At 70.3% G+C, this 922746-nt stretch carries 814 protein-coding genes, 3 tRNA genes, 19 pseudogenes and 5 riboswitches (2 of these 841 running past the window's edge); of the genes and pseudogenes, 474 read left to right on the top strand and 362 right to left on the bottom strand.

Annotation, left to right across the window (positions count from 1 at the left end):
- Together OG252_RS21110 and OG252_RS21105 are read left to right on the top strand one after the other, a co-directional pair.
- Window positions 1-530 carry the end of an ATP-binding protein gene (locus OG252_RS21110; RefSeq protein WP_266434846.1) on the top strand. Its footprint begins 763 nt before the window's first position, so the window shows 530 of its 1293 coding nt (coding positions 764-1293); the start codon falls outside the window, past its left edge; the stop codon is at window positions 528-530.
- A complete protein-coding gene (locus OG252_RS21105; protein WP_266434845.1) occupies window positions 527-1243 on the top strand; it encodes a LuxR C-terminal-related transcriptional regulator in 717 nt (238 codons plus the stop codon). The genes OG252_RS21110 and OG252_RS21105 overlap by 4 nt, the downstream gene beginning before the upstream one ends.
- A gap of 12 nt (window positions 1244-1255) precedes the next feature.
- Here the strand turns inward: OG252_RS21105 and OG252_RS21100 are convergent, their stop codons facing one another.
- The 4 genes from OG252_RS21100 to OG252_RS21085 all read right to left on the bottom strand — a co-directional run bounded on the left by OG252_RS21100 (window position 1256) and on the right by OG252_RS21085 (window position 6657).
- Window positions 1256-1903: a response regulator gene (locus OG252_RS21100; protein ID WP_266434843.1), complete on the bottom strand. Its 648-nt coding sequence runs from the start codon at window positions 1901-1903 to the stop codon at window positions 1256-1258.
- A gap of 2 nt (window positions 1904-1905) precedes the next feature.
- Complete coding sequence (locus OG252_RS21095) at window positions 1906-3105, bottom strand: sensor histidine kinase (protein WP_329337914.1); 1200 nt, start codon at window positions 3103-3105, stop codon at window positions 1906-1908.
- 50 nt (window positions 3106-3155) lie between these two features.
- Complete coding sequence (locus tag OG252_RS21090; RefSeq protein ID WP_329337912.1) at window positions 3156-5360, bottom strand: MMPL family transporter; 2205 nt, start codon at window positions 5358-5360, stop codon at window positions 3156-3158.
- A gap of 232 nt (window positions 5361-5592) precedes the next feature.
- Window positions 5593-6657: a C40 family peptidase gene (locus tag OG252_RS21085; RefSeq protein ID WP_329337910.1), complete on the bottom strand. Its 1065-nt coding sequence runs from the start codon at window positions 6655-6657 to the stop codon at window positions 5593-5595.
- A gap of 531 nt (window positions 6658-7188) precedes the next feature.
- Between OG252_RS21085 and OG252_RS21080 the strand changes: the two genes are divergently transcribed.
- On the top strand, window positions 7189-7542 hold the full coding sequence (locus tag OG252_RS21080) for a hypothetical protein (protein WP_266434835.1): 354 nt from the start codon (window positions 7189-7191) through the stop codon (window positions 7540-7542).
- 136 nt (window positions 7543-7678) lie between these two features.
- Window positions 7679-8296 (top strand): hypothetical protein, encoded by a 618-nt coding sequence (locus OG252_RS21075; RefSeq protein WP_329337907.1) that lies wholly within the window; start codon window positions 7679-7681, stop codon window positions 8294-8296.
- A 34-nt stretch (window positions 8297-8330) separates the two neighbouring features.
- Here the strand turns inward: OG252_RS21075 and OG252_RS21070 are convergent, their stop codons facing one another.
- Complete coding sequence (locus tag OG252_RS21070) at window positions 8331-9509, bottom strand: C40 family peptidase (protein WP_266434831.1); 1179 nt, start codon at window positions 9507-9509, stop codon at window positions 8331-8333.
- Window positions 9510-9517: 8 nt separating this feature from the next.
- A riboswitch (cyclic di-AMP (ydaO/yuaA leader) is annotated at window positions 9518-9687 on the bottom strand.
- 264 nt (window positions 9688-9951) lie between these two features.
- Between OG252_RS21070 and OG252_RS21065 the strand changes: the two genes are divergently transcribed.
- Together OG252_RS21065 and pcrA are read left to right on the top strand one after the other, a co-directional pair.
- Window positions 9952-11043 carry a ScyD/ScyE family protein gene (locus OG252_RS21065; protein ID WP_266434828.1) on the top strand — a complete coding sequence of 364 codons (1092 nt, stop codon included), beginning with the start codon at window positions 9952-9954 and terminating at the stop codon, window positions 11041-11043.
- A 116-nt stretch (window positions 11044-11159) separates the two neighbouring features.
- Window positions 11160-13643 (top strand): DNA helicase PcrA, encoded by a 2484-nt coding sequence (pcrA, locus tag OG252_RS21060; protein WP_266434826.1) that lies wholly within the window; start codon window positions 11160-11162, stop codon window positions 13641-13643.
- 60 nt (window positions 13644-13703) lie between these two features.
- Here the strand turns inward: pcrA and OG252_RS21055 are convergent, their stop codons facing one another.
- Together OG252_RS21055 and OG252_RS21050 are read right to left on the bottom strand one after the other, a co-directional pair.
- Window positions 13704-15386 carry a M23 family metallopeptidase gene (locus tag OG252_RS21055; RefSeq protein WP_329337903.1) on the bottom strand — a complete coding sequence of 561 codons (1683 nt, stop codon included), beginning with the start codon at window positions 15384-15386 and terminating at the stop codon, window positions 13704-13706.
- A 129-nt stretch (window positions 15387-15515) separates the two neighbouring features.
- A complete protein-coding gene (locus OG252_RS21050; protein ID WP_266434822.1) occupies window positions 15516-16400 on the bottom strand; it encodes a lipase family alpha/beta hydrolase in 885 nt (294 codons plus the stop codon).
- 479 nt (window positions 16401-16879) lie between these two features.
- Here OG252_RS21050 and OG252_RS21045 point away from each other — a divergent pair, with 479 nt between their 5' ends.
- Window positions 16880-17296: a cobalamin B12-binding domain-containing protein gene (locus OG252_RS21045; protein WP_266434820.1), complete on the top strand. Its 417-nt coding sequence runs from the start codon at window positions 16880-16882 to the stop codon at window positions 17294-17296.
- A 131-nt stretch (window positions 17297-17427) separates the two neighbouring features.
- Here the strand turns inward: OG252_RS21045 and OG252_RS21040 are convergent, their stop codons facing one another.
- Together OG252_RS21040 and OG252_RS21035 are read right to left on the bottom strand one after the other, a co-directional pair.
- The gene (locus tag OG252_RS21040; RefSeq protein WP_266434818.1) at window positions 17428-19050 is read right to left on the bottom strand and encodes a DUF5691 domain-containing protein; all 1623 of its coding nucleotides are present in this window, start codon (window positions 19048-19050) and stop codon (window positions 17428-17430) included.
- Between the two features lie 247 nt (window positions 19051-19297).
- Entirely contained in the window at window positions 19298-20653 is a 1356-nt protein-coding gene (locus OG252_RS21035; RefSeq protein WP_266434816.1) for an SWIM zinc finger family protein, read from the bottom strand.
- 145 nt (window positions 20654-20798) lie between these two features.
- On the opposite strand from OG252_RS21035, the gene OG252_RS21030 reads away from it, so the two are divergent.
- The 8 genes from OG252_RS21030 to sucD all read left to right on the top strand — a co-directional run bounded on the left by OG252_RS21030 (window position 20799) and on the right by sucD (window position 31756).
- On the top strand, window positions 20799-21929 hold the full coding sequence (locus tag OG252_RS21030; RefSeq protein ID WP_329337898.1) for an ATP-binding protein: 1131 nt from the start codon (window positions 20799-20801) through the stop codon (window positions 21927-21929).
- Between the two features lie 66 nt (window positions 21930-21995).
- A complete protein-coding gene (locus tag OG252_RS21025) occupies window positions 21996-24575 on the top strand; it encodes a DUF5682 family protein (protein WP_266434812.1) in 2580 nt (859 codons plus the stop codon).
- Window positions 24575-24769, top strand: a complete 195-nt coding sequence (locus tag OG252_RS21020) for a hypothetical protein (protein ID WP_266434810.1) — start codon at window positions 24575-24577, stop codon at window positions 24767-24769. Before OG252_RS21025 ends, OG252_RS21020 begins: the two co-directional genes overlap by 1 nt.
- Window positions 24770-24815: 46 nt before the next feature.
- Window positions 24816-25988, top strand: coding sequence for a VWA domain-containing protein (locus tag OG252_RS21015; RefSeq protein ID WP_266434808.1), 1173 nt, complete (start codon window positions 24816-24818; stop codon window positions 25986-25988).
- A 201-nt stretch (window positions 25989-26189) separates the two neighbouring features.
- Entirely contained in the window at window positions 26190-27080 is an 891-nt protein-coding gene (locus OG252_RS21010; protein ID WP_329337894.1) for a hypothetical protein, read from the top strand.
- Window positions 27081-27249: 169 nt separating this feature from the next.
- Window positions 27250-29211 (top strand): hypothetical protein, encoded by a 1962-nt coding sequence (locus OG252_RS21005; RefSeq protein ID WP_329337892.1) that lies wholly within the window; start codon window positions 27250-27252, stop codon window positions 29209-29211.
- A 460-nt stretch (window positions 29212-29671) separates the two neighbouring features.
- On the top strand, window positions 29672-30850 hold the full coding sequence (sucC, locus tag OG252_RS21000) for an ADP-forming succinate--CoA ligase subunit beta (protein ID WP_266434803.1): 1179 nt from the start codon (window positions 29672-29674) through the stop codon (window positions 30848-30850).
- A 21-nt stretch (window positions 30851-30871) separates the two neighbouring features.
- Window positions 30872-31756 (top strand): succinate--CoA ligase subunit alpha, encoded by an 885-nt coding sequence (gene sucD / locus OG252_RS20995; protein WP_266434801.1) that lies wholly within the window; start codon window positions 30872-30874, stop codon window positions 31754-31756.
- A 153-nt stretch (window positions 31757-31909) separates the two neighbouring features.
- Here the strand turns inward: sucD and OG252_RS20990 are convergent, their stop codons facing one another.
- Window positions 31910-33064 (bottom strand): helix-turn-helix domain-containing protein, encoded by a 1155-nt coding sequence (locus tag OG252_RS20990; protein ID WP_266434799.1) that lies wholly within the window; start codon window positions 33062-33064, stop codon window positions 31910-31912.
- A 96-nt stretch (window positions 33065-33160) separates the two neighbouring features.
- On the opposite strand from OG252_RS20990, the gene OG252_RS20985 reads away from it, so the two are divergent.
- Window positions 33161-34822 (top strand): cell division protein PerM, encoded by a 1662-nt coding sequence (locus OG252_RS20985; RefSeq protein ID WP_266434797.1) that lies wholly within the window; start codon window positions 33161-33163, stop codon window positions 34820-34822.
- Between the two features lie 16 nt (window positions 34823-34838).
- Here the strand turns inward: OG252_RS20985 and OG252_RS20980 are convergent, their stop codons facing one another.
- Entirely contained in the window at window positions 34839-35693 is an 855-nt protein-coding gene (locus OG252_RS20980) for a hypothetical protein (protein ID WP_329337890.1), read from the bottom strand.
- Between the two features lie 268 nt (window positions 35694-35961).
- On the opposite strand from OG252_RS20980, the gene purN reads away from it, so the two are divergent.
- Window positions 35962-36600 carry a phosphoribosylglycinamide formyltransferase gene (gene purN, locus OG252_RS20975; RefSeq protein WP_266434792.1) on the top strand — a complete coding sequence of 213 codons (639 nt, stop codon included), beginning with the start codon at window positions 35962-35964 and terminating at the stop codon, window positions 36598-36600.
- Window positions 36597-38162 (top strand): bifunctional phosphoribosylaminoimidazolecarboxamide formyltransferase/IMP cyclohydrolase, encoded by a 1566-nt coding sequence (gene purH / locus OG252_RS20970; RefSeq protein ID WP_329337889.1) that lies wholly within the window; start codon window positions 36597-36599, stop codon window positions 38160-38162. The genes purN and purH overlap by 4 nt, the downstream gene beginning before the upstream one ends.
- A gap of 61 nt (window positions 38163-38223) precedes the next feature.
- Here the strand turns inward: purH and OG252_RS20965 are convergent, their stop codons facing one another.
- The 5 genes from OG252_RS20965 to OG252_RS20945 form a co-directional block, all read right to left on the bottom strand.
- The gene (locus OG252_RS20965) at window positions 38224-40035 is read right to left on the bottom strand and encodes a serine/threonine-protein kinase (RefSeq protein WP_266434788.1); all 1812 of its coding nucleotides are present in this window, start codon (window positions 40033-40035) and stop codon (window positions 38224-38226) included.
- 181 nt (window positions 40036-40216) lie between these two features.
- Entirely contained in the window at window positions 40217-40447 is a 231-nt protein-coding gene (locus OG252_RS20960; RefSeq protein ID WP_329337886.1) for a hypothetical protein, read from the bottom strand.
- A gap of 223 nt (window positions 40448-40670) precedes the next feature.
- Window positions 40671-42236, bottom strand: a complete 1566-nt coding sequence (locus OG252_RS20955; protein ID WP_329337884.1) for a serine/threonine protein kinase — start codon at window positions 42234-42236, stop codon at window positions 40671-40673.
- Window positions 42233-42979 carry an FHA domain-containing protein gene (locus OG252_RS20950; RefSeq protein WP_329337882.1) on the bottom strand — a complete coding sequence of 249 codons (747 nt, stop codon included), beginning with the start codon at window positions 42977-42979 and terminating at the stop codon, window positions 42233-42235. Before OG252_RS20950 ends, OG252_RS20955 begins: the two co-directional genes overlap by 4 nt.
- A 151-nt stretch (window positions 42980-43130) precedes the next feature.
- Window positions 43131-43751, bottom strand: a complete 621-nt coding sequence (locus tag OG252_RS20945) for an RDD family protein (RefSeq protein WP_266434779.1) — start codon at window positions 43749-43751, stop codon at window positions 43131-43133.
- A gap of 267 nt (window positions 43752-44018) precedes the next feature.
- Between OG252_RS20945 and OG252_RS20940 the strand changes: the two genes are divergently transcribed.
- The 6 genes from OG252_RS20940 to OG252_RS20915 all read left to right on the top strand — a co-directional run bounded on the left by OG252_RS20940 (window position 44019) and on the right by OG252_RS20915 (window position 49860).
- Window positions 44019-44873, top strand: a complete 855-nt coding sequence (locus OG252_RS20940) for a bifunctional methylenetetrahydrofolate dehydrogenase/methenyltetrahydrofolate cyclohydrolase (protein WP_266434777.1) — start codon at window positions 44019-44021, stop codon at window positions 44871-44873.
- 25 nt (window positions 44874-44898) lie between these two features.
- Window positions 44899-45375, top strand: a complete 477-nt coding sequence (locus OG252_RS20935) for a DUF3017 domain-containing protein (protein ID WP_329345174.1) — start codon at window positions 44899-44901, stop codon at window positions 45373-45375.
- A gap of 256 nt (window positions 45376-45631) precedes the next feature.
- Window positions 45632-46102, top strand: a complete 471-nt coding sequence (locus OG252_RS20930; protein WP_329337879.1) for a helix-turn-helix domain-containing protein — start codon at window positions 45632-45634, stop codon at window positions 46100-46102.
- Between the two features lie 324 nt (window positions 46103-46426).
- Window positions 46427-47680: a helix-turn-helix domain-containing protein gene (locus OG252_RS20925; RefSeq protein WP_329337877.1), complete on the top strand. Its 1254-nt coding sequence runs from the start codon at window positions 46427-46429 to the stop codon at window positions 47678-47680.
- A 289-nt stretch (window positions 47681-47969) separates the two neighbouring features.
- Entirely contained in the window at window positions 47970-48959 is a 990-nt protein-coding gene (locus tag OG252_RS20920; protein ID WP_266434771.1) for a malate dehydrogenase, read from the top strand.
- Between the two features lie 142 nt (window positions 48960-49101).
- Window positions 49102-49860: a hypothetical protein gene (locus OG252_RS20915; protein ID WP_329337875.1), complete on the top strand. Its 759-nt coding sequence runs from the start codon at window positions 49102-49104 to the stop codon at window positions 49858-49860.
- A 3-nt stretch (window positions 49861-49863) separates the two neighbouring features.
- Here OG252_RS20915 and OG252_RS20910 read toward each other — a convergent pair whose 3' ends face one another.
- Window positions 49864-50757 (bottom strand): GNAT family N-acetyltransferase, encoded by an 894-nt coding sequence (locus OG252_RS20910; protein ID WP_406494840.1) that lies wholly within the window; start codon window positions 50755-50757, stop codon window positions 49864-49866.
- 182 nt (window positions 50758-50939) lie between these two features.
- Between OG252_RS20910 and OG252_RS20905 the strand changes: the two genes are divergently transcribed.
- From OG252_RS20905 to OG252_RS20885, 5 genes are read left to right on the top strand one after another with little or no spacing between them, the layout of a single operon-like run.
- The gene (locus tag OG252_RS20905; protein WP_266434765.1) at window positions 50940-52460 is read left to right on the top strand and encodes an aldehyde dehydrogenase family protein; all 1521 of its coding nucleotides are present in this window, start codon (window positions 50940-50942) and stop codon (window positions 52458-52460) included.
- Between the two features lie 60 nt (window positions 52461-52520).
- Window positions 52521-54044, top strand: coding sequence for a GMC family oxidoreductase (locus OG252_RS20900; protein ID WP_329337871.1), 1524 nt, complete (start codon window positions 52521-52523; stop codon window positions 54042-54044).
- Window positions 54044-55120: a quaternary amine ABC transporter ATP-binding protein gene (locus OG252_RS20895; protein ID WP_329337869.1), complete on the top strand. Its 1077-nt coding sequence runs from the start codon at window positions 54044-54046 to the stop codon at window positions 55118-55120. Before OG252_RS20900 ends, OG252_RS20895 begins: the two co-directional genes overlap by 1 nt.
- On the top strand, window positions 55120-57057 hold the full coding sequence (locus OG252_RS20890) for an ABC transporter permease (protein WP_329337867.1): 1938 nt from the start codon (window positions 55120-55122) through the stop codon (window positions 57055-57057). The genes OG252_RS20895 and OG252_RS20890 overlap by 1 nt, the downstream gene beginning before the upstream one ends.
- Before the next feature lies 1 nt (window position 57058).
- Complete coding sequence (locus OG252_RS20885) at window positions 57059-58012, top strand: ABC transporter substrate-binding protein (RefSeq protein WP_266434757.1); 954 nt, start codon at window positions 57059-57061, stop codon at window positions 58010-58012.
- 3 nt (window positions 58013-58015) lie between these two features.
- Here OG252_RS20885 and OG252_RS20880 read toward each other — a convergent pair whose 3' ends face one another.
- The 3 genes from OG252_RS20880 to OG252_RS20870 are packed head-to-tail and all read right to left on the bottom strand — an operon-like array spanning window position 58016 to window position 59690.
- Window positions 58016-58732: an isocitrate lyase/PEP mutase family protein gene (locus tag OG252_RS20880; protein WP_329337865.1), complete on the bottom strand. Its 717-nt coding sequence runs from the start codon at window positions 58730-58732 to the stop codon at window positions 58016-58018.
- Window positions 58729-59175 carry a carboxymuconolactone decarboxylase family protein gene (locus tag OG252_RS20875; protein WP_329337863.1) on the bottom strand — a complete coding sequence of 149 codons (447 nt, stop codon included), beginning with the start codon at window positions 59173-59175 and terminating at the stop codon, window positions 58729-58731. The genes OG252_RS20880 and OG252_RS20875 overlap by 4 nt, the downstream gene beginning before the upstream one ends.
- Window positions 59172-59690 carry a carboxymuconolactone decarboxylase family protein gene (locus tag OG252_RS20870; RefSeq protein WP_266434752.1) on the bottom strand — a complete coding sequence of 173 codons (519 nt, stop codon included), beginning with the start codon at window positions 59688-59690 and terminating at the stop codon, window positions 59172-59174. Before OG252_RS20870 ends, OG252_RS20875 begins: the two co-directional genes overlap by 4 nt.
- 47 nt (window positions 59691-59737) lie before the next feature.
- Here OG252_RS20870 and pdxR point away from each other — a divergent pair, with 47 nt between their 5' ends.
- Together pdxR and OG252_RS20860 are read left to right on the top strand one after the other, a co-directional pair.
- Window positions 59738-61228, top strand: a complete 1491-nt coding sequence (gene pdxR, locus OG252_RS20865) for a MocR-like pyridoxine biosynthesis transcription factor PdxR (RefSeq protein ID WP_329337861.1) — start codon at window positions 59738-59740, stop codon at window positions 61226-61228.
- 215 nt (window positions 61229-61443) lie between these two features.
- Window positions 61444-64203 carry an AAA family ATPase gene (locus OG252_RS20860; RefSeq protein WP_329337859.1) on the top strand — a complete coding sequence of 920 codons (2760 nt, stop codon included), beginning with the start codon at window positions 61444-61446 and terminating at the stop codon, window positions 64201-64203.
- Here OG252_RS20860 and OG252_RS20855 read toward each other — a convergent pair.
- On the bottom strand, window positions 64175-64591 hold the full coding sequence (locus OG252_RS20855; protein ID WP_266434746.1) for a hypothetical protein: 417 nt from the start codon (window positions 64589-64591) through the stop codon (window positions 64175-64177). The two genes, OG252_RS20860 and OG252_RS20855, sit on opposite strands and share 29 nt — an antisense overlap.
- Before the next feature lie 64 nt (window positions 64592-64655).
- The gene (locus OG252_RS20850) at window positions 64656-65558 is read right to left on the bottom strand and encodes a hypothetical protein (protein WP_266448160.1); all 903 of its coding nucleotides are present in this window, start codon (window positions 65556-65558) and stop codon (window positions 64656-64658) included.
- Window positions 65559-65694: 136 nt separating this feature from the next.
- Between OG252_RS20850 and OG252_RS20845 the strand changes: the two genes are divergently transcribed.
- Together OG252_RS20845 and OG252_RS20840 are read left to right on the top strand one after the other, a co-directional pair.
- Window positions 65695-66075 carry a hypothetical protein gene (locus OG252_RS20845; protein ID WP_329337857.1) on the top strand — a complete coding sequence of 127 codons (381 nt, stop codon included), beginning with the start codon at window positions 65695-65697 and terminating at the stop codon, window positions 66073-66075.
- Window positions 66076-66117: 42 nt separating this feature from the next.
- Complete coding sequence (locus OG252_RS20840; RefSeq protein WP_329337855.1) at window positions 66118-67308, top strand: glutathionylspermidine synthase family protein; 1191 nt, start codon at window positions 66118-66120, stop codon at window positions 67306-67308.
- A gap of 26 nt (window positions 67309-67334) precedes the next feature.
- On the opposite strand, the gene rocD is transcribed toward OG252_RS20840, so the two are convergent.
- The gene (gene rocD, locus OG252_RS20835) at window positions 67335-68531 is read right to left on the bottom strand and encodes an ornithine--oxo-acid transaminase (RefSeq protein WP_329345173.1); all 1197 of its coding nucleotides are present in this window, start codon (window positions 68529-68531) and stop codon (window positions 67335-67337) included.
- A gap of 101 nt (window positions 68532-68632) precedes the next feature.
- Window positions 68633-68731, top strand: a riboswitch (ZMP/ZTP riboswitch).
- Window positions 68732-68762: 31 nt separating this feature from the next.
- On the opposite strand from rocD, the gene OG252_RS20830 reads away from it, so the two are divergent.
- Window positions 68763-70211 (top strand): glycine hydroxymethyltransferase, encoded by a 1449-nt coding sequence (locus OG252_RS20830; protein ID WP_307676880.1) that lies wholly within the window; start codon window positions 68763-68765, stop codon window positions 70209-70211.
- 13 nt (window positions 70212-70224) lie between these two features.
- Here OG252_RS20830 and OG252_RS20825 read toward each other — a convergent pair whose 3' ends face one another.
- The 4 genes from OG252_RS20825 to OG252_RS20810 form a co-directional block, all read right to left on the bottom strand.
- Window positions 70225-70902 carry a hypothetical protein gene (locus OG252_RS20825; protein WP_329337851.1) on the bottom strand — a complete coding sequence of 226 codons (678 nt, stop codon included), beginning with the start codon at window positions 70900-70902 and terminating at the stop codon, window positions 70225-70227.
- Between the two features lie 326 nt (window positions 70903-71228).
- Window positions 71229-72008: a hypothetical protein gene (locus OG252_RS20820; RefSeq protein WP_329337849.1), complete on the bottom strand. Its 780-nt coding sequence runs from the start codon at window positions 72006-72008 to the stop codon at window positions 71229-71231.
- A 105-nt stretch (window positions 72009-72113) separates the two neighbouring features.
- Window positions 72114-73073: a hypothetical protein gene (locus OG252_RS20815; RefSeq protein ID WP_329337847.1), complete on the bottom strand. Its 960-nt coding sequence runs from the start codon at window positions 73071-73073 to the stop codon at window positions 72114-72116.
- A complete protein-coding gene (locus OG252_RS20810; RefSeq protein ID WP_307680186.1) occupies window positions 73060-73620 on the bottom strand; it encodes an RNA polymerase sigma factor in 561 nt (186 codons plus the stop codon). The genes OG252_RS20815 and OG252_RS20810 overlap by 14 nt, the downstream gene beginning before the upstream one ends.
- A gap of 199 nt (window positions 73621-73819) precedes the next feature.
- On the opposite strand from OG252_RS20810, the gene trpS reads away from it, so the two are divergent.
- Both trpS and OG252_RS20800 read left to right on the top strand, forming a co-directional pair.
- Window positions 73820-74830: a tryptophan--tRNA ligase gene (gene trpS, locus OG252_RS20805; RefSeq protein ID WP_266448152.1), complete on the top strand. Its 1011-nt coding sequence runs from the start codon at window positions 73820-73822 to the stop codon at window positions 74828-74830.
- Between the two features lie 154 nt (window positions 74831-74984).
- Entirely contained in the window at window positions 74985-75563 is a 579-nt protein-coding gene (locus OG252_RS20800) for a 2'-5' RNA ligase family protein (RefSeq protein WP_266434733.1), read from the top strand.
- 47 nt (window positions 75564-75610) lie between these two features.
- Here OG252_RS20800 and OG252_RS20795 read toward each other — a convergent pair whose 3' ends face one another.
- Both OG252_RS20795 and OG252_RS20790 read right to left on the bottom strand, forming a co-directional pair.
- Window positions 75611-76366: a decaprenylphospho-beta-D-erythro-pentofuranosid-2-ulose 2-reductase gene (locus tag OG252_RS20795; protein WP_329337844.1), complete on the bottom strand. Its 756-nt coding sequence runs from the start codon at window positions 76364-76366 to the stop codon at window positions 75611-75613.
- Between the two features lie 38 nt (window positions 76367-76404).
- Complete coding sequence (locus tag OG252_RS20790; RefSeq protein ID WP_329337842.1) at window positions 76405-77760, bottom strand: FAD-binding oxidoreductase; 1356 nt, start codon at window positions 77758-77760, stop codon at window positions 76405-76407.
- Window positions 77761-77893: 133 nt separating this feature from the next.
- Here OG252_RS20790 and OG252_RS20785 point away from each other — a divergent pair, with 133 nt between their 5' ends.
- From OG252_RS20785 to OG252_RS20770, 4 genes are read left to right on the top strand one after another with little or no spacing between them, the layout of a single operon-like run.
- The gene (locus OG252_RS20785) at window positions 77894-78403 is read left to right on the top strand and encodes a phosphatase PAP2 family protein (RefSeq protein ID WP_329337840.1); all 510 of its coding nucleotides are present in this window, start codon (window positions 77894-77896) and stop codon (window positions 78401-78403) included.
- A complete protein-coding gene (locus OG252_RS20780) occupies window positions 78396-79373 on the top strand; it encodes a decaprenyl-phosphate phosphoribosyltransferase (RefSeq protein WP_329337838.1) in 978 nt (325 codons plus the stop codon). The genes OG252_RS20785 and OG252_RS20780 overlap by 8 nt, the downstream gene beginning before the upstream one ends.
- A gap of 32 nt (window positions 79374-79405) precedes the next feature.
- Window positions 79406-79843 carry a GtrA family protein gene (locus OG252_RS20775; RefSeq protein WP_443068499.1) on the top strand — a complete coding sequence of 146 codons (438 nt, stop codon included), beginning with the start codon at window positions 79406-79408 and terminating at the stop codon, window positions 79841-79843.
- Window positions 79831-80739 (top strand): YihY/virulence factor BrkB family protein, encoded by a 909-nt coding sequence (locus tag OG252_RS20770; RefSeq protein ID WP_266434723.1) that lies wholly within the window; start codon window positions 79831-79833, stop codon window positions 80737-80739. Before OG252_RS20775 ends, OG252_RS20770 begins: the two co-directional genes overlap by 13 nt.
- Here the strand turns inward: OG252_RS20770 and OG252_RS20765 are convergent.
- Window positions 80687-82030, bottom strand: a complete 1344-nt coding sequence (locus OG252_RS20765) for a D-alanyl-D-alanine carboxypeptidase family protein (RefSeq protein ID WP_329337834.1) — start codon at window positions 82028-82030, stop codon at window positions 80687-80689. The genes OG252_RS20770 and OG252_RS20765 overlap by 53 nt on opposite strands.
- A gap of 91 nt (window positions 82031-82121) precedes the next feature.
- Here OG252_RS20765 and OG252_RS20760 point away from each other — a divergent pair, with 91 nt between their 5' ends.
- The 5 genes from OG252_RS20760 to OG252_RS20740 all read left to right on the top strand — a co-directional run bounded on the left by OG252_RS20760 (window position 82122) and on the right by OG252_RS20740 (window position 86326).
- Entirely contained in the window at window positions 82122-82361 is a 240-nt protein-coding gene (locus tag OG252_RS20760; RefSeq protein WP_030043237.1) for an SCO4848 family membrane protein, read from the top strand.
- A gap of 49 nt (window positions 82362-82410) precedes the next feature.
- Window positions 82411-83685: a metallophosphoesterase gene (locus tag OG252_RS20755; protein ID WP_266434716.1), complete on the top strand. Its 1275-nt coding sequence runs from the start codon at window positions 82411-82413 to the stop codon at window positions 83683-83685.
- 38 nt (window positions 83686-83723) lie between these two features.
- Window positions 83724-84053 (top strand): hypothetical protein, encoded by a 330-nt coding sequence (locus OG252_RS20750; RefSeq protein ID WP_266434714.1) that lies wholly within the window; start codon window positions 83724-83726, stop codon window positions 84051-84053.
- A gap of 170 nt (window positions 84054-84223) precedes the next feature.
- On the top strand, window positions 84224-85777 hold the full coding sequence (locus OG252_RS20745) for an ABC transporter substrate-binding protein (RefSeq protein ID WP_329337831.1): 1554 nt from the start codon (window positions 84224-84226) through the stop codon (window positions 85775-85777).
- 147 nt (window positions 85778-85924) lie between these two features.
- Window positions 85925-86326, top strand: a complete 402-nt coding sequence (locus tag OG252_RS20740; protein WP_266434710.1) for an ATP-binding protein — start codon at window positions 85925-85927, stop codon at window positions 86324-86326.
- A gap of 51 nt (window positions 86327-86377) precedes the next feature.
- Here the strand turns inward: OG252_RS20740 and OG252_RS20735 are convergent, their stop codons facing one another.
- Entirely contained in the window at window positions 86378-87853 is a 1476-nt protein-coding gene (locus OG252_RS20735; protein WP_266434708.1) for a sensor histidine kinase, read from the bottom strand.
- The gene (locus OG252_RS20730; RefSeq protein ID WP_266434706.1) at window positions 87850-88539 is read right to left on the bottom strand and encodes a response regulator transcription factor; all 690 of its coding nucleotides are present in this window, start codon (window positions 88537-88539) and stop codon (window positions 87850-87852) included. The genes OG252_RS20735 and OG252_RS20730 overlap by 4 nt, the downstream gene beginning before the upstream one ends.
- Before the next feature lie 165 nt (window positions 88540-88704).
- On the opposite strand from OG252_RS20730, the gene OG252_RS20725 reads away from it, so the two are divergent.
- The gene (locus OG252_RS20725; RefSeq protein ID WP_329345172.1) at window positions 88705-91113 is read left to right on the top strand and encodes an MMPL family transporter; all 2409 of its coding nucleotides are present in this window, start codon (window positions 88705-88707) and stop codon (window positions 91111-91113) included.
- Here OG252_RS20725 and OG252_RS20720 read toward each other — a convergent pair.
- The 5 genes from OG252_RS20720 to OG252_RS20700 all read right to left on the bottom strand — a co-directional run bounded on the left by OG252_RS20720 (window position 91106) and on the right by OG252_RS20700 (window position 93995).
- Window positions 91106-91714 (bottom strand): Uma2 family endonuclease, encoded by a 609-nt coding sequence (locus OG252_RS20720; RefSeq protein ID WP_266434704.1) that lies wholly within the window; start codon window positions 91712-91714, stop codon window positions 91106-91108. The two genes, OG252_RS20725 and OG252_RS20720, sit on opposite strands and share 8 nt — an antisense overlap.
- Window positions 91715-91805: 91 nt before the next feature.
- Entirely contained in the window at window positions 91806-92552 is a 747-nt protein-coding gene (locus OG252_RS20715) for a TetR/AcrR family transcriptional regulator (protein WP_266434701.1), read from the bottom strand.
- Window positions 92553-92562: 10 nt separating this feature from the next.
- The gene (locus OG252_RS20710; protein WP_266434699.1) at window positions 92563-93087 is read right to left on the bottom strand and encodes a thiol-disulfide oxidoreductase DCC family protein; all 525 of its coding nucleotides are present in this window, start codon (window positions 93085-93087) and stop codon (window positions 92563-92565) included.
- Window positions 93084-93479 (bottom strand): hypothetical protein, encoded by a 396-nt coding sequence (locus OG252_RS20705; protein ID WP_266434697.1) that lies wholly within the window; start codon window positions 93477-93479, stop codon window positions 93084-93086. Before OG252_RS20705 ends, OG252_RS20710 begins: the two co-directional genes overlap by 4 nt.
- Window positions 93480-93584: 105 nt before the next feature.
- Window positions 93585-93995, bottom strand: a complete 411-nt coding sequence (locus OG252_RS20700) for a VOC family protein (RefSeq protein WP_329337826.1) — start codon at window positions 93993-93995, stop codon at window positions 93585-93587.
- 150 nt (window positions 93996-94145) lie between these two features.
- Between OG252_RS20700 and OG252_RS20695 the strand changes: the two genes are divergently transcribed.
- The 4 genes from OG252_RS20695 to OG252_RS20680 all read left to right on the top strand — a co-directional run bounded on the left by OG252_RS20695 (window position 94146) and on the right by OG252_RS20680 (window position 98474).
- The gene (locus OG252_RS20695; RefSeq protein ID WP_266434695.1) at window positions 94146-94586 is read left to right on the top strand and encodes a hypothetical protein; all 441 of its coding nucleotides are present in this window, start codon (window positions 94146-94148) and stop codon (window positions 94584-94586) included.
- Window positions 94587-94641: 55 nt separating this feature from the next.
- Window positions 94642-95034 (top strand): hypothetical protein, encoded by a 393-nt coding sequence (locus OG252_RS20690; protein ID WP_266434693.1) that lies wholly within the window; start codon window positions 94642-94644, stop codon window positions 95032-95034.
- Window positions 95034-97490, top strand: coding sequence for a DUF4132 domain-containing protein (locus OG252_RS20685; RefSeq protein ID WP_329337823.1), 2457 nt, complete (start codon window positions 95034-95036; stop codon window positions 97488-97490). The genes OG252_RS20690 and OG252_RS20685 overlap by 1 nt, the downstream gene beginning before the upstream one ends.
- Window positions 97491-97556: 66 nt before the next feature.
- Window positions 97557-98474, top strand: a complete 918-nt coding sequence (locus tag OG252_RS20680; protein ID WP_329337821.1) for a hypothetical protein — start codon at window positions 97557-97559, stop codon at window positions 98472-98474.
- On the opposite strand, the gene OG252_RS20675 is transcribed toward OG252_RS20680, so the two are convergent.
- From OG252_RS20675 to OG252_RS20645, 7 genes are all read right to left on the bottom strand, one after another.
- Window positions 98471-98728 (bottom strand): hypothetical protein, encoded by a 258-nt coding sequence (locus OG252_RS20675; RefSeq protein ID WP_329337820.1) that lies wholly within the window; start codon window positions 98726-98728, stop codon window positions 98471-98473. The genes OG252_RS20680 and OG252_RS20675 overlap by 4 nt on opposite strands.
- Window positions 98729-98763: 35 nt before the next feature.
- Complete coding sequence (locus OG252_RS20670) at window positions 98764-99339, bottom strand: hypothetical protein (protein ID WP_266434685.1); 576 nt, start codon at window positions 99337-99339, stop codon at window positions 98764-98766.
- 145 nt (window positions 99340-99484) lie between these two features.
- Window positions 99485-100264, bottom strand: a complete 780-nt coding sequence (locus tag OG252_RS20665) for a succinate dehydrogenase iron-sulfur subunit (protein WP_266434683.1) — start codon at window positions 100262-100264, stop codon at window positions 99485-99487.
- Window positions 100264-102018, bottom strand: a complete 1755-nt coding sequence (gene sdhA / locus OG252_RS20660; protein ID WP_329337817.1) for a succinate dehydrogenase flavoprotein subunit — start codon at window positions 102016-102018, stop codon at window positions 100264-100266. The genes OG252_RS20665 and sdhA overlap by 1 nt, the downstream gene beginning before the upstream one ends.
- 24 nt (window positions 102019-102042) lie before the next feature.
- Window positions 102043-102525 carry a succinate dehydrogenase hydrophobic membrane anchor subunit gene (locus tag OG252_RS20655; protein ID WP_266434679.1) on the bottom strand — a complete coding sequence of 161 codons (483 nt, stop codon included), beginning with the start codon at window positions 102523-102525 and terminating at the stop codon, window positions 102043-102045.
- Window positions 102526-102532: 7 nt separating this feature from the next.
- Window positions 102533-102913, bottom strand: a complete 381-nt coding sequence (sdhC, locus tag OG252_RS20650) for a succinate dehydrogenase, cytochrome b556 subunit (RefSeq protein WP_266434677.1) — start codon at window positions 102911-102913, stop codon at window positions 102533-102535.
- A 191-nt stretch (window positions 102914-103104) separates the two neighbouring features.
- Window positions 103105-103683, bottom strand: coding sequence for a 2-oxo-4-hydroxy-4-carboxy-5-ureidoimidazoline decarboxylase (locus OG252_RS20645; protein ID WP_266434675.1), 579 nt, complete (start codon window positions 103681-103683; stop codon window positions 103105-103107).
- Between the two features lie 198 nt (window positions 103684-103881).
- On the opposite strand from OG252_RS20645, the gene OG252_RS20640 reads away from it, so the two are divergent.
- The 3 genes from OG252_RS20640 to OG252_RS20630 all read left to right on the top strand — a co-directional run bounded on the left by OG252_RS20640 (window position 103882) and on the right by OG252_RS20630 (window position 106780).
- Window positions 103882-105522, top strand: coding sequence for a beta-N-acetylhexosaminidase (locus OG252_RS20640; RefSeq protein ID WP_329337813.1), 1641 nt, complete (start codon window positions 103882-103884; stop codon window positions 105520-105522).
- Window positions 105523-105621: 99 nt separating this feature from the next.
- Window positions 105622-106137 (top strand): hypothetical protein, encoded by a 516-nt coding sequence (locus OG252_RS20635; RefSeq protein ID WP_329337812.1) that lies wholly within the window; start codon window positions 105622-105624, stop codon window positions 106135-106137.
- A 76-nt stretch (window positions 106138-106213) separates the two neighbouring features.
- Window positions 106214-106780 carry a hypothetical protein gene (locus OG252_RS20630; RefSeq protein ID WP_329337810.1) on the top strand — a complete coding sequence of 189 codons (567 nt, stop codon included), beginning with the start codon at window positions 106214-106216 and terminating at the stop codon, window positions 106778-106780.
- Between the two features lie 6 nt (window positions 106781-106786).
- Here the strand turns inward: OG252_RS20630 and OG252_RS20625 are convergent, their stop codons facing one another.
- Complete coding sequence (locus tag OG252_RS20625) at window positions 106787-107281, bottom strand: DUF1877 family protein (RefSeq protein WP_266434666.1); 495 nt, start codon at window positions 107279-107281, stop codon at window positions 106787-106789.
- Window positions 107282-107456: 175 nt separating this feature from the next.
- Between OG252_RS20625 and OG252_RS20620 the strand changes: the two genes are divergently transcribed.
- Window positions 107457-107843, top strand: a complete 387-nt coding sequence (locus OG252_RS20620) for a hypothetical protein (RefSeq protein WP_266434664.1) — start codon at window positions 107457-107459, stop codon at window positions 107841-107843.
- A gap of 51 nt (window positions 107844-107894) precedes the next feature.
- On the opposite strand, the gene OG252_RS20615 is transcribed toward OG252_RS20620, so the two are convergent.
- On the bottom strand, window positions 107895-110462 hold the full coding sequence (locus OG252_RS20615; protein ID WP_443068498.1) for an FG-GAP-like repeat-containing protein: 2568 nt from the start codon (window positions 110460-110462) through the stop codon (window positions 107895-107897).
- A gap of 312 nt (window positions 110463-110774) precedes the next feature.
- Between OG252_RS20615 and OG252_RS20610 the strand changes: the two genes are divergently transcribed.
- From OG252_RS20610 to OG252_RS52355, 4 genes and pseudogenes are all read left to right on the top strand, one after another.
- Window positions 110775-111218, top strand: coding sequence for a hypothetical protein (locus OG252_RS20610; protein ID WP_266434660.1), 444 nt, complete (start codon window positions 110775-110777; stop codon window positions 111216-111218).
- A 160-nt stretch (window positions 111219-111378) separates the two neighbouring features.
- Entirely contained in the window at window positions 111379-112008 is a 630-nt protein-coding gene (locus OG252_RS20605) for an RNA polymerase sigma factor (RefSeq protein WP_329337805.1), read from the top strand.
- Window positions 112005-112898 (top strand): hypothetical protein, encoded by an 894-nt coding sequence (locus tag OG252_RS20600; protein ID WP_329337802.1) that lies wholly within the window; start codon window positions 112005-112007, stop codon window positions 112896-112898. Before OG252_RS20605 ends, OG252_RS20600 begins: the two co-directional genes overlap by 4 nt.
- A gap of 229 nt (window positions 112899-113127) precedes the next feature.
- A pseudogene (locus OG252_RS52355) lies at window positions 113128-113286 on the top strand (IS110 family transposase); the annotation flags it as partial.
- A 326-nt stretch (window positions 113287-113612) separates the two neighbouring features.
- Here OG252_RS52355 and OG252_RS20590 read toward each other — a convergent pair.
- Window positions 113613-115451 carry a glycoside hydrolase family 15 protein gene (locus OG252_RS20590; RefSeq protein WP_329337800.1) on the bottom strand — a complete coding sequence of 613 codons (1839 nt, stop codon included), beginning with the start codon at window positions 115449-115451 and terminating at the stop codon, window positions 113613-113615.
- 234 nt (window positions 115452-115685) lie between these two features.
- Window positions 115686-119309, bottom strand: a complete 3624-nt coding sequence (locus OG252_RS20585) for an ATP-binding protein (protein WP_329337798.1) — start codon at window positions 119307-119309, stop codon at window positions 115686-115688.
- Between the two features lie 1592 nt (window positions 119310-120901).
- On the opposite strand from OG252_RS20585, the gene OG252_RS20580 reads away from it, so the two are divergent.
- From OG252_RS20580 to OG252_RS20540, 9 genes are all read left to right on the top strand, one after another.
- On the top strand, window positions 120902-121870 hold the full coding sequence (locus OG252_RS20580; RefSeq protein WP_266434650.1) for a hypothetical protein: 969 nt from the start codon (window positions 120902-120904) through the stop codon (window positions 121868-121870).
- A complete protein-coding gene (locus tag OG252_RS20575; RefSeq protein ID WP_354006255.1) occupies window positions 121825-123675 on the top strand; it encodes a GMC family oxidoreductase in 1851 nt (616 codons plus the stop codon). The genes OG252_RS20580 and OG252_RS20575 overlap by 46 nt, the downstream gene beginning before the upstream one ends.
- Window positions 123672-124781 carry a ferritin-like domain-containing protein gene (locus OG252_RS20570; protein ID WP_266434648.1) on the top strand — a complete coding sequence of 370 codons (1110 nt, stop codon included), beginning with the start codon at window positions 123672-123674 and terminating at the stop codon, window positions 124779-124781. The genes OG252_RS20575 and OG252_RS20570 overlap by 4 nt, the downstream gene beginning before the upstream one ends.
- Window positions 124778-125302: a hypothetical protein gene (locus tag OG252_RS20565; RefSeq protein WP_266434647.1), complete on the top strand. Its 525-nt coding sequence runs from the start codon at window positions 124778-124780 to the stop codon at window positions 125300-125302. The genes OG252_RS20570 and OG252_RS20565 overlap by 4 nt, the downstream gene beginning before the upstream one ends.
- The gene (gene iolE / locus OG252_RS20560) at window positions 125299-126213 is read left to right on the top strand and encodes a myo-inosose-2 dehydratase (protein ID WP_266434645.1); all 915 of its coding nucleotides are present in this window, start codon (window positions 125299-125301) and stop codon (window positions 126211-126213) included. Before OG252_RS20565 ends, iolE begins: the two co-directional genes overlap by 4 nt.
- Window positions 126214-126257: 44 nt before the next feature.
- Window positions 126258-127211, top strand: coding sequence for a sugar phosphate isomerase/epimerase family protein (locus OG252_RS20555; RefSeq protein WP_266434644.1), 954 nt, complete (start codon window positions 126258-126260; stop codon window positions 127209-127211).
- 47 nt (window positions 127212-127258) lie between these two features.
- Window positions 127259-128056 (top strand): MBL fold metallo-hydrolase, encoded by a 798-nt coding sequence (locus tag OG252_RS20550; protein ID WP_266434642.1) that lies wholly within the window; start codon window positions 127259-127261, stop codon window positions 128054-128056.
- A 19-nt stretch (window positions 128057-128075) separates the two neighbouring features.
- Window positions 128076-129737, top strand: a complete 1662-nt coding sequence (locus OG252_RS20545; RefSeq protein WP_266434640.1) for an alpha-keto acid decarboxylase family protein — start codon at window positions 128076-128078, stop codon at window positions 129735-129737.
- Window positions 129738-130570: 833 nt separating this feature from the next.
- Complete coding sequence (locus tag OG252_RS20540; protein WP_266434637.1) at window positions 130571-131473, top strand: hypothetical protein; 903 nt, start codon at window positions 130571-130573, stop codon at window positions 131471-131473.
- Between the two features lie 26 nt (window positions 131474-131499).
- Here the strand turns inward: OG252_RS20540 and OG252_RS20535 are convergent, their stop codons facing one another.
- Complete coding sequence (locus OG252_RS20535; RefSeq protein WP_266434635.1) at window positions 131500-132021, bottom strand: hypothetical protein; 522 nt, start codon at window positions 132019-132021, stop codon at window positions 131500-131502.
- Window positions 132022-132489: 468 nt separating this feature from the next.
- On the opposite strand from OG252_RS20535, the gene OG252_RS20530 reads away from it, so the two are divergent.
- The 4 genes from OG252_RS20530 (at window position 132490) to OG252_RS20515 (ending at window position 135632) form a co-directional block, all read left to right on the top strand.
- A complete protein-coding gene (locus OG252_RS20530; protein ID WP_329337793.1) occupies window positions 132490-133113 on the top strand; it encodes a hypothetical protein in 624 nt (207 codons plus the stop codon).
- A complete protein-coding gene (locus tag OG252_RS20525; protein ID WP_329337791.1) occupies window positions 133113-133589 on the top strand; it encodes a hypothetical protein in 477 nt (158 codons plus the stop codon). The genes OG252_RS20530 and OG252_RS20525 overlap by 1 nt, the downstream gene beginning before the upstream one ends.
- Before the next feature lie 280 nt (window positions 133590-133869).
- Window positions 133870-134532 carry an RNA polymerase sigma factor gene (locus OG252_RS20520; RefSeq protein ID WP_329337789.1) on the top strand — a complete coding sequence of 221 codons (663 nt, stop codon included), beginning with the start codon at window positions 133870-133872 and terminating at the stop codon, window positions 134530-134532.
- A complete protein-coding gene (locus tag OG252_RS20515) occupies window positions 134532-135632 on the top strand; it encodes a hypothetical protein (RefSeq protein WP_329337787.1) in 1101 nt (366 codons plus the stop codon). Before OG252_RS20520 ends, OG252_RS20515 begins: the two co-directional genes overlap by 1 nt.
- Window positions 135633-135866: 234 nt before the next feature.
- On the opposite strand, the gene OG252_RS20510 is transcribed toward OG252_RS20515, so the two are convergent.
- Window positions 135867-136685 carry a L,D-transpeptidase family protein gene (locus OG252_RS20510; protein ID WP_266448143.1) on the bottom strand — a complete coding sequence of 273 codons (819 nt, stop codon included), beginning with the start codon at window positions 136683-136685 and terminating at the stop codon, window positions 135867-135869.
- Window positions 136686-136925: 240 nt separating this feature from the next.
- On the opposite strand from OG252_RS20510, the gene OG252_RS20505 reads away from it, so the two are divergent.
- From OG252_RS20505 to leuE, 3 genes are all read left to right on the top strand, one after another.
- Entirely contained in the window at window positions 136926-138506 is a 1581-nt protein-coding gene (locus tag OG252_RS20505; protein WP_329337785.1) for an acyl-CoA mutase large subunit family protein, read from the top strand.
- A gap of 93 nt (window positions 138507-138599) precedes the next feature.
- On the top strand, window positions 138600-139175 hold the full coding sequence (locus OG252_RS20500) for a Uma2 family endonuclease (protein WP_266434623.1): 576 nt from the start codon (window positions 138600-138602) through the stop codon (window positions 139173-139175).
- 44 nt (window positions 139176-139219) lie between these two features.
- The gene (gene leuE / locus OG252_RS20495) at window positions 139220-139870 is read left to right on the top strand and encodes a leucine efflux protein LeuE (RefSeq protein WP_266434621.1); all 651 of its coding nucleotides are present in this window, start codon (window positions 139220-139222) and stop codon (window positions 139868-139870) included.
- Between the two features lie 92 nt (window positions 139871-139962).
- Here leuE and OG252_RS20490 read toward each other — a convergent pair whose 3' ends face one another.
- Window positions 139963-141366, bottom strand: coding sequence for an FAD-dependent oxidoreductase (locus OG252_RS20490; RefSeq protein WP_329345171.1), 1404 nt, complete (start codon window positions 141364-141366; stop codon window positions 139963-139965).
- A gap of 76 nt (window positions 141367-141442) precedes the next feature.
- Between OG252_RS20490 and OG252_RS20485 the strand changes: the two genes are divergently transcribed.
- Window positions 141443-142093 (top strand): TetR/AcrR family transcriptional regulator, encoded by a 651-nt coding sequence (locus OG252_RS20485; protein WP_266434619.1) that lies wholly within the window; start codon window positions 141443-141445, stop codon window positions 142091-142093.
- A gap of 64 nt (window positions 142094-142157) precedes the next feature.
- Here OG252_RS20485 and OG252_RS20480 read toward each other — a convergent pair whose 3' ends face one another.
- The gene (locus OG252_RS20480) at window positions 142158-143057 is read right to left on the bottom strand and encodes a class I SAM-dependent methyltransferase (RefSeq protein ID WP_329337782.1); all 900 of its coding nucleotides are present in this window, start codon (window positions 143055-143057) and stop codon (window positions 142158-142160) included.
- 63 nt (window positions 143058-143120) lie between these two features.
- Complete coding sequence (locus tag OG252_RS20475) at window positions 143121-144236, bottom strand: acyltransferase family protein (protein WP_266448138.1); 1116 nt, start codon at window positions 144234-144236, stop codon at window positions 143121-143123.
- A gap of 228 nt (window positions 144237-144464) precedes the next feature.
- Between OG252_RS20475 and OG252_RS20470 the strand changes: the two genes are divergently transcribed.
- From OG252_RS20470 to OG252_RS20460, 3 genes are read left to right on the top strand one after another with little or no spacing between them, the layout of a single operon-like run.
- Complete coding sequence (locus OG252_RS20470; protein ID WP_266434614.1) at window positions 144465-145934, top strand: glycosyltransferase family 29 protein; 1470 nt, start codon at window positions 144465-144467, stop codon at window positions 145932-145934.
- Window positions 145931-148264 carry a glycosyltransferase gene (locus OG252_RS20465; protein ID WP_329337779.1) on the top strand — a complete coding sequence of 778 codons (2334 nt, stop codon included), beginning with the start codon at window positions 145931-145933 and terminating at the stop codon, window positions 148262-148264. The genes OG252_RS20470 and OG252_RS20465 overlap by 4 nt, the downstream gene beginning before the upstream one ends.
- A gap of 3 nt (window positions 148265-148267) precedes the next feature.
- Window positions 148268-149968, top strand: coding sequence for a hypothetical protein (locus OG252_RS20460; protein ID WP_329337777.1), 1701 nt, complete (start codon window positions 148268-148270; stop codon window positions 149966-149968).
- A 9-nt stretch (window positions 149969-149977) separates the two neighbouring features.
- On the opposite strand, the gene OG252_RS20455 is transcribed toward OG252_RS20460, so the two are convergent.
- The 6 genes from OG252_RS20455 to OG252_RS20430 form a co-directional block, all read right to left on the bottom strand.
- A complete protein-coding gene (locus tag OG252_RS20455; protein ID WP_266434608.1) occupies window positions 149978-151246 on the bottom strand; it encodes an NAD(P)/FAD-dependent oxidoreductase in 1269 nt (422 codons plus the stop codon).
- Complete coding sequence (locus OG252_RS20450; protein ID WP_329337775.1) at window positions 151243-151662, bottom strand: GtrA family protein; 420 nt, start codon at window positions 151660-151662, stop codon at window positions 151243-151245. The genes OG252_RS20455 and OG252_RS20450 overlap by 4 nt, the downstream gene beginning before the upstream one ends.
- On the bottom strand, window positions 151655-152680 hold the full coding sequence (locus tag OG252_RS20445; RefSeq protein WP_266434604.1) for a glycosyltransferase family 2 protein: 1026 nt from the start codon (window positions 152678-152680) through the stop codon (window positions 151655-151657). Before OG252_RS20445 ends, OG252_RS20450 begins: the two co-directional genes overlap by 8 nt.
- 149 nt (window positions 152681-152829) lie before the next feature.
- Window positions 152830-153672, bottom strand: a complete 843-nt coding sequence (locus OG252_RS20440; protein WP_266434602.1) for an FkbM family methyltransferase — start codon at window positions 153670-153672, stop codon at window positions 152830-152832.
- A gap of 146 nt (window positions 153673-153818) precedes the next feature.
- Window positions 153819-155153, bottom strand: a complete 1335-nt coding sequence (locus tag OG252_RS20435; protein ID WP_329337772.1) for an alpha-2,8-polysialyltransferase family protein — start codon at window positions 155151-155153, stop codon at window positions 153819-153821.
- A complete protein-coding gene (locus OG252_RS20430) occupies window positions 155153-156139 on the bottom strand; it encodes a glycosyltransferase family 2 protein (protein WP_329337770.1) in 987 nt (328 codons plus the stop codon). The genes OG252_RS20435 and OG252_RS20430 overlap by 1 nt, the downstream gene beginning before the upstream one ends.
- A gap of 198 nt (window positions 156140-156337) precedes the next feature.
- Here OG252_RS20430 and OG252_RS20425 point away from each other — a divergent pair, with 198 nt between their 5' ends.
- The 4 genes from OG252_RS20425 to OG252_RS20410 are packed head-to-tail and all read left to right on the top strand — an operon-like array spanning window position 156338 to window position 161027.
- Window positions 156338-157681, top strand: coding sequence for a DUF6716 putative glycosyltransferase (locus tag OG252_RS20425; protein ID WP_329337768.1), 1344 nt, complete (start codon window positions 156338-156340; stop codon window positions 157679-157681).
- Window positions 157682-157716: 35 nt separating this feature from the next.
- On the top strand, window positions 157717-158961 hold the full coding sequence (locus tag OG252_RS20420) for an N-acylneuraminate cytidylyltransferase (RefSeq protein ID WP_266434594.1): 1245 nt from the start codon (window positions 157717-157719) through the stop codon (window positions 158959-158961).
- A 13-nt stretch (window positions 158962-158974) separates the two neighbouring features.
- Window positions 158975-159913: an N-acetylneuraminate synthase family protein gene (locus OG252_RS20415; RefSeq protein WP_329337766.1), complete on the top strand. Its 939-nt coding sequence runs from the start codon at window positions 158975-158977 to the stop codon at window positions 159911-159913.
- Window positions 159914-159962: 49 nt separating this feature from the next.
- On the top strand, window positions 159963-161027 hold the full coding sequence (locus OG252_RS20410) for a hypothetical protein (protein WP_329337764.1): 1065 nt from the start codon (window positions 159963-159965) through the stop codon (window positions 161025-161027).
- Window positions 161028-161033: 6 nt separating this feature from the next.
- Here the strand turns inward: OG252_RS20410 and OG252_RS20405 are convergent, their stop codons facing one another.
- A complete protein-coding gene (locus OG252_RS20405; protein ID WP_329337762.1) occupies window positions 161034-161696 on the bottom strand; it encodes a class I SAM-dependent DNA methyltransferase in 663 nt (220 codons plus the stop codon).
- Window positions 161697-161786: 90 nt separating this feature from the next.
- Window positions 161787-162062: a hypothetical protein gene (locus tag OG252_RS20400; RefSeq protein ID WP_266434586.1), complete on the bottom strand. Its 276-nt coding sequence runs from the start codon at window positions 162060-162062 to the stop codon at window positions 161787-161789.
- Between the two features lie 333 nt (window positions 162063-162395).
- On the opposite strand from OG252_RS20400, the gene OG252_RS20395 reads away from it, so the two are divergent.
- The 8 genes from OG252_RS20395 (at window position 162396) to OG252_RS20360 (ending at window position 172397) form a co-directional block, all read left to right on the top strand.
- Entirely contained in the window at window positions 162396-163616 is a 1221-nt protein-coding gene (locus tag OG252_RS20395) for a M20 family metallopeptidase (RefSeq protein WP_266434584.1), read from the top strand.
- Window positions 163617-163919: 303 nt separating this feature from the next.
- Window positions 163920-164972: a BMP family lipoprotein gene (locus OG252_RS20390; protein WP_266434582.1), complete on the top strand. Its 1053-nt coding sequence runs from the start codon at window positions 163920-163922 to the stop codon at window positions 164970-164972.
- A gap of 379 nt (window positions 164973-165351) precedes the next feature.
- The gene (locus OG252_RS20385; RefSeq protein ID WP_329337757.1) at window positions 165352-166398 is read left to right on the top strand and encodes a BMP family lipoprotein; all 1047 of its coding nucleotides are present in this window, start codon (window positions 165352-165354) and stop codon (window positions 166396-166398) included.
- Window positions 166399-166608: 210 nt separating this feature from the next.
- Window positions 166609-168234 (top strand): ABC transporter ATP-binding protein, encoded by a 1626-nt coding sequence (locus OG252_RS20380; protein ID WP_329337755.1) that lies wholly within the window; start codon window positions 166609-166611, stop codon window positions 168232-168234.
- Window positions 168234-169358, top strand: coding sequence for an ABC transporter permease (locus tag OG252_RS20375; RefSeq protein WP_266434578.1), 1125 nt, complete (start codon window positions 168234-168236; stop codon window positions 169356-169358). Before OG252_RS20380 ends, OG252_RS20375 begins: the two co-directional genes overlap by 1 nt.
- The gene (locus OG252_RS20370; RefSeq protein ID WP_329337753.1) at window positions 169355-170620 is read left to right on the top strand and encodes an ABC transporter permease; all 1266 of its coding nucleotides are present in this window, start codon (window positions 169355-169357) and stop codon (window positions 170618-170620) included. Before OG252_RS20375 ends, OG252_RS20370 begins: the two co-directional genes overlap by 4 nt.
- Window positions 170617-171018, top strand: coding sequence for a cytidine deaminase (locus OG252_RS20365; RefSeq protein WP_266434574.1), 402 nt, complete (start codon window positions 170617-170619; stop codon window positions 171016-171018). Before OG252_RS20370 ends, OG252_RS20365 begins: the two co-directional genes overlap by 4 nt.
- Window positions 171019-171113: 95 nt before the next feature.
- Complete coding sequence (locus tag OG252_RS20360) at window positions 171114-172397, top strand: thymidine phosphorylase (RefSeq protein ID WP_329345170.1); 1284 nt, start codon at window positions 171114-171116, stop codon at window positions 172395-172397.
- A 64-nt stretch (window positions 172398-172461) separates the two neighbouring features.
- Here OG252_RS20360 and OG252_RS20355 read toward each other — a convergent pair whose 3' ends face one another.
- A complete protein-coding gene (locus OG252_RS20355; protein ID WP_266434572.1) occupies window positions 172462-173385 on the bottom strand; it encodes an AEC family transporter in 924 nt (307 codons plus the stop codon).
- A gap of 143 nt (window positions 173386-173528) precedes the next feature.
- On the opposite strand from OG252_RS20355, the gene OG252_RS20350 reads away from it, so the two are divergent.
- Window positions 173529-173915 (top strand): STAS domain-containing protein, encoded by a 387-nt coding sequence (locus tag OG252_RS20350; RefSeq protein WP_443068419.1) that lies wholly within the window; start codon window positions 173529-173531, stop codon window positions 173913-173915.
- Here the strand turns inward: OG252_RS20350 and OG252_RS20345 are convergent.
- Together OG252_RS20345 and OG252_RS20340 are read right to left on the bottom strand one after the other, a co-directional pair.
- Complete coding sequence (locus OG252_RS20345) at window positions 173799-174809, bottom strand: sigma-70 family RNA polymerase sigma factor (protein ID WP_266434568.1); 1011 nt, start codon at window positions 174807-174809, stop codon at window positions 173799-173801. The genes OG252_RS20350 and OG252_RS20345 overlap by 117 nt on opposite strands.
- Before the next feature lie 279 nt (window positions 174810-175088).
- Window positions 175089-176354 (bottom strand): MFS transporter, encoded by a 1266-nt coding sequence (locus OG252_RS20340; RefSeq protein ID WP_329337747.1) that lies wholly within the window; start codon window positions 176352-176354, stop codon window positions 175089-175091.
- A gap of 63 nt (window positions 176355-176417) precedes the next feature.
- Here OG252_RS20340 and OG252_RS20335 point away from each other — a divergent pair, with 63 nt between their 5' ends.
- Window positions 176418-177371, top strand: a complete 954-nt coding sequence (locus tag OG252_RS20335; protein WP_266434564.1) for a LysR family transcriptional regulator — start codon at window positions 176418-176420, stop codon at window positions 177369-177371.
- Between the two features lie 94 nt (window positions 177372-177465).
- Here the strand turns inward: OG252_RS20335 and OG252_RS20330 are convergent, their stop codons facing one another.
- Complete coding sequence (locus tag OG252_RS20330) at window positions 177466-178227, bottom strand: alpha/beta hydrolase (RefSeq protein ID WP_266434562.1); 762 nt, start codon at window positions 178225-178227, stop codon at window positions 177466-177468.
- A 113-nt stretch (window positions 178228-178340) separates the two neighbouring features.
- Here OG252_RS20330 and OG252_RS20325 point away from each other — a divergent pair, with 113 nt between their 5' ends.
- Entirely contained in the window at window positions 178341-179513 is a 1173-nt protein-coding gene (locus OG252_RS20325; RefSeq protein ID WP_329337743.1) for an adenosine deaminase, read from the top strand.
- Window positions 179514-179652: 139 nt separating this feature from the next.
- Complete coding sequence (locus tag OG252_RS20320) at window positions 179653-180012, top strand: ATP-binding protein (RefSeq protein ID WP_329337741.1); 360 nt, start codon at window positions 179653-179655, stop codon at window positions 180010-180012.
- A gap of 73 nt (window positions 180013-180085) precedes the next feature.
- Here the strand turns inward: OG252_RS20320 and OG252_RS20315 are convergent, their stop codons facing one another.
- From OG252_RS20315 to afsQ1, 5 genes are all read right to left on the bottom strand, one after another.
- Window positions 180086-180289: a PspC domain-containing protein gene (locus OG252_RS20315; RefSeq protein WP_266434556.1), complete on the bottom strand. Its 204-nt coding sequence runs from the start codon at window positions 180287-180289 to the stop codon at window positions 180086-180088.
- A 93-nt stretch (window positions 180290-180382) separates the two neighbouring features.
- Entirely contained in the window at window positions 180383-180934 is a 552-nt protein-coding gene (locus tag OG252_RS20310; RefSeq protein ID WP_329337739.1) for a VanZ family protein, read from the bottom strand.
- 92 nt (window positions 180935-181026) lie between these two features.
- Complete coding sequence (locus OG252_RS20305; RefSeq protein WP_266434552.1) at window positions 181027-181629, bottom strand: hypothetical protein; 603 nt, start codon at window positions 181627-181629, stop codon at window positions 181027-181029.
- Window positions 181629-183185: a sensor histidine kinase gene (locus OG252_RS20300; protein ID WP_266434550.1), complete on the bottom strand. Its 1557-nt coding sequence runs from the start codon at window positions 183183-183185 to the stop codon at window positions 181629-181631. Before OG252_RS20300 ends, OG252_RS20305 begins: the two co-directional genes overlap by 1 nt.
- Window positions 183182-183859 carry a two-component system response regulator AfsQ1 gene (gene afsQ1, locus OG252_RS20295; protein ID WP_161300939.1) on the bottom strand — a complete coding sequence of 226 codons (678 nt, stop codon included), beginning with the start codon at window positions 183857-183859 and terminating at the stop codon, window positions 183182-183184. The genes OG252_RS20300 and afsQ1 overlap by 4 nt, the downstream gene beginning before the upstream one ends.
- A gap of 263 nt (window positions 183860-184122) precedes the next feature.
- Here afsQ1 and OG252_RS20290 point away from each other — a divergent pair, with 263 nt between their 5' ends.
- Window positions 184123-184866, top strand: coding sequence for a SigE family RNA polymerase sigma factor (locus tag OG252_RS20290; RefSeq protein ID WP_266434546.1), 744 nt, complete (start codon window positions 184123-184125; stop codon window positions 184864-184866).
- A 244-nt stretch (window positions 184867-185110) separates the two neighbouring features.
- Here the strand turns inward: OG252_RS20290 and OG252_RS20285 are convergent, their stop codons facing one another.
- On the bottom strand, window positions 185111-185821 hold the full coding sequence (locus OG252_RS20285; protein WP_443068418.1) for a uridine kinase family protein: 711 nt from the start codon (window positions 185819-185821) through the stop codon (window positions 185111-185113).
- A 70-nt stretch (window positions 185822-185891) separates the two neighbouring features.
- On the opposite strand from OG252_RS20285, the gene OG252_RS20280 reads away from it, so the two are divergent.
- Window positions 185892-186296, top strand: coding sequence for a hypothetical protein (locus OG252_RS20280; protein WP_266434542.1), 405 nt, complete (start codon window positions 185892-185894; stop codon window positions 186294-186296).
- Window positions 186297-186375: 79 nt separating this feature from the next.
- Here the strand turns inward: OG252_RS20280 and OG252_RS20275 are convergent, their stop codons facing one another.
- The 3 genes from OG252_RS20275 to deoC are packed head-to-tail and all read right to left on the bottom strand — an operon-like array spanning window position 186376 to window position 189672.
- Window positions 186376-187281, bottom strand: coding sequence for an aldehyde dehydrogenase family protein (locus OG252_RS20275; RefSeq protein WP_266434540.1), 906 nt, complete (start codon window positions 187279-187281; stop codon window positions 186376-186378).
- Window positions 187274-188710 (bottom strand): aldehyde dehydrogenase family protein, encoded by a 1437-nt coding sequence (locus OG252_RS20270; protein WP_329337728.1) that lies wholly within the window; start codon window positions 188708-188710, stop codon window positions 187274-187276. Before OG252_RS20270 ends, OG252_RS20275 begins: the two co-directional genes overlap by 8 nt.
- A 5-nt stretch (window positions 188711-188715) precedes the next feature.
- Window positions 188716-189672, bottom strand: a complete 957-nt coding sequence (deoC, locus tag OG252_RS20265) for a deoxyribose-phosphate aldolase (protein WP_443068417.1) — start codon at window positions 189670-189672, stop codon at window positions 188716-188718.
- A gap of 118 nt (window positions 189673-189790) precedes the next feature.
- On the opposite strand from deoC, the gene OG252_RS20260 reads away from it, so the two are divergent.
- Window positions 189791-190489, top strand: coding sequence for a PH domain-containing protein (locus OG252_RS20260; protein ID WP_329337723.1), 699 nt, complete (start codon window positions 189791-189793; stop codon window positions 190487-190489).
- Window positions 190490-191579: 1090 nt separating this feature from the next.
- On the opposite strand, the gene OG252_RS20255 is transcribed toward OG252_RS20260, so the two are convergent.
- The 3 genes from OG252_RS20255 to OG252_RS20245 all read right to left on the bottom strand — a co-directional run bounded on the left by OG252_RS20255 (window position 191580) and on the right by OG252_RS20245 (window position 194904).
- Entirely contained in the window at window positions 191580-193211 is a 1632-nt protein-coding gene (locus OG252_RS20255; protein ID WP_329337721.1) for a phospho-sugar mutase, read from the bottom strand.
- 302 nt (window positions 193212-193513) lie between these two features.
- Window positions 193514-194338, bottom strand: coding sequence for a purine-nucleoside phosphorylase (locus OG252_RS20250; RefSeq protein ID WP_266434530.1), 825 nt, complete (start codon window positions 194336-194338; stop codon window positions 193514-193516).
- Between the two features lie 128 nt (window positions 194339-194466).
- Window positions 194467-194904 carry a gamma-glutamylcyclotransferase gene (locus tag OG252_RS20245; RefSeq protein ID WP_329337718.1) on the bottom strand — a complete coding sequence of 146 codons (438 nt, stop codon included), beginning with the start codon at window positions 194902-194904 and terminating at the stop codon, window positions 194467-194469.
- A 106-nt stretch (window positions 194905-195010) separates the two neighbouring features.
- On the opposite strand from OG252_RS20245, the gene OG252_RS20240 reads away from it, so the two are divergent.
- From OG252_RS20240 to OG252_RS20225, 4 genes are all read left to right on the top strand, one after another.
- Window positions 195011-196459, top strand: a complete 1449-nt coding sequence (locus OG252_RS20240; RefSeq protein ID WP_329337716.1) for an NAD(P)H-quinone dehydrogenase — start codon at window positions 195011-195013, stop codon at window positions 196457-196459.
- A gap of 166 nt (window positions 196460-196625) precedes the next feature.
- Window positions 196626-197591, top strand: a complete 966-nt coding sequence (locus OG252_RS20235) for a DeoR/GlpR family DNA-binding transcription regulator (RefSeq protein ID WP_266434524.1) — start codon at window positions 196626-196628, stop codon at window positions 197589-197591.
- Between the two features lie 153 nt (window positions 197592-197744).
- Window positions 197745-198737 (top strand): helix-turn-helix transcriptional regulator, encoded by a 993-nt coding sequence (locus OG252_RS20230; RefSeq protein ID WP_329337714.1) that lies wholly within the window; start codon window positions 197745-197747, stop codon window positions 198735-198737.
- Between the two features lie 144 nt (window positions 198738-198881).
- Window positions 198882-199583, top strand: coding sequence for a hypothetical protein (locus OG252_RS20225; protein ID WP_329337712.1), 702 nt, complete (start codon window positions 198882-198884; stop codon window positions 199581-199583).
- Between the two features lie 110 nt (window positions 199584-199693).
- On the opposite strand, the gene OG252_RS20220 is transcribed toward OG252_RS20225, so the two are convergent.
- Window positions 199694-201466, bottom strand: a complete 1773-nt coding sequence (locus tag OG252_RS20220; protein ID WP_329337710.1) for an acetyl/propionyl/methylcrotonyl-CoA carboxylase subunit alpha — start codon at window positions 201464-201466, stop codon at window positions 199694-199696.
- A gap of 396 nt (window positions 201467-201862) precedes the next feature.
- Here OG252_RS20220 and OG252_RS20215 point away from each other — a divergent pair, with 396 nt between their 5' ends.
- Window positions 201863-202354 carry a hypothetical protein gene (locus OG252_RS20215; RefSeq protein ID WP_329337708.1) on the top strand — a complete coding sequence of 164 codons (492 nt, stop codon included), beginning with the start codon at window positions 201863-201865 and terminating at the stop codon, window positions 202352-202354.
- 22 nt (window positions 202355-202376) lie between these two features.
- Here OG252_RS20215 and OG252_RS20210 read toward each other — a convergent pair whose 3' ends face one another.
- Window positions 202377-202988: a Maf family protein gene (locus OG252_RS20210; RefSeq protein WP_266434516.1), complete on the bottom strand. Its 612-nt coding sequence runs from the start codon at window positions 202986-202988 to the stop codon at window positions 202377-202379.
- A 33-nt stretch (window positions 202989-203021) separates the two neighbouring features.
- Complete coding sequence (gene mmpB, locus OG252_RS20205; protein WP_266434514.1) at window positions 203022-203150, bottom strand: morphogenic membrane protein MmpB; 129 nt, start codon at window positions 203148-203150, stop codon at window positions 203022-203024.
- A 132-nt stretch (window positions 203151-203282) separates the two neighbouring features.
- Between mmpB and OG252_RS20200 the strand changes: the two genes are divergently transcribed.
- Window positions 203283-204407: an SGNH/GDSL hydrolase family protein gene (locus OG252_RS20200; RefSeq protein WP_329337705.1), complete on the top strand. Its 1125-nt coding sequence runs from the start codon at window positions 203283-203285 to the stop codon at window positions 204405-204407.
- Between the two features lie 80 nt (window positions 204408-204487).
- Here OG252_RS20200 and OG252_RS20195 read toward each other — a convergent pair whose 3' ends face one another.
- Both OG252_RS20195 and OG252_RS20190 read right to left on the bottom strand, forming a co-directional pair.
- Window positions 204488-204697: an acyl-CoA carboxylase epsilon subunit gene (locus OG252_RS20195; protein WP_266434510.1), complete on the bottom strand. Its 210-nt coding sequence runs from the start codon at window positions 204695-204697 to the stop codon at window positions 204488-204490.
- A 17-nt stretch (window positions 204698-204714) separates the two neighbouring features.
- Window positions 204715-206334: an acyl-CoA carboxylase subunit beta gene (locus OG252_RS20190; protein WP_266434509.1), complete on the bottom strand. Its 1620-nt coding sequence runs from the start codon at window positions 206332-206334 to the stop codon at window positions 204715-204717.
- A 110-nt stretch (window positions 206335-206444) separates the two neighbouring features.
- Here OG252_RS20190 and OG252_RS20185 point away from each other — a divergent pair, with 110 nt between their 5' ends.
- Both OG252_RS20185 and OG252_RS20180 read left to right on the top strand, forming a co-directional pair.
- The gene (locus tag OG252_RS20185) at window positions 206445-207305 is read left to right on the top strand and encodes a biotin--[acetyl-CoA-carboxylase] ligase (RefSeq protein WP_329337702.1); all 861 of its coding nucleotides are present in this window, start codon (window positions 206445-206447) and stop codon (window positions 207303-207305) included.
- A 122-nt stretch (window positions 207306-207427) separates the two neighbouring features.
- Window positions 207428-208558 (top strand): adenylate/guanylate cyclase domain-containing protein, encoded by a 1131-nt coding sequence (locus tag OG252_RS20180; protein ID WP_266434505.1) that lies wholly within the window; start codon window positions 207428-207430, stop codon window positions 208556-208558.
- A gap of 15 nt (window positions 208559-208573) precedes the next feature.
- Here OG252_RS20180 and OG252_RS20175 read toward each other — a convergent pair whose 3' ends face one another.
- A complete protein-coding gene (locus OG252_RS20175; RefSeq protein WP_329337699.1) occupies window positions 208574-209212 on the bottom strand; it encodes a hypothetical protein in 639 nt (212 codons plus the stop codon).
- Between the two features lie 211 nt (window positions 209213-209423).
- Here OG252_RS20175 and OG252_RS20170 point away from each other — a divergent pair, with 211 nt between their 5' ends.
- The 3 genes from OG252_RS20170 (at window position 209424) to hutH (ending at window position 213238) form a co-directional block, all read left to right on the top strand.
- Entirely contained in the window at window positions 209424-210251 is an 828-nt protein-coding gene (locus OG252_RS20170; protein WP_329337697.1) for an enoyl-CoA hydratase/isomerase family protein, read from the top strand.
- A 217-nt stretch (window positions 210252-210468) separates the two neighbouring features.
- Entirely contained in the window at window positions 210469-211617 is a 1149-nt protein-coding gene (locus OG252_RS20165; protein WP_266434499.1) for a GGDEF domain-containing protein, read from the top strand.
- Window positions 211618-211699: 82 nt separating this feature from the next.
- Window positions 211700-213238: a histidine ammonia-lyase gene (hutH, locus tag OG252_RS20160; protein ID WP_266448131.1), complete on the top strand. Its 1539-nt coding sequence runs from the start codon at window positions 211700-211702 to the stop codon at window positions 213236-213238.
- A gap of 48 nt (window positions 213239-213286) precedes the next feature.
- Here the strand turns inward: hutH and OG252_RS20155 are convergent, their stop codons facing one another.
- Both OG252_RS20155 and OG252_RS20150 read right to left on the bottom strand, forming a co-directional pair.
- Entirely contained in the window at window positions 213287-214063 is a 777-nt protein-coding gene (locus OG252_RS20155) for a hypothetical protein (protein ID WP_329337694.1), read from the bottom strand.
- Between the two features lie 42 nt (window positions 214064-214105).
- Complete coding sequence (locus OG252_RS20150) at window positions 214106-214423, bottom strand: LAETG motif-containing sortase-dependent surface protein (protein ID WP_266434495.1); 318 nt, start codon at window positions 214421-214423, stop codon at window positions 214106-214108.
- A gap of 109 nt (window positions 214424-214532) precedes the next feature.
- Here OG252_RS20150 and OG252_RS20145 point away from each other — a divergent pair, with 109 nt between their 5' ends.
- The 5 genes from OG252_RS20145 to OG252_RS20125 all read left to right on the top strand — a co-directional run bounded on the left by OG252_RS20145 (window position 214533) and on the right by OG252_RS20125 (window position 222369).
- Entirely contained in the window at window positions 214533-214940 is a 408-nt protein-coding gene (locus OG252_RS20145) for a hypothetical protein (RefSeq protein ID WP_329337692.1), read from the top strand.
- A 205-nt stretch (window positions 214941-215145) separates the two neighbouring features.
- Window positions 215146-216414, top strand: a complete 1269-nt coding sequence (locus OG252_RS20140) for a L,D-transpeptidase (RefSeq protein ID WP_406494983.1) — start codon at window positions 215146-215148, stop codon at window positions 216412-216414.
- Window positions 216415-216549: 135 nt separating this feature from the next.
- A complete protein-coding gene (locus OG252_RS20135) occupies window positions 216550-217989 on the top strand; it encodes an ABC transporter permease (RefSeq protein WP_266434489.1) in 1440 nt (479 codons plus the stop codon).
- Window positions 217990-218146: 157 nt separating this feature from the next.
- On the top strand, window positions 218147-218830 hold the full coding sequence (locus OG252_RS20130) for an ABC transporter ATP-binding protein (protein WP_266434487.1): 684 nt from the start codon (window positions 218147-218149) through the stop codon (window positions 218828-218830).
- A gap of 299 nt (window positions 218831-219129) precedes the next feature.
- Entirely contained in the window at window positions 219130-222369 is a 3240-nt protein-coding gene (locus OG252_RS20125; protein WP_443068497.1) for a S8 family peptidase, read from the top strand.
- Here OG252_RS20125 and OG252_RS20120 read toward each other — a convergent pair.
- Together OG252_RS20120 and OG252_RS20115 are read right to left on the bottom strand one after the other, a co-directional pair.
- The gene (locus OG252_RS20120; protein ID WP_266434484.1) at window positions 222357-222776 is read right to left on the bottom strand and encodes an ATP-binding protein; all 420 of its coding nucleotides are present in this window, start codon (window positions 222774-222776) and stop codon (window positions 222357-222359) included. The genes OG252_RS20125 and OG252_RS20120 overlap by 13 nt on opposite strands.
- Window positions 222773-222982: a hypothetical protein gene (locus tag OG252_RS20115; RefSeq protein ID WP_329337688.1), complete on the bottom strand. Its 210-nt coding sequence runs from the start codon at window positions 222980-222982 to the stop codon at window positions 222773-222775. Before OG252_RS20115 ends, OG252_RS20120 begins: the two co-directional genes overlap by 4 nt.
- Window positions 222983-223125: 143 nt before the next feature.
- Between OG252_RS20115 and OG252_RS20110 the strand changes: the two are divergent.
- Window positions 223126-223958 (top strand): annotated as a pseudogene (locus OG252_RS20110) (helix-turn-helix domain-containing protein).
- Window positions 223930-224220, top strand: coding sequence for a DUF397 domain-containing protein (locus OG252_RS20105; protein ID WP_266434478.1), 291 nt, complete (start codon window positions 223930-223932; stop codon window positions 224218-224220). The pseudogene OG252_RS20110 and the gene OG252_RS20105 overlap by 29 nt, the downstream one beginning before the upstream one ends.
- A 42-nt stretch (window positions 224221-224262) precedes the next feature.
- On the opposite strand, the gene OG252_RS20100 is transcribed toward OG252_RS20105, so the two are convergent.
- From OG252_RS20100 to OG252_RS20075, 6 genes are all read right to left on the bottom strand, one after another.
- Window positions 224263-224619, bottom strand: coding sequence for a DUF6247 family protein (locus tag OG252_RS20100; protein ID WP_266434476.1), 357 nt, complete (start codon window positions 224617-224619; stop codon window positions 224263-224265).
- Window positions 224620-224686: 67 nt separating this feature from the next.
- Complete coding sequence (locus tag OG252_RS20095; protein WP_329337684.1) at window positions 224687-225646, bottom strand: ABC transporter permease; 960 nt, start codon at window positions 225644-225646, stop codon at window positions 224687-224689.
- Window positions 225643-226776, bottom strand: coding sequence for an ABC transporter permease (locus OG252_RS20090; RefSeq protein WP_329337682.1), 1134 nt, complete (start codon window positions 226774-226776; stop codon window positions 225643-225645). The genes OG252_RS20095 and OG252_RS20090 overlap by 4 nt, the downstream gene beginning before the upstream one ends.
- Window positions 226773-228371, bottom strand: a complete 1599-nt coding sequence (locus OG252_RS20085; RefSeq protein ID WP_329337680.1) for an ABC transporter ATP-binding protein — start codon at window positions 228369-228371, stop codon at window positions 226773-226775. The genes OG252_RS20090 and OG252_RS20085 overlap by 4 nt, the downstream gene beginning before the upstream one ends.
- 40 nt (window positions 228372-228411) lie before the next feature.
- The gene (locus OG252_RS20080) at window positions 228412-229590 is read right to left on the bottom strand and encodes a BMP family ABC transporter substrate-binding protein (protein WP_329337678.1); all 1179 of its coding nucleotides are present in this window, start codon (window positions 229588-229590) and stop codon (window positions 228412-228414) included.
- A gap of 14 nt (window positions 229591-229604) precedes the next feature.
- Window positions 229605-231146 carry an amidase gene (locus OG252_RS20075; RefSeq protein WP_329337676.1) on the bottom strand — a complete coding sequence of 514 codons (1542 nt, stop codon included), beginning with the start codon at window positions 231144-231146 and terminating at the stop codon, window positions 229605-229607.
- A 265-nt stretch (window positions 231147-231411) separates the two neighbouring features.
- Between OG252_RS20075 and OG252_RS20070 the strand changes: the two genes are divergently transcribed.
- From OG252_RS20070 to OG252_RS20050, 5 genes are all read left to right on the top strand, one after another.
- Entirely contained in the window at window positions 231412-232338 is a 927-nt protein-coding gene (locus OG252_RS20070; protein WP_329337674.1) for a LysR family transcriptional regulator, read from the top strand.
- 92 nt (window positions 232339-232430) lie between these two features.
- On the top strand, window positions 232431-233201 hold the full coding sequence (locus tag OG252_RS20065; RefSeq protein WP_266434462.1) for a group II truncated hemoglobin: 771 nt from the start codon (window positions 232431-232433) through the stop codon (window positions 233199-233201).
- 27 nt (window positions 233202-233228) lie between these two features.
- Window positions 233229-233702, top strand: a complete 474-nt coding sequence (locus tag OG252_RS20060) for a hypothetical protein (RefSeq protein WP_329337672.1) — start codon at window positions 233229-233231, stop codon at window positions 233700-233702.
- 29 nt (window positions 233703-233731) lie between these two features.
- The gene (locus tag OG252_RS20055) at window positions 233732-234133 is read left to right on the top strand and encodes a hypothetical protein (RefSeq protein WP_329337670.1); all 402 of its coding nucleotides are present in this window, start codon (window positions 233732-233734) and stop codon (window positions 234131-234133) included.
- Between the two features lie 68 nt (window positions 234134-234201).
- Window positions 234202-234714: a hypothetical protein gene (locus OG252_RS20050; protein ID WP_329337668.1), complete on the top strand. Its 513-nt coding sequence runs from the start codon at window positions 234202-234204 to the stop codon at window positions 234712-234714.
- A 114-nt stretch (window positions 234715-234828) separates the two neighbouring features.
- On the opposite strand, the gene OG252_RS20045 is transcribed toward OG252_RS20050, so the two are convergent.
- Window positions 234829-235761, bottom strand: coding sequence for a helix-turn-helix transcriptional regulator (locus tag OG252_RS20045; protein WP_329337666.1), 933 nt, complete (start codon window positions 235759-235761; stop codon window positions 234829-234831).
- 171 nt (window positions 235762-235932) lie between these two features.
- Between OG252_RS20045 and OG252_RS20040 the strand changes: the two genes are divergently transcribed.
- Window positions 235933-236976: an NAD(P)-dependent alcohol dehydrogenase gene (locus OG252_RS20040; protein WP_266434454.1), complete on the top strand. Its 1044-nt coding sequence runs from the start codon at window positions 235933-235935 to the stop codon at window positions 236974-236976.
- Window positions 236977-237016: 40 nt separating this feature from the next.
- On the opposite strand, the gene OG252_RS20035 is transcribed toward OG252_RS20040, so the two are convergent.
- From OG252_RS20035 to OG252_RS20025, 3 genes are all read right to left on the bottom strand, one after another.
- Window positions 237017-238108, bottom strand: a complete 1092-nt coding sequence (locus OG252_RS20035; protein ID WP_329337664.1) for a FecCD family ABC transporter permease — start codon at window positions 238106-238108, stop codon at window positions 237017-237019.
- Between the two features lie 107 nt (window positions 238109-238215).
- Entirely contained in the window at window positions 238216-239205 is a 990-nt protein-coding gene (locus OG252_RS20030; RefSeq protein WP_329337662.1) for a FecCD family ABC transporter permease, read from the bottom strand.
- Window positions 239202-240260 (bottom strand): iron-siderophore ABC transporter substrate-binding protein, encoded by a 1059-nt coding sequence (locus OG252_RS20025; RefSeq protein WP_329337660.1) that lies wholly within the window; start codon window positions 240258-240260, stop codon window positions 239202-239204. The genes OG252_RS20030 and OG252_RS20025 overlap by 4 nt, the downstream gene beginning before the upstream one ends.
- Window positions 240261-240524: 264 nt before the next feature.
- Here OG252_RS20025 and OG252_RS20020 point away from each other — a divergent pair, with 264 nt between their 5' ends.
- Entirely contained in the window at window positions 240525-240908 is a 384-nt protein-coding gene (locus OG252_RS20020) for a VOC family protein (protein WP_266434447.1), read from the top strand.
- Between the two features lie 70 nt (window positions 240909-240978).
- On the opposite strand, the gene OG252_RS20015 is transcribed toward OG252_RS20020, so the two are convergent.
- The 3 genes from OG252_RS20015 to OG252_RS20005 form a co-directional block, all read right to left on the bottom strand.
- The gene (locus OG252_RS20015) at window positions 240979-241887 is read right to left on the bottom strand and encodes a trypsin-like serine protease (RefSeq protein ID WP_266434445.1); all 909 of its coding nucleotides are present in this window, start codon (window positions 241885-241887) and stop codon (window positions 240979-240981) included.
- 146 nt (window positions 241888-242033) lie between these two features.
- Window positions 242034-243140 (bottom strand): serine hydrolase domain-containing protein, encoded by a 1107-nt coding sequence (locus tag OG252_RS20010; protein WP_329337657.1) that lies wholly within the window; start codon window positions 243138-243140, stop codon window positions 242034-242036.
- Window positions 243141-243182: 42 nt separating this feature from the next.
- Window positions 243183-243866, bottom strand: coding sequence for a DUF4389 domain-containing protein (locus OG252_RS20005; RefSeq protein ID WP_329337655.1), 684 nt, complete (start codon window positions 243864-243866; stop codon window positions 243183-243185).
- Between the two features lie 327 nt (window positions 243867-244193).
- On the opposite strand from OG252_RS20005, the gene msrA (OG252_RS20000) reads away from it, so the two are divergent.
- Complete coding sequence (msrA, locus tag OG252_RS20000; RefSeq protein WP_329337653.1) at window positions 244194-244706, top strand: peptide-methionine (S)-S-oxide reductase MsrA; 513 nt, start codon at window positions 244194-244196, stop codon at window positions 244704-244706.
- 96 nt (window positions 244707-244802) lie between these two features.
- Here msrA (OG252_RS20000) and OG252_RS19995 read toward each other — a convergent pair whose 3' ends face one another.
- The 3 genes and pseudogenes from OG252_RS19995 to OG252_RS19985 all read right to left on the bottom strand — a co-directional run bounded on the left by OG252_RS19995 (window position 244803) and on the right by OG252_RS19985 (window position 247243).
- Entirely contained in the window at window positions 244803-245807 is a 1005-nt protein-coding gene (locus OG252_RS19995) for a MerR family transcriptional regulator (RefSeq protein WP_329337651.1), read from the bottom strand.
- Window positions 245808-245810: 3 nt separating this feature from the next.
- Window positions 245811-246482 (bottom strand): HEAT repeat domain-containing protein, encoded by a 672-nt coding sequence (locus OG252_RS19990; RefSeq protein WP_329337649.1) that lies wholly within the window; start codon window positions 246480-246482, stop codon window positions 245811-245813.
- A gap of 249 nt (window positions 246483-246731) precedes the next feature.
- Window positions 246732-247243: pseudogene (locus tag OG252_RS19985) on the bottom strand (DUF4291 domain-containing protein).
- A 113-nt stretch (window positions 247244-247356) separates the two neighbouring features.
- Between OG252_RS19985 and OG252_RS19980 the strand changes: the two are divergent.
- Both OG252_RS19980 and OG252_RS19975 read left to right on the top strand, forming a co-directional pair.
- On the top strand, window positions 247357-247980 hold the full coding sequence (locus OG252_RS19980) for a dihydrofolate reductase family protein (protein WP_329337647.1): 624 nt from the start codon (window positions 247357-247359) through the stop codon (window positions 247978-247980).
- Between the two features lie 321 nt (window positions 247981-248301).
- A complete protein-coding gene (locus OG252_RS19975) occupies window positions 248302-249216 on the top strand; it encodes a hypothetical protein (protein WP_329337645.1) in 915 nt (304 codons plus the stop codon).
- On the opposite strand, the gene OG252_RS19970 is transcribed toward OG252_RS19975, so the two are convergent.
- The 4 genes from OG252_RS19970 to OG252_RS19955 all read right to left on the bottom strand — a co-directional run bounded on the left by OG252_RS19970 (window position 249207) and on the right by OG252_RS19955 (window position 253908).
- Window positions 249207-250931, bottom strand: a complete 1725-nt coding sequence (locus OG252_RS19970) for an HEXXH motif domain-containing protein (RefSeq protein ID WP_329337643.1) — start codon at window positions 250929-250931, stop codon at window positions 249207-249209. The two genes, OG252_RS19975 and OG252_RS19970, sit on opposite strands and share 10 nt — an antisense overlap.
- Before the next feature lie 199 nt (window positions 250932-251130).
- Window positions 251131-251373, bottom strand: a complete 243-nt coding sequence (locus tag OG252_RS19965; RefSeq protein WP_329337641.1) for a hypothetical protein — start codon at window positions 251371-251373, stop codon at window positions 251131-251133.
- 603 nt (window positions 251374-251976) lie between these two features.
- The gene (msrA, locus tag OG252_RS19960) at window positions 251977-252690 is read right to left on the bottom strand and encodes a peptide-methionine (S)-S-oxide reductase MsrA (protein ID WP_329337639.1); all 714 of its coding nucleotides are present in this window, start codon (window positions 252688-252690) and stop codon (window positions 251977-251979) included.
- A gap of 99 nt (window positions 252691-252789) precedes the next feature.
- Window positions 252790-253908, bottom strand: coding sequence for a hypothetical protein (locus tag OG252_RS19955; RefSeq protein WP_329337637.1), 1119 nt, complete (start codon window positions 253906-253908; stop codon window positions 252790-252792).
- A 198-nt stretch (window positions 253909-254106) separates the two neighbouring features.
- Between OG252_RS19955 and OG252_RS19950 the strand changes: the two genes are divergently transcribed.
- Window positions 254107-255261 carry a cystathionine gamma-synthase gene (locus tag OG252_RS19950; protein WP_266434421.1) on the top strand — a complete coding sequence of 385 codons (1155 nt, stop codon included), beginning with the start codon at window positions 254107-254109 and terminating at the stop codon, window positions 255259-255261.
- A gap of 30 nt (window positions 255262-255291) precedes the next feature.
- On the opposite strand, the gene OG252_RS19945 is transcribed toward OG252_RS19950, so the two are convergent.
- The 3 genes from OG252_RS19945 to OG252_RS19935 all read right to left on the bottom strand — a co-directional run bounded on the left by OG252_RS19945 (window position 255292) and on the right by OG252_RS19935 (window position 256749).
- The gene (locus OG252_RS19945; RefSeq protein ID WP_266434419.1) at window positions 255292-255540 is read right to left on the bottom strand and encodes a hypothetical protein; all 249 of its coding nucleotides are present in this window, start codon (window positions 255538-255540) and stop codon (window positions 255292-255294) included.
- 25 nt (window positions 255541-255565) lie between these two features.
- Window positions 255566-256069: a sigma factor-like helix-turn-helix DNA-binding protein gene (locus OG252_RS19940; protein WP_329337634.1), complete on the bottom strand. Its 504-nt coding sequence runs from the start codon at window positions 256067-256069 to the stop codon at window positions 255566-255568.
- A 179-nt stretch (window positions 256070-256248) separates the two neighbouring features.
- Window positions 256249-256749: a MarR family winged helix-turn-helix transcriptional regulator gene (locus OG252_RS19935; protein ID WP_266448123.1), complete on the bottom strand. Its 501-nt coding sequence runs from the start codon at window positions 256747-256749 to the stop codon at window positions 256249-256251.
- Window positions 256750-256912: 163 nt separating this feature from the next.
- Between OG252_RS19935 and ilvA the strand changes: the two genes are divergently transcribed.
- The 3 genes from ilvA (at window position 256913) to OG252_RS19920 (ending at window position 260171) form a co-directional block, all read left to right on the top strand.
- A complete protein-coding gene (gene ilvA, locus OG252_RS19930) occupies window positions 256913-258142 on the top strand; it encodes a threonine ammonia-lyase (protein WP_266434415.1) in 1230 nt (409 codons plus the stop codon).
- 137 nt (window positions 258143-258279) lie between these two features.
- Window positions 258280-259329, top strand: a complete 1050-nt coding sequence (locus OG252_RS19925) for an ATP-binding cassette domain-containing protein (protein ID WP_329337631.1) — start codon at window positions 258280-258282, stop codon at window positions 259327-259329.
- Entirely contained in the window at window positions 259326-260171 is an 846-nt protein-coding gene (locus tag OG252_RS19920; RefSeq protein ID WP_266434411.1) for an ABC transporter permease, read from the top strand. The genes OG252_RS19925 and OG252_RS19920 overlap by 4 nt, the downstream gene beginning before the upstream one ends.
- Before the next feature lie 114 nt (window positions 260172-260285).
- Here OG252_RS19920 and greA read toward each other — a convergent pair whose 3' ends face one another.
- Window positions 260286-260786 carry a transcription elongation factor GreA gene (greA, locus tag OG252_RS19915; RefSeq protein ID WP_266434409.1) on the bottom strand — a complete coding sequence of 167 codons (501 nt, stop codon included), beginning with the start codon at window positions 260784-260786 and terminating at the stop codon, window positions 260286-260288.
- 168 nt (window positions 260787-260954) lie between these two features.
- Complete coding sequence (locus tag OG252_RS19910) at window positions 260955-261353, bottom strand: DUF4307 domain-containing protein (RefSeq protein ID WP_266434407.1); 399 nt, start codon at window positions 261351-261353, stop codon at window positions 260955-260957.
- Between the two features lie 104 nt (window positions 261354-261457).
- Between OG252_RS19910 and mca the strand changes: the two genes are divergently transcribed.
- Complete coding sequence (mca, locus tag OG252_RS19905; protein WP_329337628.1) at window positions 261458-262339, top strand: mycothiol conjugate amidase Mca; 882 nt, start codon at window positions 261458-261460, stop codon at window positions 262337-262339.
- The gene (locus tag OG252_RS19900; protein ID WP_329337626.1) at window positions 262332-262610 is read left to right on the top strand and encodes a hypothetical protein; all 279 of its coding nucleotides are present in this window, start codon (window positions 262332-262334) and stop codon (window positions 262608-262610) included. The genes mca and OG252_RS19900 overlap by 8 nt, the downstream gene beginning before the upstream one ends.
- 202 nt (window positions 262611-262812) lie before the next feature.
- Here the strand turns inward: OG252_RS19900 and OG252_RS19895 are convergent, their stop codons facing one another.
- Window positions 262813-266013, bottom strand: coding sequence for a tetratricopeptide repeat protein (locus OG252_RS19895; RefSeq protein ID WP_329337624.1), 3201 nt, complete (start codon window positions 266011-266013; stop codon window positions 262813-262815).
- 177 nt (window positions 266014-266190) lie between these two features.
- On the opposite strand from OG252_RS19895, the gene OG252_RS19890 reads away from it, so the two are divergent.
- The 5 genes from OG252_RS19890 (at window position 266191) to OG252_RS19870 (ending at window position 274939) form a co-directional block, all read left to right on the top strand.
- Window positions 266191-268221, top strand: coding sequence for a thioredoxin domain-containing protein (locus OG252_RS19890; RefSeq protein ID WP_266434399.1), 2031 nt, complete (start codon window positions 266191-266193; stop codon window positions 268219-268221).
- 199 nt (window positions 268222-268420) lie between these two features.
- Complete coding sequence (locus OG252_RS19885; RefSeq protein ID WP_266434397.1) at window positions 268421-269689, top strand: glycosyltransferase; 1269 nt, start codon at window positions 268421-268423, stop codon at window positions 269687-269689.
- Entirely contained in the window at window positions 269686-271344 is a 1659-nt protein-coding gene (locus tag OG252_RS19880; RefSeq protein ID WP_329337620.1) for an ArnT family glycosyltransferase, read from the top strand. Before OG252_RS19885 ends, OG252_RS19880 begins: the two co-directional genes overlap by 4 nt.
- Window positions 271341-272534 (top strand): glycosyltransferase, encoded by a 1194-nt coding sequence (locus OG252_RS19875; protein WP_266434393.1) that lies wholly within the window; start codon window positions 271341-271343, stop codon window positions 272532-272534. The genes OG252_RS19880 and OG252_RS19875 overlap by 4 nt, the downstream gene beginning before the upstream one ends.
- On the top strand, window positions 272531-274939 hold the full coding sequence (locus OG252_RS19870; protein ID WP_329337618.1) for a galactose oxidase-like domain-containing protein: 2409 nt from the start codon (window positions 272531-272533) through the stop codon (window positions 274937-274939). The genes OG252_RS19875 and OG252_RS19870 overlap by 4 nt, the downstream gene beginning before the upstream one ends.
- 6 nt (window positions 274940-274945) lie before the next feature.
- Here OG252_RS19870 and OG252_RS19865 read toward each other — a convergent pair whose 3' ends face one another.
- From OG252_RS19865 to trhA, 4 genes and pseudogenes are all read right to left on the bottom strand, one after another.
- Window positions 274946-275680, bottom strand: coding sequence for a Mut7-C RNAse domain-containing protein (locus tag OG252_RS19865; RefSeq protein WP_266434389.1), 735 nt, complete (start codon window positions 275678-275680; stop codon window positions 274946-274948).
- 33 nt (window positions 275681-275713) lie between these two features.
- The gene (locus tag OG252_RS19860; protein WP_266434387.1) at window positions 275714-276343 is read right to left on the bottom strand and encodes a TetR/AcrR family transcriptional regulator; all 630 of its coding nucleotides are present in this window, start codon (window positions 276341-276343) and stop codon (window positions 275714-275716) included.
- Window positions 276344-276348: 5 nt separating this feature from the next.
- Window positions 276349-278007: pseudogene (locus tag OG252_RS19855) on the bottom strand (MFS transporter).
- 116 nt (window positions 278008-278123) lie between these two features.
- Window positions 278124-278837 carry a PAQR family membrane homeostasis protein TrhA gene (gene trhA, locus OG252_RS19850; protein WP_266434385.1) on the bottom strand — a complete coding sequence of 238 codons (714 nt, stop codon included), beginning with the start codon at window positions 278835-278837 and terminating at the stop codon, window positions 278124-278126.
- A gap of 340 nt (window positions 278838-279177) precedes the next feature.
- On the opposite strand from trhA, the gene OG252_RS19845 reads away from it, so the two are divergent.
- Complete coding sequence (locus OG252_RS19845) at window positions 279178-281019, top strand: phosphoenolpyruvate carboxykinase (GTP) (RefSeq protein WP_266434383.1); 1842 nt, start codon at window positions 279178-279180, stop codon at window positions 281017-281019.
- Between the two features lie 202 nt (window positions 281020-281221).
- On the opposite strand, the gene OG252_RS19840 is transcribed toward OG252_RS19845, so the two are convergent.
- The 6 genes from OG252_RS19840 to OG252_RS19815 form a co-directional block, all read right to left on the bottom strand.
- A complete protein-coding gene (locus OG252_RS19840) occupies window positions 281222-281824 on the bottom strand; it encodes a hypothetical protein (protein ID WP_266434381.1) in 603 nt (200 codons plus the stop codon).
- Window positions 281811-283343 (bottom strand): substrate-binding and vWA domain-containing protein, encoded by a 1533-nt coding sequence (locus OG252_RS19835; protein ID WP_329337613.1) that lies wholly within the window; start codon window positions 283341-283343, stop codon window positions 281811-281813. Before OG252_RS19835 ends, OG252_RS19840 begins: the two co-directional genes overlap by 14 nt.
- On the bottom strand, window positions 283340-284509 hold the full coding sequence (locus OG252_RS19830) for a toxic anion resistance protein (RefSeq protein ID WP_266434378.1): 1170 nt from the start codon (window positions 284507-284509) through the stop codon (window positions 283340-283342). Before OG252_RS19830 ends, OG252_RS19835 begins: the two co-directional genes overlap by 4 nt.
- A 12-nt stretch (window positions 284510-284521) precedes the next feature.
- Window positions 284522-285595 (bottom strand): substrate-binding domain-containing protein, encoded by a 1074-nt coding sequence (locus OG252_RS19825; RefSeq protein WP_329337611.1) that lies wholly within the window; start codon window positions 285593-285595, stop codon window positions 284522-284524.
- Between the two features lie 431 nt (window positions 285596-286026).
- The gene (locus OG252_RS19820) at window positions 286027-286449 is read right to left on the bottom strand and encodes an SCO4983 family protein (RefSeq protein WP_266434374.1); all 423 of its coding nucleotides are present in this window, start codon (window positions 286447-286449) and stop codon (window positions 286027-286029) included.
- A gap of 76 nt (window positions 286450-286525) precedes the next feature.
- Complete coding sequence (locus tag OG252_RS19815) at window positions 286526-287737, bottom strand: pyridoxal phosphate-dependent aminotransferase (protein WP_329337608.1); 1212 nt, start codon at window positions 287735-287737, stop codon at window positions 286526-286528.
- Between the two features lie 126 nt (window positions 287738-287863).
- On the opposite strand from OG252_RS19815, the gene OG252_RS19810 reads away from it, so the two are divergent.
- Together OG252_RS19810 and OG252_RS19805 are read left to right on the top strand one after the other, a co-directional pair.
- Window positions 287864-288583, top strand: a complete 720-nt coding sequence (locus OG252_RS19810; protein ID WP_329337606.1) for a hypothetical protein — start codon at window positions 287864-287866, stop codon at window positions 288581-288583.
- A gap of 150 nt (window positions 288584-288733) precedes the next feature.
- Window positions 288734-289618: a trypsin-like serine peptidase gene (locus tag OG252_RS19805; RefSeq protein WP_329337604.1), complete on the top strand. Its 885-nt coding sequence runs from the start codon at window positions 288734-288736 to the stop codon at window positions 289616-289618.
- Window positions 289619-289629: 11 nt separating this feature from the next.
- Here OG252_RS19805 and OG252_RS19800 read toward each other — a convergent pair whose 3' ends face one another.
- The gene (locus OG252_RS19800; RefSeq protein WP_329337602.1) at window positions 289630-291237 is read right to left on the bottom strand and encodes an N-acyl-D-amino-acid deacylase family protein; all 1608 of its coding nucleotides are present in this window, start codon (window positions 291235-291237) and stop codon (window positions 289630-289632) included.
- 10 nt (window positions 291238-291247) lie between these two features.
- Window positions 291248-292513, bottom strand: a complete 1266-nt coding sequence (locus tag OG252_RS19795; RefSeq protein WP_329337600.1) for an amino acid deaminase — start codon at window positions 292511-292513, stop codon at window positions 291248-291250.
- 136 nt (window positions 292514-292649) lie between these two features.
- On the opposite strand from OG252_RS19795, the gene OG252_RS19790 reads away from it, so the two are divergent.
- Together OG252_RS19790 and OG252_RS19785 are read left to right on the top strand one after the other, a co-directional pair.
- Window positions 292650-293765, top strand: a complete 1116-nt coding sequence (locus OG252_RS19790) for a sugar kinase (protein WP_329337598.1) — start codon at window positions 292650-292652, stop codon at window positions 293763-293765.
- Window positions 293762-294517 (top strand): IclR family transcriptional regulator, encoded by a 756-nt coding sequence (locus OG252_RS19785; protein WP_329337596.1) that lies wholly within the window; start codon window positions 293762-293764, stop codon window positions 294515-294517. Before OG252_RS19790 ends, OG252_RS19785 begins: the two co-directional genes overlap by 4 nt.
- Here OG252_RS19785 and OG252_RS19780 read toward each other — a convergent pair.
- Window positions 294507-296177 (bottom strand): transposase, encoded by a 1671-nt coding sequence (locus OG252_RS19780; protein WP_329345168.1) that lies wholly within the window; start codon window positions 296175-296177, stop codon window positions 294507-294509. The two genes, OG252_RS19785 and OG252_RS19780, sit on opposite strands and share 11 nt — an antisense overlap.
- 221 nt (window positions 296178-296398) lie before the next feature.
- On the opposite strand from OG252_RS19780, the gene OG252_RS19775 reads away from it, so the two are divergent.
- From OG252_RS19775 to OG252_RS19760, 4 genes are all read left to right on the top strand, one after another.
- Window positions 296399-296809 carry a RidA family protein gene (locus tag OG252_RS19775; protein WP_217241283.1) on the top strand — a complete coding sequence of 137 codons (411 nt, stop codon included), beginning with the start codon at window positions 296399-296401 and terminating at the stop codon, window positions 296807-296809.
- A 117-nt stretch (window positions 296810-296926) separates the two neighbouring features.
- Window positions 296927-298405, top strand: coding sequence for a GntP family permease (locus tag OG252_RS19770; RefSeq protein WP_266434357.1), 1479 nt, complete (start codon window positions 296927-296929; stop codon window positions 298403-298405).
- A gap of 229 nt (window positions 298406-298634) precedes the next feature.
- A complete protein-coding gene (locus OG252_RS19765) occupies window positions 298635-299120 on the top strand; it encodes a hypothetical protein (RefSeq protein WP_329337593.1) in 486 nt (161 codons plus the stop codon).
- Between the two features lie 78 nt (window positions 299121-299198).
- A complete protein-coding gene (locus tag OG252_RS19760) occupies window positions 299199-299732 on the top strand; it encodes a hypothetical protein (protein WP_329337591.1) in 534 nt (177 codons plus the stop codon).
- A 63-nt stretch (window positions 299733-299795) separates the two neighbouring features.
- Here the strand turns inward: OG252_RS19760 and OG252_RS19755 are convergent, their stop codons facing one another.
- Window positions 299796-301145 carry a M14 family metallopeptidase gene (locus OG252_RS19755; protein WP_266434352.1) on the bottom strand — a complete coding sequence of 450 codons (1350 nt, stop codon included), beginning with the start codon at window positions 301143-301145 and terminating at the stop codon, window positions 299796-299798.
- A gap of 296 nt (window positions 301146-301441) precedes the next feature.
- On the opposite strand from OG252_RS19755, the gene OG252_RS19750 reads away from it, so the two are divergent.
- From OG252_RS19750 to OG252_RS19735, 4 genes are all read left to right on the top strand, one after another.
- Window positions 301442-303772: an ATP-binding protein gene (locus OG252_RS19750; RefSeq protein WP_329337588.1), complete on the top strand. Its 2331-nt coding sequence runs from the start codon at window positions 301442-301444 to the stop codon at window positions 303770-303772.
- Between the two features lie 218 nt (window positions 303773-303990).
- Window positions 303991-304905, top strand: a complete 915-nt coding sequence (locus tag OG252_RS19745) for an MEDS domain-containing protein (protein WP_329337586.1) — start codon at window positions 303991-303993, stop codon at window positions 304903-304905.
- Window positions 304906-305012: 107 nt separating this feature from the next.
- On the top strand, window positions 305013-305495 hold the full coding sequence (locus tag OG252_RS19740; protein ID WP_266434346.1) for an ATP-binding protein: 483 nt from the start codon (window positions 305013-305015) through the stop codon (window positions 305493-305495).
- Between the two features lie 169 nt (window positions 305496-305664).
- On the top strand, window positions 305665-306978 hold the full coding sequence (locus OG252_RS19735) for an Nramp family divalent metal transporter (RefSeq protein WP_266434344.1): 1314 nt from the start codon (window positions 305665-305667) through the stop codon (window positions 306976-306978).
- 12 nt (window positions 306979-306990) lie between these two features.
- Here the strand turns inward: OG252_RS19735 and OG252_RS19730 are convergent, their stop codons facing one another.
- A complete protein-coding gene (locus OG252_RS19730; protein WP_266434342.1) occupies window positions 306991-308268 on the bottom strand; it encodes a hypothetical protein in 1278 nt (425 codons plus the stop codon).
- 65 nt (window positions 308269-308333) lie between these two features.
- Entirely contained in the window at window positions 308334-308843 is a 510-nt protein-coding gene (locus OG252_RS19725) for a SigE family RNA polymerase sigma factor (protein ID WP_266434340.1), read from the bottom strand.
- A gap of 146 nt (window positions 308844-308989) precedes the next feature.
- Here OG252_RS19725 and OG252_RS19720 point away from each other — a divergent pair, with 146 nt between their 5' ends.
- Window positions 308990-309406, top strand: coding sequence for a hypothetical protein (locus OG252_RS19720; RefSeq protein WP_329337583.1), 417 nt, complete (start codon window positions 308990-308992; stop codon window positions 309404-309406).
- A gap of 62 nt (window positions 309407-309468) precedes the next feature.
- On the opposite strand, the gene OG252_RS19715 is transcribed toward OG252_RS19720, so the two are convergent.
- The 4 genes from OG252_RS19715 to OG252_RS19700 form a co-directional block, all read right to left on the bottom strand.
- Entirely contained in the window at window positions 309469-310725 is a 1257-nt protein-coding gene (locus OG252_RS19715) for a DUF1266 domain-containing protein (protein ID WP_329337581.1), read from the bottom strand.
- Window positions 310726-310749: 24 nt separating this feature from the next.
- Window positions 310750-311499, bottom strand: coding sequence for an LppU/SCO3897 family protein (locus OG252_RS19710; protein WP_329337579.1), 750 nt, complete (start codon window positions 311497-311499; stop codon window positions 310750-310752).
- A gap of 99 nt (window positions 311500-311598) precedes the next feature.
- The gene (locus OG252_RS19705) at window positions 311599-312213 is read right to left on the bottom strand and encodes a hypothetical protein (RefSeq protein ID WP_329337577.1); all 615 of its coding nucleotides are present in this window, start codon (window positions 312211-312213) and stop codon (window positions 311599-311601) included.
- A 102-nt stretch (window positions 312214-312315) separates the two neighbouring features.
- Complete coding sequence (locus tag OG252_RS19700; RefSeq protein WP_329337575.1) at window positions 312316-314016, bottom strand: chitinase; 1701 nt, start codon at window positions 314014-314016, stop codon at window positions 312316-312318.
- 325 nt (window positions 314017-314341) lie between these two features.
- On the opposite strand from OG252_RS19700, the gene OG252_RS19695 reads away from it, so the two are divergent.
- The 15 genes from OG252_RS19695 to OG252_RS19625 all read left to right on the top strand — a co-directional run bounded on the left by OG252_RS19695 (window position 314342) and on the right by OG252_RS19625 (window position 326715).
- Window positions 314342-315259 (top strand): hypothetical protein, encoded by a 918-nt coding sequence (locus OG252_RS19695; protein WP_329337574.1) that lies wholly within the window; start codon window positions 314342-314344, stop codon window positions 315257-315259.
- Window positions 315260-315326: 67 nt separating this feature from the next.
- Window positions 315327-316034, top strand: a complete 708-nt coding sequence (cpaB, locus tag OG252_RS19690; RefSeq protein WP_266434324.1) for a Flp pilus assembly protein CpaB — start codon at window positions 315327-315329, stop codon at window positions 316032-316034.
- A gap of 9 nt (window positions 316035-316043) precedes the next feature.
- Window positions 316044-317303: an AAA family ATPase gene (locus tag OG252_RS19685; protein ID WP_266434322.1), complete on the top strand. Its 1260-nt coding sequence runs from the start codon at window positions 316044-316046 to the stop codon at window positions 317301-317303.
- Window positions 317304-317305: 2 nt separating this feature from the next.
- Window positions 317306-317686, top strand: a complete 381-nt coding sequence (locus OG252_RS19680) for a TadE/TadG family type IV pilus assembly protein (protein WP_266434320.1) — start codon at window positions 317306-317308, stop codon at window positions 317684-317686.
- A 1-nt stretch (window position 317687) separates the two neighbouring features.
- A complete protein-coding gene (locus OG252_RS19675) occupies window positions 317688-318062 on the top strand; it encodes a TadE/TadG family type IV pilus assembly protein (RefSeq protein WP_266434318.1) in 375 nt (124 codons plus the stop codon).
- A 10-nt stretch (window positions 318063-318072) separates the two neighbouring features.
- A complete protein-coding gene (locus tag OG252_RS19670; RefSeq protein WP_329337571.1) occupies window positions 318073-319410 on the top strand; it encodes a CpaF family protein in 1338 nt (445 codons plus the stop codon).
- An 11-nt stretch (window positions 319411-319421) separates the two neighbouring features.
- The gene (locus tag OG252_RS19665; protein WP_266434314.1) at window positions 319422-320366 is read left to right on the top strand and encodes a type II secretion system F family protein; all 945 of its coding nucleotides are present in this window, start codon (window positions 319422-319424) and stop codon (window positions 320364-320366) included.
- Window positions 320367-320384: 18 nt separating this feature from the next.
- Window positions 320385-321272: a DUF5936 domain-containing protein gene (locus OG252_RS19660; protein WP_266448118.1), complete on the top strand. Its 888-nt coding sequence runs from the start codon at window positions 320385-320387 to the stop codon at window positions 321270-321272.
- 172 nt (window positions 321273-321444) lie between these two features.
- A complete protein-coding gene (locus tag OG252_RS19655) occupies window positions 321445-322677 on the top strand; it encodes a sensor histidine kinase (RefSeq protein ID WP_329345167.1) in 1233 nt (410 codons plus the stop codon).
- A 14-nt stretch (window positions 322678-322691) separates the two neighbouring features.
- Window positions 322692-323462, top strand: a complete 771-nt coding sequence (locus OG252_RS19650; protein ID WP_329337569.1) for a response regulator transcription factor — start codon at window positions 322692-322694, stop codon at window positions 323460-323462.
- A gap of 106 nt (window positions 323463-323568) precedes the next feature.
- The gene (locus tag OG252_RS19645; protein WP_329337567.1) at window positions 323569-323766 is read left to right on the top strand and encodes a Flp family type IVb pilin; all 198 of its coding nucleotides are present in this window, start codon (window positions 323569-323571) and stop codon (window positions 323764-323766) included.
- Window positions 323766-324365, top strand: a complete 600-nt coding sequence (locus OG252_RS19640; RefSeq protein WP_443068496.1) for a pilus assembly protein TadG-related protein — start codon at window positions 323766-323768, stop codon at window positions 324363-324365. The genes OG252_RS19645 and OG252_RS19640 overlap by 1 nt, the downstream gene beginning before the upstream one ends.
- Before the next feature lie 34 nt (window positions 324366-324399).
- Window positions 324400-324981, top strand: coding sequence for a hypothetical protein (locus OG252_RS19635; RefSeq protein WP_329337565.1), 582 nt, complete (start codon window positions 324400-324402; stop codon window positions 324979-324981).
- Between the two features lie 7 nt (window positions 324982-324988).
- Complete coding sequence (locus tag OG252_RS19630; protein ID WP_266434307.1) at window positions 324989-325621, top strand: OmpA family protein; 633 nt, start codon at window positions 324989-324991, stop codon at window positions 325619-325621.
- A gap of 95 nt (window positions 325622-325716) precedes the next feature.
- Window positions 325717-326715: an alpha/beta hydrolase gene (locus tag OG252_RS19625; protein WP_329337563.1), complete on the top strand. Its 999-nt coding sequence runs from the start codon at window positions 325717-325719 to the stop codon at window positions 326713-326715.
- A 55-nt stretch (window positions 326716-326770) separates the two neighbouring features.
- On the opposite strand, the gene OG252_RS19620 is transcribed toward OG252_RS19625, so the two are convergent.
- Window positions 326771-327142, bottom strand: a complete 372-nt coding sequence (locus OG252_RS19620) for a DUF192 domain-containing protein (protein WP_329337561.1) — start codon at window positions 327140-327142, stop codon at window positions 326771-326773.
- Between the two features lie 112 nt (window positions 327143-327254).
- On the opposite strand from OG252_RS19620, the gene OG252_RS19615 reads away from it, so the two are divergent.
- A complete protein-coding gene (locus tag OG252_RS19615; RefSeq protein ID WP_329337559.1) occupies window positions 327255-327836 on the top strand; it encodes a dihydrofolate reductase family protein in 582 nt (193 codons plus the stop codon).
- Window positions 327837-327860: 24 nt separating this feature from the next.
- Here OG252_RS19615 and OG252_RS19610 read toward each other — a convergent pair whose 3' ends face one another.
- Window positions 327861-328346: a DinB family protein gene (locus OG252_RS19610; protein ID WP_266434299.1), complete on the bottom strand. Its 486-nt coding sequence runs from the start codon at window positions 328344-328346 to the stop codon at window positions 327861-327863.
- A 131-nt stretch (window positions 328347-328477) separates the two neighbouring features.
- Here OG252_RS19610 and OG252_RS19605 point away from each other — a divergent pair, with 131 nt between their 5' ends.
- Window positions 328478-329302: a methyltransferase domain-containing protein gene (locus OG252_RS19605; RefSeq protein ID WP_266448112.1), complete on the top strand. Its 825-nt coding sequence runs from the start codon at window positions 328478-328480 to the stop codon at window positions 329300-329302.
- 26 nt (window positions 329303-329328) lie between these two features.
- Here OG252_RS19605 and OG252_RS19600 read toward each other — a convergent pair whose 3' ends face one another.
- Window positions 329329-330480 carry a winged helix DNA-binding domain-containing protein gene (locus OG252_RS19600; RefSeq protein ID WP_329337557.1) on the bottom strand — a complete coding sequence of 384 codons (1152 nt, stop codon included), beginning with the start codon at window positions 330478-330480 and terminating at the stop codon, window positions 329329-329331.
- 693 nt (window positions 330481-331173) lie between these two features.
- On the opposite strand from OG252_RS19600, the gene OG252_RS19595 reads away from it, so the two are divergent.
- From OG252_RS19595 to OG252_RS19575, 5 genes are all read left to right on the top strand, one after another.
- On the top strand, window positions 331174-331947 hold the full coding sequence (locus OG252_RS19595; protein WP_266434295.1) for an isoprenyl transferase: 774 nt from the start codon (window positions 331174-331176) through the stop codon (window positions 331945-331947).
- A 348-nt stretch (window positions 331948-332295) separates the two neighbouring features.
- Window positions 332296-333621, top strand: a complete 1326-nt coding sequence (locus OG252_RS19590) for a PhoH family protein (protein WP_266434293.1) — start codon at window positions 332296-332298, stop codon at window positions 333619-333621.
- Between the two features lie 398 nt (window positions 333622-334019).
- Complete coding sequence (locus tag OG252_RS19585; protein ID WP_329337554.1) at window positions 334020-334721, top strand: transglycosylase SLT domain-containing protein; 702 nt, start codon at window positions 334020-334022, stop codon at window positions 334719-334721.
- 123 nt (window positions 334722-334844) lie between these two features.
- Window positions 334845-336155, top strand: coding sequence for an AI-2E family transporter (locus OG252_RS19580; protein ID WP_329337552.1), 1311 nt, complete (start codon window positions 334845-334847; stop codon window positions 336153-336155).
- Between the two features lie 303 nt (window positions 336156-336458).
- Window positions 336459-336839, top strand: a complete 381-nt coding sequence (locus OG252_RS19575) for a roadblock/LC7 domain-containing protein (protein WP_329345165.1) — start codon at window positions 336459-336461, stop codon at window positions 336837-336839.
- 25 nt (window positions 336840-336864) lie between these two features.
- Here the strand turns inward: OG252_RS19575 and OG252_RS19570 are convergent, their stop codons facing one another.
- From OG252_RS19570 to OG252_RS19550, 5 genes are all read right to left on the bottom strand, one after another.
- Window positions 336865-339204 carry an ABC transporter permease gene (locus OG252_RS19570; protein WP_329337550.1) on the bottom strand — a complete coding sequence of 780 codons (2340 nt, stop codon included), beginning with the start codon at window positions 339202-339204 and terminating at the stop codon, window positions 336865-336867.
- On the bottom strand, window positions 339201-339890 hold the full coding sequence (locus tag OG252_RS19565; RefSeq protein ID WP_266434284.1) for an ABC transporter ATP-binding protein: 690 nt from the start codon (window positions 339888-339890) through the stop codon (window positions 339201-339203). Before OG252_RS19565 ends, OG252_RS19570 begins: the two co-directional genes overlap by 4 nt.
- Window positions 339887-340411: a PadR family transcriptional regulator gene (locus tag OG252_RS19560; RefSeq protein WP_266434283.1), complete on the bottom strand. Its 525-nt coding sequence runs from the start codon at window positions 340409-340411 to the stop codon at window positions 339887-339889. Before OG252_RS19560 ends, OG252_RS19565 begins: the two co-directional genes overlap by 4 nt.
- Before the next feature lie 93 nt (window positions 340412-340504).
- The gene (locus OG252_RS19555; RefSeq protein WP_266434282.1) at window positions 340505-340759 is read right to left on the bottom strand and encodes a hypothetical protein; all 255 of its coding nucleotides are present in this window, start codon (window positions 340757-340759) and stop codon (window positions 340505-340507) included.
- A complete protein-coding gene (locus OG252_RS19550; protein WP_329337546.1) occupies window positions 340756-341703 on the bottom strand; it encodes an SPFH domain-containing protein in 948 nt (315 codons plus the stop codon). Before OG252_RS19550 ends, OG252_RS19555 begins: the two co-directional genes overlap by 4 nt.
- A 232-nt stretch (window positions 341704-341935) precedes the next feature.
- Here OG252_RS19550 and OG252_RS19545 point away from each other — a divergent pair, with 232 nt between their 5' ends.
- The gene (locus OG252_RS19545; protein ID WP_329337544.1) at window positions 341936-344242 is read left to right on the top strand and encodes a transglycosylase domain-containing protein; all 2307 of its coding nucleotides are present in this window, start codon (window positions 341936-341938) and stop codon (window positions 344240-344242) included.
- Between the two features lie 174 nt (window positions 344243-344416).
- Here OG252_RS19545 and OG252_RS19540 read toward each other — a convergent pair whose 3' ends face one another.
- The 4 genes from OG252_RS19540 to OG252_RS19525 form a co-directional block, all read right to left on the bottom strand.
- Window positions 344417-346522, bottom strand: a complete 2106-nt coding sequence (locus tag OG252_RS19540; protein ID WP_266434272.1) for a SpoIIE family protein phosphatase — start codon at window positions 346520-346522, stop codon at window positions 344417-344419.
- 293 nt (window positions 346523-346815) lie between these two features.
- Window positions 346816-347511, bottom strand: a complete 696-nt coding sequence (gene fomD, locus OG252_RS19535; protein ID WP_266434270.1) for a cytidylyl-2-hydroxypropylphosphonate hydrolase — start codon at window positions 347509-347511, stop codon at window positions 346816-346818.
- An 83-nt stretch (window positions 347512-347594) separates the two neighbouring features.
- Window positions 347595-348980, bottom strand: a complete 1386-nt coding sequence (locus tag OG252_RS19530; protein WP_266434268.1) for a class II fumarate hydratase — start codon at window positions 348978-348980, stop codon at window positions 347595-347597.
- A 607-nt stretch (window positions 348981-349587) separates the two neighbouring features.
- Window positions 349588-351252: a fumarate hydratase gene (locus OG252_RS19525; RefSeq protein WP_266434266.1), complete on the bottom strand. Its 1665-nt coding sequence runs from the start codon at window positions 351250-351252 to the stop codon at window positions 349588-349590.
- 185 nt (window positions 351253-351437) lie between these two features.
- Here OG252_RS19525 and OG252_RS19520 point away from each other — a divergent pair, with 185 nt between their 5' ends.
- Together OG252_RS19520 and OG252_RS19515 are read left to right on the top strand one after the other, a co-directional pair.
- Window positions 351438-352130, top strand: coding sequence for a DUF1707 SHOCT-like domain-containing protein (locus OG252_RS19520; protein WP_266434264.1), 693 nt, complete (start codon window positions 351438-351440; stop codon window positions 352128-352130).
- A gap of 183 nt (window positions 352131-352313) precedes the next feature.
- Entirely contained in the window at window positions 352314-352691 is a 378-nt protein-coding gene (locus OG252_RS19515; RefSeq protein ID WP_266434262.1) for a WhiB family transcriptional regulator, read from the top strand.
- Window positions 352692-352804: 113 nt separating this feature from the next.
- Here the strand turns inward: OG252_RS19515 and glpX are convergent, their stop codons facing one another.
- On the bottom strand, window positions 352805-353839 hold the full coding sequence (glpX, locus tag OG252_RS19510) for a class II fructose-bisphosphatase (RefSeq protein WP_266434260.1): 1035 nt from the start codon (window positions 353837-353839) through the stop codon (window positions 352805-352807).
- Window positions 353840-353965: 126 nt separating this feature from the next.
- Here glpX and OG252_RS19505 point away from each other — a divergent pair, with 126 nt between their 5' ends.
- Window positions 353966-354487, top strand: coding sequence for a DUF4245 domain-containing protein (locus OG252_RS19505; RefSeq protein ID WP_266434258.1), 522 nt, complete (start codon window positions 353966-353968; stop codon window positions 354485-354487).
- 124 nt (window positions 354488-354611) lie between these two features.
- On the opposite strand, the gene OG252_RS19500 is transcribed toward OG252_RS19505, so the two are convergent.
- From OG252_RS19500 to xseA, 3 genes are all read right to left on the bottom strand, one after another.
- Window positions 354612-355202 (bottom strand): malonic semialdehyde reductase, encoded by a 591-nt coding sequence (locus OG252_RS19500; RefSeq protein ID WP_266434256.1) that lies wholly within the window; start codon window positions 355200-355202, stop codon window positions 354612-354614.
- A gap of 151 nt (window positions 355203-355353) precedes the next feature.
- Entirely contained in the window at window positions 355354-355596 is a 243-nt protein-coding gene (locus OG252_RS19495; RefSeq protein ID WP_329337538.1) for an exodeoxyribonuclease VII small subunit, read from the bottom strand.
- 9 nt (window positions 355597-355605) lie between these two features.
- Window positions 355606-356814, bottom strand: coding sequence for an exodeoxyribonuclease VII large subunit (xseA, locus tag OG252_RS19490; protein WP_329337536.1), 1209 nt, complete (start codon window positions 356812-356814; stop codon window positions 355606-355608).
- Window positions 356815-357106: 292 nt separating this feature from the next.
- On the opposite strand from xseA, the gene OG252_RS19485 reads away from it, so the two are divergent.
- Window positions 357107-358123, top strand: coding sequence for a 4-hydroxy-3-methylbut-2-enyl diphosphate reductase (locus tag OG252_RS19485; protein ID WP_266434249.1), 1017 nt, complete (start codon window positions 357107-357109; stop codon window positions 358121-358123).
- A gap of 81 nt (window positions 358124-358204) precedes the next feature.
- Window positions 358205-358951 (top strand): polyphosphate--glucose phosphotransferase, encoded by a 747-nt coding sequence (gene ppgK / locus OG252_RS19480; protein WP_329337534.1) that lies wholly within the window; start codon window positions 358205-358207, stop codon window positions 358949-358951.
- 39 nt (window positions 358952-358990) lie between these two features.
- On the opposite strand, the gene OG252_RS19475 is transcribed toward ppgK, so the two are convergent.
- Window positions 358991-359596, bottom strand: coding sequence for a DUF6542 domain-containing protein (locus tag OG252_RS19475; RefSeq protein WP_329337532.1), 606 nt, complete (start codon window positions 359594-359596; stop codon window positions 358991-358993).
- A 396-nt stretch (window positions 359597-359992) separates the two neighbouring features.
- Between OG252_RS19475 and ychF the strand changes: the two genes are divergently transcribed.
- Window positions 359993-361081 (top strand): redox-regulated ATPase YchF, encoded by a 1089-nt coding sequence (gene ychF / locus OG252_RS19470; RefSeq protein ID WP_266434243.1) that lies wholly within the window; start codon window positions 359993-359995, stop codon window positions 361079-361081.
- Window positions 361082-361369: 288 nt separating this feature from the next.
- Here the strand turns inward: ychF and OG252_RS19465 are convergent.
- The 5 genes and pseudogenes from OG252_RS19465 to OG252_RS19445 form a co-directional block, all read right to left on the bottom strand.
- Window positions 361370-361623 (bottom strand): annotated as a pseudogene (locus tag OG252_RS19465) (metallophosphoesterase); the annotation flags it as partial.
- 379 nt (window positions 361624-362002) lie between these two features.
- Window positions 362003-362483, bottom strand: a pseudogene (locus tag OG252_RS19460) (TetR/AcrR family transcriptional regulator).
- A gap of 118 nt (window positions 362484-362601) precedes the next feature.
- Window positions 362602-363192, bottom strand: a complete 591-nt coding sequence (locus tag OG252_RS19455; RefSeq protein WP_329345164.1) for a TetR/AcrR family transcriptional regulator — start codon at window positions 363190-363192, stop codon at window positions 362602-362604.
- A gap of 52 nt (window positions 363193-363244) precedes the next feature.
- Window positions 363245-364333, bottom strand: coding sequence for an SMP-30/gluconolactonase/LRE family protein (locus OG252_RS19450; protein WP_329337528.1), 1089 nt, complete (start codon window positions 364331-364333; stop codon window positions 363245-363247).
- A 124-nt stretch (window positions 364334-364457) separates the two neighbouring features.
- Window positions 364458-365273 carry an oxidoreductase gene (locus tag OG252_RS19445; RefSeq protein ID WP_329337526.1) on the bottom strand — a complete coding sequence of 272 codons (816 nt, stop codon included), beginning with the start codon at window positions 365271-365273 and terminating at the stop codon, window positions 364458-364460.
- A gap of 555 nt (window positions 365274-365828) precedes the next feature.
- Here OG252_RS19445 and OG252_RS52350 point away from each other — a divergent pair.
- The gene (locus OG252_RS52350; protein ID WP_443068416.1) at window positions 365829-366158 is read left to right on the top strand and encodes a response regulator transcription factor; all 330 of its coding nucleotides are present in this window, start codon (window positions 365829-365831) and stop codon (window positions 366156-366158) included.
- A 485-nt stretch (window positions 366159-366643) separates the two neighbouring features.
- Here the strand turns inward: OG252_RS52350 and OG252_RS19435 are convergent, their stop codons facing one another.
- The 7 genes and pseudogenes from OG252_RS19435 to OG252_RS19405 form a co-directional block, all read right to left on the bottom strand.
- The gene (locus tag OG252_RS19435; protein ID WP_329337524.1) at window positions 366644-367561 is read right to left on the bottom strand and encodes an alpha/beta hydrolase; all 918 of its coding nucleotides are present in this window, start codon (window positions 367559-367561) and stop codon (window positions 366644-366646) included.
- 158 nt (window positions 367562-367719) lie between these two features.
- Entirely contained in the window at window positions 367720-368535 is an 816-nt protein-coding gene (locus OG252_RS19430) for an oxidoreductase (RefSeq protein WP_329337522.1), read from the bottom strand.
- A gap of 320 nt (window positions 368536-368855) precedes the next feature.
- Window positions 368856-369264: pseudogene (locus OG252_RS19425) on the bottom strand (ADP-ribosylglycohydrolase family protein); the annotation flags it as partial.
- 224 nt (window positions 369265-369488) lie between these two features.
- Entirely contained in the window at window positions 369489-371021 is a 1533-nt protein-coding gene (locus OG252_RS19420; protein ID WP_329337520.1) for an MFS transporter, read from the bottom strand.
- Window positions 371022-371255: 234 nt separating this feature from the next.
- Window positions 371256-371490: pseudogene (locus OG252_RS19415) on the bottom strand (SbtR family transcriptional regulator); the annotation flags it as partial.
- Window positions 371491-371512: 22 nt separating this feature from the next.
- Window positions 371513-372328 (bottom strand): oxidoreductase, encoded by an 816-nt coding sequence (locus OG252_RS19410; protein ID WP_329337518.1) that lies wholly within the window; start codon window positions 372326-372328, stop codon window positions 371513-371515.
- 1679 nt (window positions 372329-374007) lie between these two features.
- Window positions 374008-374967 (bottom strand): GlxA family transcriptional regulator, encoded by a 960-nt coding sequence (locus OG252_RS19405; protein WP_329337516.1) that lies wholly within the window; start codon window positions 374965-374967, stop codon window positions 374008-374010.
- Window positions 374968-375221: 254 nt separating this feature from the next.
- Here OG252_RS19405 and OG252_RS19400 point away from each other — a divergent pair, with 254 nt between their 5' ends.
- On the top strand, window positions 375222-375464 hold the full coding sequence (locus OG252_RS19400; protein ID WP_329337514.1) for a hypothetical protein: 243 nt from the start codon (window positions 375222-375224) through the stop codon (window positions 375462-375464).
- 137 nt (window positions 375465-375601) lie between these two features.
- On the opposite strand, the gene OG252_RS19395 is transcribed toward OG252_RS19400, so the two are convergent.
- The 4 genes from OG252_RS19395 to OG252_RS19380 all read right to left on the bottom strand — a co-directional run bounded on the left by OG252_RS19395 (window position 375602) and on the right by OG252_RS19380 (window position 380470).
- Window positions 375602-376558 (bottom strand): NADP-dependent oxidoreductase, encoded by a 957-nt coding sequence (locus OG252_RS19395; RefSeq protein WP_329345163.1) that lies wholly within the window; start codon window positions 376556-376558, stop codon window positions 375602-375604.
- Between the two features lie 398 nt (window positions 376559-376956).
- Window positions 376957-378705, bottom strand: coding sequence for a helix-turn-helix domain-containing protein (locus tag OG252_RS19390; protein WP_329337512.1), 1749 nt, complete (start codon window positions 378703-378705; stop codon window positions 376957-376959).
- A gap of 99 nt (window positions 378706-378804) precedes the next feature.
- The gene (locus OG252_RS19385; protein WP_329337510.1) at window positions 378805-379269 is read right to left on the bottom strand and encodes a hypothetical protein; all 465 of its coding nucleotides are present in this window, start codon (window positions 379267-379269) and stop codon (window positions 378805-378807) included.
- 19 nt (window positions 379270-379288) lie between these two features.
- Window positions 379289-380470, bottom strand: a complete 1182-nt coding sequence (locus tag OG252_RS19380) for an FAD binding domain-containing protein (protein ID WP_329337508.1) — start codon at window positions 380468-380470, stop codon at window positions 379289-379291.
- Window positions 380471-381006: 536 nt separating this feature from the next.
- On the opposite strand from OG252_RS19380, the gene OG252_RS19375 reads away from it, so the two are divergent.
- The 5 genes from OG252_RS19375 to OG252_RS19355 all read left to right on the top strand — a co-directional run bounded on the left by OG252_RS19375 (window position 381007) and on the right by OG252_RS19355 (window position 388049).
- Entirely contained in the window at window positions 381007-382794 is a 1788-nt protein-coding gene (locus OG252_RS19375) for a CocE/NonD family hydrolase (protein WP_329337506.1), read from the top strand.
- Complete coding sequence (locus OG252_RS19370) at window positions 382794-383825, top strand: NADPH:quinone reductase (protein ID WP_443068415.1); 1032 nt, start codon at window positions 382794-382796, stop codon at window positions 383823-383825. Before OG252_RS19375 ends, OG252_RS19370 begins: the two co-directional genes overlap by 1 nt.
- A 90-nt stretch (window positions 383826-383915) precedes the next feature.
- Entirely contained in the window at window positions 383916-384872 is a 957-nt protein-coding gene (locus OG252_RS19365; protein ID WP_329337502.1) for an alpha/beta hydrolase, read from the top strand.
- 397 nt (window positions 384873-385269) lie between these two features.
- Window positions 385270-386835 carry a long-chain-fatty-acid--CoA ligase gene (locus OG252_RS19360; protein WP_443068495.1) on the top strand — a complete coding sequence of 522 codons (1566 nt, stop codon included), beginning with the start codon at window positions 385270-385272 and terminating at the stop codon, window positions 386833-386835.
- Between the two features lie 851 nt (window positions 386836-387686).
- A complete protein-coding gene (locus OG252_RS19355; RefSeq protein ID WP_329337498.1) occupies window positions 387687-388049 on the top strand; it encodes an ester cyclase in 363 nt (120 codons plus the stop codon).
- A gap of 255 nt (window positions 388050-388304) precedes the next feature.
- On the opposite strand, the gene OG252_RS19350 is transcribed toward OG252_RS19355, so the two are convergent.
- Window positions 388305-388520, bottom strand: a complete 216-nt coding sequence (locus tag OG252_RS19350; RefSeq protein ID WP_329337496.1) for a hypothetical protein — start codon at window positions 388518-388520, stop codon at window positions 388305-388307.
- A pseudogene (locus OG252_RS19345) lies at window positions 388517-389053 on the bottom strand (transposase); the annotation flags it as partial. The pseudogene OG252_RS19345 and the gene OG252_RS19350, both read right to left, overlap by 4 nt.
- Window positions 389054-389133: 80 nt before the next feature.
- Between OG252_RS19345 and OG252_RS19340 the strand changes: the two are divergent.
- A pseudogene (locus OG252_RS19340) lies at window positions 389134-389310 on the top strand (helix-turn-helix domain-containing protein); the annotation flags it as partial.
- A gap of 3 nt (window positions 389311-389313) precedes the next feature.
- Here OG252_RS19340 and OG252_RS19335 read toward each other — a convergent pair.
- A pseudogene (locus OG252_RS19335) lies at window positions 389314-390109 on the bottom strand (IS256 family transposase); the annotation flags it as partial.
- Between the two features lie 151 nt (window positions 390110-390260).
- The gene (locus OG252_RS19330) at window positions 390261-391631 is read right to left on the bottom strand and encodes an IS4 family transposase (RefSeq protein WP_329337492.1); all 1371 of its coding nucleotides are present in this window, start codon (window positions 391629-391631) and stop codon (window positions 390261-390263) included.
- Between the two features lie 195 nt (window positions 391632-391826).
- On the opposite strand from OG252_RS19330, the pseudogene OG252_RS19325 reads away from it, so the two are divergent.
- Both OG252_RS19325 and OG252_RS19320 read left to right on the top strand, forming a co-directional pair.
- Window positions 391827-392106: pseudogene (locus OG252_RS19325) on the top strand (helix-turn-helix domain-containing protein); the annotation flags it as partial.
- A 544-nt stretch (window positions 392107-392650) separates the two neighbouring features.
- A complete protein-coding gene (locus tag OG252_RS19320) occupies window positions 392651-393079 on the top strand; it encodes an ester cyclase (RefSeq protein WP_329337488.1) in 429 nt (142 codons plus the stop codon).
- Between the two features lie 602 nt (window positions 393080-393681).
- Here the strand turns inward: OG252_RS19320 and OG252_RS19315 are convergent.
- Window positions 393682-394197: a MarR family winged helix-turn-helix transcriptional regulator gene (locus OG252_RS19315; RefSeq protein ID WP_329337486.1), complete on the bottom strand. Its 516-nt coding sequence runs from the start codon at window positions 394195-394197 to the stop codon at window positions 393682-393684.
- Between the two features lie 141 nt (window positions 394198-394338).
- On the opposite strand from OG252_RS19315, the gene OG252_RS19310 reads away from it, so the two are divergent.
- Both OG252_RS19310 and OG252_RS19305 read left to right on the top strand, forming a co-directional pair.
- On the top strand, window positions 394339-394689 hold the full coding sequence (locus OG252_RS19310) for a DoxX family protein (protein ID WP_329337484.1): 351 nt from the start codon (window positions 394339-394341) through the stop codon (window positions 394687-394689).
- Between the two features lie 443 nt (window positions 394690-395132).
- Complete coding sequence (locus OG252_RS19305; protein ID WP_329337482.1) at window positions 395133-395717, top strand: hypothetical protein; 585 nt, start codon at window positions 395133-395135, stop codon at window positions 395715-395717.
- A gap of 429 nt (window positions 395718-396146) precedes the next feature.
- On the opposite strand, the gene OG252_RS19300 is transcribed toward OG252_RS19305, so the two are convergent.
- The 7 genes and pseudogenes from OG252_RS19300 to OG252_RS19270 all read right to left on the bottom strand — a co-directional run bounded on the left by OG252_RS19300 (window position 396147) and on the right by OG252_RS19270 (window position 402724).
- Window positions 396147-397067 (bottom strand): alpha/beta hydrolase, encoded by a 921-nt coding sequence (locus OG252_RS19300; protein ID WP_329337480.1) that lies wholly within the window; start codon window positions 397065-397067, stop codon window positions 396147-396149.
- A gap of 151 nt (window positions 397068-397218) precedes the next feature.
- Window positions 397219-397809 (bottom strand): annotated as a pseudogene (locus OG252_RS19295) (TetR/AcrR family transcriptional regulator).
- 65 nt (window positions 397810-397874) lie between these two features.
- Window positions 397875-398975: an SMP-30/gluconolactonase/LRE family protein gene (locus OG252_RS19290; protein ID WP_329337478.1), complete on the bottom strand. Its 1101-nt coding sequence runs from the start codon at window positions 398973-398975 to the stop codon at window positions 397875-397877.
- A gap of 70 nt (window positions 398976-399045) precedes the next feature.
- The gene (locus OG252_RS19285) at window positions 399046-399228 is read right to left on the bottom strand and encodes a hypothetical protein (protein WP_443068414.1); all 183 of its coding nucleotides are present in this window, start codon (window positions 399226-399228) and stop codon (window positions 399046-399048) included.
- Between the two features lie 71 nt (window positions 399229-399299).
- Window positions 399300-400112, bottom strand: coding sequence for an oxidoreductase (locus tag OG252_RS19280; RefSeq protein ID WP_329337476.1), 813 nt, complete (start codon window positions 400110-400112; stop codon window positions 399300-399302).
- A 68-nt stretch (window positions 400113-400180) separates the two neighbouring features.
- Window positions 400181-400996 carry an oxidoreductase gene (locus OG252_RS19275; protein WP_329337474.1) on the bottom strand — a complete coding sequence of 272 codons (816 nt, stop codon included), beginning with the start codon at window positions 400994-400996 and terminating at the stop codon, window positions 400181-400183.
- An 876-nt stretch (window positions 400997-401872) separates the two neighbouring features.
- A complete protein-coding gene (locus OG252_RS19270; RefSeq protein ID WP_329337473.1) occupies window positions 401873-402724 on the bottom strand; it encodes an enoyl-CoA hydratase/isomerase family protein in 852 nt (283 codons plus the stop codon).
- 430 nt (window positions 402725-403154) lie between these two features.
- On the opposite strand from OG252_RS19270, the gene OG252_RS19265 reads away from it, so the two are divergent.
- Window positions 403155-405926, top strand: coding sequence for a helix-turn-helix transcriptional regulator (locus OG252_RS19265; RefSeq protein ID WP_329337471.1), 2772 nt, complete (start codon window positions 403155-403157; stop codon window positions 405924-405926).
- A gap of 200 nt (window positions 405927-406126) precedes the next feature.
- Here OG252_RS19265 and OG252_RS19260 read toward each other — a convergent pair.
- Window positions 406127-406546, bottom strand: a pseudogene (locus OG252_RS19260) (Helicase associated domain protein); the annotation flags it as partial.
- Between the two features lie 30 nt (window positions 406547-406576).
- On the opposite strand from OG252_RS19260, the gene OG252_RS19255 reads away from it, so the two are divergent.
- Window positions 406577-407314 (top strand): IclR family transcriptional regulator, encoded by a 738-nt coding sequence (locus OG252_RS19255; RefSeq protein WP_329337469.1) that lies wholly within the window; start codon window positions 406577-406579, stop codon window positions 407312-407314.
- A 27-nt stretch (window positions 407315-407341) separates the two neighbouring features.
- Here OG252_RS19255 and OG252_RS19250 read toward each other — a convergent pair.
- The 3 genes and pseudogenes from OG252_RS19250 to OG252_RS19240 all read right to left on the bottom strand — a co-directional run.
- Window positions 407342-407449 (bottom strand): annotated as a pseudogene (locus OG252_RS19250) (DNA-binding protein); the annotation flags it as partial.
- Window positions 407450-407783: 334 nt separating this feature from the next.
- Window positions 407784-408068: an integrase core domain-containing protein gene (locus OG252_RS19245; RefSeq protein WP_329345162.1), complete on the bottom strand. Its 285-nt coding sequence runs from the start codon at window positions 408066-408068 to the stop codon at window positions 407784-407786.
- Between the two features lie 470 nt (window positions 408069-408538).
- Window positions 408539-409564, bottom strand: coding sequence for a patatin-like phospholipase family protein (locus tag OG252_RS19240; RefSeq protein ID WP_329345161.1), 1026 nt, complete (start codon window positions 409562-409564; stop codon window positions 408539-408541).
- A gap of 402 nt (window positions 409565-409966) precedes the next feature.
- On the opposite strand from OG252_RS19240, the gene OG252_RS19235 reads away from it, so the two are divergent.
- From OG252_RS19235 to OG252_RS19225, 3 genes are all read left to right on the top strand, one after another.
- A complete protein-coding gene (locus tag OG252_RS19235; RefSeq protein ID WP_329337468.1) occupies window positions 409967-412873 on the top strand; it encodes a helix-turn-helix transcriptional regulator in 2907 nt (968 codons plus the stop codon).
- A 111-nt stretch (window positions 412874-412984) separates the two neighbouring features.
- Window positions 412985-414529: a Dyp-type peroxidase gene (locus OG252_RS19230; RefSeq protein WP_329337466.1), complete on the top strand. Its 1545-nt coding sequence runs from the start codon at window positions 412985-412987 to the stop codon at window positions 414527-414529.
- A 47-nt stretch (window positions 414530-414576) separates the two neighbouring features.
- The gene (locus OG252_RS19225) at window positions 414577-417009 is read left to right on the top strand and encodes a galactose oxidase-like domain-containing protein (RefSeq protein WP_329337463.1); all 2433 of its coding nucleotides are present in this window, start codon (window positions 414577-414579) and stop codon (window positions 417007-417009) included.
- A 761-nt stretch (window positions 417010-417770) separates the two neighbouring features.
- Here the strand turns inward: OG252_RS19225 and OG252_RS19220 are convergent.
- Together OG252_RS19220 and OG252_RS19215 are read right to left on the bottom strand one after the other, a co-directional pair.
- Window positions 417771-418739 (bottom strand): squalene/phytoene synthase family protein, encoded by a 969-nt coding sequence (locus OG252_RS19220; protein WP_329337461.1) that lies wholly within the window; start codon window positions 418737-418739, stop codon window positions 417771-417773.
- A gap of 5 nt (window positions 418740-418744) precedes the next feature.
- Entirely contained in the window at window positions 418745-419728 is a 984-nt protein-coding gene (locus OG252_RS19215; protein ID WP_329337459.1) for a hypothetical protein, read from the bottom strand.
- Between the two features lie 270 nt (window positions 419729-419998).
- Between OG252_RS19215 and OG252_RS19210 the strand changes: the two genes are divergently transcribed.
- Window positions 419999-421588 (top strand): S8 family peptidase, encoded by a 1590-nt coding sequence (locus OG252_RS19210; RefSeq protein ID WP_329337457.1) that lies wholly within the window; start codon window positions 419999-420001, stop codon window positions 421586-421588.
- 7 nt (window positions 421589-421595) lie between these two features.
- Here OG252_RS19210 and OG252_RS19205 read toward each other — a convergent pair whose 3' ends face one another.
- Window positions 421596-422792 carry a serpin family protein gene (locus tag OG252_RS19205; RefSeq protein WP_266434235.1) on the bottom strand — a complete coding sequence of 399 codons (1197 nt, stop codon included), beginning with the start codon at window positions 422790-422792 and terminating at the stop codon, window positions 421596-421598.
- A 113-nt stretch (window positions 422793-422905) separates the two neighbouring features.
- On the opposite strand from OG252_RS19205, the gene OG252_RS19200 reads away from it, so the two are divergent.
- The 6 genes from OG252_RS19200 to OG252_RS19175 all read left to right on the top strand — a co-directional run bounded on the left by OG252_RS19200 (window position 422906) and on the right by OG252_RS19175 (window position 429812).
- Entirely contained in the window at window positions 422906-424150 is a 1245-nt protein-coding gene (locus tag OG252_RS19200; RefSeq protein WP_329337455.1) for a DUF4190 domain-containing protein, read from the top strand.
- A 147-nt stretch (window positions 424151-424297) separates the two neighbouring features.
- Window positions 424298-425050 (top strand): GntR family transcriptional regulator, encoded by a 753-nt coding sequence (locus OG252_RS19195; protein ID WP_329337453.1) that lies wholly within the window; start codon window positions 424298-424300, stop codon window positions 425048-425050.
- Between the two features lie 384 nt (window positions 425051-425434).
- Window positions 425435-425626 carry an SPOR domain-containing protein gene (locus OG252_RS19190; protein ID WP_053749454.1) on the top strand — a complete coding sequence of 64 codons (192 nt, stop codon included), beginning with the start codon at window positions 425435-425437 and terminating at the stop codon, window positions 425624-425626.
- A 54-nt stretch (window positions 425627-425680) separates the two neighbouring features.
- On the top strand, window positions 425681-426091 hold the full coding sequence (locus OG252_RS19185; RefSeq protein WP_266434226.1) for a (deoxy)nucleoside triphosphate pyrophosphohydrolase: 411 nt from the start codon (window positions 425681-425683) through the stop codon (window positions 426089-426091).
- Window positions 426092-426527: 436 nt separating this feature from the next.
- On the top strand, window positions 426528-426935 hold the full coding sequence (locus OG252_RS19180) for an ATP-binding protein (protein WP_266448108.1): 408 nt from the start codon (window positions 426528-426530) through the stop codon (window positions 426933-426935).
- A 252-nt stretch (window positions 426936-427187) separates the two neighbouring features.
- The gene (locus OG252_RS19175; RefSeq protein ID WP_266434223.1) at window positions 427188-429812 is read left to right on the top strand and encodes a SpoIIE family protein phosphatase; all 2625 of its coding nucleotides are present in this window, start codon (window positions 427188-427190) and stop codon (window positions 429810-429812) included.
- A 21-nt stretch (window positions 429813-429833) separates the two neighbouring features.
- Here OG252_RS19175 and OG252_RS19170 read toward each other — a convergent pair whose 3' ends face one another.
- The gene (locus tag OG252_RS19170; protein WP_443068494.1) at window positions 429834-431594 is read right to left on the bottom strand and encodes a hypothetical protein; all 1761 of its coding nucleotides are present in this window, start codon (window positions 431592-431594) and stop codon (window positions 429834-429836) included.
- A 224-nt stretch (window positions 431595-431818) separates the two neighbouring features.
- Between OG252_RS19170 and OG252_RS19165 the strand changes: the two genes are divergently transcribed.
- The 4 genes from OG252_RS19165 to OG252_RS19150 all read left to right on the top strand — a co-directional run bounded on the left by OG252_RS19165 (window position 431819) and on the right by OG252_RS19150 (window position 435419).
- A complete protein-coding gene (locus OG252_RS19165; RefSeq protein WP_329337448.1) occupies window positions 431819-432910 on the top strand; it encodes a hypothetical protein in 1092 nt (363 codons plus the stop codon).
- Window positions 432911-432969: 59 nt separating this feature from the next.
- A complete protein-coding gene (locus OG252_RS19160) occupies window positions 432970-433974 on the top strand; it encodes a phosphotransferase family protein (protein WP_329337446.1) in 1005 nt (334 codons plus the stop codon).
- A gap of 91 nt (window positions 433975-434065) precedes the next feature.
- Complete coding sequence (locus tag OG252_RS19155; RefSeq protein WP_329337444.1) at window positions 434066-435031, top strand: class I SAM-dependent methyltransferase; 966 nt, start codon at window positions 434066-434068, stop codon at window positions 435029-435031.
- Window positions 435032-435104: 73 nt separating this feature from the next.
- On the top strand, window positions 435105-435419 hold the full coding sequence (locus tag OG252_RS19150; RefSeq protein ID WP_329337442.1) for a hypothetical protein: 315 nt from the start codon (window positions 435105-435107) through the stop codon (window positions 435417-435419).
- Here the strand turns inward: OG252_RS19150 and OG252_RS19145 are convergent.
- From OG252_RS19145 to OG252_RS19130, 4 genes are read right to left on the bottom strand one after another with little or no spacing between them, the layout of a single operon-like run.
- Window positions 435400-436170 carry a succinate dehydrogenase/fumarate reductase iron-sulfur subunit gene (locus OG252_RS19145; RefSeq protein WP_266434206.1) on the bottom strand — a complete coding sequence of 257 codons (771 nt, stop codon included), beginning with the start codon at window positions 436168-436170 and terminating at the stop codon, window positions 435400-435402. The two genes, OG252_RS19150 and OG252_RS19145, sit on opposite strands and share 20 nt — an antisense overlap.
- Window positions 436167-438101: a fumarate reductase/succinate dehydrogenase flavoprotein subunit gene (locus OG252_RS19140; protein WP_266434205.1), complete on the bottom strand. Its 1935-nt coding sequence runs from the start codon at window positions 438099-438101 to the stop codon at window positions 436167-436169. Before OG252_RS19140 ends, OG252_RS19145 begins: the two co-directional genes overlap by 4 nt.
- Before the next feature lie 19 nt (window positions 438102-438120).
- Complete coding sequence (locus OG252_RS19135; protein ID WP_266434203.1) at window positions 438121-438960, bottom strand: hypothetical protein; 840 nt, start codon at window positions 438958-438960, stop codon at window positions 438121-438123.
- Between the two features lie 18 nt (window positions 438961-438978).
- Window positions 438979-439269, bottom strand: a complete 291-nt coding sequence (locus tag OG252_RS19130) for a hypothetical protein (protein ID WP_266434201.1) — start codon at window positions 439267-439269, stop codon at window positions 438979-438981.
- A 285-nt stretch (window positions 439270-439554) separates the two neighbouring features.
- Between OG252_RS19130 and OG252_RS19125 the strand changes: the two genes are divergently transcribed.
- From OG252_RS19125 to OG252_RS19095, 7 genes are all read left to right on the top strand, one after another.
- Window positions 439555-441699, top strand: a complete 2145-nt coding sequence (locus tag OG252_RS19125) for an ABC transporter family substrate-binding protein (protein ID WP_329337439.1) — start codon at window positions 439555-439557, stop codon at window positions 441697-441699.
- A 139-nt stretch (window positions 441700-441838) separates the two neighbouring features.
- Entirely contained in the window at window positions 441839-443746 is a 1908-nt protein-coding gene (typA, locus tag OG252_RS19120) for a translational GTPase TypA (protein WP_266434197.1), read from the top strand.
- 665 nt (window positions 443747-444411) lie between these two features.
- A complete protein-coding gene (locus OG252_RS19115) occupies window positions 444412-445446 on the top strand; it encodes an ABC transporter permease (protein ID WP_266434196.1) in 1035 nt (344 codons plus the stop codon).
- Between the two features lie 99 nt (window positions 445447-445545).
- The gene (locus tag OG252_RS19110; protein WP_266434194.1) at window positions 445546-447354 is read left to right on the top strand and encodes an ABC transporter substrate-binding protein; all 1809 of its coding nucleotides are present in this window, start codon (window positions 445546-445548) and stop codon (window positions 447352-447354) included.
- 87 nt (window positions 447355-447441) lie between these two features.
- On the top strand, window positions 447442-448422 hold the full coding sequence (locus tag OG252_RS19105) for an ABC transporter permease (protein ID WP_266434191.1): 981 nt from the start codon (window positions 447442-447444) through the stop codon (window positions 448420-448422).
- A gap of 10 nt (window positions 448423-448432) precedes the next feature.
- Window positions 448433-449494: an ABC transporter ATP-binding protein gene (locus OG252_RS19100; protein ID WP_266434189.1), complete on the top strand. Its 1062-nt coding sequence runs from the start codon at window positions 448433-448435 to the stop codon at window positions 449492-449494.
- 80 nt (window positions 449495-449574) lie between these two features.
- Window positions 449575-450687, top strand: a complete 1113-nt coding sequence (locus OG252_RS19095; RefSeq protein WP_266434187.1) for an ABC transporter ATP-binding protein — start codon at window positions 449575-449577, stop codon at window positions 450685-450687.
- A 511-nt stretch (window positions 450688-451198) separates the two neighbouring features.
- Here OG252_RS19095 and OG252_RS19090 read toward each other — a convergent pair.
- Entirely contained in the window at window positions 451199-451954 is a 756-nt protein-coding gene (locus tag OG252_RS19090) for a class I SAM-dependent methyltransferase (RefSeq protein WP_266434185.1), read from the bottom strand.
- 87 nt (window positions 451955-452041) lie between these two features.
- On the opposite strand from OG252_RS19090, the gene OG252_RS19085 reads away from it, so the two are divergent.
- Window positions 452042-452431, top strand: a complete 390-nt coding sequence (locus tag OG252_RS19085) for a VOC family protein (RefSeq protein WP_329337433.1) — start codon at window positions 452042-452044, stop codon at window positions 452429-452431.
- A gap of 53 nt (window positions 452432-452484) precedes the next feature.
- Entirely contained in the window at window positions 452485-452988 is a 504-nt protein-coding gene (locus OG252_RS19080; protein ID WP_329337431.1) for a DinB family protein, read from the top strand.
- A gap of 105 nt (window positions 452989-453093) precedes the next feature.
- On the opposite strand, the gene OG252_RS19075 is transcribed toward OG252_RS19080, so the two are convergent.
- The 7 genes from OG252_RS19075 to OG252_RS19045 all read right to left on the bottom strand — a co-directional run bounded on the left by OG252_RS19075 (window position 453094) and on the right by OG252_RS19045 (window position 460574).
- A complete protein-coding gene (locus OG252_RS19075) occupies window positions 453094-453867 on the bottom strand; it encodes a DUF2637 domain-containing protein (RefSeq protein WP_266434179.1) in 774 nt (257 codons plus the stop codon).
- Window positions 453868-453882: 15 nt separating this feature from the next.
- The gene (locus OG252_RS19070) at window positions 453883-454167 is read right to left on the bottom strand and encodes a hypothetical protein (protein ID WP_266434178.1); all 285 of its coding nucleotides are present in this window, start codon (window positions 454165-454167) and stop codon (window positions 453883-453885) included.
- A 276-nt stretch (window positions 454168-454443) separates the two neighbouring features.
- Window positions 454444-455490, bottom strand: coding sequence for an ABC transporter ATP-binding protein (locus tag OG252_RS19065; protein ID WP_266434176.1), 1047 nt, complete (start codon window positions 455488-455490; stop codon window positions 454444-454446).
- Window positions 455491-455516: 26 nt separating this feature from the next.
- On the bottom strand, window positions 455517-456554 hold the full coding sequence (locus OG252_RS19060; RefSeq protein WP_329337429.1) for an ABC transporter ATP-binding protein: 1038 nt from the start codon (window positions 456552-456554) through the stop codon (window positions 455517-455519).
- A 71-nt stretch (window positions 456555-456625) separates the two neighbouring features.
- On the bottom strand, window positions 456626-457606 hold the full coding sequence (locus OG252_RS19055; protein WP_266434171.1) for an ABC transporter permease: 981 nt from the start codon (window positions 457604-457606) through the stop codon (window positions 456626-456628).
- A gap of 98 nt (window positions 457607-457704) precedes the next feature.
- Complete coding sequence (locus OG252_RS19050; RefSeq protein ID WP_266434170.1) at window positions 457705-459462, bottom strand: ABC transporter substrate-binding protein; 1758 nt, start codon at window positions 459460-459462, stop codon at window positions 457705-457707.
- 86 nt (window positions 459463-459548) lie between these two features.
- Window positions 459549-460574, bottom strand: coding sequence for an ABC transporter permease (locus OG252_RS19045; protein ID WP_266434169.1), 1026 nt, complete (start codon window positions 460572-460574; stop codon window positions 459549-459551).
- Window positions 460575-461057: 483 nt separating this feature from the next.
- Here OG252_RS19045 and OG252_RS19040 point away from each other — a divergent pair, with 483 nt between their 5' ends.
- The 5 genes from OG252_RS19040 to OG252_RS19020 are packed head-to-tail and all read left to right on the top strand — an operon-like array spanning window position 461058 to window position 466645.
- On the top strand, window positions 461058-462683 hold the full coding sequence (locus OG252_RS19040) for a peptide ABC transporter substrate-binding protein (RefSeq protein ID WP_329337425.1): 1626 nt from the start codon (window positions 461058-461060) through the stop codon (window positions 462681-462683).
- Window positions 462684-462689: 6 nt separating this feature from the next.
- Complete coding sequence (locus OG252_RS19035) at window positions 462690-463613, top strand: ABC transporter permease (RefSeq protein ID WP_266434167.1); 924 nt, start codon at window positions 462690-462692, stop codon at window positions 463611-463613.
- A complete protein-coding gene (locus tag OG252_RS19030; RefSeq protein ID WP_329337423.1) occupies window positions 463606-464619 on the top strand; it encodes an ABC transporter permease in 1014 nt (337 codons plus the stop codon). Before OG252_RS19035 ends, OG252_RS19030 begins: the two co-directional genes overlap by 8 nt.
- Window positions 464620-464628: 9 nt before the next feature.
- On the top strand, window positions 464629-465603 hold the full coding sequence (locus tag OG252_RS19025) for an ABC transporter ATP-binding protein (protein ID WP_266434165.1): 975 nt from the start codon (window positions 464629-464631) through the stop codon (window positions 465601-465603).
- Window positions 465596-466645: an ABC transporter ATP-binding protein gene (locus OG252_RS19020; RefSeq protein ID WP_266434164.1), complete on the top strand. Its 1050-nt coding sequence runs from the start codon at window positions 465596-465598 to the stop codon at window positions 466643-466645. The genes OG252_RS19025 and OG252_RS19020 overlap by 8 nt, the downstream gene beginning before the upstream one ends.
- 159 nt (window positions 466646-466804) lie before the next feature.
- Here OG252_RS19020 and OG252_RS19015 read toward each other — a convergent pair whose 3' ends face one another.
- Window positions 466805-468925, bottom strand: coding sequence for a S9 family peptidase (locus OG252_RS19015; RefSeq protein WP_266434163.1), 2121 nt, complete (start codon window positions 468923-468925; stop codon window positions 466805-466807).
- A 190-nt stretch (window positions 468926-469115) separates the two neighbouring features.
- Here OG252_RS19015 and OG252_RS19010 point away from each other — a divergent pair, with 190 nt between their 5' ends.
- The 8 genes from OG252_RS19010 to OG252_RS18975 all read left to right on the top strand — a co-directional run bounded on the left by OG252_RS19010 (window position 469116) and on the right by OG252_RS18975 (window position 477081).
- Complete coding sequence (locus tag OG252_RS19010) at window positions 469116-469310, top strand: hypothetical protein (RefSeq protein WP_053749487.1); 195 nt, start codon at window positions 469116-469118, stop codon at window positions 469308-469310.
- A gap of 38 nt (window positions 469311-469348) precedes the next feature.
- Window positions 469349-470230 (top strand): N-acetyl-1-D-myo-inositol-2-amino-2-deoxy-alpha-D-glucopyranoside deacetylase, encoded by an 882-nt coding sequence (gene mshB, locus OG252_RS19005; RefSeq protein WP_329337419.1) that lies wholly within the window; start codon window positions 469349-469351, stop codon window positions 470228-470230.
- On the top strand, window positions 470227-470640 hold the full coding sequence (locus OG252_RS19000) for a DUF6113 family protein (RefSeq protein ID WP_266434161.1): 414 nt from the start codon (window positions 470227-470229) through the stop codon (window positions 470638-470640). The genes mshB and OG252_RS19000 overlap by 4 nt, the downstream gene beginning before the upstream one ends.
- 158 nt (window positions 470641-470798) lie before the next feature.
- Entirely contained in the window at window positions 470799-473483 is a 2685-nt protein-coding gene (locus tag OG252_RS18995; RefSeq protein WP_329337416.1) for a hypothetical protein, read from the top strand.
- A gap of 160 nt (window positions 473484-473643) precedes the next feature.
- Complete coding sequence (locus OG252_RS18990; protein WP_329337414.1) at window positions 473644-474567, top strand: ABC transporter ATP-binding protein; 924 nt, start codon at window positions 473644-473646, stop codon at window positions 474565-474567.
- Window positions 474564-475304 carry an ABC transporter permease gene (locus OG252_RS18985; protein ID WP_329337412.1) on the top strand — a complete coding sequence of 247 codons (741 nt, stop codon included), beginning with the start codon at window positions 474564-474566 and terminating at the stop codon, window positions 475302-475304. Before OG252_RS18990 ends, OG252_RS18985 begins: the two co-directional genes overlap by 4 nt.
- Window positions 475301-476467, top strand: coding sequence for a sensor histidine kinase (locus OG252_RS18980; RefSeq protein WP_329337410.1), 1167 nt, complete (start codon window positions 475301-475303; stop codon window positions 476465-476467). The genes OG252_RS18985 and OG252_RS18980 overlap by 4 nt, the downstream gene beginning before the upstream one ends.
- Window positions 476464-477081 (top strand): response regulator transcription factor, encoded by a 618-nt coding sequence (locus OG252_RS18975; protein WP_266434151.1) that lies wholly within the window; start codon window positions 476464-476466, stop codon window positions 477079-477081. Before OG252_RS18980 ends, OG252_RS18975 begins: the two co-directional genes overlap by 4 nt.
- A gap of 106 nt (window positions 477082-477187) precedes the next feature.
- On the opposite strand, the gene OG252_RS18970 is transcribed toward OG252_RS18975, so the two are convergent.
- Window positions 477188-478039, bottom strand: coding sequence for a transglutaminase-like domain-containing protein (locus OG252_RS18970; RefSeq protein WP_266434149.1), 852 nt, complete (start codon window positions 478037-478039; stop codon window positions 477188-477190).
- A 29-nt stretch (window positions 478040-478068) separates the two neighbouring features.
- Window positions 478069-479121 carry a GNAT family N-acetyltransferase gene (locus OG252_RS18965; RefSeq protein WP_329337405.1) on the bottom strand — a complete coding sequence of 351 codons (1053 nt, stop codon included), beginning with the start codon at window positions 479119-479121 and terminating at the stop codon, window positions 478069-478071.
- Window positions 479122-479262: 141 nt separating this feature from the next.
- Here OG252_RS18965 and fdxA point away from each other — a divergent pair, with 141 nt between their 5' ends.
- Together fdxA and OG252_RS18955 are read left to right on the top strand one after the other, a co-directional pair.
- A complete protein-coding gene (fdxA, locus tag OG252_RS18960) occupies window positions 479263-479583 on the top strand; it encodes a ferredoxin (protein ID WP_003985062.1) in 321 nt (106 codons plus the stop codon).
- 107 nt (window positions 479584-479690) lie between these two features.
- On the top strand, window positions 479691-480785 hold the full coding sequence (locus OG252_RS18955) for a bifunctional succinyldiaminopimelate transaminase/glutamate-prephenate aminotransferase (RefSeq protein WP_329337403.1): 1095 nt from the start codon (window positions 479691-479693) through the stop codon (window positions 480783-480785).
- Between the two features lie 84 nt (window positions 480786-480869).
- On the opposite strand, the gene OG252_RS18950 is transcribed toward OG252_RS18955, so the two are convergent.
- Together OG252_RS18950 and OG252_RS18945 are read right to left on the bottom strand one after the other, a co-directional pair.
- Window positions 480870-481319 (bottom strand): ATP-binding protein, encoded by a 450-nt coding sequence (locus tag OG252_RS18950; RefSeq protein ID WP_329337401.1) that lies wholly within the window; start codon window positions 481317-481319, stop codon window positions 480870-480872.
- Between the two features lie 338 nt (window positions 481320-481657).
- On the bottom strand, window positions 481658-482632 hold the full coding sequence (locus tag OG252_RS18945; RefSeq protein WP_266434141.1) for a heavy metal transporter: 975 nt from the start codon (window positions 482630-482632) through the stop codon (window positions 481658-481660).
- Window positions 482633-482717: 85 nt separating this feature from the next.
- Here OG252_RS18945 and dapE point away from each other — a divergent pair, with 85 nt between their 5' ends.
- Both dapE and OG252_RS18935 read left to right on the top strand, forming a co-directional pair.
- Entirely contained in the window at window positions 482718-483797 is a 1080-nt protein-coding gene (gene dapE / locus OG252_RS18940; RefSeq protein WP_266434139.1) for a succinyl-diaminopimelate desuccinylase, read from the top strand.
- Between the two features lie 120 nt (window positions 483798-483917).
- Window positions 483918-484676 (top strand): TIGR00730 family Rossman fold protein, encoded by a 759-nt coding sequence (locus tag OG252_RS18935; protein ID WP_266434137.1) that lies wholly within the window; start codon window positions 483918-483920, stop codon window positions 484674-484676.
- A gap of 109 nt (window positions 484677-484785) precedes the next feature.
- Here OG252_RS18935 and folP read toward each other — a convergent pair whose 3' ends face one another.
- The gene (gene folP, locus OG252_RS18930; protein ID WP_266434135.1) at window positions 484786-485646 is read right to left on the bottom strand and encodes a dihydropteroate synthase; all 861 of its coding nucleotides are present in this window, start codon (window positions 485644-485646) and stop codon (window positions 484786-484788) included.
- A 153-nt stretch (window positions 485647-485799) separates the two neighbouring features.
- Here folP and OG252_RS18925 point away from each other — a divergent pair, with 153 nt between their 5' ends.
- Window positions 485800-486150, top strand: a complete 351-nt coding sequence (locus tag OG252_RS18925; RefSeq protein WP_266448106.1) for a DivIVA domain-containing protein — start codon at window positions 485800-485802, stop codon at window positions 486148-486150.
- Window positions 486147-486731 carry a DNA-3-methyladenine glycosylase I gene (locus OG252_RS18920; RefSeq protein ID WP_323185971.1) on the top strand — a complete coding sequence of 195 codons (585 nt, stop codon included), beginning with the start codon at window positions 486147-486149 and terminating at the stop codon, window positions 486729-486731. The genes OG252_RS18925 and OG252_RS18920 overlap by 4 nt, the downstream gene beginning before the upstream one ends.
- 36 nt (window positions 486732-486767) lie before the next feature.
- On the opposite strand, the gene OG252_RS18915 is transcribed toward OG252_RS18920, so the two are convergent.
- The gene (locus OG252_RS18915) at window positions 486768-487571 is read right to left on the bottom strand and encodes an enoyl-CoA hydratase/isomerase family protein (RefSeq protein ID WP_266434133.1); all 804 of its coding nucleotides are present in this window, start codon (window positions 487569-487571) and stop codon (window positions 486768-486770) included.
- 375 nt (window positions 487572-487946) lie between these two features.
- Here OG252_RS18915 and OG252_RS18910 point away from each other — a divergent pair, with 375 nt between their 5' ends.
- Window positions 487947-488114 (top strand): DUF3117 domain-containing protein, encoded by a 168-nt coding sequence (locus tag OG252_RS18910; protein WP_003966491.1) that lies wholly within the window; start codon window positions 487947-487949, stop codon window positions 488112-488114.
- 116 nt (window positions 488115-488230) lie between these two features.
- Here the strand turns inward: OG252_RS18910 and OG252_RS18905 are convergent, their stop codons facing one another.
- Complete coding sequence (locus OG252_RS18905; protein WP_329345160.1) at window positions 488231-488929, bottom strand: O-methyltransferase; 699 nt, start codon at window positions 488927-488929, stop codon at window positions 488231-488233.
- 163 nt (window positions 488930-489092) lie between these two features.
- Here OG252_RS18905 and sigE point away from each other — a divergent pair, with 163 nt between their 5' ends.
- The 5 genes from sigE to OG252_RS18880 all read left to right on the top strand — a co-directional run bounded on the left by sigE (window position 489093) and on the right by OG252_RS18880 (window position 494525).
- Window positions 489093-489866 carry an RNA polymerase sigma factor SigE gene (gene sigE, locus OG252_RS18900; protein ID WP_266434131.1) on the top strand — a complete coding sequence of 258 codons (774 nt, stop codon included), beginning with the start codon at window positions 489093-489095 and terminating at the stop codon, window positions 489864-489866.
- On the top strand, window positions 489863-490843 hold the full coding sequence (locus OG252_RS18895; RefSeq protein WP_329337398.1) for an anti-sigma factor family protein: 981 nt from the start codon (window positions 489863-489865) through the stop codon (window positions 490841-490843). The genes sigE and OG252_RS18895 overlap by 4 nt, the downstream gene beginning before the upstream one ends.
- A gap of 108 nt (window positions 490844-490951) precedes the next feature.
- A complete protein-coding gene (locus tag OG252_RS18890; RefSeq protein ID WP_329337396.1) occupies window positions 490952-492982 on the top strand; it encodes a S1C family serine protease in 2031 nt (676 codons plus the stop codon).
- Between the two features lie 221 nt (window positions 492983-493203).
- Complete coding sequence (locus OG252_RS18885) at window positions 493204-493644, top strand: sec-independent translocase (RefSeq protein ID WP_266434125.1); 441 nt, start codon at window positions 493204-493206, stop codon at window positions 493642-493644.
- Window positions 493645-493868: 224 nt separating this feature from the next.
- Complete coding sequence (locus tag OG252_RS18880; RefSeq protein ID WP_266434123.1) at window positions 493869-494525, top strand: hypothetical protein; 657 nt, start codon at window positions 493869-493871, stop codon at window positions 494523-494525.
- A gap of 60 nt (window positions 494526-494585) precedes the next feature.
- Here the strand turns inward: OG252_RS18880 and OG252_RS18875 are convergent, their stop codons facing one another.
- From OG252_RS18875 to OG252_RS18865, 3 genes are read right to left on the bottom strand one after another with little or no spacing between them, the layout of a single operon-like run.
- Window positions 494586-495719: an Mrp/NBP35 family ATP-binding protein gene (locus OG252_RS18875; RefSeq protein WP_266434121.1), complete on the bottom strand. Its 1134-nt coding sequence runs from the start codon at window positions 495717-495719 to the stop codon at window positions 494586-494588.
- Window positions 495720-495762: 43 nt separating this feature from the next.
- Window positions 495763-496359 (bottom strand): DUF1003 domain-containing protein, encoded by a 597-nt coding sequence (locus tag OG252_RS18870; RefSeq protein WP_266434119.1) that lies wholly within the window; start codon window positions 496357-496359, stop codon window positions 495763-495765.
- On the bottom strand, window positions 496349-497635 hold the full coding sequence (locus OG252_RS18865) for a magnesium transporter MgtE N-terminal domain-containing protein (RefSeq protein WP_266434117.1): 1287 nt from the start codon (window positions 497633-497635) through the stop codon (window positions 496349-496351). Before OG252_RS18865 ends, OG252_RS18870 begins: the two co-directional genes overlap by 11 nt.
- 223 nt (window positions 497636-497858) lie before the next feature.
- Between OG252_RS18865 and OG252_RS18860 the strand changes: the two genes are divergently transcribed.
- On the top strand, window positions 497859-498614 hold the full coding sequence (locus OG252_RS18860; RefSeq protein ID WP_266434115.1) for a hypothetical protein: 756 nt from the start codon (window positions 497859-497861) through the stop codon (window positions 498612-498614).
- A 58-nt stretch (window positions 498615-498672) separates the two neighbouring features.
- Here OG252_RS18860 and OG252_RS18855 read toward each other — a convergent pair whose 3' ends face one another.
- Both OG252_RS18855 and OG252_RS18850 read right to left on the bottom strand, forming a co-directional pair.
- Window positions 498673-499185 (bottom strand): hypothetical protein, encoded by a 513-nt coding sequence (locus tag OG252_RS18855; RefSeq protein WP_266434113.1) that lies wholly within the window; start codon window positions 499183-499185, stop codon window positions 498673-498675.
- Window positions 499186-499208: 23 nt separating this feature from the next.
- The gene (locus OG252_RS18850) at window positions 499209-500330 is read right to left on the bottom strand and encodes a magnesium and cobalt transport protein CorA (protein ID WP_266434111.1); all 1122 of its coding nucleotides are present in this window, start codon (window positions 500328-500330) and stop codon (window positions 499209-499211) included.
- Window positions 500331-500805: 475 nt separating this feature from the next.
- Here OG252_RS18850 and OG252_RS18845 point away from each other — a divergent pair, with 475 nt between their 5' ends.
- Window positions 500806-501390 carry a suppressor of fused domain protein gene (locus tag OG252_RS18845; protein WP_329337392.1) on the top strand — a complete coding sequence of 195 codons (585 nt, stop codon included), beginning with the start codon at window positions 500806-500808 and terminating at the stop codon, window positions 501388-501390.
- A gap of 41 nt (window positions 501391-501431) precedes the next feature.
- Here OG252_RS18845 and OG252_RS18840 read toward each other — a convergent pair whose 3' ends face one another.
- The gene (locus OG252_RS18840) at window positions 501432-502667 is read right to left on the bottom strand and encodes an MFS transporter (RefSeq protein WP_329337390.1); all 1236 of its coding nucleotides are present in this window, start codon (window positions 502665-502667) and stop codon (window positions 501432-501434) included.
- A 161-nt stretch (window positions 502668-502828) separates the two neighbouring features.
- Here OG252_RS18840 and OG252_RS18835 point away from each other — a divergent pair, with 161 nt between their 5' ends.
- The 3 genes from OG252_RS18835 to OG252_RS18825 all read left to right on the top strand — a co-directional run bounded on the left by OG252_RS18835 (window position 502829) and on the right by OG252_RS18825 (window position 505124).
- Complete coding sequence (locus OG252_RS18835) at window positions 502829-503470, top strand: DUF6758 family protein (protein ID WP_266434105.1); 642 nt, start codon at window positions 502829-502831, stop codon at window positions 503468-503470.
- Window positions 503471-503600: 130 nt separating this feature from the next.
- Window positions 503601-504458 carry a PHP domain-containing protein gene (locus OG252_RS18830; protein WP_266434103.1) on the top strand — a complete coding sequence of 286 codons (858 nt, stop codon included), beginning with the start codon at window positions 503601-503603 and terminating at the stop codon, window positions 504456-504458.
- A gap of 60 nt (window positions 504459-504518) precedes the next feature.
- Window positions 504519-505124 carry a MarC family protein gene (locus tag OG252_RS18825; RefSeq protein WP_266434101.1) on the top strand — a complete coding sequence of 202 codons (606 nt, stop codon included), beginning with the start codon at window positions 504519-504521 and terminating at the stop codon, window positions 505122-505124.
- Window positions 505125-505211: 87 nt separating this feature from the next.
- Here OG252_RS18825 and OG252_RS18820 read toward each other — a convergent pair whose 3' ends face one another.
- The gene (locus OG252_RS18820) at window positions 505212-505364 is read right to left on the bottom strand and encodes a hypothetical protein (protein ID WP_217241068.1); all 153 of its coding nucleotides are present in this window, start codon (window positions 505362-505364) and stop codon (window positions 505212-505214) included.
- 230 nt (window positions 505365-505594) lie between these two features.
- Here OG252_RS18820 and OG252_RS18815 point away from each other — a divergent pair, with 230 nt between their 5' ends.
- On the top strand, window positions 505595-506488 hold the full coding sequence (locus OG252_RS18815; protein ID WP_266434097.1) for an NYN domain-containing protein: 894 nt from the start codon (window positions 505595-505597) through the stop codon (window positions 506486-506488).
- A 52-nt stretch (window positions 506489-506540) separates the two neighbouring features.
- Here the strand turns inward: OG252_RS18815 and OG252_RS18810 are convergent, their stop codons facing one another.
- Both OG252_RS18810 and OG252_RS18805 read right to left on the bottom strand, forming a co-directional pair.
- On the bottom strand, window positions 506541-507422 hold the full coding sequence (locus OG252_RS18810; protein WP_266434095.1) for an alpha/beta fold hydrolase: 882 nt from the start codon (window positions 507420-507422) through the stop codon (window positions 506541-506543).
- A 103-nt stretch (window positions 507423-507525) separates the two neighbouring features.
- A complete protein-coding gene (locus OG252_RS18805) occupies window positions 507526-510018 on the bottom strand; it encodes a DEAD/DEAH box helicase (RefSeq protein ID WP_329337384.1) in 2493 nt (830 codons plus the stop codon).
- Between the two features lie 473 nt (window positions 510019-510491).
- Here OG252_RS18805 and OG252_RS18800 point away from each other — a divergent pair, with 473 nt between their 5' ends.
- Complete coding sequence (locus OG252_RS18800) at window positions 510492-511238, top strand: ferritin-like fold-containing protein (protein ID WP_266434090.1); 747 nt, start codon at window positions 510492-510494, stop codon at window positions 511236-511238.
- A gap of 44 nt (window positions 511239-511282) precedes the next feature.
- Here OG252_RS18800 and OG252_RS18795 read toward each other — a convergent pair whose 3' ends face one another.
- From OG252_RS18795 to OG252_RS18780, 4 genes are all read right to left on the bottom strand, one after another.
- Window positions 511283-511552, bottom strand: a complete 270-nt coding sequence (locus OG252_RS18795) for a hypothetical protein (protein WP_329345159.1) — start codon at window positions 511550-511552, stop codon at window positions 511283-511285.
- A gap of 180 nt (window positions 511553-511732) precedes the next feature.
- Window positions 511733-511960: a DUF3107 domain-containing protein gene (locus OG252_RS18790; RefSeq protein WP_019754243.1), complete on the bottom strand. Its 228-nt coding sequence runs from the start codon at window positions 511958-511960 to the stop codon at window positions 511733-511735.
- 142 nt (window positions 511961-512102) lie between these two features.
- On the bottom strand, window positions 512103-512744 hold the full coding sequence (locus tag OG252_RS18785; RefSeq protein ID WP_266434087.1) for a TetR/AcrR family transcriptional regulator: 642 nt from the start codon (window positions 512742-512744) through the stop codon (window positions 512103-512105).
- A 154-nt stretch (window positions 512745-512898) separates the two neighbouring features.
- Entirely contained in the window at window positions 512899-513123 is a 225-nt protein-coding gene (locus OG252_RS18780) for a hypothetical protein (protein ID WP_266434085.1), read from the bottom strand.
- Between the two features lie 164 nt (window positions 513124-513287).
- On the opposite strand from OG252_RS18780, the gene OG252_RS18775 reads away from it, so the two are divergent.
- The 7 genes from OG252_RS18775 (at window position 513288) to moeZ (ending at window position 522354) form a co-directional block, all read left to right on the top strand.
- A complete protein-coding gene (locus OG252_RS18775) occupies window positions 513288-514352 on the top strand; it encodes an alpha/beta fold hydrolase (RefSeq protein ID WP_266434083.1) in 1065 nt (354 codons plus the stop codon).
- A gap of 8 nt (window positions 514353-514360) precedes the next feature.
- Window positions 514361-515878, top strand: a complete 1518-nt coding sequence (locus OG252_RS18770; protein WP_329337380.1) for a DUF3152 domain-containing protein — start codon at window positions 514361-514363, stop codon at window positions 515876-515878.
- Window positions 515879-516100: 222 nt separating this feature from the next.
- A complete protein-coding gene (locus OG252_RS18765) occupies window positions 516101-517804 on the top strand; it encodes a DUF3492 domain-containing protein (protein WP_329337378.1) in 1704 nt (567 codons plus the stop codon).
- Window positions 517801-519090 (top strand): hypothetical protein, encoded by a 1290-nt coding sequence (locus OG252_RS18760; protein WP_329337376.1) that lies wholly within the window; start codon window positions 517801-517803, stop codon window positions 519088-519090. The genes OG252_RS18765 and OG252_RS18760 overlap by 4 nt, the downstream gene beginning before the upstream one ends.
- A gap of 325 nt (window positions 519091-519415) precedes the next feature.
- A complete protein-coding gene (locus OG252_RS18755) occupies window positions 519416-520375 on the top strand; it encodes an NAD-dependent epimerase/dehydratase family protein (RefSeq protein ID WP_266434075.1) in 960 nt (319 codons plus the stop codon).
- The gene (locus OG252_RS18750; protein WP_329337373.1) at window positions 520363-521112 is read left to right on the top strand and encodes a spherulation-specific family 4 protein; all 750 of its coding nucleotides are present in this window, start codon (window positions 520363-520365) and stop codon (window positions 521110-521112) included. The genes OG252_RS18755 and OG252_RS18750 overlap by 13 nt, the downstream gene beginning before the upstream one ends.
- A 63-nt stretch (window positions 521113-521175) precedes the next feature.
- The gene (moeZ, locus tag OG252_RS18745) at window positions 521176-522354 is read left to right on the top strand and encodes an adenylyltransferase/sulfurtransferase MoeZ (RefSeq protein WP_266434071.1); all 1179 of its coding nucleotides are present in this window, start codon (window positions 521176-521178) and stop codon (window positions 522352-522354) included.
- A gap of 86 nt (window positions 522355-522440) precedes the next feature.
- Here the strand turns inward: moeZ and OG252_RS18740 are convergent, their stop codons facing one another.
- The 3 genes from OG252_RS18740 to OG252_RS18730 form a co-directional block, all read right to left on the bottom strand.
- The gene (locus tag OG252_RS18740; RefSeq protein WP_329337370.1) at window positions 522441-523991 is read right to left on the bottom strand and encodes an alpha/beta hydrolase; all 1551 of its coding nucleotides are present in this window, start codon (window positions 523989-523991) and stop codon (window positions 522441-522443) included.
- A gap of 139 nt (window positions 523992-524130) precedes the next feature.
- A complete protein-coding gene (locus tag OG252_RS18735) occupies window positions 524131-525675 on the bottom strand; it encodes an alpha/beta hydrolase (RefSeq protein ID WP_266434067.1) in 1545 nt (514 codons plus the stop codon).
- Between the two features lie 89 nt (window positions 525676-525764).
- Window positions 525765-528551 carry a lysylphosphatidylglycerol synthase domain-containing protein gene (locus OG252_RS18730; protein WP_266434065.1) on the bottom strand — a complete coding sequence of 929 codons (2787 nt, stop codon included), beginning with the start codon at window positions 528549-528551 and terminating at the stop codon, window positions 525765-525767.
- A 186-nt stretch (window positions 528552-528737) separates the two neighbouring features.
- Here OG252_RS18730 and OG252_RS18725 point away from each other — a divergent pair, with 186 nt between their 5' ends.
- The 5 genes from OG252_RS18725 to nudC all read left to right on the top strand — a co-directional run bounded on the left by OG252_RS18725 (window position 528738) and on the right by nudC (window position 539055).
- Window positions 528738-529124 (top strand): MGMT family protein, encoded by a 387-nt coding sequence (locus tag OG252_RS18725; RefSeq protein ID WP_329337367.1) that lies wholly within the window; start codon window positions 528738-528740, stop codon window positions 529122-529124.
- Window positions 529125-529441: 317 nt separating this feature from the next.
- On the top strand, window positions 529442-532885 hold the full coding sequence (locus OG252_RS18720; RefSeq protein ID WP_329337365.1) for an ATP-dependent helicase: 3444 nt from the start codon (window positions 529442-529444) through the stop codon (window positions 532883-532885).
- 105 nt (window positions 532886-532990) lie between these two features.
- Window positions 532991-536533, top strand: coding sequence for an ATP-dependent DNA helicase (locus OG252_RS18715; protein ID WP_329337363.1), 3543 nt, complete (start codon window positions 532991-532993; stop codon window positions 536531-536533).
- Between the two features lie 10 nt (window positions 536534-536543).
- Complete coding sequence (locus OG252_RS18710; protein ID WP_329337362.1) at window positions 536544-537956, top strand: dipeptidase; 1413 nt, start codon at window positions 536544-536546, stop codon at window positions 537954-537956.
- A gap of 154 nt (window positions 537957-538110) precedes the next feature.
- Window positions 538111-539055 (top strand): NAD(+) diphosphatase, encoded by a 945-nt coding sequence (gene nudC / locus OG252_RS18705; protein WP_329337361.1) that lies wholly within the window; start codon window positions 538111-538113, stop codon window positions 539053-539055.
- A gap of 67 nt (window positions 539056-539122) precedes the next feature.
- On the opposite strand, the gene OG252_RS18700 is transcribed toward nudC, so the two are convergent.
- On the bottom strand, window positions 539123-539365 hold the full coding sequence (locus tag OG252_RS18700; protein ID WP_266434053.1) for a mycoredoxin: 243 nt from the start codon (window positions 539363-539365) through the stop codon (window positions 539123-539125).
- A 185-nt stretch (window positions 539366-539550) separates the two neighbouring features.
- On the opposite strand from OG252_RS18700, the gene OG252_RS18695 reads away from it, so the two are divergent.
- The 5 genes from OG252_RS18695 to OG252_RS18675 all read left to right on the top strand — a co-directional run bounded on the left by OG252_RS18695 (window position 539551) and on the right by OG252_RS18675 (window position 543448).
- Complete coding sequence (locus tag OG252_RS18695; RefSeq protein ID WP_329337360.1) at window positions 539551-541749, top strand: ATP-dependent DNA helicase UvrD2; 2199 nt, start codon at window positions 539551-539553, stop codon at window positions 541747-541749.
- 166 nt (window positions 541750-541915) lie between these two features.
- The gene (locus OG252_RS18690; RefSeq protein WP_329337358.1) at window positions 541916-542236 is read left to right on the top strand and encodes a hypothetical protein; all 321 of its coding nucleotides are present in this window, start codon (window positions 541916-541918) and stop codon (window positions 542234-542236) included.
- Window positions 542237-542411: 175 nt separating this feature from the next.
- Window positions 542412-542780 carry a WhiB family transcriptional regulator gene (locus tag OG252_RS18685; RefSeq protein WP_252546277.1) on the top strand — a complete coding sequence of 123 codons (369 nt, stop codon included), beginning with the start codon at window positions 542412-542414 and terminating at the stop codon, window positions 542778-542780.
- The gene (locus OG252_RS18680; protein ID WP_266434045.1) at window positions 542777-543100 is read left to right on the top strand and encodes a hypothetical protein; all 324 of its coding nucleotides are present in this window, start codon (window positions 542777-542779) and stop codon (window positions 543098-543100) included. The genes OG252_RS18685 and OG252_RS18680 overlap by 4 nt, the downstream gene beginning before the upstream one ends.
- Before the next feature lie 138 nt (window positions 543101-543238).
- Complete coding sequence (locus OG252_RS18675) at window positions 543239-543448, top strand: hypothetical protein (protein WP_266434043.1); 210 nt, start codon at window positions 543239-543241, stop codon at window positions 543446-543448.
- Window positions 543449-543463: 15 nt separating this feature from the next.
- Here OG252_RS18675 and OG252_RS18670 read toward each other — a convergent pair whose 3' ends face one another.
- A complete protein-coding gene (locus OG252_RS18670) occupies window positions 543464-544840 on the bottom strand; it encodes an ABC1 kinase family protein (protein WP_266434041.1) in 1377 nt (458 codons plus the stop codon).
- Complete coding sequence (locus tag OG252_RS18665) at window positions 544833-546047, bottom strand: TOMM precursor leader peptide-binding protein (RefSeq protein WP_329345158.1); 1215 nt, start codon at window positions 546045-546047, stop codon at window positions 544833-544835. Before OG252_RS18665 ends, OG252_RS18670 begins: the two co-directional genes overlap by 8 nt.
- A gap of 276 nt (window positions 546048-546323) precedes the next feature.
- Between OG252_RS18665 and OG252_RS18660 the strand changes: the two genes are divergently transcribed.
- The 4 genes from OG252_RS18660 (at window position 546324) to OG252_RS18645 (ending at window position 550079) form a co-directional block, all read left to right on the top strand.
- Entirely contained in the window at window positions 546324-546920 is a 597-nt protein-coding gene (locus tag OG252_RS18660) for a M48 metallopeptidase family protein (RefSeq protein WP_266434039.1), read from the top strand.
- Window positions 546921-547058: 138 nt separating this feature from the next.
- Window positions 547059-548639, top strand: coding sequence for a TerD family protein (locus tag OG252_RS18655; RefSeq protein WP_329337352.1), 1581 nt, complete (start codon window positions 547059-547061; stop codon window positions 548637-548639).
- Window positions 548640-548644: 5 nt separating this feature from the next.
- Window positions 548645-549322, top strand: coding sequence for an AIM24 family protein (locus OG252_RS18650; RefSeq protein ID WP_266434035.1), 678 nt, complete (start codon window positions 548645-548647; stop codon window positions 549320-549322).
- 19 nt (window positions 549323-549341) lie between these two features.
- The gene (locus OG252_RS18645) at window positions 549342-550079 is read left to right on the top strand and encodes an AIM24 family protein (protein ID WP_329337350.1); all 738 of its coding nucleotides are present in this window, start codon (window positions 549342-549344) and stop codon (window positions 550077-550079) included.
- A gap of 94 nt (window positions 550080-550173) precedes the next feature.
- Here the strand turns inward: OG252_RS18645 and OG252_RS18640 are convergent, their stop codons facing one another.
- The gene (locus tag OG252_RS18640) at window positions 550174-550695 is read right to left on the bottom strand and encodes an NUDIX hydrolase (RefSeq protein ID WP_266434031.1); all 522 of its coding nucleotides are present in this window, start codon (window positions 550693-550695) and stop codon (window positions 550174-550176) included.
- Window positions 550692-552143, bottom strand: a complete 1452-nt coding sequence (locus tag OG252_RS18635) for a zinc-dependent metalloprotease (RefSeq protein ID WP_329337348.1) — start codon at window positions 552141-552143, stop codon at window positions 550692-550694. The genes OG252_RS18640 and OG252_RS18635 overlap by 4 nt, the downstream gene beginning before the upstream one ends.
- Before the next feature lie 191 nt (window positions 552144-552334).
- Between OG252_RS18635 and OG252_RS18630 the strand changes: the two genes are divergently transcribed.
- The 4 genes from OG252_RS18630 to OG252_RS18615 all read left to right on the top strand — a co-directional run bounded on the left by OG252_RS18630 (window position 552335) and on the right by OG252_RS18615 (window position 555482).
- On the top strand, window positions 552335-553447 hold the full coding sequence (locus tag OG252_RS18630; RefSeq protein ID WP_266434027.1) for an SDR family oxidoreductase: 1113 nt from the start codon (window positions 552335-552337) through the stop codon (window positions 553445-553447).
- Window positions 553448-553579: 132 nt separating this feature from the next.
- On the top strand, window positions 553580-554041 hold the full coding sequence (locus tag OG252_RS18625) for a molybdenum cofactor biosynthesis protein MoaE (RefSeq protein WP_266434025.1): 462 nt from the start codon (window positions 553580-553582) through the stop codon (window positions 554039-554041).
- 128 nt (window positions 554042-554169) lie between these two features.
- Window positions 554170-554334, top strand: a complete 165-nt coding sequence (locus OG252_RS18620) for a hypothetical protein (RefSeq protein WP_266434023.1) — start codon at window positions 554170-554172, stop codon at window positions 554332-554334.
- Between the two features lie 53 nt (window positions 554335-554387).
- A complete protein-coding gene (locus OG252_RS18615) occupies window positions 554388-555482 on the top strand; it encodes a YlbL family protein (protein ID WP_329337345.1) in 1095 nt (364 codons plus the stop codon).
- Window positions 555483-555491: 9 nt separating this feature from the next.
- Here OG252_RS18615 and OG252_RS18610 read toward each other — a convergent pair whose 3' ends face one another.
- Window positions 555492-556034, bottom strand: coding sequence for a PPA1309 family protein (locus OG252_RS18610; RefSeq protein ID WP_266434019.1), 543 nt, complete (start codon window positions 556032-556034; stop codon window positions 555492-555494).
- A 163-nt stretch (window positions 556035-556197) separates the two neighbouring features.
- Here OG252_RS18610 and OG252_RS18605 point away from each other — a divergent pair, with 163 nt between their 5' ends.
- The 4 genes from OG252_RS18605 (at window position 556198) to OG252_RS18590 (ending at window position 562637) form a co-directional block, all read left to right on the top strand.
- The gene (locus OG252_RS18605) at window positions 556198-559152 is read left to right on the top strand and encodes a UPF0182 family membrane protein (RefSeq protein ID WP_266448093.1); all 2955 of its coding nucleotides are present in this window, start codon (window positions 556198-556200) and stop codon (window positions 559150-559152) included.
- A 109-nt stretch (window positions 559153-559261) separates the two neighbouring features.
- Window positions 559262-559335, top strand: a tRNA-Met gene (locus OG252_RS18600).
- Between the two features lie 230 nt (window positions 559336-559565).
- Window positions 559566-561428 (top strand): tetratricopeptide repeat protein, encoded by a 1863-nt coding sequence (locus tag OG252_RS18595; RefSeq protein WP_329337343.1) that lies wholly within the window; start codon window positions 559566-559568, stop codon window positions 561426-561428.
- Window positions 561429-562563: 1135 nt separating this feature from the next.
- A tRNA-Met gene (locus OG252_RS18590) sits at window positions 562564-562637 on the top strand.
- A 71-nt stretch (window positions 562638-562708) separates the two neighbouring features.
- Here OG252_RS18590 and OG252_RS18585 read toward each other — a convergent pair.
- The 4 genes from OG252_RS18585 to OG252_RS18570 form a co-directional block, all read right to left on the bottom strand.
- The gene (locus OG252_RS18585) at window positions 562709-563851 is read right to left on the bottom strand and encodes an ABC transporter substrate-binding protein (RefSeq protein ID WP_329337341.1); all 1143 of its coding nucleotides are present in this window, start codon (window positions 563849-563851) and stop codon (window positions 562709-562711) included.
- The gene (locus tag OG252_RS18580) at window positions 563848-564708 is read right to left on the bottom strand and encodes an ABC transporter permease (RefSeq protein ID WP_266434014.1); all 861 of its coding nucleotides are present in this window, start codon (window positions 564706-564708) and stop codon (window positions 563848-563850) included. The genes OG252_RS18585 and OG252_RS18580 overlap by 4 nt, the downstream gene beginning before the upstream one ends.
- Window positions 564705-565472, bottom strand: coding sequence for an ABC transporter ATP-binding protein (locus OG252_RS18575; RefSeq protein ID WP_266434012.1), 768 nt, complete (start codon window positions 565470-565472; stop codon window positions 564705-564707). Before OG252_RS18575 ends, OG252_RS18580 begins: the two co-directional genes overlap by 4 nt.
- A 176-nt stretch (window positions 565473-565648) precedes the next feature.
- On the bottom strand, window positions 565649-566065 hold the full coding sequence (locus tag OG252_RS18570) for a Fur family transcriptional regulator (RefSeq protein WP_266434010.1): 417 nt from the start codon (window positions 566063-566065) through the stop codon (window positions 565649-565651).
- Window positions 566066-566192: 127 nt separating this feature from the next.
- On the opposite strand from OG252_RS18570, the gene OG252_RS18565 reads away from it, so the two are divergent.
- Window positions 566193-567662 (top strand): catalase, encoded by a 1470-nt coding sequence (locus OG252_RS18565; RefSeq protein ID WP_329337337.1) that lies wholly within the window; start codon window positions 566193-566195, stop codon window positions 567660-567662.
- 81 nt (window positions 567663-567743) lie between these two features.
- Here the strand turns inward: OG252_RS18565 and OG252_RS18560 are convergent, their stop codons facing one another.
- Both OG252_RS18560 and hisN read right to left on the bottom strand, forming a co-directional pair.
- Window positions 567744-568136 carry a CBS domain-containing protein gene (locus tag OG252_RS18560; protein WP_266434008.1) on the bottom strand — a complete coding sequence of 131 codons (393 nt, stop codon included), beginning with the start codon at window positions 568134-568136 and terminating at the stop codon, window positions 567744-567746.
- 149 nt (window positions 568137-568285) lie between these two features.
- Window positions 568286-569086: a histidinol-phosphatase gene (hisN, locus tag OG252_RS18555; protein WP_266434006.1), complete on the bottom strand. Its 801-nt coding sequence runs from the start codon at window positions 569084-569086 to the stop codon at window positions 568286-568288.
- Between the two features lie 176 nt (window positions 569087-569262).
- Between hisN and OG252_RS18550 the strand changes: the two genes are divergently transcribed.
- Entirely contained in the window at window positions 569263-569874 is a 612-nt protein-coding gene (locus OG252_RS18550; RefSeq protein ID WP_266434004.1) for a TetR/AcrR family transcriptional regulator, read from the top strand.
- Between the two features lie 58 nt (window positions 569875-569932).
- Here the strand turns inward: OG252_RS18550 and OG252_RS18545 are convergent, their stop codons facing one another.
- The 4 genes from OG252_RS18545 to OG252_RS18530 form a co-directional block, all read right to left on the bottom strand.
- Window positions 569933-570256 (bottom strand): DMT family transporter, encoded by a 324-nt coding sequence (locus OG252_RS18545; protein WP_266434002.1) that lies wholly within the window; start codon window positions 570254-570256, stop codon window positions 569933-569935.
- Between the two features lie 171 nt (window positions 570257-570427).
- A complete protein-coding gene (gene rsgA, locus OG252_RS18540; RefSeq protein ID WP_266434000.1) occupies window positions 570428-571438 on the bottom strand; it encodes a ribosome small subunit-dependent GTPase A in 1011 nt (336 codons plus the stop codon).
- A 9-nt stretch (window positions 571439-571447) separates the two neighbouring features.
- Window positions 571448-572764: a 3-phosphoshikimate 1-carboxyvinyltransferase gene (aroA, locus tag OG252_RS18535; RefSeq protein ID WP_266433997.1), complete on the bottom strand. Its 1317-nt coding sequence runs from the start codon at window positions 572762-572764 to the stop codon at window positions 571448-571450.
- Window positions 572765-572875: 111 nt separating this feature from the next.
- Window positions 572876-573598, bottom strand: coding sequence for a M50 family metallopeptidase (locus OG252_RS18530; protein WP_266433995.1), 723 nt, complete (start codon window positions 573596-573598; stop codon window positions 572876-572878).
- A gap of 50 nt (window positions 573599-573648) precedes the next feature.
- Between OG252_RS18530 and OG252_RS18525 the strand changes: the two genes are divergently transcribed.
- The 10 genes from OG252_RS18525 (at window position 573649) to OG252_RS18480 (ending at window position 583655) form a co-directional block, all read left to right on the top strand.
- Complete coding sequence (locus OG252_RS18525) at window positions 573649-574464, top strand: SOS response-associated peptidase (RefSeq protein ID WP_266433993.1); 816 nt, start codon at window positions 573649-573651, stop codon at window positions 574462-574464.
- A gap of 1 nt (window position 574465) precedes the next feature.
- On the top strand, window positions 574466-575131 hold the full coding sequence (locus OG252_RS18520) for an alpha/beta hydrolase family protein (RefSeq protein WP_329337333.1): 666 nt from the start codon (window positions 574466-574468) through the stop codon (window positions 575129-575131).
- Window positions 575132-575389: 258 nt separating this feature from the next.
- Entirely contained in the window at window positions 575390-576076 is a 687-nt protein-coding gene (sigR, locus tag OG252_RS18515; RefSeq protein WP_053750196.1) for an RNA polymerase sigma factor SigR, read from the top strand.
- On the top strand, window positions 576073-576384 hold the full coding sequence (rsrA, locus tag OG252_RS18510; protein ID WP_266433986.1) for a mycothiol system anti-sigma-R factor: 312 nt from the start codon (window positions 576073-576075) through the stop codon (window positions 576382-576384). The genes sigR and rsrA overlap by 4 nt, the downstream gene beginning before the upstream one ends.
- Window positions 576385-576514: 130 nt before the next feature.
- Window positions 576515-577855 carry an HD-GYP domain-containing protein gene (locus OG252_RS18505; RefSeq protein WP_329337330.1) on the top strand — a complete coding sequence of 447 codons (1341 nt, stop codon included), beginning with the start codon at window positions 576515-576517 and terminating at the stop codon, window positions 577853-577855.
- On the top strand, window positions 577852-579099 hold the full coding sequence (locus OG252_RS18500) for an HD-GYP domain-containing protein (RefSeq protein WP_329337328.1): 1248 nt from the start codon (window positions 577852-577854) through the stop codon (window positions 579097-579099). Before OG252_RS18505 ends, OG252_RS18500 begins: the two co-directional genes overlap by 4 nt.
- A gap of 104 nt (window positions 579100-579203) precedes the next feature.
- On the top strand, window positions 579204-580184 hold the full coding sequence (locus OG252_RS18495) for a tetratricopeptide repeat protein (RefSeq protein ID WP_266433980.1): 981 nt from the start codon (window positions 579204-579206) through the stop codon (window positions 580182-580184).
- 75 nt (window positions 580185-580259) lie between these two features.
- Window positions 580260-580910: a peptide deformylase gene (def, locus tag OG252_RS18490; protein WP_266433977.1), complete on the top strand. Its 651-nt coding sequence runs from the start codon at window positions 580260-580262 to the stop codon at window positions 580908-580910.
- A 292-nt stretch (window positions 580911-581202) separates the two neighbouring features.
- The gene (cyc1, locus tag OG252_RS18485) at window positions 581203-582288 is read left to right on the top strand and encodes an epi-isozizaene synthase (RefSeq protein WP_329337324.1); all 1086 of its coding nucleotides are present in this window, start codon (window positions 581203-581205) and stop codon (window positions 582286-582288) included.
- Window positions 582285-583655, top strand: a complete 1371-nt coding sequence (locus tag OG252_RS18480) for a bifunctional albaflavenone monooxygenase/terpene synthase (RefSeq protein ID WP_329337322.1) — start codon at window positions 582285-582287, stop codon at window positions 583653-583655. Before cyc1 ends, OG252_RS18480 begins: the two co-directional genes overlap by 4 nt.
- 4 nt (window positions 583656-583659) lie before the next feature.
- On the opposite strand, the gene OG252_RS18475 is transcribed toward OG252_RS18480, so the two are convergent.
- Window positions 583660-584625: a helix-turn-helix domain-containing protein gene (locus OG252_RS18475; protein ID WP_266433970.1), complete on the bottom strand. Its 966-nt coding sequence runs from the start codon at window positions 584623-584625 to the stop codon at window positions 583660-583662.
- A 92-nt stretch (window positions 584626-584717) separates the two neighbouring features.
- Between OG252_RS18475 and OG252_RS18470 the strand changes: the two genes are divergently transcribed.
- Window positions 584718-584960 (top strand): hypothetical protein, encoded by a 243-nt coding sequence (locus OG252_RS18470; protein WP_266433969.1) that lies wholly within the window; start codon window positions 584718-584720, stop codon window positions 584958-584960.
- Here the strand turns inward: OG252_RS18470 and OG252_RS18465 are convergent.
- The 8 genes from OG252_RS18465 to OG252_RS18430 form a co-directional block, all read right to left on the bottom strand.
- On the bottom strand, window positions 584873-585886 hold the full coding sequence (locus OG252_RS18465) for a ribonucleotide-diphosphate reductase subunit beta (protein ID WP_266433968.1): 1014 nt from the start codon (window positions 585884-585886) through the stop codon (window positions 584873-584875). The two genes, OG252_RS18470 and OG252_RS18465, sit on opposite strands and share 88 nt — an antisense overlap.
- Window positions 585886-588252, bottom strand: a complete 2367-nt coding sequence (locus tag OG252_RS18460) for a ribonucleoside-diphosphate reductase subunit alpha (RefSeq protein ID WP_329337318.1) — start codon at window positions 588250-588252, stop codon at window positions 585886-585888. The genes OG252_RS18465 and OG252_RS18460 overlap by 1 nt, the downstream gene beginning before the upstream one ends.
- Window positions 588253-588376: 124 nt before the next feature.
- Window positions 588377-588505, bottom strand: a riboswitch (cobalamin riboswitch).
- A gap of 52 nt (window positions 588506-588557) precedes the next feature.
- Complete coding sequence (locus OG252_RS18455) at window positions 588558-589064, bottom strand: GNAT family N-acetyltransferase (protein WP_329337316.1); 507 nt, start codon at window positions 589062-589064, stop codon at window positions 588558-588560.
- A 72-nt stretch (window positions 589065-589136) separates the two neighbouring features.
- Window positions 589137-590765 (bottom strand): monocarboxylate uptake permease MctP, encoded by a 1629-nt coding sequence (mctP, locus tag OG252_RS18450; RefSeq protein WP_329337315.1) that lies wholly within the window; start codon window positions 590763-590765, stop codon window positions 589137-589139.
- Window positions 590762-591022, bottom strand: coding sequence for a DUF3311 domain-containing protein (locus OG252_RS18445; RefSeq protein ID WP_307677227.1), 261 nt, complete (start codon window positions 591020-591022; stop codon window positions 590762-590764). Before OG252_RS18445 ends, mctP begins: the two co-directional genes overlap by 4 nt.
- 141 nt (window positions 591023-591163) lie before the next feature.
- Window positions 591164-591364 (bottom strand): YbdD/YjiX family protein, encoded by a 201-nt coding sequence (locus OG252_RS18440; RefSeq protein ID WP_266433959.1) that lies wholly within the window; start codon window positions 591362-591364, stop codon window positions 591164-591166.
- The gene (locus tag OG252_RS18435) at window positions 591336-593474 is read right to left on the bottom strand and encodes a carbon starvation CstA family protein (RefSeq protein WP_266433957.1); all 2139 of its coding nucleotides are present in this window, start codon (window positions 593472-593474) and stop codon (window positions 591336-591338) included. The genes OG252_RS18440 and OG252_RS18435 overlap by 29 nt, the downstream gene beginning before the upstream one ends.
- A gap of 108 nt (window positions 593475-593582) precedes the next feature.
- Window positions 593583-594347: a GntR family transcriptional regulator gene (locus OG252_RS18430; RefSeq protein WP_266433955.1), complete on the bottom strand. Its 765-nt coding sequence runs from the start codon at window positions 594345-594347 to the stop codon at window positions 593583-593585.
- Between the two features lie 377 nt (window positions 594348-594724).
- Here OG252_RS18430 and OG252_RS18425 point away from each other — a divergent pair, with 377 nt between their 5' ends.
- The 4 genes from OG252_RS18425 to OG252_RS18410 all read left to right on the top strand — a co-directional run bounded on the left by OG252_RS18425 (window position 594725) and on the right by OG252_RS18410 (window position 599491).
- Window positions 594725-596011, top strand: coding sequence for an extracellular solute-binding protein (locus OG252_RS18425; protein WP_266433953.1), 1287 nt, complete (start codon window positions 594725-594727; stop codon window positions 596009-596011).
- 113 nt (window positions 596012-596124) lie between these two features.
- Window positions 596125-597111: a carbohydrate ABC transporter permease gene (locus OG252_RS18420; protein WP_266433951.1), complete on the top strand. Its 987-nt coding sequence runs from the start codon at window positions 596125-596127 to the stop codon at window positions 597109-597111.
- Window positions 597108-597986: a carbohydrate ABC transporter permease gene (locus OG252_RS18415; RefSeq protein WP_329337308.1), complete on the top strand. Its 879-nt coding sequence runs from the start codon at window positions 597108-597110 to the stop codon at window positions 597984-597986. Before OG252_RS18420 ends, OG252_RS18415 begins: the two co-directional genes overlap by 4 nt.
- Window positions 597987-597994: 8 nt before the next feature.
- Complete coding sequence (locus OG252_RS18410) at window positions 597995-599491, top strand: glycoside hydrolase family 3 protein (protein ID WP_266433947.1); 1497 nt, start codon at window positions 597995-597997, stop codon at window positions 599489-599491.
- Window positions 599492-600579: 1088 nt separating this feature from the next.
- Here the strand turns inward: OG252_RS18410 and nagB are convergent.
- Both nagB and OG252_RS18400 read right to left on the bottom strand, forming a co-directional pair.
- On the bottom strand, window positions 600580-601365 hold the full coding sequence (gene nagB / locus OG252_RS18405) for a glucosamine-6-phosphate deaminase (RefSeq protein WP_266433945.1): 786 nt from the start codon (window positions 601363-601365) through the stop codon (window positions 600580-600582).
- A 98-nt stretch (window positions 601366-601463) separates the two neighbouring features.
- On the bottom strand, window positions 601464-602216 hold the full coding sequence (locus OG252_RS18400; RefSeq protein ID WP_329337304.1) for an SDR family oxidoreductase: 753 nt from the start codon (window positions 602214-602216) through the stop codon (window positions 601464-601466).
- A 97-nt stretch (window positions 602217-602313) separates the two neighbouring features.
- Between OG252_RS18400 and OG252_RS18395 the strand changes: the two genes are divergently transcribed.
- The gene (locus tag OG252_RS18395; RefSeq protein WP_266433942.1) at window positions 602314-602946 is read left to right on the top strand and encodes a TetR/AcrR family transcriptional regulator; all 633 of its coding nucleotides are present in this window, start codon (window positions 602314-602316) and stop codon (window positions 602944-602946) included.
- A 376-nt stretch (window positions 602947-603322) separates the two neighbouring features.
- On the top strand, window positions 603323-604798 hold the full coding sequence (locus OG252_RS18390) for a sensor histidine kinase (RefSeq protein WP_329337301.1): 1476 nt from the start codon (window positions 603323-603325) through the stop codon (window positions 604796-604798).
- 189 nt (window positions 604799-604987) lie between these two features.
- On the opposite strand, the gene OG252_RS18385 is transcribed toward OG252_RS18390, so the two are convergent.
- A complete protein-coding gene (locus OG252_RS18385; protein ID WP_006142322.1) occupies window positions 604988-605245 on the bottom strand; it encodes a WhiB family transcriptional regulator in 258 nt (85 codons plus the stop codon).
- A 319-nt stretch (window positions 605246-605564) separates the two neighbouring features.
- A complete protein-coding gene (locus tag OG252_RS18380) occupies window positions 605565-606533 on the bottom strand; it encodes a diacylglycerol/lipid kinase family protein (RefSeq protein ID WP_266433938.1) in 969 nt (322 codons plus the stop codon).
- A gap of 116 nt (window positions 606534-606649) precedes the next feature.
- On the opposite strand from OG252_RS18380, the gene OG252_RS18375 reads away from it, so the two are divergent.
- On the top strand, window positions 606650-607102 hold the full coding sequence (locus tag OG252_RS18375) for a hypothetical protein (RefSeq protein ID WP_329337298.1): 453 nt from the start codon (window positions 606650-606652) through the stop codon (window positions 607100-607102).
- A 68-nt stretch (window positions 607103-607170) separates the two neighbouring features.
- On the opposite strand, the gene OG252_RS18370 is transcribed toward OG252_RS18375, so the two are convergent.
- From OG252_RS18370 to OG252_RS18360, 3 genes are all read right to left on the bottom strand, one after another.
- Window positions 607171-608277 (bottom strand): RNA polymerase sigma factor SigF, encoded by a 1107-nt coding sequence (locus OG252_RS18370; protein ID WP_266433935.1) that lies wholly within the window; start codon window positions 608275-608277, stop codon window positions 607171-607173.
- Complete coding sequence (locus OG252_RS18365; RefSeq protein WP_019058277.1) at window positions 608274-608687, bottom strand: anti-sigma regulatory factor; 414 nt, start codon at window positions 608685-608687, stop codon at window positions 608274-608276. Before OG252_RS18365 ends, OG252_RS18370 begins: the two co-directional genes overlap by 4 nt.
- Before the next feature lie 250 nt (window positions 608688-608937).
- Window positions 608938-609198, bottom strand: a complete 261-nt coding sequence (locus tag OG252_RS18360) for a UBP-type zinc finger domain-containing protein (RefSeq protein WP_266433934.1) — start codon at window positions 609196-609198, stop codon at window positions 608938-608940.
- Between the two features lie 86 nt (window positions 609199-609284).
- Here OG252_RS18360 and OG252_RS18355 point away from each other — a divergent pair, with 86 nt between their 5' ends.
- The gene (locus OG252_RS18355) at window positions 609285-610880 is read left to right on the top strand and encodes a Na+/H+ antiporter (protein WP_266433933.1); all 1596 of its coding nucleotides are present in this window, start codon (window positions 609285-609287) and stop codon (window positions 610878-610880) included.
- 52 nt (window positions 610881-610932) lie between these two features.
- Here the strand turns inward: OG252_RS18355 and OG252_RS18350 are convergent, their stop codons facing one another.
- Window positions 610933-611874 carry a 1-aminocyclopropane-1-carboxylate deaminase/D-cysteine desulfhydrase gene (locus OG252_RS18350; RefSeq protein ID WP_443068413.1) on the bottom strand — a complete coding sequence of 314 codons (942 nt, stop codon included), beginning with the start codon at window positions 611872-611874 and terminating at the stop codon, window positions 610933-610935.
- Window positions 611875-611897: 23 nt separating this feature from the next.
- Window positions 611898-612488 carry an N-acetylmuramoyl-L-alanine amidase gene (locus OG252_RS18345; RefSeq protein ID WP_266433931.1) on the bottom strand — a complete coding sequence of 197 codons (591 nt, stop codon included), beginning with the start codon at window positions 612486-612488 and terminating at the stop codon, window positions 611898-611900.
- A 313-nt stretch (window positions 612489-612801) separates the two neighbouring features.
- Between OG252_RS18345 and OG252_RS18340 the strand changes: the two genes are divergently transcribed.
- The 3 genes from OG252_RS18340 (at window position 612802) to OG252_RS18330 (ending at window position 616234) form a co-directional block, all read left to right on the top strand.
- Window positions 612802-614208, top strand: a complete 1407-nt coding sequence (locus OG252_RS18340) for a family 2B encapsulin nanocompartment shell protein (RefSeq protein ID WP_329337291.1) — start codon at window positions 612802-612804, stop codon at window positions 614206-614208.
- 115 nt (window positions 614209-614323) lie between these two features.
- Complete coding sequence (locus OG252_RS18335) at window positions 614324-615448, top strand: family 2 encapsulin nanocompartment cargo protein polyprenyl transferase (RefSeq protein ID WP_443068412.1); 1125 nt, start codon at window positions 614324-614326, stop codon at window positions 615446-615448.
- Window positions 615449-615616: 168 nt separating this feature from the next.
- A complete protein-coding gene (locus tag OG252_RS18330) occupies window positions 615617-616234 on the top strand; it encodes a GNAT family N-acetyltransferase (RefSeq protein WP_266433927.1) in 618 nt (205 codons plus the stop codon).
- Between the two features lie 434 nt (window positions 616235-616668).
- On the opposite strand, the gene OG252_RS18325 is transcribed toward OG252_RS18330, so the two are convergent.
- On the bottom strand, window positions 616669-617259 hold the full coding sequence (locus tag OG252_RS18325; RefSeq protein ID WP_266433925.1) for a TetR/AcrR family transcriptional regulator: 591 nt from the start codon (window positions 617257-617259) through the stop codon (window positions 616669-616671).
- A 111-nt stretch (window positions 617260-617370) separates the two neighbouring features.
- On the opposite strand from OG252_RS18325, the gene OG252_RS18320 reads away from it, so the two are divergent.
- The 5 genes from OG252_RS18320 (at window position 617371) to OG252_RS18300 (ending at window position 620353) form a co-directional block, all read left to right on the top strand.
- Entirely contained in the window at window positions 617371-617955 is a 585-nt protein-coding gene (locus OG252_RS18320; RefSeq protein ID WP_329337288.1) for a dihydrofolate reductase family protein, read from the top strand.
- Window positions 617956-617981: 26 nt separating this feature from the next.
- Window positions 617982-618227, top strand: coding sequence for a hypothetical protein (locus tag OG252_RS18315; protein ID WP_266433921.1), 246 nt, complete (start codon window positions 617982-617984; stop codon window positions 618225-618227).
- A 142-nt stretch (window positions 618228-618369) separates the two neighbouring features.
- Window positions 618370-618786, top strand: a complete 417-nt coding sequence (locus OG252_RS18310; RefSeq protein ID WP_266433918.1) for a YciI family protein — start codon at window positions 618370-618372, stop codon at window positions 618784-618786.
- A gap of 7 nt (window positions 618787-618793) precedes the next feature.
- Complete coding sequence (locus OG252_RS18305; protein ID WP_266433916.1) at window positions 618794-620020, top strand: RNA polymerase sigma factor; 1227 nt, start codon at window positions 618794-618796, stop codon at window positions 620018-620020.
- A 9-nt stretch (window positions 620021-620029) separates the two neighbouring features.
- Window positions 620030-620353, top strand: coding sequence for a DUF952 domain-containing protein (locus OG252_RS18300; RefSeq protein ID WP_266433914.1), 324 nt, complete (start codon window positions 620030-620032; stop codon window positions 620351-620353).
- Between the two features lie 16 nt (window positions 620354-620369).
- Here OG252_RS18300 and OG252_RS18295 read toward each other — a convergent pair whose 3' ends face one another.
- Window positions 620370-621104: a VOC family protein gene (locus tag OG252_RS18295; protein ID WP_266433912.1), complete on the bottom strand. Its 735-nt coding sequence runs from the start codon at window positions 621102-621104 to the stop codon at window positions 620370-620372.
- A gap of 125 nt (window positions 621105-621229) precedes the next feature.
- Here OG252_RS18295 and OG252_RS18290 point away from each other — a divergent pair, with 125 nt between their 5' ends.
- From OG252_RS18290 to OG252_RS18275, 4 genes are all read left to right on the top strand, one after another.
- Entirely contained in the window at window positions 621230-622384 is a 1155-nt protein-coding gene (locus tag OG252_RS18290; RefSeq protein WP_266433910.1) for an inorganic phosphate transporter, read from the top strand.
- 18 nt (window positions 622385-622402) lie between these two features.
- Window positions 622403-622648 (top strand): hypothetical protein, encoded by a 246-nt coding sequence (locus OG252_RS18285; RefSeq protein WP_266433908.1) that lies wholly within the window; start codon window positions 622403-622405, stop codon window positions 622646-622648.
- A gap of 180 nt (window positions 622649-622828) precedes the next feature.
- The gene (locus OG252_RS18280; RefSeq protein WP_266433906.1) at window positions 622829-624625 is read left to right on the top strand and encodes a histidinol-phosphate aminotransferase family protein; all 1797 of its coding nucleotides are present in this window, start codon (window positions 622829-622831) and stop codon (window positions 624623-624625) included.
- A complete protein-coding gene (locus tag OG252_RS18275; RefSeq protein WP_266433904.1) occupies window positions 624622-625425 on the top strand; it encodes a phosphatidate cytidylyltransferase in 804 nt (267 codons plus the stop codon). Before OG252_RS18280 ends, OG252_RS18275 begins: the two co-directional genes overlap by 4 nt.
- Before the next feature lie 442 nt (window positions 625426-625867).
- Here the strand turns inward: OG252_RS18275 and sodN are convergent, their stop codons facing one another.
- Window positions 625868-626263: a superoxide dismutase, Ni gene (gene sodN, locus OG252_RS18270; protein WP_020123534.1), complete on the bottom strand. Its 396-nt coding sequence runs from the start codon at window positions 626261-626263 to the stop codon at window positions 625868-625870.
- Between the two features lie 144 nt (window positions 626264-626407).
- Between sodN and sodX the strand changes: the two genes are divergently transcribed.
- Window positions 626408-626842 carry a nickel-type superoxide dismutase maturation protease gene (sodX, locus tag OG252_RS18265; protein WP_266448091.1) on the top strand — a complete coding sequence of 145 codons (435 nt, stop codon included), beginning with the start codon at window positions 626408-626410 and terminating at the stop codon, window positions 626840-626842.
- Here sodX and OG252_RS18260 read toward each other — a convergent pair.
- Entirely contained in the window at window positions 626746-627375 is a 630-nt protein-coding gene (locus OG252_RS18260) for a CGNR zinc finger domain-containing protein (RefSeq protein ID WP_266433902.1), read from the bottom strand. The genes sodX and OG252_RS18260 overlap by 97 nt on opposite strands.
- Window positions 627376-627488: 113 nt before the next feature.
- Here OG252_RS18260 and OG252_RS18255 point away from each other — a divergent pair, with 113 nt between their 5' ends.
- Window positions 627489-628265 carry a class I SAM-dependent methyltransferase gene (locus OG252_RS18255; protein ID WP_266433900.1) on the top strand — a complete coding sequence of 259 codons (777 nt, stop codon included), beginning with the start codon at window positions 627489-627491 and terminating at the stop codon, window positions 628263-628265.
- A gap of 67 nt (window positions 628266-628332) precedes the next feature.
- Here the strand turns inward: OG252_RS18255 and OG252_RS18250 are convergent, their stop codons facing one another.
- The 3 genes from OG252_RS18250 to OG252_RS18240 are packed head-to-tail and all read right to left on the bottom strand — an operon-like array spanning window position 628333 to window position 631035.
- Window positions 628333-629094, bottom strand: a complete 762-nt coding sequence (locus OG252_RS18250) for an amino acid ABC transporter ATP-binding protein (protein WP_323185962.1) — start codon at window positions 629092-629094, stop codon at window positions 628333-628335.
- Window positions 629091-630038: an amino acid ABC transporter permease gene (locus OG252_RS18245; RefSeq protein ID WP_266433898.1), complete on the bottom strand. Its 948-nt coding sequence runs from the start codon at window positions 630036-630038 to the stop codon at window positions 629091-629093. Before OG252_RS18245 ends, OG252_RS18250 begins: the two co-directional genes overlap by 4 nt.
- 34 nt (window positions 630039-630072) lie before the next feature.
- On the bottom strand, window positions 630073-631035 hold the full coding sequence (locus OG252_RS18240; RefSeq protein ID WP_266433896.1) for an ABC transporter substrate-binding protein: 963 nt from the start codon (window positions 631033-631035) through the stop codon (window positions 630073-630075).
- A 719-nt stretch (window positions 631036-631754) separates the two neighbouring features.
- Between OG252_RS18240 and OG252_RS18235 the strand changes: the two genes are divergently transcribed.
- The 4 genes from OG252_RS18235 to OG252_RS18220 all read left to right on the top strand — a co-directional run bounded on the left by OG252_RS18235 (window position 631755) and on the right by OG252_RS18220 (window position 635391).
- Window positions 631755-632978 (top strand): NAD(P)-dependent malic enzyme, encoded by a 1224-nt coding sequence (locus OG252_RS18235; RefSeq protein WP_266433895.1) that lies wholly within the window; start codon window positions 631755-631757, stop codon window positions 632976-632978.
- 575 nt (window positions 632979-633553) lie between these two features.
- On the top strand, window positions 633554-634519 hold the full coding sequence (locus tag OG252_RS18230; protein ID WP_329337278.1) for a zinc-binding dehydrogenase: 966 nt from the start codon (window positions 633554-633556) through the stop codon (window positions 634517-634519).
- 99 nt (window positions 634520-634618) lie between these two features.
- Window positions 634619-634828: a helix-turn-helix domain-containing protein gene (locus OG252_RS18225; protein ID WP_067439455.1), complete on the top strand. Its 210-nt coding sequence runs from the start codon at window positions 634619-634621 to the stop codon at window positions 634826-634828.
- Window positions 634828-635391 (top strand): Clp protease N-terminal domain-containing protein, encoded by a 564-nt coding sequence (locus OG252_RS18220; protein ID WP_266433889.1) that lies wholly within the window; start codon window positions 634828-634830, stop codon window positions 635389-635391. Before OG252_RS18225 ends, OG252_RS18220 begins: the two co-directional genes overlap by 1 nt.
- Window positions 635392-635462: 71 nt before the next feature.
- On the opposite strand, the gene OG252_RS18215 is transcribed toward OG252_RS18220, so the two are convergent.
- A complete protein-coding gene (locus OG252_RS18215; RefSeq protein WP_266433887.1) occupies window positions 635463-636551 on the bottom strand; it encodes a helix-turn-helix transcriptional regulator in 1089 nt (362 codons plus the stop codon).
- A 1-nt stretch (window position 636552) separates the two neighbouring features.
- Window positions 636553-637524: a DUF4097 family beta strand repeat-containing protein gene (locus tag OG252_RS18210; RefSeq protein WP_266433885.1), complete on the bottom strand. Its 972-nt coding sequence runs from the start codon at window positions 637522-637524 to the stop codon at window positions 636553-636555.
- 158 nt (window positions 637525-637682) lie between these two features.
- On the opposite strand from OG252_RS18210, the gene OG252_RS18205 reads away from it, so the two are divergent.
- A complete protein-coding gene (locus OG252_RS18205) occupies window positions 637683-638534 on the top strand; it encodes a hypothetical protein (RefSeq protein ID WP_329337274.1) in 852 nt (283 codons plus the stop codon).
- Between the two features lie 65 nt (window positions 638535-638599).
- Here the strand turns inward: OG252_RS18205 and OG252_RS18200 are convergent, their stop codons facing one another.
- From OG252_RS18200 to OG252_RS18180, 5 genes are all read right to left on the bottom strand, one after another.
- Window positions 638600-638779: a DUF6104 family protein gene (locus tag OG252_RS18200; protein WP_003992906.1), complete on the bottom strand. Its 180-nt coding sequence runs from the start codon at window positions 638777-638779 to the stop codon at window positions 638600-638602.
- Between the two features lie 85 nt (window positions 638780-638864).
- Window positions 638865-642683 (bottom strand): multifunctional oxoglutarate decarboxylase/oxoglutarate dehydrogenase thiamine pyrophosphate-binding subunit/dihydrolipoyllysine-residue succinyltransferase subunit, encoded by a 3819-nt coding sequence (locus OG252_RS18195; RefSeq protein WP_266433878.1) that lies wholly within the window; start codon window positions 642681-642683, stop codon window positions 638865-638867.
- 282 nt (window positions 642684-642965) lie between these two features.
- Window positions 642966-644072 (bottom strand): HAMP domain-containing sensor histidine kinase, encoded by a 1107-nt coding sequence (locus tag OG252_RS18190; protein ID WP_329337271.1) that lies wholly within the window; start codon window positions 644070-644072, stop codon window positions 642966-642968.
- On the bottom strand, window positions 644069-644806 hold the full coding sequence (locus tag OG252_RS18185) for a response regulator transcription factor (RefSeq protein WP_217239405.1): 738 nt from the start codon (window positions 644804-644806) through the stop codon (window positions 644069-644071). The genes OG252_RS18190 and OG252_RS18185 overlap by 4 nt, the downstream gene beginning before the upstream one ends.
- Window positions 644807-644930: 124 nt before the next feature.
- Complete coding sequence (locus tag OG252_RS18180) at window positions 644931-645608, bottom strand: spermidine synthase (protein WP_266433875.1); 678 nt, start codon at window positions 645606-645608, stop codon at window positions 644931-644933.
- 214 nt (window positions 645609-645822) lie between these two features.
- Here OG252_RS18180 and OG252_RS18175 point away from each other — a divergent pair, with 214 nt between their 5' ends.
- Window positions 645823-646680, top strand: coding sequence for a rhomboid-like protein (locus tag OG252_RS18175; protein ID WP_443068411.1), 858 nt, complete (start codon window positions 645823-645825; stop codon window positions 646678-646680).
- A 90-nt stretch (window positions 646681-646770) separates the two neighbouring features.
- On the opposite strand, the gene OG252_RS18170 is transcribed toward OG252_RS18175, so the two are convergent.
- Window positions 646771-647523, bottom strand: a complete 753-nt coding sequence (locus OG252_RS18170) for a GNAT family N-acetyltransferase (RefSeq protein ID WP_329345155.1) — start codon at window positions 647521-647523, stop codon at window positions 646771-646773.
- Window positions 647524-647945: 422 nt separating this feature from the next.
- Here OG252_RS18170 and lon point away from each other — a divergent pair, with 422 nt between their 5' ends.
- Window positions 647946-650360, top strand: a complete 2415-nt coding sequence (gene lon, locus OG252_RS18165; RefSeq protein WP_266433874.1) for an endopeptidase La — start codon at window positions 647946-647948, stop codon at window positions 650358-650360.
- Between the two features lie 75 nt (window positions 650361-650435).
- Here lon and OG252_RS18160 read toward each other — a convergent pair whose 3' ends face one another.
- Complete coding sequence (locus OG252_RS18160; protein WP_266433873.1) at window positions 650436-651254, bottom strand: lysozyme; 819 nt, start codon at window positions 651252-651254, stop codon at window positions 650436-650438.
- Window positions 651255-651549: 295 nt separating this feature from the next.
- Here OG252_RS18160 and OG252_RS18155 point away from each other — a divergent pair, with 295 nt between their 5' ends.
- A complete protein-coding gene (locus OG252_RS18155; RefSeq protein ID WP_406495462.1) occupies window positions 651550-652062 on the top strand; it encodes a MarR family winged helix-turn-helix transcriptional regulator in 513 nt (170 codons plus the stop codon).
- 47 nt (window positions 652063-652109) lie between these two features.
- Here the strand turns inward: OG252_RS18155 and OG252_RS18150 are convergent, their stop codons facing one another.
- Window positions 652110-652898, bottom strand: a complete 789-nt coding sequence (locus OG252_RS18150; protein WP_266433871.1) for a protein phosphatase 2C domain-containing protein — start codon at window positions 652896-652898, stop codon at window positions 652110-652112.
- Between the two features lie 378 nt (window positions 652899-653276).
- Between OG252_RS18150 and OG252_RS18145 the strand changes: the two genes are divergently transcribed.
- From OG252_RS18145 to OG252_RS18125, 5 genes are all read left to right on the top strand, one after another.
- On the top strand, window positions 653277-656030 hold the full coding sequence (locus OG252_RS18145; protein WP_329337263.1) for a sensor histidine kinase: 2754 nt from the start codon (window positions 653277-653279) through the stop codon (window positions 656028-656030).
- Entirely contained in the window at window positions 656027-656536 is a 510-nt protein-coding gene (locus OG252_RS18140; RefSeq protein ID WP_266433867.1) for a roadblock/LC7 domain-containing protein, read from the top strand. The genes OG252_RS18145 and OG252_RS18140 overlap by 4 nt, the downstream gene beginning before the upstream one ends.
- Window positions 656533-656952 (top strand): DUF742 domain-containing protein, encoded by a 420-nt coding sequence (locus OG252_RS18135; RefSeq protein ID WP_266433865.1) that lies wholly within the window; start codon window positions 656533-656535, stop codon window positions 656950-656952. Before OG252_RS18140 ends, OG252_RS18135 begins: the two co-directional genes overlap by 4 nt.
- A complete protein-coding gene (locus OG252_RS18130) occupies window positions 656933-657568 on the top strand; it encodes a GTP-binding protein (RefSeq protein WP_266433863.1) in 636 nt (211 codons plus the stop codon). The genes OG252_RS18135 and OG252_RS18130 overlap by 20 nt, the downstream gene beginning before the upstream one ends.
- Before the next feature lie 67 nt (window positions 657569-657635).
- Window positions 657636-658898 (top strand): styrene monooxygenase/indole monooxygenase family protein, encoded by a 1263-nt coding sequence (locus tag OG252_RS18125; RefSeq protein WP_266433861.1) that lies wholly within the window; start codon window positions 657636-657638, stop codon window positions 658896-658898.
- Here OG252_RS18125 and OG252_RS18120 read toward each other — a convergent pair.
- The 5 genes from OG252_RS18120 to OG252_RS18100 all read right to left on the bottom strand — a co-directional run bounded on the left by OG252_RS18120 (window position 658876) and on the right by OG252_RS18100 (window position 662778).
- The gene (locus tag OG252_RS18120) at window positions 658876-659943 is read right to left on the bottom strand and encodes a C40 family peptidase (protein WP_329337260.1); all 1068 of its coding nucleotides are present in this window, start codon (window positions 659941-659943) and stop codon (window positions 658876-658878) included. The two genes, OG252_RS18125 and OG252_RS18120, sit on opposite strands and share 23 nt — an antisense overlap.
- Window positions 659944-660046: 103 nt before the next feature.
- Window positions 660047-660382: a hypothetical protein gene (locus OG252_RS18115; RefSeq protein ID WP_411151135.1), complete on the bottom strand. Its 336-nt coding sequence runs from the start codon at window positions 660380-660382 to the stop codon at window positions 660047-660049.
- A 10-nt stretch (window positions 660383-660392) separates the two neighbouring features.
- Window positions 660393-661046 carry a TetR/AcrR family transcriptional regulator gene (locus OG252_RS18110; RefSeq protein WP_266433855.1) on the bottom strand — a complete coding sequence of 218 codons (654 nt, stop codon included), beginning with the start codon at window positions 661044-661046 and terminating at the stop codon, window positions 660393-660395.
- A gap of 99 nt (window positions 661047-661145) precedes the next feature.
- Window positions 661146-662084, bottom strand: a complete 939-nt coding sequence (locus OG252_RS18105) for an AurF N-oxygenase family protein (RefSeq protein ID WP_266433853.1) — start codon at window positions 662082-662084, stop codon at window positions 661146-661148.
- A gap of 139 nt (window positions 662085-662223) precedes the next feature.
- Window positions 662224-662778, bottom strand: coding sequence for a DUF3291 domain-containing protein (locus tag OG252_RS18100; RefSeq protein WP_329337255.1), 555 nt, complete (start codon window positions 662776-662778; stop codon window positions 662224-662226).
- Between the two features lie 168 nt (window positions 662779-662946).
- Here OG252_RS18100 and OG252_RS18095 point away from each other — a divergent pair, with 168 nt between their 5' ends.
- On the top strand, window positions 662947-664923 hold the full coding sequence (locus OG252_RS18095; RefSeq protein ID WP_329337253.1) for a sensor histidine kinase: 1977 nt from the start codon (window positions 662947-662949) through the stop codon (window positions 664921-664923).
- A gap of 12 nt (window positions 664924-664935) precedes the next feature.
- Here OG252_RS18095 and OG252_RS18090 read toward each other — a convergent pair whose 3' ends face one another.
- From OG252_RS18090 to OG252_RS18065, 6 genes are all read right to left on the bottom strand, one after another.
- Window positions 664936-666411 carry a peptidoglycan D,D-transpeptidase FtsI family protein gene (locus tag OG252_RS18090; RefSeq protein WP_329337252.1) on the bottom strand — a complete coding sequence of 492 codons (1476 nt, stop codon included), beginning with the start codon at window positions 666409-666411 and terminating at the stop codon, window positions 664936-664938.
- Window positions 666408-667769 carry an FtsW/RodA/SpoVE family cell cycle protein gene (locus OG252_RS18085; RefSeq protein WP_266433846.1) on the bottom strand — a complete coding sequence of 454 codons (1362 nt, stop codon included), beginning with the start codon at window positions 667767-667769 and terminating at the stop codon, window positions 666408-666410. The genes OG252_RS18090 and OG252_RS18085 overlap by 4 nt, the downstream gene beginning before the upstream one ends.
- Window positions 667770-667812: 43 nt before the next feature.
- A complete protein-coding gene (locus OG252_RS18080; protein ID WP_266433844.1) occupies window positions 667813-668247 on the bottom strand; it encodes an SH3 domain-containing protein in 435 nt (144 codons plus the stop codon).
- Between the two features lie 126 nt (window positions 668248-668373).
- A complete protein-coding gene (locus OG252_RS18075) occupies window positions 668374-669609 on the bottom strand; it encodes a HAMP domain-containing sensor histidine kinase (protein WP_329337249.1) in 1236 nt (411 codons plus the stop codon).
- Window positions 669606-670337 carry a hypothetical protein gene (locus tag OG252_RS18070; protein WP_329337247.1) on the bottom strand — a complete coding sequence of 244 codons (732 nt, stop codon included), beginning with the start codon at window positions 670335-670337 and terminating at the stop codon, window positions 669606-669608. The genes OG252_RS18075 and OG252_RS18070 overlap by 4 nt, the downstream gene beginning before the upstream one ends.
- Window positions 670338-670413: 76 nt before the next feature.
- Window positions 670414-670920: a protein-tyrosine phosphatase family protein gene (locus OG252_RS18065; protein ID WP_266433838.1), complete on the bottom strand. Its 507-nt coding sequence runs from the start codon at window positions 670918-670920 to the stop codon at window positions 670414-670416.
- 136 nt (window positions 670921-671056) lie between these two features.
- Here OG252_RS18065 and OG252_RS18060 point away from each other — a divergent pair, with 136 nt between their 5' ends.
- Complete coding sequence (locus OG252_RS18060; protein ID WP_266433836.1) at window positions 671057-671860, top strand: nuclease-related domain-containing protein; 804 nt, start codon at window positions 671057-671059, stop codon at window positions 671858-671860.
- 503 nt (window positions 671861-672363) lie between these two features.
- On the opposite strand, the gene ligD is transcribed toward OG252_RS18060, so the two are convergent.
- Window positions 672364-673245, bottom strand: a complete 882-nt coding sequence (ligD, locus tag OG252_RS18055) for a non-homologous end-joining DNA ligase (RefSeq protein WP_266433834.1) — start codon at window positions 673243-673245, stop codon at window positions 672364-672366.
- Window positions 673246-673317: 72 nt separating this feature from the next.
- Between ligD and ku the strand changes: the two genes are divergently transcribed.
- Window positions 673318-674343 carry a non-homologous end joining protein Ku gene (ku, locus tag OG252_RS18050; protein WP_443068410.1) on the top strand — a complete coding sequence of 342 codons (1026 nt, stop codon included), beginning with the start codon at window positions 673318-673320 and terminating at the stop codon, window positions 674341-674343.
- A gap of 94 nt (window positions 674344-674437) precedes the next feature.
- On the opposite strand, the pseudogene OG252_RS18045 reads toward ku, so the two are convergent.
- Window positions 674438-675697: pseudogene (locus OG252_RS18045) on the bottom strand (beta-ketoacyl-[acyl-carrier-protein] synthase family protein); the annotation flags it as partial.
- Between the two features lie 358 nt (window positions 675698-676055).
- Here OG252_RS18045 and OG252_RS18040 point away from each other — a divergent pair.
- Window positions 676056-678437: a lamin tail domain-containing protein gene (locus tag OG252_RS18040; RefSeq protein ID WP_266448080.1), complete on the top strand. Its 2382-nt coding sequence runs from the start codon at window positions 676056-676058 to the stop codon at window positions 678435-678437.
- A 69-nt stretch (window positions 678438-678506) separates the two neighbouring features.
- Here the strand turns inward: OG252_RS18040 and OG252_RS18035 are convergent, their stop codons facing one another.
- Together OG252_RS18035 and OG252_RS18030 are read right to left on the bottom strand one after the other, a co-directional pair.
- Window positions 678507-679916 carry an acyltransferase family protein gene (locus OG252_RS18035; RefSeq protein ID WP_266433830.1) on the bottom strand — a complete coding sequence of 470 codons (1410 nt, stop codon included), beginning with the start codon at window positions 679914-679916 and terminating at the stop codon, window positions 678507-678509.
- A 92-nt stretch (window positions 679917-680008) separates the two neighbouring features.
- Window positions 680009-680509, bottom strand: coding sequence for a peptidylprolyl isomerase (locus OG252_RS18030; RefSeq protein ID WP_266433828.1), 501 nt, complete (start codon window positions 680507-680509; stop codon window positions 680009-680011).
- 137 nt (window positions 680510-680646) lie between these two features.
- Between OG252_RS18030 and OG252_RS18025 the strand changes: the two genes are divergently transcribed.
- The gene (locus OG252_RS18025) at window positions 680647-680865 is read left to right on the top strand and encodes a hypothetical protein (protein ID WP_266433826.1); all 219 of its coding nucleotides are present in this window, start codon (window positions 680647-680649) and stop codon (window positions 680863-680865) included.
- A gap of 30 nt (window positions 680866-680895) precedes the next feature.
- On the opposite strand, the gene OG252_RS18020 is transcribed toward OG252_RS18025, so the two are convergent.
- Window positions 680896-681459, bottom strand: coding sequence for an Rv1733c family protein (locus OG252_RS18020; protein ID WP_443068493.1), 564 nt, complete (start codon window positions 681457-681459; stop codon window positions 680896-680898).
- 202 nt (window positions 681460-681661) lie between these two features.
- Here OG252_RS18020 and OG252_RS18015 point away from each other — a divergent pair, with 202 nt between their 5' ends.
- Entirely contained in the window at window positions 681662-682093 is a 432-nt protein-coding gene (locus OG252_RS18015; RefSeq protein WP_266433822.1) for an NfeD family protein, read from the top strand.
- Window positions 682094-682097: 4 nt separating this feature from the next.
- On the top strand, window positions 682098-683150 hold the full coding sequence (locus OG252_RS18010; RefSeq protein ID WP_329337239.1) for an SPFH domain-containing protein: 1053 nt from the start codon (window positions 682098-682100) through the stop codon (window positions 683148-683150).
- A 70-nt stretch (window positions 683151-683220) separates the two neighbouring features.
- On the opposite strand, the gene OG252_RS18005 is transcribed toward OG252_RS18010, so the two are convergent.
- Both OG252_RS18005 and OG252_RS18000 read right to left on the bottom strand, forming a co-directional pair.
- Complete coding sequence (locus OG252_RS18005) at window positions 683221-683634, bottom strand: type II toxin-antitoxin system VapC family toxin (protein WP_329337237.1); 414 nt, start codon at window positions 683632-683634, stop codon at window positions 683221-683223.
- On the bottom strand, window positions 683631-683894 hold the full coding sequence (locus tag OG252_RS18000; RefSeq protein WP_329337235.1) for a CopG family transcriptional regulator: 264 nt from the start codon (window positions 683892-683894) through the stop codon (window positions 683631-683633). Before OG252_RS18000 ends, OG252_RS18005 begins: the two co-directional genes overlap by 4 nt.
- A 3563-nt stretch (window positions 683895-687457) precedes the next feature.
- On the opposite strand from OG252_RS18000, the gene OG252_RS17995 reads away from it, so the two are divergent.
- Together OG252_RS17995 and OG252_RS17990 are read left to right on the top strand one after the other, a co-directional pair.
- Window positions 687458-687904, top strand: a complete 447-nt coding sequence (locus tag OG252_RS17995; RefSeq protein WP_329337233.1) for a GntR family transcriptional regulator — start codon at window positions 687458-687460, stop codon at window positions 687902-687904.
- A gap of 11 nt (window positions 687905-687915) precedes the next feature.
- Complete coding sequence (locus OG252_RS17990) at window positions 687916-688485, top strand: HD domain-containing protein (protein ID WP_329337230.1); 570 nt, start codon at window positions 687916-687918, stop codon at window positions 688483-688485.
- Here the strand turns inward: OG252_RS17990 and OG252_RS17985 are convergent.
- Together OG252_RS17985 and OG252_RS17980 are read right to left on the bottom strand one after the other, a co-directional pair.
- The gene (locus tag OG252_RS17985; RefSeq protein WP_329337228.1) at window positions 688473-688946 is read right to left on the bottom strand and encodes an NUDIX domain-containing protein; all 474 of its coding nucleotides are present in this window, start codon (window positions 688944-688946) and stop codon (window positions 688473-688475) included. The genes OG252_RS17990 and OG252_RS17985 overlap by 13 nt on opposite strands.
- On the bottom strand, window positions 688946-689713 hold the full coding sequence (locus OG252_RS17980; protein ID WP_329345154.1) for a helix-turn-helix domain-containing protein: 768 nt from the start codon (window positions 689711-689713) through the stop codon (window positions 688946-688948). Before OG252_RS17980 ends, OG252_RS17985 begins: the two co-directional genes overlap by 1 nt.
- Window positions 689714-690030: 317 nt before the next feature.
- Here OG252_RS17980 and OG252_RS17975 point away from each other — a divergent pair, with 317 nt between their 5' ends.
- The 16 genes from OG252_RS17975 (at window position 690031) to OG252_RS17900 (ending at window position 701299) form a co-directional block, all read left to right on the top strand.
- A complete protein-coding gene (locus OG252_RS17975) occupies window positions 690031-690345 on the top strand; it encodes a hypothetical protein (protein ID WP_443068409.1) in 315 nt (104 codons plus the stop codon).
- Entirely contained in the window at window positions 690342-690791 is a 450-nt protein-coding gene (locus OG252_RS17970) for a Pycsar system effector family protein (protein WP_329337226.1), read from the top strand. Before OG252_RS17975 ends, OG252_RS17970 begins: the two co-directional genes overlap by 4 nt.
- The gene (locus OG252_RS17965) at window positions 690788-691762 is read left to right on the top strand and encodes a DUF2637 domain-containing protein (protein ID WP_329337223.1); all 975 of its coding nucleotides are present in this window, start codon (window positions 690788-690790) and stop codon (window positions 691760-691762) included. The genes OG252_RS17970 and OG252_RS17965 overlap by 4 nt, the downstream gene beginning before the upstream one ends.
- On the top strand, window positions 691759-692409 hold the full coding sequence (locus OG252_RS17960) for a GGDEF domain-containing protein (RefSeq protein WP_329337221.1): 651 nt from the start codon (window positions 691759-691761) through the stop codon (window positions 692407-692409). The genes OG252_RS17965 and OG252_RS17960 overlap by 4 nt, the downstream gene beginning before the upstream one ends.
- Window positions 692409-692792, top strand: coding sequence for an RRQRL motif-containing zinc-binding protein (locus tag OG252_RS17955; protein ID WP_329337219.1), 384 nt, complete (start codon window positions 692409-692411; stop codon window positions 692790-692792). Before OG252_RS17960 ends, OG252_RS17955 begins: the two co-directional genes overlap by 1 nt.
- 81 nt (window positions 692793-692873) lie before the next feature.
- Complete coding sequence (locus tag OG252_RS17950; RefSeq protein ID WP_329337217.1) at window positions 692874-695114, top strand: FtsK/SpoIIIE domain-containing protein; 2241 nt, start codon at window positions 692874-692876, stop codon at window positions 695112-695114.
- A gap of 140 nt (window positions 695115-695254) precedes the next feature.
- Window positions 695255-695506: a hypothetical protein gene (locus OG252_RS17945; protein WP_329337215.1), complete on the top strand. Its 252-nt coding sequence runs from the start codon at window positions 695255-695257 to the stop codon at window positions 695504-695506.
- A gap of 35 nt (window positions 695507-695541) precedes the next feature.
- Entirely contained in the window at window positions 695542-695730 is a 189-nt protein-coding gene (locus OG252_RS17940; protein ID WP_329337213.1) for a hypothetical protein, read from the top strand.
- A 10-nt stretch (window positions 695731-695740) separates the two neighbouring features.
- Window positions 695741-696343 carry a hypothetical protein gene (locus OG252_RS17935; protein WP_329337211.1) on the top strand — a complete coding sequence of 201 codons (603 nt, stop codon included), beginning with the start codon at window positions 695741-695743 and terminating at the stop codon, window positions 696341-696343.
- A gap of 12 nt (window positions 696344-696355) precedes the next feature.
- A complete protein-coding gene (locus OG252_RS17930; RefSeq protein ID WP_329337209.1) occupies window positions 696356-696670 on the top strand; it encodes a hypothetical protein in 315 nt (104 codons plus the stop codon).
- Window positions 696667-696999, top strand: coding sequence for a MazG-like family protein (locus tag OG252_RS17925; RefSeq protein ID WP_329337207.1), 333 nt, complete (start codon window positions 696667-696669; stop codon window positions 696997-696999). The genes OG252_RS17930 and OG252_RS17925 overlap by 4 nt, the downstream gene beginning before the upstream one ends.
- A gap of 23 nt (window positions 697000-697022) precedes the next feature.
- Window positions 697023-697487, top strand: coding sequence for a hypothetical protein (locus OG252_RS17920; protein ID WP_329337205.1), 465 nt, complete (start codon window positions 697023-697025; stop codon window positions 697485-697487).
- Between the two features lie 89 nt (window positions 697488-697576).
- Window positions 697577-698506: a bifunctional DNA primase/polymerase gene (locus OG252_RS17915; protein ID WP_329337203.1), complete on the top strand. Its 930-nt coding sequence runs from the start codon at window positions 697577-697579 to the stop codon at window positions 698504-698506.
- On the top strand, window positions 698503-699660 hold the full coding sequence (locus tag OG252_RS17910; RefSeq protein WP_329337201.1) for an AAA family ATPase: 1158 nt from the start codon (window positions 698503-698505) through the stop codon (window positions 699658-699660). The genes OG252_RS17915 and OG252_RS17910 overlap by 4 nt, the downstream gene beginning before the upstream one ends.
- Complete coding sequence (locus tag OG252_RS17905; protein ID WP_329337199.1) at window positions 699657-699851, top strand: helix-turn-helix transcriptional regulator; 195 nt, start codon at window positions 699657-699659, stop codon at window positions 699849-699851. The genes OG252_RS17910 and OG252_RS17905 overlap by 4 nt, the downstream gene beginning before the upstream one ends.
- A complete protein-coding gene (locus OG252_RS17900; protein ID WP_329337197.1) occupies window positions 699848-701299 on the top strand; it encodes a tyrosine-type recombinase/integrase in 1452 nt (483 codons plus the stop codon). The genes OG252_RS17905 and OG252_RS17900 overlap by 4 nt, the downstream gene beginning before the upstream one ends.
- Before the next feature lie 326 nt (window positions 701300-701625).
- Here the strand turns inward: OG252_RS17900 and OG252_RS17890 are convergent, their stop codons facing one another.
- Both OG252_RS17890 and OG252_RS17885 read right to left on the bottom strand, forming a co-directional pair.
- Window positions 701626-701949 carry a hypothetical protein gene (locus OG252_RS17890; RefSeq protein WP_329337195.1) on the bottom strand — a complete coding sequence of 108 codons (324 nt, stop codon included), beginning with the start codon at window positions 701947-701949 and terminating at the stop codon, window positions 701626-701628.
- Window positions 701950-703032: 1083 nt separating this feature from the next.
- Window positions 703033-703104: transfer RNA gene (locus tag OG252_RS17885), tRNA-Arg, on the bottom strand.
- 148 nt (window positions 703105-703252) lie between these two features.
- Between OG252_RS17885 and OG252_RS17880 the strand changes: the two genes are divergently transcribed.
- From OG252_RS17880 to OG252_RS17755, 26 genes are all read left to right on the top strand, one after another.
- Window positions 703253-703768 (top strand): response regulator, encoded by a 516-nt coding sequence (locus OG252_RS17880; protein WP_266433816.1) that lies wholly within the window; start codon window positions 703253-703255, stop codon window positions 703766-703768.
- 101 nt (window positions 703769-703869) lie between these two features.
- Entirely contained in the window at window positions 703870-704910 is a 1041-nt protein-coding gene (gene nrtL / locus OG252_RS17875; RefSeq protein WP_266433814.1) for an ArgS-related anticodon-binding protein NrtL, read from the top strand.
- A 25-nt stretch (window positions 704911-704935) separates the two neighbouring features.
- Window positions 704936-706327, top strand: coding sequence for a diaminopimelate decarboxylase (gene lysA / locus OG252_RS17870; protein WP_266433812.1), 1392 nt, complete (start codon window positions 704936-704938; stop codon window positions 706325-706327).
- Between the two features lie 181 nt (window positions 706328-706508).
- A complete protein-coding gene (locus OG252_RS17865) occupies window positions 706509-707801 on the top strand; it encodes a homoserine dehydrogenase (protein ID WP_266433810.1) in 1293 nt (430 codons plus the stop codon).
- A 6-nt stretch (window positions 707802-707807) separates the two neighbouring features.
- A complete protein-coding gene (gene thrC, locus OG252_RS17860) occupies window positions 707808-708866 on the top strand; it encodes a threonine synthase (RefSeq protein WP_266433808.1) in 1059 nt (352 codons plus the stop codon).
- 288 nt (window positions 708867-709154) lie between these two features.
- Window positions 709155-710084, top strand: coding sequence for a homoserine kinase (thrB, locus tag OG252_RS17855; protein WP_266433806.1), 930 nt, complete (start codon window positions 709155-709157; stop codon window positions 710082-710084).
- Window positions 710085-710492: 408 nt separating this feature from the next.
- A complete protein-coding gene (gene rho / locus OG252_RS17850; RefSeq protein WP_329337191.1) occupies window positions 710493-712592 on the top strand; it encodes a transcription termination factor Rho in 2100 nt (699 codons plus the stop codon).
- A gap of 139 nt (window positions 712593-712731) precedes the next feature.
- On the top strand, window positions 712732-714537 hold the full coding sequence (locus OG252_RS17845; RefSeq protein WP_266448077.1) for a trypsin-like serine protease: 1806 nt from the start codon (window positions 712732-712734) through the stop codon (window positions 714535-714537).
- A gap of 206 nt (window positions 714538-714743) precedes the next feature.
- A complete protein-coding gene (locus OG252_RS17840) occupies window positions 714744-715880 on the top strand; it encodes an LCP family protein (RefSeq protein WP_266433800.1) in 1137 nt (378 codons plus the stop codon).
- A 197-nt stretch (window positions 715881-716077) separates the two neighbouring features.
- On the top strand, window positions 716078-716299 hold the full coding sequence (gene rpmE / locus OG252_RS17835; RefSeq protein ID WP_030042685.1) for a 50S ribosomal protein L31: 222 nt from the start codon (window positions 716078-716080) through the stop codon (window positions 716297-716299).
- A 108-nt stretch (window positions 716300-716407) separates the two neighbouring features.
- Window positions 716408-717484, top strand: a complete 1077-nt coding sequence (gene prfA / locus OG252_RS17830; protein WP_266433795.1) for a peptide chain release factor 1 — start codon at window positions 716408-716410, stop codon at window positions 717482-717484.
- A gap of 82 nt (window positions 717485-717566) precedes the next feature.
- Window positions 717567-718406, top strand: a complete 840-nt coding sequence (gene prmC / locus OG252_RS17825) for a peptide chain release factor N(5)-glutamine methyltransferase (protein WP_266433793.1) — start codon at window positions 717567-717569, stop codon at window positions 718404-718406.
- A gap of 52 nt (window positions 718407-718458) precedes the next feature.
- Window positions 718459-719106, top strand: a complete 648-nt coding sequence (locus tag OG252_RS17820) for an L-threonylcarbamoyladenylate synthase (RefSeq protein ID WP_069765550.1) — start codon at window positions 718459-718461, stop codon at window positions 719104-719106.
- Entirely contained in the window at window positions 719103-719780 is a 678-nt protein-coding gene (locus OG252_RS17815; RefSeq protein WP_266433789.1) for an arsenate reductase/protein-tyrosine-phosphatase family protein, read from the top strand. Before OG252_RS17820 ends, OG252_RS17815 begins: the two co-directional genes overlap by 4 nt.
- A 232-nt stretch (window positions 719781-720012) precedes the next feature.
- Window positions 720013-721257 (top strand): serine hydroxymethyltransferase, encoded by a 1245-nt coding sequence (glyA, locus tag OG252_RS17810; RefSeq protein WP_266433788.1) that lies wholly within the window; start codon window positions 720013-720015, stop codon window positions 721255-721257.
- A gap of 129 nt (window positions 721258-721386) precedes the next feature.
- A complete protein-coding gene (locus OG252_RS17805; protein ID WP_266433787.1) occupies window positions 721387-722706 on the top strand; it encodes an MraY family glycosyltransferase in 1320 nt (439 codons plus the stop codon).
- 298 nt (window positions 722707-723004) lie between these two features.
- Window positions 723005-723439: a hypothetical protein gene (locus OG252_RS17800; RefSeq protein ID WP_266433786.1), complete on the top strand. Its 435-nt coding sequence runs from the start codon at window positions 723005-723007 to the stop codon at window positions 723437-723439.
- A gap of 225 nt (window positions 723440-723664) precedes the next feature.
- Window positions 723665-724489: a F0F1 ATP synthase subunit A gene (atpB, locus tag OG252_RS17795; RefSeq protein ID WP_266433785.1), complete on the top strand. Its 825-nt coding sequence runs from the start codon at window positions 723665-723667 to the stop codon at window positions 724487-724489.
- Between the two features lie 75 nt (window positions 724490-724564).
- Window positions 724565-724786, top strand: a complete 222-nt coding sequence (gene atpE / locus OG252_RS17790) for an ATP synthase F0 subunit C (protein WP_004925497.1) — start codon at window positions 724565-724567, stop codon at window positions 724784-724786.
- A gap of 42 nt (window positions 724787-724828) precedes the next feature.
- Complete coding sequence (locus tag OG252_RS17785; protein WP_266433783.1) at window positions 724829-725380, top strand: F0F1 ATP synthase subunit B; 552 nt, start codon at window positions 724829-724831, stop codon at window positions 725378-725380.
- A complete protein-coding gene (locus OG252_RS17780; protein ID WP_329337183.1) occupies window positions 725377-726192 on the top strand; it encodes a F0F1 ATP synthase subunit delta in 816 nt (271 codons plus the stop codon). The genes OG252_RS17785 and OG252_RS17780 overlap by 4 nt, the downstream gene beginning before the upstream one ends.
- Before the next feature lie 123 nt (window positions 726193-726315).
- On the top strand, window positions 726316-727908 hold the full coding sequence (gene atpA, locus OG252_RS17775) for a F0F1 ATP synthase subunit alpha (RefSeq protein WP_266433777.1): 1593 nt from the start codon (window positions 726316-726318) through the stop codon (window positions 727906-727908).
- A 20-nt stretch (window positions 727909-727928) separates the two neighbouring features.
- On the top strand, window positions 727929-728846 hold the full coding sequence (locus OG252_RS17770; RefSeq protein WP_266433775.1) for a F0F1 ATP synthase subunit gamma: 918 nt from the start codon (window positions 727929-727931) through the stop codon (window positions 728844-728846).
- On the top strand, window positions 728846-730282 hold the full coding sequence (gene atpD / locus OG252_RS17765; protein ID WP_266433773.1) for a F0F1 ATP synthase subunit beta: 1437 nt from the start codon (window positions 728846-728848) through the stop codon (window positions 730280-730282). The genes OG252_RS17770 and atpD overlap by 1 nt, the downstream gene beginning before the upstream one ends.
- 116 nt (window positions 730283-730398) lie before the next feature.
- Complete coding sequence (locus OG252_RS17760; protein WP_266433771.1) at window positions 730399-730773, top strand: F0F1 ATP synthase subunit epsilon; 375 nt, start codon at window positions 730399-730401, stop codon at window positions 730771-730773.
- A gap of 142 nt (window positions 730774-730915) precedes the next feature.
- Complete coding sequence (locus OG252_RS17755) at window positions 730916-731362, top strand: DUF2550 domain-containing protein (protein ID WP_266433768.1); 447 nt, start codon at window positions 730916-730918, stop codon at window positions 731360-731362.
- 5 nt (window positions 731363-731367) lie between these two features.
- Here OG252_RS17755 and OG252_RS17750 read toward each other — a convergent pair whose 3' ends face one another.
- From OG252_RS17750 to OG252_RS17740, 3 genes are all read right to left on the bottom strand, one after another.
- Window positions 731368-733191, bottom strand: coding sequence for a glycoside hydrolase family 18 chitinase (locus tag OG252_RS17750; protein ID WP_266433766.1), 1824 nt, complete (start codon window positions 733189-733191; stop codon window positions 731368-731370).
- A gap of 116 nt (window positions 733192-733307) precedes the next feature.
- Entirely contained in the window at window positions 733308-733958 is a 651-nt protein-coding gene (locus OG252_RS17745; RefSeq protein ID WP_266433763.1) for a response regulator, read from the bottom strand.
- Window positions 733955-735130, bottom strand: coding sequence for a sensor histidine kinase (locus tag OG252_RS17740; RefSeq protein ID WP_329337177.1), 1176 nt, complete (start codon window positions 735128-735130; stop codon window positions 733955-733957). Before OG252_RS17740 ends, OG252_RS17745 begins: the two co-directional genes overlap by 4 nt.
- A gap of 152 nt (window positions 735131-735282) precedes the next feature.
- Between OG252_RS17740 and OG252_RS17735 the strand changes: the two genes are divergently transcribed.
- Together OG252_RS17735 and OG252_RS17730 are read left to right on the top strand one after the other, a co-directional pair.
- Complete coding sequence (locus OG252_RS17735; protein ID WP_329337175.1) at window positions 735283-735870, top strand: hypothetical protein; 588 nt, start codon at window positions 735283-735285, stop codon at window positions 735868-735870.
- Window positions 735867-736058 (top strand): DUF5708 family protein, encoded by a 192-nt coding sequence (locus OG252_RS17730; RefSeq protein ID WP_329337173.1) that lies wholly within the window; start codon window positions 735867-735869, stop codon window positions 736056-736058. The genes OG252_RS17735 and OG252_RS17730 overlap by 4 nt, the downstream gene beginning before the upstream one ends.
- 112 nt (window positions 736059-736170) lie before the next feature.
- Here OG252_RS17730 and OG252_RS17720 read toward each other — a convergent pair.
- The 4 genes and pseudogenes from OG252_RS17720 to OG252_RS17705 form a co-directional block, all read right to left on the bottom strand.
- Window positions 736171-736236, bottom strand: a pseudogene (locus OG252_RS17720) (cob(I)yrinic acid a,c-diamide adenosyltransferase); the annotation flags it as partial.
- Between the two features lie 282 nt (window positions 736237-736518).
- The gene (locus OG252_RS17715) at window positions 736519-737091 is read right to left on the bottom strand and encodes a cob(I)yrinic acid a,c-diamide adenosyltransferase (RefSeq protein ID WP_266433755.1); all 573 of its coding nucleotides are present in this window, start codon (window positions 737089-737091) and stop codon (window positions 736519-736521) included.
- Window positions 737092-737104: 13 nt separating this feature from the next.
- Window positions 737105-737854, bottom strand: coding sequence for an ABC transporter permease (locus OG252_RS17710; protein WP_266433753.1), 750 nt, complete (start codon window positions 737852-737854; stop codon window positions 737105-737107).
- Between the two features lie 30 nt (window positions 737855-737884).
- Complete coding sequence (locus OG252_RS17705; RefSeq protein WP_266433751.1) at window positions 737885-738667, bottom strand: ABC transporter ATP-binding protein; 783 nt, start codon at window positions 738665-738667, stop codon at window positions 737885-737887.
- Between the two features lie 80 nt (window positions 738668-738747).
- Here OG252_RS17705 and OG252_RS17700 point away from each other — a divergent pair, with 80 nt between their 5' ends.
- The 4 genes from OG252_RS17700 to OG252_RS17685 all read left to right on the top strand — a co-directional run bounded on the left by OG252_RS17700 (window position 738748) and on the right by OG252_RS17685 (window position 743719).
- Window positions 738748-739389: a TetR/AcrR family transcriptional regulator gene (locus OG252_RS17700; RefSeq protein WP_329337169.1), complete on the top strand. Its 642-nt coding sequence runs from the start codon at window positions 738748-738750 to the stop codon at window positions 739387-739389.
- Between the two features lie 144 nt (window positions 739390-739533).
- On the top strand, window positions 739534-740382 hold the full coding sequence (locus OG252_RS17695) for a 3-hydroxyacyl-CoA dehydrogenase family protein (RefSeq protein WP_329337168.1): 849 nt from the start codon (window positions 739534-739536) through the stop codon (window positions 740380-740382).
- Window positions 740383-740533: 151 nt separating this feature from the next.
- Window positions 740534-740857 (top strand): STAS domain-containing protein, encoded by a 324-nt coding sequence (locus OG252_RS17690; RefSeq protein ID WP_266433745.1) that lies wholly within the window; start codon window positions 740534-740536, stop codon window positions 740855-740857.
- A gap of 255 nt (window positions 740858-741112) precedes the next feature.
- Window positions 741113-743719 carry an ATP-binding protein gene (locus OG252_RS17685; RefSeq protein WP_329337165.1) on the top strand — a complete coding sequence of 869 codons (2607 nt, stop codon included), beginning with the start codon at window positions 741113-741115 and terminating at the stop codon, window positions 743717-743719.
- 146 nt (window positions 743720-743865) lie between these two features.
- Here the strand turns inward: OG252_RS17685 and nucS are convergent, their stop codons facing one another.
- Window positions 743866-744537, bottom strand: coding sequence for an endonuclease NucS (nucS, locus tag OG252_RS17680; protein ID WP_329337162.1), 672 nt, complete (start codon window positions 744535-744537; stop codon window positions 743866-743868).
- Window positions 744538-744781: 244 nt separating this feature from the next.
- Here nucS and OG252_RS17675 point away from each other — a divergent pair, with 244 nt between their 5' ends.
- Window positions 744782-745174: an SCO5389 family protein gene (locus OG252_RS17675; protein WP_266433739.1), complete on the top strand. Its 393-nt coding sequence runs from the start codon at window positions 744782-744784 to the stop codon at window positions 745172-745174.
- Window positions 745175-745273: 99 nt separating this feature from the next.
- Here OG252_RS17675 and OG252_RS17670 read toward each other — a convergent pair whose 3' ends face one another.
- Entirely contained in the window at window positions 745274-746302 is a 1029-nt protein-coding gene (locus tag OG252_RS17670; protein WP_266433738.1) for an LLM class flavin-dependent oxidoreductase, read from the bottom strand.
- Window positions 746303-746524: 222 nt separating this feature from the next.
- On the opposite strand from OG252_RS17670, the gene OG252_RS17665 reads away from it, so the two are divergent.
- Window positions 746525-746866, top strand: coding sequence for an ATP/GTP-binding protein (locus OG252_RS17665; RefSeq protein WP_329337159.1), 342 nt, complete (start codon window positions 746525-746527; stop codon window positions 746864-746866).
- Window positions 746867-746900: 34 nt separating this feature from the next.
- Here the strand turns inward: OG252_RS17665 and OG252_RS17660 are convergent, their stop codons facing one another.
- From OG252_RS17660 to mce, 7 genes are all read right to left on the bottom strand, one after another.
- Entirely contained in the window at window positions 746901-747773 is an 873-nt protein-coding gene (locus OG252_RS17660; protein WP_266433734.1) for an ABC transporter permease subunit, read from the bottom strand.
- Window positions 747770-749086, bottom strand: a complete 1317-nt coding sequence (locus OG252_RS17655) for an ABC transporter ATP-binding protein (RefSeq protein WP_329337156.1) — start codon at window positions 749084-749086, stop codon at window positions 747770-747772. Before OG252_RS17655 ends, OG252_RS17660 begins: the two co-directional genes overlap by 4 nt.
- A 399-nt stretch (window positions 749087-749485) precedes the next feature.
- Window positions 749486-750256, bottom strand: a complete 771-nt coding sequence (locus OG252_RS17650) for an ABC transporter permease (protein ID WP_329337154.1) — start codon at window positions 750254-750256, stop codon at window positions 749486-749488.
- 2 nt (window positions 750257-750258) lie between these two features.
- A complete protein-coding gene (locus tag OG252_RS17645; protein WP_329337152.1) occupies window positions 750259-751212 on the bottom strand; it encodes an ABC transporter ATP-binding protein in 954 nt (317 codons plus the stop codon).
- A gap of 169 nt (window positions 751213-751381) precedes the next feature.
- Window positions 751382-752317: a cellulose-binding protein gene (locus OG252_RS17640; RefSeq protein WP_266433725.1), complete on the bottom strand. Its 936-nt coding sequence runs from the start codon at window positions 752315-752317 to the stop codon at window positions 751382-751384.
- A 195-nt stretch (window positions 752318-752512) separates the two neighbouring features.
- Window positions 752513-756424 (bottom strand): polarized growth protein Scy, encoded by a 3912-nt coding sequence (gene scy / locus OG252_RS17635; RefSeq protein WP_266433723.1) that lies wholly within the window; start codon window positions 756422-756424, stop codon window positions 752513-752515.
- Window positions 756425-756657: 233 nt separating this feature from the next.
- On the bottom strand, window positions 756658-757098 hold the full coding sequence (gene mce, locus OG252_RS17630) for a methylmalonyl-CoA epimerase (protein WP_266433721.1): 441 nt from the start codon (window positions 757096-757098) through the stop codon (window positions 756658-756660).
- A 151-nt stretch (window positions 757099-757249) separates the two neighbouring features.
- Here mce and OG252_RS17625 point away from each other — a divergent pair, with 151 nt between their 5' ends.
- The 3 genes from OG252_RS17625 (at window position 757250) to OG252_RS17615 (ending at window position 760844) form a co-directional block, all read left to right on the top strand.
- Entirely contained in the window at window positions 757250-758452 is a 1203-nt protein-coding gene (locus tag OG252_RS17625) for an acetyl-CoA C-acetyltransferase (protein WP_266433719.1), read from the top strand.
- Window positions 758453-758516: 64 nt separating this feature from the next.
- Window positions 758517-759473: a methylmalonyl Co-A mutase-associated GTPase MeaB gene (meaB, locus tag OG252_RS17620; RefSeq protein ID WP_266433717.1), complete on the top strand. Its 957-nt coding sequence runs from the start codon at window positions 758517-758519 to the stop codon at window positions 759471-759473.
- Between the two features lie 159 nt (window positions 759474-759632).
- Window positions 759633-760844: an MFS transporter gene (locus OG252_RS17615; protein ID WP_266433715.1), complete on the top strand. Its 1212-nt coding sequence runs from the start codon at window positions 759633-759635 to the stop codon at window positions 760842-760844.
- A gap of 224 nt (window positions 760845-761068) precedes the next feature.
- Here the strand turns inward: OG252_RS17615 and OG252_RS17610 are convergent, their stop codons facing one another.
- On the bottom strand, window positions 761069-761731 hold the full coding sequence (locus tag OG252_RS17610) for a PepSY domain-containing protein (RefSeq protein ID WP_266433713.1): 663 nt from the start codon (window positions 761729-761731) through the stop codon (window positions 761069-761071).
- A 119-nt stretch (window positions 761732-761850) separates the two neighbouring features.
- On the opposite strand from OG252_RS17610, the gene OG252_RS17605 reads away from it, so the two are divergent.
- The gene (locus OG252_RS17605; RefSeq protein WP_266433711.1) at window positions 761851-762525 is read left to right on the top strand and encodes a response regulator transcription factor; all 675 of its coding nucleotides are present in this window, start codon (window positions 761851-761853) and stop codon (window positions 762523-762525) included.
- Complete coding sequence (locus tag OG252_RS17600; RefSeq protein WP_266433709.1) at window positions 762522-763949, top strand: sensor histidine kinase; 1428 nt, start codon at window positions 762522-762524, stop codon at window positions 763947-763949. The genes OG252_RS17605 and OG252_RS17600 overlap by 4 nt, the downstream gene beginning before the upstream one ends.
- Before the next feature lie 50 nt (window positions 763950-763999).
- On the opposite strand, the gene OG252_RS17595 is transcribed toward OG252_RS17600, so the two are convergent.
- From OG252_RS17595 to OG252_RS17575, 5 genes are all read right to left on the bottom strand, one after another.
- Window positions 764000-764476 (bottom strand): MarR family winged helix-turn-helix transcriptional regulator, encoded by a 477-nt coding sequence (locus OG252_RS17595; protein ID WP_266433707.1) that lies wholly within the window; start codon window positions 764474-764476, stop codon window positions 764000-764002.
- A 96-nt stretch (window positions 764477-764572) separates the two neighbouring features.
- Window positions 764573-765370: an AIM24 family protein gene (locus OG252_RS17590; RefSeq protein ID WP_266448074.1), complete on the bottom strand. Its 798-nt coding sequence runs from the start codon at window positions 765368-765370 to the stop codon at window positions 764573-764575.
- Window positions 765371-765372: 2 nt separating this feature from the next.
- A complete protein-coding gene (locus OG252_RS17585) occupies window positions 765373-766023 on the bottom strand; it encodes an AIM24 family protein (RefSeq protein WP_266433705.1) in 651 nt (216 codons plus the stop codon).
- A 1-nt stretch (window position 766024) separates the two neighbouring features.
- On the bottom strand, window positions 766025-766657 hold the full coding sequence (locus OG252_RS17580) for an AIM24 family protein (RefSeq protein ID WP_266448071.1): 633 nt from the start codon (window positions 766655-766657) through the stop codon (window positions 766025-766027).
- Between the two features lie 114 nt (window positions 766658-766771).
- Window positions 766772-767089 carry a DUF6191 domain-containing protein gene (locus OG252_RS17575; protein WP_329337144.1) on the bottom strand — a complete coding sequence of 106 codons (318 nt, stop codon included), beginning with the start codon at window positions 767087-767089 and terminating at the stop codon, window positions 766772-766774.
- 131 nt (window positions 767090-767220) lie between these two features.
- Here OG252_RS17575 and OG252_RS17570 point away from each other — a divergent pair, with 131 nt between their 5' ends.
- Window positions 767221-767565 (top strand): DUF3817 domain-containing protein, encoded by a 345-nt coding sequence (locus OG252_RS17570; RefSeq protein WP_329337143.1) that lies wholly within the window; start codon window positions 767221-767223, stop codon window positions 767563-767565.
- Complete coding sequence (locus tag OG252_RS17565) at window positions 767562-767858, top strand: MTH1187 family thiamine-binding protein (RefSeq protein WP_266433699.1); 297 nt, start codon at window positions 767562-767564, stop codon at window positions 767856-767858. The genes OG252_RS17570 and OG252_RS17565 overlap by 4 nt, the downstream gene beginning before the upstream one ends.
- A gap of 71 nt (window positions 767859-767929) precedes the next feature.
- Here the strand turns inward: OG252_RS17565 and OG252_RS17560 are convergent, their stop codons facing one another.
- Window positions 767930-768367, bottom strand: coding sequence for an Lrp/AsnC family transcriptional regulator (locus tag OG252_RS17560; protein WP_329345152.1), 438 nt, complete (start codon window positions 768365-768367; stop codon window positions 767930-767932).
- 91 nt (window positions 768368-768458) lie between these two features.
- On the opposite strand from OG252_RS17560, the gene OG252_RS17555 reads away from it, so the two are divergent.
- Window positions 768459-769367 (top strand): SMP-30/gluconolactonase/LRE family protein, encoded by a 909-nt coding sequence (locus tag OG252_RS17555; RefSeq protein ID WP_266433697.1) that lies wholly within the window; start codon window positions 768459-768461, stop codon window positions 769365-769367.
- A 14-nt stretch (window positions 769368-769381) separates the two neighbouring features.
- Here OG252_RS17555 and OG252_RS17550 read toward each other — a convergent pair whose 3' ends face one another.
- On the bottom strand, window positions 769382-770362 hold the full coding sequence (locus OG252_RS17550; RefSeq protein WP_266433695.1) for an ArsR/SmtB family transcription factor: 981 nt from the start codon (window positions 770360-770362) through the stop codon (window positions 769382-769384).
- Between the two features lie 109 nt (window positions 770363-770471).
- On the opposite strand from OG252_RS17550, the gene OG252_RS17545 reads away from it, so the two are divergent.
- The 4 genes from OG252_RS17545 (at window position 770472) to OG252_RS17530 (ending at window position 774531) form a co-directional block, all read left to right on the top strand.
- Window positions 770472-771824, top strand: a complete 1353-nt coding sequence (locus tag OG252_RS17545; RefSeq protein ID WP_329337139.1) for an MFS transporter — start codon at window positions 770472-770474, stop codon at window positions 771822-771824.
- Between the two features lie 21 nt (window positions 771825-771845).
- Window positions 771846-772355, top strand: a complete 510-nt coding sequence (locus OG252_RS17540) for a MarR family winged helix-turn-helix transcriptional regulator (protein ID WP_266433691.1) — start codon at window positions 771846-771848, stop codon at window positions 772353-772355.
- Window positions 772356-772398: 43 nt separating this feature from the next.
- Complete coding sequence (locus OG252_RS17535; RefSeq protein ID WP_266433689.1) at window positions 772399-772737, top strand: DUF3817 domain-containing protein; 339 nt, start codon at window positions 772399-772401, stop codon at window positions 772735-772737.
- 93 nt (window positions 772738-772830) lie between these two features.
- Entirely contained in the window at window positions 772831-774531 is a 1701-nt protein-coding gene (locus OG252_RS17530; protein WP_266433687.1) for an acyl-CoA mutase large subunit family protein, read from the top strand.
- Between the two features lie 366 nt (window positions 774532-774897).
- Here the strand turns inward: OG252_RS17530 and OG252_RS17515 are convergent, their stop codons facing one another.
- On the bottom strand, window positions 774898-775554 hold the full coding sequence (locus OG252_RS17515) for a TetR/AcrR family transcriptional regulator (protein ID WP_329337136.1): 657 nt from the start codon (window positions 775552-775554) through the stop codon (window positions 774898-774900).
- A 236-nt stretch (window positions 775555-775790) separates the two neighbouring features.
- Between OG252_RS17515 and OG252_RS17510 the strand changes: the two genes are divergently transcribed.
- The 4 genes from OG252_RS17510 to OG252_RS17495 all read left to right on the top strand — a co-directional run bounded on the left by OG252_RS17510 (window position 775791) and on the right by OG252_RS17495 (window position 780171).
- The gene (locus OG252_RS17510; RefSeq protein WP_266433683.1) at window positions 775791-776780 is read left to right on the top strand and encodes a tetratricopeptide repeat protein; all 990 of its coding nucleotides are present in this window, start codon (window positions 775791-775793) and stop codon (window positions 776778-776780) included.
- A gap of 650 nt (window positions 776781-777430) precedes the next feature.
- Complete coding sequence (locus OG252_RS17505; RefSeq protein WP_266433681.1) at window positions 777431-778075, top strand: DUF6230 family protein; 645 nt, start codon at window positions 777431-777433, stop codon at window positions 778073-778075.
- Window positions 778076-778259: 184 nt separating this feature from the next.
- A complete protein-coding gene (locus OG252_RS17500) occupies window positions 778260-778853 on the top strand; it encodes a DUF6114 domain-containing protein (RefSeq protein ID WP_329337134.1) in 594 nt (197 codons plus the stop codon).
- Window positions 778843-780171, top strand: coding sequence for a hypothetical protein (locus OG252_RS17495; protein WP_329337133.1), 1329 nt, complete (start codon window positions 778843-778845; stop codon window positions 780169-780171). The genes OG252_RS17500 and OG252_RS17495 overlap by 11 nt, the downstream gene beginning before the upstream one ends.
- Window positions 780172-780282: 111 nt before the next feature.
- Here the strand turns inward: OG252_RS17495 and pyk are convergent, their stop codons facing one another.
- From pyk to pta, 3 genes are all read right to left on the bottom strand, one after another.
- Complete coding sequence (gene pyk / locus OG252_RS17490) at window positions 780283-781713, bottom strand: pyruvate kinase (RefSeq protein ID WP_266433675.1); 1431 nt, start codon at window positions 781711-781713, stop codon at window positions 780283-780285.
- Window positions 781714-781786: 73 nt separating this feature from the next.
- On the bottom strand, window positions 781787-782995 hold the full coding sequence (locus tag OG252_RS17485) for an acetate kinase (protein WP_266433673.1): 1209 nt from the start codon (window positions 782993-782995) through the stop codon (window positions 781787-781789).
- Window positions 782992-785094: a phosphate acetyltransferase gene (gene pta / locus OG252_RS17480; RefSeq protein ID WP_266433671.1), complete on the bottom strand. Its 2103-nt coding sequence runs from the start codon at window positions 785092-785094 to the stop codon at window positions 782992-782994. Before pta ends, OG252_RS17485 begins: the two co-directional genes overlap by 4 nt.
- A 230-nt stretch (window positions 785095-785324) precedes the next feature.
- Between pta and OG252_RS17475 the strand changes: the two genes are divergently transcribed.
- Window positions 785325-786350 (top strand): ATP-dependent 6-phosphofructokinase, encoded by a 1026-nt coding sequence (locus OG252_RS17475; RefSeq protein WP_266433669.1) that lies wholly within the window; start codon window positions 785325-785327, stop codon window positions 786348-786350.
- Between the two features lie 59 nt (window positions 786351-786409).
- Here the strand turns inward: OG252_RS17475 and OG252_RS17470 are convergent, their stop codons facing one another.
- Window positions 786410-787117: an XRE family transcriptional regulator gene (locus OG252_RS17470; protein WP_307677376.1), complete on the bottom strand. Its 708-nt coding sequence runs from the start codon at window positions 787115-787117 to the stop codon at window positions 786410-786412.
- 178 nt (window positions 787118-787295) lie between these two features.
- Here OG252_RS17470 and OG252_RS17465 point away from each other — a divergent pair, with 178 nt between their 5' ends.
- Window positions 787296-787754, top strand: a complete 459-nt coding sequence (locus tag OG252_RS17465; RefSeq protein ID WP_266433665.1) for a PPOX class F420-dependent oxidoreductase — start codon at window positions 787296-787298, stop codon at window positions 787752-787754.
- Between the two features lie 6 nt (window positions 787755-787760).
- On the opposite strand, the gene OG252_RS17460 is transcribed toward OG252_RS17465, so the two are convergent.
- The 4 genes from OG252_RS17460 to OG252_RS17445 all read right to left on the bottom strand — a co-directional run bounded on the left by OG252_RS17460 (window position 787761) and on the right by OG252_RS17445 (window position 791284).
- Window positions 787761-788636, bottom strand: a complete 876-nt coding sequence (locus OG252_RS17460; protein ID WP_329337128.1) for a carbohydrate ABC transporter permease — start codon at window positions 788634-788636, stop codon at window positions 787761-787763.
- Window positions 788637-788642: 6 nt separating this feature from the next.
- The gene (locus OG252_RS17455) at window positions 788643-789593 is read right to left on the bottom strand and encodes a carbohydrate ABC transporter permease (protein WP_329337126.1); all 951 of its coding nucleotides are present in this window, start codon (window positions 789591-789593) and stop codon (window positions 788643-788645) included.
- On the bottom strand, window positions 789590-790966 hold the full coding sequence (locus tag OG252_RS17450; RefSeq protein ID WP_329337124.1) for an extracellular solute-binding protein: 1377 nt from the start codon (window positions 790964-790966) through the stop codon (window positions 789590-789592). Before OG252_RS17450 ends, OG252_RS17455 begins: the two co-directional genes overlap by 4 nt.
- A 126-nt stretch (window positions 790967-791092) precedes the next feature.
- The gene (locus OG252_RS17445) at window positions 791093-791284 is read right to left on the bottom strand and encodes a hypothetical protein (RefSeq protein WP_329337122.1); all 192 of its coding nucleotides are present in this window, start codon (window positions 791282-791284) and stop codon (window positions 791093-791095) included.
- 106 nt (window positions 791285-791390) lie between these two features.
- On the opposite strand from OG252_RS17445, the pseudogene OG252_RS17440 reads away from it, so the two are divergent.
- A pseudogene (locus tag OG252_RS17440) lies at window positions 791391-791669 on the top strand (hypothetical protein); the annotation flags it as partial.
- Between the two features lie 33 nt (window positions 791670-791702).
- Here the strand turns inward: OG252_RS17440 and OG252_RS17435 are convergent.
- Together OG252_RS17435 and OG252_RS17430 are read right to left on the bottom strand one after the other, a co-directional pair.
- Entirely contained in the window at window positions 791703-792398 is a 696-nt protein-coding gene (locus OG252_RS17435; RefSeq protein WP_266433654.1) for a response regulator, read from the bottom strand.
- Window positions 792395-794056: a sensor histidine kinase gene (locus OG252_RS17430; RefSeq protein WP_329337120.1), complete on the bottom strand. Its 1662-nt coding sequence runs from the start codon at window positions 794054-794056 to the stop codon at window positions 792395-792397. Before OG252_RS17430 ends, OG252_RS17435 begins: the two co-directional genes overlap by 4 nt.
- 154 nt (window positions 794057-794210) lie before the next feature.
- On the opposite strand from OG252_RS17430, the gene OG252_RS17425 reads away from it, so the two are divergent.
- Complete coding sequence (locus OG252_RS17425) at window positions 794211-795614, top strand: cation:dicarboxylate symporter family transporter (RefSeq protein ID WP_329337118.1); 1404 nt, start codon at window positions 794211-794213, stop codon at window positions 795612-795614.
- Between the two features lie 151 nt (window positions 795615-795765).
- On the opposite strand, the gene OG252_RS17420 is transcribed toward OG252_RS17425, so the two are convergent.
- Window positions 795766-796383 carry a TetR/AcrR family transcriptional regulator gene (locus tag OG252_RS17420; protein ID WP_329337116.1) on the bottom strand — a complete coding sequence of 206 codons (618 nt, stop codon included), beginning with the start codon at window positions 796381-796383 and terminating at the stop codon, window positions 795766-795768.
- A gap of 125 nt (window positions 796384-796508) precedes the next feature.
- Between OG252_RS17420 and OG252_RS17415 the strand changes: the two genes are divergently transcribed.
- The gene (locus OG252_RS17415) at window positions 796509-798194 is read left to right on the top strand and encodes an MFS transporter (protein WP_329337114.1); all 1686 of its coding nucleotides are present in this window, start codon (window positions 796509-796511) and stop codon (window positions 798192-798194) included.
- Window positions 798195-798293: 99 nt separating this feature from the next.
- On the opposite strand, the gene OG252_RS17410 is transcribed toward OG252_RS17415, so the two are convergent.
- A complete protein-coding gene (locus OG252_RS17410; RefSeq protein WP_266448066.1) occupies window positions 798294-798734 on the bottom strand; it encodes a MarR family winged helix-turn-helix transcriptional regulator in 441 nt (146 codons plus the stop codon).
- A 103-nt stretch (window positions 798735-798837) separates the two neighbouring features.
- Between OG252_RS17410 and OG252_RS17405 the strand changes: the two genes are divergently transcribed.
- From OG252_RS17405 to OG252_RS17395, 3 genes are all read left to right on the top strand, one after another.
- On the top strand, window positions 798838-799470 hold the full coding sequence (locus OG252_RS17405; protein WP_329337112.1) for a maleylpyruvate isomerase family mycothiol-dependent enzyme: 633 nt from the start codon (window positions 798838-798840) through the stop codon (window positions 799468-799470).
- 88 nt (window positions 799471-799558) lie between these two features.
- A complete protein-coding gene (locus OG252_RS17400) occupies window positions 799559-801268 on the top strand; it encodes an ATP-binding protein (protein WP_329337110.1) in 1710 nt (569 codons plus the stop codon).
- 94 nt (window positions 801269-801362) lie between these two features.
- On the top strand, window positions 801363-801866 hold the full coding sequence (locus tag OG252_RS17395) for a DUF1579 family protein (protein WP_329337108.1): 504 nt from the start codon (window positions 801363-801365) through the stop codon (window positions 801864-801866).
- On the opposite strand, the gene OG252_RS17390 is transcribed toward OG252_RS17395, so the two are convergent.
- Both OG252_RS17390 and OG252_RS17385 read right to left on the bottom strand, forming a co-directional pair.
- On the bottom strand, window positions 801853-802746 hold the full coding sequence (locus OG252_RS17390; RefSeq protein WP_329337106.1) for an aldo/keto reductase: 894 nt from the start codon (window positions 802744-802746) through the stop codon (window positions 801853-801855). The two genes, OG252_RS17395 and OG252_RS17390, sit on opposite strands and share 14 nt — an antisense overlap.
- 1 nt (window position 802747) lies before the next feature.
- Window positions 802748-803665 carry an NAD-dependent epimerase/dehydratase family protein gene (locus tag OG252_RS17385; protein ID WP_443068408.1) on the bottom strand — a complete coding sequence of 306 codons (918 nt, stop codon included), beginning with the start codon at window positions 803663-803665 and terminating at the stop codon, window positions 802748-802750.
- Window positions 803666-803710: 45 nt separating this feature from the next.
- On the opposite strand from OG252_RS17385, the gene OG252_RS17380 reads away from it, so the two are divergent.
- The 4 genes from OG252_RS17380 to OG252_RS17365 all read left to right on the top strand — a co-directional run bounded on the left by OG252_RS17380 (window position 803711) and on the right by OG252_RS17365 (window position 807413).
- On the top strand, window positions 803711-804220 hold the full coding sequence (locus OG252_RS17380) for an Lrp/AsnC family transcriptional regulator (RefSeq protein WP_329337102.1): 510 nt from the start codon (window positions 803711-803713) through the stop codon (window positions 804218-804220).
- A 29-nt stretch (window positions 804221-804249) separates the two neighbouring features.
- Complete coding sequence (locus OG252_RS17375) at window positions 804250-804678, top strand: MerR family transcriptional regulator (protein ID WP_329337100.1); 429 nt, start codon at window positions 804250-804252, stop codon at window positions 804676-804678.
- Between the two features lie 14 nt (window positions 804679-804692).
- Window positions 804693-805007 (top strand): thioredoxin family protein, encoded by a 315-nt coding sequence (locus OG252_RS17370; protein ID WP_266448064.1) that lies wholly within the window; start codon window positions 804693-804695, stop codon window positions 805005-805007.
- A gap of 183 nt (window positions 805008-805190) precedes the next feature.
- Window positions 805191-807413: a HelD family protein gene (locus tag OG252_RS17365; RefSeq protein ID WP_329337098.1), complete on the top strand. Its 2223-nt coding sequence runs from the start codon at window positions 805191-805193 to the stop codon at window positions 807411-807413.
- Window positions 807414-807447: 34 nt separating this feature from the next.
- On the opposite strand, the gene OG252_RS17360 is transcribed toward OG252_RS17365, so the two are convergent.
- Window positions 807448-808659, bottom strand: coding sequence for an ROK family transcriptional regulator (locus OG252_RS17360; protein WP_329337096.1), 1212 nt, complete (start codon window positions 808657-808659; stop codon window positions 807448-807450).
- Window positions 808660-808835: 176 nt separating this feature from the next.
- Between OG252_RS17360 and OG252_RS17355 the strand changes: the two genes are divergently transcribed.
- Genes OG252_RS17355 through OG252_RS17335 form a run of 5 tightly spaced genes read left to right on the top strand, consistent with a single transcriptional unit; the run spans window position 808836 to window position 814067 of the window.
- Window positions 808836-810176: an ABC transporter substrate-binding protein gene (locus OG252_RS17355; RefSeq protein ID WP_266433631.1), complete on the top strand. Its 1341-nt coding sequence runs from the start codon at window positions 808836-808838 to the stop codon at window positions 810174-810176.
- Entirely contained in the window at window positions 810173-811153 is a 981-nt protein-coding gene (locus OG252_RS17350) for a carbohydrate ABC transporter permease (RefSeq protein ID WP_266433629.1), read from the top strand. Before OG252_RS17355 ends, OG252_RS17350 begins: the two co-directional genes overlap by 4 nt.
- Complete coding sequence (locus tag OG252_RS17345) at window positions 811150-811983, top strand: carbohydrate ABC transporter permease (RefSeq protein ID WP_266433627.1); 834 nt, start codon at window positions 811150-811152, stop codon at window positions 811981-811983. The genes OG252_RS17350 and OG252_RS17345 overlap by 4 nt, the downstream gene beginning before the upstream one ends.
- 24 nt (window positions 811984-812007) lie before the next feature.
- The gene (locus tag OG252_RS17340; RefSeq protein ID WP_266433625.1) at window positions 812008-813033 is read left to right on the top strand and encodes a Gfo/Idh/MocA family protein; all 1026 of its coding nucleotides are present in this window, start codon (window positions 812008-812010) and stop codon (window positions 813031-813033) included.
- Window positions 813030-814067 (top strand): Gfo/Idh/MocA family protein, encoded by a 1038-nt coding sequence (locus OG252_RS17335; protein ID WP_329337093.1) that lies wholly within the window; start codon window positions 813030-813032, stop codon window positions 814065-814067. Before OG252_RS17340 ends, OG252_RS17335 begins: the two co-directional genes overlap by 4 nt.
- A gap of 231 nt (window positions 814068-814298) precedes the next feature.
- On the opposite strand, the gene glgB is transcribed toward OG252_RS17335, so the two are convergent.
- The 5 genes from glgB to OG252_RS17310 form a co-directional block, all read right to left on the bottom strand.
- Entirely contained in the window at window positions 814299-816785 is a 2487-nt protein-coding gene (gene glgB / locus OG252_RS17330) for a 1,4-alpha-glucan branching enzyme (RefSeq protein WP_329337091.1), read from the bottom strand.
- A 32-nt stretch (window positions 816786-816817) separates the two neighbouring features.
- Window positions 816818-818206: a maltokinase N-terminal cap-like domain-containing protein gene (locus tag OG252_RS17325; RefSeq protein ID WP_329337088.1), complete on the bottom strand. Its 1389-nt coding sequence runs from the start codon at window positions 818204-818206 to the stop codon at window positions 816818-816820.
- A 104-nt stretch (window positions 818207-818310) separates the two neighbouring features.
- Window positions 818311-820011: a maltose alpha-D-glucosyltransferase gene (gene treS, locus OG252_RS17320; RefSeq protein WP_266433617.1), complete on the bottom strand. Its 1701-nt coding sequence runs from the start codon at window positions 820009-820011 to the stop codon at window positions 818311-818313.
- The gene (locus tag OG252_RS17315) at window positions 820011-822107 is read right to left on the bottom strand and encodes an alpha-1,4-glucan--maltose-1-phosphate maltosyltransferase (RefSeq protein WP_329337086.1); all 2097 of its coding nucleotides are present in this window, start codon (window positions 822105-822107) and stop codon (window positions 820011-820013) included. Before OG252_RS17315 ends, treS begins: the two co-directional genes overlap by 1 nt.
- Window positions 822108-822325: 218 nt before the next feature.
- A complete protein-coding gene (locus tag OG252_RS17310; RefSeq protein ID WP_329337084.1) occupies window positions 822326-823525 on the bottom strand; it encodes a S8 family peptidase in 1200 nt (399 codons plus the stop codon).
- A gap of 287 nt (window positions 823526-823812) precedes the next feature.
- Here OG252_RS17310 and OG252_RS17305 point away from each other — a divergent pair, with 287 nt between their 5' ends.
- Window positions 823813-826431, top strand: coding sequence for a glycosyltransferase family 1 protein (locus OG252_RS17305; protein ID WP_329337082.1), 2619 nt, complete (start codon window positions 823813-823815; stop codon window positions 826429-826431).
- A 41-nt stretch (window positions 826432-826472) separates the two neighbouring features.
- On the opposite strand, the gene OG252_RS17300 is transcribed toward OG252_RS17305, so the two are convergent.
- The 6 genes from OG252_RS17300 to OG252_RS17275 all read right to left on the bottom strand — a co-directional run bounded on the left by OG252_RS17300 (window position 826473) and on the right by OG252_RS17275 (window position 836616).
- A complete protein-coding gene (locus OG252_RS17300; RefSeq protein ID WP_266433608.1) occupies window positions 826473-826982 on the bottom strand; it encodes a DUF1990 family protein in 510 nt (169 codons plus the stop codon).
- Between the two features lie 73 nt (window positions 826983-827055).
- The gene (locus OG252_RS17295; protein WP_411148735.1) at window positions 827056-829134 is read right to left on the bottom strand and encodes a M4 family metallopeptidase; all 2079 of its coding nucleotides are present in this window, start codon (window positions 829132-829134) and stop codon (window positions 827056-827058) included.
- Window positions 829135-829396: 262 nt separating this feature from the next.
- Window positions 829397-831160, bottom strand: a complete 1764-nt coding sequence (locus OG252_RS17290) for an ABC transporter ATP-binding protein (RefSeq protein WP_266433604.1) — start codon at window positions 831158-831160, stop codon at window positions 829397-829399.
- A complete protein-coding gene (locus tag OG252_RS17285) occupies window positions 831157-832914 on the bottom strand; it encodes an ABC transporter ATP-binding protein (RefSeq protein WP_329337077.1) in 1758 nt (585 codons plus the stop codon). Before OG252_RS17285 ends, OG252_RS17290 begins: the two co-directional genes overlap by 4 nt.
- Before the next feature lie 37 nt (window positions 832915-832951).
- Window positions 832952-834814, bottom strand: coding sequence for an ABC transporter ATP-binding protein (locus tag OG252_RS17280; RefSeq protein ID WP_329337075.1), 1863 nt, complete (start codon window positions 834812-834814; stop codon window positions 832952-832954).
- Window positions 834811-836616, bottom strand: coding sequence for an ABC transporter ATP-binding protein (locus tag OG252_RS17275; RefSeq protein WP_266433598.1), 1806 nt, complete (start codon window positions 836614-836616; stop codon window positions 834811-834813). The genes OG252_RS17280 and OG252_RS17275 overlap by 4 nt, the downstream gene beginning before the upstream one ends.
- Before the next feature lie 206 nt (window positions 836617-836822).
- Here OG252_RS17275 and OG252_RS17270 point away from each other — a divergent pair, with 206 nt between their 5' ends.
- From OG252_RS17270 to OG252_RS17255, 4 genes are read left to right on the top strand one after another with little or no spacing between them, the layout of a single operon-like run.
- On the top strand, window positions 836823-837728 hold the full coding sequence (locus tag OG252_RS17270; protein WP_329337072.1) for an ABC transporter ATP-binding protein: 906 nt from the start codon (window positions 836823-836825) through the stop codon (window positions 837726-837728).
- On the top strand, window positions 837725-838474 hold the full coding sequence (locus OG252_RS17265; RefSeq protein WP_329337071.1) for an ABC transporter permease: 750 nt from the start codon (window positions 837725-837727) through the stop codon (window positions 838472-838474). The genes OG252_RS17270 and OG252_RS17265 overlap by 4 nt, the downstream gene beginning before the upstream one ends.
- 25 nt (window positions 838475-838499) lie before the next feature.
- A complete protein-coding gene (locus OG252_RS17260; RefSeq protein WP_266433592.1) occupies window positions 838500-839753 on the top strand; it encodes a sensor histidine kinase in 1254 nt (417 codons plus the stop codon).
- Entirely contained in the window at window positions 839743-840387 is a 645-nt protein-coding gene (locus tag OG252_RS17255) for a response regulator transcription factor (protein ID WP_329337069.1), read from the top strand. Before OG252_RS17260 ends, OG252_RS17255 begins: the two co-directional genes overlap by 11 nt.
- A 162-nt stretch (window positions 840388-840549) precedes the next feature.
- On the opposite strand, the gene glgX is transcribed toward OG252_RS17255, so the two are convergent.
- Window positions 840550-842787, bottom strand: coding sequence for a glycogen debranching protein GlgX (gene glgX / locus OG252_RS17250; protein WP_266433588.1), 2238 nt, complete (start codon window positions 842785-842787; stop codon window positions 840550-840552).
- Between the two features lie 152 nt (window positions 842788-842939).
- Between glgX and OG252_RS17245 the strand changes: the two genes are divergently transcribed.
- The 7 genes from OG252_RS17245 to OG252_RS17215 all read left to right on the top strand — a co-directional run bounded on the left by OG252_RS17245 (window position 842940) and on the right by OG252_RS17215 (window position 850377).
- Window positions 842940-844184, top strand: coding sequence for a L,D-transpeptidase (locus OG252_RS17245; RefSeq protein ID WP_329337065.1), 1245 nt, complete (start codon window positions 842940-842942; stop codon window positions 844182-844184).
- A gap of 164 nt (window positions 844185-844348) precedes the next feature.
- Window positions 844349-845617, top strand: coding sequence for a L,D-transpeptidase (locus OG252_RS17240; protein WP_443068407.1), 1269 nt, complete (start codon window positions 844349-844351; stop codon window positions 845615-845617).
- Window positions 845618-846059: 442 nt separating this feature from the next.
- A complete protein-coding gene (locus tag OG252_RS17235; RefSeq protein WP_266433583.1) occupies window positions 846060-846827 on the top strand; it encodes an enoyl-CoA hydratase/isomerase family protein in 768 nt (255 codons plus the stop codon).
- 262 nt (window positions 846828-847089) lie between these two features.
- Window positions 847090-847593 (top strand): ATP-binding protein, encoded by a 504-nt coding sequence (locus tag OG252_RS17230; protein WP_266433581.1) that lies wholly within the window; start codon window positions 847090-847092, stop codon window positions 847591-847593.
- 82 nt (window positions 847594-847675) lie between these two features.
- Window positions 847676-848476 carry a polysaccharide deacetylase family protein gene (locus OG252_RS17225; RefSeq protein WP_329337060.1) on the top strand — a complete coding sequence of 267 codons (801 nt, stop codon included), beginning with the start codon at window positions 847676-847678 and terminating at the stop codon, window positions 848474-848476.
- Entirely contained in the window at window positions 848476-849672 is a 1197-nt protein-coding gene (locus tag OG252_RS17220) for a YncE family protein (protein WP_329337058.1), read from the top strand. Before OG252_RS17225 ends, OG252_RS17220 begins: the two co-directional genes overlap by 1 nt.
- A gap of 90 nt (window positions 849673-849762) precedes the next feature.
- The gene (locus OG252_RS17215) at window positions 849763-850377 is read left to right on the top strand and encodes an ADP-ribosyltransferase (RefSeq protein ID WP_329337056.1); all 615 of its coding nucleotides are present in this window, start codon (window positions 849763-849765) and stop codon (window positions 850375-850377) included.
- On the opposite strand, the gene OG252_RS17210 is transcribed toward OG252_RS17215, so the two are convergent.
- Window positions 850331-851023, bottom strand: a complete 693-nt coding sequence (locus OG252_RS17210; RefSeq protein ID WP_329337054.1) for a GNAT family N-acetyltransferase — start codon at window positions 851021-851023, stop codon at window positions 850331-850333. The two genes, OG252_RS17215 and OG252_RS17210, sit on opposite strands and share 47 nt — an antisense overlap.
- A gap of 45 nt (window positions 851024-851068) precedes the next feature.
- Between OG252_RS17210 and OG252_RS17205 the strand changes: the two are divergent.
- Window positions 851069-851963, top strand: a pseudogene (locus OG252_RS17205) (helix-turn-helix domain-containing protein).
- 50 nt (window positions 851964-852013) lie between these two features.
- Window positions 852014-852226, top strand: a complete 213-nt coding sequence (locus OG252_RS17200) for an EF-hand domain-containing protein (RefSeq protein WP_266433573.1) — start codon at window positions 852014-852016, stop codon at window positions 852224-852226.
- 67 nt (window positions 852227-852293) lie between these two features.
- Here the strand turns inward: OG252_RS17200 and OG252_RS17195 are convergent, their stop codons facing one another.
- Window positions 852294-853214 carry an AraC family transcriptional regulator gene (locus OG252_RS17195; protein WP_329337052.1) on the bottom strand — a complete coding sequence of 307 codons (921 nt, stop codon included), beginning with the start codon at window positions 853212-853214 and terminating at the stop codon, window positions 852294-852296.
- Between the two features lie 101 nt (window positions 853215-853315).
- Between OG252_RS17195 and OG252_RS17190 the strand changes: the two genes are divergently transcribed.
- Both OG252_RS17190 and OG252_RS17185 read left to right on the top strand, forming a co-directional pair.
- Window positions 853316-854323: a zinc-dependent alcohol dehydrogenase family protein gene (locus tag OG252_RS17190; protein ID WP_329337050.1), complete on the top strand. Its 1008-nt coding sequence runs from the start codon at window positions 853316-853318 to the stop codon at window positions 854321-854323.
- 69 nt (window positions 854324-854392) lie between these two features.
- Window positions 854393-855127: an NADPH-dependent F420 reductase gene (locus tag OG252_RS17185; RefSeq protein ID WP_329337048.1), complete on the top strand. Its 735-nt coding sequence runs from the start codon at window positions 854393-854395 to the stop codon at window positions 855125-855127.
- A gap of 31 nt (window positions 855128-855158) precedes the next feature.
- Here OG252_RS17185 and OG252_RS17180 read toward each other — a convergent pair whose 3' ends face one another.
- Window positions 855159-855716, bottom strand: a complete 558-nt coding sequence (locus OG252_RS17180) for a glycoside hydrolase family 25 protein (RefSeq protein ID WP_329337046.1) — start codon at window positions 855714-855716, stop codon at window positions 855159-855161.
- Between the two features lie 303 nt (window positions 855717-856019).
- Here OG252_RS17180 and OG252_RS17175 point away from each other — a divergent pair, with 303 nt between their 5' ends.
- The 3 genes from OG252_RS17175 (at window position 856020) to OG252_RS17165 (ending at window position 866825) form a co-directional block, all read left to right on the top strand.
- Window positions 856020-859727 carry a LamG domain-containing protein gene (locus OG252_RS17175; protein WP_329337044.1) on the top strand — a complete coding sequence of 1236 codons (3708 nt, stop codon included), beginning with the start codon at window positions 856020-856022 and terminating at the stop codon, window positions 859725-859727.
- 133 nt (window positions 859728-859860) lie between these two features.
- Window positions 859861-866274 (top strand): RHS repeat-associated core domain-containing protein, encoded by a 6414-nt coding sequence (locus OG252_RS17170; RefSeq protein WP_329337042.1) that lies wholly within the window; start codon window positions 859861-859863, stop codon window positions 866272-866274.
- A gap of 95 nt (window positions 866275-866369) precedes the next feature.
- On the top strand, window positions 866370-866825 hold the full coding sequence (locus OG252_RS17165; protein WP_266433561.1) for an SUKH-4 family immunity protein: 456 nt from the start codon (window positions 866370-866372) through the stop codon (window positions 866823-866825).
- A 12-nt stretch (window positions 866826-866837) separates the two neighbouring features.
- Here OG252_RS17165 and OG252_RS17160 read toward each other — a convergent pair whose 3' ends face one another.
- The 4 genes from OG252_RS17160 to gcvT form a co-directional block, all read right to left on the bottom strand.
- Entirely contained in the window at window positions 866838-868205 is a 1368-nt protein-coding gene (locus OG252_RS17160; RefSeq protein ID WP_266433559.1) for an L-serine ammonia-lyase, read from the bottom strand.
- A 78-nt stretch (window positions 868206-868283) separates the two neighbouring features.
- On the bottom strand, window positions 868284-869546 hold the full coding sequence (gene glyA / locus OG252_RS17155) for a serine hydroxymethyltransferase (RefSeq protein ID WP_329337039.1): 1263 nt from the start codon (window positions 869544-869546) through the stop codon (window positions 868284-868286).
- A 15-nt stretch (window positions 869547-869561) separates the two neighbouring features.
- On the bottom strand, window positions 869562-869939 hold the full coding sequence (gene gcvH / locus OG252_RS17150; RefSeq protein WP_307677432.1) for a glycine cleavage system protein GcvH: 378 nt from the start codon (window positions 869937-869939) through the stop codon (window positions 869562-869564).
- A gap of 131 nt (window positions 869940-870070) precedes the next feature.
- Window positions 870071-871204, bottom strand: a complete 1134-nt coding sequence (gcvT, locus tag OG252_RS17145) for a glycine cleavage system aminomethyltransferase GcvT (RefSeq protein ID WP_266433553.1) — start codon at window positions 871202-871204, stop codon at window positions 870071-870073.
- A 37-nt stretch (window positions 871205-871241) separates the two neighbouring features.
- Window positions 871242-871355: riboswitch (glycine riboswitch) on the bottom strand.
- Window positions 871356-871455: riboswitch (glycine riboswitch) on the bottom strand.
- 174 nt (window positions 871456-871629) lie between these two features.
- On the opposite strand from gcvT, the gene OG252_RS17140 reads away from it, so the two are divergent.
- The 9 genes from OG252_RS17140 to OG252_RS17100 all read left to right on the top strand — a co-directional run bounded on the left by OG252_RS17140 (window position 871630) and on the right by OG252_RS17100 (window position 881506).
- Complete coding sequence (locus OG252_RS17140) at window positions 871630-872304, top strand: AAA family ATPase (protein WP_266448061.1); 675 nt, start codon at window positions 871630-871632, stop codon at window positions 872302-872304.
- A 117-nt stretch (window positions 872305-872421) separates the two neighbouring features.
- A complete protein-coding gene (locus tag OG252_RS17135; protein WP_329337035.1) occupies window positions 872422-873225 on the top strand; it encodes an enhanced serine sensitivity protein SseB in 804 nt (267 codons plus the stop codon).
- Between the two features lie 87 nt (window positions 873226-873312).
- The gene (locus tag OG252_RS17130) at window positions 873313-874125 is read left to right on the top strand and encodes an enhanced serine sensitivity protein SseB C-terminal domain-containing protein (RefSeq protein ID WP_266433549.1); all 813 of its coding nucleotides are present in this window, start codon (window positions 873313-873315) and stop codon (window positions 874123-874125) included.
- A gap of 319 nt (window positions 874126-874444) precedes the next feature.
- Complete coding sequence (locus OG252_RS17125; RefSeq protein WP_329337033.1) at window positions 874445-875452, top strand: ABC transporter permease; 1008 nt, start codon at window positions 874445-874447, stop codon at window positions 875450-875452.
- Window positions 875453-875538: 86 nt separating this feature from the next.
- Window positions 875539-877338, top strand: coding sequence for an ABC transporter substrate-binding protein (locus OG252_RS17120; RefSeq protein WP_329337031.1), 1800 nt, complete (start codon window positions 875539-875541; stop codon window positions 877336-877338).
- Between the two features lie 110 nt (window positions 877339-877448).
- Window positions 877449-878447, top strand: coding sequence for an ABC transporter permease (locus OG252_RS17115; RefSeq protein WP_329337030.1), 999 nt, complete (start codon window positions 877449-877451; stop codon window positions 878445-878447).
- Window positions 878444-879541: an ABC transporter ATP-binding protein gene (locus tag OG252_RS17110; RefSeq protein WP_266433542.1), complete on the top strand. Its 1098-nt coding sequence runs from the start codon at window positions 878444-878446 to the stop codon at window positions 879539-879541. The genes OG252_RS17115 and OG252_RS17110 overlap by 4 nt, the downstream gene beginning before the upstream one ends.
- The gene (locus tag OG252_RS17105) at window positions 879538-880785 is read left to right on the top strand and encodes an ABC transporter ATP-binding protein (protein ID WP_266433540.1); all 1248 of its coding nucleotides are present in this window, start codon (window positions 879538-879540) and stop codon (window positions 880783-880785) included. The genes OG252_RS17110 and OG252_RS17105 overlap by 4 nt, the downstream gene beginning before the upstream one ends.
- Window positions 880786-880849: 64 nt before the next feature.
- Window positions 880850-881506, top strand: coding sequence for a trimeric intracellular cation channel family protein (locus OG252_RS17100; RefSeq protein WP_266433537.1), 657 nt, complete (start codon window positions 880850-880852; stop codon window positions 881504-881506).
- Here the strand turns inward: OG252_RS17100 and OG252_RS17095 are convergent.
- On the bottom strand, window positions 881415-882608 hold the full coding sequence (locus OG252_RS17095) for an alpha/beta hydrolase (protein ID WP_329337027.1): 1194 nt from the start codon (window positions 882606-882608) through the stop codon (window positions 881415-881417). The genes OG252_RS17100 and OG252_RS17095 overlap by 92 nt on opposite strands.
- A 157-nt stretch (window positions 882609-882765) precedes the next feature.
- Between OG252_RS17095 and OG252_RS17090 the strand changes: the two genes are divergently transcribed.
- Both OG252_RS17090 and OG252_RS17085 read left to right on the top strand, forming a co-directional pair.
- A complete protein-coding gene (locus OG252_RS17090; RefSeq protein ID WP_329337025.1) occupies window positions 882766-883617 on the top strand; it encodes a thioesterase family protein in 852 nt (283 codons plus the stop codon).
- 69 nt (window positions 883618-883686) lie between these two features.
- On the top strand, window positions 883687-884661 hold the full coding sequence (locus OG252_RS17085; RefSeq protein WP_329337024.1) for a helix-turn-helix transcriptional regulator: 975 nt from the start codon (window positions 883687-883689) through the stop codon (window positions 884659-884661).
- Between the two features lie 33 nt (window positions 884662-884694).
- Here OG252_RS17085 and OG252_RS17080 read toward each other — a convergent pair whose 3' ends face one another.
- Complete coding sequence (locus OG252_RS17080) at window positions 884695-885321, bottom strand: TetR family transcriptional regulator (RefSeq protein WP_266433529.1); 627 nt, start codon at window positions 885319-885321, stop codon at window positions 884695-884697.
- Between the two features lie 146 nt (window positions 885322-885467).
- On the opposite strand from OG252_RS17080, the gene OG252_RS17075 reads away from it, so the two are divergent.
- From OG252_RS17075 to OG252_RS17060, 4 genes are all read left to right on the top strand, one after another.
- Window positions 885468-885632: a hypothetical protein gene (locus OG252_RS17075; RefSeq protein WP_266433527.1), complete on the top strand. Its 165-nt coding sequence runs from the start codon at window positions 885468-885470 to the stop codon at window positions 885630-885632.
- 63 nt (window positions 885633-885695) lie between these two features.
- A complete protein-coding gene (locus OG252_RS17070) occupies window positions 885696-885962 on the top strand; it encodes a DUF4190 domain-containing protein (RefSeq protein WP_266433525.1) in 267 nt (88 codons plus the stop codon).
- A gap of 75 nt (window positions 885963-886037) precedes the next feature.
- A complete protein-coding gene (locus tag OG252_RS17065; protein WP_266433523.1) occupies window positions 886038-887207 on the top strand; it encodes a cysteine desulfurase family protein in 1170 nt (389 codons plus the stop codon).
- Between the two features lie 60 nt (window positions 887208-887267).
- Window positions 887268-887642, top strand: a complete 375-nt coding sequence (locus tag OG252_RS17060) for a DUF1304 domain-containing protein (RefSeq protein WP_266433521.1) — start codon at window positions 887268-887270, stop codon at window positions 887640-887642.
- A gap of 4 nt (window positions 887643-887646) precedes the next feature.
- On the opposite strand, the gene OG252_RS17055 is transcribed toward OG252_RS17060, so the two are convergent.
- On the bottom strand, window positions 887647-888315 hold the full coding sequence (locus tag OG252_RS17055) for an N-acetylmuramoyl-L-alanine amidase (RefSeq protein WP_266433519.1): 669 nt from the start codon (window positions 888313-888315) through the stop codon (window positions 887647-887649).
- 60 nt (window positions 888316-888375) lie between these two features.
- On the opposite strand from OG252_RS17055, the gene mnmA reads away from it, so the two are divergent.
- A complete protein-coding gene (gene mnmA, locus OG252_RS17050; protein ID WP_266433517.1) occupies window positions 888376-889506 on the top strand; it encodes a tRNA 2-thiouridine(34) synthase MnmA in 1131 nt (376 codons plus the stop codon).
- 58 nt (window positions 889507-889564) lie between these two features.
- On the opposite strand, the gene OG252_RS17045 is transcribed toward mnmA, so the two are convergent.
- Complete coding sequence (locus OG252_RS17045; RefSeq protein ID WP_266433515.1) at window positions 889565-890344, bottom strand: alpha/beta fold hydrolase; 780 nt, start codon at window positions 890342-890344, stop codon at window positions 889565-889567.
- Window positions 890345-890381: 37 nt separating this feature from the next.
- Window positions 890382-890705, bottom strand: coding sequence for a DUF427 domain-containing protein (locus OG252_RS17040; protein WP_266433513.1), 324 nt, complete (start codon window positions 890703-890705; stop codon window positions 890382-890384).
- Between the two features lie 50 nt (window positions 890706-890755).
- Here OG252_RS17040 and OG252_RS17035 point away from each other — a divergent pair, with 50 nt between their 5' ends.
- From OG252_RS17035 to gatB, 9 genes are all read left to right on the top strand, one after another.
- On the top strand, window positions 890756-891295 hold the full coding sequence (locus tag OG252_RS17035; RefSeq protein WP_266433511.1) for a TIGR00730 family Rossman fold protein: 540 nt from the start codon (window positions 890756-890758) through the stop codon (window positions 891293-891295).
- An 18-nt stretch (window positions 891296-891313) separates the two neighbouring features.
- Window positions 891314-892012: an SDR family oxidoreductase gene (locus tag OG252_RS17030; RefSeq protein ID WP_266433509.1), complete on the top strand. Its 699-nt coding sequence runs from the start codon at window positions 891314-891316 to the stop codon at window positions 892010-892012.
- Window positions 892013-892248: 236 nt separating this feature from the next.
- Window positions 892249-893250 (top strand): methionine synthase, encoded by a 1002-nt coding sequence (locus OG252_RS17025; protein ID WP_266433507.1) that lies wholly within the window; start codon window positions 892249-892251, stop codon window positions 893248-893250.
- Window positions 893251-893265: 15 nt separating this feature from the next.
- A complete protein-coding gene (ligA, locus tag OG252_RS17020) occupies window positions 893266-895458 on the top strand; it encodes an NAD-dependent DNA ligase LigA (RefSeq protein WP_329337015.1) in 2193 nt (730 codons plus the stop codon).
- Window positions 895459-895737: 279 nt separating this feature from the next.
- The gene (locus OG252_RS17015; protein ID WP_266433503.1) at window positions 895738-898002 is read left to right on the top strand and encodes a putative bifunctional diguanylate cyclase/phosphodiesterase; all 2265 of its coding nucleotides are present in this window, start codon (window positions 895738-895740) and stop codon (window positions 898000-898002) included.
- A 285-nt stretch (window positions 898003-898287) separates the two neighbouring features.
- Window positions 898288-898584 (top strand): Asp-tRNA(Asn)/Glu-tRNA(Gln) amidotransferase subunit GatC, encoded by a 297-nt coding sequence (gene gatC, locus OG252_RS17010; protein WP_007384860.1) that lies wholly within the window; start codon window positions 898288-898290, stop codon window positions 898582-898584.
- A gap of 5 nt (window positions 898585-898589) precedes the next feature.
- Entirely contained in the window at window positions 898590-900092 is a 1503-nt protein-coding gene (gatA, locus tag OG252_RS17005; protein ID WP_329337012.1) for an Asp-tRNA(Asn)/Glu-tRNA(Gln) amidotransferase subunit GatA, read from the top strand.
- Window positions 900089-900328, top strand: a complete 240-nt coding sequence (locus tag OG252_RS17000) for a hypothetical protein (RefSeq protein ID WP_053747884.1) — start codon at window positions 900089-900091, stop codon at window positions 900326-900328. The genes gatA and OG252_RS17000 overlap by 4 nt, the downstream gene beginning before the upstream one ends.
- Window positions 900329-900343: 15 nt before the next feature.
- Complete coding sequence (gatB, locus tag OG252_RS16995) at window positions 900344-901858, top strand: Asp-tRNA(Asn)/Glu-tRNA(Gln) amidotransferase subunit GatB (RefSeq protein ID WP_266433498.1); 1515 nt, start codon at window positions 900344-900346, stop codon at window positions 901856-901858.
- A 62-nt stretch (window positions 901859-901920) separates the two neighbouring features.
- Here the strand turns inward: gatB and OG252_RS16990 are convergent, their stop codons facing one another.
- Window positions 901921-902724 (bottom strand): SAM-dependent methyltransferase, encoded by an 804-nt coding sequence (locus OG252_RS16990; protein ID WP_329337008.1) that lies wholly within the window; start codon window positions 902722-902724, stop codon window positions 901921-901923.
- Between the two features lie 188 nt (window positions 902725-902912).
- On the opposite strand from OG252_RS16990, the gene OG252_RS16985 reads away from it, so the two are divergent.
- From OG252_RS16985 to OG252_RS16955, 7 genes are all read left to right on the top strand, one after another.
- On the top strand, window positions 902913-903206 hold the full coding sequence (locus tag OG252_RS16985) for a hypothetical protein (RefSeq protein WP_266433494.1): 294 nt from the start codon (window positions 902913-902915) through the stop codon (window positions 903204-903206).
- A gap of 211 nt (window positions 903207-903417) precedes the next feature.
- Entirely contained in the window at window positions 903418-905664 is a 2247-nt protein-coding gene (locus tag OG252_RS16980) for an MMPL family transporter (RefSeq protein WP_329337006.1), read from the top strand.
- Window positions 905642-906217, top strand: a complete 576-nt coding sequence (locus tag OG252_RS16975) for a GNAT family N-acetyltransferase (RefSeq protein ID WP_266433490.1) — start codon at window positions 905642-905644, stop codon at window positions 906215-906217. The genes OG252_RS16980 and OG252_RS16975 overlap by 23 nt, the downstream gene beginning before the upstream one ends.
- A 35-nt stretch (window positions 906218-906252) precedes the next feature.
- Entirely contained in the window at window positions 906253-906834 is a 582-nt protein-coding gene (locus OG252_RS16970; RefSeq protein WP_329337004.1) for a hypothetical protein, read from the top strand.
- Between the two features lie 205 nt (window positions 906835-907039).
- Window positions 907040-907225, top strand: a complete 186-nt coding sequence (locus OG252_RS16965; RefSeq protein ID WP_266433486.1) for a hypothetical protein — start codon at window positions 907040-907042, stop codon at window positions 907223-907225.
- Between the two features lie 71 nt (window positions 907226-907296).
- The gene (locus OG252_RS16960; RefSeq protein WP_329337001.1) at window positions 907297-910365 is read left to right on the top strand and encodes a helix-turn-helix transcriptional regulator; all 3069 of its coding nucleotides are present in this window, start codon (window positions 907297-907299) and stop codon (window positions 910363-910365) included.
- A 38-nt stretch (window positions 910366-910403) separates the two neighbouring features.
- On the top strand, window positions 910404-910595 hold the full coding sequence (locus OG252_RS16955; RefSeq protein ID WP_266433481.1) for a DUF6191 domain-containing protein: 192 nt from the start codon (window positions 910404-910406) through the stop codon (window positions 910593-910595).
- Between the two features lie 15 nt (window positions 910596-910610).
- Here the strand turns inward: OG252_RS16955 and OG252_RS16950 are convergent, their stop codons facing one another.
- Together OG252_RS16950 and OG252_RS16945 are read right to left on the bottom strand one after the other, a co-directional pair.
- On the bottom strand, window positions 910611-911780 hold the full coding sequence (locus tag OG252_RS16950) for a PQQ-dependent sugar dehydrogenase (protein WP_266433479.1): 1170 nt from the start codon (window positions 911778-911780) through the stop codon (window positions 910611-910613).
- 143 nt (window positions 911781-911923) lie between these two features.
- Window positions 911924-912922 carry an aldo/keto reductase gene (locus OG252_RS16945; protein ID WP_266433478.1) on the bottom strand — a complete coding sequence of 333 codons (999 nt, stop codon included), beginning with the start codon at window positions 912920-912922 and terminating at the stop codon, window positions 911924-911926.
- Window positions 912923-912998: 76 nt separating this feature from the next.
- Here OG252_RS16945 and OG252_RS16940 point away from each other — a divergent pair, with 76 nt between their 5' ends.
- The 6 genes from OG252_RS16940 to serA form a co-directional block, all read left to right on the top strand.
- Window positions 912999-913949 (top strand): 2-hydroxyacid dehydrogenase, encoded by a 951-nt coding sequence (locus OG252_RS16940; protein ID WP_329336998.1) that lies wholly within the window; start codon window positions 912999-913001, stop codon window positions 913947-913949.
- Window positions 913950-914436: 487 nt separating this feature from the next.
- Window positions 914437-917469, top strand: coding sequence for a putative bifunctional diguanylate cyclase/phosphodiesterase (locus OG252_RS16935; protein ID WP_329336996.1), 3033 nt, complete (start codon window positions 914437-914439; stop codon window positions 917467-917469).
- 237 nt (window positions 917470-917706) lie between these two features.
- Complete coding sequence (locus OG252_RS16930) at window positions 917707-919563, top strand: acetolactate synthase large subunit (RefSeq protein WP_266433470.1); 1857 nt, start codon at window positions 917707-917709, stop codon at window positions 919561-919563.
- A 20-nt stretch (window positions 919564-919583) separates the two neighbouring features.
- Complete coding sequence (ilvN, locus tag OG252_RS16925; protein WP_266433468.1) at window positions 919584-920111, top strand: acetolactate synthase small subunit; 528 nt, start codon at window positions 919584-919586, stop codon at window positions 920109-920111.
- 118 nt (window positions 920112-920229) lie between these two features.
- Window positions 920230-921231 carry a ketol-acid reductoisomerase gene (gene ilvC, locus OG252_RS16920; RefSeq protein ID WP_266433466.1) on the top strand — a complete coding sequence of 334 codons (1002 nt, stop codon included), beginning with the start codon at window positions 920230-920232 and terminating at the stop codon, window positions 921229-921231.
- Between the two features lie 248 nt (window positions 921232-921479).
- A protein-coding gene (gene serA / locus OG252_RS16915; protein ID WP_266433464.1) for a phosphoglycerate dehydrogenase crosses the window boundary here: on the top strand, window positions 921480-922746 show its 5' portion. Its footprint extends 323 nt past the window's final position; only the first 1267 of its 1590 coding nucleotides appear in the window; the start codon lies at window positions 921480-921482; the stop codon falls past the right edge of the window.

Raw genomic sequence — 922746 nt, 5'->3', positions numbered from 1 at the left:
CCCTCACCCTGATCCAGCGCAACGCGGAGAGCGCGGCCGAGGTCCGCCGCCTCGCCCGCGCCCAGGAGCGCGACCTGCGCACCTGGCTGTACAAGCCCGAGGGCACCGGCAAGGACGAGGCCGACGAGCCCACCACCCTCGCCGACGCGGTGCGGCGCAACGCCGCCGAGGTCGAGGACAAACACGGCGTCCCCATAGAGGTGGTCGTCGTCGGCGACTGCCCCCTCGACGAGAGAATCGGGCCACAGATGCAGGCCGCACGCGAAGCGATGGTGAACGCCGCCAAGTACGGTGGCGAGGGCGGCGCAGTCCAGGTCTTCGCCGAAGTCGAGGGAAAGACGGTCTTCGTGTCCGTCCGGGACCGCGGCCCCGGCTTCGACCTCGACTCCATACCCGCCGACCGCATGGGCGTCAGAGAATCGATCATCGGCCGCATGGAGCGCAACGGCGGCACGGCGCGGCTGCGCGCGGTGCCGGACGGCGGCACGGAGGTCGAGCTGGAGATGGAGAGGGCGGAGAAGACGTCATGAGCGACCCGACCGAGGGAACCGGCACCGCGGAGACCCCCGGTGGTGAGGGCGGGCGCCACGTACGCGTGGTCCTCGTCGACGACCACCGCATGTTCCGTACGGGCGTCCAGGCCGAGATCGGCCAGACCGAGCAGACCGGCGTGGAGGTCGTCGGCGAGGCCGCGGACGTCGACCAGGCGGTCACTGTCATCACCGCGACCCGGCCCGAGGTGGTCCTCCTCGACGTCCACCTCCCGGGCGGCGGCGGCGTCGAAGTCCTGCGCCGCTGCGCCCCGTTGATGTCCGACGCCGAGCAGCCCGTCCGCTTCCTCGCCCTGTCCGTGTCGGACGCGGCGGAGGACGTGATCGGCGTGATCCGCGGCGGCGCGCGAGGCTACGTCACGAAGACGATCACAGGCGCCGACCTGATCAACTCCATCTTCCGGGTCCAGGAGGGCGACGCGGTCTTCTCCCCGAGACTCGCCGGTTTCGTCCTGGACGCCTTCGCGTCGACGGACGCGCCCCCGGTGGACGAGGACCTGGACCGCCTCACCCAGCGCGAGCGGGAGGTGCTGCGGCTGATCGCGCGCGGGTACGCGTACAAGGAGATCGCCAAGCAGCTCTTCATCTCGGTGAAGACGGTCGAGTCCCATGTCTCGGCGGTGCTGAGGAAGCTTCAGCTGTCGAACCGGCATGAGCTGACTAGGTGGGCGACGGCGCGGAGGCTGGTCTAGGGCGCCCGGGCCTCAGGAGCGCGCAAGGAGTCCGCGTTCCAGGGCGACGACGACGGCGCGAGTGCGGTCGCTGACGTCGAGTTTCGCGAAGACCCGCAGGAGGTGCGTCTTCACCGTGGCCTCGCCGATGACCAGGCGACGGCCGATCTCGGCGTTGGACAGACCGTCGGCGACCGCGCGCAGCACGTCCCGCTCGCGGGCGGTGAGCGCGACCGGCTCGGGCCGGCGCATCCGGGCCACCAGGCGCTCCGCGACCTTGGGCGCGAGGACCGTCTCACCGCGTGCCGCCGAGCGGATGGCGTCGGCGAGCTGCTCGCGGGTGGTGTCCTTGAGCAGGTAGCCGACGGCACCGGCCTCCACGGCGCGTTCGATCTCGATGTCCGTGTCGTACGTGGTGAGGATCAGCACCCGGGTGGCCACCGGCAGAGCGACGATCTCGGCGGTGGCGGCCACGCCGTCGAGCACCGGCATGCGCAGGTCTAGGAGGGCCACATCGGGGGCGAGCCGCTCGACGAGGTCGACGCCCTCGCGGCCGTCGCTCGCCTCGCCGACGATCTCCATCGTGGGCTCGTCGGTCAGCAGGGCGATGACTCCGGCGCGCATCACGGCGTGGTCGTCGACCACGACCACGCGGATCCGGTCGTACGCGGTGTCGGTCATGGTCAGTCCTGACTGTGCGTGGGAAGGCTGGCGAGGATTCGGGTGCCGTCCCCGAGGGAGCTGGTGACGGCGAGTTCGCCGTCGAGTTCGGCCAGCCGTCGGCGCATGCCGTCGAGGCCGAAACCCTGGGACTCCTCGACGACGAAGCCGCGGCCGTCGTCGGTGATCTCCAGCTCGACACCGCCCGCGAGTTCGGTGAGGACGACGCCGACGGTGGAGGCGCCCGAGTGTTTGCGCACGTTGGCGAGGGACTCCTGGGTGCAGCGCAGCAGGGCGACGCGGGTGCGCTGGTCCAGGTCCACGTCGGGCAGTTCGGCGGTGACGGTGAGGCCGGTGTCCTGGACGAAGCGGTCCAGGGTTCTGCGCAGGGTGGTGGCCAGCGAACTGGGTGCGACGCCGCTCTCGGGGGCGGAGCCGACGAGCACCCGGGCCTCGGCCAGGTTCTCCCGCGCCGTCTGCTCGATGGAGGTGAGCTGTTCGGCGCAGCGTACGGGGTCGGTGACGGTGGCAGCGCGGGCGGCCTCCGCGAGCACCACGATGGAGGCGAAGCCCTGGGCGAGGGTGTCGTGGATCTCCCGGGCGAGCCGTTCGCGCTCCTCGGCCGCGCCCTGCCGCTGATGCGCGGCCGCCAACTCCTCCTGGGTGACGGCCAGTTCGGAGGTGAGTTGTTCCTGCCGCTGGTTGCTCTGGCCGACGAAGCGGTGCACCCACTGCCCCAGACCCACCCCTGCGGCGTAGGCGACGACGGTGAACACCGCGTTCCCGGTGAGGAACTGAGGGCTCCAGCCCTGGCCGAGGGTGCCGCCGAACACGGTGAGAGCCGCGGCGGCCCCGCTGAGCGTGATCGCGTCCCGCGGGGCGCGGGTGAAGAGCCAGAACTGCGGCAGGGACACGACGTAGAAGGCGGCCCCGCCGTCCAGCAGGTAGGACGTCGCGCCCAGGACGACGGCGAGGACGGCGAGGTAGGTCCGGGGAGGCAGGACTCGGTTGTCCGGTCGGGTGAGAACGACGGTGTGGCACAGCGCGATCAGGGCGAGCAGGCCGAGCATCCAGTACTTCCGGGCCGGCGACGCGTCGAACACGGCGACGGCCGGGGGCAGCAGGCCGAACAGGACCCAGCCCGCTGAGTTCCAGCGGCGGATACGGTCCTGGACACGGTCCTGGGCGAGCCGGTCACCCGGCTGCTGCTGCCACTGACTCACGCTGATTCACCTCGTTCGTAAGGGAGTTGAGGGGCCGGCGGTCGAGTCGATCAGCCTACCGATTCCAGCGGGCGGGAGGCCTGTTCGGTGCTGCGGAGGGCACGGCGCACTCCGCGTGAGGGCCACCAGTTGGCCTCGCCGAGCAGGAGCATCATGGACGGCAGAACCAGCATGCGGATGACGAAGGCGTCCAGGAGGACGGCGACCGCGAGGCTGAACCCGATCTGCTTCATCTCGATCAGGTGCAGGGCCGCGAAGCTGGCGAAGACCGTGACCATCACCGCGGCCGCGCTGGTCACCACGCCCGCCGAGCTGCCGATGCCCTCGATCACGGCCTTGCGGGTGGGGACTCCGCGCAGGGCGGCCTCCCGGATCCGGCTGATCACGAAGACCTGGTAGTCCATCGACAGGCCGAACAGGATCACGAAGAGGAACAGCGGAACACGGGTGCCGATCGAACCGGTGGAGGTGAAGTCGACCAGGCCTTCGGCCCAGGTGTGCTGGAAGACCAGGACGAGGATGCCGAGCGAGGCGGCGGCGGAGAGGAGGTTGAGGAGGATGCCGACCAGGCCGAGGACCACGGAGCGGAACGCCCAGACGGTCATGGCGAAGGTCACCAGGAGCAGCGCCCCGATGATGAGCGGCAGCTTCTGCTCCTGGTGGGCCGGATAGTCGGTGTAGCGGGCGACGTCACCGGTCACCGCGGTCTCGGCACCCGTCACCTGGCCGACGGTCTCCGGGATGTACGTGTCGCGGATGTCCTTGAGCGACGACCCGGCCTTGTCGCTGCTGACGTGGTGCGGGACCTGTAGCTGGAGCATGCTGATCCGCTGGTCGGGCGACGTGGTCAGCCGGGAAGTGCCGCTCAGGCGCGGGTCGTCCTTGACGTCGGTGGCGAGTTCGCGCAGGGCGGCGGTCACCTCGGGCGAACGGTCGGCCTCGGCGCGGACGACGACCTGGTGCATGGACTTCAGCTCCGGGTAGGCCGCGTTCAGCCGGTCGTAGACCTGCATGGCGACGATGGAGCGGGAGTGTGTCTCGCGGCCCATGTCCGTGAGCTTGAGGCCCAGGACCGGGGCGGCGAGGGCGAGCAGCCCGACAAGGGCGACGGTGAGCGTGGCGACGGGGTGTTTGGCGACGGGACGCAGCACCGCGGCGGTCAGGCGGCCGGAGCCGGCCTTGTGCGTCTTCTGCTTCCTCGGGGCGAGCCCGCGGGCCGCCCGGCGCTCGGCACGGCGCTCGGCGCGCATGCCCAGTGCGGCGAGGAGGGCGGGCAGCACGGTCAGTGAGCTGACGACGGCGACGAGGGTGACGAGGATCGCGCCGGTGGCGATGGACGAGAAGATGACGTCGTCGGCGAGGTAGAGGGTGGCGCTGGAGACGGCGACCGCGAGGCCGGAGACGACAACGGCCCGGCCGGACGTGGCGGCGGCGAGTTCGACGACGGCCTGCGGGCTCAGCCTGCCCCCGGCGCGGGCCCGTTCCTCACGTTCGCGCTTGAGGTAGAAGAGCGTGTAGTCGACGCCGACCGCGAGGCCGATGAGCAGGATGACGTTGGTGCTGATGCCGTTGTCGGGGAAGACGTGCGAGGCCACCATCGTCAGGCCGACGGCCGCGGCGATCGAGGACAGGGCGAGCAGCAGCGGTACGAGGGCCATCGCCACGGAGCTGAAGACCAGCAGCAGGGTGATGAGGGTGACCGGCAGGGCGATCATCTCGGTGCGCGCGAGGTCGTCGCCGCGCAGCTTGTCGACGCCCTTGCTGATGGAAGGCGATCCGGTCTCCTCGACGCGCAGCCCGGGGTTGGCCTTCTGTACGGCCGCGGTCTGCTCGAGCAGCGGGTCGACGTGCTCCTTGCCCTCCAGCTCCGGGCCCTTCATGGTGACGGTGACCCGCACCGCCGTGCCGCCCGCGCCGCGCACCGGGTCGGTGACGGAGAGCACCTCGGGCAGCTTGCGCATCCGGGCGGCGACGTCGGCGGCGGCCGAGTCGGCCGCGACGATGTCGAGCTTTCCGGTGCCCGGCTTCGCGGTGATCAGGACGTGTTCGACGGGGCGCTGCTGTAACCCGCCCTCCGCGGCGATCGCCTCGCCGCGTCCCGCCTCGCCGATGCGGAAGTCCTCGGTGGTCGCCGCGTTGGTGCCGACGGTGATGCCGATACCGAGGCACAGGACGACGAACACGAACCAGCCGACGATGCCCCGCCAGGGGTGGGCGGCGCTCCAACGAGCCATGCGTACGGGAAGATTCTTCATGGCGTCCACCCTCTTCGTCGGGGGTGTGGCGCCGACAGCAGCGACCGGTTGAACTTGAGGTCCACCGACTGGTGGACCCTCGTCCGTTGAGTACGAGCGCTTCGCTTACGGGGGAGGGCCCGGAGGCGAGTGTGCCGCACGCACGCTCTCGAACCCGAGGAGTATCACGGGCTCGGGGTTCCGGTGTTGCCCGTGACGCGAGAGTGAGGCAGCCTTCCGATCGGCCGCCCCCTCACACCACCCGAGTAGCCCCCGCGAACGGCATCTCGCTGATCGGAGCGACCCGCACCGGCGCCGACGGATTGGGCGCGTGGACCATCTGGCCGTTGCCGATGTACATGCCGACGTGGCTGATGGCGGAGTAGAAGAACACCAGGTCGCCGGGGAGCAGTTCGGAGCGGGAGACGCGGGTGCCGGTGTCGATCTGGGCGTAGGTGGTGCGGGGGAGGGAGATGCCCGCGGAGCGGTACGCGGCTTGCATGAGGCCCGAGCAGTCGAAGGCGTCCGGGCCGGTCGCGCCCCAGACGTAGGGGCTGCCGAGCTTGGAGTAGGCGTACGAGACGGCGGCCGCGGCGCGGGAGTTGGGGGCCTGAGCGGTGGCTGAGCCGGGGGCCGTCAGGCCGTCCCGGGCGGTCGTCGACGAGCGGGAGGCGCGGGCCGCGTCCCCCTCGCCGAGCCCTGCGCGCTGCTCCGTGGGCAGCTGGGACAGCAGCTGTCGGGCCGCGCCCAGCTTGCCGTTGATCGTCTTCTTGTGGCGTTTCAGGTCCGCCTGGCGGGACTGCAGGGAGGCGAGCTCGATGTGTGCGGCGCCGCGCAGCTGCTCGATCTCCCGGAGCTGTTCGCGGACGCCGGCCACGGACGAGGCCTGGCGGCTGCCGGCCCGTTCGGCGAACTCGGCGCCGTCCAGGTACTGGTCGGGGTCGTCGGAGAGGGCGAGTTGCAGGGCGGGGTCGAGGCCGCCGTCGCGGTACTGGGCGGCGGCCATGGAACCCAGCGCGTCCCGGGCCGAGTTGAGGGTCTCCGTCCTGCGTGCCGCCTCGTCCCGCAGGTTGGACAGCCGCGACTGGGCCGCCTCCGCCTTCTCCTTCGCGCCGTTGTACTTCTCGGTGGCGACCTCCGCCTCCTGGTACAGCTTGTCCACCTTCGCCTTGACCTGCGCCGGCGTGAGCTGAGGCTCGGCGTGTCCGGTCCCGTCGAAGCCGGTCGCGGTCGCCGCGCCCGCGAGGGCGATCGTCGCCGCCGTCCGGGCCTTGGTGCCGCTGACCGAGCGTTGCCGGGGCTTGCGGTGCGCTGCCACGTGGACTGCACGTCCTTTCGTACGACTCGTACGACCGCCCTGTCCGTACGAACGCCAAGCGGAGCGGACGTACGGCCACCCGGGGGCGGTCACGCGTCCGGCGACGACCCGCACAGGGGGAGCGGACCGCCGCCGGACCTTCTCGGCGGTGGTGGCCGACTGCCGCCCCTGGTCCGGGCGGCGGTGGGGAGCCGGTCACCTGAGGGAGGACGCTAAACCTGAGTGTGACGGCGGGGTAACGCGATGTGCGGAAGTTCTCCGAGCTGACCACCGGGTGACCGTATGTGACCGTGATCCGCGGTCGGCCCCGTCGACTTCACGCAGAGCGATGACCGATGTGCCGAATCCGGACCAGTGAGGGCGGGCGGGTGCTATGGGCCGCATATATGCAAGATCTGCCACGGCGAGGCGAGGTGGGTGAGGCGAGGCAGGAACCGGGGCCGAGGTCGGGGTCGGGGCCGGGGTCGAAAGAGGCGGTTGGGACGGGGCGGTGTCGGAGGGCGCCCGGGGGTCTGATTAGGCTCCGGCCTCATGGACGTACTCATCCATCTCTTCGTCGGCCTGCACATCATCGGCATCGCCTCGCTGCTCGGCGGCTTCCTCACCCAGATGAAGGCGATGGGCCAGGGCACCGCCCGCTTCGTCCCGGCGATGCTGCACGGCGCGCTGACGATGCTGGTCACCGGCGTCGTCCTGGTCGGCCTCAACCAGGCCGACGACCAGTCCGTCAACAACATCAAGATCGGCGTGAAGCTGGCCCTGCTGATCGTGATCCTCGGGCTCGTCTACGTCCAGCGGGACGAGGAGACGGTGGACAAGCGGCTGTTCGGGCTGGTCGGCGCGCTGACCACGGCGAACATCTTCATCGCGGTGCTGTGGACCTGAGGAACCGGACGCCGGTCCGGGCCGAGGTCGCGCATCCTCGGCCTCTCCAAAGACCTTCGCGGCAAAGACCTTCGCGGCGACGGTCTGAGTAGTTCCGCTCATGACAACCCGCGCTCCGAGCGGGGAAACTCTGCCCATGCCCTTCAGACGATCAGCCGCCATGGCCGCCGCCGCAGCTTCCCTCATGGTGATCACCATGACCGCGTGCGGCAGCCAGAAGGGCGGGGCGGCCGATGAGGCCGGCTCCGCGCAGTCGGGCAGCCCGACGCCCTCCTACCCGCCCCCGCCGACGTGCGCGCAGCCGGCCGGGACACCCACCGCGCTGCCTTCCTCACCCGTTCCGAGCACGTCGAGCCCGGACGGAGGCCTGCCGGACGGGCCCGCCGACGCGCCCCCCAACTACGCCGACAACCACGCCTACCGCATGCAGGCGTCCCTGAGCGCGGAGCAGCAGGCCAGTGGGCAGGCGTCGGCCGAGCTCATCCTCACGGAGCTGGCGAAGGTCCGGAAGGAAGGCGGCTCCGGGGAGTTCGGCCGCTTCAGCGACCAGCGCGTGGAGGCGGCACTGCGGCGTGTCGGCTGCGGCGAGGAGCATGGCGTCTCCGTCGGGAACGGGTACTACGCCGTCTACACGGGCGTCGTGTGCGTGTCCGGGCGGGTGACGAAGGACGAGCTGACCGGCGAGGTGCACGGCGTCTACGCCGAGCCCCAGCCGGGAGCGGGGCCCTGTGTCGAGAACCAGGGAGGTCACTGACCAGGGCCCGCGCCCGCGGCCGGGCGGCGTCCGGTCAGGCCGGCCGCACCACGCTGTGGATCGACGACTCGCCGTCGTAGAAAATGGACTCCTCGCGGACGTACGCGCCCGGCTTCGGGGCGTGGATCATCATGCCGTTGCCGATGTAGAGGCCGACGTGGCTGATGTCGTCGTAGAAGAAGACCAGGTCACCGGGCTGGGCGGCGGAGACGGAGACCGTGGTGCCGGCCTTGACCTGGTCGTAGGTGACGCGCGGGATGTCGACGCCGGCGGCCTTCCAGGCGGCCTGGGTGAGGCCGGAGCAGTCGTAGGACTCGGGGCCGGTGGCGCCCCAGACGTACGGCTTGCCGATCTGGGCGCGGGCGAAGGCGAGCGCCTTCTCGGCCTTGGTGGCGTACGAGGCGTCCGTGGCGGTGGACGAGTCGGTGGTGGTGGAGGAGGAAGAGCTCGACGAGCCGCTGTCCGTCTCCTGCTGAGCCGCCGCCTCCTCCCGGGCCTTCTGCTCCGCCGCCTGCTGCCGCGCCAGCTCGGCCGCCTTGGCCGCGGCCTCCTGCTGCTTCTTCCGCTCGATCGCCGCGAGCCGGGCCTTCTCCTCGGCGGTCAGTTGCGACAGCAGCGCGCGGGCGTCGGCGAGCTTCGTCTGCACCGTCGCCTTGGCGGTCTTGAGCTCGCCCTGTGACTTGGTGAGCGTCTGAAGGCTCTCGGTGGCCTCCTGGCGCTTCTTCATCGTCTCGGACTGCTCGGTGACGTAGTCGTCGACCGCGCCCTTCTGGCGGTTGGTCAGCCGGCCCATCAGCTGGGTCTGGTCGAAGTAGTCCTGCGGGGAGTCCGCGAGCAGGAAGGTCGCCGTGTCGGGGGCGGAGGCGCCGGTCCGGTACTGGGCGGCGGCGAAGGTGCCGAGTTCCTCCCGCGCCTCGTTGAGGCTCTGGGTGCGCTGGGCGACGTCGTCGAGGAGGGTGTCGACGCGCTTGCGCTGCTTCGCGGTCTTCTCCTGGGCCGCGTTGTACTTGTCGGTCGCCGACTCCGCCTGCCGGTACAGGTCGTCGACCTTCTTCTCGACCTCTTCGAGGCTCGGTTTGTCGTCGGCCGACGGGGCGGCGTTGGCCGTCTGGGACAGCAGGGCCACGGAGGTGAGGGCGGCCGTGGCAAGGGCCGGGGTCCGTATGCCTGCTACGCGCGTGCCCGAAGGGCGCGACTTGCGGTGCGACGCCAAGGGAGGCGACTCCTTCCACGTTCCGCCTACCGAGTTAGCTGTCGGGTTCGGGCGGGTGGTTAGGAAGGTTTGCCCTACGGCCCTTCCCTGGAAGGGAGTTCGGGCCGATTCACCCCAAGGTCGGTGGGTCCCCGGCTCCGGGCGCGCGGCGGCGCGTCGGACTCGGCGGAGGCCGTGCGGCCCGGCGACGTTCGCCGGTGGGTGTCGTACGGCCTGTCCGGCACCGTAGCCAACTGGTGTGGCCCCTGTGAAGGTTGATGTTCGATATGCCCGATACATTTTCGTGACCTTGGGTCAGGACATGGCTCACCGTGGTCGATCCGGAGTGATCTGCCACGACTTGTGCGTATTTTCGCCGGAGTGATGACGTCCGCCCCCTTCGGGGCGCTAGCTTCCACCCAGCCGCGGTCCGGTGCCGTGGCTGGGGAAGAGGGGCACGGCCATGACGAAACGCAGGACACTCGTCGCCACGGGACTCGCGACAGGAGTCGCACTCGCCGCCACCGCGGGCGTCGCGCCCGCCAGCGCGGGCCAGGGAGGTCAGGCGGGCGGCAAACCGGTCGTCCGGGTGATCGCGACCGGCCTCGACAACCCGCGCCAGCTCTCCTACGACCACGGTCGGCTGTACGTCGCCGAGGCCGGCCGGGGCGGCAAGAAGTGCATCGGGGAGGGGCCCGAGGGCGAGACGTGCGTCGGACTCACCTCCGCGCTCACCAAGGTCTACTGGGACGGGGGCGCGTGGAAGCACCACAGGGTGGTGAAGGGGCTGCCCTCGGGCGCCGCCCCGGACGGCGGCTTCGCGACCGGCCTCGACGGTGTCTCCGCCCTGCACGGCAAGGTCTGGGGCGTCGAGACGTACGCCCCGCCGGAGGCCGGAGTCCCGACGGCCCCGCCCTGGAACACCCTCGGCAAGCTGCTGGACCTCGGGCACGGCAAGGCGAGGATCGCCGCGGACATCTCGGCCGTCGAGTTCCGGCACAACCCGCACAAGGCGTCGCTGGAGTCCAACCCGTACGCCGTCCTCGCCCTCCCCGACGGCCGCAAGATCGTCGCGGACGCGGCCGGAAACGACCTGGTCGTCGTCTCGCCCGGCGGCAGGGCCCGCCCCTTCACGGTCTTCCCGGACCACGACGGCAACGAGTCCGTCCCCACCTCCCTCGCCCTCGGCCCCGACGGCACGCTCTACGTCGGCGAGCTGAACGGCGAGGCCGCCAAGCCCACCGCGCGGGTGTGGAAGGTCGACCCCCGGACCGGCAAGATCCTCGGCTGGAAGTCCGGCTTCGGCTCCATCGGAGGCATCGCCTTCAACGACAAGGGCGACCTGTACGTCAGCCAGCTCTTCGCCGGCCGGGTGACGAAGGTCTCGCACGGCAAACGTACGAGCGTGAAGGTGCCGTTCCCGGCGGGCGTGGCCGTCGACCCGTACGACGGCAAGGTCTACGTCTCGGCCTGGTCGATCGCGGACCGGGACGGCACGATGCTGGAGGGCAGGAAGACACCGGGCGGCCAGCTCTGGAAGATCCTCGGCTTCTGAGCCCTGCGGGAGCCTTCCGGAGTCCTTGCGGAGTTCTTCCGGAGAACCCTTCGAACGGGGCGAAGTTCTTGGGGTGGCGGCGGGCTGTCAGTGGGGCGTCCTAGACTCGGAGAGCGATGAGCAGCCTCTTTGATGACAGCTTCCTGGCGAACCTCCAGGGCCCCCGGGCCCACGAGGAAGAACCCCCGCCGCCCGACGACGATCACGCACCGGAGCCCGTTCCGGACGATCTGTTCGGCGGGAAGTTCGACGTGCCGCCGGACCGGGACGCGTACTACCGCGACGGCGCCCCGCGCCCGGCGGTGGACCCGGCCGCGCTCCTGGACGGGCTGAACGAGAACCAGCGCGCCGCGGTCGTGCACCACGGCACCCCGCTGCTCATCGTGGCCGGCGCCGGCTCCGGCAAGACCCGCGTGCTCACCCACCGCATCGCCCACCTGCTCGGCGAGCGGCACGTGCATCCGGGCCAGATCCTCGCGATCACCTTCACCAACAAGGCCGCGGGCGAGATGAAGGAGCGCGTCGAGCACCTCGTCGGCCCGCGCGCGAACGCGATGTGGGTGATGACCTTCCACAGCGCGTGCGTGCGCATCCTGCGGCGCGAGAGCAAGAAGCTCGGCTTCACCTCGTCCTTCTCGATCTACGACGCCGCCGACTCCAAGCGCCTGATGGCCCTGGTCTGTCGCGACCTGGACCTCGACCCCAAGCGCTTCCCGCCGAAGTCCTTCAGCGCGAAGATCAGCAACCTGAAGAACGAGCTGATCGACGAGGAGGACTTCGCCGCCCAGGCCACCGACGGCTTCGAGAAGACGCTCGCCCAGGCCTACGCCATGTACCAGTCACGACTGCGCGAGGCGAACGCCCTCGACTTCGACGACCTGATCATGACGACGGTCAACCTGCTGCGCGCGTTCCCGGACGTCGCCGAGCACTACCGCCGCCGCTTCCGGCACGTCCTCGTCGACGAGTACCAGGACACCAACCACGCCCAGTACGCCCTGGTCCGGGAACTCGTCGGCACCTCCGAGCACCCGGTGGACGTCCCGCCCAGCGAGGACGACCTCCAGCCCGCCGAACTGTGCGTGGTGGGCGACGCCGACCAGTCGATCTACGCCTTCCGCGGCGCGACCATCCGCAACATCCTCCAGTTCGAGGAGGACTACCCGGACGCGACGACGATCCTCCTGGAGCAGAACTACCGCTCCACCCAGACGATCCTCACCGTCGCCAACGCCGTCATCGAGCGCAACGAGTCCCGCCGTCCCAAGAACCTGTGGACCAACGCGGGCGCGGGCGCGCGCATCACCGGCTATGTCGCCGACACCGAGCACGACGAGGCACAGTTCGTCGCCGACGAGATAGACCGCCTCACCGACGCGGGCGACGCGAAGGCGGGAGACGTCGCCGTCTTCTACCGCACGAACGCCCAGTCCCGTGTCTTCGAAGAGATCTTCATCCGTGTCGGCCTGCCCTACAAGGTCGTCGGCGGCGTCCGCTTCTACGAGCGCAAGGAGGTCCGGGACGTCCTGGCCTACCTGCGGGTGCTGTCCAACCCGGAGGACTCGGTACCGCTGCGCCGAATCCTGAACGTTCCCAAGCGCGGCATCGGCGACCGCGCCGAGGCGATGATCGACGCCCTGTCCCAGCGCGAGAAGATCAGCTTCCCGCAGGCGCTCAAGCGCGTCGACGAGGCGTACGGCATGGCGGCGCGCTCCACGAACGCCGTGAAGCGGTTCAACACGCTGATGGAGGACCTCCGTACGATCGCCGAGTCCGGCGCGAGCCCGGCGACCGTCCTGGAGGCGGTGCTCGAACGGACCGGCTACCTCGCCGAGTTGCAGGCCTCCACCGACCCGCAGGACGAGACCCGGATCGAGAACCTCCAGGAACTCGCCGCCGTGGCCCTGGAGTTCGAGCAGGAGACGGCGGAGGGTGAGGCGTCCGGCTCGCTCTCCGACTTCCTGGAGCGCGTGGCCCTGGTCGCCGACTCCGACCAGATCCCCGACGAGGACGAGGACGGCTCCGGAGTCATCACCCTGATGACCCTGCACACCGCCAAGGGCCTCGAGTTCCCGGTCGTCTTCCTGACCGGCATGGAGGACGGCGTCTTCCCGCACATGCGCGCCCTCGGCCAGGCCAAGGAGCTGGAGGAGGAGCGGCGCCTGGCGTACGTCGGCATCACGCGCGCGCGGGAACGGCTGTATCTGACGCGGTCCTCGATGCGCAGTGCGTGGGGGCAGCCGTCGTACAACCCGCCGTCGCGGTTCCTGGAGGAGATCCCGGCACAGCACGTGGACTGGAAGCGGACGGGGGCGATGGCGCCCGTGTCCTCCGGCCCGGCGTCCGGGGTGGCGGCCTCGCTGTCGTCGTCCCGCTCCCGCTCGTCGGCCTCGGGTGCGTCCGGCTTCGCCACGCGCCGGACCTCGGAGAAGCCGACCGTGTCGCTGGCCGTCGGGGACCGGGTCACCCACGACCAGTTCGGGCTCGGCACGGTCGTGGGAGTGAAGGGCACGGGCGGCAACGCCGAGGCGACGATCGACTTCGGGGACGAGAAGCCGAAGCGGTTGCTGTTGCGCTACGCGCCGGTGGAGAAGCTCTGACCGATGCGGTGAGCCCCTGCTCGACAGGGGCTCACTGAGGTCAGACAGGGCTCGCTGAGGTCAGGTGGGGTCGATCCCGTGGCTGCGCAGCCACGGCAGCGGGTCGATGGCCGAGCCGCCCGCGGGCCGAACCTCGAAGTGCAGGTGCGGGCCGGTCGAGTTGCCGGAGTTGCCGGAGTACGCGATCGGGTCGCCGGCCTTGACGGTCGTACCGGAGGCGACGCGGTAGCTGGAGAGGTGGCAGTACCACGTCTCCGTGCCGTCCTTCTCGGTCACGATCATCATGTTGCCGTAGGCGCTGTTCCACTGCGTCCGCACGGTGCCGTCGGTCGCGGCCATCACGGTCGTGCCGTAGGAGACCGGGAAGTCGATGCCGGTGTGCACGGACATCCAGTTGATGCCGGACTGGCCGAAGTAGGCGCTGAGCCCGCGCTCGGCTACCGGCAGCGCGTACTTGGGGCGCAGCCGCTCCTTGCGCGCGGCCTCCGCGGCCGCCTTCTTCTTCTCCGCGAGTTGCTGGGCCTTGAGGTCGATACGTTCCTGCGTACGGCTGGCCCGGTCGGCGAAGTCGTCGGCGCCGGCGGAAAGGCTCTTCAGCTGGGTGTCCAGCTTGTTGTTCGCGGCGGACGGCTTCACGGCCGTCGCGTCCGACGCGGTCGTCGAGGTGTCGCTGCTGTCGTCGGCCAGGGCGCTGACGGACGCGGCGGCGATCCCCGCGACGCCCATCACGCAGGCCGAGGGCACGGCCACCGTCAGCAGCGCGGAGCGCTTGGGGGGCGGGCGGCGGCGGGAGCGGGAGGCGCCGCGGGCGGCGGCACGCGAGGACGGGGCGGGTGACCCGGCCGGCGCGGCGGCGGCCGCCGGGGTGACTTCTTCCTGGTCGTCGAGGAGAAGCGCGTCGGCCGCGGCGGGCATGGTGCCGGTGGCGGTCGACTCGGCGTCGTGCGAGGCGGTTTCGTCGTAGAGCTTGTCGTACGACTCGTTGTACGTCTCGCTGTGCGTCTCGTTGTGCGTGACCTGCTCGAAGGTGGCCGTCGCGTGCTGCTCGTACTCTTCGTGGCCGGTCGCGGAGGCGCCGCCGTCGGAGTTCCACTGGGTGGCGTCGTACGCGCCCGTGTCGCAAGCCTGTGAGCCCCATTCCCACTGCTGGGTCTGGTCGGCCGGGGTGCCGGAATGGTCGGGCTGGAGCCAGGCGCTCGCGTCCCACTGACCGCTGGCGTCGGGGCTGGTGGCCTGCGGCGGGATCGAGGAGAGCTGCTGGTGGCCGGTGTTCCAGGCGGTGGTGTCGTACCCGCCGGTGTCGTAGGCGGCGTGGTGCTGGGCCGCGTACGCGTCGTAGTTCAGGGTCTGGTGACCGCCCGTCGACCAGGTCGAGGAGTCGTACGAGCCGGTGGAGTCGCCGGGCATGCAGCCGAAGAGGGGGTCGGCCTCGAAGGACGCGGTGGCGTGGGCGCCGGTGTCGAAAGCGGTGCCCGATGCCGGGTCGAAACCGGTGGCGTCATACGTGCCGTACGTGGTGAAGTCGCCGTACTGGGCTTCCTGGGTGCCGTACGACGCGTAGGGCGCCGAGGCGGCTTCGGAAGCCGGAGCCGGGGTGGTCATGGTCCCCGACGGGTGACGGTCGTTCACCAACTTCTCTTTCGCCTCGACAACAGGGGCTGCCAGAGCAGTGCGGTGACTGTACCCGGCGGTATGCGGGCACGACAATCTTCGTCTGGTTTCGGGCGCGCAGGAAACGGGCATTCGGCCGTGTTTCGGGGGACGGCGGGCGTGGGTTTGGCCCTGTGTTCGAAGAGTGTTCGATGACGGTCGGCTTCGGTCGGACTGTCCACGGCTTGTCGAGGGGCTGTCAGCGGGCTGTGTCCGCCGCGATCACGCCACGGTCAGGCCGCCGGTGTGTCCCTCCGCCTCGGTCGCTGTCCGTGCCGTGTCGAGCACATCCCGTATTCCGTTCGCGACGGCGGGGTGCACGGGCAGGGCGAGATGCCCGACGCCGCTCACCCGGACGTTCTGCACGGTCAGGTCGGGGTGGTCGATGCAGGCCGTCTCCAGCGGGTCCATCAGGTGGTCGAGGTCGCTCCAGAAGCTGACGAAGTGCGTACGGCAGCCGGGTGCGGGCCGGGTCAGCTCCTCGAGCAGCTGCGAGCCGGGGCGCATCTGGCGCACGATCGGGTGCGCGTTCGCCAGCGGCACCACACGGGTGCCGGAGTGCGGTGTACCGAGTGTCACCAGTGTCCGGACGCGGAGGTCGCCGCCGAGCCGCTGTACGTAGTACCGCCCGATCAGCCCGCCGAGGCTGTGCCCGACGATGTCGACCTGTTCGCTGCCCGTGCGCTCGCAGATCTCCTCTATGTGCCGGCCGAGCAACTCCGCCGCGGTGCGGATGTCGCAGGTCAGCGGTGAGTAGTTGAGCGACTCGATCTGCTGCCTGCCGTGCTGGGCGAGACTGCGGCGCAGCAGGACGAAGACCGAGCGGTTGTCTATGAAGCCGTGCAGCAGGACGACCGGGGGCTTGGCCTCCCTGGGCAGCTGGGGCGTCCCCGCGTCGTCCGGTGACGGAAGCGGGGGCACGGGGGACCGGCGCTCCTGGGCGATGCCGGCGGGATAGAGGAGCAGGTGGCCCGCGAGGATCGCGATCTCCAGGGCGGTCGCCTTCAGGAGTGCCAGGGAGAGGCCCGCCAGTTTGCCCGGGAGCAGGTCCGGGAGGAGTCGCTGGCAGAGCGGAAGAAAGGGCAGCACTGCCTTGGTGACCTTCATGGCCGACCTCCTGTCGGCACACAGGGGGACGGCTCTGTCCCCCGTGTGCCCTCATGGGGAGGCGCGGTGGAGGTCCTCGACGGAGCGCGAGTGGGGCACGTGGGGTGAGGATGATGCGCGGCGCTTGTTTCCGGAGTTGTCGATGTGGCTGCTGTCGGTGATGGTGCTGGTGTTGCGCCGATGACCTGACGAGTTTCCCTGTCGGTGTGGCGACGAGGCTCCCCGCTGTCGTGCCTTACCTGCCCTGCGTGCCCTTCGTGCCCTCGCCGAAACGCCTCACCGCCGCGGCGCGTGGCCTGCGGCGCGGCGGTGAGGCGACCTCGTCGCGGCTCCCGAACGTGTCCCACCATGTGATTTCCCCCTCGGTATCCACCGCGAAACTGCCGGTTGCGGGATCCTGGCGATAACGTTCGTTCACTTTCCCGGCCGGTGCGGTACTTATCGGTACGGATGGATGTAGTCGCTTCATGGAGGCAGTGATGGGTGTGGCAGCCGGTCCGATCCGCGTGGTGGTGGCCAAGCCGGGGCTCGACGGCCACGATCGCGGGGCCAAGGTCATCGCGCGGGCGTTGCGCGACGCCGGAATGGAAGTGATCTACACGGGGCTCCACCAGACCCCGGAGCAGATCGTCGACACCGCGATCCAGGAGGACGCCGACGCGATCGGTCTCTCGATCCTCTCCGGGGCGCACAACACGCTCTTCGCGGCCGTGATCGCGCTCCTCAAGGAGCGGGAGGCGGAGGACATCCTGGTCTTCGGCGGCGGGATCATCCCCGAGGGGGACATCGCTCCGCTGAAGGAGAAGGGTGTCGCGGAGATCTTCACGCCGGGGGCGACGACGCAGTCGATCGTGGACTGGGTTCGGGCGAACGTGCGGCAGCCGGCAGGGGCGTAGGTCTCCGGCGGCTGAGCCGTGTTTCCGCCGCGGGTGGTCCAGGGTGACCTTCTCTGGGGGCTTCGCCCCCAGACCGCCGTCGGCGTCGGCCTGAACGGCCTCGTTCTCAAGCGCCGGACGGGCTGTTCTTCCTAGGCCGCCTCCAACTCCTCGGCCATCGCCGCCCGCAAGCGCAGCGTGGTCATCAGGCGCTGGAAGGCTTCCGCCCAGTACCCGCCGGCCCCTGGACTGGCGTCCTCCGGTTCGTCCGGCACCGCCAGCAGCCCGTCGAGACGGCTCGCCTCCAAGGGGTCGAGGCAGCGTTCCGCCAGTCCCATCACTCCGCTGAAACTCCATGGGTAACTCCCCGCATCCCGTGCGATGTTGAGCGCGTCCACCACGGCCCGGCCCAGCGGCACGGCCCACGGCACGGCGCACACCCCGAGCAGCTGGAACGCCTCGGACAGACCGTGGGCCGAGATGAATCCGGCCACCCAGTCGGCCCGCTCCGCCGAGCCCAAGGTGCCGAGCAGCTTGGCGCGTTCGGCCAGTGACACCGCGCCGGGGCCGCCGGCCTCGGGTGCCGCGGGCGCCCCGAGCAGGGCCCGTGCCCACTCGGCGTCCCGCTGCCGCACCGCCGCCCGGCACCACGCCGCGTGCAGCTCGCTCTGCCAGTCGTCCGCGACCGGCAGCACCACGATCTCCCGCGGGGTACGGCCGCCCAGTCGCGCCGACCACGTGGTGAGCGGCGTCGCCTCCACCAACTGTCCGAACCACCACGACCGTTCACCCCGACCCGCCGGAGCCTTGGCCACGACGCCGTCGCGTTCCATGCTCGGGTCGCACTCGTGCGGCGCCTCGACCACGAGGGTCGGTGCGCTGCCCGTGTGGTCGACGGCCACGCAGGCCCCGGCCCGCACCGCCATCCGGGCGGCGAGCGCGGAACCCGGCAGTGCCGACAGCAACTCGGCCGCCGTGGCCCGCACATTGCGGCTCCGGTCGGACAGTGCCTGCTCCAGGAACGGCTCGTCCTCCGCGGCCAGGCCCGTGCGCAGCGAGTCGAGGAACATCAGCCGGTCCTCGGCCCGCTCCGTCGCCCAAGTCGTCGCGAGGAGCTCGCGGGCGGTGGCGGGCTCGCGGGCGCGTATCGCGGAGAGGAGGGCGACCCGCTCGGCGAACAGTCCCTCCTGCCACAGCTGGTGGATCTTGTCGGTGTCCTCGGAGGCCGGCAGTGCCGCGCCCCCACCCGGTGTCGCGCGCAGGGCGAACCGCCAGTCCGGGTTCAGCCGGGCCAGCCACATGGCACGCGGTCCCGCGAAGGCCAGCGCCGCCGGGCGCAGGTCCGTACGTCCCCGGGCCGCGTCCAGGAGGGCGGGCAGCATCTCGGGGGGTGCGGCGAAACCGCGGGTGTTCGCCGCCGCCAGCCACTGCGGCAGGAGCTCCATCAGGTCCGGTGCGGTACCTCTGCGGCCACCGCCGCCGGTGCCGGGACGGTCGGCCAGGAGCATCGCCAGCCTGCGGGCCGCCGGGGCGGGCAGGGGCGGGCGCGGGTCCCGGGCCGCCGGTTCAGGACGCTGCGCGGCCCGGCCGGGCAGCAGGCCGGCCCGGCGTCGTACGGTCTCCGTGGCCGCCGCGTCCAGCAGCGTCACCGGCGCCTCGCGGCCCGGCGCCGAGCCCGGCGGTGTGCGCCGCTCCGTGCCGAGCAGCGCCGCCGTGACGAGTTCCTCCCAGGCGCCCGGCGCGGGCGAGTCCGCAGGAGCGGAGGTCCTGTTCATTCGGTTCCTTTCCGTGCGGTGCCTGGAAGTGGTTGAAGCCTCACTTGATGCGGGTGTCCCACGGGGCGGACCGCATGCCTGGATCGGGTGAGAAAGGGTGGATTGTCGGAGGTTGGTGCGTGGCGTGCGGCTGTCGGGATCGGTGATGCGAAGGGCGTTGCGCCGCGTGCACAACCGGTGACGGTGGGTGTCGCGCGGTGGTCGTGGTCCCGCCGGTCGTGGTCCCGTCGGTCGTGGTCCCTTCGGGTCAGCACAGGGACACCGCCTCGCCCGGCCCCTCCGGCCAGGCCGTCAGCGGGGTGAAGCCACGGTGGCCGCACTCGCCGAAGACCTTGACGGGTGCCCCGCCCGAGAGGGCGACGAGGCGCCACAGGCCCGGACGGGAGCGCGCTGCGGGGGTGAGAGGCAGCGCCTCGTCCCCGTCGGCGTCCGCCAGCTGCCAGGAGTCGCCGTCCGGGGCCGGGACGACCCGGTCCAGCGTCACCGGGACCGAGTCCAGCCAGGGATCGTCCCTGAGAGCCTCGCCGTAACGGTCGGCCGCCTGGGCCGGTGTCACTCCCGGCGGCCGGGTCGCCGCGGGAGAGGGCGGGGTGAACTGCTCGCCCAGGGCCGCTCGCACCTGCCCGGCGCCCGGGTAGGCGGAGACCTCCGCATCCAGGGCCAGACCCACCGGCAGCGCGAGCTCGGGCGCGCGGCCGGCGGCACCATAAGAGAGGAGCAGCGCCGTACGGGCCGACTCGGCGCCGTACAGCCATATCCGGCGGGTCGTCAGACGCGCGTCCGCCGTGTCGTACTGGGAGAGGACCAGCCAGCGGTCCCGCACCGGCGGGCCGTCCGCCGAGGCGGGCAGGCCGATGCGGGACCGGACCGTCGCCGCCAGGCCGTCGGGCAGCCGCTCCCGGCGCAGCCAGCCCTGGTCGAGGAGGTGGAGGAGAGCGCACTCCTCCAGCAGCCGCACCGGCCAGCCGGGACCGGACGACGGGATCGCCCCCAACTCGCGCACCCGCGCGGCCAGTCCGGAGGCCTGGGCGTCCACCATCCGGGCCGCCATCTCCTCCCACAGCCCGTACCCCGCCTGCTCCGCGCCCGCGAGACCGCCGCGCAGCAGGTCCGCCAGCCGCTGCTCCAACTCCGTGGCGCCCGCGGTGATCCGCTCGGCCCGGCGCTCCGCCCTGCGCCGCGCCGCCTCCGGATCACCGGAACCCGACGAGGAACCGGCCGCACCCGCCGCCCGCTTCTCCGTCGCGCGCCGCCTTCTCCCCTCTATCCACTCCCCGGCCCAGTCCGGCGGCTGCGAGGACGGCACCACACTGTCCTCGCCCGCCCAGAGCAGCAGCAGCCCGAGCGCGTGCTTGCACGGGAACTTGCGGCTCGGACAACTGCACTTGTACGCCGGGCCGGACGCGTCCGCGATGTCGACGACCGTCTGATACGGCTTGCTGCCACTGCCCTTGCACAGCCCCCACACCATCCCCTCGCCGGAACTCCCCGCCTCGGACCACGGCCCGGCCGCACCGAGTTTGCTTCCCGCTTTGCGTGATGAGGCGTCAGGCGCCAGTGCCAGCACCTGATCCGCACTCCAGCGCACCCCCTGCTGAGTCATGACATCGAAGGTAGATCCCCCCACTGACAATTGGTCCGGCGAGCGCCTTCGCCAGCACGTTTGCGCAGGTCAGATCGCGTTGTCAGTGCCGTGGTGCACGGTGGGTACCAGATCCGAACCGGCCGAGCTGGAGGGGGCCTCAGCCATGTCTGTGTCCGTGGAACCGATGTCTGTCGAAGTACCTGACGGGGCACCTGCCGTCGCGTTGCGGCCGCACGCCGAGGACGCCTTCGCCCATGAACTCGCCGCACTCGCCGCGCAGGACGACCGGCCGCGCCCGACCCGCTGGAAGCTGTCACCGTGGGCCGTCGCCACGTACCTGCTCGGCGGCACCCTGCCCGACGGCACGGTGATCACACCGAAATATGTCGGCCCGCGCCGGCTCGTCGAGGTCGCCGTCACCACCCTCGCCACCGACCGCGCCCTGCTCCTGCTCGGTGTGCCCGGCACCGCCAAGACCTGGGTGTCCGAGCACCTGGCGGCAGCGGTCAGCGGCGACTCGACGCTGCTGGTGCAGGGCACGGCCGGCACACCGGAGGAGGCGATCCGGTACGGCTGGAACTACGCGCAGTTGCTCGCGCACGGCCCCAGCCGCGACGCCCTCGTGCCCAGCCCGGTCATGCGGGCCATGGCCGAAGGGATGACGGCCCGGGTCGAGGAACTGACCCGCATCCCGGCCGACGTGCAGGACACGCTCATCACGATCCTGTCGGAGAAGACCCTGCCGATACCGGAACTGGGCCAGGAGGTGCAGGCGGTCCGCGGCTTCAACCTGATCGCGACGGCCAACGACCGCGACCGCGGGGTCAACGACCTGTCCAGCGCCCTGCGCCGCCGCTTCAACACGGTCGTGCTGCCACTGCCGGAGAGCGTCGAGGCCGAGGTCGACATCGTCTCGCGCCGCGTCGACCAGCTCGGCCGCTCCCTCGACCTGCCCGCCGCACCCGACGGCATGGACGAGATCCGCCGCGTCGTGACCGTCTTCCGCGAACTGCGCGACGGCGTCACGGCCGACGGCCGTACGAAGCTGAAGTCGCCGAGCGGCACCCTCTCGACGGCCGAGGCGATCTCCGTCGTCACCAACGGCCTCGCGCTGGCCGCCCACTTCGGCGACGGCGTGCTGCGGGCCGGTGACGTCGCCGCGGGCATCCTCGGTGCCGTCGTCCGCGATCCCGCGGCCGACCGGGTCATCTGGCAGGAGTACCTGGAGGCGGTCGTCCGCGAGCGCGACGGCTGGAAGGACTTCTACCGGGCCTGCCGGGAGGTGAGCGCGTGAGCGGCATGGGGCGAGGAAACCGGGGCGACGACGATTCGGGGTGGACCCGGAGGCGAGGGGGACGGTGTGACAGGCACTGAGGGGGACGGGCACAGGAGGCCCGGGGCGGGGCCGTTGCTGCTCGGGGTGCGGCATCACGGGCCCGGGTCCGCCCGGGCCGTGCGGGCGGCGCTGGCCGCGGCCCGGCCGCGGGTCGTGCTGATCGAGGGGCCGCCCGAGGCCGACGCGCTGATCCCGCTCGCCGCGGACGAGGACATGCGGCCGCCGGTCGCACTCCTCGCCCACGCCGTGGACGAGCCCGGCCGCTCGGCGTTCTGGCCGCTGGCCGAGTTCTCCCCGGAGTGGGTCGCGATCCGCTGGGCCCTGGAGCACGACGTCCCGGCCCGCTTCATCGACCTGCCGGCCACGCACACCTTGGCCTGGGGGCGGGACGAGCCGGGAGAGGGGGCGCAGGAGCCCGTCGGCGGGGGTGACGGTGAGCCCTCGTCCCGGGCGTCCGGCGGGCCCTCGGGAGGGGAAGAGGGCGAGCCCGCGGAGGGTACGGCCGGCGAGCTCCCGGCCGGGGGAGACGGCGAGCTTCCGCCCGAAGGAGACGGTGACGTCGGCAGTGACGCAGCCGGTCAGGCTGCCGACGGCGTCGACGTTCGGGTGGATCCGCTCGCGGTGCTTGCCGGGGCTGCCGGTTATGACGATCCGGAGCGCTGGTGGGAGGACGTCGTCGAGCACCGCGGGGTGGGCGAAGGGGACGCGTTCGCGCCCTTCGTCGCGCTCGAAGAGGCCATGGGGGCGCTGCGGGAGACCTATGGGAGCGGGGGGCACGACCGGGATCTCGTGCGGGAGGCGTACATGCGGCTCCAGGTGCGGGCGGCGCAGCGGGAGTTCGGCGACGGTGTGGCCGTGGTGTGCGGGGCCTGGCATGTGCCGGCGCTGCGGCAGAAGAGCGCCGTCGCCGCCGATCGGGCGCTGCTGAAGGGGCTGCCCAAGGTCAAGGCGGACATGACGTGGGTGCCGTGGACGTACCGCAGGTTGTCGCGCCACAGCGGATACGGCGCGGGCATCGACTCGCCGGGCTGGTACGGGCATCTGTTCGGCGCGCCGGACCGGCCGGTCGAGCGGTGGCTGACGAAGGTGGCGGGCCTGCTGCGGGCCGAGGACCGGCTCGTGTCCTCGGCGCACGTCATCGAGGCGGTGCGGCTGGCTCAGACGCTCGCCGCGATGCGCGGGCGCCCGCTGCCCGGCCTGAGCGAGACGACCGACGCCGTGCGGGCGGTGATGTGCGAGGGCTCGGACGTGCCATTGGCGTTGGTGCACGACCGGCTGGTCGTGGGGGACCTGCTGGGGGAGGTGCCGCAGGCGGCGCCCGCGGTGCCGTTGCAGCGGGACCTCGACCGGATCCAGCGCAGACTGCGGCTCAAGCCGGAGGCGCTGGAGCGGGAGTTGGAGCTCGACCTGCGCAAGGACAACGACGCCGAGCGCAGCAGGCTGCTGCACCGGCTGCGGCTGCTGGGCATCGGGTGGGGCGAGCCGGTGGCCTCACGCGGGAGCACGGGCACGTTCCGGGAGACGTGGCGGCTGCGGTGGGAGCCGGAGCTGTCGGTGCGGGTCGCGGAGGCGGGGGTGTGGGGTACGACCGTGCTCGGCGCCGCGACCGCCAAGGCCGAGGCCGAGGCCGTCTCCGCACAGGGCCTCGCGGACGTCACCGCCCTCGCCGAGCGCTGCCTGCTGGCCGAACTGCCGGACGCGCTGCCCGTGGTGATGCGCGTCCTCGCCGACCGTGCGGCGCTCGACGCCGACGTCGGCCACCTCGCCCAGGCCCTGCCGGCCCTGGTCCGCTCCCTCCGCTACGGCGACGTACGAGGCACGGACACCGGCGCGCTGACCGAGGTCGCCGCAGGCCTCGCCGAACGGATCTTCGTCGGCCTGCCCCCGGCCTGCGCCGCACTCGACGCCGACGCGGCGGAGGACATGCGACGCCATGTCGACGCGGTGCACGGGGCGGTGGGGTTGCTGGGTGATGCGGTGGTGTCCGCGCAGGGCGCCCGGGCCGATGGTGGAGCATCCGGCTCCGGCTCAACCGCCGGCCCCGCCCACGGCGATCTGCGCGAGCGCTGGTGCCGCGTGCTTCGGGTGTTGTCCGGGCGGGACACCGTGCCGGGCGTCGTACGGGGGCGGGCCGTGCGGTTGCTGCTGGACGAGGGGGAGTTGGCGCAGGACGAGGCGGCTCGGCTCATGGGGCTCGTGCTGTCGCCGGGGACGCCGCCTGGCGACGCGGCCGCGTGGATCGAGGGCTTCGTCGGCGGGGGTTCCGGGGGCGGAATGCTGCTCGTGCACGACGAGCGGCTGCTCGGGCTGGTCGACGCGTGGCTGACGGGCGTGCCGGCGGAGGCGTTCACGGACGTGCTGCCCCTGCTGCGGCGGACCTTCTCGGCGTATGAACCGGGGGTGCGTCGGACCCTGGGCGAGCTGGTCCGGCGCGGGCCGGGGCAGCGAGGGAGCGGCGCCGCTGCCGGGGTCGGGATACCCGGCTTCGCGGCCGACCTCGACAGCGAGCGCGCGGACGCGGTGCTGCCGGTGGTGCGGATGCTGCTGGGGCTGGACGGCGACGCGGCGAGCGCCGACGACAACGACCTGGTGGGGGTGGCGTGATGGCGACCATGACGACCGACCGGCTGAGCGAGCCGACGACGATGACGATGACGACGATGACGATGACGAGGGACAGTGCCGAAGCGGTGGAGGCGGTCAGGGACGGCCACGGGTGCCGGGGGGAGAGCCGTCCGACGACGACCGTGCCGGTGATGCCGCTCTGGGAACGGCTTCCTACGGGGGCGCGCGGATGACGAACAGGTCGATGGAACGGGTCTGCGAGCACAGGGGAGTGGCGGAATGACGACCGAGCCGACGGAGCTGACCGACTCGGCGCAGGAGCGGCTGCGGCGCTGGCGGCTCGTCCTCGGGGGCGACGCGGCCGACGGCACCGGATGCGCGCTGTCCGGGCAGGACGCCGCGATGGACGGGGCGCTGGCCGCGCTCTACGGCAAGGCGGACAAGGGGCCCGCGGGGCGGGATCGTTCGGCGGGGCTCGGGGCGTCGGCGCCTGCCGTGGCCCGCTGGCTCGGGGACATCCGGACGTACTTCCCCTCCTCCGTCGTACAGATCATGCAGCGCGACGCCATCAACCGGCTCGGCCTGTCCACGCTGCTGCTGGAACCGGAGATGCTGGAGGCGGTGGAGGCCGACGTGCACCTCGTCGGCACGCTGCTCTCCCTCAACAAGGCGATGCCGGAGACCACGAAGGAGACGGCACGGGCGGTCGTGCGCAAGGTCGTGGAGGGCCTGGAGAAGCGGCTGGCCAGCCGTACCCGGGCCACGCTCACCGGTGCCCTCGACCGCAGTGCGCGGATCAACCGGCCCCGCCACCACGACATCGACTGGAACCGCACGATCGCGGCCAACCTCAAGCACTACCTGCCGGAGTACGGGACGATCGTGCCGGAGCGGCTCATCGGGTACGGGCGGGCGTCCCAGTCCGTGAAGAAGGAAGTCATCCTCTGCATCGACCAGTCGGGGTCGATGGCGGCATCCGTCGTCTACGCGTCCGTGTTCGGGGCGGTGCTGGCGTCCATGCGGTCGATCAGCACGCGGCTCGTCGTCTTCGACACGGCGGTCGTCGACCTCACCGACCAGCTCGACGACCCGGTCGACGTCCTCTTCGGCACCCAGCTCGGCGGCGGCACCGACATCAACCGGGCGCTGGCGTACTGCCAGTCGCAGATCACGCGGCCCGCCGAGACGGTGGTCGTGCTGATCAGCGACCTCTACGAAGGGGGCATACGGAACGAGATGCTCAAGCGGGTCGCGGCGATGAAGGCGTCGGGGGTGCAGTTCGTGACGCTGCTGGCACTGTCGGACGAGGGGGCGCCCGCGTACGACCGGGAACACGCTGCCGCGCTCGCCGGGCTGGGGGCGCCGGCCTTCGCCTGTACGCCGGATCTGTTCCCGGAGGTGATGGCGGCGGCGATCGAGAAGCGGCCGTTGCCGATACCGGAGAGTGCGTGAGGGGGCGGGGAGCGTCGTGGCTCGCTGGTGATTTGTCGACCCGTTGACCTGCAATGTCGAGTTACGTGGACAGGCAAACCGGACATGACTGTCCATCGGTAACAGGGGGCTTGCGCAACCTCGGGAGTCCCGTGCGAGTATCGACGCGCCCGTCGGCGGTGCGTCGCGCTCCGCTTGTTCCGCACGGGAGGACCCCCCCTCTTGACCTTGCCGGCCGTTCTTCCCGGTGCCGCCCTGCGCATGATGCGTACGGCGGCCGGGCGGCGTGCGCTGCAAGTGGTCCTACTGGTGGGCGGGTTGTTCGCGCTCGGGCTCCTCTGCGGGGAGCAGGCGCATGCGGCGGACGGTGTGCTGCCGGCGACGACGACGAGTTCCGTGACGCGGTCCGTGACCTCGACGACCTCCGTGCCCTCGGACGACGTCGTGTCGTCGGATTCGGCGCAGGGCGTCCGGTCGTTGGCGAAGAGTCAGGTCGTCCGGAGCGTGGACGTTCGCGTCGCGCAGCCGGTCGGTCGGCTCGTGGGCACCATGGTCACAGGGCTGGCCGAGGCGGAGGCGAAGCTGCCGCCGCCGCCCGAGTCCTCCGAGCTGCCGAGTCCCCCGGACCTCTCGGACCTGCCGGGCCTCTCCGAGCTGCCCGGCCCGCCCGGTCTGCCCGCGCTTCCGGGGCAGACCTTGCCGGCGCCGGTCACGTCCGCGCCGGAGTCGGGCTCGCCGGGCACGCCGTCGGCGACGAGCGGACAGGGCACGGAAGGGCGTTCCGCTGCGGCGGTGCCCCTGACGTACGGACCGCGGTTCGACGTCGGCGCCGCCGTGAGCGGCGGCGCGGGAGTGGCACACACCTCGGCGCATCGGGCCGGTCAGCTCGGAGAGACCGGGCAGGCCCCCGTGCACCACGCGCCCCCCGGCGATCCGGGCGGCGCCCTGAGCGGCAAGTCGGCGGTCGACAACGGCACGCCGCGGCACGGCGACGCCCACGCCGTCACCGACAACAACCGGGCACCGCTGCGGCTCGTGGCCGGCGTCGCCGCCCGCGCCGTGGCGGACGGTACCCGGGACAGGCACCGGGACATCCCCGTATTCCCCGGCTAGAGCAGGCCGTCCGGACACCGCTCCGATCTCCTGACGGAAACCCCCGGAAGCCTCATCCGGCGCCGGAATGCCCCCAAAGCCTGCCCTAAGTCCGAGGCTCCGAGAGCTCTCCGAACGAGCTCTCGCGCCCGCCTCGGCACTCCCGAGGATCTAAGGATCTGACGTACGCATGAACAAGAACATCCGCCGTTCCATCGTCATAGCCGCCGGCGTCACCGGCGCGTGGGCGCTCGGTTCCACCGTCGCCAGCGCGGACGAACTGCCCGCGTCCGCCCTCTCCGCGCCAGACGCCACCACGGACGCCACCGCTGACGCCACGACCGAGGCGACGACCGGCCTCACCGACACCCTCGGCACGGTCACCGGCACCGTCACCGGCACGCTCGACGGCGTCGTCTCCGGCGTGCAGAACACCGTCTCCGGTGTCACGACCGAAGCCAGTAGCACCGCGGACACCGCCGACACCGCGGACCAGGCCCGCCGCTACGTCGACGCGAAGGTCACCGCCCCGAAGGCGTCCAAGATCAAGGGTGCCGCGGCCATCCGGGGCGCGAAGGCCGCCCGCGCGGCCCAGGCCACCACCGCCACCACCACCATCCGGGCCACGGTCTCCGACGCAAGCGCTCCCAACGCTCCTGGCGCTCCCAATGCTCCCGGCGCTCCCAGCACCCCCCAACCCGAGATCGACTACCTCTTCGGCCCCCTCACCGCCTTCGCACCCGAGCTGGAGCAGGCCCTTGCCGCGGCCCAGACGCGGCTGCAGGGCGTGCAGTCCGCGGCGCGCTCCCAGGCGCAGGGCGTCGACGGCGTCGTACGGACGAAGGCGCAGCACACGGTCGCCGGCGCGGGCCGCACCGCGGCAGGCGTGACCCACGCCGCGCACGCCACGGTCACCGGCGCCGAGAACCGGGTCACCGGCGTTGCCGCCACGGCCCACGGCGAGGCCACCACCGTCACGACCGCCGCCGACGCCACCGTCTCCTCCGTCCCGAGCCACATCACGGGCACGGTCGGCGGCGTCGAGCAGCACGTCGTCGGCACGGTCGCGAGCGTCCCCGGCACGGTCACCCCGGTCGTCGGGCAGACGGCGACCGCGGTCGTCCCGCCCGTGGCGACCGCCGCCGTCGACGGGGTCCAGCCGGTCGCCGGGAACGCGGTGGCGGGTGTCGGGCCGACGGCCGAGCATGCCGTCGCCGGGGTCGCGCCCGTCGCCGGTCACGCGGTCGATGGCGTGCACCCGGTCGTCACCGGCACGGTGAACGGCGTGACGCCGCTCGTGGGCGGCGCCGTGGCCGGGGTCGAGCAGACCGCCGGGCACACCGTCGACGCCGCGACCGCGCTGGCGTACGGCGTCGTGGCCGATGTCCAGCCCGTCGCGGGCGGTGTCGTGGGGGGCGTGCGGCCGGTCGTCGGCGGGGTCGTCGCGGACGTACCCCAGTACGCCGCGGCCACGGTCGCCGACGCCCGGTCGGTCGTGGACGGCGTGGCCACCGACGTCCCGCCCTACGCCACCGGCCTCGTCGGCCAGGTCGCCGGCGACACCACGGAGGCCGTGCTGCCCCCCGTCGCGAACACCGGCGTGCACGGCGTGGCGCCCGTCGCCGGGCAGGCTGTCGTGGACGCGACCACGGTGGCGTACGGCGTCACCCAGGAGGTCCAGCCCTTCGCGTACGGCGTCGCCGGTGCCGTACCGCCCCTCGCGCAGGGCGTGAGCGGCCACGTGAGCGACCTCGGGTACGGCGTGGCCGACCAGGTGACGCCCTTCGCGCAGGGCGTCACCGGTGCCGTCCAGCCGGTCCTCGACGCCGTCGGGGAGACCGTCCGGCCGGTCGCGCAGGGCGTCGGCGGCAGCGCCACCACGCTGGCGTACGGCGTCACCCAGGACGTCCATCCCTTCGTGTACGGCGTCGCCGGCGAGGTCGCCCCGTTCGCGTACGGCGTCGCCGGTCAGGCGGGCTCCTTCGCGGAGGACCTGACCGGGACCGTCCGGGCCACCACCGGCCCGCTCGCCGGCCACGCCGTCACCGGCGTCGGAGGCGTCGCCGAGTCGGTCACCCCGGGTTACGTGCGGGACGTACAGAACACGCAGGCCGCACAGAACCTGCACTACGGCAGCACGTACGGCGCCTGAGTCAGACCGCCGGACCGCTAGTCCGGCAGTCCGTTCGACTGCCGGACCACCTGACTCCATGAGGCCGCAGGACCCGGACGGCCGAAAGCCATCGGTTTCGTCCGGCCGGAACCTCATGGACGGGGCCGGGTGGTCCCCATTGGGGTGGGGATCATCCGCCCTGCGCCCCTAAGGGGGCTGTTCAAGGGGCCTCACCGGGTCAACCCCAGCCCGGTGAGGCCCTCACACGCGGCACGCCGTGCCAGTGAGCGCGGCATCATGTGACAGGTATCACCGCTCAGGTGTGACCCGCGATTTAGAGGCCCCCGGCAAGCAGCGATAACCTGCGAGACGGACATGCCGCGCGCTCGGACACCGTGTGCGCCTCCCTTGTGACTGACAGACGGCGGACGTCACGTTGCCCTCGCGGCACGCCCACGCAGACAACGAACCGCGAGATCACTGATAGGGACGGAAGCGCGTGGACCTGTTCGAGTACCAGGCGAGGGACCTCTTCGCCAAGCACGATGTACCGGTGCTGGCCGGTGAAGTCATCGACACGCCTGAGGCGGCCCGCGCAGCCACTGAGCGTCTTGGTGGCAAGTCCGTCGTCAAGGCCCAGGTGAAGGTCGGCGGCCGTGGCAAGGCCGGTGGCGTGAAGCTGGCCGCCAGCCCGGACGAGGCCGTCGCCCGCGCGACGGACATCCTCGGCATGGACATCAAGGGCCACACGGTCCACAAGGTGATGATCGCCGAGACGGCCCCGGAGATCCTGGAGGAGTACTACGTCTCCTTCCTCCTGGACCGCACCAACCGCACCTTCCTCTCCATCGCCTCCGTCGAGGGCGGCATGGAGATCGAGGAGGTGGCGGCCAACCGCCCCGACGCCGTCGCGAAGACGCCGATCGACGCCAACGAGGGTGTGACCCCCGAGAAGGCCCGCGAGATCGTCGCGGCCGCGAAGTTCCCGGCCGAGGTCGCCGACAAGGTGGCCAACGTCCTCGTCACCCTGTGGAAGACCTTCATCGCCGAGGACGCGCTCCTCGTCGAGGTCAACCCGCTGGCGAAGGTCGCCTCCGGTGACGTCATCGCCCTGGACGGCAAGGTCTCCCTGGACGAGAACGCCGAGTTCCGTCAGCCGGACCACGAGGCTCTCGCCGACAAGGACGCGGCCAACCCCCTTGAGGCCGCGGCCAAGGAGAAGAACCTCAACTACGTCAAGCTCGACGGCGAGGTCGGCATCATCGGCAACGGCGCGGGTCTCGTCATGAGCACCCTCGACGTCGTCGCGTACGCCGGTGAGGCCCACGGCGGCGTCAAGCCCGCCAACTTCCTCGACATCGGCGGCGGCGCCTCCGCCGCGGTCATGGCGAACGGCCTGGAGATCATCCTCGGCGACCCGGACGTCAAGTCCGTCTTCGTCAACGTCTTCGGTGGCATCACCGCCTGCGACGAGGTCGCCAACGGCATCGTGCAGGCGCTGCAGCTGCTCAAGGACAAGGGCGAGGAAGTCACCAAGCCCCTCGTCGTCCGCCTCGACGGCAACAACGCCGAACTGGGTCGCAAGATCCTCTCCGACGCCAACCACCCGCTCGTGCAGCGCGTGGACACCATGGACGGCGCGGCCGACAAGGCCGCCGAGCTCGCGGCTGCGAAGTAAGGAAGAGGGACAGACACAGCCATGGCTATCTTCCTCAACAAGGACAGCAAGGTCATCGTCCAGGGCATGACCGGTGCCACGGGCATGAAGCACACCAAGCTCATGCTGGCGGACGGCACCAACATCGTCGGTGGCGTGAACCCCCGCAAGGCGGGCACGTCCGTCGACATCGACGGCACCGAGATCCCGGTCTTCGGCACGGTCGCCGAGGCGATCGAGAAGACGGGCGCCAACGTGTCCGTCCTCTTCGTGCCGCCGGCCTTCTCCAAGGCCGCCGTCGTCGAGGCGATCGACGCCGAGATCCCCCTCGCGGTCGTCATCACCGAGGGCATCGCGGTCCACGACTCGGCCGCGTTCTACGCGTACGCCGTGTCGAAGGGCAACAAGACGCGGATCATCGGCCCGAACTGCCCCGGTCTCATCACCCCGGGCCAGTCCAACGCCGGCATCATCCCGGGCGACATCACGAAGCCGGGCCGCATCGGCCTGGTCTCGAAGTCCGGCACGCTGACCTACCAGATGATGTACGAGCTGCGTGACATCGGCTTCTCGTCCGCCGTCGGCATCGGTGGCGACCCGGTCATCGGTACGACCCACATCGACGCGCTCGCCGCGTTCGAGGCCGACCCCGACACCGACCTGATCGTCATGATCGGCGAGATCGGCGGCGACGCCGAAGAGCGTGCGGCGGACTTCATCGCGAAGAACGTGACGAAGCCGGTCGTCGGTTACGTGGCCGGCTTCACCGCGCCCGAGGGCAAGACCATGGGCCACGCCGGCGCCATCGTCTCCGGCTCCTCCGGCACGGCCGCCGCCAAGAAGGAGGCCCTCGAGGCCGCCGGCGTCAAGGTCGGCAAGACGCCGACCGAGACGGCGAAGCTGGCGCGCGCCATTCTCGGCAACTGAGTCTCGGCAACTGAGTCTCGGCAACTGAGTACAGCTTCGCCGGCTGAACCGACGCGTGACAGCGAAGGGCCCGCGTCCTCGATCGAGGACGCGGGCCCTTCCGCATGCCCAGCCTCCGCATGCCCAGCCTCCGCATGCTCAGCCTCCGTGTGCTCAGCCTCCTTGCGGCACCAGCCGCTGCGGCCCGCTCACCGTCTCCTCCCGCAGCTTCGACCGCAGTTCCCGTTCCGCCTCCGACAGCGGCCCCGGCGCCACCCGGGGCGGCACCCCCTGCACCGTCTCGCCCGACGGCACCGGCGGCTCGTACTGCCGGGGCGCCGTCCGCAGCGTCAGCGCCGTCGTCCCGATCAGGGCGACCGTGAAGGCGATGGCGGCCCGCGTCCAGAAGCGGGCCCTGCGCTCGCTGCCCGTCCGCACCACCGGCGGCCTGGCGGCCCGCAGCCGCTCCGTGGCGGCCAGTTCGGCCAGCCGCCGGGTGAGCTCCGTCGGGTCGGACAGCTCCGGCAGCCGCGCGGCGACCGCCTCCCGCGCGCGCAGCAGCCGGTTCGCGGCCGCCGGCGTGCTCGCCTCCGTCTCCGCCGCCGTCTCCGGCAGGTCGAGGCCGACACCGTCGTAGAGCAGGAGCGTGCGGCGGTGCGGCGGCGGGAGGTGCAGCAGTACGTCCAACAGCGCGCGGTCGGACGCGTCCGCGGGCGGCGCCTCGGGGTGCCGGTGGCGAGGGCGGAAGCGGTGCCAGGGGGAGAGGGCGTACTCGTACGCCGTCGCCCGCACCCAGCCCGCCGGATCCCGGTCGACCGCCACCTCGGGCCAGCGCTGCCAGGCGAGTTGAAAGGCCCGCTCGACCGACTCGCGGGCGAGCTCACGCCGGCCGGTGAGCAGAAAGGCCTGCCGTACGAGGGCGGGGGCGCAGAAAGCGTACAGGGCGTCGAAGGCCTGAGCGGGCGTCAGGGCGGGCGCGGGGACGTCCGGTTCGGGCGCGGGCGCGGGCTCGGGCTCGGGCGCGGGGCTCGGTGCAGGGGGCGCCTCGGGTGCCGGTGCCGGTTCCAGTTCCGGTGCTGGTTCCGGTGCCGGAGGGGTTTTCGTCCGTACGGGGCTGTCGGCGGTGTCCCTCGCCAGCTCGGCGAGCAGTCTCGCGTACGCCTCCCGTCTCCGGCCGAGCGGTGTCGTACGGCCGTTCTCCCACTTGCGTACCGTCTCGCGGGTGACGCCCACCCGTGCCGCGACCTGAGCCTGCGTCAACGACCCGGCCTCCCGCAGGCGTCGGCGCTCCTTCGGCGGGGGGAGCGGGGTTGCAGGACTCTGCGTCACCGGGCGCCCCTTCGTGCGAAAAAGTACATAACCGTATATTGAGCGACACTTCGGAGGTTCGCCTGTTACGACGAGAAAGCGCGTGTCGTTGGGAGCATGACGGGCGTGATCCAGATGACCGAACGCCGATCGCCGTTGACCTCCCTGCCCACCCGGTTGCGTGACCGGTCGCCCGGACTGGCCGCCGGTCTCCTCGGAGGTGCGGTCGCGGCCGGGCTGGGGCTCGGCTCGTTCGCCGTGCTCGTGATGGTGCTGTGGATCAGCTCGCCGTACCCCGACAGCGGGCCCGACGGCGCGCTGCACGTCGCCGCGGCGCTGTGGCTGCTGGCCCACGGCGCCGAACTGGTCCGCACCGACACGCTCTCCGGCACCCCCGCTCCCGTCGGCCTCACCCCGCTGCTCCTCCTCGCGCTGCCGCTCTGGCTGGTGCACCGGGCGGCACGGGACGCGACCGACGGGGGTGAGGAGGAGGACGACGGGCCGGCGGCCGTCCCGGGGCGGATCTCCGTCCTGGCGCGGACGGCTGTCTCGGCGCGGACGGCTGTCTCGGGGCGGACGGTCTGGGCGGGCGTCGTCCTCGGCTATCTCGCAGTCGGCACCGCCGCCGCGCTCTACGCGACGGGTGGCGAGCTGCGGCCGTCGTGGCTGTGGACGGGCGTGAGCATGCCGCTGGTGGTGACGGTGGCCGCGGGCGCGGGGGTGTGGACGGCGTACGGCCGCCCGCGCGCGGTGCTGGACGAGGTGCTGATCCTGCTGCCGACGGGCCTGCGACGGCTCGTCCTCGGCCCGGACGCGCGGGCCCGCTTCGGTACCGCGGCGCGGGCCGCGGGCGCGGCGACGGCGGTGCTCGTCGGGGGCGGGGCGCTGCTGCTGGCGGCCTCGCTGGTGTGGCACGGCGAGGCGGCCCGGGAGTCGTTCCTCCGGCTCACGGAGGGCTGGTCGGGCCGGTTCGCGGTCCTGCTGCTCTGCCTCACCCTGGTCCCGAACGCGGTGGTGTGGGCGGGGTCGTACGCCCTCGGCCCCGGCTTCACCCTCGGCGTCGGCCACGCCGTGACGCCGCTCGCGTCCGCCCCGACCCCGTTGCTCCCGCCGTTTCCGCTGCTGGCGGCGGTTCCGGACACCGGCACCGGGACGCCGCTGCACTGGGCGGCGGGGGTGGTGCCAGTGGTGGTCGGCGTGACGGTGGGATGGTTCGTGGGCCGGGTGGCTGCTGGGGGAGCAGGGAGCGCGGATGTCTGGTCGCCGGGTCGGACCGCCGCGACCGCCGGGCTGGCGGCCGTACTGTGCGCGGCCCAGGTCAGTGTCCTCGCGGCGTTCGCGGGCGGGCCGCTCGGCGTCGGCACGCTGGCACGGTTCGGGCCGGTGTGGTGGCAGACGGGGGCGGCGGCCCTGGTGTGGACCTCGGTGCTGGGGGTCCCCACCGCGCTGGGGCTGAGGGCGTGGCGGTGCAGGGGGCGCAAGGAGGGAGGGGTCCGGCAGGAAGGCGGGCAGGGCGAGGAACGGGAGGCGACGATCGGGAAGCCGAGGGTGGCGGTGCCGATGGCCGACGACAGCACCTTCGAGCCGTACGACTTCCTGCCCACCGAGGCCGCGCAGCCGCTGTGGCACGACGACGACGCGGCACGCGAGGCGCGCTGGGCGGCGCTGAAAGAGGCGTCGGCGGAGCCGGAACCACCGGAGTCACGACCGGCGAAGTCGCAACCGTCGCCGTCACAACCATCGGCGCCACAGCCATCCGCGTCCCCCGACGCACCCTGACGAGCCGCCGTCACCGTCAGCTACTGGCCCCCAGCACTCCCCGCAGCTCCTTCGGCAGAAGCTCCGCGCAGGCCTGCTTCGACTCGTTGGTGAGGGCGTCGTTCGTGCAGGTGTAGTAGTCGCTGTAGACCAGCTTCACGGTGAAGCCCGCGGCGACCAGGGCGATGGCCAGGGACGCCGTGACCAGGCCGCTCACCGCGGCGGTCCGCTGCGGGCGGCCGCCCTGCGCGTGCGCCGGGATGTTCGGGTCGGGAGCGGCGGGGGGCTTGGCGCGGAGGGCTGTGATGCCCCAGTACAGGGCCAGCGCACCGAGCATCAGCGCCACGTAGGGCCAGCTGAACAGGGCGAAGAAGAAGGCCCACATGCCGGACAGCAGGGCGTACCGCGCGCGTCGCTGGGCCGGGTCCGTCGGGTCCCAGCGCGGTCCCTGGCCCTGCCCGCCGCCGCCCGCCGGGCCCTCGGGACCGGCACCGGGGCGCTCGCCGAAGCCACCGGGGGAACGGCCGGGCTGCTGGTCGCTCCACTGACTGCCCCACGGGGCCGGGGCGCCACCGCCGGCCCCCTCACCCTCCGAACCGTCGCCGCCCTCTTTGCCCTCTTGGCCCGCCGGGTGGTGGCGCGGCTGCCACGGCCGGTCCGGGGTGCCCTCCGGCGGCGGTGCGAACGGGTTGTCGTCCGGAGCCGGAGCCGGAGCCGATCCAGGTGGAGCCGGGGCCGAGCCGCCCTGCCCCTCCCCGTTCTGCTTGCCCGCGTCGCCAGAGGGCGCGTCGGGCGGTGAGGCGGGGCGCTCCCGCAGAAGCACACCGCTACGCTCCCCTCCCTGCGATGACTGCGGGGGGAGCGTAAGGAGTCGCAGACTGCGGTCCGGCATCAAGTGAGCGTCTTCCCCTAGGTGATACGGCTGTCTGTCCTGAGCTGTCACAGAGAGAACGCACCGTACGACGACCGCGTTCCCGAGCCTGCTCGTCCCAGACGCTACCTTCCGGCCACGCCCCCGTCCCGTGGGGGCCGCCCGGTGTGCCGGTATCGTTGCTGACGGTCGGCCGCTTCGTAGACTTCCCCGTATCCCGGGGCGCGAAGCATTCGTATGAACACACGAGCCGCCCGGACATGCCGCTCCCCCGAGAAAGGGCCCCACCGTGGCCGCCAAGCCCGTGGCCAAGCGCCTCGTCGTGCTGGTCTCCGGTTCCGGTACGAACCTGCAGGCGCTCATCGACACCATCGCGACCACCGGCGCCGAGGCCTACGGCGCCGAGATCGTGGCCGTCGGTGCGGACCGCGCGGGCATCGAAGGACTGGCCCGCGCCGAGCGCGCCGGGATCCCCACGTTCGTCTGCCGGGTGAAGGACCACGCCACGCGCGACGAGTGGGACGCGGCCCTCGCCGGGGCGGTGGCCGCGTACGAGCCCGACCTTGTCGTGTCCGCCGGGTTCATGAAGATCGTGGGCAAGGAGTTCCTGGCCCGCTTCGGGGGGCGGTTCGTGAACACCCACCCCGCCCTCCTGCCCAGTTTCCCCGGCGCCCACGGCGTCCGCGACGCTCTCGCGTACGGCGCCAGGGTCACCGGCTGCACCGTCCACTTCGTCGACGACGGGGTCGACACCGGGCCGATCATCGCTCAGGGCGTGGTCGAGGTCCGGGACGAGGACTACGAGGACGAGGGTGCCGCTCTGCACGAGCGCATCAAGGAAGTCGAGCGAAGGCTGCTCGTCGATGTCGTGGGGCGGCTCTGCCGCAACGGCTATCGCATTGAGGGACGAAAGGTAGTTATCCAGTGACCGCCGAGAGCAACAAGCGGGCCATCCGACGGGCGCTCGTCAGCGTCTACGACAAGACGGGCCTCGAAGACCTCGCGCGCGGCCTGCACGAGGCGGGCGTGGAGCTCGTCTCCACCGGGTCGACCGCCTCCCGCATCGCCGCCGCCGGCGTCCCCGTCACCAAGGTCGAGGAGCTCACCGGCTTCCCCGAGTGCCTGGACGGCCGCGTCAAGACGCTGCACCCCAAGGTCCACGCGGGCATCCTCGCGGACCTCCGCCTGGAGGACCACCAGCGGCAGCTCGCCGAACTCGGCGTCGAGCCGTTCGACTTGGTCGTGGTCAACCTGTACCCGTTCCGCGAGACGGTCGCCTCCGGCGCCTCCGCCGACGAGTGCGTGGAGCAGATCGACATCGGCGGCCCGTCGATGGTGCGCGCGGCGGCGAAGAACCACCCGTCGGTGGCGGTCGTCACCAGCCCGGCGCGGTACGCGGACGTCCTCGGGGCGGTCAAGGACGGCGGCTTCGACCTGCCCACCCGCAGGCGCCTGGCGGCGGAGGCCTTCCAGCACACGGCGTCGTACGACGTGGCGGTGGCGTCCTGGTTCGCCTCCTCCTACGCCCCCGTGGACGACTCGCAGTTCCCCGACTTCCTGGGCGCGACCTGGGAGCGCAAGAACACCCTCCGCTACGGCGAGAACCCGCACCAGCCCGCCGCTCTCTACGTCGACGGCACCCGCGGCGGCCTGGCCGAGGCGGAGCAGCTGCACGGCAAGGAGATGTCGTACAACAACTACACGGACACGGACGCCGCCCGCCGTGCCGCGTACGACCACGACGCGCCCTGCGTCGCGATCATCAAGCACGCCAACCCCTGCGGCATCGCGATCGGCGCGGACGTCGCCGAGGCGCACCGCAAGGCGCACGCCTGCGACCCGCTGTCGGCGTTCGGCGGCGTGATCGCCGTCAACCGTCCGGTGTCGAAGGAGATGGCCGAGCAGGTCGCCGAGATCTTCACCGAGGTCATCGTCGCGCCCGACTACGAGGACGGCGCGCTGGAGGCCCTTGCCAAGAAGAAGAACATCCGCGTCCTGAAGGCCCCCGGCGGCCCGTCCAACCCGGTCGAGCTCAAGCCGGTCGACGGCGGTGTCCTCCTCCAGGTCACCGACCGCCTCCAGGCCGACGGCGACGACCCGGCCGACTGGACTCTGGCGACGGGCGAGGCGCTGAGCGCGGAGGAGCTGTCCGACCTCGCCTTCGCGTGGAAGGCCTGCCGGGCGGTGAAGTCCAACGCCATCCTCCTGGCCAAGGACGGCGCCTCGGTCGGCGTCGGCATGGGCCAGGTCAACCGCGTGGACTCCTGCAAGCTGGCGGTCGAGCGGGCGGGCGAGGAGCGGGCGCGGGGCTCGTACGTCGCCTCCGACGCCTTCTTCCCCTTCCCCGACAACATCGACGTCCTGAGCGAGGCCGGGGTCAAGGCGATCGTCCAGCCCGGGGGCTCGGTCCGTGACGAACTCGTCGTCGAGGCCGCGGAGAAGGCGGGCATCACGATGTACTTCACGGGGACGCGGCACTTCTTCCACTGAGGGTGCCGGATGTGAACGAGCGAGGGCCCGCCGGTCGGTGACCGGCGGGCCCTCGTCCTGGTCACGTCGAACTGCGCAGTCCCGCCCAGGTGTTGGGCCCCACGTCGCCGTCGACCTCCAGTCCCTTGTCGCTCTGGAACAGCCTGACCGCCGACTCGGTGTCCTCGCCGAACTGGCCGTCCACGCCCGAGCCGCCGACGCTGTAGCCGCGCTTGGTGAGCATGCACTGCACCTGGACGACGCGTTGGCCCTTGTCGCCGAAGGTGGTGAGCTCGGTGCCGGAGTAGTAGGTGCACTGGGAGATCCAGGGCGGGGTGGCGGGCTTGGCCGCGGTCTTGGTGGGGGTGGGGGTGGGGGTGCTGCCACCGCCGTTGTTGCTCCCGCTCCCGCTGCCGCCGCTGCCGGAGGTGGCGGTCGGGTCGTCGTCGGGGGCGGGTTGTGCTTCGCCGGTGGATCCGGGCGGGGCGCTGTCGGCCTTCTCCGACTCCTCGTCCGTCACCTCCCCCTTCTCGCCGGTGGTCTCCGTCCCCTTGGTCGCGGAGGGCGAGCCGGAGGAAGTGGGGGGAGCCGAGGCCGCTTCGGCGTCGGCGGAGGACGCCGTGGAGGCAGTGGGAGAGACGGAGGCGGCTTCGTCGAGGTCGGGGCGGGTGAGGAAGAAGGCGCCCGCGGCCACGGCGACCACCGCGAGGCCGGCTGTGAGGGCGAGGAGACGGGACTTTCGCCTCCGTCGGGCGCCGTGCTCGCCGGAGGGGTGTGCTGAGGGGGCGTACTGCACGGGCGTTCCCGGACCGCCGTGCTGCTCCGACGGCGTCGGCGCCCCGTACGCCGGGGCGGGCGCGGGAGCCGCCACGCCCCACGTCGGCGGACGGAAGTGCCCGGTGTCCTCGGCGGAGGCGTCCTCCAGCAGCTCACAGCCCTGCTGCCGGGAGAGCAGACGGGTGGCCAGCGGTTCCTGCCAGGGAGCGGCGCGGTCGTACCCGGCGGCCGTGGCCGCGTCGATCAGCTGCTGCGGGGTCGGCCGCCCGGCGGGGTCCTTTTCGAGGCAGGCGGCCAGCAGCGCGGCCAACGCGGGGTCGGCGGCCGAGAGTTCGGTCATGATCTCGGCCCTGGGCTGCTCGAAGGCGACCCGGTGCATCACGTCGACCCCCGTCCCGTCCCCGAAGGGCGCGTGTCCGGTGGCGGCGTACACGAGCGACCCCGCGAGCGAGAAGACGTCGGAGATGGTGTCGCAGCGGCCCTCGCGCAGGTACTCGGGTGACATGAACGCGGGGGTGCCGACCCGGTTGCCGGTCGTGGTGATCGCGCTGCTGTCGGCGGCCTGCGAGATGCCGAAGTCGATGACCTGGGCGCCCTGCGAGGACAGGATCACGTTGGACGGCTTGAGATCCCGGTGCACGACCCCGGCGGCGGCCAGCGCCGACAGCGCCTGCCCGAGCTCGGCCACCAGCCGCCACATCCCGGGCGGTTCCAGCGGACCGCACTCGCGGACGGCGTCGGCGAGGTTGAGGCCGGGCAGGTACTCGGTGGCCATCCACAGCAGCGAGTCCTCGAAGCCGCTGCCGAGCAGCCGCGGAGCGTGCGGCGCACCGACCCGCCCGTGCACCGCGGCCTCCCGCTCGAACCGCCGCCGGAAGTCGGCGTTCTCGGCGTACTCGGGGCGGATCACCTTCACGGCGGCGAGCCCTGGGCTGTCGTCGGCGGGGCGGGCCAGGTAGACCCGGCCCATACCGCCGCTGCCGAGCCGCCCGAGCGCGACGTACGGCCCGATGCGCCCGGGATCGGCGGGCTGCAGCGGTGTCGCCCCTGCCTGCTTCAGCGCGGCGTCACCGGACGCCGGGGTGTACGACGGCGTGGGGTGCCGTTCGTCTGTCATGGATCCGATCCCCCGTGTGCTGGTCAGCCTCAAGGTCCTTGTGCACCACTCCAGTTCTCGCGAGGCTATCGTGCCGGGGCGGGGAGAGGGCCCGGAAGCGGCACCGTGCGCACGAGCCAGGAATGCGGGCCCGTGTCGGCCGAAGCCGCCGCGGCGCACCGCGCGAGGCACCTGCCGGGCACTAGTCGGCGGCGGCCACGCAGGACACGGACACGAGGTAGATGCCGACCCACCCGAGCAGGACGATGATGTCGTGCCGACCGAACGACGGCATGGACGCGAGTTCCGCGTTCTCCGCGTTGCTCAGGTCCTGCGGGTCGTAGACGATCTCGATCTCCTCGCCGATCCGGGGGATGCGCTCGCGTGTCCGGACGACGACCGTGTACTCACCCTTGTCACCAGCCAACGGCACGGCGCGACCGTACTGCACACCCTCACCCCGGTGGGGGCGCGGTGCTCCGGGCCGCCGGGCGGAAGTCCGGTGCGGGCGCCCGGACTTCCGCGTGAGCGGACGACGGCTCAGCCGAACGGCGAGAAGATCATCCACACCACCGACTTGGTCGAGCAGCTGTCCACCAGCTTGTGCGACCGGGGCGCGGCCCTCCCCGCGCCGCGGTACCTCAGAACTCCCAGGGTCACGTCTTCCCCGGCGGCGTGTACTCCTTGAGGTAGTGGGCGACGCGGGTGGCGTAGGCACGGTACTTCGGGGGAACGCCACCCGCGGCGTTCACGACCTTGGTCGAGGTCCGGTAGGCGGCCGCCAGCAGCACCCGGCGGTCGCCGGTCAACCCGGTCTGTTCCAGGCGCGGTTCCATGAAGCAGAGGTAGCGGCCCACGGCCGGGATGGACTCGGCGGGGGTGAGGGGAGGCCGTGGCGTCTCGGTCGCGGGGACGCCGTCCGCGCGGATGTACCAGCGCAGCAGGCTCGGGGTCCAGCGGGCGATGCCGTACTCGCCCTCCTCGCCCGCGGTGGGGTCGGACAGGTCGGGGTCGAAGTTGCTCTCCGCCTTCAGCAGCGCGGCGATCAGCGCGGGCGTGACCTCGGGCTGGACGCAGTCGTGGGCCGAGTCGACGATCAGCCGGCGGTAGGCCACCGGGACGCCCTTGTCGGTACGGAGTTCGGAGGCGCCGTAGGTGGCGGGCGTGACCTTCTGGGTCCCGGCGCCGGCCGTGCCCTTGCCGTCCGCGCCGGAGCCGGCCCAGCTGCTGATGCCGTAGCCGAGGACCGCGACCGCGGCGGTGGCGGCCAGGACCGTCGTACGGCGGGAGCGGCGGCGGGGGAGCAGGACCCGGGGCAGCCGGGGCGAGCGGCCGGTGCCCGCGGCCGCCTCGACCCGCCTCAGCAGGTCGTCGGTGGCGATGCGGTCCTCGTGCGTGCGGGTCAGGCACTGCCGGACGATCTCCCGCCAGCCGTCCGGCAGTTCGGGCGACAGCCGCAGCTCGTCGGTGCCGCGCGCGTAGGCGGCGGCCGCGTCACGGCGGGCCGTCGGGGTGCCGCCGGGCAGCGGGAAGGAGTCGGTGAGCAGGAGGTGCGCGAGCACGCCGAACGCCCAGACGTCGGCCGACGGACGGATCCTGCGGCCCCGTTCGCCGATCTCCGACCACAGGAGCTCCGGCGGGGTGTAGTCCGGGGTGGAGAAGGCGGGCGTGTAGGCGTGGGTGCCCTCCAGCTCCGCGGCCATGTTGAAGTCGGCGAGCCGGGCCGAACCGTCCTTCATCAGCAGGACGTTGGCGGGTTTGAGATCACCGTGCACCCAGCCCGCCCGGTGCAGCTGGGCCAGCCCCTCGCAGATCTGCGCGAGCAGGGCGGGACCCGCGGGCGGGCGGGGGGAGGAGGCGAGCAGGGCGGACAGCGAGCCTTCCGCCTTCTCCAGCACGAGGACGGTGGCGCCGTCGAGACGGGGCCGGTCGGGGTCGTCGACGACGAGGGTGTCGTACATCCGGATCAGCCGCGGACGCCTGAGTCTGCGGTGCAACTCCACTTCCCGGTCGATCAGTTCCCGCAGATGGGCGAGCTGGCGAGGAGTGCCCGTGCCGGTGGGCAGGAACTTCAGGGCCGCCGTCCTCGGCAGCTCCTCGCCGCCGTCCGTGCGCCGCGCCTCGTACACGCTCCCGAACGCCCCCGTCGCGATCGGCTCGCGCACCTCCCAGACGCCGAGCCGGTACCCGCGGGGGACCTGCACGGCGTAGGGCTCCGTCACCGTGCCCCCCGGGCGGCCGGGGCCGCGAGGACGACCAGGTCTTCCTCCCGGACCAGGTCGAAGCGGAGCGCCAGCGAGACCAGCGACTCCTTCTTGCCGTTGAGGCGCGGGCCGGGGTCCGCCGTCTCCGGGCCGGGCTTGAGGCGCAGTTTCACGGCCAGGTAGTCGATGTTCCACTGGACGGAGGTGCGGGACGCGGCCGGCCAGTTGGGGCGCAGCCGGTCCGCGACCTGCTCGACCGTGGGCAGCGCGGCGTGCGGCTCGCCACGCAGCCGCGGTTCGCACAGGGCGGCCAGCACCGAGAAGTAGCGCTTGGTGCGGTCGACGGAGAAGGCGGGCGCGGTCGGGTCGCCGTCGAGTCCGGCCTCGGCGCGCAGATGGTCGTGGCGCGGCGCCCAGACGTCGAAGGCGAGCAGATCGCCCGCGGCCGGCAGCACGATCCGCGAGAACTCGAACGGCACCGGCGCGTCCAGCCGGCCCGGCCCGACCTTGATGTGCTCGCCCGCGCCCTCCGGGTTCTCCACCACGTACGTCTGGTGGGCGCTGAGGTTGCTCAGCAGCCAGAAGGTGCCCTGTGCGGTGATCGCGCCCGCCCTGCGGGACACCCCGTCGTGCGGAACGACCAGGTCGTTGTCGCCCGCGGCACGCCCGAAGGCCAGCCGTTCGCCGGGCGCCAGCCGCAGCTGCGTGCGGTCCGGCTCGTCCTCCGTGGTCGGCGGAGGTACCACGATGATGCTGTACACGGTGCGTCTCCCCGTCCCCGCGTGTCTACGAGTCAGGGTGGGCGACGCCCAGGGGCCGTGTCACGACGTGACACGGCCCCTGGGAAAGGTTGGCGAGAAGGCGCCGTAGCGATCCGCCGTCAGTTGTGGTGAAACCGCGCTCAATCCGTGCTCAGTTCGAGCGGATCACGATGGACGAGCAGACCTTGTCGGCGAACGTCTGACGCTTGGCGTCCCAGGCCGGCCACAGCCAGCCGAGGTAGCACGCCAGGCTGTCCAGGAAGTGCGCGAGCCGGCGCACGAAGGCCATGCCGACGCCGAGGGGCTGTCCGTCGCTCTCCCGCACCAGGCGGATGCCGAGCGCCTTCTTGCCGACCGTCTGGCCGGTGCGGCCTTCCTTGATCAGCTGCCAGATCGCCAGGCCGATGACGCCGAGCGCGCCGACGACCGACAGGATCCCGGTCTGGGCGCTGACGTCGATGATGACGAGGATGTACGGGATCATGAAGATGAGGCCGTCCACCAGGGTGCCGAGGAACCGCTGTCCCCAGTTCGCGTACGACGGCGGCATGCCGTAACCCGGCTGCTGCGGGTAGCCGTAACCGGCCGGGGCCTGCGGCGCCTGCGGGTAGCCGTAGCCCTGCTGCGGCGGGACGCCCTGCGGGGCCTGCTGCGGGTAGCCGTAGGGCTGCTGCTGGCCGCCCTGCTGGGGATAGCCGTAACCCGGCTGCTGCGGCGGCTGCTGGGGGTCCTGCGGCTGACCATAGGGGTTGTTGGGCGAGCCGAAACTCATGGCGGGGTTCCTCCGTTGCGCAAACTGGGGACACTGCGGACTGTGCGGAGGAACGTCCTGAACTGAGCGGTTTCCCCCCGAACATCAACCGCGAGACTGCGCCCCACATCGTTCTAGGAGAGCCGAGTAGTTGTCCAGCCGCAGTCCGTATGTGTTGTGCAAGTGCAACACAGCTGATCATGAGCGGGATGCGGGCGGACGGGGCGCCGTGCTGTCCGGTGGCCCCCGGATTGGAACCGGGACCGGGTCATCCGCGAGGATGGGGGCATGACCGCCCAGATTCTCGATGGCAAGGCCACCGCAGCCGCGATCAAGTCCGATCTGACCGCCCGCGTGGCGGCGCTGAAGGAGAAGGGCGTCACGCCCGGCCTCGGCACGATCCTCGTCGGGGAGGACCCCGGCAGCCAGAAGTACGTCGCCGGCAAGCACCGCGACTGCGCCCAGGTGGGCATCGCCTCCATCCAGCGCCACCTGCCGGCCACGGCGACGCAGGAGGAGATCGAGGCGGTCGTCCGCGAACTGAACGAGGACCCGGCCTGCACCGGCTACATCGTCCAGCTGCCGCTCCCCAAGGGCATCGACGAGAACCGGATCCTGGAGCTCATGGACCCGGACAAGGACGCCGACGGCCTGCATCCCATGAACCTCGGCCGCCTCGTCCTGAACGAGCCGGCCCCGCTGCCCTGCACCCCGAACGGCGTGCTGACCCTGCTGCGCCGCTACGGCGTCGAGATCAAGGGCGCCGAGGTCGTCGTCGTCGGCCGGGGCGTGACCATCGGCCGGCCGATGCCGCTGCTGCTGACCCGGCGCAGCGAGAACGCGACGGTGACCCAGTGCCACACGGGGACGCGTGATCTCGCCTCGCACCTGAAGCGCGCCGACATCATCGTCGCCGCCGCCGGTTCCGCGCACCTGATCCGCGCCGAGGACGTGAAGCCGGGCGCCGCCGTCCTCGATGTCGGTGTCTCCCGCAGCGCCGAGGGCAAGATCGTGGGCGACGTCCACCCGGACGTCGCCGAGGTGGCCGGCTTCATCTCGCCGAACCCGGGCGGCGTCGGCCCCATGACCCGGGCCCAGCTGCTCGTCAACGTGGTCGAGGCGGCGGAGCGCAGTGTCGGCTGACGGCACCTCCGGCAAGGCCGAGGACATCGAGAGCGTGAAGAGGGTCGACGACCTCGACGAGATCGAGGTGCGCGACCCCGTCAGCGCGCCCGACGCCGAGGGCAGGCCGCGCCGGACGACCCGTCGCTTCCCGCTGTTCACGCGGGACACCGCGCGCCCCGAGGGCGGCGGCAGGGCCGCACCGAGCGACGCCCCGGCACCCGCCCGGCAGTGGCCGGTCCTCGCCGTCCTGGCGATGGCCGGGCTCGGACTGCTGCTGACCGCCCTGGACCTGTTCCGCGTCGGCATTCTCCTGCTCGGTGTGGCCCTGCTGGTCGGCGGTGTGCTGCGCTGGCTGCTGCCGGACGTCGGCATGCTCGCGGTGCGCTCCCGCTTCACCGACATCGTCACGTACGGCGGGCTCGGACTCGTGATCGTCCTGCTGGCGCTGATGGTGCAGCCGAACCCCTGGCTGGTCATCCCGTTCCTGAAGGACACGCTGCACTTCACGGTCAGCAACTGACCCGGTCTCGTACGGCTGCGGCCCGTCCCCTCCCCCGAGCAAGGACGGGCCGCCGCCGGGCACCAGACTCCTGCACGGTGAACCGGCTGTTCAATGGCTGTCAGTGCGCTGTGGCACGGAGGTGACCGTTCCGGCACGGTGTCCGCGCTGTGCCACAGTCGCACCCGTCGCGGGAACCGATCAGCCCTCTGACGTCGTCACTCGCTCAGAAGCGAGGTCCCAAGAGGGCCCCAGGGGTCCCAAGGGGAGGTGGCCGATGGGCGGCTGGCAGCCGTTGCCGGACGATCTGCCGCCGGAGGTGCGGCACTTCGTGGAACAGCTGCGGCTCCTGAAGGACCGCACGGGACTCAGTCTGGTCGCCCTCGGCGCCCGGACCGCCTACAGCAAGTCCTCCTGGCACCGCTATCTCAACGCCACCCAGCCCCCGCCCCGGCAGGCAGTCGCCGCGCTGTGCCGGATCGCGGGCCTCGGCGGCACGGACGCCGAACGCTTCGGCGTGCGCTGGGAACTGGCGGTCCAGGCGTGGCCCCGCCCCGCGACGGTGCCGGCCCCGTCCGAGGGGAGCGACGGGAGCGGCGAGTACGAGGACGATCCCACCCTGCCGTGGTGGGACGCGCCCCCCGAGCAGAGCGGTCGCGGGCGGAGCGGACGGCTGCTGCTGTCGGCCGTGCTGCTGCTCCTTGTGACGCTGCTGATCGGCGTCGTCGGGACCGTTGCGTTTGGGTGAGCCGAACACTTGCGTGACATGCGGTATTTCCGGTGTGTGACACTCGTGTCGATGTATTGAGACGTTCGCGGATTTGACCCGAAGTCGTTCGACATGGGCGCTAGCGTGTCTCCTTCTGCCGTCGGCGTACTGGACCTCCGACCGGTGGGCGTGCAACGGTGCATGCCCGCGGCCACGATGCACCCGTGCGCCCCCACCCCGGGAACTGAGATCCTGACTGGGCGCATCCCTGTGGGTAGCCACAACGGGGACTCGGCAGAGGGCACCACACATGGGGAACAGCGGGGAACAACCAGCACAACCCGGGGGAAGAGGGGGGTAGCAATGCCTCGTTGGAAGGACTTGCCCGACGAGCTCGATCCGCAGGTCAGAGAGTTCGCGAGCCAAGTACGGCGGCTCGTGGACCGCAGCGGTCTGAGCGTCGCAGCGGTGGCCGACCGCACGGGCTACAGCAAGACGTCCTGGGAGCGTTATCTCAACGGCCGGCTTCTCGCGCCCAAGGGCGCGATCGTCGCCCTGGCCGAGGTCACCGGCACCAATCCCATTCATCTGACGACCATGTGGGAGCTCGCCGAGCGCGCCTGGAGCCGCTCGGAGATGCGCCACGACATGACCATGGAGGCCATACGGATCTCCCAGGCGCGTGCCGCACTGGGCGAGTTCGGCGCGCCCGCGGCGGACGTCAAGGGCAGCAGCAGGACGGCCCGCAAGAGCGGCAGCGCCACTGCCACGCCCGGAATCGCCGGACCGGCCGGTGTGGTCCCGTCGGTGCCGCCGCAGCCGACGGCACCGGAGGTACGGGACTCGGCGGGCGACGTCCGGGACGTACTCCCTTCGAGTGGGGCCTCGGGCGGTTCCTCCGGCGGGTCTTCGGGTGGGGCCTCGGGCGGCAACTCGTGGGGGCTGGCGGGGTATCAGCGGCCGGCGCCGACCGGCGGGCGGGGGTCCGGTGCCAGTGCGGGGTCTCCGGCCTCCGCATCGGCTTCGGCTTCCGCCGACAGTCCCGTGCGGACTCCGGCGCCTTCGACCCCGTACGGCGAACCCCCGCAGGGTCCCCGTCCGGGCGGCGGGTCCTCCGGCGGGGGCGGCAAGCGGCGGCTGACGATGTTCCTCGCGGGCGTCTTCGGCGTGCTCGTGGTGGTCGGGGCCGCCTACTTCCTCACCCAGGGCGGGGACGGCGGCAAGAAGGAGGACACCGCCGCCTCGGCGTCGCCGTCGGTCAGTACGAACCCCGACCTGCCGGCCGGCGTGAAGTGCAGCGGTGACTCCTGCACCGGCAAGGACGCGGAGAGCATGGGGTGCAGCGGCGACCTCGTGACCACCGCCAAGACGACGACCGTCGCCACGACCGTCGTCGAGGTCCGCTACAGCGAGACCTGCGGCGCGGCATGGGGACGCATCACGCAGGCCGCAGAAGGCGACGAGGTGCGGGTGACCGTGGGGAAGGCCGAGCAGACCGGGAACATCACGGTGGCCGGGGACACGATCGCGTACACGCCGATGGTGGCGGTGAAGGACGCGGGAGAGGCGGAGGCCTGCGTGACGCTGGCCTCGGGCCAGGAGGGCTGCACGAAGTAACGGAAAAGAATCCGGGGAGACGCGCATGCCCGCCTGAATCGCGGGCACGCGAACGTTACCCCCACGGGAGTCCGGCAATCGGTACCCCCGAACGGCGGCCGCCTTCGTCCCCCCTCTCCCGGACGGGCGGCCGCCTCTTTTTGTGGTCTGTGGGCTGGGCCACACAACCCCGGACGTCCGGCATCCCGGATGCGCGATAGCCTGACCGCTGATCTCTCTTGACGCCAAGAGATCGATCAAACGTCCGGGGCAGGGACGCCCCACCGCCAGCTGTCATACGGAGAACGCCATGACCCGCACTCCCGTGAACGTCACCGTCACCGGCGCGGCCGGCCAGATCGGTTACGCACTGCTCTTCCGCATCGCCTCCGGCCAGCTGCTCGGCGCGGACGTGCCGGTCAAGCTGCGCCTCCTGGAGATCACCCCCGCGCTGAAGGCCGCCGAGGGCACCGCCATGGAGCTGGACGACTGCGCGTTCCCGCTCCTGCAGGGCATCGACATCACGGACGACCCGAACGTCGCCTTCGCCGGCGCCAACGTCGCCCTCCTCGTGGGCGCCCGCCCGCGCACCAAGGGCATGGAGCGCGGTGACCTCCTGGAGGCCAACGGCGGCATCTTCAAGCCGCAGGGCAAGGCCATCAACGACAACGCCGCGGACGACATCAAGGTCCTCGTCGTCGGCAACCCGGCCAACACCAACGCGCTGATCGCCCAGGCCGCCGCCCCGGACGTACCGGCCGAGCGCTTCACCGCGATGACCCGCCTGGACCACAACCGCGCGCTGACCCAGCTCGCGAAGAAGACGGGCTCGACGGTCGCCGACATCAAGCGCCTGACCATCTGGGGCAACCACTCCGCCACCCAGTACCCGGACATCTTCCACGCCACGGTCGGCGGCAAGAACGCCGCCGAGGCCGTCAGCGACGAGAAGTGGCTGGCCGAGGACTTCATCCCGACCGTCGCCAAGCGCGGCGCCGCGATCATCGAGGCCCGTGGCGCGTCCTCCGCGGCCTCCGCCGCCAACGCCGCCATCGACCACGTGCACACCTGGGTCAACGGCACCGCCGAGGGCGACTGGACCTCCATGGGCATCCCGTCGGACGGCTCCTACGGCGTCCCGGAGGGCCTGATCTCCTCCTTCCCGGTCACCACCAAGGACGGCAAGTACGAGATCGTCCAGGGCCTGGACATCAACGAGTTCTCCCGCGCCCGCATCGACGCCTCGGTGCAGGAGCTGGCGGAGGAGCGCGACGCGGTCCGCGGTCTCGGCCTCATCTGAGCCGTCATGGCGGCCGGCTTCTCGACGGCTCTGTCACGACCCCGCACGGGCTCTGTTCCGGTTCCGGCCGGAACGGGGCCCGTGCCCCTTTCCGCCCCTACCGTCGGAATATCACCAGGGGACGGTGTTTTCGGGGGGCGTGATGAGCGGCGGACGGTTTGGCTATGGCTACAGCTCCGGCTCCGGCTCGGGAGCGGAACACGAGCCGAGCGAGGAGCGCGGGCAGGCGCCCTGGGCCTGGGTGCCGACACAGGCGGCCCTGGTGTACGCGCCCGCTCCGCCGCCCCGCCACGGGGTGCGGCGCCTGCTGCTCGCTCTCGTCCTGGCGGTCGCCTTGGGCACGGGGGTGGGCGTCGGCGTCTGGTTCCTGATCCGCGACACCTCGACGGTCCGCGACACCTCCACGGTCCCCGGCGCCGGACGCGATCCGGCGGTGAGCGTCACCGCGAGCCCGTCGACCGTCGCCCCCGCCTACCGGCGCGCCCTGGACCCCGTCGGCTACTCCGTCGACGTCCCCGAGGGCTGGACCCGCACCCAGAAACAGGGCCGGCTCGCCCCCGTCGTCTCCTACGACGCCCCGGCCGACGGACGCCGGCTGCAGATCTTCCGGCTCGCCGAGGCCACCGCGGCCGAGTCCCTCGCCCTCGCCGAGACCCACCCCGGTTACGGCTTCGCCCGGCAGCCCGGCTACCGGCCCCTCGACCGGGCCTCCGGCGCCACCTGGTCCGAACTCTCCTACCGCTACGACGACTCGGACACCGGCCCGCGCCAGGTCGTCGACCACCGCTTCCAGTCGGCCGACGGCACCCGGTACGCGATCCGCTCCAGCGGCCCGGAGAGCCTCGCGGCGGCCTCGGTGCGTGAGCCGCTCACCAGGGCGGTGGGGTCGTTCGAGCCCTGAGCCTCACACGAGGCGCTTCTCGAACCAGTGGGCGGCGTACACGTTGTCGTCGTAGCGGGGGATCTCCCGGTACCCGCACGCCCGGTACATCGCCTGCGCCTCCTTGAGCGCCGCGTGCGTGTCCAGTCGTACGACGTCGAAGCCGCGCGCGGCGGCCTCGCCCTCCAGCGCCGCGAGCAGGCGTCGGGCGAGGCCCAGGCGGCGGGCCTCCCGGTGCACCCACACGTGCCGGATCTCGCCGACCCGCGGTTCCAGCCGGCGCAGCGCCCCGCAGCCCACCGGGCGGCTCTCCTCGTACGCGACGAAGAAGGCGCCGGCGTCGCCGGACACCTCCTCGGGCCGTACCAGGGCGGACTCGTCGAAGCCCTCGGGGAACCGGACGTCGAGGTCGGCGGCGTACGCCTCCAGGCAGGCGCGGGCGTCCGGGGAGGCGCCGGGGACGAGGGTGACGGTGATGGCGGCCAGGCGCAGCAGGCGCTGTGCGGTGGCGAGCGCGCCGGTCAGTTCGGTGCGCTGTCCCGGGGCGAGGCCTTCGAGCAGGCCGGCGGCGAGGGCGCCCGCCCGGTGGTTCTGCTCCTTGACCTCGGCGCGTCCGGCGGGCGTCAGTTCCACCCGGCGCAGCCGGTTGTCACCGGGGTGCACGCTCGTGCGGACCAGGCCCTGAGCCTCCAGGGCCTTCGCCATCCGGCTCAGGTATCCGGCGTCGAGGCCGAGCCGCGTCCTGAGCTCCCGCAGGGACGCGCCGGCGCCGGACGCCTCCGACGCGCTCTCGTGGATCTCGAACAGCAGCCGGGCCTCGCCGAGCGGGCGGTCCTGGCCGAGGTAGTGGTCGTCCAGGACGCCGATGCGGCGCGTGAAGTAGCGGTTGAAGCGGCGGAGGGCCGTCACCTGTTCCATCGACACTGGCTCCATATTTCTTTGACTTTAGTCAAACTTTGGCGGATGGCCCAGTGATACGGCGCACTTTCGGCCATGGATTGCGCATGCAATCGGACGGTTCGGGCATGCGCCAACGGTCCCGGTGAGTGACATGTCTGTGACGCAGGGGCACTGAACAGGAACGGAAGGCAAAACCGATCATGGCGGACACACCAGAACTCCAGGCGCGGAAGACCATCCACGCGGACGGGGAGTGGCTCGAAGCTGTCTCCGGCGCCACGCGCGAGATCATCGACCCCGCGGACGCCCTGCCGTTCGCCCTGGTCGCGGAGGGCGACGAGAAGGACACCGACCTGGCGGTCGCGGCCGCCCGGCAGGCCTTCGACCACGGCGACTGGCCGCGCACCCCCGCCGCCGAACGCGCCGCACTGCTGCGCCGCGTCGCCGATCTCCTCGTACGCGACCGCGAAGAGCTCGGCCTGCTGGAGAGCCGTGACGCGGGCAAGACCCTCGAGGAGGGCCGCGTCGACATCGACTGTGTCGCGGACGCCTTCCGTTACTTCGCCGACCTCGTCGCCGCCGAGGCCCCGGGCCGGGTCGTCGACGCGGGCTCGCCCGACATCCACAGCGTGGTCGTGCACGAGCCCCTCGGCGTGTGCGCGCTGATCACGCCCTGGAACTACCCGCTGCTCCAGGCCAGTTGGAAGATCGCCCCGGCGCTCGCGGCCGGCAACACCTTCGTGGTCAAGCCGAGCGAGATCACCCCGCTGACGACGGTCGCCCTCATCGACCTCCTCACCGAGGCCGGACTCCCCGCCGGCGTCGCCAACATCGTCACCGGCCCGGGCCACTCGGTCGGCGCCCGCCTCGCCGAGCACCCCGACGTCGACCTGGTCTCCTTCACCGGCGGCCTGGTCAGCGGCACGAAGGTGGCCCAGGCCGCCGCCCCGGGCGTCAAGAAGGTCGCCCTCGAACTCGGCGGCAAGAACCCCAACGTCGTCTTCGCCGACGCCTGCGCCACCGAGGAGGCCTTCGACACCGCCGTCGACCAGGCCCTCAACGCGGCCTTCATCCACAGCGGCCAGGTCTGTTCCGCGGGCGCCCGCCTCATCGTCGAGGAGTCGGTCCGGGACCGCTTCGTCGCCGAACTCGCCCGCCGGGCGGACCGTATCCGCCTCGGCCGCGGCACGGAGGACGGCGTCGAGTGCGGCCCGCTCGTCTCCGAGCAGCAGCGCGCCAAGGTGGAGTCGTACGTCGAATCCGCGCTCGCCGAGGGCGCGGTGCTGCGCTCCGGCGGCAAGCGGCCCGCGCCGTCGGCCGAACGTCCCGCCGCCGGCTACTTCTACGAGCCGACCGTCCTCGACCACTGCCACCGCGAGATGAGGGTCGTACGGGAGGAGGTCTTCGGACCCGTGCTCACCGTCGAGACCTTCCGCACCGAGGACGAGGCGGTCGCCCTCGCCAACGACACCGAGTACGGCCTCGCGGGTGGTGTCTGGACCGCGGACGCGGGCCGGGCCCGCAGGGTCGCGGGCCGGCTGCGCCACGGCACGGTCTGGATCAACGACTTCCACCCCTACCTCCCCCAGGCGGAGTGGGGCGGCTTCGGCAAGAGCGGGACGGGCCGCGAACTCGGCCCCGCCGGCCTCGCCGAGTACCGCGAGACCAAGCACGTCTACCAGAACCTCGCCCCGAAGCCCGTCCGCTGGTTCGCCGGCTGAGCCACCTGCGGCCTCCCGGCCTTTCCCTGCTCTCCCTCGCAAGCCCCTGGAGTTCCCCCCATGCACCAACACGAGTACGACTACGTCGTGATCGGCGGCGGCACCGCAGGATCCGTCATAGCCTCGCGCCTCACCGAGAACCCCGACGTCACCGTCGCCGTCATCGAGGGCGGCCCCAGTGACGTCGGCAGAGACGACGTCCTGACCCTGCGCCGCTGGATGGGTCTGCTCGGCGGCGACCTCGACTACGACTACCCGACCACCGAGCAGCCACGCGGCAACTCCCACATCCGGCACAGCCGCGCCCGCGTCCTCGGCGGGTGTTCCTCCCACAACACCCTGATCGCCTTCAAGCCGCTGCCGTCCGACTGGGACGAGTGGGAGGCGGCCGGCGCCAAGGGCTGGGGCGCGGTCCCGATGGAGGCGTACTTCGCGCGGCTGAAGAACAACATCGTCCCGGTCGACGAGAAGGACCGCAACGCCATCGCCCGCGACTTCGTCGACGCCGCGCAGAAGGCGCTCGACGTCCCCCGCGTCGAGGGCTTCAACAAGAAGCCGTTCAACGACGGCGTCGGCTTCTTCGACCTCGCCTACCACCCCGAGAACAACAAGCGCTCCTCGGCGTCGGTGGCGTACCTGCACCCGGTGATGGACGAGCGGCCCAACCTCCGCATCCTGCTGGAGACCTGGGCGTACCGGCTGGAGCTCGACGGCACCCGCGCCGAGGGCGTGCACGTGCGCACCAAGGACGGCGAGGAGATCCTCGTACGGGCCCGCAACGAGGTCCTGCTGTGCGCGGGCGCCGTCGACTCGCCCCGACTGCTGCTGCACTCCGGCATCGGCCCGAAGGCCGACCTGGAGGCGCTCGGCATCCCCGTCGTGCACGACCTGCCGGGCGTCGGCGAGAACCTGCTCGACCACCCCGAGTCAGTGATCGTCTGGGAGACGAACGGCCCCATCCCGGAGAACTCCGCGATGGACTCCGACGCGGGCCTGTTCGTACGCCGCGACCCCGAACACGCGGGCCCCGACCTGATGTTCCACTTCTACCAGATCCCGTTCACGGACAACCCGGAGCGCCTGGGCTACGAACGCCCGCCCTTCGGCGTCTCGATGACCCCGAACATCCCCAAGCCCAAGAGCCGCGGCCGGCTGTTCCTGACCAGCGCCGACCCCTCGGTCAAGCCGGCCCTCGACTTCCGCTACTTCACCGACGAGGACGACTACGACGGCCGTACCCTCGTCGACGGCATCAAGATCGCCCGCGAGATAGCCAAGGCCGAGCCGCTCGCCGGCTGGCTCAAGCGCGAGGTGGCTCCCGGACCGCACGTCACGGGGGACGAGGAGCTGAGCGAGTACGCCCGCAAGGTCGCGCACACCGTGTACCACCCGGCGGGGACCTGCCGGATGGGCGCTGCCGACGACCCATCGGCCGTCGTCGACCCCGAGTTGAGGATCCGCGGCCTGGACGGCATCCGTGTCGCCGACGCGTCCGTGTTCCCGACCATGCCCGCCGTGAACCCGATGATCGGGGTGTTGATGGTCGGGGAACGGGCCGTCGACCTCCTTGGAGGTGGTGCGTGATGAGTACGACCACTACTGCGACTCCCACCGAGACCACGGCTCCCGTGTTCTCCGTCGAGGGCCTGTGGAAGGTCTTCGGCCCCAAGGCCGACAGCGTCCCGGCCGACTCCGAGCTGGCCGCCCTCCCGCCCGCCGAGCTGCGCGCCCGCACCGGCTGCACCGCCGCCGTCCAGGACGTCTCCTTCGACGTGCGCAAGGGTGAGGTCTTCGTCGTCATGGGCCTGTCCGGCTCCGGCAAGTCCACGCTGGTGCGCTGTCTGACCCGGCTGATCGAACCGACCGCCGGCACGATCGTCATCGACGGCGAGGACGTCCGCGCGATGGACAAGGCCCGGCTGCGCGAACTGCGCCGCCACCGCGCCGCGATGGTCTTCCAGCACTTCGGCCTGCTCCCGCACCGCACGGTCCTCGACAACGTGGCCTACGGCCTGGAGATCCAGGGCATGGGCAAGGCCGAGCGCCGCGAGCGGGCCAGGAAGGTCGTCGAGAAGGTCGGCCTGGAGGGCATGGAGCAGCGCAGGCCCGGCCAGCTGTCCGGCGGCCAGCAGCAGCGCGTCGGGCTGGCCCGGGCGCTCGCCGTCGACCCCGAAGTCCTGCTCTTCGACGAGCCGTTCAGCGCGCTCGACCCGCTGATCCGGCGCGACATGCAGGAGGAGGTCGTCCGGCTGCACCGCGAGGAGGGCCGCACGATGGTCTTCATCACCCACGACCTCAGCGAGGCCCTGAAGCTGGGCGACCGCATCGCGCTGATGCGCGACGGCCGCGTGGTGCAGCTGGGCACGCCGGAGGAGATCGTGGGCTCGCCCGCCGACGACTACGTCCGCGAGTTCGTCCGCGACGTCCCGCGCGAGCAGGTCATGACGGTCCGCACCGCCATGCGCGCCGGGGACTGCGAGGGCCCGGAGCACCCGGGCGCGATCGCCGCCGACGCGGTGGTCGCCGAGGCGATCAAGGTCGTCGCCCGCAGCCGCAAGCCCGCGTGTGTCGTGGAGGACGGCCGGTGTCTGGGGGTCGTCGATCACGAACGGCTCCTGGATGTCGTTGCCGGAACGGAGCTCCGCAAGGAGGCGGTCTGATGGCAACGGTCACCGCACCCGCCCCCCGGATCGCCCTCCCCGGCATCCTCAGGCACCGGGCCGTCCACAAGCTCCTGCTGCTCGCCGTCGCCGCGGCGATTCTCGTCCCCCTGGCGAACGCCCGCTGGGCCAGCGGCAGTTGGCCGAGCGCGCTCACCGTCGACCTCACCGAGCCGCTGACGAGGACCAGCGACTGGATCATCGACAACCGCGACAGCCACCCGCTGTTCCTGTACTTCTTCGGCTACGTCAGCAACGCGGTCGTGCTCTCCGTACGGGCCGTGTACCTGGTGCTGCTCGCCGCCGGGTGGGCCGGCGTCACCGCCTTCGCCGGGCTCGTCGCCTGGCGGGTCGCCGGGGTCAAGCTGGCCCTCGGCACCGGCGCCGCCTTCCTCGCCTGCGGCCTGCTCGGCATGTGGGTGCCGACCATGCAGACGCTCGCGCTGATGGTCGTGGCGGTGCTGGCGTCGGTCCTCGTGGGCGCCCTGCTGGGGCTCGCCGCCGGGCTGTCGGACCGTATGGACCGGATCCTGCGCCCGATCCTGGACACCATGCAGGTCCTGCCCGCCTTCGCCTACCTGCTCCCGGTGGTCCTCGTCTTCGGCATCGGCGTCCCCGCGGCCGTCCTCGCCACGGTCGTCTACGCCGCCCCGCCCATGGCCCGCCTCACCTCGCTCGGTCTGCGCGGCGCCGACAAGTCGGTGCTGGAGGCGGTCGAGTCGCTGGGTTCGACCGCCCGGCAGCGGCTGCTGACCGCGCGTATCCCGCTGGCCCGCAAGGAACTCCTCCTCGGCCTCAACCAGACGATCATGATGGCGCTGTCCATGGCGGTCATCGCGTCGGTGATCGGCGCGGGCGGCCTCGGCGACCGCGTCTACCAGGCGCTGGCCTCGGTCGACGTGGGCGCGGCGCTGTCCGCCGGAATCCCGATCGTGCTCCTGGCCGTCGTACTGGACCGCGTCACCGGCGCGGCGGGCGACGGTACCGAGGGGTCGGACCGCGCGGGATGGGCGTACGCGCTCCTCGCCGCCGTGGCCGTCGCGGTGGCCGGACGTCTCCTGGGCCGGCTCGACTGGCCCGACGCCTGGACGCTGAACATCGCCGAACCGGTCAACCGGGCCGTCGGCTGGATGACGGACCACCTCTACTCCGGCGTCCCCGTCGTCGGCGGCACCGCCGAGTGGGCGGGCCACTTCACCACCTGGGTCCTCGACCCGGTGCGGGACGGTCTGCAGGGGCTGCCCTGGTGGTCGGTCCTGCTCATCGTGGCCGCCCTGGCCTGGCTGATCGGCACCTGGCAGACCGCGCTCACCGCGGTCCTCGCCATGGCCGCGATCGGCGTACTCGGCGTGTGGCAGCCGTCGCTGGACACGCTCTCGCAGGTGCTCGCGGCGGTCGCCGTCACCCTCGTGCTGGGCTTCGCCATCGGTATCGCGGCGGCCCGCAGCGACCGCGTCGAGCGGATGCTGCGGCCCGTCCTGGACGTCTTCCAGACCATGCCGCAGTTCGTGTACCTGATCCCGGTCGTCGCGCTGTTCGGCGTCGGCCGCGCACCGGCTGTCGCCGCGGCGGTCGTCTACGCGCTGCCCGCCGTCGTCCGCATCACCGCCCAGGGCCTGCGCCAGGTCGACCAGGCCTCCCTGGAGTCCGCCCGTTCGCTCGGCGCGACCAGCGGCCAGCAGATCCGGCAGGTCCAACTCCCGCTCGCCCGGCCCGCCCTGCTGCTCGCCGTCAACCAGGGCGTGGTCCTGGTCCTCGCCGTCGTCATCATCGGCGGCCTGGTCGGCGGCGGCGCCCTCGGCTACGACGTCGTCTTCGGCCTCGCCCAGGGCGACCTCGCGACCGGTCTGGTGGCCGGCGCGGCGATCGTCTGCCTCGGCCTGATGCTCGACCGGGTGACCCAGCCGACCGAACGCCGCGCCAAGAAGGGAGCGTGACATGCGACTTCGTACGACTGCCGTAGTGGGCTCTCTTCTGCTGCTGACCGTGACCGGCTGCGGCGCCGCCGACATGACCAAGCAGGCCTCGCCCTTCGCCAACGCGCAGGGGTCGAAGACGGTGACCCTGTCCACCCAGTCCTGGGTCGGAGCGCAGGCGAACGTCGCCGTGGCCCAGTACCTCCTGGAGCACAAGCTCGGCTACCGCGTCGACACCGTGCAGGTCGACGAGGTGCCCGCCTGGGACGCGCTCAGCCAGGGCCGCGTCGACGCGATCCTGGAGGACTGGGGCCATCCGGAGGAGGAACAGCGGTACGTCCAGGACAAGAAGACGATCACGCGGGGCGGCGACCTCGGCGTGACCGGGCACATCGGCTGGTACGTCCCGACGTACTTCGCCAAGCAGCACCCGGACGTCACCAACTGGAAGAACCTCGACAAGTACGCCTCGCAGATGCGCACGCCGGAGAGCGGCGCCAAGGGCCAGCTCATGGACGGCTCTCCCTCCTACGTCACCAACGACAAGGCTCTGGTGAAGAACCTGAAGCTCGACTACCAGGTCGTCTTCGCCGGTTCGGAGGCCGCCCAGATCACGCAGATGCAGCAGTTCGCCAAGGAGAAGAAGCCCTTCCTCACCTACTGGTACACCCCGCAGTGGCTCTTCAAGAAGGTCCCGATGACCGAGGTGAAGCTGCCGGCGTACAAGGAGGGCTGCGACGCGGACCCGGAGAAGGTGGCCTGCGCCTATCCGCACACCCCGCTGCAGAAGTACCTCAACACGGACTTCGCCCGGTCCGGTGGTGAAGCGGCGGCCTTCCTGAAGAAGTTCAAGTGGACGACCGAGGACCAGAACGAGGTCTCCCTGATGATCGCCGACGAGAAGCTGTCGCCGGAGGAGGCGGCGAAGAAGTGGGTGGACAGCCACGCGTCGACGTGGAAGGCATGGCTGTCCTGATGCTCACTTCAGCTCTGCGGTGATCTCCCGCAGGGCGGCGGTGGCCCGGCGTTGCAGCCCCGGCCCGAACGTGACGCGAGTGGCCCCGAGTTCACCGAGTTCGGTGGGCGAGGGGCCCTCGCCCACCGTCGCGAACACGTTGACCGGTCCCTCGATCCCGGACCGCAGCAACGGCAGTACGGACGTCGGGGCGCCGATCGGATAGATGCAGTCGGCGCCCGCGGCGACGTACAACGCGGCCCGCTCGATGGCCCGTTCGGGATCGGCGACGCCCCTGATGAAGGTGTCGATGCGCGCGTTGACGAAGAGCGAGTCCCCGGCGGCGTACCGCACCTGGGCGAGCCGGTCGGCGTGCTCGTGCGGGTCCTGGAGGACGCCACCGGTGGAGTCCTCCAGGTTGCAGCCCACGGCGCCCGCCTCCAGCAGCCGTTCCACCAGCTCCTTCGGCGCGAGCCCGTACCCGTCCTCGATGTCGGCGGACACCGGCACGTCCACCGCCCGTACGATCCGCGCGACCGCCGCGAACATCTCGTCCGCCGGGGTCGCCCCGTCCTCGTATCCGAGGGAGGCGGCGACCCCGGCGCTGGGCGTGGCGAGCGCCGGGAACCCGGCCTCTTCCAGGGCCCGCGCACTGGCCGCGTCCCAGGGGCCGGGGAGGACGAGGGGGCGGTCGGGGGTCCGGCCGTGGTGGAGCCTGCGGAAGGTCTCGACCTTGCTCATGGCGTGTAGCCCCCTGGTGGGATCCGGCGGGCGACCATCACCCGGTTCCAGTTGTTGATGGCGGCGATCAGCCCGACGAGATGGGCGAGTTGGGTGGCGTCGAAGTGCTTGGCCGCCAGGTCGTGTACGGCGTCCGGAACGAACTCGTCCGTCAGCACGGTAACCGCCTCGGTCAGCGCGAGGGCGGCCCGCTCGCGCTCGTCGAACACGTCCTCCCCGGCTTCCTCCCAGGCGGCCGGCAGATCGAGCTGCTTCTCGCTCATCCCGTGTCCGCGGGCGATGGCGAGGTGCATGTCCAGGCAGAAGGCGCAGTGGTTGAGCTGCGAGGCGCGAATGACGACGAGCTCGGTGAGCGCGGGGTCGCCGAGCCCCTTCTTCGCGGCGGCGCTGAGCGCGGACATGGCCTGTCCGACCTCGCGGTCCAGCAGTGTCGTACGGCTCACTTGTACTGCCCGGGCTCGTAGTGCCCCGGCACCAGACGGCAGGTCACGCCGAACCGGTTCCACGCGTTGATCACCGTGATGGCGGCGATCAGCTGCGCCAGCTCGGCCTCCTCGAAGTGCTTGGCGGCCCTCTCGTACACCGCGTCCGGCACGAAGCCGTCCGTCAGCACGGTCACCGCCTCGGTCAGCGCGAGCGCCGCCAGCTCCTTCTCGGTGTAGAAGTGCTCCGACTCGTCCCACGCGCTGAGCTGGACGATCCGCTCGACGCTCTCGCCCTGGGCGAGCGCGTCCTTGCTGTGCATGTCGACGCAGAACGCGCAGCGGTTGATCTGCGAGGCGCGGATCTTCACCAGCTCCAGCAGCTTGGGGTCGAGGCCCTTACGGGCGGCGGCGTCCAGCCGGATCATCGCCTTGAAGACCTCGGGGGCGTGCTCGCTCCAGCGCAGTCGGGGGGTGTGTTCGGGGGCGTACTCCGCGGTCGTGGCCGTCGTGGCGGCCGTGTCGTCGATGGTCATGAGGTCGACCCTAGGAGGAAGGCGTCCCAGGGGTATGGTCCATTTCCATGGCGAAACCTTGGGCCACTCCGGGCATCGACCTGCACCTCGAACCGACCGGCCCGGGCGTCCGCCGCGGCCTGACCGACGCGCTGCGCGAGGCCGTACGGTCCGGCCGTCTGGCCCCCGGCACCCGTCTGCCCTCCTCCCGCGCCCTCGCCGCAGACCTGGGCATCGCCCGCAACACGGTCGCCGACGCCTACGCAGACCTGGTCGCCGAGGGCTGGCTGACCGCCCGCCAGGGCTCGGGGACGAGGGTCGCCATGGGTGCCGCCATGGGGGCAGCCGAGGGGGTAGCCATGGGGGCAGCCGAGGAGGCAACCATGGGGGCTGCCAGAGGGGCGCCTCCCGCGCCTACGAGGCAGTGGGGGAGCGCGAACGCCGCTCCGGCCGACGCGGCCCCGCCCCGCAGGCAGCGCCACCGCCCGGCGTACGACCTCCGCACCGGCACCCCCGACCTCGCCGCCTTCCCCCGCGCGGAGTGGCTCAAGGCCGCCCGCCGGGCCTTCACCGCCGCCCCGAACGACGCCCTCGGCTACGGCGACCCCCGCGGCCGGGTCGAACTGCGCACCGCCCTCGCCGGCTACCTCGCCCGCTCGCGGGGCGTCCGCACGGACCCCGACCGGATCGTCGTGGTCGCCGGCTTCGTCCACGGCCTGAAGGTGCTGGGCGCGGTGCTGCGGGCGCGCGGAGTAGGCACGGTCGCGGTCGAGTCGTACGGCCTGAAGGCCCACGAGGACCAGCTGAGGACGGCGGGCCTGCGCACCTCGCCCCTCCCCTTCGACGAACTGGGCACCGATCCCTCGTACTTGACCGACGAAGGGGCGGTACTGCTCACCCCCGCCCACCAGTTCCCCATGGGCGTCCCCCTGCACCGGGACCGGCGGGCGGTCGTCCTGGACTGGGCGCGGCGCACCGGCGGACTGGTCCTGGAGGACGACTACGACGGCGAGTTCCGCTACGACCGCCAGCCGGTCGGCGCCCTCCAGGGCCTCGACCCGGACCACGTGGTCTACCTCGGCACGGCGAGCAAGTCCCTCGCCCCCGGCCTGCGGCTGGCCTGGATGGTGCTGCCGCCGGACCTCGCGGAGGCGGCGGCCTCGGCGAAGGGCGGCATCGACACCTGCGGCGTCCTCGACCAGCTGACCCTGGCCGAGTTCATCACCTCCGGCGCCCACGACCGCCACGTACGCGCCGCCCGCCTCCGCTACCGGCGCCGCCGGGACGCCCTGGTCGACGCCGTCGCGACCGAGGCCCCCGACATCCACGTGACCGGCATCGCCGCCGGCCTGCACGCTGTCCTGACCCTCCCCGCGGGCACCGAACAGTCGGTCGTCCAGGCCGCCAACTGGCAGGGCCTGGCCGTCCACGGCCTGTCCTTCTTCCGCCACGAGTCGGCCGCCGCCGAGCAGCTGGACGCGCTGGTGGTGGGGTACGGGACGCCGCCGGACCATGCGTGGGCGGGGGCGTTGGGGGCGTTGTGCGGGGTGTTGCCGTAGATGTGCTGCCCCGGGTGCGTAGTCCTGCCCCGACGTACGTCAGGGGCTCGTCCAAGGCCAGCTTCTGTGCGTACTTCTCTCGGCTTTCACCGCACTCCCCGTCGTCTGCGTGGATGCTGGGCTCGAGCCAACGTACGGACACGGCCCCGGGGGCGCACCCGCGGGATGCACCCGCGGGATGCACCGCGGGCCGTGGCCTCGGGGGAGGGGCTGCCATGCACGCTGCCATGCCCGGGGGACGCGGCGACGGGGCGGCGTTCCTCGGACGGACGGGCGAACTCGCCGAGCTGCGCCGGCTGTACGGGGAGGCGTCCGCGGGGCGGCCCCGGCTGGTCGTCGTCGAAGGGCCCGCCGGCATCGGCAAGACGGCGCTCGTCCGGTGCTTCGTCACCGACACCGCGCGCGGCGGCGTCCTGACGGCGGCCGGCGAGGAGAACGAGGCGGAGCTGCCCTATGGGGTGTTGAGCCGGCTCCTCGGTCGGCCCGTGCGCACCGACCCGCTCACCGCCGGAGCCGAACTCCTCGAATCCTTGGGTGAGTTACAGCACGACGAGCCCGTCGTGCTGGTCGTGGACGACACACACTGGGCGGACACGCCCTCCCTGCGCGCCCTCACCTTCGCCCTGCGCCGACTGCGCGCCGACCACGTTCTGTGCCTGCTCACCCTGCGCGACCTCGACGACCGGCGGATACCCGGCGGACTGCGCCGGATCCTCACCGACGACACCGCCGTACGACTGCGCCTGGCCGGGCTCGCGGCGGTTGACCTCGTCGGACTCAGCGCCCGGTTCCTGACCGAGCCGCTGCCGGCGGACGCGGCCCGGCGCCTGCACACCCACACCCGGGGCAACCCGCTGCACTGCCGGGCCCTGCTCGAGGAGGTGCCCGCGGCCGTGCTCCGGTCCGCCGCGGCCACGCTGCCCGCCCCGCAGTCGTACACCCGCTTCGTCCTGGACCGGCTCGCCCGCTGCGGCCCGCCCGCAAGGGACCTCGTGCAGGCCGCGGCCGTGCTCGGCATGCGCTGCACTCTGGTCCGCGCCGCCCACCTCGCCGAGGTCGCCGAGCCGCCGGCAGCCCTCGGCGAGGCCCTGGCCCACGGCCTGCTCCAGGAGGCCGCGCACGACGCGGTGACCGGCATCGCGTTCACCCATCCCCTGGTCCGCGCGGCGGTCTACCACCAGCTGGGCCCGGTGCGCCGCACCGCCCTGCACACCAGGGCCGCCGAGTCCGAGGACGACGAGTTCACGAGGCTGCACCACCGGGCGTTCGCCGCACACGGCCCCGACGACCGGCTGGCCGCCGAACTCGCCGACTGCGCCCGGCGCCGCGCGGCCGTCTGCCGCTGGGTGGAGGCCGCACCCCTCCTGCGGTACGCGGCCCGACTGACCACCCCGCCCAGCGAGCGGGGCCGACTGGACTGCGAGGCCATCGAGGCCTATCTGTTCGACGGCAGGGAGGAGGAGGCCGACAGCGTCGCGGCCGCACTCCCGGACGCGACCGACCCGGCCGTACGATGCTGCGCCCGCGGCCATCTCGCGCTGGTCGCCGGACGCATCACCCAGGCACGGACGCTGCTGGACGAGGCGTGGCGGCTGCGCACGCCGGGCGCGGACGCCGGGCTCGAGGAGCGGATCGCGGAACAGTACGTGATGGTTCACATGATGGGCGGTCACGCATCCCAGGTGTGCCGGTGGGCCGAACCGGCCCGGCGCGACGGGGGCCGGGCGCGCTCCGGAGGAACCCTGCGTTTCATCCACCTGGCCGCGCTCGGGCAACTGGGCGCCTTCGACGAGGGGTTCCGCCTGGCCGAAGCCCTGCCCCAGGCCGCGCTGGTGGGGCCCGAGGACATCGAACTCCTCATGGGCAGGGCCGCGTTGTACCTGTACTCGGACCGCACGACACAGGCACGCCAGGACCTGGAGCGAGCCGTGGAACTCGTACGCCGGGGGCCCGTGCCCCTGCGGGTGATAGCCCTGGCCGTCCTGGCCAAGACCGAATTCCTCTGCGGATCCTGGGACTCGGCGATGACCCGCTGGGAGACGGCGTCCTCCGTCGCCGCGGACCTCGGCCAGGGGTGGATCGCCCCCGTCGTGCATGCCGAGGCCGCGCTCCCGCTCGCGGCCCGGGGCGAGTACGCGCGTGCCGAGGAGCATCTGCGGATCGCGCGCGGCAACCCCGTGATCCAGGAGTCCGCGATGGTCGAGCTCTTCGTGACGTACGGCCGCGCCTTCCTGGCCTTCGTCCGCGGCGACCACTCGGCGGCCGTCGACCTGCTCCGGACCCTCGTCGTCCACGAGGACCTGGACCTCACGGCGGAACCCAGCCTCGTGGCCTGGCGGGACCTGCTGGCCGAGGCCCTGGTGGGCGCGGGCCGTCTCGACGAGGCCGAGGAGGTGCTGGCAGCGCTGGAGCTGCGGGCCCTGCGCCGCTCGCGGGCCTCGACCCTGGCGGCCGTCTGCCGGATACGCGGCACCTTGTACGCGGCCCGTCGCGAGCCGAAACCCGCCCGGGACGCCTTCACCGAGGCCCTCGACCGTGCCGACGGTGCCGGCCTGCCTTTCGAACGGGCCCGCACCGAGCTCGACTTCGGCGCCTTCCTGCGCCGCACGGGCCGCCGCGCCCCGGCCCTGGAACACCTGCGGGCGGCCCGGTCCCGCTTCGCGGGGCTGGGTGCCGTCCCCTTCCTGGAGCGGTGCGACCGTGAGCTGACCGCCTGCGGGGCCGCCCTCGAAGGTGCCCCCGCCTCCGAGGCTCTCCCGTGGGCGCGGGAACGGCTGACGCCGCAGGAGCACGCAGTGGCCCAACTCGCGGCGACCGGGCTGACCAACCGCCAGATCGCCCGCGAGCTGGTCCTCAGCGCGAAGACCGTCGAGTACCACCTGAGCCATGCCTACGCAAAGCTGGGCATTCGCTCGCGGGTGGAACTCGTGGCGCGGGTCGCCGCGCCTACGGAAGGATCTGGAACGTCTGGCTGACCGCGAAGGTCGAGCCGGGTTTGGTGTTGCCGTACACCACCGAACCGTATGCCTGGACCAGGTGTCCCCGGTGGTTCTTGAGGTCGGCGCTGCTCATCACGAACCCGAAGCTGGCCGGGAGGTCCACCCAGTTGGGGTCCCTGAAGCGACCCTTCACCTCGCCGGGCTTCGGTGCGTTCGGCACCTGTGCGGGAATAGCGGTGCCGTCGCTGAGGTCGCGCACGACGAGCGTGACGAGGTAGTCCCCGCCGCCGTCGTGGAGCGTCTCCCCGGCCTCGGCCTCCAGCACGACCTCGCCCTCGCTGTTCGGGTTCAGAGTGAGGTCCGCGATGGGCCCCTTGAGCCCGCGGCTGAACACCCGGATGATCTGAGCGTCGTTCGGTCCCATGACTACTACCCCCTGTTTGTCCTGGCCGGCTTTCCGGCCGTACAGCTGAACGTTAGGGATCCCCTCAGGGACCTGGCCTCCGGGAAGGACCTGGGGAAAACCCCGGGTTGGCCAAGGGCGGCGGCTGCCGCAGCGAGGTCTCCCGGACCGGCGTCTCCTGGGCCACCTCCCCGAACCGAGCCAGCGCCAACGCACCCGCCACAGCCACCAGAAACCCCAACACGGCCACCCACCCCACCCCCTCCCGCGTACGGTCCCCCAGCCACACCACACCCACCGCCGCCGGCCCGATCGTCTCCCCGATCACCATCGCCGCGGTGGCGGTGGTCACCGAGCCGCGCTGCAAGGCCGAGGTCAGCGACAGGAACGCGGCTGTGCCGCCCAGCAGCAGGGCGTACGTCGCCGGATTCGTGAGCAGTTCCGAGGGCGCGAGCGAGTCGATCAGCCGTACGGCCACCTCCACCACCCCGAACCCGAATCCGGCTCCCAGCCCGAGCACCGACGCCCGCGCCCGCTCCGGCAGTCGCCCGCCGCTCAGCCCGAGCAGCAGCACGGCCACGGCCATGGCGAGCAGCGCGTACCTCAGCGCCGACGATCCGCCCCGGTCCCCTTCGGTCCCCGACGCGACCCCGAGCAGCGCCAGCCCGGCACACACGACCCCCACCGCGCCCCATTCGCTCCCGCTCAGCCGCACGCGCAGCAGCCGCGCCGCGACCACCGCCGTCACCGCGAGACTCGACGCCAGCGCCGCGCCGACCGCGTAGATCGGGACCGACCTCAGCGCGGCGACCTGCAACAGGAACCCCAGCCCGTCCAGCGCCAGCCCGGCCAGGTACCGCCACTGCCGGACCGCCCGCAGCAGCAGTGCCGCCTCGCCGCCCCCGCCGGTGTCCGCCGCCCGCGCCGCCATCGCCTGCAGGACGGTCGCCGTGCCGAAGCAGACCGCGGCACCAAGGGCGCACACCATTCCAAAGAACACAAAGCGACTGTAGGGAAAGGTCATGACGGACGGGCCGCCCGCACGCCTGTTCTTACCGATCTCTAGGCTGTTCGCCGGACCACACACACCGGGCCGACGGCCCGACCAACGGGGAGACAAGAACATGGCAGACGCACGCCGACAACTCCGCTCGGGCACGGTCGCACTCGGCGGCGTGGGCCTGCTCGCCGCCGCCCTCACGGCCTGCTCCTCGGACCCGGACAAGCGCTGCGTCGACCGCGACAGCTACACCGCCGGCAAGGGCTACGAGGTCGTCGGCGACAAGAACTGCAAGTCCGTCACCACCGTCGACGGCGCCTACTACTACGGCGGCAAGAAGAAGAGCGGCTGGGTCAAGGGCGGCTCCTTCACCAAGTCCGGCAAGGGGTCGGGCAGCTCGAGCAGTAGCGGCAGTGGCAGCAGCGGCGGTGTCGACCGGGGCGGCTTCGGCAGCGGCGACAGCGGGGACAGCGGAGGCGTCGGCAAGGGCAGCTCCGGCGGCTGACCGACCCACCTTTCCGGAACCCCGCCCTCAGGAACCCCTCCCATGAATCGCCACACCATCGAGCCCCGCCCCGGCTGGCAGCAGACCGTCGAGGAGCAGGGGCTCATCTACCCGCTCACCCGCTATCCCGACGACTCCCTGCGCCCCTACTGGGACGAGAGCGCCTACTACTCCTTCACCCTCTCCGAGGTCGAGGCCCTGGAGGAGGTCGTCGAGGAACTTCACCGGATGTGCCTGACGGCGGCCGAGCACATCGTCGCCACCGACCGCTTCGCCGACCTCGGCATCACCGACCCCCGCGTGACCGAGTCGGTCGCCGAGGCCTGGCGCCGCCGCGCCGAACTCCCTTCCGTCTACGGCCGTTTCGACCTCCGCCACGACGGCACGGGCCCGGCGAAACTCCTGGAGTACAACGCCGACACCCCCACCTCCCTCGTCGAGGCCGCCTCCCCCCAATGGTTCTGGATGGAGGAGCGCTTCCCCGGCGCCGACCAGTGGAACTCCCTCCACGAACGCCTCGTCGCCGCCTGGAAGAACCAGGCCGCCCTCCTCCCGCCCGGCAGCCCTCTGTACTTCGCCCACTCCTCGGCCGACGAACTCGGCGAGGACCTCATGACGGTCGCCTACCTCAAGGAGACCGCGGACCAGGCCGGCCTCGACACCGACTGGATCTCCATGGAAGAGATCGGCTGGGACCCCCTCTCCGGCCGTTTCGTCGACAACCAACTCCGCTTCATCCGCAGCTGCTTCAAGCTCTATCCCTGGGAATGGCTCACCACCGACCGCTTCGCCGACCAGGTCCTCGGCACCCTCGACAACGGCGGCGGCACGGGCAGCACCCTGTGGATCGAACCGGCCTGGAAGATGCTGCTCAGCAACAAGGCCCTGCTGGCGATCCTCTGGGAGCTGTTTCCCGGCCACCCGAACCTCCTCCCCGCCTACCTGGACGGCCCCCGGGAGCTGGCGACGACGACCGGCTACGTCGCCAAGCCCCTGCTGGGCAGGGAGGGCGCGGGAGTGACGGTCCACGAGCCCGGCGCCGACCCGGTACCGGTGGTACGCCAAGAGGCCTGCTGCTACCAGGAGTTGGCCCCCCTTCCCGACTTCGACGGCAACCGTGTCGTCCTCGGCGCCTGGGTCGTGGAGAACGAGTCCGCGGGCCTCGGCATCCGCGAGTCCTCCGGCCTGGTCACCGACGAGTACGCCCGCTTCCTGCCGCACGTGATCCGCTGAGAACCCCCTGAAGTCCCGCGGACTCCCTACAGCCCCAGCACCGCACGCAGCTGGGCCAGCCCCCAGTCCAGATCCTCCTCACTGATGACGAGGGGCGGCGCGATCCGGATCGTCGCCCCGTGCGTGTCCTTCACCAGCACCCCCAGGTCCATCAGCCTCTCGGACACCTCCCGTCCCGTGCCGTACGACGGCTCGATGTCGACGCCCGCCCACAGCCCACGCCCGCGCACTCCCGTCACCCGCCCCGTCCCGGCCAGCGCACCCAACTCCCGGTGCAGCCGCTCGCCGAGCTCCGCCGCCCGCGCCTGGTACCCGCCCGTCCGCAGCATCGCGATCACCTCCAGCGCCACCGCGCAGGCCAGCGGATTCCCGCCGAACGTCGACCCGTGCTCCCCGGCCCGGAACACCCCGAGCACCGCCGCGCTCGACACCACCGCCGACACCGGCACGATCCCGCCGCCGAGCGCCTTCCCCAGCACATACACGTCCGGCACCACGCCCTCGTGCTCGCACGCGAACGTCCGCCCCGTCCGCCCCAGCCCCGACTGGATCTCGTCCGCCACGAACAGCACGTTCCGCTCCCGCGTCAGCTCCCGCACCCCCGGCAGGTAACCGGCCGGCGGCACCAGCACCCCCGCCTCGCCCTGGATCGGCTCCAGCAACACCGCCACCGTGTTCTCGGTCAGCGCGGAGCGCATCGCCGTCAGATCCCCGTAGGGCACGATCTCGAAGCCCGGCGTGTACGGCCCGAAGTCCGCCCGCGCCTCGGAGTCCGTGGAGAAGCTGATGACCGTCGTCGTGCGCCCGTGGAAGTTGTTGCCGGCGACCACGATCTTCGCCATCTCCGACGGCACGCCCTTGACCCGGTACCCCCACTTCCGGGCCGTCTTCACCGCCGTCTCCACCGCCTCCACACCCGTGTTCATCGGCAGCACCATCTCCATGCCGCACAGCTCGGCGAGTTCCTCGCAGAACGCGGCGAACCGGTCGTGATGGAATGCCCGCGACGTCAGCGTCACCCGCTCCAACTGCGCCTTCGCCGCCTCGACGAGCCGCCGGTTGCAGTGCCCGAAGTTGAGCGCCGAGTAACCGGCCAGCAGGTCCAGATACCGGCGCCCCTCCACGTCCGTCATCCAGGCACCGTCCGCGGTGGCGATCATCACGGGCAGCGGGTGGTAGGTGTGCGCACTGTGGGCTTCGGTCGCGGCGACGAGCCCCTCCATAGCGTTCACGGGATCTCCCTGAGGTGGCGGTGGCCTCCTTCCTATCGTCGCTCGGATGGTGGACGCGGGACCTGGGCGACGCGGCGTGCCCGGTAGGCTGACCGGCGGGCCGTGACTGGCGCGCTGGGATGGGACGAACCATCGGGGAGCGGCCCCTGGACTCTGTCCAGCACCGAGTGCCGTGCGCCTGGGCCGTACCGTGAACGCTGAACACGACGTCCGGAGGTCCCCATGCCAGCCGAACCCCTCTCCCACGAGTCCACCGCCTTCCGTGCCGCCCTCGACGTGATCCGCGCCGTCGAGCCGCGCGTGGCCGACGCCATCGGCCAGGAGGTCGCCGACCAGCGCGAGATGCTCAAGCTGATCGCCTCCGAGAACTACGCCTCCCCGGCCACCCTCCTCGCGATGGGCAACTGGTTCAGCGACAAGTACGCCGAGGGCACCATCGGCCGCCGCTTCTACGCCGGCTGTCGCAACGTCGACACCGTCGAGTCCCTCGCCGCCGAGCACGCGCGCGAGCTCTTCGGCGCCCGCCACGCCTACGTCCAGCCGCACTCCGGCATCGACGCCAACCTCGTCGCCTTCTGGTCGGTCCTCGCCCAGCGTGTCGAGGTCCCCGCCCTGGAGAAGGCCGGCGTCCGCCAGGTCAACGACCTCTCCGAGGCCGACTGGGCCGAGCTCCGCCAGGCCTTCGGCAACCAGCGCATGCTCGGCATGTCCCTGGACGCCGGCGGCCACCTCACCCACGGCTTCCGCCCGAACATCTCCGGCAAGATGTTCGACCAGCGCTCCTACGGCACCGACCCCACCACCGGTCTCCTCGACTACGAGGCCCTGCGTGCCACGGCCCGCGAGTTCAAGCCGCTGATCATCGTGGCCGGCTACTCCGCCTACCCCCGTCTCGTGAACTTCCGGATCATGCGCGAGATCGCCGACGAGGTCGGCGCCACGCTCATGGTGGACATGGCCCACTTCGCCGGTCTCGTCGCCGGCAAGGTCCTCACCGGCGACTTCGACCCGGTCCCGCACGCCCAGATCGTCACCACCACCACCCACAAGTCGCTGCGCGGCCCGCGCGGCGGCATGGTCCTGTGCGACGACTCCCTCAAGGACCAGGTCGACCGCGGCTGCCCGATGGTCCTCGGCGGCCCGCTCCCGCACGTCATGGCCGCCAAGGCCGTCGCCCTCGCCGAGGCCCGCCGGCCCTCCTTCCAGGACTACGCCCAGCGCATCGTCGACAACTCCCGCGCCCTGGCCGAAGGCCTGATGCGCCGGGGCGCGACCCTGGTGACCGGCGGCACGGACAATCACCTCAACCTGATCGACGTCGCCTCCTCCTACGGCCTCACCGGCCGCCAGGCCGAGGCCGCGCTGCTCGACTCGGGCATCGTCACCAACCGCAACTCCATCCCGGCCGACCCCAACGGTGCCTGGTACACCTCCGGCATTCGCATCGGCACCCCCGCCCTGACCACGCGGGGTCTCGGCACCGCCGAGATGGACGAGGTCGCGGCCCTCATCGACCGCGTCCTCACCTCCACCGAGCCCGGCACCACCGGCAAGGGCGCCCCCTCCAAGGCCCAGCACGTCCTCGACCCGAAGATCGCGGACGAGGTCGCCCACCGAGCCACCGACCTCGTGGCCGGTTTCCCGCTGTACCCGGAGATCGACCTGGGCTGACGCCCGGCCCGCATCAGAGATCGATCAGCTCCTGTCGTGGTTCCTCCCGCGGCGGCCCGGTTCCCGGCCGGGCCGCCGCGCGGCGTATCAGCAGCGTGCCGCCCACTCCGGCCGCGAACCCGGCCGCGAGGCCCGGTATCGCCCACCAGACGCCGCTCGCCGCGGACCTGTGCCCGCCGCCGGGCCCGTCGGCATCGCCCAGACTCTCTGCCGCCGCCCTCTCGTCGGCCTCGCCGAGCAACCCGGCCCAGCTCATCCGCTCGAAGACCGAGCGCGGAGCCCGGTGCCAGCGGATGTCGTCGTCATCCACGTCCGGCGCGGCATCCGAGCGCACCCACGGCGTGCCGTCCCCGGCCACGAACAGCTGGTCCTGCCGCTCCATCGCCACGTCACCACCCGGCGCCGCGTCTGTCTGCGGCCAGCCCCCGATCCCCGTCAGCCCCCACACCACGGTGATCAGCACCGGTGGATACCGGCCCTCGTCCCACGCCCGAGACACCCGCTCCGTCCCCGCGTACATCGGCTCCAGCAGTTGCCAGAGACGGGCGAAGTCCGGCTCGCCCGAACGCACCGCCGTCGTCCGGCCCGTACCGCCCGCGACGACCACCGCCACATTCGGGGCGTCCCGGCCCGCCCCGTGCAGGACCGCGTCCGCGGCCGGCATCCCGCACAGGGCGGCGGCCACCGACATCGGCACGATGACCGCGAGCCGGACAACCGCACGTCTGCACCGGCCCGTGACGTGAACGCCCGCACGTCTGTACGTGGCCCTCACCCCCATGCCCGCACGTCTGCACCGGGCCGTCACCCCCATGCCCGCGCCAGCGTCCTGGAGAGCCGTCCGTGGCCCGGCGTGTGTGTGCCGGGTCCTCACCCGTGTACTCCGGGTCGTCACCCGTGTACTCCTCGCCCCCGCCCGCGTCCGCCACGTCATCATCCGTAGCCCCGCGCGTTTGGTCCCGATAGCCATCCGTCCCCCTCCATGTCGCTCCTGGCAGCCATCGGCCCCCCGGCCGCTCACACGTCCCGCAATTCCTGCCGTGGCCCCGGCTCCCGTCGCGGTCGGTCCCACGGCCTCCACCGCATCCGCGTGGCGAAGGGCCGCAGCACCAGCGCCAGGGCGGCTCCGGCAGCCGCGCCGGGCAGCACCCACCACCAGTCGGTGCCATCGCCTGGCCGTGCTTGCGCAGTCGGTGCGACAGCCGCGTCGGTCGCTGTGTCCGTGGTGCCGGCATCGGCGTCGGCACCCGTGCCGGTCTCGCCGCCGACGCCGGACTCGCCCGTCTCCCAAGGTGCCGGGAAGATCCCGGAGCGGCCCTCGTCCGACGTCTTGCCCATCACCCCGAGGTCCTTGAGCAGCGCACGCAGTTGGCCGGGGTGCTGGGCGCGGTGCCATTGGCCGTTCACCGTTTCCGGGAGGTTCGCGGCCGTGTGTATCCAGACGTCGTCGCCGTCCGTCAGCGGGAAGACCCGGTCGAGGCGCCAGGGCGACACGTCGTGCACCATCCACGTGACGTTGATCTGCCGGGCGGCCGTCAGATTGGCCTCCGGCGGCTTGTCGCGGACGCCGGTGCCGGGGGCGCCCAGGAGCTGTTCCAGTTCTCCGTACTCCTCGTCGGAGTAGTACAGCGCCGCCGTCTGGGTGCTCTGCGGCGAGACCACGAGCACGCTCGTCGGTCCGCCCGCCGACGCGGAGGAAGCCCCCCACAGCATCAGCGCCGACGCCATCACCAACACCCCTGCCAGCGCCGCCAGTTCACGACACCGGCCGCTCCACCCGACCCCGAGCCTGCGCATCCGAACCCCCATACAAAGCCAGACGATCCCCGTGCGGCCCGTCCGCGAGCCGCTTGTCACTTCTGGTACACCGCCCGACCCGCCGGGGTTCCCACCCCGCGCGCACTATTTCGGGGACTCCTCCGGCGCCCCGTCGATGGACTTCGCGATCTCCACCGCCCGCCCCTTCGACGCGACCCCCTCCAGCCGCAGCGTCACGTCCTTACCGCCGGAGGGGTGCATCCACAGCAGCGTCGGCCCGGCGGTCCGCTCCTCGCGGGTGTAGCGGGAGCCGTGCGCGTCCACCAGCCAGAAGCTGAGCAGGTGCGGCCGGGGGAACCACAGGGCCGTGTTGCTCGGCGTGCCGACGTCCGCGGGATCTGTGCTCAGCGAGATCCACACGGGCTGCTCGGACACGCTCTTGGCGAAGCCGATGTCCAGGCCGGCCGGGTACTGGTCCAGCCGGATCGTGTGCCCCTGCTCGCGCCAGCACAAGCTCACCAGGAACCGCCCCTGCGGCTCGTCGGTCACCGACACCGCGTCCGGCGCGCCCAGCGCCGGCGGAACCAGCGGCTCGAAGCCGGCCTCGCGCTCCGCCCCCGTGAGCGACAGCGACCCCTCGCAGCCGGGCACCTCGGCGCCGGTCGAGGGCGCCGCCGACGGGTCGTACCGCACCTCGACCCCGCCGAAGTCGAACCAGTCGAGGACCGCGGCCCGCACCGGGGGCGTGAGCGCGAGGACCGTCAGCAGGCCGCACAGCGCAGCGGTCAGCGACCGCCACCGCGCCCGCGTCCAGTACCGGGCCGCCCGCAGCCGCTCACCGGCTCCCGTCGGCTCGGCCACCGGGACCGGGATGTGCTCAGCGATTATCTGCTGCAGCACCCGCTCGACCATCGAGTCGGACCCGGCGCCGCCCGGTGGGTCCAGCGAACGCCCCAGCGCCCGCAGCTCCTGCGGCAGCCGGGCGGGCTCGCCACGTCGGCGCCCCTCGCCCAGGTCACTGTCACCACGGCGTCCCTCGCCCACGTCATCGGGGCCGCCCTCACGGTCGTACGCACCCAGCTCCGGCTCCTCACTCACGCTCATCACCCCCTTCCCGAGGCTGAAAATCCGGCAACAGTCGGCTCATCTTCCGCAGGGCGCGGTTGAGCCGGGATTTCACGGTCCCCCGGGGCCAGCCCAGAGCCTGGGCCGTCTCGGACTCGTCCATTTCCAGCAGATAGCGGTAGGTGACGACCAGGCGGTGCTCCTCGCTCAGCTTCTCCAGGGCGGTCAGCAGGGCAGCGCGGCGCTCCGTCTCCAGCGTGGCCACCGCCGGGTCGGCCGATTCCGGTATCAGCGGCTCCGCCTCCGCGAAGGCCGCCTCGCGACCGGCGAGCGTCCGCTGCCGGGCCGCCGTCCGCACTGTGTTCCTCGTCTCATTGGCCACGATCGACAGCAGCCACGGCTTGAACGACGCGCCGTCCTTGAACCGGCCCAGCGCGCAGTACGCCTTGACGAAGGCCTGCTGCACCACGTCCTCCGCGTCCGCACCCGCCCCGAGCGCGGCGGCCGCCCTGAGCGCGAGGCCCGTATGGGCTCGCACCAGCTCCGCGTACGCCTCCGGCTCTCCGGCGCGTACGCGGGCGATCACCGCGGCCTCATCGACGATGCGGCCCCCCTCCCGCGTCCTCACATGATTGGTACACCGCTCGGCGCGGATCGGTTCCCACCCGTGTCCCATCTGTTTCCGACCAGTTCCGGATCGCCCCCCGGGACCTGAGAGAATGGTGAGCATGGCCTCTGACCGCCCACCCGTCGCCCACCACCACCCTCAGGGGAATGGCTCCGCCATGCAGCGTCGCCCGCGAGTGCTCTCCGGAATCCAGCCCACCGCAGGCTCGTTCCACCTCGGCAACTACCTCGGCGCCGTCCGCCAGTGGGTGGCCCTGCAGGAGTCCCACGACGCGTTCTACATGGTCGTCGACCTGCACGCGATCACGCTCCCGCAGGACCCCGCGGACCTGCGTGCCAACACGCGCCTGGCCGCCGCCCAGCTCCTCGCGGCCGGTCTCGACCCGGAGCGCTGCACGCTCTTCGTCCAGAGCCATGTCCCCGAGCACGCCCAGCTCGCCTGGGTCATGAACTGCCTGACCGGCTTCGGCGAGGCGTCCCGCATGACCCAGTTCAAGGACAAGTCCGCCAAGCAGGGCGCCGACCGCGCCAGCGTCGGCCTGTTCACGTACCCGGTCCTCCAGGTCGCGGACATCCTGCTGTACCAGGCGAACGAGGTCCCGGTGGGTGAGGACCAGCGCCAGCACATCGAGCTCACCCGCGATCTCGCCGAGCGCTTCAACGGCCGCTTCGGCGAGACCTTCACCATCCCGAAGCCGTACATCCTCAGGGAGACGGCCAAGATCTACGACCTTCAGGACCCGTCGATCAAGATGAGCAAGTCGGCGTCCACGCCGAAGGGGCTCATCAACCTCCTGGACGATCCCAAGGCCACCGCCAAGAAGGTCAAGAGCGCGGTCACCGACACGGACACCGTCATCCGCTTCGACGCGGAGCACAAGCCGGGCGTCAGCAACCTGCTCACCATCTACTCGACCCTCACGGGCGAGGGAATCGCCGACCTCGAGCAGAAGTACGAGGGCAAGGGCTACGGCGCGCTCAAGACGGACCTCGCCGAGATCATGGTCGAGTTCGTGACGCCGTTCCGCGAGCGCACCCAGCAGTACCTCGACGACCCGGAGACGCTGGACTCGATCCTCGCCAAGGGCGCGGAGAAGGCGCGTGCCGTCGCCGCGGAGACCCTGTCCCAGGCGTACGACAGGGTGGGCTTCCTGCCCGCCAAACACTGAGCCGTACCACCACAGGCGCACCACCGCACAGGCGTACCACTGCGCAGAGCGCTGCACATCACTACGGTTGCGCCTGCCCACCAACACAGCCGTGGCCGTACAGTCGATAGCCGGACGGCTGGGAACGAACTCGAACAGGACGACAGGAGACGACGTGGGGACCGTAACGATCGGCGTGTCGATCGCGGTCCCGGAGCCTCACGGCAGCCTGCTCCAACAGCTGCGCGCGGGCTTCGGCGACGCGGCGGCCCACGGCATTCCCACGCACGTCACGCTGCTGCCGCCGACGGAGATCGACGAGGCCATGCTGCCGGCGGTCGAGATGCACCTGACCGAGGTCGCGGCGGCCGGCCGGCCGTTCCCCATGCGGCTGTCCGGCACGGGTACGTTCCGGCCGCTGTCGCCCGTCGTCTACGTCCAGGTCGCCGAGGGCGCCGAGGCCTGCACCTGGCTGCAGAAGCAGGTCCGGGACGCCTCGGGCCCCGTGGCGCGCGACCTGCAGTTCCCGTACCACCCGCACGTCACGGTCGCCCACGGCATCGACGACGAGGCCATGGACCGCGCCTTCGAGGAACTCGCCGACTACCACGCCGAGTGGCCCTGCACCGGTTTCGCGCTCTACGAACAGGGCGCCGACGGCGAGTGGCGCAAGCTGCGCGAGTACGTCTTCGGGGGCGCGGTCGTGCCTCCGCAGGCGGCCCGCGTGGAGCGCGGCTCGATCCCCGCCCCCTGACACCGGCCTCCTGGAGCGGCAGCCGCGATCCCCGCGACCCGGTTCTCCTAGACCGGCAGCCGCCGGAAGACCCCTCGCGGCACATGCCGCAGTGCCGACATCACCACCCGCAGCGCACCCGGCACCCACACCGTCTCCGAGCGGCGGCGCAGTCCCAGCTCGATGGCTGTGGCGACGGCTTCGGGCGTGGTCGCCAGGGGCGTCTCCGCAAGGCCCGCGGTCATCTTCGAGCGGACGAAGCCGGGGCGTACGACCATCACGTGTACGCCGGTGCCGTGCAGGGCGTCGCCCAGGCCCTGGGCGAAGGCGTCGAGGCCGGCCTTGCTGGAGCCGTAGATGAAGTTGGAGCGGCGGGCGCGTTCGCCGGCCACGGAGGAGAGCACCACGAGCGAGCCGTGGCCCTGGGTCTGCAGGGCGCGCGCGGCGACCAAGCCCGCAGACACCGCTCCCGTGTAGTTGGTCTGCGCGACGCGCACCGCGCTCGCCGGTTCGCGCTCGTCGTGCGCCTGGTCGCCGAGGATCCCGAAGGCGAGCAGCACCATGTCGACGTCGCCCTCGGAGAAGACCTTGCCGAGTGCCGTCTCGTGGGAGTCGGGGTCGAGCGCGTCGAAGGCGACGGTGTGCACGTCGGCCCCCAGGGCGCGCAGTTCCGAAGCGGCCGTCTCCAGGGCGGGTGTCGGGCGTCCGGCCAGCCACACCGTGCGGGTGCGGCGGGCGATCAGCCGGCGTGCGGTGGCGAGCGCGATCTGAGACGTACCGCCGAGGACGAGCAGGGACTGGGGGGTACCGAAGGCGTCCTTCACGAACAGCTCCTAACGAAGGCCCGGGGGCCTGAGGTTGCCTAGAGGCCGAGACGGCGGGCCAGGTCCGACACGAACACCCCGCGCGGGTCCAGCTCCGCCCGCAGCGCGCGGAAGTCGGCCAGGCGCGGGTACATCGCGGTGAGCAGCTCAGGCCGCAGACGGGAGTCCTTGGCGAGGCAGACGCGCCCGCCGGCCGCGGCGACCTCCTCGTCCAGCTCGTCGAGGAAGGCGCCGAGGCCGGGCAGGTGGGCCGGGATGTCCAGGGCCAGCGTCCAGCCGGGCACGGGGAAGGACAGCCAACCCGGGTCGGCGTCCCCGAAGCGCTTGAGGACGGCGAGGAAGGACGGGCACCGGCGCTGCGAGACACGGCGCACGATCCGGCGTACGGCGTCCTCCTGGCCGTGTCCGACGACGAACTGGTACTGCACCAAGCCGCCGCGGCCGTAGACCCGGTTCCAGTGGGGCACCCCGTCCAGGGGGTGGAAGAAGGTGGAGAGCCTCTGGAGTTCGCCGGTACGCGCGCGTGGGGCCTTCCGGTACCAGAGCTCGTTGAAGAGGCCCACGGTCGTCCGGCTGAGCAGGCCCTCGGGGAGGAAGGCGGGGGCGGCCGGGAGCCGGGAGGTGCGGAAGGCGAGCGGGTCCCTCCGCGCGCGCGTGCGCTTCGCAAGCGCCTCCAGAGGGGCGTGGTCGCCCCGGGTCAGCACCGCGCGGCCCGTCGCCGCGCCGCGCGCCAGGAGGTCGATCCACGCGACCGAGTAGCGGTACTGGTGGTCGGTGGCCGTCAGACGGGCCATCAGGTCGTCGAGGTCCCGCGCGCGCTCGGTGTCGACGGACATGAGGGAGGTCTCGACCGGCTGGAGCCGGACCGTCGCGGTCAGGATCACGCCGGTCAGGCCCATGCCGCCGGCCGTCGCGTCGAACAGGGGCGTGCCGGGGCCGACCGCGCGGACCCCGCCGTCGGCGGTGAGGAGTTCGAGCGAGAGGACGTGCCGGGAGAAGGAACCCGACACGTGATGGTTCTTGCCGTGGATGTCCGCGCCGATCGCGCCCCCGACGGTGACATGGCGCGTCCCGGGTGTCACCGGCACGAACCAGCCGAGCGGCAGCAGCACTTCCGTCAGCCGGTGCAGGGAGATGCCCGCGTCGCACAGCACGATGCCCTCGTCGGCGTCGATCGCGTGGATGCGGTCGAGGCCCGTCATGTCGAGCACGGACCCGCCGGCGTTCTGCGCCGCGTCCCCGTAGGCCCGCCCCAGGCCCCTCGGGATGCCTCCGCGGGCCCCGCAGTCCCGGACGGCGGCCGCGGCCTCCTCGTACGTCCGTGGGCGGATCAGGCGGGCGGTGGTGGGAGCGGTGCGTCCCCAGCCGGTGACGGAAGCGGTGTCGGCAGGCATGTCGGTGACCGTATCGCCCCTTTGCGGGCGATTGGTTTTGAAACATTCACCCCATACCCGAAATGGGTGATTAATGGGATGTCGGCCTATATTGCAGGAACTCCGGCGGTGCTGACGTGAACAGTGAGTCCACATGGACGATCTCGACGACATCGACCACCGAATCCTTTCGGCGCTGCGGGCGTACGGCCGCGACCCACGCGTAGCGCACGCCGCGCGCGTCCTGTCCTGGGCGGGCGAGCACGGCGCGCTGTGGCTCGCGGCGGGTCTCGCGGGAGCTGTCGCGGACGGTCCGCGCCGTGGCGCATGGCTGCGCGGGACGGCGCGCACCGCGGGCGCGCACCTCGTCAGCATGGGCGTGAAGAGGGTCGTGCGCCGTCCGCGTCCGGCACATGTGGAGCCCCTGGTGAGCACCGTCGGCCGGCACTCCTTCCCGAGCTCGCACGCGACGTCCGCCGTGGCCGCCGCGGTCGCCTTCGGCGCGTTGGGGGCGTACGCCGTCCCGCCGTTGGCCGCCGCGATGTGTGTGTCCCGCCTGGTCGTCGGCGTGCACTACCCCTCCGACGTGGCGGCGGGCGCGGCCCTGGGGGCGCTCACAGCGCGCATCGGAGCGCGCTGGATGAGAGGGAGCGCGCATGACTGAGACCGCGCCGATGACGGGCGGCGGGCGCATTCGCGAGGCCACGCTGCTGGAACAGCGCACGCCCCTCCGGCAGTCCGCACCACCCACTCAGGGCAGCCTCCTGGGAGGGCTCCTGAAGGCCGCGCGCCACAAGCAGTGGGTCAAGAACGTCCTCGTCATCGCCGCCCCGGCCGCCGCCGGTCAGCTCTTCTCCCGGCACGCCCTCACCCAACTCGCGCTCGTCTTCGCCCTCTTCACCGCCTGCGCGGCCGCCGTCTACCTCGTCAACGACGCCCGGGACGCCGACGCCGACCGCACCCACCCCACCAAGCGCCGCCGCCCGGTCGCCGCCGGACAGGTCCCCGTACCCGTCGCGTACGCCGTAGGAGCGGCTCTCGGCGTCCTCGCGCCGGCTGTCGCGGCCTGGCTGGTCTCGCCGGCCGTCGCGGCGCTTCTGGCGGCCTACCTGGGCATGCAACTGGCGTACTGCGTCAGCCTCAAGCACATCCTGGTCATCGACCTCGTCGTCACGACCGGATTCCTGATGCGGGCCGTGGTCGGCGGCCTCGCGCTCGATATCCCGCTGTCGCGGTGGTTCCTCATCACGACCGGGTTCGGCGCGCTGTTCATGGTGTCGGCCAAGCGCTACTCCGAAGCCGTCCAGATGGCCGGGAAGACAGGCGCCACGCGCGCGTTGCTCACCGAGTACACCACCGGCTACCTGCGCTTCGTGTGGCAGCTCGCGGTCGGCGTTGCCGTCCTCGGCTACTGCCTGTGGGCCCTGGAGGAGGGCGGCGTCCCGCACACCAGCCTCCTGCCCTGGCGGCAGCTCTCCATGGTCGCCTTCATCCTCGCGATCCTCAGGTACGCCGTCTTCGCCGACCGCGGCACGGCAGGCGAACCCGAGGACGTCGTCCTGCGCGACCGCGCCCTCGCTCTGATCGGCCTGCTGTGGATCGCGATGTACGCCCTGGCGGTGGCCAATTGGTGAGGACGCGCGCGTACGCGAGCCCGAACGGACCGCTGAACACGCGCGCGTGGACGAGTCGCCGGGAACTCCTCGGATTCGCCGCCGTCGGCCTCCTCGCCTACGCCGCCGACCTCGCCCTCTTCACCTACCTGCGCGGCCCGGCCGGTCTCGACCCGCTCACCGCCAAGGTGCTCTCCTTCGTCGTGGGCTGCTCGGTGGCGTACGCGGGCAACGCGCTGGGCACGTATCGGGACACCGGCCCGAGAGGAGCGCGCCCGTACGCCGTCTTCTTCGCGGTGAACCTCGCCGGCGCCGTCGTACAGCTCCTGTGCCTCGCCGTCAGTCACTACGGCCTCGGCCTCACCTCGCAGCGCGCGGACACCGTCTCCGGCGCCGGAATCGGCATGGCCCTGGCCACGATCCTGCGGTTTTGGGGCACCAGGACATTGGTCTTCCGAAGCGAGGGCAGAGTCGGATCATGGACTGGCTGAAAAAACTCCCCGGCGTCGGGCCGCTCGTCGCCCGGCTGACCGCCACGCACGCGTGGCGGTCGTACGAGCGGCTGGACCGGGTGAAGTGGACACGGCTGGCCGCCGCGATGACGTTCACCAGCTTCGTGGCGCTCTTCCCGCTGCTCACCGTCGTGGCCGCGGTCGCCGCGGCCACGCTCAGCAAGGAGCGGCAGGACACGCTGGAGGACAAGATCGCCGAGCAGGTGCCCGGCATCTCCGACCAGCTCAACATCGACGGCCTGGTGCAGAACGCGGGCACCGTCGGCCTCATCGCGGGCGCCGCCCTGCTGTTCACCGGCATCGGCTGGGCGGGCTCGATGCGCGAGTGCCTGCGGGCCGTGTGGGAGCTGCCCGACGACGAGGAGAACCCGGTCCTGCGCAAGGCCAAGGACCTCGGCATCCTCGTCGGCCTCGGCGGCGCCGTCCTCGTCACGCTCGCCACCTCCACCGTGGCCTCCGCGATGGTCGGCTGGATCACCGAGCAGCTGGGCATCGACAAGGAGGGCTGGGGCAGCGTCCTGCTGCAGATCGCCGCGTTCCTCGTCGCCGTGCTCGCGGACTTCCTGCTGCTCCTCTACGTCCTGACACTGCTTCCGGGAGTCGAGCCGAAGCGCCGCCGGCTGATCGTGGCGGCGCTGACCGGCGCGGTCGGCTTCGAGCTGCTGAAGCTGCTGCTCAGCGGCTATATGCAGGGCGTGGCCACGAAGAGCATGTACGGCGCGTTCGGCGTCCCCGTCGCCCTGCTGCTGTGGATCAACTTCACGGCGAAACTGGTCCTGTTCTGCGCGGCCTGGACGGCCACGCAGAGCAAGGAGGACGAACCTACGGGCGAGGCCGACGACGTACCAGATCCGGCAGCGGCCAACGGCGGTTGACCAGGAACGCGGCGCCCGCGAGCACCACCAGCAGCCCGCCGGTGATCGAGAGCGCGATGCCCATGCCGCCGGAGGCGGTCTCGGCGGTGGCGGACGCCACCGGCTTGGAAGAGGTCCCGGCGCCGCCCGCGTCGGTACCCCCGGCCTCCCCGGAGGCGTTCGCCCCCGGCTGGGCGCTGGCCTGCGCGGCGCTCTTCGGTGGCACCAGCTCACCCACCGGCTCCACCTTGCCGGCCGCCTTGAAGCCCCAGTCGAAGAGCTGGGCGGTCTCCTTGTAGACCTCGTTGCTCTCCTCCTTCTGCGGGTTCATGACGGTGACGAGCAGCACCTTGCCGCCCTGCTCGGCGACGCCGGTGAAGGTGGCGCCGGCGTTGGTGGTGTTGCCGTTCTTGACGCCCGCGATGCCCGGGTAGACGGACATGTCGGAGTCGCCGGTCAGCAGCCGGTTGGTGTTCTGGATCTCGAAGGACCCGCGGGTCGTCTTGCCCTTCTTCTTCGTCGTCTCGCCCGGGAACTTCGCGGAGACGGTCGAGCTGTACTCGCGGAAGTCCTTCTTCTGCAGCCCGGAACGGGCGATCAGGGTCAGGTCGTACGCGGAGGAGACCTGGCCGGGCGCGTCGTAGCCGTCGGGGCTGACCGCGTGCGTGTCGAGGGCCTGGAGCTCCTCGGCGTGCGCGTTCATCTCGGTGACGGTGTTGTCGATGCCGTCGTTCATCTGCGACAGCACGTGCACGGCGTCGTTGCCGGACCGCAGGAAGACGCCGAGCCACAGGTCGTGGACGGTGTACGTCTCGCCCTCCTTTATCCCGACCATGCTGGAGCCGGAACCGATGCCGGCCAGGTCGGAGGGGACGACCTTGTGCTTCTGGGTCTTCGCGAACTTCGGCAGCACCGTGTCCGCGAACAGCATCTTCAGGGTGCTCGCCGGGGGCAGCCGCCAGTGCGCGTTGTTGGCGGCCAGTACGTCCCCGGACTCGGCGTCGGCGACGATCCACGACCGCGCGCTCAGGCCCTTGGGCAGTACCGGCACCCCGCTCGCCAGATTGACCTGCGCCCCGGGCATGCCGAGGCGTTCGCCGCCGACGGTCGACATGTTCGCCGGGGGAGTGACCGACGGACTCGCCGACGGACTCGCGGACCTGCTCGGCGACGGGCTCGCGGACGTGCTCGGCGACGGGCTCGGCGCCGCCACCGAGACGGGCGCGGTCAACACGAGCGAGGACAGGGCGGACGACAGGACAACGGAAATGACCAGCAGGGATCGCCTGGCGGTCTTCTTGGGTGCGGGCACGGTCAGGAACGTACATGGCACAGGGCGTGATGTCCCGTCTCCCTCCCCACCCCGGCCAAGGAACCGGACACCCGGCGGCGATACTGGACGCATGAAGCTCAGCCGCCCCGTCTCCTGGTTCCTGCTCGCCTTCGGGGTGTGGAGCTGGGTCATCTGGGTCACTTTCGTCAAAAACCTGATCAAGGACAGCAGTGGGCTCGCGTTCGACGACGGTCACCCGACGGCGTACTTCTGGGTGCACCTGCTGCTCGCCGTCGTCTCCTTCGTATTGGGGACGGTCGTCGGGGGCATCGGGTTGCGCGGAGTGCGCGCATTGCGCCGGACGTCATAACCGACAGACCTGACAGCCCTGACAGCCCACAACGGGGGGACACGAGACCGTGGTCATACTCTTCGTACTGCTCGTCCTGGCCGTGCTGGTCACGGCCAACTGGTACCTGTGGAGACGCCTGTTCCGCGACACGACCCAGGCCCCCGGCCTGGTGCGCCGCGCGGGCGCGGTGCTGATCGCGGGCGGCTGGGTGCTCACCGTCACGGCCCTCGTCGCCGAGCGCACCGGCGCGCCCTTCTGGCTCCAGCGCGTCCTGGCCTGGCCGGGCTTCCTGTGGATGGCCCTGTCGATCTACCTGCTGCTGGCCGTGGTGGCGGGTGAGGTCGTACGACCGCTGCTGCGACGGTTCCTGGAACGGCGGGCGGGCGCCGAGACGGCCGTACGACAGCCGGAGCCCGAGCCGGTCCCGGCGGGAACGGCACCCACGCCGGACCACGACCCGGAACAGGATGCCGAGCCCCCGGCTGCCGAGCCCCCGGCCGCCGGCCCGCCGTCCCTCCCCTCCCGCCGCCTCTTCGTCTCCCGGGTCGTCGGGGGCACCGCCGCGGCGCTCGCCGTCGGGACCGTCGGCTACGGCACCTACGGCGTCCTGAACGGCCCCACCGTCAAGCGGGTCACCGTCCCGCTGGCCAAGCTCCCGCGCGCGGCGCACGGTTACCGGATCGCAGTGGTCAGCGACATCCACCTGAGCCCGGTGCTCGGGCGCGGTTTCGCCCAGAAGGTCGTCGACACGATCAACGGAACCCAGCCGGATCTGATCGCGGTCGTCGGCGACCTGGTCGACGGCAGCGTGAAGGACCTGGGCCCGGCCGCGGCACCGCTGGCCGGGCTGCGGGCGCGCCACGGGTCGTACTTCGTCACCGGCAACCACGAGTACTTCTCCGGCGCCGAGCAGTGGATCGAGGAGGTACGACGGCTGGGCCTGCGCCCGCTGGAGAACGCCCGTACCGAACTGGCGCACTTCGACCTCGCCGGCGTCAACGACGTGTCGGGCGAGGACGAGGGCCAGGGTCCCGACTTCGTCAAGGCGCTCGGCGACCGTGACACGGCACGCGCGTGCGTGCTGCTCGCCCACCAGCCGGTCCAGATCCACGACGCCGTCGAGCACGGCGTCGACCTCCAGCTCTCCGGCCACACCCACGGCGGCCAGCTCTGGCCGGGCAACCTCATCGCCTCGGCCGCGAACCCGACCCTCGCAGGCCTGGAGCGCTACGGTGACACGCAGTTGTACGTCAGCCGCGGCGCGGGCGCGTGGGGCCCGCCGACCCGGGTCGGCGCCGAATCGGACATCACGGTGATCGAACTGGCGTCGACGCAGGCCTGAACACCGCCGGCGGACAGGACCGGGTGAGGAGACTCCAGATGACCGGAACGCCCGTCCTGCGCCTCGCGCGCACCCGCCCGGTGTTGTTCGCGCTGTTCGAGACCGCCCTCACGGGATCCTGCGCCCTTGTCTGTTATGTCTTCGCGGGACTCCTCCACCTGGAGAACCAGGGTCGCGAGACCTGGGACCCCTCCCGGCCCCTCTTCCTGCTCGCGTACGCCGCGGTGCTCTCGCTGCCGTTCACGTGGGCGTTGCGCTGTGTCCCGGTCGCGCCGCTGCGGCGGATCGTGGACCGCGTGGTCCTGGCCCGCGCGGCCGCCTCGACCGCGGTGTGCGTCGGCGTGTTCGCCTGGGCGGTGGCCTACTGAGTCAAACTGTGCGGCCCCTGTGAAACGTCGCAGAAACGCCTTGCGGTAATGTCTTGTCCAACTCCCCAAATCCCTCTTCCCCCAGGTGAAACGCGTGTGGAAAGGTGATCCGCGCCGCTAGGGGAGTGGCGTACGCGCACGGCCCCGAGGGGCCTGGGGAGGGCCAACCGATGCGTTCGGTTCGCATGCGGATACTCGCGACGCTGCTGGTGCTGGCGGCCGCCGGAGTGGGTGCTTGGCAGTTGCTGCCGGCGCAGAACGACGACCGGACCATCACGGTCGGTACGACGGACGCCGTCACGTCGCTCGACCCGGCCGGCGCCTACGACGCCGGCTCCTGGGCGCTGTTCAGCAACGTCTTCCAGTCACTGCTGACCTTCGAGCCCGGCGGCGCCACGCCGGTACCGGACGCCGCCAAGAGCTGCGCGTTCGTCGGCAGCGGCCTGCGCACCTACCGTTGCGAACTGCGCGAGGGCCTCACCTTCCCGAGCGGCCGTGAGATGACCGCGGAGGACGTGAAGTACTCCTTCGAGCGGGTCAAGAAGATCAACTCCGAGGTCGGTCCCGCGTCCCTGCTGAGCACCCTCCGCTCGGTCAGCGCGAAGGGCCTCACCGTCACCTTCCGGCTCTCCTCGCCCGACGCCACCTTCCCGTTCAAGGTGGCCACGGGAGCCGGCTCGATCGTCGACCGCACCAAGTACCCGGCGAACGGCCTGCGCACCGGCACCGGCGCCGACGGCACCGGACCGTACGACCTGACCACGTATACGAAGGAGAAGAAGGCCGACCTCGCGCCCAACGAGCGCTACAAGGGCGCCCTCAAGGACACCGGCCGGCCCGTCGAACTGCGCTACTACGGCGATGCCGACAAGCTCGACGCCGCCTGGAAGGCCAAGCAGATCGACGTCGCCACCCGGCAGCTGCCGCCCGAGATCCTCTCCGGGCTGAACGCCAGCGACCCCGACCAGCGCGTGTCCGTGGCCGACAGCTCCGAGACCCGCAACCTGTACCTCAACACCCGCGCCGGTTCGCCGCTGCACGACACCCGCGTCCGGCAGGCCATGGCCTGGCTGATCGACCGCGAGCGGCTGGCCGCCACGGTGTACGACGGGACCGTCGACCCGCTCTACTCGCTGATCCCGACCGGCATCACCGGCCACACCACGTCGTTCTTCGACCTCTACCCCAAGCTGGACCCGGGCAAGGCGAAGCAACTGCTCACCGAGGCCGGCGTGAGCCTGCCCGTCCGCTTCACCTACGGCTATGCCACGGGCCGCGGCGCCGCCGCCGAGGAGGCCGCGGAACTCAAGCGGGAGCTGGAGGCGAGCGGCCTGTTCCAGGTGACCGTCAAGGGCTACGAGTGGACCGACTTCCAGAAGCGCTGGGTGTCCGGGAAGCTGGACGCGTACGCCGTCGGCTGGGTGGCCGACTACCCCGACCCGGACACCTTCGGCTCCCCGCTCGTCGGCTCCGGCGCCACCATGAACACCGGCTACCGCAGCAAGGCCGTCGACCAGCTGATTCAGGACAGCCAGAGGTACGCCGACCGCACCGAGGCCACCGAGGACTTCCGCGAACTGCAGCAGGCCGTCGCCCGTGATGTTCCGGTCATCCCGTTGTGGCAGGCCAAGGAGTACGTCGTCACCAGCGAGGCCGTGGGCGGCGGCCAGTACCTCTCGGACGGCACCGGCGGGTTCCGCCTCTGGCGTCTCACCTGGATCTGACGACTCCGAGGCCGGATCTGACGGCTTCGAAGCCGGATTGGGCGGATCTGACGCGATCTCGCGGTGGTGACCTTCGCCCAAGTGACGCCGGACGGCCACCCGACGCAGCACCATGTGAGGGAGGTGTGGGCGGGGTGAGGAGCAGACGTGCTGAGACGCAACTCCTTCCGGCTGCCCCGGCATCCGGCCTCCGTCGGTCTCGCCCGGCGCCGGGTCAGGGACCACCTGGCCGACTGGGGCCACGCCCCGGACGGCCGGGCGCTGGCCGACGCGGTGCTCCTCGTGTCCGAGCTGGCCACCAACGTCGTACGCCACGGCCCGCTCGTGGAGCGGGAGTTCGAGGTGGCGGTGACCGCCCTCGCCGACGGCTCCTGCCTGATCGAGGTCTCCGACGAGGGCCGGGTGGAGCCCCGGCTGCGCGTGGTGGGCGAGTGGGAGGAGACCGGCCGCGGCCTGCACATGGTGGAGCACATCGCCGCGGCCTGGGGGGTGTGGAGCAGGGGCCGGCACGGCAAGACGGTGTGGGCACTCGTGCCGGCCAACGCCTGAAGCGGGACGCGGGTCGGGACACCTGAAGGGCCGTGCTCGCGGGACACGGCGTTACGACCGTACGGCCCCCGCCGGCAGGGTGACCGTCACCGCCAGCCCCTCGCCCGGCGCCGTCCGCACCGCCACCTCACCCCCGTGCGCGTGCACCACGCCCTGCACGATCGCCATACCGAGCCCGCTGCCCGCGCCCCGGCCGGACCGGAAGAAGCGGTCGAAGACGCGTGCCGCGTCCTGCGGGCCGAGCCCCGGCCCCTTGTCCGCGACACACAGTCGTACGATCCCGTCCGCGCGCTCCACGCCGAGCCGCACCGGCACGTCGGCGGGTGTGTGCGTGCGCACGTTGCCCACCAGGTTGCCGAGCACCTGGCGCAGCCCGGACTCGTCGGCGTGCACCAGCAGGGAGCCGTCGGCGTCGACCGTGAGGGGCCGCTGCGGCTGCTGGACGCGCAGATCCTCGGCCGCGTCCCGGACCAGGCGGGTGAGGTCGACGTTGCGGAACCGGAGTTCGGGCCGCTGGTCGAGGCGGGCCAGGGTCAGCAGCTCGTCGACGAGGCGGCCCATGCGGTCGACCTCGCCGTTCATCCGGTCCCAGGCGCGCTTGCGCTGACCCGGATCGGTGAGCATGCCCTTTTCGTACAGCTGGAGATAGCCGCGTATCGCGGACAGCGGGGTGCGCAGCTCGTGCGAGGCGTCGCCGACGAAGCGGCGCAGCTGGGCCGCGCTGTGTTCGCGGGTGCGGTAAGCCGACTCGACCTGGTGGAGCATCGAGTTGAGGGCGACGCGCAGCTGTTCGACCTCCAGGGTGGCCTCGCGGCTGGAGGGGACGCGCCGGGTCAGATCGCCCTCGGCGATCGCCGACGAGGTCTCCACCATGTCCTCCAGCGGCCGCATCCGGCGCCGGACGCTGAACATCGTCAGACAGGCCAGCACCGCGAGCAGCAGCGTGCCGATGGCGAGATCGAACTTGACGGCCTTGGCGACGCCCTTGTGGAGGCCGTCGGTGGAGGTGGCGAGCAGGATGTAGGTGCCGTCGGCGAGCTGCGTCGCGGACGCCCGGTAGTCGGCGTCCTGCACGCGGATGTCGTGCGGATCCGGGTCCTCGATCAGGGCGCGAGGGTCGTCGACCGCCTTCGCGAAGGCGCGCTGGGCGTCGGTCGGCTCGAAGCCGAGGAGGCCGACGGGCTTGCCCCGCCCGTCCACGGCGGCGAAGAGCGAGTCCGGTCGTGGCTGGTCGTCCGACTGCTGCTGGACCAGCCGGTCGCGCACGAAACCCAGCACGCTCAGCGAGTCGATCTCCCGCAGGGTGAGCTGTGAACCGCCCAGGGAGTCCCGGGTCTTGGTGAGCTCCGCGTCGATCTGGTCGAGCAGGTAGTACCGCATGCCCATCACGCTCACGACGGTCGCCGCGACGATGCCGAGCGCGAGCAGCGCCACGTTCGCCAGCGTCAGCTTGGCGCGCAGGGAATGGATGCCGCGCTTCCGGCGGGATCGCGGGACGGGCCTGAGCAGCCTTGCGGGGAGCCTCATGCCAGCCCGTATCCCACACCACGCCGGGTGGTGATCACAGGCGGTCCCAGTGCGTCGAGTTTGCGCCGCAGATAGCTGATGTAGGTCTCGACGACGGTCGAGTCGGGCGGCGTGTGCTCGTACTGCCAGACGTGGCGCAGGAGTTGCTCCTTGGGCACGACCCGGCCGCCGTTGCGCACCAGGAAGCGCAGCAGGGCGTACTCGGTGGGGGTGAGCTCGACGGAGCGGCCCGCGCGGTGCACCGAGTACGTCGTCTCGTCCAGTTCCAGGTCGCCGTAGCGCAGCGGCGGGCGCTGCGGCAGGACGTCGGCCGGGCGGGTGCGGCGCAGCACCGCGGTGATCCGGGCGACGACCTCGTCGATGTTGAACGGCTTGGTGATGTAGTCGTCGCCGAAGCCGAGCGCGCCGACCACCTCCGCGGGCGCGTCGCGGGCGGTGAGGAAGACGAGCGCCAGATCGGGACGTCGGTCGCGCAGTTCGCGCGCCAGGGCCCGCCCGTCCCCGTCGGGCAGCATGACGTCGAGCAGCGCGGCGTCGGGCCTGGTCCGGTCGGCGAGCGTGAGCGCCTCGCGGACGGTGCCCGCCACCATCACCTCGAACCGGTGGTAGCGCAGCGCGATGGCGAGGACGTCCGCGATGCTCTCCTCGTCCTCCACGACCAGCACGGTGCCTGGAGCCGTCGTCATGCTCCCCAGTATCGGGGCGAGCACTGACAGTCGGGCCGGTTCGTGCTTTGGAGTTCCTTGAGAGTCCCGCCCGTTGCATGTCCACGCACGCGTGCCGCCGCCAATTCTGTTGGCCAGGACCTGGGGGACCGACCGGACTACGAGGGGGTTTTTGGCGTGGCGACACTGGCACGCTGGTGCTACCGGCACCGGCTGGTGGTCCTGTTGCTGTGGGTGGGAGCGCTGTTCGGCCTGGGCGCGGCGAGTTCGAGCGCGGGCACGAACTACGCGGAGGTCTTCTCTCTGCCCAACACGGACTCCAAGCGCGCGTACGACCTGATGGCGAAGGCCTTCCCGGAGCGCGCGGGTGACACCGACACGGTGGTGTGGAAGGTCGACGAGGGCTCCGTACGGGACGACTCCGTACGGTCCCGGATAGAACCCGCGCTGCGGGAGATCCGCGGCATGGAGGGGGTCGGCGAGGTCACCGATCCGTACGGTGAGCGGGGCGCCGCCCAGATCAGCGAGGACGGGCGGATCGCGTACGCCCAGGTCACCTTCGCCGCGCAGGCGGACGCCGTACCCAAGGACCTGGTCGAAGACGTCGTCGACACCGCGCAGGACGCCGGCGGCGACGGCCTCCAGGTCGAGCTGGGCGGCCAGGCCATCACACGCGTGCAGGAGCCGCCGACCGGCACCGCCGAGATCGTCGGCATCCTCGCGGCGGCCGTCGTGCTGTTCCTGGCCTTCGGCTCGTTCTTCGCGATGCTGCTGCCGATCCTGGTGGCGCTGTTCGGCGTGGGCACCGGACTGTTCGGGACGCAGCTCCTCAGCCACGTCACGAACGTGCCCGAACTGGCTTCCCTGCTCTCCACGCTGATCGGCCTGGGCGTCGGCATCGACTACGCCCTGTTCATCGTCACCCGGCACCGCAAGGGCATCCAACGCGGCCTGGACCCCGAGGAGGCGGCGGTCACCGCCCTCAACACCTCCGGGCGGGCCGTGCTGTTCGCGGGCGGCACGGTGTGCATCGCGCTCGCCGGGATGCTGGTGACGAACCTGCGCTTCCTGGACGGCGTGGTCATCGGCACCTCGCTCACCGTCGTCCTGAGCGTGCTCGCGGCCGTCACCCTGCTGCCCGCGATGCTCGGCCTCCTGGGCCACCGTGTGCTCAGCCGCCGCCAGCGGCGCCGACTGGCCGCCCAGGGCCCCGAGGAGGAGCGCACGAGCGGCCTCGCGGCCCGCTGGTCGGCCACCGTCGAGCGCCGCCCGCGCTCGGTCGCCGCCCTGGCCGTCGTCGTGATGGCCGTCCTCGCCCTGCCCCTGCTGTCCCTGCGTCTCGGCACGGTCGACCAGGGCAACGACGACGCGTCGACGACGACCAGGCAGGCGTACGACCTGCTCGCCGAGGGCTTCGGCCCCGGCTTCAACGGCCCGCTCCAGGTGGTCGTGAACGGCGACGCGGGGGACAGTCTGGTCGCGACCATCCGGGACACGGACGGCGTCGCCCAGGCCGTCTCGGCGCCTCCCGCGAACGGCGTCACCGTCATCCAGGTCGTCCCGACCACCTCACCACAGGCCGAGGAGACCGACCGCCTCATCGACACCCTGCGCGACCGGGTGATCCCGGAGGCGGGCGTCCAGGCCCACGTGGGCGGCGTGACAGCGGTCTCGAAGGACTTCGCCTCGGTCACGGCCGACCGGCTGCCGTACTTCATCGCGACGATCATCGGCCTCGGTTTCGTCCTGCTGCTGATCGCCTTCCGCTCCGTCGTGGTCCCCCTGACGGCCGCGCTGATGAACCTGATCGCGGCGGCGGCCTCCTTCGGCGTCCTGGTGGCGATCTTCCAGTGGGGCTGGGGTCTGAACCTGCTGGGCCTCGGCCAGGAGGGCCCGATCGCGGCCTTCCTGCCGATCATCATGCTGTCCCTGCTCTTCGGCCTCTCCATGGACTACCAGGTGTTCCTGGTCAGCCGGATGCACGAGGAGTGGGTGCACACGCGCGACAACGCGCGAGCGGTGCGGGTGGGGCTGGCGGAGACCAGCCGCGTCATCAACTCCGCCGCTCTGATCATGGTGTGCGTCTTCATGGCGTTCGTGCTCAGCGGCGACTACGGGGCGGCGATGGCCGGCGTCGGACTGGCCGCCGCGGTCGCCCTGGACGCGTTCATCCTGCGTACGGCCCTGGTGCCGGCCGCGATGCACCTGCTCGGCAACTCCAACTGGTGGCTGCCCGGGTGGCTGGACAAGCGGCTGCCGCATCTGGCGGTGGAACCGAAGGAGGAGGCGGCTTCTTCGGAAGCCCTTGCCGCAAAGGGCCCCGCCTCGGTCGTCCACGGCTTCGTCCGGACGGCGGACGGCGAACCGGTCCCGGAGGCGGCGGTGACGCTGCTGTCGGCGGGCGGACGTCAGCTGGACCGGGTGGTGTCCCTCGCGGACGGCTCGTACATCGTGTCGGTGCCGGGTCCGGGGACGTATCTGCTGGCGACGACGGCTCCGTCGTACGGGTCGCGGGCGCGGCAGGTGGAGGTCGGGGACGGGCCGCTGGTGTGTGACGTGGAGCTGGCCGAGGGCGAGGTGGACGCGGTCAACTAGCCTTCGACTGCCCGGCTTTGAGGATCTCGTCCACGTCGAGGCTGACCTTGGCGCCGATCGAGTCGGGCAGGGCGACGATCTCGCCGGGGGCGTGGACGCGGTGGTTGGCGTACGTGTTCCCGGCGGGTTCGGTCAGGACGTGGAGGCGCTGGTGCTGGCGGTCGACGATGACGTAGACGGGGATCTTTGCCTGGGCGTATGCGGTGACCTTGCCGCGGAGATCGTTCTGGTAGTTGCTGGATGTGACCTCCAGGACGAGACGGAAGGCGATCGGGTCGTAACAGTTGTTCTCGACGAGGTGATCTTCGATGTCACCATCGACGACTGCAAGGTCGGGGATCGCGTAGTCCTCGACACCGGCGGGGAGCCAAAGCCCGACTCCTTCGAGCACTTCCGTTTCGCCGCCATCCAGACCTGCGGCGTAGAAAGGTCGCCTCAACCTGGACAGAGCGCGGGCGTGAGCCACGTTGGGGGGCGGGGACACGATGAGCAGGCCTCCGATGATCTCGACGCGGTACCCCGGAAGGCGGTCCATGATTCGGTTCGCCTCCGCGATCTGCGGACGGTCGCCGTGGGGCCGCTCGACGGATGCTGCGGACATCACGTGCCTCCTGTGGGCCGGTATCGAGAGCATCATCGTAGGCAGGTCGGATACGAGGTGTCCCGTTCGATCCCTTTCACCCGATCGTGGATCACTCCGCCCGCCCTCTCGCCCCCGCCCCCGGATCCGGCATCATCTTCGTCATCCCCGGCAGGAAGTCCGTGAACAGCTCGTGCACCTCCCGCACCAGCGGCCGCAGCACCCGGAACCGGGCCAGTGACACGCCCCGCGCGGTGAGCCGCGCCCCCCGCTCGGCGAGCCGGTAACTCCGCTCGCGGCCCTCCGTGCGGTCGAAGATCCAATACAGCACGAGCCCCATCTGGGAGAGCCACATCAACTCGGGGAGGACGTCCCGCAGTTCCTCCGGCACCTTGGTCTTCGCCCCGGCGAGCACCTGCCGGTGGATGCTGATGGCCTCCACGCGCGCGTGCTCCGACTCGGGGGAGAAGGGGCTGAGCGGGCTGTCCGGATCGGCGGCGTTCTTGAAGAACTGCACCGCGAACTCGTGGTACGGGGTCGCGATGTCCAGCCACACCCTCAGGACGCCCGCGAGCCGCGCCTCCAGGTCGGTCTCCCGGGCCAGGACCTCCCGGACCGCCACCTGGTGCTCGGCGGCGATCCGGTCGTAGAAGCCCTGGATCAGGTGCTCCTTGCCCTCGAAGTAGTAGTACGCGTTGCCCACGGAGACCCCGGCCTCCTTGGCGATGGCCCGCATGGTCGTCTTGTCGTAGCCGCGCTCCTGGAACAGTCGCATCGCCGTCTCGAGGATGAGCGCGCGGGTCTGCTCGGACTTGCTCGGGTTACCGCCCTCATCGGGGCCGTCGTTGTTCGCAGGCACGGAACGGAGCCTAACGAGTGGCGCAGGTACCGCTGTCGCAGGCAGGGGGGCTGTACGTCCATCCCCGGGCGGAGTCGTACGCCCACCCGTCCGCGCGGTGGTACACCTTGCCGCTCCACTGGCCCGCGTTCGCCCGCTGTCCGTGCCACTGCGCCCCGCGCCACTTGGCCGCGGCGAGCACCGCGCCCTTGGCGAGCCTCGCCCCGGACGCCGTGCTCAGGCGGTGCGCGAGCGGCCGGTGCGCGCGCAGGGCCCACAGGGTGACGATCCAGGCGGCGGCGCCGCGGTAGACCTGGCCCGCGTCCCCCACGACGGTGATCTCGTCCAGGGTGGCCCGGTGGTCGAGCCCGGGAAAGCGCCGCCGGGCCTCGTCCGACCCGGCGGGGACCAGTTCCAGCGGCACCAGCTGCGGCTGCCGTACGAGCCAGTCGCGCAGGAAGGCGCACAGGGAGCACTCGGCGTCGTACAGGACGGTGAGCCGGCGGACCGGGACACGCGTGGTGCCCCGGTCCTCGGCGGGCGTCGCGGTGCTCATGCCCGGACCCAGTCCTGCGGTGCGACCGGCGGCACCTGCTCCCGCTCCATGACGCTCCGCCGCCGGATCCGGTTGAGCACGTACACGTTGCCCAGGTGCATGACGCCGAGCACCAGCAGCACCACGCCCAGCTTGGTCGACAGGGCCTCGAAGATCTGGCGGGTGTCCTGGATGGTCTCGTCGCCGCTCAGGTAGAGCGCGACGAAGCCGAGGTTGACGAGGTAGAAGCCGACCACCAGGAGGTGGTTGACGGCGTCGGCGAGGCTCTCGTTGCCGCGCAGCACGTCGGCGAGGAAGACGCGTCCGTTGCGGCTGAGCGTGCGGGCCACCCAGACGGTCAGCCCGATGCTGACCAGCAGGTAGATGACGTAGGCGATGACGGTGCGGTCCATGCCCCACCCCTTCTTGAACGCGTTCAAAACGCTGACGGGAAAGACTGTAGTCCCGTATTTGAACGTGTTCAACTCCCTTGTCGGGGAGGGGTCATGGGATCTGCGTCACGCCCTGCGCGCGAGCGCCGGCCGCTTGCTGTAGTCCGTGAACCCGATGACGTTCCCCCACGGATCGGCGATCTCGACGGTCCAGCCGGTGGCGATCGAGAGGGGCTCGTCGAGCGGGGTGATGCCCGCGGCGGCCAGTTCCTTGGCGGCGCGGCGCGCGTCCGGTACCTCCAGCCACGCGCGCGTGCAGGGCCAGGGGGGCGGACGGTGGCCGAAACCGTCCTCCTCTTTGAGCAGGATCCCGGGCGTCTCACCCCCGACCTTGAGCAGCGCGATCCCGCCCTCGTCGAACCGGAACCCCACCGTGAACCCGGCGCGCTCGTAGAACCCGACGGCCTCCGCGAGGTCCCCGACGGGCAGGAGGAGGTTGTCGAAACCGAGCAGTTCGTACGACTCGTCATCTGACATGCCATCAGATTAGGTGCGGAGGCGCCTCTGACCGGGCGGGCTGACCGCGGGGTCACTCATTGGGCCCAGACGCCGCCCCTTCCGCCGCTACGCTGAGGCGTCGTCAGGGCCGAGGCGCGGGGGCGTGGATGGTTGCAGCGGGGGGCGTGAATGGTTCCAGGGGTCAAGGTCTTCTTCGCGGAGGTGCGTGAGACCTGTGCCGGCGTCGCGGAGAGACTGGGTCTCGAGGGTCCGGGCGAACGGGAGTCGGGCCTGCCCGTCGCCGTCGCGACCTACACCGGTTCCGGCGTGAAGTACGAGGTCGTCCTGGGGCTGTGGGACGGCTACGTCGAGATCCACGCGTGCCGCGAGACGTCCTCCACCCTGTGCAAGGTGAGCGTCGAGAAGCTGGCGGTCGCCGCGGGCGCCGTCGAGAAGCCCGGCGGTGTCTCGTTCAGCGCCCGCAGCCTCAGGCAGATGCGGAAGTCCCTGGCCGGCCAGCTCCGTTACGTCGAACTCGTGCATCCGCTGGTGACCGAAGACGCGGCGGCGGCGGTGGAGCTGATGCGCAGGGCGGATGCGCGGGAGTGGAGCAAGCCCCTTCCGAAGTGACCGGTGCATGCCGTGTCCGGGGGCGTTGTCAGTGGTGCCTCGTACTGTCGGCGGCATGGGAATCGTGACGTTCGTCGACGAGACGACAAGCGGGAGCCGCACTGACGGCTGGGGGCTCGAGATCGCCGAGGAGCGGCTCACCGTGCGCGAGTTGATCCGGCGGCGGGTGTTCCAGGAGGTCGCCGAGTTCAACGCGCGTACGCCGGGGGTGTTCCAGGGGCTGGTGCGGCCCGAGGACGCCGAGCGGGTGTTGAACGGGTACGCGCTGCGGACGCCGCGGCGGATAGACCCCGAGGCGCAGACCGAGCTGGCGCTGAAGGCCTTCGCCGGCAACGGCTTCCTCGTGCTGGTCGGAGACCGCCAGGTCACGGACCCGGACGAACAGATCGAGCTGGCGCTCGGCACCGAGGTCACGTTCCTGAAGCTCGTCCCCCTGGTGGGTGGCTGATGCACAGCTCTCGCGTGCGTCTGCTGCGCCGGCACATCGCCGCCCAAGACATGGACCGGGTCGCCGACGAGGCGATGAAGGCGCTGGTCGACAACCAGGCCTACTGGACCGGAGGCTGGGAAGAGGTGCTCGGCGAGCTTCGGGAGCTGCCCGCCGAGCGGCGCCGCGAGCTGGTGCACGCGGTGGCCGAGCGCTTCCCGTCGGTCGGTGACGAGACGGAGAGCCGGTGCAACGCCCTGACCTTGTACGCCCTCGCCGCCGACGGACTGGACGACGATCCCCTGGCGGCCGAGCGTCGCAAGACCCTCGACGACCTGGGCCGGCAGTACTCTCTGTGGTCCGCGACGCTCTTCGATCTCCTGGCCGAGGCGGAGTGGGCCGCCGGCCGGGCGCTGTCTCCCGCCGTCGTGGCCGTCGTCCGCCGCTCCGCCCAGGACAGATACTGCCTGGACGAACTGGTCTCCCTGGCGAAGAAGCTGACCGAGCCCGTCCTCAACGTGGGTGAGGCGTGGGCCGAGCAGGCCATGCGGGACACCGCCGATGCCGACGGGCAGGCCCTGCTCGCCCATGCCGCCACCGCCACCGCGTCCAAACCCACAGCCAGGTGGGACAAGCGGGCCGCCGCCCTCGTCGACACCCTCGGCCCCGACCGCGTCCGCGAGACCGTGCTGTCCTGGCTGACCCTCGTCGGCCGCCCCCGCACCCTCCCGCTGGACCTGCGGGCGTACGAGGCGAACCTCAACAACGCCTACGACCCCTACAACGCCAACGCCCTGCGCGGCCTGGCGTGGCTGCTCTCCGTCCTGCCCCCGCACCCCGACACGCCCCGTGCCCTCGGTGCCCTCGTCGAGACCTCGCTGAAGAAGGTCGCCGGGCTCGGCCCGCGCAACCCCAAGGTCGCCAACGCCGGTGTCATCGCGCTCGCCCGCATCGACAGCGAGCCCGCCCTCGCAGAACTCGCCCGCCTGGCCACCCGGGTGACGTACAAGAACACCGCCAAGCTCCTCGACTCGGCCCTGGAGGAACGGGCCGTCGCGCTGGGCCTCGGCCGCGAGGAGATCGAGGAACTGGCCGTACCGGCCTACGGGCTCACCGAGGTCGGCCGCGCCGAGTACCGGCTGGGAGAGGCCACCGCCCTGCTCGAAGTGCACGGCTCCAAAGCCCTGTTGACCTGGCGCAACACCACCGGCAAGGCGGTCAAAAGCGTGCCCGCGTCCGTCCGGCGCGACCACCCGGACGAGCTCACGGAACTCAAGGCCGCCGTCAAGGACGTCGACAAGATGCTCTCGGCCCAGACCGAGCGCCTGGACCGCCAGTTCCTGGCCCGCCGGACGTGGCCGTACGCCACCTGGCGCGAGCGCTACCTCGACCATCCCCTGGTCGGCACCCTGGCCCGCCGTCTCCTGTGGACCGTGGACGGCGTCACGGTCGGCCACGCCGACGGCGAACTGCGCACCCTCACCGACGACCCGGTCCGCACCGGCCACGAGGTCCGGCTCTGGCACCCCGTCGGGCACGAACCCGCCGAGATCGTCGCCTGGCGCGACTGGCTGGAACGCCACGAGATCACCCAGCCGTTCAAGCAGGCTCACCGCGAGGTGTACCTCCTCACGGACGCCGAGCGCTCCACAGCCACCTACTCGAACCGCTTCGCGGCCCACTTCCTCCGCCAGCACCAGTTCCACTCCCTGGCGGCGGTCCGCGGCTGGCGCAACAAACTCCGCCTGTGCGTCGACGACGAGGCACCACCGGCCACCCGCGAACTACCGCAGTGGGGCCTGCGCGCCGAGTACTGGATCGAGGGCGACGGCGAGGAGTACGGCATCGACACCACCGACTCCGGCAGCTACCTCCGCCTGCGCACCGACCAGGTCCGGTTCTACCCGATCGACGCCCCGCACAACTCTGCGCACTGCTACGGCGGCGAGTACGGCATGTGGCTGCGCGACGGGTCGGACCCGGTGGACCCGCTGCCCCTGGATACGATCCCACCCCTGGTCCTCTCCGAAGTCCTGCGCGACGTCGACCTCTTCGTCGGCGTGGCCAGCGTCGGCAACGACCCGACCTGGCAGGACGGCGGCCCCGACGGCCGCTTCCGCGAGTACTGGACGTCGTACGGCTTCGGCGACCTCAACCAGAGCGCCCAGACCCGCCGACTCCTCCTCGACCGCCTCGTCCCCCGCCTGGCGATAGCCGACCGCTGCACCCTGGAGGGCCGCTTCCTCCACGTGAAGGGCGAACGCCACACCTACAAGATCCACCTCGGCTCGGGCAACATCCTCATGACCCCGGACGACCGCTACCTGTGCATCGTCCCGAAGTCCAACGGGGGTTCACCGCAGGGCGGGTACCTGCCGTACGAGGGGGACCGGATGCTGGCGGTCATCCTCAGCAAGGCGATGATGCTGGCCGACGACACGGAGATCACGGATCCGACGATCCTGAGTCAGCTGTAGGGAAGCCGAGATCCCCAAGCCCCCATACTGAAGAGCGCTGAGGGGCGTTTGGGGAGGACGGGCTTCGTGCGACGGGTGCTGTCGGTGCAGTTCGCGCCGTGCGCGCTGTTCGTCGCCGGGGTGCTTGCGCTGGTGCGGGCGGGAAGTTTCTCCGGGCGCAGCGACTGGAACGCCGTATGGCCGCAGCGGCCTGGCACGGCGGTCGGCGTCATCGCGACGATCACCGTCTGCGCGTCCCTGCTCGGTCTGCTGCTGCAGCCGTTCCAGGTGCGTGCGGTGCGTGTTCTGGAGGGCTACTGGGACCGCTGGTCGCTGACGGCCGGGCTGGCCGGGATGCTGGCGCGGGTCCAGCACAGACGCTGGCAGGCGTTGCGTCGGCGGACTCAGCGGTCGGCGGCCGGGGACAGCGGCCTGCGCGTACAGGCCGACGCACGCCGCCGCCTGGCCGCCCGACCGCCGGCCGAGGTCCTGCTGCCCACGGCTCTGGGAAACGCCCTGCGCGCCGGAGAGTTGAGCGCCGGAGAACGCTACGGCCTCACCACGCTGACCTCCTGGCCACGCATATACCTCCAGGTCTCCGACCGCATGGCCGAGGTGCTCCGCTCCACCCGCGACGCCCTCGACACAGCCGTCAACCTCTGCTGGTCCTTCCTCGCCCTCACGCTCACGGGTGTCACCGCCCTGTACGACGAACCGTCCGCCTGGTGGCTGTGCGGTGCCGGAGTGCTGCTGGCGGCGGTCGCGTACAAGGGGGCGGTGACAGTGGCGCAGGCGTACTCGGGGCTGATGCATGTGGTGTACGACCTGCATCGCTTCGATCTGCTCGACGCACTGCACTATCCGCTGCCCCGTGACCGGACGAGCGAGGAGGAGGTGTTCTCCGAGGTATCGGATCTGTTCGCCGGGCTGCGGCACCAGGACCGTACCTACGACCACCCAGGGGTGAGGGCCCGGCCGGACAGAGGCGACTCCGCAGCGCCCTAACTGTCGCCGAGAACCGCTCGAGCCTTGTAGTAGTGGGCCACGAGTTCTTCGCGCGGGCAGAGGGCGAGGACGGCGAGCGGCAGACCCTTGAAGTCGCACACGGCCGTGTGGGCCAACGTCAGGGCTCCGGATCGCTCGAGATATGCCCGCGCCGTGGCCTCCCCCTGCTCGACGGCGGCGCTCCAATCGTCGATCTGCTTGCGCCGGAAGGAGCCTCCGAAGGGCCGCTCGCAGCCGGGACACAGATGCGTCACAGGTGCCTCACCTGGCAGCGTCACGTCGTAAAGCATCAGTTCGTGCCTCCGTCCAGCGATTTGGGTTTGTTCTTCTGCCTGAACTCCCGGTGGAGGTGGAACATCCACCAGGCCTCGACGAGAGCTGCCGCCAACGCCAGGCCCGTGGCAATCCAGTGCCACACGGCGTGATCATCACCGGAAGGAATCAGTGCCGACGACACGGCGAAGACGAGCAGCATCGTTCCGCTGTTGAAGGCGATCACCGCACGCTGGTTGCGCACTTTCCACACGATGAAGTGCGCTTCTTGCTCGACCTGTGCAAGGGGCCCACGATCCAGTTCCTCCGGGGTGTACCAGGCCTCGAGCGTCTGCCTGTTGTACAGGAACCTGCGGGCGTCCGCCCCGAGCTGAATGCTCCCGATCAACGAGATGGAGGCCGTGACCACGAGGAGCAGCGTTGCCCCGGGCCACCGGAAATCGTTGCCGTCCACGAGCACCACACCGAGCAGGGACAGCGACGCCGCGGTGAGCAGTGGCGCGGCCACCGTTTGCGTCGAGACCGACGCTTCCGCGTATCCGAGCGGATACGGAACACGCGGCCATGTGCTCGGTTCTTTCCTGTGTTCCATTAACCGCCCCCCACCCGTTGGGCTTTGTGCCCGGAGTGTGACAGACGGAATCACTAATTCAGTAGAGGGCGAAATTGCGCCAGAAATGCATGAGGGCTCTGTTTCCAGAGGTACGGAAACAGAGCCCTGATGCATTCGAAAAAGATCAGTAGCGGCGCGTAATAAGCGCCCTCTTCACTTCCTGGATCGCCTTCGTGACCTCAATGCCACGCGGGCACGCGTCCGTGCAGTTGAACGTCGTCCGGCAGCGCCAGACGCCGTCGCGGTCGTTCAGGATCTCCAGTCGCTGCTCCGCCGCGTCGTCGCGCGAGTCGAAGATGAAGCGGTGGGCGTTGACGATGGCGGCCGGGCCGAAGTACTGGCCGTCGTTCCAGAAGACCGGGCACGAGGACGTGCAGGCCGCGCACAGGATGCACTTCGTCGTGTCGTCGAAGCGCTCGCGGTCCTCGGCCGTCTGGAGACGCTCGCGCGTGGGCTCGTTCGTCTCCTTCGTGATGAGGAAGGGCATCACGTCGCGGTACGCCTGGAAGAACGGGTCCATGTCCACGACCAGGTCCTTCAGGACCGTGAGGCCCTTTATGGCCTCCACCGTGATCGGCTTCTCGGGGTTGAGGTCCTTGATCAGGGTCTTGCAGGCGAGGCGGTTCTTGCCGTTGATCCGCATGGCGTCCGAGCCGCAGATGCCGTGCGCGCAGGAGCGGCGGAAGGTCAGCGTGCCGTCCAGTTCCCACTTGATCTTGTGGAGGGCGTCGAGGACGCGTTCCTTCGGGTCGATCTCCACCTGGAAGTCTTCCCAGGTCGCCTCGGCCGAGACCTCGGAGTTGAAGCGACGGATGCGGAAGGTCGCCGTGATGTACGGGGAGTCGGCGAAGCCGGGCTCGGGTGTGCCGGCCGCGTCCGCCTTGTCCAGGGTCGGGGTTGCCATCAGTACTTACGCTCCATCGGCTGGTAGCGGGTCTGGACGACCGGCTTGTAGTCGAGACGGATGGACTCGGTGCCGTCGTCGCCCACCTCGCGGTACGCCATGGTGTGGCGCATGAAGTTGACGTCGTCGCGGTTGGGGTAGTCCTCGCGGTAGTGACCGCCGCGGGACTCCTTGCGCGCCAGGGCGGACACGGCCATGACCTCGGCCAGGTCCAGGAGGTTGCCGAGCTCGACGGCCTCCAGCAGGTCGGTGTTGAACCGCTTGCCCTTGTCCTGGATCGAGACGTTCAGGTAGCGCTCGCGCAGTTCCGCGATCTTCTCCACGGCCGTCTTGATCGTCTGCTCGGTGCGGAACACCATGACGTTCGCGTCCATGGTCTCCTGCAGCTCGCGGCGCAGGACCGAGACCCGCTCGGTGCCGGTGGCGTCGCGCAGGCGCTCGACCTGCGCGACCACGAGCTCCGCCGGGTTCTCGGGCAGCTCGACGTAGTCCGCCTTCTGCGAGTACTCCGCCGCCGCGATGCCAGCCCGCTTGCCGAAGACGTTGATGTCCAGCAGCGAGTTGGTGCCGAGGCGGTTCGCCCCGTGGACGGAGACGCAGGCGACCTCGCCGGCCGCGTACAGGCCCGGGACGACCGTCGTGTTGTCGGCGAGGACCTCGCCCTCGACGTTCGTCGGGATGCCGCCCATCGCGTAGTGCGCGGTGGGCTGGATCGGGATCGGGTCCGTGTACGGCTCGATGCCCAGGTAGGTGCGCGCGAACTCGGTGATGTCCGGGAGCTTGGCGTCCAGCTGCTCCGGCGGGAGGTGGGTGAGGTCGAGGTAGACGTGGTCGCCCTCGGGACCGCAGCCGCGGCCTTCCCGGATCTCCGTGTAGATGGAGCGGGACACGACGTCTCGCGACGCCAGGTCCTTCATCACCGGCGCGTACTTCTCCATGAAGCGCTCGCCGTCCTTGTTGCGGAGGATGCCGCCCTCACCACGGGCGCCCTCCGTCAGCAGGATGCCCATGCGCCAGATGCCGGTCGGGTGGAACTGGAAGAACTCCATGTCCTCCAGCGGCAGCCCACGGCGGTACACGGCGGCCTGGCCGTCGCCCGTCAGCGTGTGCGCGTTCGACGTCACCTTGAAGAACTTGCCGCAGCCGCCGGACGCGTAGATCACGGCCTTCGCCTGGAAGACGTGGATCTCGCCGGTCGCCAGTTCGTAGGCGACGACACCGGCCGAGCGCTTGACGCCGTCGACCTCGGTGATCAGCTGGTCCAGGACGTAGAACTCGTTGAAGAACTCCACGCCCTCCTTGACGCAGTTCTGGTACAGCGTCTGGAGGATCATGTGACCGGTGCGGTCGGCCGCGTAGCAGGAGCGGCGGACCGGGGCCTCACCGTGGTTGCGGCTGTGTCCGCCGAAGCGGCGCTGGTCGATGGTGCCGTTCGGGGTGCGGTTGAACGGCAGGCCCATCTTCTCCAGGTCGAGGACCGAGTCGATGGCCTCCTTCGCCAGGATCTCGGCGGCGTCCTGGTCGACCAGGTAGTCACCGCCCTTGACCGTGTCGAAGGTGTGCCACTCCCAGTTGTCCTCCTCCACGTTGGCCAGCGCGGCGGCCATGCCGCCCTGCGCGGCGCCCGTGTGGGAGCGGGTGGGGTAGAGCTTGGTCAGCACGGCGGTGCGGCTGCGCTTCGTCGACTCGATGGCGGCGCGCATACCGGCGCCGCCGGCGCCGACGATGACGGTGTCGTACTTGTGGATCTTCATGGGTGGATTACCTCAGCCCCGTGCCTAGCGGATGTTCGGGTCGAAGGTGAAGATCACCAGCGTGCCCAGCAGGATGGTGAACACCGTGGCGGTGTAGAGCAGGCCCTTCAGCCACAGGCGGGTGTTCGCGCGCTCCGCGTAGTCGTTGATGACTGTGCGCAGGCCGTTGGCGCCGTGCAGCATCGCCAGCCACAGCATCAGCAGGTCCCAGACCTGCCAGAACGGGGACGCCCAGCGGCCCGCCACGAAGGCGAAGCCGATCTTGGAGACGCCGCCGTCCAGCACCAGCTGGATCAGCAGGTGGCCGATGACCAGGACGACCAGGACGATGCCCGACAGCCGCATGAACAGCCACGCGGCCATCTCGAAGTTGCCCCGCGTCGACTTCGGGGTCTTCCTCGTGCGCTGACGCGGGGCCTCGATGAGGGGGGCCGGGTTGTCGACGCTGTAGAGGGACTCGCCCTCGACAGGGCCGATACCGGACGCGGCGGTTTCGGTGGTGGACATATGCGCGTCAGCTCCCGAACAGTTCACGGTAGGCGTGGCCGAGGACGGGGTAGATCGCCCCGATCATCAGCACGACCCACACGCCCACGACGGTCCAGAGCATCTGCTTCTGGTAGCGCGGGCCCTTCGACCAGAAGTCGACGGCGATGACACGCAGGCCGTTGAGCGCGTGGAAGAGGATGGCGGCGACGAGGCCGTACTCCAACACGGCCACGAGCGGCGTCTTGTAGGTGGCTACGACGTTGTCGTAGTCCTCGGGGGAGACACGGACGAGCGCAGTGTCCAGCACATGAACGAACAGGAAGAAGAAGATGAGGACGCCGGTGACTCGATGAGCCACCCAGGACCACATTCCTTCCCGGCCGCGGTACAGCGTTCCAGCCGGCACGGAAGAACCCTCCGGGAGCGGGGATTGGGGCCGCGCCGGCTTCTGTGTCGGACGGGCCCGGCCGGGTACGGTCCACCGGCCCCCAGCATCGTAGCGAGACGCTGCCGCTGGGCTTCGCCGGGGTGTGAGGGTGTGATCAAAGTGGCACGCGTATGGGTTAGCGTTTGCGGGTTATGGGGTGGAGTGTCCGCTTATTTGCCGGGTGCGGGCGCGTTGGGGCTGGTCGCGCAGTTCCCCGCGCCCCTGAGAGACGTCACCAGACGGCCCCTTGCGAGGCGCCGGAGTTCCTCTGCGGTCACCACTCGCTCCTCCTCCGGATCGTTTGTCAATCGTGACCGGATGGCTGCCAGGAGTTGGTCGGCGGCCTCCGAAGGGGGAACCCCGTCCAGGCAAATGGCGAACACGTGTCCGAACTTCGTCTCGTACGCCGCATGCGCCGCCCCCAGTGCCATGTGCGCCGCCCGGTACGCGTCGTCCGGCAGTACCGGCAGCGTCTCGGCTGCCAGCGCCTCGGCCAGGTCGCCCGGTGTCAGGTCGTACGCCGCCTCGTCCGATGCGGCGAGGAGGGAGTCGAGGTTGGGGTAGGGGCGGTGGGCGGCGACGCGGGTGGCCCAGCGGAGGCTGTGGAGGCAGGTGAGGAGGGTGTGGCGGATCTCCTCGGCGGGAGCGGTGTTGAAGTGCTCCAGCGGGGCAGGCGAGCCGGGCGTGTCCCGGGTCTGCTCGGGCAGCGAGGGTATGGCCACTCGGCCAGGAAGGTGTGGGGGCGTCACGTGGGTTTCGGCAGAGGATGATGTGAGATATGTGGCACCACGCTATCGAGAGCGGACATCGTGTGTCCGACCGATGCCCGAATTTCATCCGAACGGGAGAGTTTCAGAACGTGTGGTGGACGCGTCCGGGTCACCCGAGGGCCTAGCGTTGTCGCTGTGAGTCAGCACAGGCGGAGTCAGCACAGTCGCAGGACACCGGTGAAGAGCGCGTTGAAGCAGACGTGGGTGCTGATCGTCGCGGTGGTGGTCGTGACGGTCGCGGCCGGGGTGGGCCTCGGCCTGCTGGCCACTGACGGCGACGGCGACGGCGGTGAGCCCGTGGGGTCGGCGCAGCAGCAGCCGTCCCCCACCGCTTCCGAGGGCGGGTCGTCGTCCGCCTCCAAGACCCCGAGTCCTTCCCCCACCCGCTCCTATCCGCTCTCGCAGCCGCCCCGCACCATCCCCGCCGTCCGCACCCACACCCCGGCGCGCGGGCCCGGCTGGACGCCGGACAAGGGTGAGCGGGTCGTGGTCAGCGACGGGGACCTCGCCGACGAGGGGCGGCTGCTCGCCGGCGAGCTGGGGCTGACGTACGCGGGGCAGCAGGGCGACGTGCGCGCCGGGGACGTACGGCTGGCGCTCAATGACGACGAGGGCGCGGATCCGGAGTCGTACACCATGACCGTGCGCGGCGGGCGGGTGACGATCAGCGGGCCCGCGGACGCGGGGGTGTTCTACGGCACGCGCACGCTCAAGCAGGAGGTGCACGGCGGCGGTACGGCGCCGGAGGGCGTCGTGCGGGACGAGCCGGCCAAGCCGGTGCGCGGGTTCCAGCTGGACATCGCGCGCAAGCACTTCACCGCGGACTGGATCGAGGACCGGGTCCGGGAACTCGGCGATCTGAAGATCAACCAGCTGGGGCTGCACTTCTCCGACGACCAGGGGTTCCGGATCGAGTCCGACTCCCACCCGGAGGTCGTGTCCCAGGAGCATCTGACGAAGGCGCAGGTCAGGCAGATCGTCGCGCTCGCCGCGAGCCGGCACATCACCGTGGTGCCGGAGATCGACTCGCCGGGGCATCTGGGCGCCGTGATCGCCGCCCACCCGGACCTCCAGCTGCGCAACACGCAGGGCGTGGCCACGCGCGGGGCGGTGGACATCTCCGATCCGGACGCCGCCGAGATCGTCGACGACCTGCTGAACGAGTTCGCGGATCTCTTCCCCGGCGACCAGTGGCACCTCGGCGGCGACGAGTACCAGGCGCTGGTGGTGTCCGACCCCGAGGCGTCCTATCCGCAGCTCGCCTCCGCCGCCCGCGAGGCGTTCGGCTCCGGCGCGAGCGTCGAGGACCTCACCACCGGCTGGCTCAACGACCGCGCCGACACGGTCCGCGCCCACGACAAGACCCCCCGCGCCTGGAACGACGGGTTCTTCGCCGGTACGTCCGTCAAGGCCGACGCGGACATCCAGGTCGCGTACTGGACGGGCAAGGAGATCGGGGCGCGGCTGCCGACCGCGTATCTGAGCGAGGGGCGGAAGCTGATCAACTACAACGACGAGTTCCTGTACTACGTCCTCGGGGAGCCGCTGACCTTCGTCTATCCGACCGGGCAGCGGATCTACGAGCAGTGGACGCCGCTCGTCGTGCGCGGCACGCAGCCGGTTCCGGCGAAGTACGACGACCAGATCCTCGGCGGGGTCTTCGCGGTGTGGGGCGACCTGCCGAACTCGCAGACCCAGGCGCAGGTCGCGGCCGGGATCCGGATGCCGCTCAGGGCGATGGTCCAGAAGCTGTGGGACCCGGGGAAGCCGGAGCTGTCGTGGTCGCAGTTCAAGGCGCTCGCGGACCGGCTCGGCTGAACCCGGATCGGGGCGGATTGTCCCGTCCGGCTGCGAACGGCCGTACGAATGTGGTGTATTCGGGCGGAGCCGTACGGAGAGCAGCCGGGGGGAACCGGAATGGGTTACTGGGGGTACTTCGTCGTCGGTCGCGGGGAGCGGCCGCTCGCGGAACTGGAGGCGTTGTCCGGCGTCAAGGGCATGTCGTTACGGGCGTCGGCGCCGGGCGGGTGGCAGGTGTGGGAGTACCCGAGCGGTGACGGCGACGTCGGGAGCATGAACGGGCTAGCCGTGGAGACCGGCGCGCCCGCGCTCTTCGGGTACGTCATGGACAGCGCGACCGTGGTCGTGGAGGCGGCGGGGCCCGAGAGCGGGGCGTGGACGAGCTGTCTGGGCCGGGCGGCCATGGCCACGTATCTCGGTGCCGACCGGGAGGGGCTGACCCTGGAGGACTACTTCCTGGAGCCCCGGGACGCCGCCGAGCGGGCCGTCGCGTGGGCGCTGGAGGCGGGGCACGAGGTCGTCGCCGAGCCGGTGGTCGACGTGCTGACCGCCGACTCCGACCCCGCGTCGGACGTGTTGGCCGAAAACCTGTTCTTCCGGCTGCTCGACCGGCTCGGCGTGGTGCCCCTGTGACACTCCCGGGCCGTCGCGCGCAGTAAGGGGAAGTGCGGGCTCCGTTAGGGACGACCGCCTGGCGAGGGAGCGTGGAATGAGCCTGGTGGAACTGATCGCTCAGGCCGACGAACGCGGACTGGCGGCCAGTGGGCTGGCTTGTTTGGACCGGTGTCTGCCCCTGCTGGGCGGGGACGACGAGGTGCTGCGGCCGCTGTGGGCCGACCTCGCGGACGGCGGTGACGGCGGCGACTGGGGCGTGCGCATCGCCCAGGTGCGCGACAAGCTCGCCGGCGCCGGCCCCGCGGAGTCCGCCGGGGACGAGGCCGCGCTGCTGGCCCGCCGGATGCTCGAGGCCGCCCCGGCCGAACGGTCCGCCGCCGGGGTACGGGTGTGGGCCGACGGCTGTTCCGTCGCCGCCCTGCACATCCACCGCCTCCTCGACCCCTCCGCCGGCCTGGCGTCCTCGGTCGACGCCCCCCGCGAGGGCCGTACGGAGGGCGTGTCGCCCCTCGTCGCCGCCGAACTGCGCCGCCAGATCACCGTCCTGGAGCTGCTCGCCGAACACGGCGCGGGCGGCGTACGGCGGGCGCTGGAGGTGTCGACCGAGGGGCGGCGCGTGCTGCGCGCGGTGGTGTCGCGGCGGTCCCGGAAGCGGCGTTGACGCCGCTCAGAGCATCAGCCACTTGACCACCGCGTCCCCGTACAGGGCCGTCTGCTTGTAGAACGCGGTCAGGTCCCGGTGGGTCGCGGCGAAGGCGGCCCGCACTTCGGGCTCCGCGTCCGGCTCGGCGTACGGCTGCAGGAGTCTCTCGCGGGTGCCCTGCCACAGGTCGTCGAAGTCGGCCGCGGTGAGGTAGGCGGCGACCCGGGCCGTGTGGGCCGCGGTGAGCAGCAGGAACGGTGGCTGGGCCGCGTCGGGGTGGAACACCGGGCGGCCGCCCAGGACCACCTGGCAGGGAGGGCCGTCCGGCGCGTGGTTCGGGGGGATGCCGGAGTAGAGGAGCTCGTGGTCGAGGTACCGCTGGTCCAGCACCTCCTCCCGGTGCCGGCCGATCCGCTCCCGCACGGAGTCCCAGTCGTCGTCGAACAGTCGTTGGAACCAGGTCGCGCTGTTGCGCAGGGCCGGGGGCGGCACCGCGCGGAAATGGAAGTACGTGTTCATCAGAGAGAGGAGCGCGCGGGAGCGGCGAACTGTCACACCCGGGTAAACCTCATTCCTGAGAGAGTCCTGTGACTGTCGTGGGGCGGCGGTGGGGCGGTCCTGCACCGGTTGCGGAAAGCCTCCTGATCCGGGTGACGAAACACCGCCCCACCACGCTTTTCCCGATGTGACGACTGTGACGACCAATCAGGAGACCAGGCCCTCCGCCGCGACCAAGCCCGTGCGGTGGGCGGCGGACGTGGTGGCCACCCTGCGCGAGGGGGCGCGGCTGCGGCTCGACTACTCGGCGCAGAGTCTGTGGAGCGTCGACCGGATGATCGAGGAGATACGGCGGGACGGGGCGCCGTACGCCGCCGTGGAGACCGTGCTGCGCGGACTCGGGGCCTACGCCGGTGAGGTGGTCGTCCGTCAGACCGGTGCCGAGTGGTGGGCCTCGGGCGGCGACCACTGGATCCGCACCCCCGACAACCGGCTGTGGGACCCGATGGACGAGGCACGGCGGTGCTTCGCCGGGGACGGGTCGCTGCGGCTGCTGTGCCGGGACGCGACGGCAGGGAAGTGACCGTCCGGCCGGGACGCGGCGGCCGGACGGTCACGTGTCTCGGGCCGGTGGCTACGGCGTCAGGGTCTGGCCCAGACGGCCGTCCGTCGGGGTGCCCAGTGTGGTCCTGCTGTAGATGACGGAGTCGGCGTAGCCGAGGCCCGTGCTGTTGTTCGGCAGGTGCAGGAGGATGCCGTCGGTGCCGTCCTCGCCGTCGGCGCCGAACGTCAGGTCCGCGCGGCCGTAGCCGGACAGGTCCGCGAGGGTCACGGACGAGCCGAGGCGGTCGCCGGTCTCCGTGGCGCCCGGGATGACGGACGTGTCCTGGGAGACGCCGACCGAGCCGGAACCGGTGAGGCCGGAGGCGCTGCCCTTGACCAGGATCGCGTTGCCCGCGTCGGCACGGTTCACGCCGTCGCGGGAGAGGTCCTCGCCGGGGGCGCCGGCGAGGGCGTCCGCGTAACCGTCGGCGTTGTAGTCGCCGACCGAGACCGAGGCGCCGAAGGTGTCGCCGGACTCGTTGCCGCCGGGGACGCCCGTCGTGTCCTGGTGGACCGTCGTCAGGCCGGTCGTCGTGAAGCCCGTCGACGTGCCCGGGACCATGGTGATCTGGCCGCCCGAGATGCCGCCCGACTCGGACGCCACCGGCTGGCCGATGACGATGTCGTCGTAGCCGTTGCCGTTGACGTCGCCCGCGGCGATGGAGCGGCCGCCCCTGACGGAGATCACCCCGGCCTTGGTCAGGCCGGTCGCCGAGCCCGCGAAGCGGACCACGCGGCCGATGCCGCCGGTGTCGCGGTAGTTGAGGGCGACGTCCGCGTAGCCGTCCCGGTTGAAGTCGCCGGTCGCGGCGTCCAGGTAGGCGACCGAGCCGGTGGCGGAGGTGAGCGCGCCGTACTGGTACTTGCCGCTGCCCAGCCGGACGTTCCAGTTGCCGCCCTTGCCGCTGCCGGCCGCGAAGACGTCCGCCTTGCCGTCCGCGTTGAAGTCGCCGACGGTGACGGCCGAGCCGAGCTTGGCGCCGGTCGCCGTGATCCCTGAAGTGCTGTACGAGAAGCCGGTGTTGAGGGCCGGGCCGTACATGACGGCGACCTGGCCGCGGTCGGTGCCGAGGGTGTCGTCCTCGCCGGGGGCGCCGATGGCGAGGTCGGCGTGGCCGTCGCCGTTGACGTCGCCCCAGGCGGTGGAGGTACCGAAGCCGTCACCCGTCTCGGTGGCGCCGGGGACACCGGGGCTGTTCTGGGAGAGCGCGACCTTCGCGGCGGGGACCGGGCCGTCGAGGCTGCCGGGGATGACCTTCACCGCGTTGGCCCGGGGGACGCCCGCGACCAGGTCGGTGACGCCGTCCCGGTTGTAGTCGGAGGTGGCCAGGGCGTGCGAGATGCCCGGGGTCTTGGCGAGCGTGGCGATGCGGGAGAGCTTCGGGTAGAGGTTGGCGCCGGGGCAGGCCGTGGCGTTGGTGTCCCGGTGGCCGAAGACGCGCGGCAGCGTGACCTGCTGGTCCAGCGGGATCTTGTTGCCGCTGTAGCCCTGTTTCGCGCCGGAGGTCAGCGTCACCTTGCCGGTCGGGTCGATGCCGTACATCCCGAACTTCCAGGCGACGACCCGGGCGATCGCGTCGAGGGCGGCCTTGCTGGGCTGGGCCGACTCGAAGTTGCCGATGTAGGAGATGCCGAGCGTGTTGGTGTTGAAGCCGGCGTCGTGCGCGCCGATCACCGGCAGCTCCATGCCGCCGCTGCGGCCCTCGAAGATCTGGCCGCACCTGTCGACGACGAAGTTGTAGCCGATGTCGAAGTAGCCGCGGGCGAAGTGGTCCTGCTGGATGGACCGCAGCCGCGAGGCGGACTTCGCGCAGGACAGGGTGTTGTCGCTGTCCACGCCGGTGTGGTGGACGACGGCGGCCTTGATCTCGGCGCCGTACTCCGGCGTGCCGTCGTAGTCCGTCGAGGCGCCCCACTGGGCCTGGGTGATGACCGGCGGCTTGACGACGGTCGAGGGGCGGGGGGCCGGGACGGTGGGGGTGGGGGTCGGGGAGGCCGTCACCGACGGGGAGGCCGAAGCCGACTCAGACGCAGACGCCGAGGCCGACGTAGACGTAGACGCAGACGGAGAGGCGGAGGCCGGGTCGGTGGGCGTGACGGTCACCGAATCGGTGGGCGTCGGCGTGGTGGTCTCCGCCACGAACGCGGCCGGCTCCAGGCCGGACGCCGCGGTCCGCTTCGGATCGGTCCCCGGATCCAGCAGCCGCACGTCCATGCCGGCCGGCTGCCCGCCCGCCTCCGTGCCGTCCGCCGCCACGACGCGCACCTCGATGCCGTCGGCGTCACCGGTCCACATCGATTCCGTGCCGCCGCGCAGGGCCGCCCGCTCGCCCTCCGCGCCGTCCGCCTGGCTCGGCTCGACCGTCAGCTTCTGCCAGCCGGACCACTTGCCGGTCTCCAGGTCCCGGGTGCGTACCTGGGGCGTGCCCTTGGCGCCGGCTTCCGGGTCGTCCCAGGTTACCAGGACCGCGCTGAAACGGTTCGTCTCCTGCTTGGCGAGCCCCTTGCGGCCTCCGCCCTCGTTCCTGAGCTTCAGGGTGTGGACGGCCGGTGCACGCCCCTGGCCCTTGGCGTCGGACCGCGCGGGCTGATCGGCCATCGCGTACGTGACGACGCCCGCACCGCTCAGGACGACGGCTCCGACCGTCAGCCAGGCTCTTCGTCGCACACTCAACGGTCTGTACGCATGGGTCTTGCGAGGACTCAACTACCCCACCCCTACACAAATGGACATGAAAAAGGCACCTGTCACACAGGTCCCACTTGGACAGCGCACAGACCCGGCCGGACGTCACCGAACAGTTGGGATGGAAGCGGTCAGTGATGTTTGTGAGGCGGTATCCGCTTGGTCAAGAGGGGGGAGTGGCCGGAGGCGGGAGCTCCCGAGACCGACCGACCGAAGGGGGCCGACATGGACAAGGACATGGGCACGAGAGACGAACCCGGGCCGTGCGCACGGGAGATGAGGCCGCACGCGACGGCCTTCGTCGCCCGCGTCACCGCACGTAACCGCCTGCCGCTGGACTACTCCGTGGCCAGCCTGCGCGTCGTCGACTTCCTGATCGACGGACTGCGCAAGGGCGGCGCCGACCGGGAGCGGGCGCGCGAGACGCTGCTCGGGCTCGGGGCGTACGTCGGTGAGGTGCTCGTCCGTCGCGCGGGAGCGGTGTGGGTGGACCTCGACGCCGACCAGCGCGGGTACTTCGCCCAGCCGGTCGGCGTACGCATGCCGGACGGGCGGGTCTGGAACCCGCTCGGCAAGGTCCGCAACCGTTTCGACACCGGCGGTCCCGAGGAGTCGCTGCGGACCTTCTACCTCACGCTGCACGGCCGGTCACGGCGGGTCGTGGCGTGAGATGGCCACACCACCCGGGCCGCTGAGGACCGTGGGGCGGACGGGCGGCTGTGACACTTCGGTGCGGCCAGGCGCTGATCACCGTGGGGGGCAAGGACAAGGGCGGCGGAATCGGCTTCGTGCGGATCCGCCGCCGACCGGGTACGGACGAGGACGGTTCTTGGGCCAAGGAGGGGAACCCCGCCGGGTGCAGGCGTACGACGGGGAACTGGGCGCGGCCGTCGCGCGGGCCCAGCAGGGTGACGAGGCCGCCTTCGCGGTTGCCTACCGGCTGGTCCAGCCCGGCCTGCTCGGGTATGTGCGGGGTCTCGTCGGCGACGACGCCGAGGACGTGGCGTCCGACGCCTGGCTGGAGATCTCCCGGGATCTCGGCCGGTTCAAGGGTGACGGGGCCGGGTTCCGCGGCTGGAGCGCGACCATCGCCCGGCACCGGGCGCTGGACCATCTGCGCCGCCAGAAGGTACGGCCCCGGCCGTCGGCGCTCGAACAGGACGTACTGGATCTGCCCGGTCCGCACAGCACGCACGACCAGGCGCTGGAGGCCATCTCCACGGAGTACGCCCTGGAGCTGGTCCGCGGGCTGCCGCGCGACCAGGCCGAGGCCGTACTGCTGCGGGTCGTCGTCGGCCTCGACGGCCCCGCGGCCGCCCGCGTCCTCGGCAAGCGTCCGGGTGCGGTGCGCACCGCCGCCTACCGGGGGCTGAAGCGGCTGGCCCGCCAGCTGGGCGGCGAGAGCACGGACAAAGGTGTGACGGATGACGGTCCCCGGACGCTGGGGGAGTCGACATGACGGGCGACGGTGACAACTGGACGCCGGGCGGCCCGATCCGGCGGGACGGTCCGGCCGGACCGGACGGGAACGGACACGGTATGGGTGAGCGGCAGAACGGCATCGGAGGCCCCGACCGCCGACGCGTACGCCCTGACGATCGGCTTCCGGGCGGTCCCGCGGTCGACCCCGCCGCGTTGGAGACCCTGCTCGCCGTCGCCATGCGCGCCGGCACGGTCGACGCCGACGCCGAGCAGCGGGCCGTGGCCGCCTTCCGGGACGCCCGGGACGCGGGTGCGCACCGGGCGCGCACCCGGCGCCGGGACGACTGGCGGCCCCGGGAGCAGCGGAGTGCGGCGCGTTCGCTGCGGACCACGCTGTCCGTGTTCCTCGCCAGCCTCGCGCTGGGCGGTGTCGCGTACGCCGCGATCGGCTCGTCGGGGGGCTCCTCCTCGAACGGCGCCGGGGACGGCCGCGGCCGTGCCACCGCCTCCGCGAGCGACGAGACCCGGCCGGGCGGTCCGACGACCGCGCCGGGGGCCGGTCCCACGGACCGGCCGGGCACCGCGCAGGACACCGAGGCCCACTGCCGGGCGTACGAGCAGGTCCAGGGCCGCGGCAAGGCGCTCGAAGCGAGGGCGTGGCAGCGGCTGGTGGCGGCCGCGGGCGGTGAGGCGAAGGTGCGTGCCTACTGCGCCGAGCAGTTGGCGAGGGCGACGCCCGGAAGCAACCCGGCCAACCCGTCAAATCGGGCCAACCCGGCCGACCCGAGCAAGTCCGCCAATGCCGACGCGAATTCCGGCGGTCCGGCCGGTGACAACGCGGGCAGCGGGCAGGCGGGCAGCGGGCAGGCCGACAACAACGCCGACAACAGTCAGGAAAAGGCCGACAAGGCCCAGGGGAAGAACTAGCCGTCATGGCAACGGCCCGCCACGGCGGGGAAGAAGCACCCGCCACGGCAACGGCCGGGGCCGCCACCCCTGGCCTGATAGAAGCATGAAGGGCCTCTGACCAGTCACTTTGTAGCCCGGGCGCAGGTTCTCGCTTCCCGTCCAGACCGGTCCTCATCCAGGTGTTTCTGCCTGTTCCTGACCGCTACTGGTCACGTGTCCAACGGTTGGATCAGCCCCTGCGGGCTAGACCCCGCGACGACGGCTGAGCCGCGGCGGCAACCGCCAGGCTAACGCCGTGCTCTACCGCATCGTCGTGACACGTCTTCGCCGTGGCACCCGCACGCGCGCCTACCTCGGACGACGCACGAAGCAGGGCATGTCGAAACGCGAGATCATCCGCTGCCTCTTGACGCAACATAGGGGCATCTGTGAGCCCACCTGACAGCCGGGATGCGCCGCTACATCGCCGAACGCGACTGGCTCACCGTCTGCCAACTCCCGCCGCCCTACGCATCGGACCTCAACCCGGTCGAAGGCATCTGGCGAGGGCATCTGGTCGGTACTGCGGCGCACCACCACGGCCAACCCGCGCGTTCACCGGCCCTGAGGACCTGATCACCGCCGTCCGGCGGGGCCCTGCGCCAGCTCCACGCCACGACGTCCTCGACGGCTCCCTCACCGCAATTGGACGCGTGCTCGCCCCACCATGACGACATCACGCATTCAACGTGACTAGTGGCCGTCGAGTGCTTTGTCGAGGGTGAGGGTTGCGTCGATGAGGGCGAGGTGGGTGAATGCTTGGGGGAAGTTGCCGAGTTGGCGGCCTGTTGAGTCGATTTCTTCCGAATAGAGGCCCAGGTGGTTGGCGTATCCCATCATCTTTTCGAAGACGAGGCGTGCTTGTTCTGTTCGTCCTGCTCGGGCGAGGGCGTCGACGTACATGAACGTGCACAGGGAGAAGGTGCCTTCCGAGCCGCGCAGGCCGTCGGGTGAGGCTTCCGGGTTGTAGCGGTAGACGAGGCTGTCGCTGACCAGTTCCCGTTCGATGGCGTCGAGTGTCGAGGCCCATATCGGGTCCTCGGGGCTGAGGAAGCCGACGGTTGCCATGCGTAGCAGTGAGGAGTCCAGGACGTCACTGGCGTAGTGCTGGACGAAGGCCTGGCGTTGCTGGTTCCATCCTTTGGCCATGACCTGTTCGTAGACGGCGTTGCGTTCGGTCTGCCATCGTGCGTGTGCGGCCGGCCAGCCTTTCGAATCGGCCAGGCGCAGCGCGCGGTCGAGGGCCACCCATGACATGACGCGGCCGTAGGTGAAGTCCTGGCGTCCGCCGCGAGTTTCCCAGATTCCTTCCTCGGCCTGGTTCCAGTGGTCGTCGAGCCAGTCGAGGTTCTCCCGCATGGAGGTCCAGCCTGCGTATCCGACCTGGATTCCGTGCTGGTGTGCGAAGTACATGCTGTCCAGTGCCTCGCCGTAGATGTCCAGTTGGAGCTGTGTCGCGGCGCCGTTGCCGATGCGTACGGGTGCGGAGCCGGCGTAGCCCTGCCAGTGGCCGAGGATCTGTTCGTCCAGGTCGGATGAGCCGTCGACCCGGTACATGACGTTGAGGGGGCCGGTGGTCCCGCTCTTGCCGGCCCGCTCTTTGACCCGGTCGCTCAGCCAGGAGGTGAAGGCGCGGGCCTCTTCTGTGAAGCCGAGTCCCAGCAGGGCGTACACGGAGAAGGAGGCGTCGCGGATCCAGGTGAAGCGGTAGTCCCAGTTGCGTTCGCCGCCCAGTTGTTCGGGGAGAGCCGCTGTCGGGGCGGCTACCATGGCGCCGCTGGGTGCGAAGGTCATGAGTTTGAGGGTGATCGCGGAACGTTCCACCATCTCGCGCCAGCGTCCGGTGTAGCGTGACTGCGCCAGCCAGGAGCGCCAGAACGCCACGGTTTCGTCGAAGAGCTGTTGGTAGGCGTCCAGGTGGATTTCGGCGGGGAATACCTGGCTTCCTGTTTCCAGGACCAGGCCGCGCTGTTGGCCGGCCTGGAGTGTCAGTGACAGGTGCAGGTCGCCGTCCTGGTCCGTGAGGATGTCCTGGAGTGGTTCGTCGTCCGGTTCACGGATGGGGTGCATGGTGAGTGCGTTGCCGTCCTGCGCGGCGAAGACCGCTCCGTGCTGGGTGATGTGGACGTCGTGCTTTTTGCGTCCGTATTCGAACCGGGGGGCGATCTCCACCTGGAAGGTCATGCTGCCGCGCACGCAGCGGATCAGACGCACCAGCCGGTGGCGGGAGGTGACCGTCGTACCGGTCACGGGCATGAAGTCGACCACCTCGCCGGCTCCCGCCTCGGTCATGAACCGGGTCACCAGGACCGCCGTGCCCGGCAGGTACAACTGCTTGGTCGTATGGGTCGGGTGGGCCGGCCGGACCGTGCAATGACCGCCCTTGTCCTTGTCCAGCAGCGCCCCGAAGACACTGGGCGAGTCGAACCGCGGGGAGCAGAACCAGTCGATTGCGCCCTCGGTGTTCACCAGTGCCGCGGTCTGCAGATCGCCGATGAGGCCGTGGTCCTCGATCAGTGGGTAGCCGTCCATCAGCGTGCTCCTTTCGGTGTGAGATTCACCCGGACGCACCCCCTCGATCAGCCTAAGCTGTGGATCCTGCTGCCGCTCGTCGGCCAAGTTGGGTGCGTGGGCGGTCGGTCGGTTGCCGGCGTATCGCGCATGTGCTGCGGGGGCCGGTGTCAGCGGGGGTGCGTCGGGGCGGCCATTTGTTTTCTGGCGCCGAACAGACGCTTTTTCAGGCCCGTCCGGCTCGCAGACTCAGTGTCACAGGAGGTGTTCGTCGTCGTCGGTGGTCTTGCGGTTGCGGTTGGCCATCTCTTCCCAGAAGGCGTCCAGCTCCTTCACGGGGATGCTCACCCAGGGCGCGGTGCGCCGGCTGATGGCCGGCAGGTGCCAGCTGAAGCGGCTGTGCAGGAGCGCTTGTTGCTGGCGGCAGAACAGTTCTGCCATTTCCGTCTGTGCTCTTCCGGCCTGGGGGGGATAGGGGCACAGGCGGAATTCGCACGGGGACTGGCAGGTGGTGCGGGATGCGTCCTTGTCGACCCGGCCGACACTGCGCTCGGGGTGGAGCCGGCTGCGGTCCTGGGTGAGGCAGTGCGGGAGGTCGTCCCTGTTGGCGAGTGTGAGGCGTTCCTCGATGTCGTCCGGCATTCCGTTGCCCTCGGTGAGATTGAGCATCAGCAGGACGTCGGCGAGAAGGCGTTGTGCTCGCGGGTGCAGGATGCTCCAGCCGGCGGAGGGGGAGATCCACAGGTTGTGCTTGCGGTAGCGGTCGGGATCGGCCGGGGTGGAACCGACGTTGTCGGTGGCTTCGTTCTCGTCGATCCAGATGAACCGCTCGGGGTGTCCGGTTTCCAGGGCCAGGGTCACCAGGTCGCCGGCTTCGGCGACGAACGGGTGGAGGGCCTTGTCGGTATGGCGTTGGGGTGTGGCGCCGGTGGTGGGTGGGGTCTGGTGTGCATGCCCCGCGATGGCGAGCCATCGGGCGACCAGCCGCATGGGCTCCACCGGACGGCTGGAGGCCGTGTCGCTGTTTGTCGGGAGGATGGCGGTCGGTGGTGGGGGACGGCGGCGGTGCCCGTTCGCCGCGCCGAAAGGGGTGGTGTGGCCGATGGTGTCGGGAAGCTCCCACAGGCACAGTGCATGGAGCAGACCCAGCTGGGCGTACCAGTAGCGGCTGCAGGTGAGCATCTTCTCCGCCTGTTTCACCAGGTAGGTCCGGGTCTCGTCGTATGCGTCCGGGTGGCGTCTCCTGCGGTTCGCCGCGTTCTTGAAGCCCTGGGCCAGAGCGTTCTCCAAAGACAGCGGCAGGCGCGGCATCTGCTGGTCGCCTGTCGTGGTCAGGTGGTGCAACCAGAGGTCCAGCCGCTCCTTGGCCTCGGCACGGTACTTTCCGGAGACGGAGCCGACCATCATGGGAACGAGCCAGGCCCGCAGGGCGAAGTGGCGCCACCATGTGGTGCGGCTCTGCTCGTACTCCTCCACGATTCTGTCATGGTGGTGCTGTCCTTTTTGCGCCGCCTCCGGGCCGGCGACGGGGTGCGAGTCTTCTTCATCGAGCCACGCAGTGTAGTTGTGGTCGAGTTTCTGCTTGGCGTCACGGATCTTCTCCAGGTACTGGGACACGGGATCGGTTCCGAGGAATTCGGTGCGCAGGTCCTGGAAGGCTGCATCGCCGCCGGCAGCTATTTGGTGTGCGATCGCGATCCGGACGGAATGAAAGGGCTCCTGGGTGCCGATGCGGAAGAGGTGCTTGTAGGGCAGAGGATGGCTTCCCTTGCTGCGGCGGTCCCGTTCACGCAGAGCAGCTCCGAAGCGCCGCACCAACCGCAGCTTCGCATCCTCGATGGTCCGCTGGTCGCCTCTGATGTCGAGGTGCGCCCATTGTTCGTCGAGGTCTTGGGCCAGCTTGTCCTGTATCGGCGCCGGATCGGTGCAGTCTATTTCCAGGGCCGCCGCGTACAGGTCGAAGTACTTGGCGTCGTGCCGGTTCGCTGCGGCATTCCTGAGAAGCTCGGACAGTTTCGGCGGCGTTTTTGTGTGACTGCTCTGGGCACGAGGAGCCGTGTGCGGCCCGGCGGCCGGCCGGGCGGAGAGGGGGCCTGCCCGGTTTCGCGAGAGCAGCACCAGAGCGATGAGCAGTTCCCGGGACGGGCCCGGGCTGTGAAGGGCCGGTTCGACGATCGCGTCGATCTCGTCGTCTGCCATCTCCCTCAACAGGCGGTAGCCCAGATAGGCCTGGAGGATGCTGTGCGGGAACCGGACCTTGTTGTTGCAGCCGTACACCAGTCCGAGGAGCTGCCCGTTGGCGGTGTATCTCGCCAGCTCGGTACGGCACTCGATGGGGTAGTCGAGGGTGTTGAGCCAGGGCGCCCACTTGCCGACTTTTCGGCCCAAGGCGCCCCATATCGCGTCGCGTTGTGCCGGAGAAACAGCAAGGTGGGTTCCGTGCTGTGGACCCGTGTCCGGTGATTTCTCGTGATTGCTCTGAGACTGCCTGCGGTTGAGGAGGTCGTCCACGTGTGCGCTGACGAAGTCGTCGAACGTCACCTCGATACTGTCCTGGAACAGTCCGAGGCAGGCCAGTGCCGACACGACCCACATGGTTTCCCCGCGTTCCCTGCGGTCCATCACCAGCTTGTCGAATATGCGGCCGTCTTCGATGGCCTGACGGTAGGTGTTCAAAAGCCCCAGCCGGAGAGTGGAGCAGTCGTTGCTGCGGGTGTCCAGGCGGCCGTCTTCCTCGCGGAGAGTCAGGTGCTCCAGCAGCCCGCACTGCTGGAGCAGACGGGCGATCCGTAGGTAGATCGGCGAATCCGTGACCTGGGCGGTCTCCACCACCCAGTCGAGGCGGCGCTCGTCCACCTCGCCGGGTTCTGGTATCAGATATTCCAGAGCCGCTTCCTCGCTCAGCGGTTCCAGGTTGGCGATCGCGGCCCGGGTACCCTCCAGCGGTGCGTGCGGGCGCGAGGCGATGACCAGGGGAAGCTTCTGGCGATCCGCTCGCTCTATCGCCCGTCGGATGATGTTGTCGCGATCCTCCTGGTACTTCTCGTCGAGGAGGGCCTCTTCCAGGCCGTCGGCGATGACGACGGCCTTGTCGTCGAGTCTCAACTGCCGCCACGTCTTGTCGATGTTGCTGCCGGCGAGCACTCCTTGGTCCGCTTCTTCCTCGAAGCGGCGCCGTGCCATCTCCTCGAAGTCGAGTTCACCGTCGCCCCTCATGTCGCGCAGACTGATCGGCACGGGAACGGCGGACTGCTGGGCCAGCATCCGGGTGAGTTCCACCAGGACGGCTGTCTTGCCGACGCCCACGCCACCGACGAGCAGATACGGTTTCCGGGTCTTCCAGTTACGGAGTGTCTGGGCCATCACCTGGGACAGTTGCCGGCGCCCGACGATCCGATTGACGAGGGTTCCGGCCGTGGGGACCAGGTCATGTGGATGCGTGCGCGCCTTGTCGGTGAGCGGCAGCTTGGTTTTGTGATACCAGTAGAGAAGGAAGAACGCCAGTAGCAAAGAGCCCGTCAGAACAGGGCCCACGATGTCGTTGACGGCGTCGAACCACAGGGAAGCGAGTACCGCGTGGAACGGTGATTCGCCGTCCTTCACGAAATCGTAAACGGCCAGTCCCACCCAAGTGAAAAGCAGAACCGTCCCGAGGAAGGCGTATGCGCGCAGCAGGGGGCCGAGGGAAAACCTTCCGGAGCGCCAGCGACGATTGGGGACGATGCTCCTGCTCGCCTCCCTTTCCGTCCTGAGCTTCCGCCATCTTCTGCCCGTGGCCCGCGAGATCCGGGACCACCACCGTCTCGGATACAACGTGTACCAGGGGGTGCTGCGTGGCAGTTCCTTGCCTTCCAGGTGGCGGATGACCTTGGTGGGCATGAGGTCCGCTCCCTCCGCGCTGCACATGAGTGGTGGGACGTCATAATGCCGAGTACTGGGGTGAGTTATGGATACCAGCGAGTCGTCTCACATGGACGTTCCCGGCTCCACGCTGCACAGCGCGATACCGCCGCCCCGCGTCGAGGGAATCTGCCCCGTGAATATCCACTTGCATGCATGCCTTCATTTCCATGAAAGCACTGGTGCAGAAGACCGCAACACGGTCGCCGGCAGCCACGCGAACCTCCTCTCTGCGCCCCGGCCACAGCTGCCCGGCCCGGTGCCGTGCCGGGCGGTCGTGCCGGGCGGTCGTGTGGGGCGGTTGCCGGGACCGCCGCGATGATGCCGGGAGTGCCGGGATGATGCCGGGAGCGCGGGCCGGGTCGCGGTGGATGTCGTGGCCGTAGCCGCGGTCGGCGAACAGCGAGTCCGACTCGCAGCGGGGCGGCCGATTACGGCCGCCGAGGGGCGGGGCCGCACGAGCGAGGGCGGCGACTGGGCGGCGTCGTTGCGCCGGCCCGTCCCGGTTGACCGCGGTGATGGGCCCGGGTGCTTCCCCCTCTGAGCGGGGTCCTTTCAACTATGCCCGCCCGCTTCGCGTGGTCCGACCGCCGCACCTTGCCGCGTTGTCCGAAAGTGCGTTGCCGAAAAGTTCCGGTAGCTCCGCTGCAACGGCTCTGCGGAACCCGTCGACCTCGGCCATCGGGACCTGCCGGTGGCGGTCCTCGTCGTCGACGAGGACCAGTTCGACGCGTCGGCCGTCGCCCGCGCCTTGCGGTGCACGGCACAACACCACGCGGCCTCATCGGGCGTTCAAAGGGCAAGGACCCCTTTTGAGCGCTCTGACATGCAAGACGTCGACAGACGTCGACCAGGCAGCGCGACCACATGCTCAACTCCGGCCTGTACACGGCCCGTCAGGCCCCATCCGCCTCATGGTGCCAGCCGCTGGCAGAAGGGCCTCGTCGGCCTGGCTGCGTGGTCGTGCGTTACTGTCCTCGTCGCGTTTCTGGGCGCAAACATGAGCCCTTGATGGCCGGTTGGCCCGCGCTGCCCGGTCGGCGTGTGGCCCCGCCCAGGTCCCGCGTCGCTGCGCGCCGCGTAAAAAGTTGTGTACGGCACCAGTTCTGATGCTCATTCAGGTCACCGCGGCTCTTTGGGTCACGGGAAGCTGCCGTGACGGCCCGCGCATCCTGTCGGCGATCCACCCGCGTGGCTCACGAGAGGCCTGCCGCACCCGTGCGGCCGTCCAGGGTGCGGCGACGGGCAGGTCGTGTCCCAGGCCGAGCGGGTGGACCTGGTCCTGCGCCCGCGGCCCACTCTGCGATCTTGATGGTTCCCGCGTATCGTCGAAGACGCGGCAGTCGTCTGCACGCCAGGCGTTACCAGCTGCGATATCGACTCGCAGCTTGACCTTCGAACAGTCTGCGCCCCCGTTGCGCCTCCATCGGCTTGCTCGCGCCGGAATCCCACGTACCCGTGGCGGCAGCCCATGGACGCATGCGGTTTTCACCCTTTCCATCCGTGTGACCAGGACGCCGACCGTCGGCCGGATCCGCCAGGTCCGCGCGAAAGGTGACGGAGTTTTAGAAATGCCCGAGTCCACCACGATCGACATGCGCGCCCGCGCCAACCGGCCGGCCGACGCTTCCCCAGCGCGGGCGAGCGTCCTCAGCTTCTGTGCCCCGCCAGCGGGCGATCTGCCGTCGCTCGTGCCGGTCATGTCCGCTGTCGTGTCCCGGAACATCCCCGGCGACGGCTTCGTCTTTTCCGGTCCTGGGTCGCCGGGCGACGTCTGCCCTGACGCGACGCCCGTGTGCAGCATCGCCGCCCCGTCCTGTGCGGCCTTGGTTCCCGGCATCGACGAGGGCTACGGCTTCCACCGGGTGCGCGACGGGGGCATCACGGCCATGGATGCGACGAAGACCGGCCTGCCCGTGAGCCCGGGCTGGACGGTGCAGACGCGCAACGGTTACGTGCAGTCCGCCGGCCGTGGCCGCGCCGACGCCCGGCCGCCGCTGACCAAGGGCCAGGCCTGCTGCCGCCTGGCCCGGCGACGCCCGCTGGTGGACCGAGCAGAACGAGGCCCTGCAGACGATCACCATCCTGGCCGCCTGCGGCCACCTCGACGCCGGCACCCAGAAAAGCGGCCGGCCTGCCTGGTGCACTCGAACGTGGCTTGCCTTTTCGGCGTCTACCAGGACCGCACCATGAACCTGCGCAAGGAGCCCAGCGGGTACCGCTTCTTCGCCCGCTGTGCCCAACCGCGCCGCTTCGAGGAGATCCAGGCCTCGACCATCACCGGCATCGGCAAGCCGGCCGGGCTGCGGCCCGCCATGGCCTGGCTGCGCCAGGCCCTGGACCATGGCCGGCCGACTCGAATCCCGGCCGCCACGCCAGCCCCGGCTGCGCCCGGCAGTAGAGGAGTGACTGTCCCATGTACACGAAATTCCCCAAGGGCGCGGCGAAGCGCACCGACCCCGGGACGGCGGCCGAGGTTCTCTACGACGCCGTCATCGTCGGCGGCGGGATCTCCGGCGCCCTTGTCGCCCTGCGGCTGAGCAACGCCGGCAAGAGAGTGCTGCTCCTCGAAGCGGGCCCGGCCGAAGACCTCACCCTGAGGGGCTACGAGAAGTACCTCGACCGGTTCTACTCGGCCATCAGCAAGGACAATCAGGCCCCCTACCCGGCCGTCGCCAACGCCCCGATGCCCCGCGGCACCGACGCACGGCGCATCACCCCGGGTGCGCCCGACGCCTCGGCCTACATCGTCCAGAGCGGGCCCTTCGCCACCGACACCACCTATACGCGGGTCCTCGGCGGCACCACCATGCACTGGGAGGGCAAGACACTGCGGATGCTGCCCGAGGACTTCCGGATGCGGACGCTCCACGGCCAGGGGGCGGACTGGCCGCTCACCTACGAGGATCTCGACCCGTACTACAACGAGGCCGAACGCGAGATCGGCGTCTCCGCCGACGTGGAGGACCAGGCCTACCTCGGGATCACCTTCGACGAGGACTATGTGTTCCCCATGAAGGGACTGCCCCTGTCCTACCTGGACCAGATGGTCGCCAAGGACATCGACGGCATGCCGGTCGAACTCGACGGGGAGCACCGAAAGCTGCGGGTCCGGCCGTTCCCGCAGGGCCGCAACGGGATACCGAACCCGGCCTACGACGGCGGGAAGGGCTATGTGCCGCAAGGGGCAGTGAGTGCGTACCAGGTCGAGGTCGGCGAGCGGTGCCAGGGCAACAACAACTGCGTGCCCATCTGCCCGGTGCAGGCCAAGTACAACGCCGGCAAGACCCTCGCGGTTGCCCTCCAGAGCGGCCGGGTCGACTTGGTGGCCCAGGCGGTGGCCCACAAGGTGCACATCGACGAGCACACGCGCCGGGTGACCGAGATCGAGTACCGCCGCTACGACCGGCCTGACAGCCCCGGCTTCACCACCATGACAGCCCGCGGCCGGCTGTTCGTCCTGGCCGCCAACGCGGTGGAGAACCCCCGGCTGATGCTGGCCTCCGGCCTGCACGGTCCGAACGGCCTGATGGGCCGCAACTTCATGGACCACGCCTACCTGCTGGCGTGGGGCCTGCTGCCAGAGGTGGCCGGCACCTTCCGTGGCACGATCTGCACGGGCGGCATCACCGACCTGCGCGGGGGCCACTTCCGCAGCCGTCAGGCGGCGTTCAGCGTCGACATCCACAACGACGGCTGGGGCTGGGCCCGGGGCGCCCCGATGACCGACCTGATCGGCCTGGTGCACTCCGGCGGCTGCTACGGCGAGTCCCTCCGCCAGGGCCTGGTGGACCGGGTCTCCCGCCAGCTTCAGCTGGCGTTCATGGTCGAGGTCCCCGCCGACCCGAGTAACCGGGTCACCGTGAGCCCGGACTTCACCGACAAGCTGGGCAACATGCGGCCCATCCTCACCTACGACATCCCCGAGTACACGATGCGCGGGGTGGCGTACGCCCGACAGCTGTCGAGACGGATCTTCGCCCGCCTGGGGGCCGAGGACCACACCGCGTACGACCCGAACTTCTGGGGCTACGCCGTCCACGACGGCGAGGGGTACGAGATCCGCGGGGGCAACCACCTCGCCGGCACCCACGTGATGGGCCGCGACCCGGCGACCTCCGTGGTCAACGCGGACCAGCGGTGCTGGGATCACGAGAACCTCTACATGGTCGGTGGGGGAAGCATGCCCACCGTGGGCACGTCGAACGTGACGCTCACCGTCGCCGCCCTGTGCCTGCGCAGCGTCCGGGCCATGCTCGCCCAGCTCGACTCCGAGAGCGCACCGATCAACATCACCTCCGACCGGCGCCACACGGCGCCGACCTCAGGGGAGGCGGCCCGATGACCGTATCGACCATCGAGAACCGTGACGACCTGCTCAGCTACCTGAACGCGGCGATGGCGCTCGAGCACGCGACCATCCCGCCGTACCTGACCGCGTACTACTCCATACACTCCGGCACCAACTCCGACGCCGCCCACATCATCCGGGTGATCGCGGTGGAGGAGATGCTGCACCTGACCCTCGTGGCCAACGTCCTGAACGCCATCGGCGGGGAGCCCGACCTGACCCGCCCCGGCTTCGTGCCGTCCTATCCGGCCTACCTGCCGGACGGGGAGAACGACTTCACCGTCGACCTGCGGCCCTTCTCCCCCGAGGCGGTGGAGACGTTCTGCAAGATCGAGCGGCCGGGCCAGGCCCCCGGTGCCGGCTCCCGGCTGATGACGACATCAAACAGCGCAACTCCGCTGCTCTCCAGCCCCACCGCCGAAGGAATGCGCTACTACAGCATCGGCGAGTTCTACGAGGAGATCATCGAAGGGCTCGAGAAGGTGGCGGCCGGCAACCCCGCGCTCTTCTGCGGGAATCCGGCCCGGCAGGTGGGGCCCGAGTCGTTCTACTCCGGCGGCGGGACGGTGATCGTCGTCTCCGACCTGGACTCGGCCCGGCAGGCGCTGCGTCTCATCGCCGACCAGGGCGAGGGCCTCGATTCAGGCCTGTACGACGCGAGCGGAGAGCTGGCCCACTACTACCGGTTCCGGCAACTGCAGCTCGGGCGCTACTACCAGGTGGGCGACCACCCTGACGCGCCTTCGGGACCTTTGCTGAGCATCTCCTGGGACGATGTCTACGACGTGAAGGTCAATGCCCGGCTGGCCGACTACCCGACGGGATCCGAGCTTGCCCGTGTGGCCCGGGACTTCAACGCCGACTACGGGGCCTTTCTCGCGCTGCTCACGAAGGCTTTCAACGGGCAGCCGGGCGTCTTTGAGGAGGCCGTCTGGGAGATGTTCCGCCTGCGTGACGCGTTCAACCGGCTGGTGTGCAACCCCCTGCCGGGCAGCGACGGCCTGCACGCCGCTCCCACTTTCGAGATTCCGGCCGAGGCTGGGCCGAATCCGCAGACCCCACCCGGTGCCGGCGAGACAACCCAGGCGGTGACGCGATGACCGCCCCGTCGTTGGAGGAGTTCCTCTTCCTGTCGGCCGACCTCACCGCCTTCGCGGAAACCGATCTGCTGGGCACCGGCATGGCCCACAAATATCTGGCGAAAACGCGGGCCGCCTGCGGCGACGAAATCGTCACCGCCCTCCTGGACGCTCACCGCGCAGCCCGCGCCGACGCTGCCGGTGATGCCACACGCCTTGCCCCAACCCCGCTCGACCCGGATCTGTTCGACCGCTCGCTGCGCCACCGGATTTTCAGCGACGACCGCCTGGGCCCGGTGGCCCGCAATGTGATCAAGCTCTGGTACGCCGGGATGTGGTACGCGCTGCCACCCGAGTGGATCGACCGCTACGGCGCCCATACCGCGGCAGAAACCTCCACGGTGACCGCCGCCGCCTACCAGGAGGGGCTGCTGTGGCGGGCCATCGGGGCCAACCCTCCGGGCGCCAAGGCACCCGGATACGGCTCCTGGACTCAGCCGCCCCGCATCGCGGACCGCTACCTGAAAGGGGCGACAAGATGACGTACGCAACTGACCGTCTCAGCCCGGACAAGGTGAAGCTCGGCGTCTGCTGCACCCTGTGGTGGAACGACGACTTCCCCACCATCGACGCCGGCATCTCCTTCGACCAGGCCGTGAGCGACATGGCGCTCGCCGGCTTCCAGGGCTGCAGTATCGGGCACAAGTACCCCTCGGACGCCACCGAGCTCATGGCCGCCCTCAATCTCCGCGGCCTGCGGGTGTCCGAGCCCTGGACGAGCACGTACTTCACGATCAACAACATGCGGCAGAAGACGATCGCCGCTTTCGAGGAGACCCTGGCCCATATCAAGGCCCTGGGCGGGACCGAGCTGGTCGTGGCTGAGTTCGGCGCTTCGTCGCACCTGCTTCCCGTGGACGTGTTCGCCAACCGCCCGGTCTTCACCGACTCCCAGTGGGACGCCCTGACATCGGGCCTGGACGAGCTTGGCAAGATCGCCTGCTCGGCCGGGATGAAGCTCAGCTATCACCACCACATGGGCACCGGCGTCATGACCCGGGCCGACATCGACCGGCTGATGGCTTCGACCGATCCGGACCTGGTCCACCTGCTGCTCGACACCGGCCACATGGCCTTTGCCGGCGACGATCCGCTGGACCTGGCCCGGGCCTACGCCGACCGCATCGGCCACGTCCACCTGAAGAGCATCCGGCCCGAAGTCGTAAGACGGGTGCGCGAAGAGGGCCGGACGTTCCAGGAGAGCATCGAACTCGGCGTCTTCACCGTGCCCGGAGACGGCGCGATCGACTTCCGGCCCATCCTCGAGGTGCTGGCCACCGCACAGTACGAGGGCTGGCTGGTCGTGGAAGCGGAGCAGGATCCGAACAAGGCGGTCCCGCTCGAGTACGCCAAGAAGGCCCGTGCCTACCTGGCCGACGTCTTGGGCTGGTGACCATGAACGCGAAACTCGGACGAGACGTATTCTTCAGTTTCTTCATGTTCACGGCCGATTTGCGGCCACAGGACACACAGTACAGCCGGATCCTGATCAATCACCTGAAGGCCCTGACCGACCTGGGCTACGACGGCTTCGACGTGCATATCGCCGCCCAGCCCACCACGGTCGACCACAAGATCGAGGTCGACCGCTACATCGGCCTCAGGAAGGCATTCGAACAGGCAGGGCTGGGGGAGGCGAAGTTCACCACCAACGTCGGGACCACACGCACCTTCGACCCGACGTCGCCGTACGAGGAGCAGCGCCGCCAGGCCCTGTCCTACCTCAAGTCACGCGTCGACATCACACGGGTCCTGGGCGGCGACTCGATCATGTCAGGGCCGTTCATCTCCCCCTACGGGGTCTTTCCGCTCACGGACACCGATGAGCCGATCTGGAGCGACGCCCTGCAGGACTGGATGAAGCCGCGCTATGACGCAGCGCGTTCCGTCTTCGAAGAGCTGTTGGAGTACGCCGCGGCGCGAGAGGTGCGGCTCGCCGTCGAGCCCGTCAAGAACTGGGAGACGCCGCCACCCAACATGGTCTCGGAGGTACTGGACTTCCTCGAGAGCCTCGAGCACCCACAGGGCGGCGTGGCGATCGACACGGCGCAGGTCCTGATGGAAAGCCAGGGTCCCTCGGCCTTCAAGGAGAACGTCGCGCGAGCCGCACGGCAGAACCGGCTCCACTACGTCCATATCTCCGCACCCGACCGGGGGGCGGTGAAGGACAGCTGGATCCCGTGGGACGTCATCTCGCACGAGATCGAGCCGGTGTACCGCGGGCCGTACTTGATCGAAGTGTTCAACGCGATCCCGCCGTTCGACAGCTCTATGCGCATGGCACGTCGGCGTTTCTGGCGACCTGGCGAGGACGACCCGGTGCCCGGCAGGGACAGCGCCTACGATGTCGCGGCGGCCGCGCTGGAGGAACTGCGAGAGCAGACCACATAACCCCGGAGAGGCCTCGAATGCTAACTCAGGTGTCAGACCCCATCATCATGACCGTGAAGCAGACAGGCGATGTCCGTATTCACACCTTCGTCGCGTCCTTCGCGTACAGCAACATCGCGAACGCCACGCACATCATCGAAACCAAGAACCAGCTGGTTCTCGTCGACGGGCAGTTCCTCGCCCCCTATGCGAGGGCGTTCAGGGACTATGCCGACAGCCTGGGCAAGCCGATCGAAAGACTGTACGTCTCTCACCGGCACCCTGACCACTGGTTCGGTTTGGGGACGGCGTTCACCGACATCACGGTCTACGCGTTGTCCGAAACCATGACCTTCATCCACGAGCATGGGGAAGACTCGAGAAGCGACCACTGGAAACTCGGCGACCTCACCCCGGAACGCATAGTCGTTCCCAAGCAAGTCGCCAGTCCCGGCGAAGAGACAATCGACGGGACCAGGTATGTCTTCGATCGGGTGACGGACACCGAAATCGATTACGACCTCACCATCAGGCTTCCCGAAATAGGCGTGTATTTCGCTCAGGACCTGATCTACAGCGGCACCCATCTGTACCTGACGAAACACATGGACCACTGGATTCAGGTGCTGCAGGAAATGCTGGTGTCCGACTACGAGTTGTTCATGCCGGGCCACGGCCTGCCGGCCGACAAGAACGAAGTCGCCCGCAACATCGAGTACCTTTCCGCCGCCCGGCAGGCGATCGGCAACGGGCTGACAAACGACACCTTCAAGAATTTCATGCTGCAGCGGTATCCGGAACGCAAGTGCCCGGGGATCTTCGACATATACATGCCCCGGCTGTTCGGCGGCGCGAGCGACTACTGACCACGGAGGTGATCCAACCATGAACGAGGCCTGCACTGTAGGAAAGTACCTGGCAGACCGGCTCCGCCAACTCGGGCTGGAGCATCTGTTCGCCATCGCGGGTGACTATTCGATAGAATGGTTGAACCGGCATGTCACGCCCAACGGCATTGAAATCATCGAGGAAGTCAATGAGGTGAACGCCGGTTACGCGGCGGACGGATATGCGAGACTGAAGGGAATCGGCGCCCTCTGCGTCACCTACTCCGCAGGCGCACTGTGTGCCGTGAACGCTGTCGCCGGTGCCTATGTCGAGAAGGTGCCGCTCGTGCTGATCAACGGCACACCGAGCGTAAAGAAGACCATCACCTTCGAGCAGACCGGCTTCAGTGCACATCACTTCATCAGTGGACGCGAAACGGATCTTCAGTCGTTCGAGCACCTGACGGTCGCGGCCATACGGATCGACAACCCGGACCTCGCGCCGACGCTGATAGATTATGCGCTGACCCGGTGCATAAGTGAACGGCGCCCGATTTATATCGAGCTGCTCCAGGACATGGTCGACTTGGAGTGCGAGCCGCCGAGAGGTGTTCTGAAGCCGACCAGGACCCTGTCGGACGAGACCAGCCTGGAACAGTCGGTCGCACAGATCTGCGCAAAGCTCGAAAGCGCCGAGAATCCGCTCATCTGGCTTGGCGTGGAGATCGACCGGCTCGGCCTTCAGGACCAGGCCATGAGTCTGATCCAGCAACTGAACGTCCCGTTCGTCACGGAACTCCTCAGTAAAGCCGTCCTTTCCGAAGACGATGCGCTGTTCGTCGGCGTGCTCGACGGCCAGGCGTCCTCGACGGCCGTCACGGATCTGGCCAGCACGTCGGACTTCATACTGGCCCTCGGCGTGTGGCTGACAGACATCAACTCGTTGGGCTGGGACCCGGACTACGACAAGACCGCATTCGCGTCGTTCGACGCGGTCAAGTTCGGAACCTATTTCGGTGGACAGGTCGCGTTGGAGCACCTGATCGACGGCATCCTGGCGGAAAAGATCGCGCCCAAAGAGCGGAAACTTCCGGAAAAGCCGGCCCGCAGCGCGCCGACCATGGGCGAGGCCGATGTCATCACGTACCAGGGGTTCTACAACTGCATCCAGCAGTACATCGACAGGAACACCATCGTCGGCGCCGATGCGAGCATGAACTACTTCGGGAGCCTGCTGCTCGATGTGCCCAGCCCGGGAGGGTTTATCGTTCAGTCGTCCTACTCGTCGATAGGCTACAGCGCGCCGGCCGCGACGGGTATCTGCCTGGCAAAGAGTCCCGACCAGAAGGTAATGGTTTTCTCGGGCGACGGCGGCTTCCAGATGACCGCCCAATGCCTCTCGATACAGACTCGCTTTAGGCTCAATCCGGTCATCTTCATCATCGACAATGGCGTCTACGCCGTAGAGCAGTGGCTCGCTGATGCAGCGGTATTCCATTCCGACGAGCCGTTCTACAAGCCCTGCGTGCTGCACCGGTGGAATTACAGCATGCTGGCAGAGGTCTTCGGGTTCGGGTGCCGGGGTTGGGAAGTCGGCACGTATGGAGAGCTGAGGGATGCTGTGACGGGTGCACTGGAGAACACGAGCGGCCCGTCCATCATCCAGGTGCGAGTGCCTGAAAAAACGATCCCCGACAATGCGAAGTGGAAGGCCCATTAGCAGGACGAACAAGGGGCGAGAATTTAATTCCGGCGAAGATCACTGCAATCACGGGAGCGGTTCGTCGCCGGCTCCTGGCCAGGGACCCGCCCGGCGACCGGCCAGCGCCAGCCGGGTTTCGCCGCCGCGCATCGACTACGGCGCCGACGATGCACAGCCCGATGTCCAGGGATGTCCAGGCCCTTGCCGCTGCGTTCAGCTCGCCAGGTGGTGAGCGTGGGTCCGACCGACTCCCAGCGCGCATCGGACAGGTCGCTGGGATACGGGCGCTGTCGCGTCCTGTTTCGGTAGTACCTCCGGCACGGCACCACCCCCGGGGCGCAAACAGCGTCAGCCAGGGGCGCATGGGGATAGGCAGGAGCGACTGGTCCGTAACGGACTGACGCGCCGCCCCACCGTCAAAGCGCCGCTCAGATTGCCTTGCGGTGCTGGGCCGCGTACGCGGAACAGGCGTACGCGGAGCAGGCGTAGGAGGCACGCGTTCCGCCACCGATGCGGGGGATGGACGTCACCTGCTCGCCGCAGGGCAGACCGTAGCCGGCGCACCTGCGGTCCCCGTCAGCAACGGGAGCGGTGCGGAGCGGGGCATGGCAGACCCTCATTCATCCGTGGGATCGGGTTACGGGTGTACGCACTTTCAGGGGTGGGGCGCTGAGGGCGGCTCGGGTTCGCCGGCAAAGGCCTCGCAGCGATGCAGCTGGGACCGCGCGCGGGCGCCCCGCTGCGACGGGCTCCTCACGGTCCAGCCACAGTCGCACGGTGCGTGTCAAAGCCCATCCTTGTGAGGGCTGGCATCTAGATTTCGAAACAGCAAATCGCAGGAGGTCGGCGTTATGGAGCAGGAGTCGGGGAGGAAGTCCTTTCTCGAGAGGACTGCCTATGTGGTGACACCGGGCTCGGTCGTGATCGGCCTGCTGTACTACTTGGGGAACAGGTACCGGAGCGCTTACTACTCCTACTTCGGAATCCCGATGCGTGATTTGGAGCTCACTCCCCAGGATTACCTGCTCGACAGTCCCACCGCGCTCTTCTTTCCGCTGTGGGTCCTGCTTGTCCTAGGCCTCGTGGGGGTGCTGTTGTTCCGCGCGACGGAGCGGTGGCTGTCGGAGAAGGCGTCGGACAGGCAAAGGAGGCTGGCAGCCAGTGCAGTTGCCGCATCGGGTGCCGTGCTGCTCCTGGTCAGCTTTCCGGTTCTGCTGGAGCCGCTCTGGTGGCAACGTGGAGTGCTGCAGGGGATTTCCAGCTTCTGGGTACGCGAGTTGCTTCCCCCAGTAGTGGTGGCCGTCGGCGTCCTCATACTGCTGTTCGCGCTGTATCTGCGGCACGGCCCTGAGTATCGGAGACAGCGTCTGTGGAACGCCGCACAAGGGCTACTGCTGGCCGCGGTCGTGATGATCATCTTCTTCGTCATGGCGCGCTATGCGTACGGGGCGGGGATGTCCCGCGCCCAGAACGACGCCGAGAGCGGCTACCGGGGAACCACGCGTGTGCTGGTCCACTCCCGCACGCCCATCCACGCCTCGGCCTCCTCCATTACCTGCGAGGACCGTGGCCGGGCGGATCGGCCGTATCGGTTCCGGTGTACCGGGTTTCGTATTCTTGCAAAGTCGAGTACCCGGTATTTCCTGGTGCCGCACAAGCGCCCGAGTGATGTCGACGTCGTCCTGGTCCTGCCCGACGACGACAGCGTCCGGGTGGAGGTGTCCGGTATGTGGCGCGGGGTTGTTCGTCGGTAACCCGTGTGGTGACGCCGGCAGTCGTACTACGGCACCCCAGGTGATTCCTCCGGCACGACGTCTTCTTCTGAGCCGTCATCTGAGCCGTCAGGAGTGTTGTCCGGCTCGTCCGGCGTCTGAGTCGGAATGATTTCTGTTTCATCGGCAGATGACGGCAGGTCGGTGGGTGTGGGTGTGGGCGGGGGTGTCTCTTGAGGCGAGGAGCTGGAGTCCTCCTCGACGGCTTCTGCCGACAGGTCCGAACTGATGGATCCCTGGTCGGTCTCGACCGTCAGGCTTCCCGTCGTGCTTTCACCTGGCGGAGCAAGCAGCTGGAACGTGCAGGACTCTCCAGGATTGATCGTCTCACCCGTACAGGTGTCATCGGACACCTCGAACCCCGTCGCCGACACGTCGTTGACGACCATCGGCTCATCCGATTTGTTGCGGATCTCCACGTCCCGTGCCGCGGGCTCACCGACGGCGGTCTGCGGGATGTCGATATCCTGCCCCTCTTCCTGTTCGCTTCCCGGAAAGAGGGTGGCGGCTCCTACAGGCTCGGCGTCCACGGATGTCGCGGCCTCACCTGGGGACGCACTATTTCCCCCACAGCCACCGGCCGCGAGCAGGGCAGCCAGCGCGACGGCCGTCCCCAAAGCCGCCCTTCCCGTCCTGTCAGGCATAACGCCTCCGTCACATGCTCGATCAGCCCTTAAGGCTTCGCACGCACCGCACTCCTGACCAAATCGGCGTCCTTCGCCGGCGGAGCCGGAGAAGCGACCGGATTCCTTAAGTCAGGCAGCCGGAATGGAATCAAACGCTCCTCATATCAGCTTACTCAGCATGGGAAACGTGGCACGCTCATTGGGCCAAACGGGTGAATTGCTGTTTAACCTCGATCTTTTGTGAGGGCCCACCGACACCGTCGGTGGGCCCTCACAAAAGATCGAGGTAAGTGGCCCGAAGAGGAAACGAGTTGGGTAGGCCGTGAGTACGCGAACAAGACGCAGGCCAACAGGGCGCTTCGCAATTGGTTGGTGGGCCACGAAGCCGGGGCGATCGTCGCGCGTTCCGACATGAAGTTCGGCGAGTGGTTGGACAAGTGGTTCGTTGGTCTCCGTGTCGAGGAAACGACCCGGGCCGGGTACGCGCCGAAGATTCGCCTCCACATAAAGCCACACCTTGGGGCGAAGAACCTCAGAGACGTCACCGACGACGACTTGGATGCCCTGTATCGGAAGCTGGAGACGACGCCGTGTCCGACGAACCGAGGTAAGCCCCTGGGGGCGAAGTCCGTTCGCCACGTCCACAACATCCTGTCGGGTGCGTTCGAGGCTGCGGTCACGAAGAAGCTGATCCCGGCGAACCCGGCGGCAACTGCCAATCCGCCCACGACCCGGCAGATCAAATCGCAACAGCGCAAGTTCGTGACTCTCGACGACGCAGCGACGGCACGGTTCCGCGGGGACGTCTGGACGCCGTGCGGGCAGCGCGACTGCGGGCCGTTGCACTTCTGCACGCGTGATGCGCCGCGGGGGACGACGTACACGGCGACGGGCGTCCGGCGCAGCGAGGCCCTGGGGATGATGTGGGACCTCATCCACTGGGACTCACCAAGGACGGGGACGACAACGCGATCATCTACGTCGACCAGGCGCTGATGAGCGTGCTCAAGGTGCAGTGGGAGCGCCAGCAGATGTGGAAGGAGGAGCTCGGTGCGCTCTGGACGGACCAGGGCCTCGTCTTCGCGCGGGATGGATACAGGCTCCGTAAGGACGGGATCACCCCCGGAGGGCCGCAGGACGCCGGCCAGGTCAGCGCTCGATGGCGGACCATCAGAGAAAGGCTGGACCTTCCAGACCGGTTCCGCATCCACGACTGGCGGCACAGCAAGGTCACCAACGACCTGGATGCGGGGGAGAATCCTGTGGAGGTCTCCGCAAACGTGAGGCACCACTCACCGGGCTACACCATGGCCCAGCACGGTAAGCGCCGAGTCGAAGGCGCCCGCAAGCTCGCGGCCGGGACGGCTCAGCGCATTGGTCTGGGGGCATCGCATGAAGCGCCGGACGCGCTGGTCACGCCGCTGGTCACGGCGCCAGGTGAAGCCCCACATCGTCCCAGGCCAGAGGGGTAGACGTCGCGGAGACGGCCGGGGCCGCCACCCCCCACAGGAGAGGCCCCGGCCGTCGCGCGGCACGGGCCGCGCGGCGGCCCGTACTTCCTACAGCGCCGTCGGTGCGTTTTCTGTCACACCCCCGGGTGTCACGCGCCCCGTCCGAGGTAGTTGCATCTTGTACGGACATGGACGGGCAGCGGTTTCAGGTCGTAACGTGCCTTTCGCGCCGGGCGCGGAAGTTGCAGGACCACCGCAACCATCGGCGGCTCGAAGCCGCGACCATCGACTGAGGAACACTGTGCTGGGGGACGACGCGGAGCTGACGGCCGCCGTGCTTGCCGCGCAGGACGGGGACGAGACCGCGTTCCGGACTGTGTACCGCACGGTGCACCCGCGGCTGCTCGGGTACGTACGGACACTGGTCGGCGATCCCGACGCCGAGGACGTGGCGTCCGAGGCGTGGCTGCAGATAGCCCGTGACCTGGACCGGTTCAGCGGCGACGCGGACCGTTTCCGCGGCTGGGCCGCCCGGATAGCCAGGAACCGCGCGCTGGACCACATACGCATGCGCGGCCGCCGCCCCGCGATCGGCGGCGACGAGACCGAACTGACCGGCAGACCCGCCGACTCCGACACCGCGGGCGAGGCCATGGAGTCGCTGGCCACCGACAGCACCCTTTCCCTCATCGCCCGGCTGCCGCAGGACCAGGCCGAGGCGGTCGTGCTGCGGGTGGTCGTGGGCCTGGACGCCAAGACCGCCGCCGAGACGCTCGGCAAGCGGCCGGGTGCCGTACGGACGGCCGCGCACCGCGGTCTGAAACGGCTCGCCGAACTCATCGACGGCGATCCGGAATCGACGGGCGGCCTCGACGCCCTGCCACCCCCGCGAGAACCGCGCGGACGGGCGGTGACGTCCGCGAGTGTGACGGATACACGTGCGCGGACGCAGAAGGACATGTGATGGCCGACGAGCACTATAGGTGGCTGGACCGCGAAACGGCGGAGCGTCTGCTGAGCGGAGAGTCCCTCGATGCTGTCGACGCGGCCGACCGCGACCAGGCCGAACGGCTCGCCAAGACCCTCGGCGCACTCTCCGTCGACTCGCCTGCCGGTGCCGAACTCCCTGGTGAGGCGGCCGCGTTGGCCGCTTTCCGCAAGGCGCGCACGGATCGCGTGGACGACTGGGTCGGCGACCGGGCTGTTGACGACAGCGGTGCGCGAGCCTCCCGGGACCGGCGCTCCCGGCCCCGTTCCTCCGACGCGGGCCTGGTCCGCATCGGCGGCCCGGACCCGGACGCCCCGCGCCGCCGCCGCACCCGCCCCGTGCGCCTCGGGCTGGCCGCCGCGCTGGCCGTCGGCATGGCCGGGGGTGTCGCCTTCGCGGCCGGAACCGGAGCGCTGCCGTTCAAGGACTCCGAACCGGAACCCGCCGCCTCCGTCTCGGCCGCGGTGACACCGGACCGCCCGCTGGTGACGCCCTCGCCGAAGGGCCCTCAGAGCGAGCCCACCCCCGACGGCGCCACCGGCGACACCGGGCAGGGCTCCTCCCGCGACACCGCACGCGGCGGCTCGGCCACGCCGGACGACGGCTCGCAGACCGGCACCGGCAACGGCGCCGACGGCCAGGAAGGCCGCTCCGGCGGCGAGTGGAGCGGGGCCGTCTCGGCCTGCAGTGCCGTGCGCGACGGCGAGAGGCTGAGCTCCGAGCGCAGGCGCGCGCTGGAGGGCGCGGCCGGCGGCTCCGCGAAGGTGTGGAAGTACTGCGCCGGTGTGCTCGCCTCCGGCTCGTCCGAGGAGGACGCCCACAGCGACGGCAAGGGCGGCACGGGCGAGCAGAACGGCCAGGACGGCCAGGAAGACAACGAAGTCAAGGGCGACCGTGACGACGGGGACGGCCGGAACCCGGGCGAGGGCTACACCGGCGGCGACAACGGCACCGGCGGCAACGGCCACCACGCGAACGGCGGTCTGGCCACGCCGTCGGCCGTCGCGTCCCTGGAGCCGGAGCCGGCCACGCCCTCGCCCGGATCGACGCCCAGCCCGACGTACAGCGCGCTCTGATCAAAAAAGGACGTCACTGACCTGCGGATTCGTGGGTCGCGCGAGTTCCGTCGAAATTCTTCCGCGGTGAGTGTGACGTTTTCGGCCGCCGTGGCGCAGTAATGAGTGAGCCGACTGGTCATCGGCCGTCGCACAGAGCCGGGGTTCCCCCCGTACTCGCGGCTCGTGCACCTAGGCGCGGGCGGGACACGTTCCCCCGGTCCCGCCCGCGCCCCATACCTGAATCCTCGCGCCTCACCAGTGGACGACGACCTTGTCGCCGTTCCGCACCTGCGTGAACAGGTCCGCGATCGCCGCCTCGTCCCGTACGTTGACGCAGCCGTGCGAGGCGCCCGCGTATCCCTGGGCCGCGAAGTCCGAGGAGTAGTGCACCGCCTGGCCGCCGCTGAAGAACATCGCGTACGGCATCGGCGAGTCGTACAGCGTCGACACGTGGTGCCGGGACTTCCAGTAGACGCTGAACACGCCCTCGCGGGTGGGTGTGTACTGCGAGCCGAAGCGGACCTCCACGGTGGTGACCGTCCGTCCGTCGATCATCCAGCGCAGGGTCCGGCTCGACTTGCTGATGCACAGCACCCGCCCGGTCAGGCAGCGCGGATCCGGTGCGTCGGCCTGCTGTCCGCCCATCAGATACAGGTCCCATTTGCCCGGCTCCCGCGTCATCCTCAGCAGCCGCTGCCAGGTGACGGTGTCGGTCTCGCCGGTCTTCGGCAGCCCGCGCTTGCCCTGGAAGCCCTCGACCGCCCGCTCGGTCAGTTCGTCGTACGACCCCGTCGGCCCGTCGAAGAGCCAGGCGACCTGCCGCAGCCGGGCCTGGAGCTCACGGACGTCCCGGCCGGTGTCGCCCCGGGACCAGAGGACTTGAGGGGCGGGCTCGGTCTCCTTCTCGGTGGGCGCGGAGCTCGGCTTGTCGTCCTTCGGAGTGGCCGGGGGACTGCTGCCGGGAAGTTCGATGCGCACCGGCGAGCCCTGCTTGCCGTCCCCGTCGGCGGCCCGCACCGTACAGGCGCTCAGCGCGGCCAGGGCCAGCAGCGCGGCGAACCATCTCCCCATGTCCTCAGTACGCACGGCGACCCCCCGTCGTCTCACCGATGTGCGCCGATGCCACCTGAGATGTCTGCCCCCGGATGACTGGTTGCGAACGGCGCGGCATTGTTGTGACCGGGACCGCAAAAGTCCTGTGAGCAAGGTCCCAGCGTGCTCCCCTCCACCGGGTGCACGCCCACCGCTACAGTCCGTCGAAGGGTCGGACCGGAACCGGCGAGTAACAGCTCAGCGGGAGGCACACACACCATGGCGCGCGAGTCGGAGTCCGGACTGCCCATCGAGCCGGTGTACGGTCCCGAGGCTCTTCAGGGCTGGGACCCGGCGGAGAAGCTGGGCGAGCCGGGGAAGTATCCCTTCACCCGGGGCGTGTACCCCTCGATGTACACCGGCCGCCCCTGGACCATGCGCCAGTACGCGGGTTTCGGTACGGCGACGGAGTCCAACGCCCGCTACAAGCAGCTGATCGCCAACGGCACGATGGGTCTGTCGGTCGCCTTCGACCTGCCCACCCAGATGGGCCACGACTCCGACGCTCCGATCGCGAGCGGTGAGGTCGGCAAGGTGGGCGTGGCGATCGACTCGATCGACGACATGCGGGTGCTGTTCGGCGGGATCCCGCTGGACAAGGTCTCCACGTCGATGACGATCAACGCCCCGGCGGCCCTGCTGCTGCTCATGTACCAGCTGGTCGCGGAGGAGCAGGGCGTGACCGCCGACCAGCTGACGGGCACGATCCAGAACGACGTGCTCAAGGAGTACATCGCGCGCGGGACGTACATCTTCCCCCCGAAGCCCTCCCTGCGGCTGATCGCCGACATCTTCAAGTACTGCAAGGCCGAGATCCCGAAGTGGAACACCATCTCGATCTCCGGCTACCACATGGCCGAGGCGGGTGCCTCGCCCGCGCAGGAGATCGCGTTCACGCTCGCGGACGGCATCGAGTACGTGCGCACCGCGGTCGCGGCCGGCATGGACGTCGACGACTTCGCGCCCCGGCTGTCCTTCTTCTTCGTGGCCCGCACGACGATCCTGGAGGAGGTCGCCAAGTTCCGCGCCGCCCGCCGGATCTGGGCGAAGGTGATGCGGGAGGAGTTCGGCGCGAAGAACCCCAAGTCGCTGATGCTGCGCTTCCACACGCAGACCGCGGGCGTGCAGCTGACGGCCCAGCAGCCGGAGGTGAACCTGGTCCGGGTGGCGGTCCAGGGCCTGGGCGCGGTGCTGGGCGGCACGCAGTCGCTGCACACGAACTCCTTCGACGAGGCGATCGCGCTGCCGACGGACAAGAGCGCGCGCCTGGCGCTGCGCACCCAGCAGGTCCTTGCCTACGAGACGGACGTGACGGCGACGGTCGACCCCTTCGCGGGCTCCTACGTCATCGAGAAGATGACCGACGACGTGGAGGCCGCGGCGATCGAGCTGATGGCCAAGGTCGAGGAGCTGGGCGGCGCGGTCGACGCCATCGAGCACGGCTTCCAGAAGGGCGAGATCGAGCGGTCCGCCTATCGCATCGCGCTGGAGACCGACTCCGGCGAGCGGGTCGTGGTCGGCGTCAACCGCTACCAGCTCGACGAGGAGGAGCCCTACGAGCCGCTCCGCGTCGACCCCGCCATCGAGGCACAGCAGGCGGAGCGCCTGGCGAAACTCCGTGCGGAGCGGGACCAGGCGGCGGTGGACGCCGCGCTGGACGCCCTCAAGAAGGCGGCCGAGGGCGAGGACAACGTCCTCTACCCGATGAAGGACGCGCTGCGGGCCCGGGCGACGGTGGGCGAGGTCTGCAACGCGTTGCGGGGGGTTTGGGGGACTTACGTGCCGAGCGATGCCTTCTGACCTGGGCGATTACTCCGTATGAGTGATCACGAGCTGAATCTGCGTGCCTCCGGTTACGCTCGTTGCAGAGTGGGCCCCGAAAAGGAGGACGCCATGGCCGTACTGCAGCAGGAGCTGACCCTGGGCGAGGCTGCCGACCAGCTTGCCCGTGCACTGCCTGGCCACCGCGTGGAGATTCTCCAGGGGAGGCTCACTGTGACACCGCCGCCGGACGGCTCGCATGCGCTGTCGTTGACGAAGCTGGGCAGGGCATTCGACCGGGCAGGGATCGTCGAGGCAGGACACGAGTATGTCCAGGGCGTCGGCCTCTGGCTGCCTGCTTTGCCCGAAGACTTCGCGATCCCTGACTTCTCCGTCGTCGACGAGGACTTCCGTGACGCCCACGTCACGAAGAACTACTACGCACCGAACGTCTTCCGTCTCGTCGTCGAAGTGACGTCGTCGAACTGGTCCGACGACCTGTACGTCAAGGTGGAGTGCTACGCCCAGGCTGGCATCCCCGCGTACCTCGTCGCGGACCGCAAGCACGACGAGGTGCTTCTCTACACCGACCCGGCCGACGGCAAGTATCCCGAGCCCCAGTGCTTCAAGCGTGGCCAGAGTGTGCCCGTGCCCGAGTCCGTGGGCGTCCGGCTGGAGCTCTCTGTGGACATCCTTCTCGACGGCTGAAATTCACGGTCGGAGTGTCGTACCCCCGTGCGACACTCCTTCCCATGCTTGGTGTCATCGATCTCCCCACCTATCTGGCGGGACTCGTCCTGATAGTCCTGCTCCCCGGTCCCAACTCCCTGTACGTCCTCTCCGTCGCCGCCCGGCGCGGGGTGCGGGCCGGGTACACCGCCGCGGCGGGGGTGTGGTGCGGGGATGCCGTGCTGATGACCTTGTCGGCTGCGGGAGTTGCCTCGTTGCTTCAGGCGAACGCCGTGTTGTTCGGGATCGTGAAGTATGCCGGGGCCGGGTATCTGACGTGGCTGGCGGTCGGGATGCTGCGGGCGGCGTGGGGGATGTGGCGGGGTCGGCGGGAGAGGGCCGCCGTCGAGGATGCGAGCGGTGCCGGTGCCGATGAGCGGCCGTATCGCCGGGCGCTGGTGATCAGTCTCTTCAATCCCAAGGCGATTCTGTTCTTCGTCGCCTTCTTCGTGCAGTTCGTGGATCCGGGGTATGCGTACCCTGCGGTCTCCTTCGTCGTGCTCGGTACGTTCGCGCAGTTGGCCAGTTTCCTGTATCTCAGTGCGCTGATATTCAGTGGGACGAAGCTGGCGGCGGCGTTCCGGCGGCGTAGGCGGTTGTCTGCGGGGGCCACTTCGGCGGCGGGGGCGTTGTTCTTGGGGTTCGCGGTGAAGTTGTCGTTGGCCAGTTCGTGAGGCGGTAGGTCGTACGTCGGATGCGGGTTCGTCGTGGCTTGTCGCGCCCCGCGGCGGAGCCGCATATCGATACAACCCCGCGCCCCTAAAAGCTAAAAGCCACCCACTCGCCCGGCGTATCCCGCTAGCCCCGTCAATGTGTCGCTTGCCCAGCCGACATAGCCGTCCGGTCGGACAAGGAACAGCCCGCTGCCGTACGCCTCCTGCTCAGGCCCGCGTACGAGCCGCACCGAGTCGCCCACCTCCGGCGCCTCCCTGCCCAGCGCCAACAGCGTCCAGTGCGGACCCCGGAACGCGTCGAAGAGCCGTACGCCTCCCACCACCGCGTCCGGCGCTCGGTCGCCGGCCCGCACTCGGCCCACGCCGGCCGTCCGTGCCTCCTCCGTCAGTGACGACTCCCGGTAGCCCAGGCCGAGTTGGCGGGTCGCCTCGCCCCGGCGGGTCACTCCCCGGTGCACGCTCGTCGACAGGCCCAGCATGTCGGCGGCGATGGGGCGGCGTTCCTCCTCGTAGGTGTCGAGGAGGGCGGCCGGTGCCCCGCCCAGCAGCACCGCGCCCAGTTTCCAGCCCAGGTTGTAGGCGTCCTGGACGCTGGTGTTGAGGCCCTGACCCCCGGCGGGCGAGTGGACGTGCGCCGCGTCCCCGGCGAGGAAGACCCGGCCGGAGCGGAAGCGATCCGCCAGGGCCGCCCGGGGCCGGAAGTCCGACGCCCAGCGCACCTCCGTCACGTCCTCGGGGGCGAGGTGGGACCGCACGGCGACGACCTTGCGGATGCCGTCGAGGGAGAGGTCCACCGTGCTGCCCTCGGGGAACCGGGCGACGGCCTGGAAGTCCTCCGTACCCGCGAGCGGGCAGATCGCGAGGAAGCCCTCGCCCTCTCCGCTCGGCGGGAAGATGTGCCAGTTGTCGCGGTCCAGGCCGGTGATCCGCAGGTCCGCCACCAGGGTTGGGTTCGGGTCGACGGTCTCGCCGGTCATGGCGATGCCGAGCGCCCGGCGTACGACCGAGCGCCCGCCGTCGGCCGCGACGACATACCGGGCACGCGCATCCGGGCCCGAGGCGAAGCGCACCGTCACCCCCTCGGCGTCCTGCTCCAGCCCCACCACCTCCCGGCCGACGGCCACCCGCCCGCCCAGCTCCTCCAGCCGCGCGAACAGGATCTCCTGCGTGCGCCACTGCGGCACCATCCACGGCTCGGTGTAGGGGGAGTCCTCCGTGGCTTCGACCGGGTCGAACATCCGGTGCTCGCCGGCACGCTGCCCGTCCTGCCAGATCATCCCGACCGGGTAGTCGCCCCCGGCCGCGCGGATCGCGTCGAGGACGCCGAGGTCGTCGAACACCTCCATCGTGCGCGGCTGGATGCCCTTGCCGCGCGAGCCGGGGAACAGGGCGTCGGCCCGCTCCACCACCAGCGCGTCCACGCCCCGCCGGGCGAGGTCGACGCCCAGGGCGAGACCGGTGGGGCCCGCGCCCACGATCAGTACATCTGCATTCACAGTCACAGCCGCTCTCCTTAACGCTGTTAAGTGACGTCGGTGAGACAGTGTCCTTAACGGCGTTAAGCTGTCAAGCGTGAACACGGAACGCCGGGCACCCCTCGACCGCAAGCGGGTCGCCGACACCGCCCTGAAACTCCTGAACGAGGTGGGCCTGGACGGCCTGACCCTGCGTGCCATCGCCAAGGAGCTCGACGTCAAGGCACCCGCCCTGTACTGGCACTTCAAGGACAAGCAGGCGCTGCTCGACGAGATGGCGACGGAGATGTACCGCAGGATGGTCGCCGGCACGCCTCTCGATCCCGGAGACACCTGGCAGGAGCGGCTGCTGAAGTCCAACCGGGGACTGCGTGGGGCGCTGCTCGGCTACCGCGACGGCGCGAAGGTCTTCAGCGGCTCACGCTTCACCGGCATCGAGCACGCCGAGCAGATGGAGGAGAACCTGGGTCTGTTGACGGCGGCCGGCCTCACGCTCGCCCAGGCGGTCCGCGCGACCTCGACGACGTACCTCTACACGCTCGGCTTCGTCACCGAGGAACAGGGCGTCCAGCCGCTGCCCGGCGAACGGCGCGAGGGCTACGACGTCGACGAACGCGCCCGCCTCATGGCCGACTTCCCGCTGTCGGCCCGGGCGGGCGCGGAGATCTTCCAGGACTACGACCGGCACTTCGAGGAGGGGCTGGCCCTTCTGATCGCAGGAATCGAGGCGCGGTTCGGGGTGACGTGAGGGGTGATGCGAGGGGTCATGAGAGAGGAGGTGTGAGGGGTGATGTGCGCCGGCGTGAGAGCGCTCAGGCCCTGCTCGTGCGAACCCGCCGCACCGCCCGCGTGACCAGCGGCGGCAGCAGGTCTACGACGATACGGCGGGCGGGAGAGCGGCGAGGTTTCGGAGCCGGAGCCGGAACGGGATCCGCGGCCGGGGTCGGGGCGACGTAATGACGGGAACGCGGGAACGGTGGCGGCCTCATCCCCTTGGCCCGTGCCCGCACCAGTCGGTGCCCGGCGGCCGACTGCACACTCAGGCCGACATCGGTCCGCTGCCGCAGCATGTCCAGCAGCTCGTCCTGGACGGGCCTGGGATCGCCCCAGGTGCCGTACAGCTTCTGCGTGCTGAGGCAGACCGGCCTGAGGCCGCGGTTGAGCACGGCTTCCCATACGGCGACGGAGACGCCCGGGGTGTGCTCGGAGCGGAAGTCGTCCAGGACCACGATGCCCTCGGGCAGCAGGATGTCGTGTGCCGCGCCGATGTCGCCGTACACGTGCTCGTACAGGTGCGAGGCGTCGACGTGGACGAAGCGGCAGCTCCCCGCGGGTACCTCCGTGGAGATCACCGAGGTGGGGCCCTGGATCACCCTCGGCAGGGTGTCGTGGAAGGAGAGGTAGTTCCGCTCGAAGGCCTGCCGGGTGAGCGCGGCGTACGACTTCGTGGTCTCCGCCCGATTGTGCCCGTCCGGCGCCTTACTCTCGAACAGGTCGCAGACCGTGAACTCCTCGTCCCTGCCCAGGTGTTGGCCGAGCAGGATCGCGCTCTTGCCCATGTAGACGCCGAGTTCCAGCAGATCGCCGCGGAGTCCGTACGTCTTCTGCCGGTCCAGGAACCACGTGAACAGCACCTGGTCGAGCGGGGGGAACCAGCCGGGGACGTCCTGGAGATCGCCGGGGTTCCTGTCGGTTGGTTGTGCAGTCACCATGGAACGAGGATGCTCGCTGGGGCGCGGACAATCAGGCCGCAAGCTGAATGTCGCGTGAACAGCTCACTGCGGCTTGGTCAGCGCAGCCCGAAGTCGAGGCGTCAACGGCTTCTCCACGTACCGGTTCAGCAGCCACGCCAGCAGCAGCATCGCCCCGATCGTCAGGGCGAAGGTCTCCGCCGAGGGCAGGCCGAGCCGGATGTGCAGGGTGTGGATCACCACCCAGCCGAGATGCTCGTGGACGAGGTAGAAGGGGTAGGTCAGTGCCCCGGCGACCGTCAGCCAGCGCCAGTTCGCCCAGTTGAACCAGCCCAGCGCGATCGCCGTGACCGCCACGAAGCCGAAGGCGACGACGAGGACGATGCCGAGCGAGGTGCGGTGGGCGAAGGCGTTCGGGTCGGCGGCGTTCCACAGGCTGCGCACCGCGTAGTGCTGCCCGATCAGAAAGCTCACGGCGATGATGCCCCAGCCGTAGACGTCCCGCCGGTCGCGGTGGACGAGGTAGATGCCGACACCGCCGATGAAGAAGGGGGCGTACTCCGGCATGAACACGATGTCGAGCAGCGGCTGGTCGGCGCCCTGGGTGATCGCCGCCGCCAGTGTCCAGCCGGCGCAGAACATGATCACGCGCCGTCGGGACGCCCCGGGCAGGACGACACACAGCGCGAACAGCGCGTAGAAGCGGACCTCGGCCCACAGTGTCCAGTCCACGCCGAGCACCCGGTCCACGCCCAGCGGTTCCTGGAGCAACGTCAGGTTCACCAGTGCGTCGCTCGGCGACACCGCCTTGTAGAAGACCACCGGCAGCGCGAACACCGCCGTCACGAGCACGACCGCCGCCCAGTACGCCGGCATCAGGCGGGAGACGCGGGACGCGAAGAACGACTTCAGGGGCCGGCCCCAGCCGCTCATGCAGATCACGAACCCGCTGATCACGAAGAAGATCTGGACACCGAGAGGGCCGTACGCGAAATAGGTGTGCAGCGTGGGGAACTGCTCTTTCGGTGAACTCTCCCAGGCCCGGGTGATCTCGCCGCCGCGGCCGCCGTAGTGATAGGCCGCCACCATCAGCGCCGCGACCAGCCGCAGTCCGTCGAGCGCGCGCAACCGGGATTCCCGGCGGACCGGCCGCTTTGGCAGAGAGGCCGCGGGCGCGTCGGGCGCCGGCCGGACGGTCATGCTGGTCACGAATTTCCCCTTGGTCGACGCGCCGGGCGCTCCTGCGGTACCCGGAGCACATTAGTCCGAATCACAGGGATGTCCGGTGCCGAGGGGTGACGGTTGTCCGGGTGGTCTCTGCGAATTCACCTGGACTTTGCCTTGGTTTCCTAACTTTCTCTCAACCTCCCCCCACGTGCTAATAAAGAGCGAATCGCGCAACACAGACGCGGCAAAATCAGGAGTGCCATGACGAGGGTCCAGAACAGACGGGCACGTGTGCGCGGAGGGGAGCTGGACGACTGTTTGCGCGCCTGTGCTGTGCACAGCGGCAAACTCGTCGGCAGCATCGACCGTCGCCGCGTCGAACTCGCCGAGCAGCTGAGGAAGTTGCTCGTCGTGTGGGGCACCACCTCCACCGGTACCCCCGCGCCCGCCCCGGCCGGCGCCACCGCCCTGCTCAAGCGGGCGGTCAAGGGCGCCGCGGCCCCCTCCGCCGGTCTCGGCAACGAACTCCTCGACGCCCTGCTCGCCGTCGCCAACAAGGCGCTGGAGTGCGGCTACGACGACGAGTTGAACCTCGCGCTCGTCATAAGCGACACCGTGCTCGCCCAGCGCAAGAACTCCCGCGCCGGCTGGCGCCTGCGCGCCCGCCTCCTTGAGGCGCTCGGCGAGGAGAAGGAGGCGGTGGAGGCCTACGAGCGGTATCTCGCCCTCACCGAGGACGACGGCTTCGGCGTCCGCGCCCGGATCGCCGGCCTGCGCGCGGCGCAGGACAAGGAGCGGGAGCTGCTGAGCCTGCTCCGGCGCCAGTGCCCGCGCGCCGAGCAGTTCACCCGCGGCCCCGCGACCGACATATGGGCCGAAGGCCTCGCCGCGCACGCCGTGGGCGACTGGCAGGCCGCCGAGCCCCGGCTCGTGGGAGCGCTCCTGAGCCTGGCCGCCGAGGACGCCCCGGCCACCGACCGGCAGGAACTCCTCAGCCAGTACCTCGACTTGCGCACCGCCGAGAACACCGGGAGCGGGGACCTGCCCGCGCTCACCGAGGCGATCGCCCTCTACGCCGAGCAGCGCCGCATGCGCATGCGCGGCCCGGTCGAGGACCCCACCGTCGGCGGGGTGCAGTGGATCAGCCTCGGCGAGTTCCGCAACCGGATCGCCGGCAAGTCGGTCTGCCTGATCGCCAACTCCGGCCGTGTCGGCGCGAGTTCCATGGGCGCGGAGATCGACGCCTACGACCTCGTCGTGCGCTTCAACTCGTACAAGATCGAGCCGAAGCACACCGGCAGCCGCACCGACCTGCACGCCACGATCCACAAGCACGGCTTCAACTGGGAGAAGCCCGTCGACACCCGGCTCGTCTTCGGCGGCGTCTCCGGCGACTGGAAGCACTCGTTGCGCAACCGCCTGGTCCCCGGCGCCCAGACGTATCTCGGCGACGAGTCCCTGCGCTGGCCCGTGCGCAACATCGGCAAGCTCGGCACCGACGTCTGGTCGGGCATCCCGACCACCGGCTTCAACATGCTGTACCTGCTGGACTTCCTCGACGTCAGCCCGACCCTCGACCTGATCGGCTTCGACTTCTACGAGAGCGGCGCCTACCGCGTCCAGGAAGCGATGAAGCTGGCCATCACCTCCGTGCACGAATACACCAGCGAGAAGGCATGGGTCATGCAGCGGGCCCAGAGCGTGACCGACATGAGGATCTCCCTGCGATGACCACGACCTCCCCGACCGGGACCGCCGCCCCCCTGGCCCCGGCCACCGACGCGCACGCCCTCACCGGCAAGCGCCGCATAGCCTTCGCCAGCTACGTCGACGAGAACTACCTCCCCGGCTTCCTCGTCCTGCTGCGCAGCCTCGCCCTGTCCAACCCGGGCGTGTGCGAGGACTTCGTCGTCCTCTACGACGACCTGCGCCCCGGTTCGATCGCCAAGATCCGCGACCTGCACCCGCGGATCGTGCTGCGCCGGGTCAACGCCGAGCACTACGACTCGTACAAGAAGGGCGACCAGGACAACTACCTGGTCCGCAAGGCGTACTTCATCCTCGACGTCTTCCGGCTGCGCGAGTACGACACGATCATCACGCTCGACACGGACATGGTCGTCCTCGGTGACCTGAGCGAACTGCTGGAGCTGCGCGAAGGGCTCGCGGCGGTCTCGCAGTTCTTCTACGGCCAGCACAAGCTCAACTCGGGCCTGCTGGTCATCCAGCGCGAGTACCTGAGCGACGCGTTCTGCGCCAAGCTCGACGCCACCGGACGCAGCGGCGACTACGAGCTCGACAAGCACGACCAGGGCATCCTGAACGCGGTCCTCGACGGCGGCTTCATCCGCCTCGACGCGCGCTACAACTTCGTCAAGCGGCGCCTGTCCGGCGACCTCCCGGTCCCCGAGGACACCGCGATCCTGCACTTCACCGGCCGCCACAAGCCGTGGCAGGGCGGCGAGGCCGGCTACAGCCAGGCCGAGGACCGCTGGCGCGAGTTCGAGCTGGACGACGCCGACTTCCACGCCGAGTACCTGTCGAAGTCGGGCGGCCTCCACCACGACCTGCTCGTCCACTTCGGCACCCCGCACGTCAAGCGCACCGGTGACGTCGAGGCTGCCCGCAAGGTCGCCGCCGCGCACATCTCGACCGGCGACTACCAGGACGCCGTCGACATCCTCAGCGGTGTGAAGATCCCGCTGGACGCGGCCTGGCCGCACGAGGTGCTCGGCCACGCCCTGATGAGCGTCTCGCGCTACGACGAGGCCAAGGCCCAGCTGCTGCTCGCCACCGCCGCCCCGAACCGGGCCGCCACCGCCTACGCCCGCCTCGCCCAGATGGCCTGGGTGCACGGCGACAACACCGCGGCCCTCAAATACGCCACCGCCGGCCTGTCCGTCGACATCACCCACCGCTCCAGCCGCCTGTGGGCACAGCGCGCCTCCGGCCTGCCCGCCCAGGAGCAGGGCGCCGCCGAGGAACAGCTCGCCCACGTCGCCTTCTACATGGACCGGCAGGGCAACGCGGGCGACAAGCTCCTCCCGGAGACCGTCCGCCTCGCCTTCGACCCCGACACCACCTCACGCCGCTGGCACTCGGTGCACGCCCACCGCCTGTTCGACGAGGCGGCCCTGGAGCGCGTGAACTCCCGGCGCGGCCTGGTCATCGGCGGCGGCGGCCTGTTCATCCCGGACACCATGCCCAACGGCAACAGCGCCTGGCAGTGGAACGTCCCGGACGAGCTGCTGAATCGTATCGACGTGCCGATCGCGGTCTTCGCCGTGGGCTTCAACGCCTTCGACGGCCAGTCGTACCGGGCGGGCCGGTTCCGGGAGTCGCTGCGTCTGCTGGTCGAGAAGTCCTCCTTCTTCGGGCTGCGCAACCATGGGTCGATCGAGAAGGTGCGGGCCATGATCCCGGCGCACCTGCACGACAGGGTGCGCTTCCAGCCGTGTCCCACCACGGTGATGCGCCAGCTCGTCGACGGCTGGCAGGACCCGCTGACGCGCGACGACACCATCCTGATCAACGCGGCCTACGACCGCGCGGGCCTGCGCTTCGGCCACGACTACGACTACTTCCTGGCCCAGATGGCCCAGGCGGTACGCGACCTGGGCGAGCTCGCCGAGGTGAAGTGCGTGGCGCACTCGCTCGACGACGAGAAGATCGCCTTCGACCTGCGGCGCGAGCACGGCATCTCGATGCCCGTCATCCCGATGTACGACTTCGACAACGACGAGATCCGTGAGCTGTACGCCCGCACCAAGCTGGTGATCGGCATGCGCGGCCACGCCGGCATGATCCCGTTCGGCGTCGGCACGCCCATCATCAGCCTGATCTCGCACCCGAAGATGGCGTACTTCCTGCGCGACATCGAGCGTCCCGAGTGGGGTGTCTCCGTGCACGACCGGCACCTCGCCGCCCGTCTGGTGGAGCGCGCGAAGGACCTCCTCGCGGACCACGCCAAGACCGTCGCCGACGTGCACGGTCGGCAGCAGGAGCTCTGGAAGGTCACCGAGGCGAACGCGGCCGACCTGCGCGCCATCCTGGGCGGCTGACGGATGACGACCGTCCTGGCCGACGAGGCCGCCCCGCAGGCGCAGCCGCGCCGGGGCGGCCGCCGGTCACCGTACTGGTGGCCGCTGGTCGCTCTCCCGGCCGCGGCCGTCGTGGTGTACACCGTGCTCACCCGGCGCCTCACCGGCGACCTGCACTACGTCCTGGGCGCCCTGCGCACCGGCCGCGCGGCAGGCTACTCACCGTCGGAGATCTTCACCCACCGGCCGTACTTCTACCGGTGGTTCATCGCCGGTCTCGACCGGCTCACCTTCGGTGGTACGACGGTCCGCGAGGCCCTGATGGGAGCGGCGGGCGCCCTGCTCGCCGCCGCGGCCGCCTACGCGCTGTACGTCGTGCTCCGGGGCCGGCTCACCGGCCGCGAGGCGGCCCTCACCGCGGGCGCCACCGGTCTCGCCCTCGCTCTGGCACCCCGCAACGACTTCCTCCAGCCGGAGTGGGCCGCCGTGGTCCTGACGGTCTTCGCCGTCGCCGCCGCGCTCGGCTTGTCCCGGCCCTGGCCCGCTGCCCTGCTCGCCGCGCTGCCCTTCGGCCTCGCGGTGATGATGAAGTACTCCACCGCCGCCACGGCCGCCATCGGCGTCCTGCTCGTGTACGCCGTCGACCGGGGCCGGGCCGTACGGCTCGCCCTCGTCGGGGTGCCCGCCGCGGTGGCCCTGTTCGGGCTGAGTCTGCTCGGCGGGTCGCACGAGTGGCAGTGGACCGAGGACATGCCGCAGATCAACCAGTCTGCGCTGAGCCGCACCGGCATCCACCCGTCCTTCATGCTCGACCGCTCCGTGGAGTTCCTGGCCGACCGGGCCGTGGAGAGCCCGGTACTGCTCCTGCTCCCGGGCGCGCTGCTGCTGGTCCTCTCCCGGGTCCAGAGGCGCGGCCGACGGCTCGAACTGCTCCTGGTCGCCCTGACCATCGGCCTCGGCGCCCAGGCGGTCGTGATCGTGCAGGGCAACTGGTTCCTCTACCACGGCGCCCAGATGCCGGTGCTCGCCGCCATGCTGTGGGGCCTCGCCGTGGGCGGCGCCCGCCGCTCGGTGCCGTGGTGCTTCGGGGCCGTGTCACTGCTGTACGGCGCGCTGCCCGTGCTGTACGCGCAGGCGCCGACGGACTGGCAGCGTACGTATGTGGCCTGGGTGTTCGGGCTGGTGGCCCTGCTCGCCGCCGTCGTCGACGTCCTGCGTGCGCGGGCGACGGCGGGGCGTCCGGCGCGTCTGCTGTGGCCGGTCGCCCTGGCCGGTGTGGTGTGCCTGGCCGCGAGCATCTGGCCCGGCTCCCCGCACCTCGTCCAGTACGGCAAGGTCAGGATGACCGGCACCGAGTACCTGGCCGGGATGCGGAACAGCGAGGCGGAGGCCGACCGGCTGCGGGCGCAGATGCCGGCCGGTGCCCCCGTGCTCTACCTGGCCTTCGGCGACACCACGTACTACGTCGACCACCCGGCCCGCTGCCGCTACCCGATCGCCACGTTCCTCCAGCGCACCCGCTACCTCGCGGACGTCACCGAGCTGAAGTCCTACCGCGAGAACGCCGACTGCATCGACCACGGCACCGCCCCGTACGCGATCCTCGACCGGGCCTGGTTCCGGCCCGCCAAGGTCGACCCGGCACTGTGGCGGCGTATCACCGCCGCCTACGAGTGCCCGCGGTCGACCGCCGACACGATGACGGTGCTGTGCCGGCGCAGGTAGGTCCGAAGGTCACCGCAGCCCGAGTGCCGCGGTGACCTTCCTGGCCAGCGCCACCGAGTAGCTCTGCCCCCGGTCCTGCGGGTAGATCTGCGCCATCGTCACCAGGGTGACCCGGCTCATCGGCGTCTCATGGGCCGGGATCAGCGCCCGGTACTCGGGGGTCACGACGGGCTGCGCGAACCCGGCCTTCGAGAAGTGCCAGTCCTTGATCCAGGACTCGTCGAAGTCCGGGTTGACCCGCCGCAGATACGGCAGGAACTTCCGCAGCAGCTCGGCCGGTTCGGTGGTGAAGCGCCAGTCCTCGCGCTCCACGTAGTTGCCGACGTAGAGGACGTGCCGACCGCCGTACACCGACGGGTCGATCATCTTCGTGTGCTCGACCACGGCGAGGAACGGGAAGTCCGGCTCGTTGATGTTGAGCCAGTAGTACGGGATCACGCTGCGGTCCAGCTCCAGCACGAAGCAGGTCGCGCCCAGGTACTGGTTCTTCCACACCGCGTCCTCGGAGGGCAGCCCGGCCGCCTTCGCGAAGGCGGGCTGCGGAGTGGTGACGAGCAGCCGGTCGAACTCGTACGTCGAACCGTCCGCGCACCGCACCACCGCCGGCGCCTCCTGGCCGTCCTGCCGGATCGACTCGACCGCCTTGCCGAACTCCACCTTGCCGCCGCGCTCCTCGACACCGTCCCGCAGCGCCGCGTAGACGCGCTCGAAGCCGCCGTCCACATAGCCGAGTTCGAACGTGCGGCAGTGGATACGGGCCCACAGCCAGGCCATCGACACCTGCTCGGCCCGGTCGCCGAACTTGCCCCGCAGCAGCGGCTCCCAGATCGCGCCGGTCGCCTTCTTGCCCGCCCAGCGGCGCAACCAGGCCAGTGCGGTCAGGTCGTTGAACCGCTCGCCGTTGCGGATCGCCTTCAGCAGCGCCGACGATCCGGCGAACCGCACCGCGTCGACGGGGGAGAACTCCGGGAAGCGGACCATGTCGAACGGGGTGGTGAAGTCGATGAGCTTCCCGCCCCGGTAGATGCCCGTGGTCGGCTTGTGGAAGCGCAGCGCGTCGCCGAGGCCCAGCTCCTCGATCAGGGCGATCATCGCCTTGTCGCTGCGGAAGATGTGGTGGTAGAAGCGCTCCAGGGGAACGCCGCCCACCTGCAACGAGGCGGCGAGGCCGCCCAGTTCGTCGGCCGCCTCCAGGACGGTGACCTGGTGGCCGGCGCGTACGGCGTCCCAGGCGGCGGTGAGGCCGGTGGCACCCGCGCCGATGATGCCGAGGTTCATGCGAAACTCCACTTTCTGTTGAGCACGAACTGGAGTGCCAGGACCAGCGGCAGCGAACCCGCCTTGACCAGGTTGGCGTCGATCCCCAGCCCGTCGGTGAAGACGAGGAAGAGCAGGTTCGTCAGGACGATGCCGGTCAGCCCGACGGCGTAGAAGCGCAGGAAGCGCAGGACGATCCGGTCACGCCGCTCGAAGGTGAACAGCGCGTTGAGCACGAAGTTGTTGGCGATGCCGAGGGTGGTGCTGAGCGCGTTGGCGAGCTGCTCGTCCATCCCGGTGAGGTTGTGCAGCAGCAGGAAGACGACGAAGTCGAGGGCGACACCGCTGCCGCCGATGAGGGTGTAACTGACGAGTTGGCGCAGGGTGCGGTTCTGCTTCTCGGGAGCCGCGTCGACGGTGGCGGTGGTCTCAGTCATCGTCGCCCGGACCGCCGATCACCTCGCGCACCAGATACAGCGGACGCCCCTGCGTCTCGCTGTAGATGCGCCCGATGTACGCCCCGATCACGCCGAGGGACAGCATCTGGGTGCCGCCGAGGAACAGCACGACACACATCAGCATCGTCCAGCCGGAGACGGTGATGTCGGGCCGGAAGAACTTCATCGCCAGGGCGTAGACGATGCCGGCGAGCGACAGCGCGAGCACCACGAAACCGAGCCGGGTGATCATCTTCAGGGGCGAGGTGGAGAAGCTGGTGACCCCGTCGACGGCCAGCCGGGCCATCTTGCGCAGCGGGTACTTGGTCTCGCCCGCGAACCGTTCGTCGCGGTCGAAGGCCACCTCGGTCTGCCGGTAGCCCATCGAGGCGACGATGCCGCGGACGAAGCGACTGCGCTCCCGGTACTTGCGCAGCTCGGCGGCGACCTTGCGGTCCAGCAGCCGGAAGTCCCCGGTGTCCAGCGGGATGTCCACGTCGGTGGAGGCGCGCAGCACGCGGTAGTACAGGTGCGCGGTGGCCCGCTTGAACGCGGAGTCCTGCCGGCTGCGCCGGCGCGCGTGCACGATGTCGGCGCCCTCGCGCCAGGCGTCCACCAGCTCCAGGCTGACCTGGGGCGGATCCTGGAGGTCGGTGTCCATCACGATCACCGCGTCGCCCCCGGCGACGTCCAGCCCGGCCGTGATGGCGATCTGGTGCCCGAAGTTACGGGCCAGGTCGACCACCCGGACGCGCGGATCCTGCTCCGCGAGGCCCGTGAGGATCGCCAGCGACCCGTCACTGGACCCGTCATTGACGTACACCAGCTCGAAGTCGAGCTCGGGACGCCCGGCGAGGGCGGCGGTCAGCTCGGCGTGGAAGGCGGCTATGCCGTCCCGCTCGTTGTAGACCGGGAGCACATACGAGATCAGCGGCCGGCGGCCCGGTCCCGGCTCGACCGCCGCGAGCGCGACGGGAGCCGGGACGTGGGCGGGCGGCCGGGTGTCCTGCTGGGTCATCTCCGCCGGTCCCCGGGGCCGAACGGTATGAACGTGAAAGCTGTTTGCAGCATTTGGGGAAGCTATGCGCGTTCAGTGAACCCGCCCCGAACACATTGCGTCCGGAAGCTGTCTTCCCCGTTTCGCTTCACCCCGACTCTCGGCCCGGCTCACTCGTGCGGGGTGAAGAGGAGATTGCGGGTCTTGCGCGGACGAGGCGCGTACCACGGGACGAGCGCACCGTCGTGTTCGGTGACCCAGTGGGCGTCGTAGCCGAGGGGGTCGAACTCGGCCATGAGTGTGTCCAGCGGCGCGTCAACCAGCGCTTCGAGCATCACGGTCGGCCGGTCGCGCTTCAACACCTGCCGGGCTCCCTGGAGGACCGACATTTCGTGGCCCTCGACGTCGATCTTGATGAGGTCCAGCTTGTTCTCGGCGAACACCTCGTTGAGGGGGAGCAGCTGAATTCGCTTCAGCTGGGCGTCGGCAGCGGCGCTCTCCAAGGTCGAGCCCGTTGAGAGGAGATTCCCCGAGAAGCGGACGCTGATGTCGGCCCACCCGGCGCTGCTGGACACTCCGGCCTGATAGAGCTTCACGTTCTGAATGCCGTTCGACCGGACGTTCACCGAGAGGCGGGCGTGGATCTGGTCCACCGGCTCGAAGGCGTGCACCTTCGCTTTCGGGTTGGCGAGGGCCGCGATCATCGAAAAGTACCCGACGTGCGCGCCGACGTCGGCGATGGTCGTGCTCTTCGCGGCAAGGCGGGCCCAGGTGGAGAGGCTGCCGGGCTCGTAGCCGAACGTCCCGTTCCACAGGGTGTCGAGGGCGACCGCGTCGTCGTTCACGCAGAACATCACGAACGGCGGGCCGTAAGGAGAGTCGATCTCGGCGAAGCCCCGGTACGGGAACTTCTTGCGGTGGGTGCGGATGATGTCGCTAGTGGAGACCGGCCGGACGGATGGTGCGTGAGCCAGCATGCGGGCATTGGCTTCTTCGAGCTGGGGGATACGCATCACGCGATGGTAGGGCCATGGTCATGGCCTGTCACAGGCTCTGTAAAACCGGAAAAGACCAGATCACGGGTGTGTGACCTGGCCTTTTCCGGTGGGACATTCTTAAGTCCCCTCAAGTTCATCCCTGCTTCGCTCAGCGGCTTCGCTCAGCGCTTCACGGCCTTCTTCAGCGCCCGTGCCCGCCGCACCACCCGCCGTGCCGTCGCGTTGCGCGGCAGAAACGCCAGCCGCTCCGGAATTCCCCCCGGCAACCCCAGCGACGTGAGCCGCTTGCGCTTGAAGTAGCGCTGGGTGCGCGGCCCGAAGTGCTTCGAGAGGTAGCGCTCCGCCGCCGGGCGCAGCCGGTGGTAGATCTGCGGCTGCATCGTGAAGCCGACCGCGGTGACGAGGCCGTTCAGGTCCTCGGCGGGGATCGGCTCCTCGCCCGCCCGGGACTCCAGGTCCGCCAGCACCGCGTCGGCCAGCACCGCCGGGACCCGGTTGCTGTTCTGGTACGGGGTGAGCCGCTCCAGCAGCGGCTCGGTGCCGATGCGGGCGACGGGGAGGTCGTAGAACACGGCCGCCGTGAAGAGAGCCGTGGAGAAGCAGCCGACGACCAGTCCCGGTCGCGCCTTCTCGAAGAGAACCTCGGCAAGCACCGGCGTGTCCAGCACCGTGAGGTCGACGCCCAGTTTCCCGGCCTCGGTCTCCAGGAGGCGGCTGTAGCGGGCCGGCGCCGTGGGGTGCGGTTTGAAGACGATCGTGCGGTGGCCGCGCTCGACCGCGCCGCGCATCATCCGCACGTGCAGGTCCTCCTCCTCCTTGGCGGAGAGGATGTTCAGCGCGGACAGGTACTGGCCGAGCAGCAGCGCCGCGTTGTCCGGAAGGACCGGCAACTCGGGAAGGGACGTGGTGAGTTCCCCCATCACCTTCAGGAAGGCGGGGGTCGGCACCACGACCGCCGGCACCTCGAACTCGGTCAGCAGCATCGGCCTGAGCCCCGGCACCAGGTCCAGGTGCAGCAGCCGGCGCACCCGGGTGCCGACCAGCGGGTCGAGCTTGTTGCGCGTCGGGCCGTAACTCATCAGCCCGTCGGCGTAGACCTCGACGGGCGCGCCGGTGAACAGCTGGGCCACCGTGAGGGCGGGGGTGACCTGGATGGACTCCAGGATCAGCTCGACGCGGTCCTCGCCGAGGCCCCACAGGAGGCGCAGATAGCGCTCGAAGAGCGGGACGTCGTCCGGGCGCGGGGTCCAGGAGCCGGGGTGGAAGGGGCGGATGGCCTCGTTCCAGGAGAGCACCTCGTCGAAGTGGCCGCGCAGCGGCTCGAAGCCCGGCATCTCGTCGAGCGCCGGGGTGGTCTCCGGGTTGGTCGAGTTGTTGAAGACCAGCAGCACCCGGCGGTCCGGCTCGGCGAACAGGTCGGAGTCGATCGCGGCGGCCAGGGTGGCGGCGCCGTACAGCGTCGAGGCGCAGAAGATCTGCACGGTACGGGAGGACATCAGGCGGCCGCCTTCGCTGTGGTGACCCGGCGCCGCAGCCGCCGCAGCTTCGAGGAGCGGCGCATGTCCATGGTCTCGAGTACGTCACCGAGCGCGTCCTGCGGCATGCGCTGTATCGCCGCCGCGCTCATCGCCCGCAGCTGCTTGGCCACGGCCGGTTCCCACTTGGACTCGTCCGAGAGGTGGTGGGCGATGATCGCGCAGTAGGTGCGCACCGCCTTGGGGAGCAGGGTGCCGGCGTCCGGGTCCGCCGCCGTCTCCTCGATCACCTGGTCGAAGGCGCGGATGAAGTCGAGCTGGCGGGCGTCGCCGATCTGGGTCAGCGAGGAGGCGACCCCGCGCCGGTAGAACACGCCCAGCAGGCTCACCACGGCGAACGACTCGGCCTCGCGGTGCAGCTTCCAGATCCACGGCCGGTCCTCGGCCGTCCGCAGCCCGTCGGTGAAGTGCAGCAGCCCCCTGTCGAGGAGGCGGCGGTGGTAGGCGCCGGCCCAGGCGTAGGCGTAGTCCACCGAGGTCGTCCGGTCCGCGGGCAGGATCGCCTCGCGCGGGTCCAGCACCTCGCCGCGTCTGCCGACCGGGGCCCGGTGCACGGTCCGGGCGCGGGCGGTGGCCTGCACATGGTCGGTGCGCACGAAGTCGCAGCCCAATCCCTCGATCGACGACACCAGTTCGGCGAGGTAACCGCGGGCCAGCCAGTCGTCGCCGTCCAGGAACGTCAGGTACTCGCCCTGCGCGGCGTCCAGGCCGGTGTTGCGCGCGGTGGCGAGGCCGCCGTTCACCTCATGGCGGATGTAACGCACCTGGGCGACGTCCGAGAGCTCGTCGGCGGCGCGTTCGAGAATGGCCGGGGTTTCGTCCGTCGATCTGTCGTCGATCAGCACGAACTCGAAGTCACGCCGAGCGTTCATTCGAAGGCTTCTGAGGGTGTCCGGGGCGAATTGCTGCACGTTGTAGAACGGCACGATCACGGAAAGCTTTGGCACCTGCAAAACCCTAGGAGCCGGTCCGGCAGCCGAACCGTACGGTGCATATACAGGGGGTGAACTCCATGTGTCGGAATGGTGCACCCCGTGTACTTCCCGCTTTTCCAGGGGCCAGTTCGGCTCCAGGTGGGCTGTTGTTAACTTTTCGTTGATTCCTGGTTGGGCCGCACCTAGAAATTGCTTCCTAGCGTCTTCCTCGTGCCACCAAGTACAAGGAAGACCCCGCGAATCGCCGTCCTCGCGGACTCGGACACCCGCTGGAAATGGGGTGCGCTGACCGCGGACCGCATCACGCCGGGCCCGTCCATGGAAACCGCATCGCGCGACGACGCGCAAGCGGGCCCCGCGCTGAGCGGGTTCCTGCTGCGCGGCCGGGCCACGCCCACGCCCCGCCAGCTGGAAGAGGTGGGGGTGCGGGCCGACTCGCTGCGCGAGGTCACCGCGGTCGAGTTCCTGCGGGCCATGGCCGAGGAGGAGTACGACGTCGTCGTCATCGCCCTCGTCGGCGGCGGCGTCCAGGCGATGCTGCACGGACTGGGGCGGGTCTGGGAGGGTCGTCAGAAGCGTCCCGTCGTCGTCACCGGCTATGTCGGCGTCGTCTACGAGAAGCTCGCCGACGGCCTGCTCCTGCGGCACGGCGCCGACCTCGTCCTCGCCAACTCCCGCCAGGACGCGGACCGTTTCCGCGCGGTGTACGAGGGAGTGGGCGCCGACGCCTCGGCGGTGACCGAGGTGGCACTCCCGTTCCTCGGCGGGGCCCCCTACACGGGGGAGCACGACCCCTACACGGTGGTCTTCGCGGCCCAGCCGTCCGTCCCGGACAGCCGCAAGGACCGTACGTACCTGCTGGAGCGGCTCGTCCGGCACGCGCGGATGTTCCCCGAGCGCGAGGTGCTGCTGAAGCTGCGCTCCAAGCCGGGCGAACACACCACGCACATCGAGGAGTTGCCCTACCAGAAGCTGGCGCAGCGGTCCGACCTGCCGCCCAACTTCCGTCTCGTGTACGGCCACATGGGCGAGGTCCTCGACCGCACCGACCTGCTGGTGACGGTCAGCTCGACGGCCGCCCTGGAATCCCTGCACCGCCGCATCCCGACCGTCGTGCTGACCGACCTCGGCGTCCGCGAGGTGCTCGGCAACCACCACTTCGTCGGCTCCGGGTGCCTCGCCTCCTGGGACCAGCTCGACGCCGGTCACCGGCCGGCGCCCGACGAGGAGTGGGTGGCCCGGCAGGGCGTCGCCGCGGACGGCTCGTACGCGACGGCCTTCGAGGCGGCCCGGGAGCGGATCGCCAAGCTGCTGGCCGCACCCGAACTGCCCCCGCTGACGCCGTACTACACACCCGCGACCGCGCCCGGCTATCTGCCCGGCATCCTCGCCCGCCACCACCTCGGCCCCGACGGCAGCCCGCTGCCCGGCGCCCCCGCCGCCGACAAGGAGCCGGGCCCGGTCCGGCAGATCGTGCGCCGGGCGGCGCGCGGCGCCTACCGGCACGGCGTGCAGCGGGTCGCCCCCGTCATCCGGCGGATGGGCGAGCTGTGAGCGGCGCCCCGATCCCTTCCCTAGGAGTACAGGCCATGTCCAACCCGGAAGCGGGCCAAGGCGCTTCGGTGCGCCGGGTGCTCGCGGTGATCCCCGCGCGCGGCGGCTCCAAGGGCGTACCCGCGAAGAACCTCGCCCCCGTCGGCGGTGTCCCGCTGGTGGTCCGGGCCGTGCGCGAGTGCCGCGCCACCCGGCTGGTGACGGACGTCGTCGTCTCCACCGACGACCAGGCCATCGCCGCCGCGGCCCGCCAGGCCGGCGCGGAGGTCGTCCTGCGGCCCGCCGCGATCGCCGGGGACACGGCGACCTCCGAGGCCGCGGTCCTGCACGCCATGGAGGCCCACGAGGCCCTGCACGGGGCGGCCGTCGACGCGGTGCTGCTCGTGCAGTGCACCAGCCCGTTCATCGTCCGCGAGGACATCGACGGGGTGGCCGGCGCGGTCGTCGAGAACGGCGCCGACACCGCGGTGACGGTCGCGCCGTTCCACGGGTTCATCTGGCGCGACGCGGACGACGAGGCGGGCTCCGGTGAGGTGACCGGCGGTTACGGCGTCAACCACGACAAGTCCTTCCGCCCCCGCCGCCAGGACCGCCCCCAGGACCTCCTGGAGACCGGCGCCGCCTACGCGATGGACGCGGCCGGCTTCCGCAAGCACCAGCACCGCTTCTTCGGGCACACGGAGCTGATCCGCACCGACCCGGCCCGCGTGCTGGAGATCGACGACCCGCACGACCTGGCCCGCGCCCGCGCGCTGGCCCCCCTCTTCGACGCGGACCGTCCCGGCGCCCTCCCGGCCGCCGACGACATCGACGCGGTCGTACTGGACTTCGACGGCACCCAGACCGACGACCGGGTGCTGATCGACGCCGATGGAAAGGAGTTCGTCTCCGTGCACCGCGGAGACGGCCTCGGCATCGCCGCCCTGCGCAGGAGCGGCCTGAACATGCTGATCCTCTCCACGGAGCAGAACCCGGTCGTCGCCGCCCGGGCCCGGAAGCTCAAGATCCCGGTCCTGCACGGCATCGACCGCAAGGACCTCGCACTGAAGCAGTGGTGCGAGGAGCAGGGCATCGCGCCTGAGCGCGTGCTCTACGTCGGCAACGACGTCAACGACCTCCCGTGCTTCGCCCTCGTGGGCTGGCCCGTGGCGGTCGCGAGCGCCCACGACGTCGTGCGCGGCGCCGCACGCGCGGTCACCACCGTGCCCGGTGGCGACGGCGCGATCCGAGAGATCGCCAGCTGGATCCTCGGCCCCTCTCTCGACTCCCTCAACAGTTAAGGAACGTTCTGCCATGAGCACCAACTCCCGTCTGCGTCAGTTCGGTTCGAAGACGGCCGGCCCCGGCCGACCGGTCTACATCACCGGCGAGATCGGCATCAACCACAACGGTGAGCTGGAGAACGCCTTCAAGCTGATCGACGCCGCCGCCGAGGCCGGCTGCGACGCGGTCAAGTTCCAGAAGCGCACCCCCGAGATCTGCACCCCGCGCGACCAGTGGGACATCGAGCGCGACACCCCCTGGGGCCGGATGACGTACATCGACTACCGCCACCGCGTGGAGTTCGGCGAGGACGAGTACCGCCAGATCGACGAGTACTGCAAGACCAAGAACATCGACTGGTTCGCCTCCCCGTGGGACACCGAGGCCGTCGCCTTCCTGGAGAAGTTCGACGTCCCCGCCCACAAGGTGGCCTCCGCCTCCCTGACCGACGACGAGCTGCTGCGCGAGCTGCGCGCGACCGGCCGTACGGTCATCCTCTCCACCGGCATGTCCACCCCGAAGCAGATCCGCCACGCGGTCGAGGTCCTGGGCAGCGACAACATCCTGCTCTGCCACGCCACCTCGACCTACCCGGCCAAGGCCGAGGAGCTCAACCTGCGCGTGATCAACACGCTCCAGGGCGAGTACCCGAACGTCCCGATCGGCTACTCCGGCCACGAGACGGGCCTGCAGACCACGCTGGCCGCGGTCGCCCTCGGCGCCACCTTCGTCGAGCGCCACATCACCCTCGACCGCGCCATGTGGGGCTCCGACCAGGCCGCCTCCGTCGAGCCGCAGGGCCTCACCCGCCTGGTCCGCGACATCCGCACCATCGAGGCCTCGCTCGGCGACGGCGTCAAGAAGGTCTACGAGTCCGAGCTCGGCCCGATGAAGAAGCTGCGCCGCGTCAGCGGTGTCGTCGCCGAGGCGGAGATCGCGGCGGCGGCGGGCGAGCCGGTCTCGGTCTGAGCCACCCCACCCCCCACAGAATCGGTTACGACGGGACGGTCGTACGTAGATGAACCGCCGCGCCGGGTCCGCCGGCCCCCGCACTCTCGCCTTCGTGGAGAGTCCGGTACAGCTGCTGAACGTGCTGGAGTGGGCGCATGAGCGTGCGCCCGGCGCGGGGTTCACCCTCGTCGTGCTGTCCCCTCTCGACCCCATGACCCGCGGCCAGCTGCGCCGCATGTCCGAGCTCGCCCGCGAGGAGGGCCACCAGGTCCGCTGGGAGGAGGCGCGGGGCGGTGCCATGGCCCCGTTCCAGACCATCGGCGGCCTGACCGGCATGCTCCGCAAGGCGGACCGGGTGGTCCTGGGCGACCCCTTCTCGCGCTACGTCCAGCTGCTGCTGACGATCACCAGGGCCCGTGACCTCGTCGTCGTCGACGACGGCACGGCGACCATGGAGTTCGTCGCCCAGCTGGCGCGCGGCGAGCGCCTGGTCCGCTGGCACCGCAAGGGCGGCCGCCCCGGACCCCGGGACCTGGTCTTCGCGCCGGTGTCGTCCGTCGCCCGGCGCCGGCTGACGCCGCACGAGAACAGGACGGTGGAGATCTTCTCCTCCATGCCGATGGAGGAGACCCCACCCGGCGTCACGGTCACCGCGAACGCCTTCGCGTGGACCCGCTCCCGCTTCGGCCCGCCCCGCATCACCAAGGGCGCCGACATGGTCGGCACCTCGCTGGTGGAGACGGGCGTCGTCGACGGCGACCGCTATCTGGAGGCCGTCCGCTCCCTGGCCAAGACGCACGGCGCGACCCGCTACTTCGCCCACCGCCGGGAAGCCACGGAGAAACTCCACCGCCTCGCCGTGGAGACGGGCCTGGAGATCGTCCGCCCCGACCTGCCCCTCGAACTGATCGCCCGCCGCGGCCCGGTCGGCCGTACGATCCTCAGCTTCCCCTCGACCGTCGTCCACACCCTCCCGCTCGCCCTCGTCGGCACGGACGTGCGCGTCTCGGTCTGCGACATCGACCCCGAATGGCTCACCCGGAACGCCTCACCGCGCGCGCAGGGCTTCCTGTCCGGCGTGACGGGCTCGGCGCGGGACGTGACCCGGCTGTCGACGGTCACCGCGGTGTGACAGTTCTTACGCCGGCTTCCTCGCCAGCACGAAGGCCCGCGGCCGCTGCTCCTCCTCGTACGGCTCACGCAGCAGCCGGGCCCGGACGTGCAGGCCCGCCTTGGTGAGGTGGTCGGCCACCGTCTGCGGCGTACGCCAGAAGTAGTCGAGCGAGATGTCCTGGCCGAAGCGCTCCGCCAGATGCATCCGCCCGTCCTCGTCCCCGGACTGGAAGAGGAGCAGCACGTGCCCGCCGGGCACCAGGACCCGGTGGAACTCGGCGAACGCGGTGGGCAGGTGCTCGTCGGGCACGTGGATGATCGAGTACAGGGCGACGATCCCGCCCAGCGTCCCGTCCGGCAGGTCCAGGGACGTGAGAGAACCCACATGGAAACGCGGGCCGGGATGGGCCCGGCGGGCCAGCTCCACCATCCGGGGCGAGACGTCGACCCCGAAGACCGGCAGCCCCATGGCGTGCAGCCGGGCGGTGACGTACCCGGTGCCGCATCCGAGGTCGGCGACGGGGGCCGACCCGTTGCCGCGCACCAGCTCCGCGAAGGCGGTGACCTGGGCGCGGTCCACCGGTCTGGCGTCGAGCCCGTCCCCGGGGAAGCGCTCGCCGAAGGCGTCGGCGATCTTGTCGTACGAGGTGCGGGTGGCCTCTATGAATCCCTGATCCTGTGCGCTCACGCTGCCGCACCCTAGCCGCCGTCCGGCACCCGTGCCGGGCAGTTCACCGGGGCGGCACCAGGAGTTTCCGGGCCGCCCCCGGCACGCCGGTCAGGGGTCCTCGGAGGTCCAGCTGAAGCCGGCCAGCGGCCCCGGCGAGGGCTCGACGGGCGTGGCGACCGCGGCCGGGCCCCGCGCCCGTTCGCTCCTTCGGCGGAACAGCCATACCGTCGTCGAGAGCAGCCAGCCCGCCAGGATCATCAGCACCAGCACGGCCAGGGCCAGGCCCACCGTGCCGAACAGGCCGAGCTTCGCCAGCAGCCCGGGGATCTGGTCCTCGCCGCAGCCGCAGGCCTGCCCGGGGGCCGTCGCCAGGGTGGTCGTCATGGGGGCAGGGTGCCCGCGCAGGGCCCTGCGCGTACGCAGCGTCGCGCAACCGTCGCGCGATGGTGATGGTTCCGGGATTTCGGCCCGCTTCGATGCCGGCGCGGTCCCGACAGATGAACAGATCGGCCTCTTCTCCGCCTGGCGTGGTATCCGTGGAGGAAGGGGTGGGTGCCTACGGCAGCCACCCGGCCGCAAAGTCGGCCGAGTGTACCCACCCCGAACGGTACATATGCGTTCGGCGGTCAGATTTTCTTCCCCTATGGGGCTGATCTTTTGTTGATCGTGGTCAGCTGACCGGTCGGGCGTCCTACCCTTCAGAGGGTGAAGCCATTGATGTCACTTGAGCCCGAGGCCGATCTTGCCGGGGAAGCGCTGCTTCCCGGTGCGCTGCCCGAGGCGCTCCGTGCCGAGCTCGTCGCCTTCCGTCGCGACCTGCACATGCACCCCGAGCTCGGCAACCAGGAGTTCCGCACCACCGCGGCGATCAAGGAGCGGCTCGAGCGGGCCGGCCTGAAGCCGCGCGTGCTCGCCGTCGGCACCGGACTCGTCTGTGACATCGGTGAGTGGGACGGCGGCCGGCCCATGCTCGCCCTGCGCGCCGACATCGACGGCCTGCCCATCCCGGACATGAAGACCGAGTGCTCGTACCGCTCCACCGTGCCCGACCGCGCGCACGCCTGCGGTCACGACGTGCACACCGCCGTGGTGCTGGGCGCCGGGCTGGTCCTCGCCGACCTGCACCGGCAGGGGCGGCTGCCCAGACCGGTACGGCTGCTCTTCCAGCCCGCGGAGGAGGTCCTGCCCGGCGGCGCCGCCGACGCCATCGACTGCGGAGTGCTCGAAGGGGTCGGGCGGATGATCGCCGTGCACTGCGACCCCCGCGTCGACGCCGGGCGGATCGGGCTGCGGCAGGGCGCCATCACCTCCGCCTGCGACCGGCTGGAGATCTCCCTCGACGGGCCCGGCGGCCACACCGCACGGCCCCACCTCACGACCGACCTCGTGACGGCCGCCGCCCGCGTCGTCACCGACGTGCCCGCGCTCGTCGCCCGCCGCGTCGACACCCGCGCCGGGCTCGCCGTGACCTGGGGCCGCATCGAGTCGGGCCACGCACCGAACGTGATCCCGCAGCACGCCGAGCTCTCCGGGACCGTACGGTGCCTGGACATCGACGCGTGGCGGCAGGCCCCCGACATCGTGGTCGCCGCGATCGACGAGGTCGCCAACCTGCACCGCGCCAAGTCGGAGATCAACTACGTGCGCGGGGTCCCGCCGGTCGTCAACGACCCGGACGTCACCGAGCTGGTCCGGGACGCGATGATCGCCCGCCGGGGCATCGACTCCGTCGAGAGCACCGAGCAGAGCCTGGGCGGCGAGGACTTCTCCTGGTACCTCCAGCACATCCCCGGCGCCATGGCCCGCCTCGGCGTCCGCACCCCGGGCGAGCGCACGGTGCGTGACCTCCACCAGGGCGACTTCGACGCCGACGAATCGGCGATCACGGTCGGCGTGGAGCTGTTCACGGCCGCCGCGCTGATGGACGCCGGCCTGTAGCCATACCCCGAAGCCCCCGTTCCGGTTGCGGCCGGGGCGGGGTGGGGGGACTCTGAGCGCGTGGCGTTCAAACAGGTGCGCCATCACGCTGGAGGCACCCCGGAGGCACGGAGAGTCACGGAACTTGAGGGTGCTGTGTCCTGTGGCGTCCCATACGATCCGGTGGTTCACAGGGACGTAACCGGCCATCGGCACGAATGGATAACGGCCACACGGAACCCCGTTCCCAGGAGTGTCTACGCGCGTTACTCTGCGCCGAACTCAGCACCCACTGCGGGGCTTTGGAGAATGGGGAACTTCGAGATGCGTCGGATATCCAAACTGACCCGTGTCGCGGTGGGGGTCGCGTCGCTCGCGCTCGCCGCAACCGCCTGTGGCGGTACCAGCACTGACGACGGCGGCAGCGACAGCGAGACGAAGGAAAAGCTCGGCCTCGCCATCGCGTACGACATCGGCGGCAAGGGCGACCAGTCCTTCAACGACGCCGCCTACGCGGGCCTGGAGAAGGCCCAGAAGGAGTTCGGCTACAAGACGGCCGACGTGGAGCCCACCGAGGGCGAGACCGACGCGGACAAGCAGCAGCGTCTCGAGTCGCTCGCCAAGCAGGGCTACAACCCGGTCGTCGGCGTGGGCTTCGCCTACGGCCCGGCGATGGAGGCGGCGGCCGCGAAGTACCCGAAGACCACCTTCGGCATCGTCGACTCCGTGGTCGAGGGTGACAACGTGGCGTCCCTCGTCTTCGCCGAGGAGCAGGCGTCCTACCTCGCCGGTGTCGCCGCGGCCAAGGCCACCAAGACCAACACCGTGGGCTTCGTGGGCGGCGTGGACATCCCGCTGATCCACAAGTTCGAGGCCGGCTACAAGCAGGGCGTCACGGACACCAACCCCAAGGTCAAGGTCATCTCGCAGTACCTGACGCAGACCGCGGAGGAGGGCGGCTTCTCCAGCCCCGACAAGGGCAAGGCCGCCGCCGAGGGCCAGATCGAGAAGAAGGCCGACGTTCTCTACGCGGCCGCCGGTCTGTCCGGCCAGGGCGTGATCGAGGCCGCCGCCAAGGCGAAGGTCTGGGCGATCGGTGTCGACTCCGACCAGTACAACCAGGCGGCCCTGGCGGCGTACAAGAACTCCATCCTCACCTCGGCCCTGAAGGATGTCGGCGGCGCGGTGTACTCCATGGCCAAGTCGGTCGAGGACGGCAAGCCGCTGACCGGCGTCCAGACCTTCGACCTGAAGGTGAACGGCGTCGGCCTGGCCGAGAGCAACCCGGAGTTCTCGAAGGTCGCGGGTCTGTCCGACGCGGTGGCCAAGGCCAAGGAAGAGATCATCGACGGCACCATCAAGGTGAAGACCGAGTAGTTCCGTCCGAACGGACGAACGGACGAACAACGTCGGATCGGTACGAAGCGGGCGTGGACTTCTCAGTCCCCGCCCGCTTCGGCGTGTCCGGCCGAGGTCACCCACCGCCACGTTCTCTTTGCGGTCGGCAATCCTTGGGTCAAGGGCGAGTTGCGTTGGGGCACGGGCGGATAACAAGGTGGACAGAAGGGGTTTTCACGGTGGTCTACGCGCGTTAATCTGCGGCGAAGCCAAGCATGGAAGCCGAACCGTCCGGCGCTTGGTGACCCCAGGGAAGCGCGAGCGCGCCCCCGCGCCGCCCGGCACGCACTCCCGCCGCGAACGACGCAGGAACGCAGCCGCACTTCCCCGGATCCGCTATACGACAGGAGCACCACACATGCGCCGGATTTCCCGGATCACGGTCGCAGGCGCAGCGACCGCCTCTCTGGCCCTCGCGCTCTCCGCCTGCGGCGGGACCTCGACCGACAGTTCGTCGGACTCGAAGGGCGACAAGGGTCTGGCCATCGCGTACGACGTCGGCGGCAAGGGCGACCAGTCCTTCAACGACGCGGCGTACGCGGGCCTGGAAGAGGCGAAGAAGGAGTTCGGCTACGAGACGGCCGACCTGGAGCCCACCGAGGGCGAGACCGACACCGACAAGCAGCAGCGTCTGGAGTCGCTCGCCAAGCAGGGCTACGACCCGGTCATCGGCATCGGCTACGCGTACGCGCCGGCCGTCAAGGAGGCCGCGGCCAAGTTCCCGGACACCACCTTCGGCATCGTGGACGACTCCACCGTCGAGGCGAAGAACGTGGCGGATCTGGTCTTCTCCGAGGAGGAGGCCTCCTACCTCGCCGGCGTCGCCGCGGCCAAGAGCACCAAGACGGACGTGGTCGGCTTCGTGGGCGGCGTGGACATCCCGCTGATCCACAAGTTCCAGGCGGGCTTCGCGCAGGGCGTCAAGGACACCGACTCCAAGGTCAAGGTCATCTCGCAGTACCTGACGCAGACCGCGGAGGAGGGCGGCTTCTCCAGCCCCGACAAGGGCAAGACGGCCGCCGAGGGCCAGATCGAGAAGAAGGCGGACGTCGTCTACGCGGCCGCCGGTCTGTCCGGCCAGGGCGTGATCGAGGCCGCCGCCGCCAACAAGATCTGGGCGATCGGCGTCGACTCCGACCAGTACCAGCAGGAAGCCCTCGCGAAGTACAAGGACTCCATCCTCACCTCGGCGATGAAGGACGTAGCCAAGGCGGTGTACAACCTGGCGAAGTCGGTCGAGGACGGCAAGCCCGAGACCGGTATCGTCAGGGGCGATCTGAAGACCGGCGAGGTGGGCCTGTCGAACTCCAACCCGAAGTTCGCGGACGACACCGAGCTGCAGGACGCCATCAAGACGGCCAAGGAGAAGATCATCAGCGGCGAGATCAAGGTCAAGAGCAGCTGAGAAAGCAACACCCTGAGCAGCGTGTAACCGCGGGGTTACGTCCGCTCAACGGGGTACGGGGAGGCTGTCTCCCCGTACCCCGTTGTCACGGACGTCGGGCCCCTTTCGATGCCGTAGGGGCGCTACGCGCGTAGACGACCCCCTTTCCCAGGAGAGTGCGCCATCAACGCGTCCAGCAGCCCTCCGGCCGACGCGGCGGTCAACGGTCAGGTGACCGCCGTCGAACTCGCCGGGATCACAAAGCGATTCCCGGGCGTCGTGGCCAACCACGACATCCATCTCACCGTCCGCAAGGGCACCGTCCATGCCCTCGTCGGTGAGAACGGCGCCGGCAAGTCGACGCTGATGAAGATCCTCTACGGCATGCAGAAGCCGGACGAGGGCACCATCGCGATCGACGGCGAACAGGTCGCCTTCTCGTCGCCGGCCGACGCCATCGTCCGCGGCATCGGCATGGTGCACCAGCACTTCATGCTCGCCGACAACCTCACGGTGCTCGAGAACGTGGTGCTGGGCAGCGAGAAGCTGTACGGCATCGGCGGCAAGGCCCGCCGCAAGATCAAGGAGCTCTCCGAGCGCTACGGCCTCGGCGTGCGCCCCGACGTCCTGGTCGAGGAACTCGGCGTCGCCGCCCGCCAGCGCGTGGAGATCCTCAAGGTCCTCTACCGCGGCGCCCGCACCCTGATCCTGGACGAGCCGACGGCCGTCCTCGTGCCGCAGGAGGTGGACGCGCTCTTCGACAACCTCCGCGAGCTCAGGTCCGAGGGCCTGTCGGTCATCTTCATCTCCCACAAGCTGGGCGAGGTCCTCTCCGTCGCCGACGAGATCACGGTCATCCGCCGCGGTACGACCGTCGGCACCGCGGTCCCCGCCGAGACCACCCCGCGCCAGCTCGCCGAGATGATGGTCGGCAGCGAACTGCCCACCCCGGAGACCGCCGAGTCGACGGTCACCGACCGCCCGGTCATCACCGTCGACAAGCTGCGCCTGGAAGCCGCGGGCGGCAAGGCCCTCCTCGACGACATCAGCTTCACCATCCACGCCGGCGAGGTCCTGGGCATCGCCGGCGTCGAGGGCAACGGCCAGACCGAGCTGGTCGACGCGCTCATCGGCCTCAAGGGCGCCGACTCCGGCACGATCGCGCTGATCGACGAGGAGATCACCGCCTGGCCCACCCGCAGGCGCCGCGAGCAGGGCATCGGCTACATCCCCGAGGACCGCCACCGCCACGGCCTGCTCCTGGAGGCCCCCCTCTGGGAGAACCGCATCCTCGGCCACGTCACCGAGAAGCCCAACGCCAAGGGCGTCTGGCTGGACCCGAAGGGCGCCCAGGAGGACACCCGCCGGATCGTCGCGGACTACGACGTGCGCACCCCCGGCATCGACGTCACCGCCGCCTCCCTGTCCGGCGGCAACCAGCAGAAGCTGATCGTCGGCCGCGAGATGAGCAGCAAGCCGCGCTTCCTCATCGCCGCCCACCCCACCCGCGGTGTGGACGTCGGTGCGCAGGCCGCGATCTGGGACCACATCCGTGAGGCCCGCCGCGAGGGCCTGGCCGTGCTGCTGATCTCCGCCGACCTCGACGAGCTGATCGGCCTGTCCGACACCCTGCGCGTGATCTACAACGGCAAACTGGTCGCCGACGCCGACCCGGCCACCATCACCCCCGAGGAACTCGGCTCGGCCATGACCGGTGCCGTCACCGGTCACCTCGCACACGAAGAGACCCCCGAGAGCCCGGCGGACACCCCCGAGACCCCGGCAGACACCCCCGAGACTCCCGAGACGCCCGACCTTCGCAAGTCTCCCGAGTCTCCGGAAGACGAGGCCCGCTGATGAAGAAGTTCGACAAGGAGCGCGTGCTCCTCGCGGTGGCCGGACCGGTCATCGCGCTCGCCGTGGCCTTCGTGCTGAGCGCGATCGTGCTGGTCGCCTCCGGCAAGAACCCGGTCGAGCCTTTCTCGATCATGTTCGAGCAGGCCTCGTTCTCCGACGTCCAGGTCCGCATCATCAACCAGGCGTCGATGTACTACATCGCGGCGCTCGCGGTGGCCATCGGCTTCCGGATGAACCTGTTCAACATCGGCGTCGACGGCCAGTACCAGCTCGCCGCCATGATGGCCGCGATCGTCGGCGCCCACGCGAACCTGCCGGCGGTCCTGCAGATCCCGTTGCTCCTCCTGACCGCCGTCTGCACCGGCGCCTTCTGGTCCGGCATCGCCGGTGTCCTCAAGGTCACCCGCGGGGTCAGCGAGGTCGTCGCGACGATCATGCTCAACGCGATCGCGGTCTCCGTGATCGCCTACCTGTGGCTTCCGGACGTCTTCGGCGTCAAGGTCGGCAACAACAACACCACCGGCGAGATGCACGAGTCCGGCTGGGTGCCCGGCATCGACATGGGCGCGGCCGGCGAGATCTACGGCCTGGTGGTCCTCGCCGCGCTGCTCGGCATCGGCTACTGGATCGTCCTCAACCGCACCCGCTTCGGCTTCGACCTGCGGGCCTCCGGCGCCTCCGAGTCCGCCGCGGCGGCCAGCGGTGTCGACCCCAAGCGCATGGTGCTCACCGCGATGCTGATCTCCGGCGGTCTCGCCGGGCTCGCGGGCCTGCCGATCCTGCTCGGCGACTCGCACACCTACAACCTCAACTTCCCCACCGGCATCGGCTTCCTCGGCATCGGCATCGCCCTGCTCGGCCGTAACAACCCCACCGGCATCGCCTTCGCCGCCCTGCTGTGGGCCTGGCTCGACAAGGCCTCGCCCGAGCTCGACTTCCACGACTACGACAAGGAGATCGCGGTCATCATGCAGGGCCTGATCGTGCTCTCCGTCGTCGTCTCGTACGAGGCAGTCCGCGAGTGGGGTCTGCGCCGCCAGCAGCGCCGGGTCGGCGCAGAGCTGGCTGCCGGACACGTCCTCGGCGCCACCGACAACGTCAAGAAGGAGGTGGCCGGCCGATGACCACCGTGACCGACCTCAACCAGCCCACGCTGCAGCCCACCGCGCCGACCGGGCGCCGGATGTCGCTGTCCGTGCTGCTGCTGGTCATCGCCGGCGCTCTCGCGCTGACCTCGATCGTGCGCATCATCACCGGCGCCGACGGCATCACCAACGTCAGCCAGATGTCCACCGCGCTCCAGCTCGCCGTCCCGATCGGCCTCGCCGGTCTCGGCGGTCTGTGGGCCGAGCGCGCGGGCGTCGTCAACATCGGCCTCGAGGGCATGATGATCCTCGGCACCTGGTTCGGTGCCTGGGCCGGTTTCCAGTGGGGCCCGTGGACGGGCGTCCTGGTCGGCATCCTCGGCGGCGCGATCGGCGGTCTGCTGCACGCGATCGTCACCGTCTCCTTCAACGTCAACCACATCGTCTCCGGTGTGGCCATCAACATCCTCGCCCTCGGCGCCACCCGCTACCTCGCCCCGCTCGCCTTCGAGGGCCACACGGGCGGCTCGGCCAAGCAGTCCCCGCCGGTGGACTCCCTCGGCAACTTCACGGTGCCCGGGCTCTCCGACGGACTCCGGGACCTCAACGAGAAGGGCTGGTTCTTCGTCTCCGACGTCGCCGGCCTGCTCGGCGGTCTGATCACCAACGTCTCCTGGCTGACCCTCCTGGCCGTCGCGCTGATCCCCGGCACCTGGTGGGTGCTGTGGCGCACCGCGTTCGGTCTGCGGCTGCGGTCCTGCGGCGAGAACCCGATCGCGGCCGAGTCCCTCGGCGTGAACGTCTACAAGTACAAGTACATCGCCGTGATCATCTCCGGCGGCCTGGCCGGCCTCGGCGGCGCCTTCCTGTCCATCGTGGCCAACCCCTTCTACCTGGAGGGCCAGGTCAGCGGTCGCGGCTACATCGGTCTCGCCGCGATGATCTTCGGCAACTGGATGCCGGGCGGACTCGCCATCGGCGCGGGCCTGTTCGGCTACACCGACAGCCTCAACCTGCGCGGCGGCTCCGAGAACGTCCACGCGCTGCTGCTGCTCGGCGCCCTGCTGCTGATCATCGGCTCCATCTGGCTGGCGTTCCGGAAGAAGTACACCTCGTCCGTCATCACCCTGCTCATCGGCGGCCTGGTGCTCGCCTGGTACCTGGGCACCAACGAGGTCCCGAACCAGGTCGTCTCCGCCACGCCGTACGTCATCACGCTCGTCGTCCTCGCCCTGTCGGCCCAGCGCCTCAGGATGCCGAAGGCGGACGGCATGCCGTACCGGAAGGGACAGGGCAAGTGACCTCCGCCGCCGAGGTCGACTGGGAGCAGCTGCGTGCGGTGGCCCGGGACGCCATGTCGCGGGCGTACGCCCCGTACTCCGGCTACCCGGTCGGCGTGGCCGCCCTGGTCGACGACGGGCGTACGGTCACCGGCTGCAACGTCGAGAACGCCTCGTACGGCCTCGGCCTGTGCGCCGAGTGCGGACTGGTGTCGGAGCTGCAGAACACGGGCGGCGGTCGGCTCACGCACTTCACCTGCGTGGACGGCCACGGCGAGATCCTCGTCCCGTGCGGCCGCTGCCGCCAGCTGCTGTACGAGTTCGGCGGTCCCGGCCTGCTCCTGGAGACCCCGGCGGGCATCCTGCCGCTGTCCGAGATGCTGCCGCAGGCCTTCGGGCCGGGCCATCTCACCAAGTAACTCCCGTGCGGTCCCTCCGAGTTGCCCGCCCGGGCCGCTCGGGGGGCCGCGCAGTTTCTGAATGCTTTTCGGAAGGAAGGCCAGCCATGGCGTTGTTGTCGATGGATGTCATCTCCGTCATCCGCACCAAGCGGGACCGTGGTGAGCTCAGCGACCAGCAGATCGACTGGGTCATCGACGCGTACACCCGCGGGGAGGTCGCCGACGAGCAGATGTCCGCACTCGCGATGGCCATCCTGCTCAACGGCATGAACCGCCGGGAGATCGCCCGCTGGACGGCCGCGATGATCGCCTCCGGTGAGCGCATGGACTTCTCGGCCCTGTCCCGCCCGACCGCGGACAAGCACTCCACGGGCGGTGTCGGCGACAAGATCACGCTGCCCCTGGCCCCCCTGGTCGCTGCCTGCGGCGCGGCCGTTCCCCAGCTGTCGGGCCGCGGCCTCGGCCACACCGGCGGCACCCTGGACAAGCTGGAGTCGATCCCGGGCTGGCGGGCGCTGCTCTCCAACGAGGAGATGCTGTCCGTCCTCGAGGGGACGGGCGCGGTGATCTGCGCGGCGGGCGACGGCCTGGCCCCGGCGGACAAGAAGCTCTACGCCCTGCGTGACGTGACCGGCACGGTCGAGGCGATCCCGCTGATCGCCTCCTCGATCATGTCGAAGAAGATCGCCGAGGGCACCGGCTCCCTGGTCCTGGACGTGAAGGTCGGCACGGGCGCCTTCATGAAGACCCTTCAGGACGCCCGCGAGCTGGCCTCCACGATGGTGGGTCTGGGTACCGACCACGGCGTGAAGACGGTCGCGCTCCTCACGGACATGTCGACGCCCCTCGGCCTGACGGCGGGCAACGCGCTGGAGGTCCGCGAGTCGGTGGAGGTCCTGGCGGGCGGCGGCCCGTCGGACGTGGTGGAACTGACTCTGGCGCTGGCCCGCGAAATGCTGGACGCGGCCGGGGTGAAGGACGCCGACCCGGCGAAGGCCCTGGCCGACGGCTCCGCGATGGACGTCTGGCGCCGCATGATCGCCGCCCAGGGAGGCGACCCGGACGCGGAACTGCCGGTGGCGCGCGAGCAGCACGTGATCAAGGCCCCGGCCTCGGGCATCCTGACCCGCCTCGACGCCTACGGCATCGGCGTCGCCGCCTGGCGCCTGGGGGCCGGACGCGCCCGTAAGGAGGACCCGGTGCAGGCGGGCGCGGGCGTGGAGATGCACGCCAAGCCCGGCGACACGGTCACCGAGGGCCAGCCCCTGCTGACCCTGCACACGGACACGCCCGAGCGCTTCGAGTACGCCCTGGAGTCGGTGGAGGGGTCGTACGACATCGCGGCCGAGGGGACGGACTTCACGGCCTCGCCGGTGGTTCTGGAGCGGATCGCCTGACGCGGTCGACAGGGGAGGGGCCGGGGCTGATCGACAGCTCCGGCCCCTTTCCGCTGCCCGGACCTCAGCCGAGCAGAGCCGCGACCACGACCAGCACCGGCACCGACAGCACCGTCGACACCAGGATCGAGTCCCGCGCCAGCCGCTCGCCCACGCCATAGCTGGACGCGTACGTGAAGAGGTTCTGCGCCGCCGGGAGGGCCGACGTCACCACCACGTCGAGCAGGGGCGCCCCGCGCAGTCCGAACACCCCGACCGCCAGCGCCCAGGCCACCACCGGCTGGCCCACCGTCTTGAGCGCGACCGAGAGCAGCACGAGCGGGCGGTCCGGGCCCCGGCCCGGCATCGCGCTGCCGCACAGGGAGATGCCGAAGGCGAGCAGGACCGCCGGGACGGACATGTTGCCGATCAGGGTGACGGGATCCATGACGAAGGACGGGATGTCGATACCGGATGCCGAGACCGCTACTCCGGCCAGCGACCCCACCGCGATCGGATTGCGCAACGGTGTGAGCAGCCGGTGCCACAGCGGGCCCTTCTCGCCGTCCCTGCCCGACAGGTCCAGGACCGTCAGCGCGACCGGCGTGATCAGGAGGAGCTGGAACAGCAGGACCGGCGCCACCAGCGAGGCGTCGCCCAGCACGTACACGGCGATCGGGATACCGAGGTTGCCGGAGTTGACGTAACCGGAGCACAGCGCGCCGATCGTCGTACGGCCCACTCCCCAGCCGCGTACGACACCCACCGCGACGAAGACGCCCGCTGCCGCCGCCGTGCTCAGCGCGGTCACGATCAGGCGGCTGGAGAAGATCAACGACAGGTCGGTGTTGGCGAGTGTGGTGAACAGCAGAGCCGGTGAGGCCACGTGGAAGGCGAGCTTCGTCAGGACGTCGCGGCCGTGCTCGCCGAGGTGGCCGCCCCGCCCGATCGCATAGCCGACGCCGATCACCACGGCGATCACCGCGAAGCCGGTCAGCACTCCCTGCACGGAGCCTCCTCAGAGGTGAGGAAGGCGTGCGGTCTCCAGGGCGGTGCCGATATGTGGCGCATACAGGCAACCCTCCGGGGAAGGAGGGCGGCGGGTCAATCCGGTCCCGGTCGGCGGACAGCAGGGGCAACGCGCCGGCCGCGATGAGTTACGCCCACCCCGCCGGTCTACCGATCGTGGACGCCATGACACCCGCTGTACTCGTGCTCACCGGCCCCGTCACCAAGGACGAGGTGACCGGGCTGTGCGACGACGTGCGGGCACTGCTTAAGACCAGTGGCGCGAGGACCGTGGTGTGCGATGTCGGAGGGCTCGGGCCGCCGGGGCTCGGCACCGTCGACCTGCTGGCGCGGCTGGAGCTCACCGCCCGGCGGGCCGGCGGCCGGATCCGGCTGCGGGACCCCGCCCCGGCCCTACACGCCCTCCTCGACCTGGTCGGCCTCCGCTTCGAGACGGAGGGGCAGCCCGAACAGCGGGAACCAGCGCTGGGTGTCGAGGAAGCAGTGGAACCCGGTGATCCGCCCGTCTGAGATCTCCAGGACCTGCACCGCCCAGGGAACGAAGCCGCCCTTCTCCGGGTCCGGCTTGTACTGGGCGAACCCCGGCAGGCCATTGACCTGGACCGGCACCAGACGCGAACCCGCGCAGGGGGCGCCGAGCGTCGTCATGAAGCCGGTGATGTCCGCCTGGCCGGTCAGCCACAGGTCGAACGGCGGCATCGTCATGACCGCGTCCTCGTGCAGCAGGGCCGTCAGAGCGGTCATGTCGTAGCCCTCGAAGGCCGCAACATAGCGGTCGAGCAGCTTCTGCTGGTCGTCGTCCAGAGGGTCGGACACGGCGGCGTCGGCGCCGCGCTGCTCCCGCTCGGCGAGCGTCGCCCGGGCGCGCTGCAGGGCGCTGTTGACCGACGCGACCGAGGTGTCGAGCAGTTCGGCGACCTCGCTCGCCTTCCAGGCCAGCACCTCGCGCAGGATCAGCACCGCGCGCTGCTTGGCGGGGAGCTGCTGGAGGGCGGCCATGAACGCGAGCCGCACGGACTCCTTGGCCACGGCCGCCTCCGCCGGGTCTTCGGTCGTGGGCAGCACGCGCGCGTCCGGCATCGGCTCCAGCCAGGTGTTGTCCGGGCGGGGGGAGAGGGCGGCCTGGGCGAGGGGGGTGGAGTCCGTGAGGTCCATCGGCCTGGCGCGTTTGTTGCCGGCCGTCAGCATGTCCAGGCAGACGTTCGTCGCGATGCGGTAGAGCCAGGAGCGGAGGCTGGAGCGGCCCTCGAACTTCTCGTAGCTCCGCCAGGCCCGGACCATCGTGTCCTGCACCGCGTCCTCGGCCTCGAAGGACGAGCCGAGCATGCGGTAGCAGTATCCCGTCAGCTCGGTCCGGTGTTTCTCCAGCCTGACGTCGAGATCCGTCGTCACCGTGTCACTCATCGTCCACCCACCCCTGTGGCGTTCCTGTCGCGCGCCTTTGCGCCCAGCACTTCGGAAGCTACCGCACGGCACTGACAATGGCCTGGGGAGTGAGGAAAGGTGCAGGTCAGGTGGGGGCGGGCGTCTCCTGGGGGCTCCGCCCCCCCAGACCCCCGGCCCTCGCCCACCCACCACCCGACCCGGTGGGTCGAGGGGGGGAACCATTCAAGAGACCGAGACGGGTGGTGGGTGGGCAAAGGTCCGGGGGGCCAGGGGGCGGAGCCCCCTGGTACGGCGAGCTCAGTGAGCCGGCACCGGCGACCGCCGCGCGGCCCGGGTCCCGAACACCGTGATCGTCACGACGCCGAGCACCGCCAGCAGTCCGACGCTCACCGTCCCGGCCCAGCCGCCCGCGTGGAACGCGACCGCGCCGACCGTACTGCCCGCGCTGGAGCCGACGTAGTACGCCGACTGGTAGAGGGCCGAGGCCTGCGCCCGCCCCTTCGTCGCCGTCTTGCTCACCGCCGACGAAGCGACCGCGTGCCCCGCGAAGAACCCCGCGGTGATCAGCACCAGGCCCAGCAGGACCAGGGGGAGGGAGTCGGCCAGGGACAACACCAGCCCCGCCGCCGTCGTACCGCCCCCGGCGTACAGCGCCCCGCGCCGGCCCAGCCGACCGACCAGCCGCCCCGCCGTGGACGCCGACACCGTACCCACCAGGTACACCAGGAAGATCGACCCGATGATGCCCTGGGGCAGCCCGAACGGCGCCTCGGTCAGCCGGTACCCGATCACCGTGTAGACCCCGCCGAAGACGGTCATGAACAGCGCGCCGATCGCGTACAGCCGGCACAGCAGCGGGTTGGAGAGATGCTCGCGGACCGTACGCGCCAGCACCCGCGGCCGCAGCGAGCCCGGCACGAAGTTCTTCGGCGCCGGCAGCAGCAGCCGGAAGGCCACCGCGCACGCCACCGCGAGCGCACCGATCACGCCGACCGCGACCCGCCAGCCCCACTCCTGCGCGACCCAGCCGGTGATGACCCGGCCGCTCATCCCGCCGACACTGTTGCCCGCGACGAACAGACCGATCGCGGTGACCAGCGCCTTGGGCGTGACCTCCTCCGCGAGGTAGGCCGTCGCCGAGGCCGGCAGCCCGGCCAGCGCGGCACCCTGCACCGCCCGCAGCACGACCAGCGCCGTCAGTGACGGAGCGAAGGGGACCAGCAGCCCGACCGTCACCGCGACCGCCAGCGAGGCCGTCATCACCGTACGACGGCCGAATCGTTCCGACAGGGCGCTCATCGGCAGGACGAACACCGCGAGTCCACCGGTCGCGGCCGCCACCGTCCAGCTCGCCTCGCTCGCCGCCACCCCGAAGTCGCCGGAGATCAGCGGCAGCAGGGCCTGGGTCGAGTAGAGGAGGGCGAAGGTCGCGACACCGGCGAGGAAGAGGGCGAAGCTCATCCGGCGGTAACCGGGGCCGCCCGGGGCGACACGGGAATCGACGACTGGGGCAGAAGCTGCGGCGCCCACGATGGTGGACGCCCCGGTACTGGCGGGAGACATGCCTCGAAATTACGTACGCTCCCGGTCATCCGTCCAATGCATGGAATCGTCATAATCGTTCCCATGGAGCATCAGCAGAGGTCACAGGCCCGTCTGTCACCGTCCGGTGACACAGAAGACATGGTGATGTCGCTGGCCCCGCGCCTCGCGTACTTCGCCGGCGTCGCCCGCACCGAGCACGTCACGCGCGCCGCCCAGGAGATGCAGGTCCCGCAGTCCACCCTGTCCCGAGCGATGGTCCGCCTCGAACAGGACCTCGGCGTCGACCTGTTCGCCCGCCGCGGCCGTACGGTCTCCCTCACTCCCGCCGGACGCACCTTCCTCGCCTCCGTCGAGCGCGCCCTCGCCGAGGTCGGCCGCGCCGCCGACGAGGTCCGCGCCGACGCCGACCCCACCACCGGCAAGGTCGCCTTCGGCTTCCTGCACACGATGGGCGCCGAGACGGTCCCTGGCCTGATCCACGCCTTCCGCGCCGACCACCCCCGCGTCCGCTTCAGCCTCGTCCAGAACTACGGCGAGGCGATGATCGAACGCCTGCGCGCAGGCGAGCTGGACCTCTGCCTCACCTCTCCCGTCCCGGACGCCCCCGACCTCGTCGCCCGCCGCCTCGACGAACAGAAACTCCGCCTGGTCGTCCCGGCCGACCACCGCCTCGCCGCCCGCCGCCGCGTCCGCCTCGCCGAGGCCGCCGACGAAACCTTCGTCACCCTCGAACCCGGCTACGGCCTCCGCCGCATCACCGACGACCTCTGCCAGGAGGCGGGATTCCGGCCGCGGGTCGCCTTCGAGGGCGAGGAGGCGGAAACCCTGAGGGGCCTGGTGGCGGCGGGCCTGGGGGTGGCCCTCCTGCCACCCCCTGTCTTCCCTCGCCCGGGCGTTGTGGAACTGACGGTCACAGCTCCACGTGCGGCCCGCGAGATCGGCGTGGCCTGGCTCGACGGCCACCCGGACACACCCCCGGTAGCGGCCTTCAAAAGGTTCCTACTCTCAAAACGAGGCAACCTGCTGCCAACCTAAGGGGCGCGGGGCTCTTTCGATATGCGGCTCCGCCGCGTGGGCGCGAGCAACCACGGACGGCCCGCACCCCGAACACAACACCAGGCCCCGAGCTCTACCGCCTCAACGACTTACCGAACCCCGCAGCCAACGGCATCCGCAACCCCAACGGCGGAGGCGCCGCCAAGGCATCCCGCACCGGCCGCGCCAACGCCCGCCCGAACAACGCCCCCATCACGAAGTCCTCGGCCAGCGCGTGCACTTCCTCCCGGTGCTGGTGCAACCCGTGCCCGTCGGAGTGCACTTCGAACCGGCACACATCCCGGTTCGCCTTCTTCGCCCGCGTCGCCAGCCGGAACGACAACTCCGGATCCGTACGTTCGTCGTTCGTGCCGTGCACGATCAGCACCCGGCGCCCCACGAGCTGCTTCACCGGTTCGGGTGGCGCGGCCACGTCCTCCTCGGGCAGCCAAGGGGCGAGTGCCACCACGGAGTTGACGGCCTCGTGCCCGCTCGCGTGCAGCGCCGCACGGCCGCCCATGTCGACGCCGATGAGGCAGACGGGGACGTCGCCGTAGCGCCGTACGGTCTCGTCGACCGCCCAGGAGGCGTCGTGGGCCAGCCGGGCCTCGCTGCCGTTCCAGCCGCGATAGCGGTAGTGGACGACGTGCGCGGCCAGGCCGTCCTCGCGGCCCGCACGGGTCAGGCGCCGTCCCAACGCCCTTACGGACGCGGTCGCCATCATGGGCGAGGGTTTGCGGGCGGAGACCTCGTCGCCACCGGGGAGCAGCAGCACCACCCCGCTCACCGCCGTCGGCTCCGGTCCCAGTACCCGTCCCAGCCGGGCCGTGCGAACCGGCGTCGCTTGCTGTGCCATGACAGAACAGTGTCAGAAGCGTGGGTGTACGACACTGGTCCGTGCGGTCACCGTTACGTATCGACGATTTCGTACAGCGAGCGATCTACGCGCGTAGGCGTTAGAGTGCGGAAATGACGAGCCAGACTGCCCCGAAGGGAACCACCCCGAGCTCGGACCAGATCCGCCGGGCGCCCAAGGTCCTGCTGCACGACCATCTCGACGGCGGGCTGCGCCCCGGCACGATCGTCGACCTCGCCCGGGAGACCGGGTACTCGCACCTTCCGGAGGCCGACGCGGACAAGCTCGGCATCTGGTTCCGCGAGGCCGCCGACTCCGGTTCCCTGGAACGGTACTTGGAGACCTTCTCGCACACCGTCGGCGTGATGCAGACCCGCGACGCGCTCGTCCGGGTCGCCGCCGAGTGCGCCGAGGACCTCGCCGAGGACGGGGTCGTGTACGCGGAGGTGCGGTACGCCCCCGAGCAGCACCTGAGCGGCGGACTGAGCCTCGAAGAGGTCGTCGAGGCCGTCAACGAGGGCTTCCGGGAAGGGGAGCGCCGAGCCCGCGCGAACGGCCACCGCATCCGCGTCGGCGCCCTGCTCACCGCCATGCGGCACGCGGCCCGCGCCCTGGAGATCGCCGAACTCGCCAACCGTTACCGCGACCTGGCGGGCGGCGGTGTCGTCGGATTCGACATCGCGGGCGCCGAGGCCGGATTCCCGCCCACCCGGCACCTCGACGCCTTCGAGTACCTCAAGCGCGAGAACAACCACTTCACCATCCATGCCGGCGAGGCCTTCGGGCTGCCGTCCATCTGGCAGGCCCTCCAGTGGTGCGGCGCCGACCGGCTCGGCCACGGCGTGCGCATCATCGACGACATCCAGGTCCAGGCGGACGGCTCGGTGAAGCTCGGCCGGCTCGCCTCCTACGTACGGGACAAGCGCATCCCGCTGGAGCTGTGCCCCAGCTCCAACCTCCAGACCGGGGCCGCGGCCTCGTACGCCGAGCACCCGATCGGACTGCTGCGCCGGCTGCACTTCCGGGCGACCGTGAACACGGACAACCGCCTGATGTCCGGAACCAGCATGAGCCGGGAATTCGAGCACCTTGTCGAGGCATTCGGTTACACGCTCGACGACATGCAGTGGTTCTCCGTCAATGCGATGAAATCAGCGTTCATTCCTTTCGATGAACGACTCGCGATGATCAATGACGTCGTCAAGCCCGGATATGCAGAGCTGAAGTCCGAATGGCTGTTCCAGCAGACCGCTTCCACCAGCGGTTCTGTGGCCTCGGAGGGCTGATCCGGGGGAAATCGGGGATCCGGAATGCGGGCGGACTTTCACGAGCCGTCCGCATTTCGATGTTTGCGGCGGGTGCCTTCGCGTGTTTACGGTCATGGACCGCTCACATCACCGTCATCCCATTCAAGGACGCGTTTTCATGAAGCAGTCTGCTGCCAAGACCCTCGGTGTCGCCGCTCTCGGTGCCGCCTTCGCCGCCGCCGGCGCGGGTGCCGCGAACGCCGCCCCGGCCGTCCCGGACGCCACCGGGGCGCTGGGTTCGCTCACCCAGACGCTGCCGGCGGAGAACGTCACCTCGGCGCTGCCCGGGGCCGGTGAGGCGGTGTCCCAGGCGCAGCCGGCGCTCACCACGAGCCTGGCCGCCGTGCAGCCGGTCGCGCAGGAGGTGCTTTCCCAGGGCCCGACCGCACCGGTCGCCGGTCTGCTCGGCGGTCTGCCCATCGGTGGCACCGGGCTGCCCACGCAGGGCCTGCCGGTGAACGGGATCCCGCTCGGCTGATCCGCACCGCCTCCGTACGCGCCGGTGGGGCGCACCCTTGGGCACGGGGTGCGCCCCACCGGCGTACGTGCGCCTACCAGGCCGTGCGCGCGGCCTTGTCCTCCGACGGGAAGAGGATCCACAGCGCGATGTAGAGCAGGAACTGCGGGCCGGGCAACAGGCACGAGACCACGAAGATGACCCGCATCGTCGTGGCGGAGGTGCCGAAGCGCCGAGCCAGCGCTGCGCACACTCCGCCGATCATGCGGCCGTTGGTGGGGCGGGCAAGGCGGTTCATGTTCGGCTCCTTCGTGAGCGTCGGTCGGAGGCGGCTCTGCCGGCTGCCTCATCTACAACCACGGTACGGAGACGAAGAGGACAAAGCGTCGCTCTACGGTGCGATGCCGACCCTGGGAATCGTCGGGGTCCGACCCTGAGGCGCGTCCTCCTGGCGGACGGAGCGGCCGTGTACGCGCTCCGTCCTGCGGCGGAGCAGGGCGCGGGCCGCGGGCACGAGCGCCGCGTGCGCGAGGGCGACGCCCGCCGTGTTCAGGAGCAGTGAGTCGACGTCGACGACCTGTCCGGGCACGCCGGTCTGGAGCAGTTCTATGCCCAGTGAGATCAGGGCGCCGGCGGCCGTCGTACGGAGCAGGGAGGCGAGCGGGGAGACCGCGAGCCTGCCGTGCACCATCGGGAGCAGCACACCCAGCGGGGCCAGCAGCGCCAGTCCCTCGGCGATGCGCCGGGCGCCCTCCTGCCAGCCGAGCGCGGCATCCGCCCGGATACCGGCCAGCGGATGCAGATTGGGCGGCATCACCCAGGGGACGTCCAGCGGACGCAGCGTGAACCAGGCGACGAACGCGAGGTGTGCGACGAGGAGGACACCTCCCGTCACACGGATGCGAATCGCGGCACTGCCGCCGATGGAGCCTTGACGCTGCACGCCCCCCTAGACGCGGCCTCCGGCACGATCGGTTCCGGGACACCCAGAGGTACGTGCATGAGGCTTGCGCCACACGGCCCTCTTGGGGGGCATCACCCGCCCGCCACCTCGCCCGACGGCGGCTCCTTGCTGCCCGGGCGGGAGCGGACCTCGTCGGTGCACTCGTAGCGCCGCAGAGGCCCGCCGACGGGGCCGCCGAGGATGACGGAGCCGTCGCCCTCCGCGGCCGCCGAGTCGGAGAAGGTGCACACCAGCTGGGCGAGGGAGTAGGAGGTGAGGTCGTCGGGCGGGGTGCTCAGGCGCAGGGCGTCCGCGGGGTCCGCGGGACGCGGTCCGCTCACCGTCATGCCGCCGCGCACGTCGGTGGTGTAGCCGGCCTCCTTCTCCGCGGGCGACGGCGTCGCGGCGAGCTCGTCCAGCAACTCCTGCGCGACCAGCACGCGCCGCTCGGAGTCCGCCGTACCGTCCGGCACGCGCACGGTCCGGTCGACGGCCACCAGCGACGAACCGCACAGCAGGAACACCTGCACCGGCACCCCGCGCGAGGCCTGCGTGGAGATGTCCGGCTCGGCGAGGGAGCAGCGCACCCGGGAGGGGGCGGGGCCGAAGTCGGTCGGCACCTCGGTGGCCCGGATGCCGCACCCGGCGAGGAGCAGGGCGAGCACGGGGAGCGCCAGCACGCGGCGTACGTTCATCAGGCGTCCCCCTTGGCCTTCTCACCTTCGTCGGGCTCCTCCGTGAGCGGCGACGAGTCCCGTGGCAGCCGCAGTGTGAACACCGCGCCCCCCTCGGCGGAGTTGGCGGCGGTGATCCCGCCGCCGTGGATGTGGGCGTTCTCCAGGGCGATGGACAGGCCCAGGCCGCTGCCTTCGGAGCGCGGCCGGGAGGCGCTGGCCTTGTAGAACCGGTCGAAGACGTGCGGCAGGACGTCCTCGGGGATGCCGGGCCCGTGGTCCCGCACCTCGATGACGACCTCCTCGTCGGCCTCCCGCACGGCGATCCGCACCGGCGACCCCCCGTGCTTGAGCGCGTTGCCGACGAGGTTCGCCAGGATCACGTCCAGGCGGCGCGGGTCGAGGCGGGCGTGGATGCCGCGTTCGGCGTCCAGTTCCACCGCGTCCAGCCAGGCCCGTGCGTCGATGCAGGCGGTGATCTGGTCGGCGACGTCCACGTCGTCGACGACCAGCCGCGCGGTACCGGCGTCGAAGCGGGTGACCTCCATGAGGTTCTCGACGAGGTCGTTGAGCCGCCGGGTCTCGCTGACCACGAGCCGTACCGCCGGATCGACCATGGGATCGATGCCGCCCGACTCCAGTTCCTCCTCCAGCACCTCCGTGACGGCGGTGATGGCGGTGAGCGGCGTCCGCAGCTCGTGCGACATGTCCGCCACGAACCGCCGGGACGCGTTGTCCCGGGCGGCCATGTCGTCCACCCGCTTCTCCAGCGCCGCGGCGGCGTTGTTGAACGTCCGCGACAGATCGGCGAGTTCGTCGGTCCCGGACACCTGCAGCCGCGTGTCCAGCTTCCCCTCGCCGAGCCGCCGGGCGGCGACCCCGAGCCGGTGCACCGGCTTCAGCACGGTCGTGGAGGCCGCCTGCGCGAGCAGCGCGGAGCCGAGCAGCGCCAGGCCGGTGGCGATACCGAGCGACCAGGCGAGCGAGTTGAGGTCCTTGGCCTCCGGCTCCAGCGACTTGAGCATGTAACCGGTCGGGCCGCCGCCGATCACCTTGGTGCCGGCCACCAGATACGGCGTGCCGTCGCTGACTATCCGCTGCCAGTACAGGTGGTACGCGTACTTGTTGGTCGAGGTGACCTTCTGCTCCTTGGTCACCGCCTTGCGCAGGGAGGCGGGCACGTCCTGGAGCGAGAACCCGTTCAGGGCACCGGAGTTGCCGTACACCGTCTTGCCGCTCTCGTCCGCGGCGACCAGCAGCACGCTGAAGCGCTGGCTGCTGTTCGCCATCTGGCCCGCCGTGTGCTGCAGTTCGTCCTGCGTGGGGCTCTGGGGCAGCGCGCCCGCGCGGTTCTGCATCTCCTGCTCGAAGTCGCGCAGCACCGCGTCCTGGGTGCGGGTGAGCACCGCCTCGCGGTTGAGCCAGTAGGCGATGCCGGACGCCGACACGGCGGCGGTCAGCGCCACCAGACCGAACACGACGACCAGCCGCAGCCGCAGGCTGGTGAAGCGCAGCCGTGACCAGGTTCCCCCGTGAGCCGCGGCCCAGCCGCGAACGCCTCCTTGCGCTTCGGTCACTGAGGACTGTCCAGCCGATAACCCACGCCCCGCACGGTACGGATCAGCGTCGGGGACGACGGCACGTCCTCGACCTTGGCGCGCAGCCGCTGGACACAGGCGTCCACCAGTCGCGAGTCGCCCAGGTAGTCGTGTTCCCACACCAGCCGCAGCAACTGCTGCCGGGACAGGGCCTGTCCGGGCCGCCGGCTCAGTTCGAGCAGCAGCCTCAGCTCGGTCGGGGTCAGCTGGAGGTCCTCGCCGTTCTTGGTCACGGTCATCGCCGCACGGTCGATGACCAGCGAACCGAACGAGGCCGCGTCGTTCGCCTCCCGCTCGCCGCGCCGCAGCACGGCCCGGATCCGGGCGTCGAGGACCCGCCCCTGAACAGGCTTGACGACATAGTCGTCGGCACCGGACTCCAGTCCGACCACCACGTCGATGTCGTCGCTGCGCGCGGTCAGCAGAATGATCGGCAGCTGGTCGGTGCGCCGGATGCGCCGGCACACCTCGAACCCGTCGATACCGGGCAGCATCACGTCCAGCACGATGAGATCCGGCCGTTGCTCACGCAGCAGCTTCAGGCCGTCCTCGCCGGTGGCAGCGGTGGCAACCCGGTGTCCCTGGCGCGTCAGAGACAGCTCCAGGGCCGTACGGATGGCGTCGTCGTCCTCGATCAGCAACAGGGAAGGCACGGGGGTCATTCTGGCCCATGGCGGGGTGGGGCTGCGACACCTGTATTTCTCCGACCTCAACCTGTATCTCTACGCGCCGGTAACCCTCTTGTCTGTGTGGGGCCTGTGCCGCGCCCGGGAGCGGCATCCGAAGGGGGCCCTGTGACAGGTCTGTGACAGTCGGCGGACACGGCCATGAAGTGGCCCGGGCAAGATTTTGGTCACAGGCAAGGAAGCGGGACGCACAACCGAAACACCGGGAAGTCCACGACGGGGGGCGCGAGATGAACACGCTGCACGGCACCAGCACGAGCGCAGTGATCACGCGTCTGCACGACGTGAACGGGGGCCGGGGTTCCGAGAAGTCCGGTGCCGTGAGCGGGCGGGGGTGCGCTCGCGGCACCGGGCGTCAGCACACCGGTTACATGACGGTGGTTGACGGCTTCACGGGGGAAGCACACGGGGGAAGCGCGTACAGGGAGGACACGGGGGAGCGTCGCTCACTGTCGGAGGCGGAGTTCACCGCCTACGTCCAGGAGCGCCGCGCCTCCCTGTACGCCACCGCCTATCACCTCACCGGTGACCGCTTCGAGGCCGAGGACCTGCTGCAGAGCGCGCTGTTCTCGACCTACCGGGCGTGGGACCGGATCAGTGACAAGGCCGCGGTCGGGGGCTACCTCCGCCGCACCATGACCAACCTGCACATCAGCGCGTGGCGCCGCCGCAAGCTGAACGAGTACCCGACCGAGGAACTGCCGGAGACGCCCGGCGACACGGACGCGATGCGCGGCACGGAACTGCGCGCGGTCCTGTGGCAGGCGCTCGCCCGGCTGCCGGAACTCCAGCGCACCATGCTGGTCCTGCGCTACTACGAGGGCCGCACGGACCCGGAGATCGCGGAGATCCTCGACATCAGTGTCGGCACGGTGAAGTCCAGCATCTGGCGGTCGCTCCGCCGGCTGCGTGAGGACGAGGTCCTCAGCTTCGGCCGTGACGAGGAAAGCGCCTTCGGGGAGCTCGTCGCCTGAAGGTTGGGGGGAAGCAAGTAACGGGGGAGCAGTAACCGGGGAGGGGCCAACGGGGGTCACGGGGGACCCGCGGGGGTCATGGGGGGCAACGGGGGACCCACGGGGGTGGGGGAAGCACGGGGGAGCACCAAGGGAGCGGGACTGGAGGGCCGGGGGGTCCATCCAGTCCCGTTTTCGCGTGTACGGCGGTCCGTGTGGTCCGTGTGTACGGCGGTCCGCGTGTACGGCGGTCAGGGGGCCGAGATCAGCCCTGCGAGGCCGAAGCCGCCGCCGGACGGCGGCCCGCCGCGGCCGAGGCGAGGCGGCCCAGGGCCTCGTCCTTGTCGCAGGCGTGGGCGCCCAGGGCCGTCTGGCGGGCCACGATGGAGCGTTCGGCGCGCATCAGGCGCCAGCCGCGGCGCAGGAGGAAGGGCACCGACTTGCGGCCTTCCCGCAGGTCGCGGAGGAAGCGGCGGCGGAACGTGCGGACCGGGCCGCGGCTCAGGCACAGGGCGTCGGCGAGGACGCCGAGGTCCCGGCAGCGGGTGACGATCTCGGCCGCGAAGATGCCCTCCGCGATGAACAGGGGCGTGCGGCCCACCTCGACGGACTCCTCGCCGGTGCGGGCGCTCAGCGAGATGTCGTAGACCGGGATCTTCGTCCGGCCCGTGCGGCACAGGTCCACGATCGCGGCGATCGCCGTGTCCGTGTCCCAGGAGTCCGGGTGGTCCCAGTCGATGTCGGAGCTCCCGGCCACCAGCGGCAGCGTCGGGTCGTCACCCTCCTTGTAGAAGTCGTCGAGCCGCAGGACCGGCAGGCCGGAGCGGGCGGCGAGGAGGGACTTGCCGGAGCCGGAAGGGCCGCAGAGCAGCACGACTCGCGTCGGTATGGGTGGATGGGAGCTCACGGGACACCAGTGTGAGGCATTCACCTGCTGTTCAACGACCCCGCGGGTCGGCTTTGATGCGCGCGTCACACCTCAACTACCCTTCGTGTCGACCTGATTACCCTGTGCAAGTCGAAGCAAGCAGAAGGTGGCAGACACGATGGTCCGACACGCGTCCCTCCAGAACCCGACCGCCCGGCGTGCCCTGGTCGCCCTCGCGACCGCGGGCGTGGCCCTGGGAGCAGGCGCGGCGACGGCCGCCGCGGACACCGAGCCGGTCGTCGAGGTGATGCGCACCCGCCCCACCTCGCTCGGCAACGTCGACCCGCAGGCCGGCCTCCAGGCCCTCACCGCCACCGTCGGCTACGTCACCGGCCCGGTCGCCGGCCTCAAGCCCAACCCCCTGGCCGGCACCGGCGTCGACCCGCTCGACAACGGCATCGGCACCCAGCTCGCCGACTTCCAGCCGCTGACCTCGCAGGCACTGACCGGGCCGGTCGCGCAGGCGCAGTCCATCGGGAGCATGCCGGTGGTCGGGCAGGTGACGGGACTGCTGAGCCACTGAGGACGGCAGGAGAAGAGCCGCGCCTCCCCCGGACGGAGGGGAAGCGCGGCTCTTCGGTCTTCGGAGACGGCCGGGCCGGTCAGTACCCCGAGCCGGACGCGCCCAGCGAACCCGTCGGGTGCCAGACCGTCTTCGTCTCCAGGAACGCCGTCATGCGGTCGATGCCGGGCGTCACCGACCAGTCGTCCACAGGCTGTGGACGAAGGACGCGCTTCAGGTTGTCGGCCGCCGCGATCTCCAGTTCCTTCGCCAGGCCGTCGTCGGTGCCGGCGCCGGCCAGATCGATCGCGTTGACGTCCTGGTGCGCCGCGAGGGGCGTCGCGATCTCCGCCGTACGGCCGGAGAGGACGTTGACGACTCCGCCGGGCAGGTCGGAGGTGGCCAGCACCTCGCCCAGGGACAGGGCCGGGAGCGGGGACTTCTCGCTCGCGATGACGATCGCCGTGTTGCCGGTCGCGATGACCGGGGCGAGGACCGAGACCAGACCCAGGAAGGACGACTTCTGGGGGGCCAGCACGGTGACCACGCCCGTCGGCTCGGGGGACGAGAGGTTGAAGTACGGGCCCGCCACCGGGTTGCCGCCGCCGACCACCTGGGCGATCTTGTCGGTCCAGCCCGCGTACCAGACCCAGCGGTCGATCGCCGCGTCCACCTGCTCGGTGGCCTTCGACTTCGACAGGCCCTCGGCGTCGGCGACCTCGTGGACGAACTGCGCCCTGCGGCCCTCCAGCATCTCCGCGATGCGGTAGAGGATCTGGCCGCGGTTGTACGCGGTCGCGCCGGACCAGCCGCCGAACGCCTTGCGGGCCGCAACGACCGCGTCCCGGGCGTCCTTGCGGGAGGAGAGCGGCGCGTTCGCCAGCCACTTGCCCTTCGAGTCCGTCACCTCGTACACCCGGCCGCTCTCGGAACGCGGGAACTTCCCGCCGACGTACAGCTTGTAGGTCTTGAAGACGCTCAGTCGTTCGTTGCTGCGGTCAGACATCGAGGTACGCCTCCAGGCCGTGGCGACCGCCCTCGCGGCCGAAGCCCGACTCCTTGTAGCCGCCGAACGGCGAGGTGGGGTCGAACTTGTTGAACGTGTTGGACCAGACGACGCCCGCGCGGAGCTTGTTCGCCACCGCGAGGATGCGGGAGCCCTTCTCGCTCCAGATGCCGGCGGAGAGGCCGTACTGCGAGTTGTTGGCCTTGGCGACGGCCTCGTCAGGGGTGCGGAAGGTGAGGACGGACAGCACCGGGCCGAAGATCTCGTCGCGGGCGATGGTGTGCGCCTGGGTGACGTTCGTGAAGAGCGTCGGGGCGAACCAGTAGCCGGAGGACGGGAGTTCGCAGGCCGCGGACCAGCGCTCGGCGCCCTCCGCCTCGCCCGCCTCGACGAGCGTGGTGATGCGGGAGAGCTGTTCGGCGGAGTTGATCGCGCCGATGTCCGTGTTCTTGTCCAGCGGGTCGCCGAGGCGGAGGGTGGAGAGGCGGCGCTTGAGGGAGTCCAGCACCTCGTCCTGGATCGACTCCTGGACCAGGAGCCGGGAGCCGGCGCAGCAGACCTGGCCCTGGTTGAAGAAGATGCCGCTCACGATGCCCTCGACGGCCTGGTCGATCGGGGCGTCGTCGAAGACGATGTTGGCGCCCTTGCCGCCGAGTTCGAGGGTGACCTTCTTCCTCGTGCCCGCCACCTGGCGGGCGATGGCCTTGCCGACCGCCGTGGAGCCGGTGAAGGCCACCTTGTTCACGTCCGGGTGCTCGACGAGCGCCGCGCCCGTGGCGCCGTATCCCGGAAGGATGTTGACGACGCCCTTGGGCAGGCCCGCCTGGCGGCAGATGTCCGCGAAGAACAGGGCGGACAGGGGGGTCGTCTCGGCGGGCTTCAGCACCACGGTGTTGCCCGTCGCGAGCGCCGGGGCGATCTTCCAGGCCAGCATCAGGAGCGGGAAGTTCCAGGGGATGACCTGGCCCGCCACGCCGAGCGGCCTCGGGTTCGCGCCGAAGCCGGCGTGGTCGAGCTTGTCGGCCCAGCCCGCGTAGTAGAAGAAGTGCGCGGCGACCAGGGGGAGGTCGGCGTCGCGGGTCTCCTTGATGGGCTTGCCGTTGTCCAGGGTCTCCAGGACGGCCAGTTCGCGGCTGCGTTCCTGGATGATCCGGGCGATGCGGAACAGGTACTTCGCGCGCTCGGCGCCGGGCAGCGCCGACCACTTCTCGAAGGCCTTGCGGGCGGCCCGGACCGCGCGGTCGACGTCCTCGGTGCCGGCCTGGGCGATCTCGGACAGCACTTCCTCGGTGCTTGGCGAGACCGTCTTGAAGACCTTGCCGTCGGCGGCCTCGGTGAACTCGCCGTCGATGAACAGGCCGTAGGAGGGCGCGATGTCGACGACGGAGCGGGACTCGGGTGCGGGTGCGTAGTCGAATACGGATGCCATGGTGATCAGTCCACCGTCACGTAGTCGGGGCCGGAATAGCGGCCGGTGGCCAGCTTCTGACGCTGCATCAGCAGGTCGTTCAGGAGCGAGGAGGCGCCGAAGCGGAACCAGTGGTTGTCCAGCCAGTCCTCGCCCGCGGTCTCGTTGACCAGAACGAGGAACTTGACGGCGTCCTTGGTGGTGCGGATCCCGCCGGCCGGCTTCACGCCGACCTGTACCCCGGTCTGGGCGCGGAAGTCACGCACGGCCTCCAGCATCAGGAGGGTGTTCGCCGGGGTCGCGTTGACGGCGACCTTGCCGGTGGACGTCTTGATGAAGTCGGCGCCGGCGATCATGCCGAGCCAGCTGGCGCGGCGGATGTTGTCGTACGTCGACAGCTCGCCCGTCTCGAAGATGACCTTCAGGCGGGCGGACGCCCGGCAGGCGTCCTTCACGGCGACGATCTCGTCGTACACCTTCATGTAGTTCCCCGCGAGGAACGCCCCACGGTCGATGACCATGTCGATCTCGTCGGCGCCCGCCGCGACCGCGTCCCGGACGTCCGCCAGCTTCACGGAGAGCGCGGCGCGGCCGGCCGGGAAGGCGGTGGCGACCGAGGCGACCTTCACCGAGGAGCCGGCGACGGCCTCCTTGGCGGTGGCCACCATGTCGGGATACACGCAGACCGCGGCCGTGGCGGGGGTCGTACGGTCGGTCGGGTCGGGGCGGACCGCCTTGGCGCCGAGCGCCCGGACCTTGCCCGGGGTGTCCGCGCCTTCCAGCGTCGTCAGATCGACCATCGAGATCGCGAGGTCGATCGCGTACGCCTTCGCGGTCGTCTTGATGGAACGGGTGCCGAGCGAGGCGGCGCGCGCCTCCAGGCCGACCGCGTCGACGCCGGGCAGCCCGTGGAGGAAGCGGCGCAGCGTGCTGTCGGAGGCCGCCACGTCCGTGAGCGTGTGTGCAGTGGTGGGCATGGTCACCAGACGAGCATATCTACGCGCGTAGCAGCTGTACACCCCGGCAGACATATCAGGTGCTCATCCGGTACGGCGGCACCGCGTACGAGTCCCGCCGGGGGCTTCGGGCAGAATCGGGCCCATGACGACTCCGGAACCCCAGTCATCGGCGCCGCAGCCCTCGGCGCCCCAGTCGCCGGACCGGATCTATCGGTCGCCCGCGGCCATGGCCGGCGGTTTCCTGCTGCTCGGTATCGCCGGCTGGCTCGGCATCGACGCGATCGTCTCCGGGGAGGGCCGCACGCCCTGGCTGGCGCTCGCCGCGCTGATCCTCCTGGTGCCGCTGGTGGTGGCCTTCACGCTGCGGCCCGCCGTGTTCGCCAACCAGGAACGGCTGCGCATCCGGAACCCGTTCCGGGTGATCGTGCTGCCGTGGGGGCAGATCGAGGCGCTGCGCTCGGGCTACTCGAACGAGGCGGTCGCCGCCGGCCGGAAGTTCCAGCTGTGGGCCGTTCCCGTGTCGCTGCGGGGCCGGAAGAAGGCGGCTCGGCGGGAGGAGCGGCGCGGGGCGGACGGCGCCGGGCGGGGTGGCGCGTTCGGCGGCGGACTCTCCGGGCTGTCCGGGGCCGGGGGGATGCTCGGCGGCGGCAGGACCGCGGTACCGGACGGGCCCGTACGGGCCGAGACCGACCGGATCATGGACGAGCTGCGGGAACTCCAGGAGGCCCAGGCCAAGTCGGAGGCGGCACAGGGCGAGGTGACCGTGCGGTGGGCCTACGAGGTCGTGGGACCGGCGGTGGCCGGGGCGGTGCTGCTGGCGATTCTGATCGCGACGGGCTGAAGGGCCGGGCCGCCCTTAGGCACACTCGCTGACGCTCACGGCGCCGCGTGCCGCATCAGGGCCGTGCGTGCCTTGACGTGGGCCGAGCGTGTCATCGCCGTTCGGCGGGGTGAGGGTGCGGTAGTGGCGGGATGTGCGGTGCTTACGTCCCCCGCGTCACGTCAGGGCCGTGCGTGCCTTGACGTGGGCCGAGCCTGTCATCGCCGTTCGGTGGGGTGAGGGTGCGGTAGTGGCGGGGGATGCGCGGCGCTCACGTCCCCCGCGTCACACCAGGGCCGTGCGTGCCTTGACGTGGGCCGAGCGTGTCATCGCCGTTCGGTGGGGTGAGGGTGCGGTAGCGGCGGGATGTGCGGTGCTTACGTCCCCCGCGCTACGTCAGGGCCGTGCGTGCTCTGATGTGGGCCGAGCGTGCCGCCGCCGTTCGGTGGGGTGAGGGTGCGGTAGCGGCGGGATGTGCGGTGCTTACGTCCCCCGCGCTACGTCAGGGCCGTGCGTGCTCTGATGTGGGCCGAGCGTGCCGCCGCCGTTCGGTGGGGCGGGGGCGGGGGCGGGGTGAGAGTGCGGTGCTTACGCCCCCCGTGCCACATCAGGGCCGTGCGTGCCTTGACGTGGGCCGAGCGTGTCATCGCCGTTCGGTGGGGTGAGGGTGCGGTAGCGGCGGGATGTGCGGTGCTTACGTCCCCCGCGTCACATCAGGGCCATGCACGCCCCGACGTGCGCCCGCCCGAGCCTGCCACCGCCGCCGGCAGGGCGAGGGCTGCTGTAAGGGAGGCGGAAGCGAACCCGGGGGAAGCAACGCCCCGGCTGTCCGGCTGTCCGCCTGCCCGGCACGATCGCCGGCCGGACCCCCGTGAACGGTGGCGGGGCGGCTCCGGGCCGGCTCGGTGGGGGTGAATCCGGTCTGCCGTGTCCGGAGGGCGGGGCGGGGTGCGAAGCCCACGTCGGGCGGCCCGCCGTTGCCCGGAGGGCGGGGCGTGTGCGGAGGCCGCGTCGAGCCGCCTGGGGAGAACGCCCGGCGGGGTGCCCCCGGGATTCCCCCGGAGCGCCCCGCCGTGTGGGTCGCATCGGTCGCGTACCGGGCGCGTACGGCTCAGATGCCGGCCGCCGTCGACAGGTCCCGCTTGATCGTCGCCAGCAGGTCCGTCGCCTTCGCGCGAGCCGCCGGGAGATCGGCGTGCGCGGCGACCGGGACGACGACCTCCAGGTAGCACTTGAGCTTCGGCTCCGTGCCGCTGGGGCGGACGACGACCCGGGCGCCGTCGAGCGTGTAGCGCAGGCCGTCGGTGGGCGGGAGGGACTCCGTGCCCTGCGTGAGGTCCTCGGACCTGGTGATCGGCAGGCCCGCGAGCCGGGTCGGGGGCTGCTCGCGCAGGCGTCGCATCGCGGCGGCGATGACCGACAGGTCCTCCACGCGGACCGAGAGCTGGTCGGTGGCGTGCAGGCCGTGCTCGACCGCGATGTCGTCCAGGAGGTCCAGGAGGGTGCGGTTCTCCGCCTTGAGGGTGGAGGCGAGTTCCGTCATCTGGAGGGCGGCCGTGATGCCGTCCTTGTCCCGTACGCCGTCCGGGTCCACGCAGTAGCCGAGGGCCTCCTCGTAGCCGTAGCGCAGGCCCTCGACGCGGGCGATCCACTTGAAGCCGGTGAGGGTCTCCTCGTACGGCAGGTTCGCCTTCTCGACGATCCGGCCGAGGAGGGACGAGGAGACGATCGACTCCGCGAAGGTGCCGCGGGCCCCGCGGGCGACCAGGTGGGTGGCGAGGAGGGCGCCGACCTCGTCGCCGCGGAGCATCCGCCAGTCGCCGGCGTCCTTGACCGCGACCGCCAGGCGGTCCGCGTCCGGATCGTTGGCGATGATCAGGTCCGGGTCGGTCTCGCGGGCCTTGGCGAAGGCGAGGTCCATCGCGCCGGGCTCTTCCGGGTTGGGGAACGCGACGGTCGGGAAGTCCGGGTCCGGGTCGGCCTGCTCGGCGACGAGGACGGGCCGCGGGAAGCCGGCCCGGGCGAAGGCGGCGAGGAGGGTCTCCTTGCCGACGCCGTGCATCGCCGTGTAGACCGTGCGGGCCGTGCGGGGGGAGCCGGGGGCGAGGACGGCGTCCGTGCGGGCGAGGTAGGCGTCGAGGACGGCGTCGTCGAGGGTCTCCCAGCCGGTGGTGGGGCGGGGGACGGTGGTGAGGGACGCGACGGCGTCGATCTCGGCCGCGATCTCGGCGTCCGCCGGGGGCACGATCTGGGAGCCGTCGCCGAGGTACACCTTGTAGCCGTTGTCGCGGGGCGGGTTGTGGCTGGCGGTGACCTCCACGCCGGCGATCGCGCCGAGGTGCCTTATGGCGAACGCCAGGACAGGGGTGGGGAGGGGGCGGGGGAGGACGGCCGCGCGCAGGCCCGCTCCCGTCATCACGGCGGCGGTGTCCTCGGCGAAGGCGGCGGACTTGTGGCGGGCGTCGTAGCCGATGACGACGACTCCGTCGGTGTGGCCGTTCTTCTTCAGGTACGCGGCGAGACCGGCGGCGGCGCGGATGACGACCGTGCGGTTCATGCGCATGGGGCCGGCGCCGAGCTCGCCTCTGAGGCCCGCCGTGCCGAACTGGAGGGTGCCGCTGAAGCGTTCGGCGAGTTCGGCGACGTCCTTGGCGTCGATCAGCTCGGCGAGTTCCGCACGGGTGTCCGTGTCGGGGTCCTCGGTCAGCCATGCCTTGGCTCGCGCGATGAGATCGTCGTGCACGTTCGGTCAGCCTCTCGTTTCGGTTCGCTTGTGGCCGCGGGACGGGTTTTCTCGCCCCCGCCGCCCGTACCCGTCCCATCCCCAGGGGCGCTGCCCCTTCGACCCCGCTGGGGGCTGCGCCCCCAGACCCCCATCGGCCCGAAAGGCCTCGTCCTCAAACGCCGGACGGGCTGAGGGTGCGGGCCGGTGCTTGATTGTGTACGCCGGACGGGCTGCGTGGTCCCGCACCTATTGAGTGACCGAGTCGGGTGGTGGGTGGGCGAAGGCCGGGGGTCAGGGGGCGGAGCCCCCTGGTGCGGTCACTACAGCCGGCCCAGGACCTGGGCCAGCAGGGAGCCCATCCGGGTGGCCGAGTCGCGGCCCGCCTGGAGGACCTCCTCGTGGTTCAGGGGCTCGCCCGTCATGCCGGCCGCGAGGTTCGTCACCAGGGAGATGCCCAGGATCTCGGCGCCCGCCTCACGTGCCGCGATGGCTTCGAGGACCGTCGACATGCCCACCAGGTCCGCGCCGATGACCCGGGCCATGCGGATCTCCGCGGGGGTCTCGTAGTGCGGGCCGGGGAACTGGGCGTAGACGCCCTCCTCCAGCGTGGGGTCGATCTCCTTGCACAGGGCCCGCAGGCGCGGGGAGTAGAGATCGGTGAGGTCGACGAAGTTCGCGCCGATGATGGGGGACGTCGCCGTGAGGTTGATGTGGTCGCTGATCAGCACCGGCTGGCCGGGACGCATGCCTTCGCGCAGGCCGCCGCAGCCGTTGGTGAGGACGATCGTCTTGCAGCCGGCGGCGACGGCGGTACGGACGCCGTGCGCGACGGCGGCGACACCGCGGCCCTCGTAATAGTGGGTGCGGCCCAGGAAGACCAGGGCCCGCTTCGCACCGATCCGGTACGAGCGGATCTTGCCGCCGTGGCCCTCGACCGCCGGCGGCGGGAAGCCGGGCAGCTCGGTGACCTGGAACTCGGCGTCGGGAGCACCGAGGGCGTCGACGGCCGGCGCCCAGCCGGAGCCCATCACGAGGGCGACGTCGTGGGTCTCGGCGCCGGTCAGTTCGCGCAGGCGCGCGGCGGCGGCGTCGGCGGCGGCATGGGGGTCGCCCTGGATGTCGTCCGGAAGAAGAGATGCGTTCACGCCGATGAGGGTAGCCGGTCGAGGCCTACGCGCGTAGATGACAGAGCTCACGGGATGGCGATCGTTGTCTTGTCGTTTCCGACCGGTCCGCGCCCCCGGGCCCGACGAATCGGGCGCCCCAGGCGAGCTCAGCAGGGGCGCTTCCGCAGCTCCATCACGTAGTCGTGCGGCGCGCCCGCCGACTCCGCCGCATCCGCGATCTCGCCCAGATAGCGGGCCGAGGGCAGACCGCCCTCGTAGCCGTTGAGGACGTACACCCAGACCGGCTCCTGGCCCTCCATGGTGTGCACGCGCACCCGCATCCGGCGGTAGATGTCGAGGCCGACGCCCTCCCAGCGGTCCATCGAGTCTTCGTCCAGGGGCGCGAGGTCGTACAGCGCGACGAAGACCTGGGCGCCCGGCGCCTCGACGATCGTCGCCAGTGCGCCCTCCCAGCCCAGGTGCTCGCCGCCGAAGGTCAGCCGCCATCCGTTCAGCCAGCCCGTCGCACGCAGCGGCGAGTGCGGGGCGCGGCGGGTCATCAGCCGCGCGTCGAGGTTGCCGGCGTACGCGGCGTAGAGCGACATGCGTCGAGGGTACGGCAGCCGTTTCGTGCGTATCTCCGGTCACGCACGTAACGGATGGGCCTCCCTGTCGCCCCCGGGGCGGTGGCATCCCCGGGCGTGCGGGACAATGGAGTACGTGACTCGGATCGTGATCATCGGTGGCGGACCCGGCGGATACGAGGCGGCCCTGGTGGCCGCCCAACTCGGCGCGGAGGTGACCGTCGTGGACTGCGACGGTCTGGGCGGGGCGTCGGTGCTCACCGACTGCGTCCCGTCGAAGACTCTTATCGCCACGGCCGAGGTGATGACCACCTTCGATTCGTCGTACGAAGAGTTGGGGATCATCGTCGCCGACGACACCCCGCCCCTGGAGCGGGCCGCCCGGGTGGTGGGGGTCGATCTGGGGAAGGTCAACCGGCGTGTGAAGCGGCTCGCTCTCGCACAGTCGCACGACATCACCGCCTCCGTGACCCGGGCCGGCGCCCGGGTGCTGCGCGGGCGCGGGCGCCTCGAGGGCATGCAGGCCCTCGACGGCTCGCGGAAGGTCGTCGTGCGTGCCGTCGACGGGAGCGAGGAGACCCTCGTCGCGGACGCGGTGCTCATCGCCACCGGCGGTCACCCGCGTGAGTTGGAGGACGCCCAGCCCGACGGCGAGCGCATCCTGAACTGGACCCAGGTCTACGACCTCGACGAGCTCCCCGAGGAGCTCATCGTGGTCGGTTCCGGTGTCACCGGTGCCGAGTTCGCCGGTGCCTACCAGGCCCTCGGCTCCAAGGTCACCCTCGTCTCCTCCCGCGACCGGGTGCTCCCCGGCGAGGACCCGGACGCGGCCGCCGTACTGGAAGAGGTCTTCCGGCGCCGTGGCATGAACGTCCTGGCCCGCTCCCGCGCCCAGTCCGCCAAGCGGGTCGGCGACCGGGTCGAGGTCACCCTCGCCGACGGGCGGGTCATCAGCGGCTCGCACTGTCTGATGGCCGTCGGCGCCATCCCGAACAGCGCGGGCATGGGCCTGGAGGACGCCGGGGTCAAGCTCCGCGACTCCGGGCACATCTGGACCGACAAGGTCTCCCGGACCACCGCCCCGGGCGTGTACGCGGCCGGTGACGTGACCGGCGTCTTCGCCCTCGCCTCCGTCGCGGCGATGCAGGGACGTATCGCCATGTACCACTTCCTCGGCGACGCGGTGGCCCCGCTGAACCTGAAGACGGTCTCCTCGAACGTCTTCACCGACCCCGAGATCGCCACCGTCGGCTACAGCCAGTCCGACGTCGACTCCGGCAAGATCGACGCCCGGGCGGTGAAGCTGCCCCTGCTGCGCAACCCGCGCGCGAAGATGCAGGGCATCCGGGACGGCTTCGTCAAGATCTTCTGCCGGCCGGGCACGGGGATCGTCGTCGGCGGCGTGGTGGTCGCTCCCCGCGCCTCGGAACTGATCCACCCCATCTCGCTCGCCGTCGACAATAATCTGACGGTCGAACAGATCGCGAACGCGTTCACCGTCTATCCCTCCCTTTCGGGGTCGATCGCCGAGGTCGCGCGGCAGCTGCACACGCGCAAGGCGGGCGACGAAGGCTGACGGCCGAAAGCGATTCCTCGCTGGTCACGGGGAGTTGTCGCGCATGCGGGCGGCATAGGCGCCGCGATTAGGCCCTATACCACTTCCTGACCTGGTGTGCGAACAACTTCTGTAATTCGGCGCAAACTGCTGAAACCAGACGGTCGTTGGGGTTACTGTCAGTTTCGTGTTCGCTGCAGAACGTCGCCAATTGATCCTCGAAATGGTGCGAGCGAACGGGGCCGTGTCGCTCCGTGAGCTCGCCCGCGTCGTCCAGACCTCCGAAGTGACCGTACGGCGGGACGTGCGCGCACTGGAGGCAGAAGGACTCCTCGACCGCCGGCACGGCGGTGCGGTATTGCCGGGCGGGTTCACGCGAGAATCCGGCTTTCCGCAGAAATCCCATCTCGCGACCGCCGAGAAGACGGCCATCGCCGATCTCGCCGCGAGCTTCGTCGAAGAGGGCGAAGCCATCGTGGTCGGTGCGGGAACCACCACACAGGAGCTGGCCCGCCGGCTCGCCCGGGTGCCCGGGCTGACCGTCGTCACCAACTCCCTGCTGGTGGCCCAGGCCTTGGCCCATGCCAACCGCGTGGAGGTCGTCATGACCGGCGGCACCCTCCGCGGGTCCAACTACGCCCTCGTCGGCAGCGGTGCCGAACAGTCCCTCCAGGGGCTCAGAGTGTCGCGGGCCTTCCTCTCCGGGAGCGGACTGACCGCCGAGCGCGGGCTCTCCACCTCCAACATGCTCTCCGCGTCCGTCGACCGCGCGCTGGTGCAGGCCGCCTCCGAGGTCGTGGTCCTCGCCGACCACACCAAACTCGGCACCGACACCATGTTCCAGACCGTGCCGACGGACCTCATCACCCGCCTCGTGACGGACGAACCGCCCGTCCACGACGACCGCGCGGCCACCGAACTCCAGGCCCTCGCCGACCAGGGGGTGCAGATCGCCGTCGCCGGTGCGTCGGAGCAGCCGGGGGGTGATCAGGTCCCGGCGCGCCGACAGCACCAGCGCCGGGACGTGCCCCTGCCGGGCCCGCGTCGCGGCCAGGTCCCGGGCGGCGCTCCGGGACTGCGCTCCGCCACGGCCCTGGGCGAGCAGACGCCGGGCACCGAACGGGCGCGGGTCGCGGACCTCCGCCGCCGCTGACGGCACACCCGTGAGCAGGGGCGGACCGGTGTGGCCCGGCGGGACCCCGCCGTACCCGTGAGGATGCGCGGGAGGGGTTCCGGGGGCCGGTCGCCGCCGTACCGTCTTCTTCATGGGCCGGTCCTGATCGAGGGGACGCTCGGGGGAGTGCGCATGGAGATCACCGGTGCGGACGTGCGGCGCGTGCTGGAGCTGACCCGCGAACTGGAGGACGCCACCCGCGCCGAGGAGCTGTGGGAGCGGGCGCTGACCGCGGTGATGACGCTGGTGCCCGCCGACGCGGGGCAGCGGTACCGCTTGTCGGCGAACGGGGACGGGGTGTCCGCGTTCTCCCTGCCCGCGGAGTCCTTCCACGCGGATCCGATGGTGATCTACGACCATCCGCTGGACCACCCGCTGACCGAGATCATGCTGCAGGCGCCCAGCCCCGCGGCCTGGCGGGTGAGCGATGTCGCCGGGGAGCGCCAATGGCGGCGCACCCACTGCTACAACCTGGACTTCCGGCCCTTCGGGCTGTGCCGGCACCTGGTGGCGTCGGCCGGTGCGGACTCGGCCGCCGTACAGGGGTACGCGCTGGCCCGGGCCGGCCGTGACTTCACCGACCGGGAACGCGACCTGCTGAGCTTCGCCCAGCTGCACCTCGAGGCCGTCGAGCGCCGGCTGGCCGAGCGGCAGCGCCTGCTCGCCCTGGCCGCCGCCGCCCTCGAACTCGCCGGCGGCCAGGGCTGCGGGGTCGCCGCCTTCGACGAAACCGGCCGCCCCCAGCCGCTGAACGCCGTGGCCGCCGACCTGCTGGCGGCGCTGCGCGACGACCCCCGGCTCACCGGGACCACCGCCTGCTTCACCGCACGCCATGTCGAGGTGCGGTACATCCCCGCGGCCGCCGCCGGCCGCCCCGCGCTGCTCCTGCTCCGCGACCTCTCCCGCGCGCGGGCCGTAGCCGGTCTGTTCGGTGTCACCGAGCAGGAGCACCGCACCCTCCGCCACCTCCACAGCGGCCTCACGCCCACGCAGGCCGCCCGGCGGATGGGCCTGTCGCCCGCCACCGTGCGGGGCTACATCGCCTCCCTGCACCGCAAGCTGGACGCCGGCCACACGGCGGCCCTGCTGCGACGGGGGCGCGACCTCGGGCTGCTGACGGACTGAGACCGCGCAGGGCGCTCGGGCCATATACGGACTCGGGCGACATGTCGCAACCCCTCAGAATTGACGGATGGTCTGCGTCCGCCCCCGGTCGCTTCACTGGCGGAAGGCGCCCCGCGCACGGGGCCGGCCGCCAAGGGGGAGCTCATGACCACCACGCCGTCCCGCACGCCCGCCGCCGCCGTGCGAGACCCTGCCGGATCCCAGGTCGGGCGCGTCCTGCTGGCGCTTTCGGCCGCGCTCAGCCCGCTGCTGCTCGCCGTCACCATCGGCGTGCTGCCGTACGGCACCGACGACTCGACGAGGGAGATCGTCACGGCCATCGCCGAGGACGAAGCACTGGTCGAGCTCGCGCAGTGGGCCTGGGTGTTCGGACTGGTCCTGCTGGTGCCGGGCACGCTCGCGGTGGGCCTGCTGGCCATGACGCGGGCCCCGAAGCTCGGCCTGTGGGGGCTCGTCGTGCTCGGCACCGGCTGGATGGCGATCGCGACCACGCCGTCCATGGACCAGGTCGTGCTGGGCGGCCTCGACGAGGGCGTGAGCCGGGAGGCACTGGTCGACGTCACGGACGGCACGTTCGCGCTCGCGGTGAACGCGATTCCGTCCTTCTACTTCGTCGCCGCCCACGTCATCGGCGCGATCCTGCTCGGCGCCGCCCTGCTGCGGGGCCGGACGGTCCCGGTCTGGGCGGCCTGGCTGCTGATCCTGTCCATGCCGCTGAACGTCGTCGGCTTCGCGAGCGGTCTGCTGCCGGTGACCGTCCTGTCGTTCCTGATGATGGCCGTCGCCTTCGGTGCCGCGGGCCTCGTCGTCGCCCGCCACGGCACCGGCTGGGTGCGGGCGCGATAGACCGACCGCAAGAGACCCGGGACCGACGGGGGAACGGGGAAAACGAGGCGCCCGGCGGACTGATCGCTTCAGTCCGCCGGGCGCCTCGGGACGTCGTACCGGAAAGGCCGTCAGTCCTTGATCTCGCAGATCGCCGCGCCGGATGTGATCGACGCGCCGACGTCGGCGGACAGGCCCTTGATGGTGCCGGCCTTGTGCGCGTTCAGCGGCTGTTCCATCTTCATCGCCTCGAGTACGACGATCAGGTCGCCCTCCTGGACCTCCTGGCCCTCCTCGACCGCGATCTTGACGATCGTGCCCTGCATCGGAGAGGCGAGGGTGTCGCCGGAGGCCGCCGGGCCGGACTTCTTGGCCGCGCGGCGCTTGGGCTTGGCGCCCGCCGCGAGGCCGGTGCGGGCCAGGGACATGCCCAGCGAGACCGGGAGGGAGACCTCCAGGCGCTTGCCGCCGACCTCGACGACCACCGTCTCGCGGCCGGCTTCCTCGTCGACCTCGATGTCCGTGAGGGCGGCGAAGGGCTTGATCTCGTTGACGAACTCGGTCTCGATCCAGCGGGTGTGGACCGTGAACGGGTCGGCGGAGCCGGTCAGCTCGGGAGCGAACGCCGGGTCCTTGACGACCGCCCGGTGGAACGGGATGGCGGTGGCCATGCCCTCGACCTGGAACTCCTCCAGGGCGCGGGCGGCCCGCTGCAGGGCCTGCTCGCGGGTGGCGCCGGTGACGATCAGCTTGGCCAGCAGCGAGTCCCAGGCCGGGCCGATGACCGAGCCGGACTCGACGCCCGCGTCCAGGCGGACGCCCGGGCCGGACGGCGGGGCGAACGTGGTGACCGTGCCGGGGGCCGGGAGGAAGCCGCGGCCCGGGTCCTCGCCGTTGATGCGGAACTCGAAGGAGTGGCCGCGCAGCTCGGGGTCGCCGTAGCCGAGCTCCTCGCCGTCGGCGATGCGGAACATCTCGCGGACGAGGTCGATGCCGGCGACCTCCTCGGTGACCGGGTGCTCCACCTGGAGGCGGGTGTTGACCTCCAGGAAGGAGATCGTGCCGTCGACGCCGACCAGGAACTCCACCGTGCCGGCGCCGACGTAGCCGGCCTCCTTGAGGATGGCCTTGGAGGAGGCGTACAGCTCGGCGACCTGCGCGTCGGAGAGGAAGGGCGCCGGGGCCTCCTCGACCAGCTTCTGGTGGCGGCGCTGGAGGGAGCAGTCGCGGGTGGAGACCACGACCACGTTGCCGTGCTGGTCGGCCAGGCACTGGGTCTCGACGTGCCGGGGCTTGTCCAGGTAGCGCTCGACGAAGCACTCGCCGCGCCCGAAGGCGGCGACCGCCTCGCGGACCGCCGAGTCGTACAGCTCGGGCACCTCTTCGAGGGTGCGGGCGACCTTCAGGCCGCGCCCGCCACCGCCGAAGGCGGCCTTGATCGCGATGGGCAGGCCGTGCTCCCGGGCGAAGGCGACGACCTCCTCGGCACCGCTCACCGGGTCCGGCGTGCCGGCCACCAGCGGGGCGCCGGCGCGCTGGGCGATGTGCCGGGCGGCCACCTTGTCGCCGAGGTCGCGGATGGCCTGCGGCGGCGGGCCGATCCAGATCAGCCCCGCGTCCCCGACCGCCTGGGCGAAATCGGCGTTCTCGGAGAGGAATCCGTAGCCGGGATGGATGGCGTCGGCGCCGGACTCACGCGCCGCGTTCAGCACCTTCTCGATGTCGAGATAGCTGGTCGCGGGAGTGTCACCGCCCAGGGCGAACGCCTCATCCGCGGCGCGGACATGCAGAGCGTCCCGGTCCGGGTCGGCGTAGACGGCCACGCTCGCGATACCGGCATCCCGGCAGGCCCGGGCCACGCGGACAGCGATTTCGCCACGGTTGGCGATGAGCACCTTGCGCACGATTGAGGCTCCCTCCTTGAAACAAGCCGAGTTTAGGGACTGCCGACACGACACTTCGACCCGTGCCGACTGGTGAGCTTGCCCACACGGAGCGTGATGCGGGGCCGGCCCGACCGTGAAATCCCTTGTCGCACCTAGGAACGCAGGACTTCTGTCGAAACCCTAGCCCTCCTTTGTGGCCAAGGTCTCTATGAGAGCGTGCTGCGGGCCACAGGGTTTCTTTGTGGAGTCCCTACGAATGGCCCAATGATTCTTTGCCCTCCGCCGGAGTCTTGTCCGTGGGTTTACCCGTTAGTAGCGTTCGGTCTGTCCCGAACGTACTTCGGGTAACGGCAGCCTTGCTCGAGTGGTACTCGAACAGCTGGTACTCGAACAGCTCGGAAGTGGGTGGGACCGGTGGTGCGCAGACCGGTGGCGTGGATCGTGGCGGTCGTGCTCTTCGTCGAGGCGCTCGGGGTCGTCGGGCTGAACTGGCTCCTGGGGACGGTCGTCGACAACCAGCAGATGTCCCTGGCCGGGCTCGACCCGGACGTGATGTCCACGTCGTCGAAGGTCAGCGGCTTCGTCTTCGGCCTCTACTTCGTGCTCTGCGGCGTGGTCGCGCTCCTGGTCGCCCTGCGCAACCGCCCGCCGGCCGGCCTCGGCCGCGTCCTGCTGATCAGCGCGGCCGTGGTGCACGCCCTGCTGGGCGCGTTCGCGTGGGGGCTGATGGGCCGGCCCGAGTTCGTGTTCATGATGGTGGTGCTGGCGCTCATCGTGCTGCTGCTGATGACGTACGACAGGCAGGGTGAATCCGGGTCCGGGCCCGAGCCCGCCGACGAGGCGCCGGACGGCACCAAGGGCGGCGGCTCGCCGCTCACGCCCCCGCAGGCGCCCAGCACCCCCTGACCGCCCCTTTCGGTCACTTGTCCTAGGGCGTCCACAGTTCCGTGATGCCGACGCCCAGTTGGGCCAGCAGCCGCCGTACGAGGGGCAGGCTGATGCCGATCACGTTGCCGTGGTCGCCGTCGATGCCGTCGATGAACGGGGCCGAGCGGCCGTCGAGGGTGAACGCCCCGGCGACGTAGAGGGGTTCGCCCGAGGCGACGTATGCGGCGATCTCCTCGTCGGTCGGCTCGCCGAAGCGGACGACGGTGGAGGCGGTGGCGGAGGCGTACCGCCCGCTGCGCGTGTCGTAGACGCAGTGCCCGGTCTGGAGCGTGCCGGCGCGGCCGCGCATGGACTTCCAGCGGGCGGTGGCCTCCTCGGCGTCCGCCGGCTTGCCCAGGGCCTCGCCGTCCAGGTCGAGCACCGAGTCGCAGCCGATCACCAGGGCGCCCTTGACCTCGGGCTTCGCCGCCACCACGGAGGCCTTCGCCTCGGCCAGGGCGAGGGCCAGTTCGGCGGGGGTCGGCGCGCTGACGGCGTCCTCGTCGACGCCGCTCACGATCACCTCGGGGTCGAGTCCGGCCTGGCGGAGCAGACCGAGCCGGGCGGGGGACTGGGAGGCGAGGACGAGTCGGCGGCGCGGCTGATCAGTCATGCGGCCAGGGTATCGGCGGCCGTTCCAGGGGGCTCACCTCACCCCGAGCACGATCATCGCCAGCACCATGGCCAGCGCCATGAGGACACCCAGCCGCCGAAGCATGGCCTGCGTGTCACGCAGTTCCTTCGGCGGCTCGTTCTCGGGGTCGGACCACAGCATGGTTTCCAGCGTGCGGGGGTTTCGTGGAGGGCGCCTGAGTACGCGTACTCAACTTCCCACCGGCGGGTCGTAAAAGGGTCTGTCGTTCCGTTAACCTAAAAGAACTTCAGTCCCGTTTGGAGAGGACGTGTCATGTTCACCGCTGCCTGGACCGCGTCACCCCAGCTGCCCGCCGAGGGCTTCACCCCCAACTGGTCCCGGGAGGGCTTCTGGCGCCAGTCCGTCCGTCAGGTCGTACGGCTGACCGCGGGCGGCGGCCGGGTCCGGATCCGGCTCTCGAACGCGTACGGCACCTCGCCGCTCCGCGTCGCGGGGGCCACGGTCGGCCGGGCGACCGCGGGGGCCGCGGTGGAGTCACCGACGCGGCTCACCTTCGAGGGGGCGTACGACGTTTCGCTTCCGGCGCGCGGACACGCCGTCAGTGACGCCGCCGAACTCGCCGTGGCGGCCGGGGAGCCGGTGACGGTCACGCTGTACTTCGACGCGACGACCGGCCCCGCGACCTTCCACGCCCAGGCCTTCACGACCAGCTACCGGGGCGAGGGGGACCTGCTCGCGGACACCGGCGGCGAGGGCTTCGACGCGAGCACCGAGTCCTGGTACTTCCTGTCCGCCGTCGAGGTCGACGGAGGCCGCACCGACGGCATCGCCCTCTTCGGCGACTCGATCACCGACGGGTTCGGCTCCACGCCCGGCGCCGACCGCCGCTGGTCCGACGCGCTGGCGCGGCGCACCGGGCGGCCGGTCCTGAATGCCGGGATCGGCGGGAACCTGCTGCTCAACGACTCAGCGTGGTACGGGGAGAAGGGCGTCCACCGGTTGCGGCGGGACGTGCTGGAACTCGCGGGGGTGGACACCGTGGTCGTGCTGATCGGGCTGAACGACATCGGGTTCAGCGAGACCGACGAACAGCCGACGTACAAGCCGGCACCGGTGGTGGAGGCGGCGGACGTCGTCGCCGGCCACCGGGAGTTGATACGGCAGGGCAGGGAGCGCGGGCTTCGGGTGATCGGCTGCACGCTGCTGCCGTTCGCGGGGTCGGACCACTGGGGTGAGCATGCGGCCAAGGCGAGCCACGAGGCCGACGAGTGGATCCGGTGCGCGGGGGAGTACGACGCCGTGGTGGATCTGCGGCGTGCCCTGGCCGATCCGGCGGACCCGGACCGGCTGCGGGCCGCGTACGACTTCGGCGATCACCTGCACCCCAATGACGAGGGGTACGTCGTGATGGCCGAAGCCGTCCTGCGCCGTTTGTGACTGCGGGTGCGTGGGGGCGGGCCGCGCCCACGCGGCGGAGCCGCACATTGATCCAGCCCCGCGCCCCTGGGGCGTGTTCCTCACCCGGGCCAGTAGGTGCGGCCCCACGCCGTCGGCCCCGGCTGCGGGAGCCGGTGTGCCGCGATGCGGGCCGGGTCCGCCCAGGCGTCCTGGGAGGCGGGTGCGCCGGGCGGGGTCGCTGCCGCCGCCGCGGCGCGGGCGCGGACCACCGCCAGGGCGGCGGCCAGCTCCTCCGGGGTCGGGTTGCCCCGTACCACCTTGATCGTCATGACGGCTCCTGGAGGTCCTAGAGGGGGATGTTGCCGTGCTTCTTCGGGGGCAGGGTTTCCCGCTTGGTACGCAGCTGACGCAGGCCCCGTACGACGTGCCGGCGGGTGTCGGACGGCATGATCACGGAGTCGATGTAGCCGCGCTCGGCCGCGATGTAGGGGTTGAGGAGGGCGTCCTCGTACTCCTGGATGAGCCGCGCCCGGGTCGCCTCCAGGTCCCCGGCGGCCTCGGCCTCGGCGATGGTCCGGCGATGCAGGATGTTGACCGCGCCCTGGGCGCCCATCACGGCGATCTGGGCGGTGGGCCAGGCCAGGTTGAGGTCGGCGCCCAGATGCTTGGAGCCCATGACGTCGTAGGCGCCGCCGAAGGCCTTGCGGGTGATGACGGTGATGAGCGGGACCGTCGCCTCCGCGTAGGCGTAGATCAGCTTGGCGCCGCGGCGGATGATGCCGTCGTGCTCCTGGTCGACGCCCGGCAGGAAGCCGGGGACGTCCACGAAGGTGATGACCGGGACGTTGAAGGCGTCGCAGGTCCGCACGAAGCGGGCCGCCTTCTCGCTGGCCCTGATGTCGAGACAACCGGCGTACTGCATTGGCTGGTTGGCGACGATGCCGACGGGACGGCCCTCCACCCGCCCGAAGCCGGTGAGGATGTTCGGCGCGAACAGCGGCTGCGTCTCGAAGAACTCGGCGTCGTCCAGGACGTGCTCGATCACCGTGTGCATGTCGTACGGCTGGTTCGCGCTGTCCGGGACGATCGCGTCCAGCTCGCGGTCCTCGTCGGTGACGGCGAGGTCCGCCTCCTCCGGGAACGCCGGGGCCTCGCTGAGGTTGTTGGACGGCAGGTACGACAGCAGCTGCTTGACGTACTCGATGGCGTCCTTCTCGTCCCCGGCCATGTGGTGCGCCACACCCGAGGCGGAGTTGTGGGTGCGGGCGCCGCCCAGTTCCTCCATGCCGACGTCCTCGCCGGTGACCGTCTTGATGACGTCCGGGCCGGTGATGAACATGTGCGAGGTCTGGTCGACCATGACGGTGAAGTCGGTGATCGCCGGGGAGTAGACCGCGCCGCCCGCACAGGGGCCGACCACGAGGCTGATCTGCGGGATCACGCCGGACGCGTGGGTGTTGCGGCGGAAGATCTCGCCGTACGCGCCGAGGGAGGCCACGCCCTCCTGGATGCGGGCGCCGCCGGAGTCGTTGATGCCGATGACCGGGCAGCCGGTCTTCAGCGCGAAGTCCATCACCTTGACGATCTTCTGGCCGTACACCTCGCCCAGGGCGCCGCCGAAGACGGTGAAGTCCTGGGAGAACACGGCGACGGGGCGGCCGTCGACGGTGCCGTACCCGGTGACCACGCCGTCGCCGTACGGGCGGTTCTGGTCGAGGCCGAAGTTGGTGGAGCGGTGCCGGGCGAACTCGTCGAGCTCGACGAAGGAGTCCTCGTCGAGCAGCAGCTCGATCCGCTCCCGGGCCGTCAACTTGCCCTTGGCGTGCTGCTTTTCGACGGCGCGTGCGGAGCCGGCGTGCGTCGCTTCCTCGATGCGGCGCTGGAGATCCGCGAGCTTGCCCGCGGTGGTGTGGATGTCGATCCCTTGGGTCTCGTGGATCGCGTGACGCTCTTCCGGCTCGGACATCGGGATGCGGCTCCCTGCCTGCTCAAAAGGGGGGACGGTTACTCATCCGTAGAGTAGTGCGGTGCCTACCCATCGGCAGTGCGGCGTTTACCACACCTAGGGTGGGTTGCATGACGCCGCAAGATGCCTCAGACGACAGCCGTTGGTCCGACCTGGACCGCCCTCCGCTCAATGGTGCCTCGCTGCGCAGGGCACTGGTACGGGACGGCGGCCTGTGGTCCGGGGTCGAGATCGTGCAGCGCACCGGCTCCACCAATTCCGACCTGGTGGCCCTGGTGGCCGAGGGCAGGGCGGCCGAGGGCGCGGTCCTGGTGGCGGAGGAGCAGTCGGCCGGGCGGGGCCGTCTCGACCGCCGGTGGACGGCACCGCCCCGCTCGGGGCTGTTCTTCTCCGTCCTGCTGAAGCCGGGCGGGATCCCGGTGGCCCGCTGGGGCTGGCTGCCACTGCTCACCGGGGTGGCGGTGGCGACGGGGCTGTCGCGGGTGGCGGGCGTCGACACGGCACTCAAGTGGCCCAACGACCTGCTGGTGACCGTGGGCGGCGAGGAACGCAAGGCCGGCGGCATCCTCGCCGAGCGGGCCGGGGACGACGGAGTGGTCGTCGGGATCGGCATCAACGTCAGCCTGCGCGCGGACGAGCTGCCGGTGCCGCAGGCGGGGTCGCTGGCGCTGGCGGGCGCCGTGAACACGGACCGGGATCCGCTGCTGCGGGGAGTGCTGCGGTCGCTGGAGGAGTGGTACGGGCGCTGGCGGGCGGCCGGGGGCGATCCGGCGGCGAGCGGTTTGCAGGAGACGTACGCGGCGGGATGCGCGACGTTGGGAAGGGTGGTGCGGGCGGAGCTGCCGGGAAATCGGTCGGTGGTCGGCGAGGCGGTGGCGGTCGACGGGGACGGGCGGCTCGTGATCGCCACGGAGGAGGGAGTGCAGGAGCCGGTGGGGGCGGGGGACGTGGTGCACCTGCGGCCCGCGTAGGAGCTTGGGGCTCCGCCCCGGACGTGAAGCCCCTCTCTCCTCCCGGAGTGAGCTGGCGCACACCTGCCGTAGAGTTGAGGCCGGTCGATACCTGACCGTGACAGATCGGAAGGGCAGCAGGCGTGACCGTCGACGACACGGGCTCCGGCGCGGACGCGGACGGCCGGGCAGACCCCGATGCCGCCGAGTCCGGCGAGGGCGAGGACCCGCTCGCCCTCCGCATCGAACAGCTCATTCTGGGCGCCGAGCGGCGCTACACCCCCTTTCAGGCGGCGCGCAGCGCGGGCGTCTCCGTGGAGCTGGCCACCCGCTTCTGGCGGGCCATGGGCTTCGCCGACATCGGCCAGGCCAAGGCGCTCACGGAGGCCGACGTGCTCGCGCTGCGCCGGCTCTCCGGTCTCGTGGAGGCGGGGCTGCTGAGCGAGGCGATGGCCGTGCAGGTGGCGCGCTCCACGGGGCAGACCACCGCCCGGTTGGCGGAGTGGCAGATCGACTCGTTCCTGGAGGGGCTGACCGAGCCGCCCGAGCCCGGCATGACCCGCACCGAGGTGACGTACCCGATCATCGAGCTGCTCCTGCCCGAGCTGGAGGAGTTCCTCGTCTACGTCTGGCGTCGCCAGCTCGCCGCCTCGGCCGGCCGGGTCGTCCAGACCGCCGACGACGAGGAGATGGTCGACCGGCGCCTGGCCGTGGGCTTCGCGGATCTCGTCGGGTTCACGCGGCTGACCCGCCGGATGGAGGAGGAGGAGCTCGGCGAACTCGTCGAGGCCTTCGAGACCACCGCCGCCGACCTGGTCGCCGCGCGCGGCGGACGGCTCGTCAAGACGCTCGGCGACGAGGTGCTGTACGCGGCGGACGACGCCGGGGTCGCCGCCGAGATCGCCCTGAGGCTCATCGAGACCATGGCGAACGACGAGACGATGCCCGAGCTGCGGGTCGGCATCGCCTTCGGCACGGTCACCACTCGTATGGGCGATGTCTTCGGTACGACGGTGAACCTCGCCTCCCGGCTGACGTCGATAGCCCCGCGCGACGCGGTCCTCGTCGACAGCGCCTTCGCGGAGGAACTGATCCGCACCGGCGAGGCCCCCGCCTCCGAGGCGGAGGCGGCCGAGGCCGCGGCGACCGCCGAGAAGGAGGGCGAGGAGCCGCCGACCTACCGCTTCGCGCTGCAGCCGATGTGGCAGCGGCCGGTGCGCGGGCTCGGCGTGGTCGAGCCGTGGCTGCTGACGCGGCGGGCCGGGGAGTCGTAGTCCCCGGCAGCGCTTTCAGTGATGCCGGGCCGCCAGCGGGTGGTCCACGCACACGGCGATGACCGGCAGGCACAGACCGGGCCGGTCCGGGTGGTCCGGCTGCGGGGCCGGCGGAGTCGGCGTGCTGCTCGGCGCGGGGGCCGGGGTGCCGGCGGCGGACGTCGCCGGCGGCCGGGGTGCGGCGGGCGCCGCGCTGCCGGTCGGCTTCGGTGCTTCGGGGACGGACGTGGGCGTCGGCCGGGACGACCCCGCGGTCGGGGCGGGGGTCGCGAGGGACACGCCCCTGGTGGGCAGCGCGCTCGGACCGCCCAGGACGGTGGTCGCCGACGGGCTCACCTCGGGGGTGACGGCCGCGACCGTGGCGGCCGTGTCGGCCGACCGTTCCGGGCCGGTCTCCGGGTCGGGACGGGGCTCCACCTCCGCACTGCCGAGGCCGCCGACGCCCGCGTCGGGGGTCAGCCGTACGAAGCTCAGCGCGCCCGCCGCCAGGGCCAGGCCGCCCGCCGCCAGCAGCACCTTGCGGGGGCGGGGGCGCCGGTGCCGGCCGCGGGGCGTCCAGAGCCGGGTTCCGGTGCCGTACGACTCCGGCGGTACGGCTTCGTCCGCCGCGCTGTCTCTTTCCGCCCACGCCGCCGGTGTGTCCCTCGTCGTCATCGCGATCCCTCCCCGTGCGCCCGCGCCCCCTGTGCGCTGTGGCGGACGCACGTTATGCGCTCCCTTGTGCAGTGGAACGGGAGTCGGGCGGGATGTCACTCGAACGGGGTGTCGGGCGCGGAAGCGGGAACCGGCCCGCCCTTTCCCCGGCGGGGCTCGGCTGCGATGATCGGAGCGAAGGACGTTAACCGTCGTTAACCGGGAGGGTGTCATGAGCGAGGAGCGGTTCGGGGAGTTCGTGCTGGTGCGGCGACACCCGGAGGGGGCTGACGGGGTTGACGGGGCTGACGGTCATGTCGCGGAACTGGCCCTGGACCGGCCGAAGGCCATGAACGCCGTCTCGACCGAGATGGCCCGGTCGCTGGCCGGGGCGTGCGCGGCGCTGGGCGCGGATCGTGAGGTTCGGGTGGTCGTGGTGACCTCCACCCATGAGCGGGCCTTCTGCGTCGGCGCCGACCTCAAGGAGCGGAACTCCTTCACCGACGCGGATCTGGTGCGGCAGCGGCCGGTGGCGCGCGGGGCGTACACCGGGGTCCTGGAGCTGCCGGTCCCGACGATCGCCGCCGTGCACGGGTTCGCGCTGGGCGGGGGCTTCGAGCTGGCGCTCGCCTGCGACCTGATCGTGGCGGACCGTACGGCCGTGGTGGGGCTGCCAGAGGTGTCGGTCGGCGTGATTCCCGGCGGCGGCGGCACGCAGTTGCTGCCGCGGCGGGTGGGGGCCGCCCGGGCGGCCGAGCTGATCTTCACGGCGCGGCGGGTGGAGGCCGGGGAGGCGGCCTCGCTGGGCCTCGTCGATGTGCTGGTGGAGGAGGGACGCGACCGCGAGGAGGCGTTGGCCCTGGCGTCCCGGATCGCGGGGAACTCGCCGGTGGGGCTGCGGGCGGCGAAGAAGGCGCTGCGGCTGGGGCAGGGGCTGGATCTGCGGGCGGGGCTGGAGGTCGAGGACGCGGCTTGGCGGGCGGCGGCGTTCTCGGGGGACCGGGCGGAGGGGGTGGCGGCGTTCAACGAGAAACGGCGTCCCTCTTGGCCGGGGGAGTAGAGCACCGGGGTTGCTGCCGGGGGGTGGGTCGCGCAGCCCGGCGCTGACGGGGTGCCGCTGCGCCCACCTTCCCCCACTCTCGACTTCGCTCGAGCGGGGGGACCCCCATCGCCCCAGCGGCACGACTGCCCGCAGCTGACGCGGTTACCAGGGGCGACGGTCACCCCTGCGGCGCGGAAAGTGACCGGTTCGCCCCGAAACTCCCTAGCCTGGTGTGATGGGTGAGGACAGTCGGCTCGCGGGCGTCGTCGCGTTGGCTCAGGGCATGGCCGCGGCGCACAGCTCACGGGAGGTGTGGTGGGCTGCCGCGAGCGGAGCGTGCCGCGCGCTCGGCGGGAGCTTCGCCGCGCTGTCGGTGTGGGAGCGGGACCTCGGCCGGCTGCGGGTGCTGGTGAACGTGGGGGAGCGGGCCGAGGACGAGGAGGAGTTCCCGGACGACGAGGCCTACCCGGTGCACCAGTTCGCCGAGATCACCGAGTTCCTGCACGAGCGCTGGGCCGGCGGCGGCGAACCCAACGCCTGGGTCGAGACCGCCGAAGGACCCGCCGCCGGCCGTCGCCCCGGTTACGTCCACCAGCGCGTCGCCGCCCTGCGGCGCAGAGGCCGCGGGTGCTGCGTCGTCGCGCCGATCGTGCTGCACGGCCGGGCCTGGGGCGAGCTGTATGTGGCCCGTCCCGTCGGCGGGCCGGTCTTCGGCCGTGAGGACGCCGACTTCGCCACCGTGCTGGCCTCCGTCGTCGCCGCGGGCATCGCCCAGACCGAGCGGCTGGAGGAGGTGCGGCGGCTGGCGTTCACCGACGCGCTCACCGGCCTCGCCAACCGCCGGGCCGTCGACGCCCGCCTGGACGAGGCCGTCGAGCGGCACCGCAGGGACGGGGCGGTCGTCAGTCTGGTGGTCTGCGACCTCAACGGGCTCAAGCGCGTCAACGACACCCGCGGCCACGCCGTCGGCGACCGTCTCCTCGAACGCTTCGGTTCGGTCCTCTCCCTCTGCGGCGCCATGCTCCCCGGCACGCTCGCCGCCCGCCTCGGCGGTGACGAGTTCTGTCTGCTCGCGGTCGGACCGCCCGCCGACGAGGTCGTCAAGGCGGCCGACGAACTGTGCCGCAGGGCCGCCGAGCTGGAGCTGGGGGAGGGCGTCGCCTGCGGGGTCGCGTCCACCGAGGACCCCATCGGACCGGTGGGCTCCGCCCGTCGGCTGTTCCGGCTGGCCGACGCGGCCCAGTACCGGGCCAAGGCCGAACGGGCCACGCGCCCGGTCGTCGCCGGACGGCAGGGCCCCGACGACCCCGTCGTACGACTGGCCGACGAACCCTCCGCCGAGCAGCCGCCCGGCGAGCGCCGCCGCTTTCGCGGGCGTGGCTGAAGTGTGACCCGTCGGTAAGGGGCAAACCCGGCCCCCACTGGTGACATCCTCGAATTCACTGCGTACGCTCCTGAATATGGATATGCACACTGTGGTGGTGGGGACGTCCGGGGTCACCGCGTCCGACGTCCTCGCCGTGGCGCGCGCCGGCGCCCGGGTCGAGCTCTCCGCGGAGGCGGTCACGGCCCTGGCCGCGGCCCGCGGCATCGTGGACGCGCTGGCGGCCAAGCCCGAACCCGTCTACGGCGTGAGCACCGGCTTCGGCGCCCTGGCGACCCGGCACATCAGCCAGGAACTGCGGGCCCAGCTGCAGCGCAACATCGTCCGCTCGCACGCCGCCGGCATGGGACCGCGGGTCGAGCGGGAGGTCGTACGGGCCCTGATGTTCCTGCGGCTGAAGACCGTCTGCTCGGGACACACCGGCGTCCGCCCCGAGGTCGCGCAGACCATGGCCGACGTCCTGAACGCCGGCATCACCCCGGTCGTCCACGAGTACGGCTCCCTCGGCTGCTCCGGCGACCTGGCCCCCCTGTCGCACTGCGCGCTGACCCTCATGGGCGAGGGCGACGCCGAGGGCCCGGACGGCGCCGTACGGCCCGCCGGCGAACTCCTCGCCGAGCACGGGATCGCCCCCGTCGAACTGCGCGAGAAGGAGGGCCTCGCCCTCCTCAACGGCACCGACGGCATGCTCGGCATGCTGGTCATGGCCCTCGCCGACCTGGACACCCTCTACAAGTCCGCCGACATCACCGCGGCCCTCTCCCTGGAGGGCCTGCTCGGCACCGACAAGGTCCTCGCCCCCGAGCTGCACGCCATCCGCCCGCACCCCGGGCAGGGCGCCAGCGCCGCCAACATGCTGGCCGTACTGAAGGGTTCGGAGCTCACCGGGCACCACCAGGACGACGCCCCCCGCGTCCAGGACGCCTACTCCGTGCGCTGCGCCCCGCAGGTCGCCGGCGCCGGACGGGACACGCTCGCACACGCCCGTACGGTCGCCGAGCGGGAGCTGGCGTCGGCCGTCGACAACCCGGTGGTGCTGCCCGACGGACGTGTCGAGTCCAACGGCAACTTCCACGGCGCCCCGGTCGCCTACGTCCTCGACTTCCTGGCCATCGCCGCCGCCGACCTCGCCTCCATCGCCGAGCGCCGCACCGACCGGCTGCTCGACAAGAACCGCAGCCACGGGCTGCCGCCGTTCCTCGCCGACGACCCGGGCGTCGACTCCGGGCTGATGATCGCCCAGTACACGCAGGCCGCGCTGGTCAGCGAGATGAAGCGGCTCGCCGTACCGGCGTCGGCGGACTCGATCCCGTCCTCCGCGATGCAGGAGGACCACGTCTCCATGGGCTGGTCGGCCGCCCGCAAGCTGCGCACGGCCGTCGACAACCTCACCCGGGTCATCGCCATCGAGCTGTACGCCGCCACACGCGCCGTCGAGCTGCGCGCGGGACTGACCCCGGCGCCGGCGTCCCGGGCGGTCATCGACGCCGTACGGAAGGCGGGGGTCGAGGGTCCCGGGCCGGACCGCTTCCTGTCACCCGACCTCGCGGCGGCGGACGCGTTCGTACGCGCCGGGAAGCTGGTCGCGGCGGCTCAGACGGTCACCGGGCCGCTGCAGTAGCAAGAAGAACGGGCCTTGTCGGTCGGAAGACCGACAAGGCCCGAGGGGTCACTTGACCTTGGCGGCCTGCGCGTCGATCACGGCCGCCGGGACGTCGTACGGCTTGCCGGAAGACATGAGCGCGAAGTTCACCGAGTAGTACGTGGCGATGGTGCTGCCGTGCCGCACCACCTCGGTGTGGAAGGTGCCCGACTCGCCGTCCGCGCCGGAGTCCACGGCGAACGCCACCGACTCGTCACCGGCGCCCGATGCCTTCTCGGGGGCGATCTTGGTGATCTTGGTGTTCGTGCCGTCGGCGGTGAAGCCGAAGCCGCCGGAGCAGGCCTCGACCCCGTCGGAGACGGCCTTGAAGGCCTTCTCCGCGCCGTCGCCCTCGTACGAGGAGAGGCCCACATAGGTCGCGGTGAGGTTGAAGGCCTCGGCGAAGTCGTCCGTGGAGGAGGCGTCCGTCGGGGCGTCCTGGGTGACGGTGTTGCTCGCCGTCGCGTCCGTGTCGCCCGGCGGCAGCGCGGCCATGGCGTAGGCGACCGGCTCGCACTCGGCCTTGTCGATGTTCTTCAGCACGCTCTTGGACTTCGGCAGGGTGTCGTCGCCCGAGGTGACCTTGTACCCCTCGATCTCGCCCTCCGCCAGCAGCAGCTTCTCCAGCTCCGCCGCGTTGTACGCCTTCGCGGCCGCGGTCGGTGACGAGGACGAGGAGGATCCGGAGTTCGCGGAGTCCTTGGAGTCGTCCGATCCCTCGTCGGAGCAGCCGGTTATCAGGGCGAGCGACAGCACGCTCACGGCAACCGTGGCGCCCATGCGCGCGCCCGTTGATCTCTTCATGAGCGGACTATGAAGGTTTGCTCAAGAACGCGTCAAGTGGGTTTAGAAACCGAGGCGTTCGCGACGTACCGAATAGACGACAAACCCGGCACCCAGCGTCAGGAAGACGGTCCCGCCGGCGATGTACGGCGTGGTGTCGAAGCTGCCGGTGTCGGCGAGCCGGGTGGCCTCGCCGGTCGTGCTGCTGGTGTCCGTGGACGCGGCCCGTGCCTGGGTCGTGACCTGCGACGTCGGGGTCGCGGAAGGCTCTGTTCTCGCCGGCTGGTCCCCCGACGCGTTGGCGGAGGGAACGAACCACAGGGCGCCCAGAAGGGTCCCCGCGGCGGTGGCGGTCAGCAACGGACGGCGAGCGGATGACACGGAATATCGATCCCCTTGTGGCGCTGGTGAATTGGCCGTGTGGTGCGATGTTAGTGAAAGGCGCGGGTCACGGGAAAGTCACGGGAGGCAAGCGCCGTACGCTCCGGACATGAGCACTCCAGAGACATCACGATTTGTACGGCTTCGCGTCGAGCTGGTCCTCGAGGTCGACGATGCCGAGGCCGTCACCGAGGCCGCGCTGGGGCGGATCGCGGGCGACACCGACATGCCGGCCGACGAGCGGGCCCATGCCGAGACCGCTGTGACGCAGGACACGGCGGAGGGTCTCGCGTATCTCGTCGACCCGTTCGACCTGGTCAGCGAGATCCCGGGGGTCGAACTCGCCCAGGCGTCCTGGTCCAGCGAGCGGATCGACTACGACCCCGATTCGCCCGACTGGGACCTCGACGAGGATGATGTCGACGAAGAAGACGAAGACGACGCGGCGACGGACGAAGACGAGTACGACGGCGACGGCGATGCCGCGGACGACCACGAGGACGAGCGGGTCGGCTGACGTTCCTTGGGGAAATCGTGACCCCGGACGGCAACCGCTGTCCGGGGTTTCGTCGTCTCATGGGGCGCACGGACCGACACCGACACCACTCGCCTCCACGGACGTGGTGTGCCCCACACCTGCGGAGCATGTGGAACGGGATGAACCGGTCGTAGCGTTGAAGGTCTTGACGGGGACTCTCTGGGGTTTTGGGGATTCGGCAACGATGGAGAAGCGTGTGATGACCAACAGTAGGCGGCGCAAGGGCCTGACGGTCGCGTCCGCACTGCTCGGCGGTGTGCTGGTGCTTTCGGCCTGTTCCAGCGGCGGCGACGACGCCTCCGCGGGCGACGGCGGCAAGGACACCTCACAGGCCAAGGTCGACGAGGCCGCGGCCGAGAAGACGTCCGAGGCCCAGATCAAGATCACGCCGAAGGACGGTTCGGACAACGCCTCCATCAACAACTCCGCCGCCGTCACCGTGAGCAAGGGCACGCTCACCGACGTGTCGATGACGACCGCCGACGGCACCGCGGTCGACGGCGAGATATCCGCCGACAAGACCAGCTGGAAGCCCAGCGTCCAGCTGGAGCGGTCCACGACCTACAAGCTGGCGGCGGAGGCGAAGGACGCGGACGGCCGCGTCGCCCACGAGAACGCCTCGTTCACCACGGTCTCGCCGACCAACAGCTTCATCGGCACCTTCACGCCGGACGACGGCACCACCGTCGGCGTCGGGATGCCCGTGTCGATCAACTTCGACAAGGCGATCACCAACAAGGCGGCCGTCCAGAAGGGCATCACCGTCTCCTCCACCAGCGGCCAGGAAGTCGTCTGCCACTGGTTCAACGCCAACCGCATGGACTGCCGGCCCGACGACTACTGGCAGGAGAACTCCACCGTCACGCTGAAGCTCGCGCTCGACGGTGTCGAGGGCGCGGACGGGGTCTACGGCGTCCAGCAGAAGACGGTCACCTTCAAGACCGGCCGCAACCAGGTCACGTACGTCGACGCGAAGACCAAGCAGATGAAGGTCACGCAGGACGGCAAGACCGTCAAGACCATCCCGATCTCCGCCGGTTCGCCCGACAACAAGACGTACGAAGGCCAGATGGTGATCTCCGAGAAGTTCAAGGAGACCCGGATGAACGGCGCGACGGTCGGCTTCACCGACGACGACGGCAAGGGCGAGTACGACATCAAGGACGTACCCCACGCCATGCGTCTGACCACCTCCGGCACCTTCGTGCACGGCAACTACTGGGGCGCCGACTCCATCTTCGGCAGCGTCAACACGAGCCACGGCTGCGTGGGTCTGAACGACACCAAGGGCGCGAACGACCCGGACACCGAGGGCGCGTGGTTCTACAACAACTCGATCGTCGGTGACGTCGTGGTCGTCCAGAACACCGGCGACAAGACGGTCGCGCCGGACAACGGTCTCAACGGCTGGAACATGAGCTGGGCCGACTGGAAGGCCGGTTCGGCGGTCTGAGCGACCCGGAGTTCACAGCTTTCCGATGCCGCCCCAAGGGGCGGCATCGGTGTTTCCGGGGCCGATCACAGCGTTCTCATCCTTCTCTTATTTCTGCCTTATCCCTTCATCACGCGCCGTGCCTACCTTGCGGCCATGTTCTTCACCTACCTGAGGCGCGAGTTGCGCCGCCGCAGAAAAGCGGCCCTCGTCGTCGCCTCCGGCCTTGCGCTCGGTATCGCGCTGGTCATCGTGGTCAATTCCGTGTCCTCGGGCATGGGCAAGGCCCAGGACAAGGTCCTCCAGTCGCTCTACGGCCTGGGCACGGACATGACGGTCACCAAGGCGGCCCAGCCGCAGGCCGACGCCTCCGACCGCCCCCGCTTCCAGTTCGACGCCCAGGACGGCGGCTCCGACGCGGAGCAGAGCACCGATCGCGTGGTGGTGCAGGGCTTCGAGACCCTCTCCACCGCGACCGTCACGAAGGTCGGCGACCAGACCGGCGTCTCGGACGCGGTGGGCGGCCTCAGCCTGCAGGTCATCAAGGTCACCGGCCAGTTCACCCCCGGCCAGTTCGAGCAGGGCGAGGGCGGCGCTCCCGGCGGCCAGGGCGGCGGCACCGGTCAGCCGCAGGGCGAAGTACGGGGCGGCGGCGCCGACTTCGACGTCAACAACTACTCCGTCTACGGCACCGACGTCACCGAGCCGGCCCTCGGCCCGCTGACCTCCTCCAAGATCACCAGCGGTCGTACGTTCACCTCGTCCGAGAAGAACGCCAAGGTGGCCGTCGTCGACTCGGCGTACGCCAAGGAGAAGAAGCTCAAGGTCGGCAGCACGGTCACCATCAAGAGCGTCAAGTACAAGGTGATCGGCATCGCCACGGCCGACAGCGGTGACGCGGCGGCCAACGTCTACATCCCGCTGACCCAGGCCCAGACCCTCAGCGACTCGAAGAACAAGGTCACCACGGTCTACGTCCGGGCGACCGACTCCCAGAAGATCGACAGCGTCAAGTCGGCCATCCAGAAGAACATCTCGGGTACGACGGTCACGACCTCCGCGGACCTCGCGGACACCGTGTCCGGCTCCCTCTCCACGGCCTCCTCCCTCGCCACCAGCGTCGGCAAGTGGCTGTCGATCGCGGTGCTCATCGCCGCGTTCCTGGTCGCCGGTCTGCTGACCTCCTCGGCCGTGTCCCGGCGGGTGCGCGAGTTCGGCACGCTGAAGGCGCTCGGCTGGAAGTCGGGGCGGGTGACCCGGCAGGTCGTGGGCGAGGCGATGGTCAACGGGTTGCTGGGCGGTGCGCTGGGCATCGCGCTCGGCCTGGCGGGAGCGTACGTGGTGACGGCCATCAGCCCCACGCTGCAGGCGCAGTTGGGCGGGGGCGGCGGCACGGGCGGTCCCGGCGGCTTCGGCGGTCCCGGCCGGCAGGCGGCGGCCAGGACCCTGGACGTGGCCCTGACGGCACCGGTGAGCGTGACGACGGTGGCGATCGCGGTGGGCCTGGCGGTGGCGGGCGGCCTGATCGCGGGAGCGTTCGGCGGCTGGCGGGCGTCCCGTCTGCGACCGGCGGACGCACTGCGCCGAGTCGAGTAACCCCGGGTTCGGTTGCAACCGACGGGATTCGTCCCACCTAAGGGGCGCGGGGCTGTGTCCATGTGCGGCTCCGCCGCGTGGGCGCGACCAGCCCCCACGCGCCCGCAGCCGAACAACAGCCGTACCACCCCAGAACCCATCCCAGGAGTCACCCACCATGTACGAACTAAGAAGCGTCACCAAGCGCTACACCCGAGGCAAGGAAGCCGTCCTCGCCCTCGACGCCGTAGACCTCACCATCGCCGACGGGGACCGCCTCGTCATCCAGGGCCCCACCGGCGGCGGCAAGTCCACGCTGCTCCAGATGCTCGGCGGGCTCGACCGGCCGACGTCCGGTGAAGTCGTCCTCGACGGCACGGACATGGCCAGACTGTCCGAGGCCCGGCTCACCACCGTACGCAGCGAGAACATCGGCTTCGTCTTCCAGAGCTTCAACCTGATCCCGACCCTCACCGCGCAGGAGAACGTCGAGACCGCCCTCGTACCGCTCGGCGTGAAGGTGAAGGAGCGGCGCGAACGGGCCGCCGAGGCGCTGAGGTCGGTCGGGCTCGGCGAGCGGCTCGGGCATCTGCCGGGCGAGATGTCCGGCGGCCAGCAGCAGCGCGTCGCCATCGCCCGCGCACTGGTCAAGCAGCCGAAGGTACTGCTGGCCGACGAACCCACCGGAAACCTCGACGAGTCGATGCGCGACGAGATCATGGACGTACTCGAGACCATGTGGAAGGAGTTGGGGCTGACCTTCATCATGGTCACCCACGACTCCTCGATCGCGAAGAAAGCCCCGCGCGTGGCGACGATCCGCAAAGGAAAGATCACGGTGAAGGAGAACGCCGCGTCGTAACCGCGCCTCTTAACCGCGCCTCGTAACAACGAGATTCGGAAATGGCCGAGGATATTCGCTAACCCGGCGATCGTGTAACAGACCCTTCCTGTCAGGCACCTGTCTATTGAGGTAGCTGATCACCCCCCGGCATACTGCGAGTTCCGGGGGGTGCACGGGCACGCGTGCGAGACCACCCCCGGCCGGGTGAACGGGGAATTCACCCGGTACGTCAGCAAGGGGGAAACTTGCGCAGACAAGTGAAAAGAGCATGCGCTGCTACGGTCGCGACCGCGGCCGCCGTGGCCCTGGCGGCGGGCATGACCAGCCCGGCGTCGGCGAAGCCCGAGCAGCGCGAGACCGGCGCCGCCCAGCTCTCGTCCCACCATCGCATCACCCTGATCACGGGTGACCGCGTCTCCGTCGACTCCAAGGGCCGCGTCGTCGGCCTGGAGCGGGCGAAGGGGCGCGAGCACATACCCGTACAGATCCGCAAGGTCGACGGACACACGCTCGTGATCCCTGCCGACGCGGCCCGCCTGGTCTCCGCCGGCAAGCTCGACCAGCGGCTCTTCGACATCACCGAGCTCAACAAGTCGGCCACCCGCACCTCCCAGAAGAACGGTCTGAAGGTGATCGTCGGCTACAAGGGAGCCGCGGCCGCCACCAAGGCCGACGTCCGTGACGCGGGCACCCTGCGCCAGAGCCTGAAGTCCCTGAACGCCGACGCGGTGCAGACCCCGCACGAGGACACGCCCGACCTGTGGGACGCGGTCACCAACGGCGACAAGACGGCCTCCGGCGTCGCGCACGTCTGGCTCGACGGCGTCCGCAAGGCCACCCTCGACAAGTCCGTGCCGCAGATCGGCGCCCCCAAGGCGTGGGCCGCCGGCTACAACGGCAAGGGCGTCAAGATCGCCGTCCTGGACACCGGTGTCGACGCCACCCACCCGGACCTGAAGAACCAGGTCGTCGCGGCCAAGAACTTCACCCCGGCCGCCGACGCCACCGACAAGGTCGGGCACGGCACGCACGTCGCGTCCATCGCGGCGGGCACCGGCGCCAAGTCCGGCGGCAAGCTCAAGGGCGTCGCGCCCGGCGCCGCGATCCTCAACGGCAAGGTCCTCGACGACACCGGCTCCGGCGACGACTCCGGCATCCTCGCCGGCATGGAATGGGCGGCCGAGCAGGGCGCCCAGGTCGTCAACCTCAGCCTCGGCGGCATGGACACGCCGGAGGAGGACCCGCTGGAGGCGGCGGTCAACAAGCTGTCCGCCGAGAAGGGCATCCTCTTCGCGATCGCGGCCGGCAACTCCGGTCCGGAGTCGGTCGGTTCGCCGGGCAGCGCGGACGCCGCGCTCACCGTCGGCGCCGTCGACGACACGGACAAGCTCGCCTCGTTCTCCTCGACCGGCCCGCGGCTCGGCGACGGCGCGATCAAGCCGGACGTCACCGCCCCGGGCGTGGACATCACGGCCGCGTCCGCCAAGGGCAGCCAGATCGAGCAGGAGGTCGGCGAGAAGCCGGCCGGCTACCTGTCCATCTCCGGTACGTCGATGGCGACCCCGCACGTGGCCGGTGCCGCCGCGATCCTCAAGCAGCAGCACCCGGACTGGACGTACGCCGAACTCAAGGGCGCGCTGACCGCGTCCACCAAGGGCGGCAAGTACACCCCGTTCCAGCAGGGCTCGGGCCGGATCCAGGTCGACAAGGCCATCAAGCAGACCGTGATCGCCGAGCCGGTGTCGGTGAGCTTCGGCACGCAGCAGTGGCCGCACACCGACGACACGCCGGAGACCAAGAAGCTGACGTACCGCAACCTCGGTACGAAGGACGTCACGCTCACCCTCTCCGCGACCGCCACCAACCCCAAGGGCGCGGCGGCCCCGGCCGGCTTCTTCAAGCTGGGCGCGACCAAGGTGACCGTCCCGGCGAACGGCGGCACGGCGTCCGTGGACGTCACCGTCAACACCAAGCTGGGCGGCACGCTCGACGGCGCGTACTCCGCGTACGTGACGGCGACGGGCGGCGGACAGAGTGTCCGTACGGCCGCGGCGGTCAACCGTGAGGTGCAGTCGTACGACGTCACCATCAAGCACATCGGTCGCGACGGGCAGCCCACGGACGACTACAACTCCGTGCTCCTCGGCTACTCGGGCCTGGGCAACGGCCGGGACTACCAGATCCCGACGGCAGCCTCCGGCACCACGACCATGCGGGTGCCCAAGGGCACGTACCTGCTGGACGCCTGGATCGTGAAGGACTTCGTGAACCTGGAGGGCGGCCTCGACTGGCTGGTCCAGCCGAAGCTGAACGTCACCAAGGACACCTCGGTGACGATCGACGCCCGTAAGACCAAGGCCGCCGACATCACGGTGCCGGACGCGCAGGCCAAGCCGACGGCCGCGATGAGCAGCTACTTCTACGAGGCGGCCGGCATCGGCATCGGCTTCGGCCTGGAGTCCTTCGCCGACCTGCGCATGGCCCACCTGGGCGGGGAGGTCACCGGCCTCTCGCAGACCTGGAACGGCCAGTGGACCAAGGGCGCGAACGCCGAGTACGACGTGGCCACCACCGCCAAGGTCAAGAAGATCCAGGGCGACAAGGTCCGGCACTTCAAGGCGAGCGAACTCGCCACGGTCAAGAACAACCTCGGTGCCGGCGCCTCCGGCAAGTCCGGCGGGCTCGTCACCTGGGGCATGCTCCCCGAGGACTTCGTGCTCGGCTTCCCGGTGGAGCAGAAGCTGCCGGGTGCGCGCACGCTGTACCTCTCGACGTCCGACAAGATCCAGTGGACCTTCGACTTCGAGCAGTACAGCGGCAAGGACGCGGACGGCTTCCCGATCGTCGACGCGTTCTACACGCTGGGCGACCCGCAGACCTTCAAGGCGGGCAAGAAGTACACGAAGACCTTCAACACCGCGGTCTTCGGCCCGCACCTGAACGCGGACTACGGGCTCTTCCGCGAGGGCAACAACATGTACGGCCTGCTGCCGCTGTTCGCCGACGGGGCCGGGCACGCCGGTTCGTCGGACTTCACGTCGGTGGCCACCTCGCTGTACCGCAACGGCACCAAGGTCGGCACCAACGCCGACCCGCTGTTCGGCGAGGGCGTCTTCAAGGTCCCGTCCGGTGACGCCGAGTACAAGCTGACCACCTCGGTCAAGCGGAGCGTCAAGGTCGCGGCCGCCTCCACCCGGATCGACGCGAGCTGGACCTTCCGCTCGAAGAAGCCGACCGGCGAGGACGCGGTCAAGCTCCCGGCCTCCATGGTCCGCTTCAACGCCAAGACCGGCCTGGACAACAAGGTCGAGGCGGGCAAGACGGTGTCGATCCCGGTCACCGTCGAGGGCGCGGCCAAGGGCTCCAACCTGAAGTCGCTGTCGGTGTACGTGTCGTACGACTACGGCCAGACCTGGAAGAAGGTCACCGTCAAGAACGGCAAGATCACGGCGAAGAACCCGGCGAAGGGGAAGGCCATCTCCTTCCACGCCAAGATCGCCGACAAGAAGGGCAACAAGTCGACGATCTCGATCTACAACGCGTACTACGGCAAGTAGCCGTCGGCGCCTGAGCGGCCTGCCTGGGACCTCGGGTCCCGGGCAGGCCGTTGTGCTTGCCCGGCCAGCTCGCACCAGACGGTCTTGCGGTCCGCCAGCTGTTCCACCCCCCACCGCTGTGCGAGCGCGTCGAGGAGGGCGAGGCCGCGGCCGGACTCGTCGGTGTCGGTGGCATGCAGGAGGACGGGCAGAGCGCGCGGGTCGGGGTCGGTGACCTCGACGCGGACGTGGCCGTGGGCCGTGCCGATCACGCGGACGGTCACCGGGGTGCCCTCCCCGAGGTGGTCGATGGCGTTCGTCACCAACTCGCTCGCACAGAGGCGGACTTCGTAGCTGTGGTGGCGGAGGTGGTGGCGCAGTTCCGGGACGGCCTTCGGGGTGGCGAGCAGGCTGAGTTCGAAGGTCACCGCTCGGCCGCCTCGCGGAGTGCGGCGGCGAGTGCGCGGGCCGTGGCGGTGTTGCAGTTCCCGAGTGTGATGAGGCCCGCGGGCGGCTCGTAGGCGGCTGCGAAGGTCGGCAGATCCATACGGAGTGACGGGAGCGTGATGCCGTGCAGCGCGAGGGCGGCGCGGAGTTCCTCCAGGCAGAGGGTCGTGTCGTAGGGGGTCGGCATGGGCTCAACCTCTCGTGTGCGCTCTGTGACGAATTGCTCACAGAGTGACGCGGGGCTGGCTACCGTGAAAGGGGGTTCGCGTTCGCGGCCTGGACTGCGGAGGAGGGTGAACGGTGGTACGGCGCAAGGACATCGACGGCTCGATGAGCGTTCCTACGTTCTACGGCAAGGAGTTGCGGTGGAAGCGGGAGGCGGCGGGGTTGTCGTTGGAGGGGTTGCTGGAGGGGAGCTTCTACGGCAAGACGTACCTCAGTGACATCGAGCACGGGCAACGGCGGATGCCGATTGATCTGGCTCGGCACGCGGATCGGGTGCTGGGGACGGACGGGTTCTTCGAGCGGCATTGCGAGGATGTGAGGAAGGCGCGGAGGGCCGGGCACGCCCCTTACTTCGAGCAGGTCTTGGAGGCGGAGAAGCGCGCCAGGACGATCGAGGAGTTTGCCCCAGCCTCTTCCCGGGTCTGCTTCAGACCCCGGCCTACGCGCGAGCCGTGGTCCGGGCGACCCACCCGATGTCGCTCGACGAGGAGGCGGAGACGAAGGTCAGCGCCCGGATGGCACGCGCCGTCCTCTTCGAAGAGGACCACCACACGCCGGCGTACTGGGCGATCCTGCACGAGTCGCTGCTGCTGGACCCGATCCTGCCGCCGCAGGGAATGGCCGAACAGCTCTACCGGATCGTGGAGTTGACCGAGCGTCGTCGCATTGTTCCGCAGATTCTCTTGCGGAAATGCGGAGCACACCCGTTCATGCTCGGCACCGCGATGATCATGACCTTCCCGGATGCCCCGCCGCTGGTCTACACGGAGTCACTGCACAGCGGCGACACCATCGAAGAAATTGCGCTCGTGGAGGAGTACCGCAGGTCGTACGATCGGCTCAGGGCCGTCGCGCTGTCACCTGAGGCGTCCCTGGCCATGGTCAAGACAGCGGCAGAGGATTACCGAAATGGCAAGCAGCCGGACCGACTTGAGTGACGCGCTCTGGTTCAAGAGCAGCTACAGCAACGGCAGCGGAGGCAACTGCGTCGAGATCGCGAGCGACTTCCCCGGCGCTGCCCTCTGGCGCAAGTCGACCTACAGCAACGGCAGCGGCGGCGACTGTGTCGAGGTCGCCGACGGTCTCCCCGGCCTCGTCCCCGTACGCGACTCGAAAGCCCTCGACGGCCCGGCCCTCCTCCTCACCGCTCACGCCTGGGCTCCCTTCGTCGCCGCGCTCAAGGCCGAGCCGACCGCCTGAGCAACACGTGTTGTTCGTCCGGGTCGTACTCCCACTGCCAGGTCACGACACCGCCCGCACGGCTTCGTCCTCAACGGCGGCCAGTTCGATCATGCCGTGCAGGAATGCTGGGTCGTCCTTACCGGTGGTGCCGTGCACGGAGGAGAGTGCAGCGTGGTGACGGGCCGACAGGTCGGGGCGGCGCTCGATCTCCACCTGCGCGTGCCAGTGGGTGAGCCAGGACTGGAGGTGGTCGATCTTGCCGTCCTGGATCGCGGTGGCCAGCGCTTGTTCCTTGTGCCGCTCCATGTCGCCCAGCCGGTGAGGAGCGATCCGCGCAAGGGCGGTGCGTACGGCTTCGGGTGTCCGTTCGGGCCGGGGGATCAGATCCCGTCCCCCGTGGTAGGGCTGCTTGGGCACGTGCGTTCCTCCGGGTTGCCCTTCGGGTGATCACCGTACCGGGGGGGTGTTCAGGTTCGCGTCGAGCTCAGTGGTCCTCGCGCACGTAGGGCACCCCGAGTGCCGCCGGTGCGCCCAGCCGTCGTTTCGCCCAGACGCTGGACACGAGGACGAGCACGAGGATCGTGGTCAGGTACGGCAGTGCCGCGAAGAGCTCGGGCGGGAGGGTGACGCCGTGTGCCTGGAGGTTGAATCCGAGGCTGCTCACCATGCCGAACAGGTACGCGCCCACCAGCACGAGAACAGGACGCCAGAACGCGAAGATCACCAGCGCGAGCGCGATCCATCCGGCGCCTGCCGTGATGCCGTCCGTCCAGGTCGGGGTGATCGCCAGCGCGTAGTAGGCGCCTCCCAGTCCGGCCAGGGCTCCGCCGGCGAGCGTGTGGGCGTAACGGTGGGCGGTGACGTTGACGCCCATGGCGTCGGCGGCGCGTGGTGCCTCGCCGACCGCACGGACGTTCAGTCCCGGCCTGGTGCGGCGCAGGTAGAAGGCGACGGCGGCGACCAGTGCCCAGGACCCGTACACGAGCAGGTCCTGGTGGAAGAGGACGGGGCCCAGGACGGGCAGGTCCTTCAGCCCGAGCAGGTTGATGCCGTCGAGCTGGTGCTTGCCCGAACGGCCTCCCAGATCACCGGCGTCGGCAAGGTAGGACGACAGTCCGGCCGCTCCGCCGAAGATGCTGAGGGCCAGCCCGGAGACCACCTGGTTGGCCTGGAGAGAGATGGTCACGAAGGCGTGGATGAGTGCGATCAGCGCCCCGGCGGCCAGGGCGGCGAGCAGCGCCAGGAGGATGGCACTCCATCCCGGGCCGCCGGCCTTCTGCGACACCCAGAAGGCGGTAACGCCGCCGACGAGCATCATGCCTTCGATGCCGAGGTTGAGGACGCCGGACCGTTCGGTGAGCAGTTCGCCCAGGCCGGCGATGAGGAGAGGGGTCCCGTAGACGATGCCTGAGGTGATGAGGGTGATGAGGAGTGCGTCGTTCATGGCTTCGCCGTGGGTTCGGGGACGGGGCTGATTTCGGGGGCCTGCTCGGCGGGTCGCCGTCGGCGGATCCGGCAGCGGGTCAGCAGTTCCGCGCTGAGCAGGCAGAACAGGACGATCCCCTGCGTGATCCCGATGAGCCCCTGCGGAAACGCGGAGCCCTGCAGTTTGAAGCCGGCGTTGGTGAGGGCGCCGAAGAGCAGCGAACTGCCGATCACCGCGAGCGGATTGAACCGTCCCAGGGCGGCGACGGCGATGCCGGTGTAGCCCAAGGACGCGTCCTGCAGGCCCTGGGGGTCGAGGGTGTGGCTGAAGTCGCCCACCTGGCTCGCGCCGGCGAATCCCGCGAACGCGCCGGACAGGACCATCACTACGACGATGGTGCGGGTGGTGCGCAGTCCCGCGTACCGCCCGGCCTCCGGTGAGTCGGAGATGACCCGGAGCTGGAAGCCGAAGCGGGTCCAGCGAAGGGCGGCGAACAGGGCCGTCGCGGCGCCGAGTCCGACGAGGAGGCCGAGGGGCAGGACGATGCCGCCGAGGGCCACCCGCGGCCACCAGCCCGCGGTGTCGATGGTTCTGCCCTGGGGGAAGACCGCGGCGCTCGTCGTGGTGACGTCGCGCCAGTAGGAGTGGCTGTCGAAGATCAGGTAGTAGGCCAGCAGTCCGGCGACGTAGTTGAGCATCAACGAGGTCAGGATCTCGTTGGTGTTGAGACAGGCGCGCAGGATGCCGGGGACCGCGGACCAGAGCGCGCCGCCCAGGACACCCGCGGTGATCGTGCCCGCGAGGATCAGAGGTCCGGGCCGGCCGCCCAGGGCCAGAGCCGCACCGGCGGCCGCGACCGCGCCCATGTAGAGCTGTCCCTCCCCGCCGATGTTGTAGAGGCGCATACGGAACGCCATGGCCGCGCACAGGCCGGTGAAGAGCAGGGGTGTGGCGTTGAGCAGCGTGGCGGAGAACGCTCCCGGGTCGGTGAAGCCCGCCTGGATCATCGACCGGTAGGTGTGGACGGGGTCGTGGCCGGTGGCCAGCAGGACGCAGCCGACCAGGACCGCCGCGGCCGCGAGTGCGACGGCCGGTACGGACGCCGTCAGCAGGCGTGGGCGGTCGGGGCGCCGTTCGAAGCGGATCACGTGGCCGCCTCCATCCCGGCCATCATCAGGCCGACCCCGTCGCGACGGGCACTGTCGAAGCCGGTAGGGCCGCGGTCCACGACCCCCATGACGCGGCCGTCGTAGACGACCGCCACCCGGTCGGCGAGGTCGAGCACTTCGTCGAGGTCTTCGCTGATGAGGAGCACGGACAGGCCGTTGTCGGCTGCTTCGAGAAGCAGGGTGCGCACCGTGTCCATCGCGGCCACGTCGAGGCCGCGGGTCGGCGCGGCGACCACCAGGGCCCTGGGGTCGCAGGACATCTCGCGGGCGAGCAGCACTTTCTGCGCGTTGCCGCCCGAGAGCCGGCGTACCTCGTCGTCCGCCGCGCCCTTGATCCCGAAGCGGGTGATGAGGTCGCGGGCCCGGGAAGCGGCCCGCTTGGAGCGGATGAACGGGCCGCGGGAGTACTCGGGCCGGCGGTAGGACTTGAGCATGAGGTTGTCGGTGATCCGCAGCCCCGGGGCGAGCCCGGTGCCCATCCGGTCCTCGGGTACGTAGGCGACCCCTGCGTCCGCCGCGTCGCGCGGGTTGCCGGACGGCAGGGCGCGTCCGGCGACGCTGACCCGCCCCGCGCTGCGTGCCCGCAGGCCGGTGATCGCCTCGGCGAGTTCCCGCTGGCCGTTGCCGGCCACTCCGGCGATGCCCACGATCTCGCCCCGGCGCACGCTGAGGGAGACCTCCCGTACCCGTGGGCGGCCGGTGTCGTCGTCGGCGCTGACCCGGTCGATCTCCAGCACCACCGGCTCCCCCTCAAGGGAGTGGGCGTCGGCGGAACGTTCGCGTGACGCGGGGGACACCTCGCGTCCGACCATCAACCGCGCCAGCTGGCGAGGGTCGGTCTTCTCGCCCTCGACGCGGACCGTGCCGACGGTGCGGCCCTTGCGCAGGACGGTGACCCGGTCGCAGACCGCCGTCACCTCGCGCAGCCGGTGGGAGATGAAGATGATCGAGCCGCCGTCCCGCGCCAGGCCGCGGAGATTGGTGAACAGCTCTTCGCTTTCCCGTGGAGTGAGCACGGTGGTGGGTTCGTCGAGGATCAGTGTGCGTGCGCCGCGGTAGAGGGCCTTGAGGATCTCCACGCGCTGGCGCTCGCCGACCGACAGTTCCCCTACGAAGGCGCGCGGGCTGATGGTCAGGTGGAACCGCTCGGCGGCGGCCGCCACTTCCTCCTCGGCCGCTCGGGGGTCGAGGAGGAAGCGCCTGCTGCCGGACCTGCCGAGTACGACGTTCTCGGCGACGGTCAGGCGGTCGACGAGGCTGAAGTGCTGGTGGACCATGAACACCCCCGCGTCGTCGGCGTCGCGTGGCGAGCGGAACCGTACGGGCCGCCCGTTGACGACGACCTCGCCCTCGTCGGGCCGGTACAGGCCGGTGAGGATCTTGCACAGGGTCGTCTTGCCGGAGCCGTTCTCACCGAGCAGCGCGTGGATCTCTCCCGGCAGCACTTCGAAGGTGACGCGATCGTTGGCGACCACGCCGGGGAAGCGGCGGGTGACGCCGCGGGCGGCGATCGCCGGAGGCGCGGGCGGTGCCGGTTCGGCCGCGGGGGGCGTGGAGGTGTCAGCGGTGGTCATCGATCCTTCCAAGGGTGTGTGTGCTGACGTGGGGTCGCGCTCAGTTGCCGGTCTTGATCCCGCTCACGCCCTGGACGGGGTAGTCCATCGCCTCCAGATCGGCGACGCTCGGCGTACTTCCGGCAGGCACCCGTACCTTTCCGGTGGCGTCGGTGACCGGCCCGTCGAACACCTTCAGTTCGCCGCGTTCCATCGCCGCCTGCGCCTTGGTGATCTCGGCCTGCTCCGCCGCCGTCGCACGGCTCTTGTAGTAAGCGCCCCACGGCGCCATGGTGATCGCGCCGTCGGAGATCCCGACGTAGCGGTAGCCCGGCCGCCAGGAGTCGTCCAGGACCGAGCCGATCACTCGTTCCAGCTCGCTCTTCCAGGTCCACGAGGACAGGCCCACATACGTCGCGGGGGCGGCGGTCCGGGTGTCGGTGGTGTCGCCGACCCACGGGATTCCCTGGTCCTGGGCGGTCCGCTGGATGGCCTGGTCGCCGACCAGGTTCCCGATCACCTCGACGCCGCCGGCCATCAGGGCCTTGGTCGCCTGCAGGTCTTTCTGGGGATCGAACCAGGAGTTGACGAAGACCGCGCGAACAGTTGCCTTCGGGTTGATCTTCTTGGCCCCGAGCTCGAAGGCGTTGACCTCTCGGATCAGGGCGGGAATCGGAAAGGAGCCGACGACTCCCAGTTTCCCTTTCTCGCCGACCGCGGCCGCCGCCATGCCGAGCAGATAGTAGCTGTCCTCTGTACGCAGTCCCACGCCGGAGAAGTTCTTGTCCGCGGGGCTCTGCCAGTTGTACTGATAGAAGCGCGTACTCGGGTGCTTTTTCGCCGCGGCGGTCATGTACTTGCCGAAGCCGTAGGAGATGCCGATGACCAGGTCCGCGCCGTCCTGGACGGCCTGGTCGATGACCCGTGCGGCCTCCGTCGATTCGGGGACCTTCGTCTTGAATTCCAGTTCCACGCGAGAACCGAATTTCTTCTGCACAGCCTGCCGCGCGGTGTCCCAGGACTGGTCCCAGCCGCCGTCCTGCGGGGTGCCGTCGTAGAGGAAGACCGCCTTCATGGGCTTGTCGGCGCTGAATTCCTTCGCGGACGCGGTGGTGCTCGTCGGTGAGGCGCCGCTGCCGCAGGCCGCGATCGCCGTACAGGCGGCGGCGAGCAGTCCGGCGGTGAGGCTGCGTCTGACTCGGCGCGCGGCCGGGCGAGACTGGTTCGGCGTGAGGGTCAACGTCCTGCTCCTGCTCAACGTCCTTCTCCTGTCTGTCGTCGGCCGACCTGGTGTCGGCCCGAGATGGCGGCCCCCGAGAGGCCCGGGTACACATGGCTCCAGGGACGGATGAGTTCGAACGCGGCGCTCGCCGCGAGGACGGTCGCGTCCGAGTAGCGCCGGCCGATGATCTGCAGCCCTACGGGAAGCCCCTCCGGGGTGAGCCCCGCGGGGAGGGAAGCCGCTGGATGACCGGTGAGGTTCAGCGGGTAGGTCAGGCACCAGCCGATGGTCGGGTCGACGCTCACGCCGTTGATCTCCGTGGGGCCGAGCGTGCGTCCCGACGCCGCGTTGTCGACGGGCGGGACGGCGACGGTCGGCGTCAGCAGCAGGTCGTACCGGCCGAGACAGAGTTCCAGCGCGTCGAAGATCCGGGTACGCATCACCCGGTCCCGCAGGACCTCGTCCGTCGACAGCGACAGCCCTCTGTCCAGGAGGGCGACGAATTCCGGGGCGAAGGAATCCCGTTGGCTGCCGAGGATGTCGATGCCGCGGGCCTTGAACAGCCCCAGGAGATCGAGGTTGGACGAGGCGGTCTGACGCAGCCAGATGTCACAGTGCTCCTGGGGCGAGCACGGCAGGACGAGGTCGACCGTCTCGATGTCCGCGCCGCCCTCGGCGAACGCCCGTACGGCGTCCTCGACGACTGTGGCGACCCGGCTGTCGATGGGGTAACCGCCGAAGTCGGGGCTGTAGGCGATACGCAGCCCGGTCAGGTCACCGCTCGCGGCGGCACCTGCCCAGTCGACCGGCTCGGCGGGCACGCTGAACGGATCGCGCGGGTCCCATCCGCCGGCCATGACCGAGAGGAGCAGGGCCGCGTCACCGACCGTCCGGGCCACCACCCCGCTGGTGGCCAGCGGCGCGTGCTTGAAGGCGTTCGGGCGGGCAGCACGGGGCACCACCCCGAACGTGGCTTTGTACCCGTAGACCCCGCACCATGCCGCCGGGATCCGGATCGACCCGCCGGCATCGGACGCCTGAGCCACCGCGGCGAGGCCGTCCGCGACCGCGGCCGCGCTGCCCCCGGAGGACCCTCCGGCGTTCTTGCCGATGGCGAACGGAGTGCTGGTCGGACCGATGAGGGTGTTGTCCGTCGTGCCCTTGTGCCCGAACTCCGGCACGTTCGTCTTGCCGAGCACGATGGCACCGGCACTCTCCAGCCGGGCGATGTCGGTGGCGTCCGAGTCCGGGACGAAATCCGCGAACAGCCGGGACCCGAAGGTGTTCGGCACCTTCGACTTGAAGTCGTAGAGATCCTTGATGGCGATCGGTACACCGTGCAACGGGCCGACCTCGTCGCCGCGGGCCAGAGCCTCGTCAGCCCGCCGTGCCGCTTCCAGAGCGGAATCAGCCAGCACGGTGATATAGGCGTTGAGTTCAGGGTCACGTTTTTCGATGCGCTGCAAGAAATCGCCGACGATTTCGCGCGCCGAGAGGTCACCACTTCGCAACCGTGCGGCGATGTGAACCGCTGGTTCAAAGCACAATCCGCTCGGTTCTGGCTCCACCGACATGTCTCTCCAGACATCTGATCAAGAAATGAGGCCAGGCGGCAGCGCGAGAAAGGAAGAACGCGGGAAAGGAAGAAAAGGGAACCGCTCTGCACTGAGCGGGCTGCTCGGCTGCCTGGCAAACGCATTTCGGCCTGCGAACCGCTGCCGAACAGTGGCCCGGAACTATGGCCCGGATCTATTGCGTGCCCTCACAGTAGGATGAAGCGACCCATTGGACAAAGACGAACATCGACTGCCATCCATTGGGATCCGCAATGGAGGTTCCGTGCTTCCCGATCTCAAGCAACTCGCCTACTGGCTGGCCGTCGTCGAAGAGGGTTCCCTGACCCGAGCGGCCAAGCGGCTGTCCATCTCGCAGCCCTGGCTCTCCCAGCAGATCCGTGCCCTTGAGCGCGATCTCGGCGGCGACCTCCTTGAACGCCTTCCGCACGGCGTGCAGCCCACTCCGGCCGGACGGGCCCTCCTGCCCGAGGCACGGGCGGTCGTGGCAGCGGCCGAGCACGCGCGCCAGACGGTTCGCGAAGCCCTCGGCCTGGAGGGCGGCACTCTTGAGGTCGGCGCCCTGGTCTCCCACCTCACCGGACCGTTGCTGGCCTCGATCGAGCAGTGGCACGACCGCCACCGAGCCGTCCCCATGGAGATCCATTGCTTCAAGGGGCGCCTGCTGCTGCAGGAGGGCGTGGCCCGCGGACTGACCGACCTCGGCATCGCACCGCGGCCGGCTCGATGGGACGGCCCCATCGTCGTCCTCGGCTGGGACGAGATCGTGGCCGTCCTGCCCGCGGACGATCCGTTGCTGCGAGCACGGGACCACATCAGACTCGACGAACTGGCCGACCGCCCCTTCGTCCTCTACGAACGGGACTTCGGCCCGGCCGAGTCAGTACTGGTCGCCTGCGGCAACGCCGGGTTCCAGCCCCGGGGCGTCGTCTCCACCCCCGGAGTCGAAGCGGCTGCCCGGCTGGCCGCCGCCGGCCTCGGCGTCGCGCTGGTCCCGGCCTGGAACGTCCCGCCGGAACTGAAACCGGCCACCCGGCGCCTCACACCGCCCATCGGCGCCGAACTGACCGCGTTCACCCGCACTTCCTGGTCCCCTGCCGCCACCGCCTACCTCACCATCCTCCGCGAGCAACCGTGGCCGGCCAAGCCTGCCGATGCCGTCGAACTCAACCCGCGGCTCATCGAGCACTGATCCGACCGACACATGGCCTCTGTACGAGCCCGGAGTTCCGCAACAGCGCCGGAAGATACGCCTCCGGTCGGCTTTCGTGTTTCCGTGTTGTCATGACGACTCAGACCGTCGAGTACATCCGCTACAACATCCCGGCAGACCGGTCGGCGGAGTTCCTGTCCGCCTACACCAAGGCCGCCGCCCTGCTGGCCGCGGCACCGCAGTGCGTCGACTTCGAGCTGGCGCGCTGCGAGGAGGACTTCGAGAACTACGTCCTGCGCATCACGTGGACCTCGACCGAGGACCACCTGGAGGGATTCCGCGAGTCGGAGCTGTTCCCCGACTTCCTCGCCGAGATCCAGCCGTACATCCCGTACATCGACGAGATGCGGCACTACAAGCCGACCACGGTCCGCGGCACGGGTTCCGCCGTCCCCACGCTCTACGAGTGGGCGGGCGGCGCGGAGGCCTTCGCCCGGCTGACCTCGGTCTTCTACGAGAAGGTCCTCGCGGACGAGGTCCTCGCCCCCGTCTTCGCGGGGCTTGACCCCGAGCACGCCGAGCACGTGGCGCTCTGGCTCGCCGAGGTGTTCGGAGGCCCGCCCGGCTACTCCGAGACACAGGGCGGACACGGCCACATGGTCGCCAAGCACATGGGCCGCGGGATCACCGAACCGCAGCGCCGGCGCTGGGTGAACCTGATCCAGGACGCGGCGGACGAGGCGGGCCTGCCGACGGACGCCGAGTTCCGTTCGGCGTTCCTCGCGTATGTGGAATGGGGCACGCGGCTGGCCGTGTACTTCTCCGGTCCGGACGCGAAGCCGCCGGCGGAGCAGCCGGTGCCGAAGTGGACGTGGGGGGCGGCGCCGCCGTACCAGGGCTGACGCGGGCACCCTGACACACCACAGGATGTGCTCGTCCTCGTTCGCTGCCAGGGTCGAGGCCATCGGCAGTCGAACGGAGGAACCGATGACATCACGTCAGCTCAGGTCCCGGCTCGGGGCGGTGGCCGCCGCGGGGCGGCCACCGCCCTGCTCGCCGGCGCCACCCTGCTCGCGGCCTCGCCCGCCCAGGCCGACCCGCGCCCCTGTCCCGGCGCGGGACCGGGCGACCCGGCGCGCTGCGCGCAGGTGATCGGCATCGACGCGGGCTCGGCCCTGGTGATGCGTACGGAACCGCGCTACGGCGCGCAGGAGGTGGGCCGGTACACCAACGGCCAGTGGCTGGAGGTCGACTGCTGGACGACCGGAGACCCGGACGCGGACGGGCACGGCTACCGGTACTGGATGCAGGTCTCCACGCCCAGGTCCTGGGGCTACGTCAACGACTGGTACCTGGACACCGGCGGTCCCAGCGTCTGGAAGGCCGTGATCCCGCAGTGCTGACCCCACCGACCCGACGCGAGGAGCCCTCGATGAACCGTCCCCGTCTTCTCACCGCGGTGGGCCTGGTCCTCACCGCCACCGCCTCGGCCGTACTTCTCGGAGCGGGCCCGGCCGGTGCCGCGATCCACCCGTGCAGCATCTCCGGCGACCCGGCCCGGTGCGCCAACGTCACCGGCATCGACGCCGGGTCCCACCTGGCCGTACGCACCGCGCCCAACTACGGCGCCCCGAAGTCCCCGGTCTTCGGCGAGTACCACAACGGCGACGAACTCGGCCTCCTGTGCTGGACCACCGGCGACCCGGACGCGGACGGCCACGGCTACCGCTACTGGATGCGCGTCGACAACGGCATCGGCGACGGGTACGTCAACGACTGGTACCTGGACACCGGGGGACCGACCACCTGGAAGTCCCAGATCCCGCAGTGCTGACGTTCAGCAGTACCAAGGTCCCGCTGAACCGAGGAGAGTTGGCGTCGGTCGCTGCATAGGATCCGCTCATGACCGACGCCCTCGCCACCACCGTCACCGCCGTCGTCGGTGTTCTCGGAACCCTCTTCGCACCCGTCCTCAGTCACCGCCTCACCACCCGGCAGCGCACCGAGGAGGCACAGGCAGAGGAGAAGAGGCGGGCGTTCGAGGAGCGGCGGGACGCGTACACGGCGATGAACAGGGCCTCTCGGCAGTTCCACACGCTGCTGAAAGACGCCCTGCACCGGCTGCGCGACGGCGTCTACGGCGACCAGGAGCGCGAGCAGTTGGAGGAGGCCCGCCGGGACTACCGCGACCGGTACGCCGAGGCCCAGATGGTGGTGCCGGAGCGGATCCTGGAGGCCTCGCGGGCCGTCAACAAGGTGCTCGCGGACATGGACGCGGTCGCCAAGCGCCTCGACCGGGGCCGGGCCCGGGAAGGGGAGAGCGCGCAGCAGGCGCTACTGGACCTGAAGGCGGCCGAGCCGCGGCTCAGTGCCATGCGGCGGCTGATGCGGGAGGACCTGGGCGTCCGCGACTGAAGAGGCCACTGCTTGGACTGAAGAGCCCACTGTGTGGACTGCGGCTGCTTGGACTACAGCTGCTTGGCCTGCGGCTGCTTGGCCTGCAGAGGCCGCTGCTTGTCCACGGCCGTATCAAGCCTGGGGCGTCGTCGACTGTGTGCCCGCCCGCGTCGCGTCCGTGCCCCAGCTCGCCAGCAGGCGCAGGGCCTCGGCCGACGGGGAACCCGGTTCGGCGTGGTAGGTGATCAGTGACTGCTCCTCGTCGTCGATCAGCCGGAACGTCTCGAAGGAGAGTTCCAGGCGACCGACCAGCGGATGCTGCATCCGCTTGACGCCGTGGCTCTTCTCCTTGACGTCGTGGGTGGCCCACAGCCGCCTGAACTCCTCGCTCTTCACGGAGAGTTCGCCCACCAGCGCGGACAGCCGGGGGTCGTCCGGGTGGCAGCCCGCGTCCATGCGCAGATAGCTGACGATGTCGGTCGCCTTCTGCTCCCACTCGACGAACAGCTCGCGGTACTCCGGCTTCAGGAACGTCATCCGGGCCCAGTTCCGCTCCTGCGGCGGCAACTGCGCCCAGTCGCCGAAGACCGCCGCGGCCATCCGGTTCCAGACGAGGATGTCGGAGCGCCGGCCCACGACGTACGCGGGAATGCCGTCCATCGTGTCCAGCAGCTGCCGCAGCGCGCTCCGCACCTGCTGCTGGGTGGGGGCGGCCTGCTTCTTCTTGTGCTGCTTGGGCTTCGCCAGGTGCGTGAGGTGGGCGTGCTCGGCGTCGGTCAGCCTGAGCGCGCGGGCGATGGCGTCGAGGACCTCCGCCGACACGTTCCGCCCGTTGCCCTGCTCCAGCCGTGTGTAGTACGCCACGGACACCCCGGCCAGCTGGGCCAGCTCCTCCCGGCGCAGCCCCGGCACCCGGCGGTGCCGCCCGAAGTCCGGCAGCCCCACGTCCTCGGGCTTCAGCCGGGCCCGCCGGGTGCGCAGGAACTCGCTGAGCTCGGCACGCCGGTCCAGGGGCCCGCCGGCCTCGGCGGAGGTGTCCTGCGCGGGTTCGGGCTGTTCGTCCATGCGTCCAGTATTCACCGTCGTACGCACACCATCCTGACCCCGCCAGTGGTAGGACCGGCAAGCGTAGGCCGAGCCGTGCCCTGGGTGAATGCCGGTTTGTCAGGCAGGCTGATCTCCGTGCCCGGCCGGAAGGCAGCCGGGCGCGACACCATCGCTAGGAGAACCCCCGGCATGACCACTGTTGCTGCGTACGCCGCACCCGCCGCCAAGGCTCCGCTGGAGCGCACCACCATCGAGCGCCGCGCGGTCCGCGAGTTCGATGTGCTGATCGACGTCAAGTTCGCCGGTATCTGTCACTCCGACATCCACCAGGTCCGTGAGGGCTGGGGCGAGGCGATCTTCCCGATGGTCCCCGGCCACGAGATCGCGGGTGTCGTCTCCGAGGTCGGCCCCGGTGTGACCAAGTACAAGGTCGGCGACCGCGTGGGCGTCGGCTGCATGGTCGACTCCTGCCGCGAGTGCGACAACTGCAAGGCCGGCCTGGAGCAGTACTGCACGGGCGGCGGCATGGTCGGCACGTACAACGCCCTCGACAAGGACGGCGAGCCCACCTACGGCGGCTACTCCGAGAAGATCGTCGTGGACGAGAACTACGTCGTGCGCATCCCCGACGGCCTCTCCCTCGACGTGGCCGCGCCCCTGCTGTGCGCCGGCATCACCACGTACTCCCCGCTCAAGCACTGGAACGCCGGCCCGGGCAAGAAGGTCGCCGTCCTCGGCATGGGCGGCCTCGGCCACATGGCCGTCAAGATCGCGCACGCCCTCGGCGCGGAGGTCACGGTCCTCTCGCAGTCCCTGCGCAAGAAGGACGACGGCCTGAAGCTGGGCGCCGACCACTACTACGCCACCAGCGACGAGAGCACCTTCCAGGAGCTGGCGGGCACCTTCGACCTGATCATCTCGACGGTCTCGGCCCCGCTGGACTTCGGCGCGTTCCTCTCCCTGCTGCGGACGGACGGCGCGCTGGTGAACGTGGGCGCCCCCGAGGAGCCGGTCGCCCTCAACCTCTTCACGCTGATCATGGGCCGCAAGACCCTCGCCGGCTCCGGCATCGGCGGCATCCAGGAGACCCAGGAGATGCTGGACTTCTGCGCCGAGCACGGCATCGGCGCGGAGATCGAGCTGATCGGCGCGTCCGAGATCAACGACGCGTACGAGCGGGTGCTCAGCAGCGATGTGCGGTACCGGTTCGTGATCGACACGGCGACGATCTGATCCTCCCCGCGAAGGGCCTCGGGTGTTCTCCCGAGGCCCTTCATCGTGTCGCCGTACGACGCCCCAGCAGCCACAGCAGATACGGCCCGCCGACCAGGGACGTGAGCGCGCCCACCGGGATCTCCAGCGGGGGCAGCAGGGTGCGGGCCGCCAGGTCGGCGGCGACCAGGACGAACGCGCCGGTCAACGCCGAGCAGAGCAGCGGCAGTTGAGGCGTCCGGGTGATCCGGCGGGCCAGTTGGGGTGCGGTCAGGGCGACGAACCCGATCGGTCCCGCGGCGCCGGTCGCCGTGGCGGCGAGGACGACGCCCAGCACGGTGAGGCCGAGCCGGGCCCGGTCCACCCGTACGCCGAGCGCGGCCGCCGTGTCCGGGTCCAGCCCCAGCGGCCGTACGGCCCGGCTCGCCCACACCAGCGCGGGCAGACACAGCAGCATGACGGTGGCCAGGGGCCCCGCCTGCTCCCAGCCCCGCCCGTTGAGGCTGCCGGTCAGCCACAGCTTGACCTGCTCGGCGGCCTCCAGCTCGCTGTCGGTGAGATACAGCTGGACGACGGCCGACAACGCGACCCCGATCCCCACGCCGGTGAGCACGAACCGACTCGGCTGCATCCCGCGCCGCCACGCCAGTACGTACACCAGCGCGGCGGCGGCGAGCCCGCCCGCGACGGACACGGCGGGCATCGCACCGGGCGAACCGACGGTCCCGGTCGCCAGGGCGAGCACGGTCGCGGCGGCGGCGCCGTGCCCGACACCGATCACGTCCGGGCTGGCGAGCGGATTCCGCGTGACGGTCTGCACCAACGCCCCCGACACCCCGAGCGCCGCCCCCACGAGCGCCCCCAGCACGATCCGCGGCACCCGCAACTCCCCGACGACCAGGTCGTAGGGCCCGGCCCCGGTGCGCAGGGTGCGCCAGACCTCGACGGGCGAGACATACGTCTGCCCCAGACAGGCCGCGGCGAGCATGACAGCCGCGAGGAGAACGAACAGGGTTACGGCGGCCGCGGCGGAACGGCGGTGGAGGAGGAGGGAGACGCGGGGGTGGGGTCGCAGGACCGCCACGCCGGGGGCGGTGGAGCGCGCTGCCCGGTCGGTCGACTCGGCCGTCCCGTCGGCGGCCGGCTCCGCCATCCCGCGGGCAGTCGTGCCGCTGGGGCGGCACGGGTGGGCGCGGGCGGCGCCCCGTATGCGCCGGGCTGCGCGACCCACCCCCGCCCAGCACCACCGCCGGGCCCCCTTCACGCGACGGCTCCCTTACGCCGTACCAGCACCACCAGCACCGGCACTCCCACCAACGCGGTCATCACCCCGGCCGGCACCTCCGCAGGAGCCCGCACCACCCGCCCCGCCACATCCGCGCCCAACAACAACGCCGCGCCCAGCAGGGCGGAGAGCGGCAGCACAGCACGATGCCGCCCGGAGACCAGCCGCCGCGCCAGATGCGGCACCGCGAGTCCCACGAAGGCGATCGGCCCGGCCGCGGCGACCGCGGCGGCCGTCAGCAGGGTCGCGCCCAGCGCCGCCACCCCCCGCACCAGCTGAACCCGATGCCCCAGCGCCCGCGCCGTCTCGTCGCCCAGGGCCAGCGCGTCGAGCCCCCGCGCACACGCCAGCACCAGCACCGCACCACCCGCCAGGAACGGCAGCATGCGGACGACCGTGTCGGCGTCCCGCCCGCTCAGCGCGCCCACCTGCCAGAACCGGAACTGGTCGAGCGTGGCGGAGCTGGACGTGAGGACGACGGTCGTGGCCCCCGCGGTCATCGCGGAGAGCGCCGTCCCCGCCAGCGCCAGCTTGACCGGCGACGCCCCCTCCCGGCCCCGCGCGGCGATTCCGTACACCAGACACGCGGCGACGACGGCACCGGCGAAGGCGTACCAGACGTACCCGCCGAAGCCGTTCGCCAGCCCGAACCCGATCGCGAGGACGACCCCGGCCGCGGCGCCCTGGCTCAGCCCGAGGATGCCGGGATCGGCGAGCGGATTGCGGGTCACGGCCTGGAGCGCCGCGCCCGCGACGCCGAGCGCGGCACCGGCCGTCAGCCCGACCTCGGTGCGCGGCACCCGCAGCGACCGTACGACCAGGGCGTCCGGCGAACCCCCGCCGTGCAGCAGGGCGTCGAACACGGCCGACAGCGGCACCGCGCGGGTGCCGACGGCGAGGCTGAGCATGCCGACGGCGGCCACCACGAGGACGGCCGCCGGCCAGGCCAGGCGTTTCGGGCTCACTTGCCGATGTGCTCGGCGAGCTGTCGTATCACCAGACGCGCGGCGCTCGGACCGGCGTTGAGGTACCAGGGGTCGTCGTCGACCTGCACGGCCTGCCCCGCCTCGACGGCCTTCATCGACTTCCACAGCGGCCCGGCGACCACGCTCGAGGCGTCGGTCTCGGACGCGTCGCCCTGGACGGAGTAGAAGATCCAGTCACCGTCGGCGGTGTCGACGCTCTCCGGGCCGATGTCCTCGGAAATCGCGTTGAACTGCTGCGACTTGGGGCGCGCCAGCCCCATGTCGACGGCGATGGACCCGGTGAAGGAGGAGACGCCGAACATGCGGGTGCGGTCCGGAGTGAACCGGACCATGGAGACGGTGGGGTCGCCGAGGTCCGCACCCTGCTCGGCGGCGTCGGCGGTGATGTCGTCCAGCATCTTCTGGGCCGCCTCGCCCTTGCCGACGGCCTCGCCGACGAGGAGCAGGTCGCGCTTCCAGTTGATGCCGTTGCCCGCGGTGATCACGGTGGGCGCGATCTTCGACAGCTTCGGGTAGAGGTCGCCGAGCGAGTCGTTGGCGAGGATCAGATCCGGCTCGGCCGCGGCGAGGGACTCCAGGTTGGGTGCCTGCCGGGTGCCCGCGTCGGTCATGCCGGCGAGCCGCGACTTGTACGCCGGGAAGGCGTCCGCGAGGTAGTCGGGTACGAGGCCGGCGTTGTCGGCGCGGGTGCCGGCCGTCGGGACGATCCCGAGGGACAACAGGTCGTCGAGCTGCCCCGTGCTCAGCACGGCTATCTTCTTCGGCTCGGCCTTCAGGGTCGTCTTCCCCTGGAAGTGGGTCACGGTCCGCGGGAACGTCCCGTCGGTGTCCGTGTCGGCGCCCATGCCGTCGGCGAGCGCGCTCGGCGCGGCGGAGGGCCCTTCGGTGGCCCCCTCCGAGGCGCCCATCACGGGGTTCCGCGCCGCGTCCGCCTTCTCCGCGCTCCCGTCACCCCCGTCCGAGGACGAGCAGCCGACGAGCAGCCCTCCGACAACGGTCGCGGCCAGGACGGCCTTCACTGTTACTGCGCGCACGACGCCTCCGACGTGGTGTGGTTGGCCCACCGATGTACTGGCACCGTTGCGCTGATTGAGCGATGAACCGGTTTGCTAAGGCAAGGCTTACCTTAAACGGTCGCGGAGTATGGTCGGTACGGAAGAGGCTCAAACTCGGTACGGAAGAGGCTCTACTCGGTACGGAAGAGGCTCAAACTCGGTACGGAAGAGGCTCTACTCGGTACGGAAGAGGCTCTACTCGGTACGGAAGAGGCCCGCACTCGGCGCGAGGAGGCCCGCACGATGACCGTCCAGCTGAACCACACCATCGTCGCCGCACATGACAGGCACGCCTCGGCCCGTTTCCTCGCCGACATCCTCGGACTGGCGGTCGGCCCGCCCTACGGCCCCTTCATCCCCGTCGAGATCCCGAACGGCGTGACCCTCGACTACCTGGACACCCCCGGCCCGATCACCCCGCAGCACTACGCCTTCCTCGTCTCCGAGCACGACTTCGACACGATCTTCGCGCGCGTCCGGGACGCCGGTCTCACGTACTGGGCAGACCCCTTCCACCGCAAGGTCGGGGAGATCAACCACAACGACGGCGGCCGGGGCGCGTACTTCGACGACCCGAACGGGCACAACCTGGAAATCCTCACGCGACCGTACGGCAGCGGCAGTTGACGCCTCCTGCCCTCGCCCGCCGGCCGCGGTCACCCGCACGGCCGGCGGAGGGAGGGGAACCGCCCAGCCCCTACGGCAGCTTGACGAAGGGTGACAGGAACGCCCGGGCTCCAGGGGTGTCGAGGCGGTACGTCACGTTGGTGGCGTAGCACGGTGTGTCGCCGGTGATCGTGGTCGCGGCGAGGATGGTCTTCCCGCCGACGACCGCGAAGTTGGGGCCGCCCGAATCGCCGTAGCAGGCACCGCCGTTGCCTTGGGGCGCGGTCATGGCCAGCCGTATCCACGCGTTGTTGAGGGCGTCGAAGGTCACGGGTGCCTTCATGCGGACGCCACCGCCGGGGTGGGTCTGGCCGCCCGGTCCGTTGACGGCTTCCTGGGTGCCGTACCCCGCCACGAACCAGTCGACGGCGTTGAGCCCTTGAGGACCGAGCGCGCCGAACTGGTCGGCGGTCGGGAGGGTCGCCGGGGTGTACGTCCAGCGCGCCTTCATCTGCCGGTCGGGCAGCTCGACCACCGCGATGTCGTGCGTGTCGGAGGCGGGGCCGGGATACGCGGGGTCGGAGTGGGCGACGCCCTGGACGCCCACGGCACCGGCCTGCGCCGCCGGATCACCGGGGAACTTCGTGGCGGCGGCGTCGAGTCCGGCCTGCACGTCCTGGTCCAGGGACACGTAGAACTTCACGTTGGCCGGCCAGTCCGTGGTGCAGTGGGCGGCCGTCAGGAACGTGTTCCCGTCGATCATGGTGCCGGAGCAGACCCAGTCGACACGGTCCGGGGTAGCAGGGTTCGCGTCGTTGTCCCAGGTGGCGATGAGGGCGCCGACCTCGGTGCGCTCCGGCGCGGGGGTCGCGTTGTAGGAGTTGATCGCGGACGAGGGCAGCGCGGTCGCGAGCACGGCGGCGCAGGCGGCCGCGGTGACGGCGGCGGTGCGGGCCAGGGTGGTGGTGCGGGCCATGGTGGTGGCACGTCTGTCGGTCAAGAGAAGACCCTTCGACTGGGTGGGACGGGTGTTCTCCTGTGGGGGGCGAGCAGCGACAGTGAAGCGCCTGGATCCGATCATGGCAAGAGGGCGACTGGAGCGGCTGGAGCGAACTGGAGTAACCGGATCGAACTAGAGCGACCGGATCAGGAACGCAGGCCCTTGAGGCCGTCGTACGCGGACATGACGATCTCCAACCCGCGCTGGTCCTCCGCCGGTTCGCGCATCTGGTTCGTCACGTACGCCACCGCCATGCGCGCCTCGGGTTCGATCATCACCAGTGAGCCACCCCAGCCGCCCCACCCGTAGGTACTGCCGAACAGCCCGTAGCCCAGGCCGTAGCGCACCGGCATGCCCAGGATCCGGTCCTCGCCGCTGAACTGCTCCACCCATGCCCGGTCACAGCCGCCCTGCGACAGCAACCGCACCCCGCGCACCGCTCCTCCGCACGCCATCACCGACTGCGCGAGGGCGACCGAGCGGGCGTTGCCGAATCCGCTCGCCGCGGGGATCTGCGCACGGCGCCACGCCACGCTGTTCCCGTCGCGGACCCGGATCGCGGTCCCGGCGGACGCGTTCGCGTCGCTCCGGGCCGCGCTCGCGGTGTAGTCCTCGTCCCGGGACGGTGGCGGGACCGTGAGCGCCACGCGGTGGTCGTGCTCGGCGGACAGCCCGATGTGGAAGTCCGCGCCCAGCGGCCCGGCCACCCCCTCGGCGAAGTACTCGCCCACGCTCCGGCCGGTGATCCGGCGTACGACCTCGCCCACCAGGAAGCCCTGGGTGACCGAGTGGTACCCGGCCGCGCTGCCCGGCTCCCACTGCGGTGCCTGCCCGGCCAGCCGCGCCGTCGCGGACGGCCAGTCGTAGAGCTCATCGACCGGCCCCTCCCAGTCGGGCAGGCCCGCGGTGTGCGCGAGCAGATGCCGCACCAGCACGCCGTCCTTGCCCGCCGCCGCGAACTCCGGCCAGTACCGGGCGACCGGCGCCTCCAGATCGAGCTCCCCACGGTCGGCCAGTACCAGCGCGCACAACGCCGTCATCGTCTTCGTCACGGACCAGACATTGACGATCGTGTCCCGCCCCCACGGAACCGTACGACCCGCGTCGACGTACCCGCCCCAGACGTCCACCACCGGCTCACCGTCCACGAAGACCGCCACCGAGCCGCCCACGTCCCCCTCGTCCAGCAGCGCGGCCAGCGCACTGGGCACGGCAGTGAACAGGTCGTCGTACGAGCCCTGAATGTCAGCCATGCGTGGCATTAGCCCGCATCCGGCGACGAGAGGCAACCGAATTTAGCCGTCGGCCTTGGTCATGCCGATCGGTTGGTTGTCCGCTTCTGGCCCGCCCATGTCGAGACGGAACGGCGGGTACTCATCGGTCATCAGGGCGGCATAGGCAGTCACCCGCGCGACCCAGCGGGCCAGGCCGAGCAGGAAGTCGAAAAGGCGCACCGGGTAACGGGCGGTAGCCGCCAAAATGATCACGGCGACCAGGGAGAGGAAGGGAATCAGGCCCCCGCCATGCCAGCCATTCCCTTCTTCCCAACCCCAGCCGCCGACGAACATTCCGACGACGATGTACTGCGGGATCGCCAACAGCCACCACTTCACCAACACCAGGCCGCGGGAGAGACGCTCGGGATAGGTGATGTCGAAATGTGCGGGATAATCGGGTACATCCGCGAGGGTGAACGGCGGATATCGGTCCGTGCCGAGGGCGGTGTGGGCGTAATAGCTGACACGCCAGTTCCAGCGCAGTACGCCGACATTGAAGTCGAAGAGGGGCCGGGGGTATCGCCCGGTGATGAGGATGGCGAAAAACGCGACGATGGTGACGAAGACGAACGCGATCCACAGGAAGAACAGCACGATGTAATGCGGCACGGCGAGGAACCACTTCACCAGCCACAGCCATCTGGACAGCCGCGGATCGAGCGACGCCTCGATACGCACAGGCGACATGGTGACAGGAATCATGCGGCCCAACTCCTCTTCCAGAGTCGCCACCCGGCGGTCACTCGTCCGCATCCTCGCCCCACGGGCAGACCGCCTGGTGGCTGCCTGATCATGCATTCAGGCTCGCACGCACGGGGGAAGGCTGCGACTCGGGTGAACTGGTGAACTGCGGACCACCGGCCACGGCAAGAAGCACACCGACCCGCCCATCCCCATGCCGGCAGGGCCGGTCGGACGGGTACGGAATCGCGTGGACCTCTCGCGCGTTGAGCAAGTGGGCGCGGGATGCCGGTGGTGAGTGAGCCGAGTGGCCCGAGTGGCCGAGCTGACAGATATGGGAGGACCGCAATGGCTGCGCAGACGCAGAGGGCCGTGCTGGCGGGCGGATGTTTCTGGGGGATGGAGGAGCTGATCCGCCGGCTTCCGGGCGTGACGGCGACCCGGGTGGGATACACCGGGGGTGACGTGCCGAACGCGACGTACCGTAACCACGGCACGCACGCGGAGGCCATCGAGATCCTCTTCGACCCTGCGAAGACGGACTTCCGCGCGATCCTGGAGTTCTTCTTCCAGATCCACGACCCGAGCACCAAGGACCGGCAAGGCAACGACATCGGCCTCAGCTACCGCTCGGCGATCTACTACGTGGACGACGAGCAGAAGCGGATCGCCGAGGACACGATCGCGGATGTGGACGCCTCTGGCCTGTGGCCGGGCAAGGTCGTCACCGAGGTGGAGCCGGTGGGCCCCTTCTGGGAGGCCGAGCCCGAGCACCAGGACTACCTGCAGCGTTACCCGAACGGCTACACCTGCCACTTCCCGCGCCCGGGATGGCGGCTGCCCGCCCGCACCGAGGGCTGACCGCGAGGCGGCCCGGGGGACGGCGGACGCTGACTGACACAGGCTCCGCAAGCCGGGCCGCACCTGCCTCTGCGGGGCCGGCGGTGGAGAGATCCGTCACCGTGCGTCGCGCAGCTGAAGAAGATAGGCCGCAGTCAGCGCAACGGCACGGTCCCTGTCCTGCGACAGCTCCACGAGGGCACCTGAAGCCGTCCTCCCCGGGATGTCCGCCAGCGCCTGGGTCAGCCGTACGCGCGCAGGCGCGCCGGTGGTGTCGTGGGCGAGGCGGTCGACGAGCCCGGTGGCGATCTGATCGGCCGTCGCGGTGTCGCTCGACAGCATGCTCAGTGCATCGGCCGCATCGGTGTCGTTCCTTCCCTCCACGATCATGTCGATGAGCGCAGGGACCGTAGCGGCGACTCCACGTGTCCCGAGCGCCAGAGCCGCATGGCCGCGGACCACGGCATCGGGGTGCGCGAGGGCGTCCCGCAGGCGGGCGGTGGCCTCATCACCGGGCATCTCCGCGAGGGACCGAACGGCACGCTCCCGCACCGCGGCCACCGGTGAGCCGAGGCCCTCCGCCAGCAGTGCCGTGCCGCCGTCGCCCGATCGCGCCAGCGCCCACCGCAGGGCTCCGGCGACGTTCGGCTCCGACTCCCTCAGTACGGCCTCGACCAGGGCCTCCACCGGCACCGGAACCTCGTCGACCGAGGAAAGGGCCGCGCGCTGGCGCGCGGCAGCGCTCTTCGCCCCCAGTGCCTGGAGGAAGGCGACGGCCTGGAGGACGTCCTCCCAGCCGGCGGGTTCCGCGGCATCGATCCGGCGGAGCCGCGTGAGCAGCTCCGTCTCGGCCGCGATGCGTTCGCGCGTCTGACGGATGAGGTCGTCGACCAGCGCCGAGGGCGTGAAGCCGGGATCGTCGAGCGCGCGTCCGATCTCGCGCAGCGACAGTCCCAGCGACCTCAGGCTCTCGATGTGGAAGATCCGCCGGATGTCCTCGCCGGAGTACTCCCGATAGCCGGAGCCCGTACGACCCGAAGGCCGCATCAGGCCGAGCGACTCGTAGTGCCTGAGCATGCGGGCGCTGACCCCGGACCGTCGCGCCACCTCACCGATCAACACTGCCTATCGTCCCTCCTGGCCGGAACCGCCGAGGGCCACGACGCGCTTCGCCTCCTCGATGGCGAACTCGAATCCGGCATCCGGGTCGCGCAGCAGCCGTTCCGTGGCGAGCGCGTGCGTGCGCACGCGCCGGTCAGGGGCCTTCGTCGCAGCCCGCAGAGCAGGCACAACAACCTCACCCAGCGCGACCAGCGCCCGACTGAGACTCAGCTGCGTCTCCCGCTCCCCGCGCCCGAGCTGCGTCGCCAGCACCGCGGCCAACCCGGACCTCTCGCCTTCCGGCACGAGCACGACCGCGGTCCGCCAGGCGCTCCGCGCCACTTCGTCGTCGGCGTCGGTCAGCAGCGCCCGTGTGATCGCCGGCCACGCCCGCCCGTCCCCGATCTTGGACAGGGTATGCAGCGCCTGGCTCCGTGCCTGCGCACGCTCCGAGCGGACTTCGCGGAGCAACGCCGGGAGCGTCATGGACACCGGGTGGCGGGTGAGCGCCCAGGTCAGCATGTCGCGGACGAAGAACTCGGGCTCGATCCCGCAGCGCTCGACGAGCTTGTCGACGAAGCGCGGGTCCGGCGCCGTGCCGACCGCCAGAGCCGCCCGCAGTCGCACGGACGAACGGCCGTCCTCCAGGCCCTGGAGCGCTCGTGTCGCATCCGCGTCCTGTCTCGTCATGGCCATCGAGACCACCTCCTTGGCAAGCAGTGAAGGCCTTGTCACCGTGTCAAGGTCAAAGGCTCACCGGGCGACTTGGCACCATCGCCGTTGCCGGACCGATCTCACCGGACGCGGTCATTGGCAGCGCGGGGGTGACCCCAGTGCTCATCCGTCGGCCTTCGCCACACCGATCGGGCAGGACACGCCCGTCCCGCCGGACTGTGCTGTCATGCGCTCCATACGCCGGACCCGGCTGTGGGGTGGGCCGGTCCGTCATTCGCGTAGGTGGGCAAGAAGTTCGTCCTCAACGGGATAGGGGCGTTCTTCGGGCAGCAGCCGGGTGGCGGAGTCCAAGTCGCCACCCTTGACCATGGCGTGGATTTCGTGGGCGAGTGGGGTCACGTCGCGGATGGCGATCGTCCACTCGTCCGCGTAGCGTCGTGAGGCCTCGCCGGAGAGGCCCAGTTGCAGGGAACGGTACGGCCGGGGCTGGAGTTGCAGGTCCCGCTCGGGGTCCCACTGCGCGCGAGCCGGCGCGCGCTTCAACTGACGCTGCCAGGTGGCCCGGTCGGGGTGTGTGCCGCGAACGTAGCTCGACAGGCACGCGTTGGTCAGCGCCCACTCGAAGCCGACACGGCTGATCTCGACCGCGAGAACGGTCTGCTGCCCCTCTTTGGTGCCCCAGCCGCAGCGGTACATCATCCACAGGATGACGGCTTGATCCATGTCAAGCCTCGTTCACAGACCTTTCCGCGCAGTCGTGTCCGCGAGGCCGCTCGAAGCAGGAGTCAGCTGATGACGCCGCTCACCGCTGTGCCCGGGAGACCGATGAGTTTGGCCTCGCCCCACGGTCTACCTCCCTGCATGCCCGACACAAGAGCGCGGAGAGGTACGTCCCATGAGCAAGGTGGTTCTGAACGTCACCATGTCGCTCGACGGCTTCATGGCCGGCCCGGACATCAGCGTCGAACACCCCATGGGCCGGGGTGGGCTGCGCCTGCATGAATGGATTCTGAACACACCGACCAGCGATGTGGACGCCACCGTGGCACAGGAGGTCGCGGCCTCGACAGGTGCCGTCGTGCTGGGCAGAAGAACATTCGACGTAGGCGTCGACGTCTGGCAGGACACGCCCTACCCAGTGCCGTGCTTCGTGCTCACGCACAACACTCGAAACCGGCGCGTCATGAAGAGCGGGACCTTCGCCTTCGTCACCGGCGGCGTGAAAGCGGCGCTGCAGCAAGCGAAAGCAGTGGCGGACGGGAAGGACGTCCTGCTGATGGGGGCGGACAACGCTCAACAGGCGCTCAGCGCGGGACTCCTCGATGAGATCAACCTCCAGATTGCACCGGTGCTCATGGGCGACGGACGCCGGCTGTTCGAGCATCTGGGAACGGAACGCATCGAGCTGGAACGGACCAGGATTCTCGCCTCGCCGCACGTCACACATCTGCGGTTCCACGTCGCTCATGACCAGAACACGTCTGACGTCGCAGCGCCGGACCAGGGCCTAGTTGGCTGACACCCGCGCGCGCACCGACAACGACCACTCGATCGGGACTCGCGCGATGCGCTGAAGGCTGCGAAGTTCCCATGCCTTGACCCAGGTCAAGCCTCATTCGCAGCCCTTAGCGTGCCGGAGATGGGAAGGACCGGGTTGCCGGTCAAACGCCCGGCTGATCGGTGTGCCGCAAGGCTGGACCATCGGGCTCCGGGAGGCTTCTCGACGCGGCGCGGTGGCGTGGGCCGAGTCAGCCGCAGCTCCGAGGTGCTCTGGAGGACGCGGACTGGTTCCCGGAGAATGGTGAGGTCGGGTACCGCGGTTCAGTGGTGGGGGACTGGTATGACGAGGTCGCAGCGGTCGGAGGGAGTCAGCGCGGCACTCGCCGCCTTTGTCTCGGCCGTTCTCTCAGTAGCGCTTACCATCGCGGGCACCCTGGTCGGCCTCAGATCTCAAGCCTCGCAGGGGGAACTTTTCCTCGTCCTGACCTGGATACTGATCACGACCTCCGTAGTCTCCGGTGCGGTCGCAATGTGGATACTTGCCGACTCCATCCGGAAGAACGTGCGAGAGTTGGCACATTTGCGGAACCTTGAGGATTACATGCCTCAACTTGTTCGATTTCGTCGACGGCACGACACCTTTGTCATTCGTCCCGACGGTGACGCTCTCTTGTCCATCGCGTGTGATATCGAATCACCTACTGCGGCATTTGTGCCATGGATATCTTTCGCGACGACTGCAGAGGTGGTCCGCGGAGGTCCGGAGTGGGAAAGTATCCAAGTGAGGCGGGTGTGCGTGGATGGTGTGGAAGCTGACCCGGCTATCTCCTTTGTGAAGCTCCACCGGAAAATACCGGTCGACGAGTCCAGCGTGAACGGCCGCGTGGTCGAAGTAGGGGCCATACGAATACCTGTGTCACTCGACTCCGGCCGGACGCGATGTTCGTTCGACGTGGAACTTGAACTGCGTGGGGCCTTTACCTACATCGACCAGGAGGAGAAATGTTACGCGGAAGTGCCACATGTGACGGACGAACTGAGGGTGATAATCAAGGGGGAGGGCGGGCTGAGGATCTCATGTTCTCCCTTTGCTGAGCACAGGGTTAAAGCAACACTCCTCAGTACAGAGATGCCGGACTTTGTCGAATCACAGATGCAGTCCACTTACTGTCAGATGTCCGACGAAGTTCGTTGGGTCACCAAGAATGCCAAAGTCGGTTACTCCTACGCTATCGCTGTGCGCGGTCAGTCATGATCGGAGGCGGCAAGCGGCCAGTGAGCTGCGATCCAGGCTGCTAACTCGTCCGGCTCCAGTCGGTGATTTAGAGAACGCAATTGACGATAGACGTCTCGTACAAGGCCCGGGCGCCGGAGCAACAGCTCAGTTCCGGGATTTGGGTCGAGGTACGCCCAGGCGAGCGCGAAGCCGACCCAGGAAGCCGGGGAGTCAGGAGACGTGGTGATCTCGGACCGGTAGGCAGGGCAGGCTTCGGCGTAATCGCCAGCGGCAAAGGCCCTGTCCGCAGCGCTTGCTCCCGTTTCCGGCTCTAGGTAGCCAGCACCGGCGTCGGGTGGGATGACCTGACAGCGAATCAGGTCTGCGCGAGTGGACGGCCAAGAGGCGGTGGTGTCCGGGACGAGTGCATCCAGTGGGAGGCCGGTGTGACCGCGCACGGGTCCCACTCCCGGGCGAGTGGCGACCTGCCAGGCCTGGGAGACCTGCGCCACTGTCCGCATATCTGGCTGCAGATGATGCAGTCGCCAGGCAACTTGGTGGTCCCTACCCACCGTTTCAGCAGCCGCCGCGATGTCCTCAGGAACCGGTTCCTTCAGCCAGGGCCTGATCTCTGCTTCGATCTGCTGCAGTACTCGTCTTCCGATCACTGTGAGGGAATGGTCGCCTTTCAGTGTATCGAGCGCCTGGCAGGTTGCGGCACGCCATCGCGCAAATTCGAATGCGGCGGTACGTTGCAACCCCTCATCCTGGGCGCGATACACAGCGCGCCAAAACCGTGTTACTCCAAAGAATGCGTAAATGCCCTGGAGTAGCCCGCCGACCGGACGCGGATCGTCCCGCCAGGGTGCGTAGAAGCGCGCCTCCGGGGAGTTATTGTGTAGTGGCAGGAGGTGAAGCAGACCACCCAGCATGATGTGCTGGTATTCATGGACCAGCGTCGCAGCAAGTATTGCCGGACTCTCAGGCCGCGACATGACCACACCGCCAAAGGCCTCGCCGCTGGAAGCACTGGAAACCTGTAAGCGACCGAGGGCGGGTACCGGCACGAGAACGTCAAGTACCGAACGCATAGCACCAGCCTGTCGGGGGAGATGGCGGCAGATGAGCGTCCAAGCCTCCTCCAAAGCACGCTGCCAAGCGCGTACCTCAGCGATCTCTACGCGGTCAGGTTGTCTGGGGCCGTATAAGCCCCGGTAGGGATCGAGGTCGTCGAACAGCAGTGAGAGCCTGTGTTGGCCCGAGACCACGCCAAGTCGGCGAAGTGCTGACCATCCTGGCGCGTCGTCACCGAGGTTGTCGGGAAGCCTGACGGCCGTTTCACCCCAGCGGATCTCTGCCTGTCCCGATACCGACCGCACCTCCGCCACCGACGCGTCAGTCCCCTCGGCTGCCGAAGCACCGGCGGGCAGGTGGGCGGCACCGAGGGTCGGTAGGGCCACCGTGCCGCTACGTACCGGAACTTGGACTTGGAAATCCAGTCCAGCGCGGATCGATGCAGCGGCAGCAATGCTGTGTAAATGCCCGACATGCACCCACAACGGACTGGATTCGCTGGCATGGCCTCGTAGCCTGCGCAGGGTATGCCCGGCCCAATTGCCGACGTAGGGGTAGGTCAGTACCGCATCCAGGTCGGCTGGTGACTTGTGTTGGACGCGCTCGAGGAGGTCCCAGGCGCGATCCAAAGACGGCAGGGGACCAGAAGCAGCCCTCTGCTGCCCCGCCTCGTCCAGCATCGCTCGCAGCATGAGCAGCGTGCGGCTACGCTCTGCTCGCCTGAGAAGCCAGACGACATCCAACCCCGCACGGCCACGCGCGAGGATATCGATGTCGGCCCGGGAGATCTTGTGCTGCGCCCATCGCCGTGCCCCGCTCATACGGCTGTCTGCGAGGCCGGAGCAACAGCGGACACCAAGTCGGCCACCAGTTCCCCGTTCAGTCGCATCGAGCCCCGGTGCCGCCGCCCTCGCCGCCTCCCAGGCTGATTGCCGGTGTGCGGTCAGCCTGCGCAACGACGTGCGCGAGCGCACCATCCATCTCCGCGTCAGCCAAGTTACGCAGCTCCGACATACTGCACGCTCCCAGATCGGGAACATCGGACAGCACAACGTCGAGGTCTGCAACGAGCGGTGAGTTGAGCTGTGCGCTCATGAAGATCCCACTCTCTTCCGCGTCCACTGAACAAGGTTGTGTGCGTTGTGTGGTCTCCGCAGTATGACGGTTGCCTCGATCTCTCAAAACCCTGCAGCTTCGGGCCGTCGGCAGGGTGGGAGAGGGCGACCGAGGTGCCGTTGCCGGCGAAGGGAAGCGTTCGCCAGGCCCTCGACCTCCCGTACCGGCTCGAAGGTGTCCAGGGCTAGGGCGTCGACCTCGACTCCCGTGATCTTGGTTATCTGTCTCGCCCACGTCGATGTGTGGTGGGCGAGTGCGAGAGCCTCCACCCATCCCTCGATGGTTCGGTGCGGGGCATGAGTGCCGAACTCGCCCTGAGAGCCGACCATGAACGAGTAGGGCACGGCCGTCCGCTGAGGTCCGGCCTCGAACCATCAACCCTCCGCCAGCGAACCTTCCGGAACGTCGGTTCCGAGGTCGGTCCACCGTCGTAATGCGAAGCGGGAGGGAGTAAGAGACCACCCCAACGCTCCTGATACGCCACTGCGCGGTCGACCTTGACGCCGTGGGCGACGACGCAGCTCCGAGCCCGCTTCGTCAGCCCATCGGGTGCACGATCGCGACAAGACTCCAACCGGCTGACGCTACCGCTACGTGGTGCCGACCGGCTCAGTCCTGCCGAGCAGCCACCCGAGTCCACAGCGAGATGTCACTGCTCGTCGCGACGGCGATCGTCTGCCCGGAGGGCGAGAAACCGACCGCCCGGATCTCGGAGTAGGAGGAGTCAGGGTCCGTTGGGGCGGGTCCGCGGTCCTGGTGGAGGCCGGAAGAAGGCGACCGAGCTGGATGCGGGGCTGCGGCGGTGCTGCTGGTGCCGTAGCCCGAGCTCGTCAGGACCTGCTGGTAGGACTCGCGGGAGGCCTCGGCGGCAGCCGTCTGCTTCGGGGTGTGGGTGTAGATCGCGGAGCGGTACTGGGTGCCGACGTCGTTGCCCTGGCGGAAGCCCTGGGTGGGGTCGTGGGACTCCCAGAAGATCTTCAGGAGGCGCTCGTAGGAGATCAGTGCGGGGTCGTAGACCACGCGGACGGCCTCGGTGTGGCCGGTGAGGCCCGAGCAGACCTCCTCGTAGGTCGGGTGCTCGGTGTGGCCGCCCTGGTAGCCGACGAGGGTCGTCCAGACGCCGGCCGGGAGCTGCCAGAACGTGCGCTCGGCGCCCCAGAAGCAGCCGAGGCCGAAGTCGGCCATCTGGTAGCCCTCGGGGTAGGGGCCGAGCAGCGGGGTGCCGAGGACCGTGTGGCGGTCGGGGACCGAGAACACCGGCTGCGGGCGGCCCTGGAGTGCCTGCTCGGGGGTGGGCAGGCCGGGCGTACGGCCGAACAGCATGGCGCGGACTCCTTCATCCGTCGGTGTACGGGGCGCGGGCGGCATCGAAGCAACGTTTCCGTGCCGCCCCGGATTCCGGATTCCTGCCGGTGCCGGCCGTCATTGCGGCAGCGTCGCCGGGCTCCCCCCGTTCGCTTCGTAGCCCGCCACCGCCAGCGCCCGGTAGACCGCGAACTCCGCGGCCGGGTCGGGGGACAGGGTCCAGGGGAGGGCGCCGACATGGCCGTCGATGTGCACGAGCTGGCTCATCGCCTCCGCCCAGCGCTCGGCGCGGACCAGGAAGAAGACCAGCAGATGGCGGACGTGCGCCAGCATCGGGTCGTCGGCACGGGCCGAGTGCACGGCGTGCAGTGCGCCGTGTATCGCCTTGGTGACGACCTCGCTCTGGTAGAAGCCGCTGACCAGGTTCACCTCGGGGAGGTGCTCGAAGACCGCGAACAGAGGCATGGCCGCCAGGAGGGAGCCCCGGGGTGCCCGCGCCGCCGCCGCCTCCGCGAAGCCGTACGCCTGCTCCCGCGAGCCGTGCCACTTCTCGCACCAGTAGTGCAGGGCGGCCAGATGAGCGCCCATGTGGTTCGGGGCGCGGTCGAGGATCTTCAGCCAGAGCTGCTCGAACTCCGGCTGGGAGTACGCCAGTCCGCGCGCCACCGAGAGCTCGACGATGTACGGGATCGGGTCACCCGGAGCCAGCAGCGCCGCGTCGCCGACCGCCGCCTTCGCCTCCTCCATGATGATCCGGAACTCGTCCGTGCCCGGCGTCGACGTCCGCCACGCCTGCTGGACCAGGAACTCCGCGTGCACCGCCGCGCCGCCCGCGTCCTTGGGTGCCTCCGCCCGCCACACCCGCAGCCACTGGCCGCCCGGCGTCTCGCTCACCCCGCCGGGCCGCTGCCGCAGCTCCAGCGAGGCCGCGCCCGCGAAGGCCTGCACGCGCTGCCAGCGCAGTTCGCCCTCGGCCTCCGTGCCGGCGAGGAGCTGGGCCGCCGCCCGGTGGTCCTGGGTGCGCTGCACGAGATCCAGGACGTCCACCAGGTCCTGGTCGGGACCGGGCATCCGCACGTCCAGCTCCTCCTGCTGTGCGAAGCCGTAGTTCGCCGGGTCCGCGGCGTCCGGGTGGCCCGGCGGGACCTGCTCGATCATGCCGCGCCTGCGCCGCAGGAAGGGGAGCAGCACGAAGCCGAGCAGGACCAGCGCCATCAGGAGCCAGAGAATTTCCATGCCTCAAGGGTTCCAGACGCCGCCGACAATTGGCCAACGCGGTCGGCGCCCTGTGGAAAACTCCCGCCGGCGGCCTGTGGAAAACACCCGCGCCCCCCTCCACGGCCCCGCGTCGCCTCCCTCTGCCGTCCCCGCCGGCCCCCCCCGCCGGCCTCGGCGTCCGGCACCTTCCCCGCGGGCGCACTACGCTCGGTGCCCATGAGCGACAGGCACATCAGTCAGCACTTCGAGACCCTCGCGATCCACGCGGGCAACACCGCGGATCCCCTCACCGGCGCGGTCGTCCCGCCGATCTACCAGGTCTCGACCTACAAGCAGGACGGCGTCGGCGGTCTGCGTGGCGGCTACGAGTACAGCCGCAGCGCCAACCCGACCAGGACGGCCCTCGAGGAGAACCTCGCGGCCCTGGAGGGCGGCCGCCGCGGCCTCGCGTTCGCGTCCGGACTGGCGGCCGAGGACTGCCTGTTGCGTACGCTGCTCAGCCCCGGTGACCACGTGGTCATCCCGAACGACGCGTACGGCGGCACGTTCCGTCTCTTCGCGAAGGTCGTCTCCCGGTGGGGCGTGGAATGGTCGGTCGCCGACACCGGCGACGCGTCGGCGGTACGGGCCGCCATCACCCCGAAGACCAAGGCGGTGTGGGTGGAGACCCCCTCCAACCCGCTGCTCGGCATCACCGACATCGCCGCCGTGGCCCAGGTCGCCCGGGACGCGGGCGCGCGGCTCGTCGTCGACAACACCTTCGCCACGCCGTACCTGCAGCAGCCGCTGTCGCTCGGCGCGGACGTCGTGGTGCACTCCCTGACCAAGTACATGGGCGGCCACTCGGACGTCGTCGGCGGCGCCCTGATCGTCGGCGACCCGGAGCTGGGCGAGGAGCTGGCGTACCACCAGAACGCGATGGGCGCGGTCGCCGGGCCCTTCGACTCGTGGCTGGTGCTGCGCGGCACGAAGACGCTGTCGGTGCGCATGGACCGGCACAGCGAGAACGCCACCAAGGTCGCCGACATGCTGACCCGGCACGCGCGCGTGACGAACGTGCTGTACCCGGGTCTGCCCGAGCACCCCGGTCACGAGGTCGCCGCCAAGCAGATGCGGGCGTTCGGCGGCATGATCTCCTTCCAGGTCGCGGGCGGTGAGGAGGCGGCCGTCGAGGTCTGCAACCGCGCCCAGGTGTTCACGCTCGGCGAGTCCCTGGGCGGCGTCGAGTCGCTCATCGAGCACCCCGGACGCATGACGCACGCCTCCACGGCCGGATCCCTCCTGGAGGTGCCCGCCGACCTCGTACGCCTGTCCGTGGGCATCGAGAACGTCGAGGACCTCCTGGAGGACCTCCAGCAGGCGCTCGGCTAGTCCTTCGGCCCGCGCGCGTGTCTGCCGCTCTCACCAGTCCGTGAGGGGTGGAGTCGTCTCCGACGGCGGCTCCACCCAGGGCTGGACCAGCAGCGCCCACACGACGAACGCGACGGTCACAGTGGCGAGCAGCAGCCACAGCAGGCGCCGGGCGGCCCTTCTGCGGCGCAGCATGCGCCCGCCGCGCCGCACGGCCTCCGCGTACAGCCCGGGCGGCACGGACGGCACGGACCGCTCCATGATCCGCCGCACGGCGGCCTCCCGCTCGGGCCGGTTCACGCCCGCCTCCGGCTCATGACGGTGCTCATGACGGGGCCACCCTCGGCCCCGCCACCGCCGGTGCCGGGCCGCGTGGCGGATGCAGCAGCGTCGCCGTCGCCCGGTCGCAGAGGGTGCGGACGCGTTCCAGGGGGAGGCCGAGGAGGGCCGCCGCCTGTTCCTCGGCGACGCCTTCGTACAACCTGAGGACGAGGATCAGACGTTCCTGAGGGGTGAGCCGGGCCAGGGCGCCGACCGGTTGCCGACGCGCCCGGACCAGGCCGCCGTACTGGTGCCACGCCCCGCGCGCGAAGCGGGTGGCCAGGTACTGGCGCGTCCGGTCGTACGGGTCCTCGCCGCGCAGCCGGTCCCAGGACGCGTACGTGTGCGCCAGGGCCAGCGTCAACAGGCGTCGCGCGCGCGGGTTGTCGTGCGGCTCCTCCGCTGTGAGGAGCGTGGCGGCGTGCAGCAGCCGCCCGGCCGCGCCCGCGACGAACGCCTCGAACTCCCGGGCCCGACGGGCGCCCTGGGCCACTTGCCGTTGCCGCACCGCGCCTCCCGCCTGAGGGCGATCCTGAGGGACGGGTCCGGCCGCGCACGGCATGCGAAACGGTGTGCGACGGGGACCCGGTCTCATATGAGGCCAGGCGCGGCCCGTAGGTCAAGAGCCGCGCACGGCCGAGGGCGGCGCGCCGGTGAGCGACGAGCCGGTGAGCGTCGAGCGGGCGATCAGGAGGCCGACGGCCCGTCCGGTACTTCCTGGGTCGCCATCCGGGCGGAGAGAGCGGTGTTGAAGCGCGTGAGGAGCGTGCAGAACGCCTCGCGCTCCTCGGGCGCCCAGTCGTGTGTCAGCTCGGCCATCAACTGACGCCGCGACGAGCGCACTTCCTCAAGACGCGACAGTCCGCGCGGGGACAACTGGAGCACCACCGCCCGCCCGTCCTCCGGGTGCGAGGTCCGCTTGACGAGGCCGGTGTCGACGAGCGGAGCCACCTGCCGGGTGACCGTCGACGAGTCGATCCCCATGCTCGCGGCGAGCGCCTTGACGCCCATCGGGCCTTCCTTGTCGAGCCGGTTGAGCAGCAGGTACGCGGCGCGGTCCATGGAGTTGCGCACCTGCCCCACCCCGCCGAGCCGGGTCTGTTCGGCACGTCGGGCGAACACCGCCACCTCGTGCTGCAGCGTGTCGAGGAGACCGCTGTCACCGACGGTCGTCATGTCCATCGACATTTCAGGTGTTGTGGGCATGGCCGGGGGCTCACTTCGTGAAGGGGGTGCTGGATTGGGGGACAGGGTACGCGGCCCGGAGGCGGGCCGTACCGGGGCTGCGCAAACCAGTCTCGGAGGTTGGTCACAGCGGCGGTCCGCGCGTGTGAACTGCGAGACTTGAGTCATGAACTACCGTGAGGCCCCCTCCGTGCCGCCGGTGACGCTGGACGACGTGCGCGGTGCCCAGAAGATGCTCTCGGGCGTGGCGCGGATGACCGCGATGGAGGGCAGCCGCCACCTGACCCAGCTGGTCGGCGCGCCGGTCCACTTCAAGTGCGAGAACCTCCAGCGGACCGGATCGTTCAAGCTGCGCGGCGCGTACGTCCGGATCGCCGGACTGCTGCCCGAGGAGCGGGCCGCCGGTGTCGTCGCGGCGAGCGCGGGCAACCACGCACAGGGCGTGGCGCTGGCGTCGTCGCTGCTCGGTGTGCGGTCCACGGTGTTCATGCCGAAGGGTGCCCCGCTGCCGAAGATCAGTGCCACGAAGGAGTACGGCGCCGAGGTGCGCCTGCACGGGCACGTGGTCGACGAGACGCTGGCCGCCGCGCAGGAGTACGCGGAGGCGACCGGCGCGGTGTTCATTCACCCGTTCGACCACCCTGACATTATCGCCGGTCAGGGCACGGTCGGCCTGGAGATCCTGGAGCAGTGCCCCGAGGTGCGCACGATCGTCGTGGGCATCGGCGGGGGCGGCCTCGCGGCCGGTATCGCGATCGCGGTGAAGACGCTGCGGCCGGACGTGCGGATCGTGGGCGTGCAGGCGGCGGGCGCTGCCGCGTATCCGCCCTCGCTGGCGGCCGGGCGGCCGGTGGCGATCGAGAATCCGGCGACGATGGCCGACGGCATCAAGGTCGGGCGGCCCGGCGACGTGCCGTTCGGGATCATCGGCGAGCTGGTGGACGAGGTGCGCACGGTGACGGAGGACGAGCTGTCCACCGGGCTGCTGCTGTGCCTGGAGCGGGCCAAGCTGGTCGTCGAACCGGCCGGGGCGAGCCCGGTCGCCGCGCTGCTGAGCGACCCCGGTTCCTTCGAGGGGCCGGTCGTGGCGCTGCTGTCCGGCGGCAACGTCGACCCGCTGCTGATGCAGCGCGTGCTGACCCACGGCCTGGCCGCGCAGGGCCGCTACCTGGCCGTACGCCTGCGGCTGACGGACCGCCCGGGCGCTCTTGCGACGCTTCTCGGCGTGTTGTCAGTGGTGGACGCTAACGTCCTCGATGTGGGCCACGTCCGGACCGATCCACGGCTCGGGCTCACGGAGGCGGAGGTCGAGCTGCACCTGGAGACGAAGGGTCCGGCGCACTGCGTCGAGGTCGGCCAGGCCCTGCGCGACGCGGGTTACACGGTCATCGGCTGAGGTCAGGCGCCTCTTTGTCACCCGATCTCACCCGATCGGGTAAGTCCATTGAGAGACGCGATACATCGCGTTATGGTGTGTCTCGTGCCACCCGTACCGAGACTTTCAGAAGATTCCCCAACGACGTGGAGATTTATATGCCAGGCGCCATCTATGCCGAAGGCCTGGTCAAGACCTTCGGTGACGTAAGGGCTCTGGACGGCGTCGACCTCGATGTCCCCGAGGGCACCGTGCTGGGCCTGCTCGGGCCGAACGGCGCGGGCAAGACGACCACCGTCCGCTGTCTGACGACCCTGCTGCGCCCCGACAGCGGCAAGGCCGTCGTCGCCGGCCTCGACGTGCTGAAGCAGCCCAACGAGGTGCGGCGCTCGATCGGCCTGTCCGGCCAGTTCGCCGCGGTCGACGAATACCTGACCGGCCGCGAGAACATCCAGATGGTCGGCCAGCTCTACCAGATGAAGGCCAAGGCGGCGAAGGCCCGGGCCGAGGAACTGCTCGAGCAGTTCCACCTCACGGACGCCGCCGACCGCCCCGCGAAGACCTACTCGGGCGGCATGCGCCGACGGCTCGACCTCGCCGCGGCGCTCGTCGTGTCCCCGCCCGTGATGTTCATGGACGAGCCGACGACCGGCCTCGACCCGCGCAACCGCCAGCAGTTGTGGGAGGTCATCAAACAGCTGGTCTCGGGCGGTACGACCCTGCTGCTGACCACCCAGTACCTCGAAGAGGCCGACCACCTCGCCCATGACATCGCCGTCGTCGACCAGGGCCGGGTCATCGCCCGCGGTACGTCCGACCAGCTCAAGGCCCGCACCGGCGGCGAGCGCGTCGAGGTCGTCGTGCACGAGCGGGAGCACATCCCGACCGCCCGGGAGGTGCTGGCCGGCTTCGGCAAGGGCGAGACCACCGTCGAGGAGCACACCCGCAAGCTCACCGTGCCCGTCACCGGCGGCGCGAAGCTCCTCGCCGAGGTCATCCGGGAACTGGACGTCCGAGGCATCGAGATAGACGACATCGGCCTGCGCCGCCCGACCCTGGACGACGTCTTCCTCTCCCTGACGGGCCATGTGGCCGAGGTCAAGGACGATGAGAACGGCGCGAACGGCGCGAACGGCGCGGCCGCCAAGCCTGCCAAAGACGCCAAGGCTGCCAAGGACCGCGGGCAGAAGAAGGAGACCACCCAGTGAGTGCCGTCACCGACGCCGTGCGGATCACGGCGCCCACCAACCCCGTCACCCAGTCGATCCGCGACTCGCTGGTCGTCGCCAAACGCAATCTGATCCGGATGTCCCGCATCCCGGAGATGGTCATCTTCGGGCTCATCCAGCCGATCATGTTCGTGGTGCTGTTCAGCTACGTCTTCGGCGGATCGATGAACATCGGCGGCACCACCGACCCCGGCGTCTACCGCGAGTTCCTGATGGCGGGCATCTTCGCGCAGACGGTCACGTTCGCCACCGCGGGCGCCGGCGCGGGCATCGCCGACGACATGCACAAGGGGCTCATCGACCGGTTCCGCTCGCTGCCCATGGCGCGGGGCGCGGTCCTGACCGGTCGGACGCTCGCCGACCTGGTGCAGACCGCGCTCACCCTGTTCGTGCTGGCCGTGGTCGCCCTGCTGGTCGGCTGGCGCACCCACACCAGTTTCGGCGAGGTGCTGGGCGCCTTCGGCCTGCTGCTGCTGACCGGGTACGCCTTCACCTGGATCGGCGCGGTGATCGGCCTGTCCGTGCGGACACCGGAAGCGGCCACCTCGGGCGGACTGATCTGGCTCTTCCCGGTGACGTTCGTCTCGAACGCGTTCGTGGACTCCGCCCAGATGACGCCCTGGCTGCGGCACGTCGCCGACTGGAACCCGTTCAGCGCCACCGTCCAGGCCTGCCGCGAGCTCTTCGGGAATCCCGGGGTCTCGACCTCGGACGCCTGGCCGATGCAGCACGCCGTGTGGGCCTCGCTGATCTACTCGGTCCTGATCATCGCCATATTCCGGACCCTGGCGGTGCGGAAGTACCGCTCCGCGACGGCCTGAGGCGGCATGTCGATGATCGACGCCTGAGACGCCATGACGACACCCCCGGCGTCAGCAGACGCCGGGGGTTCGCCAAGGACGTGCAAGGGCGTGCAAGGACGTGCGGGAGCCGGGTCAGCCGCTGTAGGGCTCGGCCTTGAGGATCGTCACCGAGGCCTTCTTGCCGTTCGGCAGCTCGTACTGCGCGTCCTCGCCGACCTTGTGGCCGATCACGCCGGAGCCCAGCGGGGACTGCGGGGAGTACGTCTCCACGTCGGCGCTCGCGTACTCGCGCGAGGCCAGCAGGAAGGTCATCGTGTCGTCCTCGTCGCCGTCGAAGGCGATCGTCACGACCATGCCGGGCGCCACCGCACCGTCGGCGGAGACCGGGGCCTCGCCGACCTTGGCGTTGTCCAGGAGCTGGGTCAGCTGGCGCACGCGGAGCTCCTGCTTGCCCTGCTCCTCCTTGGCCGCGTGGTACCCGCCGTTCTCGCGCAGGTCGCCCTCCTCGCGCGCGGCCGCGATCTTGGCGGCGATCTCCGTGCGCGCAGGACCAGACAGGTACTCCAGCTCGGCCTTGAGCTGGTTGTACGCCTCCTGGGTCAGCCAGGTGACGTTCTCGCTGGTCTGGGTCACAGGTGCTCCTCGTAGGTACTGGGAATACAAAGCATCGCCCTACCCAGAAGGATGTTCCTCCATGGAAGGGCGAAACCACGAGCCTAACAATTCAGCGACGGAAGGGGGAGGACATAAGCCATCAGAATTACGTAGGCGCAGGTCGGCGGCTACGTATTCGGGCTGAGGTCAGTCAGCGTGGCAGCCGAGCAGCTCCGCCGTAGTGCCCGGCGACGTGGTGCGCAGGGTGAGGACCTTGTCGATGCGGGTGGCGTCCCCGTCGAAGCGGAAGTCGGCGCGGCCCACCTCGGCGCCGTTCTCCGCCTGGGAGCGCAGGGTGCAGTAGCCGCTCGCACCGGAGTCCTTGCGGACCTCCAGATGCACCTGCACCGCGTCCTTCCCGGGCTCGAACGTGATCACCTCGGCGCTGATCTTGTTCTGGCCGACGTAGTGGTACGCGAAGTAGCCGACAAGGGCGAGGAGCAGAGCGGCGAGGACAGCACCGGCGATCTTGAGTCTGTGGTCGGCGCGCTCGTCCGAGGAGCGGCCGTAGCGGCCCTCGGGCAGTCGCGTGCTCGCCGTACTCATGATCGTCCTCTCGCGCCGGAATTATTGGCCCTCCAGTTCGGTCACTATAGAAGCGCCGATCGCACCCGCTCACACCGGGCGCCGACATTTACGAGGATTGAGTCTTGACTGACCAGCTGCGACTGATGGCCGTCCACGCCCACCCCGACGACGAGTCGAGCAAGGGCGCGGCCACCATGGCGAAGTACGTGTCCGAGGGGGTGGACGTGCTGGTCGTGACCTGCACGGGCGGGGAGCGCGGCTCCATCCTCAACTCGAAGCTCCAGGGCGACAAGTACATCGAGGAGCACATCCACGAGGTGCGCAAGAAGGAGATGGACGAGGCCCGCGAGATCCTCGGTGTGGGGCAGGAGTGGCTCGGTTTCGTGGACTCCGGCCTGCCCGAGGGCGACCCGCTGCCGCCGCTGCCGGAGGGCTGCTTCGCGCTGGAGGACGTCGACACCGCGGCCGGCGAGCTGGTGAAGAAGATCCGCTCCTTCCGTCCGCAGGTCATCACGACGTACGACGAGAACGGCGGCTATCCGCACCCCGACCACATCATGACCCACAAGATCTCGATGGTGGCGTTCGAGGGCGCGGCGGACACCGAGAAGTACCCGGAGGCGGAGTTCGGCCCGGCGTACCAGCCGCAGAAGCTGTACTACAACCAGGGCTTCAACCGCCCGCGCACCGAGGCGCTGCACCAGGCCATGCTGGACCGCGGCCTGGAGTCCCCGTACGGGGACTGGCTCAAGCGCTGGGACGAGTTCGAGCGCGAGGAGCGGACCCTGACCACGCACGTCCCGTGCGCCGACTTCTACGAGATCCGCGACAAGGCCCTGATCGCGCACGCCACGCAGATCGACCCCGACGGCGGCTGGTTCCGCGTCCCGATGGACGTCCAGAAGAAGGTCTGGCCGACGGAGGAGTACGAGCTCGCGAAGTCCCTCGTCGATACCTCCCTCCCCGAGGACGACCTCTTCGCGGGCATCCGCGACAATGCCTGATATGAGCGCAAGCGCAAGCCTGGCAATGACGCACCTCGCGACCCTCGCCAAGGAGGTCGACGAGGACAAGGTCACCCCCGGCGTCCTCGGCTTCATCGTCTTCGCGGCGATGGCCCTGGCCGTGTGGGCCCTGATGAAGTCGATGAGCCGCCACATGGGCAAGGTCGACTTCAAGGAGACCTCGGACCCGAAGGCGGAGCCCGCGGACGGCTCCGCCTCCGCCTCCGCCTCCGCCTCCGCCTCCGCCGAGCCCGGGGCGAAGCAGGGCTGACGGTCAGCCCACCGGCTTCCGTCCCTTCACCGGCAGTGGTCGGCCAGGGACGGTGGCAGGTGGGCGGACTCCGCCCGCGGACGGTCCGAGCGGGCGCCCGCGGACCGCGCCCGCGCACGACCGGGCCGGATCGCCGCGGTGGGCGTCCAGAATGCCGGGGGCACCTGGGCACGGCCGCAGGCCGCAGACCATTTCGCCGCCGCTACGCTCTCGACGCCACCGCCACCCCCATGACCTCCCGCGCATGCCGTCCCGGCACCATCCCCAAGCGCCAGGCCTGCCAACCCGCTTCGAGGTTCACCCCGCGTTCCAGCAGCAACTGGTACGCCTCGACGTAGTCGTCCAGCTTCTCGTCCCGGGCCGGATGTCCCGCCCGGGACAGCTGGGCCAGCTCCTCCTGCGCCACGGCGGTACCGACCTCCACGCCGCCCGGGGCGGCGTACGGCAGCAGTGTGCAGCGCAGGAAGCGCGCCCAGTCCTCGCCGCGGCGATCGCCGTACGACGTGAACAGCCCGATCGCCTCGTCGCACAACTCCAGCGCCTGGGGCGTACGGGAGTTGCCCGCGTCCACCACCGCCAGCTCCAGGCAGGTCCAGGCCTCCCCGTGGGCGACGCCGATGCGCCGGAAGTCGGCGCGGGCGTCCACCAGCAGTTGGCGGGCGAAGCCGGAGTTGCGCAACGACCCCGTCTGCGCGGCCCGTTGGTCGCGGGTCGCGCGTGCCGAGTGGTGCCGGGCGCAGGCCAGGCCGTAGACGTCCCGGATCCGGGAGAACATCGTGCGGGAGCGCTCCAGCTCGCGGACCGCCAGGGTCAGGTTGCCGGTCTCCTCCATGGCCTGGCCGAGGTAGTACACCGTCCACGCCTCGCCGCGCGCGTCCTCGTTGTCACGGTGCCGGGAGGCCGCCTGGCGCAGGCCGTCGACCGCCGCCGACGGGTCGCCGGCGATCAGGCGGGCGCGGGCCAGCTGGGTCAGGGCCCAGGCCTCGCCGCGGGCGTCGCGGGTGCGGCCGTACAGGTCGAGGGCCGTGCGCAACTCCTCTTCGGCGCGCGGGATGTCGCCCATGCGCAGGCCCAGTTGGCCGAGCTGGAAGTGGGCCCAGGCCTCGCCGTGGACCGATTCGCCGGCGCGGTGCAGGAGGAGGGACTGGGTCAGCAGCTCCATCGCCTCGGACAGGTGGGCCCGGTCGCGTTCCACGGCCGCCAGCGCGTGCATCGTCCACGCGCGGTCCGTCGCCAGCTCGGGGGCGGCCTGCAGGTCGAGGGCCTCCCTCAGCTTCGCCGCCGCCTCCGTCAGGTTGCCCTGATGGTGGAGCGTGATGCCCAGCGAGCACAGGGCCCGCGCCGCGCCCGCGTCGTGGTGCGCCTCCATATAGAGGTCCACCACCGAGGTGAGCGTCGTGCGCGCCTTGTCCAGCTCGCCCAGCTGCCGCGCCGCGATGCCCGTACGCCACTGCACCGAGCGGACGAGCAGGCCCTGGTCGACGGCCTGCGCCAGCTCGCTGATCTCGCCGAGGCGATAGAGGTCGCCGCGCAGCAGGCAGTAGTCGCACAGGGCGCCGAGCAGGTTCAGTACGGCCGCCTGGTTCACGCCCTCCGCGTGCCGGAGGGCCGCCGTGATGAAGCTCGACTCGTCGTCGAGCCAGCGCAGCGCCTCGTCCAGGGAGTGGAAGCCGTGCGGGCTGAAGCGGTCCGAGCGGGTCGACATGTTGCCGTCGACCAGGCGCAGCACCGAGTCGGCGAGGTCGGCGTAGTTCACGATCAGGCGTTCCTGCGCCGCCGTACGCTCGGAGGGCTCCTCCTCGTCCAGGAGGCGGGCGTGGGCGAAGGCGCGGACCACGTCGTGCAGTCGGTAGCGGCTGCCGCGGACGTGGTCGATGAGGCCCGCCCGGGACAGGGCCACCAGGTGGCGGGTCGCCTCCGTCTCGTCCGTGGCCAGCAGGGCGGCGGCCGCGGCGGCGCCGAGGGAGGCGCGGCCGGCCAGGGCGAGGCGGCGCAGCAGCCGGCGGGCGGTGTCCGACTGGTCGGTGTAGCGCAGCCAGAGCACTCTCTCGGCGGGTTCCACCGGGCCGTACGCGTCGAGGTCCGTGGCGAGCTGTCGGGGTGAACGCGGGCCGAGCGAGGAGCCCGCGATGCGCAGCGCGAGCGGCAGGTGGCCGCACAGCCGGCCGATCCGGTCGGTGGATTCGGCGTCGTAGGGGCCGGCGGTCTCCTGCGCGGCCGCACCCAGCAGCTCCTCCGATCCGGCCGGGTCCAGGGCCTCGACGGGCAGCTCGTGCACCCAGGCGGCCACGTCGGCCGGCAGGTCGAGCGGGCCGCGGGTGGTGACCAGGACGAGGCTGTCGGAGCGCTCGGGAATGAGGGTGCGGACCTGCTCCGGGTCGAAGGCGTCGTCCAGGACGATCGTGACGGGCAGCCCGGTCAGATGCTGGTGGTACAGCTCGCTCAGCCGCTTGACCTGCTGGTCCGCGGAGGAACGCTCACGGAACAGGAGCTGCTCGCGGGGGGCGCCGAGGCGGTTGAGGAGGTGCAGCAGCGCGTCCCGGGTGGACAGCGGCTGCTCCTCCGGGGTGTAGCCGCGCAGGTCGACCACGCACGCGCCGCGGAAGTAGTCCCTCAGGTCGTGGGCGGCGCGCACCGCGAGTGTCGTACGACCGCTGCCGGGCGCCCCGTGCAGGACGACGACCGTCGGCCGGGTCTCGGTGCTCGCGCGGGCCGCCTGCACCCACTGCCGGATCCGCGCCATCTCCTGACGGCGGCCCGCGAACGGGCCCACCGGCTCGGGCAGTTGACCGAACGACTGCTCCAGCACGTTCCGGCCCCGGGCCGCCGCGCTCTTGTCCGTGCCCTTCAACCGCGGACCCGTCCGCTTCGGCCCGGTCGAGGCGTTCCGCACCCGCTGCTGGTCGAGGTAGGGGCGGATGCCGCGCACCTCGAGAGCCGTCAGCCACTGCAGCCGCAGCTGCTCCGGGCCGCCGGGCTGGCCGAGCGCGCCCGCGTGGTGGTGGGCGGCGGGCAGATGCGAGCCGGCCACCTTCACGACCGTCGCCGCGGCGCCCACCACTCCCACGGTCACCCCGGCGCCGAGCGCCGTACCCGCGCCGGTGCCGAGCGCCAGGTCGGCGACGAGGGCCGCGAGGGCCGCGACGCCCGCCACCAGCAGCGGAGTGCCGCCGCCCTCGCGCGCGTACCGCTGCCCGAACGTGAGCCGACCGGCCTCCGACTCGTCCAGCGCGCGGGTGTACGCCTCGTACTCCTCCGCGGCGGTCTGCGCCATCGAGTCCAGCGCCCCGCGCGCCCGCGACAGCAGCACGGTCCCGTCGGTACGTCCGCCTGACCGCCGTACCTCTTCCTCCACGGCCCGCGTCAGCAACCGCTCGGCCTCCGCGCGATGACTGTCCCGCATGTCACGTCCCCCTCCGGCGGCAACGGCTCTTTCTCGTCTGTCCCTTGATGGTTCCTTGGTCAAGTGTGCTGCGGACGGCGCATTGGTGCGAGGGGGCGTAGGTCCGGAAAACTCAAGGTCACTGTCCGGGAGACGCCTGCCGGGTGACAGGCGGGGTACTGCGGCAGGATGGACCCCATGCCGAACCGACTGGCTCATGAGACGTCCCCCTACCTCCTCCAGCACGCCGAGAACCCGGTCGACTGGTGGCCGTGGTCGGCCGAGGCCTTCGAGGAGGCGCGCGAGCGGGGCGTGCCCGTGCTGCTGAGCGTGGGGTACAGCAGCTGTCACTGGTGTCATGTCATGGCGCACGAGTCCTTCGAGGACCAGGAGACCGCCGACTACCTCAACGCCCACTTCGTCAGCGTCAAGGTCGACCGCGAGGAACGCCCCGACGTGGACGCCGTCTACATGGAGGCCGTCCAGGCAGCCACCGGGCAGGGCGGCTGGCCCATGACGGTGTTCCTGACGCCGGACGCCGAGCCCTTCTACTTCGGCACCTACTTCCCGCCCGCCCCGCGCCACGGCATGCCGTCCTTCCAGCAGGTGCTGGAGGGCGTCCGCAGTGCCTGGACCGACCGGCGGGAGGAGGTCGCCGAGGTCGCCGGGAAGATCGTGCGGGACCTGGCGGGGCGGGAGATCTCCTACGGCGACAGCCAGGCGCCCGGCGAGGAGCAGCTGGCCGCGGCCCTTCTCGGGCTCACCCGGGAGTACGACCCGCAGCGCGGCGGGTTCGGCGGGGCGCCCAAGTTCCCGCCGTCCATGGTGGTCGAGTTCCTGCTGCGCCACCACGCGCGGACCGGCGCGGAGGGCGCCCTCCAGATGGCGCAGGACACCTGTGAGCGCATGGCCCGCGGGGGGATCTACGACCAGCTCGGCGGCGGGTTCGCCCGGTACTCCGTCGACCGCGACTGGATCGTGCCGCACTTCGAGAAGATGCTGTACGACAACGCGCTGCTGTGCCGCGTCTACGCCCACCTGTGGCGGGCGACCGGCTCCGAGCTGGCCCGCCGGGTCGCCCTGGAGACCGCCGACTTCATGGTGCGGGAACTGCGCACGAACGAGGGCGGGTTCTCCTCCGCGCTCGACGCCGACAGCGACGACGGCACCGGCAGGCACGTCGAGGGCGCCTACTACGTGTGGACGCCCGAGCAGCTCCGCGAGGCGCTCGGGGCCGAGGACGCCGAGCTCGCCGTCCAGTACTTCGGCGTCACCGAGGAGGGCACGTTCGAGCACGGCTCGTCCGTGCTGCAACTCCCGCAGCAGGACGTGTTCTTCGACGCCGAGCGCATCGCCTCCGTCCGCGAGCGACTGCTTCACAAGCGGAGTGAGCGTTCCGCACCCGGCCGTGACGACAAGGTCGTCGCCGCCTGGAACGGGCTGGCGATCGCCGCGCTCGCCGAGACCGGCGCCTACTTCGACCGTCCCGACCTGGTGGAGGCCGCGCTGGGCGCCGCCGACCTCCTCGTACGGCTGCATCTGGACGACCATGCCCGCCTCGCCCGCACCAGCAAGGACGGCCAGGTCGGCGCCAACGCCGGGGTGCTGGAGGACTACGCCGATGTGGCGGAGGGCTTCCTCGCGCTGGCCTCCGTGACCGGCGAGGGCGTGTGGCTCGACTTCGCCGGGTTCCTCCTCGACCACGTCCTCGCGCGGTTCGCCGACGACTCCGGCAGCCTCTACGACACCGCCGCCGACGCCGAGCAGCTGATCCGCCGGCCGCAGGACCCCACCGACAACGCCGCGCCCTCCGGCTGGAGCGCCGCAGCCGGCGCCCTGTTGAGCTACGCGGCCCAGACCGGCGCCGAACCCCATCGCACCGCCGCCGAGAAGGCGCTCGGCGTCGTCAAGGCCCTCGGCCCGCGCGTCCCCCGCTTCATCGGCTGGGGGCTCGCGGTCGCCGAGGCGCTGCTCGACGGGCCGCGCGAGGTGGCGGTCGTGGGTCCGAGCCTGGACGACGAGGGCACAAGGGCCTTGCACCGTACGGCACTTCTCGGCACCGCTCCCGGCGCGGTCGTCGCTGTCGGCACCCCCGACAGCGACGAACTGCCCCTCCTCGCCGACCGTTCCTTGAGTAACGGTGAACCAACCGCGTACGTCTGCCGTAACTTCACTTGTGATGCTCCGACGACCGATCCCGATCGGTTGCGCACGGCGCTGAGCGGCTGAAACGGAAGTGGAGTACACCCTTCCGTTGCTGAGATGTGCCCACGTGTTCGGATTAGTCCCAGAAGTCACATCACCGTTACGAAACACGCTATTTATCAGAACAGTTCCCACACTTCACAGTTCCCCCTTAATCTCTGCACAGTGACGCGACGGGGGTGACTCACCGTCGCGACAGGGGGTTTGGGGCCTGGGGGGTCTGTTGCTGACGTCTGTAGTTATCGCTGCCGTTTCGCTTGCCTTGTTCTGGATGGCGGCCTTCACCTTGTGGTGGCAGATGCACGCGTGGCGTACGCCCGAAGTGCTCGCCTCCACCCGATTCCACCGACCGGACGGCGGGGAGAGTCTGTCCTTCTCGCTGCTGCTTCCGGCGCGCCACGAGCAGGCGGTGCTCGACCACACCATCCAGCGCTTGTTGGAGTCGAGCCACACCGACTTCGAGATCATCGTGATCGTCGGGCACGACGACCCGGAGACCACGGCGGTCGCGTGCGACGCCGCGGAGCGCGACCCGCGCGTGCGGGTCGTCGTCGACACCCACGAGAAGAAGAACAAGCCGAAGGCCATGAACACGGCGCTGCCGCACTGCCGCGGCGACGTGGTCGGGGTCTTCGACGCCGAGGACCAGGTCCACCCGGAGCTGCTCGCGCACGTCGACCACGCGTTCCGGACGACCAAGGCGGATGTCGTGCAGGGCGGTGTCCAGCTGATCAACTTCCACTCCAGCTGGTACAGCCTGCGCAACTGCCTGGAGTACTTCTTCTGGTTCCGCTCCCGGCTGCATCTGCACGCGCAGAAAGGATTCATCCCGCTCGGCGGCAACACCGTCTTCGTACGGACCGACGTCCTGCGGGAAGCCGACGGCTGGGACCCCGACTGCCTCGCCGAGGACTGCGACCTCGGCGTGCGGCTCTCCAGCATCGGCAAGAAGGTCGTCGTCGCCTACGACTCCGACATGGTGACCAAGGAGGAGACCCCCGGTTCGCTGATGTCGCTGCTGAAGCAGCGCACCCGCTGGAACCAGGGCTTCCTCCAGGTCTACCGGAAGAAGGACTGGAAGCAACTGCCGGGCTTCGGACAGCGGTTGCTCGCCCGCTACACCCTCATGACGCCGTTCATGCAGGCCTTCACCGGCGTCATCATCCCGCTCAACGTGGCGATCGCACTCTTCCTCGACGTGCCTGTGAGCATCGCCTTCGTCACCTTCCTGCCGCTCGTCACCGCCATGGTGACCTTCGTCTTCGAGCTCGTCGGACTGCACGACTTCGGCAAGCAGTACGGGCTCCGCGTCCGCTTCGTCCACTACGTCAAGCTCGTCGTGGGCGGCCCCTTCTACCAGGTCCTCCTCGCCGGGGCCGCGATCCGCGCCGTCTGGCGCGAGCAGCGCGGCCGCAACGACTGGGAGCTGACCACTCATGTCGGCGCGCATCTCACACCGTCCGAAGTGACCCGAGAGGACGTCCCTGCGTGACCTCCACCCTTTCCGCGGTGACCACTCCCCAGGTCCCCGCGCAGCGGCAGCCTGCGCCTGATACCGGTTCGGCCGGTCGAACAGCCCCGCCGAGCCGGCTGCGTTCCTCCCGCACCGACCTCCTGCTGTGCGGCGTGCTACTCGTCGCCATCCTGGTCGTGCAGGGCTGGAACATCGCCGACTACCCGACGCTCAGCGACGACGAGGGCACCTACCTCGCCCAGGCCTGGGCGGTCCAGGAGGGCAGGGGCCTGGCCCACTACACCTACTGGTACGACCACCCGCCCCTCGGCTGGATCCAGATAGCCCTGCTGACCTGGATACCCTCGATGATCAGCCCCGAGTCGATGACCGTCGGCTCGATGCGCGCGACGATGCTGGTGATCAGCGGCATCAGCGCGGTGCTGGTCTACGTCCTCGGCCGGCGCCTCTCCCTGCCCCGCTGGGCCGCCGGGCTCGGCATGGTCTTCTTCGGGCTCTCGCCGCTGTCCGTCGTCCTCCAGCGCGAGATCTTCCTCGACAACCTCGCGGTGATGTGGACGCTGGTCGCGTTCACCCTCGCCGCCTCCCCGAGCCGCCACCTGTGGCACCACTTCGGGGCGGGCATCGCGGCCGCCACGGCCGTGCTCACCAAGGAGACGATGCTCGTCATCCTGCCCGCGCTGCTGGTCACCATGTGGCGGCACAGCCACAAGGACACCCGGAAGTTCGCGGTCACCGGCGCCATCACGGCCTGCACGCTGATCGGCTTCTCGTACCCCCTGTTCGCCCTCCTCAAGGGCGAGTTGCTGCCAGGCGGCGGGCACGTCTCCCTCTGGGACGGCGTCAAGTACCAGATGACCAGGCCGGGTTCGGGCTTCATCCTCGACCAGGGCTCCGGCTCCTGGGGCGTCTTCCAGTCCTGGCTCTACTACGACCGGGTCCTGCCCCTCGGCGGCCTCGCCGGCGCGCTTCTGCTCCTGGCCACCTGGCGCTGGTCGGTCACCGCCCGGGCACTGGCCGGTCCGGCCCTGACGGTGGCGATCCTCGCCGCGCTGGCCCTGCGCCCCAACGGCTACCTGCCCGCCATGTACGTCATCCAGGCGCTGCCCTTCCTCGCCCTGGTCCTCGCCGGAGGCACCGCGTCCGTCGCCCACGCCGTGCTGCGCAGATGGCGTGACCCCGACGAGCGGCGGTGGCAGACCGGCGGCCGGTACACCCTCGCCGTGGTCCTCGCCATCTCCGCCGGCGCCTATGTCGTACCGCGCTGGTACGACGGTGCCCGCACCGCCGTCACCGTCGACGCCAACGCGCCCTACCAGGCCGCCTCGAAGTGGCTGAGCACCGAGGTGGCGGACCCGGAGGACACCCGGGTACTCGTCGACGACGCGATGTGGCTGGACCTGGTGCACGCCGGGTACCGGCCCGGGCTCGGCGTCATCTGGTTCTACAAGGCCGACCTCGACCCGGCCGTCACCAAGACGATGCCGGGCGGCTGGAGGGACATCGACTACGTCGTCGCCTCCCCGACGGTGCGGCGCGACGCGGTCGACCTGCCCAACGTCAAGGCCGCCATCCAGCACTCGAAACCGGTGGCCGTCTTCGGCACCGGTGAGGACCGGATCGAGATCCGGCAGATCCAGACCACCGGCACCGCCGCGGGAGGCGCCCGATGAGCCAGGAATCCACCGTCCCCGGAGAGCTCGACGATCCGGCCGTACGCGCGGCGGAGGTCCCGGAACCGGGCGCCGTCACCATCGTCGTACCGACGTTCAACGAGTCCGCCAACGTCCGCGAACTCCTGCACCAGATCACCGAGTCGGTGCCGTCCAGGCTGCCCTGCGAGGTCGTCTTCGTGGACGACTCGACCGACGACACCCCCGAGGTCATCCGCGAGGCCGCGAAGGACTGCCCCTTCCCGGTGACCGTCCTGCACCGCGACGTACCGGTCGGCGGGCTCGGCGGCGCGGTCGTCGAGGGCATCAAGGCGGCCGGGTCGGACTGGATCGTCGTCATGGACGGCGACTGCCAGCATCCGCCCTCGCTGGTACCGGAGCTGGTGGCCACCGGCGAGCGGGCGGGCGCCGGCCTGGTCGTCGCCTCCCGCTACATCAAGGGCGGCAGCCGCGCCGGACTCGCGGGCAACTACCGGGTCGCCGTATCACGCGGCGCGACCTGGCTGACCAAGTCGCTCTTCCCGCGCAAACTGCACGGCATCAGCGACCCGATGAGCGGCTTCTTCGCCATCCGGCGCAGCGCGGTCAGCGCCGACGTGCTCCAGCCCTTCGGCTACAAGATCCTGCTCGAACTGGCGGTCCGCAACCGCCCGCGCCAGGTCACCGAGGTCCCGTTCGTCTTCCAGGAACGGTTCGCGGGCGAGTCCAAGTCCAGCGCCCAGGAGGGCTTCCGCTTCCTGCGCCACCTGAGCGGACTGCGCACCGCCTCCCCGGTCGCCCGCATGATCGGCTTCGGGCTGATCGGCGCGACGGGGTTCGTGCCGAACCTGCTCGGCCTGTGGGCGCTGACCGCGGCCGGCATGCACTACCTGCCGGCGGAGGTCCTCGCCAACCAGCTCGGCGTCGCCTGGAACTTCGTGCTCATCGAGCACCTGCTGTTCCGCGACCGCCGCCGGCACCGGCAGTGGTGGGACCGCGTCGGAAGGTTCGCGCTGCTCGCCAACGCCGACCTGGTGCTGCGGATCCCCTTGATCGCGTTGTTCGTCCACCGGTTCGACATGGGCGCGCTCTCGGCGACCGCGCTCGCACTGGTGACGACCTTCGTCGTGCGCTTCGCGGGGACCGAAGCGCTGGTCTACCTCCCGCGCAGGGGGCTGCGCGGGAGTTCTACAGCAGGGAGAGCCGCGTGAACAGACACCGCAGGAGATCCGCCTTTCTGGCCGTGACAGGCCTGACAGCGGGCCTGCTCCTCACCTCACCACAGCCCGCGTCCGCCGCCAACCTCATCAAGAACCCCGGCTTCGAGACCGCCGGCACCGACGGCATGCCGTACTGCTGGGAGAAGTCCGGCTGGGGCGACAACGACTTCAGCTTCACCACCACGGCCGACGCCCACTCCGGCACCAAGGCCATGAAGGTCGAGCTGACCCGCCGGGTCTCCGGCGACCGCAAGGCGCTGGTCACCGAGTCGACGGAGTGCGCGCCGGTGGTGACGGCGGGCAAGCAGTACGACCTGGGGCTCTGGTACAAGACGACCACCCCGGACGCGGCCCTCACCCTCTTCCGGCACGACACCACGGCGGGCTGGCAGTACTGGACCGACCTCAAGACGCTGGAGCTGGCGGGCGCCTGGACCCAGGCGTCGGTCCGCACCCCCGAGGTCCCGGCCGGCACCGACCGCATCTCGTGGGGCGTCTCGGTCTACGGCACCGGCTCGGCCACCACCGACGACTACACGATGGACCAGGTCGCCGACCCGGTGCCCGAGCCCGTGTGCACGGGCACGGCAGCGGAGTGCGCCAACGGCAGGTGGGACGTGCTGCCCACGAAGAACCCGGTGCGCTCCATGCACTCCGTCGTCCTCAACAACGGCAAGGTGCTGCTGATCGCGGGCTCCGGCAACAGCGAGGAGCAGTTCAAGGCGGGCACCTTCACCTCGGCGGTGTACAACCCGGCCACCGGCACCTACAAGGTCATCCCCACGCCGAAGGACATGTTCTGCGCCGGGCACGTCCAGCTCCAGGACGGGCGCGTGCTGGTGATGAGCGGCAACAAGGGCTATCCGTCGGCGGACGGCACGATCGGCTACCAGGGCTACAAGGACTCGTACATCTTCGACCCGGTCGCCGAGACGTACAGCAAGACCAACGACATGAACGACGGCCACTGGTACCCGTCGGCGACCGCCCTCGGCAACGGTGACGTCATCTCCTTCGGCGGACTGAAGGAGGACTCGACCGGCTCGGTGACCGCCGAACTGTGGTCGGACGCCGAGCAGCAGTGGCTGCCGACATGGAAGGTCAACCAGACCTGGTCGTACTGGGGTCTGTACCCGTCGATGATCCTGATGCAGGACGGACGCCTCTTCTACTCGGGCAGCCACACCTTCGGCAACAACATCCCGGGCACCGGATCGGCGATCTACGACTACAACGCCAACACGGTCACGCAGACGCCGGGCCTGCAGAACAAGGACGAGCGCGACCAGTCGGCGAGCGTGCTGCTGCCCCCGGCCCAGGACCAGAAGGTCCTCACCCTCGGCGGCGGCAACATCGACTCCAACCCGGACGCCAACCGGCTGACCGACGTCATCGACCTCAAGACCGCCAACCCGGCCTACGTGGCGGGTCCGCCGATCCCGCAGGGCACGGTGGACCTCGGCAACGGCCCGGTGCCGCAGACCGGCAACCAGGGCAAGATGTACGTCTCCGCCGTACTCCTGCCCGACGGCAAGGTGCTGGAGACCGGCGGCGCGCTGCACAACCGGGCCGACCCGGTCTTCGAGTCGTCGATCTACGACCCGGCGTCGAACACCTTCGACCCGGTGGCCGCCGACCCGCAGGCGCGCGGCTACCACTCGTCCTCGTTCCTGCTGCCCGACGGCCGGGTGATGTCGACCGGCGACAACCCGGGCAACGGCACCTGGAACCACAACGTGTCGATCTACACCCCGCCCTACCTGCTCAAGGGCACGCGTCCGTCGATCACGTCGGTGATCGACACCGAGTGGAACTACGGCGACACCCAGCGGATCACCGTCGACCGCCCCATCGCCAAGGCCGAGCTGATCCGCCCGGCCGCGGTGACCCACTCCTCCGACCCGAACCAGCGGTTCGTGGACCTGCCGCTGTCGGTGGACGGCAACAACATCGACCTGAACGTGACGAGCAACCCCAACATCGCCCCGCCCGGCTGGTACATGCTCTTCGCGGTCGACGCCAACGGCGTGCCGTCGGTGGCCAAGTGGGTGCACCTCCAGGGCCCGCAGGCCCTGAGCGCCACCGACGCCTCGGCCCACGTCCACTCCTTCGCCGACTCCCTGGAGGGCACGGTCCAGGGGCCCGGCAAGAAGAAGGCCTCGCAGAAGGTCAGCCCCACCGTCTCCGGCTGCGACCCGCACTACGGGTCGATCAACGTCTGCGTGCCGACCGCCTTCCCGGACGAGGTCAAGAAGACCACGGCCGCCCGCTGTGCCTGGCTGAAGAAGAACGACTACGGCCGCCTCAAGGTCAACGGAAAGGACGACCCGCTGAGGCTCGACCGCAACAAGGACGGCATCGCCTGCGGAAAGGCTGATGTGCTGAAGAAGCGTTAGCCCCGGTCACTTCCGGTCGGCGAACTCTTCCAGGGCGCGCTCCACGATGGCTTCCAGCTGCTCGTGGTGCGCGCCCTTCCAGTACGCCCGGCCGCACTCCCGGCACTGCGCGAAGACGTCGTACGACCGCTGTGTCCCGCCCTGCAACTGGTCGGCCACCTCTTCCTTGGAGGCCTCCCGCAGCAGGCCGTTGCAGGCGATGCACCGGGTCCACGGGTCCAGCTCGGGGCGGAACCGGTCCAGGACGTCCCGGAGCTGGTCCTCGGGGCGGGTGCTGTAGACGTACGCGCCCGCCCACAGTTCCCGGCGGCGCAGGAGGCCGCGGTCGCGGCTGAGCATGACGCGCCGCTCGGCGGCCGAGCGGGTGGCGAGGGCCGGGTCGCCGATGTCGGTCGACTCGTACGCCGTGTCCACGCCGAGCAGGCGCAGCCGGCGGGCCAGGGTGCCGAGGTGGACGTCGAGCAGGAAGCGCAGGGGAGCGCCGGGGACCCGCTGGGGGCGCTCGATGGGGCGTACCCGCACCGACTCGCCCGCCGCCGGGAGGTGCGACACGGTGACCTCGCGGCCGTCCACGACCAGGGCGCCGACCTCGGTCAGCGGGACGCCGAGGGACTCCACGACATGGCCGAGGGTGGAGACGCCGTCGGCGGCGACCGGGGTGGTGCCGGACCGTCGTCCGTGGGGGACGAACAGGGCGAGTTCGGGGGCGAATTCGACGTGGATCTCCGGTGCTGAGGTCACCGGATCAGGATGTCACGGCCGCGGGTGCCGGCCTCAGGAGATTTCCGGGGAGAGGCCGTGTTCGATGACGTCCAGGGCGCGGTCGAGGAGCTCGGTCAGGTCGTCCTGGAAGTCGTTCTCGGCCCAGTACAGGGAGATCTCCGCGAGTCCGCCGATCAGGGACATCGTGTAGACCCGCACTTCCAGGCTGTCCTGCGGGCGGCCGGTGCGGGCCGAGACGGCCTCGGCGAGCAGCTTGCCGGTGACGGCCATGCTCTCCACCATCCGGGCGCGCACCGCGGGCACCTGCACCATCAGGTGGGACCGCAGCCGGGTGACCTCGGGTTCCTGGTCCGCTCCGAGACCGACGGCCTTGCGCATGATGTACCGCAGGGAGTCCGGCCACGGCTCGTCCGCCGGCCGGGACCGCAGCTCCTCCAGGAGGACCGCGTCGTACTCGTCCGTGAGGACGATGTCCTCCTTGGTCGGGAAGTAGCGGAAGACCGTGGACGGCGACACCTCGGCGCGCTCGGCGATCTGCTCGATCGTCGTGGCGTCGTATCCCTGCTCCTCGATCAGCGCGTACGTCGCGTCGCGGATCGCCGTCCGGGTCTTGATCTTCTTCCGCTCACGAAGTCCCAGCTGGGGGAGGTCGGTGGGGGGAGAGGTGCGTGCGGGCGTCATGGGGGTCATTGTCGGGCATCGGCCTCGGCGGCGGCCAAGTCCGGGGTCTCGGAGCTCTCGGTCACGGGGGTGTTCGGCAGGAACGCCGCCGCCAGCAGCGCGGACACCAGGGCCGCGACCCCGCACACCAGGAGCACGACGCCCATGCCGTGGACGTACGCGCTGTTCGCGGAGGCCGCCAGATCCGCAGCGCCGCTCTGCCGGGCGACGAGGTGCGCGGCGACCACGGAGTCCCCGGCGGTGTCGGCGGCCCGCGCGGACAGCCCCATGACGTCGAGCCGGTCGCGATAGGTCTCGGCGAGCAGGCTGCCGAGCAGGGCGATGCCGATCGCGGCACCGACCTGGCGGAGCGTCATGATCAGCCCCGAGCCTCCCCCACTGCCTTAAGGGCGTGGGGGGGACCCCCAGCCGGACCGGTCGCGGGGCAGTGTGCCCAGGGCGCCGTTCATCGCCGGGACGACCGAGAAGCCGAAGCCGACGCCGGCGATCGAGAGCCACAGGGCGATGAAGCCGTAGCCGGAGTCGACGGTCGTACGGCTGCCGAGCAGCGCGGCGAAGGCCAGCACCACCAGGCCCGCGCTGACGGCGGCCCGCGCACCGAACCGCTCGACCACCGGCTGCGCGGTCCTGGCGGCGACCATCAGTCCGCCCATCATCGGCAGCAGCCGCAGACCGGTGCCGAAGGCGTCATGCCCGAGAACCGCCTGGAGATAGGGCGGCAGGACGAACAGCAGGCCCGACAGGACGAACATCACCAGGGTCGCGGCGAGCGTGTTGAACAGGAAGCCGCGCTGGGCGAGCAGCGTCATGTCCAGCATGGGCCGCACCGTCCGCCGCTCCCGGAGGACCAGCCCGCCGAGCAGGACGACAGCCGCGGCGAACATCCCCAGCACCAGCGGGTCGCCCCAGCCCCGGGTGGGCGCCTCGATGATCGCGTAGATGAGCGCACCCAGCCCGCTCGCGGTGAGCGCCGTGGAGACGGTGTCGACCTTGGGGGAGGAGGGGATGGGGGTCCCCCCGCTCGAGCGAAGCCGAGAGTGGGGGAGGGTCTCGGGCAGCAGGAAGATACAGGCGGCGATGCCGATCGCGGCCATCGGGACGTTGACCAGGAAGACCGAGCCCCACCAGAAGTGGTCGAGCAGCCAGCCGCCGATGATCGGGCCGAGCGGCAGGCCGAGCGCGGAGGCGGCGGAGATGATGCCGACGGCCTTGGTGCGCTCCTCGGGCCCGAAGAGCGAGGGCAGGACGGAGAGGGCGAGCGGGGTGACCAGCGCGCCGCCGACGCCCATCACCGCACGGGCGACGATCACCGCGTTCACGTCCCCGGCGAGGGCTCCGACCACGGAACCGGCCAGGAAGACACCCAGCCCGGCGATCAGCATCAGCCGCCGCCCGAACCGGTCGCCCAGCAGGCCCGCCGGGAGCATCAGCGCCGCGAAGACGACGACGTACGCGTCCGCCATCCTCCCCCAGTGCTAAACGCCTGGGGGGACCCCCAGCTGCTCGCCGGTGGTGGCGCCGAGGTCGCCGGCCATCGTCGGCAGCGCCACGTTCAGGATCGTCATGTCGAAGCCGAGGGTCAGCATGCTGGCGACGAGGGCGGCGAGCGCCCACCAGCGGCGGGGATCGGGCTGTGCCTCGGAAGACGGAGTGACAGTAGCCATGAAATGAGAGTAACTCTCAATATGTAGTGACTGTCAATTTGTGGGGCGGACCGGAGACTTTCGGGCACGCAAAAAGGGCCACGGCTCGAAAGCCGTGGCCCTGGGGTGAGAGGGTGCTAGGCGTGCTGGTACGCCACCAGCGAGATGCCGATGTAGTGCGCGATGAACGCCGCCAGGGTGAGGGAGTGGAACACCTCGTGGAAGCCGAACCAGCGCGGTGACGGGTTCGGGCGCTTGATGCCGTAGATCACTCCGCCCGCGCTGTAGAGCAGGCCGCCTACGATGACCAGCACGAGGACGGCGATGCCGCCGGTGCGCATGAAGTCGGGCAGGAAGAAGACGGCCGCCCAGCCCATCGCGATGTAGCAGGGCGTGTAGAGCCAGCGCGGGGCGCCGACCCAGAAGACGCGGAAGGCGATGCCCGCCACGGCCGCCGCCCAGATGCTCCACAGCAGCCACTGGCCCTTGGCGCCCGGCAGGAGCAGCATCGTCAGCGGGGTGTAGGTGCCGGCGATGATCAGGAAGATGTTGGCGTGATCCAGCCGTCGCAGGATCCCGTCCATGCGAGGGCTCCAGTTGCCCCGGTGGTACAGCGCGCTGACGCCGAAGAGCAGGCAGGCCGTCAGGGCGAAGATCCCGCAGGCGAGACGGCCTCTGGGGGAGTCGGCGAGGGCGGTGAGCACCAGGCCCGCGATGAGTACGGCCGGAAACATACCCAGGTGCAGCCAGCCACGGAGCCTGGGTTTGACCGGATGCGGCAGGGAGGTCGCGACCGGACCGCGGCCTGCGGCCGAGGTGTCCGTGGTCGCGTCGGGGACGGACGCATTCATGCGGGGCATCGTACCTACGGAACCGTAAGTTGCGGGTCGGTGCGACCCGTTGACCGATGAAGAGTGGCCATCATCTCACGGGGGTTTGACGGGAGTCCCGTCGAATGTCGATTCAAAGATGCTTCAGCTGAATCCCAAGTAGACGCAAAGTGGCGATTTTACACGTGGTAATCCTCACTCCGCTCATCTGTACGGCCCTCTGGACAGATGGGCGAACTCGTCGGATGATCAAATGAGTGCGGTCGACACCGGATGAGCGCCAGAGGGAATCGACGCGAAGCATCCGGGTCGCGGCCCCCACGGGGCAACAAAGGACAAAATCCCTCACTTAGGAGCAATCGTGGCGCGCGACATCGCGGCTCCCCCCGTCATCCCCACCACCCACAAGGAACTGGTCTCGTGGGTGAACGAGATCGCAGAACTGACGCAGCCGGACAGCGTGGTCTGGTGTGACGGATCCGAGGCCGAGTACGAGCGCCTGTGCGAGGAGCTCGTGGCGAAGGGCACCTTCAAGAAACTCGACCCGATCAAGCGGCCCAACTCGTACTACGCCGCCTCCGACCCGACCGACGTCGCCCGCGTCGAGGACCGGACCTTCATCTGTTCCGAGAAGGAAGAGGACGCGGGCCCGACCAACCACTGGAAGGCCCCCGCGGAGATGCGGGAGATATTCCAGGGCGAGAAGGGCGTCTTCCGCGGCTCGATGCGCGGCCGGACGATGTACGTCGTCCCGTTCTGCATGGGCCCGCTCGGCTCGGACCTCTCCGCGATCGGCGTCGAGATCACCGACTCCGCCTACGTCGCGGTGTCCATGCGCACCATGACCCGCATGGGTCAGCCGGTCCTGGACGAGCTCGGCTCCGACGGCTTCTTCGTGCGTGCTGTGCACACGCTCGGGGCGCCGCTGGAGGAGGGCCAGGAGGACGTCCCGTGGCCGTGCAACAGCACCAAGTACATCTCGCACTTCCCGGAGTCCCGCGAGATCTGGTCCTACGGCTCCGGCTACGGCGGCAACGCCCTGCTCGGCAAGAAGTGCTACGCCCTGCGCATCGCCTCCGTCATGGCGCGTGACGAGGGCTGGCTCGCCGAACACATGCTGATCCTCAAGTTGACCCCGCCGCAGGGCGAGTCCAAGTACGTCGCCGCCGCCTTCCCGAGCGCCTGCGGCAAGACCAACCTCGCCATGCTGGAGCCGACCACCCGAGGCTGGACGGTCGAGACCATCGGCGACGACATCGCGTGGATGCGGTTCGGCGAGGACGGCCGCCTGTACGCGATCAACCCCGAGGCCGGCTTCTTCGGCGTCGCGCCCGGTACCGGCGAGCACACCAACGCCAACGCCATGAAGACGCTGTGGGGCAACTCCGTCTTCACCAACGTGGCGTTGACCGACGACAACGACATCTGGTGGGAGGGCATGACGGAGGAGACTCCGGCCCATCTCACCGACTGGAAGGGCAACGACTGGACGCCGGAGTCCGCCCGCGAAGCAAATGGATACCGTCCGGCCGCCCACCCCAACGCCCGCTTCACCACCCCCGCCTCGCAGTGCCCGATCATCGCGCCCGAGTGGGAGGACCCCAAGGGCGTGCCGATCTCGGCGATCCTCTTCGGTGGGCGCCGAGCCACCGCCGTACCGCTGGTGACGGAGTCCTTCGACTGGAACCACGGCGTCTTCCTCGGCGCCAACGTGGCCTCCGAGAAGACCGCCGCCGCCGAGGGCAAGGTCGGCGAGCTGCGCCGCGACCCCTTCGCCATGCTGCCGTTCTGCGGCTACAACATGGGCGACTACATGGGCCACTGGGTCGACGTCGCCAAGGGCAAGGACCAGTCGAAGCTCCCGAAGATCTACTACGTCAACTGGTTCCGCAAGAACGACGAGGGCAAGTTCGTCTGGCCCGGCTTCGGCGAGAACTCCCGCGTCCTGAAGTGGATCGTGGAGCGCCTGGAGGGCAAGGGCGAGGGCGTCGAGACCCCGATCGGCATCCTGCCGGCCAAGGGCGCCCTCGACACCGACGGCCTGGACCTCTCCGAGTCCGACCTGGACTTCCTGCTCACGGTCGACAAGGAGGTCTGGCGCGAGGAGGCCTCTCTGGTCCCCGAGCACCTCAACACCTTCGGTGAGCACACGCCCAAGGAGCTGTGGGACGAGTACCGCGCCCTGGTGCAGCGCCTGGGCTGAACCGGCCCTCACAAGACGCCGCGGCCGGCTCCGATCGTGCCCTGACCAGCAACATCGTCACGGGCCGGCCGCGGTGGCAGCACCCCGGACCGGCGAGACTTCGTACAACGGCGTGCGGGGTCCTGGGCCTGTCGTCGCGCGGTCCCGTCTGCCCCGACGGGAGGAGCGCGACGACAGGCCTTCGCCTGTGCTCACTCCGTGCTCACTTGGAGCGGTCCTCCAGGTACCGCGTGTGCGACTCCTGCCGCCGCGCCTCCGTCTCCCGCAGGCCCGCGGCCAGCCGCTCGGCCTCCTCGTGCAGCAGCGTCAACTGCCGCTCCAGGTGCCGTTCCGGCGACTCCTGACCCGGCGCGAGCCGCGTCCACCACCGGGTCCGTACGAACGTGTCGACGGCCTCGGGAACGTCCTGCCGTACGGCCCGCGACAGCGTGTGCACGCCCTCCGGGTCCTGGACGAGCACCTCGGTGACCCAGCCGGGATCCAGCAACGCGGCCAGCAGCTCGGTCAGTTCGGTGAGCCGGCCCGCGGCGGCGGGCGGCAGCTCGACGCCCGCGAGATAGTCCTTGAGCCGGTCGAAGTCGGTCCGGATCTCGTCGAGCTGGGCGGACGGGTCCGGGAAGTCGGGCAGCGCCGGCCGTTCCGGCGGGGCGATCAGGGCCCCCGCCCCGTACAGACCGCCCACGACCACGGGCCAGTACGGGCCCGCGACCCCCACGAAGGTCAGCGCCAGGCCGGCCAGCCCGCCCGCGCTCCCGGCGATGTTCTTGCGGGACTCGAGATAGCCGAGCAGCTTATTGGTAGCCACGGATCTCCTCGAAGGCGCCGTCCAGCGAGCCCTGCTGGGCGTCGAAGAGGCGGCCGCCGGTCAGTTCGGCGATGTGCTCCAGTTCGGAGCGGTCGGAGTCGCCGAAGAGGATGGGGAAGACGGGCGTCTCCCGCTGCGCGGCGCCGAGCCCGGCGTAGAAGTCGTCGAACTCCTGAGCCTTCGCGCCCGCGGTGTTCTCGCCGTCCGTCATCAGCACGATGGACGTGAAGGTGTCCCGGCCGGCGTCGAGGTGCTCGTACGCCTTCTCCAGCGAGGTGTAGATCGCGGTGTCGCCCTCGGCGGTGAGCGCCTCGGTGTCCTCGCGGATGGCGTCGAGGCCGGCCTGCGGATCCGCCGGGTCCACCACATGCGTCCGTACGCTCTTCACGCCCGAGCCGAACGGCATCAGCGTGACCTCCTCGCGCTCCCGGAAGTCCCCGGTGAGGTCGGCGAGCGCGTCCTTGAGCCCCGCCAGCCGGTCGCCCTCCATCGAGCCCGAGGTGTCCAGGACGTAGACCGTCCTGGACGGGCGGCGCAGCTCGTTCTGGTACGAGTCGAGGAGGCCGTCGGCGACGGAACGACTGCCGGGGAAGGGCAGTTCGCGCCGGCGCGTCGTGTCGAGGCCGGACGCGGGCCGCACGGAGGCGACGACCGGGCGGCGGTGGGTGCGCTCGGTGATCTCGCGCTGGATCTCCGGTGTGCGCAGCGCCTCGGTCAGCCGGCGGACGTCCTCGCGGGTGGTGGCGTCGGTGGCCGCGAGGGAGGAGAGCGGGTAGTCGGCGGTGACCACGCCGTCGCGGGGGCGGATCACGGTGAGGCCCGGGATGCCCTTGAGGACGGACTCGTAGTTGAGGAGCGCGTCGACGTTCTCGCGCCGCTCGTACGCCTCCGCCAGCCAGCCCGACGACCCCGAGGTCAGCTGCTGCCCCTGGAAGAACTCCTTCAGCCGGGGCGTGGCCTTGGTGACGTCGGCGTCCGTGAGCGCGGACTGCGCGCCGGAGAGGGCCGAGGCCACGGAGACCAGCGTGGAGAAGCCGGAGTTGGAGCGGGCCGGGTCGGTCATGCCGTATGTCAGCTCCCCGTCCCGGACGGCCTGCTCGACCTGGGCCCAGGTGACGTCCTCCGGCTTCCAGCCGAGCTCCAGGATGGTCGTCGCCCTCACGCCCACGGCGACCGGGCTGGACATGACCGGCGTCTCGGACACGACCTTCTTCGCCGCGTCGGGACGCAGGCGCAGGTAGTCGTTGGACGACAGCCACAGGGCGTCGTACCTCCCGTCCGCCTTGCCCTTCGCCAGCAGCTCCACGGCGTCCAGGGTGCCCATGTAGGTGGGCCGGACCTTGATGCCGGTGTCCTTCTCGACCCGGTCGAGGACCGGGGTCATGTCGGCGATCTCGCTGGAGGCGAGGATGCGCAGGGTGCCGGGTTCCGGGGCGCCCGTGTCGTCGTCCTGATCCTGTGCCGCGGTGCAGCCCGTCAGGAGGGCGAGGGCGAGGAGGGCGGTGAGCCGTCGTCTCATGCGAGCCCTCCTTCCAGCGCGCCCTGCGACCGGCTGCGCTCCAAGTAGGTGCTCGCGTTCTGCAGTTCGGAGGTCAGGGACTCCACGGTCGCCGCCATCACCTCGGTCGCCTGGACCTTGTAGGTGTCGATGGCGTCGAGCGTGCGGTAGATCTGCTGGAACGCCGAGCGCAGGGTCTCCGCGCCGACCGCCGGGTCGGCGGCGATCCGCTGGATCTCGCCGCTCTGCGTGGCGAGCATCTCCGCGTTGCCCCGGATGAGGTCCTCGGTCGTCCCGCGCAGGGCGTTGACCTGGTCGACGACCTTCTTCTGGTTGTCGAGGGCGGAGGCCAGCATCACGGAGATCCGCAGGGCCGACACCGTGGTCGTGGCCGCCCGGTCGACGCCCTTGATCAGCTCCTCGTTGTTGCGTCGTACGACGTCCATGGCGAGGTAGCCCTGCGCGCACACCGCGAGCTGGGTGAGCAGGTCCTGGTGCTTCTGCCGGACCGGGAAGAGCACGTCGGCACGGAGACTGTCGGCCTGCTGCGGATCCGTCGCCTCCACGCCGGCGACGTGCTGCTCGACGGCCGCGTCCAGGGCCTCGGTCAGCACGACGTACTCCTGGAGCTTGCCCATGCTCTCCCACAGCCGGACCCGCTCGGTCTGCAACGCCGCGTTGTCACGCCGCAGTTCGTCCTGGCCGCCGCGCAGCGAGCCCACGATCTTGTTCAGGGTGCCCTGCGCGGAGGCGTACTTGGCGACGTGGTCGCGCAGCTTGTTGCCGCCGGGCAGCCGGGACAGGAACTTCCGGCCCTTGGCGGCGGGCAGGTCGCGCGGGTCCAGGTCCTCCACGACGCGCCGGAGTTCCACGAGCGAGCCCGCGACCTGCGACTGCGCGTCCCCGCCCTTCGCGGGCAGACTCCGTACGGTCCGCTCCAGCATGCGGTTGGACTGCGCGGCGGCGCTGCGCATCTCGCCGGCGCCGAGCGCGGTGATCTCCCCGACCTTGCCGGCGAACTCGGGGGAGCGGGCGTCGAGGGAGGCGAGACCCTCGATGTACGTGGCGGCCTTCTTGGCCATGTCGGTCCGCACGGTCTCGTCGACGGGGACGAGCCCGCCGGCCTTCTCCCGCGGCACGGGCGCGACGGCCTCGGGCGGCGTAAGGACAAAGGTGTCGTCGGTCATGTGCTGTTCCCCCTATCCGCGCGCCCGGCGCGCCATCGCGTGCAACACCTCGGAGGTGGGCACGGGCGCCTGCCGGATGCCGGTCAGCTTCTGGTTGAGGTACTCCGCGTGAGCGGCCGTGGCCTTGGTGAACTCGGCGGTCGCGCCCTGCGGCCGGAACCCGTGCCGGACGGCCAGTTCGCGCAACTCCGGGTCGGTGCTGAGGAGTTCGCCGAGCGAGCGGCCGTTCTCCGTGAGCGGTACGACGGTGTGGTCGCTGTTGGCGGTGGTGTCCGGGTAGAGGACGGCGAGGTCGTCGACGCTCTGGCCCGCCCCGAGCAGAGAGGCGACCTGCGACTCGTACACCAGCACCAGCGGATTGCCGGCGCCGCTGACGAAGTCCCGGAAGGCCGCGTCCGTGCTCGACTGCTGGGCGCCCTGCACGCTGACCAGCTTGCGCATCAGGGGCGCGGTGCGGTCGACGTCGGCGTCACTCGCGGCCACCTTGCCGCCGGCGGCGACGTAGGAGGCGGCGGCGAGGTAGAGGGCGCCGGAGTTGGAGGACTCCGGGTCGGTGCTGGCGATGTAGAGGGTGCCGGTCAGCTCCCCGTACTTCTCGGCACCCTTGAGCTGCTGCCAGGTCCGGTCGCGCTCGGCGGCTTCCAGATAGGCGGCCATCCTCAGGGTGCCGCGGTTCTTGTCCAGGACGGCGAGCCCGTTGTCCGCGAGCACCTCGGCGGCGCCCCGGTGGGCCACGACGACGAGCGGCGAGTAGAAGGGCACCGGCAGGGGCTGCCGGGCCTTGTACTTCGCGGCGAGCTCGTCGGCGGGCGCCTGGCTGGACGGGAAGGCGAGGTCGTACCCCTTGAGGTCCAGTCCCTCCATGGCCCAGGACCCGGAGGTCTCGGCCTTCACGGTGTAGCCCTTGGCGGCGAGGGCCTTCACCACGTCGGGATCGGCGAAGAACTCCGCCTTCTCCGACCCGATCACTGCGCGCACGGTCTTCGTTGCCGTGCCCTTGTCCCCGGTGTCCCGGCCCGCTACGACGGCTGCCACCACTCCGCCGACCAGCAGGACCGCGAGGACGATTCCTACGATTCGTCTCACAGAGGCAGAGTGCTCGCGGAACCCAACATTCCCCGACGGAAAGCATGAACGGGGGGTGACGTACCGGTCCCGGTACTGCAGCGCCCCCAAAGGGGCGCGGGGCTGTATCAATATGGGGCTCCGCCGCGGCGAAGCCCCATAGGGGCGCGGGGAACGGCGCGACAAGCCACGAACAACCCGCGGCTGCCGAACAACAGATCCCCCGCGGCGAAACCGCCTCAGGGGCGCGGGGAACGGCGCGACAAGCCACGCACAACCCGCAGCCGCCCAACAACAGATCCCCCGCGGCGAAACGCACCCCATCCCACCGGCACTTCACAACCGGCGAGAACAACAACCGCCGCTCAAGCCAACGCAGTACATGGCACCCGGTCCGCGCCTCGCTACGGGTGCACGCGGACCGGGGCCGTCATGGGGAGCCCGGTGAGGGCTCAGTGCGCGGCGAGCTCCCGCGGCTCCAGCGCCGCCGCATGCGCGTCCATCCGCTCGGCGGACAGGATCGCCGCCGCGGTGTCGGCGCGCGACGCGGCCACCACCAGCGCACGCCCCGCGAGGGCATGCGCCCGCCGGTGCATGGACGCGAGGTTGGGCCGGCCGGTGACGGACGTGAGGGGCGCTCGGGCCGGCGCCCGGCCTCCCCGCAGCCGGGTCACCTGCTCGGCGAGCCGGTCGGCGGCGGTGTCCAGGTCGGCGGACGGCGCCAGCGCGCGCAGCTCGTCCGTGACGGTGAGCAGCGCGGCGAGATGGCCCGCGAGCTGGATGTCCAGCTCTTCCTCACGGGAACGGTGGGGGAAGTCCGAGGTGGTGCCGGCCATCGTGCTGTGGACCGACTTGGTGCGGATCGGCTCGTACATGGGATGGCCTCCTGTGCTGTCAGGAAACCATCCTAGCTTAGATCTCGTCTAAAGTTGAGCGACCCACAAAACTCGGTCACGGCTGGCCGTAACCGTCCAGGAAGTTCCCGATCCGGGTGATCGCCGACCGCAGGTCTCCCGCCGTCGGCAGGGTCACCACCCGGAAGTGGTCCGGCTCGGGCCAGTTGAAGCCGGTGCCCTGGACGACCATGATCTTCTCCTGCCGGAGCAGGTCCAGGACCATCTGCCGGTCGTCCTTGATCTTGAAGACCTTGGGGTCGAGGCGCGGGAACAGATACAGCGCCCCCTTCGGCTTCACGCAGCTCACCCCCGGGATCTGGGTCAGCAGTTCGTACGCCACGTCCCGCTGCTCCCGCAGCCGCCCGCCCGGCAGCACCAGGTCGTTGATGGTCTGCCGCCCGCTGAGCGCGGCCACGACCCCGTGCTGGCCCGGCATGTTCGCGCACAGCCGCATGTTCGCCAGGATCGTCAGGCCCTCGATGTAGGAGTCGGCGTGCGCGCGCGGCCCGGAGATCGCCATCCAGCCGACCCGGTAACCGGCGACCCGGTACGCCTTCGACATCCCGTTGAAGGTGAGGGTGAGCAGGTCGGGGGCGATCTTGGCGGTCGGGGTGTGCGTGGCCTCGTCGTAGAGGATCTTGTCGTAGATCTCGTCGGAGCAGACCAGCAGGTTGTGCCGGCGGGCGATGTCGGTGAGCCCGCGCAGCATCGCCTCGTCGTACACCGCGCCCGTCGGGTTGTTCGGGTTGATGATGACGATCGCCTTGGTGCGGTCGGTGACCTTCCGCTCCACGTCCGCGAGGTCGGGCATCCAGTCGGCCTGCTCGTCGCACCGGTAGTGCACGGCGGTGCCGCCGGAGAGGGAGACGGCCGCGGTCCACAGGGGATAGTCGGGGGCCGGTACGAGGACCTCGTCCCCGTCGTCCAGCAGCCCCTGCATCGCCATCACGATCAGCTCGGAGACGCCGTTGCCGATGAAGACGTGCTCGACGTCGGTCTCGATGCCGATGGTCTGGTTGTGCATCACGACGGCCCGGCGTGCGGCCAGCAGGCCCTTCGCGTCGCCGTAGCCGTGCGCCGACGAGACGTTGCGGAGGATGTCCTCCAGGATCTCGGGCGGGCACTCGAAACCGAACGCGGCCGGATTGCCGGTGTTCAGCTTGAGGATGCGGTGCCCTGCCGCTTCCAGGCGCATCGCCTCCTCGAGAACCGGGCCCCGGATCTCGTAACAGACGTTGGCGAGCTTGGTCGACTGGATCACCTGCATGTCTGGGAGCTTACGGCCCGGTAACGCTTCGTGGGCCGTGTTTTCCGCCACGTGAGACGCGGTGGTTTGGGTGGATATCGCCGACGGCTGTCCCACACACCCCTTCCGTCTCTACAATGCGCGGCCATGTCCAGGCCACCTCAGTACGAGAACGGGGCGTCCGGCGCCGACGGCGCGCCCGGCGCCCATGACGGCGAGTCGCGGGAGGCGCCGAACGTGTACCTCCCTCTGGTCGAATCGACACCCCCGTACGAGGAGTACGTCGACCCGGCCGCCGCACACGGCTGGCAGAACGCCTACGACCAGACGGCCGAACTGCCCCCGGTGACCGAGGTCGGGCCGGTGGCGGTCGGCGCGCCGGCGGTCGACGCCGAACCGGTCGCCGCCCGCCCGGCCGACCCGGGGCCGCGGCGGTCGCGGCGCAAGCCGAGCCGGTGGCGGTCGCGCCGCGCGTTGGTCGCCGCCGGGGCGGCGGGCGCGGTGTCCGTGGCGGCGCTGATCGCCGGGTTCGCCGTCTCGGGGTCCTCCGCCGACGGGACGCAGGGCACGGAGGACGCCACGCGCTCGGCGCCGGACGAGTCCAGGGGCCCGGCGGGCTCGCCCTCCTCGGACGGCCCGGCGTCCTCCGGTTCCCCGGACACCCAGGGGCCGGGCGGTACGGCGGACACGTCGGAGGGTGCCTCGCCGGACGCGAGGGAGTCCGGGGAGCCCTCGGCGGGGTCGTCCACGGACCCGTCCGTCACCTCCACCCCCACGGACACCTCGACCACCGACCAGGGCGACTCGGCCCCGGGCAACTCCGACGGCAAGGGGCGGGGGCCGGGCGGCACGAAAGGGCCCAAGTAACGGCTGAGCCGAGGAGGTGTTTTCGGCCCCGTCCCCAGGCCGAAAACACCTCCTTGCCCCCATGCACCCCTCCAATGACAATGCGCATGACAAAACTGCGGGTGACCGGAAGATCTCCGGTCACCCTCGTCATGCAGAGGGGACCCCCACATGAGAAAACCTCTCGTCGCCGCACTCTTCGCCCTGGTGATCGCCGGGGCGGGCGCGGCACCCGCGGTAGCGGCACCCGCGCCCGGCGCGCCCGCGGCCACCGCATCCGCGGCCGAGGCGGACACCAGGACGGCCGCCTCGCCCACGCTCCAGGCCGTCACGCTCGCCGGGACCGTCGCGCTGAGCAACTGCTCCGGCTCGGTCGTCCGCTTCCCGAACTCCCTGGACACCGCCCCCGCGCTGGTGCTCACCAACGGCCACTGCCTGGAGAGCGGCTTCCCGGAGCCCGGCGAGGTGATCGTCAACCGGGTGTCGACCCGCACCTTCGGCCTGCTCAACTCCGCCGGCACCCGCGTCGCGACCCTGCGGGCCAGCAAGATCGCCTACTCGACGATGACCGACACGGACGCCACGATCTACCAGCTCACCAGCACCTACGCGGCGATCCGGAACTCGTACGGCATCAGCGCGCTGACCGTGCAGGACACGCACCCCACGGCCGGCACCGCGATCACCGTCGCCTCCGGCTACTGGAAGCGGCTCTACAGCTGCAGCATCGACGGGTTCGTGCACACCATGAAGGAGGGCGACTGGACCTGGAAGGACTCGGTCCGCTACACCTCCGCCTGCGACACCATCGGCGGCACCTCGGGCTCGCCGGTCGTCGACCAGGCCACCGGCAAGGTCGTCGCCGTCAACAACACCGGCAACGAGGACGGCGAGCGCTGCACGGTGAACAACCCCTGCGAGGTCGACGCGAGCGGCAACGTCACCGTCCGCCAGGGCATCAACTACGCCCAGGAGACGTACCAGTTCCCTGCCTGCTTCACGACCGGCAACCAGCTCAGCCTGAGCGCGAGCGGCTGCGTCCTGCCCAAGCCGTAGAGCCGTAAGGGTCAGGGCGTCCTCCGCACCGCCCGACCCGCCAGTACGTCCGTCCGCCGGCCGTCCTCGATCACGAAACGGCCGTCGATCAGCACGTACGGGATGCCCGTGGGCAGCACGCGCGGGTTCTCGAAGGTCGAGCCCGCCGCCACCGTGGCCGGGTCGAACAGCACGAGGTCCGCCCGGTACCCCTCGCGGACCAGCCCGCGGTCCGGCAGTCGCAGCCGGGCCGCCGGGCGTGCGGTGAGACGGGCGACGCACTCCTCCAGGGACAGCACGCCCAACTCCCGTACGTACCGGCCGAGATACTGCGGAAAGGTGCCGTACGCCCGCGGGTGCGGCTTGGCGCCCTGGAGGATGCCGTCCGAGCCGCCGGTGTGCACGGGGTGTCGCATGATCGCCCGGACGTTCTCCTCGTGGCCGACGTGCTGGAGGATCGTCGTGCCGAGCCGGTCGTCGAGGAGGAGCCGGCGGGCGGTGACCCAGGGGGCCTCGCCGCGCAGAGCGGCGGACTCCCGGACCGTACGGCCGACGAAGTCCGCGAGCCCCGGAACCGTCACGCCGGAGATCTCGATCGTGTCCCACTCGACGGGCACCCCGTGACAGCCGTCCGCGCCGACGACCTCCAGGTGGTGCCGGACGCGCTCGGCGCTCTCCTCGTCGGCCAGCCGCTTGAGGATCTCCTCCGGGCCGCCCTCGCTCGCCCAGCTCGGCAGCAGCGCCACCAGCGTCGTACTGCCGGGCGTGTAGGGATACGTGTCGAGGCTGATGTCGGCTCCGGCGGCCAGCGCGTCGTCCAGGAGGGTCAGCAGCTCGGGCGCGCGGCCCTTGTTCACGCCGAAGTTCATGGTGGCGTGCGCGAGATGCAGCGGACAGCCGGCCTCGCGCGTGAGGGCCACCATCTCCTCGTACGCCTGCAACGCCCCGGCCCCGTACGAGCGGTGGTGCGGGCAGTAGTAGCCGCCGTACGACGCCACCACCCGGCACAGTTCGGTGAGCTCGGCGTCCTTGGCGTACATGCCGGGGGTGTACGTGAGCCCGGACGACATGCCGACCGCGCCCTGCTCCATGCCCTCGGCGACCAACTGCCGCATCCGGTCCAGCTCTTCGGGCGTGGCCTCCCGGTCCTCCCACCCGACGGCGAGGGCACGGACCGTGCCCTGGGGGATGAGATAGGCCGCGTTCACGGCGATCCCGCGATCCAGCCGGTCGAGGTACTCGCCGACCGACCGCCAGTCGAAGTCGACGTCGTCGCCGTGTCCGTTCCAGCCGGTGATCGCGCGGCGGACCTCGGCGAGCGTGCGGTCGTCGACGGGCGCGTACGACAGCCCGTCCTGGCCGAGGACTTCGAGGGTGACGCCCTGTGCGGCCTTGGCGCTGTGGTCGGGGTCGCGGAGGAGGGCGAGGTCGCTGTGCGCGTGCATGTCGATGAAGCCGGGGGAGAGGACGAGCCCCTCGGCGTCCAGCTCCCTGACCGCCTTCGGCCGTTGACAGCCGGCCGCCGCGGCCTCCTGGACGATCGACACGATCCGGCCGTGGTCGATCACCACATCGGCGCGGTACGAGGGACCGCCGGAGCCGTCCACGACGTCCGCGTCCCGGATGACGAGCTCTTCCACGCCGGACCTCCTAGAAGAACGTACGGATGTAGTCGACGACCGTGCCGTCCGCCTCCGCGACCGGGATCAGCGGCCACTTGTCGAAGGACGTGCACGGGTGGGACAGGCCGAGGCCGAGCCAGTCGCCGACCTCCAGGTCCGCCTCGGGGGCGGTGCGCAGCCAGGCGTGCTGGTCGGACAGGGCCGTCACCTCGATCCCGGCGGCCGGGCGCTCCACGCCGTCCCGGCGCACCACCTGCGCGAAGGGCAGGTCGAGGTCGTACGCCGCGTCCCGCTTGCCCGCGTTGGTGAAGGCCTGCTCGGCGGAGGGCCGGGACACCACCTGCGTCCACAGCCGGAAGGCGGGCTCCAGGGCGCCCTCCTCGGGGACGCGGTTGAAGGGGGTGATCTTGCGGTAGTGGCCGTCGTCGTGCGAGACGTAGGCACCCGAGCGCAGCAACTTCAGTACCGGGGCGGAGAGTTCGGGGATCTCGGCGAAGACGTCGGCGACCGCGTCGAACCAGGCGCTGCCGCCGGCGCTGACGACGATCTCGTCGGTGTGCGCGAACCGCCCCGCCTTGTCGAAGTCCACGGCGAGCGCGATCAGCCGTCGCAGCCACGCGTGCACCCGCTCGGGGTCCGCCCGCGGGACCTCGCCCTCGTAACCGGCGACGCCGACGAGGCGCAGTGTCTCCGCTCCCGCCACCGCATCCGCGACCGCAGCGCACTCCGCCTCCGTACGGGCGCCGGTGCGGGCGCCCTCCCCGGCGGCGAGCTCGACGACCACGTCCAAGGGGCGGTGCGCGCCGTGCAGGGCGGCGTCCATCAGCTCGACGCCGCGCACGGAGTCGACGTAGCACAGGAAGCGGAAGTCGTCGTCGGAATCGAGCTGGCCGGAGATCCAGCGCAGGGCGGCCGCGTCGACCAGCTCGTTGGCGAGGAAGACCCGCCGGACGCCGAAGGCCCGGGCCACCCGCACCTGGTGCGGCACCGCGAGCGTGATGCCCCACGCCCCGTGCTCGATCTGGCGCCGGAAGAGCTGGGGGGCCATGGAGGTCTTGCCGTGCGGGGCGAAGGCGAGGCCGTGGCGGGCCGCGTACGTCTCCATGAGCCGGAGGTTGTGCTCCAGGCGCTCGGCGGACAGGGCGAGCACGGGGGTCGCGAATCCGTCGGTGAAGAGGTTGCGGCGCTGGGCGGCCAGCTCGCCCACGGTGAGGCCGTCGGCGTCCGGGGGGAGGCCCTTGAAACGGTGGTCGACGCGTTCCTCCGCCAGGCGGGCGAGCGCTTCGCTGGCCATGGAGCCTCCCTGATCAGGTGCGTTGCACTAACTGCAACACTCATTGCGTATATCGCTTACAGCTGTCTAACATCTCGGCCAACGCGGGGTCAACGGAGCCGTCGCCCCCGCCCAAGGTTCAGGAGCTACGACGATCGTGACCATCAGCGGACCCTGCAATGCCCCCGACGTCGTGGACGTCGTCGCGCTCGGCGAGTCCATGGTCACGTTCCTGCCCTCCCGGCCGGGCCGCCTCGCCGATGTTCCGTCCTTCGAGCGGGGGATCGGGGGCGCGGAGTCGAACGTGGCCTGCGTGCTGGCCGCCGCGGGGCACTCCGTGCGGTGGGTCAGCCGGGTCGGCACGGACGGCTTCGGCGACCACCTGGTCGAGGTGATCGGAGGCTACGGCGTCGACGTCTCCACCGTGCACCGGGACCCGACCCGTCCGACGGGCATCTACTTCCGCACGGCGGGCGACCGCTCCACCGACGCCCACGAGGTGGCGTACTACCGGGCCGGATCGGCGGCCTCCGCGATGTCGGTGGACAACGTGGACCCGGGGGCGGTGCGGGCGGGCCGGGTGCTGCACCTGTCCGGGATCACGGCGGCCCTGTCCGAAGGCTGTCTGGACCTCCTGCGCGAGCTCACCGCCCCTCGCCCGGACCGCCCCCTGGTCTCCTTCGACGTCAACCACCGAGCCGGCCTCTGGCAGGACACCGACGGACCGAGGGTGCTGCTGGAGCTGGCCCGCGGCGCCGACATCGTGTTCGTCGGCGAGGACGAGGCGGAGGAGGCGTGGGGGGTCACGGGCGGCCCGGAGGCGATACGGGAGGCGGTGCCGGAGCCGTCCGTGCTGGTGGTGAAGGAGGGGGCGCGGGGGGCGACGGTGTTCGAGGGCGCGGGCGCCCCAGCACCCCCGAGCGCCGCACAGCCGACCCCGCCTGCCCCCTCCGCCCCCTCCGCCCCCGACACCCTCACCTTCGTCCACGCCCTCAACGTCGACGTGGTCGCACCCGTCGGCGCCGGTGACGCCTTCGCCGCCGGTTTCCTCTCCGCCACCCTCCGCGAACTCCCCGTGCGGCACAGGATCCGCCACGGCCACCTCTGGGCCGCCGCCGCCCTCACGTCCCCCGGCGACCTGGCGACACCCCCCACCCGCCCCCACGCCGACCGCCTCGCCGCCCTCGACGACGACGCGTGGGGGAGACTTCGACTCGGCCCCGGCTGGACACAGCCCGCACAGCGGGCCGAGGAGGAGGTACGTACGCCATGAGCCAGACCGTCGACCGCGCGCTGAACATCCTGCCGCTGCTCGCCGAGGGCCCCGCCGACCTGGGACAGGTCGCCGACCGCCTCGGGGTGCACAAGTCCACCGCGCTGCGCCTCCTCCGCACCCTGCACGAGCACGGCATGGTCTACCGCCAGTCCGACCAGCGCTACCGCCTCGGCGCCCGCCTCATCGCCCTCGCCCAGGAGGCGATGGAGAACCTCGACATCCGCGAGATCGCCCACCCCCACCTCGTACGCCTCAACGAACAGTGCGGACACACCGTCCACCTCGCCGTCCACGAGGAGGACGAGGTCCTCTACATCGACAAGGTGGAGAGCCGGTACCCGGTGCGGATGTACTCCCGGATCGGCAAGCCCGTCGCCATCACCGTCGCCGCGGTCGCGAAGCTCCTCCTCGCCGACCTGCCCGAACCCGAGCGCCGCGCCCGCGCCGACAAGCTCGACTACCCCATGTACACGGCCCGTTCGACCCCCAACGCCCCCGCGTTCCTGCGGGAGCTGGACAAGGTGCGCGAACAGGGCTGGGCCACCGACCTCGGCGGCCACGAGGAGTCCATCAACTGCGTCGCCGCGCCGATCCGCGGGGCCGACGACCGGGTCGTCGCCGCGATGTCGGTGTCCGCGCCGAACGTCGTCGTCACCGCGGACGAACTCCTCACCCTGTTGCCGCTGGTCCGCCGCACCGCGGACACGATCAGCGGCGAGTACTCCGGCAGAACCGTTCCTAAAGACTGAGCGGGAGTGAGTCTTGTTGCCAGCACTCTTGCTCAGCCGGGTGTCCCGAACGGTGTTGGGCACCCTGGTCGCCCGCTTTCGATCCACCACCGGGCGGCGCGCATCGTGTGCGCGGTCCGGGAAGGTGGCGGCGGGGTTCCTCACGCCGTCGGATCTCCGGTCGGGCCTGGACGGTCCGATGCCCACCACGATCACTCTGGTCGGGGTGGGGCGGTGCCGTCCGTCGCCGGATCGGATGTCCGAGGGCGCGTCGCCCGACCGCGATGCTTGCCGCATCGTGCCGCGAAATCTTGCGTCGTGGGGTGGTCATCGGCTTCTGCCAGTGCTGAGCACCCCAGCGGGAGGTATAGGCGGGATCGACCGCGACGATCGCTACTCCCTGTTCGGCGGCCATCGACACCAGCCGGGCCTTGAGTTTCGCAGTCGGGAAACGGGAGATGAGGCGGCGGAAGCGCTTGTTGCGGCCGTGCTTCTCCCGGCTCGTCCCGTCGGTGAAGTCGAGGTCCTCGATCGCGATCGCGGCGGCCCCGCACCAGCGGGTGTGGTGCAGCAGCCAGGTCAAAGCGTGCCGAAGTTGTGCGTCCCGGTGCTCGGCGGTGCCGGTGAGGTCGTAGAAGTACCGTTGCGGTTCGCCGACCGGGTTGCCGTGCACGTCCAACTGCCAGGCGGCGAGGTGGTCGTCGTTCATGTCCACCCCCACCACCCCCCGGGCCAGCGCCGTCTGAAGCGGCAGGACGGGGGCGGCGGCGCGTTGCCAGGAGGCGGTCACATACCAGCGGCCGCGCACCGTGTCGTGGTGGATGCGGTAGGCCACCGCCCGGTTGGCGGTGATCCGGTCAAGCCACTCCGCGCCCCGGTGCTTGAACGCCACGGTCGCGTCGAGGACGTAGCGGCCGTGCGGGGCGTTGGCCAGGTGGGCCAGCGGGGCCGGGAGCTTGACCGAGACCTGTCCGGTGTCGGTGACGCGGATCGTCTCGTTGCCGAAGCGCTTGCCGGACTCGCCGTCGGCGGTCAGGAACATCCGCCCCGCCTCCCACCGCTCCCGCCACGCCTGCTCGCTCAGCCCGGCCGCCTCAAGGTGGTGGCGGGCGTTCGCGAGGCGCTTGCCGCCGCGCACCACATGCACCCGGCCCGCCGCCCGCTCCGCCTCCACCACCATGAGACGGTCCTTGAGGGTCTGCAGGCGGCGGGACTTGGCATGCCACTCGCCCCGCGTGGCATAGCCGCGCGCCAGGCCTGCCCGCTTGTCCGCCTTGGCGCCCAGCGGCCGGGTCAGCCGCGCCTCAATCGAGGCGATCTGCCCGCGAAGCCAGGCCAGGTGGGCGGCCTGCCCGCGCCGGGCCAGCGCCCACTGGTCATGGGTGGCCTTGGTGATGCTGCCCGCCCACCGCGCCGACGACCTCCCCGTCAGCGCACGCTTGCGCATCGCCCACCCGGCCGCATCATGCGCCAGCCCCTGCCGGGACCGCTCCGCGAGATCCCCGGCGGCCAGCGACCCCAAGTACACGCCGACCTCGGCGAGTGCCACCGTGTCCGCAGCCGACACCCGCAGCCGGTCCCGGATCGCCACCCCGGCCGGGCCCGGCACCACGAAGGATGTCGCCAACTTCCGCAGCCCGCCCACCAGTTCACCCCCGCCCGGCCGAACATCCCCCGTCACGGCAGTCAACGAGCAGCCTCCGAAAAGGTCACCCATTCGACCCAAGAACTCCCGTTCCCCTGCCGAGTGCGAGTGTCCCCAGCGCACCCCCAGCCGCAGGAGCCCCCTGACGCACAGCGGAACAACCGCATTCAGCACGGGCACTCACTCACGCCCACCAAAAGGCACTCATGCTCAGTAAACCGGCAGCAGTTCCCGACCCCCGTCAAGGAAGCCACTTCATGACCGAGAAGACCGCGCTCACCCCGAAGACCCACACCACCCCGCCCGCGAAGTTCTCCCACGGCGTGCGGAAGGGCAACATCCTCCAGGTCGCCGGCCAGGTCGGCTTCCTCCCCGCCGAGGAGGGCAAGCCGCCCACGCCCGCCGGGCCGACCCTGCGCGAGCAGACCCTCCAGACCCTGGCCAACGTCAAGGCGATCCTGGAGGAGGGCGGCGCGAGCTGGGACGACGTGATGATGATCCGCGTCTACCTCACGGACGTGGACCACTTCGCCGAGATGAACGCCATCTACAACACGTACTTCGAGGAGCAGGCCCTCACCGCGCCCCCGGCCGCCCGCACGACGGTCTACGTCGGCCTTCCCGCCGGGCTCCTCGTCGAGATCGACGCACTCGCCGTCCTGGGCTGAGCCCGGCTGACGCCCCCTCAACTCCCGCACGCCGTACCCGGCACGGCACCCTTCGGGGTGCCGTGCCGCGATCCCCCCTGCCCGAAATCACCATGCCCTTACGCAGAGGACCCCCCAATGTCCTATCCGCTCGCGGCGACCCCCACCCCCGAGACCCCACCCCACACCGGAGGCCTGCTCCTCTGGATCGACGGCACGGCGGGCCTCCTGACCGTCGCCGCCATCGGCATCGCCCTCCTGCTGTTCCTGATCATCAAGGCCCGCCTCCAGCCCTTCGTCGCCCTCCTCGCCGTGTCCATAGCCGTCGGCCTGCTCGCCGGGCTGTCCGTCACCGAACTCTTCGGCACGGTCCAGCGGTCGGACGCCGTCTCCACCATCGAGTCGGGCATGGGCGGCATCCTCGGCCACGTCGCGATCATCATCGGTCTCGGCACGATGCTCGGCGCGATCCTCGAAGTCAGCGGCGGGGCGGAGGTGTTGGCGTCGAGGCTGCTCAATCTCTTCGGCGAGAAGCGAGCCCCCCTCGCGATGGGCCTGACCGGCCTGATCTTCGGTATCCCGGTCTTCTTCGACGTCGGCATCTTCGTCCTGGCACCGATCGTGTACGCGGCCGCCAAGCGCTCCGGCAAGTCGATCCTGCTCTACTGCCTGCCGCTGCTCGCCGGCCTGTCCATGACCCACGCGTTCCTGCCCCCGCACCCCGGCCCGGTCGCCGCCGCGGGTCTCCTGCACGTCGACCTCGGCTGGGTCATCCTCATGGGCATCGTCTGCGGCATCCCGGCCGTGCTGGCCGCCTGGGCGTTCTCGGCGTGGATCGGCCGGCGGATCTTCGTCGCCGTACCGCAGGACATGGTGGAGGCGGCGGCGGAGGCCAGGCTCGCCGTCGTCAACGAGCAGCGGGAGACGGGCGTGGAGCCCCGGGAGACCCCCGTACCGCTCGGCACGGTCCTCGGCATCATCGGTACGCCGCTGATCCTGATCCTCGCCGCCACCTTCTCGTCGATCGCCCTGGACCCCTCCACCGGACGCTCGGTGATCGAGTTCTTCGGCCACCCGTTCGTGGCCCTGACGATCGCCCTGCTGCTGGCGTACTACCTTCTCGGCATCCGCCGCGGCTGGTCCCGCAAGTCCCTGGAGACGGTGTCGACGGCCTCGTTGAAGCCCGTCGGCAACATCCTTCTGGTCGTCGGCGCGGGTGGCGTCTTCGGCGCCGTCCTCAAGGCCAGCGGCGTCGCCCAGGCCCTCTCCGACACCTTCAACGACGTCGGTCTCCCGGTGATCGCCCTGTCGTACCTGATCTCGGTGGTCCTGCGGGTCGCGCAGGGCTCGGCGACCGTGGCGATCGTGACGACGGCCGGCATCGTGGCTCCCCTCCTGGCCGAGGGCGACCACTCCCAGGCCTTCGTCGCCCTGGTCATCATGGCCATCTCGGCGGGCTCGATCTTCGCCTCGCACGTCAACGACGGCGGCTTCTGGATGGTGGCGAAGTACTTCGGCATCAGCGAGCGGGACACGCTCAAGACGTGGACCGTGCTGGAGACGGTGCTGTCGGTGGTGGGCTTCGTGGTGGCGGCGGTGCTGAGCCTGTTCGTCTAGCGGTCGTGCGGTGGGCCCGGCCTACGCCTCGCACGGGCCGGGCCCACCACTCGAACGTACGTAACAGAATGTGCTCATTCGAACACGCACTGTTTCACTGGCGCCGAGGCCGTCGAACGAAGGCGCCCTCTCTGAACGTGTGACCGAGGGGGAGAGGAAACAAGTATGAAGATCGAGCGCAACACCCTGATGCGAGCGGCCGCACCGGCCCTGGTCGCGGGCCTCCTCGATGCCCGTGTTCGCCACCCCGGCCGGCGCGCAGGAGCCGCCCGGCTCGACGGCGGTCCGCTTCAGCGGCAGCGTCCAGCTCAGCGCCCGTTGGGGTGTGCCGAACGCCGTCACGGTCCGCGTCGAGAACGGCAACCTGATCATCACGGACAGCGCGGGTGTCGCGCCGGGCCCGGGCTGCTCGCGGCCGAACCCCAACGACAGCACCCTCGTCAACTGCGGCCCCCTCCCCGTCGCCCGCCTCAACGTCGCTCTGCGCGACCAGGGGGACAGCATCTTCGTCGACGCCCCGGTCAACACCAGCGTCGACGCCGGGACGGGCGACGACACCGTACGGACCGGCAGCGGCAACGACTCGGTCAACGTCCGCGACGGCAACCCGCGCGACACGGTCGACTGCGGCGAAGCCCCCGGCGACTTCGACAGGGCGATCGGCGACCCCGGAGACGGCATCGTCGCGACCTGCGAGCAGCGGGCCACCTTCTAGGCCGCCGGTTGTAGGCGTCTGATAACGAAGTGGGGGCTGGCTGTGTACGTCACAGGATCGTCGACCATACTGCCCGCTGTGGAGCAGCGCATAGGTTCGAGCAGCCAGCCCCTGGAAGGCGCCGGATTCGACCCGGCTTTCGTCCCCGGGCTCACCTCACCCGTGTCCGGCGAGAAGCCGGCGGACGCCAAACCGGAAGAGGCCGAGGAGGTCGCTTCGGAGGAAGCCGTCACCGAGGAGGCCGCCCCCGAGGCGCCCGAGGCGTCGGACGACTCCGACGAGGTCGACGAGGCCGACGAGGAGGAAACCCCCGACGGCCCCGTCTTCGAGGCGTCCGACCGCCGCGCGAAGTTCGTCGCCGACCACAAGGGCGTACGACTGTCCCTGGACGACCAGAGTTGCGAGTTCCGCTGGGACGAGATCGGCGCGGTCGAAACAGAGTCCCCCCGCTTCGGCAAGCGGTTCACCATCACGGTGCACACCCCTGACCGCCGCTGGTACCCGATCGAGATCGAGGCGGCGGCCAGGGCGCGATTCGCCGAGTGGGAAACGGAGTTGGACGCGGTCCTCGACGCGTACTTCGAAGAGGGCGACGAGAACGACACCGCCTAGGGGCGCGGGGAACTGCTTGACCGGCCACAACCGGCCCGCAGCTCCCCGACAACCTGCCGACCCCTAGCTGCAGTACTGGCTTTCCTTGCCGATGGACCGGTACATGCAGTCGGCGTTCTCCAGCAACTGCAGCACCGCATCCCGGTTCCGAGAGGTTTCCCGCTCGATCACCTCGTCGGGCGGGTAGAACCCCCCGCCCCCACTGGATGACGGATACATCTCGAACGTGTACCCGAAGATCTTCTGGTTGCCCCACAGCCAGTCGTCGATCGACCCGTCGGTGATGTACAGGTCGCTCGACTGCTCCGGCGTATAGCCGTTGCTCGCGGCCATCTTCCCGCCGACGGCCGCGAAGGCGTTCCGGTCGTCCGCGGTCATCCCGGTCGCCGTGTCGGCGGTGGTGTACCCGAACGGCCACAGCACCAGCTCGCTGTAGGTGTGGAAGTCGACGCCCGCCTTGATCTGCTGGACGCCCCCCACCACCCGGCTGCGCACGAAGTCGGCGACGACCTTGACCTCCGGCGCCGACTCGGCGGCGGTGCCCCGGTAGGTCTCGGAGGACGGCGACCCCGAGGACCCGCCGCAGCAGCCCCACCGGTAGTTCCAGTTCCGGTTCATGTCCGTACCGACGTACGAGGAACCGCTGTTGGGCTGCCGGTTCTTGCGCCACGACCGGTACGACCCGCTGGCGATGTCGTACTCGCCGCCGTCCGGGTTGAGGTCGGGCACGATCCAGATCTCGCGGTTGTTGACCATGCTGGTGACCCGGGAGTCGGAGCCGTAGCCCGCGCCGAGCTCGCGGATCAGGTAGAGCGCCATCTCCACCGTCAGGTGTTCGCGGGCGTGCTGGTGGTGGGTGAACAGCACCTCGGGCTCGGACTCGTCCGTCGCCACGTTGTCGCTGATCTTGATGGCGACGATGTCCCGGCCCTGGTACGACTTCCCGATCACGCGCCTGCTCATGATGTTCGGGTACGCCGAGAGCCGCGTGGTGATCTCCGCGTTCATCTCGGTGTAGTTGTGGTAGCGCGAGTCGGCCGAGGGGAAGTCGAGGAGCCGGACGTCGTCCTCGCCGTTCGACCGGTCCGGCACCGCGCCCATCGGCGTGACGTCGTAGCCGAGTTGCTTCAGCTTCTTGACCTGGTCCGCGCGTCCGGACACGAAGACCGAGTGGTCGTCGGCGTCGTCCACGGTCACGCCGGACTGCTGCAGTGCCGTACGGGACTTGGAGTCCGAGTGCATGTGCACCTCGTACTGGCGGATGTCGTCGGCCGACGGGGCCGCCTTCGGGGCGCTGTCGGCGTTCGCGGAGAGCGGGGCCGCGAGGGCGAGGGCCATCAGCGAGGCGACGGCGGCGACGGCGGCGCGCCGTCTGCCGGGGCGGGCGCCCGAGCCTCGTATGCGAAGTCGCATGAAGTCTCCTAGTTTCTCCAGGACTTCCGGGATCTCCGGAAGGGGGGAGTGGAGCGGGGGGTGGTTCAGCGACGAACTGGTGCGGGTGTGCCGCTCATCGTCGGCGTATGGCATGAGCAGGTCAAGAGTGAATAAAGACGCGATGGCGTGAAGTGGTCGGTAGAAAAGCCGTGCAGTGTACGCGCGTTGGCGTCCCGGAGTGCGGTCCTCGGTGAAGTGCACTCACGGGTGTGACCCCCGCGTGCATATATGCCGGACTCCGGAGAAAGTGAGGTTTCGGCAACGGGAGGCTGATCATGGGCGGATCAGCGCCAGGACGGGACGGTCAGCTGCCGGTCGAGACCACCAGCTTCGTCGACCGGCGCCGCGAACAGGCCGACGGCCGCGAGCTGTTGGCCCGGGCGCGGCTGGTCACGCTGACCGGACCCGGCGGCGTCGGCAAGACACGCCTCGCCGCGCGCATCGCGGCCCGCGTCGAGCGGGCCTTCCCCGACGGCGTGCGCTTCGTGCACCTGGCCGACCTGTACGACCCGGCGCTCGTCCCGCTCGCCGCCGCCGACGCCCTAGGCCTGCACGACCACTCCGACCGGCCACCGCTGGACACCCTCGTCGCACACGTACGGGACCGGCGCCTCCTCCTCGTCGTCGACAACTGCGAACACCTGCTGCCCGCCTGCGCCGAACTCGCCGCCGCCCTGCTGCGCGGCACCACCGGCGTCCGCGTCCTCGCCACCAGCCGGCACCGCCTCGGCCTCACCGAGGAACACCTCCTGGACGTACGGCCGCTGCCGGTCCCCGACCCCGACGGCGACCTCTCCGCCGCCCACGGCTACCCGGCCCTCGCCCTCTTCGCCGACCGCGCCGCCGCCGTCGCCCCCGGCTTCCGGCTCACCGCCGGCAACCGGGCCGCCGTGGCCCGCCTGTGCCACCGCCTCGACGGCCTCCCGCTCGCCATCGAACTCGCCGCCGTCCGCATGCGCGTCCTCGGCGTCGAACAGCTCCTGGAACGCCTCGACGACCGCTACCGCCTCCTGAACGCCGGCAGCCCCGCCGTCCTGCCCCGCCACCAGACACTGCGCGCGGCCGTCGACTGGAGCCACGACCTGTGCACCGCGCGCGAACAACTGGTCTGGGCCCGGCTGTCGGTCTGCGCCGGCGGCTTCGACCTGGAGACGGCCGAGGTGGTCTGCGCCGACGGCGAGCGGATCCGGTCCTACGACGTCCTGGAGGCCGTCGCCGGCCTGGTCGACAAGTCGGTACTGTGCCGCGAGCCCGGCCCGGACGGCGTGCGCTACCGCCTCCTGGACACCCTGCGCCACTACGGCCTGGACCGACTACGGCAGCTGCCGGGCGAGGAACCCGCCACCCGCCGCCGCCACCGCGACCGCATGGAGGCCCTCGCCACCACCTGCGAACGGTCCTGGTTCGGTCCCGGCCAACGGGAGATCGTGGCCCGGCTGAGGGCCGACCAGGACAACCTGCGGGCGGCGCTGGACTTCAGCCTCACGGCGCCGGGGGAGGCCCTGGCCGGACTCCGTCTCGCCGGCACCCTCTGGTTCTACTGGCACGCCTGCGGCGCCCCCCGCGAGGGCCGTTACTGGCTCGACCGCGCCCTCGACGCCAACCCCGGGCCCACCCGCGAGCGGGCCCGGGGCCTGTGGGTCGCCGGGCTGCTCGCCGGGTGCCCCGAGGACCTCACCCGGGGCCGCCGCAGAGCCGAGGAGGCCCGCGCCCTGGCCAGACGGCTGGGCGACACCGCCGAGGCCGCCCACGCCGACTACGTCATCGGCGTCATCCGGCTCTTCGCCGACGACCTCCCCGCCGCGCTGGCCCACTTCGAGGCGGGCGTCGCCCGCGGCCGCGTCCCCGGCCAGCACCTCAGCCTCGTCGGCCTCGACCAGGTCGAACTCGCCTGCGCCCTCGGCTTCCTGGGGCAGGCGGACCGGGCCGTCGACGTCTGCCGCCAGGCCCTGCGTCTCTGCGAGGAACACGGCGAGGAATGGGTGCGCTCCTACGTCCTGCGGATACTCGCCCTCGCCCACACCGTGAAACGGGACTGGCCGCGCGCCGAACGGCACGCCCGCGAGGCCCTCCGCCTCAAACTCGCCGTCCACGACGTCATCGGCATCGCCCTCACCCTCGACCTGGCCGCCCTCATCGCCACCCAGGGCGGCGCCCACGAACGCGCCGCCGTCCTGCTCGGCGGCGCCGACCGCGTCTGGACCGCCGTCGACCGCGACCGCTGGGGCTCGCCCGCCCTGAGCACCACCCGCCTCGACAGCGAACGCCGCGCCCTCGACGCGGTCGGCCGGTCCTCCTTCCAGCAGGCCTACGACCGAGGCGCCGCCCTCGGCCTCACCGAGATCGTCGGCTACGCCCTCCAGGAACCCGACCTCCCCGAACACCCCGCCGTCCGCACCCCGTCGAACGCCACCCCCGAAGTCCGCCTGACCCGCCGAGAGGCCCAGGTCGCCGAACTCGTCGCCGAGGGCCTCGCCAACCAACAGATCGCCGACCGCCTGGTGATCGCCCGCCGCACCGCCGAAGGCCATGTGGAACGCATCCTCGCCAAACTCGGCTTCAACAACCGCAGCCAGATCGCCGCCTGGGTAACAGCCCAACGCTGACGAGCCATGCCGCCGGTCCGCGCAGCGGCGAGCAGCCGTGGCGCGCAGCGGCGGACGGTCGCAGCGGCCGTAGCCGCCGCCCCAGCTGCGGGCAGTCGTGCCGCTGGGGCGGCACGGGTGGGCGCAGCGGCACCCCGCAGCGCCGGGCTGCGCACCCACCCAAGCCCAGCCCCCACCCCGCGCACCGTCACACCCACCCCACGAAAGGGACAACCCACGTGACGCACCAACCCGAACCCGCCCCCACCCCCCACCCCTTCGACCACCGCATGACCGTCTTCGGCGCCGACGACGACTTCCTCGCCACCGCCCTCCCCTTCCTCGCCGAGGGCCTCGCCGCAACCAACGAACCCCCACCCGTAGCCATCGCCGCCCCCGACAAGCTGGACCTCCTGCACCACGCCCTCGGCCCCGACGCCAAGAACGTCGCCCTCGTCCCGCACACCGACTGGTACTCGGGATCCGCCGCCAACGCGGTAGCGCAAGGCGCCGGTTACCTCGCCGCACACGCCGCCCCCACCGGCCGCATCCACCTCCTCATGGAACCCGTGTGGAACGGCCGAGCCGGCCGCTCCCCACGCGAGTCCGCCGAGTGGATCCGCTACGAGGCCCTCGCCAACCTCCTCTTCGCCCCGTTCGCCACCACCGCCCTGTGCGCCTACGACACCCGTACCGCCGGCCCCGCCATCATCGACGCGGCCCGCCGCACCCACCCCGACACCGGCGTGTACGAGGACCCGGCCCGCATCGCCGCCGAGCTGGACGCCGTACCCCTGCCGCCACCCCCGGCCGACGCGGAACCGCTCGCCCGGCCGGACGCCGAAGGGGTCCGCCGGCGGGCGCGGGCCCGTGGACTCGCCGTCGCGGACGCGGAGCTCTTCGCCGAGTCGGTCACCGCCGCGGCGGCCTCCGTCGGCCCGGTCACCAGCACGCTCCTGTGGGGCGAGGCCCCGTCCTGCGTCTGCGAACTGCGCACGGCCCGCCGCGTCGACGACCCCCTCGCCGGCTTCGTCCCGCCGCCCACCGACGAACTCGAACCCGCGCAGGGACTGTGGTTCGCCCGCCAGGTGTGCGCGTACGTCGACGTCCGCGACGAGGGCGCCGGGTCGACGGTCCGCCTCCAGTACGCGTAGCCGTACCCACGCAACCGCGTAGCCGTACCCACGGCATCAGCCGTACAGGTACGGAATCGGGTAGTCCTCCCCGTGTCCGACCAGCCCGGGGAGGCCACCCTGAAAGCATGCTGCAACTCTCCGGGGGACCCCTCCCGGACCCCGACCCCAGATACGGCGCCTACCCCCAGCCTCCCCTGGGAGCAGGCCATCTGAGCGTCGAGTACGACCCCCGCCCCTCCGCCGTCCGCGAGGCCCGCGCCGAGGTCCGCAGGCAGTTGGAACGATGGGGCCTGGCGGACCGCGAGGAGGTGCTGGACGCGGCGGAGCTCCTGGTCAGCGAGCTGGCCACCAACGCCCTGCTGCACTCCGCGAGCCGCTTCAGGCTCACCCTGACCGCCGCCCACGGCGTCCTGCGCTGCGAGGTCGCGGACTCCGGCCGCCGCACTCCCCAGGTGCTCGCCGCGGGCGCCTCGGAGAGCGGCCGGGGGATGTTCCTGGTGGACGCGCTCGCGCTGCGCTGGGGGTGCCACCAGGACGGGCCGGGCAAGACCGTCTGGTTCGAGCTCGGCACGTGCGGGTCCGACGGCTGCGGTCGGCGACAGCCGTAACATCCGCGAGTTCCGGACGCCCGGGACAACCGTGCCGGGCTGCCCACCCCGGAACCACAGCCCGGGCCCCGGCGGCACGCCCAGCCTCCGGGGGCCCGTCCCGGACCACCGGTTTCCTTCACCGCATGCCCTCTTGTGTCCTCGTCCGCTTTGCGCTTTCTTGATCGGCATGGCGGACACCACGGACAACACAGCGACAGGGACGGCAGCCACCTCAGCACCCCGCAAGTCCAGTTGGAAGTACATCGGCCCCGGAATCGTCGTCGCCGCCACGGGCGTCGGCGCCGGCGACCTCGTGGCCACCCTCATCGCGGGCAGCAACTTCGGCTACACCCTCCTGTGGGCCGCCGTCATCGGCTGTCTCGTCAAGATCTCCCTCGCCGAGGCGGCGGGCCGCTGGCACCTGTCCACCGGCCGCACCCTCTTCGAAGGCTGGGCGAGCCTCGGCCGCTGGACCACCTGGTTCTTCGTCGTCTACGTCGTGATCTGGGGCTTCGTCTACGGCGCGGCGGCGATGTCGTCCAGCGCGCTGCCGCTCCAGGCCCTGTTCCCGGACGTGATGGACCTCAAGTGGTGGGGCATCGCGTGCGGCCTGGTCGGCCTGGTCTTCGTCTGGTTCAACAAGTACGCGGTCTTCGAGAAGGTCATGACGGTCCTGGTGGGCGTCATGTTCGTGGTGACGGTCTACCTGGCGATCCGCGTCACCCCGAACCTCGGCGACGCCTTCGCCGGACTCCTCCCCGTCCTCCCCGACGAGAAGGACTCCATCCTCAACACCCTCGGTCTGATCGGCGGCGTCGGCGGCACCATCACGCTGGCCGCGTACGGCTACTGGGTCAACGCCAAGGGCTGGACCAACACGGGCTGGATGAAGGTGATGCGCCTCGACAACCGCGTCGCCTACGCCACCACCGGCATCTTCGTCGTCTCGATGCTCTTCGTGGGCGCGGAACTCCTGCACTCCGCCAACGTCGCCATCGCCAGCGGGGACAAGGGCCTGATCCAGCTCAGCGACATCCTGGAGGACGAGTACGGCACGGCGACCGCCAAGTTCTTCCTGATCGGCTTCTTCGCCACCTCCTTCACGTCGCTCATCGGCGTCTGGCACGGCGTGAGCCTGATGTTCGCGGACTTCGTGGCCCGCTACCGCTCGCGCGGGGAGGCGGGAGGCGTGGAGGTCGCGTCCGGCGAGCGCGAGAAGTCATGGCCCTTCCGCGCGTACCTGCTGTGGCTGACGTTCCCGCCGATCGTGCTGCTCTTCGAGGGCCAGCCGTTCCGCCTGATCATCCTGTACGGCGTACTCGGCGCCGCCTTCCTCCCCTTCCTGGCCGGCACGCTGATGTGGCTGCTGAACTCGGCCCGCACCCCGCGCGAGTGGCGCAACGGCGCCCTGAGCAACTCGATGCTGGCGATCGCGGGCCTGCTGTTCCTGGTCCTGTGCGTGAAGCAGGTCTGGGACCAGCCGTGGTCGGAGTTCTTCTAGCCGCTGGTTCCTTCAGCCCTTGACGAGTGCGTCCCACTTCGGGCTGAGGGCGATGGCCCTCAGCTGCTCGATCGTGAGGGCGGGCGTCTCGCGGGTCGCGTCGCTGTTCTGGTCGGCGGCGTTGAACGCACTGATCACGACCCGCATCCCGTTCGCCCTCATGGTGTCGGCGGTCCACATGACGACGCCTGAACCGGCCTTGTTGTCGCCGGGCCCCTGCCGGATGGTCACCCGAGTGCCGTCGGGCAGCGTCTCGGAACCGGAGCCGTAGAGGTCGCCCGCCACGTCCCGCATGTCGGGCTGGACGTTGACCTGGACGAAGCTCTTGCCCTTGCCGTCATCGACGACGAGATAGGCGTACTCGGTGTCCTGACCGCCTTTGGCGACCACCTCCACTCCCTTCGGAAGCAGATCGGCGAGGGTCTGCCCGACGGCGGCTCCGTCGGCACCCGCCGGAACGGTCTCCGTCACCGAGGGGTCCGGCTTCGTGGAGTCCGCGGGCATCGCGTCGACGACCTGCCGCCACACACCGGCCGACACCAGGGCCTCCAACTGCGTCGTCGACAGCGGCGGGTTGGGCCTGCTGACCGGCGCGTCCTTCTCGGCCGCCGCGTTCCACTCGCTCACGGTGACGTAGTGCCCGTTGGGCGTCACGAGATCGGCGGTCCACAGCTTGGTGTCGACCCGCCGGTCGGGATACTCGTACCCCTTGAAGATCTTGAGCAGCGACCCGTCCGCCAGCCTGCTGGAGCTGCAACTGTCGTACGGCGTCAGCACCTTGTCCGGACACTCGGCGATCTGCCGGGCCTGGTCGCTCCCGGGCTCGATCCGGTCGAGGCTCATGGAGATGCTCGCGGCGCCCTTGCCGTCGTCGAACACGACACGTGCGTACGGCGGCAGCTCCTCGCCCGTGCCACGCGCGTCGGATTCGCCGAACTGGCCCTCGGGGAGCAGCTCCTGGAACGTACGGATCATGTCGGCCCGGGAAAGGGGCAGAGGCGTGGTGGTCGGTGTCGGGGCGGCGGTCGTCCCGGTGGCAACGGAGCGCTGCTGCGGCTCCTGGGAGTCGTCACCGGGCAGGAGCAGTGCCCCGCCCACCCCGACGAGCGCGAGACTCGCGGCCCCGCTAGCGACCGCGGCCCGGCGCCGCCGCAGCCGGAGCCTGCGGCCGCGGGCATGTCCGGCGGCGGCGAGCGCGGCGCCGTCGTCGGGGTCGAAGGTGTGTCCGGCCTGACGCAGCGCGGTGCCGAGCCGGTCCTCGAAGGGGTCGCTGTGCTGTTCTACGGGCATGGCAAACCACCGTTTCGGCGTGGTTGGAGGCTGGAGGTTGGAGAAGGTCGTTGGTGAACTGTGGGTCAGGGACTGACGTACTCGGTGAGGTCCTCGCCGAGGAGCTCGCGCAGTCTCCCCAGGGCACGGGTGCAACGGGTCCGTACGGCGGCCGAGCTGGCGTCCATCGCGTCGGCGGTCTCCTCGATGGACCGGTCCTCCCAGTACCGCAGGACGACCACCGCCCGGTCCTTGGCGGGCAGCCGCGCCAGCGCCTCCATCAGCGTCAGCCGCAGCGAGACGTCGCCGTGGGCGCCGTCGGCCCGCTCGGGCAGCACGTCCGTGGCCCGCTCGGTGCTGCTGCGGCGCCGCTGGTGGGTGAGGAAGGTCCGGGTGAGGACGGTCTGCGCGTACCCGGCGGGGTTGCCGACGCGGGCCACCCGGTGCCAGCTGATGTAGAGCCGGCCCAGGGTCTCCTGCACCAGGTCCTCGGCGAGATGCGTGTCCCCCGCGGTGAGCAGACACGCGGACCGGTACAGATGCGCCGCGCGCGCCGCGGCGAACTCCGCGTACTGATCCGCCAGGACCTTCCTCATGTGCTCCCCCTGCGCTGCGCCCCGACTGTGCCCTCACCCCTATTGACGCGGTGGGCCCCCGGAAATGTTTCACGACGACTTCTGCCGGGGGACGGGCGGGTAGGTTGCGTCCGAACCATCGGTGCGGCGCGAGGAGCGGACAGACCATGAACGACGGGGCGACGAACGGACCGCAACCGCCGTACGGCCACCAGGCCCCTCCGCCGCCACCCGCACCCCCGGGTTTCGGCCCACCGCCCCCGCAGTACGCGTACGCGCCACCGCCGCCGCAACCCGTCGCGACGGGCCCGGAGTTCCTCGCGGTCGACCGCCACAGCTCGATCGTGGTCGAGGCCTCGGGCGTCGTCTTCGAGATCAACGGCCACGAGGCCGAGTTCCCCTGGCCGGAGGTCCGCAGCGTCCACTACAAGGCGAGCCCTTCGGGCAGGTCGCTCATGATGGCGGTCGTCCACGTCGACGGCGGCGTTTACGAGTGCGCTGTGGACGCGAGGCCGAGAGAGCTGCTGGGGGAGTGGTTCGGGCAGTTGCCGATGGTGCTCGGCTATTACCGGCCCATGGGGTAGGCAGAGGCAGGGAATCGCGTACGACAGCCACCCCCGCCACATGCGACCGAGGCACGGACGGACTACCGGAAGGGGATGTTGAGCCAAGGGCTACCGGGCTCGGACATCAGAATCCGGTGGGCGTCGAGCGCGTCGGTGTACCACTCCCCGAACTCCTCGTCGTCGAAGTGCAGGCACCGCCCGAGGATGTAACCGGCGGAGAAGTCCTGCCAGGAACGATGGGAGCGGGCCGCGCCACGCCCGGCCTCGACGACCGCCGACTCGGCTTCCTTCAGGCCGCAGTAGCGGGCACCGAGGCCCCACCGGGCCATGCCCGAGGCCCGCCCCAGATCCCAGGCGTCGACGGAGGTGACGTACCGGTTCTCGTCGAGGATGCCGTCGGCCCGGAAGCGGGCCTCGTAGCGGGTGATCCTGCCGATGAGGTGCTGCACGCCCTTGATACGTGTTTCGGTCTCCGCCGCAGGGCGGGGATCGGACTTGGTGACACCGTCCGGAGTGATCACGGTCTCGCCGGCATCACGATGGCGAAGAACCTTGGCGGCGGCATCCCGCCAATAGGCGGTGTCCACGAAGCCGCCGAACTCACGGGCGATGGTGCGACGCAGACTGAGCACGAACTCCCAGACCGGATTGGCGCCGTCGAGCGCCAGCAGACCGCGCTGCTGGTTGCTCCATTCCACGGGGTCGGTGACGCCCCACCATTCCCGAAGCGTCTTGCGCTCTCCGGGATAGCCGCGGCCGTGATAACCCATGGCGTTCCAGGGGTAGCCGTCCCGCACGAAGAGCAGAGCACCGCAGGCGAGCCCATGGGCGACCGGGCCGTTCAAGGGCCCGCCGACCTGGAGGGTGCGCAGCTTCGGCCCGTACGAGAAGCCGCTCACCCGGTCGGAATGCGCGGCCCAACTCGCCGAGTACGGCGGCGCGGACGGCAGGAACGCCTCGCACGGACTGCCGGGATTGACCACGATCATCGGCGGATCCGACGGCTCCCACACCTTGGCGAACCAGCTGAGTCTGTTCCAGTCGAACACGCGGTGCGGCTCCGGAGCGGGAAGCATCCCATCGGTGTACACCGGCCAGATCCGGCCTCCGGTGACGCGCGGATCATGACCGAACACGGCGTACGTGCCGCTGGGCGTGGCATCCGCCTTGTCCCGCCGTATCTCGAAGTACACCCGGTTCCGCGCGAGCACGTCGAAGTACGCCGCCCAGTCCTCACGCGACTTGGCCTCGAACAGGGCTCGCTCGACTTCGGTCGGCGCGGTCCAGGCGGGCGACACCGGGGACCCGAAGCCGGCGGGCGGAGGGCCGAAAGACATGGAAGCATCCTCAGGAATCACTGCTCACCGCCCAACGGGATGCAGGCACAGCGACGTCGCACCATCCGCGCTGTACTCCAGGTTGGCGAGATAGTCCCCGGCGGCGCACTCCTCGACCCCGGGATCCTTCACCTCGAACTCCGCGTCGGACGAACCACAGGGCTCCGGTTTCAGATCCTGCGCACTCCAGGAACCGTCGTTGCGTGCGCACGAGCCCACCGTGAGCGTCTCCGGCGGATCGTCCCCGAAGACCGCCCCGATGACGATCAGCACCGGAAGGGCCATCACGACCAGACCCAGCGCGGCCAGCGGCACGGCGGCGATCAGACCGGCAGGTCGCCGCATCACCGGCTTGCCCGGGTCGAGCGGTGGCCGCCAGCTCCCGGTGGCGGGCTGGGGGAGACCGCGCAGGGTTGACCGCGCACTGAGGTTCAACAGCAGGACGAACGGCGTGATGATCGCCGACAGCGGTCCCCACCAGCCCTGCACCAGGGTGTCCGCCTGCATCTGCCGGAAGACCGCCGTCCCGCAGGTCCGGCAGAAGACCCCCTCCCGCCGCAGGAACCGCATGATCACGACCATGCCCTGATGCCCACGGACGGTCACCGCGGCAGCGGGCGCGGCTCCGCACACCTCACACACGGGCCCGGGCCCGGGCATGACTCCCACGGGTGCCGTTCCGGCGTACGGGGAGGGCTGCGACGGCATCGCAGGCGCGTACGCCGGGTGCGGCACAGGAGGCTGCTGAGGGGGCGGGTACGGCGGGGTGCTCACGAAGCCTCCGTCGGTGATCAATCGGCCGGTGAAGCACCTTACCGACCCGCTCAACTGCGCCGCCCAGCAGCCGAGTCGCCGCCTCCGTGCCCCGCCGTCTCAAGACCTTCCCTCATACGGGCCGCCCCGGAAGTACAAAGCCCCATACGCCCGAGGCCGGTCACCACGCTCATGTGCCGCATCCGCCCGATCAGCCGGCGCCGACCGAGTCGCCAGTACTCGCAGCGTCTCCAGACCCCTCAGAACCCCGGATCGGTTCTCGGACCGCTTCATCCATGCCGGCAGCCGCGCGAACATCGCCCTCGTGGGCCGCGTACCGCCGCGCTCGCGCAACGAGGCGTCCACATACGCCGCGAGTTCGTCGACGTGCTCCTCGTTGTACGCCCACAGGACACGGCCGACGCAACGGGTCTGCAGCCACAGCGGCCGTCCGAAGAACGGCTCCTCGGTGCCGCCCAGCGTCGCGGCGACCAGTCCGGCACCCCGCACGTCCGGTTCCCAGTCGGCGACCGCACCGCACCCTCCGCACGCCAGTCGGCGTGGCTGGAACATCAACTCGGTGACGTACCTGGGTGGGGGCAGACCAGGGCGGGGGACGACAAGGGCGCAGCCGCCGCAGCGCGGGCAGACCACGAGGATGCGGTCGGCGAATTGAGCCAGCATGCGTCCCGGGTCATGGTGGCGGGTCGGATCGTTGCTCGGCTCGGAGTCCATGGTGGACACCCTCGCAGGCGAGCAGAGATCTCGAACGCGATCCACGGCACACCGGGGGGTGCGGCACCGCCCACACAGCGGTGCCGCACCCCCCGTCACCGTCTACGGCAGCGCGTGCACGTGCGGCCCCACCGCGTTGGACCACGCGTTCCCCGCAGTCGCATCCCAGTTGGTCGACCACGTCATGGCCCCACGCAGCTCCGGGTAGGTCCGGGCCGGCTTGAAGGTTCCGCAGCCCGTTCCCTTCGCCAGGCAGTCCAGCGCGTTGTTCACCACGGACGGAGACACATACCCGCTCCCCGCCCCGCTCGGCGAGGCCGGCACCCCCAGCCCCACCTGTGACGGAGCCAGCCCGCCCTCCAGCTGGATGCACGCGAGGGCCGTCAGGAAGTCCACCGATCCCTGGCTGTACACCTTGCCGTCGCAGCCCAGCATCGAGCCGCTGTTGTAGTACTGCATGTTGACGACCGTGAGGATGTCCTTCACGTTCAGGGCGGTCTGGAAGTACGCGTTGGACGTGGACTGCATGTCGATGGTCTGCGGTGCCATCGTCAGGATCATCGACGGGCCCGCCTTCGCGGACAACGCCCGCAGCGCCTGCGTCATGTAGGTCGCGTTGAGCCCGTTCTCCAGGTCGATGTCGACGCCGTCGAAGCCGTACGTCTGCATCAGCGCGTACACGGAGTTCGCGAAGTTCGTCGCCGAGGCCGAGTCGTTGATCGACACCGTCCCCCGCTCGCCGCCCACCGAGACGATGACCTTCTTCCCGGCGGCCTGCTTCGCCTTCACGTCCGCCTTGAACTGGTCGACGGTGTAGCCGCCCAGTCCGGCGGAGTCGAGGTTGAAGGTCACGGCGCCGGGAGTGGTCGTCGCGTCGGCGAAGGCCACCGCGATGATGTCGTACTGGGACTGGACGGCGGACAGCTTCTGGACCGTCGCTCCGTTGTTGAAGTTCTGCCAGTAGCCCGTCACCGCGTGCTTCGGCAGCGAGACGTCACCACCTCCCGGGGACGCCGTGGTCGTCCCCGTCACCGCCGCCGACTTCGCCGACTCGCCCGCCGCGTTCGTCGCCGTGACCTGGAAGGAGTACGACGTCGACGCCGCGAGGCCCGTCACCGTCGCCGAGGTTCCCGTCACCGCCGTCACCTTCGTGCCGTTGCGGTAGACGTTGTAGCCGGTCGCGCCGGACACCGTGCCCCACGCCAACGACACCGACGACGCCGAGGTCCCTGCCACCGACAGACCGCTCGGTGCCCCCGGGATCGTCGGCGCGGGGTCGCCGCCCCCGCCGCCGTCCGGCCCGAACACCGACACGTCGTCCGCGAAGTACGCCGGCTGCCCGTACCAGCCGTGCGTGTACACCGTCACCGAGGTCGTGGACGCGCCCGTCTTGAAGGACGTCGTCAGCTGCTTCCAGGACGTGGAGTCCGGCGTCCACGTCGACACGTCCGTCGTGCCCGTGCCCGTCGCGCCCAGATAGGCGTACCCGCCCTGCACCCACGCGCTCAGCGTGTACGTCGAGTTCGGTTTCACCGCCACCGTCTGGGTGCACCGCGCGTTGTCCTGCCCGGCCGGCGTCGCCTTCAGCGCGGTCGCGCCGCCGTGCACCGGCGAGGAGACCGTCGTACCGCTGCCCGCGGAACAGGTCCAGTTGGTCAGGCCCGACTCGAAGCCGGCGTTCTTCGCGTTGTTGACGTCCGCGGCGGACGCCGGGCCCGCGCCGGCCACGGCCAGTGCGAGGGAGAGGGCTCCGGAAAGGAGCAGAAGCCGGGTGCGTCTGGGTATGCCTGGTACGGGGTCCACTGGGGCCTCCGGTGGGGGAGAGGTGCGGAGAGGAGAGGACGACGGTGGCCACCGTTGGCGTACAAGTTGGTCCAGACCAATTCACCTGTCAAGGGGGCGGGAGGGGAAGGGGTGTCATCGCGGGGTCAACTCCCCCGTGCGGCAAAAGATCACGTGGCACATGCGCCCCATCTGGACTGAAATAGCCCCCTTTTGCGCTCCCAACAGGACCAGGAAGTCACAGAAACGCTGTTCTCCGGTCACAGGGGCGTGGATACAGTGCTCAGGTAGTCACGCAGTGAAGTCGACTGGGTGCGCCGGGGTAGGGCCGGGCGGGCCGACGGGCATGGGATTCGGGGAGCTGCGCGTGCCAACTGCCATTGCTGTGACCAGTGCCGACATGGCGCTGCCACCGCAGGATCAACGGACCATGCCCGCCGTGGTCCTGCCGGACCTGGACAGCGAGCCGCTGGAGCGGTCGCTGGCCGTCCTGCAGTCGCTGATCGACCAGCACGGACATGTGATCGTCGTCTGCTCGCAGGCGGTGTCACAGCAGACCGAACGGCGGCTGTACACCGTACGGTCCCTGCTGGAGAGCGACCGTATCGCCCTGTTCCGTCCCGAACTGCCGCCCCTCGGACTCGCCGTCCTGGCACGTCAGTTGCGGCAGCTCGCCTCCTGCGACCTCAGTCCGGGCGTGCTCGCCTCGGCCGGCCGGCTGCTCACCCACTACATCCACACGGGCGCGCTCCTCGGCTCCGTCACCAAGCTCGACCGCGTGCCCGTGGGCCTGAAGTCGCACGCCAAGTCCTGGGTGCCGGGCAGCCAGTTCGCGGTGCTCGCCCATCCGCAGCCGCAGCTGGAGCGCATCGGACCCGGGGCCACCCTGGCGGGCCCGGAGTTCGCCACGTCGATGCTGGTGGCCAGAGGCCAGCTCCAGTCCGACTGGGTCAACGACTCGCTGGCCAAGGCGTGGAACGTACAAGGGCTGCGCGAGTGCCCGCTGCCGGCCGAGTCCGCGCGGTGGTGGGGGACCGGGAAGCTGATCGAGTTCTGCAGTTTCCTGCCCGACCTGTCGGTGCTTTACCAACTGGTCACCTCGGTACGGCAGAACATCTGTCACTGGTGCGGAATCGACCTCATCGGCGACCGCTGCGTCTTCTGCTCCGCGACAGCACCGGCACAGCCCGGACCAGCCGCGTCACCAGCGTCATCCGCGTCAGCCGCAGCACCCCGGTACCAGAAACAACTGCCCGCCGGGTGACCCCTCGAAGGCCGCCCGCCACCCACCGACTCCGCTCGACCGAACCCCCAATGAGGTTGCACGGTTCATGAACTCCCGTCAGCGCCGCGGCGTGATACTCCTGCTTCTGTCGGTCCTGTGCGCCCTCGGCGCCTTCGCCGGCGTGCTGTCCGTCATCAACGACGTGAAGTCCAAGGTCGGCCCCGAGGTCACGGCGTACCGGCTGAAGTCCGACGTGCAGCCCTACACCAGCCTGACCGCGGGCCAGTTCGAGAAGACCGAGATGCCCGAGCGCTGGCTCTCCGAGACGGCCGTCACCGATCTCTCGCAGATCCGCGGCAAGATCGCCGTCACCACGCTGAAGGCGGGCTCCCTGCTGCAGAGCGACATGATCGTCGACCAGCCCGCCCTGCAGCCCGGGCAGCAGGAGGTCGCCATCATGATCGACGCGGCGACCGGGGTGGCGGGAAAGATCACGCCGGGATCGACGGTCAACGTGTACGCCACCTTCGAGGGACAGCGCGAGCAGGACCCCGCCCAGTCGAAGATCATCGTGACCAACGCCAGGGTCATCGACGTCGGCGAGCTGACCGCCCTCAAGCCCGACGACAGCGACAACACCCGGCAGGAGACCGACGCCGTCCCGATCACCTTCGCGCTCACCACCGTCGACGCCCAGCGCATCACGTACGCGGAGTCGTTCGCCGAGGAGGTCCGGCTCGCGCTCGTCGCGCCGGGCACCGACACCACCGTTCCGGAGCAGGACCGCACCTACGAACTCGCCAAGGACAAGTGAGAGGCCGCCATGCCCACGAGGATCCTCCCGGCTGTCGGCGACGCGGACGCGGTCCGGTCCATCACCACACTCCTCAGCCAGCTCCCGGACGCCGAGCCGATGGCCCCGGTGACCGACTCCACGCAGCTCATCGACGCCCTCGCCCGCCTCGCCGCCGAGTCGATCGACGAACTGCCCGAGGTCGTCGTCGTCCACGAGCGCATCGGACCGGTTCCCGCCCTGGAACTCATCCGCGAGGTCGCCCTCCGCTTCCCGGCCGTCGGCGTCATCCTCGTCACCTCCGACGCCAGCCCCGGCCTCTTCCAGGCCGCCATGGACTACGGCGCCCGCGGCCTGATCGCCCTGCCGCTCGGGTACGAGGAGCTGGCCATCCGCGTCCAGGCGGTCGCCCAGTGGTCGGTGGGCGTACGGCGTCACCTCGGCGCCGGCGGCGACGTGTTCACCGGCGTCGGCGGCACCGTCGTCACGGTCAGCGGGGCCAAGGGAGGCGTGGGCGCGACCCTCACCTCCATCCAACTCGCCCTCGCCGCCCAGGCGTCCGGCCGCAGCACCGCCCTGGTCGACATGGACCTCCAGACCGGGGACATCGCCTCGTTCCTGGACGTCCAGTTCCGCCGCTCGGTCGTCGACCTGGCCACCATCACCGACATCTCGCCCCGCGTCCTCGCCGACGCCGTCTTCCGCCACGACACCGGCCTCGCCCTGCTGCTCGCCCCCGGCGAGGGCGAACGCGGCGAGGAGGTCACCGACCGCGCCGCCCGCCAGATCGTCAGCGCCCTGCGCTCCCGCTACGAGATCGTCGTCGTCGACTGCGGCTCCCAGCTCAGCGGCGCGGGCGCGGCCGCCGTGGAGATGGCCGACACCGCGCTGCTGGTCACGACTCCGGACGTGGTGGCGGTCCGGGGCGCCAAACGCACGGTACGGATGTGGGACCGGCTGCAGATCCGCAAGGCCGAGGAGACGACGGTCGTCGTCAACCGCCACTCCCGCGGTACGGAGATCCAGCCCCCGCTGATTCAAAAGATCACCGGCACCGCCGTCGCCGGCACCGCGATCCCCGCCAACTTCAAGGAACTCCAGAGCGCGGTGGACGCCGGCCGCGTCCACGAACTCGACAACCGCAGCACCGTGAAACAGGCCCTGTGGGGTCTCGCGGGAGAGCTGGGCCTGGTCAAGGGGTCCGAGTCGCCCGGCCACCGCGCCGGCCGGCTGCGGAACGGCGACCGGTCGGCGATCGGCTTCCGGCGGCGCAGAGAGCTGGGGAGGTAGGGATGCGCCGTCCCCGGTGGAAAGACGACGACGGCCAGGTCACCATCGAGTTCCTCGGCATGACCCCGCTGATCATCCTCACGCTGGTGCTGATGTGGCAGTTCGTGCTGCTGGGATACACGTACACGCTCGCGGGGAATGCTGCGGACGAGGCGGTACGGGCGGCGACGGCGGCGGACCCGGGTGCGCGGCAGGGCGCGTGTCAGCAGGCGGGCCTGGACAAGCTGCCGGGCGCGTGGAGCGGCACGGTGGAGTGCAACACGGCCGGCGGCTATGTCACGGCCGACGTCCATCTCGAAGTCCCCGTCCTCTTCCCCGGCTCGATCGGCTTTCCGTTCACGGTCGACGGCCACGCGGGCGCCGTAGAGGAGGAGAAGGACTGAGATGTCGTACGACGGGAAGGGGAGGGCTCGCCGCACCGGCCGCGACCGCGGCCAGGTCGCCCTCGAGTACCTCGGGTTCATCCCGATCCTGATCCTCGTCGCGCTGGCGGGGGTACAGATCGGGCTGATCGCCTACACCGCCCAGCAGGCCGGGACCGCCGCCCGGGCCGGAGCGCGCGCCGCCTCGCTGGACCTGGGCGCCCAGGACGGCTGCCAGAACGCGGTCAGCGACTGGCTGGCGGACGGAACCGAGTGCACGGAGGCGCGCGGCGCCGACGAGGTCACCGTCACGGCCACCGTCGACATCCCGTCCGTCGTCCCCGGCTGGGACTTCGACCCCGCCCGGAAGACCGCCACCATGCCGCTCGACCACTGAGGACGCACCCATGAGCCTGCGGTCACGCATCAACACCCCGGAAGAGAACGGCAGCCGGGGCGAGGACGGCCACCTGGTCGCCTCCTACCGGGCCAAACTCCTGGAGGAGATCGACCTCGCGGAGATGAGTTCGCTCGCGGCGGCCGAGCGCCGGGCGCGGCTGGAGCGGGTGCTCGGGCACATCATCAGCCGTGAGGGTCCGGTCCTGTCGACGGTGGAGCGCTCCCAGCTGATCCGCAGGGTCGTCGACGAGGCGCTCGGACTCGGCATCCTGGAGCCGCTGCTCGAAGACGCGTCGATCACGGAGATCATGGTGAACGGCCCGGACGCGATCTTCGTCGAACGCGGCGGCCGGGTCGAGCAGTTGCCGCTGCGCTTCCCCTCCCACGACCAGCTGATGCAGACGATCGAGCGGATCGTCTCGACGGTCAACCGACGGGTGGACGAGTCGAACCCGATGGTCGACGCACGCCTCCCCTCCGGCGAGCGCGTGAACGTGATCATCCCGCCCCTGTCCCTCACCGGCGCCATCCTCACCATCCGCCGCTTCCCCCGCTCCTTCACGCTCCAGGAGCTGGCGGGCTTCGGCTCCCTCGACGACCACATGCTGTATCTGCTGGCGGGCCTGGTGCAGGCGAGGTTCAACATCATCGTCTCGGGTGCCACGGGCACCGGGAAGACCACGCTCCTGAACGCCCTGTCCGGTCTCATCCCCGACACCGACCGCATCATCACCATCGAGGACTCGGCCGAACTCCAGCTCCAGCAGCGGCACGTGGTCCGCCTGGAGTCGCGCCCGCCGAACGTGGAGGGCCAGGGCCGGGTCACCATCCGCGACCTGGTCCGCAACTCCCTGCGGATGCGCCCCGACCGGATAGTCGTCGGTGAGGTCCGCGGCGGCGAGTCCCTCGACATGCTCCAGGCGATGTCGACCGGCCACGACGGCTCGCTGGCCACCGTGCACGCCAACAGCGCCGAGGACGCGCTCATGCGGCTCAAGACCCTGGCGTCGATGTCCGAGGTCGAGATCCCCTTCGAGGCGCTGCACGACCAGATCAACAGCGCGATCGACGTCATCATCCAGCTGACCCGGTTCGCCGACGGCGTCCGCCGCATCACCGAGATCGCCCTGCTCGACAGCCACGGCAGCGAGCCGTACCGCATCGCCACGGTCGCCCGCTTCAACGCCCAGCCGATGGCGGCCGACGGCCGGATCTACGGCCGCTTCGAGTACTTCCCCATCCCGCGCCGCGCCGCCGACCGCCTCTACATGGCGAGCCAGCCCACGCCCCAGGCCTTCGGCGTGGCCCAGTCCGCAGACCAGCTAGCCACCCGAGTAGCCAGGTAGGAACGACCCCCATGGATCTCGAGACCCTCGTCACCCTCACCACCGGCATCGCGCTGCTGACCTGCGTCCTCGCCGTGATCGGCGTCCACACCTACGCCAAGGGCAAAGCACAGCGGGCCGCACTCGTCGAACGCCTCTCGGCCGCCGGCCAGATACCGCTCACCGGCCGCCGGCGCCGCTTCCGCAACCTGGACCGCCGGCTGCGCGGCACCAATCTCGGCCGGAAGCTGGAGCTCCGCCTGGCGGCGACCGGCCTGGACATCACCCCCGGCGAGTTCTTCGCCGCGATGCTCGCCGCCGTCGCCGGCCTCTGGCTGATCGGCCAGGCCACCCTGGCCCCCTTCTTCGGCCCGATCGCCGGACTGCTCGGCATCTGGGCGGCGGTCCAGTTCCTCAACTGGCAACGCCAGAAACGCATCGAGAAGTTCATCAACCAACTCCCCGAGATGTCCCGCATCCTGGCCAACGCGACCCACGCGGGACTGGCCCTGCGGACCGCCATCGGCATGGCGGCGGAGGAACTGGAGGCCCCGGCGGGCGAGGAACTCGCCAAGGTCGCCAACCAGTTGGCGATGGGCGCGACGATGGACGACGCGCTGGGCGAGATGGCCGAACGCCTGCCCTCCCGCGAACTGGTCGTCCTCGTCACCACCCTGGTCCTGTCCAACCGGGCGGGCGGCCAGGTCGTCAGCGCCCTGCGGAACCTGACCGAGACGCTGGAGGAGAGGAAGGAGACCAGGCGCGAGGTCCGTACGCAGCTGTCCCAGGTGAGCATGACGTCGTACGCCGTCCCGGTCCTGGGCGTCGGCTCGCTCTTCCTCATGAACGGCGTGAAGGACGGCGCCCTGGACCGCATGACGGGTTCGCCGGTCGGCCAAGGGGCGGTGATCATCGCGTTCGCGCTCTACGCGGTGGGCTTCATCCTCATCCGCCGCCTGTCCCGCATCGACGTCTGAGCAGCGGGGGATCACATGATGGCACTCCTGCTCGCCCTGCTGATGGGCCTCAGCGTCTGGGGCATCTTCGCCGGCATCCGCATGTACCGGGCCGACGCGAAGCTCCCCAGCGACCTGGCGCTGGCCCTGGAGGTCGGCGCCACCCGCACCGGCGCGGTCGACTCCCTCATCGACCGCATGGGCATGCGCTACGCCCCCGCGGTGCTACGGCTGATGGGCCCCAAGCAGGTCGCGAAGTACCGCCGCAAGATCGACCTCGCGGGCAACCCCGGCGGCCTGACCATCGACCGGTACGCGGCCCGCCGGGCGGTCTACGGCTTCCTGGGCGGCGTCGGCTTCCTGGTCTTCCTGCTCCGGGGCGACCTCCTGGTGGCCCTCCTGCTGCTGGCCTTCGGCGCGTTCTGGACGGAGGTCGGCATCTGGTCGGCGATCCGGATCAGGAAGGACGTCATCGAGCGGACCCTGCCGGACTTCCTGGACGTGCTCGCGGTCGTGGTGAGCGCGGGGCTGGGCTTCCGGCAGGCACTCGATCGGGTGGCGTCGAAGTACGAGGGCCCCTGGGCGGACGAACTCCGCATCACCCTCCGCCAGATGGACCTCGGGATGAGCCGCCGCCAGGCCTTCGCGGAACTGCGCCGACGCAACGACTCCGAGCAGGTCGCGATGTTCGTGACGGCGTTGCAGCAGGGGGAGGAACTGGGCGCGCCGATCGTCGACACGCTGGTGTCCCTGGCGAAGGACATGCGCCGGACCGACGCCCAGAACGCCCGCCGCAAGGCCGCGAGGGCGGTCCCCAAGGCCACGATGATGATCACGACGTTCATGGTCCCGGCCACGATGATCCTGCTGGGGGCGGGGTTGCTGCTGGGCTCGGGGACGGACTTCGGGTCCATCACAGGGGAGTAGGGAGGGGGACGGCATGGTGACGGTGACCGGACACACGACCGCCGACGGCGATCAGGCCTCGCAGGGAGCGAGGGGAGTGAGGGGAGCGAGGGGGCCGCAGGGGACTCACGGGCCCCAGAGGGCGCACCTCGGCGCACCCGCCCTCTCCGTCCAGGTCAACGCCCTCCAGGCCATGTGCCGCCAGGTCTTCGGCTTCCGCCTCGCGATGATCGCCGTGGCCGCCCCCGCCGCGCTCCTCAACGCCAACCCCGGCCTGGGCGTCCGCCTGGTCGGCGCCGCCGTAGTGGTCACCTTCATGACGTCGTACGTCCTCTTCAGGGACTGGGAACGCTTCGGACCCCTCCTCCTCCGCCACCCCACCCTCCTCGCCGCGGACACCCTCCTGGGCTCCCTGCTCCTGATCTCCGCGGGCCCGGACACCACCCTCGCCTACGTCAGCGTCTGCACGCCGCTCCTCGCCGGCATCGTGTACGGCTGGCGCGGCGCCGCCGTCTTCGCCTCGCTCCAGTCCCTGATCCTCCTGCTGGTCCACGCGACCCTGAAGGACGGACCCGATGTCGGCCTGGCGGAGCGACTCCTCCTCCCCGGCCTGTGCGTCATCACCGGCGCGGTGGGCTCCACCCTGCGCAACCTGATGCTCCGCTTCGGGACGGCGACGCAGGCGCTGGCCACCGTCAGGGCCCGCCTCGCCGTCACGGAGGCGGTCGGCGCCGAACGGGCCCGCCTGGCCCGCGAGATGCACGACTCCGTGGCCAAGACCCTGCACGGCGTGGCCCTCGCGGCGGACGGCCTGGCCCACACGGCAGGGTCGCCGGACCTGGACCCGGCCCGCGTGAAGCAGCAGGCCGAACTCGTCGCCCGCGCCGCCCGCCGAGCCGCCGCCGAGTCCCGCGAACTCCTCACCGACCTGCGCCGCGAGTCGGACCCGGCCCACGCCACGGACGTACTGTCCGAACTGGCCGCCCGCACCCAGGACTTCACCGCCCGTACGGCCCTCCCGGCGTCGTACCACCCCACCGGCGAGACCACCGAGCCACCCCTCGTCCCGCCCGCCGTGGCCCGCCAACTCCTCTCCATCGCCGCGGAAGCGATGGAGAACGCCCACCGCCACGCGTTTGCGACACACGTGGACGTCCGCGCGGGCGTCGTCCACGGCGACCTGCTCCGCATCAGCGTGTACGACGACGGCCGCGGCCTCCCGCCCGACACCACCCTCGAAGACCTCCGCAGATCGGGCCACTTCGGTCTGGTCGGCATGGTCGAGCGCGCGAAGGCAGTCGGTGCCCGGATCGAGATAGGCCGGGGCGCCCATGCGAAAGGCACGGAGGTCCTACTGGAACTCCCCTTGGCGGCAGTGACCCCGCCGCCCCCCTTATCCACCACCCAACCCCCCACCACTCCCTGAGAGGAGGCCGAAAGATGCCGGACCAGCAAACGCCACGCCGCACCCACCTACGGGTCGTAGTGGCGGACGACAACCCGGTCGTACGCGCAGGCCTCACCGCCCTGCTCTCCGGCCGCCCGGACATCACCGTCGTCGCGGAGGCCACCAACGGCCAGGAGGCCTGCGAGGCGGCCCGCGACCACCGCCCCGACGTGGTCCTCCTGGACGTTCGCATGCCCGGCACGGACGGCATCTCGGCACTCCCGTACCTGGTGAGGATCGCCCCGGTCCTGATGCTGACGTACAGCGCGGAGCCGGAGACCGTCCGCGAGGCGATGCGCCGAGGTGCCGGGGGCTACCTGGTCCACGGTGAGTTCACGGTGACGGAACTTGTCAGCGCCGTACGAGCGGCCGCTGCCGCGACCCATCAGAGTGCTACTGCATACGAAAATGTGGACGCGCTCATTCCACAAGTGAATGATGAACTACCAGCTCCACCAGGCTATTTCGCCCTGCGAGCCATCCCGGGCCCCCGTAATTTCCCCAAAGGGCTTTCGCAACTGCAACCAACTGTGGGACAGTCGTCGAGGTCGCGGTTCCAGCTGAGTACGAGGGAGGCGGAGATCATGGACCTCATCGCGTCGGGGATGAACAACCAGCAGATCGCCGCCGCCTGCTTCATCAGCGAGAAGACGGTCAAGAACCACATCAACCGCATCTTCGCCAAGCTCCACAGCACAAGCCGCTCCCAGGCCGCCGCGAAGTGGCTCGGCACGGCGCCGAGTTCCTACCGGGAACTGGGGTGAGCTGTGGTGACGGGGAATTGGGCCCAGGGGCCCTCGGCAGGACAGGGTGTTTCGCCATACGTTGGGTCCATCGCTTGCCGGTCGGCCGCCATCGGAGGGGAACCCCATGAGCAACTGGATCAACACCACCGTCGCGTACCTGCGGACTCGAGCGGTCCGCAACGACGAGGGCCAGACCGCGGTGGAGTACCTGGGCATCATCGCGGTGGTCGTGGCGATCGTGCTGGCGATCACCGGGACGGACATCGGCAACACGATCTTCGACGCGATCACCACTCAGATCGCGAACGTGACCGGCGGCTGATCCGGCTCCGCAGGCAAAGCGACGCAGGGCAGGCTTTCCCCATCTACATCACAGTGGTGGGGGGCCTGCTCTTGCTTGCGTTCGCGTACCTTGCGGTCGGCCAGGCCGCGGCGAATCGAAACGGTGCGCAGACGGCCGCCGATGCCGCGGCGCTGGCGGCAGCCCTGGACACCCGGGACCAACTCGCAGGCCAGTGGGTCGAGGACGTACTCGACCCGACCCAGTGGCCGGGCATTTTCGAAGGCAACGTGCCAGGAATTGTGAACTCCTGCGAGCGGGCGAACCAGCTGGCCGCCCAGAACGACGCCGGCGAGGTGGACTGCGCTCCGGTGGGGCTCCTGGGCTACAGGGTCGAGCTGAAAACCAATAAGCCCGTGGGAGACTCCATCGTTCCCGGTACGGAGAACATTCACTCAACGGCGTCCGCCACCGCTGTTATCGAGCCGCTCTGTGAGTTCGAGCTCCCGGGGGAGGACGCGGCGGACGACGTCCTGCCGCAACTCACCTGCAAGGACGACCAGACCTGGGAACTGGACCCGGACGACCTCACCGTTCTGCCGGAACCCCAGGACCTCTTCGACGTCCATCTGGCCGACTGACAAGCGAACGACGAGTGATGAAGGAAGCGGAGAGATGAGCAATCGGTTCACTGCGAGGGCCCGCAGGGGGATGGTCGCGTTGACCGTTGCGGCCGGTCTGGCCGTCGGTGTGGCCGGCTGCGGCGGAGGCGGCGGCGACGACAAGAAGCCGGACACCCCGGCGTCCGCCTCGAAGGAGAGCGAGTCCAATCCGAGCGCTCAGGAGGGGCAGTCGGACGAACCCCTGGCCGAGTTGAAGGGCCAGGACGGCCTTCTTCTCCAGATCACCTCTGCCGAGCGTGATGCCGGTGGGTTCGTCACCGTGAATGGCACCCTGAAGAACGACGCCGACGAGGGCGTGGCCGTTCCTGCCGCGGTGCGGGGCGAGGAGACCGAGATCGTAAGGAACGGTCGATCACTCGGCGGTGCCACCCTCGTCGACTCAAAGGGCAAGAAGCGGTACTACGTGCTCCGCGACACGGACGGCCGTCCGCTGACAACGACGGGCTTCTCCACCCTCAAGGCGGGCGAAAGCCTCGCTGTGTTCATGCAGTTCCCGGCACCACCCACGGATACGACCGAAGTAGCCTTCCAGTTGCCGACCTTCGCCAGCGCCACGATCACGATCTCTGGGTGAGGCCGACATGAACCCCACGGCCCCCCGCCTCGCCCTGACCCTCACCGCCGCCTCCCTCATGGTCGCCGCGAACCTCCTCACCGCCACGACCGCCCACGCCGACGACTCGCCCAGCGTCCCCCCTGGCACCGAACCCTCCGCCTCCGCCCCGGTCAACGTCGACGCCAACGACCCCGACCTCAAGCTCCCCGAGGGCGCCACCCTTGCCGAGGCCAAGGTTCTCGACATCAAGCAGGTCGTCGAAGACCAGAGCGGCGACGAACGCCGTGAGGACACCAACGCGGACGTGAAGTTCGCGCTCCAGGCGGAGGTGCTGTTCGGCAAGGACAGCGCGAAGCTGAGCGCGGAGGCGAGGGCCCGTATCTCCGGGATCGCGGAGGAGATCAAGACCCAGAACGCGACGAGGATCCGCGTCTTCGGCTTCACGGACAACCTCGGCTCCTCCGCCCACGGCGACGTCCTGTCCAGGCAACGCGCCAACGCCGTACAGGCAGTCCTGGACCAGGAACTGAACGACCCGAACGTCACCTTCGAGGTCCGCGGTTACGGCGAGCAGTACCCGATCTCCTCGAACGCGACGGAGTCCGGCCGGAAGAAGAACCGACGGGTGGAGGTCTCGTTCCCACGTACGGAGAGCTGAGCGGATTGCCGCGCAGGGAGGTGTTGCCACGTACACCGTCGCCCGGGTGGGCAGAGCCATGGTGAGGCGACCAGGGCGTTCGTAGCCTCGTCGGCATGGCAGACAACGTGACTCACCACGACAGGCCCACGCGGCGCCACACGCTCCGGCTCGCCGCATCGGTCGGCGGTGCCGCCCTCGCGGTCGGCGTCGGCGCGGGTACGGCGCGGGCGACCGACTCAGGCCGCACGACGGAACGTACGCACCGTGCCGTCCGTACATACGTCCTGGTCCACGGCACCCACAGCGCGGGCGCGTTCTGGACGGCGATCGGCAGGGAGCTGGCGCTGCGCGGGCACCGCGTCGTCGCGGTGGACCAACCGCTGCACGGCACCGAGAAGTTCATCCCGAAGGCCTACCAGGCGCAGGACCTGCGGGCCCTCGCGACGGAACCCTCCCCGGTCGCCGCGCTCACCCTGGACGACTTCGAGCGGCGGGTGACGGGCGCCGTACGCCGTGCCGCACGTCTGGGCGGTCCGGTCGTGCTGGTCGGGCACAGCCTGGGCGGCGTCTCGGTCAGCAGGGTCGCGGACGCCGTACCCGAACTCCTCGCGCACCTCTGCTACCTGGCGGCCTTCTGCCCGAGCCGCAGCATGCCGTCCCCGGACGCGTGCACGGCCTCCCCCGAGGGTCAGCGCTCCATCACCCCGCTGGAGCAGATGGTCGGTGACCCGGAGAAGCTGGGTGTACTGCGCCTCAACTGGCGTACGTCCAACCCCCGCGACCTGGCCGTGTTCAAGGAGATGATCTGCGCGGACTACACGGACGCCGAGTTCCTGCGGGTGCTGGAGGGCATGCAGACGGACGAGTCGGTGACGGCGTACGCGGGCCGGGCGGTGGGCCGCGCGCACACGTGGGGCCGGGTTCCCCGCACGTACATCAGGTGCGGCAAGGACAGGACCGTGTCCCCGGAGCTCCAGGACCGCATGATCGCGGAAGCCGACGAACTCACCCCGGACAACCGCTTCACGGTCCACAACTTCCCGAACGCCAACCATCTCGGCCCTTCGGACCCGACGCGGGTGACGGACCTTCTGCACGGCCTGCTGCCGTAGTGCTCCCGGGGGCTCCCAGGCCCCCAGGTGCCCCCATCGAACCAGTCGCCGGCTCCTACTCCGCCTTCACCTCAACCGCGACCCGAACCCCGACCCGCAGCCCCCACCCCGCCATCACCCCGGCCTCCGCCTCCAGCACATGCCGTGCCCTCACCCTCGGCAGGCCCAGTCGCCCCGGCTTCATATTGCGTACGGCGATGACCTTGAGTCTTCGGTCCAGGTACGCGACATCGATGGGCATGCGCATCCGGAACGTGTGGACGCCGCCGGCGGGGGAGAGGAGCATCGCCCCGTCGACGGAGTCCCGGCCGAGCAGGCCCTTCGTACGGGCCCGGTACGACGCGGCGATCTCCAGCGGGACCCTGACGACCGCCCCGCCCTCGCCGGGTACGACCAGTTCTCCCCGCCCGTCACGCCACCGACCCATGGCGAGCCACCCACCTCTCCCTCTGCGCCTCCCTATTCATACGCGAGACAGCGACTACGGTGGTCGCCGATTACCCGACAGATGACACCAGACCCGACAAGACAGGTGTGGCATGCGGAAGATCGTCCTCGTGAGTGCGGTGTCTCTCGACGGCTACATGGAAGGCCCTGACCGTGACATCAGCTGGCACCGGGCCGACCCCGCCGAAGAAGTGCACCGGCACTTCAACGACCTGCTCCCGCGCTTGGGCGCCATCCTGTACGGCCGGGTGACCTACGAGGCCATGACCGCGTTCTGGCCCACGGCCGACTCCGACCCCGAGGCCACTGAAGCCACCGTCGAGTTCGCCCGTGTCTGGCGGGACATCCCGAAGATCGTGTACTCGCGGACGCTGGAGCACGCCGGCTGGAACACCACCGTCGCGCGGGAGGTCGTCCCCGAGGAGGTCCGGGCCCTCAAGGAACAACCGGGCGGCGACCTTCTCCTCAGCGGCGCCGACCTCGCCGCCGCCTTCCTCCGCCACGACCTCGTCGACGAGTTCCGTGTCTTCGTCCATCCCGCCCTCGTCGGCGCCGGCAAGCCCCTCTTCCCGGCGCCCGGAACCCCGGCCTCCCTCCGATTCATCGACTCCCACACCTTCGGCAACGGCGTCGTCCTCCTGCGCCACGAGCGCGACCGCACCGCCGACGCGTGACCACGCGCGACAGCACTCCCTTCGTCAGCCCGGCCGGTGATCCCCCGTAGCCCCGTCGATGAGCTCCCGCAGGATGTCCATGTGGCCAGCGTGTCTCGCGGTCTCCTCGATCATGTGGACCAGGACCCAGCGCAGGGACACGGAGTCGTCCTCGCGCCAGGCCGGACGGCCCTGTTCGTCCAGGGACAGGGCGGAGATCGTGCGGTCGGCGGCGGTGCGGGCTCGGCCGTAGAAGTCGGTGATCCGGGACGTCGGCTCGTCCTCGCCCACCACCATGTCCTCGTACGGGTCGAACCACAGCGGCTCGACCTCGCCGCCGAAGGCCCCCACGAACCAGCCGTACTCCACGGACCCCAGATGCTTCACCAGGCCGAGCAGGTTCGTGCCGGACGGGGTGACCGGCCGGCGCAGCTGCTCGTCGTCCAGCCCCTCCAGCTTCCACAGCACCGCGTCCCGGTGGCGGTCCAGGCTCGCGCGCAGCGTCTCCTTCTCCCCGCCCGCGTACGGCATGCCCGAAGCGTCCGGTACTCCCGGTACTCCTGGTACTCCCTGAACACCCTGACTCGTCATGGTGTGAAAATTAACAGCGGCCACTGACAACGCCCTGGGACCATCTCCCCATGGCAGAGCAGCACGGCACGATGGACCACGGAACGACGGACCACGGCACGACGAAGGACGTGCGGCGGCGACGCGGCTTCGAGGAGCTCCTCGCCGAGGGCGCCGCCGTCCCCACCGAGGGCTGGGACTTCTCCTGGTTCGAGGGGCGGGCCACCGAGGCGCGGCCCTCCTGGGGCTACGCGCGCTCGGCGGCCGCCCGGCTCGCCGCCGCGACCGCCGCGCTCGACCTCCAGACCGGCGGCGGCGAGGTCCTGGACTTCGCCCTCGGCGCAGCCGCCCCGAAGGCACCCGCGCTCACCGTCGCGACCGAGGGCTGGCCGCCGAACGTGGCCAAGGCCACCGCCCTGCTCCGCCCGCGCGGCGTCGCCGTCGTCGCCTCGCCCCAGGACGCGCCGCTGCCCTTCGCGGACGCGGCCTTCGACCTCGTGGTGAGCCGGCATCCCGTCGACCCCAACTGGCCGGAGATCGCCCGTGTTCTAGAGCCCGGCGGTACCTACTTCGCCCAACACGTCGGCCCCCGCAGCGTGTTCGAGCTCGTCGAGTACTTCCTCGGCCCCCTGCCGCCGGAGACCAGCGCCGACCGCCATCCCGATCGCGAACGCGCCGCCGCCGAGGCCGCCGGCCTGGAGGTCGTCGACCTGCGCACCGAGCGCCTCCGTATGGAGTTCCACGACATCGCCGCCGTCGTCCACTTCCTGCGCAAGGTCGTCTGGATGGTCCCCGGCTTCACCGTCGAGGCCTACGAACCCCGGCTTCGCGCCCTGCACGAGCAGATCGAGTCCGAGGGCCCCTTCGTCGCCCACAGCACCCGCCACCTCTTCGACGCCCGCAAGTCCAAGCCATGAACCCGACGCCGGTACGCGGCGTCACGTCACGCGTGCGGCCCCGCCGTCACCTCCCCCACCACCAACTCCGCGTTCGCCTCCAGCACTTCGCCCACCCGCTCCGCCTGCTCCGCCAACTCCCGCTCCTGCCGCGCCGTGAGGCGCCCGAGCGGCTCCACCGTGACGGTCGTACGCCGTCCCTGGCGCCGCTGGTGCCACACCCCCGCCACCACCCCGTCGACGAGCAGCACGGGGAAGTTCCCCGCCTGGCCGCGTGCCAGCGCCCGCTCGTACGCGGCTCCCGGGAACAGCAGCGCACGGGGCTGCACGGCGATGCCGTACGCGTCGAAGTAGGGCAGCAGCCGTACGCCCCGGACCGGCCCGTCGGGGAAGGCGGTGTCGTCGGCCGCCACCCAGGCCGGTGCGCCCTCGAAGGCGACCTCCTCGATCTCGCCCGCCTCCGCCAGCTCCCGGAACAGCCCGCCGGCCCAACCGCCCGGTGCGGCGAGCCACTTGGCGAAGTACGCCGGTGTCGAGGGGCCGTAGGCGCGCAGATAGCGCCGTACGAGCTCACGTACCGCCTCCTGGGCCGGCAGCGGGGCGAAGTGCGGCGGGCGGGTGTACGTCACCTTGCGGCCCCGGTTCGGGCCGAAGCACAGGGCGCCGGACTGGCCCGCCCGGTGCATCACCTGCCGCCAGCGCGGCCACATGTCCTGGAAGGCGGGCATCACCGGGTCGCCGGCCCAGGGGCCGGTACGGGCGACGACCTCCTCGCTCAGCTCGTCGATGGTCAGACACACGCCGTCCAGGGCGTCCCCGATCGCCGCCACGATCTGCCCCGCCTGCTCCTCGGTGACCCGGGCGCCCGGTGCGAAGGGACTCGCCCCGGACGGTACGGCCGTCAGCGCGGCGCTCCACACCGGCAGTTCCCGCGCGGCGAGCAGATGGACGGTCCCGCGCGGACCGTGCGTCTTCACCAGCGAGCGGTCCTCCCACAGTGCGGCCCGTACGTCCGCCCGGGCCGTCCCCGTGCTCCGTACGCCCACCGACACCTCCGCCGCGGACAGCACCTGCGCATGCGCGGCGAGCATCGCACCCACGATGTCGGCGGCCGGGGTGCCCTCCTTGGCAGGAGTGGCCAGGAACTGACGTTCCAGCCGCCGTGCACTCGCCTGGTCCCACGTGATTCTCACGGTCATGCGGCGAGGGTAGGACGGTAGGAGGTCAGATCGTGTCCTAGTTCGGTGTGTCCGGGTTCTCCATAAATGCCCAGCGAGGATGTGTGCCCCGTATTTCCATGCCTCTACAGGGTTTCCACATTGTTATCGCAGGCGGCTCACCTCCGCCGCGCATCTCACGTAAGTTCAGACCAAGGTAATTCGCGTGAGCAAAGCTGCGCGGCCGGTACCGTGCAGTGGAGGGGGCTGCGCGGTGCCGCGGCCACCGCCGACACTCCCGGCGTCAAAGGCGCGCTCACCCCGCCCTCACCCGGAAGAGGGAAGCGCACCGAACCTCCCGGATCTCCCCGCAACCTTCCGATTCCCCTGAGAATCCGCTGTGTTCCGGCCATGAACCCGCTCCTGAGAGGCCCTCGAACGGCCACCGGGCCGTCGCTGTCCGACTCCGGAGAGTAGTTGTGGCACGCCGATGCACGCAGCATCACTTACGAAGGGTTATGGTGGAAACCCCCCCTCGGGCCGGTCCGTATCCCCCCCACGGACCGGCCCGTTTTTTGTTTCTCACAGGGGGCACCCGTAGGAGATGCGGGGCCACCTCCCCGGGGGGCGAGCCCGCCGCCACAGGCGCCGCAACCCTCCCGCACCCCACACCACACGCCCGCGATACCCTTCGCTCCGCGGGGACCGCCACCGTACGGAGGGGCTGACAATCACGTGAACCTGCGCGACAAGCTGCGCAGCCTGCTCGTCAGGCTGTACGCACGCCGGGTGGAAGGCCACCTGGACCACGCCCAGGTGCCCAAGCACATCGGTGTCGTCATGGACGGCAACCGGCGCTGGGCGAAGGCCGCGGGTTCCACCACAGCCCAGGGTCACCGCGCCGGTGCGGACAAGATCGAGGAGTTCCTCGGCTGGTGCACCGAGACGGACGTCGAGGTCGTCACCCTCTGGCTGTTCTCGACGGACAACTTCGACCGGCCGCAGGAAGAGCTGGTCCCGCTCTTCGGGATCATCGAGGACGTCGTCCGCTCCCTCGCCGCCGACGGCCGCTGGCGCGTGCACCACGTGGGCACGCTCGACCTGCTGCCGCAGGGCATGCAGCGCACCATCAAGGAGGCCGAGGAGGCCACCGAGAAGGTCGACGGAATACTGGTCAACGTCGCCATCGGCTACGGCGGCCGCCAGGAGATCGCCGACGCGGTCCGCTCGATGATCCTGGACGCCGCCGACAAGGGCACCTCGATGGAGGACCTCGCCGAGTCCGTCGACGTCGACATGATCGGCCGCCACCTCTACACCGGCGACCAGCCCGACCCCGACCTGGTGATCCGTACCAGCGGCGAGCAACGGCTGTCCGGATTCATGCTCTGGCAGACGGCCCACTCGGAGTACTACTTCTGCGAGGTCTTCTGGCCGGCCTTCCGCAAGGTCGACTTCCTGCGCGCCCTGCGCGACTACGCAGCGCGCCACCGCCGTTACGGCGGCTAGTCGACCGCGTTCCGCCGGCCGGGGCGGCCAACCCGTCGAGGGCGCCCGAATACCCCGTTTGGGGCGGAAGTAACAAGGAGTTCACCAGCGCGCCGTCATATGCACTGGCATGGCGGCGCATGTTCGAGGGCATAAGCCAAGCAGGTCGACGCCCGAACCACGGGTGTCGTATCTCAGCGGACGGCACGGGGCCGTCCGCCCGGGAGGCCCTTTGCACCAGCCCGACCGTGCGGTCACAGCGCGGACGACAAGGCGGAGGGCCGGTTCTCGGTCCGTGCAGAGCGGCCGACGACCGGTCCAGCTCCACTCCGTCGCTCCCCGACCTCATCCGAGGGGGTACGTCCTTCCGTGGTGACCAGCACAAAGCGCCACAAGCCAGACCGGCGCACTTATGTTCTCGACACCAGCGTCCTGCTGGCCGACCCGCACGCCCTGAACCGCTTCGACGAGCATGAAGTCGTGCTGCCGATCGTCGTGGTCACGGAACTGGAGGCCAAGCGGCACCATCCCGAACTCGGCTACTTCGCCCGGCAGGCCCTGCGCCTGCTGGACGAGTTCCGCGTCCAGCACGGCCGCCTTGATGCTCCTATCCCGATCGGGGATCTCGGCGGGACCGTCCGTGTCGAGCTCAACCACTCGGACCCCAGCGTCCTGCCCAGCGGCTACCGCCTCGGGGACAACGACTCCCGCATCCTCGCGGTCGCCCGCAATCTGCAGGCCGAGGGATTCGACGTCACGGTTGTGTCGAAGGATCTCCCGCTCAGGATCAAGGCCTCGTCCGTGGGGCTCCTCGCCGAGGAGTACCGCGCCGAGCTCGCGATCACGGACGCCTCCGGCTGGACCGGAATGTCCGAACTGACCCTGCCCGGCGAGCAGGTCGACATCCTCTTCGAGGAGGGGCAGGTCTACGTCCCCGAGGCCGCGGACATGCCCGTGCACACGGGGCTGATGATCCAGTCGGAGCGCGGCAAGGCGCTCGGCCGGGTCACGCCCGAGGGCAACGTCCGGGTGGTGCGCGGGGACCGCGAGGTCTTCGGCATCAAGGGCAGGAGCGCCGAGCAGCGCATCGCGCTCGATCTGCTCCTCGACCCGGACGTCGGGATCGTGTCCATGGGAGGCCGGGCCGGCACCGGCAAGTCGGCGCTCGCGCTGTGCGCGGGGCTCGAGGCGGTCCTGGAGCGCCGTCAGCACAAGAAGGTGATGGTCTTCCGGCCGCTGTACGCGGTGGGCGGGCAGGAGCTCGGCTATCTGCCCGGCTCCGAGTCCGAGAAGATGAGCCCCTGGGCACAGGCGGTCTTCGACACGCTGTCCGCGGTCACCAGCCGCGAGGTCATCGAGGAGATCAGCGCCCGCGGGATGCTGGAGGTGCTCCCGCTCACTCACATCCGCGGCCGCTCCCTGCACGACGCGTTCGTGATCGTGGACGAGGCGCAGTCGCTGGAACGGAACGTCCTGCTGACCGTTCTGTCCCGGATCGGCGCGAATTCACGGGTCGTTCTGACCCACGATGTGGCGCAAAGGGACAATCTGCGAGTCGGCCGCTACGACGGAGTCGTCGCCGTCGTCGAGAAACTGAAGGGGCATCCGCTCTTCGCCCATGTCACGCTGACGCGGTCCGAGAGGTCCCAGATCGCGGCCCTTGTGACCGAAATGCTGGAGGATGGGCACATCTGAGAAGCTCGGTCCAATTAGGGCCGGTTACGCGGTAGTTGGCGCCGTTCGGAAAGGCAGTGAGCCTAGCCGGGCGGCGCCTTCGCGCGTGGAGCTTTCTCGGAATCCCCTGGCCCAAACGAGATGTGAGCTTTCACACGCAACTCAGAATTGCCTTGCGGCGTCCGGTTACGGCAGAGTCTCACTCCTGTCAGGCCCCGCATACGGCACACCTGTACCCCCAGCGGTACGGCACCACAGAAGCACCACATCAACTCCATATCGTCGCCGTATGCCGCCCGCTCACCACGCGGCGCTCCCCGCAAGGGAGTTGCCCACCGGGCCCGCGCCTCCGTGACCCCGCAGTTGGGAGGCCAGTGCCAGGGGCACGATTGCGTCCGCCAGGGTCACCGAAGCGGGCGATGCTGGAAGGAAACCGTGTGAGCCCGATTTCGGTCCGGGGATTCGCAGTGGCCTCTGCCACGGCGGTCACCGCTGTCGGAAGCGTTGTTGGAGTTGCCTCGGGCAGCACCGCGCAGAACAACGACGCCGAGGCGACTGCAGCCGACTCGACGCTCCTCGCAGACATCCCCGCGGGTCAGCAGGCCCAGGTACAGACCGCCTCGCTGACACAGCAGGCGGACGTACAGGCCATCGCCGCGGACGCGAGCGCCAAGAAGGTGGCGGAGGAAGCGGCCCGCAAGGCTGCCGCCCAGACCGCGATAGAGAAGAAGGAAGCCGCCGAGAAGGCTGCCCAGGAGGCCAAGGAACGCGCCGAGGCGGAGACCAAGGCCAGCCGGGACTCCTCCAGCTTCCCCGTCCAGAACTCCTACACCATCGCGCAGATCCAGGCGATGGCGCAGGCGATGGTGTCGAGCGGCCAGTGGCAGTGCTTCAGCAACATCGTGGACCACGAGTCCGACTGGAACTATCGGGCGGTCAACCCCTCCTCCGGCGCCTACGGTCTCTTCCAGGCCCTGCCGGGTTCCAAGATGTCGTCGGTCGGCGCCGACTGGCAGACCAACCCGGCCACCCAGATCAAGTGGGGCCTCAACTACATGGACAGCCGCTACGGCAGCCCGTGTGAAGCCTGGTCCTTCTGGCAGGCCAACAACTGGTACTGAGCCCGCGACGCTCAACCCCGCGCAGCCCCTCCCCGTCCTAGGGGGAGGGGCTTTCGGCATGTACGGTCGGTGCGGACGACGCCAGGGGGAGTGGTGGGGAGAGACGGGGAAAAGGGACGGATCATGTCACCAGTGCCGGGGTGGCTCGGTCGGGTCGGCGCCAAACTGACCGACATGGGTGAGCGGTTCGGCGAGCGCCGGGCCGAGGCGGAGCGCGAGCACGCGGAGGCGGAGGAACGCGACCTGCCTCCCGCCCACCGTCCGCTGCCCGCCGATCCCACGCCCCCGGTCGCCGCGGACCGCCCGGATCCCGCCCTCGCCGTGCCCTGGGGCGTCCGGGTCGCCGCCGAGGCCGGCTGGCGCCTGCTCGTCCTCGCCGGCACCCTCTGGGTCCTGATGCGGGTCATCAGCGCCGTGCAACTCGTCGTGCTGGCGTTCGTGGCGGCGCTGCTCATCACCGCGCTGCTCCAGCCGACGGTGGAACGGCTGCGGCGGCTCGGCTTCCCCCGCGGGCTCGCCACCGCTCTCACCGCGATCCTCGGCTTCGTCGTCATGGGTCTGATCGGGTGGTTCGTGACCTGGCAGGTCATGGAGAACATCGACAACCTCTCCGACCAGGTCCAGGACGGCATCGACGAGCTGCGCAAGTGGCTGCTCAACAGCCCCTTCCACGTCACCGACAAGCAGATCAACGACATCGCCGAGAACCTGCGCGACGCGGTCGGCGCGAACACCGACCAGATCACCTCGGCGGGCCTGGAGGGCGTGACGGTCGTGGTCGAGGCGCTGACCGGCATACTGCTGGCGGCCTTCTCGACGCTGTTCCTGCTGTACGACGGCCGGCGCATCTGGGAGTGGACGCTGAAGCTGGTGCCGGCGGCGGCCCGGCCGGGTGTGGCGGGCGCGGGCCCGCGGGCCTGGCGGACCTTGACGGCGTACGTCCGCGGCACGGTGATAGTGGCCCTGATCGACGCCATCTTCATCGGCCTCGGCATCTACTTCCTCGACGTCCCGATGGCCGTCCCGCTCGCCGTCTTCATCTTCCTGTTCGCCTTCATCCCGCTCGTCGGCGCGGTCGTGTCCGGGGCGTTGGCGGTCGTGGTCGCACTGGTGACGCAGGGCGTCTTCACGGCGGTCATGGTGCTCGTGGTCGTCCTCGCGGTGCAGCAGATCGAGGGCCACATCCTCCAGCCGTTCATCCTGGGCCGCGCGGTCCGGGTGCACCCGTTGGCGGTGGTCCTGTCGGTCGCCGCGGGCGGGATGGTCGCCGGCATCGGCGGTGCGGTGGTCGCGGTGCCCTTGGTGGCGGTGACGAACACGGTGGTCGGCTATCTGCGCTCGTACTCCCACGAGGTCGCGCTGAAGCAGTCGCCGAGGCCCAGGGGCGCCACGGCGGTGGAAACGGCACCGACGGAGCCGCCCCCGGCGTCGTAGACCACGCGCCAACCGTCTCGGCGGGGCGAGAGCAGAGGTCTTGGGCACTTCTTGTCCGACCGAGACGGGTGATGGGTGGGCATAGGCCCGGGGGTCTGGGGGCAGAGCCCCCAGCTGACGGCAACGACAACGCCGGTAGTTGTCAAATGGGCGCTGTCCCAAGCCAGTTGGACAACCGGAAGGCTCAACTAACGCCAGTCGGCGACAGCTCGGAATACCGCGTCCGGAATATGCGCCCGGCCTGATACACATGCCTCCCTCGGTGCTGCTCACACAGATAGGGGAGTCGGACACATGGACCACATGGACCACAAAGCCCTGGCGCTGGAAATGCGCGGCCTGCGCGAACAGGTCACCGGGATCACCGACACCGCCCTCGCCGCCGCCGACGGACTGCTGATCGCCGCCGACACCGCCGACTCCATCGACCCGGAGGGCCTCGCCGCCCTCGCCGCGGCCGGCCTCGGTCTCGCCCGCCGTACCGCCGAGGCCACCGCCCGCGGCAGCCTGCGCCGGACGGTGACCTACGGCAGCCACGGCTGCGCCGCGGTGTACGCCGTCGGCGACACCGCGCTGATGGTCGTCCTGGGCGACGAGGGGATCGACGTGGACGAGCTCCACCGCGCGACCCAGCCGACTCTGCGCCGTATCGGCTCGATCCTCACCGACTCGGAAACAGCCTGAAGGAACCGGCGGGGCCGCGCGCGGGCTACTCCGTCCGCAGCCCGTCCGGCCGCATCAGCCTCAGCAGCGGTGGCAGGCTGAGCAGCGTCACCACCAGGACGACCGCGGCACCGACGCCGGTCATCGACAGCACGCTCGGCCAGTCCACGCGCACCCCGTTGCCCGCCATCCGCAGCAGGACCGCGCCCAGCGTCAGCCCCACCACCGAGGCCAGCAGCAGGCCGAGCGCGATCGGGATCGCCGTCTGCCACAGCACCGACAGGCTCAGTGTGCGCCGCCGGGTGCCGAAGGCGACCAGCGCCGACAACAGCCGCTTGCGCTCGCGGAGTTGCTCCAGCTGTGAGACCAGGAGGCTGGCGCCGATGAGGGCGAGCACGCAGGCGGCGCCGACGAACAGGCCGGTGCGGATCGCGGTGTAGCGGTCGGCCCGCTGGACCGACTGCCAGACCATGGGCTCCGTCAGCGGGTCGATGGTCGCCGCCGTGTTCCGCACCAGGTCGCGGACGTCCGGCACGGACTCGTCGAGCTTGAGGTAGAGCTGTCCCTCCAGGGCCGCGCCGGCCGCGGCCGGCAGTGCCTTCGGGGTGATCAGGAAGCCGCCCCGCTCCGACCCGGTCGGGTCCGGGCGGGTCTGTGCCTGCTTCATGTCCGAGGGGACCACCCAGGGCACCTCGGAGTTCTTCACGTCGCCCTCGTAGGACGGGTCGAGGTACAGCGTCTGTCCGGCCTTCGCCAGCTTCTGCGTGTCGGTGTCGTAGTCGGCACCCCGTACGGCGAACACGTCGCCGTCCCGGCACGAGGGCAGCGTGGCCACCTCCCGCAGTGACGCGCAGTCCGCGACGGTCACCTGGGTGCCGAGGACCGGATCCGTGCGCCGCTCGCCGACGTATCCCCCGGAGTACGGGTAGACCTGGCGCACGCCCTCGGTCCGCCGGAACTTCTCGGCGGAGGGGCCGAGCGGTTGCCCGTCCCCGAGCGTCACCTCCATCTGCGCCAGCGAGACGTCGTAGCCGGTGTTCTTCGTGTAGTCGCTCTCCACCCCGGCGAACAGCATCTGCAGCGCGATCGCCCCGGCCACCGCCACCGCGATGCCGTTCACCATGCGGGCTGCCGCACCGCTGCTCATCTGGAGCCTGCGCACGGCCAGTTGCCAGGCGACGCCGCCCGAACCGAGCCGGGCCACGACCGCCTCGACGATCCACGGCAGCAGCGCGGTCACGCCGACGAGCAGCAGGACGACACCGCCGGTGACGAGGTACTGGTTGAAGTCGCCCTCGTCGCGGCCCTGTCCGACCATCGGGTAGAGCATCGCGAGCCCGCCCAGCGGCAGCAGCAGCCGCCACCACAGCCGGCGCCGCGCGGGCTTCGCCGTACGCACCACACCGAGCGGCTCGATGACCACACCGCGCAGCGCGAACAGCGTCACCAGTACGGCGGCCGCCGGCACGGCGAGGCCGACCAGCAGGGCGAGCACGGGGGAGGGGTTGAGGTAACTCGGGAACACGCTGATGTCGAAGACCTCGACCGAACCCGCCACTTCACGGCCGATCAGGAAGAAGCCCGCCCCGAAGACCAGCCCGAGCACCGAGCCCGCGAGGGCCTCGCCGGCGGCGATCCGCCGGGTGGACCGGCTGTCGGAGCCCACCAGCCTGAGCGCCGCCAGCCGCCGGTCGCGCCGCTCGCCGCCGAAGCGCACGGCCGCGGCGATGAAGACGGCGACCGGCATCAGCAGGACCACGAAGACGACGAGGATCAGCAGGAGCAGGACGGGGTCCATGTCCTCGGAGCTCCCCTGGGAGAGCCCGAACTTCTCGATCCGCGCCGCCCCGCCTCCGCCGAGCTTCTGGGCGAGGTCCTGGCCGCCCCGGTAGAAGGCGAGCTCGGCCGAGCCGATCAGCCCGCTCTCGCCGATCGTGCCGACGATCCGCTGCGGCAGCCGCTCCCGCAGCAGCTTCCCGGAGCCGGACTCCAGGAGGTCCTTCAGGGCGGGGGAGACCACCATCTCGCCCCGCGCCGGGAACTTCTCCACGCCCGGCGGCAGCGGCGCCCGCGGTCCTTCCGGTTCCAGCTCCCGCCCCCGGACGTTCTTGTCGCGGAAGGTCGTACCGGACTGCGCGATCAGGAGGGAGTGGTCCGACCTGGACACCTCGGTGTCGGTGTCGCCGTAGTAGAGGTCGTTGCGCGCGGCCTCCCGGTCGTCCCGGACGGCCAGCGCGTTCGGCAGCGCGGTCGTCAGCAGCAGCAAAGCCACCCCGAGCCCCACGCCGACGGCCGTCAGCACCGCCCGCATCCACCCCTCGCGCCCCCCGGCGAACGCGAACCTGACGCCCATGGCCAGGTCCCGCCCCCACTGCCTCACCCTCATACGACGCGCTCCATGTCCCGGGACTTCCCGTCCCGTACGACGATCTCGCGGTCGGAGTACGCGGCCACCCGCGCCTCGTGCGTGACCAGCACGACGGCGGCGTTGGTGGACCGGGCGGCGTCCGTGAGCAGCTCCATCACCCGCTCGCCGTTGAGGGAGTCGAGCGCGCCGGTCGGCTCGTCGGCGAACAGCACCCGCGGGTTGGTGACCAGCGACCGCGCGACGGCGACCCGCTGCCCCTGCCCGCCGGACACCTCGCCGGGCCGCTTCTTCCGCAGGTCGTCGACCTCCAGCCGCTCCATCCACCCGAGCGCGGTCCGCTCGGCCTCCTTGCGGGAGGTGCCGTTCAGCCTGAGCGGCAGAGCGACGTTCTCCACGCAGGTCAGTTCGGGCACCAGCTGCCCGAACTGGAAGACGAACCCGAAGTCGCTGCGCCTCAGCGCACTGCGCTGGGCGTCGTTCATGGTGGCCATCTCGCGCCCGTTGTACGTGATCGACCCGGAGTCGGGCGGCACGATCCCGGCGAGACAGTGCAGCAGGGTCGACTTGCCGGACCCGGACGGGCCCATCACGGCGACGACCTCACCGGGGTGGATGGAGAACTCGGCGCCGTCGAGGGCGACGGTCGGGCCGTAGGCCTTGCGCAGCTCGTCGGCCGCGAGCAGGGAACCGGCGGGGGCGGTCACTTGGTCACCACCTCGGCGAGCTTCTCCAGCCGCGCGGCCGTCAGTTCCAGCCAGCGCAGGTCGGCCTCCAGATGGAACAGCGCGTGGTCGCAGATCAGCTGGTCGGCGAGATCGCCCTTGCGCTTGCGGTCGGTGAGGATCCGCATCATGCGCAGGTGCTCGGCGCGCTGGGTGTCGAGGATGTCGCCCGCGTCGCGCCGGGTGAGCAGCGCGAGGACGACCTTGGTGTACAGCGTCGACTGGAGGTACGGCTCGGGCTTCTCCGGAGTGGCGAGCCACCGCTGTACGTCGGTGACGCCGGCCTCGGTGATGGCGTACCGCTTGCGCTCGGGCCCGCCGCCGGGTTCGATCCCGTCGACCTCGACGAGCCCGTTCTTCAGCAGGCGGGACATCGTCGAGTAGACCTGGCCGTAGTGCAGCGGCCGGTCGTGACCGAACTTCTCGTCGAAGGCCCGCTTCAGGTCGTAACCATGACAGGGGCCGGACTCCAGGAGTCCCAGGAGGGTGTGACCGATGGACATGAGGGGACTGTACATGGGGTGTATACCCCGCATGTATACCTGGAGTGTGTACGTCGTGGCGGGGCGTACGGCGGTGCAGGTGGGAGCCGATTGTCACGGTTCTGCGACAGGCCCCGAACCCCCGGGCGGACGTCCCCGGCGGGGGAGGGGCCCGGTCTCCTTCGGCAGCCGCCCCGCGTCGGCCAGTGCCTTGCGCAGGAGGAACTCGATCTGCGCGTTCGCCGAGCGCAGCTCGTCCCCGGCCCACCGGGCGAGCGCCTCGTACACCGACGGGTCCAGCCGCAGCAGCACCTGCTTGCGCTGCTGCGGCCGACGCTGAGGGGCCGAGCCCTCGGAGGGATCCGTCACTGGTAGAGCGTCCCCGTGTTGAGGACCGGCTGCGGAGCCCGGTCGCCGCACAGCACCACCATCAGGTTGGACACCATCGCCGCCTTCCGTTCGTCGTCCAGCTCCACGATGCCCCGCTCGGAGATCCGGGCGAGCGCCGCCTCGACCATGCCCACCGCGCCGTCCACGATTTCCCGCCGGGCAGCGACGACCGCCCCGGCCTGCTGTCGCTGGAGCATCGCCGAGGCGATCTCGGGGGCGTAGGCGAGGTGGGTGAAGCGGGACTCGATGATGGAGACGCCGGCCGCCTCCACGCGCGCGTGCAGTTCGACGGCGAGCTTCTCGGTGATCTCCTCGGCGTTGCCGCGCAGCGAGAGGCCGTCCTCGTCATGGGCGTCGTACGGGTACTCGATGGCGATGTGCCGGACGGCCGCCTCGGTCTGGGTGGAGACGAACTCCAGGAAGTCGTCCACCTCGAAGGTGGCCTGCGCGGTGTCCTCGACCCGCCACACCACGACCGCGGCGAGCTCGATCGGGTTGCCGTAGGCGTCGTTGACCTTGAGGACCGCGGTCTCGTGGTTGCGGACCCGGGTCGAGATCTTCTCGCGGGAGGTGAACGGGTTCACCCAGCGCAGCCCGTCCTCGCGGATCGTCCCCCGGTAGCGACCGAAGAGCTGGACCACCCGGGCCTCGCCCGGCGCCACCGTGTTCAGACCGCACATCGCGATGAAGGCGGCGAGGGCGATCACGACGCCGACGACTATCAGAGCGGCCTTGACGCCGCCCGCGGCTTCCGCCGAGGCGCCCACGACCAGTCCGATGCCGAGCAGCAGGCCGACCAGGCCCAGCAGCAGCGCGAGCGCGCCGCCGATGCTGTGGGCGGCGAACTCGCGCACCCGTGGATCAGGCATGCGGGGCACGTCGGAGGTGGGTGTGGAGTCGTGTGTGGAGTCGTGTGTGGACATGGGGTCCCCCCGTTTTCTAGCTTCGTTCTATCTAAGTGATATCACTTTACCCCGTCACGGCAACCCTGACCCCCTCTCAGTGGTCAGGTTCCATGGACTCGGGTGCTGATTCTCACGTCCGTAAAAGACCGGATCGAGGGCCCTTTGTCACAGAGAGCGGTGTTAGCTTTCTGAGCTGACTTGGGCCAGCAACCTGTGTGACAGCCGAGAACGAAGCGGAGCGAGCGGACTCATGGGACGAGCGGAAGAGAGACGAGCGCGGCAGCGCGGTGGTCGCCGCGCGGCGCCCAAAAGCCGCCACTCGTCGGCCGCCGCGGGCGTCAAGCCCAAGAAGAGCGGCATACGCAGGCTGTTCACCTGGAAGAAGATCCTCGGCACCTTCTTCGGCCTGTGCCTGCTCGGCATCGGCGCGTTCATAGCGCTGTACATGATGGTCGACATACCCAAGGGCAACGCGGCCGCTCAGCAGCAGAGCAACGTCTACGAGTACAGCGACGGCACGATCCTGGCCCGCGTCGGCGAGACCAACCGCGAGATCGTGGAGCTCAGTGAGGTCCCCAAGCCCGTCCAGTACACCTTCGTCGCGGCGGAGAACAAGACCTTCTACACGGACGCCGGCGTCGACCTCAAGGGCACCGCTCGCGGCCTGCTCAACACGCTGTCCGGCAAGGGCAAGCAGGGTGGCTCGACGATCACCCAGCAGTACGTCAAGAACTACTACCTCAACCAGGACCAGACCGTCACGCGCAAGCTGAAGGAACTGGTCATCTCGTTGAAGGTGGACCGCACGACGTCCAAGGACGACATCCTCGCGGGCTACATCAACACCAGCTACTACGGCCGCAGCGCCTACGGCATCCAGGCCGCCGCCCAGGCCTACTACCGCGTCGACGCCAAGGAACTCAGCGTCGCGCAGGGCGCCTACCTCGCCGCGCTGCTCCAGGCGCCGAGCCAGTACGACTGGCAGGCCGCGACCGACACCGGCAAGGCACTGGTGAAGGAGCGCTGGAACTACGTCCTGAACAACATGGTCGAGGAGGGCTGGCTCACCAAGGCCAAGCGCGACGCCATGGAGTTCCCGGTGCCGAAGGAGCCGAAGGGCGCCCCCGGCCTGGACGGCCAGAAGGGCTACCTCGTCGACCTCGCCAACCGGCAGCTCGAGGACCAGCTCATGAAGGAGCAGGGCATCTCGCGGGACGAGGCCGAGGCGCAGGTCGAGAACCAGGGCTGGACCATCACCCTGAACATCGACAAGAAGAAGCAGGCCGAGCTGGAGCAGGCGGCCAAGACCCAGCTGACCAGCAAGCTTGACCCCGACAAGCGGTCGGTCGACAAGAACATCCAGGCCGGCGCGGTCTCCGTGGACCCCAAGACGGGCAAGGTCGTCGCCCTCTACGGCGGCGTCGACTACTACAAGCACTTCCGCAGCAACGCGACCCGCGCCGACTACCAGCCCGCGTCGACCTTCAAGCCGGTGATCCTCGCCGCCGCGCTGGAGGAGAACGCGAAGACGCAGGACGACAAGCCGATCACCGCGAGCACCATCTACGACGGCACCAGCAAGCGGCCGGTCGTGGACAACGGCACCAAGGTCGGGTTCGCCCCCGAGAACGAGGACGACCAGGACTACGGCGACGTCACGGTCCAGACCGCGATGAACAAGTCCATCAACTCCGTCTTCGCGCAACTCGGTGTCGACGTCGGCATGGACAACGTCCTCGAGGTGGCCGGCAAGCTCGGCATGGACACCACCGACCTCAAGGCGGTCCCCGCGCAGACCCTCGGCACCATGGGGGCCAGCCCGCTGCAGATGGCCGGCGTCTACGCCACCCTCGACAACCACGGCAAGAAGGTCACGCCGACCATCCTCAAGTCGGCCGAGCACAACACCCGCACGGTGGAACTGCCCGACCCGATCGGCGACCAGGTGCTCAGCCGCGAGACCGCCGACACGGTCACCTCGGTCCTGACCGGCGTGGTCGACGACGGTACGGCCCGCACCTCGGTCCGCGACAACTCCGAGCGCGACGGCCAGCAGGTCGCCGGCAAGACGGGTACCTCCGACGACAACAAGTCGGCCTGGTTCACCGGCTACACGCCCGACCTGGTCACCTCGGTCGGCCTGTTCGGCGAGGACGCGAAGACCGGCGCGCAGACCAAGATGTACGGCGCGGGCGGCGAGGAACGGGTCAACGGCGGCGGCTTCCCGGCGCAGATCTGGGCGGCGTACACCTTCGGCGTCTCGGCCAAGAACTCCAAGTTCGACCTGGACACCGACCAGGGCGCGGCGGTCCAGCCGACCAAGTCGGCGACCCCGAGCCGGACTCCCAGCCGGACCCCGACGCAGGAGCCGACCACGGAGCCCCCGACGACGGAGCCCGAGACCTCGGAACCGGCGACGACCGAACCGCCGACCCAGACCCCGACGACGACGCCGCCGACGACGACCAGACCCCCGGCCACGCCGACGACTTCGCCCCCGGCGGATGGAACCACCCCGGAGGACCCGCTGGACCCGCGGGAAGACGACACCCTGTAGCAACGTCAAGGGCGCCCGGTACGCACCGGGCGCCCTTGACGTCCCTAAGGGGCGCGGGGCTGTGACATGTGCGGCTCCGCCGCGTGGGCGCGACAAGCCACAACGGACCCGCAGCCGCCCGACAACCCAAACCCCCGCGGCGGCCCGCAAAAACCGCGCCGACCGCCGGAGGCCTCAGTTGCTGTTCAGCTCGAACCAGACGACCTTCCCGGTGCTCAGCCGTGTCGCCCCCCACCGCCGGGCCAGCCGGTTCACCAGATACAGCCCGCGCCCGCCCTCGTCCGTGGCGCGAGCCTGCCGCAGCCGGGGCAGTTGCGGAACGTCGTCCCCCACCTCGCAGCGCAGTACGTCCGTCCGCAGCAGCCGGAGCGTGATCGGCCGGGTCGCATAGCGCACGGCGTTCGTCACGACCTCGCTGACCAGCAGCTCCACGGAGTCGGTGATCTCCTCCATGCCCCAGCGGGCGAGCGCCCGCCGGGCCAGCCGCCGGGCCCGGCCGGGGGCCGCGTCCTCCGGCTCCAGGAACCAGTACGCCACGTCGCTCGGCGCGATCCCGTCGAAACGGGCGGCGAGCAGGGCGATGTCGTCGTCCCGGTCGCCGGGGCCGAGCATGTCGAGCACCTCGTCGCACAGCGCTTCGAGGGGCGGCGGATGATCGGGTCCGGTCAGCTGCGCGGTGGCGGCGAGCTTCTCGCGCAGCTGCTCTATCCCGGTCCACACGTCCCGCAGACGCGACTCGACGAGCCCGTCCGTGTAGAGGAGCAGGGTCGCTCCGGCCGGTGCGTCCAGCTCCACGGCCTCGAAGTCGACGCCGCCGACACCGATCGGCGCGCCCGGCGGCACCCGCAGTACCTCGGCGCGGCCGCCCAGGTGCAGCAGGACCGGCGGGGGATGGCCGGCGTTGGCGATGGTGATGCGGTGCGAGACCGGGTCGTAGACGGCGTACAGGCAGGTCGCCATGCGGTCGGTGCCGAGCCGTTGGGCCTGTTCGTCGAGGTGGTGCAGGACCTCCTGCGGCGGCAGGTCGAGCCCGGCGAGGGTCTGCGCGGTGGTCCGCAGCTGGCCCATGATCGCGGCGGACGTCATGGAGTGGCCCATGACGTCGCCCACCACCAGCGCCACGCGGCTGCCCGGCAGCGGGATCGCGTCGTACCAGTCGCCGCCGACCCGGGCGGTCTCGGCCGCCGGGAGGTAGCGGGACGCCAGCCGCACGCCCGTGGGCCGCGGCAGCGTCTCCGGCAGCATGGTGCGCTGCAACTCGTCGGCGATGTACGCCTCACGGCCGTACAGCACCGCCTTGTCGATGCCGAGCGCGCTGTGCGTGGCGAGCTGGGCGGCGACCAGCAGGTCGTCCGGCTCGAAGGCGATGCGCTCGGGGCGGCGCAGGAACAGCGCGGCCCCGATCACCCGGCGCCGGCCGCGCAGCGGGGCGAGGATCGCCCGCTGTCCGGCGGGTACGGTGAACTCGCCGCCCTCGCCGAGGAGTTCGGTCAGTGCGGCGCGTACGTCCGAGGTGTCCGTGAACACGGGACGCACCCCGCGCAGCACCTCGGCGAGCGCGCTGCCGGGCCGTACCTCGCACAGCTCCGTGCCGATCGTGTCCAGCTCGGGCTGGTCCGGCACCGGCACCGGCAGGATTCCGTCCTCCAGGTCCCGCTCCTGCGGGATCCGGTCGGTCCGGCGCAGCCGCAGCACCAGGGGCCCGGTAGGCCGCTCGTCGCCGACCGGCAGCGGGTCGCGCAGATAGACGAGGATCGCGTCGGAGAAGGTCGGCACCGTCGCCCGGCACAGCCCCATCACGATCTCGTCGAGGTCGATGCCGCGGGCGATCCGCCGGGTCGCGGCGCCCACGAACCGCAGCCGGTCCCCGTCCCGGCGCATCGGCGTGGGCCGGCCGGGCGGCAGCCCCTGCCCGGTACGGCGCTCCTGGCTCTTGGCGCTCTCGGTGCCCGGCTGGGCCGGGATCGCCTCGGGCACCGGCCGGGGACGGTGCGTGTCCGGCTCGGCGGAGACGGCGGGCTGGGAGTGCTCGGGGTCGGTACCTACGGCTCTGGTGTCCTTACCGCTCGAAGTCGTCGTGCCGGGACCGGCGGGCGGCGTCTCGCCGGCGCGCGCCTGTGCCGGTAAGGCGCCCGCGCCGGGCGCGTGCGACGGCGTGTCCGAGCCGTGCTCGGCACTGTGCGGGTGCGGCGGCGCCGAGGTACGCAGGAGCGCCCCGCGGGGATCCGCGGGGTCGGCGCCCGTCTGGGGCCGTTCGAAGGAGGTCGGCTGCTCCGTCACGCGTGTCGAATCCGTCCGTCCGGCGCTGCGTACCGCGCGTGCAGTTGGTCCCGCCGAAAACCCGATACCCGGAATACATGTCCCAGGAACGGATTTCCGGCGTGGCCAGAGGCTGTTTCTGTGCCACCGGCGGGGGCGTTGCCGTCCACACCGGTGTTGCCCTCGTACCTCTCGCTCACGTCCTGCCGCCCCTCGGTGACGATCGGTCAAGCCCAGCGCGTGCTCCGGAAGTTGTCACTGCGCCCTTGCGGAGGACGATCCTACGTTTGTTGCCCCGGGGCGCATCAAGGGTCTCATGAGGACATGTGCGCGGGCGTACGATCCCAGTCCTCCGGCAGGGCAGGGACACTCCAGGACGGATCGGGACGCCAGTGCTGCCAACCGTCCGAGAACGGCGGCCCCCAGGCCTGGATCACCTCCACGGCGGACCGCCCCGCCTCCCGTACTAGTTCGGCCAGTTGAGCATCCATCAGCCCGTCCCGCTGGGCCTGCGCGAACTCGTCCTCGTCCCGCCAGTGCCAACTTCGGTCGGGATGTACGGAGATGTCCAGGAAGTGATCCTCGGAGTCGACCCCGCCGTCCCAACGCGTCAGCGGCTCCTCCAGGTTCACGTACCAGTTCTTGAACCGCCAGCCCGGATCCCAGAAAAGCCAGACCGACCAGGGTTCACCGGGTCGCGCCAGCTTCAGCACGCCCGTCCCGAACCACCGGTCGCGCTGCACGGTCCGCGGCTTGGTGTAGCGGCTCTCCAACGGCTCGACGTGCACCGGCGTACCGTCCGCGAGCACCGGCCGCACACACTCGGTGCCCGCCGCCATCCACACCGCGAGCACCTCGCTGTCGTCCCGTACGACGGTGACGGGACGCGCGATGTGGAAGCGCGCGCCGCCGTTCTCCCGGTAACGCCACAGGATCTGACTCCCGGGCGCCCAGAACACCGCCGACCCGCCCGCGTCCGCTTCGGCTCTCACCGCTCCACCGTCTGCCATGCACAGATATTAGGTGCCGCAGGCATACGACGCTGCGGCGCGCGTCACGGTTCACGCGCCGGGCGCCAGGCGTGCCCGATCGGTTACGGACGCGTCATCCGCAGGACATCCAAGGCCTCGTCCAGCTGCTGTTCGGTGAGGTTCCCGCGCTCCACGTACCCGCCCTCGACGACGACCTGACGGATGGTCTTCCGCTCCGCCAGCGCCTTCTTGGCGACCTTCGCGGCCTCCTCGTACCCGATGTACTTGTTGAGCGGGGTCACCACGGACGGCGACGACTCGGCGTACTCCCGCGCCCGCTCCCGGTGGGCGACGATCCCGTCGACGGTCCGGTCGGCGAGCAGCCGCGAGACGTTGGCGAGCAGCCGAACGGACTCCAGCACGTTCTTCGCGATGACCGGCAGCATCACGTTGAGCTCGAAGTTGCCGGCGGCCCCGGCGGTGGCGACGGTCGCGTCATTGCCGATGACCTGGGCGGAGACCATGAGCACGGCCTCCGGGATCACCGGGTTGACCTTGCCGGGCATGATCGACGACCCCGGCTGGAGATCGGGCAGCGAGATCTCCGCCAGCCCGGTGCGCGGCCCGGAGGCCATCCACCGCAGGTCATTGGCGATCTTCGTGAGCGACACGGCGACGGTCCGCAGCTGCCCGCTCGTCTCGACGATCCCGTCCCGGGCCCCCTGCGCCTCGAAGTGGTCGCGGGCCTCGGTGAGCGGCAGCCCGGTGGTACGGGCGACTTCCTCGATGACGGCGGCGGAGAACCCGGGGGGCGTGTTGATCCCCGTCCCGACGGCGGTCCCCCCGAGGGGCAGCTCGGCAAGCCGCGGGAGGGAGGCCCGGAGCCGCTCGACGCCGTACCGCACCTGCGCCGCGTACCCCCCGAACTCCTGCCCCAGCGTTACCGGCGTGGCGTCCATGAGATGCGTCCGCCCCGACTTCACGACATCGGCGAACTCCTCGGACTTACGGGCGAGGGAGTCGGCGAGGTGCTCCAGCGCCGGGACGAGATCCCGGGTGACGGCGGCGGTGGCGGCGATGTGAATGGACGACGGGAACACGTCGTTGGACGACTGGGACGCGTTGACGTGGTCGTTGGGATGCACGTCCCGCCCGAGCCGCTCGGTCGCGAGCGTGGCGATGACCTCGTTGGTGTTCATGTTGGACGACGTACCGGACCCGGTCTGAAACACGTCCACCGGGAAGTGCGCGTCCCAGCGCCCTTCGGCGACCTCGTCCGCAGCCTCCTGGATTGCGGTCGCGACGTCCTTGTCGAGCACCCCCAACTCGGCGTTCACCTTGGCGGCGGCCGCCTTGATCCGGGCGAGGGCCTCGATATGGGCGCGTTCCAGATGCTGCCCGGAGATCGGGAAGTTCTCGACGGCGCGCTGCGTCTGGGCCCGCCACTTCGCGTCCGCGGGGACGTGGACCTCGCCCATGGAGTCGTGCTCGATGCGGTAGTCGCTCATGCCGGATACAGCGACCGGAAGGCCCCGGATGTTCCGCAGCCCCCCAAGGTTCCACCATTCCGCCGCACCCCCACCGACACCCGGGCCCGCACCGGACACGACCGCGAGAGCCGGACCATCCGGCGACACCCTTGCCCTGCGGACCGCGGGGGAGGCCGAGGGGGCGAGGGGGAGGCTGAAGGGGCCGCGGGGGACAGCTGCCTCAGGGGGTGCCGAGGCGGAGCGCCGGCGGGGTGCGGGGCGCTGCCTCAGCGGGTGTGGAGGCGGAGCCTCGGGGCGGGTTGTGGCGGCACAGCCGCAAGGGCGTGAAGGTCGTCGCCCTAGCGAGTTGCGGCGGCCGAACCAGGGTGGAGGCGCGGCACCAGCGGATTGCAAGACGCTGCCTCAGCGGGTGCGGAGGCGGAGCGCCAGGGCGGGGTGTTGAGGCGGCAGCCGCAGGGGAGTGTGGCGGCGGAGCCCCAGCGGGCTGCGAGACGCGGAGGCCGAGCCGCCGGCGGGGTGCAGGGGACGTAGTCCCCGGCGGGGTTGAAGGGGCGGAGCCCCTGGAGGATGGGACGGGTAGGGGCGGCGGGGGCGAAATCCGTTCCCGGCCGCCGCCCCGCAGGCACTACGCGAGCCCGGGCCCCCGCACCGGAATCGACGTGAACGTCGGCGCGGGCGCCGGGTCCTGGAAGAAGTCGTTGCCCTTGTCGTCCACGACGATGAACGCCGGGAAGTCCTCGACCTCGATCTTCCAGACGGCCTCCATGCCGAGCTCCTCGTACTCGACGACCTCGACCTTCTTGATGCAGTCCTGGGCGAGGCGGGCGGCGGGGCCGCCGATGGAACCGAGGTAGAAGCCGCCGTGCGCGTCGCACGCCTTGGTGACCTGCGCCGACCGATTGCCCTTCGCCAGCATCACCTTGGAGCCGCCCGCCGCCTGGAACTGCTCGACGTAGGAGTCCATGCGGCCGGCCGTCGTCGGGCCGAAGGAACCGGACGCGTAGCCCTCCGGGGTCTTGGCGGGGCCCGCGTAGTACACCGGGTGGTCCTTCAGGTACTGCGGCATCTCCTCGCCCGCGTCCAGCCGCTCCTTGATCTTGGCGTGGGCGATGTCACGCGCCACGACCAGCGGGCCGGTCAGCGACAGGCGGGTCTTCACCGGGTACTTGGTCAGCTCGGCGAGGATGTCGTCCATCGGCTGGTTGAGGTCGATCTTGACGACGTCGCTCTCTTCGAGGTGCTCGTCCGTCGTCTCCGGCAGGAAGCGCGCCGGGTCGGTCTCCAACTGCTCCAGGAAGACGCCCTCGGCGGTGATCTTCGCCACGGCCTGGCGGTCGGCCGAGCACGAGACGGCGATCGCGACGGGGCAGGACGCGCCGTGGCGGGGGAGGCGGACCACGCGCACGTCGTGGCAGAAGTACTTGCCGCCGAACTGCGCCCCGATCCCGATCTTCTGCGTCAGCTCGAAGACCTTCTCCTCCAGCTCCTTGTCCCGGAAGCCGTGGCCCAGCTCAGAGCCCTCGGCGGGGATCTCGTCCAGGTAGTGCGCGGAGGCGTACTTCGCGGTCTTCAGCGCGTACTCGGCGCTCGTACCACCGACCACGATCGCCAGGTGGTACGGCGGACAGGCGGCCGTACCCAGCGAACGGATCTTCTCCTCCAGGAACTTCATCATGGAGGCCTCGTTCAGGACGGCCTTCGTCTCCTGGTAGAGGAAGGACTTGTTGGCGGAGCCGCCGCCCTTCGCCATGAAGAGGAACTTGTAGGCGCCGCCGTCGGTGGCGTACAGCTCGATCTGCGCCGGCAGGTTCGAGCCGGTGTTCTTCTCCTCCCACATGGTGAGAGGGGCCATCTGCGAGTAGCGCAGGTTCAGGTTCAGGTAGGCGTCGTAGATGCCGCGCGAGAGGGCGGCCTCGTCGCCGCCCTCCGTGAGCACGTTCTGCCCGCGCTTGCCCATGACGATCGCCGTACCGGTGTCCTGGCACATCGGCAGCACGCCCGCGGCCGCGATGTTCGCGTTCTTCAGCAGGTCGAGGGCCACGAACTTGTCGTTGCTCGAAGCCTCGGGGTCGTCGATGATCCGGCGCAGCTGGGCCAGGTGGGCCGGGCGCAGATAGTGCTGGATGTCATGGATGGCCTCCTCGGCGAGCTTGCGCAGCGCCTGGGGCTCGACCTTGAGGAACGTCCGCCCGTCGGCCTCGAAAGTGGAGACACCCTCGGAGGTCACCAGCCGGTACGGGGTGGTGTCCTCTCCCATAGGGAGCAGATCGGTGTACGCGAACTCAGGCATCTCGCCCATTCCTCACTCGACAGACGGCCGCTGGCCTCCATTGGCAGCGCCCACCAGCGTAGAACCTGCCACCGACAGCACTCTTGTGAGGTAATCCTCAGTTGGCTCGATCCAGCCGGATCGAGCCGGGTCAAGGTTGTCCACAGCCCTAGTCGCGATCTATCGCGTTTGGGTACGCTGCTGCCGTGGACCTTCAGAAGCACACCGAACCGCAGCCGCAGTCCCCCGCCGGACTGCGCGCCTCGGACGCCGACCGCGACCGGATCGCCGACATACTGCGCGAGGCCCTCGCCGAGGGCCGCCTCACCGCCGACGAGCACGCGGAGCGCGTCGAGGGGGTGCTGAACGCCAAGACGGTGGGCGAACTGGAGGTCTTCATACGGGACCTGCCGGCCGCCCACGAGCGCCGGGCCGCCCCTGTCTACAACCCGGCCCCCAACCGCCCCACCGACGCCATCCCGCACGACCCGGACGACAACGTGGTCGCGGTCTTCAGCAGCGCCGTCCGCAAGGGCCGCTGGCGAGCGGGCCGCCGTATCCACGCGTACGCCGTCTTCGGCAGCGTGGAGATCGATCTCAGCGAGGCGATCTTCGAGTACCGGCAGGTCGTCATCAAGGCGGTCTCGGTCTTCGGCAACGTCGAGGTCCGCGTCCCGGAGAACGTGTCGCTGCGCGGCACCGGCGGCGGCGTCCTCGGCAACTTCGAGGTGGACACGCTCGATTCGGCCGACCCCGAGGCCCCCGTGGTCTACGTGGACGGCTGGGCCGTGCTCGGCAACATCGAGGGCAAGCCCAAGCGCGGCAAGCTCGTCGCGGACATCCTCGACCGCGTGCACCGCAAGGTCGACAAGAGTTTGCGCAAGCACCTGGATCATTGACGGTTGTGAATTCGACCGGGATGCGAAGCGGATGGGAGGGGAAGGGATCATCGCCTGTCGCGCCCGAAGCGCGCACATCCCCACGGAATCCAGCGGTTCGGAACTCAGTGCATAGGCGCGCGCACAGCGGGTAGGCCTTGCTGCATCGTCGCTCGCTCGCGAAGCCGTCGTCAGGAGTAGACCGTGCTGCAACCGCCGCATTCGTCCCTGCAGGTAGCTGCCGTTCCGGCCCAGCGGGTGCCAGTGCGGGACAGGGACCAAGACGCACCCTGGCACACCGAGGCGGTGTGCCGGCGCGACGAGGCCGGCCTGTTCTTCGCACCGTCCAAAGAGCCCACCGCCGCCCGGCTCTCCCGCGAGCAGGCCGCGAAACGCGTCTGTTCGGGCTGCCCCGTCATGGTCGAGTGCCGCGAGCACGCGCTCCTGCAACCGGAACCGTACGGCGTCTGGGGCGGACTGACCGCCGCCGAACGCCGAGTGGTCCTGGCGAGGCGCCGCCGCCGCGACCTGGAGCTGAAAAAGGCCGCGAGGTCGGCGGAGCACATAGCCGCAGCGGGCTGACCGGCCCGCCCGACATACGCCGATGGGGCGCCCCCACCGCACCGGGGGCGCCCCATCGACGCTGGTCGGACGTGCTCACTTGGCCCGGACGTGCTTACTTCGCCCGGACGTGCCTACTTGGCCCGGTCGAAGTCGATCGCGCTGTAGGCCCGCAGCTTGCTCAGCCGGTGCTCCGAGTCGATCCGACGCACCGTCCCGGACTTCGACCGCATCACGATCGAGTCGGTGGTCGCGGTCTCCGACCGGTACCGCACGCCCCGCAGCAGCTCGCCGTCGGTGATGCCCGTCGCCACGAAGAACACGTTCTCGCCGGACACCAGGTCGTCGGTCGTCAGCACCCGGTCCAGATCGTGTCCCGCGTCGATGGCCCGCTGCCGCTCCTCGTCGTCCTTCGGCCACAGCTTGCCCTGGATCGTGCCGCCCAGACACTTCACGGCACAGGCCGAGATGATGCCCTCCGGCGTGCCGCCGACGCCGAGCAGCAGGTCGACGCCGGTGCCTTCGCGCAGCGCCAGGATCGAGCCGGCCACGTCGCCGTCGGAGATCAGCCTGATGCGCGCGCCGGTCTCGCGGACCTCCTCGATGAGGCCCGCGTGCCGCGGCCGGTCCAGGATGACGACGGTGACGTCCTCGGGCGTGGACCGCTTGGCCTTGGCGACCCGGCGGATGTTCACGGACACGGGCGCGTTGATGTCGACGAAGTCGGCGGCCTCGGGCCCGGTGACCAGTTTGTCCATGTAGAAGACGGCGGACGGGTCGAACATCGACCCGCGGTCGGCGGCGGCCAGCACCGCGATCGCGTTCGTCATGCCCTTCGCGGTCAGCGTGGTGCCGTCGATCGGGTCGACGGCGATGTCGCACTCGGGCCCGGTCCCGTCGCCGACGCGCTCCCCGTTGAAGAGCATCGGGGCTTCGTCCTTCTCGCCCTCCCCGATGACGACGACGCCGTTCATCGAGACGGTGGAGACAAGGGTCCGCATGGCCCGAACCGCGGCACCGTCGGCGCCGTTCTTGTCGCCGCGCCCGACCCAGCGGCCCGCGGCCATCGCCGCGGCTTCGGTCACCCGTACGAGTTCCAGGGCGAGGTTGCGGTCGGGAGCCTCGGAGGGAACCTCGAGCTCGGACGGCAGATGATGATGCTCGGTCATCGGAGCGCACCTTTCTGATACGGCGACGGCCGGATGAGGGTATGGGCCCGACTCTATCGTTAGGCAGACAAAATGAGCAGGGGGCCCCACGGATGAGCGGACCAGGGCACCTGCGACGATAGGGACGTGGCAGGTTCGAACGGTAAGCAGAAGACGGTCCGGGACATGATCCTCTCCTTGGGTCTGATCGGGCTCATGGCGGGTGTCATCTACCTCTTCATCCCACATGACGACTCCGCTCCGGAGATCAAGACGGTCGACTACCGCGTCGAGCTGCTCACGGCGCGCCGCGCGGCCTCCTACCCGGTGGCCGCGCCCGAGGGCCTCTCCTCCGACTGGAAGGCCACCTCCGTCCGATTCCAGGGCGACAACTTCGACGCCTGGCACCTGGGCTTCCATGCGCCCGACGGGGAGTACGTCCAGGTCGAGCAGTCGACTCAGAAGCCGTCGACGTTCATCGACGAGGCCAGCCAGGGCGCCGAGGCGACGAAGACCACCCAGGAGATCGACGGCCGCACCTGGACGCGCTACACGGGCGGCCGGTACGACGCGCTCGTGCACCAGGGCGACGGCGTGACGACGGTGGTGGCGGGCACCGGCACGATCGGCCGGCTGGCGGAGATGGCCGGGGCCCTGAAGATGGCGTGAGCCCCCGAGAACGCGAAGAAGGCCCCCGGCATCGCAGCCGGGGGCCTTCTTTCATGGAGCTATGGAGCTATGGCGCCGTGGAGCTATGGCGCCGTGGAGCTGAGGTTCTGTGGATCCGAACCGGTCAGACGGTGGTGACGACCTCGTCGTACGCCAGACGCGGGGAGCGCGGGAACCAGGCGTCCTCGCCCGGGGTGCCGATGTTGACGACCATCAGCGGGGTGTGGTCGTCGTCCAGGAACTCCTTGCGGACACCCTCGAAGTCCAGACCGGTCATCGGACCGGCGGCGAGGCCCGCGGCGCGGACGCCGATGATGAAGTACGCGGCCTGCAGGGCGGCGTTCAGCGTGGCGGCACCCTCACGGGCGGAGCGCTCGGCGAAGAAGACGTCCTTGGCCTGCGGGAAGTGCGGGAAGAGCTCCGGCAGCTCCTCGTGGAACTCGTTGTCCGCGGCGAGGATCGCGACCAGCGGGGCGGTGGCGGTCTTCGGCTGGTTGCCCTCGGCCATGTGCTGGACCAGGCGCTCGCGGGCCTCGGCGGAGCGGACCAGGGTGACGCGCAGCGGGGACTGGTTGAAAGCGGTCGGACCGTACTTGACCAGGTCGTAGATCGCCTGTACCTGCTCGTCGGTCACCGGCTCGTCGGTGAAGGTGTTCGCGGTGCGGGCCTCACGGAACAGGAGGTCCTGGGCGGCGGGGTCAAGAACGAGTGACATGCGTGAACCTTCTCGGGGACGTACGTCGGATCCGGAGAAACCGGACCGGCTGACGTCTTCGACCGTACGCCAGTGAAGTTCAACCTTCAACAAAAACCGGACCGTGGTGATCCGCCTCACAGGTTCGTCTCACAGGTTCGGATGCCGGGCGCTACTCGGCGGCCTCGGCCTCTCCCCGGTCCGCCTGCTCTTCCTCCTCCGCGAGGGCCGCGTTCAGTCGCGCCCGCGCCCCCTCCAGCCAGCGCCGGCACACCTTCGCCAGTTCCTCGCCCCGCTCCCAGAGCGCCAGGGACTCCTCCAGCGTCGTACCGCCCGCCTCCAGCCGCCGTACGACGTCGATCAGCTCGTCCCGCGCCTGCTCGTACCCGAGCGCCTCATCCGTCTTGCTGCTCATTCGCCCACCCTATGCATCGACTCGAACCACGAACTCACCCTCGGCGACCCGCGCGCGCAGGACCTCGTTCCCCGTGACTTCGTCCGGGTCCCGGACGACGTGCCCGTCGGTCTTCTGCAGCACGGCGTACCCCCGCTTGAGGGTGGCGGCGGGGGAGAGGCCCACCACGCGTGCGTGCGTGTGCGTCAGCTCGGAGTCGGCGCGGTCGAGGTGATGTCCGAGGGTGCGCCGGCCGCGGTCGAGCAGGGACGCGACATGGTCGGCCCGTTCGTCGATCATCCGGTGCGGATCCTCTATCACCGGCCGGGCGAGCGCCTGGGCGAGCCCGCGTTCCTCCCGGTCCACGAACGCCTGCACACACCGCCGGGCGCGGTCCCGCAGCAGCCGTACCCGCTCGTACTCCTCGCCGACGTCCGGTACGACCTTCTTCGCGGCGTCGGTCGGGGTGGAGGCGCGCAGGTCGGCGACGTAGTCGAGGAGCGGCGTGTCGGGTTCGTGCCCGATGGCGGACACGACGGGGGTACGGCATTCCGCGACGGTCCTGATGAGCTGCTCGTCGGAGAAGGGCAGCAGGTCCTCCACGCTGCCGCCCCCGCGCGCGACGACGATCACGTCCACCTCGTCGTTCTCGTCGAGCTCCTTCACGGCCTGGACGACCTGCGGCACGGCGTGCACGCCCTGCACGGCCACGTTGCGCACCTCGAAGCGGACGGCCGGCCAGCGGTGCCGGGCGTTCTCCAGCACGTCCCGCTCCGCGGCGGAGGCCCGCCCGCAGACCAGCCCGACGAGCTGGGGCAGGAAGGGCAGCGGCTTCTTGCGCCCCGGCGCGAACAGTCCCTCGGCGGCGAGGGCCTTCTTCAGCTGCTCGAGCCGCGCGAGCAGCTCGCCGACGCCGACGGGCCTGATCTCGGCGGCCCGCAACGACAGTTGCCCCCGTGGGGCGTACCACTCGGGCTTCGCGAGGACGACGACCCGCGCGCCCTCGCTGACGACATCGGCGACGGAGTCGAACACCTGGCGATAACAGGTGACGCCGACGGAGATGTCGTACGACGGATCACGCAACGTCAGAAACACGACCCCCGCGCCCGGCCGCCGCGACAACTGGGTGATCTGCCCCTCCACCCACACGGCCCCGAGCCGGTCGATCCACCCCCCGATGAGCCGCGAGACCTCACCGACGGGCAGGGGCGTCTCGGGCGACGTGTTGACAGCCATGCCGCGAGGGTAACGGCCCGCTACGACAACGCCCCGTCACTGGGGGCTCCGCCCACCCACCACCCGACTCGGTCTCTTGAACGGTTCACCCTTCGACCCACCGAGTCGGGTGGTGGGTGGGCGAAGGTCCGGGGGTCCAAGGGGCGGAGCCCCCTGGTACGGGGTCGAAGGGGCAGCGCCCCTGGGGATGGGACGGGTAGGGGCGGCGGGGGCGAAACCGTCCGGGTCACCACCCGTCTCACCATCAACCCGACACACACGCGCTCTTTGACCCGCCGTACGCGGCCTTACGATGGGGGGCATGACTGCTTCGCCTGGCCGCCGTGTCCTGCTCGCCGCCCCCCGTGGCTACTGCGCGGGTGTGGACCGCGCCGTGATCGCCGTCGAGAAAGCCCTGGAGCAGTACGGCGCTCCGGTCTACGTCCGGCACGAGATCGTCCACAACAAGTACGTCGTGCAGACCTTGGAGAAGAAGGGCGCCATCTTCGTCGAACAGACGGAAGAGGTGCCTCCGGGCAACATCGTCATGTTCTCCGCGCACGGCGTCGCACCGACCGTCCACGACGAGGCCAAGCAGGGCCGGCTCGCCACCATCGACGCGACCTGCCCGCTGGTCACCAAGGTCCACAAGGAGGCCGTCCGCTTCGCGGGCGAGGACTACGACATCCTCCTGATCGGGCACGAGGGCCACGAGGAGGTCATCGGCACCTCCGGCGAGGCCCCCGAGCACATCCAGCTCGTCGACGGCCCCGAGGACGTCGCCAAGGTCGAGGTCCGTGACGAGTCGAAGGTCGTCTGGCTGTCCCAGACCACCCTCTCCGTCGACGAGACCATGGAGACCGTCGACGCCCTGAAGGAGAAGTTCCCGCAGCTCATCTCCCCGCCCAGCGACGACATCTGCTACGCCACGCAGAACCGTCAGCTCGCGGTGAAGCAGATGGGCGCCGAGGCCGAGCTGGTGATCGTCGTCGGCTCCCGCAACTCCTCCAACTCCAAGCGGCTCGTCGAGGTCGCCAAGCTCGCCGGCTCCCGCGAGGCCTACCTCGTGGACTTCGCCGACGAGATCGAGGAGGCGTGGCTGGAGGGCGTGTCCACGGTCGGCGTCACCTCCGGCGCCTCCGTGCCGGAGATCCTGGTCGAGCAGGTCCTGGAGTGGCTGTCGCAGCGCGGGTTCGAGGACGTCGAGCTGGTCAGGGCGGCGGAGGAGTCCATCGTCTTCTCCCTGCCGAAGGAGCTGCGCCGCGACCTGCGCGAGGAGGCGGCGGCGCTGATGAAGCAGCGTGCCGCAGCCGGTGGCGAAAGTGTGTGAGAGCTGTGTGAGAGCGGCTCGGCCAGGGCGGGAACGTACCTCGGCGGAGTGACTGTCAGTCGTCCGTCGTAACGTAGGGCCATGCAGATCTTCGGCGTGGACATCGGTGGATCCGGGATCAAGGGCGCCCCTGTGGACCTGGACAGGGGAGACCTGGCGGACGAGCGTTACAAGGTGCTGACTCCGCACCCGGCGACCCCGGAAGGAGTGGCCGACGGCGTCAAGCAGGTCGTCGACCACTTCGGCTGGACCGGGCCGGTCGGGCTCACCTTCCCGGGCGTGGTCACCGGCGGCGCCACGATCCGTACGGCGGCGAACGTCGACAAGAGCTGGATCGACAAGGACGCGGGCGCGTTGTTCAGCGGCCGCCTGGGCGGCCTGCCGGTGACGGTGGTCAACGACGCGGACGCGGCGGGCGTCGCGGAGATGAACTTCGGCGCCGGCCAGGGCCGCAAGGGCACCGTCGTCCTCCTCACCTTCGGCACCGGCATCGGCAGCGCCCTCTTCGTCGACGGCGTCCTCGTCCCCAACACCGAGCTGGGTCACCTGGAGCTGCACGGTCACGACGCGGAGAAGCGCGCCTCCAGCAAGGCCAAGGAGGACGAGGAACTGACGTGGGAGCACTGGGCCCACCGCGTCCAGAGGTACCTCGCCCACGTCGAGATGCTGTTCTCGCCGGAACTGTTCATCATCGGCGGCGGCGTCAGCCGTAAGTCCCAGAAGTTCCTGCACTACATCGAGGACATCAAGGCGGAGATCGTCCCGGCGCAGCTGCAGAACAACGCGGGGATCGTGGGGGCGGCGATGCACGCGGTGAAGGGAAGCTAGACCTCGTCGAGGCCGGGCGGCCGGGCGGCCGGGGCCCGGTCAGACGGGCGGTCGGTTTCTGGTGGACCGGCGGTTCATCAGGCGAATCTTCCGCACGGTCGCGATCGAGCCGGCGACCAGCGTGCCCCCGTACAGCCACCCGGCCTGTGTGGCGAGTGCGGTGAAGAGGCCCATCAGGCGACCGCTGATGCCCTGCCCGCTCTCGGCCACGGGGAGGAGCCCCACGGCGAAGGCGATCGGTACGACGATGGGCGCGGTCAGCAGATCGCCCCGCCGGATCCAGACGGCGGTCACGACGCACACCGGCAGGAACAGCACGCCGTACACCGTGAGCGACGCCCCGAACAGCAGCTGGTCCAGGCAGCCGAGCGCGAACATCAGGGCCCCGCAGAACAGCCCGCCGCCGAGCCCGGTGAGCCGGGGGTTGGGCATCCGGCGTACGGCCTGGACGATCGGCGGCGGGCCGGTCGGCCGTACCGCTGCTGCCGACGCCGTCGGCCGCCGCGGCGGCCCGCCTGCCCGCGCCGCCGACGACGAACCGGTTCTGCCGGCCCCGCCGCCGCCCCGAGCCGCCTGCGGAGGCAGGGGCGGCGGCACACCGCGTCGCGTTCCGTCGTGCGGGGTTCGAGTCCTGTGTTGCTCCACTGGACCAACTTAGGTCGGTTTATGTGCCGAATCGGCCCTCAGACACGCCGTCGACCGGACCTTGGCCAAGCGTTCGATACGTCGCCGGGGCGGGTGCGGGCACGCCGTAGACTGGTGGATCGGCCCCCTGGGCCCTGTCGTCACATTCCCGCCTGCCCCGCGGCGCCATTGCACGCACTCTCGCCGCACCGGGCGCAGACCCGCGTACCACCAGTACGAGGGCCCGCGCCCGGTACACCGAGACCACGCTCCCACCGCCACATCAGCCGCTACCGCGGCGGGCGCGGGGCCCGCCTCCGGGCGGACGACGGGCATGTGACGACAGGGCCCAGGGCCCGCCGCCGGGGGCCCGCCCCCGGTCCTCACGCCAGCCCTCTCACTCCGGGAAGTCGCACCGTGTCGCTCACGATCGGAATCGTCGGACTGCCGAATGTCGGCAAGTCGACCCTGTTCAACGCCCTGACCAAGAACGACGTGCTGGCGGCCAACTACCCGTTCGCCACGATCGAGCCGAACGTCGGTGTGGTCGGCGTCCCCGACGCCCGTCTGGGCAAGCTGGCGGAGATCTTCGGCTCCCAGCGCATCCTCCCGGCGACGGTCGACTTCGTCGACATCGCGGGCATCGTGAAGGGCGCCTCCGAGGGCGAGGGCCTGGGCAACAAGTTCCTCGCGAACATCCGTGAGTCCGACGCGATCTGCCAGGTCATCCGCGCCTTCAAGGACGAGAACGTCGTCCACGTGGACGGCAAGGTCTCGCCCAAGGACGACATCGAGACGATCAACACCGAGCTGATCCTCGCGGACCTCCAGACGATCGAGAAGGTCCTGCCGCGCCTCCAGAAGGAGTCGCGCATCAAGAAGGACGTCGCTCCGAAGGTCGTGGCGGTCGAGGAGGCGAAGGAGATCCTGGAGAGGGGCGACACCCTCTTCTCGCAGGGCATCGTCCAGGGCTCCGGCAACGAGGAGCTGCTGCACGACCTGCACCTCCTCACCACCAAGCCCTTCCTCTACGTATTCAACGTCGACGAGGACGAACTGGTCGACGACGACTTCAAGGCCGAGCAGCGCGCCCTGGTCGCCCCCGCCGAGGCGATCTTCCTCAACGCCAAGCTGGAGGCGGACCTCGCCGAGCTCGACGAGGAGGACGCCATGGAGCTCCTCCAGTCCGTCGGCACCGAGGAGCCCGGCCTCACCACCCTCGCCCGCGTCGGCTTCAACACCCTCGGCCTCCAGACCTACCTGACGGCCGGCCCCAAGGAATCCCGCGCCTGGACCATCAAGAAGGGCGCCACCGCCCCCGAGGCCGCCGGAGTCATCCACACCGACTTCCAGAAGGGCTTCATCAAGGCGGAGGTCATCTCCTTCCACGACCTGGTGGAGACCGGTTCGGTGGCGGAGGCCCGCGCGAAGGGCAAGGCGCGGATGGAGGGCAAGGACTACGTCATGCAGGACGGGGATGTGGTGGAGTTCCGCTTCAATGTCTAGCCGGTGACTTAGCACCACTTCGCTGATCTGGCAAACGTGCAGGTCACATGGGGTCTGACTCTTTGGGGTCAGGCCCCTAGATTTTTACCGTGCTGGATAGGTGCTGGATTTTCTGACCTCTCGTCACCTGTCATCACCCCTGCTCACCCATACCGTGCTGGATATGTGCTGGGCAGAAGGGAGGGCGCCCGTAGGGTTCTGCGCGGCCCAGCGCGGCAGGTGGGTGCCCTGTGCCCACAGGGGTGCCTGGGCGCCTGTGCCCACAGGGGTGCCTGGGCGGGCTCGAACTCACGCTTGTCGGGAGGCCAGTTCCACCGCTGTCACGTCGGACGGTGCCCCACCCAACCCGGGTAGGCGGGCCCCAGGCGCCGACACCCCCGTGACACGTGCAGCTGCGTGTCCCCGTACTGTTCGAGTCCCGCGACCGTCGGGTTGGCCAACTCGGCGATGTAGTTCATGGGCCAGAGCTGGCCGCCGTGGGTGTGTCCCGGCAGTTGCAGGTCCACTCCGTGCTGTACCGCACGGTCGATGAAGACCGGCCTCGGCCTCGTTCAACGGTTCATGCTCGGCTTCGTAGGCGTCCACGAACTCGGTGAGGCCGTGGATCGCGAGCTTGATGCCGGACCGCCGCGGTCACGTAGTGAGATGGGCAAGCGCCTCGACCTCAGCATGTCCACCGTGCCCGGCCCTGGCTCCCGCATCGTGGCGCCGCCGTTCTACGAGCAGGTCACCTACCTCGCCGTGGATGAAACCTGGGGCCGCCCTGGCGGGAGAAGTGGCTCGAGGGGACTCAGCCGCCGTATCGGCCAAGCGTCGCCTCGCTCAGCCTGGAACCGGCACCGATCCGGTGTCGCCAACCCGCCCGGATCGTCGTCCGGTGCGAATGCGGACTGGAGCGACCGGTCCGCGCGCGGAAGTGCGTCAGCCGCGCTGCCAGGTGTCCAGAAGGGCGAGGGCATTGTTCACGCCCTGATCGAGGAGCTCGTTGGCGAGTTGGTTGTCGGTCAGGGCGCGGGCGAGCTGCAGCGTCCCGGCCATCAGGCCCAGGAGGCTGAGTGCCTTCACTCGTGCGGAGGATGGGCCTCGGGCGCCATGCGGGCGGCAATTCCGTCGATGAGGGTCAGCACGCCGTCGGTGTACGCCTGCCTGGTTGTGTCGGTGCAGCGCCCGATCTCGTCGAGCAGAGCGGCGTTGGGGCAGCCGTCGCCAAGCCTTTCACGGTGCTGGGGCGAAAGGTATCCCCGCAGATGTGAGCGTAGAAGGCGCCATTGGTCAGTCCCGCGTCCTTCATGAGCGTCGAGACCCCGGAGCCGTCGATACCGTCTTGCTTGAACCGGCGGCCCGCGGTCTCGATGATCCGCCGCCGCGTCTCCGACTTGTGCTCTTTTCCGTACCGCACCACGCCGGACGCTCCTTCGCCGGCTGGAAGGCAGTGAAGGCAGACACGGGCCCAGCATCTGCGCTCCCACTCCGGTCGGCGGCGGAAGCGGCCATCCCCCACTCGACGGCGGATCTTCGCATCAGTTGTGCTGTTCGGCATCCAGCAGGGCGAGGGCGTTGCGGATGCCCTGTTCGAGGAGTTGGTCGGCGAGGTGCCGGTCGGTCAGGGCGCGGGAGAGTTGCAGTGTCCCGGCCATCATGCCGAGGAGGCCGAGTGACTTCAGACGTGCCGAGGGTGGGTCGTGGGGTGCCAGGCGGGCGGCGAAGCCGTCGATGAGGATCAGTGCGCCGTCGGTGTACGCCTGCCTGGTGCGGTCCGTGGAGCGCCCGATCTCGTCGAGGAGGGCGGCGTTGGGGCAGCCGTCCTCGATGGTGTCGCGCTGTTCGGGGGAGAAGTACCAGCGGATCATCTGTTCGAGTCCGGCACGGCCGGGTGCCGCCTGCGCGACGATGTTCTCGTGCTGAGCGCGCACCTGGTCGGCGACCGCGGTGGCGACGAGTTCGTCCTTGGATGTGAAGTAGGCGTAGAAGGTGCCGTTGGTCAGGCCCGCGTCCTTCATGAGCGTGGCGACTCCGGAGCCGTCGATGCCGTTGCGCTTGAGCCGGCGGCCGGCCGTCGCGATGATCCGCTGCCGTGTCTCCTGCTTGTGTTCTTTCGTGTACCGCACGATGTGTTCCTCCATGGCAGCCGGGGCTTGCGCCCCGGCTGCCGTCCTGGTCGGGTCAGTGTGCCGCGCCTGCGAGGAGAGCCGGGAAGTTGATCCTGGCGGTCTGCAGTTTCGGGTCGTGGGGCTCGGGGACCCCGCCGTCGGTGATGTACAGCCGGTCGCCGCGGACCGCGGTCGCGGAGGGCGAGGCGAGGCCGTCCGCGCTGGTCAGGATGGGCTTGTAGGTGCCGTTGGGGTAGATGACCACGACCCTGTCCGGACCGTTCTGCGAGGAGGAGCCGTTCTGCGCCGCGAACACCACGTCGGAGCGGGGGGTCAGGAAGCTGATGTCGTCGATGTTGGGCAGGCCGCCGGTGACCTGGCGGACGGGACCGGCCGTGCCGGTGGCGGTGACCGGGATCTGCAGCAGGGTGCCCTTGTTGAAGTTGGTGGCCCATAGGGCGCCGTTGTGGAACCTGAGCCCGTTGGCGCCGATCGGCAGGGCTTCGGTGGGCACCGGCGCGAGCGCGCCATCGGTCAGCCACGGGGTCACCGATCCGCCCGAGACCGGGACGGACCAGATGGTGCCCTTGAGGCTGTCCGCGATGTAGAGGGTGCGTCCGGCCGCGTCGATGGCCAGCCCGTTGGGGCCCGAGTCGGGGGCCAGAGCGGCGATGCGCTGGGGGGTGCCGTCCGGAAGCAGCTTGTACACGCCGTTCCTGGCCGCGTTGCCCGGGGCCCACACGCTGTAGTAGACGGTGCCGTCACTGCCACGGGTGTTGCCGCTGATCGCCTCACCCACCTGCCCGGTGACCAGCACGGTGCGCTCTCCGGACGGGGAGATGCGCATCAGCTGCGGCCCGTGGGTGCGCTCGCACACCGCGCAGCTGCCGAGCATGGACAGGGTCACCGAGCCGTCGGGGTTGGCGGTGATGTTCTCGGGGACCTCGCCGGCCGCGTAGTCGAACGTCGCCGCGGTCCGTACGTCGGTGACAACGGAACCGCTGTACGAAAGTGCCGTCCCCGCGGACGCGGACGGCGCCGAGACCAGGACGCCCGCCGCCGCGGCGACCGCCAGCGCCATGACGCCCTTCCTCTTCGCCTTCCCGAAACGCCGGGTGCCCGATGCACTGCGCCGGACCGTGTGCTGACCTTGCTGCTGCATGACTCTCCTCGGTAAATCAACGAGTAACTGATCGATGATCAGTGGCTTTGGGGACATCAGGGATGTCGGGTACATCGGAGATGGTTCGGGCGGAATCGGCGCCCTCGAAGCCGGACACGGCGTGTCAGCCGGGCAGGCGGTTGTTCTTGCGGATCTGCTTGTCGAACGTTCCGGCGGGGACGAGGCGGCGCGCCTTGGTGACGCGTGAGGCCAGCGGGCCGGCGGTGTAGCGCAGCTTGGGCTTCTTGTCGGTGGCCGCGGTGACGATCACCTTGGCGACGACGGCAGGGTCGTCGCCCTTCTCCATCGCCTCCGCGACCATCTCGTCGAAGTCGCGGCGCCGCTCCGCGTACAGAGGCAGCGGGGTGTCGGGCTGTGCGGCGTTGGTTTCGAAGGGGGTCTTGGTGTAGGCGGGCTGGACGATGAGGACCCGGACGCCGTGCTCACGGACCTCGTGGTCCAGCGACTCGGAGTAGCCCTCGATGGCGTGCTTCGCCGCGACGTAGAGGGCCATGAAGGGCTGGGGGGCGACCCCGAGGACGGAAGAGATGTTGATGATGCGTCCGCCGCCCTGGGCCCGCATGTGCGGCAGGACGGCCTTCGTCATACGGATGACACCGAGGACGTTGATGTTCAGGAGGCTCTGGGCCTGGGCGACGGAGTTCTCCTCGACGGCGCCCGACGCGCCGATGCCGGCGTTGTTGACCAGGACGTCGATGCGGCCGAACCGGTTGATCACCTCTGCGACCGCGGCGGTGGCCGACTCGTCACTGCCCACGTCGAGATCGAGGTACGTCACGCCTGCGGGCGGGGTGAGCCCGGAGGTCTTGCGGCCGGTTCCGATCACCTCGAAACCCGCCGCGACGAAGCGGCGGGCCGTCTCCTTGCCGATCCCCGATGACGCACCTGTCACGAGCACTACCGGTCGAGTTGTCGTCATCACGGAATCCCTTCGTTTGACTTACGTTCGTATGTCTTACGTTCGTATGACCATAGAGTGGTCGTCGGCCGATGGCAAGTGGTCACGCCCGGCGATCCGAGAAGTTCTGAGAAAGATCTGAAAACGTGGGGTGCGTTACGGGAAAGATCACGAGCGGATAACGGGCAGGTGGCAGAGGCCGCCATTACGGCCTTGCTAAGCGGTCGGACGGTCCGATCGACGAGCCTCGGCCCGGCTGCCCGGCTGAACCGCCAGTCGACGGTGTCGAAGAGGTGGAGGCCGTTCCGACCGTGGCCCTGGAGGTGATCCCGGAGGCGTCATCCGCTGGTCGCGAACGGGTCTTCGCAGTCCGGTGTGCACCGGCTGTCATGACGTGCGATGCCGAGGTAGTGGCCCAAGCGGAGTTCCAGCTCTTCGGGACCCTTTTCGGCAGCGAGCTTCTCGAACTGGGGCAGGAACGCCTGGGGCCCTGGCCAGGTCAGGGAGCTCAGGAATTGCGTGTAGGCCGCTCGCAGGTCGGCATCGGGCGGGAGCGTCGCCCGGTTGACCTGAGCCTTGGCGGCTGCCAGCGCCGCCTTGCCGACTGGACGCGGCGCCTCTGCTTGCCCGCACCCGGGCCGAACTGGAGCTGACCGGGCGGCACCTGCGCCGCGACTCCGCACGGCCCGGGACACCGCAGCCATCCTCACGGCGCAGGAGTCGAGAGTCGCACGGCTGGCCGCGCGGGGGTTCACCAACCGGGAGATCGGGGCACAGCTGCTGATGAGTCCCCGCACGGTGGGTCATCACCTGGAGCCGCTGCCTTCAGGCCGGTCGGCTGGAAGACGCGGAGCGAGACGGACGGTGCGCCCTTGGGCCCGGGCACGAGGATCTCCTGGACCGTGACGTCCGGCCCTGGATCGGTCGAGCGCCACTTCACGCTCCGCACGAGGCGCGACGACAGACGTCCGTAGGACACATTGGGGATGAAACGACCTCGTTTGAGATCGGGGTGGAAGGTACTCATCGGGTCCTCGTTCGGTTCCCTCATCGAGTGTGTGTGGAATCGTCTGGCAACCTGGCGGGTGGTTGGCGTCGAGAGGGGGGACGGTTGTGAAGCCGGTGCGACACCGATGATGGGCGTCCGTAGCGCGTGACGCGGCAGCTCACCGAACTCGTCGCCGAGCGCACCGATGCCGCACGCGACACGGCTCCGCGTCTGATGGCCGACGTGGTATCAGCCGCAGCCGCCGTCGTGGCCGGCCGTCCCGGCCGTCCTCTGCCGGACTGGGACGAGGTTCGTGGATCTGAGCGTCACCGCAGGCCATGCCGGCGTCCGTCCCGGTCCGGCGGGCGCGCGGATCGTGCGAGTGCCGCGCCCGTCCGCTCGGTCAGATCTTCGCCTTCTCGCGGACCCAGGCGCCGATCTGTGCGATGGCGGCGTCGGTCTCCGGAATGCGGCCCGCGCCGTAGACGTAGGAGTGCTGGCCTCCGGGGACCACCACGGTCGCCGTGTCGATTCCGGCGTCCTTGACGCGGGCGGCGAACTCCTCGTCCTCGCCGGCCAGGACCTCGTAGGTTCCCCAGGAGACGAGGGTGGGGGGCAGACCGCTCAGGTCCGCGCGGTTCAGGTTGATCCGGGTGTCCGTGATCTCGATGCCCGTGCCGCCGATCCAGGCATCCCGGAAGAACTCCAGCAGTTCCTTGCTGAGGATCTTGTCCTTTGCGGCGTTGGTCGTGATGGTCTCGTTGGCGATCTCGAGGTCGCACCAGGGGGAGATCGACACGATGGCGCCGGGCAGCGGCTGCTTCTTGTCGCGGAGGCGAAGCGCCAGGGCGACGGCGATGAACCCGCCGATCGAGTGGCCGATCGTGATGATGTTCCCCGGCTCATAGCCTTCGGAGAGCAGCCAGTTGAAGGCCGCCTCGGCGTCGTCGACCTGGGCCGGGTACTTGTGTTCCGGTGCCCGCCGGAAGTCCAGGACCAGTACGGGTGCCCCGGCGGCCTTGGCGATGTGGCCGGCGAGCTTTCGGTCGACGGGTGCCGACGCCAGCACGGAGCCCCCGGCGTGGCTGTGCAGGAGGACGTGGTCGGTGTTGGCGTCGACGGGTTCGCACCAGATTCCCGGCACACCGCCCGCGTCCACCTCCCGATAGGTGACGCCTTCCGGCTCCCGGGCCGCGAGATGGACCTGCTCCGCCTGGATGCGCGCCGCATCCAACTCGGACGGGGGGTTCTGTCCTGTGGCCAGCCATTCCGCGAATTGGATCGCTGCCGGGCTCAGTTCGACTGCAGCGTGTTCAGACACTTGGTATCTCCATGGGGCCATGTGGGATAGAGGCCCGCGAGGACCGGTATCGCCGCTATTTGTCAGGCGGTGTGGGTGGGGTGGTCGGTGTGACCGATCTCGTCTGCCACGGCGAGGCGAGCTCGACGGCGAGGCGGATGCGGTGTCGAAGGTGAGCGTCAGTTCGGCATCCGGTTGAATCGGCGGACGATGCGGTCGAAGATCCGGGCCGGTAGGACGCGGTGGAAGACGCTGATGCCTGCGGCCGTCGTGCCGGCGGTGCGCCGCAGTTTCGGGTTCCGGTCGGTGGCTGCCGCGACGATCACCTTGGCCACGGTGGCGGGATCGTCGCCGCCGCTGGTGTTCTTCGCCAGCACCTCGTCGAAGGTGCGCCGTCCCGACGCGTAGAGCGGCATCGGGGTGTCGCCCTGCACGCTGTGGTCACCGAACGGGGTGTTGATCGGGCCGGGCTCGACGAGCAGGATCCGGACGCCGTGCTCGCGGACCTCGTGGTCCATCGAACCGGAGTAGCCCTCGACCGCGTGCTTGGTCGAGGTGTAGATGGCCATGAACGGGCTGGGGACGAACCCGCTGAGGGAGGAGACGTTGATGACGCGTCCGCGCCGTTGAGTGCGCATGTGCGGCAGAACCGCCTTGGTCATCCGCATGATGCCGTAGACGTTGACGTCGAAGACCTCCTGCGTCCGGGCTACGGAGAACTCCTCGGCGGCGCCGTTGGCGCCGACGCCGGCGTTGTTGACGAGGACGTCGATGCGCCCGAACCGGTCGATCACCTGCTTGACCACGGAGGCGACCGATTCGTCGCTGGTCACGTCGAGGTCGAGGTAGGTCACCCCGGCGGGCGCGGTGACTCGCGCGGCGTTGCGAGCGGTTCCGATCACCTCGAAGCCCGCCGCAGCGAAGGCGCGGGCCGTCTCCTTGCCGACCCCTGACGAGGCACCTGTCACGAGCACTACCGGCCGAGTCGTCGCCATCACTGGCTCCCTTGAGATTGTCTTACGTTCGTATGCCTTACGTTCGTACGACCATAGAGGGGCCGTCGATCGATGGCAAGTGGTTACGCCCACTGATTCGAGAAGGATTCGGGAAACGTGGGGCTCGGTACGGGAAAGACCACGAGCGGACGACGAGCCGGAACCGTCGGCTGATCTTCCCTGCATAGCCTCTTTTGTTCCACTTTGCTGATTTTTCTTCACATATGGCTGCCTGGCTACCGCGCTGGCGAACCGCGGGCTCCGGTCCTGCGCGCATCGCAAGAGACCCCTATGCCGGGAAACAAGGGGCGCGGCCTGCCGCGTATCGCATCTTCGAAGCTGGTGGTGGTGCGCAGGTCCCAGCTGGCGGAGCCCAGACAGGGCCAAACGGAACCCACCGTTGAACTCGTTCGCCTTATCGGGGTGCCAGTCGGGCGCGAGGACGGCGGCGTAGCGGCCTCGGTGGTCGGAGTGGAGGAGGGCCAGAATCTGGGAGCGCGGTGAGGGGGTCGGTGCCCTCGAACGTGAGGCGGATGAGTTCGTGGAAGATCGCCGTGCCTTCCCAAGCTGCGCGGTCACCATGGGTGAGGGCAGCGATGCGGTGGCCGCGTTCATCGCGGCTTCTTGGCCGGCGGCCGCGAAGTGGACCGCGGAGGTCGATGCCCGCATCAAGGAGCCGCTTCCGGCTCGTCGTTGGTCGACCTGGAAATGGATCGCGGTGGCGGGGTCCTAGGTGTATTGATCACGAGCCTTGTTAACGCTGGCCGGGCTTGATCACAGCGAGCCTGGTGGCCCGAACACGGGTCAGCCCCGGCTCCGTCGCTCTCGGAGCCGGGGCTGACCCTGCATCGTGTACGGCGAGGCGTCCCCACCCCGCGCCGTACACGAAGTACGGGAAGTACCCGAAGTGATCGCAGTACCCGAAGTACCGGGCGTACCCGGTGTACGGGCCGTCAGTGGGCGATCACCGGGATCTTCGCCTCGTCCTCGGCACCCTCGCCGGAGGCCGGACCGACTTCCGGCTTGCCGGTGTTGATGAAGGTCGCGGCGATCACCGCGGCGAGGACCAGGATGCCGACGGCGAACCAGATCGCGTTGGTGTACCCGTGCACCTGGCCCTCCAGCTGGACCAGCTGCTGCTGGGCCTGGGAACCGGCACCGCTGATGTGGTCCTTGATGTACGCGGTCGTCGCCGAGGCGGCGATCGTGTTCAGCAGGGCCGTACCGATCGCGCCGCCCACCTGCTGCGAGGTGTTGACCATTGCGGAGGCGACACCGGAGTCACGCGGCTCGACACCGTGCGTGGACAGGGACATGGCGGGCATGAACGCCGTACCCATGCCGAGGCCGAGCAGCACCATCCCCGGCAGGATGACACTGGCGTACGAGGTGCCGATCTCCAGCTGGGTGAGGACGAGCATGCCGGTCCCGGCGACCAGGAAGCCCGGAGCCATCAGCAGGCGCGGGGGAACCCGGGTTATCAGGCGGGTGCCGATCTGGGTGGAGCCCACCATCAGGCCGCCGATCAACGGCAGGAAGGCGAGGCCGGTCTTGACCGGCGAGTAGCCCAGCACGAGCTGCAGGTAGTAGGTCAGGAAGAGGAACAGACCGAACAACGCGATGATCGCGAGGCCGAGGGAGAGGTAGACGCCTCCGCGGTTGCGCTCGGTGATGACACGCAGCGGCAGCAGCGGGGCCTTGACCTTCGACTCGGTGAAGACGAACGCGGCGAGCAGCACCACCGCGGCGACGAACAGGCCAACCGTCGTGGAGTCGCCCCAGCCGTCGGACTCGGCGCGGGTGAAGGCGTAGACCAGCGTGACCAGACCGAGGATGGACAGGACGACGCCCGGGATGTCGAGCGGCGAACGGTTGCGGCCGCCGGCCGGCTCACGGATGACCAAGTACGCGCCCGCGGCCGCGACGACCGCGAACGGGATGTTCACGAAGAACGTCCAGCGCCAGTCCAGGTACTCGGTGAGCACACCGCCGAGGATGAAGCCCACGGCGCCGCCGCCACCGGCGATCGCACCGTAGATACCGAACGCCTTGGCGCGCTCCTTGGGCTCCGTGAACATCACGGCGAGCAGCGAGAGCGCGGCGGGCGCGAGCAGCGCGCCGAACGCACCCTGCAGGGCACGGGCACCGAGCATCGTCGCCTCGTTGGTGGCCGCACCGCCGAGCGCGGAGGCGGCGGCGAAGCCGATCAGACCGGCGACGAAGGTGCGCTTGCGGCCCCACAGGTCGGCGATGCGGCCGCCGAAGAGCAGCAGACCGCCAAAGGCGAGGGCGTAGGCCGTGATGACCCACTGCCGGTTGCCGTCGGAGATGCCCAGGTCCTGTTGGGCGGACGGCAGGGCGATGTTCACGATGGTCGCGTCGAGGACGACCATCAGCTGGGCGAGCGCGATGAACGTCAGCGCTTTCCAGCGGTTGGCATGGGAGTCGGCTGCCGCCTTGGCGGTGGCCTGAGCTGTTTCAGACATGGGGATACCCACTTCGGGACTTCGTGGCGAAAAACGATGAGGAAGTTCAGAGAGACAAAGCTGGAGTTGGAGATCGAGGCAGCGAGACGCCGGGACATCGAGACAGGGACAGGGGCGAGTCGTCATCGTCAACGGCCGAAAGCGTTGTACGAGGTGGTTACTGGTTACGACTACTGACCGGCGCCGAGCGCCGAGCGCCGAACTAATCGGTATCGATCTGACCGACCGGATCAGTCACGCTCGTCGCATGTCCTCCACGGTCACGGCCGATCCGGGCAGTACGGGGCGGGCGGGTGCCCGCAGACCGTCCAGGAACACTCGGTGCCTGGCAGGGGCCGGTGAGCTGGCTGACGGTGACCATCAGATCGCCGGACTCCACATCGGGGCGCAACTGCCCGGCCTCTCGGGCGCGCTGCATCATTTGCCCGACCAGTTCCATCAGCCGCTCGCGTGCTGCGAACAGATCGGGGACGGTTCACTGTCCGCAGATCTCAGCCGGGGAGCTTGTTGCTCTTGCGGATCTGTCCGTCGAAGACCCCGGCGGGAAGGATGCGGTGCGCCGCGCTGACGAGCCGGGCTTGCCGGCCGGCGGTGTAGCGCACCTTCGGCTTGGAGTCGGTGGCGGCCGCGACGATCGCCTTCGCGACGGTGGCGGGGTCGTCGCCGTCCTCGTTGACCGCCAACGCCACCTTGTCGGCGATGGCCCGCTGCTCCGCGTAGATCTGCATGGGGATGTCGGGTGCGACGGTGTTCGCCTCGAACGCGGATTTGGTACCGCCCGGCTGGACGATGAGGGCCCGGACCCCGTGTTCGCGGATCTCGTGGTCCAGGGACTCGGTGTACCCCTCGAGCGCGTGCTTGGACGCCGAGTAGTTGGCCATGTAGGGCGCGGGGAGGAACCCGAGGACGGACGAGATGTTGATGATGCGCCCGCTTCCCTGGGCGCGCATGTGCGGGAGAACGGCCTTGGTCATGCGCATCACACCGAAGACGTTGGTGTTGAAGAGGCGCTCGGCCTGCGCGAGAGAGTTTTCCTCCCACGCGCCCGAGGAGCCGATGCCCGCGTTGTTGACCAGGACGTCGATCCGCCCGAACCGCTCGATCACCTGCTCGACTGCGGCGGCGACCGAATCGTCGCTGCCCACGTCGAGGGCGAGGAACGTCACGCCGTCGCGACGGTCGGCTCCCGAGGTCTTCCGGCTCGTTCCCACCGTCTCGAAACCCGCTGCGGCGAGCGCGAGGGCGGCCGCCTTTCCGATCCCGGTGGACGCGCCTGTCACGAGTGCCACCGGCCGAGTTGTCGCCATCACGAGCTCCTTTTGGTTTGGAGTACGTCCGTATGTCGTACGGTCGTATGTCTTACGTTCGTACGACCATACGGGGGTCGTCGGCCGATGGCAAGTGGTCACACCCGGTGCTTCGAGAAGCATTCGGGAAACGTGGGGTGCGGTACGGGAAAGACCACGAGCAGACGACGAGCCGGAACCGCCGGCTGACGTCTGCGCGTAGTCACCTTTGGACCACTTTGCTGATGCTTCTTCTTGTATGCCTGGCCTAGCTACCGCGCCGTTCGAACCGCGAGCTCCGGTCCTGCATGCGTCGCAAGAGACCTCCACCGCCAGGAAACAAGGCGCGGCCTGCCGCGCGTATCACATGGTCGAAACTGGTGGCGGTATGCAGGCCAGATGGCACTGTGATGTCCTTCGTGCTGATGCTGCCCATCCCGCCACCGGCACCAGGCGCGGGAAACCGCGCGGGAATGCTTCCTGGGGACCGAACTCGAAGACGCCCGCCCAGGGCATCGCCCACCACCGAGCCGACGACCGCACCAGCGGCTCGCCAGATCCGTTTCATTCGCGCAGGTCATGTGCCGCGCCGACGGCAGCGCGGCCTATCTCCTTCTTCGACTCCCCGAACCATCGGCGGCGAGCGCGTCTCGTCCACGGAGGGTGTGTCGCCTGAGACATCTTGGGTCTGAGACACCCGTACAGGTCAGGAGCTCTTGCCGTCCACCGCCAGCAGGCGCAGCCTCCGCCAGAACGCCCCCGGAGTGGCTTCCGTGCCCATCGGGTTTCGCGGTCGTGGCGAACCACACCCGCCGCGCAGCAGGAGCAGTCGGTAAGCCGACGCGAGATCTTGCTTGCGGCCGCGGCGCTGGTGCCGGCTCACGACACCCGTCGCGGACGACGGTGAGCAGCATGTCGCTACCGAGCTTGACCAGTTCGGAAGTGGTCCACAGCAGCGGCAGCTCGCGGAGCGGAACGAGGCCGACGGGTCGGGCGCGACCACCTGCACCCGGCGGCGCCACCAGCGTGGCTGGGCGGTCGGCGAGGCTGCGACGGCCGCTGCGTCGCGTCCGTCGACGACGTCGATGACCTCATCGGTGGCCAGGTCGGCTCGATCCGCCGTCACGAACCGCCGTCGTCCTTGAACCAGCGGACTCTGCGGAACTGGTGCTCATCGATGCCCAGTGACCGGACCAGCTCGGCCACGTGGCGCCGAACTGGCCAGCGGCCTGGTCGATGGCGAGGACCTCGCCGGAAACCGCGTTGAGGATGGCGTCCTTGAGCCGCGCGGCGAGTCGTGCCCGGGGCGGGGCCTGGTCGGTGTGCTCGGTGAACGAGCGCCTCGAGCAGAGCACTTCGGCCCATACATACCCAGCGCTTCTTGAGCCGCCCCACCTCCTCGGGGCCGGCAAACGGCACATCGGCCAGATGCTGCCGGGTCCGCTGGGGCGCCCGCGACGTCAGCACCCCGCTGTCGGGCAGGCCGCTTCGCTGATCGGCGCGGAGATCAGCACCTGGCGGTTGCCGTGATCATTGCGGGTCACCACGAGGACCTCGCAGTCGGGCAGGTGGAACAACTCCCACGCGGCTGAAGAGGCCGCGCCGGCAGGAGGACGGGCGCGTGCTGTGTGGCCATTCCCCCGGCCGTGGCGGTCCGCCGGTTCAGCACCGCATACGCAGAGCGGTGTGTGTGGTGGCGCTCAGTGCGTGGGGGACAGGGCGCCGCGGAAGGTACGCCGGTAGGCGAGCGGCGAGACGCCAATAGCGGCATGCAGGTGTTCTCGTAGCGATGTGCCGCCGGCGAAGCCGACTTGGCCGGCGATCTCGTCCACCGGCAGGTTTGTGGTTTCCAGGAGGTGTCGTGCGCGGTCGATGCGCTGCTGGATCAGCCAGCGTCCCGGGCTCATGCCCACCTCTTCGGTGAAGCGGCGGACGAAGGTGCGCAGGCTCATGTGGGAGTGCTCGGCGAGGTCCGTAAGAGTCATGGGCTCGTGGAGGTTCTCCAGCGCCCACCGGCGGACGGTGGCCGTTCCGGTGGCCGTGGCCTCGGGTACCGGGTGCTGGATGTACTGCGCCTGCCCTCCGTCGCGCCACGGAGGGGCGATGCACATGCGGGCCACCTGGTTGGCGACCTCGCTGCCGTGGTCCTTGCGGACGACATGCAGGCAGACGTCGAGCCCGGAGGCGGCGCCTGCTGAGGTCAGGATGTCCCCGTCGTCGATGAACAGGGCGTCCGGGTCGAGTGCGACCTGTGGGAAGCGTGCGCGGAAGAGGTCCGCGACCATCCAGTGGGTGGTGGCCGGCCGACCGTCGAGGAGACCGGCTGCGGCGAGGACGAAGGCGCCGGTGCAGATTGAGATGAGGCGGGTGCCGGGAGTTACGGACGCGAGCGCCTGGACCACGGTTTGCGGCACTTCCGGGGGCACGGCGGTGGTGGTGAAGGGCGGGATGACGACGGTGTCGGCGGTGCGCAGCGCCTCCGGGCCGTGCTCGACGGTGATCGAGAAGTCGGAGTTGGTGCGTACCGGGCGGCCGTCGACGCTGCAGGTGAGGACCTCGTAGAGGCCGTCCGCCGCCTCGAAGACTCGGCTGGGGATGCCCAGTTCGAAGGGGTACACACCGTCTATGGCCAGAACGGCGACTCGGCGAGTGGGTGCCATGGCGTGATCCCGTCGAGAGTTGGAGTTCATGCCATGAGATCGGACGGTGACGGCAACACGCTGGACGCATCACACGCAGCGTCACCTTCCGCGCTGCTAGTCAGGGCCCCGCGCTCTGCGTCTCGATCTCCTTTGTGACCTTGGACAGGCGGGCCGGCGCGCAGGCTCTGCAGCCGGGGGCCGAGCGTTCCCTGGCGGCGGGCCAGGCGCTGGCGTGTCAGCTGCCCGCTGAGGCAGGCACGCCACTGTCAGTCTTGTCGTGCCCGGAACTGGCCCGCGAGGCCGTCGCCCGCAGGATCGCCCCGGCCCTTTCCGCGTCCACCGTGCGCCGCTGGCTCGGCCGGGACGCGATCAGACCCTGGCAGCACCACTCCTGGATCTTCATCAGCGACCCCGACTTCCGCCCCAAGGCGGCCCGCGTCCGTCTGGCCTGTCGCTCACGGAAGGAACAGCGTCATGCCACCCACGTGCCCACCTGGGGAACGCAACCTCAGTGACACTGCTCACGAAGCGCCAACCGAAGTAGTCGGCTGACTCGCCCCAGGCTCCGGCCGGGCCGAGGCCCCAGGTCCGCACCTGTCCGGAAACCAACTCGACGCCCGGCAGAGGTGGGTGGCACATGGTCGAGCCTCCTCTATGCCTTTCCAGTCCCCTCCACGGTCAGCACGATCTTGCCGGTGGTGCGGCCGGTCTCGCCCAGGGTGTGGGCCTTGGCGGCCTCGGCGAGCGGGAAGGTGGCCTCGATGTGGGGGCGCAGGGCGCCGGTTTCGACGAGGTCGGCGATGGCCTGCATGCCGGCGCGGTCGGCCTCGACGAGCAGGGACTCGTAGCGGATGCCCCGCGCGGCGATGTCGGCCAGTTCGGCGGGGTCGATGGGGAACGGGAGGATCGAGACGAGGGTGCCGCCCGGGCGGAGGACGGCGAGGGAGCGGGCGCGGGCGGCGGTGTCCCGTGAGATCGGGTCGAGGACCGCGTCGATGTCCTTGGCGGCCTCGGTGAAGTCGACCGTGTGGTAGTCGATGGACTCGTCCGCTCCGATCGAACGCAGGAAGTCGTGCTTGGCGGCGCTGGCGGTGCCGATGACGTAGGCGCCGCGGGACTTGGCGATCTGGACGGCGAGGTGGCCGACGCCGCCGGCGGCGGCGTGGATGAGGACGCGCTGCCCGGGCTGGATGTCGGCGGTGTCGACGAGTGCCTGGTAGGCGGTCAGGGCCGCGAGGGGGAGCGCGCCGGCCTGGACGTGGTCGATGCCGGCGGGCTTGTGGACGAAGGCGCGGGCCGGTCCGGTCACGTACTCGGCGTGGGCGCCGACCCCGTGGGGGTAGGGCAGCATGCCGAAGACCTCGTCGCCCGGCTTGAACAGGGTGACGCCGGTGCCGACGGCCTCGACGACTCCGGAGACGTCCCAGCCCAGGATGAGGGGCAGGCCGTTGGCGGTCATGGGCTGGGCGCGGTTCCACCAGTCGGTCGGGTTGACGCCGGCCGCGCGGACGGCGATCAGGATCTCACTCAACCCCGGGACGGGCCTGGGGAGTTCGACCTCCTTGAGCACCTCGGGGGAACCGTGGGTGTCCTGGCGGATGGCGCGCATCGTGGCGTTATCGGGGTTCGTCATACGTCCAGCGTTGCCGCCTGCCGCCCCCGGCGCCATGGCATGAATGCCAACTTTCGACGGGATCACGCCAAGATGCCAGGACGGAGGCAGCGATCTACGAGTCACCGCCTGACGAGACGGTGGCACCTCAAGTGTGCTGCTCAACATCGTCACCGGGGCGGAGCCCCTTCGACGCCAGGAGGAGCGTGACTCGGTTGGCCACGCCGTTCACCTACCGGTGCGGCAGGCGAGAATTCACGGTTCCGATCGTGTCCCTCTCGGCGGAAGCGCCGGTGTACTGCTCGAGGAGGGCGGCGAGGTTGTACATGGTGACTGCTTCCGTGCCCCGAGCAAGGGTTACGCCGACGTACGACAAAACAGCGAGCGCACAGCGCTCAGGGGTGAGGGACTGACTGGCGCTCGGTTGCCGAGGAGTTCGATGCTGCCCGGATGTCGTCAGCTGCCAAGGCGGCACTGAACTGCAGGACGTCTGAAGGACTTGCGAGAGAGAGTCCCGTCAGCTTCTCGATGCGCCGAAGCCGCTGGGAGATCGTGTTCTTGTGAACGAAGAGCTTCTGAGCGGACACATCGGCGCGGCAATCATGGGCCAAGTAGGTTCGCAGGGTGAAGATCAGGTCTGTCGAGCGCTCGAGATCGCTCTGGCGCAGTGCACCCAGCACGCGATCACTGAAGCTCGCGACGGCCCTGTGGTCCTCCAGCTGGAGCAACAAGCCCACCACCCCCAGGTCCTCGATGGTGCGAACCAGCGGAGCCTGGGAGCCGCCGAGTTCCAGCGCGCCTCGTGCCATCCGGAACGCTCTGGCCAGGTCTTCTGAACCGTTGGCCGGGGCCACTACCGCGTGTACCTGAGAGCCGATCGCGCCCTGGGTGAGGGTGGCGGCGATGTCCTCGGCGTCTTCATTGATCGGCCAGAGAGCGACCCAGTAGTCGCTGAGCCGGCCGCACACAAGGCGGGGTCGTCGGCTTGAAATGGATCGCATCCGGCGTCCGAGCGGCGAGTTGTCGACGTTCGCGGCACTGCCATCGCTTTGATCCTTCATCACGACCACCTGAACGTCGTCGACGAGCAGGTTTGCTCGCAGTGCGCGCTGCCGGGCCGCGGCGCGCCGCTCAGGGTCGCCAGAACAGAGATCCCCGATCAGATCGTCTCTGAATCGGGCTTCGGCCTCGGCCGCGGTCCGGTCGCGCAGCAGGAGGAGCGCGCAGACGGTCGCGGCGTGCTCGAGTGCGCGAGCTGCCATGTCGGGGTCGAGGGTCGCGCCAAAAGCTTCGATTCGTGCAGCTGTCTCCCCGTGCAGGAGAACCACTGCCGAGTTCGAGTCCTCCGGCGTCAGGTCTTCGACCGAGGCGGAGCCCGCCTGTGCCAGCACGAAACCCGAGTCGTCGACGATCTTCAGGAATCCGGCGCCCACCATCTGCACGGACTCATGGGCGAGGTGGGCGAGATCCGAGTTGGTGAGCGCCACATCGGTAAGTCGACGGTGCAACTCCTGAGATCGCTCGTCCCGCGCCTGTCGGTCGCGTAGTTCCTTGTTGAGATCCTCGAGCTGATTCACTCGGCCGGTCTCCGCCTGGCGGAGCCGCGTGATTTCGAGAGCCGCGCTCGCGAAATCCGTCAGGGCCTCGACCAAGTGGCGAAGCTGTGGATCCGGGGCGATGACCTCTCTGTTGTAACAGTTGAAGGTCCCGACGATCTGGTCGCCCGCTCGCAGCGGCACAGCCAGCAGCGTCCTGTAACCCTGCGCCCTCGCCGGCCCGGACCACTGCGTGAAGTCAGCGTGCTGCGTGATGTCGGATACCCAGACGGAAACTCCGGAGGTAAAGGCCCTGCTGGAGGGCGACTGTCTCCCGGTGCTACCGAGCGTCAACGGGTTCCGGGAGTTGATCTGCTCGACGTAGAAGGTGTCCAAACCCGCCCAAGCACGGATGAGCAGCTGAGTTCTCGACTCGTCGGGGAGAAGAACCGCGCAGAAGTCGAAGCCGGTGAGCTGGCGCCCCACCGCGACCAGTCTCTGGTGCAGGTCTTCGGCCGAACTCCCTGCTCCGGCCTGCCGGGCCAGCAACTCGAGCGCTGCGATCCACACAGCGGTCGGCGTCACTTCGTGAGACATCGGCTTGCTCAAGAGGTGCCCTCCGACCTGACGACTCGCAGGTGACTGTCGCCCGTGATCCCGACTCAAGGGTATGACAGGAGCAGGTCGCCGGCCTGGAGGGTGTGCTCATCAAGAATCGATCGGCAGGGGTGAGTTCTCGCTGTCGAGATGTTCGACAGTCGTGAATACCAGATCTGCTTCCCCCACGTTTTCGATGTCATGGAGCAGAAACTCGCCGTGCGCGAATCTGAAATGACGCGTTTCGCCTGCTTCGTACTCCACGGCGCGAGTCGTTCCGTCGTGCGTGTGCTGAATGCTGCGGCCAGACGTGATAGCTGTCCAGAAGTAATCGAGCACGTGACGATGAGCGTGCCATCGTTCGCCCGGCGCCAGCCGAATCTCCCAGACCCGGACGCGTGGATTTTCGCTGAGCAGCCGCGAACCCACATGTCCGTCCTGCGCGTGAACGCGGAACTCTTCGATCAGCTCATCAGTCCAGCTGGCAAAGTCGCTGGCGATCAGTTCGCCTGCCAGCGGCAGATCAAGGCTGCTCGCGATGGGCGCGTTTCGGTGAGCGCGGGACCTCTCACTCATGATGCTCCTTCCGTCTCCATCAGATGCCGGGCCCGTAGAGACCGAACCGGAGTCCGGGATCCTCCGGGCGCCAGGAGTTGTCGAACTGTGAACGCTCGCCCATGGACTGGACGCGCGACTCGAGCTGAGCGCTCAGGGCGAGTTGAACCGGCTCCCAGACCTGAAGGGCTTGGTCCAGGCTGCCGCCGGTCTTTTCGATTGCCGCGGCCAGACTCCACGCGTCGGCAGCGGCCTTGGCGGTGCCGGCCGCCGCGTGCGGGCGAGCGGCGCATGCGGCGTCACCGAGTATCGCGACCCGGCCTCGGACCATCTGTGCGGCGCGAATGTCACTGACGACCTGGACGTAGGGAGCGTCGCAGCGCGAAACAACCTCGGCGGCTGCGGGCGGTAGGTCGCGAGCCGCGTCGGTCCGCATCCGTTCGACCTCGATATGCGGAACCTGGTCCGGATGCAATGACAGGACCCCGTCGGATGCGCCCCCGACAAACCGATCGAGTGGGTGTCCCGCCGGAACATTGCGATACCAGACGAAGTTCATAAGCCTTTCGGTTGTGCCGTCTTTTATCGGGCCGGGTACGGGATACATCACGATGTGTGAGTCCGGCATAAGCGCGTAGGTCACGGAGTTTTCAAGAACCGCACGCGTTTCGCTGCTCAACAGACGCTCTGGCACGAGGCCGCGCCACCCGATGTAGCCGGAGTACCGGATGGGGGTGTTCGGTGAGACGTACTGCCGGCCCACTGAGTTCACCCCGTCGGCGAATACGACGAGGTCGCCGGTGGCAAAGCTGCCATTGTCGAACTCGACGGTCGCAGCCGACGCGTCCTGAGCGACCGCCACGGCGCGGTGTCCGCGCCAGTACCGTTCGGCCCCGAAGTCCCGCAGCAGCGCCGAGTGGAGGGTCGCCCACGAGCTGTAGGACCACTGCGCCTGCTCCCGGTGGGCTACGTGATTGTCGCTGCCCAGGTACTGGACGAGATGTGTCGAGGTGGTGAGGCTCTCCAGCGCCTGCGTACTGCGTTCGGTGAACCAGCGGATCGTGTCCGGCTGCAGCACGATGCCGCCACCGCGGGCGTCGTCGCGGTTCGATCGCTCGAAGACGTCGACGTCCCAGCCGAGGCCGCGCAGCAGCAGTGCGGTGGTGAGACCGCCGATCGATCCTCCGACGACGACTGCCCGACGGGACTTGGGTTCGCGCATGCGTCGACCTCCCCGATTGCGGGAGACATCGGCGCACGTGCTCGATGCCTCGGGCACTCAGTCTCGGAGGGCGGTGTGAGCGACGCTATGTGTCGCGGACACATTGCAGACGGCTGACAGTGTGAGTGAGCACATGTCGCCGGGTCGTTCACCGCGGCATTCTGATCTGACCTCGATGTGGCGCCGGCCAATCGAGCGGATGTCCTCAAGGACCCGTTCAGAAGGTCAGGGAAGAATGAGCAGATCCACAAGCTCGCCGAACACTCACCTGGCAACCGACTCGCTGTCGGCGGCCTACTGCGGCCAAATTCGCCATGACCTTGGCCGCCGGGCCGGCGCCTTCGCCGCCTCCGGGGCAATGATCGCGACCGTGCTTTACGCCGGTTGACGGCGGCGATCTACGGCGCAATTCACCCGCGGAGATGTCTCGAGCGTGTCGACGGCTGAATTCGCCGAGTCCGCATCGCCCGTTCCCATGAGCCAGAGCCGTCGACGTGGGCGAGTTCCCGGTGGCAGGCGCAAGACTGGAGACTGACGTGGATACGCAAGAACAAGTGGCGAAGATGATGCTTATCGAACGAGACGTGCCGATCGAGATGGACGATGGCATCATTCTGCGAGCTGACGTCTTCCGTCCGAATGACGGCCGGGAACATCCAACGCTCATGACCTACGGTCCCTACGGGAAAGGTCTGGCGTTCGCCGACGGGTACCCGACGGCATGGAACAAGATGGCCGAGGAACATCCGGACACGGTGACTGGGTCGACCAACGTCCACCAGTGCTGGGAGGTAGTGGACCCGGAGAAGTGGGTTCCCCATGGCTACGTCATCGTTCGCGTGGACTCTCGTGGTGCCGGCCGGTCACCCGGCTTTCTGGATCCGTTTTCCGCGCGAGAGACCGAGGACTTTCGCGCATGCATCGAATGGGCGGGCCGGCAGGCGTGGAGCAACGGCAAGGTCGGCCTGAACGGAATCTCGTATTACGGGATGAACCAGTGGCGGGTGGCCGCGCTGAAGCCAGGTCCTCTCGCAGCGATCTGCGTATGGGAGGGCGCCTCCGACTTCTACCGAGAGGGTGCACGCCATGGCGGCATTCTGAGCATGATGCTGCTGAACTGGTACGAGATGCAGGTGCTGTCGGTCCAGCACGGACGAGGGAAGGCGGGACCGCGGAGCGCTGCAACCGGTGAACTGGTCTGCGGCGATGAAACGCTGGGTGAATCCGCACTCGCTGCGAACCGCGCTGACCTGCCGAAATTTCACCGCGACAACGAGTTCATCGACGCCTACGGTGAGCGCCAGGCTGATCTGTCCCACGTTGATGTGCCGCTGTTGTCCGCCGGCAACTGGGGCGGGCAGGGACTGCACCTTCGCGGCAATATCGAAGGTTTTTGCAGGGCATCCTCGACGCATAAATGGCTTGAGATCCATGACGGGGAACATTGGGTGGAGTTCTACACCGACTATGGCGTAGACCTCCAGCGCCGGTTCTTCGATCACTTCCTCAAGGGTGAAGACAACGGCTGGGACGAACAGCCCCGCATTCAGATGAAGGTTCGGCACGTCGATGGAACGACGGAGGTGCGACACGAAGACGCATGGCCACTTCCCGGGACGACCTGGACCGATCTGCAACTGGACATCGATCGAATGCACCCTGGTGCCGTCACGGAATCGGTCGTTTCCTTTGACGCCAACGGCGAGGGCATCTCCTGGACCACCGAACCGATGGAGGAGACCACCGAGATCACGGGACCGGTTGCCTGCCGGCTCTTCGTATCCACTACCTCTACGGACGCGGACATCTTCGCAGTGCTGCGCGCCTTTGACCCGGCTGGGAATGAGCACGTGTTTCAAGGCGCCATTGATCCCTTCAGCGCAGTGACGAAGGGGTGGTTGCGAATGTCGCACCGGGAGCTCGATGAGCGTCTTAGTACGCCGTACCGGCCGTTCCATTCGCATGAGCGGGCATCCGAGGTCATTCCCTACGAGATCTACCAACTCGATGTCGAACTGTGGCCCACCAGCGTGGTCCTACCACCGGGCTGGCGTCTCAGCTTGACCCTGCGGGGCTCCGACTGGGTTTACGGCTCGGCGCCGGAGACTCGACTCTCGAACTTCAAGAATGCCATGCAGGGGTCGGGACCATTCCTGCACAACGATCCGTCGGATCGCCCATCGTCCGTCTTCAGTGGACGCACCTCGATTCACCTGGGGGGAAAGCACACATCCTTTCTACGCCTCCCGATCGTCCCGGCAACAAGAACTCGGGCCGTACCGTCAGTCAGTTCTGCCTCTGAAGGTCGCCGAGAGAAGGAGTGATGAAGATCAGAGCCGCAGGTTACGCAGCCACAGGAGGTCACGATGTGCTCCGCATTGTCGACCTCCCCATACGAGATCCGGGCGCAGGTGAGGTCCGGGTGAGGATCCACTACTCAGGCGTCAACCCGACCGACTGGAAGACCCGCATCGGCGGCATCCACATGCCGATCCCCGACGGGCAGGTCCAGGTTCCGCACCTCGACGGCTCGGGGATCGTGGACGCCGTCGGCCCAGGAGTCGAGGACTTCGCACCCGGGGACAGGGTGTGGTTGTGGCTCGTCGCCTTCAAGCGCCTGGAGGGGACCGCGCAGGAGTACGCCACGGTTCCGGCCCGATTCGTCCGCCCGCTGCCCGACACGGCCTCTCTGGAGCTGGGTGCCGGCCTCGGGGTCCCCTTCATCACCGCTCATCACGCGCTGACACTCCGTGCCGGAGGCCCCACCCAGCTCGGACCGGGGGTGCTCGCAGGGGTCACCGTGCTGGTCGCGGGGGGAGCCGGTGCCGTCGGCAATGCCGCGATCCAGCTGGCGACGTGGGCCGGTGCGAGCGTGATCACGACCGTCAGCAGTGAGGCCAAGGCCCGCCTCGCGAAGGCCGCCGGCGCACCGATGGTGGTGAACTACCGCACGCAGGACGCCGCCGCCGAGATACGGCGACTCGCGCCGGACGGGGTGGACATCGTCGTTGAGGTCTCTCCGTCCACCAACGTCGGCCTGGACCTCGCGGTCCTCGCGCCGCACGGGCTGATCGTCGTCTACGCCAACAACGGCGGCGACGACGTCACCATGCCGGTCCGAGCCCAGATGAATCTGAGCGTCACCTGGCATTTCGTGCTGCTGTACAAGATGACCGACGCCGTTCTCGACAAGGCCGTCGCATCCATCGACAGGGCCCTGGCAGCCGGGGTGATCGGCGTAGGTGAAGCCAGAGGGTTGCCCTTCCACCACTATCCGCTGGAGCGAATCGCGGATGCCCACAGGGCAGTGGAGTCCGGAACCATCGGAAAAGTCCTCCTTGACCTGTCCGCATGACGTCCCTGCCCGAACCGGCTGGGACCGCCCGCCCAACACATCGGCGCTCGCCCGAGCGACCGTCAGTCGTCATACCGGAGGGATGAAGAAATGAGCCTGAAGAACCAGGATGTGGCTGCGGCCGCGTCGGTGAAGGAAGACATCGAGTTTCGCGCCGACAACGGGGTCGTCCTGCGTGGCTGGGTGATGACCCCGGACTCCGAGGGTCCGCATCCCACCATCGTGATGACCCCTGGATTCTCTTCGTCGATCACCCGCCTCGAGTATGTCGCTGACGCCTTCGTCGCCCGGGGGTTCGGGGCCCTGCTGTACGACCAGCAGACGTGCGGCAGCAGCGACGGGGAGCCGCGCCAGGACGTCGATCCTGTCGCCCAAGAGCGGGACCTGCAGATGGCCCTGTCCTTCGTGGAGCAGCATCCAGCGCTCGACAGCGACCGCATCGGCCTGTGGGGCTCAAGCTACAGCGGGGCAATGGTCCTCGTCGTGGCCGCCACGGACCGCCGGGTGAAAGCTGTCGTCAGCCAGGTGCCCTTCATCTCTGGTCACGATCAATTCGTACTGGGCAACGGCGAAGGCGCGCTCACCGCGATCAACGACAACATGAACGCGGACAGGCAAGGAAGGCTCAAGGGTGAGGAGCCTGGCCGTATCCAGCTGGTGCGGATGCCGGACGATCCGGCTGACCAAGTCGTCCTCTTCGAGGACGCGGCGGACTACGAATACCTTGTCGGTGGTCCCGAAGGCCCCGCCGAAGGATGGATCAACAGCGTGACCATCCGATCGACCGGCCGGGCGCTGGCATACGACGTGCGTCCGTTCATGCGCCGCATCAGCCCGACGCCTCTGATGATGATCGTCGCCGGCGACGACCAGACCACTCCGCCTTCGCTCGCCCTGGAAGCCTACGATGCGGCGCTTGAGCCCAAGGAGCTCGTGATGATCTCCGGGGGACACTACGGGGTGTTCTGGCCTCACCTTTCCCGGGACCTTGTCACCGACGCCGCAGCCCGTTGGTTCGAGACCCATCTGGGCAAGGGCACGCATTGAGTGATGCTGGGGCGCGGACCGGCCGGCGAAGTCGCCCGGAGGTTCGGGGTCGGCCTCGCCGGTGACATCGCGTCCGGTCGGCAGCGATGTCGCCACAGCCGTCGACGACGTACTCACCGTGCTGCGGAGCGGCCGACGCCAAGGTCGCAGTCCAGCCGGCGAGCCTCCCCGTCGGTATCGCGACCAACCACCAGCCGGCTTTCCTGCCCTTGTTCCGGCCATCCCGGTGCGCAAGGGCAGGAGCGGGCCGTCCATCGGTCTGCAGGCCATGGGCCCGGGCGGTGGCGATCTCACCACCATCGAGTTCGCCGCCCTGCTGGGCCGGGAGGTCGACGGCTTCGTGCCGCCCCCGGCCTTCGTCTGGACCCCACCCGACCCGACCACCAGGAGAACGACAATGCACAGCCCGAGCCGCAACGCGTCACGCGTACTGACGGATTCCGTGTCCCGGTACCCGCAGCGCACCGCGATCGTCTTCGGTGACGACCGCATCACCTACGCCGCCCTCGACGCCGCGGCCAACCGGGTCGCCAACCTGCTTGTCTCACGCGGCATCCAGCCGGGAGACAAGGTCGCGCTGTCCTGCCCCAACCTGCCCCACTTCTCCAGCGTCTACTTCGGCATCCTCAAGGCCGGGGCGGCGGTCGTGCCGCTGAACGTGCTGCTGAAGGCCCGCGAGGTCGCCTACCACCTCACCGACTCCGACGCGAAGGCGTACTTCGCGTTCGAAGGCACGCCGGAGCTGCCGATCGGGCAGAGCGCATGGGAGGGCTTCCAGGCCACCGACGGCTGCAGCGAGTTCTTCCTGATCGAGAGCGGCGGCGCGCCGTGGGCCGGGGACGGCAAGCCGGAGCCGTACGCCGCGGCAGTCGCCGGGCAGCCGGTGACGTTCCGGACGGTCGAGCGCGACGAGGACGACACCGCGGTGGTCCTCTACACCTCCGGCACGACCGGCCGGCCCAAGGGCGCGGAGCTGCGTCACCGCAACGTGTACGACAACGCGCTCGCCGGCACCGGCCTGTTCGCCGCCGACCCCGAGCGCCCCGACACGTACCTCTGCGCATTGCCGCTGTTCCACGCCTTCGGCCAGACCGTGATCCAGAACGGCGCGCTCGCCTTCGGCGGCACGATCGTGATGCAGCCCAGGTTCGAGGCGCGGACAGCCCTGCGGCTCATGCTCGACCACGACGTGACGTTCTTCGCCGGCGTCCCGACGATGTACTGGGCCCTTCTCGCCGCCCTCGACGCCACGGTCGACGTCGCCCGCCTGGCCGCGCGTCTGCGCGTGGCGGTGGCCGGCGGCTCGGCGCTGCCCGTCGAGATCCACAAGCAGTTCAAGGACCGCTTCGGCGTCACGATCCTCGAGGGATACGGACTGTCCGAGACCTCCCCGGTCGCCTCCTTCTCCCGGTTCGGACAGGAGCCCCGCGTCGGGTCGATCGGCGTGCCGATCCCGGGCGTGGAGATGAAGCTGATCCGCGACGACTGGTTGGAGATCGCGGGCGGCCCCGACGAGATCGGCGAGATCGCGATCAAGGGGCACAACGTCATGAAGGGCTACTACAAACGGCCCGAGGCGACGGCCGAGGCGATCCGGGAGGGCTGGTTCCGCTCCGGTGACCTCGCCCGCAAGGACGAGGAGGGCTTCTACTACATCGTCGACCGAGCCAAAGACATGATCATCCGCGGCGGCTTCAACGTCTACCCGCGCGAGATCGAGGAAGTGCTCATGGAACACCCCGCCGTCTCACTGGTCGCCGTCATCGGCGTACCGCACGACTCCCACGGCGAGGAGATCAAGGCCGTCGTGGTGAAGAAGGCCGGGAGCGCCATGACCGAGGACGAGCTCGCCGCCTGGGCGAAGGAGCGGCTCGCCGCGTACAAGTACCCGCGCGTCGTCGAGTTCGTCGACGAGCTGCCCCTGACCCCCACCGGCAAGATCCTCAAACGCGAACTCACCTGAGCACCCTCGACGTTGTCGCGCCTGCGGCGACCACCTAACCCTCGCCTACGGTCAAGTGCTGCCGCACCGGATCATGAAGTCCGCGTTGAGCGAGGCATTCGCCGAAAAGCGCAACGCCCCGGACCGCCGCCGTCGGCAAACAGACCGCCGGGGCTAGTGGCGGCCCGGCCTTGGATCCTGTCCGGTCCCGCGCGGCCGAAGCGATCTGTGCTTTTGCCTCTGCCGTCTGGCTCTAAGAGGGCGGTCCGTGAAGTGATGTCCGTTTCCCGGTGAGGTTGGTGCAGGGCAGCTGGTCGCGGGGGCCCGGTCGGCTACTGCTGCCTGATGAAGTTGTCGGCGCCGGCCTCGGTGAGGACGTCGAGCTTGACGAGGCGTTTCAACTTGGCGCGGGTGCCTTCGATGTTCTTCGGCAGTAGTTCGTGGCCGAGACCTTCGCAGACATCACGGGCCCGGAGGGGGTCGGTGGCCTCGTCGAAGACGGCGAGGTGGCGTGGGCCGGGAGACGGTCAGCGAGAGCAGTGGTGGTCTTCCGGGTGATCGTCAGGTGTTCGTCATCGCCGACGCGGCGCGCTCGTTGCCGCACACACTGCGCCCCGTTGTCCGCCGTGACGTTCACGGCGGACGGCGTGCGCCGGTGCTCGACCGGTAGGCCGCCACACGATCCCACTCGCCTCGGAACTCGCTTGCGGCCTCTTGATCACCTTGATAGCATTACGATCGTAAGGCAACGGGGTGGTCCATCGCCGGGGGCGGAGCCGTTCCGGCCATCCACATTGGAGAAGCACGTGTCTTCCTCGAACGTCGAAACCCAAACGTCCACCACTGACTTGCACGAGTTTGCCGATGAGCTGATGAGGCAACTCAACCTGCGGGACGCCGACAGCGCGTTGGCCCCGTTCGCGCCGGACGCCCGCTTGTACGCCGCCGACGGCACCACCACCGGCGTCGAGGACAACCGCGCGGTGCTGGCGTCGGTCTTCGACGCGTTCCCCGACGTCACCTTCACGCCGGTCCGTGTCGTCGCCGAGGACGATTGGTTCGCGATCGGCTTCATCTGGGCAGGCACGAGCACCCGGCCCTTCAACGGCATTCCAGCCACCGGCCGATCCTTCAAGGTGCTGGAGTTCCGTATGTTCAAGGTGGTCGACGGGAAGATCACCGAGGCCTGGGGCCTCATCGACCTGGCGTCGCTCTTCGCCCAGTTGCAGTCCTGAGTGGGCGGTTCATAAGGTGATATCCGTTTCTGGCTGAGGTGGGAGCAAGGCCGCTGGTGGAGGTTTTGTCGGCTATTGCTTCCTGGCGAAGTTGCCGGTGTCGGCCTCGGTGAGGATCTCGAGTTTGACCAGGCGTTTCAGCTTGGCGCGGGTGCCTTCGATGTTCTTCGGCAGCAGTTTGTGGCCGAGGGCTCCGCAGACGTCCTTGGCCCGTAGCGGCCCGGTCGCGTGGTCGAAGGCGGCGAGGATGCGGGGCTAGTCCGGGTGCTCGGGCAGGTCCGGCGCGACGGCCGGGAGCCGGTCGGCGAGGCCGGTGACGGTCTTGCGGGTGATCGTGAGGGGCTCCAGGTGCATCTCGGCCTCCCGCAATCGGGTCTGCAGGCCGTCGAGCTGTGCGCGGAGGTCGTCGGCCAGGGCCCGGGCGGCGTCTTCCTGGAGGTCCAGGGCATCGAGCAGGGGCCGGATGTTCACACTGCCACCGCCTGCGCCGCGGCACAGGCGGTGGCGCTCGCGCCGGTGAGGCGTCGGGTCATGACGTGGGTCATCGCCCAGTAGACGCGGGAGGTGGAAGAGGAGGGACTGTGCTCGTAGTCGCGGACCAGGCGCCGGTGCAGTATCAGGATCCCGTAGGTCTGCTCGACCCTCCACCGCTTCGGCTGCGGTACGAACCCCTTGTCCTGCGGGTTGCGTGCGACGATCTCGACGTCAATTCCCAGGCCGACGCCGTGCATGACGGCCTGGTTCTTGAAGCCCTGGTCGACCAGGGCTTTGCGGACGGTTCCGTCGGCGTGCTTGGCGACCTGGTCCAGCAGGATGATGCCCGCGGCGTTGTCGTGGGTGTTCACGGCGAGGACGACGACCGCGATGACCAGGCCGAGGACGTCCACGGCCAGGCCGCGTTTGCGGCCGGGCACCCGCTTGGCCGGATCGTGGCCACTCGTGGCGGCGGGGACCCTGGCGGCCACATGGACACTCTGGGTGTCCAGGACCACCAGGCTCGGGTCCATTACTGACTTCGGCTTGTCAGGGTGAGCTTTCCTGAAGTCCCTGCTGGGCCTGGGGTAGTGGCTGTATTCCGTGGTGTGTGAGGTATGCGGATGGAGGCGGGCTGACCCCTGCGGGACGTCAGCACCGGGAGACGGTGCGGTTGCAGGCGGCCAAGCTGTTCGAGCAGAAGATCAAGCCGCCCGAGGTGGCACGGCGCCTGCGGGTGAGCCCGAAGTCGGCCTACCAGTGGCATCAGTTGTGGCGGGACGGCGGTTGTTGATCACGCTGAACACGTTGCGCAGGAAGTGAACCCTGCAGCGCTGGTAGGCGGCCCCGAGCATGACCTTGCGGATGGCTTTGACCAGTCCCAAGTGGTGGTCGCCGATGACGAGCCGGACCCCGGTCAGACCGCGTTCGCGCAGGTGACGCAGGAACTCGGTCCAGAACACCTCGGTCTCACTGTCGCCGACCATCACGCCCAGCACCTCCCGGCCACCCTCCTCGGTGATCCCGGTGGCGATCACCACGGCGCGGGACACGATCTGGTGCTCGACCCTCGCCTTGCAGTAGGTCGCGTCCAGATAGACGTACGGGAAGCGGACGTGGTCCAGGGACCGGGCACGGAACGCGGTCAGCTGGCCGTCCAGGTCCTGGCAGATCCGCGAGACCTCACTCTTGGATATCCCGGTCTCCGCGTCGAGGGCCTTGACCAGGTCGTCGACCGACCGCGTGGACACGCCGTGGACGTAGGCCTCCATGATGACCGCGTACAGGGCCTGGTCGATGCGGCGGCGTCGTTCCAGAAGCGCGGGGAAGAAGCTCCCCGACCGCAACTTGGGGATTGCGAGGTCCAGGTCGCCGGCCTGGGTGCTGAGCGTCTTGTCGCGGTGGCCGTTGCGAAGCGCGGTGCGCGTGTCGGTGTGCTCGTTCCAGTCCGCGCCGATCCGGGCCGTGGCTTCGGCCTCGATCAGCTCCTGGAGCATCCGCTCAGCCACAGTGCGGACGAGTTCGAGCTCGTCCGCCGAACGTAGTGACTCAAGCAGCCGGAGTAAGTCATGCTGAGACAGGGCCATCCTGCACCTCCCGCGTTGAACTGCCCGTTTACTACGGAGAGTTGCACGGTGGCCCGCCTTACAGGCAGGGAGCGAAAGCCCATCGGCACACGCCCCCGGCGCACTCCCTAACCGTGATCGGCTACGCCACGACAAGGCAACACCGTTGCGTTTAGCCACCGTTGGTGACGTCAAGGCTTCCACCTTCCTTGATCATCTCGAAGTGAAGGGTGTACGTCTGGGCTGTTCTGGGGTGCTTGCCGGTAGTGAACGTGTACTTGCTGTTGCGCTTGCGGACTCGGGCCTTCAGCCTCCAGCGCCGGCCCTTCGGCAGGAGGCTGGCCAGGGCGACACGGCCGATCGCCCCGACGAGGCCCACCGGATCGCCCGGGGCGATGCCGTGGGCGGCCACTATCTGGTCGGCGGCGGCGTTGAGCAGCACGATCATGCTGACGCGCTCCGCCGACAGGCCCGGCTGGGCCGTGACCAGGTCGTCGGTGATCCGCACCAGCGCCTGGTAGACCGTCAGAAGGGCATAGACCTCCTGCTCGATGCCGGGGACCGTCCGCGAGCGCAGTACCCGCCCGTCGAGGATCGTGGATTTCAGCGAGAAGTAGCAGGTCTCTGCCTGCCACCTGCGGTGATACAGGGTGATCAGCTCGTGGGCGGGGTAGCGCTCGGCGTCCAGGAGACTGGTCATCAGCCGCCACAGCTCGGTGCGGCGGGTGCCGTCGGCCAGCTCGATGCTCATCCAGGCTTCGATGACCCGTACCTCGAGCCGCCCGTAACCGCGCCCGGCCTTGTATCTCCCGGCGCAGATGGTGGTCAGGTAGGAGCCGTCCGGCAGCGGGCGGCGCACCGTCGGGCGCCGCTTGCGGGTTGAGCGCAGCAGGAAGGATGCGCCGGTGCCGGTCACTGCCTCCAGGAAGTCGTATGCGTCGTAGTAGGCGTCGGCCAGCAGCACCATCGAGGCGTCCAGGTGGGACAGCAGGCGGCGCGCGTAGCCGAGTTCGCCGGTGGTGTCCGGGCCGAAGGCCGCGCCGAGCAGGGCCCGGGTGCCGCACTCGACCAGCGCCACCAGGCGCAGCAGGGGGTAGCCGAATTCGAGCACCTGACCGCCGTGCTTGGGGAAGCGCCAGGTCACCGCCTCCTCGTCAGGGATGCTCAAGGTGGTGCCGTCCACCGCGACCGCCCGCAGACCGCGGTAGAAGGAGCCGGACCGTGCCCGGGCGGCCACCGGACCGGCCAGGATCTCGAACAGGCGGCGCAGCGGGGCGCTGCCCAGTCGGCGCCGGGCTCGCGACAACGAGGAGGCGCACGGCCGCGCCACCGCTATCCCGTGCAGTCCCGCCCCGAGTTTGCCCCACACCGCCTGGCAAGACGAGCGCTCGAAGAAGGCGAGGGCGAGCACGAAGTACACCACCACCCGCGCAGGCAGCAACCGCACGCGCCGCTCACGCGAGCCTGTCTCCTCGAGGACCGCATCAACCAACTGTGGGTCGATGACCTGCGTCAACTCTCCGAGGTGGCCGGGAGCATACACATCATGAGCTGACGCCACGGGTGGCGGGGTGGCAAAATGCCGCGGCAACGGGACCTCCGGTACGACGATCTCTGGGCTCGACACCACAGGGATCTACCAGGGGTCCCGTCCTCTCGTTCATGAACTTGACAAGACGCCGGACGGCATAACGCAACGGTGTTGCACGACAAGGGACGCCATCTCAACTTGCGGTAGCTGGAAACAGTATTGGACGTCGTTCCAGCGACTGTCGGCTGGCCTGACCAGTGTTGGACCCTGGCGAGGATCGCCGAGGTTGTGCGCCGCCGGTTCGGGGCGGAGTACACACTGGCCGGGATGGACCTGCTGCTGCACCGCATCAGCTTGAGCGTGCAGGCCTCCTCCCGCAAGGCGACTGAGCGCGACGTGGAGAAGATCGCCGCTTGGAAGGACGAGCAGTGGGCCCGTCATAAAAAAGACCGTGGCGGACCTGGGTGCCTGGCTCTGCTTCGAGGAAACATGAGTCTTCAAGTTGCGTGAAATCCTCACCAAGCGGGCTGCCTCTTCACCCAAGTTCCACGCTAATCAAATCCTGGGCTGCGGGCGTTGGGGTCGAGTCGGAGTCTGGGAACCTCGACGCAACTGAAGCAGTCCGACCATGACGGCAGCGCGATGACGGATACGGTGACGGATCTGCTTCCATTCCATCATTCGTAGGGTTGGGCGTGATCGGCGTGCGCCATATCGGGGGACGCCATAAGTCCCCAATGAGGAGAGGTCTATCGGTGAATGTGGCTCGACTGGTAGGCCGCCACACGGTCCCACTCGCCTCGGAACTCGCTTGCGGCCCCTCGGCCCCGATGGAATTATGATCGTAAGTTAATGAATGGCGGCCTCCCAGCGATGGCGCTCGTGACCGTCGCGTCCCGGGCTCGGAAGGGCATCGCACTCGCGCAGCCTGGAAACGTGCCAGACCTACTCGTCCAACCCACCTGTTCGACCCGATTCCACTGTCCATCACCGGGGCGGAGCCGCTCCGTCCATTCACATTGGAGAAGCACATGTCTTCCTCGAACGTCGAAACCCGAACGTCCACCACCGACTTGCACCAGTTCGCCGATGAGTTCATCAGGCAACTCAGCCTGCGGGACACCGATGGCGTGTTCGCCCTGTTCGCGCCGGACTACCGCTTCTACGCTGCCGACGGCACCACCACCGGCGTCGAGGAGAACCGCGCGGCGGTGGCGTCGGTCTACGATGCGTTCCCCGACGTCACCTTCACGACGGTCCGTGTCGTCGCCGAGGACGATTGGTTCGCGATCAGCTTCATCATTTCCGGCACGAGCACCCGGCCCTTCAACGGCACACCCCCCACCGGCCGATTGGCCAAGGTGCTGGAGCTCCGCATGTTCAGGGTGGTCGACGGTAAGATCACCGAGGGCTGGGGCCTCGTCGACCTGGCGTCGCTCTTCGCCCAGTTGCAGTCCTGAGAGGATGACGTGAGTTGATGTCTGTTTCACCCTTTCGGGAGGGGCAGGCGGGCCGGCCGTGGCGTCGCCGGTCGGCTGCGGCCGCGGCTGGGTGAACAAGACTTGCTCGGTCCCAATCAGGGTCCCGCGCTCGGGTCAGCCGCTTTAATTTGAGGCGGGTGTCCCATCCGCCGGTCTGGGTGTCTATGGGCGTGTCCAGTAGACGGCTGCTGCTGCCCGCGCATGCCGAGTGCGTCGAGTTCCGCGCGCCGCTCGGGCTGAGCTTGTCGGCGCGGTGCAATTGCCGACGAACAGCCCCAGTTTTACTGTGGTCTGCGACCCGTCCGGCTCGGTGTGTCGACGCTCATGCGAATTACGTGATCGTCCACACTCGGTGGTCTCGCGCATCTTGTATTTCTGCCAGCTCCTCACCGACGGGCGGTAGGCGTCAGCCACGACGGATCGCGTCGTCACCAGGAGCGATCGGTGTTGCCCACTCCTGCTGAAGGGGCGGGACCCGCGTTCCCTCAGTGCTCCGCCACATCGCCTGCGAGAACGGGGTGCCGAGCGTGAAGCGCTCCGCATCCCGGGCCACGTTCGTGTATTCAGCAGTCCGTGGTCGGCTAGGCGTCGCAGGCGCCGTCGTAGGTGGTGCGAACACGGGCCAGGAATGAGTGCAGGGTGTCGCGCTCCTGCGGGGTGAGGTCGGCGAAGAGCTCGTCCTCGACGTGGCCGATGGCGGTGTCGAGCTTGGTCACGGCGGCCGTGCCCGCTTCGGTGATCTCGACGATGTGACGGCGGCGGTCGGCCGGATCACGGCGCCGTCGTACGAGGTCGCGGTCCTCCAGCGCGTTGAGGAGAGTGACCAGGACGCTGGGGTCTACGCGCAGCCGGGCACCGAGGTCGCGCTGGCCGAGCTGACCGCCGTCGAGGTACATCAGCACGACGGCTTGGCGTGGCGTGACCTCGGAGGCGGTGAGTGCCTCGCGGATCCAGGTGTCGGTGGCGCCACCATGCCGCGCCAGGAGCAGGGCGAGGCGGGAGTCGGGACCGGCGGGTTCCGGGGTGTCGTCGCTGATGGGGGAGCTGACGGGAGCGCTGGTGGCGGGGGCGGTGCCGCCGGATCGTTCGCTGGCCATGGTCCGACCGTAGCAAGCCAGAAAACAATCGGCTGCAGTCAATGATTGAAGCACTTACATTATTTTCCGCCACTCCTCGCTTGACGCCCTGTATTCCCGGACCGCGATCGACGGTCCCCTTCCTCCCCTCTGGAGTTCTCCGTGTTCATCGCCTATGTCGTCCTCGCTGTCGTGGTGTCCCTGCTGCTGGTCTTCTCTGCCGTTCCCGACTTCACCCGCGATCCGAAGATCACAGAGCCGCTCAAGGCGCTCGGGGTGCCCGACAGTTGGTTCCTGCCGCTCGGCCTGGTCAAGATCGCGGGCGCTCTGGGGCTGCTCGCCGGCATCGTCTACCGGCCGTTGGGCATCGCGGCGGCGATCGGTGTCGTCCTGTACTTCCTGGGCGCCGTGATCACGCACCTGCGTGGAGGTGACACGAAGGGAGTCGGTATCCCGGCCGCCATCATGCTCGTTGCCGTGGCGCCGCTGGTGCTGGGGGTCGCGACGCTCTGATCGTGCTCCACGAGCGCGATCAGATCCGCTCACGATCACACGGCGCAGCCACTGTCAGACGCTTGCCTCCAGCGCCCGGGCTGGAGGCAAGTCGCTTCGGGACGGCTGGCGCCGACAGGGTCCGGGACGGCCCACGCCGGTCGCCCGGCCGCTGCAGGTTGCGTGGAGAAGGGCGCCGGTGGAGAAGCCGCGGAGGGGAAGCCTCCCGGGCCGGTGACCTCGCAGCAGCGGAGCGGTCGTCGCACCGGGCGCGTGCGCCGCGGCGACCCTGCACACTCATGTGAGTACGGTCATAATCCAAACTCGGCCAGACCCTTGCCTGTGGACCGACTCCCTGCCTATTGTCGTATAGTCGTAATGCAAAGGCTCGTGAGCGTCTGGTGCAGCGTCCTGCCAACCCGCCACAAAGAGCCCTGCCACTCCCTCCCCGAAAGGGACTTCCCATGAAGTCGCTGGTCTCGCCGAAGCTGAAGCCGGGGATGCTGGACGAGGCGCGGCAAGCGGAGCGCACGGCGACCGATACGGCCGCGGCACGACCCACCCCGGGTGCCCCCGGTCCACTCGCCTCCTTCGCCCGGTTCGTCGTGTTCGGCGGCGGTGTCGGGGTCGCTTCCAGCGCCGCCGTGGCGGGGCTCGCCGGACTGATGCCCTGGGCTGCGGCGAACGCGCTGATCACCATCGCCTCCACTGCCCTCGGTACGGAGCTCCACGCACGCTTCACTTTCAAGACAGGGCACGCCGGATGGCGCCAGCACTGGCAGTCCGCGGGATCGGCCACGGCCGCCTACGCGGTGACCTCCGTCGCGGTGCTCGTCCTGCATCTGGTGCAGCCGTCGGCTGGAACGCTCTACGAGCAGGTCACCTACCTCGCCGCCGCAGGGCTCGCCGGCACCGGGCGTTTCCTGGTACTGCGCCTGTTCGTCTTCGCCAATGGCCAGAATCGGACGACGGAGCGGGCCACGGGGCGCGCGCGGACCCGGGAAGCGGGCGCGCAGGTGTCCCTGCTCTTCCCCGTTCCGGCGCTGTGAGCGCCGCACGCAGGACTGAACAGCCTTTGCTTTCCGGCGAGCGACGACAGGCGTGCATGGGACGTGACGGGCCCTCGCGGCGGACAATCGGACGTAGGGCCCCGATGATGCTCAAGTCGTCCACCGTGGAGGGGCGGCCCCTGATGGAGCGGAGGAGAGCAGCGACTTCATCTTGTCGCACAAGCCGCGAAAGGCCATTCGAGCAGCAGGGCATCCCGGCCGATGCAACCCGGTAGTGAGCAGGCCCTCCGCCGCGGCCGTGAGCCGAGCCGTTTCGGCCGGCCCGCTCTCACTGAGGTCGACGGCAGCTACGCGCTCACCGCAGGAGATGAGTCCGAGCACCACTTCCCGCCCGATCCCGTTGCCGCCGTGAGGACGCAACCCCTCTCCGCGATCTGCATGTCGGTCTGCCTTCACTTTCGGTCGGCCTCACAGTGCGCCCTTCAGCGCTGCTGCCTGCCGGCGCCAGAACTCCCGCGAGATTTCGGCCTTGGGAAACACGAGGTCGAAGGCGTGGAAGGCGCCGGGGATGACGTCGAGGTGGCAGGGGACGCCGCTGTCACTGAGCCGACGCGCGTACTCGACGTCTTCGTCGTGGAAGAGGTCGAGGGTGCCGACGCCGATCCAGGCCGGGGGAAGACCGGTGAGATCCTCGCGGCGGGCGGCGGCGGCGTAGGGGGAGACGTTGGGGCCCGCGACGGCGTCGCCGAGGTAGGACGACCAGGCGTACCGGTTGCTCTTGGGCGTCCAGACGCGCACCTTGAGGCTCTTCAGGTCGGTTCTGGTCGTCGTGCGGTCGTCCAGCATGGGGTAGAGGAGCAGTTGGAACGCCGGGCGGATCTCGGCCCGGTCATGGGCGAGCAGTGCGAGGGCGGCGGCGAGTCCGCCGCCCGCGCTGGCACCGCCGATCGCGATGCGGTCGATGTCGATGTGCAGGTCGCTCGCGCGCTCGGCCAGTCCGCGCAGGGCGGCGTAGGCGTCCTCGACCGCGGCGGGCGCGGGGTGGTCCGGCGCCAGTCGATAACGGACCGCGGCGACGGTGATGCCGAGCTCGCGGGCGAAGGCGATGTTCGTACGGTCGTCCAGCTCGGGTGCGCCCATGATCGTCCCGCCTCCGTGGAGCCAGAGCAGCGCCGGAGCCGCTGACTTCAGGCCGGTCGGCTGGAAGACGCGCAGCGAGACGGACGGTGCGCCCTTGGGCCCGGGCACGACGATCTCCTGGACCGTGACGTCCGGCCCTGGATCGATCGCGCGCCACTTCACGCTCCGCACGAGGCGCGACGACAGACGTCCGGCGGACACCTTGGGGAGGAAGCGACCTCGTTTGAGATCGGGGTGGAAGGCACTCATGGGGTCCTCGTTCCTTCCCCTCATCGAGGGGGGTGTGGGATCGTCTGGCCACCCGGCGGGTGGCCGGCGTCGAGAGTGACGCGGATGCGTTGTCGAGGGAGCCGCCGACCTTGTTCGACCGGACCAGCTTCTGATCGGCACGGATGGCGTCTCAGTTGTGCTGCTCGGCATCCAGCAGTGCCAGGGCGTTGCGGACGCCCTGTTCGAGGAGTTGGTCGGCGAGGTGCCGCTCGGTGAGGGCACGGGAGAGCTGCAGTGTCCCGGCCATCATGCCGAGGAGGCCGAGTGCCTTCAGTCGCGCCGAGGGCGGGTCGTGGGGTGCCAGGCGGGCGGCGAAGCCGTCGATGAGGACGAGCGCACCGTCGGTGTATGCCTACCTAGTGGGATCCGTGGCGCGTGCGATCTCGTCGAGCAGGGCGGCGTTGGGGCAGCCGTCCTCCACATTGTCGCGCTGCTCAGGGGAGAAGTACCAGCGCACGATCTGTTCGAGTCCGGCGCGGCCGGGTGCCGCCTGGGCGACGATGTTGGCGTGCTGTGCGCGCATCTGGTCGGCGACCGCGGTGGCGACGAGGTGGTCCTTGGAGTCGAAGTAGGCGTAGAAGGTGCCGTTGGTCAGGCCCGCGTCCTTCATGAGCGTGGCGACTCCGGAGCCGTCGATGCCGTCCTGCTTGAGCCGGCGGCCGGCCGTCGCGATGATCCGCTGCCTCGTCTCCTGCTTGTGTTCTTTCGCGTATCGCACGATGTGTTCCTCCGTTGGGGCCGGTGGCCGGGGTTTTGCGCCTCGGCCACCGGGCTGGTCGGGCCGGGTCAGTGGGCCGCGCCTGCGAGGAGGGCGGGGAAGTTGATCTTCGCGGTCTGCAGTTTGGGGTCGTGGGGCTCGGGGACCCCGCCGTCGGTGATGTACAGCCGGTCGCCGCGGACCGCGGTCGCGGAGGGGGAGGCGAGGCCGTCCGCGCTGGTCAGGACGGGCTTGGTGGTGCCGTTGGGGTAGATCACCACGACCCGGTCCGGGCCGTTGTTCGAGGAGGAGCCGTTCTGTGCCGCGAAGACGATGTCGGAGCGGGGGGTGAGGAAGCTGATGTCGTCGATGTTGGGCAGGCCGCCGGTGACCTGGCGGATGGGGCCGGGCGTGCCGGTGGTGGTGACCGGGATCCGCAGCAGGGTTCCCTTGTTGAAGTTGGTGGCCCACAGGGCGCCGTTGTGGAACCTGAGCCCGTTGGCTCCGATCGGCAGGGCCTCGGTCGGCACCGGCGCCAGAGCGGTGTCGGTCAGCCACGGGGTCGCCGATCCGCCTGAGACCGGGACGGACCAGATGGTGCCCTTGAGGCTGTCCGCGATGTAGAGGGTGCGTCCGGCCGCGTCGACGGCCAGTCCGTTGGGGCCGGAGTCGGCGGGCAGGGCGGCGATGCGCTGCGGGGTGCCGTCCGCGAGCAGCTTGTACACGCCGTTGCGGTCCGCGTTGCCCGGGGCCCACAGCGCGTAGTAGACGGTGCCGTCACTGCCACGGGTGTTGCCGCTGATCGCCTCACCCACCTGCCCGGTGACGAGCACCGTGCGCTCTCCGGACGGGGAGATGCGCATCAGCTGCGGTCCGTCGGTGCGCTCGCACACCGCGCAGCTGCCGAGCATGGACAGGGTCACCGAGCCGTCGGGGTTGGCGGTGATGTTCTCGGGGATCTCACCGGCGCCGAAGTCGAACGTCGCCACGGTCTTCACGTCGGTGACAATGGCTCCGCTGTACGAGCCTCCCGTCGAGCGTCCCGTCCCTGCGGACGCGGACGGCGCCGAGACCAGGACGCCCGCCGTCGCGGCGACCGCCAGCGCGATGACGCCGTTCCTCTTCACCTTCCCGAAACGCCGGTTGCTCGATGCACTGCGCCGGACCGTGTCCTGGTGCTGCTGCTGCATGACTCTCCTCGGTACACATACGGTTGTCTGGAATTTCAGGGGCACCTGGGATGTCAGGGCCACCTGGGGTTCAGGTGGGCAGGTGGTTGCTCTTGCGGATCTGCCTGTCGAACGTTGCGGCGGGGACGAGACGGCGGGCCGTGGTCACGCGAGAGGCCGGCGGGCCGGCGGTGTAGCGCAGCTTCGGCTTCTTGTCGGTGGCCGCGGTGACGACCACTTTGGCGACGACGGCGGGGTCATCGCCGTCCTGCACCGCATCCGCGATCACCTCGTCGAAGGCGCGCCGTCGCTTTCGGGCGGGTTCGGGGGTGCGAAAGGTGTGCGTCAGTTCGGCATCCGGTAATACCTGCGGACGATGCGGTCGAAGATCCGGGCCGGAAGGACGCGGTGGGACACGCTGATTCTGGCGGCCGACGAGCCGGCGGTGCGCCGCAGTTTGGGGTTCCGGTCGGTGGCCGCCGAGACGATGACCTTGGCCACGAGGGCGGGATCGTCGCCGCCGCTGAGGTTTGTCGCCAGCGCCTCGTCGAAGGTGCGCCGTCCCGACGCGTAGAGCGGCATCGGGGTGTCGCCCTGGACGCTGTGGTCTCCGAAGGGGGTGTTGATCGGGCCGGGCTCGACGAGCAGGATCCGGACGCCGTGCTCGCGGACCTCGTGGTCCAGCGACCCGGAGTAGCCCTCGACCGCGTGCTTGGACGAGGTGTAGATGGCCATGAACGGGCTGGGCACGAACCCGCTGAGGGAGGAGACGTTGATGACGCGTCCGCGCCGTTGGGTGCGCATGTGCGGCAGAACCGCCTTGGTCATCCGCATGATGCCGTAGACGTTGACGTCGAAGACGTCCTGCGTGCGGGCGACGGAGAACTCCTCGGCGGCGCCGTTGGCGCCGACGCCTGCGTTGTTGACCAGGACGTCGATGCGCCCGAACCGGTCGATCACCTGCTTGACCACGGAGGCGACCGATTCGTCGCTGGTCACGTCGAGGTCGAGGTAGGTCACCCCGGCGGGCGCGGTGACTCGCGCGGTGTTGCGAGCGGTTCCGATCACCTCGAAGCCCGCCGCGGCGAAAGCGCGGACCGCCTCCTTGCCGATCCCCGATGAGGCACCTGTCACGAGTGCCACCGGCCGAGTTGCCATCACGAACTCCCCTGGGTTTGCATTACGCCCGCATGTCTTACGTTCGTACGATCATTCGTCCGCAGATCTCAGCCGGGGAGCTTGTTGCTCTTGCGGATCTGTCCGTCGAAGACCCCGGCGGGAAGGATGCGGTGCGCCGCGCTGACGAGCCGGGCTTGCCGGCCGGCGGTGTAGCGCACCTTCGGCTTGGAGTCGGTGGCGGCCGCGACGATCGCCTTCGCGACGGTGGCGGGGTCGTCGCCGTCCTCGTTGACCGCCAACGCCACCTTGTCGGCGATGGCCCGCTGCTCCGCGTAGATCTGCATGGGGATGTCGGGTGCGACGGTGTTCGCCTCGAACGCGGATTTGGTACCGCCCGGCTGGACGATGAGGGCCCGGACCCCGTGTTCGCGGATCTCGTGGTCCAGGGACTCGGTGTACCCCTCGAGCGCGTGCTTGGACGCCGAGTAGTTGGCCATGTAGGGCGCGGGGAGGAACCCGAGGACGGACGAGATGTTGATGATGCGCCCGCTTCCCTGGGCGCGCATGTGCGGGAGAACGGCCTTGGTCATGCGCATCACACCGAAGACGTTGGTGTTGAAGAGGCGCTCGGCCTGCGCGAGAGAGTTTTCCTCCCACGCGCCCGAGGAGCCGATGCCCGCGTTGTTGACCAGGACGTCGATCCGCCCGAACCGCTCGATCACCTGCTCGACCGCGGCGGCGACCGAATCGTCGCTGCCCACGTCGAGGGCGAGGAACGTCACGCCGTCGCGACGGTCGGCTCCCGAGGTCTTCCGGCTCGTTCCCACCGTCTCGAAACCCGCTGCGGCGAGCGCGAGGGCGGCCGCCTTTCCGATCCCGGTGGACGCGCCTGTCACGAGTGCCACCGGCTGAGTTGTCGCCATCACGAGCTCCTTTTGGTTTGGAGTACGTCCGTATGTCGTACGGTCGTATGTCTTACGTTCGTACGACCATACGGGGGTCGTCGGCCGATGGCAAGTGGTCACACCCGGTGCTTCGAGAAGCATTCGGGAAACGTGGGAAGCAGTACGGGAAAGACCACGAGCAGACGACGAGCCGGAACCGCCGACTGACGTCTGCGCACTCGCCACCGGCACCAGGCGCAGGAAAAACGGCCGAGCGGGAATGCTCCTGGGGACCCGGACCCGAAGGGCCGCCCAGGGCGTCACCCTCCACTGAGCCGACGATCGCACCGGCGGCCCGCTGAATCCGTTTCAATTGCAGGTGTTCGTTACCGGGGACGGAGCGGCAGCTTGGGGCGAGGGCCCTGACGACACCCACCAGAATTGATGCGCCGGGGCCAGTTGTCCGCCGAAGGCGTCGGGAATCCCCGGCCACCGCAAGGGGACCGCACATTTGTGGGCGGCACACCGCGTGGAGGAGACACCGTTAGCTCCACGCCCCTGAAGACGGTGAAGGGATCCGGAGGCGCCTCAGTTCGGTCAAGCGTGATGTGCAGGGCGGACCATCAAGAACTGCAGCTGCCGGGACTGACACGCATGCCGTCGTCGGCAGGTACGGCGACGTTCAACATCCGCCCCGTGGTCTCCATCGACTCCACCGTCACCTCCACTGGAGACAGCCTGCTGCCAAGCGCGGCGGCGCTCGACATTTCGTACGGCTTCGCTGTCATCGCCGCCTCGGCACGCGTCAGCTATTCGGCCCGTCGCACCGTTCCGCATGTGTCCCGACACTGGCTTCGGCAACGGCCTCGAGGCGATGAACCGCCGATCAGGACGAGGTCACCACATCGCCCCGATCTACTTGCTGGGGAGCCCCCCGGCGGCGAGTGCTCGCGCGTACGCCTCACGATCCATCAGAGGGAGCTCGCCAGTGGCGTCCGTGGTGGCGATATATGCAAGCATCCGCCCCTGAGCTTCCTTCGATTGATCTCTGACCAGGAACTCGCCATGCTCGAACTGCAAGCCGTCCTCGAGCGACAGGGTGCTGCCGAAGTTGATGGATCGCTTGATGGCTCCGAGGGACTTCTTCGAGCGCAGACTCAGATACTCGGCGCGCTCGATCGACCGCGCGAGGACCTGTTCCTGTGGCACCACCTCGTCGACCACACCGAGCGAAAGAGCCTCCGCAGGCGTGAACGGCCTGCCCTCGAGAATGGAGAGCAACGCCTGCTGCCTACCGATCAGACGAGGCAGTCGCTGAGAGCCGCCGCCACCCGGTGTCAGTGCGAGCAGGACTTCTGTCAGGCCGATGACATGCTCCCCGTCTGCCATGATGCGCAGATCACAGGCAAGTGCCATTTCCGTGCCGACGGCAAGTGCCGAACCGTTGAGCGCCGCGACGAAGATGGTGCCGCTTGACTGCATCTTCAGGAAGGTGGCATGGAAGCCGTCGAGCTGCAGAAGTGTCCTGAGCCGGGTCATCCCCGCGAGCGTTCTGACAACCGGCACTCGGTTGATGAGTCGCCCCGTGCGCGTTGCGAGCTGGGCCACGCGCGTGTTGATCGGCGGGAATCCAGTGCCACCTTTTTGCAGCCAGCGCACATCAGAATGACTCAAGAAGCGGTCAGGATGCGTACCGGTGAAGACGACCGCGCGGATGTCCGGATCGCGGTCTGCACGATCGACCAACTCTTTCAGCTGCTTGGACATCTCGGTATCGAACAACGCGTGCGGGCCTCCGTCGAGACGAGCGACAAGCACCCCTGCGTGGCCCTCGACGTAAATGTGTCCTGCGGGCTGAGAGCTACTTCGCGACGTGTCCATGCGGTCCTCCGGTGAGTTGGCTGTGGCCGACGGTTTCCGGCGCTCGCGCGGGTCACGCTCCTCCTGGGACGGCGACACATTCTGTGCGCAGGGGGCGCGCCGGCCCTGCGGTTCTGTCCTTGCTTCCAGTTTCGGTGATCGCGGTCGCCATGTCGTCTCCCGCGGTGCGCGCGCGAGTGCGCTGACCAGGCCCGACTCTACGGACAGCGAGCCGCAAGCGAATCGGTCGTCGTATCGGTCATGGAACCGTCAAATCAGGTGGAACGCGGGTGCTGGAGTGGCTCGGGGCGTCGTATCCCCTTAAGATTTCAAGCAAATGAACCTATACGGACGGCGCCAGGAGCAGGCGGCCCTTGACCGGATCCTTGACGGTGCCCGGCAGGGCGACGGGGCGACGCTGGTGCTGTGGGGTGACCCCGGCATCGGTAAGAGCGCCCTGCTGGAATACGTGGCCGAGTCAGCCGCCGCGGACTTCACCGTCCTGCGGTGCGGGGGTACTCGTCTGGAGTCGGGGCTGGCCTTCGCCGCGCTGCACGAATTGCTGTGGCCGGTGACGGAGCGGATCAGTGCGCTTCCGCAGCCGCAGGCCAAGGCCCTGAACGGGGCGCTCGGGATGAGCGGCGACGTGGCGGACCGGTTTCTGATCGGTGTGGCCGTGCTGACGCTGGTCGGCGAGCTGACCAGGGAACGGCCGGTGCTCATCGTCGCCGACGACGCCCAATGGCTCGACGAGCCCTCCGCGCAGTGCCTGGCCTTCGTCGCGCGCCGCCTGCGCAATGAACGTGTGGTCATGCTCCTCACCGGCCACGACGACCCCGTCGACGGGCCCTGGGAAAGCCTGGCGGCCCTGGAGGTGGGGGAGCTGGGCGACCAGGACGCCCGGCTCCTCGCCCGTGCGGTCGCCCCGCACGCGGACGAGGCGGTGATCCGCCGCACCATCCGCGCGGCAGCCGGAAATCCCCTCGCTCTCCAGGAGCTGACCACGTCCGTGGCGGCCGGCGACATCTCGACGCACCCTCTCCCCGATGAGCGGATCGCCCTCGGGCCACGCCTGCGCCGTGCCTTCCGCGCCCGGATCGAGAGGCTGTCCGCGCCCGCCCGCACCGCGCTCCTCCTCGCCGCCGCCGACGACCGCAGCGATCGCACCACCATCGGCCAGGCCGGCCTTGCACTCGGCCTCGACGCAGCCGTATGGGACGAGGCGCTGCACTCGGGCCTGCTCACCACGGGCTCGCACGGGCGGATCCGCTTCCGCCACCCACTGATGGAGGCCGTGGTCTACGAGGAAGCACCGCCCGCGGACCGCCAGGCCGTGCATCATGCCCTCGCCACCGCACTGACCGGTGAGAACGCCGACGAACTGCGCCCCTGGCACCTCGCCGCGGCGCTGGAAGCCGTGGGCCGCACCGACGAGGAAGTCGCCCGGCTGCTGGAGGAGTCGGCCCACCGCTCCTGGCAGCGCGGCGGCTGCGCCACCGCGGCCCGCGCCCTGCGCCGCGCGGCGAAACTGTCCCCCGCAAGGGACGACGCGGCCAGACGACTGGCTCACGGAGCGGGGGCGGCCTGGGAGGCCGGCCACGTCGACGCGGCGCGGGCCATGCTGGAGCAGGCCGAAAGACTCACCTCCCCATCCACCGTCGCCGACCTCAGCCAGGGACTGCGCGGGCTGATCGAGTTCGCGCACGGCGACCTGGAAACCGCCTGCCGCCAGCTGACCTGCGACATGGAGCGGGTGGCCGATCCCGGACAGGCGTTCAAACTCGGCAGCATGGCCCTGCGGGCAGCCTGGGCAGCCAGCCACGGCACACTGCAACGCGAAGCGCTCCAACGACTCCAGCACCGACTCCCGCAAGGAGACTTCCCCAACGCCGATCTGCTGCCGCTGCTGCGCCAATGGTGGACCGAGGAACACGACGACCACGCCGATGACCGCGACCAGGTGGTGACCTCTGTCGCGGACATCCTCACCCGGCTCAGCGGCAGTTCCTGGCTCCTGATGCCACCAGCCCCGCTGGCACTGGCCTGGGGCATCGAATCCGCCCTGCAGGAGGCGCTCCGCCGCGAGAGCGACAGGCTGCGGCACACGGACCAGGTCACCGCCCTGACCCAGGCACTGGCCCAGACCGTCGCCCTCGACATCGTGCAAGGCGCCTGGACCTCGGCCACGGCGAACGCCCTTGAAGGGCTCCAAGTCGCCGAGGGCACCGGTGACGACCACTTGGCGGCGCAGTGCCGCGCCACTCTCGGATGGCTGGCAGCCGCGCGAGGCGATGAGCAGACCGTCGCTGACGTCGCCGCCCGGTTCACCGAGGTATGGGTGCCGCGTGGGGTGCGCATCTTCAGCGCCTGCGCGGAGTGGAACCTGGGCATGTCGGCGCTCTTCGCCGGCCGGGCCGAGGAAGCACTGGACCGCCTGGTCCGGCTGAGCGAGCACGGACACCACGCCACACACCCCACCATCGCCGTGCTCGCCGCGCCGGACACCGCCGAGGCCGCCCTCCAGGCCGGACAGCGGGCGACGGCCGAGGAACAGGCACGACTGCTGCTGCGGTGGGCCGAGCGGACCAACGCGGCGTGGGCGATCTCCGCGACCCACCTCGTCCACGCCCTGCTCGCATCAGGCGCGGACACGGAGAAGCACTTCCGGCTTGCCCTGGAGGTCCCCAAAGCCGCGTCGCGGCCCTTCAACTACGCCCGCACCCGCCTGCTGTACGGCGAATGGCTACGACGGGCCCGCCGCCGTACCGACGCCCGGACACAGCTGGCCGAAGCCGCGGAAACCTTCCAGCGACTCGACGCGGCTCCCCTGCTCGCCCGCACCCGGGCCGAACAGGAGCTGACCGGGCAACAACCGCGCCGCGACTCCGCACCGGCCCGGGACACCGCAGCCATCCTCACGGCCCAGGAGTTGAGAGTCGCACGGCTGGCCGCGCAAGGACTCACCAACCGGGAGATCGGGGCACAGCTACTGATCAGTCCCCGCACGGTGGGTCATCACCTGGCCAACGTCTTCCCCAAACTCGGTATCGTCTCGCGCGCCGACCTCGCACGCATCGACTTCGAGGACGGACTGCATCTGATCGGCTGACCGGCGGCATCCCGGGGCTGCCCGGGTGGCACGCCGATGCCCGGACTCTTGCCGGAGGGATGGTCTGCGGCACGGTGCGTCGGATTGGGTCAGCCGCCGTCTCTCAACCGATCTTGGAACCTGCAAGCCCGGGCCAACGCCCGGAGCCTCTCAGTGCACTTCGCTTGACCGCCCGGTTCAACGACCAGCCGCAGCCTGTGTCACGCCCACTCCACGCCCAGCTCACGCAGCGCGTCCAGCTGCTCCTGGGCGAGCTTGTCCCGCCTCGCACGTACGTTCGATGCCCATACGCCCAGCTTGACGACCACCGGCTCCGGCTCACCGTCGACCGCGATCTCTTCAGCATGGCCGCGCGGGACAGGCCGGTGGGCACCTTCCCGCTCCACCCACTGCGCGAGGGCCGCCAGGCCGCGCTGGAACGCCTGCTGAGCCTTGATCTCGGGCAGGCTGCCGTCGGCGTCGACCAGGTCCGCGAGGACGCGGTAGTGGCGCTGCCGGTCCAGTGGCCACGGGCAGTTCCAGTCCGGGTCGATCGCGGTCAGCTGCTAGGCGCGCTCCGGCGCCCGCTCCGGGTTCTTCCCGAGGCCGCCCTTGCGGCGCGGATTGGCGATAGTTCCTCCTTGGTCCGGAGCGGCTCCCACTTCCCGTCCGTGCAGCGGGCCTTGGACCTGCTGGAACGCATCGCGACACACCCCGAAGGCGCGCGATTGAGCGAACTCGCCGACGGCGCCGGCCTGAACCGCAGCACCGCCCACAATCTGCTCGCCTCCCTCGAAGGGCTCGGGTACATCACCCAGGACAAGAAGGGCGCCGCCTACCGGCTGACCGGCAAGCTCAACCGGTTGCTGCGCCTGGACGCCGAGGCGGAGCACGCCCTGCGCGCCCGCATCCGGCCCGTGCTCAAGAACGTGAGCCAGGCATCCGGCGAGTCCACCTTCCTCGCACTCGCCACCGGCACCGACTACCTGTGCGTGGACGCCGTGCAATCGGACCAGCCCCTGCACCTCGCCGTCAGGCCCGGCGAGCGAAAGCCGCTGATCGGCGAGGCGCTCGGCCACGCCCTGCTCGCAGCTGACCCCGACCTCGCCCACTTGGTCCGCGCCGACGATCCGGACCGGTGGGAACGCCACGCGCAGGAGATCGCCGACGCGGAACGCCACGGCTTCGCCCTCGACCTGGACAGCCAGCAGGCAGGGATCTCATGTGTCGCGGTCGTGGTCACCCCCGCGCCGCGATCGCCGTTGCCGGGCCCACCAGCCGCCTCCCGGAATCACGCCTCATCACGATCGGCCAGAAGATCCGCGAGGCACTGGACAAAGTGCGACCGGCCAACCAGGAATGGCTGTGACCCAGGACCGCTCGAATGCGGAAAGCCGACGCGCGTGTGAGAGTGTGCCGGCCCTCATCGCGTCGCGGACGGGCGCCGGGAGACGGAGCGCCATCGCGGCGACGAGAGCATTGATGGCGTATTTGTGGCCGTGCAGGCCACCTGCGTCGCTCAGCAGCTGTACCGCGGTGAGGCTGTGTAATCTTGGGGCCCTGGGCCTTCTGGCGCCCTTTCTCGGCGCCCGTGCTGGATCGGTGCTGGATGACGTCGCGTTTTAGCAGGTCACAGCGTTTTCGCCGAATTCCGCTTCAACGTTTAGCTTGGCCTCGAATCGCCTCCTGGTCTGTGTTTGTGCAGTTCAGGGGGCTATTTGCTGTCCTGCACCGTGCGTTGCGGTGCAACGTTCAAGGTCTGGGTTCGCGAGATGCGACAAGGTGTTTGTGCAGCTCAGGGCGTTTCCGTTCGGTAGTTGAATCCGGGCGAGGTTTGAGGGGCCTCGCGTTTTCCGGACAGGCTTCTGACCGTTTACTTCACGCGGCGATTCGCAACTTCTCGTACTCGGCGTGGAATTCGCGCAGAGGGCGGTAACCCACTGCCGAGTGGAGGCGTTTGCGGTTGTACCAGAATTCGATGTAGCGAGTGATGTCCTGCCGGGCGTCCTCGCGGGTCAGGTAAGTCACCCTTGATACGCGCTCGTTCGTCAGGGCGCCGAAGAACGATTCGGCCATGGCGTTGTCGAAACAGGTCCCGGTGCGGCCGGAAGATCTGCGGAGCCCGAACCGGTCGAGCGTCTTCCCGAATGGCTGACATGTAATTGCTTCCGCGGTCGGAGTGAAATATCTCGCCGGCCGAGATATTCCTGTTCCGTGCCGCGTTGCGGATCGCCCTGGATATCAGTTGGGTTTGGTAGTGGTCGTCCATCGCGTAACCGATGACTTCCTTCGTGCAGCAGTCCCTCTGGCTCTCGGCGGCCTGCTGCATGTGACGCTCGGCCGCGTCCAGGAGACACTTCACTCCTGCCTGCAGCTCCCCTTGCCGGACCCCGTTGTGACACAGGCGATCCGGTTGCCCCCGTGTGGCCTTGAGCTCGTACCGCAGTACACATAAACGTGTTTGCGCGCGATGCAGCCATGTATTTGACCTGAGGTGGGGAGGTCCTGCGGCAGCGGATGCCGATGAGGCGCCCTGTGCGGCAGTCCGCGCTGCTGCTCGACGGGCGTGGGTTCTGCGCAGCCAGCCTTTGCGGCTTTGGGCGTTCATGATTTCCCCCGTTCCGTTCACGGGGTCAGGACGGTGCGCCCGTCCCGCCCTGCGACGGGTGATAGCGGCTCAGCCATTGCCCGAAGTCCCAAGTGGCCAGGAACTGCTGTGCGGCGCTGCCGCCGTTGGCGTAAAGCATCTCGGTCTGTTCCTGGGTGATGCGGAAGTCGGTCGACCGAACCTTGTCGGTGTCGATGAAGATGGTGCGGTCCTGCACGTGGTTCTGATCCACGTGGATCCGGTCGTGGGCGCTGGTCATGGTGGAGACCAGCCGCCTCGCCAACTCCACAGGATTCCGGGCTGGTTGCCACTGCTGGCTGGCCGTCCGCCGCATCGATAGTTTGATACCGATGGTCGGCCAGCGCGGCGGTGTCGAGTCCTGCCGGTCGAACAGGGCAACGGGGAAGTTGGACAGCAGACCGCCGTCGACGAGCACGAGCCGTCGCGACTCCTGCGACGGGCCGGTACGGAACTTCACCGGCCGGAAGTAGAAGGGGATCGAGGCGGAGGCACGCACAGCGTCGGCGACCTTGGCGGTGTCGGGATTCACCCCGCACAGCGCCTCGTAGTCCTCCGGCAGGTGCAGCTCACGCCCCCGGCTTATGTCGCTCACGACGACGGCCAGCTTGTAGGGCGGCGTGCTGGTGTCGTCTCCCTCCTCCTTGCGCCGCAGGTGCTGGAAGGTCGTGACGTTCTTGTCCGCCAGCCGCGCTTCGATCCAGGCATGCAGAGCGTCACCCTTGAAGACGCCGTTGTGCAGCAGCACGGCCAATGCCGCCCCGACCTTGCCGAAGTGACGCGCCGGCCCGTCCTGGAACGAGGCGAAGTCCAGGCTCCGCATCTCCTGCTCCAACTCCGGGATGGTGTACCCGGCCGCCAGCAGTGCCGCGACGATGGCTCCCGCCGACGTACCAGCCACACGCTGCACGGTATGTGCCGCGCAAAGCTCCCTCAGCGCACCGACGAGGGCGATGCCTTTGACACCGCCACCCTCCAGAACGACGTCCACGTTCGTCTTGGCCGAAGCGCCGGATACAGCATGACTGTCCATGATGATCGCCCCCGTGGCCGATGGGCGAGCCTTGATACGGCCAGCTCCATCACGCTTCCTGAAGCATGCTCCGGGAAGCGAACAACGTCCACCGCGACGGCGCAGACACAATCTGCTCTCTGTGGGGAAACCGAGGGCAGCCAGCGTAGAGCGCTCGCGAAGACGGCGCAGTTCGGCTTGCGCCGGCCAGGCTGAGCTCCAGTCGGCGCTGCGACCCGACGTACAACAGCGGGATTCACGCGGGAGCGGACGAGGACGGCGGCTGGTCTCGGTGTCTGCTGTTCCGCGAACGTCGGTCTGATAGGGGTTTGTTGCAGACAATTGTGGCGAACTGCCGTCTGTGCTTCAGTGAGTCCACGGAGCGCGAGCGCACGGGGGCGTGGGGACGGGGCGGCGGCTCAGGTGGCGGATCAGCAGGTGATGGTGGGGCGGGAGCGGGAGCGCCTGCTGGTGGACGGAGTGCTCACCGCGGTCGCCGAGTGCGGTGCCGCGCTCGTGCTGCGGGGTGAGCCGGGAATGGGCAAGACCGCGCTGCTGAACTACGCAAGCGTCGGTGCCTCGGCCCGCGGTGCACGCGTGGTGCGGCTGTGCGGCGTCGAGTCGGAGTCGGTGCTGCCTTTTGCGGCGCTCGCCGATCTGATGACACCCTTCCGCGTGGGGCTGGTGGACCTGCCGGAGGCCCAGCGGTCCGCGCTGGACGTGTGCTTGGCCTTGGCGGCCGGCCCACCCCCGAACTCCCTCGCTGTCTGCGCAGGAACGCTGAACGTACTCGCGGCGGCCGCGGACGCTACCCCCCTGGTCGTGCTCGTGGACGACTTGCAGTGGGTGGACCCCTCGTCGCGGCAGGTGCTGCTCTTCGTGGCGCGGCGGCTGTCCAGCGAACGAGTGGCCATGGTGCTGGCCGTTCGGTCCGACGCCCCTGAGCCATCCGCCTCGGGGCTGCCGGGTGTCGACTTGGCCGGCCTCCCCACCGATGTGTGTGCCGAGCTGTTGGCCGGCCGGGGAGTCGCTCCGTCGCCCCAGGTGCTGGCCGACCTGGTGCGTGCCACCGGGGGCAACCCGCTGGCGCTGCTGGAGACGGTGGCGGGCCTGAACTCGGGTCAATTATCAGGGATGCGGCCTATGCCGGAGCTTCTTCCCGTGGGACAGCAGCTCCGCCGCGCGTGGACGGCCCGGCTGGACAAGCTGCCGGAGCGCACCCGACGGGCGCTGGCCCTGATCGCGGCAGGTTACTCCGCAGCCCCCGACGTACTGGCCAGGGCCTTCTCCTCGGTCGGCCTGGTTCCGGCAGATGTCGACCCGGCGCACGCCGCGGGCCTTGTGACGGCGACGGGCCAGGCCCTGGACCTGCGTCACCCGTTGCTGCGTCTGGTGGTGCTGGAATGCCTCACTCCAGCGGCCCGACTCGACCTCTACCGGGCCTTGGCCGGAGCGTCCACAGGCGAAGTGCGGGTCTGGTACCGGGCAGCAGCGGCTGCTGGGCCGGACGAGGAGGTCGCCGCGGCACTGGATGAGGCCGCTGGCCGGGCGCGGGAACGCAGCGGATTCGGGGTGGCGGCGCGGGCGTTGCGGAGGGCAGCGGAGCTGACCTCGGACCGTCGGCTGCGGGTGGAGCGGTTGCTGCGGGCCGCCGTGGATGCGCACCTGGGCGGACTGCCGCACGATGCCGCGGCGTGGTGCGACGCCGCCGCTGCGGAGACCACCGATCCGCTGCTGCGCGCGGACATAGCGCTGGTCCGCGGCCGTGTGCTGATCTGGATCGGACAGGTTGCTCCTGCCCACGACCAACTGCTGGACGCTGCCGATGCCGTCCGCGCCATCGATCCGGCCCGGGCGGGCAAACTCCTTGCCGAGGCGGCCTTGTCCGCAGCCATGGCAGGGAGGGGCAACCTGGCCCTGAGGGATGCGGACGAGGCGGCCCGACTCGCTGCCGGCCCATCGCCGATGCAGGTCCCTGCCCTACCCGCTGACGGCAGACACCCCGCCGTGTCCGCGGCACCTTCCAGGTCGGCTGTGGCGGACGGGCATGGCTCGGTGGACGCACCGGCGTTGGCGGGGGCCGGCGAAGGCGCCGAGCTGCCCGTGGAGATCTCCGCCTGCGCCTCGTTCGCTCTGGCCCTCACCGGGCAGGTGACAGCCGCCCGTCGGTGGCTGCAGGCGGCACGCACGGCTCTGGAATCGGCGGATGCCGTGGACACGCAGCAAACGCTCGTGCTGATCGGCCGGGTGTGCGGATGGCTGGAGGACGACGACAGCGCCCGCAAGGTGCTCACCTCCGCGATCAACGCAGCGCGCCGGTCCGGGGCCCCGGCCACGCTCGCGTACGCCCTCGGCGCACGCGGCGAGTTGGACCGCTGGGCCGGGCTGTGGTCCGCCGCCTATGCCGACGCGACCGAGGCGCTGCACTGGGCGGAGGAGCTGCACCAGATGGGAGCGATCGGCTACAGCCTGCTGAGCCTGGCCCGTCTCGACGCGGCCCGGGGCGAACGGGCGCTGTGTGAGGAACGCATCGAACGGACCCGGCGTGAGGTCGGGCCGCTGGGCATCGGTTCCCTGGAGGTCTACGGATCCGGCACCCTCGGCCTGGTCGCGCTGGGCCACGGCGAACACAGCGTCGCCGTCGCGTATCTCGAACACGCCCGCGCGCTGGCCGCCGACGGCGGCCTCGACAATCCCGTCATCGTGCCGTTTGCCGCCGACCTCGTCGAGGCCCACCTGCGCACCGGCGACCGCGACCGGGCCGAGACCGTCCTGGCGTGGTTGGAGGAGCGAGCCCGGTCCACCGGTCTGGCCTGGCCGGCCGCAGCCGCCGCGCGTGGCCGAGTGTTGCTCGCCGGCGACGGTGACGAGGCCGAGGCTTGCTACGCGGTGGCCGAAGTCGCCCACCGGCGTAGGGAGATGCCGTTCGAGGCCGCGCGCACCCGGTTGTGCCTCGGCGAGGTGTTGCGCCGCTGTCGCCGCCCGGCGGCGGCCCGGTTGCCCTTGCTGGCGGCTCACGCAACGTTCCAGTCGCTGGGTGCCCGCCCGTGGACGGCCAGAGCAGCGGTGGAGCTGGCCGCCGCGGGTGAGCGTCCGGCGCCCGGTACCTCGGTCCCCTCGTTCGACCGTCTCACGCCGCAGGAATTACAGGTCGCGCGGACCATCGCCGACGGGATGAACAACGTCGAGACGGCGGCCGCGCTGTTCATCTCGCACAAGACGGTCGAGGCCCACCTGACCCGCGTCTATCGCAAACTGGGCGTCCGCTCCCGCACGGAACTCACCCGCATCCTGATGTCCCACGGCCTGGTCTTCGACTCGCCCGGCTAGCCGGGCAACCCGGACCGTTTCCCGCTCCTCCAGCACCGGGCGCCGCCGTCGGTGCCCATGACGGGGTGGACACGGCCTTGACCGCTACGCCAGGTCCGAGGGTTTTCCCCGATGCGCCCGTCGGCCGTCCCCGGTTGCCTGGGCGGCAGGCCGGGGGAATCCGGCTTGGCGAGAGGGAGGATTGCCGTGTCGATCGATCGCAATGCTTTGCTGACGTGGGCAGATGTTCCGGCCGACGTCGGTACTGACGCCGACGCCATGCTCGACCGCCTGCAACCGAACATCGTGAAGCCTCACGTCCGGGACTTTCTGTCGGTACTGCTGTTGGGTTTCACTGACAGCCCGGAGGGCGCCGTGGACGCCCGGGCCTTCCTGACCGCGGTCGCATCCCTGATGAAGTCGGCGCGGGAGCACCTCCGGGAGGTGGCGGCGTTCAAGGCTGGGGGCGCGCCAGGGACGCCGTACGTCGGTGTGGGATTGACGAAGGCGGGCTACGACAAGCTGGGGTTGTCGGCCCAGGCGCCCACCGACCCTTCGTTCCGGCTGGGCATGCGGGACGAGCAGACCCGGCAGAAACTCTCGGACCCGGGTCTCTCACTGCGGGAGGAGCCGTACCGGGAGGAGATCCACGCGGTTGTGCTCGTCGGCGATGCCTCTGCCGTAACGGTTGCAGCCAGGCTTGCCCAGGTCCAGGCCGTGCGGCCCGCCTCGGTCCACCTCATCGGCAAGGAGACCGGCCTCGGCTTGCGCAACGCGAACGGAGACGGGATCGAACACTTCGGATACGTCGACGGGCGCAGCCAGCCGCTGTTCTGGAGTCAAGACGTCGACGACGAGCGGCGCGGTACCGACGGGACCTCGGTGTGGAATCCCGCCACCCCACTGGACCGCGTTCTGGTCCCCGACCCGGCGGCACCCGATCCGGAACTGGACTTCGGCAGCTACTTCGTTTTGCGCAAGCTGGAGCAGAACGTGCAGATGTTCAAGCAGGCAGAGGAGGCCCTGGCCGACCAGCTGAAACTGGTTGGCGAGGACCGCGAGCGCGCGGGCGCGATGATCGTCGGCCGCTTCGAGGACGGCACACCGCTGACCACGCAGAGCGCGGCCGGGCCGCACAGCCCGGTGATGAACAACTTCGACTACGCGAACGACGAGCACGGCATGAAATGCCCGTTCCAGGGCCACATCCGCAAGACCAACCCGCGAGGTTCCGGCGGTTTCGAAGAGGCGGAGGACGAGCGCAGGCATCTGATGGCGCGGCGCGGCCAGACGTACGGGGAAAGGAAGGACGACCCGAACGACGACACGCTGCCGCAATACCGGCCCACTGGCGGCGTCGGCCTGCTGTTCATGGCCTTCAACTCCGAGCTGGGCAACCAGTTCGAGTTCACGCAGCGGACCTGGGCGAACAACGCCGGCTTCCCGAGGGTCCCCGCGGGTGACCCGCAGCCCGGTCTCGACCCCGTCATCGGCCAGGGCGCCCGCCCGACAGCGGCATGGCCGTCGGTCTGGGGCGGGACGACCAAGCAACTGGGCATACCGGTCGTCCCGCAGGCCGTGACCATGAAGGGCGGCGAGTACTTCTTCATGCCGTCCCTTCCCTTCCTGCGCAGTCTCAGTCCAGGCACAGCTACAGGCACAGCTACAGGGATCTGACCGGCGGACCCATGCCGGCTGAAATGCCGATCTGAAAGGGATGTGCGATGCCGAACGTGTTCCGACCCGTGCCTGACTGGTTCGCCCACGAGAACCAGGGTGCCGGGGTCGCGGTGGCCGATCTCGACGGCGACGGCCGCCAGGACCTGCTGGTGTTCATGGTCGACAACTCGCCGGGGCAGAACCGCGGGCTGTTCCGGATCGGCCGGGGTCTGTCCGCCGACGGGACCGTCATGGGCCCCTGGACGCCGTGGGCCGATGTCCCTGACTGGTTCCCCCACGAGAACCAGGGTGCCGGAGTCGCCCTCGCTGACCTCGACGCCGACGGCCGCCAGGACCTGGTCGTCGCCATGGTAGATGGCGCCGCGGGGCAGAACCGCGGGCTGTTCCGGATCGGCCGGGGTCTGTCCGCCGACGGGACCGTCATGGGCCCCTGGACGCCTTGGACCGACATCCCCGACTGGTTCTCCTGGGAGAACCAGGGGGTGTCCGTTGCCGTGACGCCGCCGGACCCGCAGGGCGCCCGCGACCTGCTCGTTTTCATGATTGACAACGGGCCGCAGCAGAACCGGGGGCTGTTCCGGATCGGCCACGGACTCGGGGTGGACGGTGCCGTGACCGGCGGCTGGACGCCGTGGCAGGACGTCCCTGACTGGTTTTCGTGGGAGAACGCGGCCTGCGGCGTCGCGGTCGCCGACCTCGACCGGGATGGCGGCCGTGACCTGATCGTCTTCCATGTCGACGATGCCGTCGACCAGAATCAGGCTTTCTACCGGATCGCCCGGGACCTCGACCAAGACGGCCTGCCCGGCGATGGGTGGGGAGAGTGGCGCGGCGTGCCGAACTGGTTCTCCTGGCAGAACCAGGGCGGCGGGATCGCCGTCGCGGAACTCGACGGGCGGCTGACGCTGATCGCGTCGATGGCCGATGCCCCACCGCAGCAGAACCAGGGCCTGTATCAGGTGCTGGAGCTGGAACCGGACCCCGCGCGGGAGGGGCGCTGGGAGCTGTTGCCATTCCACTCGGGCGTCCTGGCGGTGCACGCCGCGTTGCTGCCAAAGGGCGACGTGCTGTTCTTCGCCGGGTCGGGCAGTAGTGTGAGGCGGTTCGACAGCCCGCTCTTCGGCGACGAGGACGAAGGAGTCTTCACCAGCGTCGTCTGGGACCCGCCGGGCAACGCCTTCACTCACCCGGGGACCCTGCGTACGGCAGACGGCCGGCCCTTCGACATGTTCTGCGGCGGCGACGTCTTCCTCCCGGACGGCCGGATGCTGTCCGCCGGGGGCACGCTCGCCTACAACCCGTTCAAGGGCCGCAAAGACGTTGCGGTCTTCGACCCGGGCAGCGGGAAGTGGTCGTTCGCTGCTTCGATGGCGCACGGGCGTTGGTACCCGACGCTGATCGCGCTCGGCGACGGGACGGTGCTGGCCACGACCGGACTCGACGAGTTCGGCGCGGGTCACAACCAGACACTGGAGACCTACTCGCCTGAGACGGACGACTGGCGGGAGACGGACCTGGAGCCAGGCTTCCCCGGGCTGCCGCTGTACGCCCACCTGTTTCTGATGGCCGACGGCCGGGTCTTTTTCTCCGGCGGGCGGATGGACGACCCGCTTGACGTCGAGCCCGGCATCCTCGACCTCGCTCACGACCCCGTTCAGGTGGTCGCGGTTCCGGACCTGCTCATGCCCGACATGCGCAACCAGTCCGCCAGCGTGATCCTCCCCCCGGCCCAGGATCAGCGGGTGATGGTCATCGGCGGTGGTCCGGTCGGCAAGCCCGACCGGACGGACGCGACGGACGCGGTCAGCGTCGTCGATCTCACCGCCGGCGAGCCCCGCTACACGGCGGCCGCGCCGCTGGGCCTGCCGCGGCTGCACCTGAACGCCGTGCTGCTGCCCGACCGTACGGTTTTCGTCGGCGGAGGTTCGCTGAAGCAGGAGGACGAACCCCTGGCCCGGCACGAGGCGGAGATCTACGACCCCGCCTCGGACAGCTGGAGCCTGATGGCGGCTGCCACCGTCCCACGCCTGTACCACTCCACGGCTGTGTTGTTGCCGGACGGTCGGGTTGTCGCGGCGGGCGGTAACCCGGAGGGCGGCCAATCGGTCACCTTCGAGCCGCCGGACGAGAACGAGGAGATGCGGCTGGAGATCTTCAGCCCGCCTTACCTCTTCCGAGGAGGGCGCCCGACCATCGGCTCGGTTCCCGAAGAATGGCAGTACGGCGAGACGGTGACGGTCGTGACTCCGGACGCGGATGCCATCCGATGGGCCTCGCTGCTGCGGAACGGGGTCACGACGCACTCGTTCGACAGCAATCAGCGACTTGTCGATCTGGTGATCGCACGGCAGGGAGGCGGGGGGCTCGACGTGCGGGTGACGGAGAACCGCGACATCGCGCCGCCGGGTTGGTACATGCTCTTCCTCGTCAACGAGAAGGGTGTGCCCTCCATGGCCGAGTGGGTGCGTCTGAGCTGACGGCGGCAGTAGCGTGCATGTCGTGGCCAAGCTGGTCGGACCAGGTCAGTGTCCATGACCCGTCGCGACGGCAGCCCGGGGCCGTTCCGCCGGTTCAAGGTCGTGCTGTCCGCCTCGCCGACGGAGCAGTATCGGTAAGTGCTGCTTGCTGCGGCACGGCAGCATGGCCGGACCCGGGGCGGGCTCGCTTACCACGACCACCACTCCGGAATACGGGGCCCTGAGCAATCCGGGCGATGCTCAGGGCCTTTGGCCGGCCGAGGTCTTTCCCTCGTCCCGGCACCAGAGGTGCTCGGTTCGCCCACGGCCAAAGTGCTCAATGCTCTGCCGAGCTCTGCCGAAGCAGGCCCAGCCCAGCGCCGGCGAGTTGGTACGCCGAAGCACGGACCTCGCGATCCGATCAGTCAAAACCACAGCCGCCATCTACGGGCACCTGCTACCGAACGCGTGGGACCGTTGCCGGGAAGTTCTACAGCACGCCATGCGGCCCACATCCCTGGACGCAACGTGCCAGCCATCGAAGGCGAGGGGAACTGGAGCGCTGACACCCGACCTGCGTAGGCGTGCAGGAGTCGCCTGGGCTGCAGGGTGCTGGGATGGAACGCCCGTGCTGAGACCGTGCTGGGATGACCCTCTCCAGGACCATGTTTCCGCAGGTGGGAGCTCTTCACTACGGATTCCGGTTCAACGTCTGAGCGGAAGAGTGCCGGGGCGAGTTGCTCGAGGTTCACGCTGTGAACGGCGTTCGTCCCGGCCGAGGACTACGCGGCGCTGCGCGGGGGTTCGGATCTCCTGCGTTCGCCTACGAACGTGCGGCGGCCGCTCACCGTACGGCGAGCCTTCCGCAGGACCCGCAGCGTGCTCAGCAGTGGAGGGCTCGCGGAGCCGTGCAGGAGCGCCGCTCCGCGGGTCAGGGCCGCGTCGGCGGTCAGCAGCTCGATCTCGACGAATGCGTTCAGCAGGGCCAGGCCGGAGGCCGAGACCTGGGTGGCAAGGGCGTGGGCTGCCTCGCGGGCTTCCTCGAGGGCGGCCCGGGCCGCGTCGACCTCGTGCTCCACCAGCAGGCGCAGGCCCGGCGACTCGTGCCCCGCCGTGAGGTCCGCCGGCGTGACCGAGAAACGCGCCAGGGTCTGAGCCGGAATGCCCGGCCGCCCTTCCGCGACGTCCTCGGCGAGATCATTGACGAAGTCCAGTCGCTGGCTGCCGTCGATGAGCGTCCGGCACATCGCCCGGTACCGTCCGTCATCGTCCTCGGGGCCCAGCAGTACGGCAAGCAGCATGAAGGCGGGCAGTGAGTAGGCGTCCACGTAGGCCTGGTAGTCGGCCTCGGAGTCGAAGCCGGTGAACTCCAGCTCGGCGCCGGCGGTGGACAGGTACTCCTCCACCACCCCCCGAAGCCGTGGATACGCGGCGACGGTGTGCAGCAACGTGCGGATCAGCGGGTCGTCGGACATCCCCGTTTCCAGAGCCTCGCGCACCCGCTGCTCCCAGGACGCCCACGCCGCGATCCGCTGCGGCTTCGGGCCGGTGTCCAGCAGGTTGTCCCCGTGGTGCATCACGGCCGTCGCGGCCACCACGTGCGGCAGCACCGACGGCGGCAGCAGCAGACGGGCCGCCAGGTAGGAACTGCGGCGGAACCGCGCCACCAGCCGACGCCCGTCGTCGTAGTCGCCGCGCAGCTCCGGTTCCCGGACACCGGCCGCGGTCAGGCTCCGCTTCCATGTGGTCATCTTCGTCACCATCCCGGGCATTCGTAGCGCCCTCGCTCCAGCGGACTGCACTCCGCCATGCCGGTGACGGTGAACTCGTACACCTGCTTGGGGTGTTCCGCGATGCCGTGCACCGCGAAGTGCTTGCCGTTGTTCGTGATGTCCTGAGTGTGGGTTCCGTCCGAGTCGACGTAGGTGACCTCGAAGGCCTTCCAGGTGCAGTCCCTGGTCCCGGACGTGACCTGGATGCGCAGGCCTCCAGGCGTGGCGCCGTTGCCGAGGTCGATCTTCTTGTGTGCGAAGTACGGCTCGCCGTAGTGCTCTTCGTCGCTCCCGGTGATCAGGGGGGTGCTGGTGGAGCGCGTCACGTCGAAGAGCATTCCGCTGTAGCTGCCCTCGCCCTCACCGTGGGTGATGATCACCGTGTTGGCTTTGGCCGGGGCGCACCGGACACCCTTCATCCGCATGCCGTTGATCACGAGGGCGGCCTGCCGGTCGCTGATGAGGTCCGCCAGCCAGGCTTCGGAGTAGCCCCACCACTGCGAACCTGTCGAGGCGTTCCAGACGTCGGAGTAGAAGACGCTGCGTGCGTCGTGGGCCTTGTCGAACGGGCCCAGGTCCGGGCGCGGGACGAGGATCTGCCGCTTCTCCTGATCGGAGAACGGGGCGTTGTAGAGCGAGGCCTCGGGGTATTCGGTGTCCTGCCGGACGCCGGCGGAGAACGCGGGCCCCTCCCGGTCGACCTTGTCGTCGGCCTCGCTCGTCACCCTCGCGTCGTGCTCCGAGGTCAGCCAGTCGATGCTCTTCGTCAGCAGGAACAGCACGAGCGAGCTGACGACCACCCAGCCCACGCTGATGAGGACCTTCCGGTTCCGCCGGCGCCGGTCCGTGTCGGCCGCGTCCGGAAGGACGCTCTGGATCACATCGTCCGCGAAGGACGAGGACGCGTTGTCATGCGCGGAGCCGGCGTCCGCTGTGTTTCTGGCGTCCGCCGTGTTTCTGTCTTGCATGCGAGCAGCCCTGGGGAGTAAGTGGCCAAGTGGGAAGGGAAGTTGATGCTATGCCACGGGCCAGGACATGGATCGATCCGTCCCTTCGTCCGTGCAGGGCCCTTGTGCAATTCCTTCGCAAGCCCCAATCTTTCGGCTGACGCACAGGTACGGCACGGAGATTGACATGTTCCTGCCGTAAGTGGCGTCGGGCTCTGTTGCGCGTGCACCACCATCCCCACCACCGCACCATCCCCACCAGCGCACCACCAATTGAGGAGGACCCCTCACATGGCAGTGATGCGTCAAACCCGGCGAAGACTGGCCACGAGGAGACTGGCAACGATCAGCTCCATGGCCACCGCGGTACTCGTCGCGGGCCTCGTCTCCGCCCTCCCCGCGGGTGCCGCCCCGGCCGCTTCCGAGGGCCGTATCCAGTACGAGGGCGCCGCGAACGCCGTCGCCGACAGCTACATCGTGACCCTGAAGGCGGACCAGGCGCGTGCCGGTACCGCCGAGGGGCGGAACCTGGCCGAGAAGTACGGTGCCGACATCGAGCGGACGTACACGAAGGCTCTGAACGGCTACGCGGTCGAGGCCTCCGAGGCCGAGGCGAAGCAGCTGGCCGCGGACCCGGCCGTGGCCTCCGTCGTGCAGAACCGCACCTTCCACATCGCGGCGACCCAGCCCAGCCCGCCCTCCTGGGGCCTGGACCGGATCGACCAGCGCAACCTCCCGCTGAGCAGCTCGTACACCTACCCGGACTCCGCCGGGCAGGGCGTGACCGCGTACATCGTCGACACCGGCGTCCGCATCACGCACAGCGACTTCGGCGGCCGTGCCTCCTACGGCTACGACGCGATCGACAACGACAACACCGCCCAGGACGGCAACGGCCACGGCACCCACGTCGCCGGCACGGTCGCCGGCACCGCCTACGGGGTGGCCAAGAAGGCGAAGATCGTCGGCGTGCGAGTGCTGAACAACTCCGGTTCCGGTACGACCGCCCAGGTCGTGGCCGGTATCGACTGGGTCGCCCGGAACGCGGTCAAGCCGGCCGTCGCCAACATGTCCCTCGGCGGCACCGTGGACACCGCCCTCGACACGGCCGTACGCAACGCCGTCGCCTCCGGCGTCACCTTCGCGGTCGCGGCCGGCAACGAGAACGTCAACGCCTCCACCAGGTCGCCCGCCCGCGTCACCGAGGCGATCACCGTCGGAGCCACCACCTCCGGCGACGCCCGCGCCAGCTACTCCAACTACGGCTCGGTCCTGGACCTGTTCGCGCCCGGCTCGTCCATCACCTCCGCCTGGAACACCGGCGATTCGGCCACCAACACCATCTCCGGTACGTCCATGGCGACCCCGCACGTCGCCGGAGCCGCTGCCCTCCACCTGGCCGACAACCCGTCCGCCACCCCCGCCCAGGTCTCCGCCGCGCTGACGGCCGCCGCCACCACCGGCGTCGTCACCAGCCCGGGCACCGGTTCACCCAACCGGCTCCTGTACGTCGGCGGCGGTACGACCACCCCGCCCGGCCCCCGCTTCGAGAACACCGGGGACTACGCGATCAGCGACAACTCCACCGCCGAGTCCCCGGTGACCGTCTCCGGAGTCACCGGCAACGCGCCCTCGGCCCTGGCCGTCGAGGTCCACATCGTCCACACCTACATCGGTGACCTCCAGGTCCAGCTGGTCGCCCCCGACGGCACGGCGTACACCCTCAAGGCGTACGGCGCCGGCGGCAGTTCGGACAACATCAACACCACGTACTCGGTGAACGCCTCCTCCGAGGTCGCGAACGGCACGTGGCGGCTGCGGGTCAGTGACAACGCGGCGCAGGACGTCGGGCGGATCGACGCCTGGGCGTTGCAGTTCTGACGCGGGGTCAGTGACGGCCGTCCTCGCGGAAGGGCGTCGGGTCCGTGACCCAGCCCGCCGCGAGGACGAGCCGCGAGGCGCGGTGCACGGCGAGGAAGCCGAAGGGGCGGTCGAAGGTGGCCCGGACGCTGGTGGTGGTCCAGCGCAGGGCGGGCGGAGCGCTGCCCGGCTGCGCGGCGACGGCCGTCACGGCCGCGGCACGGAAGCCCAGTCCGCCGAACGTCGCCGTCGCGCACTGTTGGGCCGAGCCGATGGCCAGGGGGAGAGCGCTGATGCCGGGGAAGTGGCCGGTCGAGGTGTCCATCGCCGTGGAGAGGCCGAACACCCGGGGCAGCTTCAGCAGATCGTGCCGCGCGTCCAGGCGGAAGGCCGGGGTCACCACTTCCAGCGTCGGCGGCAGGGGCCGCGCCCGGCGCTCCTTCACCACGTGCAGACCCGGTCCCACCTCCCCGTACGGGAGTTGAGACCCGGGCACGACCGGACACCGGCGGGCCAGGACGTCCACGCCCGCCCCGAGCACCTGCCCGGCGGTCATCCCCTCCTCGCCGAGCAGCAGGTGGACGTCGACAGCGGTGTCGCCCAGCACCTTCAGCTCGGTGACATGACCGTGGGGCGTGTCCGCCACGCCGACCCGGTCCAGCAGCTCGCTGCTCCGGCGCAGTCCCCGCAGCACTCGGCCCTGCCAGGGCCCGGTCTGTGGCATCAGCGGACCCTCCCGGAAGGGGCGCAGCCACTCCGTCCGCAGGGCCAGCGCGCTCGCCAGCACCATCTTCGTACGGTCCGTCAGCGCGACCGGCATGCGCTCGACCATGCCGTCCGTCCGCTTGGCCGCCCACGCGTCCAGCGCCTCCTGGTCGGCCGCCGTGTCTCCCGTGAGCACCCCGCGCGTCCCCGCCGGCAGTGCCGCCTCCCACTCCTCCCGCGGCTCCAGCGTGCGCTCGGTCCACAACCCGACGGCCGTGTCCAGGCCGCGGATGTGAGCCATCGCGGCAAGCAACTCCCGCCCTGCGGCGGCCGTTTCACCGGCCGGCACCCCGAGCGCCTGCGCGATTTCCGCCCGCGCCGCCCCCGTCGCCCCGTCCGCCAGAAAGGCCAGCAGCGGCCAGACGCCCGGCGCCGAGAACACCGTCCCGCCCTCCGCCGACCCCGCCCACCTCGCGGTCAGTGCGTTGGCCGCCCGGATCGTCGTATTCGTGACCGGCATTCCGCCCCCATCAACCCCGCGCTTACCATGCGGCCTGGCGTACGTCAGTTCTGTACGGCCTCGTCACGGTCTTCGTCCCGGCCCCGCCGCCCGAACCAGGAAGCACGGTACTCGTGTCCATACCTCCGCCCTCTGGGCCCTACCAGCCTCAGGAACCCCAAGGGCCGTACCCGCAGGGCCAGTACCCGCAAAGCCAGTACCCGCAGGGCCAGTACCCCCCGCCTCCGCCGTCCGCACAGGGGCCGTACGGCGCTCCCTACGGCCCGTACCCCCAGGCGCCCTACCAGGGCTGGGGCCAGGGCTACAGCCCGTACAACCAGCCGGCGCCCGTCAACGGGCTCGCCATCGCCGCTCTCGTCCTCGGCGTCCTGTGCTGTCTGCCGGCCGTGGGACTGGTCCTCGGGCTGATCGCGCTGCGGCAGATCAAGAAGCGGGGCGAGCGCGGGAAGGCCATGGCCATAATCGGGTCCGTGCTGTCGTCCCTCGGGCTGGCCCTGTGGGTGCTGGTGCTCGCCACGAACGGTATGTCGGAGTTCTGGGACGGGTTCAAGGACGCGGCGAGCAGCACCAGTTCGCCGGCCAAGGGCGAGTGCTTCGACTCGCCGACCGGCCTGGAGGGCTCGACGTACGACCTCGACGAGGTCTCCTGCGCGGGCGCGCACGACGGCGAGGTGTTCGCGGTCGTCGTGCTGCCGGGCGGTGACTTCCCCGGCGACGCGTCGGTCACCGCCACCGCCGAGGACAAGTGCTACGCGCTCCGGTCCGCCTACGCCATGGACGCCTGGGCCGTCCCGGACGACGTGGACGTCTACTACGTCGTGCCGTCCGCGGAGAGCTGGGATCTGGGCGACCGCGAGATCACCTGCGCGTTCGGCAACACGGACAGTGACGTGGCGATGGAGGGCGGCTCGCTGCGCAACGACGAGACGACGCTCGACGCGGACCAACTCGCCTACCTGAAGGCGGTCAACGGCGCACAGGCCGCCATGGAGTCGGTGCCCGAGGATCTGCCCGAGGACGATCTGAAGGCCAACAAGGAGTGGGCCGCGCAGGTGGCGGCCGCGCTCGACGACGAGGCCCGGCTGCTGCGCGGCCACACCTGGCCCGCCGACGCCCAGAAGCCCGTCGAGGCCGTCGCCAAGGAGGCGGAGGCCCTGGTGCTGCCGTGGGCGAAGGCGGCCGTGGCCGCCGACGTGGACGCCTTCTACCTGCACTACGGCGAGGCCCTGGAGCTGGAGGACTCCGACCTGTCGGTCACCGCACGCAAGGCTCTGGGGCTGGCCACCACCCCACCGGCCGAGGACGAGGGCGGCACCGGCGGGGACACCGGGGGATCGGGCGACGACCTGGAGGTGTGACGCCCGCCATAGCGGGGAGAAAGTGCCTGCGTAAAGCCCTGCCCCCAGATATGTCATCACATCGAGTGATTCTCTGGCCTTTGCTTGCACGGCCCAACCTACGGTTGCCACGCTGTTGCTGTCTGTACAACCTGATGGGAGCGGCCAGTGACATTCGGTGAGCAGCCGGCGTACCTGCGTGTCGCGGGTGATCTCCGCAAGAAGATCGTCAACGGTTCGCTGCCACCGCACACCCGCCTCCCCTCCCAGGCCAGGATCCGCGAGGAGTACGGCGTCTCGGACACGGTCGCGCTCGAGGCGCGCAAGGTGCTGATGGCCGAGGGGCTGGTCGAGGGCCGCTCCGGCTCGGGCACGTACGTGCGTGAGCGGCCCGTGCCCCGGCCCATTGCCCGCTCCGGCTACCGCCCGGCCGGCGGGGCCACACCGTTCCGGCAGGAGCAGGCCGACGGCGAGGTGCGCGGCACCTGGGAGTCGAGCAGCGAACAGGCCGAGGCGAGCGGTGCCGTCGCCGAGCGGCTCGACATCCGGCCCGGCGACCGCGTGATGTGCACGAAGTACGTCTTCCGGGAGGCCGGCGAGGCGATGATGCTCTCCACCTCCTGGGAGCCCCTCGCCGTCACCGGCCGTACGCCCGTGATGCTGCCCGAGGAGGGCCCGCTCGGCGGCATGGGCGTCGTCGAGCGGATGGCCGCCATCGACGTGGTCGTGGACAACGTCACCGAGGAGGTCGGCGCCCGCCCCGGCCTCGCCGAAGAACTCCATGCGCTCGGCGGTGTCCCCGGTCATGTGGTCCTCGTCGTCCAGCGCACGTACTACGCCTCGGGCCGCCCGGTGGAGACGGCGGACGTGGTGATCCCGGCGGACCGCTACCGGGTCGCGTACCACCTGCCGGTGAAGTAGCGCGCCTCCTGGCCGACTTGTTGTATGCCCCGTGTGAAGTGGCGCACGCCCTCCTGGCAGTTGCCCCCGGCGATCGCCCAACCGACGCCTGTTCGTACGGCGTTCGAATTCGGCCGTTTTTGCAGGTCGGCGCAGATGCGCGGGGCATGTCGCTGACCGGATGCATCGATGCGTACAGGGGGCGCGTTCGATAGTGCACGCCCCCCGATGCGCCGGTCCGTCCTGGCTGGTTGCGTACCTCTTTGTGAAAAGGCGTGTTCGCTGCGTAAAGGTAGGGCGTAGGCTCGGGCATATGCGGATTGCGGTTTCCTTAGCGGGTGGGGCTCGACGCAGGCTGTGGGTGGGAAGCGGGCGGGCCGGGGCGGGAAGGAGCAGTGGGGCGCGATGAACGACGGCACGATCACTCTTCCCTGGCTCGTCATACGGCAGGACGACAACGGCAATCGCTACCGAGTGGGCAGGTACGCGACCCGTGCCGAGGCGCAGAAGATCGCCGACAGTCTCGATTCCCGCGGCCACAAGCAGCTCTACTGGGTGGAGCGGATCGGGCAGAACGGCAGCAGCTCGGCCGACTGAGCCCTCCCACCCTTCCGGTCCTTCCGGCCCCCGCGCTCCCGTAGGCTCCGGCCCATGACGGAACGGATCGTGGTGGTGGGGGCCGCCCTGCTCGACGGCGGCCGCCTCCTCGCGGCACGTCGCAGTGCGCCCCCCGAACTCGCCGGGCGCTGGGAACTGCCCGGCGGCAAGGTCGAGGCGGGCGAGACGCCCGAGGCGGCGCTCGTGCGGGAGTTGCGCGAGGAACTCGGCGTCGAGACCGAGCCCGTCGAGCGCATCCCGGGCGAGTGGCCCCTGAAGCCGCCCTACGTCCTCCAGGTGTGGACGGCCCGCATCCATTCCGGTTCCGGCGACCCCAAGCCCCTCCAGGACCATGACGAGCTCCGCTGGCTCGCCCCGGGCGAGATCTGGGACGTGCCCTGGCTGGATCAGGACGTGCCGGCGGTCCGCGAGGCGGCGACGCGGCTGGATGCCGGGCCGCGCTGATCCCGTACGAGGGCCGTGACCGAAGGTGTGCGGGCTCTCGCATGCTGTCCGTGACCCGGGCGGCCCCCGGCTCGTCCACCGGCTGGACCAGGGCGTGCGGCGGTGCGGGATAAGGCGGCGTGGCTTGAGGCCGGATCGCGCTGATCGCCGTACGGGGGTCGTGGCCGGAGACGTACCGGCTCCCGTACGGCGGTCGTGGCCGGAGACGTACCGGCTCCCGGATGTCGTCCATGACCGGGGCGTACGGACTCCCGCGTGGTGTCCGTGGCCGGGGGCGCACCGTCTCTTGCGCGTGGTCCGCGAACGGCGTGCGCTGATCGCCCGTACGCCGTTCGTGCCACAGTGCGCCGTCGGGGGCGGTACTCCCCGCTCGATATAGGGTATGTGCCCATTAACCCCACGAAAGCGGACATGGGTGAGCCGGCTCGCTCGGGATGTGATCGGCGTGATCGACACCGAAGACGACTGCGTCGAGTGGACGTTTCCCGCGGACCCTGGTGCCGTCCGCAGCGCCCGTGCCGTCGTCCGGGGGCAGTTGCGCGACTGGGGTCTCGACAGCCTCGCCGACCTCGCGGCGCTGCTCGTCAGCGAGCTGGTGACCAACTCCCTGCGGCACGCCACCGGCCCCATCGGCGTACGGCTGGTGCGCCCCGCGGACCTGGGCGGCGTCCTGCTCGTCGAGGTCTCCGACCCGCTCCCGGACCCGCCCCGCGAGCGCGTCGCCCGGCCCGAGGACGAGAGCGGCCGGGGCCTGCAACTCGTCGCCCACTCCTCGCGCCGCTGGGGCAGCCGCCCCGGCGAGGCGGGCAAGACGGTGTGGTTCGAACTCGCCGTGCCGGGATGATCCGACGGTGTACGACCGCTCGCGCTCTGTCGAGCAACTGGTTCAGGCCAGTGGCGGTTGTCGACAGGCGGGATTCGACGACGTGTCCGCTGGTTAGAAGACTGTAGGTGTTGTCACGGTCCGGACCGAAAACCATCGGGACCGTGCTGTGATCGTGAACACCGTGTTGTGCGGCGCCGTAGTGCTGGATACTGCGGGCAGCCGCCCCCGGTGACCGGTGCCGGACGCGGTGAGCTGGAGGGGACGGTTCGCGTGAGCGAGATACCAGCGAAGGCCACGGAGTCGGAAGACCCGTCGGACGGCGCGAGGACGGAGGCCGCGGGTGGTGCCGAGGCCGTGATCCGTCCGGAAGACGTGCCGCCCGGGGACGCCATGTGGCAGAGCAGTCCGCCCGGCTCGATCTACGACTACATCAAGGTCGCGTCCTTCTCCATCGGCCCGGACGGGCTGGTCGACCAGTGGAGCCTGCGGGCCGAGCAGCTCTTCGGTATCGCCGTCGAGCGGGCCGTCGGCATGGACCCCATCGAGGCGTTCATCGACCCCGACCTCCAGGAGCGGGGCCAGCGGAAGATGGCCGAGATCCTCGACGGGCGGGAGTGGACCGGCGTGGTCCCCTTCCGGATGCCGGACACGGCACCCGGGGAGCGCGGCCTGCAGGGTCTCGCCGAGGTGTACGTCATGCCGACGCGGACCGAGGACGGCGAGAAGGCCGCCGTCTGCATCGTCGTCGACGTCCGCACCCTGCGCAGCATCGAGACCGACCTCGCCGCCTCGCAGGCGATTTTCGGTCAATCTCCGTTCGGCTTCCTGCTGATCGACCCCGATCTGCGGGTGCGCCGCGCCAACCAGCAGTTCGCCAACACCTTCGGCGGCACCCCCGACGACCACCGCGGCAAGGGCGTCTACGACTATCTGCAGCGCCCCGAGGCCGAGCGGGTCGCCGCGACCCTGCGCCGGGTGCTGGACACCGGCAACTCCATCACGGACATGCACGTCACGGGCTTCGTGCCGGGCTCCGAGGAGCGCCGCCACTGGTCCATCAACCTCTATCGCGTGCACAGCGGCTCCGGCCGCCCCATCGGCATCGCGTGGCTCGGACTCGACATCACCGCCCGCCGCGCCGCCGCCCGGGAGGCCGCCGCCGCCCGGCGCAATCTCGCCCTACTGAACGAGGCGGGCGCCCGCATCGGCAACTCCCTCGACCTGGAGACCACGGCGCGCGAACTCCTCGACGTCGTCGTCCCCGGCTTCTGCGACCTGGCCACGGTCGACCTCTACCAGGGCCTGCTGGCCGGCGACGAGACGCCGCCCGGCCTCGCCGACGGCAGCGCGGAACTCCGTCGCGTCGCCTTCGCCAGCGCCGTCTCCGACGCGCCCTTCGCGGGCTCGGGCGATCCGGTCGCGGTCGGCGCGGTCCACCACTACCCCTTCAACTCGCTGTGCGCGGACGCCCTGCGCACCGCACGGCCGCGGCGCATCCCGGCCGAGGAAGGCGGCCTCGTCCAGTCCACGCTCGCCGTGCCGATGGTCGCCCACGACACGGTCGTAGGCCTCGCGCAGTTCGCCCGCACGAAGGGCAGCGAGCCGTTCGGCGACCGGGACCGGGACCTGGCCGTCGAGCTGGCGGCCCGCGCCGCCGTCTGCATCGACAACGCCCGCCTCTACCGGCGCGAGCACGAACGGGCGTTGATGCTGCAACGGTCCCTGCTGCCCCCCGGCGACCCGGTCGCCTCCGGCCTGGACATCGCCTGCCGCTACCTGCCCGGCAACTCCTCCTCCGACCGGCCCAGCGAGGTCGGCGGCGACTGGTTCGACGTGATCGAACTGCCGGGGCACCGCACGGCGTTGGTGGTCGGGGACGTGATGGGCCGGGGCCTGCGGGCCGCAGTCGCGATGGGTGAACTCCGGTCGGCCGTACGCACCCTGGCCCTGCTGGACCTCGAACCGGCCGAAGTACTCTCCGCGTTGGACGAGATCGCACGCGGACTCGGGGCACCGGGAGGCGTCCAGCAGGCCACCCGCGCCGCCCGTCGCCCCCGCGAGGCGGACCTCTCCGAGGTGTACCTGGCGACCTGCGTGTACGCGGTGTACGACTCGGTGACCCGCAGGTGCACGTTCGCGAACGCGGGCCACCTGCCACCGGTCCTGGTCGAACCCGGCGAGGCGGCGCTGATGCTGGACGTGCCGCCGGGCATGCCGCTCGGCGTGGGGGGCGAACCCTTCGAGGAGGTCGAGGTCGAACTCCCCGAGGGCGCTCTGCTGGCGCTCTACACGGATGGACTGGTCGAATCGCGCGACCACCCGCTGGACGAGGGCCTCCAGGCCTTCGTCGGAGCCCTCACGGACCCCTCGGCTCCCCTGGAGGACGTCTGCGACCACGTCCTCAACACCCTCGACACCCACCACGGAGAGGACGACATCGCCCTGCTGATGGCCCGCGTCCAGGGCCTGCCCGCCGACTCGGTCGGCGACTGGACGCTGCCGCGCGAGCCGCGCAGCGTGGGCAAGGCCCGTGAGTACGCGCGCGGCCAGCTGCTCAGCTGGGACCTGGAACCCCTGGTCGACACGACGGAACTGCTGGTCAGCGAGCTGGTGACGAACGCCCTGCGGTACGGCGAGGGCGAGATCAGGTTGCGGCTGCTCCTCGACCGCACGCTGGTCTGCGAGGTCTGGGACTCCGGCCTGGTCCAGCCCCGCCGCCGCCGCGCCCGCGACACGGACGAGGGCGGACGCGGACTGCAGTTGGTCGGCCTCCTCAGCGCGGCCTGGGGCTCCCGCCGGACGCCGCGCGGCAAGACGGTGTGGTTCGAACTGCCGCTGCCGGACGGGGAGAACGGCCTGGCGGACCCGGCGGAGGCGTTGCTGAGCCTGTTCTGAGCGGGCTGCGCGTCTGAGCGGCTACGCGGAGGTGAGCCCTCGCCCGGCCCGGGTGTGCGGTCCGCCGAAGCTCGGCGCCGGGCCGCCGTCCGCGTCCTCGCCCAGGAGGATCCCGCCGAGGACGGCCCCGGCGACCCCCCTCTCGTGCCGGGCCGCACCGGCGACGGGGTTGCCGTGCACGCGCACGTCCTGCTCGGCGAGCTCACGGGCCTGCCGGGCCAGGGTGTGGGCGCGCACCAGGTCGGTGAGGGACGCGGCGTCGAGGAGCTCCCGTGCCGCCGCGAGCAGGGTGCGGGCGTCGGCGCCCACCGCGCCCCGGTGCGTGGTGACGAAGGTGTCCGCGACGGCGGTGGCGCTGCCCGCGGCGAGCCGGGCGGCCGCCGGGAGCACCCCGGCCCGCCCGGTGGCGACCGGCGCCAGGACGCGCACGATCCGGCGCAGGACGTCCAGCGGGTCGTACGGCCGCCCGCCGGTCAGCTCCTGCCGTACGGAGGTCAGCACGGTGTCGGCGTGCAGAACCCGGGACCACAGCTCGCCCACGGGGACGCCCAGCAGGGCGGCGTCCGGGAGCCGAGCCCACCGTGTCGCTCTCCCCGCATCCTCCGCCGCCCCGCCCCTAGTCGTACCCGCCCCGGCATCCGGCACCGCGCCCGCCCCTGCGTCCGGCCCGGTGCCGGCCCTCGCGTCCTCCGCCGTCCCGCCCTCGCCCGTCCTCGTACCCGCCCCGGCGTCCGGCACCGCGCCAGTCCCGGCATCCGGCAACGCGTCCGCCCAGGTGCCGGCCTCGGTGTCCGGCACCGCGCCCGTCATGGCGCCCGTGCCCGCGTCCGCCGGCTGCTCCCACTCCCCGGTGGTCGGCAGCACGCCCCGCACCCCGGAGAGTTCCGCCTCCGCCCCGGTCAGGGCGCTCGCCACCATCGCGGCGGCGGCGCTCAGCTCCGCGGCGAGTCGGTCGATGCCGTCGACGAAGGCGGCGGCCTGAGCGACGGCTCCCTCGGCGGCGCGCAGTTGCCGGACCGCCCCCTCGGCCTCGCCCGAGTCGGCGGCCTGGCGGGACCGGTTGAGGTGGGTCGTGGCGAACACCAGGCGGTCCTTGGCCTGTTCGGCGTAGCCGGTGACCGGGGCGGTGGCGGAGGGCGCGTACCGCTCGGCGAGGTCCGCGAGGGTCGTACCGGTCGTCGCCGCGCGGCCGGTGAGTTCCCGGAAGCGGGTCTCCGCGACGGTGAGAGCCTCGCCGATCTCCCCTTCCAGGGCGCGGAGTCGGTCAAAGGCCGCCGCCTCCTCGTCCAGGCGCCGGCCCACCTCCTGGCACCGGCCCACGATCCCGGCGAGCGCGTGGCGCCGGGACGGTTCGTCCGGCGGGACGCCGGCGTCGTACCGCCGCCGTATGCGGAAGGCGGCCGACAGTTCGGACTCCGCGTCCCGTACGGCCCGGGCGAAGGGGGCGACGGCCGCCGGGCCGGAACGGGCCTCGGCGAAGCCCAGTTCCTCGCGGCTGGTGCGGATCCAGTTGTCGGCCTCGGCGAGGAGGGTGCGGGACTCGCCGTCGAGTTGCGTGAGGGGCGGGGCGGGGGGTGTGGTGCGGGTGCCGCCGGGCGTGGTGCGGGTCCTGGCCCGTCGGGTGCGTCGTAGATACGCGTATCCGGCCAGTGCGCCCACGCCACCCACCACGACGAGCGGCAGGACCAGGTCCGCTCCCGAGGTCTCCTCGTCCTCCGGCGCGGCGGCGGCCACCGGGGCATCGGTGCTGATCGCAACCGGAACGTCCGTGCTGATCGTCATCCCCGGCAACACCAGCCACACGAGCCCGGCCGCACTGCCCAGTACGGCATGGGCCACCCGCACGGATATGTGAGAGCGGGTGCCCCGCGGCCGGCCCCGGATCAACGATGACGTCACATTTGGGAGCGTATGAGGAGGAATGCGGGCGCGCGACCGGGGTGGCGGGTGGCCGTGGGCCGATGGGGGAGGGGAACGCCGTGACGGAACGTTCTGGGGGGACGGGGATGGAAGCGGAGCAGAAGCCCGAGGAGGGTGAGACACCCGCGGTCGCCGATGGTGAGCAGGCGCCACCGGAACCGAGGAGACGGCGGGCCTGGGTCCGCTGGGTCCGGCGTACCGCCCTCGGTCTCGTGCTGGTCGTCGTCCTGCCGTTGCTCGCCGGGGAGATCGCCCTCCGTGTGAACTACACCGGCGATCCGGCGGACGGCACGTACACCCGCGACAAGGACGCGGTCTGGCTCGGCCACGCCTGGGTCGACGGCCGGAAGAAGGACGCCGACGTCACGGCGCTCGCCCGCCGTCTGGAGAGCACCGGAATGCGTGATCTCTACGTCCACTCCGGGCCGCTGGAGCACGACGGCACGCTGCCCGAGTCGGCCTACCCGAGGGCGCGTTGGTTCATCGACGCGATGCACCGCGCCGCCCCCGGCGTCCGCGTGCAGGCCTGGCTCGGTGACGTACTCGCCAGCGAGGGCCCGAACGGCATGCGGCTGGAGCTGCCCGAGACCCGGGCCGCCGTCGTCGGGTCCGCCCGGCAGATCCTCGCCGTCGGCTTCGACGGCGTGCACTTCGACCTGGAGCCGCTGCACTCGGGCGACCGGAACTACCTCACCCTCCTGGACTCACTGCGCCCCGTCACCCGCGCGCAGGGCGCGCAGCTGTCGATCGCCGCGCACCAGATCGACCCGGTGCCGGCGTTCCACTCCTTCTGGAACGCGCTCACCGGGCACCCGAAGTGGTGGTCGCAGGAGTTCTTCGGACAGGTCGCGCGCCGGGTCGACCAGATCGCGGTGATGTCGTACGACACGATCCAGCCGTTGGAGAGCACGTACGGCGGCTATGTCGCCCAGCAGACCGCCCTGGCCCTGGAGGTCACTCCGCAGTCCACCGACCTGCTCATGGGGCTGCCCTTCTACCACGAGAACCGGTTCGGCCACTGGAATCACGCCGAGACCGCCGCCGCCGCGGTCCGGGGAGTGAGGCTGGGCCTGTCCCGCACGGACGCGGACCGCGCCAACTTCGGCGTCGCCGCGTACGTGGACTTCGCGGCCACGGAGGAGGACTGGACGGCGTACCGGGAGGGCTGGGTGCGCTGAGGACCCGGCCGTCCTGAAATCTGGCTGCGGGCGGGTCCCACCGGTGCGAGCATCCGACGATGACCACCACCCGCAGGCCCCTCACCCGCGACGACCTCACCCCCCTCGCCCGGGCGGCGACCGGCCCCCACCGCACCCTCGCCGCCGTCGCCCGGCTGCGCGGCGGCTCCAAGAAGGGCGTCTACCGGCTGACCTTCGACGACGACTCGACGGCCGTCGCCTACGTCTGGTCGGCGGACGAGGACTACTGGGACGCCGGGCCCTCCGACCCGCGCGACCCCTTCTCCCACGGGACCGGCTTCGGCCTGTTCACCGCGGCGCACGACCGGCTGGCCGCCGCCGGCGTGCGCACGCCCCGGCTGCTGTACGCCGACGCCACGCACACGCACCTCCCGGCGGACGCGGCGGTCGTCGAGGACCTGCGGGGCGGGAGCCTGGAGGAGACCCTGGAGCGGGACCCGGCCCTGGGACGCGCCTGTCTCCAGAGGCTGGCCGCACAGCTCACCGAGCTGCACGCGCACGAGGCGCCGGCCTTCGGCAAGGTAGCCCTTGTCGACAGCGGCGGTGAGTCGTCCGCGAGCTCCTGCGAGCAGCGCGTGACCGAGGGCGCCCTGCGGGACATCGCCGAAGTCGCCGCGAGGGACGCCCGGATCACCGCCGTACGGGAAGAACTGGCGGACACGGTACGAGAGCTGGCCTCCGCGGTCCGCCCCCGCTCCCGGTACTCCCTCATCCACGGCGAACTCGGCCCGGACCACGTCCTGTTGGACACGGACGGCAACCCCGCCCTGATCGACATCGAGGGCCTCATGTACTTCGACGCGGAGTGGGAGCACGTCTTCCTCCGGATCCGCTTCCGCCATCACTACGACACTCTCCGCGCCCCCGGCCTGGACGAGGACCGCCTCCGCCTCTACCGCCTGGCCATGCACCTGTCCCTGGTGGCCGGACCCCTGCGCCTCCTCGACGGCGACTTCCCGAACCCGGAGCCGATGCGGGAGATCGCCGAGCACAATCTGCGCAGGGCCCTGGAGCTGACCGGAGGCCGGGGCGGGACGAGGTGAACATCCGGTGACCGAGACGTCATGTGCGCTTTGCCCGCAGGGGCTCTTCCGTTGGTTGTGAGCGGACTGTGAGCGGCCCTACCGTCCACGGATGCGAGCGCTACTCACCAGCAAGGCTGCCCGGCGTGCCCTGCGGCCGATCGTCGAACTCATCGACCAGCGCATCGAGCGCCAGGTCCGCCGTGCCGTCACGAACACCGTCGGGAAACCCGCCGGGAACACCGTGGCGAGCACCACCGGCACCCCCGCACCGGACGCGTTGCAGGAGGAACTGAAGAAGCTGCGCAGCCGCCAGCGACCCCTGGAACTGTTCTTCGACGGGACCGGGCGCGGGGCGTCCCGGCTGCCGTCCGGGCCCCACCTCAACCGCACGATCGCGGAGCTGGCGCAGGTGACCGGGGACAAGGAGGGCGCCGAGCGCAATGTCGCCCAGGCCTTCCGGCTGCTCATCGCGATGGAGGCGCTGGGGGTCGGGCGGATCGCCGGCGGCACCATGAACATCGTCGGCAAGCTGTCCGCCGTACCGCTGCTGGACCCGCCGAACGACGAGGTCCTGGAGATCGGCACCCTGTACGGCATGTTCGGCGCGGCGCTGATCCGGATGATGGAGCGGGCGGGGCGTGACCCGAAGCTGACGATCGTCGACCCGCTCGCGGGGTCGCAGTTGCAGCCCGGCACCACCATGGGGGACGACGCCTCGGGCACCCCCGTGCAGGGGGCCGCGGTGCGGATCAACCTGGCCCTGGCGGGCGCGGCCGGGACCGCGGCCCGGATCCAGCAGGGCTTCTCCGAGGACCCCGAGGTGCGCGCCCTGGTCTCCGACCGCTCCTACGGCGTGGTCATCGTCGACGGCGACCACTCCGCCGCCGGTGTGGCGGCGGACCTGGAGTGGGCCGAGCAGATCGTCGCCCCCGGCGGCATCGTCGTCCTTGACGACTTCGGGCACCCCAAGTGGCCCGGCATCAAGGAGGCCTTCGAGAAGCACATGGCCACCGAGACCCGGTTCACCTTCCTCGGCCAGGTCGCGCACTCGGGCTATCTGCGGGCAGAGGCCTGAGGCGGTCGTTCGTCCGGGACGGCGCGGCAGGCGAGCCTGGTGCGGCCACGGCCCCCGTGGGACGATGATCGTCATGCACATGTACCTGGTGGTCGCGGGCACGCTGGTCGTGGTGCTGACGGCGGGGTTCGGTATCGCGGGCATCACGACCGGCTGGGTACTGCCGCTGGGCCGGCACCGGATCCTGCGGCCGAAGCTGTGGGGGTACGGTCAGCTGGTGGGCGCGGTCGGCGCGTCCCTGTGGATGTTCCTCGGCGTGTTCCCCGCCAGGCTCGACGCGCTCGCGCTCATCGGCTGGTTCGTGTTCATGGGAGGCATCGGCATACAGATGCTGGCCCAGCGCCCCGGCCGTGCCCCCGTGCCGCCCGCTACGAGCTCCGCCTCCTGATCTTCGACCCCAGCCATACCAGCGGGTCGTACTTGCGGTCGACGGCCCGTTCCTTCAAGGGGATCAGCGCGTTGTCCGTGATCTTGATGCCCTCGGGGCAGACCTCCGTGCAGCACTTGGTGATGTTGCAGTAGCCGAGGCCGTGCTCGTCCTGGGCCGTCCGCTTCCGGTCGAGCCCGGCCTCCGCCGCCGCGTCCAGCGGGTGCATGTCCAGTTCCGCGACCCGCATCAGGAAGCGCGGGCCCGCGAAGGCCGTCTTGTTCTCCTCGTGGTCGCGGACCACATGGCAGGTGTCCTGGCACAGGAAGCACTCGATGCACTTGCGGAACTCCTGCGACCGGTCCACGTCCTCCTGCATCATGCGGTACTCGCCGGCGGCGAGCTTCTCCGGCGGCACGAAGGCCGGGACCTCGCGCGCCTTCGTGTAGTTGAAGCCGACGTCCGTGACGAGATCCCGTACGACCGGGAAGGCGCGCAGCGGAGTGACGGTGATCGTCTCCTCGGGGGTGAACACCGACATGCGGGTCATGCACAGCAGCCGGGGACGCCCGTTGATCTCCGCCGAGCACGAACCGCACTTGCCCGCCTTGCAGTTCCAGCGCACGGCGAGGTCGGGGGCCTGGGTCGCCTGGATGCGGTGGATGATGTCGAGGACGACCTCGCCCTCGTTCACCTCGACCTTGAAGTCCTCGAGCCCGCCACCCTGCACGTCACCCCGCCACACCTTGAACTGGGCCGTGTAGCCGCTCATTCGTACAGCTCCTCTTCGGCGAGGTACTTGACCAGCTCCTCCTTGTCGAAGAGGGCGAGCAGGTCGGGGCGGATGGGGTCGGTGGACTCACGGGAGAGGTCGATCTGGCCGCGCACCGGGTCGGTGGCCGCCAGGCCCTCGGTGGGATCGGTGAGCCGGCACAGGAGGTTGACGGGGCGCCACTTGCGGTCCATCGCCGGATGGTCCTCGCGGGTGTGCCCGCCGCGCGACTCCGTGCGCTCCAGCGCGGCCCGCGCCACGCACTCGCTGACCAGGAGCATGTTCCTGAGGTCCAGGGCGAGATGCCAGCCCGGGTTGAACTGGCGGTGGCCCTCGACACCGGCCCGGCGGGCCCGTACGCGCAGCTCGGCCAGCTTCTCCAGGGCCTGCCGCATCTCCGCCTCGCGGCGGATGATGCCGACGAGGTCGTTCATGGTCTGCTGGAGTTCCTGGTGGAGGGTGTACGGGTTCTCCGGCGGCCCCCCGGCAGGCTCCAGGCCCTCCGCGGAGAACGGCCGCAGGGCCTCCGCCGCCGCCGTGTCGACCTGGGTGTCGTCCACGGGCGGGCGGTGAGGCCCGAGCCCGGTCGCGTAGTCCGCCGCGTGCCAGCCCGCTCGCCGGCCGAACACCAGCAGGTCGGACAGGGAGTTGCCGCCGAGGCGGTTGGAGCCGTGCATGCCGCCCGCGACCTCACCGGCCGCGAACAGGCCCGGCACCCCGCGCGCGGCCGCCGTGTCCGACTCGACGGCGATGCCGCCCATCACGTAGTGACAGGTGGGCCCGACCTCCATCGGCTCCGCCGTGATGTCGACGTCGGCGAGCTCCTTGAACTGGTGGTACATGGACGGCAGCCGGCGCCGAATGACCTCGGCGGGCATCCGCGTCGACACGTCGAGGAAGACGCCGCCGTGCGGGGAGCCGCGGCCCGCCTTCACCTCGGAGTTGATCGCGCGGGCCACCTCGTCACGGGGGAGCAGTTCCGGCGGGCGGCGGTTGTGGTCCGGGTCCTCGTACCAGCGGTCGCCCTCGTCCTCGGACTGGGCGTATTTCTCCTTGAAGACGTCCGGGATGTAGTCGAACATGAACCGCTTGCCCTCGGAGTTGCGCAGCACGCCCCCGTCGCCGCGCACCGACTCCGTGACGAGGATGCCCTTCACCGACGGCGGCCAGACCATGCCCGTCGGGTGGAACTGCACGAACTCCATGTTCAACAGGGGAGCCCCGGCCAGCAGGGCCAGCGCGTGGCCGTCGCCCGTGTACTCCCACGAGTTCGACGTCACCTTGAAGGACTTGCCGATGCCGCCGGTCGCGATCACCACGGCGGGCGCTTCGAGGACGAAGAAGCGGCCGGTCTCCCGGTCGTAGGCGAAGACGCCGGACACCCGCGAGCCGTCCTTGAGGATCCGGGTGACCGTGCACTCCTGGTACACCTTCAGGCGCGACTCGTAGTCGCCGGTCTCCCGGTGGTCCTCCTGCTGGAGCGCGACGATCTTCTGCTGGAGCGTGCGGATCAGCTCGAGCCCCGTACGGTCGCCGACATGCGCCAGGCGCGGGTACTCGTGACCGCCGAAGTTGCGCTGCGAGATGCGACCGTCCTTCGTACGGTCGAAGAGGGCGCCCCAGGTCTCCAGCTCCCACACCCGCTGCGGGGCCTCCTGCGCGTGCAGTTCGGCCATCCGCCACTGGTTGAGGAACTTCCCGCCGCGCATGGTGTCGCGGAAGTGGACCTGCCAGTTGTCGCCGGAGTTGACGTTGCCCATCGCCGCCGCGATGCCGCCCTCGGCCATCACCGTGTGCGCCTTGCCGAACAGCGACTTGCAGATCACGGCCGTACGGGCACCGCGCTCGCGTGCCTCGATGGCGGCGCGCAGCCCGGCACCGCCGGCGCCGACCACGACGACGTCCCACTGCTGCCGGTCCACAACGGACATCAGAAGCACCCTTTGTCTGCTAGAAGATGGTCGGATCATCGAAAGCGCCGGACGCGACCAGGTACACGTAGAAGTCGGCGAGCGCCACGCTCACCAACGACGCCCAGGCGAGCAGCATGTGCCGGGCGTTGAGCTTCCCGACCCACTGCCACATCCGGTAGCGCACGGGGTGCCTGGAGAAGTGCTTGAGCTTGCCGCCGACGATGTGCCGGCAGGAGTGGCAGGAGATCGTGTACGCCCAGATCAGCACGATGTTGACCAGGAAGACCAGGGTGCCGAGGCCCATGTGGCCCCACTCGTAGTGCTCGTCGCGGAAGGCGAGCACGGTGTCGTAGGTCAGGATCCCGGCGACGACGATCGCGGCGTAGAAGAAGTACCGGTGGATGTTCTGCAGCACCAGCGGGAAGCGCGTCTCACCGGTGTACTTCTTGTGCGGCTCGGCCACCGCGCAGGCCGGCGGGGACGCCCAGAAGCCCCGGTAGTAGGCCTTGCGGTAGTAGTAGCAGGTCAGGCGGAAGCCGAGCGGGAAGATCAGGATGATGATCGCGGGGGAGATGCCCCACCAGCCGCCGAAGAGGTCCCAGTTGGGACCGGCGCGCATCGCGTCGCAGTTCTCCGCCAGACACGGCGAGTAGAACGGCGAGACGTACGGCGCCGCGTAGTAGTCGGCGTTCGCGAACGCCCGCCAGGTCGAGTACACGATGAACGCGAGCAGACCGGCGGCCGTGACGGCGGGCGCCAGCCACCAGCGGTCGGTGCGCAGGTGCGGGGCGTCGATCGCGGCGCGCGTACGGGTGCGTACGCCGCCGCTCGGGGGATGGGGGTCTTCGGTGGCTGGGGGTTCCGTACCAGTGGCCAATTCATGACTCCGGTCGGGTCAGGGGGCGTGCCGGTCCCGGGCGCCGAGTCCCTCGTCGTCCGAGTCGATCCACAGTGAGTCGTCGTACGGGGTGTCGGGGATGGTGACGAGGTCGGGGCGCCTGGGCGCGGCCGGTGCGGAGGCCGCCGCGCGCAGCAGCGCGACGCTCTCGCGCAGGTGGTCGGCGTCGGCGCGGACGCGGCGCATGTCGAGCCCGCCGCTGCCGAGCTGCTGCTCCAGACGTCCGACCGACCGGGTCAGATCGTCCAGGCAGCGCTGGACCGATGTCAGTTCGTCGTGCACGGACATGACGTGACCTCACTTCCGTGGGCGGTGGTGCCCTGGGCGGCAACGTTCATGCGCCTGCGAGTGTTGCGCGTCACACCGGTCGGTGGGAAGGGACGTGCACCGATTGGCCGAGGCGTATGGGTGCACTCCGTGGTGCGTTGCGCCGCACGGGTGACCTTCTCGGCCGTGCTCGCCGTGTCGCCGTCCGTTGCCGAACCCTTTCCTCTTCAGTGGCCGCATACATGTGATCAGCTCCATATACCGCCAAAAGTGATCATAACGCCCGCGGCTCCCGGAGGTAAGCAGATGTCCCACGACGGCGTCGGACTGCGCTCTGTCATGCGCTCGGTCTCCTTCCTCACCGCGGGTGCGCTCGCGGTGTCCGTTCTTGCCGGATGCAGCTCCGAGGACCAGGCGGGCAAGCCGCTCGCCGGACAGGACGTCGCGCCCGCCGCCCGGGCCCGGGTCGCCGACGGCGGCACCCTGCGCTGGGCCGTGGACGCCGTACCGGAGACGCTGAACACGTTCCAGTCGGACGCGGACGCGGCCACCGGCCGGATCGCGCAGGCCGTCCTGCCGTCGATGTACCGGCTGAACGAGAACGGGCGGCCGGAGCGCAACCCGGACTACCTGGAGTCGGCGAAGGTCGTCGAGACCGAGCCGAAGCAGGTCGTGCTGTACAAGCTGAACCAGCAGGCCGTGTGGAGCGACGGCCGGGAGATCGGCGCCGCCGACTTCGCCGCCCAGTGGCGGGCCCTGTCCGGCAAGGACACCGCGTACTGGACCGCGCGCAACGCCGGGTACGACCGCATCGAGAAGGTCGAGCGCGGGGCGAACGACCTGGAGGTGCGGGTGACCTTCGGGCGGCCGTACACGGACTGGCGGTCGCTGTTCTCGCCGCTGTACCCGAAGGACGTCATGGGCACGCCGGACGCCTTCAACGACGGGGCCAGGAGAAAGCTCAAGGTCACCGCCGGCCCCTTCGCCCTGAAGAAGGTCGACCGCAAGGACGACGAGGTCACCCTCGCCCGCAGTCCGCGCTGGTGGGGGCAGCCCGCCAAGCTCTCCGAGATCGTGCTGCGGGCCGTACCGCGCGACAAGCGGGCCGCCGCGCTGGCCGCCGGGACCATCGACCTCGCCGAGCTCGACCCCGAGTCCGCCGGACGCGTCAGCCTCGCCGCGCGCGCCGCGGGCAAGGGCACGAGCACACCCCTCCAGGGCCCGGCCGGCCGCAAAGCGGCCGCCAAGGACGAGAGCCGGCAGGAGGCCCTCCCCGGCTTCGAGCTCCGCAAGTCGCTGGAGCCCGCCTACACCCAGCTCGCCCTCAACGGCGCCGACGGCCCGCTCGCCGACGAGCGTGTCCGCCGGGCCGTCGCCCGGGCCCTGGACCGGGAGGCGCTCGCGAAGGCCGTCCTCAAGCCGCTCGGGCTGCCCGCCGAGCCGGTCGGCAGCCACCTCGCGCTGTCCGGGCAGGCCCACTACGCCGACAACAGCGGCGCCCTCGGCGGGCAGGACACCGCGGAGGCGCGGGCGCTGCTCGCCGACGCAGGGTGGGTGCCCGGCGGGCCGGTCAAGGAGCAGAAGAAGGGCGAGAAGGCGGCCGGCGCCGAGGGGGAGGAGAAGGCCGGGACGTCCGAGGAGGCCGAGAACGGGTCGGCGGCGGACGAGGACGGGACGTACATCGTCGGCGAGGACGACAAGGCGCCCCACGAGGCCGACCGGGAGAAGAAACACCCGCAGAGCCGGACGGAGAAGGGCGAGGAACTCGGCAAGCACCTCGCCCAGGACGGCAGGCAGTACGCGAACCAGCTGAACCAGGGCGGCGCGCCCGGCGCCTACGCCCCCCTGGGCACCGCCGCCCCGGCGGGCGCCGCGGCCGGGGCGCTCGCCAAGGACGGCAAGCCGCTCACCCTCCGCTTCGTGCTCCCCTCGGGGCCGGGCTCGCAGACGCTCCGCACGGTCGCCGACCGGATCAGCAGCATGCTGCGCAAGGTCGGCATCAGCACCGAGATCTCCAAGGTCGCCGACGAGAGCTACTTCAAGGACCACATCGCGTCCGGCCAGTACGACCTCGCCCTCTACTCCTGGCCCACGTCCGCCTTCCCCGCGACCGACGCCCGCCCGATCTTCGTCAAGCCGGTGCCGGCGGCCGACGGCTCCCTGAACGTCGAGCAGAACTACACCCGCGTCGGAACCGACCAGGTCGACCAGCTCTTCGAGCAGGCCATCGCCACCCTCGACGAGAGCGAGAGCCGCGGCCTGCTGCGCAAGGCGGATTCCCGGATCTGGGCGGCGGCCGGATCCATCCCCCTCTACCAGCGCCCCCAGCTCACGGCCGCACGGAAGAACCTGGTCAACGCCGGTTCCTTCGGCTTCCAGACCCCGGTGTACGAGGACATGGGCTTCCTGAAGAAGGGCGCGAATCCGGCCCCGGGCCCTTCGCGGAAGTGATCCGCGTGGCCCTGTGGAGGCCGTCTCTGCCAGGGCCACGTACCATGGGGTGAGGCCGTGGCGTGTCCAGCCCGGCAGGGTCCCGCGTAACACAGATGTACGCGCAGGCCTTCCTCACACTCCGGGAGATCGCCGCAATATGGCCACGCGCCACGACATCCGTAACGTCGCCATCGTCGCCCACGTCGACCACGGCAAGACGACCCTCGTCGACGCCATGCTCAAGCAGGCCGGGGCCTTTGCCGCGCACGCTGCCGAATCGCTCGACGACCGCATGATGGACTCCAACGACCTGGAACGTGAGAAGGGCATCACGATCCTGGCCAAGAACACGGCCGTCAAGTACCACCCCAAGGATGGCAGCGATGTCATCACCATCAACATCATCGACACCCCCGGCCACGCCGACTTCGGCGGCGAGGTCGAGCGCGGACTGTCGATGGTCGACGCGGTGGTGCTGCTGGTCGACGCCTCCGAGGGCCCGCTCCCGCAGACCCGCTTCGTGCTGCGCAAGGCGCTGCAGGCCCGCCTGCCCGTCATCCTGTGCATCAACAAGACGGACCGCCCCGACTCGCGCATCGACGAGGTCGTGAACGAGGCCTACGACCTCTTCCTCGACCTCGACGCCGACGAGGAGCAGATCGAGTTCCCGATCGTCTACGCCTGTGCGCGGGACGGCGTGGCCTCGCTGACCAAGCCGGAGGACGGCACCGTCCCCACGGACAGCGACAGCCTGGAGCCGTTCTTCTCCACGATCCTGTCGCACGTCCCGGCCCCGCAGTACGACGAGGAGGCCCCGCTCCAGGCGCACGTCACCAACCTGGACGCGGACAACTTCCTCGGCCGTATCGCGCTGCTCCGCGTCGAGCAGGGCGAGCTGCGCAAGGGCCAGACGGTCACGTGGATCAAGCGTGACGGCACGATGTCCAACGTCCGCATCACCGAGCTGCTGATGACCGAGGCGCTCACCCGCAAGCCGGCCGAGAAGGCGGGCCCGGGTGACATCTGCGCCGTGGCCGGTATCCCGGAGATCATGATCGGCGAGACCCTCGCCGACCCCGAGAACCCGATCGCGCTGCCGCTGATCACGGTGGACGAGCCGGCCATCTCGATGACCATCGGCACCAACACCTCGCCGCTGGTCGGCCGCGGCGGCACCGGCAAGGGCGCGGAGAACAAGGCCGCGGTCAAGGACCGCAAGGTCACCGCCCGCCAGGTCAAGGACCGCCTGGACCGCGAGCTGGTCGGTAACGTCAGCCTCCGGGTCCTGGACACCGAGCGTCCCGACGCCTGGGAGGTCCAGGGCCGCGGTGAGCTCGCGCTCGCCATCCTGGTCGAGCAGATGCGCCGCGAGGGCTTCGAGCTGACCATCGGCAAGCCGCAGGTCGTCACCAAGCTCGTCGACGGCAAGGTCTACGAGCCGGTCGAGCGCATGACGATCGACGTCCCCGAGGAGCACATGGGCGCGGTCACGCAGCTCATGGGCGTCCGCAAGGGCCGGATGGACAACATGTCGAACCACGGCTCCGGCTGGGTCCGCATGGAGTTCGTGGTCCCGTCGCGCGGCCTCATCGGCTTCCGTACGGAGTTCCTGACCGGCACGCGCGGCACCGGCATCGCCCACTCCATCCACGAGGGCCACGAGCCGTGGTTCGGCACGCTGACGACCCGTAACAACGGTTCGCTGGTCGCCGACCGCGCCGGCGCCGTCACCGCGTTCGCGATGACGAACCTCCAGGAGCGTGGCGTGCTGTTCACCGACCCCGGCACCGAGGTGTACGAGGGCATGATCGTCGGCGAGAACTCGCGCTCCGACGACATGGACGTGAACATCACCAAGGAGAAGAAGCTCACCAACATGCGGTCGTCCTCGGCCGACTCCTTCGAGGCGATCGTCCCGCCGCGCAAGCTGTCGCTCGAGCAGTCGCTGGAGTTCTGCCGCGACGACGAGTGTGTCGAGGTCACCCCGGAGGCCGTTCGCATCCGCAAGGTGAACCTGGACGCCCGCGAGCGCGCCCGCTCCGCGAGCCGCGCCAAGCACGGCTGACGCACAGCCGACGCACAGCCTGAGACCCGGTTGCCCCCATCGTGGGGGCGGCCGGGTTTTTTGCAACCGGTTTTGGCCGCATCCGGAGGGACCCCGTGTCCGGATTGCGGTGATCCTCGCCCGGTACCCATGTAACACGTCCGTTTCGCACCCATCTCGCGCCGAACGGTTTGTCCAAGTTTTGGAAGATGTACGCGTCAGCTGTGACTGAATCGAGATTTAAAGACGGTGGTCGGTACTTGGCGCATGGCAGATAGTTAGCCGCGTAACGCTCGGGTCAATGGGTCTCGCGCCGTGGGGACGGCGCCGACTCACGAGCACCAGGGGGTGCCTGACCCTCCGTCAGGGGTGTCGGAGGTCAGACATGTGCCCCCTCCTGTTGGTGAACACGTGGAGTCATGAGGAGGAGTCCCATGCGCGGTGTCACAAGCACCAGGTGGGTCACAGCGTCATCCGTAGCCGTCGAGTGCCCGCCACTGTACGGCGATTGCCACTGAGCGCAGGTGGCCGGCGGCTCAGCACGCCCTGGCGCCTACGCGCGTCCGGCTGCGCCTTTCCCGCCTGCTTCGCGGTGTCCTGACGCTTCTTCATGACCCGGTCCGCGACCGCGCACGTCTGTGCCGGTCGCCGGCTCGGCACACCCACATCTGTGAAATGGGCGAACTGTGACAAGTCCTATCGACATCGAGGGCGGCGGTACATCCGTCGTCGTCGACGGCGAACCGGAGCCGAAGAAGAAACCCGAGGAGCAGCAGCTGGTCGGCCGCTCACCCGGCCAGCTGATGTGGATCCGCTTCCGGCGGGACCGCGCCGGCGTGCTCTCGGCCTGTGTCGTGATCTTCTTCTTCGTGATCGGCCTCGCGGCTCCGCTGATCTCCAAGCTGTACGGCAAGAATCCGTACACGGTGTACGCGGACGAACGTCCTGAGCTCTTCGACAGCGCGGGTGTGCCCCTGCAGCCCAACGGCGGCATCAGCGGCGAGTTCTGGTTCGGCCTGGAGCCGGGCAACGGCTACGACGTCTTCACCAAGCTGCTCTACGGCATCCGCAACTCCCTGATGATCTCCCTGGCGGTGACGGTCGCCACCGTCCTCACCGGCATCCTGCTCGGCGTCGCCGCGGGCTACCTCGGCGGCAGGCCCGACTTCTGGATCAGCCGGCTGATCGACTTCCTGCTGGCCTTCCCGGCGCAGCTGTTCTTCATCGCGAGCATGCCGGTCGTGGTGTCGCTCTTCGTGAGCCCGCGCGACGAGACGCCGGTGTACGTCCGGGTGGTCGCCCTCATCGCGGTGCAGTGGGTGCTGGGCTGGATGAGTCTGGCCCGTATCCTGCGCGGCACCACACTGGCCCTGCGAGAACGGGAGTTCATCGAGGCGGCCAAGGTGAGCGGGGCGCCGCCCGGCCGGATCATCCGCAAGGAGATCCTGCCCAACGTGGTCACGCCGATCCTGGTGCAGTCGACCTACATGCTCCCCAACTTCGTGACCGCCGAGGCCGGTCTGTCCTTCCTCGGCGTGGGAATCGTCGAACCGACGCCGGACTGGGGACAGATGTTCTCCAAGGCGTCCACCGAACTTGTGATGCAGAACGACATCACCTACATGTTCTTCCCGGGCATCTCGATGATCATCTTCATCGTGGCGTTCAACCTGCTCGGGGACTCGGTCAGGGACGCTTTCGACCCCAAGTCGGAGCGCTGACCGCGAGATCGTGGGCATCCCGCCCGACGCGTACCGGATGGCACTTGTACCGGTCGGCATTTCATTGGCACTGGTGACACAAGATGGGTGGATTCTGTGATGGGTAAGGGTGGACGCCCCGCGTACGCCGCACTGTCACTGCTCGCGGCGGGGGCTCTCGTGCTCACCGGCTGCAGCGAAGGTGGCAGCAAGGGCAGCAGCAACGACAAGGAGAACGAGGAGAACGCCGCGCGGCAGCAGGACGGCATCGACTTCGGCGATGCCAAGGCCTCGACCGGTCCTGCGGCCGAGATCGCCGGTGCCAAGGCGGGCGGCACAGTAACGGTTCTCCAGCGCGACAGCTTCGCGCACCTCGACCCGGGACAGATCTACGTCTCGGACGAGATGGCGCTCTCGCAGCTGATCCACCGTGGTCTGACGTCCTACAAGGCCACCAGCGACGACGGCAAGGAGCACGAGGTCGTCGGAGACCTGGCCACCGACAGCGGCAAGACCACCGACGGCGGCAAGACCTGGACGTACACGCTGAAGGACGGGATCAAGTGGGCCGACGGCTCCGCGATCACCGCCGCTGACGTACGGCACACCTTCGAGCGGCTCTTCGCGCCGTTCGTCTCCAACGGCCCGACGTTCATTCAGCAGTGGATGGCCGACACCCCGGGCACGGAGTACCGCAAGCTCCTCCCGGACGGCCCGTACAAGGGCAAGCACCTGCCGGACTCCGTCCTGTCGACGCCCGACGACAAGACCATCGTCTTCACGTTCAAGAAGGCGAAGCCCGACCTGCCGTACGCCCTGGCCATGGCGGGCTACTCGATGGTGCCGGAGAAGAAGGACACCAAGGAGAAGTACGACAAGGCCCCGGTGGCGGCGGGCCCGTACAAGATCCAGGAGTTCAAGTCCGGCAAGTCGATGACGCTGGTCAAGAACACCAACTGGGACCCGAAGACCGACGCGGTCCGCCACCAGTACGTCGACCAGTTCAACTTCGAGTTCAACAAGCAGTACGAGGACTCGACCAAGGCCATCCTGGACGACAGCGGCGCGAACGCCACCGCGATCAGCTTCAGCAACCAGGTCGACGCGGGCAACCTGTCGAAGGTCCTCGCCGACTCGGCGCTGAAGCCCCGTACGGTCTCCGGCTACCAGCCGTACGTCGGGCAGATGAACATCAACCTGTCGCAGCCCGAGATGCAGGACAAGGCGGTCCGTGAGGCCATCGCCTACGCCCTGCCGATCACCCCGTTCGTGCGGGCCTTCGGCGGCAACGACGCGATGGAGGTCGCGGGCGGTCTGATCAGCCCGACCGTCTCCGGCTACGACGCGTCCTTTGACCCGTTCGGCAAGAAGAAGAAGCCCGCCGGTGACCCGGCCAAGGCCAAGGAACTGCTGGAGAAGGCCGGCAAGACGGGCCTGAAGCTGACCTTCGGCTACATCAACACCCCTGAGGGCCAGCAGTACTCCACCGCCATGGCGGCGGGCCTGGAGAAGGCCGGCTTCGACGTCCAGCGCCAGGAGATCCCGGCCGAGACGTACTACGACCAGGTCAGCAAGGTCAAGAACAACTACGACATCTTCCACACCGCGTGGGGTGCCGACTGGCCGAGCGCGTCGACCGTGATCCCGCCGCTGTACGACGGCCGCCAGATCCAGGACGGTGCCTCCAACTACTCGCACATCAACGACGAGAAGGTCAACGCGGACATCGACCGGGTCATGGCCATCACCGACCCCGTCAAGGCCGCGGAGGAGTGGAACAAGATCAACGAGTACATCGTGAAGGATGTCGTCTCCAACATCCCGACGGCGTACTACAAGCAGACCCAGATCGCCGGGTCCAAGATCGGCGGCCTTGTGTACGACGACGTCATCGGCGGCGTCGACCCGCGCAGGCTGTTCGTGAAGTAACGCCCGTCCAAGCGGCGTCAGGTGCGTCCCGTCCCGTGACGGGGCGCACCTCGCCGCAGGCTTCCGACGCCCGAAAGCTGCCCTGAGATGCTGCGCTTCCTCTTCCGCCGGATCCTCGGCTCACTCGTGATCCTGGTCCTGCTGACCGTGGTCGCCTTCCTGCTCTTCTTCGGCATGCCCCGTGATCCGGCGCTGCTGATGTGCGGCAAGACGTGCACCCCCGACGCCCTGGCGAACATCCACCAGACCCTCGGGCTCGACAAGTCGATTCCGGAGCAGTTCTGGATCTTCCTGCAGGGGCTCGTCATGGGCCGCGACAACTTCCCGCAGGGGCCCTGCCCCGCCCCGTGCTTCGGCTACTCGTACCACACCAACGAGGCGGTCTGGTCGACCCTGATCGACAGGCTGCCGCTGACGCTGTCGCTGGCCTTCGGCGCCACCGTCCTGTTCCTGCTCGTCGGGCTCGGCACCGGCCTGCTGGCCGCATGGAAGCGCGGCACCCTCATCGACAAGTCGTTCACCGCGGGCTCCATGGTGATCAGTTCGATGCAGATCTACTTCCTGGGCCCGCTGGCGCTGGCGCTCCTGGTGTACCAGGCGCACCTCTTCGACGAGCCCAAGTACACCAGCATCACCGACAATCCGGCCGCCTGGTTCACCGGGCTGCTGATCCCCTGGGCCGTCCTGTCGACGATCTTCGCCGCGCAGTACACGCGCATGGCGCGCTCCGCGATGATCGAGCAGCTCCAGGAGGAACACGTCCGCACGGCCCGCGCCAAGGGCATGAGCGGTCGCTATGTCTTCTTCCGCTACGCCTGGCGGGGCTCCCTCATCCCCATCATCACCATCCTCGGCATCGACCTCAGCTCGCTGCTCGGCGGCGCGATCATCACCGAGTACACCTTCGGACTGCCCGGGCTCGGGCGGCTCGCGGTGGACTCGGTGCAGTTCAGCGATCTGCCGCTGCTGCTCGGCGTGATGCTGTTCTCCGCTGCCGTGATCCTGCTGTGCAACATCATCGTCGACGCCTGCTACGCCCTCATCGACCCGCGCGTGCGGCTGTCCTAGGAGCACTGTCGTGACCACTCTGACCAAGGAAGCCGCATCCCCGGACCCGGCGGACGCGGGCGCCTTCCTGTCGGTGCGGGACCTGCACGTGAGGTTCAGGACCGAGGACGGCATCGTCAAGGCCGTGGACGGACTCTCCTTCGACCTGCACCGCGGCAGGACGCTGGGCATCGTCGGGGAGTCGGGTTCCGGCAAGTCCGTCACCAACCTGACCATCCTGGGGCTGCACAACCCGAAGTTCACCACCGTCGAGGGCGAGATCCTCCTGGAGGGACAGGAGCTGACCACCGCCCGGGAGTCCGAGCTGGAGAAGCTGCGCGGCAACAAGGTCGCCATGATCTTCCAGGACCCGCTCACGGCTCTGTCGCCGTACTACACGGTGGGCCGGCAGATCGCCGAGCCCTTCATGAAGCACACAGGCGCCTCCAAGAAGGCGGCCTGGGAACGCACGGTGGAGATGCTCGGCAAGGTCGGCATCCCCAACCCGAAGGAGCGGGCGAAGGACTATCCGCACCAGTTCTCCGGCGGTATGCGCCAGCGCGCGATGATCGCGATGGCGCTGGTCTGCGACCCCGACCTGCTGATCGCCGACGAACCGACCACCGCCCTGGACGTGACGGTCCAGGCGCAGATCCTGGACCTGCTGAAGGACCTCCAGAGCGAGTTCGGCACGGCGATCGTCTTCATCACGCACGACCTCGGGGTCATCGCCGACATGGCCGACGACATCATGGTGATGTACGCGGGCGGCGCGGTCGAACGCGGCACGGTGAACGAGGTGCTGCGCTCGCCCCAGCACCCTTACACCTGGGGGCTGTTGAACTCGATGCCCCGTCTGAACTCCGACCTCGACGCCCCGCTCGCGCCGATCCCCGGCGCCCCGCCGTCGCTGCTGACGCCTCCGTCCGGCTGCCGTTTCCATCCCCGCTGCACCTTCCAGGACCGGGTCGGCGGCACGCGCTGCGTGGACGAACGCCCGCTGCTGGGCCCGGACCGCGACTCGGCCTGCCACCTCACGGCGGAACAGAAGCGGACCATCTTCATCGAAGAGATCAAACCCCGCATGGGGTAGGACGACATCGTCGTGACGGACATGGTCGTGCCGGACACGGCCGTGGCAGACACGGTCGTGACGGACATGAAAGAGGAGTCATGAAAGAGGATCTCGTCCTCCCCGCCCCGCGCGAGGCCGCCACCGGCGGCGCCGGGGAGCCGCTGCTCGTGGTGGAGGGGCTCACCAAGCACTTCCCGGTCAAGGGCGGCTTCCCGATCCGGCGGACCGTCGGCGCCGTACAGGCCGTCGACGGCATCGACCTGACCGTGAACGTCGGCGAGAGCTTCGGCCTGGTCGGCGAGTCGGGCTGCGGCAAGTCGACGACCGGACGCCTGATCACCCGGCTCCTGGAGCCGACGGCCGGCACGATCTCGTACCGCGGCCAGGACATCAGCCATGCCGGCCGCAAGCAGCTGGCGCCGATCAGGTCCGAGATCCAGATGATCTTCCAGGACCCCTACTCCTCGCTGAACCCGCGGCAGACCGTCGGCAAGATCATCTCCGGTCCGATGGAGATCAACGGGATCGAGCCGGACGGCGGCCGGGAGAAGCGCGTCCGCGAACTCCTGGAGATCGTGGGCCTCAACCCCGAGCATTACAACCGCTTCCCGCACGAGTTCTCCGGCGGCCAGCGGCAACGCATTGGGGTGGCACGGGCGTTGGCCCTGGAGCCGAAGCTGATCGTGGCCGACGAGCCGGTGTCCGCGCTGGACGTGTCGATCCAGGCGCAGGTGGTGAACCTGCTCAAGAAGGTCCAGCAGGAACTCGGCATCGCGTTCCTGTTCATCGCCCACGACCTGGCGGTGGTACGGCACTTCTCGCACCGCGTGGCGGTGATGTACCTCGGCAAGATCATCGAGGTCGGCGACCGCAACTCCATCTACACCCGCCCCCGGCACCCCTACACCCACGCCCTGCTGTCCGCCGTACCCGAGGTGGACCTCACGGACGCCGGGGCCGGCCGGCGCGAGCGCATCCGCCTGGCCGGCGACGTCCCCTCGCCCATCGCCCCGCCCTCCGGCTGCCGCTTCCGCACCCGGTGCTGGAAGGCACAGGACAAGTGCGCGACCGAGGAACCGCCCCTGATCCAGATCTCCGGCAACACCGGCGGCCACCTGACGGCCTGCCACTTCCCGGAGGACCCGACGATCGAGGGCCGCGAGGAGGACATCGTCCTGGACCCGGCGCTGGCGGCGCTGGAGGAGGACTAGGGCCGTCCGGCGGTCATGCCGCAGGCGTGGGACCGCAGCGGCATCAGCCGCTCGGCGGCGGGCGCCGCTGTGCGGCGTTGTCGTCGGTTGCCGATTCTCCGACGCTTGACTTCGCTCGCGCGGGGGCCCATCTCATCGACGCCCTCGTCCGCCGGACAGACCCCAGGGCCGCCCGGCGGCGTGCCGCAGGCGTGGGTCGCGGTGGCATCGGCCGGTCCGTGGCGGGTGCCGATTTGAGGTGTGGTCGTCGGTTGCCGATTCTCCGACGCTTGACTTCGCTCGCGCGGGGGCCCATCTCATCGACGCCCTCCTCCGCCGGACAGACCCCAGGGCCGCCCGGCGGCATGCCGCCGGCGTGGGTCGCGGTGGCATCGGCCGGTCCGTGGCGGGTGCCGATCTGAGGTGTGGTCGTCGGTTGCCGGTTCGCCCACTCTCGACTTCGCTCGCGCGCGGCGACTCCCATCGACCCCGCTGACCTGCGTCGATGAGGCGCCGCCGATTTCCTGCGACCTCATCCGCCGGACAGGCACCGGGCGGGTCGCGCCACGGTGATGATCTCGGGGCTGGCGGGGGTGCACGGCCCCCGCCCCCAGTCGCCGTACTGCTCGACGACGGTGAGGCCCGCCTCGGCGAGGAAGCGGGACAGAGTGTCGGTGTCGAGGAACCGCAGGGTGGTCCTGCTGATCGCGGTCCGCTGCCAGGGGCCGCCCTCGAACGTCTCGGTGAACGTCACCCGGTCGCCGAGGACGGGCTGGTCGACCTCGTGCCACACGCGTACGGGGGCGCCGTCCGGTCCGGTGATCTCGTACACGCGCTCCGGAGTCCATCGCTCCCAGGCGCGGGCGGCGGGGTTCCGTGTCTCGAACACGAACCGTCCGCCGTCGGCGAGCGCGGCCCGTACGGCACGCAGCGCGAGCCGCATCTCTTCGTCGCTGACGAGCACCTGGAACGCGTGCCCGGTCATCACGACGAGATCGAACTCCCCGTGCCACTCCCGGGTCAGCAGATCCCCGAGCACCCACTCCACCCCCGGTGCGCTCCGCCGCGCCAGCACGAGCATGGCGGCCGCCGGATCGAGCCCCACCAGCCGCCCCCGGTGCCCCGCCTCCCGGGCCCGTCTGAGCAGCCGTCCGGTGCCGCATCCGACGTCCAGCACGGACCCGGCGGACATCACGAACCCGAGACAGAAGGCGTCCCCCGCTTGCCACGGATTGAGCGTCTCGTACAACGCGGCGAGCTCGGGGTCCCCGAACGACCGATCGACCATCGCGGCAGTCTGCCACAAGGGGGTGTGTCGGATGACAGGATCGGAGGTTCGTACGGCCTTGTCCTACGGCCTTGAAGGGAGCGGGAGTTGCTGCATCACGTGGAGCTGTGGGTGCCGGACCTGGAGCGCGCGGTCGGCTCGTGGGGTTGGCTGCTGGAGCGGCTGGGCTACGAGGAGTACCAGAGCTGGGCCGACGGGCGCAGTTGGCGGATGGCGGACACGTACATCGTCCTCGAACAGTCCCCGGCGCTGCGTCTCGACGAGCCGTACGACCGCACGCGCCCCGGTCTCAACCACCTCGCCTTCCACGCCCCGAGCCGCGCGGACCTCGACGCGCTGGTCGAGGCGGCGCCGGAACACGGCTGGACCCTGATGTTCCCGGACCGGCATCCGTACGCGGGCGGGCCGGAGCACTACGCCGGCTACCTGGAGGACGGGGACGGGTTCGAGGTGGAGTTGGTGGCGAAGAAGGACTGACGATTCGCTTAATGGTTCGACAGGCGGTCGCCGGTCCAGGAGCATCCTCCTCGATGACAAGAACAGACACTCCTCCCGCGTGGGACGAGCGCACCCAGCTGACCACCTTCCTCGACTACGCCCGCGACACCGCCCGTGCCAAGTGCGAGGACGTCTCGGCGGAGAGCGCGCGCAAGGCCCCGCTGCCGGGTTCGCCGCTGATGACCCTGAGCGGACTGATCAATCACCTGCGCTGGGTCGAGTACTTCTGGTTCCAGGTGGTCTTCCTCGGCGAGGAGGACGAGGGGCCCTGGACCGACGAGGACCCCGACCGCGAGATGCGCATCGCCGTCGACTTCCCGCTCCCGGACCTCCTCGAGGAGTACGCCGAACAGGCGTCCCGATACCGCGAGTTGGTCGCCGCTCACGACCTGGACACCAAGGCCAAGCGCACGAACAGCTCCGGCCGCCAGGTCGACCTCCGCTGGATCCTCCTCCACCTGACCGAGGAGACGGCACGGCACAACGGGCACCTGGACATCCTGTGCGAACTGGTGGACGGCACGACAGGCGTCTAGCCGGCGAGTCCGCGGTTCAGTCGACGACTCGGTGCGGCGGAGCAGCACAGCGCGAGCGCAGGCCCACGGCGGCATCCCGGTAGCCGCTCCGACCGGACGTGCCGGCTACTGACGGTGGCGTGGCGTGCCCTGTCGTGGCGGCAGAGTCAAGGTGATCTGTCGGACCAATTGCTGAAAGCATGCGAGGGACGCGAGGGCCGGTAGCGCGGCTCCGGCCATGCCGGTGATGGTTCTGTCGGCCTGGGCCACGCACAGCATTATGGCGAGGGACGAGAACAGCAGAACGATGAACCACGAGTGCACGGCGCGGCGCTGATGCAGGGCGGTTCGGAGGATGGAGAGAGAGGCCACCATCCACGGGCCGTAGACGAGAAGAGGCCATGAGGGGACCATCCCGGCTCCCGTGCCGGACGTGATGTTCTGCAGAGGCCGGTAGGCCACTACGCCGCCGAAGACGCTGACCATCGCCACGATGACGGCAACGAGCGCGAGGATGACGAAGCTGCCGGTCCGCAGCCACCCGAGTCGGAATTTTCGGACTCGCATCTTCCGATGCCCGGCAGACGAGCGCCGGATGGGCGGCAACTGGGCGGTGATCTGCGCCAGGTTCTCCATCGGGTCGGTGAGGTCGACGTTGTCGGACGACGCTTCACCGCGAGGTGGTGGCACCTTGGCCGCCGGCTCCGTCGGAACAGCCTCCTGCAGGAGGTAGGCAAGTTCCTCCGCCGGGTCCCAGCCCGAGTCGAGTGGGGTCAGCTGGACCCCCAGGTGCACGGCATCGACAGGACCGCCGTGCCAGCCAGTGCCCCACCCATCGGCGTGTGTGTCGGAATACCACTCACGTCGCGCGAGGGAAGGATCCACATAGTCGTTATTCATGGGAATCCGTTTCCGTCACACGTCGTTCGGGCGGCAGCCTGAGCTTTCCTGGCCGTTCCACCGCGAATTGAGTTCCTCCTGGAGATCCTCCAGCAGTGTGAGAAACTCGCGAAGCAGTGGCTCGGTCACCTGGCGTTCGACCCATGTGCCGTCCCCGACCATGGCGTCATGGGGCGCAAGCGCCGAGTAGGCCAGGCCGGGCGTGAAAGTGTATTTCCCCAATGTCACATCGCGGACCGCAGGCAGATTATCCGTCCCCGCCTCGCGTTGAGCCAGGCGAAGGGACCTTGCTTTCGTCATGTCCCGCTAACGTCATTCGCTTTCCGTCGGATGCGCGGCAAATGAGTGACCCTGGCGCAGATTAAATACTAGGAGAGCCTTTCTTGTTTAATGTCCTATGGCCGCGCATATTGGTCATCTTCTCTGCTGTAATCCTGAAAAAGGGAAACGGATGAGCAAAGGCCCGCGCCTGGGTGGGCGCGGGCCTTCGTCCCCTGGAGCGGACGTTCGTGGGCTCGGGTCAATGGGCCGGAAGGTCCGTTCCGATGTGGAAGCGGCTGACGGTAAAGGGGTGTGTCAGACCGCCGCCTGGGGGTCCTTGGAGAGGCGGGGGGCCGGAACGGTTCCCTCCGTCTCGGGGTAGTGGCAGGCGGTGAGGTGACCGGGCTTGTTGCCCTCGACCTGGACCAGCGGCGGGGCCTCGCTCGCGCACTTGTCCGTCGCCTTCCAGCAGCGGGTGCGGAAGCGGCAGCCGGAGGGCGGGTTGATCGGGGACGGCACGTCGCCCTTGAGGAGGATGCGCTCACGGGCCGGGACGTCGTCCGCGGTGGCCTCGGGTACGGCGGACAGCAGGGCCCGCGTGTAGGGGTGGCGCGGATTGCCGTAGAGGTCGTCGCGGTCGGCGATCTCCACGATCTTGCCGAGGTACATGACCGCCACGCGCTGCGAGAAGTGGCGGACGATCGCGAGGTCGTGGGCGATGAAGACGAAGGCGATGCCCAGGTCCTTCTGGACCTGCTGGAGCAGGTTCACGACCTGCGCCTGGATCGACACGTCCAGCGCCGAGACCGGCTCGTCGGCCACGATCAGCTTCGGTTCCAGGGCCAGCGCGCGGGCGACCCCGATGCGCTGGCGCTGGCCGCCGGAGAACTCGTGCGGGAAGCGGTTGTAGTGCTCGGGGTTGAGGCCGACGATCTCCAGCAGCTCGCGGACGCGTTTCTCGCGGCCGCCCGCCGGGTTGATGTCGTTGATCTCCATGGGACCGGCGATGATCTTGCCGACCGTCTGCCGGGGGTTCAGGGACGCGTACGGGTCCTGGAAGATCATCTGGATCTCGGACCTGATCGGCGCCAGCTCCTTGCGGCCGGCGTGCGTGATGTCCTGGCCGCGGTACGACACCTTGCCGCCCGTGGGCTCCAACAGCCGCGTGATCAGCCGTCCGGTCGTGGACTTGCCGCAGCCGGACTCGCCGACCAGGCCCAGGCTCTCGCCCTCGGCGACGGAGAAGTCCAGCCCGTCCACGGCCTGCACGGCACCGACCGTGCGCCGGATCGGGAAGCCGCCCTTGATCGGGAAGTGCTTGGTCAGACCGCTGACGTCCAGGAGGGGGTTCGCGTTGCTCATGATCTTGAAGTCCCGTCTCGTGTCCGTCAGTTGTGCCGGGCTACGGCGAAGTCGGCGAAGAATTCCCGGCGCTGGTCCGGCGTGAGGTGGCAGGCGGAACCCCGGCCGGCCGCGACGTCCAGGGCCGGCTGCTCGGTCGAGCAGAGCCCGTCCGCGACCTTCTCGGCGAAGGTGCACCGCGGGTGGAAGCGGCACCCCGACGGCGGGTTGAGCAGCGAGGGCGGCGAGCCCGGGATCGGCGACAGCGGCACGTCGACCGGACCGTCCAGGCTCGGCATCGAGTTCATCAGGCCCAGCGTGTAGGGGTGCTGCGGGCTGCGCAGTACCTCCTTCTTGGTGCCGCGCTCCACGCACCGGCCGCCGTACATCACCAGCACGTCGTCCGCGATGTCGGCGATGACACCGAGGTCGTGGGTGATGAAGACGATCGCCGTCCCGAACTCCTGCTGGAGATCCTTGAGCAGGTCCATGATCTGCGCCTGGACCGTCACGTCCAGGGCCGTCGTCGGCTCGTCCGCGATCAGCAGCTCGGGGTCGCACACCAGCGCCATCGCGATCATCGCGCGCTGGCGCATGCCGCCGGAGAACTGGTGCGGGTAGTCGTCCACCCGCACGTCCGGCTGGGGAATCCCGACCCGCTTCAGCATCTCGACCGCCCGCGCCCGGGCCTCCTTCTTGGAGGCGCCGGTGTGCTTGCGGTACGTCTCGCCGATCTGCTTGCCGATGGTGTGGTACGGCGACAGCGAGGCCAGGGCGTCCTGGAAGATCATCGCCATCTTGTTGCCGCGCAGCCGCTCCAGCTCCCGCTCGGAGGCGGTGAGCAGCTCCTTGCCGTCGAGCAGGATCTCCCCGTCGATCGTGGTGCGGGCACGGTCGTGCAGGCCCAGGATCGTCAGGTTGGTGACGGACTTGCCGGAACCCGACTCGCCCACGATGCCGAGCGTCTTGCCCTTGGCGACGTCGAAGCTGAGGCCGTCGACGGCCTTGACGATGCCGTCCTCGGTGGAGAAGTGGACTTTCAGGTCCCTGACGGAGAGGAAGGCCTGCTGATCGGTGCTCGTCACGGGGACGCTCCTGGGGGATGGTGCGAGAGTCGCCGGGTGGGGCGGTGGGAGGAAGATGGCTGGGGCGGAGGTCAGGCGAGCCGGATCCGCGGGTCGATGAGGGCGTAGACGGCGTCCACGATGATGTTGGCGAAGACGATGCCGGCGGCCGCGACGACCGTGACGCCGAGCAGCATGGGCAGATCGCTGTCGGTGACCGCGCGGACGGCGAGCGTGCCGATGCCCTGGAGACTGAACGTCGACTCGGTGATGATCGCGCCGCCGATCAGCGTGCCCATGTCGATGCCGAAGATGGTCACGATCGGTCCCATGGCCCCGCGCCAGGCGAAGCGGAAGAAGACCGAGCGCCGCGACAGGCCCTTGGCGCGGGCCGTGCGCACGTAGTCCTCGCTCAGCTGCTCCACCAGCTGCGAGCGGGTCATACGGGTGTAGTTGGCCGTGAAGATGATGGACAGCACGATCCACGGCAGCAGGAGGCCGGAGACCCAGGCGCCCGGGTTCTCGGTGAACGGCGTGTACGAGGGCTGGCTCAGGATGCCGGCCTGCTGCACCAGGAAGAACATCGCGATGTAGCCGACGAAGTAGATCTGCATCGACGAGCCGAGCAGCGAGAACGAGCTGGCGATCTTGTCCAGGGCCTTGCCCTGCTTGACCGCGGCCACCATGCCCGCGCCGATACCGACGATCAGGAAGAAGAAGGCCGCACCGAAGGCGAGGGAGAGCGTCGTCGGGAAGCGGTCCATGATCGTCTGGAAGACCGGCTCGCTGTTGGTGAACGAGTAGCCGAGGCACGGTGCGTCGCAGTGCCCGACGCCCGTGTAGTCACGGCCCACGAAGATGCCCTGCAGCCAGTGCCAGTACTGGACCGGCATCGGGTCGGCGATCCCGAGGTTCTGCCGTACCTGCGCGAGCAGTTGGTCGTCACAGACCTTGCCGCAGGCCATCCGCGCCGGGTCACGCGGGATGGCGTAGAAGAGGAAGAAGGTGACGGCGCTGATGATCAGCAGAATGACGAGTGCGCCGAGCACTCGGCGGACCAGGAAACGGAACATGGGGTGCGACTTTCCGGACGGGGCGCCGTCGCCGGGGGTGTGGGGAGCGTGGACGGGGCCGGGGCGGCGGTCGCGAGAACCGCCGCCCCGAGGAGACGTCAGGCCTTGGCGAAGACCTTGCCGATGGCGACGCAGGTGTCGCCGGCGTTGTAGACGACGCCGCCGACCTTGGAGCCGTAGAAGTAGTTGCGGACCGGGTTGTAGTCCGGGACGCAGGCCGCGAGCTCCATGATCTGCTTGTCGATCGCGCCCCAGGCGGCGTTGGCCTTGTCCGGGTCGGTGATGGCGGTGGCCGCGGTGATGGCCTTGTTCACGCTGGTGTTGTTCAGCTGCGACCAGTTGACGCCGCCGTCGGCGATCTGGCTGCCGTCCCAGCAGGGCTGGATGACCGCGTAACCGGCCGGCCAGTCCGGGCCCCAGCCGGCGGCGAACATGTCGAACTTGTTGTCCAGCTGGCCGATCTGGCTGTAGAAGGTCGTCTTGTCGACCTGCTGGGTCACCACGTCGAAGCCGGCCTTGGTGAGGGCGGTCTTGATGGTGACGGCCGACTTGACGGCCTGGTCGGACTGCTGGAAGGCGATGACGATCTTCTGGCCCTCGGCACCGGCCTCCTTCAGGAGCGCCTTGGCCTTCTCCGGGTCACCCATCGGCTTGGTCTTCTTGCCGTACAGGTCGAAGTCCGTGTGGCCCGGGGTGAGCGGGCTGATGATGGTGGTGGCGGTCGCGGTCACGGCCGAACCACCACGCAGCTGCTTGAGCTGCGCCGCGGGCCACGCCCAGTTGAGAGCCTGGCGGACCTTGACGTCCTTGACGCGGGTCAGGTTGATCGGGAAGTAGTAGCAGGTCGTGTCGACCTGGGTCAGCACGCGCTTCTTCAGCGTGGCGTCGCCGAGCACCTTCGAGATGCGCTCGGGAGCGACCTCGTTGAGCAGGGAGAGCGAGAACTGGTCGTTGCCCGAGTCCGCGATGTAGCGGTCCGTGGAGGCCAGCGACTGGAAGCCGAACTGCATGACGACCTTGTCCGGGTAGCCGTTGCGGACCGGGTCCTTGTCGGCCTCCCAGTGCTCGTTGCGCACCAGGGTCAGGGACTTGTCGATGCTGCGGGACTGGATCTTGTACGGGCCGCAGGAGTAGGGGCGCTTGTCGTACTTCTTCTGCGTGTCGTGCTTCTTGGGCACGATCGCGAAGCCGCGCATGGCCAGCATGAACGGGAAGTCGGCGTGCGCTTCCTTCAGCCGGAAGGTGATGGTGCTGCCGTCGACCTCGAGCGAGGACAGGTGCTTGCCCTCGTAGGGGCCCTTGTACTTGTCGCCGCCCTCGAGCCAGCCCTGCGGGTAGCGGGGACCCTCGGTGACGAAGTCGGCGAAGAGGCGCTCGAAGGTGTGGCGGACGTCGTCGATGGTGACGTCGGCGCCGTCCTCCCACTTCACGCCGTCCTTCAGCGTGAACGACCAGGTCTTGCCGCCGTCCTTCACGGTGCCCGCGTCCGTGGCGAGGTCGCCGACCAGGGTGGTGTTGCCCTTGGAGTCGACCCGGTAGCCGGTCAGACCGCGCAGGAACAGGACCGAGCCGGCACCCGTGTACGACGAGTAGATCTGCGCCGGGTCCAGGTGGTCGAAGTCGATCTGGTCGAGGGTGTAGATCGTGCCGCCCTTGACCGCGCCCGGCATCTCCGGGGCGGGGCCCGCGGAGTCGGCCTTGGTGCCGACGGTGATCTCGGCAGCCTTGCCCTGGGGCGCCTTGGTGGAGCTGCCGCCGCTGCCACCGGCGTTGCCGCTGCTGCACGCGCTCAGGACGGTGGACGCACCTGCAGCCACGGTGGTGGCTATCAGGAAGTTTCTGCGGGAAAAGGACATGGCTACCTGCCTAGACGTGATGGATGAGAGAGAGACGGGCTACGAGCTGTCGGCGACCGGACGACGATGACCGGGCCGGGTAGGACTCAGCGCTTGGACTTCGGGTCGAGTGCGTCGCGTACCGAGTCGCCGAGCAGGTTGAAGGCGAGGACGAAGATGATCATCGAGACGCCCGGGAAGATCATGAAGGTGATGTCTTCCGTGTAGAACTGCGCGCCGCGCTGGATCATGACGCCCCAGTCCGGGGTCGGGTCGATGATGCCGACGCCGAGGAAGGCGAGGCCCGCCTCCGCGGTCACGAAGGCCGGGAGGGCGAGGGTGGACTGGATCAGGATCGGAGTCCACAGGTTGGGCAGCAGTTCCTTGAAGATGATGCGGGCCGGCGAGGCCCCGGTCACCTTCGCCGCCTCCACGAACTCCCGCTCCCGCAGGGCCAGTACCTGACCGCGCAGCAGGCGGGCGATGGACGCCCAGCCGAAGGCCGTGAGGACGAGGATCAGGCAGGTGGCCCGCAAAGACGTGGGGATCTCGTCGTCGGGGGCGACGAAGAGGCCGTACACGACGGGCATGAAGGCGATGAAGAACAGCGTGGACGGGAACGACAGCAGGATGTCGATGACCCGGCCGATGAGGTAGTCGGTCCTGCCGCCGAGGTAACCGGCGGTGATGCCGATGACCACGCCGATGATGGTGACCAGGACCGTGGTGGCCGTCGCGATGAGCAGCGAGGTGCGGATGCCGTACAGGAGGAACGTGAAGACGTCGCGGCCCAGTGCCGGTTCGATGCCGAACCAGAAGTCGCCGTCGATGCCGCCGTTCGGCTTGAGCGGGAAGCCGGCCTCGTTGAGCAGGCCGGTCTGCTCCTGGCCGTACAGCGTGTACGGGTCCTTGCCGTAGAGCGAGGCGATCAGCGGAGCACATATCGCGATCACGAAGAAGAAGATCACGATGCACGCGGAGATCACGCCCGTCCGGTCCCGCTTGAAGCGGGTCCAGGCGAGACGGCCCGGGGAGCGGCTCTCGGCGCCCTTGAGGGTGGAGGACGCCACAGGCTTCTCGACGGTCTCGTCGGTCACCTCGAGCGGGGCAGCCGCAGATGTTGGGGGGGTCATGGTGCTCCTGGCCCACGGAAAAGTCTGATGACTCCGCAGGGCACTCCCCTACGGGCTACGCCGGACTTTTTCAACGCAATTCGTTCAAGGTCAATAAAATCTGAGTCGACTTGGGTGTCTCTTTACGTTCTTTGCCTTTCCATGACCCTTCCGTAGCTACGCGTGTAGCGTGCCGTGATCGACTCGTGTCTTACATCGGGCTAAATGGGCCAATCGGTCAATGAGTTCGATATACGGACGCCGCTGTGTCGGAATGCGTACACCGAGACGTTCCTTTCCAACGGTTCGGTATCGCTTGCCGAAGATCCATTGCGTCTCATGGCGAAGATCCATTGCGCCGGAACCGGATCGTCCGCTTCAGCATCCCGTTCGGGTGCGTGCATCCGGATGGCGCGTACCTCCAAAGGCCTGAGCCTGTGTGCGGTATCCATCCTTTGCCCCGATATTTGCCGGTAACGGACCGGCATTCATAGGAGGCACTCCATGCGCGGAGCCACGCACGCCAGATGGGCCGTCTGCGCGGCGGCGGCGGCGCTCGCCGCGACGGCCTGCGGTGGCGGTGACAGCGGCAGCGGCGACACCGGCGCGGTGCTCAGTTCCTCCTGGGGAGACCCGCAGAACCCGCTGGAGCCGGCCAACACCAACGAGGTGCAGGGCGGCAAGGTCCTCGACATGATCTTCCGCAGTCTGAAGAAGTACGACCCGGAGACCGGCAAGGCCGAGGACATGCTCGCCGAGAAGATCGACACCTCGGACTCGCAGAACTTCACCGTCACCATCAAGGACGGCTGGACCTTCAGCAACGGCGAGAAGGTCACGGCCAAGTCCTTCGTCGACGCCTGGAACTACGGCGCGAGCCTGAAGAACAACCAGAAGAACGCGTACTTCTTCGGCTACATCGAGGGCTACGACAAGACCCACCCCGCGGAGGGCAAGCAGAGCGCCGACACGCTCTCCGGCCTGAAGGTCGTCGACGACAGGACCTTCACGGTCAAGCTCAGCCAGAAGTTCTCGACCTTCCCCGACACCCTCGGCTACCCCGCCTACGCCCCGCTCCCGCGGGCCTTCTTCGACGACCACGACGCCTGGGTGGCGAAGCCGGTGGGCAACGGGCCGTACACCGTCGACTCGTACACCAAGGGCTCGCAGATGTCCCTGCGGGCCTGGGACGGCTACCCCGGCCCGGACAAGGCGCAGAACGGCGGCGTGGACCTGAAGGTCTACACCGACAACAACACCGCCTACACCGACCTGATGGCCGGCAACCTCGACCTGGTCGACGACGTCCCCGCCGCCCAGCTCAAGAACGTCCGGAACGACCTCGGCGACCGGTACATCAACACCCCGGCCGGCATCATCCAGACCCTGTCCTTCCCGTTCTACGACGACGCGTGGAACAAGGCCGGGATGGAGAAGGTCCGCACCGGACTGTCCCGGGCCATCAACCGCGAGCAGATCACCGAGACGATCTTCCAGAAGACCCGTACCCCCGCCACCGACTGGACCTCCCCGGTCCTCGGCCAGGACGGCGGCTCCAAGGAAGGCCTGTGCGGGGACGCCTGCGATTACGACGCCGTCGCAGCCAAGAAGCTGATCGAAGAGGGCGGCGGGCTCCCCGGCGGGCAGGTCAAGATCACGTACAACACGGACACCGGATCCCACCGGGAGTGGGTCGACGCGGTCTGCAACTCCATCAACAACGCCCTCGACAACGACAAGGCCTGCGTCGGCAACCCGATCGGCACCTTCGCCGACTTCCGCAACCAGATCACCGACCGGAAGATGCCCGGCCCGTTCCGCGCCGGCTGGCAGATGGACTACCCGCTGATCCAGAACTTCCTGCAGCCGCTCTACTACACCAACGCCTCCTCCAACGACGGCAAGTGGACCAACAAGGAGTTCGACCAGCTCGTCGACGAGGCCAACGCCGAGACCGACACGGCGACGGCGGTGGAGAAGTTCCAGCAGGCCGAGGAGGTCCTCAGGGACCACATGGGTGCCATCCCGCTCTGGTACCAGAGCGGGAGCGCCGGCTACTCGGACCGGCTGTCCAACGTGAAGCTCAACCCCTTCAGCGTCCCCGTCTACAACGAGATCAAGGTCGGCTGAGCTTCCATGGGACGGTACGTCGTCCGGCGTCTGCTCCAGATGATCCCCGTCTTCGGCGGGGCCACCCTGCTGATCTTCCTCATGGTGAACGTGATGGGCGACCCCATCGCCGGCCTGTGCGGCGAGCGGCAGTGCGACCCGTCCACGGCCGCCCAGCTGGAGAAGGAGTTCGGCCTCGACAGGCCGGTCTGGCAGCAATACCTGACCTACATGGGGAACGTCTTCACCGGCGACTTCGGCACCGCCTTCAACGGCCAGGAGGTCACCGAGCTGATGGCGACGGCGTTCCCGGTCACCATCCGGCTGACGATCGTCGCCATCCTCTTCGAGATCGTCATCGGCATCACGCTGGGCGTGATCACGGGCCTGCGCCGCGGCCGGCCCGTCGACACCTCGGTCCTGATGTTCACCCTCGTCGTGATCGCGGTCCCCACCTTCGTCACCGGTCTGCTGCTCCAGCTCCTCCTCGGCGTCGAGTGGGGCTGGATCAAACCGTCGGTGTCGCCGGAGGCCACCTTCGGCGAGCTGATCGTGCCGGGCCTGGTCCTCGCCTCGGTCTCCCTCGCCTACGTCACCCGCCTGACCCGCACCTCCATCGCGGAGAACAAGCGGTCCGACTACGTGCGCACGGCGGTGGCGAAGGGACTGCCGAGGCGGCGCGTCATCACCCGGCACCTGCTGCGCAACTCGCTCATCCCCGTCGTCACCTTCATCGGCACCGACATCGGCGCCCTGATGGGCGGAGCCATCGTCACCGAGCGCATCTTCAACATCCACGGCGTCGGCTACCAGCTCTACCAGGGCATCCTCCGCCAGAACACCCAGACCGTCGTCGGGTTCGTGACGGTCCTCGTCCTGGTGTTCCTGGTCGCCAACCTGATCGTCGACCTCCTGTACGCCGTACTCGACCCCAGGATCCGCTATGCCTGAGCCCCTGCCGCAGGAGCCGTACCTGTCCGGCGGGGGCCGGGCACCCGAGGACGAAGCGATCGCCGCGACCGGAATCGGCGGCGCGATGGACCTGGCCACCAGCGAGGGCGAGACCCTCGAGAAGCGCCCCGGCGGCCCGGACGGCACGGGCCCCTTCGACCGGCCCCGCTCCCTGTGGTCCGACGCCTGGCGCGACCTGCGCCGGAACCCGGTCTTCGTCATCGCCGGCCTGGTGATCCTCTTCCTCGTCGTCATCTCGATCTGGCCGTCGCTGATCGCCTCAGGCAGCCCGCTCAAGTGCGACCTCGCCAAGGCCCGGCAGGGCTCCCAGCCCGGAGCGCCGTTCGGCTACGACGGCCAGGGCTGCAACGTCTACACCCGCACCGTCCACGGCGCCCGTACGTCCGTCACGGTCGGCGTCTGCGCCACGCTCGGGGTGTCCCTGCTCGGCTCGGTGCTGGGCGGGCTCGCCGGGTTCTTCGGCGGGCTCTCCGACTCGTTCCTGTCCCGGATCACCGACGTCTTCTTCGCGATCCCGGTCGTCCTCGGCGGTCTGGTCCTGCTGTCGGTCGTCACCAGCAACACCGTGTGGCCGGTGATCGGCTTCATGGTGCTGCTGGGCTGGCCGCAGATCTCCCGCATCGCCCGCGGCTCCGTCATCACCGCCAAGCAGAACGACTACGTCCAGGCCGCCCGGGCGCTGGGCGCCTCCAACTCCCGCATCCTGCTCCGGCACATCATGCCCAACGCCGTCGCGCCGGTGATCGTCGTGGCGACCATCGCGCTCGGCACCTACATCGCGCTGGAGGCGACCCTGGCGTACCTCGGCGTCGGGCTGAAGCCGCCGACGGTCAGCTGGGGGATCGACATCTCCGCGGCCTCCCCGTACATCCGCAACGCCCCGCACATGCTGCTCTGGCCGGCGGGAGCGCTGGCGCTCACCGTGCTCGCGTTCATCATGCTCGGCGACGCGGTGCGCGACGCCCTCGATCCGAAGCTGAGGTGAGCCGCCGTCATGCTGCTCGAAGTGCGTGACCTGCACGTGGAGTTCCGGACCCGGGACGGCGTCGCCAGGGCCGTCAACGGGGTGAACTACGGCGTGGACGCGGGCGAGACCCTCGCCGTGCTCGGCGAGTCCGGCTCCGGCAAGTCGGTGACCGCGCAGGCGGTCATGGGCATCCTCGACAGCCCGCCGGGGCGGATCACCGGCGGCGAGATCCTCTTCCAGGGCCGCGACCTGCTGAAGCTGAAGGAGGAGGAGCGGCGGAAGGTCCGCGGCGCCGAGATGGCGATGATCTTCCAGGACGCGCTGTCGTCGCTGAACCCCGTGCTCTGTGTGGGCGACCAGCTCGGCGAGATGTTCGTCGTCCACCGGGGCATGTCGAAGAAGGACGCCCGGGCCAGGGCCGTCGAGCTGATGGACCGGGTCCGCATCCCCGGCGCCGGGGCGCGGGTGCGCGACTACCCCCACCAGTTCTCCGGCGGTATGCGCCAGCGCATCATGATCGCGATGGCGCTGGCCCTGGAACCGGCGCTGATCATCGCCGACGAACCGACGACGGCCCTGGACGTGACGGTCCAGGCCCAGGTCATGGACCTGCTCGCGGAGTTGCAGCGCGAGTACCACATGGGGCTGATCCTCATCACCCACGACCTGGGCGTGGTCGCGGACGTGGCCGACCGCATCGCCGTCATGTACGCGGGCCGGATCGTGGAGTCGGCGCCGGTGCACGACATCTACAAGGCGCCGGCCCACCCGTACACCCGGGGCCTGCTGGACTCCATCCCGCGCCTGGACCAGAAGGGCCAGGAGCTCTACGCCATCAAGGGCCTGCCCCCCAACCTCATGCACATCCCGCCGGGCTGCGCCTTCAACCCCCGCTGCCCCATGGCCCGGGACGTGTGCCGCACCGACGAACCCCCGCTGTACGAGGTGTCGCACGACCGGGGCAGCGCCTGCCACTTCTGGACGGAGTGCCTGCATGGCTGAGCCGATTCTGGAGATCAGCGGGCTGGTCAAGCACTACCCGCTCACCACGGGCATCCTCTTCAAGAAGCAGGTCGGCGCGGTGAAGGCCGTCGACGGCGTCGACTTCACCCTGCACCGCGGTGAAACCCTCGGCATCGTCGGGGAGTCCGGCTGCGGCAAGTCGACGGTCGCCAAGATGCTGGTCAACCTGGAGCGGCCGACGGCCGGTTCGATCAGGTACAAGGGCGAGGACATCGGCAGGCTGTCCGGCCGCGCCCTGAAGGCCGTACGCCGCAACATCCAGATGGTCTTCCAGGACCCCTACACCTCGCTCAACCCCCGGATGACGGTGGGCGACATCGTCGGGGAGCCGTACGACATCCACCCCGAGGTGGCGCCGAAGGGCGACCGCCGCCGCAAGGTCCAGGAGCTCCTGGACGTCGTCGGCCTCAACCCCGAGTACATCAACCGCTATCCCCACCAGTTCTCCGGCGGCCAGCGCCAACGCATCGGTATCGCGAGGGGGTTGGCGCTGCGCCCGGAGGTGATCGTCGCCGACGAACCGGTCTCGGCCCTGGACGTCTCGGTCCAGGCGCAGGTCATCAACCTGATGGCGAGCCTCCAGGACGAGTTCGACCTCTCCTACGTCTTCATCGCGCACGACCTGTCGATCGTCCGGCACATCTCGGACCGGGTCGGGGTCATGTACCTCGGGCGGATCGTCGAGATCGGCAAGGACGCCGAGATCTACGACCATCCCACGCACCCGTACACCCAGGCGCTGCTGTCCGCGGTCCCCGTGCCCGACCCGGAGGCCCGCGAACACCGGGAGCGGATCATCCTGGCGGGCGACGTGCCGTCCCCGACCGACATCCCCTCCGGCTGCCGCTTCCGCACCCGCTGCTGGAAGGCACGGGAGCGGTGCGCGGCGGAGGTGCCGGCGCTGGCGGTCCCTGCCGGGTTCCGCCACGCCCCCGGCGCGGCGGCCCATGACTCGGCCTGCCACTTCGCGGAGGAGAGGCAGGTCGTGCCCCCGGACGATCAGACAGAGGGCGCGGCATAGTCGTACAAATACACCGCAATCGCGTTTACAAGCAGGCAACTCGGCTGACCCGATCCCGATATACGGACGCGTCAGTCTGAACAACGTACGGCCGTGCGGGTGCCGTAAACGGGCCGGGACGCGCCATGTCGTCCCGGCCCGTTGCCGTACCCGGGGCCCCTACGTCAGCTTCAACGACCGCTTGAGGAAGTCCAGTTGAAGCCGCAGCAGGTTCTCGGCGACCGTCTCCTGCGGGGTCATGTGGGTCACGCCGGACAGTGGCAGCACCTCGTGCGGGCGGCCGGCGGCCAGCAGGGCCGAGGACAGTCGCAGTGAGTGGGCGACCACCACGTTGTCGTCCGCCAGGCCGTGGATGATCATCATCGGGCGGTGCGGTTCCGCGGCGTCGACCAGGCCCGCGTCGTCGAGCAGGGAGTTGCGGCGGTAGACCTCCGGCTGCTCGTCGGGGTGGCCCAGGTAGCGCTCCTGGTAGTGGGTGTCGTACAGCCGCAGATCCGTGACCGGGGCACCCACCACGGCCGCGTGGAAGACGTCCGGGCGGCGCAGGGCCGCGAGCGCGGCCAGGTAGCCGCCGAAGGACCAGCCGCGGATCGCGACCCGGTTCAGGTCGAGCGGGAAGTCGGCGGCGAGGGCCTGGAGCGCGTCGACCTGGTCCTGCAGGACCACCGCCGCGAGGTCGTCCCTGACCGCCTTCTCCCAGGCGGGGGAGCGGCCCGGCGTGCCCCGGCCGTCCGCGACGAGCACCGCGAACCCCTGGTCGGCGAACCACTGCGAGGTCAGGTACGGATTGTGCGCGGCGACCACCCGCTGGCCGTGCGGACCGCCGTACGGATCCAGCAGCACGGGAAGGGGAGTGTCCCCGTCGTAGTCAGTAGGCATAAGCACGGCGCACGGGATTCGTCGTGCGCCCCCCTCGGTGAGCGTCACGCGCGGGGACATACCGGGATCTTCGGCGTACGAGGTGACGGTCGCCACCGGCTTGCCGTCGCGCAGCACCTGGACCCGGGCGCCCGGCCGGTCCAGTGCGGCGGACACCAGCACGGTCACGCCCCCGGCGCGCACCGCCGAGTGGACGCCGGGTTCCTGTGAGAGGCGTTCCAGGCCGAGCTCGTTGACCCGGTAGACGTGCACCTCGCCGGTCTCCGGGGACTCGGCGTCCTCGCCGGCCGACGCGGAGACCAGTACGTCGTCGTCGGCGACGTCCAGCACCGCCCGCACGTGCAACTGGGCTCCCGTCAGCGGCCGTTCACCGACCGCCAGGACCCGCGCACCTCCCTCGTCGGCGATCCGCACCAGCTGTCCGGAGGGGCTCCAGGACGGCACTCCAGGGAAAAGATCCAGCCAAATTGGATCTTCGTCCGCGTGCACCATCCGGGTCGTGCCGGTCTCCTGATCCACGGCCAGATACAGCTGACTGCGCTGGTCGCGCGCTTGTACGAGCAGCAGCGGCGCACCCGCCGCTGACCAGTGCACATGCGCCAGATACGGATAACGCGCCCGGTCCCAGACGACCTCCGTGCGCGCCCCGTCCAGGCCGATCACGAAGAGCCGTACCTCCGCGTTGTCGGTGCCCGCAGCCGGGTACGGCACGTGGTGTGGCTCACGCTCCGGGTGGGCCGGATCGGAGATCCACCACCGCCGCACCGGCGTGTCGTCCACGCGCGCGACCAGCAGCCGGTCCGACTGCGGCGACCACCAGAAGCCCCGCGAACGGCCCATCTCCTCGGCCGCGATGAACTCCGCCAGACCATAGGTGACCTGCTCCGACTCGCGTTCCGCCAGCGCCCGGTCCCCTTCGCCCTCCGCGCCCACGACCCGCAGGGCGCCCTGCGCCACGTACGCGACGTGCCGTCCGTCGGGGGAGGGACGCGGGTCGATCACCGGTCCGGGGACGCGGAGTTCACGTGCCGTGCCGGCCCGCAGCTCCGCCGTGAAAAGCCGCCCTGACAAGGCGAAAGAGGCCAACTCGACGGCGGAGTCGGTGGCGTAGCCGACCACGCCGGCACCGCCCTCACGGCTGCGTTCGCGCCGGGCCCGCTCCTCGGGCGAGAGGTGCTCCTCGGCGCCGCCCAGGAGGGCGCGCGGGTCCGCCGCGACGCGCTCCCCGGCGTCCGGAAGGTCGAGGACCCAGAGCGAGTTGGCCCGGTCCGTGCCGGAGCTCGAACGCAGGAAAACGACACGGGAACCGTCGGGCGCCACGGTGAACGCGCGTGGCGCGCCGAGCGTGAACCGCTGGGTGCGGGCGTGCCGACGGGGGAAGGAGTCAGGCTCGGTCGTCATGCCTTGACCATATTGGCCGTGCGCCCCCTTGTGAGGCTGTGCGCCGACCGATGCGCACGTACGGATAGTTATGATCACTAGCGCATAGTGGGTATCAACCTGCTGGCTTCTTGTATGGATTTATCTGCCCCCATAGTTCCGTTCCCCGTCCGACCCCCCACGTCCCTGGGTTCTTTGGAGGTGAGCCGCCGTGGCACTCTCGATTTCGGCGGTGGTGCTGCTGGCGATCGTCGTCTTCCTTCTGATCAAGAAATCAGGGCTGAAGGGAGGGCATGCGGTCGTGTGCGTCCTGCTCGGCTTCTACCTGGCTTCGTCCACGGTGGCCCCGACGATCAGTGAGCTGACGACGAACATCGCGGGCATGATCGGAAGTATCAAGTTCTGACCAGCCCATTAGTCTGACCAGCCCTTTAGAGTGGCTCCATGACGGAACTGCCCGCCCGGCGTCTGCTGCTGGTGCACGCGCACCCGGACGACGAGTCGATCAACAACGGCGCGACCATGGCCAGGTACGCGGCCGAGGGTGCCCGGGTGACACTGGTCACCTGCACCCTCGGTGAACGCGGCGAGGTCATCCCGCCCGGGCTCGGGCATCTGACCGGCGCCGCCCTCGGCGAGCACCGGCTGCGCGAGCTCGCGGCCGCGATGCGTGAGCTCGGCGTCGAGGACTTCCGGCAGCTCGGCGGCCCGGGGCGCTACCAGGACTCCGGGATGATGGGCCTCGCCGACAACGACGACCCGGGCTGCTTCTGGCAGGCCGACGTCGACGAGGCGGCCGCGCGGCTGCTCGAGGTGATCCGCGAGGTACGGCCGCAGGTCCTCGTCACCTACGACGAGAACGGCGGCTACGGCCACCCCGACCACATCCAGGCCCACCGCGTCGCCATGCGCGCGGCCGAGCTGGCCGCCGAAGCCGGCATCGGGATCGCCAAGGTCTACTGGAACCGGGTGCCGCGCTCCGTCGCCGAAGACGCCTTCGCGCGGCTCGAGAGGGAGCTGCCTGGCCTCCCCTTCACCAAGGCGGCCGTCATCGAGGACGTACCGGGCGTGGTGGCCGACGAGCGCGTCACCGCCGAGATCGACGGCACCGCCCACGCCGCCGCCAAGGCCGCCGCGATGCGCGCGCACGCCACGCAGATCACGGTCGCCGACCCGTACTTCCTGCTCTCCAACGAGCTCGCCCAGCCCCTCTTCACCACCGAGTACTACGAGTTGGTGCGCGGGGAGCGGGCGGCATCCGGCTCGCGGGAGACCGACCTGTTCGCCGGTGTCGAGGAGATGTCCGGTATCGAGGAGACGTCATGAGCGACCGGACGACCTCCGCGCTGGCCCAGCCCTTGCGGCGGCCCTCCTTCGGCCGGGCCGCGGCCTACCTCGGGCTCCTCGTGCTCGGCGCACTGGTCGGCGTGGCCGGATCGCTGGTGCAGTCCGGCTGGTTCCCGGGCGGGCTGCTGCTCGGTCTCGCCGGCGAGGCCGGGCTCTGCCTCGGCGGAGCGAGAGCCATCGGCAGCCGGGCCGGGGCCGTCGCGCCCGCCGGCGGCTGGATCGTCGCGGTCATCGTGCTCACCGCCAGCCGGCCGGAAGGCGACTTCGTCTTCGCCGCGGGCAGCGGGTCCTACCTTTTCCTGCTCGGCGGGATGGCCGTTGCTGTGATCTGCGCCACGCTTGCCCAGGGGCGGCAACCGGACGGCGATGGCGTCCGACTTGGGAAGTGACGTACCACTTCGCCGTACGGAGCGCGTGGGAGTCCGGTGATGGTTTCCCCGGCGGTCGTGGGATACACGCCAGAAGTGGCCAGTATGGTGGTGCGCGCCGCCGAGCCGCCCGAGAGAGGTCGTAACGCGGGCGGCGGAGCCAACCGGGAGAACCTGCCTTGAGTCGTGAAACTGACAGTCCGTCCTCCGGGCCCAACGGGCGCGGCGGAGCCGCATACCCCTCGGGCACGCCGCCGTACGGGACGCCCACGGCTTCCGACGGCGGTGCGGACGCGGGCCGTTCGGCCGCGCAGCCGGAGGAACGCAAGACCGAGACCACGCTGACCACCCGGATCCGGATCAACATCCCCGGATCTCGGCCCATTCCGCCGGTCGTCGTGCGCCAGACCGTCCCCGATGCCGAGGGCTCCGACGGCAACGGCACGGACGACGCCGAGGCGTCGGCGCCGGGCCCCGCCATGCCCACGGGCGCCGACGAGTCTCCTGCCGAGGGCGCCCCGGGTGCCAACGAGCCGACGAGCGACTGGTTCGCGCCCCGCAAGTCCGGGCCCGCCAAGGGCAGTCCGGGCGGCGGCTCCACCAACGGGGCCGGTACGCCGGGCGGTTCCGGTCCCGCGAGTGCTGCGGGCGCCGGTACGCGTCCGGGTGGTGCCCGGCCCGGTGGGGTGGTCGGCTCCATGAGCGTGCCGGGCGGCTCCCGGTCCGGCGGAGCGAACGGCTCCCGCCCGGGTGGCACGAACGGCTCCGGGGTCCCCGGTGGTGCCACCGGCGGCCCCGTCGCCCCCGGCCACGGCGGCGGCACCGGCTCCTTCGACGTGACCGAGGCGCTGTCCGCGGGCGGCCCGCAGACGGGCGGCTCCCGCCCCGGCCCGGGCCGCGACGACCTGCCGTACTTCTCGGAGAACGGCAACGGTCAGAACGGCAACGGACAGAACGGCAACGGTCAGAACGGTGCCGGTCCTCACGGTGCCGGTCTGAACGACGGTGGTCAGAACGGCAGTGCCCAGAACGGCACCGGCGGTCAGAGCGCGCTGAGCGGTTACGACACCGACCTGGGCAGCTACGGCGGTCCGAACGCCCAGAGCCCCTACGGCGGCCCGAGCGGCCCCGGCGGCCCGAGCGGTTTCAACGGCCCGAACGGCCCCGGCGGCCCCGGAGGCCCGGGCGGCGGGCAGGGCCCCGCGGGCCCGACCGGCGGTCCGGTCACCGGCGACGGTCCGATCGTTCCGCCCGTCGGCGGGGTGAGCGACACCCTCGGCGGCTCCTACGACTTCAACGTGCCTGACGGCATCGGCGGTCCCGCAGGCCCCGGTGGCCCCGGTGGTCCCGGTGGTCTCTCCGAGGGCCGCGGCCCGGGCGGTCCCGGCGGTCCCGGTTCTGTCTCCGGGCGTACCGGACCTGCCGGTCCGGGTGGTCCCGACGGCCGTGGTGGACCCGCGGGCCCCGGCGGCCCCGGTGCGCCGCAGGCCTTCGGCGGTCCGACCGGCCCCGGTGGTTCTCCCGCGCTCGGCGGCCCCACCGGTCCTGGTGGATCTCCTGCCCTGGGTGGTCCGACCGGTCCCGGCGGGTCTCCCGCCCTCGGTGGTCCCACGGGCCCCGGCGGCACCCCTGCCCTCGGCAACCCCGCCCTCGGCGGCCTCGGCCCCGGCGGCGGTATGAGTGACGACACCGCGATCCTCACCCCGCAGAAGCCCGCCCCCGAACCCGGCGGCCACGGCTACGGCGGTGCCTCCGACAACGTCTCCGGGCACACCGTCACCAGCGGCATCCCCGTCGTGCCGGCGGACCGCAACGGGACCTTCCCGCCGGGCGCCCACACGGACGCTCCGGCGCCCCACGCGGCCCCGAAGCCCGAACCCGGTCGGCAGACCGCGCCCGCCGCGTCCAAGAAGCCCAAGAAGAAGGGCCGCAACAAGCTCGCCCTCCTCGGCACCGGCGTGATCGTCATCGCCGCGGGTGCCTACGGCGCCGGACTGCTGATGAACAGCTCCGACGTACCCAAGGGCACCACCGTGCTCGGCGTCGACATCGGCGGCGGCACCCGGGACGACGCCGTCGAGAAGCTCAACAAGGCCTTCGACGGCCGGGTGAACAAGGACCTGAAGCTCACGGTCGACGGCAAGAGCGTCACGCTCAAGCCGGAACAGGCCGGGCTCCAGTTCGACATGGCGGCCACCGTCAGCGGGGCGGCGCACAGCGACTACAACCCGGTCTCCGTGATCGGCTCGCTGTTCGGCAACCACCGGGTCGTCGACCCGGTCATGCCGGTCGACGAGGAGAAGCTGCAGGCCGAACTCCAGGACACCGCGGGCGGCACCGGCTCGGCGACCGACGGCACCATCGAGTTCAAGTCCGGCAAGGCCGTCGCCGTGTACGGCAAGGCGGGCAAGGGCGTCGACGTCGCCAGGTCGACCGAGGCGGTCGAGGAGGCGTACCGCACCCAGGTGGAGACCGGTACGGCCCCCGCGGTGACGCTCCCGACGGTCACCAAGCAGCCGACGATCTCGAACGCCGAGGTCGACCGGATGATGAAGGAGTTCGCCGAGCCGGCGATGTCCGAGCTCGTCACCGTTCAGACCGACGCGGCGCACAGCATCGATTTCGGCTCTTTGTCCCTGCCGAAGATCCTCGGCTTCAAGGCCGTCAACGGAAAGCTCGTGGAGACGTACGACCTCGAGGCGCTCAAGGAGGCGTACGGCACCACCTTCGACGGCGTGCAGATCGAGGGCGCGAGCGGCAAGCGTGACGTCCTGCCGCAGGACGTCGCCTCCGCGCTGGGCAAGGCTCTGCGCGGCAAGACGACGGCGGAGCGCACCGTGGTCATCGACACCACCCCGAACTGACCTGCTCGAACCAGCGGAGCACGACCGCACGAGAGGGCACCCGGCACCCGCCGGGTGCCCTCTCGTCGTACACCACCGCACCGCCGTATGACATCTGTCATCCGGCACTCAGGATCACCGACACTGCCGGGCGCCCGGCCCCCACGGCCACCCTGGACCCATGACGACAACAACGGCGACCACCACCCCGGTGGTCGCGTTCGACCAGGTGAGCAAGGGCTACGGGAGCGTCCGGGCCGTGGACGGCCTGACCCTGGCCCTGCATCCGGGGGAGACCGTGGCCCTGCTGGGCCCGAACGGCGCGGGCAAGTCGACCACCCTCGACCTGCTGCTCGGCCTCAGGAACCCGGACAGCGGCAGCGTCCGGGTTCTCGGCACCACCCCGCGCGAGGCGATCGTCGCCGGGCGCGTGGGCGCGATGCTGCAGAGCGGCGGGCTGATGGACGAGGTGACGGTCGCGGAGCTGGTGCGGCTGGCCTGCGCCCTGCATCCGAGGCCGTACCGGCCTTCCGACGTACTGTCCCGCGCCGGCATCTCCCAGCTCGCCGGCCGCAAGGTCGACAAGCTCTCCGGCGGCCAGTCCCAACGCGTCCGCTTCGCCCTCGCCACCGCCGGCGACAGCGACCTGATCGTCCTGGACGAGCCGACCACCGGCATGGACGTCACCACCCGCCAGGCCTTCTGGGCAACCATGCGCGAACAGGCCGAGCAGGGGCGGACCGTCCTGTTCGCCACCCACTACCTCGAAGAGGCCGACGCCATCGCCGACCGGGTCCTCGTCCTGCACCGGGGCTGGCTGCTGGCCGACGGCACGGCCGCCGAGATCAAGGCGAAGGCGGGCGCCCGCCGGATCTCCTTCGACCTGGAGGGCGGGACCGACGAGCCGTCCCTGCGGGCGCTCCCCTTCCTGACCTCCCTCGACGTGTCCGGGCAGACCGTCCGCATCCAGTCCTCCGACGCCGACGCGACCGTCCACGCCCTCTACGGCCTCGGTCTCTTCCCCCGCAACCTCGAAGTCGCCGGGCTCGGCCTGGAGCAGGCCTTCGTCGCCATCACCACCGCCGAGGAGGCCAAGCGGTCATGAACAGCCTGATCAAGCTGGAACTCACCCGCGCCCTGCGCAACCGCAAGTTCCTGTTCTTCTCCGTGATCTACCCGTCGGTCCTGTTCCTGATCATCGCGGGCAACGCCGACAGCACGACCGAGGTCACCGGCACGGACCTGACCCTCCCGACCTACATGATGGTCTCGATGGCCTCCTTCGGCGCCCTGACCGCCGTCCTGATGGGCAACAGCGAACGCATCGCCAAGGAGCGCGAGAGCGGCTGGGTACGGCAGCTGCGGCTGACCACGCTGCCGGGCCGCGGCTACGTCCTGGCGAAGACCGCGAGCGCCGCCGTGGTGAGCCTGCCGTCGATCGTCGTCGTCTTCGCCGTGGCGGCGGCCGTGAAGGACGTACGGCTGGACGCCTGGCAGTGGCTCGCCCTCACCGGCGCGATCTGGGCCGGCAGCCTCGTCTTCGCCGCGCTCGGCGTCGCCATCGGGTACCTGGCGAGCGGGGACGCGGTCCGGCCGATCACGATGATCACCTACTTCGGCCTGTCGATGCTGGGCGGACTGTGGATGCCGACGACGACGTTCCCGTCCTGGCTGCAGGACATCGCCGAGTGGCTGCCCACGCACGCGTACGCTGCCCTGGGGCAGGCGATCGAACAGAGCCGGGCCCCACACGCCCAGGACGTCGCCCTTCTCGCCGTCTTCTTCCTCCTGTTCACGGGCGGCGCGGCCTGGCTGTACCGGAAGGACACGCTGAAGGTGTGAGCGGCATCGGGATCAACATCGGGCAGCGGCCGCAGAACCGCAGGCAGAGGGTGATCAAGCTCCTCTGGACCAGCATCTGGCTCGCGTATCTGAGCGCGCCCGTGGGCGACCTGCTGCACGGCGGCCACAGCACCGGCGTCCAGGTCCTCGGCTGGCTCGGTGTCGTGGCCTTCGTCGCCTGGTACTTCGCCCTGATCTTCCGCGCCGGACGCGGCAGGGCCACCGCCGTGGTGCTCGGTTCGCTGGCCGTCCTCACCGCCCAGTCCACGATTCTCGCCCTCAGCCTCGGCCGCGAGTGGCTCGTCCTGTTCGTGTACGTGTCGGTGGCGTCCGGCGCGGCGCTCCCGACGCGGCTCGCCCGCCTGGTCATCCCGGCCGTGGCCGCCCTGCTCACCCTGATCGCCCTGGCCGTCCCGGGCGGCACGGCGTTCCTGGCCGGGCTGCTCCTCCCGGCCCTCCTCGGCGGGTTCTCCATGTCCGGCGTACGCGAACTCATCCGTACGACCGTGGAGTTGCGCGAGGTCCGTGCCACCGTCGCCCAGCTCGCCGCCAACGAGGAGCGCCTGCGCCTCGCCCGTGACCTTCACGACCTGCTGGGCCACTCCCTGTCCCTGATCACGCTCAAGAGCGAGCTGGCGGGCCGTATGCTGCCCGCCCACCCCGACAAGGCGGCCCGGCAGGTCGCCGACATCGAACAGGTCAGCCGGCAGGCCCTGGTCGACGTCCGAGAGGCGGTCACCGGCTACCGCCGCCCGCGCCTGCCCGCCGAACTCGCGGGCGCCCGGGTCGCGCTGACGGCGGCCGGCGTCACCGCGCACCTCCCCGACGACCCCGACCTCGCCGGCCTCCCCGAGGAGAGCGAGTCGGCCCTGGCCTGGGCGCTGCGCGAGGCGGTGACCAATGTCGTACGGCACAGCGGCGCCCGCCGCTGCACGGTGGACCTCGTCCGCCGCCAGACCCTCGACGGCCCCGTCCTCGAACTCTCCGTCGAGGACGACGGCACCGGCGGCTCGGGCACCGTCCCCGGCAACGGCCTCACCGGCCTCACCGAACGCCTGGCCAAGGCGGGCGGCTCCCTGGAGGCGGGCGGCACCCGGCAGGGATTCCGGCTGCTCGCCCGCGCCCCCGGCGACTCCACCGCGGACGTAGGATCCGCCCCATGACCAGCCGCACGATCAAGGTCCTGCTCGCCGAGGACCAGTCGATGGTCCGGGAGGCCCTGGCCGCCCTCCTCGGCCTGGAGGACGACATCGAGGTGGTCGTCCAGGTCGCCCGCGGCGACGAGGTCCTGCCGGCCGCCCGCGAGCACGACATCGACGTGGCCCTCCTCGACATCGAGATGCCGGGCGCGACGGGCATCGAGGCGGCGGCCCTGCTGCACAAGGAACTCCCGGCCGTGAAGCTGGTCGTCCTCACCACCTTCGGCCGCCCCGGCTACCTCCGCAGCGCCATGGAGTCCGGCGCCGACGCCTTCCTGGTCAAGGACGCCCCCGCCTCGCAACTCGCCGCAGCGGTACGCAAGGTCCTCGCGGGCGAGCGCGTCATCGACCCCACACTGGCGGCAGCGGCCCTGGCGGAGGGCGCGAACCCTTTGACGGACAGGGAGCGGGAGATACTCCGCGCGGCGGAGGACGGCTCCACGAACGCGGAGCTGGCGGCAGCCCTGCACCTGTCCCAGGGCACGGTCCGCAACTACCTCTCGACGGCGATCCAGAAACTGGCGGTGCGGAACAGGGCGGAGGCGGTAAGGATCGCGAGGGAAAAGGGCTGGCTATAAAACGCAGGTCAGGGGCAGCACCCCAGGGGCGCTGGGCTGTATCGATGTGCGGCTCCGCCGCGTGGGCGCGACCAGCCACGACGCACCCGCACCCGCGCGACAACGGTCAGTTCAACATTGATCGCGCCGCATGAGCCTGCTGCCGAACCCGAGCCGCAGCAGCCTCATCCACGGCCCCCACCACCTCCGCATACGCCTCCAACTCCACAGCGCCCGCCACGAAATCCCCCCGCTGCACGAGCAACTCGGCCCGCTCGTAGCGCAACCGCGCAGGATGCGAAGGCAACAGCAGCGACAACTCCACCGCCCACAACGACACATCCGACCGCTCCGGCCGAGCCGCGGCCCACGCCCGCACGTTGTTCAGGATCCGCAGCACCACCTCCAAAGGCTCCGCAGGACCGAGCATCGACGGATGCAGCGACGCCCCCGTCGCCCCCGCCACCAGCACCTGAGCATCGCCCCCGGTCAGCACCCGCCCCCCGTCGAACGGATCGGCGAGCACCTGCTCGTCCGGTGGACCGAAGCCGACGACGAAATGCCCGGGCAGCGCCACCCCGTACACGTGCGCCCCGGCCCGCCGCGCCACCTCCATCCACACCACGGACAGCAGGATCGGCAGCCCGCGCCGCCGCCGCAGCACCTCGTGCAGCAGCGAGGACTCCAGCCGCTGGTAGTCGACGGGGGCGCCCCGGAAACCACACCGGTCCCCGAGCAGCTCGCGCAGCGCCACCGCCCAGGACCGTGGCCCGCCGGGCCGGAACGGCAGCTGTCCGGCCAGCCGGTCCAGCTCGATCTGCGCGGCGTCCAGGCCCGCCTCGTCCAGCGTGCCGTCCGCCTCCGCGCCCACCAGCAGGCACAGCGTGGACAGGTCGGGCCGCTCGGAGCGGGCCTCCTCGGCGAACCGGCGGCGCAGTTCGGCGGAGCGTTCGGGGGGCGGGGGATAGGGGGGACGCATAGCTGGCTCGTGCCCTTTCACGGCGATCGCTACCGTTGGTTCCCGGCACTTACGGGTGCGCGGTAGTGGTGGTACGCATGATGCGCGGAGAAGCCCATCCCGGCGTACAGCGCCCGGGCGCCCGCGTTGTCCGTCTCGACCTGGAGCCACGACGCCGAGGCACCCTCGTCGAGGGCACGACGCGCGAGCGCGGCCATCACGGCGGAGGCCAGCCCCCGTCGCCGTAGCGCGGGATCCACCTCGACGGCGGCGAACCCGGCCCACCGACCGTCGACGACACACCGCCCGATGGCGGCGGGAGCCGCACCCGCCGACGAACCGGGCACCGTCGCGAACCACACCGAAGGCCCTCCCCCACTCTCGGCTTCGCTCGAGCGGGGGGACCCCCATCCCAGCACCCTCAGAGCCACCTCACTCACCCCCTTGCGCTGATACCGGGCGAGCCAGGCCTCGTCCGCCTCCCGGGACAGCACCACCTCGGAGGCCTCGGCCAGGTCGGCGATCGGCGCCAGTGCCCCGGTCCACAGCTCGGCGGTCACCTCCCGCGTCCAGTCCCGCCGCTCCAGCTCCGCGCACAGCAGCTCCTGCGTGCCCTCGGCGCCGGTCGCGGTCTGGACGTAGGCGGGCAGATCACGGTCGCCGTACCAGCGTCGTACGACGGTCAGGGCCTCGTCGAGCGGCAGGCCCGGGTCGCCGAGCGGCAGCACCGAGTTCGCGCGCCGCGTGAAGCCGGCGGCGGCCCGCAGCTCCCACTCGCCGAGCCGCTCGCTCTCCACGGGCCGCCAGGCCCGGGAGGAGACGCGCGCCAGCTCCTCGTACGAGGCCGCGGGACCCCGTCGGCGGGCCGGGGCGGGAGGTACGATCTTGCCCGCGACCAGCGAGGATTCCGGAATACGGACACTCTCGCCGTCCCGTCGAGTGATCAGCAGCACACCGTCGTCCCATGATGTGAGAACACCCACCGTGTCGGTGAACTTCGTGTCCGTCACCCCAGGTTCCGCCAAGCGCCGTACCGACACCCGTTTACCCACGTCAGCAGCGGTGATACGGACCACGAGACGTCCGGTCGCGGAGATTTCCACAGGTCGGTCCACCCCTCCTGTTCGGATCATGCCCAAGAACGGAGATACTAGGGGTGGGCATCGACGACGCCGCGCTCCCGCGCGCCAGGTGGCGGAGCCTGAAGACGGCTCGCCAGCGCCCTATCGAGGAGGAACGACAGCGTGACCTACGTCATCGCGCAGCCTTGTGTCGACGTCAAGGACAAGGCGTGCATCGAGGAGTGCCCGGTCGACTGCATCTACGAGGGCTCCAGGTCCTTGTACATCCACCCGGACGAATGCGTCGACTGTGGTGCCTGTGAGCCGGTCTGCCCGGTCGAGGCGATCTTCTACGAAGACGACACTCCTGAGGAGTGGAAGGACTACTACAAGGCGAACGTCGAGTTCTTCGACGAGCTGGGTTCTCCCGGTGGCGCCAGCAAGCTGGGTCTGATCGAGCGCGACCACCCCTTCATCGCTGCGCTGCCGCCGCAGAACGGCTGAGAGCGGCCCGCGTCACTCGCGCCGCCTCGGTCCCGCACGGCCTGATCGCCTTGATCGCCGTACGGGGCCGAGGCGTTTGCCGTACCGAAGAAAGTGAGCCGAGCACCGTGTCCGCAGTCTCCGACCGTCTTCCCGCCTTTCCCTGGGACAAGCTGGCGCCGTACAAGGCGACGGCCGCCGCGCACCCGGACGGCATCGTCGACCTGTCCGTCGGCACCCCGGTCGACCCGGTCCCCGAGCTGATCCAGAAAGCTCTGGTCGCCGCGGCGGACTCCCCGGGCTATCCGACCGTCTGGGGCACGCCCGAGCTGCGCGACGCGATCACCGGCTGGCTGGAGCGCCGCCTGGGCGCCCGTGAGGTCACCCACCGGCACGTCCTGCCGATCGTCGGCTCCAAGGAACTCGTGGCCTGGCTCCCGACCCAGCTGGGACTCGGCCCCGGCGACCGGGTCGCCTACCCGCGACTGGCCTACCCGACGTACGAGGTCGGCGCCCGCCTGGCCCGCGCCGGGTACGAGGTCTACGACGACCCGACCGAGCTGGACCCGGCCGGCCTGAAGCTGCTCTGGCTGAACTCGCCGTCCAACCCCACGGGCCAGGTCCTGTCCAAGGCCGAGCTGACCCGGATCGTCGCCTGGGCCCGCGAGCACGGCGTCCTGCTCTTCTCCGACGAGTGCTACCTGGAGCTGGGCTGGGAGGCCGACCCGGTCTCCGTCCTGCACCCCGAGGTGAACGGCGGCTCCTACGACGGCATCGTCGCCGTCCACTCGCTGTCCAAGCGCTCCAACCTGGCGGGCTACCGCGCCGCGTTCCTGGCGGGTGACCCTGCCGTCCTGGCCCCGCTCCTGGAGATCCGCAAGCACGGCGGCATGATGACGTCCGCGCCCACGCAGGCGGCGGTGGTGGCCGCCCTCGGCGACGACACCCACGTCCGCGAACAGCGCGAGCGCTATGCCGCCCGCCGCACGGCCCTGCGCGAGGCACTGCTGAGCCACGGCTTCAGCATCGAGCACAGCGAGGCCAGCCTCTACCTCTGGGCCACCCGCGACGAGCCCTGCTGGACCACGGTGGCCCACCTGGCCGACCTGGGCATCCTCGTCGCCCCGGGCGACTTCTACGGCGAGGCGGGCGAGACCTTCGTACGCGTCGCGCTCACGGCGACGGACGAGCGGGTGCAGGCGGCGGTGGAGCGGCTCACGTAGCCGCTACGGCTACTACGCACAAAGGCGACGGGGCCCAGGAAACTCCCTGGGCCCCGTCGCCGTACAGTCGAGCTGCGGCTGAGGTCAGCCGACCGGCAGGCTCTGCACCGGCAGAGAGTCCGCCGCCGGCAGTCCACCCTTGGTGAGGGAGTCCGTCGGCAGCCCACCCTTCGTCGCCGTCGACGCGGTGTCACCGAGGATGTCCCCGGCGGAGCCCGCGGCCTCGCCCGCGGTCTTCTGCGCGGCCGGGGCCGCCTTCTTCACGGCCTTGCCACTGGTCTTGCCCGCGGTCGGCACGGCCTTCTGGACGGCCTTGCCGCCGGTCTGGCCGGCGGTGCCGGCCAGGTTCTGAGCCGCGCCGTCGACCGTGTTGCCGACGCTCGCCCCGTCCAGGGCGGTCAGCCCACCGAGGTTCGGGGCGGCCGGCAGCTCGGGGGCCGCACTGGCGGAACCGGCCGCACCGACCCCGGCAGCCGCTCCCGCAGCGACGAGCAGCGCGGCACGGGCGATCCGTCGGGTCAGGGGGAGGGACATGTTGCTCCTTTGACGGAAGAGAACGATGAAGTGTCCGACCGTGCCCGGCAGTTGACCGACTGGCTGTCGGTCCGGCTGTTGATCTCCGGGCCTCGGACGCAGTGACTACCGCTCGAAGCCCGGGAAGGTTGCGGCGGGGCAACGTAAAGAGTTGGCAATGCGTCGCATTATCGGCTGCGGATAAAAACGGACAAAAAGTGCCCGGTCCGAAAGTCTGCCGAATCCTTACAGCCCTTTGTTCTCAAGGGTTTCGACGGATATGGGGGTGACGCACCGAAAACCTGCGCACAACCGCGCCCGAACCCGCCGGATGTAACCCTTCCGAGTGAGTACCCGTACTACTGCGCAGTGACGATCCGGACCGCCCCGGCGTCCTGCTCCGCGCCTGCGGCGCCTTCCGCGCCGGCCGCACGCCACTGGCTGTCCGTGTTCCCGGCCGTCCACTGCCGCCCGGCGTACGAGACCCGTTCGATGTGCAGCGCGGAGGCGTTGGCCACGGCCCAGTGCGCCAGCTGCCAGCCGCGCTGCCGAAGGCTGCGGTCGGAGCCGGAGCCCGTCTCGGCGGTCACGGGCAGCGTGACGGTCCGCCCGCTTCCGCTCCCGCTCGCGGAGGGCGTCGGCGTGGGCGTCGCCTCGGCGCCCACCTCGGCCGACGCCGACTTCAGCACGTCCTGTCCGAAGTCCCGTACGAGCGCCGTCCGCACCGCGTCGGCACCCGCGGCCTGCGTGGCGGCGGGGCGGCCCGCGCAGGTCAGCGTGGCCGCCGACTGCCCGGTGAGGGCGGCGGCGAGCAGCGCGGCGTCCGGCTCGTGCTTGGCGTACGCCGTCGGAAAGCCGCTGCGCTGCACCTTCTGCGCGGCGACGGTCAGCGGCAGCTTCGTGTAGTCGGGCACCTTGGCCAGGTGCTTGTAGAAGCTGTTCGCCGCGTACGTCGGGTCCAGGATCTCCTTGGGCGTGCCCCAGCCCTGCGAGGGCCGCTGCTGGAACAGGCCGAGCGAGTCGCGGTCGCCGTAGTCGATGTTGCGCAGCGCCGACTCCTGGAGCGCGGTGGCGAGCGCGATCGTCACGGCCCGCTCGGGCATCCCGCGCCCGGTGCCGACGGCCGCGATCGTCGCGGCGTTCACCGCCTGCTCGGGTGAGAACTCGTAGGTGGCCCCGTCGGTCCTGCCCGAGACGACCTTGCACCCCGGGCCCGCGCCTCCGGTGACGTACTGCACCACGAGGTAACCGGCGACGGCGCACATGACCACGAGGGCCGCCCCGAAACGGAGGAGGCGGCCGCGACGCTTGGAAGGAGGGGACAGCTCTGACACCCGCCACAAGATACTGGAGAGTACTGTGCGCGCTGTGCCAGGTGGGGAAAGTCGGGCGGCGACCCGGCGCGTTAGGGTCGACAGCATGGCTGACACTCCGCTTGACCTGACGCTGGACGCAGCGAAGCTCACCGCGCAGCTCGTCGATCTCCCCTCCGAGAGCGGCAACGAGAAGCCCCTCGCGGACGCGATCGAGATCGCGCTGCGGGCGCTGCCCCACCTGCGGGTCGACCGGTTCGGCAACAACGTCGTCGCCCGGACGAACCTGGGCCGCCCGGAACGCGTCATCCTCGCCGGCCACATCGACACCGTCCCGATCGCGGACAACGTCCCCTCCCGGCTCGACGACGAGGGCTACCTGTGGGGCTGCGGTACCTGTGACATGAAGTCCGGAGTGGCCGTGCAGCTGCGCATCGCGGCGACCGTCCCCGCCCCGAACCGCGACCTCACCTTCGTCTTCTACGACAACGAAGAGGTCGCCGCCCACCTCAACGGCCTCAAGCATGTGGCCGCGGCCCACCCCGACTGGCTGGAGGGCGACTTCGCCGTCCTGCTGGAGCCGACCAACAACCAGGTCGAGGGCGGCTGCCAGGGCACGCTGAGGATGTTCCTGAAGTTCAAGGGGACACGGGCGCACTCCGCGCGCGCGTGGATGGGCTCCAACGCGATCCACGCGGCCGCCCCGGCGCTCGCCAAGCTCGCCGCGTACGAGCCGCGCAAGCCGGTCGTGGACGGCCTCCAGTTCCACGAGGGCCTCAACGCCGTACGCGTCGAGGGCGGTGTCGCCACCAACGTCATCCCCGACGCCTGCACCCTCGTCGTCAACTTCCGCTACGCGCCCGACCGCAGCGAGGCGGAGGCGGAGGCGTTCGTGCGCGAGTACTTCGCGGACTGCGGTGTCGACGAGTTCGTCGTCGACGACCACACCGGCGGCGCCCGCCCCGGCCTCACCCACCCCGCCGCGCAGGCCTTCATGGCGGCCGTCGGCGGCGAGGCCCGTCCCAAGTTCGGCTGGACGGACGTGGCCCGCTTCAGCGCGCTCGGGGTACCCGCCGTGAACTACAGCCCCGGCGAGCCGCTTCTCGCCCACAAGGTGGACGAGCGGGTGAAGGCGTCCCTCATCCCCGAGGCGGAGGAGCGGCTGAGGTCGTGGCTGACGGCATGAGGGGGCGAAAGAAGCCGGGAGCGTGCTTGACGGCGCTTCATGGCGGACATGCTCACGTCCCCCGTCCGTAACCCGCGTAGATCTACGCTGAGGTGGAAAGACGGCAAGGAGGGAGCGCACATGGCTACTGGCAACCCCGAGGGCAAGAAGCGGCCACCGGAGGAGCAGCGCCTGGGACCCGTCCTCCGGAGGCGGGGGCAGGTCCAGGCGAGCACGACCGACCAGCGTCTGCTGGACGCGGGCGGCCCCTCGGACTGGGTGCACACCGACCCGTGGCGCGTCCTGCGCATCCAGTCGGAGTTCATCGAGGGCTTCGGCACGCTCGCCGAACTCCCGCCCGCCATCAGCGTGTTCGGTTCCGCGCGTACGCCCGTGGACTCGCCGGAGTACGAGGCGGGCGTGCGGCTCGGCCGGGGCCTGGTGGAAGCCGGCTTCGCGGTGATCACGGGCGGCGGCCCGGGCGCGATGGAAGCCGCCAACAAGGGCGCCTGCGAGGCCAAGGGCATCTCCGTCGGCCTGGGCATCGAGCTCCCCTTCGAGCAGGGCCTCAACCCCTACGTCGACATCGGGCTCAACTTCCGCTACTTCTTCGTCCGCAAGATGATGTTCGTGAAGTACGCCCAGGGCTTCGTGGTCCTGCCGGGCGGCCTCGGCACGCTGGACGAGCTGTTCGAGGCGCTCACCCTCGTCCAGACCCAGAAGGTCACCCGCTTCCCGATCGTCCTCTTCGGTACGGAGTACTGGGGCGGGCTGGTGGACTGGCTCAAGAACACGCTGATCGCCCAGGGCAAGGCCTCGGAGAAAGACCTACTTCTGTTCCACCTCACGGACGACGTGGACGAGGCGGTGGCGTTGGTGTCGAAGGAGGCGGGCCGCTGAATCAGCCCGTCCGGCGTTTGAGGACGAGGCCCTTCGGGCCGAAAGCGGGGGTCTGGGGGCCCAGCCCCCAGGGACGGGACGGGAAGGGGCGGCGGGGGCGACGAAAACCCTACGCCAGCCCCCTCCGCGCCACCGCCGGCGCCCGGTGCCCCGCGATCGACGCCACCATGTCCAGCACCTGCCGGGTCTCGGCGACCTCGTGCACCCGGTACACCTGAGCACCGAGCCACGCCGACACGGCCGTCGTGGCCAACGTCCCCACCACGCGCTCCTTCAGCGGCTTGTCCAAGGTCTCGCCCACGAAGTCCTTGTTGGACAGCGACACCAGCACCGGCCACCCCGTGGCCACCATCTCGCCCAGCCGCCGCGTCGCCTCCAGACTGTGCCGCGTGTTCTTCCCGAAGTCGTGCCCGGGATCGATCATCACGGACTCCCGAGGTACCCCCAAGGACACCGCCCGCTCGGCCAAGTCCACGGTCACCCGCAGGATGTCGGCCATGACGTCGTCGTACGTCACCCGGTGCGGCCGCGTACGAGGCTCGGCACCCCCCGTGTGCGTACACACCAAGCCCACCCGGTACCGCGCGGCGACCTCCGCGAGCCCCGGATCCACCCCGCCCCACGCGTCGTTCAGCAGATCCGCGCCCGCCTCGCACACGGCCTCGCCGACCTCGGCCCGCCAGGTGTCCACGCTGATGACGACATCGGGAAAGCGCCGCCGGACCTCCGCGACGAAGCCGACCGTGCGCCGTGCCTCTTCCTGAGCCGTGACCTCTTCGCCCGGCCCGGCCTTGACCCCGCCGATGTCGACGATGGCCGCGCCCTCCGCCACCGCATGCTCCACGCGCGCGAGAGCGGGCTCGTCGCGGAACGTGGCCCCCTGGTCGTAGAAGGAGTCCGGGGTCCGGTTCACGATCGCCATGATCACCGGCTCGTGCGCGTCGAATTCACGCCTGCCCAGCCTGAGCATCCCCTGTGACCTCTCCTCGTACGTCGTGGTCCTCGGCGTCTGTGGCCGCCTGCGACCCTAACTGTCAGACTCGCATGGCACGATCGGACCCTGACACATTCGACGCCGGCGCCCAGCCCGTCGGCACCGACCATGGGGACCTCAGCGATGGTTATGTTCTTGTTCCTGGTCATCGCACTGGCCGTGGTGGTCGCCGCGGTGACGCTCGCCGTCGTGGGCGGCGGGGAGAGCGGCGGCCCGCTGCCGGAGGCCGCGCCCGAGCGCCTGCATGACCCGCTGCCGCTGGACCGCCCGGTGAACCGCGCCGACATCGAGACCCTGCGCTTCCCGCTGGCCGCCCGCGGCTACCGCATGGCCGACGTCGACGACGCGCTCGGCCGGCTCGGCGCGGAGCTCGCCGAGCGGGACGCCCGGATCGCCGACCTGGAGTCCGCGCTGGCCGGCGCGCAGGCCACCGCGACCCACGTCTCCATGGAGAAGCCCGCACAGGAGGAGCGTCCGTGAGCGACGGCTCCGCCCTCCCCGGTCCGGACGGCGCGCTGCGCTGCCCGTGGGCCCTGTCGGCCGAGGAGTACGTGACGTACCACGACGAGGAGTGGGGCCGCCCGGTCCACGGCGACGACGCGCTCTTCGAACGGCTCAGTCTGGAGGCCTTCCAGTCCGGCCTGTCCTGGATCACGATCCTGCGCCGCCGCCCCACCTTCCGCACCGCCTTCGCCGGCTTCGAGATCGCGAAGGTCGCCACCTTCACCGACGACGACCGCGAGCGTCTCCTCGCCGATCCGGGCATCATCCGCAACCGCGCCAAGGTCGACGCGACCCTCGCCAACGCGCGCGTGCTGGCCGACTGGGCCCCGGGCGACCTGGACGACCTGATCTGGTCCCACGCCCCGGACCCGGCCGCCCGCCCGGTCCCGAAGACCCTCTCCGACGTCCCCGCGGTCATCCCCGAGTCGACGGCGCTGTCGAAGGCCCTCAAGAAGCGGGGGCTGCGTTTCGTCGGGCCGACGACCGCGTACGCGCTGATGCAGGCGTGCGGCCTGGTGGACGACCACCTGGAGGCCTGTGTGGCGAGGCGGGGCTGAGCCCCGCCTCGCCACACAGGCCCTGCGCCTGCCTGCTCACCGCCCCAGGTACTTCGGCTTCTCCTTGTTCACGAACGCCTGCACCGCGATCGCGTGGTCCTCGGACCGGCCGGCCCGCGTCTGCAGCTCGTCCTCCTTCTCCAGGGTCTCGGCCAGGGAGTGCGACAGCCCGTAGGCCATCGCCTCCTTGATCGCCCCGTACGCCACCGTCGGCCCCTCAGCCAGCGCCCGCGCCACCTTCTCCGCCTCGCCGCGCAGGTCCGCCGACGGCACGACCCGGTTGGCGATCCCGAGGTCGTACGCCTCCTGCGCAGTGATGCTGCGCGGGAAGAGCAGCAGGTCGGCGGCCCGGCCCGGTCCGATCACCCGGGGCAGCGTCCAGGAGATGCCCGAGTCGGCGGTCAGCGCCACGCCCGCGAACGACGTGTTGAAGGCCGCCGTGTCCGCCACGATCCGGTAGTCCGCGGCCAGCGCGAACCCGAACCCGGCCCCGGCCGCCACCCCGTTCACCCCGGCCACCACGGGCTTGCGCATCTCCGTCAGCGCCCGCGCGACGGGGTTGTAGTGCTCGCGCACGGTGCTCATGGTCTGCCCGGTCCCCGCCTCCCGGTCGGCGGCCAGCAGCCCGATGTGCTCCTTGAGGTCCTGCCCCACGCAGAACGCCCGCTCGCCCGCTGCGGTCAGCAGCACCGCCCGTACGGCCTCGTCGGCGGCCGCGGCCTGCACCGCGTCCCGGAGAGCGACCTTGGTGGCGATGTTCAGCGCGTTCATCGCCTCCGGGCGGTTCAGCACGATCGTCGCGAGTCCGTCGCTCACCTCGTACAGCACGGTGTCGGCCATGGCGTATCCCCTCGGGTTCGCGGCTCGGACGTACCCGTCGGTACGTCCCTGTGTCCGAAGGACAGCATGGCGGAGATCACCGTGCGGAGACCGGACCGGACGTGTGACCTGCGTCAAAGAATTCGGCACCGCATTCGCTCGCCGGATGTCCGTGGGGCGGCGCAGTATCGCAGTCACATCGCCGAATTGAGTGGTTTTGCTCGCGCGCGTTGCCCAAGCGATGCCGACTGATGTTGGTCATCGGGTGCTGAGATGCGGGATAATGGCCTGGAAGCAATGTGTTCGATGCCGGTGTCGTGTCCCACCCCCGGGAGACGCGTGCCCTCCAGGGCCGTCGGCTTAGACGATGAGCTGGTTTCAGGAAGGGGAACGAGCATGGCGGCCATGAAGCCGCGGACGGGCGATGGCCCGCTCGAGGTGACCAAGGAGGGGCGGGGCATTGTCATGCGCGTTCCGCTCGAAGGCGGCGGGCGGCTCGTCGTCGAGCTGACCCCCGATGAGGCCGACGCGCTCGGTGACGCCCTCAAGAAGGTCGTCGGCTGACGCGGACGCGACCATACCCTTTCAGCGACCCCGGGCACCGCATGCGGTGCCCGGGGTCGCTGTGTGCTGAGCCGGGTGTCGTGTTCGGTGTCCGATCAATGCCCGTTCTCGAACGGTCAGCGCTTGACCGCGCAGAGCAGCCCGTCACCCACTGGGAGCAGTGACGGCACGAGTTCCTGGCTCTCGCGCACCGCGCGCAGCAGCTCGCGCAGCCGCAGGACCTCCGTGGGCTGCGGGCCCGAGTCGACGGTCCGGCCGTTGGCGAAGACGCCCTCGAAGACGACCAGGCCGCCGGGCCGCAGCAGGCGCAACGATTCAGCGAGGTAGTCCATGACCTCCTGCCGGTCGCCGTCGCAGAAGACGAGGTCGTAGCCGGCGTCCGCGAGCCGGGGCAGGACATCCAGGGCGCGGCCCGGGATGAAGCGGGCCCGGTTGCTGGCGAAGCCGGAGGCACGGAAGGCCTGGCGGGCGAACTGCTGGTGTTCCGGCTCGGGGTCGACGGTCGTCAGCACGCCGTCCGCGCGCATGCCGTGCAGCAGATGGATCCCCGACACGCCGGTTCCGGTGCCGATCTCGGCGATCGCCTTGGCCTCCACGGTGGCGGCGAGCAACCCGAGCGCCGCGCCCGTGCCGGGCGACACCGAGCGCAGCCCCGCCTCGCGGGCCCGGTCACGGGCCCAGCGAAGGGCTTCGTCCTCGGCGACATAGGTGTCGGCGAACGCCCAGCTCGTCTGCCGGTTGCCGGTAATGACCCTCTCCTGTCCCCGTGGTTGCCTGGGCGTGACTGTATCCGTTGGCGCCGGGAACCCGCAGATGGGACCGGGCGTTTAGAGGGGTGGGAGACAGAGCGGGGGGACACAGTTGGATCACGACGACGAGCAGGCGCTCGAGCAACTGCTGACGCAGCCGCACGAGCCGTATCAGCACAGATCAATTTCTCGTAAAACCGCTTATCCGGAGCTAACGGGCGAGGTGGCTATGGTAGGGGCTCCACTGGACACCACCAGAGCCGACAGGGGAGGTGCGGCCGCACCTGTGGATCGGGGAGGAGTGCTGCGGCGCTTCCTCGGATCGGCGGGCAGGCCGAAATCCGTGAACGACACCGCTGCTGACCACAGCCACGCCGCTGAATACGCCCAGACCGCGACCTTCTCCACCGACGCGGACGGGCAGGCGTGGACTCCGCCCACCTGGGAGGAGATCGTCAGCACTCACAGCGGCCGGGTCTACCGGCTCGCCTACCGTCTGACGGGCAACCAGCACGACGCCGAAGACCTCACCCAAGAGGTTTTCGTCCGCGTCTTCCGCTCGCTGTCGACCTACACGCCCGGCACCTTCGAGGGCTGGCTGCACCGCATCACGACCAACCTCTTCCTGGACATGGTCCGCCGCAAGCAGCGCATCCGCTTCGACGCCCTCGGCGAGGACGCGGCCGAGCGGCTGCCCAGCCGCGAGCCGTCGCCCCAGCAGGTCTTCAACGACGCGCACTTCGACGCCGACGTCCAGCAGGCCCTCGACACCCTCGCCCCCGAGTTCCGTGCCGCGGTCGTCCTGTGCGACATCGAAGGACTGTCGTACGAGGAGATCGCCGCGACCCTGGGCGTCAAGCTCGGCACCGTCCGGTCCCGGATCCACCGTGGCCGTTCCCAGCTGCGCAAGGCTCTCGCCCACCGCTCGCCGGAGGCCCGGGCCCAGCGCCGCTCCTTCATGGCCCGTGTTCCCGCGCTGGGGGGAGGGGGCGCGACCGCGTGAGTGGATCACGGCCTACCCCGTCCGAACAGCATCTGGGAGATCGACTCGCCGCCCTTGTGGACGGAGAGCTCGGTCATGAGTCGCGCGACCGCGTCCTCGCGCACCTGGCCACCTGCGCCAAGTGCAAGGCAGAGGCGGACGCACAGCGCCGACTGAAGAACGTCTTCGCGGAGGCGGCCCCGCCGCCGCCCTCGGAGAGCTTCCTGGCCCGCCTCCAAGGGCTGCCCGCCGGAGACGACCCGGACGACGGCGACGACTCGCCGTTCGGCGGCTCGCCGTTCGCCGGCGGACTGACCGGACGGCCCGGCGCCGCCGGGGTCTTCGGCCCGAGGCGCGGCGAGCGCTTCGAGTTCGCCTACCTGCCGACCCGTTCGCACGCCTCGATGCTTCCGTCGTCCTCGGCGAACCGCGGCTTCCGCATCCATGACGTCAGCCGTCACGAGGCCGAGCGGTCGTCCTCGCGCGGGCTGCGGTTCGCGTTCGTCGCCGCCGGGGCCGTGTCCCTGGCCGCGATCGCGCTGGGCGGGGTCACCACGGTGACACCGACCGACATGGCCGCGGACGCGCGCGGTGGATCCGGCGGCAGCAATGTGACACCGGCCCGCACACAGGGCACCGGAGCCGTGACGGCACCCGAGAGCCAGCGACGCCGTGGGCTCGGCCCGCTGTTCGCCCAGGGCCAGAGCCAGGGCTCGCTCCATGACACCCCGGTCGCCCCGACCGCGGTCTCGGCACCGCTGCTGCCCGGGGCGCCGACGGCCGCCGCGGGCCAGGTGCACGAGGGCGTCCACTCGCTGACCGCGCCCGTGATGGCCGGCGCGGCCGCCATGTCCCCTCTGATACGTCCGCTCAGTGCGACCCCGCCGCTCTCCCTCACCACGTGGTCCACCACCCCGGACCTCCTCCCGACCCCCGGCCTGCTCGCCGCGCCCGTCCCCGACTCGACCTCGGCGTCTTCCTCCTCCACTCCCCGCTGACCGGCCACTGCGCGGCGGCTCGGGAACCTGGTTGAATCCAAGGGGGTCGGCCAGGGGGGCCGACGCACTGCCTGTGCCGCAAGGCGGAGCCCGAGCTGTGGGGAGAGCATGAACGAGGGGAAGCCCGCGAAGGCCAAGTGGTGGAGCCGTCCTCGACCGCACGACCTCCCGGCGTCGGCGGAGGGGGCCACGCCGACGGGGGACGGGGAGACACCCATTCCGTTGGCGGACGCGGTGCCGGATGACGTGGGCCGCCACTCGGCCCGTGGTGACGAGTCCGGCGGTGACTTCGAACTCAGGGCCCCGGAGGACGCCCCCGACACCGGGCGCGACTTCGAACTGAGAGCTCCGGAGGACGCGCCCGCCACGGGGGGCGACTTCGAACTGGCCCGGCCCGCTGACCTTGCCGCCGACCCTCCCTCCGAGCGGCCCGCTGTGCCCGCCTCCGAGCGCCCCCGGCCCCTGCACGACCCCGACCCCTACAGCACCCCGCCGTACGGCGAGCCGGGCCCCTGGGCGCCCGCCCCGCCCGTCCAGCACCCGGCGACGCCCACGCCCACGCACGGCACGGCGACACCGGCGCCGCCCACGGCTTCCGCCACGCTCCCGCCGGCCACGGCTCCGGCTCCCAGCCCGCCCGCCCCGCCTCCGCCTTTCACCGCCACGCCCGCGGCCCCCGGCGGCTCGGCTCCGCCCGCCCCGGCTCACGGGCTGCCCGGCGCCCCTGCCGCAGCCTTCGCGCCCAGCACGGCCCAGGAGCCGCCCGCGGTCCCCGCTCAAGCCCTCCCACCCGGCGCAGCCGCAGCGCCCGCCCCGCCCCACGCCGGCCCTCCAGCCGCCCCGCAGGGCCCCGGCCAGGGTGCACCTCCCTCCGTCGCCTCCGCCCCCTCTTACGCCGACGCCCCGCCCGCCCCGCCCCTCTCCACGCCCTGGAAGAACTACGACCCCTGGGCCCCGCTCCCCGCCGCCCCCCTCCAGCAGAACGGCGCGGCCGTCCCCACCGAGGACCGGCGGCGCGGACGGGTGAAGAAGGTGCTCGTCGGTGGGGCCGTGCTGGTGGCGCTCGTGTCCGGGGGCGTCGGCGGCGTCGTAGGGGCGTATCTGGAGCGCGATGGCGGGATCGGGGCCGTGGAGCTGCCGCAGGCCGGGGCGGAGTCGGCCGGGCGGGCTCCGGACAGCGTGGCCGGGATTGCCGCGCGGGCGCTGCCCAGCGTGGTGACCCTGCATGTGAGCGGGGCGGAGGAATCCGGCACGGGTACCGGATTCGTCCTCGACGACCGCGGCCACATCCTCACCAACAACCACGTCGTCGACGCCGCCGCCTCCGACGGCGACACAGGCGAGATATCCGTGACCTTCCACAGCGGCGACACCGCCAAGGCCACGGTCGTCGGCCGGGACAGCGGCTACGACCTCGCCGTCGTCAAGGTCAGCGGGGTGAGCGGTCTTAAGCCGCTGACCCTCGGCAACTCCGACAACGTCCAGGTCGGCGACCCGGTCGTGGCCATCGGCGCCCCCTTCGACCTGGCGGGCACCGTCACCTCCGGCATCATCAGCGCCAAGGAGCGGCCCATCACGGCCGGCGGCGAGAGCGGGGACGCGAGTGACGTGTCGTACGTGGACGCGCTGCAGACCGACGCGCCCATAAACCCCGGCAACTCCGGCGGCCCGCTCCTCGACTCCCGCGCCCGCGTCATCGGCATCAACTCCGCCATCAGGTCCGCCGACAGCGGCTCCGATCCGGACGGCGGCCAGTCCGGTTCCATCGGCCTCGGTTTCGCCATACCGATCAACCAGGGCAAGCGCGTCGCCGAAGAGCTCATCAACACCGGCAGGGCGACCCACCCGGTGATCGGCGTCACCCTCGACATGGACTACGCCGGCGACGGCGCCCGCGTAGGAACGAAGGGCAGCGACGGCGGCCCCGCGGTCACCGTCGGCGGTGCCGGCGACCGGGCCGGCATCGAGGCCGGCGACGTCATCACCGAGGTGGACGGCCAGCGCATCCACTCCGGCGAGGAACTCATCGTCAAAACCCGCGCCCACCGCCCCGGCGACCGCCTCGAACTCACCGTCGAGCGCGACGGCAAGGAGCGAACGATCACACTGGTGCTCGGATCCTCCGGCGGCAGCGACTGAGAGACACACAGAAACATCACATCTCGGGGGTCCGGAAACACCCCCACCAACGCCCCCACAAGGCAAACAACCCGGAAAACCCCACACGTACCCGCACTCGAAGGGCTCGGGACAGTACCGGTCGTGCGGGATCGCCGGGTACCGTGGACCCGGCCCGGACCACGGAAGACCCGCACAGACCACCGAGGGCCGAGGACCGAGGACATCGCAAGGAGCTTCAGGTGTTCAATGACATAGGACCGCTCGAGCTGGTGACGCTCGTTGTCCTCGCCGTGCTCGTCTTCGGTCCGGACAAGCTCCCGAAGCTCATCCAGGACGTCACGCGGACCATCCGCAAGATCCGGGAGTTCTCGGAGAGCGCCAAGGAGGACATCCGGAGCGAACTGGGCCCGGAGTTCAAGGACTTCGAGTTCGAGGACCTCAACCCCAAGACGTTCATCCGCAAGCAGCTGGACAACGACGAACTGGGGCTCAAGGAGATCCGCAACGGCTTCGACCTGAAGAAGGAGATGGCCGAGGTCACGGACGCGGTCCACGGCCGCGACAGCGACTCGTCGTCGTCCTCCTCGTCCTCGTCCGGCTCCTCCGGCGGCACCGTCGACATGACGAAGAAGCCCGAGACCCCCGACGAGCGCCCGCCGTACGACGCGGACGCCACCTGATCCGTGCGCCGGGGCGCACGCCTTCGCCGTACGTGACGCGTTTCATACGCCGGACAGGCCCGCAGAGCCTGAACGCACCCCTCTGAGCGACCCACGCGCCGGGCGCTTTCCCGGCTGCTCGGAGCGAGGTGGCTATGCTGCCGAGTTGTTGTGCGGAACGGACGAGTACGCCCGAAGGGGGGCGGGCCGTTTGTTCCGACGAGAGCGAGGAGGCGTCCGGGCACATGGAGACGACGAGTCGGGCAGTCGCGCAGGCGTCGGCCGCGGAGGGCGGACAACAGGTCCCCTCCGCCCGGCGCACGATCGACGGCTACCTGCTGGCGCCCTTCCCGTGGTACGGCCTCGACGAGGCCTTCACGGGACCGCGCTGGCTGATGCAGGTCGGTACGGCGGCCGACGGGGCCGTGGAGCACGGTTCCATCGGGCACGGCGACGAGCCCTCCGTACGGAACGAAGGCACGGAGGACAAGGAGAAGTTCGCGGTGGTGGTCACCGTGGCGGCCAATCCGGTGCGGCGCAGTGCGGACGGCACGGGCCTCCTGGAGGCCACGTCGGTGTCCTCGGCGGCCTGGCTGGCCGGGGTGGGGCTGCTGTCCTTCACCTGGCCCGGCCAGATGGACCACAGCCTGCGTGACGACTGGCTGGACCAGCAGACCGAGACGGCCTGGGCCCTCGCGGACGACCTGGACGGCGACGACTGGTCGACGCTGTCCCTCCCCGTGGACGGCGTGCCGACGTCCTTCCACTACCGCGAGTCCGAGTTCGGCTGGGTGCTGGCCGGGTCGACTCAGGAAGGGGTGCACGTGGGGGCGTACGGAAGAGGCATGAGCGCGTACGGTCTTGGCTTCGCCATGATCAAGGACATCAGCGACTACGCGTAGCCGGTGGTACGACGATGGGGGCGCCGTCCGTGAGACGGCGCCCCCATCGTCGTACCGGAGCTAGAACTTGTTCCTCGGCGTGATCCCCAGCGACAGTCCCGAAAGACCCCGCTGCCGCCCGCCCAGCTTCCCGGCGATCGCCCGCAGGGCCGCACCGGCCGCGGAGTCGGGGTCGGTCAGGACGACCGGCTTGCCCTCGTCGCCGCCCTCGCGGAGGCGGACGTCGATGGGGATGGAGCCGAGGACCGGGACCGAGGCGCCGGTCGTGCGGGTCAGGCCGTCCGCGACCGACTGGCCGCCGCCGGTGCCGAAGACGTCGACCATCTCGCCGCAGTGCGGGCACGGGAGGCCGGACATGTTCTCCACCACGCCGACGATCTTCTGGTGCGTCTGGACGGCGATGGAGCCCGCCCGCTCGGCCACCTCGGCCGCCGCCTGCTGAGGCGTCGTCACGACCAGGATCTCGGCGTTCGGGACGAGCTGGGCCACGGAGATGGCGATGTCGCCGGTGCCGGGCGGCAGGTCGAGCAGGAGCACGTCCAGGTCGCCCCAGTACACGTCCGAGAGGAACTGCTGCAGCGCCCGGTGGAGCATCGGGCCGCGCCAGACGACCGCGGAGTTGCCCGGGGTGAACATGCCGATCGAGATGACCTTCACGCCGTGCGCGGACGGCGGCATGATCATGTTCTCGACCTGGGTGGGACTGCCGTCGGCGCCCAGCATGCGGGGCACGCTGTGGCCGTAGATGTCGGCGTCGACGACACCGACCTTCAGACCGTCCGCGGCCATCGCCGCCGCCAGGTTCACCGTCACCGACGACTTGCCGACGCCGCCCTTGCCGGAGGCGATCGCGTACACACGGGTCAGCGAGCCCGGCTTCGCGAAGGGGACCTCGCGCTCGGTCTGGCCACCGCGCAGCGCGGTCGCCAGTTCCTTGCGCTGCTCGTCGCTCATGACATCGAGCTCGACGTCGACACGGGTGACGCCCTCGACCGCCGAGACCGCATCCGTCACGCGCTGCGTGATCGTCTCGCGCATGGGGCAGCCGGAGACCGTCAGGTACACGGCGACCGCGACCGCTCCGTCCGCACCGATCTCCACGGACTTGACCATCCCGAGTTCGGTGATGGGTCGGTTGATCTCGGGGTCGTTCACCGTCGCCAGTGCTTCACGCACCGCGTCTTCCGTAGCCATAAGGACGATGGTACGGCGCTGCACAAGGACCTGGGAAAGCCCGTCACCGGTCGTCTACGTCACGTGCCCGCGACCGTTCTGCCGGGAATACGACATGCCCGTCGCGCCTCTCCTCCAGTTCCTTCACGAAGTCCTGCATCTCCGAGCGGATCCAGTCGCGGGTGGCGACCTCCCCGAGACCGATCCGGAGCGCGGCGATCTCCCGGGTCAGGTACTCGGTGTCCGCGATCGACCGCTCGCTCGCCTTGCGGTCCTGTTCGAGGTTGACCCGGTCCCGGTCGTCCTGCCGGTTCTGCGCCAGCAGGATCAGCGGGGCGGCGTAGGAGGCCTGGAGCGACAGCATCAGCGTCAGGAAGATGAACGGGTAGTGGTCGAAGCGGAGGGCGGGCGGCGCGGCGACGTTCCACACCACCCACAGGATGATGACGACCGTCATCCAGAAGAGGAACCGCCCCGTTCCCAGGAACCGCGCGATCCGCTCGGAGAACCGTCCGAAGGCCTCCGGGTCCCACTCGGGCAGGAGCCGGCGCCGGCGCTGGCGCGGCTGGTCGAGCCGGGGGCGTGAGCGGGTGGCGGCGGTCGCGCCCGCCATGGTGCGCTCCCGGGCGGCCTCGCGGGTGCTCTCGCGCTCAGGAGCCATGGGGGGCCACCTCCTCGCCCTCGTCGAGGTGGAACTCGGTCTCGCGCCAGTCGTCGGGCAGCATGTGGTCCAGTACGTCGTCCACGGTCACCGCGCCCAGCAGCGACCCGGCCTCGTCGACGACGGGCGCCGCGACCATGTCGTACGTCGCGAAGAACCCGGCGACCAGCGGCAGCGCCGCGTCCGGCGGCAGGGACTGCAGGTCCTCGTCGAGGAGCGAGCTGACCAGCGTGTACGGCGGGTCGCGCAGCAGGCGCTGGAAGTGGACCGCGCCCAGATACTTGCCGGTCGGGGTCTCGTCGGGCGGCCGGCAGACGTAGACCTGGGCGGCGAGGGCGGGGGAGAGGTCGGGGTTGCGGACGCGGGCGAGGGCGTCGGCGACGGTCGCGTCGGGCCTGAGCACGATCGGCTCGGTCGTCATCAGACCGCCGGCCGTGTGCTCCTCGTACGCCAGCAGGCGCCGCATGTCGGCCGCGTCGGAGGGCTTCATCAGGCTCAGCAGCCGCTCCTGGTCGGCCTTGGGCAGCTCGGAGAGCAGGTCGGCCGCGTCGTCCGGGTCCATCGCCTCCAGGACGTCGGCGGCCCGCTCCTCCTTCAGCTTGCCGAGGATCTCGATCTGGTCGTCCTCCGGCAGCTCTTCGAGTACGTCGGCCAGCCGGTCGTCGTCGAGGGCGGCGGCGACCTCGGCGCGCCGCTTGGGGGAGAGGTGGTGCAGGACGTTGGCGAGGTCGGCGGGGCGCAGCTGCTCGAAGGTGGCGAGGAGGCTCTCGGCGCCCTGTCCCTGCTCCTCCAGGGAGAAGCCGGTGACGGCGGACCACTCGACGGTCAGCGTCTCGCCCTTGCGCCGGAAGGCGCCGCCCTTGCCGCCCTTGCGGACGAAGGCCCGGTCGATCTCCCAGTCGCGGCGGGCCGGCAGCTGCTGCACCGACAGGTCCAGGACCGTGACCTCCTCACCGGTCTCGACGAGCGTGACCCGCCGGTCGAGGAGCTCCCCGAAGACGAGCCGCTCGGTGGGCCGTTGCTCGAAACGGCGGACGTTGAGCACACCGGTGGTGATGACCTGGCCGGAATCGATCCCGGTCACCCGGGTGATGGGCAGGAAGATGCGGCGGCGCGTGGCGAGTTCGACGACCAGGCCGAGCAGGCGCGGCGGCCGCCGTCCGACGCGCAGCATGACGACCAGGTCGCGCAGGCGGCCGACCTGGTCGCCGGCCGGGTCGAAGACGGCGAGGTCGGCGAGGTGCGAGACGAAGATCCGGGGGGCGCCCGCTGCCATGGCTGTGCTTCCTTCTCGTGCGGGGTTCGTGCGGAGTTGCATCCTGGGTCGCTGGGTGGGTCTCTTTTCCGAATTGCCCGCTCGGGTGGGCTTCAGGCTAGCCCGTCCCGATCGGATACGCCCTGGTGAGCGGTCCGGACGGACTGGCTCCGCCCGCGCCCCGGGGCCCCGGTACGCTGCCGTACGCCGCTGAAGGACCCTTGTCAGAAAGGCAGCCCCACCTGTGACTGCGATTCCCCGGCGCCGTACCCGCAGGGCCGCACTGGTGAGCGCGCTGAGCGCCCTCGTCGTGGCGGGGCCGGGCCTCGCGGGATGCAGCGAGGACCCGGACGCGGGGACCAACGGGGTCGGCAAGCTGCCGGCCGAGCAGATCCAGTCCCGGACCCGTACCGCCGCCACGTCCGCCACCGCGGTGCAGCTCACCGGCAACGTGGTCGCCGGCGGGCGGACGTACAAGCTCGACATGCGCCTGAAGTCCGACGGCGGCTCCGGCTCGGTCACCGCGGAGGGGGCGACCTTCCAACTGCTGCGGCTGGGCGAGCAGCTCTTCCTGAAGGCGGACGCGGGCTTCTGGACCGACGCGGACGGCAAGGGGGACGGCTCCGACGCGGACGCGGCGGCGGCCGACAAGCTCGACGGCAAGTATGTGAAGGTGCCGCAGGGCGACCCCTCGTACAAGAAGTTCAGCGGCTTCACGGACATGAACGTCCTCCTCGACGGTCTGCTGACGTTGCACGGCACGCTGGAGACGGACGGCCACCACAAGCAGGCGGGCATCCGCACCATCCGCATCACCGGCGACAAGGGATCCGGCGGCACGCTGGACGTCTCCCTGGAGGGCGAGCCGTACCCCCTGCGCCTGGTACGGGCGGGCGGCGCGGGCACCCTGACCTTCTCGGCCTGGGGCAAGACCTTCGCCCTGACCGAGCCCGAGAAGGACGAGACGGTGGACTACGGCAAGAAGCTGCCGACGTCCTAGGCCAGACCTGATGGCCGCCTGATGGCCGCCTGATGGCCGCCTGATGGCTTCCTGGGGGCTACCGCCGTTTGCGCTTCTTCAGCAGCAGCCTCGGCAGCCCCGCGGGGATCTGCTCACGCGTCGTCGCCGACGTCGGCAGCGGCGCCCCGGCCAGGTCCCCGTCGGGCAGCGCTGCCGTCGTGCCGGTCGGCTCCAGGCGGAGTACCCGGCATTCGCGGGCCCACCGCTCCGTCATGACCTCGGCGTCCGGGGCGTTCAGCCGCTTGCCCTTGAGCTCCGCGACCGCGGCCTCCCACTCGGGGGACCCGGGCGGCAGCTCCACGACCTTCGCCGCCCAGGAGACAAGCCGGCCGCCCTTGTCCTTGCTGCGGACCGTGACCTCGGCGGTGGTCCCGTCGGCCAGCCCCGGCAGCGGCTGCTCGCCCGGCCCGTCGCCGACCAGACAGGCCGCGCCCTCGTGCCACACGTGCCACAGCGCGCGGGCCGGGCCGCCGGGACCCTCGACCCAGATGAGGCCGGACTTCTTCGTGGCCTCCTCGACGAGGGCCTGGTCGAGCAGCTCGCTAGTCATGGGGCTCAGCCTATCCAGGGCCTTCACAGCCAGCCGTTGCGCTTGAGCGTGCGGTGGATGCCCACACAGAGGGCCACCGTGACCGACATGATCACGGGGTAGCCGTACCTCCAGTGCAGCTCCGGCATGTGGTCGAAGTTCATGCCGTACACCCCGCACACCATCGTCGGTACGGCGATGATCGCGGCCCACGAGGTGATCTTCCGCATGTCCTCGTTCTGCGCGACGGACGCCTGCGCGAGGTTGGCCTGGAGGATCGAGTTGAGGAGCTCGTCGAAGCCGAGGACCTGCTCCTGGACGCGGGCGAGGTGGTCGGCGACGTCCCGGAAGTACTTCTGGATGTCCGGGTCGATCAGCCGCATCGGCCGCTCGCTCAGCAGCTGCATGGGGCGCAGCAGCGGAGAGACGGCCCGCTTGAACTCCAGGACCTCGCGCTTGAGTTGGTAGATGCCCGCCGAGTCCACACCGCGCGAGACCCCGCCGCGGCGCCCCGGCGAGAAGACCTCGGTCTCCACCTCGTCGATGTCGTCCTGCACCGCGTCCGCGACCGCGATGTAGCCGTCGACGACGTGGTCGGCGATCGCGTGCAGCACCGCCGAGGGGCCCTTGGCGAGCAGCTCGGGGTCGTCCTGGAGGCGGTGGCGCAGCGCCCGGAGCGAGCCCTGGCCGCCGTGCCGGACGGTGATGAAGAAGTCCCGGCCGGTGAAGCACATGACCTCGCCGGTCTCGACGACCTCGCTGTTCGCGGTGACCCGGTCGTGCTCGACGTAGTGGATGGTCTTGAACACGGTGAACAGGGAGTCGTCGTAGCGCTCCAGCTTGGGGCGCTGGTGGGCCTGCACCGCGTCCTCCACGGCCAGCGGGTGCAGCCCGAACTCGCTGGCGATACCGGAGAACTCGGCCTCGGTCGGCTCGTGCAGCCCGATCCACACGAAGCCTCCGTCGCGGCGCACCACGCGCATCGCCTCGTTCGGGGTGAGCGGCTTCGGCGTCTGGACGCGGGCGCCGTCGCGGTAGACGGCGCAGTCGACGACGGCGGACGGCGTCGAGGGGTCGCGGGTGGTGTCGTAGACGCTGCTGCTGTCCTTGCGCAGGGAGACGCGGGACGGGCGGACGACGGCACGCAGGTCGCGGATCATCGACATGGCAGGCTCCTTCGTGACTGGCAACGAAAGGCCGCCGACGACGGTTGGAACTGCCCGGAATGGGGACGTCCTGACTGCGGATGTTTGGCACGTCCACAAAGCGGGGAGCACCGCACCGTCGCGGTGGCGAGCTTCGCTACTGATTCAGCTACTGCCCCTGATCGGGCAGTTCGGACAGATCAGGCAAAACGAAACGAAGCGCTCTTCCGCGGTGAAGCGAGTGCGAGAGGTGGCAGCCAGCCAGAGCCAGAGCAGCTACATCAGCGGCGGGAAGAGCGGGTGCTACTGCACGGTCGACTTCGGTCCATTGCAGCCCCACCTCCTCCGGCCGGTCCCTCGTAAGGGAGTTCCTTCGGCGTCGGGGCTTGATCGCGACGCTTCTGCGTGCTGCCCCGAACCACCGGGCAAGAGTATCAGCCGACCGAAGTGTCAAGGCGCTGCTTTGCCCGGTACTGACGAGTTCTATGCTCGCGACATGGCTGATGTTCTTCCTCTGGTCGAGGCCCGGTTGCGCAGCGCGCTGGGCGAGCCGGACGCGCGCGCGGCGGTCACCTTCCTCGGCACCGACCGCATCGAGGTGCTGCGTTTCCAGGAGGGGGACATCGTCCGTTACGCCACGCTCGGCATGTCCGCCCAGCCGATGAGCGACCCCACCGCCGCGCTCGCCGACCCGGTCAAGGGCCCGCGCGCCGAGCTGATCCTTTCGGTACGCGGCGGCCTCGCCGACACCGACAAGGCGCTCCGCCCGCTCGCCGTGCTCGGCGCGTCCCCGCAGGTCGAGGGCGTGGTGGTGGCCCCCGGCGCCTCTCTCGACGTCGGCGAGCCCCTGTGGCCCGGCGCTCCCTTCACCTCGGTGCTGGTCGCCGAGCCGGGCGGCCTGGTCGAGGACCTGGAACTCGACGAACCCCTCGACCCCGTACGGTTCCTGCCCCTGCTCCCGATGACCCCGAACGAGGCGGCCTGGAAACGGGTGCACGGCGCCCAGGCCCTCCAGGAGCGCTGGCTGACGAACGGGACGGACCTCAGGGATCCGTCCCGGAAGTCCGTCCCGCTGGACTGACGCGCGGGTGAGCAAGCTCACCAACCGGTGGCCGAAAAGCGTCAGTTGGCGAAGACGGTGACGCCGTCCTCGGTCCCGTGCACCGGCTCCAGCTCCTCGGCGTCGTGCGCGAGCGCCTTCCGCCGTACGACGACCACGAGCGCGCCCAGCACGGCGGTGACCGCCGCGACCACGAACGGGATGTGGATGTCGCTCCACTCCTCGATCTTCGGCGCGAAGTAGGGCGCCGCGGCGGCCGCGAACCAGCGCACGAAGTTGTAGCCCGCGCTCGCCACGGGGCGCGGGGCGTCCGACACCCCGAGCGCCAACTCGGTGTAGACGGTGTTGTTCACGCCGATGAAGGCGCCGGACAGGATCGTGCAGACGATGGCGGCGGTGTGGCCGCCGTACCCGAGGACGAGCACGTCGACCGCGAGCAGCACCAGCGAGCCGCCGAGCACCTTCAGGGAACCGAAGCGCTCCTGCATGCGCGGCGCCACGATCACCGAGAAGACGGCGAGCAGCACACCCCAGGCGAAGAACACGGCGCCCGACTTGTACGGGGTCATGTCCAGCACGAAGGGCGTGAAGGCCAGCACGGTGAAGAACGTGTAGTTGTAGAAGAACGCCGAGACGGCGGCGGAGGCGAGACCGCCGTGGCCGAGCGCCTTGATCGGGTCCAGCAGTGAGGTCTTGCGGGCCGGCTTCGGCTGTTCCTTCAGGAACGCCGTGATGCACAGGAAGCCGATCGCCATCAGGAACGCGGTGCCGAAGAAGGGGTAGCGCCAGCTGGCGTCACCGAGCAGTGCGCCCACCAGGGGCCCGCACGCCATGCCGAGGCCGAGGGCGGACTCGTACAGCAGGATCGCGGCCGCGCTGCCGCCGGCTGCCGCGCCGACGATGACCGCAAGGGCCGTCGAGACGAAGAGCGCGTTGCCGAGGCCCCAGCCGGCCCGGAACCCGACGAGTTCGCCGACCGAGTTCGAGGTGCCCGACAGCGCCGCGAAGACCACGACCAGGGCGAGGCCGAGCAGCAGGGTCCGGCGGCCGCCGATGCGGCTGGAGACGAAGCCGGTGACCAGCATCGCGATCGCGGTGATCAGGAAGTACGACGTGAAGAGCAGCGAGACCTGGCCGGCGGTGGCGTCCAGGCCCGAGGCGATGGACGGCAGGATCGGGTCGACGAGCCCGATGCCCATGAAGGCGACGACGGACGCGCCGGCGGTCGCCCACACCGCCCTCGGCTGCCGCAGGATGCCACCGGCTCCCGCGTCGAAGGGGTCCTTGGTGTCTCCCATCGTGTGCTCCCATCCCGACGAAGGTAGTTGGTATATGCACACGATAAGTTAGATCGCCTAATTAATGCAAGCTACATCTGGTTTTCGCCGGTGAACGGCTTCCGCCCGGACGGGTGATCAGTCCTTGACGTGGCGGAGCAGGGGTAGGACCGTGGGGCCCTATGAGGGGCGAACCCAGTTGCCCGAAGTGTGGTGGCCGGGTCAGGGCTCCCGGACTCTTCGCCGATACCTGGCAGTGCGACGTCCACGGGACCGTGCATCCGGTGCAGCCCGTGATCCCGCCCAGCGTCGAGGCCCTCGGTGTCGTGGTGCACCGCACCCAGGTGCCGGTGTGGATGCCGTGGCCACTGCCCGTCGGCTGGCTGTTCACAGGCGTGGCCTGCGCGGGCGACGACCGCAGCGGCGGCCGTGCCACGGCCGTGGCCTGCTCCGGACCCGGACCGCTCGGCGGCATGGGCGAGCTGATCCTGGTCGCCGAGGAGCTCGGCGTCGGCCTCGGCGCGCGGTACGGCGGCATCGACGGCCCGGACCCGGGGCCGTACATGAACGTCGAGAAGCCGCCCCAGGCCAAGGTCCTCGCCGCCGGCCGCCCGACCCCGCTCTGGCATGTGGCCGGCGCGCCGGACGACCGTGCGGTCTTCGCGGGTGAGGCGCTCGGGTTGTGGGTGTGGGCGGTCGTGTGGCCCGAGCAGTCCGGGCTGCTGATGTACGACGAGCTGGTGCTGACGGATCTGCGGGATGCGGGGGCCGAGCTGGAGTTGGTGCCCTGCGGCGCGTTGTCGCCCCGGTTGCTCGAACCCTAGGGGTCGGCTGAGGGTCGGCTGCGAGCTTGTGTAGGGGGCGCTGTGCGGTTGTGGGTGTGACAGGGGAGCCCGAAAATCCGGTTATCCTTGAGCGTCTTCCTCCGTCCCGTCACCGCTTGGAGTCCGCGTCGTGCGCATCGACCTGCACACCCACTCCACCGCTTCCGACGGTACGGACACACCGGCCGAACTGGTGCGCAACGCCGCCGCGGCCGGTCTCGACGTCGTCGCGCTGACCGACCACGACACCACCCGCGGGCACGCCGAGGCGGTCGCCGCGTTGCCGGAGGGGCTGACACTGGTCACCGGCGCGGAGCTGTCCTGTCGTGTCGACGGCGTCTCCATGCACATGCTGGCCTACCTCTTCGACCCCGAGGAGCCGGCGCTGCTCGCCGAGCGTGAGCTGGTACGGGACGACCGGGTGCCGCGGGCGCGGGGCATGGTCGCCCGGCTTCAGGAGCAGGGTGTGCCGGTCACCTGGGAGCAGGTGGCGCGGATCGCGGGTGACGGTTCGGTCGGACGCCCGCATGTCGCGACCGCGCTGGTCGAGCTGGGCGTCGTACCGACCGTGGGCGACGCGTTCACGGCCGACTGGCTGGCCGACGGCGGCCGGGCCTACGTGGCGAAGCACGAGACCGACCCCTTCGAGGCGATCCGGCTGATCAAGGGCGCGGGCGGCGTCGCCGTGTTCGCCCACCCGGGCGCGAGCAAGCGGGGGCGTACGGTCCCCGAAGCCGCGATCGCCGAGATGGCCGCGGCCGGGCTCGACGGCATCGAGGTCGACCACATGGACCACGACCCGGACACCCGGGCCCGGCTGCGCGGCCTCGCCAAGGAGCTCGGGCTGCTGACCACCGGGTCCAGCGACTACCACGGCAGCCGGAAGACGTGCGTGCTCGGCGAGTACGTGACGGATCCCGAGGTGTACGGCGAGATCACGCGACGGGCGACGGGCGCCTTCCCGGTGCCGGGGGCCGGCGGGGTCTGAGGCCACGTCCCTCGCGTACTCCACGTCCGTTCGTCCCGCACGTCACTCAGCAAGGCCCTCATGTTCGACCTCGCCGTCTTCGGCTCCCTGTTCCTGACCCTCTTCGTCATCATGGATCCCCCCGGGATCACCCCGATCTTCCTCGCGCTGACCTCCGGGCGCCCCGGCAAGGTGCAGAAGCGGATGGCGTTCCAGGCCGTCTGCGTGGCCGGCGGTGTCATCACCGTCTTCGGGCTGCTCGGGCACCAGATCCTCGACTACCTGCATGTGTCCGTGCCCGCGCTGATGATCGCGGGCGGGCTGCTGCTCCTGTTGATCGCGCTGGACCTGCTCACCGGCAAGACGGACGAGCCGAAGCAGACCAAGGACGTCAACGTCGCGCTCGTACCGCTGGGCATGCCGCTGCTGGCCGGGCCGGGCGCGATCGTGTCGGTCATCCTCGCCGTGCAGAAGGCCGACAGCGTCGCCATGCAGGCGTCGGTGTGGACGGCGATCCTCGCCATCCATGTCGTGCTGTGGCTGGTGATGCGGTACTCGCTGCTGATCATCCGGGTCATCAAGGACGGCGGAGTCGTCCTGGTGACGCGGCTCGCGGGCATGATGCTCTCCGCCATCGCCGTGCAGCAGATCATCAACGGCGTCACGCAGGTGATCCAGGCGAGCTGAGGGGCCGGTGGCCCGGACATACGCAGAGCCCCCGCACGGCGTCGGTGCCGTACGGGGGCTCTGAAGTCTGTCGCGGGGACTCGCGCGTTATGAGGCCGAGGTCTCGGCCGGGCGAATCCAGAGGCGCTGTCCTATGGCGGCGGCCTGCTGCACGATTCGGTTGACGGAGGCGGCGTCCACGACGGTGCTGTCCACGGCTGTGCCGTCGACATCGTCGAGACGCATGATTTCGAAGCGCATTGGCTTCTCCCTTCGTCTGGTCATCCTCCTGCGGAGAACTACTTGGGTGGCGCCGCGTGGTGCTGCGCCTTCTGTAGGTAGTCAACGGGATGCGTGTTACAAACATTCCCTACGCTAAAGAAATTTTTCGAACGGCTAATTACTGACCGGTAAGAGGTTCGAAAGAGGTGTGAACGGGACTGACCGGGACCGGTTGTGTTCGCAGCGTGACCGCCGGGACAATGGAGACGATGAACGACGACCTCGCGGCCCTCAGCGCCCGCATCGACCGCACCAACGAGCTGCTCCAGCGCATGCTCGCCGAGGTGGCGAAGACGCCCTCGACCCATGCGATCTTCGTCGACGCGGGATACCTGTACGCGGCCGCGGGACGCCTGGTCTCCGGGACGGAGGACCGCCGCGCGTTCGACCTGGACGCCGAGGGGCTGATCGAGGCGCTCATCGACAAGGCGCGCACGATCTTCGCGGACAGCAGGCTGCTGCGGGTCTACTGGTACGACGGCGCGAGACGCCGCATCCACACCGCCGAGCAGCAGTCCATCGCCGAACTCCCGGACGTCAAGGTCCGGTTGGGCAACCTGAACGCGAACAACCAGCAGAAGGGCGTCGACTCCCTCATCCGCTCCGACCTGGAGTCCCTCGCCCGCCACCGCGCCATCAGCGACGCGGCACTCCTCGGCGGCGACGAGGACCTGGTCTCCGCGGTCGAGGCGGCCCAGGGCTACGGCGCCCGCGTCCACCTCTGGGGCATCGAGGCGCCGGACGGCCGCAACCAGGCCGAGCCCCTGCTCTGGGAGGTCGACAGCCAGCGCACCTTCGACCTCGACTTCTTCAAGTCGTACGTGTCCCGCCGCACGGCCCTCGCCCACGAGTCGACGGCACCCCGCCCCGCGCGCGAGGACGTCCGCTTCGTGGGCGCGCAGATCGCGGCGAAGTGGCTGGCGGCGAGGGGACGGGACTCACTCGGGGACCTGCTGCCCGGCCACCCGTACCTCCCCGGCTCGGTGGACCAGGACCTCCTGGTCGAGGCGGAGGGCCTGCTGCAGTACTCGCTCCGCGGCCAGGCCGACCTCAGACGCGCGCTGCGGGACGGCTTCTGGGAGCACCTGCGGACGCAGTACTAGGGCCTGTCCGGCGGATCAGGTCGCAGGAAATCGGCGGCGCCTCGGCGGGCCCTTACTCGTGCTCGCTGAGCCGGGTGTTGTCCCAGAAGTCCGCGAGGGCGCGGGCGGTGGGGAGGGGCTGGTCGGCGTTGGGGGAGTGCTCGGCGCCCGGGATGACCGTCCGCCGCGCCCGCAGTCGTACGGCCATGCCGTCCAGCAGCGTCACCGGCCAGGTGTCGTCCCGGGCGCCCGACAGGACGTGGAACGGCAGCGGAACGGCGGCGAGTTCGGCGACCCGGTTCGGCTCCGTGCACAACTGGCGCCCCGTGGCGCGGAGTTGGGCGGGCTTGTGGCCCAGCCAGCGGCGGCGCAGCTGCTCCGTGCCGCCGATGCCGCGGGCGGGGCCGCCGACCTCCTCCGGCGGGCCCATCGCCAGGATGGCCTCCCACACCTCGGCCATACCCATCACGTCGAGCGCGTCCCGCAACAGCTTCACGCGCTTCTGCTGGGAGTCGGAGATCTGGGCGGGCCCGGAGGAGACCAGGGTGAGCGAGAGAAAGGGGGAGTGGTCGAGCAGTACGGCAGCGCGGGCGATCTGGCCGCCGAGGGAGTGCCCGAGCAGATGCAGGGGCGTGCCGACGCTCTCGGCCTGGGCGAGCACGTCCCGCGCCAACTCGGCCTGCGCGTAGGCGGATTCGTCCTCCTCGGGCCCGTCCGACTCGAACTGCCCTCGCCCGTCCACGGCCACGACACGGTACCCGCGCCCCGCGAGCGGCTCGTGCAACAGCGTGAAGTCCTCCTTGCTCCCCGTGAAGCCGGGCAGCATCAGCACGGTGCCCTTCGGCTCGACGCCGGGGGCCGCGGGCGAATCGACGACGGCGAAGTCTCCGCGGGGGGTGTGGAGGGGGTAGGCGCGGGCGTGGCGGGGGCGGGCGAAGGGGGCTTGGCTGGTCACGGGGGGAGGGTATCGGGTGGGGTGCGGGGGCGCGGACCGGGCGGCCTCCGGGAATGCCGACGGCCCGGTCCACACGAGGTGAACCGGGCCGGCGGGCGGGAGATCAGCTCTCCGTGGGCTCCGTGGCTGCCGTGGCCTTACGGGTCCGGCGCCGGGGAGCGGCGACCTTTTCCTCGGCCACGGCCTGGGCCGGGATGTCGGCGGCGGCCACCGCGGGCTCCGCGGCCTTGCGGGTGCGACGACGAGGCTTCGCCTCTGCCTCCGCCTCGACCACGTCACCCTCGACCGCCTTGGCCGCGGCGGTCTTGCGCGTGCGGCGCGGCTTGGCCTCCGTGCCCTCGGCGGTGTCGACGGCGGCCTCGGCCGGAGCCGCGGCGGCGGTCTTGCGCGTGCGGCGCGGCTTGGTGGCCGTACCTTCCGCGGTGTCGGGGGCGGCTTCGGCGACAGCCGCCGTCTTGCGCGTGCGGCGCGGCTTGGCCTCCACGGCCTCGACCGTGTCGACCGCTGCCTCGGCGGTGGCGGCAGCCTTGCGCGCACGGCGCGGCTTGACCGCGGCCGGCTCCGCCTCCGGGGCCGTCTGCGCCGGGATCTCGGCGACGACGGCGACGGGCTCGGCGGCTGCGGCCTTGCGGGTACGGCGCCGGGGCTTGGCCTCCACGCCCTCGACCGTGTCGAGGGCGGCCTCGGCCGGAGCCTCGGCGGCTACGGCCTTCCGCGTACGACGGCGAGGCTTGGCCTCCGCAGCCTCCGTGACCTCGGCTTCCGGAGTCCCGGTCCCCTCGGCCGTGTCGACCGCGACCTCGGCCGCAGCCGTGGCCTTGCGGGTACGGCGGCGCGGTGCGGCGACGGGAGCCTCCGGCTCCACCGGGGTCTGCGACTCCGTCTCCGGCGTCGTGGACTCGGCCGTGTCGACGGCCGTCTCCGCGGACTTGCGGGTACGGCGGCGGCGCGACTTCGCCGGGGTCCCGGCGGTGTCGAGGGCGGCCGTGCCCTCGGCCGTCGTGACGGCGGCCTCCGCGGCCTCCGTCACCGGGGCGATCTCGGACACCGGCGGCTCGATCGTCGGCGCTGCCGTGGCCGGCACCGTCTCCGATGCGGCGCCGCGGGTGCGGCGACGGCGGCGCGGGGTGCGGGTCTCGGTGGCGTCCTGGACCGCGGTGGTCTCCTGCGGGGCGACGCCCTCGACGGGAGCCGTGCCGACGGGGGCCGTCGAGTCCAGCGGGGAGCCGTTGCGGGTACGACGGCGGCGACGCGGCGTACGGGCCGCACGCTCGCCCTCAGCTGGCCGGGACTCCTCCCGACCGCCTCGGGCGTCACGGTCACCGCGACCCCCGCGGTCATCACGACCGCCTCGGTCTCCACGGCCGCCTCGGTCACCGCGACCGCCGCGCGCCCCACGGCCGCCCGTCTCGCCCAGGTCCTCCAGCTCCTCCGCCCCGAGCCCGGCGCGGGTGCGCTCGGCGCGCGGCAGGACACCCTTGGTGCCCGCGGGGATGTTCAGCTCCTCGAAGAGGTGCGGGGAGGTGGAGTACGTCTCCGGCGGGTCGCTGAAGCCGAGGTCCAGCGCCTTGTTGATGAGCTGCCAACGCGGGATGTCGTCCCAGTCGACGAGGGTGATCGCGATGCCCTTGGCACCCGCGCGGCCCGTACGGCCGATGCGGTGCAGGTACGTCTTCTCGTCCTCGGGGGACTGGTAGTTGATGACGTGGGTGACACCCTCGACGTCGATGCCGCGGGCGGCGACGTCGGTGCAGACGAGGACGTCCACCTTGCCGTTGCGGAACGCGCGCAGCGCCTGCTCGCGGGCGCCCTGGCCGAGGTCGCCGTGGACCGCGCCGGAGGCGAAACCGCGCTGCTGGAGCTGGTCGGCCAGGTCGGCCGCCGTCCGCTTCGTACGGCAGAAGACCATCACGAGACCGCGGCCCTCGGCCTGCAGTATCCGCGCGACCAGCTCGGGCTTGTCCATGTTGTGCGCGCGGTAGATGTGCTGCTTGGTGTTCGCGACCGTCTTGCCCGCGTCGTCCGGCGAGGTGGCGCTGATGTGCGTGGGCTGCGACATGTAGCGGCGCGCGAGGCCGATGACCGCGCCCGGCATGGTCGCCGAGAACAGCATGGTCTGGCGGCGGGCCGGCAGCATGTTGATGATCTTCTCGACGTCGGGCAGGAAGCCCAGGTCGAGCATCTCGTCGGCCTCGTCCAGGACGAGCGCCTTGATGTGCTTGAGGTTGAGCTTCTTCTGGCCCGCGAGGTCCAGCAGACGGCCCGGGGTGCCGACGATCACGTCGACGCCCTTCTTGAGGGCCTCGACCTGCGGCTCGTACGCCCGGCCGCCGTAGATGGCGAGAACGCGGACGTTGCGCACCTTGCCCGCGGTCAGCAGGTCGTTGGTGACCTGCGTGCACAGCTCGCGGGTGGGGACGACGACGAGCGCCTGCGGGGCGTCGGTGAGGTCCTCGGGCTGGGCGCGGCCGGCCTCGACGTCGGCGGGGACGGTGACGCGCTCCAGGAGCGGGAGGCCGAAGCCCAGCGTCTTGCCGGTGCCGGTCTTGGCCTGGCCGATGACGTCGCTGCCCGAGAGGGCGACGGGGAGCGTCATCTCCTGGATGGGGAAGGGAGTGATGATGCCGACGGCCTCAAGTGCTTCGGCCGTCTCGGGAAGGATTCCGAGCTCTCGGAAAGTCGTAGTCAGGGTGCTGCCTCTTCTGTGTGCGCGGCGCGAGGGCGAGCGCGGGGGTCGTCTAGGACCGTGCTGGGGACGTCGACTACTGCCTTACGGGCGAGCCGTATGACACGGGACCACTGCCGACGCTCTAGCGCTCGAACCGCTGAGGGTCCCCCTCCGAACTTCGTACGCACTGCGTCGTACGGGCGAGGAGGGCTGTCGGGTCGGAGCCGATCGGGCCACCGACCGGGCATCCTCATTCGTGCGGCCCGTCGAATAGTCGCCGGGCGCATTACCACTGTACCCCGGAAACGCGCACATGCGATGGCCGATTTGGTCACGTAGTCGTCGTCACACTGATTGACCAGGGACTTCCGTCGCGCGGCGAGCGAGCTATTGTGCGCTTCATGACGACCTCTGACAAGCCTGACAACGCCTCCGCCGCACCTGCAGCACACACCGGAGTCGCCGCCCAGGACTGGACGCGGGCCTCCGCCGAACCGCAGTACCGAGCCGCGGTCGTCGACCTGCTCGGCGCGCTCGCGTACGGCGAGCTGGCGGCGTTCGAGCGGCTCGCGGAGGACGCGAAGCTGGCGCCGACGCTGGCCGACAAGGCGGAGCTGGCGAAGATGGCGTCGGCCGAGTTCCACCACTACGAGAAGCTGCGCGACCGGCTGACCGAGATCGGCGAGGAGCCGACCGCGGCCATGGAGCCGTTCGTCGCCGCGCTGGACGGCTTCCACAAACAGACCGCGCCCTCGGACTGGCTGGAGGGGCTCGTCAAGGCGTACGTCGGCGACTCGATCGCCAGTGACTTCTACCGGGAGGTCGCCGCCCGGCTCGACTCGGACACCCGCGAACTCGTGCTGGCCGTCCTCGACGACACCGGGCACGCCGGTTTCGCCGTCGAGAAGGTGCGCGCGGCGATCGACGCGGAACCGCGGGTGGGCGGCCGGCTCGCGCTGTGGGCGCGGCGCCTGATGGGCGAGGCCCTGTCGCAGTCCCAGCGCGTGGTCGCCGACCGGGACGCGCTGTCGACGATGCTCGTGGGCGGCGTCGCGGACGGCTTCGACCTCGCCGAGGTCGGCCGGATGTTCTCCCGCATCACCGAGGCGCACACCAAGCGGATGGCGGCACTTGGGCTTGCTGCCTAGGGCCGCGGCACTTGCTCATCGAGGACGCCGCGATCGGCGGCGGATCAGGCGGTTGCCGATCGGCGGCGGAGTCTTCCCGCGGGGCGCAGCAGCAGCGAGAGCGAGGCCGAGCAGACGATCGCCGCGCCCAGGAGGATCAGCAGGACGCCGCCCGTGTCCAGCGCGCTGTGCGTGACGAAGGCTCCGAAGAGGGCGCCGGCCACACCGGTGGCGAGGACCAGGGAACGGGCGGGCAGACGGTGGGACAGCCGGTGGACCGCCAAGCTCGCCAGCACGAGACCGAGTAGAGCGGAGCCGAGCGCTTCCAACAACATCATGGGGGTCCTCCCACACGGCCACACTGCGCGTCACGGTCGTAGCCCGTCATACCCGTGACCTGCGGAATGCAATCCTCCTCTGTGCGCGAGTTGTGCTCCGGATGTGGAGAAAGGAACCGAAGAAACCGAGAGGGGCCCGACGACTCACTGTCGCCGGGCCCCTCTCGATACGTATGGCTACAGCGCGCCGAAGCCCACCTTGCGCGGGGCCGGCTCACCGAGCTCGACGTAGGCGAGGCGGTCGGCCGGGACGAGGACCTTGCGGCCGTGCTCGTCGACGAGGCTCAGCAGCTGCGACTTGCCGGCCAGCGCCTCGGACACCGCCCGCTCGACCTCCTCGGCACTCTGACCGCTCTCCAGAACGATCTCGCGAGGCGCGTGCTGCACGCCGATCTTGACCTCCACGGCTATGTCCCTCCGACGGTCAGTGAAGTGCGCTTCCGCGCCGTACTCCGCACACATTAGCCCGGTGAGGGGACGTACATGCTCCGCCCAAGAACGCCAGGAGCGAACAGCGGACGGGAACAAACCCTCGGGGCGCCGTGTGTCAGTGGTGGTCCGTGCCGTGCAGCGGGAAACCGGCGATGCCGCGCCAGGCCAACGAGGTCAGCAGCTGGACCGCCTGCTCGCGTGGCACGCTGCGGTCGCTGTGCAGCCAGGAACGGGCCACCACCTGGGCCAGCCCGCCGAGGCCGGAGGCCAGCAGCATCGACTCCGCGGGCGACAGGCCGGTGTCCTCGGCGATGACCTCGGAGATCGCCTCGGCGCACTCGTTCGTGACCTTGTCGACGCGCTCGCGCACCGCGGGCTCGTTCGTCAGGTCCGACTCGAAGACCAGGCGGAAGGCGCCGCCGTCGTCCTCGACGTACGCGAAGTAGGCGTCCATGGTCGCCCGTACGCGCTGCTTGTTGTCGGTCGTTGACGCCAGCGCCGTGCGTACGGACTGGATCAGCGACTCACAGTGCTGGTCCAGCAGCGCGAGGTAGAGGTCGAGCTTGCCGGGGAAGTGCTGGTAGAGCACCGGCTTGCTGACGCCGGCGCGCTCGGCGATGTCGTCCATGGCGGCCGCGTGGTAGCCCTGCGCCACGAAGACTTCCTGTGCGGCGCCCAGCAGCTGGTTCCGTCGGGCACGGCGCGGCAGGCGCGTGCCTCGCGGGCGTGCCGCCTCTGTCTGCTCGATGGCTGTCACGCCGCCTCCCAAAGTCGTCCTCGTGCGGTGTGCGCCGCGCCGCCATCGTACTTTTCGGTAACCGTGGTGTGCGCAGTGCGAGCGCAGAATTTCACGGACCGGACGCTGGTGAATGCCGCGCACCGTCTCTCAAACCGGGATGGAACGGGCGCTGTCACCGATAGTCGTCCTCGTCGATGGAGACGACGCGGGCCTGTTCGATGAGGTCGGCCTCGTTTGCCCGGCTCGGGTCCACGCCGGTCAGCGGGTCGTCGCGGTCCGGCTTGACGTCCGCCTGCTGCTCGGCGGCGTCGCCCTCCGGCGCTTCGACGTCGATCTCGGTCGCTTCCTCGGTGTCCTCGTTCATGAAGGTCTCGGGGTCGCGGGGGTCGACGGCCATGATGGGCTCCCTTCCTAGAACATCCCTGAGTGGAACAGGGGGCCACATGCGGGTGCCCTGCGTACGAGCCTAGGAGACACCCGATCTGGACGCCATGCGATCCGGGTACCTTCTGTGACGGCGAACACATGAACCACTGCGTGATCATCTCGTAACATTGCCGCATGTCTTCGACCGAGCTGCCGTTCGTGCCACCAGCCAACGTGCTGCCCAAAGTGGCGCCCGTCAGGGTGGCCGAGGGCGAGCGGCTCAGGTCGGCAGAGCTGCCGGGCATCACACTGACGGTCCGGTCGAGGCCACCCGCGCGCGAAGGGCTGCCACCCGCGCTCTACGTCCACGGCCTCGGCGGTTCCTCGCAGAACTGGTCGGCGCTGATGCAGCAGCTGGAGGACGCGGTCGACGGCGAGGCCGTCGACCTGCCCGGCTTCGGCGACTCCCCACCGCCGGACGACGGCGACTACTCGATCACCGGGCACGCGCGCGCGGTGATGCGTTATCTCGACGCCTCGGGGCGCGGTCCGGTGCATCTCTTCGGGAACTCGCTCGGCGGCGCCGTCGCGACGCGCGTCGCCGCGGTACGGCCCGATCTCGTCCGCACCCTCACCCTCGTCTCGCCCGCACTGCCGGAGATCCGCGTCCAGCGCACGGCCGTGCCGACGGGGCTGCTGGCGGTGCCCGGCGTGGCCGGGCTCTTCACCCGGTTCACCAAGGAGTGGACGGCGGAACAGCGGGTCCGGGGGGTCATGGCCCTCTGCTACGGCGATCCCGGGCGGGTCACTCCGGAAGGGTTCCGCAACGCCGTGGAGGAGATGGAGCGGCGCCTGCAACTGCCGTACTTCTGGGACGCGATGACGCGTTCCGCGCGCGGGCTGGTGAACGCGTACACCCTGGGCGGCCAGCACGCGCTGTGGCGCCAGGCCGAACGGGTCCTCGCGCCGACCCTCCTCGTCTACGGCGGCCGCGACCAACTCGTGGGCTTCCGCATGGCATCGAAGGCGACTCGCGCCTTCCGCGACTCGCGCCTCCTGACCCTGCCGGAGTCGGGGCACGTGGCGATGATGGAATACCCGGAGACGGTGGCCGGGGCGGTCCGCGAGTTGCTCGCCGATGGCGCGGCCCGTGACGGTGGGGTGCGGGGCTTCAGCGGGGGCGAGGGTACCTTTGACGCCACAGAAGGAGCCTCCGGCGGTGGGGCCGGAATGTCGGGCAGTACGAACTCGGGGAGCTGAGGGGTGAGGTGGGACGCCACAGTCGACGTGGATCTGCTCCCAAGAGTGGCCCCAAGGGGGACAGCGCCGATCCCGCCGTCCAGGGCCGGACACAGGGCCCACCGGCCGCGCGGCAGGCAACGCCGGCGCCGCAGCCGGGGTACGGAACACCGGCCCAGGGGGTTCCGAGGTACGCCGACGGGACTCCCGCGCGCGGAGTCCCGAGGTTTCCTGACGGGACGCCGGCTCATGGGGTGCCGAGGTTTCCTGATGGCACGCCCGCGCATGGCTTCCCCAGGCTTCCCGACGGCACACCCGCGCACGGTGTCCCCAGGTTTCCCGACGGCACGCCCGCTCATGGCTTCCCGCAGGTCCGTGGCGGGCATCCCGAGCAGCGCGAATCCGGTGGCGCCTGGGGGGAGTTGAGCGGGCCCGGCAGGCCGGGCAGCCCGGGCGTCGCTCTTCCGCGGCAGCGGCAGGCGCCGCCGGTGGGCACGAGGGGGCGGAGAGAGCCGCGGCAGGACTACCTCGACGCCTTCGAGCGGGACGGCGGCCTCTTCGAGGGGGACGACGACGTCTTCACGCCCCGGACGCCCGTCGCCCCAGCGCACCGCGAACCGCTCTCCACGCACGCCTCCGATCCCTACGGCACCGTCACCGGCTGGCCCGGCGGGACCGGTGTCGACCGTCCCGAGGACGACGACGCGCCTCCCACGGGCGAACCGGCGCCGCCCGTCAAGGACGGCAAGGGGCGCACCTTCACCGGGATCGCGGCCGCCGCCGTCACCACCGTGCTGGCCGTCGTCGTGGCCGGTCAGGTCACGGACGGGCGGGACGACAACGCCGTACAGTCGCAGTCCGCCACCGACCAGGCCCGCGACGCCCGCGACGGGGCCTCGCGCGGGGAGGGCCGGCCGACGCCTTCCGGTTCGCCGAGCGTGGCGACGCTGACGTACGAGCAGGGGATGGACAAGAGGTACGCGCTCGGTGTCACGCTCAAGGGGCCGGGCGAGTTCGACGCCATCAAGGGGATCGCCAAGGCGCCCGGCAAGGGGCAGAAGTACACCTACCGCGTGGACGTGGAGCAGGGGCTCGGGCTCGACGGCGGACTCTTCGCCGAGGCCGTGCAGAAGACGCTCAACGACGACCGGAGCTGGGCCCACAACGGCGCCCGCACCTTCGAGCGCGTCTACTCCGGCAAGCCCGACTTCGTGATCACCCTCGCCAGCCCGGGGACCACCGCGACCTGGTGCGCCAAGTCCGGTCTGGACACCACCGTGGACAACGTGTCGTGCGACTCGGCCTCCACCGAGCGCGTGATGATCAACGCTTATCGATGGGCGCAGGGATCCAAGACCTACGGTGATCAGATCCACGCGTACCGCCAGATGCTGATCAACCACGAGGTCGGCCACCGGCTCGGCTACAACCACGTCACCTGCGACAAGAACGGCGACCTCGCCCCGGTCATGCAGCAGCAGACCAAGTTCCTCGACCACGACGGAATCCGCTGCCGGGCCAATCCCTGGCCTTATCCGGGCAGCTGACGGGCGCCGCGCCCCGAGTGGCCCGCGAGTGACGATCCGTACGCGCATGATCTCTTAGCGCGACGGAACGCGACCCGCACGGGAAAGTTACGACCGTTCACCCCTTTTGGTGGTGCGACGGACAACCGTCCGTCGCACCACCGCCTTGTCCGCATACGTTCGTCCCGCTGCGAGTCGCCGGGTCAACGGCGGCTCCCCATACGGGAGATCGGGGGTGCGCTGGTGCGCATCGGACTGCTTACGGAGGGTGGCTATCCGTATGTGAGCGGTGATGCCAGGCTCTGGTGCGACCGGCTCGTGCGCGGGCTTGAGCAGCACGAGTTCACCATCTACGCGCTCAGCAGCAGCGAGCGCCAGGAGGACGAGGGCTGGGTTCCGCTGCCGCCGCAGGTCAGCAGGGTGCGCACGGCACCGCTGTGGACGGCCGAGGAGGACGGGGTCGGATACGGACGGCGCGCGCGCCGGCGGTTCGCCGAGTGCTACGGCGAGCTGGCGGCCGCCCTGTGCGAGGGGGGCGTCGCGGAGGCCTCCGGGGAGCCGTCGGCCACCGAGGCGGACCGTTTCGCCAGCGCGCTGTACGGCCTCGCCGAACTCGCCCGCGACGAGGGCGGACTGGTGGGCGCGCTGCGCTCCGAGGCCGCCGTACGCGCCCTGGAACGCGCCTGTCGCGCTCCCGGCGCACTGCGCACGGCGCGTGAGGCGCGCGTACCGGATCTGCTCACCGTCGCCGCGCATCTGGAACGCGCTCTGCGCCCTCTCTCGCTCGACTGGTACGAGGACGACGACCTCGGCTCCGTCGACCTGTGCCATGCCACGTCCGGTGGCGCGGCGGCCCTGCCCGGGCTGCTCGCCCGGCACTTCTGCGGCGTGCCCCTGCTGGTGACCGAGTACGGCGTGCGGCTGCGCACCCACTACCTGACCGCCACGGAGTCCTCGCCCCCTGTACGCGCCCTGCTCACCGCCTTCCACGGCCGACTCGCCGCCGAGGCGTACAGCCGGGCCGCGATCGTCACGTCCGGCAACGCGCACGCGCGCCGCTGGCAGGAGCGCTGCGGCGCCGACCGCGACAAGCTCCGCACGGTCTACCCGGGCATGGACGCCGCCCGCTTCGCGGACGTCGGCGAATCGCCGGAGTGCGCCGACCCGCACACCCTGGTCTGGATCGGCCGGGTGGAACCGGCCAAGGACCTGGTCTCCCTGCTGCACGCCTTCACGGAGATCCGCAAGGAGGAGCCCAAGACGCGGCTGCGGATCGTCGGCGCCCCCTCCGGCTCCGAGGGCACGGCCTACCTCGGCCACTGCAAGGCGCTGGCCGCGCAGCTCTTCCCCGACGAGGCGGACGGCCCGCACGCCGTCGGCGACAACCCCGTCTCCTTCGAGGAGATCGGCGGCCCGGAACTGCCGACCCTGGCCGACGCGTACGCCGCGGGCGCGGTGACCGTCCTGTCCAGCGTCGTCGAGGGCTTCCCGATCAGCCTGGTCGAGGCCATGTTCTGCGGCCGCGCGACGGTGTCCACGGACGTCGGTGCCGTCGTGGAGGTCATCGGCGGCACCGGCCTCGTGGTGCCCCCGCGCAATCCGCGGGCGCTCGCCGAGGCGTGCGTGGCGCTACTGCGCGACACCGAGCGCCGCGAGCGCCTGGGCGCCGCCGCCCGTGCCCGCGCGCTCGAACTGTTCACCGTCGAGCAGAACATCACGGCATTTCACGGCATTTACCTGGACATCGTCTCGCGCACCCCGGTCCGCCGCGTCCTCCTCGACGCCACCGGCGAACCCCTGCCGTTCGCCACCCCCGCCGAGGCCCACGTACCCGGACGCTGGACGGAGCAGGGCCTACACGTCGTGGCACGCGGTGGGCCCGGCTGGGCCGCGGGACCGCCCGTACGCGCCACGGCGCCGGCCGCGGCCACGGAGGGAGCGTCATGAGCGAACTCGGCGAACTGGACCGCCCCGGGGCCCCGAATAGCCCCGGAGCCTGGGACGAACGCTCTCAGGAGTGGCTCGTCACGGAGGCCGACGCAGACCAGGGGCCCGACGCGGACGCCACCACCGACCACGGCCCAGCCCCTGACCCAAGCGCGCGCGGTAAATCCAGAGACACCCGCTCCACCACCCCCACCCCCCGCCGCACCACCGCGGACCCGGTCAAGGCCCTGATGCACCGTCACCGGGACCTCTGCGAACGAGCTGTGGACCCCTTGGAGATCGCGGCCGGCCTGGAGGCCCACGGCGTCACCGACCGCACCGCCGCCCGCTTCCGTCACCGCGACGTCTTCTCCCTGGCCGAGGAGATGTACGCCCGGATCCCCCGCGACGGCGAAACCCCAAAACCCCGCGCCTCCGAGGGTGGCCCTCGCCCACGCGTCGACTGGGTCCTCCTCACCCTCCTCCCCGGCGCCCTGTGCACGGCGACCGTGGTCGGCCTGCACCTCACCCACGGACAGGCCCGCCCGACGGTCGCCGCCGCAGGCGCCCTCGCCGTGGCCCTGGCCCTGCGCGCGGCCCTCGCCCGAGGCCCGCTCAGCCCCAGATCCGGCACCCCCGCGACCGGCACCAGCACCTGGACGTACTGGCTCATCGCCTACGCCCTCCTGGGCGACGGCCTGCTGCGAACCGCCCTGGCCGGCGGCCCCGACGGCCTGCCCGACGGCAGCCCGGACGCCCCCTGGCCCCTCGCCGCCGCTCCGCTCCTGGCCCTCACCTGGGCCTGCGCCCCAGCGGCCTGGACCACCCACCTCCTCACCGCACGAGCCCGCCGCAAACTGACGGCGAGCCGCGGCCTGGAGGACTTCGCCGCATCCGTACGCCCCCTGCTGCTCGGCACGTTCGCCCTGTTCCTCGGCGCCCTGACCGCCCTCCTCACCCTGACCGCGACGACCCTCGACGAACCCGTCACCTACGCCCAGACCACCACCCTGGGCGCCCTTCTCCTCCTCTCCCGCCTCCTCGCCATCCACCGCTTCACCCACGCCCCCGCGGTCATCCTCACGGCCATCGCCACGGCCCAGGCAACGGCCCTGGCCACGGTCTTCGCGGCTCGCCTCCCCGGCTGCGAGGTCCTGGCCCTCCCGGTCCAGACCCTCACCGAGACCTGGGGCCCGGGCAGCGTCCAGGCCCTCACCTGCGGCACAGGAGCGCTGATCCTCCTGCTCCACGCAACCCGCACCCTCACCCGGGCCTCGGCCCACGCCCCGGCGGAGAACCAGCGGTGAGGCGGCTGCGACCGGTGTTCCCGAGACGCGGCAGCCGCGTACGGCGAGCAGGGGACGTGTCGGGGGGTGTCCGCCCGCAGCGGATGGCGCGTCAACACGTTCGCCCTGGTGAGAGACCGATTCCGCGCCAGACCGAGGACGGACACCCGCCGACGCGGCCCCGACCCACGACGAAACCAAAGGCGCTACGCGCACCACCACTCGCGCGCGCAGGCCGCCGCAGGCACCCGGCCCCACCGCCGGAGGCAACCCGCATGACCTTCCCCGAAGGAGACCCCCAAATGATCACCTCCCGACCCGATGCCTCGGCCCCGGGAGCCGCCCGATGAGAGTCCTGCTGATCGGAGCCAACGGCTACCTCGGCCGCTTCGTCGCTGACCGCCTGCTCGCCGACCCGGCCGTCCAGCTCACCGCCCTCGGCCGCGGCGACGACGCGGACGTCCGCTTCGACCTCGCGTCCGGCAGCCCCGGCGCCCTCACCCGCTTCCTCGACGCGGTCCACCCCGGCGTGGTCGTCAACTGCGCCGGCGCCACCCGCGGCGGCGCCCGCGAACTCACCCGCCACAACACCGTCGCCGTCGCCACCGTCTGCGAGGCCCTGCGCCGCAGCGGTTGCGGCGCCCGTCTCGTGCAGATCGGCTGCGGCGCCGAGTACGGTCCCAGCCAGCCCGGCTCCTCCACCGCGGAGGACGCGGTCCCCCGCCCCGGCGGCCCGTACGGCGTCAGCAAACTCGCCGCCACCGAGCTCGTCCTCGGCTCCGGTCTGGACGCCGTGGTCCTCCGGGTCTTCTCACCCGCGGGCCCCGGCACCCCCGCCGGCTCTCCGCTCGGCCGCCTCGCCGAAGCCATGCGCCGCGCCATGCAGTCCGGCGACGGCGAACTCAAACTCGGCGGACTCGGAGCCCAGCGCGACTTCGTCGACGTACGCGACGTGGCCCGCGCCGTACACGCGGCCTCGCTCTCCGCCGCGCAGGGCGTCATCAACATCGGCTCGGGCCGCGCTGTCCGCCTGCGCGACGCTGCCGCGGTCCTCGCCCGCGTGGCCGGATACGGCGGCGCCCTCCACGAACTCGACGGCCACTCCGGGCCGTTGAGGGCGACCATCGGCCACCCCCGCACCGAGTCGGACCACGCGGCCCCCGTCGCGTACCCGTACCCCGACGGCTGCGGCAGCTGGCAGCAGGCCGATGTGCGCACCGCTCGTGACCGGCTGGGCTGGCGGCCCCGGATCGGTCTCGAAGAGTCCCTCGCCGACATCTGGATGGAGGCGGCATGCCGCATCTGACCCGCGCCAAACCGGGCACGGCGAGCACCGACCTGCGCACCGGCTTCGGCGTCCCCGGTTTCGCCCACCCCCTCGTCGCCCCCGCCGAGTGGGCCGAACTCACCCGCCCGGGCACCCCTCTGCACTGGGTCGTCCTGAACGTCGCGGACGGTCCCGGCAGCCGTCCCGACCCGCACTGTCTGGAGGCGGCCGGCCGGCTGCGCAACGCGGGCATCCGCGTCCTCGGCCACCTCGACACCGCGTACGGCGCCCGCGCCTTCGGGGAGGTGATCTCCGAGGCGCACCTCTACATGGACTGGTACAAGGTCGACGGCTTCCTTCTGGACCGCTGTCCGACCGAGCGCGTCGCGCTGCCCGAGATCCGCCGTACGGTCACCACGCTCCGCGCGCTGTGTGAGGAGGCCCACGTCGTCCTCGGCCATGGCATCCACCCGTACCCCGGCTACGCCGAGAACGCCGACCAACTGGTCACCTTCTCCGGCCCTTGGAGCGACTACCGCTGGTCGCAGGTGGCGGAGTGGACCGCCGACCATCCACCCGAGCGTTTCTGTCACTTCGTCCACGGGGTGCCGCGCCCTCACCTGGAGGAGGCGCTGCGCATCGCCCGCTGGCAGGGGGCGTCGACGATCTACTTCACCGACCGCACGGACCGCGGCGGCCGCACCGATCCCTGGGAGACCATGCCCGGTTACTGGGACGAGATCGTCTCGCGGATCGGAACGGGTGTCTCGGAATGAAAAAGGCCATGGCACTGTTACGGGGAGAACAACCGTAATGATTGACCGACCAACGGAGTCCCCGTGTCGCTGCCACCCCTGGTCGAGCCCGCTGCCGAGCTCACCGTAGACGAGGTCCGCAGGTACTCCCGCCACCTGATCATCCCCGACGTCGGGATGGACGGGCAGAAGCGGCTGAAGAACGCCAAGGTGCTCTGTGTGGGCGCCGGCGGCCTGGGCTCGCCGGCGTTGATGTACCTGGCCGCCGCGGGCGTGGGCACGCTCGGCATCGTGGAGTTCGACGAGGTCGACGAGTCGAATCTGCAGCGTCAGATCATCCACAGCCAGGCCGACATCGGCCGCTCCAAGGCCGTGTCCGCGCGCGACTCCGTCCTCGGCATCAACCCGTACGTCAACGTGGTCCTTCACGAAGAGCGGCTCGAAGCCGAGAACGTGATGGAGATCTTCAGCCAGTACGACCTGATCGTCGACGGCACGGACAACTTCGCGACCCGCTACCTGGTCAACGACGCGTGTGTGCTGCTGAACAAGCCGTACGTGTGGGGCTCGATCTACCGCTTCGACGGTCAGGCCTCCGTGTTCTGGTCCGAGCACGGCCCCTGCTACCGCTGCCTCTACCCTGAGCCCCCGCCGCCGGGCATGGTTCCCTCCTGCGCCGAGGGCGGTGTCCTGGGCGTGCTGTGCGCGTCCATCGGCTCCATCCAGGTCAACGAGGCCATCAAGCTCCTCGCGGGCATCGGCGAGCCGCTCGTCGGCCGCCTGATGATCTACGACGCCCTGGAGATGCAGTACCGCCAGGTCAAGGTCCGCAAGGACCCGAACTGCGCGGTCTGCGGTGAGAACCCGACCGTCACCGAGCTCATCGACTACGAGGCCTTCTGCGGCGTCGTCTCCGAGGAGGCCCAGGAAGCGGCCGCCGGCTCGACGATCACTCCCAAGCAGCTCAAGGAGTGGATCGACGACGGCGAGAACATCGAGATCATCGACGTCCGTGAGATCAACGAGTACGAGATCGTCTCCATCCCGGGCGCCAAGCTGATCCCGAAGAACGAGTTCCTCATGGGCACCGCCCTGGAGACCCTGCCGCAGGACAAGAAGATTGTCTTGCACTGCAAGACGGGTGTCCGCAGTGCGGAAGTCCTCGCGGTCCTGAAGTCCGCGGGCTTCTCCGACGCCGTGCACGTCGGCGGCGGCGTGATCGGCTGGGTCAACCAGATCGAGCCGAGCAAGCCGGTCTACTGACCGCACCAGCCGGTCTACCGACCCGGCATCCCGGCCTGAGCGGCGGGGGTCTCGCGCACCGACGGTGCCCGAGGCCCCCGCCGTCTTCATGAGCAGACCTTGCCGTCCCTCGGTACCGTCCCGGCCAGCAGATACGCGTTCACCGTGGAGTCCACGCAGTCGCTCCCGCTGCCGTACGCACCGTGGCCCTGGCCCTTCCAGGTGAGCACCACGCCTACGCCCTTGCCCAGCTCGTCCGCCATCTTCTGCGCGCCCTCGTACGGCGTCGCGGGGTCGCCCGTGTTGCCGACCACCAGGATCGGCGCCGCTCCGGGCGCGCTCACCTCCGGGCTCTCGTGCTGCCCGGCCACCGGCCAGTTGTGACACCAGCCGGCCGTGTCCCAGCCGAGGAAGGTTCCGAAGACGGGCGAGATCTTCTCGAACTCCGGCAACAGCTTCTTCGTCTCCGCGGCCGTCGGCCGCTGCTTGTCGTCCAAGCACGATATGACCCGTTGTGAGTGGGTCGTCGTGCCGTAGCGACCCGACGGGTCACGCTCGTTGTAACCGTCCGCGAGAGCCAGGAGCTCCGACCCGTCGCCCTGCTCCGCCGCCTCCAGGGCGCTGGTCAGTGTGGGCCAGCTGTCCTGGCTGTACAGCGGCAGGACGATGCCCGTGACGGCGAGCGTCTGCGTCAGTTCCCGCCCGGACGACGTCGGCAGCGGGTTCGCGTCGATCTCCTTCAGCAGGTCCGCGATCTTCTGCGAGCCCTGCTCCGAGTCCTGGCCGGTGGACTTCAGGTAGTCGTCCAGAGCGCGCTGGAAGCCCCGGGCCTGGTTCTTCGCATGGCCGACCGTGTCGGCACTCGGGTCGACGACCGCGTCCAGGATCAGTCGCCCCACGTTCTTCGGGAACAAGTGGGCGTAGACGCCGCCGAGTTCGGTGCCGTACGAGATGCCGAAGTAGTGCATCTTCCGGTCGCCGAGGACCTGGCGCATCAGGTCCATGTCGCGTGCGGTGTCGGTGGTCGAGACGTGCGCCAACAGCTTTCCGGCGTCCTTCGCACAGCCCTTGCCGAAGTCGGCGGCGTCCTTGAAGTACGCCGACTCCTCGGACGACGTGTCCGGGGAGACGTCCACCGACTCGGCGGCCTGGATCTCCTTGTCGCTGCGGCAGCGGACGCCCTCGCTGGCGCCCACTCCGCGCGGGTCCCAGCTGACCAGGTCGTACCGCTCGCGGAGGAGGGAGGTGGTGGCGGCGTACGCAGGCATCGTGGACACACCGGAGCCGCCGGGGCCGCCGAAGTTGAACAGGAGCGAGCCGATGCGGTTGTCGCCCCGGGCCTTGGTGCGGATCAGTGCGAGGCCGATCGTCTCGCCGTCCGGCTTCGACCAGTCCAGCGGCACCTTGAGTGTCGCGCACTGCCAGTCGCTGCCCGGCGCGGAGGAGTCCGCGGTGGCCTTGCAGCGCGCCCAGTCGAGCTTCTGGGAGGTCAGTGAGGAGGGCAGGGCGGAGTCGGCCGTACCGGAGGATTCGGCCGACGGCTGTGCCCGGCCGGTCTTCCGGCCGCCCTTGTCATCGCTTGACGAGCCGCCGCTGCAGCCCGTCACCAGCAGTGCGGCGGCGGCGCCCAGGGCCGTCCACCGTACGAAACGCGTCATTGCACTTCCCCCCTCGCAGGCCGTCCGCCCTGTGCCGCGGATGGCTGTCCGGCCATGGTAGGCGGATCTCGGCTCAGCCGCTGCGGCCTGTGGATAACGTTCTGACCTGCGAGTTCTCCCCGATTCGGGGTGGGATGTGTCAGGAGCAGACGGTTTTGGCCGCGGGAATCCTCCCGTCCAGCAGATAGCCGTTCACGGCGTCCTGCACGCACCTGTTCTTGCTGTCGTACGCACCGTGCCCCTGCCCCTTGTAGGTCAGCTCGACACCGACGCCCTCGCCCAGCGCGTCCACCATCTTCCTCGCACCCTCGTACGGGGTGGCCGGGTCGCCGGTGTTGCCCACGACGAGGATCGGCGCGGAGCCGGGTGCGCTCACGTCGGGATGGTCGGCGGCGCCCGGCACGGCCCAGTCCGTGCAGCTGATCATGCCCCAGGCCAGGAAGTCGCCGAACAGGGCGGAGGCGGCCCGGAACTCGGGCAGTTTCCGCTCCACATGGTCGGCGGTGTACCGAGGCTTGTCGTCGGCGCAGTTGATGGCGATGTTGGCGGCGGTGATGTTGCTGTACTCGCCGTCCTGATTACGGCCGTTCATCGAGTCGGACAGCGCCATCAGGATCTGCCCGTTCCCGTCGTACGCCTGCTCGAGGCCCTCGGTGAGGTACTCCCAGAAGTCCTGCGAGTACAGCGCCTGCGCGATGCCGTTGGTCGCGGCGCTCTGGGTCAGCTCGCGCGGGGGGAGGCCGAGGATCGGCTTGCGGTCGAGGTCCTTGAGCAGTGTGGCGATGCGGTCCTTGACGTCCTGAGCGGTGTCGCCGACCGGGCAGTCCTCGACCTGGGAGGTGCAGTCCTCGGCGTAGTTGTCGAGAGCGCGCTGGAAGCCCCTGGCCTGTCCGAGCGAGCCCTGTTCGGCGTTCTGCGTCGGGTCCACGACCGCGTCGAAGACCGCGCGGCCGACGCGCTTGGGGAACAAGTGGGCGTAGACACCGCCGAGTTCGGTGCCGTACGAGACGCCGAAGTAGTGCAGCTTGGCGTCGCCGAGGACTTGGCGCATCAGGTCCATGTCGCGGGCCGCGTCCGTGGTGCGGACATGGGGCAGCACCTTCTCGGAGTTCGCCTCGCAGTCCTCGTTGAACTCCTTGGTGTTGTCCAGGAGCGTGCTGCGCTCGGCCGCGTCGTCGGGAGTGGCGTCCTGCTGGAAGAAGGCGTCCAGTTGGAGGTCGTTCTGGCACTCCACGGGGGCGCTGCGGCCGACCCCGCGCGGGTCGAAGCTGACCAGGTCGTAGCGGGTACGCAGTTTCGCGTAGTCCTCGCCGAATGCGGGCAGCGTGGTGACGCCGGAGCCGCCGGGGCCGCCGAAGTTGAAGACCAGCGAGCCGATGCGTTCGCTTTCGTCGCCGCTCGCCCTCGCCCGGATCAGCGCGAGCTTGATCGTGTCTCCCTTGGGCTCGGCCCAGTCCAGGGGCGTCTTCATAGTTGCGCACTGCCACTTGTCGCCGTCCGCGAGAGGGGACGGGGCGTCACCGCCGCCTTCCGCCGGGGACGGTGCCGGACAGTCCTCCCAGCTCAGTTCCTGGGCCGACAGGTCCTCGTCCTGGGAGTCGTCACCGCAGCCCGCCAGCACGGAGGACAGCAGAAGGGCGGTGGCGGTGAGGGCAGCGGCGCGCAGCCGGGGAGGGTTCGGCATGACCCCATCCTGCGGTCGCACACGACGGGACGCTCGGGGCGCGAGCCGTACGAGGTACGCCGCCGGGACCCCCGTACCGGATGCTCGTACTACAGCGCTCCCTTGCGCGTGAGGTGGTTGAAGGCGAGCCAGCCGGGCAACACCGGCAGCCACAGCGTCAACAGACGGAAGAGCAGCACCGCCGGCGCGGCGACCTCCTTGGGGAGGCCGACGGCGATCAGACCGACCGTCAGGGTCGCCTCCACCGCGCCCACGCCACCCGGCGTCGGGGCCGCGGACCCCAGCGCGTTGCCGGCGAGGAAGACGACGGCGACGCTGGCGATGCTGATCGAGGTGCCCTCGGTGCCGAACGCCCGGATCGAGGCGTCCAGACACATCACGAAGCAGGCCGTCAGGAGCAGCATGCCGCCAATCCCGGTGATCAGCTTCTGCGGCCGCTGGAGCACGTCGAGCATGCGCGGCACGACACCCGCGAACAGCGACCTCACGCGCGTGACGACGAATTTCCGCAGGAACGGCACCGAGGTCACCACGAGCACCAGCACCGCCACCGTCAGCAGACCCGCGATGACCGTCCGGGACGGCGACAGCGACGGTGTCTTCTCGGTACCGGTCAGATAGCCGAAGGACAGCAGCATCAGGATGTGGCAGCCGAGCCCGAACAGCTGCGACGCGCCGACGCTCGCCACCGCGAGCCCGGGCCGCACGCCCGCGCGTTGCAGGAAGCGCGTGTTGAGGGCGACGCCGCCCACGGCGGCCGGCGCGACGATCTTCACGAACGAGCCGGCGACCTGGGCCGCCACAGTCCGCACGAAGGGCACCCGCTCGGGCACGAAGCCCAGCAGGGCCATCGCCGCCGCCAGGTAGCTCAGCGCGGAGAAGACCACGGCGGCGGCGACCCAGCCCCACTCGGCGTTCTCGATGAGCGGGCCGAACTCGATGTGCGTGAGCTGCGTCAGCAGGAAGTACGCGCCGATCGCGCCGGCGATGAAACTGAGCAGCGTGCGCAGCCGCACCCGCTCCAGGCGGGCCGGCTCCACCGGGGCCTGGGGCCTGATCAGCAGCACCTCGTGGCGGATCTGCGTGAGCAGGTCCTCCTCGCGTGCCTCCTCCACGGCCTCGTCGATGGCCCGCTTCTCGGCCCTGGCCTCCGCCTTCACGGCCCTCTTGTCGGGCTTTTCGAGTACGGGCCGGGTAGGGTGCGGCGCTTCCTCCAGGCGGGCCTGCTTGTCCTGCCGGGACGCCTCGAGGACCGCCTCCCGCTCGCGTTCGGCGCGCTCCCGGGCCAGTCTGCGCAGCGTCGCGCGCGTGGAGCGGCTCAGCGCGATGGGCTGCAGCATCGGCAGACAGTCGGCCACGGCGTCCGGACCGAGCACCTCCACCGCCGCGGCCACCGCGCGCTGGGCGCCCACCCTGAGGCCGAGCGTCACCAGCAGCTGGGAGGTGTCCATGCGCAGCAGCAGGTCGCCGGCCGCGATCTCGCCGACGCGCAGGTCGGTGAGGATCACCGTGCCGGAACGATCCACCAGAATCGCGTCGCCGACGAGCCTTCGGTGCGCGATGCGCCGGGACTGCAGTGCGCGCACCTGGTGCCAGGTGTCGCGCAGCAGTTCGTCGGTGATCTCCTCGTCCGCGAGGGAGTCGAGGGTGCGCCCGCCGGTGTGCTCGTAGACGAGCATCACCGCGTCGGGGCCGAGCTCGGAGGTCGCGATCAGTTTGGGCGCGTTGGCGCCGGCGGCGATCGCCGCGTAGGCGAGCAGCGCCTCCTGCTCCAGTGCCTGCCGCAGCGACTGGAGGCTGCTGCGGGTGGCGAAGCCGCGCAGGGTCAGGTTGCGATAGGCACGGTAGAAGAAGCCCTGGGCCTGCTGCTCCCGGTCGACGACTGTGACGTCCAGCGGTGGACCGTCCTCCAGGGTGACGAAATAGCGTCGGCCGCGGTCTCCGGTCTCCGGGGTCTCCGCCACCTCCTCGCGAGCCGCGCTCACCGGGCGGAAGCCGACGTGGCTGAGGCCCGCCATCAGCGTCCGGCCGGTGGGGCGGACGTTGGGCGAGCCGACCGCGTAGAGCGTCCCGTAGGCCACGGTCCAGCCGATGAGCACCGTCAGGATGATCGAGAAGGGTGTCGTGTAGCCGGTGACGAGCATCGAGAACGCGTCGAGCATCAGCACGATCCACAGCACCGCTCGCCAGCGCGGCCGGCGCGACATGCCCACGGCCGTCATGTACGCGATGACGGGCGCCAGATAGCCGTGCACGGGGTCGGTGAGGGCGTGGATGTCGCCGGGGGAGGGCTGGGTGAGCGCCTCCTGGATCGAGTCGGGGGCGGCCTTGGCGACCCACAGGTCAGTGGCGAGGGTCACTCCGTGCGCCAGGACGGCCGCGAGGACGCCGTCGGCGATGCGCAGCCCGTCGCGTTTGATCAGCCGCTCGATCGCGAACGCGACCGGCACCAGGAGGATCGCGATGCTGGACGCCAGTCCGGCGATCTTGATCAGCAGATCCGGTGCCCGTCCGGTGCCCTTGTTGATGTCCTGCTCAAGGCCCGAGGTGGTGCCGTGGGCGAACGCGGCGATCGCGATCAGCAGGGCCACCGCCAGCACGCCCACCAGGAGCCGCATGAGATCGTTGGGCCGGTGCACGCGCGCGGGGAGGAGAGGTTCGTCACCCTCGACCTCGTCGGCGTGTACCTCGTCAGGATCGCCGGAGTCGGGCCCGGACGGTGCCGAGGGCGCCTCCTTGTCGGCGTCTCCCGCACCCTTCTCGTCCGTCTTCTCGTCCGCCTTGTCCGTCTTCTCGTCCGCGTCGGCGGTGTCCGGGCGCGACGATGCGGCAGGGGTGCTCTCCGCGCCCTCGGGATGCACACCCTGCTGCTTCATCGTCTCTTCTTGGTCTCGTATCACCGGTCACCGCCCGCACGATGGTGGCATGCCCCACCGACACAGGGGGGTGTCAGGGTGCACAAGCGGGGGCGCACAGTCTGCCGGAAGCGCCGTCTCAGGGCGAGGGATACCCACAGTCGTGAGCGCGTCACATTGTCGGTGGGGTGGGGCAGGATGGGGCGGATGAGCGAGGAGAGCCTTCCGGACGAAGCCCGCGCGGAGCACGCGGACGCGCTGCCGGAGTACGCCGAGCGAGTCCTCGACGTCGCCGAGCGGATTCCGCCCGGCCGCGTCATGACGTACGGGGACGTCGCGGAGTGGCTGGAGGAAGGCGGACCCCGTCAGGTGGGACGCGTCATGGCGCTCTACGGCGGAGCCGTTCCGTGGTGGCGGGTCGTCCGCGCGGACGGTGTCCTGCTGCCGGGCCACGAGCTGGAGGCTTTCAGCCGCTACCGCGCGGAGGGCACGCCCCTGAAGGAGGCGAGCAGGGCCGCCGAGGGCCATCTCCCGCGGATCGACATGAGACGGGCGCGGTGGGACGGCGGTGAACGCGCGGAGGGTCACACCTGACAGCTTCCGCCATCGGGCGGCCTCAGGGGCGGCCGGACGGCCGTACGGGCGAAACAGGGCGCGTCCGTGACATGTCGGCGAAAAAAGGACACATGCGTGGTGTGCCTGGGACAAGCAGGCATGTCCGAGGCATGCCGTACGTTCGTGGGGCGAGGGGCGTACGTGTCGAGAGTGCCGTGAGGGAAGAAGAGGAAGCCCTGCTTCCGCGCCTCCCGTCGGCGTAGCGTCGGCTGCACGTGCCCCCTTCATCCCGCGATCACCGTCCTCCCCGCACGGAGGACAGCCCCACTGCACACCCACCAGGACCGGCGAACCACGTGAGCTCCTCTTCCTCCACCAAGCGCCTGTCGCACCCACAGGGGCGACAGGGGAACCGTGGCGCTTACCGACTGGTGCGTACCCCGCCGGCCCGCGTGGATCCCCCTCGTCTGGACGCCGCACAGCGCGCCGTGGTTGACCACGCCACCGGCCCGCTGCTCGTTCTCGCAGGTCCGGGCACCGGAAAGACCACCACGCTCGTCGAGTCGGTGGCGGCGAGGATCGCCCGGGGCGGTGACCCCGCGCGCGTGCTGGTGCTGACGTTCAGCCGTAAGGCGGCCGTCGAACTGCGCGACCGCATGGCGCTGCGCATAGGGGCGGCGTGGGCGCCCCAGGCGACCACCTTCCACTCGTTCTGCTACGCCCTGGTCCGCGCCCATCAGGACACCGACCTGTTCGTGGAGCCCCTCAGGCTGCTGTCCGGTCCCGAGCAGGACGTCGCCGTCCGTGAACTGCTCGCGGGCCAGCCCGACCTGGAACGGCTCGGCCTCGCGCACGTGCGCTGGCCGGACGAACTGCGCGCCTGCCTGACCACCCGAGGCTTCGCCGACGAGGTCCGCGCGGTCCTCGCCCGCAGCCGCGAACTGGGCCTGGGCCCGGGCGCCCTGGACGCCTTCGCCCGCCGCATCGGCCGCCCCGACTGGCGTGCGGCGGCCGCCTTCCTCGCCGAGTACCTCGACGTCCTCGACCTGCAGGGTGTGCTCGACTACGCCGAACTGGTCCACCGCGCGGTCCTCCTCGCCCGCCGCCCCGAGGCCGCCGAGCGGCTCGCCGCGCAGTACGACGCCGTCTTCGTCGACGAGTACCAGGACACCGATCCGGCCCAGGTACGACTGCTGCACGCGCTCGCCGGGGGCGGCCGCACCCTCGTCGCCTTCGGCGACCCCGACCAGTCGATCTACGCGTTCCGCGGCGCCGACGTGAACGGCATCCTGGACTTCCCCCAGGCCTTCCCGCGCGCGGCCGGCCGTCCGGCGCCGGTCGAGGTCCTGCGTACCTCACGCCGCTCCGGAGCCTCTCTGCTGGCCGCGACCCGGCTGCTGACCCAGCGCATGCCGCTGACCCGCCTTCCGGCCCACAAGGTGCGCGCCCACCGGGAGCTGACTCCCGTCCGGGACGGAGGCCGCGTCGAGGTGTACACCTACCCGACGACCGGCACCGAGCTGGACAACATCGCCGACATCCTCCGCAGGGCACACCTGGAGGACGGCGTCCCCTGGGGCGAGATGGCCGTCCTGGTGCGCGCCGGATCCCGCACCATCCCGACGGTCCGCCGCGCGCTCACCGCGGCCGGCGTGCCCCTGGACATCGACGGCGACGACCTGCCACTGCGGCACGAGCCGGCGGTGGCTCCGCTGCTGACGGCACTGCGGGCGGTGGCAGCGGCGGAAGCCACAGAGCAGGCCGCAACAGGGGAGGCCACGGAGCAGGCCGAAGAAGCCGAAGAAACCAAAGAAACCAAAGAAACCGAAGAGGCCGAAGAGGCCGCAGAAGGGGAGGCCACGCAAGAGGAGGCCACGGAGCAGCCCCCGGAAGGGGCTCCCTCTGAAGAGCGGGAGCCCGAGACCTGCTGGCTCGACACCGAAACCGCCCTCACCCTCCTCGCCTCCCCCCTCGCGAGCATGGACGCCGCCGACCTGCGCCGCCTCGGCCGTGCCCTGCGCGACGAGGAGCGGGCCGCGGGCAACCCCCTGCCGCCGCCCTCGGACGAGCTGCTCGCGCGGGCGCTGGCCGAGCCGGAGCGCCTGGCCGTGCACGACCCCACGTACGCGCGAGGTGCCCAGCGGCTCGGCGCGCTGCTCAGGAAGGCCCGTGAGCGCCTGGCGGGCGGCGGTACGGCCGAAGAGGCGCTGTGGGACCTCTGGGAGGGCACGCCGTGGCCGACGCGCCTGGAGCGGTCCGCCCGACGCGGCGGCGCCGCGGGACGCAACGCCGACCGGGACCTGGACGCCGTGTGCGCGCTGTTCGCGACCGCCGCCCGCGCGGAGGAGCGCACCGGCGGCCGGGGCGCCCTGAACTTCCTGGAGGAGATCGACGCCGAGGACATCGCCGCTGACACGCTCACGCGGCGTGCCGTACGCCCCGATGCCGTCCGCCTGATGACCGCGCACCGCTCCAAGGGCCTGGAATGGCGGCTCGTCGTCGTCGCGGGCGTCCAGGAGGGGCTGTGGCCGGACCTGCGTCGGCGGGGCTCCCTCCTGGAGGCCGACCGCATCGGCCGCGACGGACTGGCCGAACCGCTCACCCCGGGGGCGCTGCTCGCCGAGGAGCGCCGCCTGTTCTACGTGGCCGCCACGCGCGCGCGTGAACGCCTCGTCGTCACCGCGGTCAAGGCGCCCGCCGACGACGGTGACCAGCCCTCCCGCTTCCTGACCGAACTCGGCGTCGAGCCCAAGGACGTCACAGGCCGCCCCCGCCGCCCGCTGTCGGTGGCCGCGCTCGTCGCGGAACTCCGCGCCACCACCGTCGACCCGCGCGTCTCGGGCACCCTCAGGGAGGCAGCCGCCCGCCGGCTGGCCCGGCTCGCCGCACTCGCCGACGAGGACGGCCGCCCCCTGGTGCCGTCCGCCCACCCCTACCGCTGGTGGGGCATGTTCGAACCGACCGAGAGCAAGATCCCACTGCGCGACCGCGACCAGCCCGTCGTGCTCTCCGGCAGCGCCCTCGACCAGCTCGCCAACACCTGCGCCCTGCAGTGGTTCCTGGGCCGCGAGGTGAAGGCCGACGCGCCCGCGACGGTCGCCCAGGGCTTCGGCAACGTGGTGCACGTCCTCGCCGACGAGGTGGCCTCCGGGCACACCCCGGCCGACCTGGCCGTCCTCATGGAGCGACTCGACTCCGTGTGGAACGCGCTCGCCTTCGACGCGCCGTGGAAGTCGGCGCAGGAGAAGGAGAACGCGCGCGTGGCGCTCGAACGCTTCCTGAAGTGGCACGTCATGGACCGCAGCGGGCGCACACCGGTCGCCAGCGAGCACGACTTCGACGTGACCCTTGAGGCGGGCGAGGTCGAGGTGCGCATCCGCGGCCAGATGGACCGCGTGGAGGCCGACGGCGAGGGCCGCGCCTACGTCGTCGACTTCAAGACCGGCAAGCAGGCGCCCAGCGCCGCCGAGGTGGAGCACCACCCCCAGCTCGCCGTCTACCAGCTCGCCGTCCGCGAGGGCGCCGTCGACGAGGCCTTCGACGGAGTGCGCCCCGAGCCGGGCGGCGCCGAACTCGTCCAGCTCCGCCAGGGCGCCGCCAAGCGGGACGGCGGCGAGACCCTGCCCAAGGTGCAGGCCCAGGAGCCGCTGGAGGGCGAGTGGGTCGGCGATCTGCTGGCTACGGCCGCCGGCAAGGTCCTCGACGAACGGTTCACGCCGAGTGCGGGCCAGCACTGCTCGCACTGCGCGTTCCGGGCGTCGTGCAGCGCGCAGCCGGAGGGACGGCACGTGGTGGAGTGAGCGCACTGGTGTGATCAGTCGCACCACGTGTGCTGACCTGCGCTTCACCCGGCCCCGAGGGCGATGTGTCCTCGACTGTCAGTGGCCGCCGCTAGCCTCTCCGACATGCCCGCCCGTATCACCGATCCCGATCAGCTCAAGGAGCTCCTCGGCATCCCGTTCACCCCGGAGCAGACGGCCTGCATCACCGCGCCGCCCGCCCCGCAGGTGATCGTGGCCGGAGCCGGCTCGGGCAAGACCACGGTGATGGCGGCCCGCGTGGTCTGGCTGGTCGGCACCGGCCAGGTCGCTCCCGAACAGGTGCTCGGCCTCACCTTCACCAACAAGGCCGCCGGTGAGCTCGCCGAGCGCGTGCGCAAGGCGCTGATCAAGGCCGGCGTCACCGACCCCGACGTCATCGACCCGGACAACCCGCCGGGCGAGCCGGTGATCTCCACCTACCACGCCTTCGCGGGCCGCCTGCTGACCGACCACGGCCTGCGCATCGGCCTCGAACCGACCTCCCGCCTGCTCGCCGACGCCACCCGCTTCCAGCTCGCCGCGCGCGTACTGCGCGAGGCCCCCGGCCCCTACCCGGCGCTGACCCGCTCCTTCGCCGACCTGGTCAGCGATCTCCTCGCGCTCGACGCCGAGCTCGCCGAGCACCTCGTACGACCCGAGGACCTGCGCGCGTACGACGCCGACCTGCTGCGTGCCCTCCAGGGCGCCAAGCTCACCAACGACGCCTTGCGCAAAGTGCCCGAGACGGCCGCCGCCCGCCGTGAACTCGCCGAACTGGTCGTCCGCTACCGCACCGCCAAGCGCGACCGTGACCTGCTGGACTTCGGCGACCAGATCGCCCTGTCCGCCCGGCTCGCCGGAATCCCCGAGGTGGGCCGCGTCCTGCGCGACGAGTTCCGGGTGGTGCTCCTGGACGAGTACCAGGACACCTCCGTGGCCCAGCGCGTCCTCCTGGCGGGCCTGTTCGGCGGCGGCACCGGCCACCCCGTGACCGCGGTCGGCGACCCCTGTCAGGCGATCTACGGCTGGCGCGGCGCCTCCGTGGCCAACCTGGACGACTTCCCGGAACACTTCGCCCATGCCGACGGCCGCCTCGCCGCCCGTCAGTCGCTCAGCGAGAACCGCCGCAGCGGCGGCCGCCTCCTCGACCTCGCCAACGGCCTCGCCGAGCCGCTGCGCGCCATGCACGCGGGCGTGGAGGCCCTGCGCCCGGCCCCGGGCGCCGAGCGCGACGGCATGGTCCGCTGCGCCCTCCTGCCGACCCACGCCGAGGAGATCGACTGGCTCGCCGACTCCATCGCGCACCTGGTGAACACGGGCAAGGCACCCGGTGAGATCGCCGTCCTGTGCCGTACCGCCACCGACTTCGCCGAGATCCAGGGTGCGCTCGTCGCCCGGGACGTCCCCGTGGAGGTCGTCGGCCTGTCCGGGCTGCTGCACCTGCCCGAGATCGCCGACCTCGTCGCCGTCTGCGAGGTCCTCCAGGACCCCGGCGCCAACGCTTCCCTCGTCCGTCTGCTGACCGGCCCGCGCTGGCGCATCGGCCCGCGCGACCTCGCCCTCCTTGGGCGGCGCGCCCGGCTGCTCGTCTCCCACGCGCGCGTGGACGGCGACGACGACCCGGACCGCCGGCTCGCCGAGGCCGTCGAGGGAGTCGACCCGTCCGAGGTGATATCGCTCGCCGACGCGCTCGACACGTTCCTGGAGACGCCGCTCGACGGTGACGGGGACGACGACGGGCTGCCCTTCTCGCCGGATGCGCGCGTGCGGTTCGCGCGCCTGGCCACCGAACTGCGCGACCTGCGCCGCTCGCTGTCCGACCCGCTGATGGACGTCCTGCACCGCGTCCTCGCCGTCACCGGCCTGGAGGTGGAACTGTCGGCGTCCCCGCACGCGCTGGCCGCCCGCCGCCGCGAGACCCTCTCCAACTTCCTGGACGTCGCCGCCTCGTTCGCCGCCGGCGACAACGAGACGAGCCTGCTCGCCTTCCTCGCCTTCCTGCGCACCGCCGCCCAGTACGAGAAGGGCCTCGACAACGCCCTCCCCGGCGGCGAGAACACCGTCAAGGTGCTCACCGCGCACAAGTCCAAGGGCCTGGAGTGGGACGTCGTGGCTGTCCCCGGACTGGTCACGGGCACCTTCCCCAGCACCCAGGGCCGCGAGAAGTGGATCGCCCAGGGCAAGGTGGTGCCGCACGAACTGCGCGGCGACGCCGACACCCTCCCCGACGTCACCTCCTGGGACTCCCGCGGCCTGAGGGCCTTCCACGAGGACATGAAGGAGCACCAGCACACCGAGGAACTCCGCCTCGGCTACGTCACCTTCACCCGCCCCCGCTCCCTGCTGCTCGGCTCCGGCCACTGGTGGGGGCCCAGCCAGAAGAAGCCCCGCGGGCCGTCCGACTTCCTCCAGGCCCTGTACGAGCACTGCGCGGCCGGACACGGCGAGATCGAGGCCTGGGCGGACGAGCCCGCCGAGGACGAGGAGAACCCGGCCCTGCACCAGCGGACCGCCGACCAGGTGTGGCCCCTGCCCCTGGACGAGACGTCCCTGGCCCGCCGCCGAGCGGCCGCCGAGACGGTCCTGACACACCTTGAACACCTCGCCTCCCACGAGGACGACCACCCCGCCGCCCTGCACGACCCGGACACCTTCGACGACCCGGACTGGCCCGTGCCGCCGGACGACGACGTGGTTCCCGGGGACGACGCGGTTCCCGAGCCCGACCCCTACGCACTCGACTACGAACTCGGCCTCTACGAGGAGGCCCCGTTCGCCGGGGAGGACTCGGCCGACTGGGACTCCTGGAGCGCGGACCGCCCGACCGTCCCGCACCAGGCCGTGGGGCCGGGCGCCACGGAACACCCCCGTACCGAACCGGCGCGGCCCCACCCCACGGAACCGGGAAACGCGCCCCTCACCCCGGAAGAGGCCCGCACCATCGCCTCCTGGGACCGTGACCTCGACGCCCTCACCGGTGAACTCCTGCGCTCCCGCGAGAGCGTCACCGACGTCCCCCTGCCCGCGTCGCTGACCGCGTCCCAGCTGATGCGCCTGGCCGCCGACCCGGCGGGCCTCGCCCAGGAACTGGCCCGTCCCATGCCCCGCCCGCCGCAGCCGGCAGCGCGCCGTGGCACCCGCTTCCACGCCTGGATCGAGTCCCGCTTCGAGGCACTGACGCTGCCCATGCTGGAGCCGGAGGAACTGCCCGGCAACGAGGCCGAGATCGCCGACGAACGCGATCTCGAAGCCCTCAAGGACGCCTTCGAGCGCACCGAGTACGCCCAGCGCACGCCCTACCGCGTGGAGGCCCCCTTCCAGCTCGCGATCGCCGGGCGCGTGGTCCGGGGCCGTATCGACGCCGTCTACAAGGAGGGCGACGGCCCGACGGCCACGTACGAGATCGTCGACTGGAAGACCAGCCGCACCCGCACCGCGGATCCGCTCCAGCTCGCCGTCTACCGGCTCGCCTGGGCCGAGCGGCAGGGCGTACCCCTGGAGTCGGTCACGGCGACCTTCCTCTACGTGCGCAGCGGCGAGGTCGTACGACCGGACGACCTGCCCGGCAGAGCCGCACTGGAGCGGCTGCTGCTGGAGGAGCCGGGGGGTGAGGAACCGCACGACGAGGATGTCGGTGCGGGCCGATAGGCTCGTGACCATGAGCCAGCCCGTTGACAGTGCCGTCAGCGCCGCCCGTACGTACATCGCGCGGCACCGTGCCGCCTTCCTCGACGAGCTCGCCGAGTGGCTGCGCATCCCGTCCGTGTCGGCCCAGCCCGACCACGCGACCGACGTACGTCGCAGCGCCGACTGGCTCGCCGCCAGGCTTCAGGAGACCGGCTTCCCGACCGCCGAGGTCTGGGAGACACCGGGCGCGCCCGCCGTCTTCGCCGAATGGCCCTCCGACGACCCCGAGGCGCCCACGGTCCTGGTCTACGGCCACCACGACGTGCAGCCCGCCGCCCGCGAGGACGGCTGGGACAGCGAGCCCTTCGAGCCCGTCATCCGGGAGAACCGTCTCTACGCGCGCGGGGCGGCCGACGACAAGGGCCAGGTGTTCTTCCACACACTCGGCGTCCGCGCCCACCTCGCCGCCACCGGCCGTACCGCGCCGGCCGTGCACCTCAAACTGCTGATCGAGGGCGAGGAGGAGTCCGGGTCCCCGCACTTCCGCGCACTCGTCCAGGAGCACGCGCAGAGGCTCGCCGCCGACGTCGTCATCGTGTCCGACACCAGCATGTGGTCCGAGGACACCCCCACGGTATGTACCGGCATGCGCGGCCTCGCCGAGTGCGAGATACGGCTGTACGGCCCGGACCAGGACATCCACTCCGGCGCCTTCGGCGGCGCCGTCCCCAACCCGGCCACGGCCGCTGCCCGCCTCGTCGCCGCCCTGCACGACGAGCAGGAGCGCGTGGCGGTCCCCGGCTTCTACGACGGCATCGTCGAGCTCACCGACCGCGAACGCGCACTCTTCGCCGAGCTGCCCTTCGATGAGCAGGAGTGGCTGCGCGAGGCCAAGTCGCACGCCATCCACGGTGAGTTCGGGCACACCACCCTGGAGCGCATCTGGGCCCGCCCCACCGCCGAGATCAACGGCATCGGTGGTGGCTACCAGGGACCCGGCAGCAAGACGATCATCCCGTCCTCCGCCCTGCTGAAGCTCTCCTTCCGGCTGGTCGCGGGCCAGGACCCCGATCGCATCGAGAAGGCCGTCCGCGACTGGGCCGCCGAGCAGGTGCCCGCCGGAATCCGCTACGAGATCTCCTTCGGCGCGGCCACGCGCCCGTGCCTGACGCCGCTTGACCACCCGGCCCTGCAGTCCGTCGTCCGCGCCATGGGCCGAGCCTTCGACAAGCCCGTCGGCTTCACTCGCGTGGGCGGCTCGGGACCGGCCGCCGACCTCGAGGAGGTCCTCGGCGCACCCGTGCTCTTCCTCGGCATCTCCGTCCCGTCCGACGGCTGGCACGCCCCGAACGAGAAGGTCGAGCTGGACCTCCTCCTCAAGGGCGTCGAGACCACCGCGTACCTCTGGAGCGACCTCGCGGAGAACTGGCGCCATGCGCCCTGACCGTCCCGCACCGCCCGGATCGGCCTGGCACGCGGGGCACACTGGAAGAACCGCCCCGTACCGCCACGCCCCGCCGGACCCGGTCGCCTCCCGCCGTACGTCCCGCTGAACCGCCCGCGAAACACCCTTTCCCCCGGGGGAGTTGGAAGCACTCGTGACCACCTGGACCGACCACACCGCCGACCGCCCCATCTCGCTCACCGCTCCGAGCGGCATCGACCGGGCCGCCCACCACCGGCTCGACGAGGCCTGGCTCGCGGCGGCATGGAGCCACCCCACCACTCGTTGCTTCGTGGTCTCCGGCGGCCAGGTCCTCATCGACGAGACGGCCGAGGGCCGTACCGAACTCGTCATGACCCCGTCCTTCGAGGCCCCCCTCACCGAGGCACACCGCTACTTCCTCGGCATCGACGAAGAGGGCGTGCGCTACTTCGCCCTCCAGAAGGACGCGCTTCCCGGGCGTATCGACCAGTCCGCACGCGCGGCCGGCCTGCGCGAGGCCGGCCTGCTCCTGTCGCCGCGCGAGGCCGGTCTGATGGTGCACGCGGTCGGGCTGGAGAACTGGCAGCGCACCCACCGCTTCTGCTCCCGCTGCGGCGAACGCACGGTCATCGCCGCGGCCGGCCACATCCGCCGCTGCCAGGCCTGCGGTGCCGAGCACTACCCGCGCACCGACCCCGCCGTGATCATGGCCGTCACCGACGAGGACGACCGCATACTTCTGGGCCGTCAGGTCCACTGGCCCGAAGGCCGCTTCTCGACGCTCGCCGGGTTCGTCGAACCCGGCGAGGCCGTCGAGCAGTCGGTGCGCCGCGAGGTCTTCGAGGAGGCCGGGATCACCATCGGCCAGGTCGAGTACGTCGCCAGCCAGCCCTGGCCCTTCCCGTCCAGTCTCATGCTGGGCTTCATGGCCCGCGCGACCTCGACCGACATCAACGTCGACGGTGACGAGATCCACGAGGCCCGCTGGTTCTCCCGCGACGAACTCGGCGCCGCCTTCGAGTCCGGCGAGGTGCTGCCGCCGTACGGCATCTCGATCGCGGCCCGCCTGATCGAGCTCTGGTACGGCAAGCCGCTGCCGACGAGGAGCTTCGTCTGACACACCACAAGAAGGCGGTCCCTGACGCACGTCAGGGACCGCCTTCCGGAACACGTCCGCGCAGCGGTTACGCGCCGATCTTCTGCTTGACCTGAGCCAGCGAAGGGTTCGTGAGCGTCGAGCCGTCCGGGAAGAGCACGGTCGGAACCGTCTGGTTCCCGCCATTCGCCTTCTCGACGAATGCGGCGGAGTCAGGGTCCTGCTCGATGTTGATCTCGTTGTACGCGATGCCCTCGCGGTCCATCTGGCTCTTCAGCCGACGGCAGTAGCCGCACCACGTGGTGCTGTACATCGTCACAGTGCCCTGCATGTCTCTCGTGCTCCTTCGGCGGGTCGGCGGATGTGCGCTCGCAGTGGGGAAACGTATGTGAAAGGACGACCATTCCCAGTGGCCGGGGTCCGCCGGACGTGACACCTGCCGCATTAGTACGACTACGAGTGCCTGCCTGTGGACAACCGGCTCACCCGTCTCCGGCGACCTGGCAGCATGGCCGTGTGACAGCAGCAACGCACTCCACCCTCTTCCCGCAGACACCGGGCTCGGCCGACGCGGTGCTCGAAGGGCTCGACCCCGAGCAGCGCGAGGTGGCCACCGCCCTGCACGGCCCGGTGTGCGTGCTGGCGGGCGCCGGCACGGGCAAGACACGGGCGATCACCCACCGCATCGCCTACGGCGTGCGCGCCGGGATCCTCCAGCCCTCCAGCGTGCTGGCCGTCACCTTCACCAACCGTGCCGCCGGGGAGATGCGCGGCCGGCTGCGCCAGCTCGGCGCCGCCGGTGTCCAGGCCCGCACCTTCCACTCGGCCGCCCTGCGCCAGCTCCAGTACTTCTGGCCGAAAGCCGTCGGCGGCTCCATGCCCCGGCTGGTCGACCGCAAGGTCCAGCTCGTCGCCGACGCTGCCGCCGCCTGCCGCATCCGCCTCGACCGGGGCGAGCTGCGGGACGTCACCGGTGAGATCGAGTGGTCCAAGGTCACCCAGACCGTCCCCGCCGACTACGCCCTCGCGGCCGCCAAGGCCGGCCGCGAGGCCCCTCGGAACCCGGCGGAGATCGCCCAGGTCTACTCCGCCTACGAGGACCTCAAGCGCGCCCGCGGGGTCATCGACTTCGAGGACGTCCTGCTGCTGACCGTCGCGGTCCTCCAGGACCGGCACGACATCGCCGAGCAGGTTCGCTCCCAGTATCAGCACTTCGTCGTCGACGAGTACCAGGACGTCAGTCCCCTCCAACAGCGCCTGCTGGAGCTGTGGTTGGGCGATCGGGAGAACCTGTGCGTGGTCGGCGACGCCAGCCAGACGATCTATTCGTTCACAGGAGCAACTCCCGACCACCTGCTCGACTTCCGCACCCGCCACCCCGGGGCCACCGTCGTCAAGCTGGTCCGCGACTACCGCTCCACTCCGCAGGTGGTCCATCTCGCCAACGGCCTGCTCGCCCAGGCCCGGGGCCGCGCCGCCGACCACCGGCTGGAGCTGATCTCCCAGCGCACTGCCGGCCCCGAGCCCGTCTACACCGAATGCACCGACGAGCCCGCCGAGGCAGAGGGCGCCGCCCGCCGCATCCGCGAGCTCATCGACGCGGGCTGCCGGGCCAGCGAGATCGCCGTCCTGTTCCGCACCAACTCCCAGTCCGAGACCTACGAACAGGCCCTCGCCGACGCCGGAGTCCCCTACCAGCTGCGAGGTGCCGAGCGGTTCTTCGACCGCCCTGAGGTGCGCAAGGCGGGCGTCGCCCTGCGCGGCGCGGCCCGCTTCGGCGGCAACGACTCCCTCCTCGACGACGCCGTCGACCTGCCCTCCCAGGTGCGTGCCGTGCTGTCGGGCGAGGGCTGGACCACCCAGCCGCCGGCCGGCTCCGGGGCCGTCCGGGAGCGCTGGGAGTCGCTGGCCGCCCTGGTGAACCTCGCGCAGGACTTCGCCGCCTCCAGAACCGGCGCCACTCTGAGCGATCTGGTGGCCGAGCTCGACGAGCGGGCGAGCGCCCAGCACGCCCCGACCGTCGAGGGCGTCACGCTCGCCTCCCTGCACTCGGCCAAGGGACTGGAGTGGGATGTCGTCTTCCTGGTCGGTGTCGCCGAGGGCATGATGCCGATCACCTACGCAAAGACCGACGAGCAGATCGAGGAGGAGCGCCGCCTCCTCTATGTCGGCGTCACCCGTGCCAGAGAGCGCCTGTACGTGTCCTGGGCGCTGTCCCGCGCGCCCGGCGGCCGTCCCAGTCGCAGGCCCAGCCGCTTCCTCGACGGTCTGCGGCCCGGCTCGTCCGGCGCCGCCGGACGGAGTGCCGCGGGCCCCGGGGGTGTCGAGCGGGGCTTCACCACCAGCAGAGCCGGCGCCGCTGTCCCACGGCGCGCGCAGCGCACCCCGGCGCGCTGCCGGGTGTGCGGGCGCACGCTCACCGACGCCGGTGAGCTGAAGCTGATGCGCTGTGAGGACTGCCCGTCGGACATGGACGAGGGGCTCTACGAGCGGCTGCGTGAGTGGCGTGCGGTCCAGGCGCAGCGCAGCGGGCAGCCCGCCTTCTGCGTCTTCACCGACAAGACACTGATGGCGATCGCGGAGTCCGTCCCCGACGACGACGCGGAGCTGGCGCGGATCCCCGGGGTCGGGATGCGCAAGCTCAACCGCTACGGAGCCGATGTCCTGGCGATCTGCGCAGGCCAGGACCTCGCAGGAGAAGAAGTTGAGGACTGACGCGAACTCGTCGAAAAAATAGTTTGCGCATGCCCCAGCAATCCCCATAGGTTCGTAGCCACGAGAACGGAGGCCTTCTCGGAGGCCCCGCTTTCGTGCTGTACTTGCATATCCGTCGGACCGGTTCACCCCCGGTCCCTCTAGACGCCGAGAGGAGGCGATTCCAGTGATCAGCATCAACTTCAGCTCCATCAGCACCGCCAAAGTGACCGATCGCTCGGTCGTCTCCACGTGCATGCTCGGCGTCTCGAACCTGGGCACCGGTCTGTCCGGCATTCCTGCCGTCCGTCCGGCGTCCTCCGTGTCTCTCGCGGGCCTTCCCGTCCGGGAGCGCAATGAGCGACCGACCAAGGCACTGGAAGCAGTAGGGGCACAGGCGCACGTCTATGCCTTTGCGGCCGCCGGTGCCGGTAGCCGGAAGCAGACGACGCAGCACCACCAGATGTGGGCCTTCCGTGGGCCAGAACCCTGGAGTGATCCAGCCTGATCGACCATCAGGCCGGCGCCTTCAGGGCCGCGGAACCCCATCCGGGATCCGCGGCCCTTCTGTTTGTCCCCGAACGGGGACGACGGAGCGAAGGGGCCTCGGGACAAGAAAAGAACCCGGTACCAGCCGCCACTCGGCCCAACAGGGCCGGAACGACAGACGAGGAAGACGAACCGTGCAACTCGAAGCGCACGCCCCGTCCGTACCGCCTTCCGAAACGATCCCCCCGCCCGGCCTCACGGAGGACTCCACCTTGACTCCGCTCACTGCGCTCACCGCGCTCGACGACGCCATCGAGAACCTCGGCGTACCCGTCCCCTGCCGTTCGTACGACCCGGAGGTCTTCTTCGCCGAGTCGCCGGCCGACGTCGAGTACGCCAAGTCGCTCTGCCGCACCTGCCCGCTGGTCGAGGCCTGCCTCGCCGGTGCCAAGGAGCGGCGCGAGCCCTGGGGCGTCTGGGGTGGCGAGCTGTTCGTCCAGGGTGTCGTCGTAGCCCGGAAGCGGCCGCGTGGTCGCCCGCGCAAGAACCCGGTCTCGGCATGAACACCGCAGGAACGATCGATCGCCCCCTCACGCACGACCCCAAGAAGCAGGCCCCGATGAAGCCGTCCATCGACGAACTCGCAGGCTCCGCGCCTGAAGACTTCACCACCAGTGGTGCGATCGACTCGCGCCAGAACAGGACCCGAGAGATGCAACTCATTCCAGAAGCCCTGGCTCGTGCGCATATGCACGAGCGCCTGCAGGACGCCGAGCGGGAACGCCGGGCCACGCGCCTGGTGACCGCTCGCCGGATGCAGCGCCGGGCGGAGCGCGCCTCGCTGCGTGCCCGCCGCGCGCTCGCCATGGCCGTCATGCAGTAATCCCGAACACACCTGAAGCGGTGGCCTCCCGGCCAGGGAGGCGAAGCTCTTCCCGCGGGGGCCGGTCCGTCCGAACGGACCGGCCCCCGCGGTGCGTTGTGTCCGCCGATCCGCACGCCGCGGGGATATCGTCGCCGAGTGACGAGTGTTTCCGGAGGCAGTGACGACGGCGGCTCCGCCAGGGAGTCCGAGCCCCTTGTGTGCGCTCGGTGCGGCACCGCGGCCGAGGGCCCGCAGCCCACTTGGACCTGCTCCGTGGAGAACGGCGTCCGTCAGTACTTCTGCGACACCTGCTCCCGGGAGAACCTCAGGGCGATTGAGGGGCGGCTGGACTCGGCCTGGTGGTGAGGCTCCCGCCAAGCCTCACGCCTCCGCCGCCGGCTCCTCCAGGCCCTCCTCCAGGTCCTCCTCCGGCAGGAACCCCGGCAGCCACTCCTCCAGTTCCTCACGCAGGCGCACTGTCGCGCCCAGCTGGCACAGCACCCCGATCGTGCTCAGCGTCACCCTGTGGATGAGGAGATACGCCGGCGGCAGGTTGAGCTGCTTGGCCAGCTGGTAGGCGGGGGAGCGCGGGTCGCCGATCCGGGTCGCCTGGCTGCGCATCCAGCTGCGGGTGAAGGTGAACTCCTCGGCCTGGGCCGGTTCGATGATCGGCAGGAGGTAGTCGAGGACGGCGTCCGGGTCCAGCTCTATGGATTCCTTGACGAAGCCCTCGGCGCGGAGGAGTTCGTACACGGCGTCCGCCTCGCCGTCGAGCGTCATCCGCAGGGAGATGCCGATCGGGGTCGGCAGGCCACCCGGGAGACGGTCGACCGTGCCGAAGTCCAGAACGCCCAGGCGCCAGTCGTCCTCGCCTTCCGGGCCACCGGGCAGGAGGCGGAAGTTGCCCGGGTGCGGGTCGGCGTGCAGCAGTCCGGTGCGGGCGGGGCCGGAGAACAGGAAGCGGGCCAGGAGCTGGCCGGCTCGGTCGCGCTGTTCCCGGGTGCCGTCGGCGATCACCTCGGACATCGGGATGCCGTCCATCCACTCCGTGATCAGCACCTGATCGCACTGATGCACCACATCGGGCACCACGACGTCCGGATCGCCGGCGAACTCCTCGGCATGGGCCCGCTGGGCCTGTGCCTCCAGGCCGTAGTCCAGTTCCTCGGAGACGCGGTCCTTGAGCTCCGAGATCAACGGCTTGATGTCCACACCGGGAATGAGGGGACCCAGTAGGCGAGCGAAACGGCTCAACTGGTTCAGGTCGGACAGCAGGGCCTCGCCCGCTCCGGGGTACTGCACCTTGACCGCCACCTCACGGCCGTCGCGCCACACCCCGCGATGCACCTGGCCGATGGAGGCGGCCGCCGAGGGCTTGTCCTCGAACTCGAGGAACAACTCCTGCCAGTCCTGGCCGAGCCGCTCCTCCAGCACCGCGTGCACGGTGCGCGTCGGCATCGGAGGCGCCGCCTCCTGAAGCTTGGTCAGTGCCGCCCGGTAGGGGCCGGCGACCTCCTCGGGGAGCGCCGACTCGAAGACGGACAGGGCCTGGCCGAACTTCATGGCGCCGCCCTTGAGCTCGCCGAGCACCTTGAACAGTTGGTCGGCTGTGCGCTGCTGCAGCTCGCGGCCGACCAGCTCGGCGGACTCGCCGACGATCCGCTTGCCCAGTCCCCAGGTCGCCCGTCCGGCGAAACCGAGCGGCAGCGCGGCGAGCTTGGCGGTACGGGTGACCGCCTTGCGGGGAAGATCAGACATGCGCCCTCCAGGTCCCAGCAAGCCGCGCCGCGTGTGTCGTACGGCGTAACTCCTTCGACGGTTGTTGCTCCGCCATTGTCTCGTGCGACTCCTCGTACTTGGGTGTGTGTTCCCCCTTACCTTTCTCCGCTGCTCCGCACCAGCATGCGGGGTGCCCCCAGACCGGCCGCGCATGCCAGTGAAGGGTGGGCAGGGAGACCTCCCAGCGTGCGCCGACGCTAGACGGGACCTTGCCGTCCAGGAAGGCGAGCGCGTGCGCGGCGGCAAGGCCCGCGACCGTCGTGGCCAGCGCCAGATCGCAGGAACGCTCCCGGCGCGGCCCGCCGGAGCGCCACTGCGCGATCAGACGGGGCCACACCTGGTCACGGTCGGTGCGCGCCTCGTGCAGACAGCCGGCGCAGCCCGTCTCGCCCGGCAGCACGAACGGACCGACCACCCCGGTCGCCTCCACCACGCCAACGTACAGATGGGGTGTGCCGGAGGTGATCAGGGGGTCGGCGGCGGACGGGAGTGGCGCGTGCACGTCGATGTCGTCGCGTGGGGCGAGGATCACGAGGGAGAAGCCGGTGTCGTCGCTCTCGGTCGGCGTGCGGGGGCCGCGGCGCGGTGGGCGGTCGGGCGCCGACCGTCGCACGGCGCGCCGCGCGGCCTCCTGCCTGCGGTCGCCGACGGACTCGGCGGGCAGCCCGCCCGGCGCCACGTCCCCCGGCTCGACCGAGCCCACATCGCGCACGTCGACCTCGCCCACCCCGGCCCCCGACAGCAGCGAGGCCAGGACCGCGCCCACCCGGCCTGCTCCTCTCACCTGGACGCGCAGGGAGCGGCGGGCGGCCAGGAGCCTGATCGCCTCGCCCGGTTCGGACGTCGTCAGGGAGAGCGAGGCCAGGTCGGGACGCAGCCGGTCGAGGACCTCCTTCTTGGTGCGCAGGGCCTCGGCGGCCGGCCCGCCGCCCTTGGCGTCGTCGACCAGCCCGGCCCGCGCGAGCCGCTCCACCAGCGCGTCGACATGCCCGTCCGGCAAGTCCATGCGACGGCCCTCCTCCCGCAGGAGCGGCAGACCGCGCGTGCCGTTGAGCAGGTCGAGGAAACTGCCCGTCGCCGTGTCCATCGGACCCAGCGTCATCGCGTGCGCCGGGGTCATCCCAAACTGCACGGTGTTGAGATCACGCCAGCCGCGCCGGAGCGCGGGCTTCACAAGCGGAACCAACGAAACCGTCGGATGCGGATCCATCGACTGCATGACAGGCCCCCGTAGCCCTCGTAGAACATCCCCGAACGTCCCCGCCTGCCGGTGGAGGTCGTCTGGCAGCTCCGCCGGCTGGAGCCAGCATGCCCGGGCCCGGCGCCGGGTGCCCAAAGTTGTCCACAGGCAGGGGGTGTTAGTCGTACAAGTCAGTCGTATGAATCAAACGCATGTGGGGGATCGGAACGGAACCGACCCGGAGTCGGGACTTCCCCTGTGCGCAACGGGTAACGTCGGGGCGTGCCCGCCGACCCACTGCACCGCGCCGGAACGCCACAGCGCAGTACGACGAGCCTGCCGTCGAGCGGCTCGGGGGCGAGCGCGATCGAGGTGCGCAGGAGTTCCCGTCGACGCCGGACGGTCTCCGCGTACCGCGAGGGCGATCGCACCGTCGTGCTCATCCCTGCCCGGATGTCCGAGGCCGAGGAACAGCGCTGGGTGAGCGTCATGCTCGACAAACTGGCCGCCCAGGAGAGCAAACGGGTCCTCGGCGACGCCGAGTTGGCCGAGCGTGCCGAACGCCTGTCGGCCCAGTACTTCGACGGCCGGGCCCGGCCGAACTCGGTGCGCTGGGTCACCAACCAGAACACCCGCTGGGGCTCGTGCACCCCGTCCGAGGGCAGCATCCGGCTGTCTCACCGCCTGCAGGGCATGCCCGAGTACGTCGTTGACTACGTCCTCCTCCACGAGCTGGCGCATCTGCTCGTCCCCGGGCACGGCCCCCGCTTCTGGCGGCTGCTGGAGGCGTATCCGCGCACCGAGCGGGCCCGCGGCTATCTCGAAGGAGTGGTCGCCGCCGAGCGGTTGCCCCACCTTCCGGCCGCGCGCGGAGAGTGACGGCCGCCCCGACGGCGGGTCGTATCGGGAGCCGCGCGGGATTTTGTACCGGATCTGTACCGACTTCCTCGGGTGTCCGACTTTGCAGTTAGCCTGTCGCGACGCACTCGCATTCGGGATGGGGGACGGTCGTTACGCATGGCCAGGGAATTCCAACGCGGCCACAAGGCCAAGATCAGTGACCTCACCGCGGGCACGGATCTGTACGTAGGCGTACAGATCTCCGGCCCCGGGCTGACCTTCGACATCAGCTGCTTCGGACTCGACGCCGACGAACAGCTCTCGGACGACCGGTACTTCGTCTTCTTCAACCAGCCGAAGTCCCCCGAGGAATCCATCCAGCTCCTGGGCGCGCAGGCGGGTGACACAGAGGCCTTCAGAATCACGCTCGACAAGATCCCGCCGCAGATCCAGAAGCTGTCGTTCACGGCGACGATCGACGGCGCCGGCCAGATGTCGCAGATCGCCCCCGGATACGTCCGTATCGTCGCCGGCGGCGAGGAGGTCGCCCGGTACTCCTTCGCCGGCGGCGAGTTCTCCACGGAACGGGCCGTCATGCTGGGCGACCTGTACCTGAAGGACGTCTGGCGGTTCGCCGCGGTCGGGCAGGGCTTCGACGGCGGCCTCGACGCGCTGCTGAAGAACTTCGGCGGCGAGGTCGCCGAGGAGGAGCCCGCGCCCGCACCGGGCGCCCCGGCGCAGACCCAGGCACCGGCGTTCGCGCCGCCGCCGCAGGCCGCCGCGCCCCCGGCACCTCCCGCCCCCGCGCCGGCTCCCTCCTTCGGAGCCCCCGCCCCCACGGCCCCGTCCGTCCACACGGCACCGACGATCGCCGGGACCACCCCGCCCGCCGGATTCGGTACGCCGCCCGGCGTCCCGCCGCAGGCCGCCCCCGCGCCCACGAGCCCGCAGATGTTCACGCCCCCCGGGGCACCCGCCGGCCAGTTCACGCCCCCTGGGGCACCCGCCGGCCAGTTCGCGCCTCCGGGCGCCCCCGGCGCCTTCCCGGGCCAGGCCCAGCCCTTCGGCGGCGCCACAACGCTGGCGCCGGTGCCGCCCGAGGCGAACGTCCGTGTCGTCCTCACGAAGTACGCGGAAGCCCCCGTGGGGGACCGCTGGACCGAGCAGAACCCGCAGCTGGTGCGGGCCACGCTCACCAAGGGTGCCAACATCCTCGCCAAGCAGGGCAGCATGGTCGCCTACCAGGGCGACATCGACTTCGCCCACAAGGGCTCCGGGCTGCTCGGCAAGCTCACCGGGGCGCTCACCGGCCAGGGCATGTCCCTGATGCGCTGTTCCGGTGACGGCGAGGTCTTCCTCGCCGACGAGGCCAGTCGGGTGTTCGTCATCCGCCTCCAGGGGGAGCAGCTCTACACCAGCGCGCAGGGTGTGCTCGCCTTCGACGAGGCCCTGGACACCGAGGTGCGCCGTATCGAGGGCGCGGGGCTGCCGGGCGGCGGGCTGTTCAGCATGCTCTTCTCGGGGACCGGAGCGGTCGCCGTGAAGACACGCGGCGTGCCGGTCGTGATCCCCGTGGGTCCGGCCACCTACGTCGACGGGAACGCCGTCATCGCCTGGTCCGCCGGTGCGCAGGCCGTCACCACCACCGCGCTCAGGCTGCGCCGTTCCGGCTACTCCCGGCAGACCTCGGAGGCCGTGAACCTCCAGTTCCGCGGCGCCCCCGGCAACTTCGTCGTCGTACAGCCCTTCGAGGTGTGAGGCCCATGGACACCCAGACTCTCAGCGCTCACCGCGCCGCTTCCACCGGCGTCCGGATGACGGTGCACAGCTCCAAGACGCTCAAGGTCACCATGGCCAGCGGACACGATCTGCTGGCCAAGGCCGGCTCGATGATCGCGTACGAGGGCTATGTGCAGTTCGACGGGCCGCCGGCCACCCTGCGCCGTTCGGCGGAGGAGATGGTCACCGGTGAGGGCGGCAGGCTGATGCTCTGCCGCGGTGACGGCGACCTCTACCTCGCCGACTACGGGGGCGATGTCCTCGTCCTGCACCTGAACGGCGAGGCGCTCTCGGTCAACGGCGCCACGCTGTTGGCCTGCGACGCCGCGCTGGAGCTGACCATCGAGCCGGTCAAGGGGCTCGCCAAGCTGTCCGGCTCGGGCCTGACCAACCTCGTCATCCGGGGCACCGGCTGGGTGGCGCTGGTTAGCCGGGGCATTCCGATGGCCTTGGACTGCGCCGAACGCGAGACCTACGTCGACCCGGACGCGCTGATCGCCTGGACGACCGGCATGGACATGAAGGCGCGCCGCACGGTCAAGGCGAGCGCCCTCATCGGCCGGGGCAGTGGTGAGGCCTTCCAGATCGGCTTCAAGGGACAGGGCTTCGTGGTCGTCCAGCCGAGCGAGGACACCGGCGACCGATTCAAGATCCGGGGCTGAAGGGAGCACCACGCACATCATGCACAGCACACTCTTCGCACACGTCCCGGTGGAGTCCACCGGCCGCTACACCCTGCAGAACCCGCAGCTCCTGAAGACCGACGTCACCCGGGGCAGCAGCCCCATACTCGCCCGCCAGGGCGCCATGGTGGCCTTCGAGGGGCAGGTCGAGTTCGACAGCCAGTACCGCAACCGCAGCTGGCGCAATGTCGAGCGGATGACCGGCGAGCGCCTGGAACTCATGCGCTGCAAGGGCAACGGCATCGTCTATCTCGCCAACCTCGCTCAGCACCTGCACATCATGGAGGTCGGCCGCGGTCTGACCGTCGACAGCTCCTACGTCCTCGCCTTCGACGGCTCCCTGGGTGTCGGCATCGTCGCGGTCGACAGTGCCGTGGAGATCGCCGCGGCGGGTGCCTACAACCTGGAGCTGACCGGGTCCGGGCAGGTCGTGCTCATGACCTCGGGCGAGCCGCTGGTAATGGAGGTGACCCCGGAGAAGAACGTCTGCTGCGACGCGGACGCCGTGGTCGCCTGGTCCACGTCCCTGCGGACCCAGCTCCAGGCCCCCACCTCCACGTCCGCCGTGTGGCGCCGCAAGGGCTCCACCGGCGAGGGCTGGGAGATGCAGTTCTCCGGCACGGGGCACGTCCTGGTGCAGCCCAGCGAGCTGCTGCCGCCGCAGCACCTTCGCTCGTCGGGGATGCTCGGCCAGTTCGGCATGCGCGGGAACTCCCTCGGGGGGAGCAACGCCTGAGCCCCGGTATCGCCGGAGACGAACGTAAGGGGCGATCGCCATGGCGGTCGCCCCTTACACACGTTCACAGCCCCACACGTTCACAGCCCCACGTTCAGAGCCTCGCGCGGGTCGCTTCCAGCAGCCGTACGACCGACTCGTCCGCCACGGACGCCACCTCGTCGTATCCGAACCAGCGCACGTCGAGCGACTCGTCGCTGACCGCGTGCGCCGCGTCGGGCGGGGCCACGGCCGCGTACTGGACGTCGAAGTGCCAGTGGCACGGCGCCGGGATCGCATGCCGGTCGAGGGCCACCGGGCCGCCCGGAAGCAGCGTCAGCCCCTCGACGCCGGACTCCTCCGTCGCCTCACGCAGGGCCGCCGCCTCCAGGGAGGCGTCCTGCGGCTCGCAGTGGCCGCCCATCTGGAGCCACATGCGCAGCTTCTTGTGGAGCGTGAGCAGCACGCGGCCGCGCTCCGGGTCGATCACCAGGGCGCTCGCCGTGAGGTGACCGGCCCGGCACGCCTTCCACATGCCGTCCGGATGTGCGGCGAGGTGGTCCAGGTAGGTCTGGCGCAGCTCTTCCTGGCCCTCGTAGCTCTTCAGTACGAGGACCGCGTCGTCGGACAGGCTCACTCGGTGTCGTCGCCCTTGTCGGTGTCCTTGGCGTCGGTGGAGCCGTTGCCCTTCTTCTTGAGGTCGGGCTTGTCCGCCGCCTCGCCGAGCATCTTGTCCAGCTCGGAGAAGTCCAGCTGCTCGCGGTGCACGAAGCCGTCCGGGTCGTCCAGGTCGGAGGCCGTCGGCAGCATGTCCGGGTGCGCCCACAGGGCGTCCCGGCCGTCGACACCGCGCGCGTCGGTGAGCGAGGCCCACAGACGGGAGGCGTCGCGCAGGCGGCGCGGGCGCAGCTCCAGGCCGATCAGCGTGGCGAACGTCTGCTCGGCGGGGCCGCCCGAGGCACGGCGGCGGCGCAGCGTCTCGCGCAGCGCGTCCGCGGACGACAGCCGCGGCTTGGCGGCCGCGTGCACCACCGCGTCCACCCAGCCCTCGACGAGCGCCAGGGCCGTCTCCAGACGGGCCAGGGCGGCCTTCTGCTCGGGCGTGTCCTCCGGCTGGAACATGCCCTGCTGAAGGGCGTCCTGCAGCTGCTCGGGGTTCTGCGGGTCGAACTGGCCGACCACGTCCTCCAGCTTGGCGGTGTCGACCTTGATCCCGCGCGCGTAGCCGTCGACCGCGCCGAACAGGTGCGAGCGCAGCCACGGCACGTGGGCGAACAGGCGCTGGTGGGCGGCCTCGCGCAGGGCGAGATACAGCCGCACCTCCTCCTTCGACACGCCGAGGTCCTTGCCCAACGCCTCCATGTTCACCGGCAGCAGCGCGGCCTTGCCGACCGGGCCGAGCGGCAGGCCGATGTCCGTGGAACCGACGACCTCGCCCGCGAGCACGCCGACGGCCTGCCCGATCTGTGTGCCGAACATGGCGCCGCCCATCGAGCGCATCATGCCGATCAGCGGGCCGGCCATGGCCTGCATCTCCTCCGGCAGGACGTCGCCCATGGCCGCGCCGACGCGCTCGGCGACCGGGTCCACGAGCTCCTTCCACGCGGGCAGGGTCGCCTCGACCCACTCCGCGCGGCTCCACGCCACCGCGGAGCCCGCGCCGGACGGCAGGGACGTCGCGTCGTCGAGCCACAGGTCGGCCAGCCGGACGGCCTCCTCGACCGCGGTGCGATCGGCGGGGCCGACGCTCGCGTCCTTGGTGCCGTCGGCCGTGCCCTGGGAGACCGTCTGGCGGGCGATCTGCTTGGCCATGTCCCAGTTCACCGGGCCGCCCTCGTACGAGAGCATCTGGCCCAGCTGCTGGAAGGCGGCGCCCAGGTCGTTGGGGTTCAGCGAACCGAACATGGCAGCGAGCGGATTGTCCGCACCGGGGCCGCCAAAGCCACCGGCGCCGGGCAGCCCGCCGAAACCGAACGGGTTGGCCGGGCCCTGACCACCGCCGCTCTGCGGGTCCTTCTTCTTGCCCTCGTCGCCGTCGTCCGGCTCCTCCGGCGGAAGGCCGAATCCGAATGGGGTGTCACTCACGGGATTCCTCGGCTGGTAAGGCCGCCGGTTGTCTCCGACGGCTGACTGCCCGATAACACCACCCAGCGTAGACACCCGAGGCGCTCGGGGCCTCGGTGCTTCGCCGACTCTCGGCCTGCGGCAGGATGGATGCCACCTGGTACGTACGCGTCACTCGCGTGCGTACTGAAGACAACCGCTGGAGACGCCCGGTGAGTTCCCCAGATCCGCAGGTTCGCGCAGCGCGAAACCACTCAACCACGCCCGCTGCGCGCGGGCCCGTCGTCGCGGTCACCGGTGCCGCGTCCGGTGTCGGCGCGCTGCTCGTCGAGCGGCTCGCCGCCTCGGACGAGATCAAGCAGGTCATCGCCATCGACGAGCGGCGCGGCGAGTGCGCGGCGGCGCAGTGGCACATCCTGGATGTACGGGATCCGGCCATCGCGGAGAAGCTGCGCGGGGCCGACGCGGTCGTGCATCTGGCGCTCGACCTGGATCTGGAGACCGACGCGGCCGCCCGTACGGCCTACAACGTACGGGGGACACAGACCGTGCTGACGGCTGCCGCGGCGGCCGGCGTGCACCGGGTCGTGCTGTGCACGTCCGCCATGGTCTACGGGGCCCTGCCGGACAACGAGCTGCCGCTCTCCGAGGACGCGGAGCTGCGGGCCACGGCGGAGGCGACCGGGGTCGGGGACCTGCTGGAGATCGAGCGACTCGCCCGGCGCGCGCCGCGGGCGCATCCGGGGCTCAACGTCACCGTGGTCCGGCCGGCGGTGCTGGTCGGGGAGACGGACACCGCGCTGACCAGGTACTTCGAGTCGCCTCGGCTGCTGGTGGTGGCCGGGTCGCGGCCCGCCTGGCAGTTCTGTCACGTCGAGGACCTGTGCAGTGCTCTGGAGTACGCCGTCCTGGAGAAGGTCGACGGGGAACTCGCCGTCGGGTGCGACGGGTGGCTGGAGCAGGAAGAGGTCGAGGAACTCAGCGGGATCCGGCGGATGGAACTGCCGTCCACCGTCGCGCTGGGCGCGGCGGCCCGGCTGCACCGGATCGGGCTGACGCCGTCCCCGGCGGGCGATCTGGCCTACACGATGTACCCCTGGGTGGTCAGCGGGAGCCGGCTGCACGACGCGGGGTGGCGGCCGCAGTGGACCAACGAGGAGGTGCTCGCGGAGCTGCTGGACGAGGTCTCCGGGAGACACACCGTGGCTGGCCGGCGACTCGGGCGCAAGGACGCGACCGCGGCCGGGGCCGCGGGGGCGACGGTGGCTCTGCTGGGTGCGGCGGCGGTCGTACGGCGGGCCCGGAAGGCTCGGCGCCGGATCTGACGGAAGGGCGTGCCGCACACCGGCATCGGTCGGTCGCGGCGCGCCCCCTGTAGGAGGCTCCAAGCAGGCACGCGTGCGTACCGGTCGATGACGCTATTCCTCGTCCTCGTCGGCGTGCGGCAGGATGGAGGCATGGCACCCACACACGACCACCCCGGTGAGCAGGCCGCGCAGGATCCCGTCAAGCTCCTCGCCATCCGGGAGACGGCGCTCTCCCTGGACGAGGTCTTCCGGGCCGTCGGGGACGAGGCCGCGGGCGGGACCGCGTTGTTCGTCGGGACCGTGCGGAACCATGACGGGGGTGCCGATGTCGATGAGCTCGGGTACTCGTGCCATCCCAGCGCCGAGGCCGAGATGCGGCGGATCGCCGAGAAGGTCGTCGCCGAGTACCCGGTGCGGGCCCTCGCGGCCGTGCATCGCGTGGGTGACCTGAAGGTCGGGGACCTCGCCGTCGTGGTGGCCGTCTCCTGTCCGCACCGGGGCGAGGCCTTCGAGGCGTGCCGGAAGCTGATCGACGATCTCAAGCACGAAGTGCCCATCTGGAAGCATCAGAAGTTCTCCGACGGCACCGAGGAGTGGGTCGGCGCCTGCTGAGCCCGCCTCCCCGTGGTGACTCCCCTTCCGGTTGCGTAACCGCACCCCTGGCGTGAGCGTTGTCGGTGCGGACGGTTAGTCTGCTGACCAGTCAGTTTGCGGTCGCTCATCGGGGTTGGGAGGACGGCATGGCGGCGCTCGCCTGGTTGTTGATTCCGCTTGTGGCTGCGATCGGCGCCGGTCTCTGGGGCACTTGGGCCAATCGGACCCGCAAGGTCCGCAGCGACGGCCCCGAGCTCGACGGGTACGCCCGCTTCCGCGCCGCCATGGAGAAGCCCCGCTCCGGCACATGACCCGGACGCGGCCCTCACGGTGCGCTGACAGAGGCGTCCCGTACTGTCGTGCCATGCCACGCCGCACCGCGACGATGCTCGCCTCCACCCTGATGCTGATCGCGCTCCTGTGCGCGGGAGTCTTCATCACTGTGCCGTATTCGGAGATGTCACCGGGTCCGACGGTGAACACGCTCGGGGACCACGACGGCGAGCCGGTGCTGCAGATCTCGGGGCGGAAGACGTACGGGACGACTGGGAACCTGAACATGACAACCGTCCGGGTCACCAGCGCCGACTACAAGATGAACCTCGTCGAGGCCGTCTACGGGTGGCTCGCGCACGACAACAAGGTCGTGCCGCACGACACCCTCTATCCGGACGGCAAGACCGAGGAGCAGTCGACCCAGGAGAACGCCGAGGAGTTCAGCCAGTCCCAGGAGAGCGCCAAGGTCGCGGCCCTCAAGGAGCTGGACGTCCCGGTGCGGTCCTGGGTGATCGTCTCGACGGTCGTCAAGGACTCCCCGGCCGAGGGCCGGCTGCACGCCGGGGATGTGATCAAGGCCGTCGACGGTACGGCGGTGAAGGAGCCCGCCGACGTCGCCGAACTGGTGACCAAGCACAAGCCCGGCGAGGACGTCGTCTTCACGATCGTGCCCGCCAAGGAACAGGCCGCCGCCGAGAAGGAGAACAAGACGGCGACCCGGACCGAGGACGTCACCATCACGACGAAGGCCTCCGACGACGCCGGCGAGAAGCGCGCCATCGTCGGGATCTCGGCGGGGACGGACCACACGTTCCCGTTCACCATCGACATCAAGCTCGCCGACGTCGGCGGGCCGAGTGCCGGGCTGATGTTCGCGCTCGGCATCTACGACAAGCTCACCCCGGGCAGCCTCACCGGCGGCAAGTTCGTCGCCGGCACCGGGACGATCGACGACGACGGCAAGGTCGGCCCGATCGGCGGCATCGAGATGAAGACCGTCGGCGCGCGCAGCAAGGGCGCCCAGTACTTCCTCACGCCGGCCGACAACTGCGCGGCCGCCGCGAGCGACGCCCCCGACGGGCTCACCCTGGTCAAGGTGAAGACCATCGACGACGCCCTCGGCGCCCTCAAGGACATCCGCTCGGGCGACACCGCCGACCTGACGAAGTGCACGACGCAGTAGCCCGCAGGGCTACTCCTCGAACGTCGCCGCCAGCGCCTCCGCAAGGCCCGGTACCAGAGCACCGCCGGTGAGGACCTCCGTCGGGGAGTCCTTCTCGCGCAGCCGCAGGGCCGAGTCGCGGGCGCCGTCGCGCAGGACCGCGACCGTCATGCGGACCTCCTGACGGTCCGGGTGCTCGGCCACCCACTGGGCGAGCTTCTTCTCGGTCAGCCCTTCCGGGACGGACGCCTCCGCGGACGGCGGCAGCATCAGGCGCTCCACCGTGAGCGCGCAGCCGACCACGGCGTCGGGCCAGGCGATCGTGCCGAGGAACTCGTCGAGCGGCTTGCCCGCGGGGATCTCCTCCTGCTCGATCGGGGTGAGGCCGGTGGTCTGCTGCTCCGCGTCGAGGCCGAGCTGGGCCGCGAGAGCGGGTTCCTGAGTGCGCAGCCGTGCGGTGTCTACGAGGGCGAAGAGGCGGGCGGGCTGGTCCCAGCCGAGGCCGGAGGCGTACTCGTCGATCTCGAGAACGGCCCGGGTCAGCGGGCTCGCCGCCATGGGAGTGTTGGACATGGTCACAATCCTCTCTCGTTCAGGGCCGGAATCGGGAACCGAGTAAAGCGTGAGTAAGTTGCATAGGTGGGGGCCTACGATCACGAGGCCCACGGACGGCCCGTGACGACGCGGGTCTGACATACCAACAGCGAACTTCGAGGTGCGCACCTTGGCTTTCCAGATGCCGGACCGCGGCGGAGGCCCGACGGGGCCACGGATCAGAGTGGGCCGCCCGTCCCGGCGTGTCCGGACCCTGCTCATGACACTGGGCGTCCTTGCCGTCCTCGGCATGGCGTTCACCATGTTCGCCGGGTTCTGGACGGACTGGCTCTGGTACCGGTCGGTGAACTACTCGTCGGTGTTCACGACCACCCTGTGGACCAAGATCGGGCTGTTCTTCGTCTTCGGTCTGCTGATGGCCCTGGCGGTCGGCCTCAACATCTGGCTGGCCCACCGGCTGCGTCCGCCGCTGAGCGCCATGTCGATGGAGCAGCAGAGCCTGGACCGCTACCGGATGGGCATCGCGCCGTACAAGAAGTGGCTGCTCCTGGGAATCACCGCCCTGGTGGGCCTCATCGCCGGCGCCTCGGCGTCGAGCCAGTGGCGGACCTGGCTGATGTGGGTCAACGGCGTGCCCTTCAACCAGAAGGACCCGCAGTTCCACCTCGACGTCTCCTTCTACGCCTTCGACCTGCCCTGGTACCGATTCCTGCTCGGGTTCGGCTTCGCCGCCGCGATCCTCTCCGTGATCGCCGCCGCGCTGACCCACTACCTGTACGGCGGGCTGCGGATCACCTCTCCGGGCGCGCGCGCCACGGCCGCCGCGACCGGGCATCTGTCGGTGCTGCTGGGCATCTTCGTCGCCCTGAAGGCCGTCGCGTACTGGCTCGACCGGTACGGACTGGCCGTGAAGTCCAGCGACTTCAAGGCCACCGACAGCTGGACCGGCCTCAGGTACGTCGACGCCAACGCCTATCTGCCGGCCAAGACGATCCTGTTCTGCATCGCCGTCATCTGCGCCGTGCTGTTCTTCGCCACCCTGTGGCGGCGCACCTGGCAGCTGCCCGTCATCGGCTTCGGTCTGATGGTGCTCTCGGCGATCCTCATCGGCGGTCTGTACCCGGCGATCGTCCAGAAGTTCCAGGTCCAGCCCAACGAGCAGGCCAAGGAAGCGCCGTACGTCGCGAAGAACCTCAAGGCGACGCGTGACGCCTACGGCATCGACGACACCAAGGTCACCGACTACGCGGGCAAGTCCACCACCACGGACAAGACCAAGCTGCGCGACGACGTCGACGGCACGGCCAGCATCCGCGTCATGGACCCGAACATCGTCTCGCCGACGTTCCAGCAGCTCCAGCAGATGCGTAACTACTACGCGTTCCCGACCAACCTGGACGTCGACCGCTACAGCAAGGACGGCAAAGACCAGGACACGGTCATCGGTCTGCGTGAGCTGAACCTCAACGGCATTCCGAAGAACAACTGGATCAACGACCACTTCCGCTACACCCACGGGTACGGCGTGGTCGCCGCCAAGGGCACCACGGCCGACGCCGAGGGCCGCCCGGTCTTCACCGAGTCCGACCTGCCGTCCCAGGGTGACCTCGGGACGTACCAGCAGCGGATCTACTACGGCGAGAAGACCACCACGTACTCGATCGTCGGCGGTCCCCAGAAGGAGATCGACTACTCCGACGACAGCGGAGAGAAGACCTTCAGCTACACGGCCGACAGCGGGGTCAACCTCTCCAACCCGGTCAACCGGGCCGCGTACGCGTTGGCGTTCAGTGAACCGCAGATCATGTACTCCGGGGCGATCGGCGAGGGATCGCGGATCCTCTACAACCGCACGCCCAAGCAGCGCGTCGAGGCGGTGGCCCCCTGGCTGACCATCGACGGCGACGCCTACCCGGCAGTCGTGGACGGCAAGATCCAGTGGATCGTCGACGCGTACACGACGACGAACGGCTACCCGTACTCCTCGCGTACGACGCTCGGTGACACGACGGCCGACTCGCTGACCGCGACGAACAACTCGCGTGCGGTGGTGGCCCAGCAGAACCAGGTCAACTACATCCGCAACTCGGTGAAGGCGACCGTCGACGCGTACACCGGCCAGGTCAAGCTCTATCAGTGGGACACCCAGGACCCCGTCCTGAAGACCTGGATGAAGGCGTTCCCGGGCACGGTGAAGGCCAAGGGCGACATCTCCGCTTCGCTGATGGCCCATCTCCGGTACCCGCAGGACCTGTTCAAGGTCCAGCGCGAGCTGCTCAGCCGCTACCACGTCGAGGACGCGGACACGTTCCTCAGCGGCAGCGAGGTGTGGCAGGTGCCGGACGACCCGACCAACAAGTCGGGTGACGCGGTGCCGCCGTACTACCTGAGCATGAAGATGCCCGACCAGTCGGCACAGGCGTTCTCGCTGACGACCACCTTCACGCCCAACGGGCGGGACAACCTCAGCGCGTTCATGGCGGTCGACGCGGAGGCGGGCACGCCCGACTACGGCAAGATCAGAATCCTGAAACTGCCGACCAGTACGACCGTCAACGGGCCCAAACAGGTGCAGAGCCAGTTCAACTCCGAACAGGACATCGCCGAGTCCATCAGACTTCTGCAGGGCGGCGACTCCGAGGTGGAGTACGGCAACCTGCTGACGGTGCCACTCGACGGAGGACTGCTCTACGTGGAGCCGGTCTACGTACGCGGTGGTGGACTCAAGTACCCGCTGCTGCGGAAGGTGTTGGTGAGCTACGGAGGCAACACCGCCTTCGAGGACACCCTCGACCAAGCCCTCAACAAGGTCTTCGGAGCGGACGTTTCGACTCCCGAGCCACCGGACGAGGGCGAGGACCCGGGCACGACCCCACCACCGACGTCCAGTAACCCAACGGTCCAAAAGGCCCTGGACGACGCCCAGAAGGCCTTCGACGCCGGCCAGGAAGCCCTGAAGAAGGGTGACTGGGAGGCGTACGGCCGGGCCCAGGCGGACCTGGAGGCCGCGCTGCGGCGGGCCGAGGACGCGCAGGCCGCCGCCGACAAGCCCGGCGGCACCAGCAGTCCCAGTCCCAGCGGCAGTCCGAGCCCGAGTGGCAGTCCGAGCCCGACCGGCAGTCCGGACAGCGGATGATCGACAGTCCCGACAGCGGCTGTTCGGTAGCCCTGACAGTGGTTGATCGGTAGTCCAAAGCAGCTGGTCAAAGCCCACCCCGCGCCGTGATACGGTTGCAGAACAACGGCGCGGGGTGGAGCAGCTCGGTAGCTCGCTGGGCTCATAACCCAGAGGTCGCAGGTTCAAATCCTGTCCCCGCTACTCAAGGTCGACGACGTGAGTCACAGACCAACGAAGGCCCGGATCCTTTCAGGATCCGGGCCTTCGTGATGTGCGAACGCATGTGCCGACATCAGGGACGGCCGTGCCGCCGAGGGGAGTTGGGGACTTCTGTGTTTGACTTGTCTCTCTGTGGGCATGTCGACAAAACGCTGAAGTGACCTCACTGGCTGCGGTATACCAGGTGTACCCAGGTTGCAGGTGGTGCGACGATGGACGTTATGGGGGACAAGGCAACTCTGTTCGAGACAGGGCGTTTTGTGCAACCTTCCCAGCCGGACGAGGCCGGGGAGGCGGTCGAGGGTGTCGCCGAGGACGCGGCCGAAGAGGTCCGCCGGCGGATCGCCGCCGAGACCGGCGACGTCGAGGCGATGAGCGTCCTCGGGGCCATGCTGCTGCGCCGCGGTGATCTCGACGGAGCCGAGCCCCATCTGCGTGCCGCCACCGCGGCCGGTGACCGGGCCGCGGCCAACAACCTGGGAGTCCTCCTCCACCAGCGCGGGTACGCCGACGACGCCGCCGGATGGTGGCGGATCGCCGCCGTCGCCGGGTCCGCCGCGGCCGCGCACGCGCTGGGTCGGCACCACCGGGAGCGGGGCGACGAGCCGGCCGCGGAGTACTGGCTGCGGCAGTCCGCCGAACAGGGGCACGCGCTGGGCGCGTACGCCCTCGCCGATCTGCTGGAGCATCGCGGGGATGCCGGGGCGGAGCTGTGGATGCGGTCCGCGGCCGAGCGGGGGCATCGGGAGGCGGCGTACCGGCTGGCCCGTGCGCTTGATCGCAAGACGGTGGGCGAGGTGGATGCCGGGGGTGACAGCGTTGTCGCTGGTGCTGGTGCTGGTGCTGGTGCTGGTGCTGGTGCTGGTGCGACGGACGAGGCCGAGCAGTGGTACCGGCAGGCCGCCGCGCGCGGGCACCGGCGGGCCGCGCTGCACCTCGGGGCGATCCTGGAGAAGCGCGGCGAGCTCAAGGAGGCCGGGCGCTGGTACCTGACCTCCGCCAAGGACGGGGAGGCGCGGGCCGCCTGCGCGCTCGGGTTCCTGCTGCGGGACGCCGGGGACACCGAGAGTGCCGCCGTGTGGTGGCTGCGGGCCGCGCAGTACGGCGACGGCAACGCGGCCAACGCGCTGGGCGCGCTGCACGCCGAGCGCGGGGAACCGCAGACCGCCGAGCGGTGGTACCGGGCGGCGATGGACGCCGGTGACGACAACGGGGCGTACAACCTCGGGCTGCTCTGCGCCGAGCAGGGGCGGACCGCGCAGGCCGAGCAGTGGTACCGGCGGGCGGCGTACGCCGGACACCGCGAGGCGGCGAACGCGCTGGCGATCCTGTTGCTGCAGGGCGGGGACGCGCGGGGGGCGGAGCCGTGGTTCTCCAAGGCCGCGGAGGCCGGGAGCGTCGACGCCGCGTTCAACCTGGGCATTCTGTTCGCCGGGCGGGGCGAGGACGTTGTCGCGCTGCGGTGGTACGAGCGGGCCGCGGGCGCCGGGCATACGGAAGCGGCGCTTCAGGTCGGGATCGCGCGCCTGCGGGACGGGGACGAGCGGGAGGCAGAGCGGTACCTGCGGTGTGCGGCGGGGGGTGGCAGTGCGGAGGCCGCGTACCGGCTGGCGACTGTCCTGGACGCCCGGCGGCCGCCGGTGCCTTCGCATGAGCTCGGGGAGACGGTGCACGAGAAGAGCGAGTGCGAGGAGTGGTACGAGCGGGCGGCGTCGCTCGGGCATCGGCGGGCGCAGGTGCGGGTCGGGATGCTGGCCGCTGCGCGGGGCGATGTCGTGGAGGCCGCGCGGTGGTACCGGGAGGCTGCGGAGGCCGGGTCTCGTAACGGTGCGTTCAATCTTGGGCTGTTGCTGGCTCGGGAGGGGAGTGAGCCGGAGGCTGCGGTGTGGTGGACTCGGGCGGCTGATGCGGGGCATGGGCGGGCGGCGTTGCGGCTTGCCCTCGTCTACGCGCGTCGGGGGGAGCTGGCTGAGGGGCAGCGGTGGGCTGACCGGGCGGTGGCGCTTGGGCCGGGAGAGGTTGCGGAGCGGGCGGCTCGGTTGCGGGATGCGTTGCGGCAGGAGCTGTCGGCGTGAGGCTTTCGCCGGGCTGAGGCCGGGGGGCCGCCGGCTCGGGGTTGGGGTTGCTGCCGGGGTGTTCCTCGCCCCCGCCGCCCCTACCCGTCCCATCCCAGGGGCTCCGCCCCTTCGACCCCACCAGGGGCTTCGCCCCTGGACCCCGGCGGGGACTGCGTCCCCTGCACCCCACGCGGGGACTGCGTCCCCTGCACCCCACGCGGGGACTGCGTCCCCTGCACCCCACGCGGGGACTGCGTCCCCTGGGCCGGCGGGGACTGCGTCCCCTGGGCCGGCGGAGACTGCGTCCCCTGCACGCCTGGCGGGAGCTCCGCCCCTGCGCCCCACGTGGGGCTTCGTCACTTGAGCCCGCTGGGGCCGCGCTCCCTGCACCCCGCGCGGGGCTCCGCCCCCTGCACTCCGGCGGGCTCCGCCCCCTGCACTCCGGCGGGCACCCACACAAGGCTTCGTCTCTGGAGTCCGTTGGGACTGCGCCTCTGCCCCTTCCCCTGCGCCCCTGGCGGCGACTCCGCCCGCGCGAGGCTTCGCCTCTGCACGCATAGCGGGGCTCCGCCTCTGGACCCTGGCGAGGGCTCCATCCGCTGCACGCCTGGCGGGGTTCCGCTTACTGGACCACGCGAGGCTTCGCCCCTGCACGCATCGCGGGGTTCTGCCCCCTGGACTGCGCGAGGCTTCGCCCCTGCACGCATCGCGGGGTTCTGCCCCCTGGACTGCGCGAGGCTGTGCCCCCCTGCGCCCTGCGCGAACGCCTAGCGGGGTTCCGCCCCTGAACTCTGGCGGGACTGCGTCCCCTGCACGCCTGCCGGCATTCCGCCCTGGATTGGGCGGGGACTGCGCTCCCGAACCCCGAACCCCGAACCCCGCACCCCGCATTGCACCCTGCGCACCCGCACCCCCCCCCGCGAGGCTCCGCCCCTGCACCCCGTCAGGGTTTCGCGCGCCACCCCTCAAGGCTCCGCCGCGGAGCCTCTTCAGCCCGGAGGGCCTCGTCCTCGAATGTCCGATGGGCTGAAGGATGCGGATCGGAGTCGAGGCGAGGTGAGAGGGGTGAGGGGTGGCTTTGACCTGGGCTGATGAGGGGGTGGTAATCGATTTGCCTCTGCTGGTCTCCTTGACGTAGTGTTCCATTCATCGACGCGGGGTGGAGCAGCTCGGTAGCTCGCTGGGCTCATAACCCAGAGGTCGCAGGTTCAAATCCTGTCCCCGCTACTGAAGGCCGAGGGCCGGAATCCAGAAATGGGTTCCGGCCCTTGGTGTTTGTCGGTGATGGGCCCTGTTTGTCAGGAGCGGTGGCCTATTGCCTCCTCGTACAAGGCTCTGTTCACCGTCTTCGACTCCGGTAGCGGGTCGCCCTCGCTCACGCCCTGGGCGCGGTAGGCGGACTGGAGGCGGTCCGTGGTGCCGGTGCGGATTTCCCAGTCCATGCGGAGGGACGGAGTGGACCTGAGGATCGCCTCGTCGGCCTTCAGGAGCTTGGCCAGGTAGGAGATGAAGGCCGCATCCTGTTTGTAGTCGGACGTGAAGTACGTGTTGATCGTGCGGATGTAGGCCCGGAGCAGGGCAACTCCCGCGTCCACGTCGTCGTTCAGCAGGCTCGGGCCGTACAGCATGCCGCCCAGGGGTTCGCCCAGAGGCTGGCCGCCGAGGAAGGCGTATCCGGGCTCGCCGTCGACCCTGCGCCAGACGGGGTCGAGGAGCCAGGCCGAGTCGACGCCTCCGTTCTGGAGGGCGGTGAGGACGTCGGCGGAGCCCAGTTGGGCGTACTGGATCTTGTCGAGGCCGCCGCCGTGCTTCTCCAGCGCCTGCTCCATGGGGTAGGCGATCACGGACCCCTTGCCGATCATCGTGCCCATCCTGCGCCCGGCCATGGCCACGCGGTCCGCGCTCTCGCCCTTCTTCAGCCGCACCCACAGCCCGCTCTTCGACTCCGGGTCGGGTGAGAAGTTGCCCGCGACCCAGCTGATGTCGAAACCGCCGCGGATGCCGTTCATGACGGCCGCCTCCGGGGCCGCCCACTGTGCGTCGATGTCCCCCTTGGCGAGGAGGGGGAGCGCGTCCGGTGTGGGCAGTACCTTCAGGGTGACGTCCAGGCCCTCCTTCTTGAACTCGCCCTTGTCGAGGGCCACTTGGAGCGGTGCCACGTACTCGGCGCTCAGTGTTCCCGTCGCGATCGTCAGCTTCCGGGTCTTGGGGAGGGGCTGCGGCGGAGGGGCCCCGGCCTGGCAGCGGGCCGGCAGGCGGGTGGGGGAGAGGTCGGCGGGGTCGGTCCAGGATGTGTCGCCGCAGCCCTCCATCGGGCGGATCGTGCGGTTGTTCGCGCCTGCCTTCGGTTCCGAGTCCGACTCGTACGGCGACGAACAGGCCGCCGACACCAGCAGGACACCCACGGCGATCACGGCACCGTACGCACGTCGTCCCCTCATGACTGCCCCCGCCCGCGGTCCCGGGGCGCCCACGGAGTGAGCAACCGCCCCACGATCCGTACCAGTTCGGAGAACAGGACGCCCAGGACGGCCACACAGACGATGCCGACGAACATCACGTCGTTCTGGAACAGCGCGCGCGAGTCGAAGATCAGGTGGCCCAGGCCGTTCGTGGCGGCGATCTGTTCCGAGGCGACGATCACCAGGACCGCCACGCCCGCCGCTATCCGCGCGCCCACCAGGACGGACGGCAACGAGGCCGGCAGCAGGACATGGCGGAACATCTGCCACCAGGAGGCGCCGAAGACCCGGCCCGCGTCGCGGTGGCCGGTCGGGACGGCGATCACCGCCGACATGGTCGAGATCCATACGAAGAAGAAGACCGTGGCCGCCACCAGGGCCACCTGGGGGCCCTCACCCAGGCCGAACATGTTCAGGAAGATCGGGAGCAGGGCCAGTTTCGGTACGACGTACAGGGCGTCGAGCAACGGCTCCAGCGCCGCTCTCACCAGGGAGAGGGAGCCCATCAGGAGGCCCAGCGCGTAGCCCGCCGCCGTGCCGATCGCGTAGCCGGCCAGGACGCGCTTCAGGGTGGCCCATACGTCCGGCCACAGGTCACCGGCCGCCGCCCGGTCCCAGCCGTCGGCGAGGATCGTGGACGGGGCCGGGTAGACGCGGTCGTCGATCCAGGCCTGGGCGGCGGCCAGTTGCCACAGCAGGATCAGCACCAGCGGGACGGCCGCGGCGAGCGACAGTTCCAGAGCGCGCCTGCGGCGGTGGGTGCGTACGGGGTGGAGTTCCTGGGGGCCGGGGCGGCGGACCAGGACCGAGGTCCGGTCCGGAGCGAGCGTGGTCATGCCGGCACCGCCTCCTTCCTGAGGAGGTCCCACAGGTCGCTCTTGAGGGAGGTGAACTCGGGCGTGGAGCGGATGTCGCCGGTGCGCGGGCGCGGGAACGGCGGGAGGTGCTCGGCGATGATCCGGCCCGGGCGGGCGGACATCACCAGGACGCGGTCGCCGAGGACGATCGCCTCCTCCAGGCTGTGGGTGACGAAGAGGGTGGTGGTGCGGGTGGCTTGAGTGAGCTCCAGGAGCTCCTCCTGGAGGATCATGCGGAGTTGGGCGTCCAGGGCGGCGAACGGCTCATCCATGAGGAGGAGTTCGGGCTCGACCGCGAGCGCACGGGCTATCGCCACGCGCTGGCGCATGCCGCCGGAGAGGGCCGCCGGGTAGGCGTGCGCGAAGTCGGCGAGGCCCATGCGGGTCAGCCACTCGTCGGCGCGGGCGTTCGCCTCACGGCGGGGAACGCGCTGGATGTCCAGTCCGAAGCGGACGTTCGCGCGGACCGTCTTCCAGTCGTAGATGCCGTAGTCCTGGAAGATCATGGCGGCCGGGCGGGGGCTGGACGTACGGATCTCCAGGCGGCCCGTGCTCGGGCGGAGCAGGCCCGCCGCGATGCGCAGGAGTGTGGACTTGCCGCAGCCCGACGGGCCCACCAGGCAGACGAACTCGCCCGGGGTGACGGTGAGGTCGACGGGGCCGAGGGCGTCGACGGCACGGGGTGCGCGGCCGAAGGTGCGGGTCAGATCGGTGGCGTGGAGTTTTGGGTGCGGATCTCCCACGGTTGCTCCTCGCGGAGTTCGGTACGGGGTGGGGGGTGTGCCGCACGACGATATGACGGACCGTCAGATACGGGAAGGGTGCGGGAAGGTCGTGCACGGCAGAAGGCGCGGCGCGGAGCGCGGCAGAAAGCCCCGGCATCCACTGATGCCGGGGCTTTCCGAGGACAGGGAGAGTGCTACGCCGCCGCGCAGTTCGGGCACACGCCTCGGTACGTCACCTCGACGTCCGACACCGTGAAGCCGAAGCGCTCGGTGTCGGGGAGGTCGGCCAGCGGGTTGCCGCCGGGGTGGACGTCCCGGATGGTGCCGCACTGGGCGCAGACCAGGTGGTGGTGCGGCCGGTGCGCGTTCGGGTCGTAGCGCTTGGCGCGCTTGTCCGTGGCGACCTCGAGGACCTCGCCGAGGGAGACCAGTTCGCCCAGCGTGTTGTAGACGGTCGCCCGGGAGATCTCGGGCAGCTTGGCGACGGCCCGCGAGTGGACCTCGTCGGCCGTCAGGTGGACGTGTTCGCCGTCGAGCACCTCGGCCACGACACGCCGCTGCGCGGTCATTCGCCATCCGCGTCCGCGCAGCCGTTCCAGAAGGTCGCTCATGCGCATCAGCCTAGCAGCAAGAGGGACCAGGTCGCGACCAGGTGTGACTTTGGATCCCTGCTTGACTTAGACATTGTCTATTGTAGGATCGACTTCGACGTTGGTTCAGTGACAGGAACGGCAGGGAATGGCGCAGGAGGCGTACGTGACGCAGGGACCGCTTACGACGGAGGCCGGGGCTCCGGTCGCCGACAACCAGAACAGCGAGACCGCGGGCGCCGGCGGCCCGGTACTCGTACAGGACCAGCTCCTCCTGGAGAAGCTCGCCCACTTCAACCGCGAGCGCATTCCGGAGCGCGTCGTCCACGCCCGCGGCGCGGGGGCGTACGGCACCTTCACCGTCACCGCCGACGTCACCCGCTACACGCGCGCCACGTTCCTCTCCGAGGTCGGCAAGCAGACCGAGACCTTCCTGCGCTTCTCCACCGTGGCGGGCAACCTCGGTGCCGCCGACGCCGTGCGTGACCCGCGCGGCTGGGCGCTGAAGTTCTACACCGAAGAGGGCAACTACGACCTCGTCGGGAACAACACCCCGGTGTTCTTCATCAAGGACGCCATCAAGTTCCCCGACTTCATCCACACCCAGAAGCGCGACCCGTACACGGGCAGCCAGGAGGCGGACAACGTCTGGGACTTCTGGGGGCTGTCGCCCGAGTCCACGCACCAGGTGACCTGGCTGTTCGGCGACCGCGGCATCCCGGCCTCGTACCGCCACATGAACGGCTACGGCTCGCACACCTACCAGTGGAACAACGAGGCCGGCGAGGTCTTCTGGGTCAAGTACCACTTCAAGACCGACCAGGGCATCAGGAACCTGACCTCGGCTCAGGCCGCGAGGCTCGCCGGTGAGGACCCCGACTCCCACCAGCGCGACCTGCGCGAGTCCATCGAGCGGGGTGACTTCCCGACCTGGACCGTGCAGGTGCAGATCATGCCGGAGGCGGACGCGGCGACGTACCGCTTCAACCCGTTCGACCTCACCAAGGTGTGGCCGCACGAGGACTACCCGCCGATCGAGATCGGGAAGCTGGAGCTCAACCGCAACCCGCAGAACATCTTCGCGGAGGTGGAGCAGAGCATCTTCTCGCCCGCGCACTTCGTGCCGGGTATCGGCCCGTCGCCCGACAAGATGCTGCAGGGCCGGCTCTTCGCGTACGGCGACGCCCACCGCTACCGCGTCGGCATCAACGCCGACCACCTGCCGGTGAACCGCCCGCACGCGACCGAGGCGCGCACCAACTCCCGGGACGGCTTCCTGTACGACGGCCGGCACGGCGGTGCGAAGAACTACGAGCCGAACAGCTTCGGCGGGCCGGTCCAGACGGATCGTCCGCTGTGGTCCGCCACCGCCGTGACCGGCGGCACCGGCAACCACCCGGCCCCGGTGCACGCCGAGGACGACGATTTCGTGCAGGCGGGCAACCTCTACCGCCTGATGTCTCAGGACGAGAAGGAGCGCCTGATCGCCAACCTGGCGGGCTTCATCGCCAAGGTCTCGCGCGAGGACATCGTCGAGCGGGCGATCGACAACTTCCGTCAGGCCGACGGAGACTACGGCAAGCGGCTGGAGGCCGCGGTCCAGGCCCTGCGCGGCTGAACGAACCACCAGCACTGGATCGCTTGTCGTGAGCGGACGGGCCGGACTTCCCCGGGCGGGGGGTCCGGCCCGTTCGCGTGCTCAGACGGGCGCGTGCTGCCGGACCGGGGCCCAGCAGCGGATGATGTCGCGGACCGAGACGATGCCGACGGGCTCGTCGCGGTCGAGCACGATGAGGTGGCGGAAGCCTCCGTGCGCCATGGCGCGGGCCGCCTCCTCCAGGGTCCAGGTCGGGGCGGCGAAGACGACGTCGGTGGTGGTGTGGGCGTGGACGGGTTCCGAGTCCGGGCTCTGGCCGAGGCCGACGGAGTTGAGGACGTCGCGTTCGGTGAGGATGCCGATGCCATCGGCGTCGGGGTCGTTGACGATGGCCGCGCCGACCCGGCGGGCGGACATCAGGGCGGCGGCCTGGCGGAGGGTGTGGGTGGGGCCGATGGTGAGAACCACCGTGCTCATGGCGTCGCGGACCAGCATGGGTTCCGAGTCACCTCCTAGGAACCGCTGCGATAGTTCAGCGGTTCACAAGTTCACAAATGAGGGTGTCCTCAGAGTGGCAGGCAAAGCGGAGGTCAACAAGAGGGCGCGTGCGGCCGATTGAGGGCGTGCGCGCTCAATCGTGCCGCTCAGTAGCGCTCGTTCAGATAGCCCAGGAACTCGTCGTGGAGCAGGCCGTTCGACGCGGCCGCGTTGCCGCTGTGCGGGCCGGGGCGGCCGTCGAGGCCGGTGAAGGTGCCCCCGGCCTCCGTCACGACGATCGCGTTCGCGGCCATGTCCCAGAGCGAGAGCTCGGGTTCGGCGCACAGGTCGACCGAGCCCTCGGCGACCATCATGTACGGCCAGAAGTCGCCGTACGCGCGCGTGCGCCACACCTCGCGGCTCAGGTCCAGGAAGCCGCCCAGGCGGCCCTGGTCGTCCCAGCCGGTGAGCGAGGAGTACGCGAAGGAGGCGTCGGAGAGCTTCGAGACGCGGGAGACGTGCAGACGGGAGGCCGAGGTGAGGCTGCGCCCCGAGAAGGCGCCGTGGCCCTTCGCGGCCCACCAGCGGCGGCCGAGGGCGGGGGCGGAGACCACGCCGACGACGGGCTGGTAGCCGCCCTCCGCCGCCTCCATGAGGGAGATGAGGGTCGCCCACACGGGGACGCCCCGTACGTAGTTCTTGGTGCCGTCGATGGGGTCGATCACCCAACGGCGGGGTCCGGTGCCCTCGATGCCGTACTCCTCGCCGAGGATCGCGTCGCGGGGGCGGGCGCGCTGGAGCTGGCCGCGGATGACCTCCTCCGCGGCCTTGTCCGCCTCGCTGACCGGCGTCATGTCCGGCTTCGTCTCCACCTTGAGGTCGAGGGCCTTGAAGCGGGCCATGGTCGCCGCGTCGGCGGCGTCCGCGAGGACGTGGGCGAGGCGGAGGTCGTCGTGGTAGTCCGGCATGTGATGAACGCTATCTGCCGGGAGTCGTACCGGGCTACAGGGGGCCAGGGTGCGGACAGCGGCCGGTCAGGCGGCTCGCGGGGAACCGAGGGCGCTCCCCAGTGCTCTCGCGACCCCTTGACAGTGCCCCTGTGCGCGTCAAATCTGGGCGCAGTGCCGCTCGCCCTCGGGAGGCGATGATGCCTGCAGCGCGGGAATCCCTGCTGGACGCCGCTTACACGGCGCTGGCCCGTAGGCCGTGGTCCGCTGTCCGGATGGTGGACGTGGCGGCGGCGGCCGGAGTGTCCCGGCAGACGCTGTACAACGAGTTCGGGAGCAAGGAAGGGCTGGCCCGTGCCCTCGTCAGGAGAGAGGCGGACGGCTATCTCGTCGGGGTCGAGCGCGCGCTCACCGCGAACGGCGACGCCCGCGAGCGGCTGACCGCCACCGCCGAGTGGACCGCGTCGACGGCCCGGGAGAACGCGCTCGTACGGGCCATGCTCACCGGCTGCTGGAGCGAACGGCTGCCCTCGCCGACCCTGTCGGCGGTGCCGTCCTCCTCGGCCGTACCGGCACAGCGCCGGGCGGACGGTCCGCTGCCGTCACCCGGCGACTTCGTGGCCCTGGTGCGCGACCGGGCCGTGACGGTGCTCTCCGGACCGGGCGCGCTCAAGTCGGACACCGCCGAACTGGCCCGCTCCTGCGAGCTCGTCGTCCGTCTCGCGCTGTCCTGCGTGGCGGCCCCGCCCGGCGAGGGCGGCGTCGCGGATCTCGTACGCGGCGCGCTCCAGCGTCAGTTGGTGTTCTAGGGCAGGCCCCGGGTGGTGTTCTAGGGCAGGCCCCGGGACGGGCACACCCCGGGCCCCGTCAGTGGGACGACCCCGACAGCTGGAGTCCGATCACCCCGATGATCACCAGGCTGATCGAGACGATCTTCAGCGTCGAGACGAGGTCCCCGAGGAAGATCATTCCGTAGATCGCCGTGCCCGCCGCGCCGATGCCCGTCCACACCGCGTACGCCGGGCCCACGTCGAGCTTCTTCAACGACAGGGTCAGCAGACCGAAGCTGCCGAGGGCGAAAATGCAGAATGCGATGGTTGGCCAGAGTCTGGTGAAGCCGTGAGACAGCTTCAGGCAGACCGCGAATCCGGTCTCGAGCAACCCGGCCACGACGACCAGCAGCCACGCCATGTGCTGTCCTCCCGTAGATGTCCACGTGTCCCAGCGTCTTGTGACCGTCGTTGTGTGACCGCTTCGTCAGGCTTTGGTCGGGCCTGGATCCGGCTCGGTGCGATTATGCCCTTACCGGACCTACCCGGAGACAAACAACGCGGAGGTCAGTCGCCTTCCTGGATTCGCGTCCTAGTCGCCTTCCGTCCGCTCCCGCGTCGCCAGCATCCGGCGCAGCGAGTACAGGCGGGCCGGATCCGCGTGACCGTCGGCCACCCACTGGTCCAGCGCGCAGTCCGGCTCGTCGTGACTGCACGCGCGCGGGCAGCCCTCGGTGCCGGGCTCCAGGTCGGGGAAGGCGTGGATCACCCGGGACGGATCCACGTGGTGCAGTCCGAACGACCGCAGGCCCGGGGTGTCGACCACCCAGCCCGCGTCGCCCGCCAGCGGCAGGGCCAGTGCCGAGGTCGTGGTGTGGCGGCCGCGGCCCGTCACCGCGTTCACATGGCCGGTCAGCCGGCGGCGCTCCTCCGGGACCAGCGAGTTGACCAGGGTCGTCTTGCCGACACCCGAGTGGCCCACGAAGGCGGTGATCCGGTCGTCGAGCTGCTCGCGGACCCGGCCCACGGCCTCGCCGCTCTCCAGTTCCTCGCGGCTGGTGACGACGTACGGGATGTCCAGGTGGCCGTAGAGCTCCAAGAGCTTGTCCGGCGAGGCGAGGTCCGACTTGGTCATGACCAGGAGCGGTTCCAGGCCCGCGTCGAACGCCGCCACCAGGCAGCGGTCGATCAGGCGCGGGCGGGGTTCCGGGTCGGCGAGGGCCGTGACGATGGCGAGCTGGTCGGCGTTGGCGACGATCACGCGCTCGTACGGGTCGTCGTCGTCCGCCGTGCGGCGCAGGACCGACGTGCGTTCCCCGATGCGGACGATGCGGGCGAGGGTGTCCTTGTTGCCGGTCAGGTCGCCGACGATGTCCACCCGGTCGCCGACCACGGCCGCCTTGCGGCCCAGCTCGCGGGCCTTCATCGCCAGGACGATCCGGTCGTCGACGAGGCAGGTCAGGCGGCCCCGGTCGACGGTGAGGACCATGCCCTCGACGGCGTCCTCGTGCTTGGGGCGGGTGTGTGTACGGGGTCGGTTGCCCTTGCGGTTCGGGCGGGAGCGGATGTCGTCCTCGTCGGTGTGCTTGCCGTAGCGGCGCATGGTGTGTCCCTACGCCCCGAGCATCCCGGTCCACAGGTCGGGAAAGTCCGGGAGGGTCTTCGCCGTCGTCGCCACGTTCTCGATCCGAACGCCCTTCACCGCGAGGCCGATGATCGCGCCGGCCGTCGCCATGCGGTGGTCCTCGTACGTGTGGAAGGTCCCGCCGTGCAGCGGGCGCGGGCGGATGTGCAGCCCGTCGGCGGTCTCCGTCACGTCACCGCCGAGTTCGTTGATCTCCTTGGTGAGCGCGGCCAGGCGGTCCGTCTCGTGCATGCGCAGATGTGCGACGCCCCGGAGCGTGGAGGGGGAGTCCGCGAGGGCCGCGACCGCCGCGATGCCCGGGGTCAGTTCGCCGACCTCGCCGAGGTCCACGTCGATGCCGTGGATCGCGCCCGAGCCGGTGAACACCAGGCCGTACTCGGTGAGTTCGCAGGAACCGCCCATTTCGGTGAAGATCTCCCGCAGCCGGTCACCGGGCTGGGTGGTGCGGGCCGGCCAGTCGGGGACGAGGACCTTGCCGCCGGTCACCAGGGCCGCCGCCAGGAACGGCTGGGCGTTCGACAGGTCCGGCTCGATGGTCAGGTCCCGGCCGAGCAGGGCGCCCGGCTTGACCCGCCACACGTTCGGCTCGCCGCCCGACTCCGGAGTGTCCACCTGCGCGCCGACCGAGCGCAGCATGTCGACGGTCATCCGGATGTGCGGCATCGAGGGCAGCGCCGTGCCGATGTGGCGGACCTCGACGCCCTGGTTGAAGCGCGGGCCCGACAGCAGCAGGGCCGACACGAACTGGGAGGACGAGGACGCGTCGATCTCCACCGTGCCGCCGTCCAGTGCGCCACCGCCGTGCACCGTCAGCGGCAGGGCGCCGCGGCCGTCGTCGTCGATCCGGGCGCCGAGGACGCGCAGGGCGTCGATCACGCCGTTCAGGGGACGCTCGTACGACCTCGGGTCGCCGTCGAAGCGGATGGGGCCGTCGGCGAGCGCGGCGACCGGCGGTAGGAAGCGCATCACCGTGCCGGCGTTGCCGACGTCGACCGTGGCCGGGCCGGCCAGGCCCGTGGGGAGCACGCGCCAGGCCTCGCCGGAGCCGTCGGGGCCGACTCCTTCTTCGATGGCGACGCCCATCTCACGCAGCGCACCGGCCATCAGCAGGGTGTCGCGGGAGCGCAGCGGGCGGCGCAGCCAGCCGGGCTCGGAGGCGAGGGCGGCCAGCACGAGGGCGCGGTTGGTGACCGACTTGGACCCGGGCACGTGGACCGTCGCATCGACGGCTCCGCTTGCGTGCGGGGCGGGCCATAGGGCGGTGGGTGCGGGGTTTGGGGCCATGGGCCCCACTTTAATGGTCGGTCGTGGTTCGGGTGCGGCGCCGTTGGGGCTGGTCGTGCCCCGCGGCGGAGCCGCATATCGATACGGCTCCGCGCCTCTGACAGGGAGTTCTCAGCCCTCCAGGAGCCAGCGGCCCCCGCCTATCAACGAGCAGAGCGACACGGCGTGGAACAGGAACAGCCACAGCCCCGCCGGAACATGCGTCAGCCGCGACAACTGGTCCGCGTCCGAATCCCCGGCCCCGCCCCGCGACCGCTTCGCCTGGAGCTCGAACGCCGGGCGTACCCCGCCGATGAGCAGGAACCACACCACCGCGTACGCGAACGCCGCCTGTACCTGTGGTCCCGTCAGCCAGGACACCACCACGAAGGTGCCGCCGGTGAGGACGACGGTCAGGGCGCCGTACGCGTTGCGGATCATCACCAGCATCGCCACCAGCAGCAGCGTCGCCAGCCAGAGCAGGGCGGTGATGTGGCCGGCGCCGAGGAGGGCGGCGCCGCCGAGGCCGAGGAGTGGGGGAGCGGTGTAGCCGGAGGCCGCGGTGAGGATCATGCCGATGCCGTGCGGCTTGCCGCGGCTGACGGTGAGGCCGCTGGTGTCGGAGTGGAGGCGTATGCCCGTCAGGGTGCGGCCGGTGAGCAGGGCGACCAGGCCGTGGCCGCCCTCGTGGGCGATGGTGATGGCGTTGCGCGCGATGCGCCACAGGACGTGCGGGACGACCACGGCGAGCGCGGCGACGAGAGTCGCGATCACCACCCACAGGTCGGGGTCGGGCTGGGAGCCGAAGACCTCGTCCCAGAGGGAGGCGAGCGAGTCGGATGCGGTGGTGTGCATTGTCGGCGGAGGCTCCCGTGGGTGTCGTCGAATCTGGCAGTGTGGCACGTATGTGCGGACGGTATGCAGCGAGTCGTGGGCCCGAGGATCTCGCAGGAATCTTTGAGGTCGAGAAGTGGGAGCCCGAGGAGGCCCTGGCGCCCGATTACAACGTGGCCCCGACCAAGGAGGTCTACGCCGTACTGGACCGCCCTCTTAAGGACGTGGAGGACCCGAAGCCGGTTCGACAGCTGCGCAGGCTCAAGTGGGGACTCGTGCCGTCCTGGTCGAAGACCCCCGAGGGCGGCGCCCGGATGATCAACGCCCGCGCGGAGACCGTCCACGAGAAGCCGTCGTTCCGCCGTGCCTTCGCCACCCGGCGCTGCATCATCCCCGCCGACGGCTACTACGAGTGGGTCACCGGCACGCAGGAGCGGGACCTGGAGGTCGAGGGAAGGAAGAAGCGGCCGCGCAAGCAGCCGTACTTCGTGCTCCCCGCCGACGGGTCGGTGTTCGCGATGGCCGGGCTGTACGAGTTCTGGCGGGACAAGACGCTGCCCGACGACCACCCGCAGGCCTGGTGGGTGACGTGCTCGGTGATCACCACGGAGGCGGAGACGACCCCGCTGGCCGTCGCCCCGGCGGACGGGCCGCACGTGCTCGCCGACATCCACCCGCGGATGCCCCTGATGCTGACGCCGGACCGCTGGGACACCTGGCTCGACCCGTCCCGCACGGACCCGCACGACCTGCGCGAGCTCCTCGCCCCGCCGCCCGCCGGGCTGATGCGCGCCTACCCCGTCTCCACGGCCGTCAGCAATGTCCGCAACAACGGACCCGAGCTGCTGAAGGAGCTGGAGGGCCCCGAAGAGGGCACACTCTTCTGACGTGACGAAAGCAACGAACGTGACCAATGTGACCAGCGGCACGGAAGAGACCGTCGAGACCGACGCCGGTACCGCCCGCATCACCTGGCACCAGGCGAAGAAGCCCCGGCTGCTGCTCGCGGTCAGCCACGGCGCCGGCGGCGGCATCGGGGCCCGCGACCTCCAGGCCCTCGCCCACGCCCTCCCGGAGCACGGCGTCACCGTCGCCCTCGTCGAGCAGCCCTGGCGGGTGGCGGGGAAGAAGATGGCGCCCGCGCCCAAGGCCCTCGACCTCGGCTGGCGCGGGCTGTGGCCCGCCCTCGCCGAGCCCGGCCTCCCGGTGATCTCCGGCGGCCGCAGCGCCGGCGCCCGCGTCGCCTGCCGTACGGCCGTCGAACTCGGCGCGCATGCCGTCCTCGCCCTCAGTTTCCCGCTGCACCCGCCGGGCCGGCCGGAGAAGTCCCGCGCCGAGGAACTGCTCGGCGCGGGGGTGCCCACGCTGGTCGTCCAGGGCGGAAACGACCCGTTCGGGAAGCCGGAGGAGTTCCCGAAGGGGTCGTACGAACTGATCGAGGTGCCGTACGGCGATCACGGCTTCGTCGTGCCGAAGCGGGCGGACATCGGCCAGGAGGAGGCCGTGGGAATCGTCACGGACGGTGTCGCGAGGTGGACCCGGTCACTCGGGTAAAGCTTCGGGAATGTTGAGCGGAAGACCTCTGTTGAGCCGGACAGAAGTGCTGAGGAAACCGGCACCGACGTCGTACGAGAGGAAGTCCGCCGCATGGGTTCGACCTACTGCCCGAGCCGCAGCAGCCGTGCCGACCTGGACTGGACGGTGCTGCACGCGGCCAAGGCTGCCCCTATTCGGGCGGCGGGCGGACCGGATCGTGTTCTATCCTCCGATTCTGGTGGGACCGGTCTCGGTCCTGCCCGGAATCTTGAGGAGGTGGGTCCGGTTCCCGGTACCGACGCAGGGACCGAACAAGGCCAGGCGGAGCAGCCCGAGGGCCAGGGCGGCACGAGCGCGGAGTCGACCGCGGAGCGCAGCGCGCGCTTCGAGCGGGACGCGCTCGAGTTTCTCGACCAGATGTACTCGGCGGCGCTGCGCATGACGCGCAACCCGGCCGACGCCGAGGACCTGGTGCAGGAGACGTATGCCAAGGCGTACGCGTCGTTCCACCAGTTCCGTGAGGGCACGAACCTCAAGGCGTGGCTGTACCGCATCCTCACCAACACGTTCATCAACTCGTACCGCAAGAAGCAGCGCGAACCCCAGCGCTCGGCGGCCGAGGAGATCGAGGACTGGCAGCTCGCGCGTGCCGAGTCGCACATGTCGACCGGTCTGCGCTCCGCGGAGTCGCAGGCGCTCGACCATCTGCCCGACTCGGACGTGAAGTCAGCGCTGCAGGCGATCCCCGAGGAGTTCCGCATCGCCGTCTATCTGGCGGACGTAGAGGGCTTTGCGTACAAGGAGATCGCGGACATCATGGGGACACCCATCGGTACGGTGATGTCCCGGCTGCACCGGGGCCGCCGTCAACTGCGCGGCATGCTCGAGGACTACGCCCGCGAGCGCGGACTGGTCCCGGCCGGCGCCGGAGAGTCGAACGAAGCGAAAGGCTCGGGCTCATGAGCTGCGGAGAGCCGCACGAGACGGACTGCAGTGAGGTACTCGACCATCTCTACGAGTTCCTCGACCGGGAGATGCCGGACGCCGACTGCACCAAGTTCGAGCACCACTTCGAGGAGTGCTCGCCGTGCCTGGAGAAGTACGGCCTGGAGCAGGCCGTGAAGAAGCTGGTCAAGCGGTGCTGCGGACAGGACGACGTACCGACCGACCTGCGTTCCAAGGTCATGGGGCGGATCGAGCTGATCCGCTCCGGGCAGACCGTGCCCGAGCATGACGTGACAGCGACCCAGGTCACCCCGCAGGAGTCCTGAACTCCCGCCCGGGAACGGGCTGTCGTCACTCGAACGTGCTAATCCGCGGGTTATCGGCCCGCGGACTCCCCCCGCCCCGCCTTAGGCTCCGGACGCTGGACAGTCATGGCCGGGCTCGGGGGAGGGGCGTATGGAGGCGATTCCGGCACGGGCGCGTGTGTACGTGGCCTGTGTGGTCCTCGGCGCCCTGTGCTGTCTGCTTCCCCTGCCCACCGTGCGGACACCCTGGTGGGCGGTCCTGCTGCTCGCCGCGCTGTACGCCGGCTGCGAGCGGGTCGCCGCCCGGTGGCGGTTCACCGGCACGTTCTACCCCGTGCTGCTCGCCGGCGCCTTCCTGCTGCCCCCGCCCGCCGCCGCACTGGTGGCGGTGCCGGGGGCGTTGCTGTCCGGGGTCGAGCAGCGGCCGCGATGGCTGCGCCGACTCTGGCGGGCCGCCCAGCTCGTCGTCGGCGTGTGGGTGGCCGCCCGGGTGCACGGGGCGCTGGACGGCCGGGACGCCGTCGGCGCCTCCGACTTCCCGTACGCCCTCGCGCCCGCCGGGGCCGCGGTACTGGCGTTCTGCCTGGCGCTGACCGTCCTGGACGGGGGAATCCTGGCGTTCGCCGTGGGGGTACCTCCCGCGCCTTTAGGGCAGCGGGGGAGGGTGCCGGTGCGGCGGGCCTGGCGGGGGCTGTTCCTGCGGTCGCTCGCGCCCGTCGTCGTGCACGGGCTCGCCGGGCTGATGATGGCCGTGCTGTGGCGCAGCCCGTACGGGCCCGTCGCCGCGCTGCTCGTGCTGCTGCCGATGTGCGTGTCCTGGTGGGTGTTCGCCCAGTACCACCGGGAACGGGCCGCCCATCAGGCGACGATCCGGGCGCTCGTGCAGGCCGTCGACATCAAGGACGGGTACACGCGCGGGCACAGCGAGCGGGTCGGGCAGGCGTCGATGATGATCGCGCGCGAGCTGGGGATGCCCGACGAGCGCGTCGAGGTACTGCGGTTCGCCGGGATCCTGCACGACGTGGGGAAGTTGGGGGTTCCCACCCGGTTGCTGCGCAAGGACGGTCCGCTGACTCCCGAGGAGCGGCGGGTGATCGAACTGCACCCCGAGTACGGGCACGAGATGGTGCGCGGGATCTCCTTCCTCGGGGAGGCCCGGGCGGCGGTGCTGCACCATCACGAGCGGCTGGACGGGAGCGGTTATCCGTACGGACTGGTCGGGGGCCAGATCCCGGAGTCGGCCCGGGTGGTGGCGGTGGCGGACGCCTTCGACGCGATGACCTCGACGCGCTGCTACAGCAGGGCCCGGCCCGTTCCGGTAGCCCTGGAGGAACTGGAGCGGTGTGCGGGGACGCAGTTCGACCCCCGGATGGTGACGGCCCTCGTCCGCGCCCTGAGGCGGCACGGCTGGCGCCCGGCCGTCACCTCGGACGAGGCCCGCCCGCCGCGCCCCCGCCCCTCGGCCCCCAGCAGGCCGGGAGCGCGTCGATGAGCGGATGCCGGCCCCCTCTGCTCCTCACCCTCGTCCACGCGTGTGCCGCCCTTCTCGCCGCCGTCTGTCTCGCCACCACCCTCTGGACCGGCCTCGACGAGCGGGGTACGGCCCTCGCCTTCGGGGTGCTGGTCACCGTCGGCGAGCTGTCCCGGTGGACCGGGGCTCAGGTCAGGGAGGCCGCGCCGCTCGGGGCCGCGGGGGCGTTGTCGTACGCCCTGCTGGGACCGGACGCGGGGGAGCCGACCCAGCACGGCGTGGCACAGGTCGTCACCGTCGTCCTCGCCGCCGCCCTCCTCGGCAGCGTGCCGCACATCGCGCGGGGGCAGCGCGGAACGCTCGACCATCTCGCCCGGCGGGTGCTGACCGTCGGCTTCGCGGCCGTGTGCTTCCAGCCGCTGTACAACCAGGGCACGGTCAGCGGCTGGGTCGGGCCCGCCCACGCCCTGCTGCTGCTCGCGCTGCTCGCCCTCACCGCGCTGTGCGACGCCGTGCTCGCCGCCGCGCTCGCGCACTCCCGTACCCGGTGGCCCTTCGGTCCGCTGCTGCGGGACGAGCTGCGGGCGCTGCTGGGGATCGGGTCCGCCGTGTGTGCGACGGGGGCCGTGATGGCGCTCGCGGTCGCCGTGGTGGGGCTGTGGGCGCTGCCCGTGTTCTCGCTGCCCCTGCTGCTCACCCAGATGTCCTTCCGGCGGTACGCGGCCGTCCGGGCCACCTACCGGCAGACCATCGCCTCCCTCGCCCGGGCCACCGAGATCGCCGGGTACACCCCGGCCGGGCACGCCCGCCGGGTCGCGGCGCTCGGGCAGGCCGTCGGGCGGGACCTGGGGCTCACCGAGCCGGAGCTGACCGTGCTGGAGTACGCGGCCCTGATGCACGACATCGGGCAGCTCAGCCTCGTCGATCCGGTGCCGGCGGGCGCCACGGCCGGGCTGCCCGCGCAGGAGCAGCGCCGGATCGCGCTGCTGGGCGGGGCCGTCGTACGGCAGACCGGGGTGAACGCGCAGGTGGCGACGGTCGTGGAGCGGCAGGCCGACCCCTGGCGGGAGCAGCCGGTCGCCGCCCGGGTGGTGCGGGCCGTGAACGCCTACGAGGAGAAGGCCCGGGACGCGGGGCCCGGCGGGCCGCTGACGGCGCTGGAGGAGCTGCGACTGGCGACCGCGGACGAGTACGCGCCCGAGGTCGTCGAAGCGCTGGCCCGTGTCCTGTCACGGGACTGTCTGACCCTCCCCCTGGCTGGGTAACCCATGGGTAATGAGCGCCCTTCCAGCCGTACGTGGTTGGATGCGAATAAGAGGGTGTCCGGGGGCACAGCCAGCCCACTGAACGGAACTGGCAGGCGGGAATCGTGAGGATCTTCGGCAAGGGACGGCACCGGCCCTCCGCCTCCTGGCGGCAGGCCACCGACCGTGCGTTCACGCTGATCGGGGACGGTCGGTACGAGGACGCGGGGGCGCTGCTGACGCGCGCCGCCGACCTGGAGCCCTGGCTGTCCGAGTCCTGGTTCAACCTCGCGCTCCTGCACAAGTTCCGGCACGACTGGGAGCAGGCCCGGGCGGCCGGTCTGCGGGCCGTGGCCCTGCTGGACCGGGAGACGGGCGCACCTGACTGGTGGAACGTCGGCATCGCGGCCACCGCCCTGCAGGACTGGCCGCTGGCGCGGCGCTCCTGGCAGGCCTACGGGCTGCGGGTGCCGGGCGGGGCCACCGCCTCCGGCGAGCCCGTCGGCATGGACCTCGGCAGCGCGGCCGTACGGCTGTCCCCCGAGGGCGAGGCCGAGGTGGTGTGGGGACGCAGGCTGGACCCCGCGCGGGTCGAGGTGCTGTCCATTCCGCTGCCGTCGTCCGGGCGGCGCTGGGGCGAGGTCGTGCTGCACGACGGGGTGCCCCACGGGGAGCGGACCACCGCCGCCGGGCACTCCTACCCGGTGTTCGACGAGATCGAGCTGTGGGCGCCCTCACCTGTGCCCACCTGGGTGGTTCTCCTGGAGGCCGCCACCGAGGCCGACCGGGACGCCCTGGAACAGCTGGCCGCCGACGCCGGCTTCGCCGCGGAGGACTGGTCCTCGTCCGTACGGCTGCTGTGCCGGATGTGCTCCGAGTCCCGGATGCCGTCCGACGAGGGCGACGGCGAGCATCTCGACCCGCACGACCACAGCGAGCCGGGACATCCGGGGCCGCTCGGCCATGTCACGGACGGGCAGCTGTGGGTGCCGGAGCGGGAGTGCGGGGTGGCTGCGCCGGCTTCGCTGGTGCGGGGGCTGCTGGACGGGTGGGTCGCGGACAGCCCGGATTCTCGTGACTGGCGGGACCTGGAAGAGGTCTGCTGAGGCCGTGCCGCCTCGCCGACCCCTTTAGGCTGTACTCGCAGAATTCCAAGGCATGCAGGAAGGCATACGTCGGTCATGGCGCAGCAGGACACCGATCAGCAGCACGCGGGCGTGCTCCCCGTGGACGACGAGGGCTTCGTCATCGACACCGAGGACACCGAGGAGCGCGAGAACGCCTGGCGTGAGCGCGGCACCTCGCGGCCCATCACGGTGGTCGGGAACCCGGTGCTGCACAAGGAGTGCAGGGACGTCACCGAGTTCGGCGCGGAGCTGGACCAGCTGGTCGCGGACATGTTCGCCTCGCAGCGCACCGCCGAGGGCGTGGGCCTGGCCGCCAACCAGATCGGCGTCGACCTGAAGGTCTTCGTGTACGACTGCATGGACGACGAGGGCAAGCGGCACGTCGGTGTCGTCTGCAACCCGAAGCTCGTCGACCTGCCCGCGGACAAGCGCCGGCTGGACGACAGCAACGAGGGCTGTCTGTCGGTGCCCACCGCGTACGCGCCGCTCGCCCGGCCGGACTACGCCGAGGTGACCGGGCAGGACGAGAAGGGCAACCCGGTCAAGCTGCGCGGCACCGGCTACTTCGCTCGGTGTTTGCAGCACGAGACGGATCACCTGTACGGGTACCTCTACATCGACCGGCTCTCCAAGCGCGAACGCAAGGACGCGCTGCGGCAGATGGCCGAGAACGAGCCCCGCTACCCCGTGGTCGCCAACGACTGAATACTCTGCCGCCTCACAACTCACTTACGTACGGCGCCTGGTCAGGAACACCCCCTGACCAGGCGCCGTTCGTGTGTCCTTCGCACATTCGATCGCTTGCGCTCTCTTAGTGATCCAAATCCAGACACGCAAGGGGAGAATCTCAGCACTGTGGGGTAGTGAATGGAGCAAATCCGTTCCCAGAACGGTCAGTTGTAGGGCTGAATGGGATGAGCGGGGATACGCAACGGGCGCACGCCCGGCACAACGGGAGAGGTGTGTGCGCCAACTGGCGGCTGGAAGGGGTTTGTTCGTGCCTGCTTTCCCACACAGCACCACATCGACACCGACGGCGATCGCGGTTCCACCATCGCTGTCTCTCCCGGTGATCGAGGCAGCGTTTCCCAGGCAACTTCATCCGTATTGGCCCAGGCTCCAGGAGAAGACCCGTACCTGGCTACTGGAAAAACGGCTCATGCCGGCGGACAAGGTGGAGGAATATGCCGATGGCCTGTGCTACACCGACCTCATGGCGGGGTACTACATCGACGCCCCCGACGAGGTCCTCCAGGCGATAGCGGACTACAGCGCGTGGTTCTTCGTCTGGGACGACCGCCACGACCGTGACATCGTGCACGGCCGTCCGGCCGCCTGGCGGCGGCTCAGGTTCCGTCTGCACGCGGCCCTCGACTCCCCACACCACCATCTGCACCACGAGGACGCGCTGGTCGCCGGATTCGCGGACAGCGTGACGCGGCTGTACTCGTTCCTGCCGCAGACCTGGAACGCCCGGTTCGCCCGGCACTTCCACGAGGTGATCGAGGCCTACGACCGGGAATTCCGCAACCGCACCGAAGGCGTCGTCCCCACGGTCGAGGAATACCTCGCGCTGCGGCGGCTCACCTTCGCGCACTGGATCTGGACCGATCTGCTGGAGCCGAGCGCCGGCTGCGAACTCCCGGACGGCGTACGGAAACACCCGGCATATCGGCGGGCGGCGCTGCTCAGCCAGGAATTCGCCGCCTGGTACAACGACCTCTGTTCGCTCCCCAAGGAAATAGCGGGCGACGAGGTGCACAATCTCGGAATCAGCCTCATCACCCACCAGGGGCTGACTCTGGAAGAGGCGATCGCCGAAGTCAGGCGACGGGTCGAGGAATGCGTTTCGGAATTCCTCGTCGCCGAACGCGACGCCTTATGTTTCGCCGACGACCTCGCCGACGGAACGGTACTCGGAAAGGAACTGAGCGCCGCCGTGCGGGCCTGTGTCTGCAACATGCGGAACTGGTTCAGCACCGTCTACTGGTTCCACCACGAGTCCGGCCGGTACATGGTCGACAGCTGGGACGACCGGTCCACGCCCCCGTACGTCAACAACGAAACGGCAGGTGAGAAATGACCGTCGAATCTGTGAAGCCCGCGGCCCCTCAGGCCCGGGAACTGCGCGAGCCGCCCCTGGCGGGCGGCGGTGTCCCCGTCCTCGGCCACGGCTGGAAGCTGGTGCGCGACCCGCTCAGCTTCATGGCCCGGCTGCGCGACCACGGCGACGTCGTACGCCTGAAGCTCGGCCCCAAGACGGTGTACGCCGTCACCGCCCCGGCCCTCACCGGAGCCATGGCGCTGAGCACCGACTACATCATCGCCGGCCCGCTGTGGGAGTCGCTGGAGGGACTGCTCGGCAAGGAGGGCGTGGCCACCGCCAACGGGCCCACGCACCGGCGTCAGCGCCGCACCATCCAGCCCGCCTTCCGGCTCGACGCCATCCCCGCGTACGGACCGATCATGGAGGAGGAGGCGCATGCGCTGACCGAGCGCTGGAAGCCCGGCGAGACCGTCGACTGCACCTCGGAGTCCTTCCGGATCGCTGTGCGCATCGCGGCCCGCTGTCTGCTGCGCGGCGACTTCATGGACGAGCGCGCCGAGCGGCTGTGCGTCGCCCTCGCCACCGTCTTCCGGGGCATGTACCGGCGGATGGTGATTCCCGCCGGGCCGCTCTACCGGTTGCCGCTTCCAGCCAATCGCCAATTCAACCGTGCGCTGGCCGATTTGCATCTCCTCGTCGACGAGATCGTCGCCGAGCGGAGGGAATCTGGTCAAAAGCCGGACGATTTGCTGACGGCATTGCTGGAGGCGAAGGACGAGAATGGCGAACCCATCGGGGAACAGGAGATCCACGACCAGGTCGTCGCCATCCTCACACCCGGCAGCGAAACCGTCGCGTCCACGATCATGTGGCTGCTCCAGGTCCTCGCGGAACATCCGGAACACGCGGACAGGGTGTGCGCGGAAGTCGAATCCGTCACCGGCGGGCGCCCGGTGGCATTCGAGGACGTCCGTGCGCTCAGGCACACGAACAATGTCGTCGTCGAAGCCATGCGCTTGCGGCCCGCCGTATGGATATTGACGCGACGGGCGGTGCGGGACACCGAACTCGGCGGGTATCGCATTCCGGCCGGTGCCGACATCGTCTACAGTCCGTACGCGATCCAGCGCGACGGGCGGTCCTATGCGGACAACCTGGCGTTCGACCCCGACCGCTGGCTTCCGGACCGGGTCAAGGACGTGCCCAAATACGCCATGAGCCCGTTCAGCGTGGGCAACCGCAAGTGCCCCAGCGACCACTTCTCGATGGCCCAGCTGACGCTCATCACGGCGGCGCTGTCGACGAAGTACCGCTTCGAGCAGGTGTCCGGTTCCGACGACGCGACCCGGGTGGGGATCACCCTGCGTCCGCAGCGGCTGCTGCTGAAGCCGGTCCTCCGGTGAGAGGTCAGGCCGCTTCGGGGCCCCGGAACGTGCGCCGGTAGGCGTTCGGCGTGGTGCCCACCGACCGGACGAACTGGTGCCGTAGCGCGGCCGCGTTCCCGAACCCTGTTCGACCGGCTATCGCGTCCACCGTCTCGTCCGTCGCCTCCAGCAGCCGCTGGGCCAGCAGCACGCGTTGGCGCAGGATCCAGCGGTAGGGAGTCGTACCCGTCTCCTGCTGGAAGCGACGGGCGAAGGTGCGCGGGGACATGAGAGCACGGTCGGCGAGCTGCTCGACGGTGACCTCCTCGTCGAGGTGCTGCTCCATCCACACCAGCACCTCGCCGACGGTGTCGCACTGCGACCGGGGCAGCGGCCGCTCGATGTACTGCGCCTGCCCGCCGTCGCGGTGCGGCGGTACGACCATCCGCCGGGCGATCTTGTTGGCGGTCTCAGGCCCCTGCTCCTTGCGCACGATGTGCAGACAGGCGTCGATACCGGCGGCGGTGCCGGCCGAGGTGATCACCGGGTCCTCGTCGACGTACAGCACGTCCGGCTCGATGATCGCCCGCGGATAGCGCCGGGCCAGCTCCTCCGCCTGCCGCCAGTGCACACTGCACCGCCGGCCGTCCAGCAGCCCGGCGGCGCCGAGCACGAAGACGCCCGAGCAGACGCTGAGCACCCGGGCGCCGCGGTCGACGGCCCGGACCAGGGACTCCAGGAGCTCGGGCGGGTAGTCACGCGTGACGTAGTCGCTCCCGGCCGGTACGGCGATCAGATCGGCCTCCTCCAGCCGGTCGAGGCCGTACGGCGTGGAGACGGTGAGGCCGCCGACGTGCGTGCCCAGCGAGGGGCCTTCCGCCGAGACGACCGCGAAGTCGTAGGCGGGCAGGCCCTCGTCGCGGCGGTCGATGCCGAAGACCTCGCAGACGACGCCCAGTTCGAAGGGATGCACGCCGTCGAGCAGGACGGCGGCCACGTTGGTCAGCATGCTGCCAGTGTGCCTCGGAAGTGGCAGTAAATCGAGGGCCTACGGCAGTCCTGCCACTGTCGGTAAGGAGTCTGGGGGACGACAGTAGTGACATGACTACCGCACAGACAGAAGGACTGATCGCCATGCTCACCGTCCTCGGAATCCTCGTCCTCCTGGTCCTCCCGTCAGTGATCGGGATCGTGCACGACAGGCGCGTCGACCGTCAGATCAGGGAGGCCCAGGAGGCCCGGAAGGCCGCGGAGGGTCAGAAGTCCTCGTCCAGGTCCACGGTGCCCTCCACCGCGACCTGGTACGCCGACGGCCGCCGCTCGAAGAAGTTGGTCAGCTCCTGAACACCCTGGAGCTCCATGAAGGAGAAGGGGTTCTCCGAGCCGTACACCGGGGCGAAGCCGAGGCGCGTGAGGCGCTGGTCGGCGACGCACTCCAGGTACTGCCGCATGGAGTCGGTGTTCATGCCCGGGAGGCCGTCACCGCACAGGTCGCGCGCGAACTGCAGCTCGGCCTCGACGGCCTCCTTCAGCATGTCGACGACCTGCTGCCCGAGCGCGTCGTCGAACAGCTCCGGCTCCTCCTTGCGGACGGTGTCGACCACCTCGAAGGCGAAGCTCATGTGCATCGTCTCGTCCCGGAACACCCAGTTGGTCCCGGTGGCCAGACCGTGCAGCAGACCCCGGCTGCGGAACCAGTAGACGTACGCGAAGGCGCCGTAGAAGAACAGGCCCTCGATGCACGCGGCGAAGCAGATGAGGTTGAGGAGGAAGCGGCGGCGGTCGGCCTTGGTCTCCAGGCGGTCCAGCTTCTCGACCTCGTTGATCCACCTGAAGCAGAACTCGGCCTTCTCGCGGATGGAGGGGATGTTCTCCACGGCGTCGAAGGCGGCCGCCCTGTCCTCCGGGTCGGGGAGGTAGGTGTCGAGGAGGGTCAGATAGAACTGGACGTGGACCGCTTCCTCGAACAGCTGCCTGCTCAAGTACAGCCGCGCCTCGGGGGAGTTGATGTGCTTGTACAGGGTCAGCACGAGGTTGTTCGCGACGATCGAGTCGCCCGTCGCGAAGAACGCGACCAGCCGGCCGATCATGTGCTGCTCGCCCTGGGACAGCTTCGCCAGGTCGGCGACGTCCGAGTGGAGGTCGACCTCCTCGACGGTCCAGGTGTTCTTGATGGCGTCCCGGTAGCGCTCGTAGAAGTCCGGGTAGCGCATGGGGCGGAGGGTCAGCTCGAAGCCCGGGTCGAGAAGGTTCTTTTCGGTGGAGCTCATTACTGGCAGGCCTCGCAGGACTCGGGGTTTTCCAGGGAGCAGGCGACGGCCTCGGGATCGGGGGCCGGCTGCTGCACGGGGACAGCGGCCTGGGCCGCGCGGGCGATGCGGGTCGCCGGGCGCGAGCGCAGGTAGTACGTCGTCTTCAGGCCCGACTTCCAGGCGTACGCGTACATCGAGGAGAGCTTGCCGATGGTCGGCGTCTCCAGGAACAGGTTCAGGGACTGGGACTGGTCCAGGAACGGCGTCCGGGCCGCCGCCATGTCGATCAGGCCGCGCTGCGGGATCTCCCACGCCGTGCGGTACAGCGCCCGTACGTCCTCGGGGATCCAGGCGAAGCCCTGCACCGAGCCGTTCGCGTCGCGCAGCGCCTCGCGGGTGCGGGCGTCCCAGACGCCCAGGGCCTTGAGTTCCTTCACCAGGTACGAGTTGACCTGGAGGAACTCGCCGGACAGCGTCTCGCGCTTGAACAGGTTGGACACCTGCGGCTCGATGCACTCGTACACGCCCGCGATCGACGCGATGGTGGCGGTCGGCGCGATCGCGAGGAGCAGGGAGTTGCGCATGCCGGTGGTGGCGACGCGTGCCCGCAGGGCCGCCCAGCGCTCCGGCCAGGTCAGCTCGGTGTCGTAGTGGTCGGGGTGCAGAACACCCCGGGCCGTACGGGTCTTCTCCCAGGCCGGCAGCGGGCCGTTGCGCTCGGCGAGGTCGGCGGAGGCCTCGTACGCGGCGAGCATGATGCGCTCGGCGATGCGCGTGGAGAGCCGACGGGCTTCCGGCGAGTCGAAGGGCAGCCGCAGCTGGAAGAAGACGTCCTGGAGGCCCATGACGCCGAGGCCGACCGGGCGCCACTTGGCGTTGGAGCGGCCCGCCTGCTCGGTCGGGTAGAAGTTGATGTCGACGACGCGGTCGAGGAAGGTGACGGCGGTGCGGACGGTCTCGTCCAGCCGCTCCCAGTCGATGCCGTTGTCGACCACGAACGCGCCGAGGTTGACCGAACCCAGGTTGCAGACCGCCGTCTCCCCGTCGTCCGTGACCTCCAGGATCTCCGTGCAGAGGTTGGAGGAGTGGACGACGTGGCCCGGCTCGGCGGTCTGGTTGGCGGTGCGGTTGGCGGCGTCCTTGAAGGTCATCCAGCCGTTGCCGGTCTGCGCGAGGGTGCGCATCATGCGGCCGTAGAGGTCACGGGCCGGGATGGTCCTGCGCGCGAGGCCCTTCTCCTCGGCCTCGCGATAGGCGGTGTCGAACTCCTCGCCCCACAGGTCGACCAGTTCCGGCACGTCGGCGGGGGAGAACAGCGACCACTGCGCGTCGGCGTTCACGCGGCGCATGAACTCGTCCGGGACCCAGTGCGCGAGGTTCAGGTTGTGCGTACGGCGGGCGTCCTCACCGGTGTTGTCGCGCAGCTCCAGGAACTCCTCGATGTCCGAGTGCCAGGTCTCCAGGTAGACCGCGGCCGCGCCCTTGCGCCGCCCGCCCTGGTTCACGGCGGCGACCGAGGCGTCGAGGGTCTTCAGGAACGGGACGATGCCGTTGGAGTGCCCGTTCGTGCCGCGGATCAGCGAACCGCGGGCGCGGATGCGGGAGTAGGCGATGCCGATGCCGCCGGCGTGCTTGGAGAGCCGGGCGACCTGGTGGTAGCGGTCGTAGATGGAGTCCAGCTCGTCCTTCGGGGAGTCGAGGAGGTAGCAGGACGACATCTGGGGGTGCCGGGTGCCGGAGTTGAAGAGGGTGGGGGAGGAGGGGAGGTAGTCGAGGCGGCTCATGAGCCGGTAGAGCGCGGCGACCTCGTCGAGAGCCCTGGCCGTGTCGTCCTCGGCGAGACCGCACGCCACCCGGAGCATGAAGTGCTGGGGCGTCTCGATCACGTGCCGGGTGATCGGGTGCCGGAGCAGATAGCGGCCGTGCAGGGTGCGCAGGCCGAAGTACCCGAAGCGGTCGTCGGCGTGCACGTCGACCAGCGCGTCGAGGCGGTCGGCGTGGACCCGGACGAACTCGGCCGTACGGTCGGCGATGAGGCCCTCGCGGTGGCCCACCGCGACCGACTCCGTGAAGGACGTGACGCCCTGGGAGGCGGCCTCGGCGCGGATGTTGACGGTCAGGAGGCGGGCGGCGAGCCGCGAGTAGGCGGGGTCCTCGGAGATGAGGCCGGCGGCCGCCTCGGTGGCCAGCTCGCGCAGTTCCGTCCCGTCGGCCCGCGCGGACCGGCCGCGCAACGCGGCGGCGGCGACCCGGCCGGGGTCGGCGTCGGGGAGGTCGGCGGTCAGCTCGGTCAGGGTCCGCAGCAACGCGGTCCCGGGACCGTCGTCGGCCACCGGGGTCACTGGAGCTGAAGCTGAAGCCGGGTCTGCTGGCGCGATGGTCACGTGGGGCTCTCCCTCGCTCGGCACGGGGGCCTTGCGGAGGGCAGACGGCAGCACACGAGCGCACACGGCGTCGCGCCCACCGGCCCACTCCACGAGGCCCGGACGTCATGGCACCCGGACCTGATGGCCGGGCACGCTGTCGGCAGGTCCTCGGACTGACGCCCATACACGCATATGCGCGCATGAGTACACCGTTGCGGGACAGTTCCGGATTCGCACCGGATTCCCCTGCGACGACAGCGAGCATGAGCATACATCTTGTGCCGAGCGAGGACAGCACCACCATATGTTGTGTCGCGCCGGTTTCACAGCGTCAACTCATAGGTGAGCAGAGTGATGTCGTCCAGGTCCGGTATCGGGTTCCAGTCCCGTCCGGGAGTGCGCGCGAAGCCGAGGCGTTCGTAGATGCGGTGGGCGGAGTGCATGGTCCGCTGCGTCGACAGCACGACGGCCGTGCAGCCCTCGGTGGACCGGGCGCGGTCGATGCACGCGCGGACGAGGGCTTCACCGGTGCCTCGGCCGCGGGCCGCCCGGGAGACGGCGAGCATCCGTATCTCGGCCTCTCCGGGGCGGGCGATGTCGGCCATGGGACCGCCCGACGGCACGAAGGTGACTCCGCCGAGGACGCGCTCCCGCTCCACGGCGACCAGCACGTCCGCGGCGGACGCCCGCTTGGCCACGTCCTTCAGCTCGCCGAGGTACTCGTCGCTCTCGCCGAAGTCGAGGAGGCCGTCCTGGAGGTAGGCCTCGGCGGTGATGTCGCCGAGGGGCTCGTAGTCGTCGGGGGTCGCCTGCCTGATCATGAGGTCCATGGCCCGCAGTGTGCATCAGGGGTACGACAACGGGCCGCCGGATTTCTCCGGCGGCCCGTGCTGACGTACGGCTCAGTGCGCGGCGCCCGCGGTCGCCGGCGGCAGCTCCACCTGCACGCCCGGGTCGCCCGCGTCCGCCGTGTAGTCCTGCGGGGACGTCTCGTCGATGCCCTCGGGGGCCTTCAGGGCCTTCAGGACGAAGGTCAGGACCACCGTCACCACCACGTTCAGGACGAACGCCGTGAGGCCGATGTAGCCGATCTCCCCGATGCCGGGGATCTCCTTGGACGAGCCGCCGAAGTGCTTCTGGGTCGGCGAGGCGACGCCGTACGCGGCGACCGTGCCGTAGATCATGCCGACCGCCCAGCCGGCGAGCAGGGCCCAGCGGTGGAACCAGCGGGTGAACAGGCCGCCGACCAGGGCCGGGAAGGTCTGCAGGATCCAGATGCCGCCGAGGAGCTGGAAGTTGATGGCGACCGTCTTGTCCATGGTGAGGACGAAGGCCAGCGCGCCGACCTTCACAAGGAGGGAGACCAGTTTGGAAACCTTCGTCTCCTGGGCCGGTGTGGCGTCCGGCTTGATGAAGTCCTTGTAGATGTTGCGGGTGAAGAGGTTCGCGGCCGCGATGGACATGATCGCCGCCGGGACCAGCGCGCCGATGCCGATCGCCGCGAAGGCCACGCCCGCGAACCAGTCGGGGAACATGGTCTCGAAGAGCTGCGGGATCGCCAGCTGCCCGTTGCTGACCTTGATTCCGGCCGCGATCGCCATGAAGCCCAGCAGTGCCAGCAGGCCCAGCATCAGCGAGTACAGGGGCAGGATGGTGGTGTTGCGGCGGATGACCTCACGGCTCTTCGAGGACAGCGTCGCCGTGATCGAGTGCGGGTACATGAAGAGTGCGAGCGCGGAGCCCAACGCCAGCGTGGCGTACGTCCACTGGCCCGCCTCGCCCGGCACCACCGCACCGCGCGGCGCACCCGTCGCCGGGTTGGTCTGGCTGTACGCCTCGCCCGCCTTGGCGAAGATCTCGTCGAACCCGCCCAGCTTGATCGGGATGTAGATGATCGCCACCGCGATGACGATGTAGATCAGCGTGTCCTTCACGAACGCGATCAGCGCGGGGGCGCGCAGGCCCGAGGAGTAGGTGTAGGCCGCGAGGACGCCGAAGGCGATCAGCAGCGGCAGGTCCTTGATGAACCAGTTGGTGTCCTCGCCGCCGCCGACGCCCATCACGTCCAGGACGGCCTGGATGCCGACCAGTTGGAGCGCGATGTACGGCATGGTCGCGAGGATGCCGGTGACGGCCACGGCGAGGGACAGGCCCTTGGAGCCGAAGCGGCCGCGTACGAAGTCCGAGGTCGTCACGTACCCGTGCTTGTGCGAGACCGACCAGAGGCGGGGCAGGAACGTGAAGATCAGCGGGTAGATCAGGATGGTGTACGGCACCGCGAAGAAGCCGGCCGCGCCCGCCGCGTAGATCGCCGCCGGTACGGCGACGAAGGTGTACGCCGTGTACAGGTCGCCGCCGAGCAGGAACCAGGTGACCCAGGTGCCGAACGACCGTCCGCCCAGGCCCCATTCGTCGAGGCTCTGTTCGTCGGCGGCCCGGCGCCAGCGCGCGGCCAGGAAGCCCATGACCGTGACGGCCAGGAAGAAGAAGATGAAGACGGCGAGTGCGACGCCGTTCACGCCGTCCTTCATTCCGACGCACCCCCCTTGGCGGAGCGGGCGCGCTGGTCACGCTGCCACAGCTTGTACGCGATCATCGTCAGCGCGGTGGAGATCAGCACCCACAGCATCTGGTACCAGTAGAAGAACGGGATGCCGATGAAGGCGGGGTCGACCTTCGCGTACGATCCCACCCACAGCATCGCCACGAAGGGCGCGAAGAGGCAGAGCGCGATGACCACGCGGGCCGGTGTCACCACCGGTGGTCTCACTTCAGGCGCATTCGACATACCGCGGCTCCGTCCCCTCACTGATCATCTGTGCAACGCGCAGGCAATCTAGGCGACGGTGTCAGGAAAGCGGAAGACCTCGTCCGCATATCGGTATGTGGTGGTTCTGTGTCCCCCTTCGGCCCTGTGCCTGTCTGCCCCTCAGCAGCAGCGGAACCCCTGCCGGGGGTCCGCCTCCTGCCGCTCCGTGCGCATCCGCTCGAAGTCGCGCCGGGACGGCACCGGCGCCTGCGGGTGCTCCTTGCGTACGTGCGCGACATAACGGTCGTACGCCGACTCGTCGGTCAGCTCCCGCACATACCAGCGCACGCCTCTAAGGGCTCGTAGGAGTGCCGACCGCACGGCGCTCCTCCTCCTTCTCCCGGCTGGTCGGGAACAGCCCGGCCGGCGCGACGATCTTCGACTCGACGTACGGTGCCTCGCTGAGCGTGGACAGCGCGGGACGCCGTAGGTGCCGGACGCAGACCCGGCCCGCGTCCACGATCACCACGATGATCAGCAGGGCCAGGACGGCCGAGAGGACGCCGTCCACCGTGGAGTTGGTCACCACGGTGTGCATGTCGTCCATGGTCTTGGCGGGCGGCAGCACCTCGCCCCGGTCGATCGCGTCCTGGAAGACGGACCGCTGCTTGAAGAAGCCCACCTTCGGGTCGCTGGAGAAGACCTTCTGCCAGCTCGCCGTGAGGGTGACCGTCGCGTCCCAGGCGAGCGGGACTCCGGTGATCCAGGCCCACTTGAGACGCCCCGACTTCACCAGCAGGGTCGTGCAGACGGCCAGGGCGACGGCCGCGAGGAGCTGGTTGGAGATGCCGAAGATCGGGAAGAGCTGGTTGATGCCGCCGAGGGGCTCGTGGACGCCGACCCACAGGAAGTAGCCCCACAGCCCGCACACGACCGCGCTGGTGATGACCAGGCCGGGCTTCCAACTCACGTTCTTGAAGGGCCGGTAGACGTTGCCCAGCATGTCCTGGAGCATGAACCGGCCCACCCGGGTGCCGGCGTCCAGCGCGGTCAGGATGAACAGCGCCTCGAACATGATCGCGAAGTGATACCAGAAGGCCTTGAGGCCCCCGCCCGTCACCTCGGAGAAGATCTGCGAGACCCCGACGGCGAGCGTGGGCGCGCCGCCGGTGCGGGAGAGCAGGGTCGACTCCTCGACGTCCTTCGCCGCCTGGGCGAGTTCGGCCGGGGTGATGGAGTAGCCCCAACTGGTCACCACCTGCGAGGCGTTCTCCACCGTCGTCCCGATCGTGCCCGCCGGGGCGTTCATCGCGAAGTACAGACCGGGGTCGATGATGCTCGCCGCGACCAGCGCCATCACCGCGACCGACGACTCCATCAGCATGGAGCCGTAGCCGATCATGCGGACCTGCGTCTCCTTCTGGATCATCTTCGGCGTCGTACCGGAGGAGATGAGCGAGTGGAAGCCGGACAGGGCACCGCAGGCGATGGTGATGAAGACGAACGGGAAGAGCGAGCCCGCGAAGACCGGGCCGTCGCCGCGCGAGGCGAAGTCGGTGACCGCGTCCATCTTCAGCGTCGGCAGCGCGATGACGACGCCGAGGGCGAGCAGGGCGATCGTGCCGATCTTCATGAAGGTGGAGAGGTAGTCGCGGGGCGCGAGCAGCATCCACACCGGCAGGATCGAGGCGATGAAGCCGTACGCCACCAGCCAGACGACCAGTGTGGAGGGCGCGAGCGTGAAGGTGTCGGCCCACGACGACTCGGCGACCCAGCGGCCGGAGACCAGGGCGAGCAGCAGCAGTCCCACGCCGATCAGCGAGACCTCGGTGACCCGGCCGGGGCGCAGGACCCGCAGGTAGAAGCCCATCAGGAGGGCGATCGGGATGGTCATCGCGATGGAGAAGGTGCCCCACGGCGAAGCGGCCAGGGCGTTCACGATGACCAGGGCCAGCACGCCGAGCAGGATGATCATGATGGCGAACGCGGCGAGCAGCGCCGCCGCCCCGCCGAACGGGCCGATCTCCTCGCGCGCCATCTGCCCCAGGGACCTGCCGTCCCGGCGCGTGGAGAAGAAGAGCACCACCATGTCCTGGACCGCGCCCGCGAAGATGACGCCGACGATGATCCAGATCGTGCCCGGCAGATAGCCCATCTGCGCGGCCAGCACGGGCCCGACCAGCGGTCCGGCGCCGGCGATCGCCGCGAAGTGGTGGCCCAGCAGGACCCGTCGGTCGGTGGGGTGGAAGTCGATGCCGTTGTTCAGGCGTTCGGCGGGGGTCGCCCGGGTGTGGTCGACCTTGAGCACCTTGTACGCGATGAACTTCGAGTAGAAGCGATAGGCGACGGCGTACGAGCCGAGGGCCGCCGCCACCATCCAGGCGGCCGAGACCTCCTCGCCCCGGGAGAGCGCGAGCACGGACCAGCCCGCCGCACCGACTAGCGCGACGATGGTCCAGACGACGATGGTTCGGACGTTCGCGGTACGCACCGGGGAGTCCTCCCGTCCATGCGGCGACGGGGAGGACCGTAGAGCAGGAGCGGCAGTTGCGCTACACCGCGTGCAGTACTCGTCGGGGTGCCAAAGCCTCTTCGGGATTTAGTCCTGGGGCCGCTTGAGGCGGGCGACGAACTTGTAGCGGTCGCCGCGGTAGACGGACCGCACCCATTCCACCGGTTCGCCCTGCCGGTCCACCGAGTGGCGGGACAGCATCAGCATCGGCAGGCCCACGTCGGTGCCGAGGAGGCCGGCCTCGCGCGGGGTGGCCAGCGAGGTCTCGATGGTCTCCTCGGCCTCGGCGAGATGGACGTCGTACACCTCGGCGAGCGCGGTGTAGAGGGACGTGTACTTCACCAGGCTCCGGCGCAGCGCCGGGAAGCGCTTCGCGCTCAGGTGCGTCGTCTCGATGGCCATCGGCTCGCCGTTGGCCATGCGCAGGCGCTCGATGCGCAGCACCCGTCCGCCGGCCGTGATGTCGAGCAGGCCGGCGAGGCGGTCGTCGGCGGTGATGTAGCCGATGTCGAGCAGCTGGGAGGTGGGTTCGAGGCCCTGGGCGCGCATGTCCTCGGTGTACGAGGTGAGTTGCAGCGCCTGCGAGACCTTCGGTTTGGCGACGAAGGTGCCCTTGCCCTGGATCCGCTCCAGGCGCCCCTCGACGACCAGTTCCTGAAGGGCCTGGCGCACGGTGGTGCGCGAGGTGTCGAACTCGGCGGCCAGGGTGCGCTCGGGCGGCACGGGGGTGCCGGGCGACTGCGTCTCCGTCATGTCGAGGAGATGTTTCTTCAGGCGGTAGTACTTGGGCACGCGCGCGGTACGGACGGTCGCCCCACCCTCGTTCTCCGCACTGCTGACGTCGGTGCTCATGTTCTGCCTTCCCGGCTCCGGGTGCCGAAGCGGCCGACGTCCCGTCGGCCACGGCTCACATCGTGGCACGGCAGCGTACCGGGATCTCCCGCACGCTGCGTGATCCCCTCTGTATACCCTCACGCCGCCCGCTGGTCTAGTCCACAGAGTCGTCCAGTGGTCTGTCCGATCTGCCGGGCTCGTAATGAAGGATCCCTGCATATCGCGGTCCCGTAACGGACCGCTGAAGCCCAGGGAACCACCCTTGACAGCCCATTTGGTCTGGGCCAAGCTCCCCCTACTGGTCTACACCATTGGTCCAGTCCCGGCCCCGAGGGCAGACCCAGGTCAGCCGCAGGGAAGCAGGGGGGTTTGTGGGCATCCCTGAGGAGGTTGGCGTGAAGCGCAAGCTGACAGTCGCGATCGGTATCGCGGGCATGATGGTCTCCATCGCGGCGTGCGGGGGCGGGAGCGACAGCGGGGGCTCGGACAAGAGCGGGGCGGACGCCAAGGAGCTCACCGTCTGGCTCACCGTCGACGCCCAGAACAACTGGCCGGAGCTGGTGAAGGCGGCCGACGCCGCGGTCACCAAGGCGCACCCCGGCATCAAGATCAACCACGAGTACTACGGCTGGCCCGACAAGAACGCCAAGCTCGACGCGGTCCTCGCCACCGACAAGGCCCCCGACGTGGTCGAGATGGGCAACACCGAGATGCTGAGCTACATGGTCAAGGGTGCCTTCGCGCCCCTCGACCCGGCGAAGTTCGACAACTCCGCCGCCTGGCTGGACGGCCTCAAGGCCTCGGTCACGTACGAGGACAAGACGTACGGCGTCCCCTACTACGCGGGCGGTCGCGTCGCCAACTGGCGCAAGGACCTGTTCGCCTCGGTGGGCGTCAAGTCCGCCCCGAAGACGTACGAGGAGCTCACCGCCGCCCTGGACAAGGTCCAGAAGGACAAGGGCGACAAGTTCAGCGCCTGGTACCAGCCCACCCGTGACTGGTACGCGGCCATGTCCTTCGTCTACGACGCCGGCGGCTCGATCGCCGTCGAGTCGGGCGGCGAGTGGAAGGGCAACCTCTCCTCGCCGGAGTCCGTCAAGGGCCTGAAGGAGTTCCAGAACGTCGTCGACACGTACATGCACGGCGACAAGACCAAGGACGAGTCCGACCGTTACATCGTCTACGGCCAGGGCAAGTCCGGCATGATCTTCGCCCCCGCCTGGGAGGGCGCGACCGCCGCGGCCCCGGAGAACGACAAGACCGGCAAGCTCAAGGACAACGTCGAGAACTTCGTGATGCCCGGCCCGTCCGGCAAGAACCTGCCCGTCTTCCTCGGCGGCAGCGACCTCGCCGTCCCGGTGAAGTCGGACGCGCAGGCGGTCGCCGCCGAGTGGATCAACGCGTTCACCGGGCCCTCCGGCCAGAAGGGCCTGATGGGCAAGGGCAACCTGCCCAACAACAAGACCGACCTCGCCACGCTGAAGAACGACCCGGCGACGGTCGTCCCGGCCACCGCGGCCGAGTCCAACTGGTTCGTCCCGATGGCACCGGGCTGGGGCCAGGTCGAGAAGGCCCAGATCCTGCAGACCATGCTGCAGAGCATCGGCACCGGCAAGAAGTCGGTCGAGGACGCCGCGAAGGAAGCGGACGCCGAGATCGACAAGGTCATCAACACCAAGTGACCAAGGGCGGGGCCCCGTTGAGACCGACGGGGCCCTGCTTGTCGTACGGACCCGCGCCTGTGGGGCGTACGAGGGCTTTGTAGGACCGTGAGGGACCGCTGAGGAGCGCGCGGATGAGTGCCGACACGACCACCCCTGCCAAGGTGCCGCCGCCGCGGCAGGCACCGCCACCACCGGCGGTGGCTGAGAAGCCACCCAGAGACCGGGCTTCCGGCAAAGCGGGTGCCCCCTGGCTCCTGCTCGCCCCCTGCCTGCTGATCCTGGGACTCGTCCTCGGCTATCCGCTGGTCCGCCTGGTCACCCTCTCCTTCCAGAAGTTCGGACAGTCCCAGCTGTGGGGCTTCCAGCCGGCCGAGTCGGTCGGGTTCGACAACTTCACCAAAGTGCTCGGGGACAGCGAGTTCTGGGCGGTCGTCGTACGGACGATCGTCTTCGCGGCCGGCTGCGTGATCTTCACGATGGTCATCGGCATGCTGATCGCGCTTCTGCTCCAGCGGGTCTCCGGCTGGGTGAAGACGCTCATCAACATCGCCCTGGTGGCCAGTTGGGGCATGCCGATCATCGTGGCCACCACGGTCTTCAAGTGGCTGTTCGACGCGGACTACGGCATCCTCAACGCGCTGCTCAGCAAGCTGCCGGGCGTGGAGATGATCGGCCACAACTGGTTCGCCAGCGGGCCGCAAGGCCTGGCCGTGATCATGCTGCTGGTGGTCTGGGGGGCCGTGCCCTTCGTGGTGATCACGCTGAGCGCCGGACTCACCCAGGTCCCGCAGGAACTGGTGGAGGCGGCCCGCCTCGACGGCGCCGGCGCCTGGGGCGTCTTCCGGTACGTCACGCTGCCCATCCTCAAGCCGATCATCGTGATGCTCACGACCCTGTCGGTCATCTGGGACATGGGCGTCTTCCCGCAGGTCTTCGTGATGCGCAACGGCCATCCCGAGGCCGAGTTCCAGATCCTCACCACGTACTCGTACGACCGTGCCTTCGTGGTCAACGACTACGCGCAGGGCTCGGCGATCGCCCTGCTCACCGTGCTGTTGCTGCTCGGCGTGGTCGCCGTCTACATGCGCCAGATGCTGAAGATCGGAGAGGTCGAATGAGTACGCTGACGACTCCCGTGCGGGCACCCGGGGCGACTTCCGGTCCGACTCCCGTGCGCCGGAAGTCGAAGGCCGGCTGGAACCTGCTCGGCCTCCTCGTCTTCGTCACCGCCGGCTTCCCCGTCTACTGGATGCTCAACACCGCGTTCAAGCCGGCCAAGGACGCCATCGACCCGGACCCGAGCGTGCTGCCCACCGGCCTCACCCTGTCCAACTTCAGCCGCGCGCTGGACATCGCGGACTTCTGGGGGCCGGTCGGCCGCAGCCTCGTCGTGTCCCTCGCCGTGGTCCTGATCGGCATGGTCGTCGGCCTGCTGGCCGCGCTCGCCATCTCCCGCTTCGCCTTCCGCGGCCGGAAGATCGTGATCGTGGGCATCCTCGCGGTCCAGATGGTCCCGCTGGTCGCCATGATCATCCCGGTGTTCCTGCTCCTGAACGACCTCGGCCAGTACGACCGGCTGACCGGCCTGATCATCACCTACCTGACCTTCATCCTCCCCTTCACGGTGTGGACGCTGCGCGGCTTCATCGTCAACATCCCGAAGGAGCTGGAGGAGGCGGCGATGGTCGACGGCTGCTCCCGCACCAGCGCCTTCATCCGGGTGGTGTTCCCGCTGCTGGCCCCCGGCATGGTCGCCACCTCGGTCTACGGCTTCATCCAGGCCTGGAACGAGTACCTGTACGCCCTGATGCTGCTCAGCCAGAAGAACCAGACCGCGACCGTCTGGCTCGGCAACTTCACCACCAAGCACGGCACCGAATACGCCCCGATGATGGCCGGATCCACCATGATGGCCGTGCCGATCGTCGTCCTCTTCCTCCTCGTCCAGCGCAAGATGGCCGCGGGCCTGACCGCGGGCGCCGTGAAGGGATAACGCCCCCGATGACGACATTCGCCAGCGGTACGGACACTCTCACGCGCGACGCGCTGACGGTCCTCCAGCCCGGCTTCCCGGGCACCACCGCCCCCGACTGGCTGCTGCGCCGCCTGGGCGAGGGCCTCGCCTCCGTCGGCCTGTTCGGCCGCAACATAGCCTCACCCGAACAAGTCGCCGCCCTGACCGCCCAGTTGCGCGCCGAACGCGACGACGTCCTGGTCGCGATCGACGAGGAGGGCGGAGACGTGACGCGCCTGGAGGTGCGGACGGGCTCCAGCTTCCCCGGCAACAACGCCCTGGGCGCGGTGGACGACACCTCGCTCACGCAGGAGGTGGCGTCGGAACTCGGCCGCCGCCTCGCGGTCTGCGGCGTGAACCTCAACTGGGCCCCCTCGGCCGACGTGAACTCCAACCCCTCGAACCCGGTGATCGGCGTACGGTCCTTCGGCGCCGACCCCGACCTGGTCGCCCGGCACACGGCGGCCTACGTCACCGGCCTCCAGTCGGCCGGCGTCGCCGCCTGCACCAAGCACTTCCCGGGCCACGGCGACACGGCGGTCGACTCCCACCACGCGCTGCCCCGCATCGACGTGGACGCCCCGGCACTGCGCGAACGCGAACTGGCCCCCTTCCGCGCGGCCATCGCCGCCGGCACCCGAGCGCTCATGACCGCCCACATCCTGGTCCCGGCCCTGGACCAGGAACGCCCGGCCACCCTGTCCCGCCGGATCCTCACCGACCTGCTCCGCCGCGAACTCGGCTACGACGGCCTCATCGTCACCGACGGCATGGAGATGCAGGCCATCGCCGGCACCTACGGCATCGAACGCGGCAGCGTCCTCGCCCTCGCCGCCGGCGCCGACGCGATCTGCGTGGGCGGCGGCCTGGCCGACGACGCGACGGTACGCCGCCTGCGCGACGCCCTGGTCACCGCCGTACGCACCGGCGAGCTCCCCGAAGCCCGCCTGGCGGACGCCGCGGAACGGGTACGCGAGCTGGCCCGGTGGACGGCATCGGCGGCCCGCACAGCGGGTGACGTCCCGCCGGACTCCCTCGGCGATGACGTCGGCCTGCGCGCGGCCCGGCGCGCCCTGCGGCTCACCGGCGGGGAGACCTTCACCCCGCTCACCGAACCGCCGTACGTCGCCGCGTTCACCCCGGTGGCGAACTTCGCCGTGGGCGACGAGACCCCCTGGGGTGTGGCCGCGGAGCTGTCCCGCCTGCTCCCCGGCACGCGGACGGGCACCTTCACCGGCGAGGACGCCGGGCACACCGCCCTGCGGGCGGCCGGTGAACGCCGCATCGTCGCCGTCGTCCGCGACGAACACCGCCACCCCTGGACGGCGGCGGCCCTCGACACCCTGCTGGCGGCCCGCCCCGACACGATCGTGGTCGAAATGGGCCTCCCCCAGGCCACCCCCCGAGGCGCCCTGCACATCGCCACCCACGGCGCGGCCCGCGTCTGCGGGCGGGTGGCGGCGGAGGCCATCGCGGGGGTGTAGCCGCTTGACGAGAAGACGGGGACGGCCTCGGTGAAGTGCCCGCGGGGGCGGCCTCGGTGGGAGTGTCCGCGGGGGAAGGCCTCGGTGGAGTGTCCGCGGGGGCGGCCTCGGTGGAGTGTCCGCCGGGGGCAGTGCTCGCCGGGGCAGTGCTCGTCGGCGGGACCTTGCACCCGCCCGGCACGACGGCTCCTGCGGGGCCGGCGCAAGGGCTTCCGGACGGGGGAGGGGCCCGCTCGGGGGACGTACATCTCTCTCGGCGAGCGGGCTCGCCGCACGGGCCGGGGCCCCAATCCCGCCCGGCGGGCCGACTCGTAGTGGGGGCGGTGCGCCCATTGCATCCGGCGGTCGGGCTCCGCACGGGCTGGGGGGTCAGTCCCGCCCGGTGGTCAGGCTCCCGTGCGGACCGGGGCCCCAACGCCGCCCGGTGGTCAGGCTCGTCGTGCGGGTCGTGCGGGTCGTGCGGGTCGTGCGGGTGGTGCGGGTGGTGCGGGTGGTGCGGGTGGTGCGGGCGGTGCTGCCCGGTGGTCAGGTTCCGGCGCGGGTCGGGCGGGCATCCTGCTCGGCGATCAGCGCGTCGCGCGGGTGGTGTGCCGGTCCCGCCCGGTGGTCAGGCTCCCGTGCGGGTCCCGCCCGGTGGTCAGGCTCCCGTGCGGGTCCCGCCCGGTGGTCAGGCTCCCGTGCGGGTCCCGCCCGGTGGTCAGGCTCCCGTGCGGGTCCCGCCCGGTGGTCAGGCTCCCGCGCGGGCCGGGGTCCCAATGCCGCCCGGTGGCCAGGCTCGTCGTGCGGGCGGTGCGGCGGTCCCGCCCGGCGGTCAGGTTCCGGTGCGGGCTGGGCGGGCATCGCGCTCGGCGATCAGCGCGTCGTGCGGGCGGTGTGCCGGTCCCGCCCGGTGGTCAGGCTCCGGCGCGGACCGGGGCACCAACCCCATCCGGCGGTCGCGCCCCCGCATGTCAGGACGCCGGCCCACCCGGTGGACAAGCTCCCCGTTCACGGGCAGGACCCCACCTCGCCCGGCCACCCCACCCGCACGACAAAGGTGCCGACCAGCCCTCCCCGGAGCGGCCGGCACCTTCGCGCATCCGCTCCCGCTAAATCCCCTGCCAGTCCGGCTTGTTGGCGTACGTGTGCCGGAAGTAGTCCGCCAGCTTCAGCTTGGACGCGGCGGCCTCGTCGACCACGACCGTGGCGTGCGGGTGGAGTTGGAGCGCCGAGGCGGGGCACACCGCGGCGACCGGTCCCTCCACGGTCGCGGCGACCGCGTCGGCCTTGCCCTCGCCCGTCGCCAGCAGCACCAGGTGCCGCGCCTCCAGGATCGTCCCGATGCCCTGCGTGATGACGTGGTGCGGCACCTGGGCGATGTCACCGTCGAAGAACCGCGCGTTGTCGACGCGGGTCTGCTCGGTCAGCGTCTTGATCCGGGTCCGCGAGGCCAGCGAGGAGCACGGCTCGTTGAACCCGATGTGCCCGTCGGTGCCGATCCCCAGCAGCTGAAGGTCCACCCCGCCGGCCGCGGCCAGCGCCCTGTCGTACGCCTCGCAGGCCGCCTGCACGTCCGCCGCCGTGCCGTCGGGCCCCATGAACGCGTCCATCCCGATCCCGAGCGGCTCCAGAACCTCGCGCCTGAGCACCGAACGATACGACTCGGGGTGCTCGGCGGGCAGCCCCACGTACTCGTCGAGCTGCGCGATCCTGGCCCGCGAGGCGTCCACGGCACCGGAGCTCACCTTCGCCGCCAGTGCCTCGTAGACGGGCAGCGGCGTCGAGCCGGTGGCCACGCCGAGCAGAGCGCCGGGCTTGTGCCGGAGCAACTGCGCCATGGCCTCGGCGATCAGTTCGCCGCCCGACCTGGCGTCCGGAACGATGACAACTTCCACGCTGGGCCTGCCGATCTGAAAGACATGTGGTGTAGACCAATCTAACAGAATCGGCCCATCCGGCCGAGATGCTGTCATCCACGTCTGTCCAGATCCCCCTAGCTCTGTGAACCTCCCGTAACGTCCACCCAGCTCCCCGTCATCCACCGTCCCCCGTCCGACGCCAGGAACGCCACCACATCCGCCACGTCGGCCGTTTCGCCCACCCGGCCCAGCGCGGACAGCGCCGCCGCGTGATCCCGCGCGTCCTCGCTCGCGTGCAGCAGTTCATAGGTGCCGTCGGTGGCTATGACCCCCGGTGCCACCGAGTTCACGGTGATGTTCCGAGGGCCCAGCACCTTGGACAGGTTCAGGGAGAAGACGTCCAGAGCGCCCTTCGTCATGGCGTACGCCATGAGGTTCGGCATCTTCGCGCTCCGGGCCAGCCCCGACGAGACGTTGATGACTCGGCCGCCGTCGCGCAGGCGGGTCATGCCGTGCTTGACGAGGAGGAAGGGCGCCTTCACGTTCACCGCGAAGACCCTGTCGAACTCCGCCTCGTCGATCTCCTCGATCGGCCGGGTGTTGCCGATTCCGGCGTTGTTCACCAGGATGTCCAGCCTGTCCGCGTGCCGGTCGAACTCCTCCCACAGGGCCTCGGCGCCCCCGGGCGCCCCCAGCTCCACGCCGATCGCGAAGGCCGAGCCACCCGCCGCCTCGATCGCGGCGACCGTCTCCTTCGCCGCCGCCTCGTTCCTGCCGTAGTGCACCGCGACCCGTGCGCCGTCGCGTCCCAGCCGCTCCGCGATCCCGCGTCCGATGCCCCTGCTCGCCCCGGTGACCAGAGCCGTCCTGCCTGCAAGCACGCCCATGTCGGCGCCCCTTTCGTAATTCCCTAGCGGTCGCTACAGAAAAGACCGTACAACACACCGCCGACATTTCTCTAGCACCCGCTATACAATTCACTCCATGGTGAGCAGTGAGGATGCAAAGGCGCAGGTCAAGCCCGCACCGAGGCCCCGGGGCCGCCCCCGCTCCTTCGATCGCGAGACCGCCCTCGAGAAGGCGCTCCTCGCCTTCTGGCAGCACGGCTACGAGGCAACATCGGTCTCCGACCTCACCCGCGTCATGGACATCGGCACTCCGAGCCTCTATGCGGCCTTCGGTGACAAGCGGTCACTGTTCGAGGAGGTCGTCCGGGAGTACGACGCGAAGTACGGCTCCTTCGGCAACCGCGCCCTCGACGAGGAGCCCACCGCCCGCGCCGCCGTCGAGCGCACGCTGCGCGAGGCCGCCGTCGAGTACACCGATCCCGCCCACCCGTACGGATGCCTCGTCATCCACGCGGCCATCAACTGCACGAGCTCCGAGGTCGAGGAGTCCCTCCGTGAGCGGCGCAACGCCACCGTCGCCGCGTTCGAGCGCCGTATCCGGGCGGACGTCGCCGCGGGCCTGCTCCCGGCCGACACCGACGCCGCCGCCCTCGCCCGGCACACCGGCGCGGTCATCCAGGGCATGTCCCAACAGGCGCGCGACGGCGCGAGCCGGGGGGAGTTGGAAGCGCTCGCGGAAATTGCCATGACCATCTGGCCCCGCACATGAACCCACACGGGTTAGGCTGCGTGGTGGATGCCAGGGCGTCCTACTACTGGGGACAGCGCAGTGACGCCCGCAGAAAAAGTCCCAACAACAAACAGGCTTCAACGCATGGACACACGAAGTGGTCTAGTCCACAATGCGTAGGGACAAGTAAAAACGCGCATGCTTCCGCCTTCCCCGCACAGGAAGGCGGACCGAGGAACCGGAGCTCTCTGCCCTGACTGCCCCGGGTCCTCATCCTTCGGCCGACTGGGACCGCACACCCCACGGTCGATGTTGCTCCGGGCTGCGGTGCCGGGAGGGTTGAGGGTCCCTCTCAGGCGCCGCGGCCCGCGGGTGTTTTTCGGGCCCGCCCAAATGCCCGGGTACGCTCGCACACGTGCCCTCCATGAACGAACTCGTACACCAGCACACGGCCCTCGACGACTCCGACCTCGAGTGGCTCCACCTGCTGGTCTCGGAGTGGCAGCTGCTCTCCGACCTCTCCTTCGCCGACCTCGTGCTGTGGGTCCCCACCCGCGACGGCACCCGCTATGTCTCCGTAGCCCAGATGCGGCCCAACACCGGCCCCACCTCCTACCAGGACGACATGGTCGGCCACCTCGTCCCCCGCGGCCGCCGCCCCCTCCTGGACGCCGCCCACGACGAGGGCCGGATCGTGCGCGAGGGCGACCCGGAGTGGCGCGAAGAGGTCCCGGTCCGCGTCGAGTCGATTCCCGTACGACGGGAAGGGCGCGTGCTCGGCGTCATCGCGCGCAACACCAACCTCCTCACCGTGCGCACTCCGAGCCGCCTGGAGCTGACGTACCTCCAGAGCGCCTCGGACCTCGCGCAGATGATCGCGGCCGGCTCCTTCCCGTTCGCGAACCAGCAGGTCGACATGGACGCCTCACCCCGCGTCGGCGACGGCCTGATCCGCCTGGACGCGGACGGCGTCGTCCAGTACGCCTCGCCGAACGCGCTGTCCGCCTACCACCGGATGGGCCTCGCCTCCGACCTCGTCGGCCACCACCTCGGCAAGACCACCGCCGAACTCGCGCCCACCCACGGGCCGGTGGACGAGGCGCTCGCCAAGGTCGCCAGCGGGTGGGCGCCGCGCGAGTTCGAGATCGAGGCCCGCGACGGTGTGATCCAGTTCAGGGCGATCCCGCTCAAGCCCAAGGGCACCCGGATCGGTTCACTTGTGCTGCTCCGCGACGTCACGGAACTACGCCGCCGCGAGCGCGAGTTGATCACCAAGGACGCGACGATCAGGGAGATCCACCACCGCGTCAAGAACAACCTCCAGACGGTGGCGGCGCTGCTGAGACTCCAGGCCCGGCGCATCGACTCCGAGAGCGGCCGCGAGGCGCTCGAAGAGGCGGTACGGCGGGTCGGGTCCATCGCGATCGTGCACGAGACGCTGTCCCAGAATCTGGACGAGCGCGTGGAGTTCGACGAGATCGCCGACCGAGTCCTCGCGATGGTCGCCGAGATCTCGCCGGGCAAGGTCGCCGGCCGGCGCACCGGCCGCTTCGGCATCCTGGACGCGGAGGTCGCCACACCCCTGTCCATGGTCCTGACCGAGATCCTTCAGAACGCCCTGGAACACGGCTTTCGCGAGGGCGACACCGGCACCGTCGAGGTCGCTGCGGTCCGGGGCGGCACCACCAAGGAGTCCCGGCTCCTCGTCACCGTCCAGGACGACGGTGTCGGCCTCCCCGAGGGCTTCGACCCGCACACCGCCGGCAACCTCGGCCTGCAGATCGTACGAACCCTGGTGGAGGGCGAGTTGGGCGGCACGTTCGACATGGTCCCGGCTCCGGAGCGGGGAACCCAGGTGATCCTGGACATTCCGGTGCGGGCGCACAAGTAGCGCCGTCGAGAGGCCGGACCGGAGTCGGCGCACAGCAAAGAGCCCCGGACCGTTCAAGGTCCGGGGCCCAACATGCTCGTTGCCAGCATTTGCTGCGCATCGGGGGTACTGCGCGCTGCGGCTCGGGGGCGGGAGATGCGTACTCGCTGTACGCGCCGCCAAGCTCAGGCTGTTTGCGGGGCGGGTATGTCAGGCAGAAGCCTGACGGGCCCGGTTGCGGGCGGCGCGGCGCTTCATGGCGCGGCGCTCGTCCTCGCTGAGACCACCCCAGACGCCGGAGTCCTGGCCGGACTCGAGCGCCCACTGCAGGCACTGGTCCATAACGGGACAGCGACGGCAGACGGCCTTGGCTTCCTCGATCTGCAGCAGCGCAGGACCGGTGTTGCCGATGGGGAAGAAGAGCTCGGGGTCTTCCTCGCGGCAAACGGCGTTGTGACGCCAGTCCATGGCTGCTACCTCTCCTTGGTATTACATGCAGGTTGCTTGTGAATGTGAACGCTTTCACGAATCCCTCAACAAGTGAAGGGCCGACTGCCAGGTTCCCTGGTGTGGTCCTGTGATTTGGAGAGGGGTTCCGGTGATCTGCTGAGGCCGATGCTGCGGGCCGTCCCGATCGCCACGTAGAGACTCGCAAACCTCAGCGGCGGATACAACCCCTTCTGGAAAGTTTTTTTTGATTCCTCGGTGTCGACTAGGTCACAGCCGTACTTCCATGGGGTGGACCCTGGTCTAAACGTTCGAGTGAAAGGACTTTGGCCCCTTCTGCTCACACAATCACACGCAGTGCACGGCGTACGCCTGTGAACGTCACGCTCGTACGCAGTCCGAGGTGGTCGCCGTCCATCTGGAGGGGTAGCGGCACCTTCGAATGCAAGGTGAACTGGTCCAGGTCGTGCAGGGATACCGCGTGCTTGCCGTGCGGTCCACGCTCGGGGGACGAAGTGAGCAACTGGGTGCCATACCGGGCAACCGCGGTCGTCGTCATACGGCTGAGACCGAGTACGTCGAGGCCTTTATCGAACGAGGCCTTAGGCGACGCGTACATCGGGTGATTGCCCAGGAAGGTCCACGGAGAGGTGTTCGAGACTATGGAGAGGACCAGATCGGTCACCGGCTCCGTGTCCGGCCGCTCCAGCGTGATCGTTCCGTGCCGCCGGTGCGCCTCGCCGAAGAACTGGCGCATCGCCTGGCGGACGTAGAGCGCGTGGGTGGACCTTCTGCCGCGCTCGCGCTGCTGCTCGACCCGCCCCACCACACCGGCGTCGAAGCCGAGTCCGGCGTTGAAGGTGAACCAGCGGGGCGGCACGGCCTCGTCGTCCGTGCCGGGGGTGCCCGAGGTCAGGCCCAGGCCGACCGTGCGTTCGCTGCCCTCGCGCAGGGCGTCGAGCAGGGCGCCGGTGGCTTCCACGGCGTCGTTGGGCAGTCCCAGGGCGCGGGCGAAGACGTTGGTCGAGCCGCCGGGGACCACCGCGAGACCGGGCAGGCGCTCCGGGTCGGGGCCGGCGTGCAGGAGGCCGTTGACCACCTCGTTGACCGTGCCGTCGCCGCCGAGGGCCACGATCAGGTCGACGTCCGCGCTCTCCGCCGCCTGGCGGCCCAGGTCGCGCGCGTGGCCGCGGTACTCGGTGGTGACCGCCTCGAGCTTCATCTCGCTCGCGAGCGCGTGGATCAGGACGTCGCGCGTACGTGCGCTTGTGGTGGTTGCCGCCGGATTGACCACGAGAAGTGCACGCATGAGTTGCAGCGTACCTACTGGGTGGTACCGGGCACAGGCCGAGGTAGGGATCAAGTAAGACTTCCGGGCGTGAACCTCGCCACGAGGGCGTACGGACCGAGAGCTACTCTGCTGGGGTGAGCGCTGAAAACCCCACCCCCGAAGCCGCGGAAGCCGCCCGAGCGGCGGAGCCCCGTCCCGGCCGGCTGACCGCCGCGGCGGCGCTGACCGCGCTGGAGGGGCTCGCCCTGGCCGTCGGCGGTGCCTGGATGCTGGTGGAGGGCATCGCGGGGGACCCGGACGACCGGCAGTCGGCCGTCACCGGCGGCATCACCCTGATCGTGCTCGCGCTGCTGCCGCTGCTCGCCGCGCGCGGACTGATCGCCCGGCGCAGCTGGAGCCGGGGGCCGGCCGTCATCACCCAGATCATGGCCTTGCCGGTGGCCTACAACCTGCTTCAGGCCGACAGCGTGGCGATCCCGGCGGGCATCGCGCTCGCCGTCGTGGCCTTGGCCGCGCTGGTGCTGCTCATCAATGCGGAGACGACCCGGGCCCTCGGGATCCGGGGGCCCGGCAACGCGCAGAAGTAACCGCCACAGGCGCTGCTCACGAAGCACTGCCCCCGAAGCATTGCTCCCGGAGCGTTACTCCTGAGGCGTTACTCCTCCACCAGCAGCTTCTCCCGCAGCTGTGCCAGTGTCCGGGCCAGCAGCCGGGACACGTGCATCTGCGAGATGCCGACCTCCTGCGCGATCTGCGACTGGGTCATGTTGCCGAAGAACCGCAGCAGCAGGATCCGCTTCTCGCGCGGGGGCAGGTCCTCGAGGAGCGGCTTGAGCGACTCCCGGTACTCGACGCCCTCCAGCGCCTCGTCCTCCGCGCCCAGGGTGTCCGCGACCGCCGGGGACTCGTCGTCGGTGTCGGGGACGTCCAGGGACAGCGTGGAGTACGCGTTGGCGGACTCCAGGCCCTCCAGGACCTCCTCCTCCGAGATGGCCAGCTTCTCGGCCAGCTCGTGCACCGTCGGTGAGCGGCCGTGCTGCTGGGACAGCTCGGCCGTGGCCGTGGTCAGCGCGAGGCGCAGCTCCTGGAGCCTGCGCGGCACCCGCACCGCCCAGCCCTTGTCGCGGAAGTGCCGCTTGATCTCGCCGACGACCGTTGGGGTCGCGTACGTCGAGAACTCCACCCCGCGGTCCGGGTCGAAGCGGTCGACCGACTTGATCAGGCCGATGGTGGCGACCTGAGTGAGGTCGTCCAGCGGCTCTCCCCGGTTCCGGAAACGGCGCGCGAGGTGCTCGACGAGCGGCAGGTGCATGCGGACCAGCCTGTTGCGCAGCTCCGCGTACTCCGGGCTGCCGTCCTTCAGGGTGCGCAGCTCCAGGAACAAGGCGCGCGCCCCGCTGCGGTCCTGAGGGTCGTGCCGCGTGGCCTGCACGCGCTGCGGGGCCTTCTCGTCGTCTCGCTCGTGCTCGCTCATCGTCCCGCCCGTAGCCCTTCCCCGAGCCCTCGCCTGCGCTCGGACAGGGGACACCCCGATCCGTCCGTCCAGAGGCGTGCTCTGTACGGCACCTTCCCGATCACCCTGCCCGTCGTCCGCGACGCCGGTCTCCGAGTCGTCCTCCGGGTGCGGACGGGCCTGCTCGGGGATGCCGTCGATGCCGTCCGCCATGCGTCGGGACGTGCTCGGGCCGCCCGTGTCCTCGGCGACCGGCAGCTCCCGTGTGCCGCGCTCTTCGTCCCGCACCGGCCCGTCCCCGTCCCTCACGCCGGCCCGGGTCCCGCGCCGCGCTGTTTGTAGAGGCTGATCGATACGGTCTTGTCCTCGTCGACCGCCGATGAGACCTTGCCCGCGAGGGCCGACAGGACGGTCCAGGCGAAGGTGTCCCGCGCGGGGGCGTGACCGTCCGTGGTCGGCGCCGAGACGGTGACCTCCAGTGAGTCGTCGACAAGCCGGAAGACGCAACTGAGTACGGAGCCGGGCACGGCCTGCTGCAGCAGGATCGCGCAGGCCTCGTCCACCGCGATGCGAAGATCCTCGATCTCGTCGAGGGTGAAGTCCAAACGGGCCGCGAGACCGGCCGTGGCCGTACGCAGCACCGACAGGTAGGCACCCGCAGCCGGCAGCCGGACTTCGACGAAGTCCTGGGTCGCGGGCTCGCCTGCGATCTGGGACACCCTCACCTCCAAGGTGGTACATGCTTCTCGGGGCCGAGGGTCGCCCCCCGGGGTAACGCGATACGTGGTTCTGCGGTGACGCTACCGCGCTCTCAACTTTCCTGTCCCCAGGACCCCAACCCCGCGCTGTCACTCATAGTAAACATGCGAACACGCTCCGTGGCTAGGGGGTTCGCGGACCCAATTGGGAAGAGCGCGCGCCGGGTTGACGTACCCAGGCGTCAGACGGTCGAACCGTCCGGATCGGGGGTCATACGAGGACGTGGTCGACGAAGCACCACCGCCATGCCTCACCGGGTTCGAAGGTCCGCATGATCGGGTGTCCGGAGTCCTTGTAGTGCTCCGTCGCGTGCCGATGCGGAGAGGAGTCGCAGCAGCCGACGTGGCCGCAGGTCAGGCACAGCCGAAGCTGTACCGGGTGTGTGCCGGTTGCCAGACACTCCAGGCAGGTCTCGCTCAGCGGCCCGGGTTCCGGGTGCGGCAGCGCGTCGGCGTGCGTGCACTGTTTCATGATTGCCAGGTTACGACGGCTGCGCGGACGACCGCGCGGAATACCGAGGGCGGGCGAAGGACGATGAACGAGGGTGGGCGAGGATCATGGATGTGATGCCCCTGCTGTTGCTGGTGGCGGGCAGTGCGGTGATCGCCGCGGCCGCCCGCCGGACCCCCGTGCCGGCACCGCTGCTGCTGGTCGCCGCCGGGCTCGTGATCTCGTACGTCCCAGGGGTCCCGGACTACACCCTTGATCCGCACATCGTGCTGCCGCTCATCCTGCCCCCGCTGCTGTACACGGCGGCCACCGACAGCTCGTATCTGGATCTGCGCGCACAACTGCGGCCGGTGGCTCTGCTCTCCGTCGGGTACGTCCTCTTCGCGACCTTCGCCGTGGGCTGGGCCGCCTACCTGATCGTGCCGGACCTGCCGCTGACCGCGGCGCTGGTGTTGGGCGCGGTGGTGGCGCCGCCGGACGCGGTCGCGGCCACGGCCGTCGCGCGCCGGGTCGGGCTGCCCTCCCGGGTCACCACGATCCTCCAGGGCGAGTCGCTGGTGAACGACGCCACCGCGATCACCGCCTACCGGGTGGCCCTGGCGGCGGCGGTCGGCGAGGGCGCCACCTGGGCCGGCGGGATCGGCGAGTTCCTGCTCGCGGCGGTCGGCGGCGTCGGCTTCGGGCTGGTGCTGATGGTGCCGATCCACTGGCTGCGCACCCACCTCAAGGAGGCGCTGCTGCAGAACACGCTGTCCCTGCTGATCCCGTTCGTGGCGTACGCCGCCGCCGAACAGGTGCACGCCTCCGGTGTTCTCGCGGTCGTCACGGTCGCGCTCTATCTCGGACACCGCGCGTGGGAGGTCGACTTCGCGACCCGCCTCCAGGAGGACGCGGTGTGGAGGATGGTCGCGTTCGTCCTGGAGTCGTCGGTGTTCGCCCTGATCGGACTGCAATTGCCCGTGATCCTCAGGGGCCTCGGGGAGTACGAGGGCGGCCGCGCCGCCTGGTACGCGGTCGCCGTCTTCCTCGTCGTCGTGGCGACCCGGTTCGTGTGGGTGTACCCGGCGACCTTCCTGCCCCGGCATCTGTCGGCCCGCATCCGGGAACGCGAGGAGAACCCCACCTGGAAGGCGCCGTTCGTCATCTCCTGGGCCGGCATGAGAGGCGTGGTCTCCCTGGCCATCGCCTTCTCCATCCCGATGACGATGCACGGCGGCGAGCCCTTCCCCGAGCGCAACCTCATCCTGTTCCTGACCTTCACCACGGTCATCGGAACACTGGTCCTCCAGGGCCTCACCCTGCCCCCGCTGATCCGCCTCCTGAAACTCCCCGGCCGCGACGCCCAGGCCGAGACCCTCGCGGAGGCGAACGCCCAGGCGCAGGCCTCCCGGGCCGCTGAGCGCCGCCTGGACGAACTCCTCTCCGACGAGCGCAACGCCCTCCCACCGCCGCTCGCGGACCGCCTCCGCAGCGTCCTGGAGCGCCGCCGCAACGCCGTCTGGGAACGCCTCGGCCAGGTCAACCCCCTCACCGGCGAAACCGTCGACGACACCTACCGCCGTCTGGCCCGGCAGATGATCAGCGCCGAGCGCGCGGTCTTCGTCAAGCTCCGTGACGCCCGCCACATCGACGACGAGATGCTGCGGACGCTGCTGCGCCGACTGGACCTGGAGGAGGCGGCCGCCTATCGGGAGGCGGCGTGAGTATCCGGCCAAGAAGCGGCCCAAGCGCGGCTTCAGCCGGAAGTCCCGCCCGTCACCGGCCGAACGGCGCCCCGGTCACCACCGCGATCACCGCATCCCCCTTCCCGAACGCCCCCTCCTCCACCATCACGACAAGCCCATACAGCAACTTGGCGACATAGAGACGCTCGACCGCCACCTCGTGCCGCTCCTCGAAGTCCTTGGCGAAGGCGTCGAGTTCGGCGGTGGTACGGCCGTAGCCCCCGAAATGGAAGCGGTCGTCGAGTGCCCAGTCGCCGCGCCGCTCGCCGAAGGCCTGCTCCTGGAGCCGTTCGACGTCGGCCGCCAGGAAGCCGCCTTTCAGCACCGGTATGCCCAACGCCCGTTGCCCGGGCCCCAGTCCTGCCGCCAGCCCGGCCAGTGTGCCGCCCGTACCGCAGGCGAGCGCGACGACATCGGCCTGCCCCCGCAGCTCCTCGCCGAGTTCCCGACAGCCTCGTACCGCAAGCGCGTTGCTGCCGCCCTCCGGGACGACGTACGCCCCTTCGGCGCCGGCCGCCCGCAGTAGCCCCGCCTGGGTCTCCGGCTCGCTCTTGCATCGGTATGTCGTCCTGTCGACGAAGTGCAGCCGCATGCCGTCGGCGACGCAGCGGGCCAGGGAGGGATTGAGAGGGCGGTCGGCCAGTTCCTGGCCCCGCACGATACCGATCGTGGGGTTGCCCAGGAGGCGGCCGGCCGCGGCCGTGGCGCGCAGGTGGTTGGAGTACGCGCCGCCGAAGGTGACGACCGTACGGCCGGCCGCGGCGATGAGGTTGGGGGCGAGTTTGCGCCACTTGTTGCCGACGAGTTCGGGGTGGATCAGATCGTCGCGCTTGAGCAGCAGGCGGACGCCCCGGCGAGCGAAGCGGTCGTCGGTGACCTCCTGCAACGGCGAGGGGAGCCGTGGGCGGAGGGCGGCGAGGTCGGAGGCGTCGGGGCTGGTCACAGCTCCATTGTCGTCACCCGTCGCCGCCATCTGCCCTGTGCGCTCGCGTCAGGTCACTTCAGGCGTTCCCGGATCCGCTTGCGCATCGACGCCATCGTGAAGCCCCGGGGATCCACCTTCCCCGGCTGCCACTCCAGATGGCCGACGACCGATCGTTCCGTCCAGCCGTGGTGGCGGCAGATCGCGGCGGCCGCTCTCTCGATCGCGTCCAGCTGGGCCTCGGGCCAGGGGTCCTTGCCGTCGCCGAGGTTCTCGCACTCGAAGCCGTAGAAGTGGCGGTTGCCGTCGGTGTTGGCCTCGTTGTCGTGGGGGAGTGCCTTCTCGGCGATCACCGCGCGCAGGACGTCGTCGTCACCGAGACCGGCGTGGTTGGCGCGGCCGTAGCCGACGAGGTGCACACGGCCGTCCTTGGTGATGACTCCGTGGCACAGCGGGCCCGGGAGGCCCTCGTAGCCGTTCCGGCAGAGCTTCACCGTGCGTTCGCTGCCCTTGGTCACGGTGTGGTGGATCATCACGCCGTGGACGGGCCCCCACGGACCCTTGTGGTTGCGGTTGTGGTGCTCCCAGTCGCCGACCTCGACGACGCTGAGCCCCTCCGCCCGCAATCGGGCCAGGAAACCGCCCGCGGACATGGGTGAGGCCATGGCCGCCTCCTTCGCGCTGCGCGCCGACCGCCGTGCGCGGCCGCCTCGTACCGCTTGCTTGTACCGGAAGCGGAGGATCCGGACTACTCGTTCGCGCGGTGTGCGAGCCGATCCGGACAACCTCTGTCCGGTTCCCGGACTGTCGAAGCGGAAGGCGGTGCTGGACAGGATCCCCCTATGTGCCCAGTCGGACGGTGATCCATTCCCGCTCGTTCGTGTAATAGCACCGGAACGGTCCGTGATGGAAGGCTTGTGCGTGGAGATCGACGCGTGGCGCAGATCAGCGCCGGGCAAACCGGGAGGGCAATTCCTTATGTCGGTAGGCGAAGAGGTCCGCACCGAGCAGGACAGGCCGCAGCAGAGCCTCGGCACGGCGGCCGCGCGGAACCTGGCCACCACCACCAAGTCCGTACCGCAGATGCAGGAGATCAGCTCCCGCTGGCTGCTGCGCACGCTGCCCTGGGTGAATGTGCAGGGCGGCACGTACCGGGTGAACCGGCGACTCACCTATGCCGTGGGGGACGGCCGGGTGACTTTCGTGAAGACCGGTGACCGCGTCGAGGTGATCCCCGCCGAGTTGCGCGAGCTTCCCGCACTGCGGTCCTACGAAGACGAGGAGGTGCTCACCGAGCTCGCCCGGCGCTGCGAGCAACGGGAGTTCGACGCGGGGGCGGTGATCGCGGAGTTCGGCAGCCAGACCGACGAGGTCTTCCTGCTGGCGCACGGCAGGGTGGAGAAGGTCGGCACCGGCCCGTACGGCGACGACGCGGTCCTCGGGGTCCTCGCCGACGGCGCGTACTTCGGCGACCAGGGGCTCCTCGACCCGGACACCATCTGGGAGTACACGGCCCGGGCGGTCACCGCCTGCACGGTGCTCGTCCTGCCCCGCACGCATGTCGAGCAGGTCGCGGAGCGCTCCGAGTCCCTCAGCGGACACCTCCAGGAGCTGCGCGCGATCCCCTCGCAGCGGACCAACAAGTTCGGCGAGAAGGAGATCGACCTCGCGGCCGGCCACGACGGCGAGCCGGACATCCCGCACACCTTCGTCGACTACGAGGCCAGGCCCCGCGAGTACGAACTGAGCATCGCCCAGACCGTACTGCGCATCCACTCCCGCGTGGCCGATCTCTACAACCAGCCGATGAACCAGACCGAGCAGCAGATCCGGCTGACCGTCGAGGCGTTGAAGGAACGCCAGGAGCACGAGCTCGTCAACAACCGCCAGTTCGGGCTGCTGCACAACTGCGAGTACGACCAGCGGCTCCAGCCGCACGACGGCGTGCCCAGCCCCGACGACCTGGACGAGCTGCTCAGCAGGCGGCGCGGCACCAAGCTGCTGCTCGCCCACCCGCGCGCGATCTCCGCGATCGGGCGTGAACTCAACAAGCGCGGCCTCGTCCCGGAGACCATCGAGGTGGCCGGCAACCGGATTCCCACCTGGCGCGGCGTGCCGATCTACCCGTGCAACAAGATCCCGGTCACCGAGGCCCGTACGACCTCGATCATCGCGATGCGTACCGGCGAGGCCGAGCAGGGCGTCATCGGTCTTCAGCAGGCAGGCATCCCGGACGAGATCGAGCCGAGCCTGTCGGTGCGCTTCATGGGGATCAATGAGCAGGCGATCATCAAGTACCTGGTGACGGCCTACTACTCGGCCGCGGTCCTCGTGCCGGACGCGCTCGGCGTCCTGGAGAACGTCGAGATCGGCCGCTGGAGGTGACGTTCGCGCACCTGAAAGCTGTGTCCCCGCCCTTCGGGGCGGGTACACCCCGGTCGTACGCGCCCAGCCACAGCGCAGGCGCGCCACGGTCCGCGGACTCTCCGAGGGGGACCCCATGGCCGAGTTCATGACGGAGACGAAGCAGGGCGTCGGCGCACAGCCCACCGGACAGTGCGCCGGACACCCCAGCGGGCACTCCGCGGGCGCGCATCCGCTCGACGGGCACGAGGCGGGGGTGATCCTGGAGCGGGCCCGCACCTCGGTCGACCCCGAGCTGCGTTCCGCACTCGAGTCGCTGCCCGGCTCCATGCGCCGTGTCGCGCTCTACCACTTCGGCTGGGAGCAGGCGGACGGCAGCCCGGCGGCGGGCAACGCGGGAAAGGCCATACGCCCCGCGCTCGTTCTCGCCGCGGCCGCGGCACTGGGCGGACCGGGGGCGCGGACGGCGGCCGTACGGGCGGCCGCGGCGGTGGAACTGATCCACAACTTCACGCTGCTGCATGACGACGTGATGGACCGGGACACCACCCGGCGGCACCGGGCCACCGCGTGGACCGTGTTCGGGGACGCCGACGCGATCCTCGCCGGGGACGCGCTCCAGGCGCTCGCCCTGCGGCTGCTCGCCGAGGATCCCCATCCGGCGTCCGCGCGGGCCGCCGCCCGGCTCGCGGACTGTGTCGTCGAGCTGTGCGCCGGCCAGCACGCGGACACCGCCCTGGAGCTGTGCCGCCCGGGCGATGTCACCCTCGACGAGGCGCTCGCCATGGCCGAGGCCAAGACGGGAGCGCTGCTCGGATGCGCCTGCGCGCTGGGCGCCCTGTACGCGGGGGCACCGGAGGAGGACGTCGAGGCGCTGGACGCGTTCGGCCGTGAGGCCGGGCTCGCCTTCCAGCTCATCGACGACGTGATCGGCATATGGGGCGATCCCGGCAGCACCGGCAAGCCGGTCGGTGCGGACCTCGTCGCCCGCAAGAAGTCTCTGCCGGTCGTCGCCGCGCTCACCTCCGGCACGCCGGCGGCCGGAGAACTGGCCGAGCTGTACGGCGTTCCGTACGAGGAGGGGGACCTGGAGCGGACGGTTCTCGCCGTGGAGCGGGCGGGCGGTCGCGACTGGGCACAGGTCCAGGCCGCCGACCGCATGGCCCGCGCCATGCAGGAGCTGGCCCGCGCGGTGTCCGACCCGGAGGCGGCGGGCGGGTTGCTGGCGCTGGCGGAGTTCGTGACGCGGCGCAGCAACTGAAGTTACCCCCGGAGCCGTCGGGGCCGTGCGGTCCTGACCCCGCGCGGCTGTCGGCGGCTCCGGTCGGGCGGGTCCCGCACATCCCCACGGTGTGCGGGCCTTCGCCCGTTCGTCCCGATAGGCTCAACGCTCGTACGGCCAAGGGTAGTTGACGCGAAGGGGCGGAAGATGGGCGTGGTGATCCGGACAGCGAGCGCGGACGACCGTGAGCTGGTCGTCCGACTGCTGGACGCGGCCTTCCAGGACGATCCGGTCAGCCGTTGGGTGTTCCCCGGCGACGAGCACCGCCGTACGACGCACCCTGGGCTGATGGCCGCGTTCACCGACATCGTGCTCGCCGAGGGTCGTGTGGACGTCACCGAGGACGGCACGGCGTGCGCGCTGTGGCTGTCCGTACCGGCGGCGGACGACCACGGTCGGGGCGACGGCCGGGACACCGGCGAGGACGACGGCCCCGCCCAGGTGCGCGCCGCCGTCGACCCCGACAACGAGCGCGTCGAAGTCATCGGCCGCCTCACCGCCGACATCCACCCCTCGGGCCGCGCCCACGCCTACCTGTGGATGATCGGCGTCGCCCCCGAGCACCAGGGCGAGGGCCTGGGCACCGCGCTCATCGCCTCGGTGCTCGACCGCTGCGACCGCGAGGGCCTGCCCGCCTATCTGGAGGCCAGCAACGCCCGCAGCCGCAAGCTCTACGAGCGCCTCGGCTTCGAGCTCGTCGGCGCCCCCCTCGACCTGCCGGACGGCCCACAGATGTGGCCGATGTGGCGCGAGCCGCACAGCTGAGCCAGGTCCTCCGGTGTTCCGGCATCCGACAGTTGAGCCGCGTCTTCGGTATGCCGGCACCCGGCAACTGAGCCCGGCCTCCGGTATGCCGCCCCGGTACCTGAGTCCGGCCTCCGGTATGCCGCCCCGGTACCTGAGTCCGGCCTCCGGTATGCCGTCCCGGTACCTGAGTCCGGCCTCCGGTATGCCGTCCCGGTACCTGAGTCTGGCCTCCGGTATGCCGTCCCGGTACCTGAGTTCGGCTTCCGGTATGCCGTCCCGGTACCTGAGTCCGGCTTCCGGTATGCCGCCCCGGTACCTGAGTCCGGCCTCCGGTATGCCGCCCCGGCAGCTGAGCCCGGCCTCCGGCACGCCGTCCCCGCACCTGAGCACCGCCTCCCGTCGCACCTGAGCCCCGCCTCCCGTATGCCGCCCCCACAGCCCCACCCTCCCCGCTACCCCTCCGGCACCACCGTCGCCGCGATCCGTTCCACCAGCCCCTCCGGCACGCTCACCCCGGGCAGTACGCCGTCCAGGACGCCCGGCAGGGTCAGGTGTTCCAGGATCAGTCCGAGCATCGCGAGGTAGAGCACGGTGACGGTCTCGTCGCCGCCGGGCAGGCCGGCGTCCCGGTGGAACTCCATGCCGTACTCCAGGTCCCCGCGCACCGACTTGGTGTAGGAGGCGAGCAGTCCCGGGCGGCGGGTGGCTTCGAGGCGCATCTCCAGGAGGGCGAGATAGCCGGTGCGGTCGCGGGTCGCGCGAGCCATGAGGTCGTGCATGAAGGCGGTCACCAGTGAGCGGTCCCTCGGTCCCTTCAGCAGGTCGGCCATCACCTCGGGGTCGGGTGCGAGCCGCACGTGCACCCGGGCGTCGATCTGTCGCAGCAGGTCGTCGCGGTCGGTGAAGTAGTTCGAGGCCGTCCCCACCGGCACCCCCGCCTCGGTGTCCACCGCGCGGAACGTCAGCCCGCGCGCCCCCTCGCGCGCGAGCACCTCGACCCCGGCGTCCACGAGCGCGGCCCGCCGCTCCGGATTGCTGGCCATACGGAATCCCCTCTGCCACTTGATTCCGTGCCCGGAATCCCCTTGCAACCACTACAAGTGAAGTACTACAAATGAAGTTGTTCGCCGGACAGCCTACGAAAAGAGATCGGCTTGCGAAAGCTCACCTACTTCATCGCCTGCTCCATCGACGGGTTCATCGGGGACCCGGGCGGCGACGCGACGACCATGTACCGCTTCGTCGACGAGGAGTTCTTCGAGTTCCTCGGCACCGAGTATCCGGAGACCATCGCGACCCCCGGCCGTCGGAGCATCGGCATCGACGACCGGCCGAACCAGAAGTTCGACACGATCATCCAGGGCCGCGCCAGCTACGACATCGCGTTCAAAGAGGGCATCACCAGCCCGTACGCCCACCTGCGCGAGTACGTCGCCTCGCGCACCCTTGAGGAGTCGCCGGACCCGAACGTCGAGATCATCGCCGACGACCTGGTCGGGAAGGTGCGCGCACTCAAGGCGGAGGACGGCGAGTTCGGCATCTACCTCTGCGGCGGCTCGGTGCTCGCGGGCGAACTGCTCGACGAGATCGACGAGCTGGTCATCAAGACGTACCCGATCGTGCTGGGCACCGGCATGCCGATGTTCGGATCCGGGTTCGCGGTCACCGACTTCGAGCTGGACTCGGTGCGCACCTTCAAGAACGGGGCGCTGGTGCGGACGTACAGCAGGAAGCGCTGAGGCCCGGCTCGCCCTACTCTGAAGGCATGGACAGCGACGCACATGCCTGTCCCGCATGCGGACAGCCCGTCGATACAGTCGTCCGGCGTCACAAGACGCTGGGCGCGTGGGTCCCGGTATGGGTGCCCGGCCCGTGCCGCAACCCGAAGTGCGAGGCGTACGTCGACAAGGCCGCGGAAGAGGCCGCGGCCGACGACAAGCACCGCACCCCCGTGACGAAGACGCCCGTGACGAACACCGCCACGGACACCGCCGACACGAAGAAGACCTGAGCCGAGTCCAGGAAAAAGCGGGTCGAAGAAAAAGCCGAGCCGAGTTGTCGAGAACCCCCGACCGGCTCCGACGTCCCCTGTGAGAGCCGCCCACCACGGGCTGGCCGAGGCGAAGACGCCGAAGACGCGAAGGAGCGAACTCATGAAGTACCTGGTCATGGTGCAGGGAACCCAGGCGGACTACGAGGCGATGAGCGGCAAGGCGTCCCCGGGCTCCCCGGCCTGGAACGAGCAGGATCTCCAGACGATGTACGCCTACATGGAGGCCATCAACAACGACCTCTCCGAGACCGGCGAGTTCGTCGACGGGCAGGGCCTGGCCGAGCCCGCGAAGACCCGAACGGTCACGCTCGGTGACGACGGCAAGGCAGTGATCACCGACGGCCCGTACAGCGAGACCAAGGAGCTGATGGCCGGCTACTGGGTGCTGGAGTGCGAGAGCCTGGAGCGCGTCACGGAGATCGCCGACCGCATCACCCGCTGCCCGCAGCCCGAGGGCGCCCCCGACTACCCGGTGGTGATCCGGCCCATCCTGGAAGGCGCCGGGGACATCTGCTGACCCGACCGTGAGCACCGGCCGCGAGATCGAGGACCTGCTGCGCCGCCACGCGCCGCAGGTCCTCGGCGCGCTGGTCAGGCGGTACGGCCATTTCGACGCCGCCGAGGACGCCGTACAGGAGGCACTCCTCGCGGCGGCCGGGCAGTGGCCCTCGGCAGGGGTGCCGGACAACCCGCGCGGGTGGCTCATCAAGGTGGCCTCGCGGCGGCTGACCGACGCTCTGCGGGCGGAGGCCGCGCGGCGGGCGCGGGAGGAGAAGGCGGCGGCACTCGCCCCGCGCGACGCGTTCACGTCACCACCCCCGGGCGTGGAACGGGCGCCCCGCGAGGACGACGCCCTCTCGCTCCTCTTCCTGTGCTGCCACCCCGATCTGCCCCCGCCCGCGCAGATCGCGCTCACCCTGCGCGCGGTCGGCGGCCTCACCACGGCGGAGATCGCCCGCGCGTACCTCGTCCCCGAGGCGACCATGGCCCAGCGCATCAGCCGCGCCAAGCAGAAGGTGCGCGGGGTGCGCTTCGGGCGGCCGGACAACTGGGCCGAGCGGCTGCCCGCCGTCCTGCAGACCCTCTACCTGATCTTCAACGAGGGCCATACGGCGACCTCCGGCCCCGCCCTCCAGCGGCGCGACCTCGCCGGCGAGGCGATCCGTCTGACCCGTACGGTCCACCGCCTTCTCCCCGACGACGGCGAGGTGGCCGGCCTGCTGGCCCTGACGCTGCTCACCGACGCCCGCCGCGATGCCCGCAGCGGCCCGCACGGCGAGCTGATCCCCCTCGACGAGCAGGACCGCGACCGCTGGGACAAGGCCGCGATCGAGGAGGGGGTCGCCCTGGTCACCCGCGCTCTGAGCCACGGCCCCGCCGGCCCCTACCAGGTGCGGGCCGCCATCGCCGCGGTGCACGGCGAGGCGCCGACCGCCGAGGCGACGGACTGGCGGGAGATCCTCGGCCTGTACGACGTCCTCGTGCGCCTGGTCCCAGGGCCCGTCGAGCGGCTGGGCCGTGCGATCGCCGTCGCCATGGTGCGGGGGCCGCGAGCCGGGCTCGCCGAACTGGACGCCCTGGAAAGCGAGTTGCGCACGGGCCACCGTCTGGACGCGGTCCGGGGTCATCTCCTGGAACGCGCCGGCTCGTACGAGGAGGCCCGCGCCGCCTACGAATCGGCCGCGGCCAAGACCCTGAGTCTGCCGGAACAGCGCTACTTGAGGGCGCGGGCGGCCCGCCTGAGCCCGTAACTTGATCCCATGACCAGCCCCACGCCCATCCTGCACCTCACCGAGCGCTCCCTCTGGGAGGCCGCCCGCGCGCGAGGCACGTACGAGATGTCGACCCGCGGCCGCACCCTTCAGGAGGAGGGCTTCATCCACTGCTCGACCCGCGCCCAGCTCCCGCGTACGGCGGCAGCCTTCTACGAGGGCGTCGAGAATCTCGTGGTCCTCGTCGTGGATCCCTCCCGCCTCGACGTGCCGGTGAAGTACGAGGCGGCGAAGCCCGGCGGCGAGGAGTTCCCGCACGTGTACGGGCCCATCCCGGTGGGCGCCGTGGTCGACGTGGAGGCGTGGGACTAGGCACGGAAAGGTGGGACTAGGCGGGAAGCCCGCCCGTCTCCGGGTCACGGCCCGTCAGGCAGTACGTGCCGCCCGCCGGATCGCGCATCACCGTCCAGTGGCGGCCGTGGGCCACGAGTTCCGCGCCGAGTCGCTGGTGTTCGGTGCAGGTCGCTCCGATGTCCGCGCAGGCCAGGTCCAGATGTGCGGAGACGGGCCGTTCCTCGCCGAGACGCTGGAGGAGGATGCGGATCGGCAGCCCGGGCGGCGGCTTGACCACATGGAACTCGGGGAGCGATCCGGGCAGGGACTGCCAGTCGGGCAGCAGCGCGCCCCAGAAGGCCACCTCGGCGTCGTACGCGGACGGCGGGACGTCGACACACACCTGGTCGAGCCGGCTGTCCTGCACCACCGGCGGCCGCACCGATTCCCCGTGCCAGGGCACGGCACAGAACAACTGCCCCGCAGGCGACCGCAGCACGGCCCACCCCTCGTGCTCGGCGGCCATGGACGCTCCGCACCCCACCGCCGACGTCACGAACTCCGGTACGTCCGCCACGGCGAAGTCGAGATGCGCGCCCCCTGTGCCGTCCGCCACGCCCTGGACCTTCACGCAGGCGTCCGTGCCGTCCGGCACGAGGGTCGCGAACTCGCCCCGTTCGCCGCGGGGTTCGGACAGTCGCGTGTCCGTGACGGCCGTCCAGAACTCCTGGACCCGGCCGAGGCCCTGGGCGGGCCGGTCGATGAAGGCGTACGTCCAGCGGATGCTCATGCGGTGATCGTAGGCGGGGGACCGGTGCCCCGCGGGTGCGGTCTCCCTCACCCGGGCGCGTGGACCTGGAACAGCCTTTGCCTTCAGTTCGCCGGGGATTGGCTTCGGCTTGTTTGCATTGCGGAATGGACCACATCACGTTGCTGGTGGCCGTCGTCATCGTCACGGCGCTCGCCTTCGACTTCACCAACGGCTTCCACGACACGGCGAACGCGATGGCCACGTCCATCGCCACGGGGGCGCTCAGGCCCAGAACTGCCGTACTGATCAGCGGGATCCTCAATGTGGTGGGTGCCTTCCTGTCCACCGAGGTGGCGAAGACGATCTCCGGCGGCATCGTGGACGACACGCTCGTCACGCCCGGGATGATCTTCGCGGGCCTGGTCGGGGCGATTCTGTGGAATTTGCTGACGTGGCTGGTCGGGCTGCCGTCGAGTTCGTCGCACGCGCTGTTCGGAGGGTTGATCGGGGCGGTGTGGGTCGGCGCCGGCTCCCACGGCGTGCACTTCGACAAGGTGGTCGAGAAGGTGCTGATCCCGGCCGTGGCCTCGCCGGTGGTGGCGGGCGCCGCGGCGCTGATCGCCACCTACCTCGCCTACCGGCTCACCGCCCGGGCCCGCGAGAACTCGGTGACGAAGGGCTTCCGGCTCGGCCAGATCGCCTCCGCCTCCCTCGTCTCCCTCGCCCACGGCACGAACGACGCCCAGAAGACCATGGGCGTCATCACCCTCACCCTGATCTCGGCGGGGGCGCTCGGGCACGACGCAGGTCCGCCGGTGTGGGTGATCGCGTCGGCGGGGCTCGCCATCGGCCTCGGTACGTATCTCGGGGGCTGGCGGATCATCCGCACCATGGGCAAGGGCCTGACCGAGATCCAGTCGCCGCAGGGCTTCGCCGCGGAGACGGCCTCCACGACCGTCATCCTCACCTCCGCGCACCTCGGCTTCGCCCTGTCCACCACACAGGTGGCATCGGGCAGCATCCTCGGGGCGGGCCTCGGCCGGCGCCTCGCGGAGGTGCGCTGGGGCATCGCGGGCCGGATGGTGCTGGCCTGGCTGGTCACGCTGCCCGCCGCCGCGCTGGTCGGCGGGGTCTCCGCGAGCGTGGTCAAGCACGGCGGCAACGCCGGCACGGTCGTGGTCGCCCTCGTCGGCGCCGCCGTCGCCGCGGGCATCGTCGCCGTCTCCCGCCGCAACCCGGTGAGCGCGCACAACGTCAACGACGCCCACGAGGTCGCCCTCCGAGCCACCGAGCCGACGCGTGTCGGTACGGCCGCCTGAGCCAAGGGAGTTCACACCATGAGCATCGACTGGACCGCACTCGGCCAGGTCACCGCCGTGAGCGTCGGGGTCACCGTCGCCGTGGTCGTCGTCTTCGCCCTCGGCATCCTCGGCCTCGCCCGCTTCGAGGGGGCGCGGGAGGGGGCGCGGGAGAGCAACGGCGGCACCTCGGCGGTCGGCCTCGCCCAGGCCGGCCTGTGCTTCCTCGCCTGCGCGGCGGTGGTGGCGTACGGGATCTATCTGATCGTGCCGCAGTTCCACTGACACGGCTTCAGGCAAGAGACCGGGGCGCCGAACTCCGGCCGCCCGGGTCTCGGTCGACGGGACACACGGCGGACGACCGCGCCTGAGTACACGTACTCAGGCCGAGTGTGTCGCTCGGCCCTGGCGCGGCCGATCCGCGTTCCCCATGATGCAATCCTCCCTGCGTCAGAAGAGGTACTCATGGGCCGTGACCTGCAGCTGCGCTCCGCCACTCCGGAGGATCTCGAGTGGATCCACGAACTGCGTCACCGGGTGTACGCACAGGAGTTGGGCCAGCATGCGCCGGATCCGGCCGGGCGGCTGCGCGACGGACTGGACGGCGACAACGTCTACCTGGTCGCGGCGCGGGGCTCGGCACGCATCGGCTTCGTCAGCCTGACTCCGCCCTGGCTGGGGCGCTACGCCTTGGACAAGTACCTGACTCGTGACGAGCTGCCGCTGCTGACCGAGGACGATGTGTTCGAGGTGCGGATCCTCACCGTCGAGCCGCGCTGGCGGGCCTCCGCGGCGGCACCGCTGCTGATGTACGCGGCGCTGCGCTGGATCGCCGCCCGGGGCGGTCGCCGGGTGGTGGCGATGGGGCGCACCGAACTGCTCGCCATGTACCGGGCCGCCGGCCTGCGCCCGGTCGGCCGTACCGTCCACAGCGGTGCGTTGACGTTCGAGGTGCTGACCGGCAATGTGACCGAGCTGACGAAGACCACCATGGACCGCTACCGCACCACGCTGGAGCGTCTGCGGTCCGAGGTGGACTGGCGGCTGGACGTGCCGTTCGCACCCCGGCCGGACGGCTGCGAGCACGGCGGCGCCTCGTTCACGGCCGTCGGGACGGACTTCCGCAGCCTGCACAGGCGTCATCAGGTCGTCGCGGCAGACGTGCTGGACGCCTGGTTCCCACCGGCCCCCGGGGTGCGGGCGGCGCTCGCGGACGATCCGGACTGGGCCGCCCGGACCTCGCCGCCGACCGGTGCCGAGGGCCTGCTGGCGGAGATCGCCGCGGCCCGGGCGCTGCCGACCGGGACGCTCGCGGTGGGCGCCGGTTCGTCCGACCTGATCTTCAGGGCGTTCGGCCAGTGGCTGACCCCGCAGAGCAGGGTGCTTCTGATGGACCCGGGCTACGGCGAGTACGCCCACGTCACGGAGCGGGTGATCGGATGCCGGGTGGACCGGTTCCGGTTGCGCCGCGAGGACGGCTGGCGGATCGATCCGGCCCGGCTGTCCGCTGCCGTCGCCTCCGGCCGCTACGACCTCGTGGTGGTGGTCAACCCGAACAACCCGACCGGACGCCACGCACCGGCCGCGGAACTGCGCTCCGTGATCGCCGCCGCACCGGCTCGAACCCGTTGGTGGATCGACGAGGCATACCTCGGCTATGTCGACATGACCGAGTCGCTCGCCGGCCTCGCCGCGGCGGACCCGCGGGTGGTGGTCTGCAGCTCGCTGTCCAAGATGTACGCCCTGTCCGGTATGCGGGCCGCGTACCTGGTGGCCGAGCCGACCACCGCGGCGCGGCTACGGCTGCGGACACCGCCCTGGCCGGTCAGCCTCCCGGCACAGCTGGCCGCGGTGGCAGCCCTGCGCGACCCGGCGTACTACAGCGCCTGCTGGCTGCGCACCCACGCGCTGCGCCGGCAACTGGCCGCCGACCTGGCCGACCTGGCCGACCTGGACTGTTTGGACGAGGCCCTGGTGGTCGAGGAGGGCGTGGCGAACTTCCTCACCGTCACCCTGCCGTCCGGCGGGCCGAGCGCCGCACAGCTGGTGGCCGAGTGCCGCCGCCGTGATGTCTACCTGCGTGACCTGTCGCCGATGTCCTCGGAGTACCAGGGGCGCACCGTGCGCATCGCCGTCAAGGACACCGCCGAGAACGCGCGCATCGTGGCCGCCTGTCGGGCCGCCCTGGACGCCCTACGACCGCGTTCGGCCTCGCTCCCTTCGATGCCCGAGGGCGTTGCCGCCGCCGGAGCCGCTCGGTGATCACCGTGGCCTCCCTGGCGCCCTACCTCGGTGGGGCGCTGGTGCTCGGCGGCATCGCGGTGGCTGCGTCCCGGCGCCGCGAGCTGCTGATCCGGTGGTGCGCCTGGGCGGTCGGAGTGCCCCTGGTCACCGGTGCGTTCTGGCTGGGCCGCCCGGGCGCCGCGGCCGTCGCCATCGCGGTCGGGGTGATCGCGGTGCTGGAGTTCGGCGGGCTGATGCGGCTGGGCCGGCCGGACCGGGCGGTGCTGGCCGCGGCGGTGGCGGGCGTGGTGCTGACCGCCTGGCTGGCGCCCGGGCAGGAGCTCCGGGCGGGCGCGATCGGGGCGCTCGCGGTGGCCGCGGTGCCGCTCCTGGCCGGTGACGCCGACCACGGCCTGCACCGGCTCGGCGCCGGGCTGCTCGGGCTGGCCTGGCTGAGTGTGCTGGCCGCGCTGGTGCCGCTCGGGGCGAGTGCGCTCGCGTTGTTCATGGCGGTCTCGGTCGCCGACATCGTGGCGTACTTCGCCGGTCAACGGCTGGGCGGGCCGCGGCTGTCGCCCCTCTCCCCGGCCAAGCGGTGGAGCGGGACCCTGGCCGGGGCCGCGGCCGGCCTCGGCGTGCTCGCCGTGCTGTCCGTGCTGAGCTGGCCGACGGCGGTTGCGGTGGCGGTCGGCGGCCCGGCCGGCGACCTGCTCGAATCCATGGTCAAGAGAGGTGTGCAGACGAAGGACGCCGGCCACTGGCTGCCCGGTTCCGGCGGCCTGCTGGACCGGATCGACTCGCTGCTCGTCGCGCTGGCCGTCCTGCTCGTTCTGCGCTGACCTGTGCCGAGGGCCCGACGGTGGGCGGATCGCGACCGTGATGCGGCCGCGGCCGCATCCTCCGGCGCCGACGGTGAGGGCGACGACGCCGAGGGCGACGAGGGTGCCGCGGCGGTCAGGTCGCGGACGGCCTGCCGCCTGCCTCGGCGGGGAAGTCGTCGCTGCCGAGCAGCCGTTCGCCGACGTACGGACGTCGGCGGCGGGGGACCTCGTGCGACCACGCTCGTTCGCGTCGCTGATGGCGCGAGTGGTGGGCAGCGTGCCGCGCCGGCAGGGATCGGTGATCTCCTCGGCGCGCAGGGCGGCATGAGGCACGCGGCCGGCTGCGCGGGCCGACACGGCGAAGGGGCCCGACCGGAGTTCGTCCGGTCGGGCCCCTTCGGGTTGCCCACAGACCCGCGATGGTGCACCGATCGCCGGTCGGGCGCAGGCTGACGGAAGGTCAGGCCTTCTTGGTCTCCCAGAAGATCTTGTCGATCTGGGCGATGTAGTCAAGGGCCTTCTGGCCCGTGGCCGGGTCGGTCGACGCCTTGGCGGCCGAGAGGGCCTTCAGGGCGTCGTTGACCAGCTGGTGCAGCTCCGGGTACTTCTCGAAGTGCGGGGGCTTGAAGTAGTCGCTCCACAGCACGGAGACGTGGTGCTTCGCCAGCTCGGCACGCTGCTCCTTGATGACGGTGGCGCGCGCCTGGAAGTGCGGGTCGTCGTTGGCGGCCATCTTTTCCTGGACGGCCTTGACCGACTCGGCCTCGATGCGGGCCTGGGCCGGGTCGTACACGCCGCAGGGCAGGTCGCAGTGGGCGCTGACCTTGACCTTGGGGGCGAACAGGCGGGAAAGCATGCGCAATCCTTCCTCGTGATCGTCTTCTCAGGTGCGACATTACTCCCCGAGGGAAGGGATTTCGCGAGTGCCCCCATGGGCTTAGGACAAAAGTCCGGGGTCAGACTGAGACTGGTGGAGGAACGGACCGGGGAGGTGCCGGCGATGCCGGAGCTGTCGCAGGAGACCGAGCGCAGGGGGGCCGTACTGCCTTTCGGGCTGGCCGAGGTGACCGGGCCGTCCATGGTGCCCACGCTCAGTCACGGGGATCAGCTCGTCGTGCAGTGGGGGGCCCGGGTCAGGCCCGGTGACGTGGTCGTCCTGCGCCATCCGTTCCAGCAGGACCTGCTCGTCGTCAAGCGGGCCGCGCAGCGGCGCGAGGGCGGCTGGTGGGTGCTCGGGGACAACGCGTACGCCGGCGGCGACAGCACCGACTACGGGACGGTGCCGGACGAACTGGTGCTCGGCAAGGTCCGGTTCCGCTACCGGCCGCGCAGGCCGGATCAGCGCTCGCCGTTCGCCGCGGTGCGCTGGGCGCTGTCGGCCGCGAGGCCGGTCTTCTCCGACCGGTCGGCCTCCAGGCGCTTGCGGGCGCGGTAGGCCGCCACGTTGGCGCGGGTGGCGCAGCGGTCGGAGCAGTAGCGCCGCGAGCGGTTCGTGGACGTGTCCAGGTAGGCGTTGCGGCACGGCGCGGCCTCGCACAGGCCGAGGCGGTCGACGCCGTACTCGGTGAGGTGGAAGGCGAGGCCCATCGCCGCGATGGCCGCGTAGCCCGCGGTCGCGTTCGACGGGTGGTCCGCGAGGTGCATGTGCCACAGCGGGCGGCCTTCGTCGTCCCGGTAGTCGTGGCCGGAGATCTGCGGGCTCACCGGGAACTCCAGGAGGAGCGAGTTCAGCAGGTCCACGGCCAGGGTCTCGCTGCCGGCGTCCGCCGCCTCGAAGACCGCCCGGAGCCGGGCCCGTACGCCCCGGAAGCGGGTGACATCGGCGTCCGTGGCGCGCCGGGCCACCCCCTCGTTGCCGCCGAAGAGGTCGTGGATTGCCTCGACGGATGTCAGAGCGTCCTTGCCCCGGGCCGGTTCCTCGCTGTTGACGAGTCGTACGGCGTAGTCCGAGTAATAGGCCAGTTCCACTTGTAGTCCTTACGGAGGCGTTCTATGGTCGTCGTGCGGACGGGGTAACAGCCGGTCGTGCATCCAGGGTATTACGTGACGTCTATGACGTGACATCGTGACGGAGGGGCTCGATGACGGACACGAACACGGACACCACCACGGCCGGTACCGACTGGCAGGCCTGGCAGCAGAGCTGGGACCGGCAGCAGGAGTGGTACATGCCCGACCGGGAGGAACGCTTCCGGATCATGCTCGACATGGTCGAGGCCCTCGTCGGCACCACCCCGCGCGTCCTGGACCTCGCGTGCGGCACGGGAAGTATCACGGCCAGGCTCCTCGCCCGGTTCCCGGAGGCCACCAGCACGGGCGTCGACCTCGACCCGGCGCTCCTCGCCATCGCCGAGGGCACCTTCGCGGGCGACGAGCGGGTCTCCTTCGTCACCGCCGACCTCAAGGACCCCGACTGGCCGTCGAGGCTGCCGTACGAGTCGTACGACGCCGTCCTGACCGCCACGGCCCTGCACTGGCTGCACAGCGAACCCCTCGCGGCCCTCTACGGTCAGGTCGCGGAACTCGTCCGCGACGGCGGTGTCTTCATGAACGCGGACCACATGATCGACGACACCACGCCCAGGATCAACGCGGCCGAGCGGGCGCGGCGGCACGAGGGCATGGAACAGGCCAGGGCCGACGGCGCCCTCGACTGGGCCGAGTGGTGGCAGGTCGCCGCCAAGGACCCCGTCCTCGCCGGGCCCACGGCCCAGCGCTTCGCGATCTACGGCGAGCACGCCGACGGTGACATGCCGTCCGCCGCGTGGCACGCGCGCGTGCTGCGCGAGAAGGGCTTCGGGGAGGCGCGTCCGGTGTGGTGCTCGCCTTCGGACACGCTGCTGCTGGCGCTGAAGTAGCGACGGAGCGTATGGCAAGGGGCGGTACGGAGATCTCCGTACCGCCCCTGCTCTGTTCAGCGAAGCGTCACAGCACCTTGGACAGGAACGACTGCGTCCGCTCGTGCTGCGGGTTCGTCAGGACCTCCCGCGGGTCGCCGGACTCGACCACCACGCCGTCGTCCATGAAGACCAGGCTGTCGCCCACCTCGCGGGCGAAGCCCATCTCGTGGGTGACGACGATCATCGTCATGCCGGACTCGGCGAGGTCGCGCATGACGTCGAGGACGTCACCGACCAGCTCCGGGTCGAGGGCCGAGGTCGGCTCGTCGAAGAGCATCAGCTTCGGGTCCATCGCCAGCGCGCGGGCGATCGCCACGCGCTGCTGCTGGCCGCCGGAGAGCTGCGAGGGATAGGCGCTCGCCTTGTCGGCCAGCCCCACGCGCTCGAGCAACTGGCCCGCGCGCTCCCGGGCCTGCGCCCTGCTGACGCCCTTGACCTGGACCGGCGCCTCCATGACGTTGTCCATCGCCGTCATGTGCGGGAACAGGTTGAAGCGCTGGAAGACCATGCCGATGTCCCGGCGCTTGACCGCGACCTCGCTGTCCTTCAGCTCGTACAGCTTGTCGCCCTTCTGGCGGTAGCCGACCAGCTCGCCGTCGACGTACAGACGGCCCGCGTTGATCTTCTCCAGGTGGTTGATGCACCTGAGGAACGTGGACTTGCCGGAGCCGGAGGGGCCGATGAGGCAGAACACCTCGCCGGACTTCACTTCCAGGTCGATGCCCTTGAGGACCTCGACCAGACCGAAGGACTTGTGGACGCCTTCGGCCTTCACCATGGCGGTCATGCGGTACCTCCCGCCGACTTCGAACGGCTCGACAGGGACAGCAGATTCGCCCTGATCTTCTGCAGCGGCGTGGCCGGCAGGCTGCGGCTGGAGCCGCGGGCGTAGTAGCGCTCCAGGTAGTACTGGCCGACACTGAAGATCGAGGTCAGCACCAGGTACCAGGCCGCGGCGAGGAACAGCATCTCGGCCGGGGCGCCGGAGGTCTGGCCGATGTCCTGGGCGACGCGCAGCAGCTCCGAGTACTGGACGACCGACACCAGCGAGGTCGTCTTCAGCATGTTGATGACCTCGTTGCCCGTGGGCGGCACGATCACGCGCATCGCCTGCGGGACGACGATCCGGCGCAGCGTCTTGCCGTGGCTCATGCCCAGCGCGTGCGACGCCTCGGTCTGGCCCTCGTCGACCGAGAGCAGACCGGCCCGGCAGATCTCGGCCATGTAGGCCGCCTCGTTGAGGCCGAGGCCCAGCAGCGCCGTCAGGAACGGGGTCATGAACTGCGACCACTCGTCCTTGTAGATCGGCCCGAGGTTGATGGTCTCGAAGACCAGGCCCAGGTTGAACCAGACGATGAGCTGGACCAGGACCGGGGTGCCGCGGAAGAACCAGATGTAGAACCACGCGATGGACGAGGTGACCGGGTTCTTCGACAGGCGCATCACCGCCAGCAGGATGCCGCCGACGACGCCGATGAGCATGCACAGCACCGTGAGCAGCAGCGTCTTGCCCACGCCGCTGAGGATGCGGTCGTTGAAGAAGTAGTCCGGGATCGCCCCCCAGTTGATCCTGCCCTGGGAGAACGCGTAGATGACCCCGCCCAGCAGGGCGAGGGCGATGACGGCGGAGACGTACCGTCCGTAGTGACGGACCGGGATGGCCTTGATGGCCTCCGGGCCGGCCGGCGGGGTGTCCGCCGGCCCGTCCGTCTTGTCGATGTCAGCAGTCACGGGTGTTGCCTTTCAGTGGCCGCAGGCCGCGCGGTCACTTGCCGCCGTTGATGGTGGCTTCCTTGACGGCGCCGTCGGCGACGCCCCACTTCGTGATGATCTTGTCGTACTCGCCGTTCGCGATGATCGCGTCCAGCGCGGCCTTCAGGGCGTCCCGCAGCTGGGTGTCGTTCTTGGCGACCGCGATGCCGTACGGGGCGGCCTCGACCTGCTCGCCGACCAGCTGGAAGTCGTTGCCCCCGCCGGAGGTCTTCACGGCGTACGCGGCGACCGGGAAGTCGGAGGAACCGGCGTCGGCGCCGCCCGCGCGCAGACGGGTCTGGGCCTGCTGGTCGTTGTCGAAGGCCTCGATGGCGATCGTCTTGCCGCCGGTGCACTTCTTCGACTCGGCCTTGGCGAGGTCCTCGGAGACCGTGCCGCGCTGCACCACGATCTTCTTGCCGCACAGGTCGGACCAGGACTTGATGCCCTGGTCGTCGCCCTTCTTGGTGTAGATCGAGACACCGGCGGTGAAGTAGTCCACGAAGTCGACGCCCTCGCCGACCTTCTTGCCGGTGTCGGAGTCGACGCCTTCCTGGCGGTCCTTGGTGTCGGTCATCGCGGACATGGCGATGTCGTACCGGTCCGAGCGCAGACCCGTGATCAGCGTGTCGAAGGTGCCGTTCTCGAACTCGAACGTCACGCCGAGCTGCTTGCCCATGGCGGCCGCGAGATCGGGGTCGATGCCGACGGTCTTGCCGGAGCTGTCCTTGAACTCGACCGGCGCGTACGCGATGTCGGAACCGACCTTGATGACGCCCGCGTCGCGGATCTCCTTCGGCAGCTTGTCGGCCAGCGGGGCCGCGCTCGCCGAGGGGGTGTCGGTGCTGTCCGAACCGCTGTCATTGGTCTGGTCACCGCAGCCGGTGAGCAGCAGCGCGCCTGCGACCGCGATCGCACCGACCGCTGCTAGCCGGGAGTGCACGGCGGTCGTACGACGGGTGGAGCTTGCGGTCATGGTGGGTTCCTCCGGCGGATGGGTGGAGTTGCCGATGGGGCGGACGGCTGCCGATGGGTTCGGCAGCTGCCATGGGACCTCGGCTGGTGCTTGGGTCCTGGGTCGACGAGAGCACACGTCTTCGAGTGTCGCGACCTCGTGTGATGACCGCATCTTGCCATTCGGACGAAGGCATTCAGGGGCGCAGCGATGTCAAAATCGGATAACGGGTGACACCCGAACCACACCAGGTCGGTACATCCCGACCGCACCATCTGCGGGAATCCTCCCTTCCGGCCGCAAGATCTCCGGTACATCTCGGGAGGCGGGCGCCGGGCCGGTGCAGGTCGGAGTGGGTTGAGCGGCGTTCAAGTACCCGTCAAGCCGATCTTGAGAGCTTGTGCCGGTATGTCCCATGATTCATGTCACCGGGTGAGTGGCGGGCAGGTGGCCGGTAAGTGGATGTCCGCATTCCGCCGTGTGACCTTGCACGTATTGGACTCGTCCTCGGTGCGGTCCGTCCGGTAAGAAGGTTCTTTACACCCCTCATCCGGGGCTCAGGGCGCGTGTGCGGCGCGCCCGTCGCGTATGGCTCGTACGTACCCCGTGCGGGTGCAGCACCAGATGCAGCGCAGGTGCGGCAGCAAGTGCAGCACTACCAGGGCCGTACGCGGTGCCCGCCCACTTCTCAACCAGGAGTGGCCACCCTCAAACCATGAAGACCTAAGGGGTAAGACAAAGTGGCAGCGGAGATCGTCAATCCTCGCAGCGACAGCAGTACGGAGCAGGAAGGCGGGGCCGAGCCCCTCGATTCCATCGATCCGGCGTTCGCGCTGCACCGCGGCGGCAAGATGGCCGTGCAGGCCACCGTGCCGGTCCGCGACAAGGACGACCTGTCCCTGGCGTACACGCCCGGCGTCGCGAAAGTGTGCAGCGCGATCGCCGAGCAGCCCGACCTCGTCCACGACTACACGTGGAAGTCGTCGGTCGTCGCCGTCGTGACGGACGGTACGGCGGTGCTCGGACTCGGCGACATCGGTCCCGAGGCCTCCCTCCCCGTGATGGAGGGCAAGGCGATCCTCTTCAAGCAGTTCGGCGGCGTGGACGCGGTGCCGATCGCTCTGAACTGCACGGGAGTCGACGAGATCGTCGAGACCGTGGTCCGGCTCTCGCCGTCCTTCGGCGGCGTGAACCTGGAGGACATCTCGGCGCCGCGGTGCTTCGAGATCGAGCGCAAGCTCCAGGAGCGGCTGGACATCCCGGTCTTCCATGACGACCAGCACGGTACGGCCGTCGTGACGCTGGCGGCGCTGCGGAACGCGGCGAAGCTGACCGGGCGGGGTATCGGTGAGCTGCGGGTCGTCATCTCGGGCGCCGGTGCGGCCGGGGTCGCGATCGCGAAGATGCTGGTCGAGGCCGGTATCGGGGACGTGGCGGTGGCGGACCGCAAGGGGATCGTGTCGGGTGACCGGGACGACCTGACCTCGGTCAAGCAGGAGCTGGCCTCGTTCACGAACAAGGCGGGCATCACCGGGTCGCTGGAGGCCGCGCTGGAAGGCGCCGACGTCTTTGTCGGCGTGTCCGGCGGTACGGTGCCGGAGCCGGCGATCGCCTCCATGGCCAAGGGTGCGTTCGTCTTCGCCATGGCGAACCCGAATCCCGAGGTCCACCCCGATGTCGCGCACAAGTACGCGGCGGTCGTGGCGACGGGCCGGTCCGACTTCCCGAACCAGATCAACAACGTGCTCGCGTTCCCGGGGATCTTCGCGGGGGCGCTGCAGGTGCGGGCCTCCCGGATCACCGAGGGCATGAAGATCGCTGCGGCTGAGGCGCTGGCGTCGGTGGTCGGCGACGACCTGGCCGCGGACTACGTGATTCCGTCGCCGTTCGACGAGCGGGTTGCTCCGGCTGTGACGGCGGCTGTGGCCGCGGCGGCTCGGGCGGAGGGCGTGGCTCGGCGCTGAGGTTCTGTGCGGTGTGGCCCCGTCCGGTTGGGCGGGGCCATTTTTTACCTGCGGGACCGGCTGTTCGGGTGGGGTCGGGGTGCGTGTAGCGCCTTGCGTTGGGTGGTGGGTCGGGGCCGTGTCGGGGGGTGTCCGTCCTCGGAACGGCGCGGAATCGGTCGGCCAGGGAGGTACCGGCGTTGACGCGCCAACCGCTGCGGGCGGACACCCCCCGACACGGCCCCTTGCCGCCGTACGCGACTGCGGGCGCGTGCACCTTGCGACCGACCACCGTCACCTCTCGGCGCATCGAGCCACCCCGCCTGGGGCAGTCCAGTCCCCAGGCCGACGCTCACCCGCTGGGGGCGGAGCCCCTAGGGCGACGGTCGCTCCGCTCACCCTGCTGGGAGTGGAGCTCCTATGACGACGGTGGCTCCTCTGCCGACCGAGTCGGGTGGTGGGTGGGCATAGGCCGGGGGGCTGGGGGCGGAGCCCCCAGCAGGGGTCCGCAGGCATGCCGGGTGGGTTGACAAGAGGGTGTGTGTCACAGGGGTCGGCGGTTCCGCCCGCACGCCCGCAGCCCTATCGTCAAGGTCATGTTCGCTGTCTACGCCGCCCGAATCGACCGCGACCGGCCGCTCTCCGGTCTGGAGTTGGGGGAGCGCCCGGCTCCTGAACCCCGCCCCGGCTGGAGCGTCGTCGACGTCAGGGCCGCCTCCCTCAATCACCATGACCTCTGGTCCCTGCGAGGCGTGGGCCTCGCGGAGGACAAGCTGCCAATGATCCTCGGCTGTGACGCCGCCGGCGTCGACCAGGACGGCAACGAGGTCGTCCTGCACTCCGTCATCGGCCAGAGCGGCCACGGCGTCGGCCCGAAGGAGCCCCGCTCCATCCTCACCGAGCGCTACCAGGGCACGTTCGCCGAGCAGGTCGCCGTACCGACGTGGAACCTGCTGCCCAAGCCCAAGGAGCTCTCCTTCGAGGAGGCCGCCTGTCTGCCCACGGCGTGGCTGACGGCGTACCGGATGCTGTTCACGAACGCGGGGGTCCGGCCCGGTGACTCCGTGCTCGTGCAGGGCGCCGGCGGCGGTGTCGCCACGGCCGCCATCGTGCTCGGCAAGGCGGCGGGGCTGCGGGTCTTCGCGACCAGCCGGGACGAGGCGAAGCGGAAGCGGGCCGTCGAGCTGGGGGCCGTGGAGGCGGTGGAGCCGGGGGCGCGACTGCCGCAGCGGGTCGACGCCGTGATCGAGACCGTCGGCGCGGCCACCTGGTCGCACTCGGTGAAGTCGCTGCGGCCGGGCGGCACGCTCGTCATCTCCGGTGCGACGAGCGGTGACCGTCCCTCGCACGCCGAGCTGACCCGGATCTTCTTCCTGGAACTCAAGGTCGTCGGCTCCACGATGGGTACCAAGGACGAGCTGGAGGATCTTCTCTCCTTCTGCGCCGCCACCGGCGTACGTCCCGTCATCGACGAGGCGTTCCCGCTCGACCGGGCCCGCGAAGGCTTCGAACGGCTGGAGTCCGGGGAGCAGTTCGGGAAGATCGTCCTTACGAACGGCTAGTAGTTCTTGTGTTTCTGACGGCCGGTCCGGTTTCCGGGCCGGCCGTTTGGCATGTCAACTCCGGTTGACGGGCGCGTGATGTCAACGTAAGTTGACGTCATGACCGAAGCAACGGATCTCGCCGAGCGCGCGGGCGACCGGGACCCCCGGATCGGCCTGCGGGCCGTCGCGGCGCTACGCAGGCTGCTGGAGCAGTTGGAAGCGGTGCAGGTGCGCAGTGCGCGCAATCAGGGCTGGTCGTGGCAGGAGATCGCCGCGGAACTCGGTGTGAGCAGGCAGGCCGTGCACAAGAAGTACGGGAGGCATTGATGTTCGAACGGTTCACGAAGGACGCCCGGGACGTGGTGCGCGGCGCGGTCGACTACGCCGAGGGGGCGGGCGCACAAGCCGTCGAGGCGGAGCACATGCTGCTCGCCCTGCTGGACCGGAAGGCCTCCCGCGCCTCCTTCGGTCTGGCGGCACTCGGACTCACCGACCGCAAGGAGTCCGTACGGTCCTCCCTGAGCGAGGCGCGGCGACGCGCGGGCCTCTCCCAGGCCGACGCCGACGCTCTTGCGGGACTGGGCATCGACGTCTCCGAGATCGTCGCCCGGGTGGAGGAGGTGCACGGCGTCGGAGCGATGTCCGGCGACCGCAAGGGCAAGGGCTGGTGGTCGGGGCGCCGCACCTTCGGCCGGGACGCCAAGGAGGTCCTGGAGAGGTCCCTGCGCATCGCCCTCGCCCGCCGCGACCGCCATGTCGGCGACGAGCACATCCTGCTGGCCCTGACGGCCCGACCCGGCGTGCCCGCGGAGGTCCTCGCCGATCACGGCGTGACGTACGAGACGGTGACGCGGGTGCTGTACGGGGGCGGGGAGGCGAAGGCCGGCTGAGCGGGCCTAGGTGGTGGCTCTGGCGGTGCGGCTGAGCCACTGGCTCTGCCGCACCACCGTCGGTGTGTCGCTCATGGCTTCGGCGTGCGCAGCAGCGCCCCGATGTGTGCCGCCGCTGTCGACAGGTGACGGCGGGCGTCGCGGAGTTGGTCGGGTGTGACTCCGTGGTCCCGGGCGGTGTCGCGGATGTCGTCCCGGAAGCGGTCGAGCAGGCGGTCCAGGTCGCGGGCCGGGTCGCCGGTGGGGTCCTCATGGGCCCACGTCGGCTCGTACTCGGCCGGGAAGTCCTGCGGGGTGTGTGAGTACTCGGGTGCGGGCGCCGTCTTCTCCGCGTCGCCGTTGCCCCGTGCGAAGCCGAAGCCGAAGTCCTTCCCGAACTCCTTGCCGTAGTCCTTTCCGAGCTCGCCGAACTCCTTGGCCAGTTCGGTCAGGCCCTCCCGTACGCCCGTCGGCCAGTCGCCGCGTGCGAAGTGGTCCTGCACCTGCTCCTGGACCCGGCGGGCGATGCGCTGCACTTCCTCCTGTGCCTGTTCCCGGGCCCGCTCCTGCGCCTCCTTGGCCTGGTGTCGGGCCCGCTGGGCCTCCTCCCGCGCCCGCCGGCTCTCGTCCTTGGCGCGCCGGGCCTGCTCCTTCCACTCCTGCTTGACGCGGCGCATCTCCTCCTTGGCGGCGCGCCACGCCTCCTTGTCGGTGTACTCGCCGAAGTCGCCGAAGGAGCCGCCCTGTTCGCGGTCGCCGGCCTTGGTGCCGGTGCCGCCGGGCCCGGTGCTCCGCCGGGCCTCGGAGGCCGCCGCCCGCATCTCGCGCCGCAGATCACCCGCCGCGCCGCGCACGTCGGCCCGGATCTCGGCGGCGAGTTCCGCGACCGACTCGCGGATCTCCAGTTCCAGGTCGGCCAGTTCACCGCTGCGGTCGGCCAGCTCGGCGCGGCCCGCGTCCGTGATGGCGTACACCTTGCGGCCGCCCTCGGTGGTGTGGGTGACCAGGCCCTCGGCCTCCAGCTTTGACAGACGGGGGTAGACAGTGCCCGCCGAGGGGGCGTACAGGCCCTGGAAGCGCTCCTCCAGGAGGCGGATCACCTCGTAGCCGTGGCGCGGGGCCTCGTCCAGCAGCTTCAGCAGGTAGAGGCGGAGGCGGCCGTGCGCGAAGACGGGGGACATGTCAGAGCACCTTCTTGTCGGTCGTACCGTCGGCCGGGGCGTTGGTCGAGCCGTCGCCCGGGCCGGAAACGGAATTGTCCCCCGAGCCGCTCTGCGGGCTGTCCGCCGGGTCGTCGGCGCCGGAGTCCATGGCGTCGGAGTCCATGGCGTCGTCCCACGGTTCGTCCTCCCGGGGTGGCCTGCGCAGGAGGGCGATCGAGCCGGAGATGGTGGTGGCCCGCAGCTTGCCGTTGCCCGGGCCGAGGCGGCCGGTGATCTTGTGGGCGCCCCACTGGCCGTGCACCCGGAGGCCGTCGAAGGCGTTGGAGATGGTCCCGCTCGCCGTGTTGGCCTCGACCTCGGTGTCGGCCGGCTGGGGGAGCCGGATGGCGATCTCGCCCGAGATGCTGGTCAGCCGGACGTCGGTGGGGCCGCCGGGGTCGAGGTCGACGATCATGGAGCCACTGACCGAGTCGGCCCGCACGGCGCTGCCCGAGCCGTCGACGACGGTCAGGTCGCCGGAGACGGAGTTGAACCGGAGGTCGCCGGTGACGGCCTGGGCCTCCAGGTTCCCGGCGACCGTGTCGGCGCGGACCGGGCCGGAGAGCCCGACGAGTGTCGTGTCGCCGGAGACCCCCTTCACCACGGACGGCCCGCGCAGCCCGGAGACGACGGCTCCCGCGCTGATCACACCCACCTCGACATGTGTGTCGGCCGGCACGGCGAGGGAGACGACGGCACTGCGCCGCCATCCCTTCCGGTCGAGCCACTTGAGGAAGCCCTTCCAGGGGAGGTCGTCGTACGCCACGGTGAGTGTGCCGCCCTCCTGGGTCACGACCAGGGGTGGGCCGTCGATCTCGGAGACTTCCAGGCGGGCGGAACCTTCGTCGGTGCCCACCACGTTCACTGTTCCGTCGACGATACGGACGCGGAGGGTGGTGACGGGATCGTCGAAGGTGAGCTTCGTGGGCTCGGTGACGGACCACTCGGACATCGGATCAGACCTCCCGTAGCAACGCGCCATATCGCGTCTTCCGCTATTCACGATATATCGCGCTTCGGGAAAGTCAAGACACCCGTTCCGGGGATCTTTGGGTCATGGTGAGCGATCAAATGATGCTCAAATAGGGTGAATCGCCCTAGCGTGTGAGCATGTCGACGGAAGCCTCCCGAACCGGTCCGGCCGGTCCCGCCGGTCGCGCCCCCGGCGCCGTGCTGCTCTGCCGGGCGCAGCCCGATTCCGTCGCCCCCGCGGCCCAGCTGCTGCGCGAACGCATGCTGCTCACGCGCGCGGGCGAGGACTGGAGCGTCCTCGTCCCCGAGGGCAGGCCCTGGCTGCATGGCGGCGAGCCCGTCGACCGCGTCCTGACCGGCTGGGCCACCGCCCTCGCCGTCGGCGCCTCCTGGCCCGTACTCGCCTTGTGGTGGGACGCGGACCGCGCCGGCTTCGTCCTCGCCGTCGGCTTCCGCCGCCCTGTCGGCTACGTCTGGCTGGCCAACGGCACCCCCGCGGGCGAGGACGAGGCCATGCGCACCTTCGCCGCCCGTCTCGGCCTGGATCCGGTCCTCGACGTGCAGTCCCTCGACCAGCTCACGAAACCGGCGGCCAGGACCGACGCCCGCGCCCGGCTGGGCGCCCTGCTCGCCGTCCTCACGCGCGCGGGAGTCGCCCTCCCCACCGGCCTTATCCCCGGCGAACCCGTCGCCCGCCTCCATGAGGCCGCCCGCGCCCAGCCGGACGCCCGCCCGGTCGAGTGGCCCGGCCTGCACGCCGCGGTCCGCACGGAGATCGACGCCGTGACCCACCCCCGCCTCAGCCCCTGGCTGCCCTGGTCGGGCGACCCCCGAGCCCGCCTCCTGGCCCTCGCCCAGCTCACGGCAGCCCTCCCGGTCACCGCCTGGGGCGTACGGCGCCGCAGCGCCGGCTGGATCACGGCAGGGGCACTCCTGCTGGCGCACGGCGCGCTGGGACTGACGTACGACCTGGCACGCCCGCGCGACTGAGAGCACGAAAAAGGGGCGCCGAGGGCGCCCCAGCGAGACCGGTCCTACTTACTCGCCCGCTCGTCCTACTCGTCGTCCTCGTCGTCCAGCCGCGCCAGCCACGTCGCCAGCCGCTCCACCGGCACCTCGAAGTCCGGGTTCAGATCGACGAAGGTCCGCAGCTGCTCGGCGAGCCACTCGAAGGTGACCTCCTCCTCGCCCCGCCGTTTCTCCAGCTCTTCGATGCCACGGTCCGTGAAGTACATGCCTCAAGGATAAGTGTGCGGAAACGGCCGGGCCGCACCCCCCAGAAGGGGGTGCGGCCCGGTCACGTACGGCCTGCGACAGCGGTTACGCCTCGAACACCTCACGCACCAACTGCTCCTGCTCGGCCTGGTGCCGCTTCGCGGACCCGACCGCCGGCGAGGAGCCGTGCGGGCGGGAGATGCGGCGCAGGCGCTCCCCGTGGGGGACGTCCGCGCCGACCGCCAGGTCGAGGTGGTCGATGAGGTTGAGGGCGATGAACGGCCAGGCGCCCTGGTTGGCCGGCTCCTCCTGGGTCCAGAGGTACTTCTCGGCGTTCGGGTACTTGGCGATCTCGGCCTGGACCTCGGCACCCGGGAGGGGGTACAGACGCTCGAGGCGGATGATCGCCGTGTCCTTGACGCCGCGCTTCTGACGCTCGGCCTCGAGGTCGTAGTAGACCTTGCCGGCGCAGAAGACGACCTTCTTGACCGCGGCCGGGTCGACCGACGTGTCGCCGATGACCGGGCGGAACTGGCCCGTCGTGAACTCCTCCGCCTTCGAGGCCGCGGCCTTCAGGCGCAGCATCGACTTCGGGGTGAAGACGACCAGCGGCTTGTGGTGCGGGTTGTGCACCTGCCACCGCAGGAGGTGGAAGTAGTTCGACGGCAGCGTGGGCATCGCGACCGTCATGTTGTTCTGGGCGCACATCTGGAGGAAGCGCTCCGGGCGGGCGGACGAGTGGTCCGGGCCCTGGCCCTCGTAGCCGTGCGGGAGGAGCAGGGTGACGCCGGACGTCTGGCCCCACTTCTGCTCGGCCGACGAGATGAACTCGTCCACGACCGTCTGCGCGCCGTTGACGAAGTCGCCGAACTGCGCCTCCCACAGCACGAGCGCGTCGGGGCGGGCCAGCGAGTAGCCGTACTCGAAGCCCATCGCCGCGTACTCGCTGAGCAGCGAGTTGTAGACGTTGTAGCGCGCCTGGTCCTCGGCGAGGTACATCAGCGGCGTGAACTCGTCGCCCGTGGCACGGTCGATCAGCACCGCGTGGCGCTGACCGAAGGTGCCGCGCTGCGAGTCCTGGCCGGCCAGGCGGACCGGGACGCCCTCCAGGAGGAGCGAGCCGACCGCCAGGGTCTCGCCCATGCCCCAGTCGATGGTGCCGTCCTCGACCATCGTCGCCCGGCGCTGCAGCTGCGGCAGCAGACGCGGGTGGACGGTGATGTGGTCGGGGACGTTGAGCTGGGACTCGGCGATCCGCTTGACGACCTCCGCGGAGATCGCGGTGTTCACGGCGACCGGGAACTCCGGCTGCGGCTCGGCGGACTCGGACGACAGCGGCTGCGCGGTGGCCTCGCGGACCTCGGTGAAGACCTTCTCCAGCTGGCCCTGGTAGTCCTGCAGGGCCTGCTCGGCCTCTTCCAGGGTGATGTCGCCGCGACCGATGAGGGACTCGGTGTACAGCTTGCGCACCGAGCGCTTCTTGTCGATCAGGTCGTACATCAGCGGCTGGGTGAAGGCCGGGTTGTCCGACTCGTTGTGACCGCGGCGGCGGTAGCAGATCAGGTCGATCACGACGTCCTTGTTGAACGCCTGGCGGAACTCGAAGGCCAGGCGGGCCACGCGGACCACGGCCTCCGGGTCGTCGCCGTTCACGTGGAAGATCGGCGCCTCGATCATGCGGGCCACGTCGGTGGCGTACATGGAGGAGCGGGCCGACTCCGGCGCGGCGGTGAAGCCGACCTGGTTGTTGATGACGATGTGAACCGTGCCGCCGGTGCGGTAACCGCGCAGCTGCGACATGTTCAGGGTCTCGGCGACCACGCCCTGGCCCGCGAAGGCCGCGTCACCGTGCAGGGCCACCGGCAGGACCGTGAAGTCCGTGCCGCCCTTGTTGATGATGTCCTGCTTGGCGCGGGCGATGCCCTCCAGGACCGGGTCGACCGCCTCCAGGTGGGAGGGGTTCGCGGCCAGCGAGACCTTGATCTGCTCGCCGTCGAGACCGGTGAAGGTGCCCTCGGCGCCCAGGTGGTACTTCACGTCGCCGGAGCCGTGCATCGACTTCGGGTCGAGGTTGCCCTCGAACTCGCGGAAGATCTGCGCGTACGACTTGCCGACGATGTTGGCGAGCACGTTCAGGCGGCCGCGGTGGGCCATGCCGATGACGACCTCGTCCAGGCGGGACTCGGCGGCCGAGTCCAGCACCGCGTCCAGCAGCGGGATGACGGACTCGCCGCCCTCCAGGGAGAAGCGCTTCTGGCCGACGTACTTCGTCTGCAGGAAGGTCTCGAAGGCCTCCGCCGCGTTCAGGCGCCGCAGGATGCGCAGCTGCTCCTCGCGCTCCGGCTTGCTGTGCGGGCGCTCGATGCGGTCCTGGATCCACTTGCGCTGCTTCGGGTCCTGGATGTGCATGAACTCGACGCCGGTGGTGCGGCAGTAAGAGTCACGCAGCACGCCCAGGATGTCGCGCAGCTTCATCATCGACTTGCCGGAGAAGCCGCCGACCGCGAACTCGCGCTCCAGGTCCCACAGGGTGAGGCCGTGCTCGGTGATGTCCAGGTCGGGGTGCTTGCGCTGGCGGTACTCCAGCGGGTCGGTGTCGGCCATGACGTGGCCGCGGACCCGGTAGGAGTGGATCAGCTCGAAGACGCGGGCGGCCTTGGTGACGTCGTCGTCGTGGCTGGCGTCGATGTCCTTGAGCCAGCGGACCGGCTCGTAGGGGATGCGCAGCGACTCGAAGATCTCGTCGTAGAAGCCGTTCTCGCCGAGGAGGAGGTTCGCGACGATCCGCAGGAACTCGCCGGACGCGGCGCCCTGGATCACCCGGTGGTCGTAGGTCGACGTGAGCGTCATGACCTTCGAGATGCCGAGCTTGTTCAGGGTGTCCTGGGAGGTGCCCTGGAACTCCGCCGGGTAGTCCATCGAGCCGACGCCCATGATGACCGACTGGCCGGGCATCAGGCGCGGCACGGAGTGGACGGTGCCGAGGCCGCCGGGGTTGGTCAGCGAGACCGTGACACCGGTGAAGTCGTCCATCGTCAGCTTGCCGTCGCGGGCGCGGCGGACGATGTCCTCGTAGGCCTGCCAGAACTCGAAGAAGTTCAGCGTCTCGGCCTTCTTGATGCCGGCGACGACGAGCTGGCGGTCGCCGTTGGGCTTCACCAGGTCGATGGCCAGGCCGAAGTTGACGTGCGGCGGCTTGACGAGGGTGGGCTTCCCGTCCTTCTCCGCGAAGTGCCAGTTCATCGACGGCATGGCCTTGATGGCCTGCACCATCGCGAAGCCGATCAGGTGCGTGAAGGAGATCTTCCCGCCCCGGGCGCGCTTGAGGTGGTTGTTGATGACGATGCGGTTGTCGAACAGCAGCTTCACCGGGACCGCGCGCACGGACGTGGCCGTGGGCAGCTCCAGGGAGGCGTTCATGTTCTTGGCGACCGCGGCGGCCGGGCCGCGCAGCGTCACGAACTCCGGGCCCTCGGCGGAGGCGGCGGCGGGCGCTGCCTTCGGGGCCGCGGCGGCCGGCTTCGCGGCCGGAGCCGGAGCCTTGGCCGGCGCGGCGGCCTGTGCGGGCGCAGGAGCGGCTGCCGCGGGCTTCGGGGCCGCGGGAGCCGGGGCGGCCGCGGCCGGAGCCTGGGCGGGCGCCTGGGCCTGCGCCGGCGGGGCGGCAGGCGCGGGGCGGGCCGTGGTGGTGGTCTCTGCGGCCCCCGCGGCCGCAGTACCCGCCGGAGCCGAGGCGGCAGCCGCCCCCGGCTTGTAGTCGGCGAAGAAGTCCCACCAGGCTCGGTCTACCGAATTGGGGTCCTGGAGGTACTGCTGATAGATCTCGTCGACGAGCCACTCGTTCGGGCCGAAGGCCGCTGCGGGGTTCTTACCCGCTTGGTCTCCGTCGGTGGAGATGCTCGAGTTACTGGGGGACTGTGGCGACACGGCGGCAACCGCCCTCTTCCGCTTCACAAGGTGATGGACAGCGGGAATAAAGGCTACGCCTCCAAGACCGAGAAGGTCAGGCCAGGCCCGTCCATCGTCGTGTAAGTCACATCAAACAGCGAGTTTCAGGGGTGGAAATGGCGGGAAACAAGCGGGGTTCCGCTTCATCCGGGATGGGCTGAGCCGGCCTCAGCGCGACGACGGCGCGGGCCTGTGCCTGATCACACGTGTCCGTCAGCACGGAACGACCGTGGATCTTGTGGCTCCGCTTCGAACTTTACGTCAACTTGGCAGAGAGGGAAGTCCCGGAAGGGTGACAAGGATCCGGCAGCCCCGCTCGGATTCGGCCACTCCGATCCGGCCGCCGTGCAGATCCACCGCCCAGCGGGCGATCGCCAGGCCGAGACCCGTGCCGCCGTCGCTGCCGGGACCGTGCGGCCGGTTGACGCTGCCGCGGTTGAACCGCTCGAAGACCCGGTGCCACTCCGACCGCGGAATGCCGGGGCCCTCGTCGAGAACCTCCAGCTCGAGCGACTCGGAACCGCCCCCGCGCCGCGCCTTGACCGTGACCCGGCCATGCGGCGGACTGTGCTTGACCGCGTTGTCGATGAGATTCGCCACGACCTGGTGGATCCGCTCCGGGTCCGCGTGCGCGGTCAGCTCCGGCGGGGACACGTCGAGGTGCAGATGGACGTCCGTCCGCGTGTGGCTGCCCGATCCGGAGGCGATGCCCGCGCGCGCGGAGGCGACCATGTTGGCCTCCTTCAGCACCCCCGACAGGTACGGCCACACCTCGAACCGCCGCTTGCGCAGCGGTACGACCCCGTTGTCCAGCCTGGACAGGTCGAGGAGCGTCTCCACGAGACGACCCAGCCGCTCCGTCTGCTTCAGGGCCGTCCGCATCGTCTCCGGGTCGGCCTGCGTGACGCCGTCGACGATGTTCTCCAGGACGGCACGCAGGCCCGCGATGGGCGTACGCAGCTCGTGCGAGACATTCGCCACGAGCTCCTTGCGCTGCCTCTCCTGGGCCTCCAGGTCGTCCGCCATGCGGTTGATCGTCTGGGCCAGGTCGCCCAGCTCGTCCCGGCGGTTCTCCCGCACCCGACGGCTGTAGTCGCCGTGCGAGATCGAGCGGGCCACCGCGTTCATCTCGTCCAGCGGGGAGGTGAGCGAGTGCGCCACGAACTGCGTGATCAACAGTGTGGCGATCATCGAGAAGACCGTGATGAAGCGCAGCTCCGTCTTGGTCTGCACCGCGATCATCAGCAGACCCGTGGTGATCAGCACCGAGATGACGACCAGAGCGCCCAGCTTGGTCTTGATCGAGAACGGGCGTACGCCGCCCCAGGGCTCCCCGGGGCGTCTTGGTGCGGCCGGCCCGTCGCTCATGGCGTCGGCGTCTCCAGGGCGTAGCCCACGCCGTGCACCGTGCGGATCCGCTCGGCGCCGATCTTCCGCCGCAGCGCCTTGATGTGGCTGTCGACCGTGCGGGTGCCGGAGGCGTCCGCCCAGTCCCACACCTCGGCCAGCAGCTGCTCACGGGAGAGCACCGCGCGCGGGGTGTTCGCCAGGCACACCAGGAGGTCGAACTCCGTGGGCGTCAGGTGGACGTCCTCGGAGCGCACCCGCACCCGGCGCTGCGCGTGGTCGATCTCCAGCTCGCCGAGCCGCAGGATGCCGCTGCGCGGGGTCGACGCCGCGATCGCGGCCCGCTCCACCCGGCGCAGCAGGACGTGCACGCGCGCGGCCAGCTCCCGCATGGAGAAGGGCTTGGTCATGTAGTCGTCGGCGCCGACGCCGAGCCCGACCAGCATGTCGGTCTCGTCGTCCCGCGCGGTGAGCATCATCACCGGCACCGGCCGGGATGCCTGCACGCGCCGGCAGACCTCCAGACCGTCGAAGCCGGGCAGCATGATGTCGAGGATCAGCAGATCGGGCTGCCAGGCCTCGGCGGTGTCCACCGCGGACGGACCGTCGCCCGCCGTTTGCACGAGGAATCCCTCGGCGCGCAGGCGGGTCGCGATGGCGTCCACGATCGTCGGATCGTCTTCGACGACAAGCACCCGTCGCTGTGCGCCCGGGGTCGTCGCCGTGCCGTTGTGGGAGGTGTGTGTCTGCTCCATCGCCCGCCCCTGAGGTGTGCAATTCCGGAACCAGTGGGGTGATCCCTTGTCTGCGCATGACTGCGCTTGACGCTTGAATGATCGGCGTCAGGGAAGCAGAGTACGGGGAGTCACCGTGGCTTTGCTATCCAGGTCGGACGGCAAGGTGCACGACGTCCGGAACGCCCCGGGCAACCGGGATCTCTTCGGTACGCACCCGTTGGAACCCGGCATTCCGTAGGGATCCTTCAAATTCCGGAGAGGGCTGGGCGGACCACACGGCGAGTACCCCTCCTGGCCTCAACACCCTTGCGCAGCTTGCCAGTCCGGCCTCGGAGTACAGCCCGCCGTTGCCCTCGGTGACCGTCCAGCCGGGGCCGTTGTCGATGTCCAGGCACAGCGCGTCGAACGTGTCGCATGTCTCATTGACGAAAGCGACAAGATCGGTTTCCACAATGTCGGTGCGCGGATCGGCGAGGGCCCGCGCCGACAGCGCGGACAGCGGCCCGGCGCGGTGCCAGTCGATGATGGCGCGCTCTCGCTCGACCACGGTGATCCGGCCCCAACGGGGATCGGCCGCGGCGTGTGCGAGCGAGAACCCGACGCCGAGACCGCCGATGAGCACGCTCGGCCGACCGCGACCCCCGAGCGCGTCCAGTGCCGCGTCCACGAGCCGCCGCTCCGAGCGGCCGTCGGAGGTGTCCATCAGGAAGCAGCCGTTGGCGATGATCTGCAGCAACTCGCCGTGCCGTCGCAGCACGACCTCGCCGTGCGGGCCCTCGCGCCGGTCCAGGATCTGGGGAATGTCGTACGAGGTGGACATCGGCCCATTCTTGCAGGTGGGAGAAGGACGGTCCGGTGGAATCGCCTCGGACGGCGACCGTGGGTCCTCGGCCACGGGGGCTTCGCCATGGCCGGGCGCGAAGTGGCCGCACGTCCTTGAGAAGTGACTGTGAATCGGCACTCTGGTGGCGCCCGTCACAGACAGCGGCTGTACGGGCCACGGAGGCTGGGTGAAACGGAAGGAGCGCCTCACCGTGGAACGGACTGAGACGGACGGTACGGCGGGTTCGCCGGCGCCCGGGCCGAGCGATTCGCCCGTCCCTCAGGACGTGCCCCCGCCGCGCTACGACGCCTGCATGCGGGATGTCTCAGGGCTGTTGGACGGGATGCCGCGCCAGCGAGAGGCGTCGGCGACCATGCCGGTCGGACCGCCGGTTGCGCCCCTCACCGTCGAGCCTCCCCAAGTTCGCCCCCGCCCCTGGCGCCTGCTCCCCACCCCCACCGGGACACCGTTCACCTTCGGCTACGGCGTCGTCCTCGCCGTCACCTCACTCGTCACCGAGTACGCCGACCCGGCCGTCGTGCACGACCTCCACCAGGCCTCCAGCACCGATGTGGCGCACCTGGTGCAGACGCCCGTACCGGTGCTGCTGACCAGCGCGTTGTGGATCGCGGGCGGGATCCTCTCGCCGTTCGCGATCGGTTTCCTGCTCGTCCTCACCGCACTGGAGCGCCGGATCGGCGGGCTGCGCACGGCCGGGGTCTTCCTGCTCGGGCACGTCCTCGCCACCCTCGCGACCGAAGTCCCCGTAGGGCTCGCGGTCCTGGTCGGCCACCTGCCCGACAGCTCGCTGCACCGCCTCGACTACGGCGTCAGCTTCGGCGTCGCCGCCGGGGTGGGCGCCCTGGCCGGACTCCTCACCCCGTGGCTGCGCTGGCCGCTGCTGGCGGTGTTCGGCGCGATGCTGATGCAGAGTCTGCTGGCGTTCACGGACCCGATGACCGACTGGGGGCACCTGACGGCGTTCGCGATCGGCATCGGGACCTGGCCGGTGGTGCGGCGCTGGTACCGGGCACGGCTCGCTACGAACCGCTTGCCCGGGGTCGCCTAGGGCCGCCGAGCCGCGGCCAACTCCCGTGCGAGCGCTGGTACGGGGTCATGGCGTCGGGCTTGCGGCGCTGTGTCGGCCTGGGCGGGCCGGTCAGCCGGCCGGTGGCGTCCAGACGTACGGCGTGGTCGTGGTGACCGCGTGGAAGCCCAGGCGGCGCAGGATGGGCGCGCTGTCGTCGGAGGCGTCGACGTGCAGGTACGTGACGCTCCGGGCGGCGGCGAGCCGGGCCCGCTCGGCCACCAGGGCCCGGTAGATGCCCCTGCCGCGCCACTCGGCGAGCGTGGAGCCGCCCCACAGGCTCGCGAACCCCGTGCCCGCGCGGAAGACCAGCCAGGCGGCACAGACGACCTCCCCGCCCGCCTCGGCGACGTACACGGCGATCTCGTCCGGCGCGGCGGCCACCCGGCCGATCAGGTCCTCGGCGAGCCAGCTCCAGTCGTCGTCCCACACGGCCGACTCCATGTCCGCGATCCGCCGCATGTCCGCGTCCGCCGTCACCCGGCGCAGCGCGACACCGTCCGGCAGGACCGGCTGTCGTACGGCCATCTCGGCGGCGCGTCCGACCAGTACGGTCTCCCGCTCCTCGGGCACGAACCCGGCCGCCCGCAGCCGTTCGGTGAGGTCGGCCGGGACGTCGTGGGCCCGGGTCTTCCACTCCACCGCCTCACCGCGCGCCGCGAAGAAGTCCCGCTGCCGCGCGATCAGTTCATCCAGCCCGTCGCCCGCCACGCCGAGGTCGCGCGGCCCGCTGACGAACCCGCGGAACTGCCCGACGATCCGCAGCAGCGGCCCGTCGTGTTCGTACGCCACTCCCGCGGGCGGATTCGGGGGAGCACCGCGCATCTGGTCGTCGTAGGCGGCGAGAAGGGGGGCGGTGGTGGCTGTCTCTGTCACCGGATGACGGTCGGGGGAGGGGCGGGCGGGGGCAACCGGTTTTCCCCGACCGGCCTTGGGTCTGCACGCGCGCGTGGAGCGCTCCTCACTCGTCGCCCCGCACGCGCGCGCAGGTGCCCTCCAGGGCGAACCCGGCCTTCGCGGCGACGCGGCAGGACGCCGGGTCGGCCACCGAGTGCCGGGAAGGTCCAGCAGAGGTTGAGCGTTGTCGGACGTACGGCCCGCAGGGACGACCGAGGGTGTGGGAGTGACATGCCTGGTCAGAGGGCACTCGGAGCGTGATCGCTCACAGCGAACGCAACCCGGGGAACATCCAGAGGCTCCCGTGCATTGAGTCGGCATAGCTCAACTTGACTGCCGAAGGGGAGATCATGGCTTCGACGTCCACACCGCTCACCCTGCCTGTGCTGCCGCTCGACGACGAGGTCGTGCTGCCCGGGATGGTGGTTCCGCTGGACCTCAATGACGCCGATGTGCGCGCCGCGGTGGAGGCCGCCCAGGCCGCCGCGCGCTCGGAACCCGGCAAGCCCAGGGTTCTGCTGGTGCCACGCATGGACGGGACCTACGCGAGCACCGGCGTGCTCGGCACGATCGAGCAGGTCGGCCGGCTGGCCGACGGTGACCCGGGCGCGCTGATCCGCGGCCGGAGCAGGGTGAAGATCGGTGCGGGGACCACGGGCCCGGGTGCCGCCCTCTGGGTCGAGGGCACCCGTGTCGACGAGAGCGTGCCCGAGCCGCTGCCCGGCCAGGTCACCGAACTGGTCAAGGAGTACAAGGCCCTTGCCACGGCCTGGCTGCGCAAGCGCGGCGCCTGGCAGGTGGTCGACCGGGTCCAGGCCATCGACGACGTGTCCGCCCTTGCCGACAACTCCGGCTACTCGCCCTTCCTGACCACCGACCAGAAGGTGGAGCTCCTGGAGACCGCCGACCCGGTCGCCCGGCTCAAGCTCGCCACCCAGCAACTGCGCGACCACCTCGCCGAACAGGACGTCGCCGAGACCATCGCCAAGGACGTCCAGGAGGGCGTCGACAAGCAGCAGCGCGAGTTCCTGCTCCGCCGCCAGCTGGAGGCCGTACGCAAGGAACTGCGCGAACTCAACGGTGAGTCGGAGGGCGAGGAGTCCGACGACTACCGTGCCCGCGTCGAGGCCGCCGACCTGCCCGAGAAGGTCCGCGAGGCCGCCCTCAAGGAGGTCGACAAGCTGGAGCGGTCCAGCGACCAGTCGCCCGAGGGCTCGTGGATCCGCACCTGGCTCGACACCGTCCTCGAACTGCCGTGGAACGAGCGGACCGAGGACCAGTACGACATCCAGGGCGCCAAGGAGATCCTGGACGCCGAGCACGCAGGCCTGGAGGACGTGAAGGAGCGGATCACCGAGTACCTGGCGGTGCGCAAGCGTCGTACCGACCGCGGGCTGGGTGTCATCGGCGGGCGGCGTGGAGGTGCCGTGCTGGCGCTCGTCGGCCCGCCCGGTGTCGGCAAGACCTCGCTCGGTGAGTCCGTCGCGCACGCCATGGGGCGGAAGTTCGTCCGGGTCGCCCTCGGCGGTGTCCGCGACGAGGCCGAGATCCGCGGTCACCGGCGTACGTACGTCGGCGCGCTGCCCGGCCGGATCGTCCGCGCCATCAAGGAGGCCGGGTCCATGAACCCGGTGGTGCTCCTCGACGAGATCGACAAGGTGGGGTCCGACTTCCGGGGCGACCCGGCGGCCGCCCTCCTGGAGGTCCTGGACCCGGCGCAGAACCACACCTTCCGGGACCACTACCTGGAGGTGGAGCTGGACCTGTCGGACGTCGTCTTCCTGGCCACGGCCAACGTGCTGGAGGCCATCCCGGAGGCGCTGCTCGACCGTATGGAGCTGGTCCGCCTCGACGGCTACACCGAGGACGAGAAGATCGTCATCGCGCGTGACCACCTGCTGCCGCGCCAACTGGAGCGGGCGGGTCTGGAGAAGCCCGAGGTCACCCTCGACGAGAGCGCGCTGCGCAAGCTCGCCGGCGAGTACACGCGCGAGGCGGGCGTCCGCAACCTGGAGCGGTCCATCGCACGGCTGCTGCGCAAGGTCGCGGCCCAGCACGAACTGGGCGAGCGGAAGCTGCCGTTCACCGTCCGGGACGAGGACCTGCGCGGCCTGATCGGACGGCCGCACCACGTGCCCGAGTCCGCACAGGACCCGGCGGAGCGCCGCACAGCCGTGCCGGGCGTGGCGACGGGCCTCGCGGTCACGGGAGCCGGCGGTGACGTCCTGTTCGTCGAGGCGTCGCTGGCCGACCCGGAGACGGGCGCGGCGGGCCTGACCCTGACGGGCCAACTGGGCGACGTCATGAAGGAGTCGGCGCAGATCGCGCTCAGCTTCCTCCGCTCGCACGGGGCGGAGCTGGAACTCCCCGTGGCCGACCTGAAGGACCGGGGCGTGCACATCCACTTCCCGGCGGGCGCGGTCCCGAAGGACGGCCCGAGCGCGGGCGTCACGATGACGACGGCACTGGCGTCGCTGCTGTCGGGCCGTCTGGTCCGCACGGACGTGGCGATGACCGGCGAGGTCTCGCTGACCGGCCGGGTCCTCCCGATCGGCGGCGTGAAGCAGAAGCTGCTGGCCGCGCACCGGGCAGGGGTGACCACCGTCGTCATCCCGAAGCGCAACGAGCCCGACCTGGACGACGTCCCGGCCGAGGTCCTGGACAAGCTCGATGTCCATGCCGTCACGGACGTCCGCCAGGTCCTGGAGCTGGCGCTGTCCCCGGCGACGAACGGGGCCGCGCCGGAGGTTCCGGTGGCGGCGTGACGGGCGCTGCCGGATGAGGGAAGGCCTGGGCTTCGTGAGGGAGGCCCGGGCCTTCGCCTTGTATGCCTTTGTGGATCAGCCGTTGGCGAGGGCGACGACCCGGTCGAGCGCCCCGTTGAACTTGTTGTGGTCGCCGACGGTCGGTCCCGACGAGGTGTACTGCCAAGCGGTGTAGTAGGACCATCCAGCCGGGAGCGTCCCCACCGTCGAGGCGTACCGGGCGATCCACAGCGGGTTGGCGGCGGCGAAACCGGCGTAGTTGCCGGTGCACTGGGTCCACCAACTGGTGGCGGTGTAGATGACGGCGTCCCGGCCGGTGCGGGCCTTGTACTGGTTCAGGAAGCTGCGGATCCAGGTCACCATCTCGCTCTGCGTCTTGCCGTAGCAGGCGGCGCCGTACGGGTTCCACTCGATGTCGAGCGCGCCCGGCAGCGTCTTCCCGTCCCTGGACCAGCCGCCGCCGTGGTCGACGAAGTAGTTGGCCTGGGTGGCGCCGCTCGTGGTGTCCGGGGTGGCAAAGTGGTAGGCCCCGCGGATCATGCCGACGTTGTACGAGCCGTTGTACTGCTGGGCGAAGTACGGGTTCGTGTAGTACGTCCCCTCGCTCGCCTTGGCGTAGGCCCACCTGACCCCGCTGCTCCACAGGGTCGACCAGGCGACGTTGCCCTGGTGGCTGGAGACGTCGACGCCTTCCGTCTGGGTGGCGCGGGTGTCGGCGGGGACGCCGCTTCGACCGTCGTGGGCGAGGACGCCCATGCCCATGTGGGCGGTGCCGCGGGCGGGGGTGTCGGCTGCGGATGCCGGGGCCGTGAAGCCGAGGGTGAGGGCGGCGAGCAGGATGCCGGTGAGTAAGAGGCGCCGGGGGCGGAGCGAACCGGGTCTGTGCACGGGCATGGCGTGCCTCCGAGGGCTCGGTGAAGCTCGGTGGTGGTGGGGAGTGGGGGGAGGTTCTGGGCATGCCGGCCGGACGGAGCGGTCGCCGTCGACCTGCCGTCTTGGAACCGTGGCGTTTGCTGGCGTGGGCATGCCAGTACTTGCCTGCCAAAGACGCTACGCACGTAGAACGCCAGGTGGAAGAGGGCCCGGAGGCTGCCGTTGGTCTAGCCCTGCGAAATACTGACGGAGCTGCGGCGATGACAGGCGTTCGGCGGAAACTTTCAGTACGGGGAAAACCGAGGCAGGGGCTGACGTGCACGAAGACGCAAACGGCGGCGGACGCGGAGTCGAACCTGGGGGTGCCCCCTCTGGGGGAGTGCCGGCGAGCGGTGTGGACCAGCCCGCGTTCCTCGCCCTGGAACGCGAACTGACCGTCCTCCTGCGACGCGCCCGTGCCAATCAGGGCGAGATGGCCCGCGAGGTCCACCCCGACCTGGAATCAGCGGCGTACGGCCTCCTCGTACGCCTCGACGAGTGCGGCCCCCAGCGTGCCACCGAGCTCGCCGCGTACATCGGCGTCGGCAAGGCCACGATGTCCCGTCAGCTCCGCGCCCTGGAGGACCTCGGCCTGGTCGCCCGCGAGCCGGACCCGGCGGACGGCCGGGCCTGGCTGATCGCCCTCACCCAAGAGGGCCACGACCGGGTACGCCGCGTCCGCGAGGCCCGCCGGGCACGGTACGCCGGGCGGCTTGCCGACTGGGATCCGCGTGAGGTGGGGGAACTGGCGCGGTTGTTGCAGCAGTTGAATCGGGGGATGGAGAGGTAGGAGGCGGACCGTCGAGCGGTCCGCGTCACGCCCATGGTCACGGGGAGTCACAACTCCACGTACACCACCGTCGCATCGTCATGCGCCTTGCTCCGCCCCAGAAACTCCCGAGCCCCCGCATCCCCCCGCTCCAACCCCCGCACCCGCTCCACCAACGCCCCCGCCCCCTCCTTGCGTACGAACCGGAAGCAGTCCGCCCAGTCGCCCTCGCGGAACGTCTCCACCCACCTCGTCGCCCCGTCCGTCAGCGCGGCCAAGGCGCGGACCTCGGCCCGCGATACGACCCCCGTCACCGCCCGCCCCGCCACCGTCGGATCAGCCGCCGCCGTGAAGAAGCCGCCCTCCTTGTTGCGGATCTCCGCGTCGATCAGGGCGTCCGTGGCCAGGGCGGCGCGGGGGAGGAGGGCGAGGCGGTCGTCGAGGTGGGGGGTCACCGTGCCGTCGGGGGACTCGACCAGCAGGGCCGAGTCGGAGAGGACCAGGTACTCGACCGACTCCGGCGACCAGCGCGCCACAACCACCGTTGCTTGTGGGGTGCGTGGGTGAGAAAGGTCACAAGTGGTGTGGTGGGCCTCGGCTGTTCGAAGGATCGCCCGCGAGAGGATCTCCGGCAGCGTCAGATCTCGGCAGGAAACGGTCAGTTCGGTCAGGGCGCCGCCGAGGCGGGACACGAACCAGGGAACCGAATGCAGACAGCCTGTCGAAGTCCGCGGGGGTGTCACTCCATCCAGGACGACCAGCGCGCCGCCCAGTCCGGAAGCCGGTAGGGCGACGCCGGCGAAGTCCTCGTTGGGGCGGGTCGGATCGCCGGGCTCCGAAACTAGTTCCGTACGCATCCGGCCAGTCTGCACGAGCTCTTCACAAGGTGCGCAAGAGGCTGGCATCGGCCGCCGAATCGACGCACTCGCGCAGGTCAGGCGCCTGATTTGGGGTGGAATGAATCGCTCCGGGAAGGCGTGGTGGCGAATAGTGCCACCGCCCGCCGCCGACGTCCAACCGGCCCGCCGTGCAAGGGTGTCGCACGAGCCGGAGGAACTTGCCCGCCAACTCGGGTCCGATGTTCACTCCTTCGGGTGGCGGGCCCAGTGATGCGCGACCACTGCCCACCGGCACTGGGAGGGTCGGGGACCGTACCGGGTGTACGCAGAGTCGACAGTCAGTGACGGAGCGTAGCCCGACCCATGGGTACTCACGAGTCAGGAATGCGAGCACCGGTGCAGAAGACGCGGCCTCGTCGTACAGGCAAGAAGGCGGCCTCCGAAAAAGGCGTGGACCCCACGCCCGGCACCTCCGGCACCCCCACCTCCGGCGCTCCCGATACCCCCGTCGGCAAGGGCCGTCCCACCCACGTCCGTACCCGGCTCATCCTCGCCGTCACCGTCGTGGCCGCCGCCATCGCCGGAGCCGGTGTGCCCTCCCTGGTCACCGCTTCCGGGGAGCTGAGCGACTCGCAGGACCTGGTCACGCTCGCCGAGCAGACCCAGGACGCCCTGGCGCTCGCCCACTCGCTCGCCGACGAGCGCGACGAGGTGACGCCGTACATCGCCGCCGGACGGCCCAAGTCCAAGGCGCCCAGCGAGCAGCGCAGCGTCCGCGTGGACCGGCAGGTGGAGGAGCTGCGTGCCGACACCGACCTGCCCGCCACCCTCCGCGGCGATCTCGACGGCATCGCGGCCGTCCGCCGGGCGGCGCTGAGCGGCAAGAGCAGTGCCCTGGAAGCGCACCAGGCGTACTCCGCCGCCATCAACGACCTGCACCGGCTCGCCGAGGACCTGGCCGAGCAGCTGCCGCCCCGCGCGGGCTCCGGCGGGTACGCCCTCGCCGAGCTGGACTCCGCCGTCCAGCAGGCCGCCGCCACCCGAGGGCTCCTCCTCGCGGCCCTCGCGGTGCCGACGACGACCCAGACCGTCGTGGACCCGATCACCGGCCTGGCGTCCACCGAGACCACCTCCTCGGACGCCGACGCCAAGCAGCGCGACGCCCTCTCCGCCGCCGCCCAGCAGGCCCGCCTGCGCTCCGACGCCGCCCTCGCCGACTTCGCGGACACCGCACCCACGACGGCCAAGTCGCGCTACGACTCCACGGTCACCGGCCCCGAGGTCAACTCGGCCGACAAGTACCTCGCCACCCTCACCGACCGGCCGACCCTGTCCGACGGCGAACTCGGCACCAGCGCCACCAAGCTCGACGCCGCGCTCTCCGCCCGCATCGACGCGATGCGCGGAGCGGAGGCCGCCCTCTACGACCGCCGGGTCAAGGACCTCGCCCAGCTGCGCGACGACGACGTCACCGCGCTGGAGATCCGCATCGCCGTCCTCGGCGCCCTGATGCTGCTGGCCGTCGGTATCGCCACGGCCATGGCCCGTACGCTCACCCGGCCGCTGTCCGTCCTGCGCCGCGGCTCGGCCCGACTCGCCGGCGCCGAGGACCCGACCGCCGAGGAACCGGTCGCCTTCACCGGCCGCAACGACGAGTTCGCCCAGGTCGTCCGCTCGGTCAACGCCCTGCACGCGCACGCCGCCGCGCTCGCCGAGCGCGTCACCACCCTGGAGGCCGACCGCAAGCACCTGGTCGGCCAGCGGCAGAAGATGGCCGACGCCCGCGAGCAGCTCAAGGGAGAACTCACCGAGTCCGCCGCGCAGTTGGAGCGGTTGCGTACGACCATCGGCGCCACCTTCGTCAGCCTCGCGCTGCGCACCCTGGGCCTCGTCGAGCGGCAACTCGCGGTCATCGAGGGCCTGGAGGAGCGCGAGCAGGACCCGGACCGGCTCGCCACGCTCTTCAAGCTCGACCACTTCGCCACGGTCATGCGCCGGCACAGCGAGAACCTCCTCGTGCTGGCCGGTACCGAGCACGTCCAGCAGAGCGCCGGCCCCGTCCCGCTCGTCGACGTCGTGCGTGCCGCGGTCAGCGAGATCGAGCGCTACGAGCGGGTCCGCATCGCCGCCCTGCCGCCGCACGCCCACATCGCCGGGTTCGCCGCGGACGACCTCTCTCATCTGCTGGCCGAGCTCATGGAGAACGCCACCTCGTTCTCCCCGCCCGACCTGCCCGTCGAAGTCTCCGCCTGGCTCCTGGAGAGCGGCGAGGTCATGCTCTCCGTCCAGGACGAGGGCATCGGCATGGCCGGCGACCGCCTCACCAGGCTCAACAGCCGCCTCGCCGACTTCGACCCCGCGACGACCTACGACTCCTACGACCAGGAGGACGAGGAGGGCCTCGGCCTCGGCCTGTACGTCGTCGCCCGCCTCGCCCACCGGCACGGCGTCCGCGTGCAGTTGCGCGAGCAGAAGCAGGGCGGCATCGCGGCCGTCGTCGTCCTGCCCAAGACCCTGCTGGCACCCGCACCGGCCGCCGCCGTCCCTGCCGCGTCCTCGCCCATGTCCGGGAGCGGCACGCACGCCTTCTCCCTGCCCGGCGCGGACGCGGAGGTCAACTCCAACGTCCTGTACGGCCGTTCGGAGAACGGCGACCCCCTGGTCGCCCTCGCGGAGAAGGCCGTACAACGGTCGGAGGGGGAGACGGAGACCCCCGCCGAGACCACGATGGAACTCCTGATCCCCGAACCCGCGGCGGACGGAACAGAACCCGTCGAAAGCGAAAGCGAAAGCGAAAGCGAAGGCGAAGGCGAAGGCAAGGCTGAAACCGCAGCCGCAGCCGCAGCCGAAACCGAGACCGAACACCAGCGCGTCCCCGACGAGCCGGAGGAACTCGTCACCGACAAGGGCCTCCCCAAGCGCACCCCGAAGGTCACCGCACCCACCCAGGCACCGCGCCAGCGCAGTGGCTCCGTGGACGCCGAAGCACTCCGCCGCCGCCTCGGTGGCTTCCGCCGGGGGGCGGAGGCCGGCTACCGGGACGTAGAGGCGGAGATCGCCGAACAGACAGGCACCCACAAGGCGCCCGTCAGGGAATCCGCAGCATCCGAAGAAGCCACGGGGGGCACCGTCGAGGAGGCAAGCAGTTGACCGCGCCCAGTACCTTCGGACTGAGCCGTGAGGCCCGCAATCTTCACTTTCTGCTGACGAATCTCGTCGAGGAGGTGCCGGGCATCCGGTCCGTCGCCGTCGTCTCCTCCGACGGCCTGCTCCTGCTCTCCTCGGACGCCGACCGCAACGCGGCGGCGCGTGAACCCCGTCAGGGCAGGCCGACCGGCCCGCGCGGCTCCGCCGCCGACCTCGCCACCATCGTCTCCGGCATCGGCAGCCTCACCATCGGCGCCGCCAAGCTGATGGACTGCGGCCAGGTGAAGCACACCATGGTCGCGATGGACGAGGGCAGCCTGTTCGTGATGTCGATCAGCGACGGTTCGCTGCTCGGCGTGCACGGCGCCGCGGACTGCGACATGAGCGTCGTGGCGTACCACATGGCGCTGTTCGTGGGCCGGGCCGGCCACGTCCTGACGCCCGAACTCCGCAGCGAACTGCGGCAATCCCTGGAGAACGAGTCGACGCCGACGGGGAGCACCCGATGAGCAGTACGCCGAAGGGTCTCCCCGTGCGCGGTGCCGACCGCAAGCCGGCGCGGGTGCGCCCCTACTCGCTCACCGGCGGCCGTACCCGCTTCGGGCACGTCCTCCTGGTGGAGACGTTCGTGGCCACCACCGCCGCGATCGAGGCCGCCGAGGAGCGCCGGGAACTGACGAACGGTTCCCTCCACAGCAGGGTCATGCCGGAGATGCGGGCCATCGTCGAACTGTGCCGCCGTATGCGCACGGTGGCGGAGATCGCCGCGCTGCTGAAGATGCCGCTCGGCGTGGTCCGGGTGCTCCTCAGCGACCTCGCGGACCAGGGAAAGATCCGGGTGTACGGAACAGGAACCGGTCACGGCACGGGTCGGCCGGACCGCGCTCTGCTGGAAAGGGTGCTGAGTGGACTCCGTCGTCTCTGACGCCGTTGGCGTCTCCCCGCTCCTCGAGGAAGAGGGGCCCGTACAGCCCTGGCAGACGGACCGTACCCGTGCCCCGATCGCCACGAAGATAGTCGTGGCGGGCGGTTTCGGCGTCGGCAAGACCACGCTGGTCACCGCCGTCTCGGAGATCACGCCCCTGCAGACCGAGGCGCTGATGACCGAGGCGAGCGAGGAGCACGACGACCTCACCGCCACGCCGGAGAAGCTGACCACCACCGTGGCCATGGACTTCGGCCGCCTCACGCTCGACGACGACCTGGTGCTCTACCTGTTCGGCACGCCGGGGCAGCAGCGGTTCTGGTTCATGTGGGACGACCTGGTGCGCGGCGCGATCGGCGCGGTCGTGATGGCCGACACCCGCCGGCTGAAGGACTGCTTCCCCGCGCTCGACTACTTCGAGAGCTGCGGGATGCCGTACGTCGTGGCGGTCAACCACTTCGACGGCAGTGAGCGGTTCGAGCCGGAGGACGTGCGGGAGGCGTTGACGATCCCCGCGCACGTACCTGTCATGATCATGGACGCGCGCCGCAGGATATCCGTCATCGAGACCCTGCTGTCCGTCGTCGGCCACGCGCTGGACGTCACTCCCGAGTAGACCCGGGTAGAGGCGTGCAGACCCGAGCAGACCTGAGCAGCACCCCGAGTAGGAGAACACCACCCGCATGCGGAAGATACTCGTCGTCGGAGCCGGCCAGTCCGGACTCCAGATCGCCCTCGGACTCCAGTCGAACGGGTACGAGGTCACCCTGATGTCCAACCGGACCGCGGACGAGATCCGTACCGGCCGGGTCATGTCGACGCAGTGCATGTTCCACACGGCACTCCAGCACGAGCGCGATCTCCAGCTGAACTTCTGGGAGTCCCAGGCCCCGAAGATCCAAGGACTCGGCGTCTCGGTCGCCGCCCCCGGCTCCTGGGGCGAGGGCCCCGCGGCCCGCGCGATCGACTGGGTGGGCACGCTCGACGGGTACGCGCAGTCGGTCGACCAGCGGGTGAAGATGGCGGGCTGGATGGAGACGTTCGCGCAGCGCGGCGGCCAGCTGGTCATCCACGGCGCGGCGGTCGGCGACCTCGACTACTTCTCCCGCGCCTATGACCTGGTGCTGGTGTCGGCGGGCAAGGGCGAGCTGGTCTCCATGTTCGCCCGGGACCCCGAGCGCTCCCCCTACGGCGAGCCGCAGCGCGCTCTCGCGGTGGCGTACGTCCACGGCCTGGGCCCGCGCCCGGAGCACCCGGACTACGACGCGGTCCGCTGCAACCTGGTCCCCGGCGTCGGCGAGCTGTTCGTCATGCCGACGCTCACCACCTCCGGCCGCGCCGACATCCTCTTCTGGGAGGGCATACCCGGCGGCCCGCTCGACGTCTTCAACGGCGTAAAGGACCCGGCGCAGCACCTCTCCCTGATCCTGGAACTCATGGAGCGGTACACGCCCTGGGAGCACGCGCGGGCCTCCAAGGTCGAACTCACGGATGCCGGTGGCACGCTGGCCGGCCGCTACGCGCCCACGGTCCGCAACCCCGTCGGCCGCCTCCCCGGTGGCGGACTGGTCCTGGGCGTCGCCGACGTCGTCGTCGCCAACGACCCGATCACCGGGCAGGGCTCCAACTCCGCGTCCAAGTGCGCGGCGGCGTACCTCGCGTCGATACTCGAGCGCGAGGACAAGGAGTTCGACGAGGAGTGGATGCGGGCGACGTTCGACCGGTACTGGGACACCGCGCAGCACGTCACCAAGTGGACGAACGCGATGCTCGCGCCGCCGCCGGAGCACGTGCTGAACCTGATCGGGGCGGCGGGGCAGCTGCCGCCGGTGGCTGATCGTTTCGCCAACGGGTTCGACGATCCGGCGGATTTCGAGAACTTCTTCTATGAGCCCGAGAAGACGGGGGCATATCTCTCCTCGGTCACTGGGGCTCAGCCGCTGTAGAGGTCGGCTCCTTCGGACGTACGGCTCCCAGGATCGGATACGACGCGATCGGGGAGATCTTGATCTTCCCGCCCGGTCTCGGGGCCTCGATCACCTCGCCCTCACCCATGTAGATGGCCACGTGGGTGGCATCCGGGTGGTAGATCACCAGGTCACCCGGTCTCAGCTCGTCGAGCGGAATCCGCTCCAGCCGGTCCCACTGTTCCTGGCTGGTACGGGGGATCGGTGTCCCCGCGTGCTTCCAGGCCTCCGATGTCAGGCCCGAGCAGTCGTACGTCTTCGGGCCCTCGGCGCCCCATTCGTACGGCTTCCCCAGCTGCCGTACGGCGTAGCGCAGCGCCCGGTCGCCCCGCGGGGACGGCTCGCGTTCGCTGCTCAGGGCACCGGAGGTGATGAGCTTGTCCTGGGCCTTCGCGATGCCCTTCTCCTCGAACTCGGCCAGGGCGGTGAGCTGTTCGGCGGTGAGGGAGGCGAGCAGCTCCTCGACCTCCTTCAGACGCTTGTGTACGGCGTCCCGCTCCTTCTTCTGGCGGGCGGCGAGGGTGAGTTGGCCGTCCAGGGCCTTGCGGGCCTCGCGGGCCAGATCGTCGGCCTTCTTCTCGCTGCCGGTGAGGCGGCCCACCGTCTCGGCGCGCTCGCGTACCAACTGGCCGATCACATGGCCCTGGTCGAGGGCGTGCTGGGGGTCACGGGCGAGGAGCAGGCGTACGTAGGGGGAGATGTCGGTGCTGTTCTGGTACTGCTGGCGGGCCAGCCGGCCGGCCGCTCCCCGGCTGTCGTGCAGGGAGAGCCGGGCGCGGGACAGCTCGGTGTCCAGGCGCCTGACCTCGGCGCGCCGCTTCTTCAGCTCTTCCTCGGTGGCGTTGTACGTCTCGGTGGCCTGCTCGGCCTCCTGGTACAGGCGCTGAAGGTCCGTCAGCAGCTCGGCGACGGATCGTCCGCCGGGTTCCGGGGGCTCGGGCACGGCCGCCGCGGGCAGGGGCGCGAGGACGGTTCCGGCCGCGATCGCCGCCGTACAGACGAGACGCAGAAGCCTTCCTGACACATCATCACCTCCGGTGCGGGGCAGCCCTTCCGCTCCGCACCGCGAGCATGTGACGTGGGTGCCGGGTCCGCGCGCCGAGCGTGCGCGGTTCGGCGCAACGGGGTCACCCGTCGGTGGCGTCCGGCTTGCCGCCCGGCGTGCCGCCTGGCTGGCTGTCCGGCTCGGTGTCCGGTTTGGTGTCCGGTTTGGACCAGGGCCACTTGCGTCGGCCGGCCTGCCCGGTGGGGTCGTACTCGTACTTCCACCCCTGGTGGAGCCCGAGCCCCTTGCTGTGGGCGCGCGGGACCCGGCGGTAGACCAGCACGGTCGGCGGGCCGCCGGCGGCGTCCGGGACCGGGATGCGGTACGTCTTGGGCGGGTGCCCGGTGGCGCCCAGCAGGACGGGCAGGACCCGCCCGTCCATGGGGCCGCCCTCGAAGGGGGTGTCTTCGCTCTTCACGGCACCAGTGTCAGCCATCCACCGCGAGCGCCTCGACCAGCGTGGAGGTCTGCGGGTCCCGCCGTGCCGTCACCGACAGGACCGCCACGAACTGCTCCACCAGCCAGTCCCGCAACTCGTCGGCCGGCGGCTGCTTGTTCTCGTCCAGCCAGATGAGGGAGGCCGCCTCCACCGCCGTGATCCACATCCGGACGGTCATCCGGAGGCGGGGGCCGGGGTCCGTGACCTCCAGGTGCCGCATGATGTGCTCGGCCGCGGCCCGCCGTACGCCGTCCACCGTGGCCGTCGTACGGGACGTCTCGACGACGCTGCCGCCCTGGAGCAGCGCGCTGAAGCCGGCGTCGTGCTCGTCGACGAAGGTGAGGTAGCGGTCCAGGGCGCGGGCGAGGCGGGGGAGGAGGGGGCCCTGGCGGGGTTCGTCGAAGCACTGCTGGAGTTCCTCGGCGGCGGACCGGAGAGCGGCCTCGTACAGCTGCTGCTTGCCGCCCGGGAAGTACCGGTACACGAGCGGCCGTGACACTCCGGCCGCCTCCGCCACGTCGTCGAGCGACACGTCCTCGGGCACCCGGTGCGCGAAGAGCGACAGCGCGGCGTCGAGCAGCTGACTGCGCCGCTCCTCGACGCTGAGGCGGCGGTAGGCGGGGGTGGGGGCGGAGGGGGTCATGACGGGCAGCGTAACCGGCATGCCCCGGCAGGTGAGCGGGCGAACCGGCCGGTACTCGGCCACCAGGCCGTAGGCCACGAAACCCTAGGCCACCAGACCCTAGGCCAGCAGGCCGGAGGACCTCCACAGCCGTCGCCCGGCTCCCCGCAGCACCCCGATGTCGTCCAGGAAGTCCGTCAGCTTCTTCGCGCCCGTCTGCATGACCTCCCGCCGATGCCCGCTCGCCTTCACCTGTGCCATGGCCTCCCGGCGGTCCAGTCCGACGTTCGGGTAGACCTCGGGGTTCACGAACGCCACCGAGAACACCCGCGCGAACTCGCCGGAGGTGATCCGGGTGAACTCCTGCGACCACTTCGGCGCCGTCAGCATCTGACGCCGCAGCTCCTCCCGGGCGTACCGCACATGGCGGGCCTCCTCGACCACGTGGATCCGGGTGACCCCGCGGATCAGGGTCTGCACCCGCTCGTCCGGGAAGGTCAGCCGCTGCATCCAGTCGAGGACCTCCTCACCGAGCAGCGTGGCGGTGAAGGAACCCGGTGTGGTGGAGATGGTCTTGAACAGCCGGCCGAGGTGCTGGTGTGCCCGGCTCACCGGGTACCAGGGCGTCCCGCCCTGCGAGATCAGCCGGGCGAACATCTTGGAGTGCCGGCACTCGTCCTCGATCTCGGTGAGCGCGTACCGCACATGGGCGCTGGTCGCCGCCTTGTCGTAGACGTGCCGGACGAGCAGCTGCATCAGGATGAGCTCGAACCAGATGCCGAGCGAGGCGAGCGCGGCGGCCTCGTGCCGCGACAGCAGGATCCGCTGCTCCTCGCTCATCCGCTTCCACATCGGGGTGTCGTACAGCGACACCAGCTCCGGCGGCCAGAACCACTTGCCCTCCTCGAAGGGCGCGTCCCAGTCCAGCTCCTTGTCCGGGTCGAAGGAGTGCTTGGCCGAAGAGGCGAGCAGCCGCTCGGCCACCTGCTCGCGGTCCTTGAGCAGCCCGAGTGCGTCACGCAGCCCGTCGAGCGCGTCGGCTTCGGTCAGGGTCGTCATGGCTGGTCCACCTAAGTTACCCGGGGTCACGTCGTCGTCCGAGTCTTATGAGACTGCTTGTCAGCAAGCTCGTCAATCCCTCTCGCATGACTTGTTGACTCGGCGTCTACATGCGGGCACGGCTGCTTCGAGAGCGCGCCTACGCCGGGCACCCCAGTCCCTCGGGAACCTCCCCGGCCACCGGCTCCACCGCCCCAGAAACCGCCGCCGCGTCCGACCCCGAGTCCGACCCAGCGTCCGACCCCGCCGGGAACGACTTCCGCAGAGTGAAGGCGTGCGGCGTCGGCCCGTTGGCCCGCAGGTGCAGCAGACGGGCCTCCGCCTCCGCGATGGTCGGGCGGTGGCCCGCCGGGACCCACCACAGGGCCGTCATCACCTCCGCCACGCGCTCGAACCACTCGTTGCGGCGGGACAGCATCTCGCGGTGGTGGCCCTGGTACATGAAGGCCGTCAGCGCGTTCGGGTCGCGCCACACCGTCAAGTTGATGATCAGCCAGTCGTCGTCGAAGACGCGGAAGTCCGTCGCGTCGCCGGAGTTGCTCTGCAGGCGCCAGACGTAACCGTCGGCGGCCTCGGCATCGGCGTTGACGGGGTCGAGGGCGTCGACGAAGGCCTTCAACTGCGGTGAGTCCAGCGGGGCTTTGAGCCGGGAGATGTTGACCTGGGCGAGTTCGAACGCGGCGGGTGTCGTCATGGAGCCGAACGATAGGTCGGGAGAGTGTCGTCGGCCCAGGGCCTGTCTCATCAGACGGGCATTGTCCGTCTTTCACAGCCCGGTCACCGCCCGGGTGAGTACCTGTGCACCGTCGGCTTACGCCCCAGAAACCGCCTTCTGACCTGCGCGCCCGTAGCCTCACGGGGCATGACGGGGAACGTATCGACCACCCAGCGTTCGACCACCCACCGTTCGAGCGGAACAAGGTTGTCCGCCCTTCCGGGCTGGAACTCCATCCGCGGGCGCATGGCCATCGTCCTGGCCGTGCCGACCTGCCTGCTGCTCGCCCTCATCGGAATCGGCGCCGCCGACCGCGCCGCCGACTGGTCCGCCGCCCGCGCGACCGAGGGGCACGTCGGCGTCCTGCTCGGCGTGCAGGACCTGGTGCGCGAGGTGCAGCGTGAACGCGGGCTGACCAGCGGGCTGTTGGGCGGGGCCGAGGAGTACCGGGACGACGTACGCACGCAGCGGGACCGTACCGACGCCGCCCGGGAGGAGCTGCGGAAGGCGCTGGACGACCGGCGCGGCGACCTGCCCGGCGCCACCGTCTCCGCTCTCGTCGCCGCCGAAGTGCCCCTCGCCGCCCTCACCTCCGTCCGCGCGGACGTCGACGACGGCACCGCCGGCCGCACCTCCACCCTGACCGCCTACACCAAGGCCGTCACCGCCCTGATCGACGCGGAGTCGGCCGGCGCGCCCGACGGCGACAGCCGTGTCGCCCAAGGCGTGCGGGCCCTTCAGTCGCTGGCGCGTGCCACCGAGGCCGTCGCCCTCGAACGCGGCTCCCTCAACGGCGTGTTCGCCGCCGGGCGCTTCCGCTCCGGCGAGTACCTCGACTTCACCGAGCTCCGCGCGACCCGGGTCGCCGCGCTCGGCCAGTTCCGCCAACTCGCGGGCGAGGGCCAGGAATCCGCGCTCGACGACGCCTTCGCGACCGCCGCCGCCCGCCGCGTCACCGGATACGAGGGGCAGGCCGAGCGCGGTGCCGACGGCTCCGCGCTGTCCGTCGCCCCGGCCCGCTGGTGGGCCGACATGACCACCCTCGTGGACGATCTGCACGGGGTGCAGAAGCAGGTCGGCGACGACGTGCGGGCCCGCGGCGAGGAGACCGGGGACGCGGCCACCCGGCAACTCGTCGGCTTCCTCGCCCTCGGCGCGCTGATCCTCGCCGTGGCCACCGCCCTCGCCCTCTTCTCCGCCCGCTCCATCACCCGCCCCCTGGGCGCCCTGGCCGACGAGGCGGACATGGTGGCCGGGGCGGGGCTGCCCGCCGCCGTGCGGCGCATCCAGGAGGCCGACCCCGACGCCCCGCTCCCGCCGGAGTTCGAAAAACCCGAACTTCCTGGTGCCGCACGGGAGATCACCCGGCTGGCCACCGCCCTGCGCAACGTAGAGCGGACCGCCGTCGACCTCGCCGCCGAACAGGCCGTGCTGCGCCGCAACAGCACCGAGTCCCTGACCAGCCTGGGCCGCCGCAACCAGGCGCTGCTCAACCGCCAGCTCGGTCTGATCACCACCCTGGAGAGCCAGGAACTCGACCCGGAAGCCCTCGCCGAGCTCTTCGAACTCGACCATCTGGCCACCCGGATGCGGCGCAACGCCGAGTCCCTGCTCGTGCTGGCCGGCGCGGAAGCCCCGGCCCGGGTCTGGCGAGGCACGGTCGCCGTCCACGAGGTCGTGCAGTCGGCCGTCGCCGAGGTGGAGCAGTACCAGCGCGTCGCCGTCACCGACGTCCAGCCCTGTCAGGTGCGCGGCCACTGCGTCGCCGAACTCTCCCACCTGCTTGCCGAGTTGGTGGAGAACGCCCTGATGTTCAGCCCGCCCAAGCAGCCCGTCGAGGTCTACGGCTGGCAGGACGGCGCCGAGTACTGCCTCGCCGTCGTCGACCGGGGCATCGGCATGACCGCCGCCCGCATGGCCGAGGCCAACGCGCTGCTGTCCGGCCGCGGCTCCTTCCTCAAGGCCCCCACCCGCTTCCTCGGCCACCACGTCGTCGGCGCCCTGGCCGCCCGCCTCGGTGCCCACGTCGAACTCCGCCCGACCCAGGGCTCGGGGGTGACGGCGTACGTGGCCCTGCCGAGCGCGCTGGTCCAGGAGGTGTCGAGGGCGACGGCCACCCGCTGAATGCCCGGGGCATCAACCTCCGCTCTGCGAACGGGAGTTCAGCACCGCCTCCATCACCGCCCGGGCGATCGGCGCCGCGTCCCCGCCCCCGCTGATCTCCCCCCGGTCCGCCTCCGCATCCTCCACCACCACCGCGACCGCCACCTTCGCCTCCAGGTCACGCTCGCCCTGCGCCCAGGAGACGAACCAGGCGTACGGCGTGCCGGCGTTGCCGATGCCGTGCTGGGCGGTGCCGGTCTTGCCGCCGACGGTGGCGCCGGGGATGGCGGCTTTGGTGCCGGTGCCCTCCGTGACCACCTCCGTCATCAGCTCCTTCAGCCGGGCGGCGGTCGCCGGGTACATCGTCTGCCGGACGGGCAGCGAGCCGGCCGTCGACACCGTGGCGCCGCCCGCCCGGATGATCCGCTCCACCAGGTACGGCTGCCGCAGCTCCCCGTTGTTGGCGACGGCCGCCGAGACCATCGCCATCTGCAGGGGCGTCGCCCGCGTGTTGTACTGCCCGATCGACGACAGCGCCAGCTGCGCCCGGTCCAGCGAGGAGTCGAAGGTGCTCTGCGCCACCGAGAAGGGGATCCTGAGCGCCGTGTCGTTGAAGCCGAAGGACCGCGCGGTGGCCGCCATGTCGTCGACGCCCACGTCCACCCCGAGCTTCGCGAACACCGTGTTGCACGACCACCTGAACGCCTCCCGCACCGAGAGGTCCTCACAGCCGTCCGACGCGTTCGTCAGGCGCGTCGTCGTCCCGGGCAGCCGGTAGGGCACCGGCGAGTCGGTCGGCGCGTCGAGGTCCGTGACGACGCCCGCGTCCAGCGCCGCCGCCGCGGTCACCACCTTGAAGGTCGAGCCCGGCGGATACGTCTGCCGTACCGCCCGGTTCAGCATCGGCTTGTCCGCGTCGCCGTTAAGCCGCGCCCAGGACCGGCCCACCGTCGCGTCGTTCCCGGAGAGCGCCGCCGGGTTGTACGACGGCGTCGACACCAGCGCCAGGATCCGCCCGCTCGACGGCTCGATCGCGGCCACCGCGCCCTTGCGCCCGCGCAGTCCGTCGTACGCCGCCTGCTGCGCGGCCCGGTCCAGGGTGGTCACCACGTCACCGCCCAAGGGCCGGGAGCGCGTGAGGTCGTTCCACAGCGGGAACCCCGACAGCATCGGATCCGTGCCGGACAGGACGTCGTCCTCGGAGTGCTCAAGGAAGGTCGTCCCGTACTCCTGCGAGGCGAAGCCGGTGACGGGCGCGTACAACGGCCCGTCCTCGTACGTCCGTTCATAGCGGAGCTGCTCGCGGGTGTCCCGGGATCCGGTCACCGGTGCCCCGCCGACCAGGATGTCGCCGCGCGGCTGGCCGTAACGGGCGATGCTGTTGCGGCGGTTGGCCGGATTGTCGTCGTAGGAGCCGGCCTGGACGACCTGGATGCGGGTGGCGTTCACGAGGAGCGCCACGAGCAGCAGGGCGCAGAAGCAGGCGGCGTGCCGGATGTGGCGGGTCACGGACCCACCTCCCTGTCGTACTGGCTGCGGGCCGAGTCGCTCACCCGGATCAGCAGCGCCACGATCGCCCAGTTGGTGACGACCGACGAACCGCCCTGGGCGAGGAACGGCATCGCCATGCCGGTCAGCGGGATCAGGCCCGTCACCCCGCCCGCGATCACGAACACCTGGAGCGCCACGATCGAGGAGAGCCCGACCGCGAGCAGCCGCCCGAAGGGCTCGCGCAGGGCGAGGCCGGCCCGGTAGCCGCGTTCCACGAGCAGGGCGTACAGGAGGAAGATCGCGGAGATGCCGGCCAGGCCGAGTTCCTCGCCCGCCGTGGCCAGGATGAAGTCCGACTTGGCGGCGAAGCCGATGAGGATGGAGTGGCCGAGCCCGAGGCCGGTGCCGAGCATGCCGCCGGCCGCGAAGGAGAAGAGCGACTGGGCCAGCTGGTTCGGACCCTGGCCCGCCTCGATCGACGCGAACGGATGCAGCCAGTCCTCGACCCTGTTGTGCACGTGCGGCTCCAGCCAGCCCACCGCGACCGCGCCCAGCGAGGCCAGCAGCAGGCCGACGGCGATCCAGCCGGTGCGGCCGGTGGCGACGTACAACAGGACGACGAACAGGCCGAAGAACAGCAGCGAGGTACCGAGATCCCGCTCCAGGACCAGCACGCCCACGCTCAGCAGCCAGACGGCGACGATCGGGCCGAGGACCCGGCCGGTGGGGAGCTGGAGCCGCCAGACACGGCGTCCTGCGTACGCCAGCGCGTTGCGGTTGGCCGCCAGGTACGCGGCGAAGAACACCGCGAGCAGCACCTTCGCGAACTCGCCCGGCTGGATGGAGAACCCGGCGACCCGGATCCAGATGCGGGCGCCGTTCACGGACGGGAAGAAGATCGGCAGGATCAGCAGGGCCATCGCGGCCGCGACGGACACGTAGGCGTAGCGCTGGAGGACGCGGTGGTCGCGCAGGAGCAGCACGACCACGATGAAGAGGGCGATCCCGAGCGTGGACCACACGAGTTGGGTGGGTGCCGCCCGGTCGCCCGGCGTCTCCAGGTCGAGCCGGTAGATCAGGACCAGGCCCACGCCGTTGAGCAGGACGCCGATCGGCAGCAGCAGGGGATCGGCGTACGGGGCGCGCAGGCGTACCGCGATGTGGGCGAGCAGCGCGAGCACGCCGAGCCCGGCGCCGTATCCCGCGGCGCCGGGCGGAACGGTGCCGTTCTTGGCGAGGCCGACGTCGCAGTAGCCGTACACGGACAGCAGGACGGCGAGGACGATGAGGGCCAGTTCGATGCCACGGCGCCGGGGGAGGCGTACGGCGGGAGCGGGCGCGTCCGCCTCTACGACGGTGGTGCCGGCGTTGGTCATGTCCGGAACCTACCCAAATAGGGGGTCTTGTTCGCCTCCCGCATCAGCACCAGCGGGGCGCGGGCCCGATGTTGTCGATGAAGCGGGCCGGCCCCCAGGCCCAGGTGCCGTCCGCGATCTGGTACCAGAGGGGGTTCCCGTGCACCGACGGGCCTCCGACCTTGCAGAAGATGTTCAGGATCTCCCCGCGACTGGCGTACCGGATGACCTGCGAGCCACGGGTCGGGGCGCTGCGCAGGGCCAGCGAGTCGGTGGTGACGACGCCCTGGTAGAAGCGCTGGTCGTTGTTCTGGCTCTGCCCGCCCCAGTCCTGGTTCTGGCTCTGCCCCGAGTTGTTGCTGTTCTGGCTCTGCCACGACCCGTCGTTGCCCGGGGTCTGCCCCCAGTCGTCGTTCGCGACGGCGGGTGTGACGGTGGCGGCGGTGGCGAGGAGGGCGCCGGCGGCGACGGCTATGGCGCAGCGGGATCGCAGGGACATGGGGTACCTCCATGAATGGGGGTGAAGCTGACTAATCGCCACATTAGGAGGGGGTGCCTGCTGTCGCCCGTCACGCTGGTCCATAGGGGCGCGCAGCGCTCCAGGGGGAGCTCTACGCCGAATGCCCTAACGCAGTGTCAGTACAGCAACAGCCCCACCATCCGCCGCATTGTCAAAGACAAGCCGCGCCCCCAAAACCTCCGTCTGCCCCACCGCGATGGTCAACCCCAACCCGTGCCCCTTGGAAACCCCCTCCGTACGGAACCGCTGCGGCCCGTGCTCGACCAGATACTCCGGATACCCGTCCCCGTGATCCCGCACCGTCACCACAGGCCCGTCCACCGTCAGCACCACCGGCCCCCGTCCATGCCGATGCCCGTTCGCGACGAGATTCCCCAGCACCCGCTCCAGCCGCCGCCGATCCGTCTCCACGGCGACATCCCGTACGACGACGACCTCCGTGTCCGTCCCCGACGCCCGCACCACCCGCTCGGCCAGCGCGGCCAACGGCTCCCGCTCCAGCTCCAGCCGTTCCCGCCCGGTGTCGAGGCGGGAGATCTCCAGCAGATCCTCGGTGAGCGTGCGCAGCGCCGCCACCCGGTCCCGGACCAACTCGGTCGGCCGGCTCGCCGGCAGCAGCTCGGCCGCCGCGTGCAGGCCGGTCAGCGGGGTGCGCAGCTCGTGGGCCACGTCCGCGGTGAACCGCTGCTCGGCGAGGAGCTTGCCCTGGAGGGACGCGGCCATGGAGTCGAGCGCGGCGGAGACCGCGGCCACCTCGTCCTCGGGGCGTGTCGGATCCTTCGTACGGGGGTCGTCGACGCGGGCGTCCAGGTCGCCCGCGGTGATCCGCCGGGCGACCTGCGCGGTGGTGTGCAGCCGCCGCGTCACGCGGGTGACGGCGAACGCGCCGACCAGCAGCGTCGCCCCGATCGCCAGCGCCGACGACCACACGATCGCCCGGTCGAGGCCGTCGATGGTCCGCTCGCCCTGGGAGTAGTCGACCTCCACGGCCAGCGCCCGGCCGCCGTCGACCGGTCCCGCCGCCCACATCGTGGGGCGCCCGCGGTGCTCGCCGACCATCGTGCCGCGCTCCCCGGCCGCGGCCAGCTCCCGCAGCGGCTCGGGCAGGCCCGGGGGATCGACGCCGACACCCCGCGCCGGCGAGTCCCCGGCCTCGAACGCCGCCGTGGCTTCTGTCAGCCGGTCCAGCGCCAGGTCACGGGCCTGGCCGACGGTCTGGTTCGTCACCGACACGTGCACGAGGACGCCGAGCAGCGCGGCCAGCGCGCAGCACATCACGGTGATGAAGACGGCGGCCTTCACGGCGAGTGTGCCGGCCCAGCGGGGGAGCGCGACCCTCATCGGCCACTCGCGGACGGCGAGACGGACGGCGAGGTGGAGGGGCGCGGCGTCTTCGTGTGTGAGCCGCTCCGCAGCATCTCGTCGTGGGTGAGGAGCATCGCCTTCTGCTGTGGGTCCCAGGTCCACTGGAGCCGGTACTCGTACCCCGCCACCTCGGACGGCGAGCGGATGATCACGGACCGCCCGGCCAGCTCGACCCCGCTCACGGCGTCCTCCCAGGCCATGACCTTCACGAGCCGGTGCTTGTCGACCGTGTAGACGCGAACGGCCGTCAGCTTCTCGGGCAGCTGCCGGAAGCCCAGCGTCAGCTCCTCGCGCCCGTCGCCGGTCAGGTCGCGGTAGTACGGCTGGAGGACGGGGCACCCGCCCTTCCCCGCGCCCTCGCCGCAGTCGGCCATCCGGCGGGAGGTCTCGTGGTATGGCGCACCGGAGCCGTAGTCGCCCGGACTCGCCGCGATCTCCTTCCGCACGATCGCGACCGGGTCCGCCTCGCGGATGTCGTCGCCGGGTACGGCGACGCCCTTGACGACCTCGGTGTTCACCTCGCCGATGACGAAGGCCGGACTCGACACCGGCGGCAGGCTCGGCCACAGCCGCTCCGGGCTGATCGCGGTCGAGGTCGCGCCCGCGCCGTGCAGCCCGCCCGTGTCGCCGCAGCCCGCGAGCGCCGCCAGGGCCGCCGACAGCAGGGCGACGGTGGCGGCGGCGCGCAGCGGGGAGGGGAGCACGCCGTACACCCTATTCGGCGGGAAGTCCTTTTTGCGCGCCGGTCGGCCGTGCCCGCACACGGCCGCGAAGAAACGATTACTCGGCGAGCTCCTCAAGCAGCCGCGCCGTCGGCAGCCCCGCTTGCAGGTACTCGACGAACAGCTCGTTGTGCAGGGCCCAGGGCGAGCGGCGGGACCGGATCAGCCGGATCGCCTCCTCCGTGGAGTGCCCCTGGCGGACCAGGGCGTGCGCGACGACCAGCCCCGAGCGGTTGTAGCCGTGGTAACAGCGGACGAGGACCTTGCGGCCCTCGTCCAGTGCGTCGCACGCGGCCCGTGCCAGCCGTATCACGCCCGCCAGTTGCGTGCCGTCCAGCGGTCCGTCGGGAATCGGCCACACATGGTGCTCGACGCCCGCGTCCGGACCGTGCCCCGGCAGCCTCAACAACGTCTGTACGAGATCGAACTCGTCCCGCACGACGGCGAACCCGACCTGCCCGGAGCGGGCCCTGAACTCGTGCCCGCCCATCCACAGCCCGGGCACGACCTCGTTCCACGCATCCTCCGGAGCGGGCACATCGGCCTGCTTCCTGCGCGTCCGCAACGGCGCCTCCCCAAGCCCCCGCCAACTCACCCATAGGTACCCGGGTCAACTCCCCTTCAAAGGTGACCGGCAAAGCCAACCGGCTTCTTGCCCCTGGACCACCCGGCCTGTTCCCATGGTCGTGGGGTGATGGTGCATGAGCGGACTGCGCGTCGTGCCGACCTGGCGCCACGGCCAGGAGCGGCTGTACGTCTGCCTCACGGACGGCAGGAACATCGCCTGGTACGACCGTGAGGCATCCCGGGTCAACCTGCTGAGCGAGGACCGCAGACAGGACGTCCTCGACGCCCTCGGGCCCTTCCTGACCGGACCGGTGGCCATCGGCCCGCCCCCGGTACCGACCCCCGCGGAGCTGGCCCGGCTGTCCCTCCACCCGGACGACGACCTGGCACCCAACCGCCCCGGCGAGGCGCTCCAGATCGCCCTGGACCGGGACCCCGGCCCCGCCCGCCGGCTCCGCCCCGACCCCCGCCGCCGGGCCCTCGCGGCCGAGCAGGCGGTGGGGGAGGCCCTGGACCGGCTTGACGGCGCCGGCTGGCACACCCTGCACTCGGTCCCGCTGCCCGGCGGCGACCGCGTCCACCACCTGCTGATCGGCCCCGGCGGGCTCTTCGCGGTGCACACCCTGTACGCCCGCAAGCAGCGGGTCACGGTCGCCGACCCCATGGTCACGCTGGGCCGCCGCGAACCCCGCCCGCTGCTGCGCCGCGTCCGCGCCGACGCCGACCGCGCCTCCTACGCCCTGACCGCCGAGGTCCACCCGGTCCTGGCCCTCGTCGGCCCCACCGACGTCCAGGTCACCGCCCCGCCGCGCGAGGCCCGGATCGTGACGGACACGGACGTCGAGGCACTGGCCAGGCTCGGCGGCGTCCTCAAACCGGCGGACGTGGAGGCACTGCACGCGATGGCGCGGGACCGGCAGACGTGGGTGCGGGTGTGACCGCTGCGGGGAGGGTTGCGAGCGGTGGTCCCGGGTCGGGTGGCCGCCCCGGGCCGGGATGCTGCTGCTTCTCGTGATGCGATCCCCTGGTGGGGATGCTCAGGGCTGCGATGCTGAAACCGGCGGACGTGGAGGCACTCCACGCGATGGCGCGGGACCGGCGGACGTGGGTGCGGGTGTGACGGCTGCGGGGAGGGTTGCGAGGGGTGGTCCTGGGTCGGGTGGCCGGCCCGGGGCGGGATGCTGCTGCTTCTCGTGATGCGATCCGCTGGTGGGGGTGCTCAGGGCTGCGATGCTGAAACCGGCGGACGTGGAGGCGCTGCACGCGAGGGCGCGGGACCGGCGGACGTGGGTGCGGGTGTGACGGCTGCGGGGAGGGTTGCGAGGGGAGGTCCTGGGTCGGGTGGCCGTCCCGAAGTGCCGACATCGGCTGTATGCCGAGCATCGGCGCGATATGCCGGGATGCTGCTGCTTCTCGTGATGCGATCCCCGGGAAGGGGTGCTCACGGCAGCGCTCCCGCCGCGTCCGTGTCGAGGAGCGGGGCCAGCAGATCGCCGTAGTCCTGCACGCGCGGCGCGATGTCCGGGGCCTGGAACGCCAGTTGGTCGGGCGCCCCGCACTCCTCGACCTCGACCCAGGTCACCGGCGCCGACACGAACGGCCGCGCCCGGGCCCGCAGGGTGTAGGGCGTCGCCGTGGTCTTGCGTGCGGCGTTCTGGCTCCAGTCGACGAACACCTTCCCGGGCCGCAGGCTCCGCGTCATACGGTGTACGACCAGCCGGGGCATCGCCTTCTCCGCCTCGACGGCCAGCTGTTTGGCGTAGTCGGAGGCGGCGTCGGAGGAGACCGGCCGCAGGGCCGCCAGCAGGTGCAGCCCCTTCGAGCCGGCGGTCTTCGCGTACGCCTCGATGCCGTCCGCAGCCAGCCGCTCGCGCAGCCAGAGCGCGACCTCGCAGCACTCGACGATGCTCGCCGGCGTCCCGGGGTCGAGGTCGAAGACCAGCCGGTCGGCCTCGCCGGGCGCGGCGACGACCCACTGGTGGGTGTGGAACTCGGTGACCAGGTTCGCCGCCCACATCAGGCTCGGCAGGTCCTGCACCAGCACCATCCGGGCCGGCCCCTCCGACCTCGGCACCTCGGCGGTGGTGACCCAGTCGGGTGTACCGGGCGGCACGTTCTTGGCGAAGAAGACCTGCCCGTCGGGGCCGTCCGGGTAGCGCAGGAAGGACACGGGCCGATCCCGCAGATGGGGCAGCAGGACCTCGGCGGTGGTCGCGTAGTAGTGCAGCACCTCGCCCTTGGTGAACCCGGTCGCGGGATACAGCACCTTCTCCAGGTTGCTGAGCGCGAGCCTTCGCCCCTCCACCTCTGTGATCGGCGTCATACGATGAGAATCCCAGAGATTTCATGGTAAAGACTGACAAGTCCCCTCAAACCGATCGAAAGGGTGCTGCACGTGCGATCCATATGGAACGGCGCCATCTCGTTCGGCCTGGTCAGCATCCCGATCAAGCTGGTGAACGCCACCGAGAGCCACTCGATCTCCTTCCGCCAGATCCATACGGAGGACATGGGCCGCATCCGCTACCGCAAGGTCTGCGAGCTGGAGGACCGCGAGGTCAGCACGGCGGAGATCGGCAAGGGCTACGAGGACGCGGACGGCACGATCATCCCGATCACGGACGACGACCTCGCCCACCTGCCGCTCCCCACGGCCAAGACCATCGAGATCGTCGCGTTCGTGCCGACCGACCGGATCGACCCGCTCCAGATGGACGCCGCGTACTACCTCGCGGCGGGCGGCGCCCCGGCCGCCAAGCCGTACACCCTGCTGCGCGAGGCCCTCAAGCGCAGCCAGAAGGTCGCCATCGCCAAGTTCGCGCTCCGCGGCCGCGAACGCCTCGGCATGCTGCGCGTGGTGGGCGACGCCATCGCCCTGCACGGCCTCCTCTGGCCGGACGAGGTCCGCGCCCCCGAGGGCCTCGCCCCCGACACCAAGGTCACCGTCAACGACAAGGAACTCGACCTCGCCGACGCCCTGATGGACACCCTCGGCGAGATCGACCTCGAAGACCTCCACGACGAGTACCGCGAGGCCCTGGAGGAGGTCGTCGCCGCGAAGGCCGCCGGCGAGGCCCCGCCCGAGGCGCCCGAACCGGCGAAGACCGGCAAGGTCCTCGATCTGATGGCGGCGCTGGAGAAGAGCGTGAAGGCGGCGAAGGAGTCGCGCGGCGAGGAGGCCGAGGCCGAGGTCAGACAGATGCCGGCCCGGAAGTCGGCGCGGTCGACCCCCAAGCAGGCGGGCGGCAAGAAGTCCACGTCCACGGCGAAGAAGACGCCCGCGAAGAAGACGACGGCCAAGACGGCCAAGTCGACGCAGGGCACCAAGAAGACGACGACGTCGAAGAGCACGGCAACGAAGAAGACAGCGGCGAAGAAAACGGCAGCGAAGAAGACGACGTCACGCAAACGCACGGCCTGACGTGCAGGTTCCGGTGGTTCGGCTGCGGCTGCGGCTGCGGCGGACCTGACGCGCCGTTCCCCGGTCCTGCCCTGCCACGCGCCACCCCCCGGCTCTACGCCCCCCGCCCCACCCTCCGCAAAGCCAGCACCGCGTTGTGCCCCCCGAACCCGAACGAGTTGCTCAACGCCAGGTCCCCGTCCTCCGGCAGCGGCCGCGGAGCGCCGGTCACCACGTCCAGCCCGATCGCCTCGTCCACCTCCCCGCACCCCACGGTCGGCGGCACCACCCCGTGATGCAGTGTCAGCACCGTGGCCACCGCCTCGACACCGCCCGCGGCCCCTTGCAGATGCCCGAGGTGCCCCTTGAGCGCGGTGACCGGCACGAACCGCGTCCCGAGCACCGCCCGCACCGCGCCCGCCTCGGCGAGGTCGCCGTCCACCGTGGCCGTCGCGTGCGCGTTGACATGGACGACGTCGACGACGCGGCCCCCGGCATCCCGCAGCGCCCGCCGCAGTGCGAGCGCGACCCCGCTGCCGGAGGGATCGGGCGCGGCCATGTGATGCGCGTCGGCGGACAGCCCCCACCCGGCGGCCTCGCAGTAGATCCGCGCCCCGCGGGCCAGCGCGTGCTCCTCGGCCTCGAGTAAGAGCACCCCGGCACCCTCCCCGTTGACGAACCCGTCCCGGTCCTTGGCGAACGGCCGGGACGGCGAGGCCCCGTCCACGAGCCCCCGCGTGGACAGCGCCCGCATCGCCGCGAAGGACGCCATGATCGCCGGGGTGACGACGGCTTCCGCCCCGCCCGCGAGGGAGACGTCGACATGGCCGTACCGTATGCGGTCGACGGCCTGCCCGATCGCCTCGGTGCCGGACGCGCACGCGGCGGTCACGGTGCGGGCCTCGCCGGTGATGTGCAGGTCGAGCGAGACCTGGGAGGCGGCCTGCGAGGGCACGGTCATCGGTGTGGTGAGCGGCGAGACGGCGCGCGGCCCCTTGTCGCGCAGCGCGCGGTCACCGCCGACGAGCACGGACGCGTCCCCGAGGATCGCGCCGAGACTCACCCCCACCCGCTCGGGATCGAGCCCGCTCTCCCGCGTGCCGCCCGCCACGAGCCCGGCGTCGGCCCAGGCCTCCCGCGCGGCGAGCACGGCGAACTGGGCGGCCCGGTTCATCCGCCGGGCCACCGGCCGGGGCAGCAACCCGGCCGGATCGACGGGCACCGTACCGGCCACCCGCACCGGCAGCCCGTCGAACTCGGCGTCCGTCAATTCCCGTATCCCGTGCCGTCCTTCGAGCAGGCCCCGCCACAGCTCGCCGACCCCGACGCCCAGCGGCGTGACGGCCCCGAGCCCGGTGACGACGACCCGCCGCGGCATGTCCGTGCGCACAGAGGTCATGGTTGAAAGGTAAACCGGGCCCGGCGCTCAACTGCCGCAAAAGGGACGGTTGTTCGGCGTGCGCCTCCTCACGCCCCGACTCTCCTCCACTCACCACCGAACTCTCACCCGCATGTTCCCGGAATTTAACGCAAGACCCCTTGGTGGATCCCTTTCTACGCGCGTAACTTGAGCCGACTCCCCACGGGCAATGGTTCAAGCTCCGTCCTCGGACGGCGCGTTGATGTCCGTACGTACACGAGGTACGTACGCGAGGTACGAGGAGACCGCCAGCGTGTCCAGACCCGCAGGAAGCAGACCCCGCGCGCGCCGCGCCGCCTACCCGATCATCTCCGTGGGCGCGGCGGGCGCACTCGCCTTCACCGCCCTCCCCGCCGCGTTCGCCGCACCGTCGGCCACCGCCGTGATCGCCGAGGTGTACGGCGGCGGAGGCAACTCGGGGGCGACCCTGACCCGCGACTTCGTCGAGCTCGCCAACGCCGGCGCCGCGGCCTACGACCTGTCGGGCTACAGCGTGCAGTACCTGCCGGGATCGCCGTCCGCCACCTCCCAGTGGCAGGTGACCGCACTCACCGGCGCCCTCGCCCCCGGCGCCCGCTACCTCGTCGCCGAGGCCGCCGGCACCGGCGGTACGACGGCACTCCCCACCGCCGACGCCACCGGCTCCATCGCCATGAGCGCCACCTCCGGCACCATCGCCCTGGTCTCCGGCACCACCGCCCTGGCCTGCAAGACCGCCGCGGACTGCGCGGCCGACCCCCGGATCGTCGACCTGGCGGGCTACGGCAGCGCGCTCGTCCGCGAGGGCGGCGGCCCGGCCACCGGCGCCTCCAACACGGCCTCCGTCGCGAGGGCCGCGGCCCTGACCGACACCGACGACAACGCCGCGGACTTCACCGCCGGCACCCCGTCACCGGTCAACGCCGCGGGTGAGACCGCGGGTTCGGGCGACGGAGGCGGCGGTGACGGCGGCGGTTCCACCGACCCCGGCACGGTCCGCGTCCACGACATCCAGGGCACCACGCGCGTCTCCCCGTACGCCGGACAGACGGTCACCCGCGTGCCCGGCATCGTCACCGGCGTCCGTACGAGCGGCTCGAAGGGCTACTGGATCCAGGACCCGCAGGCCGACACCGACCCGCGCACCAGCGAGGGCGTCCTCGTCTACACCGGCTCGGCGACCCCCACCGTGGCGGTCGGCGACTCGGTCCTCGTCACCGGCAAGGTCACCGAGTACTACCCGAGCAGCACCACCCAGTCGCTCACCGAGATCACGGCCCCCACCACCACCGTCCTCTCCAGCGGCAACGCGCTCCCCGGCGCCGCCACCCTGGACGCCACGACGGTCCCCGACGCGTACATACCGACCGCGGCCGGCGGCAGCATCGACACCCTCCCGCTCGAACCGGCCGCCTACGCCCAGGACTACTACGAGTCCCTGGAAGGCATGCGGGCCACGCTCGCCGACGCGCGCGTCGTGGGCGCGACCGACGCGTACGACGAACTGTGGGTCACGGTGAAGCCCGAGGAGAGCACGACGGCCCGCGGCGGCGCCCTCTACTCCTCCTACGACCAGCCCAACACGGGCCGTATGAAGGTCGCGTCGCTGGACACCACCACCGCCTTCCCCGCGGCGGACGTCGGCGACGAACTCTCCGGCACGACCACCGGCCCCCTCGACTACACCACCTACGGCGGCTACATCCTCCAGGCCACCCAGCTCGGCACCCTGGTGGACAACGGCCTGAAGCAGGAAGTGACCCGCCGCCACAAGGGCGGCGAGCTCGCGGTCGCCACGTACAACGTCGAGAACCTCGACGCCCTCGACGACCAGCAGAAGTTCGACCGCCTCGCCGAGGGCGTCGCGGTCAACCTCAAGTCGCCCGACATCGTGGCCCTGGAGGAGATCCAGGACGACAACGGCGCCGTGAACGACGGCACCGTCACCGCCGAGGCCACCCTGACCAGGTTCACCGACGCCATCCGCGCGGCCGGCGGCCCCCGCTACTCCTGGCGCTACGTCGCCCCGGAGAACAACCAGGACGGCGGCGAACCCGGCGGCAACATCCGCCAGGTCTTCCTCTACAACGCCAAGCGCGTCTCCTTCACGGACCGCGCGGGCGGCGACGCCACGACCGCGACGAGCGTGGTGAAGACGAGAAAGGGCGCCCGGCTCACGTACTCCCCGGGCCGCATCGCCCCGGCCGCCGACGCCTGGGACAACAGCCGCAAGCCGTTGGTGGGCGAGTTCACCTTCCAGGGCGAGCCGGTCTTCGTCATCGCCAACCACTTCACGTCCAAGGGCGGCGACCAGCCCCTCCACGGCCGCTACCAGCCGCCGGCCCGCAGCTCGGAGACCCAGCGCGCGGCCCAGGCGACGGAGGTCAACACCTTCGTCAAGTCCCTCCTGGCGGCCGACAAGAACGCCAAGGCGGTGGTCCTGGGCGACCTCAACGACTACGAGTTCTCCCGGACGATGACCACGCTCACGGCCGGAAAGGTCCTGACCCCCCTGATCAGCACCCTCCCCGCCAACGAGCGCTACACCTACGTCTACGACGGCAACTCCCAGACCCTGGACCACATCCTGACGAGCCCGGCCGTCACGTCGTACGACTACGACGTCGTCCACATCAACGCGGAGTTCGCGGACCAGGCGAGCGACCACGACCCGCAGATCGTGCGGATCGATGTGGCGAGGTGCGGCAGGCACTGAGCGGCACATGCTGAGGGGGGCGGGACGACGTACGGCCGTCCCGCCCCCCTCTGATGATGGGAACCGGTGTCAGGCGGCTTCCTCCAAGGAGCCCTTGGAGCCCGTGGACCCCTCGGGGCTCTCGGGGCTCTCGGGGCTCTCGGGGCTCTCGGAGTTTGTCATGTCGCCGCGCCCGCGCACCGTCACCAGCGCGACGCCCACCGCAAGCCCCAGCGCGGGCAGCACGGGGAACCGCCCCTCGTACGCGAACCCCTGCGCGGCGAACCGGGTCAGCGCGGCCACACTCAGGGCGAGCCCGAGCCAGAGCGCCCAGGGACGCCCTGTCCCGCCCCGCTCGGACAGAACGCCCAGCCCACGCTCCAGCGGCCGCAGAGCCACCACAACCCCGACCAGCACGACCCCGAGGACGACCAGCCACGGCACCCGCAGCGCCCACCACCCCGCGGACCCGTAGCCGGGCTGGGGCGCGAGCCCGGTGAGATAGAAGGCGGCGGCGACAACGAGCACGGGCAGCATGTGCCAGAGATAGAGCGTCATGCTGACCCCGCCGAGGGGCCGTACGGCCCGCCACACCCGCTCCCGCCCCAGAAGCCGCCGCAGGCCCGGAGCGAGGAGAAGAGCGAGCCCCACCTGCGCCACGGTCCAGGCCAGCATGGCGGCGGACGGCGGATTGGTGTTGCTGGGCTCCTGCCCGGTGACGAGGATCAGGCTGACCGGAAAGGGCCCGAGCCCGACGAGCACGGCGAAGGCGCCCCCGCCACCCACGACCATGGCGACGGCCACCCACGGCTTCCCGTTCCCGGTCCTGGTCCCGCTCCCGCTCCCGTTCCCGATCCCGCGTCCGCCGGTCAGCCCGCCGTCCCGCCAGCAGAAGCCGAGCTGGTAGGCGACGCCCCAGACGAGGACGTAGTTGAGGAGCCCGACGTACGGCAGGTGCGCGGTGAGCACCAGGGCGTCGGCGGCGAGGGCGACGAGCGCCATGACGACGGGGACGAGGAGCCCCCAGCGCAGATGCGCCGCGTACAGCAGTGGCGTCAGGGCACTGAGCAGCAGGTAGACGGGCAGAAACCAGAACTGCATGGCCATGGCCCAGCCCACCAGGGCGAGGGTCCCCGGATCCACCCCGACGGCGGAGCAGACGGCTACGGCGACCAGCACCAGCCCGCTGTAGACACCGGCCGGCAGCAGCAGCCGCACGGCCCGCCGCCTCACCCATTCGGCCGTACCGCCCCCGGCGCGTGACCAGGAGCCGCCCGCCGCGTACCCGCCGGCAAGGAAGAACAGCGGCATGACCTGGAAGAAGAGGGTCAGCCACTGGGTCCAGGGAAGGGTCGCCAGCAGCTCAGGCGCGGAGATCTCCCCGCCGGGCCCGCGAACCAGCCCGGTGATCAGCCAGTGCCCGAACACGACGAGGACGATGGCCCAGGCCCGCAGGAAGTCGACGTACCGATCCCGGGTGCTGCGACTCGCACGACTCATACGACGTCATGCTGCCGTGGGCACGGCACGGTCACGGCGAAAAGCCCACGCCGCAACCATTCCGTGCCCGGTACGACACCACCCTGACCGGGTCAGTCCAGAACCTTGGCGCCCTCGATGATGATGGGCTGGGTCGGAACGTCCCCGTGCCCACGGCTGCTGCCGGTCCGGACCTTCTTCATCGTGTCGACGACCTCCTGCCCCTCGGCCACCCGGCCGAAGACGGTGTAACCCCAGCCGTTCGGGGTCTTCGCCGTGTAGTTGAGGAAGTCGTTGTCCGAGACGTTCACGAAGAACTGGGCGGTCGCGGAGTGCGGGGCACTGGTCCGCGCCATCGCCACGGTGTAGGCGACGTTCTTCAGCCCGTTGTCGGCCTCGTTCGGCACCGGGGCCATGGTCGGCTTCTGGACCATGTCCGCGGTGAAGCCACCGCCCTGGACCATGAAGCCGTCGATCACACGGTGGAAGATCGTGCCGTCGTAGTGCCCGTTGCGGACGTACGTCAGGAAGTTCTCGACGGTCTTCGGAGCCTCGGCGTCGTGGAGCTCGAGGACGATACGCCCGAAGTTGGTGGCCAGCTCGACCCTTGACATGGGAATGGTCCTTTTCTGACGGGGCTTGACCGAGGAATGGTGTCACACGGCTGACACATCCCCGAGGCCGACGCCCCATGGGCCCTGGCCGCTGCTCCCTGCTGCGCGCGGACCCGGTTCCGGCGCATGCTGGACACATGGACGTACGCCCCCCTGTGGTTGTGCTTCCGCCGGAGTCGGACGGCGGACGGCGAGTCACGATCGACGACGAACGCATGGGCACCGCCTACAGCCTGTTCGACGTGCTCGACTTCATGCACAGCGCGGGCCTCCCCGCCGAGGACCGGGCCGTCGACGACCCCGAACTGATCGAGTGGCGCGGCGGCGGACCGTACGTATGGAGCAACACACCGTAGTAACTCTCTGTGCCTGTCACCCGGTGCCTGTCACCCGGTCTTACCGCCCCACCTCGTGTCGACCCGCGCCCACTCGGCGTCCCACTGCCCCCGGCGCCACCGATCGAGCCCCGCCCGAACGGCGAATGCGCCGCCGGTCACGGCTCCAGCGGTGACCATGGCGCACAGCACACCGGAGAGGACCGCCTGAAGCCGGGCCTCCTCAGGCGTGACGGGCTTCGACACCACCATGCCGCGCTGGTCCGTCCACACGGCGACCCGGGCCCCGGCCGGGGCGTCCTTGGGCCGCACCTTGACCAGACCGGTCTGCCGCGAGCCGTCCGGAGCGGCCCAGCGCGCCTTGGCCCACACCCGTTCGTCTCCGGCGGCCGCCGCGGGCGCCACCTTGTCCCGAGCATCCTCGACGAGCACGGCGGTAACGGCCCGGCGCTCGACCCGCTGCCGACCAAGATCCCGCTCCACGGCACCCTGCGCGACCAGCCCCACCAGAATCCCTCCCACCACGGCCAGCACCCAAGCGGCGAGCACTACCCAAGCCTCGACGACATCACTGCCACGCCGCAGCGGATTACGCCGCCACCGCCACAACCACACCTTCGAACGCCGCGTCCTCACCACCACGGGCCGACACCCCCTTGCCTGCGTCGACGCCCTCTGTTCCGGCTATTCCAGTGTCTGCCTGGAATCGATTCGGGGCGCGTTGGTGTATGGCGAGGGGTATCGCGGCTGTCCCTTGTCGGGGTCCAATGGTGGGAGTCAAGCCCTTCGCACCCGCGCCGGTCAGAAGAGGCACGCAATGGATCCATGGCTGATCTGGTTGATCATCGCAGCCGTATTGGCTGTGGCGGAGATCTTCACGCTTACTGCTGCACTCGGATTGCTGAGTGCGGCCGCATTGGTCACGGCGGGGTCCGCCGCACTAGGGCTGCCGCTGCCCTTCCAGTTCCTGGTGTTCACCGTCGTCGCCACAGTCACGGTGGTGTTCGTGCGCCCCGTTGCGCTGCGCCATGTGCTCGGGCCCCAAGTGGAGCGATTCGGCATAGACGCACTGATCGGCAGGGCTGCCTATGTGGTGTCGGAGGTGACGGGCCGGGGCGGCAGGGTCCGTATCGACGGCGAGGAATGGACGGCCCGCGCGTACGACGAGACGCTGGTGATTCCTCCAGGAACGACTGTCGACGTCATGGAGATCAGCGGCGCCACCGCGATCGTCTACCCCCGGGACTGAAACCATGGAAACCTCGGCGTTCTTGATTGCCGGCCTGATCGTCGCGCTTATCGCGGTTTTCACCGTGCTGCGGGCGGTCCGTATCGTTCCCCAGGCACGTGCGCGTAATGTCGAGCGACTCGGCCGTTACCACCGGACCCTGAATCCCGGCCTCAGCCTCGTCATCCCCTACATCGACCGAGTTCATCCAGTAATCGATCTACGGGAACAGGTCGTCTCCTTCAAACCGCAGCCGGTCATCACCGAGGACAATCTGGTCGTCGAGATCGACACCGTCCTGTACTTCCAGGTCACGGACCCGCGAGCGGCTTTCTACGAGATCGCGAATTTCCTTCAGGCGGTCGAACAGCTCACTGTCACCACCCTGCGCAACGTCGTCGGATCCATGGACCTGGAAAAGACCCTCACCTCACGGGACACCATCAACAGCCAACTCCGCGGGGTGCTGGACGAGGCCACCGGCAAGTGGGGGCTGAGGGTCAACCGGGTGGAGATCAAGGCCATCGATCCCCCGCAGTCCATCAAGGACGCGATGCAGAAGCAGATGCGGGCCGAGCGGGACAAGCGCGCCGCGATTCTCGGGGCCGAAGGCCAACGCCAGTCGCAGATCCTCACCGCCGAAGGTGACAAGCAGGCCGCCGTCCTGCGTGCGGAAGGCAACCGGACCGCTGCGATCCTCCAGGCCGAGGGCCAGTCCCGGGCCATCGACGAGGTCTTCCAGGCCGTGCACCGCAACGATCCCGACCCCAAGCTCCTCGCCTACCAGTACCTCCAGACGCTGCCCCACCTCGCGCAAGGCCCCGGCAACAACTTCTGGGTGATCCCCAGCGAGATCACCTCCGCCCTCCAGGGCATGTCCCGCGCCTTCACCGAGGTCCTGCCCCAGTCGCCGGCCACCCGCGAAAGGCCCCCGGACGACATGGCCGCCCAGGCAGCCAACGACAAGGCCCAGGCAGAAGAAGCCGCAGCCGCAGCCCTCGCCGACGCAGCCAAGGCCGAGGGAGCCACTCCCGACATCGTTCCGCCCCGCACGCTCGCTGATGGCGGGGGGCAGTGACCGGCCGGACACCAGCCGACCAGGTGAGCGGCCTATCCGGGGATTGCGAGGCCGCCGGAAGGCGTCGTGGTCACACCTTGATCACGGTGACACGTCCACCGCACATCGCGGTGAGGTCCTCCGGGTCGGCGGTGAGAACGGTGACGGGGGCGTGGGCGGCGAGGGCGGTGGCGCTGAGCATGGCGTCGATGGCGTACTTGTGGCCGTGCAAGCCGGCGCTGTCGAGGAGGGCGGCCGCGTGGCGGGCGACGGGCTCGGTGACCGGTTCGACGACAAGGCGGGAGAGCGTCCACTCCAGGGCCGGTCGGTTGATCCGAGGATGGACCACCTCGACAAGAGTTGCCGCGGAGGTGATCACCCGCAGGTCGTCGGCGCGGGCGAGGGCGAGCCAGCCGGTGACGGCGCGGTCGCGCAGCACGGCCTTGGCCAGGCCCTCGCCGTCGAGGACCAGGGTGCCGCCGGGGACGGCGGGGGAGCGGGTCATGCGACGCCTGCCCCGCCTTGCGTCTGCTGCCGGCGGGCCTGGTGGAGCTGATCGCGCAGAGCCTGGATCTCCTCGTCGGTGACGGGTCCGTGCCCGGCCTCGGCAACCTGGATGACCTCGTTGAGGTTGTCGCGCTCGATCTGACGAGCCACGGCGGCGGCGACATAGGCGGACAGCCCGGAGGGGCCACTACGGGCCTTGGCCGCTTCCGCGATGTCACGCGGCATAGTGATCGAATACTTGCCGGTGGGCTCGGCCATGCCACCTATCCTACCTCTTATATTCCGGGTCGCCGGGCGGCTCGGCGGAGAGCTTCGCCGTATGACTCGACCGCCTATTCAGGAACTCCGCTTACTCACGTCCGTCCCGCGCCGGCCGTGGCGGCTTTGGCATGCACAAAAAACGCGCTGACCTGCATTTCTGCAGTTCAGCGCGTTGTTCCGGAGTGCCCCCGGCAGGATTCGAACCTGCGCACACGGCTCCGGAGCACAATCAGAGTTCGGCTCGCGAATGGGTCCTGACCAGCAGGTTCCTTGATCCCCGGAGGCGAGTGGTGCCCTCCTGTATCGCAGATAGTGCGAAGTAGGAAGTCGCCTCCGGCTCCTGCGCCCATTGAGCGGTCGGCTTCGCCGACGGGCTGCAACACCCCGGGGTGTTGCAGCCCGTCGGTAACCGGACGGCCGGACAGCATCAGGGTGCCGGCCTCGAAGCGTGATTGAGCCGATCAAGCCTTCGTTCCAGGTCCGCGCCCTTCCCGAGGCTCGCAGGGACAGGAATGATCGGTCCCACCGATCCAGCTAGAGCTATGGAGCAGAGTGCATGACCGAGCGGACCATCCACCTTGTCGCTGATGCGAGCAGCCGGGACACACGGAAGATCCATGTCCGGCCCTCACGCCAGTTCGCCAACGTCCAGCTCGACCGAGACAGCTACGTCGATGAGGAATCCTCACGAGGCGACGAACGAGATCTGCCAGCAGGGAGATGACAGCTGGTGGGCCGCATGCGAGGAACACCGCGCAGCCTCTCCCGTACTGAGCTCCATGGACCCTGTCGAGTAGCACGTGGCTCCGAGCGGCTTGACACACCTGACAAATAGCCCCGCTAAGGCCCCTTGGCGATCTGGACAGCTAGCCAGGCATAGGTCATGCACGTAAAGATTCGACATTACGCAACGGTAAGACTCGCCAAACACGGTAAAGTCCCGTCGCCTGACGGCGGACGTCGCAACGCAGACGGGTCACAAGATGGAGGCGCATCATCCGAGCGATTTCCCGATCCCTCGCCAACCGCTGGTTCATCGGCAGCGTTGGCGCTTTGCTCGTTGCCGGGTATGTGATTGTGGCGCTGGTAGCTGGTGGGGTCCCGTCAGCAGCGCCATTTCCAGGGTGGGTAGCTGTGCTTGTGCCCAGCACAGCACCTGATCATCAGGTCAGGCTTGAAGCGTCCTCTTTGGCGCCAGGGGCGCCGGGGGAACACCCAGAAGTCCGCTATCACGTGAGCGTCTGCGGAAAGTCGACGTTCCGAGCTGTCTTGCTCATGGGGGGATCGGCGCGACTCTCTTCGCCGGCTCTCACCACGTTCGCTGAGGACGGTCTGCACTCCAAACCCGTCGTTCCCACTCCCCTCCACGGGACTTTTGGCAGTGTCTCGTCAGGGCAGGTTAAACTCAAGGACGTCGAATGGTTGTCCATCAAGCTGCACAACGTCCCCCGGTGTCTAGATCCAACCCCCACGGGACCCGATGATGTCGCCAGTGTGCGCTCACCATTTGAAGTGACCGGGTTCCTTCGTGAACCGGTTCGCCATCGCACAGGCTTGTTGGGGATGAATGGCCCACGTCAGTCGCAGAGTTGGCCGCTGATCGGACGCGTGCCGGTGGTTCCCTCTGCGGAATTGGGCGCCTTCAACATCTCTGACATCAAGGGATCATGGATGCGGCCCGTAACTTTCGCTTCGGGTGTGTCCGTCGGCTCGCTCGACCGTTCTGCCCAACTTGAAGCGAGTAGGCCAGAAACAGAAACCAGTGAGGAGCTGTCGTGGTTGTCCCGCGCTCCCATGGCCCCGTCGGCACGCTTGATTAATCTCGATTCCCAAGAACGATGGCAAAACATGCTCGTTGCAGCAGGCGTCGGATTGGGCATCGGAGGCTCGCTGCTGGCATCACTACTACTTCCGGCGGGGCGGTCTCCACGTGAGGAGCCGGATGCAGCTCCGACAGACGACCCAAACGCCCCACCCAGCTCCACACCTGATGAGGATTCGCCGCAGGCCGACAACGAACCGTCGCCGTAGCGGCGCACCACAGCCATTCCTTACATCACGACTGGAGCAGTAGGAGTAGTCGGTGTAGCCGCTTGGCTGCTAACCCGAGGCAATCGTCGGCGAACTTGACAGTGAGTTGGCGGTCGGTGTCGTCGGTCCCGCCCGTCTGCGACCTGCGGCATCTGGGTACGGCTCCGGAGGGACCTTCGGGTTCGCGCGTATGTGCAGGTCACAGGCTTCTGACTGATCGATTAGGCAATACTCGTCCACGGATGGTCCGCGGATCGCCATTGGGAAGCGCGACGGCCGCATTGGCCATGGGTGGACGGGTGCTGGCTGCGCCTAAGGTAGCGTCTCGCTCAGCAAGAGTCCCGTGGTATCGCTGGTAGTTCCTGACACATTGTCGACTGGAATCCCCTATAGGCGGCGCTGAACTGTTCTGCCTCAAATTCAAGGTGAGGGCTGGCCGGGGGTGGCTTCCATATTGAACTTGGGAGTGAAGCGGAGACCGCACGGCTCGCGCGCACAGCGTCATCGCTTCCATATACGTACACAGAATTGATGCTTCCCTGGTATGCGGATCGCGCTTCATCCCATGCCTGCCAGTCGAATTCGCAGGGGTTCTTTTTGGTGCAGCTTGAAATTGCATTGCTCGTCTCAGCAGCGAATTCGTCGGCCGAGTGCAGGAAAACGCTGTAGACTTCCGCGCGCTTTTCACGATCCTCTGACCTGCGCTCTTCCAGGGTCTGGGATTCCTGTACCCGCTCAGTCGACCTGGTTTGTTGCCATGCTGCAAGCGATGAGAATCCTCCGGCTATCGCCGCACCTAGCACGATTCCTGTGAGGCCGATTAGGATTTCTGATCTCTGGCCCCGAGATGAGGTGCTACCGTCTGATGAATTCGAATCCGTGTCATCGGATTGGGTGGAGTCGTGGCTTGTATTGGCGTCTTGGGTGGGTGAGCTTGGCGCATCATCCGATGAGGTCATGGCGTCAGATTGTAAGTGCCTCGCGGTCGGTCTATCAGTTCCCTGTGCGGATCGACGCGGTGGGTATGCACCCCCGCTTGATCACGCGGTCGGCATGCGGCACATGGGAGACAAGAGCGGTTGACGTGTTCATCTACAGAGGTCGGATCGTGGCGGTGGTGCGGTGTCGACTCTCCCGCGTGTCCGTGGGGTGCCCGACGCTGCGGCGTTGTTGGCCTACGCGGCTAGGGAGGGTCAGTCGTGCGAGCGCAACGAGCCTTGATCAGGTAGGGGGAGCGCCATGCCCTTCTAACTCGCCCCTCGTAAGGCAGAGCAATGCGAAGTCGCCTTCGGCTCCTGCGCACATAGAAGGGTCGGCTCCGCCGACGGCTGGAACACCCCAGGCTGGGTGTTCCAGCCGTCTATGACCGGACAGCCCGGACACCCGCACTTTGAGCTGTCCGGACCGTTTGTGCAGGTGAGAGCCCTAACCGGACAGCCGGACACGTGGGACACTGCTGTTCGTCGATGCGCTGCGGGGCCTGGTGGCACTCTTGACAGCGAGTAACGGGCGGAATGAGAGGAGCCGAAGTGCCGGAGGCCAGTCCGCGCGGAACCTACTTGGTCATCGCGGAGGCGCTGAGAAGCGAGATCGAAGCAGGGGAGGGTAGCGGCCACCTGCCGTCTGAAGCTGAGCTCATGGACATGCACAGCGTCTCCCGCAACACGATCCGCCGTGCTCTCAAAGTTCTCGAAGGCGACGGTGTTGTTGAGTCTGCGCCCGGCATTGGGTGGCGCGTCGTTCGGGGTGGCGATCGTCGGTCTCTCGCGGAACGGATGAGGGATGTGATCGCGGAGGACTCGCTGTCCGTGGGCGACACGTACCCGTCCGAGGCGAAACTGTGCGAGCGGTTCGGAGCGTCTCGCACCGCGGTGCGCCGTGTCCTGGCCCAGATGGAGGGGTATGGACTGCTTGCCACCGTTCATGGCAAGGGGCGGACAGTACGCGCTCTCCCGGCTCCCGCGGTTCGGCCGTAGCCTTGGCCGCCATGGGACTGACTGAGTGGGCGTACTCGCTCTCCGAATCGCTGTTGTCCGATCCGCTCCCGCGTCGGTGGGCACACTCGCTGGGGGTTGCCAAGCGCGCCCGTTCCTTGGCCCCGATCCTGGGCAGCGATGCCGAGTTGTTGGAAGCCGCCGCAGTGCTACATGACATCGGGTATTCGCCAGCCATCGCCACAACAGGCTTCCATCCTCTGGACGGCGCGCGGTTCCTCCGGGACCAAGAAGGGGCCGACGAACGCGTTGTGCGCCTTGTGGCACACCACTCGTGTGCCCTATTGGAAGCCGAGGAACGTGGGCTGAGGCAGGAGCTAGAGGGCGAGTTCGAGCTAGAGCGTCCGGACCTGGTTGACGCCCTGCTCTACAGCGACATGACCACTACACCGGATGGTACGCAGACCACGCCGGCCGAACGCCTTGACGAGATCGTGCATCGGTACGGGCCGGACACGATCGTCGGGCGGTTCATTCAGCGCGCGGGGCCCGAGATCCACGCAGCCGCGAAACGTGTTGACGGTCGGTTGGCGCAGGCTTCTGCCGACAGTCAGCCGATGTAGGGCTCTCGCCGCGAGTCGTCGAGACCGTGGCGGATGCGCAGCATCATCGACGGGTGAATGTCCAGCTCGTCAAGGTCCGTTGGGTCGACCCAGCGGACCTCTTTCGACTCGCTGCTCGTACGCAGGGAACCGCCGACGGGGTGGGCTCGGAAGCAGATGGAGAACTGCTGCCGGACCTCTCCGTCGTCGTACGCCAGCACGTGTTCAGGGTCGGTGTAGAGCCCCACGATGCTGTCTACCTCAACGTCAATGCCGGTCTCTTCCGCGACCTCGCGGACGGCGGTGTCGCCAATGCGCTCGCCGATGTCGTGGCCACCGCCGGGCAACGCCCACAGATCGTTGTCTGTCTTGTGGATGAGCAGCAACCGCCCCGCGTCGTCTCGGACGACCGCAGTGACCGAGGGCACCACCGAGTTGGCCTGAGGGGCGTTCGGGTCGCGGAAGTAGTCGATGCGGCTCATCAGGCAGTGCCTTCCCAATCGGCAGGTGAAGAGATCGGGCGGGCCGATTCCCAGACCTTCTCAACGCTCTCAGCGTAGGCGTCGAAGAGTTCACCGCCGGGCACGCGTCGTAGGTGTAGCACGGGTGCCATGTAGGCGCCGACGCCGTAGAGGTGGCCGTTCGCCAGCATCTCGTCATCGGACCGGTAGATCGAGTTGTAGAGGGTCGTACCGTGTAGCCGGAACTCCACCCCCGGGAGGCCGAAGAGCGGGCCGTAGTTGATGAGGGCGTTCCGGATCTTGCCTGCCATCGCCGCGCCGATCCCTTCGTCTTCGCCGCGCGCTGCCACGGCCGGCGACGTGGGCTCTCCCAGGATGAAGCGGATGGGCACTCCGTCGGCTGACTTCTCTTTCACGATGCGGTGGAACGATGCGTCTTCCGTGAGCCAGAACCCGGAGTACACCAACAGGTCAAACTGACGAGTGGCCTTGGAGTAGAGGTTCGTCCAGAGGGTCTGCATCACGACAGACCGATGCGGATAGAGCCTGACCAACTCCGCGTGGCCGGCGTCCGCGACCTCAGCTGACGTGCGCTCGTCCGGCCACAGGTACGACACCTCGCACTTCAACAGCGATGCTGTTGCGAACTGGAAGCGGCGATATGGCTTGCGCTCAGGTTCGTTAATCCATCGCTCGACCGTCTTGGCCGCGACCCCGAGTCGTGCGGCGACCTCATCGAGCGTCAGGCCCAAGTCCACTATCGCGCCGCGCAGTCGCTCGTTCGCCATGCCAACCTCCGACTTCTTGGGACGACTTGGTTCGACTTCACGGTAGCTAAGGACGACCTGAGTCGCGCAACCGCGAAGTCGAACGTCGTCGCTGCCGAGGCCAGTCTGTAGGTACATCGAGCGCGAGGGGCTCGCAGACCTCCAACAGCCGAAGGGCTTGACGGAGCGAACCCCTCTCTGCAAGATGAGGAACACGTAATACATGTTCTCTGCTTGGAGGGCGTGTGTTTCGACGCGCATGTGCATGGCGGCGGGACTCCCCAGCAAGGTCGCCCGCTTCCAGGCATCTCCCTTCCAACGACCTACAGGAGAGACCCGTGAGCAGTTCGAGGCTGCGCACCTTCGTGGCAGGCCATGAGGCTCTGACCGCGAGCGAGTTTGTGGAACTGGCCCTTGGCACCCCGGTCGAGCTTTGGCTTGGTGCGGAGGACGAGAGCGAGAGCGAGCGTGCGGCCCGCGTGGACGCGGCGCGCGACATCCTCGCCGACCCCGAGTACCGGAGCCTGCCGGACGACGTGGCCCGGATCGCCGTCGAGGTGATCGAGGCGCACGCCCCGGAGCTGTTCAACGTCGTCCCGCTGGCGCGCCCCGCCGGGCGCCGCCGGGCCTCCCGGAAGGGAGCGGCGGCATGAGCGCCCGTGAGCAAGACCTGACGGCCGCACACGCCGAGGTCAAGGCGGAGATCGCGCGGACAGACACGAAGACCGGTCTGTTGCTGGCGTTTGCCGGTGCGGTGCTGGCCGGTGCCTGGACGGTCGCCAAGGACGTGCCGCTGAACGCCGTTTCCCTCGCGGTGGGCGGCGCGGGCATGACGCTGTTGATCGTGGCGGCCGGTCTGCTGCTGCGGTCGGTGCGCCCCAACATCAAGGGGCGGCACGGCTTCCCGCTGTGGGCGACACTCACCGCCGAGGAGATCACGGCCGTCCTGTCCGAGGACACCCTGAGTGCGGACATCGCGGGCCTGTCCCGCCTCGCCGTCGTCAAGTACGCCGGCCTGCGCCGCGCGGTCGACCTCACCTGCGCAGGCGGTGCGCTGCTCATCGTCGGGGCCCTGATCGCTGCGGGAGGTGCGGCATGACGACGACGCAGAGCATCGAGCGTCCGGCAGTGCCGCCGCTGACGAGGCCGGAGACGGGGCTTGCCGGGTTGGGGGCCCTTGCCGCGGCCGGTGTTGGTGCCCTGGGGCTCATCGCCTCGTTCGACGCGGTCTCCTCTGCCGCCGCCCGGTGGGGCTTTGGCGAGCCGTGGATGCTGCCGGTCGGCATCGACGTGGCCATTCCGGTGTTCACCGTGGCCAACCTGCTGTTGATCCGGATGGACATGGCGTTGGCGTGGGTGCGGTTTGTGCCGTGGGTGCTGACGCTGGTCACGTGCGGCCTGAACGTGGCGGCTGGGCACTCGCTGTGGGCGAAGGTCGCGCACGGCACGATGCCGCTGCTGTGGGTGGTGTTCTCTGAGATCGGCGCGCACGTCTATGCGGTACGGATCGGCGCCGCGACCGGCCGGCGGATGGAGAAGGTGCGGGTCTCCCGCTGGATGCTCGCCCCGCTGTCGACGTTCGCTCTGTGGCGGCGGATGACGCTGTGGGAGATCACCTCCTACTCCCAGGCGCTGAAGCGAGAGCGGGAGCGGCAGTTGGCCCGCGCGGAGCTCCGTGAGCGGCACGGTCGGCGGTGGCGGTCGAAGACGCCGCGCCCGGAGCGTGTGCTGTTGAAGCTTGGGGAGCTGGCCCCGGCCAGTGAGGACGTTCCGCCCGTGCCGCCGAAGCAAGAGGCACCCAAGCCGCCGCGCAAGCGCGCCGCCTCCAGCAAGGCCAAGGGCAAGGCGCCCAAGGCTGCGCGGACCCCAGTGGAACTGCTCGCCGAGGCGCGTGAGGCCACGGCCGGGTGGGCGGATGACGCGATCAACGCCGAAGCCATCCGCACCACGCTGCACTGCTCGGCAGCCAACTCCCGCGTCCTTCGGGATCTGCTGTTGAGCGAGCGCGCGGACGGCCGGCGCCTGCACCCGATCGAGGGTGCCGACGACGGCAAGGGGGTGGCGGCATGATCACCGTTGCCACGGTCCTGCTGTCCGCGCTGCCCCTGATGACCGGTTGGGCGCTTCACGTGTGGTGGCTGCGGGCCAGCCTGAACACGGCGCGGCGTGACCCGCTGACCGGCTTACGCACCCGCGACGGGTTCACCCGCCGGGCCACGGCCCTACTCAAGGACCCACGCGCGGTCGTGGTGCTGGCCGACGTCGACAAGTTCAAGCAGATCAACGACACCCACGGGCACGCTGCTGGCGACGCGCTGTTGAAGGCGACCGCCGACCGCCTCGTCCACTACGTCGGCCCGGCCGGGGTCGCCGGACGGCTCGGGGGCGATGAGTTCGCTGCAGTCGTCATCGACGACCACGGCACCGCGGCGGATCTGCTCGCCGTGCTCCGTGGCGTGCTCGCCCGGCCGGTCGACGGCCAGGACCCGTCCGTGCACACCACGGTCTCGCTCGGCTGGGTACGCGCCGCCGACTTCCCCGCCGAAGACCTGTCCGGCCTGCTGCGGCGGGCGGATGAGGCGATGTACGCGGCCAAGCAGGCCCGCGCCGGACTGCGCCGGGCGGGGCTGGGCTGGCTGTTCGCCACCGTCAAGGGACGGCGTGCCGGCCGAACCGGCGCCCGCACCGATGCGCCCGTGGTGGGGGTGGCTGCCTGATGACCGCCTACGGCAAGTGCTTCGACCCGTCCGGCGCCCGGTTCGGGGTCCCGACCTACCCGTGGCGCTTCGCCCCCGACGGCTACGCCACCCGCCGTCAGCTCCGGGCCCGCGGGCTGCGGCCGGGCGGGCAGCCGATCGCCGCACAGGTGATGCGCCGCCACCGGGGCCGCAAGGCCGGGGTGCAGGTCGCCTACCTGTACCGCATCGACCTGGCTAAGCCGGTCCGGCCGATGACCTCCCGCAGGTGCGGTGCGCTCGCCCTGGCGATGCTCGCCCGCCAAACCTGCCCGCAGTGCCGCGTGATCTACAGCTACTGCATCCCGACCTCGCTCGGGGTGTGCATCCTCTGCGCCTACCCCGAGGAACAGTGCGCCGCTTAACCGCGACGGGCCCGACCGCCCACCTCTCACAGCGTCGGCCGGGCCCGCCCTCCCTCACACCCGGAAGTGGAAGGAACCTCAGTGAAACACCCCGACGACGACAACGAACTCTTCAACCGGCTGGAAGCCGAAATGACCGACCCGGGCGCCCAGCCCCGGGGTGAGGTGGTCGACCTCGGCAAGGCGCGCACCGCGCGCGGCGAGTCGGCCGACTCGACTCCCGACCCGTCGGCCGACTCCCGGCCGTCGAAGTCGGCCGACCCGGAGCCGACCGAGTCGGCCGACGGCTCGCCGACTCTGGTCGACAGTGCCGTGCCGACTGTGTCCGGCCCCGGCGTCATCGACCGCATCAAGAACTCCAAGCGGATGGACGTCTTCCCGGCGTGGCTCAAGTCGAGTGCCGAGTTCAAGGAAGCGCTCGGCTGGCTGGCCGGGCACCTCTGGCACACGATCGCCTTCCACGCGGTGCGGGTGCCGTTCGTCTACCTGCCCAAGCTCGTCTGGCGCGCCCCGCGCGGCGCGCTCACCATCCTCGCCAGGATCGGCCGTTGGGCCGTAGACGGCGAGGGCGAGGCCCTGCGCCAGTACACCGCCACGAACGAGCAGGTGGATGAGTACCTCAAGCTCTCGCGGCAGCGTGACCGGCGCGTCCGCCTGCGGATGATCCTCACCGTCCTCGGCACCATCTTCGCCCTGGTTATGGCCCTGTTCCTGGCGTTCGGGGCGGAGCCGATGACCCAGTTCATCGCCGCGACGGTGGCCGTGCTCGGCTTCGGTCTGGCCGGAGCGCCGGCGGATGCGCCGCTCGCCACGCGCGCGGTCATCAAGACCGAGGTGCAGAAGCTGACCAGCGACATCGTGGTCAAGGCCATGGCGTCCATCGGCATCGGCCAGATCGCCAGTGCCGTGGCCAAGGGCCAGGACGGCATCCGGTTCGTCTCGCCCATCACCCGCGAGGGCCCGGGCTGGCGCGCGGACATCGACCTGCCCCTCGGGGTGACCGTCGCGGACGTGGCCGACCGGCGCGCCCGGCTCGCCTCCGGCCTGCGCCGCCCGCTCGGATGCGTGTGGCCGGACGCCGACCCCAACGAGCACGAGGGACGCCTCATCCTGTGGGTGGGCGACCGGGACCTGTCCAAGACCGGCATCGTCAAGTGGCAGCTGGCCAACGCCCGTCGGCACGACATCTTCAAGCGCATCCCGTTCGGCATTGACCCGCGCGGCCGGGCTCAGTCGGTGCCGATGATCCAGCACAACATCCTGGTCGGCTCGCTGCCCGGCCAGGGCAAGACCGCCTCCGTGCGCGTGCTCGCGTGCGGCGCGGCGCTGGACCCGTCGGTGGAGCTCTGGCTCCACGAGAACAAGGGCACCGGCGACCTGGACTCCCTTGAATGCGTCAGCCACCGGTTCGTGTCCGGCATCGACGACGATTCGATCAAGTACGCAGCCGACTCGCTAAAGCTGCTGCGTGAGGAGGTCATGCGTCGGGCCGCGGCGATGAAGAAGCTGCCGCGAGACCTGTGCCCGGACAAGCGCATCACCCGGCAGATTGCCGACAAGCGCTCGCTCAAGCTGTGGCCGCTGCTCGCTGTCTTCGACGAGTGCCAGAACCTGTTCGCGCACTCCAAGTACGGCAAACAGGCAGGTGAGGACGCCGAGTTCATCATCAAGCTCGGTCGCGCCCTCGGGGTCATCCTCGTGCTGGCCACACAGCGCCCCGACAAAGACTCACTGCCGACCGGGATCAGCGGCAACGTGTCCATCCGCTTCGCCCTGAGGGTCGCGGGCCAGGTCGAGAACGACATGATCCTGGGCACGTCCGCGTACAAGAACGGCGTGCGCGCCACGTCGTTCCGCCCGGAGATCGACGCCGGTAACGGCTACCTCGCCGGAGCGACCGCGCTGCCGGTCGTGGTGCGCACCGCCTACCTCAACGACAACGCCACCGACGCCATCGCTCAGCGCGCGCTCGCGCTGCGCAAGGCCGAAGGCACCCTGTCCGGCATCGCCCTCGGAGAGGAGAGCGAGACTCCGGCCGGGCCGTCGTACGACCTGCTCGCCGACGTCGCCGCGGTCGTCCCCGCATCGGAGGAGCGGGTGTGGAACGAGCGCATCGCCGTCCGGCTCGCCGAGCTGCGCCCGGAGATCTACGACGGTTGGAAGGGCGAGAACGTCACCAGCGCGCTCAAGCCGCACGGCATCCGCACCACCGGCGTGGCCGGGACGACGGACGACGGTGCGCGCACCACGCGCCGCGGCATCGTCCGCGACGACCTCGTGAAGGCGATTGCGGAGCGTGACGAAAGTCGGGGTGCCGCCTAGCCCCCGAGGACCGCTACCGGTAGCGGGCTCACCTGCTACCGGTAGCACCCCCGCTAGCACCCCATTTGGCACTTGATCTGCGATCTAGTGGATAGCACCCCACCTGCGAAAACCCTGAAAACTGCCTGGAAGGGCCCCTCATGACCCCCATAGCCCTTGCTATGGCCTGCCTACTCGCCATCACGCTGTGTTACATCGCCGTGTGTGCGGGAAGCCCGTTCGGCGACTGCCGCAAGTGCAACGGCTTCGGCTTCGCCACCACCACCGACCGCAAGGGACGCCCGAAGCGGGGCAAGAACTGCCGCCGCTGCAAGGGCCGCGGCAAGCGCGTCCGCGTCGGTCGCTGGATCTACAACCGCGCCTCCTGGATCTACCGCGAAGGCACCCGCTGACCAGCCCGCCCACTCACCGAAAGGAACCCCGCCGCATGGCCGTGACCATCTCCCTGGCTCTGCTCTTCGGCTTCCTGCTCGTCATCCTGCTGCGCTCCAAGACGCTCGGAGCGGGCTCCGCATTCGGCGCCGTGATGTTCGGCTTCTACCTCGCCTCCACCGGCGCCGCCGACACCGTCAACCAGCTCATGCGCGCCGTCGTCGACGCGCTCCCGGACCTGTGAGGAACCGGCCGTGAATGAACAGATCGTGGCGCGCCACTGGCTCGCCCTCATCGCCCCCAAGGCCGCGCCCGCCGTGGCGACGTCCACCGTGCTGATCCTGGCCCGTATCTGGAACGCCAACGGCGCCGAACACTCCGTCGGCAACGCCGTGCTGATGACCGCGCTCTCGCTCGCCGCCGCGGCGGCCGGCGCGTGCGCGAGCGTCGGCCGCGCCGGAGATCCCGTCATCGCCGGAACCGCGTTCGCCGCCTCCGGCGGGCTCGCCCTGGCGGGCGTGGCCGGATACGCCGACGGCCTCCCGCTGCCGCTGCTGCTGTGGGTGCTCGCCACCGCCGTCGCCTACGGGCTCGCCGCACGGTACTGGCGCACCGATCGCCGTGAGCGCGTCGCGTTCGACCGGCACGTGAGCGACCGGCGCGAGGAACGCGCGCACATCGAGCGGGTGGAGACCATCCGCGGCAGCACACAGATCGAGGTAGCCCGCAGCGGCGCCGCCTACGCCGAACAGCTCGCGCAGGCGCTCATCTCCCGCGCCGCGTTGCCCGGCTTCGACCCCGCCGCCCTGGAGCGCGCGGGACTGCCGGAGCTGCCCGCGCACCACCGGGACACGTGACAGGGGGCCGTTGTGCGACTCCTGATCTGGCGTGACGCGTCGCACTTCGACCGGTTCGAAGACCTGCCCTGCGCTCTGTGCGGCAAGCGCACGCCGATGCGCTCGCACACCCAAGAGCCGGTCCACAAGGTATGCGCGGAGCAGTGGAACCAGGCCCATCCGGAGGCCCCCCGCTACCGGGCAGGGATCCGCGATCTGGGCACGCAGCGCTTCCACGACGACGCACCCAGCCCCAGCAAGCAGACCACCGTGCGGCAGCTGCCCAAGCGAGCCGCACCCGAGGCCATCACCCAGCAACTGCCCAACACAGAGAGGAAGTCCGCATGAGCGCGATCCTGTGGCCCGTCGTCGGCCGCATCGTCACCGCCCTGGATGCCGCCAACGGCGAGGGCGAGCACGAGAGGGCGATGCGCCTGATCAAGGTCGTTGAGGAGGCGGGCGAGGCGTCCGCCGCCTACATCGGCATGACCGGCCAGAACCCGCGCAAGGGCACCACCCACACCGCGGCGGACGTGGCCGACGAACTGTGCGACGTCATCATCGCCGCCGCCGTCGCCCTGCACGCCTTCAGCGCCGCCCCGCCCGCCGCCCTGACCGCCAAGTTGGACGCCGCCGCCCGACGGCTCAACAACCCCAGCCCGCAGCGCACGCACTGACCCCGAGGGAGACAGAGGAAGCCATGTTCGAGATCCGCATCATCTGCGACCCGGCCGACAGCGACCGCGTCAGTCAGGCCCTGTCCGAGACGTTCACTACCGGGCCCGTGCGCCAGCGCCCCACCCGCGACGGTCAGCGCACCCGTCTGTACGTCACCGCCGACCACCGCCCCGAGCCAGAGCCGTGGCTGACGCCGGAAGAGGCGTACGCACTCGCCCCGAGCATCGTCAGCGAGATCGGATGGACCGCCCGCGCCGCCGCGGACCGGCCGTTCTACGACGGGATGAACCGGGAGTTCTGGCTCCGCAAGGCCGCGCTATTGGACCGGATCGCGCTGAGCGATGAAGCCGACAGCGTCACTACGGACGCGGCCGATCTCGCCACCCGAGCCGCGCAGCGGGTGATGGAGCTGGATGACGCGGCCGTCATCTGCGACGCGCGCCACTACGTCCGGCAGCAGTACGCCGCTTGGGCCAAGAACCAGTAACAACGCCGCGGCGGCGGGACTCCCCAGCAAGGTCGCCCGCCGCCGCGGTTCTCCCTGCCCATCCGTAGACAGAACAGGAGAACCCCAGGATGCCGCACCCGGACGGCACTGCCCAGCTCACCGCGGCGCTTGACGCTGCGTCGCGCGGCTGGCACGTCTTCCCCCTCCGGCCCGGCGACAAGCGCCCCGCCATCACCGCGTGGGAAGAGCGCGCCACCACTGACCCGGACCGCATCACCCAGTGCTGGACGCACGCCCCCTACAACGTTGGCGTCGCCATGGGCCCGTCAGGCCTGGTCGTCGTCGACCTCGACACCCCCAAGGGCCCGGACGACACTCCGCCGGCCGAATGGACCCACCCGGACATCCACGACGGCATGGGCGTGTTCTTCGCGCTGTGCCAGCGGCACGACTGGGACGCCCACCTCGTGACGTACGAGCCACACGACGGCATCCGCGAACACGCCCCCGATACACGCGTCGTGAAGACCCCCAGCGGTGGCACGCACCTGTACTTCGCCGCCCCCGAGGACGAGCCGCTGCGCAACACCGCGGGCAAGCTCGGATGGAAGGTCGACACCCGCGCGGCAGGCGGCTACGTGGTCGCGGCGGGCAGCATCGTCAACGGCCAGCCGTACACGACCGTCCATGCCGCTGCCGTCGCGCCGCTGCCCACGTGGCTGACGGACCTGCTACGCCCCGCGCCGCTGCCTCCGCAGCGCCCCATCACGGTCGCGCTCGCCACCCGCGATCGGCGCACCGCGTTCCTGAGCGCCGCGGTGAACGGCGAGTTGGCCCGCGTCACCGGCTCCGGCGAGCACCAGCACAACAACGCGCTCTACCTCGCCTCGGTCGCCCTCGGACAGCTCGTCGCCGGGGGAGAGCTGAGCGAAGCCGACGTGACCGGCTGGCTTCTCTCCGCCGCGCTGCAGGTCGGTCAGGGCGAGCGCGAGGCGCGGCGCACTATCGCCTCCGGCCTGCGAGCTGGAGCCAACCGCCCCCGAAGGGTCGCGGCATGAGCACCAACCCGATTCCCCCGCTGCACCTGTACTCCGTGCCCAGTGACCCGCAACCCCCGGCAGCGGCGGCGCCGAAGCGGGAGCGCCCGCGGACCGCCTGGACGGCCGATCAGCTCATGGCCGCGCACTTCCCCGAACCGAAATGGGCTGTGCCCGGCATCCTCGCCGAAGGGGTCAGCCTGCTCGCCGGACCGCCTAAGGTCGGCAAGTCCTGGCTCTCTCTCGGGCTCGGGCTCGCGGTCGCGGCCGGAGGGCAGGCGTTCGACTCCGTGCCTGTCCAGGGCGGCCCGGTGCTCTACCTCGCTCTCGAAGACACCCCGCGCCGCCTCCAGACCCGCATGGGCAAACTCTTGGGCGGACAACAGGCCCCGGCCGGTCTGACCCTGGTCACCGAATGCCCGCCCTTCCCCCAGGGCGGCACCGAGGCCATCGCACAGTGGTTGGACCGCAACCCCGACGCCCGCATGGTCGTCATCGACGTGTTCGCCAAGATGCGCGGACAAGCCCCACAAGGGGTGTCCGCGTACGACGCCGATTACGTCTCCGTCGGCTACGCCAAGCGGCTCGCAGACCACTACGGCATCGCCGTCGTGCTCGTCCACCACGTCCGTAAGGCAGGCTCCGACGACTTCCTCACGGAGGTCTCCGGGACCAACGGCATCGCGGGCGCCGCGGACGCCACCCTCGTACTCAAGCGGGCCCGCGGGCAGGCAGACGGCATCCTGCACGTCACCGGCCGGGACGTGGACGAAGCCGAGTACGCGCTTCAGTTCCAAGCCGCCTCCGGAGCCTGGCACCTGTTGGACGGCCCGGTGTCCGACCACACCGTGGGCGACACCCGTGCCGCGATCCTGCGGCATGTTCGTGCCAACCCCGGGGCGAAGCCGAAAGACATCGCGGGCGACCTGCCGCAGGTCGACATCGACACCATCCGCCGCACCTGCTCCCGCATGGCCGCCGACGGACAGCTCACCAGGGACGGCAGCGGCCGGTACTACCCGGACACCGAGACCCGGACACAGGGCGTACCAGAGGTGTCCGAGCTGTCCGACTGTCTGGCTACCCAACCTGACCAGCCCGAACACCCCGGACAGTCGGAATTGAAGCTGTCCGGGCTGTCCGGTGCTGACGTAGCCGAAGGGATGGCGGAATGAGCGCCCGTCCACGGGACGAAAAGTTGACCGTCAAAGAGGTCATTACTGATCTCAAGGTCGCCCCGTCCACCTTCTATCGGTGGCGCCAACTCGGAAAGGCGCCCCGTTCGATCAAGCTGCCGAACGGTGACGTGCGCATCCGAAGGTCGGAATACGAGCGGTGGCTTGCGGAGCGGGAGGACGCCGCGTGAGCGCGACCGAAGACAGCTCGACTCTTCGCCCCCACGGGGAGGCTCGGCCCGGGTACTCCCTCGACGTCCGGCTGTGGAAAGTCACGAAGGTCGACCGCAAGGCGCGGCCGTATCAACTCCGGTGGGTCGTAGGCGGGAAGGTGAGCAGCGCGACGTTCGCCACGTCGGCGCTCGCCGACAACCGACGCTCGGAGTTGCGGCAGGCCATGCGCCGGGGCGAGGCGTTCGAGATCGCAAGCGGACAGCCTGAGTCCGAAGTCCGCGCGGCGGAAGCAGCGGCTGAGGCCAAGCCGTCGTTGCGGTGGTTCGAGTTCTGCCGGAAGTACGTCGCCGGGCGGTGGCGCATGAGCGCCGCCAAGACCCGTGAGGGCATGGCGGACGGTCTCGCGGCCGTGGCGCTCGCCATGGTGAAGCGAGGCGAGAACACCCCTGAGGACAAGTACCTGCGCCTGGCGTTCCGGTGGGCGATCGTCCCCGCGAACGCGGGACAGGAGCCGCCGGCCGAACTGAAGGCCGCGTACGAGTGGCTCACGAAGGAGGATCGGCCGGTTGCCGACCTGGTCGACCTTGAGGTGTTCGAGGACGTGCTGTACCGCCTCAGCTATCGCCTGGATGGCACCCCGGCGGCGGGGGAGACGCACAAGCGGCGACGCCGGGCCCTGAACACAGCCCTCGAACACGCGGTGGCCGCGAAGGAGCTCCCGGAGAACCCTCTCCAGGGGACCCACAAGAAGCGTGTGGGCTCCGGTGGGGTGGTGGACCGGCGTGTCCTCGTGAACGCCGTACAGGGGCGCCAGCTGCTCACCGCGGTTTCCTATGTCGGTTCATGGGACCGCAACCGTGGGCGGCGCTTGGTGGCCTTCTACGCGGTCCTGTACTACGCGGGGCTCAGGCCCGCTGAGGCGGTTGGGCTGAGGCTCTCAGACTGCCACCTGCCGGACGCGGGTTGGGGCACGCTGACGCTGCGGGAGACGCGTCCCGTCTCCGGTAAGCAGTGGACCGACTCGGGGGAGCGTCACGACCGTCGGGGGCTGAAGGCGCGCGAGGCGGACACGGACCGTCCGGTCCCCATCCCGCCTGTCCTGGTCGCCATCCTTCGGGCTCACCTGAAGGAGTTCGGGACCGCCAAGGAAGAGCGGGTGTTCGGGAACGAGCGCGGGGGAGTCGTCGGCTCATCCACGTACTGGCGCGTGTGGGAGGAAGCGCGGCTGTTCGCCCTCCCGCCTGAGCGCGTCGACTCGCCGCTTGCCGGGCGCCCGTACGACCTGCGGCACGCGTGCATCACGCGGTGGCTGAATGCGGGGGTCCCGATCGCTGAGGTGGCCCGGCGGGTCGGCAACTCCCCGGAGGTGATCCACCGCCGGTACCACGGCTGTATCGACGGGCACGAGGAAGCCGCCAACGAGAAGATCGCAAAGGCGTTGGAGGAGGAAGGTGATGCAGCCTAACGAGAAGATCCGCCTCCTAGGCGGCGTACCCGCATCCCCACGTCTGCGGCAGGAACAGGTAGCCGAGCTCGGCCTCCTCGGCAGCCTGACGAATGTGCCCGGTTGCTCTGGTGAGCGTGATCTGGCCGATCATCACTCCGTCGAGATCAACTATGAAAGGCTGGGGCGCCGGCGGTCCGGTGAGTCGGTCATGCCCGCGGAGCTCCGGTAACGGATGGGGCGTCCCATCCAGGAAGCACGATGGGACGCCCATTCGCTAGCTCAGCTCGCAGGTGATCGCCACGTGGGACGCTGCGCGACCACGGGAGATTGTCGAGGGGTTCGGTCTAGCGGGTGGACTTTGTGATGATGCCGCCGCCCTTGACGAAGCTCATCGGTGGGCAGAAGACGTAGGAAATGCCGCTGGTCTTCCAAACCGTCGCATCGCGAACGATGAGAGCACCACCGTCAAGAGGCTGGCACGTCACGGTCGCCTTATAGCTTCCGCCATTACTGTTGGTGCATCTGGCTTCCCAGCCGTTGTCGAACTTGCCGTAGGAGCACCCGGTCGGCCAGCCCGCGGGCGCTGCATTGGCCGCGCCTTGGGTTCCAAGGGTGAAACAGGCAGCCATCCCCATTGCGGCGAACAACGTCGAATGTAACTTCTTCATTTGTGTTGATCCTTTCTCAACCGGTCCGGCCGTTTTAGACTCGGGTTTCGATGCCCGAAGAAGTGGCTTTGGAGTCTCCCTGGCAGTACGCGTAGGACCATCCCGTCTGCTTCCACGTGCCGTCGATGTGATGCACCGTCCCGTTCGGGTACTTGCATACGGCGATGGCTCGGTAGTCGCCACCGTTGTGGTTAGTGCAACGGGCGACCGCTCCCCAACTGCCGGGGACCTCATAGTGGCAACCGGTGGGCCGCGCCATGATGCCGGCGTCGGAAGCCGATGCTGTAGCCCCGGCGCCGAGCGAGAAGACACCGGCCAACAGCATTCCAATTGCCGGGGTGGCAACGGTCCGCTGAATGCGAATTCTTTTCAGCACTTTTCTCCCTGCTTCCTCAGCGGTAAACGCTTGAGGCGTTATCCGACAGGACGGCAGGGGTCTGGCATTGTTTGAATTCCATGCGCCCTCCCTGTGTGAGGAAGACGCTTCCCCCTGCATGGCCACGACAATTCCACTCCTGGCGGGATCGAGCAAGCGAGAGCGCGATATTCTGAGGATTACTTGAGCATCGCTTCCCTGTGGGAGCCCCGAAGGGGGATAAGTGCGGCATAATCCTCCCGGTATATCTGGAAGGGTTGATTCCGATATCAGGGGCCGCAATATGAAAGAGGAATTTAGGCCGAAAAGTGTCCGAAATTCTTCGATCCCTTTCCCCTAAGAGTTCTCCCGTAACTGCTGGTCACAGTGAGCCGTTGGCGCCGGCCGACGTCAGCTGAAGAGGAGGTCGATGCCCTTCTCGGTGCAGAGCTGCAGGACGACCACGAACTGGCGGGCGTCGTCGAGGTGCCGTTGGAGGGGCGGGTCGATGCTTCCCTCTTGCGGCTGGTCGGCGATCTCTTGCCGGCGGGGCAGGATCGCGGCGCACGGCCGACGACTGTGTCGGAGGTGTGTCGCGTGTATCGCAGATAGTGCGCGAACAGTGAGAGACAACGAGAGAGGGCGAGAGTCAGTGAGACTGACTCCCGCCCTCTTCGATCGGCATCCGCCCTGGCCAACATAGGAACGTTCCTAGGTGGTATGGCGAGTGCCCCCGGCAGGATTCGAACCTGCGCACACGGCTCCGGAGGCCGTTGCTCTATCCCCTGAGCTACGGGGGCGTGTCGGTCGCGGTGTTCGCGGCGACGGGTAGAACCCTACCAGTTCCCTCGGGGTGTTCATGAACGGTTTCCCGGGGTCAGGGGCGGTCGGGAGCGGGCCGTAGGGAGGGGGCAGGGCGGGGGGAGAGGTACCCCGCACGGGGCGGAAGTGGGGAAAACCCGGACGCGGTGGCCGGTCCGGACCTACTCTCGAGTTGTGCCAGGCGCGTCGGGCCGGGTGCTTGTTGTGGACGACAACAAGGTCATCCGGCAGCTGATCAGGGTCAATCTCGAGCTGGAGGGCATCGAGGTCGTGACCGCGGCCGATGGTGCCGAGTGTCTGGATGTCGTTCATCAGGTGCAGCCCGATGTGGTCACCCTTGATGTCGTCATGCCTCGTTTGGACGGGCTGCGGACTGCCGCTCGGCTGCGTGCCGACGACCGGACCCGTGATCTTCCGCTCGCCATCGTCAGCGCCTGTACCCAGCACGAGGTCGAGGCCGGCCTCGATGTCGGCGTCGATGCCTTCCTCGCCAAGCCCTTTGAGCCCGCCGAACTTGTCCGCCTCGTACGGCAGTTGATCGAGCGGGAGCGGAGCGGAGTGCCCGGGGGAGTGGACGGGGTGGCCTTGGGGAGTGTTCTCGGGGGCGGGGAAGCCGAGCGGGCCGGCCGCACCGGCGGCTGAGCACCCCCGGTCGCGCGGTCAGCAGCGCCCATCGTCCACATCCCGGACCCTCACCCAAACCGACTCGCCTACCCACCCCCCTCCTCCCCTACGCTTGTCCCGTGACCCCCGTCGAGCTCTCCCGCACCGTGCTGCGCGCGGTGCGTCGTGCTGTCGACGAGGGGGAGCTGAGTGTCACCGTGCCGGGGCGGGCTGTCGTCACGCCTCCCGGGCCTGGTGGCTGTGGTGATTACGCCACCAACATCGCCCTCCAGCTCGCCCGCCCGGCCGGCCGGCCGCCCCTCCAGGTCGCCGAGGTGCTGCTGCCGTACCTCCTCGCCGCGGACGCCGTCACCGACGTTGTCGTCACGGGGCCCGGATTCCTCAACATCAGCTTGCGGAGCGGTTCGCCCGCGGTGCTGGTCGAGGAGATCCTGCGGCGGGGAAAGCGGTACGGACATGCCCACGGGCCCGACGCGCAGCCGCTCGTACCGCTCCATGCGCCCCACGAGGTCCGGGCCGTCGTTGTGATGGATGCCGCCGCCCGCATCCTCCGCTCGCAGGGGGCCTTCGTCCGCACCACCTGTGAGGCCCCTGTCCAGCCCGAGTGGACCGACATCCTGGGCGTACGCGTCGACAGCCACGGCCCCGCCGCAACACCGGGCCTCTTCCTGCGACCCGTACCGGCCCCCGTCGACCCCCTTCCGCTCGGCCGTGACGCCGCCCGCTGGGCCCTCCTCCATCCCGCCCCCCACGACCGCCCCCGCCTCACCGACGACCACCTCGTCCAGCGCGAGAGCAACCCCCTCTTCCGCGTGCGGTACGCCCACGCCCGCACCCGGGCTCTCAGCCGCAACGCCGCCGACCTGGGCTTCACCGCCGAGCCCGGAGACGTCCAGGACGCGCGGGCACTGGAGAACGCCCTCGCCGACCACCTCCGCGTCCTCACCCAGGCCGCATCCCAGCGCACGCCCGACCGTCTCGCCCGGCACCTCGTCACCGTCGCCGATGCCGCGCTCCCCCTCCTTCCCACCGTCCTCCCGCGCGGCGACGAGAAACCCTCGGCCGCCCACCGTGCCCGGCTCGCGCTCGCCGAAGCCGCCGGGGCGGTGCTGGCCGGTGGCCTGTCCCTGCTCGGCATCGACGCACCCCAACACCTCTGACACCTCTGAGAGAGCCACCCGAGAAATGAGCCGTTCCGCACACCCCGCCGGGCCCCGTCACGCTGACGTTCTCCCCGAGGGCCACTACTCGGCCCCGCCGGCCGACCTCAACACCCTCGACCCGAAGGTCTGGGCCCAGACGGTCACCCGCGACTCCCAGGGCGTCGTCACCGTCGGCGGCATCGACGTGAAGGCCCTCGCCGAAGAACACGGCACCCCCGCCTACATCGTCGACGAGACCGACTTCCGCGCCCGTGCCCGCGCCTGGCGCACCGCCTTCGGGCACGACGCCGACGTCTTCTACGCCGGCAAGGCCTTCCTCTCCCGCGCCATCGTGCGCTGGCTGCACGAGGAAGGGCTCAACCTGGATGTGTGCTCCGGCGGCGAGCTCGCCACCGCCCTCTCCGCCGGTATGCCCGCCGACCGCATCGCCTTCCACGGCAACAACAAGTCCACCGAAGAGATCCACCGCGCGATCACGGCAGGCGTCGGCCGCATCGTCCTCGACTCCTTCCAGGAGATCGTCCGCGTCGCCCACATCGCCGAGTCCCTCGGCAAGCGGCAGCGCGTCCAGATCCGTATCACCGTCGGCGTCGAGGCACACACCCACGAGTTCATCGCCACCGCCCACGAGGACCAGAAGTTCGGCATCCCGCTGGCCGGCGGCCAGGCCGCCGAGGCCGTACGCCGTGCCCTGAGGCTCGACGGGCTCGAGCTCATCGGGATTCACAGCCACATCGGGTCCCAGATCTTCGACATGTCGGGCTTCGAGGTCGCCGCCCACCGTGTCGTCGGGCTGCTGAAGGACATCCGTGACGAGCACGGTGTCGAGCTCCCCGAGATCGACCTCGGTGGCGGCCTCGGAATCGCCTACACCAGCGACGACGACCCCCGCGAGCCCCACGAGATCGCCAAGGCGCTGACGGAGATCGTCAGCCGTGAGTGCGACTCCGCCAAGCTGCGCACCCCCCGCATCTCCGTCGAACCGGGGCGCGCCATCGTCGGGCCGACCGCCTTCACGCTCTACGAGGTCGGCACCATCAAGCCCCTCGACGGGTTGCGGACGTACGTCTCCGTCGACGGCGGCATGTCCGACAACATCCGTACCGCGCTCTACGACGCCGAGTACAGCGTCGCTCTGGTGTCCCGCACCTCCGATGCCGCGCCCATGCTCGCCCGCGTCGTCGGCAAGCACTGTGAGAGCGGCGACATCGTGGTGAAGGACGCGTTCCTGCCGGCCGACCTGGCACCGGGTGACCTGATCGCCGTACCGGCGACGGGCGCGTACTGCCGGTCGATGGCCAGCAACTACAACCATGTGCTGCGCCCGCCGGTCGTCGCGGTCAACGACGGCGCATCCCGTGTCATCGTCCGCCGCGAGACGGAGGAGGACCTCCTGCGCCTCGACGTCGGGTGAGGCCCTGAGAAAGGCACCTCGAAAGGCCTCTCAAAAGACAGGGAAACGGGGAGCGGAAGATCTCCTGTCTTCCGCCCCTGTACAAATGAAATCGATGTCTCACGATCCGGACATGGGATAGAAACTCCCGTTCGGTGAGTGAGACTGGTCCAACCGTGACGGTATGAGGAAACGAGGTCGGATGATGCGTACGCGTCCGCTGAAGGTGGCGCTGCTGGGCTGTGGAGTGGTCGGCTCAGAGGTGGCGCGCATCATGACGACGCACGCCGACGACCTCGCCGCGCGCATCGGCGCCCCCGTGGAGCTCGCCGGTGTGGCCGTACGCCGGCCCTCCAAGGTCCGCGAGGGCATCGACCCCGCCCTCGTCACCACCGACGCCACCGCCCTCGTCAAGCGCGGCGACATCGACGTGGTCGTCGAGGTCATCGGCGGCATCGAGCCCGCTCGTACGCTCATCACCACCGCCTTCGAGCACGGCGCGTCCGTGGTCTCCGCGAACAAGGCCCTCCTCGCCCAGGACGGCGCCGACCTGCACGCGGCGGCGGAGGCGCACAACAAGGACCTCTACTACGAGGCCGCCGTCGCCGGTGCCATCCCGCTGATCCGTCCGCTGCGCGAGTCCCTCGCCGGGGACAAGGTGAACCGGGTGCTCGGGATCGTCAACGGGACCACCAACTTCATCCTCGACAAGATGGACTCCACCGGGGCCGGCTATCAGGAAGCCCTCGACGAGGCCACGGCGCTCGGATACGCGGAAGCGGACCCGACCGCCGATGTCGAAGCGTTCGACGCCGCCGCCAAGGCGGCCATCCTCGCCGGGATCGCCTTCCACACGCGCGTGCGTCTCGACGACGTCTACCGCGAGGGCATGACCGAGGTCACCGCCGCCGACTTCGCCTCCGCGCGGGAGATGGGCTGCACCATCAAGCTGCTCGCCATCTGTGAGCGGGCGGAGGACGGCGGGTCCGTCACCGCGCGCGTGCATCCCGCGATGATTCCGCTGACCCACCCGCTCGCCTCCGTGCGCGGCGCGTACAACGCCGTGTTCGTCGAGTCCGACGCCTCCGGGCAGCTGATGTTCTACGGCCCCGGCGCCGGCGGCGCCCCGACCGCCTCCGCCGTGCTCGGCGACCTCGTCGCCGTCTGCCGCAACCGGCTCAACGGCGCGACCGGCCCGGGGGAGTCGTCGTACGCCGCGCTGCCCGTGTCGGGCATGGGCGCGGTCGTCACGCGCTACCACATCAGCCTCGACGTGGCGGACAAACCGGGTGTTCTCGCCCAGGTCGCCACCGTGTTCGCCGAGCACGGTGTCTCGATCGATACGGTTCGCCAGCAGGGGAAGGACGGCGAGGCCTCTCTCGTCGTCGTCACGCACCGCGCGTCCGACGCCGCCCTGGGCGGCACCGTCGAGGCGTTGCGCAAGCTCGACACCGTGCGTGGTGTCGCCAGCATCATGCGGGTTGAAGGAGAGTAACCAGCAATGACCCACCAGTGGCGCGGAATCATCGAGGAGTACCGGGACCGGCTTCCGGTGTCCGACACCACGCCGGTCGTGTCGCTCCGCGAGGGCGGCACGCCCCTCGTGCCCGCGCAGGTGCTCTCCGAGCGCACGGGCTGCGAGGTCCACCTCAAGGTGGAGGGCGCCAACCCCACCGGGTCCTTCAAGGACCGCGGTATGACCATGGCCATCACGCGGGCGAAGGAGGAGGGCGCGAAGGCGGTCATCTGCGCCTCCACCGGCAACACGTCCGCGAGCGCCGCCGCGTACGCCGTGCGCGCCGGGATGGTCTGTGCCGTCCTCGTCCCGCAGGGCAAGATCGCGCTCGGCAAGATGGGACAGGCGCTCGTGCACGGCGCCAAGATCCTCCAGGTCGACGGCAATTTCGACGACTGCCTCACCCTCGCCCGCGCCCTGAGCGACAACTACCCCGTGGCGCTGGTCAATTCGGTCAATCCGGTGCGGATCGAGGGCCAGAAGACGGCCGCGTTCGAGATCGTGGACATGCTCGGCGACGCCCCCGACATCCACGTCCTGCCGGTCGGCAACGCGGGCAACATCACGGCGTACTGGAGGGGCTACAAGGAGTACGCCGCCGACGGCATCGCCGCCAGGACCCCGCGCATGTGGGGTTTCCAGGCCTCCGGCAGTGCTCCGATCGTGCGCGGCGAGATCGTCAAGGAACCGTCGACCATCGCCACCGCGATCCGCATCGGCAACCCCGCGTCCTGGCAGTTCGCCCTGGAGGCGCGGGACGAGTCCGGCGGCTTCATCGACGAGGTGACGGACCGTGAAATCCTGCGCGCCTACCGGCTGTTGGCCGCGCAGGAGGGTGTCTTCGTCGAGCCGGCGTCCGCCGCGTCCGTGGCCGGTCTGCTGAAGGCGGCCGAGCAGGGCAAGGTCGACCCGGGGCAGAAGATCGTGTGCACCGTCACCGGCAACGGCCTCAAGGACCCCGGCTGGGCCGTCGAGGGCGCCCCACGGCCGGTCATCGTCCCGGTCGACGCGGCGACGGCGGCCGAACGCCTCGGTCTCGCCTGACCTCCTCGAAGTTCGTCCGGTTGACCCTCGCCGAGGGTCAACCCGCAGGGGGTGGCACAGGGGGCTTACGACACGCATCGTGCGCCTCCTGTGCGCCCTATGTCGCCACAGAACCTTCCTTCGATAGGCTGTACCGAACCCGCCCGCCGCATATGCCTCCGCATATGGCCGGGTGCCGCGTCGTCTGTGCGGCCCGGAAGCGGTTCCCAGGGTTTTCACGCACCGGGGAACCTCCGTACGTATCGAATGTCTTCGACAGTCCCGCAGCTCAAGGAGAGTCATCGAGAGATGGCCGGTCCAGCATTCCGCGCCGCCGCCGTCCGAGTGCGCGTCCCCGCCACCAGCGCCAACCTCGGCCCGGGCTTCGACGCCCTCGGCCTGTCGCTGGGGCTGTACGACGACGTCGTCGTCCGGGTGGCCGACTCGGGGCTGCACGTCGACATCGCGGGTGAGGGCAGCGAGACACTCCCGCGTGACGAGAACCACCTTCTTGTACGGTCCCTGCGCACCGCCTTCGACCTGCTCGGCGGACAGCCGCGCGGCCTGGAGATCGTCTGCGCGAACCGCATTCCGCACGGCCGGGGCCTCGGCTCCTCCTCGGCCGCCATCTGCGCCGGCATCGTCGCCGCGCGCGCCGTGACCATAGGCGGCGAGGCCAAGCTGGACGACGTCGCCCTGCTCGAGCTCGCGACCGAGATCGAGGGCCACCCCGACAACGTGGCGGCCTGTCTGCTCGGCGGATTCACCCTGTCCTGGATGGAGGCCGGCGCCGCCCGGGCCATCAGGATGGATCCAGCCGATTCCATCGTTCCGGTGGTTTTCGTGCCCGGCAAACCGCTCCTGACGGAGACCGCGCGCGGACTGCTCCCGCGCACCGTGCCGCACGTCGACGCCGCCACCAACGCGGGCCGTGCAGCCCTGCTCGTCGAGGCCCTGACCCGGCGCCCCGAGCTGCTGCTGCCCGCCACTGAGGACCGTCTCCACCAGGAGTATCGCGCTCCGGCCATGCCGGAGAGCGCGGCGCTGGTGGAGCGGCTGCGGGCCGACGGGGTCCCGGCAGTCATCTCCGGCGCGGGCCCCACGGTGCTCGCGCTGGTGGACGGCGAAAGCGCCGACAAGGTCGCCCATCTGGCGGGCGAGGGATGGGCCGCGAACCGGCTGGAACTCGACGCTCAGGGGGCGAGCGTGCTGCCGCTCGCGCCCTCCGGTGACATCTGAAATCCGGCGGTTGCCGGATTTCGAGAGGGGGAATGTTTGTTGGATCCGGTAGTGTTAACCTCAAGTCTGCACCCGACCCCACCATGGCGAGGTGCTTCACGTCCCCGTCCGGGACAGACATTCTTCCGGGAGCCTCCCAAGCCGCACTGTGTTCCGTACGACGTACGCGGGCAGTACGCCGTACGCGGGCACTGAGCGACTTGCCGGGCACGCTCCGGAACCGGTGCGACCAAGCCACGTGACACGGACACTCAGTGCCACTGCTTTGGGAAGCGCCGTCACCACATTCCTCCGCCGTCCAGGCGGACCACCGCCCCGGCACGGTCCACACAGCAAGGACCGATGCCGGACAGCACAACCGGTCGCCGAGCCAGACAGGCCGACGTCCGCTCCAGGGAAGGACCCTTCGTGAGCGACACCACCGATCTGATGGGCGCACGTGTCGAGGAGACAGCTGCCGCGCCCGCCACGGACGCCTCCGCGCCTGCCAGCGGTGCCGGCTCCCGGCGGCGCCGCGGTACCGGCCTCGAGGGCATGGTGCTGGCCGAGCTGCAGCAGGTCGCCTCGGGCCTCGGTATCAGGGGCACCGCGCGGATGCGCAAGAGCCAGCTGATCGAGGTCATCAAGGAGGCGCAGGCGGGAGGGGGTGCGGCTCCCAAGGCCGCGGTTCCCGCCGGGGACGCCGCCGAGACCAAGCCCAAGCGCCGGGCCACCTCCAAGGCCCGTACGGGCGACGAGGCCGCTCCCGCCGCCGCGAAGAAGGCGGCCGCGAAGGCCGAGGCCCCCGCCGAGCAGGCCGTGGCCCAGCAGCAGATCGAGATTCCCGGCCAGCCGGCTGGGGGCCCCTCCCGCGCGAGCGAAGCCGAGCGTGGGGGAGACGATGCCCCTGTGGAGCGCCGTCGCCGTCGTGCCACCGCCGAGGCCGGCAGCCCGGAGACGGTCACGGCCGAGGCGAAGAGCGAGCCGAAGGCCGAGACGCCCGCCCCGCAGGCGCAGGGCGAGGCCAAGAGCGACGCCGACGGTGGCGAGAACCGTCGCCGCGACCGCCGTGAGCGCGGCCGCGACCGTGGTGAGCGCGGCGACCGTGGCGACCGCGGTGACCGCCGCAAGGGCGAGGAGCAGCAGGGCGGCCAGGGTGGCGGCCAGCAGCAGCGCCAGGACCGTCCCGACCGCCAGGACCGTCAGGACCGTCAGCAGCAGGGTGGCGGTGGTCGTCCCGACCGCCAGGACCGCCAGCGTGACACCGGCCCGCAGGACGACGACGACTTCGATGGCGGCCGCCGTGGCCGTCGTGGCCGCTACCGCGACCGCCGTGGCCGTCGCGGGCGTGACGAGATGGGCGGCCCCGAGCCGCAGGTCGCCGACGACGACGTCCTGATCCCGGTCGCGGGCATCCTCGACATCCTCGACAACTACGCCTTCATCCGTACGTCGGGCTACCTGCCGGGCCCCAACGACGTGTACGTCTCCCTCGCCCAGGTCCGCAAGAACGGCCTGCGCAAGGGTGACCACGTCACCGGTGCGGTGCGTCAGCCCAAGGAAGGCGAGCGCCGCGAGAAGTTCAACGCGCTGGTCCGCCTGGACTCGCAGAACGGCATGGCGCCCGAATCCGGGCGCGGTCGGCCGGAGTTCAACAAGCTGACGCCGCTGTACCCGCAGGAACGCCTCCGTCTGGAGACGGACCCGGGCATCCTCACCACCCGCATCATCGACCTCGTCGCGCCGATCGGTAAGGGCCAGCGCGGTCTGATCGTGGCCCCGCCGAAGACCGGCAAGACCATGATCATGCAGGCGATCGCCAACGCGATCACGCACAACAACCCCGAGTGCCACCTGATGGTCGTCCTGGTCGACGAGCGTCCGGAAGAGGTCACCGACATGCAGCGGTCGGTCAAGGGCGAGGTCATCTCCTCGACCTTCGACCGCCCGGCCGAGGACCACACCACGGTCGCCGAGCTCGCCATCGAGCGCGCCAAGCGCCTGGTGGAGCTGGGTCACGACGTGGTCGTGCTGCTCGACTCGATCACGCGTCTGGGCCGTGCGTACAACCTGGCGGCCCCGGCCTCCGGCCGCATCCTGTCCGGCGGTGTCGACTCGACCGCCCTGTACCCGCCGAAGCGCTTCTTCGGTGCGGCCCGCAACATCGAGGACGGCGGCTCGCTGACCATCCTCGCCACCGCCCTGGTGGACACCGGGTCCCGCATGGACGAGGTCATCTTCGAGGAGTTCAAGGGCACCGGCAACGCCGAGCTCAAGCTCGACCGGAAGCTCGCCGACAAGCGGGTCTTCCCGGCGGTGGACGTCGACGCGTCCGGCACCCGTAAGGAAGAGCTCCTGCTCGGCAGCGACGAGCTCGCCATCACCTGGAAGCTGCGCCGGGTGCTGCACGCGCTCGACCAGCAGCAGGCGATCGAGCTGCTTCTCGACAAGATGAGGCAGACGAAGTCGAACGCGGAGTTCCTGCTCCAGATCCAGAAGACGACGCCGATGCCCGGCAACGGCGACTGACGTCAGCTTCCACAAAGGGCCACCCCTGAGAAAGGGGTGGCCCTTTGTGCTGTATGTGGCCGGGGTAAGATCGCGCTCTTCGGTCAACTTTTCGACCGCGAACTCATGATCCCGAGGGGGGACTTACGTGGGTACACCCATGTCCGGGGGCGGCGGCCGACACAGACGTCGGATACGGATCGCCCTGCCCATGGGCGCGGCCGGTGTGGTCGCCGCCGTGGCCGCCGCGCTGCTGACCTCGTCCGCCGGTGCCGCCACCGCCGTCTCGCCGAAGCCGCCGGTCAAGGCCGAGGTCGCGCAGCCCTCGCTCGCCGAGCTGCAGCAGCGGATCGCCGGCGCCATGGCGGGTGACGACACCCCGGGCGGTACGACGGCCAAGTCCTCGCTGAGCGCGAGCACCGACCCCGGCACGTCCACCGTCGACCCGATGGTCATCGGCGGTACGACGACCACCATCACCACGGCCCCCTGGATGGCGCAGCTCTGGTACACCGACGACCAGGGCACCGCCGACGAGAGCGACGACACCGGCTTCTTCTGTGGCGGCGCCGTCATCGCGCCGACGAAGATCCTCACCGCCGCGCACTGCGTGAAGGGCTACGACTGGCACGCCGGCGGCGCCGTCGTGACCGGCACCTCCCAGCTGCCCTCGGCGGGCGACCTGCACGGCGGCACCGTCAGCGGTGTCCTGCGGCAGTGGAACCACCCGTCGTACAGCGCGCGGACCATCGACAACGACGTCGCGGTGCTCACCCTGGCAAGCCCCGTCAAGGCGACGCCGATCCGCATGACGACGTCCAACGACACCGCCTCGTACGCCACCGGCACCAGTGCCAAGGTCTACGGCTGGGGCCGTACCAGCTCCACCACCCAGGACATCTCCGAGACGCTGAAGACGGCGACGCTGCCGATCAAGTCCGACGCCACCTGCGCCGGCTACTACGGCACCGACTTCGTCAAGGGCCACATGGTCTGCGCGGGCAACCCCGCCAGCGGCAGCGACACCGGTACGACGTCCGCCTGCAACGGCGACTCCGGCGGCCCGCTGGTCGTGAACAACCGGATCGTGGGCGTCGTCTCCTGGGGTGTGGCCAACTGTGTGGCGAAGGGCGCCTACAGCGTCTTCGCCAAGGTCAGCACGTACGTCGGCGCCGCCTATCCGCGCGTCGACGACACCAACCTGAGCTTCGACCACAAGGCCGACCTGTGGGTGCGCAACGCCTCCACCAAGACCGGCTACGAGAAGGACTCCACGGGCAGCGCCTTCGGCGCCCGGCAGTCCTGGGGCAACTGGAGCGGCGTCAACGTCGTCCTGCAGACCGACCTCAACCGGGACGGCTACCAGGACTTCGTGTACCGGGAGAGCACGACCGGCGACGTCTACTGGTGGCGCTACGTCCCGGCCACCGAGAGCTGGGCCGACCCCAAGCAGATCTTCGACAACTGGAAGACCCGCACCCGCATCCTGAGCCCCGGCGACGTCACCGGCGACTACCTGCCCGACATGCTCTCGGTCGACTCCGCCGGCGTCCTGTGGATCTACCCCGGCAAGGGCAACGGCACCTTCGCGGCCCGCGTGAAGTTCGGCTCCGGCTGGAACCAGTACAACGCCCTGCTCGGGCACGGTGACTTCACCGGTGACGGCAAGACCGACCTGATCGCCCGCGGCAAGAGCAACGGCTACATCTACCTCTACAAGGGCACCGGCAAGTCCGGCAGCGGAGCCTTCTCCGCCCGGGTCAAGGTGCGCACCTGGAGCACCACGACGTACAACGCCTTCGACGCGGTCGGTGACGTCACCGGCGACGGCAAGGCCGACTTCCTGGCCCGTACGCCCGGAGGCACGCTCTACCTGTACAAGGGCACCGGCAAGGCGACGAGCGAGATCTTTGCCACAAGGGTCTCCGTGGGGACCGATTTCAAGCAGTACGACATCTTCGGCTGAAACCGCTGGTGAGTGGCGTTCGCCCCGGATAGTCCGTTACGCACTGTGGCCACCGCTTCACAGGGTGGCCACAGTGCGTTGTGCAACCCTTTCCCGAGTTTCGCCGTCTGACCAGGCGGAGCGACAGCGGTGCGGTCGGGTCTTTCCACGACCACGCCTGACCCTGAAAGCAGGGGGTAACCGACCGGACGGGATTCGAGGAGCAGATGTCAGCCGAGAGCACGCCGGAGTCCGGCATACCGGACGAGTCCGGTACCAGGGGCCGCCACCGAGCCAAGGGCAGCCGCCGCAAGCCCCGAGGCACGCGCCGCAAGGGCCTTCTCGTCATGGCCTGGGTCGCGGCGGGCATCGTCGTCCTCGGCGGCACCGGCGCGGGCTACGTGTACTTCAAGCTCAACGGCAACATCAAGAGCGTCGACATCGACTCGGCCCTCGGCACCGACCGGCCGACCAAGGTCGACAACGGCTCCGAGAACATCCTCGTCCTCGGCTCGGACACCCGCTCCGGCTCCAACAAGAAGCTCGGCGGCGGCACCGACGACGGCAGTGCCCGCTCCGACACCGCGATGGTCGTGCACGTCTACGAGGGGCACAAGAAGGCCAGCGTCGTCTCCATACCGCGCGACACCATCATCGACCGCCCCGAGTGCACCGACACCAAGGGCGAGACGCACGACGCCGCGTCCGAGGTGATGTTCAACTCCGCGTACTCGACCGGGGGCGCCGCCTGTGCGGTGAAGACCGTCGAGTCCATCACCGGCATCCGCATGGACCACTACCTCGAGGTCGACTTCAGCGGCTTCGAGAAGATCATCGACGAGCTCGGCGGCGTCAAGGTCACCACGACCAAGGACATCAAGGACGACGACAGCCACCTGGACCTGAAGGCCGGCACGCACACCCTCACGGGCGAGCAGGCTCTCGGCCTGGTCCGCACCCGGCACGGCGTCGGCGACGGCTCCGACCTCGGCCGCATCCAGCTCCAGCAGGCCTTCATCAAGGCGCTGATCAACCAGGTCAAGGCCATCGACCTGTTCGGCGGCGGCACCAAGCTGTACGACCTCGCCAACACCGCCACCAAGGCCGTCACGACCGACTCCGACCTGGGCTCGATCAACAAGCTCATGTCCTTCGCCACCGGCCTCAAGGGCATCAGCGCCGCCAACATGCACATGGTCACGATGCCGGTCCAGTACGACCCGGCGGACCCGAACCGGGTCATCGTCGAGGAGGCCAAGGCCAAGCAGGTGTGGACGGCGCTGGAGAACGACCAGGCGATCCCGAAGTCGGCCACGGAGGGCACAGCCACCGGTGACGCCGACGGCGTCGTAAGCGCCCCGTAAGGGGCGCGGGGCTGTATCGATGTGCGGCTCCGCCGCGCGGGCGCGACCAGCCCCCACCGGCCCGCAGGGAATACCTGACGCCCGCCCCCCGTTTTGGGGGATGGCCCCAGTCCTGGCAGACTGGTACGTCGGCTCCGGTTCACGCCTCCGCATCCCGCGGCTGCGACCCGGCGCCCTCCCGAAACTAGGAGACACCCTTGAAGCGCGACATCCACCCCGAGTACGTCGAGACCCAGGTCAGCTGCACCTGTGGCGCGTCGTTCACCACTCGCAGCACCATCGACTCCGGCACCATCCGTGCCGAGGTCTGCTCCGAGTGCCACCCGTTCTACACGGGCAAGCAGAAGATCCTCGACACCGGTGGCCGTGTGGCCCGCTTCGAGGCCCGCTTCGGCAAGGCTGCCGGCTCCAAGAAGTAGCGAGCCCCATATCGCCGGTCCACGGTCGCGCCCCCTCACCGGGCGCACCGGGACCGGCGTTTTTGGTCGCCCGCCTACCCCCTTTCCCAGCAGTACAGGAGCCGAAAGATGTTCGAGGCCGTCGAGGAACTCCTCGGTGAGCACGCCGACCTGGAGAAGAAGCTGGCCGACCCCTCGGTCCACGCCGACCAGGCCAACGCGCGCAAGCTGAACAAGCGGTACGCCGAGCTCACCCCGATCGTCGCCACGTACCGCTCCTGGAAGCAGACCGGCGAGGACATCGAGACCGGGCGCGAGTACGCCGCCGTCGATCCCGACTTCGCCGCCGAGGTCAAGGAGCTGGAGAAGCAGCGCGAGGAACTGACGGAGAAGCTGCGCCTTCTCCTCGTCCCGCGCGACCCCAGCGACGACAAGGACGTCATCCTCGAGATCAAGGCGGGCGCGGGCGGCGACGAGTCCGCCCTGTTCGCCGGCGACCTGCTGCGCATGTACCTGCGGTATGCCGAGCGGGTCGGCTGGAAGACCGAGATCATCGACGCCACCGAGTCCGAACTGGGCGGCTACAAGGACGTCCAGGTCGCCGTGAAGACCAAGGGCGGCCAGGGCGCGACCGAGCCCGGGCAGGGTGTGTGGGCGCGGATGAAGTACGAGGGCGGCGTGCACCGCGTGCAGCGGGTGCCGGCGACCGAGTCGCAGGGCCGTATCCACACCTCCGCGGCCGGTGTCCTCGTGACCCCCGAGGCGGAGGAGGTGGAGGTGGAGATCAACCCCAACGACCTCCGTATCGACGTCTACCGGTCCTCCGGCCCCGGCGGCCAGTCCGTCAACACCACCGACTCCGCCGTGCGCATCACGCACATTCCCACCGGAGTCGTCGCCTCCTGCCAGAACGAGAAGAGCCAGCTGCAGAACAAGGAGCAGGCGATGCGTATCCTGCGCTCCAGGCTGCTTGCCGCGGCGCAGGAGGAGGCGGAGCGTGAGGCCGCCGACGCCCGCCGCAGCCAGGTCCGCACCGTCGACCGCTCCGAGAAGATCCGCACGTACAACTTCCCGGAGAACCGCATCTCGGACCACCGCGTCGGCTTCAAGGCCTACAACCTGGACCAGGTCCTGGACGGCGAACTCGACGCGGTGATCCAGGCCTGCGTCGACGCGGACTCGGCAGCGAAGCTGGCGGCCGCGTAAGACACCACACGTACGACCGAGTACGACACGGAGGACCTGCGTGCAGCAATCATTTGGGGGGCGACCCCCAAACCCCCGAGGCGTGCTGCTCGCCGAGGTGGCTCAGGCCACCCAGCGGCTGGCCGACGCCGGCGTGCCCTCGCCGCGCAACGACGCGGAGGAGCTCGCCGCGTTCGTGCACGGCGTGAAGCGGGGCGAGCTGCACTCCGTGAAGGACTCCGACTTCGACGCCCGCTACTGGGAGGTCATCGCCCGGCGTGAACAGCGCGAGCCGCTGCAGCACATCACCGGGCGGGCCTTCTTCCGGTACCTGGAACTCCAGGTCGGGCCAGGGGTGTTCGTGCCCCGTCCCGAGACGGAGTCCGTGGTCGGCTGGGCCATAGACGCCGTGCGCGCGATGGACGTCGTCGAGCCGCTGATCGTCGACCTGTGCACCGGGTCCGGCGCGATCGCGCTCGCCCTCGCCCAGGAGGTCCCGCGCTCGCGTGTGCACGCCGTGGAGCTGTCCGAGGACGCCCTCAAGTGGACGCGCAAGAACATGGCGGGGTCCAGGGTCGACCTGCGGCAGGGCAACGCCCTGGACGCCTTCCCCGACCTCGACGGCCAGGTCGACCTGGTCATCTCCAACCCCCCGTACATCCCGCTCACCGAATGGGAGTACGTCGCTCCCGAGGCACGGGACTACGACCCCGAACTCGCCCTGTTCTCGGGCGAGGACGGCCTCGACCTGATCCGCGGCATCGAACGCACCGCACACCGGCTGCTGCGCCCGGGCGGTGTCGTCGTCATCGAGCACGCCGACACCCAGGGCGGCCAGGTGCCGTGGATCTTCACCGAGGAGCGGGGCTGGGCCGACGCGGCCGACCACCCCGACCTCAACAACCGCCCCCGCTTCGCGACCGCCCGCAAGGCGACGCCGTGAGCGCCCCGCAGACTCTTTTCCAGAAGTTCGTGTACGAGGAGGCCCGCTAGATATGGCACGGCGATACGACACCAACGACGCGACCGACCGCACGACCGGTCTGCGCGAGGCCGCGTCCGCCGTCCGCCGTGGCGAGCTCGTGGTGCTGCCGACGGACACGGTGTACGGCATTGGCGCCGACGCGTTCTCCTCGGAAGCGGTGTCCGATCTCCTCGAGGCCAAGGGCCGCGGCCGCAACATGCCCACGCCTGTCCTCATCGGCTCCCCGAACACCCTGCACGGCCTGGTCACGGACTTCTCCGAGCTGGCCTGGGAGCTGGTCGACGCCTTCTGGCCGGGCGCGCTCACGCTCGTCGCCAAGCACCAGCCGTCCCTCCAGTGGGACCTGGGGGACACCCGTGGCACCGTCGCCGTGCGCATGCCGTTGCACCCGGTCGCCATCGAGCTGCTCACCGAGGTCGGCCCGATGGCCGTCTCCTCCGCGAACCTGACCGGCCACCCGGCGCCGGAAGACTGTGACGCGGCGCAGGAGATGCTCGGCGACTCGGTCTCCGTGTACCTGGACGGCGGCCCGACCCCCGGCAACGTGCCGTCCTCGATCGTCGACGTCACCCGCGAGGTACCGCTGCTGCTGCGCGCGGGAGCCATCTCCGCGGACGAGCTGCGCAAGGTCGTACCCGACCTCGAGGTGGCGAATTGACGGCCCCTGACGCGGGGCGTGGCATAGGCAACGGGGAAGGGACGGGGAGCCTGTTCGAACAGGGCCTCCCGCTCGACAGCTTCCGCATCCTCCACGTCAGCACCGGCAACGTGTGCCGCTCGCCGATCACCGAGCGGCTGACCCGTCATGCCCTGGCGGAGCGGCTCGGCGACCCCCTGTGGGGCGGGGTGATCGTGGAGAGCGCCGGCACCTGGGGCCATGAGGGCGCGCCCATGGAGGCCAACGCGGAGACCGTGCTGGCCGACTTCGGGGCGGACGCCTCCGGCTTCACCGGCCGCGAACTGCTCGACGAACACGTCATCAGGGCCGACCTGGTCCTCACGGCGACCCGCGACCACCGGGCCCAGGTCATCTCCATGGGCCACTCGGCGGGCCTGCGCACCTTCACCCTGAAGGAGTTCACCCGCCTGGTGAAGGCGATCGACCCCGCGACCCTGCCTCCCCTGGAGGACGGCATGGTCGCGCGCGCCCGTGCCCTGGTTCGCGCTGCGGCGGCTCTACGCGGGTGGCTTCTGGCCCCGACGGCCGAGGCGGACGAGGTGTACGACCCGTACGGCGCCCCGCTGACCTTCTTCCGCTCGATCGGGGACGAGATAAACGAGGCGCTGGATCCGGTGGTGACGGCATTGACCGGGGTGCCCGCGCGTACGTGACGCGGTGTTTCGCCCCCTCCGCCCCTTCCCGTCCCGTCCCTGGGGGCTGCCGCCCCCAGACCCCCGCTTCGGCCCGAAGGGCCTCGTCCTCAAACGCCGGACGGGCTGAGATTGCGCGCCCCATGCGTTCCGGGCCGTGCCTGAACGGCCTCGTCCTCAAACGCCGGACGGGCTGAGACGGCGTCCCGGGCCTACATTGGACCTACGTCACCGTCGACTCCCGGAGTCCGCCATGTCGGTCACCCATGCCCCCGAGTCCGCCGTCGATGTCCTGCGGCGGCAGGACCCCGAGCTGGCCGAGATCCTGCTCGGGGAAGCCGACCGGCAGTCGACCACGCTCCAGCTGATCGCGGCCGAGAACTTCTCCTCGCCGGCCGTGCTGGCCGCCCTCGGCTCGCGCCTCGCGAACAAGTACGCCGAGGGCTATCCGGGGGCCCGGTACCACGGCGGCTGCGAGATCGTCGACCTCGCCGAGCGGATCGCCGTGGAACGGGCGAAGGCGCTGTTCGGCGCCGAGCACGCCAACGTGCAGGCCCATTCGGGCTCGTCGGCCGTGCTCGCCGCGTATGCCGCGCTGCTGCGCCCCGGCGACACCGTGCTCGCCCTCGGCCTGCCCTACGGCGGTCACCTCACGCACGGCTCGCCCGCCAACTTCTCCGGCCGCTGGTTCGACTTCGTGGGGTACGGGGTGGACGCGGAGACCGGGCTCATCGACCACGACCAGGTGCGCACGCTGGCCCGTACCCACCGGCCCAAGGCGATCGTGTGCGGCTCCATCGCCTACCCCCGGCACATCGACTACGCCTACTTCCGGGAGGTCGCCGACGAGGTCGGCGCGTATCTCATCGCCGACGCCGCCCACCCCATCGGCCTGGTCGCCGGGGGAGCGGCGCCGAACCCGGTGCCGTACGCCGACGTCGTGTGTGCCACCACCCACAAGGTGCTGCGCGGCCCGCGCGGCGGCATGATCCTGTGCGGCGCCGATCTCGCGGAGCGGGTCGACCGGGCGGTCTTCCCCTTCACCCAGGGCGGTGCCCAGATGCACACCATCGCCGCCAAGGCCGTCGCGTTCGGCGAGGCGGCAACACCGGCCTTCACGGCGTACGCCCATCAGGTGGTCGCCAATGCCCGGGTGCTGGCGGCCACGCTCGCCGCCGAGGGACTCGTCGTCACCACCGGCGGGACCGACACCCACCTGGTGACGGCCGATCCGGCGCCGCTCGGCGTCGACGGACGCACCGCGCGCGGCCGGCTCGCGGCCGCCGGAATGGTGCTCGACTGCTGTGCGCTGCCGCACGCGGACGTCCGTGGCCTGCGGTTCGGCACCGCGGCCGTGACCACGCAGGGCATGGGGGAGGCGGAGATGGTGCGGATCGCCGTACTGTTCGCAGGGGTGCTCAGGGGTGACGTGGAGAGTCAGAAGGCACGTGAAGAAGTGCGGGAGCTGGCCGGGGGATTTCCGCCGTATCCCGGCTGAACCGGGGTAGGCGCTGATCCGTACACAGCCACACGTGCAACCATCGTCGCTACCCGGAAGTCCCCAACCGTATGCGTCCGTCGCTAGTGTGTGGGGCTGAGATGGCCAGCGAGACCTGTGGGGAAGCCTGTGCGTGAATACCTGCTGACGCTCTGCGTGACGGCCGCGGTGACGTATCTGCTGACAGGGCCGGTACGGAAATTCGCGATCGTCGCCGGAGCGATGCCGGAGATCAGGGCCCGTGACGTGCACCGGGAACCGACTCCGCGGCTCGGCGGGATCGCCATGTTCTTCGGCCTGTGCGCGGGTCTGCTGGTCGCGGACCACCTCGCCAACCTGAACGAGGTGTTCGCCAAGTCCAACGAGCCGCGGGCCCTGCTCTCCGGGGCGGCCCTGATCTGGCTGATCGGCGTCCTGGACGACAAGTTCGAGATCGACGCCCTGATCAAGCTGGGCGGCCAGATGATCGCCGCGGGCGTGATGGTCATGCAGGGTCTGACGATCCTGTGGCTGCCCATCCCCAGCGTCGGCTCGGTCGCGCTGACCCAGTGGCAGGGCACCCTGCTGACGGTGGCGCTCGTCGTCATCACCATCAACGCGGTGAACTTCGTCGACGGCCTCGACGGCCTCGCGGCCGGCATGGTGTGCATCGCCGCGGCCGCGTTCTTCCTCTACGCCTACCGGGTCTGGGTCTCGTACGGCATCGAGGCCGCCGCCCCCGCCACGCTGTTCGCGGCGATCCTGATGGGCATGTGCCTGGGCTTCCTGCCGCACAACATGCATCCCGCGCGGATCTTCATGGGCGACTCCGGGTCGATGCTCATCGGCCTGGTGCTGGCGGCCGGCGCCATCTCCATCACCGGGCAGGTCGACCCGGACGCGCTGAAGCTGTTCGCCGGCTCCGAGAAGGCGGCCGTGCACCAGACGGTGCCCGTCTACATCCCGCTGCTGCTGCCGCTGACGATCATCGCGATCCCGGCCGCCGACCTGATCCTCGCGATCGTGCGCCGCACCTGGCGCGGCCAGTCGCCGTTCGCGGCGGACCGGGGGCATCTGCACCACCGCCTGCTGGAGGTCGGCCACTCGCACAGCCGGGCGGTGTTGATCATGTACTTCTGGTCGGCGCTGATCGCCTTCGGGGCGCTCGCCTACTCGGTGAACTCGGCGTCCATGTGGATCGTGCTCGGCGTCGTCTTCCTCAGCGCGATCGGCCTCGCGCTGCTCCTGCTGCCCCGCTTCACCCCGCGCGCCCCGCGCTGGGCCGAGCACTTCGTGCCGCCGCGTTACCGGCGGCGCCGGGTGGTCGTCGAGGAGCCCGTGCCGACGCCCGCGGTGGAGGAGGAGAGCCGCACTCCCGTGACCGCGCGGGTCGCCGGCGTCAATGGGGCGACCGCGCTGGGCGCGCGTTCGCGTCCCCTGGAGAGGCGGAAGGCCGAGACGTCCCGCTGACGGGACAAGGTAAGAATCTGACTAGAGCATTGCCAACTCGTGGGAAAGCAAAGCTCCCCAATACCAGACAAGTCGCCCCGAGTCCCGCACAGACGGGCACTGTCACTCTCATGTGTGACACCGAGCACACCACTTGGTAAAGACCGCATCAAATAGTTTGTGATACGGTTCACGAGAACCCCGGATAGAGCCGAAGGACCGCAGTGCGACGGTCCCTTGGCGTGAGGTATCCCCTCAGCCCGGGACTACGCTCGTCCATGACGACACCCCTGCCCCCTGTGAAAGCGGAGTTGCCGCCATGCCGTCCAACGACGTCCGGATCCTGCTCCAGGCCGCTGTGCCCACAGCAGCCGTCGGCGCTGTAGCCGCCGTCGTCAGTGGCGTGGTCGCCGGTGGCAAGGGAGCGATCGGGGCGGGCGTCGCGACACTGATCGTGATCCTGTTCATGGGAATCGGTCTCTACGTTCTGCAGCGCACTGCCAAATCGCTTCCGCACCTGTTCCAGGCGATGGGCCTGATGCTGTACGCGGCACAGATCCTGCTGCTCTTCATCTTCCTCGCGGCCTTCAAGAACACGACTCTGTTCAACGCCCGGGCCTTCGCGATCACGCTCGTCGTCGGCACCCTCGTGTGGATCGCCGCTCAGACGCGCGCGCACATGAAGTCCAAGATCCTCTACGTCGAGCCCGAGTCTTCGGGCGACAAGCCCGAAAAGACGGGGCACTCGTCGTGAGGGGTAGGGCCGGGATAAGGGCGCTACAGAGATGCTGCTATCGTCCGGTGCCAACTGCGGCATCGCGGGCGCGGGCATCTGAGCTGACGCCTGCTCAATCGCGAGGCGAGATGCCCCCCAGCCGCCCCCATATCCGAAACACCAGTCCCGTGCCGAACCGCGGCTGCGCGCCGCGCCGACACAACGAGGTTGCCGTACCTATGCGCCACGCTGAAGGAGCCCGCGGTGAGTGCTGACCCGACGCAGACGCTCGCCTTCGAGACCGACTGCCACCTGTTCGACGGTTGTGGCTTCCCGGCTCCGGGCCTGCACTCGTTCCTGTTCGAGCCGCTCTTGGGCGACGCCGACGGCAACGGCCTCTACTTCAACAAGCCGATGCTGCTGGCGCTTCTGGGCTCCATCATCATCGTGGGATTCTTCTGGGCCGCGTTCGCCAGGCCGAAGCTGGTCCCCGGCAAGCTCCAGATGGTCGCCGAGGCCGGCTACGACTTCGTACGCCGCGGCATCGTCTACGAGACGATCGGCAAGAAGGAGGGCGAGAAGTACGTCCCGCTCGCCGTCTCGCTCTTCTTCTTCATCTGGATGTTGAACCTCTGGTCGATCATCCCGGTCGCCGCCTTCCCGGTGACGTCGATCATCGCCTACCCGGCGATCCTGGCCCTGATCGTCTACGTCACCTGGGTCTCGCTGACCTTCAAGCGGCACGGCTTCGTGGGCGCCTTCAAGAACTTCACCGGCTACGACAAGTCGCTGGGCCCGGTGCTCCCGCTCGCCATGACCATCGAGTTCTTCTCGAACCTGGTGGTCCGCCCGTTCACGCACGCGGTGCGACTGTTCGCGAACATGTTCGCCGGCCACACCCTGCTGCTGCTCTTCACGATCGCCAGCTGGTACATGCTGAACGGCATCGGCGTCGCCTATTCCGCCGTCTCGTTCGTGATGGTCATCGTGATGACGGCCTTCGAGCTCTTCATCCAGGCAGTTCAGGCGTACGTCTTCGTCCTCCTGACCTGCACCTTCATCCAGGGCGCGCTCGCCGAGCACCACTGAGCACCCCGCTGTCGAACCCCCAGAGTCGTCCGGTGGCCAACCCCCACCGGTCCGTAAAGAGAAGGAAGAACTGGCATGTCCAACCTTGCTGCTGTCACCGGTGACCTCGGTTCCGTCGGTTACGGTCTTGCGGCCATCGGCCCCGGCGTCGGCGTTGGCATCATCTTCGGTAACGGCACCCAGGCCCTCGCCCGCCAGCCCGAGGCGGCCGGCCTCATCCGCGCCAACCAGATCCTGGGCTTCGCCTTCTGTGAGGCGCTCGCCCTGATCGGTCTCGTCATGCCGTTCGTCTACTAAGACGAACGCTGACGACCGACCCTTTCGACGAAAGGCACTGATGTGACATCCGCCCTGGTTTTCCTGGCGGCTGAGGGTGAGAAGGAGAACCCCCTCATCCCGCCGTGGCCGGAAGTTGTCATCGGCCTCATCGCTTTCGTCATCGTCTTCGGCTTCCTCGCCAAGAAGCTCCTCCCGACCATCAACAAGGTTCTGGAAGAGCGTCGCGAGGCCATCGAGGGCGGTATCGAGAAGGCCGAGGCCGCACAGACCGAGGCCCAGAGCGTCCTTGAGCAGTACAAGGCCCAGCTCGCCGAGGCCCGCCACGAGGCCGCGCGGCTGCGCCAGGAGGCGCAGGAGCAGGGTGCCGCGCTCATCGCCGAGATGCGTGCGGAAGGCCAGCGGCAGCGCGAGGAGATCGTCGCCGCCGGTCACTCCCAGCTCGAGGCCGACCGCAAGGCCGCCGCGTCCGCGCTGCGCCAGGACGTCGGCACGCTTGCGACCGAACTGGCCGGCAAGCTGGTCGGCGAGTCCCTCGAGGACCACGCCCGGCAGAGCCGCGTGATCGACCGCTTCCTCGGTGAGCTTGAGGAGAAGGCCGAGGCCAGCCGATGAACGGAGCGAGCCGCGAGGCCCTGGCAGCCGCCCGTGAGCGTCTCGACGCGCTGACGGACTCCACGTCCGTGGACGCCGGCTCGCTCGCCGACGAGCTGGCCGCCGTCACCGCGCTGCTGCACCGCGAGGTGTCGCTGCGCCGGGTCCTGACCGACCCGTCGCAGTCCGGCGAGGCCAAGGCCGAACTGGCCCAGCGCCTGCTCGGCTCCCAGGTCGGCGGCCAGGCCGTCGACCTGGTGTCCGGTCTGGTGCGTTCCCGCTGGTCACAGTCGCGCGACCTGGTCGACGCGCTGGAGCAGCTGGCCGCCCTCGCCGACCTCACGGCCGCGCAGAAGGCGGGCACGCTCGACAGCGTCGAGGACGAGCTGTTCCGGTTCGGCCGGATCGTCTCCTCGAGCACCGAGCTGCGCGCCGCGCTGACCGACCGCAAGGCTCCGGCCTCGGCCAAGAGCGAGCTGCTCGGCAGCCTGCTCGGCAGCCGGACCGCCGCGACCACCGAGCGTCTGGTGACGCGCCTTGTGGCCGCGCCCCGGGGACGTAGCCTGGAAGCGGGACTGGAGTCCCTGTCCAAGCTCGCCGCCGAGCGCCGGAACCGCATGGTGGCCGTCGTCACCTCGGCGGTACCGCTGAGCGACCCGCAGAAGCAGCGCCTGGGTGCCGCCCTCGCGAAGCTCTACGGCCGCACGATGCACCTCAACCTCGACGTGGACCCCGAGGTCCTCGGCGGGATCCGGGTGCAGGTCGGTGACGAGGTTATCAACGGCTCCATCGCGGACCGCATCGAGGACGCCGGCCGCCGCATGGCGAGCTAGCAGCAACTTCATAGCAGTACGTACTTATTACGGCCCGTGTTGGGCCGTGCAGAAGAATCCTGGGGGTCGCCCCCAGACCCCAAAGTGAAACTTCGGGCCCAACAAGGAGAGCAGGGAACCCAGATGGCGGAGCTCACGATCCGGCCGGAGGAGATCCGGGACGCGCTGGAGAACTTCGTCCAGTCGTACAAGCCGGACGCGGCCTCGCGCGAGGAGGTCGGTACGGTCACCCTTGCCGGCGACGGCATCGCGAAGGTCGAGGGCCTGCCCTCGGCCATGGCCAACGAACTGCTGAAGTTCGAGGACGGCACCCTCGGCCTCGCGCTCAACCTGGAAGAGCGCGAGATCGGTTGCGTCATCCTCGGTGAGTTCAGCGGCATCGAGGAGGGTCAGCCGGTCACCCGTACCGGCGAGGTCCTGTCGGTCGCCGTGGGCGAGGGCTACCTCGGCCGCGTTGTCGACCCGCTCGGCAACCCGATCGACGGACTCGGCGAGATCGAGACCAGCGGCCGACGCGCCCTGGAGCTGCAGGCCCCGGGCGTCATGGCCCGTAAGTCGGTCCACGAGCCGATGGAGACCGGCTACAAGGCCGTCGACGCGATGACCCCGATCGGCCGTGGTCAGCGTCAGCTGATCATCGGTGACCGTCAGACCGGCAAGACCGCCCTGGCCGTCGACACGATCATCAACCAGCGCGACAACTGGCGCTCGGGCGACCCGAAGAAGCAGGTCCGCTGCGTCTACGTCGCCATCGGCCAGAAGGGCTCGACCATCGCCTCCGTGCGGGGCGCCCTGGACGAGGCCGGCGCGCTGGAGTACACGACCATCGTCGCCGCCCCGGCGTCCGACCCGGCCGGCTTCAAGTACCTGGCCCCGTACACCGGCTCGGCCATCGGCCAGCAGTGGATGTACGAGGGCAAGCACGTCCTGATCATCTTCGACGACCTGTCGAAGCAGGCCGACGCCTACCGCGCCGTGTCCCTGCTGCTGCGCCGCCCGCCGGGCCGTGAGGCCTACCCGGGTGACGTCTTCTACCTGCACTCCCGTCTGCTGGAGCGCTGCGCCAAGCTCTCCGACGAGATGGGTGCCGGCTCGATGACCGGTCTGCCGATCGTCGAGACCAAGGCCAACGACGTCTCGGCGTTCATCCCGACCAACGTCATCTCCATCACCGACGGCCAGTGCTTCCTGGAGTCGGACCTCTTCAACGCCGGTCAGCGCCCCGCGCTGAACGTCGGTATCTCCGTCTCCCGAGTCGGTGGTTCCGCGCAGCACAAGGCGATGAAGCAGGTTTCCGGTCGTCTGCGCGTCGACCTCGCCCAGTTCCGTGAGCTGGAGGCGTTCGCCGCCTTCGGTTCCGACCTGGACGCCGCGTCGAAGGCGCAGCTGGAGCGCGGTCAGCGCATGGTCGAGCTGCTGAAGCAGCCCCAGTACCAGCCGATGTCGACCGAGGACCAGGTCGTCTCCGTGTGGGCCGGTACCACCGGCAAGATGGACGACGTTCCGGTCGCCGACATCCGCCGCTTCGAGAAGGAGCTCCTGGAGTACCTGCACCGCAAGGAGCAGGGCCTCATGACCTCCATCAAGGAGGGTGGCAAGCTCTCGGACGACACCCTGCAGGCCATCGCCGACGCCATCACCGACTTCAAGAAGCAGTTCGAGACGTCGGACGGCAAGCTGCTCGGCGAGGACACCCCTGCCGCTGCGGGCAAGTGACGACGGAAGGGACCTGACTCATGGGAGCCCAGCTCCGGGTCTACAAGCGTCGCATCAAATCCGTCACCGCGACCAAGAAGATCACCAAGGCGATGGAGATGATCGCCGCCTCGCGCGTCGTCAAGGCGCAGCGCAAGGTGGCGGCCTCCACGCCGTACGCGACCGAGCTCACCCGCGCGGTCACGGCGGTCGGAACCGGGTCGAACACCAGGCATCCGCTGACCACGGAGGCGGAGACGGCGACCCGTTCCGCGGTGCTGCTCCTCACGAGTGACCGTGGACTGGCCGGCGCCTTCAACTCCAACGCCATCAAGGCGGCGGAGCAGTTGACCGCCCGTCTCGAGGCCGAGGGCAAGGAGGTCGACATGTACATCGTCGGCCGCCGCGGTCTGGCCCACTACAACTTCCGTGAGCGCAAGGTCGCGGAGTCGTGGTCGGGCTTCACCGACCAGCCCTCGTACGCGGACGCGAAGAAGGTCGCGGTTCCGCTCATCGAGGCCATCGAGAAGGAGACGGCGGACGGCGGCGTGGACGAACTCCACATCGTCTACACCGAGTTCGTCTCGATGATGACGCAGACGGCGCTCGACAGCCGCCTGCTGCCGCTGCGTCTCGAAGAGGTCGCGGAGGAGTCGCACGCCAAGGGCGAGATCCTTCCGCTGTACGACTTCGAGCCGTCGGCGGAGGACGTCCTCGACGCCCTCCTGCCGCGGTACGTCGAGAGCCGTATCTACAACGCGCTGCTCCAGTCGGCCGCCTCCAAGCACGCCGCCACCCGCCGTGCGATGAAGTCGGCCACCGACAACGCGGGAGACCTGATCACCAGCCTCTCCCGACTTGCCAACGCGGCCCGCCAGGCCGAAATCACCCAGGAAATCAGCGAGATCGTCGGTGGCTCCGCAGCCCTGGCCGACGCGACCGCGGGGAGTGACAGGTAATGACGACGACAGTTGAGACGGCCGTTGCCACGGGCCGCGTCGCCCGGGTCATCGGCCCGGTCGTCGACGTGGAATTCCCCGTCGACGCCATGCCGGAGATCTACAACGCCCTTCACGTCGAGGTGGCCGACCCGGCCAACGCCGGCGAGAAGAAGGTACTGACCCTGGAGGTCGCCCAGCACCTGGGTGACGGCCTGGTCCGCACCATTTCGATGCAGCCCACCGACGGCCTGGTCCGCCAGGCCACGGTGACCGACACCGGCTCGGGCATCAGTGTCCCGGTCGGCGACTTCACCAAGGGCAAGGTGTTCAACACCCTCGGTGAGGTGCTGAACAGCGACGAGCAGTACGAGGGCGACCGCTGGTCCATCCACCGCAAGGCGCCCGCGTTCGACCAGCTCGAGTCCAAGACCGAGATGTTCGAGACCGGCCTGAAGGTCGTCGACCTTCTCACCCCGTACGTCAAGGGTGGAAAGATCGGTCTGTTCGGTGGTGCCGGTGTCGGCAAGACCGTGCTGATCCAGGAAATGATCATGCGTGTCGCCAACCTCCACGAGGGCGTCTCCGTCTTCGCGGGCGTCGGTGAGCGCACCCGTGAGGGCAACGACCTCATCGCGGAGATGGAAGAGTCCGGCGTTCTGGACAAGACCGCCCTTGTCTTCGGTCAGATGGACGAGCCCCCGGGCACCCGTCTGCGCGTGGCCCTGGCCGGTCTGACCATGGCGGAGTACTTCCGCGATGTGCAGAAGCAGGACGTGCTGTTCTTCATCGACAACATCTTCCGCTTCACCCAGGCCGGTTCCGAGGTGTCCACCCTGCTCGGCCGTATGCCGTCCGCGGTGGGTTACCAGCCGAACCTGGCCGACGAGATGGGCCAGCTCCAGGAGCGGATCACCTCGACGCGTGGTCACTCGATCACCTCGATGCAGGCGATCTACGTCCCCGCGGACGACCTGACCGACCCGGCCCCGGCCACCACCTTCGCCCACCTCGACGCGACGACGGTTCTGTCCCGTCCGATCTCCGAGAAGGGCATCTACCCGGCCGTGGACCCGCTGGACTCCACGTCCCGGATCCTGGACCCGCGCTACATCGCGCAGGAGCACTACGACTGCGCCATGCGCGTCAAGACGATCCTGCAGAAGTACAAGGACCTCCAGGACATCATCGCGATCCTCGGTATCGACGAGCTGGGCGAGGAGGACAAGCTCGTCGTCCACCGTGCCCGTCGCGTGGAGCGCTTCCTGTCCCAGAACACCCACGCCGCCAAGCAGTTCACCGGCGTCGACGGGTCGGACGTTCCGCTGGAGGAGTCGATCAGGGCCTTCAACGCGATCTGCGACGGCGAGTACGACCACTTCCCGGAGCAGGCGTTCTTCATGTGCGGTGGTCTTGAGGACCTCAAGAAGAACGCCAAGGAGCTCGGCGTCTCCTGAACTCGGACCATTGAGTTCGTCTGAGGGGGCGGGCGCGTCCCGCCCCCTCAGCCACGCCTACTAGACTTGTAACCAACACCCGGCAGAACCGCCGGGTGGTGACCCGAGGAGCCACCTTGGCTGCTGAGCTGCACGTCGCGCTGGTCGCGGCCGACCGAGAGGTCTGGTCCGGCGAGGCCACCCTGGTCGTCGCGCGCACCACGTCCGGCGACATCGGCGTCATGCCCGGTCACCAGCCGCTGCTCGGTGTGCTGGAGTCGGGCCCGGTGACCATCCGTACGAGTGACGGTGGAACGGTCGTCGCCGCGGTGCACGGCGGTTTCATCTCGTTCGCCGACAACAAGCTGTCGCTGCTGGCCGAGATCGCCGAGCTCTCGGACGAGATCGACGTCCAGCGCGCGGAGCGCGAGCTCGAGCGCGCGAAGGCGGAGGGCGACGCCCACGCCGAGCGTCGTGCGGACGTACGTCTGCGTGCGGCGGCGGCGCGCTGAACCCAGCGCGGATGCGATGACGTCACTCAGCCGCGGCCGGCACCGGAGCAATCCGGAGCCGACCGCGGCTGAGGCAGATATGGATGTTTTTTCCGTTCCGTTACCTGTTTCGGGTACTTAGGAGACGAGGAGGTCGGTGTCGATGGTCCTCGCTCTGACTGTGTGCGGAATCGTCGTGGCCCTGGTGGTCCTGGGGCTGTTCGTCTTCGGCCTGCGCCGCAGACTCATCCAGCGCTCCGGCGGCACGTTCGACTGTTCCCTGCGCTGGGACGTCCCCGAGAAAACGGACACCAGCGGCAAGGGCTGGAGCTACGGCGTCGCCCGCTACAACAGTGACCGTGTCGAGTGGTACCGCGTCTTCTCCTACGCCTACCGCCCGCGCCGCGTCCTGGAGCGTTCCTCGATCGAGGTGGCCGGCCGTCGCCTCCCCGAGGGCGAGGAGGAGCTGGCGCTGCTCTCCGACGCGATCATCCTCACCTGTCTGCACCGGGGCACGCGTCTCGAACTCGCCATGAGCGAAGACGCGCTGACCGGTTTCCTCGCGTGGCTGGAGGCAGCCCCGCCCGGTCAGCGCGTCAATGTGGCCTGACGGCCTTACTGCAGGCCGCTGTTGATGGCGCTCACCAGCTCGCCGTTGCCGGTGTCACCGCTGAACTCCCAGAAGAACGCGCCGCCAAGGCCCTGGTTCTTGGCCCAGGTCATCTTTCCGGCGATCGTCGCGGGAGTGTCGTAGGACCACCAGTTGGTGCCGCAGTGCGCGTACGCCGTGCCCGCGACGGTGCCGGTGGCGGGGCAGGACGTCTTGAGGACCTTGTAGTCCTCGATGCCCGCCTCGTAGGTGCCGGGGGCCGCGCCGGTCGCCGTGCCGCCGGGGGCGGACTGGGTGACGCCGGTCCAGCCGCGGCCGTAGAAGCCGATGCCGAGCAGGAGCTTGGCGGACGGGACGCCCTTCGACTTCAGCTTGGCGATCGCGTCGGCGGAGTTGAATCCCGCAGTCGGGATGCCGGAGTACGAGGTGAGCGGCGAGTGCGGGGCGGTGGGGCCGTCCGCGTCGAAGGCGCCGAAGTAGTCGTACGTCATCACGTTGTACCAGTCCAGGTACTGGGCGGCGCCTCCGTAGTCGGCCGCGTCGATCTTGCCGCCGGCGGAGCCGTCGGCGGTGATGGCGGCGGTGACCAGGTAGTTCGAGCCGAACGACGAACGCAGGCCCTGCATCAGGTTCTTGAAGGCCGCGGGCCCTGACGTGTCACAGGTCAGGCCGCAGGCGTTGGGGTACTCCCAGTCGATGTCGATGCCGTCGAACACGTCGGCCCAGCGCGGGTCCTCGACGACGGCCTTGCAGGAGGCGGCGAAGGCGGCGGGGTTGGCCGCGGCCTGGGCGAAGCCGCCGGAGTAGGTCCAGCCGCCGAAGGAGTACAGCACCTTGATGTGCGGGTACTTGGCCTTGAGCTGGCGGAGCTGGTTGAAGTTGCCGCGCAGCGGCTGGTCCCAGGTGTCGGCGGTGCCGCTGACGGACTGGTCGGCGGTGTACGCCTTGTCGTAGGCGGCGTAGGTGTCGTCGACGACGCACTTGCCGTCCTTGACGTTGCCGAAGGCGTAGTTGATGTGCGTGATCTTCGCGGCCGAGCCCGAGGTCACCAGGTTCTTGACGTGGTAGTTGCGGCCGTAGACGCCCCACTCGGTGAAGTAGCCGAGCTTGACCTTGTTGCCGGTGGGCGGCGGGTCGGTGGTGCCGCCGGTCGTGCGCACGGCGACCGCGCCGCTGACCGGGCCGGTCTGGTCGGCGGTGTCGCGGGCCTGGACGGAGTAGGAGTAGGACGTGCCGGCGGTCAGGCCGGTGTTCGTGTACGAGGTCGTCGTCACGGTGGCGATCTTCGCACCGTCGCGCAGGACGTCGTAGTTCTTGACGCCCTTGTCGTCGGTGGCCGCGCTCCAGGCCAGCTTCACCGAGGTGTTGGTGACGTCGGAGGCGGTGGGGGTGCCGGGGGCGGAGGGCGCCGCGTCGCCGGGGACGGTGGTGCCGTCACAGCTGCCGCCGTTGAGCTTGCAGCCCGCGGGGGAGCCGGAACCGGTGCCGTTGAAGCCGAAGGAGACGGAGGCGCCGGGGGCGAGGGTGCCGTTCCAGGACTTGTTCTTGGCGGTCCAGTGGGTGCCGGACGAGGTGACGTCGGCGTCCCAGGCGGAGGTGACGGACGTCCCGGAGGGGAAGTCCCACTCGACGGTCCAGGAGCTGAGGGACGTGGTGCCGGTGTTCTTCACCGTCCACTTGCCCTCGAATCCGGTGCCCCAGTCGGAGGCCTTGGTGTAGGTGGCGGTGGCGGACGTCGCGGCCTGGGCGGGGCTCGCGAGGCCGACCAGGCCGGCGAAGGGGAGCATCAGTGTCGCGAACGCTGCCGCGGCTCTGTGTCTGAAGCGCATGCTGCGCCTCCTCGGGGGTTGGGGGCGCGACTGAGCCTTCACGCCCACGGTGCCGCGAGAATAGAAAGGTCTGGACCATCGGTCAATAGGTCTGGACCACTAGTCCTGCTGTTGGGTCAGATCCCCAACTCCTGCGCCAGTACGGCGGCTTGGACCCGGCTGCGCAGCTCCAGCTTGCCCAGCAGTCGGCTGACGTGCGTCTTCACCGTGGCCTCGGCCATGTCGAGGCGGCTCGCGATGTCCGCGTTGGGCAGGCCCTCGCCGAGGCAGGACAGCACTTCGCGTTCGCGGCGGGTGAGGGTGCCGAGGACCGCCGGGTCGGCTCCCGGCGCCCGTACCGGCTTCGCCGCGAACTCGGCGATCAGGCGCCGGGTGACGGCCGGGGCGATGAGGCCCTCGCCGCGGGCCACCGTGCGGACGGCTTCGACGAGGTCCTTGGCCTCCGTGTTCTTCAGGAGGAACCCGGCGGCTCCCGCCCGCAGTGCGCCGAAGACGTACTCGTCCAGGTCGAACGTGGTCAGCACCAGCACGTCGGCGAGTCCCTCCGCGACGACCTGCCGGGTTGCCGACACCCCGTCAAGGCGCGGCATCTGAATGTCCATCAGGACCAGGTCCGGCCGTAGTTCGCGGGCCAGTGCCACCGCCTGCTCGCCGTCCGCGGCCTCGCCCACCACCTCGATGTCGGCGGCGCTGCGCAGGATGAGGACGAGTCCGGCCCGGACGGCGGACTGGTCCTCGGCGACGAGGACCCGGACGGCTCGGCTCATGCGGAGTCTCCTTCGGTGACTTCGGTGACCTCGGTGACGGGAAGCGTGGCGCGTACGGTCCACAACGGGCCCTCGGGACCGGCCTCGAACGTGCCGCCCAGCAGCTCCGTCCGCTCCCGCATGCCGACCAGCCCGGCGCCCGAGCCCGGTGCGCGCGGCCCGTCCCGGTCGCCGTACGGGCTGGTGACCGCGACGGTGAGCGAGCCGTCCAGCTGGGCGAGCGCCACGGTGACGCGGCCGGGGCAGGCGTGCTTGAGGGCGTTGGTGAGGGACTCCTGGACGATGCGGTACGCGGCGAGCTCGACCGGCGTGGGCAGCGGGCCGTATGCGGTGTCGAGGGCGACATCGAGGCCGTTGGCGCGGGCGCCGTCGACGAGGGAACCGAGACCGTCGAGCGTCGGGGCCGCGGCCGGTTCGAGGTCGCCGCTGCTGTCGCGCAGGATGCCGATGAGCCGCCGCATCTCGGCCAGTCCCTCGACGCTGTTCTCGCGGATGACGCCGAGCGCGTCCCGGGAGGTCACGGGGTCGTCCAGGGAGAGCGCGGCCGTGGAGTGGATGGCGATCGCGGAGAGATGGCCCGCGACCATGTCGTGCAGCTCCCGGGCCATCCGGGAACGCTCGGCGACGACCGCCTGGGAGCGGTCCATCTCGGCGAGCAGCGCGGTCTGTTCGGCCCGCAGCCGGGCCGTCTCGGCGGCGTCGCGGTGGGAGCGGACGAGCGCGCCGGTGGCGGCCGGGGCGAACGACACCACGCCGGTCACGAACCCGATCAGCAGCGCCTCCGGCACCCGCCACCAGGCCACGAACCCGATGGTCACGGCCACGGTGACCAGGCCGGTGGTGACGGGCAGGCGGCGGGCGGCCGACGGGCTGCCGTAGAGGGCGGCCGCGTACATCAGGTCCGTGTACATCGTGACCGTGACGATGTTGCCGCGGGTGAACTGGTCGGCGATCAGCATGACGGTCCCGATGGACAGCGCCAGCTGGGGCCTGGTCCGGCGCATCAGCTCCAGGACCGACATCACGGCGAGCGGCGCCAGCACCCACGCTCCGGGGAGGGCCCGCCCGGGGTTGGAATACAGGCCGAGCGCCCAGACCAGCACACCGCACAGCAGTCCGGTGACGGCGACACACACGTCGAAGCGGTGCGGGCGGGGCAGTCGCAGGGCCATGACTCCATCCAACACGGCCCGCCTGCCGGACGCCTGATTCCCGGGAAGGGTCCCGAACTGCATCTTTCGATGTACCGCGACCTCGTCACCGCCGACGACGATTCCGCCGGATCGCACCGGGAGCCTGGAAGGGTGACCGAGAGGAGCGAACCGTGATCGTCGCGTTGATCATCGCCTGCGAGGTCGGCTTCTGGGTGCTGCTGGCGCTCGGCCTGGCAGTCCGCTACCTGCTGAAGCGGCCCCGGACGAGCGTGGTGCTGCTGCTGTGCGAGCCGGTCCTGGAGCTGGTCCTGTTCGTCGTCACGGCGATCGACCTCAAGAACGGCGCCGAACCGAGCTGGGAGCACGGCCTGGCCGCGCTCTACATCGGCTTCACCGTCGCCTACGGCCACTACACGATCCGCTGGCTCGACGGCCACGCCGCGCACCGCCTGGGCGGCGCGCCGAAGCCCGTGGGCCCCCCGCGGTACGGCATGCCGCGGGCCCGGCACGAGGGCCGCCTGTGGCTGCGTACGCTCCTGGCCGCGGCGGTGGCGTGCGCCCTGCTCCAGGGGGCGGTCTGGTACGTCGGCGACTCCGGCGACGTCTCGTCCCTGCGGTCCTTCCAGTGGGCCGCGCTCAGGGCCGCCGGTATCCACGGCCTGGTCGCGCTGGCCTACCTGATCTGGCCGAAGAAGGCGCCGGCCGGGACCGAGGACGAGCAGCCGTTCACCTCCCCGAAGGAGAGTGCCCGCCGATGAGCCAGGCGTCGAAGAACCTGCTGGAAGGCGCCGCCACCTTCGCGGTCGGCCTGGTGCTGTGGCTGTTCACCGGGGGAGTGGAGGTCCCGGTCATCACCCTGACGAAGGTCGGCGTGGTGATGATGTGCGTCGGTGGCGTGCTCGTCGCCACGGGGCTGTACCGCACGGCACGCCCCCGCTCGCGCTAGCGTTCGCCGCCCGGCACCCACAGGACGTCTCCCACGTCCTTGTTCGCCGTCCGCGCCAGGATGCTGCATGTTCCGGGGGCAACCCCCGGACCCCCGGCCGGGGCGGGTTGCCTCAGCGCTCCCCGCCGGGCACCCACAGGACGTCTCCCACGTTCTTGTTCGCCGTCCGCGCCAGGATGCTGCATGTTCCGGGGGCAACCCCCGGACCCCCGGCCGGGGCGGGTTGCCTCAGGGTTCGCCGCCGGGGACCCACAGGACGTCTCCCACGTTCTTGTTCGCCGTCCGCGCCAGGATGCTGCATGTTCCGGGGGCAACGCCCGGACCCCCGGCCGGGGCGGGTTGCCTCAGGGTTCGCCGCCGGGGACCCACAGGACGTCTCCCACGTTCTTGTTCGCCGTCCGCGCCAGGATGCTGCATGTTCCGGGGGCAACGCCCGGACCCCCGGCCGGGGCGGGTTGCCTCAGCGTTCGCCGCCCGGCACCCACAGGACGTCTCCCACCTCCTTGTTCGCCGTCCGCGCCAGGATGAACAGGAGGTCGGACAGCCGGTTGAGGTAGGTCGCGGTGAGGGGGTTCATCACCTCGCCGTGTACTTCCATCGCCGCCCAGGTCGACCGCTCGGCCCGGCGTACGACCGTGCAGGCCTGGTGGAGGAGGGCCGCGCCCGGGGTTCCCCCCGGCAGGATGAAGGAGCGGAGCTTCTCCAGCTGTTCGTTGAAGCGGTCGCAGTCCGCCTCCAGCTTGTCGATGTAGAACTGCTCGACCCGCAGCGGCGGGAACTCCGGCTTCTCCACCACCGGCGTCGACAGGTCCGCACCCACGTCGAACAGATCGTTCTGGACGCGGGTGAGGACCGTGACGATCTCCTCGTCCAGGTTGCCCAGCGCGATCGCCGTTCCGACCACCGCGTTCGCCTCGTTGGCGTCCGCGTACGCGGAGATCCGCGGGTCGGTCTTGGCGACCCTGCTCATGTCGCCGAGGGCGGTGGTGCCCTTGTCGCCGGTCCTGGTGTAGATGCGCGTCAGCTTGACCATGAGGTCAGAGTAGTTACGCGCCCGACGTCCGGAAGACCCGTGTGCCCACCGTCACGGACAGCGCGACAAGGCCGACGGCCACCAGGACGCCGTACAGCATGGCCGTCGAGGTGTACGAGCCGACGTACGCGTCCCGCACCGCGTCCACCAGGTAGCGGAACGGCATGAAGTGCGAGAGGACGTCCAGCCAGCCCGGCGCCAGCGTCATCGGCAGCATCAGGCCGGACAGCAGCATGGACGGCATGCTCACGGCGTTGATCAAGGGGCCGAACTCCCCCGGGGTGCGGACCCTCATCGCCAGCGCGTACGACAGCGAGCCGAGGGAGACCGTCAGCAACGCGACGAACGCGAAGCCGATCAGCACGCCCGTCAGGGGCGCGCGCAGGCCCATCACCACCGCGGCCAGCACCAGCAGCACCGCCTGGAAGACGAACACCGTGGCGTCGCGCAGCACGCGGCCCAGGAGGAGGGCCAGGCGGCTGACGGGCGTGACCCGCATGCGCTCGACCACGCCCTGGCCGTTCTCGATGATGACCGAGAAGCCCGCGAACGACGCCCCGAACAAGCCGAGTTGGAGCAGCAGCCCGGGAACCAGCAGCTGCCAGGAGCTGCCGCGCTCGCCCAATGGCAGACCGGTCAGCAGCGGGCCGAAGAACACCAGGTACAGCAGCGGCATCAGCACGCCGAAGAGCAGCGCGAAGCGGGAGCGGAGGGACTGGCGGAGGTAGCGGCCGTAGATGAGGGCCGTGTCGTGGAGCAGCATCTCTCGGGATTCCTATGCGGCTGGGGATTCTTATACGGCTACAGGGGCGGCGTCGGCCGGGGCGGGACCGCGGCCGGTGATCGCGAGGAACGTGTCCTGCAGGGACGCGTCGATCGAGCCGCCGTACCGCAGCTTCAGCGCGCTCGGGGTGCCCTCCGCCACGACCACGCCCTGGTCGACGACGACCAGGCGGTCGGAGAGGGCGTCGGCCTCGTCGAGGTAGTGGGTGGTCAGGAAGACGGTCGTGCCGTGCTCGTCGCGCAGTCGGCGGACCAGGTCCCACAGGTCGGCGCGGCTGCCGGGGTCGAGGCCCGTCGTCGGCTCGTCGAGGAAGAGGACCTTGGGGCGGTGGGTGAGCGCCATGGCGATGTCCAGGCGCCTGCGCTGCCCGCCGGAGAGCGCGCCGGCCTTGCGGCCGAGGAGACCGGTCAGGTCCAGATCGCGAGCCAACTCCTCGGTGCGCCGCACGGCCTGATCCTTGGTCAGGCGATAGAGGCGTCCTTGGGTGACCAGCTCCTCCCGCACGCTGATCTGCGGGTCGACGCCCCCCGACTGCGCCACGTAGCCGCACGCCCGCCGCACTCCGCCCGGGTCGGTCGCCAGATCGCAGCCGGCGACGGTGGCCGCGCCGCCGGTGGGCGCCAACAGCGTGGTCAGCATGCGCAGGGTCGTGGTCTTCCCGGCGCCGTTCGGGCCCAGGAAGCCGAGGATCTCCCCTTCGCGGACGGTCAGGTCCACGCCGCGCACGGCCTCCACCGGGCCGAGTTTCGTCTGGAAGGTACGGGCCAGACCGGCGGTACTGATGATTGCCATGACCCCAGAAAAACAGAGTCCCTTAAATTTTGCAACGGCCCCAAAATTTGAGGGAGCCCAAGAACGGTTAGGATCCGGGCATGGCAGAGGGACTCAGGGAGCGGAAGAAGCGCGAGACGAGGCAGCGCATCTCGGACATCGCGACGGGGCTGTTCCTGGAGCACGGCTTCATGACGGTGACCATCGCGGACGTGGCCGAGGCGGCCGACGTCTCCGTGAACACCGTCTACAACTACTTCCCGACCAAGGAGGATCTCTTCCTCGATCGCAGCAAGGGCGTCGTGGGCCGGCTCTCGCGCTGGGTGCGCGCCCGTGACGTGGGCGAGTCGGCGGCCGCGGCCGTGCTGCGGGAACTGCGCGACGAGGTCGAGGCGGTCTCGCCCCGGGTCGGCCTGATGGAAGGCTACGAACGGTTCATGCGGGTCATCCACGACTCGCCCCCGCTCCGTTCCCGGCTCTGGAGCATCCAGCAGGAGGTCCAGGAGAACCTGGAGGCGACCCTGCGCGAGGAGACGGGCGCCGCGACCGACGACCCGATCCCCACCCTGATGGCCGGTCAGATCAACTGGGTCCATCACGCGGTCATGGGTGTCATCGGCCGCGAGATGGTCGCAGGGCGCAATCCGGACGAAGTGTCACGAGAGGTGCTCGTCCTTCTCGACCACATCGAGGAGCTGTTGAGCGAGAACGTGCTCAACTACGCCGTCCGTGGCGAGCGCTGAGCCGGGCCGGTGTGATGTCCGTCAGATGAGACGTGACGCGCATTACTTACCGGTCACACAGCCCCTCACCTTCGCTAGGGTCCGCCGGAGAGGCAATTTGAACAGCGTGTGAGCGCTTGTGTGCAGTCAAAGGGGAGTCGCACAGTGGCACGGAAGCTTGCCGTCATCGGCGCCGGCCTGATGGGTTCCGGGATCGCCCAGGTCTCCGCGCAGGCGGGCTGGGACGTCGTCCTGCGCGATGTCACCGACGAGGCACTCAAACGCGGCACCGACGGCATCAAGGCTTCGTACGACAAGTTCGTGAGCAAGGGCAGGCTCGAGGCGCACGACGCCGACGCCGCCCTCGCCCGGATCACCGCGACCACCGACCTGGACGCCGTCGCCGACGCCGACATCGTCGTCGAGGCCGTCTTCGAGAAGCTCGAAGTCAAGCACGAGATCTTCCGTGCCCTCGACAAGATCGTCCGCCATGACGCCGTCCTCGCCTCCAACACCTCCGCCATCCCGATCACCAAGATCGCGGCCGGGACGGGGCGCCCGGAGCGGGTCGTCGGTACGCACTTCTTCTCGCCGGTCCCGATGATGCAGCTCTGCGAGCTGGTGCGCGGCTACAAGACGAGCGACGAGACCCTCGCGACCGCGCGGGAGTTCGCCGAGTCCGTCGGCAAGACGTGCATCGTCGTCAACCGGGACGTGGCCGGGTTCGTGACGACCCGTCTCATCTCGGCGCTCGTCGTCGAGGCCGCCAAGCTGTACGAGTCGGGCGTGGCCACCGCCGAGGACATCGACCTCGCCTGCAAGCTTGGCTTCGGCCACGCCATGGGACCGCTCGCCACGGCGGACCTCACCGGCGTCGACATCCTCCTGCACGCCACCAGCAACATCTACACCGAATCCCAGGACGAGAAGTTCGCCCCGCCGGAGCTGATGCGCCGGATGGTTGACGCCGGTGACATCGGGCGCAAGAGCGGGCAGGGCTTCTACAAGCACTGAAACCGCACACGCCCCTGGGGCATCACACCCATGGGTGAATTCGGTATCGGTTCGCTTACAGACGGCAACCTCTGGCCGCCCAACGCAGTCAGAGGTTGCATCACCGGCCTTTCACTTCCGCGGAGCACAAGACGACGCACGGGGAGCGCATATGTACATCAGGGGCGACCACGCCGAGCTGGTCGTCGGGGGCCGCCTCGACGTCCGCAGCGCGGCGGACGCCCGTACGGTCCTGCACACGGCCGTCGACGACGGAGTCGGCGATCTCGTGCTGGACCTGTCCGAGCTGGACTCCTGGGACGCCACCGGCCTCGGGGTGATCATGGGGGCACACCGGCGCGCCGGCCGCTGCGGGCGCCGGCTCGTGCTGCGCGGCGTACCGCTGCAGATGCAGCGCCTGCTGGTCGCCACCAGACTGCACCGGATCCTCGCCATCGAGGGCGGCATCGGCGTGGAGGCACTGCCCCGGGTGTGACGCCCGGTACCGACGGGGCCAGGCGGCCGGACGTTCCGGCTGCGAACAACACGACGCGCGCAATCCTCACGAGACTGTGACGTCTCGGACGGCGCGGGACCCCGGGCTGTCGTAGATACTGTGCGAAGGTTTAGGGTTCGGTCGCCCGCCGCTGATTTCCCTCTGGCGGGCCCGGACCAGAAGCGACAGCGCGGTGTGCAACAGGCCGGGAGGGGCCGGATCTGGCACACGACGCTTTTGGGGGGCTTGAAACCTATGGACCCGAACAGCCGGGAGCCCGAGGAGTACGGCCACGACGGTGACGCCCATGCGTCCAGCCGACGTCCGCCGAGGGATCCCCTCGCATCCGATTTCGCACAGCACACGCCCGCGCTCGCCCGCACCGTGCAGCTCGTCGCGGGCGACTACCTGCTCACCGTCAACCCCGTCGACGGCAGCGAGATAGAGGCCTGCCCGCCGGGCGAGCGCCCCGGCCGTCCCGAGAAGCTCGGTCCGGCCGAACGCGCCGAGGTCGCCCGCGCGGCCAGACCGCCGGTCCCGCCCGGACCGGCCCAGCCCGAGCTGCCGCTCCTGGCCCGCCAGGAGGAGCGCGAGCGGCTGGTACGGCTGCTCGCCCGCGGCCGCTCCGTACGCCTCACCGGCCCGGCCGGCTCCGGCCGCACCAGCCTCCTCGACGTGGTCGCCGAGGACTGCGCGGACCTCGCCCCCGATGGCGTCGTCCGCCTCAGCGGCTTCCACCGCACGTCGAGCGACCTGCTCCACGACCTCTTCTACGCCGTCCACAACGCGCCCCTGCACCGCCCGGACCGGGACGAACTGCTCTCCTACGTCCGTGAGATCGGCGCGGTCGTCGTCCTCGACGACGTCGAGTTCGGCGGCGCCGCCCTGGACGAGCTGCTGGACGCCACACCCGAGTGCGCCTTCCTGGTAGCGGCCACGCCCGACGTGCCCGCCCCGTCCGCCGACTCCGCGCTCGAAGAGGTCTTCCTCGGCGGCCTGGAGCGCGCCGACGGCGTGGAGCTCCTGGAGCGTGCCGTCGGCCGCGTCCTCACGGAGGAGGAGGCCAACTGGGCCGGAGATCTCTGGTTTGAGTCCGAGGGCCTTCCCCTGCGGTTCGTGCAGGCCGGGGCGCTGCTGCGGCAGCGCGAGCGGCAGCGGGCCGGAGCCGGTGCCGTCGACGAGTTCGGCGTCTTCGCGGACGTCACACCGGTCGACGCGCCCTTCGACGCACCGTTCGACGCGCCCTTCGACACCTCCTCGGACTCGTCCACCGACCCGGACGAGCGCGAGCACGTACCGCTGCCCGCGCTCGGCGAGGCCGCCGCGCCCGCCCCGCTGCTCGCCGCCCGGCTCAGCGACTCGGCGCGCGCCACCCTGCGGTTCGCCGTAGCGCTCGGCGGCGAGGTGCCGCACCAGGCGCACCTGCCCGCCCTGGTCGGCGACACCCACGCGGACGCCGCCCTCGGTGAACTGGCCTCCTGCGGCCTGGTCTCCCCGGTCGGCTCCCGCTTCCGCCTCGCCGCCGGCGTCCAGACCCAGCTGGAGGCCGCCGGATACGGCGACGACATCGAGGCGCAGGCCCGCACCGCCGCCCAGCACTACGCCTGGTGGGCCGGACACCCCTCGGTCACCCCGGAGCGGGTGTGCGCCGAGGCGGACGCCGTGCTCGCCGCCCTCGGACTGCTCGTGCCGGGGACGACCCCGCCCGCCGAGGACGAGGAGAGCGTCACCGTGCTACTGGCCCGCACGGCGGCACCGGCGTTCGCCGCGGGCGGGCACTGGAGTGCCTGGGAGCGGGCGCTGCGTTCCGGGGCGGAGGCCTCCCGGCTCGCCGGGGACGTGTCGGAACAGGCCTATTTCCACCACGAGTTGGGCATCCTCGCGCTCTGCGGGGGACAGCTCGACCGGGCGCGCGCCGAACTGGAGTCGTCCATCGGCCTGCGCGGCGCCCTCGCCGACAAGCGCGGCGCCGTCGCGGGACGCCGCGCCCTCGCCCTGGTCGCCGACCGCTCGGGCACCGTGCCCGGCCTCGCCGCGATGGCGGGGGAGGAGGTGCCGGACGCCCGGTACGAGGAGTCGCAGTCGCCTCCCGGCGGCGTCCCGGCGGCGTTCCCGCAGCTTCAGCGGCCCGCGGACAGTTCCACACTGGTCACCTACCAGGCGTCGTCCCCGTCGTCCTCCGCGCCCCGGTCCAACGGGGCCGCCGGGTCGTCCCCGGCGTCGCACAAGGCCCGGGGCGGCCTCAAGGGCCTCGCCAAGCGCAATCTCGTGGCGGCCGGGGCGGGCGCGCTCCTCGTGGCCGTGCTCGGCACGGTGGTGACGCTCGGGGCGACCTCCGAGAACGACGCCAACAACCCGTCCGACCAGGTCGGCGTCAACCCGTCGGCCAGCCAGGGCCTGAACGACGGCAGTCTGGGCGCGGACGTGCCGAAGAACGACGACGGCTCCGGCGACACCGGCGCGGCGACCAGCCGGCCGACGGACCCGGGCCCCGACGGCACGTACGGCACCTCCGACGACCCGACGCCCACGGAAGCGGCCGAGCCGTCCGACCGGCCGAGCGGGACGCAGGGGTCGAGCAGCGGATCGTCGACGCCGTCCAGGCCGACGACTCCGCCGCCGTCCTCGTCCAAGCCGCCGACGTCGCCTTCGAAGCCGCCGACGACTTCGACTTCCCCGTCAACGCCGCCGACGACTTCGACGTCTCCGTCTCCGTCTACGTCGCCGACGCCCACGACCAGCCCGTCGACCTCCGACTCGGCCAGCGGCCCGGCATCCTCACCGGTGGAGTCCAGCAGCTCCGCCGGCGCCCCGCAGTCCAGCGAGGCGGGCACGCCGAGCAGCTCGGGGTCGGTGATCTGACGCCCGTACAGGCGCAGACGCAGACACAGGCACAGACACAGGCACAGCGCGGAAGGGCCCGGTCCGAGGAAACGGACCGGGCCCTTCACGTCGTAGCGGAAGTCGAGGAAGCCGAGGAGGTCGAGGAAGTCGTAGACGGATGACCGTCAGAACAACCGCAGCTTGTCGTCCTCGATCCCCCGCAGGGCGTTGTAGTCGAGGACCGTGCAGCCGATGCCGCGGTCCGTGGCGAGGACGCGGGCCTGCGGCTTGATCTCCTGGGCGGCGAAGACGCCGCGGACCGGGGCGAGATGGGGATCGCGGTTCAACAACTCGAGGTAGCGGGTGAGTTGCTCGACTCCGTCGATCTCGCCGCGCCGCTTGATCTCCACCGCGACGGTCTGGCCGGCCGCGTCCCGGCACAGGATGTCGACCGGGCCGATGGCCGTCATGTACTCGCGGCGGATGAGCGTGTAGCCCTCGCCGAGGGTCTCGATGCGGTCGGCGAGGAGCTCTTGGAGGTGTGCTTCCACGCCGTCCTTGATCAGGCCGGGATCCACGCCCAGTTCGTGCGAGGAGTCGTGGAGAACTTCCTCCATCGTGATGATGAGCTTCTCGCCCGCCTTGTTGATGACGGTCCAGACGCCTTCCTCCTCGCCGGAACCCTCCTTCAGCGTGCAGGGCGGCGACATCCAGTTCAGGGGCTTGTAGGCCCGGTCGTCCGCGTGAATCGAGACGCTGCCGTCCGCCTTCACCAGGATGAGACGGGGGGCGGAGGGGAGGTGGGCGGTGAGCCGGCCGGCGTAGTCGACGGAGCACCGGGCGATGACGAGACGCATGGTCGGCAACGCTACTCGACGGGCCCCAGTGCACGCGATTCGGCCCGGAACATACCTGTTCGGTTGTGGCCGATTGTGTGCCTAATGAGGTCTCCGCATGTACGCATTCTCCTGGTGCCGTCACCGTCCGTTGCTTACCGTAGTAAACGGGAGGTCGCGAGTTGTGTACGCAGCGTGCTCGGTATCGCGAGCTCCCTTTATTGTCCGGCAACCCCTGTTGACCGGGGGTGCGAGAGGAGAACCCATGTCGCTCGACGTCTCACCGGCCCTACTCGAACAGGCCGAGCGAGGCGAGGTCGACGAAGCTGCCTTCGTCGACTGCGTCCGGACCTCCCTGCCCTACGCATGGGAGATGATCAGCTCCCTGGTGGCCCAGCTGAAGGTCGACGGCGGAGCGTTCGCCGACAACCAGACGCCCCCGCCGGACGAGCAGGCACGCGGTCAGCTGCTGCGTGCGCTTGCGAGTGACGCGATACGCGGCGCGCTGCAACGGCACTTCGGGGTACGGCTGGCGTTCCAGAACTGCCACCGGGTGGCGGTGTTCCCGTTGGACTCCTCCGTCGACGAGACGCTGGCCCGCTTCACCTCGGCACGCAACCAGCTGCTGAACCAGTCCCCGGAACTGCGGGACTGCTGACGCGGTGAGCCGCTTGCTTGCCGCTCCGTACGCGGGAGGTGCATTTCGTACCGGGGCGGCAAGCTCCTCGCCGGACAGGCCGGTTGACGACGGTCGGGTTCAGCCGAGCTGCGGGATGACCTCGCCGCCCAGCCGCCGGATGTTCTCCTCGGTGGCCGCCAGGTCTCCCGAGCCCTCCGTGAGCAGGGCGAACCGGGTGACGCCGGTCCGCTCGCTGGTCGCCGCCAGCCGGTCGGCGCACAGTCGCGAGGTGCCCACCGGGTGCAGTCCGCAGAGCAGTTCGGTGTACGCCAGCGGGTCGCGCATCGAACGCTCGCGGCCGTCCACCGTGACATGGGCGCCGAGACCCTGCTTCAGCCAGCCCGGCATCGCCTTCGTCAGCGTCTCCACCGCGTCCGTACGCCGGTCCGCGATCTGGCAGACGCCGGCCGACACATGGCCCGCGCCGAGGACCTCCTCCGGCGAACGCCCCGCCGCCCGCGCGAGCCTGCGCCACAGGGCGACCATCTCGGCCTTCTCCTCGTCCCCCACGTGCATCCCGAGGAGCATCGGCAGCCCGCGCTCGGCGGCCAGCCGCACGCTCGCCGGGGAGGTGCACGCGACGACGACCTCGGGGCCCGAGGCCTCCGTCAGCGCCTCCGACGGCCTCGGTACGACAGGGACCTCGCGGAAGGTGAACCGCTCGCCGGCGGCCGCGACCGAGGGTTCGCGCAGCCAGCGCACCAGCAGATCGAGTGATTCCGGGAACCCCGACTCGTACGCCTCCAGGCCCGCGCCGAACACCTCCAGGTCGACCCACGGTCCGCCGCGCCCCACGCCCAGCGAGAAGCGCCCGCCACTCGTCAGATGCAGCAGCGCGGCCTGTTCGCCGAGCGCCACGGGGTGGGTGGTGGGCAGCACGCTGACGGCGGTGCCGACCCGGATGCGGCGGGTGCGGCCGAGCAGTAAAGCCGCCAGCGTGACCGCGGACGGACAGGTGCCGTACGGCACGAAGTGGTGCTCGGCCAGCCAGACCGCGTCCAGGCCGGCCTCCTCCGCGACCTCGGCCGAGCGGACCGCGCGGTGCAGCGCCTCCCCCTGGCCCTGCCCCGGGAACTGGGCCGCCAACACGAAACTTCCTACGTGCATCGCATTTCCTGCTTCCTTGGCTCCGACGCGGAGCTCCCCCACCCGGCATAACCGTCTGACACGTGCCGAGGACACGGCCTGGCGAAGAGATTTGCGGATTGTCTGCAGAATGGGGTGCGGTGGAGGGGGACTTGTGGGGGTTGGTTCCCTACGCGTACCCCCGTCCGTGCCGCGTAGGCTGGACACAGCCCGTGCTCCCTGTATAGCCCCGTGAGGTGTCCCGTGTCCCCGCGTCGCAACCGACCCAAGGGAGCTGGTTCGTCAGGCTCGTCCGGCCGGAGCGCCGAGGACGACCGTACCGGCCGCTACGGCGGCTTCCAGTCCGCCGAGGACTGGCAGGGTGACGAGTGGAGCGTGCGTCATGTGGCCGGGGCGAGCGCCCAGGGGAAGGCGTACCGCTGCCCGGGCTGCGAGCAGTTGATCCCGGACGGCGTTCCGCACGTCGTGGCCTGGCCCGCGCACTCGGGCGTCGACGAGCGCCGCCACTGGCACAAGGCGTGCTGGAACGCGAAGGACCGCCGCACCACGCGGGTGCAGCGGTCCCGTAACGCGCCGAGGTTCTGAGCGCCCCGTTGCCGGCGTGGCCTATCGGCGTGGCCTACACGTCCCGCTTCTCCAGCAGCGCGAAGGCGCCGGCGAACGCGGCGGCCGTGACGCCGAGGGCGATCCACAGCGGGTCCCAGCCGGACGGGCCCGTCTCGGTGAGGGAGTTGGAGTAGAAGACGCTGAGCTGGTTCGGGATGGAGTACTCGAACAGGGCCTGGCGCAGGTCCTCCAGCGAGGCCGAGAACATGAACAGCGCGATGACCAGCGGGGCCAGCACCAGGCCGATCATGATGGTGATCGCGCCCGCCGAGTGCCGGATGATCGAGCCGACCACCAGCGAGAGCAGGCCGAGCAGCGCGATGTAGAACGAGATGCCGACCGTGCCCTTCAGCCACTCCTGGGCGGAGGGCTCCTTGGCGCCCTCCAGCATGGCGACGTCCGCCAGGGCGACCAGCAGGGCCGACACCAGCGTCACCACGAACGCGACCGAGAAGAACACGATCGCCTTCGCCGCGAGGACCCGGCCGCGCGAGGGGCACGCCACCATGGTGGTCCGGATCATGCCGGTGCCGTACTCCGAGGCGGTGGTCATCACGCCGAGCGTGATGACGCACATGCTGCCGAGGAGCAGTCCGAAGAAGCCGAACGACAGCGGGTTCTCGCCCGCCAGGCTCTCCTCGCCCGAGTTCGCGGCGACCAGCGCGCCGGCCGCGAGTCCGATGCCGATGACGAGCAGCACGAACACGCCGAGCGTCCACATCGTGGAGCGCACCGAGCGGATCTTCGTCCACTCGGAGGCGATCGCGTGCCCGAGGTGCGTGCGCACCACCGGGATCGGCGAGGTGTACGTGGGGTACGACGGTCCGGACGACGCCTGCCAGGTGGTGGGCGCGGCCTGCGGCATCTGGGGCTGCGGGGTGCTCATCGGGCGTCCTCGGGCTTGTTCGGGTCGGCGGCAGGGGCGGAGGAGGCGGGGGCAGGGGCTCCCGGGGCAGGCGCGGCGGCCGAGGGCTGTCCTTGCGGTGCCTGGGGTGCCTGGGGTGCCTGCGGGGCTTGCGGTGCCTGGGGAGCGTACGGGGCCTGCGGGGCGTACGGGTTGGGTGCACCGGCGCCGGGGCCCGGAGCGGCGCCCGGAGCGCCGTACGGGCCCGCGGGCGGCTGTCCCTGGGGCATCTGCTGCTGCCCCTGCGGCATGGAGAACGGCTGCCCGCCCTGCTGGGGCGGCGGCGGGGCGTACCAGCCCGGCTGGCCCTGCCCCGGTACCGGCATCGGCGGCTGCACGCCCGGCGGCAGCGGCTGCTGGAGCCCGGACTTCTGGTCGATGGTCGAGCGGTAGTCGACGGCGCCCTGCGTCATCCGCATGTACGCCTCCTCCAGCGAGGCCTGGTGCGGCGACAGCTCCCACAGGCGTACGTCGGTGTCGTGCGCGATGTCGCTGATGCGCGGCAGCGGCAGTCCCGTCACGCGCAGCGCCCCGTCCTGCTCCGGCATCACGTGCGCGCCCGCCTCGGTGAGCGCGGACGACAGCTTCTCGCGCAGCTGCGGGTCGGTCTCCGGCGTACGGACGCGCGCGAAGTCGGCCGAGTTGGCCGAGATGAAGTCCTTGATGTTCATGTCGGCGAGCAGCTGCCCGCGCCCGATCACGATCAGGTGATCGGCGGTCACCGCCATCTCGCTCATGAGGTGCGAGGAGACGAAGACCGTACGGCCCTCCGCCGCGAGCGCCTTCATGAGGTTGCGCACCCACAGGATGCCCTCGGGGTCGAGCCCGTTGACCGGCTCGTCGAACAGCAGCACCTGCGGGTCGCCGAGCAGCGCCGCGGCGATGCCGAGCCGCTGCCCCATGCCGAGCGAGAAGCCCTTGGAGCGCTTCCTGGCCACGTCCTGGAGGCCGACCACACCGAGCACCTCGTCGACCCGCCGGGCCGGGATGCCGGACAGCTGGGCCAGGCACAGCAGGTGGTTGCGGGCGGCCCGGCCGCCGTGCACGGCCTTGGCGTCGAGCAGCGCGCCGACCTGCCGCGGCGCGTTCGGCAGCCTGCGGTACGGATAGCCGCCGATCGTCACCTGCCCCGAGGTGGGGTTGTCCAGGCCGAGGATCATCCGCATCGTCGTCGACTTGCCCGAGCCGTTGGGCCCGAGGAATCCGGTGACGGCACCGGGCCGCACCTGGAAGGAAAGGTTGTACACAGCGGTCTTGTCGCCGTAGCGCTTGGTCAGGCCGACTGCCTCGATCATGCTCCGCACCCATCGCAAGGTTCAGGACAGCGGGGCACACGCCCCCCGTAAGGGTTAGGAGCTTATCGGGGCGCTGACGGTTCCGCTCAAATGAAAGCAAAGCCCAGAGCCCTGGCTTGGGGCCTGGGCGGCGGATCAGGTCGCAGACGCGGGGCCGCAGTGACATCAGCCGCTCCGGGGCGGGCGCCGATCTGCGGCGTTGTCGTCGGTTGCCGATTCCCCCACTCTCGACTTCGCTCGAGCGGGGGGACCCCCATCGCATCGACGCCCTCCTCCGCCTTGCAGCTCGACGCTCCCCCACGCTCGAACAACCTCGCGCGGGGGGACCCCCATCGCCCCCGCTCACCTGCGTCGATCAGGCACCGCCGATTTCCTGCGACCTGATCCGCCGCCCAGGCCCTACGCGTCCCGCCTCTTCAACAGGACATAACCGCCGATGAGCGCCGCGAGCACCCACAGTGCCATGATCCCGAGGCCGCCCCACGGGCCGTACGGAGTGTCGTCGTCGATCGGGGTGACCACCTGCATGATCTTGCTGCCGGCCTGGTCGGGCAGATAGCGGCCGATCTTCTTCGTCGCGTCGACGTTGCCGAGGATGTTGGAGATCAGGAAGAAGAACGGCATCAGGATGCCCAGTGACAGCATCGGCGAGCGCAGCATCGCGGCGACGCCCATCGAGAACATCGCGATGAGGGTCATGTAGAGGCCCCCGCCGATGACCGCGCGCAGCACACCGGAGTCGCCGATCTCCGCCTTGTGGGTGCCGAGCATCGCCTGCCCCAGGAAGAAGGCGACGAAGCTGGTGGCCAGACCGACGGCCAGCGAGAGCGCGGTCGCGACCGCGATCTTGCTGAAGAGGAAGGTGCCGCGCTGCGGTACGGCGGCCAGCGAGGTGCGGATCATGCCGGTGCTGTACTCGTTCGACACGACGAGCACCCCGAACACGATCATCGCGAGCTGGCCGAGGCTCATGCCCGCGAAGCTGATGAACGTCGGGTCGAAGGAGAGCCGGTCGTCGCGGCTCATGCTGTCGAACTCGTTCTTCGACAGCGCCGAGATCAGCATGCCGAGGGCGATGGTGACGACCACCGCCAGGGAGAGGGTCCACACGGTGGAGGCCACCGACCGGATCTTGGTCCACTCGGACCGGACGACCTGGATCGCCGCCATGGTCAGTTCCCCTTCCAGCCGTCGCCCCACTGCGGTGGCGCGGCGGGCGTGTCGGCGTGTGCGTGGTACTCGACCGACTCCGCGGTCAGCTGCATGAACGCCTCCTCCAGGGAGGCCTGCTGAGGGCTCAGCTCGTGCAGCACGATCTGGTACTGGGCGGCCAGTTCACCGATGTACTCGGGCTTGGAGCCGTCGACCTCCAGCGTGCCGTTGCCGGTCTCCACGGCGGTGATGCCGGTGCTGTGCAGCACGTCCAGCAGCCGCTCGCGGTGCGGCGAGCGGATCCGGACGTACGACCGCGAGTTCTGCGCGATGAAGTCGGCCATGGAGGTGTCGGCGAGCAGCCGCCCCTGCCCGATGACGACCAGGTGGTCGGCGGTCAGCGCCATCTCGCTCATCAGGTGGGAGGAGACGAAGACCGTACGGCCCTGCGCGGCCAGCGACTTCATCAGGTTGCGGATCCAGTGGATGCCCTCGGGGTCGAGGCCGTTGACCGGCTCGTCGAACATCAGGATCCGCGGATCGCCCAGCAGCGCCCCCGCGATGCCGAGCCGCTGCCCCATGCCGAGCGAGAAGCCCTTGGCCTTCTTCCTCGCCACGGCCGTGAGCCCGACGGTGTCCAGCACCTCGTGCACCCGCTTCTTCGGGATGCCGTTGCTCTGCGCGAGGCACAGCAGGTGGTTGAAGGCGCTGCGCCCGCCGTGCATCGCCTTCGCGTCCAGCAGGGCGCCGATGTACGTGAAGGGGTCCTTCAGCTGGTCGTAGTGCTTGCCGTCGATCCGGACGTCCCCGGCCGTCGGCCGGTCGAGCCCCAGCATCATCCGCATGGTGGTCGACTTGCCGGCGCCGTTGGGCCCGAGGAAGCCCGTCACGATGCCCGGTCTGACGGTGAAGGTCAGGTTGTTGACCGCCACCTTCTCGCCGTACCGCTTGGTCAGTCCCTCGAGCTCGATCATGCGAACCACGCTAGGGGCGGGGTTCGGCGGATGCCAATCGTGTGGGCAAACGGAGACCGACGAGCGGGGCAAGAAAGGCGAAAGCCCGCACCCCCCCTCGCGGAGGATGCGGGCCTTGGCCTTACTGCGTCACAGCCTTACTGCGTCACAGCCGTACTACGGCACACGCTTACCGGGACTGCTGAGCCGGGACACCCCGGGAGATCGGCTCGTCGTCGGCCGGCGTGCCGGCGGCGGCCACCGCGGCGCCCGTGAGCGTGGCGAGCATCTCGCGCACGTTCGTCAGCTGGGCGTTGATGGAGTCGCGGCGGTTGGTGAGAGCCGCCAGCTCCCGCTCGGATTCCGAACGGATCCGGTCCGCCTTGGCGTTGGCGTCGGCCACGATGTCCTCGGCCTGGCGCTGCGCCGTCTCGACGGTCTGGCGGGCGCGGCGCTCGGCGTCCGTGCGCAGCTTCTCCGCCTCCAGGCGCAGCTGCTCCGCGCGGTGCTCGATCTCCGCGAGGCGCTTCTCCGCCTTCTGCTGACGCGACGCCAGGTCACGCTCGGACTGCTCGCGGCGCTTGGCGAGGTTCGTCTCGAAGTCGGCGGCGGCCTGCGCGGCCTTGGCGCGGGTCTCCTCGAAGAGAGCGTCGGCCTCCTCGCGCTTCGACTGCGCGTCCTTCTGAGCCTCCGAACGCAGCTGCGAAGCGTCGCTCTTGGCCTTCTCGACGATCCGGACGCCCTCGTCCTCGGCCTTGGACTTGCGCTCCGCAGCGAACGATTCTGCGTCGTTGCGAACCTGCTGGGCCGCGGACTCGGCGAGTTCGCGGTGCTGCTCGGCAGCGCGCCGGGCCTCCTCGCGCAGATCCTTGGCCTCTTCCTCGGCGAGGCGGAGGATCTTCTCGACACGCGCGCCGAGGCCGGCGTACGACGGCTCGGCGTCGGTCACCTGTGCCTGGGCGTTCTGCGTCTCGAGGTGAAGCTCCTCGATGCGCTTTTCCAGAGCAGTGATACGGGCCAGAGCGCTGTCACGGTCGGAGACGAGCTTCGAGATGCGTTCGTCCACCTGAGCGCGGTCGTACCCACGCCGCACAAGCTCGAAGCCGTAGGGGGAAGTGTCGCTCATGGGGTTCCTGTCGAATGAGACCGGTGAGGTGATAGGGGGAATCCTAGGGGCCGAAGCGGTGTGTCATCGAGCGGATGCGTGTTTGATCTGGAGAATGACACCCCTTTTGGGTGGCTAACTCGCGGACCACTTGCCAAAGACTTGGTCAAAGGCCCCAGAAGCCGCCAAAATTTGATCCTTTGTTCCCACCGTGTTCTAGCCGTCGGACGACTTGCCACCCGATCGAGGCGCGCCGACCGTGGCACCCGCCTTGACGCCGTCCTTGCCACTCGTGGGGGCCTCGAAGGATTCCAACGCCTCCAGGACGTCCTGGACACGGGAGATCTCGGCGTTGATGTCCTCGCGGCGACGCACCAGGATCTCCAGCTCGCGCTTGCCCTCCTCGACCGTGCGCTTGGCCTCGCGGATCGCCTCGGCCTTGAGCTCCTCGGCCTCCCGCACGAGCGCCGCCTTCTTCTGCTCGGCCTCCTTCAGGAGCCCCTCGGCCTTCTTGACGGCGGCGATGCGCACCTTGCCGGCCTCGGAGTTGGCCTCCGACACCAGCTCCTTGGCCTTCGCCTGCGCCTTCTGCAGCTGCTCCTCGGAGGCCTTGATGAGCGCGTCGCAGCGGTCGCCGGTCGACTTCATCGTCTCGGAGGCCTCGCGGCGGGCCCGCTCGTGCAGGTTCTCGATCTCGGTCGTGATGCGGTCGCGCAGCTCCTCGGCCCGCTCCCTTATCGCGGTGGCGTCCCGGCGGGCGCCGACGAGCAGTTCGTCCGCGTCCGTACGGGCCTTCTCCACCCGGGCGTTGCCCTCGACCGTCGCCTCGGACACCAGCCGGTCGGCCTCGGTGCGGGCGGCGCCGACCATGCTGTCGGCCTGGGCCTCCGCGTCCGCGGTGGCCTTCTGTGCCTGCTGCTGCGCCTCGGTGAGCAGCTTGTCGGCCTCCGCGGCCGTCTCCGTGATGAGCTTGTCGACCTGCTCGGCCGCCTCGGAGCGCCGCTTGTTGGCCTCCTGGCGGGCCGCGTCCAGCGTGCGGTCGGCCTCCTCGCGCGCGGCCGCGGTGACCCGCTCGGCCTCCGACAGTGCCTCGGACTTGACCCGCTCCGATTCGCTGCGGATCCGCTCGGCGTGCTGCTGGGCCGCCCCGACCGTGTCGGCGGCCTCGGCGCGCAGCCGCTCCGCCTCCCCGGTGGCCTCCCCGAGCAGCTGCTCGGCCTGGGCGAGCGCCTCGGACCGTACCCGCTCGGCCTCCGCGACCGTCTCCGACCGCAGCCGCTCCGCCTCGGCGACCGTCTCCTGGCGCAGCCGGTCGGTGTCCGTGATCGTCTCGGTGGTGAGCCGCTCGGCCTCGTTGCGGGCCTCGGTGATGAGGGTGTCGGCCTGCGTCGCCGCGTCCGAGCGGATGCGGTTGGCGTCCTCGCGGGCGTCCGCCCGGGTACGCGCCGCCGCCTGGTCGGCCTCGGCGATGGCGTCCGACGCTTCCGTGCGGACCCGCTGGGCGTGCTCGGACGCGTCCGACCTGAGGCGCTCGGCCTCCTCGATCGCCTCCGAGACCGTGCGCTCGGCGAGCGCCTTGGCGGCGTCCGTCTCCTCGGTCGCCTCGCGCCGGACCCGGCTCGCGTCCTCGCTGGCCCGCTCCCGCTCGGCATAGGCGTCGGCGCGGACCCGGTCCGACTCCTCCTGGGCCTCGCGGCGCGTACGGTCCGCGGCGTGCTCGGCGGCCGAACGCAGCCCGGTGATCTCCTCCTGGGCCTGCTCGTGCAGCCCGGCGACCGAGTCCCGTACCTGCTGGGCGTGCTGCTCGGCGGCCGACACCATCTCGGTGGCCCGCCGGTCGGCTTCCTCGACCAGGCGTACGGCCTCGGTCTGCGCCTCCTCGACGCGCTTGCGCGCCGAGGCCAGCAGTTCCTCGCTCTGCTCGCGGGCCCGCTGGCGCTCCTGGTCGGCCTCCTGCCGTGCCGTGCCGAGGTACTCCTCGGCCTCGCGGCGACGCCGGTTGGCCTCCTCCTGCGCGGCGGCCAGCGCCTGAGACGCCTCCGTCGCCAGCCGCTCGGCGGCGGCCTGCGCCTCCGCCCGCACGCGGTCGGCGGTGTCCTGCGCCTCCGACTTCAGCCGCTCGGCCTCGGCCGCGGCCTCCGACCGCAGGCGTACGGCGATGGCCTCGCCCTCCGCGCGGGAGGCGGAGGCGTCCGACGCGGCCTCGGTGCGCAGCCGCTCGGCCTCCGTCTCGGCCTGCTGCTGGAGCGTACGGATCCGCTCGGCGGCTTCGGTGCGCAGCCGGTCGATCTCCTCGGCGGCCTCGCGGCGGAGCCGCACGGCCTCCTCACGGGCGTCCGTGAGCGCCTGTTCGGCGGCGGCGAGACGTTCCTCGGCCTCGGTGTGCAGCCGGGTCAGTTCCTCGGCGGCGTCCGCGCGGCGGGCCTCTATGGCCCGCTCGGTCGCCTCGTGCAGCTCGCGCGCGGCCCGCTCGGCGTCCGCCTTGATGCCCTCGGACTGCTCGACGACCTCCGCACGGTGCCGCTCGGCCTCCTTGCGGGTGCGCTCCAGGGTCTCCTCGGCCTGCCGGCGCAGGGTCGTCGCCCGCTCGATGGCCTCCGTACGGACCTTCTCGCTGTCCGTGGTGGCCTTCTGGCGCAGCTCGTCCGCGTCCTGCCGGGTCTTGGCCAGTAGTTCCTCGGCGGTCCTGGCCGCCTCCTCGATCTGCTGGACGGCCTCCTTGCGGGCCTCCGCGCGGATCTTCTCGCCCTCGGCGACCGCGTCGGAGCGCAGCTGCTCGGCCTCGCCGCGCAGCCGGCGGGCCTCCTCCTGCAGCTCGACCGTCTTGGCGCGGTACTCCTTGGTGTCGTCCTTCGCCGCGCCCTTGAGCTGCTCGGCGATGTCGTGCGCCTCGGCGCGCAGCCGGTCCGCCTCGGCCTCCGCCTCGCTGCGGATCCGCTCGGCCTCCTCGGCGGCGGCCTTGGTGGTGCTGCGCGCGTCCTCCTGCGCCTTGACGAGGACGTCCTCGGCCGTCTTGGCCGCCTTCGACAGCTGGGTGGCGCTCTCCTCGGCGGTGAGGGTGCGGGCCTTCTCCGCGGCCTGGTCGAGCAGCTTCTCGGCCTCGGCGCGGGCGTCCGCGACGATCTGCTCGGCGTCCGACCTGGTGGCCTCGGCCTCCTTGGTGGCCTCGCTGACCAGCCGGGCGACCTGCTCCTTCGCCGTACGCGTGCGCTGCTCGTTGGTCGACTCCGCGCTCGACAGCGCCTTCTCGGCGGCCGCCTTGGCCTCGGCGACCACCTTCTCCGCCTCGGCGCGCGCCTCCCGCAGGGCCGTGTCGGCCTCCGCGATGCGCTGCTCGGCGGTCCGGCTCAGCTCCAGGGCCTCGCGGCGGGTCGCCTCCGACTCCGAGCTGGTGGACGTACGCAGCTGCTCGGCGTGCTCGGTGGCTTCCTGGGCCTGCGTGGAGGCGGCGTTCAGCAGCCGCTCGGCGTCCGTGCGGGCGCGGCGCAGCAGCTGCTCGGCCTCGGCGCGGGCCGACTCGGCCTCGCTCTGCAGCCGCTGACGGGCCTCGGATGTCACCCGCTCGGCCTCCGCGCGGGCCGCCGCCATGGCCTGCTCGGCCTCGGCACGGGACTCGTCCAGGAGCCGGCGCGCCTGCTGTTCGGTCCGGGCGCGCAACTGCTCCGCCCAGGCCACGTTCTCGTTGACGTGCGACTCGACGGTCTGCCGGCGCTCGGCGAGCTCCTGGTCGAGCTGCTGGCGGCGGGTGACCGCCTCCTGGTGCAGCTCCGCCTGGAGCCGCGCGGCCTGCTCGGCGTGCTCCTGGAGGATGCGCTGGGTCTGCGCCCGGGCCTGGCTCAGCTCGCGCTCGGCCTCCAGGCGCAACTGGTCGGCCTGGACCTGCGCGTTGCGCAGCAACTGCTCGGCCTGGTAGCCGATGTCGCCGCCGTCGAACGCGGGCCGGGACATGATGGTGCGCCGCGCCTCGTGCAACTTGGCGCGCAGCACCTCGACCTGGTAGCCGAGGTCCTCGGCGTGCTGGATCGCCTTTTCCCGCTCGGTCTTCAGCCGCTTCATCTCGGCTTCGAAACGAGTGAGGTGGTCGACGTCAGCCGCCGGTTCCCGCTCCTGGCTCTCGTAGCCCCGCACTGCGCGGTCCCATCCGTCCCCTGGTCGCAAGTCTCTGAGTACGAGCCCCGGCCGTCTGCCGAACGGGGCTCCCGGGGAATGGTGTCAGATCAACGGCGGAGCACGGGCTGCTGCCCCGACGCTCGTCCCCCGAAACCCGGACCCCGGCCAGGTCCCGCCGTCATGGCAGGACCCTGGTCGCCCTGGGTGGAGCGGCGACCGCCCCCAACCCTACCGGCCCATATGTACGGGGGTCAGTGCTCAGGTGACTCAACGGACGCCGAAGTGACCAGTTCTGTCAGTACTCCGTGACAATCCTTGGGGTGCAGGAAGGTGATCCGTGACCCCATGGAACCGATTCGCGGCTCTTCGTACAGAACGCGTACCCCCTTCTGCCCGATGGCCGCGGCATCCGCGTCCACGTCCGCCGTACCGAAGGCGATGTGATGTACGCCCTCCCCGTTCTTCGCGAGCCACTTGCCCACGGCGGAATCCTCCCGGGTCGGCTCCAGGAGCTGCAGGTACGAAGCCCCGCCGTCGGACGTATCGTTGATCTTGAGCATGGCCTCGCGCACGCCCTGCTCCTCGTTGACCTCGGAGTGGAACACCTCGAAGCCGTACGTGGCCCGATAGAACTCGACGGTCTTGTCGAGGTCGAAACAGGCGATCCCGATGTGGTCGATTCGCGTCAGCATGGTTTCAGTGCAGCGCGACGGAGGTGGTTACGCAACGTGCGCGCGATCACACCGACAGCCCGATGACGGCGTGGACTACCGCTCAGTACATTCGAAGTAAACCCTCGTTCACTCCTCGGCCAGTGCAGGCCGGATAAGGGGATCGCAGCTCATGACTGGATCGAACAGCACGACCTCGGTGATCGTCGCGGGCGCCCGCACGCCCATGGGACGGCTGCTGGGCTCGCTGAAGTCCTTCTCGGGAGCCGACCTCGGCGGCTTCGCCATCAAGGCCGCCCTCGACCGTGCGGGTATCGGCGGCGACCAGGTGCAGTACGTGATCATGGGCCAGGTGCTCCAGGCCGGGGCGGGGCAGATCCCGGCCCGCCAGGCCGCGGTCAAGGCCGGCATCCCGATGAGCGTCCCGGCGCTCACCGTCAACAAGGTGTGTCTGTCCGGCCTCGACGCCATCGCGCTCGCCGACCAGCTCATCCGCGCCGGCGAGTTCGACGTCGTCGTCGCCGGCGGCCAGGAGTCCATGACCAACGCCCCCCACCTGCTGCCGAAGTCCCGCGAGGGCTTCAAGTACGGGGCGATCGAGATGCTCGACGCCATGGCGTACGACGGTCTCACCGACGCGTTCGAGAACATCGCCATGGGCGAGTCGACGGAGAAGCACAACACCCGCCTCGGCATCCAGCGCCCCGAGCAGGACGAGTTCTCGGCCCTGTCCCACCAGCGCGCCGCCGCCGCCCAGAAGAACGGCCTGTTCGAGGCCGAGATCACCCCGGTGGAGATCCCGCAGCGCAAGGGCGAGCCGGTCGTCTTCAGCAAGGACGAGGGCATCCGCGCGGAGACCACCGCCGAGTCGCTCGGCAAGCTGCGCCCGGCGTTCACGAAGGACGGCACGATCACCGCGGGGTCGGCCTCGCAGATCTCCGACGGCGCGGCCGCGGTCGTGGTGATGAGCAAGGCCAAGGCGCAGGAGCTCGGCCTGGAGTGGATCGCCGAGATCGGCGCCCACGGCAATGTGGCGGGCCCGGACAACTCCCTCCAGTCCCAGCCGTCGAACGCCATCCTGCACGCCCTCAAGAAGGAAGGCCTTCAGGTCTCCGACCTCGACCTGATCGAGATCAACGAGGCCTTCGCGGCGGTCGCGGTCCAGTCGATGAAGGACCTCGAGGTGTCCCCGGAAAGGGTGAACGTCAACGGCGGTGCCATCGCCCTCGGCCACCCGATCGGCATGTCCGGCGCCCGCCTCGTCCTGCACCTGGCGCTGGAGCTGAAGCGGCGCGGCGGTGGCGTGGGCGCGGCGGCGCTGTGCGGTGGCGGCGGTCAGGGTGACGCGCTGATCGTGCGGGTGCCGAAGGCCTGAGCACCGCTTTTCGGCGCCCCTCTTTTCGTGGTCTCTTCGTGGTCTCTTCGTGAACGGAGCTGTGATGCAGGACGTCTCCACACTGGTCGCCCAGGCCAGGGAGGGCCGGCCGCGGGCCGTGGCCCGGCTGATCTCCCTGGTGGAGGGGGCGTCCCCGCAGCTCAGGGAGGTCATGGCGGCACTGGCCCCGCTGACCGGAGGGGCGTACGTGGTGGGCCTGACGGGTTCGCCGGGCGTCGGCAAGTCGACGTCCACGTCCGCCCTGGTGACCGCGTACCGCAAGCAGGGCAGGCGGGTCGGCGTCCTGGCCGTCGACCCGTCGTCGCCGTTCTCCGGGGGCGCGCTGCTCGGCGACCGGGTCCGGATGTCGGAGCACGCCTCCGACCCGGGTGTCTACATCCGGTCGATGGCCACGCGCGGCCACCTCGGCGGTCTCGCCTGGGCCGCCCCGCAGGCGATCCGGGTCCTGGACGCGGCGGGCTGCGAGGTGATCCTGGTCGAGACGGTCGGGGTCGGCCAGTCGGAGGTCGAGATCGCCTCCCAGGCGGACACCTCGGTGGTCCTCCTGGCCCCCGGCATGGGCGACGGAATCCAGGCGGCGAAGGCCGGAATCCTGGAGATCGGCGACGTGTACGTCGTCAACAAGGCCGACCGCGACGGCGCGGACGCCACCGCCCGCGAGCTGAACCACATGCTCGGCCTCGGCGAGTCCCGCGGCCCCGGCGACTGGCGTCCGCCCATCGTCAAGACGGTCGCCGCGCGCTCGGAAGGCATCGACGAGGTCGTCGAGGCGCTGGAGAAGCACCGCGCCTGGATGGAGGAGCAGGGCGTCCTGGCCGAGCGCCGGCGCGCCCGCGCCGCCCACGAGGTGGAGGCCATCGCCGTCACCGCCCTGCGTGAACGCATCGGCGACCTGCACGGCGACCGTCGGCTGAGCACACTCGCCGAGAAGATCGTCGCCGGGGAGCTGGACCCCTACCGGGCGGCGGACGAACTGGTGGCGGGGCTCACGGAGGGCTGACCGCCCACGGTGAACTCACCGGCCCCGCTGGTACGTTGACTCACGTGTTCCTTCTCTTGGCATAGGGCCCGCCCGAGCCCGCGACCGCACCCGGCAGCACGCCGTGGCCGTCGCGGCACTTCGGCGTCCCTTCCCTGCCTCCAGTAGAGGAACCTTGTCGTGTCCGCTGTGTCCCCGCGGCCCTCGTATGCCGCGGTACTCCGCCTTCCCCATGCCCGCCGCACCTTCGCGGCCGCCCTCGCCGCCCGGCTGTCGTACGGCACGGCCCCGATCGCCGTGATGCTCAGCGTGACCCGGGCGACCGGGTCGTACGCCGTCGCCGGTGTCGTCATGGCCGTGTTCGGCGCCACGGTCGTCTTCCTGTCGCCGTACCGGGCCGCCCTGGTCGACCGGCACGGCCCGCGCCGGGTCCTGCTTCCGATGGCCCTGCTGCACGCGGGGCTGCTCTGCGCGCTGGCGGCGGCCTGCTGGCGTCCCGGGGCGCCCGCGCCGCTGCTCGGCCTGATCGCCGCCGTCACGGGCGCCTGCGCGCCGCCGCTCGGCCCCACCATGCGCAGGGTCTGGGGCGAACTCGCCGAGGACCGGCTCCTGCTGCAGCGCGCGTACGGCCTGGACGGGGTCGCGGAGGAACTCCTCTACGTCACCGGCCCGCTGTTGGTCGGCGTGCTGGTCGGCTTCGCGCCCCCTGCCGCGGGCGTGCTGCTGGGCGCGCTGCTCATGGGGGTGGGCACGCAGGCCTTCGTGATCTCACCGGCGGTCCGTTCGGTGCGCGGGAGCGGGGCCGTTCGCAAGGGCCGGGGCGCGTCGCTGACGCCGGGACGGGAGCTGTGGCCGCCGATCGTCGTCGCGGGCGGTGTGGGCCTGTCCCTCAGCGCCGTCGACCTCCTCGTCGTCGCCTTCGCCGGACAGCGGCAGCTGGGGGACGACACCGTGGCGTGGGTGCTCGCGGCGCTGTCGGCGGGCAGTGCGGTGGGCGGGCTGCTGAACGGGACGGTGGACTGGCGTACGCCGGCCCGGGTCCGGCTCTCGTTCCTGGCGGCGGGCCTGGGCGTGACGCTCGGCGCCGCCGGCCTCGCGCCCGGCGTGGCCACCCTTGCCGGGGCGGCGGCCTGCGCGGGGCTGTTCGTCGCACCGGCCCTGACGACGGCGTACCTGATCGCCGACGACGCCGCCCCGGCCGGGTTCCGGACGCAGGCGGGGGCGTGGGTCAACACGTCCGTCAACGCGGGGAGTTCGGCCGGGGCGGCGACGATGGGGGTGCTGGTGGAGCGACTTCCGCTGGGGGTGTGCTTCGTGGTGGCGGGCGGGGTGTCGGTGGGGGCGGCGGTCTGTGCGGGACTGTTCGCCGCACCGGCGCCGGCGCGGGCGTAGCTGGGGGCTCCGCCCCCAGACCCCCGGCCTTTGCCCACCCACCACCCGACTCCGTCGGATGAATGTTCGCGCACGCCCGGCCGGTCGGCGGGGTCTGGGGGCGCAGCCCCCGGATGACGGTCAGCTTTCGACCGACCGAGACGGGTGGCAGGGTGGGCAAAGGCCGGGGGTCCAGGGGGCGGAGCCCCCTGGCGGCGTTGTAGGGGCAGCGCCCCTACCCCACGTCAGTCGTCGTCACCGTCGACGTCGTCGTCGGCCTTGTCCGCCGTGACCTTGCCCGTCGTGAGGTCGACGCGCCAGTCCTGCTCGGCGTTGCCGGACTTGTACGTCTCGACCTCCCAGGCCTTGGACGTGCCGTCCTCGTCCAGGTCCACCGACGTCACCGTGCCCTTGCCGGCCGCGGCCTCGGCCTCGGCCGCCTCCGCAGCCGTCACCGTCGCCCCCTTCAGCGCGGCCCGCACCTCGGCGGTGTCGTCCTCACGCTCGGTGTGGGAGCCGAGGACCTTGCCGGTGCCGGGGTCGATGCGCACGCTGTGCCAGGTGGTGCCGTCGCCGAGCACGTCGACGTCCCAGACGACCGGCCCGGAGTCGTCCTGATCGTCCAGTTCGACGGAGACGGCGGTACCCGGCGAGTGCCGCAGCGCGGAGGCGACGGCCTCGGCGGCCGTCACGTCACCGGACACCCGAGCCCCGTCGTCGTCCGGCGCGTCGTCGTCCCGCGCGTCGTCGTCCTGGACACCGCTCCCGGTCTCCCGGGCATCCGCCTGCCGCGCCGTCGCCGTCCCCTCACCGTCCGCACCGTTCCCCGTCACCGCGAGAGCCGTGGCCGTACCGCCCCCGACCAGAGCGGCGGCCGTAACGGCGGCGATCACGATGTTGCGCTTCATGCGACTTCCTCCAGAGTTGTTCGGCTTCGTCGTGCTGAACCCAACATCGCCGACCCACGCTGAGAGGAACCTGAAACCCCCTGAAGAGATCTTCAGCTTCGCTTTGCGAACCTGAGAACATGCGCCTGTTGATCGTGGAGGACGAGAAGCGGCTTGCCCTGTCGCTCGCCAAGGGCCTGACGGCCGAGGGGTACGCCGTGGACGTGGTCCACGACGGGCGGGAGGGACTGCACCGGGCCACCGAGGGGACGTACGACCTCGTGATCCTGGACATCATGCTGCCCGGCCTCAACGGCTACCGCGTCTGCGCCGCCCTGCGCGCCGCGGGCCACGACGTGCCGATCCTGATGCTCACCGCCAAGGACGGCGAGTACGACGAGGCGGAGGGCCTGGACACGGGCGCCGACGACTACCTGACCAAGCCGTTCTCGTACGTCGTCCTCGTCGCCCGGATCAAGGCCCTGCTGCGGCGCCGCTCCCAGGGCGGCGGCGGGGCCTCGCCCGTGCAGGTCCACGGCGACCTGAAGATCGACACCGCCGCCCGCCGGGTCTTCCTCGCGGACGACGAGATCGCGCTGACCGCCAAGGAGTTCGCCGTCCTGGAGCAGCTCGCGGTGCGGGCCGGCGAGGTGGTGTCCAAGGCCCAGATGCTGGAGCACGTCTGGGACTTCGCGTACGAGGGCGATCCGAACATCGTCGAGGTCTACATCAGCACCCTGCGCCGCAAGCTGCGCGCCGAGCTCATCCGGACGGTCCGCGGCGTCGGCTACCGGCTGGAGACGGAGCAACGATGAAACGGCTGTTCGGCTCCGTACGGTCCCGGGCGACCCTCGCCGCCACCCTCGTCGTCGCGGTGGCACTGGTCGCGGCCGGGACCGCCGTACTGCTGTCCCTGCGCTCCAACCTGATCGACCAGGCCGGCACGGCGGCGGACCGTTCCGCGCGGACGGTGGCCACCCACCTGGCCGGCGGGAAGACGTACGAGCACCTGTCCTTGGACGACGATGACCAGCCCGTCCAGGTCGTCGACGAACGGGGCAGGCTCGTCGCCGCGACCGAGGACCTGGAGCGGATCAGCGGCACCGGCACCGACGCCGTACGCCCGCAGGCACCCACGCCCACGCCCACGGACGGCAGCGGCGACGAGGACGCCGACGACGACGCGGACGACGACGCCTCCCTCGAACCCGGCAAGATCGAGGAGAAGACCGTCTTCACCGACGGCTCCGCGACGATCGACCAGCACAGTGCCGACTACCGCTTCGCCGCCGTCCGGATGGAGACCGAGCAACAGGGCACGCTCACCGTCTACGCCGGTGCCCCCCTGTCCGCGGAGCAGAGCGCGGTGCGCACCGCGCTGACCGTCATGCTGATCGGCTTCCCGCTGCTGCTCGCCGTCGTCGCGGTCGTGACCTGGCTGGTCACCCGGCGCGCGCTGCACCCGGTGGAGGGCATCCGCAGCGAGATGGCCGCGATCACCGCCTCGGAGGACCTCGCCCGCCGGGTCCCGGTGCCGGACACGCACGACGAGGTGGCCCGCCTGGCCCGCACCACGAACGAGACGCTGGCCGCCCTGGAGACCTCCGTGGAACGCCAGCGCAGGTTCGTCGCCGACGCCTCGCACGAGCTGCGCAGCCCGATCGCGTCCCTGCGCACCCAGCTCGAAGTGGGCGCGGCACACCCCGAGCTGCTGGACGTGGCAGGGGCGGTCGAGGACACCGTACGGCTCCAGCGTCTCGCCACCGATCTGCTGCTGCTCGCCCGGCTGGACGCGGGGGAGCGGCCCGCCGCCGGTGCCCGGCTCGACCTCGCGGCACTGGCGCGGGAGGAGGCCGAGGGGCGGACGGGCGTGCGCGTGGAGGCGCCCGAGGCGGTGCCGGTGGGCGGGTCCCGGGGGCAGCTGGAGCGGGTGCTCACCAACCTGCTGGACAACGCGCGGCGGCACGCCCGCTCGACGGTCACGGTGACCGTGCGGCGGGAGGGGGAGTGGGCCGTGGCCGGGGTCGCCGACGACGGGGACGGGGTGCCGGACGGCGACCGGGAACGGATCTTCGAGCGGTTCGTGCGGCTCGACGACGCCCGCAGCCGCGACGACGGCGGCGCCGGGCTCGGACTCGCCATCGCCCGGGACGTCGCCGTACGCCACGGCGGCACGCTCACGGTCCGCAAAGCGCCGGAAGGCGGAGCTCTGTTCGAACTCCGCCTGCCGTTTGTCTAGGACCTGCCGGCCCTAGCCGGCCGGGGGCCGGTGGACTGCCGGGGTCCGGGTCACGGACGGCCGCGCTGTCCCCGGAGGTGGTCCGCGACGGGCCTCAGGGACTTCTCGAGTTCCACCAGGGACTCGGGGGGCAGCAGATCGATGAAGTGCCTCCGCACGGACGCCACATGATGCGGCGCGACCTTCTGCATCGTCTCCATGCCGTGCTCGGTGAGCACCGCGTACAGACCGCGGCGGTCCGACTCGCAGTTCTCGCGCCGCACGAGGTCCGCGTTCTCCATGCGGGTGATCTGGTGGGAGAGGCGGCTCTTGGACTGGAGGGTGGCGGACGCGAGGTCGCTCATCCGCATCCGCACGCCCTCCGACTCGGAGAGATTCACCAGGATCTCGTAGTCGTTCATTGTCAGGCCGAACGGCTGCAGGTCTCTTTCGAGCTGGTACGTCAACAGCCTGTTGACCTCCAGGTGGGTGCGCCAGGCGCACTGCTCCGCATCGGTCAGCCAGCGCGTGGCCGTCTCGGTCTCCATGAATGAAGTCTACCTAAAAGGTTGAAAGGCGAACTAGTGAGGGTGGTGTGATGTCGGGCGCGCACACGTTCGACGTCACACTCCGCAGACTACCGCTCACAGCCCGAAGCGACGCTGGAGGTCCCCCAGCTGTCCGGGAAGGCGCGGTGCGCCGGCTTGCTGTCCGGGGCCTGCGGGAACCCCGCCGCCACCGGGCACCCCGGCCTGGTGCGGAACCGCCCCCGTGGCCTGCTCCGCCATCAGGGCCTCCGACGACTGGAGCAGTACCGTGCCGGCCCCCACGAACTCGAACTGGTGCTCCTCCCCGGAGGCCCCGCCTACGCCTGTCAGCGCACGTAGGCCGCCCATCAGGCCGGCCATGTACCCGTGGTCGTAGTGATGGCACGGAGAGGGGCAGTCCGCCCAGCCGACGAGCGCCTGCGGGTCCACCCGGATGGGAGGCTCCATGAACACCACCGGCCCGTTGGAGGCCGCCACGAACTTTCCGGTTCCGATGAGTGTCAGAAAACCCGGCACGATCGACTGCTTGAGGGCGAGACTTGGCTGAAAAGCGAGCAAGTTGCCCGAGCGAATGGTCAGATTGCCGTTCTCCAGGTCGAAGGAGTTCACGTCGAAGGCCCGGTCGGCGAGGAGCATCTTGCCCGAGCCCTCCGCCACGACCCAGTCGCTCGCGTGCAGAGGCGAATGGAACGACGTACGCACGAGGCGGTCCAGCCGGCCGTGTCCGATGCCGTTGAACTCCATCGAGCCGTAGTAGGCGATCATCTTCCCCTTCTGCAGGAACCACTGGCTCCCTTTGAGCTCCACGCAGAAGGTGTAGTTGTTGACGTTGTCGTCGACCGGCAGTGTCATGGGGTCGTAGACCGTCGGGCCGCCGCCCGGAGCCCCGTACATGCTCACAGCTTCTCCTCCGAGGCCTGGACGTACACCGCGCCGTTGCCGCTGAGCTCCAGCTGGAACGCCTCTCCGGAGCCGCGGCCCACCATGTCCCGCCAGCCCAGCGCGGTGGACAGCTTGTTGCGTACGTCGCCGTGGTGGGCGACGTACGCCTGCGGGTCGACATGGACCGGGCGCTGCGGGGTGATGGGGACCTCGATGACCCCGCCGTGCGCCATGACCGCGACCGAGCCGTGCCCGCGGAGGGTGGTCGTGAACAGCCCCTGGCCGCTGACCTGGCCGCGGACCATGCCCATGACGCCGCCCTGGGAGCCCATGAACATGGTGCCCTGTTCCAGGGTGCCCTCGAAGGCGAGCAGGCGGTCCGCCTCGACGAACAGGGTGTCGCCGGTGAGGTTGATGACCTGGACGTGGTGGCCGCCGTGCCCGAACAGCACGGTCCCGCTGCCCTCGACGGTCATCAGGGGCGCCGCCTCGCCCGCCGCCCGGCGGCCGAGCATCGACATGACGCCGCCCTGGCCGCCCTGGATGTTGGGCGTGAAGGACACCTCGCCCTTGTAGGCGAGCATCGCCCCGCGCTGACTGAACAGCCGCTGCCCGGGCTGGACGGTCGCCTCGACCATCTTCGAGTTGATCTCGCTGAAGGCCATGTCACACCTCCCCCGCGATCGTGTTCCGCTCGCTCGGCTGGACGTAGACCAGGCCGTCGCCCTCGAAGCGGATCTGGAAGGCCTCGCCGCCGCCCTCGCCCATGAAGGTGCGGAACGTGACACCGGACTGGAAGGACTGCCGCAGGTTCCCCTGGTGCGCGATGTAGGCGCCCGGGTCGACGGTCAGCGGGTACTGCGCGCTGACCCGCAGCACGACCGCCGGCCCGTCCGACATGATCGCGGCCTGTCCGTGGCCCTCGATCGTCGTCGTGAACAGCCCGTTGCCCTGCGTGGCCCCGCGCATACCCGTGAACGACGTGCCGGTTCGCAGCCCCGAGTCGGTCGCGAGCAGGTTGCTCGACTCCACGTACAGCTTGTCCCCCTGGAGAGCGACGAGGTTGATCTCCGAGGCCCGGTCCGCGAACCAGCACGTGCCGTGCCCCTTCACCTCCATCAGTGTCATCTGCTCGCCGGTGATCCGCCGGGTCACCATGCCCCGGATGCCCTCACCGCCGCCGCTGAGCTTCTTGAAGTCCATCTGCCCGTCGTACGCGACCATCGAGCCGTTCTTCGCCTTCACGGCGTCCCCGGTCATGTCGACGGCGAGCACCTTGCTGCCTTGAAGTCGGAACATCGCCACGCAGCGAAGGTAGCCGCCGGGAGGCTCCGCCAACAGAGCCTGTGGGTGGAGAAAGACCCTGATCGCGCCCCTAAGGGCCACTAAGGGCCGTTCGGAGCCCCTGAGCGGTCAGTGGCTCGCCCCGGGGAGCCGGATGACGGCCTTCCCCTTGGTCAGGTCGACCGTGGACCACGGCGGATCCCCGTCCTCCTCGTCGTCCCGCGTCACCAACGCGCTCTGCCGTTCCTTCAGTTCGTTCTGCTTGCCCGGTGACAGGGCGGCGTGCAGCTGCTCGAACCCGGTCGCGGAGATCTGGCCCTGCCGCCCCGCGTTGCGCCAGGGCAGCACCCCGGCCCGCCCGGCCCGCAGCAGCAGCTGATCGACGAAGGCCAGCACGGTGAGCAGCACGACCAGCCCCGGCAGGGTCATGAAGAAGACGAACTGCATACGCGCTCCCCGGGTCGTCGGCACCAGCTTCCACCCCCCGGCCGTCCGCCGCCCAGCCGTTTGCCACAATGGGGCGAACGTTTGTGCCTGGATTCACAAACCACCGACGTCTCTCCCACCGAAGGTGACCCGTGGACATCAAGACCGCCACCGCCCTCCGCCGCCTCCGCCTGGTCTCGGCCCCCGAGGCGATCTCGTTCCTTATCCTGCTCGTCTGCTCGGTGCTGAAGCGGACGACGGACTTCGACGCGGTCCGCCCGATGGGGATGATCCACGGGGTCCTCTTCATCCTGTACGTGATCTTCTGGGCGGACGCCTGGAACCGTACGAAGTGGCCCCTGAAGACCGCCGCTCTCTACTTCGTCCTCTCCGTGCTGCCCACCGGCGGCTTCTTCGCCGAGCGCAAGCTCAGGCGTGAGACCGAGGACGCGGTCATCGCCTCCCGGGCCCGCCAGGAGAAGGCCGTGAAGGCATGATCGTCGCCTTCTCCGTGACGCCCCTGGGGGTCGGCGAGGACGTGGGGGAGTACGTCGCCGACGCCGTGAAGGTCGTCCGGGAGTCGGGCCTGCCCAACCGTACGGACGCGATGTTCACCTCGATCGAGGGCGAGTGGGACGAGGTGATGGACGTCGTCAAGCGAGCCGTGGCCGCCGTGGAGGCGCGGGCGCCGCGCGTGTCGCTGGTCCTCAAGGCGGACATCCGCCCCGGAGTGACCGACGGTCTCACCTCCAAGGTGGAGACGGTCGAGCGGCACCTCGCCGAGCAGTAGTCCTGCAGCAGGAGAGACCCCGGTCCCGCGCGGACCGGGGTTTTTCGTCTGACAGGCCGGGCCGCCCGGTGCTACCCGGCGTCCAGCGGCCGCTCGAAGAAGGTCTCCAGGACCACCGTCGCCTGCGTTCCGCTGACCCCGTCGATCGCGTACAGGCGGCGCAGTACGTCCTGGAGTCGTTCCGTGGTCGCGGTGCGGACCTTCACCAGGACGGCCGCGCTGCCCGCGATGACGTGCGCCTCCTGGATCTCCGGCACGGCGGCGAAGTCCTCGGCCCGGTCGCCCATCCACGCCGTCGAGTCGACCAGGACGAAGGCGAGGACCCCGCGGTCGAGCGCGGCGGGATCGACGTCGACCGTCGTGGCGCGGATGACCCCCTGCTCGCGCAGCTTGCGCACGCGCTCGTGCGCGGCGCCCGCCGACAGGCCGACCGCCGTGCCGAGCGCGGCGTACGACCGGGTGGCGTCCCGCTGGAGCAGCGCGATCAGCCGACGGTCGATGGCATCCACTGGTTTCATGCGTGGACCATACCTGATTCGGTGATCTCCCTGTTATGTTGAACCAGATCCTGGTCATCCGTCATCCCTCCGAGAGGACGCCATGCCCGCCGACGGCCCGTACGAGATCCTGGACGACCGCTTCCGCACCGGACGCTGTGCGAACGGCGACAGCAGGCTGGAGGTCCTGCACGACGGCTGCCGCTGGGCCGAGGGCCCGCTGTACCTCCCCGCCTGGCGCCAGCTGATCTGGAGCGACATCCCGAACGACCGCATCCTGCGCTGGGACGAGGCCACCGGCACGGTCGGCGTCTTCCGCACCCCGGCCGGGTACAGCAACGGCAACACCCTCGACCGGCAGGGCCGCCTGGTCACCTGCGAGCAGGGCAACCGCCGGGTCACCCGCACCGAGCCCGACGGGACGGTGACCGTCCTCGCCGACCGCTACGCCGGCCGGCGGCTCAACAGCCCGAACGACTCCGTCGTACGCTCCGACGGCACGATCTGGTTCTCCGACCCGGACTTCGGCATCACCAGCGACTACGAGGGCCACCGCGCCGAGTCCGAGATCGGCGCGTGCCACGTGTACCGGATCGACCCGGCGACCGGCGAGGTCCACCTGGCCGCCGACGGGTTCGAGGGACCCAACGGCGTCATCCTGTCGCCCGACGAGCAGCGGCTGTACGTCTCCGACTCGCGGGCCGCCCGGATCCATGTCTTCGACATCCGCGAGGACGGCACGCTCACGGACGGGAAGGTCTTCGCCGAGGGCCGCGGCGACGTCCACTTCGACAACATCCGCTTCGACGACGAGGGCCGCCTGTGGGCCGCCGCCCTGGACGACGGCGTCCACTGCTACGACCCCGACGGCACCCTCATCGGCCGGCTGCGCGTGCCCGAGCCCGTCTCCAACGTGGCCTTCGGCGGCCCGAAGAACAACCGTCTGTTCATCACGGCCACCACCTCCCTGTACTCGCTGGTGATGTCGGTGACGGGAGCGCCGCGCGTGTAGGCCCGGCCTGGGGATCAGCCGCCCGCCGCCAGCGCCATCCCCAGCGGCGTCCGCTCGTACAGCACCTGATGGCCGTAGCGCCGGGCGGTCAGCAGTCCCGCGTCGCGCAGGACCGTCAGGTGCGCCGACACCGACGACGGCGCGAGGCCCAGCCGGTGGGCGAGCGCGGTCGTGGTGGCCGGTTCGTCGAGGGCGGTGAGGACGGCGGACCGGCCGCGGCCGAGGAGCCGTACGAGCGTGTCGCGGGTGCGGCCTGTGGGCTCGGCCCACAGGCCGCCGATGCCCCGGGCCGGATAGACCAGGGTCGGCTGCCAGGGCGGGTCGAAGCTGCTGACGAGGTCCGGCCAGCTGAAGACGCTCGGCATCAGCACCAGGCCCTGTCCGCCCAGGTCCCGCTCGTGCTCGCCCCGCCACTCGACGGTCAGCGTGCCCGCGTTCCAGCCGCAGCGCCGGTTGATCTCCGGCAGCAGCCCGCCCAGGCCCACCTCCGCCAGCCGGCGCGAGTGGAACGCCACGTCCGCCTCCAGCAGGGCGCGCAGCCGCGGCCAGTCCGGCTCGACCAGGGTGTGCCAGACCTCCTCCAGCGCATCCGACAGCTCCCGGACCATCCGCACGGGATCGCGCAACCAGGTCTGTCCCCGGGGCGAGCCGAGCGCGCCCGGAGTGTCCGCGAGCGAGCGGGCGGTGTCCTCCCGGGCCGCCTCCGGATCGGCCGCACGCACCGCGGCGATCTCCTCCTCGAACGAGGCGGCCGGTCCGGTCGGCGGCGGGCACAGCCAGTCCGGCGAGTGACCGCGCCGGGGCATCAGCAGCCACAGCGGAGCGAGGTCCAGCTCGGCGGCCGCCGTACGGATCCGGCGCAGCCAGTGCGCGTGATAGCCGTGCCGCTCGGGCCGCTTGAGCGTGCGCACCACCTCCTGCGTCTCCCACAGCGGCGACACGGCGAACCGGCAGCGGAGGAAGTCGTCCTCCCCGAAGTGCAGTCGCGACGGCACGGCCACCTCCTGAACGAACATGCGACCCGAACGACATGCGGCCTGAACGAACATTCGGCCTGAACCGAAACTCTAGGGCCCGCCCCGCCGGGCGAGCACGCTGCTGCCCATGCCAGAACAGCTGTCGGACACCTCTGCGGCCCCTGCGGCACCGCCCACCGGCTACGCCCGCCTCTTCACCGTCCGCGAGTTCCGCACGGTCTTCGCCGCCCACGCGCTCTCCCTGCTCGGCCTGATCGTCAGCGAGGTCGCGCTGTCCGTCCTCGTCTACGACCTCACCGGCTCGCCCCTGATGAGCGCGCTGACGTTCGCGCTCGGCTTCCTGCCGTATCTGGTCGGCGGGACGCTGCTCGCGGGCATCGCCGACCGGTTCCCGGCCCGGCGGGTGCTCGTGGTGTGCGACCTGGTGTGCGCCGCGGGCGTCGCGCTGATGGTGACGCCGGGCGCCCCCATCGCCGTACTGCTCGCCCTGCGCTGCTGCGTGGCCGTCGTCTCGCCGGTGTTCCAGGGGACCCGGATGGCCACGCTCGCCGAGATCCTGGGCGACGGCGACCTGTTCGTGCTCGGCCGCTCGCTGCTGCGGATCGTCTCGCAGAGCGCGCTGCTCGTCGGCTTCGGGCTCGGCGGCCTGCTGCTCACCGTCGTCTCCCCGCGCCACGCCCTGCTGATCACCGTGGGTACCTTCTGCGCCTCGGCCGCACTGCTCCGCTTCGGCACGCGGCGCCGTCCGGCCCGCGCCGGAAACAGCGGCGCGCTGGTCAAGGACTCCCTCAAGGGCGCCCGGCAGGTACTCGCCGACCGGCGGGTGCGCGTGCTGCTCCTGATGTTCTGGCTGCCCCCGATGTTCTCCGTCGCCCCTGAGGCGCTGGCCGCCCCGTACGCCGACGACCTGGGCGTCGGCTCGGTCGGCCTCGGCCTGCTGATGTGCGCGCTGCCCGTCGGCACGATCGCCGGCGAGCTGTACGCGGGCTCCCGGCTGCGTCCCGCCACCCGGGAGCGGATCGCCCTCCCGCTGCTCTGCTGCACGTTGCTGCCGTACCTCGGCTACGCGACCGGCCCCGGCCTCGCCGTCTCGCTGCTGCTCCTGGTGATCTCGGGGGCGGGGGCGGCGTACACGCTGGGCCTGGACCAGTGGTTCGTGCGGGAGGTGCCGGAGGAACTGCGCGGGCGGGCCATGACCCTGATGACCGCCGGTCTGATGACGATCCAGGGGGTGGGCATGGCGCTCGCGGGAGTGGCGGCGGAGTTCGCCGGAGTGGCCGCGACGGTCACGGGAGCGGGAGTGCTGGGGACGGTGTGCTGTGTGGTGCTGGCCTTGGCAGCCCGCCGGACGGAAGGGCTCGGACCGAGGGGCTCCGACGGAAGGGCTCGGACCGAGGGGCTCGGACCGAGGGGCTCGGACCGAGGGGCTCCGACGGAAGGGCTCGGACCGAAGGGCGAGACGGGGCTGACCACGATGTGACCGGCCGGTAAGGTCTTTGCCGTGCCGAAGCCCCTCAGTCTTCCGTTCGATCCCATCTCCCGCGCCGACGAACTCTGGAAGCGGCGCTGGGGAAACGTGCCGTCCATGGCCGCGATCACCTCGATCATGCGCGCCCACCAGATCCTGCTCGCCGAGGTCGACGCGGTGGTCAAGCCGTACGGGCTGACGTTCGCGCGGTACGAGGCGCTCGTGCTGCTCACCTTCTCCAAGGCCGGCGAGCTCACCATGTCCAAGATCGGCGAGCGGCTCATGGTGCACCCCACCTCCGTGACGAACACCGTGGACCGGCTGGTGAAGTCGGGCCTGGTGGACAAGAAGCCCAACCCCAACGACGGGCGCGGCACGCTCGCCGTCATCACCGACAAGGGGCGCGAGGTGGTCGAGGCGGCGACCCGCGACCTGATGGCGATGGACTTCGGGCTCGGTGTGTACGACGCCGAGGAGTGCGCGGAGATCTTCGCGATGCTGAGGCCGCTGCGGGTGGCGGCGCACGACTTCGACGAGGACTGACCCGGGGGAAGATCGCCTGTAGTGCCTGGTTACGCTCGTACGCATGAAAAAGTCCGTGCTGACCCGCTACCGCGTCATGGCCTACGTCACCGGTGTGCTGCTGGTCCTGCTGACCCTGGGCGTGATCGCCAAGTACCTGCTCAAGATGGACGGGGCGGACGACTTCACCCGCGTCGTGGGCATCGCGCACGGCTGGCTGTACGTCGTCTACCTGGTCTTCGCGTTCGACCTGGGCTCGAAGGCGAAGTGGCCGGTCGCCAAGCAGCTGTGGGTGCTGCTGGCCGGGACGATCCCCACGGCCGCCTTCTTCGTGGAGCGGAAGATCAGCCGCGAACTGGAGGGGAAGACCGCCGAGGACTCTCCGGCGGTCGCCAAGGCGTAAGCGCACCGCGCGTAACCGCACCGCACCGCCGTACGGGTTGCGTACGGCGGTCAGCCATCGACATTTACTAGGACGTCCTAGTAAATTTGAAGCATGGACGCTGACGCGATCGAAGAGGGCCGCCGACGCTGGCAGGCCCGGTACGACGCTTCACGCACGCGTGAGGCGGACTTCACCACGCTCTCCGGTGACCCCGTGGAGCCGGTGTACGGGCCGAGGCCAGGGGACAGCTACGAGGGCTTCGAGCGGATCGGCTGGCCGGGGGAGTACCCCTTCACCCGCGGCCTGTACGCGACCGGCTACCGGGGACGCACCTGGACCATCCGGCAGTTCGCCGGGTTCGGGAACGCCGAACAGACCAACGAGCGCTACAAGATGATCCTCGCCAACGGCGGCGGGGGACTGTCCGTGGCCTTCGACATGCCGACCCTGATGGGCCGCGACTCCGACGACCCGCGCTCGCTCGGCGAGGTCGGGCACTGCGGCGTCGCCATCGACTCGGCCGCCGACATGGAGGTCCTGTTCAAGGACATCCCCCTGGGCGATGTCACCACCTCCATGACGATCTCCGGGCCCGCCGTGCCCGTCTTCTGCATGTACCTCGTCGCCGCCGAACGCCAGGGCATCGACCCCGGCGTCCTCAACGGCACCCTCCAGACGGACATCTTCAAGGAGTACATCGCCCAGAAGGAGTGGCTCTTCCAGCCCGAGCCGCACCTGCGCCTCATCGGCGACCTGATGGAGTACTGCGCGGCCGGCATCCCCGACTACAAGCCGCTGTCCGTCTCCGGCTACCACATCCGCGAGGCCGGCTCGACGGCCGCGCAGGAACTGGCGTACACGCTGGCGGACGGGTTCGGGTACGTGGAGCTGGGGCTGTCGCGCGGCCTCGACGTCGACGTCTTCGCCCCCGGCCTGTCCTTCTTCTTCGACGCGCACCTCGACTTCTTCGAGGAGATCGCCAAGTTCCGTGCGGCGCGCAGGATCTGGGCCCGCTGGATGCGGGACGTGTACGGGGCCCGTTCGGAGAAGGCGCAGTGGCTGCGCTTCCACACGCAGACCGCCGGGGTGTCGCTGACCGCCCAGCAGCCGTACAACAACGTGGTGCGTACGGCCGTGGAGGCGCTGGCGGCGGTCCTCGGCGGCACCAACTCCCTGCACACCAACGCGCTGGACGAGACCCTCGCGCTGCCTTCGGAGCAGGCCGCGGAGATCGCTCTGCGGACGCAGCAGGTGCTCATGGAGGAGACCGGCGTCGCCAACGTGGCCGATCCGCTGGGCGGTTCGTGGTACGTCGAGCAGCTGACGGACCGGATCGAGGCGGACGCCGAGAAGATCTTCGAGCAGATCAGGGAGCGGGGGCTGCGGGCGCACCCGGACGCACAGCACCCCATCGGCCCGATCACCTCCGGCATCCTGCGCGGCATCGAGGACGGCTGGTTCACCGGCGAGATCGCCGAGTCGGCCTTCCAGTACCAGCGCGCCCTGGAGAAGGGCGACAAGCGGGTCGTGGGAGTGAACGTCCACCACGGCTCCGTGACCGGCGACCTGGAGATCCTGCGGGTCAGTCACGAGGTGGAGCGGGAGCAGGTACGGGTGCTGGGGGCGCGGAAGGCCGCCCGGGACGAGGCCGGTGTGCGGGCCGCCCTGGACGCGATGCTCGCCGCCGCGAGGGACGGCTCCAACATGATCGGGCCGATGCTGAACGCGGCACGGGCCGAGGCGACGCTCGGGGAGATCTGCGGGGTGCTGCGGGACGAGTGGGGGGTGTACACGGAGCCGGCGGGCTTCTAGGGCCCGCCTTCCCGGGGCGCAGCCGCGTCATGGTCCTCGCCCGCTCCGGTGAGGCCGAACAGCAGGAGCCGGGCGAAGCTGCGCACCCATTCCTCGTCCGCCGGTTCCGCGCTCACCGGCGTCCGGTGACCACGGCGCCTGCGACGACGTCGAAGATCAGATCCATGGAGCCGGCGGGCTTCTAGGGCCCCTCCTCCGGGGGCGGAGCCGCGTCATGGTCCTCGCCCGCTCCGGCGAGGCCGAACAACAGGATCCGGGCGAAGCTGCGCACCCATTCCTCGTCCGCCGGTTCCGCGCTCACCGGCGTCCGGTGGCCACGGCGCCCGCGACGACGTCGAAGATCAGATCCATGGAGCCGGCGGGCTTCTAGGGCCCCTCCTCCGGGGGCGGAGCCGCGTCATGGTCCTCGCCCGCTCCGGTGAGGCCGAACAGCAGGATCCGGGCGAAGCTGCGCACCCATTCCTCGTCCGCCGGTTCCGCGCTCACCAGCGTCCGGTGGACCACCGCGCCCGCGACCACGTCGAAGATCAGATCCACCGTGCGGGCGGCTTCCTCGGGATCCGATTCCGGGGGGAGCTCGCCGCGCTGCTGTGCGCGGGCCCGTCCCTCCAGGACCAGCCGCTTCTGGCGCTCCACGATCGAGGCCCGGATGCGTTCCCGCAGCGCCTCGTCCCGGATCGACTCCGCCACGACCGACATCAGGCCGCTCTTGGCCTCCGGCCGGGCCAGGATCGCCGCGTACTGCAGGACGACGCCCTCGATGTCGGCGGCGAGGGTGCCGCAGTCGGGGAGGCGGAGCTCGTCGAAGAGTTCCGCCACCGCGTCGACCACGAGTTCGTTCTTGCCGGCCCAGCGGCGGTAGAGGGTTGTTTTTGCCACCCCGGCCCTCGTCGCCACGTCTCCAAGAGTGAGTTTCGACCAGCCGAGCTCGACCAGGGCCTCCCGCGTCGCGGCCAGGATCGCGGTGTCCGCGGCGGCGCTGCGCGGACGCCCGGCACGGCTGGCGGGAGTGCGGCTCTGCATTCCCTGACCATAACCGGCCGTTCCCGTGGCGCCGTGAGGGAGATCACCGGACCACGCTGTTCCGAACGCACCGCGTGCCATTACGCTACGACTCGTAGCGAAAGCGCGTGACGGACGTACGCGCGCGGCGCACACAGGCACGGCGTGGGGTGGGGACCCGGCGCCGAACACCGGAGAGTGCGACCGGCTTTCACAACGCTTTTCACATGGGCGCGGGAACGGGGGAGGATGTACGCATGCAGCCACGGAACATGTCCATGAGCGGAGTCGTCGACCTCGCCGCGGTGAAGGCGGCCCAAGAGGCCAAGGCGAAGGCGGAGCAGGCCCGGGCCGAGGCCGCCCGGCAGGGCGGCGGTGCCGGCGGTGCCGGTGGTGTCTCGCCGGCCGATCTCGTCATCGACGTCGATGAGGCCGGGTTCGAGCAGGATGTCCTGCAGCGCTCCGCCGAAGTGCCCGTCGTCATCGACTTCTGGGCCGAGTGGTGCCAGCCCTGCAAGCAGCTGAGCCCCGTCCTGGAGCGGCTGGCCGTCGAATACAACGGACGCTTCGTCCTCGCGAAGATCGACGTCGACGCCAATCAGATGCTGATGCAGCAGTTCGGGATCCAGGGGATCCCGGCGGTCTTCGCGGTGGTCGCCGGGCAGGCCCTGCCGCTCTTCCAGGGTGCCGCCCCCGAGACGCAGATCCGGGAGACCCTGGACCAGCTGGTGCAGGTCGCCGAGCAGCGCTTCGGGCTCACCGGTCTGACCGTCGACCCCGACGCCGAGCCGGGTGCCGCGCCCGAGGCCGCTCCCGAGATGCCCGCGGGGCCGTACGACGCGCTCCTCGAGGCCGCCGTACGCGCCCTGGACGCCGGGGACTTCGGCGGTGCGGTGCAGGCGTACAAGAACGTACTGAGCGACGACCCGGGCAACAGCGAGGCCAAACTGGGCCTGGCCCAGGCCGAGTTGCTCCATCGCGTGCAGGGCCTCGACCCGCAGCAGGTGCGCAAGGACGCCGCCGACAAGCCGGCCGACATCGAGGCGCAGATCGCCGCCGCCGACCTGGATCTGGTGGGCGGGCATGTCGAGGACGCGTTCGGGCGGCTCATCCAGACCGTGCAGCGCACTGTGGGTGACGACCGGGATGCCGTACGTCTTCGGCTGCTGGAGCTGTTCGACGTGGTCGGCGGCGACGACCCGCGGGTGGCGGCGGCGCGCAGGGCGCTGGCGCGCGCCCTGTTCTGACCGGGGCGGGAGCCCGGTTCTGACCAGTCCCTAAACATCACGGCATGTGATGCCCGAGTGAAAGATTGGCCGATCTGGGGCCAGTGCGGCCGCGCTTTACCAAATCTTGGTAATCGCGGCCGCTGTTACTTGGAGTAAGTCGGGGGCGTTGATCTGTCGGAATCTGTCCAACGATCAATGGCTTTGTCCGGCGAGCATCTGACACCCAGCGTTGTCGACCGAGACCAGCGGGTCGTTGTTCGGTTATCCGGCCGTTACTAGCGAGTAACGAACCCCCTTGTGTCGACGGCGAGAATGGACCACGATCGGCGACGCTCGGTCCAATCCCGTACCCCGACAGCCGGTTGGGGCGACGGGAACCCAGGGTCCCCACCGAGTAGGGCCGATGGCAGTGGAGTCGGCCCTTGGGCAGGGGGGTCTTCGCCGTTTCGGCGAAGCCTGTCCAGCAAGGTTGTGCGTGATGCGTGTCAGGCGCGACCAGTGGTTGTCGCTCGGGGGTGATCGCCGGTGATTCGGGTGCGGTTCGCGCCTCCGAGCGCGGGCGCTCCCCTTCCCGAGGACGTAGCACTTCTCCCATCCCTGCCCGGCTGAGCCGTCGCTTCGACAGGGGCAGTCAGGGCCAGGAGATGTACGTCCGAGAAGGAGGAAATATGGAGTCCCAGGTGCGTGGCGGGACCAGATGGAAGCGGTTCGCTGTGGTCATGGTGCCCAGCGTCGCCGCGGCCGCGGCTGTGGGTGTCGGGCTTGCGCAGGGTGCGCTGGCAGCGTCGTTCAGTGTGTCGGGCCAGCAGTTCAAGGTGTCGGTCGCGGACCTGCACGGTGAGGGTTTCGCCCAGTACGGCGGCATCGACACCGTCTACACCTCGACCGCAGGTGACAAGAAGACGCAGGTTCCCGTCGCCATCTCGTCGTTCGACGACGCGACGCTGACCAAGATGTGTCAGTCGGTCAAGACGGAGATCCCTCTCATAGGCAAGACGATCTACCTTCGTCTTGACGCGGGCAGGGACCCGAAGAAGCCGGTCACGGCGCACAACCTCTACATCGACATGTCTCAGCTCGAGGCCGATGCAGAGTTCACGAACATCGACATCGGTGTGGCCCTTCAGGACAAGACCCGTGGTCCTGCCGTGAAGGACACGAAGACCACGCTGCCGGGCGGCTTCGCCCAGCAGGCGGAGTCGGCCGACCTGACGGACGTCGAGCAGACGGCGTGGGCGACCTCGGCCGGCACGTTCAAGCTCAGCGGCCTGTCGATGAAGCTCGGCACCGACCCCAAGATGGAGTGCTTCTGACGGCTGAGGCCGTAGGGGCGCTCTCGGACAGCTGAGCTGCCGAGGGGGCGGGGAAGTACCTGCTTCTCCGCCCCGCATGCTCGTCCGCCGCCCGACGGCGGACACCAAACTCAGACTTTCCGGCTTCTCCACGCCAACGGCCGAGCCGGTACGTACTCCAACCGGACCCAGGGAGCTGTTTTCCATGAGTGCCGAGACTCCGGTCCAGAGCGCCGGGACGTTCGCCCGGTTGCGCCTGCGATTCCGGGCCTGGCGGGGCACCCGGCCGTTCTGGGCAGGTCTGTTCACCCTGCTCGGCGGTGTGCCGATCGCCTACTTCCCGTACGCCACCCTCAAGTTGGGCACCATGTCGGTCGCCATGGCGACCACCGCGGGTGCCGGCTCCCTCATCATCGGCGTACTGCTGGTCACGCTTGGCCTCACCATGTGGTTCCAGCATGCGACGCGCGTCTTCGCGGGCGTCGCGGCGATCGTCCTCGCCCTGGTGTCGCTGGTGGTCTCCAACATCGGCGGCTTCGTCGTCGGCTTCCTGCTCGCGATGCTCGGCGGCGCGCTCGCCGTCTCGTGGGCGCCGGGCAAGCCGAAGGCGGAGGGCGCCGGACCGCACGAGGCGGAGCAGGGCCCCTCCAGCGAGGGTGCCGTGGAGACCGCTCCCGACGGTGCCGTGGGTGAGCCGGGTGCGCCGTACCACGCGCACGACCCCGCGACCGACGGACCGGCGGACCGGACACCCGAAGCTGCCGCCGCCGACTCGAACGGGGGGTACCGTGTCGGCTGACGAAAGCCATGGCGCGGGCCCCGAGGTGTCGACCGGGGTCAGAACGGGGCCCCGTCACGCGGCGCCCAAGAAGCCGCTGTTCACCAGGTTCCACATGCCGGCCGGCAAGGCGATAGCCATGGCGGCGATGCCGACGGCGGTCCTCATGGGCATCGGGTTCACGCCGACGCTTGCCCTCGCCGACGAGCAGCCGAGCTCGAAGAGCCTCACGGCCGACGAGTACAAGGACTGCCTCGCGGCCATCGACGAGGACGGCGCGTCCGCGTCGCCCACGCCGTCGCCGTCCGCCTCGTCGAGCGACGAGGCGTCGACGGACGAGGAAAAGGGTGAGTCGGCCGAGCCGTCCCCCTCTGCCTCCGCATCCTCGGACTCGAACTCGGGCTCGGGTGACGCCTCTTCGCCGGATTCAGGTTCCGACGACAAGGTCGACCCCACCCCGTCCGCCTCGGCCTCGCCGAGCAAGGAGGGCAACTCCTCCTCCGGCGACACCGCCACGGCGAGCCCCTCGCCGTCCGACAGCGGGGGCAACCTGCTGGAGGACATAGGCGACGCGATAACCGGCATCTTCACCGGTGGTGACAAAGCGTCGGAGAGCGCGAGCCCGACTCCGTCGGCGACGCCCTCCGCCTCCGCCTCCGCGTCGGAGAGCACGGACAAGGACACCTCCGACGCCGTCAAGGACACGACCGAGAAGGTCACCGGCACGGTCGACGACACCGTGAAGGACACGACCGACACGGCGTCCGAGGCGGCCGAGGACACCACGAAGGCGGTGGAGGAAGCGGCCGAGGACGCCGCTGACGCCACGGCCACGCCCAGCCCCTCCGCGAGCTCCACCACGGCCGCCGAGGACTGCCCGGTCGCCACCGAGGCCGAGGGCGACGTCGACAACAAGGTGCTGGTGGCCGACAACCCCTGGTACCTGGAGGCCAGTTCGCTGACGCTCAAGGGCGCGGACTACCAGGGCGTCGTCGAGGTGAAGACGGCCAGCGGCAAGATCAAGAAGGTCCTGAAGTACGTCGTCTCCGACGGCACCGACATCGGCGACCTGCACCAGCTGGTCAAGGAGTTCGGCAAGACCTACCACGTGCAGGCGGAGAAGGGCTCGACCTCCACGATCACCGACGGCGACACGGTGATGTACACCGAGAGCATCTCGGGCAACCTCTTCGGCCTGATCCCGATCACGTTCGACCCGGAGCACCCGCCGCCGCTGAACATCCCGCTGATCTACTTCACCAACGTGAAGATCACTCAGGCCGCCCAGTTCGGCGGAACGCTGCAGATCCCCGGGATGCAGCAGTACACCACCGACTGAGGCCGCCACGGCCGCCACAAGCCCGTTCGGGAGCCGCACACAGCTGAGGGCGCCCCCTGGCCACAGGGGGCGCCCTCAGCGCCGTACAAAGCCCTTGGCGGGCCCGGAGGGTCAGTCGCGGGCGGCCTCGCCCAGGTGGTGCACCCGGAGCATGTTGGTGGTGCCGGAGACGCCGGGGGGCGAGCCGGCGGTGATGATGACGATCTCGCCCGGGTTGAAGCGGTTGGTCTTGGTGATCTCCTGGTCGACCAGGTCGACCATCTCGTCGGTGCTGTTCACGAACGGCACGACGTGCGACTCGACGCCCCAGCTGAGCGTGAGCTGGTTGCGGGTGCCCTCGTCCGTGGTGAACGCGATGATCGGCTGGACCGCGCGGTAGCGGGAGAGGCGGCGGGCGGTGTCGCCGGACTGGGTGAAGGCCACCAGGCCCCGGCCGCCGAGGAAGTCGGCGATCTCGCAGGCGGCACGGGCGACCGAACCACCCTGCGTACGCGGCTTCTTGCCGGGGACCAGCGGCTGCAGGCCCTTGGACATGAGCTCCTGCTCGGCCGCGGTGACGATCTTCGACATCGTCTTGACCGTCTCGACCGGGTACGCGCCCACGCTCGACTCCGCCGACAGCATGACCGCGTCCGCGCCGTCCAGGATCGCGTTGGCCACGTCGGAGGCCTCGGCGCGGGTCGGACGGGAGTTGGTGATCATCGACTCCATCATCTGGGTCGCCACGATCACCGGCTTGGCGTTGCGCCGGCACAGCTCGATCAGGCGCTTCTGCACCATGGGGACCTTCTCGAGCGGGTACTCGACGGCCAGGTCGCCACGGGCCACCATCACGGCGTCGAACGCCGCGACGACGTCCTCCATGTTCTGCACCGCCTGCGGCTTCTCCACCTTGGCGATGACGGGGACCCGGCGGCCCTCCTCGTCCATCACCTTGTGGACGTCCGCGACGTCCTTCGCGTCCCGCACGAAGGACAGCGCGACCATGTCGCAGCCCATGCGCAGCGCGAAGCGCAGGTCATCGATGTCCTTCTCGGACAGTGCCGGCACGTTCACGGCGGCGCCGGGGAGGTTGATGCCCTTGTGGTCGGAGACGACACCGCCCTCGATCACGATGGTCTTGACCCGGTGGCCCGCGACCTCGGTGACCTTCAGTTCGACGTTGCCGTCGTTGATGAGGATCGGGTCGCCCTTGGTCACGTCACCGGGCAGGCCCTTGTAGGTCGTACCGCAGATCTGCTTGTCACCGGGGACGTCCTCGGTGGTGATGACGAACTCGTCACCGCGCTCCAGCTCGACCGGACCCTCGGCGAAGGTCTCCAGGCGGATCTTCGGGCCCTGCAGGTCGGCGAGGACGCCGATGGCGCGGCCGGTCTCCTTGGAGGCGGCGCGGACGCGGTCGTACCGCCCCTGGTGCTCGGCGTGCGTGCCGTGGCTGAAGTTGAAGCGGGCCACGTTCATGCCGGCTTCGATCAGCGCAACGAGCTGCTCGTGGGAGTCGACCGCGGGGCCGAGAGTACAAACGATTTTCGAACGGCGCATGGGGCGATCCTATCGGTTTGTTTCGCTACGGAATATTCCGTCTGGCGGAAGATACAAATGGGCGGGTGGGTGCTCAGTTGTTCTTTTTCACCAGTGCATAAGCCTGGGTGGCGATTTCCAGTTCTTCGTCCGTCGGCACCACGGCGACCGCCACGCGCGCGTGGGCGGGCGAGACCAGCCGCGGCTCGTCACTGCGTATCCCGTTCAGCTCGCCGTCCACCACCGGCCCCAGCTCCTCCAGGCCCGCCACGGCGGCCTCCCGCACCGGCGCCGCGTTCTCGCCGACCCCGGCCGTGAACGCGATCGCGTCCACCCGGCCGAGCACCGCGTAATAGGCGCCGATGTACTTCTTCAGGCGGTGAATGTAGATGTCGAAGGCCAGCTGTGCCTGTTCGTCACCCGCATCGACCCTGCGGCGGATCTCCCGCATGTCGTTGTCCCCGCACAGGCCGATCAATCCGCTCTTCTTGTTGAGAAGAGTGTCGATCTCGTCCGTGGACATTTTGCCAACGCGCATCAAATGGAAGATGACGGCCGGGTCCATGTCTCCGGAGCGCGTACCCATCACGAGTCCCTCCAAAGGCGTCAGCCCCATGGAGGTGTCGACGCACTTCCCGCCCCGTACGGCGGACGCGGACGCCCCGTTGCCGAGGTGCAGCACGATCACGTTCACCTCGTCCGGCGACTTCCCCAGCAGTTTCGCCGTGGCCCGGGAGACGTATGCGTGCGAGGTCCCGTGGAAGCCGTAGCGCCGGATCCGGTGCTCGTCGGCGGTCTTCACGTCGATCGCGTAGCGGGCGGCCGACTCCGGCATCGTGGTGTGGAAGGCGGTGTCGAAGACGGCGATCTGGGGGAGGTCCGGGCGCAGCGCCTGGGCCGTACGGATGCCGGTCAGGTTGGCCGGGTTGTGCAGCGGGGCCACCGGTATCAGCCGCTCGATCTCGGCGAGTACGGCGTCGTCGATCACGGTCGGCTCGGTGAAGTGCTTGCCGCCGTGCACCACCCGGTGCCCGATAGCGGCCAGTTCGGGGGAGTCGAGGCCGAGCCCGTCCCTCGACAGCTCCTCCGCCACGGCCTTCAGGGCGGCCTCGTGGTCGGCGATCGGGCCCGTCCATTCGCGGGTCCGCCCGCTTTCGACCGGCGTGTGCTTCAGCCGGGAGCTCTCCTCGCCGATGCGCTCGACGAGGCCCACGGCCAGCCGGCTGCTGTCCCGCATGTCGAGCAGCTGGTACTTCACCGACGAGGAGCCGGAGTTGAGGACGAGGACACGGGTGGAGCTCACTGGGCGGTGGCCTTCTCGTTCGAGGACGGAGCGGGGGACTGGGCCTGGATGGCGGTGATGGCGACCGTGTTGACGATGTCCTGGACGAGCGCGCCCCGGGACAGGTCGTTGACCGGCTTGCGCAGACCCTGCAGCACCGGCCCGACCGCGATCGCACCGGCCGACCGCTGCACGGCCTTGTAGGTGTTGTTGCCGGTGTTGAGGTCCGGGAAGATCAACACGCTGGCCAGGCCCGCGACTTCGGAGCCCGGCAGCTTGGTCTCGGCGACCGACGGCTCGACGGCGGCGTCGTACTGGATCGGTCCCTCGATCTTCAGGTCGGACCGCCGCGAGCGCACCAGCTCGGTCGCCTCGCGCACCTTGTCCACGTCGGCGCCCGAGCCGGACGTACCGGTCGAGTACGACAGCATCGCGATCCGCGGCTCCACACCGAACTGCCTGGCGGTGGCGGCCGACTGGATGGCGATGTCGGCGAGCTGCACGGCGTCCGGATCGGGGTTCACCGCGCAGTCGCCGTAGACGAGGACCTTGTCGGCGAGGCACATGAAGAAGACGGACGACACGATGTCCGCGTCCGGCTTGGTCTTGATGATCTCGAAGGCGGGGCGGATCGTCGCGGCCGTGGAGTGCACCGAGCCCGACACCATGCCGTCGGCGAGGCCCTCCTGGACCATCAGCGTGCCGAAGTAGTTCACGTCGGAGACGACGTCGTACGCCAGCTCCACCGTGACGCCCTTGTGGGCCCGCAGGGCCGCGTACTTCTCGGCGAAGGAGTCGCGCAGCTCGCTGGTGGCCGGGTCGATCAGCTGGGCGTCGCCCAGGTCGATGCCGAGGTCGGCGGCCTTCTTGCGGATCTGGTCGACCGGACCGAGCAGGGTGAGGTCGCAGACCCCGCGGCGCAGCAGCACCTCGACGGCGTGCAGGACGCGCGCCTCGGTGCCTTCGGGCAGCACGACGCGGCGCCTGTCCGAGCGGGCCTGCTCCAGGAGCTTGTGCTCGAACATCATCGGCGTGAGGCGGTCGCTGCTCGGCGCGGAGACGCGCCGGTCGATCTCGGCGGTGTCGGCGTACCGCTCGAAGAGGCCGAGCGCGGTCTCCGCCTTGCGCGGGGTCGCCGCGTTCAGCTTCCCCTCCAGGGAGAAGAGTTCGGCGGCGGTGGGGAAGCTGTTGCCGGGCACCGAGAGCACCGGGGTGCCGGGGGCGAGGCGGGCGGCGAGGGTCAGGACGGCGTCGCTCGGCACCTCGTTCAGGGTGAGCAGGACGCCCGCTATCGGCGGGGTGCCGGCGCTGTGCGCGGCCAGCGAGCCGACCACCAGGTCGGCACGGTCGCCGGGGGTGACGACCAGGCAGCCCGGGGTCAGGGCGCCCAGGAAGTTCGGCAGCATCGCCCCGCCGAAGACGAAGTCCAGCGCGTCCCGGGCGAGCCCCGAGTCGTCCCCGAGGACGACCCTGGCGCCCAGCGCGTGGGAGACCTGGGCGACGGTCGGCGCGGAGAGGGCGGGCTCGTCCGGCAGGACGTAGCAGGGCACGGGGAGCCGGCTGTCGAGCTGCTCGGCGATCTTGTCCCGGTCCTCGCGGGCGACCCGGTTGGTGACCATGGCGAGGACGTCGCAGCCGAGGGCCTCGTACGCCCGGTAGGCGTTGCGGGTCTCGGCGAGCACGGACTCGGCGGTCTGCTTGCGGCCGCCGACCACCGGGATCACGGAGGCGCCGAACTCGTTCGCCAGGCGGGCGTTGAGGGACAGCTCGTCGGGGAACTGGGTGTCTGCGTAGTCGGTGCCGAGGACCAGGACGACGTCGTAGTCCCGCGCGACCCGGTGGAAGCGGTCGACCAGCGTCGACACCAGCTCGTCGGCGCCGCGCTCGGCCTGCAGGGCGGACGCCTCGTGGTAGTCCATGCCGTAGACGGTGCCCGGGTCCTGGGACAGCCGGTAGCGGGCCCGGAGCAGCTCGAACAGGCGATCGGGGTCGTCGTGGACAAGGGGACGGAACACACCCACCCGGTCCACCTGCCGGGTCAGGAGTTCCATGACCCCCAGCTCGACGACCTGACGGCCGTCGCCGCGGTCGATACCGGTCACGTACACGCTGCGGGTCACGCGTGCTCTCCGTTTCGTGGGTGGCTTTCTGACTGGTTCCTGGGTCGCTCTCGGTGCTGTCATAAAAATTGCCCACCGAGGTGAGCGGAACCCTCTTGACAAACCCTCTTGACAATACCTCCCACGATAGATAAGGCGCCCGTCAGGATCGGATGCGGCGCCCACCTGCCGGACGTGAAAGAATCGGACTCGGCTCACCGGTATCAACAGCGAGCAGGAGACACAGCACGATGCGCATCGGAGTGCTCACCGCAGGCGGCGACTGCCCCGGCCTGAACGCCGTGATCCGGTCGGTCGTGCACCGAGCGGTCGACAATTACGGCGACGAGGTCCTGGGCTTCGAGGACGGATACGCGGGTCTGCTGGACGGCCGCTACCGCTCCCTCGACCTGAACGGCGTCAGCGGCATCCTGGCCCGCGGCGGCACCATCCTCGGCTCCTCCCGCCTGGAACGGGACCGGCTACGCGAGGCCTGCGAGCACCTCGCCGAGGAAGCCCGCGACTTCGGCATCGACGCCCTGATCCCGATCGGCGGCGAGGGCACGCTGACGGCCGCGCGGATGCTGTCCGACGCGGGCCTGCCGGTGGTCGGCGTCCCGAAGACCATCGACAACGACATCTCCTCCACCGACCGCACCTTCGGCTTCGACACCGCGGTCGGTGTCGCCACCGAGGCGATGGACCGCCTCAAGACCACCGCCGAGTCCCACCAGCGCGTCATGGTCGTCGAGGTCATGGGCCGGCACGCGGGCTGGATCGCCCTGGAGTCCGGCATGGCCGCCGGCGCCCACGGCATCTGCCTGCCCGAGCGCCCCTTCGACCCGGCCGACCTGGTCAAGATGGTCGAGGAGCGCTTCTCCCGCGGCAAGAAGTTCGCCGTGGTCTGCGTCGCCGAGGGCGCCCACCCCGCCGAGGGCACCATGGACTACGGCAAGGGCGCGATCGACCAGTTCGGCCACGAGCGCTTCCAGGGCATCGGCACCGCACTGGCCTACGAGCTGGAGCGCCGCCTCGGCAAGGAGGCCAAGCCGGTCATCCTCGGCCACGTCCAGCGCGGCGGCACGCCGACCGCGTTCGACCGCGTCCTCGCCACCCGCTTCGGCTGGCACGCGGTGGAGGCCGCGCACCGGGGCGACTTCGGCCGGATGACCGCGCTCAGGGGCAACGACATCGTGATGGTGCCGCTGGCTCAGGCCGTGACCGAGCTGAAGACGGTGCCGAAGGACCGGATGGACGAGGCGGAGTCGGTCTTCTAGGCCCTCTGCGGAGTAGGTCTTCCAGGCCCTCTGCTGTCCTGCGGTCCGGGCGCCCCGGACTATCCGGTGCGGTCGCGGACCGTGGACCAGAAGTGGTCCACGATCCGGTCGAGGAAGTCCTGGCCGGCCCCGACCGTGCGATCGCTGTCGCCGCCCCAGCTGAGCGTGGCGACCATCTGCCCCTGGTACTCCCGGTGCAGCTCCTGGAGGGTGTCCTCCACCAGGCGCCGGTCCAGGGGCACGAGCTTGGCGACCGGGCGGACGTAGCCCTGCCAGCGGGTGGTGACGGCGCTGCGCAGGTGCTCGGCGAGTCGAGCCTCGCGGCCCGTGACGGTGACGAAGTCCGGGAGCGACAGGTCGAGCAGGTCGGCGAGCGCGGCGGACTGACGGTCGGTGCCGCGCCATTCGTCGTGCTCCTCCATGTGGAGATAGGCGAGGAGTTCGAGCCCGACGCCGCGCGCGACGTCCTCGGGCGCGAGACCGCGCGTGACGCGGTGCTCGCGCAAGGTCCGCGGCCGGTCGATGAGTTCACCGGGGGAACACCACAACACGCCCGCGAGAGCGGTGAGTTCGGGACTGGTGGGAGAGGCGGCCCCGCGCTCCCAGGCGATGACGAGGTCCGGGGTCACATAGGGCAGCCCGAACGAGGCCCGCATGCCGTAGGCGACATGCTCGGGCCCCATGCTGAGCGCGGCACGGAGTCTGCGGGCGGCGGGGGCGTTGAACGGGGGACCGGGCTGGCTGGGGAGAGCTGGGGGTCGGCGCACGGGCCACAACGTAGGGGCGCGGGACTGCGTTGACTACGGTCTGTTCGGCCAGGATCACGGATTGTAGGAATGTACGGTTCCGGCCGTCTGTTCGGGGTGGCCGAAGATCGCCTGTCGCCTGTCGGCGGGGGGTGGCGAGGATGGCGGCGGGCCGTCCGGACGGGCGCCCGGGAGGAGCGTGGCTTTCGTGTACGAGGTGAATGGCAAGGTAGAGGGGCATATTCGCGAGCGTCTGCTGGCGCCGAACTTCTGGCACCTCGCGACGGTCGGCCAGGACGGCACTCCGCAGATCTCGCCCATGTGGGCGGACATCGAAGGTGAGTACGTCATGGTCAACACGGCTATCGGCCGTGTGAAGGAGGAGAACCTGCGGCGCAATCCGAACGTTTCCCTCTCCCACCACGACCCCGACAACCCCTACGACCGCGTGGAGATCCGGGGCCGGGTCGTCCGGTTCGTGGAGGGGGAGGAGGCCGAACGCTCGATGGACCGGCTCACCCGGAAGTACATCGGCGAGGACCGCTACCCGTGGCTGCTCCCCGGCGAGCGACGGGTGATGCTGCTGATCGAGCCGGTGCGGGTGCGCCGGGTGGTGGGAGTGGAGCCGTTCCGGGCGGGGGTGCTGCCCGAGTCATGAGCGGGCTCAGCCTTTGACGGCACCCCCGAGCGCGAACCCGCCCCCCAGCCGCCGGGCGATCAGCACGTACAGCAGGATCACCGGCGTCGAGTACACGATCGAGAACGCGGCGAGCTGGCCGTACGCCACCATGCCCCGATTGCCGAAGAACTCGTTGATGCTCACGCTCGCCGGCATCTGGTCCGGGGACAGCAGCAGCATGAACGGGACGAAGAAGTTCCCCCACATCATCACGAAGGAGAAGACCGTCACCACGGAGACTCCCGGGCCCATGAGCGGGAGCACGATCCGGATCAGGGACTGGAGCGACGAGGCGCCGTCCGTCCAGGCCGCCTCCTCCAGTTCCTTCGGCACGCCGTCCATGAAGTTCTTCATCAGCCAGATGGCGAACGGGAGTTGGGAGGCGGCGAAGAAGAGGATCGTGCCCTGCATGGTGTCGATCAGGTCCACCTGAACGAACAGCGCGTACACCGGAACCATGATCGCCGTGATGGGCAGGCTCGTCGCGAAGAGGATCGTGAGGAGGAAGGGGCGGTTCAGCCGGGACCTGAAGCGGGACAGGGGGTACGCAGCCAGCGCCGCGCACACCACCGTCAGCAGCGTCGCGCTTCCGCACAGGATCAGGCTGTTCAGCAGCGGTGTGAAGGTGATCTCCGGCGTCAGGATCGTGTCGAAGTTGTCCAGGGTGAGGCCGTCGGGGGCCTTCACCCTGAGATCCGCGTCCGGATCCAGGGACGACAGGACCACCCAGGCCAGCGGCAGCGCGAAGGCGGCGGCGAAGGCGAGGAGCCCCGCGTCGGCGGCGAGGCGGCGGCTTCGGCGGCGGCTTCGGCGGCGGCTTCGGCGACCGCTTCGGCGACGGGAGGAGAACGTGAGGGCCATGGATCGTCAGACCTCCGTCCGCAACAGGCGCATGTACACGACGGAGAAGAGTGAGCCGACCAGCAGCAGGAGGAGCGCCACCGCGGTGGCGTAGCCGATCAGACTGTTCTGGAAGGCCTGTTCGTACATGAAGAGCGGGAGCGTCTGGCTCCTGTCGCCGGGGCCGCCCCTCGTCATCACCCAGATCAGACCGAAGACGGAGAGGGTCTGGAGGGTGTTCAGCATCAGGTTCGTACCGATGGAACGCCGGATCATCGGCAGCGTGATGTGCCACATCCGCCGCCAGCCGCCGGCGCCGTCGACCTCGGCCGCCTCCGTGATCTCCTTCGGGATTTCGTTGAGCGCGGCGGAGTACACGAGCATCGAGAAGGCGGTGCCCCGCCACACGTTCGCGAACGACACCGCCAGGATCGGCAGCGTGAACAGCCAGTTCTGGGACGGGAGATGGAGCCAGTCGAGTACGGCGTTCAGGGTGCCCTCACGGCGGAAGAAGGCGTAGAGCAGGAACCCGGCGACCACCTCCGGCAGCACCCACGCCGTGATCACGATCCCGCCGGTGAGCGTGCGGACCGGCTTCGAGGCGCGCTGCATGAGGGAGGCGAGCGCCAGTCCGAGGGTGTTCTGCCCGATCAGGGACGACACGACGGTGAACACCAGCGTCAGCCATACGGCGTTGAGGAACTCCTCGTCCTGGAACGCCGTACGGAAGTTCTCGAACCCCACGAAAGACGACTCGGCCTGCCCGGTGAGCTGGAGGTCGGTGAAGGCGATGTAGGCGCAGTAGGCGATCGGGCCGGCGAGGAAGAGGAGCAGGAGGATCACGGCGGGGGCGACGGGGAGGGCGCGGGTGAGACCGCGGGGGACCCTCGGCGGGGCGGGAGGCCGTGAAGCGGGCGGGCCCGAGGGGGACTTCGCCGCCCCCGGGCCGCCCCTCGCGTGCGGTGCGGCGGTGGTCACCTCTCGACCACCTGGTTGTCCGTGGCGTTCTTGAGCTCGTCGTCGTAACCGCGTGCGGCTTCCTCCACCGACATGTCACCCGTCGTCACGCCCTCCATCGCCTCCTGGATCGCGGTGGAGACCCTCGGGTACGCCGGGTAGGCGGGCCGGTAGTGCGTGCTCGCGACCAGGTCCGTGAAGAACTTGGTACCGGGCTGCGCCTCGGCGTAGGCGGGATCGTCGGCGACGTCCTTCCGTACGGCGATCCCCGAGTTGGCGATGTACCACTTCTGGGCGTTCGCCTTCGTCTGCATGGTCTTCACGAACTCGAAGGCCAGGTCGGGGTTGCCCGCCTTGGCCGGGATCGACCAGGTCCAGCCGCCCGACATGCTGACCTTGCCGGGCGCCTGGCCGTGCTGCGTGGGCATCGCGGCGAGGCCGAGCTCGTCCGACCACTCGGGCCACTCGTGTCCGCTGCCCGGCAGCCAGTCCTGCGGGAGCCAGGAGCCGTCGAGGGCGATGCCGAGCTTGCCCTGCGGGAGCCACTCGCCGCGGACCCTGGTCATGACGTTGGGGTCGAGGGCGTCCTCGATGTCCGGGCCGAGCTTCTCCTTGTAGACCGTCTCGACGAAGGCGAGGGAGTCCTTGAAGCCGGCGCCTGTGGCAACCCACTTCTTCGATGCCTTGTCGTAGAGAGGATCCTGGCTTCCGGCGTCTTCGGTGCCGTAGAGAAGCATCTCGAAGGTCTGCATGGTGGCGGCCTCGCCGACCGGCTTGCCCGTGTAGACGTTCAGGGGGATGACGTCCGGGACCTTCTCCTTGATCGTGCGGGCGGCGGTGAGGACGTCGTCCCAGGTCTTCGGCTGCCAGTCGACGGGCAGGCCGGCCTTGCGGAAGATGTCCTTGCTGAACCAGAGGCCCCGGGTGTCGGTGCCGTCCGGGACGCCGTACGTCTTGCCGTCCTCGCCCTTCGCCGCGGTCTTCGCCGTGTCGATGAACTGGTTCCAGTCCGGCCACTTGGCGAGGTACGGGTCGAGGGGCTTGAGGTAGCCGGACGTGATGTCGCTGTTGATCAGGAACGTGTCCTCGTAGACCAGGTCCGGGGCGGTCTTGGCGGAGCGGAGCATCTGCTGGAGCTTGGTGTAGTACTCCGAGTCCGGGGCCTTGATGGGGACGAACTCGACCTTCTTGCCGGGGTTGGCCTTCTCGAACTGCTTCTTGATGCCGGCGAGGTAGCCGTCCATGACGCGGATCGAGTTGTCCGTGGACTGCTTGAAGGAGATCTTCACGGTGTCGGGGTCGCTGCCGGAGCCGCCTCCGCAGGCGGTGGCGGCGGTGGCAACGAGGGCGACCAGTAGGGCAGTTGGGCGAGCGGCGGTGGGGCGCACGGGCATGACCTCCTGCGGGCTCACGTCGTTGTGGCCGGGATGGCTGCCACGTGAACGTAGGAGGAGTGGTCTAGTCAGGTCAATGCATGTGCGGTGGATATTGGGTGGGGGGCGGGTTCGGCTGCGGGGTGGCTACAAGAGGTGGTCGGCCTTGCCGGACTTGATGTCGCGGATGAGGGTGCGGAGGGCTTCGCGGGTGTCGGTGAGGGGGGTGTCTTCCTGGCCGGCGATGGCGATGTAGGCGTTGCCGTTGGAGTCGGTGCCTATGCGGAAGCAGTTGTTGCCTTCGGCGCAGAAGGGGTCTTCCCAGCGGATGTCGGTCATGGCGGCTCTCCTAGAGGTCGTTGGCCAGGGCTTGGATGAAATCGCGCGAGGCGGGTGGTGTGAGTGCGAGGGCTTGCGCGGCATCCAATTGGGCGCGGCACTTGCTGAGTTGGGACCCCGATTGGCGGCGCTGGCCCAACCGGGCGGCGGCTTCGAGGCGTTCGGCTGGGAGACCGCGCACCGCGGGGACACGCGGCGCAGGTCCCGGAAGGTCCTCCAGACCGTGGTGGACCTGACTGCCTTCTGTGCCGTGCCGTTGGCCGCGCTGGCCGTGTTCTGGGTGGACGGTGAAGGGGGCAGGTTGCTCGTCGCGCTGTCGGTGGTTGAGGCGCTCGCCGTGGGCGGGCTTGCTTCGCAGGTCGTGTGGTACGCGAGGGTGGCGTGAACTCCCTCTCTACGCTCTACTTTTGACGTACGGTCATGAGCTTCCCTTGACCCACCGGTACTGCAACTCCGGCCGCCCCACAGCCCCATACTGCGGACTCCGAGCAGCCCGCCCCCCCTCCACCAGATGCTCCAGATACCGCCGAGCCGTGATCCGCGAGATCCCCACCGCCTCCGCCACCCCTGTAGCAGTGAGCCCCTCCCCACAGTCCCGCAGCGCCACCGTCACCCGCTCCAACGTCGGCCCGCTCAACCCCTTCGGCAGTGCCGCCGGGCCCGGCGCCCGGAGCGTCGCCAGTGCTCGGTCCACCTCGTCCTGTCCGCTTGCCTCGCCCGCCGCCGCGTGGAACTCGGCGTATCTCACCAGGCGGTCGCGCAGGGTGGCGAAGGTGAACGGCTTCAGGACGTACTGGACGACGCCGAGGGAGACCCCTTCCCGGACCACCGTCAGGTCCCGCGCCGACGTCACCGCTATGACGTCCGCGTGCAGCCCGGCCGCCCGCAGTGAACGCGCCAGCTGCAGTCCGTGCACGTCCGGCAGGTGCAGGTCCAGCAGCAGCAGGTCCACCGCCGTACGCTCCAGGGCGCGCCGCGCCTCCGCACCGGTGTGCGCCTTGCCGACGGCCGTGAAGCCGGGGACCCGGTTGACGTACATGACGTGTGCGTCGGCGGCGACGGGGTCGTCCTCGACGACCAGGACACGGATGGGCTGCTGCTCGGTCGTCGTCATACGTCGCCTCCAGAAGCGGTGCCGCCGATAGGAACGGCACCCTCGGACACCCGCTCAGGGCGGCCCCCGTCCCCCAACGGCAACCGCACCTCGAACTCCGCCCCGCCCCCGTCGGCCTCCGCCACGGTCAGCGCGCCCTCATGCCGGCTCACCGCCTGCCGTACGAGCGCCAGCCCCAGACCCCGGCCGCCCGGCCCCGCCGGCTTCGTGGAGAAGCCCCGCTGGAAGACCGTGTCCGCGAGGGCCGGGTCGACCCCCGCGCCCGTGTCGGACACGCGCAGCACCAGCTCGCCGTCCGCGGTGTAGGCCGTCACGGTCACCCGCCCGCGCACGCTTCCCTGCGCCGCGTCCACCGCGTTGTCGATGAGGTTGCCGAGGATCGTGACCAGGTCCCGGGAGGGCAGCGACGGCGGCAGCAGACCGTCGTCCAGCCGGCTCTCCTCCGACACCACGAGCTCCACGCCCCGCTCGTTCGCCTGGGACGTCTTGCCCAGCAGCAGCGCGGCCAGCACCGGCTCGCTCACCGCGGCCACCACCTGGTCGGTCAGCGCCTGCGCCAGTTCCAGTTCGGCGGTCGCGAAGTCCACCGCCTCCTCCGCCCGCCCCAGCTCGATCAGCGAGACGACGGTGTGCAGCCGGTTCGCCGCCTCGTGGGCCTGGGAGCGCAGGGCCTGGGTGAAGCCGCGCTCGGAGTCCAACTCGCCCATCAGGGACTGGAGTTCGGTCACGTCCCGCAGGGTCACGACCGTGCCCCGGTGTTCACCGCCCGACACCGGGGACGTGTTCAGCACGAGCACCCGGTCCGCGGTCAGGTGCACCTCGTCGACCCGCGGCTCGGACGCCAGCAGCGCGCCCGTCACCGGCGCGGGCAGGCCGAGATCGGCGACGGACCGGCCCACCACATCGCCCGACACGCCCAACAGCTCCCGTCCGCCGTCGTTGATCAGCGCCACACGGTACTGCCCGTCGAGCATCAGGAGCCCCTCGCGTACGGCGTGAAGTGCGGCCTGGTGGTAGTCGTGCATGGCGCTGAGCTCGGCCGCGTTCATGCCGTGGGTGTGGCGGCGCAGCCGGGCGTTGACGACGTACGTGCCGACCGCGCCGAGCGCGAGCGCGCCGGCCGCGACGGCGAGCAGGGCCGTCAGCTGGCCCTGCACCCGCTTGCTGATCTCGTCGACCCTGATGCCGGCGCTGACCAGACCGACGACCTCGCCGCTCGACCAGACCGGGGTGACCGCGCGGACCGAGGGGCCGAGGGTGCCGGTGTAGGTCTCGGTGAAGGAGCCGCCAGCCACGGCGGGGGCGATGTTGCCGCGGAAGGGCTTGCCGATCTCCGAGGTGTTGGGATGGGTCCAGCGGATGCCCTTCGGGTTCATGATCGTCACGAAGTCGACGTCGGCGTCGCGCATCACCCGCAGCGCGTACGGCTGGAGCTCGGCCGTCGGATCGGGAGTGCGGATCGCCTCCCGCACGGACGGGGCGTCCGCGACCGAGCGGGCCACGGCCATGGCCTGCCGCCGCGCCCCGTCCTCGGCCTGGCTCTGGTCGCTGACGTAGGTGAACAGCGCGTAACCGGCGACGACCACCGCTATGAGCACGGCCTGCATGGCGAAGAGCTGGCCGGCCAGGCTGCGGGGGCGTGGGACGCGTATGCGCATGTCGTCAGTGTGCCTCGCAGGTTAAGCATGAACTAAATGAACGGAAGGGTGACCGCCCTCACACGGCGGGAGATAGTCACGGCATTCCCCTATACATCCCCCGGACGTGAGCCGCACGCCGGTGATGCCGACGACGACGTCAAGGAGGGCCGCTGTGACCAGCGCAGCCAATACGGCACCTGCCGCACCGAAAGCCAAGCGGGACCGCACCCACTACCTCTATATCGCGGTGATCATCGCGGTCGCCCTCGGTATCACCGTCGGTCTGGTCGCCCCCGACTTCGCGGTCGAGCTGAAGCCCATCGGCACCGGCTTCGTGAACCTGATCAAGATGATGATCTCGCCGATCATCTTCTGCACGATCGTGCTGGGCATCGGCTCGGTCCGCAAGGCCGCCAAGGTCGGTGCGGTCGGCGGTATCGCGCTGGTCTACTTCACGATCATGTCGCTGGTCGCGCTGGGCATCGGCCTGATCGTCGGCAACATCCTGGAGCCCGGCACGGGCCTCGCGGTGACCGACGCGGTCAAGGAGGTCGGCCAGGCGCAGGTGGCGCCGGAGGCCAAGGACACCACCGAGTTCCTGCTCGGGATCATCCCGACCACGATGGTCTCCGCCTTCACCGGCGGCGAGGTGCTGCAGACCCTGCTCATCGCACTGCTCGCCGGCTTCGCGCTGCAGGCCATGGGTTCGGCCGGACAGCCGATCCTGCGCGGTGTCGAGCACATCCAGCGGCTCGTCTTCCGCATCCTCGCGATGGTGATGTGGGCCGCCCCGATCGGTGCCTTCGGCGCGATCGCCGCGGTGACCGGTTCCGCGGGCGTCGACGCGCTCAAGAGCCTCGCCGTCCTGATGCTCGGCTTCTACGTCACCTGCTTCCTGTTCGTCTTCATCGTGCTGGGCGTCCTGCTGCGGGTGGTCGCGGGCCTCAACATCCTCACGCTCTTCAAGTACCTGGGCCGTGAGTTCCTGCTGATCCTGTCGACCTCCTCGTCCGAGTCGGCGCTGCCGCGGCTCATCGCCAAGATGGAGCACCTCGGCATCAGCAAGCCGGTCGTCGGCATCACCGTCCCGACCGGCTACTCCTTCAACCTCGACGGCACCATGATCTACATGACCATGGCGTCCCTGTTCATCGCCGACGCCATGGGTACGCCGATGTCGATCGGCGAGCAGATCCCGCTGCTGCTCTTCCTGCTGGTCGCCTCGAAGGGCGCCGCCGGTGTCACCGGTGCCGGTCTCGCGACCCTGGCCGGCGGTCTCCAGTCGCACAAGCCCGCCCTGGTGGACGGCATCGGCCTGATCGTCGGCATCGACCGCTTCATGAGCGAGGCGCGCGCCCTGACGAACTTCGCGGGCAACGCCGTCGCCACGGTGCTGATCGGCACCTGGACGAAGGAGATCGACCGCGGCCGCGTCGACCAGGTGCTCGCCGGACAGATCCCCTTCGACGAGAAGACGCTCCTCGACGACGACGAGAGCGGCGCGGGCGGCGCCTCCGAGGACGCCCACGCGGAGGTCCCCGAGCAGGGCGGCGAGAAGGAACTCACCAAGGCCTGACGGCCGCCCCGCGAGACCCGATCCCCATGCCGGGTCGGGCCCGGTCCTGAACCCGGGCTCGCCCCAACGCCTCCGGGCGGCTGAGCACTCCCCCGTGGCTCAGCCGCCCGGTCGGCTTTTCTCCCGAATTGTTCCCAATCGTTGGTCGTTCCTAGTCGTTCAGCTTCGCCACCAGTTCGGTGGCCCGAGAGGCGGGCACGCCCGCCGCGGTCAGTACGGTGACCGCGGCGGATCGGCCCGCCTCTTCCGCTGTCAGCAGACCGTCGTTCACCGCCTCCATCAGCGCGATGATGGTCTGCTCGTGCACGTACGCCAGCGCCGGCGCCGGCAGCGGTGAGTGGAAGACCCCCTCCTCCAGGCCCCGCCGCAGCAGTTCCACGCCGGCCCCGCGCACCGGCGTGAGGCGGTCGCGGATGCCCTGCATGGTGACGCTGCGCTGGGCCAGGGCGACCAGGATGCGGTAGCGGTCGGCGACCGCCCAGACCGCCAGCACCGAGCGCGCCACGGCCTCCGCCGGGTCCTCGACGCCCTCCCGGCCCGCCGCGTGCGCGGCCGCCACCGACTCCACGGCCTGGTCGACGAGCGTGCCGACCAGCGCCTCGCGGCTGGGGAAATGGCCGTACACGGTCCGTCGTACGACACCCGCGGCGCGCGCGATCTGGTCCATGGAGGCGTCGGGGTCGCGCAGCAGCTCCGCGAGGGCGACGTCGAGGATGCGACGGCGGTTCGCGTCGGCGCGGCGGGTGGGGCCGGTGTTCATGGCTGACATTCTGCACGCCTCCTTTCTCGATTTGCACAGCGCTGTGCATCAAGCGTACATTGCACATGGTCGAGCAATTGCACACTGCTGTGCAATGTGAATCGTGTACGTCAGTGAGGAAGGCCCCCGAAGTCATGCGACTCGTCATGAACGAACCGGTCGAGAGGATGGACCGCCCCTACGCCCGGCGCTGGTGGGCGCTGCTGGTCCTCTGCCTCAGCCTGCTGATCATCGTGATGGCCAACACGGCCCTCACGGTCGCGGCGCCCGACATGACCCAGGACCTGGGCCTGTCCAGCGCCGACCTGCAGTGGGTCATCGACGGCTACACCGTCCCGTACGCGGCGCTGATGCTGCTGCTCGGCGCGATCGGCGACAAGTACAGCCGCCGCGGCGCGCTCGTCCTCGGGCTGCTCGTCTTCGGCGGCGGGGCGGTCGCGGGATCGCTCGTCGACAGCGCCGACGGGGTCATAGCGGCCCGCGCTGTCATGGGCTTCGGCGCGGCCATGATCATGCCCGCCACCCTCTCCCTCCTCGCCGCCACCTTCCCGCGCGCCGAACGCGCCAAGGCGATCACCCTGTGGACGGCCACCGCCGGTCTCGCGATCGCGGCGGGACCGCTGCTCGCGGGGGCGCTGCTGGAGCAGCACAGCTGGAAGGCCACGTTCCTGATCAACGTGCCCATCGCCGCCGCCGCGATCGTCGGCGCTCTCCTCCTCGTGCCGCCGTCGAAGGCCCACGGCAAGGGGCGGATCGACTACGTCGGCGGTCTGCTGTCGGTCGTCTGGATCGCCGCGCTCGTCTACATGATCATCGAGGGTCCGCACTTCGGCTGGGGCGTCAAGGCGGTCACCGCCGCGGTGGTCGCGGGCGTCGGGCTCGTGCTGTTCGTGGTGTGGGAGCTGCGCCACCCGCGCCCGGTCATAGACGTGCGCCGCTTCACCGAGCGCCGCTTCGCGGGCTCCAATCTCGCCGTGGCCCTGTTCTTCCTGGCCGTCTTCGGCGCCTTCTACTACCTCACCCAGCAGCTGCAGTTCGTCCTCGGCTACACGGCCCTGGAGACCGGCCTGCGCATGCTGCCCCTCGCCGGCGCGGTCTTCGTCGGCTCGGCCCTCACCGGCTACCTCACCCCGCGCGTCGGCATGAAGCTCACGGTCACCGCGGGCATGGTCGGCGGCACGGCGGCCCTCGCCCTGCTCACGCAGGTCGACGCGAGTTCGTCGTACGGCGATTTCGTCCCGTCTCTGCTCATCCTCGGCCTCGCGATCGGGCTCGCCCTCTCCCCCAGCACGGACGCGATCATGGGCGCGTTCCCGGAGTCGGAACTGGGCGTCGGCGGCGCGGTGAACGACACCTCGCTGGAGCTCGGCGGCTCGCTCGGCATCGCCATCCTCGGTTCGCTGCTGGCCACGTCGTACCACGACCACCTCACGGACGCGACGGCCGGCAGCGAGCTCCCCGCCTCCTCCCTGGCCACGGCCCAGGACTCGGTCGGCGCCGGATACGCGGTCTCCCAGGGCATCGCCGAACAGGCCGAGAAGGCCGCCGCGCAGGCCGCCCGGGCCACCGACCCTCAACAGGCGGCCCAGTTGAAGGCCCAGGCCGACCAACTCGCCGAGGGCGCCCACCGGATGGCCGACGCCGTCGGCTCGTCCTTCTCCGACGCGGTCGCCCACACCAGCCTGATCGGCGCGGTGGTCCTGGGCCTCGGCACGCTCGTGGTCGCGGTGCTGCTGCCGCGCGGGAAGAGCGAGGAGCAGTCCGAACAGCCCGAGAAGGACAGGGAGAAGCAGAAGGAGAAGGAGTCGGCGCTCAGCTGAGTCGGCTAGCCGGCGACGGCTGGCGGCAGTCCTCAGCGCCCCGACCGCCGACAGTCCTCAGCGCCCCGACCGCCCCGACCATCACTGTCCGCGCGAGCGTCACGCCCACGGGTCCGTGACCTCGCGCAGCAGTGTCAGCGCCTCGCGCAGCTGCTTCATGCGTCGCTTGCCGAGGTGCTCCTCCCACTCCCGCTCGACCTCGGCGACCACCGCGTCGGCGACCTCCTTGGCCGCCCACGCCTTCGCCGCCCCGCGCACCAGCCGGGCCCGCTTGTCCGTCGGGTCCGGTACGCGGGTGACGTAGCCCGCCTTCTCCAGCTGGTCGACCAGGAAGCCCGCGGTCTGCTTGGTGATCTGGGCCTGCTCGGCCAGCTCGGTCAGCCGGGTTCCGTCCGGGCCGATGCGCTGCATGACGCGGGCCTGGGCGGGCGTGAAGTCGTCGAAGCCGGCCTCCGCGAGCGCGGCGAAGACCCGGTTCTCCAGGGCCCGGTAAGGAAGGAACAGGAGCACGCCCGTGTTGAGCTCACTCTCCGCCACCATGGCCGACGCCTCCCGCGCACTGCTTGACATTGGTCAGAGTCTCTGACTAATTTGGTCAGAGAAGCTTACCACTTGCTGGGGTGGGTGATTCAGGGTGACTCCCATGAACGCGGTGCTGGGGACCGACGAGCGTTGGCAGATCGTCGACCGGGAGCGGGCGGGCCTGGCCGACCTGCTGGAGGGGCTGAGTCCCGAGGAGTGGGAGACGCCCACGCGGTGCGGGGACTGGCGGGTGAGGGACGTCGCCGCACATCTGACCGTCGCGGCGCGGTTCACGTACAGGGCCGTCCTGGGCGAGTTCGTCCGTGCCCGCGGCAGCTTCGACCGGATGATCCACGACTCGGCGGTCCGCGAGGCCGAGCTGCCCGTCGCCGAGATCGTCGCCAACCTCCGTGCGATCGTCGGCTCCCGCCGCCTCGCACCGACCACCTCGCCCCGTGAGCCGCTCCTCGACATCCTCGTGCACGGCCAGGACATCGCCCTGGCTCTCGGCCGCAGGCGGGAGATGCCCCCGGAGGCCGCCCGTGACGCCGCCGACCGGGTGTGGACCATGCGGGTGCCGCCCAGGCCCTGGCCACTGCCGAAGGCCCGGCTCGTCGCCACCGACATCGAGTGGACGCGCGGGGACGGCACGGAGATCCGCGGCCCGATCGCCGCGCTGCTCCTGCTGCTGACCGGGCGCTCGGAGGCGGCCCGGGAGTGGTGCGAGCTGGCCGGTGTGGAAGGCCTTCGCTGACCGGCCCTGTGTGTGAGAACTGACCGGCCCTGTGTGTGAGAGCCGACCGGCCCTGTTTGTGAGACTCGCGAGAGTCACCCCAATTCCGTTGACCCGCCCGGAATCCACCACCACCCTGGAAACCCTCGCAGGCGCGGGCGGACGTACGGAGGCGGGTATGGCGGACAGGGCGGGTACGGGGGGCACGGGGGAGCAGGACGGACGCGTCGCGGGGGAGACCTCGCATCTCTCGATGGAGCAGGTGCACGACCTGTTCTACGAGTTCCTCAACGCCGTCGCCCATCCCCGGCGCAGGGACCGGGACGGCAGCCGCGACCTCACCGCCCGCCTGCGCGCCCACCTTGGCTCGGCCCCCGCCGACCGCCCGGTCGTCAAGGCCGCCTACCCGCCGTACGACCTCCCCAACGTGCACCTCGCCCTGGAGCGCTGGTTCGCCGCCGAGGGCCGCGGCTACGAGCTGATCGGCATGCGCGGCGCCCAGCACCACGGCGAGCTCACCCTCGGCGACATCCTCGAATCGGCCGACCGCTACGACCGGTTCGTGATCGGAGCGGTCGACTACGCCCACCTGCCGATCGCCCCCGACACCGAACTCCCCTGCGTCTCCTGCGGGTTCTACCTCGGCACGGACGGCGACGAACGCTTCGCGATCCTGCTGCGCGGCCCGGCCGACGAGTACGGCCGCAACAAGGTGGAGCTCGAAGTCCTCGCGGAGAACAAGGAGTTCGCGGACCGGCTGCTCGCCGAGCTCGACACGCTCGTCCGCGAGCACAACGTCTTCCGCGGCCAGGTCCTCTCCTTCGAGGGCTCGGAGTTCGGCCACGGCCTCGGCCCGTTCCGCTTCCACCGGCGGCCCGGCCTCGGCCGCGAGGAGATCGTGCTGCCCGAGGGTCTGCTGGAGCGCGTCGAACGCCAGGTCGTCGGCGTCGCCCGCCGCCGCGAGCAGCTGCGCGCCGCCGGCCAGCACCTGCGCCGCGGACTCCTCCTCTACGGTCCGCCCGGCACCGGCAAGACCCACACGATCCGCTATCTCCTCTCCCACCTCCCGCAGTTCACGGTCGTCGTCCTGGCCGGCACCAGCATCGACGCCATCGGCCCCGCCTGCGCGCTGGCCCGGATGCTCCAGCCGGCGCTGGTCGTCCTGGAGGACTGCGACCTGATCGCCGAGGCCCGCGACTACGGCGGCGGCGAACAGCCCCTGCTCTTCCAGGTGCTGAACGAGATGGACGGCCTCGGCGACGACGCCGACGTGGCCTTCCTCCTCACCACCAACCGCGCCGACCTCCTCGAACCGGCCCTCGTCCAGCGCCCCGGCCGCGTCGACCTCGCCGTCGAGATCCCCCTCCCGGACGCCGAGGGCCGCGCCCGCCTCCTGGATCTGTACGGCAGCCGCCTCGGCCTCGGCAAGGACATCGCCGACGAGGTGGTGGCCCGCACGGAGGGCACCACCGCGTCCTTCACCAAGGAGCTCGTACGACGCTCCGTGCTGATCGCGGCCGAACGCGAATCGGCGCGCACCGAGCCCGAGGACGTCCGCGCGGCCCTCGACGAGCTCCTCTCCGACCACGACCGCCTCACCCGCCGCCTGCTGGGCGTGCGGGGCGGCACGGATGTCGAGGACGAGGACTGGATGCCGGGGGAGGAACAGGAGGAACACGCCGGCGCGTACTTCTACGGCGGTGTGCACCCGGCCCCCGGCCCAGGCCCGTTCCCGGGAGCGCCCCCCGGCCCCGGCCCCTTCCCCGGCATGCCTCCCGGCTTCTACGACCCGCCGCCGCCCGGCATGCCCCGGCGCTGAGCCGCCGGCGCCGCACCTGGCACGGCTCGCTTGTCAGACCCGTGTGCAACCCTCAAAAGGTCGACCCAGGAGACCGGCCGCAGGAGGAGCGAGCATGGCGGAAGAGACCACCCCGCGCGTGGTGGCGGTCAACCGAGGCACGGAGCACGCCGACGATCAGGGATCCGGCCGCGGACCCCGGCACGACGCGCTCGGCGCCTGGGTGGGCAGATGGATCAACGAAGGCCACGTGATCGACGACGGAAGTCCCGGCCCGAGGATCACGACCTCTGACGTGTACGAGTGGGCTCCGGGTGGCTTCTTCCTCGTCCATTCGGCATACGGACGCATCGGGGAGTTCGACGTCGGCGGCACCGAGATCATCGGGTACGACGAGACGAGCGGCGCCTACCGGTCCCACTTCTTCGACAGCCAGGGCAACGTGACCGTCAGCAGCCTGGTCGCGCGCGGCGACACCTGGACCTACCAGGGCGACACCACGCGGTCCACCGTGGAGTTCAGCGACGACCACCGCGTGCAGACCGTCCTGCACGAGCGCACCGATGACGGGCTGACCTACACGCCCTCCATGAGGGTCACTCTCGTCAAGGTCGGCTGAGGGCACCGTCCAGCCGGGCCAGTTCCGCCGCGTCCAGGACCAGGTCCGCCGCGGCCGCCGAGTCCCGGACCGTCTCCGGACGGCTCGATCCCGGGATCGGGATCACGACCGGCGACTTGGCCGACAGCCAGGCCAGGCAGACCTGTTGGGGACTGACCCCGCGCTGGGCGGCCACGTCGTGGAAGGCGCCGAAGCGCCGGAGGGCCCCGACCCGCGACGGCCCGTCCAGCGAGCTGCGCGAGATGCCGCCGAGCGGGCTCCACGGCAGGAACGCCAGTCCCAGCTCCGCACACAACGCGAGCTCCGCCTCGCTGTCCCGTACGGCCGGCGAGTACTGGTTCTGCACCGAGACCAGCCGGTCGCCGAGGATCTCGCGGGCCGCCCGGATCTGCCCGACGTCCGCGTTGGACACCCCGGCCAGCCGGATTGTGCCCTCGTCGAGCAGCTCGCGCAGAGCGCCGACCGACTCCTCGAAAGGCACGGCAGGGTCGGGCTTGTGCAGCTGGTAGAGGCCGATCGCCTCCACGCCGAGCCGCTTGAGGGAAGCCTCGGCGGCCGTCTTCAGGTGCCGTGCGTTGCCGGTCACCGTCCAGCCGCCGTCGCCGGGCCTGCCCCGGCCGCCCTTCGTGGCCACCAGCACGTCGGCCGTGTCACCGCCGTACGCGGTGAGCGCCCGGGCCACCAGCAGTTCGTTGTGGCCGGGTTCGGCGCCGGGCAGGTGGTAGGAGTCCGCAGTGTCCAGGAGGGTCACGCCCGCGTCCAGCGCCGCGTGCACAGTGGCCAGGGCGCGGGCCTCGTCCGGGCGGCCCTCGATGGACAGGGGCATCGCGCCCAGTCCGACGGCGCTCACGCGCAGGTCGCCAAGTGTGCGGTACCGCATGTCAGTTGCCGCCCTTTCCCAGGGTCTCGGCCACGGCACCCGGCAGCCACCGCCGTACGTCGCCGAAGGTGAACCCGAGCCGCGCGGCCCGGGAGTTGTCCATGCCGTAGGAGCGGGCGAAGGAGAACGGCGAGACCTCGCCGACCTCGACGGGGTGCAGGACCGTCGTGCCGTCCGGGAAGTGCGCCGCCACCGCCTCGCACAACTCCTGCGTCGTCAGCAGACCGTCGGAGGCCGCGTTGACCGGGCCGGTGAAGTCCTCGCCAGCCGCCCAGGCCAGGAAGTCGGCGATCTCCTCGACGTGGACATAGGTGGCGGGCCGGTTCACGACCGGCACGGCGATCGGCTCGCCGCTGCTTATCCGGTCGGCGTAGTGCTGGAGCCGCCCGGTGAAGTCGTCGGCGCCGCCCAGCACATGGGCCACGCGGACGGTCGTATGCGGGAACTCCGGGCCGACGGCCGCGAACACCGCCTCCGCCTGCCGCTTGCCCTCTCCGTAGTGGGTCTCGAGGAACTCCGGGTCGTCCCAGGGGAGTTCCAGGTCGACGGGGACGGTCAGCGGGTCGACGGCCGCCTCCCGTACGAGCGTGGGCGAGTCCTCGTACTCGTACACCTCGACCGTCGAGGTCATCACATAGCGGCGGGTGCGGCCGGCGAAGACCCGGCGGGCGGTCTCCGCCTGGCGCGGGGTGTAGCAGACCTGGTCGACGACGACGTCGAAGGTGCGGGCACCGAGAGCGTCCGTCAGTGACTTCTCGTCATTCCGGTCGGCGACCAGATGAATGGTGCCCGCGGGCGGCCGCGACGATCCGCGATTCAGTACGGTCACCCGGTCCCCGGCCGCCAGCAGCCGCGCGATGAGCCGCTTGCCGAAATAGCGGTTTCCGCCGATCACCAATACCTCTCGTGCCTTGTCCATGACCATAATTCTCCCGGCGTACACGCACGTACTGAAGGGGGAACCATGGGAGTTCCGGCCGCCGCACCGAAAGAACCGCGGCATCCGCGCGCCGCTGCCGACGAAACCTCGGTGGCCTTCGACGCGCTGGACCGGCAGATCCTCCAGCTGCTCCAGACCGACGGCCGGATCAAGCTCAGCGAGCTGGGCCGCCGGGTCCGGCTGAGCCCGGCGGCGGTCACCGAGCGGGTACGGCGGCTGGAGGCGGCGGGCGTGATCAGCGGGTACGGCGCCCATGTCGTCCCGGGCCGGCTCGGGTACGGCATCCAGGCGTTCATCCGCGTCAACCCGCACGGCGGCTACACCCTGAAACACCCGAGGACCCTGGAGCTGATGGAGCGACCCGAGATCACCGAGGTGCATCACGTGGTCGGCGAGGACTGCTGGATCCTCAAGGTCGCGGTCCAGGACACCGTCCACCTGGAGGAAGTCCTCGAAGACGTCTCCGTCCTCGGGCGCACAACGACCTCGATCGTGCTGACCTCTCCGGTGGAGCGGAAACCGCTGTTGCCTTGACGTCGGCGTCAAGGCTTACGTTCGTACCCATGCGAATCGGCGAGCTGGCCGCGCGGGCCAACACCACGACCCGGACGCTGCGCTACTACGAGTCGCGGGGGCTGCTGCCCGCGCGGCGGGGCGGCAACGGATACCGGACGTACGACGAGAACGACCTGAGGCTGCTGAGGCAGATCCGGACGCTGCAGGACTTCGGGTTCGACCTGGAGGAGACGCGGCCGTTCGTGGAGTGTCTGCGGGCCGGGCATCCGGAGGGCGACTCGTGCCCGGCGTCGCTCGAGGTCTACCGGCGCAAGCTGGCGGAGCTGGACGACCTGATCGGCGAGTTGCAGGCCGTGCGCGGGCAGGTCGGGGCGCAGTTGGTGAGGGCTGAGCGGGCGCGGGACGAGCTGGCGGCCGAGGCGGAGGTTCCGGGCGGTCCGGAACCGGTGTGCGAGCTGGGGAGGAACCTCACGTGATCAAGGCGGCGGGTGTGACCGAGGTGACGGACGCGGACTTCGCGGCGGAGGTGATCGGGGCGGAGCTGCCGGTGCTGGTGGAGTTCACCGCCGACTGGTGCCCGCCGTGCCGGCAGATGGGGCCGGTGCTCAGCGCCCTCGCCGAGGAGGAGGGGGAGCGGCTGAAGGTGGTCCAGCTGGACGTGGACACCAACCCGGAGACCACCAACGCGTACAAGGTGCTGTCCATGCCGACCTTCATGGTGTTCCGGGGCGGCGAGCCCGTGAAGGCGATGGTGGGGGCCCGGCCCAAGCGCCGGCTCCTGGAGGAGCTGTCCGAAGTGCTCTGAGCACTACGCGCCCCGGCTACGCAGAAATCCCCCGAGCAATTGCGCTCGGGGGATTTCTTTGCGTATATTCAATGGTTCGCGACTTCAAGGATATTGAGTCGCAAAGAAGCTCAGTGAGCACAGTATATCCGGGCGGGAGCGGAATTGTCAAACACCGGTTTTCAAGACAGTGAAGACATTGAATTGCGGCAGGAGCAGCAATTCATCGACGAGCTGTATGTGCGGGTCGACGCCCTGCGCGGCGACACCGAGGGCTCGGTCACGGACGCGCTCGCCCAGGGCAACACCCCCATGCAGGCCCGCCTCGAACGGGACATCCTGGTCGCCGAGCGCTCGGGCCTGCTGGCGGCGCTGAACGCGGTGGACGGCTCGCTCTGCTTCGGCCGGATCGACCTCACCTCGGGCGTCAGCCACCACATCGGCCGGATCGGCCTGCGCGCCGACGACGACGAGCGCACGCCGGTCCTGATCGACTGGCGTGCGGACGTCGCCCGGCCCTTCTACCTGGCCACCGGCCACACCCCGATGGGCCTGCGGCGGCGCCGGCACCTCACCACCGACGGCCGCCGGGTCACCGCCCTGCACGACGAGATCCTCGACCTCGGTGACGCCACCCGCACCGGCCACGAGGACCCGACCGGCGACGCCGTCCTGCTCGCTGCGCTCAACTCCGCGCGCACCGGCCGGATGGGCGACATCGTGCAGACCATCCAGGCCGAGCAGGACGAGATCATCCGCGCGCCCCACCGAGGGATCCTGGTGGTCGAGGGCGGCCCGGGCACCGGCAAGACGGCGGTCGCCCTGCACCGGGCCGCGTACCTGCTGTACGAGCACCGGGAGTTGCTCGCCAAGCGGGCCGTCCTCATCGTCGGCCCCAACCCCGCCTTCCTCGGCTACATCGGCGAGGTCCTGCCCTCGCTGGGCGAGACCGGTGTCCTGCTGGCCACGGTCGGCGAGCTGTTCCCCGGCGTGAAGGCACGGGCGACGGACCCGCCCGAGGCGGCCGCGGTCAAGGGCCGTGCCGACATGGCGGACGTCCTCGCCGCCGTCGTACGCGACCGTCAGTCGCTGCCCGACCCGGTGATCACGATCGAGCACGACCGCGAGATCCTGATGCTGGACGACGACCTGGTCAACATGGCCCGCGAGCGCACCCGGGCGGCCAAACTCCCGCACAACGCGGCACGCGAGCACTTCGAGGGCCACATCCTCAACACGCTCACCGACATGGTCGCCGAGCGCATCGGCACGGACCCGTACGACGGCTCCAATCTGCTGGACCCGAGCGACATCACCCAGATCCGCGACGAACTCGCCGAGAACCCGGAAGTCTGGTCGGCGATCCACCAGTTGTGGCCGAGGGTGACCCCGCAGCGGCTCGTCGCCGACTTCCTGGCGGAACCCGAGGGGTACGTCAGCGCCGAGGACGCCGCTGCCATCCGGCGCCCGGTGACGCGGGCGTGGACCGTGGCGGACGTACCGCTGCTCGACGAGGCGGCGGAACTGCTCGGCGAGGACGACCGGGTGGCGCGGGCGCGGGCGGAGCGGGAGCGCGAGACGCAGGTCGCCTATGCGCAGGGCGTCCTCGACGTCTCCTACGCCTCCCGCACCTACGAGTTCGAGGACAAGGACGAGGAGGACTCCGAGGTCCTGTCCGCGCACGACATCATCGACGCGGAGCGCTTCGCCGAACGCCACGAGGAGGACGACCACCGCAGCGCCGCCGAGCGCGCGGCGGCCGACCGCACCTGGGCGTTCGGGCACATCATCGTCGACGAGGCGCAGGAGTTGTCGCCGATGGCCTGGCGGCTGCTCATGCGGCGCAGCCCGACCCGTTCGATGACCCTGGTCGGGGACCCGGCGCAGACCGCGGAGGCGACGGGCGTCGGCTCGTGGTCGGGCATCCTGGAGCCGTTCGTCGAGGACCGCTGGGAGCACACCCGGCTCGGCGTCAACTACCGTACGCCGGCCGAGATCATGGACGTGGCGGCGGCCGTCGTACGTGCCGAGCAGCCCGGCTTCGAGCCGCCGAGTTCGGTGCGGTCCACGGGGGTACGGCCCTGGGTGCGCGCCACCGACGACCTGCCCGAAGCCGTGGCCAAGGCGGTCGGGGAACTCACCCCGGCCGAGGGCCGCCTCGCGGTCATCGCCCCGCGGGACCTGCACCGCCGGCTGGCCGCCCGGCTGGACGGAGTGACGGCGGACGCGGAGCCCGACCTGACCCGGACCGTCGTACTCCTGGACCCCCGGCAGTCGAAGGGCCTGGAGTTCGACTCGGTGCTGGTGGTCGAGCCCGCGCACTACGGCACGAGCGACCTGTACGTCGCGCTGACCCGGGCGACCCAGCGGCTCGGGGTGCTGCACACCGGGCAACTGCCGAAGGCGCTGGCCGAGGCGTTCGGGTAGGACCGCCCCAGGCCCCCGGCCCCCGGCCCCCGGCCTATGCCTTCTTCCCACCACTCGACTCGGTCGGCATGACAGGAAGGCTGGTGGGGCGGGTGCGCAGCACCTCTTCGACCGAGGAGAGGGCGAAGCGGACCGCGCCGGTGATCACGGCCTCGTCGCCCAGGGCGGACAACTGCCAGCGCGGCAGGTCGACCAGGAGGTTGCCGGCTTCCTCCTCGGCGGCGCTCAGGAGGAGTTCCGCCGCCGGACGCAAGCCGGGGTCGGGGAAGAGGCTGGTGCCGAGCACGACCAGCGCGGGGTCGAGCGCGAGCAGCACGGGGGCGATCCCGGCGGCCAGTCTCCGCCCGTACGACGTGATGGCCGCCTCCGCCTCCGGATCCGGGACCAGGGGTTCGAGGCCGGGCTGTGACGAGGTGCTGCCGGGGAAGCGGATGAAGCCGATCTCTCCGGCCGCGCCGCGGTGTCCGCGCAGCAGGCGCCCCCCGGTGATGACACCGGCCCCGAGGCGTTCCCCGAGCAGCACGAAGACCATCTCGTCGGCCGCGCCGCCGACCCCGCGCCACTGCTCGCCGAGCGCGGCGAGGTTGGCGTCGTTCTCCACGGCGACCGGGCAGCCGAGGGCGTCGCGGAGGACGGTGACGATGTCCGCCTCGGCCCAGTCCTTGAGGTTGTCCGCCTGCCGGATGCGGGTGTTGCTCCGGTCCACCAGGCCGGGGGTGCCCACGGTCGCGGCCCACACCCGCCCGGCGTCGGCTCCGGAGCGCTCGATCGCGCTCCGCACCACCGCCACGACGGCGCGGGCGCGGGCCGGGCCACCCAGGTCGGCGCGGACCGCCTTGCGTTCGACGGCCACCGGCCGGCCGTCGAGGTCGGCCAGACAGGCGCTCACCGAGCGGGCCCGTACGTCCACGCCGACGACGAAGCCGGCGTGCGGGCAGAAGCGGAACCGGCGGGCCGGGCGGCCCGGCGACCGCTGGCCACGGGCGGAGACGGCCGGGGCGACCTCGATGAGCCCGCGGTCGGTGAGTTCCTCGACGATCGCCTCGACGGTGGGGCGGGAGAGCTTGGTGGCCTCGGCCAGGGTGGAGAGCCGGGGGTGCGGGTCGGCCGAGCGGACAGCGGCGAGGATGGCCGCGGCGTTCGTGGCGCGCAGGTCCGCCACGCCCACCACCGCGGGCAGTTCGCGGCCGGGGGAGTGCGGCTGCGGCAGCCCGCCGAGCGGCCACCGGTCCCTGGACGTGGCCAATGATCAACCTCCTGTTGTGACCGCCCGACGATAACAATCCAGCCATGAGTCCTTGACGCCTGCCGGGCTCGCTCTGATTATAAAACGCAACTGCGTTATCGAACTAGTCGAACGATCTTCTCACCCCTCCTCCTCCGCCTCCGCCGCGCCGCGTCCCGTCACGCCCAGGAGATCCCATGAGCCCCAGCCCGTCGTCCCTGTCCAGACGTACCTTCCTCGCGGCCACCGGCGCGGTCGGCGCCGCGGCACTCGCCGCGTGCAGCGATCTGACCCCGGGCGCCTCGTCCGCAGAGAAGAGCAGCTCCGGCCCCGTCTCCACGGCGGTACCGGCCGACGAGAAGATCACGCTGGTGGTCGCCGACGCCGACGACACCACCATGACCCCGGGCCTGATCGCGGCCTTCCGCGCGAAGCACCCCAACATCACTGTCAAACGCCAGTACACGGGCTGGGACGACTACCTCAAGAGCATCAACACCACCATGTCGGCCGACAGCGCCCCCGACATCGCGCAGTTCACCTCCGGCATGCAGAACCTCGTCCCCGGACGGCTGCTGCTCAAGGTCGGCGAGTACGGCAAGGCGTACGGCTGGGCCGAGAAGTTCCCCGGCCTGGACCAGATCACCCTCACCCCGGACGGCAAGACCGTCGGCACCGGTGACCTCTACGGGGTGGGCGCGGGCCTGTCCTTCGAAGGCGTCTACTACAACAAGGCCAAGGCGCGGAAGCTGGGCCTGACCGTTCCCCCGGCCACCCTGGAGGACCTGGAAGCCCTGTTCGCCAAGGCCAAGGCGGCCGGTGAGACCGCGCTGGTCGCCGGCAACCTCGACGGCGGCCTCAACCACCCCTTCAACGTGCTGCTCTCGGCCTACCTGACGCCGAAGGACCGCGAGGCGTGGGCTTTCGGCCACACGAGCGCCACCATCGTGCTGCCGGAGGCCGAGAAGGCGGCCGAGACGCTCCAGCGGTGGGTGGACAAGGGGTACGTCACCCCCAAGGTCAACGGCGTCAGCGACAACGACGCCACCGCCGCGTTCGCCAAGGGCGAGGGCGTCTTCCGGATCAGCGGCAACTGGGCCGCGGCCGCGGTGGCCAAGGGGCTGGGGGAGGGGGCCGGCTACTTCAACATGCCGCCCGTCACCGCGGGCGGGAAGGTCCGCACCACCGGCGCCGGGGTGTACTACTGCGTGTCCGGCAAGTCGAAGAACGCCGCCGCGGCCGCCGCCTTCCTGGACTTCTGCGCCGGTGCGGAGGCCGCCGCGATCACCGCCAAGGCGGGCTTCATGGCTCCCGACGCGGGCGCCATGCCGAGCCAGAGCGGACTGCTGGGCGATGTCCAGAAGGGCTGGCAGACCGTCGTCAAGGACGCGGGCCTGCAGCCGTTCATCCAGAACGCCTCCAGCCCGACGATGGGCGACACCCTCACCACCCAGCTGCAGTTGCTCGCCGGAGGCAAGGCCACCCCCGAGAAGTTCCTGGCCGGCCTCCAGACGGACTTCGAGAACTACCACAAATGACCACGGCCGACCGACTGACCGAGCCCGCCCCCGCTCCCCGCACCGCGCGTCCGGCGAAGCGGGGAGCAGGCCCCGCCGTGCACCGGCGCCCCCGCACGGTACGGTCCGGCCGCCGCCGGCGCCGGGCCGTGGCGTTGCTGTACCTGCTGCCGGCTCTGCTGCCCTACACGCTCTTCGCCGTGCTGCCGCTGCTGCACACCGCGTATCTCTCCCTGTTCGACTGGGACGGGGTGACCCTGCCGTCCTTCGTCGGAGTCGACAACTACCGCCGTATCGGCACCGACCCGCAACTGCGGGCCGCCGCCTGGCACGCGGGCGCCCTGATCCTGTTCTTCTCCGTCCTGCCGATCTGCGTGGGGCTGGTCTCGGCGGCGATCGTGTCCCGGCGTGCCGGGCGCCGGGGGACCGCCCTGGTGCGCACCGTGCTGTTCCTGCCCCAGGTCATCCCGCTGGTCGCGGTCGGCATCCTCTGGCGCTGGGTGTACGGCGAGGACGGCACCCTCAACCAGGCGCTGCGGGCGGTCGGCCTCGGCGGCCTCACCGACGCCTGGCTGGGCAGCTTCACCTGGGCCCTGCCGGCCGTCGGACTGATCGGGACCTGGGTCGTCTCGGGCCTGTGCATGGTGCTGTTCCTGTCCGGGACCCAGCGCATCGACCAGGAGATATACGAGGCCGCACGGATGGACGGGGCCGGCCCCGTACGCGAGTTCACGGCCATCACCGTCCCGCTGCTGCGGCCGGAATTCGCCATCGCGCTGTCCATCACCGTGATCGCCGCCCTGTCCAGCTTCGACCTCATCTACATCACCACCGGGGGAGGCCCGGGCAACAGCACCGTCGTCCCCGGCATCCTCATCTACCGCCTCGCCTTCGGAGGCGGCGCCGTCGGTGTGGCCAGCGCCCTGGCGATCGTGCTGACAGTGGTCATCTCCCTCGCCGTCCTGGTGATCAACCGGCTGTCCAGGGAGGCACCGTGACCACATCAGCGAGAGCGGTCACCGGGCGGCTGGCGGCACCCGTCGTGCTCGCGCTGTTCATGGCCGCCGTCCTCGTGCCGTTCGCCTCCCTGCTGCTGGCCTCCCTCCAGCCGGCGGGCGCTCCGCTGACCGGCTTCGCTTTGCCCGACGGGCTGCACTTCGAGAACTTCTCCCGCGCCTGGTCCGCGGCGGGCTTCGGCACGCTGCTGCGGTCGAGTGTGGTGATCGCGCTGTGCGTGGTGCCGGCCGCGGTGGTGTGCGCGACCCTGGCCGGGTACGCGCTGGCGACCCTCGAAGTCCCCGGCCGGGGACGGCTCTACGCGTATCTGCTGCTCGGCCTGTCCATCCCCACCGAGGGCACTGTCATCCCGCTCTACTACGACATGCGCGCCCTGGGACTGACCAACACGGTGCCCGGTCTCGCCCTCGCGGAGATCGGCGCGTTCATGCCGTTCGGGGTGTTCTGGATGCGCGCCCACTTCGCCACCATGCCGCGCAGCCTGATCGAAGCGGCCCGGCTGGACGGCGCCTCGTCATGGGCGACCCTCTGGCGGATCCTGCTGCCCAGCTCCCGCCCGGCGGTGACCACGCTGGGCGTCCTGTACTTCGTGTGGAGCTGGAACCAGTTCCTGCTCCCGCTCATTCTCATCCAGGACCCGGCCCGCCGTACGGCCCCCGCCGGACTGGGCTTCTTCACCGGGCAGTACGGCGTCGACGTGCCGCTGCTCGCCGCGGCCACCCTGATCGTGATCGCCCCGGTGGTGCTCGTCTACCTGTTCTTCCAGCGGCACTTCATCAGTGGCGTACTCAGCGGCGCCCTCAAGGGCTGACCACACAGGAGGTCGGAGAATTCCATGGCAGAACTCGAAGTCGCGCTGATCGGCGCGGGCGGCATCGCCCGCACGCATCTGCCCGCGTGGGTCGCCCTCGGCGCGCGCGTACGCCTCTACGCACCCGACGGCCAAGCGCCCGCCCTGGCCCGCGAGTTCGGCGCGACGTCCGTGGGCTCCCTGCGTGAGGCGATCGCCGGGGCCGGCGTGGTGGATGTGTGCACGCCGACCGACACCCACCGGGAGATCACCCTGGCCGCCGTCGCGGCCGGGGCCCACGTCCTGTGCGAGAAGCCGCTGGCGCTCGGCGCGGCCGAGGCCGCGGAGATGGCCGACGCGGCGGAAGCGGCCGGGGTGCTGCTGTACCCGGGACACGTCGTGCGCTACTTCCCCGCCTACGCCCGCCTGCGCGCCCTCGTCGCCGGGGGCGGCCTGGGCCGGGTGGCGGTCGCCCGGTTCACCCGTACCGGCCGCTATCCCACCTGGAGCGGCTGGTTCGCCGACCCGGCACGGTCCGGCGGGATCCTGACGGACCAGATGCTCCACGACATGGACATGGCCCGCTGGCTGTTCGGAGACGTCGTGCGGGTCCACGCCCGGCAGCAGGGGCATCTCACCGCCCCGGCCCCGGAAGGGGCGGTCGCCACCGGGACCGCCGTCCTCACCCACGCGGGCGGCACCCTCACCCAGGTCGTAGGGGTGTGGGGGCCGCCCGCGACGCCGTTCCGCACCACGTTCCACGTCTCGGGCACCGGCGGTACCGTCCAGCACGACTCCCAGGCCCACCTCGACCTGCGGATCACCGGCGCGGCGTCCGGCGGCCCGGCGGACGGTATACCGGGCTCAGACTTCGGGGAGTCGCCCTACCTCACCCAGATCCGCGAGTTCGCCGAGGCGTTCGCGGGCGGTCCGGAACCACGGGTGAGCGGCCGGGACGGTGTGGCCGCCGTCCGCATCGCCGAGGCGGCGGCGGAGTCGGCCCGTACCGGGCGCACCATCGAGCTCGCCCCGCAGACAACCACCGCACCCACAGGGGGAATCGACCAGTGAGAGTCGCCGTACTGTCCTTCGCCCATGTGCACGCCGCGACCTACATCGGGCTGCTGCGCGACCGCGAGGACATCGAGTTGATCACCGCCGACCCCGACGCCCCGCCGGACGACCCCACCCGTGGCCGGGACCTCGCCGAACGCCTGGGCGCGGCCTACGTCGACACCTGGGACGAGGCGTTCGCCCTGAGCCCCGACGCCGTGGTGGTCACCAGCGAGAACGCCCGGCACCGGCACCTGGTCGAGCGGGCCGCCGCGGCCGGGGCGCACGTGCTGTGCGAGAAGCCCCTCGCGACGACGGAGGCGGACGCACGGGCCATGATCGACGCCTGCGCACGCGCCGGGGTCGGGCTGATGACCGCCTATCCCGTACGGTTCAGCCCGGCCTTCGTCGCCCTGCGCCGCGCGCTGGCCGACGGCCTGCTCGGCGGGCTGATCAGCGTCCACGGAGCCAACAACGGCTCGAACCCGGCCCGCTCGCGCCCCTGGTTCGCCGACCCGGAACTGGCGGGCGGCGGAGCGCTGGCCGACCACACCGTCCACCTCGCCGACCTCGTGGACGCACTGCTGGACGGCGAGCAGGCGGCGGAGGTGTACGCCCAGGCCAACAGCATCCTGGACGACGGCGGGCCCGCACCGGACGTGGAGACCGCGGGCCTGGTCACCATCCGCTACCCCGGCGGGGTGGTCGCCGGGGTAGACGCCAGCTGGAGCCATCCACCCGACCACCCGACCTGGGGCGGGCTCGCCATGACCTGCGTCGGCGAGAAGGCGATCGTGGAGTTCGACGCCTTCCCCCCGCTGCTCGGCGGCTTCGACTCCGCCACCGGCCGCGACCGCTGGGAGGCGGGCGGGGCCGATCTGGACGCCGCGATGCTGGACGAGTTCCTCGACGCCGTACGCACCGGACGGCGCCCGTCCCCCGACGGCGAGTCGGGCCTGCGCACCCTCCGGATCGTGCTGGCCGCCTACGAGTCGCTGCGTACCGGACAGCCGGTGGCACTGTCGGCTGCCGCCGGGACGGCAGCCGACTGACGACCGGCTAGGGCCTGTCCGGCGGATCAGGTCGCAGGAAATCGGCGGTGCGTGATCGACGCAGGTGAGCGGGGCATGGTGCGTCGAGCTGCAAGGCGGAGGAGGGCGTCGATGCGATGGGGGTCCCCCCGCTCGAGCGAAGTCGAGAGTGGGGGGAATCGGCAACCGACGACAACGCCGCAGATCGGCGTGCCATGCCCCGCGTCTGCGGCATGATCCGGCGGGCAGGCCCTAGGCCGGCCGCAGCCACACCGTGGCCATCGGCGGCAGCGTCAGCCGGATGCTGGCCGTCCGGCCGTGCCACGGCTGCGGTTCCGGCTTGATGACGTCCGGGTTGGTGACGTCGCTGCCGCCGTACTTCGCCGCGTCCGTGTTGAGGGACTCGTGCCAGGCCGGGACCTCGTCCGGAACGCCGAGGCGGTAGTCGTGGCGGACCACCGGCGAGAAGTTGGAGATCGCGAGCAACGGGCTGCCCTCCGCGTCGTACCGCAGGAACGCGAAGACGTTGTCCTCGGCCGCGTCGCCGACCACCCACTGGAAACCGGAGGGGTCGGTGTCGCGCTGCCACAGCGCCGGGGTGTGCCGGTAGACGATGTTGAGGTCCCGTACCAGGTCCCGCACGCCCCGGTGGTCCGGCTCGGCCCCGTACGCGGGGTCGAGGAGCCACCAGTCCGGGCCGTGTGCCTCGGACCACTCGGCGCCCTGCGCGAACTCCTGGCCCATGAAGAGGAGTTGCTTGCCGGGGTGGGACCACATGAACCCGAGGTAGGCGCGGTGGTTGGCGCGCTGCTGCCACCAGTCGCCGGGCATCTTCGACACCAGGGACCGCTTGCCGTGGACGACCTCGTCGTGGGAGATGGGCAGGACGTAGTTCTCGCTGTAGGCGTAGACCATGGAGAAGGTCATCTCGCCGTGGTGGTACTTGCGGTGGATCGGGTCGTGGCTCACGTAGTCCAGCGAGTCGTGCATCCAGCCCATGTTCCACTTCAGCCCGAAGCCGAGGCCGCCGGTGTCGGTCGGGCGGGTCACTCCGTCCCAGGCCGTGGACTCCTCCGCGATCGTCACCACCCCCGGCACCCGCCGGTACACCGTGGCGTTCATCTCCTGGAGGAAGGCCACCGCGTCCAGGTTCTCCCGGCCGCCGTGCTCGTTGGGCGTCCACTGGCCCGGCTCGCGCGAGTAGTCGAGGTAGAGCATCGAGGCGACCGCGTCCACGCGCAGGCCGTCGATGTGGAACTCCTCGCACCAGTACACGGCGTTGGCGACCAGGAAGTTGCGCACCTCGCGGCGGCCGTAGTCGAACTCCAGAGTGCCCCAGTCGGGGTGGGCGGACCGGAGCGGGTCCTCGTGCTCGTAGAGGGGACGGCCGTCGAACTCGGCCAGGGCCCAGTCGTCGCGCGGGAAGTGCGCCGGCACCCAGTCCATCAGTACCCCGATGCCGGCCTGGTGCAGCGCGTCGACCAGGTGCTTGAAGTCGTCGGGGGTGCCGAGGCGGGCGGTCGGGGCGTAGAAGCCGGTGACCTGGTAGCCCCAGGAGCCGCCGAAGGGGTGCTCGGCGACCGGCATCAGCTCGACGTGGGTGAAGCCCAGGTCCTTGACGTACGCCGGCAGTTGCTCGGCCAGTTCGCGGTAGGTCAGTCCGGGGCGCCAGGACGGCAGATGGACCTCGTAGACCGAGAACGGCGCCTCATGGGCGTGCGTGTCCGTGCGCCTGGCCAGCCACTCCTCGTCGTGCCACTCGTGGTGCGAGGAGGTCACGATGGACGAGGTGTTCGGCGGGACCTCCGTGCGGCGGGCCAGCGGGTCGGCGCGCAGGGTCCTGGAGCCGTCCGGCCGGGTGAGCTCGAACTTGTACAGCTCGCCCTCGCCGATGCCGGGCAGGAACAGCTCCCACACGCCGGTGCCGCCGAGCGAACGCATCGGATACGCGGTCGGGTCCCAGAAGTTGAAGGTGCCGGCTACGCGCACGCCCCGCGCGTTCGGCGCCCACACCGTGAAGCGGGTGCCGGTCACGCCCTGGTGGGTCATCGGCTCGGCGCCGAGCGCCGTCCACAGCTGCTCGTGCCGGCCCTCGCCGATCAGGTGCAGGTCGAGATCGCCCAGCGCGGGCAGGAAACGGTACGCGTCCTCGGTGTCCTGGACCGTCCCCTCGTACGCCACGAGCAGCCGGTACGCCGGGACCTCGGGCAGCGGCAGCAGTCCCGAGAAGAAGCCGTCCCCGTCGTCGTGCAGTTCGGCCCGCAGCTCCCCGGCGACGACCGTGACGGACAGCGCGTACGGCCGGAACGCGCGGAAGGCGATACCGCCGGGCACCGGGTGGGCGCCGAGCACCGAGTGCGGGGCGTGGTGGGTGCCGGCCAGCAGCCGCTCGCGGTCACCGGCGTCCACGGCCGGGGACACCACGACGGGTGCCTCCTGCCGCGGAGCGGGGATCGGCGCGGTGACCTTCTTCGCCGCGGCCTTCTTGGTCGTGACCTTCTTCGCGGTGGCCTTCTTCGTGCCGGCCTTCTTCGTGGTGGCCTTCTTGGCGGCCGGGGCCGTCTTCTTCGCCGTGGTCTTCTTCGTCACCGTCTTCTCGGCGGTGGTCTTCTTCGCCGCCGCCTTCTTCACCGTTTTCTTGGGCGCGGTCGCCTTCTCCGCGGCCTTCTTCACACTCTTCGCGGCTTGCGCAGCCGTCTTCTTCGGATCCGAACCGCTGGACGGTGTGCGGGGGGTCACTGGCGGAGCCTCCTGGGCGAAAATCTGGTCGGTCAGATCAGGTCGGATGTCACGTAGCCCTCGATGGCGGCCATCGGCACGGGGAGCCAGTCGGGTCGGTGGCGGGCCTCGTAGACGACCTCGTAGATCGCCTTGTCCGTCTCGTAGGCGCGCAGCAGCACCGGGTCGGTCCGCGGATCGACGCCGCTGACCTCCGCGTACCCGGAGCAGTACGCCGCCCGGCAGGCCTCGGCCCAGCCCGGCACCGGCAGGTCGGTGGAGTGGGCCGCGTAGTCGAAGGAGCGGAGCATGCCCGCGATGTCCCGGGCCGGCGGCTGCGGCATCCGGCGTTCGGCGAGCGGTTTCGACGGCTCGCCCTCGAAGTCGATCAGCGACCACTGGCCGGCCGGCGAGCGCAGGCACTGGCCGAGGTGCAGGTCGCCGTGGATGCGCTGCGCGGTCCAGGTGAGGCCCTCCGCGGCCAGGTCGGCCAGCGCGGTGAACGCGGAGCGCAGCCCGGGCGCGTACGGCCGGAGCGCGGGCACCGCCTGCACGGCCGCCTCCAGCCGCTCGATCATGCCGTCGGCCAGCAGCTGGAGCTGGGTGTGGCCGAGGGTCACCGTGGGCAACGCGCGGGCGAGCGCGGTGTGCACCTCGGCGGTGGCCCGCCCCAGCGACCGTGCCTCCGCGCCGAAGTCCTCGCCCTTGGCCAGCTCCCGCAGCGCGAGTTCCCAGCCGTCGGAAGCGCCCTGCACGAACGGCTGGAGGACGCCGAGGACGTACGTCTCCCCGTCCAGCTCCGCCCGCAGCCATCCCGTCGGAGCGGGCACCCGGGGGCAGCCCTCCCGGGCGAGGGCCAGCGGCAGTTCAAGGTCGGGGTTGGTGCCGGGCACGATCCGGCGCAACAGCTTCAGGATGAACGTATCTCCGTAGACGATCGACGAGTTGGACTGCTCGGCGGTCATCATCCGGGGCACGAGACCGTCCCGGATCTCCTGCTGCGGGTCCCGTTCGAAGCGCAGCCCGCCGATGCGGGCCCGGGTACGCAGGGCCTCCAGGAGCAGTTCGGCCGGCCGGGGGTCGTACAGCGCCTCGTACGCCGTGTATCCGGCGAGCGGACCGTCCTCGACGTGTCCGATCAGCGCGGGCGCCAGCCGGGGCGGCAGCGCCTCGCGCACGCCTATGAGGAGCTGGTAGCAGTCACCGGGATGCGGCGCGCTGCCCAGGGCGAGGGGCTGGTGGGCGCGGACCAGCAGGTGGTACACGCCCTGCTTCGCCGTCGGTGGCAGCAGCTCGGTGGCCGCCACCAGGGAGAACCCGGTGACCGGGCGCCCCTTGCCCGCGAACCAGCGCTGCCGCGGCAGCCACTCCCGCAACAGGGGATCCAGTGACGCAAGGAGGCCAGGATGTGTCGTGGCGGTACGGGTGACGGCTTCCGACATGGCGTCGCGTCCTTTCCCCGGGTGGGCGGGGTGTTACTGATGCGTGCCCCGGGCGGGGCGGTGGAAACCGACCCGCCCGGGGTTCTGCCGGGCATTTCCGGTCGCTACGCGGCTTCCTTGCGGAGCCTGAACCAGTAGAACCCGTGCCCGCCGAGAGTCAACAGGTACGGCAGCTCACCGACGGCCGGGAATCGCACCCCGCCGAACAGCTCGACCGGGTGCCGCCCGTTGAACGCGCTGAGGTCCAGCTCCGTCGGCTGCGCGAACCGCGAGAAGTTGTTCACGCAGAGTACGAGGTCGTCCTCGTACTCCCGGAGGAAGGCGATCACCGCCGGGTTGGAGGAGGGCAGTTCCGTGTAGGACCCCAGGCCGAAGGCGGGGTTCTGCTTGCGGATCTCGATCATGCGGCGGGTCCAGTGCAGCAGGGAGGACGGGGAGGCCATCGAGGCCTCGACGTTCGTCACCTGGTAGCCGTGGACCGGGTCCATGATCGTGGGCAGGTACAGCCGCCCGGGATCACACGACGAGAAGCCCGCGTTGCGGTCCGGCGTCCACTGCATCGGGGTCCGTACGGCGTCGCGGTCGCCGAGCCAGATGTTGTCGCCCATGCCGATCTCGTCGCCGTAGTAGAGGATCGGCGAGCCCGGGAGGGACAGCAGCAGGGCCGTGAACAGCTCGATCTGGTTGCGGTCGTTGTCCAGCAGCGGCGCGAGCCGCCGCCGGATGCCGATGTTGGCGCGCATGCGGGGGTCCTTGGCGTACTCCGCCCACATGTAGTCGCGTTCCTCGTCGGTGACCATTTCGAGCGTGAGCTCGTCGTGGTTGCGCAGGAAGATGCCCCACTGGCAGTTCGAGGGAATGGCCGGTGTCTTGGCGAGGATTTCCGAGACGGGATACCTGGATTCCCTGCGCACGGCCATGAAGATGCGCGGCATGACCGGGAAATGGAAGGCCATGTGGCATTCGTCGCCGCCGGCCCGGTAGTCGCCGAAGTAGTCGACGACGTCCTCGGGCCACTGGTTGGCCTCCGCGAGCAGCACCGTGTCCGGGTAGGAGGCGTCGATCTCCTTCCGGACCCGCTTGAGGAACTCGTGGGTCGCCGGAAGGTTCTCGCAGTTGGTGCCCTCCTGCTGGTAGAGGTACGGCACCGCGTCCAGCCGGAAGCCGTCGATGCCGAGGTCCAGCCAGAACCGCAGCGCGGAGATGATCTCCTCCTGGACGGCCGGGTTCTCGTAGTTGAGGTCCGGCTGGTGGGAGAAGAAGCGGTGCCAGTAGTACTGCTTGCGCACCGGGTCGAAGGTCCAGTTGGACGCCTCGGTGTCGACGAAGATGATCCGGGCGTCCTGGTACTGCTTGTCGTCGTCGGCCCAGACGTAGTAGTCGCCGTACGGGCCGTCCGGGTCCTTCCTGGACTCCTGGAACCACGGGTGCTGGTCGCTGGTGTGGTTCATGACGAAGTCGATGATCACGCGCATGCCGCGCTGGTGGGTGGCGTCGACGAACTCCACGAAGTCGGCGAGGTCGCCGAACTCGGGAAGGACCGCGGTGTAGTCCGAGACGTCGTAACCGCCGTCCCGGAGGGGTGACTTGAAGAACGGCGGCAGCCAGAGGCAGTCGACGCCCAGCCACTGCAGGTAGTCCAGTTTCGCGGTCAGTCCCTTGAGGTCGCCTACCCCGTCACCGTTGCTGTCCTGGAAGGAGCGGACGAGGACCTCGTAGAAGACGGCGCGCTTGAACCACTCGGGATCCCGGTCCTTGGCGGGAGTGTCCTCGAAGGTGTCCTGGACGGGCTCGTTGACGATCATTATGTGGGTGACCCTCCGATCTGCGGGGTGGACGGTCGCAGAACCGAGAAGATGTGCGCGGGCCGGGTGCCCGGTTCGAGGCGCACATAATTGGCCCTGCCCCAGTAGTAGGTCTCGCCGGTGAGCTCGTCGCGCACCGGCACCGACTCGTGCCATTCCAGGCCGAGTTGCGGCATGTCCAACGAGACCGTGGCCTCCTGGGTGTGGTGGGGGTCGAGGTTGGCGACCACCAGAACCGTGTTCGAGCCGCTCCGCTTCGAGTACGCGATCACCGCTTCCTGGTCCGCCTGGTGGAAGTGGAGATCGCGCAGCTGCCGCAGGGCCGGGTTCGCGCGCCGGATCGTGTTGAGCCGGGTGATCAGGGGGGTCAGGGAGCGGCCCTCGCGGTCGGCCGCCTCCCAGTCGCGGGGTTTGATCTGGTACTTCTCCGAGTCGAGGTACTCCTCGCTGCCGTCGCGCAGCGGGGTGTTCTCGCACAGTTCGTAGCCGCTGTAGATGCCCCAGGCCGGCGACAGCGTGGCGGCCAGCACCGCACGCACCTCGAAGGCGGGCCGGCCGCCGCGCTGGAGGTACTCGTGCAGGATGTCCGGGGTGTTGGCGAAGAAGTTGGGCCGCATGTAGGCGGCCGCCTCGCCGGACAGCTCGGTCAGGTACTCGGTCAGCTCCTGCTTGCTGTTGCGCCAGGTGAAGTACGTGTACGACTGCTGGAAACCGGTCTGCGCCAGGGTGTGCATCATCGCCGGCCGGGTGAACGCCTCGGCCAGGAAGATCACATCGGGGTCGGTGCGGTTGATGTCGGCGATGACCCGCTCCCAGAACACCACCGGCTTGGTGTGCGGGTTGTCCACGCGGAAGATCCGCACCCCGTGGTCCATCCAGTGCCGCAGCACCCGCAGCGTCTCCGCGATCAGGCCGTCCATGTCGGCGTCGAAGGCGATCGGGTAGATGTCCTGGTACTTCTTCGGCGGGTTCTCCGCGTACGCGATCGTGCCGTCCGGGCGGTGGTGGAACCACTCCGGGTGCTTCTGCACCCAGGGATGGTCGGGGGAGCACTGCAACGCGAAGTCCAGGGCGATCTCCATGCCCAGGCCCTTGGCCTCCCGCACGAACCAGTCGAAGTCCTCGATCGTCCCCAGGTCGGGGTGGACCGCGTCATGGCCGCCCTCGGGGGAGCCGATCGCCCACGGCACCCCGACGTCCTCGGGCCCGGGGGAGAGCGTGTTGTTGCGGCCCTTGCGGAAGGTGTGGCCGATCGGGTGGATCGGCGGCAGATACACCACGTCGAAGCCCATCGCGGCGATCGCCGGAAGCCTCCTGGCCGCCGTGCGGAACGTGCCGTGCGGCCGCTCCGGCGTGCCCTCCGAGCGCGGGAAGAACTCGTACCAGGAGCCGTACAGGGCCCGCTCCCGCTCCACCAGCAGCGGCAGCGTCTCCGACGCCGTCACCAGCTCCCGCAGCGGATAGCGGGCCAGGACCGCGTCCACCTCCGGTGTCAACGCGGCGGCCAGCCGGGCCGCTGCCGGGCGGGTCTCGTCGCGCAGGGCGGCGACGGCGGCGCGCAGGACCTGCCGTTTGCCCTTCTTGGGGACGTCGGCGGCCGCCCGTTCGTACAGCCGGGCGCCCTCCTCCAGGACGAGTTCGGTGTCCATGCCCGCGGGGATCTTGATCTGGGCGTGGCGCCGCCAGGTGGTGACGGGATCGCCCCAGGCCTGAACGGTGTACGTCCAGCGGCCGGGCGCGTCGGCACTGACGGTGGCGCCCCAGCGGTCGGTGCCGGGCGCCAGTTCGCGCATCGGCGTCCAGGGGCCCGGCCGGCCTTCGGGATCGGTCAGGACGACGTTGGCGGCGACGGCGTCGTGCCCCTCGCGGAAGACGGTGGCCGAGACCACGAAGGTCTCGCCCACGACGGCCTTGGCGGGCCTGCGTCCGCGCTGGACGACCGGGCGGACGTCCAGGACGGGTATGCGTCCGATGCCGGTGGCGGTGTCGCCCGCGGAGGGTGGCTCCGGGGCCGGCGGACCGTCGTCGACCGGGCGCACGGGTACTGCTTCGGTGCTCGGTGTCGGGGGTGCTGACGAGTGGTGCGTGGCGGGCATGACCGCTCCTGTCCGCGTCAACGTTGGGTGGGCGGATGGCTGTGGGGAGGTGGGTCCTGCGTGGTGTCCCTGTGGTCTTTCTCAGGGGCGTACCGGAGGAGCCTTCCCACCCTATTCGGGTGGGCAATCCGGCACTTTGTTAACTACTCACGCGTATGTCTGCACACAAGACCGGCCCCGTTCTGGCCGAACGGGGCCGGTGCGGGAGTCAGCCCCGGTCAGCGCGGTACCCGCAGCAGTTTGTTCGGTGATCCAAGGCCCCGGCCGGAGACTTTTCCGGACCCCGCCATGTCGACAAGTGCCTTCCCGACCTGGGCCGGAGTGGCCTTTCGATGCTCCGCGAGATAGAGCGCGGCCGCGCCCGCCGCGTGCGGCGACGCCATCGACGTACCGGACGAGGTGGCGGTGGCGGTGTTGCTCGCGATGGCCGTCGACATGACCGACACACCTGGCGCGAACAGGTCGAGGGCCGAGCCGTAGTTGGAGAAGCCCGCCCTGACGTCCTTCCTGTCACTCGCGCCGACCGTGATCGCCTGCCGTACGCCCGCCGGGGAGTACAGGGAGGCGGGCCGGCCGTCGTTGCCGGCGGCGATCGTGTACGTCACGCCGGACGCGATGGAGGTGCGTACGGCGGCGTCCAGCTGGGCGTTGCGGTAGCCGCCCAGGCTGAGGTTGGCGACCGCGGGTTTCTTCGCGTTCCTGGTCACCCAGTCGATGCCGGCGATGACCCGGGCGGTGGTGCCCGCGCCCGCGTTGTCGAGGACGCGTACGGCGACCACCTTGGCCTTCTTGGCCACGCCGTACTTGGTGCCGGCGACCGTGCCGGCGACATGGGTGCCGTGGCCGTTGCCGTCGCCCGCGCTCTTGTCGCCGCCGACGAAGTCCCAGCCATGACTTGCCCGGCCGCCGAAGTCCTTGTGGCCGGTCCGGATGCCGGTGTCGATCACGTAGACCGTGACGCCCGCCCCCGCGGAGTCCGGCCAGGTGTAGCTCTTGTCCAGCGGCAGGTTCGGCTGGTCGATGCGGTCCAGGCCCCAGGACGGCGGGTTCTTCTGGACGTGGTCCAGGGTCACCCGGGTGTCCTGGACGACCGAGGCGACGCGCGGGTCGGCCGCGAGCAGCTTGGCCTGTCTCTCGTCGGCCCTGATCGCGTAGCCGTTCATCACCGTGCCGTAGGTGTGGCTGATTCTCGCCCCGTACTTCTCGGCTATGCCCTTTCCGGCCGCCGACGGGGCCTTCGTTCCCCCCTCGAGTGTCACCAGGTAACTTCCGACGACGGAACCGGGTTGTCCGGCGCCGAGTATCCGCCCCTCCGGTACGGCGTGCGCGGGCAGGGTGATGGCCGAAAGCGCCGCGGCACAGGTCACCGCGGTCAGGCCCCCCGCCACGCGCAGACGCCGTGTTCGCGTCCGTGCCATGGCTCTGTACCCCCTCCTCAACTCGGCGTACGACAGCCGGGGTCACCGCGTGCGCGGCTCCTCGGGCCGGTACGCCACTTGGCAGCCTGTCGCGCGGTGTGAAGTACGACAAGGGCGCCTACGGGGGCGGAATCGGCCAAATCGGGTCAGGAGTCATAGAGTGCGGCCAGAACCGTGCCCGCCGGCAGGCGCCGTGGTTCCGGAGGCCCCGTGCCCGATACCTTCGAAGCTGCCGACGGACGCACACCGCCGTGCGTCCTCTTCCTCACGCCCGCTTGAGGTGGAATGTGAAGGCGATCCGTCGATTCACCGTCCGACCCGTGCTCCCCGAACCCCTCCGGCCGTTGAGCGACCTCGCGCGCAATCTGCGCTGGTCCTGGCATGCGGAGACCCGCGATCTCTTCCAGTCCGTCGATCCCGAGCGCTGGGCCGCCTCGGGCGGTGACCCCGTCCGGCTGCTCGGCGGTCTGCGCCCCGAGCGGCTTGCCGAGCTCGCCGAGGACCGCCGCTTCCTGCGCCGGCTCGCCGCGGCCGCCGACGATCTGAACGACTATGTGACCGGCGCCCGCTGGTACCAGACCCAGACGGCCGAACTGCCCGCCGCCGTCGCCTACTTCTCGCCCGAGTTCGGTGTCACGGCCGCCCTGCCCCAGTACTCCGGCGGCCTCGGCATCCTCGCCGGCGACCATCTGAAGGCGGCCAGCGACCTCGGCGTACCGCTGGTCGGCGTCGGGCTGCTCTACCGGCACGGCTACTTCCGTCAGTCCCTGTCCCGGGACGGCTGGCAGCAGGAGCACTATCCGGTGCTCGACCCGAACGAGCTGCCCGTCGCCCTGCTCAAGGAGCCCGACGGCACCCCCGCCCAGGTCTCCCTCGCCCTGCCCGGCGGCAAGCAGCTGCACGCCCGGATCTGGCTGGCCCAGGTCGGCCGGGTCCCGCTGCTGATGCTGGACTCGGACGTCGAGGAGAACGCCCTCGGCGAACGCGGGGTGACCGACCGGTTGTACGGCGGCGGCAGCGAGCACCGGCTGCTCCAGGAGATGCTCCTCGGCATAGGGGGTGTCCGGGCCGTGCGGACGTACTGCCGGCTCACCGGGCACCCCGAGCCCGAGGTGTTCCACACCAACGAGGGGCACGCCGGGTTCCTCGGCCTGGAGCGGATCGCCGAACTGTGCGCGCAGGGAATGGACTTCGACTCCGCTCTCGAAGCGGTCCGGGCCGGGACCGTCTTCACCACGCACACCCCCGTCCCGGCCGGCATCGACCGCTTCGACCGCGAGCTGGTCGCCCACCACTTCGGCCCCGACGCCGAACTCCCCGGCATCGACGTCGGACGCGTCCTGCAACTGGGCATGGAGACCTACCCGGGAGGCGAACCCAACCTCTTCAACATGGCCGTGATGGGCCTGCGCCTCGCCCAGCGCGCCAACGGCGTCTCCCTGCTGCACGGCAGGGTCAGCCGGGAGATGTTCTCGGGACTGTGGCCGGGATTCGACGCCGAGGAGGTGCCGATCACCTCCGTCACCAACGGGGTGCACGCCCCGACCTGGGTGGCCCCGGAGGTCTTCCGGCTGGGCGCCCGGCAGATCGGCGCGCAGCGCACCGAGGACGCCATGACCGTCGGCGGCTCCGAGCGCTGGGACGCGGTCGCGGACATCGCCGACCAGGACATCTGGGAGCTGCGGCGGAACCTGCGCGAGCAGCTGGTGACCGAGGTGCGGGAGCGGCTGCGCGCCTCCTGGCGGCAACGCGGGGCCGGTACCGCCGAGCTGGGCTGGATCGACGGCGTGCTCGACCCGGACGTCCTCACCATCGGGTTCGCGCGGCGCGTCCCCTCGTACAAGCGGCTGACGCTGATGCTGCGCGACCGGGACCGGCTGATGGATCTGCTGCTGCACCCGGAGCGGCCGATCCAGATCGTCGTCGCGGGCAAGGCGCACCCGGCCGACGACGGCGGGAAGCGGCTGGTGCAGGAGCTGGTGCGGTTCGCGGACGACCCAAGGGTGCGGCACCGGATCGTGTTCCTGCCGGACTACGGCATGGGGATGGCGCAGAAGCTCTACCCCGGCTGCGACATCTGGCTGAACAACCCGCTCCGGCCGCTGGAGGCGTGCGGGACCAGCGGGATGAAGGCCGCGCTCAACGGCTGCCTCAACCTCTCCGTGCTGGACGGCTGGTGGGACGAGTGGTTCCAGCCCGACTTCGGCTGGTCGATCCCCACCGCCGACGGCATCGGCACCGATCCCGACCGCCGTGACGACATAGAGGCCGACGCGCTCTACGACCTGCTGGAACAGCGGGTCACCCCGCGCTTCTACGAGCGTGGGCAGGGCGGACTGCCCGACCGCTGGATCGAGATGGTCCGCCAGACCCTCACCCTGCTCGGCCCGAAGGTGCTGGCCGGCCGTATGGTCCGCGAGTACGTGGAGCGGCTCTACGCCCCGGCCGCCCACGCCCACCGCACGATGGCCCCCGAGGCCGCCCGTGAACTGGCGGAGTGGAAGTCCCGGCTGCGCTCGGCCTGGCACGGCGTGACCGTCGACCATGTCGAGACCACCGCCGCCACCGCCACCGCCGAACTCGGCACCACCCTCGGGCTGAGGGTGCACGTCGGCCTCGGCGGCCTCGCCCCCGAGGACGTCGAGGTGCAGGCGGTCTCCGGCCGCGTGGACGGGGAGGACCGCATCACCGACGCCGCGACCGTCCCGCTGAAGGCGGCGGGCGGCCCGGATCCGGAGGGACGGTGGGTGTACGAGGGCCCGCTGTCCCTGGACCGGACCGGGCCGTACGGCTACACGGTCCGCGTCCTTCCCGCGCACCGGCTGCTGGCTTCCGGGGCGGAGCTGGGGCTGGTGGCGCTGCCGGCGGAGGACGTGGTGGAGGAGGCGGGCGTGCTGATGAGGTGAGGCGGCGGGTGTGGTGTTGGGGTGGCTGTGCGTGGCTCGGCTCAGATCTTCTCCAGCGGCGCGCACAGCCGCCGCAGCACCGCCCCGCACCGCCGGGCGTACGCGTGCTGCAACCCCCGGGTCGCCGGGCCGCCCGCTCGGGCGTACCACTTGGCGCCCTTGCTGAACGCGGAGATCGTCAGCCAGACCGTGCCGTCGCCGGTGCGGTCCACGACGAAGGACTCCTCGCCGCACTCCGGGTGACCGGTCAGCGTGCCGTACGCCCAGCCGGCGCGGCGGGGTTCCTCGACCGTCCAGACCACGCGGCACGGGGCCTTGATCAGTCCGGCGAGGGTGACGGTGACGTCGACCTCGGGGGCGGCGCGGTCCGCGTCGGCGTCGATGCCGACGCCCAGCTCGCGGTGCATCTCCCAGGTCAGGACCGCCTCGGAGGCTCTGCGGAAGACCTCTTCGCCCTCACCGATACGCGCGCGTACATGCAGGGGGTGGAAGCCGGGCGGGCAGAAGCCGTCCCGCCGGGTGGCGCCGACGTCGTCGTACGTGAAGGACATGAGTACCAAGAGTAGGGCGGCCCCCGGGAATGGCTTCGTCCCGGGGGCCGCGCGTCTCACTCCGCAGTGAGGCCTACGGGAACGTGAGCTTCCAGCTGTTGATGTAGCCGGTGTCCACGGCTGCGTTGTCCTGGACCCTCAGCTGCCAGACCCCGTTGGCGACCTCGGAGGAGGCGTTCACGGTGTACGTGGTGTTGAGGTTGTCCGCGCTGCCCCCGGCGCCGTACGCCTTCAGCGTGTACGCCGTGCCGTCGGGCGCGACCAGCTGCACCTGGAGGTCACCGACGTAGGTGTGGACGATGTCGACCGCCACCGCCAGGTTCGACGGCGCGTTGCCCGTCCGTCCGGACACGGTGAGCGACGAGGTGACCGCCGCTCCGTTGTCCGGAATCGATACGTCGGTGGCGTTCTCGAAGGCGGTGCCGCCACCGCCCCCGCCGCCACCGTCGGAGCGGGCACCGACCGCGACGCCCGCCCAGGCGTCCTGCACCGCCTTGTACTCGGCGCTCGTCGTGCCGTACAGCTCACCGGTCGCCGCGAGGGTGCCGGTGCGGGCCGCCGCGTAGTTGGTGGTCGAGGTGAACTTCGTGGTCAGTGCGCGGAACCAGATCTTCTCGGCCTTGTCCCGGCCGATGCCGGTGACCGCAAGGCCGTCCGCGGTGGGCGAGTTGTAGCTGACCCCGTTGATGGTCTTGGTGCCGCTGCCCTCGCTCAGCAGGTAGAAGAAGTGGTTCGCGGGGCCCGAGGAGTAGTGGACGTCGACCGACCCGATCCCGGAGTACCAGTTGTCGTACGACGAACCGTCCTGGCTCGGCTTGTCCATGTAGCGCAGCGGCGTGCCGTCGCCGTTGATGTTGATCTCCTCGCCGATGAGGTAGTCACCGACGTCGGAGGCGTTGTTGGCGTAGAACTCGACGGTCGAGCCGAAGATGTCGGAGGTCGCCTCGTTGAGACCGCCGGACTCGCCGCTGTAGTTGAGCCCCGCCGTGTTGGAGGTGAGCCCGTGGGTCATCTCGTGCGCGGCCACGTCGATCGAGGTCAGCGGGTTGGCGTTGCCCGAGCCGTCGCCGTACGTCATGCAGAAGCAGCTGTCGGACCAGAAGGCGTTGACGTAGTTGTTGCCGTAGTGGACCCGGGAGTAGGCGCCGACGCCGTCACCGCGGATGCCGCTGCGGCCGTGCACGTTCTTGTAGTAGTCCCAGGTCAGCGCGGCCCCGTAGTGCGCGTCCGCGGCCGCCGACTCCAGGTTCGACGGGGTGCCGTTGCCCCAGATGTCGTCCGGGCCGGAGAACAGGGTGCCGGTGCCCGAGGTGCCGCGGTTGAGGTTGTACGTCTTGTGGCCGCCGCGGGCGCCGTCGGTGAGGTTGAACGTCGTCCCGGACTGCGTGGTGCCGAGGGTGACCTGGCCGCTGTACACCGTGTTGCCGGTGCCGGTCTCGATGGCCTCCCACTCGTACAGCTTCGCGCCGGTCGTCGCGTCCGTGACGACGTGCAGCTCCTGCGGGGTGCCGTCGTGCTGGAAGCCGCCCACGACCGTCTCGTAGGCGAGGGTCGGCTTGCCGTCGGCCGCCCAGATCACCTTGCGCGGGGCGCGGTTGACCTCGGGGCTCTTGGCGTCCTCGGCCTTCGCCGCGGCGAGGGCCTGGGTCCTGGCCTTGGCGGCGGACTGCTTGGCCGTCGTGGTCGCCGGTTTGATGGCGGCCCGGGTGGCCTTGACGACGGCGTCGGTCGCGTCGGCCTTGGTGCTCTCCACGACCAGGTCGCCGCCCAGGACGGGCAGGCCGTCGTAGGTGCGCTCGTAGCGGGTGTGGACCGTGCCGTTGCCGTCCTTGAGGACGTCACGGACGACCAGCTTCTCCTTGCTGCCGAGGCCCAGTTCCTCGGCGGTCTCCGCCTTGGCGGACTCGGCCGTGCGGAGCAGCGCGGCGCGCTGGGCGGGGGTGAGCTTGACCGACTCGGCGCCCGGTATGACCTTTCCCGCGGCCGACGGTGCCTTCTCCGGGGCTGCGGTGGCGGCGCCCGACTGGACGGCCGCGGCGATCAGGGCGGACACGCCGACCAGGGCCACGGCGGCGACCCTGCGACGGGGGGTGGTGCGGGTGGGGGAGGTGCTGGTGTGGGAGGTGCGTCTGTGGGAGGAACTGTCTCTCAACACTGACTCCTTCTGCGTGGCCGCGGGTCGCACGGCCAGGGGAGACCGGTCGGCGGGTGGGCCGTCCGGGCAGAACAGGGCGGTGCGTGGAACCAGGTGCGGCCGCGTCACACGGATGTGCTGTGGGGTTGCTGCGAAGCGGCCGTGGGAAGAGTCGCAGGAGACGGCGGTTTCTGTCAGGAGCGCGTCAGAAAGTTGGCCGGAAATCGTTCGTTGCCCGGGTATTCATGTTCGGTATGCGGAGTATTCGTCCCCGTACGGACTAGCGGGCGTCCCCGTGCCACGACCCCCACAGCGCCGCGTACGCCCCGTCCGCCGCCACCAGTTCGTCGTGCGTGCCGAGTTCGGTCAGCAGGCCGTCCTCCATCACCGCCACCCGGTCCGCGTCGTGGGCGGTGTGCAGCCGGTGGGCGATGGCGATGACCGTACGGCCTTCCAGCACGGCGGCCAGGGCCCGCTCGGTGTGGCGGGCGGTGGTCGGGTCGAGCAGGGCCGTGGCCTCGTCGAGGATCAGGGTGTGCGGGTCGGCCAGGACGACCCGGGCGAGGGCGAGTTGCTGGGCCTGGGAGCCGTCCGTACGGCAACCGCCCTCGCCGAGCGTCGTGGTGAGGCCGTCCGGCAGCTCCCGTACCCAGGTGTCCGCGCCGACCGCCTCCAGCGCGGCCCACAGGTCCTCGTCCGTCGCGGTGGGTTCGGCGATCAGGAGGTTGTCGCGGACCGTGCCGAGGAAGACGTGGTGCTCCTGGGTGACCAGGACGACCTGGCGGCGCAGCTGTTCGGGGCCGAGGCCGACGACGGGCACCCCGCCGACCGTCACCGTGCCGGTGCTGGGCGCGTCCACGCCCGCCAGCAGCCGGCTCAGGGTGGTCTTGCCGGCGCCGGAGGGCCCGACGACCGCGAGCCGTTCCCCGGGGCGCACGGTCAGGTCGACGCCCCGCAGGACCTCGCCGCCCCGGTCGTAGGCGTAACGCACGCCGGTCACCTCGATCAGGTCGTCCGCCGGGACGGGGGCGTCGGCCGCGTCGGCCCGCGGGGCCCGGGCCAGCCCCTCCACGCGGGCGAACGAGGCGCCGCTGCTCTGCAGTTGCTCCACCCGGACCAGGATCTGGTCGAGGGGCTCGCTCATCTGCCGCAGATACAGCGCCGCCGCCACCACCGCACCCAGACTCATCACGCCGTCCGCGTGCAGCATCCCGCCGATCACCAGCACCCCGGCCACCGGGATCAGGTACGACACCTCCACCGCCGGGAAGAACACCGTGCGCAGGTACAGGGTGTGCAGGCGGGTGCGCCGGGACGTCTCCAGAGCCTCCCGGCTCGCCCTGATCCGCCGCTCCTCCAGGCGGAGCGCCTCGACCGTGCGCGCGCCCGACGCGGTCGCCGCGACCACCTCGGCGACCTCGGAGTTGGCCGCCCCCTCCGCCAGATAGCCGTCCCGCGCCCGGCGCAGATACCAGCGCAGGGCGAACCAGATCGGTGTCAGGCCCAGCACGCCGAACGCACCGAGCAGCGGGTCGATCACGAACACCGCGACCAGCGCGAACAGGAACTGCACGCCGTTGATGAGCAGTTCGGGGCCGGCGTCGCGCAGTGTCGTGCCGACGGTGGCCACGTCGGCCGTGCCGCGCGCGGTCAGGTCGCCGGTGCCGGCCCGCTCCACCACCGACGCGGGCAGCGCCAGCGTCCGGTCCACGAACTCCTCGCGCACCCGCGCCAGCGTCCGCTCCCCGAACCGGTGCCCGACGTACCGCGCCCACCGGGCCAGCAGCAACTCCGCCACCGCGCACACCAGCAGGGCCAGCGCCAGCCGGTCCACGGCCGAGACCCCGTCCCCGCCCCGCACCTCGTCGATGATCCGCCCCAGCAGCCACGGTCCGGCCAGCCCGGCGACGGCGGCCAGCGCGTTCAGCGCGAGCGCGGCCGCGAAGGCCCGCCGGTCGGCCTTCACCAGCCGCACGGAGGCCCGCCGCACGTCGGCGGGTTCGGCGACGGGCAGCTGCCCGGAAGAGGTCGTCGAGCCGGTCACCGTACGGCCTCCTCGGCATCTGCGGTGTCTGTGATCTCGGTGTCCGGCATCTCTGCGAGCTCGGTGTCTCGTGCCACCAGCGCCCGGTATCCCGGCTCCCGCTCCAACAGATCGCGGTGGCTGCCGGTGGCCGAGACCTTGCCCTCGACCAGGTGGAGCACGGTGTCCGCGCGGTCCAGCACCAGCGGGGAGGTGGTGGTGACGACCGTCGTACGGCCCCTTCGCGCGGCCCCCAGCCGCTCGGCCACCCGCGCCTCGGTGTGGGCGTCCAGCGCCGAGGTCGGCTCGACGGCGAGCAGCACCTCGGGGTCGGCGACCAGTGCCCGCACCAGCCGCACGCGCTGCCGCTGGCCGCCGGAGAGGTTGCGGCCCTGCGCGTCGATCGCCGAGTCGAGCCCGTCCGGCAGACCCTGCACGATGTCGTCGGCGACGGCCGTGTGCACGGCCCGCGCGACGCGCTCCTCGTCGCCGGGGTCGTCCCCACCGCCGACCAGTTCGCGCAGGGTGCCGGCGAACAGGTCGGCCTCGTGGTCGGCGACCAGGATCCGCCGCCTGACCTGCGCCAGCGCGATCTCGTCGAGCGGCACCCCGCCCCAGGTCGCCGCCGAGGGGACGTACCGGCCCAGTCGGTCGAGCACGGCCGCGCTGTCGGCGGGGCGGGCGCAGGCCAGCGCGGTCAGCCGCCCCGGCAGCACCCGCACACCCGACTCGGGGTCGTGCAGCACCGAGGGCTCCGCGGGCGCGTCCCGGGTGCCGGCGTCCTCCATCGGCTCCAGGCGCAGGAACCGTACGACCCGCCGGGCCGCCACCAGACCCCGGCTGATCTGGTAGCCGCACTCCACCCAGAACGCCACCGGCCCCACCAGGACCGCCACATAGCCGTACACGGACACCAACTCGCCGATGCTGATGGCCCCCTGGGCGGCGAGCCGGGCCGCCAGCCAGGTCACGACGGCCATGAACAGCGTCGGCAGCCCCACCCCGAGCGCCTGCACCCAGCTGGTCACCGCACCGACCCGGTAGCCCTGCGACCGCAGCCGCTGCGAGTCCCGGTGGAAGGCGTCCGCGAACAGCCCTTTCCCGCCCAGCCCGTTGAGGACCCGCAGCCCGCCCGCGAGGTCGGCGATCCGGGCGGTGAGCACGCCCTGCCGCTCCCGGTACTCCGTCTCGGTGCCCTGGAGGCGGGTCAGCAGCGGCCCGACCAGCAGGACGATCACCGGGATCCCGAGCAGCACCACCACGGCGATGAGCGTCGAGACCGACAGCAGCAGCCCGGCGACCACCAGGTAGGCGACGACCGCGCCGACCCCGGGCCCGACGACGGTCAGGGACTGGCTGATCGTCTGCACGTCGCCCACGCCGATCGTGACGACCTCCCCGGCCCCCGCCCTCCGGGACAGCGCGGCACCCAGCCGCACCGCCTGCCCGACGACGACCTTGACCGTGCGGAAGTTGGCGTCCATCCGCACCCGGGTCATCGTGCGGTGCCGCATGATGCTCAGCCAGGCGTTGAACGCCCCCACCGCGAACAGCGCGACACTCCAGCCGACCAGCGCGCCCATGTCGCCCGGCTCCAGGCCTTCGTCGATCGCCCGGGCCATCAGGTACGGCGTCGCCGCCAGCAGCACCATCCAGGTACTGCCCAGCAGCGCCCCGGCGGCGGCCCGGCCCGGCTGGCACCTCACCAGCCACCACAGATACCGGCCGCCGCCGCGGGAGTCGGGCGTGCCGGGATCCTCGTACGCGTCGATCATGTGCTGGTGTCTCCCTGGCTGGTGTCTCCCTGATCGGTCACGCCAGGCTGTCCCGCCACGCCCGGTGCAGATCCGCGAACCGGCCCGTGCCCGCGACGAGTTCGTCCGGACCGCCGTCCTCGACGATCCGCCCGTGCTCCATGACCAGCACCCGGTCCGCGATCTCCACGGTCGACAGCCGGTGCGCGATGACCACGGCCGTACGCCCCTTCAGCACCGTCGCCATCGCGCGCTGCACCGCCCGCTCGCCCGGTACGTCGAGCGAGCTGGTCGCCTCGTCGAGGATCAGCACCGCCGGGTCGGCGAGCAACGCCCGGGCGAAGGCGACGAGTTGGCGCTGTCCGGCGGAGATACGCCCGCCCCGCTTGCGGACGTCCGTGTCGTAGCCGTCGGGCAGCGCGGTGACGAAGTCGTGCGCACCGATCGCCTTCGCGGCCTCCTCGATCTCCTCACGGGTGGCGTCGGGGCGTCCGATCGCGATGTTCTCGGCGACCGTGCCGGAGAACAGGAACGCCTCCTGCGTCACCATGACCACCCCGCGCCGCAGCTCGGGCACGGCGAGGTCGCGCAGATCGACGCCGTCGAGGAGGACCCGCCCGTCGGAGGGGTCGTAGAAGCGGGCGAGCAGCTTGGCCAGGGTCGACTTGCCCGCGCCGGTCGAGCCGACGACCGCGACCGTCTGCCCGGCAGGGAGCGTCAGGTCGAAGCGGGGGAGGACCTCGCCCCCGGTGCGGTAGGCGAAGCGGACCCCGTCGAAGACGACCTCGCGGCCTGGGTGTTCGGACTCCAGCGGCGGGAGCTCCTTGGGCGTTGACGGTTCGGGCACGGACGGGGTCTGGGCGAGCAGCCCGGCGATCTTCTCCAGGGAGGCCGCCGCAGACTGGTAGGAGTTCAGGAACATCCCGAGCCGGTCGATGGGGTCGTACAGCCGCCGCAGATACAGCACCGCGGCCGCCAGCACCCCCAGCTCCAGCGAGCCGTCCGCCACCCGGTGCGCGCCCCACAGCACGATGACGGCGACCGCCGTGTTGGCGACCAGCCGGGAGCCGACCACATAGCGGGCCATCTCCAGGAGCGCGTCACCGTTGGTCCGCTCGTGCCGGGTGTTCAGCACCCCGAAGTCGGCGTCGTTGACCGCCTCCCGGCGGAAGGCGCGCACCGGCCGGATGCCGTTCATCGTCTCGACGAACTTCACGATCACGGCCGCGATGGCCGTCGACCGCGCCCGGTACACCCGCTTCGCCCGCCGCCGGTAGAGCCGGATGAGCAGATACAGCGGCACGAAGGACACCACCGCCACCGCGCCGAGCCCCAGGTCGAGCCAGAGCAGCAGCGCCGAGATGTAGGCGAAGGACAGGACGACCCCGACCAGCTCCTGCAGACCCTCGTCGAGCAGCTCGCGCAGGGACTCCACGTCCGTGGTGGAGCGGGAGATGAGCCGGCCCGAGGTGTAGCGCTCGTGGAAGTCGACGCTCAGCGCCTGGGCGTGGCGGAAGATCCGGCCGCGCAGGTCGAGCAGCACGTCCTGGTTGACGCGGGCGGCGGCGACGACGAACGCCGACTGCAGGGCGCCGGAGGCGAGCGCGCACAGCAGATAGCCGACGCCTACCGCGACCAGCGGGCCGCTGTCGTGGTCGCGGAACGCGGGGACGGCGCTGTCGATGGCGTACGCCACCAGCAGCGGGCCCGCCTGCATGGCCGCCTGCTGGAGCAGCAGCAGGAGCGTCGTGAAGGCGACGCGGGCCTTCATCGGGGCGAGCAGGGAGCGCAGCAGGGCGGCGGTGGCGCCCGGGGGAGTGGGCAGGACGTCCCGGTCGAAGGCGTCGTCCTGGCGGGCGGTCTCGTCGGCGGGCGGTTGCTCCTTGCCCGGTGCGGTGGTCGTGGTCGCCGGAGCCGTCATCGGGCTGCCTCCTCGGTCGTGCCGCTGGGGGTCCCGGCCATCAGATGGGCGTACTCGGCGTTCGTGCGCAGCAGTTCCTGGTGCGTGCCGACGGCGGCGATCCGGCCGCCGGAGAGCAGCGCGACGCGGTCGGCGAGCAGGACCGTCGACGGGCGGTGCGCCACGATCAGCCCCGTGGTCCGGGCGAGGACGTCCCGCAGCGCGGCCTCGACGGCGGCCTCGGTGTGCACGTCCAGCGCGGACAGCGGATCGTCCAGCACCAGGAACCCGGGCCGGCCCACCACGGCTCTCGCCAGCGCCAGCCGCTGCCGCTGACCGCCCGAGAGACTGAGCCCCTGCTCGCCCACCTGGGTGTCCGTGCCCTGCGGCAGCGCGTACACGAAGTCGGCCTGCGCCACGGCCAGCGCCCGCTCCAAGTCGTCCCGCCCCGCGTCCCCTTGAGCCCCCATGAGTACGTTGTCCCCCACTCCGGCGGAGAACAGGGTCGGCTCCTCGAAGGCGACGGCCACCTTGGACCGCAGCTCCTCCCGGGACATCGCGGTGATGTCCTCGCCGTCCAGCGTGATCCGCCCGGCCGTCACCTCGTGCAGGCGCGGCACGAGAGCGGTGAGCGTGGTCTTGCCGCTCCCGGTGGCACCGACGAGGGCCATGGACTCACCGGGGCGGACGTGGAGGTTGATGCGGTCGAGGACGGGCGGTGAGTCCTCGGGGGCGTCGGGGTAGCGGAACGACACGTCCTGGAAGCGAAGTCCGCTGTCCTCGGCCCGCGGTGCGGCGGCCGTCGCCCGCGACTCGGGCTTCTCGTCCATCACCTCGAAGTACCGCTCGGTCGCCGTCGCCGCCTCCTGACTCATCGCCAGCAGGAAGCCGATGGACTCCACCGGCCACCGCAGCGCGAGTGCCGTCGACAGAAAGGCCACCAGTGTCCCCGCCGACAGATCCCCGTCGGCCACCTGGACCGCCCCCAGCACCAGGGCCACCCCGATCGCCACCTCCGGCAGCGTCACGATGACGCCCCAGATCGTCGCCAGCAGCCCCGCCTTGCGCAGCTCCGTCCCCCGCAAGGTCCGCGACAGCTCCCGGAACGCCCGGGCCTGACTCCGGTGCCGCCCGAACCCCTTGATGATCCGGATGCCGAGCACGCTCTCCTCGACGACCGTCGTCAGATCGCCGACCTGGTCCTGGGCCTGCCGCGCCACCTTGGTGTACCGCGTCTCGAAGACCACGCAGGTCACGATCACCGGGATCGCCGGACCGAGGATGACCAGCCCGAGCGACCAGTCCTGGATCAGCATGATCACCACACCGATGACGATCGTCACTCCGTTGACCAGCAGAAACGTCAGCGGAAACGCGAGGAACATGCGCAGCAGCATCAGGTCCGTCGTGGCCCGGGACAGCAGCTGCCCGGACGCCCACCGGTCGTGGAAGGCCACCGGCAGCCGCTGGAGATGCCGGTACAGATCGGCCCGCATCCCCGCCTCGACCGCCGCGAGCGGCCGCGCCACCAGCCACCGCCGCAGCCCGAACAGCAGCGCCTCCGCGAGCCCGAGCAGCAGCAGGTACAGCGCCCCGAGCCACACCCCCGCGGAGTCCCGGTCGGCGACCGGCCCGTCCACCATCCACTTCAGCACCAGCGGAATCACCAGCCCCGCGCACGAGGCGAGCACCGCGACGAACGCGGCGGTCAACAGCCGCATCCGCACGGGCCGGACGTACGGCCACAACCGCAGCAGCGCGCGTACGGCCGACCGGTCGACGTGTTTTTCGGGGTCCTTGGTGGTTGCAGGTGTCGTCGCCATCAGCACGGAGCCTACGGATCGGCACTGACAACGCCCACCGAGTTTTGGCCGGACCAGGATCGGCCGCTGGTCCTACGACCTGCGTGTTCGAGGGGCCGTACAGCGGGGACGCGGGGGGTCGTACGGCGGCATCAGCCGATCGGCTGATGCCGCTTCGAGCGCGACGGCCGATGCCCTCGCCCCGCGTCCGCCGCGACGCTGATGCCATGCCTGTCATCGAAGTGACCGACCTGCGCAAGTCCTACGCCGGCCGCCCCGTCGTCGACGGTGTCTCCTTCGTCGTCGAGGAAGGCGAGATCTTCGGCGTCCTCGGCCCGAACGGGGCCGGCAAGACCACCACCGTCGAGTGCGTCGAGGGGCTGCGGGTCCCCGACGCCGGCCGTGTCCGGGTGACCGGCCTCGACCCCGTCGCCGAGCACGAGGCCACCCGCCGGGTGCTCGGCGCGCAGCTCCAGGAGAGCGAGCTGCAGGCCAGGCTCACCGTCCGCGAGGCGCTGGAGCTGTACGCGGCCTTCTATCCCCGCCCGCTGGACTGGCGGCCCCTGGCCGAACGCCTCGGCCTGACCGCCAAGCTGACCACCCGGTTCGCGAAGCTCTCCGGTGGCCAGAAGCAGCGCCTGTTCATCGCGCTCGCACTCATCGGCAATCCCCGGATCGTCGTCCTGGACGAGCTGACCACCGGCCTCGACCCGCGGGCCCGCCGGGACACCTGGGAGCTGATCGAGGACATCCGGGCGAACGGCGTCACCGTCCTCCTTGTCACCCACTTCATGGAGGAGGCACAGCGCCTGTGCGACCGGATCGCCGTGATCGACAAGGGTCGGATCGCCGCCCTGGACACCCCGGCCGGCCTCATCCGCCGCTCGGCCGGCGCCACCGTCATCAGCTTCACCCCGTCCGCCCCGCTCGACGACCGTGACCTGAACGCGCTGCCCGCGCTCGCGTCGATCGAGCACAAGGACGGCCGGATCACCCTCTCCGGCACCGACGAGACGGTCAACGCGGTCATCACCCTGCTCGCCCGGTGCCACATCACCGCCCACCAACTCCGCGTCACCGACGCCACCTTGGACGACGCGTTCCTCGACCTCACGAAGGAGGCAGCGGCATGAGCACGGCCGTCGTCAACAGCGCCGTACTGAAAGGCGAGTTCCGCCTCCTGAGGCGCGAGCCCGGCAGCCTCTTCTGGATCCTGCTGTTCCCCGTCCTCCTGCTGGTGATCCTCGGCTCCATCCCGTCCTTCCGCGACCCCGACCCGGCCCTCGACGGACTGCGCGTGATCGACGTCTACGTCCCGGTGACCGTGCTGCTCGGACTGCTCGTCGGCGGGATCCAGGCGATGCCGCAGACCCTCACCGGCTATCGCGAGCGCGGCATCCTGCGCCGGATGTCCACCACACCCGTCCGACCCGTCGCCCTGCTGTCCGCGCAGATGCTGGTGTACGGCGCGGCCGCGCTGGCGTCGGCGCTGCTCGCCCTCGTGGCCGGCCGGCTCGTCTTCGACGTACGACTGCCCGAGCAGCCCTTCGGATACGCCGTGGCCCTGCTGCTGACCGTCCTGGCCACCCTCGCGCTGGGCGCGGTGATCTGCGCCCTGTCCCCGACGACGAAGGTCGCGGGCGCCATCGGGTCCGCCGTGTTCTTCCCGGCGATGTTCTGCGCGGGTGTGTGGATGCCGGTGCAGACCATGCCGGACGTGCTGGCCCGGATCGTCGAGTACACGCCGTTCGGCGCCGCCTCGCAGGCCCTGAACCAGGCGGCGGCGGGGGACTGGCCGGGCTGGGGCCACCTGGGCGTGCTGGTGGCCTGGACGGTGCTGTTGACGGCCGGGGCCGCGCGCTGGTTCCGCTGGGAGTAGGCGAAGTCCCGTGCAGACTGGGGAGATGACCGCGGCGGACCGGCGGATCGACCGCCGTCAGGACCAGTTCCACACCTGGGGCGTCTACGGGCTGCTCGTTGTCTCCGCCCTCCTTGCGGCGGTCGCGAGCGACCTGATGGCGGGCCCCGCCGAGTGGTACGCGGCCGGGGCGCTGGTGGTCGCGGCGGCGGTGCTTCAGCTGTGGCACGGGCCACGCCACGGCCGCCGGACCCCGTCCCGCCGCGGGACCGTCTACTACGTCCTGCGCTGGGCGATCTCCTTCGCCCTCACCTGGCTGAACCCGCTCTTCGGGTTCTACGCGTCCACCGGCTACCTCGACGCCGACGAACTGATCCCCGGAACGCGCCGGCAGCGGCTCGGTCTGTTCGCCACCAGCGTCGTGGTGGCGAGCTCGCAGGCCGGCGGGATGCCGTTCCACAGCCCCGTCCAGTGGGCGCTGTTCGGCGTGATGCTGGTCACGATGAACGTACTGCTGATGGTGGCGGGCCACTTCGCCCAGCAGGAGGAGCAGCGCTCCCGCGACCGCGCCGCCACCATCGTCGAACTCGAACGCACCAACACGGCCCTGCAGCAGGCGCTCGACGAGAACGCCGCCCTGCACGCCCAACTCCTCGTCCAGGCAAGGGAGGCCGGGGTCGCCGACGAACGCCGCCGCCTCGCCGCCGAGATCCACGACACCATCGCCCAGGGCCTGACCGGCATCATCGCCCAGCTCCAGGTCGTCGCGAACGCCCCCGACCTCGACATCGCCCGCACCCACCTGGAACGCGCCTCCGCCCTGGCCCGCGACAGCCTGGGCGAGGCCCGCCGCTCCGTGCACAACCTCGCCCCGGTGGCGCTGACGAACGACGGACTGCCCGAAGCCCTGAAGAACACGGTCGCGGAATGGGGCGAACGCACGGGCATACGCGCCGAGTTCACGGTGACGGGGCCGGCGGAACACTTCCACGAGGAGGTCGCGGCGACCTTGCTGCGCATCGCCCAGGAGGCTCTCTCCAACGCCTCCCGGCACGCCCGTGCCACCCGCCTCGGCGTCACCCTCACCTTCCTCGGCGACGAGGTGATCCTCGACATCCGCGACGACGGCCGCGGCTTCGACCCCCTCGCCGACCGCGCCCGCACCCGCACCGGCGGCTTCGGCCTCGACGGCATGCGCGCCCGCGCCGAACGCGTCGCGGGCACCCTCACGGTCGAGTCCGAGCCGGGGCACGGTACGGCGGTGTCGGCTCGCGTACCGTTGGTCCGCCATGACCGATGACGCACCCGTCACCCTGCTGATCGTCGACGACCATCCCGTCGTACGGGACGGTCTGCGCGGCATGTTCGAGTCGGCGCCCGGCTTCCGCGTCCTCGGCGAGGCGTCGAACGGCGTCGAGGCGCTGGAGCAAGCCGCCGCCCTCGACCCCGACGTGATCCTGATGGACCTGCGCATGCCGGGCGGGGGCGGGGTGGACGCCATCCGGGAGCTGACCCGCCGCGGCGCCCGCGCCAAGGTCCTCGTCCTGACCACGTACGACACCGACTCCGACACCCTCCCCGCGATCGAGGCGGGCGCGACGGGCTACCTCCTGAAGGACGCCCCCCGCGACGAACTCTTCACCGCGGTCCGCGCGGCCGCGGAAGGCCGTACCGTCCTCTCCCCGGCCGTCGCCTCCCGCCTGGTCTCCGCGGTCCGCACCCCCAGGGCCCCCGGCAAGGAGCCGCTGTCCGCCCGCGAACGCGAGGTACTGGCCCTGGTCGCCCGGGGCACCTCCAACCGCGAGATAGCCCGCGAACTCTTCATCAGCGAGGCCACCGTCAAGACCCACCTCACCCACCTCTACGCCAAGCTGGGCGTCAAGGACCGCGCGGCAGCAGTGGCAACGGCCTACGACCGGGGGATCCTCGGCTGACTGCGCCGCCCCGGGACGCGGCCGCGCCCGGCGGTAGAGCAGGGTGGGGCCCGGGGCGCAGCCGCGTCCCGGGCGGGTGCAGGGGACGCAGTCCCCGGCGGGGCCGAAGGGGCGGAGCCCCTGGAGGATGGGACGGGTAGGGGCGGCGGGGGCGCAAAACTCTCAGCCGACCACCTTCAGCAGCAGTACCGCCCGCGCCGGCACCGTGATCACCGCGCCCGCCCGGTGTTCGACCCCGGGTGCGTCTGCCTGTTCCTCCCTCGACGTGTCCACCACCACCTCGTACCGCTCCGCCCACGGCGGCCCCGGCAGCGTGAAGCTCGCGGGCCGGTCCCCGGCGTGCAGGACGGCGAGGAAACTGTCGTCGAGGATCGGGGCGCCGCGCTCGTCGCGGCCGGGGATGTCCCGGCCGGAGAGGTACATGCCGAGGGTGGCGGCGGGGGCGTACCAGTCCCGTTCCGTCATCTCCGTGCCGCGTGCCGTGAACCAGGCCAGGTCCCGCAGACCGTCCGCCGAGTGCGCCCGCCCGGAGAAGAAGGCGCGGCGGCGGAGCACGGGGTGGCGGTGGCGCAGGTCGATCAGGCGGGCGGTGAGGTCGAACAGGTGCTTCCAGCCGGGGTCCTCCAGCAGGCTCCAGTCGACCCAGCTGATCTCGTTGTCCTGGCAGTACGCGTTGTTGTTGCCGCGCTGGGTGCGGCCCAGCTCGTCGCCCGCGACCAGCATCGGCACGCCCGTCGACAGCAACAGGGTCGTCAGCAGGTTCCGCAACTGGCGGCGCCGCAGAGCCCGTACGCGCTCGTCGTCCGTCTCCCCCTCCGCCCCGCAGTTCCACGACCGGTTGTCGTCCGTCCCGTCCCGGTTGCCCTCGCCGTTGGCCTCGTTGTGCTTGCGCTCGTACGAGACGAGGTCCCGCAGCGTGAAACCGTCGTGCGCGGTGATGAAGTTGACCGAGGCGTACGGCCGGCGCCCGCCCCAGGCGTACAGGTCGCTCGACCCCGACAGGCGGTAGCCCAGGTCGCGTACGTCCGGCAGCGCACCCCGCCAGAAGTCCCGTACGGCGTTGCGATAGCGGTCGTTCCACTCCGTCCACAGAGGCGGGAAGGCCCCGACCTGATAGCCCCCGGAGCCGACGTCCCACGGCTCGGCGATCAGCTTCACCCGCCGCAGCACCGGGTCCTGCGCGATCACGGCGAGGAACGGCGACAGCATGTCGACGTCGTGCATCGAGCGGGCCAGCGCGGCGGCCAGGTCGAAGCGGAAGCCGTCCACGCCCATCTCGGTCACCCAGTAGCGCAGCGAGTCGGTGATGAGCCTGAGGACGTGCGGCTGCACCACGTGCAGGGTGTTGCCGCAGCCCGTGTAGTCGGCGTACCGGCGGGCGTCCGACTGGAGGCGGTAGTAGCCGCGGTTGTCGATGCCCTTCAGGGACAGCGTCGGGCCGAGCTCGCCCGCCTCCGCCGTGTGGTTGTAGACCACGTCGAGGATGACCTCGATGCCGGCCTCGTGCAGCGCGTGCACCATGCGCTTGAACTCGCCGACCTGCTGTCCCGTCGTACCGGAGGCGGCGTAGGACGCGTGCGGCGCGAAGTAGCCGATCGAGTTGTAGCCCCAGTAGTTCTTGAGGCCCTTGCGCAGCAGATGGTCCTCGTGCGCGAACTGGTGGACCGGCAGCAGCTCGACGGCCGTGACGCCCAGCTTCACCAGGTGCTCGATCGCCGCCGGATGCGCCAGCCCGGCGTACGTGCCCCGCAGCTCCTCGGGGATGCCCGGGTGCAGCCGCGTGAAGCCCCGCACATGCACCTCGTAGATCACCGAGTCCGCCCACGGCGTCTTCGGGCGGTGGTCGTCCGCCCAGTCGTCGTCATCGTGGACCACGACACCCTTCGGGACGAACGGCGCCGAGTCCCGGTCGTCGCGCACGGTGTCCGCCACGTGCTGCTGGGGCCAGTCCCGAACGTGCCCGTACACCTCCGGCGGGAGACTGAAGTCGCCGTCCACCGCGCGGGCGTACGGGTCCAGGAGCAGCTTCGCCGGGTTCCAGCGACCGCCGGTCCACGGATCCCAGCGGCCCTGCACCCGGTAGCCGTAGCGCTGACCGGGCATCACGCCCGGCACGAAGCCGTGCCAGATCTCATGGGTCAGCTCGGTCAGCCGGGCCCGCGTCTCCTTGCCCGCCTCGTCGAACAGGCAGAGCTCGACCGCCTCCGCCCCGCCCGCCCACAGCGCGAAGTTGGTGCCCGCCACCCCGTCCGGGCCGACCCGGAACCGGGCGCCCAGCGGCGTGGGCGCCCCCGGCCGCACGGGCACGGCCGGCGGTGGCGCGGTGCGGCGCGCGCCGTTGACGACGGCGGCGGTGCGACCGTCCTCGGCCACCGCCTCCTGCTCGGCTGCGCTGGACACCTGTCAGCCTCCCACGGCTCGTGGAACGACGTGGGAAAGGGCAGGTGACGTCCCGGCCACGGCACCCCCTCGCGTCGTTCTCCCCACTGTTCTGCCCAGAGCTGCGGTCGCACTCACGTTTCCCCGAAGCAGGCGCCGTCGTTGGGCACGCCGTGAGGCACGTAACTGGGCGCGCACGGCGCGTGGGGGTCGCACTGGCCACCGTACTGACATGGGCAGGACTGCTGGCCGGGGCCACCGGCTGCACTACCGACGGCAGGGGCGCCGTCGACCTCGGCGGGCTCGGCAAACCCCCGTCACCGAAGGACATCATCAGGATCACGCCCGACGACGGCACCAAGGGGGTACGGCCCGAGGAGAAACTCCGGGTCCGGGTGCCCGAGGGGCGACTGGAGTCGGTCAAGGTCGTCACATCCCAGGACGCCCAGGAGTCCCCGGTGCCCGGGCATCTCTCCGAGGACGGCCTGAGCTGGGAACCCGACGACGAGAAGCTCGCGCTGGCCGCCAAGTACACGATCGACGCGGTCGCCCTGGACGGCCACGGCCGCCGTTCGGCGCGCCACACCACCTTCACGACGCACGTCCCCGACGAGCGCTTCATCGGATACGTCACCCCGGAGAACCGCTCCACCGTCGGCACCGGAATGATCGTCTCCCTGGAGTTCAACCGGGAGATCGAGCACCGCGCTGCCGTCGAACGGGCGGTCCACGTCACCGCGAATCCGCCCGTCGAGATCCGCCCGCACTGGTTCGGCAACGGCCGCCTGGACTTCCGCCCCGAGCAGTACTGGAAGCCCGGCACCCAGGTCACGGTCAGCCTGCGGCTGAGGGACGTCGAAGGAGCCCCCGGCGTCTACGGCCTCCAGTACAAGACCTTCTCCTTCACCATCGGCCGCAGCCAGGTCTCCCTGGTCGACGCGGCCGAGCACACCATGGAGGTCCGGCGGGACGGCGACCTGCTGGCCACCGTGCCGATCACGGCCGGCGCCCCGAAGACCACGACGTACAACGGCAGGATGGTCGTCACCGAGATGCTCGAGGTGACCCGGATGAACGGCGCCACGGTCGGCTTCAAGAAGAAGAACGGCAAGGGCGAGTACGACATCCCGGACGTCCCGCACGCCATGCGCCTGACCGACTCCGGCACCTTCCTGCACGGCAACTACTGGGCGCCGGACGCCTTCGGCCGGGTCAATGTCAGCCACGGCTGCGTCGGCCTCAGGGACGTGAAGGGCGGCGGTGCGGACACGCCCGCGGGCTGGTTCTTCGACCGCAGCCTCATCGGGGACGTCGTCGAGGTCGTCCACAGCAATGACAAAAAGGTCGCTCCCGACAACGGGCTCGGAGGGTGGAATATGGGCTGGAACGAGTGGAAGGCGGGCAGTGCGCTGAAGTGACCCGACAGGGGGCGGGTTGCTCCAACGTTCCGTTGAAGTCGGTACGGAACAGTGACAATCATGAGCCGCCGACGCCGCTGACCTTGTGGTTACTATGCGCCGGTGCGCGTGCTGGTACGCGCGGGGGAGCGGGGGCCGGACCAGGCCCCGCGAGGGGAGAAGAGTTGAACGTGCGACCGATATCGGGGGCGTCGGTTGACGCGCGGGTGCGACACGGCCGGGGGTTGTCGGCGCTGATACTCGGCGTCCTGCTGCTGGCCGTCACCGCGTGCGGCGGGGGCGGCGGCTCCGACTCGGGGGGCGGGTCCGGGAAGGGCAAGGGCGAGGACAAGAGTTCGTCCCAGGCGGAGACCGAGCAGTCGCAGGCCGTCGTCTCCATAGCCCCGAAGGACGGCGCCAAGTCCGTCGACACCAGCGGCGCCCTCAAGGTCAGCGCCGCCAAGGGCGAGTTGACCCAGGTCGAGGTCAAGGACGCCAAGGGCGCCGAGATAGCCGGGAAGATCACCGGCAACGGCGCCACCTGGACGCCGTCCACGCATCTCGCCGCCGCCACCAAGTACACGGTGCACGCGGTCGCGAAGGACTCCGAGGGCCGCGAGGCCGCCGAGGACTCCAGCTTCACCACCCTGACGCCCGAGAACACGTTCGTCGGCAGCTTCACCCCCGAGGACGGCTCGAAGGTCGGCGTCGGAATGCCGTTCTCCGTCCGCTTCACCCGGGGCATCACCAACCCGGCCGACGTCGAGAACGCCATCAGCATCAAGACCGAGCCGGCCGTCGAGGTCGAGGGCCACTGGTTCGGCAACGACCGCCTGGACTTCCGCCCCGAGGAGTACTGGAAGGAAGGCACCAAGGTCACCGTCGACCTCAACCTCGACGGCGTCGAGGGCCGCGACGGCGTCTACGGCAAGCAGGACAAGACCATCTCCTTCACCATCGGCCGCAACCAGGTCTCCGTGGTCGACGTCAAGAAGCTCACGATGAAGGTCATGCAGGACGGCAAGGTCGTCAAGACCATCCCGGTCACCACCGGCAAGCCCGGCATGGAGACCTGGAACGGCCAGATGGTCATCAGCGAGCGGCTCACGGTGACCCGTATGAACGGCGCGACGGTCGGCTACACCGACGCCGACGGCAAGGGCGAGTACGACATCAAGGACGTCCCGCACGCCATGCGCCTGACCACGTCCGGCACCTTCATCCACGGCAACTACTGGGGCGGCGGCGCCTTCGGCAACTACAACGCCAGCCACGGCTGCATCGGCCTGCGCGACGTGCGCGGTGGCTACGACAGCGGCGTGCCGGCGGCCTGGTTCTTCAACCACTCGATGATCGGTGACGTGGTGACCGTGAAGAACTCCAACGACGCGACGGTCGCGCCCGACAACGGGTTCAACGGCTGGAACATGTCGTGGGAGAAGTGGAAGGCCTAGGACTTCCCGTAGGGGTACGGCCCTGGTGTGAGGTACGGCACCGGGGCCTGGGGGCAACCGGGTGTGACCCACGGCACCGAACCAGTTGCCGTTAGTCCCCGTGCTGTGTCTGTCTGGGGGACAACCCCCAGACCCCCGGCCGGGTGTGATCCACGGCACTGAACCAGTTGCCGTTAGTCCCCGTGCTGTGTCTGCTTGGGGGACAACCCCCAGACCCCCGGCCGGGTGTGACCCACGGCACCGAACCAGTTGCCGTTAGTCCCCGTGCTGTGTCTGCTTGGGGGACAACCCCCAGACCCCCGGCCGGGTGTGATCCACGGCACCGAACCAGTTGCCGTTAGTCCCCGTGCTGTGTCTGTCTGGGGGACAACCCCCAGACCCCCGGCCGGGTGTGATCCACGGCACCGAACCAGTTGCCGTTAGTCCCCGTTAACCTGCCTGCATGACCGTGAATCTCGAAGTCGCCGAGGGCGTTGGCACGATCCGCCTCGACCGCCCGCCCATGAACGCGCTGGACGTCGCCACGCAGGACCGGCTCAAGGAGCTGGCGGAGGAGGCGGCCCGCCGGGACGACGTGCGGGCCGTGGTGATCTACGGCGGGGAGAAGGTGTTCGCGGCCGGCGCGGACATCAAGGAGATGCAGGCCATGGACCACACGGCGATGGTCCTGCGCGCCCGCGACCTGCAGGACTCGTTCACGGCGGTGGCCCGGATCCCCAAGCCGGTGGTGGCGGCGGTGACGGGTTACGCGCTGGGCGGCGGCTGTGAGTTGGCGCTGTGCGCGGACTTCCGCATCGCCGCCGAGAACGCCAAGCTGGGCCAGCCCGAGATCCTGCTGGGCCTGATCCCGGGCGCGGGCGGTACACAGCGCCTGTCCCGGCTGATCGGCCCTTCCAAGGCGAAGGACCTGATCTTCACCGGCCGCATGGTGAAGGCGGACGAGGCGCTGACCCTGGGCCTGGTGGACCGCGTGGTGCCCGCCGACGAGGTCTACACGCAGGCCCACGCGTGGGCGGCGAAGCTGGCGCAGGGCCCGGCGATCGCGCTGCGCGCGGCGAAGGAGTCGATCGACACCGGCCTGGAGACCGACCTCGATACCGGTCTGGCCGTCGAACGGAACTGGTTCGCGGGTCTGTTCGCCACGGAGGACCGCGCACGTGGGATGAAGAGCTTCGTGGAAGAAGGCCCCGGCAAGGCGAAGTTTCTCTGAACCGCTTGCAATTGACGCCGTGTCTGATGCGGGTCCCTCGATGGGGCGGTTTATGGGAGCCTTAAGGCAACCTTAAGTCTGCCTTGTCGAGGGAGCCTGTCGATTGCCGCCCACGGAGCCTCCGCCGCAGGTCGGACGGGCTGTTCCGGGCACCGAAGTGCCATCGGCATATGCCGGACGACCCGCGCGGAATGACCGATTCCGGGGGGCGTATTCGTCAGGAACGGCCCCGGAGGGCCCTTTCGGCGGCCATGATGGGGGCATGGCGGGGCTGGAGGGTATCGAACAGCCGCGGGGAGAGAGCCGTGCGACCGCGGCGCGCTGGTCTCCGACGGTCGAGGACGAACACGCACTCAAGGCGCTCGAACTGTTCGGCAACCCCACGGAGGCGGAGGTTCCGCTGCCGTCCCGCCCCGAGTCCGCGGCCACGGCCCGCCGGCTGGCCCAGGTCGTCGTCCTCCGCCAGTGGGGCCTCACCCCCAAGATGACGGAAGACGCGGTCTTACTTGTCTCCGAACTCGTCGGCAACGCCGTACGCCACACCGGTGCCCGCGTCTTCGGCCTCCGCATGCGCCGCCGCCGCGGCTGGATCCGCGTCGAGGTCCGCGACCCGTCCCGGGGCCTGCCCTGCCTGATGCCGGTCCAGGAGATGGACATCAGCGGGCGGGGCCTGTTCCTGGTGGACAAGCTCTCCGACCGCTGGGGCGTGGATCTGCTCCCGCGAGGCAAGACGACCTGGTTCGAGATGAGGGTGGCGGACCGCTGAGGGCGGAGCCCGCTGGTGCGGGGCGACCCGCACCAGCCGCCGTTCGGACGAATCGCCCACTTTCCCCCGTAACCCCCCTTAAATGGGGCGGGTGACCACGACCGACCGCCGTACGGCACTCCGCGCAGGCGCCACCTTCGTCACCGCAGGTGCCCTCGCCACCGGCTGCGCGACCCACGGCGCAGTCGCCCACCCGGACCCCGCCACCGAAAGGCCCTCCCCAAAAGCCAAAGCCAGAGCCAGAGCCACATCCGAAGCCCCCGTCCCCCGCCACTTCCCGACCCACCCCGCCCAGCTCACCCACGGCCCCCGCGCCCACCCCCGCATCGCCCTCACCTTCCACGGCGGCGGCGACCCCACCACCGCCCGGGCCCTCCTCGCCGAAGCCGAACGACACGACGCCCACGTCACCGTCCTCGCCGTCGGCACCTGGCTCGACGAACACCCCGCCCTCGCCCGCCGCATCCTCGACGGCGGCCACGACCTGGGCAACCACACCCTCCGCCACCTCGACATCAACACCATGTCCGAGGCGGACGCCCAGGCGGAGATCACCGGCTGCGCCGAGCGCCTCCAGCGCCTCACCGGATCCATCGGCACCTGGTTCCGCCCCTCCCGCGCCGCCCGCGCCTCCCCCCTCGTCGAGCGCCTGGCGCACACCGCGGGCTACCCGCACGTCCTCTCCTACGACGTCGACTCCCTCGACTTCACCTCGCCCGGCGCCGGAGCCGTCACCCGCAAGGTCCTCGGCGAGATCCGCAACGGATCCGTGGTGAGCCTGCACTTCGGGTACGCGGACACGGTCGCCGCACTCCCCGCCGTACTGGAAGAACTCGACCGCCGCTCACTGCGCGCGGTCACCACCACGGAGCTGCTGAGCTGATGCACCGCAACCGCAACCTCACCACGAGCACCCTCGCCGCCCTGACCGCCCTCACCGCCCTCAGCGCGCTCGCCGCCTGCGGCACCGAGACGACCAGGGACCGTACCGGCGACACCGGGGTCACCGAGGCAGCCGTACCCGCCCCGCCGAAGAGGAAGACGGTGCGGGGCCTGCCCGGCATGCCGCCCGTCCTCGACCCGGAGGACGTGTACGCGGCCGACCGCCCGAACAAGCTCTCCCCGGTGGTCAAGGACTTCCCGTCCCGGGTCTACGTCCCCAACACCGAGTCCGACACCGTCTCGGTGATCGATCCGAAGACGTACGAGATCATCGAGACGATCCCGGTCGGACGGCAGCCCCAACACGTCGTCCCCTCCTGGGATTTGAAGACCCTCTGGGTCAACAACAACCGCGGCCACACCCTCACCCCGATCGACCCGAGGACCGGGAAGGCGGGCAAGCCGGTCGAGGTCCACGACCCGTACAACCTCTACTTCACGCCCAACGGCAGGTACGCCGTCGTGATGGCCTCCCTCGACCGCGAACTCGTCTTCCGCGACCCGCACACCATGAAGACGATCAAGACGGAGCCGGTGACCTGCTACGGCGTCAACCACGCCGACTTCTCCATCGACGGCAGGTACTTCATCGTCTCCTGCGAGTTCAGCGGCGAACTCCTCAAGGTCGACACGGAGAAGATGAAGGTCGTCGGACAGCAGAAGCTCCCGTTCGACGGCGCCATGCCGCAGGACGTGAAGATCTCGCCGGACGGCAAGCGGTTCTACATCGCGGACATGATGGCCGACGGCATGTGGGTCCTGGACGGCGACAAGTTCACCGAGCCGAAGCTCCTGCCCACCGGCAAGGGCACCCACGGCCTCTACATCAGCCGCGACTCCCGCGAGATGTACGTCTCCAACCGCGGCGAAGGCACCGTCTCCGTCTTCGACTTCACCCAGAACAAGCTCACCAAGAAGTGGCACCTGCCCGACGGCGGCAGCCCCGACATGGGCGGCGTCTCCGCCGACGGCAAGGTCCTGTGGCTGTCGGGGCGTTACGACTCCGAGGTGTACGCCATCGACACCCGTACCGGCACCCAGCTCGCCCGCGTCCCCGTCGGCAGCGGCCCGCACGGCCTCGCGGTCTACCCGCAGCCGGGCCGCTACTCGCTGGGCCACACGGGCATCTTCCGCTGAACCAAGGGGAATTGACCCGCGGTCAGCTGACACGCCGCCGCACGAGTGAGGATCCCCGACGCGCCACCGCGGAGCCGGGATCGTGCTCCCATGATCACAACTCGCCTGCGGCGGCGCGCCGCTGCCGCCGCCCTGTCCCTCGCGGCCGTCCTCGCGACGACGGCCGCGACCACTCCCCGGCAGCCCGCCGCCCCTGCCCCCACCGAGGCTGCCGCCGCTCCCGCCTGCCCCCAGTTCGACGACCCGGTCGAGGCCGCCGTCGACCACCGCGTCGACGTCCGCCGCATCACCCCCGACCCGGTCTGGCGCAAGACCTGCGGCACGCTCTACCGCAGCGACGGCCGCGGCCCGGACATCGTCTTCGAGCAGGGCTTCCACCCGAAGGACGTCGTCAACGGCCAGTACGACATCGAGAAGTACGTCCTGGTCAACCAGCCCTCCCCGTACGTCTCCACGACGTACGACCACGACCTGTACAAGACGTGGTGGAAGGCCGGCTACAACTACTACATCGACGCCCCCGGCGGCGTGGACGTCAACAAGACCATCGGCGACACCCACAAGTGGGCCGACCAGGTCGAGGTCGCCTTCCCCGGCGGCATCGCGCGGAAGTACGTCATCGGGGTCTGTCCGGTCGACAAGAAGACCAAGGTCGAGATCATGAGCGACTGCGAGAGCAACCCGTACTACGAGCCCTGGCACTGAGCAGCAGCGCCTCCGCGCCCACGGGCCGGTAGCCGGCCGCCTGGAACGCCCGCGTGCTGCGGGCGTTCCCCGGCGCCACCTGCGCCCACAGCGGCTCCGTGACGAGATGCCGGGCCGCCGTCACCAGGGCCCGGCCCAGCCCTCGGTGGCGGGCCCCTTCGTCCACCTCGACGGAGACCTCCGCCCGCCCGGCGACCCCTCGCCCGATCACCAGCACACCGCCGTCCGCCGTCCACGCGCGCACCTCGTCGCGCCGCCCGCGGGCGTACTCGATCCGCGGATGCCCGGTGTCCGCGATCTCCTCGAGCGCGAGCGGCGGCTCGCCCGGCAGGGGCGAGCCGACCAGCAGCGCGTCGATCGTCTCGCTCGTACGCCCCGTCCGCTCCATGAAGGCCGTCAGGAACCGCGCGTTCATCGTCGCCGCGAGGGCGTCGCACGGCACGGCGTCCAGCGTGTCGTACACCCATTGCGGATCCTCGTCCGTGAAGACGACGGAGTGCGCCGTGAAGGAGAGGACGCCCGCGTCCCGGTGGGACGCCTGGGCCACGACCGTCGTACGGCCGTCCGCCGGCGGGAAGACGCCCCGCGCCGCCGCGTCGAGAATGTCCCGCAAGGTCTCCGCCACGACCGCCCCCATCGTGCCCATCGCGCCCTTGAGTCTCCACCCACTGGATGGCCCAGACTCGCAGACATGATCGACGACGGCACCGGACTTTTCACCATCGGCGAGCTGGCCCGGGCGACCGGGCTGACCGTGCGCACCATCCGCTACTGGTCGGACGAGGGCGCCCTGCCCCCGGTGACCCGGTCGACGGGCGGATACCGGCTGTACGACGCCGCGTCCGTCGCCCGCCTGGAGCCTATCCGCACCCTGCGTGAGCTGGGCCTCGGCCTGGACGACGTACGCAAGGTGCCGGCCGGGGAGACCACGGTCGCGCAGGTCGCGGCCGCGCACGTGGCGGCGCTGGACGCGCAGATCCTCCCCCAGAGGGGGCCCCAGCTGAAGGTGACCCGTGCGGTGCTGTCGACCGTGGCGCGACGCGGTTCGACCGCAGAGGAGATGACATTGATGCTGTGTTTTCTGGGGGATACCCCCAGACCCCCGAACTGGCACGGCTGTCGGCGGCCGAGCGGAGGCGGATCGTCGAGGAGTTCGTGGCGGAGATCTTCGACGGTCTCGACACCGCCGACCCCGACATCCGCACCCGCCTGCGGTTCCACGCCGCCGAACTGCCCGACGACCCCACCGCCGAGCAGGTCGACGCCTGGGTGGAGCCGGCCGAGCTGATGCAGGACTCGGAGTTCCGGGCGCTGATGGGTTCATCAGCCGCCTGGTGCCGCTCGCGGGGGAAGCCCTGCGCGAGGACGTCGCCCCCGACGCCCCGGAGGCCGACGAGGTCCTGCGCGGCCTGCTCGGAGACGCCGACCGGGCTGCCGTACTGGAGCGGCTGACCGCGGCATCGAACGAACGGGTCGCTCGCTACCGTCAGTTGTCGGCCGTCGTGAACGGGCTCGGTCGTCAGCCGGCGTACGAGGAGGGGTTCGCGTGGGTGGTCGCCGCTCTGCGCGCGCACCCGGACCGTTAATCTGACCTTCGTCAGCAAGACTGCAAGGTACGAGATAAAGGGGCGAATCGGTGGCGGACATCGAAGAAGCACGCAAGCATTTCCAGCGGATCGACACTGACGGTGACGGCTTCATCACCGCCGCCGAGTTCAAGACCGCCCTGGCCCAGCAGGGCGACTGGAATGTCACCGAGTCGGTCGCCGAGGTCATCATCAAGTCCCGTGACCTCAACGGGGACAAGGTCCTGTCGTTCGAGGAGTTCTGGACCTACCTGAGCAAGTGACGCGAGCGGTGAAGGGGGCGCCATAGGTCGCCATGGGTCGCCATGGGTGCCCCCTTTTCCTGCCGGGTCATGAGGCCCGCCTGCGGTACTGCCCCGGCGCCACCCCGTACTCCCGCTTGAAGGCCTTGGCGAAGGCGAACTCCGAGGCGTATCCGGTGCGTTGGGCGACCTGGCGGAGCGGGAGGTCGTCCGTGCGCAGCAGCCGGCCGGCCGTCGTCATGCGCCACCAGGTGAGGTACGCCAGCGGCGGCTCGCCCACCAGCGCGGCGAACCGGCGCGCGAAGGCCGCGCGGGACAGGCCGCCTCGGGCGCCGAGCTCCTCCACCGTCCAGGGGTGGGCCGGGTCGCCGTGGATCGCGCGCAGCGCCGCCGCGACGGCCGGGTCGGCGAGCGCGGCCGCCCAGCCGGTCGGCTGCCCGGTGCCGTGCCGCTCGCCCTGCCACCACGCCCGCAGGATGTACAGCAGCAGGGTGTCGAGGAGCGAGGCGACGACGGTGTCCGCTCCCGGCTGCGCCTCCTCCAACTCCGCGCCCAGCAACTCGACCGCCGCCCGCAGCGAGCGATGGGCGCCGACCCGGGCGGGCAGGTGCACGACCTCCGGCAGCTCGGTGAGCAGGGGGTGGGCGCGGCTGCGGTCCAGCAGGTAGGCGCCGCAGAGCATGACCGTGTCCGGGGGTGCGTCCCGTTCGGGGGACGGCAGTTCGGGCCACGCCCCGTCCGGATCCAGCCGTACGAGGTCCATCTCCACGTCGGGACCACTGGCGAGCGCGTGCCCGCGCCCGTGCGCCAGGAAGGCCACGTCACCGGGCCCGAGCGCGACCGGGTCGCCCTCCGCCGGGACCAGCCACGCCGACCCGCGCAGCACGACATGGAACCCGGCACCGTCCGAGGGCTCGAAGCGGGTGCCCCAGGGGGCGAGATAGTCCCGGCGCCCGGAGTGCGGCCGCCCGGAGCGCATCGCGGCGACGGCGTCGCTGAGAACGTCCATGTCCTCACCGTAGCCGCGAGGTCGAGGAGGAAGACGTACGGACAGGAAAGCGAGATCGGTGGACATGGATCGTCTCGCCCTCGGGTCCTAGCGTCTTCGGTATGCCAACTACCGCACGCACCGTGCTTTTTCATGAGATCGGCGGACCCGAGGTACTGAAGATCGAGGACGTGCCCGTCCCCGAACCCGGCCCCCGCCAAGTGGCCCTACGCATAGAGGCGTTGGGACTGAATCGCGCCGAAGCCCTCTTCCGGGCCGGGACCTACTACTACCAGCCCGCGCTTCCGGCCTCCCGCCTCGGCTACGAGGCCTCCGGCGTCGTCGAGGCGGTCGGCGAGGGAGTCACCGAACTCGCCGTCGGCGACCCCGTGATGACGGGCCCCGGGATCGAGATGAGCGCGCAGGGCGTGTACGCGGAGCGGGTCGTCCTCCCCGAGACCGCGGTCGTACGACGGCCCGCGTCCGTGGACGGGGTCACCGGGGCCGCGGCCTGGCTGACGTACACGACGGCGTACGGCGCCCTGCTGGAAACCGCGGGCCTGAAGCCCGGCGACCACGTCCTCATCACCGGCGCGTCCAGCGGGGTCGGCACCGCCGCGATCCAGGTGGCGCGCCGCATCGGCGCGATCCCGCTCGCCACGACGCGCAGCGAGGAGAAGCGGCGGCAACTCCTCGAGCTGGGCGCGGCGGAAGTGATCGTCTCGGGGGAGCCGGACGGCGGCTCGGAGGCCGTCGCGAAGGAGGTCAGGCGACTCACCGGCGGCCACGGCGCCCAGGTGATCTTCGACGCGATCGGCGGCCCCGCCTTCCGCCCGCTCGCCGACGCACTCGCCGAGGGCGGATCCGTGCTGGTCTACGGCTGGCTGGACCGCCGACCCGCGGAGATCCCCTGGAACTGGCCGTTCACCATCCACACGTACGCGAACATGACCCTCACCGCCACCCCCGGCGGCCGCCGCCGTTCCACCGCGTTCCTCAACGCCGGACTGGCCGACGGCGGGTTCCGCCCGGTCGTGGCCGAGGTCTTCGACGGCCTCGACCGGATCCAGGACGCCCACCGGCTGATGGAGTCGAATCGGCACACGGGCAAGATCGTCGTGCGGGTCTGAGGCCACCCGCCGCCCGCCACCCGTTCGGCGCGGTGTGGAACAGCTCGCCCTTCCCGGAGGTTGGTGTCCGTGTCCGAAGAACCGGACAACGGGACCACCGGAGCCGAAGGCTCCGCGGCGCACCTGCGAAAGGCGAGGCACGGCATGAAGATCGGCATCATCGGCGCGGGCAACATCGGCGGCAACCTCACCCGGCGGCTCACCGCCCTCGGACACCACGTCTCCGTGGCCAACTCCCGCGGCCCGCACACCCTTACCGCACTCGCCGAGGAGACGGGCGCGACCCCCGTACCGGTGGAGGAGGCGGCCCGCGGCGCCGAGATCGTCATCGTCGCGATCCCCGTGAAGGCGGTACCGGACCTGCCCGCCGGTCTGCTCGACGAGGCGGCGGACGGCGTCGCGGTGGTCGACACCGGCAACTACTATCCCCAGCGCGACGGCAAGATCGCGCAGATCGACGACGAGGGCCTCACGGAGAGCCGCTGGACACAGCGGCAGCTCGACCACCCCGTGATCAAGGCCTTCAACGGTACCTACGCCCAGGACATCCTGGACCGCCCGCGTCCGGCCGGCGCCCCCGACCGCCTGGCACTGCCGGTCGCGGGCGACGACGAGGCGGCGAAGCGCAAGGTGCGGGCCCTCATCGACGAACTCGGCTTCGACACGGTCGACGCGGGCGGCCTCGACGACTCCTGGCGCCAGCAGCCGGACACCCCGGTGTACGGGCTGCGGGCGGGCATCGACGGCGTCACGAAGGCCCTGGCCGAGGCCGGCCCGGAGCGCAAGCCGGAGCTCCGCGGATAGGTCACGCGACCCCGAGTGGCGGGGCGGCCCGTCAGGCGCCCTCGGCCCACTCGCGCAGCGCCGCCTTGCTCGCGAAGTCCGCCACGTTCTTGTCCAGCGGGTCGTCGGTGTACTGGTGGAAGCGCCACTTCGCCTTGATGCGCGGCTTGCCCGCGGTGACGTAGTCGGCGATCCACAGGCCGTCGCCCGCGTAGGACGTGGTGTCGATGTTCAGCCAGTAATTGCGATTGCAATACAAGATCACCCTGTTGTTCGGCCGCAGCGCCCGCACCTTGCGAATGAAGCTGTCCTTCTCCGCGTTGGTGGCGTGCGTGCCGTCGCCGGTCGTCTCCCAGTCGACGGCCAGGATGTCGCCCGTCTTCTCCGGGGCCTTGCTGACGAAGTACTCGGCCTGCGCGGTGAGGTTGCCCGGCCAGAGGAAGTGGTAGAAGCCGACGACCAGGCCGGCGTCGCGGGCCCGCTTCGTCTGGGCGGCGAGTTTCGAGTTGACGTACGAACGGCCCTCGGTCGCCTTGATGAAGACGAAGGAGAGGCCGTCCGTGCTGTAGGAGGAGGACTGGTAGGCGCTCACGTCTATGCCGCGCAGCATGGGGACTCCCTGAAGTGCCTGTGGGGGAACAGGAGTTGGCTGTTGCCTGCGGTCCCACCTTGACACGGGTGATCCGCGCCTGCCACGGAAACGCGAGGGACACAGACGCCCCTCGGGGGAAACTTGTGTCGAGGAATATTTCGGCCAAATTCTGTTCCAGGAGGGGTAGTTGGGGCAAATAAGATCTTGATAAGTGTTTTGAGCGGCCTTAGGTTCCTCCCCTGCTGAGCTGTGTGGGAGTTCGGGGTGGGGGCGGGGTTTGTGATCCGGCGTGGGATAGGGCGTGCGCTGAGCGTGATGCTCGTGTCAACGGCCTTGGTGTGCGGTGTAGTTCAGGGTGGGGGCGCGGCCTCTGCGGCCGACGGGGATCTCCTGGACGGCGGGACCGTCGAGGCAGCGCGGTCGCTGGCATCGGCGGAGAAGTCCGAGCCGATGTCCGAGGCGGAGGCTTCGGCGAACGACGGAAGCTCGAAGTCGACACAGGCGGCGCAGGACGCGCTCGCTGCCGCCGAGTCGACCGGCGCGCAGGTGGAAGTGCCAGAACTGCGCACCGAGTACGCGACCACCTACGCCAATCCGGACGGGATCTCCTTCACACTGGAGGATTCCGCTGTCCCGGTGCGCGTGAAGGGCGCGGACGGCTGGAGGACTCCCGACGCCACACTGGAGGCCCGTTCGGACGGGTCGGTCGGGCCGAAGGCCGCGGCCGTCGACCTGTCCTTCTCCGGCGGTGGGGACGGCGAGGACCTCGTGCGGATTGAGCGCGACGGCAGGTCCCTGGGGCTCGGCTGGCCCGGTGAACTGCCCGAGCCGAAGCTGGACGGGAATTCCGCGCTGTACAGCGAGGTGCTGCCTGGTGTGGACCTGCGGCTGACGGCGACCGTCGAGGGCTTCCGCGAGGTGCTGATCGTCAAGTCGGCACAGGCGGCGGCGAGCGAGGCGCTGGCCGAGGTGTCGTTCGCGCTCGAGACGGCCGGCCTGGACGTCCGGGAGACCTCCGCCGGCGGGATGCAGGCGGTGGACGGTGACGGTGTGTCCGTGTTCCGCTCGCCGCAGGCTCAGATGTGGGACTCGGCGGGTGATACTGAACAGACCGCCCACAGCACGCAGTTGATGACCGCCGAGACGGAAGAGACCGCGGACGCCGATGGCGCCTCGACGGCCGACGGCGCCGACGGCCCCTCCGACGGCTCCGCCCTCGCGCTCCTTCCCATCGACGTCACCGACGGCGAGCTGACCCTCACTCCCGACGCGGACCTCATCGAGAACGCCACCTACCCGCTCTACATCGACCCCACGGTCACCTGGTCCGAGGCCGAGCGCACCCTGCTGCGCAGTGACGGTTACGCGGACTACGCCTGGACCAACGGCGACGACAACGAGGGCAAGGGCATGGGGTACTGCGGTACCTATGTCACCGGCGGCTACGCGTACTACTGCGGCTCGGGCTACAAGCAGCGCCTGTACTTCGAGTTCTCGCCCAGCTCGCTGAAGGGCAAGCACATACTGGACGCGACGTTCCGGGTGACCGAGACGTGGTCGATGTCGTGCACCGCGTCCTGGGTGGACCTGACCCGTACGAACGGGATCTCGTCCTCCTCGGACTGGCCGGGGCCGGCCTCGCTGGACCTGATGGTCGACCGGTACGTCTCGGCGGGCCGGGGCAGCGCCTGCGACCCCTCGCAGCCCAGCGCCGAGATCGAGTTCAACGACAACGGGGAGGAGACGAACGAGAACCTCACCTCCACGGTGAGGGCTTTCGCCGCCGGCAAGTTCTCCCGCCTCCCGCTGATGCTGCGCGCCCAGAACGAGTCCGACCCGAACTCCTGGAAGCGGTTCAAGGACAACGCCGTACTGTCGGTGAAGTTCGTCGGACTGCCCGCGACGCCGACCGGCATCGGCATCGTCACGGGTGACGGCACGGTCTGCGAGAGGGACGCCGGTGACCCGGCGATCGTCTCCGACCCGACGCCGTCGCTGGCGGCGACGGCGCAGACCAAGTCGGGCGGCGAGTCGGACGCAAGCCTGAAGATCTACTTCGACATCGACAAGAAGGCCGGCGACGGGACGTGGTCGGACGCCACGGCAGGCAACGGCAATCTGCGTCCGGCCGACGGGGACGGCTATGTCGGTGACGGCAAGAAGGTCACGATCGCCTGGTCCACGCTGAGCGAGGACGTCCTTTACCGGTACCGGGCGTGGACCCGCTCGTACTACAACGACGGTGGCAGCTGGCTGTCCGGCTCCTCGAACGCCTCGACGACCGGCTGGTGCTACTTCGAGGTGGACCCGACCCGGCCGTTGAAGCCGACGATCGCGATCGCGTCCCCGTACTCCCAGTGCACCGCCAACGCGTGTGCGGCGGCCGGTGGTCCGGGCATCGCGGCATCGTTCGCGCTCACCGCTGCGGCCGGAGACGAGAACGTGGCCTACCAGTACAAGCTGTCCACGGACACGGCCTGGTCGTCCCCGGTCAGCGGCAGCAAGGCCACCGTGGCGGTGACCCCTGACACGGAAGGCACCTACCGGCTGTACGCACGGGCCGAGGACAGCCTGGGCCGTTGGGGTGCGCAGAACCTGATCGACTTCAAGGTCTCCGACGGTGAGGCGCCGCAGGCCGAGTGGCACTTCGACGAGGCGTCCGGGGCCGCGCTGGACTCCGCCACCACGGTGGACGCCGACCAGGACACCATGGCGTTGTCGGCGTCGGGCGCCTCGCGCGACGGGCGCGGGCGCCGGGGCACGGACCCGGCCACCGGGGCGCAGGACACCAGTCTTCTCCTGGACGGCACTTCGGGATACGCGGCCACGGACGGGGCGGTGCTCGACACCAGCGGCACGTACACCGTGTCGGCGTGGGTGCGCCTCGACGACATCACCAAGCCGCAGGTGCTTCTCTCGCAGAGCGGTTCGCTCCACAGCCCGTTCTATGTCCTCTACAACCCCACGACCGGCAGGTGGGGCATGGCCACGGTCAGTTCGGACGCCAGCACCGCCACCTCCTCGTACTCCTATATGGCCGCGGCCACGGCTGCGAACAGGTGGACCCATCTGGCCTTCGTCCACAACGCCACCACCAAGACGATGCGGCTGATCGTCAACGGGAGGTGGTACATCGAGAAGGCGATCGCCGGCGGCTGGAGTTCCTCGGGGAATCTGCAGATCGGGCGGGGGCTGTTGGACGGGGTGTACCAGTACCCCCTGGACGGCAGCGTGGACGAGGCCAAGGCATGGCAACGGGCGTTGAGCTTCTCGGAGATCGGCCGGGAGGCCCGTGCTCTGAACCCCGCCACGGGTGACCAGTACGCCGAACTGACCGCGCACTGGGACGCGTCCACGGCCACCGCCGGAGCCACGTCGTTGGCGGACGCCTCCGGTTACGGGCGGACCCTGACGGTCTCGGGCGGCGGTGCCACCGACGGCGAGGCGATCGTCCTGGACGGCACGGACAACGCGGCCTCCTCGGACGGAGTCGTGGACGACACCGGCTCGTTCACCGTGACGACCGTGGTCAGTCCCGACCTCGAGGCGCTCGCCGCGAAGGGCACGGGATACGTCGCCCAGGTGGTCGGCAAACGCGACAAGGACGCGACCTCCAACTGGGGCGTGTTCTTCGAGGTGACCGGAAAGTCGACGGTCGCCGTCGAGACCAGTGACGGGGACATCGTCGAGAAGACGGTGGCGACGGGCTTCTGGCACTTCGGCCGCTACAACGACGACGGCACCTTCACCTCGCAGGTCAGCGAGGAGGCCACCACCGACAGCGGCGAAGTGCGGATCACCGGCGTCTACAGCGCACAGGACGGCACCGCGGCCCTGTACCTCAACGACAACCTCCAGCACACGGCCGTGTCCTACGTGACCGACTTCAGCGCGGAGACCCTGGCCGTGGGCAACGGCTACACCTCCGGCGCCTGGGGACACTTCCTGCCGGGCCTGGTGGGTGAGGTGCGGCTGTGGGCCGGTGCGGCCTCGGACACCGAGCAGATCACCTCCATGCTCGGCGAGTAGGCGTAGGCGAGTAGGCCACTGGTCGACAGCTGCCGGGCGGCGGGGCACCACCCCGCCGCCCGGCAGCCCCGCACGACGACACATCCTTGATCTCTTTCACGCGACACGACGGGGCGACGACGTGAGGTATGGCATGCGCACATCATCCAGACGGCGAGGTGTACTGATCACCGTCACCGGCGCGTTGGTGGCCTCGCTGCTGACCCCGGTGGCCTTCGCCGCCGACGTGGATCCGCTGGGCCGGCCCACCCCTCAGAAGGAGCGGGTCAGTAAGGTCCGTGAGGTCACCGGCCTCGGTGCGAAGAAGGCCCGGGCGAAGGTCGCTGAGAGCAGGGCCGAGAACCAGGCACAGGCCGAGCGTGCCCGAGCGGAGCAGGCCTCGTCCTGGCCGAAGGCGGGCAAGGCGTCGCTGGACCTGGCCGACGGCCGGACCAAGGCCGAGCCGGGCGGTCTGCCCGTCACGCTCACCCCGAAGGCCGGCGTCGACGGGACGGCCACGGTGGAGGTGCTGCCCCGGAAGGCGGCGAAGGCGGCCGGGGTCACCGGCGTCCTCCTGACCGTGGCGGGCGAAGGCCAGGCCGCGCTTTCTCTGGACTACGGTGAGTTCGCCTCGGCGTACGGTGGCGGCTGGTCGGGCCGGCTCCGCCTGGTGGAGCTGCCGGCGTGTGCGCTGACCACGCCGGAGAAGGCGAAGTGCCGTACCCAGACGCCGTTGAAGTCGTCGAACGACATCGCCGCCCAGGAGTTGTCGGCGACCGTCGCACTGACCGGGAACGGCGGGGTGTCCACCCAGCTCGTCCGCGAGGCGAGTACGGCCGGGACGTTCGTCCTCGCCGCGACCGCCGCGGCCGGCGAGTCCGCGTCCGGCTCCGGCGACTACACCGCGACCCCGCTCGCGGCCTCCTCGACCTGGTCGGCGGGCGGTTCCTCGGGCTCGTTCACCTGGTCGTACGACGTCGCGGTGCCGCCCGCGGCCGCCGGTCCCCAGCCGGCGTTGACCCTGTCGTACGACTCGGCGAGCGTGGATGGCAAGACGGCGAGCACGAACAACCAGGCCACGCAGGTCGGTGAGGGATTCGACCTGACGTCGTCCTACGTCGAGCGAAGTTACGGCAGTTGTGAGGACGACGGGCACGACGGGAAGTACGACTCGTGCTGGAAGTACGAGAACGCCTCGCTGGTGCTCAACGGCCAGTCGTCGGAGCTGGTCAAGGACGACACCAGCGGTGTGTGGCGGCTGAAGAACGACGACGCCTCCACCGTCACGCACTCCACCGGCGCCGACAACGGTGACGACAACGGTGAGTACTGGACCGTGGTGACCGGTGACGGTACCAAGTACGTGTTCGGTCTGAACAAGCTGAACGGTGCGGGGACCGAGCGCACCAACTCGGCGTGGACGGTCCCGGTGTTCGGCGACGACTCCGGCGAGCCGTGCTACAACGCGACGTTCGCGTCCGCTTCCTGCACGCAGGCCTGGCGGTGGAATCTCGACTACGTCGAGGACACGCACGGCAACGCGATGTCGTACTGGTACACCAAGGAGTCCAACTCCTATGCCAAGAACGGCGCTTCGACCGCCACCGCCACCTACACGCGCGGCGGTTACCTGACGAAGATCCTGTACGGGCAGAACAAGGACACCCTGTTCACGGCGGACGCCTCCGACAAGGTCACCTTCGACTACAGCGAGCGCTGCACGGCCGCCGACTGCTCCGAGCTGACCGACGCCACCTCCGACAGCTGGCCGGACGTCCCCTTCGACGCGATCTGCGCAGCGGACGCCGACTGCGAGACGAACGCCTCTCCCACCTTCTTCACCCGCAAGCGCCTCACGGGCATCGACACCCACGCCTGGTCGGCGTCGAGCAGCGCCTACACCGCGGTGGACTCCTGGAAGCTGACCCAGCAGTTCCTGGACGGCGGCGACATCGGCGACACATCCGACCAGACCCTCGTCCTCAAGTCACTGACGCACACGGGCAAAAACGGCGACGACATCTCCCTCGACCCCATCACCTTCACGTACCAGATGCGGGAGAACCGGGTCGACGCCACCGACGACATCATGCCGCTGACCCGGCCGCGCATCGAGACGGTCACCTCGGAGACCGGGGCGATCACGGACGTGACGATCTCGGAGCCGGAGTGCGTACGCGGTTCCCACATGCCGGCCGCCGAGGACGACAACAGTCTGTCCTGCTACCCGCAGTACTGGCACATCAACGGCGCGACCGACGCGTCGGTCGACTGGTTCCACAAATACAAGGTCACCGCGGTGTTCACCGCGGACCCGACGGGCAAGAACGAGGCGGTCTACAACTCGTACACGTACTCCGGGCCGGCCTGGCACTACAACGACGACCCGCTGACGCCGTCGGACGAGCGCACCTGGTCGCAGTGGCGTGGCTACCGCAAGGTGACGGCGTACACGGGCAGTTCGGACCTCACACAATCCAAGACCGTGTCCCTCTACCTCCAGGGCATGGACGGCGACAAGACGTCCTCGGGTACCAGGACGGTGACCGAGGGGGGCATCGAGTTCACCGGACTCACGGTCGCCGACATCACGGACTCCGACCCCTACGCCGGTTTCCTGCGTGAGCAGATCACGTACGACGGTGACACCCCGGTCTCCGTCGCGGTGCACACCCCGTGGAAGTACAAGACCGCCACGCAGCACAAGAGTTACGCGGACACCGAGGCCTACTTCGTCCGCACGCAGAAGACCTCCACGCACACCTACCTGACGGGCACGTCGAGCTGGCGGACCGCCTCCTCGGAGACGACGTACGACGACTACGGCATGGCGGTCACGGTCCAGGACAACGGCGACACGGCCGTCGACGACGACCAGACCTGCACCCGCACCTGGTACGCGCGCAACAACTCGGTCGGCATCAACTCCCTGGTCTCCCGCACCCGTACGGTCGGCCGGGTCTGCTCCGCCGCCGAGGCGGACCTGTCGCTGCCCACGAACAGCGACACCCGAGGCGATGTCCTGTCCGACAAGGCGACCGTCTACGACACCACCACGGCCACGGCCTGGACGGAGTCCCAGACACCGACCAAGGGCGAGGCCGGCTGGACGGGCCGTGCCACGGCCTACCCGGCCTCGGTCACCAACGGCGAACGCCGCCCCACGAGTTGGCAGACCACGTCGAAGGCGACCTACGACGTCCTCGGCCGGGTCCTGACCGTCAGGGACGCGGCCAACAACACCACGACCACCGTCTACACCCCCACCGTGGCGGGCCCGTTGACGCGCACCAAGGTCACCAACGCGGCCGGCCATTCCACCTTCACCTACGCGGACCCGGCCACCGCGCTCCCGGTCAGGCTCTACGACGCCAACCTGAAGAAGACGGACCTGACCTACGACGCGCTGGGCCGCCTGACCGCCGTCTGGAAGCCGAACCGCTCCAAGGACGCGGGTCAGAGCGCCAACACCACGTTCGCGTACTCGGTCACCAACGACACCGCGCCGTGGACCTCGACCTCCACCCTGAAGGCGGACGGCACTTCGTACGACACCACGTACACGATCTACGACGCCCTGCTGCGCCAACTCCAGACCCAGTCCCCGGCGGCGACCGCCGGCCGCCTGCTCACCGACACCCGCTACGACACCCGCGGCCTGGTGTACGAGACGCACGCGGACATCTACGACACCACCAGCAAGCCCACCTCCACCTACACGCGGGCCGAGTACGGCGAGTCGCCCAGCCAGACCGAGACCGTCTACGACGGCGCCGGACGGGCGACCAGGTCCACGTTCCTGATCGGCGGCGTGGCGCAGTGGTCCAGCACGACCTCCTACACCGGTGACTCGACGGCCACCTCGGCCGTGGAGGGCGGCTCGGCGACCCGGGTCTTCACCGACGCCCAGGGCAGGACGACCGAGCGCCGCGAGTACGCGGGCACCTCGCCGTCGGGCAGCACGTACACCTCGACCGCCTACAAGTACAACCGGGACGGCCTGCTGAAGACGGTCACCGGCCCGGACGGCGAGCAGTGGTCCTCCGGCTACGACCTGTTCGGCCGCCAGACCTCCGCGACCGACCCCGACACCGGCACGACCGCCACCACCTACACCCCGCTCGACCAGCAGGACACCACCGTCGACCAGCGCGGCACGAAGCTGCTGTACGGCTATGACGCCATCGGCCGGAGCACCGCGGTGTGGGAGACCTCGAAGACGGACGCGAACAAACTGGTCGCGTACGCCTACGACACCGCGGCCAAGGGCCAGTTGGACTCCACCACCCGCTACGTGGGCGGTACCGCCGGTGACGCCTACAAGGACGCGGTCGTCTCCTACGACAGCCTGTACCGCACCACGGAGACCTCCTTCACCCTGCCGTCCGACGACCCGCTGGTCACCTCCGGCGCGGTCCCGTCCGCCACGCTGACCTTCAAGACGGACTACAACGTCGACGGCACGGTGGCCTCCACCTATGAACCCGCCGCGGGCGGTCTGGACGACGAGTACATCTCGACCACCTACACCGACGCCGCCCTGCCCAAGACCGTGTCCGGCACGTCCGGCTACCTGCTCGGCGCCTCCTACTCGGCGCGCGGCGAGGTCGAGCAGCTCACGCTCGGCGCGTCGGCCGCGGCCGGCACTCCGAAGGCGTACGTCAGCAACACCTGGGAGGAGGGCACCGGCCGGCTCACCGAGTCGCACGTGACGACCACCCGGCACGCCTACATGCTCCAGGACCTGCGGTACGGCTACGACGACGCCGGCAACGTCCTGTCCATCTCCGACCCGACCACGCTGGGCGGCGCCGGCGAGGCGGACAACCAGTGCTTCGCCTACGACGGTTACCGCCGCCTCACCGAGGCCTGGACCCCGAAGACGGCCGACTGCTCCGCGGCCGGGCGTACCACGGCCAACCTCGACGGGGCCTCGCCGTACTGGACGTCGTACACCTACAACGACGCCGGCCTGCGCACCACCGAGACCGAGCACACCGCCGGCGGCACGGCCGCCCAGAGGTACTGCTATGCGGCGGACCGCCCGCACGCCCTCAAGGCGACCACGACGAGCGGCGACTGCCTCACGGCCGGCCAGGAGTACGACTACAACGAGATCGGCGCCACCAAGACGCGTCCGGACGGCACCGCGACCCAGACCCTGACCTGGAACAGCGAGGGTAAGCCGGCCACGGTCACCGAGTCCGGCACGGGCGCGGCCTCCGGCACCACGGAGTACGTCTACGACGCCGAGGGCAACCTGCTGATCCGCCGCAACACGCAGGGCGAGAGCATCCTGTACCTGGGCGCCACGGAGGTCCACCACAACGCGGCGAACGGTGACATCTGGGGTCAGCGCTACTACACCGCGGGCAGTTCGACCATCGCCGTCCGCAGCAACGAATCCGGCGCGGAGACCCTCTCGTTCCTCGCCGGTGACACGCACGGCACGTCCACGCTGGCCGTCACCTCCACCGACCTGGCCGTCACCAAGCGGTACCTCACGCCCTTCGGGGAGAGCCGGGAGGGCGGCACCGGGACATGGATGGACGACAAGTCCTTCCTGGGCAAGACCGCGGACGACGACACCGGGCTCACCCACATCGGCGCCCGCGAGTACGATCCGTCGATCGGCCGTTTCATCAGCGTCGACCCATTGCTCACCGTCGACCAGCACCAGTCCCTCAACGGCTACAGCTACGCCAACAACACGCCGGTGACCCAGTTCGACCCCACCGGCCTCGAGTCCTGCTACCCGCACTACTGCTCGGGCAGCAACGGCACGTACGGGACGTACAAGCCCGAGAACGACCCGGCCTCCAGCAAGTACGACGGCTCCAGCCACGACACCACGGAACCCACCGCGGACGAGAGCACGGGCGCCAGCGTCGAATACGACACTCCGGTCGCGAAGGGCTGCGGTTTCTGGGACCTGAAATGCGGCTGGGACGAGCTCTGGCACACCGAATGCGGATTCTGGGACCTCAAGTGCGGGTTCAAGGAGAATTACAACGCCTGGAAGAATGCCCTGGCTCCCGACCTCGAGGACATCGAGGGTTGCGCTGAACTCGAAGCCGGATCCTGTGGATGGCTGATCGCCGGATTCCTCCCGGCCGGAAAGCTCGGAAAACTTGGAAAACTTCTCGGTGAAGGGAAGGATGCCAAGCGCGCCGCCGAAATGATCGGTGAGGCGATCGAGCTGGTGGGGAAGATTCCGTACGGTGAGGGTCATCTGAGCAAGGCCGTACAACTGCAACGCCTGATCGACAAGAAGAAGAACGGCAATTATGCCTCGGCACTCCTGGACGACGGGACCACGCTCGTCGCGCACGCCGACAGTACCCTGCATTCCGAGGAGTACCTGCTCAACCGAGCGGGCGACCGGAAGATCGTGGCTGCCTATTCGGAGCGGGAGCCGTGTGACACCGGGCATAAATGCATGAGTAAACTCCGAGCCGCCGGAGTGAAGAACATCAGTTGGTCCTTCGACTGGAACGGAATCGGTGACGCCGGACGGGCCAAATCCAACAAGGAACTGGCCGATGCGGTGAAGAAGCTGTTCAACTGACAGATGGACTCGCCTGGTCCACCGTGCTTTAATGATGCCGCTCGACGTGGATGTCGAGCGGCATCGCCTTACCCTTCTCCGCTTTGGTGGTCCCCTTGGATATCGACCTGGTTGGAATTCCCGTCGAAGGCGGTGAATCCGAATTGATCGTTCCGGATGAATTCTTCGCGTATCGGGCCCTAGACGTGGCCGAGCGCGTTTCGTCCGATGCGGGACGGTCGTTGCTCCGTTTCGGGACGATCGGTTCCGCCGGGCCCATCGGCGTGGCGGTTTCCGTCTTCGTGGACGAGGAGTCCGGCGAGGTCGTGTCCGGTATCGAGCCCGATGACGTGACACCGGTCAACACGTCGCTCGGGCTCTTCGTGGACTGCGTCAGACGGCTGGCGGAGATCTTCCCCTACTACTCGGAGGATTCGGACTACGAGGAGTGGGAGGCCGGTGCCCAGCGGGTGCAGGAGACGATCTGCGAGATCGACGCCCCCGCCTATCAAGAGGGCGCGTACTGGTACGAGTTCCGCTGGGATGTGTCCATGGGCGAATTCCACGGATGAGTCAGCGCGTCCTCAGCACTCGATGATGTTGACCGCCAGCCCGCCCCGAGCCGTCTCCTTGTACTTCACCGACATGTCCGCCCCGGTCTCCTTCATCGTCTTGATGACCTTGTCCAGGGACACCTTGTGCGTGCCGTCCCCGCGCATCGCCATCCGCGCCGCCGTGACCGCCTTCACCGCGGCCATGCCGTTGCGCTCGATGCACGGGATCTGGACCAGGCCGCCGACCGGGTCGCAGGTGAGGCCGAGGTTGTGTTCCATGCCGATCTCGGCGGCGTTCTCGACCTGCTCGGGGGAGCCGCCGAGGACTTCGGCGAGGGCGCCCGCCGCCATCGAACAGGCCGAGCCGACCTCGCCCTGGCAGCCGACCTCGGCGCCGGAGATGGAGGCGTTCTCCTTGAAGAGCATGCCGATCGCGCCGGCGGCGAGCATGAAGCGGACCACGCCGTCCTCGTCGGCGCCGGGCACGAAGTTGATGTAATAGTGCAGCACCGCGGGGATGATGCCAGCCGCTCCGTTCGTCGGCGCGGTCACCACGCGCCCGCCCGCCGCGTTCTCCTCGTTCACCGCCATCGCGTAGAGCGTGATCCACTCCATCGCGTGTGCCAACGGGTCGCCCTCCGCCCGGAGTTGGCGGGCCGACATGGCGGCCCTGCGGCGGACCTTCAGCCCGCCCGGCAGGATGCCCTCGCGGGCCATGCCGCGCGAGACGCACGCCTGCATCACCCGCCAGATCTCCAGGAGACCCGCGCGGATCTCCTCCTCCGTGCGCCAGGCGCGCTCGTTCTCCAGCATCAGCGCGGAGATCGACAGGCCGGTCTCCTGCGTCAGGCGCAGCAGTTCGTCGCCGGTGCGGAAGGGGTACTTGAGGACGGTGTCGTCGAGTTTGATGCGGTCCGCGCCCATCGCGTCCTCGTCGACGACGAAGCCGCCGCCCACCGAGTAGTACGTCTTGGTGAGCAGCTCCGCCCCGGAGGCGTCGTACGCCCACAGGGTCATGCCGTTCGCGTGGTAGGGCAGGGTCTTACGGCGGTGGAGGACGAGGTCCTTGTCGAAGTCGAAGGCGATCTCGTGCTCGCCGAGGAGCCGCAGCAGCCTCGCGGCCTTGATGTCCTCCACCCGTTGGTCGGCCTTCTCCACGTCCACCGTGCGCGGCGAGTCGCCCTCCAGGCCGAGCAGCACCGCCTTGGGCGTGCCGTGCCCGTGGCCGGTCGCGCCGAGGGAGCCGTAGAGCTCGGTCCGTATGGACGCGACCGACTCCAGCAGGGCCTCGTTGCGCAGGCGGCGGGCGAACATGCGGGCCGCGCGCATCGGGCCGACCGTGTGGGAGCTGGACGGGCCGATGCCGATCGAGAACAGGTCGAAGACCGAGATGGCCACGGGAACTCCTCAATACGGGTGGTGCAGGGGGCGGGTGCCCCGCACTGTCGAGTGTGCGGGGCACGCCACAAAAAGGAACTACTTGTTCAGACCGGGGTACAGCGGGTGCTTGTCGGCCAGGGCCCTGACCCGGGTCTTCAGCGACTCCACGTCGTAGGACGGCTTCAGCGCCTGAGCGATGACATCCGCGACCTCCGCGAAGTCCTCGGCCGTGAAGCCGCGGGTCGCGAGGGCGGGCGTACCGATGCGCAGGCCCGAGGTGACCATCGGCGGACGCGGGTCGTTCGGGACGGCGTTGCGGTTGACCGTGATGCCGACCTCGTGGAGGCGGTCCTCGGCCTGCTGCCCGTCCAGCTCGGACTCGCGCAGGTCGACCAGGATCAGGTGCACGTCGGTGCCGCCGGACAGGACGTTGACCCCGGCCTCGCGGGCGTCCGGAGCCGTCAGCCGCTCGGCGAGGATCCGCGCGCCCTCGACCGTACGGCGCTGGCGCTCCTTGAAGTCCTCGCTCGCCGCGACCTTGAAGGACACCGCCTTGGCCGCGATCACGTGCTCCAGGGGACCGCCCTGGAAGCCCGGGAAGACGGACGAGTTGAGCTTCTTCGCGAAGTCCTTCCTGGCCAGGATGATGCCGCCGCGCGGGCCGCCCAGCGTCTTGTGGGTGGTGGAGGTGACGACGTCGGCGTACTCGACGGGGTTCGGGTGCAGGCCCGCCGCGACCAGGCCCGCGAAGTGCGCCATGTCGACCCACAGGTACGCCTCGACCTCGTCCGCGATCCGGCGGAACTCGGCGAAGTCCAGCTGCCGCGGGTACGCCGACCAGCCCGCGATGATCACCTTGGGCCGGTGCTCCTTGGCGAGCCGCTCGACCTCGGCCATGTCGACCAGGCCGGCGTCGTCCACGTGGTACGCGACCACGTTGAACTGCTTGCCGGAGAAGTTCAGCCGCATCCCGTGGGTCAGATGGCCGCCGTGGGCGAGGTCCAGGCCGAGGATGGTGTCGCCGGGCTGGGCCAGCGCGAACAGCGCGGCCTGGTTGGCGGAGGCGCCGGAGTGCGGCTGGACGTTGGCGTACTCGGCGCCGAACAGCTCCTTGACCCGGTCGATCGCGATCTGCTCGGCGACGTCGACGTGCTCGCAGCCGCCGTAGTAGCGGCGGCCGGGGTAGCCCTCGGCGTACTTGTTGGTGAGGACCGAGCCCTGTGCCTCCATGACCGCGACCGGCGCGAAGTTCTCGGAGGCGATCATCTCGAGGGTGGACTGCTGGCGGCTCACCTCGGCGTCGACCGCGGCGGCGATCTCCGGGTCGAGCTCGTGCAGGGGCGTGTTCAGAACGGACATCGGGTGTACGACTCCTCAGCCGGCGGAAAAGGCGGTGTACTCGTCGGCGGAGAGTAGGTCGGCCGGCTCGTCCGTGACGCGTACCTTGAACAGCCAGCCGCCCTCGAAGGGCGCGGAGTTCACCAGCGACGGGTCGTTCACCACGTCCTCGTTCACCTCGGTGACCTCACCGGACACCGGGGCGTACAGGTCGGAGACCGACTTGGTCGACTCCAGCTCGCCGCAGGTCTCGCCCGCGGTCACCGTGGCACCGACCTCCGGAAGCTGGACGAACACGACATCGCCGAGCGCGTTGGCCGCGTGCTCCGTGATGCCGACCGTCGAGACGCCGTCCGCGGCGGCCGACAGCCACTCGTGCTCCTTGCTGTAACGCAGCTGCTGGGGGTTGCTCATGGCCTGAATTCTCCTGTACGCGGGGGAGTGCTGGTGAATGGGTGACTGCTGGAATCGCACGTGAGCAGCGGAAATGTGCGCAGGGTCACGCGCACGGACCGCTCAAGTCTGTACTTGTGGCGCTTGAGTCTCTACTTCTGGCGCTTGTAGAACGGCAGCGCCACGACCTCGTACGGCTCGTGGCTGCCCCGGATGTCCACACCGACACCCGGCGTGCCCGGCGCCGCGTGCGCGGCGTCGACGTACGCCATGGCGATCGGCTTGCCCAGCGTGGGGGAGGGCGCCCCGGAGGTGACCTCGCCGATCACCTCGCCGCCGGCGACGACCGCGTACCCGGCGCGCGGGACCCGACGCCCCTCGGCGACCAGGCCGACGAGGACGCGCGGGGGGTTGGTCTCCGCGCGGGCGGCGGCCTCGGTGAGCGCCTCGCGCCCCACGAAGTCGCCCTCCTTCTCGAACTTCACGACGCGCCCGAGGCCGGCGTCGAAGGGGGTCAACGACGTCGACAGCTCGTGCCCGTACAGCGGCATGCCCGCCTCCAGGCGGAGCGTGTCGCGGCAGGACAGCCCGCAGGGGACGAGGCCGACGTCCTTGCCCGCCTCGGTCAGGGCCTGCCACAGCTGCTCCGCGTCGGAAGGCGCCACGAACAGCTCGAAGCCGTCCTCGCCGGTGTAGCCGGTGCGGGCGATCAGTGCCGGGACGCCGGCGACGGTGCCGGGCAGGCCGGCGTAGTACTTCAGGCCGTCCAGGTCGGCGTCGGTGAGGGACTTCAGCACCCCCGGCGACTCCGGACCCTGCACGGCGATCAGCGCGTACGCGTCCCGGTCGTCGCGCACCTCGGCGTCGAAGCCGGACGAACGCTCCACGAGCGCGTCCAGCACCACCTGGGCGTTGGAGGCGTTGGCGACGACCATGTAGTGAGCAGACCCGGCCTCGGTGTCGGCCAGCCGGTAGACGATCAGGTCGTCGAGGATGCCGCCGTCCTCGCGGCAGATCATGGTGTAGCGGGCGCGGCCGACACCGACGGACGCGATGTTGCCGACCAGCGCGTAGTTCAGGAGCTGCGCGGCCTGCGGCCCGGTCACCGTGATCTCGCCCATGTGCGAGAGGTCGAAGAGCCCGGCGCGGGTGCGTACGGCCTGGTGCTCGTCGCGTTCGGAGCCGTAGCGCAGGGGCATGTCCCAGCCGGCGAAGTCGGTCATCGTCGCGCCGAGCGAACGATGCAGGGCATCGAGCGCGGTGTGACGGGGTGCGGTGCTGCTCATCGGACGGTCGTCTCCCAAGGCATGACGGCGAGGTCGTTCCTCCCCATCTGTCATCGGAACCTGAGAGGTTCGACGTGACCCCGCGAAACGGTGGTCACGACTTGCACCTTGGGTGGAGCCACTGTCGCAGCGGCCCGCTTTTCAGATGTGCCTCGCCCGCGCGGTAACGGGGACCTGAGAGATTCAAGGGAGGGACTTGCTCCTTCGGCGCCCCAGCGAGGTACGGCTGGGGACTCTCCCGCGCGGATTCAAGCGGCCGGTATGCAGTTGGCGCGCACATCATTGCACGCATCGTCGGCGCGTGGCAGGGCCACATCTGTAACCGGCCTGTGGCAGTAAGCGCATGAAAACGCGAGACACCGCGTATTACCTTCTCTTTACACTCGACGGGGAGGGAAACTCGTGACCCACCCCAGGGGAGGACGATCACGGTGAACAGGACCACTGCGTACGCCACGACCTCGGCCGTAGCGCTGCCCGAGCAGCCCTCGGCCCCGGCCCGCGGCGCGTGCGGAGCGCGCCCGGCACCCGTCTTCCGGGACCTGCGCGAGCGCGAGGGCCACAGCCCGCACGCACTGCTCTTCGGGCCCCGCGACCTCGTCGTGATCACCGGCCTGCCCGGCAGCGGCAAGTCCACGCTGATGCGGCGCACCGTCAAGGGCACCCGGATCGACTCCCAGGACACCCGCGACCGCTGGGACGGCAGGCTGTCCCGCTTCCTGCCGTACGCGGTCTACCGCCCGCTCGTCCGCGTCGCGCACTACGCCGGACTGCGCCGCGCCCTGCGCTCCGGCGAGGGCGTCGTCGTGCACGACTGCGGTACGCAGGCCTGGGTGCGCGGCTGGCTGGCCCGCGAGGCCCGCCGTCGGGGCGGCACCCTGCACCTGCTGCTGCTCGACGTCGCCCCCGGCACGGCCCTGGCCGGCCAGCGCGAACGCGGCCGCGGCGTCTCGCGGTACGCGTTCCTGCGCCACCGCGGCGCGGCCGCGCGCCTGATCAGCTCCGTGGAGCAGGGCGACCTGCCGCCGGGCTGCGGCTCGGCGGTCCTGATCGACCGGGACGCGGCGAACGTCCTGAGGCGGATCGGCTTCACGGGCTGAGGCGGGTCGGTTTCACGGCCCGGGGCCGGATTGCTGTGACGGGCCGACTCCCGGCCCGCCCGCACCCGTTAGCCTTTTCAGCCACAGCAGCGGTACTCGGCAGGCGGTAGACAGCAGATGGACTTCCCGGCGGATCTCCCAGCGGGCTTCTCGCAGTTCCCGGCACAGGCGCACGCCCATTCGCACGGCGGATGGCCCGGCAACGAGCTGGAGGAGGTGCTCTCCGCCTCCCTCGGCATCCCCGGGGCCGGCGGGCGGATCGTCGAGGTGCTCGGCCGCAGCTTCGTGTGGATCCCGCTGCCCAGCGGCGGCGGCCCGCACAGCGGCCCGCTCGACCTGCCCACGCTGGAGATCGACGGCCAGGCCTACGTCCCGGTGTTCAGCTCCGAGGAGCAGTTCCGCCAGGTCGTCGGCTCGCACATGTCGTACACCATCGCGCCCGCGGTGGAGTTCGCCCGCGGGCTGCCCCCGCAGGTCGGCATCGCCGTGAACCCGGACGGCACGGTCGGCGTCCCGCTGCCCCCGCCCGCCGTGGCCGACCTCTGCCGCACCGGCCGTACCCCGCTGGACGGCCCCGCGAGCGGCGGCCGCGTCAAGCTCTACGAGCCCGACTGGCAGGACGACCCCGTCGACTTCCTCGCCGCGGCCTCGGCCGAGTTCGCGGCCATCGGCGTCGTCCTCACGGCCCGCCGCTGCCTGGCCGCCATCGAGACGGCGAACCCGGTGATGTTCGTGGGCGTGGAGCTCTCCCAATGGGACGCCCCCGACCTGCGCACGGCCCCCATGGACGCCCTGGCCGCGGCCCTGGGCCGCGCCCCGGCCCCCTGGCCGGTCAACCTGGTCCTCCTGGACGTGGCGGACGACCCGGTGGGCCACTGGATGCGCGAGCAGGTCCGGCCCTTCTATCAGCAGGGCCACTAGCAACGCCGACCTCTTGGGCGGTTGCTGTCGGCAGCTCCACATAAGCTGGTTTCATATCCGAGGCAACTTCATGAAGGGGCGGTACAGGTGAGCGCCAGCGGCATCGCGGCCGGGCAGGTCGAGCACATGCTGCGCCAGGTGACGCCCGGGCGCTACGACGCCTACGAGGCACTCCTGCGCGCGCTCGCGACCCCCTCCTCCGGCCAGGTCTGGATGCTGCTGTGGCACGGCCAGGCGGGCTCCCCGGACGCCCAGTACGGAAACATGGAGGTCGACGGGTACGGCTACGCACCGTGCGTGACCTCGGCCCAGGAACTCTCGGCCAGCGGCTGGAACCGCTCCTATGAGGTCGTCGACGGTATCGACGTCGCCCGCACCCTGTACCCCGACCACTACGGCCTCTGGCTGAATCCGCACGCTCCCGGCGGCGGCGTCGGCATCCCCTGGCTCGATCTGCGCCGCATCGCCACCGGCCTGGAGCGCCAGCCCGCCGGACCCCTGCGGCTGTCCGAGCCCGGCATCGAGATCCCGCAGTTCTACGCCCTGCTCGCGCAGAACGCCCACCGCACCCCGGCCGTCCGGGCGTTGCGCCGCGCCTGGGTGCAGCCCGCGCTCGGGGCGCCGTACCTCGCCATCGGACTCGACGTGTACGACACCAGCCCGCCGGCCGTCGACTCGGTGCGCGCGATGATGCAGCAGACGATCGGCGCGGTCCCGGACGGGCTGCCGGTGTCGACCGTGGCGATGTCCGACGAGTACGACCCGGTGGCGCTGTGGATGCGGGCGAGCGCCCGCCCCTTCTACGACCGCGAGGCCCATGCGGCGTCCGCCCCGGCCCCCTCCTCGGCTCAGGCTCCGGTGGCCGGTTACGGCTATCCGCCGGCCCGCGGCGGCTACTGACCGAACTCCTCTCCGGCTCCGGCGGCCGGGCCCGCCTTCCCCGTCTTCGCGCGTAGAACTGGGTGAATCGTCCCTCTTTGTCCCCAATGCCCCAACTGGCCTGCGTCCGCCCCGCGTTACCCGCCGTCCGGATAACGGAACCCTCTGGGTCGCATCACGTTTATGCATCCTTTCACCGTCAAGTCTGGCAACAGATCGCCAAAGCGTTGAAGACTCCCGCACCAGGGGCCTTTCGTCCCTGTGTACGACGGACTGAATCAATGCCGCCACAGCGGCAAGTGCGGGCCGGCTACCGCCGGTTGAGAGGGGTCCCTGCCAGATGACGGCACCATTGCACGAGCCGACCGCGGAAGCGGCCCCGAGTGCGGCCGAAGAAGCGGCGCTGGTCAGCGCCGATGCGAAGGCCGTACAGGGGCGTTCCCTGGGCCGGATCGCCTGGGAGCGCCTGAAGCGGGACAAGCTGGCTCTCACGGGCGGCGCCGTGGTGCTCTTCCTGGTGGTGATCGCGCTGCTCGCCCCGGTCATCACGAGCCTCCTGGGGCAGGACCCGAACGAGTACCACGAGAACCTCATCGACCCGCTCTTCGGCACGCCCACGGGCTCCCTGGGCGGCATCAGCGGCGACCACCTGCTCGGCGTCGAGCCGGTCAACGGCCGCGACATCCTCGCCCGCATCCTCTACGGCGCCCGGATCTCCCTGCTGGTGGGCTTCCTGTCGGCCCTGGTCGCCGTGATCCTCGGAACGCTGCTGGGCATCCTCGCCGGGTTCTTCGGCGGCTGGGTCGACTCCGCGATCAGCCGGGTGATGGACGGTCTGCTCGCCTTCCCGCAGCTGCTGTTCATCATCGCGCTGGTCTCCGTCATGCCGAGCGACATGCTGGGGCTCACCGGTTCGAGCGTGCGCGTCTTCGTGATGATCCTCGTCATCGGCTTCTTCGGCTGGCCCTACATCGGACGCGTGGTGCGCGGCCAGACACTCTCGCTGCGTGAGCGCGAGTACGTGGAGGCCGCCCGATCGCTGGGCGCGGGGCGGCTGTACATCCTGTTCAAGGAACTGCTGCCCAACCTCGTCGCCCCGATCGTCGTGTACACGACGATGATGATCCCCACCAACATCCTCACCGAGGCGGCCCTCAGCTTCCTGGGCGTGGGCGTCAAGCCGCCCACCGCCTCCTGGGGGCAGATGCTCTCGAGTGCGATCGACTACTACGAGTCCGACCCCATGTACATGGTGGTCCCGGGCGTGGCGATCTTCATCACCGTGCTGGCCTTCAATCTCTTCGGCGACGGCGTCCGGGACGCTCTGGACCCGAAGGCCTCCCGTTGAACCGGCTGAACCGTCCAGGCGAAGCACCCCAACTGTCCCGTGGCACTCACACGGGGTCTCTCATCAAATCCGGAGGATCCGAGATCGTGACTACCCAACGCACCTCAGGGCGGCGGAAGCAGGCGTTTGCCGCTGTCGCCGCGGTCGCCGCGCTGCTGACCACGGCGGCGTGCGGCGGCGGTGGAGACGACGGCGACAACGGCGGCTCGAGCACCGGTGCCGCCGGCTTCGACGCCGCGAACAACAAGGTCGCCCAGGCCTCTGCCGCCAAGAAGGGCGGCACGCTGAAGTTCGGTGGCGCCCAGGATGCCGACTCGTGGGACACCACGCGCGGTTACTACGGCTTCATGTGGAACTTCGCGCGCTACTACAGCCGCCAGCTCGTCACGAACAAGACGGAGCCCGGAAAGGCCGGCGCCGAGCTGACCCCGGACCTCGCCACCGGTCTCGCCAAGGTCACGGACGACGGCAAGACCTACACGTACACCCTGCGTGACGGTGTCACGTGGGAGGACGGCAAGCCGATCACGTCCAAGGACGTGAAGTACGGCATCGAGCGTGTGTGGGCGCAGGACGTGCTGTCCGGCGGTCCGGTCTACCTGAAGGACGTGCTCGACCCGAAGGGCGAGTACAAGGGCCCGTACAAGGACACCTCCCCGGACAAGCTGGGCCTGAAGGCGATCGAGACGCCGGACGACAAGACCGTCGTCTTCAAGCTGCCGGTCGCCAACTCGGACTTCGAGGAGATGCTGGGTCTGATCTCCGCGTCCCCGGTCCGCCAGGACAAGGACACCAAGTCCAAGTACGGTCTGCACCCGTTCTCCTCCGGCCCGTACAAGTTCCAGTCGTACAGCCCGGGCAAGGACATCACGCTGGTCCGCAACACCGAGTGGAAGCAGGCCTCGGACCCGGTCCGCAAGGCCTACCCGGACAAGATCACCGTCCAGTTCTTCTCGGACGCCAACCAGCTGGACCAGCGTCTGCTCAACGGTGACCTGGACCTCGACATCAACCAGACCGGCATGTCGCCGCAGGGCCGCACCACCGCCCTGAAGGAGCACAAGGCCAACCTGGACAACCCGGTCTCCGGCTACATCCGCTACGCGACCTTCCCGCAGAGCGTGGCGCCGTTCGACAACGCCGAGTGCCGCAAGGCCGTGATCTACGGTGCCGACCACGTGTCGCTCCAGACCGCCCGCGGTGGCCCCATCGCCGGTGGTGACATCGGTACCAACATGCTGCCGCCGTCCGTGTCGGGCGCCGAGGGCCAGAAGTACGACCCGTACGAGATCGCCGGCGCCAACAAGTCCGGCAACGCCGCCAAGGCCAAGGAAGCGCTGAAGGCCTGCGGCAAGCCGAACGGCTTCTCCACCACCATCGCGGTCCGCAACAACAAGCCGGTCGAGGTGGCCACCGCCCAGTCCCTGCAGGCGTCGCTGAAGAAGATCGGCATCAACGCCCAGATCGAGCAGTTCGACGGTTCGCAGACCTCCGGCATCATCGGCAGCCCCGAGAACGTGAAGAAGAAGGGCTACGGCATCATCATCATGGGCTGGGGTCCGGACTTCCCCACCGTCCAGGGCTTCGGTATGCCGCTGTGGGACAGCAAGTACATCCTGGAGAGCGGTAACAACAACTTCGCTCTGATCAAGGACAAGACGATCGACGGCCTGTTCGACGACTACATCACCACGCTGGACGACGCGGGCAAGACCAAGATCGCCACGGAGATCAACCACAAGGTGATGGAGGGCGCGTACTACCTGCCCTTCGTCTTCGAGAAGTTCATCAACTGGCGCTCGGACAACGTGGCGAACGTGTACACCACCGACGGCTACAGCGGTATGTACGACTTCGTCAACCTCGGTCTGAAGTCCGCGAAGTAGTCCCGGCACACCCGCCATACGGCACGAAAGGCAGGTGAAGGCCGGCGCAGCGTGATCGTGGGCCACCGGAAGACCTCCGGTGGCCCACGGTCCGCGGCGGGCCGAGAGCTGTGCTCGCTTACCTCATCAGGCGGTTGTTCGCCGCCGCAGTGATGCTCGTGGTCATCATCATGGTGGTCTTCGGCATCTTCTTCCTCGTCCCCAAGTGGGCGGGGGTAGACATCGCCTCGAGCTTCGTGGGCAAGCAGGCCGACCCGGCCGCCGTCGAGGCGGTGCGACAGAAGTTGGGCCTCGGCGACCCGATCTACGTCCAGGTCTGGGAGTTCTTCAAGGGCATCTTCGTCGGCCGCACTTATTCGGGCGGCGGTGATGTCACCGAGTGTGCCGCGCCGTGCTTCGGCTACTCCTTCCGCAGCGAGCAGGCCGTCTGGCCGGTGCTCACCGACCGCTTCCCGGTGACCCTGGGGCTCGCGCTCGGTGCCGCCGTGCTGTGGTTGATCCTCGGCGTCGCGGCGGGCGTGCTCTCCGCGCTCAAGCGGGGAACCCTCTGGGACCGCGGCGCGATGCTCATCGCACTCTCGGGTGTCTCCCTCCCGATCTACTTCACCGGCATGCTGTCCCTTTCGATCTTCGTCTTCGGGCTGGACTTGTTCGACGGGCAGTACGTGCCTCTGGACGACAGCTTCGGCGGATGGTTCGGCGGCATGATCCTGCCGTGGATCACCCTCGCGTTCCTGTACGCGGCGATGTACGCCCGGATCACCCGGGCCACCATGATGGAGATCCTCGGCGAGGACTACATCCGCACCGCCCGCGCCAAGGGTCTCAAGGAGCAGACCGTCATCGGCAAGCACGCCATGCGCTCGACGATGACGCCGATCCTGACCATGCTCGGCATGGACCTCGGCGCCCTCATCGGCGGCGCGATCCTGACAGAGACCACGTTCAGCCTGCCCGGCCTCGGCCAGGCGGTGCTCAATGCCATCAAGAATCAGGACCTGCCCATCATCCTGGGCGTCACCTTGATCACTTCTATCGCGGTGCTCTTCGCCAACCTCGTGGTGGACATCCTGTACGCCGTGATCGACCCCCGAGTGAGGCTCACATGACCGAACTCAGCAAGAGCGGAGCGGCCGTGGGCGAGCCCACCGGTTCCTCGCCCGCCCCGACCTCCTTCCTGGAAGTGCGCGACCTGAAGGTGCACTTCCCGACCGACGACGGCCTGGTCAAGTCCGTCGACGGGCTCAGCTTCCAGCTGGAGAAGGGCAAGACCCTCGGCATCGTGGGCGAGTCCGGCTCCGGCAAGTCGGTGACCTCGCTCGGCATCATGGGCCTGCACACCGCCGGCCAGTACGGCAAGCGCAAGGCGCAGATCTCCGGCGAGATCTGGCTGGACGGGACCGAACTCCTGTCCGCCGACCCCGACTACGTGCGCAAGCTGCGCGGCCGCGAGATGGCGATGATCTTCCAGGATCCGCTGTCGGCGCTGCACCCGTACTACACGATCGGCCAGCAGATCGTGGAGGCGTACCGGATCCACCACGACGTCGACAAGAAGACCGCCAAACGCCGCGCGGTCGAGATGCTCGACCGGGTGGGCATCCCGCAGCCGGACAAGCGGGTCGACAGCTACCCGCACGAGTTCTCCGGCGGTATGCGCCAGCGCGCGATGATCGCGATGTCGCTGGTCAACAACCCCGAGCTGCTGATCGCGGACGAGCCGACGACCGCCCTGGACGTCACCGTCCAGGCGCAGATCCTCGACCTGATCCGTGACCTGCAGAAGGAGTTCGGCTCCGCGGTCATCGTCATCACCCACGACCTGGGCGTCGTCGCCGAACTGGCCGACGACATCCTGGTGATGTACGGCGGCCGCTGTGTCGAGCGGGGCCCGGCCGAGAAGGTGTTCTACGAGCCCCGGCACCCCTACACCTGGGGTCTGCTGGGCTCGATGCCGCGCCTGGACCGCGACCAGCAGGAGCGCCTGATCCCGGTCAAGGGCTCCCCGCCCTCGCTGATCAACATCCCGTCAGGCTGCGCCTTCAACCCGCGCTGCCCGTACGCGGACCTCCCGAAGGACAACGTCACCCGCACCGTCCGCCCCGAGCTCGCCGAAGTGGGCAGCCGGCACTGGGCCGCCTGCCACCTGGGCACGGAGCAGCGGGAGCGTATCTGGACCGAAGAGATTGCGCCGAAGCTGTGAGTGACGACGAGAAAGCGGTGACGATTCCCGCGCAGGGCGACGCTCCCAAGGAGGAGGGCGCCACCCTCACGAAGGACCCCGCCCCCGGCGAGGTCCTGCTGAGGGTGTCCGGGCTGAAGAAGCACTTCCCGATCAAGAAGGGGCTGCTCCAGCGGCAGGTCGGCGCGGTGCACGCGGTCGACGGCATCGACTTCGAGGTCCGCTCCGGCGAGACGCTCGGCGTCGTCGGCGAGTCCGGCTGCGGCAAGTCCACGATGGGCCGGCTGATCACCCGGCTGCTCGAACCGACCGCCGGAAAGGTCGAGTTCGAGGGCAGGGACATCACGCACCTCGGTGTGAGCGCGATGCGCCCGATGCGCCGCGACGTGCAGATGATCTTCCAGGACCCGTACTCCTCGCTGAACCCGCGCCACACCATCGGCACGATCGTCGGCGCCCCCTTCAAGCTCCAGGGCGTCGAGCCCGAGGGCGGCATCAAGAAGGAGGTCCAGCGTCTGCTGGAGGTGGTCGGCCTCAACCCCGAGCACTACAACCGCTATCCGCACGAGTTCTCCGGCGGCCAGCGCCAGCGCATCGGCATCGCCCGCGCGCTCGCGCTGAACCCGAAGCTGGTCGTGGCGGACGAGCCGGTCTCGGCTCTGGACGTGTCGATCCAGGCGCAGGTGGTGAACCTGCTGGACGACCTCCAGCAGGAGCTGGGCCTGACGTACGTGATCATCGCGCACGACCTGTCCGTCGTACGCCACGTCTCGGACCGTATCGCCGTGATGTACCTCGGCAAGATCGTGGAGCTCTCCGACCGCGACTCGCTGTACAAGGCGCCGATGCACCCGTACACCAAGGCGCTCATGTCGGCGGTGCCGATCCCGGACCCGCGCCGCAAGGCGGCCAAGAGCGAGCGCATCCTGCTCAAGGGCGACGTGCCCTCGCCGATCTCCCCGCCGAGCGGCTGCCGCTTCCACACCCGGTGCTGGAAGGCGACGCAGATCTGCACGACGGTCGAGCCGCCGCTCGTCGAGCTGAAGCCCGGCCAGCAGGTCGCCTGCCACCACCCGGAGAACTTCGCGGACCAGGCCCCGCAGGACACGGTGCTGCTGACCGTGGCCAAGGAGGCTGCCGAGCTGGTCGCGGACGAGGTGCTGGCGGAGTCGGCGGAGACGTCGGCGGCGGTGGCGGCGGAGGTCACCAAGGAGACCGACGTCACCAAGGAGACCGACGTCACCAAGGACGCCAACGACAAGTAGCCCACAACTGAGCCCCCGCCTTCCATCGAAAGGCGGGGGCTCAGTTCTGGGTAAGAATGTACGGGTGCTCCAGCAACTGTTCAGCCCGTCCGTCCAGCACACGCTCGACCTGATCGGCATCTTCGTCTTCGCCATCTCCGGCGCCCTGCTGGCCGTGCGCAAGAACTTCGACGTCTTCGGCATCGCCGTCCTCGCCGAGGTCACCGCGCTGGGCGGCGGGCTGTTCCGCGACGTGGTCATCGGGGCCGTACCGCCCGCCGCCTTCACGGACCTCGGGTACTTCACGACCCCGCTGCTCGCCGCCCTCCTGGTGTTCTTCCTGCACCCGCACGTGGAGCGCATCCAGGCCGGCGTGAACGTCTTCGACGCGGCCGGCCTCGGCCTGTTCTGCGTCGCCGGCACGACGAAGGCGTACGAGTACGGCCTCGGCCTGGCCCAGTCGGCGGCCCTCGGCCTCGCCACCGCGGTCGGCGGCGGTGTGCTGCGGGACGTGCTCGCCAACGAGGTGCCCTCGCTGCTGCGCTGGGACCGCGACCTGTACGCGGTCCCGGCGATGGTCGGCGCCACCATGGTCGTCCTGTGCCTCCACTACGACGCCCTCAACCCGCTCACCAGCGCGCTCGCGGTCGTCACCGCGTTCGTCCTGCGGCTGCTCGCGATGCGGTTCCACTGGCGAGCGCCGCGTGCGTGGAACCGGCGCTCGACCGTACGGGAGGAGTAGCGGTGCCGAGGCCCAGCTGTTCGGTCAGCCAGCGGAAGGCGGGCACCACCTGCGGTCGCCACAGCGCCATGGTGTGGCCGCCCGCGCTCTTCGGGATGTAGACGACGTGCACGCTCGTCGGCGCCTTCGCGATCTGTTCGAGGGCCACGGCGTCCTCGTAGCCGTCGTTCGGCTGGCCGGAGAGGTAGAGCGCGACCGGGGGCGGGGTGCGGGCCTCGCGGAGCAGCAGGTAGGGGTTGTTCGCGTTGCGCAGGACGGGGTTCTGCGCGGCGAGCGAGCTGCGTTCGCCGATGGGGTCGTTGTAGCCCGACAGGCTGACCGCGGCCCGGTAGCGGTCGGGGTGCGCGACGGCGAGCTTCGCCGCGCAGTGCGCGCCCGCGGAGTACCCGGCCACCGCCCAGCCCGCCGGTGCGGGTTCGGTGCGGAAGTTGTCCATGACCATCCTCGGTACGTCCACGCTGAGCCAGCTGTCCGCGTTCACCGTGCCCGTGATGTTGGCGCAGCCCGGGTCCACGCCGGCCAGCAGGTTGGTGCGCGGCGCGACCAGGATGAACGGCGCGACCTCGCCGCTGCGCATCAGCGGCCGCAGCTGTTTGTCGGCGTGCAGGGACGCGAACCAGGCCTTCGCCGAGCCGGGATAGCCCGACAGCAGCTCGACGACCGGGAACTTGTGGTGCCGGTAGGCGTGTTGGCCGTACTGCGGCGGCAGCCAGACGTAGACCTCGGCGTTCACGCCCGACACCCGGCCCTTGAGCTGGGTGACACGCACGCCGCCGGCCTCCGTGAATCTCTGCCGGACCTTGGGCAGCCGGTTCAGTGCGATCCCGCCGGTGCCGTCGGCGCCCAGGTCGGCGGCCTGCTGGACGTGGTTGCCCGTGCCGAGGAGGTCGCCCCAGTTGTCGTAGAGGCTGTTCTGGTTGTTGACCAGCACGAAGACCAGCGCGACCGCCGTGCCCTGCGCGAACACCAGCATCAGCACCCGGGCCGCGGCACGCAGGGCCCGGGGTCCCCGCATCCGCGACCACAGCGCGAGCGGCAGCGCGAGGGCGACGACGGCCAGCGCGATCAGCGTGTAGAGGAACGAAGTCCCGGTGAGGCTCATGTATCTGGAGAGGGGCGACGGCGGCCTCGGGTTTACGGACGAGTGGGGACACTTACCGAGAAATTGACCGTTTCTCACCTGGGGCGCGAGAGCCGGTGTCACGCGCCCGTAACGATAAAAGCTACCGCTTAGTAATTACCTGTTGTACCGTTCAGCCATGTCAGAAGCAGCTACCGTGCGCGCCGTCATCGGCGACAGCGAGTTCGACCGGGACACCGCGGTCACCCTGCGCGAACCCGGCGTCTACGACATCGACCTCTCCGCCGGCTGGACGATCATCAGTGCCGTCAACGGCGGCTATCTCCTCGCCGTCCTGGGCCGCGCGCTCGCGCACGCCCTGCCGCACGCCGACCCGTTCACCATCTCGGCGCACTACCTGACCGCGTCCCAGCCCGGCCCGGCGGTGGTCCGCACGGACGTCGTCCGCACCGGCCGCACGCTCTCCACCGGCCAGGCCTCCCTCTTCCAGTACGACGACCAGGGCCGCGAGGTCGAACGCATCCGCGTCCTCGCCTCCTACGGCGACCTGGACGCGCTGCCGGACGACGTCCGCACCACGGCCGAGCCGCCCGCGATCCCGCCCATGGAGCAGTGCTCCGGCCCCGAGGACAGCCCGGCGCCCGTGCCGGGCAGCTCGGCGATCGCCGACCGGCTGATGCTGAAGCTCGACCCCTCGACGCTGGGCTGGGCGCTCGGAGCGCCCTCCGGCAAGGGGGAGATGCGGGCCTGGTTCGGCCTCGCCGACGGCCGCGACCCCGACCCCTTCGCGCTGCTCCTGGCCGTCGACGCGCTGCCGCCGACCGCCTTCGAGATCGGCCTGTCCGGCTGGGTGCCCACGGTCGAACTGACGGTCCACGTCCGCTGCCGCCCGGCCCCGGGCCCGCTGCGCGTCGCGATCACCACCCGCAACCTCGCCGGCGGCTTCCTGGAGGAGGACGCCGAGGTGTGGGACAGCGCGGACCGACTGGTCGCGCAGTCGCGGCAGCTGGCCAGGGTCAGGCTCGGCTGAGGTCCTCGGCCGGGAGGCCGCCGGGACCCTGAGGCCCGCGCTCCGGGCCCGGCCCTGGATCCTGGTGCGGTGAAGTCCGACCGCCTGCTGTCGATCCTGCTGCTCCTGCAGACCCGCGGCCGCGTCCCCGCGCCCGAACTCGCCGAGCGCCTCGAGGTGTCCGTCCGCACCATCTACCGGGACGTCGAGGCCCTGTCCGCCTCCGGCGTCCCGGTCTACGCCGAACGCGGCCGGCACGGCGGGATCGAGCTGCTCGCCGGGTTCCGTACGGACGTCACGGGACTGACCGCCGACGAGTCCCGTGCGCTGTTCATCCTGGCGGCCCAGGGTGCGCACGCCGCGCTCGGCCTGGACGCGGCCCTCGGCTCGGCCCTGCGCAAGGTGATGGCCGCGCTGCCCGCCCCGCACCGCCCGGCCGCCGAGGTGACCTCCCGCCGCATCCTCGTCGACGCCACGCGCTGGAAGGGCGGCCCGCGACAGGCGGTGGACCTGGAGACCTTGCAGGACGCGGTGTTCGCCGACCGCAGGCTGCGGCTGCGCTACCGGCACGGCGGCGAGCGGGAGGTGCGGACGTACACCGTGGACCCGTACGGGCTGGTCGCCAAGGCGGGCGTCTGGTACCTGGTCGCCGACCGGCGCGGGAGGCCGCGGCTCTTCCGCGCAGACCGGGTACGGTCGGCGACCGTCCTGGCCGACCCGGTCAGGCGCCGGCCCGGCGTCGAACTCGCCGACGTCTGGGAGGTGTTGCGCCGGCAGGTCGAGGAGCGCCCCGGCGGACTCGACGTCACCGTACGTGTCCGCCGCGACCGCCTCGACCTGTTCCTGCGCATCAGCGCCTCGTCGCTGGTCGAACTCCCCGACGACGACGGCGAGAGCGCCTGGGTGACGGCCCGGCTGTCGTACGGCGTGCTCGGCGAGGCCCGTCAACTGCTGCAGTTCTCCGACCGGGTGGAGGTCCTCTCCCCGCCGGAAGTGCGCGAGGAACTGGCCCGGGCGGCCGCCGCTGTCACGGACCTCTACCGGCCGGGCGTCGGTCAGGGCTGAGTGCCCGCAGGGCCTTGTGGCCCCCGGCTCGGCTCAGTCCAGCCAGTGGTCACGGCCGATGCTGATCAGCCGCAGCTGCCGGGTCGCCACCTGGACCACCCGCTCGCGCTCCTCCGGCGAAGCCTCCAGCGTCTCCAGGAACAGCGAGGCGGTGATCAGCATCTGGTCGACGTACAGGTTGGCCAGCATGAGGAGGTCGTCCTCGCTCCAGCCCGCGGACTCGGGGTCCTTGGCCAGCTCCGTCTTCACCTCCTGGCCGAACCGCGCCAGTTGCTCGCGTATCGCCTCCCGCACCGGCTGGACTCCGCCGTGTCGCTCACGGGCGATAAAACGGACATGTGCGGGGTACGCGTCCACATGGCCGGCGATCAACTCGACCGCGCGTGCGATGCGTTGGTCGTGGTCGTCCGCCCCGGACACCGTCGTCCGGATCATCGGGTGCAGGCTGCCCAGTGCCTCCTCGACCAGGGCCACGCCGAGATCCGCGGTGGAGCGGAAGTGCCGGTAGAAGGCCGTGGGGGCGACACCGACGGCACGGGTGACCTCGCGCAGGCCGAGACTGCTCAGGCTCTGCTCCTCCAGCAGTCCCAACGCGGCGTCCAGGAGCGCCTGTCGGGTCTTCTGCTTCTGTGCCTGCCGGACGCCGAGGATGTGACTCATGCCATGCAGTTAACAACTGTTCTCTGGAATTGGAAAGTCATGGGGCGCGCTAGACTGGGAAGTCAGTGAACAACTGTACCTACAAGCGTTCACCGAAACGTAACGAGAGCGACTTGCGAGTCCTCTCGTCGGAGGGGGTTCCACCCATGCTGTTCCTCGTCGCCGCGTTCCTGCTGCTCGGTGTCGTCCTCGGCACCGTCGCCCACGCGCCGCTCGGCTTCTCCGCCGTCGCCGCCGTCGTGATCGCCGTCTGGCTCGGCATCTTCGCGATCCGTGAGCGCCACGGCCGCCGCCGCGGCACCACCCACTGACCGGCCGTCCACCGACGACCGACCGTCCATACGACGCCTGCGACTTCCAGGAGCTGACCCGTCATGCAACTCACCGCACCGGCCACCCGCCGCACCGGCATCCGGGACGCCGACGGCATGGCCGTAGCGTCCTTCGTCCTCGGCCTTCTCGGACTCCTCGTCCTGAACCTCTTCCTCGGCCCGACCGCCATCGCCCTGGCAGCCATCTCCCTGTGGCGCGGCACGACCCGCAAGGGCCGCGCGTACCTGGGCCTGGGCCTGGGCGTCGCCGACCTGCTGGTCCTGCTGGCGTTCATGCAGATGGACAACGCGGTGTCCTGGAGCATCTGACGCGGCGGCGGCCGGTCCGCCACCGTGGGGCGCCCCTCCGAGGCCACCAGCGGGGCCCGTAGAATCGGCGTCACCATGGCATACCTCGACCACGCCGCGACCACCCCGATGCTTCCCGAGGCAGTCGAGGCGCTCACCGCGCACCTGAGCATCACCGGCAACGCCTCCTCCCTCCACGCGTCCGGCCGCCGGGCGAGGCGGACCGTGGAGGAGGCCCGCGAGACCCTCGCGGAAGCGCTCGGCGCCCGTCCCAGCGAGGTCGTCTTCACCTCCGGCGGCACCGAGGCCGACAACCTCGCCGTCAAGGGCCTCTACTGGTCCCGCCGCGCCGCCGACCCGGCCCGCACCCGGGTCCTCGCGAGCCCCGTCGAGCACCACGCCGTCCTGGACGCGGTCCACTGGCTCGGCGAACACGAGGGCGCCACGGTCGAGTACCTCCCCGTCGACGCCTACGGCCGAGTCCACCCCGACGCGCTGCGCGAGGCCATCGCCCGCAACCCCGACGACGTCGCCCTGGCCACCATCATGTGGGCGAACAACGAGATCGGCACGGTCCTGCCGATCCGCGAACTGGCCGAAACCGCCGCCGAGTTCGACGTCCCCCTGCACGCCGACGCCGTCCAGGCCTTCGGCCAGGTCCCCGTCGACTTCGCCGCCTCCGGCCTCGCCGCGATGACGGTCTCGGGCCACAAGATCGGCGGCCCGTACGGCATCGGCGCCCTGCTGCTCGGCCGCGAGCACACCCCCGTCCCCGTCCTGCACGGCGGCGGCCAGGAGCGGCATGTCCGCTCCGGCACCCTCGACGTCCCCGCGGTCGCCTCCTTCGCGGTCGCCGGTCTGCTGGCCGCCGAGCAGCGCGAGTGGTTCGAGCGGGAGATCGGCACCCTGCGCGACAGCCTGGTCGAGGAGGTCCGCAAGGCGGTCCCCGACGCGATCCTCGGCGGCGACCCGGCACCCGGCGGCCGCCTTCCCGCCAACGCCCACTTCACCTTCCCGGGCTGCGAGGGCGACTCCCTGCTCCTCCTGCTGGACGCCCAGGGCATCGAGTGCTCCACCGGCTCCGCCTGCACCGCGGGCGTCGCCCAGCCCAGCCACGTCCTCCTCGCCACCGGCACCGACCCCGACCTGGCCCGCGGCACCCTCCGGTTCTCGCTCGGCCACACCTCCACGGAGGCCGACGTCGAGGCGGTCGCCAAGGCGATCGGCCCGGCGGTGGAGCGGGCACGCGCGGCGGGACTGACGTAGGAGCGCGCGCCCCCGGCGCGCGCCCTTGCCGGTCTCCCGACCGCGGCGGAAACTCCGGGCGTGAACACCCTCACCCAGGTCTTCGCCCTTCTCGCGGCCGTCATCCACCTCGTCGTGGGCGTACTCGAACGCTTCTGCTACGACCGCCCGGCGGTCCGCGTCTTCCTCACCACATCCCCGGCCGACGCCCCCGAGGTCACGCTGTGGCGCTCGGGTGTCGCCGTCTACAACATGCTGCTCGGCCTCGGCCTGATCGCCGGAGTCGTCGCCCTGCACACCGGCGACACCACCGTGGGCCGCACCCTGATCGTCTTCCTGTGCGCGTTCCTGATCGTGTCCGCGGTGGCCTTCGCCGCTTCCTTCCCGCCGCTGTGGCGGGGAGCGCTCGGCCAAGGGCTCGCGCCGGCCGCAGCCCTGGTCGCGGCCCTGTTCTGACCGCTCACGCCACCGCCGTACGGGCCTTCCGCACGAGCTTCATGTACCGGTTCCAGTCCCAGTGCTCCCCGGGGTCGGTGTGGTCCGTCCCCGGCACCTCGACGTGGCCGATGATGTGCTCGCGGTCGACCGGGATGTCGTAGCGCGCGCATATTCGGGCCGTGAGCCGGGCCGAGGACTCGTACATCTCGGCGGTGAAGTCCTGCGGCCGGTCGACGAAGCCCTCGTGCTCGATGCCTACACTGCGCTCGTTGTAGTCCCGGTTGCCCGCGTGGTACGCCACGTCCAGCTCGCGGATCATCTGCGCGACGGTGCCGTCCTTGCCCACGATGTAGTGCGCGGCCGCGCCGTGCCCCGGATCCTGGAAGACCTTCACCGCGCTGTCGAAGCTGCCCTGCGTGACATGGATGACCACCAGGTCCACGCCGTAGTCCTCGGGCCGGTCCGCGCGCCGCCAGTTCGCGTCCGACGCGGCCACCCAGCGCGCGCCCGCGTAGTCGACCTCGCCCTCCTTGCGCGGCTTCTCCACGCCCGGTGTGCGCCACCACAGGCGCCCCAGCTCGTCACGGGCCAGCACGGCAGTGCCCGCCGCGGCCGCCGCTCCGCCGATCAGCAGGGCACGCCGGCCGATGTGCCGGTCGGCGTCCTTCTCGTTGGCTCGTCTCGCCCCCATGTGATCGTGAACGGATACTCGTGGGCTTCGGTTCCCGAGGGCCCTTACTCTTGAAGGGTTATGACTGACACCACGCAGCCCACCCGTCCTCTTCGCGTCCTCGCCGCCATGTCGGGCGGGGTCGACTCCGCCGTCGCCGCCGCCCGCGCGGCCGAGGCGGGGCACGACGTGACCGGCGTCCACCTCGCCCTCTCGGCGAACCCGCAATCGTTCCGCACGGGCGCGCGTGGCTGTTGCACCATCGAGGACTCCCGAGACGCCCGCCGCGCCGCCGACGTCATCGGTATCCCGTTCTACGTGTGGGACCTCGCCGACCGCTTCCGCGAGGACGTCGTCGAGGACTTCGTCGCCGAGTACGAGGCCGGCCGCACCCCGAACCCCTGCCTGCGCTGCAACGAGAAGATCAAGTTCGCCGCCCTGCTCGACAAGGCCCTCGCCCTCGGCTTCGACGCGGTCTGCACGGGCCACTACGCCCAGGTGATCGTCCGCGACGACGGCACCCGCGAACTGCACCGCGCCTCCGACATGGCCAAGGACCAGTCGTACGTCCTCGGCGTCCTGGACGACCGGCAGCTCGCCCACGCGCTGTTCCCCCTCGGCGACACGGTGACGACGAAGGACGAGATCCGCGCCGAGGCCGAGCGCCGCGGGCTGGCGGTGGCCAAGAAGCCCGACTCGCACGACATCTGCTTCATCGCCGACGGCGACACCCAGGGCTTCCTCGCCTCCCGCCTCGGCAAGGCGGAGGGCGACATCGTCGACGAGTCGGGAGCCAGGCTCGGCAGCCACGAGGGCGCGTACGGCTTCACCATCGGCCAGCGCAAGGGCCTCAGGATCGGCACCCCGGCCCCCGACGGCAAGCCGCGCTACGTCCTGGACATCTCGCCGGTGAACAACACGGTGACGGTCGGCCCGGCCGACGCCCTGGACGTGAACGCGCTCACCGCCATCAAGCCCCGCTGGTGCGGCGCCGCCCCGACCGGCCCCGGCACCTACACCGCCCAGCTCCGCGCCCACGGCGGCGAGACCGAGGTCAGGGCCGAACTCGTCGACGGCACCCTGGAGGTCACGTTCACCGAGCCGGTACGCGGCGTGGCCCCCGGCCAGGCGATCGTCCTGTACGACGGCACGCGCGTGGTCGGCTCGGCGACGATCGCGTCCACGGTGCGGGCGACGGCGGGCGTGGCGTAACCACGTCTGAGACGAACGGCTGAGACGACCACCCCTAGGCACCCGCCCCGGGGAGGAGTCACCCGGCGAAGAACTCCGCCAGCACCGGTGCGAGCGCGTTCGGGTCCACCATGTGGGTCTGCCCCTCCAGCGCCCGGTACGTGCCCTGAGGCACCGCCTCCGCGATCGCCCGCGTGGCCTCCCGCAGCCACGCGGGGCTCGCGCCGCCGGCCGCGGCCAGGACGGGGACGCCGACAGAGGCCAGCAGGGGACGGGGAACCCGGCCGTCACCCAGCACGGCGGCGTCGTACGCGAGGCTCTGCGCGAGGGCTTCCATGCCGGGCCACATGGGGGACTGGCGGGCACCCTGGATCATCTCCTCGGCCAGCCCGGTGAGCCGCAGGAACAACTCGACGGCGTCCCCGCGCCGGTCCTGCGCGAGCGCCTCGGTCAGCCCCTCGGTGTACTCGGTCCACTGCTTGGCGCCGTCCTCGTACACGGCGTACGGCGTCTCGTACACCGCGACCCGGCGCACCGGCAGCCCGCTCGCCGCGGCGTGCAGCACCAGCGCGCCACCGGACGAGATGCCGTACAGCGAGGCCTCGCCGCCCACCGCCCCGATCAGCGCCGCGAGGTCCTCGACCTCACGCTCCACCGCGAACGGGGCCGTGTCGCCGCTCTCGCCGCGGCCCCGGCGGTCGTAGGAGACCACCGTGAACCGGTCGGACAGCGGCACAGCCAGCGGCGCGACCGTGGCCCCCGTCGACATGGCCCCGCTGACCAGGATGACCGCGGGGCCCGCACCGGTGCTCTGGTATGCGATGGAGGTGCCGTCGCGCGAAGTCGTCTTCTTGTCCATGCTTCTGGAGATTGCCCGACGAGACCGGACTAATCGGTCACGACACTTCGACTTCGTAGAAGCAGAGGTGGTCCTTGATCTCGGCCACGTCCGGCTTCGGGGCGGGGTACGCCCAGACCAGATCGGCCGCGTCCGGCAGCGACCAGTAGGAGGCGGTGCCCTTGAACGGGCAGTAGGTGTGCGTCTCGGAGGGCTTCAACAGGTCGAGCCGTACGTCCTCCGGCGGGATGTAGTACCGCACCGGACAGCCCGTCTCCCGCAGGAGAAGGGGCCGTTCGGTCTCCGCCAGCACCTGGTCTCCGTGGACGACCCGTACTCGCTGCGTGCCCTGCTCGATGGTGATCGTGTGTCCTTCGGCCATACCGGAACAGCGCTCGCGGGCCGCCGGTTCTTCCCGCGTACGGTGGCTTCATGCGAATCTGCGTCTTCCTTTCCGCTGCCGACCTCGACGAGCGCTACACCCGCCCCGCACGGGAGTTCGCGAAGCTGATCGGCAAGGGCGGGCACACGCTGGTGTGGGGCGGCTCCGACGTGGGGCTGATGAAGGTGGTCGCCGACGGGGTGCAGGAGGCGGGCGGCCGGCTGCTGGGCGTCTCCGTGGACTTCCTGGCGGCCAAGGCACGTCAGGGAGCCGACGAGATGGTCATCGCGCGCGACCTGGCCGAGCGCAAGAGGCTCCTCCTGGAGAAGGCCGACGCGGTCGTCATCATGGTCGGCGGTACCGGCACGCTCGACGAGGCGACCGAGATCCTGGAACTGAAGAAGCACGGCCACACCGACAAGCCGGTCGTGCTCCTCAACACCGCGGGTTTCTACGACGGCCTCAAGGAGCAGTTCCGCCGCATGGAGGACGAGGGGTTCCTGCCGCGCCCGCTGACCGACCTGGTGTTCTTCGCCGAGGAGCCGGTGGGGGCGCTGGCGTACCTGGAGGAGAGCCGGGGCGTCGAATGAGGCGGGCCTGATGCGAGCATGGCGGGCATGGCTACTCATGTGATCACCGGAGCCGGGTCCGGCATCGGCGCGGCCGTGGCCCGCCGTCTGCACGCGCGCGGGGACGATCTCGTGCTGCACGCGCGCGACGCGGGCCGCGCGAAGGAACTGGCGGCGGAGTTCCCCGGCGCGCGGACGCTGGTGGGTGACCTGGCGGACCCCGACAAGCTGTCCTGGGCCTTCTCGCACCAGTCGCTTCCCGACCGCGTGGACTCCCTGCTCCACATCGCCGGCGTCGTCGACCTCGGCCCGGTGGGCGACCTCACGCCCAAGTCCTGGCGCCACCAGCTCAACGTCAACCTCGTCGCGCCCGCCGAGCTGACCCGCCACTTCCTGCCCCAACTCCGCGCCGCTCGCGGCCACGTGGTCTTCGTCAACTCCGGGGCCGGCCTGAACGCCCACGCCGACTGGTCCGCGTACGCGGCGTCCAAGCACGGTCTGAAGGCCCTGGCGGACGCGCTGCGCCACGAGGAACACGCGAACGGCGTCCGCGTCACCTCCGTGTATCCCGGCCGCACGGCAAGCCCCATGCAGGCCAAGGTCCACCAGCAGGAGGGCAAGGAGTACGACCCGTCCCAGTGGATCGACCCGGAGTCGGTCGCGAAGACACTCCTCCTGTCCCTGGACCTCCCGAGGGACGCGGAGATCAACGACGTGACGGTCCGCCCGGGCCGTTGACGGCTGACGGCCGTGGGGTTCGCGCAGGTCTCGGTCTCTTGATTGGTTCACCTCTCGACCGACCGAGTCGGGTGGTGGGTGGGCGAAGGTCCGGGGGTCCAGGGGGCGGAGCCCCCTGGTACGGGGTCGAAGGGGCAGCGCCCCTGGGGATGGGACGGGTAGGGGCGGCGGGGGCGAGAAACCGCCCCCGCACCGGAGCACCCACCCCCCACCACCACCTACGTAGGCTTCTGCACGTGACCGCAACTTTCAGCTTCGCCCCCGCCACCGGCATCGGCTCCCTCCCCGGCGGCGACGCCAGGGAGGCCGCCAGGACAGCCACCGGCTCCTTCGAGGACTTCCCCTTCCTTCCCGAGCTCCCCGCCCGCGGCCCCGGCGCGGACATGATCGGCCGGACCGCAGGAATGCTCGTCGAGCTGTACGCGCGCGTGGAGCCCAGCGGCTGGCGGCTCGGCGACCGCCCGGGCCGGGACACCAAGCGGGCCTGGTCGTGGCTGGGCGAAGACCTCGACGCGCTGGAGGAGTTCACCCAGGGGTACGAAGGGCAGCTGAAGGTGCAGGCCGTCGGACCCTGGACCCTCGCCGCCGCCCTGGAACTGAGAAACGGTCAGGCCGCCCTCTCCGACCCCGGCGCCTGCCGCGACCTCGCCGCCTCGCTCGCCGAGGGCGTGCGACTGCACCTGGAGGAGGTCCGGCGGCGCGTACCGGGTGCCCAGCTCGTGCTCCAGCTCGACGAGCCCTCCCTCGTCCCCGTACTGCGCGGGCAGGTGAAGACCGCCAGCGGGTACCGGACCCACCGCGCCCCCGACCGCCAGCTCGTCGAGTCCACGCTCCGGGACATCATCGGAGTTCACGGCGGCGGCCCGGTCGTGGTCCACTCGTGCGCGACGGACGTCCCCTTCGCCCTGCTGCGCCGGGCGGGCGCGGCCGCGGTCTCCTTCGACTTCTCGCTCCTCACCGAGCGTGACGACGACGCGATCGGTGAGGCGGTGGAGGGCGGCACCCGGCTCTTCGCCGGTGTCGTGCCGGGCACGGACGGCCCATTGTCAGACCCTGCCGGTAGCGTCATGGGTGTCAGGACGCTGTGGCGCAGGCTGGGGCTGCATCCGGGACTTCTCGGGGAGGCGGTCACGGTGACGCCGTCGTGCGGACTCGCGGGGGCGTCCCCCGCGTATGCGCGCGAGGCCCTCGCCCACTGCGCCCGGGCGGCGAGATCCCTCGCGGACAACCCAGAGTAACGGGAGGACAACACGGTGGCCGGCGAAAAGCAAGCGGAGACGACGGTGCCAGACGAGGCACGGGAGAAGCACGCGCAGCTCGCTGAGCAGATCGAGGAGCACCGCTTCCGGTACTACGTGAACGACGCTCCGGTCGTCAGCGACGCGGAGTTCGACAAGCTCCTGCGCACCCTGGAGGCGCTGGAGGAGGAGCACCCCGAGCTGCGCACGCCGAACTCGCCGACCCAGAAGGTCGCGGGGGCGTACGAGACGGAGTTCACGGCGGTCCAGCACCGCTCCCGCATGCTCTCGCTCGACAACGCCTTCAGCGACGAGGAGCTCGCCGCCTGGGCCGAGCGCGTCGCCAAGGACGTGGGCGCCCCGGACTACCACCTGCTGTGCGAGCTCAAGGTCGACGGCCTCGCCGTCAACCTGACGTATGAGCACGGCCGGCTCACACGCGCGGCGACCCGGGGCGACGGCCGCACCGGCGAGGACATCACGCCCAACGTCCGTACGATCGCGGAGATCCCGGACCGCCTGAAGGGCGACCGCGTCCCGGACCTTGTGGAGATCCGCGGCGAGGTCTACTTCCCGATGGAGAAGTTCCAGGAGCTCAACGCCCGCCTGGTCGAGGCCGGTGACAAGCCCTTCGCCAACCCGCGCAACGCGGCGGCCGGTTCACTGCGCCAGAAGGACCCGCGCGTCACCGCCACCCGCCCCCTCCACATGGTCGTGCACGGCATCGGAGTCCTGGAGGGCTTCGACGGCATGACCCGCCTCTCCCAGGGCTACGACCTCCTGAAGACCTGGGGCCTGCCCACCTCCGGGCACAACAAGGTGGTCGACGGCCTCGACGGCGTCCGGGAGTTCATCGCGTACTACGGCGAGAACCGGCACTCCGTGGAGCACGAGATCGACGGAGTCGTCGTCAAGCTCGACGAGATCCCGCTCCAGGGGCGTCTGGGCTCCACCTCGCGCGCCCCGCGCTGGGCGATCGCATACAAGTACGCGCCGGAAGAGGTGAACACCAAGCTCATCAACATCCGCGTGGGCGTGGGCCGTACGGGCCGGGTCACGCCGTACGCCCAGGTCGAACCGGTCACGGTCGCGGGCTCCGAGGTCGAGTTCGCCACCCTGCACAACCAGGAGGTCGTCAAGGCCAAGGGCGTCCTCATCGGGGACACGGTGGTGCTGCGCAAGGCCGGTGACGTCATCCCGGAGATCCTCGGCCCGGTCGTCGACCTGCGCGACGGCAGCGAGGAGCCCTTCGTCATGCCGTCGAAGTGCCCCGAGTGCGGCACCCCGTTGAGGCCGATGAAGGAAGGCGACATCGACCTCCGCTGCCCGAACGCCCGCACCTGCCCCGCCCAGTTGCGGGAACGTCTGTTCTATCTCGCGGGCCGCAAGTCGCTGGACATCGAGCACTTCGGGTATGTGGCCGCGGCCGCCCTCACCAAGCCGCTGGAGCCCGAGGAGCCGCCGCTGACCGACGAGGGCGACCTCTTCGACCTGACCATCGAGCAACTGCTGCCGATCAAGGCGTACGTCCTCGACCAGGACAGCGGCCTGCCCAAGCGCGACCCGAAGACCGGCGAGGAGAAGGTCGCCACCGTCTTCGCCAACCAGCAGGGCGAGCCGAAGAAGAACGCGCTCGCCATGCTGGAGAACATCGCGGCCGCGAAGCAACGCCCCCTCGCCCGCATCCTGACCGGCCTGTCGATCCGCCATGTCGGCCCGGTCGCCGCCGAGGCACTGGCCCGCGAGTTCCGCTCCGTGGACCGCATCGAGCAGGCCTCCGAGGAGGAGCTGGCGGCCACCGACGGCGTCGGCCCGATCATCGCGAAATCACTCAAAGAGTGGTTCTCCGAAGAGTGGCATCAGGAGATCCTCCGCAAATGGAAGGCCGCCGGCGTCCGGATGGAGGAGGAGGGCTCGGGCGGGGACGAGGGCCCGCGTCCGCTCGAAGGGCTCACCCTCGTCGTGACCGGCACACTCGAGCACTTCACCCGGGACGGCGCCAAGGAGGCGTTGCAAACTCGTGGCGCGAAAGTGACCGGTTCTGTTTCGAAGAAGACGTCTTTCGTCGTTGTGGGTGACAATCCAGGTTCGAAGTACGACAAGGCGATGCAGCTCAAGGTGCCCGTTCTGAACGAGGACGGCTTCAACGTCCTGCTGGAACAGGGCCCGGAGGCGGCGGCCGAAGTCGCGCTTCCGACCCAGGAGTAGCGAGGAGCGGCGGTTGAAGGCCACCCGATCGGCGCATACCAGATGCATACGGGTGGCCGGGGCGCATTCGGGCAACCGTCGACGACCGGTGCCCGTGGAAGCCTTCTGCGGCCTACTGTTGAGACATGCGCCTGCCGTGCCCAGCTGCGGTCGGGGCATCCCTTTGCTCTTGAAGAGCCTTCAGGAGCGGTGGGAAGGGTTTTCCAACGCGGCACCGCCGAGGCTGGTCGAGGCGAGGGCCGCGTGGCGTGGGCACCGCCGGCTGTGAGAGGGACGGGAATGGAACCGAGCGAGAGCGCCGCCCCGGACTCACGGCTGCGCCTGCGCCGGATGGTCGGCGCATGGCGGGAGATCCGGCGGGCCGCGCGGCCCGCGGAGCGTCCGGGCACGGAGGGGCACGCCGCCGGACAGTACCCGGCCGGACCCTACACGCAGACCGAAGGCCCGGGCGCCCACCGCCACACCGCCGACCGCACCTCCGGACTGTCGGACACCGAGGCGGAACGACACCTGTCCTGGCCCGCGCTGCCCGCGGCGGTCGTCGCGGCGGCCGGGTTCGTCCTGGGAGCCGGCTTCTACCGGGCCTTCACGGACGGCCACGCGCTCTTCCCGTCCGGCACCGTCGGCTGGTCGCTGGCCGTGCTGACCGGCGTCATCGTCGGCCACCTGGTGGCACTGGGCCGCGCCCGCTGGTGGGGCGGCACCGGCTCGGGCGCCGCCCTGACCCTCGCCGTCCTGCTGCTGTACGGCTGGGTGGCCGCCGGCATGGTCAGCCTCACCGTCGTCCTGCTGGTCGGCGTGGCCCGCCGCGGCCGCTGGCGCCAGGGCGTCATGCACGGCGCGGTGGACATCCTCGGCATCGGCGCCGGAGCCCTGCTGCTGCGCGCCTTCGGCCGGGTGCCGTCCGTCGAGCACCCCTGGAACCCGGACACCTGGACCGTCTACACCGCCCCCGAGGTCGTGCTGGTCGCGGTCGCCTACCTCGCGGTCACCCGCACCCTCGGCTGGTATCTGCACGCCCCGCGCTCCGGCGGCCTGCCCACCGTCGCCCGCACCGCCCTGGTCAGACAGGGCCTGCTCGCGGTCGCGCTGCTCGGCATCGCGCCCCTGGTCTGCGTGGTCGCCGCCGCGAAGCCCATCCTGCTGCCGCTGTTCGCCATCCCCCTCGTCGCCCTCGACTCCACCCTGTGGATAGCCCGGGCCCGGGCGGAGGAGCAGCTGCGCGATCCGCTGACCGGGCTTCCCAACCGCCAGTGGCTGCTGGAGCGCATCTGGACGGCCCTGGACGACGCCGAGCGCATCGGCGCCCGCTCCGCCCTGATGCTGATCGACCTGGACCGCTTCCGGTCGGTCAACGACACGCTGGGTCACCTCGCCGGTGACCGGCTGCTCCTCCAGATAGCCGACCGGCTCCGGCTGGCACTGCCGCGCGGTGCGGAGGCCGCACGGCTCGGCGGGGACGAGTTCGCCGTGTTACTGCCGGTCGCCGACTCCACGACCTCCGCGACCCGGGTCGCCCGCGGCCTCGTCGCCGCCCTCAGCTCCCCGCTCGACCTCGACGGACTCACCCTCGTCCTGGAGGCCAGCGCCGGAGTCGCCGTCTTCCCCGATCACGCCCTCGACGCCGAGGGGCTGCTGCGCCGGGCGGACGTGGCGATGTACCAGGCGAAGCGGGACCGTACGGGCGTCGAGGTCTACGAGTCCAAACGGGACTCCAACACCCCGGACCGGCTCGGGCTGCTGGGCGATCTGCGCCGGGCCCTGGACGCGCGCGAGGTCGAGCTGCACTACCAGCCCAAGGTCCGCTTCGACGGACAGGTGGCCGGCCTCGAGGCCCTGGTCCGCTGGGTGCACCCCGAGCGCGGCAAGGTGCCGCCGGACGAGTTCATCGCCATCGCCGAGTCGTCCGGCCTGATGCCCCACCTCACCGAATACGTCCTGGACACGGCCCTCGCCCAGGTCGCCGAGTGGCGCACGCAGGGGCTGTTCGTCCCGGTCGCGGTCAACGTCTCCCCGCGCGACGTCCACACGCCCGGCTTCGCCGGCTCGGTGGCCGCCCGGCTGGCCCGCCACGGCGTCCCGGCGGGAGCGCTCCAACTGGAGATAACGGAGCACGTGCTCCTGGAGGACCCGCAGCGTGCCGCCGACACCCTCGCCGCACTGACCGGCCACGGCGTGAAGATGTCCCTGGACGACTTCGGCACCGGCTACTCCTCGCTGGTGCACCTGCGCCGGCTCCCCGTCAGCGAACTGAAGATCGACCGTTCCTTCGTCGCCCGGCTGGCCTTCGACACCGAGGACGCGGAGATCGTGCGCTGCACGGTCGACCTCGCGCACTCGCTCGGCCTCCTCGTCGTCGCGGAGGGCGTCGAGGACGACGAGACCTGGGAGCGGCTGCGGGACATGGGCTGTGACGCCGTACAGGGCTGGCTGGTCGCGGCCGCGATGCCGCCGGAGGAGACGACGGCATGGCTGCGGGCGCGGGGGTCACGAGGGTGGCAGCGGCCGCGGGCGGCGTTGCCGGCGGCGGCGACCGACGAGTAGTTCTTTCCCCCCGCCGCCCTTACCCGTCCCATCCCCAGGGGCTGCGCCCCTTCGACCCCCTTGGCGGGAGAGCACAGGGGCGAGTGCGGGTTATTCGCGCCCATGCGGCGGAGCCGCCTGCTTTTAGGGGCGCGGGGAACTGCGCGACCAGCCCCCAGTTACCCGCACTCGCCCACCCGCCGCTGGGATCGGGCTTTCCACGGTGCCAAACCCGTGCGCGGGCATGTGGGCGCGCCCCATAGGATTGGCCCCAAACCACACACACTCACCCCAGAGGATCGCTGCATGCCTGGCATCACGCGCGAGGAGGTCGCCCACCTCGCACGGCTGGCGCGTCTGGAGCTGAAGCCCGAAGAGCTCGAGCACTTCGCGGGACAGCTGGACGACATCATCGGCGCGGTCGCCCGCGTCAGTGAGGTCGCCGACCAAGACGTACCGCCGACCTCGCACCCGCTCCCGCTGACGAACGTCATGCGCGCGGACGAGGTCCGTCCGTCGCTCACCCCCGAGCAGGCGCTCTCCGGCGCCCCGGCCCAGGAGCAGCAGCGTTTCAAGGTGCCGCAGATCCTGGGGGAGGACTAACCGCCATGACGGACAACGTCACCATCATCAAGCTCACGGCCGCCGAGACCGCCGCGAAGATCGCCTCCGGCGAGCTCACCGCGGTCGAGGTCACCGAGGCCCACCTGGCCCGCATCGAAGCGGTCGACGAGAAGGTGCACGCCTTCCTGCACGTCGACCGCGAGGGCGCGCTGGCCCAGGCTCGTGCCGTCGACGAGAAGCGGGCCAAGGGCGAGAAGCTCGGCCCCCTCGCCGGCGTCCCCCTCGCGCTCAAGGACATCTTCACCACCGAGGGCATCCCGACGACCGTCGGCTCGAAGATCCTCGAGGGCTGGATCCCGCCGTACGACGCGACCGTCACCAAGAAGCTGAAGGCCGCCGACGTCGTCATCCTCGGCAAGACCAACATGGACGAGTTCGCCATGGGGTCGTCGACGGAGAACAGCGCCTACGGCCCGACCGGCAACCCCTGGGACCTCACCAAGATCCCCGGCGGCTCCGGCGGCGGTTCCTCCGCCGCTCTCGCCTCCTTCCAGGCCCCGCTCGCCATCGGCACCGACACCGGCGGATCCATCCGCCAGCCGGCCGCCGTCACCGGCACGGTCGGCGTGAAGCCGACGTACGGCGCGGTCTCCCGCTACGGCATGGTCGCCTTCTCCTCCTCCCTCGACCAGGGCGGGCCCTGCGCCCGTACGGTCCTGGACGCGGCCCTGCTGCACGAGGTCATCGCCGGGCACGACCCGCTCGACTCCACCTCCATCGACGCCCCGGTCCCGCCGGTCGTCGAGGCCGCCCGCAACGGCAGCGTCGCGGGCATGCGCGTCGGCGTGGTCAAGCAGTTCCGCGGCGAGGGCTACCAGGCCGGTGTCATCCAGCGCTTCGACGAGTCCGTCGCCCTCCTCAAAGAGCTGGGCGCCGAGATCGTCGAGCTGGACTGCCCGTCCTTCGACCTCGCCCTGTCGGCGTACTACCTGATCGCCCCCTCCGAGTGCTCCTCCAACCTCGCCCGCTTCGACGGCCTGCGCTACGGCCTGCGGACCGGCGACGACGGCACGCACTCCGCCGAGGAGGTCACCTCCCTCACCCGCGAGGCGGGCTTCGGCCCCGAGGTCAAGCGCCGCATCATGCTCGGCACGTACGCCCTGTCGAGCGGGTACTACGACGCGTACTACGGCAGCGCCCAGAAGGTCCGTACGCTCATCACGAACGACTTCGAGAAGTCGTTCGAGCAGGTCGACGTGATCGTCTCCCCGACCACGCCCACCACCGCCTTCCCGATCGGCGAGCGTGCCGACGATCCGATGGCGATGTACCTCGCGGACCTGTGCACCATCCCGACCAACCTGGCGGGCAACGCGGCCATGTCGCTGCCCTGCGGTCTCGCCCCGGAGGACAACCTTCCGGTCGGGCTGCAGATCATCGCCCCCGCGCTGAAGGACGACCGCCTTTACAAGGTCGGCGCCGCCGTCGAGGCCGCCTTCGTGGAAAGGTGGGGTCACCCGCTGATCGAGGAGGCACCGTCGCTGTGAGCGCACTGACCAAGGCCAAGGGCTTCAAGAAGTCCAAGTCCGGTACGTACCTGTCCATCGCCGGGACCGCGTTCGGCGCGATCGGCGTCGCCAAGCGGCTCAAGAAGGCCCGCGCCGACAAGGACACCCTGGTCCTGATCGACGCCACCGTGTCCGCCGTCGCCATCGTCACAGGCCTCGCCATCCTCTACCGCGAGCTGAAGCGGCTGGGCGACGACGACGTCCTGCTGGGCTGAGAGGGAAGTTTCACCGTGACCACCACGATCGACCTGGTGTCGTACGAGGACGCGCTGGCGTCGTACGACCCCGTCATGGGCCTCGAGGTCCATGTCGAACTCGGCACCAAGACGAAGATGTTCTGCGGCTGTTCGACCGAGCTGGGCGCCGAGCCCAACTCGCAGACCTGCCCGACCTGCCTCGGCATGCCCGGCTCGCTCCCGGTCGTCAACGCGACCGGCGTCGAGTCCGCGATCAAGATCGGTCTCGCGCTGAACTGCGAGATCGCCGAGTGGTGCCGCTTCGCCCGGAAGAACTACTTCTATCCGGACATGCCGAAGAACTTCCAGACCTCCCAGTACGACGAGCCGATCGCCTTCAACGGCTACCTCGACGTGCAGCTGGAGGACGGCGAGACCTTCCGCGTGGAGATCGAGCGCGCCCACATGGAGGAGGACACCGGCAAGTCGATGCACGTCGGTGGCGCGACGGGCCGTATCCACGGCGCCTCGCACTCGCTCCTGGACTACAACCGCGCCGGCATCCCGCTCATCGAGATCGTCACCAAGCCGATCGAAGGGGCGGGCGAGCGCGCCCCCGAGGTGGCCAAGGCGTACGTCCGTGAGCTGCGCGAGGTCATCAAGGCGCTCGGCGTCTCCGAGGCCCGTATGGAGATGGGCCAGATGCGCTGCGACGTGAACCTGTCGCTGCGCCCGCACGGCCGGGAGAAGTTCGGCACGCGCTCCGAGACGAAGAACGTGAACTCGCTGCGGTCCGTGGAGCGCGCGGCCCGCTTCGAGATCCAGCGGCACGCGGCCGTGCTGAACAGCGGCGGCACGATCATCCAGGAGACCCGGCACTTCCACGAGGACACGGGGTCGACGACCTCGGGCCGCGTCAAGGAGGAGGCCGAGGACTACCGGTACTTCCCGGAGCCGGACCTGGTGCCGGTGGCCCCGACGCGCGAGTGGGTCGAGGAGATCCGTTCCGGTCTGCCGGAGCTGCCGCTGGTCCGCCGCAACCGCCTGCGCGAGGAGTGGGGCATCAGCGGCACCGAGATGCAGGCGATCCTCAACGCCGGTGCCCTGGAGTCGATCGTCGCCACCATCGACGCCGGTGCCGACGCCGGCTCCGCGCGCAAGTGGTGGATGGGCGAACTGGCCCGCAGCGCCAACGAGTCGGGCAAGACCCTGGACGAGCTGGCGATCACGCCGGAGCAGGTCGCCCGGGTCAGCAAGCTGGTGTCCTCCGGCGACCTGAACGACAAGCTGGCCCGCCAGGTCATCGAAGGCGTCCTCGCGGGCGAAGGCACCCCGGACGAGGTCGTCGACAAGCGTGGTCTGAAGGTCGTCTCCGACGAGGGCGCCCTCACCACCGCCGTCGAGGAGGCCATCGCCGGCAACCCGGGCGTCGCGGACAAGATCCGCGGCGGCAAGGTGGCCGCGGCCGGTGCCCTGGTCGGCGCCGTCATGAAGGCCACCCGCGGTCAGGCGGACGCGGCCCGCGTCAAGGAGCTGATCCTTCAGAAGCTGGGCGTCAGCGAGGGCTGAGTCCCGTTGTCGAAAGCCCGGGGGGATGCATCGCAACCGGATGCATCCCCCCGGGTTCGTTCTCAGAGCCGGCGCCCCACGAGCCGTACGAAGCCCAGCGCGCGCCCCTCGTCCACCCGCAGCATCTCCGCGCACTGGCGGGCCATCCGCACGTGGAACTCCTCGGTGCTCTCCTCGGCGACCACGTCGCACCACAGGAGCCAGTCCCGCCAGCCGTCCGGCTGCCAGTCGGCCGCCTCGACCTCGACGGCCCCGCTGCGCGTCCAGTGGCGCCGCCACCAGTCGGGGGAGTGGAAGCACCAGAAGTCGGGCTCCCACCACGGCGCGAGGTGCTCGGGCGGCTCGGTGCCCGTCGGCTCCTCCCGCAGTGCGGGGACGACGACACCGATCCGCCCGCCCGGCTTCAACAGCCGGGTCAGGCCAGGCAGATAGAGGTCGTCGGTGCCGAAGTACTGGTATGCGTCGATGCTCGCGATGGCGTCGAAGCTGCCCTCGGCGAAGGGCAGGTCGTGCGCCTCGACGTGCACGGGCTGCACCCGGTCGGCGAATCCGGCCTCGGCGATCCGGCGGGCGTTCTCGTCGGGCTTGACCCACAGGTCGGCCGCGGTGACCTGGGCGTCGTACTCCCTGGCCAGGAAGACCGAGGTCATAGCCCGGCCGCAGCCCAGGTCGAGGACGCGGGCGCCCGGGCGCAGGGCGTCCAGCCCGAGGGCGGGCGCGAGCCACTCCAGCAGCCACAGCGCGTGCGGGCCCATCTGGTTCTCGATGGTCCAGCGGACGTCGTAGCTGTTGCTGCGCGGGTAGCGGGCGTGGGTCAGCCGCTTGGTGAGGTCCTCATTCGAGGTCCTCGGGGTGTTGTCCGGCATCGGTGAACGGGCTCCTTGAGTCCGGGGAAGCGGAAGGGGATACGGAGGAGCTCGGCCGAACGCTCAAACAATGCACCTGCTCAGGTGGGCGGCGAGGTGCCGCGAGGACGGAAGACGCGCGGAAACTATCAGTCGGCCGCCGGGCCCCGCATCCGATTTCTCAGCCGGACGCGGTACGCTCGCCCGCCATGAGTGGACGCGGTGATTCCGAGATACACGACGTCGGAGATCCGGCCGAGGACGCCCGGCGGGCCCGCTGGACGGCGGCCGCCGGCGGGGCGCTGCTGGCGCTCGCGGGCCTGGCCGCTTCGACGCTCCGCCTCACCGGCTCCGCCCCCACGCTCGTCCCGGCCGCCTACGCCCTCGGCGCTGTGGTGTGCGCGCTGGCGTCGGTCCTCGGGTCCCGCGGGCGCACCCGGCGGGCCCTGTGGCTGCTGATCGCCGGCGTGATGGTGATGGCGCTGGGCGACCAGTTCGACTGAGGTGACAGAGTGCCCGTTACTGTCCTGTGATCTGTCTCCCACTCTTGTGAATAAACGCACGAACGCGTCAAACGATCACTTCCGCCTGCCAGAGTGGTCCTCACATTGCTCATGCGTTCTTTGCGGGCCGTTCACATCGTGTAGTTCGAAGATGTCTCATGAACGACTGACCCCGGTCAAAGATCCACATATAGCCCCCGGGAGCTCGTTCGTGGCAGCCCTCGCACGCTGGTGTGTCCAACGACGCCTCGTCGTCGTTCTCCTGTGGCTCCTCGCGCTCGGCGGAGTGAGCACGGCCGCCGTCGTCGCGGGCTCCGCCTACTCGAACGACTACGAGGTCCCCGGCACCGAGTCCGGCCGCGCCACCCAGCTGCTGCGTGACGGCTTCCCTGACCTCGGCGGCGACAGCGACACCGTTGTCTGGCACACCGACTCCGGCACCGTCCGGGCCGCCGACGTCGAACAGACCATGACCCGCGCCCTGGACCGGATCGAGGCCCTGCCCGGCGTGGCCGACGTCTCCGGCCCGTACGACGATCAGGGCGCCGCCCGGATCAGCGCCGACGGACACACGGCCTACGCCACGGTGACCTTCGACGATCCGGCCGAGAACATCGACCAGGGCGAGGCACAGGCCGTCGTCAGCGCCGCGAAGGACGCCGCGAGCGACGGGCTCCAGGTGGAGCTCGGCGGCACCGCCATCGCGCTCACCGAGTCGTCCGGCGGACACCTCGCCGAGGTGGTCGGCGTGGCCGTCGCCGCCCTCGTCCTGTTCCTCGCCTTCGGCTCGCTCGCCGCCTCACTGCTGCCCATCGCCACCGCGCTGGTCAGCGTCGGCACCGCGTACGCCGGGATCGTGCTGCTCGGGCACGTCATGACCGTCGCCGACTTCGCGCCCATGCTGGGGATGCTGATCGGGCTCGGCGTCGGCATCGACTACGCGCTGTTCATCGTCACCAGACACCGGCGCGGCCTCAAACGCGGCCTGTCCGTGACGGAAGCGGTCACCAACGCCGTCGCCACCACCGGACGAGCGGTGGTCTTCGCGGGTGCCACCGTTTGCATAGCCCTGCTGGGGATGCTGATCCTCCGGCTCGGCTTCCTCAACGGTGTCGCGATAGCCGCCTCGCTGACCGTCGTCCTGACGGTCGCGGCCTCCGTGACCCTGCTGCCCGCCCTGCTGTCCCTCATCGGCATGCGCGCCCTCAGCCGGCGCGAGCGGCGCCACCTCACCGAACACGGGCCCCAGCCCGAGCTGCCGACCGGGTTCGCCGCCCGCTGGTCGGCGTTCGTCGAGCGCCACCCCAAACTGCTCGGCGCACTCGCCCTGGGCGTGATCACGGTCCTCGCCCTGCCCACCCTGGGGCTCCACCTGGGCACCTCCGACCAGGGCAACAACCCACAGGCGTCGACCACACGCCAGGCGTACGACCTCCTCGCGGACGGCTTCGGACCCGGCGTGAACGGCCCCCTCACCCTCGTCACGCACGTCCACGGCGCCGAGGACAAGCTCGCCCTGGACAACCTCGACGCCACCGTCCGCGGCACCGAGGGCGTCGCGTCGGTGACACCGGTGACATACGACTCCGGCGGCGACACCGCGTACTTCACGATCGTCCCCGAGTCCTCGCCGCAGTCCCAGCGGACCAGCGACCTCGTCGACCGGCTGCGCAGCGACGTCCTGCCGCGCGCCGAGACCGGGACCTCCCTCGACGTCCAGGTCGGCGGGGTGACGGCCGGCTACGACGACTTCGCCGAGGTCATCGTCGGCAAGCTGCCCCTGTTCGTCGGCGTCGTCATCGGCCTGGGCTGTCTGCTGCTCCTGTTCGCCTTCCGGTCCGTGGGCATCCCGCTGAAGGCCGCCGTGATGAACGTCGCCGCGGTCGCCGCCGCCTTCGGCGTGGTCGTCGCGATCTTCCAGTGGGGCTGGGGGAGTGAGCTGCTGGGGCTGGGCCGCGCCGGGCCCATCGAGCCCTTCCTCCCGGTGATCATGGTGTCGGTCCTCTTCGGGCTCTCCATGGACTACCAGGTCTTCCTGGTCAGCCGGATGTACGAGGAGTGGCTGGAGACCGGTGACAACCGGCGGGCCGTCCGTGTCGGTCTCGCCGAGACCAGCCGGGTGATCAACTCCGCCGCGGTCATCATGATCTCCGTCTTCCTCGCCTTCGTGCTCAGCGGAGACCGGGTGATCGCCATGTTCGGCATCGCGCTCGCCGCCGCCGTCGCCCTCGACGCGTTCGTGCTCCGTACGTTGCTGGTGCCGGCCCTGATGCACCTGCTCGGCGGCGCCAACTGGTGGCTGCCACGCTGGCTGGACCGCCGTATGCCCCGCATCAGCATCGAGCCGCCCGAGCGCCGCGCCGCCCATGAAAGGCTGGCCGCCGTGGCGGACGCCGAGGTGGCGGACGTACTGATGAAGGGGCGGGACGAAGAGGATGTACGCGATATCTCTGGGTGACGACGGAGCCGAACTGCGTCCCTTGGAGCCGTGGCACGCCGAGGAGTTCCTCGCGCATCTGGACCGGGGGCGGGAGTTCATCGGACAGTTCATCGCCTTCGGCTCCAAGGCGACGGACGTGGAGTCCACCCGGGCCATGCTCCAGCGGTACGCCGACATGCGCGCCGCCGACACCGCCTCCCTGCACGGCCTGTGGCTGGAGGGGAAGCTCGTGGGCGGAGTGCTGTTCCTGAACTTCGACGCGGAGAACGCCAACTGCGAGGTCGGCTGCTGGCTGGAACCCGCCGGCACCGGGCGCGGTCTGGTCACCCGGGCCATGCGGATCCTCATCGACTTCGCCGTCGAGCAGCGCGGCATCCACCGCGTCGAGTGGATCGCCGCCACGGGGAACACGCCCAGCCTGAACGTGGCCCGGCGGCTGGGGATGACCCTGGAGGGAGTGCGCCGGGAGAGCCACCCCTATGGTGGTGTGCGGCACGACCTCGAGGTGTGGTCGATTCTCGCGCCCGAGTGGCGGGACGCACGCGCGCGTGCCGCTCACAGCGATCATTAAGAAACCTCTCAGACAGGATCCGTACGGTGCCGGACATGGGAACCAAGACAGTTGACGAGACCGGCGCCGAGACGGGTGCCGAGACCACGACCGACGAGGAGAAGACGGGCACCACCGACCTGACCAAGACCGACGAGGCGACGAAGACCGAGGCCGAGGCCGACGTCGACACCGACGCCGACGACCTGGGCGAGGAGCTCGAGGCGGTCGAGGCGGAGGGCCCGACGGGCGTGGGCCAGGGTGCCGGTGCCGTCGTCTCCGCCGCGCTCGGCGTCGTCTCGCTCACCGGCGGGTGGGTCTCCACCGTGGCCGCCGCGCGCGAGACCCTCATCGGCCAGCTGGGGACCTCGTCGACCGCGAGCGTCGCCACGCAGGTCAAGGAGGTGTACGGCGACGCCTGGGAGACCACCGCGATGTGGGGTGGCATCTTCGCGCTCGTCGCGCTGCTCGTCGGTGCCGCGGTCCTGGTCCGGCCCGCCTTCGGGACGCCCGGCAAGCCGCAGGCCGTGTGGATCAAGTCCGTCGCCTGGGGCGGTGTCTCGCTCGGCGTCATCGGCCTGCTCCTGGCCGTCCTGAAGTACACCGACGTCCTGCTCGGACTGCCGTCGGCCAGCTGACACACCACGTGACCCGAGGGGTCTTAGGAACGCCGTGAGCGACTTACGGCCCTCCTAAGGCCCCTCACGCACGTCTAAGGCCCCGCCCGCCGCGGAAGATGCGGAACTCTCCCGATGTGGCGGCCCCGCCTGGGAGACGAAGGTGGAGACATCGCAGCAAGCGAAGCCGACACCGGCCTCTCACCAGGGACACAGGGGACACACCATGTATGAGTACGAGATCTCCCAGCTCCGTTCCGCCGAACTGATCCGCCAGGCCGAGCAGGAGCGGCTGGCCCGCGAGGCCCTCCGCGGCCGCCGCGCCGCCCGCCGCGAGGCCGCCCGGCGCGCCGCCGAGGGCGAGGTGCATACCGGCCGCCCCCGCAGGCACCGGTTCCCGCGTACGGCGTGAGTGCCGGGGCGGGGGACGGCCTCCCCGGCCTCCCCGCGAAAACCGGTGCCGCACTGTCAGACCCGCGTGCGATGCTCGGCCTCGTGGAGACCAGGTCCGTCAGTCCGGTGTTCGTCGGTCGCACCGATGAGCTGGACACGCTGAACGACGCGCTCGCCCGCGCTGCCGCGGGCGAGCCGCAGGCGTTACTGCTCGGGGGCGAGGCAGGCGTCGGCAAGACTCGCCTGGTCGAGGAGTTCGCCACCGCCGCCTGCCGGCGCGGAGCCGTCGTCGCACTCGGCGGCTGTGTCGAGATCGGCGCCGACGGACTGCCGTTCGCGCCCTTTTCCACCGCCCTGCGCGCCCTGCGCCGCGCACTGCCCGACGAGCTCGCCGCCGCGGCCGCCGGTCAGGAGGAGGAACTCGCCCGGCTGCTGCCCGAACTCGGCGAAACGGCAACTGCCCGCGGGCCGGGCCGGCACGACGAGGAGGGCATGGCCCGCCTCTTCGAACTCACCGCCCGCCTCCTGGAGCGCGTCGCCGCCGACCGCACGGTCGTCGTCGCCCTGGAGGACCTGCACTGGGCCGACGCCTCCACCCGCCACCTCCTCGCCTACCTCTTCCGCACCCTGCGCACCGGCAGCCTCGTCGTCCTCGCGACCTACCGCTCCGACGACATCCACCGCCGCCACCCGCTGCGCCCCCTGCTCGCCGAACTCGACCGGCTGCGCACCGTCCGCCGCCTCGAACTCGGCCGCTTCAACCGAGCCGAGGTCGGCCGTCAGGTCGCCGGCATCCTGGCCCACGAACCCGAGCCGGCCCGGGTCGACGAGATCTTCGAACGCTCCGACGGCAACGCCTTCTTCGTCGAGGAACTCGCCGTGGCCGCCCACGAGGGCTGCCGCACAGGCCTCACCGACTCCCTCCGCGACCTCCTCCTGGTCCGCGTCGAGGCACTGCCCGAGAGCGCCCAGCGGGTCGCCCGGATCGTCGCCGAGGGCGGCTCCACCGTCGAGTACCGGCTGCTCGCAGCCGTCGCCGGGCTCGCCGAGGACGACCTCATCGAGGCGCTCAGGGCCGCCGTCAACGCCAACATCCTGCTCGCCGCGCCCGACGGGGACGGCTACCGCTTTCGCCACTCCCTGGTCCGCGAGGCGGTCGGCGACGACCTGCTGCCCGGCGAACGCTCCCGCCTCAACCGCCGCTACGCCGGGGCCCTGGAGGCCGACCCCACGCTCGTCCCGGCCGGAGAACGCGTGATGCGCCTGGCCAGCTACTGGTACCACGCCCACGACGCCGCCAAGGCCCTGCCCGCCGTCCTGGACGCCTCCGTCACCGCCCGCCGCCGGCACGCCTACTCCGAACAACTGCGGCTCCTGGAACGCGCGATGGAGCTGTGGGACGCCACCCCCGAGGACGTCCGCGCCGAGCTGCGACCCGCCGACTACACCGAGATCTACCCGCCCTGTGGCTGCGACCCGGCCACCACCCCACTGCGCTACCTCGACCTGATGGCCGAGGCCGCGGTCGCCGGACGGCTGTGCTCGGAACGCGAACGCGCCCTGAAGATCATCAAGCGGGCGCTGCGACTGCTGGAGGACGAGGACGACCCACTGCGCGCCGCCTGGTTCTGGACCCAGCGCTCCCGCCTGGTCCAGGCACAGGCCCGCGGCGACGGCTGGGCCGAACTGGCGACCGCCCAGGAACTCGTACGCGGTCTGCCGCCCTCGAAGGTGCACGCCGAGGTCCTCGCCACCGTCGCCAACTGGTCCATGGTGCACGCCCCCGGTCCCGACGCCTTCACGGCCGCCGAACGCGCGGTGGAGTACGCGCGCATGGTCGGCGTCCGGGAGACCGAGATGAACGCCCGCCTCACGCTCGGCGGCCTCATGGTCGAGGCGGGCGATGTAGAGGCGGGGCTCGCCGAGATGGTCGAGGTCAAAGAGCGGACGGTCGAGTACGGCATCTCCGCCATCGCGGCCCGCGCCTATATGAACCTGCCCGACGCCCTCGAATCCGTCGGCCGCTCCAAGGAGGCCGTTCCCGTTCTGGAGGAAGGCCTCGCCTACTCCCGGAAGTTCGGTCTGCTGGATTCCGAGGCCTGGATCTGGGGGAACTTCGCGGAGAGCCTGTACTCCATGGGCCGCTGGGACCGCGCCGCCGAAGCCGGCACCAAGGCCGAACGCGTCGGCCAGAGCGCGAAGCCCCGCGGCTTCCACGCCACCCTCCGCGCCGAACTCGCCCTCGACCGGGGGGACCTGGCCACAGCCGCAAGCCACCTGGCCGCCGCCCGCGAGCACTTCGGCAGCCACGACCTCGCCCCCCAGCACGGGCTGCCCCTGGTCCGCCTCGCGATAGGTATCGCCGCGGGCGAGGGCCGCCTCCTGGACGCCCGCGCCGAACTCGAGCGCGCCATGGACGCCGGCTTCCCGCCCGCCACCCAGCGCTATGTCTGGCGGATGCTGCTCAGCGCGGCCGTCGCGGAGGCCGACGCCCGCGACCTGCCCGCCGCCGGCCCGGGCCGCCCCGAGATCCTCGAACGCATCCGCACCACGGCCAAGCCCCTGGCCACCCACGTCCCCGTCTGGCAGGCCTACGAACGCTGGGTCCGCGCCGAACTGCTCCGAGCCGAGGGCGACGCCCGCGCGGACACCTGGACGGAGGTCGTCACCGCCTTCGAGGCCCTGGAGCGCCCCTACGACCTTGCCCGCGTCCGCCTCCGCCTCGCCGAGGCCCTGCTGCTGCCGGGGGAAGGAGGCGACGACCGCGACCGCGCCACGGAGCTGCTCCGCCTCGCCCACGCCGTCGCCTACCACCTCGGCGCCCGCCCGCTCGCCGACTCCGTCACGCTCCTCGCCCAACGCGCCCGCATCCCCCTGAACAGGCTGAACAGGGCCCCCGAGCAGTCGCACGCCCCCGCGGACCCCGCCGAGTCCCTCGGTCTGACCGGCCGGGAACGCGACGTCCTGCGCCTGGTCTCCGCGGGCCGCACCAACCGCCAGATAGCCGAGGTCCTCTTCATCTCTCCGAAGACGGCCAGCGTCCACGTCTCGAACATCCTGGCCAAGCTCGGCGTCTCGGGCCGCGGCGAGGCCGCGGCGGTGGCGCATCGGCTGGGGCTGTTTCCGTCAGAAACGCTCACGATGCGGACGGCGCCCTGAGGTCTACGCTGAAAAGGACACCTGCCGAGGGAGACTCCGTGTTCAACCCCTTCGAGGAACTGTTCGCCCCCGGCCGCAAGCACACCCGCGACGAGCAGAACCGGCTGGAGCTCACCCGGGAGGACGTCGGCGACGGTGACCCCGGACGCGGGCCCATAGACCTCACGTCCGGGAAGGTCGTCGTACGGCCGCCGCAGCCGGACGACGAAGACTCCTCGTCGGAGGACTGAGGGCGGGCGCAGGCGTCAGCTGACCTGTATCTCCAGGATCCGGTCGTCGCCCTCCTCCGGGTCGCCCCGGCCGTCCGTGTTGCTGGTGACCAGCCACAGTTTGTCGCCGCCCGCCGAGACCACCGTGCGCAGCCGGCCGTACTCGCCTTCCAGGAAGGCCTGCGGGTCCGCCGAGGCCTCCGTGCCCTTCAGAGGGATGCGCCACAGGCGCTGGCCCTTGAGGCCCGCCATCCAGACAGAGCCTTCGGCGTGGGCGATGCCGCTGGGCGAGGCCTCGTCCGTGCCCCACTGGGCTATCGGGTTGTGGTACTCGGAATCGCTCGACCTGCCCTCGGCCTCCGGCCAGCCGTAGTTGTCGCCCGGTGTGATCGCGTTCAGCTCGTCCCAGGTGTCCTGGCCGAACTCCGCGGCGAACAGGCGCTGCTTGTCGTCCCAGGCCAGGCCCTGCACATTGCGGTGGCCGTACGAATACACCGGGGAGTCCGGGAAGGGGTTGCCCGGGGCCGGCTCGCCCTCCGGGGTCATGCGCAGAATCTTGCCGCCCAGGGACTTGGTGTCCTGGGACAGACCGGTGTCGCCGCTCTCGCCCGTGCCCGCGTACAGCAGCTTGTCCGGGCCGAAGGCGATCCGGCCGCCGTTGTGGATGTAGCCCTTCGGAATGCCCTTGAAGATCGTGTCGGGGGCGCCCAGCTGCTGGCCGGACGGCTTCTGCTCGTCGTACAGCATGCGCACGATGCGGTTGTCGGACGCCGAGGTGAAGTACGCGTACACCATGTGGTCCGAGGCGTAGTCCGGGGAGAGGGCGAGGCCCATGAGGCCGCCCTCGCCGGCCGGTGACACCCCCGGTACCTCGCCCAGCTCGGTCTTCTTGCCCGTCTCGTCGACCCGAGTGATCGTGGCCTCGTCACGGGAGGAGACCAGCAGGCCGCCGCCGGGGAGCGGGGCGAGGCCCCAGGGGGTGCTCAGGTCCTCGGCGACGGTGCGGACCACCTTCACCGAGCCCTTGGCGGGAGGAGCCTCCTCGGCGGCCTGTTCGGTGGGCGACGACCTCGATGTCGTACTGCTCGGTGTGGCGCTGTCCGCGCCGTCCGACGATCCCCCTCCGCCGTCGGAGGAGCAGCCGGCCGTCAGCACGAGCGCGGTCGCGGCCAATACGGCCGACACAGCTCGACGTTGCACGATCATGGTCCCTTCGACGGGGCGGTCTCGCGGCAGGTTCTACTTGTCATACACCGCTCGTGCCTCACAGGTTCCCGATCACCGCAACCCGACCCACGGAACCTCCCGCGGTGACCCGAATCCGTACCCCCAGGTCCTACTCCCAGGTCCTACTCCCAGGATCCCTGCGCCCGCGGCAGCTCCGCCATCTCCGCGAGATCCTGTGCCGTCAGGCGCAGGGTCGCCGCCCGTGCGTTGTCCGTCACCCAGCGCTCCTGCTTCGCCCCGGGCACCGGGACCGCATGGCGCCCCTGCGCCAGCACCCAGGCCAGGGCCACCTGGGCCGGGGTGACGTCCTCGCCGTGGCGGCGGGCCACACGGCGCAGGCCGACCACTATCGGCTGGTTGGCGGCCATCATCTCCGCGGTGAAGCGGGGGTGGCGGGCGCGTACGTCGTCCGGTTCGAAGCCCTCGCCGGGGGTGAGCGTGCCGGTCAGGAAACCGTTGCCGAGCGGCATCGCGGCCAGGAAGCCGATGCCGCGCGCCTCGCACCACGGCAGCAGGGCCTCCGTCGCCTCCGGCGACCACACCGACAGCTCGGCCTGGACGGCGCTCACCGGGAACACCTGCTGCACCCGCTGCAACTGCCGGATCGTGGCGTCGTACAGCCGGGCCCCGGAGCGGCGGCCGCCCCGCGCGCCCATCGCGCACAGCCCCAACGCCCGTACCTTTCCGGCCCGCACGAGCTCCGCCATCGCGCCCCAGGTCTCCTCCACGGGCACTTCGGGGTCGGCCCGGTGCAGCTGGTAGAGGTCGATGACGTCGGTCTGCAGGCGCCGCAACGACGCGTCACAGGCCCGCTTCACATAGCCGGGGCGGCCGTTGGCCACGATGTGCTGCTCGCCCACCAGCAGGCCGACCTTGGTCGACACGAAGGCGTCCTCGCGCCGCTCCTTCAGCACCCGCCCCAGCAGCAGTTCGTTGGTGAAGGGGCCGTACATGTCGGCCGTGTCCAGAAGCGTCGAGCCCAGGTCCAGCGCCCGGTGCACGGCCCTGACCGACTCGTCGCCACGCTGCCGCGAACCGCTGTACGCCCAGCTCATCGGCATGCAGCCGAGTCCGACGGCACCCACCGTGAGCGCCGCCGCGCCGATCGTCCTGCGCTCCACCTGCTCGTGACCCTCCCTCTCCGGGTCCCCCAACCTAACCTCTGCGGTCGGCAGTGCCTGACATAGCCTCCTGACCATGACTGCTGACGTGTGGCTGCCCATCCCGCCGGAAGACATCGAAGGGCTCCCCGAGAGCCTGAACTACCGCTTCTGGAACGGCGATGAGGACTTTCCCGCGGACCCGGCCGACTGCGCGTACTACGTCGTCCCCTACATGAAGCCCATGGAGGTCGGACTGCGGCCGGTACCCCGCCTGAGCTCCGTGCAGGTCGTGCAGACGCTCTCGGCAGGTACCGACGCGATCGAGCCGGGCCTCAAGTACCTGCCTCAGGGCGTGCGGTTGTGCAACGCGCGCGGGGTGCACGAGGCCAGCACCGCCGAACTCACCCTCACCCTGATCCTCGCCTCGCTGCGCGGCGTCCCCGACTTCGTACGGGCCCAGGACAAGGGGGAGTGGCGCGGCGGGTTCCGGCCGGCGCTCGCCGACAAGAACGTCCTCATCGTGGGGTACGGCTCGATCGGATCAGCGATCGAGGACCGGCTCGTTCCGTTCGAGGTCGCGCGGGTGGCGCGCGTCGCGCGCTCCGAGCGCACCACGGCGCGCGGGCCGGTGCATCCGCTCACCGAACTACCCGCCCTGCTCCCCGAGGCGGACGTCGTCGTCCTCTCCACGCCCCTCACCGAGACCACCCGCCACCTGGTGAACGCCGACTTCCTCGGCCGTATGAAGGAGGGCGCGCTGCTGGTCAACGTGGCCCGCGGCCCGGTCGTCGACACCAAGGCGCTGCTCGCCGAGCTGGAGAACGGCCGCATCACCGCCGCCCTCGATGTCACCGACCCCGAACCGCTGCCCCCGGGCCACCCCCTGTGGCAGGCCCCGGGCGTGCTGATCAGCCCGCACGTCGGCGGACCGACGTCCGCGTTCCTGCCACGCGCCAAACGACTGCTGGTGGACCAGTTGAACCGTTTCGTGAACCGGGAGCCCCTGCGCAACGTGATCCGTACGACAGGTCCAACAGGCGTGTGACACCACCCGGATGAGCATCGCGCGCCCGGCCCGCACGCCGGGTGCAACAGGCGCTTAATCCGTTTCCGGTACCCTCCGCAACCCTCCGGACGCGGTCCGTGCTCGCATCTGTGCTGGTCGTCACGGAGCGTAGAGGAACTATGTCCCTGAGTGACGAGACTGGTGTATCGTCCCGACAGGGGCTGCGCCGCGCACCGTTCGGCGCCGGGGATGGACATTTCAGACTGTGAGGGGGGCGACGGGCGATGCACGGCCTATGGACGAGCGATCCGACGCGGCGGGGCCGCCGGCGGCGACCCTGGCACACGGCTGCGCGCAGACGCGGCCATCACGCGGGCCACGGCAGTCACCACGGTCAGCACGACGGTCGGCAGAACCAACACCGTCACAGCCATCATCACCGCAGGCACAGCAGCCGCAGGAGGCATGCGCACCCAGCGCACCGGGACCCCAGGGACCCGGGAGCGGCGCGGACCGGGAGGGCCCGGTGAGTTCGCCCCCGCCTTCCACGACCACCTTTGACGGACCGCTGCGGGCCCAGCCCGCGCCGGGGGCGACGCCGACCCGCCCACCGGCCCTCGGCGGCGCGTCGACCTTGGTCCACCAACTCGTCCTGGCCCTGGTGTGCGCGGGATACGCCGTCGGTTCCGCGTTCGGCTGGGGCTCACGGCAAGTCGCGCTGATCATGGGCGACTTCGGGCTGAGCGCCGCGGCCGGCGCCGCGGCCGTGTCCTGCTTCCTCTACGCCCGCAACCCCCGTATCCGCTTCCGACCCGCCTGGCTGCTCTTCGCCCTCTCCTCGGCGATGGCGGCCGTGGGCAACCTGATCTGGGGGTGGTACGAGGTCGTCCTGGAGCGGTCCGTGCCCAGCCCCAGCTACGCCGACCTGTTCTTCCTGTGCTTCGCGCCGCCCGCGATCGTGGGACTGCTGGTGCTCGCCAAGCGGCCGGTGACCAAGGCCGGTTGGGTCTGCCTCGGCCTGGACGCCTGGCTGATCGGCGGCTCGCTGCTCACGCTGTCCTGGAGCCTCGCCCTCGCGCAGGCGGCCAAGTCCGAGGGATCGAGCGTGGCACACACCGCGCTGTCGCTCGCCTACCCACTGCTCGACATCGCCCTGGTCAGCATGGTGCTGGCCCTGCACTTCCGGCGCTCGGCGGTGAACCGTACGGCGGTCAACACCGCCATCGGCGCCCTCGCCCTGACCGTGATGTGCGACGCCCTGTTCACCTCACCACTGCTGCACCACACCTACCGCTCCGGGCAGTTGCTCGACGCGGGCTGGTTCGCCGGCTCGCTGCTGCTCGCGTACGCCCCGTGGGCCGCCCCGCGACGCGGAGAGGCGGAGGCCGTACGGCGGCACCCGGCCCGGCGCCGGACGGACGGGCACACGCGCGTGGTGCACGAACACGTGCCGGGACAGCGCACCGTCCCGCACCACCACCAGCCCCCGGGCCCCGCACGGGGAGGTGATCACAGCCGGTACCCGGCCGCCCGTCCGATCGCCGGTTCGCTGGCCGCCCTCACGCCCTATCTCGCCGCCGCCGTCTGCACGCTCGGGATCCTCTACAACGTCCTGAGCGGCCGCAGCGTCGACCGCGTGGTGCTCCTCACCGGCGGCACGGTGGTGCTCGCCCTCGTCGTGCGCCAGGGCATCATGCTGCTCGACAACATCACCCTCACCCAGGAGCTGGCGCAGAAGGAGAACCACTTCCGCTCCCTGGTGCAGGGCTCCAGCGACGTCATCATGATCGCCGCACCGAACGGCATCCTCCGGTACGTCTCCCCGGCCGCCGCCGGAGTCTACGGACGTCCCGCGGAGGACCTGGTGGGAACGGAACTGGCCGGCCTCATCCACCCGGAGGACCTGGGCTGCGTGGTGCACGAGGTGCGCCGCTTCCTCGCCGCCAGCCCACTGGAAGAACCCACCACGCGCATCGAGTGCCGGTTCCGCTCCGGCGACGGCGGCTGGCTCAACGTCGAGTCCACCGTCAACCGGCACCACGGCGGCCTCATCTTCAACAGCCGGGACGTGACCGAAAGGGTGCGCCTGCAGGCGCAACTCCAGCACAACGCCGAGCACGACCCGCTGACCGACCTGCCCAACCGCGCCCTGTTCACCAAGCGGGTCCAGCAGGCCCTGTCCGGCCGCCGCTCCACCGACCGCGGCGCCGCCCTGCGGGGCACGGCGGTGCTCTTCATCGACCTGGACGGCTTCAAGGCCGTCAACGACACGATCGGGCACCAGGCCGGGGACGAACTGCTCGTCCAGGCCGCCCGCAGACTCCAGGACGCGGTCCGGCAGGGGGACACCGCCTCCCGGCTGGGCGGCGACGAGTTCGCGGCCCTGATCGTCGGCGACGGCGCCCGTGACCGCTCCGCCCGGGAGCGCCACATCATGGAGCTCGCCGACCGCCTCAGGATCACGCTCTCCCAGCCCTACCTCATCGACGGCAACGACGTCCGCGTCAACGCCTCCATCGGCGTCGCCTTCGCCGAGCCCGGCCTCGGCGCTGGCGAGATCCTGCGCAACGCCGACCTGGCCATGTACCGCGCCAAGGCGGGCGGCAAGGGCCGCGTCGAGCTGTACGCCCCACAGATGCAGCAGGACGTCGTCCGCAAGGCGGAGCTGGCCACCCGTCTGCGTGCCGCCCTGAACGACGGCGAGTTCACGCTGCTGCACCAGCCCGTGGTGTGCCTGGAGGACGGCCGGATCACCTCGGTCGCCGCCCAGGCGCGCTGGCGCTCCTCGCAGGGCGTGCTGTTCACGCCCGCCGAGTTCCTGCGGGTGGCCGAGGACAGCGACAAGACGGCCGAGCTGGGGCGCTGGGTCCTGGAGGAGGCCGTGGAACAGGCTGCCGAGCGCGCCGCCAACGGGCTGGCCGTGCCGGTCGCGGTGCGGATGGGCGCGCGCCGGCTGCTGGACCGCTCGATGCCGCTCGCCTCGATCGAGGCCTTGCTGACCCGGCACGGGCTGCCGTCCGGGGCGCTGGTCATCGAGCTGTCCGACACCGACCCCCGGGTTCCGCTGGACGAGCTGGAGCGCCGTCTGAGCGCCCTGCGCAGGCTCGGCGTCCGGATCGCCCTGGACGGCTTCGGAAGCGGGTACGCGGCCATCACGGCCCTGCGCAGGCTCCCCGTCGACGTACTCAAGCTCGACCGCGGTCTGGTCGAGGGCGTCGTCGAGTCGGCCCGGCTGCACAAGATCACCGGTGGGCTGCTGCGCATCGCCGGCGATCTCGGGCTCAAGTCCGTGGCCGAGGGCGTGGACCTGCCGGAACAGGTGGTGGCGCTGCGCGCGATGGGGTGCACGCACGGGCAGGGCATGGCGTTCTCCGGCCCGCTGGACGAGTACCGGCTGCGCAGAGCGCTCGGATCCGGCCACTATCCGGTGCCGCACGGACCGGCGGAGCCCGCGTTCGCGGGTGGCGGTGCGGGGGTGTACACCGGTGGTGTGCCGGCGGTTTTCGGTGGCGGAACCACCCTCCGCTCACATAATGAGACTCCCGTCCCACCCACTTGACAGTGAGTGTGCGCCGGGGGGAGGGTCAGACCCATGCGCACCCGAATTCTCGTACTTGGAAAGCGCGTCGGCTGACGCTGGTGACCTCCGGACGGACCCGGAACTCCCAGCGACCGCACCCGGCGCGCTCCCCTCGCTTGCCTCACGGCACGAGGGGTTTTTTGTTGCACAGACACCTGCTGTACAAGAGCCGTACACCGCACAAACCTCGCAAAAACCCTCAGCATCGAGAAGAGAATGACGATGACCGAGCAGGCCACCGGGGCCCATCATCCGCAGCCGCGGCCCCGATCCGGAGGACACCAGCCCGCCCCCGAGAACGTCACGGGCGCGCAGTCCCTCATCCGCTCTCTCGAGGAGGTCGGCGCCGAGACGGTATTCGGTATTCCCGGTGGTGCGATCCTCCCGGCGTACGACCCGCTGATGGACTCCTCACGGGTGCGCCACGTCCTGGTCCGGCACGAGCAGGGCGCCGGCCACGCGGCCACCGGTTACGCGCAGGCCACCGGCAAGGTCGGCGTCTGCATGGCGACCTCCGGCCCCGGTGCCACCAACCTGGTGACGCCGATCGCGGACGCCCACATGGACTCGGTGCCGCTCGTGGCGATCACCGGCCAGGTGGCCTCCAAGGCGATCGGCACGGACGCCTTCCAGGAGGCGGACATCGTCGGCATCACCATGCCGATCACCAAGCACAACTTCCTGGTCACCAAGGCCGAGGACATCCCGCGGGTGATCGCGCAGGCGTTCCACATCGCCGCCACCGGCCGCCCCGGCCCGGTCCTGGTCGACATCGCCAAGGACGCCCTCCAGGCGCGGACGACCTTCTCCTGGCCGCCGGTCCTGGACCTGCCCGGCTACCGCCCGGTGACCAAGCCGCACGCCAAGCAGATCCGCGAGGCCGCCAAGCTGATCACCCAGGCCAAGCGGCCCGTCCTCTACGTCGGCGGCGGTGTCCTGAAGGCCCATGCCACCGCCGAACTGAAGGTCCTCGCCGAACTCACCGGAGCGCCCGTCACCACCACCCTGATGGCGCTCGGCGCATTCCCCGACAGCCACCCGCTGAACGTGGGAATGCCGGGCATGCACGGTGCGGTCACCGCCGTCACCGCGCTGCAGAAGGCCGACCTGATCGTCGCCCTCGGAGCCCGCTTCGACGACCGTGTCACCGGCAAGCTGGACAGCTTCGCCCCGTACGCCAAGATCGTCCACGCCGACATCGACCCGGCGGAGATCGGTAAGAACCGCGCCGCCGACGTGCCGATCGTGGGTGACGCCCGCGAGGTCATCGCGGACCTGGTCCAGGCCGTCCAGAAGGAGCACAGCGAAGGCCACCGGGGCGACTACAGCGCCTGGTGGAAGGACCTCAACCGCTGGCGCGAGACCTACCCGCTGGGCTACGACCAGCCCGACGACGGCTCGCTCTCCCCCCAGCAGGTCATCGAGCGCATCGGCCAGCTCGCCCCCGAGGGCACGATCTTCGCGGCGGGCGTGGGCCAGCACCAGATGTGGGCCGCGCACTACATCCAGTACGAGAAGCCCGCGACCTGGCTGAACTCCGGCGGCGCCGGAACGATGGGCTACGCGGTGCCGGCCGCCATGGGTGCCAAGGCGGGCGCGCCCGCGCAGACCGTCTGGGCGATCGACGGCGACGGCTGCTTCCAGATGACCAATCAGGAGCTCACCACCTGCGCCCTGAACAACATCCCGATCAAGGTCGCCATCATCAACAACGGCGTCCTCGGGATGGTCCGCCAGTGGCAGACCCTCTTCTACAACCAGCGCTACTCCAACACCGTGCTGCACAGCGGCCCCGAGTCCAACGGCAAGGAGCCGAGCGCCGGCACCCGCATCCCCGACTTCGTGAAGCTGTCGGAGGCCATGGGCTGCTACGCGATCCGCTGCGAGTCCCCGGACGACCTCGACAAGGTCATCGAAGAGGCCAACTCCATCAACGACCGCCCCGTCGTCATCGACTTCATCGTCCACGCGGACGCCATGGTGTGGCCGATGGTCGCCGCCGGCACCTCCAACGACGAGATCATGGCCGCCCGGGACGTCCGCCCCGACTTCGGCGACAACGAAGACGACTGAGCGAGAGAGACCCAAGAGACATGTCCAAGCACACGCTCTCCGTCCTGGTGGAGAACACGCCCGGCATCCTCGCCCGGATCGCCGCCCTGTTCTCCCGCCGCGGCTTCAACATCGACTCGCTCGCCGTCGGCGTCACCGAGCACCCCGAGATCTCCCGTATCACCATCGTGGTGAACGTGATCGAGGAACTGCCGCTCGAACAGGTCACCAAGCAGCTCAACAAGCTCGTCAACGTGCTGAAGATCGTCGAGCTGGAGGCCGGATCCGCCGTTCAGCGGGAACTCGTTCTGGTGAAGGTGCGCGCCGACAACGAGACGCGCTCCCAGATCGTCGAGATCGTCCAGCTGTTCCGCGCCAAGACGGTCGACGTCTCCCCGGAGGCCGTCACCATCGAGGCCACCGGCAGCGGCGACAAGCTGTCGGCGATGCTGAAGATGCTGGAGCCGTTCGGCATCAAGGAGCTCGTCCAGTCCGGCACGATCGCGATCGGCCGCGGTTCGCGTTCGATCACCGACCGGTCGCTGCGCGCCCTGGACCGGTCCGCCTAACAACGGGAACGGGCGGTCGGCGACCACCGACCGCCCGTATACCGAGACCCCGAAACTCGACTTCCGCCCGCCGTCATACGGTGGGACGCAACACCTGCACACAAGGAGAGAACCCAAAGTGGCCGAGCTGTTCTACGACGCCGACGCCGACCTGTCCATCATCCAGGGCCGCAAGGTCGCGGTCATCGGTTACGGCAGCCAGGGCCACGCCCACGCGCTGTCGCTCCGTGACTCGGGTGTCGACGTGCGTGTCGGTCTGCACGAGGGCTCCAAGTCCAAGGCGAAGGCCGAGGAGCAGGGCCTGCGCGTGGTCACCCCGGCCGAGGCCGCCGCCGAGGCCGACGTCATCATGATCCTGGTCCCGGACCCGATCCAGGCCCAGGTCTACGAGGAGTCCATCAAGGACAACCTCAAGGACGGCGACGCCCTCTTCTTCGGTCACGGCCTGAACATCCGCTTCGACTTCATCAAGCCCCCGGCCGGCATCGACGTCTGCATGGTCGCCCCCAAGGGCCCGGGCCACCTGGTGCGCCGTCAGTACGAGGAGGGCCGCGGCGTTCCGTGTATCGCGGCCGTCGAGCAGGACGCGACCGGCAGCGCCTTCGAGCTGGCCCTCTCGTACGCGAAGGGCATCGGCGGCACCCGCGCCGGCGTCATCAAGACGACCTTCACCGAGGAGACCGAGACCGACCTGTTCGGTGAGCAGGTCGTCCTGTGCGGTGGTACGGCCGCGCTGGTCAAGGCCGGTTTCGAGACGCTGACCGAGGCGGGCTACCAGCCGGAGATCGCGTACTTCGAGTGCCTGCACGAGCTGAAGCTGATCGTGGACCTCATGTACGAGGGCGGCCTGGACAAGATGCGCTGGTCGGTCTCCGAGACCGCCGAGTGGGGCGACTACGTCACCGGCCCGCGGATCATCACGGACGCCACCAAGGCCGAGATGAAGAAGGTCCTCGCCGAGATCCAGGACGGCACCTTCGCCCGCGAGTGGATGGCCGAGTACCACGGCGGTCTGAAGAAGTACAACGAGTACAAGCAGCAGGACGCCGACTCCCTGCTGGAGACCACCGGCAAGGAGCTGCGCAAGCTCATGTCGTGGGTGAACGACGACGAGGCGTAAGCAGTGGGGACGGGGCCGCGGCGCATGGCCGCGGCCCCCTCGCCGAACCACCGGTTACCGCTTGTCCACGGCGTCCAGCCACGGACGAGTGATCCTTCCGTGGAGGCGTAAGACGACCTCCGTCGCGGCACTAGACTGCTGCATTACAAACGCGTCGGGCACACAGTGTCGTGCGTCTTCCACGCGGCTACCCTCCACCGCCTGCGGCCGTCGGGACGGCCGTCCGCAATGGACCTGTGAGGACTCACGTGAGCTCGAAACCTGTCGTACTCATCGCTGAAGAGCTGTCGCCCGCGACCGTCGACGCCCTGGGCCCGGACTTCGAGATCCGGCACGTCAACGGCGCGGACCGGGCCGAGCTGCTGCCCGCCATCGCCGACGTGGACGCGATCCTGATCCGGTCGGCCACCAAGGTCGACGCCGAGGCCATCGCCGCCGCCAACAAGCTGAAGGTCGTCGCACGTGCCGGCGTCGGCCTGGACAACGTCGACGTCTCCGCCGCCACCAAGGCCGGCGTCATGGTCGTCAACGCCCCCACCTCCAACATCGTGACCGCCGCCGAGCTGGCCTGTGGCCTCCTGCTCGCCACCGCGCGCCACATCCCGCAGGCCAACACCGCCCTGAAGAACGGCGAGTGGAAGCGCAGCAAGTACACGGGTGTCGAGCTCGCGGAGAAGACCCTCGGAGTCGTGGGTCTGGGCCGCATCGGCGCGCTCGTCGCCCAGCGGATGTCGGCCTTCGGCATGAAGGTCGTCGCCTACGACCCCTATGTGCAGCCCGCGCGGGCCGCGCAGATGGGCGTCAAGGTGCTGTCGCTGGACGAGCTGCTCGAGGTCGCCGACTTCATCACCGTGCACCTGCCGAAGACCCCCGAGACCCTCGGTCTCATCGGCAACGAGGCGCTGCACAAGGTCAAGCCGTCGGTGCGCATCGTCAACGCCGCGCGCGGCGGGATCGTCGACGAGGAAGCGCTGTACTCGGCGCTCAAGGAGGGCCGCGTCGCCGGCGCCGGCCTGGACGTGTACGCGAAGGAGCCGTGCACCGACTCCCCGCTGTTCGAGCTCGACCAGGTCGTCTGCACCCCGCACCTCGGCGCGTCGACCGACGAGGCGCAGGAGAAGGCCGGTATCGCCGTCGCCAGGTCGGTGCGCCTGGCCCTGGCCGGCGAGCTGGTCCCGGACGCGGTGAACGTCCAGGGCGGAGTCATCGCCGAGGACGTCAAGCCGGGTCTGCCGCTCGCCGAGCGTCTCGGCCGTATCTTCACGGCGCTCGCCGGTGAGGTCGCGGTCCGCCTGGACGTCGAGGTGTACGGCGAGATCACCCAGCACGATGTGAAGGTGCTGGAGCTGTCTGCTTTGAAGGGCGTCTTCGAGGACGTCGTCGACGAGACCGTGTCGTACGTCAACGCCCCGCTGTTCGCGCAGGAGCGCGGTGTCGAGGTGCGTCTGACGACCAGCTCGGAGTCGGCAGACCACCGCAACGTGGTGACTGTGCGCGGCACGCTCGGCAGCGGCG

Source organism: Streptomyces sp. NBC_01352 (assembly GCF_036237295.1).
In the GTDB taxonomy this organism is placed as follows: domain Bacteria; phylum Actinomycetota; class Actinomycetes; order Streptomycetales; family Streptomycetaceae; genus Streptomyces; species Streptomyces plumbiresistens.
This window is presented reverse-complemented; position numbering and strand designations above follow the sequence as displayed.

Coding starts and splice junctions, on each gene's coding strand:
- OG252_RS17890 (WP_329337195.1), bottom strand. CDS start 701,949: ATGAAGAAGTTACATTCGACGTTGTTCGCCGCAATGGGGATGGCTGCC.
- OG252_RS19970 (WP_329337643.1), bottom strand. CDS start 250,931: ATGCTGGACGAGGCGGGGCAGCAGAGGGCTGCTTCTGGTCCCCTGCCG.
- OG252_RS18585 (WP_329337341.1), bottom strand. CDS start 563,851: ATGAGGGGACGACGTGCGTACGGTGCCGTGATCGCCGTGGGTGTCCTG.
- OG252_RS19320 (WP_329337488.1), top strand. CDS start 392,651: ATGTCTTCCTCGAACGTCGAAACCCGAACGTCCACCACCGACTTGCAC.
- OG252_RS19025 (WP_266434165.1), top strand. CDS start 464,629: ATGCTGCTCGAAGTGCGTGACCTGCACGTGGAGTTCCGGACCCGGGAC.
- OG252_RS20155 (WP_329337694.1), bottom strand. CDS start 214,063: ATGAAGAGATCAACGGGCGCGCGCATGGGCGCCACGGTTGCCGTGAGC.
- OG252_RS21020 (WP_266434810.1), top strand. CDS start 24,575: ATGGCGACCATGACGACCGACCGGCTGAGCGAGCCGACGACGATGACG.
- OG252_RS17110 (WP_266433542.1), top strand. CDS start 878,444: ATGACCGAACTCAGCAAGAGCGGAGCGGCCGTGGGCGAGCCCACCGGT.
- OG252_RS20585 (WP_329337798.1), bottom strand. CDS start 119,309: ATGCCCACCAAGGTCATCCGCCACCTGGAAGGCAAGGAACTGCCACGC.
- OG252_RS16990 (WP_329337008.1), bottom strand. CDS start 902,724: ATGCCGGACAACACCCCGAGGACCTCGAATGAGGACCTCACCAAGCGG.
- OG252_RS18355 (WP_266433933.1), top strand. CDS start 609,285: ATGGATGTGATGCCCCTGCTGTTGCTGGTGGCGGGCAGTGCGGTGATC.
- OG252_RS18310 (WP_266433918.1), top strand. CDS start 618,370: ATGAAGTACCTGGTCATGGTGCAGGGAACCCAGGCGGACTACGAGGCG.
- OG252_RS18875 (WP_266434121.1), bottom strand. CDS start 495,719: ATGGCTACGGAAGACGCGGTGCGTGAAGCACTGGCGACGGTGAACGAC.
- OG252_RS17715 (WP_266433755.1), bottom strand. CDS start 737,091: ATGGTCAAGCTGACGCGCATCTACACCAGGACCGGCGACAAGGGCACC.
- OG252_RS18420 (WP_266433951.1), top strand. CDS start 596,125: ATGAGTGCCGACACGACCACCCCTGCCAAGGTGCCGCCGCCGCGGCAG.
- OG252_RS20655 (WP_266434679.1), bottom strand. CDS start 102,525: ATGTCCACCACCGAAACCGCCGCGTCCGGTATCGGCCCTGTCGAGGGC.
- OG252_RS20985 (WP_266434797.1), top strand. CDS start 33,161: ATGACGGGCGTGATCCAGATGACCGAACGCCGATCGCCGTTGACCTCC.
- OG252_RS18890 (WP_329337396.1), top strand. CDS start 490,952: ATGAACGAGGGGAAGCCCGCGAAGGCCAAGTGGTGGAGCCGTCCTCGA.
- OG252_RS18430 (WP_266433955.1), bottom strand. CDS start 594,347: ATGAGCACCGACGTCAGCAGTGCGGAGAACGAGGGTGGGGCGACCGTC.
- OG252_RS20750 (WP_266434714.1), top strand. CDS start 83,724: ATGACCGGAACGCCCGTCCTGCGCCTCGCGCGCACCCGCCCGGTGTTG.
- OG252_RS17035 (WP_266433511.1), top strand. CDS start 890,756: ATGCGAATCTGCGTCTTCCTTTCCGCTGCCGACCTCGACGAGCGCTAC.
- OG252_RS17600 (WP_266433709.1), top strand. CDS start 762,522: ATGAAACGGCTGTTCGGCTCCGTACGGTCCCGGGCGACCCTCGCCGCC.
- OG252_RS20435 (WP_329337772.1), bottom strand. CDS start 155,153: ATGTCCTCCCGTACCGTGCAGATCTTCTGCGCCTCGACGCTGTACGGC.
- OG252_RS19835 (WP_329337613.1), bottom strand. CDS start 283,343: ATGAGACGACGGCTCACCGCCCTCCTCGCCCTCGCCCTCCTGACGGGC.
- gcvH (WP_307677432.1), bottom strand. CDS start 869,939: ATGAGCAACCCCCAGCAGCTGCGTTACAGCAAGGAGCACGAGTGGCTG.
- OG252_RS18865 (WP_266434117.1), bottom strand. CDS start 497,635: ATGGCAGCGGGCGCCCCCCGGATCTTCGTCTCGCACCTCGCCGACCTC.
- OG252_RS20920 (WP_266434771.1), top strand. CDS start 47,970: ATGACCCGCACTCCCGTGAACGTCACCGTCACCGGCGCGGCCGGCCAG.
- OG252_RS19450 (WP_329337528.1), bottom strand. CDS start 364,333: ATGCAGCAGCAAGGTCAGCACACGGTCCGGCGCAGTGCATCGGGCACC.
- OG252_RS17265 (WP_329337071.1), top strand. CDS start 837,725: ATGAGCACGGCCGTCGTCAACAGCGCCGTACTGAAAGGCGAGTTCCGC.
- OG252_RS20195 (WP_266434510.1), bottom strand. CDS start 204,697: ATGACGATCAAGGTGGTACGGGGCAACCCGACCCCGGAGGAGCTGGCC.
- OG252_RS20230 (WP_329337714.1), top strand. CDS start 197,745: ATGGAGATCACCGGTGCGGACGTGCGGCGCGTGCTGGAGCTGACCCGC.
- OG252_RS20700 (WP_329337826.1), bottom strand. CDS start 93,995: ATGTCAGATGACGAGTCGTACGAACTGCTCGGTTTCGACAACCTCCTC.
- OG252_RS20870 (WP_266434752.1), bottom strand. CDS start 59,690: ATGACCATCGACGACACGGCCGCCACGACGGCCACGACCGCGGAGTAC.
- OG252_RS20895 (WP_329337869.1), top strand. CDS start 54,044: ATGAGTACGACCACTACTGCGACTCCCACCGAGACCACGGCTCCCGTG.
- OG252_RS19110 (WP_266434194.1), top strand. CDS start 445,546: ATGGGTAAGGGTGGACGCCCCGCGTACGCCGCACTGTCACTGCTCGCG.
- OG252_RS19075 (WP_266434179.1), bottom strand. CDS start 453,867: ATGAATAACGACTATGTGGATCCTTCCCTCGCGCGACGTGAGTGGTAT.
- OG252_RS19600 (WP_329337557.1), bottom strand. CDS start 330,480: ATGACCGTGAGAATCACGTGGGACCAGGCGAGTGCACGGCGGCTGGAA.
- OG252_RS20440 (WP_266434602.1), bottom strand. CDS start 153,672: ATGCGTATCCCCCAGCTCGAAGAAGCCAATGCCCGCATGCTGGCTCAC.
- OG252_RS17460 (WP_329337128.1), bottom strand. CDS start 788,636: ATGGCCCTCACGTTCTCCTCCCGTCGCCGAAGCGGTCGCCGAAGCCGC.
- OG252_RS19140 (WP_266434205.1), bottom strand. CDS start 438,101: ATGTCCGTTGTGGACCGGCAGCAGTGGGACGTCGTCGTGGTCGGCGCC.
- OG252_RS19695 (WP_329337574.1), top strand. CDS start 314,342: ATGGGATTCGGGGAGCTGCGCGTGCCAACTGCCATTGCTGTGACCAGT.
- OG252_RS19820 (WP_266434374.1), bottom strand. CDS start 286,449: ATGTACGAGCCGATCCGCACCAAGTCGGTCCACAGCACGATGGCCGGC.
- OG252_RS19035 (WP_266434167.1), top strand. CDS start 462,690: ATGGGACGGTACGTCGTCCGGCGTCTGCTCCAGATGATCCCCGTCTTC.
- OG252_RS17030 (WP_266433509.1), top strand. CDS start 891,314: ATGGCGGGCATGGCTACTCATGTGATCACCGGAGCCGGGTCCGGCATC.
- OG252_RS20820 (WP_329337849.1), bottom strand. CDS start 72,008: ATGCGCAGGCTCGGGGTCGGGTGGAGCGGCCGGTGTCGTGAACTGGCG.
- OG252_RS17355 (WP_266433631.1), top strand. CDS start 808,836: ATGAGCCCCAGCCCGTCGTCCCTGTCCAGACGTACCTTCCTCGCGGCC.
- OG252_RS19630 (WP_266434307.1), top strand. CDS start 324,989: ATGAACCCCACGGCCCCCCGCCTCGCCCTGACCCTCACCGCCGCCTCC.
- OG252_RS18340 (WP_329337291.1), top strand. CDS start 612,802: ATGTCGGTAGGCGAAGAGGTCCGCACCGAGCAGGACAGGCCGCAGCAG.
- OG252_RS20370 (WP_329337753.1), top strand. CDS start 169,355: ATGACCACCGTGACCGACCTCAACCAGCCCACGCTGCAGCCCACCGCG.
- trhA (WP_266434385.1), bottom strand. CDS start 278,837: ATGAATGCGTCCGTCCCCGACGCGACCACGGACACCTCGGCCGCAGGC.
- pdxR (WP_329337861.1), top strand. CDS start 59,738: ATGGCGAAACCTTGGGCCACTCCGGGCATCGACCTGCACCTCGAACCG.
- OG252_RS19685 (WP_266434322.1), top strand. CDS start 316,044: ATGCCCACGAGGATCCTCCCGGCTGTCGGCGACGCGGACGCGGTCCGG.
- OG252_RS17820 (WP_069765550.1), top strand. CDS start 718,459: ATGGCACGGCGATACGACACCAACGACGCGACCGACCGCACGACCGGT.
- OG252_RS17300 (WP_266433608.1), bottom strand. CDS start 826,982: ATGTCCTTCACGTACGACGACGTCGGCGCCACCCGGCGGGACGGCTTC.
- OG252_RS20885 (WP_266434757.1), top strand. CDS start 57,059: ATGCGACTTCGTACGACTGCCGTAGTGGGCTCTCTTCTGCTGCTGACC.
- OG252_RS19570 (WP_329337550.1), bottom strand. CDS start 339,204: ATGAGGGTGAGGCAGTGGGGGCGGGACCTGGCCATGGGCGTCAGGTTC.
- OG252_RS20525 (WP_329337791.1), top strand. CDS start 133,113: ATGAGCGTGCTCAAGGTGCAGTGGGAGCGCCAGCAGATGTGGAAGGAG.
- OG252_RS19830 (WP_266434378.1), bottom strand. CDS start 284,509: ATGACCGACGACACCTTTGTCCTTACGCCGCCCGAGGCCGTCGCGCCC.
- OG252_RS17390 (WP_329337106.1), bottom strand. CDS start 802,746: ATGCGGTACCGCACACTTGGCGACCTGCGCGTGAGCGCCGTCGGACTG.
- OG252_RS20850 (WP_266448160.1), bottom strand. CDS start 65,558: ATGGTGTGCGCCCTTGGTGCCGCGGTCTGCTTCGGCACGGCGACCGTC.
- OG252_RS19070 (WP_266434178.1), bottom strand. CDS start 454,167: ATGACGAAAGCAAGGTCCCTTCGCCTGGCTCAACGCGAGGCGGGGACG.
- OG252_RS19665 (WP_266434314.1), top strand. CDS start 319,422: ATGGATCTCGAGACCCTCGTCACCCTCACCACCGGCATCGCGCTGCTG.
- OG252_RS18780 (WP_266434085.1), bottom strand. CDS start 513,123: ATGGCCGTCGACCCCCGCGACCCCGAGACCTTCATGAACGAGGACACC.
- OG252_RS19395 (WP_329345163.1), bottom strand. CDS start 376,558: ATGCGCGCCATCCGCCAGGACACCCACGGTTCCCCCGAGGTGCTCAAG.
- OG252_RS17385 (WP_443068408.1), bottom strand. CDS start 803,665: ATGGACAAGGCACGAGAGGTATTGGTGATCGGCGGAAACCGCTATTTC.
- typA (WP_266434197.1), top strand. CDS start 441,839: ATGGCCACGCGCCACGACATCCGTAACGTCGCCATCGTCGCCCACGTC.
- OG252_RS18350 (WP_443068413.1), bottom strand. CDS start 611,874: ATGGCGGCGACGGGTGACGACAATGGAGCTGTGACCAGCCCCGACGCC.
- OG252_RS18170 (WP_329345155.1), bottom strand. CDS start 647,523: ATGCGCGGTGCTCCCCCGAATCCGCCCGCGGGAGTGGCGTACGAACAC.
- OG252_RS20475 (WP_266448138.1), bottom strand. CDS start 144,236: ATGACCGTCCGGCCGGCGCCCGACGCGCCCGCGGCCTCTCTGCCAAAG.
- OG252_RS19560 (WP_266434283.1), bottom strand. CDS start 340,411: ATGTCCATCGGTCACACCCTCCTGGGACTCCTGGAGTCCGGCCCCTGT.
- OG252_RS20280 (WP_266434542.1), top strand. CDS start 185,892: ATGGTCCGACACGCGTCCCTCCAGAACCCGACCGCCCGGCGTGCCCTG.
- OG252_RS20840 (WP_329337855.1), top strand. CDS start 66,118: ATGAATCGCCACACCATCGAGCCCCGCCCCGGCTGGCAGCAGACCGTC.
- OG252_RS17195 (WP_329337052.1), bottom strand. CDS start 853,214: ATGGACGTTCTCAGCGACGCCGTCGCCGCGATGCGCTCCGGGCGGCCG.
- OG252_RS17285 (WP_329337077.1), bottom strand. CDS start 832,914: ATGATCGACGCGTACGAGGATCCCGGCACGCCCGACTCCCGCGGCGGC.
- thrB (WP_266433806.1), top strand. CDS start 709,155: ATGGCCGGTCCAGCATTCCGCGCCGCCGCCGTCCGAGTGCGCGTCCCC.
- OG252_RS17505 (WP_266433681.1), top strand. CDS start 777,431: ATGGAGTCCCAGGTGCGTGGCGGGACCAGATGGAAGCGGTTCGCTGTG.
- fomD (WP_266434270.1), bottom strand. CDS start 347,511: ATGGCAGACGGTGGAGCGGTGAGAGCCGAAGCGGACGCGGGCGGGTCG.
- OG252_RS17015 (WP_266433503.1), top strand. CDS start 895,738: ATGGAACCGAGCGAGAGCGCCGCCCCGGACTCACGGCTGCGCCTGCGC.
- OG252_RS17405 (WP_329337112.1), top strand. CDS start 798,838: ATGAACGCGGTGCTGGGGACCGACGAGCGTTGGCAGATCGTCGACCGG.
- OG252_RS20105 (WP_266434478.1), top strand. CDS start 223,930: ATGGCAAGCAGCCGGACCGACTTGAGTGACGCGCTCTGGTTCAAGAGC.
- OG252_RS18825 (WP_266434101.1), top strand. CDS start 504,519: ATGTTCGACCTCGCCGTCTTCGGCTCCCTGTTCCTGACCCTCTTCGTC.
- OG252_RS17650 (WP_329337154.1), bottom strand. CDS start 750,256: ATGGCGGCGATCCAGGTCGTCCGGTCCGAGTGGACCAAGATCCGGTCG.
- OG252_RS16930 (WP_266433470.1), top strand. CDS start 917,707: ATGACGATGACCGAGCAGGCCACCGGGGCCCATCATCCGCAGCCGCGG.
- sodN (WP_020123534.1), bottom strand. CDS start 626,263: ATGCTTTCCCGCCTGTTCGCCCCCAAGGTCAAGGTCAGCGCCCACTGC.
- OG252_RS17180 (WP_329337046.1), bottom strand. CDS start 855,716: ATGCTGCGCGGCATAGACGTGAGCGCCTACCAGTCCTCCTCCTACAGC.
- OG252_RS19225 (WP_329337463.1), top strand. CDS start 414,577: ATGCCGAACGTGTTCCGACCCGTGCCTGACTGGTTCGCCCACGAGAAC.
- OG252_RS20510 (WP_266448143.1), bottom strand. CDS start 136,685: ATGGGGAGATGGTTCGCCGCGCTGCTGGCCCTGGCCGCGCTGAGCGCC.
- OG252_RS19030 (WP_329337423.1), top strand. CDS start 463,606: ATGCCTGAGCCCCTGCCGCAGGAGCCGTACCTGTCCGGCGGGGGCCGG.
- OG252_RS19500 (WP_266434256.1), bottom strand. CDS start 355,202: ATGTCACTCGTTCTTGACCCCGCCGCCCAGGACCTCCTGTTCCGTGAG.
- OG252_RS20770 (WP_266434723.1), top strand. CDS start 79,831: ATGGACTGGCTGAAAAAACTCCCCGGCGTCGGGCCGCTCGTCGCCCGG.
- OG252_RS20375 (WP_266434578.1), top strand. CDS start 168,234: ATGAAGAAGTTCGACAAGGAGCGCGTGCTCCTCGCGGTGGCCGGACCG.
- OG252_RS20335 (WP_266434564.1), top strand. CDS start 176,418: ATGGAGCATCAGCAGAGGTCACAGGCCCGTCTGTCACCGTCCGGTGAC.
- pyk (WP_266433675.1), bottom strand. CDS start 781,713: ATGCGCCGTTCGAAAATCGTTTGTACTCTCGGCCCCGCGGTCGACTCC.
- OG252_RS20130 (WP_266434487.1), top strand. CDS start 218,147: ATGTACGAACTAAGAAGCGTCACCAAGCGCTACACCCGAGGCAAGGAA.
- OG252_RS20785 (WP_329337840.1), top strand. CDS start 77,894: ATGGACGATCTCGACGACATCGACCACCGAATCCTTTCGGCGCTGCGG.
- OG252_RS17990 (WP_329337230.1), top strand. CDS start 687,916: ATGGGACTGACTGAGTGGGCGTACTCGCTCTCCGAATCGCTGTTGTCC.
- OG252_RS17555 (WP_266433697.1), top strand. CDS start 768,459: ATGCCCGCCGACGGCCCGTACGAGATCCTGGACGACCGCTTCCGCACC.
- OG252_RS21080 (WP_266434835.1), top strand. CDS start 7,189: ATGGACGTACTCATCCATCTCTTCGTCGGCCTGCACATCATCGGCATC.
- OG252_RS18125 (WP_266433861.1), top strand. CDS start 657,636: ATGCGGAAGATACTCGTCGTCGGAGCCGGCCAGTCCGGACTCCAGATC.
- OG252_RS20210 (WP_266434516.1), bottom strand. CDS start 202,988: ATGACTGATCAGCCGCGCCGCCGACTCGTCCTCGCCTCCCAGTCCCCC.
- OG252_RS16950 (WP_266433479.1), bottom strand. CDS start 911,780: ATGATCGTGCAACGTCGAGCTGTGTCGGCCGTATTGGCCGCGACCGCG.
- OG252_RS20320 (WP_329337741.1), top strand. CDS start 179,653: ATGAAGCAGTCTGCTGCCAAGACCCTCGGTGTCGCCGCTCTCGGTGCC.
- OG252_RS20125 (WP_443068497.1), top strand. CDS start 219,130: ATGACCAGCCCGGCGTCGGCGAAGCCCGAGCAGCGCGAGACCGGCGCC.
- OG252_RS17605 (WP_266433711.1), top strand. CDS start 761,851: ATGCGCCTGTTGATCGTGGAGGACGAGAAGCGGCTTGCCCTGTCGCTC.
- OG252_RS19105 (WP_266434191.1), top strand. CDS start 447,442: ATGCTGCGCTTCCTCTTCCGCCGGATCCTCGGCTCACTCGTGATCCTG.
- OG252_RS18035 (WP_266433830.1), bottom strand. CDS start 679,916: ATGAGTCGTGCGAGTCGCAGCACCCGGGATCGGTACGTCGACTTCCTG.
- OG252_RS18915 (WP_266434133.1), bottom strand. CDS start 487,571: ATGGCCGACACCGTGCTGTACGAGGTGAGCGACGGACTCGCGACGATC.
- OG252_RS20710 (WP_266434699.1), bottom strand. CDS start 93,087: ATGAGCACCGCGACGCCCGCCGAGGACCGGGGCACCACGCGTGTCCCG.
- OG252_RS21040 (WP_266434818.1), bottom strand. CDS start 19,050: ATGAACAGGACCTCCGCTCCTGCGGACTCGCCCGCGCCGGGCGCCTGG.
- OG252_RS19990 (WP_329337649.1), bottom strand. CDS start 246,482: ATGGCCATGACGAGACAGGACGCGGATGCGACACGAGCGCTCCAGGGC.
- OG252_RS20170 (WP_329337697.1), top strand. CDS start 209,424: ATGAGCGAGGAGCGGTTCGGGGAGTTCGTGCTGGTGCGGCGACACCCG.
- OG252_RS18565 (WP_329337337.1), top strand. CDS start 566,193: ATGGCGCAGGAGGCGTACGTGACGCAGGGACCGCTTACGACGGAGGCC.
- OG252_RS19190 (WP_053749454.1), top strand. CDS start 425,435: ATGAACGACGGCACGATCACTCTTCCCTGGCTCGTCATACGGCAGGAC.
- OG252_RS20175 (WP_329337699.1), bottom strand. CDS start 209,212: ATGACGACGAGGGACACACCGGCGGCGTGGGCGGAAAGAGACAGCGCG.
- OG252_RS19370 (WP_443068415.1), top strand. CDS start 382,794: ATGAAGATCAGAGCCGCAGGTTACGCAGCCACAGGAGGTCACGATGTG.
- OG252_RS17125 (WP_329337033.1), top strand. CDS start 874,445: ATGACGGCACCATTGCACGAGCCGACCGCGGAAGCGGCCCCGAGTGCG.
- OG252_RS20340 (WP_329337747.1), bottom strand. CDS start 176,354: ATGTCTCCCGCCAGTACCGGGGCGTCCACCATCGTGGGCGCCGCAGCT.
- OG252_RS19045 (WP_266434169.1), bottom strand. CDS start 460,574: ATGACCCCCCCAACATCTGCGGCTGCCCCGCTCGAGGTGACCGACGAG.
- OG252_RS19650 (WP_329337569.1), top strand. CDS start 322,692: ATGCCGGACCAGCAAACGCCACGCCGCACCCACCTACGGGTCGTAGTG.
- OG252_RS17430 (WP_329337120.1), bottom strand. CDS start 794,056: ATGCGCATACGCGTCCCACGCCCCCGCAGCCTGGCCGGCCAGCTCTTC.
- OG252_RS20635 (WP_329337812.1), top strand. CDS start 105,622: ATGGGTTACTGGGGGTACTTCGTCGTCGGTCGCGGGGAGCGGCCGCTC.
- OG252_RS18025 (WP_266433826.1), top strand. CDS start 680,647: ATGGACGTACGCCCCCCTGTGGTTGTGCTTCCGCCGGAGTCGGACGGC.
- OG252_RS20165 (WP_266434499.1), top strand. CDS start 210,469: ATGGGTGAGGACAGTCGGCTCGCGGGCGTCGTCGCGTTGGCTCAGGGC.
- OG252_RS19205 (WP_266434235.1), bottom strand. CDS start 422,792: ATGCCGGTCACGAATACGACGATCCGGGCGGCCAACGCACTGACCGCG.
- OG252_RS19000 (WP_266434161.1), top strand. CDS start 470,227: ATGAGCGACCGGACGACCTCCGCGCTGGCCCAGCCCTTGCGGCGGCCC.
- ppgK (WP_329337534.1), top strand. CDS start 358,205: ATGCAGATCTTCGGCGTGGACATCGGTGGATCCGGGATCAAGGGCGCC.
- OG252_RS18075 (WP_329337249.1), bottom strand. CDS start 669,609: ATGAGGGTCGCGCTCCCCCGCTGGGCCGGCACACTCGCCGTGAAGGCC.
- OG252_RS19725 (WP_266434340.1), bottom strand. CDS start 308,843: ATGAGGAAGGTCCTGGCGGATCAGTACGCGGAGTTCGCCGCGGCGCGC.
- OG252_RS19220 (WP_329337461.1), bottom strand. CDS start 418,739: ATGACCACATGGAAGCGGAGCCTGACCGCGGCCGGTGTCCGGGAACCG.
- OG252_RS20980 (WP_329337890.1), bottom strand. CDS start 35,693: ATGCCGGACCGCAGTCTGCGACTCCTTACGCTCCCCCCGCAGTCATCG.
- trpS (WP_266448152.1), top strand. CDS start 73,820: ATGCAGCGTCGCCCGCGAGTGCTCTCCGGAATCCAGCCCACCGCAGGC.
- OG252_RS20540 (WP_266434637.1), top strand. CDS start 130,571: ATGGAGCAGGAGTCGGGGAGGAAGTCCTTTCTCGAGAGGACTGCCTAT.
- OG252_RS19150 (WP_329337442.1), top strand. CDS start 435,105: ATGCACATGTACCTGGTGGTCGCGGGCACGCTGGTCGTGGTGCTGACG.
- OG252_RS20315 (WP_266434556.1), bottom strand. CDS start 180,289: ATGAACCGCCTTGCCCGCCCCACCAACGGCCGCATGATCGGCGGAGTG.
- OG252_RS18800 (WP_266434090.1), top strand. CDS start 510,492: ATGACGACCTCTGACAAGCCTGACAACGCCTCCGCCGCACCTGCAGCA.
- mmpB (WP_266434514.1), bottom strand. CDS start 203,150: ATGCTGTGGTCCGACCCCGAGAACGAGCCGCCGAAGGAACTGCGTGAC.
- msrA (WP_329337653.1), top strand. CDS start 244,194: ATGGCTGCGCAGACGCAGAGGGCCGTGCTGGCGGGCGGATGTTTCTGG.
- mnmA (WP_266433517.1), top strand. CDS start 888,376: ATGACTGACACCACGCAGCCCACCCGTCCTCTTCGCGTCCTCGCCGCC.
- OG252_RS19585 (WP_329337554.1), top strand. CDS start 334,020: ATGCTGGAAGGAAACCGTGTGAGCCCGATTTCGGTCCGGGGATTCGCA.
- OG252_RS19125 (WP_329337439.1), top strand. CDS start 439,555: ATGTCCCACGACGGCGTCGGACTGCGCTCTGTCATGCGCTCGGTCTCC.
- OG252_RS17750 (WP_266433766.1), bottom strand. CDS start 733,191: ATGCGCTTCAGACACAGAGCCGCGGCAGCGTTCGCGACACTGATGCTC.
- OG252_RS19265 (WP_329337471.1), top strand. CDS start 403,155: ATGAACCTATACGGACGGCGCCAGGAGCAGGCGGCCCTTGACCGGATC.
- OG252_RS18715 (WP_329337363.1), top strand. CDS start 532,991: ATGCCCGCCCGTATCACCGATCCCGATCAGCTCAAGGAGCTCCTCGGC.
- OG252_RS20050 (WP_329337668.1), top strand. CDS start 234,202: ATGACCGACGCCCTCGCCACCACCGTCACCGCCGTCGTCGGTGTTCTC.
- OG252_RS20095 (WP_329337684.1), bottom strand. CDS start 225,646: ATGAACGACGCACTCCTCATCACCCTCATCACCTCAGGCATCGTCTAC.
- OG252_RS19815 (WP_329337608.1), bottom strand. CDS start 287,737: ATGCAGGTGATCCAGTCGACCAAGCTCGCCAACGTCTGTTACGAGATC.
- meaB (WP_266433717.1), top strand. CDS start 758,517: ATGCAGGACGTCTCCACACTGGTCGCCCAGGCCAGGGAGGGCCGGCCG.
- OG252_RS17545 (WP_329337139.1), top strand. CDS start 770,472: ATGCCAGAACAGCTGTCGGACACCTCTGCGGCCCCTGCGGCACCGCCC.
- OG252_RS19315 (WP_329337486.1), bottom strand. CDS start 394,197: ATGGCCAGCGAACGATCCGGCGGCACCGCCCCCGCCACCAGCGCTCCC.
- OG252_RS19975 (WP_329337645.1), top strand. CDS start 248,302: ATGACGAGGTCGCAGCGGTCGGAGGGAGTCAGCGCGGCACTCGCCGCC.
- OG252_RS20460 (WP_329337777.1), top strand. CDS start 148,268: ATGACGACCGTCCTGGCCGACGAGGCCGCCCCGCAGGCGCAGCCGCGC.
- OG252_RS17985 (WP_329337228.1), bottom strand. CDS start 688,946: ATGAGCCGCATCGACTACTTCCGCGACCCGAACGCCCCTCAGGCCAAC.
- OG252_RS18970 (WP_266434149.1), bottom strand. CDS start 478,039: ATGCGTCCCCCCTATCCCCCGCCCCCCGAACGCTCCGCCGAACTGCGC.
- OG252_RS19380 (WP_329337508.1), bottom strand. CDS start 380,470: ATGCGCGAACCCAAGTCCCGTCGGGCAGTCGTCGTCGGAGGATCGATC.
- gatA (WP_329337012.1), top strand. CDS start 898,590: ATGACGGACAACGTCACCATCATCAAGCTCACGGCCGCCGAGACCGCC.
- OG252_RS17415 (WP_329337114.1), top strand. CDS start 796,509: ATGCGACTCGTCATGAACGAACCGGTCGAGAGGATGGACCGCCCCTAC.
- OG252_RS17585 (WP_266433705.1), bottom strand. CDS start 766,023: ATGGCCTTCAGCGAGATCAACTCGAAGATGGTCGAGGCGACCGTCCAG.
- OG252_RS18545 (WP_266434002.1), bottom strand. CDS start 570,256: ATGGCGTGGCTGCTGGTCGTCGTGGCCGGGTTGCTCGAGACCGGATTC.
- OG252_RS20965 (WP_266434788.1), bottom strand. CDS start 40,035: ATGACAGACGAACGGCACCCCACGCCGTCGTACACCCCGGCGTCCGGT.
- OG252_RS19750 (WP_329337588.1), top strand. CDS start 301,442: ATGGGCGGATCAGCGCCAGGACGGGACGGTCAGCTGCCGGTCGAGACC.
- rocD (WP_329345173.1), bottom strand. CDS start 68,531: ATGGAGGGGCTCGTCGCCGCGACCGAAGCCCACAGTGCGCACACCTAC.
- OG252_RS18750 (WP_329337373.1), top strand. CDS start 520,363: ATGCCGCATCTGACCCGCGCCAAACCGGGCACGGCGAGCACCGACCTG.
- OG252_RS18220 (WP_266433889.1), top strand. CDS start 634,828: ATGTTCGAACGGTTCACGAAGGACGCCCGGGACGTGGTGCGCGGCGCG.
- OG252_RS17055 (WP_266433519.1), bottom strand. CDS start 888,315: ATGGGGGCGAGACGAGCCAACGAGAAGGACGCCGACCGGCACATCGGC.
- msrA (WP_329337639.1), bottom strand. CDS start 252,690: ATGCTGTTCGGCCGTACGCCCGGCCTGCCCACCCCCGAGCAGGCACTC.
- OG252_RS17670 (WP_266433738.1), bottom strand. CDS start 746,302: ATGCACGTAGGAAGTTTCGTGTTGGCGGCCCAGTTCCCGGGGCAGGGC.
- OG252_RS20695 (WP_266434695.1), top strand. CDS start 94,146: ATGGTTCCAGGGGTCAAGGTCTTCTTCGCGGAGGTGCGTGAGACCTGT.
- OG252_RS19525 (WP_266434266.1), bottom strand. CDS start 351,252: ATGCCTGAGTTCGCGTACACCGATCTGCTCCCTATGGGAGAGGACACC.
- OG252_RS17980 (WP_329345154.1), bottom strand. CDS start 689,713: ATGGCGAACGAGCGACTGCGCGGCGCGATAGTGGACTTGGGCCTGACG.
- OG252_RS20390 (WP_266434582.1), top strand. CDS start 163,920: ATGCGTCGGATATCCAAACTGACCCGTGTCGCGGTGGGGGTCGCGTCG.
- OG252_RS19410 (WP_329337518.1), bottom strand. CDS start 372,328: ATGGCGACAACTCGGCCGGTGGCACTCGTGACAGGCGCGTCCACCGGG.
- OG252_RS19170 (WP_443068494.1), bottom strand. CDS start 431,594: ATGACGATCAGCACGGACGTTCCGGTTGCGATCAGCACCGATGCCCCG.
- OG252_RS18475 (WP_266433970.1), bottom strand. CDS start 584,625: ATGCTGACCAACGTGGCCGCCGTCCTGCTCGACGGCGTGCATCCCTTC.
- OG252_RS17970 (WP_329337226.1), top strand. CDS start 690,342: ATGAGCGCCCGTGAGCAAGACCTGACGGCCGCACACGCCGAGGTCAAG.
- OG252_RS19215 (WP_329337459.1), bottom strand. CDS start 419,728: ATGCAAGACAGAAACACGGCGGACGCCAGAAACACAGCGGACGCCGGC.
- OG252_RS18610 (WP_266434019.1), bottom strand. CDS start 556,034: ATGTCCAACACTCCCATGGCGGCGAGCCCGCTGACCCGGGCCGTTCTC.
- OG252_RS18530 (WP_266433995.1), bottom strand. CDS start 573,598: ATGCACACCACCGCATCCGACTCGCTCGCCTCCCTCTGGGACGAGGTC.
- hisN (WP_266434006.1), bottom strand. CDS start 569,086: ATGCCGGACTACCACGACGACCTCCGCCTCGCCCACGTCCTCGCGGAC.
- OG252_RS20225 (WP_329337712.1), top strand. CDS start 198,882: ATGACCACCACGCCGTCCCGCACGCCCGCCGCCGCCGTGCGAGACCCT.
- OG252_RS19580 (WP_329337552.1), top strand. CDS start 334,845: ATGTCACCAGTGCCGGGGTGGCTCGGTCGGGTCGGCGCCAAACTGACC.
- OG252_RS17915 (WP_329337203.1), top strand. CDS start 697,577: ATGCCGCACCCGGACGGCACTGCCCAGCTCACCGCGGCGCTTGACGCT.
- OG252_RS19160 (WP_329337446.1), top strand. CDS start 432,970: ATGACCACCACCCGCAGGCCCCTCACCCGCGACGACCTCACCCCCCTC.
- OG252_RS19360 (WP_443068495.1), top strand. CDS start 385,270: ATGCACAGCCCGAGCCGCAACGCGTCACGCGTACTGACGGATTCCGTG.
- OG252_RS17580 (WP_266448071.1), bottom strand. CDS start 766,657: ATGTTCCGACTTCAAGGCAGCAAGGTGCTCGCCGTCGACATGACCGGG.
- OG252_RS19955 (WP_329337637.1), bottom strand. CDS start 253,908: ATGGAAATTCTCTGGCTCCTGATGGCGCTGGTCCTGCTCGGCTTCGTG.
- glpX (WP_266434260.1), bottom strand. CDS start 353,839: ATGACCGAGCATCATCATCTGCCGTCCGAGCTCGAGGTTCCCTCCGAG.
- OG252_RS18100 (WP_329337255.1), bottom strand. CDS start 662,778: ATGACGACACCCGCCGCGTTCGAACTCGCCCAGGTCAACATCTCCCGG.
- OG252_RS17310 (WP_329337084.1), bottom strand. CDS start 823,525: ATGGCACGGACGCGAACACGGCGTCTGCGCGTGGCGGGGGGCCTGACC.
- OG252_RS19660 (WP_266448118.1), top strand. CDS start 320,385: ATGGCACTCCTGCTCGCCCTGCTGATGGGCCTCAGCGTCTGGGGCATC.
- OG252_RS17610 (WP_266433713.1), bottom strand. CDS start 761,731: ATGAAGCGCAACATCGTGATCGCCGCCGTTACGGCCGCCGCTCTGGTC.
- OG252_RS20045 (WP_329337666.1), bottom strand. CDS start 235,761: ATGGACGAACAGCCCGAACCCGCGCAGGACACCTCCGCCGAGGCCGGC.
- OG252_RS19775 (WP_217241283.1), top strand. CDS start 296,399: ATGACCGAGAAGACCGCGCTCACCCCGAAGACCCACACCACCCCGCCC.
- OG252_RS17435 (WP_266433654.1), bottom strand. CDS start 792,398: ATGACGACGACCGAGCAGCAGCCCATCCGTGTCCTGGTCGTCGAGGAC.
- atpD (WP_266433773.1), top strand. CDS start 728,846: ATGACGACGACAGTTGAGACGGCCGTTGCCACGGGCCGCGTCGCCCGG.
- OG252_RS19290 (WP_329337478.1), bottom strand. CDS start 398,975: ATGCAGCAGCAGCACCAGGACACGGTCCGGCGCAGTGCATCGAGCAAC.
- OG252_RS19275 (WP_329337474.1), bottom strand. CDS start 400,996: ATGGCGACAACTCAGCCGGTGGCACTCGTGACAGGCGCGTCCACCGGG.
- OG252_RS18285 (WP_266433908.1), top strand. CDS start 622,403: ATGAGCATCGACTGGACCGCACTCGGCCAGGTCACCGCCGTGAGCGTC.
- OG252_RS18455 (WP_329337316.1), bottom strand. CDS start 589,064: ATGGACCTCATGATCAGGCAGGCGACCCCCGACGACTACGAGCCCCTC.
- OG252_RS19900 (WP_329337626.1), top strand. CDS start 262,332: ATGCCTGATATGAGCGCAAGCGCAAGCCTGGCAATGACGCACCTCGCG.
- lysA (WP_266433812.1), top strand. CDS start 704,936: ATGAGCCGTTCCGCACACCCCGCCGGGCCCCGTCACGCTGACGTTCTC.
- OG252_RS19080 (WP_329337431.1), top strand. CDS start 452,485: ATGACAAGAACAGACACTCCTCCCGCGTGGGACGAGCGCACCCAGCTG.
- OG252_RS20940 (WP_266434777.1), top strand. CDS start 44,019: ATGACCGCCCAGATTCTCGATGGCAAGGCCACCGCAGCCGCGATCAAG.
- OG252_RS18700 (WP_266434053.1), bottom strand. CDS start 539,365: ATGCAGGGCACTGTGACGATGTACAGCACCACGTGGTGCGGCTACTGC.
- OG252_RS18525 (WP_266433993.1), top strand. CDS start 573,649: ATGTGCGGACGGTATGCAGCGAGTCGTGGGCCCGAGGATCTCGCAGGA.
- OG252_RS20880 (WP_329337865.1), bottom strand. CDS start 58,732: ATGAGCAAGGTCGAGACCTTCCGCAGGCTCCACCACGGCCGGACCCCC.
- OG252_RS21075 (WP_329337907.1), top strand. CDS start 7,679: ATGCCCTTCAGACGATCAGCCGCCATGGCCGCCGCCGCAGCTTCCCTC.
- OG252_RS17625 (WP_266433719.1), top strand. CDS start 757,250: ATGACTGGATCGAACAGCACGACCTCGGTGATCGTCGCGGGCGCCCGC.
- OG252_RS18110 (WP_266433855.1), bottom strand. CDS start 661,046: ATGACCCCCTCCGCCCCCACCCCCGCCTACCGCCGCCTCAGCGTCGAG.
- OG252_RS18850 (WP_266434111.1), bottom strand. CDS start 500,330: ATGTCGATGATCCGCGACCTGCGTGCCGTCGTCCGCCCGTCCCGCGTC.
- iolE (WP_266434645.1), top strand. CDS start 125,299: ATGACGTACGCAACTGACCGTCTCAGCCCGGACAAGGTGAAGCTCGGC.
- OG252_RS20325 (WP_329337743.1), top strand. CDS start 178,341: ATGACGAGCCAGACTGCCCCGAAGGGAACCACCCCGAGCTCGGACCAG.
- OG252_RS18240 (WP_266433896.1), bottom strand. CDS start 631,035: ATGACCGCAAGCTCCACCCGTCGTACGACCGCCGTGCACTCCCGGCTA.
- OG252_RS19785 (WP_329337596.1), top strand. CDS start 293,762: ATGAGCCAGACCGTCGACCGCGCGCTGAACATCCTGCCGCTGCTCGCC.
- OG252_RS20260 (WP_329337723.1), top strand. CDS start 189,791: ATGACGACTCCGGAACCCCAGTCATCGGCGCCGCAGCCCTCGGCGCCC.
- OG252_RS20625 (WP_266434666.1), bottom strand. CDS start 107,281: ATGAACACGTACTTCCATTTCCGCGCGGTGCCGCCCCCGGCCCTGCGC.
- OG252_RS19575 (WP_329345165.1), top strand. CDS start 336,459: ATGGACCACAAAGCCCTGGCGCTGGAAATGCGCGGCCTGCGCGAACAG.
- OG252_RS18385 (WP_006142322.1), bottom strand. CDS start 605,245: ATGGACTGGCGTCACAACGCCGTTTGCCGCGAGGAAGACCCCGAGCTC.
- OG252_RS18550 (WP_266434004.1), top strand. CDS start 569,263: ATGATGCCTGCAGCGCGGGAATCCCTGCTGGACGCCGCTTACACGGCG.
- OG252_RS18015 (WP_266433822.1), top strand. CDS start 681,662: ATGGATCCATGGCTGATCTGGTTGATCATCGCAGCCGTATTGGCTGTG.
- OG252_RS18655 (WP_329337352.1), top strand. CDS start 547,059: ATGGCCAGGGAATTCCAACGCGGCCACAAGGCCAAGATCAGTGACCTC.
- OG252_RS20450 (WP_329337775.1), bottom strand. CDS start 151,662: ATGACTGAGACCACCGCCACCGTCGACGCGGCTCCCGAGAAGCAGAAC.
- def (WP_266433977.1), top strand. CDS start 580,260: ATGGCGCAGCAGGACACCGATCAGCAGCACGCGGGCGTGCTCCCCGTG.
- OG252_RS18985 (WP_329337412.1), top strand. CDS start 474,564: ATGAACAGCCTGATCAAGCTGGAACTCACCCGCGCCCTGCGCAACCGC.
- rsgA (WP_266434000.1), bottom strand. CDS start 571,438: ATGCGCCGCTACGGCAAGCACACCGACGAGGACGACATCCGCTCCCGC.
- OG252_RS18180 (WP_266433875.1), bottom strand. CDS start 645,608: ATGTCCACCTCGTACGACATTCCCCAGATCCTGGACCGGCGCGAGGGC.
- OG252_RS19040 (WP_329337425.1), top strand. CDS start 461,058: ATGCGCGGAGCCACGCACGCCAGATGGGCCGTCTGCGCGGCGGCGGCG.
- cpaB (WP_266434324.1), top strand. CDS start 315,327: ATGAACTCCCGTCAGCGCCGCGGCGTGATACTCCTGCTTCTGTCGGTC.
- OG252_RS19705 (WP_329337577.1), bottom strand. CDS start 312,213: ATGGACTCCGAGCCGAGCAACGATCCGACCCGCCACCATGACCCGGGA.
- OG252_RS20085 (WP_329337680.1), bottom strand. CDS start 228,371: ATGACCACCGCTGACACCTCCACGCCCCCCGCGGCCGAACCGGCACCG.
- OG252_RS17235 (WP_266433583.1), top strand. CDS start 846,060: ATGACCGTGAATCTCGAAGTCGCCGAGGGCGTTGGCACGATCCGCCTC.
- OG252_RS19715 (WP_329337581.1), bottom strand. CDS start 310,725: ATGTCTTTCGGCCCTCCGCCCGCCGGCTTCGGGTCCCCGGTGTCGCCC.
- OG252_RS17315 (WP_329337086.1), bottom strand. CDS start 822,107: ATGCCCGCCACGCACCACTCGTCAGCACCCCCGACACCGAGCACCGAA.
- OG252_RS18725 (WP_329337367.1), top strand. CDS start 528,738: ATGAGCGAGGAGAGCCTTCCGGACGAAGCCCGCGCGGAGCACGCGGAC.
- OG252_RS19055 (WP_266434171.1), bottom strand. CDS start 457,606: ATGTTCCGTTTCCTGGTCCGCCGAGTGCTCGGCGCACTCGTCATTCTG.
- OG252_RS20845 (WP_329337857.1), top strand. CDS start 65,695: ATGGCAGACGCACGCCGACAACTCCGCTCGGGCACGGTCGCACTCGGC.
- OG252_RS20890 (WP_329337867.1), top strand. CDS start 55,120: ATGGCAACGGTCACCGCACCCGCCCCCCGGATCGCCCTCCCCGGCATC.
- OG252_RS17705 (WP_266433751.1), bottom strand. CDS start 738,667: ATGGCAATCATCAGTACCGCCGGTCTGGCCCGTACCTTCCAGACGAAA.
- folP (WP_266434135.1), bottom strand. CDS start 485,646: ATGCTCAGGCTGGGCAGGCGTGAATTCGACGCGCACGAGCCGGTGATC.
- OG252_RS16970 (WP_329337004.1), top strand. CDS start 906,253: ATGGGAACCAAGACAGTTGACGAGACCGGCGCCGAGACGGGTGCCGAG.
- OG252_RS20040 (WP_266434454.1), top strand. CDS start 235,933: ATGACCACTGTTGCTGCGTACGCCGCACCCGCCGCCAAGGCTCCGCTG.
- OG252_RS20465 (WP_329337779.1), top strand. CDS start 145,931: ATGACCACGACCTCCCCGACCGGGACCGCCGCCCCCCTGGCCCCGGCC.
- OG252_RS20400 (WP_266434586.1), bottom strand. CDS start 162,062: ATGACGACCACCCTGGCGACGGCCCCCGGGCAGGCCTGCGGCTGCGGC.
- OG252_RS20925 (WP_329337877.1), top strand. CDS start 46,427: ATGCCTCGTTGGAAGGACTTGCCCGACGAGCTCGATCCGCAGGTCAGA.
- OG252_RS19530 (WP_266434268.1), bottom strand. CDS start 348,980: ATGAGCGACTACCGCATCGAGCACGACTCCATGGGCGAGGTCCACGTC.
- OG252_RS18480 (WP_329337322.1), top strand. CDS start 582,285: ATGACCGTCGAATCTGTGAAGCCCGCGGCCCCTCAGGCCCGGGAACTG.
- OG252_RS20065 (WP_266434462.1), top strand. CDS start 232,431: ATGACGACTCAGACCGTCGAGTACATCCGCTACAACATCCCGGCAGAC.
- ligD (WP_266433834.1), bottom strand. CDS start 673,245: ATGACGCCGATCACAGAGGTGGAGGGGCGAAGGCTCGCGCTCAGCAAC.
- OG252_RS18150 (WP_266433871.1), bottom strand. CDS start 652,898: ATGCGTACGGAACTAGTTTCGGAGCCCGGCGATCCGACCCGCCCCAAC.
- OG252_RS20665 (WP_266434683.1), bottom strand. CDS start 100,264: ATGGCAACCCCGACCCTGGACAAGGCGGACGCGGCCGGCACACCCGAG.
- OG252_RS17065 (WP_266433523.1), top strand. CDS start 886,038: ATGGCATACCTCGACCACGCCGCGACCACCCCGATGCTTCCCGAGGCA.
- sdhA (WP_329337817.1), bottom strand. CDS start 102,018: ATGAAGATCCACAAGTACGACACCGTCATCGTCGGCGCCGGCGGCGCC.
- OG252_RS18925 (WP_266448106.1), top strand. CDS start 485,800: ATGTTCTTGTTCCTGGTCATCGCACTGGCCGTGGTGGTCGCCGCGGTG.
- OG252_RS16960 (WP_329337001.1), top strand. CDS start 907,297: ATGCTCGGCCTCGTGGAGACCAGGTCCGTCAGTCCGGTGTTCGTCGGT.
- OG252_RS18730 (WP_266434065.1), bottom strand. CDS start 528,551: ATGAAGCAGCAGGGTGTGCATCCCGAGGGCGCGGAGAGCACCCCTGCC.
- OG252_RS19875 (WP_266434393.1), top strand. CDS start 271,341: ATGAGCCAGGAATCCACCGTCCCCGGAGAGCTCGACGATCCGGCCGTA.
- OG252_RS18735 (WP_266434067.1), bottom strand. CDS start 525,675: ATGCCGAACCCTCCCCGGCTGCGCGCCGCTGCCCTCACCGCCACCGCC.
- OG252_RS21055 (WP_329337903.1), bottom strand. CDS start 15,386: ATGCCCGTTTCCTGCGCGCCCGAAACCAGACGAAGATTGTCGTGCCCG.
- OG252_RS20600 (WP_329337802.1), top strand. CDS start 112,005: ATGACGGGCGACGGTGACAACTGGACGCCGGGCGGCCCGATCCGGCGG.
- atpE (WP_004925497.1), top strand. CDS start 724,565: ATGTCCAACCTTGCTGCTGTCACCGGTGACCTCGGTTCCGTCGGTTAC.
- OG252_RS17740 (WP_329337177.1), bottom strand. CDS start 735,130: ATGGCCCTGCGACTGCCCCGCCCGCACCGCTTCGACGTGTGTGTCGCC.
- OG252_RS20705 (WP_266434697.1), bottom strand. CDS start 93,479: ATGGACCGCACCGTCATCGCCTACGTCATCTACCTGCTGGTCAGCATC.
- OG252_RS18805 (WP_329337384.1), bottom strand. CDS start 510,018: ATGACGCTCCCCGTCGCCCTCTCGGGCAGCGACGTCATCGGCCAGGCC.
- OG252_RS18345 (WP_266433931.1), bottom strand. CDS start 612,488: ATGGCCTCACCCATGTCCGCGGGCGGTTTCCTGGCCCGATTGCGGGCG.
- OG252_RS18870 (WP_266434119.1), bottom strand. CDS start 496,359: ATGGCTCCTGAGCGCGAGAGCACCCGCGAGGCCGCCCGGGAGCGCACC.
- OG252_RS17565 (WP_266433699.1), top strand. CDS start 767,562: ATGATCGTCGCCTTCTCCGTGACGCCCCTGGGGGTCGGCGAGGACGTG.
- OG252_RS17730 (WP_329337173.1), top strand. CDS start 735,867: ATGAGCCAGGCGTCGAAGAACCTGCTGGAAGGCGCCGCCACCTTCGCG.
- OG252_RS17535 (WP_266433689.1), top strand. CDS start 772,399: ATGAAAAAGTCCGTGCTGACCCGCTACCGCGTCATGGCCTACGTCACC.
- OG252_RS20350 (WP_443068419.1), top strand. CDS start 173,529: ATGAGTTACGCCCACCCCGCCGGTCTACCGATCGTGGACGCCATGACA.
- OG252_RS17260 (WP_266433592.1), top strand. CDS start 838,500: ATGACCGCGGCGGACCGGCGGATCGACCGCCGTCAGGACCAGTTCCAC.
- OG252_RS20420 (WP_266434594.1), top strand. CDS start 157,717: ATGTCCAACCCGGAAGCGGGCCAAGGCGCTTCGGTGCGCCGGGTGCTC.
- OG252_RS21015 (WP_266434808.1), top strand. CDS start 24,816: ATGACGACCGAGCCGACGGAGCTGACCGACTCGGCGCAGGAGCGGCTG.
- OG252_RS19635 (WP_329337565.1), top strand. CDS start 324,400: ATGAGCAATCGGTTCACTGCGAGGGCCCGCAGGGGGATGGTCGCGTTG.
- OG252_RS19090 (WP_266434185.1), bottom strand. CDS start 451,954: ATGGTCGATCGGTCGTTCGGGGACCCCGAGCTCGCCGCGTTGTACGAG.
- OG252_RS18080 (WP_266433844.1), bottom strand. CDS start 668,247: ATGTCCCTGCGATCCCGCTGCGCCATAGCCGTCGCCGCCGGCGCCCTC.
- OG252_RS19020 (WP_266434164.1), top strand. CDS start 465,596: ATGGCTGAGCCGATTCTGGAGATCAGCGGGCTGGTCAAGCACTACCCG.
- hutH (WP_266448131.1), top strand. CDS start 211,700: ATGCACACTGTGGTGGTGGGGACGTCCGGGGTCACCGCGTCCGACGTC.
- OG252_RS19270 (WP_329337473.1), bottom strand. CDS start 402,724: ATGTCCAAGCAGCTGAAAGAGTTGGTCGATCGTGCAGACCGCGATCCG.
- OG252_RS19720 (WP_329337583.1), top strand. CDS start 308,990: ATGAACGACGGGGCGACGAACGGACCGCAACCGCCGTACGGCCACCAG.
- OG252_RS18010 (WP_329337239.1), top strand. CDS start 682,098: ATGGAAACCTCGGCGTTCTTGATTGCCGGCCTGATCGTCGCGCTTATC.
- OG252_RS17675 (WP_266433739.1), top strand. CDS start 744,782: ATGTCGCTCGACGTCTCACCGGCCCTACTCGAACAGGCCGAGCGAGGC.
- OG252_RS20455 (WP_266434608.1), bottom strand. CDS start 151,246: ATGAACCTCGGCATCATCGGCGCGGGTGCCACCGGCCTCACCGCCGCC.
- OG252_RS17445 (WP_329337122.1), bottom strand. CDS start 791,284: ATGACCGACATCCGCTGGGAAGACCCCTTCTGCGCCGAAGGCAACAAC.
- OG252_RS18400 (WP_329337304.1), bottom strand. CDS start 602,216: ATGGGCGTGCTTGCAGGCAGGACGGCTCTGGTCACCGGGGCGAGCAGG.
- OG252_RS20075 (WP_329337676.1), bottom strand. CDS start 231,146: ATGTCGGTGGAGCCAGAACCGAGCGGATTGTGCTTTGAACCAGCGGTT.
- OG252_RS17690 (WP_266433745.1), top strand. CDS start 740,534: ATGTACATCAGGGGCGACCACGCCGAGCTGGTCGTCGGGGGCCGCCTC.
- OG252_RS17135 (WP_329337035.1), top strand. CDS start 872,422: ATGGACTTCCCGGCGGATCTCCCAGCGGGCTTCTCGCAGTTCCCGGCA.
- OG252_RS17920 (WP_329337205.1), top strand. CDS start 697,023: ATGTTCGAGATCCGCATCATCTGCGACCCGGCCGACAGCGACCGCGTC.
- OG252_RS17215 (WP_329337056.1), top strand. CDS start 849,763: ATGATCACAACTCGCCTGCGGCGGCGCGCCGCTGCCGCCGCCCTGTCC.
- OG252_RS19765 (WP_329337593.1), top strand. CDS start 298,635: ATGCCCGTGTTCGCCACCCCGGCCGGCGCGCAGGAGCCGCCCGGCTCG.
- OG252_RS18395 (WP_266433942.1), top strand. CDS start 602,314: ATGGTGAGCAGTGAGGATGCAAAGGCGCAGGTCAAGCCCGCACCGAGG.
- OG252_RS18910 (WP_003966491.1), top strand. CDS start 487,947: ATGGCGGCCATGAAGCCGCGGACGGGCGATGGCCCGCTCGAGGTGACC.
- OG252_RS20185 (WP_329337702.1), top strand. CDS start 206,445: ATGACGCCGCAAGATGCCTCAGACGACAGCCGTTGGTCCGACCTGGAC.
- OG252_RS17500 (WP_329337134.1), top strand. CDS start 778,260: ATGAGTGCCGAGACTCCGGTCCAGAGCGCCGGGACGTTCGCCCGGTTG.
- OG252_RS20555 (WP_266434644.1), top strand. CDS start 126,258: ATGTTCACGGCCGATTTGCGGCCACAGGACACACAGTACAGCCGGATC.
- OG252_RS18000 (WP_329337235.1), bottom strand. CDS start 683,894: ATGGCCGAGCCCACCGGCAAGTATTCGATCACTATGCCGCGTGACATC.
- OG252_RS19365 (WP_329337502.1), top strand. CDS start 383,916: ATGAGCCTGAAGAACCAGGATGTGGCTGCGGCCGCGTCGGTGAAGGAA.
- OG252_RS17940 (WP_329337213.1), top strand. CDS start 695,542: ATGGCCGTGACCATCTCCCTGGCTCTGCTCTTCGGCTTCCTGCTCGTC.
- OG252_RS18880 (WP_266434123.1), top strand. CDS start 493,869: ATGGAGACGACGAGTCGGGCAGTCGCGCAGGCGTCGGCCGCGGAGGGC.
- OG252_RS18625 (WP_266434025.1), top strand. CDS start 553,580: ATGGCACCCACACACGACCACCCCGGTGAGCAGGCCGCGCAGGATCCC.
- OG252_RS20145 (WP_329337692.1), top strand. CDS start 214,533: ATGAGCACTCCAGAGACATCACGATTTGTACGGCTTCGCGTCGAGCTG.
- OG252_RS17685 (WP_329337165.1), top strand. CDS start 741,113: ATGGACCCGAACAGCCGGGAGCCCGAGGAGTACGGCCACGACGGTGAC.
- OG252_RS18280 (WP_266433906.1), top strand. CDS start 622,829: ATGGGCCGTGACCTGCAGCTGCGCTCCGCCACTCCGGAGGATCTCGAG.
- OG252_RS20790 (WP_329337842.1), bottom strand. CDS start 77,760: ATGCCTGCCGACACCGCTTCCGTCACCGGCTGGGGACGCACCGCTCCC.
- OG252_RS20915 (WP_329337875.1), top strand. CDS start 49,102: ATGAGCGGCGGACGGTTTGGCTATGGCTACAGCTCCGGCTCCGGCTCG.
- OG252_RS17325 (WP_329337088.1), bottom strand. CDS start 818,206: ATGTCGGAAGCCGTCACCCGTACCGCCACGACACATCCTGGCCTCCTT.
- sodX (WP_266448091.1), top strand. CDS start 626,408: ATGCCGGAGCTGTCGCAGGAGACCGAGCGCAGGGGGGCCGTACTGCCT.
- OG252_RS19795 (WP_329337600.1), bottom strand. CDS start 292,513: ATGGCCAGCGAAGCGCTCGCCCGCCTGGCGGAGGAACGCGTCGACCAC.
- OG252_RS19145 (WP_266434206.1), bottom strand. CDS start 436,170: ATGAGCGGCTACACGGCCCAGTTCAAGGTGTGGCGGGGTGACGTGCAG.
- OG252_RS17530 (WP_266433687.1), top strand. CDS start 772,831: ATGGACGCTGACGCGATCGAAGAGGGCCGCCGACGCTGGCAGGCCCGG.
- OG252_RS17380 (WP_329337102.1), top strand. CDS start 803,711: ATGGGAGTTCCGGCCGCCGCACCGAAAGAACCGCGGCATCCGCGCGCC.
- OG252_RS20445 (WP_266434604.1), bottom strand. CDS start 152,680: ATGACCCAGCAGGACACCCGGCCGCCCGCCCACGTCCCGGCTCCCGTC.
- OG252_RS21090 (WP_329337912.1), bottom strand. CDS start 5,360: ATGAAGAATCTTCCCGTACGCATGGCTCGTTGGAGCGCCGCCCACCCC.
- OG252_RS18470 (WP_266433969.1), top strand. CDS start 584,718: ATGACTACCGCACAGACAGAAGGACTGATCGCCATGCTCACCGTCCTC.
- OG252_RS19305 (WP_329337482.1), top strand. CDS start 395,133: ATGAAGTCGCTGGTCTCGCCGAAGCTGAAGCCGGGGATGCTGGACGAG.
- OG252_RS17270 (WP_329337072.1), top strand. CDS start 836,823: ATGCCTGTCATCGAAGTGACCGACCTGCGCAAGTCCTACGCCGGCCGC.
- OG252_RS17590 (WP_266448074.1), bottom strand. CDS start 765,370: ATGTACGGGGCTCCGGGCGGCGGCCCGACGGTCTACGACCCCATGACA.
- OG252_RS20610 (WP_266434660.1), top strand. CDS start 110,775: ATGGACAAGGACATGGGCACGAGAGACGAACCCGGGCCGTGCGCACGG.
- OG252_RS19420 (WP_329337520.1), bottom strand. CDS start 371,021: ATGTCTGAAACAGCTCAGGCCACCGCCAAGGCGGCAGCCGACTCCCAT.
- OG252_RS18085 (WP_266433846.1), bottom strand. CDS start 667,769: ATGACCAACGCCGGCACCACCGTCGTAGAGGCGGACGCGCCCGCTCCC.
- OG252_RS18230 (WP_329337278.1), top strand. CDS start 633,554: ATGTTCGCTGTCTACGCCGCCCGAATCGACCGCGACCGGCCGCTCTCC.
- OG252_RS18360 (WP_266433934.1), bottom strand. CDS start 609,198: ATGAAACAGTGCACGCACGCCGACGCGCTGCCGCACCCGGAACCCGGG.
- OG252_RS20570 (WP_266434648.1), top strand. CDS start 123,672: ATGACCGTATCGACCATCGAGAACCGTGACGACCTGCTCAGCTACCTG.
- OG252_RS19895 (WP_329337624.1), bottom strand. CDS start 266,013: ATGCGGGACAGTCATCGCGCGGAGGCCGAGCGGTTGCTGACGCGGGCC.
- OG252_RS18950 (WP_329337401.1), bottom strand. CDS start 481,319: ATGTCCCTCCCCCTGACCCGACGGATCGCCCGTGCCGCGCTGCTCGTC.
- OG252_RS19910 (WP_266434407.1), bottom strand. CDS start 261,353: ATGAGTACGGCGAGCACGCGACTGCCCGAGGGCCGCTACGGCCGCTCC.
- aroA (WP_266433997.1), bottom strand. CDS start 572,764: ATGGCCCCAAACCCCGCACCCACCGCCCTATGGCCCGCCCCGCACGCA.
- OG252_RS20135 (WP_266434489.1), top strand. CDS start 216,550: ATGTTCTTCACCTACCTGAGGCGCGAGTTGCGCCGCCGCAGAAAAGCG.
- OG252_RS18250 (WP_323185962.1), bottom strand. CDS start 629,094: ATGACCGCCATGGTGAAGGCCGAAGGCGTCCACAAGTCCTTCGGTCTG.
- OG252_RS19545 (WP_329337544.1), top strand. CDS start 341,936: ATGGGACGAGCGGAAGAGAGACGAGCGCGGCAGCGCGGTGGTCGCCGC.
- OG252_RS17420 (WP_329337116.1), bottom strand. CDS start 796,383: ATGTCAGCCATGAACACCGGCCCCACCCGCCGCGCCGACGCGAACCGC.
- OG252_RS19675 (WP_266434318.1), top strand. CDS start 317,688: ATGTCGTACGACGGGAAGGGGAGGGCTCGCCGCACCGGCCGCGACCGC.
- OG252_RS21105 (WP_266434845.1), top strand. CDS start 527: ATGAGCGACCCGACCGAGGGAACCGGCACCGCGGAGACCCCCGGTGGT.
- OG252_RS18990 (WP_329337414.1), top strand. CDS start 473,644: ATGACGACAACAACGGCGACCACCACCCCGGTGGTCGCGTTCGACCAG.
- OG252_RS17655 (WP_329337156.1), bottom strand. CDS start 749,086: ATGATCGAGGCAGTCGGCCTGACCAAGCGCTACGGCGACAAGACCGCT.
- OG252_RS18415 (WP_329337308.1), top strand. CDS start 597,108: ATGAGTACGCTGACGACTCCCGTGCGGGCACCCGGGGCGACTTCCGGT.
- OG252_RS19095 (WP_266434187.1), top strand. CDS start 449,575: ATGAAAGAGGATCTCGTCCTCCCCGCCCCGCGCGAGGCCGCCACCGGC.
- OG252_RS20565 (WP_266434647.1), top strand. CDS start 124,778: ATGACCGCCCCGTCGTTGGAGGAGTTCCTCTTCCTGTCGGCCGACCTC.
- OG252_RS20515 (WP_329337787.1), top strand. CDS start 134,532: ATGGCCGACGAGCACTATAGGTGGCTGGACCGCGAAACGGCGGAGCGT.
- OG252_RS20615 (WP_443068498.1), bottom strand. CDS start 110,462: ATGGCCGATCAGCCCGCGCGGTCCGACGCCAAGGGCCAGGGGCGTGCA.
- OG252_RS20670 (WP_266434685.1), bottom strand. CDS start 99,339: ATGGAACACAGGAAAGAACCGAGCACATGGCCGCGTGTTCCGTATCCG.
- OG252_RS18840 (WP_329337390.1), bottom strand. CDS start 502,667: ATGGGAGACACCAAGGACCCCTTCGACGCGGGAGCCGGTGGCATCCTG.
- OG252_RS17040 (WP_266433513.1), bottom strand. CDS start 890,705: ATGGCCGAAGGACACACGATCACCATCGAGCAGGGCACGCAGCGAGTA.
- OG252_RS20290 (WP_266434546.1), top strand. CDS start 184,123: ATGAACACGCTGCACGGCACCAGCACGAGCGCAGTGATCACGCGTCTG.
- OG252_RS19185 (WP_266434226.1), top strand. CDS start 425,681: ATGACGGAACGGATCGTGGTGGTGGGGGCCGCCCTGCTCGACGGCGGC.
- gatC (WP_007384860.1), top strand. CDS start 898,288: ATGCCTGGCATCACGCGCGAGGAGGTCGCCCACCTCGCACGGCTGGCG.
- OG252_RS16940 (WP_329336998.1), top strand. CDS start 912,999: ATGACTGCTGACGTGTGGCTGCCCATCCCGCCGGAAGACATCGAAGGG.
- OG252_RS17410 (WP_266448066.1), bottom strand. CDS start 798,734: ATGGTGGCGGAGAGTGAGCTCAACACGGGCGTGCTCCTGTTCCTTCCT.
- OG252_RS20415 (WP_329337766.1), top strand. CDS start 158,975: ATGAGCACCAACTCCCGTCTGCGTCAGTTCGGTTCGAAGACGGCCGGC.
- OG252_RS18135 (WP_266433865.1), top strand. CDS start 656,533: ATGAGCAGTACGCCGAAGGGTCTCCCCGTGCGCGGTGCCGACCGCAAG.
- OG252_RS20900 (WP_329337871.1), top strand. CDS start 52,521: ATGCACCAACACGAGTACGACTACGTCGTGATCGGCGGCGGCACCGCA.
- OG252_RS19625 (WP_329337563.1), top strand. CDS start 325,717: ATGGCAGACAACGTGACTCACCACGACAGGCCCACGCGGCGCCACACG.
- OG252_RS19240 (WP_329345161.1), bottom strand. CDS start 409,564: ATGGACAGTCATGCTGTATCCGGCGCTTCGGCCAAGACGAACGTGGAC.
- treS (WP_266433617.1), bottom strand. CDS start 820,011: ATGATCGTCAACGAGCCCGTCCAGGACACCTTCGAGGACACTCCCGCC.
- OG252_RS17080 (WP_266433529.1), bottom strand. CDS start 885,321: ATGAGTCACATCCTCGGCGTCCGGCAGGCACAGAAGCAGAAGACCCGA.
- OG252_RS19670 (WP_329337571.1), top strand. CDS start 318,073: ATGAGCCTGCGGTCACGCATCAACACCCCGGAAGAGAACGGCAGCCGG.
- OG252_RS20470 (WP_266434614.1), top strand. CDS start 144,465: ATGACGAGGGTCCAGAACAGACGGGCACGTGTGCGCGGAGGGGAGCTG.
- OG252_RS17955 (WP_329337219.1), top strand. CDS start 692,409: ATGACCGCCTACGGCAAGTGCTTCGACCCGTCCGGCGCCCGGTTCGGG.
- OG252_RS19165 (WP_329337448.1), top strand. CDS start 431,819: ATGGAAGCGGAGCAGAAGCCCGAGGAGGGTGAGACACCCGCGGTCGCC.
- OG252_RS17840 (WP_266433800.1), top strand. CDS start 714,744: ATGTCAGCCGAGAGCACGCCGGAGTCCGGCATACCGGACGAGTCCGGT.
- OG252_RS17575 (WP_329337144.1), bottom strand. CDS start 767,089: ATGCAGTTCGTCTTCTTCATGACCCTGCCGGGGCTGGTCGTGCTGCTC.
- OG252_RS17255 (WP_329337069.1), top strand. CDS start 839,743: ATGACCGATGACGCACCCGTCACCCTGCTGATCGTCGACGACCATCCC.
- pcrA (WP_266434826.1), top strand. CDS start 11,160: ATGAGCAGCCTCTTTGATGACAGCTTCCTGGCGAACCTCCAGGGCCCC.
- OG252_RS17375 (WP_329337100.1), top strand. CDS start 804,250: ATGCGAATCGGCGAGCTGGCCGCGCGGGCCAACACCACGACCCGGACG.
- OG252_RS16965 (WP_266433486.1), top strand. CDS start 907,040: ATGTATGAGTACGAGATCTCCCAGCTCCGTTCCGCCGAACTGATCCGC.
- dapE (WP_266434139.1), top strand. CDS start 482,718: ATGGCTGACACTCCGCTTGACCTGACGCTGGACGCAGCGAAGCTCACC.
- OG252_RS17395 (WP_329337108.1), top strand. CDS start 801,363: ATGGCGGAAGAGACCACCCCGCGCGTGGTGGCGGTCAACCGAGGCACG.
- OG252_RS20730 (WP_266434706.1), bottom strand. CDS start 88,539: ATGACGACGGCTCCAGGCACCGTGCTGGTCGTGGAGGACGAGGAGAGC.
- OG252_RS20305 (WP_266434552.1), bottom strand. CDS start 181,629: ATGAACGTACGCCGCGTGCTGGCGCTCCCCGTGCTCGCCCTGCTCCTC.
- OG252_RS18445 (WP_307677227.1), bottom strand. CDS start 591,022: ATGTCGAATGCGCCTGAAGTGAGACCACCGGTGGTGACACCGGCCCGC.
- OG252_RS18615 (WP_329337345.1), top strand. CDS start 554,388: ATGCCACGCCGCACCGCGACGATGCTCGCCTCCACCCTGATGCTGATC.
- OG252_RS19860 (WP_266434387.1), bottom strand. CDS start 276,343: ATGACGCCCGCACGCACCTCTCCCCCCACCGACCTCCCCCAGCTGGGA.
- OG252_RS19770 (WP_266434357.1), top strand. CDS start 296,927: ATGTCCTATCCGCTCGCGGCGACCCCCACCCCCGAGACCCCACCCCAC.
- OG252_RS20190 (WP_266434509.1), bottom strand. CDS start 206,334: ATGTCCGAGCCGGAAGAGCGTCACGCGATCCACGAGACCCAAGGGATC.
- OG252_RS21050 (WP_266434822.1), bottom strand. CDS start 16,400: ATGAAGGTCACCAAGGCAGTGCTGCCCTTTCTTCCGCTCTGCCAGCGA.
- OG252_RS18595 (WP_329337343.1), top strand. CDS start 559,566: ATGGACGTTATGGGGGACAAGGCAACTCTGTTCGAGACAGGGCGTTTT.
- OG252_RS19925 (WP_329337631.1), top strand. CDS start 258,280: ATGCCAGGCGCCATCTATGCCGAAGGCCTGGTCAAGACCTTCGGTGAC.
- OG252_RS18570 (WP_266434010.1), bottom strand. CDS start 566,065: ATGAGCGACCTTCTGGAACGGCTGCGCGGACGCGGATGGCGAATGACC.
- OG252_RS17350 (WP_266433629.1), top strand. CDS start 810,173: ATGACCACGGCCGACCGACTGACCGAGCCCGCCCCCGCTCCCCGCACC.
- OG252_RS17905 (WP_329337199.1), top strand. CDS start 699,657: ATGAGCGCCCGTCCACGGGACGAAAAGTTGACCGTCAAAGAGGTCATT.
- OG252_RS21035 (WP_266434816.1), bottom strand. CDS start 20,653: ATGACTCAGCAGGGGGTGCGCTGGAGTGCGGATCAGGTGCTGGCACTG.
- OG252_RS18820 (WP_217241068.1), bottom strand. CDS start 505,364: ATGCGCTTCGAAATCATGCGTCTCGACGATGTCGACGGCACAGCCGTG.
- OG252_RS18845 (WP_329337392.1), top strand. CDS start 500,806: ATGGCTGATGTTCTTCCTCTGGTCGAGGCCCGGTTGCGCAGCGCGCTG.
- OG252_RS20720 (WP_266434704.1), bottom strand. CDS start 91,714: ATGTCCGCAGCATCCGTCGAGCGGCCCCACGGCGACCGTCCGCAGATC.
- OG252_RS17910 (WP_329337201.1), top strand. CDS start 698,503: ATGAGCACCAACCCGATTCCCCCGCTGCACCTGTACTCCGTGCCCAGT.
- OG252_RS19950 (WP_266434421.1), top strand. CDS start 254,107: ATGAGCGACAGGCACATCAGTCAGCACTTCGAGACCCTCGCGATCCAC.
- OG252_RS19210 (WP_329337457.1), top strand. CDS start 419,999: ATGGCAGTGATGCGTCAAACCCGGCGAAGACTGGCCACGAGGAGACTG.
- OG252_RS19935 (WP_266448123.1), bottom strand. CDS start 256,749: ATGTCGATGGACATGACGACCGTCGGTGACAGCGGTCTCCTCGACACG.
- OG252_RS19495 (WP_329337538.1), bottom strand. CDS start 355,596: ATGAGCAGCAAGACGGATGAGGCGCTCGGGTACGAGCAGGCGCGGGAC.
- OG252_RS17220 (WP_329337058.1), top strand. CDS start 848,476: ATGCACCGCAACCGCAACCTCACCACGAGCACCCTCGCCGCCCTGACC.
- OG252_RS20930 (WP_329337879.1), top strand. CDS start 45,632: ATGGGCGGCTGGCAGCCGTTGCCGGACGATCTGCCGCCGGAGGTGCGG.
- OG252_RS16975 (WP_266433490.1), top strand. CDS start 905,642: ATGTACGCGATATCTCTGGGTGACGACGGAGCCGAACTGCGTCCCTTG.
- OG252_RS20055 (WP_329337670.1), top strand. CDS start 233,732: ATGAACCGTCCCCGTCTTCTCACCGCGGTGGGCCTGGTCCTCACCGCC.
- OG252_RS17960 (WP_329337221.1), top strand. CDS start 691,759: ATGATCACCGTTGCCACGGTCCTGCTGTCCGCGCTGCCCCTGATGACC.
- OG252_RS19680 (WP_266434320.1), top strand. CDS start 317,306: ATGCGCCGTCCCCGGTGGAAAGACGACGACGGCCAGGTCACCATCGAG.
- OG252_RS18465 (WP_266433968.1), bottom strand. CDS start 585,886: ATGAGCTCCACCGAAAAGAACCTTCTCGACCCGGGCTTCGAGCTGACC.
- OG252_RS19655 (WP_329345167.1), top strand. CDS start 321,445: ATGTGCCGCCAGGTCTTCGGCTTCCGCCTCGCGATGATCGCCGTGGCC.
- OG252_RS19735 (WP_266434344.1), top strand. CDS start 305,665: ATGGCGGACACCACGGACAACACAGCGACAGGGACGGCAGCCACCTCA.
- OG252_RS17190 (WP_329337050.1), top strand. CDS start 853,316: ATGCCAACTACCGCACGCACCGTGCTTTTTCATGAGATCGGCGGACCC.
- OG252_RS18190 (WP_329337271.1), bottom strand. CDS start 644,072: ATGAGCGACGGGCCGGCCGCACCAAGACGCCCCGGGGAGCCCTGGGGC.
- OG252_RS18095 (WP_329337253.1), top strand. CDS start 662,947: ATGACGGGGAACGTATCGACCACCCAGCGTTCGACCACCCACCGTTCG.
- OG252_RS17780 (WP_329337183.1), top strand. CDS start 725,377: ATGAACGGAGCGAGCCGCGAGGCCCTGGCAGCCGCCCGTGAGCGTCTC.
- OG252_RS19430 (WP_329337522.1), bottom strand. CDS start 368,535: ATGGCGACGACTCGGCCGGTAGTGCTCGTGACAGGTGCCTCGTCAGGG.
- OG252_RS20330 (WP_266434562.1), bottom strand. CDS start 178,227: ATGGCACAGCAAGCGACGCCGGTTCGCACGGCCCGGCTGGGACGGGTA.
- rsrA (WP_266433986.1), top strand. CDS start 576,073: ATGAGCTGCGGAGAGCCGCACGAGACGGACTGCAGTGAGGTACTCGAC.
- OG252_RS17770 (WP_266433775.1), top strand. CDS start 727,929: ATGGGAGCCCAGCTCCGGGTCTACAAGCGTCGCATCAAATCCGTCACC.
- OG252_RS19615 (WP_329337559.1), top strand. CDS start 327,255: ATGCGGAAGATCGTCCTCGTGAGTGCGGTGTCTCTCGACGGCTACATG.
- OG252_RS17745 (WP_266433763.1), bottom strand. CDS start 733,958: ATGAGCCGAGCCGTCCGGGTCCTCGTCGCCGAGGACCAGTCCGCCGTC.
- OG252_RS17945 (WP_329337215.1), top strand. CDS start 695,255: ATGACCCCCATAGCCCTTGCTATGGCCTGCCTACTCGCCATCACGCTG.
- OG252_RS20480 (WP_329337782.1), bottom strand. CDS start 143,057: ATGGTGACTGCACAACCAACCGACAGGAACCCCGGCGATCTCCAGGAC.
- OG252_RS19740 (WP_266434346.1), top strand. CDS start 305,013: ATGCTGCAACTCTCCGGGGGACCCCTCCCGGACCCCGACCCCAGATAC.
- OG252_RS20035 (WP_329337664.1), bottom strand. CDS start 238,108: ATGGCGGAGCCGGCCGCCGACGGGACGGCCGAGTCGACCGACCGGGCA.
- OG252_RS17475 (WP_266433669.1), top strand. CDS start 785,325: ATGCGCATCGGAGTGCTCACCGCAGGCGGCGACTGCCCCGGCCTGAAC.
- OG252_RS18650 (WP_266434035.1), top strand. CDS start 548,645: ATGGACACCCAGACTCTCAGCGCTCACCGCGCCGCTTCCACCGGCGTC.
- OG252_RS20200 (WP_329337705.1), top strand. CDS start 203,283: ATGTTCACCGCTGCCTGGACCGCGTCACCCCAGCTGCCCGCCGAGGGC.
- OG252_RS18005 (WP_329337237.1), bottom strand. CDS start 683,634: ATGACCCGCTCCCCCGCCGTCCCCGGCGGCACCCTGGTCCTCGACGGC.
- OG252_RS19050 (WP_266434170.1), bottom strand. CDS start 459,462: ATGTCCTTTTCCCGCAGAAACTTCCTGATAGCCACCACCGTGGCTGCA.
- OG252_RS18975 (WP_266434151.1), top strand. CDS start 476,464: ATGACCAGCCGCACGATCAAGGTCCTGCTCGCCGAGGACCAGTCGATG.
- lon (WP_266433874.1), top strand. CDS start 647,946: ATGGCTTCGACGTCCACACCGCTCACCCTGCCTGTGCTGCCGCTCGAC.
- OG252_RS18060 (WP_266433836.1), top strand. CDS start 671,057: ATGAGCGGACTGCGCGTCGTGCCGACCTGGCGCCACGGCCAGGAGCGG.
- OG252_RS17340 (WP_266433625.1), top strand. CDS start 812,008: ATGGCAGAACTCGAAGTCGCGCTGATCGGCGCGGGCGGCATCGCCCGC.
- OG252_RS20270 (WP_329337728.1), bottom strand. CDS start 188,710: ATGGCATCCGTATTCGACTACGCACCCGCACCCGAGTCCCGCTCCGTC.
- OG252_RS18795 (WP_329345159.1), bottom strand. CDS start 511,552: ATGTTGTTGGAAGCGCTCGGCTCCGCTCTACTCGGTCTCGTGCTGGCG.
- OG252_RS17965 (WP_329337223.1), top strand. CDS start 690,788: ATGACGACGACGCAGAGCATCGAGCGTCCGGCAGTGCCGCCGCTGACG.
- OG252_RS18775 (WP_266434083.1), top strand. CDS start 513,288: ATGTCTTCGACCGAGCTGCCGTTCGTGCCACCAGCCAACGTGCTGCCC.
- OG252_RS18710 (WP_329337362.1), top strand. CDS start 536,544: ATGAGCCAGCCCGTTGACAGTGCCGTCAGCGCCGCCCGTACGTACATC.
- OG252_RS19620 (WP_329337561.1), bottom strand. CDS start 327,142: ATGGGTCGGTGGCGTGACGGGCGGGGAGAACTGGTCGTACCCGGCGAG.
- OG252_RS17095 (WP_329337027.1), bottom strand. CDS start 882,608: ATGAGCCTCACCGGGACTTCGTTCCTCTACACGCTGATCGCGCTGGCC.
- OG252_RS18225 (WP_067439455.1), top strand. CDS start 634,619: ATGACCGAAGCAACGGATCTCGCCGAGCGCGCGGGCGACCGGGACCCC.
- OG252_RS18935 (WP_266434137.1), top strand. CDS start 483,918: ATGGCTACTGGCAACCCCGAGGGCAAGAAGCGGCCACCGGAGGAGCAG.
- OG252_RS19980 (WP_329337647.1), top strand. CDS start 247,357: ATGAGCAAGGTGGTTCTGAACGTCACCATGTCGCTCGACGGCTTCATG.
- OG252_RS19280 (WP_329337476.1), bottom strand. CDS start 400,112: ATGGCAACTCGGCCGGTGGCACTCGTGACAGGTGCCTCATCGGGGATC.
- OG252_RS20580 (WP_266434650.1), top strand. CDS start 120,902: ATGCCCGAGTCCACCACGATCGACATGCGCGCCCGCGCCAACCGGCCG.
- OG252_RS19015 (WP_266434163.1), bottom strand. CDS start 468,925: ATGACGACCGAGCCTGACTCCTTCCCCCGTCGGCACGCCCGCACCCAG.
- OG252_RS18855 (WP_266434113.1), bottom strand. CDS start 499,185: ATGACTAGCGAGCTGCTCGACCAGGCCCTCGTCGAGGAGGCCACGAAG.
- OG252_RS17275 (WP_266433598.1), bottom strand. CDS start 836,616: ATGGCGACGACACCTGCAACCACCAAGGACCCCGAAAAACACGTCGAC.
- xseA (WP_329337536.1), bottom strand. CDS start 356,814: ATGGCTGTCAACACGTCGCCCGAGACGCCCCTGCCCGTCGGTGAGGTC.
- OG252_RS19730 (WP_266434342.1), bottom strand. CDS start 308,268: ATGCCCGTAGAACAGCACAGCGACCCCTTCGAGGACCGGCTCGGCACC.
- OG252_RS20020 (WP_266434447.1), top strand. CDS start 240,525: ATGACCGTCCAGCTGAACCACACCATCGTCGCCGCACATGACAGGCAC.
- OG252_RS19810 (WP_329337606.1), top strand. CDS start 287,864: ATGTCCAGGCCACCTCAGTACGAGAACGGGGCGTCCGGCGCCGACGGC.
- OG252_RS17450 (WP_329337124.1), bottom strand. CDS start 790,966: ATGCCCGTGCGCCCCACCGCCGCTCGCCCAACTGCCCTACTGGTCGCC.
- OG252_RS20690 (WP_266434693.1), top strand. CDS start 94,642: ATGGGAATCGTGACGTTCGTCGACGAGACGACAAGCGGGAGCCGCACT.
- OG252_RS19485 (WP_266434249.1), top strand. CDS start 357,107: ATGGGGGGCATGACTGCTTCGCCTGGCCGCCGTGTCCTGCTCGCCGCC.
- OG252_RS17090 (WP_329337025.1), top strand. CDS start 882,766: ATGTCAGAAGCAGCTACCGTGCGCGCCGTCATCGGCGACAGCGAGTTC.
- OG252_RS20245 (WP_329337718.1), bottom strand. CDS start 194,904: ATGTCGCTCTACGCCGCGTACGCCGGCAACCTCGACGCGCGGCTGATG.
- OG252_RS21030 (WP_329337898.1), top strand. CDS start 20,799: ATGTCTGTGTCCGTGGAACCGATGTCTGTCGAAGTACCTGACGGGGCA.
- OG252_RS20115 (WP_329337688.1), bottom strand. CDS start 222,982: ATGCCGACCCCCTACGACACGACCCTCTGCCTGGAGGAACTCCGCGCC.
- OG252_RS20830 (WP_307676880.1), top strand. CDS start 68,763: ATGCCAGCCGAACCCCTCTCCCACGAGTCCACCGCCTTCCGTGCCGCC.
- OG252_RS19300 (WP_329337480.1), bottom strand. CDS start 397,067: ATGAGTGCCTTCCACCCCGATCTCAAACGAGGTCGCTTCCTCCCCAAG.
- OG252_RS17515 (WP_329337136.1), bottom strand. CDS start 775,554: ATGCAGAGCCGCACTCCCGCCAGCCGTGCCGGGCGTCCGCGCAGCGCC.
- OG252_RS20240 (WP_329337716.1), top strand. CDS start 195,011: ATGGAGTACGTGACTCGGATCGTGATCATCGGTGGCGGACCCGGCGGA.
- glyA (WP_266433788.1), top strand. CDS start 720,013: ATGTCGGTCACCCATGCCCCCGAGTCCGCCGTCGATGTCCTGCGGCGG.
- OG252_RS18500 (WP_329337328.1), top strand. CDS start 577,852: ATGAGCGGATGCCGGCCCCCTCTGCTCCTCACCCTCGTCCACGCGTGT.
- OG252_RS20590 (WP_329337800.1), bottom strand. CDS start 115,451: ATGGACGGCTACCCACTGATCGAGGACCACGGCCTCATCGGCGATCTG.
- OG252_RS20630 (WP_329337810.1), top strand. CDS start 106,214: ATGAGCCTGGTGGAACTGATCGCTCAGGCCGACGAACGCGGACTGGCG.
- OG252_RS18290 (WP_266433910.1), top strand. CDS start 621,230: ATGGACCACATCACGTTGCTGGTGGCCGTCGTCATCGTCACGGCGCTC.
- OG252_RS19355 (WP_329337498.1), top strand. CDS start 387,687: ATGAGGCAACTCAACCTGCGGGACGCCGACAGCGCGTTGGCCCCGTTC.
- OG252_RS18815 (WP_266434097.1), top strand. CDS start 505,595: ATGAACGACGACCTCGCGGCCCTCAGCGCCCGCATCGACCGCACCAAC.
- nucS (WP_329337162.1), bottom strand. CDS start 744,537: ATGCGTCTCGTCATCGCCCGGTGCTCCGTCGACTACGCCGGCCGGCTC.
- OG252_RS18210 (WP_266433885.1), bottom strand. CDS start 637,524: ATGTCCGAGTGGTCCGTCACCGAGCCCACGAAGCTCACCTTCGACGAT.
- OG252_RS20545 (WP_266434640.1), top strand. CDS start 128,076: ATGAACGAGGCCTGCACTGTAGGAAAGTACCTGGCAGACCGGCTCCGC.
- OG252_RS18835 (WP_266434105.1), top strand. CDS start 502,829: ATGAGGGGCGAACCCAGTTGCCCGAAGTGTGGTGGCCGGGTCAGGGCT.
- OG252_RS17070 (WP_266433525.1), top strand. CDS start 885,696: ATGCAACTCACCGCACCGGCCACCCGCCGCACCGGCATCCGGGACGCC.
- thrC (WP_266433808.1), top strand. CDS start 707,808: ATGACCCACCAGTGGCGCGGAATCATCGAGGAGTACCGGGACCGGCTT.
- OG252_RS20685 (WP_329337823.1), top strand. CDS start 95,034: ATGCACAGCTCTCGCGTGCGTCTGCTGCGCCGGCACATCGCCGCCCAA.
- OG252_RS19805 (WP_329337604.1), top strand. CDS start 288,734: ATGAGAAAACCTCTCGTCGCCGCACTCTTCGCCCTGGTGATCGCCGGG.
- mctP (WP_329337315.1), bottom strand. CDS start 590,765: ATGAAGGACGGCGTGAACGGCGTCGCACTCGCCGTCTTCATCTTCTTC.
- ilvN (WP_266433468.1), top strand. CDS start 919,584: ATGTCCAAGCACACGCTCTCCGTCCTGGTGGAGAACACGCCCGGCATC.
- OG252_RS20905 (WP_266434765.1), top strand. CDS start 50,940: ATGGCGGACACACCAGAACTCCAGGCGCGGAAGACCATCCACGCGGAC.
- OG252_RS18605 (WP_266448093.1), top strand. CDS start 556,198: ATGCCGGACCGCGGCGGAGGCCCGACGGGGCCACGGATCAGAGTGGGC.
- OG252_RS17925 (WP_329337207.1), top strand. CDS start 696,667: ATGAGCGCGATCCTGTGGCCCGTCGTCGGCCGCATCGTCACCGCCCTG.
- OG252_RS19155 (WP_329337444.1), top strand. CDS start 434,066: ATGCGAGCGCTACTCACCAGCAAGGCTGCCCGGCGTGCCCTGCGGCCG.
- OG252_RS17510 (WP_266433683.1), top strand. CDS start 775,791: ATGCAGCCACGGAACATGTCCATGAGCGGAGTCGTCGACCTCGCCGCG.
- OG252_RS18215 (WP_266433887.1), bottom strand. CDS start 636,551: ATGTCCCCCGTCTTCGCGCACGGCCGCCTCCGCCTCTACCTGCTGAAG.
- OG252_RS18160 (WP_266433873.1), bottom strand. CDS start 651,254: ATGCCCGTGCACAGACCCGGTTCGCTCCGCCCCCGGCGCCTCTTACTC.
- OG252_RS17595 (WP_266433707.1), bottom strand. CDS start 764,476: ATGGAGACCGAGACGGCCACGCGCTGGCTGACCGATGCGGAGCAGTGC.
- OG252_RS17225 (WP_329337060.1), top strand. CDS start 847,676: ATGGGGCGGGTGACCACGACCGACCGCCGTACGGCACTCCGCGCAGGC.
- OG252_RS18030 (WP_266433828.1), bottom strand. CDS start 680,509: ATGTCAAGGGTCGAGCTGGCCACCAACTTCGGGCGTATCGTCCTCGAG.
- OG252_RS17210 (WP_329337054.1), bottom strand. CDS start 851,023: ATGGGCACGATGGGGGCGGTCGTGGCGGAGACCTTGCGGGACATTCTC.
- OG252_RS17845 (WP_266448077.1), top strand. CDS start 712,732: ATGTCCGGGGGCGGCGGCCGACACAGACGTCGGATACGGATCGCCCTG.
- OG252_RS18330 (WP_266433927.1), top strand. CDS start 615,617: ATGGGCGTGGTGATCCGGACAGCGAGCGCGGACGACCGTGAGCTGGTC.
- OG252_RS19890 (WP_266434399.1), top strand. CDS start 266,191: ATGCCGAACCGACTGGCTCATGAGACGTCCCCCTACCTCCTCCAGCAC.
- OG252_RS17280 (WP_329337075.1), bottom strand. CDS start 834,814: ATGACGGCTCCGGCGACCACGACCACCGCACCGGGCAAGGAGCAACCG.
- OG252_RS18295 (WP_266433912.1), bottom strand. CDS start 621,104: ATGAGCATCCGCTGGACGTACGCCTTCATCGACCGGCCCGCCCAGGGC.
- OG252_RS20500 (WP_266434623.1), top strand. CDS start 138,600: ATGGCCGTACTGCAGCAGGAGCTGACCCTGGGCGAGGCTGCCGACCAG.
- OG252_RS17660 (WP_266433734.1), bottom strand. CDS start 747,773: ATGAGCACCCCGCAGCCCCAGATGCCGCAGGCCGCGCCCACCACCTGG.
- OG252_RS18620 (WP_266434023.1), top strand. CDS start 554,170: ATGGCGGCGCTCGCCTGGTTGTTGATTCCGCTTGTGGCTGCGATCGGC.
- sucD (WP_266434801.1), top strand. CDS start 30,872: ATGGCTATCTTCCTCAACAAGGACAGCAAGGTCATCGTCCAGGGCATG.
- OG252_RS18105 (WP_266433853.1), bottom strand. CDS start 662,084: ATGACGACCCTGACCGAAGCCGACGCGCTCGACGGGCTGCGTGACGCA.
- OG252_RS17710 (WP_266433753.1), bottom strand. CDS start 737,854: ATGCTGCTCCACGACACGGCCCTCATCTACGGCCGCTACCTCCGCCAG.
- OG252_RS18325 (WP_266433925.1), bottom strand. CDS start 617,259: ATGGCCAGCAATCCGGAGCGGCGGGCCGCGCTCGTGGACGCCGGGGTC.
- OG252_RS19550 (WP_329337546.1), bottom strand. CDS start 341,703: ATGTCCACACACGACTCCACACACGACTCCACACCCACCTCCGACGTG.
- OG252_RS20815 (WP_329337847.1), bottom strand. CDS start 73,073: ATGAGCGTGAGTGAGGAGCCGGAGCTGGGTGCGTACGACCGTGAGGGC.
- glyA (WP_329337039.1), bottom strand. CDS start 869,546: ATGTCCGTTCTGAACACGCCCCTGCACGAGCTCGACCCGGAGATCGCC.
- OG252_RS18755 (WP_266434075.1), top strand. CDS start 519,416: ATGAGAGTCCTGCTGATCGGAGCCAACGGCTACCTCGGCCGCTTCGTC.
- OG252_RS18560 (WP_266434008.1), bottom strand. CDS start 568,136: ATGCTGGTCCGCGACGCCATGAGCACGGTGGTTCTCACCATCGGCCCC.
- mce (WP_266433721.1), bottom strand. CDS start 757,098: ATGCTGACGCGAATCGACCACATCGGGATCGCCTGTTTCGACCTCGAC.
- atpA (WP_266433777.1), top strand. CDS start 726,316: ATGGCGGAGCTCACGATCCGGCCGGAGGAGATCCGGGACGCGCTGGAG.
- OG252_RS19405 (WP_329337516.1), bottom strand. CDS start 374,967: ATGGCACCCACTCGCCGAGTCGCCGTTCTGGCCATAGACGGTGTGTAC.
- OG252_RS21005 (WP_329337892.1), top strand. CDS start 27,250: ATGAACAAGAACATCCGCCGTTCCATCGTCATAGCCGCCGGCGTCACC.
- ilvA (WP_266434415.1), top strand. CDS start 256,913: ATGAACTACCGTGAGGCCCCCTCCGTGCCGCCGGTGACGCTGGACGAC.
- OG252_RS20945 (WP_266434779.1), bottom strand. CDS start 43,751: ATGAGTTTCGGCTCGCCCAACAACCCCTATGGTCAGCCGCAGGACCCC.
- OG252_RS18200 (WP_003992906.1), bottom strand. CDS start 638,779: ATGTACTTCACGGACCGTGGCATCGAAGAGCTGGAGAAACGGCGGGGC.
- OG252_RS18380 (WP_266433938.1), bottom strand. CDS start 606,533: ATGCGTGCACTTCTCGTGGTCAATCCGGCGGCAACCACCACAAGCGCA.
- OG252_RS20745 (WP_329337831.1), top strand. CDS start 84,224: ATGCGTTCGGTTCGCATGCGGATACTCGCGACGCTGCTGGTGCTGGCG.
- OG252_RS20010 (WP_329337657.1), bottom strand. CDS start 243,140: ATGGCTGACATTCAGGGCTCGTACGACGACCTGTTCACTGCCGTGCCC.
- OG252_RS17045 (WP_266433515.1), bottom strand. CDS start 890,344: ATGGACAAGAAGACGACTTCGCGCGACGGCACCTCCATCGCATACCAG.
- OG252_RS18315 (WP_266433921.1), top strand. CDS start 617,982: ATGGACAGCGACGCACATGCCTGTCCCGCATGCGGACAGCCCGTCGAT.
- OG252_RS21065 (WP_266434828.1), top strand. CDS start 9,952: ATGACGAAACGCAGGACACTCGTCGCCACGGGACTCGCGACAGGAGTC.
- mshB (WP_329337419.1), top strand. CDS start 469,349: ATGACGGAACTGCCCGCCCGGCGTCTGCTGCTGGTGCACGCGCACCCG.
- OG252_RS21045 (WP_266434820.1), top strand. CDS start 16,880: ATGGGTGTGGCAGCCGGTCCGATCCGCGTGGTGGTGGCCAAGCCGGGG.
- OG252_RS17700 (WP_329337169.1), top strand. CDS start 738,748: ATGGCAGAGGGACTCAGGGAGCGGAAGAAGCGCGAGACGAGGCAGCGC.
- OG252_RS21100 (WP_266434843.1), bottom strand. CDS start 1,903: ATGACCGACACCGCGTACGACCGGATCCGCGTGGTCGTGGTCGACGAC.
- OG252_RS20860 (WP_329337859.1), top strand. CDS start 61,444: ATGCACGCTGCCATGCCCGGGGGACGCGGCGACGGGGCGGCGTTCCTC.
- OG252_RS17230 (WP_266433581.1), top strand. CDS start 847,090: ATGGCGGGGCTGGAGGGTATCGAACAGCCGCGGGGAGAGAGCCGTGCG.
- OG252_RS17645 (WP_329337152.1), bottom strand. CDS start 751,212: ATGATCGAGCTCGAGGGACTGACCAAGCGGTACGGCGAGAAGGTGGCG.
- OG252_RS20385 (WP_329337757.1), top strand. CDS start 165,352: ATGCGCCGGATTTCCCGGATCACGGTCGCAGGCGCAGCGACCGCCTCT.
- OG252_RS18580 (WP_266434014.1), bottom strand. CDS start 564,708: ATGACCACGCTCGCTCCGGACCGGACCTCGGTCCTGGTCCGCCGCCCC.
- sigE (WP_266434131.1), top strand. CDS start 489,093: ATGGTAGGGGCTCCACTGGACACCACCAGAGCCGACAGGGGAGGTGCG.
- OG252_RS17170 (WP_329337042.1), top strand. CDS start 859,861: ATGCGCACATCATCCAGACGGCGAGGTGTACTGATCACCGTCACCGGC.
- OG252_RS18680 (WP_266434045.1), top strand. CDS start 542,777: ATGAACACCGCAGGAACGATCGATCGCCCCCTCACGCACGACCCCAAG.
- OG252_RS17755 (WP_266433768.1), top strand. CDS start 730,916: ATGGTCCTCGCTCTGACTGTGTGCGGAATCGTCGTGGCCCTGGTGGTC.
- OG252_RS18335 (WP_443068412.1), top strand. CDS start 614,324: ATGGCCGAGTTCATGACGGAGACGAAGCAGGGCGTCGGCGCACAGCCC.
- OG252_RS19385 (WP_329337510.1), bottom strand. CDS start 379,269: ATGAGTGAGAGGTCCCGCGCTCACCGAAACGCGCCCATCGCGAGCAGC.
- OG252_RS20410 (WP_329337764.1), top strand. CDS start 159,963: ATGAACCGCCGCGCCGGGTCCGCCGGCCCCCGCACTCTCGCCTTCGTG.
- OG252_RS20275 (WP_266434540.1), bottom strand. CDS start 187,281: ATGTCTGACCGCAGCAACGAACGACTGAGCGTCTTCAAGACCTACAAG.
- OG252_RS20780 (WP_329337838.1), top strand. CDS start 78,396: ATGACTGAGACCGCGCCGATGACGGGCGGCGGGCGCATTCGCGAGGCC.
- OG252_RS17640 (WP_266433725.1), bottom strand. CDS start 752,317: ATGAGCGACACTTCCCCCTACGGCTTCGAGCTTGTGCGGCGTGGGTAC.
- OG252_RS18185 (WP_217239405.1), bottom strand. CDS start 644,806: ATGGAGCAGACACACACCTCCCACAACGGCACGGCGACGACCCCGGGC.
- OG252_RS18205 (WP_329337274.1), top strand. CDS start 637,683: ATGTCGACGGAAGCCTCCCGAACCGGTCCGGCCGGTCCCGCCGGTCGC.
- OG252_RS18410 (WP_266433947.1), top strand. CDS start 597,995: ATGACGACATTCGCCAGCGGTACGGACACTCTCACGCGCGACGCGCTG.
- OG252_RS18255 (WP_266433900.1), top strand. CDS start 627,489: ATGACGGACACGAACACGGACACCACCACGGCCGGTACCGACTGGCAG.
- OG252_RS19755 (WP_266434352.1), bottom strand. CDS start 301,145: ATGCGACTTCGCATACGAGGCTCGGGCGCCCGCCCCGGCAGACGGCGC.
- OG252_RS19230 (WP_329337466.1), top strand. CDS start 412,985: ATGCGCCCGTCGGCCGTCCCCGGTTGCCTGGGCGGCAGGCCGGGGGAA.
- OG252_RS18505 (WP_329337330.1), top strand. CDS start 576,515: ATGGAGGCGATTCCGGCACGGGCGCGTGTGTACGTGGCCTGTGTGGTC.
- OG252_RS20825 (WP_329337851.1), bottom strand. CDS start 70,902: ATGTCGGTGGCCGCCGCCCTGTGCGGGATGCCGGCCGCGGACGCGGTC.
- OG252_RS20140 (WP_406494983.1), top strand. CDS start 215,146: ATGGAGAAGCGTGTGATGACCAACAGTAGGCGGCGCAAGGGCCTGACG.
- OG252_RS20505 (WP_329337785.1), top strand. CDS start 136,926: ATGGCGCGCGAGTCGGAGTCCGGACTGCCCATCGAGCCGGTGTACGGT.
- OG252_RS20760 (WP_030043237.1), top strand. CDS start 82,122: ATGAAGCTCAGCCGCCCCGTCTCCTGGTTCCTGCTCGCCTTCGGGGTG.
- gcvT (WP_266433553.1), bottom strand. CDS start 871,204: ATGAGCAGCACCGCACCCCGTCACACCGCGCTCGATGCCCTGCATCGT.
- OG252_RS20395 (WP_266434584.1), top strand. CDS start 162,396: ATGTCACTTGAGCCCGAGGCCGATCTTGCCGGGGAAGCGCTGCTTCCC.
- OG252_RS20005 (WP_329337655.1), bottom strand. CDS start 243,866: ATGATTCCTGTCACCATGTCGCCTGTGCGTATCGAGGCGTCGCTCGAT.
- OG252_RS20550 (WP_266434642.1), top strand. CDS start 127,259: ATGACCGTGAAGCAGACAGGCGATGTCCGTATTCACACCTTCGTCGCG.
- OG252_RS19130 (WP_266434201.1), bottom strand. CDS start 439,269: ATGTCCGTGCACGACGAACTGACATCGGTCCAGCGCTGCCTGGACGAT.
- OG252_RS16985 (WP_266433494.1), top strand. CDS start 902,913: ATGAGTGGACGCGGTGATTCCGAGATACACGACGTCGGAGATCCGGCC.
- OG252_RS19610 (WP_266434299.1), bottom strand. CDS start 328,346: ATGCCGTACGCGGGCGGGGAGAAGGAGACGCTGCGCGCGAGCCTGGAC.
- OG252_RS20910 (WP_406494840.1), bottom strand. CDS start 50,757: ATGGAACAGGTGACGGCCCTCCGCCGCTTCAACCGCTACTTCACGCGC.
- OG252_RS20735 (WP_266434708.1), bottom strand. CDS start 87,853: ATGAGGCTCCCCGCAAGGCTGCTCAGGCCCGTCCCGCGATCCCGCCGG.
- leuE (WP_266434621.1), top strand. CDS start 139,220: ATGCTTGGTGTCATCGATCTCCCCACCTATCTGGCGGGACTCGTCCTG.
- OG252_RS17075 (WP_266433527.1), top strand. CDS start 885,468: ATGCTGTTCCTCGTCGCCGCGTTCCTGCTGCTCGGTGTCGTCCTCGGC.
- OG252_RS20345 (WP_266434568.1), bottom strand. CDS start 174,809: ATGAGTGACACGGTGACGACGGATCTCGACGTCAGGCTGGAGAAACAC.
- OG252_RS19445 (WP_329337526.1), bottom strand. CDS start 365,273: ATGACGACAACTCGACCGGTAGTGCTCGTGACAGGTGCGTCATCGGGG.
- OG252_RS18760 (WP_329337376.1), top strand. CDS start 517,801: ATGAGCGAACTCGGCGAACTGGACCGCCCCGGGGCCCCGAATAGCCCC.
- OG252_RS18300 (WP_266433914.1), top strand. CDS start 620,030: ATGACCAGCCCCACGCCCATCCTGCACCTCACCGAGCGCTCCCTCTGG.
- OG252_RS19605 (WP_266448112.1), top strand. CDS start 328,478: ATGGACCACGGAACGACGGACCACGGCACGACGAAGGACGTGCGGCGG.
- OG252_RS19065 (WP_266434176.1), bottom strand. CDS start 455,490: ATGAGCAACGCGAACCCCCTCCTGGACGTCAGCGGTCTGACCAAGCAC.
- OG252_RS19645 (WP_329337567.1), top strand. CDS start 323,569: ATGAGCAACTGGATCAACACCACCGTCGCGTACCTGCGGACTCGAGCG.
- OG252_RS17865 (WP_266433810.1), top strand. CDS start 706,509: ATGATGCGTACGCGTCCGCTGAAGGTGGCGCTGCTGGGCTGTGGAGTG.
- prfA (WP_266433795.1), top strand. CDS start 716,408: ATGTTCGAGGCCGTCGAGGAACTCCTCGGTGAGCACGCCGACCTGGAG.
- OG252_RS18740 (WP_329337370.1), bottom strand. CDS start 523,991: ATGACGCGTTTCGTACGGTGGACGGCCCTGGGCGCCGCCGCCGCACTG.
- OG252_RS18645 (WP_329337350.1), top strand. CDS start 549,342: ATGCACAGCACACTCTTCGCACACGTCCCGGTGGAGTCCACCGGCCGC.
- OG252_RS20855 (WP_266434746.1), bottom strand. CDS start 64,591: ATGGGACCGAACGACGCTCAGATCATCCGGGTGTTCAGCCGCGGGCTC.
- OG252_RS18670 (WP_266434041.1), bottom strand. CDS start 544,840: ATGTCTGATCTTCCCCGCAAGGCGGTCACCCGTACCGCCAAGCTCGCC.
- OG252_RS17800 (WP_266433786.1), top strand. CDS start 723,005: ATGCCGTCCAACGACGTCCGGATCCTGCTCCAGGCCGCTGTGCCCACA.